Origin of the sequence: Bradyrhizobium sp. 76 (assembly GCF_023073025.1) — a bacterium.
Classification (GTDB): domain Bacteria; phylum Pseudomonadota; class Alphaproteobacteria; order Rhizobiales; family Xanthobacteraceae; genus Bradyrhizobium.
This window is the reverse complement of record NZ_JADPIS010000090.1, coordinates 55,180-960,793: the sequence shown is the minus strand read 5'-3', so window position 1 is coordinate 960,793 and position 905,614 is coordinate 55,180. Positions and strand designations below refer to the sequence as shown.

Genomic DNA, 905,614 nt, shown 5'->3' with positions numbered 1-905,614 from the left:
TCTGCATTCAGAGCTGTGCAGGTCCGTCTTCCGACAAGACCTGGCGCGAGATCTCTTGCAACGACACTGACATTGAAATGTGCGATATCCCGGCCCGTCACACAGCAACATCGGTCCCATCATGATCAAGCGCGTCTTGCCCTACGAAGGTCTGCTCCACGAAGTGGTCGAGCATCATGGCGTGCTTTACATCGGTGGCATCGTCCCCGAGGACACGAGCCTCGACATGTCGGGCCAGGCAAACGACGTCCTCGGGCAGTTGGCGCAGTTGCTCAAGACCCTCGGATCCGATCTGAGCAACGTCTTGCAGGTGACCATCTATATGACCGGCCTCAAGGAAAAGGCAGAGTTCAATGCGGCCTGGAAGGCGCATTTTGCAGAGGCTCATCTGCCGGCGCGCGCCGCAATCGGCGTGGCCGATCTCGGTCCCGGTGTCAAACTCGAGATCACGGCCATCGCCGCTCGACAATAGTGGCATGCCAAGGCGCCGCAAAGAACCTCACACCAAACCCATTTTGTTCTCGGCAAGATCCACCTCAGATTAGCGCCGCTTGTGAAGGATAACCGCCACCAGCGACGTTGCTGTCAGCACGATACCTAGCCCGACGGCCGGATCGCTGGCGACAATCGCCGCGAGAGAGGCACCGCATGCAGCGCCCGCCATTTGCGAGAATCCGAACAGGGCTGCGGCGATACCGGCCTTGCTGCCAAACGGCGACAGCGCTGCCGCGCTCGACAGCGGGCTCACCACTCCGACGCCGAACAGAAAGACGGAAGCCGCTAACAGAAATGGCAGCAGCGCGCCGTTCGCGAGCAGCACCGCGCAAAGCAGCCCGACGCCTCCGAGGACGGTTAATCCCAAACCGACCGACGTCGCGCGGCAGGTACCAACCCGCGCCGATAGCCTAGGCGCCAGCATGCCGGCCGCAAACACCAGGAAGACGACGCCCGCAAATAGCTGACCAAGTGTGATTGGCGAGAATCCAAACAATTCGAGCAGCACCCGCGGCGCGCTGGAGAAAATCGCGAATAGACCGGCCATCACCAGTCCAGCGGTTCTAGCAGGCGCAACGAACCGGCGATCCCGAACAAGCTCCAGATAGGCCCCGGCAATTTTGAGCGGGTTCAGAGAACGACGCGCGCCGTCATTGGTTTCGCCGACGAAGGTCGCATAGGCCAAAGCCGTGCAGAGCGCGAAGGCCGCGACAAAGGCAAATTCCGAGCGCCAGCCAAAGAATAGATCGAGCACACTCCCCAGCAGCGGTGAAAAGCCTGGGGCGGCCGCGGTTGCCATTGTGATCGACGCCATGACCTTTGCAAGTGCCTGGCCATCGAACAGATCCCGGGCGATCGCACGTGAAAGCACCGAAGCCGCACATGCGCCGCAAGCCTGCATCGATCGGCCGATCAGCAGGCTCGATAGATCGCGCGCGAAAGCGCACCAGATCGTACCGGCGATGAAAATTCCGAGTCCTATCAGGATCGGCATGCGTCGCCCGAACCGGTCCGACAGCGGGCCGGCGATCAATTGCCCTATGGCGAAAATCGCCAGAAAGATCGTGAAGGCCGACGTGACCGCCGCGCTGGATACATGCAAATCGGCCGCGATGACCGGCAGCGAAGGCAAGAAGATGTTGGTTGCAAGAATGCCTGTCGCCGCCAGGGCACAAATCACTATTCTGCGCGCCGCCGCCCCTGCTTTACGCCCATGCCCCGCCGCAGAAACCGTGCCCTCGACGTCAATGGACATGCTGCGCTCCCAACTCCTGTCCAGATGCGGCGAGGCAGGGACGCCTGATCACCTACCCCACTGCGTGCCGGCGGGACGCATGCCATCCTGAACAACCGCTGCTTGGGTGTCGTCCTGCGAACGTGGGAGGAGCGCGCAAATATTTGCTGCTTCTGGGTGCTGCAACGAGCGACCTCTCTCCTATTCGGCCAGCGGCGTCGTATAGCCTGCAACCAGCTTGACGAGGTCCGCCTGGCGCGCGGCACCTGTTTTTTCAAACAACCGGCTGACATGCGTCCTAACCGTGCTATCCGCGACCCCGAACGCCATAGCAACCTCGGGAATGCCACCGACCTCGACGACGGCCAGCAACACGCGAAGCTCGGTCGGCGTCAGCTTGAACGCGCTGCCGATGGCTCCGGGAACAGAAGCGACGGCCAGCGACGCCTTGCGAACGAACAAGGCCGCCGTGGCGGTGTAAACAATACCGGCCCGCCGACGCGCGCCTGACATGAGCGGCAATGCATGGGCCACATAGCGGTCGCCCTCCCTGCCGGTCAGCGGCACCGCGATGCCCCTTATACCAAGTGCGGCATCGCCCTGCCCCGCGGTGGCGAAGACATCTCGTAGGGTGCGATCGATCTGCGGATCGCTGGCGACCAGCCGCCCACCCACCGAACTCAAAATATCGCGGGCGTCGAGAATGGCATTCCCGGCCGTATTGGCGTGAATGAGACGTCCACCGGGATCGACGAGATACATGCCGGCACCGAGCCCGTCCAACGTGTCAACGAACGTCGCGAGTTCAGCGGCCTTGAACTCGAACATCTTCCCGATCACGACGGCACGCCTGACATGCGGCGCTATCAGCCTCATTTGCCGGCGCGCGTGCTCGTCTACGATCCCATTTCGCCGGTGGCGGAAGACCCCAAAAATGGCTGTGCTGACCGTGGTTCTGTCGACAACCGCGCTGACGAAATCGACAAGCCCCTGGGGCTCGGCCCACTGCCGGTATAGTTCACTCTGGGTGAGTGCTGCGAAGGACATCAAATCGGTCGTCGCGACCGGCTGTTCGAGGTCACCGAGAAAGTGACCCTCCGCGGAGGAATAAATCTGCCGAAAAAGTTCGACCCGCAACGGCACGTCAAATCCGAAGCGATGGGGCACCGTGGCGTGTTGAACACCAATGTCTTTGCAGAACAGCCCGCCTCCCGCGCCGCCAACGAATTGCACGATGCTGACGATGGCGTCTTCCCAACGAGAGGGATCGATTGCGGCATCGTAGATGACGCTGATCAGGTCGCTCAGTTGCTGCTGATCATCTGAATTGTCTTGCGACGATTCCGAAGCCGACCGCGGATGTGAAACCCTGTTCATTCGACGACGCGCCCCGGTATGAGGATAGCTATGAAACAACTTTAAGCTTTTCCGCTGATATCGAGCCGGTGTCGCGCTCAAATCATTTTGATCGTGTCCCAGCGGGGCCGCGGGGAATATCGGCCATCCTTCAAATGGAGGATGATCAGTGCGATCGGTGACATCTTGGCCGGACGCTTCAGGTTGAAAATGAGTTGATCAGAACGCGATGCGCACGCCGCCCCGCCCGTGTCGATACGGCTGCGAACGGACAACGCGCCGCCCTGGAACCCCGCCAAATAGCGCGACACTTGGCGCGGACGCGGCAATCAAGGCCTGCCCAGCAAGTGCCAGTCGCGGATAGCTTGTGCCCAGGCTCTTTCAATCCACCCTGCTTGCTGACTGATTGGCCTGTCTTGACGAGCGTCTTGGGTCAGATGTCGGCGTCCTCGGAAGCAGCGAATCTTCGGCCTGGAAGCGGGACGAGCATGGCCGCATGACGGCGGTAGCGGCGATACCGGTCGCCGAACTGCTGGATCAGGTCGTGCTCTTCCAACTGAATGCCGATCAGAATGTAGGCGGTGATGCCAAGCGAATAGAGCAGATGACCGATCGTCATCGCAGGCGTGGCCCAGACTGCGAGCAGGACGCCGAGATAGATCGGATGGCGGACATACCGGTAGAGCAACGGCGTGCGGAAGCTGGCTTCGGACGGTTGTTTACCGAACAGGCGCATGAACACCTGGCTGAGGCCGAACAACTCGAAATGATTGAGAAGAAACGTGCTGGCCACCAGCACGACCCAACCCAGCCAGAAGATGGCGTCGATTGCCCCCGCCGCGACCGGGTGGCTCACGGTCCAGACCGGCGTGGGGATCGGCTGCCACTGCCAGTACAGCAACAGCAGTGCAAAGCTGGCGAACAGCACGTAGGTGCTGCGCTCGACCGAAGCCGGCACGATTCGCATCCACCAGCGCTTGAAGCCCCGACGCGCCATCACGCTGTGCTGGATCGCGAACAGTCCGATTAGCAGCACATCGATAACAATGCTTGGCAGAACCGGAGCAATGGCCCCGGAATCGACAGACTTTGGAACGACCAGGTTCCCGGTGAAGCCAATGAGATAGAGCAACGCGATCAGCGTCACCCCGTAAGCGGCAGTGCCGTAGAGGACCGCAACTAGACCCGCCATCAATCTTCTCCCAGAGAGTTCAATTTTTTTGCATCGATTCGTCAGATCGCGGCGGCTGCGGCGGTGCTTACAATGGAGAGATTTCGAGCAGCGACCGGCGCGGGTACGTCACTCCCGGGGCCGCTGCGGTGGTCCCGGATTCTGCGCGGTGACCATCCAAGAGCTTGAATTCATCATCACGCCTTCAGGGCGGACGAATTGTTTCAACTCGTCCTTCAAGGCCGCCACCAGGGTATCAAACAGACGAGCAGCCTCCGGACCGGCTTCGCGATAGACTTCCCCGGCGGGACCGATCGCGAGCTGAAACGCTACCGCTTCATCGAGATCTCGCCCGACCCGGACTTCGGCATCGATCCGTTCGAACCTGATGTCGCTGTAGCCGGCAATCATCAATTGCCGAGTCACGGCCTCGGGATCGGTCATGGAAAACGGTCCGGGGCCGCAGGTTGCCGCGTCTTCCCTGACGGGAGGCAGGTAACGAAGCAGTACCTCCTTAGAAAGTGTAAGCCACGGATTGTCCGCCCGTTCGCGCCACACAATCATCGTCATCAGTCCGCCCGGCTTGAGCGCAAGTCGCATGTTGCTCAAGCCAGCCATCGGATCTTCGAAGAACTGGGTTCCAAAGCGGGAGAAGCAGAAATCGTGTACCGGCTCAAACGGATAGGTCTGAACATCCGCTTCGAGAAACCTGAGATTTGTGATCCCCGCGTCCCTCGCATCTGCGCGACCTGCGTCGAGGAAGCCATTGCAACAGTCGAGGCCGAGGACGGATCCGGCGGGTCCGACGCGCCGCGCAAGTTCAATCGCGGTGTCGCCCCAGCCGCATCCGACATCCAGGACGCTGTCGCCGGTTCTGATCGGCAGCGACGGGAATACTATCGCGCTGTGCAGGTGAAGGCCGCCGGCCAGAATGTGACGCCAAGCGTTGAATTTCGGAACCAGCACCGCGTTCCAGAAATCGATATACGGAGTGACAGTTTGGGTAGCCTGCGCGATGCTCATGATCGAGGTGTCCGTCTGCTCGTAGTTGCTGCCCGGAACCCAGTCCTGGCGCCCCGCTTTTCCATCCCGCAACCGGTCATGCGTCCGCCGCACCGTCTGGACAGCGTCTCAAGGAAACGTGGAGGAATCGATTGGTTGGCAGTTCGTTCATGAGCCCCGTATAAGCGCGGGGACCGGCGCCGCGAATGATCGCCCGGCCGTATCACTTGACCGATCGTCCAAATCTGAGATTGGCCTAATGATCGATCCGCTATCAGAAGTGCTTCGATCGGTTCGCCTGACTGGCGGCATTTTTCTGGATGCGCGTTTCACCGCGCCGTGGAGCGTGCATACCCAGATCCTCGCTGAGGACTGCGGGACTTTCGCGGTCAAGCCGTCGCTGTTGATCGCATACCACTTCGTCATCGCGGGAAAATTGCTGCTCAGCGTCGATGGTGAACCCACCATTGAAGTGCGGGCCGGGGAAATCGTACTGCTGCCGCGAAACGATGTTCATACGCTGGCCAGCGACGCGGGTCTGGTACCCACAAGCGCGCGTCATCTCATTCAGCCCTCAGCGGATGGAGGGCTGGCAAAAATTCTGCACGGCGGAGGCGGTGAGCCGGCGCAAATCGTGTGCGGGTTTCTCGGCAGCGAGGAAACCTATAATCCGTTGATCGCGGCCCTGCCAAGAGTGCTGAAGCTCGACATTCGCGAGGGCGTCGCACGCGACTGGATCGAGGCTTCAGTGCGATATGCAGCCGGCGAACTGACGGCCGGCAGGTTCGCCTCGTCAAACCTGATGTCTCGGCTTTCCGAACTGCTGTTCGTAGAGGCGATGCGCCAGTATTCCGTGACATACACCGATCAAGATGGGGGATGGCTGAAGGGGATTGCCGATCCGCAAATCGGACGCGCGCTCGCCTCCATTCATCATAACGTCGGGCTGCCGTGGTCCGCGGAGTCCCTCGCGAGAGAAGTCTCGATGTCGCGGAGCGCCTTCGTCGACCGCTTCACAACCCTGATCGGGGTGCCACCAATCCGGTATCTGACCATCTGGCGGCTTCAGGCAGCCAAGGTGAGCCTACGAGAAACACGCAAGCCCATCGACCAAATCGCAGAGGAAGTGGGTTACGGATCCGGAGAAGCATTCAGCCGGGCGTTTAGGCGTGAATTCGGCCTGGCGCCTGCGCGATGGCGGCAACGCTGACAACCCAATTGATTGCGCACGCGTCAAGTTTCAGAACGAGCCTCCATAGGGGACGATCAGGAAATGATGCGTCGCCGTCGCGGCGAGAGCCGTGGCGGGTCAAAACCGCCATGGACGGTCGGAATCGCACCTCTTGTCTACCTCGCACAGCGGAGCATGTGACCAGCTGATAGGCACGCCCAGTGCCCTCGGCGTGGACCTGGAGTAGGGGACGCGTCCCGCACGCCGATTTCGGTGCGCACAAACACGCGTAATATCGGCGATGGGTCGAGATCGGCGAAGGCACGCACATGGTTCTGCTGGAGAAGAACCGGTTGCAGGCGTTCGACGCGATCAATCAGTTTCTCTCGAAACAGTATGAGCATGACTAGCGCTATCTCCGCGGATCCCGCCGCGAAATCGCTGGGGCTTCGCCTGAGCGCTCCTCGCGCTTCCGGTTCCCGAATCGTCCGATCCTTGAGGACGATCGCATGCGCCGTCTACTGTTCCGGAACCATTTAGACCGATGGTTCCTCCGACTTCCGGGCGCATGCTGGGCAGACAAACAATGACCTGCATGGAGTGAAACTATCAAAGTTTAATGCGCTCTGTCGTTCTCATCGATCAGATTGGGGACGGGTTCTGAGTTGTTAGGCGACCAATGCAGGCAGGATTTGCGTTCTCCAAGCTCGCCGACCGGTTGGCGAGCCTCACTCCCGTAACGGCCGACGATCTCCACCTGCTCGCGGACATGGCAAGCACAATCGCGCATCTAAGTTCGCGTCAGGCCGTTTTGCGGCATGGCGATGATGCCAGCCAGTGCTGTCTGCTCCTTCAGGGATATCTGTCCTGGCAGGATGCAGAGAGTGCGGACGGGCAGATCACGTCAATCCATGTTCCCGGTGACATCGCCGATCTGCACACACTTTATCGTCCTCGCGTTGACGGCAATTTGATCGCGCTCGGGCCTGCCATCGTCGCTCTCGTGCCCCACCGCTTCTTCCACGATTTGTCCGCGCGTTCGCCCGCGATGTCTCGCGCATTGCTGCTGATGCTGCTCACCAGCCACGCCATTCAGCGCAACTGGACAGTGAACCTGGGTAGCCGTGATGCATTGACGCGCGTGGCGCATCTGCTGTGCGAGATCACCACCCGCCTGCAAAGCGTCGGCCTGGCGAGAGATCTCAGGCTGCCGTCGCCCTTTACCCAATCGGACCTTGCGGCAGCATGCAGTATCTCCCCGGTCCACGCCAACCGCACGATTCAGGAGCTGCGACGATGCAACCTCCTGCAATGGCAGGGTAAGACAGTAACGGTCACGGACTGGCCGGGACTCGTGCGGCTCGCAAGATTCGATCCGACTTACCTGGGCATTCAGTCCAGCCGCGACGATGCGTCGTCCTCGCGTCTCAGGCCACTTACGGCGGACCTTGCGCTCGCCTGAGCTCGCTTGAGCCGTTTCGGGCGACACCTTGGAGGCTTGCGGAGCGCGCAATCAGGGCCTCCCGCGCCTCTCCAAGGACATCATCCCAATTGCCCGGTGTCCTCTGATGAAACAGCCGCAGGCTCGGATACCAAAGGGAATGGGACTCGGATGACGGCCAGCGCCAGTCGCAATCCGCATGCAACAGGACCCACGCGTCACAGCCGAGTGCTCCCGCGAGATGAGCCACCATGGTGTCGACGCAAATGAGGAGATCGAGTTGCTGGAGGAGATAACCGAGAACCGTAATGTCAGGCGTACTGACGTCACTTGCGCCGATCTTGGCAAGTTCGCACGTTCCGGCCCCGCGTTGCAGGGAGCAGAGCGTCACGCCGGGAACGGCAAGTTGCCCTAGCAGGGACGGCGGGATGGTCCTTCGCTTGTCCCAGTTGCCGACTTCCCAAACCAGGCCGACGGCAAGAGCTCCAACTTCAAGACCTCGGACTTGCTCGACCGCCGGCGGCAGCGATACGTAAGATGCACGCATCTCGACGTGCTCCCGCCTCGCCCTTATGGCATGCGGCACCTCCATGATCTCGATATCGACCTCGAAGTCGATCTCAGGTGCACCATCATGGAGCGCAAAAGCCCGATCGACGCCTGCCGCTCGCTCGACCAGCGGCAGAAGCTCGCCCTGGCACCAGACCGTGACGCGGCGCGCGACGTCACGAAGCGGCCGCATGAAGCGCAGGAACTGGATGGTGTCGCCGAGCCCGTGGTAACAGCGGACCAGTACATCCTTGCCCCTCAGCTCCTCGCCGCGCCAGATGCGCTGGAGGTGACGAGGCCCGGTATGCTTGGGTGGATACGCAAACGTTGCCAGATCGCGGTCGCTGATCGCCCAGGCGCGTTCGAACTCGCCTGCCCGCATCGCCTCGGTCCAGCTGCCGGACACGTGGTGATCCAGCTAGCGCCGCACGAATTTGTGAAAGCGGCTCGGCTTACCGTCCTTGGTGTGGTCCTGGTGGAGGAAGGCAATGCCGGCCTCGTCGAACTTGGCGAAGAATTCGTCCCAGCTGATCCGGTCGAGACCGTCGTCGGGCGGATCGAAATCGATGCGCAGGATACCGGCGTGTCCGTCCTCCTCCGTGGCCTTGACCGTCGCGGGCTTTCCGCCGCGCTCCTCCGCCCATTTCCGGATGACGTTGTGGCTGGTGGTCTGCTGGGCTTCGCTGGTTTGTGATTTGGATGACATGTGACACCTCGATTCCTGACAAGGAGCGAGCGACGGATCGGCCCTCGCGTCAGACTGTTTCGCCGTGAACGCCGGACGCGAGGATTTGTTCTTTCGCAGGCCGGACTCTCTCAAAGCATCATCTTCTTCATCTTCATCATGAAGCGTTTCGTTCCCGCCAAACTGCCGGGGATTTTATCCCAGGTTAAGCGCGTGAAATTTTTTCGGCCGAAATCCGACGTGAGGCGGACATAGTGCCGTGAGTTCAGGAACGAACATACGTTCCTCACGTTCGCCGACGTACTTACGTCAACACTGCATCTCTTCAACACTGCATGCCTTAGCGCTGCAATGCCTTCCGGAGGGCCTAGATCCATGCATTCTCGTCTTCAGGACAGGCGGCGCGTGCGCGTCGGCATCGTCGGTGTCGGCAATTGTGCGAGCTCCTTCGTTCAGGGGCTCTCCTATTACCGGGACGCCAAATCGAATGAGCCGGTGCCTGGGCTGATGAACGCCGATCTCGGCGGCTACCACATCAGCGACATTCAGGTCGCGTCGGCCTTTGACGTCCATGCCGGCAAGGTCGGACGCGACGTGGCCGAAGCGATCTTCGCAACGCCGAACAACACGCACCGCTTTTCCGACGTCGCGCCCACCGGCGTCGTGGTCCACCGCGGGCCGGTCATGGACGGCGTCGGCCAATATCTCAAGGACGACGTTCCGATCGCGGATGTTCCGGAAGCCGACGTCTCCGAAGTGCTCGCGACGTCGCGCACGGACGTGCTTGTGTCCTATCTTCCGGTCGGTTCGCAGCGCGCGAGCGAATTTTACGCCGCGCGCGCGATCGAGGCCGGCTGCGGCTACGTCAATTGCATCCCGGTCTTTATTGCCTCGAATCCCGACTGGCGGCGGCGATTCGAGGATGCAGGCCTGCCGATCGTCGGCGACGACATCAAGAGCCAGGTCGGCGCCACCATTCTGCACCGTGTGCTCGCCAATCTCTTCCGCGAACGCGGCGTGCGGCTGGACAGAACCTACCAGCTCAATGTCGGCGGCAACACCGATTTCAAGAACATGCTCGAGCGCGAGCGGCTGACATCAAAGAAGATCTCCAAAACCCAGGCCGTGACCAGCCAGTTCGACGTGCCCATGGATGCCGATAATATCCATGTCGGCCCGAGCGACCATGTGCCGTGGCTGACCGACCGCAAGCTGGCCTTTATCCGCCTGGAGGGCACGACGTTCGGCGGTGTTCCCTTGAGCGCGGAAGTCAAGCTCGAGGTCTGGGACTCTCCAAACTCGGCGGGCGTCGTGATCGACGCGGTCCGCTGCGCCAAACTTGCCATGGACCGCGGGCAAGCCGGCGCGCTGACGGGCCCCTCGAGCTATTTCATGAAGTCGCCGCCTCAGCAGTTCACGGACGAGGAAGCCGGACGGCGAACGCGCGCCTTCATCGACGACAAGGCGTACACCTGATGGCGAAGATCATTCATCTGATCCGCCACGGGCATCATGCCCTGCTCGGCCGCACGCTCTGTGGCCGGATGAAAGGCGTAGAGCTCGATGATCTCGGCTGCGAGGAAATCGCGCGATGCGCCGATACCTTCACGCCGCCGCCGAGCATGGTTCAGTCGAGCCCGCAGCGGCGCTGCATGCAGTCGGCCTGCATCCTGGCGGCGCACTTCGGCTTGCCGGTCGAGATCGTGCCGGCACTCGACGAGCTCGACTACGGCGAATGGACCGGACTGTCGTTCGAGGCACTCGCCCGAGACTCCCGATGGTCGCGCTGGAACGAACAACGCGGAACGAGCCGCCCGCCGTGCGGCGAAAGCATGCGGTCGCTCCAGAAGCGCGTCGTCGCCCATCTGGAGCAGCTGCGCAATGATCATGGTAGCGGCACCGTCGTCGTCGCCGTCAGCCATGCCGAGCCGATCCGCGCGGCGCTGCTGCATTATTCCCGGAAAGAGCTCGACGACTTTCTCTCGATCGAGATCGACCCCGGCAGCGTCAGCACCCTCAGCGTGGACAATCGCGGACTCAAGATCACCGGGATCAATCAGCGGGTGCCAGCGTGAAGATCGTGATTTTCGGCCTGACAATTTCCTCATCCTGGGGCAACGGTCACGCCACCTTGTGGCGAGGGCTTTGCAAGCATATCGCGCGAGCGGGCCACAACGTCGTCTTTTTCGAGCGCGACGTTCCCTATTACGCCGGCGCGCGGGATTTGCACGAAGTGCCCGGCGGCCAATTGCGCCTGTTCTCGAACTGGGACGATGTACTTCCTTTGGCGCGCAGCGACATTCGTGATGCCGATGTCGCGATCGTGACCTCCTATTGTCCCGACGCGATCGCCGCGACGGAACTTGCCCTGTCCGAGGGCCACGCGGTGCCCGTGTTCTACGACCTCGACACGCCGGTCACGCTGGCGAAGCTCATGGCCGGCGAGGCCGTTCCCTATATCGGGCCGCGGGGCCTGCGGGATTTCGCCCTGGTCCTGAGCTTCACCGGCGGTCCACGCATCTGCAACGAATTTCGCGACAGGCTCGGCGCCGGCAATGTCCGCCCGCTCTACGGCCATGTCGATACGGACACCCATCGACCGGTGTCGTCGCAGCCGCATTACCGTGCGGATCTGTCCTATCTCGGCACATATTCGCAGGATCGCCAGCGCGCGCTCGAGGCTCTGTTCGTCGAACCCGCACGCAACAGGCAGGATCGGCGTTTCCTGATCGGGGGTGCACAGTACCCGGAAGATTTTCCCTGGTCGCCAAACATCTACTTCGTGCAGCACTTGCCGCCGTCTGAGCACGCGTCGTTCTTTGCGTCGTCCCGGCTGACGCTCAACGTCACGCGCCGCGCCATGGCGGAGATGGGCTGGTGTCCCTCCGGCCGCCTGTTCGAAGCCGCTGCCTGCAAGGCCCCGCTCCTCAGCGACGACTGGCCGGGACTCGATGAATTCTTTGTACCCGGCCAGGAAATCCTGATCGCACACGATGCGAAGGACACGCTTGCTGCGTTGACGATGGCCGACGCCGACCTTCAGCACATCGCCGGGCGCGCATATGAGCGGACCATGGATCAGCACACATCCGACAAGCGCGCTGCCGAACTGATTTCGCTGCTCGAGCACACGGCATCCCTCGGCGCGCGCCGACAGCAACCCGAGGAGGCCTGATCATGTGGGGCATCGTTCCGGCCGCGGGCCGCGGCAGCCGCATCCAGCCGCTCGCCTTCTCCAAGGAATTGCTTCCGGTCGGAAGCCAACGGGACGACGGCATCGATCGTCCATGCGCCGTCTCCGAATATCTGCTGGAGCGGCTGATCCTTGGGGGTGCCGACAAGATCTGCTTCGTGATTTCCCCCGGCAAATCGGACATCCTCGAATATTTCGGCGATCATTACGGCAGCGCTCAACTCGCCTATGTCGTGCAGCCCGATGCGTCGGGGCTGTGCGACGCCGTGTTCAGGGCGGGCACGGTGGTTGGCCACAACGAAGACATCCTGGTCGGACTTCCGGATACCGTCTGGTTCCCAAAGGCCGCCCTGCAGGCGTTGCCGGCCGCTGACCTGTCGTTTCTGCTGTTTCCGGTTGAACACCCCGAGTTCTTCGATGCCGTCGTGCTCGACGGGGATCGCGTCACGGAGATCCAGGTCAAGCAGCCGGATGCGGCGTCGAAATGGATATGGGGCGCCTTCAAGATGTCCGGCAACGGATTTCGCGAGCTACAGTCGCTGTGGACGAAGCGCGAGCGCCGGGATGAATATTTCGGGACGCTCGTCAACGCCTACATCGCGGCCGGCGGCCAGGGTCTCGGCGTCAAGGCCGGCGAATCCTATGTCGACGTCGGCACCATCGACGGCTACCGGACGGCAATGGCGTTGCTCGCCGAAAGCTCCGTCGGGAACGGACGCTCTCGACTGCTGGCCGGCGGTTCGCCGGAGGCGGCCCGCCCGGCCCACGCAATGAACAATGGAGTGACCGCATGAGCAGAGGCGCCCTCTCCCGCGAGGAAATCCGCCAGCGCGTCGATGCGCTCGGGCCATGGTTTCACAATCTGGACCTGAATGGCGTGCCGACTGCGCCTTCACACTTTCTCGGTGACTATCCCAACGTGAAATGGCGCCGCTTCTCCGGGATCATCCCGGACCGCCTCGAAGGCAAGACCGTGCTCGATATCGGCTGCAATGCCGGGTTCTACGCCATGGAGATGAAGCGGCGCGGCGCCGAGCGCGTCCTCGGCCTGGACACTGACGACGAATATCTCGCACAAGCCCGCTTCGCGGCCGAGGTGAACGGGCTCAGGATCGAATTCCGCAAGATGTCAGCCTACGACGTCGGACAGCTGCGCGAAAAGTTCGATCTCGTGATCTTCATGGGCGTGCTCTACCACCTGCGGCACCCTCTGCTGGCACTCGATCTGATCCACGAGCACGTGGCCGGCGATCTCCTGCTGTTCCAGTCGATGCAGCGCGGCGACAGCCGCGTGGATTGCGTCGACAAGAACTACGACTTCTGGACCACCGATCAGTTCGATTCCCCGGGCTATCCAAAGCTGCACTTCATCGAGAACAAATATGCCGACGACCCCACGAATTGGTGGGTGCCGAACCGCGCCTGCGCCGAAGCCATGCTGCGCAGCGCCGGCTTTGCGATCGCGGCGCATCCGGAAGACGAAGTCTATCTATGCAAGCGGGTAGCAAGGCCGCAGGCGGAAGGTCCGGTCTATCCGTCGCGGGAGACCGGCCGATGATCGAAGCCGCCAAGATCTGGAACGAGCCCAACAACAAGTCGCACTGGGACATCCTGATCGATCCGGATTGGACCATGTTCGCGAGCCTGGCGCTCGCTGCGGGAAAGGCGATCCGCAGCGCGCATCCCACACTCCCGCGCGTGCTTGGCGGTATATCGCCGATCGATCCGTCCTTCATCCGCAACATGCAGGCGCGCGGCGTGCTCGATCATGTCGATGCCGTGGCCGTGCACGGCTTTCCGCTGGACTGGAACCTGTGGCAGATCGCGGAATGGCCGGCCAAGATCGACGAGATCAAGGCCGTCACTTCCCTGCCGGTGTGGGTAAGCGAGGTGGGAGTCTCGTCCTTCGGTGCCGAGGAGGTGCAGGCCTGGGGACTGACGCGGACCGCCGAGCTGTTGACTGGCCGGGCGCCGCGGATTCACTGGTACAGCCTCTACGATCTTCCTTCCAGTTGGGAGGCGACGACGCGGCACAAGGAAGCTGAAGGTTCCTCCTACTATCGGCATTTCCACATGGGGCTGCTGCGCGAGGACGGCACGCCGAAAGCTGCCGCGGGCCTGTTCAGCCAATATGCACCTGCGATGGGCCTGTGCCAGTGGTTTCACTTCGAGGACCACCGCCTCGATGACGCCGTGCGCTGGATGCGCCGGCTCGGCGTGCAGCATCTCAGGACTGGCCTGTCCTGGGCCGACAGCTTCCGTCCCAATGCGCTCGCCTGGTTCGATCGGCAGATGGACGCGCTGGCCGAGTTTCAGGTCACGGTGACCTTCTGCTTCACCCCGGAACATCGGGGTATCGAGCCTCATCACACCAGCCCGCCGCTCGACGTCAACGAGTTCGCGGATTTCTGCGCAAAGATGGTCGAACGCTATTGCGCGAAAACCGGACTCGCGCCGTCCGCAGTGTCTTCGCGCCCGGCCATCTCGGAGCCGACATGCGTGCCCTGATCCTGGTGATGGACTCCGTCGGGATCGGCGCCGCGCCCGATGCCATCAATTACGGCGACGAGGGTGCCGATACCGTCGGCCACATTGCTGCCATGTGCATGGCCGGCACTGCCGACGGACCCAGCCGGGAGGGGCCGCTTCGGCTTCCTAATCTGGTTGCGCTCGGACTTGGCGAGGCTTGCCGTCTCGCCACCGGGCGCGTGCCGCCGGGGCTGGATGGCCGTCCTGAGCACGCGCGATTTGGCTGTGCGAGCGAGATCTCCAAAGGCAAGGACACACCATCCGGTCATTGGGAGATCGCCGGCGTTCCGGTGCCGTTCGACTGGGGCTATTTTCCAAGAACCAAGCCGTGCTTCCCGCGCGACCTGATGGAGCGCCTGTGCGAACAGGCGCGATTGCCCGGCATCCTCGGGAATTGTCACGCCTCCGGCACAGAGATCATCGCCGAATTCGGCGAGCATCACATCAGAACGGGCGAACCGATCTGCTATACATCGGCCGACAGCGTGTTTCAGGTCGCAGCGCACGAGGAGACGTTCGGACTCGAACGCCTCTATGAGGTCTGCCGCATTGCCCGCGGACTGGTCGATCCCCTCAACATCGGGCGCGTCATCGCACGTCCCTTCATCGGTACGTCGGCAGGTGGCTTCAAGCGGACATCGCACAGGAAGGACTTTTCCGTCCCGCCGCCGGAGCGGACGATCCTCGATCTTGCCGAAAGCGCAGGCCGTGACATCGTCACGATCGGAAAGATCGACGACATCTTCGCTCATCGCGGGACCGGGAGGAACCTGCGCGGCGATGGCAACCAGGCGCTGTTCGATGCCACGCTCAATGGGCTGGCCTCTCTCGCAGAGGGCGGGATGTTGTTTGCCAACTTCATCGATTTCGACACTCTGTACGGCCATCGGCGCGACGTCGCGGGCTATGCAGCGGCGCTCGAAACATTCGATGCGCGCGTTCCGGATCTGCTGAACCTCCTGCGCGACGATGATTTCCTGATCATCACGGCCGATCATGGTTGCGACCCGACATGGAGCGGTACCGACCACACGCGGGAACAAGTGCCGATTTTGGCATGGAGCCCGCGCTCAACTTCTTCGATCGGCAAGCGCGCCGGATTTGCGGACATCGGCGCAGCGGTCGCTAGGCATCTTGAACTGCGGGCGCCGGGTCACGGCGTGCATTTCTAGCCCGCTGCACCCGGCAGATTCACCTGGGTTATTGATCCAGGTTAGAGAAATATTCGTTTGTAGGTTTCGCAGGAACGAACATTCCTTGCATCGCTTCTACTCCCAAATGTGACTGGCGCGCCGGTCGCCCGACCAGAACAGCAGCGCGCTTTCATTCTCATCACGGATTGATCCCGCAGGATCGATCTCACGGCGGCACGGAGCGGTGAATGACGCGAGTATTGATCACTGGAGGTGCGGGATTCATCGGATCGCATGCGGCCGACGCGCTGCTAGCGGCCGGCTATGAAGTCCGCCTGCTCGACAATCTCTCGCCGCAGGTCCACGGAGGCAACCGCCAGCGTCCCGCCTATCTTGCCAAAGACGCGGAGCTCGTCGTCGGTGACGTCACCGACGCTCTCGCGGTCGATCATGCGTTGCGCGGCACCGACATGGTCCTGCATCTCGCATCAGCAGTCGGCGTCGGCCAGAGCATGTACGACATCGAACCTTATGTCAGGACCAACGAGCTCGGCACCGCCGTGCTGTTGCAGACATTGTCCAAGCGCCCGGTCGCGCGGCTCGTGGTGGCCTCATCCATGAGTATCTACGGCGAGGGCCTCTACCGGAGCGCCGATCAGAGCGTGGTCGCCTGCGAGGAGCGGGCGGTCGAGCAGCTTCGCCGCGGCGATTGGGAGCTGCGCGATGCAACCGGCAACCCGCTCGATCCTGTTCCGACCCCGGAGACAAAGCAGCCTTCGCTGAGCTCAATCTATGCGCTCAATAAATATGCGCAGGAGCGCATGTGCCTGATCACAGGCAAGGCTTATGGCATCCCGACGGTGGCGCTACGCTTCTTCAATGCGTTCGGGCCGCGTCAGGCGCTGTCCAATCCGTATACCGGCGTGCTGGCCATCTTTGCCGCCCGGCTGCTCAACGGCCGCCCTCCCCTCGTCTTCGAGGACGGCCGGCAGCGCCGCGACTTCGTCCATGTCCATGACGTCGCCCGCGCCTGCCGGATGGCGCTGGAGGCGGAGCACGCGCAGGACGTCTTCAACGTCGGCTCTGGCCAGAGTCGCACCATTCTATCGGTCGCGGAGGATCTAGCCGAAGTCATGGGGCGCCGCGACATTGCGCCCGAGCTGACGCGGAAGTATCGCGCCGGGGATATCCGGCACTGCTTCGCCGACATGGGAAAATCCCGCGACGTGCTCGGCTTCGAGCCTCGCGTCGCATTCAGGGATGGGCTCGAAGAGCTGGCGGAATATCTCGCCGACCAGATCGCCGACGATCAGGCGGAGCGGGCCACCAAGGAGCTGCAGCAACGAGGATTGGTCGCGTGATGAGTGAACGAGACAACAGACCCGTCCTGATCACCGGCGGCTGCGGGTTTATCGGGTGCAACCTTGCCGACCGCCTCGCGGAGCGCGGCGAGCCGGTGCTGATCCTGGATAACCTCGCCCGCGCCGGCGTGCGGGAGAATGCGCAGTGGCTGAAGTCCCGGCATGGCGACCGGGTCACAATTACCGTGGCCGACATTCGCGAGCCGATCCCGGTGATCGACGCCGTACGCGAAGCCCGCGCCGTGCTGCACCTGGCCGCCCAGGTCGCCGTCACCGACAGCGTGAGCGATCCGGCCGCCGATTTCGAGATCAACGCGCGGGGCACATTGAACGTGCTCGAAGCCGTGCGCCTCCACAACAACGCCGCGCCGGTGGTGTTCGCCTCGACTAACAAGGTCTACGGACGCCTGATCGACGATGGCGAGATCGCGCTCACCGGCCGCCGCTACACGCCGACAAGCGGCCTGCTCGCCGCCGGCATCTCGGAAAATGCGCCGCTCGACTTCTACAGTCCCTATGGATGCTCCAAGGGAACGGCGGATCAATACGTCCACGACTATGCGCGGGTCTACGGCCTGCAGACCGTGGTGATGCGCATGAGCTGCATCTATGGGCCCCGTCAATTCGGCACCGAGGATCAGGGCTGGATCGCGCATTTCCTGCTGAGCACCATCCGCAGCAAAGAGCTGACGATCTATGGCGACGGCCATCAGGTCCGCGATGCGCTTCACGTCTCCGACGCGGTCTCGGCCTGGCTCGCCGTGCTCGATGGCATCGCGCTCGCCCGTGGACGCGTCTTCAATCTCGGCGGCGGTCCGGCCAACGCGATCAGTCTGCTGGAATTGATCGACCGCATCACCGATCTGACCGGCCGCAAGGTGGCCTATCGCTTCGCCGATTGGAGGCCCGGGGATCAGCCCTGGTACGTGACCGACACGCGCGCGCTCTCCAGCGCGCTCGGCTGGGCGCCTCAGGTTTCGTTCGCAGACGGCCTCCGATCCCTTCACACCTGGCTGGACGGCCGGTTCGGATCGTCACAAGGCAACCGCGAGGCGCTGGCATGACGCGTGTTGCCCTCATCAACCCGAATTGGGATTTTGGCGGCAGCATCTATTTCGGCTGCCGATCCCCTCACCTTCCGCTCGAACTCGGGATCTCCGAGCATTATTTGAAGGCGGCCGGGCACAAGACGCTGCTGCTCGACGCCCACATGTTTGACCTTTCTCTCGCCGATATCGAAGCCGAGCTGCGCGCGTTCGGCCCCGACCAGATCGTCATCACGACGGCACCGACCTATCTGTTCTGGCGCTGTGCCCCTCCCGAGCTCCGCGTCCCGCAGGAGCTTGCGAGGGCGGTGCGCGACTTGGCTCCGATCCTCGTCGCGGTGGGCCCCCATGGCTCGACCGTGCCAAAAGCGGCGCTTCGAAAGCTCGGCACCGACATCGTCGTGATGGGCGAGTGCGAGGCCTCCTTATTGCGTCTCGCCAATGGCGAACGGGACTTTCCGGGCCTGTGCTTTGCCGATGGCGCCTCGCTCCGCGTCAATGGCGGCCCGCAGGCGGTCGCATTCAAGGATCAGCCGCCGCTTGACTGGCCGGAGGAGATGATCCGGCGGCACCACCATCACCACCACCGTTTCGAAGCCGGGCCGCAGGCGCCGGGCGCTGAGGTCGAGGCGTCCAGGGGATGTCCGTACAACTGCACGTTCTGCGCCAAGGAGAACTTCCGCAACGCCTACCGCAAGCGGCCTGCCACCATCGTTCTCGAAGAGGTCGAAGGCCTGCGCCGTCAAGGCATCGAATATGTCTATTTCATCGACGAGATATTTCTTCCGAACGAGGAACTGCTGGAAGGGCTGGCCACACGCGGGCTGAAGTTCGGGGTGCAGACCCGCATCGACCTCTGGAAGCCGGAGATGCTGGCTCTGCTCGGCCGCGCCGGCTGCGTCTCGATTGAAGCCGGCATCGAGAGCCTCACGGTCGAGGGCCGCGCCGCGCTCGCCAAGAACTGCAAGATGACGACCGACCAGCTCGCCGAACGGCTGGTCGAAGCGCGCCGTCACGTCCCCTTCGTGCAGGCCAATTTGATCGAAGTGCCCGAGGACGAGGATCCCATCGTGCAGCGCTGGCGCCGCACCATGCAGGATGCCGGCATCTGGGCCAACGATCCGGTCCCGCTCTATCCTTATCCCGGCTCGCCGGATTATCGGAAGCTGTGGGGCGAGCCCGACGATTTCGCCTGGGAACGCGCACACCGGCACTATCTCGCGATGTTCGACCAGTTCAGCGATGTGCAGAACGATCGCCCGGTCCCGCTCGAGGCTCTCGAACTGCAGGTGGCATCATGAGCCGCAGCTCGCAGCTCAGGATCCTTATGACGACCGATACCGTCGGAGGCGTCTGGACCTATTCGTCATCTCTGGCTTCGTCCCTTGCAGCGAAGGGGGCCGACGTCACCCTGGTGACGATGGGTCCGCGCGCGCGGGCCGGCCAGCTTGAGATGCTCGGTGGCTCGCGGGTCCGCCTGATCGAAACGGACCTTGCACTCGAATGGCAGGATCCGGAAGGACAAGATCTGTCCCAGGCCAGGCGCGTCCTTACGAAGCTCGAAGCCAAAATCCGGCCTGACGTCGTTCACCTCAACAGCTTTCGCGAAGCGAACTTCGCCTGGCGCGCTCCAGTGGTGGTCGTCGCGCATTCCTGCGTCAACTCCTGGGGGCTCGCGTGCCGCGATACGAGCTGGCTCGGCGAACCGAAATGGCGCGGCTACACCGAACGGGTGACGGCCGCATTCGACACGGCACAGGCCTGGGTTTGTCCCAGCCAGTCCTTCCACGATGACATTGCGGAAATCTATCGGCCTCGCTCGCGCGGCATCGTGATCTGGAATGGAATTGAGCCTCAGGGCCTCGCGGGACGGAAGCAAGACATGATCTTTGCAGCGGGCCGGCTCTGGGACCGCGCCAAGAACATCGAGGTCCTGGCGGCCGCGGCGCCTGGACTGGACTGGCCCGTTCAGGTCGCCGGGCCGGCGGATGAGTGCCCTTCGGCTTCCGTCACCTGGCTCGGGCAGTTGTCTCACGAAGCCATGCGCGCGCACTTGCAGCACGCTGCCATCTTCGCCAGCCCCGCGCTCTATGAGCCGTTCGGCCTCTCCGTTCTGGAAGCCGCGGCCGCGGGATGTGCCCTCGTCCTGTCCGACATTCCGACCTTTAAGGAATTATGGAGTGGGGCCGCGCTGTTCGTCGATCCCACCGCCAGCAAGGCGCTGCATCGAGCGCTCGCAGGTCTGTGCACCGACGATCGCGAGCGGGTGCGGCTGCAACGTGCCGCCTTCGAGCATTCCCTGACCTACTCGCTGACCCGAACCACGAGCGCCTATCTCAGCCTGTACGAGGAGCTGCTTGCCGTCCATCACGCGCCCGCCCCCATGGAGGTCCGTGCATGAAATGCGTTCTGTTCTACCACGCGTTCACCTCCTGCTGGAACAACGGCAATGCCCATTTCCTGCGCGGTTATGCCCGCGAACTTCACGCGCTCGGTCATGAGGTCGTCGTGTTCGAGCCGATCGACGGCTGGAGCCGGTTGAATGCGATCCGCGAGGGTGGCAATCAGACCATGGAGGATATTCCAACGCTGTTTCCCGGCATCGGCATCCGCCGCTACGATGCCTCCCTTGATCTCGATGAGGCGCTGCACGGCGCCGATCTCGTCGTCGTCCACGAATGGAATTCACCTGATCTGATCGCAGACATCGGATCGAGACGGGCTCACGGCGCTCCGTTTACGCTGCTGTTCCACGACACCCATCATCGCGCCGTCAGCGCACCGGACGAACTTGCGCAGTTCGACCTCGACGGATTCGACGGTGTGCTCGCCTTTGGCGAGGTGCTTCGCCAAATCTATCTGAAGCTCGGCTGGGCCGACCGGGCCTTTACTTGGCACGAGGCGGCCGATGTCGCCCTGTATCATCCGCTGCCGCATATCGAGCGCACCGACGATGTCGTCTGGATCGGCAATTGGGGCGACGGCGAACGCAGTGCCGAGCTCAACGAATTTCTGGTCGAACCCGTGGCCGAGCTGAAGCTGCGCGCGGGGGTCTATGGCGTCCGCTATTCGGACCCAGCCCTCGCCACCATTCAAGCCGCAGGTATTCGGTATGGCGGCTGGCTGCCCGCGCACTGGGCTCCCATTGCTTTCGCTGGCGCACATGCGACTGTCCACGTCCCCCGCGGCCCCTATGTCCGCTTGCTTCCGGGCATTCCGACCATTCGCGTCTTCGAGGCGATGGCGTGCGGCATTCCACTGGTCTCGGCCCCCTGGTCAGACGCGGAAGGACTGTTCCCGGAAGGTGCCTATCTCAGCGCTTCCGACGGCACCGAAATGAAGCGGGCGCTTCGTGCGCTGCTCGACGACCGGGACTTATGGTCCGCCACGGTGGAGACCGGATTCCGGACGATCAAGGAGCGTCACACCTGCCGTCACCGGGCGGAGCAGCTTGTCGGCATTGTGCAGGACCTCAGGGCCTCAGGCCACTCCACACAGCCCCTGCGATACATCGGAGCCTCCGCATGAAGATCTGCTTCTTCGGATCCAGCCTTGTCTCATCCTACTGGAACGGTGCCGCCACCTATTACCGCGGCATGCTGAAGGAGATTGCGGCCCTCGGCCACGACGTCACATTCTACGAGCCGGATGCCTTCGAGCGCCAGGCCCATCGCGACATCGACGATCCCGACTGGGCGAAGGTGGTGGTCTACGCCGCAACGCCCGACGGCTGGCGAAGCGCGCTTGAGGACGCCGCCCGCTCGGCCGACATGCTGGTCAAGGCCAGCGGCGTCGGCGTCTTCGATCTTGAGCTGGAGAACGCGGTCGCCGACGTCCCGTCGAATGCAATGCGCATCTACTGGGACGTCGATGCCCCCGCGACGCTGGAGTCGGTGGCGGACAATCCAGACCATCATCTGCGCCATGCGATCCGGTCCTACGACATGGTTTTGACCTATGGCGGCGGCGATGCCGTCGTATCCGCCTATCGCGGCATCGGCGCGCGAGACTGCGCGCCGATCTACAATGCGCTCGACCCCGCCACGCACTTTCCGGCGCCGCCCAATGCGCGCTTCACGTGCGATCTGAGCCTGCTGGCAAACCGCCTGCCCGATCGCGAGCAGCGCGTCGAGCGGTTCTTCATCGATGTCGCACGCCAATTGCCCGACAAAACGTTCGTGCTCGGTGGATCGGGGTGGGACTCCAAAGACACGCCAGCCAATCTGCACAAGGTCGGGCATGTCGGGACCGGCGACCACAACGCGTTTTTCGGCTCCGGTCTCGCTACGCTGAACGTCAATCGCGACAGCATGGCGCGCTACGGCTTCTCGCCGCCAACGCGCGTGTTCGAAGCCATCGGTGCCGGCGCCTGCCTGATCACCGACCAGTGGGACGGCATCGATCATTTTCTCGAGCCAGATCGCGAGGTGCTGGTGGCCGCGAGCGGGGCGGAGGTCGCAGAGCATCTTGCCGGACTGCGCCCCGACCGTGCTCAGGCGATCGCGGCGCGCGCTCGTGCGCGCATTCTGAGCCATCACACCTACCGGCAGCGCGCGCGCCAGTTCAACGATCTCTTTGCCGCAAGCAGTTCGCGAATCGAGGCAGCAGAATGAAGCTCACCATCGTCGTCGTCGGTCTTTCGGTTACTTCGTCCTGGGGCAATGGCCATGCCACGACCTACCGCGCCCTGATCGAAGCCCTGGCACGACGAGGTCACCACGTCACGTTTCTGGAACGCGACGTCCCCTGGTATCGCGAGCATCGTGATCTTGCCAAGCCTTCCGGTTGGACCGTCGAGCTTTATCAATCCTTGAAGGACATCCCGCAGCGCTTCGGCAAGACGATCCGGGATGCCGATCTGGTGGTCATCGGCTCCTACGTGCCCGACGGCATTGCGATCTCCGAATGGATCACGACCCATGCCCGGGGGATTACCGCCTTCTACGACATCGACACGCCGGTCACGCTTGCGAAGCTCGAGCAGGGCCTGGACTACCTTTCCGCGGCGATGATCCCTCGCTTCGACCTTTATCTGTCCTTTGCCGGCGGCCCGGTGCCCGGCATGATTGAGGAGAACTATGGCAGTCCGTTGGCTCGGGTGCTGTATTGCAGTGCCGACACCGAGATCTACGCGCCGCAACGCGCGGAGAAGAAATGGGCACTGGGCTATCTCGGAACCTACAGCGAGGACCGGCAACCGGTTCTGGAGGAGTTGCTGCTCGCCCCTGCTCGCACTCTGTCACGCGAGCAATTCGTCGTCGCCGGGGCGCAATACCCTGATGAGGTGGTCTGGCCCGCCAATGTCGCCCGGATCGAGCACCTCACGCCCAGACATCATCCGGGATTTTACGCACAGCAACGCTTTACGCTAAACGCCACCCGCGCCGACATGCGCGCGCTCGGCTTCTCGCCTAGCGTTCGGCTTTTCGAAGCGGCCGCGTGCGGCACGCCCGTCATCTCGGACCGGTGGCCTGGGATCGAGACCGTCTTCGAGCCTTCCCGGGAAATCCTGCTCGCATCGAGCCCCCGCGACGTCGTGGAGATCCTGCGCGACATGCCCGAGGAGCAAAGGCGCACGATCGCGGAAAACGCGCGGCGCCGCGTTCTGGCCGACCACACCTCCGACCACCGCGCCCGGCAAGTGGAGACCTACTATGCCGAGGCATCGGTACGTCGCCGCCGGAAACCCCCGCAACTTTCCGCCTCGCGTCCCATGCAGGTCGCTCAAATCTGAAAGGCAGCACAATGACAGTTCAGACCCGCATCAACGCATCCCGCCGCTCTCCCACCGTTCTGGTGGCCGGCGGCGCCGGCTTCATAGGATCCCATCTCTGCGACGCGCTTTTGCAGCGCGGCCACACCGTGATCTGCCTCGACAACCTCTTCACGGGGACGACCGACAACATTCGGCCGCTGCTCAATCATCCGAATTTTCGCTTCATCGAACACGACGTGCGGGATCCCGTCGAGATCGAGGGCGACATCGACCGGATCTACAGCCTCGCCTGCCCGGCGTCGCCCCGTCATTACCAGAAGGATCCGGTCGGCACGATGAAGACGTGCGTGCTCGGCACCATCAACATGCTGGAGCTCGCGCAGCGGAAAGGCGCCCGGGTGCTGCAGGCATCGACCAGCGAGATCTACGGTGATCCCGAAGTGCATCCGCAGCCGGAATCCTATCTCGGCAACGTCAATCCGATCGGACCCCGGGCCTGCTACGACGAGGGCAAGCGGGCCGCGGAAACGCTGATGTTTGATTACCATCGCATGTACGGAGTCGAAATCAAGGTCGCGCGTATCTTCAACACCTACGGACCCCGGATGCTGGAGAACGACGGACGCGTGGTCTCCAACTTCATCGTGCAGGCGCTTCGCGGAGAGCCGATCACGATCTATGGAGGTGGTACGCAGACCAGGAGCTTCTGCTTCGTCGACGATCTCGTGCGTGGCCTCCAGTTGCTCATGGAGAGCCCATCGTCAGTCACCGGACCGTGCAACCTGGGTAATCCGCACGAGGTTACGATCGAGGCGATCGCGCGCGACGTGCTGGCGTATACGGAATCAGCCTCCCCGCTCCGGTTCGAGGAGCTGCCGAAAGACGATCCGAAGCGCCGCAAGCCCGTCATTGACACGGCCGTGAAGGCGTTGGGGTGGCGCCCGCGCGTGGCGCTCAAGGATGGTCTTCGCGCGACGATTGCTTATTTCGCCATGCGCATGGCCGGCGAAGCGCCGGCACTGGTCCCTGCCATTGCATCGCGGAGGAGCGGACGTACCGGGGCACGCGGCCAGCTCACGATCGCAGATCGGCAGTAACAGCCCACGAACCCGCGCGAGCCCTCAAGCGCGTGAAGCAGCCGCGCCACGGGCCGGCTTGCAGAGGTTCTCGAGATGGTACTGGTATTCGGATATCGCGCGATTGGCCATCCGGATTCGGTTTGCCTGCCCTTCCTCGACCATCATGGTGATGCGTTGAGCCAGAAACACGCACGCCTCGAACTCATCGTGGATCACCCCGCTGCGGGCCAGAAAGTCCCATGCGATCTCATAGGCCTGTTCGGCAGCAGGATTGCGGTAGTCGCTGAAGATGATGTGCGCCATTGCAGCAAAACGCGGATGAGAGGGTTTCGGTCCTGCGAGCCCATATCAGGACGCAGGCGACTCAGCGGCCGAAGCCGCTGGTCTCGCCCTTGCGGGTGTGATGTTCGATCAGGCCGCCTGGCGCTGATGCGCCAGATATTCCATCGTCACCTTCTCGACGTTTGAGTCGATCCAAGCGGCCATGCGCTGCTCCTCCTTCAGCGATGTCTCGAGCGGCTCCTTGGCCTCCGCGAAACCAGCGGCGCCGCAGAGGGCGAGCAGAGACTTGTAGGCAGCGATCTCGAAATTCTCGAAGGCATTGTTGGCGAAAGTGTTCTTGAGAATCTCGTCGCCGGCCACCGAGTGTGCCATGGCTTGCATGTTCGCCATCATGGACTGCGTCGTATCCTTGAGGCTGGAGGTACTCTCGCCGCAAGCTTCTAGGCATCTCTCCAGCCGCTTCAGTTGCTCGTTGGTCTCCTGAAGGTGAGCGGCGACCTTGGCCTTGACCTCGGGATATTCGTCCAGTCGTTCCGACTGACGTTCCATCAACTCTCGCGCCTGCACTTCCATCGCATGCGCATTGCGTAATCCAACCACGAATGTATCGCGGGCTGCGTTCGTCATTTCATGTTCTCCATTTCACGAGGCCCTGTCGCCGCCAACCGCAGTTTTGGTGGATCGTTCCTAGGGTGATCCACGACGCCAACGCCGGGTTCCGGCCGTCGGACCCGAAGCTAACCTGCGATAACAGAACGCAAATCCTCCTCCCGCCGCAGGAACGCCTCATGCAAATCACTGTTTCCCGGAGCGGGTGGTCGCATCGCCAAACGGCCGCAGCGCTCAGGGACACGAATGACAAACAATTTTCCGTACGTCGGCAGCTCAGGCCCTTCGCTTGACCGGCCTGGATCTGGCCGGCCGGGCGAGGGACGGCCGGACAACACTACCGATCCGTTCTTCATGACGATCCGCGACGATCTTGCGGACAAGGGTTTCTTCACGGCGACGGCGGAGGAGCTGATCACCTGGGCGCGGACGGGCTCGCTGATGTGGATGACGTTCGGGCTCGCCTGCTGCGCGGTCGAGATGATGCAGATGTCGATGCCGCGTTACGACGCCGAACGCTTCGGATTCGCGCCACGCGCATCACCGCGCCAGTCGGACGTGATCATCGTCGCGGGCACGCTCACCAACAAGATGGCCCCGGCGTTTCGCAAGATCTACGACCAGATGCCCGAGCCGCGCTACGTGATCTCAATGGGGTCCTGTGCCAACGGCGGAGGCTATTATCACTATTCCTACTCGGTCGTGCGCGGCTGTGATCGCGTCGTGCCGGTCGACATCTACGTGCCCGGCTGCCCGCCGACCGCAGAGGCGCTGCTATACGGCGTGATGCTGCTTCAGAAGAAGATCCGGCGCATGGGTACGATTGAGCGCTAGAGAATTGATTACATCGGACCCGAATGAACATGACGCAGATCTCGCTTCCCTCTTCCGCCGACGCGGAGCACCCGCAATCCGACCTCGACCGCAACGACAGCACGCGGCAGATCGTCGCTGACGTCGCCTATCGTCAGCTTGCGATTGTCAACGTCATCTTCGTCGGTTTCGAGAACGCCGGCGACGGCAATTGGGTGCTGGTGGACGCCGGCATCCCCGGATCGGCTGGCGCCATCCGCTCTGCCGCCAAGGCCAGATTCGGAGGAAACGGCCGGCCCGCCTGCATCATCATGACGCATGGGCACTTCGATCACGTCGGCGTTCTCGAAACGCTGGCGAATGAATGGGAGGTGCCGGTCTATGCCCATGCGGCCGAGCATCCCTATCTTGACGGAAGCCAATCCTATCCGTCGGCCGATCCCAGCGTCGGTGGCGGGCTGCTCGCCCGGCTTTCTCCGCTCTTCCCGACAAGGCCGGTGAACGTCGGATCGCGCCTCTATGATCTTCCCTTTGATCATAGCGTACCCTTCATGCCGGAATGGCGGTGGATCCATACGCCCGGCCATACCCCAGGGCATATCTCGCTCTGGCGCGAACGCGATCGCGTGCTGATCGCCGGCGACGCCTTCATCACGACGCGGCAGGAATCCGTTTACGCCGCGGTGACGCAAACACCGGAGATGCACGGGCCGCCGATGTATTTCACGCCCGATTGGGAAAGCGCGAAGACATCGGTGCGCGCACTTGCCGCGCTCGCTCCAGAGATCGTCGTCACCGGGCACGGCGCGGCGATGCAGGGGCCGCAGATGCGCGCGGCTCTCGATGCTCTCGCCGAACGGTTCGACGAAGTTGCCGTGCCTTCGCAATATCGACGCGGAGTCGTCGAGGACAGAGCTTGATCGCGCTGCACGGCTAGGAACGGTGGATGCTTCACATGATTGGTCCGACATCGAAACCTCAAGGAGAAGACAGATGCGTAAGACGATCCTGACGATCTTTACGGCAGCAATGCTTGCAGGCGCTTCAGTCGGCGCAGCGTTCGCGCAAGGTGCAGGCGGTGGCGCTGGTGGCGGCGCAGGCGGCGCCGGCGGTGGTGCTGGTGGCGCAGGAGGTGGCGCTGGCGGCGGCGCGGGCGCTGGTGCCGGCGGCGCAGGCGGTGGTGCTGGAGCTGGAGCTGGCGCTGGCGGTGCAGGAGCCGGCTCGGGCGGAGCCGGCGGCTCCGGTGGCGGCGGCATCACCCATATCGAGCGGGGCGGACAAGGTGCTTCGAGTCCTCCCGGCATGCGCAACGAGACGACCCCACCGTCCAACGGCACCATGCCGCGGCGCTAACGGTTCGCGGTTCGCAATTTTCTAACGCGCGCTCCCTGCTGTTGCGCGCCTGAGAGCGGCCTCGGCGAGATCCTCTCCTCGCCGGGGCCGCATCGCGTTCACGTCTAAAATTTAAAGGCTTTCAAAAATAGTCGCTAGAAACTCCATAGGAACGCAACCCGGCAGCACTCATTGCGCAATAGCGTCAACACAAAAAGGAGCTGCGCATGTACTACTTCGACAAGCGACTGCAATATCCGGTCAGGGTCGAGAAGCCCGATCCGATCTTCGCCCGCCAGCTGCAGCAAGCCATCGGCGGCGTCGAAGGCGAGATCCGCGTCTGCCTTCAGTATTTCTTCCAGGCCTGGGGCGCGCGGGGGCCGGCCAAATATCGCGACATCCTGCTTAATACCGCGACCGAAGAGATCAGCCACATCGAGATGCTCGCGACCGCGGTAGCGCTGAACCTGGAGAATGCGCCGGCAACGATGCAGGAGACCAGCCTGCAGGCCAATCCAGTCGTCGGCGCGGTGATGAACGGCGGTGAGCGGCCGCGGCATGTGATCGAGGGCATGCTGCACCGGCATCTGCTCTCGACCGGCATGGCTGCCTTCCCTGCCAATTGCGACGGCGTCCCCTTCGATTGCTCACATGTCTATGCCAGCGGAAATCTGGCCGCCGATATGTATTGCAACGTCGCGGCTGAATCCACCGGCCGGACCCTCGCCGTGCGTCTCTTCAACTCCACCAGCGATCCCGGCATGCAGAACATGCTGAGCTACCTGATTGCGCGCGACACCATGCATCAGCAGCAATGGCTCGCAGTGATCGAGGAGATGGGTGCGGACGCCGCCCTGCCTATTCCGAACAGCTTCGACCGCAGCAAGGAGGCGACCGAATTCAGCTACATGTTCATGGGCACCGAACGCAACGCCGCGCCGTTGCAGCCGGGGCGCTACTGCGAAGGTCCTTCGCTCGACGGCCAGGGGTCGTTCAGCTTCCGCGCCGGGTTCGAGCCTTTGGGCGAGGAGCCTGTGCTCGGACCGGCGCGGCCGGATAGCGGCGCACAGGTGGAGCAGATGAACGAGCCGCCGGTGACGAACGCGTTGGCCTGATTCTCGTGCAACGGCCGGGGTCGTCCGATGAAAGGGACGCCCTGGCCGACGTCTAGCGACGCCGAGCCACCAGAACGCCCAGCAGAAACGCCGCAAAGACCGCTTGCAGCGGCGCTGCCCTGGTCATCTTCCGCAGTTGGTCGGCCAATTGCGCCGAGGGCGCTTGGGAACGCGCATCGAGTCCTGTTCTTGTATCACCGTGCGGCGCGTGCGAGCCGCTCTGCGCGGTGAACTGATCGTCCACAAGACCCGACGCTTCGGTCATGGCGGAGCTTTCCCTGATATCCATGCTGATCCTCCAGTGCGGTTTTCCAGCCAGCGATCGACCTCGCCGAAGACAATGTCCAGCGACCCGAGGATCGCCGAGACGTCCGCGAGCAAATGCCCCCTGCAGAGAAAAGTCCATCGCTTGCAGGTGGGCGAATCCCGGCGACCTGATCTTGCACTTCTAGGGACGGTTGGTCCCGTCCGCGATGAGGAACACACCGAACTCGCCCTTCGGTGCCTCGACGGCGACATAGACCTCGCCGGCGGGAATGTGGAAGCCCTCCGTCTAGAGCTTGAAGTAGTGAATCAGCGCCTCCATGGAACGCTTCATCTCGCCACGTCTCGGCGGCGCGACCTTGTTGTCCTGCACGAGCACCGGGCCCTGGCCGTCGGCCGACTTCAGCTTCTCGATGCATTGCTTCATGATACGCACGGATTGCCGCATCTCCTCCATGCGGATGAGATAGCGGTCGTAGCAGTCGCCGTTCCTGCCGACGGGGATGTCGAAGTCCATCTCGGCATAGCAGTCGTAGGGCTGTGCCTTTCGCAAGTCCCAGGCCGCGCCCGACCCCCGTACCAGCACGCCGGAGAAACCCCAGGCCCAGGCCTGATCGAGCGTCACCCGGCCTATATCGACGTTTCGGGCCTTGAATATGCGGTTGAGCGAGAGCAAACGATCCAGATCGTCGACGACGCGCAGGAACGGATCGCACCAGGCTTCGATATCGTCGATCAGTTTTGGTGGCAGATCCTGGTGCACGCCGCCGGGGCGATAATAGTTGGCATGCATCCAACTGCCGGACGCACGCTCGTAGAACACCATGAGCTTCTCGCGCTCTTCGAAGCCCCAAAGGGGGGCGTCAAGGCCCCCACGTCCGTCGCTTGCGTCGTGACGTTCAGAAGATGAGACAAGATGCGGCTGATCTCGTGATAGAGTACCCTGATCAGCTGCCCTCGCCGCGGAACTTCAAGCCCGATCAGTTTCTCTATCGCCAGGCAAAATGCGTGCTCCTGCGTCAAAGGAGCGACATAGTCGAGCCGGTCGAAATAGGGGATCGCCTGAAGATAGGTCTTGGCCTCGATCAATTTTTCGGTGCCCCGATGCAGAAGACCAATGTGCGGATCGACCCGTGCGACGACTTCGCCGTCAAGTTCGAGCACGAGCCTGAGCACGCCATGAGCGGCGGGATGCTGTGGACCGAAATTGATGGTGAAATTTCTAAGGCTGGGAGATTGGTCAGGCATACGGCTTCCGATCGAGGACATCCGTCACCTTAATCGCGATCGGCATCGAACGGCTTCACACAGGTTAACGATTCACGTCGAACCCGAGAAAAGGAGCCGTCAACGTTGCACTTTGGAACGCCGCTTCACGAGGGACGTTCAATGTTGAAATTGGAGATTTTCATGAAACATCGATTGCTCCTGGCTGCCGCGTCTCTCGCGCTCGTGGCGGGGATCGGCTCCCCAACGGCGGCCGTCGCACAAGACCGCTACTGCCTTCAGGGCCGCGTCTGGGGCTACCCGGGCAACTGCCAGTTCGCCAGTTACGCTCAGTGCATGGCGACTGCATCGGGAACGAACGCCTATTGCGGCGTCAATCCTCGCTATGCCTATGCCCGGCGATATAGGGGATATCGGTGACCAGTCCCGCTTGCGGACTGATAATCGATTCTCGTTCTGATCGATCCCGCCGCTGAGTCGCGCGGCCCCGTGGCAGCAGAGCAAACGCTCTCGGCCGTCGTGTTCGCCCGGCGGTCTTGGTCTCGGCCCGTATCATGGCGGTGCATTTCTGAACCCAAAACGCGAACGCCTCGATCGGCTGACCGTTTCGGGCGTCTGAACAACGGCGGGTCGCCTCGCCGTTACGTCGTCGACCTCTTTGCGCGGATGACAACGCCCTGACGGCCTCGAGGCCGCGGCTGAGCGCAGGAGCGATCTCAATTTCGGCAATCAGACCTTTCTGCGCCTTCGTCACGCACTCAAGGCTCACCAGCCTCCAACCGCAAGGGCCTGTTGAGGCGGTTGCTCCTCGAATGCGAGTAAGGTTGGTTACTGGTTCATCTACCTTGAATTGTCGGAGGGCACCGGGGTTCATCGATTCACAGCATCGCTCAGCGGTGAGGAGGCGGTCTTCGCCGTCTGCGCCGCGAAGCGGGCGATCAGACGACGAAGCTGCGCCTTGTGCACCAGACGGCCCGCCGTCTTCGGCGAGACCCAGATTGCTTCGCGCTCTCCCTTTTCCGGCCACCAGCGCTCCTGGCCGTGGACCCTCATCGGAAAGACGGCGACGTCCATGGTCTGCTTGCGATCACCCTTCCGTTTGCGATGCTTGAAGGAGCCCAGCGCGCGCTTTGCGGTGACGCCGACAAGACCGGCCTCCTCGTAAGCCTCGAGCGCCGCCGTTCGGTGTGGCTCCGTCTTGCGCATCGGGGACCCCTTCGGGACGCTCCACCTGCGCTTGCGCCTGGTCGTGATCAGCATCACACGCAATTCGGAATTGTTCAGCGTGAACGGCAACGCCGCGAATTGTTTCTTGCCCATCGGGCGCCTCCAGTTTGGTCGATAAGCCTACGCCGCAGCCATCGTTCCTTTATGCGGCGAGTGTCCATGCCCGATCAGAACTTCCGTTCGACCATCTTTAGGCGCAATCCGGAAATGGCTTCGCCCGGATTCAGGCCCTTGGGACACGCCTTCGCGCAGTTGAGGATGGTGTGACAGCGATAGATCCTGAAGGGGTCTTCGAGCTTGTCGAGGCGCTCGCCCGTCGCCTCGTCGCGGCTGTCATTGATCCAGCGTGCGGCCTGGATCAGGGCCGCTGGGCCGAGGAAACGCTCGGAATTCCACCAGTAGCTCGGGCACGACGTCGAGCAGCAGGCACAGAGGATGCATTCGTAGAGTCCGTCGAGCTTCGCCCGATCCTCATGGCTCTGCCGCCATTCCTTCTGGGGCGTAGGTGACACGGTTTGCAGCCAAGGCTCGATCAATGCGAGCTGTGCGTAGAAATTCGTCAGATCCGGAACGAGGTCCTTGACCACTGGCTGGTGCGGCAAGGGTAGCACGCGTAGCGGCTCGCCGTTCGGGACGTCCTCGCTCATGGACTTGGTACAGGCGAGCGTGTTCTGGCCGGCGATATTCATCGAGCAGGAGCCGCACACACCTTCGCGGCAGGACCGCCTGAACGTCAGTGTGGAGTCGATGTTGTTCTTGATCCAGATCAGACCGTCCAGAACCATGGGCCCGCAATCGCTCATATCGACGAAGTAGGTGTCGAGCCGGGGATTGCGGCCGTCGTCGGGATTCCAGCGATAGACCTGGAATTCGAGCAGCGATTTGCTGTCCGGCTTAGGCCAGATCCTTCCCTTTTCGACGCGGGAGTGTTTCGGAAGCCTGAACTCGACCATGTTACCTCCGGACGGACATGAGGCGTTGACAAAAAACCGCGGCGTTCAGCTCATTGGCGCGGTGAACCGCGCATCAGCCGAGATTGAAGCAGCGTAGTTGCAGGAGATCGTCCAGCGACACGCCGAACAGCACGATGCGAAAGGCCGGCGCTGTCGCCAGCAGCAGCAGCAACATGAAAATGGCATAGACCAGAGCCGGCGGGGTCTCTCTAGCGAGCCTGTAGACTGCTTTCCGCATGTACCCTCGCTTGCGAGCCGGCGCGTGTCATGGCGGCGCCGATGACCAACATGGCCGCACCCCATAGCAGGAAGCCGATGTCCCAGAAGATTCGCTGTTCGTCAGGCACGGTCTCATTCACCTGGTGCAGCTTGAAGATCTCATGATCCATCACGCCTTCAACCAGATTGAAGATGCCCCATCCGAGCAAGACCGCTCCGAGACACCGGCTGCCCGACAAGTGAATGTCGGACCCGCGCGCCCGTTGCCACAGCACATACAGGCCGAGCAGCACAAGAACATAGGCCGCGCTATGGAAGATGCCGTCCCAGGTCGTGTTGAGCTTGACGTTGTCGATGGAGTCGAGCGGGTACCAGCCGCTTAACATATGATGCCATTGCAGCAGTTGATGAAACACGATGCCATCGAAGAACCCGCCCAAACCAAGCCCGAGAAGGACACCCGCGTAAATCGGGAAGCTGCGTGGATTTCTGTCTTGCATGAATTTACTCGTGCGCCGGTCGGCATCTGGACGATGAACAAACCGTCCCCAGTGCTGCCGTTCCTATGATCATGACGCATTCCCCGTGCCAATAACCTGCGTTAACCTGCCGGCTCACGCCACGATGCCGATGACATCAGGTGGAGCATCGCTCGGCTGCTTACGGCGTCGATAGGAACGTTCGAAACGGTCGCAGCGTCTTGTGAATCCAACATTGGAGATTCCACCATGTTGAGAAGATCGTTTTTGCTTGCATTAGGCGGCCTCGGACTATCGACCTACGCTGCGCAATCCAAACCAATCCCACAGCGGGATTTTCGAACGGCCGACCTCATGGGTGGGGCGTTTGCGATGCAGACCAGTCAGCTCGCCCTGACCCGCATCGGCAATCCCGACATCATCGATTTCGCGAATGCAGAGATCGCCGAGCAGGTCCAGGTTGCGAGTGCGCTGGGAGCAGCGGCGGGCTCGGCACCGCTGCTGCCGGATCATGCCGCTCTGCTTCAGCGCCTTCAGGCCACACCATCGGGTCCCTTCGACCGGATGTATGTGCAGGGGCAGATCCGGGGGCACCGTGAATTGCTCGCGCTCAACAACTCGTATTTGCGATCCGGTGGCAACCCCAGCGAACAGCAGGTCGCACAGATGTCGCTGCCGATTATTCAGCGCCACCTGGCGATCCTGAGCGATCTCAGGGAAGTGCGCTAGGCTAGAGCTTGACCAAGCGACAAAGGGAGTGGCCTTGGCCGTGTGTGTGTCGGCACCCGTCAAAGTCTTCGATGATTCCAATCGCGAGGAGCCGATATGGCATATGCCCTGTTCAAGGACGGCGAAAAACTGAGCCGGACCTTTTCAACGAAAGAGGAAACGCTGAAAAAGGCCGACGACGCCGGTCTGGTCGAAAGCAGTGGGGGTCAGCCCAGGCTCGAGGACGACCTGAAGATCAAGCCCTGCTCGCCCGACCCCGAACCTGGAAGCGAGGACGACCTCGACTGGACGCCGGGAAACCCGGCGTCCTGATCCTCAATCTAGCAGCCCTTGCAGATGCTCTTGATCTTTCGATCGACGTGGGAATCCTGAGAGTTCTCGGAGCGTATTTCGGCATCGCCCGGCATCGACGGACCGGGTGTCGCAGTTCCGTCGATCCGTCCGCTGCTGGTGCCTCCTGCGGGATTGCCGGCCCGCCCGACGGTGGTCGATCCTTGCGGGCCGCTACCCGTTGATTGGGCCGTGCCAGCGGTGTTCGTGCCGGTAGCCGTCGTGCCGCGCGAAGCCGCGGCCGCGTCGGCTGGGTTGCCCAGGCTGGGCGATACATCCCCCGTCTGGTTTGTCGCTGCTGTCGACCCAGGACCTGCAGACCCAGGACCTGCAGACCCAGGACTTGCAGAACCAAGGCTCGAAGCACCGCCGGCTGACCCGGGGCTGGTCGCACCGCCGGTGCCGCCGCTCGTGCTGCTCGCGCTTGCTCCGCCCGATCCTCCCGAACCGCCACCGCCACCGCCCCCGCCACTCTGCGCCGAGGCGGCCCCTATCGACGCGCTCGCCAGGAAGGCGATCAGCATCAAGCTCGAACTTGTCCTATGCATTGCTCAGCTCCTCTCACGATCATTATGCGTGTGATGTTGATCGCGCTCACCACCGCCTCCCGAGACGTGTGATTTGCGGTCGTTGGTGGGCGTTCCGGGCGCAGGGCGCTCGTGCTCGCGACCTCCCTTTTCCGGGTGCTTGCGGTCCTGCCGCGATGAGCCCGGGCCACCGAAGCGTTCAGTGTCAGAGTTCTTGTGTGGCATTCATCGGTCCTGCTGGTAGCCTTGGTTTGTCGTGTTCTGCTTGATGTTGCCGTGACGGCCCTGGGTGTCGAAGTTCTCGCGGCCGGGCACCTTTTCGCTCGTCTCGATCCTTGGATCAGATCCGGGTCCCTTGTCGCTGCGCTGCTCTGGCGGTACGGGGGGCATTTTGGACATTGCATGCTCCTTGTTTCGGTCTCGCGACCTCATGTGCTGGCAATGAGATGCGGCGGCGGTCGTTCCTGATCGATGCTGATGCATGCCCGTAGGAACGAACGATTCCTGCCTGTGTTGACCCCGCAGTTCATACCGAAGGCTTTTTGTTCATGGTCAAGGATCTATCGCGGGAAACGGAGAAGAACGGCACCCGGAAGCTGATGATGGTGGGTTCGGCGGTGGCCGCCGTCCTGTTTGTAGGTTTCATCGTCTGGTTCGCCGTCCCTCAGATGTTCGGGGCAACAGACTATTTGGGCCGCCCCTCCACGGGAGCAGACAAAGGTGCACCTGCCACAACGGTCGGCGCTGGAGTTCCAACGCAACGCGAAGCGGTCAGCAAAGCGGCGAAGGAAAACCCAGCTGGCACCGAAGATACGACCGGTGCCCGTGCGCGGAATGTGAAACAGACCGCTCAGCCTGCTGGCCTCAATGATCAGCAACGCGAGCAGCTCCGCGCCATCATCTCATCGGCGCATAGCCCGACAATGGATCGGCCGAATTTCGAAATGATGATCGGTACGTCTGTGCCGCGCCAGACCGACGTGGCCGACCTGCCGCCCGAAGTCACGCAAGTGCTGAACGGGTTCTGGGGCGACCAATATCTGATCGCCGGAAACGATCTTGTCATTGTCGATCAGCATTCGCGCCGCGTCGCGGCAATCATCGCGGGCGTACGCTGATCGCGCGCCGCCGCATCGACCGATCGTAGAGAGGACAATTTATGCCGAAAGCAAAAGCACCTGAAAACGACCCGAGAGAAACACCGGTCGACGATCCGCGACAGCAGTCCGATTTGCCAACCCACCGGCAGACGGACCAGCCTTGGCAGGGAAATCCCGAGAAGGAGCAGATCGATCCAAAGCGTCCCCCGATTGATCTGGAGCGGTGGCAAAAATCGAATACCCACTAGCTGGCACGCGGCCGACCTCATTCACGTGTCAAGCTCATGGATGGTGGGCCGCAGGTCGCCGCCCTCATCCAGATCAAGCGTTGCCAGCGTGATCGGCAGCCTGAAGCGCCTTGGACCGGCACTTCCAGGATTCAGGAAAAGCACTCCGTTGTTCGTGTTGACCTGCACCCGATGCGAATGTCCGGATATCACCACGTTCACGCCGGATGCTGCAGGGTCAATGGCGAGCGCCGTGAGATCGTGCAGGATGTAGAAGCAACGAGCGCCAAGGTGCACGGTTTCGGTTTCGGGATAGCGCCTCGCCCACCCCCCGGCGTCGACGTTTCCCCTGATGGCGGTGACCGGAGCTATCTGGCAAAGCCTCACCAGAACCTCCGGCGCGCCGATATCACCCGCGTGGAGGATATGCGACACTCCCGCAAGACAGCGTTCGGCCTCCGGCCTGAGAAGGCCGTGCGTATCCGAGATCACTCCGATCCTCAAGGCCATGATCCTCAATGCCCTGTCAGACCAAGGCGTCAGTGCAAGACATCCAAAGACACCTTTCCGATCTCCTCACCCTCCTGGTTCGTGACCAGGATAGAAAAGTGACGATTCCTGAGTTCGGGACGCTCCGCAAGAAGCCTCTTCGCGATCTCCTCGGCGACATCCAGCGCCATGATGTCATCGGGCAATTCAGCTCCCCCCTCGTCGGCAACGGTCTTGGAGTCGACCAGATCGAAATGATAGCGCGGCACGTCAACCCTCAAAATCCCTCGCAGGAACGCGCGATCTCAAGCCTTCGTTCCGGCGCTCGCACGCCGACTCCCGGCATTGTCCGCAGGAACCCTCAACGTCATCGCGGCATTGCTGTTTTTTGGAGCCGACACATGCTCGGAGAATTGCGCGTGCTTGCCCAGCCGGGCGCGATCATCGCCAGTCTCGCTGTCCTGTTGCTGATGGCCGCTGGCGACGCAGCGATCGTGATCGCCGTGAAGGGCTGGCCATTCTAGGCCGACGATCGATATCGGACTTATCCTTCTTCGGCCACCGTTCCCGCTAGCGCACAGGAACCTTTGTAGGCCTGACCGGTTCCGCATGTGAAGCGGAGTGCGACAAAACGTCAATGCAGGTCTGGGTACAAAGGGTTCTGGTGTTGTGCATGACGTGGCCGCTTGCTGCGTGCGCGGGCCGGCAGTCGGCGCTCGACCCTCAAGGCCTGCAATCCGACCAGATTCGGCACACGCTGTTTGTCTTCCTCGTTGTCGCGGCGACCGTCTGGACCGCTGTCGTCATCGTTCTGGGCGTGGGGCTATTGCGCCGGAAGCGCCCAGCCGATCAGCCACTGGACCTCCACCAGCCCTTCGAACAACGCTCCGGGCGCGTCATCCTCGCGCTTGGGATTGCGACCACCGTCATCGTGCTCGGCCTCTCCCTGGTCAGCTATGCCGGTCAGCGCACCGTCTTTGCCAAGGACGAAAAAACCCACACCATCAAGATCATCGGCCACCAATGGTGGTGGGAGGTCCGCTACGAGGCGCACAGTCCGCACCAGAGTTTCGTGACGGCCAACGAGATCCGGATCCCGACCGGCCAGCCTGTGAAGGTCGAGCTGGAATCGGCCGACGTGATCCATAGCTTCTGGGTGCCCAGCCTGACGGGCAAGATGGACTTGATCCCCGGGCAGAAGAACGAGCTGCAATTTACGGCGAAGAATGCCGGCATCTATCGCGGGCAGTGCGCCGAGTTCTGCGGAATCCAGCACGCCCACATGGCGTTCGCCGTGATCGCGATGTCTCCCGACGAGTTCGGCCGCTGGCGCGACCATGAAAACCAGAGCGCGAACAGCCCTAACGATCAGCTCGGCAAGCAGGGCGAGGCTCTGTTCCGGGCGCGCGGCTGCGCACTGTGTCACAACATCAGCGGTACGATGGCCGGCGGGCAGCTGGGTCCGGACCTCACGCATATCGGCAGCCGCACGACGATCGCGGCGGGAACGTTGCCGAATACGTCGGCCACGCTCGCGGCCTGGATCGCCGATCCCCAGCACATCAAGCCGGGCAATCTCATGCCGAGGATGCCGCTGCAATCGGACGAGCTCATCGCGATCCTTCGTTATCTGGAGCAGCTCAAGTGAGCATGGCCGCTGAACCAAATGAATTGCGGGACGACGTCCTGAACGGTCTGCAGCTTTCGACGCAGCTCGAGCGGGTGTGGCGCACGCCGTCTGGACTTGTCGGTGCGCTCATGTCGGTCGACCACAAGGTCGTTGGACGTCGCTACATCTTGACCGCATTCGCCTTTCTGCTCCTCGGCGGCATCCTTGCGGTCCTGATGCGCATTCAGCTGGCCGGGCCGGAGAAGACGTTTCTCTCGGCCGACAAGTACAATCAAGTCTTCACGATGCACGGCTCGACGATGATGTTCCTGTTCGCCGTGCCTGTCATGGAGGCGTTCGCCGTCTATCTGGTGCCGTTGATGGTCGGCACGCGGAACATCGCCTTTCCGCGCCTGAATGCCTTCAGCTATTGGATGTTTCTGTTCGGCGGCTGCTTCCTGTGGACCTCCTTCCTGTTCAACGTCGGCCCCGACGTCGGCTGGTTTTCCTACGTTCCCCTCTCCAGCCTGCAGTTCACACCGACCAAGCGCGCCGATGTCTGGGCGCAGATGATCACCTTTACCGAGGTTGCGGCGCTCGCGGTCGCCGTCGAGATCGTCGTGACCGTGTTCAAGCTCCGCGCGCCAGGGATGACGCTCGACCGCATTCCCCTGTTCGTCTGGGCCATGCTGGTGACGGCCTTCCTTGTGATGTTCGCAATGCCCTCGATCATGGTCGCATCGACGTCACTGATCCTGGATCGCCTCGTCAATACCCGCTTCTATGATTCCTCATCGGGCGGCCATCCCTTGCTCTGGCAGCATCTGTTCTGGTTCTTCGGCCATCCCGAGGTCTACATCATCTTCATCCCGGGCACGGGAATGGTTTCGGCGATCCTCGCGACGTTCGCGCGGCGGCCGGTGATCGGCTATCCCGTGGTGATCCTCTCCCTGATCGCGACCGGCTTCCTGTCGTTCGGCCTCTGGGTCCACCACATGTTCGTCACGGGCTTGCCCCAACTCGGTGCGGCCCTGTTCACGGCCTCCAGCATGCTGATCGCGGTGCCGAGCGGGCTGCAGATTTTCTGCTGGCTGGCAACGCTCTGGGACGGACGTCCAGTGTACCGGACGCCGCTGTTGTTCGTGATCGGCTTCATCGTGATCTTCGTGCTCGGCGGGTTGTCCGGCGTGATGGTCGCCTCGGTCCCGATCGATACCCAGGTGCACGACACCTATTTCGTCGTCGCCCACTTCCATTATGTTCTGATCGGCGGCGCCGTCTTCCCGCTGGTCGGCGCGGTCTACTACTGGTTTCCCAAGATCGCCGGCCGCATGCTGAGCGAAAGACTAGGGCGCTGGAATTTCTGGCTGGCCTTCATCGGCTTCAACGTCGCCTTCTTCCCGATGCACATTCTCGGGCTGATCGGAATGCCGCGCCGGGTCTATACCTACACCGCCGACATGGACTGGGCGCATCTGAACCTCGTGTCCAGCGGCGGTGCTCTCGTTTTCGCGTTTAGCTTCGCGCTGCTTCTGGCCAATGTGGTCTACAGCCTGCGCAACGGCGCGCTTGCGGGCGACAACCCTTGGGATGCCTCGACGCTGGAATGGGCGACCTCATCGCCGCCTCCGCCGCAGAATTTCGACCGCATTCCGGTCGTCAAGCACCGCGACCCGCTGTGGGCCGACAGCGAGAGCCTGCCTGTAGTCGCGGGTCTGAGCGCCGAGCGGCGCGAGGTCCTGCTGACCTCGCTTGCGGAAGCCGAGCCCCAGATCCGCGAGGCTTCGCCCGAGCCGAGTATCTGGCCGCTGCTTGCGGCGATCGCAACGACGATCTTCTTCATCGGATCCATCTTCACGCCCTGGGCGGTGCTCTGGGGCACGCCGCCGATGGCCGTGACTTTGATCGGCTGGTTCTGGCCAACCGGCAGCAAGGAGGACGAGGAGTGAGACAGACTATCGTCCGCGACGTCTCGGACCTGCCGACTTACGGCTACGGCCCGCGTAGTGGCCCGTGGTGGGGCGCCATGGGTTTCATGGCGCTCGAAGGCATGGGCTTTGCCATTGCCATCGGCGCCTACCTTTATCTCTACGCAGTCAACCCGACCTGGCCGATCGGAGCATCCCCGCCGGATCTCTGGCCGGGTACGGTCGAGACGGTGATTTATCTATTGAGCATCATTCCCAACGAGTTCACGAACCGCGCCGCACGCCGACAGGATCTCGCGAAGGTGCGGATCGGCCTGATCGTGATGGCCTTGATCGGCATCGCGCTCCTGGTGCTGCGCGGCTTCGAGTTCGCGCATCTCAACACCCGCTGGGACAATTCAGCCTATGGCTCGATCGTATGGCTCATTCTGGGGCTGCACACGACCCACCTTGCCACGGATGTCGGCGACACGGTCGTGCTGGCGGTGTTGATGTTCACGCGCCATGCGAAACCGCGCCGGTTCAGCGACGTGACCGACAACGTGTTCTACTGGAACTTCGTCGTGCTCGCCTGGCTGCCGCTCTATGTCTTGCTCGATTGGGTGCCACGCCTATGACCGCAGCCGAGGGACGTTCCAGACTGCTTTACTGGGCCGGCGTTGCGCTCGGGCCCATCGCGTGGGGGATCAATTTGCAGGGCATCTACGTGCTCGCGCACCTCGCCTGCGAACAGACCAGGATCAGCGGCGCGATCATGAGTGCGGCTCTGGCTGTCGTCGCCCTCGCGGGCACTGTCATTTCCGCCCGCGCGGTTCGACGCGGGGCGGGGGCTGAATGGACGGATGCGCAAGGCGGCGGGCCACGAACGTTCATGGCCTGGCTCGGCGTCGGCTCCGGCGTGCTGTTTGCGCTGGTGATCGCGAACCAGTTCGCCGCCTCGCTCATGATCAGCCCATGCCTGCGCTGAGCCTTGCAGCACTGCTGCTCGCGCTGTTCACGGCGCCGGCCGATGCGCATGGACTATCGGAGGTCGATCCCGGCTCGCTGTGGAGCTACGACCCCTGGCTGATGGCCCCGCTCTATGCCGTCGGTATCGCCTTCTATGTCGGAACGCAGCGGCTCTGGCATCATGCGGGCGGCGGCCGTGGCGTCAGCTTCCGCCAGGTCGCCGCATTCTGGACCGGATGGCTGGTGGCCGCGCTTGCCGTGACCTCGCCGCTGCACTGGCTCGGCGAGCGTCTGTTCACCGCACATATGGTCGAGCACGAACTGCTGATGGTGGTCGCGGCACCGCTGATGGCGTTTGCCCGGATCAATGGGCCGATGCTGTGGAGCCTGCCGGCCCGGCTTCGCCCGGCGGCGGGTCGAATGCTCAATCTGCCGATACTGGCGTGGCCGTGGCGGTTTGTGAGCCATCCCATGAGCGCGACCATCCTGCACGGCGCAGCGCTCTGGGTCTGGCACGCACCGCCGTTATATGCATGGGCGCTCGAGAATACGGCGATCCATCGTCTCCAGCACATCAGCTTCTTTGCGACCGCGCTGTTGTTCTGGTGGGTGCTGCTGCATGGCCGCGGTCAGGGCCGTAGCACACGAATTCGCGACGGCATCGCCGTCGCGTGCCTGTTCATCACGATTTTGCATTCGGGTGTGCTCGGGGCTCTGCTGACGGTGTCGCCGCGGCTGTGGATCCCCGGTCAAGGTGCCCTCGCCGGTGAATTCGGCCTCTCGGCACTCGAGGACCAGCAACTCGCCGGCATCCTGATGTGGGTGCCCATGGGCCTACTCTATACCGGCGCGGCGTTGTTCTTTGCTCACCGGTGGCTGACTGCGAACGGCGGCCATTCCCACCTGCCGCTCCCTTCAACATCCGGGCTGAGCGATGCGGCATAGGAACCGCAACTTCTGTTCGAACGTTCGCCTGCCGACTGCGACACTCCACGGAGGCCACATTGGAAAAACGATCCGTCATGGCGCTAACGGCTATCTTCACCGCAGCATTCTTGGTGCCTGCAGTCTTGAACGCGCAGGACCAACCCCAGCCGGGGATGTCGTGCCCGGTCGACCATGACAAGCTCGCCGATATCCTCAAGAAGAGCGTCAAGTCGGGCGGCGGCCCCAGCAACGGAGGTCTGGACAACAACGAATGGGCTGCCGTCGTCAATCGGCAGGGCGTCGTCTGCGCAATTGCCTACAGCGGCGGCAAGGTCGACGACCAGTGGCTGGGCAGCCGTGCCATCGCGGCCGAGAAGGCCAACACAGCGAATGCGTTCAGCCTGAAGGACAAGGCGATGGCGACCGCCAATCTCTATGCAGGTGCGCAGCCGGGCGGGTTCCTGTTCGGCGCGGCACTCGGCAACCCGCCATCCCAGGAAGCCTTGTACGCCGGATCTCCGGACAACTTCGGCACGGCTCAGGATCCGATGGTGGGCAAGCCGATCGGCGGCACGATCGTGTTCGGAGGCGGGCTCGCGCTCTATGACGGCAACGGCGTCACGGGCGCGCTGGGCGTCAGCGGCGACAGCTCCTGCGCGGATCACAACGTGGCCTGGCGCGTGCGTCACCAGCTCGGGCTCGACCGGGTGCCGGCCGGAGTCAGCCCCAACATGAAGGACGCGATCATCTACGACATCGGCCCCGACGGCAAAAGCCCGTCGGGATTTGGCCATCCCAAGTGTAACGGCAAGGAAGATCAGATCTCAGTCGACCTCGGTGCCGGCGTATCCGGCAACGTGGTGAGATAGCGCTGCGTCAATGCCGCTTTTTGGAACCAAGGGAAGTCGGAACGTTTGTACGTCCGCAAGCCGGCCTGCAATGCGGCACGGCCGCATCCCTGCCGTGGAGATCTTTACATATGTTAGTGCGTGGTCTCACGCCTCTGCTCAACCGGATTCCGGCCATCCTTTGCGCCTGCTGCGCGATGCTGTCATCCGCGTCAGCACAAAGCGATCTCGCCAGCCGCATGAAAGATCCCGGCCAGTGGCCGATGGCGGCGCGCGACTACGCCAACACCCGCTACAGCGAGCTCGACCAGATCAACGCGTCCAATGCTTCGCGCCTCCAGCTCGCCTGGACCTTCTCGGTGGGCGCCGACCGGGGCCAGGAAGCGGCGCCGCTCGTGGTGGACGGCACCATGTATGTGGTCGGTCCCTATGCCGGCCCCTATCCCAACCGCGTGTTCGCGCTAGATGCCACGACTGGCGAGTTGAAATGGTCCTATGCGCCGAAGCCGGAGCCCGCAGCCGCGGGCGTTGCCTGCTGCGACGTCGTCAATCGCGGGCTGGCCTTCGACAACGGCAAGGTCTTCCTCAACACGCTCGATAACCACACCGTCGCCATCGACGCCAAGACCGGCAAAGAGCTCTGGCATACGAAGCTTGGCGAAATCAACAAGGGCGAAACGATCACGATGGCTCCCATCGTGGTGAAAGGCAAAATTCTCGTCGGCAACAGCGGCGGCGAACTGGGCGTGCGCGGCTGGGTGACCGCGCTCGATGAGAACACCGGCGCCATCGCTTGGCGCGCCTATTCGACAGGTCCCGAAAAGGACGTGCTGATCGGCGACGATTTCAAGCCATTCTACGACAATCTCAAAGGCCAGGATCTCGGCGTGAAGACCTGGCCCGCCGACCGCTGGCAGGTTGGCGGCGGCACGGTCTGGGGCTGGATCTCCTACGATCCCGATCTGAACCTGATCTACTACGGCACGGCCAATCCGAGTCCCTGGAACGCGAACCAGCGCAGCGGCGACAATCTCTGGAGCACCACAATCTTTGCCCGCGATCCCGACACCGGCCGCGCCAAATGGGCCTACCAGATCAACCCGCACGATCTGTTCGACCACGACGAGATCAACGAGAACGTGCTTGTCGACCTCGAACTGAATGGACGGCCGCGCAAGGTGCTGATCCACCCCGGCCGCAACGGCTATATGTACGTCATGGACCGCGCCACTGGCGAGGTGATCTCGGCGGACGCTTATGACTTCGTCAACAGCTACAAGGGCGTCGATCTGAAGACCGGCAAGATCATCCCGAACGAGGAGAAGACGCCGCTTGTCGGCAAGACCGTCGAGAACATCTGCCCGAGCGCGCCGGGCGCCAAGGATTGGCAACCGACGGCGTGGTCACCGCGTACAAAACTTCTCTACGTGCCCCATCAGCATCTCTGCATGAGCTTCAAGGCCTCTCAGGTCGGCTACATCGCCGGGACGCCCTATGTCGGCGCAGACGTCGATATGTATGCCGGCCCCGGCGGCTATCGCGGCGAGTTCATGGCGTGGGATCCAATCGCGCGCAGGAAGGTCTGGGAGATCCACGAGAAGCTGCCGGTCTGGAGCGGCGCGCTGGTCACAGCAGGTGATGTCGCCTTCTACGGCACCATGGATCGACTTTTCAAAGTCGTGGATGCCAAGGATGGACATGTGCTGTGGCAATTCCGCGCCGGATCCGGGTTCATCGGCCAACCGATCTCCTATCGCGGCTCCGACGGACAGCAATACGTCGCGATCCTGTCGGGCGTCGGCGGCTGGCCGGGTGTGGTGGCCAATGCCGAGGTCGATCCGCGGGTGCGCAACGGTGCGCTGGGGTTCACCGGCGCGACGCAGGATCTGCCGTTCTACACCGCCGGCGGGAGCGAACTGCTGGTCTTCAAGCTCGGCGGCGCAAATGGTGAGGATACCAGCCATGCGCCTTCGAAATAGTTGTCCGGGCATCGCCCTTGGTTTTCTGGTCGGGCTTGCAACCACGGCGGCGGCAGCGTCGGATCGCGAGCTTCGCGTCTGTGCCGATCCCAACAATCTGCCGTTCTCGAACAAAGCCGAAGCAGGATTCGAGAACAGGCTCGCGGCCATGGTGGCCGAGCATTTCGGCCAGCAGGTCACCTACACCTGGTGGGCGCAGCGCCGCGGCTTCATCCGCAACACACTGAAAGCCGGCAGATGCGACATCGTGATGGGCGTACCGTCCGGCTATGACCTCGTCGAGACGACCAAGCCCTATTATCGCTCGAGCTATGTGTTCGTCACGCGGCAGGACCGGCACCTCGACCTTTCGTCCCTGCTCGACCCGCGCTTGCATCACCTCGTGATCGGCGTGCATCTGATCGGCGACGACGGCAACAATCCACCGCCCGCGCAGGCGCTCGGCGACCAAGGCATCGTCGATAACGTCCGCGGCTACTCCATCTACGGCGATTATCGCCAGGCCGATCCGCCGGCACGCCTGATCGAAGCCGTCGAAAGCGGCAGCCTCGATGTCGCCGCAGCTTGGGGCCCCCTCGGCGGATATTTCGCCCAGCACTCTCCCGTCCCGCTGACGGTCACGCCGATCCGGGATTACGAACGCTTTGCACCTCAGCAGTTCCGGTTCGCCATCGCGATGGGCGTGCGCAAAGGCGACGACGCCTTGCGCGACCGGCTGAACGAGTTCATCGACGAGCATTGGTCCGAGATCACCTCGCTGCTGCGCAGTTACGGCGTTCCGCTGGTGGACCAACCCGTCACGGTATCGGGAGGACATGAGTGATGTCTGCTCCAGCAATGCGCGCGAGCGCCCTGTCGTTGCTGCTGGCGGTCTTGCCGAATGGTGCAGGGCTGGCCCAGCAGACCTTGCCGCAGTCGCAGGAGGCGCAGATGCCGACGCTGTCTCCGCGCCCGAATTTCGGTGGCAGCGTCGGCAATGGCAGCCCCGGCGTCTTCATGCAGGTCCCGGTCAGTCACCTCCATCCCGGCGCGCAGCCGGACCCGCCCCAAATCAAGAATCCCGTGCAAGGTGATCCCAACGCGCAGCAGCGCGGGATGACCTACTATGTCAACTTCAACTGCGTCGGCTGCCACGCGCCGAATGGCGGCGGCGGCATGGGGCCGGCGCTGAGCAACAACATCTTTACTTACGGAGCGCAGCCCGAGAACATCTTTCTCTCGATCTACCAGGGGCGGCCGAACGGAATGCCGGCTTGGGGCGGCGTGCTGCCCGACAGCGTGATCTGGGATCTCGTCACCTATATCGGCAAGATCAGCAACGAACCAAGCCACCAATGGGGCCGCACCTTTTCGGCCAATCTGCCATCGCCCGAGGTCGAGCAAGTCCCGAGCGAACAGGTCTCCACGACCGATCCCTGGTCTGCCACCAAGTCCTTCAACTTCGGCCAGAAGCCCTGATCGGCCGAGCGGAGCAGCGATGGTAAATCCAATCGCGAAATTGCTAGTCACTGCACTCCTGGCTACCGCTACCGCCGCCTGCGAGGCTGCGGGCCCGGACAACTTCACCGGCGACGCGCGTCGTGGCGCCGACCTCGTCAAGCAGTACCAGTGCGGCGGCTGTCACGATATTCCCGGCATTGCCGGCGCCGAAGGCAATGTCGGCCCACCCTTGCATCGGATCGGCACGCGGACCTACATCGCCGGCTACATCCACAATTCGCCGGACAACATGGCTGACTGGATCGAGGATCCACAGCGAGCGTTGCCGGGCAATGCGATGCCGAGAATGGGTATCCCGCAAAAAGACGCGCGGGACATCGCGGCGTTTCTCTATACGCTCAAGTGACCATCATGACTCCGACACATCGTTCAACGAATTGGTTCCGTGACGCGCCATTGCTGGCCATCACCGTCGTGGTTGTCGCCATCATGGGACTGGGCCTCCTGGCTGGCGGTGCCTGGCTCGCAGCCCTCGGTGGCTCCGTCTACTACCTGATCGCGGGGATCATGCTTCTGCTCACGAGCTGGCTGCTCGCGCGCCGTCGCGCCGAGGCGCTCTGGATTTATGCCACGCTGCTGGCCGGAACGATGGCTTGGGCGATCTGGGAGGCCGGCCTCGATTTCTGGTCGCTGGCGCCGCGCGGCGACGTGCTCGCGCCGCTTGGCCTATGGCTGATGCTGCCCTTCATTGCCTCTCGCCTCGCGCCTCGCTTGCGCGCGGCGCGATGGGCGCTCGGCCTTGTGTTGGTCGCCGCAGCCATCGTCGTCGGCATGTCCCTGACGAGCGATCGCCGCGATCTAGCCGGCACGATACCCGAGGGCGAAACAACCGGGGCCATTGCGGCTCCCAAAGCAGACCAGGCCGCTGCCGGGCAGAACTGGACGGCCTACGGCGGCAGCGGCTTCGGTACGCGCTTCTCGTCGCTGAGCCAGATCACCAAGGACAACGTCAAGGACCTCAAGCTTGCCTGGGAATTCCGCACCGGCGACCACAAGGGCCCTGATGACCCCGACGAGATCACCAACCAGGCAACGCCGCTCAAGGTGGGTGATCTCCTCTACACTTGCTCGCCGCACCAGATCGTGTTCGCGCTCGAAGCTGCGACCGGACAATTGCGCTGGAAGTTCGACCCGCAGGTCCAGCACAACAAGGCGTTCCAGCACATGACCTGCCGCGGCGTGTCCTATCACGCGACCAAGCCCGGCGCGGTCAGTGCCGACGGCACGCCGGCGCCGAGCGACTGTGCGGGACGCATTTTCGTACCGACCAACGACGGGCGGATGTTCGCGCTCGATGCGCAGAGCGGCGTGCCTTGCCAGAGTTTTGGCAACCAGGGACAGATCGACCTCAAGCAAGGCAGCGAGATCCAGACACTCGGCTTCTACGAGGGCACCTCGCCGCCCGTCGTCACGGACAAGGTTCTGATCGTCGGCGGAGCGGTGATCGACAACTATTCCGATCGCGTCCCGTCGGGCGTGATCCGCGGCTTCGATATCTATTCGGGACGGTTGCTCTGGGCGTTCGATGCCGGCAATTCCGATCCGAACGAGATGCCTTCGGCCTCGCATCATTTTACAGCCGGCTCACCCAATTCGTGGAGCATTTCGGCGGTCGACGAGAAGCTCGGACTCATCTACGTGCCGCTCGGCTCGAGTTCTCCGGATATCTGGGGCGGCGGCCGTTCGCCCGAAAACGAGCGCTACGATTCGGCATTGATTGCGCTCGATGTCTTGACCGGAAAACTGCGTTGGTCGTTCCAGAACGTGCACCACGATCTCTGGGACATGGATATGCCGTCGCAGCCCAGTCTGGTCGATTTGCGCTCTAACGGCGGCGTGACGCCGGCGATCTACATCCCGGCAAAGACTGGCGACATCTTCGTGCTCGACCGGCGCGACGGGCGTCAGTTGGTGCCCGCACCGGAGAAGCCGGTGCCTCAGGGCGCCGCGAATGGAGACCGGCTGTCGCCAACCCAGCCATTTTCGGAATTGAGCTTCCGCCCCTCCGGCAAACTTACGGACGCGCAGATGTGGGGCAGCACGATGTTCGACCAGCTCGCTTGCCGGATCAAGTTCAAGCGCCTGCGCTATGAGGGGCCGTTCACTCCGCCGTCTGAACAAGGCACGCTGGTGTTTCCCGGAGACTTCGGCATGTTCGAATGGGGCGGCATTGCCGTCGATCCGCAGCGCCAGATCGCGATCGCGAATCCCCAATCGATTCCCTTCATCTCTCGCCTGGTGCCGCGCGGAAAGGACAATCCGGCCGCGCCGAATGCGGCGCATCCACCAGGAACCGAGCTGGGCGTGCAGCCGATGTACGGCGCCCCCTACGGCGTTGATCTCGGCATTTTCCTCTCACCGCTCGGCATTCCCTGTCTTGCTCCGCCGTGGGGCAACATCGCAGCGATCGATCTTAGGACGCACAAGGTGGTCTGGCAGCATCGGATCGGCACGATACGCGATCAGGCCCCGCTGCCGCTGCCATTCAAGCTCGGCGTTCCCATGCTGGGCGGTCCGATCGTCACCGCGGGCGGCGTCATCTTCATCACGGGAACGATGGATGACTACATCCGCGCGTTTGACGTTCGCGATGGCAGACAGCTTTGGCAGGACCGCCTTCCTGCCGGCGGCCAGTCGACGCCAATGACCTATGAGGCTGGCGGCAAGCAATATGTCGTGACGGTCGACGGCGGCCACGGGTCATTCGGAACTAAACTCGGCGATTACGTGCGAGCCTACGCGCTGCCGTGATCTGCCTCGGCAGGACTTGCTTGTACTTGCCCACGCCTTGTCCCGATCTGCCGGCGCGACGCGCAACTGCTGACGCCAGGAGAGCTACGCCCGCAGCTATTCCCAGCGCCGCGAGCCCCTGACTGATGACGCCGGCAGGTGGGAGCTGCTTACGTGACAGCCAACCGCCATCGATCGACGTGCCCTGCGGACCAGCTTCAATCATGGTGCCCTCGCTGCTCTTTGCGGGGCGCGCGCGCGACAGCAGGTAGCGGAAGGCAGCTCCCACGATGTTCTCGGTAATCTGCGGAGCCATCGCGTAGGCAAATTGGCCTGCACGAGCCGGCCAGCCCACGGCGACTTCGTCTCGGGGCGCGCGGACGAGGCTCACGAACGTCTCGGCAACGTCCTCCGCCTGATACAGCAGCGGACCGGGATCAAGCGTCCGGCCGGACATGTTGGCGCCGTGGACGAAGCCGGGCGTGTCGACCATGGCCGGGAAGACGCCGCAGACATGGATGTTGCGGCGAGCACTGAGCTCTTGACGCAGGCTAGCGGTGAAGCCCCGAAGGCCGAATTTGCTCGCGGTATAGGCCGCAGCAAAAGGCGTCGGCGCCCAGCCGCCGAGCGAGATGTTGTTGATCAGGATGCCGCGGTTCTGGCGGAGGAAGATCGGAAGCACCGCGAAAGCGCCATGCATCGTGCCGAGGAGATTGACCTCGATCGTTCGGCGATGAAGCGCGATATCCGCGTCCTGATAGGCCCCGAAAACGCCGGTGCCGGCGTTGTTGATCCAGACGTCGATGCCACCGAACGCGTCTTCGGCCTCTCGGGCCAGCCGCTGCACCGCCTCGGCATCGGTGACATCGGTCGGGATCGCCAATGCGCGGCCTCCGAGCGCCTCGCATTCTGCGGCGAGGCTCGTCAGGACTTCAGCACGGCGTGCCGCCAAGACCACGCTTGCGCCCTTGCCCGCGAAGGCCAGCGCCGCAGCACGCCCGATTCCGCTCGAGGCACCGGTGATGACGACGCGCGTGCCGGTCATTTGCCGCGGCTCAGATCCGGAGCGGGCCGCCGGAAGCAGCCAGTGCAGGGATCGCCGGAGGCGCTCAGTTCCCTCCGCTTCAAACCAGTCGCCATGCGCGAAGATCACCCGCTCCGGAGACAGCCGTATAAGCCGCTCGGCTGCGGACCGCACGGAACCGCCGCCGAGGCGCAGCAGAAGCCGTAGATAGACCGGCGCCATTCCGTTTGGCTTGGAAATGCCCAGGAGGTTTGCCGCCGCCTCATTTGGCGCACTGAGATCGTTGGGATCGAGATTTTGCACGAGATCCGTCAGGATCAGTGTCCGGCTGCGCTTGTCGAACAGCTCGATCTCGGAAAACATCGGAGCGTTCACCGAGACGGCTTCGAGGTCGGCCCTCCATTCCTCGGGCGTCGCCTCTCCAAGCTCGCGGTCGATGCGGATACGTGCCGCTCGAACTTGCCTGCGTGCCGCAAGGCCGCGCGCCGCGAAAGTCGTCGCCGGCGGCAGCTCTCTCTGCCAGTCGGACAGGAACATCCAGTGCGCGATATTCGGCGCGAGCAAGTACCTTATCATCCCAAGCCGCTCCAGCTCACCGCGGAGAGCCGGCGAATATCTTACCGGCGAATGCAGCACGAGATCGCCGTTCGAGAGCCGAATGACGGTCATACGCACCGGAAGTTTTAGACCGGCGGCGCTGATCGGGGCGTCGTCCACGACCCAGATATCGTCCGTCACGCGCGACAGACGGGCGGTCGACAAGGTGGCGTCGGAACTTTGCATGAGCATCTTCCATCACGGGGCGTTAGCTCAAGCTTTGGGAGTGACGCTCGTTCCTTGCTAGGACGCCCGAGCCTGCTGGCCAGCGTTGCGTCGGCGACGGCGCGCTGCAAGCCGGCCTCGCCCCCTCTCCGCCGGAAAGTGCCGCGTGATCGCCGGTACGCACTCCGGCTCTGAGGGAGGTTGTTCGCAGGCAATCGGCGCATGGTCCGGACGAGCTTCCATCAGATCAAGCACGGCGCGGCCCTTGGCCGTGATGCGCCACCCGCCATTTGTCCGGTCGATCAGCCTTTGCGAAAAGATGTCCAGCCCCGGCACCCGCCCGGCGAGCCGCCGGGTGCGCTCGGTCCAGTCGCGACCGCTGGTCGCCAGAATGGCCATATCCCGCTTGAGATCCTCCAGGGCAGCGAACCCATCCGGGTAGCTCACCAGGATCTTGAGGACCGTCACGTGGAAATTCACCCCCGCCCCCACATGACCATCGTCACATCGTCGGGACTTCTGAGAGAGCATTGCGGGCCGCTTGTTTGAGGCGATCCGCAGAGACGTCGCCCCTGCTTGCAGTCTCCAGAAGCTTCGAGGCCACGTGGGTCCGGGCGCCGATCTCACAGCGTGGAACACCTTCGCACACCTCGTCGAGAACGGTGCGCAACAACGCCTTTGTCGCCGTATCGATCATGGAAAGCCCCAGCGGAAAGGTTCACGGTAGGGCAATCGCTCCGGTCTGTGATTCAACATTGTTAATGATCTGAAAATTTCGCTTACGTCCATTGCCGGCCGCGCTCACCCAGCCCGAGGGCGGGCGCAATCGCCTTGGGCGCCACAACGTCAAACACCGGCATCTTGGAGGTAGGGGTCTGAGGAGTCCGGCATCACGTCGCGACACCACCGCGAGCCTGGAGAAGCTCGAATATCTATGTCGGAATGACAAGTTTCGAGGTGATTGCGGAGTATACAAGCGCCGTCGCCGGAGAGATAACCGGCCAACGCAGCGACGCAATGTCCGAGCCCGGCAATCCTTTGGTCTTCATCCTTTTTAAGAAGCCAAGGCCGGAGGACGTTCAGCTCTATCCCGAGTAGTTGCCAAACGCCCTCAAGGTTTGTGGCGCTGGGATCGCGCAATTAGCAGCGTGGCCGCCGGAATTTCTGCATCGCCTGCACATTCCTCTATTCCGAAAGTTCGATTGCAATGGGTTGGTGATCGGAGGCATCGGTCGCTTCGTTGACCTGGATGCTGCGAACGTAGCCGGTCAAATCTTCCGTCACGAAAATGAAGTCGCGGCAGTCGGGCCCGTCGGCCCACTGCGCGCGGTCGTAGATTCCGCAAGTCGGCGCACGCGCTCGGTCGCGGCCATCGGCGATCCATGCATCCCGATAGGCCAGACCGGGCCGGCCGGATCGGGCAATCAATGCGTGCTGGGGGTCGGCAACGTCAAAATTGAAATCGCCACACAGCAGGCTCGACGCAGCGACGGTCTGACTTCCATACGGCTCGTCGTGCCAGCAGCTGGCCTGCTTCGGGCTCATCGACGCCTCCTCCTGCAAATCCAGCAGACGGGCGATCTGTGCCTCGCGCTGGCCGGCCGAATGGAATTCGAGATGCGTGTTGACAATGCGGACCGCGCCAAACGAGGCCTGAACCGTCACCTCCAGGGCGTGACGGCGCATGCTGCGCACCGTGGCTCCGTCCGGCCATGGCAGCAGGTGGTTGGCGATCTGCAGCACCGGCAACCGCGACAGCGTCATGTTGCCGAAGCGATGGAGGTTGCCATCACGATCGACAGTTTCGATAGCAGGTCGGAATATTGCGGAGTAGCCGGGCAAAAGGGCTGCCAGCCGTTCACTCTGATCCGCTCCATCACCAAATCTGGAGAAGTTCGCGCTCACCTCCTGGAAGCAGAACACGTCCGCGTCGAGCGTCTGCTGGGCGACGGCAACGATCCTCGCCAGATCGGTCACGCCCTCGCATCCTTTGCCGCACTGTATGTTCCAGGTGAGAAGTCTCATTACCGGATGCCTGCACGCATGAACGACTGGACGAACTGGCGCTGGAACAGCAGAAACGCGATCAGCAGCGGCGCCATCGTCATCACGGTTGCCGCCGTGATCACTGACCAATCCACACCGGTCTCAGGCGCGCCGAATACGGCAAGCCCCACCGTGAGCGGCCGCGCTTCCACCGAATTCGTGACGATCAACGGCCACAGGAAATTGTTCCAGTGATAGCTGACGGAGACGAGGCCAAAGGCGACGTAGGTCGGGCGAGCCAGCGGGACATAGACCCGGCACAGGATTCCGAGCGGACCCGCTCCCTCGACCCGGGCGGCTTCCACCAACTCCTGGGGCACACCCTTGAAAGTCTGCCGCAGCAGGAAGATGCCGAAGGCGCTCGCGAGATAGGGCAGCGCGATCGCAGGGATCGTATCGAGCAATCCCAGCTTGGCGATCGCGCGGTAGTTCTCGACGATCAGGACGTCGGGCATGATCATCAGCTGGAGCAGAACGAGTGCGAAAGCGATGCCGCTGCCCCTGAACTTGAAGCGCGCAAAGGCATAGGCGGCCAGCGTCGACAGGATGAGTTGGCCGACCAGGATCAGGGTCACGAGTACGACCGTGTTGAGATAGTACCGGGCGAACGGCGCCTGGTTCCAGGCTCGGGCAAAATTCTCCAGCGTCCAGGGCGCGGACAGGCTGAACGACGTGGCGTAAGCGGCCGGATGCAGCGCGCTCCAGAAGGCATAGGCCAATGGGGCGAGCCAGATCAAAGCCAGGAGCCATGCTGCGATGGCTTCAATGGGGCGTGTCCGGCCTTTCATTGATAGTGGATCCTGCGATCGAGATAACCGAACTTGATCAGCGCAACCGAGCTCAGCAGCATCAGAAGCACAACCGTCAGTGTTGCCGCGTAAGAGGAATCCTGGAAGGTGAAGGCAACCTCATAAATGTAGTAGAGCAGCAGCGTGCTGGCGTTGTTCGGACCGCCCTTGGTCATGATGACCAGATGGTCCACCAGCTTGAAGGAGTTGATGACTGCGTTGATCGCCACGAACAGCGTGGTCGGCATCAGCAGCGGGAACGTGATCCGGCGAAACGTGTACCACAGGCTCGCGCCTTCGATGGACGCGGCCTCTTCGAGATCCGGCGAGAGCTGCTGCAACGCCGCCAGGTAGAAGATCATGAAGAAGCCGGCCTCCTTCCAGATCACCATCACGACCAGACAGCTCATCACCGTCGAGGGATCGCCCAGCCAGTTCCAGCCGCCGAGACCGAAAAGGCCGCGCAACTGATCGAGCAGCCCATAGTCCGGCGTGTAGAAGAACAGCCAGATGTTGGCGACGGCGATCATCGGCAGCACGGTCGGCGTGAAGTAGGCCAGTCGCAGAAAGCCGCGGCCGCGCATGTTGCGATTGACCCAGATCGCCATCACCAGAGCCAGGGCGATCGAGGTAGGGATCGTGCCGAGCGCGAACCAGAAATTATTGACCAGCGCCTTCCAGAAGATCGGATCGGCCGCCATGGACCGATAACTGTCAAGCCCGACGAAGGCCTCGGTGCCGTTCCGGCGTGTGACGAATAGCGAATGCCGGATCGTCGCCAGAATCGGAAAGTGCGTGAATGCGATCAGCAGGACGGCCGCCGGCAACAGCAGCAGCCAGGCGTTCACGGTGTTCCACCACGCCTGCGATCGGGCGCGGCGCGGGGCGATTGGCGATGAGGCGACCTCGTCGGACATCTGTGAGCCGGCGGGATGGCGGCGGCGCGCCATCCCGCCTCGTCCCTATTTGTAAGCGCGCAAGACGCGGTCGGACTGCTGCTGCGCGGCAGCCAACGCCTCCTGCGGCTTCTGCGCGCCCGTGATCGCGGCCTGCACGGCATCGCCGACAAACTTGTAGATGCGGCCGTTCTCATGGACGGAGAGCTCCGGCACCGCATGCTCCAGCTGATCGCGCGCAACTGTGGCCTGCGGGAAGCCCTTTGCGTAGGCCTCCATCGTCGGCGTCTTGTAGGCGGCCGGCGACACCGCCACGTAGCCGGTCTTCATGCTCCATTCCGCCGCGCGTTCAGGAGCCGTCATCCATTGAATGAACTTGACGGCCGCCTTCTGCTGGTCGGGAGACGCACTCTTGAAGATGTAGAAATTGCCACCGCCGGTCGGTGATCCGCGCCGCTCCCCGGCCGGCAGCATGGCCACACCGAACTGGAATTTCGCGGCGTCCTTGACCGCCGTCAGATTGCCGGTGGTGTGCCACATCATCGCCGTCTTGCCTTCGAGGAAATCGTTGCGCAGCGTCGCCCAATCGATGCTGCCGGCGGGGGCGACGTTGTGCTTGCGCGACAGGTCGACCCAGTACTCGAGGGCGGCGACCGTCTTCGGAGCGGTCAGATAGACCTCGTTGCCGGGCTCGTTCATCATCTTCTGGCCGTTCTCGATCGCCAGCGCCTGCAGCATCCAGTAGGCATAACCAGTCGAGGGAATTTCGATGCCCCAGCGTGTCGTGTTGCCGCCATCCTTCTTGACCAGCTTCTTCGACATCTCGACCATTTCGTCCCATGACGCCGGCGCCTTCTCGGGATCGAGGCCCGCCTCCTTGAAGGCGTCCTTGTTCCAGTACAGCACGATGGTCGAACGCTGGAACGGCACGCTCCAGGTCTTGCCGTCGATCTGCCCGTTCGCCATGAACGCCGGATAGAACTCCTTGAACCAGGCCTTGTCGCCGACGAGGCCGTCAAACGGCACGATCGCGTTCTCATCCATCAGCGTGAACACGTCGGTCGACAGCAACACCGACAGTTGCGGCGGCTGCCCGCCCTTCATGGCGGTCATCGCCTTGGTCATCGTATCGGTGTAGTTGCCGGCATAGACCGCCGTCACCTTGATGTCCGGATTGTCCTTCTCGAAGCGCGAGACCATGTCGTCGATGATCTTGGTGACGGGACCGCCGACCGCGACCGGATAGTACATGGTCAGATCCACGGCGGCGGCCGGGCGGGCAGCCATCGAAAGCACGGCGAGTGCCGCTGCTATCAACATCGTTCGTCGCGCAAACATGTGACAATCTCCTTCGTTACCACGTTTGAAACAGCCGCTGCTATCGACCGGTTATCGCCCGCTGGCCCTCTGTGACGATGGTCTCCAAGCGAGCTTCCGAATTCGAATCGAACCGATGCTCGAGCCCGGGTTCCCACGCGATCCGGACATCCTCGCCTGGCCGAACCTTGCTGAAACCTTCGAGCCGCACTGAGATCGGCTGACCATCGACCTCGCACAGAACGATGCTGTCGGCCCCAAGATGCTCGATCGCCTTGACGCGCGCAAAATGATCCCCGCCCGACACGATGCGGATATGCTCCGGCCGGATGCCGATGAGATGATCGCCATGGCGCAAAAGATTCATCGGCGGCGTGCCGATGAACCGCGCCGTGAACGCCGTCGCGGGCCGGTTATATAACTCCTCCGGTGTGCCATTCTGCTCGATACGACCATCGCGCATCAGCACGACGCGATCCGCCATCGTCATGGCTTCGGTCTGATCGTGGGTCACGTAGACCATCGTCATTCCGAGCCGCTGTTGCAGGGCGCGGATCTCCGTCCGCATCTCATGCCGCAGCTTGGCATCCAGATTTGAAAGCGGCTCGTCCATGAGGCAGACCCGCGCTTCCGCAATGATGGCTCGCCCCAGTGCAACCCGCTGGCGCTGGCCGCCGGACAGCTGCGACGGCTTGCGTTCAAGCAGCTGCGCAAGGCCAACGATCTCGGCCACACGCCGGAGCCGTTCGTCTCGTTCGGCGCGCGACACGCGCCGCACACGCAGGCCGAAGACGATGTTCTCGGCTACACTCAAATGCGGAAACAGCGCGTACGACTGGAAGACCATGGAGATCTTCCGTTGCGCCGGAGTCAGATGGGTCACGTCGACGCCGCCGATGGCGATCGTGCCGGCGTCAGCATTCTCAAGGCCGGCGATCAGCCGCAGCGTGGTCGACTTGCCGCAGCCGGACGGTCCCAGCAGCACCAGCAGCGAGCCCTCGTCCGCCGTCAGACTGACGTCATCGACGGCGCGCATCGCGGCCCAGAACTTGGAGACATGACTCAGCGTAATCGCTGACATAGCCCGTTCGCTCTCAGCTGCAGGGCTCTGCGCCGCGCGCAGACATAGCTCGGCATGCTCGCAGCATCCTGCTCGCGCGGAGCAGCCCAAAGCTGGTCGCCATGAGCAGACAGATCCATGCCGTCCCTCCCGATGGCCACGCAACGTTCACCGGCGCGGCAAGTCATTCTGTTCATATGAACATATTGGAGCGCCATATGAAACAGAAAATTGCGCCTTCGATGTTCGAATGATAGTTTGCTTCGAACGGACAGCCCCATGCTCAAGACAGTCTCGTCACGTCAGGCCTACATACTGGAGATCGTCCGCGACGAAGGCTTCGCCTCGATCGAGCAGCTTGCAACGCGCTTTGACGTCACGCAGCAGACCATTCGCCGCGTCGTGAATGCGCTCTGCGATCAAGGGCTGCTCCGGCGAATGCACGGCGGCGTCAGCCTGCCCGTTCAAAGCCAGAATCTCGCTTATGGAAGCAGACAGGGATTGAATGCCGACGCCAAACGGCGCATCGCACACGCGACTGCGAGCTTCATCCCCGACGGGGCGTCGCTTATGATCGGGCTGGGTACAACACCTGAATATGTCGCGCAGGCGCTATCCCGCCGTCAGGATCTGCGCGTGATCACCAACAATCTGAATGTGGCCGCAGCGTTCGCACAAAATCCCGACGTGGAAATCACGATCGCGGGCGGCACGCTCCGTTCGCTCGACCGGGACATCGTGGGCGAAGCGGCGGCCCGCTTTTTCTCGGGCTATCGAGCCGATTACGGGATATTCGGCGTCGGAGGCGTCGATCAGGACGGTGCGCTGCTCGACTTTCACATCGACGAAGTCCTGGCGCGGCAATCCATCGTTGCCAATTCGCGCACCGCCGTCCTGGTCGCCGACACGACAAAATTCGGCCGCAACGCCACGGTGCGCGGCGGACATCTCGCCGATTGTAACCACCTATTCACCGACGGGCCGCTGCCACCGGCCTTTACACCGGTCGGCGCCAAATTTGCCGAGCGCATTCACGCATCCGATGCCGCGCGTGCCGGAGCCACGTAGCCTGCGCGAAATTAACCCGCGCCAGCAGTCGCCAAGGCCGCGGCCCCTACGCCCCCTCAATTATATCGGACGCCGTTTCGGCTGATTTGTAAGCACAATTCTCCACGTGTGACGGACAAATCCCGACGATATACCCACTGCGATTTTTCGGTCTTGAATTCACAGAAAATTCGAGCCGCTCGCAACGCTGGTGGCTCCGGTACCTATCGGGGTCAATCGACTGTCGGCACTGTGTGGGGGCGAAGATTGCCGTGCGCGCACTGGTGCGGTGTAAATTCAAATACCGTCAGAGATCGGAAGGCGCTCGGCCGCTCGCTCGGTCCGCACAGACAAAGGCGTGCTTGCCGAGAAGATCAATATTCTCTTGATGCCGCTGCTGTCGACCTCGCCGTCTATCGGGGTAGCCAGCCGGATCTATTTTCCGCGGAACACCGCCGGGCGACGCTCCACGAAAGACTGGATGCCTTCTTTCATGTCTTCGCTGCTGAAAACGCGGTCCTTGATTTTCGGGATATAGTCGATCGCCGCTCTTTCGCCGGCCTCAATGTACTTCAGCGCGGCCTCTTTGGTTACCTGAATGCCGATCGGAGCGTTCTTGGCGATCAGACCAGCAATTTCCATCGCGCGGGGAATCTGCTGACCAGGAGCGACGACTTCCTGAACAAACCCGATTTTATACGCCCGCGCCGCGCTGAACTCGTCGCACAAGAACAGATGATACATCGCATCCCCCCATCCTGCCCGCGCCACGTACCGGAAATGGGCGTCACCGAGCGGCGCGATCCCGCGCTTGGATTCCATTTGGCAGAACCGGGCGTCGTCGGCGGCCACAACGATATCGCCGGCCAACATCATTTCGATGCCAATCGTGAAACAGATCCCCTGCACGGCCGTCACGATCGGCTTACGACACCGGCTTTTCAGCGCGAACGCATCGATGTTGCCGGGCTTGATCTCGGTATTTTCGGCCTTGGGTCCGAAGAACTTCGGCATATCAAGGCCTGCCGTGAAGTCCGGGCCGTCGGCGCAGAGCACACCGACCCAATAGTCGTCGGTGCGGTCGAGAAGCGTCATCGCATCCGACATCTGCGCCATCATCTGCGGGCTGAAAGAATTCTTCTTCGCCACGTTGTCGATGACGATCTTGAACACATGCCCATGCACCTCGGTACGGATCTGACCGACTTGCGTCGTCTCGGTCATTTGCTGGTCTCCGAATGCTCCTAGGCAACTGCGCGACGTTGCGCAAAATTAACCTGTCAATTTTGCTCAGCTCAGCGCCGCAAACGCAGTCCGTTCAAAAGCCATCAGTTCTTCCGTCCGTCCGTCGCGTATCTTCAGCAGCCACTGCGGATCCTGAAGCAGCGCCCGCCCCACCGCGACGAGATCGAACTCCTCGCGATCGAGGCGGCGGATCAACTCGTCGAGGTCAGTCACCGCCTCCCGTGCGCCCCGGCTGCACGGCCGATGTACTTGGCTGCGCTCCAACGCTGCTCACTACCATTTTTCGACCCAAGGCCGCAGCACGACTTCGAACGCCCAGGTCGACCGATGCTGACGATGCAGTTGCAAATAGGCTTTTGCGATATGGTCGGGGTCGGCCATATTGTCGTCGACAGTTGTCCCCGCCAGCCGATGCGCGCGAGTGCCGTCTTCCTGGGTCCAGCCGATCGCGGCGTCGATCGGCACATTCGCTATGTGGACGCCCTGCGGCATCAATTCTCTTGCCATGCTCTGCGCGAGTCCGGACTTGGCATGACATGCCATTGCAAATGCGCCACTTGATGGGAAGCCTTTGAGCGCCGCGCTGGCGTTCGTGAAGATGATTGTTCCTCTGGCGCCGTTGGCGTCGGGTTCGTTCCCAAGCATGAGCCGGGCTGCCTGTTGACCGACCAGAAACGCGCTGAACGCCGAGTTGCGAAGTGTTTCGAACGCCATGCCCGGGTCGGCTTCGATGATGCTTTTGCGGAAAATGCCGGGAACCCGGCCATCGATGTTATGCACGACAAGTCGTGGCGTGCCGACGTCCTGAACGACGTTGCCGAACAGCTGTGTCACCGCCGCCGGATCAGTTGCATCGCAGGCATATCGAAGCACACCATGCGTCTTCTCCAAGGCTTCGAGGACCGGCTTTTCGGGATTCCTGGCTGCGACGCAGACACGCATGCCGTTCTCCGCGAACAGCCGGGCGCAACTCGAGCTGATGCCCGGACCGCCCCCCACGATCACCGCAACCTCGTGCACGGAACTTTTGATATCAATCATCTTGACCTTTCCAGTCCTGCGTTGTCGCGCTCTCCATGAAGAGATGACACGGAAACCGCCGTGACCCTGCTTCCCGCCAGCCGGGCGTCACCAGTTTTCGCCGAATGGCCGCAGCTCTGTGAGGAACGACCAAGCCGATCGATTCTGCCCATAGAGATGATAGAGTTCGTCCGCGATGGCAGCAGGCTTGATAAAGAATTCATCTGGCTTGTCGCTCATCCGCGCGCGCATTCTGGGCGTATCAATCACGGCGTCGATGAGAACATAGGCGACGTGCACGCCCAGAGGTCCCATGTCACGTGCGATCGACTCGGCCAAAATGCGCTGCGCCGCCTTTGTCGGCGCGAAGCCGGCGAAGTTGGCCTTGCCGCGGATCGAAGACGTGTTTCCGGTCACCAGGATTGCGCCCTTGCCTCGGTCGATCATGTCAGGAGCCACTTCGCGCGCTAGGTATAGCAAGCCCATCACGTTGACCTCGAAATTGCCCTTCAGCATCTTCGGATCGATCTCCCGAAAGCTCCCCCAGCCTCCGCCGACCGCGTTGTGGACGAGAACCTCAGCCGCGCCAAAACGCCGCTTTACATCAGCAACGACGGTCCGCACCTGATTTTCGTCTGAAACGTCGCAGGTCGCCGCGTGGACATCAGGAAGCTCTTGCGCCAGGCGATTGATGAGCTCGGCTGAGCGAGCCAGCGCCATGATACGGAACCCGCCGGCAGAGAAGCGCTTGACGATGGCAGCTCCGGTGCCCGGCCCGACCCCGGTCACGATCGCGACTGGTTTCTCACTCATTTGAACTTTCTCCACGTTATTGTCCGGCCGCTTTCAAATGAATTCGCTCGGACTGCGACTGATAGGCGGCGGCCTCCTGCGCGGACACCAAGGCCAAACGAACCGCAACATTCTTGTGGTAGGGCGTGCCGGCAATGGGATCGCGGTTGCCGCTCTCTGTGAGCAGATTGATACGTGGTCCATTGATCAGTCGCTCTCCGTCCGACGCGGGGTATGCCTGCCCATAGCCGTGCGGCAGCGCCAGCTGGCCGTTTCGCATGGCGTCATCGAGCTTGCAGCGGACGACGAGCCGGCCAATCACGGATTCCACCGCGACCCAGTCACCATCCGCCGCGCCCAGATTTCTCAGATCGCTCGAATTGATCAGCATGGCGCCATCCGGATCCTCGCGACGCCATGCGGGGTCCCGGAAGATCTGGTTGGCGTTGAACATGCGGCGGCCGCCGGCGGCCAACATGAACGGAAACTCCTTTGGCGCGCCCGCGGCACGTGGATCGAGCCGCGCGAGCCATTCGAACATCTGCGGGACCACCAGTCGAACCCTGCGGTCCGAATGGCTGATCAATGACCAGACCTCGTCATAGTCGTGCTCGGTAATCGCCGTCCCCTGCCGCGCAGTCACGATCGTGTCGAACAGGAGATCGCCAAGTTGATGGTCCGCCACGTCGTCCGATGCACCAATTGCCCGTCGCACCGCTTGCGGCGACCGCTTCGCGCAAGCCAGTGCCGCGCTCCACATAGGCGCCGCGACCGCGGTACCATCCGGAAGCGTCTGCCCCAGCGTATGGTAGAGCACGAGGGCTGGCACTGCCCCTGGGTTTTCCGCGATGAAAGCACGAAGGGCCGCGGCGAATTCCGATCGCGAGCGCCGTGCTATTTCGCGCAGCGGCGCCAGCACATTGTCACCTGGTAGAAGCCCCAAGGCGATCGCAAGCCGCGTGTAGATCTCGGGCTCCGGCAGGGTCCCGGCGAGCGGCGCCAAGACACCCGCACGAACGTGGAAATAGTTCCTCGGAAACTCGAAATTGAACAAGGTGAATTCTGTTTTCTCAAACTGCGAAGACGCCGGCAGAACGTAATGTGCGAGCCGTGCGGTTTCGGTCATCGCAACGTCGACCACGACGCATAGGTCGAGCGAGCGCAGCGCGCGCTCTACAGCTTCGGTGTTTGCCGCCGTGTTGGCTGGATTGGAGCTGTCGACCCAAGCGCAGCGCAACCGGTCGGGATGGTCGTTGAGCACCGCCTCGGGAAAGATGTTGGGCGGCAACAAGCCCCCGATAATTGCATCGCCAGTCGGTGCGAAGGTCTGGTTCGGCGAATTGCCCCACAGCGGTTGGAGCCAGCTATGCAGTTGGTTGGTGCCTTTCCGGCCGAAATTTCCGGAAAGCATGATCAGGAGCTTCTCGAGATAGGAGTTGAGCGTCGAGTTGATGCCCTGCTGGATGCCAAGCTCGACCCGCACCACCATGGCCTTCGCGGCTGCGATCATCGCGGCGCACCGCTCCAGGTCCGTGATCGAGATATCGGCGGCTGCAGCCCATTGTTCAATGGGGATATCCAGTAGCGCCTGCCTCACTTCCGAAAAGCCGACGGTGTGCTCCTGAATGAATGCGTCGTCGATCCGATCGGAGCGGACAAGCGTGGCCAGCAGCGCGCCAAGAAGGAACGTGTCGGCACCCGGACGCACTGCGAGATGTAGATCCGCCATTTCGGCGGTTTCGGTGCGCCGGGGATCAATGACGATCAGCTTGCGGGTCGGATCCTTGCGGATTTGGTTGAGATGATCGCGCGCATTGGGGAAGCCGTGCGCGATCCAGGGATTTGCCCCGATGACCAGCAAGAGATCGCAATGATGGACATCCTCGGCTGTATGACACGTCTGGCTGCCGAACATGTGGCCATTGACCCAGAAGTCGCCGGTCTTCTCCTGCGAAAGAGCGTTGAACACGCTGCGCGAACCCAGCGCGCGCAATAATCCGCTGGCATAGGCGCCGCCGGCGTGGTTGCCCTGCCCGCCACCGCCGTAAAGGGCAATAGTCTTTCCGCCATGCTTGTCCACGATCTCACGCAGCCGCGCCGCGATTTCCGCGATCGCCACGTCCCACTCGATTTCGTCGAAGCCTCCGTCCGCGCGCCGACGTAGCGGCTTGGTCAGCCGATCCTTGTGATGGGCATAATAGGGAATCCGGGTCGCCTTGTTGCAGAGATAGCCCTGTGATTTCGGGCTCGAACGGTCGCCTCGCACTTTCTCGAGGCGCTCGTTGTTCACGAACACCTCGATCCCGCAATTGATGTAACACAGGTTGCAGGCTGTTTTGAGCCACTTGCCGGCCGTCATGGTGACCTCCCTGGTATTGTTATTTGTCAGCGCATCGTCCTTGTCGCCCGACGCCGAGGCTTTTGAGTCCGGCCACTGGCAGTCATGCGTCCCGCAGCGAGAATTCCGTCGGAAAGCTTCCCAGCACCAACAGCGCGCGACAGCACGATTGATCCAACCAAGGTTGCGATAGCGCCGGTCGCGATTTGGCGGGCCTGTCGAGGTGGCTGATCGGGAAGCAGCTCGACAAAGACGTCGATCATCTTCTCCAGCTTGTCGGCAAACGCCTGCTGCTCGCTGGAGCCCGATCGAGCGATATCGACAGCCAGGGTTGGAAGGGCGCAACCATGTTTGGGATTGTCTCGATGCCGCGGACTCAGATAGTCGGCAATCAAGTTCGCGAAGCGTTCGCCGTTGGCCGTGTTGTCAGTCAGCTTTTTCCAGCGCTCGGTCGTTTGGTCCATTGCAAAGGCGATCGCCTCGCCAACAAGCGCCTCACGCGACTCGAAATGATTGTAGAAGCCGCCATGCGTCAGACCCGCAAGCTTCATCAAATCGATGACGCTGAGCCCTTTGGCGCCCTTCTGGCGTAAACCGTAAGAGGCATTTTCAACGATCCGACGGTGCGTCCGACGCCTGTGGTTTTCTCCGTAACGCATCACCACCCCGTGCAAGCTCCCTGGAGGACCGGCCGTACAATCGTACTCGTCTCCTCGGAACAATTCTCGAACCGCGCTTTCTTGACGGCTGCGGCAAGATTTCATTGCAATGCCTGCCATCTTATATGACTATCATCATATAACAACAGATATCAGCAGGAGAGTTCGCGATGGCCGCCGTTTCCGATCCCATCGTCATTGTTTCCGCCGCTCGCACGCCCCTTGGCCGGTTCATGGGCGAGTTGTCGCCGCTGAGCGCCCACAAGCTCGGCGCTCACATTATCGGTGCGGCACTGGAGCGGGCGAAGCTGGCGCCTGAAAAGATCGACGAGGTGTTCATGGGCAATGTGTTGCCGGCGGGACAGGGGCAGGCACCGGCCCGCCAGGCTGCGCGCGGCGCCAAACTGCCCGACGCGACCGGCGCCACGACCGTTAACAAGGTCTGCGGCTCCGGCATGAAGGCGACTATGCTTAGCCACGATATCATCAAGGCGGGGTCAGCGGAGATCGTGCTGTCCGGCGGAATGGAAAGCATGAGCAATGCACCCTATCTGCTGACGAAAGCGAGGAGTGGATATCGCGCCGGGCACGACCGGATCATTGATCACATGATGATGGACGGGTTGGAAGACGCATATGAAACCGGGCGTTCGATGGGCGATTTCGGCGAGGCCACAGCGGAGGCTTATCAATTCACTCGCAAGGACCAGGACGCCTACGCGATCGAGACGCTGACCCGCGCGCGCAACGCGGTCCAAGGGGGCGCGTTCAGGGCCGAGATCGCGCCGATCACGCTCACAGAAAAGGCCGGACAACGGATCATCGCGAACGACGAGCATCCGCTGAAAGTGGATCCAGCCAAGATTCCCGGATTGAAGGCAGCGTTCCGCGCCAATGGCACTATTACGCCGGCCGCCTCCTCCGCCAATGCCGACGGCGCCGCGGCTCTCATCCTTGCAAAACGCTCTCTCGCCGATCGCGATGGCCTACCCGTGCTGGCAGAGATCAAAGGTCATGCTACCCATAGCCAAGAGCCGCAATGGTTCACCACGGCGCCGATCCCGGCGATCCGCAAGCTGCTCGACAAGGTCGGCTGGAGTGTCGGCGATGTCGACCTGTTCGAGATCAACGAGGCCTTTGCCGTGGTCGCGATGGCGGCGCAGAAAGACCTCGGCATTCCCAGGGAGAAGCTGAACGTCAACGGCGGCGCCTGCGCGCTCGGTCATCCCATCGGCGCTACCGGTGCGCGGCTGATCGTCACATTGTTGCATGCCCTTGAGGCCCAAAATCTCAAGCGGGGCGTGGCTGCGCTCTGCATTGGAGGCGGTGAAGCGACCGCAATCGCCATCGAGCGAGTGATACACCGCTAGCACGTCAATCTGCAACCGGACCGTTTTGGTTTCCGGGCGCACCGGCCATGCCGATTGCTGAATCCTGCGCGCCGGGCGCGGCAGATGCGCCCGGTTGAAGCGGTCGAATTGGACGAGGCGAGGATCTCAGCCGCGCGCCTTCAGATGCAGCATCGGGTGATGCTCGTAGTGGCCGGCGCCATTCTTCACGATGGGGTCTTCCGAGGTGATCACCTCGATGTCGAGATCATCCGCGATCTGGTAGAGCGACACGCCATAACCGCCACGCGGGTCCATGACGGGACCGTGCGCGACGATCTGCCCCTTTGCGAGCAGATCATCCAGGAACGCACCGTGCTGCTTCATCAACTGTTTCTCATCGGCGTTCATGGTCACCAGGAAATCCGCCCGGGGCGGAAGGTACTTGCAGAGGTAGTACTTCATCGGTCGCTCCTCGGTGAACACGGCTTTCTACCTTGCATGTCGGCCTGGCTCGCGCCCCCCTCGATTTGAGAGATCAATCGGCGACGCCCATCAGTTGTTGAATGCGATCGGCGAGTATTGATCCTTGCACTGAAGGTTCTCTCACAAGGCCTTGTCAAGCAACGGCGCGCGTGGCCGCATTGTCGACAGTACCGTCAAGGAAGCCGGTCAGCCGCTGCCGGATGATCTGTTCGGCTTCCGTCATGATGCGATCAATCAGCTCCTTCACCGTCGGGATATCGTGGATCAGTCCGACCACCATGCCGCAGCTCCAGGCGCCGGCGTCCATCTCGCCGTCAACCATCACCCTGGGGTAGACGCCCGCCACCTGCTCGTAAATGTCCTCGATCTTGAGGCTCGCCCCCTTCTCCCGCTCCACTTCGAGCAATTGATCGACTCCCTTGTTCTTCAGCACGCGCTCGGTGTTGCGCAGCGCACGCATCACCAGCACGGTGTCGAGTTCGGTGGCTTTGACCAGAGCCTGCTTGACGTTGGCATGGACGGGCGCTTCCTTGGTGGCGACGAAGCGGGTGCCCATGTTCATGCCAGCGGCGCCCATCGACAGCGCGGCAACAAGGCTGCGTGCGTCCGCCATGCCACCCGAGGCCACGAACGGAATCTTCAATTCATCCGCCGCGCGCGGCAGCAGGATCATGTTCGGGATATCGTCTTCGCCGGGATGACCGCCGCATTCGAAGCCGTCGACGCTGACGGCGTCGCAACCGATCTTCTCGGCTTTCAGCGAATGCCGCACCGAGGTGCATTTGTGGATCACCTTAATGCCAGCCGCCTTCAGCGCGGGCATGTACGCTTCCGGGCTGCGGCCGGCGGTCTCCACGGCCTTGACGCCGCCCTCCTTGATGGCGGCGATATATTCGGGATACGGCGGTGCAGTGAAGCTCGGCAGGAAGGTCAGGTTTACACCGAACGGCTTGTCGGTCATGTCACGGCAGCGTGCGATTTCCTTCGCCAGCAGCTCCGGCGTCCGCTGTGTGAGGCCGGTGATGATGCCGAGACCGCCGGCGTTCGATACCGCGGCGGCAAGCTCGGCAAAGCCGACATAATGCATGCCGCCTTGGATGATCGGATGCTGGATACCGAACAGTTCGGTGATTGCTGTCTTCACGTGCGCTTCTCCGCTTTCCGATCAGTTGACAATTTCGAACAGGCCGGCTGCGCCCATGCCGCCGCCGATGCACATGGTCACCACGCCGTATTTCGCCTTGCGCCGGCGCCCCTCGATCAGGATGTGACCGACAAGCCGGCTGCCCGTCATGCCGTAGGGATGGCCGATCGCGATCGAACCGCCATTGACGTTCAGTTTGTCCGGATCGATGCCGAGCTTGTCGCGGCAGTAGATCACCTGGACCGCATAGGCTTCGTTCAGCTCCCAGAGATCAATGTCGTCGATCTTCAGGCCGTGCCGCTTGAGAAGGCGCGGGATCGCCGCGACCGGACCGATGCCCATTTCGTCCGGCTCGACACCGGCGGCGACGAAGCCACGGAAGATGCCGAGCGGCTTCAGGCCCTTCTTCGCAGCGATCTTGTCGCTCATGACCACGCACGCCGATGCGCCATCGGAGAGCTGGCTGGCGTTGCCGGCCGTGATGGTCTTGCCTTCGAACACCGGCTTGATCTTCGCCAGTCCTTCCGCCGTGGTCTCGGGGCGCGGGCCCTCATCCTTCGACAGCGTCACCTGCTGATAGGTGACCTCCTTGGTGTCCTTGTTGACGACGGCCATCGTCGTCTTGATCGGCACGATCTCGTCATCGAAGCGTCCAGCCTGCATCGCGGCGCCGATGCGGCGCTGACATTCGAGGCTGTATTCGTCCTGCCGGTCGCGGCCAATCTTGTAACGCTCGGCGACGATTTCTGCGGTGTCGAGCATCGACATGTACATCTCTGGCTTCATCGCCATCAGCTCGTCGTCGACCGCATGGAATCTGTTCATGTGCTCGTTTTGCACCAGGCTGATCGATTCGATGCCGCCTCCGATCGCGACCTCGACGCCATCAAGCATGATCGAGCGTGCCGCGACCGCGATCGCCTGCAGGCCGGAGGCACACTGCCGATCGATCGTGGTGCCGGCAACGGTGACTGGCAGGCCGGCCCGGATCGCCCCCTTGCGTGCGACGTTCATCACCATGGTGCCCTGCTGCATCGCGCAACCGATCACCACATCTTCGACCTCGCCCGGATCAATGCCCGCGCGCCTCACCGCTTCGGCCATCACATGGCCGGCCATGGTCGGACCTTCGGTGTTGTTCAGCGCACCGCGAAAGGCCTTGCCGACGCCGGTGCGTGCGGTGGAAACGATAACTGCCTCTGTCGTCATGCTTGCCTCTTTTGCTATGCAGCCGCGTCGAGCTGCACGTAACGCAGCAGGTGGTGAGCGGGATCGCCGAACTGGATGTTGATGGAGGAGATTCGCTTGAAGTAATGGCCGACGTTCAATTCGTCGGTCATGCCCATGCCGCCGTGCAGCTGAACCGCCTGGTCGGCGATGAACTTGCCGGCATAGCCGACCTTCGACTTGGCGCCGGAGGCGAGGCGCGAGATACCGCTCTCGCCGGCACCGAGGCTAAGATTGAGATGCTGCATCAGGGAAAGCGCCTCCTGATGGGCAATGAACATGTCGACCATCCGGTGTTGCAGCACCTGGAAGCTGCCAATGGTGACGCCGAACTGCTTTCTCGCCTTGGCGTACTCCAGCGTCGCTGAGTTCAACTCGGCCATGGCGCCGACCGCCTCGGCACAGAGCGCGCCGATGGCCCGGTCCCGGCAGGCTTCCAGCAGGGCGACGCCCTCCCCCTCGCTGCCGAGCAACTCGCCGCGAACATCTCGTAAGGTGATTTCCGCGGCGCGGCGGCCGTCGATGGTCTTGAAGCTGCGCAGATCCAGATTGGCCGTCCGGGCATCGACGACGAACAGGCTGACGCCGGAGCGATCGTCGTGCTTGCCCTTGGTGCGGGCGGAGACGATGAAATAGTCCGCCCATGGCGCGGCGACGACGGCGGTCTTCTCACCAGTGAGCATGTAATCGCTGCCGTTGAGTCGCGCCGTGGTCGCGACATTGGCGAGGTCGAAGCGCGAGGCTTTTTCGGTCCAGGCCAGCGCCCAGATCTTCTGTCCGGCGATGATATCGGGAATCAAAGCCTGCTTCTGCTCATCGGTCCCCGCATGTTCGATCAAGCCGCCGGCTAGCACGACCGTTTCGACGTACGGCTCCACGACGAGGTGACGGCCGAACTCCTGGGCAACGATCATGGTGGAGAGCGGGCCGCCACCAAGGCCGCCGCTCTCCTCCGAGAACGGCGCGGCGAGCAGGCCGAGCTCCGCAAAGGCATCCCACTGCCTGCGGCTCCAGCCCTCTTCGCTGGCGACGGCCTTGCGGCGCGCCTCAAAACTGTACCGGTCGCGCAGCATGCGCTGCACGCTGGAGCGCAGCAGTTCCTGCTCTTCCGTGAACTGGATGTCCATCCGATCCTCTTGTTGCGCTGTTGCTAGAGACCGAGCACCGCTTTGGCGATGATGTTGCGCTGGATTTCGTTCGATCCGCCGTAGATGCTGAGCTTGCGCGCGTTCAGGTACTTTTCCGTCGCGGTGTGGCCGTAATCGGGACCCGGCATGAACTGGTTTGCGCTCAAAGATTGCTCGCGAAGCGCCAGCCCGTAATTGCCGATGGCGCGATGCGTCAGCTCGGTAATGCCCTGGAATATCTCGGTGCCGCGGATCTTGAAGAGCGAAGCCGCAGGACCCGGATCGATGCCGCGCGCCATCTGCGCAACGACCCGCAGCTCGGTGGCCTCGAGCGCAAGCACGTCGAGCTCGATCCGCCCGATTTCCTTGCAAAATTCGAGATGCGCCGGATCATCCGCGGGGATCTCCGCCTTCACGATCTTCTTCAACCGGTCGAGATAGCGCGTCGACCGGCCAATTCCGGCCATGCTGGTGCGCTCATTGCCCAGCAGGAATTTTGCGTAGGTCCAGCCCTTGTTCTCCTCGCCGATCAGGTTCTCGACGGGGACGCGGACGTCCTCGAGAAAGACGTCATTGACCTCGTGCGATCCGTCGATTGTGATAATCGGACGCACGGTGACGCCGGGCGACTTCATGTCGATCAGGAGGAACGAGATTCCGGCCTGAGGCTTTGCGCCCGGATCGGTACGCACCAAGCAGAAGATCCAGTCGGCATGCTGCGCCAACGTCGTCCAGGTCTTGTGGCCGTTGACGATGTAGTGGTCGCCGTCGCGCACGGCCTTGGTCCGGACGGTGGCAAGGTCCGAGCCCGAGCCCGGCTCTGAATAGCCCTGGCACCACCAATCTTCACCCGAAAGAATCCGCGGCAGGAATTTCTGTTTTTGCGCGTCGTTGCCGAAGGTGTAGATGACCGGACCCACCATGGTCACGCTGAACGCCAGCGGCGGCAGCGTCCCGGCCCGGCTGGTTTCCTGCTCGAAGATGAAACGCCGGGTGATCGACCAGCCGGGTCCGCCATATTCTTTGGGCCAGAGCGGCGCGATCCAGCCCTTCTTGTAGAGAATGCGGTGCCAGAGCAACGATTGCTCTTTGGTCAGGTCGGTCTCCGGATTGGGGACCCGCATTTCCTTCGGATAGTTTTCGGAGATGAAAGCGCGCACCTCATCACGGAAGGACGCGTCTTCGGGAGACAGTGCGAGTTCCATCCTGAGCGTCCTACCACTTCTCACCGAAGGGGCGGATTTCCAGCTCGAAGGTCCAAGCGCTCTTCGGCTGCTGGTAGAGCTGCCAGTAGGACGTCGCGACCGAGGCCGGCGGCATCAGCAGATCCGGATCGTCGAGCGCACCGGGCCCGAGCGCTTCCAGGCGCCGCTGGCGGACCCACTCGGTGTCGACGCCGGAATCGATAATGAGGTGGGCGACATGGATATTCTTCGGGCCCAGCTCACGTGCCATCGCCTGCGCCACAGCGCGCAGTCCGAATTTGGCGCTGGCAAAGGCAGCATAGCCGCTGCCGCCGCGCAATGAAGCGGTCGCACCCGTGAAGAAGATGTTGCCCTGGCCGCGCGGCAGCATCAGCCGGGCCGCCTCGCGCCCGGCAAGGAAGCCGGAGTAGCAGGCCATCTCCCAGACCTTGCGGAAAACGCGCTCACTCGTTTCGAGGATCGGGAAGTTGACGTTGGCGCCAATGTTGAAGATGCAGACATCCAGGGGCGCGTGCTTGTCGGCGTCGTTCAGGAAGGAGATGATCTCCTCCTCCTTGCGCGCGTCGAGCGAACGTGCGTGAATCTCGCCGCCGGCGGCCTCGATCTCCTTGACCAGCGGCGCCAGCTTGTCGCCGTTGCGGCGGCCGGCGAAGACAGTAAAGCCCTCGGAAGCAAACTTCTTGGCAATCTCGCCGCCGATGAAATCGCCCGCGCCGATCACGGCGACGGTTGCATTTCTCTTTTTCAAGGAACTTCTCCCGGTTAAGTTAGGCGCGCTGTATGCGAAGCTGTTCTATCGGTTCTGGAACGTGGACCACGTTTTTGAGCCAGACCAGAACGATGGGGATTTCGCCGTCGCGCTGATCGAGGCTACCATGGCCGCGGCGCAGTCCTCGAGCGGCCCGATCTGGTCCAGCGCTTTGGCAAAATGGCGACCTGTCGATTGGTCGATGCGGCCAGCAAACCGAAAAGCAATTTGATCGAGACCGAGTGCTTGCGACAGCTTCGCCACGACTAACCGCCTCCCGACTGAAGAACATCGGCGCCTTTTTGAGCATTGCGCCTCGTGGTGAAACATGCGTTCTTTTTTAGAACTCGTCAATCGCTATTTTGTTGTCACAGTCGGATCAAGAAATGGCACGTTCGCTGTCCTATGCAGAGACTATCGAGAACCCCGTTTACAACGCGGCTTCCAGGCGATACCGATAGCGTATCAAATAAGAACTTATGGGAGAAGCGAGCATGGGAGAGAGTCGCGGAGTCGCGATGCTGGTCGGCGCAGGCGATGCCATCGGCGCTGCCGTTGCGCGGCGGTTTGCCAGCGGCGGCTACACCGTTTGCATCTGCAGGCGCGATGCAGCCAAGTCCCAGGCGCTTGTCGATGAACTCAGGGGGAAAGGCCACAGCATTCACGCCTTCAGCGTCGATGCCCGCCAGGAAGCGGAAGTGCAGAAGCTGTTCGCGGACGTCGAACGCGATATCGGCCCGATCGAGATCTGCCTGTTCAATGCCGGTTCGAATGTCAACAAGCCCCTGCTGGAGACTACCGAAAAGCTATTCTTCAAGGCCTGGGAGTTGGCCTGCTACGCCGGCTTCCTGGTGGGGCGCGAAGCTGCGCGCGTCATGCTGTCCCGCGGACGCGGCACCATCTTTTTCACCGGTGCGACCGCAAGCATCCGCGGCAGCAAGGGGTTTGCTGCGTTTGCATCGGCCAAATTCGGTCTCCGCGCGCTGGCCCAGGCGATGGCGCGCGAGCTCGGGCCTGAGAATATTCACGTCGTCCACCTCATCATCGATGCCGGCGTCGATAGCGAAGCCATCCATCAGCGCATGAAGGCGGCCAGGGGGATCGAGGCCAGCGAGATCCCGCCTGACAGCCTGACCAAGACCTCCTCCATTGCCGAAGCGTATTGGTTCGCCCATCAGCAAAGCCGCGACGGCTGGACCCATGAACTCGATCTTCGTCCCGCTGTAGAGAAATGGTGACATGAGCGACAATCCAGACCTCACTTTGTGGGGCGTCGGGACAAGCCGCACCGTTCGGCCGCACTGGGCGATGCACGAGCTGGGGCTGGCCTACGAGATTAAACCGATCGGCCCACGGACCGGCGAGACCAAGACCGCCGAATATACTAAGCTCAATCCGCGCCAGAAGATTCCGCTGCTGCAGGACGACGACTTCCGCATTGGGGAGAGCGCCGCGATCGTCGCTTACCTATCGCGCATGTACTCCACGCCCGAGCGTGCATTGATCCCTGAATCCACCCGCGACTATGCAGCGTGGCTGGAATGGTGCTTCTTCATCGTCACCGAGCTCGACTCGACCAGCCTGTACGTGATGCGCCGTCACAGCGCCGATGCGCTCGGCCCGATCTACGGCGTCGCGCCGGAGGTCGTAGCTCAAGCCGCCCAATACTTTCGGGCGCAGCTGCGCCATGTCGAGGTCGCGCTGGCCGACGGCCGACATTTTATCATGGGCGAGCGATTCAGCAGCGCCGATATCCTGCTGACGACGTGCCTGGACTGGGCGGTCGCCTACGGTGTCGGCATTTGCGACAATGCGCAGCCCTATCTCGAGCGTATGCGAAGCCGGGAGGCTTACCAGCGCGCGGCTGCGGCGAATGCTCCGCGCGCGCCAATTACACCTGCGCCTGCCAAGGCTTGAGAACCGTTCGCCGGTCGCGCGAAGCGCTTCTGTCTACATGGCCACGCGCAACGTGCGTGCAGCGACCATATCGTCGATCGCGCCGTCATCGTAGCCAAGTTCGCGCAGCACCTCGCGCGAGTGCTCCCCGACACGGGGGGCTGGTCCGCCGATGGCAGCCGGGTTGATCTCGAAGCGGGCCGCGGGCTTAGGCTGGCGCACAAGGCCGACCTTCGGCTGATCGAATTCCGCGATGATCCCGCGCGCCACCACCTGCTCATTGTGGATGATTTCGCCGCGCCGCAGGATCGGCGCGCAAGGGACATCCGCGGCATCCAGACGCTCCAGCCATTCGGCGGTCGTGTGCTGGCCGATATACTCTGCCATCTTGTTGATACGCGCCGTGGCGTTGACCGAACGCGCCGACGGGGTCGCGAACCTTGGATCGTTGGCAAGTTCGGGATCGCCGGACGCCCGGCAGAAGCCCTGCCATTCGGAATCGGAGATGGTGCCGGCTGTGATATAGCCGTCGCTGGTCTTGAACACGAGATCGGGCCGGTCATTCGGATCGGCAGCCGCGGCCTCGGCTCCGACCACCGTGTACTGCATCATGCCTTCCGGCCAGAGGTAGGAAATCATCGCGTCCAGCATTGCGACCTGGATATGATCCCCCTGCCCGGTCTTCTCACGCGCGTAGAGCGCGGCCGCCACCGCCTGCGCGGTGAACACGGCGGTGGTCTTGTCGCACACGATGGTGCGGATCATCTGCGGGCGATTGGTGACCGGCTGCGACTGGATATCGGCAAAGCCCGACAGGCCCTGAATGATTGGATCGTAGACGCGCTTCTTCACATAGGGTCCGGTCTCGCCGACGCCGCTGATCGAGACGTAGATCAGGCGCGGATGACGCCGGCGCAGCTCTTCGACGCCGAGGCCGAGGCGCTCCATGGTGCCGGGCCGGAAGTTCTGCACCAGGACATCGGCCTGCGCGACCAGTTTGGCCAGCACCTCACGCCCGGCCGCGCTCTTGACGTCGATCGAGAGCGAACGCTTGCCGCGGTTTGACGAAATGAACAGCGCGGAGAACTCGCCGTCCTTGTCGATGGTGGCCCGGCTGCGACGGGTGATATCGCCGCCGATCGGCTCGATCTTGAGCACGTCGGCACCCTGATCCGCCAGAAACATCGTCGCAAACGGGCCCGACACCACGCCGGTCAGATCGAGGACACGAACGCCGTCAAGCGGACCAGCCATTGCACTCTCCCTGGATTTTTTTCTGCCAACCGGCTGAAGGTAAACTCTTGCTTGATGTCAGCCCTTCGCCTCAACACGCACGGACCGCAAGTTGGTAACTAGCCGGTCTTGGAAACGGGCTGCCGGGTCTGTTCGACGATCGATTCCTCGACGTCCCGGAGCTGATCCTTGCCAAAAAACATCTCCTTGCCGACGAAGAATGTCGGCGAGCCGAAGGCACCCCGGGCGACGGCGTCATTGGTCAAGTCGATCAGCCTCTTCTTGACGTCATCCTGCTGCGCGCGCGCAACCAGCCTGTCGATGTCGATCCCCGAGGAGGCAAATGCGGCCCGGAACACTTCGGGATCGTCCATCTTCTTGGGCTGCTCCCACATGTGATGGTAAGCGGCGCGGAAATAGGGTTCGAACACGCCTTCGAACTGGGCCGCGACGGCGCCGCGCATCAGCATCAAAGTGTTGACTGGAAAGAAGGAGTTCTGGCGAAATTGTGTGATGTTGTGGCGCCGGATGAACCGCTGGGTCTCGAGCGCCTGGTATTCCGGCTTGTTCTTGATCCCGCGAAGCGCGTCGAACGGAGACATGTTGCCGGTCGCCTTGTAGATCCCGCCGAGCAGGACCGGGACGTACTCGAATTTTACGCCGGTCCGCCGCTCGATCCCGGGGATGGCAACCTCCGCCAAATACGCGTTCGGGCTGCCGAAATCGAACTGGAATTCAATCTTGAGGGTCATGGCCGCTTCTCCCGCAGAGCGTATTGGATGGTCAAGAACCGGCGATCCAATCGCATGGCTTGCTTGTTCTCGCTTCTATAGTTCTAAAATCGAACTGTCAAATTTGACGGGAGTTGTGCTGGTTTGACTGGTTCATCGGGTATTGTTTGGAATTCAGTACCTATCTAGAATGCTAGGGAGATGCGGCGGCCCTGGCGGCGAATCGAGCGGGTCTCGCCGGGATGACTGGAGAATACGGATGAAGTGGAAAGAACTGGAGGAAGAGCCGTGTTCGATGGCCCGAACCATCGGCGTGATCGGCGACCGCTGGACGCTTCTGATCCTGCGCGAATGCTTTCTGCGCACACGGCGCTTTGAAGGATTCCAGTCGGCGCTTGGAATTACCCGCCATCTCCTCGCCGAACGGCTGAAGAAGCTGGTTCGGCTGGGCATTCTGCGCCGCATTCCCTACCAGGAAGCGCCCAAGCGACACGAATATATCCTGACCCAGAAGGGCCTCGATCTCTATCCGATCATGATGGCGCTCGTGCATTGGGGCGATACTCACATGGTCGACGAGCGCGGCCGGCCGCTGTTGCACCAGCACCGCAAGTGCGGCAAGGACTTCGACCCGGTCATGGTGTGCTCTGAATGCGGCGAGCCGCTCCTGGCCAGGGAGGTTCATACCCATCCAGGGCCAGGCGCCCAAGGCCCGCGGACGATGGAGGCACCTGGCAAGACGAAGGCAAAGGCCCGCCGCAGCGCGGCTTGAGCCGGCCACCGGCGTCAGGCATTGAACGCATCCTCAGACTCGAATCACAGTTGCGTCAGGTTCGTTGCAGTGAAGACGGTCCGTTTGTTCAGCCCGGTGCTTGAGCACAGCACGTTGATTGACATAGGCTTTGTCGGTGATTTCTCCCGCGGCCAATGAGGGCGGATCCTTCAGCAGGGTGAACGAGCAGATTTTTTCGCTGCTTCCGACAGCCTCATTATATTCCTGCAAACGATGTCTCAGGAATTCGATTACCTTGGGGTCGCAAGTCAAATCCGCAGCCGGCGCGTTCGAAATCCGGGCCGCCTCGGTCGGATTCAGCCAGCACAGCAGCGCGCAGGCTTCACGGTTTTCTCCCGCAACGACGATGTCCAGCAGTACGCCGCGCGTTGCGGCCAGAATGGCGGCACGCATCGCTCCGATCGCAACCCAGGTGCCGTTCGCAAGCTTGAAGTTCTCGGAAATTCTGCCCGTGAAACGCAGACCGAGCTCCGGCTTCTCGGGATCGATAAACGACACGGTGTCGCCGATGCGATAGAACCCCTCCTCGTCGAAGGCCTTCTCAGTGAGATCAGCCCTGCCGAGGTAACCGGGGGTAACGTTGGGGCCTTTCACCCTGGCCTCGTACGTGTCGGAAACAGGGATCAGTTTCAGCTGCACACCCGGCGCCGGAAGACCAATCTCGCCCGGCCGATCCGTTGCCCAATGCGTCGTGCTGATTGTCGGCGCCGTTTCAGTCGTCCCATAGCCCGACATCACCGGAATCCGCCGGCCTGTGATCGATGATGTCAGCCGGTAAAGTTTTTCAAGCGTGCCTTGCGAAATTGCAGCCCCGGCGTAGCTCAATCGATCCAGCCGCTTGAAGATGCTCGCGCCGAGGGCGGCATCGTTCTCGATGGCATCACACAACTGGTTATAGCCGGCGGGCACATTGAACATCGCCGTCGGAGAGATCTCCTTGAGGTTCGCCACCGACTTGTGAAAGAGCTGAGGCAGCGGGCGGCCGTCATCGATGTAGAGCGTCCCGCCGTTCTTGAGAATGCCGTGAAGAATGACGTTGCTGCCCATCGTATGGTGCCACGGCAGCCACTCGACCTGGACCGGCGCCTCCGGAGGCGACACCAGCAGGCTTCCCATTTGCAGGGAGCTCGCCATCATGCGGTGCGTGTTCAGCACACCCTTTGGCAATCCGGTCGAACCGGACGTGAAGAGAATTTTCGCAACGGCGTCAGTAGAGATCGCACTCGACGCTTGCGCAAATCCTGTCCACTCCGTTCGATCCGTCAGGACGCGGAAGGGGATCGTATCCGGCGCGCCATCGACGCTGATCCAGGTAGAGTCTGCCAGTTCGGGAACCGAACGGGCGGCGGAAAAGTCGCGTCCACTCTGAACGAAAACGAAGTTCGGACGCAGCACCTGCGCGATGTCCTTGAGGCGCGCAAGGCCGCCGGGCATCAGCGTGTAGTTCGGCGATATCGGCGCCAGAATGACGCCTATCGACATCGCAGCAAAGGAGATCACCGCGTTCTCGATGGAGTTGCCCGAAAGCACGGCCAGCCTGTCAGCCGGCTTTGCGCCCATGTCGATCAGACTCTGGCCGACCGCCTGCACCTGCGACCATGCTTCGCCATAGGTGATCTCGTCCCATCCCCCTTTGGCATTGCGCTGTGCGAGGAATATTCGCTGCGGAGCCGCGGCTGCCCAGCGCGGCAGAAAATCGGTGACGCGCCAGTCGCATGGCCCCAATTCGAGCGGCGACCTCAATATGAGCGTGCCGTCGATCCGGCGCTCGACGGAGAGCTCCCTTGGCGCAAACCTCAATGGCTTCGTCGACATCGAGAACGATCTCCTGAATTACCGCGGATGGATAGAACGGGCTGCGCCAAAGTCACTCGGACCTGGCGTCCAGGACTTCTCCGAAGGCTTGCCACGTCGTGCCGGTCCAGCGCTGCAGCCGCATCTGCGTCCAGATCATGTTCTCGGTCTCGCTGGTGTTGACCTTGATCCCCGGCAGCACGGTCGGAACGACGACGTCTTTCAGGTTCTTCGCCTGCGCCAGAATATTCTTCCGCGACAGATCATCACCGCATTGCTTGAGGATTTGCTCGAGCAGGACGCCTTGCTGATAACCGGTCAGATAGCTGCCGTTGGTGATATCGGCCCCCTGCAGATACTTGTCGAAAAATGCCCGGTAAGCCCGCATGCCCGGATCGTCCTTCCATGTCTCGTCCAGGACATCCTTGTTGGTCGTGCCGACCATCACGCCGACCGATTTGTCGAGCCCGGCCGGTGCAAGCGTGCCTCCGACCGATCCGGACGGGAAATTGATGATCACGGTCGCCTTCCAGCCGATCACTGAAGCCTGCCGGATGGCCTGTGCCGCGAACTTCGGCGTCCCGGCGATCACCAGGGCCTCGGCTCCCGAGCTCTTCAGATTGGTAATCTGCGAATCAATGGTCGGTTCGGTGACCTCGTAGGACGCAGTGACGACCTTGCGATCGAAATCCTTGCCGAGAAACGCCTTGAAGGCAGCGACGTAATCTTTGCCGAGATCGTCGTTCTGATAGAGGATGGCATACTTGGCGTTCGGCAGCGTCTTCGTCAGGTATTTGGCGTAGATTCTTCCCTCCGTGTCGTAGCTGACAAGGCCCGTGGTGAGCAGGGGGTAATTGGCGACGTCCGTGAACTTGGATGAGCCACTGACGATCGCGACACTCGGTACCCCCTTGGCCCTCAGGTATTTTGCAGTGGCCGAGATGCCGGGCGTGCCGAGCTGGCCGAACATGAACGACACTTCGTCGCTCTCAACGAGCTTGCGGACGTGCTCCACCGCCTTGGGAGGACTATATCCGTCGTCATAGGCGATGTAATTGATCTTGCGTCCGTTGACGCCGCCACGGTCGTTCAAGGCCTGGATGTAGGCCATGAGCCCCTTGCCCACGAGACCGATCGATGATGCCGGTCCGCTGAAGGGAAAAACCCCGCCGATCTTGATCTCGGTGGCAGAGATTCCCGGCTCGTCGGCGGCGAACGCGGGACCACTCAGGAATAGAGCCAGAGCCGCGACGATCTTCCATCTCACCAGCATTGCGTCCTCCCAAACTTGCATCCCTTTTCGGGTGTGCGGCTTTGTTTTGTTGCGCCGGTGGCGGCTCGTCGCGCCCTTTGCGAAGAGGCATCACGCAGAACGGGTCCAGCCGTAAATCCGGCACGTCGCGGCCGTTGCGTTCGGCCATCTCGTGCGCAGCCTACAGTTCTTTTTTTGAACTCGTCAAGCGCTTAGATGCTCACGTGCCGTGACTTGGACGACGGGCCGCGCTCTCGTACTTGGAAATAATTTGGTCCAAATCGGGCGCGAAATGGCGCGTTTTCGACTATTCCAGGACAGGATCGCTGGCGTATTTCCACGCCGCTGTACACATTCTTTTTTTGAACTAACATTCTTTTTTTGAACTATAAGGCTGGCGCGAGGCCACGCAGTGCCTGGCTTATCTAACCAGACACCACGGCGCAGCAGGGATAGATCTCGCCGAGCCCTACTCGGCGACGATTGCTGTTCGCAATTCTGCATCCTTCGCCGAACGCTCATAGAGCTCGTCCGGGGCCGGCTTGACGCGAAACCAGGCCACATAAAGCGCAGGAAGGAACAGCAGGATCAGGACCGTGCCGACTGCCGTGCCGCCAATCAGCGTGTAGGCCATCGATCCCCAGAACACGGAATGCGTCAGAGGAATGAAGGCCAGCACGGCGGCAAGTGCGGTCAGGATCACCGGCCTGGTGCGTTGCACGATGGCTTCGATGACGGCGTGATAGTCATCGAGGCCGGCAGCACGATTCTCCTTGATCTGTTCGGTCAGGATCAGGGTGTTACGCATCAGGATGCCTGCCAGTCCGATCAGGCCAAGAATGGCGTTGAACCCGAACGCAGGATGATGAAGAACAGGGTGACGGCCCGTTCGCGAATGGCGATCGCGGAAAGATTGAGGTTCATCTGCTAACTTATAATTGGCTGGGCGGCAGCTTCCTTGAGGCCAGCTGCCGCTTGCGCGGCAAGCCCGCGCGCGGCTTCCTGTGAATCTTGAAATTCCTCGAGTGCATGGACTCTGCCCCACCGCAGGGTGAACACGTGGAGACCGCGGTTGACGTAGGAGCCGTCGCCGTCGAGCAGCGTTGCGGTGCCGTCCCACTCGACAAACACGGTGGTGTTCCAGGGCCAGCCCTTCACCCAGACGTTGTTGACCTTGATTTGGAGCGCGGGCAGGACGCGTCCGAGCCGCTCGAACCAGCGGCGCAGGGCCGCTTTGTCGTGGCGCTCCCCGCCCAACGCGTGATTGCCGGAAACACGGTGATGGATGTGCGGCGCGACCGCCTTCACCGCTTCATCCCAGCGATGGTTGTTGACATGGTCGAAGGTCTTTCGGATCTCCTGCTCGACGATGTAGCTGTACATGTGCTTCTCCAGTGGCTGGCGCGGAACGATTGAGACTCTTCAGTTGCTCCGGCTTTCAGCGGCGGTCCTGACACGAGCGCCCTCCTGCAGGAGGTGAGCGCCGAGCGAAACAATCGCATCACCAGAATTCAAGCCGGAGATCACGGCGGTTTCGTCGGTCACCCGAACAAGCTTGATCGGCCGAAAGCGTACGGTTGAGGTGGCGCTGTCGAGGATCCAAACTCCGGTCTTGCGGCCATCATCGAGCACTGCTCCGAGCGCCACCTGAACTTGCGGCTCGCTCGTCTGGCTCGGCAGCCGAATGGTCACCGTCGCGCCAAGTGGTGCGGCCGCGGCTTCACCGTCCAGGACATATCGGGCTTCATAGGTTCGGGTCAGGGCATCGGCGGCGTCGGACAATTGCCGCAAACGCGCCGTATAGCGCCACCCTTCGGCTGCTCCGTACACGCTGGCCTCGGCCACGGAGTCGATTGCCGGCCGGATTGTTTCAGGGAGCGCGACCACCGCCTCGCGAGGACCGGCCTTGGCAATCCGAACAACCGTCTGGCCGGCCGAGACGACCTGCCCGGGCTCGCCAAGCGTTTCGACCACCGTTCCGTCCGCGTCCGCGACCAGGATCGAGTACGTCGCCTCGTTCTCGGCAACCCGTGCATCGGCTTCAGCCGCGGCCTTGGCTTGCTCGTAGCGCTGTCGGGAAGCCCAGCCGTTGCTCACCAACTTGGCGTATCGCTGTTCGTCCGCTTCGGTCTGCACGACGGACGCGCGCGCGGCAGCAACGGCGTTGCGCTTCGCCGTGACCGCGAGACGAAGGTCGGTTTCGTCGATCCGCATCAGCGGCTGACCGGCTGTGACCTGCTCACCGGTATTCACAAGCCGCTCCACGATCTTGCCGGGAACGCGAAAGCTGAGGCTGCTCTGCACCCGCGTCCCGATGATGCCGGTGAAGCCACGCTCCGATCCGGTCACCCGCGCCGCAGCCGTGATCCTGACGATCGGGGCTCCTTGCCTCGGATCGCTCACGGCCGAGGCTGCCGGCGGGCGAAGCGCAACGAATGCGGCCACCGCGCATCCCGCGATCAGGACGCTCCCCAGCACGATCATCGGTCTTGTCATAACATCGCCTCATGCCAGATAGATTGCGTTCGATCTCTATATCGGATAATAGATGTCGAACGCAATCTAAATGGGGAGGCCAATGATGCGAGTGAGTCGCATTCAGGCTGAGGAAAACCGGCAAAACGTCATCAATGTCGCAAGCCGCCTGTTTCGGTCGCGGGGATTTGACGGCATCGGCCTCAAGGACCTGATGGAAGCTGCCGGGCTGACCCAAGGCGCATTCTACAAGCAGTTTGAGTCAAAGGAGGACCTGGCCGCACAGGCGTCGGCGCGCGCGCTGGAGAGCGCCACGCTTCGATGGTCGACCGCCATCGCCGCGAACCCTGAGGATCCCCTTGGGGCGGTGATGGGGTTCTATCTCAGGACGGGCCATCGCGACGAAAAGATGGACGGTTGCCCGATCGTGGCGCTCGGCTCGGATGTGGCCAGACAGAGCAGCGAGGTGAAAGCGTCGTTCGAAGGCGGGATCAAAGCGCATATCGAAATCCTCAGCCGCCTGATTGCCGAAACGAGCGACGAGGAATCCAGGAGCAAAGCCATGGCCATTCTTTCGACGATGGTCGGGGCGTTGACACTCTCACGCGTCGTCAACGATCCCGATCTCGCTCAGGCCTTTCTGGAAACGGCGTCGCGACAGATTCGCGACACTGTCGCCGCTTGAGGATCGGTGCTTGATAACTCACAGGGAGAACGCAAATGCGCAAAGCAGGGATACACAATTTTCCGGCAATCGATCGTGTCGTTTACGGCAAAGCTGCGTCTGACGCCTTGAACGATGAAGCGGTGCGGCTGGATGCCAAGCGCGTCTTCCTGATCGTCAGCCGCACCTTGAACACCAAGACCGACGAGATCGAGAAGATCCGGCGCGCGCTCGGCGAAAGACACGTCGCGACATTCGATGGAATTGCAGAGCACACCACGCGCAAGCAAGCTGCCGACGTTGCCCGTCAAGCCAAAGACGCCGGAGCCGACCTGGTCGCCGCCGTCGGCGGCGGCTCGGCGATCGACCTCGCCAAGATCGTCATCATGGCGATGGAACATGACATCACCGACGAAGCGGGCTTCGATCCCTTCCCGATGGGCCTTGGGGTCACCGTCTCTCCGTTCCGATCGCCAAAGGTCCGACAGATCGCGGTGCCATCCACGCTGAATGGCGGCGAATACAATGCAGCCGCGCTCGTCACCGATGAACGCAACAGGCTGAAGCAGATTTTCTTTCATCCCCGGATGATGCCGGTGGCTATCATTCTCGACCCCGCGCTCACCGTTCATACGCCTTCCAAGCTCTGGATGGGGTCGGGAACGCGGTCGATGGACCACGGCATCGAAGCCTTGTGCTCACCCGCTGGCACGCCGCTCGCCGACGAGGTCGTCCTGGCCGGCATTCGCACCCTGCGTGAGGGAATGCTGCGAACCTTGCAGCAACCTGATGATCTGGAGGCGCGCCGACTGTCTCAATACGGCGCGTGGCTCGCCGCTTTCGGCCTCCAGGCGCGGGTGCCGATGGGAGCCAGTCACGGCATCGGCCATGTGCTTGGCGGTACCTTCGGTGTTCCGCACTACTATTGCACACCAGTCATCATGCCGAGCCTGCTTCGGTACAACAAGCCGTTCACCGAGGATGCGCAACAGCGCCTGGCGACGGCCCTTGGCGAGCCGGGCATGGAAGCCGCCGCCGCCTTCGCGCAATTCACCAAGAAACTTGGATTGCCCGGCCGTCTTGCCGACGTCGGGATCGGCGAAGACAAATTTGATCAGATCAGCAAGATCGCGATCAATCATCGCTTCGTCCAAGCCAATCCGCGGCCATTCAAGAGCGAAGCCGAGATCGTCGATCTGTTGCGAATGGCCGCCTAGCCGAATTCGCACAGGAAAATCCAGCCGCGACCATCAGCTCCGTTTGCCGAACTGTGGTCCGTAGGAAAGCGACTCGAACCCGACCCGAACAATCTCGTTTTCGTTCTGCAGCAAGCGATATCCTGCGGCGACGGGCAGAACGGATCGTCCGTTTTGCCCGCTCCAGTATCCTATACTACGATGAGCACGTCATCGATCTGTCCATTGGATCCGCGTGCCGAGTCGAATGGGTGACGGTATGGAAACAAGGGAAAGCCAACGGCAAGCTGGCCGCGTCCGCCCACACAAAGAACCTCGCACAAAGCGGACTTTGTTCTGGGCGTTGAAATGAAAAGAACCCGCATCGCAGGATCTTGAATGGTGGGCGCACCAGGGCTCGAACCTGGGACCCGCTGATTAAGAGTCTCATCTTTTATGAGTGCAAACAGCTACTTAGCTGTAAAATGATCGCCGAACGAGCCTATATAGATCAATAGGTTACACGTGAATTGTAAATCGCACGCGCAACCCGCGAGCCCTGCGTCCCGAACGTAAGTAGCAGTCGAAAAGATCAACGAAAACAGCGAACATAGGCCTCCTTGCGCACCCTGCTCGCAACGGCGAATGCGGCACCGACGTCGAGGACATACAGCGTCTCCCGAAGATCGAAGCCTTGATTGAAATCATCGCCGACGTGGAGACGATCACCAAGCAGGCGATACTGTCGTTCGTCGCGACAGTCAACGAGGGCGGAACGCCCAATCTTTTGCCGAAGGCGTCTCGAGATGCTACGGATTGGGTATCAGGGCTCCGTCGAGGACATGCACGACCATCTCTGGGAAGCAGTGCGATCGGGCCTGATTAGCGCCGCGGCCCACGATTCAAGACGCCGGTGAAGGATGGTGGGCACAGCGCAAGGGCGCCTTTGCCCACCCTACGGGCTGGTTCCTTCAGGATTTTGGATATGGACGCTATCTTTAAGGGGCATTCAATCATTGACCGCTGAAGAGTCCGAGGCAATCGCTGCTCGCATCTTTGCACGGATCACTGAGCTCGAGCTGGAGCTTGCCGCCCGGGATTTTAACATCCCCAAGAGCGGTGACGATAGGCCCACGTGACGAGCCGAGCGTATGTCCGTTTACGATCCACTACGGAGGGAGCTGGAGCGCACAACAGCGCAAACGATCCGCCTCACGTTTTCAGAAATCGAAGAAATTCTCGGGAGGCCGTTACCGCTGTCAGCCTACAGGTTCAGTGCGTGGTGGGGAAACGAGACTTCGCGCAAAGCTGGGCACACGCAAGCCATGGCGTGGCTGCAGTCAGGCTTCGCGGCTAGGGTTTCCCTGAAACAGCGAGCGGTGGAATTTCATCGACCTTGAAGGCTTTCACGTCGCGCCGCCTTGCGTTGCGCGGCTTTTCGCGCTTTCGGGCAGCGTCACTCCAGGGAATATTCGAATTCCACATGGCCTGCACCAGATCGTCGACCGAGCGGGTCGAAACGCCCTGCACATAGGCCTCCTGCACCACGGCGGTGAGCGCCTTCTCGGCCATGCGCCGCGGCTCCAGGAAGCCTGGGAAGTAGGAGTCCTTGCGCAGCTTGGGGATGCGCAGCTCGACGGCGCCGGCACGGGTCTCCCAGATCCGGTCGCGGTAACCGTTACGCTGGGCCAGGCGTTCGGGGTTCTTCTCGCCATAGGCCGCCCCGGTCTGGCCTCCCACTTCCAGCTCCATCAGACGCTGGGCGGCAAAGCCGATCATCTCGCGCAGCAGATCGGCGTCCGGGGTCTTCTCTACCAGCGTGCGCAGGTTCATCATGTCGTCGGTCATCGGTGGTTCCTCGGTTGCGTTGGCGTGTCGCAACCCGATCCTACCGGAGAACTGCCGGTGACCACCGCAAAGCCGCCCGCCCGCTACGGCGCAATTGGGGGCGCGCGTCCGGGCGGCTTTGCTCTACCGAGCTACACCACCACCGGGGACACGACCTCGTGCCCGCCGATCGCCCATCGCGACCTCTATCTCAGCCGCTCTACGACAAGGCGCCCTGCCAAATAAGCGGGCTTACGCGGACCGGGCTTTGCCGCTTCCGCGAGCCCGATGCCGCTGACATGGCGCTATTCGACTTTCGGACTGGAGCCGTTTTGAGCGGGCTTGCTCCAGCCGCCCCGGTGACGCAGCAGGCCGATTTGCTGCCGGATGCCATCTTCAGAGACTATTCATGGCGACGGTTAATCGAGCCGGGGCGCGTCCACGGTGAATGGCGCTCGCGAGGTCCTATAGTCGGCACCGTCATCAGTTCAGCTTGAAAAACGTCTGCCCTAGCCGCTCCTTGAGCGTTTCCAGTAATGACAGTCTTGTATCAGGCGCCGCAGCTTGCGCTCCCGTTGCGGGTGCGGGAATAATATTCAACGGTTTCGCTGTTCGGCGGTTAGAGGCTTTTTTCCCAGATTCGCCTTTTGCCGCATGCTTCGGCTTCAAGACCTCGCCGCCTGATTTCGGAGTGACCGGCTTCCCGGCGACGTCAAGTTCGGAGAATGCGCTCTGCAGAGGCCGAGCGGATTGCACCAACGTCGTCGATGTAGAAGGACTGATGTTCGACGGAGCCGCAAGCGTCGGCAAACTGGTATCGATTATTACCCGTTCAGGTGCCCGCTCAACTGAGCTGATCCTTATGGACGGTCGCTCTACGTCACTGTTCCCTGGGCCCAGCGCCTGCTGCGGCAGGCACCAGCCGATTCCGATCATCAACAGGACGAGAGCGCTGCCGACGAATCCGAAGTATTTCATCAAAGGCACAGGCCGCCTCCGTTTGGGGACGACCTTGCGGCCTCGTTTGTTAGCAAAAAGCTAAAGGTAGATTAAAACGGAAGACATGGTTACTACGCACGTTGCGATGCAAAGTGGCTATCTCGCGGGCGTCCGTGACTTCGATGCTGCGTCGTAGATCTCGATCTTCAGCATCGGATACTTGGCCAACAGTTCAAGGGCCGCTTTAGTCGCGGCGTCCTGATCAAGAAATTCGGTCTTGAAACGACCATCGACGAGCATCGCATAACCGGTGGCCGGCGCGAGGTCAGCACGCCGAACTTGGCTTGGTTGCGGACGTTCAAGGTGAAGGGTTGTTTTGTTCATTCCTTACTTATCCGGTTGGAGAACGCCCTTGCTGCTGAGGCTCTCGCAATTCGCCGAATTGAATGCTTGGGGTTTCCCAACCGGCGTAAGCACAAAACAAGAGAACAACGATCCGAAATGCAATCGACATGCCGCCCACCTTTTCTTATTGGTGACGACGGTACAAACAATGCCTTACGGCCAGCTTAGGAGAAAGGGTTTGCGCAAGGTATACGCCAGAGCGAAGAGGGACGTCGGCTTGCCATAGCCGCAGTCATATTTCCGTCGGTGACCGCACCGATTCAGCATTCTTGAATGAATTCGCTATCGTAACCAGGTGTACTGCGGCGGTGCCCAGCTGCTCCATTTCCTTGTCAGCAGTGTAGGCTGAAGCCGCTCGTCGATAGGCGATTGCAACGGTTGCGTATGCATCCGTGATCAGTACAGCTGAATGATCGTGTGCATCTTTTGCTTTCCGATCACGTACTTGGACGACTTTTGTCGCCGCCTGAGCGGCTAATTCGGCAAGCTTCTCGTTACTTAGGCTTGGATCATCAATACCAGGCTGACATGCAGAAGCTGCGCCGGCGATTGCCTGATAGTATTGGCGCTTTTGCCACTCATTGGCCGTCAGGTAGCTCTGCAGCAGGCGGCGAGCCCTCGCTTCAAGCTGCTTTCGATCGCTTCGGATCTTTTGATGATCTGAGCTAAGCCAGCGGAGCATCGTTTGCCTGTTCACTTCGGCGCCTAACGCAAAGATCGAGGGGCTATAAAGTTCCACCAGCACACTGAGCTCGTTCGCCCATCGCCCCCCGGGAAATGTTGAAGTCGATTACAGCCTGCAGGTCTAGCGAATGAGAACGAATTCTACGATGAATCAAGTGAGAGGAAAGAGGGAGTTGAGCGCAGGTCGAAAGTAATTTGCCTCCATGTTGCTTTGTCCGCCCTGCGAAGGATGCGTGCCGTCAGGGTATAAAGCTTGGTTTGCGGCAGCGGAGTCAGGGCCCCAGGTCGGATCGGCAGCCCAATCGACAACAAAGTCGCACTTTCCTTCACTCGGAAAACGTCGCAGAGCCCCATCGGCGGTGGCCCGGTTAACATTGAAGAGACCTTCGTTACGAGGATTGTGAGTGCTGATTCCGAGCTGCACGATTTTGCGTGAGGACTTAATTGCATCCTGGAAAGTGGCCAAATACCCGGCAAATGCAGCAAGCCACGCTGAAGCGTCAGTCGAACGAAGATCGTTTTGTCCGGCCTGAACGAACAGGATGTTCGGGACATCTTTGAATGCGGCGATCACCGACGGTTGTCGGCCGAGCATATCTGCAAGAAGAGCACCATCCGTCGCAAAGCATTGCTGACTAGTCTCATGGACAGCGTTTGGTAGGTAGAGGGTGTGGTACGATATCGTCCTGGCCCCGCCATTATCGACACTGGAGCTTGAGCCTTCGACGATGAGGTGACGCATCAGAGGCATTCTCGTCGTCTCCCAGTTGCAGATCATCAGTGCAGCCGTACCAAGAACATTTCGGCCCTACCTAGCTGCTCGGCGGAAGTGCATGGCGCCCTGCGCTGGTTGCACGAATCCGGTCATGCTCCCCCCAAGTAATCTGATTCAGCGCCTTGTTGTTCTGGTGCGACTTCCATTTGGAACGGGATCGAGCTGGGGCGTTTGTTCCTTGCAGCATAGGAGCTCAGAATGAGATCTTCCAGATTTCTCTTGGTAGCGGCGCTGGTTTTGACCAGCACATCGGCGCTGGCGCAAGCTGGCGGAAGTGGTTCAGGTGGAGCTTCGGGAGGAGGAACAGGCTCAGGCAGCACAGCGGCCGGCTCGATGTCGAGCAGTGGCACCGTGAACGGTACGGGTGGTTTGCCCGGACCTAACACGAGCAACGCTCTCAACCATCAAACCACGGGAAATCGGCTGGGCAATCCGGCTAGGAATGAGAACAATGGCTCTTCAACCCCCGCCAGCGGCTACGTCAACGATCCTACGATGAACAAGGCTGTGCAGGATTTGGGCAATACGAATACTGGTATTGTAGCGCCTACCCGCTAGGCCTCCGCCACCGGCGGGCGCCCCACATGAGCGCCCTGGTTGGAATTAGAACGGCTACCGCACGCCACGACGTGAAGACTATGCGGCGCGGCCCCAACGGGTTTAGCCAGACGGGCTCTTGGACTGATAAGCTTTTGCGTATTTCCTTATCAGTTCGCCAACTGACTCCATTTGCGACCGTAGCTGATACGGCCGTTTCCAATCGCGCGACGCCTTCCATGACCATAAGGTTGACCCTGGAGAATATCAAAGCGAGGCGTTCGCGTTTGTTGGGCTAGCACCGCAGTGCAGCTGTCGCATCCTTATCGAGGTCGCGTTTATAGCCCGTAATTACAACACCATAGATCGATCGATCCCTCTCCGGGCTTACGAGTCCATCGCGAACATCGCGTAGCACTGCCTGAGGATCCGGACGAAGCGGGTCGCCATAGCCTGGCGAAGCCATCGTGACTCGGAGCGAGAGAAGGTGACGAACGCCGTACTGGAGGACCTCGAATTGCACAACCATGACAGCCGCCACGGCCTTATTGTCGCCGCCTGCGCGGTTCGGATCAACCGTTCTCTCATCTCCTTCGGGTCAGAGGCTTCCCTCCACGCTGGCCTAAGCGCAGTCAGTTCACCTCAAGGGAGCAGGCCTACTGCCAAATTTAACTGAGGTCTGCGCGGGTCCCATGCGTTCATTTTATAGCTCGCTGATTATGCAGCAGCATCGGTGACGACGAAGCCAATGCTCGCGGCGACCGGCTGACACGTGACTGAGGCAGGAGGTCGGTTTCGGGAACAACCTGTCGGAGGCGTCATGTCTGCTCCGCAGGGTCTACATCGCGAGATAGCGCCTTCGAATATCATCATTTCCTGAAAGGCCTGCCGTGCTTTCACGATGTACGACTTTGCCCTTATCCATGACGAGCGCCTCCTGTGCAATCCGCAGGCAGAAATGCATGTTCTGTTCAGCCAGCAAAATCGTGGCGCCACCCGCGCCCAATTCTCGCAAGACCCTGCTGATGTCGGCGACAATGATCGGCGCCAGCCCTTCGCTAGGCTCGTCAAGCAGCAGGACCAGCGGGTTTCCCATCAGCGCACGAGCGATCACCAGCAGCTGTTGCTCGCCACCGGAAAGGCGGCCAGCCTGGCGGGATCGAAGCCTTGTAAGAAGCGGGAACGTTTCCCAGATCCGCGGCAGCGTCCAGTCACGCCGGCCGCCAGGGCCGCTCTTGGCCGCGATCTGGAGGTTGTCCTCCACACTGTGCTCGGGGAATACTTGCCGGTCTTCCGGCACATAAGCCATTCCCAGCTGCGCGCGCGCGTGAGGCGGTGCGTGCGTGATGTCGCGGCCAGCGAAGAAGATGCGGCCGCTGCGCACCGGGACAATGCCAGCGAGCGCCTTCATTGTCGTGCTCTTGCCCGCGCCATTTCGGCCGAGCAGCGCTAGTGTACACTTTTCCTGGAGCGCAGCATCGACACCGAATAGGATCTGGCTCGCGTGGTAGAACACGCTTACGCCCTCCGCACGCAAGAGCTCGGTCAAATCGCGTTCTCCTCTGCCCCAAGATAGGCGTCGATGACAGCCTGGTTGTTGCGGATCTGGTCTGGGGTGCCCTCGGCCAGCACCTTGCCGTAGCAGAGCACGCGAATGCTGCTGGCAACCTTGAAGACGATATCCATGTCGTGCTCGATGAAAATAAGTGTTAGCTTTCGGCGTTCCCAAAGAGCGCGAACGCGCTCAATCATGCGCCAGCGTTCGTCCGGGCCCATGCCAGCCGTAGGTTCATCGAGCAACAGCACTTTGGGCTCCAACGCGAGCGCAATAGCGATATCAAGCAGCTTCTGATCGCCATGCGAGAGGATGTTCGCCTCGACATCGGCAACATCGGTCAACCCGACGAACTCCATCACATCGTCCGCACGCTCGCGCATGCCAGGGGACGGAAAGCGATGAGACAGGCTGGCCCAGCGGCCGGCGTGGGCCGTAACCGCAGCCATCAAGTTCGCGCGCACAGTCATGGTCGGAAAACAACTCGCGACTTGGAAGGCACGCCCAATGCCCCGCCGCATGCGTTCCGTTTTGGAGAGCTGGAGAATGTCCTCACGGTCAAGCAGCACCTCGCCAGAATCGGCGATGAACGCGCCACTGATCAGGTTGAAGAAGGTGGTCTTGCCGGCCCCGTTTGGTCCGATAATTGCTGATAAGCTGCCAGAGGGAAAGGCAAGCGACACGTCGTCGATCGCGCGTACGCCGCCGAATGACTTGGTGAGATGATTGATCTCAACGTTCATCGCGCGCGCTTGCTCCAGACGAGGTGGATGAAATCGAGTACGCCTCGGCGCAGGCCAAGCGCGAATGCGAGGATCACGACGCCCAGGACAAGTCCGTGATACTCCGTGAAACGCTGCACCAGGTCATTCAGCGCGAGCAGGATCATCGCGCCCAGCACGGGCCCGAGAAAGCTGTTGATGCCTCCCAGCATGACCGCAAAAATGGCCTGGCCCGAGTTGGGCCAATCGGCCAGCTCGGGATAGGCGCCTGATACGAACAGGGCTGCCAGCACGCCTCCCATCCCGGCGAAGCCGCCCGCGATCGTGAACGCCAGCAGCCGGGCGCGCCACAGGACGATGCCGACAAAGCTGGCGCGTCCCGCATTGTCGCGGATCATGCGCAACGTATTCCCAAACGGACTCATCGAGACATGGCGGAGCGCCAATAATCCGAGCACGGCTACGATGGCGCAGAACTGGTATAGATGAAGCTGCGAACCCAGGTCGAAACCAAAGATGTGACGGCGAGGAATACCACCGCGCAACCCCTGATCACCTCCGGTCAGGCTCTGCCATGAGACAATAACGCTGAAGAAGAGCATCTGCACCGCGAGGGTGATGAAAGCGAAATAGTCCGTGCTTAGTCGGACGCAGATTGCGCCAACCACCAGAGCGGCGATGGTCGTCAGAGCCACCGCGAATAGCGCCGCGACGGGCAGAGACAATTCCGTCAACTGCATCGTGAGGCCAAATGCATAGGCGCCGAAGCCATAGAACATCCCGTGGCCGAATGAGACCATTCCTGTGGTGCCGACCAGCAGATTGAGCGACGTCGCGAACAGCGCCATCGCGCTGAGACGGATAATGAAGTCCTCGAAGGCCGGGCTACGGTGCAAGATTGGGATCGCGAGCAGCAAGATAAGCACGATCGCGGCGAACAGGGCATCGCGCGAGGCAGGATTGCGCTTCATAGGGGGCGGCCGAACAGTCCCTGCGGGCGCAGGACCAAGATACCAATCATGACGATGTAGATAAGCCCATCTGTGAAGCCGGGGAAGCCGATCGTGCCGAAGCCTCGAACGAGCCCGATGACGAGCGCCGCTACCATCGCGCCTGCGATCGAGCCCATACCGCCGATCACAGTGACGATGAATCCCTCGATCAGGATCGAAAAGCCCATGCCGGGCGAAAGCGAGCGAACGGGACCCGCGAGCGCGCCTGCGAGGCCAGCGAGCCCGCCGCCGATCGCAAAGACGATCGCGAACAGCACCGTCGTATTGACCCCCAGCGCCGAGACCATCTGCGGATTGACCGCCGCGGCCCGAACTGTCTTGCCGAGGCGCGTTCTGGACAGCCCGAGGCTGAGCACGATGGCGATCAGCGCAGCTATTCCGATCAGCACGGCGTAAAACGGAGGCACGACGCCGCCTGCAATGAACAGCGGCGGGACCTGAAAGGCAGCCGGCATTCCCATGGCGCGGAACTCGGGCCCCCAGACAATCTTGACGATGTCGTCGAAGATCAGCACCACCGCGTAGCACACCAGAAGCTGCATAAGCACGTTGCTGCCGTAGACCCTGCTCATCAGCACGCGTTCGAAGAGCACGCCAAACAAGGCCATGGCCACCGCACCCGCCAACACGGCGAGCGCGTAACTATCCGTCGCGGCATATGCGCTGTAAGCTACATAGCCGCCCAGCATGTAGAAGGTGCCGTGGGCGAAGTTGACGATCTTGAGAACGCCGAAGATCAGCGTCAAGCCGGCAGCCACCAGGAACAACAGCATGCCCACGATCAGGCCGCTGGTGGCCTGCGTCACCACACAGGCGGGGGTCGTAAAACATGCGCCGAGCGCGTTGAAGTCCATCGATCGTCAGCTGTAATTCTGCTGCTTCTTCCACTCCGTCTCAAGTTCGATGATCTTGCCCCAATCGGCGGGTTTGATGTCGGTGATGAACGGATCCTTCGGAATGGTCTGTCCCCACCCGATCGCATAGCCGATTGTCGTGTGATCGTCCCGCATGGTGATGGTGCCGTCGGCGCCAAAAGGCGAATTGATCTTCAGTCCCGTCAGGGCAGCCGCTATCACCTTGCCGTCCAAAGAATTGGCCTTCTTGATGGCTGCCTCATAGAAGTGCATGGCGACCGAATTCTGCCAGGACCAATTAGTCGGCCGTTCGTTCCACCTTTTGAAGTACGCCTGACCCCATTCCTTGTTCGCCGGCGTATCCGGGAATGTCTCAAGATAACGCGTGGCCGACTGGATGCCCGCGGGCAGATTCTTGATCGCGGCCAGCACTGGATAGTCGACGTTCGGAGTTGCGACGGTCATCTGCCCGAACAGAGCATAGACATTCCCCTGGTTCACGAACGCCGAGAGATCGCCGGCATAAAGCAGCGTGAACAGCGCCTGCGGCTTGGCCTGGATCAGTTTGGTAATCACTTCGGTGAAGTCCGGCTGGCCGAGCTTGGGCCAGGCCTCGGTTACGACCTCGACATCCGGTTTGAACTTCTTGAAGAACTGCAGATACTGCGCCGTCGTGTCGCGCCCATAGGCGTAGTCCGGTGAGCAAGTCGCCCATTTGTTGATTTTCTTGGCATTGGCGAAGTCGGCGAGGTAGAGGCTGCCGGCGACAGCATCGTGCACGCCCTGACGCGCCACGCGAAATGCGGTGGGCACCCGTATCTTCGGATCTGCGGTGAGCGATGACGTCTCGCTGTTGGTGTGAATGCAGGCCACATTGAGGTCGCGCATAACCTCCTGCACCGCGAATGAGGCGGACGACGCTTCAGCATCGACCAGCAGCTCGCAGCCTGCAGTGTTCACCAGTTCACGTGCGACGCGCGCGGCTTCCTGCGGCTGGCCTTTGGAATCCCGGAATACGAACTCGATTTGCCGGCCCAGGAAGCCGCCAGCGGCATTGATGCGATCTTGCTCGATGAGGAGCGAGTTGCGCGAAGAGGTGCCGAGCAGCGCGATGGGTCCCGATAGGATGCTTTGCATGCCTATGCGGAGAGTATTTGCCTGTGCCCTGGCTACCCATGGGGCGGCCACCAAAGTAGCCGTGCCACCGGCCAAAAGCGTGCGACGCGTGACGGGTCCGCTCATCGAACTGCACCTCCCTGTGATCCGGCTGTTGAATCAACCAGTCGTGTTGTGCCCGACTGTAGATCAGCGAGGCCATGCTGATCAAGCGACATAAAGATGGAGCGAGGCCGGAGCCTCGGTAATGGGCATTGTACCTTCCGGTAGAGTTGGGCGCCGCCTTGCTGCTCAATATACGTCACGGGATCTTACCGCGATGCGCTGGTGCCGCGCTATCCACCTTGCCCATTCCGCTCATCGCATGGACTTTCGCGAAGCGGATCCGCTTCGGGAATGAACACTCACAACATAGCGATCGCAAGATGAGCGCACGGCGCCTGTCGCTCGAGGTGTTTAGCGCGAAGGAAGGACGTCTACTCGCGGTCCCTCACGTCGAGCTCATCCAGCGCCGGTCATTTCCCTTCCAACCTTAACTGCGGACAGATGGCGACCCGGGAGAACTCAGACGCAAATGATATGTGACGCAGCTCCGCTCACCAGGAGCGATCTACGGCAGTACGCGGGTCATTTCGAGCCGACGAGCGAGATATACGGACGGCTCGCTCGCACAAGACGGACGCCCCTTGCCAGCCTTCGGGAACGAGCGCATCCTGCTATGTTACTTCATAATAACAAAAGGAGGAAACATGACATACGACCTTTCGCGGCGCTCCTTGCTCGCCCTCGGCGCAGGATTAGGCGCATCGACCGTGCTGGGCAGTAACGCTTTTGCGCGAGCACCCAAGCTTGGGACGCAGCCAGCTTATTTCTATCGCTTCGGTCTCGGAGACGCCGAAGTGACGGTCGTTTCTGACGGTCCGCTGCCACTCGGTCCTCCGAAAGGGACCTTCATCGGCGTGCCTGATGAAGAAGTGAAGAAGATGCTGAGCGACAATTTCCTCTCACCGGAAAATGTGGTGCTGGAGCAGAATTCGCCGATCGTGAATATGGGTGACAGGCTAGTTCTATTCGACACTGGCATGGGAACGTCTAAGGCCTTCGGACCGACCACCGGCCGTCAGCAGAAGAGTATGGCAGAGGCTGGCATTAAACCAGCCGACATCGACGCCGTGGTCTTATCACATGCGCACATCGATCATATCGGCGGCATTGTGGACGCGGACGGTAAGCCATTATTCCCCAACGCACAGTACTACATAGCTCAGAGCGATTTCGATTTCTGGACCGATGAAGGCAAGCTTGGCAGTCCATTGAAGGACTTTGTCGTTCATGCACGCAAGAACTTACTTCCGATACGAGATCGCCTTGTGTTCTTCAAGGACGGTCAGGAATTCCTTCCCGGCGTGCAGGCCATGGCAGCTCCTGGCCACACCGTAGGTCACACAATCTTCATGGTCTCGTCGGCAGGGAAATCGTTCGCCTTCCTCGGTGATCTTACTCACCATCCGATACTGCTGCTTGAAAAACCGCGGATGCAGTTCTCGTACGACACCGATCCGCAGCAGGCAGCTGAAAGCCGGGTCAAACTGCTAGATATGATTGCTGCAAACAAGATTCCTGTGATGTCCTATCATTTTGCCTGGCCAGGTTACGGCCATATCGCCAAGACATCGGAGGGCTTCCACTATTACCCCGAAGCGATGAGCTTGAATCTCTGAACTCCGAGCGCAGACAAAAGAGACGACCTCCAAAGCAAACTCTAGCCCCGGACTTGACGGGGCATTTTTGCGCCTTGTCTCTGACGAGAACGGTGTCGGACTGCGATGTGGCCTTCGAGCCAGACTCGGACGTGTTAGTCAAACCCACGACGCACGATAATGGTCCTCGCAGATATGCTGGAGCTCAACCTGCGCAGGCTTGTGCTCCGCACATCCCGACTTAGGAGAACACCGGCTTAGGCGTCAATCTTGTAGGATTTTCCACCTGCAGCTGGCGGCTTTCTGGGGCGCGCTTCGGCCGTGAGGGGCGGTGGCCTCGGAAGGATAGGTGCTTGCAGCTCCGCTCGGCACGATTCAGGTTAACGACCGGACCATCGCCGAGGAAGACGAGCCGAACTCATTGCAAACGACTATGACAGAGCGAAACCTTCGTAGCCGCGGGTGACGACCTTCTGACAGATCTCGCGATAACGGACCAAGCCACCTGCATATGGCATGAACACCTGCGGCTTGCCTGGAATATTCGCCCCGAGGTACCAGGAATGCTTTGCCTGCGGCAGTAGTGTTCGTGCAGCCGCCTCGTTGACTTCGCTTACCCATTTCTCGACGGCGTCGGCCCGTGCCTCGATCCGCTCCAGCCCGTTAGTCCGCATATGAGCGATGCAATCGGTGATCCAATCGACATGTTGCTCTATGGCTACGGGCATGTTGCACAGAACCGATGGACTGCCGGGCCCCGTGATGGTGAAGAGGTTTGGAAAACCAGCGACCTGCAAACCTAGATAATTGCGTGGTCCTGCCTCCCAGACATGCTTGAGTGCGATCCCGCCCCGCCCGCGGATATCCATCTTGAGCAGCGGTCCCGTCAACGCATCGAACCCTGTCGCAAAAACTATGATGTCTAGGGGGTACTCGGCCTGATCCGTGCGAATTCCAATCTCGGAGATCTGCCGGATTGGCGCAGCTTTGACGTCCACCAGCGTGACATTCTGCCGATTGTAGGTCTCAAAATAGTCGGTATCGATCGGCGGGCGCTTGGCCGCATACGGATGATCAATGTCAGCGAGGACCGCCGCGGTCTTGGGATCCTTCACAATCGAGCGGATCTTCCTTTTTATGAAATCGGCAGCGGTGTCGTTTGCTTCCTTAGAAACGAGCATGTCCTCAAAGGATGCGCGGAACTGCAGCCCGCCACGCTCCCAGGCCTCGTCATAAATTCTCTCGCGCTCCTCTGGCGGCGTGTCGACCGCTTTGCGTTCCGCAACCTTGAAGCCCATGCCATTGTAGGTTTGATGCGTAGTCGCGCGTATTTCGCTGGCGCTGTTTTTGACATATTGCTTGAAGTCCGCCGTCAATGGGACGTTGCGTGCTGGTACTGAATAGTTCGCGGTACGCTGAAATACGGTCAGATGCTTGGCTTGATCGGCGATCACCGGCGCCGCCTGGATGGCGGTCGATCCGGTGCCGATCATCCCCACTCGCTTGCCCGCAAACTCGACGCCTTCGTGCGGCCACTGCCCTGTATGGTACCACTCACCCTTGAAGGTCTTCAGTCCCAGAATGTCGGGCACGTTGGCAGTGGAGAGGCAGCCGACCGCGGTAATGAGAAACTTCGCGATGAAGGTCTCGCCCGTTTCTGCACGGATGTGCCAGCGATTCGTCGCTTCATCGTAATGCGCCGACGCAACCCGGGTACCAAATTGAATGTCGCGTTTCAGGTCGAGCTTGTCGGCAACGAAATTCAGATAACGCAGAATTTCTGCTTGGCCGGGATAGCGTTCAGACCACTCCCATTGTCGCATCAAATCCAGGGAAAACGTATACCAATAGACATGGCTTTCAGAGTCGCACCGAGCTCCAGGGTAGCGATTCCAGAACCACGTGCCCCCAACACCCTGAGCCGCTTCTACGGCCTTGACTTTCAAGCCAAGGTTATCCCGAAGCCGAAACAGCTGGTAGAGGCCCGCAAAGCCCGCACCAACAACCAGCGCGTCTAGCTCAACCGGTTCATTGGACATTGCCGCACTCGCTCATTGCGCCCACCCCACAAACATAAGGCTAGGTATACCGTCAGCGCCGTAAAGGTGAAAGTGCGCTGCGTCAAAGTGAATTGGGATTAATATAACCGTCCCGGTCAGTGCCCTCAAGCTCGCCTTCTCTGCTCAATGCAGCTCACTGCCGGGGGTCGCCTTCAAATCTGGAATGCACACCTTCAAAGACCGAGCCGGTCCAGAAGCAATCAACGTCGATTTGCGGGGACTCCATTTCTCGGACCTGCCGTTTCGACGTACCAGGAGAAGAATTGCAGCGGCCGCAAGATTCAATTTTTCGGTCTATATCGATTGGAGCGACCGCGACTTTGGCCGCAGACATGCGTCATCTTGTTGGCGCGGCAACCCGGCCTGCGCTCGCAAGTAAACGCGGCGTCTTCCAGGAAGTGGCGGGAGAGACTGTAAGGGTGCCGCTCGATTCAATAGCAGCTCCGTGATGTGCTTCGGATCATCCACGACGAAGCCACTGAGGGGTTCGATTTCGGTGCGACGGCCCTTCTGCAAGCCTTGGGACATCGAGGGGCGCTGCTCGGAGGAAGTGTATTTGGAATCCGAAAAGCGCTGCTGGTCGCGGACGTGCATCACGTTTCGTCGCCCCCGCCAGGCCCACGATGGTCTCGGCCGGCAAATGCAGGACCTCCTCCAGCTGATAGCCCAGCGCCTGGCCCTCACGAATTGCCTCGCTCCCGAGGTGGGTCGAGAAGCGGCGGATCGAATTGCTCTGCAGCATGGCTCGCCCAGGCAGGCCAGTGCAGGTAGAGCGTCCATTTCCCATGACGTTGGCCACGAGCTTGGACCAGCGCTCGCCCCAAAGATGTGGTCACCTTGGCGTTGTCGGCATAGGCGACCAGGCGGGATACTTCCTTTGCACGTGGCGTGATGCGGCCGTGCAGCTCGCCGGTGCGAACACCGTGTGCTTGGCGCCGTGCTTGCCAGTGCCGCGGTGGATGTGCCCTGGAGCAGGCAGATTGACGGTGATGCAGCTGGGGATGCAGCCGAGCGTTTTGCCCCACCCGGCAACGTGTGCGATGGTTTCCTCGTTCATACAGTTCTGCAATGTCGGGGTAAAACTTCGGCTCGACCCAGGTGGCCCTCGGCTTCTTTATGCGCTTCTTGATTTTTTGCTTCGGGGCACGACCGTATCAAGCGCCTTGCGGATCTCCGGCGATTTCGTCGGGCTTCAGCCCAGACCTTGCTCATGTAGCGCAGCTCGTTCCCTTCCTGCTTGCCAAGGTAGAGCGCGGCGACGCCGGTGGGGTCCTTGACGAGCGCAACCACTGTGAACTTTTCGCGCTGCACCGTCTTGATCTTCTGCCACGCCTCGACGCGCTCCGACCGGTACGGCGCATCAACCCGCTTGGAGACGATGCCCTCGCAATTCAGCTTGCTGGCCGCCTCGAACAGCGCCTGCCCGTCGCCTTCATGGTGCTCACTGTATAAGATGGGGCGTCAAGCCCGTTTTCATCTATCAGCTGCTTCAGCCTGTCTTGTCGTGGTAAGATACCAATTCGGCACCGACGAGCTTTCGGACAGCCTTTCAAACATTGCGTCTGCTGCACCCTGCCGCGTCAGCAAGCTCATTGGCTGACCGCAAAGGTGCGAGGCCTTCCCCAATGCGAGCCGCGATGTTCTCAGCAGAACTCAATCGGAGTATCCGCCAAGCAGCGGATTCGAAATGCTGCGTCATGTCGAAGTCTTCTTCGCGGCAGTGCTTTCTTGACCTTATCTGATCAAGCGTCATGGACGTCGCCCTAACGCGGCGCATAGCCAATGGCGGGAATTGCCCTTCCCCTGCGCGCACGGGGTTAGGATGGCATGCGACCCGCGATGCTGACAAGCGGAGGGCAGGCGCCCGAGCGCGAAAAATGATGTGAACGAACGGTCGGACGATGACGATTACGGGAAGCTAAAAACGTAACGATGACAGTCAGATAGTCGTGGCCGGCAAGGGATTGTGCAACGGCGAAGCTCGCCATGCCGGCCCTTCGCGCGCGCACCCACACGGTGACGAAAAAATGACACTCAGAGATCAGAGAAAAGTGTGAATCGCTGTGCGCAGCCGACCTGGTGGGTTCTGAAGCCAGGGCCGGGACTGTTTGCTTTCGTCCGGCGGGATGGCGTGGGCGTTCCTTCGCTGACGTGATGGCTGTAGGGATGCTGATCGATCGCTGCAGCTCACTCAGCAGCTTGAAGCCAGACTAGTTATCGCACTGCGATGGTGGCTGGCGAGCATGTCACTTGCTTGACACGTTCTGGAGCGCCAGTCTCTAATCTGCTTCGAGGTCCTGCGGTTGGACAGGCAATAACTTTCTGCCTCCAGCAAGAATAGGGTCGACGGCCCCACCCGGCCACTGCCAGGTCAGGGGTGCGGAATCCAAGATAATTTCCTGGGAGGGAACAATGGACAGACGCCAGACGCTCAAGCTGATCGGCGGCACGGCCGCGTTGGCCAGTGCCGGTATTCCGGGCTTTGCCTTTGCGCAAGCCCAAAAGGAAATGGTCACGGTCGTGAAGATCGCGGGAATTCCGTGGTTCAACGCACTTGAAAAGGGAATCCAGAAGGGTGCGAAGGATTTCAGCATTAATGCCACCATGGTGGGCCCGGCGAACGTCGATCCGGCACAGCAAGTAAAGCTCCTTGAGGATCTGATTGCCAAGAAGGTCAACGTGATCGGCTTGGTGCCGCTTGATGTAAAAGTCTGCGAGCCCGTGCTGAAGCGTGCCCAAGCCGCCGGAATCAAGGTCATTACGCATGAGGGTCCGGAACAGGAAGGCCGTGACTGGAATGTGGAATTGATCGACTCCGTTCGCTTCGGCGAGGTGCAGATGGAACGTCTCGCCAAGGACATGGGCGGCGAAGGTGATTATGTAGTCTATGTCGGGACTCTTACGACGCCGCTTCACAACAAATGGGCCGATGCCGCGATTGCCTACCAGCAGAAGAATTTTCCGAAAATGAAGCTCGTCGCTGACCGCTTCCCAGGGGCCGACGAGATCGACACCAGCCAGCGCACGACGCTCGACGTGATCAAGGCCTATCCCAACTTGCGTGGTATTCTCGGCTTCGGTTCGAATGGACCAATCGGGGCTGGAAATGCTGTGCGTCAGCAACGTCTTGGCAAGAAGATCGCCGTTGTCGGCACCGTGCTGCCAAGCCAGGCGAAGTCGCTTATCGCGGATGATACGATCCGCGAAGGATTTCTGTGGAATCCCACCGATGCGGGTTACGCGATGGTCGCGGTGGCCAAACTCGTGCTCGATGGCAAGCCCATCACGGATGGCGTCGATGTACCCGGCCTCGGCAAGGCGGCCGTCGACGTTGCAGGAAAGCAGATCAAGGTGGACAAGATCATGCGCATCAACAAGGAAACCATCGACGGACTGATTGCCGGAGGGCTTTAGCCCGAAGCCGGTTCAGCCGCCTCATCGCGCTGCATTCCCGGCCTTCCGGTCGGGAATGCGGTACCACTCGAGTGATCGCACGATCCAACGGTCCATTGCAGGCGAACCTTTGGCGACTTTCCTGGAGATGTCCGGCATATCGAAGCGCTTCGGCGGCGTGCACGCGCTCCGCGGCGTCGATCTCGCTCTGGAAGTCGGCGAGGTGCACTGCCTGGTGGGTGAAAACGGCTCCGGCAAGTCGACCCTGATCAAGATCATTTCGGGCGTAGAGGCAGCGGAGCCCGGCGGCCGGATCGTAATTTCCGGCAAGGAATATCCCAAACTAAACCCGGTCTACTCCACGCATTGCGGCATTCAGGTCATCTACCAGGATCTTTCGCTATTTCCCAACCTCACCGTCGCCGAGAATATCGCGATGGCGCACCATCTTGGCGGCATTCATTCGGTGAATTGGGCCTCAATGCGCGCCACCGCGAAGGCCACAATGGCGAAAATCGGCGTTGAGTTCGACCCGGACGCAAAAGTCTCAGAGCTCAGCATTGCCGGACGCCAGCTGGTCGCGATCTGCCGGGCCTTGGCTGCGGATGCTAAGCTCCTGATCATGGATGAGCCTACGGCATCGTTGACCCGCCACGAGGTGAACGCCCTGATCGAGCTCGTGAGCGAGCTGAAGCGTACTGGCATCTGCGTCGTTTTCGTCAGCCACCGCCTCGACGAGGTGCTTGAAATCGCCGAACGCGTAACGGTACTGCGGGATGGCGCCAAAGTCGGTACTTTTGCTGCAGACACAATCGACGGGGGGAAGCTCAGCCAGCTGATGACCGGCAAGTCCTTCGAGTATCAGATACAGGCGCCTGAGCTTGCCGCTGGGCCAATTGTGCTGGAAGTTAAGGGCCTGGGCCGCGAGGGTGAGTACGAGGATGTAAGTTTGCAGTTGCGCGCGGGGGAAGTAGTGGGTCTCACCGGTCTGCTCGGCTCGGGGCGAACCGAACTCGCGCTATCGCTGTTCGGCATGAAGCCGCCCGATCGCGGCACCATCGCACTCGACGGGCGGCCCATCGCCCTTCGTACAAATGCAGAGGCGATCGATCGAGGGATCGCCTATGTATCCGAAGATAGGCTTACGCTTGGTCTCATCCTGCATCAGTCTGTCACCGCGAACGTCACGCTCACGGTGCTGGAACGGCTGGCTGGCGCATTCGGCCTGATTGCCGCACGCGCGCGACAGAGCCATGTTGCTCGGTGGGTTGCTGAACTCGGGATCAAGGTCTCCAACCCCGCCAACGCGGTGAAGACCCTCTCCGGGGGCAATCAGCAGCGGATCGTGCTCGCCAAATGGATGGCGACCAACCCGCGGGTGCTTATCCTCGATAGTCCCACGGTGGGCGTCGACATCAGCGCCAAGGATGGAATTTATGAAATCATCCGGCGGTTGGCCCGCGACGGCGTCGCGGTGCTAATGATATCGGACGAAATCCCCGAGGTCCTTTATCACAGTCATCGCGTGCTGGTGATGCGGGAAGGCCGTTTGACAACCGACGTGGCTGCCGCAGCCACCTCAGAAGACGCGCTTCGGCAGGCCGTCAATGCCTGAATCGGCCATTGCATCATTCGGCAGGTTTCGTCGCAGCCATGAGTTCTGGCTGCTGATGGTAATCTTGGGGCTCTGCGCCAGCTTGGGCTTCGCGAATGCCCAATTCTTGACCATGCAGAATCTGTTCGACCTGCTGACCTCCTACGCATTCGTCGGCATCCTTGCGCTCGGACTACTGGTCGTGCTGATCGCCGGCGGAATCGACATCTCATTCACCGCGACCGCGTCGGTGGCACAATATGTCACACTCTCGCTTGCCAATGCTTACGGCGCGAACTGGATCAGCGTCTTCGCTATCGCAATTGGGATTGGCGGTGCGCTCGGTGCCCTCAACGCAATCTTCATCCAGAAGCTTCGAATACCATCGATCATCGTTTCGGTCGCAACGCTGAACATTTTTTATGGGCTTCTGATCTTCTTCACTGGCGGCAAATACATCTATTCGCTGCCTGACTGGTTTGCGACCGGCATCTTCTGGTTCGAATTCGAATGGGCCAAGGATAGCTCGTACGGTGTCAACCTGCAGATCCTAGCGCTCGCGCTGGCATTTCTCGTCACCTGGCTCCTGCTTAACCGAACCAATATCGGCCGGCAAATCTATGCCATCGGAGGCAATGCCGATGCCGCGCAGCGACTCGGCTTCCACATTTTCGGCCTTAACATACTGGTGTATTGCTACATGGGTGTCATGGCTGGAATCGCTTCCCTGATCCAGGCACAACTCGCGCAGTCCGTGGCTCCGACTGTGCTGGTGGGCAAGGAACTCGATGTGGTCGCCGCCGTCGTGCTGGGCGGCGCCAGCCTGATGGGGGGCGTCGGCACCGTCCTCGGCACGTTTTTGGGCCTGACACTGCTCGCGGTGCTCCAAAATGGAATCATTTTGCTGGGCGTTTCGTCCTACTGGTCGCCGTTCTTCGTCGGTTTGGTTATCCTCATTTCGGTCTCAGCAACCGCCTGGTCGCAGCGAGAGCGGCGAACCCGGAGCGCGCGCCGATGAGCAATGCGCCCGCCCTCTCACTTCGCCGGCGCATGGTAGGCCTCGCTGGCAGCGGCACTGTCGCCACCCTCACCCTGCTGTTGGTCGCGCTTTGGGTGGCGTTCGCGATTATGATCGGCGACCGGTTCTTCTCGGTCAACACGCTCCAATCGATGGCTTTCCAGATGCCAGAACTCGGCATCCTCTCGCTTGCAATGATGCTGGCCTTGCTATCCGGTGGGCTCAACCTCTCCATCATCGCGACCGCCAATCTGTCCGGACTGACCATCGCCTTCCTGCTGACGCACTACATCCCAGGGAGTCAGGGCTTTGCCTGGGTCGGCATTCAAGTGCTGGCGATCGCTGCAGGGTTTGCAGTGGCCGCATTGGTAGGTCTCCTCAACGGTTTCGTCATCGCCTATCTCGGCGTTTCGCCGATCCTCGCCACGCTCGGCACGATGACACTATGCAAGGGCGTCGCGATCGGCCTGTCGCGCGGTAACGTCATCTCCGGATTTCCGGAACCCATTGTGTTTATCGGCAATGGAACGGTTTTTGGGGTGCCCTTTGCTCTGATCGTACTCGCGCTCTGCGCCTTGCCCGTCGCGCTGATGCTGAACGCGACGCCGTTCGGAGCAAAGGTTTACATGATCGGCTCGAACGAGAAAGCAACCCGCTACTCCGGGGTCGATACCCGCGCCGTTCTCCTCAAACTCTATGTGCTTTCCAGCCTGCTCGCGGGCGCAGCAGCGGTGGTCATGTTGGCACGTTTCAATTCGGCCAACGCGGCATACGGCGAGAGCTATCTGCTGGTCACCATTCTCGCGGCCGTCCTCGGCGGCATCGATCCGTTTGGTGGCTTCGGAAAAGTCGGCGGGCTATTGCTTGCGCTGATCATCCTTCAAGTGATCTCCTCGGCATTCAACCTTTTGAACCTCAGCCAATTCCTCACGCTGGCGATCTGGGGTGGAATCTTGATTGCCGTCGCGGCGGTTCCTCATTTCGCCGGCAAGGCGCCGCGGTAGCCAGCGATGATGAGTTCGATCGGCTCGCCCCCCATCGCGGTTCTCGACATTGGCAAGACCAATATCAAGCTGCTAGTGGCGAGCGATGACGGCTGGCCGCTCGAAAAACATGAGATTCCGAATGTGTCGATGACTCAGGGCTCGTACCTCGCCTATGATCTTGCCGGGCTAGAAGATTGGCTTCTCGATACCCTTGCCGTGGTGTCTCGAGGCCATGCCATTGGCGCCGTGATCGTGGCTGCGCATGGATGCGGCGCAGTTCTTGTCGACGGTGATACGCCGGTGCTGCCGATGATGGACTATGATGCTGTCTCTCCGCCGGCAATTGATGAAGCATATGCCCGGATCGCGCCCGGTTACGATGAGGTGTTCTGCGGAATCGGAGGCGCGATGCGGCTCGGAAAGCAGCTGCTGTGGCAGGAATGCGCATATCCCGTGGAATTCGCCCGCGCAAAAGCCTATCTGACCACCGCGCAATTTTTCGCCTTGCGGCTTGGCGGACGTGCGGCCAGTGAAATCTCGCAGCTTGCGGCTCAGAGCCATATCTGGGACCTCATCCACCATCAGCCTTCCTCTCTTATGCGCAAGCGCGGTTGGAGTCATCTGCTGCCCGAACGCGTCGCTGCCGGCGCGGTGCTAGGGACGGTTTCGGAATCCGTAGCCAGGCGCACTGGCCTGACGCAATCGACCGAGATCCTCTGTGGCGTGCATGATTCCAACGCCAACCTGTTTCGGTACAGGGCTGCCGGCATGGCCGATGCCTCGATCCTATCGACCGGAACCTGGATGATCGGATTTCAGCGCGACCTCTCCCTGGACAAACTCGATCGCGCGCGCGCGATGGTGCTCAATATCGATGTCGATGGCGAGAATGCACCTTCGACATTGATCGCGACCGGCCGCGAATACGACCTGATCCGCGGGGAACATCGTGCTTCTGATGCAGCCGTCCTTGCCGCATTGTCGGCCCTGCTGTCGAAGGGGACCCTGGCGCTCCCCTCCTTCATTGGCGACGACGGATTATTTCCGGGCGCGGCTCGCCGCGGACGGGTCATCGGACCGTCTCCCGAGACGCCTGCCGAATGGCAGGCATTGGCACTTCTCTACGCAGTGTTCAGCGCAAACCGCTGCCTTGATGCACTCGAGAGCTCAAAATGCATAGTCATCGATGGTGGCTTTGCGGCGAATTTGCCCTTCGCCCGTTGCCTTGCGACCTTACGACCCTCGCAGAGCGTCAGGGTGAGTCAATCACCGCACGGAACGGCGCTTGGCGCTGCGCTGCTGTGGCGGCGATTCTCGCGTACGCAGCCGGTTTCGAGCGTAGTACTTGAAGCTGTCACATCGCTTAGCAACGACGGGTTCGACCCGCGCGGCCTTTCCACCGCCTATCAGTCCTGGATCGCTTTCTCGGAGCCCGCCTTATGACAGACCACACTCATGCTGATCTCCGGCAAGGCATTGTCGATACCTGCAGGCAGATGAATCGAAACGGACTGAATCAGGGCACATCCGGCAATCTTTCGCACCGGATCCCAAGCGGCATGCTGATCACGCCTACCAGTCTGCCCTATGATCGGATGCAGCCAGAAGATATTGTTGCGATGGATTTTGCCGCGAATTACCAGGGCAACCATCGGCCTTCATCCGAATGGCGCTTTCACCGCGATATTCTGCGAGCGCGCGAAGACGTCAACGTCGTGCTCCATACGCATTCGACCTTCAGCACAACTCTCGCCGTTCACGAGCGTGGCATCCCCTGCTTCCACTATATGGTCGCAGTTGCGGGTGGCAACGATGTCCGTTGTGCGCCCTATGCTTGTTTCGGCACGCAGGCACTATCAGACTACGCCCTCAGGGCACTCGAAGATCGCAACGCTTGCCTGCTTGGCCATCACGGCTTGCTCGTGGCGGCCGAGACGTTTGAAAAGGCTCTTTGGCTTGCAGTGGAAGTGGAGACGCTGGCGAAAATGTATGTTCATGCGTTGGCTATCGGCGAGCCGCCGCGCCTCAGTGACGCTGACATGGCGCAGGTACATGAGCAGATGAAACGCATGGGATACGGTCAGGCGCCGGACCTTGACGATGTCGGCGATGTTCCGCGCGCCTTTACCTGAGTCGAAAGGGGCAGCACATTGAATCTGGATTTGATGGACAGCTGCGGCTTCGCTCAGAACCGGCCCGCGCAGAACGAAGGCCGTGTCCGGATGTGCGGGTTGAACCGACTGTCGCAGTCCTTGGACAGAAGACGTGAACGAACAATCGGCTCCGCAGAACTGATCTCGACCTATCCACCCGAATGGACGAACCATTGCCTGAAACATCATTGCGAGCGCTTCGATCCAGTGTCGGATGTGGCGCAGATGAGACTTGATTTGCCGAATGGGCTATAGGAGGCGCAACAGGAAGTGGATCGGAACGACTAGTCGAGCCGTTGAATGGAGGGTTCAGCGTACGCAATTCAAGACTCCAGCAGTCTAAACCGGGCCTCAGAAGCACTGCGAATCGTCGACCTGACGAGCGATAACGAGCCAGTGTATCTCGAATAGAGGTCGTACCGCCCACGGGCAGCATGGACGGACCACGCCCGGGCCGTAGATACAGTGAGCGACGATCGGTCGGGAGACAGTAAACCGATTTCCTGAGATACGAGGCCATTCCGCCTCCCAGCCATGTAGGACGGATGGGCTAGGCTCTCGCCAGGACCGTCGTTCGGTTAATGGCTTGCGGTCGACAGGCGGATGCGAGCTTCGCGCTAGACTGATAAGCTTTGTACAATTTCCTTATCAGTTCGCGAAACTGCTCCATTTGCGACCAAGCCATATCGGTTGCCGACTGACCGCTGCGCTCACCAACCCCACTTCGTCTCGGACTCGCTAAATGAGCCCTATCTTCCAGGCGCCTTCGCAGGCTACGAGATTGCGCGCGCGTCTTGATATTCCGTGAGACACCGTTCATCCGATGGGCGCGCGCCGGGTATGCCAGTCCGTCACCGACTGGAAGGCATGACCAGCGCGGGCAAGCACATCCTCGGACAAATGCGGACCCACCAACTGCATGCTGAGCGGCAGGCCGTCCGACGCCATCCCGTTCGGCAGCGTGATAGTGGGGCTGCCCGAGAAGTCGAACACTGCGGTGAAGCGCAGGATACTGAGCAGCACGTTCGGATCAGCACCGTATTCGCCCATCTTGGTCAGCGTTGGCATCGGCACAGGCATTGTCGGGATCAGCAGCAGGTCGATATCGCCGAACAAGGCGGCGAGACTGCCGCAGAACTTCAGTCGCTCATGATGGATCTGCGCGATTTCGACACCGCTCATCGACCTGCCCTGCTCGATCAGCTGCGCCAGATCGGGGCCGTATTCCGATTTTCGCGACGGATAGGTCTCCAGGTGCGCCTCCGCCGTTTCGATCGAACACATCGGGATCCACATGCTGACAAGCTTCTGGTAGGCCGGGAACTTGACCTCGCGGATATCGGCACCGAGCGCTGCCAGCGTGCGTTCGGCTTCCAGCAACGCAGCGACGACCTGGAGATCGACCCCGTCCTGGATGTAGCTGCGGTCCACGCCGATCCGTACGCCCCGGATGCCCTCACCGATACCGGCCAGATAGTTCGGCACCGGCGCCTGCACGGCCGTGCGATCATTCACGTCGGCGCCCGCGATGACGCCAAGTATAGCGGCGGCATCGGCCGCGCTCCGGCACATCGGCCCGACATGGTCGAGCGAGTCCGCCAGCGGAAACACGCCGTGACGGCTGACGCGTCCCCAGGTAGGCTTGATTCCTGTCAGTCCGCAGGTTGCGGACGGAAACCGGATCGAGCCGCCAGTATCAGTGCCAATCGAACCGAAGCATAGGCCTGCCGAGGTTGCCGCGCCCGATCCGCTTGAGGAAGAGCCGACCCAGTAGTCGACGCCCCAGGGATTGAGAGGTGCCTCGTCGTTCGGATGATGACTGGTGTAGGCGCCCTCAGTCATCTTCAGCTTGCCGAGTATGATGGCGCCGGCATGCTCGAGCCGGTCCACGATGGTCGCGTTGAAGGGCGGGATAAATTTGGCGTGCATCGTCGTGCCGCCCGCAGTCGGCGCAAAGGTCGTGTAGCAGAGATCCTTCAATCCGATCGGCACGCCGTGCAGCGGTCCGCGCCAGATGCCTTTCGCTAGCTCGGCGTCACATAGCTTCGCTTGCGCCATGGCGCGCTCAGCGAGAACGAGTGCGTAGCTGTGCAACTTTCCATCGAGCTTGTCGATCCGGCTCACTATGGCCTCGGTTACCTTCGAGGGCAGCAGCTCGCCCCGGCGGAACAGATCGGAGAGTTCGATAATCGATTTGTAGTGAATTGGATCTGCTGACATTTGACAGCCTTCTTGTTGTCGAAAGCGGCTTCGGCCACCTACTCCGCAAGCGACCCGGTGCGGTGACCATGCGGCTCTCGATGCTTAGAACTGCACGCCGCGCGTGAGGGCCCCGTCGACCACGAGGTTGGTTCCCGTGATGAAGCTCGCCGCCTTGCTGGCTAGGAACACCGCGCCGTTCGCCATCTCCTGTGGCGTGCCCATGCGGCCGGTAGGGTTCAGCGCCAATGCGCTCTTGTACAGCTCCGGATTGCCGTCCTTGATCTTATTCCAGACACCGCCCTCGAAATAGGTGTTGCCCGGCGACACCGAATTGGCGCGGATGCCTTTGCCGGCAAGCTGGAAGGCAAGTCCTTGCGTGTAGTGAATGATTGCGGCCTTGAACGTGCCGTAAGGACCGCTGGCGAAATCGACCTCGCGGCCTGATACGCTGGAGATGGTGACGATCGCGCCGGACTTGCTCTTCTCCAGATACGGCATCGCTGCATTGACCAGCCGCACCGTACCCATCATGTCGGTCGAAAATTCCTTCTCCCAGCTCTCCTCGTCCTGTCCGATCGACAGCGCACTAACGTTGGCCACGACGATGTCAATGCCGCCGAGCTTGGAGGCCATGTCCTCGACCCAGGCCTTGAGCGCCGGACCGTGCGAGACATCGACCGAGCTACCATACGCGGCGATGCCCTTGGCCTTGATCGCGGTGACTGCGGTATCGACGTCTGCCTGGTTGCGCGCGCAGATTCCGAGATCCGCGCCCTCCGCCGCGAATGTATCAGCGATCGCCCTGCCGATCCCCTTGGTGCTGCCGGTGACGAGAACCTTCGCTCCCTTGAGTCCCAGATCCATGTCCATTCCCTCCCTATTGACGACTTGAAAACATGCCATGTGGCCATTCAGAGTAGGAGCTGCTCGCGAACATTGTCCTCGTTGACCTCGCCACCTGCCAGCGATTGCGTGATCTTGCCCTTCTCCATGATGTAACAACGCTCGGCGATCGCCAGGATCGTGTCGAGATTTTGCTCCACGAAGATGATCGTGGTGCCGAGCTCGTTCCGAAACGACGTCAGCGCCTCGCAGATGTGCTGGACGATCGAGGGCTGGATACCCTCGGACGGCTCGTCCAGGATCATCAAGGACGGATTGCCGATCAGCGCACGGCCTATGGCGAGCTGTTGCTGCTCGCCGCCCGACATGGTGCCTGCGGGCTGCCGCCGGCGTTCTTTCAGTCGCGGAAAATACTCATAGACGAGTTCAGGCAGCTTCTTGCCACCGGGACCGCCAATCAACTCTCCTACCTGCAGGTTTTCCTCGACAGTCATCTGCGGAAAGACATCGCGTCCCTGCGGGATGTAGCCGAAGCCTGCCCTCGCCCGCGCGTCGGCTTCGAGCCTTGTGATGTCCTGCCCCATGAAGCTGATCGTGCCACGCCATGTCTGCAGCAAACCGATCAGGCACCGCATCAGAGTCGATTTACCTACACCGTTACGACCGATCACGCCTACGATCTCGCCGCGCGAGACTGACATGGTGACGCCCTGCAGGATCGGCGTGGCACCGTATCCCGCCCACAATTCCGATACGTCGAGAATCTGGTCAGTGGGACTGGGTTTAGTGAGCATGGGTCTTACCGAGATAGATCTGCGCGACCTTTTCGTTCTGCAAAATGCCTTTGAGATCACCGCGCGCGAAAATCTTGCCGAGATGCAACACCGTGACGCGCTGGGCAACCTGACGCACGAAGGCCATGTCATGCTCGACGACAAGCACCGTCATGCCTTCGGCATTGAACGACTTGATCAACTCGCCGGTCTTGAACGTTTCATCCGGAGACATGCCGGCGGTCGGCTCGTCCAGGAGCAGGAGCTGAGGCTTCAGCGCCAGCGCCATCCCGATCTCGAGCCATTGCTGCTGGCCATGCGACAGCGCACCCGCGAGCTTCTCGCTGTCCGGCCCGAGGTTGAGCAAAGTCAGCAGGCGATCCTCCTCGGCGATGCGTTCCGCACCGGATAATCGCTCCTGGAGCGCAATCCGGATGTTTTGCCGGACCGGCAGCTCCTTGAACACGCTTGGAGCCTGCATCTTGATGCTCATGCCCCGCTGCACGCGCGCATATGGACGTTCAGCCGTGATGTCGACGGTATCAAACAGGATGCTGCCTTGGCTCGGCGGGTAAAGACCCACGATCAGCTTGAACAATGTGCTCTTACCGGCGCCATTGGGTCCGATCAGGCAGTGGACCTCGCCGGCGTTGACCGTGAGGTCGACGTCGGAGACTGCGGTCAATCCGCCAAAACGCTTGGATACGCCTTTGACTTCAACCAGCGCCATGATCAGGTCTCTTCCGATTGCAAGCGACCAGCCTCCGCCATGACGGGGCTCCCTTTGCGCCGCCGACGCCCGCTCCACCAGTCGGCAGCAAGCTTGCCGATGCCGAGCACAAAGCCCTGCGGCGCCAGCATCACCGTGGCGAGCAGTAGCGCCCCCATCAACACGAGTGCTGCCTGCTGGCTGTAGACCGTGATGGTCTGAAAGCCGAACAGCAGCAGGAACGATCCGATCAGCGTCGCGGTCAGATCGCTCCGTCCGGAGAAAGCCACCCATATGATAGGCATCGCCGCAGCAGGCAGACCGATGCTGGACGGCGTGATGAACTGCCCCCATGACGTGTACAACGCGCCGCTGAGGCCCGCGAGGCCGCTGCCAATCACAAAAGTCAGCAGCTGATATTTTCGGACATCGTAACCTAGCATCTCGGCACGCTGCGGGTTTTCCCGCGTTGCCACGATGACGTTGCCTATGCCGGAATTCACCAGCATGCGCAGCGCAAGGTAGACGATCACGATCAACGCGATCATGACGTAGTACAGCGTCGATCCTTCGATAAACAAGTCGCCCACGGTCAGCGGGTCCATGCCCTTCATGCCGTTGAAGCCGTTGAGCCGAGCCGAGCCTATGTGCCACTCCGGCCCTGCAGTTTGGCCAAGGAAGAAGGCGAGCACGAGGGTCGCGGACAACGTCACGATACCGAAGAAGATGCCGCTGATACCGCCCCAAATCATGAAATAGCCGAGGATGCCCGCCGCCACCATCGCTAGGACAACGGAGAGCATCAGCGCGACGATCGTTGCTGTGCCGCCGCCCATGTTGATCGCGAGCACGCCGTACCCGTAGCCGGCGATGCCGAAGAACAAGGTCTGGCCGAACGATAGCATGCCGCCATAACCCCACATCAAGCATAGGCCGAGCGCCATGAAGATCCAGATCAGAAAGTAGGCGAAATTGCCAACGTCGTAGGAATCAGCGAACAGCGGATATGTCAGCGCGGCCGCGAGCACGACAAGGAAGCTGGACCAGAAGACCTTGCCACGTCCGAGGGTCTGCGGACCTTCCAGCAGCTTCAACATCACAATTCCCTTTAGCGCCCACGACGAACTAGAACACTGGAGAGTCCCTCGGGCAGAATCCGAATGATCAAAATGACAGCGACCAGCATGCCAATCTGCCCGATGATCTGGCCGTAGCTCGCGTTCAGCGCCATCCGGATCATGGCCAGCAACACGGCCGCTGGCGCTGTTCCGAGCAGCACGTTCGCCCCTCCGATCACGACTGTGACAAAGCTTTCGACCACGAAGCTCGCTCCCATGGTCGGGATCAGCGTCATGGTTGGTGCGTAGAGGGCCCCGCAAAGCCCGGCGAGACCCGTGCCGATTCCGAAACTGATCGCATAGATGCGGCCAGTGCGCGCGCCCAGCGCCTTCGCCATGGCCGCATTCTGCATCGTGGCGCGCGAGATCACGCCGAATCGCGTCTTCATGAAGATGATGTAAAGACCGGCCAGCACCGCTACCGCGCACGCGAACAGCACCAGACGATAGGTCGAAAACGTATAGCCACCGATCGCAAAACTTCCCTCGGGCGTTCCGATGCCCCGCACCGCGGAGCCTACGATCAGAAGCATCGATTGCGTTACGATCAGACTAAGGCCCCAGGTCGCGAGCAGAGAGTCCAGCGGCCGCTTGTAGAAGCGCCGCACGACCAGGAACTCGACGACGACACCGATGAGCCCCGCCGTGAGCGCGGCCAGGATCTGCGCAATTGCGAGCGGAACGCCTAGATTCACAAGGCCGACGGTGACATAAGCGCCGCACATGATGAACTCGCCATGCGCCATGTTGATGACGCCCATCATACCGAACACGATGGCAAGACCTGCGGCCGAGAGAATGAGGAACGCGAACACGTCGGCGAACTGATAGAATACTGAGAATACTTCAGCCGACATCTTGGTCCCTCTGTCGATCTCGGCGCCGCATCGTTACGGCGCCGGCCTTGTCCAGAACGCGACTCTCAATACGAGCAAAATCCGTGCCCGTCAGGTATCACGATTTCTTCGGGAGATGGCTCGGCGTGTATTGGTCCTTGTCGTTCTTCTTGGTGAGATCGCAACCGATTTCGCTAAGCCAGTACGGCTGGATCGTCCCATAGTCCTTCTCGACCTTCACCTCATGCTTCGGCCCGACCGAGATCAGACGCATGCGGTGTGATGTGTGCTGGCTCTTCGGATCGATGCAAACCTTGCCTTCGGGAGCGTCGATGCATGCATCGCCGGTCGCGATCACCTTGCGCATGTCGTCGAGCTTGATCGACTTCGCTTTCTCGACGAGCGCCTTGTACATATAGAGCGCATTATAGGCATTGTAGCCCATGTCGTTGATGTAGAGTTCGTCAGGGAATTTCGCATGCCAGCGCTTCTTGAACTCGGTCGCTTCCGGCGTGTCGATCTCCTCAAACCAATTCGCAGTCGCATGCATGTTGTTAAGCGCAGGCGGCTTGAACCGCTTGTGCTCGAAGCCGAGCATGACCTTGATCGACGATCCCATCGGCAGATTGAGGTTGGCCGCAGCCGCCTGCTCGAAGAATGAATCCTGCGCAGCGCCGACATTGATCGTGAGTAGCCAATCCGGCTTCGCTTTCTGGATGTTCTGGATGGTCTGCGCGAACTGCGACACGCCGAGCGGAATGAACTCCTCGCCTACGACCTCGCCGCCGAGATCCTTCATGATCTTGCGGTTCCATTCGGCCGAGATTTGACCGAAATTGTAGTCAGCGGCGATGACATAGACCTTCTTTCCGAATTTCTCGACCATCCATGGAATCAACGTTGAGAATTGCTGCTCCGGCACTGCGCCCATGCTAATCATGCTGGCGTCACAGACGCCGCCTTCATACTGATTGGTGTAGAAGTACGGTGTCGAGGTGCGATCGACGATGGGACGTAGCGCCTCGCGAGAAGCCGAGGTGATGCCCCCGATCAGAACGTCGACCTTGTCGCGGTTGAGCAGTCGACGGCCGAACTCCTGATAGCGCGCGTTGTCGCCCTGCGGATCAAGGTGAATCAGCTCGATCTGTCGCCCCAGGATGCCACCGCTTTTGTTGATCTCCTCGACTGCCAGCTGCGATCCATGCAGCTTTGGCATTCCCATGAAGGCGAGGTCCCCGGACACGTCCTCGAGCAGACCTACCTTCAACGGCGGTTCCGCCGCCCGACCAACACTCGCGCCTGCCACTGTACCGAGCATGGCGCCAAGCAAGACCATTCTGAGCTTACGTCCCGAATTCATCGTGATATCTCCTGTTCTGAAAGCGTCTGGATGTCATGGCTTGAGGTAATTCTTCAGGATCGATGCCCCCATCGTGTATTTTGGATCGACCATGTTGCCGAGCCGCATGCGGCCGGCTTGGCTGAGCAGCATGTAGGCGTCGATCTCGTCGAAGCCGTAATCGGCCGCCATCCACCGCACGAGTTCGCGATAGGCGATACGCGCCGCGTCCTCAAGCGGACGCGCGCTGCCGATCGTCATGATGAAGTCCTTCGTCTCGAGCCGCGGCCAGGCGAAGCTCCAGTCCTTGATCAGGTCGACCTGCAACGTGACGGTTGCGCGCTGCTCCAGCGCCACGCCCGAGAGCTCACCGTCGCCCTGCGTCGCATGGCAGTCGCCGACGTAAAGCATCCCGCCCTCGGTATGCACCGGGAAATAGATGATCGCTCCGGGAGCGACATCGGGCAGATCCATGTTGCCGCCGTGGTAGTCGGGTTGCAGCGACGAGATCGCCTCGATCTCCGGAGAGACGCCGATTGTGCCGATGAACGGCTCGTAGGGCAGCGTGATCTTATCATTCCAGCGCACGCCGTTCCTGTCGACATGCAGCTTCTTCACACGCTCCGGCAGCGGCGGATTGAGCAGCGCCGTCGAGCTTGTTCCAACAAGTCCCCCGAACTCCGGAATAATGCAGGTCGTTCCGGCCGGCTGTTCACCCCGCGTCTCGACATCGCGGATATAGATTGCAAGGCAATCGCCCTTCTTGGCGCCTTTGACGGCGATCGGTCCGCATTGCGGGTTGAGATAGGGGAAGTTCAGTTTGGCCGTGGGGCTGTCGCTCTCCTTGGTGAGCACGCCGCCGAAGGCGTCTTCCGTCTCGACGACGACCACTCCGCCCGGATCGATGGACAAGGTCGGCTTGGCATAGGGACCGTAGACGTAGTGGAAGCTACCTTGTTGCTCGATGGTCAGACTATGCGTCGCGCCGATCGCACCCTTGGCGACTGCGCGTTCAGCCATGATGGATCTCTTCAACCAGTCTTCGGACATGTGATCGGCTCCTCAGCTCAGATCGGGGGATGACGCTTGTGCCAGTCGGTAACGCGCTGGAACGCATCGCCTGCGCGAACGAGGCCGGCCTCATCGAAGTGACGGCCGACGAACTGGAAGCCGACCGGACCGCCATTTGCGGTGAAGCCCCCGGGCAGCGTCACGGTCGGGCTTCCCGTCATGTCGAACGGACACGTAAAGCGGAGCAATCCAGAGATGAGGGAGGCGTCCTCGCCGAGGGCCGCCATCTTGGCGAGGGTTGGCGCCGCGAATGCCTGCGCCGGCACCGCGAGGAGATCAACCGACTCGAACAGAAGGCGGACGGCGCCACGAAACGCCTCCCGACGAAGCACGATCTTCTGATAGTCCATGCCGGACTGCTGCCGGCCGAGATCGAGCAGGCCCGCGAGCGCCGGGCCGTACTCGTCCTTGCGCGCAGGATAAGTGTCCTCGTGCGCGACGGCCACCTCGATGCCGCAGAGCGGGAACCAGTCGTCGATCACCGCCTTCGGATCGGGGAACGTGACCTCCTTGATCTTCGCGCCGAGGTCGGCCGCCACACGCAACCCCTCAGTCAACACCATGGCCGCATCGCCGTCGGTGCCTTCGCTGGTCCAGCGCCGGTCGACGCCGATCGTCACGCCACGCAGGTCGCCGGAGAGACCAGCGAGATAGTCGGGCACGGGCAGCGGGACGGACGTCGTGTCCTTGGGGTCCTGACCCGCGATCACGCCGAGGATCGCGCCGCAGTCGACCGCGCTCCTTGCCATCGGGCCGATATGATCCAGCGTCGCCGCAAGCTCGAACGCGCCGTAGCGACTGACTCGTCCCCAGGTCGGCTTGAGCCCGGTGATGCCGTTGGCCGCGGACGGAAAACGGATCGATCCGCCGGTATCGGTGCCGAGCGAGCCGAAGCAGAGCCCTGCCGCGGTGGCGACGCCGGAGCCGCTCGAGGACGCGCCGGGCCAGAGATCCGCGTTCCACGGATTTTTCGGCGGGTCGATCTTCGGGTGATGATCGGCGTAAGCGCCTTCGGTCTGCTGCAGCTTGCCGAGAATGATTGCGCCGGCTTCCTTCAATCGCGCCACGACAGTTGCGTCCTCGGTTGGACGAAAGTCGCGATGGATGGTCATGCCGTGCGCGGCAGGCGCGCCCTTTGCCCAGCAGAGGTCCTTCACCGCCACCGGCACGCCGTGCAGCGGCCCCCTGATCTTGCCGGAAGCGATTTCCTTCTCGGCCGCCGTCGCTTCGGCACGCGCCGAGTCGGCCATTACATAAGCAAAGCTCTTGAGCTTGCCGTCGAGCTGCTCGATCCGCCCGAGCATCGCTTTGGTCGCTTCGACCGGCGATAGCTCCTTCGCCTGGATCTTCCGCCCGACCTCAACGAGTCCGAGATAGTGGAGATCTGTTGTCGCCATCGCCTATCATCCTCCCACTCGATGTGACACACGGTCGTCTTCACGCATGCGCTATCCTCACTGGCGACGCGGACGCATCGCCAGCTTCCCCGGCGGCAAACGAAAAAAGCCACCCGTCCCTCCCGAATGAGGCGACGAATGGCTCAAATGCCGCGGCTATGATCTATCGCTTGGGGTCCACAATCGAACGAAGCACTTAATGCAAAGAGCTGGACGTCATCGGCCAGATCGGCGCACGCAAGGTTCGGCAGGTAACCCCTAGGAGAAAAGTCTAAGTAACTGCCCATCGCATTGTCAACGATGCTCTCTGCCTAAATTTCGATAGTGCTGCGCAGCAAAACGGCAGGCTACTTGCACTGCTATCCCCGATGATGATTTCATCGTCACGTTGCACCACCGAAAGTCGGCAATGACAAAACCGTCTGTTCCCGTTGGCATCATCTGCTCGCAGTCCGGCCCCTATCAGGCCATGGGCCGCGAGATCCTCAAGAGCGCCATAATGGCGGTCGACGAGATCAACAACCAGGCGGAGTTTGATTTCTCGATCGCTCCCCACATACGCGATCCCCACGGCGTCATCTCGGAGTATCATACGGTCTGCGACGACCTCATCCGCAATGTCCGCGTCGAGCACATCATCGGCTGCTACACGTCAGCATCGCGCAAACAAGTGCTGCCCATCGTGGAGCGCACCGATCGCCTACTCTGGTATCCTGCGCGCTATGAAGGCTTCGAGTGCTCCGACAACGTGATTTATGTCGGCGCTTCTCCAAATCACAACGTCTTGCCGCTCGTCCAATACGTGCTCGACAATCTGTCACGGGAGATCTTCTGCGTCGGCTCCAACTACGTTTGGACTTGGGAGACAAATCGCGTCACCCGTGAACTGGTCAGCGCGGCAGATGGCCAAATCGTCGCCGAACGGCTACTCGAACTCGGCGAAAGTGCCGTCGATCACATTGTCGACGAAATCGTTCGTCGCAAACCGCCAGTCGTGTTCAACACGTTGGTCGGAAGCTCGAGCTACGACTTCATCCACGCCTTTCACGCCGGCACCAAGGCCGCGGGTCTAGAAATTCCCATGTTGAGCTGCAGCCTCTGCGAGCCGGAACTCGCGATCATCGGACCGGCATCGGCCGGCTGCATCACGTCGTCGGCCTATTTCGAGAGCATCCGCCTGCCGGAGAACCGCGCGTTCGTCGCACGCTGGAAGGCGCGGTATGGTGACGACAGCAGCCCCTCCGTCGACGGGCAATCCGCCTATGTTGCGGTCTATTTGCTGGCGCGCGCGCTGCAGCGCGCCGGCACATCCGACATCGCCGAGGTGCGGCGCGCCGCGGCAGGCTATCGCTACAATTCGCCGCAAGGGCCGGTCTGGATCGACGGCGGCAACAATCATTGCGTCCTTACACCGCGGTTGGCCGTATCCAATCCGCACGGACAATTTGATATCTTCTGGGAAGCCGACGCGCCTGTTAAGCCTGATCCTTACCTGACGCAGCTCGACGTTGCGGTCAGCCCTTCGAGGGAGATCTCGGTGGGCGGCGCATTGCCGAGCGCGCCGCATTTGCGGGTTGTGAAATGAGCAGACCGTCTTCGTTTTCGCTGCGCGGACGCAAGGCGCTCGTTGCCATCAAGGACGAACGCGATGCAATCATCGTGCGACGCCAGTTCGAGCGTCTCGGGATAGCGGGTGTCGCATGGACGCCGGGTGAGCCCGTCGGCTTCGCACCGGACCTGTCGCTGATCGATGACGAGTTCCTACCCTTGCTGCAGCCGGCGCAACGCGCGTACCTGGCGCGGTCACCTGTCATCGCACTGGTCGGCACCGAGACCCCAAGCCGCCTGAAGTTGGTGTTCGAGCTCGACCCAGCTTCGTTCCTCATCAAGCCGCTGCGATCGGCCGGCATCTATGCAGCGCTCGTCATGGCGTTCGAGCGAAACGAACGCACAAGCGAATTGAAGCAACAGATCGTCAAGCTCGAGCAGCGCCTGCGGTCACGTCGTGTCGTACTTGCCGCTGTTCTCCAGGTGATGCATTCGCATGTGCTTGCCGAACCCGCCGCCTTTGCGCTGATCCGAAAAGCCGCCATGGAGCAACGCAAGACGATCGAAGAGCTTTCGGCAGAGATTGCGGCAACGGGCATGCTCCCGCGCGCAACAGGTTAGATCGCCTTCTGCGGGCGGGCGTGGCAGGCCGCAATCTCCTATGCCCGCTGGAGTCTTTGCTGTTTGTGTCGTCACATCGAGAGATGAGCCGTAGCACGCGCATCCCATAGCGCTTGATAAGCTCTCAACTGATTGGGACCATCGGGCAAACTCTGTTTCGGCTTCTGGCCCCATAGTTGACATTCCAGCGGTTTTAGCTGCGGTCTGCTCTTCGGGCCAATCAGGCATCCACCTCCCGTCCAGCGTCCAACTGATAAGCTTTTGTATGAAACCTTATCAGTCCGCCAACTGACTCCATTTGCGACCTTTCCTTATCTGTGCGCCAACTGACTCCATTTCAGCATTTTCCTTATCAGTCAGCGAACTGGCTCCGCTTGCGCCTCTAGGTTTAGCGCGCACTTCTCGTCAAAGGCCTAAGAGAAGACGCCGGCGCCTGAAGAGACTGAGGTGCCGACTGAGCCAATTGCGAATGTCGTGCAGTCCATCGGGAATCGGCTTGAAACAGCAAATAGGCGAAGCATAGGCTCACGACGCCAGAGGCAATAGGAAACCACCCTTGCGAGGGGGCTCTTACGATATGCTGCCCGACCAATCGCCGCATTGCGTTCAGAGATGTTTGTCGAGCGATCAACCACACCACTGAAAGAGTGACGACCGGAAGGACGAACAGTAGAAAATGCCACACCTCGACAGGCGCGTCTGGTTTCATCGCCCGCGCTATCGCCCCTAGGAGGCCGGTGGTCAGAGCGAGCAGCACCACCACATTCAGAGCGACCGTTGCTTTTATCCAGAGCGCCTTCACGGCCGGGAGAGTATGCCCGTGATAGGCCGTATTGATCGACTTGATCAGCCCATCGACCAGCTCCACCGAAATTGCATTATCGAACCGCGTCGCAATGTCTCCGGCGCTGACAGGATCTTTTGCGCCTATGGCCCAAAGTATCGTTCTGGTCACGCTAGAACCGTCCGCAGAGCGAAGCACGTATTCGTGGCCGTTGGCTTCGTTCAGAACCTGGTCCGTCACTGGCCGAATATAATCATCCAGGATATTGGGCATATGAGGAACGAGAGCGCCGCTCCCGACACCGTGGATAACGAACTCCTTGGGACCAACGACATAGGTATGGCGGAGATATGGGAGGGTCAGCCGGTAGTCGAATGAGACGTCCGATCCGTGAATGCCGGAGTCGAGAAAATCGACACATCCCTGCACAGCTGTTGTAGCTAAGGGCATGGATTCGACCGAGCGTACAAAGGGCGCCTCGGTTGACTCAAAGCACGTGATCGCCTTTTGAACGTTTGCCGTTATTTCGGCGGAATAGACTATCGTAAAATAGCCTGTGGTACTGCAACTGTTGCAGCCAACCCAGCTTCGTCCGCCGCAAGTTTGGCAGATGACGGTCCCAACACCACCGCACCAAGTACAATTCGTTTGGACGGCAACGCTATGATACTGCTTCTGGACGTAAACAGTTACCTTACCGCCGGTACAGTTTGTGCATTGGCGGCGCCCAAAAAAGCAATTACATCGAACTTCTCCGCATCCATTGCAGTTTTCGCAACGCTCGTGGCAGTGCCACTGGTTGTCGATCCTGCGGAAAATGAAATCCGGCTTTTCCCAAATCAGCAGGCCGTTAGAGTCATTGGCCCAGTTCTGCCGAACGGCGTTTAATTCATCTTGGTTCGCGATCTGCGCATTCAACTGAGCCGTTAGTTTTGTATTCAGTTCGTCCCTGGTCGAGCACCAGATCGAGTTTTCGGGAGTGATGGCGCCGACAAGGCTCGCGCCGTTTGACTTCCACCCGATCGACAGGTTGACGCGGGCGCGAAGGCTTTCGGCACACGCATGCCGGCTCTTTAGCTCGATTGCCGTGCCTTCTGGAGTGTTGCCTTCAAATAGCGCCCTGATGCGCTCGTCGAGCATGTTGCTCTGCCGTTCGAAGGTATCTGTCGTCATTAGAGTCTTGAGATTCTCGGCGTGACTTGTCGGCTGTCTGATGCAGCCATCGCCTTTCTTTATCCGAGCAACCTTAAATGGATTGAACGGATAACCCCTCAAATTCTATGCACTTGCCGCGACTGCTAAAAGATCGACGAAAGCCGCGATCTTTAGTCAATCGCCATACTAAACATTGGAGTTTTCCAGCTAAGAACCGCTCTCGCCTTAGAATATGCGAATGATGAGACGATGGGTAAACCTGCGATGAAAGCGATTACCTTTTTGCTCGGGCTCATGTTTGGCCAATCTGCAATGGCCTCCGATGAACCCTACGTTTACCGGCAATGGCCCACCGACCTACGTTACGTTCCGTGCGACGCTTTTGAAAAAGTCGCGACCGGCTGGCACCAGACACGGCGGTTGATGGATCACTCTAACGGACCTAACCGTGGCGGCATGATGAACGGAAAAACGTTTGAACCGGGATCGGACGAGTATACGCTGGTGGAGGCTCATTGTCACAATCATCGAACCTCGCCCAAATAGTTAACGCTGCAAGATCGTTAAGAGGTCCGCCGATGTCATCATTTAAAGATTTTCTTGTACGCCTTTCTGTCGCCGTTGCAGCTGTTATCGTCCTGGGTGGTGCCACGCCATGGCCGGAAGCGATCGTTAGGCACGTCGATGAGATGTCCGCGTTCTGCGAGCAGGTCAAAGGCAGGGTCGATGCGGGTCCGCGCATCACTCATGGTTTTCTAGATAGCGGAACTGAGTTTTGGGTTGTTGACGAGGCTAACGCCCGCTGTAGCGGCGCTGAAACCCTTTTCTCAAACCAAGGTGGGTCTCAGGTTGCGGTGTATTTGTCCAAGCCAAAAGGCGATCTGGCAAAAGCCTTCGAAGGCAGCTCCTATGGAACGTCAATCGAGTCGGTTGGCGACAGGTCGAAGATTTGGCTTACGGTTGGCGGCAAACTCTGTGAAGAGCAGGGTGACTTTGTCTTTTCGGAGACGATCAGCTGCGAGCGACCACTCCAATTCGAGACCTTTTCACAAAGTCTAGAGTTCGCACCCTCATCAAACACCCGCTTCAACGATTTCCGCACGCACCAAGCGTCGGAAGCCGTCCCCTACGATGACGGCACGATCTTGGAAAATCAGAAAGCCTACGTTTTCCAGGCCTACTGGCGCGACCGAACCGGAAGCGTTGATTGGCGTCGACCGGTCCGGAACCGTGGCGCAATCTATAACGCGCCGTTGACGTCAGGCGACGGTCGAAACCTGATTGTGACCATGCTGCAGTCACCGTCGGCCTGCGATCCTCTTTGTCCGTTGCGAGTGATCACAGCCAATCACGAAACGATCATAGACATCGCCGTGTGCGGCGACCGAGCGCAACATAGGCTCACGGCGGATCACCGGACTTTTCTCGCGTGCGACAAGTCATTTTGGATTCCTCAGGTGTCCGAGCGAACCGCCATCATGCAGAATGCGCCTGCCGGCAGTGATCGTGAAGCCTATGTGCGAGTTGTCCACGAAGGGCGCAAAATGAACGAAAGCCGTCCAAAGCCGATCCACGTCGACTCGGCCCATCATAACAAGTCAGAGGTCCTTGTAAGCGAGTGGCAAGATGGTTCGGTTGAAATCCGCTACGATCATCCTCGGCCCGGCTTGCCCGTAGCGAGCGGCACGCTTCTGTTCCGCGGCGCCAAAACCGGAAGCCGCTATGTTGGGACTGCCTACACCTTTAAAGCTGGATGCGAGCCCGCGGCATTCCTTGTATCGGGAGCAATCGACCCCGGCCACAACATATTGGTGCTCACCGGGGACGCGCCGCATCGTGACAAGCGATCGTGCGATCTCATCGCCGGCGGTTTGAAGAGCGCCGCTACAAGGCTGGTTTTCGATGCAAGATTCTACGGTGACCAATAGGTTTGCTGACTTACCAGCTGCCGAGCAATGATCGACGCATCGGAACCGTCTTAGTCGTGGGATGGATACGCGGGGTTTAGGCGTGCGCCGCATCGCGAGTTCCGCGATTTCCTTATCAGTCGTCAACTGACTCCATTTTGTTAGAAACCTTATCAGTCCAAGAGCTGACTCCGTTTACGACCAAAGCTTATCCGTTACCGAGTGGCTCCACTTGTTGAAATTACCTTAGCTTTTTCGGGCTGAATTTTTCTATCTCGGCAGCTTCGCGATTGGCCGAGTATGACCGCCTCGCCGAGCGACGCTCGTCCACTAGAACGCCTACTAACGACGGTATGCTCCTGATGGTCGCCAGCGATGTCAAGGAAGACAACGACCCCGCCAACTTCTGAACGACCGGCTCGCTAGGCCCGGCAGTTTGCGCCACCTAAGCGGCTTTATTAGGCCAGCGATGACGCCCGGGCGTTCCTGGCCGACGTGGGCCGGACGGAAACTCACGCACAGCCCGCCGCAGTCTTGCTGGTACTCGGCGTGATCGGAGCCAATTTCGTAGTGATCGGCCAGAACTTTGGCCACACGGGCTACGGTTGTTTCCAGATCGTCGATCATCCGCAGACGCCAGCCTGAGGTCCGCTGTGCAACAATGTTTTGTATCAATCTCGATGCCGACCGATGAGCGACCGGCCCGCCGCGCGGCCACCAGCGTCGAATCCGACCCGCAGAACGGGTCGAGCACAATCCCGCCTAGTGGACAGAATGCTTCAATAAGCGGTTGTAAGATATTGATTGGTTTCTGCGTCGGATGCAGATGATTGCGGAATCCCGCCTTGCGCCAGGCGCCGATGAACTTGTCGGCGACGTGCCAGCCGTAGAAGCTGAGACACACCGAGTCCGGCTTGAGAAGCCGGTACATCTCGGCGAATGCTGGCTCCAGCCAGTCATCGCGATCATCGTTGGCGATGCTCTGGCCGTCGCGCGAGCGGTAACGGCACAGATACGGTGGGTCGGTAAGGATGAAATCCACGCAGGCAGATCCCATCCGGCACATGACTTGAACACAGTCTCCAGGCAGGACTTGGTTGCGGTAGTAGTCGGTGAAGCGGAGATTCATATCGAACCTCCCGGTCAAGGTATCGCGCACGCCAAGGCTCCTCGTGGCTCTCGCTGACGTAAAAATCGCCCAGGCCGTTGAGGGTCGTAAAGGGCCTTGCCCTTGGCAACCGCCTGTCACTCGCTGCGGGCAAGCACGATGTTTTCGTACTTCGTCCAGCTTTCAAAGCCGACGACATACCGCGCCGTAGCGGCGGGGCTCATCGCCCCGCCTCCGCGTCGGCCTTCGGTTCGCGAACCACCAGGCGGCCGTTCAAGGGCAGGCAGCTCAGGTTGATGTTGAAGCCCTTGCCGTCGTCGTGTGCCCAGGCGGCACCGATCTTGGTCCAGTAGGCCTTGTCGCCTTCACCTTCGACAACGTAGACCGCGTAAGGTTTCTGGCTCTTTTGGTTCGTCTTCATCGGACTATCTCCCGTTTGTTTTTCCAGCTGCGCCAATCGCGGCCGGACGGGAGGGAAAAAAGGACCAGAGGTCATAAGCAGCGGCGCAAGGAGGCTCCGACCGAGGGACCCTCCGGGATACGGTTGGATGCCTTGCGCCGGGCCGCCTCGGTCCCAACTTCCCGTCGTTATTGGCCGTGCATTGGGGATAGCTGCACAACGGGATTAGGCCCGGAGACGCAACAGGAGCCGAACTGAGGCGGTTTTAGGTATGAAAGGTGAAAGGGGTCTGAATGACGAGAAGCAATCGTCTGACGTGGCGTCAGCATGTGGCGAGGTTGAGACGATCCTGCCTACGCCGTGCTTTCAATGGAAAGGTACTGTTCTCGCGAGAGCCGACAGCAAGGCTAGGGCGACCAGCCCAGCTTGGCGCGCTCGTCTTTCGCAAGCTCCGTAATCTCAGCGCGGTAATTGCTTCTTGAGTTAAATTCGCCATTCCGCAAACCAGCGGATTCTGTTGTAGTACGACCTACTCATACCGCAGTAGCCTGCAACAGCCAGAATTCATCGTCGTGCGGCTCTTCATGGTCCGAAAATTGCCCAACCCATCCCTTCCGCTGACCAGCAAGCATTAGCGCTAGTCCAGCAGGCGACATCGCATTTTCCTTTCTTTGATCGTACGTTTTTGGCGGGATGAGCTTTTGACCGTTGTACTCGAATGCGATTCGCACCAACTCCAGTCCGATTCCAGCCTTCTGAAATTACTTGTCGATCTCCGCTGCATATGCATGGAGTCCCTCGTCCTTCAACTCAATATCAAGATAGCCGACTTTCTTACCGTTGTGATGCGCTGAAACCTCAAAGGTATCTTCGTCGATTTGAATTTGGATCGGACGACCCTCTCTATCGACGAAATCGTATATGAATTCATTCTCTGCCATTTTATCTCGCCTCACTAATTAATCGCGCGACATTGAACTCTAGCATAGCGCCGCGAAGCAGGATGCGGGGCCTACCGCGCCCGGCCGAGGGTTCAACAGCGCTTGCAGAAGGATCGTCACCGCCTGGTCGATACGCAACAGCGGCTCGGGGGCGTAGCCTAGAGCCTGGCCTCACAGGCACGCTGCGCTTCCTAGCCCAACAGCTGCGAGCGCTCGATCGCCGTCTCAAGAACACGGTACGGGGAGCACGCTCTGATCAAGCGAGTGCGCCGCGCGCATCGCGGTTGCCAGGGACGGCTCGCCAGCTTGCTCGAACGTCTGCCCTCGAAGACGTGGAGCGGTTTTGAGTAGTAAATCGCGGGCGGCACGATAAGCGCCCGGCCCGAGGATCCCGTGTTCCGCCACATACTCGCCGATCCGGAACACCGATTCTGCAAGGACCTGATTATCGATGAACTTGTGCGCGAACAGGGCTTCGGGATGAAGGTTTGCGGTGTCCTGACGCTTCTTAACGTCGATGGTTCTGTCGTCGCTGGAAATCGCAACGACGCTGCCAAACTTGTCCCCGCCAACACATTTCAGATCATCATCGGAGCGGACATCGGTGTCCTGAGCCGTGAACCTATACCGATGAATCGGCGCCTTCGCCGTTCCGCCAACGAGGCTGAGAAAGGTTAACCCTCCCACCCCCGCACGCTCATGCAAGAGATCGTCGGCCGACAAATCGCTCAGCCGGAAATACTCCCACCAAACCGCCTTGTTCTCGCGGCCGAAGAAGCCGATTGAGTGAGCCAGTAACCAGCGCGCCTGCTGCTCTGCGCTGCGTTCGGTCACGTCGTCTGGAACATCGCCGGTCAGGCGCGCCACCAGTCCGGCGACCCGGCTCTTCCAGGCACTGAGATTCTCGCCAATGTCGGTGGCCTTCCGCTGCGGCCGATCGATCGACATCCCCTGCGCGACTAGCTCGCCCCGTAGCCGTTCGAGCCAATCCCGCAAGGCGCGCGTCGAGGCGCAGTCGTCTCGGTTGTAGCCGACGATCGCGGCCTGATCGGCCGCGTCAATTCCTCCGGCGTCGGCCAATTCGAGGCAGGCCTGCACCCGCGCCATGGCGCCGCCGACATCGATGAGCGGGACGATGCGGTCGAACCGGTACAGCGGCTCTAGCTTCTTGATCGAGTAGCTCTCGACGCTAGCGCGGATGCTCTGCCGGACAACGGCGTACAAGTCCACGAACACGCCCGCCCGAAGCAAGTTGTCGACCTCGTCCTCTCGCGTGGCGTACCGTCCCATTAGCCGCTTCAACGCGGCCGGCTCATAGGGCGCGAAGTGATAGATGTGCAAGCCTGGATGTTTGGTCAGCCGCTCCGTGACAAAGTCGATGAAGCGTTCGAACGCCGCTCGTTCGTGCTGCCGCGTTGTCACCCAGTCGCCGACATAGGCGTCTGTACCGTCGTCGTTGGCATAGAGGTAGCCGAACAGGAACTCAAGCCCACCACCGTCAACGAACGGATCGCCCTCGAAATCGAAGAAGATGTCGCCGGCCGAAGGCTCGGGCAGTCGAAATAAGCCAAATTCTGCCACCAGCGGCAGCACCTCGTGAAGCACTTGACCGGCTCCGCGACCATCCACCTGGATTCTTGCCTGCTCACGCACCTTCTCGTAGCTTGGCGCAGTCCCCCGATCAGGCCGCCATTGCAGCGGGATGGGCAACTTGGCGAGGGCGGCCATGGTGCCCACACCTCGTCGAACCAGCTCGTCAATCTGGGTTTTGGCGATCCCTGCGACGAGCGACAAATGATCATCAGTGCGCCGCCTCGAAGCGCAGGGCTCGCGCCACCGGCAGACCTCGCAGTGCTCAATCGGGTCGGGATAGAGGCCATCATGCGGAGGCACAGCCGCGAAGGTCTCCAGATTATGCCTGATGCGACGGTAGAACGCCGCAAAATCGGCCACACGGTAGTCCTCCGGTAGGTACTCGGTCCCAGGTACAACGACGTGGGCACTCTCCGGGACCTTCTGCTGGATGGCGGCCAATAGGTCGGAGTAGAGGCTGAGCTGCAGGACCGTATTGCCCTTCGTCTCGCGAGCCAGCTTGGTGTCGGTGACCTCGTATGACCAGGCGCCCAAACCGCTTGGTGTCTCGACCCGCCGCAACACGTCGGCGCGCCCGCTCCAATTCCCATCCCGTAACGCCGCCTGAACGATCACAGCGTCACCGCGCACCATCGCCTGCTGCGTTTGGGCCACCGAGGCCTGATCGATGCCAATTCCGGCAATGATGGTGGCGGGACCGCCCTGCTCGGCGAGATGCTCGACGAAACTCTGCTCGTGGAGCTTGCCGCGCTCGATCAGGGCATCGAGGGCTGGATCATCGCGGATTCTTGGTTTGGCCAGTACGCCCTGGACAACCTTGAGATCAAGGTGAGTGAGGTAACGACAATTCAAATGCCCGACCAGGTCGCCCGCACTGAAGACGATCGCCTCACCGTTCTTTTGCATCCCCTCCCCCGAGAGTACCGCCGGCGCCCTCGGGACGCGGCTTCCGCGACCACGATAGCGACGTTTCGGTGAGCGCGAAAGGGTCGGATAGGACACGCAAGGAGCGAATTTATGTATTCAGACTCCGCAGCAACGACGCGCCAGCGAGGACAGACGTGCATTCGCACATCCGATGTTATGGAATGCACACGTCAAACCGTGATTGGAAAGCTGCCCGCGAAATTTCGCCTCTGCCATAGATTTTGATCTGCCAGATAGATGCGCTTATCAGACCGTCCGTGATCTGACAGGCTCCCTTCGTTCGAAGAGGTTGCCCATTGGAGCGCTATGCGTCAGTCCCGCTTACGCGAGTTAGCGGGCCTGATTGCATTTCCGTTTAGCATAGCACGACGTTTGTGAACTCAATCACTAGGTCAAGCTGGGAACAGGTCTACACTTCAGCGCTTGCGCCGAAGCATTCACGACCTAGTTGGTCGAAGTCATTTGGCGAAGAGGCCTCGATCCATCATTCAAATCGTGGAAGCTCTAGGAGCGTTCGATGCAAACAAAACAGACCCTTCAGCAGATACTGAATTGTTGTTCTGTGATTGCAAAAATAGTCTCAGCCATTCTGATCCTTTGCTCTGCTGCGTCGGCGCGCCCGTTTCATCCTGCAACTGAGGTGGGCGTCCGGTGCCAACAGGAATACCAGAACAATTGGCAGACGGACGTCGGGAACAGTGACGTGTGGCGACGCTGCGGCAATTTCATGGGTCAGATGGGCCAGACGGACAACGTGAGGTTCTATTTCAACTTGCATGGCGCCAAACAACCTCTAGAGAAAGCCAACGATGGGTGTGGTCAGAGCTGCGGTGGCGCGGACTCCGTCGACATTCTCTACATGAACACGCATTCGGGCGTGAACGGCTCTGCGGCCTTTTGGGCCATGTGGGATCAAGGAAGCAACGCTGTCACGTCGAACATGCGGCTGGGCGACAACAGTCGACAGCTGATGGTTCTTGCAACCTTTTCCTGCTCGACCTTGCAAACCAGCGATGGAACAGCAGCTGTGCTTGCCCGCTGGCTGGGCACTTTCTCTGGTGGCTTGGTGATGACCGTCGGCGCGCACAACCTTCTCTACTCAGGCAACGACCAATCGGCGACCGAATTTGCCAGTCGAATGCAGGACGGAGAGCCCATCTCCCAAGCCTGGCTGGAATCAACGTGGTACGCCGACAATGACAATGCCCCCAGCGCAATGGCCACTGGCGCCAACGCTAACGATTGTTGGAACCGAATGAAAGTCTCCCTACCGACTCTATTTGGCACGCCCGTGCTTCGCGATTCGCAAATCGGATTTGTGTGCTGGAGCAGCTGGAACTAAGGAGAGAGGCAATGCGCCATCAATTTACATCGGCAGCGCTTGTATTCAACATTCTCCTGACCGCGGGTGTCGTACCTGCAAAGGCCGAGGCCACCGCTCGAGCGGAGGAGAATGCGCGACGCTCCCTTAACACTGCGCTCGGCGAGCGGACCCTTCCGATTCTTTCGAGGAGCAGCGTTCGTACGCCGGAGGCCGCCCTCTCGGTTTTGACCGACTCTATCAAGAAACTAAATCAATCCTTCTCCGTCGATCGAGCGACCAGAGAGGCTCAGCGCGGTCGTCTCCTTGTTTCGACAAACGATTGGAGATTGACTATCTTCGGCGACGGAAGTGCCGCTGAATTCCTCAATCTCACCGCGTCGAGCAAGGCGCATGAGAACAGGCTTGAGCCGGGCCGCAAGATGTCGCCTGAAGCGTTACAAGCGGCAGGCCGGGACTTCATAGCCCGGTACTTGATGAACACGATCGTCCTGGGACCTGCAGAGAGACTAGAGCCTGAACTGACGTCGGCGCGTCTGGAAGGCGGGGTTGCCGCGGACGGGACCTCCTCCTATTCAGCCGTCGTCGCGAACAGAATTGTGTTCACCAGGGAGATCGATGGAATACCAGTGGTAGGCGCAGGTTCGAAGGTGACTATTACCTTTCTGAACGATGGAAGTATCGAGTCGTTTCGCTATGACTGGCCCCAATACGTAGCCACTGACCGGACGCAAGCTACCGTCGACATTTCCGAAGTTCTCAACAGGGTGAGCCGAACAGTTGGTTTGCGCGCTCAGAGCCTGCAAAAGGACGGGGACCAATCGACCTTGTCACCTGAACAGTCTCGACGCGGCAAGACCACGCTGCAAGGCCTTGCGTGCGGCTATTATGACCCCGGCATAATGGCTCGTGACCCCGACGCACCGGTCCAGACCGGCTGCTACTATCACCTGGTTGAGACGCGCGGTGAAGGCGAGTTCGTCACCAAAGCTGCGCGGTCCGGGGCTGTCCCGGCGGGACAGCGCGTCGAGATCGACCGGCGATGGCCCGAGGCTGCAAGGATGTTAGGGCTAGACGGCTCCGCTGCGCCAGATGCCACGGAACGCCCGGTACCGCCGAGAGAGCGGCAGTAGAAACGCCAAGTGCCTACTAGCGTTGCTCGAAAGGACGTCATCCAAGCTCTCGCGTAAGAGATGTTCTACGCCATACACGCGTGCCAATAGCCGGATAACGAATAAGACCGCTTCCATCTTGCCTCACACCGGACGTCGCACCGGCGTGACAGCCGCTTGCAATTTGCCAGATCCCGACTCATGCGGTGCAGCACCTTGTTCATCGCGTTTCCGCGGGGAGCAATGCCGATCGATGTCGGGTCTACAGCCCCAGCCGACGCCGCAATCTCTTCGATTGCTGGCTGGGTGGTTTAAGCAAGAACAGAGCCCCCACCGCGTTCATGAGACGCCGCCGCATGACGAGTGAGCTTTGCTGACTCTTTTCTTCTGAAATTTCACTGGCTTTTGCCTCAGCAGAGATCCAGACTTGTGCAATTAATTTCTGTGATTTGTTGTTGGAGACATTGCAATGGTGAAGCCGGCTGTTTCCCGTGACGCTTTTCGTGGCCTATTTGCTCTGTTCGCAGCGAAGGCTCACCACGACCACAAGCACGATGGTGAACAGCATCTATTGAAGCTCTTCGCGTCAACCAAGGACATTCCTGATTTTTTGCTCGAGTTATGGTCAGACCGCGCTCAGCTGCTCGGCTCTGAAACTGTCGGTGACATACTCAGGCCGCGCACCCGCCAGATCGCTGATGGCAGTGCACACTTTGACCATGCCAGCGACTTTCTCCATGCGCTGCTTAGAGACATGGATCGAAAAACGCACTGACTGTTTCGTCGCCTCCGTTGAAGCGATGCCGACAGCTAGAAGTCGCCGCCTGCGATCATTTAGTCAGGCGGCGCTGCTGATTTTTCGAGTTGCCAAATTTCGATAGGCCTCGGTAGTCTACCGGAGATGCGTACCTCGCCGACCGTTACTATCCTCCGCGCTCCGCGCGAGTTTTGGATGACAAGCGGCAGCGATAAGGACAGCCCACCTATCCTCATTTGCGATAAATGTAGGCGGCCGATGGATTATCTCGCAACACTTCCACAGATTGCGAACCTCCCCGCAGTATATGCGTACAGGTGCATGAAGTGCCGGAGAGTCGACACTATTCTTCTGAATTAAGGCCGCTCAAGTTGCAGGGCGGTTTCCTCCATGTGCACCGAAGACAAGTGAACTCGTAAATCCCGGGAAGAGCTCGGCCCCTGGGTGATTAGGCTCGCTTCCCGAGCCGCACACGCAAGCTAACGTTCGCATTTGTCTGTCTCGGTGAAACGCTTGCTTCTGCATCGATGATAACCACGTCTCCATTTTTAATCTATCTGCAGCGATCTCCTAAGAATTCCGATCTCAATGTCGCCTCAAATGGGAGGCGACCCATGCCGTTGATCAAGTATTTCGGGTTTGTCGGCAGCACCCTGGTTCTATTGCTGTTCGGATTGGGGTGGTGTTTTCCGCAGCAAGTCGCGGAACCCACCGGTGGCTCGACCGACAGGCCAGCCATAAGGATAGCCTCGACCGAATGGTTGCCCGAGCGGGTCGTTATCGACACGAGTTTGCCGACGACCGTCTCGTCGCCGAGCGTACTGGAGTTTGCTGAACGATGGCCACAAGCAGCTGTTGCAGCTGTCGTCCCTCCTCCCAGGGCAGCAACTCCGGCGTCGGTTGGTGACGTACCGACAAAGCCGCATCTCGCAAACCGCGAACGTTCGAAAAAGGTTGCTGTTCATCATGCAGCGTCAAAGACGAATATCGAACCCTCGAGGAACGACAAAGCCACGACTCCACCTGCAGTCGCTGAATTGTCTCTGTTGGACAGTTTGAAGGAAGGGTTGGGGCAAGCGCAGGAAAAATTGATGGCAAGCCTCGAACCCTTGACTATGAACGCTTCGAAGTCCCGGCTCGAACAACGGCGTTGATGTTACAGCCCAACTTCGTCGTTGAGGGCTGACCGCGATCGCACCGACAGAAATGCCAAACACGACAGATGAGGCACCTAAAGGGGAGCAAGTGTTCCTCGAGAGAGATACTGCACCAGCACGAGGCTGCCTTGTCCAGTCTGAGAGCGCTCCGGTCCTGACGATCTTTCGGAGGAGTTCGTCGTCGAACTGAAGCGGAACGATGACGACGGCTTAGGGGGGCATTTGATGTATCCGTTCCCGTCGCGAACAAAGTTGCCGGGGGAGCGATGAATGGGAGATGCGGCGCCATGCACAATGTTTTCCTTGGCATCACCTTCGCCGGAGTCTTGATGCTTATCTTCACCTCTCTTGTCGCCCTTCAAAGGATAATCGAGTAAGCGCCGCCTGACGATCCGTTGCACTGCTTGCGAGGAACTTTTGCCTGTCGCGGTTTCTTCCAAATGTGTGAGGCATCTCGCACAAGATTGCGTCGAGTCTGTTGTAAGATGAGCGTCTAGGTCGTCTTCCGCAAACCATCGTGGAGATTGAAATGGCCAAGAATCCAACGGGCTCTGCGAGTGACCGGCTCCCGTATCCGTTCAGCGAATTGCTCGCCGCCACCGCTGCTGTACCGCCGCAATCCGAGTTCCTCGTGCACAGCGTGAAGGTCGTGTGCGGCAGACAAACCGAGACGAACTGCTGCTGTACCGCGGGCGCCCGGCCGGGCGTGTACGCGACCGAAGTCAACATTCAAAATATCACCGGTCAGCCGGCGCAGGTCGCGAAATTCTTCGTACCCTTGATCAACGCGGGCGCCGTTATTGGGCGCGAGCCCAAATTCGCCGATCCAACTAAAATCTCTCAACACACCGGCGAGCTCATCACCCTTCCACCCCTGGCGGCGACGATGGACGATTGCTGCCACATCGCGGAGTTGCTGCTCGGCGGCCCCCCAAGCGGAGAGTCGGCACTCACGATCGGCTATCTCACGATCGGGAGCTTCTTCGAATTGGCCGTCTCTGCGGTCTACACGGCGACGCCCCTGAGCGGGGACGGCATCAGCATTGACGTCGAGTACATTCTGCCGCGGCGCCTGGGACGTGGCCCGGGTCAAGGCTGAAAACCGCCTGACAGAACAAAGGTCATTGCGAGGTGTTGGCCGCCCTTTGCGCACGCATGGGCGGTCTTCCTTGCCGAGGAAATCCGCTTGCGGCGCAAGCGGGTCCCGGGCCCTGACGGATTCGGTCGCTGACGCATTTGGCATCTCGCGAGCAAGCATTCAGCTTCGTCTGAAGAACATCCGAGCTGCTGCGCGAGCAAGAACGGAGATTCGCAAATCAGATGTTATGGAAGAAGTGGCCCATGGACGCCCCGGTTGCAGGCTGAATCGTCGGTACGCACACGCAAGCAGTATGAGATCCGCATAACCTCGGAAACAGACATGCAATCCCCCCGTTCAACAAGTCCGAGAAGGGCCATGTGTGGACGGCTCCGAGTTGGCAAGGAAAATCTTCACTTGCGGCGTTGGTCGGAGCAGCCATGTGTTCGGCCTTCTTGTGCGGTACTCATGACCGCTGGCCATAATGCCCTCCGCGGATCAGGACCCGATCAAAAGCACGCATTCGAAGATGCCATGGCCCATGTGGGTTGTCCTGATCGCCGGATCGGCGCTGCAATATCAGTTGGCGCTGCGATTGTGGGGATCGAGTTTAGGCGGCCAGCCGCCCTAATGGCGAAAGTTCCCATTATGTTACTGAAAAAACAGTGATAATATTATCTGCCTCCCTTTTTTCGGGGCAGTCGGGCGCAACGGCGCCCCAAGAAGACGGTCTGCTGTTTCGCGGCTTAATTCATCGAGTGAGCAGTCCAATGGTATTCTTGCGGAGACTTGCGGCGGCTTTGATCGTTGCGTTTGCGCTCTGCAATTCAAGTACCGCGCAAGTGCGTCGAACACAAAACCACTCGCTGCCTTCATCCGGCATCGCGGGCGAGGCGCAGATTCGAGACCGGCTCAATGCATGGACCATTGGTCTAGCCGGTGGTCTCCTTGAGGGTGCACCAATCCATTTCGCGACAGAAATCGCGCGGGTCGCGAGTGAGGGCGGTATGGTGCACGTTCTCCCGATCGTAACCCGAGGTCCCACCGAAAACGTAAACGATCTCCTGTACCTCAAGGGGATTGATGCGGCAATCATCAACAGTGACTCACTTGAAGAGTACAAATCTCAAGTACCGCAAATTCAGCAGCGCATAAATTATATACTAAATCTATTTCCCTCCGAGTTGCACATCTTCGTTCGGCCGGAAATTCGGTCGCTGGCGGATTTGGCGGGCAAGAAAGTCAATTTCAATACGCAAGGTACCGCCGCTGCCTATTCTGGTCCCTTGATTTTCAGCCGCCTCGGCCTCGCTGTCGAGAAAAACTTTATCCCGCACCCCATAGCGCTGGAGCAAATGAGGCGTGGAGAAATTGCCGGGGTCGTCTTTGTGACTTCGAAGCCAGTGGACGCATTCGTGAAGGGAAAATGGGAGGAAGGGTTCAAATTCCTGCCGGTCGAATACGGCCCAAAATTCGCAGATTACTATCTGCCCTCGTATCTTGAAGCAACGGATTATCCCGGCCTGGTTGTCAAGGGCGAGCGGATCGCGACGATTGCCGTACCCACGCTCCTCGCGGCATTCAACTGGCGTCCTGGATCGGATCGTTATCGTCGGGTTGCGCGATTTGTTGACGAGCTCTTCAGCCGGGTGGACAGACTGCAGTCGCCCGGCTTCGACCCAAAATGGAGGGATGTCAATATAACCACACCAGCCCCTGGCTTGGAGCGTTTCCGAGCCGCTCAGGAGTGGCTTGATCGTGCGAATGCTGCCAAGCAGGGCGGGCATCCGTGATGCGGGCAATGCTTACAGTCGTTGTGCTCTCGACTATTGGCGGTCACGCTTGCGCGCAACCTGCGAATGAGGCGATCAACGGCTTAGAGTTATGCTTTCATGCAGCTCGCCTCGCCGACGCGATCTGCTCAAACGCGACCAATAGTCCAGTTCAACGGTTGGATTGCTTCCAAAAAGCACGGACGGCGCAGGTTGAATGTTTACAACACGTGCCCTTAGGAGTCTCGGCTGGACCCGCAGCACCCGACATCCCTACCGGCACCGTTTCGCCAATGACACCTCCTGGAACCGTTCAGCAAGAAATGCCTGCAGTTTCTCCGGGCGCGCCAGGGGGTACCGCCGTGACTGAAACGCCTGGTGGGTTCGAAGGAACGGCAGCTCGAACGGTTCCATCAGAAACCCCTGCTGGAACTGGTCCCGTCAACGAGACCACTGGCCTCAACTCGTCGAAATCACCCGCTGGATCAGTTCCAGCAGAAATGCCCGTTTCAACCGCTGCGACAGATAAGTCTATTGGGGCTGTCCCGCCAGACATGCCTGCCGGGACCATTGAGAACCCAAAGCCACCAGACACAAATTGGGTTGTTAGTGAAACAATGTCGCCCGTTGATTACAGCCCTACGATTTCGGCGACGATCCGGTCCGTGTACGGCGAGAAAGACGCACCGAACGCTCTCACTATTCGCTGTCATCAACGCCGCACCGAGCTTATGCTTCGCAGCGCGGGAACGTGGCGCATTTCCGGTTCCAGCGAAGTTCAGGTCGTCTATCAGATCAACGACCAACCATTGGTTAGCTTGCAATGGTCCGCGTCGAGGGACGGAAAGGCCGCTACCTACAAAGACGATGCAGTCAATCTTTTGCGGTCCCTGCCAGAAGGCGCACGACTGAAAATCAACGTGCTCGATGAACCAAGCCCTGGCCATGTCGCGATGTTCAAGCTCATCGGACTAGATGCCGTCCGGAAAACCATTGCGGTTGCATGCAAGTGGCCCCCGATGGCCGACAAAATGTCAGCGCAGAGCGGTAGACGAAAACCGTCGAAATCAGATTTTTTTGGTCGCACTCCGTAAGTTTAATTAAGGCCGGACGTAGCTCCAACCCTTCTCCTGCAGTTCCATCAACCGAACAACGCCCGAGGGAACGAGGACGGCCTCAGACAGGACGTCGATTGGGTGACCCTCTTTTTTCTCCATGCCTTCTTTGGTGTTGTTGCAAGCGGAAAACTGAATCTTGCTGGGAAATGCAGAATCCTTCAAACTCTTGATACGATCCTGTACCGGCGATGTATCGGCTCGCAGCATGTGCAGGCCTGGGCCATAGGTGACGACATCCACATCTACGTCCTCACCCTTGGCGCGATAATATTCGATGACGTTCGTGGCGTTGTTCAGCGCGAGGTTCATGACCGCCGGATCATTCTGATCGACCTGAATGACCAAGTGATGTGCCTTCGACGGCATTTGTATTTTCGTACTCGCAGTTTGCTTAGTGGCAACCTTCTCGGCGTGACTTGCCGAGATCAGGCCAGCAAACGCGAACGCCACCATGGTTGAAAAGACAGACAATCTGCGCACAATATGCTCCCTTTAAAGCTAATATCCGACCAGACATTACCTTTTGAGAGAACCAGAGTCCCTAAAAAATGCTCTTCGAAGCACAAAACACATCAGTTCCGATCTCATGTCCCCTCAGGGACAAAAGCGGCCGTCCGGCGCTCGCATAACCCAGGTCTGATTTACCGGGGACAGTGGACCATTCACACCACGACGCGAACTTACCCGTGCGCCGATCCAATCCCCAATCCCGATAGCAGGACGCGCCACGCCCATCTCGCAAGCCCGACAGCCTCCGGTGAGCCCGCGGCCGTTCATGGGGCAATCGCGTCGGTCTGCACCTGAGTTCGATACTTCCGGTCCACCCCCGGCTCCGGACATGTCGCAGCACTGCGCCAGCTGGACGCGATGGGCCAGGAACGGCCAACCTTTCCTCAGCATCTCGGCGCTGGTTGTCGGGCCTGTTCGTGGTGCCGCTGCTGATTCGCGGCCGCGACCGTTCATCCGCACCTCCCTTTGCATTGAACCGCAGTACACGGCACCGCCAACTCATTCGTCGCTCAGAGTCCACGGGCCTGATTTTGGACGAAGCACCGAGCAATGCACGTGAGTTCATCGTCCAGTGTAGCCAAAATCTGTGGCGCCGTGCCTCTCTCTGCGTAGCTGGCGACGTTCATGAGAGCGAAGCTCGCTCCATTTCGTCGCTCGTTGGCGGGAAGGGCCTTGATTGCCGAATCGAAAGCGTCGATCAGCTGGCCCAGGGCCGCCAAGTTCGCATTTTGGCGAAACGCATTGCCGATCCGGACGAGAAGTGCGGCGTAGCCGCGGTAGAACTCGCTCGGGCACTGGGGATCGTACCGCACCGCCCACGTCGACGGGTTGACGACCCCTTGGCCGAGGCGCGACAGGGTGCCGTCGTCCAACCACGCGTCATTTATGTCTGCACGCATTGGTTCATTCCTCCATTATCGGCTCCATGAAGTTGTGCGAGCGTGACTCCGCGCGAAACGGACTCGTCGTGTGTTCGTCGTAGTGGTGACCGCAATCCTCGCAAACGTTCCCCCGGCCCCCGAACGCCGGGCAGGAACAACGGCGGCACTGCCCAAGCCCGCACCCGACCTGCCGCTCTTGGGTCTGACCGGGACGAGCAAGGAGTTGCAAGGTCGAAGCCTCCTTACGTGGCTTTCGCTTCAACGCTGCTCTTGAGAACGGTTGCTTGCTTGGGTGTCCCTTACCCCTCACCCAGTAGCCAGTGCAGGGAGGTTGATTGGTACACCTTTCCCCGCATGTCTCATCGGCGACCACTTCCGGCATGTTCACGGTGTTCTCGAACTGAGCCAATCCCGTCGCAGCATCCATGGTACATCCTCCCATTCGGCCACTGCAGCCATCACACCTGCTCAGTCTAGAAGATCCAGGGCCTTCTGCTTGTGAACCGCATCACAGCGCAATAGGAAATGCTGCGGTACCTCGGGGGGGCAAACTCGGAAGTCGCAGCCGGTCTGCGCCACTTCCCTTCTACCCCTCACAACGGACATCGACCCGCGTGCGTGTCGAGTACGAAATCTAAGCCAGCTTCCGTCATCCGTTGCCGCAAACAGAAACTTTCAGAAGGCGCGGAGTCTCCGGCGACCGGCGTCCGCGAAACGGCGATACCGCAGCGGGCGAGAAGTCTTCAGTTGCTGTCGCTTGCCGTACCCGGGCAAAAAGGGTGTCGGCTACTTACGCTCCGGTCAGTGGAGGCCCTTGAATGAAATGCTTACTCGAAAATTGTCCCGCTATCGACGTCCGCGATTGGAGCAGGCGTGGCTTTTTCGAATAAGCGAGCTTACGAGCTTAACGGTGCTCGCTTGGCTTTTGTACAAGGCGGCCCACTCGGCTTCCGACTAGTCCATGTAACCCCTGAAATCTGGATAGATTCCATATCGCGCGGAGTTGAGGTTCGCTGGCTGCCCTGCGGCATGCCGCTCCGCTACAGCTCGGCGCCCTTGGTGATCGACAACGATGGCGGCACCGACATACCTGGCCTCGCGGCGCAGAGTGACGGAGTCGATCGCTCTACAGGCGTTGCGCGCTTCGCTAGCGCATTTAGAAGCCGGCGCACGCCAGTAGCAGGAGAGATCGGCGCCGGGATGATTGCCTGCTACCGCGCGGCTCGGACGAGCGGGCGCACCGCCAAGTCATACACAGACGCCATGCCTCCCTCGCCCGCAATCATCGAGCCAAATCGTCGACGACGATATCAGTCGCTCCGACGGCCGAGGCAATCCCGCCGAGCCCATCAAAGTCGTGCGGTCAAGCGAGCAACGTGTAATACGGCGAATTGATAGAAAGTTTCCAGGACGGGACGCGCCACCGTCGAGTAGCGCGCTATCAAAGCGGGCCCAAATACGCTTTGAAAATCGGGTAAGTTCATAACCGTTGCCGCTCAATAGAAGATGGAGCACAGGTTGGGAGGTTCCCATTCTACCATTGAACAACGGTCGCCACCACGATCACGTTGGCGTCTTTCACCACAAACGAGCCAGGGTGCGACCGGGCCGCGGATGCGCCGACTTGTCATGAGAACAAACACAGGACATTGTCGGTAAGAGTCAACGGCCTTATCGAGTTCCATTACACTCCTTCCGGTTGTCCTGAGTCGGGTCGGTCGAAGGAAGCGAGTATGAGCAACAACGTGACGCGGCGAGCGCTGCGGGTTTATGCAGCTCTCAACGAGCTAAGAGGCAACGAGAACGACGTTCTCGACGCCCTGATCCCGTTCTTCGAGCCCATCTTGGCCCTGATGAACGGCACGGTGTTTGACCCTTACGTGTTCTCAGCCGGCGTCCGGCGCCTGTACCGCTGGCGGTTTACCGGGGACATTGCCTCCACCTTCATCCCGCGCCTCGAACGCAAGGGGATTTTGAAGCGGCGCGCATCGGCCGGCAACGAGACCATTTGGGTGGTGAATTTCACCGACCCGCAAGGTGATGGTGCGCCTCCAGCGATCTTGTCCGCCTTCGAGAGAATCATCGACGAGTTCGAGCAGTTCCCGCCGAAGGTTACTGACCTGCTCTCGTACAAAAAGTCTCGCGACGAGCTGAAGGATATTCTGATCCGGTTCTTGGTGATGATGGATACCGCTGGCGCGGGCGCGTTCGCTCCCCAGCTTGGTGACCTGGAACCTGGCGCCGAAGCTCGCGCCCTCATTGCCAAGCTCGATGAAGGCGGTACACCTCTCGACCCGAACGACCGGTACATGTGTGCGCGGTTCGTCCAGTACCTGATGAAGAAAAAGCGTGAGTTCGTGCCGCACCTCATTCGCCTGTCGTCCATCGGGCTGCTGGCGGAGGTTGTCGAAGATTTCCTCAAGCCCACGACTACCGAGACGAAGACCGATCTGACCGTTATCCTCGATGCCCCGATAGCGCTCGACCTGCTCGGCTGCTCCGGCAAGGCGCTGAAAGACGACATCGCAACCGTGGTGTCGGCGCTGAAGAAGGTGGGCGCGACATTCATCGTGTTCCCGATCAGTTGCACGGAAATGCAGCACAACCTTCGCAGTATGCTGGCCCTGCCCCCTGAGCAGCGTCGCGGCTACACGCACAATGCCCTTATAAAAAAGGAGATTCCGCTCGATTTCGTCATGGCGGTCGCGAATAGCCCGGAACGTGCTCTCGACAACATCGGGATCACGGTCCGCCAGATTGCGATGGATACCTATCCCCATGCGCATCGTTACTTCACTGAGGCCCAATACGAAGACTTCCTGAACTCAGTAATGTGGGGCAACAACATTAATGCACGTGACCATGACGCTACGTGCTTCGCACTGACTGTGCGGCTGCGCGAAGGGAAACAGAACAGCGACGTATTCAAAACACGTTTTGCAATGGTCACGCGCAATACCAGGTTCGTCAGTCACGCCCGCAACTATGCTCTGCAAAGCCGCATCATCAATTCGATGCAGGAAGGCGCGATCATTCATGCCCGCGACCTCGCGACAACTGCCTGGCTGCGTACCGGGTTAGGCGCGGACGAAACGATCCCGCGGGGCCACCTGATCGCTACGTGTGACCGGGTGCTGCAGGTCAGGCCGGAGGTGCGCAACGCCCTGGCTCACCAGCTCGCGATGGTTACGCCGGAGCGGATCGAGCAATTAAATCTCCTGCTCCAGGATGCACGGAGTGTGCAGAAGCTCGCCGATCAGACGCTGAATAACGAAGACGCCGTGACTTCCGAGAATGCCGAACACCTGCTGGAAGTCATGCGCCAGGCGACCGCAGATCAGCTGCGCGAGAAGCACGAGGCAGAACTCGCGACTGAACGTGAGGCTGCTGCTCAGGAGCGCCGCGCCGCTGCCGATGAGCTCGATCGGGCCTCGTCGGAAGTAGACCGGCTGAACGAGCAAGTAGTGGCGTTGCAGCTACAGCAAGTGCAGGCCATGGCCCTCAAAGAGGGACAGATTCGGGGCATTGTTGCCGAGGTGAACCGGGTGGCGCGCGGAATCGAATTCGCCTTCCTCGGCGTGCTCCTGGCGCTCGGCGTCGCGGGTGGCATCAATTTCTTCACTAAATATTTCGACGGCCACTGGATCTGGAACCTGGTGCTGTTGATGGGCGGCGTCGCTAGCTTCGCTAGGCTCCTGTACGGGCTAATAGAGCGGCCCATGCCGGCGTTGGCTACGGTGCTGAATAAGTTCTGCCGCAGCAAGGCAGGCAAGAAGCTGGCGGCCCTTGGCCTGTCGGCCGATGCTCCCCGGCTCGAATACAAGTCTGGCCGGATCACGCTCCTGGAAAGCACTACGCTGATCACGGTGGACAAGGAGACCATGTAGAAAAGCAAAAGGCCCGCCTGCTAGCAGCGAGCCCTTCACTCCGAGGCAACCGCGGCTTGCGCCTCGGACTTCTCGATGTCGGTATAATGGCCAATCTGGCCCTTATGATCCGGAATTTAAAGCTTCAGACCCGGATTCCCGCCTCTCAGGCCTATATTTTCCCCACGCAGTGGCGATCCAGTACCAGCGTGACCTCCGGCTTCATTGAGCCCTGCATCCCGACCGTTGCTAAGGCAGGGATTTTCAACACGGGCACGTGGTGTCACGCCATCGTCATCCCTATGGAAGGCGGTTGCCGGCGCTTGAACGTAACATTCTCAAGTACCGCGCTCTACTATGCGGAAGAGCTCAAGCAATATCTGATCGGCACCATGAAGGCCACGGATCCTGGCGGGACGATTCAAAGAAGTGGTTTCCGCCCTGGTGCCGCTGCAGGGCCCGGCATGCATCTCGAGGGCGGACGGCGATCCGAAACAGCGCGAAGCCACTCGCAAAAATGTCCATGTGGACGCCGCACATGCTCCTCAGCCTCTGGAGGTTCGTCACCGGACAATCATTGCCAGCGACCACTCGGCTTCGTTCGCGCGGCGATCGTCGTCTCGATTTCCTGAACCATCTCTCGTACCCGTTCTGCGAGCCGTTCGAACAGCGCTCGCGTCTGCCTATCGGGCGCAGTTCTCGCCAAGCGAGCACAATAGCCTGCCTCCGCTCGAAACTTCTCAAGTTGAGCAATAAGTTCTTCCATTCTCGCTCTTCTATTTCCCCACGTTCCGAGAGCTGTTTAGAGGCGACCTACCGGCCGGACACCTGGGAAATTTCCCAGGGTCCTAGTGCGTACAAGTGGCGGTGGCGCTCCAGAGAAGAGGGCTTTAGGAGGCGGGAGCGTAGAGCTTCTAGCGAGGACGCTCGACGGCGGGGTCACGGTGGCGCCTTGTGAAGTTCAGCAACCGCCGTGATGGTCCTCGCATTTCAGTCCAAGGCGGACCGAGCAGCTGAGGCTCTCCGCTAACGCATTGAAGAAGCTGCGATAAGCTGCATCAGGCCCACCGCCGATGATGGAGCTGTATTGCTACCCCAAGTAAGGATTTCGCGCCGTGGCACTTCGATTGTGACACGCTTTGTCCGCGAAATCGGTGCGCTGCGGGATGCGCGAAGGCCGTCAGCTCGAAACCATATGGCAGGTCCCACGAAGCGATCCTGAAACAGACCGGCCCTACCCTTCATCAGGTGGATAGGGGACCGCACGTCATGTGGACGATCATCAACGCACTCTATGAAGAGTACTGTCAGGCTCGCCTTGACGAGATGCTACGGGTTGATGGTGTAAAATAGGCGCCGCACTTGGGCGCCGTGATGGGTTGAAGCGCCAGTTGGCTCAGCCGAGATAGAACAATTTGGAGGGTAACATGACGGCATTGGCTACCCGTTTTTTTCCCAGGGCGTCGGTCGAGGCGATTGCTGACGTCGAGACGTTCTTGTCAGTAACGCTATTCTGTTTTGGGGGCTTGCTCATCTCGGTGAGCATTATTGTTGCCGACAAGTACATGCCGGGCGAGTGGTTCTGACCACCGCATCGTCCTGATCAAGGCGAACCCGATGATGCGTACCGTCGTACTTGCCGCATTCTTATTGATATCGGCTTCCTATGTTGCTGCCGCTCAGCAGACTAGCGGCGATCAATATGCCGACCTGCAGAAGAATTTTGCCGAGGCATACAATCGCAAAGATGTCGATGCCATGGCTGCAGCGTTCACCGACGACGCCATTAGGGTGACGCCAAGCGGTATGTTCGTAGGTCGAGAAGCGATCCGCCGTAATCTGCAGGATGTCGTCAACTTGGACCTGCACGACTACTCGGTCGAGCGCAACGTGTCGCGGTCTTTCGGCAACTTCGTGTTCAATGCTGGGGAGTGGCAGGCCAAGCTCGGCGACCAACTGCTACACGGCTACTATACCGCAATCGTGGTCCGAGACGGTGGCGTGGCGAAGATCATGGAAGAGACCGTGACCGTGGCTGCTCCTGGGCAGTGATGAAGCTTTGTCATGAGGTAACCCATGGGCGTGCTGCGCTGGTTGGCATTGTTCTTCTTGCTGTGCTTGACCTGCGGCTCTGTTCACGCCGAACGCCGGGTCGCGCTCCTGATCGGCAACTCGGCCTATAAGAGCGTTCCCCCGCTGGCGAACCCTGTGAACGACGCCGCTCTTGTCGGGGGCATGTTTACAAAGGCCGGCTTCGACGTGGTCGATACGAAGCTTGACCTCGGCGTTGCCGAGATGCGTAAGGCGCTCCGCGAGTTTGGCGCAAAGGCGCGAGATGCTGACGTGGCCGTGATCTACTACGCCGGTCACGGAATCGAGCTGGACGGCAACAACTACTTGGTTCCCACAGACGCGACGCTGGAGACCGACGCCGACGTCTTCGACGAGGCCTTCCCATTGGACCGCGTGCTGTTCGCCATTGAACCTGCGAAGCAGCTTCGTCTGGTCATACTCGATGCGTGCCGAGACAATCCCTTCGTCAAAACGATGAAGCGTACGCTGGCATCGCGCTCCCTCGGACGCGGTCTTGCCAAGATCGACCTGACCACTCCGAACACCATGATCGCCTTCGCGGCCAAAGCGGGCTCGACCGCTTCGGACGGCGACTCCAAAAACAGTCCATTCTCGACTGCCCTGGTCGAGCGCTTGCCAACGCCAGGGCTTGATCTGCGCAAAGCTTTCGGATTCGTGCGCGACGACGTTCTCAAGAACACCGGCTATAAGCAGGAGCCCTACGTGTACGGCTCGCTGGGCGGCGACGACATTCCACTTGTACCCGCAGCAAAGCTAGGACCGGCAACTTCATCGACCTCGCTGGCCTTGATGTTGCGAGACTATCAATTGGCAGAACAGATCGGGAGCAGAGAGATATGGACCGCCTTTCTGATTCAATATCCGGACGGTCTCTATGCCACCTTGGCGAAGGGCCATTTGGATTCGCTAACGTCGGAGGCTCAGCCCGCCAAGTCAGCTCCGTCAGTTGAGCTCTCGGCTCCTGCGAAATTCGGGCGTGAGGCTCTAGTTCGTGACATCAAAAAGGAACTGCAGCGCGTCGGTTGCTACGCTGGGGCGATCGACGACGAATGGCCGACAGCAAAACCATCGGCGGAAAAATTCCTGAAGGCTGCGAAGATTGCGAAAAAATACGAGGAACCCGGGCCCGACCTGTTGGACATTATTCAGGGCCAGGCGGGTCGAGTTTGCTTGCCGACGTGCTCGATCCGGGAGATTGAGTCGGGCGGTAAGTGCGTTGCAAAGACCTGCGGAGCGGGCATGACGCTTTCAAATGACGGATCGTGCGAAGGCCGCGACAAGCCCGCAGCGACTGCCGGCGGTGTGGATCGAGAGTCTGCTGATGTTGGTAAGCAGCGGGCAGGCAATCTCGGATTGGGTGATGCCACCAAGGAGTCCTACGCTGTCATGGGTCAAGGGACCATAAAGACGGGGCAAACTGCAACGTTCACGGCGCGAAACGGGCGGAAGATGACGTGCGTCGGCGGAAACAATACAGGCACTGTTGCGCGCCGGTGTTCCTGGAACGAACCTTGACTCTCATACGTGCCGCAAGTCAGGCGTTCGACCCGCCTTCTCGTCGACAAGCCGGTGCGACGATTTTCAGTAATTCCGCGTCGCCTAGGACCTCCTCGCGCGCGGATGGGGGCAGCCCCGCTGAGACCAGCCGCAGTCGCGCCGCACACGGCATCGCGTTTGTGACTATTAAGCAGCCTGGCTTCGACCGCCATCGATGATTGTGAACAGCGCGCGCCGATCAACTGGTGAGCTACTCGGCTGATCAGGCTTTTCAGCGGACCCTACAGGTGGCGTACACTTTTCCCGCAAGGGGTCCGACGTTGCCGCCTCTGCTTCTACATTAGCGACGGGATTTCTCACCTTCTGTTCCATAAGTTCGAGTGCGGCCGCGCCCTTTGTCGTCAATCGCCAACCGAACGAATATCTTTGCACAAAGCCCAAGGAGAAGATGTCCAACGACGGGAGCGCAGAACCCAGCCGCTTGCTGTAGCTTGCCCAATCAGCGCCGCTCGTTGCCAAAAATGCGAGGTCGCGTTTGATATCCGTAAGCGTCGCCAGCCCATTGGGGTAGCTAGCAAGTACCTTCAAAATGGACACCTGGAAATTCACGACTGCCACCCACCCGATGCCGGCTATTTTGTCAGTGGTTCGTGGCACAATGCAATGAATTTGAATGTACAATACGGCTTACTGATCTAGCAAGCTCCGTTAGGCGCGGCATGAGCGATGAGAAGGAAGTCCACTAGCCTGGGACGAATGTGCGCGGCATACTGGAGGGTGACGAGTTGGCGCCCCGATTGCACCCACGGGAGGGGTACTCGAAGCCGCGCAACGTCAGGTCATTAATGGTGACTGGCTTCTTCTCTCCAGGCATGCCGGCGCATCTACGTTCTCGGTCCAGCGCCGCGTCACTCGTTCAGTGGGCGCAGCCGAGGAGAGCCGCGCAGCAGCGAACGTTGATGGTCGATATATTCCCGCACTACCTGCCGAACCTCCGCCATTCCCACGGACCGGTCCTCGCGTTGGGCCCTTGTCTCCGCTCGCGCGCCAGCGCTCTTCAGTATTGACCGGCGCAGCTCGTAGACGGCCCTCGCTGCTTCGTCTGAGAGCGCCCGGGCCTGCTCTCGTGCGGCACGGGCCTCGTCGACAAGCCGTCGACGATCAGCATCAGCGTCTTCCGTTTTCTGCTGTGTCATTTGAGCCCCGAATCAATCGACGCCCCATCATGCAGTCGACGTCGATAGCGCGTCGCTAACTTAGATTATCGCGCGCTCGAACACGGGTCACAAGCTGCTCTGCCCACCACTGTCGCGGATTGGGCCCGCTATGCTCCATGAGCGGACTTGCTCTACCCAGCTGGGTCTATTCGCCACGTCCCGCCAAAGGAATGCAATCGAGGCAAGGCCCTGCCGACAACCGATTATTTGCTCGCCGCCGCAGCGGCGGTCGCCAGATATTGCGTGTAGAATTCGGCGGCCCGGCCGCGCCACATGCCGACGAACGCCTCTGACGTCACGTTGTCCACCGATTTCCAGGTGCGCTTGAAAGCGGGAAGTGCATTGCCCCAGATCGCGCGTTTGCACCACCTCTGGCCCTTCTCCTTGCCTTCGCGGGTGGCGCACATGGATTTCCAAGCGATCCGAGCGGGTTGAATGATGTGCTCAGCGGCGCCTTCCCAGCCCTGCTGATGGATCAAGTAAAGATCGCTCATGTCCGGCTTCCGGTGCGTGATCCACTCGAACAGGATGCCTTCCGTAATGACCTTATAGGCGGCCCAATGGCATTATCCCGCGGGCTGCGAATCTGCCCGAAGCCGAACTTCCTGAACTCATATTCGCTCAGCTGAACAGGCCGATATACGACCCGGTGCGTTGATTGGGGTCGAAACCAGATTTGATCTTGGCAACTGCCATTATGAAATTGAAATCGAGACCAAACGCCTCGGAAGCGCGCTTGATCTCCTCGACCGGTGTTCCAACTGGGATGTCCTTGAACGAACGGAAGATGATCTCCGCCGGTTTCTCGGCAGGCGGCAGTTCGGACCAGACGTAGTAGATTAGATAACGGAAATCCTGCGCCGACACCGCTTTCTGAGCATCGTCGGACACATCGCGTGCTGCCCCGGCAGCGGCTGGACGATATCCTGTCCTAACGACGCCAATTTCGGCGCGACGGGATCATCGGCGGCGTCGGCTCCCCTGCTCAACGGCCCAGCACTTGCTAACGTCACTGAGCCAAGCTCGGTTCGTTCTGTGCAAATCGATCCTTCGCAACATTCAACAGCGTAAGGCCAATCTGACGGCCTTGCCACGTTGGGAGCACGTAGAGTTGGTCGATCCATGCATCGCGAAACGCTATAAAGCCAACGAGCTCTTGGCCGCTGGACCAGCCCCAGAGTTGGCAGGCCGGAAAAATGCGTTCACCAACGGTCCTCCGCTGGAGTGTAGAGCCCGGCCAGAGTTGGCAGAGCTTGGTCGAAAGACGTACGATGGAGAGCGGCCGCAGCATCCATGTCTTCAATCGCAAGGCGCCTCAGCATTTATGAACCCTAAGGTCTCGGCTAATCGTGCCCCAGCGAGCCTATCGCAGCTATGCGCAACACGTCTCTTCTGGGGAATTCGCGTCAGTGCAGACCTCTACTGTCTCTTCCAGTCCGGCCCGAACAGCGGACATGGTTGAGCCGGCGCAGCTGGTCCGGAACGGGCCACATGCGGACATCAGCCTGAGTGGCCATCCTAGCGGGTCTGTCGTATAACTCGAAGCCGAGAGGTCTCGATGCTATGGAGCAAGACCGACCAGCCCGGGTCGAACGCAGGTTGTCGGCGATATTGGCCGCTGACGTGGCTGGCTATTCGCGGCTCATGCATAGCGACGAGGAGCCTACCCATACCAAACTGGCCGCGCTCCTAACGGATACCGTTAACCCCTCAATTGCCGAACACGGCGGCCGCATCGTGAAGAACACGGGCGACGGGCTCTTGGCAGAATTTCCGAGCGCGGTCCAAGCGGTTCGAGCCGCCGTCCAGTTTCAGACACCCATCAAGGAACTTACAACGGGTGAGGTGGAAGACAGGCGTATTGCTTTCCGCGTGGGCGTCAATATCGGCGACGTCATCGTCGAGCCGCAGGACATCTTTGGAGACGGCGTCAACATTGCGGCGCGACTTGAGAGCATCGCGGAACCCGGCGGCATCTGCATCTCGGCCTCCGCCTACGATTATATCCGAGGCAAGGTCGGGGTTGAGTTCGCCGATTTGGGCGAGCAGAACCTCAAAAACATCGACCGCCCGGTCCGGGCCTATGCCGCGGTTTTGGCGACCCAAGCGGAAAGCCCGAGGCCGCCCACGCTTTCACCGCCTCATCTTTCCATCGTGGTGTTGCCTTTCGCCAACCTCAGCGGTGATCCGGCGCAAGACTACTTCGTCGATGGTGTGACCGAGAGCCTGACCACGGACTTGTCGCGCATCAGGGGCTCGTTCGTGATCGGCCGCCACACCGCATTTACCTACAAGGACAAAGCGGTTGACCTCAAGGAGATCGGGCGGGAGTTGAACATCCGCTATGTGCTTGAGGGCTCAGTACAGCACAGCGGCAACCGCCTTCGGGTGAACGTGCAGCTTGTCGATGCCAAAACCGCCCATCACCTCTGGTCCGAGCGTTTCGACAAACCTGTTGCGGCTCTGTTCGACATGCAGGACGAGATCGTATCCAGACTTGCAAACACTTTAAAGGCTCAACTCATCGCGGCTGAGGCGAGACGAGCTGAGCGCTTATTGCAACCCAGTTCTTTGGACCTGTATTTCCGTGGGATGGCGTGTTGGAACAAGAGCTGGACCCCAGGACACATGAGGCAAGCGCGAGGCTATTTTGAACGGGCTCTAGAACTCGATGCCGAAAATGTAGATGCATTGGTCGGCATCGCGGCAATCGACACGGCAAGTGCCGTCCACTTCATCGTCGATGATGCGGCTCCCAGATTAAAAGCGGCTGAAGCAGCTCTTGTGAAAGCTTTATCTCTAGATCCGCAACACGCGCTGGCTCACATGTTTCTAGGCTGTGTCCAATGCTGCACAGGTCGTGCAGCGCAGGGCGTGGCAGAATGCGAGCACGCATTGGCTTTGAATTGGAACTTAGCCGAAGCGCATAGTACTCTCGGTGCTGTTAAATATCTGGATGGTCGGCCGATAGAAACCGAGGCACATATACAAGAAGCGCTTCGATTATCCCCGCTTGATGAGGCTGCGCATCGCTGGATGAGTTATGTGGCGCTTGCAAAATTGCAGCTCGGAGCCGATGCCGAGGCAATTATATGGTTACGCCGATCTTTGAAGACGAATACAAATTATCCTTGGGCTCGTTTCATACTCGCCGCTACTCTTTCGCTTTCCGGTGAGCTGGATGAGGCGCAAGCCGCCGCGAAAGCCGGACTTGCTCTTGATCCAGGTTTCACCATCCACCGCTTGAAAGCCTCTCCATTTTCCGGCAATGAGCAGTTCCGGGCCTCATTTAGGCGCTTAATTCGTGGCATGCACCTCGCCGGGATACCGGAGCGGTGACGTCCGCTTGGGTCAAAATGCAAAGAACTCAACAAATCTAGTCCGCTTTGCCTCACTGAGCGGACATCTATTAGGGGTGCCGCCACTTCCCGATGGGCCACAGCGGCCGTGAGCGAGCGTTTCAGGCTCCGAACCACACGCGTCCGAAGACTGCGTTGATCTGGCGTCGTGAACCATCTTCCATGTCAACGCGCATGGACATATACAGACGCTGCCTTATCAGGCGAAAGACTACACTGCAGGGCCTGCCGGCCGCCGTGCCGATCCTTCCAGGCGCCCACATGCCTGTCCCCATCGCTTCGAGAGGCTCCTTCATTGGCTGGATGCTAACGACGGCTGACCAGCCGTTGTTGGCCACAACGCTCAGTGCCTCGCCTTTCGGCGCAACTAAAATATGACATTTAGCGCAAGCGCCGGCGTTCGACTCAATTTGCTGCCAAGCTCCCTCGATAATATCCTCTTGCGCGTCTGCAGAATCCATAGGGGATACTGACGCAATCGCAAAGAGGCAGAAAAAGCTAACCCAATGCAGCATGTCGATCCCTCTCAGCCCGCAGGTGCAAGTGCGTTATTCCCGCGAACTCAGATCAACGTAATCTGGCGGTCTTATTGGAGCGTGAATCGGTCGGTGGAGAATGCCGAAAATATCCGCTTCGGTTCATTCGCGTCGATGCAGCCTTCTACCTGTCACTTCCGGTCCAGCCCGAACAGCGGACATAGTGGCACCGGCCCAGTTGGTCCGAGAAGGGCCACGAGCGGTCCTTCACTTAGATGCTCGCTGCGAACAGATCCCACCGGCCCGGAAGTCCCTTAAGTTCATGCGACCCGCGCTCGGCGAACCTCAAGCCCGCGCCTGCGACGAGATCGGTAACAACTCGTGACACCAAGACTTCGTCAGGCTGCGACTGGGTCATAACGCGAGAAGCTGCATGCACGGCGACGCCGCCTATATCGCGGCCCCTGATCTCGATTTCGCCCGTGTGAAGACCCGCTCGGAGCGCCAAGCCGATCTGTTTTGCAGCTGTTCCAAGCGCGAGAGCGCAACGGACGGCGCGGGCTGGTCCGTCGAAGGTAGCGAGAATGCCATCTCCCGTGGACTTGATCAAAGTGCCGCGGTGCTTCTCGACGATTTGCGACGCCAGTTCGTCGTGGTTGTCGAGCAATTTGCGCCACCCCCGGTCGCCGGTTTCCGCGGCGCGGCGCGTTGAATCGACGATATCCGTGAACAGGATCGTGGCGAGAACGCGATCGATATCCTCCGGCGAGCCGTCGCGCTGCCCGGTCATGAACTCTTCGATATCGCCAAGCAGCTCGTCGCGATCGCTGAAGCCGAAATATGGACTGTGGTCATCTCCCGCATACTCGATGAATCGCGCGCCGGGAATACCCGCGGCTAAATCGCGGCCATGCTCGATCGGTACCTGCACGTCGCCATGACGATGCAGCACAAGGGTCGGAGCGCGCACGCTCTCAAGCAGCTGACTCACGTCGATCGACGCATTCAGCAGAGCAAACTGCTTTATGGCTCCGGGACTGGCTGAAAGCCTTTCATACTTGGCGAATTGCGCTACGGCGGCAGGATCGGTCGCAAGGCTGGGAGCAACTCTGTTGATCATCGCGCCCGTGCCCCACAACTTCATGAGCTGCGTGGCCCGTTGCTCGCCGTCTCCGGGCAAGTCGCGTCGCCGTCGATAGCCGCCAAAGAGGATGAGCTTGGATACGCGCTCAGGATAGGTGGCAGCAAACATGACGCTCATCGCGCATCCCTCGGAGACTCCAAGCAGCGCGGCCTGGGTTGACCCGATGCTGTCCATGACGGCGCGAACATCATCCATACGCTGCTCAAGCGAAGGGGCTCCGGCTACCCTATCTGAGAGCCCCTGGCCTCTCTTGTCGAAGGAAACGACCCGGGCGAAGGTCGAAAGGCGGCGCATGAACGCGGTATAACCGCGCAGTTCATGCAAGAATTCGACATGCGAAATGATGCCCGGGACCACGATGATATCGACGGGTCCGCTACCCAGCACTTGATAGGCGATATTGACGTCGCCGCTTAGCGCATAGCGCGTCTCCGGCATGACAAAATCGATCATCAGTCACTTCCTTGACGGCTAAGGTCCTCCACCGCCGAAGCAACAGGCGAAATCGTTCGTCACCTGGTCGACGCGCAGCGTACCTTATCATACGGGCAGCTCGACAGAGCTAGAACAATGGCCTCGAAATGTCGCCTCTGGGTCACAAGCCGCCGAACTGGCGCCTGGCTGCGAACTTCCGGTCTGCCCTCATGAGCCGACATGCATCGACGCTGCGTCAGCGGAAGCGATGCCCTCCCGTCACGGCGCACCTAGCTGATTGCGTTCGGCGGCTGCACCACAGCGCCCCAGCGGCCGGTCAAGATCGAACCGGCTGCCCGATTCCAAGAAGGTTGCCTTCGCTGTCGCGGAACCAAGCGCCTCGCTCACCGATACCCTTACTGGCGTAATTTCCCTCTATGTCCGCAATACCGTCAACGGTCTTCAGGCCAGGCAAATCATACGTCTCGAACTCGACTCCCCGGGCGCGAAGCTCGCGCACCGTTGCCTCGATGTCTTCGACCTCCCAGCCCATCTGCGTGTGGGTACCAGATTGCACTCCGGCTGAGACGAATATTGCAAACTCGCCGCCCGCGCAGACGTAGCGGAGCCCGCCTTGGCGCTGTTCGACGGGATCAAGCCCGAGTTTTTCCGAATAGAACGCCCGCGCCCGATTCAGGTCCCTGGCTGGAAGCCGGCTTGCCACTTTGGCGTTCCTCAGCATGCCCTACTCCTCCTGAGTCTTGGGCTCGTTCGGCTCCCAACTCATGGGCACGAGAGACAGAGAGCCCCTAATGTTTCGCTACAGTAGAAGCGTCCATGAATCCGCTCAAAGGAATTAATGGAAGGCTCAACAGCTTCGGCGTGGCGCTCAGCAGTAAACGTCCGGTCCGCCCCTAGGAACCGAGATTTGGCTACACCGCCCCGAAGAAAGCGATGGCCGAAATGGCGACATTCGCGCCGTGGCAGGGGCGCCATCAAATCAAGTACGATGAGCGCCCCTATGCATATCCTACTTGGGGGGCGGCTTGTCGTAGAGCGGTTTGCCCTTATCGACGATGTGCACCGTCAGCAGCTTCACCGCCTTATCACCAACGACCTTGAAAGACCCGTGCGGAGTATCCCGAATATTTACAGCAGCAATGCCGGTTGGGAAGGGCACTTGTTTGCCATCCGGAAGTTCAATGGTGCCTCCTTCTAAAACGTAAAATGACTCTTCTCCATGATGGATATGGAGCGTTGAGGTATCGCCGGGCTTGATCTCCGAGATGCTGGTGATGACCTCCATATTTGTGCCGGTCAAATCTGCTCGCTTTAATTCCTTCCGAAATGGCGAGTCTTGGGCGTTTGCTGCGAATGTGAAAAGTGACGCAATTAGAATTCCGAGCAAGAACTTCATCATCATCCTCCCCAATTAACGAAATCTGCAAATCGAGCCGCCACCGGATTAGGCCCGAGGAGTGGCACGCAGCTCAAGGCTTATCGTTTTTGCAATGCAGTACGGACCAGTAGTGGTTCTCCCACTCCGCTAAGGCTCAAAAGCTGCCTTGCCAGCTCAAGTCGCGCGCTTTCAGCTTGCCTGCGAAGAGCAGACCTCGCGGCACGCTGAGCTAAGGGCCAAAAGCTGCCTTGGCAGCTTGCATTGCGCGCTTCAGCTTGCCTCCCAAAACCAGACGTCGCGGCACGCTGAGCTAAGGTCAGCTAGGGGCAAGCGGAAGCGGCTGCGCTCATTCGATCACCTCGTCGGCACGAGAAATCAGCGTTGGTGGCAGTCTGAGGTCGAGCGCCTTGGCGGTTTTCAGGTTGATGACCAGCGCGATTTTCGTCGGTTGCTTTGGGGTCATTTGGATTTATCCGCAGCATCATATGCGGCTTCCCAGTCCTTTGATTTGGTCGAAATCCAGTGCTTAGCCTCTTCTTCGGTCGCGAAATCGCCAACATGGGAATCCGGGCCGCGCCCCGTGAAAATCCGCACGGTCCAGCGGCCGCCTTTGGTCTTGGGATAGAATTTAGATTTATCAGGCATCCTCAGAGTATGCGCCGCACCGGCCTGAAGTTCCAGCCCGGACCCACTACCCATCCGGGCACAATGAACCTTGCCACGCTTTGTGCTGACACAGTGCTATCGAGTTTTACATTTCCCGCCGGGGCTGGCTATCCGCCGCCTGCGCTTCATTTAAGCCGGCGGCGTTTTTTGCTTCTGGCGGCTGAAAGCGGCCGACGTTCGTGTGCGATTCGGCTCGGCGCGGGACGGCACGTCAGCGATCTGGACTTCGCTGGCGCGCCAGAAGCGATGATCCGGCGGCTCTCGAAGCGCCGGTAACGACGCCGCGCTCATCGGGGCCCGCTTGCCTTGAAGCCAATAGGCCCGCCAGCGTGAACCGGCGGGCATATTATCGCTAGCCAACCCTCAAGTTTTCGGCCGACGTTTTGCCGCGGTTACTCATTTCCTCGTAGCTCACCTTCGCACCCTCGTTGAGAGTGCTCAGTCCCGCTTTTTCGACAGCGGAAATGTGCACGAAAACATCCTTGCCGCCGTTGTCTGGCTGAATAAACCCAAAGCCTTTGGTCGAGTTGAACCACTTCACAGTACCTGTCGCCACGTCCGTCTCCTCGCTTGAGCAATAGCACCAGCCTAGACCGAGCACCCACGCTGGGCAACCATCGGGGGGAGTGTACTGAACCGCCTCCACAAGCGGACCTCAGCGACCTCGGCCATCACGTCACTTAGTCATTGGCCGTTCGAACTGGCTGCAAGGACTTAGATGCAAAGCTAGCCACGACCGGTCGTTGCTTGCGGGTCGATGCCGGTTACACTACCTACACACCTCGCGAAATGCGGCCGTGAGCAAATGTGAAGCCAAGCAAAACGCTCGTGGCGCGGCCGCTTGTCCGATACTGATGAAAAGTGAGTGCCAATGACTGTTTTCTCGGGGTCGGTGTTCGCGATGGACGTTGACGGCAAAGCTACATTCGCGTTCGAGGCGAAGAATTTCCGGGAAGCCTTCGAGTTGTGCAAAGAGGACTGGGTTCGTGATGACTTGACCACGATTACATCGAACGGCCTCCCTCTTTGCTCCTCGACCGCCAAGTTGACAGTTCGCAGAGCTGACGAAGCCGAGATTGTCATCTATCGAAACGCAGCTGACAAAACTCAGACAGAAGACTTGGTGCTAGCATATCTTGTCGATTTAGATTGAGCGTGGCGACCTTCCCCCCGCGGGCCATACATCGCCAGGCCCGCCCGGCTGATCCGGTTTGGGCCAGCAGGGAAATGACGCAGTTTTCTGGTACCCAAGATCGGGCGGAGCGGCGCTTGTCGTTGCACCGACCACGCCTCGCTGATCAGAGCACCCGCTCGTCCTAAGGCGAGCAAAGCTAAGTAGATGGTTCCGTTTCGGGAACGCCAAAATGAGATTGCCTAATGGAAATATTAGAGCGAGGATAATGAGACCGGGGCTGGCAATCCCTTTTCATTTCGTAATTTTTGAAGAGACCCGGGGGGCCGCTGATGAAAGTCAGTGGCCCCGGTCCTTTTTAGGAACGCCAGATCGCGACTTAGGTTTTCTGTTCAGTCACCGCGTCCAGACAGCGCGAGGACCCTCCCGAGGCCTCAGCCCTTCCCCTGGGGCTGGGGCTGGGGCTTTTGCTGACTGCGAACCGAATAGTTTAAGGTCCCACGCGAAAGCGCCGGCCCAAGCCGCGTCGCTTCATCCTCGCCGAGGTCCTTCCCCCAGGGCGCTTTCGCGGCCGCTTGCATATCGGGTTTTTTGGCGTTGCCTTGGCCGATGGCGTGCAGCTTCAGTTTGCTGAAATCGACCGCCGACCAAGGGAGCCCCGCCAGCTCGCAGGCGAGTACGGCAGCTCCGAGCATCGGGAAGAGCGCTTCGACACTGGAGAACTGTCCAGAGAATGGCTCTTCGATGGAGACGCCGAGGCAGTCCGGTCCAGCGAAGCGCTGGACGGCCCCGTGAACGCCAACCGTGCGACTTCCGATGTTGCCTTCAAACCGAAGTGCCTGGGCATCGAGACCTCCATCAAGAGACACCCTGCTGACGCCGAGTGTCGTTCCCAAGTCGAAGCCGAGCACGTAATTGCGGCTCAATCAAAGCGCTTTGATTGATTTACCCACAACGTACAGAGGAAGCTTGCGCGAGGCCTTGCGGACCATCGCTTCAACTTCACCCAGGAGTTTCGCTGGCACACGAACAGGAACGGTATGCTCACCCTACATCAGCGGGCGGCCAGGCCGGCGCAGCTTCGTGGCATCAATTGTCTGCAATGGAGGAATCCTGGGCCGAATTCGGCGGCCCGTCAATGACCCTTGTTTCCGATCGGATCGGAAATAATCTGGCTTGCGTCAGGCTCTTCGATTCCCGCGTCAATATCCGGCGAGCTGTTGCAGGCGCACGGATCACCGGCACCACACTGACAGCCAAGCTCTTCGCTCCAGGCGCGGTCCGGATGGTTCTCGCAGACAAAGCCGATGCCGAAGCAGATGGGACAGCTGGGATTGGTCATGGCATGAAAAAGCGCGCGGGCTTGCTCCAAAGATCGCAAGCATACCGCGCGCCTCGGTTACGCCGCCAATTCTTTGCGAACCGCGGCGGCCGAATTGCCTACCTTGTCGACGGCCTTCTGCAGCTCGTCCCTGGAGACACCAAGTTGCTTGGTCCAATACTTGACCTCGAAGTCTTCATGCATGTTGATTTTGCTACGGTCGCGCTGGTCCCGTTTGGTGAGATTGTCGCCCATCGTCGGCGAGGTCGATCAACCTAGGTACCGCAATAATCAGCTCCGATCCCAAATGATCAACCCGGTCCCAATTTCAGATCGTCGATTGTGACCCTTGCCTTTTGCCAACAGGCAGGTCGCAGTTTCGTATGAGGCTAGGCAAGTTCATTCACGTTTCTCGAAGCAGCCATCGACGCTCCCGCACTTGTCATCTCGACCATGATGCCGATGATTGAAATTAGTTCTTCATCGTGGGCTTATATCGCTACGCTGACAGTTTACATTATACACTGCACCTCAGCGATCAGCTCCAGCTCACTTCTGAGAAGCTTTCAATTGACGAGTTTATCAAATTCAGTCGAGGACAGGTCCATGACAAGCGTCCTGTCCGCGACTGAATCTTTCTCGTAGTCGCGATCCGGCAGAGTGCAATCAGCATGTCCGCCACGGGCATTTTCCTATGTCGCGGACCGGTACGCCGCCTTCGTGCCAAAAGGCTGAGCGTAACCGGTCTTGTTAAGCTCCGCGATTTTCAGCGCACGTTGAGCATAGGCAAGTCGCTGTCATCTCCATGCCGGATGGCCCGACCAAGGAAGCCTTGGCGGTCCAAGAGAATTGCGAGCTCAGCCTGGTGAGACAACGCCAACTCGCCGGATTCGGTGTCGGCGTTTCCGCGCTCGTCGTTGCAGGGCCTCCTATTCTCGAAGCGAGCCTTGAATGTATACGTGGCCGTGGTCACCATGTCTTTTGCGCGGATTCTCTGGGGAGTGACGACCACGGGTCTCGGTGTATCCTCGTCCCTCGGGTAGTGCCGACGGAAAGCCCTTTCTATGAGACCCTGCCCACCGCCGCCCACGAGAAGGTAGAGGTGTGACGCCATCTTGGTGGCCTGTCATCACGAAAATGAAACAGGTTGTAGTCCATGCCGCCAAGAATGACCGCTTGGCTGATTTGGCTCCGCGCAATTTGTTTACGTAAACGATCCTTGACCAGCTCCCACGGGAAGCGGTCCAGGTGTCCGACATCAAAGACGTCTGAAGGCACGATACTCGCCGTGAACCAATAATCTGGGTCACGAGCCATGTACTCGGCAATGGTCGAGCCCCACCACCGCCGGAAAAGGCGGAGGCAGACGGGACAGCCGGCTGAACCACACTTGATGAAACCGCAGTCGTCAAGGCGCAATGCGAGTGCGCGACCAGCGTCTCCTAGTTCCGGAAGAGCCGACACCAGCAGACGGCGCTTTTTGATAGCTTGGTCCTTGGTTTCAAAGCCAGGTAGCCTTTTTGCGGGATCGTAATCTTCATTAACGGGGGCACGGAAGAAATTGAATTTCACGATAACCTCGGAATAGAGTGGTTGTGCAGACGTTGCAGCTTGGCCACCTCGGACGATCTAGAAGCACGGTAGCGCAGGCCAGTTGACTTGAATCGAGACGCGTGCAGAGCTAATCAAGCCCAGTCGCTCTCATCTTCGCTCACCTCGGTGATGTACTGAACCTCGATGCTGGGCTGCGAGCCCACCGGTGCGCGGACGACTCCGAAAATCTGGATCTCCGATCCGTCGCCGAGGCCAGCTAGCTTGGCTAGAAGCCCTGACGGAATGTCGAGCTCGATCTGCGGACCACCTTTTACAATGTTGTTTTTGTCGCGCTCGCTCGCGCCCAATCGATCTGCTCCGCCCAGTGCTTCACCGTTAAGCCGCGAGGCTGCAGGCGCCATGATATGGTTAGAGCTAATCTCAGGCGTATTGCATTGAAGGAATGTCGGTATATCGGGCCCCTCCGCATCGTTCCCTTCGGCAGTTGCACTGGTGCTCGTTGCGGCAGCAGTTGTTCCGACACTTTGTGTCGGCGCCGCAACCGGCTGCAGGCTCTGCGTAGCCCTTGGACGCGAGCTCAACTCTATCGCTTTCATGATCTGGAGATCGGCAGTGTCGCCGGCCGCAGCGATTTTAAGCAAGGCGGATTGCTTGTCGTGCAGATTGAGCTCACGAATTTTTGTTTGGGCCTCAGGCAGAATACGGGCAATCTGCTCCGACCTAGCGATACGGTCCGACGAGACTTTGAGCTCTTTGGCAGCCTTGGCATGGCACTTGTCTGCGGGTTGGTGACCGCCGGAAGGTATCGCACCTTGCGAGACCTTTTGCCTGACGATTTGCAGGTACTCATTATCCTCGCGGGCCCTGTCGAGCACAGCCAGCTTCTTGCGATGATTGCTTACTATCTGCTTCAGCCGCGCATCTTGATCGGTCAGGCCTGAAAGAATGATCGCAGCGACCGTGGTGCGTCCGCTAGAACGCAAAGCCTCGACGCGGCACCAGCCATCCAGTAGGGCAAGCTTGCCGTCGGCAAATCTCCGAACAATTACCGGCGTCGCCTGGCCTACTTCAAGGATCGACTTGCGCAACTTGTCCACGTCCTCTGAGTCCAAAGGAATCGGAGGAATGCCAATCTCAAGTTCGTCAAAAGACACTTCTCGGACTTGGGGATTGCTAGAGGCGAGATGGGCCGCCGGCTGACCTCGGGACGAGGCGCGGGCTTTTCTCTTTAGATGAATCAACGCTTTTTTTCCGCTGAAGCATCTTTTGGGCGTATGGCGCCCTGGTGTGTTTGATGTTTTCTGAATTGGCATTTGGATCTCCTCAATCTCAAACCGGTTTCACGTGGCACTCGAAGACGAACTTGTCGTCTCCGCGCGTGGCTTTGACCGCCGACAGCGTCCGGCAACACGTGACCCGTTTTTGACTGAGTTGAAGTCTACGGAGCACATGAGCAGTCGGCCGCGGCTTAGCGGGGGGACTTCCACGTGACTGGCACAGGGCTCAGTAGAGAAAGGATGAGGCTATCGGCGTCTGTCCAAGATACGCACGCTCTCCCAACGCCGAAATTAGCACTGCCCCCGCTGCAATTCAATAGCGTGAGCCAATGACGCCGCGCCTCGGTCACGGCATCGGCCTAAAATGCAAGGCGGTTAGCGATCTGAGGGTCTGGACCTGAGCTGAGGGACCGCCCATTTCAGACGATCTCGGCTCGTCGTTTTGTGTTAACCGGATTGGGCAAAGGGTCAGTCAGCTTCGAGATGCTCAAAGCGAGCGGTGCACCAAAACATAGCCTGAGGATCAGCCTGTCGGGTCGGCTGCCCTCGCCGCTTTTTTGGTCAAGTTGACCAGAGACCTTCATTTTGGTTGAGGCAAGCTGGGCTGCACCTTTGACTTCACCGCTTCTGTGATGTACATTTCTATGCACACACGGTTGTTTTATCCGGTGTTACGCAAATTCTTCTCCCACTCAGTCTCCGGACGAGTCACGTGAAACAATCGCCGTTGGTATCGGCGACTGGCACGTCAAAATGGAGTCGAAATCTGCTGGTCGCGTGACCAACGCGCATCTTACGGACGAACATTCGCCCGCTTCTGATCGCCGCACATCACTTGGAAGCACCCGTGCGGCTATCGGCTTCTCAAACTCAACCACGAGCCAGGACGTCGACTCGACATCCTGCCGAGTGCTCACGCCACGGTTGTTGAGCAGGCAGCAAGCAGCTGCCTACTGCAACCTGTCGCCGAGCGCTTTTTCGGCTTGGGTGCGGTCTGGCAAGCTGCCCTCGCCACTTGCAGGCACAACGCGGTGGGATCTGAAAGCTATCGACCTTGCATTGGACATCATGAGCGGCCTCCAGCCGCAACAGGAAACGTCTGCCTTAGATGAATGGAGAGCTAAACGTGCGCGTCGTTCTGAAAGGGGTTCATCGAGTTAACGCCCGCCTCGCAACGGGCGAGGTCAAGACCTACTACTATGCCTGGCGTGGCGGGCCCCAAATCAAGGCCAAGCCCGGCACGCCGGGATTCATTCGCGAGTATCATGACGCGCATGCCAGCGTTCGACAGCCGCGTGCCGGCACGTTCATGACAATCATCGCCCAATACAAAGCCGCGCCGGAGTTTACTGGCCTGGCTCAATCGACAAAGCGCGCGTATCTTGCTTACATCAAGCTGGTCGAGGATGAATTCGGTGACTTGCCGATCGCCGCACTGACCGACCGAAGAGTTCGCGGCGAATTCAAGAGCTGGCGTGACAAGTTCGCGAACACGCCGCGCAAGGCCGACTACGCGTGGACGACGTTAGCCCGACTGATGTCGTTCGCGAAAGACCGCGGCATTATCGCCACCAACCCATGCGAGCGTGGCGGCCGCCTCTATGTGGCTGACCGCAAAGACAAGATTTGGTCGGAACAGGACATTGCCGCCGTTCTCTCGGTCGCGTCCGGCGAGATCCAACTCGCCCTCATACTGGCTCTGTGGAGCGGCCAACGACAGGGCGACCTGTTGCGGTTGCCCTGGTCCGCCTACGAGAGCCCGTACATTCGCCTACGGCAGTCCAAGGGCGGTCGGCGCGTGGCGATGCCGGCGGGTACGCCGCTGCGGGTTCTCCTTGAAGCCACTGAGCGTCGTGGACCACTGATTCTGACGAACACGCTGGGCCGGCCGTGGACGTCAGATGGATTTCGTACATCGTGGGGGAAGGCCTGCGAGCGCGCCGGTGTGAGCGGCCTTACCTTTCACGATTTGAGAGGCACCGCCGTGGTAAGGCTCGCCATCGCCGGCGCGACCGTGCCGCAGATCGCTGCTGTGACTGGCCACTCGCTCAAGGACGTCGAGGCCATCCTCGACGCGCACTACCTCGGTCGCGACATTCAGCTCGCTGAAGCTGCGGTACTGAAGCTCGAAGCGAGAACAAAACTGTAAAATGACCTGTAAAACAAGCCACCTTACCGCGCCACGTCTGATGCTAAGTGCTTGATTTTATGGTGGGCGCACCAGGGCTCGAACCTGGGACCCGCTGATTAAGAGCTACTTGTTGTCACCTGTTCTCAATGACTTACGTGTCGCATGCTGGGGAGAACATGGCGAGAACTGCGGGCGTTCTGTGGGCCCGTGTCGCACGCTCAATGCAGCGGCGGCTTCGGACCGAGCGAGATCCAGTTCGCCAGCATCCAGCCGAGCACGCCGCCGCCGGCGACCAGCCCGCCCCAGATCCATTTGCCGAGCTTCTGGGCGCCCGCGGCCTGCGACTTGGCATCCTCGAACGCCTCGACCGAGGGCTTGATGTCGGTGATGTCGGCGATCGCGGTGTCGACCTTGGCGCTCAGGCTCGAGACCTTCTCCGAGAGGGCATCGAACTTGAAATGGAGATCGCGCCGGCCCTGCGAGGCCGAGGCTTCCTGCGATTGCCATGTGGTCACCAGCGTCTTGACGGTGCTCTCCAGCCCGCCAATCGATCGGCTCATCTCGCGCAAGGCGGCTTCGGTCGTGGCGTCCGTCATCACCGCCCCTTCGCTGCCCGCTGCCGCTGGCTCACCTGGCAGTCCCGCGTCGCGTCGAGATTGCCGTTGGCCTCATCGAGCGCCACCTTGTATTCGCCGACGGCCAGCTTCGGATCTGTGTTGAGCGTGACCATGCCGGCGTCCTGGGGATCAACCACGTTCGCGGCCAATTGTTCACAGGCGCGCGAAAGCTGGTAGCCCTGGTTACCGGCGCTTGGCGCGGCCGAGTGCGCGCAGCCGCTCAAGATCATCAGCAGTAAAGGCGCACACAGCCTCCGGCCTGTCGCCGAACTTCTTGCGGAAATCATCGAGCTTTTCCTTCGCCTCGTCGGCTTTCGCATCGGCCTCTGCCTTGAGCCGCTCGGCCTCCTTGGCCGTGGCCTCGCTGTCCTCGATCTGCATTTCCTTGAACGCCAGATCGTTCTTGAGCTGCCGGGTTACGGATCGCTCATCGGCGACACGAAAGCCCACCAGGAAGAACAGCAGCGCGGCCGCCAGCGCCTGCACCAGCGCGGCGGCCTTGGCGTAGACATAGGCCTGCGGCCAGAGGCGCTCGACGATCCCGGGCACATGGGCGACGAGGAACGCGGCAGCCAGCACCAGGCTGATCAGCGACAGCGCAAGGGTCGAGGTCGCGGCGTTCCAGAACAGATCGGTCATCATGCGACGTGCTTTCGCACCCAGACCCGGACGGGCTCGGCGCCGAAGAAGCAGATGATGAAGGTGACCAGGCAAACCGCGGAGAGGAAGATGAAGGCGAACAGCGCCGCCGCGATCTGCCAGTCCGTCAATGCGCCGAGGCCGCCAAAACCGATGCTGGATCCGGCAGCCACCACCCAGTTGCGCGCACGCGAGAAGAAGCCGTTTGCCGAAGGCGCCGGCCCCGGCGGGCTGCCGGGCGGCCCCTGATCCTCCTCAGCCCCTTCCGGGGCATCGCTGTCGCCATCGGCCTGCACCTCACCGACGAGCGCCACAGGCCGCGCCACGGCTGCCTCGCGCGAGCAGAATTCAAAGTGCATCGGATCGGTGCGGCCATGGTAATCGCCGCCCCACAACGCGCCCTGGCGCTTGAAGGCGTCGATCACGATCTGCGACATGGTGCCGTGACCGGTATTGAAGCCGTTGTGTTCGGCGTCGAAGTCGATCGCCGCGCCGTAAGCATGGTTGGACCAGCGATCGGCGGAGCCACGGATCAGCCGATGATTGTAGGCGCCGGAATAGTGCGAGATCCGCAAGGCGTCGACCCGGGCCTGGTTGCGGCCGCAGGACGTCCAGATGTCCTCGAGCGCGGCCCGCAGCGCGCCGGCAGCCTTGCGGTGAAACAGGATCTGCTTCACCGGCTTGCCGGCGTAGTACATCTGAAACGGCGGAATGACCGGCACCAGAAGCTTGCCGGGCTCGTCCTTGGCGGGATCGCCATAGAAGGCTGCCAGCGAAGCGGGATCGTCGTGAGGCCAGCGCGACATCAGTCAACCCTTTCGATGGTGACGCGGCCGACGCCGGCATCGACCATGCCGATGGTGCGCGCCGCGCCGAGAGAGAGATCGACGCTGCGGCCGGTCCAAGCGGCAGGGCCCCGATCGTTGACGCGGCAGATCACGCTGCGGCCGCGATAGGCGACCAGCAGGCGCGTGCCGAACTGCAACGAGCGGTGCGCGCAGGTCATCTCATGCGGATTGAAGCGCTCGCCGTTCGCCGTCCGCGACCCGCTCTCGAAGCCGTACCAGGACGCCAAAACACTTTCCCCGGCGTGGGCACACACCGGGGAAGCCGTGAGGAGGCAAAGGAGGATCAGCATGCGCATCATGCCGCGAACATGCGGCAGCAGCGCTTACGTCAACCGCTCGTTGTGCCTGACGAGCCGGTCGACGCCTCGGTAGGGCTGTTGGTGATCTGCCCCAGCGCCGCCTCGATGTCGTCCGCAACTTTACGGATATCGGCGCCGTGCTGCCGGAACTTGTCGATCGCGACCTGGGCGCGATCGTGCGCCAGCTGGATCTCGTCGGCGACCTTGTCTGCCTCGGCGTCCATATTCTTCACCAGATCCTGCGTCAGGAAGGCGAGACGTTTCATGCCGCGCATGGGCGTTTCCTTTGGTGCTGCGAGCTCGGCGATCGCCGACGTCAGGTGCTGTTCGAGCCTTGCGGCCGCGACCGGCAGCGCGGCCAGGCGCACGATCTCGGCCTCGATCTCGGCGTCGCTCGGGCGCGCGATCCTGCTGTCGAGCCAGGACAGGCCGGCCAAGCCGCGGCCGTAGTTGAAATTCCATCCCGCACCAGGCCGCAGGCTTGCGACCGCGGCCATGATCGCGCGGTCGTCGTCGCTCACGTGGCGATCTCCAGCGCGCGCAGGCAGGAGAACATCACGCCGCCGAGGCGCCGCGCGGTGGCGGTGCCGTTGATCGTGACGGTGCCGGCGCTGCCGCCACCGATGCGAAGCTTCAGCGTCGTCGACGTTGCGGCCGCCTGCACCCGCTTGGAGAAGGCGACCTGGTAGAGATCGTTGGCCGTGACCGTCTGCCCCTTGGCCCCGAACGCACCGGTCTGACTGTCCTGAAACAGCGCTGCGACGACGTTGTTGCTGTTGCTGTTGGAAACGGACGCGTCGACCATGACGTCGAGAATGTGGCTGGCGAATTTAGGGAGCACGGCCAGCGTCATATATTGATCGCCTTCCGAGCTCTGAGGGATGGTATCGTCAAAGGGGATGACCGTCGTGCCGCTGAAGACCGACGCGGTCTCTGCGGCGAACTCCTTCACGATCTCGCCCGGCCGCGAGATGCCGTGACCGTGCAGGCCCATCGAGGTCGGCGCCGCATTCCATGTTCCGGCCGCGGCGAGGCCAGTCTCATAGGCGGCATAGCCGACCAGGCAGATATACTTGCTCGATCGCGCCGTCGCACTGTAGAGCGTCTGAGTGCTGTCCGCTCCGCCGGCGCCGCCTTCTGCCGTGCTGGTGTACGGCAGCCCCTCATGCAGCACCATGACGTCGAACGTGCCGAGGTTGACGCAGTTCACGACGCCCAGCTCGACGGTGCCTGCATTGTCGATGCCGACAACATGGAGCTTGAAAGGCACGCTGTTGCTTGCACCGAGCGAGGATCCCGACGAGATCACCAGCGATAGCGCCGCCGTGACGCTGCGCACCACATAGCCGCCGGCGCCGGTGTTGAACACGAACAGGACCGGGTCGGACACGCTCGGGTCGGTGCCGGCCAGCGTCTTGAGCGCAAAGGTGGCGGCGCCGCCGGCGCGGCTCTCGGCGATTGTGCCGTTGATCATGCCCGAGCGGCCGCCGAGCGCGGAGGTCGCAAGCTTGCGGGCACTGACTGCGGCGTCGGCAACGCCCTGGCCCGCGGTGGACGCGATGAGCTCCCAGCGGTTCAGCGTCCCTTGCGTGCGGTAGCGCAGCGTCAGGGACTGCTTCGATCCGAGCGTGACGTCGGCACCGCCGAGGTCGAAGCGGTTGGCGGCGCTCGATGACGCGTTCTGATCCTGCAGCACGGCATTGAACGAACCCGAATTGTAGATCGTGATCTCGCGGCCGTCGGTTGCATCCGTCACCGTGGTCGGCACCAGGCCGGTGATGTTGCGCGACGCATCGGTCGAAATGATCAAAGTGCCGGCATGCTTGAGGCCGGTCGGATTGTAGTCGTTCTGGTTCGCAGTGATCTGCGCCGGGATCAGGATGTCGCGAATGTTTTTCTTGGCGATGCGGACGCCGCCGGCGGTGGTGCCGTCGCCGATCAGCGCTTCTTTCTTGGTTGTATCGTAGCCGAGCTCGGCGACCGCCGGCGTCACTGCCTCGATATTGGCGTTGGTGTCGCGGCGGTGTTGAACCTGCACGCTCATAGGTCCGGCTCCTTACCAGCTGCTGCCGTAATCGCGCGTCCCGCTCGGCGCATCGACAAAAAATCCGTAGTCGGGCGAGGCCAGCAGCGCCGCGTTGGCGGCAGCGCTGGCCGCGGAGCCTGCGGCCGCGGTCGCCGAGCCCGCCGCGGCCGTCGCCGAGCCCGCCGCCGCGGCAGCTGACGCCGCCGCTTGGCCGGCCGCCGTGGATCCGGAGACCAGGTCGGCATAGGCCTTGGTTGCGAGATCCTGCGGCAGCACCGGATCGGCTGCCCTGACCACGCGCGGCCGAAAATCGACCGCGTCGCTCGACGTCGTGAATGGCTGAATGTCGCGATCGAACTGCGAGCGGAGCTCGGCGTCGCGCATGGCGGCCGCATCGGCCAGGCGCTCGTGCACGTTCGGATCGAAGCGTTCGAGATTGTCGAAGTCGACGCCTTGCGTCGCCGGCGTCTGGCGGAAGAACCACAGCGTCACCGGGGCTGCCGGCGAGGCCGAGGGAAACGCGATTTTGGTGACCGTGACGGCGCCAGAGCCGTCGAGGGCGACCGAGAAGTGCAGGCCGGCGGTCAGCTCGATCGAGACGCCGGTACTGTCGAAATAACCGACTAGGACGTCCGAGGCCGACAAAGCCGAGTAACCGGGGGAGAACACGGTCTCGACCCCGGTATAGCTGCGCTCGGCGTAACAGGCTTCGGTTGCGACCGTCATGCCGGCAAGGTAGGGCTTGCGCGGGGACGTCAACCGCCCGCTCGACCACCAACTCGGGAGGCACAAAGTGAACCGCATCGGCCGCCGCACCGCCATTTGCATGGGTGCCCTCGTGCTGGTCGCGATCCTTGTAAGCCTGCTCCGGTAGCCGATGCCGTTCACAGCCCTTGAGGCGGTGGTCGAACGGCAGGATTGGAGCAATAAACGCGCTCCCGCGTTGTTCAGGGCGGAGATCGATCATGACCCCAGAGAAGCGCGTACTGCTTGCCATCCGGAGCGCCCAGAACATACTGGCACATCACATCGAACCGGGCGGCCCGGACAACAAGGCAACCGTCGACGCCCTGCTCACCGTGCTCGATGACGAAGAGGTCGTCGCGGCCGTGCAGGAGCTTGAGCGTACGAAGGCGGAGTAGAGGCGAATGCCGATCGAGATCTACCAGGGCCACGTGCTCGAACCGCATCAACTGGAAGAACTCCGCGTGCAGCTCGAGGCGTTCGACACCATCGAGGAAGTCGATGCCGAGATGCGGGGCATCATCCAGCGCAACTGGCCCCACCTTGTCGCAAAGCTACCGCCTGAGGACGCCTGAGAGCGCGTCCGCTGTCCTTGAGGCATCTCTGCAGTCCCTTGAAGGGAGTGGACTATGCCGAACGGTCACTGCATGCTCCCGTCCATGGCTCAATACATGACATCGACGGGTTTGACCGGCGGCCCCGGCGGACCCGTGCCCTCGGCATCCTTGGCTTCACACATGGTTCTCGATGCCAGGATAAGCAGAGAGGATCTCGCTAAGACGTTAGCCTATTGCCATCGGACATACCTCCCGGAATGGACATCGAGCGATGTCGAGCTGGAAATTGCGAGAGGCAAGTACCTTGATCTTAGGTCCCCATCTCGCCCCACTCCTAGTCGCCTCTACAAGATGTGGCCCGCCAAGCACGCGGACAATCTCGTTAAGCTCGGAATTATTCGCCTCAATCCAGCGCTCTACTTTACCACCGTCGAAGCGCCCGCAATTAAGGACGAAAGGGAGGCCGCGTTCATCGAGTGCGGGATCGGGGTGGAACGGATCGTCGTCAACGCTTCAACTATTGGTAGGCACTCACTCCTGTTTTGCACGACTACAGACCGGAGCGTTAGATTTGAGGGCTACGATTCCTGTGTCGAAGTCACAAATCCTGAAGGCTTCTTGTCAGAACTGAGCAACGCTCTCCAACTGCGATCCGCGGCGTCCGGGGCAAATCGGCTCATGCAAGTCGGCCATTCACGGTGCTCCTATCAGCACTCGCGTGTCGTCGTCGGTCCCATGCATGGCTTTAACGAACACCTGGTTAAGCTTGGAGAGATATCTTGGGACACGATCAATATCTTGTCGCCCCAGAAATTCTTCATCAAAGGCGCCGACAATCAGCCTGAACGCGAGTACCGCATGGTATTTACGATGGAATTCGACGTTACCGGCCCTGTAGACTTGGAGATCAAGAAGTTGTCGGACTATTGTCGAAGGTTGTTCTGACCTGAAGGGAGCGGGACCCAATCACGGTCAGCGCTAGCGGACATCTCAAGGAAATACCTTGGCCAACCCAAGGGCACGGCTTGACAACCTAGGCGATACTGAACGATCAATTTACTTTGGGCAGGAAATTGATAATGGACCGATTTGATCGGAATTATATGCCGTGCCTGGACGGGCTGCGCGGGCTGGCGGCACTCATCGTCGTGCTCGGCCACGCTCCAATGCTGCAATATCCTGCGATCATTCAACCATTCGCGCGAGATTATGGCGTCCTGATCTTTTTCGTTCTCAGCGGCTTCCTGATGGGCAGCCTCTATCTGCCGAGACAGCCAACCAATCGTGCAGTGATCGAGTATGCCACATCGCGCGTCGCACGTATCTTGCCGCTGTACTTCGCGGTCGTGTTGATCTCCTACGCGATCGGCAAATGGGACCCCGACTTCGTTTACCAGATCTCCGCCGTGCAACTCGCGCGCCTCTTGACCTTCAACGGAAGCGTGTCAGTCTTTTGGTCGATAGGGCCGGAGGTGCAGTTCTACGGCCTTTTCATCTTGCTCTGGTGGATCGCGTATAGAAGCCGCGCCCTGTTCTTTGCGTTCACAATCGCGCTTGGCGCGATTTGCGTCGTCACGATCAGGTTCTGGCCGGGCATCTTCGTGCTATCCAAATTCCATATTTTCGCGTGCGGGGTTTTGATTGCCGCGATCCGCCCTCACATCACCCTCAACAACTTCGCGACCTTTTTCGTGCACGCGATCAGCGCGGCCTTGTTGCTCGCGATCTGCTTCAGTTCGTCGTTCCTCAAGACGTTCGGCGACGTCGGCGAGGACATGACCGCCTTTTATGATAGCGTGCCCCGCACCGCCGTCGCCGGGATTATCGTATTTGGCCTATCGTTCGACGGTTGGCTGGGCGAAGCCCTCTTCGCGACACGGCCGATGCGCTTCCTCGGCACCGTGAGCTTTTCAGTCTACCTGCTGCACGAAGCCGTCATGTACTGGGCCGGCAGGTTGATGCCACAGGACATGCACTCCTTTTTGTCGCTCCTCTTAAGCGTCGCTGCGGCTCTGGCTGCATCTTACGCAACCAACGTGCTGATCGAGAACCCGGCAAGACGGCGCATCAAAAGCATCAGAGTCCCTGATATCAAACCTTTAGGCGCGTCGCCCATACCGGCGTTTACGGATGTTACTGATCCAGCGCCTTAAACCCAGACGGGACGGAAAAGCTCTGTTCGGCCAATGCAAACCGTGAAGTAACCTGGCCGCCGTTCGTGTGGATTTCCCCGGCTGGATAGATCAATCCGCCGGTGCCGTTCGCAGTCAGCACCGAAGTGCTGGCACCGCCGACATTGGTGCTGGGGTTGTTGCTGGCGCTGTTGTTCCAGTTTCCGCCATTTATAGCCATCCAGTAGCTGCCGTTATCAAGGTCCAGTGCGTGCCGGATGACGTCACCGTTCACGGAAGCTCCGGACATTGAAGCTAGAACAACACTGTTGCCTCTAATGTTTTGGGTGCCGTATGCGCTCGCGGCACCATATCCCATCGCGTTAACAGTCCCCTGCAAATTGTTAACCTGTAGCGTGGCATCAAAATTTTCGTTGATGATGCCGACGATGGCACTCCCGATGTTGTCAAATACCGTCTCCCAGTACCATTTCCCGCTTCTTTTACCGATGAATCCGCGAAAGGCAGCATCAGTAAAGCCGGTCGTGGACCAAGCGACAGTGCGGTTGGCATTTGAGAGAGTTAGATATGACGTTCCATAGTCGAAAATGCTCCACGTCGCCGGAGCGTTCACGCGAGTACCTGCGCCTTGCAGCGCAGATATCATAACCGACTTTGCAATCGAACCCATGGCGGCTTCGCCAGCGACATTGGGGTGGAGTTTGTCTGCGCCGTAGTAGGTCAAATCGTCAGCAGCGGCGGCTGAGCCAAACCTAGCATCGCCAGAGAAATTGATCAGACCGTCACAATCTAAATCGCTATTCCAGTACGCGGCTATGTACGAATTGAGCGGAACTAACGTGCCCGTCCAGAAAGCCGGGTTATCGTCTCTCGCCGTAATAGTGCCGATGACTTTGCGCTGGTACCCCGTGACCCTGGCCTTTCGCAAGATCGTGCGCAAAATCAGGTATTTTTGCTGCGGCGTAGTGTCGTTCACGCCGCTGGTGTTGGTGCCAGCCATGATCGAAAAGATGTTGATATTTTTGGCCCCATCGAAGGCCGCACCGCCGCGCGTAGAATAGTTGTCGCGGATTGTCAGCGCTGAAATTCCGCTGGTGGCGATGTCGTTGAGATTGACCGTCGCGCCTCCAGTCAGAGACGTACTCGTGGGGGTGTTCGTGCCCGGCGTTGAAGGGGTTGCCCCCGGCATCGTGCCTAGGGCGGCGAACGGCCATGCCGGAGTTCCACCGAGACCGATTGTGATGCTGTCACCTTCGGCCACCCAATTGAACGTGAGGTTAGGGACGTTGTTCGTGCCCGCTCTCCCAAGGATAGCGGACGTCGGAATATCGAGGCCGATGCCGATCATCTCAGGTGAACGCGACGATGTCGGCTGCAGTCGTGGCGACCTTCACCTTGCTGGGCCGCACGGGCAGCAACTGCCCGTTGGCAACATTCTTGAGCACGACGTCTCCAGAGGGAAACGTCAGCGTAAGATTACCGCCGGTGCCGACGAACAGCGCGCGCACGGCGCTCAAGACTGTGCTGTCGCTGGGCGTCACTGCGACCGCATCTGCGGCGCCTGCCAGTCCCGCGATTTCGCGTTCGATACCCATAGGTGCTGCTCCGTTGGATCGTCCGACCCTACGGGCGCCAGGCGCCCGTCAACCGCCGCCGAAGCCCGCCCCAAGGTTCGGCGCCCGCTCCGGCGTCGCCTCGCCCTGGCGCCACCAATAGCCCTGCCCGTACTCCTTCTGCGCCCGTTGCTCGCGCCGGGCGAAGCTCTGCGAATAGGTCGGGTCGACCGCGCGATGGATCTGGTCGAAGATCAGTCGGTCGGTCGCCAGCCGCGAGAACCACAGGTTTGAGCCCGGCGTGATGTGCTTGACGAGCTCGATGCCCTGCCCGATCGCGCCAGGCCGGCCCTTGACGGCGGCTGCGCCAAATCGGCCGGCGTCGTCGATGAAGCCGCCGATCGGACCTGAAAACTTGCCGATGACGCTGCGGTCAGCCGCCTGCGAGACGCCGCCGACCAGGTCGCCGAAATAGCCGGCGCCGCCGCCCTGGATCGCCGCCTGCCCCCAGAACTTGACCTGGTGCATGTCGATCGGGTCCCGTCCCGATAGCATTTGGCGCGCCTGGATGATGCCGGCCCCGGCGAGCAGATGCAGGCCATAGAACAGCGCGTTGTTCATGGCCTTGTTGCCGGCGACGCCGTCCTTGATCGCCAGCGCTGTCATGTGGGTGGCGATCATCGTCATCGAAAACGACTGGAACATGGTCGCCGTGCGCGCGACCTCGCCCATGAAGGTGCCGGCCTGGGCGCCTTGCGTGGTGACGTTGCGGATCCGCGCGTCGGGCTCGAGCACGGCCAGCGCCCGCTCCTGCAGCACGCCCTCATAGAGCTTGCGCACCGTGTCGTCGGACGCCGCCAGCGAGCTGTCGAAGAACTTGGCGCCCTTGAAATCGAACTGCGGCAGCGCCCGCAGCTTGTCCCATTCGACCGCCGTGATGCCGTAGCGCTTCAGGAACGCCTGCAGCGGCGCCTCGAGGTCGCCGATGGCGCGGTCGGAGTTGCGGGCAACATAGCCCAGCATCTCCATCGTGAACGCCTTCTTGATGCCCTCGGTCCACGCATTGAGGCCGGAGGCGCGGATGACAAAGTCCGACGTCTTCTTGATCAGCTCCGGCGTGAACATCTGGTCGGCATAGCGGAACGTCGAGACCGCGTGGTCGCTCATCGCGTGCCCGGTCACCAGCAGCCGTGCAGCGTCCTCCTGCATTTTTGGATTTTCGGCGAAGATGGTCTCGATTGCGCGCGCCAGCACCTTGCCGCCGTCCATGCCGTTGTAGCGGGCGGCCAGCAGCGCGGTGACGCTGTCGCCGATCGAGGCCGAGACGGTCGCCGAGCCGAGCGAGGAGGCCGCCATTAGCGAGCGCGCCGAGCCGAGCACACCGCCCCACATCGCATTGTCGACACCGTTGGCGCGCCCCGACAGCACGGCATAGGTGCGGTCGATCGCGTTGCCGCTTTCCATGCCCAGCGTGCGCGCAGGCCGGACCCGGGCCGAGCCTGGCCGCCCCAGCTTTTCCCAAGCGCGCGCGTTCTTCGCCAGCATCGACGCGGTCACGGCATGCTGCGGGCCCAGTACGTCGACGAGGGCGCCCTCGCGCGCCATGGCGCCGAGGTGGCCGATCAGGGTGGAGAAGATCTCCGCGCCCGAGCCGTACTTCTCCTGCAGCTGCAGGAAGGCGTTGAGCCCGTCGCGGCCATCCTGAAACTGGAACGTGCGCATCTCCTTGGAGAAGGCGAGCGCGGCTCCCGCTTCCGTGATGATGTCGCGCGCGGCCTTGTCGACCAGCTGCTGGATGCGCGCCGGGTTGGTGGCGATCTCCAGCCGCTCCTTGTCGAACACCTTCAGCCCGCCGGACTGGATCGCATTGGCGACGTCGCGCCTGAACTCGTCGCCGGTACCGAAGCGACGGACCCGGTCGGCCGACCAGAACTGCGGCAGCCGCCAGTTTTCGTTCTCCTCGAAGATCTTGCCGGCGGACTGCACGAATTTGACGCCATATGCGGTTGCGTCCTTCCAGCCGGCGGCCGCGGCCTTCGCCACGGCATCGCCGCTGTCGACGTTGAACAGCTCGGACACCAAATTGCGGGCGCCGGCGGTGTTCTGCTTCAGGCCTGCGAGCTGCGACTTATAGGCCTCAAAACCGGCATTGAATTTCGAGAACAGGATCTCGCGCAGCGTCTGCGCGCGGGTGTCGACATTTTGCGTGCCGGTCCGGTAGATGTCGCGCGTCAGCACCGCCATGCCGCCGGCGGCCGGCCCCCACGGATGCGCCTGCGACACCTGCTCGGCCGTGGTCTGGCGCTGCACCTGCAGCGCGACCGCATTCTTCTTCTGCCGCGACGTCGTCATCATCTCGCGCGCCGCCTGCAACGCGGCAGCGGCATCGGCCTTCGCGGCCGGCATGTCGAGCGAGAATTTGTTCTGGTAGCGCCGCCACAGCGCGTCGGCCGCATCAGCTTGCGCGCGCGTGATCTTGCCCATCTTCTGCAGTTTTGTCAGGCAATCCTTGACGCTCATTCCGCCGCCTCCAGACCGATCACGCAGGCCTCAAGCTCATTTGCCGCCCGCTCGAATTCGTCGAGCTCCTTGATGACGTCGGAGAGCTTTTGCGTCGTGAATTGATAGCTGCCGTCGGGCAGCCGCGCCTGCGTCGTGAACTCGGCGTCCGGGTTGGCAGCGAGGACGTGGTCGATGTCGTGCGCGGCCGCATCGAACGTCTTCGGATCGGCCTCGAGGGCCGACATTTCTTGCGTCGTGAGATCGCGGGCGGATACGTCACGAGGTGACGCAACGACGTTTTCGTCGGTCGCGCCCAGCGCCGCCCGCTCCTCTGGCGTGGCCGCCTCGAGGCGCTTGTCCCAATAGCTGGCGACGTCGTCGGCCTCGCTGGGCATGCGGTCGAACCGCTCGACCTCCGGCGCCAGCCCATAGGTCTCCGGCCGCAGGTGCTTCTCGCCGGCGATGGCGAGCTCCTCCGGCGTCTGCGACTTGGCAGCTAACGCATAATCAGCCACATGGGCCGCATCAAAACCCTCCCCAGCCCGCACCGGCTCGCCGCGCACCGCCGACCTGGTCGCCTCGATCGTCGCATCCCGCGCCGCCGCTTCGCCCGCCGCCGTTGGGAATGGATTGGAGAGGTTCAGCTGCGCTTCGCTGGTCGCCGCATGCACCTCGTCGCGCACGGTCACCGGCAGCGTCCTGGCGCCGGTACCGGCCAGCTTTTGCAGGCCGCCGATACCGGCGCCGAAGATGCCGCCGAACAGCGCAGCCGAAGCGATCTCGCCGGGGATCTCGCGCAGCGAGCCGGGGACAGCCGCCGCCCGCGAGCTCGCGCCGCTGCCTGCGATAGCGGCTTCCGTCCCGCCGCCGATCAGCGCGAATTCGAGTGCGCGGAAAGCAATGCCGGCCTGGCCGGCGCCGCCGAGCGGCAGGGTGGCCATGGCGACGGGATCGGACACACCCGCGGCCAGGGTGCCGGTGATGGTGCCAAGCGTGCCGCCCCACGTGGCCTCACGGCGACCGAAGGCGGCAGCATCTTCGTGCGCCTTGCGCATACGTGACAGCGCCATCCCGTCGATGTCGCTCTCGCTCAATGGCCGCCAGCTCTGCCCGGCCCCTTCCAACGGCCTGGGCAGCTTGGCGATGCCGTCGTTGAGCTCCTCGAGGCTTACCGCACCGCCCATGCCATACAGCGGCAGCTGCACGCCCGTCTGCGCCTTGATGTCATCGTAATAGGTCGCAAGCGCCCGCTCGCGCGCATTCTGATAGTTGAGCGAGGAATTCCATTCGGTCATCGACCGCGTCGAGACGTCGAAGGCCTCGGAGAACTCGGCCGGCAGATCGGGCGCCAGATTGGATTGCGCATTCTGCAGCGCTGGAAGCGGATTGAAGAGGTCGAGGCTCACGGCAAAGCCCCCGATAGGGCGAGAGGATCATTGATAGGCAGGGCAGCGGGCTTGCGGCCGCGCAGATCCAGCACGAACGGCTTTCCATCACCGCTCGCCGCGTATTGTGGGTTGCCGTCGTCGCGGTTGACCTGCACGAGATAGCGGCCGTCGGCGACAGCCTGCAGCCTGGTGCTGCCGCGCAGAAACTCTGCCGTGATCGGCTTGCCCGATGTCGTCTGTGCGCCCGCGACGTCGGCATCCGTCAAGCCGAGCAGCACGCCATCAAAGGCAGCCTGCGTCATACCGCGCGCCGGCGCGATCACGGCCGAGCCATTGTGCGACAGCACGCCACCGGTGACGTCATCGGTCGCCTGCTTGAGGCGCGAGGTGCTCAGATTGCCGCTGCTGTCCTTAGCCTGCGCCGACAGGAACGCATAGCGCGCGTCGATCGCATCCTGCATCGAAGCATAGGAGCCGCGCGGATCCGTGCGCGAGGCGACGTTGAAGGCGGCGGCCGGCAGGTAGCTCGCCCGCGAGCTGTCATAGGTCTGGCGGTTGGTGCCCGTGGGCACATACTTCTCGTCGGTCTTTTGCGCGTCGATGCCCTGCAGGATCGAACCGGCCACCTCAGGCGCCAGGCCGTAGAGGCCGGCCGCCATCGTCACCGCGGGCCGGTCGGTCTTTGCGGTGCTGCCCGAGACGACCTGCGGCAGGGCGGCCGCGAAGGTCTGCGCCGACAGGCCCTTCGCAAGCTGGCCGATAAGGGCGGCGCGATCCGCCGGGGTCGCATCGGCATAGCGCTGATGAAACCCTTCCGCCTCCTGCGCCGTGAACGGCGAGCCGGATCCGCCATAGACCCGATGCGCGATCTGGGCCTGCGCGTCGCGGTTCCTCAGTGTCGAAATGAAATCATCGCCCATGGCACCGCTGGGGTCGATCGGCTGCAGCGCATAGAACCGTCCGCCGTCCTGGCCGCCGAGCATTACCGGTTCGCTGTCGCGCCGCTTGACCTGGTCGTCGCGGACAGCCTTGAAGGCCTTCAGCATGTTCGCGCCGGTCTGGGTCGCGCTGGCGCCAGGCGCCGACATCTCGGCCTCCATCTGCTTGATGCCGGCGTCAAGCAGCGCAGGCGGCGTCGACCAGGCCTGCCGGATCAAGGGCTGGGTCTTTTCCGCGAAGTCGAGATCGCGCAGCCGCCCGGCAGCGGCCGCATCGCCCCGCGCGGCTGCCGCCGTCTGGCTGGCGCGATAGTCCGCGATCCGCTGCGGCGCGACCTCATAGCCGGCGCGCATCAGGCTCGGGATAGGATCGGAGGTTTCGGCGGCCGCGGCCTGCACCGTCAACAGATGCGTCTCGCGCGCGTTCTGCTGTTGCAGCACCGCGCCAACGGCCGCCGTTGCCTGCAGCGTCGCCGACGGCGAGGAGAACTGCAAGTCCATCGGCGCATTGAAACGGCCGTAGAGCTTGCCGATGTAGTCCTTGGTTTCCTTGATGTCGACGACCGAGGCCAGCTGGCCGGGCGAGAAGCCGGTACCGAACTTTTCTTCCGCTTTGGCCTTCCACGCATCGGCGCGCCCGGGCCCGGCATTGTAGGCCGCAGCAGCCAGCGCCACGTTGCCGTCATAGCGCGTCACCATCTGCTGCCAGTAGGCCCGACCGAGCTGCAGGTTGAGACCTTGGTCAGTCGTCAGCCGCTGCTTCAGATCTGCATCCGACAGCGCCGCGATGTCCTTGCGGCCAAGCGCCGACGCAACCTCGCGCGCCGTGCCCGGCATGATCTGCGAAGCACCGAGCGCACCCTTGGGGGACACCGCCGAATTGTCGCCATTGCTCTCGATCGCGACGATGCCGTTGTCGAAAATCTTTTGGGCATGGTCCGGCTGCACAACCCGCCCGATCGAGAGCGACGCCGCCTCCGGGTGGAACGCCGCCGCATTCACCACGGCGGCCTGTGAATTGCCGTCGAGCCGCCCCTGCGCCGCGATCTTCAGGCTTTCGCGCCGGACCGGGTCGAGCGAGGCAAACACCGCCGGGTCATTCAGCGCCTTGATCGCAGCCGCCGGGTTGCTCTGCACCAGCCCCATGGCATCGGCCTGATCGAGCTGCCCCGAAAACGACTTGAACCGCGCAACAGCCGTCTGCCCGTCGATCCAGCCGGCGCCATGCAGCCGCTCGAGGTCCGAGCTGACGCGGTCGATCGCGGCCTGCCGCTCCTGCGGCGACTTCGCGGTGGCCGCATCGTTCAGCGAGGTCTGCGTCAGCGTGTCGTTGCCGGCGATGTTGACGTCGCGCTGGCGGCCGAGCTGGGCGGTACGGACCTCGTTTTCCGACGACAACGCCACGCGTGTCATCTGCAGCGAGGTTGCGGCTCGCAGCTTCGGGTCGGAAATATTGGCGAGGGCGTCGCGCTGGTTCTCCGCAGCCTGGTCGCGATAATCCTTCTCGGCGTTCTGGAAGTCCTGGCTTTCGACGTGCTGCTGACGAAGCTCCGCATTCTTCGTCAGAAACTGTTCCATGCCCCGGGACGCCAGCGTGTGCTGCTCGCCTTCCTGCAGCTTGGTCGCGACCTGCTGCATCTCCTGGCCCAGGCCGCTGACGGCCTTGCCGACAGCGGACACATCCGGCGTTGCCGGCATCGACGCCGGCTGAAACGCGCGCAACGGCGAATTGGATGCGCCGACCTGTTCCTGCTGGTGATACTCGGGAAGCCCTGCCATCACATCAACCTCACCGATAGGCCGGGAAAGACTGCTGACCCACCTGAATGGTACCGAGCGCTCCACCCGAGCCGCCGCCCGCACCGCCGCCCATCGCGCTGACGCCTGACAGCAGAGCGCTGCCGGCGCCGATGATGCCGGCCGTCATGTCCGCATCGCCCTTGTAGCGAGCCATCGTCGCACTCAGCATGTCGGACGCGCCTTGCGCCTGGTAGCTCGCTTTGCTCGTCAGCGCGTTGGCCTTGTCGATGTCGAACGACGCGGCCGCAATGTTCATGTCGGTCTGGATGCGCCCTGCCGTCTGCCCTTGCACCAACAAGGGCGAGCCGAACGACGGGTCGAGGTTGCCGCCGGCGAAATACGACCGCTGCGCCGCCAGTGTCGAGCGGCCCATCTCCGCAATCTTGCCGAGCTCGGTCTTCTCTTTGGACGCTGCGAAGTCGACGCCCATGCCGGCAATCTCGGCGTTCACACCGTCAAGCGAGGCCTTGTTGTCGTACGCCTTGCCCTGCAGCGCATCCATGGCGGAGGACGATGCGCCGCCCATCAACTTGCCAATCGCGTTGACGCCGGCAGAGGCCACGAGCGCAATCGTGAACGGATCCATCTCAGTCCTCCGCCACTTCGATTTTGGGTGACAGCGCCAGTACCGTGCAGGGCAGCGCGTCGTCGCATTCCAATTCGAGCTGGGCTTCTTCGGCCCAGGCGCCCTCTACCGTCATCTTCAGCTTTTTCGAGACCAGCGGCGGCATCGCGGAATATTCATAGGCGCCGGTCTCGATCGCCGGCTCCCACAGATCCGGATTGTCTTCTTCCGAATTGTAGACGCGCAGCCGCCCGCCGCCGGCATAGAGCAGCTGCACCAGCGCCTCATGCACCGTCTTTTGCTCGCCGGCCGTCGATCCGGTTTGCGTGTTGAAATTGCGCGGCAGATCGCGGATGTAGCCTCGCACCGGAATGCCGACCAGGACGTCATCGGACGGACGGTCGAGCGCGATGGTTCCGCCAACCACGACCTTGCGCTTCTGCATCGCGCCGTCGGCGAACACTCCGACCGTTTGTCCCTCCAGATGCGCCAGCTGGGTGATCTGCGTCAGGCCCGAACCCGTGATCCGCAGAGCGCAATCGAGGAACCAGGCGCCGGCCGCCGTCGCCGCCTTGACGTCCTGCGGCTGGAAGTAGTCGGCCATCTGCTCGACATAGCGCTTGGTTTGGCCGGCGATCGTGCGTCGCACGATCAAATAGACCTCATCGGTCCCCGACGAGACCGAAGGAATGCTGCACATGTCCTCGATAAAGGCATTGGTGCGCGGATGCCGGCAGAATGCCGCCACCTGCTGCTCCGGCATGAAGGTCAGCGACGCCAGGCTGCCGTCGGAGAACCACAACCAGAGCACCCGGTTCGGATCTCGCTGCCAGCAGGCGCCGACGACGCCGGGCGCAAAAATATGCTCGGCGACCACCGAGAGCTCCTGGCTCGCGAGCTGCTGCGATTGGCTCGCCGGGTCGACCTTGACGTAATGCAGCCGCTTCTGGGTGCGGCCGAGGAACATCACGCCGCCGTCGATCGCGTTGGCAATCTGCGGCGCTGACCCGTCCGAGCCCATCGCAAACGGCCGGGTCGTCTTGGGCGTCAGGGCATCGAAAGCGGACGGCCCGCGCAGCACCCACTCGATATCGGAGGTGCCGAGCATCAGGATGCCCGACGACGGCAGCGCCCACTTGATCTCGACCAGCGACCCGTCAGGCGCGATCACCCGGAATGCGATCGCGTCGGTGTCGTCGGCCTTGGCGAGGTCGAAGTTCTGAACGTCGTCTTCACCTGTCAGCCAGCCGATATTGCCGCGGTACCAGCCGAGCCGCGGATAATTGTAGGCGACGACTTCCGGATACCCCTTGCTCGCCGTCCAAGCCGGCGCTGACCACCGATAGGTGCCCCCGGAGACCACCGTCGCAGGCAGCTGCGTCAGGATCGTGCCTATAGCGCTGTTGGCGTTGGTGTAGCCCGTGATGCGCACAAAGCCGTAACCGGGATGCAGGAACCGCCATGTTTGCTTGCCTGAGCCCGCAGAGACATCGCCCTCGATATGGATGGGAGCATTCGGCCCGGCGTCCGCGGATCCGATCGTGGCCGCATAAACATTGCCGTTCCAGCGTCGCTGCTGACCCGAGGCAATGCCGGTTTCGATCGCCGACCATTCCGGCGTCAGCGACAGATCGCGATCGTCGAGCCGCATGACGGCGCCAATCATGTCGGCCGCGAATGGGCTACCGACGCCGGTGAGAGCGACGCCCGTTCCCGAGTTCGCGGCCGCCTGCACCGTGATGGCAGTGTCCAGATTTTGGGTGTCGACCGGCCCTGAGGTCGGCGCGTAGTCGACGCAGGTCCAGCTCAGGTTCGAGACCCGCGTGATCGTCTGCGGCTTTGCGGTACCGGAGGCAACGAAGATCTGGTTGCCCGCCTGCGCCGCGCGCAAATTCGCAAGATCTGCCTCGGCCCACGGCACCGACGCCTCGTACGGCGTCGTGTCCGGGTTCTGCAGAAACCCACCCTGGCGAACGAAGCGGCTGACGCCGGCATTGATCACCAGCGCGTAATAGTCGCTCGAGGTCCGCCGGAACGGCACCAGCTTGCCGCGTTGCGACTGATCCTTGAGCTCGAGCACGAAGCGCGTGCCTGGCGCGCGCGTGGCGCCGCCGCCCTTCATGACGATGAAGTTTTCCATCGCCTCGACGGCGATCTGGTATTTCGCGAGATCCGCGCGCGCGGCGATTTGCGGGCCGATCTCGCCGCCGGCAAACGTGACGCGGTCAATGGAGGAGCGGACGGTCATGCCGCCTCACCAGAGCCGACGGCCGGAAAAGCCGCGGCCGCGGCGCGCCGCCTCCCAGGAGGTCTCGGGACGGCATTGCTGGCGGCGCTCCTTGGCATCGATCGTTGCGGCGCCTGAGACAGCGCCCTCGGCGCGTTGGCGCATCTGCTCGCCGAGCTCGCGCGAGCGGCCGAGGCTTTCCGCGAGATAACTGGCCAGCATGAAACCAAAGGCGTCGAGGAACAGGCTGTCCCACAGCCGCGGTGTCCTGACATCCTTGGTGTAGCAGACGGTCGGGTCGGTGATGTTGGTGACGAGGATAATCACCTCGACGTCCACACCACCGACCGAGGCCGCGCCGCTCTCGACGTCCCACTCGCGCTGATTATCGCCCTTGATGAAGCGGACGCGCAGGCACTCGGCCGGCATCGGAAAGCGGAGCTTCAGGTGACCAAGCGACTGCACAGGATCCTGCGCTGGCTGCACCCAGCCGGTGGCGAAATTCCATGGCTTGAGCCGGAGCGTGGCCTGGCGCGCCACGGGGAAAAACTGCCGCACCTTGCGCGCCCGGGTCGTGGTGTCCGACATGGACGCGATCTCGGGCTGGCCGAGATGGCCGAGCGCGAGATTTGCCGCGAATTCTTCAGTACCGACGGTTGCGGTCATCGTCGCCCCAAGACGAGAGGAGACGCCGCGCGGTCACCCGCGCGGCGTGGAGGCGTCAGGCGCCCTTGCTGTACGAGATGTTGCTCCAGACGCTGCCGGCTGCCGTCGCTGCCACATTGAGCGTCAGCCAAAGCGCAAGGTTGCCGCCGGGGTTGGCCGACAGGCCGGCGATCTCCCATGCGCGCTTCTTCATGTTCGCCGGCGTCGCAACGCCGGAGCCGGTTGCCGCCGCCAGCGAAACCGTCGCCGCCGCGGCCAGCGTCTGTCCGTTGACGATACAGTCCGCCACGATCATCGCGCCGCCGTTGGGATAGGCCAGGCCGATATCGTTGTCGGTGGCGCTGGTGATTGCGGTGGTGACGATGCTCGACAGCGGATCGATAATTGCATCAGCCGGCACCTCGCCAATCATATACTTCGAACCGATGCTGTCGCCGTTCGCGATCGCAATGAGCGAGTTGATGCGCCGCACCTCCGCCGCCGCGTTGATGCCGTCGATTGCCTTGAGAGACGACGGATCGCGCGCACCGCTTCCGTAACCGATAACGACGGCCATCGCGACGAAACCGGCGCCGCCCGCCGCATGGTGCACAGCGTCCATCTGCACGATGCCGCCGACAAGCGCCACAACTGCGAGCAACCCGGCGATCGCCAGTCCCCGCTGATAGTTCTTTGACATCTTCGTCTCCTGGTGAATTGGAAAAAGGTGAAGGCGCCGGCCGAGGCCGACGCCAGCGCGCGTTACTTCTTGGTCAGGATCTTGACGACCTTGATGTCTTCCGACCGTGCCGCACCGAGCCACTGCTCCATCTGCGGATGCGGGCGCATCATCTTGTCGGGTCGCAAGGGCACGTTGACCGTCAGCGGATCGAACTCGCCCCAATACACGCCGGACTTGCAGAACAGCGCGGAGGTGTAGGTCGAGCCGTCGTAGTCTGCGAACGCTGCCGAACCATCATTCGGCGGCAGGATGGTGATGTTGAGGATCCGCTGCGGCTCGTCCGGGGTCTCGAGCGGCTTGCCGTTGCGGTAATCGTGGCTGATGAAGGTGAGATCGCGGAACAGCTCCTCGATCTGCTGCGCATTGCCGGAGTAGAACAGCTCCTCATCCCCCGTGATGACCTGGCCGGACTGCATCAGCCGGCGGCCGCGGAGCAGCTTGCGCACGTTCATGCCGGTCGCCGTGGTGTCGTCGGTCGAGGACGCGCCGATGCCGACGGTGACGGTTTGGCCGGCCCACGCCGATACGGTGGTGCCGTCGGCGCCGATCTTGCGCGAGCCGAACACGGCTTGCGACAGGATCGTGTCCTTGCCGCGCACCATCGCGGCGGCGCCGGCCTGGGTGAACGGGCCCTGATAATCGGTCAGCGCCTTGATCGCGTCTTCCTTCTCGATCAGCTTGCCCCAGGCGAGCTGGCGCGGCGTGATCCAGACCGGCTCGATCGAGTTGTCGATGTCGGGGGTGTCAGCCTTGCGGCCGAGGTCGACCACGGCCGACGCCGAGCCGATCAGCTCAACCATCGTCGACTGCCGGCCGGACAGCCCGGTCTGATACGAAAAGCCCATGTCGAGCCGCGAGCGCTTTTGCTGCACGGCCAGCATGATGTTGTTCTGGTAAGTGAGTTTATGTGCGTCGGTAATCGGTCCCATTGGGATCTCCGGACGAAGCGTTGAAGGGTTCGGTTGCTTCGGCCGGGGTGCGGCTCATGCTTGCGCACGAACGGGCCCGCCTATCGTTTAACGCCTGCATTCGGCGGAGCGGCTTTCGCTCAGGTCAGGCGGGCCTCGCGAACGAGGGTGCGGCCGATTTAGAAATGGGGCCGCTCATGAGGAGCGGCCCAAGTCTAGGGAGGAAACGCCCAAGGAGGGCAGCGACGGCGCGAACGCCGCCGCACGGATGCAAACCTAGGTGACGGCTGAGGCCGTCAACCGCATCAGTCGACCGATTTGACGTTCTTGCCGCCGTAATCGTTGCCGGCGGTCGCGCGGATGACACCGACCAGGCGCTTCTTCTTGAACTCGTAGACATGGTCGGAGCCCGCAGGGCGGTACTTTCCATCCGGCACCGGGTGCTCGCCGCCGAAACGCTCGTCGTCCTCACCGGGCTCGAAGCTGCCGGCGCGCCCCTCCTGGGGGATGTCGCGGGAATATTCCGCGTGGACGCGGCGCACCGCCCTTGCGGCTTCGGTCCGCTTGTCGTCCGAGGTGGCGACCATCGCCGCCTCCTCCTCATCCATGGCGCGGATCCGGCGCACACCCTCGCTCGCGTCGGCTTCAGCCTTGAGCAGGATCGCCGCCTCGAGATCCTTGCGCTCGGGATACTTCTCGATCGGCACGTCGGCGCGCTGCGCCAGCGCCTTGACGCCGGCGTCATCCATTCTTTTAAGCTCGGCCTCGAGGCCTTCGATCAGTTCTTTGATCCGGGCCTTCTCGCCCGCCGTGAGTTCAGCTTCCATCGTTTGCTCCTGTTGCTCCTGCCACACTCAATTGAAGCTCGCTATTTGCGAGCCTCGATCTCCATCAAGTCGGAGCGCTGCTTCACAAAGGCGGCGTTCTGCGGATGCCGCGGATTGTTAAAGACCGCGAACCACTCCTTGTCGTTTTCAAGCGCGAGCCGTTCCGAACGCGCTTGCGCCGGCGTCTTGGCGCCGAAGCTGCCGCCGGCCTGGCCGACGAGTTTATCCTCGCCCATCGCGGCGCCGATCCGCTCGAACAGCTCGACCATCGCGGGCGAGCCCATCGCCTGATCCATCTGGGCGCCGGTGACGCTGTCGGGCTTGAAGAACGCGAAAGCGCGCTTCGCGATCGTGGTGCGCTCGTCGTACTTATCGCCCCAGTTGCCGCGAAGCTTGTTGTCGAGCTCACGGTTGGCGACGGCGCCGGCATCGCGGAATGCCTTCAGCTGCGCATTCTCATGCGCATGCATGCCGTCATAGACCGCCTTGGCCTGCCACGGCGCCAGCCGCGCGTCATGGGCGAGATCCGCGAACTTGCCGAACGCCTTCTCGTCGTGCACCTCGCCGTCGGCAAGCTTTGGCGCCTCAATCGTGTAGGCCTGCCGGTCCGGGTTCCAGCCGAGCTCAGTGTAGCCGCCCCAGCCCTTCAGATTGTTCGGGTCGGGCTTGCCCACGACGTTGCGGTTGCGCGCCATCTCGTCGGCCTGGCGCGCCGATGACAGTGCCGTTTTCAGGTCGGGGAAGTTCTTGCCGTCGAGATATTTGACGGTGTCCGCATCGAAGCCATGATCAGGGGACCGCCACCAGCCTTGATCATTAGGAGATGGTGAAGGCGCCGGCGCCGGTGCCGGCGCCGGTGCGGGGGAAGGCGACGGGGCTGGGGCCGGAGATGGCGACGGCGACGGAGAAGGCGCCGGTGCCGGCGATGGCGACGGTGCGGGCGCGGGTGACGGCGATGGATCAGTGCTCACTTGGTGCCTCCTTGCGTGCGGTCAATTTTGGTCAGTTCGAACAGGGCGAGATGGTCGACGTTCGCCAGCTTGAAGATCTCCAGCGCGCATTGCCGGCGCCCTTCGGCGATCGCGGCAAGATGGGCATTGGGCTCGTTGATTGGCGCAAACACGTGATTGCGGAGCGCGATGTCCGCCAGCGTTGCCTTGAACTGCCCACCGAACCCGACGTAACCGCGAATGACTTCCATCCGGCGCTGATCGTCGCCCCAGACGGTGCGAAACCAGTTGGGCCAGTTCTCGAATTTGATCTTCATCTGCCGGCGCGGCCCTTCGCGAGCGTCTTGGCCTGGTCAGCGTGCGAGACGTCGGCATAGATTGCCGCCTGCTGCTCCTGCTGCTGCAAAGCGATCGCCTGCTGCTGCGCCTGCGCGCGGGCCTGCCGGATCTGTTCGACCTGCCGCGGGTCCAGCTTGATCGAGGGAACGCCGGAGAGCGCGTCATGCAGCACGCCGGAATAGCCGTCGACGTCGATATCGTCGACCCAGCGCGGATCCTGCGTCGCTTCGAACAGCTTGATCTTGGTCGACACCCAGCTGGTGGCGCCGTTCGCCGTATCGGCCTTTTGCGCCTTGACGAACGGCGACACGAAGGTCGGCGTCACGGCGGCACGCAGCAACTCCGGCGGCGGCGGGCCGATGGTGCGGGTCACCACGCCGAGGCGATCGAGCAGCAGGGCACGGCGACGGATGAAGCCGGCAAGGCCGCGCTGCACGCGGATCAGGTTTGGCGCCAGCGATTTCAATTCGTCCTGGCTGAAGGCCTGCACTTCCTCTGCCGTCATCTGCGGCCGCGCGCCGAGCGTCGAGGCTAACGCGAAGCGGAACGCGCGCCGCACCTGGTTGCGCAAATCGTTCTGCAGCTGCAGCGGCAGCGCGAGCTGCTTCGAGCGCTCCAGCAGCTGCGCCGGCGGCTTGCCGTTGCCGGCACTGTCGCCAAACAGCACATTGCCCGGCACGATGTCGGCCGTGGTCATCACGTCCTCGTCGGACGCCCACCACATCGGCTCTGCATCGAACTGGATGCCGACCATAGTGGCGCGCGCGACCTCGTCGAGCGACGACATGTCCGGCAGCGCGTTGTGCCCGGGACCACGCGCCCAGACGCGGCCCGAGCGCATCGACCATTCGATCTGATGCACCGGCAGATCGAAATAGCCGCTCTCTGTGTAAAAATTCGTCTTGTCGGGCGACGCGTAGCAGGACTTGAACGGCATGTGTCTCGCGAACGGACTGCCTGGCCGAAACTCAGGATTGGGCGAAAGCGCGTGCACGAAGACGATCTCTTCATCGTCTCGCGCGGTTGGGGCGCGATCGCCGAACTTGCCTTTGGCCTGGCGCCCCGTGAGCCGGAATTCCCGATGGAACGTGTCGAGGTCGCCGTTGGCGTCAACGTCCTTGTAGCAGCCGGAGATCGCGAGGTTAGGGGTAACGATGCGCCCCTGCCCGACCATCTCCTCCTGCCACATGAAGCCGGAGCCGAGCATACCCATGTCGCCGAACCAGCCGGGGACGTTGAGATAGAAATTGTCGATGGTCGGGTCGATCGAGGCCAGGATCAGCGTGGTGTAATTCCACAGATAATCCTTGGCCGGCTTCCACTTTGCGAGCTCCGGATCGGCCGGGACGCCCCAGGAGAACCAGCGCTCGGCCGGGTTGGTCGCCTTCGAGAACATGCCGCCGACATAGTCGTCGTTGGCATAGAGCGGCGTGCTGTCGAAGGGATCATCGCCATTCGGCTGGCGCTGGTCGTTGCGGTTGCCGCCGGAGAGATCCTCGTCACTCTGCATCAGCCGCGCGATCTCGCGCCAGCGCGGCTCCTCGAGCGCGCGCTTCTTCTTCAGCTCGGCGTGACGCCCCTCGATCTCCGACCAGGCTGACATTACTGGCCCGACAGCAGGCGGAAGCCGATGGGCGGAGCGCCGAGCTGGGTCTGCATTCCGATCCCGAAGGAGGAGCCCTGCTGCAGCTTTCGCTTCTGGTTCTCGGTCGCGACCACCGCGCTTTCGCTGTCGCTCGCCGGCGCCGCCGCAGCGGCCGCCAGAACAGCCGCATCCTGCTGTGCCTTCAGCGCCTGCTGCTGCGTCGCAGTCGCGGCGGCCTGTGCCGCGTCGGCCTTGCTGGTATCCGGCGGATCCATGCCGAACCAGTCATCCATGATTTTGCCGAAACTCCAGCCCATGAGGCGCCCGCGGGTTATGTTGAGGTTACCGACCCTACGGGCGCGTCCGGCCCGTCAACCGCCGTTTTCAACCTCGTTTCCGCTTCATCGGGTTGTAGCGGCCGCCCGCCCGCGCCTGGTCGCGGCGCTTCGCGCGGGTGATGTGCAGATCGCTGCGCCGGCGCCGCGCAGCGTCGGTGCCGCACTCCATTGCGGCGTATTGCTCGGCGTCGGCGACGTGGGTGTCGAAGGTCGGTTTGACCGAGGAGATATCGTTGCTGCCTTGGATCGTGCGAAACTGATAGGTCTCGCGCTTGCCCCGGATCAGCCCTTTGCAGGATGGATCCAACAGATAGCCAGAGCCGCCGTCGCCGATCTTCGCGCGCATCGCGTCGTGTCGCCGGCCGACGTCGTTCGATTGGGCCAGCTGCACCTTCCGGCCCAGCAATTTCGAGAGACGCTGCCGATCCGACCCGCGTGAGATCTGCTGGATCTCGCCTTCCGGAACGTTGTCCTCGCCGGCCACCATCGCGGGGTCGCAGACGTCGCGGAATTCGCAGCCCTGAAAGCGGCGCGCCTCCAGCGCCAGCATCGCCTTGGCGAGCTCCTCCATACCGCCGCGCTCGAGCGCGATCTCGGCGTAGACCCGGAACTGCCCGTCCGGCATCTCCTGGGTATAGACTGCAGCCGGCGTGAAGCCGCCATCGATGCCGACAATCACAGGCAGTACGGGATCCGGTATCAGCGTCGTCTTCGCGAGCTGCTGCATCTCGTTGAACTTGTCGTAGACCATGTTGGTGGCGCGGATCGGACCCGGGATCGCGTGCACCATGCGGCGGACGTAATATTGATCGGCCCAGTTCTCGGCGATCATCTGTTCGTAGTAGCCGCGCCCGCCGTGCGCCTCGAGATTTTCCGCGTCCGGCTCCATGCCGCCCGGCTGCATGAACAGCTTGTAGGGCGGCCGCTCCTCCTCCCAGAAAAATTTGTAGGTCCAGTTCTGGGTGGTCGGTGCGTTGAGCGCGCCCCAGCGACGGCCGGTGCGCTTGATCACCTCCTGCGGCGGTTCACGTCCGACGGCGCGACCGAGGCCCACCAACAGCTTGTGCGGCAGCGTATCGATCTCGATCAGCTCGATGTCGGTATATTCCAGTCCGCGCAGATCTTCCTCGTTGGCCTCTTCACCGAACGAGAAGAAATCCTTGATCATGCGGATCTCGCCGAAGCCGTCCTCGAACCGCAGAATGTGCTGCGCCTGGCGCGGGCTCGCGCCCGACCAGGATGACCCCGGGAGGTCCTTGCGGAAAATTTTCCAGTGGGAAGGGATTGTCGCCTTCCACTGGTTGTCGTACTTCTGCGTGACGCAGCCGAGCTTGTAGTTGCGCACCCCGTCCGCACCGGGATAAATTCTTTGGGCCTCGACCAACCCCTTTTTGACGCTCGCGATGGTTTTGCCGCTGCCCACGGGCCCGCAGATCACGCTGATGCCGTGCGTGTTGAGCATGAACGCATCGGACACCGGACCGGCGCTGCGCAGCAGATTGATCTTTCCGGTTTTCTCTTCCGTCTTGAAAAGCTGATCAACGACCTGCGGGTGCTCCTTGCGCCATTCGTCGTTGGCGTCGACATGCCCCATCAGGTTTTTGTACGGGTCGGAGTGGCCGAGCTCGTCGGCGAGCGACGTATCGGCTAGCAGCGGCGGGTTGCTCACGCGTTTCCCCCCGCCCCGATTTGCGACAATAAAGATCGCGCACTTTCAGATCGAGTTGACCGAACAAGGCAGAAGGTCGAAGAAAAACGAGGCGGCGAAAAAAATCGCCGGAGGCACGGGCAAGGGGTGGCGAGGTTAGGTTTTGGGGGTACCGCCCCCCGGCCAGGCCGGGGGGGTGCACCCTTGAAAACTCGGCCGCAGGCCTCCGCATTGCTGCGGCGCCTGCGGCCAGGTCGACGCTCGATCCGCACGATCGAGGTCGACGTCACCGGCTTGGAAGGCCTCGCGGCCGGTGATTTGGGAGTAGCTGCCCTACTGCCACAAGCCCTTGAGATCGCTGCGCTAGTCGTCACCGTGCGACACGTCACCGTGCGACACGTTCTGATCGGGTGCGCTAAGCGCTTGATTTTCTTCACGTTGCTCAATGTACAGCCACGGTGCCCTGGTCGAGCCGTCAGGCCCGATCGCGGGCGCACTCTGCCCCGGGAACACCATCGTCAACCGAGGCGCGACGCTGTTGCCGGCGCCGTCGACCTGCGCCTGCTGCGCATAGAAGTATTTCGCAAGCTCGCTCCACATGCGATCAAGGCGATCGAACGCCTCCAGCTTGGTGCAGCCGAGCTCGATCGCGAGCGTCTCCGGCGTGTGCATCGCATAGCGAAAACGCCGCTCCAGCGGATCTCCGCAGAGTTTCCGCACGAATTCGAGCATCTCGCGCGTGGTTTTGTTCTGCGCGCCAGGCGGCCGGCCGCGCCGATCGGCCTTGATCGCGGTCTCGACGCGGTCGACCTGGTGCTCGGTGAGGCTCGCCCGCATCGCCGGCATCAGCTCGAGCTGTTCGACAGCCGCGGGCGCCGGCGCCGCCGCCGCAATCACCTCCGCGATCGCGGCCTTCTGGTCCTTCTTCGCCATGATCGGCGCTACCTCGCTGAATTTCGGCGAATATTTAATTCAGCGCGCGCGGCGACAACCGGCGTGGATCGGCCGCAAGTGTCTAGAGTGTCTAATCGACTGGATTTTACAAACTGTTGTTCTCTCTATTCTATTTTCATTTTTAGACAGCGTAGACACTTAGACACCCACTTGCCCTCGCGCGCGCGCGTGCGCGCGTGCACACGCGAGAGAGCGCGGTGTCTAAGTGTCTAGAGTGTCTGATATCGAGATTTGCGCTTGTGGATCAGCGCCTTGCGCTATCCAGTGAGTTAGACACCGTCCGATCTGGTGTCTATTCTCCCGCACCCGATGGCCTTGAGGCTGAGCGCACCGTCACCATGATGCCGACAGCAGCACGTCAACCGTTGTTCGCAAGGAAACAGAGGCCGCGTGGCGCGCGGTCGCGTGCGATCTGGTGCTAATCGGGTGGTTTTGACGCGACCGCGAGGCAAGCCGCGCGGTCATTTTTAAACGCCAACGGGGCGAGGGCGAGGGAATGACGCGAACGCTGGTCGTGTTGCTGCTGATTGCGAGCGCATCGGGCGCGGGTGCGATCGATGCGAACAGGTTTCTGCAGCTGGATACCGAGCTGCTGGCTTGCTTCGATCAGCAGGCGGTGAGGCTCGACGACGGACGCAGCGATGCGCGCAGCGTCGCGGCGGGGGTGTTCGCGGCCTGCGGCCCGGCAAAGATGAAGCTTCTCAGCGAGATGGGCTTCTCGTCGCAGGAAGCGGTCGCTAAGGCGTACAGGGATGGGCGTGACCAGGACGTCGACAGAGCGACGATTGCAGTTCTGAAGGCTCGCGTAGGCAAGCGCTGACGTGCCCTGGTCAACAGCCTTCTTCGATCCGATCCTCCTGCCCGACGGCCGAGAGCTCGTCACGCTCGAGGATGCAGGCCACTACGTCGCTGCCATGCCGGCCGCGCAGCAGCGCCATGCGCACTGGCAGACCGCGGCCGAGTTTCTGTTGCTGGTCGCAGAGCGCGGCGGCGACCTACTAATGGCGCGCACTGACATGATGCGCGCGCTCAACCACGGCATACTTGTGTCAATCGTCGAGCCACGGCGCAAGCGGTCGAGAAATTACACGCTTATTCGATAGGAGACCGAGGATGCGCACAATTTGGGGTGTGGGGATACACGGATGGGAAAACATGATGTTGACCTCGCTTTCGGCCGCCGCCGTGGCTGCCGCCGTCGTGGGCATATCGACGTGGGCCGTCGTGCAGTTGCAGAGAGCCGAGCTTGAGGCGGCTGAGGCCGCGATGAACTCCTACAAGCAGCAGTCCAACGAGCGCATTGCAGAAGCCAATGCTCAAGCTGCTGACGCTAACAAAACCGCAGCGCAAGCCACAGAACAGATCGCGAAACTTTCAGTCGAAGCGGAGCAGGCCCGGAAGGAAACGGCCTCGGCACAACTCCAGCTGCAACAGCTCAAATCTCCTAGAACATTCAACGACGAGAAATTTGTTGCAGCAATTTCGGGGCTAGAGCCAGCAACTTTTGAGGTTCTTTATGACGTAAACGCGCCCGATGCCCTCTTTCTTGCAGGCGTGATCAGCGTGGCGTTCGTTAAGGCGCATTGGCAGTCGGCACAATCGCTCCCAGAGCCGCTAGCGCCTCCACCAGAATCGCCGCTCCGCGAGCTATACTGGAGCAAGTTATCTTGGATAGTAGCGGCAGGTGGCCAGCCTTGGGGGCTATCAGTTGTCACAAAAGGCAACCCCGATCTTGAACAAAACATTGTCGGTCGCACCATCGTCAACGCGCTCGCAGATGCCGTGAGCGGCCCGAACACGCAGGTGAGCTTGGGCAATGCTGTTGGCACACCGCTAACGACGGCGACTGTGCGCATAATCATCGGCCCAAGAGGTCCCTAGATTAACTCACTTCTCCGGCGCCTGGTGATACCGGTCGATCACGACCAGCGTGCACCTGGTCTGCGTGCCGTCGATGGTGACCTTGTTGATCTCGGCATTGGTGATCACCACACCGGCCACTGGGCACTGCCGCAGCGCGTCCTTCCAAGCGCCGTGCTGCCAGTCGCTTCCGATCAGGTGCTCGGCGACCTTGGTCGACTTGTTCGGCACCGCCAGCACCCAGCCGGCGTCAGGCAGGCCATAGCGCATCAACGCCTCGGCCAGGCCGATCTTCTCGCTGCGCATCACGCCAGCGACGAGCTCGCGCGTGTTGAACAAGCCAAAGCCCGCGATGTTGATGTCGCGCTTGGCCGTGCCGCGATCGAGCCGGCTTTCCTCGGCAATCGCATTGCCGTCATCGTCGACCGTACGCAGCTCCTGCAGCGTCTGGCCGATGGTGTTGCGGCTCGAATTGCGCCAGCTTTTCACCACGGCCGTCAGGATCTGATCGAAGCACTGCCGATAATTCGGCTTGGCATCTTCCACCTCGGGCAATGTCTCGGCGCCGAGCAGCCGCGACCACTCGCGCTCCTCGTCCGGCCCGAGCGGCACGCCGAGCTCGGCCGCCACTTCATCGCCGAGCAGCGTGGCCGCACAGGCGAGCAGCACGCCATAGGTGTCCTGGCCGCGGCCGCCATGGCCGCCCTGCTCCAGCGCGCGCTTGAAGCGCTGCAGCGTGTCGGCAAAGCGCGCCCCGTTGTCGCCCCAGCCCTGCATCATCAGCGACAGCATCATGGCGCCGGTGACGTCGGTATCGATCGGCTCGGGCTTGGCCTGATTGAGATTGAGCGGCATCAGGCGCAGCACCGCGACGCGGCTCATATCCTGGGCGGAGCGCAACGGATTGTTGATCGCCGAGAACAGGAAGGCCGAGCGCATCTGGAATTCACTGGCCTCGCCTTTGGTCGGGCCGCCGCGCCGGCCGATATCGCCGGAGGCCGAGGTGCGCATCAGGTGCACCACGTTGTCGAGCTTGCGCGGATCGCTGTCCGGCTCGAGCTCATCCAGTGCAACGGGGCGCGCATCGTGCGCCATGGCCTGGTAGATGCCGGCCGCTGTCGTGTCGGCCGAGCGGAACAGCGTATCGCCGAAGATGTTGCGCAGCGCCTGCTGCAGCGTCGATTTGCCGGTGGCGCGGTCGCCGATCAGCAGCACGGCCGGCCGCCAGTCGAGCGCGCCGCCGATCAGCGCGCATCCGATCCAGCCGAGCAGCAGCACCGGGTCGACGTCCGGCCGCGTCCAATTCCACTTGCGGAAGGTCTCCAGCAGCTTCTTCGCCGGGTTTTCGTCAGGCGTGATCGCCTCGGTCCACGGCTCCGACAGCGCCGACAGGCGCGGATAGAGCATGTTCTCATGCACGCCGGTCTGCAGGGTCTTGAAACGGCCCTTCTCGCAGATCCAGAGCGCGTCGCCGGAGTGATAGACCAAATTGCCGGAGCGGAACGTCCATGCGCCGCGGCCGCGCATCTTGTCATTGGGCGAGAAGAAGCCCTTGCGTGCGCAGGCGCGGAAGAAGTCTTCCTTGATCTGGTCGGCCTCGAAGCTTTTGATCTGGGGCTTGTGCGGCTTGCCGGTTTGCTCGTCGACGCCCTTGGGCACGAACCAGCGCGGGCGCATCCATTTGGGGTAATTGGGCGTGGCCGAAAACAGATCCTGGATGCCCACCTGGTTGAAGTCGGCCGCCTTCATCGCGCGGAACTGGCCGGAGCTGTCGATCACGTATTTGTAGGCACCCTCGAAGCCGATGCACTCGACCGGGCACTCACAGCCTGGATCCGACGGCATGCCGTAGATGTCGGGGCTCCATTGGCCGGCCAGCACCTCGTTCGGACCGCGCGGCGTCATCGGCGGCGTATCCTCACGCGATCGACGCTGGCGCTCGAGCTCGCGCTGCGCCTTGGCCATCTGAACGACGTTGCCCTTGCCCTTGCTCACGCCACCCCTCTCAACGTGTCGTTTAGATCCTTGCCGTGGGTGGCGTGCACCTCGGCGACTGCGCGGCCGGATGCCTGCAGCGCCTTCAGGCCGCGATCGAACGCGGCCACCGCGCTCAGCTTGTCCCAGTCGTTTTGGCGATGGACGATCACGCTGTCGACGCAGGCCGGCAGCCGCGCTGCGACGTTGACCATGTTCGACAGCGAGATCATCGCCCAGACGCGATGCTGCGGCGCCGCCAGAATGGCCGACAGTCCGTCCTCGACGCCTTCGGTCAGGATCAGCGTCTGCAGCAAGCCGTGCTTCTCGGCGTCCTTCACCGAGAAATGCCCCTCGCCACGCCAGAGCGGGATGACGAGGCCGGCGAATTCGCCCAGCACCTTGCGCGCGGGCTGCGTTGTGCCGTCGGGCGCGGGCGCGATCGCCGCCTTGTCGCTGCCGTCTTCGGCAATCCAGGTCTGATGAATGGCGCGGATCTGCCCGGCCGCGTCCGTGCAGCAGGCGATCATGCAGGGGCCGGCATATTCGCCGACGACGTTGTTCTGCCGATCGCGTCGCAAGTAGCGCTGCGCTGGCGCGTAGCGCAGCGAGCCAGGCGCGATGTTGCCATTGCGCGGGCCGACAAAGGGCGGCGCGGAAAGATCGATGCCGCGCGCATCCCGCAGATACAGATCCGCCCGCGTGCCGATGATGGGCTTTGCGCCGGCAAAGGACGCGAACGCCGCGGCCGCCTTCTTGTCGCGGCGCTGATGGCTGTCACGCTCCGCCTGGGCGCGCTTTTCCTTGGCACTCGCACGATCGCGCGCGAGCTGCTCCTCCGACACGCGGCCGAGGCCGAGCCGCTCCATCACGAAACGGGCCGCCGGGTCGGCTCCCCGCTTTTCAAAATCGTACCAGCCGTAGCAATAGGCGACGAGCTCGAGCGCCCTGCCCTTTTCCGTGCCGTTGAACTTCTTCCACGCCAGCCCGTCGGCGCGCAGGCAGAGGCCAAAGCACTTGCTGCCGGCGCCGCGGGGATCGTCGACAAGCGTCCAGCCGTTGCGCTTGGGCATGTCGAGATTGCACAGCGAGAGCACCTCGCCGATACGATCGTCAAGGATCCGCTTGAGATCCTCCCAGCCCTGGCGCGTTCGGAGGTCGATCATCGGTCCGCCCGCAGCTCCAGCAATGCCAATTCCATTTTCTTGTCGAATTCGCTGTTGCGCATGCGCTCGGCCTCGATTGCCGCAACGCCTTTGTGCACAGCCTGGCGCGAGATCCCGATCGCACGGGCCACCGGCGCACGCTTCCCAGAGAACAGACCCTCGACGACTAGGTAAATCGCGCATCGGCGCAAGCGCGAGGCCTGAAGCCACACGGGATCGTTGGTATTCTCCGAGGAGAAATCCTGGTTGAGCATCAACTCAGGGTCCCACCCGGACTGTCGCGCGAGATCTCGCGTGACCTTGCGGACGTAGGACTGACAGAGGGTGCGGCGCTCCTCCGGCTCGACGCGTTCGCCGTGGCGATCGAGCGCATCCGAGAGCTTTCGCAAGGTCGTCTTACGCACGCCGCCCTTGCCGGCTCGTGCCACCTCGTAGCTGCGAGGGTGGATGCCCGCCGCCGTGCAAAGTCTCGGGATCGATATGCCGGCCTTGAGCCGGCGCTTCTCGATGTCCTTGATCGTTGCGGTTGACAACGCACCCGGTGTTTCGTTTTTCCGAGCGGTTGACAACACACCCGGCGTTTGGATCGATGGGGCGGTTGACAACACACCCGGCGTTTTGCGCAGTGCGGTGTCAGCGATGATGTCGAGTTGTCGAGGCGCCGGCGCAGGCGCGAGATAGGTGTCGGTCATGATGCAGGCCCCGGTCTAGTCGTCGTTCAACGCGTTACGCTGATGGAGTTCGCAGTCCTTAAGGCCGATCCGCTCCTCTACGGCCTTGATCGTGATCCATCGCGCCGAGCCCTCGACGCGCCCCTCCATCTCGGCGCGAAACCACACATGCATATTCGCCGGCAGCGGCGTGACGACCGTACATACGCGATAGTTCTTCGCGTGCTCCGCGTTCGCCGGCACCTTCAGATGCACGCAGGTATCGCAAGCCTTCATTTTTGCTCCGGCAGGGAAGACGTGTTTAGCTGCTTCACGAGGTGGCCTTGCGGATCAAAAGGCCGCCTTGATCGACGTGGTGCTGCGCGCCCGGCGAAAGGACTTCGATCGCTGTCGGGCGGTACCACTCGAAGCTGGCCTTCATGCTCTGATCGAAAACGCGATACATGCTGGATTTCATCCAGCCGTCGCAGAAGACGGTCGCCTTGCAGTCAATCGTGAACGGCGTCACACCGCGGTCGATGTCGACCGTGACGATATGGCCTTTGCACTTTTCGCAGACGTAGATGTTTTTCTTGCCTTGGAAACCTTCCGGCTCGGCCTTCAGCTGTGCGGCTTGCGACATTTCAATCTCCTGGTTGATTGTTGTTGGGCCGGTGACAGGTTGCTAGCTGCCTCATGGCGTTGGCCTGTTGCGCTGTTGAAAGGCTTCCCAGCAATCCTTGCGGATGTCCGGCAACAGCGCCCCGACGACGCGGTAGTAAACGGCGTGGTCGTCGCCGCTTCTGCGCTTCGCGCTGGCGGCGCCTTGAACGGCATGCAGTGCGAGCAGCGTGTAATCGTGAACGACCCGGATGCGATCGGTCGGGCGCGCCAGCCAGTCCATGACGTCGTCGAGCAAAGCGGTCGTGTCGCCAGGATCGCGCATCGCCAGCACGTTCTCGCCGGCCATGATCAGCCGTTGCAGCACGGTTGCGACGTCGGTTGTCATGCCGCAGCCCTGCCCAGCTCGCGGAAATTGATCACCCACGCGTGCACCAGGTGCTCGGGCAGCTTCAGCTCGGACGCGATCCGTGCCGTGTCGAATTTGCGCTGCCACATCACGACGACGTCGGGATATTTCTTCAGCTGGGCGAGGGTGACTTGCCCGCCTGCAGATGCCGTGCGCTGCGGGATCATTGCTTGCCCCGCCAGTGGACACAGAGGATGAAGCATTTTGGCGTGCCGCCGATCGCGGTGGTGATGGCCTCGATCCGGGCGCCGCCGTTGCGGGTGGCAAAGCCCGTCAGCTCCTTCTCCATGATCGCGCGCACGGCCTCCGGCCAGGTCTCCATCCGGTGACCGAAATTGCCGAGACGCCGCAGGTCGAACTCGTCGAGCGCCGTAACGATTGAGCAGACGTTGCAGCCCGCGAGATCGAGGCCGATCGTGCGCTCGATCTCCTTGCGCTGCATGTCGGCGACCTGGCCGAACGGCGTGTCGGAGGTGGATGCCTCCCGCGGCATGGCGCAGCTGTCGCTCATCGGCTCACCTGCAGCAGGCAGAACCAGACGTTCGCCGCGGCGCCGGCGATCAGCGCCGCGGCGACCCACGCCAGCGCGAGGCGAAGATCTCGCGTCCCCTCCGGCGTGGCGTTGGTGAAGTGACGTGTTTTCATTGTGTCAGCCCTCCCCTTCAGATGCTTCACGCTGCAACTGCTCGATCGCGCGCATGCTCTGTTCGAGCTGGCGCCGCGCGGCATTGACGTCGAGCTGTTTGCGATAGCGGGTGAACCAGGCCGGCCGGGCGTCGCCCATGAGGGCGAACAGCACATCACGGCCGAGGTCGGAGCGGAGAAAAGCGATCAGCGTCTCGGAGCTTTCGCCGCGCTGTCCGCTCAGGAGTTTTTCACAGGTCGAGACCGGCACATCGGTCATAATGTGCAGGTGCTGCGCAGCCTTAACGGCAGGGAGCAGTCCCTGCACTGTCGCCATCACCGGTGAAATCGATTGCCGGGGTGTCGGCTTTGATTGCCGGGGTCGGCAATGGTCGCTTTTGCCGGTTCCAGTTCGGTTCCCTACGCTGCGTTGCATGACGCATCCCCTTCGGACTGCCCGTGCGCCTCAAGAATGGCCTGCACCTCGCGCACAAGCGCGAGGCGGCCAGGCCCGCGCGGTGGCGGTCCGTATTTCTCCCAACGATGGACGGTGCTTTGGTCGACGCCGAACCTGACCCCAAATGCCGCCTGGCTCTCGCCCGCCAAGCTGCGGGCTCTGCGAATCAGTTGTGCATCCATATCGGCGACTATGCGCAACGCATAGTATGTGTCAATGCCTAACGCATACAAACTCTATGCATAACGCATGGATGAGTTTGCCCCATGAGCGCCTGCAGCGCGCGCGAGAGGAAGCCGGTTTCTCCGACGCGACCGCGGCGGCGGATGCCCTCGGCGTCCGACGCCCCACCTATTACGGCCACGAGAACGGCAGCCGAGGCTTGGGACGTGCTGCTGAACGCTACGCTCGGTTCTTCCACGTCTCGCTGGATTGGCTCCTCACGGGTCGCGGGCAGCCGCGCAAGGCGCGAGCAACCCGGGACGGGGACGCGCCGGCCAGCGTCGGCTTGGTCGGTTACGTCGGTGCCGGCGCCGAAACTCACTTTTTTGCTCAGGACAGCGGCCATCTCGACGAGGTGCCCGGGGTGGAGGGCATGTCGGACGCTACGGTCGCCGTCGAGATCCGCGGCGAGAGCCTCGGCACATTCTTCGATCGCTGGCTGGTCTACTACGACGACGTCCGACGGCCTGTTACTTCGGATCTCATCAACAAGCTCTGCGTCGTCGGCCTGGGTGATGGTCGAATTCTGATCAAAAAGATCCAGCGCAGTAAGGCGCGGGGGCTGTTCCACCTGCTTTCCCAAACCGAACCACCGATCCTCGACACAGAGATCGACTGGGCCGCCAAGGTGAAAACGATGGTGCCGAGGTGATTTAGCGGTCAGAACGCATAGACTATGCGTGCCGCATTGACTTAACTATTCGTAATGCATAGTTTCTGTTTCACGTGAAATCGTTCACGGGGAGACAGTTATGCGCCGTTCCCACTGCAACCGCCTGCCCGCCCGCGGCAGCCGACTAACCCCTCAGCCCACCATTCCCGACTACATCAAGACCTCGCTGGTCCCGGCGAGGGCGAAGCTCAGCCCGTTCGAGACCATCGAGCAGATGGCATCCGACATGCGCGAGGCCGCCTATCGCGAAGGCGGGCTCACCCGCGAGGGCCTCGAGCTGCTCGGCTATTCCAGCGCGCAGATCGACACCCACGTCGCCGCCGCGCGCCAGCTGGCGAACAAGCAGGCGGTCCTCTCGTGAGCGCGATCGCGTTCAACACCCAGCACTACCGCGCCATGGCTCTGCTGCGCCGTGGCGTCCTGGTGCGGCTCGGCGATGAGTGGCGCTTTGGCGCCACCAGCGTCGGCGACACCGTCGTCGATGCGCTGATCGCCGGCCGTAAGGTCACGCGCATGTTTCCCGGCCAGACCGGGGATTGCATCGTCCTGCTCGATCGCTCACGCGGAGCAGGACGATGACCGCCGCCGCGCGCACCGACCTGCCAGCCCCGGCGGTGCGCGCGGCGCACGTCATCCTGGTCGACGAGCAAGGCGCGAAAATCTGCAGCGCCGGCATCGTCGTCGCCAACGACATTTTTCCGGAAGTCGTGATGTTCAACGGCGATCCGCACATCTGCACCGAAACGCTCGGCTGCTACCGCCGCGTTCGCCCCTATCGTCTCGACGGAGGCCTGTGATGCCGCACGATCAAAGCACGCACGAAGGCGCGCTCTGGGGCTGCTTCGGCCTGTTCGCCGTAGGCACCTTCATCCTGTTCCTGGCCGCTTGCGCGGTCCTGGTGCTGCGATGACGTTCCTGCGGCCCTACAACGCGCGCGAGATCTGCGAGGCGATCGGCATCACGCTCGACACGCTGTACCGCACGCGCGAGACCCGCCACGCGCGAGACCGGCTGCCGCGCCCCATCACCGAGCACCCGCTGCGCTGGGAGCGCTCCGGCTTCGACGCATGGTTGACGCGGCACCATCCCGCGCGGCCGCCAGCGCCAGCAAACGACATCGTGGCGCCGCCGCAACCGATCCTCGAGGATGAGCATCGGGCCCGGCTGCGCGCGGCCTACGCACCACAAACTTGCACCCCTGCCCTTGACATGAGGCGGCAGCACGCCTGAGGCTGATGCCCCTTCCCGTTCCGCCGCACCGGAGCCGGCCCATGACCGTCAAACTGCCCTTCATCAAATGGCGCGAGGGTCGCCCACGCCTCGTTCACGGCCCGCGCGAGCGCGCCAAGGGCTTCGTCGACCGCGACCTGCGCCACGACGATACCGGCGCCTGGTTCAGCTACGAGGAAGCCAGGGCATTCGCCGAGACGCATGTCGGGGAGATCCACAAGGCGCGAACGTCGCGCAAGAAGGTCGCGCCCGCGGCCGCTGTCCGCATCGGCCTGGTGGAGGACCTTCTCACTGACTGGATCAACTCGAAAGAGGTGCAGAAGCTGAAGCCAGCTTCGATCAGCTCGTATCGCAAGGCGATGCGCGCCGTCCTGTTCAAGCCGGAGAGCCGACAGGACGCCAAGCAGCGCCGAGAGCGCGAAAAGGCCGCAGCGGTGCTGGGCCAGGCCGTACCAGAGCGGACCAGGGAGCCGATCGCCTCCGTCACACCCGGCGCGATCGGCGCGCCGGAGCTGCGCGACTTCTACAACTATCTCAAGGGCGCCCGTGGCCATCACATGGCCCTAGCCGCCATCGCCGCCCTCTCCGCCGCCCTGACCTGGGGCCGCGAGAGCAGCAAATGGCGGCTGGGCAACAACCCGCGTCTCGATATGGAATTCGATCGGCCCGAGGGTCGCGTGGTGTTGATCACCCTTGAAGAGTTTAACGCACTCGTCGCGGCCGCGGACGCGGTCGGACGCCCGTCCATCGGCGATGCGATCTATCTGGGTTTGTACACCGGCCAGCGTCAGACCGATCGACTGAGACTGAAAGACGAGGGCCTGGTCAATGGGCGGCGGCATTTCCGACAGAGCAAGACCGGAGCGCTCGTGTCGATCAAGCAGACGCCGCAGCTGGCGAAGCGGCTGTTCGAAGCGCGCGTTCGCGTCGGCGAGCTCGCCAAGAAGCATCGGCTGAACACGGTGCCCGACGAGATCATCATCGATGAGGTCACCGGACGCGCCTACAACGAGCACACCTATCGCCACGTCTTTGCCGAGGTCCGCGATCTCGCAATTCGCGGCAGCGAAGTTCCGAGTGTTCCTGCCTGCCCGTCGCTGCAGTTTATCAACCCCACATCGGGCGCCCCAGACCAGAAGCACGATCAGGATCTGCGCGACACCTGCGTCATGCTGCTCGATCGCGCCGGCAACGATCTGCTATCGATCTGCGACGTCACGGGCCACAGCTACCAGTCAGCGCAGCTGATCATGAAGCACTACCGCGCTCGCAATGCGGCGCGCGCCGATGCGGCGATCGACAAGCTGGTGGCGTTTCTGGGTAGGGAAGGCCTCACGTGAGTGCATGGTGCATCTTCGGCAAGCGAGCCAGCCGCCCGCCGACAGCTAAAGTAAGATCTCACCCTCTCTATCACGTCACGGTTTCCAAGCCCTACAAACAAGCGCTGCTGGTCGGGCAGGAGTTCGTGGTCGGCGAGATGGACAATCCCTTCTTCAGTTTCTACGAAGGGGCGCGCGAGTACGCCATCATCGACAATGGCAACATGGTGAACGTCAAGGCGATCCGCTGGTTGTCTCTGGTTCGCGAAGGGCAGATAGCTCCGCACGCGGGTGTATTGCCTGCAATCGCACTTGAGGTCGCGCAACATTACGTGATGCTCAGCCGGGAACTCATCATGGAAGATATCCGTCTGAACGAGTTTGGCGGCAAACCTCCGTCAAGGCAGCGGTGCCTCTATGCCAGTGACACCTTGAGCGAAGCAAAGCATTGGCAATCAAGGCTCGCGGATCCGTCGAGCGCTATCTGCGAACTTTCTTGCACCGGTACAGTTCTTCGCGCCGACGCGGCTCTGTTATTGGGCGACAGCGAACCGCTTTCGGAGACGCGCAAACGGGCCCGCGCGTATTGGCGTGGCGAAAGCTCGCTTGCCCCCGAATGGGAGACATTGTTCGTCGGCAAAGCGACCGTTATGCGCTCAGGCCTGTAGCGATTTCCATGCCCGACGATCTCTTTCTCCGCCGCACCGTGATCGGCGGCGAGACCGCACCGAACGACTACCTCGTGATCTGGGACGATCTTTCGATCGGCCGCATCCACTCGTCACCAGGCCTGGGCGGGCATGACGTCTGGAATTGGTCCTGCGCGCTCGCGAGCGTGCCGCAACGATCCCATCACCGCGGCTGCGCCGACACCCTCAACCAGGCGAAAACGCAGTTTCAGAAAGCGTGGGACGATCTCAAGGCGCAGATCAGCTACGATCAGATCCAAAAGGCGCGCGCGATCGAGAACGACAATAGCCGTCCCTGGCACAAGCGATAGCCGTCAAGGAATTAGCCGGTCCTGAAAAGCGGGCCACGGCGTGCGGCCAGGCAAATCGGCCAGGTCCTCAAACTCCTGCAGGAATTTGATCGCCGATGTCACTGCCCAAATCGTGCAGCTGTGACTGACCCAAGCGCTCGGAAAGGCGCCCTCGCGGCCGAACCATGGATTAAGCGTAAATAGCCCTCGCAGCTTCTCCGAAACAACAAGGTGTCTCTGCTTCTTGTGCGACCATTCCGGTTTGAAATGCGTCAGCTCGTTGCGAAGCAACCCAAGCATCTTCACGGCTTGAAATGAAGAGGAACCGCGATCAAGCTTGTCCCTGCCCCGGAGCACCAGAACGAGGTCGAGCTTTTCGAACACATTCTTCTTCTCGACGTCCGCCTTAAGCAGATCGAGCCCCGCGACAAATTCAGGCGGAAAAATCTTCTCCGCATCGGAAAACAATTCGTTCGCATAGCTCTCGATCGCAGCATCAGACATGAGCACGCAGGCCGTCGCACAATCCCGCATTTCCTCCCAGAAATTGCCGAAAGGTTGGCCGGAGTTGGCTATCTCCACCTCTCCGACCCGTCGCGAGAACCGCGCGGCACCCATGAGATAGGGCACTCCATGGTTCTCGCGCGTTGAGAGACTGGCCTGCATACTCAGACCGGCCCCCTCATCAAATGCCGCAGTGAGCTCTACCATTAACCGACCCCGATAGCCTGCGGACACTCATCTAACTCAAATGTCGCACGCCGTGCGACAAAATCGGTCGCACAACGTGTCGCACGGCGGCCAAAAGAACGAACCGAGGCCGGCTTAAACGACTGATGATGTTGAGGATTAGATGGTGGGCGCACCAGGGCTCGAACCTGGGACCCGCTGATTAAGAGTCAGCTGCTCTACCAACTGAGCTATGCGCCCGAAAGGCGGTCAATGCCTTGCGAGGCCGGTCGTTTAGCAAAGCGATCCGGGTCTGGCAAGCGATGGTACGTAAGTTTTCCAAGGGTATGCCCACATCCCCCAAAAAAGCGAAAAGCCGCTGGATTCCAGCGGCTTCGCTAGGGTTGATCGCGGCAACCCTTGCAGCTCAGAGCCGGCCCTCGCGGTCCCGGTCTGGGCCGCCGTTGCGGTCGAAACGGTCACGGTGGAAGTGGTCCATACCGCGCTCCATCATGCGGTCCATGCCACGCTCCATGAAGTGGCGGCGCGGGCCGTCTTCGTCACCGCCGAACGGGCCGCGGTGGCGGGTCAGCACGGCGAGGCGCCGCTTCTGGCCCTCGTCCAGGGTCTTGTAGAGCGGATCGGCGGCATCGGCGATCTTCTTCAGGGCCGCCGACGTCGCCCCCATGTCCTCGGCGCGCTGGCGCAGGCGGGCGACTGGATCCTCCGGCCTGTCGGCATCCTTATTGGCGTCCTTATTCGCGTCCTTGCCGGCATCGCCGGGACCGGCATTCATCCGCGCATTGGCGCGGTCGATGCGCAGCTTGGCGAAGTCGCGCACGGCGGCCTCGACCGGCGGCCACAGCTTTTCCTGGTCGGCGTTGAGCTTCAGCCCGGCATGGACGGCGGCGATCCGCGCGTCGACCATGGCGGCGCGGTCTTCCGGGTTCATGCGGATGTGGCGCATGTGCTCGTGCATCCACGGGCGATGATAGTGGGCATAGACCGCGCCCGAGCCGGCGATGCTGAGCACGGCGATGGCGGCGATGGTGAACTTCCTCATGCGAACTCTCCTCTGGAAGGATGTCATGAGGATGAGCGCAGCGCAGCTTACGCGCAACTTACAACTTGGACAGGGAGCGGGTTCTTTCGAAGATGTAACGCTCCTGAACCTTTATTCAGTCGCAATCGGAAATCATTCGCAACAAAAGGGGCTTCCGCGCCCGGCACGGAAGCCCTCATTCATCATCCGTTCAAATCAGTTCGTCGTGCTCTTCGCTTCCTTCTGGAATTCGTCGATCAACGGTTGCCCGATACGGCTTGCCGCGTCCTTGTAGACCGGCTCCATGGCCTTGCGCATCGCCTCATCCTGCTCCGGAGTGAGCTTGATGATCTCGCTCTTGCCGCTCTTCCTGATCTCGGCGAGCGCGTCCTCATTTTCTTTCTGCGACTGCGTATTGTTGAAGTCGGTCGCTTCCTTCATCGCTTTGGTCAGCTGGTCGCGAATGTCGGCCGGCAGATCGTCCCAGAACTTCTTGTTCACGATCACGACGTAGCCGATATAGCCGTGGTTGGTCTCGGTGATGTACTTCTGCACCTCATGCATCTTCTGGGTATAGATGTTCGACCATGTGTTCTCCTGCCCGTCGACCACGCCGGTCTGCAGCGCCTGGTAGACTTCCGAGAACGCCATCACCTGCGGCAGCGAGCTGAGCGACTTGAATTGCGCCTGGAGCACGCGCGAGGACTGGATGCGGAACTTGACGCCCTGATAGTCGGCCGGTGTCACCAGCTTCTTGTTGGCGCTCATCTCCTTGAAGCCGTTGTCCCAATAGGCAAGGCCGGTGATACCCTTCGGTTCGAGCAGCTTGAGCAGCCTGGCGCCGAGCGGACCTTCCGTCACCTTCCGCAGCGTCTTCAGATCGGGGAGGATGTAGGGCAGATCAAACACCTCGAACTCGCGGATGCCGAGCGGGCCGAACTTGGAGTTGGACGGCGCCAGCATCTGCACGCTGCCGAGCTGGAGCGCCTCAAGCTCTTCCTTGTCCTTGTAGAGCGTCGAGTTCGGATAGATCTCGACCTTGACCTTGCCGCCGGTGTACTTCTCGGCGAGCTCCTTGAATTTCTCCGACGCCTTGCCCTTCGGCGTGTCGGTGGCCACAACGTGGCTGAACTTGATGATGATGGGCGCTTGGGCCGATGCCGGCCCGGTCAAGCCAAGAGCCAAGACCGCGATGGACGCAGCGATCGCGAAGGTGCGCATAATCTCTCCCTGTTGTTATTTGGGCCACCCGGCGCACGGGTGGCCTATGCCGTTAGCATCAATACAGGTCGACATCACAAGCTGCTATTGGCCGTTAGCAGGGCAGCCATTCATGGTGAACGCCGCAATCACCGCCTCTCCGCTTCCGGAAGAGGCGGTGGTAGCAACCTCAGCTCGCGGCGGCGGTCGTCACGGTGTCGCGCTGGCGCTTCATGACGATTTTGTTGAGCGCGCCGAGATAGGCCTTTGCCGAGGCCACCAGCGTATCCGGATCCGCCGCGCGCGCGGTCATCGCACGTCCCTCATGCGACAGCCGCACCGAGACTTCGGCCTGCGCATCGGTGCCCTGAGTCACTGCGTGGACCTGGTACAGCTCGAGCTTGGCTTCGTGCGGCACCAGGCGCTTGATGCAGTTGAAAACCGCGTCGACCGGACCGTTGCCCTCGGCCTCCTCGATCTTGATCTGGCCGTCGACATCGAGCTTCATGGTCGCGCGCTGCGGGCCATGGGTGCCGGCGATCACGGTCAGCGAGGTCAGCTTGATGCGGTCGTGCGAAGCCGCCATCTCCTCGTCGACCAGCGCCTCGATGTCCTCGTCGTAGATGTCCTTCTTGCGGTCGGCCAGCGCCTTCATCCGCGTGAACGCATCTTCCAGCTGGTTCGGGCCGAGCTTGTAGCCCATCTCCTCCAGCTTGTGCACGAAGGCATGGCGTCCGGAATGCTTGCCCAGCACCAGCGAGGACTGCTTCAGGCCGACCATCTCGGGCCGCATGATCTCGTAGGTGGAAGCGTCCTTCAGCACGCCGTCCTGATGGATGCCGCTCTCATGCGCGAACGCGTTGCGGCCGACGATGGCCTTGTTGTACTGCACCGGGAACGAGGTCGCCGCCGACACCACCTTCGAGGCGCGGGTCAGCTGCGTGGTGTCGATCTTGTTCCAGTAGGGGAATTTGTCGTTGCGCACGTTGATCGCCATCACGATCTCTTCCAGCGCGGCGTTGCCCGCGCGCTCGCCGATGCCGTTGATGGTGCACTCGACCTGGCGCGCGCCGCCGACGACGCCAGCCAGCGAATTCGCCACCGCCATGCCGAGATCGTTATGGCAGTGCACGGAGAACACCGCCTTGTCCGAGTTCGGCACGCGCTCGATCAGCGTCTTCATGAAGTGGGTGTATTCGTCGGGCGTGGTGTAACCGACGGTATCAGGAATGTTCACCGTGGTGGCGCCGGCCTTGATGACGGCTTCGACGATGCGGCACAGATAGTCCATCTCGCTGCGGGTGCCGTCTTCGGCCGACCATTCGACGTCGTCGATCTGGTTGCGGGCGCGCGCGACCATGGCAACCGAGGTCTCGAGCACCTGTTCCGGGGTCTTGTTCAGCTTCACCCGCATATGCAGCGGCGACGTCGCGATCACGGTGTGGACGCGGCCGCGCTTGGCAAATTTCACCGCTTCGGCACAGCGGTCGATGTCGGCCGGATGGGCGCGCGACAGACCGGCGATGACGGCGTTCTTGGAGCGGCGAGCGATCTCGCTGACCGCCTGGAAGTCGCCTTCCGAGGTGATGGGGAAGCCGGCCTCGATGACGTCGACGCCCATATCGTCCAGCATCTCGGCGACCTCGAGCTTCTCCTCGAAGGTCATGGTGGCGCCGGGGCACTGCTCGCCGTCGCGCAGGGTGGTGTCGAAAATGATGACGCGGTCCTTATCGGACTTGTTCACGGGGGCCATTTGAATTTCCTTTTGAGCTTTTGCGCCGTCAGTCTTCTAGGCGCTTGAGGTGTCCGGTGATCTCGACCAACCCCTGAGCGCCCAGGCGCATGGCGCCCAGCCGGCCCTCAGGGGCAAGTAAGAAGAAGCCCGCCAATCAGGAGGGTGGGCAGCAGCGCGGCCGAGATCGTGGCGGCGGCCAGAGCCACCTCCCCCGAAATCCCATCGATTTGGCCGCGAATCAGCATTGCCAGACCCTTTGAGCCCTCAATCCTCGGTCAAAACCGTTGACGGTTGGTTGCCGGGAGGCTCGATCTACCGTTTCTAGACGAGAAATGGCAGCAACTGCAACGCCAAAAGATGGACAGAAGGGCTGACATGATCGCAGCGCCGGATGCGTGGAAGGACCCGGTGCCGGGTGTGTGACCGACCGAGCGTCGGCGAGACCGTCAAGCTACGCCGTGCGACGAGCGCGAGCCCTGCTCTCCCAGCGGTTCAGCATCTGACCGAGCTCGCCGGTGACAACCGGCGCACCCTTGCCGGCGATCGCGATCTCGTTGGTATTGGCCGGTGCGTTGGCACTCAGCCAATCCGGCTCGCTGTACTCACGCCAGCGGCGCGCCTCGGCCCGCCTTTTGCGGGACACGTAGTCGCGGGTGAAATAGCCGGCCGCAAATGCAATCCCGAGCAGCAAAACCAGTACGACGACAGCGACCACAGTAAACTCCGACTTACGCCCCCAATGACGTTCTGCCAGCCTCGCGCAGGAGGTCAAGGCTTGACATGCTCCACAGCTTGGCAATGTCCCGAACGCAGTTCCGGTAAACTCCGTCGCGCCGGACGAATTTGTCGTTTCCGTGTTCGATGTTGCAGCGCTTTTGCCGCCCCGATATCTCGCTGAGGATGCGTACCTCCCCCTCGCAACCGTCATCGGACCGGACTAACCTCGCCCTGCTCGGCCGGATCAACCGGCTAGCCGAACATGACCGGGAGGACGCGATGATACGCCAAAAGCAGCGTGACCATGATGCTGCGCTTTCACGACGAACGCTCGTTCAGGGGCTTGCGCTCGGCGCCGCCACTTTTGCTGGCGCCGGCTCCGCGCTGGCCCAGACCGGACCTGCCGCGCCGCCGACGACGATTACCACCCCACCACGCGATTTCGGTCCCAACGGCGCGCCGACCACCTATTTCTGGGACCCCGACATCATCGCGGTCGATCCGTCCTTCAACGATCTCGCGCAGCCCAACACGGCGATCAAGCGTCTCTATACGGGCGTGCTGTGGGCTGAAGGCCCGGCGTGGAGTGCACAGGGCCGCTATCTGCTATGGAGCGACATTCCTAACAACAGGCAGATGCGCTGGAGCGAAGACGACGGTCGCGTCAGCGTGTTCCGCTCGCCGTCCAACAATTCCAACGGCAACTCGTTCGATTTCCAGGGCCGTCAACTCTCCTGCGAACATTTGACCCGGCGGGTGACGCGTTATGAACATGACGGCACCGCGACCGTGCTTTGCGACAATTACAACGGCAAGAAGCTGAACTCGCCGAACGACGTCGTCGCGCATCCTGACGGCAGCTACTGGTTCACCGATCCGCCCTATGGCGGCCAGCTCTACGAAGGTGAGCCCGACGCCGCGGGCGGTCCGAGCAACACCGGCGGCAAGCTCAATCCGCGGATTGGACAGCCAGCCGGCTTCGCACCGGGCAAGCGCGAGCTGCCGACCAATTGCTATCGCATCGATCCTAGCGGCCGTGTCGACCTCGTCGTCACCGAGGAGCAGGTGCCAGATCCAAACGGGCTGTGCTTCTCGCCGGACTTCAAGAAGCTCTACGTCGTCTCAACCGGCAAGGGACCCGGCGACACCGGGCCCGGCGGCAAGGGCGAGATTTTCGTGTTCGACGTCGGCGGCGACAACAAGCTCACCAACCAGAAGCGGTTCAGCGAGTGCGTGATCGACGGTGTGAAGTGCGGGCCGGACGGTGTGCGCTGCGACGTCAACGGCAATGTCTGGGCCTCCAGCAATGCGGGCCGCGCCGTCGGCTATAGCGGCGTGACGACGTGGTCGCCGGACGGCAAGCTCCTCGGCCGCATCCGGCTGCCCGAAGTGTGCGGCAACATCTGCTTCGGCGGCCCCAAGCGCAATCGCCTGTTCATGGCCGCGAGCCAGTCGCTCTATGCGGTGTACACGGCCACGCAAGGCGCAGGCCCGGGCTAAGCCCGCGCGAGAGACCACAAGCACGGGCGTCGGCGTGGACCGCCGGCGCCCTCGGTTCCCTAATCGCAATCAAGCTACGCCCCGGGCAAATCTCCGCCATCAATCCAACGAAGATTGTATCGCGCGGCAAGGCCGCAGCGCGTTGCGAAGGCATGATGCCGCCCTTCGTTCCCGCGCCCGACTGAACGGGGAGTTGCGCGATGCGCCGTATGCCAAACGACACCATCATCGTCAGCGTTGGGTCCCAGCAATTCGTGACCGAGTTCGGGGACCCGGGCCTGCCGAACGACGGCCGCGGCGGCAGCGACAAGATGATCGCGACCGTCGACGGGGGCAACGCGGTCCTGATATTCGTTGGCGACGACCAGACCCTGCAAGAATATTCTCACGGCGGAAACGACCATCTCGCTGCGACCGTCACCGGCTTCGGCGATTACGTGTTCGTCGACGGCGATACGCAGGCGATGTCGGGCCACGCCCGTGGCGGCAACGATGTGCTTCATGTCGATGCATCGACATCGATCTACGCGACTCTCGGTGTTTTTGGCGATGCCGAAACCGCCATGTCGGCCGATACGAGCGGCGGCAATGACGTCGTCATTGCATCGATGGGAAACAGATCGTCCGGCGCGTTCAGCGGAGACTCCGGCAGTTCCATGAGCGATCATGCACATGGCGGCAACGATATCCTCAGCGTGACCCAGGTCGGCAGTTACGGCGGCGCTTCGATATCGGGCGACGCCCTGGTGTCCATGAGCGGCGATGCGCGCGGCGGCAACGACATCCTCAGCTACACCGTCGGCGCCACCGCCCGATCGGGAGGCGCGTCTCTGGTTGGAGACGCCGGCTACATGAGCGACGATAGCCGCGGCGGCAACGATATCCTGATCGCGGCCGTCAACGGCAACCCGGACTCCACGTCCATCGTGCTCGTCGGAGATGCCTCGAACATGTCAGGCAACGCGCATGGCGGAGATGATATTCTTCTCGGCAGCAGCCGCGACGATTTGCTGTATGGCGACGCACAGTCCTACGCCCCGTTCACGGCCGGCTCGATCACGGGCGGCAAGGACATGCTGAACGGCGGTGGCGGAAATGACCAACTCTGGGGCGGACCGAACGACGACAGATTCCTCTTCGACAAGGGCTCGGGCCTGGACGTGATCAACGATTTCGACCAGGGCAACAAGGCTGTCGGCAGCACGGCGCGAGAGCATGATTTGATCAATTTGCACGATTACGGCTTCGCAGACTGGGCGGCGCTGAAAAGCCTGATCAGCGATGACAGCACAGGAAACGCGGTGATCCATCTGACGGCGACCGATACGATTACGCTGGAGGGGGTCCATACCGCGGATCTCCATGCAAAGGATTTCATTGTATGAGAGAGCATTCGTGCGCGTTGTGATCTGCGGCGGCGGCGTCATCGGCGCCTGCACCGCCTGGTTTCTCCGCCGGAACGGCATCGATGTCATCGTCGTGGAGCGGACGGACGTCGCGGCCGCAGCGTCAGGTAAGGCGGGCGGCTTCCTCGCGCGCGACTGGTGCGAGGGCTCGCCGCTCGACGCGCTGGCGCGACGGAGCTTTGCGATCCATGCGCAGCTGCCGGACGAGATCGCAGGCGATTGGGGTTATCGCCCGATGAGTGCCTATAGCGGCTCCGTTGCCGCCGACGGCCATCCACGCCGGGATACACCGTCCGCGCTTGGCTGGCTCAGCAACGGCGTCATCATCACGCAGCGCATCGGCACGACGGAGACCACCGCGATCGTTCACCCCAAAAAATTCACCTCGGCCGTGATGAACGCGGCGCTCGCGCAAGGCGCCGAGCTTCGCATCGGCCAGGTGACCGGTATCATGCGCGATGCGGACGGCACGACCGCGACGGGCGTCGAGGTCGACGGCCGCATCGTCGAGGCGGACGCCGTCGTAATCGCGATGGGACCATGGTCGCTGCTCGCCGCGCAATGGATGAGCCTGCCCGCCGTCTACGGCCAGCGCAGCCCAAGCATCGTGTACGACACCGGCACGGATGCGCCGGCCGATGCGCTGTTCCTGGAGTCTGAAGAGAATGGCAGTGCCGTGTCGATCGAGGTCTTTCCTCGCGCCGACGGCAGCACGCATATCACCGCTCTCTCCGACATCGCGCCGCTTCCGCTCGATCCGGCCGCCGTGACGCCGGACCACGACGCGATCGCGCGCCTGCAAACCATGTCCGAGCGGCTGTCGCCGCAGTTCCGCTCTGAGAGGATCATCGCGCGGCAGGCTTGCTTCCGGCCGGTGACACAGGACGGCCTGCCGCTGATCGGCAAGGTGCCGCGAAGTGAAGGTCTTTATGTTGCGACGGGGCACAATGTGTGGGGCATCCTGAATGCGCCCGCTACAGGCGAGGCCATGGCGCAACTGATCGCGGAGGGTGCGACGCGCAGCGTCGACATCTCGCCATTTGATCCGGCCCGGCTCCCGCCGCTCGAACCATCGCTGCTGCGAGCGCGCTGAGCCGACGCGACGGCATCGCATTCATGGATCGCGTTGCTGTGCGCCCGCGATAGCTGCGCATGCCTACCAACGAAATCTGCATGCCTACGCGTGAAGCGGGTCCGACAGCTTTCCTGCCCGCTATTTGCGCAGCGCTAGACTTTAGTCCGTGCCTCACGATCCTGGACGCGGTTTCACTTGCCGAGAATGTCTCCGCCGGTATAGTCGCGGCATAATGGCTCATAAGAGGCCTGTTAAGGGAGAGAACAAGATGAAGAAACCGCTCTCTGTTGCGTTGCGAATAGCACTCGGTACCGCCGCGGCCGCTGTGTTGATGACGTCAGGCGCGGCACTTGCAGCCGATCCGATCAAGATCGGTGTGATCGCGGAAGCGCAGGCGATTGCCGGCGCCTCCATCCCTCAGGCGGCACAGCTCGCCGCCGACGAGATCAACGCCAATGGCGGCGTCGACGGCCGCAAGATCGAGATCGTCTCTTACGACAATCACTCGTCCTCGGCAGATTCGGTGCGCGCATTCCAGCGCGCGGTAAACGAGGACAAGGTCAATGCGGTCATCGCCAGCTACATCAGCGAAGTCGTGCTGGCGCTGGAGCCCTGGGCCTCGCGGCTGAAGACTCCGTTCGTCACGCCCGGTGCCGCGTCCAACGAGATCAGCAAGAGCGTGCATGCCGACTACGAGAAGAACAAGTACACCTTCCACGGCTATCTGACCTCCGCCGCGCTGGCGCTTTCTGTCTGCGACGGAGCCAAGGACCTGCTGGTCGACAAGATGCACATGAAGACCGCCGTCATCATGAGCGAGGACGCCGCCTGGACCAAGCCGCTCGACGTCGGCTACGAGGAATGCCTGCCCAAGATCGGGCTGAAGGTGCTCGACCACATCCGCTTCTCGCCCGATACCACCGACTTCACGCCGATCTTCAACAAGATCGAGGGCTCCAAGCCCGACGTGATCATCACCGGCATCTCCCATGTCGGCGTGCAGCCGACGGTGCAGTGGAAGAACCAGCAAGTGCCGATCCCGATGTTCGGCATCGCCTCGCAGGCCACCAACGAGACTTTTGGCAAGGACACCAATCAGGCGGCGGAAGGCGTGCTCTATCAGGGCGTCTCCGGGCCAGGCGTCGCGGTGACGCCGAAATCGGTGCCGTTCGCCGAAGCCTTCAAGAAGAAGTTCGGCAACTATCCGTCCTATGCCGGCTACACCGCCTATGACGAGGTCTACTACATCGCCGACGCCGTGAAGCGCGCGGGCTCGACCGACGCCGACAAGCTGGTCGCCGCGCTGGAGACGACGGACTGGGAAGGCACGATCGGCCGCGTCCAGTTCTACGGCAAGGACGATCCGTTCACGCACTCGATCAAATACGGCAAGGGCCTGATCACCGGGCTGATGCTGCAATGGCAGGGCGGCAAGCAGAGCGCGGTCTGGCCCAAGGAAGTCGCCAAGGTCGACATCAAGTTCCCGAGCTTCATCAAGCTCTCGAACTAGCAGGACACGCTCCCGGGACCAGCTCCCGGGAGCTTCCACATGCGGCCCCGCAGCACGTTGCTCCAGCAACATCGTCTCTCATAAATCAGATTGCCAACCCTAGATGCGTGCTTTCCAGATTCTGATCGATGGCTTTGCCATCAGCGCTCTCTATGCTCTCGGTGCCACCGGCTTCACGCTGATCTTCGGCGTGTCCGGCGTCCTCAACCTCTCCCACGGGGCCATCATGGTGGCGGCAGCGGTGGCGGCCTGGGCCGCCGCCAGCATCCTGAATGTCGGCACCTATGCCGGCGCGCTGATCGGGGTCGGTGTCGCCCTCCTGACATCCTTTGCGACCTATTTCGCCGTAGTGAAGCCGATCCAGGACTCCCGGCGCATCCCGAATGAAGAGAAGGAGATCTTCGTCCTCACCGGCACGCTGCTGTGGGGGATCATGATCCAGGAGGTGATCGCTTATTTCTTCACCAACAACGCCAAGACCGTGCTGCCGATCGTCGAGGGCGTCGTCGAGATCCTCGGCGTACGCACGCCCAGGAACGAGATCTTTACCGCGATCGTGTGCTGCTTCGTCATCGCGCTGTTGTGGCTCCTGGTGAACCGCACCCGCACCGGCAAGGCGGTGCTGGCCGCCTCGATGAACCCACGTGGCGTCACGCTGCTCGGCCTCGAGCTCACCAACATCTACGTCGTGGTATGGGCGATCTACGGCATCCTCGCCGGCATCGCCGGCGTGCTGCTCGGGATGTTCCTCGGCGTCAGCTCCTACAGCGTCGGACCGCTGACCGCGAGCGCGTTCTCGATCGTCGTGCTCGGCGGCCTCGGCAGCGTCTCCGGCTCGCTGATCGCCGCCTTTGTGGTCGGCTATCTCGAAACGCTCACGGCCTACCTGATCTCGCCGGCCTACCGCACCATTCCGGCGCTGCTGCTGCTCGTGTTCGTGATGTACATCCGGCCCCAGGGCCTTCTGGGGAGGCGCTGAGATGGCCAGCTTCTTTACGACCCGCCTGTTCTTCATCTCGCTTGCGCTGGTCGTCATCGCGGCGACGCTGCCGCTCTACGTCTCCGGCTACGTGCTCGGGCTCCTCACCGTCGCTTTCTATTTCGGCGTGTTCGCGATGGCCTGGGACCTGCTGTTCGGCTTCGCCGGCGAGGTCAATTTCGGGCCGACCTTCCTGATCGGCGTCGGTGCCTACACCGCCGGCATCCTCAATGCCCAGTTCGGCTGGTCGGTTTACGCTTGCATCGTGCTCGGCGCGCTCGCCTCCGTCATCGCGGGCCTCGTGCTGGCGCTGCCGGCGCTTCGGGTGCGCGGACCGTATTTCGGCCTGACCACGCTGGTCGCGGTACTGATGCTGCAGAATTTCATCGTGGTGTTTGCCGACCTCACCGGCGGCGAGATCGGCCTGACCATTCCCGACGTCATCTCCATCAACGCCGGGGTCAATTACTGGATCGCGCTCGGCTTCATGACGATCTCGGCGGCTATTCTTTATGGCCTGTCGCAGTCGCCGATCGGGCTGGTGCTGCAAGCCAGCGGCCAGGATCCGGTGCAGGCCGGCGCGCTTGGCTTCAACATCGTCAAGCACAAGCTTGCCGCCTTCATCGTCAGCGCGTTCTTCTCGGGGTTATCAGGCGCGCTGCTGGTGTTCTATTTCGGCACCGCCTCGGTCGGCACCGTCGTCGACGTCGCGGTCGGCGTCAACGTGATCGTCTCAGCCGTGCTCGGCGGCCGGCGCACCGTGCTTGGCGCGGCGCTGGGCGCGATCTTCCTGATCGTCGCCGGCGAGTTCCTGCGCCCGACCGGAGAGCTTGCGACCTTCATCGTTTCGGCCGTCGCGCTGCTCGTCGTGCTGTTCTTCCCCGGCGGCTTCCTCGGAGCGGCCCTCTCGCGTGAGGCGCGCTCGTGATGGATATGCGAACTTCAAACAGGGCCGTGCTCGAAGTCCGTGGCCTGACCAAGCGCTTCGGCGGATTGACGGCGGTGAAGAACCTCGGCTTCGAGGTCAATAGCGGCGAGATCTTTGGCCTGATCGGGCCGAACGGCTCGGGCAAGTCGACCGCGATGAAGAGCGTGATGGGCATCGAGCGCCCGACCGCCGGCGAAGTGATCTTCGAGGGCGAGGACGTCGCCGGCCTTCCCGCGCACAAGATCGCGCGCAAAGGCTTTGGCATGGTGTTCCAGCATTCGCGGCCGCTGAACCGGCAGACCGTGCTGGAGAACATCATGGTCGCGCTGCTGCCGGACAGCCTGTTCATGCTGTTTCCCGACAAGGCGCTGGTCGAGCGCGCCAAATGGATTGCCGACCGCGTCGGCCTCGGCAACGTGATGAACCGCCGCCCGCCGACACTGCCCTTCGCCGACCTGCGCCGGCTCGAGCTGGCCAAGGCGATCGCGCGCGACCCCAAAGTCGTGCTGGTGGACGAGCCCTTTGCCGGGCTGACGCGGGCGGAGGTCGAAATCTTCTCCGACCTGATCCGCAGTTTTCGCGACGAGGGCCGCGCGGTGATGCTGGTCGACCACAACGTCAAGAGCGTCGCGGCGCTGGTCGACCGCGTGCTCGCGATGTATCTCGGCGAGGAGATCGTCACCGGCAAGGCCGAGGACGTCATGAAGAACGAGACGGTGCGGCGGGTCTATCTCGGCGGCGCCATCGAGACCCATGCGCGGCCCGAGACCAGCTTCAAGGACAAGGTGCCGCTGCTCCAGGTCGAGAACGTCAGCGTGTTCTACGGCAAGGCGCAGGCGCTGGAGAACGTCTCGATCCACGTCCACGAGGGCGAGTTCGTCTCCATTGTCGGCCTCAACGGCGCCGGCAAGACCACACTGTTCAACACCATCTCCGGCTTCCTGCCTTATACCGGCGAGATCGTACGCAACGGCGAGAATCTGCGCGGCACGAGCCCAGCGAAAATCGCCCGCAGCGGCCTCGTGCAGTGCCCGGAATCGCGCGAGCTGTTCGGCGAGATGAGCGTGCGCGAAAACCTCGATCTCGGCGGGCAACACCTCGCCGACGACAAGCGCGCGGCACAGCTTGCCTGGCTGTTCGAGCTATTCCCGATCCTGAAAGAGCGCCAGGGCCAGATGGCGCAAACGCTCTCCGGTGGCGAGCAGCAGATGCTTGCGATCGGCCGCGCGCTGATGATGCAGCCGCAGATCCTGATCCTGGACGAGCCGACGCTGGGCCTCGCCCCCGTCATTCTCGAACTCCTGTCCAAGGCCCTAACGAGGCTGCGGCAGACGACGTCGATCACGGTGCTGCTCGGCGAGCAGAACGTGACCTTCGCGCTTCCGCATGCCGACCGCGTCTATGTGCTCGAACATGCAAGGATCGTCTGGGAGGGCGATCCTGGCCGCTTCGCCGCGGAGGCTGGCGCCGATTTTCTCTAGTTCGCGCATATCAACAACAAACAAGCAAAAGGGAAACGACCATGCGACCATCGACGAATTTGAGCGGCAGCTTTCTCCTCGCCTCCGCGCTGGCGCTGTGCCTCGCTGCTCCCGCCTACGCGCAGTCGAACGAGCCCATCAAGATCGGCGTCATCGCCGAAGTGCAGTCGATCGCGGGTGCCGCGACGCCTGGCGGCGCGCAGATCGCCGCCGACGAAATCAACGCCAAGGGCGGCATTCTCGGCCGCAAGATCGAGATCGTGACCTACGACAACAAAAGCTCCTCGGCGGACTCGGTGCGTGCGTTCCAGCGCGCGGTGAGCGAGGACAAGGTCTCCGCCGTGATCGCAAGCTATATCAGCGAGGTCGTCCTCGCGCTCGAACCCTGGGCGGCGCGGCTGAAGATGCCGCTGATCACCCCCGGCGCCGCCTCGAACGAGATCACCAAGGCGATCCATAACGACTACGAGAAGAACAAGTACACTTTCCACGGTTATCTGACTTCGGCCGCGCAAGCGCAGCTCGTCTGCGACGCCGCCAAGGATCTCCTGGTCGACAAGCTCAAGTTCAAGACGGTCGCGATCATGAGCGAGGACGCCGCCTGGACCAAGCCGCTCGACGTCGGCTACGAGGCCTGTCTTCCGAAAGCAGGCCTCAAGGTGGTCGAGCACGTGCGGTTCTCGCCTGACACCACCGACTTCACGCCGATCTTCAACAATATCGAGGGCAAGAAGCCGGACGTGATCGTCACCGGCATCTCGCATGTCGGCGTGCAGCCGACGGTGCAGTGGAAGAACCAGCAAGTGCCGATCCCGATGTTCGGCATCAGTGCGCAGGCGCTGAGCCCGACCTTCTGGAAGGACACCAATGGCGCCGCCGACGGTGTGCCGTCGCTGGCGGTCGCAACGCCCGACGTCGCCGTGACCTCAAAGACGAAGCCGTTCGCGGCCGCCTTCAAGGCCAAGTTCGGTTCGCCGCCGGCCTATACCGGCTACACGGCCTATGACGAGGTCTACTTCATCACGGAGGCGATCAAGCGCGCGGGCTCGACCGATCCCGACAAGATGGTCGCCGAACTCGAAAAGACCGACTACGAGGGCACGATCGGCCGCATCCAGTTCTACGGCAAGGACGACGAGTTCACCCACGGCATCAAGTCCGGTCCGACGACCGTATCCGGTCTGGTCTTCCAGTGGCAGGACTCCAAGCAGGTCGTGGTCTGGCCCGAGAAGATCGCGGAAGGCAAGCTGAAGTTTCCGAGCTTCGTGAAGCTGTCGCAGTAACACGCCGGACTGGGCACCGGGCTCGGTCCCGAGCGCCCCATCGCCTTTGCAAGGCCCGTCGCTCCAGCCGCGACGGGCCTTTGTTTTGTGCAGAACGCCACTGGTACGCTGTCATCGGTGGACCCATCCTGCGATCCTGCCGTTAACCTCCCATGCGTGGGCCGGAGCAGCCAGATGGACGACCGACCAAGACGACCCGATGGCCTGATGCAGGACGACGGCTTCGTTCGCGTGCGCGGCGCGCGTGAGCACAATCTCAGGAACGTCGACGTCAGTATTCCGCGCAACGCCCTCGTCGTGTTCACGGGCGTGTCGGGCTCCGGAAAATCCTCGCTCGCCTTCGGGACGATCTACGCCGAGGCCCAACGGCGATATCTGGAATCGGTGTCGCCTTACGCGCGCCGCCTCTTCCACCAGATGCAGATCCCCGAGGTCGACGACATCGAAGGCCTGCCGCCCGCCGTCGCGCTCCAGCAGCAGCGCGGCGCACCGACGACGAGGTCGTCCGTCGGCAGCGTGACCACCATCTCGAACCTGCTCAGGATGCTCTATTCCCGTGCCGGCGATTACCCGCGCGGACAGCCGATGCTCTATGCGGAGTCGTTCTCGCCGAACACGCCGGAAGGCGCCTGCCCGACCTGCCACGGTATCGGCCGGATGCTCGACGTCACCGAAAAATCCATGGTGCCCGACGACACCCTCACCATTCGCGAGCGCGCCGTCGCGGCCTGGCCGAGTGCCTGGCAGGGACAGAACCTCCGGGACATCCTGACGACGCTAGGCTACGACGTTGACAAGCCCTGGCGTGAGCTGCCCAGGAAGGACCGCGACTGGATCCTGTTCACGGAGGAGCAGCCGACCGTTCCCGTCTATGCCGGTTACGACTCGGCCGAAGTCAAACGAGCCCTCCGCCGCAAGGAGGAGCCGAGCTACCAAGGCACGTTCACCGGCGCCAAGCGCTACGTGATGCAGACCTATGCCAAGTCCGAGAGTGCGATGATGAAGCGCCGCGTCGCGCAATTCATGATCACCCAGGACTGCCCGACCTGCCACGGCACGCGATTGAAGCCCGAGGCGCTCAAGGTCAAATTCGCCGGTCTTGATATCGCCGAGATGTCGCATCTGCCGCTCAAGAAGCTGCAGGAGGTGATGAAGCCATTCGCGAAGGCTTCGACGGATGGAGCATCGGAGAAGACCATCGTCGCCAGGCGCATCTGCGAGGATCTGTCGGCGCGACTGGCGGTCCTGCTCGATCTCGGGCTTGGCTATCTCGCTTGCGAGCGCAGTACGCCGACGCTGTCGCCGGGCGAGTTGCAGCGGCTACGACTTGCGACACAGGTTCGCTCCAACCTGTTCGGCGTCGTCTACGTGCTCGACGAACCATCGGCAGGTCTGCATCCCGCCGACACCGAGGCGCTGCTGCGGGCGCTGGACCGGCTGAAGCATGCGGGCAATTCGATCTTCGTGGTCGAGCATGAGATCGAGGTGATCAAACATGCCGACTGGCTGGTTGACGTCGGGCCGGACGCCGGCGAAGGCGGCGGGAAAATCCTCTATAGCGGGCCCCCCGCAGGGCTCGGGCAGGTCGCACAATCGCGAACCGCCCATTATCTCGCGCATCCACGAAAGCCACTGCCGACGGTCCGCCGCGAGCCGAAGGGCCACCTGAAGATCCGGGGGGTGACCCGCAACAATCTGCGCGGTCTCGACGTCGATGTCCCGCTCGGGGTTCTCGCCAGCGTGACCGGCGTGTCGGGCTCCGGCAAATCGAGCCTGATCAGCCAATTCCTCGTCGATGCCGTGGCGGAGCATCTCGGCCATACACGGGCCGCGGACGCGGACGACGACAGCCTGGCAGCACCCACGGTCGAGACATTGGGCGGCAAGATTGTCGCCGGCCTCGACCAGATCGATCGCCTCCTGGTGGTGGACCAGAGGCCGATCGGCCGCACGCCACGATCCAACCTTGCGACCTATACCGGCCTGTTTGACCACGTCCGGCGGCTGTTCGCCGCGACGCCGCAGGCAAAATCCCGCCGCTACGATGCCGGGCGCTTCTCTTTCAATGTCGCGAAAGGCCGATGCAGCACCTGCGAAGGCGAGGGATTTGTCTGCGTCGAGCTGCTGTTCCTGCCCAGCGTCTACGCACCCTGCCCGACCTGCAAGGGCGCGCGCTACAATGACAAGACGCTGGAGGTGAAGATCCGCGGAAAATCCATCGCGGATGTGCTGGCGATGCGCGTCGACGAGGCCTTCGAATTCTTCCGCGAAGATTCAACACTGAACCGGTCGCTGTCGGTCGTCCGCGAGGTCGGGCTCGGTTATATCCGCCTCGGTCAGTCCGCCACCGAACTGTCGGGTGGCGAAGCCCAGCGCATCAAGCTCGCGACCGAGCTCATGCGGCCACAACGCGGTCACACGCTCTATGTCCTGGACGAGCCGACCACCGGTCTTCATCCCAAGGATGTCGAGCGACTGATCGCCCAGCTCGAGCGCATCGTGGACGCCGGCAACAGCGTGGTCGTGGTCGAGCATGACATGGATGTCGTCTCTCACAGCGACTGGATTATCGACCTCGGCCCCGGCGCCGGCGATGAAGGCGGCCGCATTGTTGCGTCAGGGACACCGCGCGAGGTGGCCAAGGCCGGCGGGAAGACCGCCGGCTATCTCGCCCGTCGCTTGAAACAGTAGCGCTCGGTCTCATCACCCATTTCGCAATTGCGTTCTGCGCCGCGAAGGCGGGACCCCGACTTTCGCCATGTTGACTTTCCACCGCCCCCCTCCCCATACTTCGAAAAAGAATAACAAGACCAAATCATAAGACGATTTTGAGGGAGGATAGGATGCCGACTTCACGCAGGCAGCTGCTGAAGAGCTCGGCGGCTGCCGCCGCCGCACTCAGCCTCGATTGGACACGGGCCCAGGCGCAAGCCGAAAATTTACGCATCGGCCTGATCTACGACCTCACCGGTCCGTTCGCCGCTGGCGGCTCGGTCGCCTCCTCGGTCGGCGCGCAGATCGCGATCGACCTCGTCAACGAAAAGGGCGGCATCGGCGGCAAGACCAAGATCGTGCCGGTCGCGGCGGACTCGCAGAGCAAGGCGGACGTGGCGATCAACGAGGCCGAGCGGCTGATCAGCCAGGAAAAGATCGACATCATCAACGGGGTCTATTCCAGCGCGCATGCGGTGCCGATGGCCGCGAAGGTCGAGCAGCAGAAGAAGATCCTCTGGATCACGACAGCGGTCTCGACCGCCGTGTTCAAGGACAAGAACCTGCAATACGTGTTTCGCGCGCAGATCCATTCCGACCAGTACGGCCAGGCCTTCGCGGGCTTCGTCGCCGAGCACGCGCAAGGCAAGCTCGGCATGGACCCGAAGGACGTCAAGGTTGCGCTGATCCACGAGGACGGGCCTTACGGCGTCGGCGTCGCGGCGGCCGACGAGGCCTATGCCAAGCAGGCGGGCATCCAGGTGGTGATGCGCGAAGGCTATTCGGCGTCCGCACCCGATCTCTCGGTGCTTGTGACCAAGCTCAAGCGCGCCAAGGTCGATGTGATCTCGCACGCCGGCTACAACCCCGACATCACCCTGTTCCTGCGTCAAGCCCGCGAGAGCGGCCTGCGCTTCAAGATGCTGTTCGGCGCGGGCGCCGGCTACAGCCAGCTCGACAAGTTGCGCGCGACCTTCGGCCCCGACATCGACAATTTCTGCAACATCGATCCGGTGCCGGCGCAACTGCTCGATTCCGCCAAGCTTGCGCCTGGAATCGGCGATCTGACCAAGACCATGGTCACGCGCTACCAGGCCAAGACCGGCGCGACCGACGTGCCGCCGCACTGCTCGATGGGTTTCAACCAGACCTGGATTCTGCTCAACAGCGTGCTGCCGGTCGCCAAGGAAAAGTACGGCAGCTTCGAGCCCGAGGCCATTCGCAAGGCCGCGCTCGACGTCGACATTCCCGCCGGCGGCACCATTCAGGGCTATGGCGTAAAGTTCTTCCCACCGGGCACGCCGCTCTCCGGCCAGAACGAACGCTCGACCCCCGTCGTGATGCAGAATGCCGGCGAGCACATCTCGGTGGTGTGGCCGACCAACATCAGGACGCAAGACCCGGTGTTTCCGCTGCCGAAGGGATCGACCTACGGGACGTGAGGCTACGCGCCGCGACGACGGTGCACCCTCTCCCCTTGCGGGAGAGGGTGGCTCGCCGCGAAGCGGTGAGACGGGTGAGTAGGTCGCACCTCCCCAATTAGGCAATCGTTTTACTGTTTGATTGAGGTGACTGTGCCTGTACAGCCAGTCGATGCTCTGAACGTTCCGGTGCCTCGATTGCCCGAAGTAAAGCTGGTACCGGTGACGGTGACCCCATCGTAGATGCCGACGGAGTGGCCGACCCCGTTGGCGTTGATCGTTCCGGTGGCACCCCCGCCACTGACGCTTCCGCCGGAGACGACGACTGTCGACGTGGTGGTGGTACCGCAGCCCACTGCAGTAACGAGCCACACGCCGTCGAACTTGCTAACACCGCTACCACCACCACCGCTTTTCCGGGCGGCTTCGGGCTTGCTGCGTCGTGCGGGCTTCTCAGGCTCCACCATGCGCGGTGCCTGCCGCAAGCCGGAAAGGGATTTCTCATCATTCGAGATACTCCCGCCCGCACTGCCAGATTGAGCCAACGCAGCGCTCGCCATGCAGGCCCAGATCAGGAGCGAGACGAGTGTATTTCCAAGCGTAGTTTGAGCTGAACTTTCCACAATGATTTAATCCATATCCAAACAGACCGTGCCAATAACGCGACAAAGATTTGCCAGTCATGTCCCCTCGTCAAGCGCTACGATGGGCTGGTGGGGTCCTTGGCACAACGGGGGCGGCTTCAGCCGCGACCTCGGCGGCGGCTATCAGGCCCCGCAATCAGCGTCGGACAATGAATTTCGGGGCAAAAGCTCGGTTTTCCTGCATCGCCCACTGGTGGCCGAACCGGGACAGGACGGCATCGTCGTCGCAAGCCCGGAGCAAGCCATGCGAAACCCGAAGCCCTTCACAGTCCTTCAGCCGATCCCCGGCCAGAGCCCGAAGCCGCTGTTCACAGTCTGCGCCTATTCGCTCGATCAGGCTCGCGCCCTTGTCGCGGCAAGGTCGCGAGCGAGACCAGGCGACGCACAGCGCTTCTCATTGACGACACTCGGGAGGCGCTGAATACGGACGCACCGGGTTCAGCTAGATCGGCGTTGTCACGCCCTACAACACCACCCGCCGTCCCTCCTCCGCCGCCCAGTAGCCCGCGTAGTTCACCTTGATCGTCTCATACGCCAGCGCGAGGTCCGACAGCGGCTGCCGTCCCGTCGCGGCGCATTCCACGAAGTCCTGGATCTCCTGGAGATAGCCGCGTGTCCACTCCTCTTCGAGGCAGACATATTGCCAGCCGGTTTTGCGGTCGACCTTCTCGGTGATGTAGACGGAGGCGAGCTTCTCCTCGGAAGTCTGGTAGCTCATCAGATGAGTGTTCGGCGTGATGTTGGCGAACAGCGAACCGCCTGACGTGTAGGTCTCGATCAGATTGCGCACGCCGCCCATGATCATGTCGCCGGAGAACACGGTGGCCTTGGTGCCGTCCGAAAACGTCGCGGTCAGCGTGCCCCAATCCTCAACGTCAACAGGATTTGCCTTGATGTAGGTACGCTCCTCCGGCTTGAGGACGGCCGTGACGTTGCCGACATCGCCGGTGACGCTGGCGACGCGGATGGTCTCGCCGCGCGCCTTGGCCTCGACCTGCTTGAGATACAGCACGGCGGAGAGCGGATGGCAGCCCATCCGGATCAGCGAGCCGCCGCCGGTCATCGCCCATTGCGCGGCATGGGCCGCGTGCGAGCCGGAATGGCTCTCCTCGCCCTTCATGAACAGGATTTTGTCTTTGGTCGCTCTTAGAATCTCCGCGGTCTTGGTCACCGCGGGGGCGTAGATCCAGTCCTCGGCATACATGAAGAGCTTTCCGGTGCGCTCGATCGCGGCACGCGTGGCGTCCATCTCTTCCAGCACGCGCTCATACATCAGCGCCTTCAGCACATGCTTGCCGATCGGCTGCCGGTCGCCGTCGCGGCCGAAATAGCCGGCGAACGGCTTTTCGCAGATCACGTGCTTGCCGGCCTGCATGGCGGCGACGATCATTTCGGCATGCAGATTGGGCGGCGTGCAGATGTCGATGACGTCGAGCTCGCGGTCTGCGATCAATTCGGCGAAGCCGCGATAGACCCGTGGGATCTGGTGGCGCCCGGCGAATTCGACGACGTGGTCGCCGCGCGCAGCGACCGCCGCGACCTCGACATCCACGCCGTAGACGCGCCGGAACGCATACATATGCAGCTCCGACACGAAGCCGCAGCCGACGAGTCCCACCCTGATCCTGGCCATAGCGCCCCCTGACCCATGCTTTGGGCGGCACTATAGCGCGCCGGCGGACCTATTCCACCGAGACCCGCACCACGCCGGCGCTCATCATGCCCAGCGCCTTGGCGGCCGGCACCGAGAGATCGACGATGCGGCCGCGGATGAAGGGGCCGCGATCGTTGACCCGGCATTGAATCGAGCGGCTGCCGTACGACACCCTCAGCACGCTCCCGAAGGGGCGCGTCCGGTGCGCGCAGGTCAGCTCGCCTTTTCCGGCTTTTCCGTATCCGTAATAGGAGGCAAGCCCGCTCTCGGCCTGGGCAAAGGAAACTGCAGAAAGCGAAAAAGTGGCAAGGCAAGAAAATAGCGTGGTCTGCGCTCGCACGGCACCACTCCCGGTTGGCCCTGCCCCGCGCAGCAACGTTTGTTGGTTCCCGTGGGTTCCTCAGGCGCCGCCGGGTCGCGGCCGGCGGGGCCATCACACATTGTTACTGTTTGTGAAACACGAGCGTCCGAACCTCGATACTTTCGCGCGGTGCCGCATCGGCCGGCGTAGTGGGATCGACGAACGCGGTGTGGGGCCCGAAGCGGGTGCGGCCGTCCGTCGCGGAATCGTAGCACTTGAGCAGCAGCGCTTCGTCCGCCGTCATCTCCGGGAAATAGAACCAGCGATGGTTTGGATTGTATTTCACCGAATAAGTCTCGCCGCGACGGTTGGGATAGATCAGGTCGGAGGCGACGAGATCGTCGGGCGCGATCGTCGTGCCGTCGGCCATCGCCAGCGGCGAATCGCGCAACGGGCCGCGGATCGGCCGCCACAAATTGATCACCTGGACGCGGCCTTTGAGCAGCTCCTCGGCCTCATCGGGCAGATGCTCGCGCACACGGTTGGCGCCCGAGACGGCGGTCTGGTCGACGTGGACGCGTGTTGCCGGCTGACGCGGGCCACCGTCGCGAATATCCGCGGCGCCCTCGACCCGCCTGCGCACGGTATGATCGAAGATAACGACGCGGTCGGCTTTCAGCGTTGCGCGCAGGAAGGCCTCGACGGCGGGATAGACCGCCCTCACCTCTTCGTCGTTGCTGAAGTCCTTCACCTGGGTTGGATGCCGCACCAGCGCAAAGCCTTCGCGGTCGAGCGAGAAATTCTGCGCGATCAGTCGCGCATCGAAGATCGGGACCTGATGCGGCTCCGGCAACGACGTGCTCTTGGGCTCGCCAGGCGGCGGATCGAAGGCGTAGGTACGCGGCTTGCCGGAAACCGGCGCGAGATAGTTGAGTTCGGCGGTGACGAAGGGAAGCGATTCGATTTTTGTTTCTTGCAGGCCCATGGCCGGTCTCCCGATGTGGTCGTCGTTATGATTTTTGCCGGGATGGAGCGCGGCGCAAGGGAGGTCGTGCAAATAGCAACGCGGGTGTTGTCATGAGCGCGGAATGCAGAAGGATCGTTTCGAGGAAAGACCAACGCTCGCCGCACTCCTTCTCCCTTGCGGGAGAAGGTGGCGCGAAGCGCCGGATGAGGGGTTCTATCGGCTCACTTCAATGTGAGAGACTACTCGCGGAGAGAACCCCTCACCCGTCTCGCCGCTACGCGGCGAGCCACCCTCTCCCGCAAGGGGAGAGGGGTAAGCGTCGCGTCCGGGACACCCGGGTGCCCTACAGCCCTGCCTTCGCAATCGCATCCGAGAACGAGCGATCTACGACCTCGGCCGCATCGAGCTTCTGCTTGATAAAGCCCCAGCGAAAATAGAGATCGATCGTGCTCTGCTCGTCCGCGACCACGCCGTCATCGATCGGCGCGATCCGGATTTTTGCGCGCGACAGCCAGTTCTGCGGCACGGCGGTCGGGATGTTCATCAGCCTGCCCCAGGTTGCCGCATAGCTGTCGATATCGTTCAGCGACCACGCCCGCGCCGCGGTGAGGCGTCGGATGAAGTCGGTCAGCTCCGCGCGCTTGTCGCGGATCGCATCGGGCCGCGCCACCTGAAAGCTCAGCCCCGGCGTCAGACCCTCCGAGGTGATGACACGGCGCGACTTGAACAACACCTCCTCCTGGCTGACATAAGGCTCCCAGGTCGACCACGCGTCGACGGAGCCTTGCGTGTAGGCGATCTTGGCATCGGACGGCGCCAGGAACGCAATCTGCACGTCAGCCGCAGCCCAACCGTTCTTCTCGAGCGCGGCAAGGATCAACTGGTGCCCGATCGAGCCACGGCCAGTCGCGATCTTCTTGCCGCGCAAATCCGCAAAGCTCTTGATCGGCGAATTCTCGGGCACGAGGATGGCAAGCCCCTCGCGCGTCTGCCGGATCGCGGCGATCGCCTTCACCGGCGCGCCTGAGGCGGCGGCGAAGGTGAAGGGTGCGTCGCCAACGAGCCCGGTCTCGATCGCGCCGGCGCTGAGCGCTTCGAGCAGCGGCGCAGCCGCGGGAAATTCCTTCCACTCGATCTTGTACGGCACGTCCTTGAGCACGCCCGCCGCTTCCATCACGGCCTGCGAATTGCCCTTCTGGTCGCCGACGCGCAAGGTGGTTTGCGCCGCTACCAGGTCGAACGAGCCGAACAGCAGCGCGCCGGCCAGCATGAGGCGGATCATTCCGCCGCCTCGCCGCGAACGGCCTGCCGCTTGGCGATCACCTCGCGCGTCAGCGGGATCAGCTCGCGGCCGTATTCGATGGCGTCGATCAGGGGGTCGAAGCCGCGGATCAGGAAATGGCTGACGCCGAGGTCGTAATAGTCGCCGAAGACCTCGGCGACCTGCTCGGGCGTGCCGACCAGCGCGGTGGTGTTGCTGTTGGCGCCGGTGAGCTTTGCGATCTCGGTCCACAGCCGCTTGTCGATGCGGCTGCCCTGGTCGGCGAGCGAGAGCAGGCGCCGCGCGCCGGCGGTGGCATGGCCGTCAGCGGGCTTGCGATAGCCGGTCTTGTCCTGGAGCGCGGTGGCGCGCGCAAGAATCTCTTCCGCCTTGTCCCAGGCCTGCTTCTCGGTCGGGGCGATGATCGGCCGCACCGAGAGGCTGAATCGCGGCGTCGGACGGCCCTGCCTGACGGCCGCATTGTGAACGCGCGCGGTGACGTCGCGCACCTGCGCGTAGGATTCGCCCCACAGCGCAAAAGTGTCGGCATGCTTGCCCGCGACGTCGATCGCAGCGTCGGAGCCACCGCCGACGAAGGTGTAGATGCCGGCCTTCTGCAGCGGCTTCACCTGCGAAAAACCATTCTCGACGTTGTAGTACTTGCCGCTGTAGTTGAACGGCTTCTCGCTGGTCCATTCCAGCTTCACCACATCGAGAAACTCGCTGGTGCGGGCGTAACGCTCGTCCTTGTCGTCGAGCGTGTTGCCGTCCTGTCTGAGCTCGGCTGCATTGCCGCCGGTGATGACGTGCAGCGAGACGCGGCCTCCATAGAGCTGGTCAAGCGTCGCCAGCTGCCGCGCGAGCAGCGTCGGCGCGGTAAAGCCCGGCCGCTGCGCGATCATCACTTTTAACGACTTGGTGATGGTCAGCACATGCTGGGCGACCTGGAGCGCATCCGGCGTGGTCGAATGGAACGCCAGCAGCGCGCGGTCGAAACCCGCGAGCTCATGCGCCTTCGCGACGGTCTCGATATAAACCGGATCGAGCACCGGACCCTGACGCACGATGGTCTCGGACGCATTACTGTTGGCGATAAAGCCGATGAACTCGATCGACATGATGTTCTCCCTGAATGTTTGGCGGCAGGCTAGAGGCCCAATGCGGCACGGCCGAGGCCGGTGCGCGTGGAATCGTCCTGCGGCGTGTGCACGCGACCGCACAGGACGTCGCGATAGTGCCGCTCCAGCGGATTGGCGCGGGACAGGCCGTGATTGCCGGTCAGCGACAAGGCCTCCTCGACCGCGGCGACGGCGTTGTTGGTCACGGTCAGCTTGATGACGTTGGACTCGGCCGCCGAAAGCGCGACACCGTCGTCGAAATCAGCGGCGAAGGATGCGATCAGCCGTGCATTGACGGCGAGCCGCGCCTCGATCGCGCCAAGAATCTCCTGCGCGCGCGGCAAGGTCGCAAGCGGCGCTCCCAGGCTGGCCGGCACGCGCTGCTTCAGGAACCCGACCAGCCAGTCGCGTGCAGCCCGCGCAACGCCGTCATAGATCGCGGCGACAAAGATCGTGTGGACGGTCGCCTGCGCGACATCGGGTGCGCGCCAGTCCGCCGGCTTGCGCACGTCGATCTCGGCATCGAGAGGTATCACGACGTCGTCGAAGATGACGTCGTGGCTGCCGCTGGCCCGCAGGCCGTGGTGATCCCAGGTCTCGACGATACGCGTGCCCGGCAGGCCCGCCGGCACCAGGAACTGTCCGACGCGCGGCTCGGCTTCGTCCGTCCGCGCCCAGACCAGATACCATTTCAGGATCGGCGATCCCGTCGAATAGATCTTGTGCCCCGAGAGCCGCCAGCCGGTCTCGGTCCGGCGTGCAATGGTCGCGGGCAGGCCGCCGCGCGCAGGCGAACCCAGTTCGGGCTCGACGCGGAGTGCGTTGACGAGCGCAAGGTCTTCGACACTCTCGCGCGCGAGCTTGCGCGACAGCCGCGCCGGCCAGGTCGGGCTCCGTGCCATCACCAGATGGTTGATGTAGTGCATTGACAGCACCAGCGCGGTCGACGGATCGGCCTTGCCGATGATGCCGAGGACGCGTGCGGCGTATCGTGCGCCGGCCCCGGCGCCGCCATGGGCGGCAGGCACCGTCAGCGACAGCAGGCCTGCCTCGGACAGCTCGCGAAAATTCTCGAACGGGAAGCTTCCGGTCCGATCGTACTCGGCCGCACGGGCAGCGAAAGCCTCGGCCAGCGCTTCGGCACGTGCGATGTAGTCGGGTTCGTGATGCGCCGCGCGCCCCTTGGCGATCGGAGTTACCATGTGGCGTCCAATCCGAGCAGGCCAAGAATCTGGCGGCGCAAATCGGCCAGATACGGATCACCGCGATGGCGCGGATAGGGCCGGTCGACACGGATATCGGCCTTCACGCGCGCCGGGCGGTCGCTGAACACGATGACGCGGTTGGCGAGCACCAGCGCCTCCTCGGCGTCATGCGTCACCAGCAGCGTGGTAAAGCCCTTGCACTGCCACAGCGAGACCAGCTCGGCTTGCATGGTGATGCGGGTCAACGAATCGAGCTTGCCCAGCGGCTCGTCGAGGATGAGGATTTTCGGATCGTTGACCAGCGCGCGGGCCAGTGCGACGCGTTGCGCCATGCCGCCCGAGAGCTGGTGCGGATAGGCATTGCGGAAGGACGATAGCCCCACGAGATCGAGGGCGGCATCGACGCGGTGACGCTGGCTCTTCAAGATGCCCTGCGCCTCCAGCCCGAGCGCGACATTGTCCCAGACTGTGCGCCAGGGAAACAAGGTCGGATCCTGGAACACGACAACGCGCGACGGGTGCGGTCTCGTGATGCGCGCCTCGTCCTCGCGCAGCGTTCCGGATCGGGGCTTGTCGAGGCCTGCGACGAGGCGCAGCAGCGTGGACTTGCCGCAGCCGGAGGGACCGAGCAGCGCAACGAACTCGCCCGGCTCGACGGAGATGCTGACGTCGCTGAGCACCGGCAGCTCGGCGCCGTCGATGTCGAAGGCGTGGCTGACCTGCTCGATGTCGAGCGCGGCGCCCGCGGCCGAGTGAGCGTCGATTTCAGCCAGTGCAGTTGCGGCTACCATTTCACGGTCCCCTTCTGCCAGACCAGCAGGCGATCGCGGATCGCAAACAGCAGCGTGATCGCGCCGGAGCAGAGCAATGACATCACGATCAGCGCCGCATACATATTGGCGTAGGCGGCCCAGCCCTGCGCCCATTGCAGGTACCAGCCGAGGCCGGCCTTGACACCGATCATCTCGGCGACGACGAGCACGGCAAAGGACGAGCCGAGCCCCATGAACAGGCCGACGAAAACGTGCGGCAAGGCCGCGGGGATTGCGACCTTCAACACCAGGAAGGACGGCTTTGCCCCCAGCGTCCGCGCGACGTCATAGTAGGCGTTGCTCACGCTCGCGACACCCGACCAGGTCAACACGGTGACCGGGAACCCCGTTGCCAGCGCGATCAGAAAGGTAGACGCGCTCCAGCTTGACGGGAACGTGAAGAAGGCGATCGGCAGCCACGCGGTCGCCGGCAGCGGGCCGATGAAGCGCAGCACCGGGTGCACCCAATAGCCGACCGCGCGCGACCAGCCGATCGAGACGCCGGTCAGGAAGCCGACCGTCGCGCCGATCAGATAACCGCCCAGCTGGAGCTTGACCGAGGCGAACACGCTGTCGAGCAGTTTCGGCAGATCGTCGGTGTAGACCTCGATGATCGACTGCGGCGGCGGGAAGAACGGCAATGGCAGCCAGGCGAATTTCGCCGTCGCGACTTCCCACAGGGTCAGGACGACGCCGAGCACGACGAGCCACGGCGCGCGCTGGCGCAAGGCCCGGCCCGTCGAACCGAGGTAATCGGCGCCGACCGTCCCGAACAGCGCGATCGCTGCGATGACAAGTGCGGCAATGCCGAGCGAATGGGTCCGCGACCAGTCGCCGACGTCCTCCCACCACAGGCAGGACAGTCCGAAGGCAATCCACGCCACGCTGGCGAGAATGCCGACACCGGAGTCCCGGACCCAGCTCGTCAGCCACGGTGCGCGCGAGAGGCGCGGCGCGCCGGAGGCAAGGCCGTCAGACAGCGAATACGTCGACATAGATGCGCTCCGCAAATCTGGCCGTATCCGTGCTCTGCTTGAACACCTGCACGCTCTTGAGATCGTCGGCATAGGCCTTGAGCTCGCGCTTCAGGACTTCGCCGACGGGGTGATGGTGATGAGTGTGGTAGCGCACCATACCCTCGATATCCGTGAGCGACGCCGTCTTCGGCGCGTAAGGCTGGAACGATTTCGCCGTCACTGACGGATTTTGCGCAGTGAACATCGCGGCATCGAGCAGCGCCTGCGTCAGGGCGCGCGCGACCAGCGGCTCCTCGCGCACCAGGCTGCCGCGCAGGCCAAGGATACAGCAGCTCTTGTCGCGATATTCGCCATCGAGATTGGAGGCGACCTCCTTGTACTGGCTGTCCTTGAGCCAGAGATAACCCAGCGGGTCGGACGACAGGAAGGCCTGCACCTCGCCCTTCTCGACGGCGACGTTGAGAAGGTTGCCGGGATAGGCGCGCCAGTCGACATCCTTGTTCGGATCGATACCGAGCTTGGCGAGCTGAATGGAGAAGAAATTCTTGTCGGGGCCGCCGAGATCGCCGACCGCGACGATCTTGCCCTTGAGATCGGCAAGCTTGCTCACGCTGGAATCGGCGCGCGTCAGCACCCGCATGCAGCCACCATGGGTGCCGGCGGCAATCTTGACGTCAAAGCCCTGCTCCAGCGGCTTCAGCCAGCGGAGCGCCATGCCGAGCCCGGCATCGCTCTTGCCGGTCGCAATGGCCTCGAGCAGCTGGTCGGTCGAACCGGAATAATTGATGAGTTCGATGTCGAGATTGTGCTTCTGGAAGAAGCCGTGCTCGATGGCGACCGGCACCGGGGCGAGACAGACCGCGCCGGCGTTCCAGGACAGCTTGAGCTTGCGCGGCGCCCCGGTGAGCGCGGGCACATCCGACGCCGTCCGGCACAGCGGAAACTCCGAGAGATCGACGCCGGGCGCGATGGCCCGCGGCGCAAAGGCCTGTGCCGCACCGAAGGCACCGAGCGGCGCAGCGAATGCCGCAGCTAATCCCGCCTGGAGCAAATGGCGCCGGTCGAGCCTCGATCCGTCGCGCTTGTCATCGTCGTTCATCCGTCTCCACTCCTGCGCTGGCACGGCTCCGCCATCGGCACAACGGCTTGCGTTGCGCCTGTTCCGTGCGGAGCTGCGTCAAGAGAAATTCTTTTCGCCAGCGCCTGCTCGGTGCCTTGATGCGATGCGCAAATCATGCGGCGCGTTCGCCGTATCGTCAATGAAATGGAATTTCGAATGTGGCACGAAGCGAAGTCATTCTCTCCATCTGCGCGTGCAAGGACGATGAAAGGATTTCCGCCGATGCATCGGTTGGCGGAGACCGGCGCGACTCCCTCTGCTGCTTCATTTTTGCGCAGCTTCGGCCGTACATCCCGCACGTTCTCGAAAGCAGAGCTTCGTTGAAACGTCCTTGCTGATCGCGCGCGCAATACGGTTAGCCATTTCATTGACCGCGCATCGCGCGATCATAGACTTGATCGTCTCGCTGCATCGTTCGCTCACGCGTCGTGGGCAAAGCAACAAGACAGGCCACATGAGCATCAACTCCCTCGATCATTCCATCACGCGCCGGCTCGCAGCATCGCTGCTTGCCGCCGCCATCACCCTGTCGACGGCCGCCGCCTCGTTCGCGGCCGACGCAATCGTGCTGCGCGTCGGCGACCAGAAGGGCGGCAACCGTTCGCTGCTCGAGATCTCGGGCTACGCCAAGGATCTGCCCTACAAGATCGAGTGGTCGGAATTCCCCGCGGCAGCTCCAATCCTGGAGGCGCTCAACGCCGGCGCGCTCGACGTCGGCTACACCGGCGACCTTTCATTCCTTTCGGTCTACGCGGCCGGCGCGCCGATCAAGGCGATCGGCGGCACCAGGTCGGATGCGAAGACGCAAGCCATTCTCGTACGTCAGGATTCGCCGATCAAATCGGCCGCCGACCTCAAGGGAAAACGCCTCGCCGGCACGCGCGGCGGCTGGGGCCAGTTCCTGATCGACGCCACGCTGGAGAAGGCCGACATCAAGCTGGAGGACGCGACCTTCGCGCCGCTCGGCCCGGTCGACGCCAAGATCGCGCTGGTCGCGGGTTCTATCGACGCCTGGGCGGTGTGGGAGCCCTACGTCTCTTTCGCGACGCTCAAGGACAAAGCCCGCGTGATCGCCAACGGCGAAGGCCTGACGCCGACCATCACCTTCATCGTCGCCTCCGACAGCGCCATCACCACCAAGCGCGCGGCGGTGCAGGACCTCGTGCAGCGGCTAAACAAGGCGCGGCTGTGGTCGCTGGATCATCTCGGCGAATATGCCAAGAGCACGGCCGAGTTGACCAAGCTACCGGAGGACGTGCTGTTCTCGGCCTACACCGCGCAGCGCACCAGCCCGATTCCGATTGATGAGAACGTCGTGAAGGAGGTGCAGGAAGCCTCGGACCGCTCGACGCGCTACGGCATCCTGCCGAAGAAGCTCGACGTGAGCAAAGCCGTCGACCGCAGCTTCACCGCTGCGGCCGCGGGATCGAACTAGAGCAGAGTCGGCGGGATGCGCGCGCTTCGTCTCAAGGCGGGCCCGCTGCATCTCGCCGCGATCGTGCTCGCGCATTTGGCCTGCATGGGCCTGATCGTGTGGCTATCGCTTTAGACGCCAGCCAGGGCCGCCGTTCGCCGGCCCGGCCTTAAGGAAAAGATCAGGACAACATAAGGAGCCCATAAGGACTTACGAGACGCCGTTGGCCTAGCATCGACCGTGTGATCGCGTCGGTAACAGGATGCCTCATCCCACGGCTTGTCCAGGCAATCACAACTCGCTCTCGGGTTGCCGATCCCGACTGGACGGGCTTACAGTGATCCGCCCTGCGGCCGTCGACGCTTGCAATGGGAAGGCGACCTTCGGGCTGGAGATCAGCGCCATGTCAGCCGATCAGTACCTTCGTTACGACCCGTCCGTCGAACACATCCGGCCGGAGGAAGCGGCGGCCGTCGAGGCGATCGTTGCTTCGATTTCGCGAACGAGCGATCGCACTTTTCACAAAGACAAGCACGGGACCCGACAGCAGCACGCCAAGGGCGCCGGCTATCTCCGGGGCGAGCTGATCGTCTACGACGATTTGCCGGATCATCTGCGCCAGGGCCTGTTCAAGCAGGCTGGCCACTTCCCGATCATCGTCCGCCTCTCCACCGCATTCAACAGGAGCGATCGCGTACGCTCGCCACGGGGATTTGCCATCAAGGTCCTGGGCGTGACTGGGGCTAAGGCGCTCGGCGACGACGATACGACGAACCAGGATCTCCTGCTCGTCAATCACCCCAGCTATTTCGCGGATGCGATGGCCTATATGCGCGCACAGCAAAAGGTCGAGCACACCCTGTTCCTGCCTGATCTGGCGTACGGACCCATAGGCTTTTTGGCGCGCGTCCTGGTCGCCGCATCGGACAGAACAGGCATTCCGATCCCGATCGTCTTGAAAGCGCTCGGTGATGCCGGCAGCAATATCCTCGGAGAAACCTTTCATACGGAGGGAGCATTGCGGTTTGGCGATTATATCGCAAGGCTTCGCCTGATACCGATCTCGGCGTCGGTTCGCCAACTCACCGGCCAGCCCTGCCACGATGCCGATGATGCCGTGCTGAACAGCGTCGTTGCGTTCTTCAAGGACAATGCGGCCGAGTACGAACTGTTTGCCCAGCTCTGCACCGACCTGGAGCGAACACCGATCGAAGATGCCTCGATCGACTGGCCCGAAGACGTCGCGCCGCCGCAAGCACTCGGCAAGATCACGCTTCCGCGCCAGACCGCCGACAGCCCCGCGCGTCGCGTCTATTCCGACGAGGTGCTTTCGTTCGACCCATGGCGATGTCTCGCCGCGCATCAGCCGCTCGGCTCGATCATGCGGTTGCGCAGGGATGCCTACCGTGCCTCCCGCACGCGGCGGCAGCAGCAAAATCAATTCAAGGTCAAGCAACGGCCCGGCGAACCACGGGAGATCGCGGACCTGCCGGATTAAACTGGTCACCGTCCCTCATGATTGGACCCGTTGTCCCGGCCTGCGTCGAAAAATGACGCCGATCGCAGCGGATCGCCGGGATCGAGCGTCTCTGCCAGCGATGCGATCACCTGGCTGGAGCGGTCCTGCCACTTGGCAGCCCTTTGCGCTTGTCCGAGGCTCTCATAGAGCACCGCGGTCGTGCGATAAACCCGCCAGCTGGCATGCGGCAGCCTGGCATGGCGGAGGATCGAAATGGCCGTCAACAAATGCTCGCCGGCGACTTGCGTATCCTGCTTCAGGATCGCAATTCTCGCCATGGCCTCGTAGCACAGCGCGAGAAACGGCCGGTCGGGTGCCGCGCTCGTCACCTCGTGAAACTGGCTGGCCCATGTTTGCGCGCGGTCCAGATCGCCGGTCGCGATCCAATAGTCGCAGCAGGTCAGCAGATAATGCGGGATAACCAGCGACTCCATCGGCACCCGGTCGACCTCCATCCGCCGCTCCATCGCATCGAGATGCTGCCGCGCCCGAGGCAGGTCGCCCATCCGGACATAAGCTCGCGCCAGCAGGTTCCTGCCAACGAAGAAGGTGAACGGATTGGCCTCGATCATTGGGCCGAGCGCATCCTCCGCACGCCGTGACGCGCTGCCATATTCCTCCGCCTCGGAATACAGCCATCCGATCGTGAGATGACACAGCGCGACGGCCTGCGGATTTGCATTCCGCTCCGAGATAGCCAACGCGGAGACGACGTTTCGTTGCGCCCGTCCCCATTCACCGAGATAAATCTGGGCAAAGGCCTCGACCGATTCATAGAGCACGAACAGATAGACGTCACCGACCAGGCGGGCGAGCTCCTTTCCCCTGGTCGTCGCATCGCAGCAGGCCGGATAATTCGCGCGCAGGAATTCCAGCACCATCTCCATCGAGCAGCGCCGCAGCCGCATGCTCAGATCCTGCTCTCCGGTGATCAGTGCTGACGCACGCTCGGCAAGGTCGGCATTCTCGCGATCCCAGCCGCGGAGCATCAGCTTCAAATTGGCAACGTTGCCCTGGACCAGAGCGCTGAACGCCGCGTCGTCGATCGCCCGGCTCTTGACAAGCGCCTGTTCCGCAACAGGCAGGCTCTGGCGGCGATCGACGTAGAGACAAAATCTGCTGAGATCGACCAGCGCGTTCACCTCTTCGCGCACGTGCCCGTTCTCCGCCGCGTGCGCGACGACCGCGCTGAGATCCTGCAGCGAATTCAGGAAATCTCCACTGGCCCGCCAGGCCCAGGCGCGCTGAAGCAGCAACTTCAGACGTGTCGTCACTCGAAACTCCGGCGGCAGATGCGGCACCAGGTCCAAAGCGCGGGACAGGTAATTGGCGGCCTCGCGCGTGCTGAACCTTCGCGCCGAGCCCTCGGCCGCCGCGCCCAGATAATGCATCGCTTTCGGGAAATCGCGGCCCAGTTCGAAGTGGCGCGCGACAACGGCGGCGAGCTCCACAGCCTGCGGCCCGTAGCCCTGCTCGATCCCCGCCCCAAGCAGCGCATGGGTTTTCGTGCGGCGCGCCGGCGCGAGCCGCTGGTAGAGGATCTCCTGGTAAAGCGCGTGCTGGAACGCATAGCGACCGGAGACGCCTCCGTTCGGCCACTCGGTCATGCCGGCAACGACGATGACGCGATCGGTCCGCGCCAGGTCCTCGCACATCTGCTCGACATCCAGCACGGGACGGTCCAGCGCACCGGCGATATGGAGCGCCGAAAACTCCGCTCCCGCCGCACTGGCGACCTCGAGCAGGCAGCGCTCGTCCGCGGTGAGGTGATCGATCTGCTGCTTGATCATTCCTTCCAGATCGCGCGGCATGCTGTCCTGCGAGGCCGCGTCTTCACTGACCAGCCGCCAGCCCAATTCGTGCTCGACCAGCGCGCCTTGGGCCACGAGATGATCGAGCAGAGACGACACGAATAGAGGATGCCCGCCGGTTCGCGCGAAGATGCGCTCGACCAGCTCTCTGGCGAAATCGGCCGAGTTGAAGCGCAGGGACAGATAGCGTTCGACGTCGGTGCCGGTCAGTCGATCGAGCGCGAGCTCGGTGGCGTGTCCGTGAATCCGCAAGTCCTGGTGAACCGCACGGATAGGATGTCCGCCGACGGCGACTTCCATCGGCCGATACGTGGCCAGCACGAGGATAGAAGCCCTCCGATCCCGCCGCGCCAGCCGGGAGAGCACATCCACGGTGGCAAAGTCGCTCCAATGCAGATCTTCCAGGATGATCACCCATGGTCGCGTGACGGCGAGATGTTCCATGAGATCGGCAAATTCGCGCAGCATGCGCTCCCGGGTTGCGCCAAAGACCTCGTGCTGGAATGCGGCCCGGTCTGCGTCGCCGAGGAAACCGGGCATTTGCGCGAGCCAGGTCGGGGCGTGCTCGCGGATCGAAGTCAGCAGCGATGCTCCATCGGTTCGACGGCAGCACTCGTTCAGCGCGCCGATCAGCGGAAGAAAGGCCTCATGGGTGCCGAACAATTCGTTGCAGCTACAATGCAGCACGCCCAGTCCCTGCTGGTTCATCCTCTCGAGCGTCATTTGCAAGAGGGTGGTCTTGCCGATCCCGGCCTCGCCGGTGATGAAGACGACCTGACGCTGTCCGGTACGGGCGAGTTGCAACGCCTTGTCCAGCGTATCGAGTGCCCCAGTGCGCCCGACCCTCCAGTGCCGGCGTCGATCGACGGCCTGCTCCGTGGCGGACGCCGCCTCCTGTTCGCGCGCTCGCTCGATCGCAGGCAATTCGACGGTCGCGACCGCCGCAATGAAGCGATAGCCGCGCCGCGTGACTGTCTCGATGTAATTGGGGGACTGCCTGTCGTCGCCGAGCACCGAGCGTAGCGCGTTCACGGCAACGGCGAGGCTCGACTCGCTGACGTGCAGATCGGACCAGACCGCGTCGAGCAACTCTTCCTTGGTGACGAGCTCACCGGGCCGACCGACAAGATGGCAAAGAACCTCGAACGGCTTCGGCGCCAGCGCGATCCGCTCCCCGCCTCGCCACAATAGCGCGTTGGCACGGTCGAGGCGGAATTCACCAAAGGCAAGCGCGTCTGTACGCACGGCTCCGACCCCCGGATGCTCCCCCACCTTAAGGGAAAGCTCAGCCAAATGTAAGGACACGATAAAGACCTGCGCCCTGCGCCGGCACTAGCATTGGCCTGTCCATTTCAGAGACGCCGGCAAGGCGTCGGACGGCCTTTCATCACGCTGTCATTTCAGTCGACAGGCAGTCGATGCCTGAATTTTGGCAAGGAGTTGGCCATGAGCATTTTAAGACATTTGGCGATCCCGCCTCTCGCTTTTGCCATTCGCCATTACGACGTCAGGGTGATATTGGGCATCACCGTCCTCAGCCGCGTCTTCCTCCTCGCAATCTACCTTGCGTGCGGCGGCCCGGGCCTGTCCGAGTTCGATCTCGCCAACACCATCGCGCTGCCATGAGCTCGGGACCGCTGGAATGGTGCATCGAGATCGCGATCATCGTCGCGATCTGCATCGGGATTGTCGCGGGCGGGCATGGCCGGCTCGTCGTGCCGCATCACCGGGTTCAACGCGCGCAAGCCGATCGGGCCGCTTGCCTGCAGCGGCCCACAAACCTCTTCGGCATCGTGGCGCTGCGGCGAGGCGGTCCGCCCGTTTGATCGATCACCAATATCCGCGGTGATACGCCCGGTACGGCCGGTAGTAGCCGTAGCGCGGACCGTAATATGGACGATAGGCGCGATAGCCGTAATAGCGGGGACGCGCGTAGTAGCCGCCATAACCGTAACCCGGTCCATAGCCACCATAATAGGCAGGAGCATAGCCGTAAGCCGGCCCCGGGTATCCGTAGCCGCCATAATAAGGCCCGCCGCCATAGTAGCCGTAGCCGTAAGGCGAGCTGCTGGCGATGGCGCTACCGATGATCGCACCGGCTGCGAGGCCGCCAATGCCCCATCCAAAACCTCGGCCGCGCCAATACACCTGCGTGACATCATCGCCGGCCGCGGCCTTCATGGTCGCGACATTCGTGGGCATCGGGCCCGCAGCGGCCGGCTCGATTTGGCCGGCCATGACCGCGCCGGCCAGCGAACAGGCAATTGCCGTTTTCCAGATCCTCATCGTCTTACTCCCTGTCTGACGTTTCGCTTGGACATGGACGCAGCCCATGATCGGGCATCCTGGCGCAAGGTCGAAGCCAGAAATTCGGCCTCGAGTTTGCGTGCACCGCACAAGACGCATGCCTCCATTCTGATCAACCGGTATCCGACGGGCTCGACGACCTCGCCGCGTGTGACACCGGCAGGACGGTGCTGGGGCCCGATGACCGCGGCAAAGCATTAAGCTTCCGGCGCATTCGCAACCAACAACCACCTTCCCGATTGACTATTCGTGCCGTTACTATCGGTTCCAATGTGCGCGGCCGGGAGGCTTCTCGCGAGCGCCAGAGTTGTGGGAGAATGACATGAGTGCCGCGAGACCCGAGCCGCTTGCCCGTCAGGCCCTGGCGTTCGTCCTGGCCGGCGGACGCGGCAGCCGGCTGCTGGAGCTGACCGACCGGCGCGCCAAGCCCGCGGTCTATTTCGGCGGAAAATCCCGCATCATCGATTTCGCGCTGTCGAACGCGGTGAACTCGGGCATCCGCCGCATCGCGGTCGCCACCCAGTACAAGGCGCACAGCCTGATCCGGCACCTTCAGATGGGCTGGAACTTCTTCCGTCCCGAGCGCAACGAGAGCTTCGACATCCTCCCGGCGAGCCAGCGCGTCTCCGAAAACATGTGGTATGTCGGCACGGCCGATGCAGTCTACCAGAACATCGACATCATCGAATCCCACGCCTGCCGCTTCATCGTGGTTCTCGCCGGCGACCATATCTATAAAATGGACTACGAGGTGATGCTGCGCCAGCATGTCGAGAGCGGCGCCGACGTCACCGTCGGCTGCCTGGAGATGCCGCGGCAGGAATCTTCCGGCTTCGGCATCATGCATATCGACGAGAACGGCTGGATCAAAGAGTTCCTGGAGAAGCCGAAAGATCCGCCGCCGATGCCGGGCAAGCCGGACGTCTCGCTCGCCAGCATGGGCATCTACGTGTTCGACGCGAAATTCCTGTTCGAGGAGCTCAAGCGCGACGCCGAGGATCCGAATTCCAACCACGATTTCGGCAAGGACATCATCCCCTATCTCGTCAAGAACGGTCGCGCCATGGCGCACCAGTACTCGACCTCCTGCGTCCGCTCCGGCAGCGACCCCCGCGCCTATTGGCGCGATGTCGGCACGGTCGACGCCTATTGGGCCGCCAACATCGACCTCACCGACGTGGTGCCCGAGCTCGATTTGTTCGACAGCGCCTGGCCGATCTGGTCCTATTCGGAGATCACACCACCGGCAAAATTCGTCCATGACGAGGAGAGCCGGCGCGGCCAGGCCGTGAGCTCGCTAGTCTCGGGCGGTTGCATCATTTCCGGCGCCTCGCTGCGGCGCTCGCTGCTGTTCACCGGCGTGCGCGTCAACTCCTATGCTCAGGTCGAGAACGCCGTGATCATGCCGTACGTGAACATCGGCCGCGGCGCGCGTTTGAAGAACGTCGTGATCGATCGCGGCGTCGAGATCCCGGAAGGGCTCGTCGTCGGCGAGGATCCCGAGTTGGACGCAAAGCGCTTCCGCACCACCGAGCAGGGCATTTCGCTCATCACCCAGCCGATGCTCGACAGGCTCAATACATGACGCCTGTTCGCGTCCTCGCGGTCGCCTCTGAGGTCTATCCCATCGTCAAGACCGGCGGCCTCGCCGATGTCGCGGGCGCGCTGCCGATCGCGCTGAAGGCGCATGGCGTCGAGATGCGCACGTTGATGCCGGGCTATCCCGACGTGATGCGGATGCTGGGGGGAGCCGACGAAATCCGGCGCTGGCCGGATTATTTCGGCGGACCCGGCCGTTTGCTCGCCGGCTCGCATGACGGCCTCGATCTGTTCGTGCTCGACGTGCCGCATCTCTACGCACGGCCTGGCAACCCCTACGTGACGGCCGAAGGTGTCGACTGGGCGGACAATGGCATGCGGTTCGCCGCGCTCTCGCGCATCGCGGCCGACATCGGCCACGGCCTCGTTCCCGCCTTCGTGCCCGACGTGGTGCATGCCCATGACTGGCAGGCCGGGCTCGCGCCGGCCTATCTGCACTACGATAACCGGCCGCGGCCCGCCACCGTGATGACCATCCACAACATGGCCTATCAGGGCAAGTTCGCGCCCGAGCTGATCAGTTCGATCGGCCTGCCGTGGCGCGCTTACGGCGTCAACGACCTCGAATATTTCGGCGGCATCAGTTTTTTGAAGGCCGGCCTGCAATTCGCCGATCGCATCACCACGGTCTCGCCGACCTATGCGCAGGAGATCCAGAGCGACGAGGGCGGCATGGGGTTTGGCGGCTTGCTGCGCGCCCGCGCGCACGTGCTGAGCGGAATCCTCAACGGCATCGATGTCTCCGTTTGGAATCCGCAAGAAGATCCGCACATCGCCTACCGCTTCGGCGCGGAGGACCTCACGTTCCGGGCCGCGAACAAGGCGGTGCTGCAGCAACAGTTCAATCTGGATTCCTCGGACGAAGCGCCATTGCTCGGCGTCATCAGCCGCCTGTCCTGGCAGAAGGGGCTCGATCTCCTGCTCGAAGCCATTCCGACCATTTTGCGCGAAGGCATGCAGCTCGCGCTGCTCGGCAGCGGCGACCGCGATCTGCAGGATCGCTATCAGGCCGTTGCGCGCGCGAACCCCGGCCGCATCGGCGTCGTGATCGGCTATGACGAGATCATGGCGCATCTGATCCAGGCCGGCTCGGACGCGCTCATCGTGCCATCACGGTTCGAGCCGTGCGGCCTGACCCAGCTCTGCGCGCTGCGCTACGGCGCCGTGCCCATCGTCTCGCGGGTCGGCGGCCTCGAGGATACCATCGTCGATATCGGCGAGGCCGACAAATCGGGTCACGATGCCACCGGCTTCAAGTTCGCACCCGTCACCGCGGATGCCCTCGCCGGCACGCTGCGCAAGGCCAACATCGCCTTTCACGACAAGCTGACCTGGCGCCGCCTGCAACTGAGCGGCCTTGCGACCGACGTGTCCTGGCGCAACCGCGCCGGCGACTATGCCGCGCTCTATCGCAGCCTCATCACCGCGCGCGCCTGAGGCCCGACATCGTCGAATCAATGCTATAGAGCCGCCATGGACCCGTTCTTGATCAAGCTGATCGGCTTTGCCGCCGCGACCTGCACCACCGTGGCCTACGCGCCGCAAGCCATCAAAGTGTGGAAGACCCGCTCCACCGGTGATATTTCGCTCGGCATGTTCCTGGTCATGGTGCTGGGCCTGGCGCTCTGGCTCGTCTACGGCCTGCTGTCGGGCGATGCGCCCCTCGTCGCCGCAAACGCCATCACCATCGTGCTCGCCGGCGGCATCCTGTTCATGAAGCTGAAATACGGGTGAGCCACTCTTCTTCACCTCTCCTCGCTTGCGAGAAGAGGAGAAGATCACCCCCCGAACACATACGAAGCCATCGCGACATTCGCGACCTCGTCGACGAATACGCGCTGGCCCGCGTCGCTGCCGGCGGCGCCGGCGGCCACCATCAGCGGCAGCAGATGATCTTCGCGCGGATGGGCCAGGCGCGCGCTCGGTGCGTTCTCCCAGTCAACCAGCATCGCGTTGCGGCGCGCTGCGTCCTTGTGGCTAATCGCCTCGTTCAGATACGCCTCGAAATCATACGAGACCGGCTTCGACTCCGCGCGGCCGAACCCGCGCATGTTGTGATAGGTGAGCCCGCTGCCGACGATCAGAATGCCTTCGTCCCGCAGCGAGGCAATCGCCTGCCCGACCTTGATGTGCTCGGCCGGATCGTAACTCGATCTCAGCGACAGCAGCACGATGGGCATGTCGGCGTTCGGATACATCAGCCCGAGCGGCACGAAGGTGCCGTGATCGAAGCCCTGGTTGGGATCCTCCCGGCAATCGACGCCCGCGCGAATGAGCAGCGCCTTCACCTCCGCGGCGAGCTCGGGCCGCCCCGGCGCCGGATATTTGAGGTGATAGGTGTGCTCGGGGAAACCGTGATAGTCGTACACCATCGGCGGATGCGCCGAGGTCGACACGGTGAAGGCGTCAGCCTCCCAATGTCCTGTGATGACGAGCACGGCCTTGGGCTTCCCCGGCAAGAGCTGCGGCAGCCGGCCGAACGCCTCGGCGGTCTTCGCATATTGCACCCGCCTGTCTTCCATGAACGGCCAGGGACCGCCACCATGTGACAGGAAGAAAGTCGGAAGTCGCACCATGGGCGAAGGCTCGTTTCATTGCCAACATGCGCGTGCGAGCTGCCCGCGCGATCGGCCGCGAGCATAGGCAAACCCGTATGGTTAGCAAGACGTTAACGATTTTCCGCCCAGAATCCGGCGTAGCCGAAGGGGTCGGCCAGCAGCCAGGGACGTGAAATGAAGAAGTTTGCGTTGGGGGACGTCGTCAACAGTGACAAGGGCCGCCGCGGCGTCGTTCGCGCCGCCTACAAGTCGAAGGAAGGCCAGCAGTTCTACGCCGTCGAGAAAGACGGCGCGATGGATTATCTGGAGGAAGACCGGCTGAGCCCCGCGCCGCGTGTCGAGCTCGCGGCTTAAGTCCAACTCAACATGCCCTAACGCCCGAACCGGTCCAGGCGCTCCGACCAGGAGTCGCCTCCGCTCGCGATGCGATCGTTCGTGATCAGCAGCAGGCGATCGCTGCCTGCGGCCGCATCCCAACGCGGCAGGTCCGCACCGTTGGGATCGCCGCTCTTGGCAAAATTGATCCAGTACGCGCGCATGCGGTGTGCGACCTCGCGATCGCCTCGTGACAGGATACCTGCACCGGGCATGCCTTCCACGCCGAAGATGAACTGCAATTCCCGCCCGTGACCGCCCTCGGGGTTTGCGCGCCGTGCCTCCGGCACATAGGCGAAGCGATAGCGAAAGGTCGGCGCACCGCTGGCGGCATGCAGGCGCGCCAGCAGTCTCACCGGCTCGGAGAAGACCTTGTCGGTGTAGAACCTTGCCGCGCGGCTGGAAGGTTTGGCGAGGTCGGGATAGAGCCTGCGCAGCTCATCGCTGGTGGCGCCTGACGATGCCAGCTCTTCCCGGACATCCAGCTCGCCGTCGAAACCGGTCTCGTCGTCGTTCGAGCCTATGATCAGGGGGATGCGGCTCTCACGTCCGGCCGCGAAGCCTGCGGCGACCTCCTCGCTGACCAGACGTCCATCGATCGTCGGCCCGAAGCTGCGCGGCGATTTTTCCAGCAGATGCGTTTCGACGGCAAGCAGGCGTCGCGGGTCGGCGGCGCGCAAATCGGCCTGTCGCCCCAGCGCCGCCATGAATTGCCGCCCCACAATCTCGGCCTCTTGTGCCGAACGCAGGCGCGCACGGCCAGGAATCGATTGCAGAATGACTTTCTGGAAGAGATCACGCGATTGCTCAGACAGCATGAGCAGCGCGATCGAGGTCGCGCCTGCGCCACTGCCGAACAAGGTGACATTGGTGGGATCGCCGCCGAAGGCCGCGATGTTGTCGTGCACCCAATGCAGCGCCGCGATCTGGTCCATCAGGCCGTAATTGCCGGAACCGTCTTCCGACAGCGCGGGATCGGTGAGCCAGCCGAGCACGCCGAGGCGAAAATTCACAGTCACCACGATGAGACCGGCTTGCGCGAGCCTGGCACCATCGAACAGCGGATCATTCGCAGTGCCGCTGACGAAAGCGCCGTCGTGGATGAACATCATCACCGGCAGCGGGCCATCGACCCCGAACGGACGGAACACGTTCAGCGTGAGGCAATCCTCGCTCGATCCCGGCAGCGACGGCTGAAGACACGGCGCGCCATACGCATAGGCGGTGCGCATCTCCGAACTCTCTGGTGCAGCCTGCGGCGGACGCCAGCGCAGCCGCCCGATCGGCGCGGCCGCATAGGCCAGCCCCTTGAACGAGGCTACCTCGCCTTCGACGGCGCCGAGCATCTGTCCTTCGCGCGTCAGCGCAAACGGAAACTGGCCAACCGGCTGGGCCACGACCGGCCCGGCGCAACAGAGGACGAGAGACGTCGCAAAAAGCGCGAACACGGACCGCATCTTCGGAGCATCTCGATGCACGGAAGGATTTGAGCAGGTTATGTCCGTGGCCCGCTGCGAGGCAAGCGCCGCGGCCGCGCCTAGCTCCGCTTGGCGGCAAGCTCCGCCAGTGCGTGGCGTGCGATGATGCCGAGCTCACCGAGCGTGGTGTGACCGGATCGCGCCGCCTCGATCAGCCGCTCGGCGATGAACCTGCGGCTGTCGTGATCGCCGCCGTGCGGCAGTTGGCGGCACGTCTCCTCCAGGACGACGTCCATGTTCGCTTTGGTCCGCTCACTCAACTCTGTCATGACGCCCGTCGGCACGCGTGGCAAAACAAGAGCATACACAGGTGGATCGACCATGATTAGCCCGGGAAATCACGGCCATTGTGCATCGCGATGCGTGTGCTGCCGCAACATTCACGCGGCCATGATGACGCCGCAAATGGCTACCGAAGATTGCACATGCCGTGATGACAAGCCGAACCTGCAGCGATAGCCTGCCGGCAAAACAAAACACACGGGAGGAAATGCCATGCCTGATGCAATGGTTGCTGCGCGTGCCTCTGACGCGGGGCGCGGAACCAGCCAGCAGGTCGATGTTGCCGTGGTCGGTGCCGGATTTGCCGGCCTCTATCTTCTCCATCGGCTGCGCAAAGCCGGCCTCACGGCGGTCGGCCTCGAAGAAGCCGGCGACGTCGGCGGCACCTGGTACTGGAACCGATATCCCGGTGCGCGCTGCGATATCCAGACCATCGATTACAGCTACACCTTCGATCCGGACCTCGAGACCGCCTGGACCTGGTCGGAGAAATACGCGACCCAGCCCGAGATCCTGCGCTATCTGGGCTTCGTCGCCGACCGTTACGATCTCAGGCGTGACATTCGCTTCAAGACCAAGGTCACGGAAGCGAAATGGGACGAGGCCACCGGACGCTGGCAGCTCACCACCGACAATGGCGCGCCGGTCTCCTGCCGCCATTACATTATGGCCACCGGCTGCCTCTCGGCGCCGAAGCCGCCGGAGATCGACGGCGTCAAGGACTTCAAGGGCGAGGTTTATTTCACCGGACGCTGGCCGCATGACGGCGTCAATCTCGCCGGAAAACGCGTCGCGGTGATCGGCACGGGATCGTCGGCCATTCAGTCGATCCCGCTGATCGCACAACAGGCCGCACATCTGACCGTGTTCCAGCGTACGCCGAACTTCGCGCTGCCGGCGCATAACGGCCCAGCGCCTTCCGATCGCATGAGCCTGCTGCAAGGCGATCGCGCGGCCTATCGCGAGCAGGCGCGCCAGTCGATGGCCGGCGTACCCTATCCGCAGCAGACGGTCGTGAGCTGGCAATTAAGCGATGTCGAGCGTCGTGAGCGGTTCGAACGCGCGTGGGCGGCCGGCGACCTCGTCCACATCCTGACCCAGCTCTGGGCCGACCAGGCGGTGGACATCGACGGCAACAAGATCGTCCAGGACCTTATCCGCGAGAAGATCCGCGCCGCCGTCAAAGACCCCGAGACCGCCGCGGCGCTGATGCCGGACGATCATCCGTTCGGCGCCAAGCGGCCCTGCCTCGATACCAACTATTACGCGACCTACAACCGGCCGAACGTCACGCTGGTCAATCTGCGTCAGGAGCCGATCAAGGCGATCACCGCAAGCGGCATCACGACGGCAAGGCGCAGCGTTGATGTCGACGTCATCGTGTTCGCGACCGGCTTCGACGCCATGACCGGCGCGATCCGCGCCGTGCATCCGATCACCGGCCGTGGCGGCAGATCGCTCACCGATGTCTGGGCGCAGGGGCCGCAGACCTATCTCGGGCTCACGGTCGAGGGCTTTCCGAACTTCTTCATGATCACCGGACCCGGCAGCCCGTCGGTGCTGTCGAACATGGCGGTGTCGATCGAGCAGCATGTCGACTGGGTCGTCGATCGGCTCAAGGCGTTGCGCGACGCCGGGTTCACCACGATCGAGCCGACGGAGTCGGCGCAGGCCGGCTGGAACAGGCACATGGCCGACTGCTCGATGGTGACGCTGCACCGGCTCGCCAACACCTGGTACACGGGCGCCAACGTGCCCGGCAAGGTGCAGGGCCTGATGCCTTATACCGGCGGCGTCGGTCCCTATCGCAGCATCTGCGACGAGGTCGTCAGCCGCGGTATGCTCGGCTTCAAGCTGACCGGTCCCAACGTCGCCGCGCAATGCAATGACGGCGAGGTGGTGCGCCTCCAGCCCGATGTGCGGCTGGTGCTCAACCTGCTGGCGTCGCTCAACCTGCCGCCGATCGAGTCGATGGGCGCGCAAGGCGCCTGCGCCTTCGTCAATGAGTTCAACAAGGGCCGTCCCGCTGGACGGCCGATCGGCGAGATCGTCGACGGCACGCTGCCCGGCGCCGACGGTCCCTTGCCTTATCGGGTCTACAAACCGGCAACATCAGGGCCGCATCCGGTCGTGGTCTATTTCCACGGCGGCGGCTGGGTGCTCGGCGACGAGCAGTCGGACGAGCCGTTCTGCCGCGACATGGTGCGACGGACCGGCATGATGCTCGTCAGCGTCGGCTATCGTCATGCGCCCGAGCATCGTTTCCCGACTGCGGCCGAAGACGGCTATGCGGCGACGCGCTGGATCGCCGAGCACGCCGCCGAGCTCGGCGGCAGGCCGGGCCCGGTGCTGGTCGCGGGCTGGAGTGCCGGCGGCAACATCGCCGCCGTCACCTGCCAGCTTGCACGCGATCGCGGCGGGCCGGAGATCGGAGGCCAGCTCCTGATCTGCCCGGTCACCGACTGCACTTTCGACCGCCCCTCCTACAACGACAATGCGACCGGCTATTTCCTGACCCGTTCGCTGATGTACTGGTTCTGGGACCTCTATTGCTCGCCGGCCGACCGCACCGATCCGCGCGCCTCGCCGCTCCGCGGCAAGGTCGCAGGCCTGCCGCCGGCCTTCGTCGTCACCTGCGAGTTCGATCCCCTGCGCGACGAAGGCATCGCCTATGCCGAGGCAATGGCCGCTGCCGGCGTCCCGGTCGAGCAACTCAAGGCGCGCGGCCATTTCCATTCGTCCTTCACGATGGTGGACGTGATCATCACCGGCGCGCCGGGCCGGGTGCAGATGGCCGAGGCCTTGCGGCGCTTCGCAGGGTTGCCACCGGAGGTCAGCCGCGGCGACGATCCCAGTCAGGTTCATACCAGCCCGGGGCATAAGATCGCGGCGGCCGCGAGCTGAAAGCGAATATCGGCCGGGAACCATTTCCCGGTCACCGCGTTTGGTGCTGTGGCATTGAGATGCAGTAATGGGTGTGGGCCCCGGCACGCAGGCTAGTGTGCCGGGGTTCTTTTTGCGTGAGGCGGGACGATGGGGGACGTGGTTGGGGATTCAAAGGTCGATTTTGGTGTCCTTGCGGTGCTGCATAAATGGCCATCGCTTGCGAACCAGCGACGGACGGACAGATCGTCCTACCAGGTGATCGAGGGCACGCTCGACGAATGCATCTCGGCGTTCATGGCGAAGCCGGCGGCGACCAGGCATCTCTATGAGATCCGTACCATCGCGCAACCACCGCTGGTCACGGACATCCTCTCGCCTGAGCACATCACCGAGCTGGCGCGGCTGCGCGAATTTCTCTGATCCTCGCAGAAGCACCGGCTGAGCGCGGGAACCTTCTACCGGTTCTTCCCGTTGATGGTGATCGGAAGCGAAGGCGTGAGTGCCTCACATGCTTGAAGCCGGCGTGCCAGCCCCTGTCGTGCCCTATGGCGCAGACCAGACCCTGTTCGTGGTGATCGATCGCCGCGACAAGGCGACGGAGATCCGTGTCGAGCGAAGCGATCTCGATGCCACGATCGGCGAGCTCGTCGCCGGCTGCTTCAACGACCCCGTCAAGGTCATCTCGTTCAACACGCTGGAGCACTGGATGAAGGACATCTCGACCGACGTCGCCGGTGAGATCCGGGCGCGCTGCGACATCGATGGAGTGACGCTGCCCGACTATCTCAGCGACTTCGTCGAGAGCCACAGCTGAGCGCGCGTTGGATGATGAAAATCAGGCGCGCCGGTACTTGCCGGCGATGACCTCGATCTCGCGGCGGCGTTCGTCCGCGAAGGTCAGGAGCTTTTCGATCGTCAGCGTATCCGTGATCCGTTTGGCCAGCCGCTCGGCGCGTGCGGCCTGATCTTCGAGATACTGGATCGTGGTCAAACGCCGCCTCCCAAGAGCTTCAATCTGGAGTCCCGAATGATTGGGTATCCATGGTGGCTGGAGGCGGCTAACAGCCGGTTAAGCACAGCGTTTCGGATCGATGTCACTGCAAATTATTGCACCACGTCGAGCCTGACATTGGTGACGCCCTTGTCGACCATGCCGAGCGCCTCCGCCGCGGAGGGCGAGATGTCAACCACGCGTCCGCGAACATACGGCCCGCGATCGTTGATCCTGACGGTCACGAAGCGACCGGATGAAACGTCAGTGACGCGCAGCTTTGTGCCGAACGGCAGGCTGGGATGGGCCGCGGTCAATTCGTTCTTGTCGAACCGCTCGCCGCTCGCCGTCTCCGTGTCCGAATAGAAGCTGGCGACGCCATGCGAGACGCTTTGCTTTGCATCACCGTCGGGGACGCGCGCCCGGCTGATCGGACGTGGATGCAGCGCCGCCACCCTGTGCGGTCGTTCGACAGCGGCTTGGCGGTGGGTGCCGAGATCGGCCTTCTGGCGGCCGACGGGCGATTGCGCACACGCGGCAAGCGACGCCGCGCCGATGATGGCGAGCAGCAACCGGCACAGGGTTGCCGGCGAAATCCGGGCAGTTTCGGCACGTGCAAATCGAGACATGATACGCCCTCCGAACGAGCCCGAGTTTCGGTGGGCAATGAGGGCAGAACCTTGTCGGAACGAAAGCGCGCCTGCGGCCGCAGCCGTTTCAGGTTTAGCTGTGGCGATTCCACCACACTGGCTTGTCCTGAATCGAGACAGACTCCTGGGATAAGCCCGATACGACGCGCCAGATCGGGCGCGTCTCCGGAGGAACCTCGCCAGGCTCGGCGTCGCCCTTCAAGAGCCGTGCGAGTTCGCGCCGATAGAGCCGCCGCCAGCCGGTCCTCAGGCCGGCGAGAAAGTCGAGCTCCCGTTGTGTCAGCGTGCACATCATGAACCCGATCCGGTTGCGAGAGCCGCGTCGTCAGCCGACGAGACCTCCCATCGGTTTGACGTCGGCGCTGCCCGGGAAAATCGTATCGGCCAGCACCTTCTCCTCGACACGCAGATGATCCCTCAGCAGGCCCTTCAACACTGCGCGCAAATCCGTGGTCGGCTTGAGATCGCGATCCTCGAAGAGTTGCGCCGGCTTCAGACCCGGCCAGTCCGCGATGACGCGGCCACCGGTAAGCCCGCCACCGATCAGGAAAGCGACCGTGCCCGTGCCGTGGTCGGTGCCCTGCGTCCCATTGATGCGCGCGGTTCGCCCGAACTCGGTGACAACCGCGACGACGGTCTCGCGCCACGCCTCGCCCATGTTGCTCTCGATCGCGGCAAAGGCGCCGTCGAGCGCGCCCAGCAGATTGTAGAGCTGGCCCGAGGCCGCGCCTTCGGCGATGTGCGTGTCCCAGCCGACAAAGCCCATCGCGCCGACGCGCGGACCGTCGGGCTTTGCGAGATAGCGCGCGGCGGTACCGGCGGCTTCGGCGAAATAGGCGCGGACGCGCGCGATGCCGGGCGGCGCCAAGGTCGGATCGTCGGACATCGGATCGCCCGTGCCCGATGCGCCGCCGAGCGACGCGAGCCTCATGCGGGCCTGGAGCACGGTCGCAAGCTTCGGATCGGTGTGCCGGTAGAGATCGAGCAGGCGGCTCTGCGTGTCCTCGCTCGCCGGCAACAATCTCTGCGGCACCCATGTCATCACAGGCGCCGAACCGCGCACCACCAGCGGCGTCACAGAGCCAATGCCGAGTGCGCGGCTGCCGCGCGGGTCGACACGCCCGCCGGATTCCAGCGCGAGCAGTGCGCGGTTGAGCCATCCCGAACTCGTCATACCCGGCTTGACGAGCCCGCTCTCCAGCACGTCCTGGCCGTCGAAATGCGAACGCTCGCGATAGGGCGTCGCGGTGGCATGGACGATCGCAGCCTTGCCGCTTTTGTAGAGCCGATGCAGGTTCGGCATCGCCGGATTGAGCGCGAAGAAAGCATCGAGCGGCAGCGCGGGCGGCTTGCCGTCCAGCACCAGCGCGCGATCGCCGCGCAAGGAGATCCAGTCGGGATCGCCCACCGGCGCAACCGCGCCAAGGCCGTCGAGCGCGCCGCGCAGCACGATGACCAGCAGGCGCGGATCGCGCCCTTCGGCGCGCGCGATCCGCGGCATCTGGCTCCACGCGAACAGCGCGCCGGACCCGACCAGAAGCTCGCGCCGCGTGGGCAAATGATTGACGACGCCCATGCTCACCTCCTCTGAAAATCCGCCGACATGAACAAGAGCGCCAACGCCTGCTGCCGGCTCTCGGCGCGGCCGACCGCCTGCTTCACCTCGGCTGATATCTCCGATGCGAAGACGTCCTCGATGATCACTTGCGGATCGGCCGTGGTCGCGATGCGTTCGGCGAAATTGTTGGCGATGTCGAGCCGCCGGCCAATGCCGTCGATCCAGCTTGCCTCGTCCTCCGGATAACCCTTGGGCGCCGATGGCCGCCACAGCCCTTCACCGAGCAGCTCCTGGCCGCCGGTGAAGCGGACGGGATCGACGGTCGTGATGCCGGTCGCGCGCACCATGCCGACGCCCCACTCGCTGGGACGCTTGAGTTTCGACGGCGGCCCGCGCCACGCCTCGTCCGACGACACCATCGCGATCGCGACCTGCTTGAGATCGCCCTCGGTGTCGCGAAAAATCTTCGCCATCTGCTCGATCAGCACAGGCGGCGGCTCGTCGGCCACGAAATGTCGTGCGAGCTTGGTCGCGACATGGGTCGCGGTCGCCGGACGCGCGGCGAGATCGCGCAGCACCGCGCGGCCCTGCTCAACGTCCTCCTGCTCGTAGCGCTTGCCGAGCACGGTCTGTCCGCCGGGCTCGTGCAGCCGCGGATTGAAGGTGAATTCGCCGCCGTGCTCGGGATTGTCGCCGGGCGGCACCAGCGTCCATCCCGTCAACACATTGGCGAAGCTGATGACGTCGTCCTGGGTGTAGCCGGCGCGCACGCCGAGTGTATGCAGCTCCATGATCTCGCGCGCGATGTTCTCGTTGAGGCCGCGGCTGCGGTTGATGCCGGCGATCGAGTTCGCGCCCATCGAGCCGAGATTGTCGAGATAGAACAGCATCGCCGGATGGCCCTCGACGGCCAACAGGAGATCGACGAAGCGGCCGAGCGTATTGGCGCGAACGGCTTCGCGCTCATAGGCGCCGGACATGCTCTGGATCTTGTTGGCTGAGATGCAGAAATGGTTGGACCAGAACCACACCAGCCGCTCGGCGAAACCGATGTCGGCAGAAAGCGCGGCTTCCGTGCGCACCTTGGCTTCCTGCAAATAGATCGGACGCCCCGGATCGGGCACGGCCTCGGCCGCCTGCTTGGCCGCCATCTCGGCGGCATCCTTGTCCGCTCCCTGGCCTTGCGTCTGGTCTTCCGACATGGTCGGCGTCGCCGCCACCTGCTGCTTTTTAGCTTGCTGCTGGGCTTGCTTGGCGCGCGCGGCGCGCCGCGCATTGGCATCGGCCACGGTGCGATAGGCCTTTGCGCTGGAGGGAAGGCTCGCGGCGGCGTTGAGGACGAGCGGGCCGTCGAGCTCGGCGACCAGCGCGCCACGCGGGTCGGTCCCGAGAGCCGCAATCGATCCCGGACGCGGCCCCATCCCGAAGCGATGAAGCGCCAGCACGGCCTCGGCCTTTGCCTTTGCAGAACTGCTCATGGCGAATGCCCAATCCTTTCGAGCCTGCCGACGACTTCGGCGCGAAGCTACGAAGCGTAATGCTACATACTGTAGCATTCACGACAAAGACCGGCAAGCGAAGATTGAGAGAGCGCCGTCAACAACTCGGGAGCCGCCGGTCCTGCAGATCAGCGGCGGCGATCCTTCTAGAAATTGGGCCCGAGCGCGATCTTCGTGATCGTGCCGTTTCTGACGCCGATGCGCCATTCCGCCGAACCGTTGGCGAACTGGGCGACATAGATGTCGCTGTCGAGCGCGGTGACGCCGCGGAAGGAGACCGCACGCAGCGCACCCAGCCGCGTTAGAATCGCCTGATCGAACGGAAGCTGCGCGCGTGTGATGTCGGCCACTTCCGACGTCATGCGCTCGTAGTCCGGCTGTCCCTTGCCCACTCCCTCGATGTAGCGACGCAGCATCTCCTCACCATTGGCGATCGGAACGGCGCGCCGTGCCGCGCGACTCGGACGCGCGCCGAGGTTCGAAGCCTCGACATTGTGGAAGCGCGTTTGCCGGCCCGGCACCAGGATCTCCATGCACCGTCCCGACTTGTCGGCAATCACCCACGGATTGTTCACGGTGGTGGTGGAGGCCCAGGTCATGTTGGGCCTGACGGCGCTCTGCGTCCTCCGATTGCCGTCGGCATCGAGATTGAAGACCTGGATGTCGTCGCCCATTTCGTTATAGACCATGATCCTGATCGGCGAGGTGCCGGCGCGACCGCGCACGTTCGCCTCCTCAGAGCAAGGCACGATGCCACCGAGCTCGTCGTTGCCGTCGGCTCTGAAGATGACATCGCCGGCCTTGCCGTCGGGCTCGAGCAGCAGGCGGAATTCGGCCGTACCGTTCTCGAACTTCGCGCCGTAGATGTCGTAGCCGCCGGGTCCGACGCCGCGGAAGAAGATCGATTCCAGCCCGCCGAGCGCAACGAACGTCGCGTGCATTTCATTGAGCTGGCGGTGGAGCTTGGCGGCGAGCGGCGCGCTCATGCGGTCGTAGTTCGGCGTGCCGGCGCGCAGATCCTCGATCCCGCGCACGATCATCTCCTTGCCGCCGACGGCCGGGACCTGCTCCCTGAAGCGATCGGGGACTTCGGCAAGGCGGCGCGCGAAATCCGCTTCGACCGCCTGAGCCACCGCCGCATCGACGCGGGCCGCAAGACGGGCGCCGAAAACCGCACTTTGTAGCAACACGCGCGAGACCCTCGACTGCTCGTCGCGCAGGAAGATCACGAGATGGTCGCCGCGGAAGGAGAAGGCATCAGTGCCCTCGGCCAGGATTTGCGTCGTGCCCTGCCCGGTTTCCTGCAACCAGAGACGATCGCCATCGCGGCGCACGGTGAGCACGCGGTTCGGCGCAATCCTGTACCAGCCGACATATTGATCGAGCGAGGCAGGTTCGGTTGTCGGCGCCGGCATCTCGGTGACACGCACCGCGCGCACGTCGCGGCCGTTGATCCGCAGCATCAGTTCGGAGGAGCGACGTTCCGCATCGAGCGGGAACGTGATCTCGCCCGACGAAGCCATGTAGGACGCTGTGCCGTCGCTGCCGACCGTCAGGCGCAGCCGTCGCTGCCCGGTGAGCTGGCCGGAGAGATCGTCACCTTCGCGGAAGATGGCGAACACCGAGGCCGGACCCATGGCGTAGAAATTGACGAAGGGGCGGTAATGCTGGGCCGGCACCTCGCCGCTAACCGCGGCGAGCGGCGCAGGCTCCGGGGTACGATAGGCGATCATGCCGGCGGACACGATCACGGCCGGGACGATCGCGGCCGCGATCCACGCTCGCTTGCGCCAGCCGACCGCGACGGGCATCGCGGCAGTCGCGATGATGCGCTCGACGCGGGCGCGCACGGTCGAGGCCCGCGCCATCGCGAGCTCGAGCGGGCGCGGGTTTACCGTGCTTGCGAAATCAAGCAGGATTTCCGCATAGGACAGCCGGTCGTCGATCACCTCGATGGCCTCGGCGTCGCTGATGATCTCGGCAAGTTCGGCAAGACGCGCGAGCTGCCACCAGGCGAACGGGCTGAACCAGAACACCGCGCGATTGAGAGAGGCGAGCAGGAGGATATAGAAATCGCGGTTGGCGACATGCGCGCCCTCATGCGCGAGCACCGCGAGCCGCTTCTTGGCGTCCCAGCCGGCAAATTGCGGCGGCACCAGAATGGTCGAGCCAAACGTGACGGGACCGCCGACGTCGCGACTGACGCGCACATCGGCGTCGACCAGGTGCGGACCATTGATCGGCCTTGCCGCGCGCGCGAGGCGCCAGGTCAGATAGAGGCCGATGGCCAGCCGCAGCAGCAACAGGCTGGCGACGGCGACATGGACGATTGTGGCGACAAGCCACCAATTGATCGAGACGCCGCTCTGCGCCGGGGAAGCAATCGCCGCGCCGGGCGCGATCGGCTGCATGGGCTGCGGCATCTCGAACATCGAGATGTCAGCCGGCAGGACATCAGCCGGCACCGATACCGACAACGGCAGCCGGGTGATCGTGACCGTCGGCCAATGCATCACCACGGGCATCGCCAGCGATGCCAGCAGCACGACGACCCACGCTGTCATGTGGACGTGCGGATTGCGCACGCGAAACAGGTTGAGGCCGAACCAGACGACGCCTCCCAGCACAAGGGAGCGCAGCGCCGCCTCCGCCAGAGTTGCGATCATTCTTTCTTCACTCCCCTCGCCTTCTTCGCCTTGGCGACCTGGTCGGCCAGTGTGCGCAGCTGCTGCTGGTCGAGCATTGCATTGTCGACCATGCCGACGAGGACCTCCTCCATCGAGCCGTTGCAGAACCAGTCGACGATGCGCTGCACCGCCTTGGCCGCAACCCGCGCGCGCGCTTCGGCTGCGTGGTAGACATAGGTGCGTCCGTCCACCGTGTGCCGAGCATAGCCCTTTTCTTCCAGCCGGCGCAGCACCGTGCGCACGGTGGATTCCTTCAGCCGACGCGACAGCTTTTCGCGCACAATTTCGGCCGTGACAGGACCATGGGCCCAAACCAGTTGCATGACCTCGTGCTCGAGGTCGCCCAGGTCGGGCAAACGATCGTCCATGGCGGCTTACCTTGGTTTTCGAATTTTCCTGTAGCGCTACAGAGCGTCGCATATACCGCCGCGCCGCGCAACGGGGTTTCTACCTGAAATGGTATCGGATGCTGACCGAACGGGGCTTGCTTTAGGCGGTCGTCATGCCCGGACTTGTCCCGGGCATGACGATGCGGAGGCTTCAGTACTTCGGCTCGTACATCTGGGACTGAACCAATCCCTTCACGTCGTTGGGCGCGGGTCCGTCCGCGAGTCCGCGCTGATAGGCGACATCGGCGACGGCGGCAGCGATGCGGACCGAGACCTCGCGGATGCGCGGCAGCGCCGGGTAGAGGCTGCCTTGCGCAAGATCGTCCTTGCCGACGCAATCGGCCAGCGTATGGGCGGCCGCCATGAACATCTCGTCCGTCACCAGCCGCGAGCGGCTGGCGATAACGCCGAGGCCGACGCCCGGGAAGATGTAGGAGTTGTTGCCCTGGCGCGGCACGAAGGTGCGGCCGTTCAGCTTCACAGGATCATACGGGCTGCCGCAGGCAAACAGCGCGCGGCCCCCGGTGTAGCGGTAGGCGTCCTCCGCCGAACATTCGGCCTTCGAGGTCGGGTTGGAGAGCGCGAACACGATCGGCTGTTCGTTGAGCTCGGCCATCGCCTTGAGCACCTCGGGCGTGAAGGCGCCGCCGACCGCGGCAACGCCGATGATCGCCGTCGGCTTCAGCGTCCTGATCGCGGTGAGGAAGTCGGCGATCGGCGCCTGGTCGGCATGGGCATAACGGAGCTTGTGACCGGACAGGCCTTCACGGCCGCCAACGACCAGGCCGCGGGAATCCACCAGCCAGTTGCGGCGGAGCGCTTCGGCCTCGGAGGCGCCCTCCGCCATCATGGCGGACGTCACGAGATCGGCGATGCCGGTCGCGGCCTCGCCCGCGCCGAGGAACAGGATGCGCTGATCCTTCAGCTTGCCGCCGTTGACGCGCAAGGCCGAGAACAGGCCGGCGAGCGCAACCGCGGCCGTGCCCTGGATGTCGTCGTTGAAGACGCAGGCCTCATCGCGGTATTTGTGCAGCAGCTTGAACGCCGAGTGGTTGGCGAAATCCTCGAACTGGATCAGCACTCCCGGAAAGGTCTTGCGCGCGGCGACCATGAACTCGTCGACGAAGCTGTCATAGGCCTCGCCCGTGAGCCGCCGCTCGCGTAGGCCGAGATAATACGGGTCTTTCAGGAGCTCTTCGTTGTTGGTGCCGACGTCGAGCACGATCGGCAGACACGTTTCGGGATGCACGCCGGCGCAGGCCGAATAGAGCGAGAGTTTACCGACCGGAATGCCCATGCCGTTGGCGCCGAGATCGCCGAGGCCCAGGATGCGCTCGCCATCGGTGACGACGATCAGCTTGGCCGGATAGGGCCAGTTCTTCAGGATCTCGGCGATCTGGCCGCGATCGCGCGAGGAGATGAACATGCCGCGTGGCCGCTGGAAAATCAGGCCGTATTTCTGGCAGGCGAGCCCGACCGTCGGCGTGTAGATGATCGGCTGGATCTCGTCGATATTGTCGACGACGACGCGGAAGAACAGCGCCTCGTTGCGGTCATGCAACGCATTCAGCGCAACATATTTTTCGAGATCGGTCGGCAGCGTGCGCAGGTTGACGAGCACGCGCTCGACCTGGGTCTCTATCGTCAGCACGCAAGGCGGCAGCAAGCCGCGCAGGCCGAGGTCGTCGCGCTCCTGCGCGGTGAAGGCGGTGCCCTTGTTGAGCAGGGGATCGCGCAGCAGCGCCATGCCGTGCACGGAATCGGACGATGTCGAATGGGCGCTGACCCGAGCAGGTCTATTCACGAATTCCCCCAGGGAGTTTCTTATTGAAGGTCGGGCATTGTCGGCCAGCGCTCACCTGAGATCAAGGACGCAGAAAACCGCGGCAAGCATTGTGATCCCGCACCGCAGCGAGATTTTGGTGACAGACCGGTCGTCGTGCGCACGAAAAGGTTAACGCCGCGAGGCTCTCGCCCCTCATGGTGAGGAGCGCGGAACGCGCATCTCCGGACGATGCTTTGCATCGCCGGGCGAATCATGCAGGCCCTGCTCTCCGCGGCGCATCCTTCGAGACGCCCGCTCCGCGGGCTCCTCAGGATGAGTCAGTGGTATGGGCGACAGCGTTACTCCGCCTTGATGTCGGCGGCCTTCACGATCGGCCACCATTTCTCGGTCTCGGCCTTCTGGAAGGCTCCGAGCGCCGCGGGCGTTTGCTGATCGGGCGGAGGAATCTCCTGCCCCAATTCGCCAAACCGCTGCCTGACGGAAGCGTCGGCAAGCACGGTGACGATGGCCGCGTTGAGCTTCGTGACGATCTCCTTCGGCGTGTTCTTCGGTGCCCAGATGCCGTGCCAGTAGGAGATGTAGAGACCGGGCAGCCCCGCCTCGTCGACGGTCGGAATATCGGGCGCGGAGGCGAGCCGCGTCGGCGACGTCACCGCGAACGCCTTGATCGCACCGTTCTTGTAGTGCGGCAGCGAATTCGAGGCCTGATCGAACATGATGTCGATCTGCCCGGCCACGAGGTCGATCATGGCGGGCCCCGCGCCGCGATAGGGCACGAACTGGAAGTCGGTGCCGGTTCTCTCCTTGAAGAAGACACCGGCGACGTGGGCCCCTGTGCCGGCGCCGGCGGTGCCGGCAGTCACCTTGCCCGGATTGGCCTTCAGCCACGCGATCATCTCTTTCAGGGTGTTGGCCTCGAGCGACTTCCGGCCGACGATGAGCTGCGTGCCCATCGCGATCGTCGCGACCGGTTCGAAATCGGCGATCACGTCATAGGGCAGCTTGAAAATCGCGCCGTTGAGCACATGCGTGCCCCAATGGCCGATCGTGATCGTGGTACCATCAGGCGTTGCGCGCGCGACGCGGGCGCCGGCGATGCTGCCGGAGGCGCCCGCCACGTTTTCAACGACGATTGTCGTGTGCAATTCGGCGGCGATGCGTTCGGACAGGATGCGCGCCAGCGTATCGGTCGGACCGCCCGCCGCGAACGGCACTACGAGGGTGATCGGCCGCGACGGAAACGGCTGCGCGCTCGCAGGAGCGGTCCAAGCCGCACATCCGAACAACGCACAAATGACGATCACATGACCGCGCAGTCCAGCCCACCGCCCCTGCATTCCATCCACCCTTTTTTGCCGCCCGCATGTCGTCAGCGGGCTGGGGCGAAGTGAACGCTGCCGGTTCGACCAAGGCAAGCGGTAAGTTTACCGCGCCACTATCCTGCGGCTCGACGCGGCGTCAGATGAGCGGCGTTGTCAGCCGGCGGCGCGATGTGCATCAGGATGGTCTGGGTGGCCGATGCGACCTCGATGCCGTTGTGCTGGAAGCGCTGCTTCATGCGACGGTTGAATTCGCGCTGCACCGGCCAGCGGCCGGCCTCGGTGCAGCGGATCTGGCCGACGATCGACACCATGGCGCCGTCGACCTTGTCGATGCCCCAGAGCTCGAGATCGCCGCGGATCAGGCTGCGGAATTCGACCTCGCGGCGCATCTCGTCGACGATATCTTTGAGGATCTGGCCGGCGCGGTCGGTGTCTTCCTTGTAGGCGACGTTGACGCTGACGGACGCATTGCCGGCGCCACGGCTGGCATTGGTGATGGTGGTGACCGCGCTGAACGGCACGATGTGAACGGCACCGTCGCCGGCCCGCAGCCTGATCGTGCGGATCGAGACGTTCTCGACCACGCCCGATAGCCCGGACACGCTGACGCTGTCGCCGACCTGGACGGTGTTCTCCAGCAGCAGGAACAGCCCGGTGATGAGATCCTGCACCAGCTTCTGCGAGCCGAAGCCGATGGCGATGCCGACGATGCCGGCGCCCGCCAGCAGCGGCGCGACGTTGACGCCGATCTCGCTGAGCGCCGTGAGGCCGACGATGGTCGCGATCACGCACAGCAAGGCCGTGCGCAGCATCGGCTGAAAGGTCCGCAGCCGCGCTGCGCGGGCATAGTGCCCATCGCGCGACAGCGTATTGATCTGGCGGTCCAGCAGCGCGTTGCTGGCTTCCCAGATCGCAGCTGCGATGAACACGGCAAGTCCGATCGTCACCACCGCCGAGATCAGCCGGCTGCCGATCTGGCCGCCATAGAACCAGACGATGGCGTCGACGCCCCAGACTTCGAGCACGGCCACCAGGCCGATGAAGGCGATCACGCCAGATACGATCTTGCGCAGCAGCGGCAGGTAGCGGTTGGCGCGGATCTCGAGGCCCGGAAACCGCTGGAGGATTTCCGGCTTGATGCGGAAGCCGCGGTCGATCAGGCCCAGCGTCAGCATGATGGCGACACGCGTGATCAGCGCCACCGCGATGGTGCCGACGAAATATTGCAGCAGCAACGAATAGCCGTTGCGGATGTTCAGCGCCCACACCGCCCACAGCGCGAGGTCGAGGGCGATGGCAAGATAGTGCCAGCTGCCCGCGATACGGTTGCGCAGTCGCGCCGCGATCCCCTGCCGGTCGGCCGGCGCACGGATGGCTTCGGCGACCTGGCGGCGGCATTGCAGGATGATGACGACAATGAAGAGATGCACGACCAGCATCACCATGCGCAAGAGCGCGGCATAGCCGGCGCGATGCAGGCCGAGCAGCAGCGCCACATTGGCAAAGGCGATGCCGGAGACGCCCACGCCGACGATACGGCGCGCCCAGATCTCGATATAAGCGGCGGTTTCGGCCTTGACCGGAAACAAGCCGAACGGTCCCGCCAGCACACAGACCACACAGATGAGCCCGCGCGAGAACGCATAGGCGTTGACGACGGCGAGGATCACGAGGCGGACGGTGGTGGGCTCGCCGATCTCGGTGCCGAGCAGCGCCGTGGCGACTCCGACAAAGACCAACACGGGTAGCAGCTCGAGCAGGAAGCGTCCCAGCACGAGCGGCAGCCGCAGCATGATTTGCCAGGCCCGCGCCAAGCTGTGGCGGCGCATTTGCAGTTCGGGCGCCGGGGTGACATCGGCGACCGATGACGGCGGATCGGCAATGGGCAACACCTGCACCGGCAGGCGCGCCGTTTGCGGCATGCGCCCTTCCAGGAACGCGACGGGGCGGCGGATCAGACGGAAGATCACCCATTCGGCGCAGAAGGCGCAGCCGAACACCAGCGCGAGCTTCCAACCAATCTCGATCAGGAGATTGTAGGCCGCGGGATCGTTCGCGGTCCGCACGATCCAGTAGTAGAACGCCGGGAAGTGGGTGAGCGTCCTGGCCATATCGGCGACGTCTCGCGAAATTTCGCCGATCTCCTCGGACACGGTGAGCATGAGCTGCGCACCGAGGCCGTCGGCCGCGAGCGGGATCGGCGATTTTGGCTCGGGCGCGGACTGCTGTGGACCGGACGCATTGGCGATCACGCGCAGCGTGTCGATCATCTGCGCGCGTTTCTTGTCGTCCTGAAGCGTGTCCAGCGCGCGCTTGGCCTCATCGGGCGACAACGCGGCAGCGCTGTTTGCCGCCGGTGCAGGCGGCGCGGCGCGGGTGCTGGAGAGAGATGAGATCGCGATCAAGAGCGCGGCGAGAAGCGCGGAGGCAAGCTTATGCGACACGAGGGATTCCCTGGGAAAAATGAATGCGACGGCGACGTCGGGACCGTCACCGCCGAAGCACATGCATCATGTCGGATCGACGCTATTCGCCCGGGCGCTGTGTCGGAAGTTGGCCAATGAGGCGACATTCTCTTGGCATTTGCCGCGGTGCAGGAAACGGGAACCGCGGTCTCAAGCTGGGACGTGCGCCACTGGAATGAGGACGCACAAAACCTCTACCGTCACTCCGGGAGTCGGCCCGGAATGACGGCGATGAGGAGGAGAGAAGCAGGACGTCAAAAAGCGCGACGGCCGCGTCACGGCCATCCACATAATTCGCTGTGATGCAATCGATGTGCTGCAGAATACAGCGCCGGGCAGGTAGGGGCTATGCCACACTGATGCAGCCCTCTAAACCTTGGCCCGGCGTGCCGTTCGCGGTTTTCTGCCGCTATGCGATAGTCCGAACGAGCTCCATCGCACTTACCGCGGCTGGATCTGCGGAGGTGGTGTCATAGACCTCCCCTTGCTCTTGATGTGGACGTTGCGCGTCGCATGTTTGCGACCATTGCGATGGTCCCCCCTTGACGCAGGACTGTCAAGCAAGATCAATGGCGCACAAATCACATTTGAGGGTGCGTTCCATCTCACTGCGACGGATTCGCTGCAGCGAAATACGAAAAGTGGGCGAGTTACGAGACTACCCTTCCCGTCAATGTGGAGCGCTTCTGCCACTGGTGGGCACGCGGGTCCTGAGGAATTTGGGATGATGACATCATGCCCCTGTTTTGCCCGACAGGTCAAACGATTTCGTTAAATCAGCAATGAATCCGCAAGCCTCGCGCTGACCTTCAAGTCATTGATTTCGTTATCCCCGGCTACTGTGCATGGGGTTGTTTTCGCGTTTTTTGTTTCTTGTCCGCCTTCTCCTCTTTCTCCAGCGCCTTGCGCACCTCGTCGAACTCGCCCAGCGAGGCCTTGTCGGCGCGGGGGAAGCGCAGATCGAGCTTTTCGAGCGCCGCGACGATGGCCGACCCGATCACGACGCGGGCGAACCATTTGTGGTCGGCCGGCACGACATACCACGGCGCATGAGGCGTTGCCGTGTGCCGGACGATGTCCTGATAGACCGCCTGGTAGCGCGGCCACAGCGCGCGTTCCTTGATGTCGTCCATGGAGAACTTCCACTGCTTGGACGGATCCTCCAGCCGATCGAGGAAGCGCTTGCGCTGCTCGTCCTTGGACAGGTTGAGGAAGAATTTCAGCACCACGGTGCCGTTACGCGAGAGATAGCGCTCCCACGCAGAGATGTCCTCGAATCGCTCTTTCCAGATGTTCTTGGTGAGGAGCTTCTGCGGCAGCTTCTCCTTGGCGAGGATCTCCGGGTGCACGCGCGTCACCAGGCATTCCTCGTAGTGGGAGCGGTTGAAGATGCCGATATGGCCGCGCTCCGGCAGCGCGATCGCGTGGCGCCAGAGGAAATCGTGATCGAGCTCCTTGCTGCTCGGCGCCTTGAAGGCACTGACTGCGCAGCCCTGCGGATTGATGCCCTCGAAGATCGCCTTGATCGCAGAATCCTTGCCGCCGGCGTCCATCGCCTGGAACACGATCAGCACCGACCAGCGGTCCTGGGCGTAGAGCTTCTCCTGAAACGCGATCAGCCGCTTCATGTTGGCATCGAGAATCTCCTGGGCCTTCTCCTTGTCGAGGTCGCCCTTCTCGTTGGTCTTGTGATCCTTGAGATGAAACTTGCCCGAACCATCATAGCGGAATGGCGTGATGTAGCGGTCAAGTTCCTGGGCGAGCGATTTGGACGACTTCTTGCTCATGAGCGCGGGACACCTTGCGTTGCGGCTTCAATCGATCGAGCAAGCTACCAAGGATGCCCTTCGGAAGGAATATGATGAAAAGCACGAGCAGCACGCCGTAGACGAGATTGTCCCAGCCGACCGCCTTGGTACCGAAGCCGATGCGCAGGGTCTCGGCCAGCATAATCGTGATGACGGCGCCGAAGGTCGGGCCGAGCGAGACGAACAGGCCGCCGACGATGGCCGCGAACACCATCTGGAGCGACACCGCGATGCCGCTGACGGTGTCGGGCGTGATGAACATCTGGTACTGGCAGTAGATCGCGCCGGCGAGCGCCGTCATCAGCGCGCTGAGCAGCGTGATCTTCAGCTTCTCCGCGGTGACGTCGACGCCGGCGGCAGCCGCGGCGTCCTCGTCCTCCGAGATCGCCTCCAGCGCATAGCGGGCCATGCTGCGGTCGACCCAGTACCAGACCACGATGCCGAACAGCCAGACCCCGAGCGCGATCAGGTACCAGGTGATCTTGTCGTCGAATTGCAGCGACCAGAGCTTGTTGCCCGCGGCCCGGTTCGGCGTGTAGCCGAGCGAGCCGCCGGTGTAGTCGCGTGTCGCCGTGATGACCTGGAGCACAATGCCGGAGAGCGCGAGCGTCACCAGCACGAAATAGTGCCCGGTGATGCGGAAGCGAAAACAAGGATAGCCGACGATCAGCGCCAGCGCGCCGGCCGCGACCATGCCGATGGGGATGCCGATCCAGGGCGACCATCCCAGGTGATTCCAAAGAAGCGCGGTGACATAGGCGCCTATTCCCATGAACCCGCCATGGCCGAGCGAGACGAGGCCGAACCGCCCCATCATCGACCAGGACGTATAGGCGAACGACCAGATCAGGATCAGCACCAGGATGTGCAGATGATAGGGATCGCGATAAACGAAAGGCAGCGCGACCAGCGCCGCCAATCCCATCCCCCAGGCTGCAAGCCGTCCCCGCCCCATCATCGGCGCCTCGCGAGCAGGCCCGCGGGCCGGATGAACATCATGACGATGAAGAAGGCGAAGGCGAGCACATAGCCCCATTCGAGATCGGAGAACAGGCCGCCGAGCGAGATGATCTCGGCGAACACGAAGGCGGCGATGAAGCCGCCGATGAAATTGCCCAAGCCCCCGAGCACGCAGATCAGGAAAGTGATCGGCCCGAACGACAGGCCGACGAAGGGGTGCACGTCATATTGCAGCACAAGAAGGCAGGCGGCGAGCCCGGCCAATCCCCCGCCGATCGCGGAGGTGATGAGATAGATCCGCTTGGTATCAACGCCCATCAGCGCCATGATCTGCCGGTCCTGCGAGATCGCGCGGATCGCGGTGCCGGTGAAGGTCCGCGTCATGAACAGATAGACCGCGACCATGCCGACCAGCGCGGCCAGGAAGGACAGAAGTCGTGCGTAGCTGAAATTCATGTCGCCGAAGGCGAGCACCGGCAGGCGAATGCCGAGGTTGCGGAAGTCGATGCCGAAGGCGACGGTGGCAAAGCTCTGCAGCACGAACAGCACCCCACCGGTGGCGAGCAGCTGGTTGATCGGCGGCGCGGTGAGCAGCGGCGCGATCACGAGGTAATGCAGCGCCGCGCCGAGCAAGGCGACCAGCAGGATGGTGAGCGGCGCGGCGAGGAAGTAGCTGATGCCGTAATACTGCACCAGGAAGTACATGGCGTACATGCCGATCATCACCAGCTCGGCATAGCAGATCCAGGTCACGTCGATGACGCCGAAGATCAAATTGAGCCCGAGCGCGAGCAACGCCAGCACGCCGCCGAGCAGGATGCCGTTGATCACGGCCTCCAGCAGGTAGATGTCGAAAATGTCCAAAAATGCTTGCATGCCTGCATGAACCTCACACCCCGAGATACGCTTCCTTGACCGTGTCGCTCGCCAGCATCTCGGCCGAGGTGCCTGAGGACCTGATCGTGCCCGCCTCGATCAGATAGGCGCGATCGACCACTTTCAGCACCTGCTGCACATTCTGCTCGACGATCAGCACGGTCAGCCCGCTGGCGCGGATCCGCTTTACCAGCTCGAACACCTGCTGCACCACGACCGGCGCGAGCCCCGCCGACGGCTCGTCGAGCAGCAGCAGCTTTGGATTCGACATCAGCGCGCGGCCGATCGCGCACATCTGCTGCTCGCCGCCGGACATGGTGCCGGCCATCTGGTGGCGGCGCTCCTTCAGGCGCGGAAACAGCTCGAACACCACGTCCAGCCGCTCGGCATAGTGGCCGCGCGCCTCCTGCATGAAGGCACCCATCTTGAGATTGTCGTCGACCGAGAGCTGCGGAAACAGCCGCCGGTTCTCCGGCACATGCGCGATCCCGAGGCTGACAATCTTGTGCGGCGGCGTGGCCACGACGTCGACGGCTTCCATTCTGATCGAGCCACGCGAGGGACGGATCAGCCCGGAGATGACGCGCATCAGGGTGGTCTTGCCGGCCCCGTTGGGCCCGATGACGCCGACAGCCTCGCCCGCCTTCACGTCGAGATCGACGTCGAACAGTGCCTGGAAGGTGCCATAGCCGGCATTGACGCCGCGGAGCTCAAGCATCACTGCACCCCCGCGCGGCGGCGCGCTGCGGCGGCCGCGGCCTGCGTGGTCTCGGCATCGGTGCCGAGATAGACCTCGATGACACGGGGATCGCCGGCAACGGCACTTGGCAATCCTTCCGAGATCTTCTCGCCGTGATCGAGCACCATGACGCGATCGACGACGCGCATCAGCACGCCCATGATGTGCTCGACCCAGATGATGGTGATGCCGAGCTCGTCGCGGATGTTGCGCAGCATGTTGGCCGCCTGCCCCATCTCGGCCTCGTCGAGGCCGCCGAGGCTCTCGTCGGCCAGCAGGAGTTTTGGCGCGGTGGCGAGCGCTTTCGCCAGCTCGAGCTTCTTCAGGCCGGCTGCGCCGAGGCCATCCACGCTGGCATGGCGATCGGTCGGCAGGCCGACCATCGCCAGCGATCTTTCGGCCGCCTCCTCGGCCCTGGCACGGCTGTGGCGGCCCTGGCCGTAGAAGCCGGCGAGCGCGACGTTCTCGAAGATCGTCAGGCGGCGGAATGGCCGCGGGATCTGGAAGGTGCGGCCGATGCCGCTGTTGATGATCCGGTGCGGCGGAAGGCCTGCGATCTCGGAGCCGTCGAACAGGATCGAACCGGACGTCGGCGCCAGCGTGCCCGAGAGCATATTGAAGATCGTGCTCTTGCCCGAGCCGTTGGGGCCGATCAGGCCGAGGATCTCGCCCTGGCCGACCTTGAACGACACATTGTTGACGGCGGTGAAGCCGCCAAACCGCTTCACCAGCCCGCTGACTTCCAGCACCGTCCCGCTCTCCTCTCTGCGCGCATTTGCGCTACTGGTTGCTGTAGGTGGTGCCCTTCGGCAACGGCAGCACGGCCTCGCGCTGCGCCTGGCTCTTGGGCCACACCACGGAGGACTTGTCGTCGATGTACTGGATCACGACCGGAAACGAGCGCTCGTTCTGCCCGGCCATCGGCGTGCCCTCGCCGTAAAACTTGACGCCGAAGCCGAGCATGGTGCCGCCCTCGGGAATATCAGTGTCGAGCGCCGCCTTGCGCAGCGCATCTGGATCGACCCCGCCATATTTCTTGATTGCGCGCGGCAGCACGTCATTCATGAACACATAAGTGTTGGACGCACCGATGCCGACATGCGCCGAGCGGATAGCGACGCCCGGCCGGATCTTGTCGAATTCCTCGCCGACCATCTTGATCACAGGCGGGAGCTTGGGATCCATGGTCTTCTGGTTGGCAAGCCAGATCGAGATCGGGTCGGTGTTGAAGATGTAGGTGGCATCGGCGCCCATGCCTTCCTTCAGTTTTTCATAGACCCCGTAACCTGCACCGTGCCCCATCAGCGCGCCGAATTTCAGCCCCTGCTCGCGCGCCTGACGCAGCAACAGCGTGATATCGGGGTTGTAGCCGGTGTGGAAAATGACGTCGGGCTTGGCACGCTTCAACTTGGTCACCAGCGCGGAGAGGTCAGGCGCGGTGGCCGAATAGCCTTCCTTCATCACGACGTTGAAGCCCGCCTTTTTCGCGCCGGCCTCGTTGCCCCTGGACACGTCGACGCCATAGGCGCCGTCCTCGTGAATGATCGCGACGCGCAGATCCTTCGGCTCCTTGTCGAACTTCGCCTTGGCGTTCTGCGCGATGAAATCCATCGTCATCATGCCGAACTGGTCGCCGCTCGCCTGCGGGCGGAAGACGTATTTGTAGCCCTTCTCGTTGAACACGGCCGACGAGATGCAGGTCGTCATCCACATGAACTTCTTGAGCTGCTCGACGCGGGCTGCGACCGGCACGCATTGCGCCGAGGAGAAGAAGCCGAGCACCATGTCGACCTTTTCCTGCTCGAGCAGGCGGACGGATTCGTTGATCGCGATGTCGGGCTTGCTTTGCGCATCGGCATAGACCGCTTCGATCTTGTAACCCTCGACGCCGGTCTTGGCGAAATGGTCGAGGACGATCTTTGCGCCGATATAACCGAGTTCAGAGCCGCCGCCGGCGAGAGGCCCGGTCAAATCGAAAACGACGCCGATCTTGATCTTCTTCTCTTTGCCTTGATCCTGGGCCTGGGCGGACAGCGCCAAGCCCGTCGCTGATATCGCGACCAACAGCCCACGTACCAAACGGGCAGCCATGCGCACGCGCATCAAAACCTCCCTGGCCGATTGTGCATTGCATTCTTTTTGCTTTTGTATTTTTGCCCATCACATGGGCTGGGCGCAGCGATGTCAAGCCTCGCGCGTCAGCGCAACGCGAACTGCTGCTCGACGAAGGCCGTGACAAATCGCGGCATGGACGGCGTGAGATCGCTCATTCCGCGCACGAGATGGATAGCCGACAGCTCCGGCTCGGCCTCGCGCGCCAGATTGGCTTCGATCCACGCACGCGCCACATCACCCGGCATGTCCAGGTTGATAATTTGCAACATCGCAATCGTGGGGCCGGTGACGACGCAGTGCCAGTCCGGTTCGACCCGATAGTCGGCCGCGGTGAGGCCGGTCTCTTCCTCGAGTTCGCGGATCACGCTGCCGGGAATGTCCAGCGTGTCGCCCCTGACGTCGTCGAGATCGGGCGTGCCCGATGGGAAATAGATCCGGCCTGCATTGGCGGTATGCTGCGCCATCTCGCCCATCACGAATGCGCCGTCGGAGCTACGCAGCGCGCCCATGCCAAAACCGTTGAACACGGCCTTGTCGGGAAAGCCCCAGTCGCGCCAGGCGAGGAAGCTCGCGAAATCGGTCTCGAAATAGGTCGCGGCGAGATGGCCGTCGGTAAACACGGCATCCCGCCCGATCAGGACGCGACCGTTCCAGATCTTTGGCCGCTCGCGCTGCTTCTCGGCGAAATGCGTGGCGATCTCGTCACGCCGCTCCTCCGCGAACGGCCAGACGATCGGCCGGACGGCAAGATCAAGCGTCGTGACCCGATGGATTGTCAGTGACGTCATGACGCTTGGTTACCGAGCCTTCGCGTCAGTTATTTGGCGCTCCCCGTGGTCTTCTTGGCCTGCTCGACATACTTGTTGGTGAAGGTCTTGCTGACGTCGATCTTGGCGTTCGCCACGTCGGGCGAGCCGACGCTGAACACCGCGAGCACTGCGTCCGCGCCCTTCGGGTCCATCTTGCCGGTTTCGGAGTACATCGGGATCGTGTTCTTCAGCGCCGCGAGATAGAGGTCCTTGTTCTTGCCGACCGTCTCCTCCGGCATCTTTGCCATGATCTCCTCGGGCGAGTGCGAGTGGATCCAGGCGAGCGTGCCCAGGATCGCGTTGGTCAGCGCCTGCGTCTCCTTCTCGTGGCCGGCAACCCAGGCCGCGGTCGAGTACAGCGCGCCGCCCGGATATTCGCCCCCGAACGTCTCGAGCGTATCCTTTTGCGTACGGGTGTCCGAGAGGATGCGCAGATCCTTGTGGCTGCCCTGGAGCACGGTCACGGAGGGATCGAGCATTACGGCCGCGTCGATCTGGCCCTGCTCCATCGCGGCGACCGCAGTGGCGCCGAGACCGACGCCGATCACGGCGGTGCTGGCGGGATCGACGCCATTCTTCTTGAGCATATATTTGAGGAAGAAGTCCGTAGAAGAGCCGGGCGCGCTGACGCCGACCTTCTTGCCGGCGAGATCCTTGATCGACTTGATCTCGTTGGTGTGCGACGGCGAAACCACCAGCACGAGGCCGGGATAGCGGTCATAGACGACGAACGCCTGAAGCTCCTGCTTCTTGGCCGCGAGGTTGACGCAATGGTCGAAATAGCCGGAGACCACGTCGGCGCTGCCGCCGAGCACGGCCTTGAGCGCGTCCGAGCCGCCCTTGAGGTCCACGAGCTCCACATTGAGACCGGCCTTTTCGTATTCGCCGAGCTGCTTTGCCAGCACCGTCGGCAAATAGCACAGGCAGGAGCCGCCGCCGATCGCGATGGTGACCTTGCTTTGCGCCGCGGCAAGACCGGTGGTGAGCGTCAGCGCGATCAACGCGCCCGCGAGCCTGGCTATCGTGTTCTTCATTGGTTTCCTCCGTTCGGCTGGCGGCACCATAGAGCAGCCGGACTGGCTTGAGAAGCAGGACCGAAGGCGCTGGCCATCGGCCTTTCGGCGCAATAGCATGCGCCCACAAGAACAATTCTTGATGGGGAGGATCATCCATGAATCGCCTTGCAATCGGACTGTCGATCGCCACCGCTTTTGCCGCCGGATGCGGCGCAACCCACCTGCTTCGGCCGGCGCTGGCCGCGGAGAACATCACGCCGCAGATCATCCACACCGGCGAGATGGAGGGTGACGCGCTCGGGAACGCGAACGCCGTCGGCTTCCGTTCCAAGATGTTCGCGAGCGCCGACGGCGCCACCATCTCGATCCAGGTCGGCAATGTGCCCAAGCACATGCATCCCAACACCAACGAGATCCAGTACATTTTAGAGGGCACCGGCACGATCTGGTTCGGCGACAAGGAAGTCACGGTGAAGCCGGGCGACCTCGTCATCATCCCGAAGGGGACGCCGCATGGCGGCACCAAGCCGATCAGCGGACAGGTCAAGGCGATCGCGATCAAGACGCCGCCGCAGGCCCCCGACGACACCAAACTGCTGGACTGATCGATCCGGGGCTCGCGCGGTGCGCGGGCCCCTCGCGGCCTAGCCCCGTCCGTCCACGGTCGGGCGCCACACCAGCAGTCTCCGCTCCACCAACGTCACGCCAAAGTCGATCAGGATGACGAAGGCCGACAGCACGAACATGCCGGCGAACACGCCGGCGACGTCGAATATGCCTTCGGCCTGCTGGATGAGATAGCCGAGCCCCGCCGCCGATCCCAGATATTCGCCGACGACCGCACCGACCACGGCAAAGCCCACCGACGTGTGCAGCGAGGAGAACATCCACGACAGCGCGGAGGGCCAATAGACGTGCTGCATCAGCTGCCGCTCGCTCATACCGAGCATGCGGCCATTGTCGAGCACGGTGCGGCTGACCTCCTTGACGCCCTGATAGACGTTGAAGAACACGATGAAGAACACCAGCGTCACGCCGAGCGCGACCTTGGACCAGATGCCCAGCCCCAGCCACAGCGCGAAGATCGGCGCCAGCACCACACGCGGCAGTGCGTTGACCATCTTCACGTAGGGATCGAACACCGCGGCGACCAGCGGCTGGCGCGCGAACCAGAAGCCGATCAGCACGCCGCCGGCCGATCCGATCACGAAGGCCAGGATCGATTCCGTCAGCGTGATGCCGAGATGCTTCCAGATCACGCCGGACGAGAACCATTTGACGATCTGGGCGAAGACATCGACCGGGTTGGAGAAGAAGAACGGCGGCAGCAGGATCTTGCCGAACACCGGCACGGTCGACAGCAATTGCCACAGCGCGAGGCAGACGACAGCGACTAGGACTTGCAGCGCAAGCAGCGTCACGCGCGACATCACACCGCCTCCGCCGCTTGCGTGGATTGCGCGTAGCCCTTCATGACCTCGTCCTTGAGCACGCTCCAGATCTCGCGATGAAGCGCATGGAATTCCTTGTCCAGCCGCACTTCAAAAATGTCGCGCGGGCGCGGCAGGCTCACGCGCCAGTCGCCGATGATGCGCGAGGACGGCCCCGCCGACATGATCACAACGCGGTCGGCGAGCGCGATCGCCTCCTCCAGATCGTGGGTGACGAACAGCACGGCCTTGCGGTCGGCGTTCCAGAGGTCGAGCAGCAGGTTGCCCATGACCTGCCGGGTCTGTGCATCCAGCGGCCCGAACGGCTCGTCCATCAGCAGGATCTTTGGATCGCGGATCAGCACCTGCGCCAGCGCCACGCGCTTGCGCTGGCCGCCCGAGAGCATGTGCGGATAGCGGTTGGCGAAGGCACCCAGGCCGACCGAGGTCAGCCATGTCTGCGCCCGCGGCAGCGCCTCGCTGCGCGGCGTGCCGCTGACTTCGAGCCCGATCGCGACGTTGTCCAGCGCGGTCTTCCAGGGGAACAGCGCATCGGCCTGGAACAGATAGCCGGCATCCCGATTCAGCCCGGCGAGCGGCTGGTCGAATATCCTGACGCTCCCGGCAGCCGGCTTCAGCAGCCCGGCCGCGACGTTGAGCAGTGTTGATTTCCCGCAGCCGGTCGGGCCGACGATGGCGACGAACTCGCCCTGCGCCACCGTCAGATGCGCCTTCTCCACCGCCGTATAGACCCGCCCGTCCCCCAGCTGGAACGCGACCTTGGCATCTTCCAGCGCCACTGCCGTAGGCGTTATCATGTGTTCCCTCCGAACTTGGCCCGATGCCTTAGCCGCTCGCGCGGCCAAGTTCAATCAAGCCGCCAAGCGTGGTACGCATGGGCCTCGTCATCCCCTGCCCCACGGGCGGGTTAGCGTAGTGAGCCCCGCCCGATGCCATCCAGGCCGATGATTGGCTATGCCCACGTCACCAAGAGCTTCGGCGCACTCAAGGCCGTGGACGATGTGTCACTCGACATCGCCGAAGGCGAGTTTGTGGCTGTCGTCGGCGGCTCGGGTTCGGGCAAAACGACGCTGCTGCGACTCGCCAACCGCCTGATCGAGGCGGATGGCGGCACGATCACGGTCGAGGGCGACGACGTGCAATCCGTCGATCCGGTCGCGCTGCGGCGCCGCATCGGCTACGTCTTCCAGAGCGGCGGGCTGTTCCCGCATCTAAGCGTCGCGGACAACATCGGAATCACGCCAAAACTGCTCGGCGTCCCGGCGGCGGATATCGCAACGCGGGTCGATGAGTTACTCGAGCTCGTGCAGCTCGACCGGGCCGCGCATCGCGAGCGGTTGCCGGATGCGCTCTCGGGCGGCCAGCGCCAGCGCGTCGGCGTGGCGCGGGCGCTTGCGGCACGGCCCCGCATCGTGCTGATGGACGAGCCCTTCGGCGCGCTCGATCCCCTCACCCGCGATGCGCTCGGCGACGATTTTCGCGAGCTGCACCGCAAGCTCGGCCTGACCACCGTGATGATCACCCACGACATGACGGAAGCGATTTTGCTCGCCGACCGCATCGCGGTGATGCGCAGCGGGAAGCTGCTGGCGCAGGGCACGCCAGTGGAGCTCTCGAAAAGCAGCGACGCCTACGTGCTGGAGCTGTTGCGGACGCCACGACGCCAGGTCGAGCGATTGAACGCGTTGCTGCCACAGAGCGGGGCGGCATGAGCCTTTTCACCGATCCGCGCTGGGGCGAGGCGCTGGGGCATTTGCCCGACTATCTCGGCAACCATGTACGGGTCAGTCTCGCCGCACTTGCGCTCGGCCTGATCGTCAGCCTGCCGCTGGCGATCCTGACGCGCAACCGCCCAACGCCGCGCGCCGTCCTGCTCGCGCTAGCCAGCATCGTGCAGACGGTGCCCGGGCTGGCGCTGCTCGCGCTGTTCTATCCGCTCCTGCTGCTCGCGGCCTCCGTGGCGCTGGCCTGGTTCGGCGTCTCCTTCTCCGCTTTCGGCTTCCTGCCGGCGATGCTGGCGCTGGCGCTCTATTCGATGCTGCCGGTGCTGCGCAATGGCATCACCGGCCTCAACGGCATCGATCCCGCGCTGATCGAGGCTGCCAAAGGCGTCGGAATGACCGCACGGCAGTCGCTGGTCATGGTCGAACTGCCGCTGGCTCTCCCGGTGATGATGGCTGGCATCCGTACCGCCGCCGTGTGGGTGATCGGCACCGCGACGCTGTCGACCCCGATCGGGCAGACCAGCCTCGGCAATTACATCTTTGCCGGGCTCCAGACCCAGAATTGGGTGTTCGTGCTGTTCGGCTGCTTTGCCTCGGCCCTGCTGGCGCTCGCGGTCGATCAACTGCTCGGCCTGATCGAGAGCGGCCTGCGCCGGCGCAGCCGCGCGCGTACAGCGCTTGGCGCGGCCGGGATCGCGGCACTGGTCGCCGCAACATTGGTGCCGACGATGGAGCGCTCACCGAACAGCTATGTCGTCGGCGCAAAGACGTTTGCCGAGCAGTATGTGCTGTCGGCGCTGATGCGCGACCGGCTGCAGGCCTCCGGCCTTTCCGCCGTCGCACGATCCGGTCTCGGCTCGAGCGTAATCTTCGAGGCATTGAAGGCCGGCGATATCGATCTCTATGTCGATTATTCCGGCACGCTCTGGGCCAATCAGCTTCACCGCACGGACATCAAACCGCGGGCGGAGCTGCTGGCGGAGCTGCAGACGACGCTTGCGAAGGAGAACATCACCCTGCTCGGCGAGCTCGGATTCGAGAACGCCTATGCGCTGGTGATCCCGAAGAAACGCGCCGAGGCGCTTGGCATCCGTACCATCGCCGATCTCGCCGCGCATGCTTCGACCCTGTCGATCGCCGGCGACTATGAGTTCTTCTCGCGACCCGAATGGGCGGCGCTGCAAAAGGCCTATGGGCTCTCGTTCCGCGCCCAGCGCCAGATGCAGCCGGACTTCATGTATGCGGCGGTCGCCAGCGGCGAGGTCGATGTCATCGCGGGCTACACCAGCGACGGGCTGATCGCAAAATACGATCTGGTTGCGCTCGACGATCCCAGGCACGCGATCCCGCCCTACGACGCCATCCTGCTGCTGGCCCCGAAACGGGCCGGCGACGAGCGGCTGCAGGCCGCGCTGAAACCGCTGCTCGGCAAGATCGACATCGCGAACATGCGCGAAGCCAATTTACGCGCCGCCGGCAATGATGCGAATTCGTCGCCGGATGCCGTGGCGAAATGGCTGTGGGAGAAGGTGGGTGGGCGGTAGGCCGGCTACAGCCCCCGGATCAGCCCCGCATCGATCAGCAGCCGATTCAGCCGGCGCGCCTCGGCGCCGTCCTTGCAGCCGTAGAAGATGCCCTTGCAGCGGAGCATGATCTCCTTCTGCTCGGCGAAGGACGGATCGAGCGGGATGCCCGCGGCTTCCTGGATGACCAGCGGCAGATACGGACCATCGACCGTGTCCATCACGGCCTCGCTCTTCACCGGCTCGAAATTGACGGCGTCGATCGCGTAATAGGTCGCGTAGAGACGTGGGTCGTAGGCGTCGAGCTTCTTGCCGATTGCACCCTCGTCGAGCCCGGGCTCGAGGATACCGGGCGCGAACTCGGGCTGATGGTCGCCATAGCGCACGATCAGGAAAGGCTCGCCGGGAAAATTCTTCTTCAAGCCCGCGAGGAAAACCTTGTACTGCTCGGCGCTCATCGCCTGCCGACGCAGATATTCGTCGATGGACGGCACATTGCCCGGTGCGCGCCAGTTCGGCAGCAGATCCGGGCGGAAGCGCGTCTCCCAGGGGAAATGATTGGCGCCGAGATAGATGAAGGTGAACAGCGGCTTGTTCGGCGATCGCTCAGCCATCAGCCGGAGCGCCTTGTCGTAGAAGAAGCTATCCGGCTCGACATCCTTGGCGCCGAGATCCTTGGAGTCGAGGAAGCGTTCGATGCCGGTCGTCACCTGAAAGCTGCGCGCGGCCATGAAGCCGCCATTGGCGGGGTAGAGCGACATCGTGTCGTAGCCGCAGCGGCGCAGCGCCAGCGGCAGCCCGCGCTCGACACGGCCTGTTGCAATGCGCGTCACGAAATAGGCGAAGCGGCCGAACGAGCGCGACGACAACCCCGCGAGCACATTGTATTCGGTGAACCAGCTCGGCCCGCCATTGCTCTCGGCCAGAAACGCGCGCTCCTTGCCGTCCCAGGATTTGAAATGGCTACCGTAGCCGGTCGGCACCTTGATGCCCTGCGCGGCGCGGATGTCGAAGCTCGATTCATCATGGACCATGATGATGTTCGGCCGCCGGCCGGCGGGATGGCAGGCATCGACCAGCGGCATGTTGAGCCGTTCGTTGGTCGAAGCGGCCGACTCCATGAAGCCGTATTGCGCGAAGTCGGAGACCGCGCTGACGCCGGAGCGGAAGAACTTCGAGAGATAGCCGTCGTCGTAATAGCCGCGCCAGGCCTCGTCCGGATGATAGAGCGAATAGCCGACCAGCGCGGCGAGGCAGGCGAGCTTGCAGGCGAGTGCCGGTAGCCTACGGATGCGGAACGGGTCGAGCCACCACAGCGCATACATCAGCGGCAGCGTGACGAGGCCGGCCCCGATCACCGACCAGCGCAAATTCGGGAAGATCGTGAACAGGAACGCGACCGTGTCGCGGTCGATCATCATCAGGTCGATGAAGTTGACCGTCATCTGCACGACGTCGTGCTTCAGCCGCGACAGCAGCACCAGCACCACGACCATGGTCAGCGACAGCGCACCCGAGAGCGCCGGCCGCCGCAGCAGCGTGATCCAGAAGAAGTTGAGGATGCCCCAGGCCAGCACGAAGGAGAGCCGTGCGCCGAAATCCGTCTCGGTCTCGTACATCAGCACGAGCGCCGCGAGATGCGGCGCCGCAACCGCGAGCAGCCGCCAGATACCGAGCGCGGCGACGCTCGCCAGCACGGCGGTCGTGGCAGAAGGACCTGGATTGGGCGCGGACGCCATCGACGACACGCAACTGCTGGTCCGGCACGGTGATGCCGAGCCGGCTGACCGGGCCTGCGGCGTTCGGCGCAGCCGGAAGGCCTGCACCGTGTCACAAAACTGTAATTGAACGGTCACGGACAAGCAACGCGCGTCGCGATCCGACCTTCGCTTAATGTTAGCGGAAGCCGATTGGTCTCCGCATCCAATCCGTCCCCAGGGCAAATCCCGCAGTGCAGAACCGACTTGCCGTCTAGTCGAGGCCCTCGACGCTGACCAGGCGGGCAGAACTGCAAGCGTCCCGGACCGCTTTGAGTCCCTGGTAGCTCGCGCCTGCGTAGAACGCCTCCCAGGCTGCGACGGATGGGAATTCCAGCAGAACGATCCTGCGGGGCTGCCAGTCTCCCTCGTAGACCTTGTGGGCGCCCCCTCGCGCCAGATATCTGGCTCCAGCGGCCTCCAGCGCGGGCTTCACGCCCAACATGAAGCTTTGGTACTGCTGCAAATCCCTGATCTCGACGTCGAAAATCACATAAGCCGGCATCTCAAGACGCTCCCACGATCGGAAATCGATCACCTGTCTGGCAATGGTCTCGCCTCGGAGGCTCAGCCCTGCGGCAGCAGCCCAAGCCGCTTGGCGATGATACGGTCGACCACACGCTTGGGCAGCGCGGCCGTCATCAAATGTCGCATCCGGTCCGGCGTGATCTGGTAGCGAACCTTGGGCCTCCCGGCGGTGAGCGCCTCGAAAACGACCTCGGCGATCCGCTCGGCCGGCAGCCCCGTCTCGCCGAGCTTCATCATGAACGCCATGACCTTGTTCAGCGCCGGCAGATAAGGCGAGTTCTGGTAGACCGAGAGATCGATCTGCTCGGCCTTGCTCCAGATCGGCGTCTTCACTGCGCCGGGGGCGACGATGATGACGTCGATGCCGAACAGCATCAACTCGCGGCGCAAGCTCTCCGACAGGCCTTCGATGGCGTGCTTGGAGGTGCTGTAAGGCGCCGACAAGGGATTGCCGTTCTTGCCCGCGACCGAACTGATCATCACGATCCGGCCCTTCGGCCCCTTCAGCGACGGATCGGCGCCGAGTAGCGGCCCAAAGGCCTGCGTCGCGATGACCGGGCCAATGACGTTGATCTCCATCTGCCGGCGGAAGTCGTCGACCGGCAATTCGAGCACGGGACCGGCGACCGCGACGCCGGCATTGTTGACGAGACCGGCCAGCGTCTCGCCGCCCAGCGCCTCGCGGACTTTTCGCGCAGCCGCGAGGACCGCCGCCTCGTCGGTGACGTCGAACAGCAGCGGCGTGAAGTTCGCACCGAACTCACCCGTGAGCCGGTCCGCATCGGCCTGCTTGCGGACACTACCGAAAACACGATAGCCGCGCCCGATCAGAAATTTAGCAATGGCCCAGCCAATCCCGGTGGACGCGCCGGTGACGACGACGGATCGCATGGTCTTTTCCCCCCGAAGAGCTCCCGCGATCATGCAGTGGAAAGGTGCCGCGGCGCAATGCCGTCCACCGCTCAAGGAAACGCCGCCGATGTCAATTCTTAAGTTGAAGCGAGGCGCGAACGTCGCGACGTGAGATCGATTGCACCGTGAAGATATGGATGAAGAGCCGAATCTTTGACTCTGAAGACGCTCGGTTTTTGAGGATCGGGAGCAGAAATTCCGAAAAACAACGCGAGACCAAGAATGTGGTTTAAGCGTCAGTTCTTCGTGCTCAGGGAGCACTTCAGCTCGCGAAGAATTTGAATGAAGCAGCAATGCTTCGCGCGAGACGAAAAGAGCGAGACCGCTGGTTGCGATCTCGCTCGAATATAGCCGCGAAAGATTTAAGAATTGGTTCGGCGAACGAAGCTTGTGTTTTCGCTCGCGTGTCCGGCTGCGGCGTAACCGATACGCCGTATCCGAAGGCCGCGACTTAGTTCTTCGACTTGTCGACCAGCGCGCCCTTCTTGATCCAGGGCATCATGTCGCGCAGCTTGGCGCCGACTTCCTCGATCGGGTGCTCGGCGAGCTTGGCGCGGGTCGCCTTGAACGAGGTCTGGTTGACCTTGTTCTCGAGCATCCAGTCGCGGGCGAACTTGCCGGACTGGATGTCGTTCAGAACCCGCTTCATCTCCTTCTTGGTCTCGTCGGTGACGATGCGCGGACCGGTGACGTACTCGCCGTACTCGGCGGTGTTGGAGATCGAGTAGTTCATGTTGGCGATGCCGCCTTCATAGATCAGGTCGACGATCAGCTTCACCTCATGCAGGCACTCGAAATAGGCCATCTCCGGGGCGTAGCCGGCTTCGACCAGGGTCTCGTAGCCGCCCTTGATCAGCTCGACCAGGCCGCCGCAGAGCACCACTTGCTCGCCGAACAGGTCGGTCTCGCACTCTTCCTTGAAGGTGGTCTCGATGATGCCGGCACGGCCGCCGCCGACGGCAGAGGCGTAGGACAGGCCGAGGTCGTGGGCGTTGCCCGAGACATCCTTGGCGATCGCGATCAGGCAGGGCACGCCGCCGCCGCGCTGGTATTCCGAACGCACGGTGTGGCCGGGGCCCTTCGGCGCGATCATCAGCACGTCGAGGTCCGCGCGCGGGTCGAGCAGGTTGAAGTGGACATTGAGACCGTGCGCGAAGACGAGCGCTGCGCCCTTCTTCATGTTGTCGTGCAGGTGCTCGCGGTAGATGTCGCCCTGGAGCTCGTCCGGGGTCAGCATCATGACGAGGTCGGCCCATTTCGCGGCCTCGGCAACTTCCATCACCTTGAAGCCGGCAGCTTCCGCCTTCTTGGCCGAGGCCGAACCTTTGCGAAGCGCAATCGCCACGTCCTTGACGCCGGAATCCTTCAGGTTCAGCGCATGGGCGTGGCCCTGGCTGCCATAGCCGACGATGACGACCTTCTTGCCCTTGATCAGGTTCAGGTCGGCGTCGCGATCATAATAAACACGCATGGTCGTTTCCTCGTTCAGGGGCCGGAATCGGCCTTTGGTCAGGTCTTGTTAGTCAGGTCTCGGACGGTGAAATTTGCGGATTTCGGGGGCTGTCTAGAGCATTTTCGGCCCCCTGGGAAACCCGTTTCTGCATGGAAAGCCGGGGCATCATGCATCCATGACGACGGGATAGAGCGACGCCAGCAGCAGGATCGCCATCAGGATGTTGAAGGCGCGGACCAGCCGCACGGAGGTCAGGACGGGCCGCAGTGCGGTGCCGAAGAAGGCCCAGACCACCGTCGAGACCGTGCCCACGAGCAGACTGATCAAGGTCTGGATCGCGATGTTGAGCGGGAATTGGGCGATCGCCGCATAGGCGGTGATGGTGCCGATCACGATCACCCAGCCTTTGGCGTTGATCCATTGGAACATGGCGGCGCCCAGGAAAGTCATCGGGCCGCGGCCATCCCCCTCGTCCGGCTTGGCCGGGCCCGAGAAAGCGATCACGGCGGCCAGGTAGAGCAAGTAGGCGGCGCCGGCATATTTCAAAATGGTCTGCAGGATCGGATAGGCCAGGAAGACGGTGCCAAGCCCAAGGCCGACCGCTGCAATCATGAAGGCGAAGCCGATGACCACGCCGGCGATGTGGGGAATCGTGCGCCGGAAGCCATAGGTCAGCCCTGAGGACAGCAACATGATGTTGTTCGGCCCAGGCGTGAAATACATCACGGCCATGAAGGCGAGGAAGGCATACAGCAGCGACTGGGACATGCTCACCTCACGCGGCCTTCGGCTGCGGTTTTCTGGGGTACCGCCTCGGGGCGCTTCGCCAGCACCATCACCGCGATACCGCCGATCACGGTGAGCATGCCGGCGAGGCGCAGCGGGCCGAACCGCTCCCCGAACACGATGCTGGACGCGGCGGAGCCGACGAACGGCACCAGCAGCGCGAACGGCACCACCTGCGCAGGGGGATAGTCACGCAGCAGCCGGCCCCACAGCCAATAGGCGATGCTGGTGGAGATGCCGCCGATCAACAGCAGGCAAATGAGGCCGGTGAGCGACATGTGGATCAGCGACTGCCAGGTCGGCGTCGGTCCGTTGACGATCAGCGTGAGCGCGAACAGCGGGACCGCGGTGGCGAGGCACAACCAGGCGAACAGATCGAACATCGGCACGCCGCGGGCGCCGCGCAGCAGGATATTGCCGACCGCAAAGCTGACCGGCGCGATCATCAGCACGGCGAAGGCACCGACGCTGAAATCATAGCCGACCGTGCCGCAGATCATCAAAAGGCCGAGGGCTGCGATGGCGATGCCCAGCGTCTGCACCGGCGTCGGCCGCTCGCCGAATGCGATCGCGGCAAAGCCGATCGTGAACAGCGCCTGGCTCTGGACGACGACGCTGGTCAGCCCCACCGGCACGCCATGGGCGATGCCATAGGCCTGGCTCAGAAACTGGCCGAGAAAGAGCGTGAAGCTGATCGCGATCAGGAGCGACCAGGCGACCTTCGGCTTGCGAATGAACAGGCACGGCACCGCGGCAATGGTGAAGCGCATCGCCGTCATCAGCTCCGGCGAAAATTCGTCGAGCGCGATCCGGCTCGCCACGAAGGCAAGCCCCCAGATGACCGCCACCAGGATGGCGATGAGGATGTCGGCCGGCTTCATTGTCGTTCCCGGTTCTGCCCTGTCGTGCAGCCCTGTTTGTTGCTCTGATCGAGCCTTGCTCGCCGGCCTTTAAATGGAAGAATTGGATTTCCGCAGCAGATAAGTGCCGTGCATCGGGGCGTGGTAATCGGCCGAGACCAGTGTGAAGCCGACGTCGGTCAGCATCCGTTCCATGACCCAGCCAAAAGTGGAATATTCGTCGCGCATGTGGGTGACGACGCTTTCACGCGGCACATCGTAGTTCTTGATCTCGAAGTCGGCCCATTGATCGACGTCGCGCTCGAGCGCATCGGGCATCGAGGCGTAGACGATGTCGCGCAAATAGAAAGTGGCACCGGGCTTGAGCGCGCGATAGATCCGCGACATCGCCACCGCTTTCCAGAAATCCGGCAGATGGTGCAGCGTGAACTCGCTGACGATCAGGTCATAGGATTCCGGCCGGTAGGCGAAGCTGAGCAGCCCGGCGGACTGCGTGCGCACGGGCGCCTTGCGGTCGCGCGCGTAGATCTCGGCGAGCGCCAGCATCGCGGGCGAGATGTCGATGGCGTCGACCTCGGCGCCCATCAGCGCGGCCTCGGTCGCGAGCACGCCATTGCCGCAACCGATATCGGCGATGCGCCAGCCGCGCTGGACGCCGAGCATTTTCAGCGCGGCGCGCGCGCGTAGATCGGCATCGTCATGACTGTCGTAGATCGAGGCCACTGCAGGCCCGATCCCCATCCGGTTCCGCTCGTTGTAATACCAGTCGCGCGCCAGCATGGCTCACATTCCTTCAGGCCCGCGACCAATCGCGGCAACACCGGTGCGCGACACTTCGACGAGGCCAAGCGGACGCATCAGGTCAATAAACTGGTTGATCTTGTCGGTGTTGCCTGTGATCTCGAACACAAAGCTCTCGGTGGTGGCGTCGATCACGCGGGCGCGAAACGCGTCCGCCAGCCGCAACGCCTCGACGCGATGCTCGCCCTCTCCGCGAACCTTGACCATTGCAAGCTCGCGCTCGATCGAGCGTTTCGTCAGCGTCATGTCGACGACGCGATACACAGGGATCATGCGGTCGAGCTGATGCTTGATCTGCTCGATCACCATCGGCGTGCCCGTCGTGACGATGGTGATGCGCGAGAGATGCTTCTGGCTCTCGGTCTCCGAGACCGTGAGGCTCTCGATGTTGTAGCCGCGCCCCGAGAACAGGCCGATTACGCGCGCGAGCACGCCGGGCTCGTTCTGCACGAGCACCGAAAGCGTGTGCGTCTCGTTCGGGTCGTGGCGTTCCTCGATGAAATAGGCGGATGCGGGCTGGTTCATTGTCGTCCCCTTCATTCTCGTCGTTACGCCGTCGCCCGACGAGCGACCGGCGCTTCCGTGCCGACCCAACCGCGGAACAGATCGAAATCGATATTGCCGCCGGACAGCACGAGACCGACGCGCTTGCCCTGTAGCTTGGTCTTTTCCTGAAGCGCTGCGGCGAGCGCGGCGGCGCCGGCGCCTTCGGCGAGATTGTGCGTGTCGGTCCAGAGCGCACGGATCGCGAGCGCGATCTCATCGTCCGTCACCTGGACGATACGCGAGGCGCCCTTGAGGATGACCGCGAGCGCTTCAGGATCGGGAATCCGCGTCGCCATGCCGTCCGCGAGCGTATTGCTGGTCTCGGTCGTCACGACATGACCGGCCGCGAACGACAGCGCGTAGGACGGCGCCTCGGTCGATTGCACGCCGACGACCTCGGTCTTCAGGCCGAGCAGATCGCGCGCCATGATACAGCCGCAGATCCCCGAGCCCTGCCCGATCGGCACATAGAGGATGTCGAGATCGGGCGCGGCCCGGAGCAATTCAAGCGCATAGGTCGCCACGCCCAGCACCAGGTCCGTATGGAACGACGGCACCATGTGCAGCCCGGCGAACTGCGCGTGGCGCCCGGCTTCCTCGCGTGCGGCCTGAAAGTCCTCGCCATGCTCAACGAGCTCGGCGCCGAACGCCTTCATCGCGCGGTTCTTCTCGACCGAATTGCCGCGCGGCACATAGATCACGGCAGGCACACCATGGCGGCTCGCCGCAAAGGCGAGGCTCTGACCATGATTGCCGCGCGTCGCCGAGATGATGCCCGGAATGTTCGGCCGTTCGCGCTTCAACCGATCGAGATAGACTAACCCGCCGCGCACCTTGAAGGCGCCCGTCGGCGTATGATTCTCGTGCTTGACCACGATCTGCGTGCCGAGCCGCTGGCTGAGCAGCGGCCAGGCGTGCGCCGGCGTCGGCGGCACCGCTCGCCCCACGATCGCATGCGCGCGTTCGAGCTCGTTCAGGTCGAACATCACATCACACCAGCGCCTTGCCGCCGGCGAACGCCTTTGCGGTGGCTTCGTCGTTCGCCTGCTCCGGCAACAGCATCTCGTTGTGCGCCTTGCCGGAGGGGATCATCGGGAAACAGTTTTCCAGCGACGCGACGCGGCAGTCGAACAGCACCGGACGCTTGACCGAGATCATCTCCTGGATGGCGCCGTCGAGATCGCCGGGCTTGTGCACCTGGATGCCGACGCCGCCATAGGCTTCCGCGAGCTTGACGAAATCCGGCATCGCCTCCGAGTAGGAATGCGACAGGCGGTTGCCATGGAGCAGCTGCTGCCACTGCCGCACCATGCCCATGTACTGGTTGTTCAGGATGAAGATCTTGATCGGCAGTTCGTACTGCACCGCCGTCGACATCTCCTGCATGGTCATCTGCACCGAGGCATCGCCCGCGATGTCGATGACGAGGCTGTCGGGATGGGCAACCTGCACGCCGACCGCGGCCGGCAAGCCGTAGCCCATGGTGCCGAGACCGCCCGAGGTCATCCAGCGATGCGGCTCCTCGAAGCCGTAGAACTGCGCAGCCCACATCTGATGCTGGCCGACCTCGGTGGTGATGTAGGTGTCCTTGCCGCGCGTCGCCTCGAACAGGCTCTGGATCGCGTGCTGCGGCAGGATGACGTCGTTGCTCTTCCTGTAATACAGCGAGTTGCGGGCCCGCCACTGCGCGATCTGCTGCCACCACGCCTTGATGTCGGGCTTCTTCGCCTCCGCCTTGAACACCTGGAGAATGTCGCCGAGGATGTTGCCGCAGTCGCCGATGATCGGCACGTCAACGCGGATGTTCTTGTTGATCGAGGACGGATCGATGTCGATGTGGATCTTCTTCGAGCCCGGCGAGAACGCATCGACGCGGCCGGTGATGCGGTCGTCGAAGCGCGCACCGACGCACAGCATGACGTCGCAATCATGCATGGTCATGTTGGCTTCGTAGGTGCCGTGCATGCCGAGCATGCCGAGCCAGCTCTTGCCCGAGGCGGGATATGCGCCGAGGCCCATCAGCGTGGAGGTGATCGGAAAGCCGGTGACCTCGACCAACTCGCGCAGCAGCCTGGTGGCTTCAGGGCCGGAATTGATCACGCCGCCGCCGCTGTAGATCACGGGGCGCTTGGCGCCTGCGAGCAGCGCCACGGCCTTGCGGATCTGCGTCGCATCGCCCTTCACCCGCGGCGCGTAGGAGCGATGCACGTCGGATTTGCGCGGCGGATGATAGGTGCCGGTCGCGAACTGCACGTCCTTGGGCACGTCGACGAGCACCGGGCCCGGTCGCCCCGTGGTCGCAACGTAGAAGGCCTCGTGCAGCACCTTTGCGAGATCGTTGACGTCGCGCACCAGCCAATTGTGTTTGGTGCAGGGGCGCGTGATGCCGACGGTGTCGCATTCCTGGAACGCGTCGTTGCCGATCAGATGCGTCGGCACCTGGCCGGAGATGCAGACCAGCGGGATCGAGTCCATCAGCGCGTCGGTGAGCGGCGTCACCATGTTGGTGGCGCCGGGACCGGAGGTCACCAGTGCAACGCCGGGCCGGCCGGTCGAACGCGCATAGCCCTCGGCGGCGTGACCCGCACCCTGCTCGTGGCGGACCAGGATGTGCTGGACCTCGCTCTGCTGGAAGATCTCGTCGTAGATCGGGAGGACCGCGCCGCCGGGGTAGCCGAAAATGTCCGTCACGCCATGATCGATGAGCGCGCGGACGATCATCGCGGCGCCGGTCATCTGGTTCGGATCGTGGCTCTTGTCGCTCATTGGCTTGCTCCGGATGCGCTGTTGTCAGCGGCTTCGTTCGTGTCGGGTTTTCGAAAATAAAAAAGGCCCCGAAGAGGGCCCATGCACACCGCCTGTCATGTGGATGGCAGCTAGCCACCCCCGGCGGTGTGCCTGGGTACGACGGCGATAAGGAGTTTGGTAATAATGTTACGCATGGCAGGCGCCCAGCTTCCCAAAGGTTGCGCGAAACATAACGGCCGGCGCCCCGATGTCAAGGCAATGCAGCCGTTCCCGCGCGATTTTGGCAGTGTAGCGGTGTTCCCGGGGTTGGGCGAGAGGTAAATTCGGGAGCGGAGGCACAAAAGCGTGTCAGCCTTGGTCCTGTGCCGCGTTCACGATCGCCGCCAGCCAGCCCCGAATCTCCTCCGGCTTCACCCACTCGAATTCGGGCAATTGATGCCGGAACCAGGTGAACTGCCGCTTGGCGTAGTGGCGGGTGTCGGCGCGGCCGATGGTGGCCGCCTGCTCCAGGCTGAGCTCACCGCGCAGATGCCGGACCAGGGCCGGCACGCCATGAGCTTTCACCGCCGGCAGCAGCGGATCGAGGTTTCGGGCAGCGAGACGCTCGACCTCCTCCAGCGCGCCGGCACCCAACATGGCATCGAAGCGGGCGTCGATGCGCGCATAGAGCTCGTCGCGCTCGGGCGCGAGGAACACCGCGCGAAAACTGTCCTTGGGCAAGAGCGGCGGCTGGCCCTCATCGTGCCAGTCCAGCAGCGAACGGCCGGTGGCTTCGACCACTTCGAGCGCGCGCGCAATGCGCGTGCGGTCGCGAAGGTTCAATCGCTCGGCCGCCCGCGGATCGGAGGCCGCAAGTTCTGCGTGCAGCGCCTCCACGCCGTTCCGCTCCAGCCGCGACCGGACGTCCTCGCGCACCTCGACAGGGATCGGCGGCACCACGGAAAGGCCCGCCGTCAGCGCCTTGAAGTACAGCCCGGTGCCGCCGATGAAGATCGGCAGGCGGCCTTCGGCTTGCGCCTCTTCGAGCGCCTTGGCCGCGTCGCCCACCCAGGCGCCAGCCGAAAAATTCACGGCCGCATCGACATGGCCGTACAGGCGATGAGGCACCTGCGCCTCGTCGCCATCTGTGGGGCGCGCGGTGATGATGCGGAGGTCGCGATAGACCTGCATGGAATCGGCATTGATCACGACCCCGCCCGCAGCGAGCGCAAGCTCGAGCGCCAGCGCCGACTTGCCGCTGGCGGTCGGGCCTGCGATAAGCACCGCCTTGCCAACATGCCTTCTGCCGACTTGCCTCTCGCTCACGAAAACCTCAAATGTCCCTCGTTGCCACGCTGATCTGCAACCCGAATAATCCCGCGCTCGACTCGACCATCGTCGACGGCGCCCGCGCCGTGCTGCCACAGGCGGCTCCCGCGCACTGGCTGTTCGACGGGGTTGCAGTCGACATCCCCTTCGGCGCCGACAGTAACCTCGAAGGCGACCGTCACGCCATCGAACAGCGGCTCCGCGAGCTTCGCGGGGACCTGCCCATCGACATCGTGGTGCAGCCAGTCGGCTTCCGGCGCAAGAAGCTTTTTCTCGCCGACATGGATTCCACCATGATCGGCCAGGAATGCATCGACGAGCTCGCCGATTTCGTCGGGGTGAAGGCCCATGTGGCAGCCATTACCGAACGCGCGATGCGCGGCGAGGTCGAGTTCGAGCCGGCGCTGCGCGAGCGCGTTGCGCTGCTGAAGGACCTCCCCGCCAGTGCCGTCGACGAGGTGCTGGCCAAGCGCATTACGCTGACGCCGGGTGGTCGCGAACTGGTCGCGACCATGCGCGCCCATGGCGCCTATGCCTGCCTCGTCTCCGGCGGCTTCACGCTGTTCACCAGCGCGGTCGCCACCAGGATCGGCTTCCAGGAGAACCGGGCCAACGAGCTCGTCGTCCGCGACGGCAAGTTCACCGGCGAGGTGAAGGAGCCGATTTTGGGGCGCGCGGCAAAGCTCGCGACGCTGGTGGATCTGATGGAGTCGTTCGATCTCGACGACATCGACTCGCTGGCAGTCGGCGACGGCGCCAATGATCTCGCGATGATCCAGGCGGCGGGCCTGGGCGTGGCGTATCACGCCAAGCCGGCGGTGGCTGCTGCCGCAGCGGCGCGGATCGATCATGGCGATCTCACCGCGCTGCTGTACGCGCAGGGGTATCGACGCGAGGAGTTCGTGGAGGCGTAAGTCTTACCGCACGCCCAACTGCTGTAGGGTGGGCAAAGGCGCATTGGCGCCGTGCCCACCACCCTTGCAGCAGTGGTGGAAAAGTGGTGGGCACGCTTTCGCTTTGCCCACCTTACGGAACTGCGCCGCGCCTACTGCACGCTCAGCGCGACAAACCGCAGCTCGCCGTCGGCGTTGGAAACCAGCAGCAACACCGACTTCTTGCCGTCCTTCTTGAGCTGGTCGACCCGCTTCTGGATGTCGGCGCCGCTGGAGACGCTCTCCTGCGCCACCTCGACGATGACGTCGCCGGCGGAGAGGCGCTTCTCGGCGGCATCCGAATTAGCGTCGACATTGGTGACGACCACGCCCTTGACGCTGTCCTTGATCTTGTAGCGCGTACGCAGATCCTTGCTCAGCGCCGCGAGATCGAGGCCGAGCGCCTTCTGTGTCACGGTCTTTTCAGGTGCGGGCTCGTCGGTCTTCACTGCGGCCTGCACCTTGTCGGGATCCTGCAGCCGGCCGAGCATGACCTTCTTGGTCTCCTCCTGACCCTTGCGGATGATGACGACATCGACCTCCTTGCCGACCGCGGTGTCGGCGACCACGCGAGAGAGATCCTTGGGGTCCTTGACGTCCTTGCCGTCGAACTTGACGACGACGTCGCCGGGCTCGATGCCGGCCGGCTTGGCCGGGCCCTTGTCGTCGACGCCGGCAACCAGCGCGCCCCGCGGCGGCTTGATGTTGAGGCTCTCGGCGATCTCGTCGGTGACGCTCTGGATGCGCACGCCCAGCCAGCCGCGGCGCAATTCGCCGAACTGGCGGAGCTGGTCGACGACACCCGCCACCGTCTTCGACGGTACGGCGAAGCCGATGCCGATCGAGCCCCCGGAAGGCGAGATGATCAGCGTGTTGACGCCAATGACGTCGCCATCGAGGTTGAACAGCGGACCGCCGGAATTGCCGCGGTTGATGGAGGCGTCGGTCTGAATGTAGCTGTCGTAGGGACCTGAGGAGATGTCACGGTTCTTCGCCGAGACGATTCCGGCCGTCACGGTGCCGCCGAGGCTGAATGGATTGCCGATCGCGACGACCCAATCGCCGAGGCGCAGCTTGTCGGAATCGCCGAACTTCACCGACACCAGCGGTTTCGACGGCTTGAACTTGAGCACGGCAAGGTCGGTCTTCTTGTCGACTCCGACCAGCTCGGCCTTGATCTTGGTCCCGTCGTTGAGGATGACGTTGATCTCGTCGGCGTCCGCGATGACGTGGTTATTGGTGACGACGACGCCTGATGTGTCGATGATGAAGCCACTTCCGAGCGAGTTGGTCTTGCGCGGCGCCGGGCTATTCTCGCCGCCCTTGCTGCCGCCGCCGGGACCCTTGCGATTCTTGAAGAAGTCGTCGAAGAACTCCTCGAAGGGCGAACCGGGCGGCAGTTGCGGCATGGCATTGCCGCCGCCCCCGCCCTTGGCTTCGACGGTCTGCGAGGTCGAGATGTTGACGACCGCGTCGATCACCTTCTCGGCGACGTCGGCGATGCCATCCGGTCCGCGCGCATAGGCCGGTGTGCCGAGTGCGCTGAAAACGCCGACGGCGAGCGCGGCCAGCCCTAAGCGCAAACGGGTCGGGGCAATGGTGGCAGCGGTCATTGTGATCTCCAGGAAATCAGGATTCGACGTCAAGACTGCGCTCGAACGGGGGGATGGCGCAAGCGCGGACCTTAACGGGCCTCAAGACCCGGACAATAAGGCGAAAACCGGTCCCTCGCCTTCACTTTGGCGTTGGTGCGACGGCTAAATTGGACGTCGCATAACCCAGATCAGGACCAGGCCGGCCACGGCCGAACCGATACCGACCGCCCGCAGGACATTGTCCGGCGTGGCCATCGCGCTTTTCATGGCCTTGCGCATCCAGGCCGGGCTTGCCGCGAACATCAAGCCTTCCAGCACGAACAGGATGCCCAAACCGATGAGGAAGTCGGTGAACGCAATGGACCTCATCGGATTGGAACCTCCCGTTGTGCTGTTCTTGTCTGAACGAAGGGCGGCAGACCTGCCGCCCTTGTCTCACTTACGGCTTCGCTGGCGTCGTGGTCGCCGTCTTGCCGGACGGGTTACCAAAGAACCGGAAGAAATCCGAGTCCGGGCGCAGCAGGAAGCGGGTGTCGTTCGCGCGCAGCCCGGTTTCATAGGCCGCCATCGAGCGGTAGAAGGCGAAGAAATCCGCGTCTTGGCCGTAGGCTTCGGCGAACAGACGGTTGCGCTCGGCATCGCCGACGCCGCGCGTCTGCTCGGCCAGCGACCTTGCATCCGCCTCGATCACGGTCGCCTCGCGGTCGGCCTTGGAGCGGATCTCCTGTGCTTTCTGGCCGCCCTGCGCGCGGAACTCGGCGGCTTCGCGCTCGCGTTCCGTCTTCATGCGCTGATAGACCGCCTGGCTGTTCTGCTCCGGCAAATCGGCGCGGCGGATCCGGACGTCGACGACCTGGATGCCGTAGCCGTCGGCCTCGTGGTCGAGCTGATCGCGGATGCGCTGCATCAGCTTCTCGCGGTCGTCGCGGACCACGTTGATGAAGGTGACCTCGCCGAGCACGCGGCGTAGCGCCGCGTTCAAGAGCGTGGTGAGCTGGATGTTGGCGGCCTGGATCGAGCCGATGCTCTGATAGAAGCGAAGCGCGTCCTTGATGCGGTAACGCGCGAAGGCGTCGACCACGAGCCGCTTTTGGTCGGACGCGATCGCTTCCTGCGACGGGTTCTCCAGATCGAGGATGCGCTTGTCGATGTTGATCACCGAATTCCACGGCGCCTTGAAGTGCAGGCCGGGAGCGGTGACGACGTCGACGGGCTTGCCGAACTGCAGCACGATGGTCTGCTCGGTCTGCGCCACCGTGAACAGGGACATGTAGCCCACGATCACGACGAGCAGGAGGCCGAGCAGCGTGACGATGCCTGTGACCGGAGATCTCATCGGTTGCCTCCGGTCGTCTGCTGGCCGGTTGCAGGTGGCCGCTTGGTCGTCAGTTCGCTGAGCGGCAGATAAGGCACCACGCCCTGGCCCGACTGGCCGCCATCATAGATGAGCTTTTCCGAGCCGCCGAGCACGCGCTCCATCGTCTCCAGGTAAATCCGTTCACGCGTCACGTCGGGCGCCTTCTTGTATTCCTCGTAAACCTTCAGGAAGCGCGAGCTCTGGCCCTTGGCCTCGGCGACCGTCTGCTCCCTGTAGCCTTCGGCGGCCTGCATGATCTGCGCCGACCGTCCGCGTGCCTGCGGCACGACCTGGTTGGCATAGGTCTGCGCCTCGTTCTGCAGCTGCTCCAGATTGGCGCGCGCCGCCTGGACGTCGCGGAAGGCGTCGATCACCTGCGCCGGCGGGTCGACCTTCTGCATCTGCACCTGGCTGATCTGAATGCCGGCGCCGTAGCTGTCGAGGGTCTTCTGGATCAGTTCCTGCACGCCCTGTTCGGTGACATTGCGCGCGCCGGTCAGGATCGGCTGGATCTGCGAGCGACCGATCACTTCGCGCATCGAGCTCTCGGCGACTGCCTTCACGGTGCCCTCGGGATTCTGGATGTTGAAGAGGAAATCGCCGACGCCGTTGGGCTTGATGCGCCAGAGCACGGTGAAGTCGACGTCGACGATGTTCTCGTCGCCGGTCAACATCAGGCTCTCTTCCGGCACGTCACGAATGGAGCGGCCGCGCCGCGCCGGATCGTCGATCAGCGTCATGCCGATGGAGATGGTGGACACACGCAGTGCCTTCGGCAGCAGCACGGTCTCGATCGGATAGGGCAGATGGTAGTTCAGGCCGGGCTCCACGGTGCGAACATGCTTGCCGAAGCGCAGCACGACGCCGAGCTCTTCGGACTGCACCCGGAAGAAGCCCGACAGCAGCCAGAACGCGACGATGAGCAGCACAATCAGCGTGATGCCGATGCCGGAGAAATAGCCGCCCGGCATGATCTGCTGGAGGCGGTCCTGGCCGCGCCGCAGAAGGTCTTCCAGATCCGGCGGCCTTGGCCCGACCGGTTGCGGGCCGTTGCCCCATGGTCCCTTCGGACCCGAGCCCCATGGGCCACCGCCCTGATTCTTCCACGGCATTCGAATCTCTCCTCGGCAGGGTGAAATTGCCCCCCGCCCGCTTTGTCCGGTCCGGCTTTATAGGGGACAGGCAGGTCCCTTACAACGCAGCCATCGCCGCCCTCCGAGCTAAGCTCGGGGGCAGAAAAGTCAATGTTAACATTGGCAAATGCGGTTAATGGCCCGCCCGCCGACGATATGTCACATAGGAGTAGTCGGCGCTGTCGTGGGGTCCGGCAGGATGACGGATGCGCTCAACCTCATCCCAATCTGCCCTGTCGATGTCGAAATGCGTGTCGCCCTCGGGGCGGGCATGCACTTCCGTGATTTCGAGGCGATCGGCGCGATCGAGCCATTGCCGGAAGATTTCGGCGCCGCCGATCACGGCGATCTCGGTGACCGAACGCCGCAGGGCATCGCCGCGCGCGATGGCGTCTGCCTCGGCAGTCGATGTCGTCACGATGGCGCCGGCGGCGCGATAATCCGCATCGCGCGTGACGACGATGTTGGTGCGGCCGGGAAGCGGCCGGGGCAGGGATTCGAAGGTCCTGCGGCCCATGATCACGGGCTTGCCGATCGTGAGCGCCTTGAAGCGCGCCATGTCGGATTTCATTCGCCACGGCATCGCGTTGCCGGCGCCGATGACGCCGTTCTCCGCGATCGCGACGACGAAGACGATCTCCATCAGGACGCGCTCCCGGCAAGCCGCGTCAACGCAGGCCCGGTGACGCGGCACAGCGTCCAGTCGTCCAGCATGACGGCACCGAGGGATTTATAGAAGGCGATCGACGGCGCGTTCCAGTCGAGCACCGCCCATTGCAGCCGGGACCAGCCGTTTTCGACGCATTCCCTGGCAAGGTGCACGAGCAGAGCCTTGCCGAGGCCCCTACCCCGATGCGACGGCCGCACATACAAATCTTCGAGATAGATGCCGTGGCGGCCGCTGAACGTCGAGAAATTCGCAAACCACACTGCGAAGCCGACCGGCTCGCCGTTCCACTCGGCGAGGGCGCAATGGAGTTGCGGTCGCTCGCCGAACAGTGCGTCGGCGATGTCAGCCTCGGTCGCCTCGACCTCGTGCGAAAGCTTTTCGTACTCGGCGAGCTCGCGGATGAAAGCGAGAACCAGCCCGGCTTCGCCGGGACGCACACGGCGGATATTGAGCGACATCGGCGTCAGACCGCGACCGCGGCCTTGATGTGCGGATGCGGGTCGTAGCCGACGAGCTCAAAGTCCTCGTAACGGAAGGAGAAGATGTCCTTCACGTCGGGGTTGATCCGCATCACCGGCAGCGCGCGCGGCGCGCGCGTGAGCTGGAGCTTCGCCTGCTCCAGATGATTGGAATAGAGATGAGTGTCACCGAACGAATGCACGAAGTCGCCGGGCTTCAAGCCCGTGACCTGCGCCACCATCATGGTGAGCAGCGCGTAGGAGGCGATGTTGAAGGGCACGCCGAGGAACACGTCAGCCGAGCGCTGATAGAGCTGGCACGACAGCTTGCCGTTGGCGACATAGAACTGGAACAGGCAGTGGCACGGCGGCAGCGCCATCTTGTCGACCTCGGCCGGATTCCAGGCCGAGACGATCAGCCGACGCGAGTCCGGATTGCGCTTGATCATGTCGATGACGTTCGCGATCTGATCGATACTGCGTCCGTCCGGCGCGGGCCAGGAGCGCCACTGATGGCCGTAGACGGGGCCAAGATCGCCATTGGCGTCGGCCCACTCGTCCCAGATGGTGACGCCGTTGTCGCGCAGATATTTGATGTTGGTATCGCCCTTCAGGAACCACAACAGCTCATGCACGATCGCCTTCAGCGGCAGGCGCTTGGTGGTCAGCATCGGAAAGCCGGCAGATAGATTGAAGCGCATCTGATGGCCGAACACCGACAGCGTGCCGGTGCCGGTCCGGTCGGTTTTTTCGGCGCCGTCTGAAAGAATCCGCTCGAGCAGGTCCTGATACTGGTGCATGTGCGTGAGCCTTTGGGGAGGCGGCGAATTTAGCGGCCGCCCCCACGCTGCGACAGCGGCGATTCGCCATCCCTGGGCATTATACCCGGAAAAGTGAGCGTTCCCGGTGCAAACGACAAGGGGCGGAACTTAGCGTCCCGCCCCTCGTCTATCAGATTGATCCTGCTGGCCAACTTGCCGGCTTGGGTTCGAGCCACGGCGCGCCGACGCAGGCGCGGCGCTCCTAGTTTTCGGATTCCGTGAACACCTCGTCGCGCTTGGCACGCAACGCGGGCAGCACCGTGAGCACCAGGAGGAAGGCCGCGATCGCCAGCAGCACGGCCGACAGCGGACGTGTCAGGAACACGCTCCAATCGCCGCGCGAGATCAGCAGCGCGCGGCGCAGATTCTCTTCCATCAGCGGTCCGAGCACCATGCCGAGCAGCAGCGGCGCCGGCTCGAAATCGTGCTTGATCAGCCAGTAGCCGACCAGACCGAACACGCCTGCCAGGATGACGTCGACCGGCGCGTTGTTCACCGAGTAGATGCCGATCGCGCAGAAGATCACGATCGAGGGGAACATCAGCCGGTACGGGACGCGCAGCAGCCGCACCCAGATTCCGACCAGCGGCAGGTTGATGATGATCAGCATCAGATTGCCGATCCACATCGAGGCGATCATGCCCCAGACCAGCTCCGGCTGCTTCTGCATCACCTGCGGACCCGGCACGATGCCGTGGATGGTCATCGCGCCCACCATCAGCGCCATCACGGCGTTGGGCGGGATGCCGAGTGTCAGCAGCGGGATGAACGAGGTCTGCGCCGCGGCGTTGTTGGCGCTTTCCGGCGCCGCCACGCCCTCGATCGCACCGCGGCCGAACCGTGACGGGTTCTTGGCGATCTTCTTCTCGAGCGTATAGGACGCAAAGGACGCGATGACCGCGCCGCCGCCCGGCAGGATGCCGAGGATCGAGCCGAGCACGGTGCCGCGCAGGATCGCAGGCGCCGAGTCGACCAGGTCCTTCCGGGTTGGCATCAGGCCGGTGATCTTCTGCTGCACCAGGTCGCGATTCATCTCGGCGCCCGCGTCGAGGTTGCGGATGATCTCGGCGAAACCGAACACGCCCATCGCCACCGTCGCAAAGCCGAGACCGTCGGCAAGCTCCGGAATGTTGAACGCCATACGCGAGGCGCCGGTCTCGATGTCGGAGCCGACCATCGACAGCATCAGGCCGAACACGATCATCGCGATCGCCTTCAGCACCGAACCCTTGGCCAGCACCACCGCGAAGATCAGGCCGAGCACCATCAGCGAGAAATATTCGGCCGGACCGAACGCCAGCGCGAGCTTGGTCAGCGGCGCGCCGAGCACGGCGATCAGCACGGTCGCGACGCAGCCGGCGAAGAACGAGCCGATCGCCGCGATCGCCAGCGCCGGGCCGGCACGGCCCTGCTTCGCCATCTGGTGGCCGTCGATGGCGGTGACGACCGACGTCGCCTCACCGGGAATATTGACCAGGATCGAGGTGGTGGAGCCGCCGTACTGGGCGCCATAATAGATGCCGGCGAGCATGATCAGCGCGCCGACCGGCGGCAATCCGAACGTGATCGGCAGGAGCATCGCCACGGTTGCGACGGTGCCGATACCGGGCAGCACGCCGACCAGCGTGCCGACCAATGCGCCAATCAGGCACATGAGAATGTTGATCGAGATCGGCAGAGACAGACCGTAGAGCCACCAGGGTGACCACCACGAGATCTGAAACACCACACCGAAACCGAGGCCCAGATTGTGGAAGAGATCGAACATCACACCCTCACTGAACCAGGAAGCGCGGGAACATCGGCATCGGCAGTCCGAGCACGTAGGGGAAGAGCAGCGCGCAGCCGAGCGTCAGGCAGGCGCCGACGATGACCGCTTCGACCCAGCGCGTCTCATGCGTGCCCATCGCCGCGATCAGGAAGCTCGAGAATGCCGTAACCACCACCCCAAGCGGACGAATCGCCAGCGCGAAGAAGACGATCGAGATCATCACGAAGAGCGGCCCGCGCCAGGCATAGTGCGCCATGCTCGGCCCGTCGGTCAGCAGTCCCGTCAACGCAATGCCCGCGCCAAGTGCGACGAGCAGTCCGCCAAACATCCGCGGCGCCGTGCCGGCGCCAAAGGAGAAGCCGCGCATCCCCTGCAAATCGCTGGAGGCCCACAGTGCGAACAGGGCGAGCGCCATCAGCACGATCCCGCCGACATAATCCTGCGCCGACCTGATCGTCATGAAGAACGTGAGAATAGCCACCGCAAAGATCGGATAGGAATAGATCAGCGCCAGCAGCACGTCGGATGACGCCTTCTTAGTGTCACCGCCGACCGCCCCGAGCAACGCGCCGGGCGCCCCCGCGAGCAGCGCCGTAGCGTGGCTGATCACGACAGCGGCCGGGCCGCGTCCGGCGCCCCAGCCAAAGATCGTCCCGAACGACCAGATGAATTCGAAGATCTGCGGCGCTATGGCCAGCAGACAAAAGCTGATCACCACCGAGGTGTTTCGGTTGGCTGTCGCCGAGTGGCCCATCGTATCGGCCATGCATGTCTCCTCCGCGACCCGTAAGCCACGAGCACTGTTGTTCTAATCGGCTGGAAATCGATGCCCCCGCCCGGATCCCTGCCTAGCCATTTTCATTACACAATGCCAGCAAAACCCAGCAAGCCCCCGACGAGCAAAATCCAAAGTGGATTGATGCGCGAGACGGATGCGACCACTGCAACCGTCGCGGTCAGAAGCAGCGCAGCAAGCGTGCGATCGGTCGACTCGGCGAGGATCAGGGCGCTCGCCGCCATCAAGCCGATCGAGAGCGGAACCAGTGCAGCCTGGATCAGCCCGAGCCAGCGCGATTGGCTCGGCCGGTTGAGGAGCCGGCTGACATAATAGGCAAGCAGCGCGGTGGGCAGGCACATGGCCAGGGTCGCCGCCAGGGCACCGGGAATGCCGGCGACGGCATAGCCGATTAACGTGACGATAAGGACGTTCGGACCTGGCGAGAGCTGCGCGATCGCATAGGCGTCGGCGAACTGCTTGTCGGTCATCCAGTGATGCACATCGACTGCGATGCGATGCATCTCGGGCACCGCCGCTGCGGCGCCGCCGACTGCGAACAGCGACATCAGACCGAAGGTCGAGATCAGCGCCCAGATCGGGTTCTCCGCGTTCATGCTGCTACCTTCCGCCGCATCAGGAAAATGGCGCTGACGCTGACGGGGATCGCGACCAAAAGCACGACCTGGAGCGGCAGGCGAAGGACGCCGATGGCGAGGAAGACGCCCAGCATCAGGATGAGCGCGACGGCGTCCAGCCGCTTGAGCAGCGGCGTCATCATCCGGAAGACCACCGCGATCAAGAGACCGACGGCCGCACAGGAGATGCCCGCGAGAATGCGGCGCAGCACCTCCACATCGCCGAACCGGGCGTAGACGATCGCGAGCACCGTCATGATCAGCGTGGGCGGCAACAACAGCCCCGCAAAGGCGGCAATGCCGCCGGCGATCCCTCGCAGCCGCGCGCCGAACACCATCGACAGATTGACGATGTTGGGCCCGGGCAGGAAATGGCAGAGCGCAAACGTCTCGTTGAACTCGTCCGCCGTCATCCAGCGGTGCTGCTCGACGATGGCCTGCCGGGCGAAGACCAAAACCCCGCCGAAGCCCGCCAGCGACATCCGGGCGAAGGCCAGGAACAGCGCGAGCAAGCCCGGCGGAACAGCACTGATGGCTGGACCGTCCGGCTCGCGATCTCGTTTTTGGGCAGCCGGTGCGGAATCCTCGGACATGTCAGGAACTTAGAACGCCGGCCGGCACGCGGCCAAGCCTGCCGGGAACCTATCCCAAGGGAACCTCGGAATGATCGCTCGAAACACCTGTTATTTGAAACATTTGCCCCCTATATTGGGAGTGCCGGTTCGCCGGCTATGGAAATAAACGGTCGTCGCAATAAACCATTCGGACCCGGGGGCGGTACCCGGCGCCTCCACCAAAGCCCACCAGTGGGCTGGCCCTGAAAGCGGGCTTTGGCGGGGGCGAAATAGGATCGACGAGGGCGTAAAGGGCGTTCTTTTTCTCGGTATTGTTCCGCCGTTATCGGGCTATGCAATAGTTGCCAACGACAACTTTGCTCCGGTTGCTCAGGCTGCGTAACGCAGTTTGAAAGACCATTCTGAAGTCCTAACGGGTTAAGCTCCGTTAGGCGGGGTTCGGAGGCACCTGGCAACAGAAGCCTCCACTTACCTCTTATTTCCTACCCCGCGGGGACTCCTGTTGACCCGTCAGGCGCGGTACTATTGCGGCTTGGCGAGTCGGGCCGGCAGGGCCCAGCTCCTGGAATGCAACAGGACCACCATGGCGACCGATCATATCCGATACGATGTGCTGGCCCGCGACGCGCTGCGCGGCGTGTTGCGCAAGGTGCTGACCGACGCCGCGTCCCAGGGACTGCCCGGCGAGCATCATTTCTTCATCACCTTCGTGTCGAAGGCCGAGGGCGTGAAGTTGTCGTCGCGGCTGCTGGCCCAATATCCGGAAGAGATGACGATCATCCTGCAGCACCAGTTCTGGGATCTGACCGTGCTCGAGGACCGCTTCGAGGTCGGCCTGTCCTTTGGCGGCATTCCGGAGCGGCTGATCGTGCCGTTCAGCGCCATCAAGAGCTTCCTAGATCCGTCCGTGAAATTCGGCCTCCAGTTCGACACCTCCGATGTCGCCGACGTCTCGCCCGAGACATTGCCGGCCACTCCCGCCCCGTCCGCGGTCGCGGTGCCCCCCGCCACTGAACCTGCAGAAGGAACTGAGGAGCCGGCGGCTCCGAACCAGGGCGGCGCCGAAGTCGTGCGATTGGATCGTTTCCGCAAGAAATGATCTAGATTGGGCTGGAGCCCGTCGCAGGCGGCCAAACTCCCTATATAGAGGCACATGATGAGGCCGCGCGGCATTTCGTGCGGCGGAATGGATGTGCTCATGGCCAAGACCTCCAGCTCGAAGACCTCCAGCTCGAAAACTTCTCGCGCGAAGACCCACGGCTCCTCGCGCCCCGCGACCCGCACCGAAACCGACAGCTTCGGCCCGATCGAGGTCCTCGCCGATCGCTATTGGGGGGCGCAGACCGAACGCTCGCGCCAGAATTTTCGCATCGGCATCGATCGCATGCCGATCTCGCTCGTGCATGCGCTCGGCATCGTCAAGCTCGCCGCAGCGCAGTCCAACCAGGAGCTCGGTCTGCTCGACCAGCGCCGCGCCAATGCCATCATCCGCGCCGCGCGCGAGGTGATCGAGGGCAAGCTGGACGATCATTTCCCGCTGGTGGTGTGGCAGACCGGCTCGGGCACGCAGAGCAACATGAATCTCAACGAGGTCATCGCCAACCGCGCCAATGAGCTCCTGGGCGGCGAGCTCGGTGCCAAGAAGCCGGTGCATCCCAACGATCACGTCAACATGAGCCAGTCGTCGAATGACTCGTTCCCGACCGCGATGCATATCGCGGCGGCAAGCCGCATCACCGCCGATCTTGTCCCTGCCCTCGGCGAATTGCTGCGCGCGCTGCGCCAGAAGGAGAAGGAGTTCGCAAAGATCGTCAAGATCGGCCGCACCCACACCCAGGACGCGACGCCGCTGACGCTCGGCCAGGAATTTTCCGGCTATGCCGCCCAGGTCGAAAGCGGCATCGCCCGGCTCAAGGTCGCGGTGAAGGAGCTCTATCCGCTGGCGCAAGGCGGCACCGCCGTCGGCACCGGGCTCAATTCGAAGCCGCGCTTTGCAAAACTGTTCGCAAAGCACGTTGCCGGGATTACCAAGCTGCCCTTCACCAGCGCCGCCAACAAATTCGAGGCACTGGCCTCGAACGACGCCTATGTGCTGGCGCACGGCGCCATCAATTCGGTCGCGACAGGCCTGTTCAAGATCGCCAACGACATTCGCCTGCTTGGATCGGGCCCGCGTTCGGGCCTCGGCGAACTGATGCTGCCTGAGAACGAGCCAGGCTCCTCGATCATGCCGGGCAAGGTCAATCCGACGCAGTGCGAGGCGATGACCATGGTGTGCTGCCAGGTGTTCGGCAATCACACCGCGATCACGGTTGCCGGCAGCCAGGGCCATTTCGAGCTCAACGTTTACAAGCCCGTGCTGGCCTACAACATGCTGCACTCGATCCGGCTGATGGCGGACGCCGCGCGCTCCTTCACCGAGCATTGCGTCAGCGGCATCCGCGCCGACGAGAAGCGCATCAAGGAGCTGATGCAGCGTTCGCTGATGCTGGTGACGGCGCTCGCCCCCAAGATCGGCTACGACAACGCGGCCAAGGTGGCCAAGACGGCGCATGCCAACGGCACCACCCTGAAGGAAGAGGCGCTGCGGCTCGGCTTCGTCTCGGCGGAGGAGTTCGACCGCCTGGTGCGCCCCGAGAAGATGACCAGCCCGGGATAAATTCCGAATTCCGATAGCCATCCGTAATGATACGGAGCCCCAAGCTCCATTAAATGTAGGGCTTAAAGGACAGGATTTGATTACCGTCAATGTCGCGGCGGGATTGCGTGTTACGCAGCCCCTCCGCCCCCACGGGGCGGAATTCATCGTTTGATGGCCCAAGGGTCGATTGACGAGGACAAGCGAATGGCGATCAAGTCTCATTGGGCGCAGTGCGGCGCACAGTTTCTGAATGTTTCATCCTGCCCACGGAGGATCGGATGATGGAGACGCGACATGGGGAACGTCATCAACCTGAATCGTTTCCGGAAGCGCGCCGAGCGGCAAGCCACGGCGAAGCAGGCGGACGCCAACCGAACGAAGTTCGGCCGCACGAAGGCGGAGCGGTCGGCGGAGGAGACGCGCGCGGACCAGGCGAAGGCGCACCTGGACCAGCACCAGATCGATCGCGAGGAGCAGCCATGAAGTCGCCCGTCGTGAAACGGTCGATCGTCGTCGCCGGCCACAAGACCAGCGTCAGCCTGGAAGAGGCGTTCTGGAACGGCATGAAGGAGATCTCGGGCCTGCGCAACATGACGCTGTCCGAGCTGGTCGGCGAGATCGACGGCAACCGCCAGCAGGGCAATCTGTCCTCGGCGATCCGCCTGTTCGTACTCGATTACTTCAAGAGCCGCGCCATGGCCGCCATCCAGGCGGAAAAGGTCCCGGCCCAGTAGCCGTCTTGGTGCCGAGCTTGGCGCCCGATCTTGGCGCCAATCGCCTCCGTCACGAAGCTGGTACTTTAAAATCACTCTAAGGTGCAGTTTCAGCGACCGAGCGCGCTTGACCTCGATGCCCTGCGTTGAAAATACAGGGCATGACCGACATCCATGATACGCGTCCGCAGATGCCGCTGGGCCTGGCCCAGCGCGGCTATACCGGCGTCATCCAGCACCTTTCCCCCAAGGACGCAGGCTCGGCGCTCTCGGACATCGAGCTCGAGAGCCGGCTGATCGAGCTCGGCTTCGTCGAGGGCGCCCGGGTCGAGGTTTTGCACGAGGGGCTGGTCGGGCGCGACCCGATTGCCGTGCGGGTCGACAGCATCACCATCGCGGTCCGCCGTCGCGAAGCCATGGCCATCATCGTCGCCTGAAGCGACCGGACCCCAACTTCATGGAATTGCCCCTACTTCATCTCGCCCTGGTCGGCACGCCAAACAGCGGCAAGACCTCGCTGTTCAATGCGCTGACCGGCAGCCGGCAGAAGGTCGCGAACTATCCCGGCGTCACCGTCGAGCGCAAGGAAGGATTCTTCGTCACGCCGTTGGGCCGCCAGGTCTCCGTGGTCGACCTGCCCGGCACCTATTCCCTGCGCGGCCGCAGCCCGGACGAGGAGATCACCCGCGACTTCGTGCTCGGCAAGGCTTCCGGCGAGACCCTGCCCGACCTCGTGCTGTGCGTGGCGGATTCCACCAATCTGCGCCTGACCATCCGCCTGCTGCTGGAGCTCAAGCGCACCGGCCGGCCGATGATCCTCGTGCTCAACATGTTCGACATCGCGACCCGCCGAGGCATCACTGTCGACGTCGAGCGGCTCGCCAAGGAACTCGGCGTGCCTGTGGTCACCTCGATCGCGGTGCGCAAGGGCGGCACGGCCGACCTGCTGTCGCTGACCGACGAGATTTCGGCAAAGCTCGCCGCCGAGCCGGGAGAGAACAATTGGCGGGCGCTCAGCGTTGCCGATCTGCGCGCCACCCAGCGCGAAGCCGACCGCATCATCGCCGATTGCGTCAGCCTTCCCAGCCGGCCCGACACCTGGACGGCGCGGATCGACGCGATCGTGCTGCATCCCGTCGGCGGGCTGATCGTGCTCGCGGCTATCCTGTTCGTGATGTTCCAGGCGGTGTTCGCCTGGGCGCAGCCGCTGATGGAGCTGCTCAACTCGGGCTTCGACTCCCTCGGCGAGTTCGTGCACGCCACCCTGCCCGCCGGCCTGCTGCAGAGCTTCCTGCAGAACGGCGTGATATCAGGCGTCGGCAGCGTCATCGTGTTCCTGCCGCAGATCATCATCATCTTCCTGTTCATCCTGCTGCTGGAAGATTTCGGCTACATGGCGCGCGCCGCGTTCCTGATGGACCGCATCATGGGCGGCGCCGGCCTGCACGGCCGCGCCTTCATTCCGCTGCTGTCGAGCTTTGCCTGCGCCATCCCCGGCATCATGGCGACGCGCGTGATCGACAACAAGCGCGACCGGCTGACCACGATCCTGATCGCGCCGCTGATGACCTGCTCGGCGCGCATTCCCGTCTACACGCTGATCATCTCCGCCTTCATTCCGGCCAAGGACGTCTGGGGCTTCATCAACCTCCAGGGCCTCGTGATGTTCGGCCTCTACGCGGTCGGCATCGCCAGCGCGCTGGCCGTCTCGTTCCTCATCAAATTCTTCATGCTGCGCGACTATGCGCCGGCGCCTTTCATGCTGGAGCTTCCGGACTACAAGATGCCGCGGCTGAAATCGATCGCGATCGGCGTCTATACGCGGGCCAAGATGTTCCTGCACCGCGCCGGCACCACGATCTTCTCGATGATGGTGCTGATCTGGTTCCTGGCCTCGTTCCCGCAGCCGCCCGCGGGCGCCACCGAACCGGCGATCGACTTCAGCCTGGCCGCGATCATTGGCAAGGCGCTCGAGCCACTGCTCGCCCCCGTCGGCTTCAACTGGCAGATCGCGGTCGCGCTGATCCCTGGCATGGCGGCGCGCGAGGTCGCGGTCGCAGCACTCGGCACCGTCTATGCGATCGAAGGCGGCAAGGAAGCGGCCGAGCAGATCGGCCAGGTGCTGGCGACGAAATGGTCGCTCGCGACCGCGCTGTCGATGCTGGCTTGGTACATCTTCGCCCCGCAATGCGCGTCCACGCTGGCCGTGATCCGGCGCGAGACCGGAAGCTGGACCTGGATGGCCGTCACCTTCTTCTACATGCTGGTGCTGGCCTATGCGGCGAGCCTCCTGACCTACAACGTCGCGGTCGCGTTCGGGGCGGGATAGTCCCTCTCAAAACTAAAACTGCGAAAACAACCCCATGCACAGTAGACGGGGGTTGTGAAATCAATGGCTTACGCGTGTGCTCAAATCAGCTGACCGTAGCTGGCCAGAAGCAACGCCGGCACACAAGGTGCGTTGCGCCGTCGGGCAAAACAGGCGCATGATGGTATTGCTCGAGAATTGGCGAGACGCTCGGTGACGGCAAGATACCAGAGCTTGGCACGCCTTCTCAACCGCTGGCCCGTGTTGCCGGGAGCGACGCGGTGAACACCGTTTCATCCCGCATCGACGACGCGACGATCAACCCGCCATGGGCGCGCGCGATCTCCTGGGCAATGTACAATCCGAGCCCGAGCCCTTTCTGGTTCGGCAGAACGTCGCCACGGTCGAATGCAGTGAAAAGGCGCGGCATCGCTTCCGCCGGAATGGGCGCACCTTTGTTGGCAACGCTGATGTCGAAGCCGGCGCCGGTCGCCTGGGCCAGCACCCTGATCGGCTCGTTGGCGGCTCCATAGGAAATCGCGTTCCCGAGAAGATTGGACAGCATCTGACCTATGCGGTCGGCGTCGATCCTCACGCTCCCCGGAACGCTGACGACGGTTTCGATGACGCGATCCGGATGCACGTTCTCGAACTCCGCAACGATCTGCTTGATGACAGGCTCGAGGGCCTGTTCTCTCAGCTTGAGCTGCATCCCGGCACCGAGCCGCGCGCGGGCGAAGTCCATGACATTGTCGATCAGGCCCGCCATCCGGGCCACACTTCCCTGCAGGAGGTTGATCCAGTTCTTCCCCTCGTCATCGACCTTCTTGTTCAGAAGCCGCAGGCCGCCCTGAATCGAGGCGAGAGGGTTTCTGAGGTCGTGACCGAGCACGGCGATGAACTGCTCGCGCAGTTCAGCATTGCGTTGTTCCAGCGCGAGCCTGTTCTCGATCAGCTCGACACGGTCGGCCGCGTCGAGGTGAGACGCGATCAGCTCCGCAAACAGCTTGAACATGCCGATGATCTCGGGGGTCCGAAGCTTGCGCGGCTTCGGATCGATGGCGCAAAGCGTTCCGAAGAATGAACCGTCGGGAAGAATGATCGGCACGGAGATGTAGCTTTGGAAGCCATATTGCGCGGGCGTGTGATGCTTGCAGTACGCGGCATCTTCGCTGACATTGTCGATGACAACCGCCTCACGGCTCTGCCGGATCTCGTGGCAGATCGTGGTCTCGACCTTGAGCTCGTCACCGGGCTTCAGCCCGAACGCAAGTTCGTCACGCGAGGCACATGTGATCCACCTGTCCCCGGTGACGCGGGCAACGGCCGTAAACCCCATGCCGGTGGTCCGGCTGACCACGTCGAGGATGGTCGAGACCGCAGCGATTCCGCTGACCTTGGCTATGTTGCGCTCGAAATCCATTGCCACTCCGGGTCGGAACTTTCGCTGGACGACCGTCACCCCCAACGAAAGCGCGTCCTTGCAATGGTAGGAAGCACTGCCCGTTATTCCGCGTCAATGTCATTCGATGCCGCTCGCCTGGAACGACGCGGTGAACATCGTTTCATGCCCATTGCAACGGCAAGGAAGTCGGCCGTTGCAGCTACCGTCCGCGCCGCCGGGAGCTGACCTCGGGTCTCCCCTCCGGGGCCGCCCACCCCTGGACACTCACATCCGCTAGCGCGTCGAATATAGCCGCTGTGCGTTGCAGGCGGGCGATCGTACGTGCGCCTTCGACGGCAGCGACCAATGCGGAAGCGGTCGAAGATGCGCGCGCGGACGTGAAACCGCACCCTCTGAAATGCTCCGCGACGATCTCGGTTGAATCGGCAAATCCGCGCGCGACCCGTTTGGTCAGTTCAGCGTCGAGTGCAGGAAGCTCATTCGCCAGATTCTGCATGAGACATCCATACTGGAAATCAGAGGCGACCATCTCGGCCGCGAACGCGCCGAAAATCTGGCGAACAAAACTCAGGGCATCGCCCGTCGTATTCGCCGAGATCGCCCCCAACACAGCCATTCTAGTCGCAACGTAATGATCGATTGCTTCTTCTGCGAGCTGGGCCTTACCGCGCGGAAAATGAAAATAGAACGATCCTTTGGGCGAGCCGCTTTCTTCGATGATCTGGCTCAATCCCGTCGCAGTGTAGCCTTGGATGCGAAACAGTCGCTCGGCAGTGGCAATCGCGCGATCGCGGGCGTCAGTCTTACGGGGCATCCCGTCAGCATAACACGCACGGCTTGACACCGCTATGGTGATCGCCATACTATGGCGATCACCATAGTAAATGCGCCCGCCGTGTCGCGGCTGTCAAGTTCACCTCCAGAAGTTGCAACATCTGGTACTACGCTCTCACAGATTGCTGCGCAGGACATACTCAAATGGGCTCAAGCAGCTTCGATTTCGGCAATTGTTCCAGCGAACGGGACCACCGAGATGGCCTCTAGATCCTGCGCGATGATGCTTTTAGGAGCTGCCATGTTCACTGCGATGTCCAGCCGCGTCGTTTGCGGAGAAACGTCAAGCGATGCCATCTGGCACAACAAAATCCCTGTCGCTTTGAGCGAGCCGGCGGTTGATATCGATAAGGATCCGAACCTTCTGCACAGATATGCGGAAAATGCAGGAACGAAAATCCACTACGTCACCATGGGATCCCATCAAAAACCGCTGATGGTGTTCGTGCACGGATTTCCTGACTTCTGGTACTCCTGGCGAAATCAGATCCAGGCATTTTCAGCAGATTATCAGGTGGTCGCTCTCGATCTGCGCGGATACGATTTGAGCGATCGGCCGGAAGGCGTCGAGAACTATAAGTTTCCGGTTCTCCTTGATGACATCCGTGCCGTGATCAATGCAGAGAGAAACGGTCGCAAGGCCATCCTGATCGGGCACGACTGGGGCGCCGCTTTGTCGTGGCTATTCGCCGGGCAAAATCCGGACCTGATCGAAAGACTTGTCGTCCTCAGCGTTCCTCATCCTGGCGCCATCACGCGGGAATTGCTCCCTTGGAACCACCCTATCGCGCAGGCCAAGGCCAGCGCCTACGCCACACGCTTCTTCGCTCGAGGCAAAGGCGACAATTTGACTGCGCAGGATTTGGCATACTGGGTTGTCGATCCACAGGTGAGGAGTCGATACGTCGAGGCTTTCGCGAAATCTTCCATTTCGTCCATGATGAATTATTACAAAGCCAACTACGCGTTTTCCCAGCTTGCGCTCAATCTTTTCGACCCAACCATGAAGAAGCTCACCGGTGCCGTGATCAAATGCCCGGTCTTGCATCTGCACGGAATCGAGGAGAGCCACGCTTTGCTAAGCACGATCGATCTGGAAAAGTCATGGATTGAAAATCCCGACAATCTTACGGTCAAGATCGTGCCTGACGTTGGCCACTTCATTCAGCATGAAGTGCCTGATTACCTTAATCAGACGATTGCCTCCTGGTTGAAAGATTCAGGAAGCTGAGCCCGGTCTTGCGAGGCTAAGCGCACCGAGGCTTCGCGAAGATCACCTCGCCGACCTCGTCACACTGCATCTCGATGCGAGCATCCGGCTCAGTGGGCTCGCTCAGTGGGCTCGGTCGGTGGACCGGAGCCTGCGCTGACGCCGTCTTCGTCCGAATCATTCTCTGGCTCCCGGATCAGCACCGCCGGTTCGTCGTAACCCTTGCGGCTGCTGTAGAACACCAGCGCCATCAAGCCGATGCCCACGACCAGCGAGAACACGACACCGAGCACCAGTGCGACATAACCCGATGCCGGCACCTCGGTCGTCGTGCTGAACCAGCCGAGATAGCCGAGCGCGCCGGCACCGACGAGGAAAGCGCACAGCACCGCTATGACCGCCCATCTCGCGATCTTGCCGTCTCCGGGAGCGGGTGATTCCGGTTGCCCGTCTGTGCTGTTCATGGATCTCTCCTCAGGGAGCACGCGTCGCACGGCCGTCCCGTCAATTTAGGGGGCGGTGACCTTGGTCGCAATCGCATGCAGGGCCGCCGTCATGGCGACGATTGCAGCCTTGGCCGGCTCGCCGATGCCGTGACGCCCGGCGAGATACGCCGGATCGTTGTAGGACAGCCACGTCGCACCTTGCTCGTCCTGCCAGACCAAGGCCTTCAGCGGCAGATCGATGCCGCTGGTCTGCGACTGCTGCATCAATGGCGTACCACCCCTTGCGTTCCCGAAGAGGATGAGATTGGTCGGGCGCAACGGCAGGCCGGCAGCGGCGGCGCCCGCGGCATGATCGACATGGGCGAATATTGTGAGGCCCTTGACCATCACTTCCTCTTCCAGCCGCTTCATCGTCTCTTCAGGCCCGAAACTGCTCCTGATCGTGATCAGTCCGTCGACGGCCATGGCTTGGGTCTCCCATAAACATGTCGCAGCAACCAAAGCGAGGATCTTGAGCAGCGCCGAAACCCTCATGATCACACGCTCATTTCTTGCGGAATAGTTTTGCCGGATCGAATTCCGGGTCCGGAATGAAGCCGTCGCGGTTGGGCATCTTGATCTTCGGCAAGCTGTCCTTATCAACCTTGCCGTCGGGGGGAACGATGCCATTCAGACTCAGGATGTAGGCGGTGACGGCATACGTGTCGTCGGTGCTGAGCGAACCCGGCGTGGGATATGGCATCGCGCGGTGGATGTAGTCGTACAAGGTCGTCGCATAGGGCCAGAAGCTGCCGACGGTCTTGATCGGCGCGCTGGAGGCGAGTGTGCCCTGCCCACCGGCAAGACGATCCTTGATCCCGCCCTGGCCGTTGTCGCCATGACAGGCCGCGCAATTGTCGGCGAAGACCTGCTTACCCTGCGCAGCCGTGCCGCTGCCGACAGGCAGCCCCTTGCCATCGGGTGTGACGTCGATGTCCCACAGCTTGATCTCCTCCGGAGTCGCGGGACGGCCTAAATCGAATGCAAATGCGGGCGCCGCGAGCAGGCCGAGCGCGAGAGCGGCTGCGACAAGCCCATTGTCATGCGAGGACATTGCGGACCCTCCCGGCCTCGTCGATGCTCCAGGTCTGCTGCGCGTTGTAGTGGAACAGCGCATTGCTCCCCATCGCGGCGATGAAGGATTGCCGGTCCGGCTGAACGTTGCCCTGCTCGTCGGTCGCGCGGCTCACGATCCTTGTCGGCTTGCCGTCCCAGACCCAGTCCATCTGGAATCGAACTTGGGCCTTGGACAGCACCGGCTGATTCAGCTGCGCCTGTTTCCAACTTTTCGCGCCGTCGGTCGATATCTCGACCTTGGCGATCTTGCCATGGCCGCTCCAGGCCAGACCGGAGATAATGTTGTAGCCGGGCCGGATCTGCATCGTGCCCGAGGGCTGCGTGATGACGGAGTTGGTTTCCATCCTCAACTGGAACTGGCGGGCCTTGCCGTTGGCGAGCAGTTGCGTGTAGCGCGCCGTCTCCCAGCGGGTCATCCAGGGCTCGGTGCCGAACTTGAGACGGCGCAGCCATTTGATGTTGAGGTTGCCCTCGAAACCCGGCATCACCAGTCGCATTGGAAACCCGTGCGCGGGGCGCAGTGGTTCGCCGTTCTGACCGTAGGCGACAAAGGCCTCGTTCACGATTTCGTCGGTCAACGGAATGCTGCGGTCGACGCCCGCGCCGTCGCCTCCCTCCGCGAGCATCCAGTTCGAGTTCTTCTCCTTGCCCGCGAGTCCAACGAGGAACTTCAGCGGAACGCCAGTCCACTCATTGGTGCTGACGAGGCCGTGCGTGTTCTGCACCGTCAGGTCAGGGTCTGCCTTCTTCCAGTTTTCCCAGCCGTTTCCGGTGCATTCGATGAAGACCACGCGCGTGACGGACGGCATCCGCTTGAGATCGTCGACGCTGAACACCAGCGGCTTCTGAACCAGACCATGGATGAGCAGACGGTGCTGCGCGGGATCGATGTCCGGCACCCCGGAATGGCTGCGCTCGTAATGCAGATCGGTTGGCGTGATGTTGCCCACCAGCTTCTGATGCGGCGTCTTGGAGTTGATGGCATCACTGGGGTCGACGTTGCGCTTGCCTGGTGTTGCCTCGGGAATGCGATCGATCTTGACGAAGCGCGATCGTTCGCTGTGCGCACCGAGATCGGCGCCGGGCCCGCGATCAGGGATTTCGGCCAGGGTTTGCGCCGCCGCCGCTTCGGTCGCAACCGCCCCCAGAACGCCCGCCGACAGGCCTCCCACGAAACCGCGGCGCGAGACGCTCGCGGGCCGTTGCAGTGATTCGATTTGCGTTTTGGACGTCATGCAATCTCCGTCGACCTTCGTGCTTGTTTGGAAATTCCACCGCTTTTCCATGGAGACATTGACCGGATGGCGCTGAAATTGCCCGTTAGGATGTGTTAGAAATCATGAGGGGCGGCGAAGGCGCGTCATCCTGCCCTGCTCCGAAAGCGGCTATCCGGGTCCATGGATCATTTCAGCACCGAGAACCTGACGGCCGAGAGGCTGAACGAAAATCATCTCGCCGATCTCGTCGCATTGCATCTCGATGCGGACGTTTCGCGCTATCTCGGCGGCGTCCGCCCGGCGGAGAGGACGAAGACCTATCTGGACGCAAATATCTCCCATTGGGACCAGTATGGCTTCGGGATGTGGGTGCTGCGAACGAAAGACGGGGCATTCGCCGGGCGAGCGGGCATCCGGCACATCCTGGTGGACGATACCGACGAGGTCGAGATTGCCTACGCGTTCAAGCGCGAATTCTGGGGCCGTGGCCTTGCAAGCGAGACCGCGACCGCGCTGACCGATATCGGGCTGCTACACCACGAGCTGCCGTCCCTCATCGGCCTGGTCTATACCGATAATGGTGCATCGCGCCGCGTGCTGGAGAAGTCCAACTATCTCCTCGAGCGACGCACGTTCCGTCACGGCGAAGACGTCGTCATCTACCGCAGCCAGCGGTGAGAGACGGCCTGACGATCACTCGGTGCGCAGCCGGACAACCGATTGCGGCAGGGAGGCGAGAAACAACACCACGCAAACGCACAGCAGGACGATGTCCTTGAACAGAAATTCGCCGGTCAGATTCCACGCCATCGGATCGGATGAAAGGCTCCATTTAACGACGCCGGGCGTCGTGAAGAAGAATGACCAGGTGATCGCAAAGGTCACCATGCCCATCAATGAACCGAGCGCGGACGAAACCGGGCTGAAGCTGCCTGCCGCGAGCAGCGCCGCAATCACGAATTCAACGACACCGAGGACATAGGCCTCTCCCCTCGGGCCGAACACCGACAGCCAGGAGATGAACGGGCTGTTGCTGATGAACTGCGCGATCCCATGGGCGGACTGCGGCGTGAATTTTTGCATGCCAAACGATACGAATATGATCACCATGACCCAGCGGAGAATGGCGAGAGGACGATAGGAACCACCCCCGACTTCAGCGACGTTGAACTCTTTCATCCGACCATGTCTCCCCGGTTGCACATCCAACAGCTCTGCGAGAATACGCTCGCTGAAGGCTGTACGAAGCGGAGCTTCCGTCGTTACCCGCTTCGGCAGGTTTCGGAGATCACGGATGCGTGCGATGCTTTCAGGCGGCCCGTCGTTCCTTCTCCCGATCTCGTACCGTGCTGACCCCAAAAGCTAGAAGTCCGGAGCCGCAGAGCAGGATGGCGGCGGCAATGAAGGCGCTCCGGTATCCACTGCTGTCGTACAAGAATCCTCCGAGGGAGGCGCCCGCCGTGATGGCGAGTTGGATCACCGCGACCATCAGCCCGCCGCCCGCCTCCGCATCCTCAGGCAGCGCCCTGCTCATCCAGGTCCACCAGGCGACCGGCGCGGCCGTGCCGATGAGGCCCCAACCAGCCAGCAGCACGGTGACAACGATGGTTGAACTTCCGAAGGCGATCAAGCCGAGGGCAAGGGCCGCCATCGCAAGCGGCATCCCGATCAGAAGTGCTTGCAGGCTCCGCCTCAGAAGGAAGCTGATGAGGTAGGTCCCCAGCAGGCCCGCGACTCCGAGCACGAGCAGGATGGCCGAGAGCGTGGAGACGTCTACGCGCGTCACGGTCTCCAGAAATGGCCGCAAATAGGTGAAAAGCGCGAACTGGCCCATGAACAGGAGAGCGACCGAGAGCATCCCAATGCCGACAGACCGCCGGCGGAGCAACCCGAATACGTTCCCTGCGGCGTCGCGCTCCGAAGGCATCGAGGGCAATGTCGCGTATTGCCAGACCAGGGTGATGATCGCGAGCGGGACGACGCAGAAGAAGGCGCCTCGCCAGCCGATGAACTGACCTAGAAAGCTCCCGACCGGCGCGGCGATCGTTGTCGCCAGCGCGTTGCCACCATTGAGGAGGCTAAGGGCGGCCGCGACCTGCTGCTCCGGCACAAGGCGCATCACGGTGGCCGCCGACATCGACCAGAACCCACCGATGACGACCCCGATCAGCGCGCGCCCTACCATGAACACCAGCGCGTTCGGCGCCAGCGCCACCATCAGCCCCGAAGCGATCATCAGCGAGGTGAGGCCCAGCAGAAGACTGCGCCGATCAATGCCCCGCGTCACCGAGGAGATCGCAAGGCTGGCGAAGACGGCGAACAGTCCGGAGACTGCGATGGCCTGGCCCGCCTGCCCCTCGGTCATGTGGAGACCGGTCCCGATGGGGGTCAGCAGGCTGACTGGCATGAACTCGGACGCAATCAATGTCCCGACGCAGAGGGTCAGCGCAAAGACCGCGCTCCATGCCGGACCGGGCGACAGCGTCTCGTTTTTTGGGGCGAGTTGTACGCTCATGAAACCTCTTCCGATCGACTGGGCGCGCTCGCCCGGGTCAGATGATGCGCCCGATGAAGTGTCTTCACATTCGGTACTGCTCGTCGCCGACCTTCTCCATCCAGTCGACCGCTCGGCCGTCCTGCGATTCCTGGATGGCAATGTGCGTCATGGCTGTGGTGCCCGAGGCGCCGTGCCAGTGCTTCAACCCTGGAGGGAACCAGATGACGTCGCCGGGCCTGATCTCCTGGACAGGACCGCCTTCCCGCTGCACCCAGCCGAGCCCTGCTGTCACGATCAGCGTCTGCCCAAGCGGATGCGTGTGCCAGGCCGTGCGTGCGCCAGGTTCGAAAGTGACCTGGGCGCCGCTCACGCGCGCAGGCTCGGGAGCCGCGAACAACGGGTCGATGCGCACTGTCCCGGTGAACCAGTCTTCAGGGCCCTTCTGGGAAGGGCGAGATCCGTTTCTCTTGATGTCGATGTCCATTGCAGTCTCCTTCAGTGCTTCGGACGCGCGCGCCGGGGCCAGTCGAATTCCGACGAGGGCGGAGGCGCTTCCGCCAACGAGTATGTCTCTGCGTGTCACCATGGCATGTCTCCGCTCGTGGAGGATCGCGAGCGGGATTGTCGACCGAGGCATTTTCGTTCTTTCAGCGCGGTCGCTTCTCGATGACGTCCTTGACGACAGGTGCCGCGGAGAAAGCATTGGGCCATCCGGCGTAGAAGGCGAGATGGCCGAGCACCTCGCCGGCTTCCTCCCGCGTCAGCCCGTTGTCCATTGCGCGGTTCAGATGATAGGTGATCTGCGCAACCTGACCCGTGGCAATCAGCGCGCTCACGGTCACCAGGCTGCGGTCGCGCGGAGCCAGCGCCGGCCTGAGCCAGAGATCGCGGAACAGCACGTCGGTCGTATACTGGACAAGGCTCGGCGTGATCTGCCCGAACTGCTCTCCGACGCGCGTTGCCCGCTGCTTCTCCGCCGCTTCGTCGAGCGGCAGCTGCGGTCCCATCGCGGGCGGGAGCTGATCGGCGCCGATGTTGCGGCTCTCGAAGACTTGCTTCGCAGCCGGGATCGCATCAATCGCGTTGGCCCAGCCGGTGTAGAAGGCCAGATGCGTGATGATCTCCGATATTTCCGACGGCTTCACGCCATTCTCCAGCGAGAGACCCAGATAGTATGGCAGCTCCACCGTCTGACCACGGGCGATGAGAGCTGCGACGGTGACGATGCTGCGGTCCCGAGGCGAGAGACCCGGTCGCTTCCACAGATCGCCGTCGACAAATTTTTGCGCGTAGCCTTCGAGGGCTGGCGCGACCGCACGGATGTCTTCCGGCTTTGATATGGTCTTTGCTCCGTCGCTGGATGCGTCTTTGGCCGCGACCGGGCCGTCAGCAAACAGGCAGAATGAAAACAAGGCCGCTGCGAGCATTCTCATCGCGTGGATCCTTCCAGATTTGCCGGTGCGCCATCAGCCACAAGGCGACGAGTGCTGGGCAGAGTTCGGACGTCGATCGCGCCCGGCTGCGACCAATCCGATCGCGGGCTGGCGAGCCCTTGGGCGATGACGAGATCAAGTGGCCCCTCATGTTGCTGAGAAAGTAAGGCTTCCGCCCCGGTCCGATTAGGTGATAAAATTCGAATGCAGTCATAAGACAGGCTTATCAATGAACCGGGATGACGCCAGCGATATCCTGGCCTTCCTCGCCGTGGCGAGGGAGCGCAACTTCACGCGTGCCGCAGCCAAGCTTGGTATGACGCAATCGGCGCTGAGCCAGATCGTCCGAAAGTTGGAGGAACGCCTGGGCGTCCGTCTTCTCAACCGAACGACCCGGAGTGTCACGCCAACCCAAGCCGGAGAACGGCTGTTCCTGAGCCTCGGGCCCAAATTCACAGAGATGGATGCTGATCTCGCCGCCTTGAGCGAACTCCGGGAAAAGCCCGCGGGAACCGTACGGCTGACCGCGACGGAGTACGCCGCCGCCGAGATCCTGCTGCCGGCGCTGGGGAAGATTCTTCCCCAGTATCCAGACATCCACGCCGAAGTGATCATCGACTACGGGCTCACCAACATCGTGGCGCAGCAGGTCGACGCGGGAATTCGTCCGGGCGAGCTCGTCGCCAAGGACATGATCGCTGTGCGAATAAGCCCCGATCTTCGAATGGCCGTCGTTGGATCGCCGTCCTACTTCGCTGAACGCAAGCGACCCAGGACGCCTCAGGATCTAACTGGGCACAATTGCCTGAATCTGCGCCTACCGACTCACGGCGGCAGCCTCTACGCCTGGGAGTTCGAGAAGAACGGTCGGGAGCTCAACGTGCGCGTGGAAGGACAGCTCGTGTTCAACAGCGCAGGGCTTCTGCTGGAGGGCGCGCTCAAAGGCTTCGGACTTGCCTACCTCACCGAAGGGCACGTGCAGCCACACATCTCGCAGGGCCGGCTGATCAGGGTGCTGTCGGATTGGTGTCCGCCGTTCTCGGGTTACCACCTTTATTATCCCAGTCGGCGCCAACCTTCACCGGCATTCTCGCTGCTCGTCGAGACCCTTCGATATCGCGGCAAGTAGAACTCACAGCCGCTCACGGTGCCGGACAATCCTCGGCCGGGCACGACTGCTACCTGAAATACCCCAGCACGAGATCGACATCCGCGCTGCCGGCGGCCGTGCCGTTCAGCTCGGCGTCGATGACGCGGCGGCAGGCTTCGATAGCGGCATGGTCACCGAGGTCGTTGGCGGCTTCCAGCACGAGCCAGGCGGCATCGACCGAGGCCTGGTCGGCCGCTCCGCCGCCATCGGCGGTGAGGCTTTTGGTCTTGCGAACTGCGGTGCCGAATTGAGGCAACATTGCAAATACTCCCCTTCGAATTCCGGGATGATGCTCAGTGCACCTGTTGGAGCTCGGGCTGACGGCCCGCGTCGGCACCCGCGCTCTTGCGCGACTGGTAGAACTTCAAGACGCTGCGCGAGGTCTCGATCTTGAGCTTGCCGAAATCGCGCTCGTTGTCGTGGAGCTCGCGCGCCGTGATCAGGTGATCCTTGGCGCCGAGGAACAGCAGCGACATGGTGGTGTCCCAGGAGAAATCGAGCGCCTTGCACAGCACCAGGATCATCTCGCGATTGCGGTCCATCATCGCACGCTCGATCACGTCGACCGGCAGCGACGACAGCAGCGACAGGCCGATCTGCACCTCGTCGAAGCGGTGCTGGCGCGCATAGTTCGAGATCGAGTCCTGGTTGAGGTTGCCCTGCCGGTACTGCGTCGTCACCACGCGCTTGGCGACGAAATAGCTGCGCGAGGACGGGCCGAACTTGGAGTGCAGATCGCCGGTGACGTCGCTTACCGAGCTCTGGATTTGTGCCATCATTTCCGGGCGCTCGTGCTCGAGCCGGCGGCGGACGTCCTCCGATGCCTTCGAGATCAGCTGCTGGAAGATGTGACGCGGCACGTCCTTGCGCAGGCCAAGCTGCTCGGCAAGAATCGAGTCTCCCTCGGCGCGGCGGACCATGTGCAGAAGGCCCGAGCCGGAGAAGCGCGCGCCCTCGTTCCGGGCAACCGACGTCACGACCTCCTGGTCGCCGCGCTTGACCAGCACGTCGGTGACGGCCTCGCCGATCGACTTGCGCTGGGCGATCGCGAGCAGATGCGACTGGCTCTTGGTCATGGCGCTCTCGACCAGCAGCTTCTCGTCGATACGATTGGAGTCGCGCAGCACGGGACCGGCGACCTCGATTTCGTCGGCGGTCGCGAGTTGCGCAATGACATTGAGCGGTGCGTGATCGCAGGCTGCCATGACCTCGGAGAGCTGCACCCGTGCGGCGACCTCGATCTCGTCGGCGAGCCGGCCGATGACCTCGCCGAACGTGCTGATCTCGTCGTCGCTGTAGCGGCCGGTGATCAGAATGTCGGTCGCGTGCCACAACGCCCTGGTCCGGCTTTCGTCGGTGCCACGTGCGATCGCGTCGTCCAGATCCTGCAGAAGTGTTGTCGCGCCGTTCATCCCGATGACCCCAGTTCTTGGCTAGCCATCCTGCTTGTGCGGGCAGGACGCCGAGTTCCTCTGGGAATAGAGACTAGGGAACAAACGCGAGAATCCGGTAAAGTCGGCAGATCAGTTTTGCCGAGCAAAATTCGTTAAAAAGCGAGGGAATGCGTTTACCGGTGCGTCGCGAGGAAGCTGCGCCCCTCTCCCGCTAGCTGAAAAGGCTTGGGGCACTGATGCCTCTGCGGCGTGATGGCCGGGACAAGCCCCGGGCATGACGGACTGTCGCCTACGGATTCTGTGGCGTCAGCACCAGCGGCGGCTTTGGCTTGGGCTTTGCGGGCGGCGGGCCGGGAGCCGGCCTCACGTCGATCGGCGGAGGCAGCGGCGCGATCTGGTGGCTCGCAAGCGGCGGGCTTGTGAGTTGAGGGCTTGTAAGTGGCGGGCTTGGCGCTGCGGGAGCGGCCTGCGGCGCCTTCGGCGTCGGCGCAACCCTGATATCGGCCTTGGGCTTCGGCGGCGGCGCGCGGCGCGGATCGCGGCCGGGCATCGGCACATCCAGCAGCGACGGCTCCGGCGTCGGTTCGGGCGACACCAGGGTCGGCAGCGCGGCGGTCGCCGGCGGCGGCTCGCCGCGCTCGATGGCGTCCAGCCGGCGCGTCTCGCGATCGATCGTGCGCACCGCAAGCCAGGACGACAGCGGCCCGAGATCGACGGTGCGATTGAGCCTGTCGGGGGGACCGGCCGCGAACAGCTGGATTTCCGGCGGCGCGCCGGAGAGCCCGGTCATGATCGGCGTCAGGCTGGCGCGGATGTCGGCCTGGTCGGCGGGGATGTCGTAGCCGCCGGAGACGATGGCGCGCGCGTTCTTCGCCTCCAACGACGTTGCGCCGACGCGCAGCCGCCCGTCGCGGATCGTGAACGGGATCTGCGCCGAGGCCACTGCAATCGGCCCCGCCGACAGCGCGGGCTCGACCAGCTGGCGCAGCCGGTTGTCGTCGGCGACCTGGCCGCCGTCGCTGGCGCGGATGGCGATCTCGAAGGCGCGCGGATTGAGGCCGGAGATTTCAGCGGAATCAAGCGTCACCGTGCCGTTGCCGGCGAGCGCGCCGGTGAGGGCCGCGACGCTGCGGCCCTGGCTGGTCAGCGCCATCTGCGCCGAGGCACGTCCCTTCGGCAGCGCGAGGTCGCGATAGCGCAGCGCCGCCGCGTCGACATTGCCGAGCTCGATACGCGCGTTGAGCGTCAGACCATTGGCGCCATTGCGCGCATCAAGGCTCGCCGACATCTCGCCGCCGCCGACGCCGCCCTTCATTGCGTCGAGCGCGAGCGACTGACCGTCGCTCCGGACCGTACCGCCGAAGGGGCGCAGCTCGATGCCGCCGGGCAACGTGCCGTGCAAGGCCTGGAAGGCGACGCGGCCGCGCCAGCCGCCGAGAAGCCCGGCACTCAACGGCGCATTGGCATCGTGTCCGGCCGCGCCGATGGCCATCGCGAGCGCCGGCACGAGGTCGAGCGAATCGAGGCCGACTTCGCCGTCGACGGTCTTCTCCTGATCGAGCGTCACCGCCAGATGACCGCGCAGATGCGAGCCCGCCAAGGTGCTGTCGAGATCGTTGAAGGTCAGGCGGTTGCCGGAAAGGCTGACGCGCGAGGACAGATTGACGCTCTGCACGGATTTATCGGCCGGGCTGGTCCCGAACAGCGGGGCCAGATTGGCGTTGCGCACGCGCAAATTCACGCTGCCTTTCGGCTCCGACAATTCGACGGTGCCTTGTGCGTCCGCGTCCAGCCCGCCGCCGCTGAGCTTTGCATTCAATTGCAGCTGATGACGCCACGCGCCGCTCAAGCGGCCTTCGAACTGCGAAGCGCCCTCGCCTGCGGCGACCACGCGATCGAGCCCGAGCAACGCCAGCAGCGCACTTCCCTGTGGTGTCGAGACTTTCGAATCCAGCGTGAAGTCGCTGTCGCGCAAGCGCTCGATGTCGATGCCGTTGACGGCGGCTACCGGCGTCTGCGCGGCCAGCGTCGCGCTGGCCTTGAGCTGCGGCGAGTCGAGCTCGATTACCGCGCGCGCGTCATTGCGATCGGCGTGCTCGGTGTTCTTGTCGAGGCTGAGGTCGAGCTTGAGGCGGGTCGCACCTGGCAGCGACGGGATGGCGTCGAAGCGCGCGCGCACCGACGGCGCAAACGGCTCGAGCAGCGCGGTGAGATCGCGCAGCGAATTGGCGGAGGATTTCAGCGCGAGCTTGCCCGTTGCCTTGGCGCGGTCGAAGCTGCCGCTCGCTTCGGTGGTCACGCCACTGGCCTGGCCGAACCGCAACTGCTCCAGCGAGAGCGATGCCGGGCCGTAGCCGAGTTTCGCGGTGAACGGCCGCAGCTCTTGGCCCGCCGATATCGCGCGGCCGATATCGAGCGACAGCTTCGCTTCCTCCGGCCATTCGCCCTGCGGCCCCGAAAGCGCCCGCACAAAACCTGCGGCGGCATCGAGGTCGAGGCGGTCGGCCTTGAGCTCCGCGTCGATCCGCGAGCCCTTGCTCGCGCCGGTCTGGACGAAAGCGATGCGGCCTTCGACCGCGCCGCCCTCGATCTCGGCCTTCAGCCTGTCAATGGCGAAATGGTTGGCGGCGATGGTCACGTCGCCGGCAAGGCGCAGCGGCCGCGTGCTGCGGCGGTTGACCTCGCTGCGGCCCTGAAGCCAGGCCACCAGCGTATCGGGATCGGAGGAATCGACGCTGAGACGGCCGCTGAAGCTGTCGGCGCCGGGCGTCGCGCCGTTGAGCGAGAGCTGCGTCTGGCCCGGCGCGCGCAGCTCGAGCCGCTGGAAGGTCCAGGACCGTCCGTCGGTCGCAAGCTCGGCCGTGATGTTCTGAAGCGGACGGCCGCCGAGCATGATCTGGTCGGAGTTGAACTCGATCTGTGCCGGGATCGGCGCCTGCGGGATTGCGGCGAGGCCAGCACGCAGTGCCGGCAGGATGCGCTGCGGCTCGGCATCGTTCTTGGCCGTCAGCTTGTCGGCATCGACCTGGCGCGCCGACAGCACCGCGCGCAGCAGCGGCGACGCTCCGAACCTGATATCGCCGACGCCGCCGAGCTTCAGCGCGGAGTCTTCGACCCCGAAGCTGGCATCGACCTGCTCGAACTTGGCGCCGGCCGGATCGGCCTTGAGTTTCGTCGTGAGCTTCCAGGGCATCGGCCCTGCATCGCCGGCCTTCTTCGGCGCCGGCACGGCAAGCGTCAGCGCGCCCTCGAATTTCGGCAGGCGGTTGTCGAAGGCGAGCACGCCTTCGAGATCGGCCAGGATGGCGCGCTCGCCGGGATCGATGTTGAGGTGGAGGCGCGTGGCGTTGCCGTCGGCGCTCGGGCCGGAGGAGACGCGGAACGGATAGCGCACGCCGCTGGCCGTGAAACTGCCGTCGCCCCGGACCGAGCCGGCCAGCGAGCGCACGTCGCCGGAGAAGGCGATGTCGTTGAGCTCCAGTGTCGAACGGCTGGCGGCATCATGCAGGGCGATGCGGCCGGTGAGGTTCAGCCGCTCGATCGCCAGCGATGCCAGATTGAAACTGCCGCTCGCGGTGGACGGCAAATCGACCCGCCCGCGCGCGTCGAGGCCGAGATCGACCGCCATGCCGTTGACCGAAAGCTCGGTGGCACGCCATTCGCCGCGCATCAGCGAGCTCAGGCTGAACTCGACGTCGAGCTTGTCGGCGCGCAGGCGGCCGAGATCGTTGTTGCCGCCGAAGGTGACCCCGCGCAGCCGCAGCGTCGGCGCCGGCAACAGCCGCGCGTCGAGCTCGCCCGCCACCCGCACCGGCACGCCGATGATCCTGCCGGCCTCCGCTTCGAACTGGGGCCTGAACTGGTTCCAGTCGACGAAGTAAGGCCCGATCAGAGCGGCCAGCAGCGCTAAGATAAAGGCAATCGCCAATCCGAGCAGCGTCGTCTGCACGGGTCTCCCCTCGGCCAAACCGGATGCGGGCCTTGCCTGAGCCGCAGGGCCTCAGACGTACCGGAACAGCCCCTTATATAGGGGGAAGTGTGGCGAAGTCACAGCGACTGTTGCGCGCGGAGGTTAACGCGGGCGGCTATCACCAGCTCGCGGGCAGCCGCTTCAGGCCGCGCAGCACGAAGGTCGGCCGCCATTCGGGGTTTTCGACGTCGTCGATGCGCAGGTCGGGCAGACGCCGCAACAGCGTGGCGATGGCGATCTCGGCCTCGAGGCGGGCCAATTGGGCTCCCAGGCAGAAATGGATGCCGCCGCCGAACGACAGCGGCCTCACATTCTGGCGGGTGACGTCGAGCCGGTCGGGCCGGTCAGGATAGACCGCCGGGTCGCGGTTGGCCGACCCAAGCAGGCAGAGCACGGTCTCGCCCTTGGGGATCTTCGCGCCGCCGAGATCGTCGATATCCTCCAGCGCGACCCGCCCGGTCATCTGCACCGAGGAATCGTAGCGCAAGAATTCCTCAATCGCGCCCACCATCAGCTCCGGCCGCGCCTTCAACAGCGCGAGCTGGTCCGGATTGCGATGCAGCGCCAGCAGGCCGTTGCCGATCAGATTGACCGTGGTCTCGTGGCCGGCGCCGAACAACAGGATGATGTTGGCGGTCAGCTCCTCGTTGGTGAGCTTGTTGCCGTCTTCCTCGGCCTGCACCAGCTGGGTGATGAGATCGTCGCCGGGATTTTTGCGACGCAGCTCGAACAGCTGCTGGAAATACATCTGCGCCATCATGTTGCCGGCGTTGCCCTTGGCGATCTCCTCCGGCGAGAGCGGCACGGGGTCGAGCAGCCGTCCGCCGTCGCGCGAGCTGTTATAGAAAGTCTCGCGATGGTCCTCGGGGATGCCGAGCATGTCGCAGATGATGGTGACAGGCAGGCGGAAGGCGAAATCCTCGATCAGGTCCATATGGCCGCGGTCGATCACGGCATCGATGGTCTGGTCGACGATCTCCTGGATCCGCGGCCGCATGTCCTCGACGCGGCGGGCGGTGAAGGCCTTCACGACGAGGCCGCGCAGGCGGCTGTGGTCGGGCGGATCGGCCTGCAGCATCCAATGACTCATGCTGCGGAAGACCGGCTCCTCCATGATCTTCTCGCTGTAGCGGCGCTTGGAACGCTCGACGAAATCCTTGCCGAAACGCTTGTCGCGCATCACGAGGCTGACATCGGCATGGCGGCTCGTGACGAACTGGCCGAACGGCGTCACGTGAATCGGATAGATCGCGCGCAGCCGGTCATAATGCGGATAGGGATCGCGGATGAAGTCCGGCGACAGCGGATTGAACAGCGGACCGCCGGCGCCCTGCACGTGCTCGTTCATGGTGACCTCATATCGGTTGCCGCATGAATCGCATACGCTGGGCAGCCCCTCTTGCCGCAGCGTAACCATCCCTGAATTATCAACTCGATACATTGTTGTATCGAATTGCATTCTGCCCTAACCTGCTCCGATGTCAAGGGTGAGAACCAGGCCGACCAGGGACGACACGCGCGACAGGCTGTTCGAGGCGGCCGCGCGCGTGTTCGAAGAGGACGGCATCGGCGGCGCCAGCATCGAGGCGATCGCGGTGGCGGCCGGATTCAGCCGGGGAGCGTTCTATTCCAACTTCAAGAGCAAGGACGAGCTGATCATCGCCATGCTCGAGGACCATGTCGCGCAGTCGATCCGGCGCAACATGGACATCCTCGCGCAGCACGACAATCTCGACGACTTCATCGCGGCGCTGAAGGCGATGGATCGCACAAGGCAGGATCCACTCGGCCGCTCGCCGCTGCTCCACATGGAGATGATCCTGTTTGTCGCGCGCGCGGAGAAGCGCCGACCGGAGCTTGCAAAGCGCCTGCGCGCGCGGCGCAAGCTGGTCGCCGACATCGTCGAGGCCACGCTGAAGAGCAACGCGAAGGGCGACACGCTCAATCCGCCATGGATGGCCTCCGTCGTGCTGGCGCTGGAAGACGGCTTTCGCCTGCACCGCCTGATCGATCCGGAGACGACGCCGGCCGACAGCTTTCTGCGCGCGATCACGGATCTGCGGCGCAGGACGGGATTGTCGTCGGACTAGCGCTTGTTGTCCTCAGATCGTCGAGCTTCACTGTTCCCGCTCGACATCGGCGCGCCGCGCTGCGCCGCTGGAACCTGGCAGCGATTATACGCGCGCATTTTCCACATCACCGTACCCCATCCAAGGAACGTTTCCTCACCTTGCCACTTTATCCCGAGCCTGTTTTGGCAATTTGATCATTGGAGGAGACAGCGATGAGGATTCTGAAATTGTCTGCGGCCGCAGCCGCGCTGCTGGCCGGTACGGCGCTCGCGATGGCGCAGTCCAGCTCGACGGTCGGCGCGGGTGGCTCGTCAGCCGGCGGCGGCACCAGCAACTCGACCGTCGGCACCGGCGGTTCATCGGCGGGTTCGGGCAGCGGCTCGGGTTCGGCTTCGACGCTTGGCACCGGCGGCTCGTCGGCGGGCGGCGGCACCAGCAGTTCGTCGATCGGCACTGGCGGCTCTGCCGCGGGTTCGGGCAGCGGCTCAGGCTCGGCCTCGACGCTCGGCACCGGCGGTTCGTCGGCCGGCGGCGGCAAGAGCTCGTCCAGCGTCGGCACCGGCGGCTCTGCGGCAGGCTCCGGCTCCAACTCGGCATCGACAGTCGGCACCGGCGGCTCCTCGGCCGGCGGCGGCAAGAGCGGCTCGACCGTGGGAGCGGCCGGCTCCTCCGCGGGACATTCCAGCGACATGGGCATGGAAAAGGGCAAAGGCCACCACAAGGACGAGATGAAGAAGGACAAGGACTGACATCCCGGCCGGCGGAGCGGCAGCAATGCCGCTCCTTCGTCCTTCCTGAGGAGGACTGGCATGAACAGACCAATCGTTGCGATCGCAGTTTTGACTTTGATAAGCAGCGCCGCTGTGGGGGAAACCATGCAGAAAACCGGCAAGACCGCATCCGGCGAGACCTGCCGGGTCACGGTGGAAAAACATCCCGACGGCAGCATCACCGCGCTGGGGTCATCGGGTTCGGGCACAACCGGCTCGACCTCATCGAGCGGCTCGCTCTCGAGCTCGAGCTCGGCCGGCGGATCGTCGGTGCACGTCCAGGCCGGTGGCGGCAACGTGTCGAGTTCGTCCTCGACGGCCGGCGGCCCCGGTTCGACCAGCGCGAGCACCGTCACAGTCAACGGCTGCACCATCTCGACATCGTCGCCATAGCAAAAGGATTTGACAGATGAGAATGTTGATCGCGACCTCGTCGGTCGCACTCCTGCTCGCCGCCGCCGCGCCGTTGTCGGCACAAACCAGCATGACCGGTGGCACCGGCGGTTCGGCTGCCGCCGGCGGCACCTCGGCCAGCACGCTCGGCACCGGCGGTACGTCGACCTCGGGCTCCGGACAGACCGGCTCGTCGATTGCAGCGGGCGGCAGCGCCGCGTCTGCCAACGGCAAGGCGCAGTCCGGCACCAGCATGAACAAGGGCAACGGTCCGGTGCTCAATTCCAATGCGCGCGCGCAGGCGCATGAGGGTGGCACGTTCAGCCGCTCCCACACCCGCACCAAAGTGAAGGCGGGCGAGGAGGTCGGGTCCACCACCAAGACCATGTCGCACGTGCCAGGCTCCAAGCCGACCATGTCGACAACATCGACGAACGTGCGCTGAACCATCCTCACGAGACTGCTGCCCGCGACTTGCGGGCAGTTTTTTCTTTGTGAGCAGGTTTTTTCTTTGTGAGCGGATCAACCGCCGCTCAGCGTACGGCTGACGCGGGTCACGAGCGCATCCCACTGCCGCTTCTCGGAAGCGGGGTAGTTGATCAACACGCAATGCACGTAGCGACGGCCAAAGTTGCAGCGGTCGTACCAGATCTTGCCGCCCCGGGTGCTGGACACCACGAAGAAGCGCGGCGTGATGCGCTTGTAGGTGATGCCGGGCGGCGGATTCTTTCGCGCCAGGAAAGCGGCCGGTGAGCTGCCGTCGTTCGGAACGGCCTGCACCGTCAAATCCGCGCGGCCGTCGCTGGTCCGGTACTGCATGCCATACCCGTCGGGTCGACCGGCTTGCTCGGTGAAGATCGACGAAGGGATGTCGACGTTGGTCCCGGTCTCGGGAATGCGATAGCCACTCCAGCTCTCCGCACCGGCGGCAACCGGCAAGCTACAGAGCATGACAAGGATGGTGGCGATCTTCTTCATCGTGTGGCCCGGTTTGCGCTCGACGGCCGATAACGTGGAGAAGCGCCGGACGTTCCTTTCCGCGACGTGAACGCGCCCGTGTCGGCTCACCAGACGTTGCGAGCCGATGACGACCTCGGACCCTCGTCAAGCCGCCAGCGTCGCGTCGACACGTCCAAGAGCCCGGCGAAGGGCCGCGAAGCAGTCCGCGTCGATCTGGGTGCCGATCATCCCCGACATGATCGCAAGAGCTTTCGTCACTGGCATGGCAGCCCGATATGGCCGGTCCGCGGTCAACGCATCGAAGATATCCGCGGTCGTGATGATGCGGGTGTCCAGGCAGATCTGGTCTCCCGCAAGCCCACGGGGATAGCCTTTGCCGTCCAGCCGCTCGTGATGCGCCCCGGCGATCGGAGCAAGATCGCCAAACGCGCCGATGCGCGACAGGATCGCTTCGGAATGCGCGGAATGCTTGCGCATGATCTCCCATTCGTGGTCGTCAAGCTTACCCGGCTTGTCCAGGATTGCGTTGCTGACGCCGAGCTTGCCAATGTCATGCAACAGCGCGGCACGCTTGAGCCAGCGTCGCCGCTCGGCCGTGAACTCCAGCTGCTCGGCGATCATGTCGGTAAAGAGCGTGACGCGCTCGCTGTGTCCGCTGGTGTAGGGACTTTTGGAATCGACCACTTGGGCAAAGGCAGCCGCGATATCATCCAAATAGTCGTCATCTACCGGAACGCTCGCCTGCTGCGGCAGCGGAGGCACTGTCTCGGACGCATCTTCAGTACCAATCGTGTCCCAGAATCCAGGCTGCGCCGCGATGCGCTCAAAAGCGGCAACCAGGTCTGGATCGAACCAGGTGCCCGCACGATTCCGGGCCTCTCGAAGGGCGGCTTCGGGACCGTTCGCGATATAGAACACATCGACCACCTGGGCCAACAATGCGAGGCGGGAATAGATCGGGATCGCCGTGCCGCGAACGCCGAGCGGCTTGCCGCCGCCATCCCAATGCTCATCGAGATTCTTGATGCCCTCCGCGACCGGTTCGGAGAAGCGCATCTTGCGGGCGATGTCGGCGCCGCGATGGCAGCGCGTCTCGATCAGTTCACGAGCGATCTCGCCGCCCTTCTGGAAGATGTTGACGATGGCGCGAAACCGTTCGGCCAGGCCGGCTTTCAGCCCGGTATGGCTCAACACGAAGCGCAGCGCCTGCGGCAGGCTGCCGTCAATGAGCTTGAAGTCCTGTTTGAAGGAGAGATCGTCGGTCAGATACAGCTCGCAGATGCGCGCAGCGTTGCTGCTGCAGCCGAGATCCTTCAGCAACAGCGCGTAATAGAGTTCGACCAGTTCGTTCTCGTCGAGGCCGATCTCCCTGCCGATCATGACGCCGATACGGCTGCACCTCACGCAATGTCCCGCCGGCTGCCCCTCCGAGAGATCGAGCGCGTGGCTCAGCGCACCCAGCAGTTCGGCAAGCGTGATCCGATCGAGCGGCTTGGGGGCGTGCAGGATGGGGTCCATTGACGGGGGCTCCGGGGCTGGTGCGGCCAGTGAACAAGGCGGATCACATCACCAGTCGATCAACTGATCACCAGAGGATTAACAGGAGGTTGTTTGCGAGCATCCGCAGACAGAAAGCCTTGTAGAGTTCGCCGAGCGGCCTCGCTGCGATGTCCAGATGGCCGGGCACCGTCCTCGCCTACTGGGCACAATGCTCGATGTGGCGATCGCAAGCCCGCCCGCTAGCGAGCGCGTTTGCCCTTGTCCGTGGGCAACGGACAATTCGTGCAAACGCTATCGTCGCACATGCGGCAGATCGTGAAGCGATCCATCTCGGACGTATCCTGCCGAGACAACAACTCATGGAGCAGCGTTTCGAGTCGTTTCGTTTCAGCCGGCGACAGCACATCCAGAAGCGACGCGACCGCCGATATTCGCGAGGTCATCAAGTCGTTGCGGGTTGCGGCGCCCTTCGCGGTCAGGTGCAGAGCAACCTCGCGGCCGTCCTGTCCGGGCCGACGTTCGACCAGCCGATCCGACACCAGACGGTCCACCAGCCGGACCGTTCCCGAATGCGACAGGCCAAGAATCCGCCGCAGCTTGTCGTTGGTCATGCCCTGGCCATAGCCGATGACGACCAGTGCCGCAGGCGTCTCGCCTCCGCGGCCGATGACCTCGCGCGCGCCCTGCTCGATCCGATCCATGACGGCGAGCGAAAGCGCCCCCAGCAAATTTGCGATTCCGTTTTCCATGAGCAGGACAATATGTGCGGAGCGCACAAAAAACAACTTGACGAATATGTGCGCTCCGCACATATTTCGATCGCGGGGCACGATGACATGGAGAATGACGATGAATACTGGGAGCGCGGCACGACTAGCGAATGCCCAAGCGAATACCAGAGGCATTGAACCCGCCTTGAAATACGTGCAGGCCAACGGCGTGCGCTTCGCCTATCTCGAGCAGGGCGACGGCCCCCTTGTCATGTTCCTGCACGGCTTTCCCGATAATGCCTGGTCGTATCGAAAGCAGCTGCAGGTCTTCGCGGATGCAGGGTATCGTGCGGTCGCGCCGTTCCTGCGCGGCTATGCGCCGACCGAGATTCCGGCGGACGGAGTTTTCGATCCGATCGCACTGGGCAAGGATCTCGAAGCCCTCATCGCGGCGCTGAGTGACGACGGACAGGCGCGCGTCGTCGGCATGGATTGGGGCGGCACCTCGACCTTTCAGGCGCTGGCAACGGCGCCATCGGCAATCAAGGCCGCCGTGGTCATGAACACCGCACATCCAATTACAATTTCGAGCATCAGACGGGATCCGGAGCTCGTTCGAGCCGTCTTCCATGTCTATTTCTTCCAGCTTCCCGGCGCCGAATCCGCGGTCAGTACCGAGGGACTTCCCTTCGTCGACTATCTCTGGAAGCTGTGGTCGCCGACATTCAACAATGCCGAGCACATCCGTTCAATCAAGGAGACGCTCAGCTCGCCCGGCACGATGGCCGCAGCGCTTAAATATTACGGAGGCCTGACCGATGCGGGGCTCGCGCGCCGGCTGCCGATCAATGACATGCACACGCCGACGCTGACGATCTATGGCAGCAACGATCCGACAGCGAGGTACTCGGTCAAGGAGGAGCCGCTGTTCAAGGGGCCGCACAAGCGGATTGTCCTGCCCGATGTCGGGCACTTCCCGCACCTCGAGCGTGAGGAAGAAGTCACCGGCCTGATCATGGGCTGGTTCAAGACGCACGCGCCTGACTGAACGCAGAGGGCGGTCGCCCACAACATCCTTTGAGTTCTCTAATCCGGAGTACGCGCAATGGACACCAAGACACAACAGCAATATGCTGAGACCTTTCATGCCCTTCACAGGAAGGGCGATCCGCTCATCCTGTTCAACGCCTGGGACGCCGCCACCGCCAAAGCCATCGCGAAGACCTCTCCGGCCATCGCGACCAGCAGCGGGGCGGTCGCCTCCGCACTTGGATACGCCGACGGAGAAAATGTCCCGCTCGACATGGTGACCGGCCTGGTGTCGCGGATGACTGCGGCCGTGTCTGTTCCAGTCTCAATCGATCTGGAGGCCGGATATGGCGACACCCCGGAGGCTGCCGCCAGATCGGCGACCGAGATTTTGAAAGCCGGCGCCGTCGGCATCAATATCGAGGACGGGCTATCAGGGGGAAAGCGGCAACTCGTCAATCCCGAGCTCCATGCCGCCAAGATCAAGGCCGTGCGGCACGCTGCAAAAGATCTGGGAGTTCAGCTCTTCATCAATGCGAGAACGGATCCGTTCTTGCTGAAATTCGGATCGCCGGACGAGTGCATGAACGAAGCGGCGGGGCGAGCGAAGGTCTATGCCGAGGCCGGCGCCGACGGAATTTTCGTCCCCGGCCTCACCGACCTCGCGCTCATTGAAAGGTTCGTTCAGCTCACGCCTCTGCCGGTCAACATCATGGTGACACAAGGCGTTCCCGCACTTCCGGATCTGGCTCGCGTCGGCGTTCGGCGGGTGAGTCTTGGACCGTGGCCTATGATGGCAGCAATGCGGATGATCGGACAGGCCGCAGCCGCGGTCGTCGCGACTAGGCAATACGGCACCTTCCTGCAACCGGAGGCCTGAGCCCGGACATCACCCGCCGAAAGTCGCTTCTACGCTGACCGCTTCACTGCGGTCGCGCCGGCCGGTGTAATGTCGAGACGAGCCAGCATCGCGTGCGCCTGCTCGGCGCAGTGCTCGATCAACCAGCGCTCGAAGGCAACAGGCGCGAGTGCGGGTGCGTAGAGGAAGCCTTGCACGACGTCGCAGCCGAGTTCGGCCAGCACCTTGCGCTGCGCCTCGGTCTCGACCCCTTCGCCGACGACGGTCATGCCGAGGCCCTGGCCGACGCGCACCACGGCGGTGGCGATCGCGAGCGCGCCAGCGTCACGCTCGATGTCGCGCATGAAGCTGCGGTCGATCTTCAGCTCGCGGATCGGCAGATGGGCGAGCCGGCTCAGGCTGGAATAGCCGGTGCCGAAATCGTCCACGGAAAGCCCGACGCCGAGCTCCCGGATCGCGTTCATCGTCTCGAGCGCGGCGACGCTGTCCTGCATGAACGCGCCCTCGGTGATCTCGAGCATCAGCGCATCCGCCGGCAGATCGTATTCAGCGAGGATGTCCTTGAGCCGCGCGGCCAGCGTGACGTTGCGAAAATTGATCGGCGACAGGTTCACGGACACGGATGGAATCTCGAGCCCGGCGCGGCGCCAGCTCGCCATCTGCCGGCAGGCCTCGCGCACCGACCACAGGCCGATCTGCTCGATCAGGCCGCACTCTTCGGCGAGCGGGATGAATTTTGCCGGCGAGACGTCGCCGAGCTCGGCATCATGCCAGCGCGCCAGCGCTTCGACGCCATGGATCGCGCCGTCGCAGCTGCGAATCTGCGGCTGATAGCTGAGGGTCAGCTCGCCCTCGGCGATGGCGCGGCGCAGCGCCGCAATCAAGGCCAGCCGCTGCTCGGTGAGCCCGTTCATCTCGGCGCTGAACAGGCGATGGGTCGAACGTCCCGCCTGCTTGGCCATGTACATGGCCGCGTCCGCCTGCTGCATCAGAGTGTCGATGTCGGTCGCATGATCGGGATAGAGGCTGACGCCGATGCTCGCCGACATCTGCAGCTGCCTGGAGCCGAGCCGCAGCGGCGCCGCCAGCGCTTCGGTGATTCCGGCCGCGACGCGCTCGGCACCCTCGGCGTTGCGACGCGGCAGCAGGATCACGAACTCGTCGCCGCCTAATCGCCCCAGCATGTCCTCGGGTCCGATCTGCTCGCGCAGGCGCTGCGCCAGCTGGATCAGGAGCTCATCGCCGGCGGCATGACCGAGCGTGTCGTTGACGTCCTTGAAATGATCGACGTCGAGGAAGGCCAGCGCGACGTGGCTGCCGGTCGGGCAGGCATCGATGGCGGTGGTGATCAGGCGCCGCAATTGCGCGCGGTTCGGCAGGCCGGTGAGGATATCGTGATAGGCGAGCCGCGCGATCTCGGCGCGCGCCTCCTTGCGCTCGATTGCGAAGGCGCCGAGATTGACGCAGGCCTCGACGATGCGCCGATGCCAATTGCTCGGCGCGCGCGGCTCCCGGTAGTAGAAGGCGAAGGTGGCGATAACCCGTCCGTCCTTGGCCTTGACCGGCGTCGACCAGCATGCGCGCAGGCCAATCGCGAGCGGCATCGCCTTGTAGGGCTGCCAGCGCGGGTCGGTCTCCAGATCGGTCGCCAGCACCGGCTCGCCGTAGAAGGCCGCGGTTCCGCACGAGCCGACATTGGGGCCGATGGCCACGCCGTCCAGCGCGCGGGAATAGTCCTCGGGCAGGCTTGGGCCGCCGAGCGGATGGATCAGGCCCGCGGCATCGATGTGCAGCAGCGAACAGACGACGTCGGGCGCCATCTGCTCGACACGGCGGCACAGCCGGTCGGCGATCTCGCCGATCGGGACCTCGTCGGCGAGCGCGCCCATGATGAGCTGCTGCAGCGAGCGCAGCTGCTTGGTCTCGGTGATGTCCTCGAGCAGCGCGAAGAAGTGCTTGACCTGGCCCTTCTTGTCGCGGAAGGCATCGATGCGGGCGCAGACCCAGATCTCCTCGCCGTCCTTGTCATAGGCGAGCATCTCGACCTCGCCGCGGTGGCCGCCATCCATCAGGCGCTTGACGAGCTTCGCAACGGCCTTGCGATCGGTGTGGCGGCCCGCGAGCAGGCCCCTGGCGCGGCGGCCCTCGGCTTCCTCGCTGGTGTAGCCGAACAGCGTCGTGAAGGCGGCATTGACGTAGACAATGTTCTGGTCGGTATCGGTGATGAGCACCGCACGGTTGGTCTGGTCGGAGACGGCGTGGAGAAGCCCGATCCTGCTGCGGCGCTCGGCGTCCGCTGTGACGTCGCGCGCGAACACGATGCGATAGGCAATGCCGCCACTTGCAATGGATGAAAGCGAGATGGCCGCGCGGATCCGGCTGCCGTCACGGCGCACCAGGCTGATCTCGTCCCGGAACTCCGCAAACGGTTCGGCCTGAAGGCATTTGAGGGTGAGAGTTTCGGCGTCGCGGCCGAGCACATCAGCGCGTGCGAGATTCCAGATCCGCTCTGCACCGGCATTGAAATGCGTGATGCGACGCGCGCTGTCGACGACGACGATGCCCTCGTCGGCGCGTTCGAGCGCGGCCAACAGCACTTCCGGAGTTTCTGTCATGGCACAATCGGAGGCGGACATCGCTAGACCCGGAGGCATCGGGAAGATACAGCAACCGAGGCTAGTGCCGCGATGGTGTCCAAGACGTTTTTGCAGCCCGGTCGCGCCGCGCCAAGACGCGACATGCTTAATGTTCTGCAAAAGAAGCGAGGGTAATCCGCTGCGTACGGAACCTATTCGGCGCCGGCGCCCACCTGAAGCTTCCCGGCGACGGCGCGCACCTTGCGCGGCGCAGCTTGCCAGATCGAAAGCGCCGACAGCCCGCTTACGATGATGGCAACGCCAAAAGCGAGCGTGTAGTCGCCGACCCGATCGTAAAGCAAGCCGGTGACCCAGGGACCGGCGGCGCCGCCGGCCAATGCCGCCAGCATGATCGTGCCGAAAATGCTGCCCTGGTGCTTGCCCTGAAAAATCTCGAACACCACTGCGCCCATGATCGAGGTCAGGCCGTAGCCGAGCGCGCCTTGCGTGAACACCATGAGATAGACCAGCCACAATGACGGTTGGAATTTCAGGGCCATCAGCGCCGCGAAAGAGATCGCAAAACCCGCGCAGCTGATCGCCCACACCCATTCCCGCCCGATCCGGTCGGAGACATGGCCGAGCAGGATCTGGCCGGGAATGCCGAGCAGGCTGACGATGCCGAGCGCCCACACCGCGACACCCGGGCTGAAGCCGATGTCGAGCAGGAATTTGGTCTGGTGCACCTGCACCGCGTACCAGATGTAGAGGCCGCAGAAATAGCCGAGCGCGATCCACCAGAACCGCGTCGTGGCGACCGCTTTCCGGAGTGTCCATTCGGTCCCGGCCCAGACGGGATCGACGATGTTGGAGACGGGTTTTGCGGCGCCCACAGCCGGGGCCGCATCGCCGTCGGGCCGCAGGCCGATATCCTCGGGGCGCCTGTGCAGGAACAGATTGATCGGCGCCAGCACGATCAGGATCATCAGGCCCATCGCCGTGCAGGCGGTGCGCCAGCCGGTCCCTTCGATCATGTGCTGCACCCACGGCAGCAGCGTCACCGAGCCGATGCCGACCCCGGCGAAGGCGATGCCGATGGCGAGGCCGCGAGTGCGGATGAACCAGTTCGGCAGGAACAGCGACTGCCCGGAATAACCGAGACACACCGAGCCGGCGCCAACCATGACGCCGATGGTGACGTAGAGATGCCATGGCTGACTCGTGAGCGGCGCGAGCAGCAGCCCGCCACCCATCAGAACCACGCCGAGCTCCATCACCGCGCGCGGGCCGGCGCGATCCATCAGCCGGCCGATCAGCGGGCTGACCATGCCCGACACCACGAAGCCGAAGGAAAATGCGCCCGCGGTGACGCCGCGCTCCCAGCCGAATTCAGAGATGATGGGAGGAAAGAACAGCGAGAAGGCGGTGCGAGCGTTGACGCCGATGGCCATGGTGACGAAGGTCACCGCGACCACGACCCAGCCGTAGAAGAACGGAAGCCGCATTGTGTTTCATCCCTGACGGTCCTTCCGACCATCCGGGACTGCCCGGGTCAAGCGCTTTTCGCGCATGCCCCATTGAGCGATCCTTGGGCGGCCGCCGTCAGGCGGCGTCGCGTTGGGCCGGTTTGGCGGGCGCGTCGAACAGGATCCGTTCGATTGGGTGCGGGCGGCCGAACAGATAGCCTTGCGCGAAATTGACGCCGAGTGCCTTCAGCCGTTCGTATTCCTCGCGGGTCTCGACGCCTTCGGCGGTCACCGACATGTCCAGCCCGCGCGCCAGCGTCACGATCGAGGAGATGATGGCGGAGCTGCGCGGCTGATGCGTGAGGTTGCGGATGAACGACTTGTCGATCTTGATCTTGTCGAACGGGAACGCGGTCAGATAGCTGAGCGACGAATAGCCGGTGCCGAAATCGTCGAGTGCGAGCGCGATGCCGATGCTCTTCAGCCGCTCCATGAAGGCGTGGTTCTCGACGCCGCGTTCCAGCAGCACGGATTCCGTGATCTCGATCTCCAGCCGCTGCGGCGGCAGCCCGGAATCTGCGAGCGCCGCGCTGATCATCTCGAACAGCTCGGCCTCCTTGAACTGGATCGGCGACAGGTTGACGGCGACCGCGAGCTCGGACGGCCAGCCGGCCGCGTCCGCGCAGGCGCGTCGCAGCACGAACTCGCCGAGCGGCACGATCAGCCCGGTCTCCTCCGCAAGCGGGATGAACTGGTCCGGCGGAATCAAGCCGCGCGTCGGATGCCGCCAGCGCACCAACGCCTCGAAGCCGCGCCGCGCGCCGCTGAGGGCGTCGACAAACGGCTGGTAGTGCACCTCGAGCTGGCACCGGGCGATGGCGTCGCGCAGATCGCCTTCCAGCGTGCTGCGCGCCTCGAGCTCGGCCGACATCGCCTTGTCGTAGATGGTGAAGCAGTTGCGGCCCGATGATTTCGAGCGGTACAGCGCAAGGTCGGCCTTCTTCAGCAGCTGCTCCTGATCGGTGCCGTGATCGGGCGCGATCGCAATGCCGATGCTGGTGCCGATCTCGACGCGATGTCCGGGAAGAAGGAACGGCTCGGCGACGAGCTTGGCAATCCGCCCCGCCAGTTCGGTCGAGCAGACGCGCTGATCCTCGCACGCTTCCTGAATGATGGCGAATTCGTCACCGCCGAGCCGGGCCAGCACGTCGCTGGCGCGCAGCGCGGATTTCAGCCGCTGTGCGACCTGACGCAGCAGCGCATCGCCCGCACCGTGACCGAGCGAGTCGTTGACGTTCTTGAAGCGATCGAGGTCGAGCATCAGGATAGAGAAGGTCGGACCGGCGTCCATCAAACGGCCATTGAGCTCGTCGAGCCGGGCGAGGAAGAAGGCGCGGTTCGGCAATCCGGTCAGGGTGTCGGTCTGGGCGAGTTCGAGCACCCGCCGGTTCGCCAGCGACAGCCGCTGCGAATTGCGGCTCGCGAGCATGAGATAGGTCGAAAGCGACAGCGTCAGCAGCATGCCGACGATCAGCACCGCGCCCGCGCGATCGTAAGTCGTCTCCAGCGGACCCCCGGCAGCCGGAACCGCCCGCACCTGCCAATCCATGCCGCCGATCTTGAGATTGCCCGACCAGTGCAGGGTCTGCGCGACGTCCCGCATCGACTGCGGCGCCGTCGCGGCCGACGAATAATCCGGCAGCATGGCCTCCAGGCCGACGATCTGCGCCGTAAACGGCGGATAGACGTTCACGCTGACCGCGGGGCTTGCCCCGGTGGTCGCGCGAATGGACTGGATCAGCAGCGGCAGGTCGAAGACGCCGACGACGAAGCCGGCGAGATTGCGGCGCCGGTCCACGACGGTGTCGCGCGATGTTCCCTTGGCGTAGACGGGAATGGCGACGAGTACGTCGGGCAAGCGGCCGCCCGCCTTCGGCTCGTAGAGGCGGGTGCGAATGGCCGAGACACGGTCGGTGTCGCGTGCGCGCTCGAGGATCTCGCGGCGCTCCGGAATGGTCGCGTAGTCCATGCCGTAGACCGGAGACGTCTTCGGCTGGGTCGAGTAGAGCACCGGAAAATATTCGTCGCTCTGCGGCGCGGTCGCGAACGCATCGGCCTGGAGCGACTTGATGCGATAGCCGGACACGCCGTCCGTGATCGCCGCGGCCTCGTATTCGGCGCGCTCCTTGCGGTTCACGCGCGGCACCCAGGAGATGCGCAGCATGCCGGGATGGCGCTCGAACAGGCGGGCGCTGAAGGTCTCGAATTCGCTGCGGGTGATCTCCTGGTTGGTCGATTCGAACAGCGTGCGCAACGCGACGAGCCTGGAGATGTACTCGCCCATGCCGTTCTGCATGACGATCACTTCGGTCTCGGCCGCGTTTTCGAACTCGATCTTGTTGACGCGGCCTTCCCATCGCGCCACAGCGGCCGCACCCGCGACCGAGAACAGAAGACCAACGCCGACTGCGACGAGTGCAGGGCGATAGAGCCCGAGCAGCGGCGCGGCACGCCACCATCCGGTCATACGTCCCCGATCCTGATCGTTCTGATCCCGACCGCCCATTCCAGAAACCGCCGTCCCCTCTCCCGGCCAACCGAACCTCTGGTTGAGCCGCCGGAGCCACTATCGGAACAGGACCCCGGTTAAGAACTGCACAATTTCGGAACGCGGCTTTTCTGCATCAGCTGGCTTAGTTAATGAAGTGCAGGATGGTGCGGGCTTTGTCGAAATAAGTTGCCGGTTTTCCCCGGAGTAGTACGGAGCCGCCGATACATCGGCGATTCATCCTGCGGCGATAGCTTTACCCGAAACCACTCCCCGCACCCGTAGACTTTTTGATGTATCGATCTCGATCTGCGACATCCATCGTGATCACCGTCGCGCTCCTGGCAGCAACCATGCTGCCGGCAAAAGCCGACGAGATCGGCGTCAGCGAGGGTGCGATCCTGTTCGGCCAGGCCGCAGCCCTCGAGGGTCCCTCCTCCACACTCGGACAGCGGATGCGGCAGGGCATCGTCGCAGCTTTCACCGAGATCAACGCCAAAGGCGGCGTCCATGGCCGCAAGCTCCAGCTCATCAGCCGCGACGACGGCTACGATCCCGACCGCTCGGTGGCGCAGACGCTGCGGCTGATCGAGGACGACAAGGTGTTCGCGCTGATCGGCGCGGTGGGCACGCCGACCGCGATGGCGACGATACCGATCACCAGCGCCAGGAACGTGCCCTTCATCGGTCCGTTCAGCGGCGCCGAATTCTTGCGCGACCTCGAGCTTGCGAACGTGGTCAACATCCGTGCGAGCTATGCCGCCGAGGCCGAGGCGTGGGTCAAGCACCTCACGGAGGATCGCCATTTCACCCGCATCGCCATCTTCTACCAGGACGATTCCTTCGGGCGCGACGGTCTTTCCGGCGTGAAGCGCGCGCTTGCCAAACGCGGTCTCGAGCTCGCCGCCGAAGGCACCTTCGAGCGCAACACCCGCGCCGTCGCGTCGGCCTGGCGCACGATCAAGCGCGTCGAACCCGAGGCGATCGTCATGGTCGGGACCTACGGTCCCTGCGCGGAGTTCATCAAGCTCGCGCACCGCAGCGGCGCTCGTCCGACCTTCGTCAACATCTCCTTCGTCGGCGCCGTGGCGCTCGCCCGGGAGCTCGGCCCCGAGGGCGAAGGCGTCGTCGTCACCCAGGTCGTGCCGTTTCCCTGGGATCGCTCGCTCAAGCTGGTCGCCGACTACCAGGCGGCGCAGACGGCGTTCGACCCGGCGCTGACACCGGACTTCGTGTCGCTCGAAGGCTACCTCACTGGCCGCCTCGCCGCCGCGGCGCTGGAACAAGCCGGGCCGCAACCGACGCGCGCGAACCTGCTGCGCGCCATCAACGATGTCGGCCGCTTCGACATCAGCGGCAGCACCGTCACCGTCGGCATGCGCATGCTCGACGCGCCGCCGAAGGTGTTTTTGACGGTGATCCAGAAGGACGGGACGTTCAAAGCAGTGGACCGGCTGTAGAGCCGGATCAGGGCCGACGCGTCCAGCGGTCGGCGTTGACGGCGCCTTGCGGGATCTCGCCTTTGACGATCGCCTCGACCTGGCGCACGGTTTCCAGCGACTGGTATTCGATCGCCTGCGGCGTCAGGCCGCCGACATGCGGTGTCGCGATGACGTTGGGAAGCTTCGCAAGCTCCGGGCTTGGCATCTGGTCGGGCGCGCGGCCGACATCCATCGCGGCACCCGCGATACGATTCTCGAGCAGCGCCTTCGCCAGCGCCGCCTCGTCGACGAGATTGCCGCGCGAGAGATTGATGAAAACGGCATGTTTCTGCATCCGCGCCAGTGCCGCCCCCCCGATCAAGTTCTCGGTCTGCTCATTGGCGATGGCAAGGCAGACGACATAGTCGGACGCGGCGAGGAGCTCATCGAGGCTGACCTGCCGGATGGCGCTGTCGCTCACGGTCGCAAAGGGATCTGCGACCAGCACCTCCATGCGCATCACCTTGGCAATGTCGGCGAGATAACGCCCGATGCTGCCATAGCCGATGATGCCGATCTTGCTGCCGGCGAGCTGCCGTCCCATCCGCGCTTCCGGCTTGCGGCCTGCCTGGTAGTCGGCCGTCGCCGGGGATACGCCGCGGGAGAGATCGACCATGAAGCCGAGCGCGAGCTCGGCAACGGCTTGCACGAAGCCAGGCCCGGCGCGGGTCACGAGCACGCCGGCGTTCGAGGCGGCCTCGACATCGACGTTGCGGATGTCGACGGCGCAGCGGACGAAGGCGCGCAGGCGCGGCAGTTGCGCAAAGATCTCGCCGCGTCCCTCGGTCATGCGATCGGCCACGATGATGTCGACATCTTGCGCAGCACGCACGAGGCTGGTTGAGACCAGCGTCTCATCGCTCTCGTGCAGGATCACCTCGGCGGTCGCGCGCAAACCGTTCAGGCTGCGATCGCCATAGTAATTGCGGCGCATCTCCGGCGTGTGGGCCAGCAGGACTTTCACGGCAAGACTCCTTCAGTAGCCGAACGCGCGCGGCAATGCCGTGCTGAGCCATGGCACGAACGCGATCACAAGCAGGCAAAGGAACAACAGGCCAAGATAGCCCATGATCGGCTTCACCGTCTGCTCGATCGGCACATTGCCGATCAGGCAGGCGCCGTAGAGCCCGAGCCCGAGCGGCGGCGCGAACAGGCCGATGCCCATCGCGATCACGAGCACCACGCCGAAATGCAGGGGATCAATGCCGAGCTGGACGGCCACCGGCAGCAGCAACGGCCCGAAGATGATCAGCGCGGCCGCGCCCTCCAGCACCGAGCCCATCACGATCAGCACGCCGATTGCGAGCAGGATGAACAGCCAGGTGCCGCTGGTCTTGGACAATCCCAGCATGAAATCGCCGACCGCATGCGGCACCTGCTGGAGGGTCAGCGTGAACGCCAGCGATTGTGCTGCGGCAACGATGAACAGCACGAGCCCCGCGCGCGTCGCCCCCTGGACGAAGCTGTGCGCGGCCGATGTGAAGCTGAGCTCGCGGAACACCACCCTGCCGACAACGAGTGCATAAGCCACGGCAAAGGCCGATATCTCCGTGGCGGTGGCAAAGCCACTCTTGAAGCCGAAGAAGATCATGAAGATCAGGCCGAACGAGGCGATCGCGCCGCTCCACAGGCCGGACACCGGCATCTGCGGCGCGATGTCCTCGGCATCAGCTGGCGTCTCAATTGGAGTCTTGCCGAAGATGATGGAGACGGCGATCAAGGCCAGCGCCATCAACGCCGCCGGCAGCAGCCCTGCGACGAACAGGCCGCCGATCGACAAATTCGCGACGAAGCCCAGGATGATCAGGTTGATGCAGGGCGGAATGGTCTCCGCCATCACCGCGGAGGCCGCGAGCAGCGCCACGGCGCCGCCCGGATTCTGCTTGGAGCGGCGCGCGGCCGGAATCAGCACGGAGCCGACCGCCGCGACGTCGGCCATCTTCGAGCCCGAGATGCCGGAGAACAGCACCATTGACGCGACCATCACGACGTTGAGGCCGCCGCGCATGCGCCCGACCCCGCGCTGCAACAGCTCGATCAGCCGCACCGACATGCCGTTGGCTTCCATGAGGTAGCCGACGAGAATAAAGAACGGAATCGCGAGCAGCACGAAATTGTCGATGCCGCGCGCCATTTGCTGGGCGAAGATCACGCCGGGCAGCGCGCCCTCGACCCAGATGAAGATCAGCGCGGCCAGCGCCAGCGCAAAGCCGATCGGCAAGCCGCCGACCAACGTCGCGAAGAAACCGATCAGCATCAGCGTGCCCGCTGACGGCACCGTGGCCGGCGACAGATAATCCCAGGCGAGATAGAGGCCGGTCACGACGGCAATCGCGACGAGGCCTCTGACGATATCAGGGAGCGGCCTGGCGCAGAGCTGGTCGATCGCGAACACCGTCATGAACAGAGCGCCGGCGCCTATCGGGTAGAAGGTCAGCTCCAGCGGCAAGCCGGATCCGGTGGTCTGGCCCGCCGTCAGCGAGCCGAGCTTGATGGCGTTGTAGGCGACGTAGCCCGAGATCAGCACCACCAGCAGCGCACTCGCGGCGTCGACCAGCGCGCGCAGCCGTACCGGAGCCAGGTCGCGGAAGAACGAGACGCCGACATTCTCGCCGCGCGCGAGCGCACTCGCCGCGCCGAAGAAGGCCGAGCCGACCATCAGGCCGCGCGCGACGTCGTCGGACCACTCCACCGGCGCGTTGAAGCAGAAGCGCAGCAGCACGGAACCGCAGACGACGACGAGATCCGCGGCCAGCAGAATGGCCGCGATCGCATCGCTGAGGCGAAGCAGCAGGGCGATGCTCCCGTGGCGGCCGCCCGAGAGAGGTACGGCAGCTGTCATTGCCACGTCAGGCCTGCGTGGCGCGGATGATGTCGATGACGGCCTTGGAGTCCGGCCGCGCCTTCATGAAGTTCTCGATCTGCGGCGCGACGCGCTTCTTGAACGCCTCGCGGTCGCATTCGGCCACCGTCACGCCCTTCTCGGTCAAAGCCGATAGCGCCTCCTTCTCGACCGCGAGCCCGTGGGTGCGCGTGTCGGCCGCAGCCTTCCTCGCGGCGTCGAGGAAACCCTCGCGCAGCTTCGGATCCATGCGATTGTAGGTCGCGTCGCTGAAATAGATCGCGAGCGGCGAGAAATTGTGCTGCGTCAGTGAATAGAATTTCGCCGTTTCGAAGAACTTGCTCGCCAGGATGGTCGGCGGATCGTGCTCCAGCCCGTCCAGCACGCCGGCCTGCAATGCCGTGTAGATTTCACCGAACGCCAGCGGCGTCGCGGCGGCGCCCATCAGGCGCAGGCATTCCGTGATGACGGGATTCGGCAGGGTGCGGATCTTGAGACCGGCGAGATCTTCCGGCGTCTTCACCGGCTTCCGCGCCAGCACGCTGCGCGAGCCGAAATTATACGCCCAGGCGATGATGCGGATGTTGCTGCCCTTGAGCAGCGCGTCCTCGATCGGCTTGGCGGCGCCCGAATCGAACGCTTTGGTCTGCTGCGGGAAGCTCGAGAACAGGAAGCCGAGATCGAAGGTCCCGACCAGCGGCACCAGATTGGCCGAGATCGACGAGCCCGAGACCATGAGATCGATGACGCCGAGCTTCACCGAGTTGATGACGTCGATTTCCTGACCCAATTGGTTGTCGGGAAAGAACGCGACCTCGACCTGTTCACCGAGGCCGTTCGCCTTCAGGTTTTTCATGAGATTGTCGTAATAGACGCGGCCGTTGGCGAATTTGGGATCGTTCGGCAGCGAGGAGGAGCATTTCAGCTTCAAGGTCGCGGCTTCGGCGCGGCCGATGAGTGCGGGGGAGAACACGAGGCCGGCGGCAAGTCCCGTCGACGACTTGATGAACGCGCGACGGTTCACGGGCACGATGGACATAATGCGGTTTCTCCCCAATTATTATTTTTCGAGCGACGGTCGTTGCCGCAGCCCGTTGCGCGGACTGTATGGCCAAAGCGACGGCGCAGGCAAGGCTTGCGGCCGGTGGTCGCAAAGCGGCGCGTCGCGAAGATCGACGGCATCCGCGCGCGGCGAAACAACCGTGTTTTTTGCGGGATTCTCGCTTAGACCGGCATCGGGTCCATTGTGCGAGAGGATGCTTTCGCGCGCGGCATCGCAATCAATCTAATTGGCGCATGGATCAATGCGCAATTCACATGGATGGCGCCAGAACGATGCCGCACTGGCTCTGGCAGACCTCCTGCCCCATTTTGCCGCAGCTCAACGTGATCCACTGCACAGACAGACGCATGGCGGCCATCTAGAAAAGGTGACATCATCGCGCGCATTGCCGATGGAGGTGACACCATGCGCCGTCCAGTTCTTCGCAATTTGTTTCTTGGATCCGCTCTTCTCGCGCTCACGCAATTGACGACGCCCACGGATGCGGCGGCCGAAGCGCGGCTCGCACTCGTGATCGGTCAATCGGCCTATCGCACCGTGCCGGAACTGCCCAACGCGGCCAACGACGCCAAGGGCATGACGGAGCTGCTCGGCAATGCCGGCTTCACCGTCACCACGGCATCCAATCTGGCGCAGAACGACATGCGTCAGGCGATCTCGGATTTCGCCGGCAAGGTCAGCGCCAGCGGCGCCGACACCGTCGCGCTGGTGTTCTATGCCGGCCACGGCCTCCAGATCGACGGCGAGAACTATCTCGTTCCCGTCGATCTCGACCCCAAGCGCGAAGCCGACATTCCGCTGCAGGGTGTGCGGCTCAACGATTTGCTCAACACGCTCGGCGCGCTGCCGACACGAGCCCGCATCTTCATGCTCGATGCCTGCCGCAACAACCCGTTCCCGGCGCTCAGCGGCGCCGGCCACGGGCTTGCAATCGTCGACACCAAGGCCGGCGCGCCGGGCTCCTTCATTTCCTATTCGACCTCGCCGGGCTCCGAAGCCGAGGATGGCTCCGGCATCGACAGCCCCTACACCACCGCGGCGCTGACCGTCGCCAAGCAGCCCAATCTGCCGATCGAGGAAGTGTTCAAGCGCATTCGCGTCGCCGTGGCGCAATCGACCGACGGACGCCAGATCCCCTGGGAAAGCTCGTCGCTGACGACCGACTTCAAGTTCTTCGGCGGCGACGGCAGCGGCAGTCAGGCTGCGCTTCCTGGCGCATCCTCCATGGCACTTGCGAGCGGCACGCGCAGCCTCGAGGACTGGCGCAAGGACTTGCAGGGCAAGCCGGCCATGGTCGCCTATGAGATGGTGATCACCGACGACACCGTGCCGGCGTATCAGGCCTATATCGAGTTGTACGCCCAGGATACCCGTACCCCGCGCCTGCGCACGATCGTGGAGCGCCGGCGCCAGATGCTGGCGTGGGAGCGCGCCACCGCGATCAACACCCGCGCCTCGTTCGAGGCTTATCTGACGAACTGGGACAACAGCGATCTGGCTGCGACCGCACGCCGGCTGCTGCTCCGCGTGCAGAACCGCAACTACGTCTTGCCTGCTGTGGTCGCGGCCGCTCCTGCCCCGGTCGCCGTCGCAATGGCGCCGACCTGCCCGTGCTCGACGCCCACACCGCCGGCTTCGCCGGTCAACCCGGCAGTCGCGCCCGTGATCAAAAAGCGCGTCGACGACACCCCGCCAAAGCGCAAGGTGGTCGACACGCCGCCCAGGCAACGCCGGCCGCCGCCTGATGAGGTGATCTACGAGCGCGCGCCGCCACCGGATCGCGGCCCGCCGCCAGGCGCCATCATGCAAGGCATTGGCATCGGTGTCGGGATCGGCATGGGAATGGGCGGCGGCCGCGGCGGCGATTATCACAACGACCGCGGCCGGTACTGAGACCCCACTCGCGAGATACGGAGGACAGATCTGTCCTCCGTCGACGGATGGAGATAAACTGCGTCTGCTGCTTCCCGATACGGAAATGCTGTAGTCTAACCGACTGACGCCAGGCTTTCCGGGGACTCCACATCGATGCCGCACGACGCTCGCGCCAAGCCAGCTTGGCCGCTGTTTCGCTCACTCGCGTCCTATTCGCTGCCGGGCGATTTGATGGCCGGCCTGACGCTCGCGGCGATCGCGATTCCCGAGCAGATGGCCACGGCGCGGCTCGGCGGCTTCGCGCCGCAGATCGGCTTCTTCGCCTTCATGGCGGGATCGCTCGGCTTTGCGATGCTCGGCCGCAACCGCTTCCTGTCCTGCGGCGCCGATTCCACGATCACGCCGATCTTCGCCGGCGGACTGGCGGCGCTGGCTGCCGCCGGCTCGCCTGAGTATCAGGGCCTCGCAATCGCGCTGGCGTTGATGGTCGGCGCGATGATGCTGGCCGGCGGCGCCTTCCGCCTTGGCGGCATCGCCAACCTCTTGTCCGTGCCCGTCATGGTCGGCTTCCTCGCCGGCATCTCCGTCCACATCATCGTGTCGCAATTGCCGGGCGTGCTGCGTCTGGACTCGCCGGGCGGGCCGACGCTCGATCGCATCGGCGTGCTCGCAAGCGAGCTCGGCCGCAGCAATCCCTTCACGTTGTGCATCGGCTTCGGCGTGCTTGCCGTGGTCTTCGTCGCTGAGAAGATCAGCGCAAAAATTCCGGGCGCACTGATCGGGCTCGTCGCCGCGACCCTGGCCACGATCGCGCTCGGCCTCGAGAGCAAGGGCGTCAACGTCGTAGGCCTCGTGCCGGGCACGCTGCCGCGGCCGACCTTCCCCGAGCTTGCACCGGAGCAATGGGTCCGCCTCGTGCCGCTCGCGTTTGTCATCACGGTCGTGGTGATGGTGCAGACCGCGGCGACGACGCGCTCGTTCCCGTCCGATCCCGACAAGCCGGCCGATGTCGATCGCGATTTTCTCGGCGTGGGTGCCGGCAGCGCGCTGTCGGGCCTGTTCGGCGCGTTTCCGGTCAATGCCAGCCCGCCGCGGACGGGCATTGTCGCCGAGACCGGCGGACAATCGCAGCTCGCGGGTCTCGCCGCCGCTGCGATCGTGCTGGCGCTGCTCGCGTTTGGAACGGGATTGCTGCAGCACGTTCCGGACGCAGCCCTCGGCGGCATCCTGCTGTTCGTCGCGCTGCGCATCATCCGCGTGAAGCAGATCGTCACGATCTATCGCCAATCCCCGAGCGAATTCCTGCTGATCGCCGCCACCGCCGCGCTGATCATCGTGCTGCCGATCCAGCAGGGTGCGTTCCTCGGCATCGTGCTGTCGCTGCTGCACGGCATCTGGAGCACGACGCGCGCGCGGCTCGTCGAGTTCGAGCGCGTGCCGGGCACCACGATCTGGTGGCCGGCGCATCCGCACATCGCCGGCGAGCGCATCGCCGGAGTCGCCGTGATCGGGCTGCAGGCGCCGCTGTCGTTCCTCAACGCGCCCGGCTTTCGCAGCGACGTGACCAAGGTGCTCGGCGCGACGCCTCCGCAGCTGCTGGTGCTGGAGGCGAGCGGCATGGTCGAGATCGACTTCACCGCCGCGCAGATCCTGCTCGATGTGTTCAGGGCGTGCAGCGAACAGGGTGTCACGGTCGCGCTGGCCCGGCTGGAATCGGTGCGCGCGCAGGACGCATTCGAGCGGTTCAAACTGTTCGAGGCCCTGCCCCGGGAAAACGTCTTCCACAGTGTCGACGAGGCCGTGCGCAGGCTGGCGAAATAACTGCGCTCACTGCGCCAATGTCGGATGATCCCGCTGGATCGTTTCGCGGATCCAGCTGGCATGGATCGCGCGAAACAGGATTTGCGCCGTCTTGAGGTCGTTCGCTGTCATGCAGAGATCGACGATGCGACGGACTGCGTCGTCGCGCATCAGCCCGTCCGCGATCTTCATCGCGATTTCCATCGCGACCTTCGCCGCGCGCTCGTAGCGCTCACTGTCGCGCTTGTCGCTGCGCGCGGACCCTGCCGCGCTCGCCGCAGCGGCGTCACAGATCGCACGGATGCGCTCGGCGGCCTCGATATCGCCGAGCGGCCGTTCGATCGCCTCGTCCCAGATGTCTTGACGCGTCTTGCGCGCGAACCACTGCATTGCCTGCTCCGTGGTGAGGGAGCGAGCATAAACGGCGGTGAGCCTGCGCGCTACGCCTCCGGTACGATCTTGCCGGGATTGAAGATGTTCTGCGGATCGAGCGCCTTTTTTAGCGCCCGCATCGCATCGATCGCCTCGGGGCCGAGCTCCGCCTTGAGGTATTTCTGCTTGCCCTGGCCGATGCCGTGCTCGCCGGTGCAGGTGCCGTCCATCGCCTGCGCGCGTTCGACCAGCCGATGCATGAACTCCTCGCCGCGGGCCATCTCGTCGGCATCGTTGGTGTCGCAGACCAGCGAGCAGTGGAAATTGCCGTCGCCGACATGGCCCACGATCGGCGACAACAGGTTGAGCCGCTTGAGATCTTCCTCGGTTTCGCCGACACATTCGGCAAGCCGCGAGATCGGCACGCAGACGTCGGTCGCGACCACGCCGATGCTGTCACCGGGCCGCAGCGCCTTCACCGACCAATAGGCGTCGTGCCGCGCCTGCCACAGTTTTGTGCGATCCTCCGGCTTGGTGGTCCAGGAGAAATCGCCGCCGCCGCAGTCCTTTGCGATCTCGCCGAAGGCCTTGGACTGTTCGCCGACCTCGATCTCGCTGCCGTGGAATTCCATCAGCAGCAGCGGCGTTTCCGGCAGCGTCAGCTTCGAATAGGCGTTGCAGGCCCGTACCTGCGCGGCGTTGAGCAGCTCGATGCGCGCCACGGGGATGCCGGTCTGGATCGCCAGGATCACGGCCTGACACGCCCCGTGCACGGTCTCGAACGACACCGCGCCGGCCGCGATCGTATCGGGGATGCCGCGCAGACGGATGGTCAATTCCGAGATGATGCCGAGCGTGCCCTCGGCGCCGACGAACAGATGCGTCAGGTCATAGCCGGCGGATGATTTCTTCGCGCGCGTGCCGGTCGTGATGATCTCGCCGTCGCCGCGGACCACTTTCAGCGCCAGCACACTATCGCGCATGGTGCCGTAGCGCACCGCGTTGGTGCCGGAGGCGCGGGTCGAGGCCATGCCGCCGAGAGAGGCGTCCGCGCCGGGGTCGATCGGGAAGAACAGGCCTTGGTCGCGCAGATGCTCGTTCAGCGCCTTGCGGGTGACCCCGGGCTGGATCACGCAGTCGAGGTCCTCGGCATGCACCGCGAGCACCTTGTTCATGTCGCGCAGGTCGATGCAGATTCCGCCGGCGGGTGCGTTGACCTGGCCCTCGAGCGAGGTGCCGGTGCCGAAGGCGATGACGGGCACGCCGTTTTTCGCGCAGATCCGCACCACGTCCTGGATGTCGGCGGTCTCCTGCGCCATCACCACGCCGTCCGGCGGCTGGTTCACGATCCATGTGGTGGTATGGCCGTGCTGCTCGCGGACGGCCTGAGAGGTGATGAGGCGGTTGCCGAACCGCGCGGCAAGCTGCTCCAGCGCGCTCGCGAGGGCTTTCGGCGCCGGCCGCGGCGGATTATTGGTGATGGTCGTACCCACGGACGTTCCTCCCGACGAGACGAACCGTGGCAAAGGACATCTCACCGGTCAAGTCAAGCGACCGGATGCATAGCTTGGGAAGGACACATGCCGGAGACTGCTGCCACAACGATCGAGGGCGCGCCGTTCCGCGCCTCGATCATGCAGATCGAGCCGCAATGGATCGACTACAACGGCCACCTCAACATGGCCTATTACAACGTGATGTTCGACCGCGCGATCGATCAGATGTGGCTGACGCTCGGGATCGGGCCGGCCTACATGAAGGAGCGCGGCGGATCGACCTTCACTGCCGAATGCCACGTGCGGTATCTGCGCGAAATCCACCTCGGCGATCCCGTTCAGGTCTCGGTCTGGCTGCTGGAAGCCGACGACAAGCGGCTTCACACCTTCCAGGAGCTACGACACGCCACCGAGGGCTGGCTGTCGGCGACCTCCGAAAACATGTCGCTTCACATCGACATGGGCTCACGAAAGGTGGCGGCTTTTCCGCCAGACATAAGCGAGCGCATCGCAGCGGTGGTCAAGACCCACAGCGCGGTGCCACGGCCCGAGGGCATCGGCCGGAACGTGGCGATGCCCTCGAAGCGGTAAGCGCGCTAGACCCTGGTGCGGCCGCGGGCCAGACCGACAACGGCCGAGACCAGGAACAACACGACCGCGATGAAGAAGATGATCTTGGCGATTTCGATCGACGCGCCGGCGAGGCCGCCAAAGCCCAGGATACCGGCGATCAGGGCGATAACCAGAAACGTCACTACCCAGCTAAGCATGATCCGAACCTCTGTTTCGATGTCTGTCTGCGATCGGCGCGGCTGACGCGCCTCACTTGCAGAACCAATCGCCAACTCGGAACAATGGTTCCGAGCCGCTAGGGCCGAAATTCGCCTGACCCGCAGGAACAAATTGGCTTTTCGCGCACGTGGAAAACCCCCGCCCGCGGCCCCATATAGGGACCAATCCCTGTTAAGAAGGCTCCCCTTTCACCACCCCGCGGTGCCAACGTGGGGCAAATGATTCGCATGACCGAGCCGAGCAAGATCACGTCCCAGAGCGTCCCCGACCACCAGCCCGCAGCCGGCGGCATCGCCGCGCGTGCGCGGGCCTCGGTGGGCCCGCAATACCTGTCCGGGCTCAATCCGGAGCAGCGCGAGGCTGTGGAAACGCTGGACGGCCCGGTTCTGGTGCTGGCCGGCGCCGGCACCGGCAAGACCCGCGTGCTGACCACGCGCATCGCCCATATCCTGAGCCAGGGACGCGCCCGCCCATCCGAAATCCTGTCGGTGACCTTCACCAACAAGGCCGCGCGCGAGATGAAGCACCGGCTCGGTCAGATGCTCGGTCATGCCGTCGAAGGCATGCCGTGGCTCGGCACCTTCCACTCCATCGGCGGGCGCATCCTGCGGACCCACGCCGAGCTGGCGCAGCTCAAGTCGAACTTCACCGTGCTCGACGTCGACGATCAGGTCCGACTGCTCAAGCAGCTTCTGCAAGCCGACAATATCGACGACAAGCGCTGGCCCGCGCGCATGCTCGCCGGCCTCATCGACGGCTGGAAGAATCGCGGCCTGACGCCGTCGCAGGTGCCGTCGGGCGAAGCCGCCGTGTTCGCCAACGGCAAGGGCGGCAAGCTCTATGCGAGCTACCAGGAGCGGCTGAAGATTTTGAACGCCGCCGATTTCGGCGATCTGCTGCTCGAGGACATCCGCATCTTCCGCGAGCATCCGGATATCCTGCGGCAGTACCAGCAGCGCTTCAAATTCATCCTGGTCGACGAGTATCAAGACACCAACGTCGCGCAGTATCTGTGGCTGCGGCTGCTGTCGCAGGCGCCGTCGGCCAATCCGTCATTGCCCGGCTTGCCCCGGCAAGCCATCGATTCTTCGCCAGATGGATCACCGGGTCTCGACGCTTCGCATCGGCCCGGTGATGCCGAGAATGACGATGTGGCGCCGCCTCCGGCGAACGAAAAAACACACGTCAAGAACATCTGCTGCGTCGGCGACGACGACCAGTCGATCTATGGCTGGCGCGGCGCGGAGGTCGACAACATCCTGCGCTTCGACCATGATTTTCCCGGCGCCAAGGTCATCCGCCTCGAGCGCAACTACCGCTCGACCGGCCACATCCTCGCCGCCGCCTCGCACCTGATCGCCCACAATGAAGGCCGGCTCGGTAAGACGCTGCGCACCGAAGACCATGACGGCGAGAAGGTCACGGTGACAGGCTCGTGGGATTCGGAAGAGGAAGCCCGCGGCATCGGCGAGGAGATCGAGCAGATCCAGCGCCAGGGCGACAAGCTCAACGAGATCGCGATTCTCGTTCGCGCCTCCTACCAGATGCGCGAGTTCGAAGACCGCTTCGTCACGCTCGGCCTGCCCTATCGCGTCATCGGCGGCCCGCGCTTCTACGAGCGCGCCGAAATCCGCGACGCGCTGGCCTATCTGCGCGTCATCAATTCACCGGCCGATGATCTCGCCTTCGAGCGCATCGTCAACACGCCCAAGCGCGGCCTGGGCGATGCCACCGTGCAGATGCTGCACGACCACGCCCGCAAGCGCCGCATTCCGCTGTTCGAGGCGGCGCGCGCGGTGGTCGAGACCGACGAGCTGAAGCCGAAGGCGCGCGGCTCGTTACGCGACGTCGTCGCCCAGTTCGACCGCTGGCGCGCCCAGCGCGAGGTCACCTCGCACACGGAGCTCGCCGAGATCGTGCTCGACGAGAGCGGCTACACCGAGATGTGGCAGAAGGACCGTTCGGCGGACGCCGCGGGCCGGCTCGAAAACCTCAAGGAGCTGGTGCGCTCGATGGAGGAGTTCGAGAACCTGCAAGGGTTCTTGGAGCACATCTCGCTGGTGATGGACCGCGACAGCGGCGCCGATGAGGACGCAGTGTCGCTGATGACCTTGCATTCGGCCAAGGGGCTGGAATTCGACAACGTGTTCCTGCCGGGCTGGGAGGAAGGCCTGTTTCCGAGCCAGCGCACGCTGGACGAACAGGGCCGCGCCGGCCTCGAGGAAGAGCGCCGGCTCGGCCATGTCGGCCTGACCCGGGCCCGCCGCCGCGCCAAAATCTACTTTGCGACCAACCGCCGGATCCACGGCACCTGGTCGACCACGATCCCGTCGCGCTTCCTCGACGAACTGCCGGCCGCCAATGTCGAGATCACAGAATCCAAGGGCGGTTCGGCCTGGGGCGGCACCGGCGGCTACGGCGCCTCCCGCTTCGACGACATGGAAGCGTTCGGCTCCACCTATTCGACCCCCGGCTGGCAGCGCGCCCAGGCCAATCGCAATCGTGGCGGCGGCGGGGGCGGCAATGGCGGCCGCGGCAGCTTCGAGGAACAAGCCTCGTCGTTTTCGTCCCAGTCGTCCTCGCCCGATTTCGGCAGCTTCTCCTCGCGTCGCCGCGGGCCGCTGACGATCGAGGGCGAGCTGGTGGCCAAATCCACCGGCACGACCTCGGAATTCTCCCTCTCCGACCGCGTCTTCCACCAGAAATTCGGCTATGGCCGCGTCACCAAGATCGACGGCAACAAGCTCACCATCGCCTTCGACAAGGCGGGGGAAAAGAAGGTCGTGGACAGTTTTGTGCAGCGGGCGTGAGGCCTGCATGCCGCACTACATCGCCATCATCGAGGACGCCGGCCCGGACGAAGCCGTCGGCGTGTGGTTTCCCGACCTGCCCGGCTGCATTTCCGGCGGCGACGACGTCGATGAGGCCCTGGAGAATGCGCCCGAGGCACTCGCGTTCTATGCACAGGAACTGATCGCGGACGGCCGCCAGCTTCCCCCGCCGCGGACATTGGACGAGCTCAAGGCCGACCCTGATGTGGCCGACGAGCTCGGGAAGCACACGGTCGCCCTGATCGAATGGCCACCCCTCACTGAGGCCACGGAGTGAGGACTGTTCGCCGCACTGGTCGGACTCTCGACACTTCTCGCCCGAACGCCCCTTGACCACCGCGAACTTCCCCGTATCAGATGCGGCCATGGTCCGGGGCTCCATCACACTGATCTTGCTGGCATTGGGTATGCCGTCGCTTGCGGCGGCGGAGACCATGAGCTTTGGCGATGCGATCGGGATGCTTGCGAAAAGTTGCGGTGCGGAAATCGTTGCCAATTGCCGCGGCGTCAACCCGGATTCGACCCGCCTGAAGGAGTGCCTCTCGCGCAACCGCGACGTGCTCTCGCAGCAGTGCCAGAGCGATTATCTCGGCGCCTTCGACGCGATCCAGAAGCGCGTCGCAGCCCGTGTCACCGTGGCGAACGTCTGCCAGCGCGAGATCGTCAAGGTCTGCGGCGGCTCGACCAAGGAGACCAGCAAGGCGGTCCCCTGCCTGGTCTCGACGCCCAAGGGCATCAGCAACAATTGCCTGAAGGCCGTCGACGACGCGGGGTATCGGTGATGCCAACGACCAGGCTTACCACCGCCGGAATATGCATCGCGCTCGGCCTCGCTTTGCTCGCGGGCACAGCCGAAGCGCAGACGGCGCCGCCGACCCGCGACGACATCGTCGGCAAGCTCAACCATTTCGAACAAGCCGCCGAGATCGATCTTCCCGCGCTGAAGCTGCAGGTGATGGAGCGGGCCAAGGCCAGGATCAAGAACGATCCCGGTCCGGTGAACCGGCCGCTGATCGCGCCCGATCTGGTCAATTTGCCGACCTTCACCGCGCAGATCCAGTTCGACGCCGACACGCCGATCATCCAGCCGGCGTCCTACCAGACCGTCGGGCGCCTCGCCGACGCGCTGGTCCATGCCTCGCTGCTGCCCTACACGTTCCTGATCGTCGGCCATGTCGAATCCAACGCGAAGACGCGCGAGGCCAACGCGATCCTGAGCCAGCGCCGCGCCGACGCGATTCGCGACGTGCTGGTGAACACGTTCAAGATCTCGACCAAGCGGCTGCATCCGATCGGCCTCGGCGAGGAGCAGTTTCTCGACCGGGCCAGGCCGACCGCGGCCGCCAACGCCCAGTTGCAAATCCTGACCTACGCCAAGGTACCGGAGGAAGCGCCTGCGCATCCGGCTGCGACACCTGCGCCTGCGGCGAAAAAGCCCGCCAAGAAACACTGAGCGGACGCGCCACGGCGGCTGACGGAACCCTTTGAAGTCCTGATCGTTTTGTGACCTGTCTCACAGCGCAACAGCGCGGCTTCGCGCGACAATCGCGCCGGTTTGTGCACCGCCCTATCAGGTGCTATAGGCTTTTTTCGTCCTCCCCGACCCCATGCTGCACGAGACCGAGATGGCCAGTTCTTTTCGACACCAGCTGGCCGACTACGTCGAATATCATCGCGATCCCTGGAACTGCGCGATGCACGTGGTCGGCATCCTTCTGCTCTTCACCGGCGCCGTGCTGCCGCTGACGCTGGTGCATTTCCCGGTGTTCGGGATCGAGGTCAGTCTGGCCGTGATTCTGGCCCTGCCGGTGCTGGTCTACTGGCTGATGCTGGACGCCGGGATCGGGCTCGGCATCCTCGCCGCGATGATCGTGCTGCTTTCGGTCGCAACCGCGATCGGCAATCAGGTCTCGATCGTCATGATGTGGTCGATTTTTGCGGTGCTGATCGGGCTCGGCGTCGCGTCGCAAATCGTCGGCCACAAGGTTTTCGAGGAGCGACAGCCGTCGATGGTCGACCACCCCACGCATTTTCTGCTTGGACCGATGTTTGTCATGGCAAAATTATTCATTGCATTGGGCTTCCGTCGCGACCTTGCCGCGATTCTGGCGCCTGTTCCGACCAATTCCCTTTCAACCCGATAGTTCTAGACGCGAAACAGCAAACCTTCTGCATGGCTCTCGTACTGGTTACCGGTGGCAGCGGCTTCATCGGACATCATCTCGTAGAAGCGCTCCGCGCCCGTGGGCAGCGGGTGCGTGTCCTCGATGTTCGTGCGCCGGCCACGCCGTATGCCGACGTCGAATATGCCCGTGGCTCGGTGCTGGACGGCGCCGCGGTCGATGCCGCAATTGCGGGTGTCGATCAGGTCTATCACCTCGCCGGCCTGCCCGGCATGTGGGTCGCCGACAAGCAGGCCTTTCACGACGTCAATTGTCGCGGCACCGAGATCGTGCTCGCGGCCGCGATGAAGCGCGGCGTCTCGCGCTTCCTGCACTGCTCGACGGAATCGATCCTGTTCCCCTATTCCGACCTCAACGGTGTTCCCGCCGAAGAGGCGCTGCAGCCGGCCGATGCGATGCCGGGCGCCTACACCCGGTCGAAATCGCTGGCCGAGCATTGCGCCGCGAAGGCCGCAGCTGAAGGTTTTCCGCTGGTGATCGGCACCCCGACCATGCCGATCGGTGCCGCCGACCATAATCTGACGCCGCCGACCGCGATGCTGTGGTACTTCCTGCAGAAGAAAGTGCAGCCGCATCTCGACTTCCCGGTCAATCTCGTCGACGTCCGCGACGTCGCCATGGGCCTCGTGCTGACCATGGAACGCGGACGTAACGGCCAGCGCTACATCCTCGGCGGCGACTGCGTCAGGCTCGGCCAGATTCTGCGGATGATGTCCGCGATGAGCGGCCGCCGCCAATTCCCGGTCGTCGTTCCCGGCAAGATGGCCGAACTGTCGGGCATCATGCTCGAATATCTCTCCGATCGTATCACGCGCCGGCCGCCCAACGGCACCGCCGAGGGCGTGCGCATCGCGCTCGCCGCGAGCGACCTCTCGATCGACAAGGCGCGCACCGAACTCGGCTACGCGCCGCGCCCGATCGAGCCGGTCCTGCGCGAAACCATCACCCATCTTCTCGCCCGCGGCGGCGCGCTTGCCTCCGGCGCCATCGAGCATCACGCGCTCTCCTCGCGCGCCAGCTGAGCTGCCGCCCAACCCAAAGAACCTTTCCGCATGTCCTTCGATTTCAGCAAGCTTCTCTCTGTCGCCTGGGGTGGTTGGACCACGACCTGGCCGACGCAACTGCTCGCCCTGATCTGGCTCGCCTGGCTCGCAAGCTGGGTCGGCGCCTCGTTCTGGCAAGGCCGTACCCAGAAGCAGGTGATGACGCTGGAGTCCGGCCGCTATCGCATTCCGATCCTGGTCGGCGGCATCCTGTTTACGCCCTGGACCGCCGAGGTGCTCGGTGAGAAGCCGCTTTGGGTCTTCAGCAATAATGCTGTCTACGTCGTGGCGCTGATCGTGCTGGCCGGCATCTCCTTCACCTGGTGGGGACGGCTGCATCTTGGACAGTTCTGGTCCAACACCATCACTCACAAGCAAGACCACCGCGTCATCGACACCGGCCCGTACGGCATCGTGCGCCATCCGATCTACACCGGCCTGATCCTCGGCATGCTGGTGACCGGCATCGCGGTCGGCACGGTCACTGCGATGCTCGGCGCGATCCTGATCTCGCTCGGCATGTGGCAGAAGGGCCGGATGGAAGAGGTGTTCCTGTCCAAGGAGCTCGGCGAAGACGCCTACGGCGCCTATTGCCGCCGCGTGCCGATGATCATCCCGTTCCTGTCGCCGCGGTGAGAGCGGGTATCGCTTCAACTCTGTCGTCGCAAGCGTAGCGCGGCTGCACCTCCGGAGTCGTCCTGGCGAAAGCCAGGACCCATTACCCCAGGGAGCGGTTTGGCGGGGATTGCCCGGAACTGAGGCCGCACACAGTCGATGGATTCCGCGGTATGGGTCCTGCTTTCGCCAGGACGACGCCGAGGAAGCTGTGTGCGCAACACACTTGCTGCCAGGAACCCCTGCTGCCTGCGGCCGTTAGCCCCTCGACACCTGCAATGACCGCAGAGCATCGAGCCATGTCCGACGCCTACGATTATTTTCGCGAGCACGCGATCGCCGCCGTCCGCAAGGCGCGGGCGCTGCCGCCCGGGCGGCCGAAGCAGAAGCAGCGCACGGTGGCGCGCGTTTATCATCTCCTCTCCAGGGAGGCGGCGCTCGCGCCGAACATCCATCATCTGGATGATTTTCGCGCGGCGCGCCGGGCAGAGCGGCAGATCGGCCGCTGATCTCCGGGCCCATCCTATCGGCATTCGTCCCATGCAAATTCGAGCGGCTGCCATTCCACGGGAATAGAGCCCCGCGGCGCTCCACACAGGTTGACGTCTGCCCCGTCAGCCCGTTGGATGCGCGCGCAAACAGGGGCCTCTCATGACTTTTTCCAGCATCTTTGCGCAGTTCGTTGCGCTTCTCGGCGGCATCGCGCTGCAATGGCGAAAGCTGTCGGGCACCGTGCCTGCGCCGGCCTGGGGCCAGTCGCCCGCCATTCCCGAAGCAAAGCCGCAAGGCGCCATCCCGACACTGAAGATGCCGACGGCGCGGGGCTGGAGCGAGGGACAGAAGCCGACGGTCGCACCCGGGCTCAAGGTCAATGCGTTCGCGACCGGTCTCGACCATCCGCGCTGGATCGAGGTGCTGCCCAATGGCGACGTGCTGATCGCGGAGGCGACGCAGATCGCGGGGGCGCCGCGGTCCGTGTTTCACTACGCAATGCAGGCCACGATGCGACGCGCCGCCGCGCTCGGCGTCAGCGCCAACCGCATCACGCTGCTGCGCGACAAGGACGGCGACGGCGTCGCGGAGTATCGCGGCGCGTTCATGGAAAATCTCAGCCAGCCGTTCGGCATGGCGCTGGTCGGCGACACCTTCTATGTCGGCAACACCGACGGCGTGATGGCCTTCCCGTACGTGGCGAATGCCGATCGCATCACCGCGCCGGGCAAGCGCCTCACCACTTTCAAGCCAAGCGGCCACTGGACCCGCAGCCTGCTCGCGAGCCCCGACGGCAAAAAACTCTATGCCGGCGTCGGCTCGCTCAGCAACATCGCCGAGATGGGCATGGAGGTCGAGGAAGGCCGCGCCGCGGTCTACGAGGTCGATCTCGCCGCCGGCACGCACCGCATCTTCGGCGCCGGCCTGCGCAACCCGGTTGGTCTCGCCTGGGAGCCAACGACCGGTGTACTCTGGACCGTCGTCAACGAGCGCGACGGCCTCGGCGACGAAACGCCGCCGGACTATCTGACCTCGGTGCACGATGGCGGCTTTTACGGCTGGCCTTATTGCTACTGGGGCAAGACGGTGGACGATCGCGTGCCGCAGGATCCGGCGATGGTCGCCAAGGCGCTCACGCCGGACTACGCGCTCGGCGGCCATACCGCTTCGCTCGGCCTGTGCTGGATGCCGGCGGGCACGCTGCCGGGCTTCCCCGACGGCATGGCGATCGGCCAGCACGGTTCGTGGAATCGCAGCAAGCTGTCAGGCTACAAGCTGGTCTTCATCCCGTTCGAGAACGGCAAGCCTTCGGGTCCCGCACGCGACATCCTGTCGGGCTTCCTGGCTCCGGATGAGAAAGAATCCTACGGCCGCCCGGTCGGCGTCGTGATCGGTCCCGACAAGAAGTCGCTGCTGATGGCCGACGACGTCGGCAACGTGATCTGGCGTGTCACCGGCGCTTGAAGGTTATGTTCCAACACTGAGCGTGGCGCGCTGCTTGCGGAGCAGCGCGATCACGGACAGCGCCGTGATCAACCCGGTCTTGGGATTCTCGGACGGGACGTTCTCGATTGACATCGAGAAGCGCGCGGAATCCGCCTCGACCTCGATGCGGTGAACGTTGCGGGTCACGGTGGGGTCGGCCCAGATCTGCACCTGGGTGCGATCCGGCCCGACGCCCGCGAGCGACAGCGCGACCGCGACGTTGAGATTGGCCGGAAAGCCTTTCGCGGCCTCGCGCGCGGTGCCCTCGAACAGCTTCAGCGGCTCGCGCAGATTGTCGATATCGATGTTGTTCTGGACGATGAACGGCGCGCCCTTCAAGCCGTCGATCGGCTTGCGCGTGACCATCTTCACCGAATGAATGGTGCCGATCGCAGCCGCGTTGACGGCGTCGAGCCCGATCAGCGCGCCGGTCGGCACCAGGATGCGGCCGCCATTGGCGCGGGCGAGATCGACAAGATCGAAATTGTCGAGCAGCCCGCCGACGCTGACCACGACCGCGGCCCTGCCGCGTTTCACTGCGGGCTCGACGATCGCACGCAGTTGGCTGCTCGGCGCGCATTCGACGACGATGTCGGCGGCGTCGCCGAGCTGGTCGAGCGGCAATACGGATGGCGGACGACGCAGGCCGCCGAGCAATTTCTGATGCTTTGTGGGCTCGCGCACCGCCACGGCGGAGAGCGTCAATCCCTCGATGCCCTGATCGAGCGCGGTCGCGATCTTGGTGCCGATCGAGCCGAGCCCTGCAATGGCAACCCGCAATTCGTTCGAAGCTTGCCGTTCAGTCATCGCATTACCCCTCTCGCACAGCCGATGTCATAGCGCCTCAGGCGTCGCGCGCATAGCTGCGCAGACGCGTCTCGAGCACGGACAGCATCGCGTCGCGGGTCGGGTCACGCGAGCCGCGCAGCCATGCGGCAGCGAGCGGCAGCCGGCCGACGGGTCCGATCTGCTTTGGCCGCAGCGGCACGAAGCGCACGCCTGACACCGCCATCCGCGTGCTCCAGCGTGGCACGATCGCGACCCCGAGCCGGGTTGCGACGAGATTGATGATGGTCTGCTTCTCGTCGGCGACCTGCACGATGCGTGGCGTGAGGCCTGCCTGCTCGAACAGTCTTATCGTGAGGTCGTGGCTGTGCGGCCGCGAGCGGCGGTCCGGCACCAGCATCGCTTCGTCGGCGATCTCCACCAGCGTGATCGACTTGCGTTTGGCCAGCGCGTGGCGCTGCGGAAAGGCCACGATGGCTGTCTCCTGCAGCAGATCGCGGAATTCGAGCCGCTTGTCCCGCTGAGCCGGCGGACGCACGAAGGCGAGATCGAGCGCGCCGGTCAGGATCTTCGGCAGCAGCCGGACGGTCTTCTCCTCCAGAAGCTGCACCCCGACCTCCGGGTGCTTTGCGCGGAAGTCGCGGAGCAATGCCGGTAACAGCCCCGCCGCGGCACTGTCGATCGCGCCGACCCGGAGTTTTCGAGCTGCCCCCGCGCGCGAGCGATTGCGCAGATTGCTCTCGACCGCCTCGACGCGGGCAAGGATGGCACGGGCATCGCGCAGCAGCGTCGCGCCATCTTCCGTCAGCGACACCGCCCGCGTCGTCCGCGCGAACAGCCGCGTATCCAGATCATGCTCCAGCAGCTTGATCTGGCGGCCCAGTGCGGAGGGCAGCATCTGGAGATGCTGTGCCGCGCGGCCGAAATGCAACTGCTCGGCCGCGGCCACGAAGCATCGCAACTGATGCAATTCCATTCGCAGTCCTCTTGGCCTTCCCGGCGAGGATTATATCATTTTTTTGTATAAACCAGCGCCAATTGAGTCCCCCAGCCACTCCCGCCTAGCTTGGCTCCGAAGTGGACCTTCAGGGTCCGCCGTCACAACGGAATCAGGGAGGTGAGATGGCGACCGAGATTCAGACGCGCGTGCTGCGCAAGATCACATGGCGCATCGTTCCCTTCATCATGCTGCTCTACTTCGTGGCCTTCATCGACCGCGTCAATATCGGCTTCGCCTCGCTGACGATGAACAAGGACATCGGCCTGTCGCCGACCGTCTACGGCTTCGGCGCCGGCATCTTCTTCTGGGGCTACTTCCTGTTCGAGGTACCCTCCAACATCATCCTGCACAAGGTCGGCGCACGGATCTGGATCGCGCGGGTGATGATCACCTGGGGCATTGTGTCGGCCGCGATGGCCTTCGTGCAGGGCCCGACCAGCTTCTACGCGCTGCGCTTCCTGCTCGGCGCCGCCGAGGCCGGGTTCTTTCCCGGTATCATTCTCTACCTCTCCTACTGGTTCCCGGCACGCCAGCGTGCGGCCGTGACTGCGCTGTTCATGGCGGCGGCGCCGCTCTCGACCGTGCTGGGATCGCCCGTTTCGGGCGCGCTGCTGGAGATGGATGGAATGCTCGGCTTCAAGGGCTGGCAATGGCTGTTCGTGCTGGAGGCGCTGCCGGCGGTGCTGCTGGGGTTCGTGGTGCTGGCATTCCTCACAGACCGCCCGGAGAAAGCAAAATGGCTCGCGGATGACGAGCGGCGCTGGCTGGTCGAGACCATGAACGTAGAGACCACCAGCAAAGCAGCGACCGCGAAGCATAGCATCTGGCGAGGGCTCGCCGATCCGCGGGTGCTGGCGCTGGCACTGATCTATTTCGGCACCTCGGCCGGCCTCTACACGCTCGGCGTCTGGGCGCCGCAGATCATCAAGCAGTTCGGCTTGTCCTCGCTCCAGGTCGGATTCCTCAACGCGCTGCCGGCGAGCGCCGCCGTCGTCGCCATGGTGCTGTGGGCGCGCCATTCGGATCGCACCGGCGAGCGCACCTGGCACGTCGTTCTGGCCTGCCTGCTCGCGGCGGCGGGGCTCGCCTTTGCCGGACTTGCGACCGGCGTCGTGACCGTGCTGATCGCGCTGGCGCTCGTCAACATCGGCATCTCCTCGGCGAAGCCACCGCTGTGGAGCATGCCGACGTTATTCCTCTCCGGCCCCGCGGCCGCGGCGGGCATCGCCACCATCAACTCGATCGGCAACCTCGGCGGCTTCGTGGGGCCCGCCATGATCGGCTGGATCAAGGACCAGACCGGCAGCTTTGTCGGCGGGCTCTACTGCGTTGCAGGCCTGCTGGTTCTCTCCGCGGTCCTGACCCTGCTATTGTCGCGGGCGCAGACCGCCCGCGTCGAACCCGTCACGCAATCCCACTGACACCAAACGGAGCATCCTCATGCGTACCCATTCGATTGCAGCGATCCCCGCCGACGGCATCGGCCCCGAGGTCATCTCCGCCGGCGTTCGCGTGCTGGAGGCGCTGGCCAAACGCAGCGGCGACCTCGCCTTCAACATCAAGACGTTCGACTGGGGCTCGGACTATTACAAGAAGCACGGCGTCATGATGCCGGCCGACGGCCTCGACGAGTTGAAGAAGTTCGACGCGATCTATTTCGGCGCGGTCGGTGCGCCCGACGTGCCCGATCACATCACGCTGTGGGGGCTGCGGCTGCCGATCTGCCAGGGCTTTGACCAATACGCCAATGTGCGGCCGACCAAGATCTTGCCGGGCGTCGCCTCGCCGCTGCGCAATGTCGGCGTCGGCGACCTCGACTGGGTGATCGTGCGCGAGAATTCGGAGGGCGAGTATGCCGGCATGGGCGGCCGCGCCCACCGGGGTCTCCCGGAAGAGGTCGGCACCGAGGTCGCGGTGTTCACCCGCGTCGGCGTCACGCGGATCATGCGCTATGCTTTCGAGCTCGCGCGGTCGCGCCCACGCAAGTTCCTGACCGTTGTGACCAAGTCGAACGCGCAGCGCCATGGCATGGTGATGTGGGACGAGATCGCGGCCGAGGTCGCGGCCGAATTCCCTGATGTGACCTGGGACAAGATGCTGGTCGACGCCATGACGGTGCGCATGACGCTGCATCCGAAGAGCCTCGACACCATCGTCGCGACCAATTTGCACGCCGACATCCTCTCCGACCTCGCCGGCGCGCTGGCAGGAAGCCTCGGCGTCGCGCCGACCGGCAATATCGATCCGCAGCGCCGCTTTCCCTCGATGTTCGAGCCGATCCACGGCTCGGCCTTCGACATCACCGGCAAGGGCATCGCCAACCCGGTTGCGACATTCTGGACCGGCGCGCAGATGCTGGAGCATCTCGGCGAAAAAGACGCGGCGGTGCGGTTGATGGCGGCGGTGGAGAAAGTATGCGCAGCCGGCGTGCTGACACCGGATGTCGGTGGCACGGCGACGACGAAGGACGTGACTGATGCCGTGATCGAGGCGATCCAGGGATCGAACGTGTAATCCGAGATGCGTCTCCCTCCCCGCCCGTTCTTGTAGGGAGAGGGTTGGAGCGGGAGCCGCCAGGAGGATTCCAAAAAATTTTGGACCCCCTCTTGAAACCAAAACGGGCTTTTTTTATTTTTCCGCTGCCGCCGAGAGGTGGCGTTCCCGACGCCTGGTGGGTCGGGAAACTGAGACGGGCACCGGTCGTGTCCGGTGTCGTTCGTATCCATTTTGCTCCTTGGAGGATCTGGCTATGCGCACTTACGACTTCTCTCCGTTGTGGCGTTCGACCGTTGGCTTCGACCGCCTTTTCGACCTCGTTGAAACGGCACAGCGTGCCGGCGAGGACAACTATCCCCCCTACAACATTGAACGCCTCAGCGAGGATCGCTACCAGATTTCGCTTGCGATTGCGGGCTTCTCACCCAACGAAGTCACGGTGACGGCCGAGCAGAACGCGGTGACCGTCGAGGGAAACAAGCCGGACAGAACCGAACGCGAATATCTCTACCGGGGCATTTCCGCGCGGCCGTTCAAGCGGCAGTTTAACCTGGCCGATTATGTTCAGGTGCACAGCGCCTCGTTCGAGAACGGCCTGCTCAAGATCGAACTGGTCCGGGAAATCCCTGAAGCCATGAAGCCGCGGCGAATTGCCATCAATGCCGCGCCGTCCGGCAACGTGCATCAACTCGAAGGCAAAGCCGCCTGAATTCGGTCTGTCGGAGACCCGGTGATCCCGCCCGATGGTCGGGCGGGATCGGCCATGGCCTTCGACCGCGTACCGGATGCAAGTCAGAGGTTTAGAGAAAGGAGGAGGACCTCTCATGCTCGATCATGTCGACAACATCATCGATCTGAACGCGATATTGCACCCTGGCTCTGTCTATGATCATCCCCGCGACGTCATAGCCGACCCAACGCTGTCGATCGGCGAGAAGCGCGCGATCCTTGCGTCCTGGGCTTCGGACGCAGCCAGTGTCGCCTCGAGTCCGACATTGCGGGAGCTGCCCGGCTCGGGCAAAGCCGTCACCATCGACGAAATCCTGGAAGCGCTCGCGAGCCTCGACCACCATCCGAAGGGACCTCCGGGCGGCAAGCCGGTCCGCACGCGATCCGTCGAGCGAACCGGCCTCGCAGCCTAGGCAACGACAGCTCAACGGGGATTGCGATGATGGTCGATGAAGAGCTAGCCCTATTGCGCGGCCACCGCAGCAACATCAGCCGCTATCAGCGGTTGCTCAAGACCGAGCTGACCGAGTTCGAACGGCGGTTCATCGAGCGACGCGTGTCCGAGGAGCGCTCGGCGATCGAGAAGGTCGCCGTCTCCGCCTTTCTGCTCACCTTTCAGGCTCCGAACCGGGCGATGGGGAACGCAGCCACGCGCCTGACGGCGAGCAGCCACGGGTAATCGACATGCCCGAACAGCTCCCGACATTCGAAGTGTTCCTGAAGAAATGCGGTCGAAGGACATGGCGGTGGCGTGTCTGCACGACGGAAGGACGCCTGGTCATGCACGGCTGCGAAAACGGCCGACCCGCCGCCAAATATGCGGCTGAAAGGACGTTGTTTCTGATGCTTCTCGCCGCGCCCTATCGCCCGGCGGGCCGGGCTTCCGCCACGGCTCGCTCCTCCTTGGCGACACCCGCCTCTAGATGGCTGCCACGGCACAAGATGCGTGAATGACAGGTGCCGCGGGGATGGTGCCTGGCATCAGCCAAGCCCATCTCCGCCATCTCCGTTGCTGACCGCTTACCGCCGTGCGGGCGGCGGGGTCGCCATGGCGGCTGTCGGCTCCGGCGGCGTCAGGTGGCGCGGAACGATGATGGACTGGCCGGGGGTGAGGGTTGCGTTCTCCGGCAGCGAATTGCTCTGCGCCAGCGACCACAGCGGCACGCGATTGGCTGCCGCGATGCTCTCCATGGTGTCGCCGCGGCGTACCGGGAGCCGCACGCCACTGTCCCACAATTCGACCAGCGTATTCGCCGGCACGAGATAGCGCAGCGGCACGGCATCGACCTGCCTCTGGGGCGGGATGCGCGGCAACTGCGTGACCATGTCGACGATCTGACGGTGGATGTCGTCGGACTTCTCGATGTTGATGTGGCTGACCCGCGCGTTCTCCTTCAGGTCATAGCTCGCATAGTGACCGCGATAACCCGGCACCGCGACCACGTTGCCGCCGCCAAGCACGCTGTCGGAGAGGTAGATGTTGATGAAGCGCTCGACATTGAGCGGCACGTCGCCGGTCGCATGCGCGGGATCGATGGTGATGACGAGGCTGATCGGGATGTTCTCCTTGGCCGCCATCTCTGAGATGACGATCGAGCAAAGCCCGCCCATCGAATGCCCGATCAGCACGATCGGCGCCGGCGTTTCCTTGTAGCTCGAGATGGCGCGGTCACCGATCCATCGGCAGATGGTGAATTCATAGACGTTGGCGGAAAAGCCGGCCTGCGTCAGCTTCTCTTCGAGCCGGTCCATGCCGGTGGAGAAGAACGGCCCCATGGCGCCACGGAACAGGTAGATTTTCGGCGGCGGCAATGGCTCGAACGGTGGGGGCGGCGGCGCGGCCGGTGCGGCCGCGGCGGGCTTCGTCTTGGCAGGTGAGGCAACGGCCGACCCGGTGCTGAAGGCGAGCAGCGCAACGGCTGCCAGCGCGAGGAGTCGCCTCAAATCGATCATCAGTCCAGCAGTCCCACTCCGGGAGGCTGCAGCCTCCCCCAAAGGCGCTTAGTGACGGTCGATTGGGTGGAATTTGGGGCACGGAACCGGGGCTCGATCCACGCTCATTCCAGCATCTCGACACCCAATCACTGCATGCTCTTGAGCCTGCTGCGGTGGGCGGCCTGTTTCGCGCGGTTGCCGCAGACCGCCATGATGCACCATCGCCGCGCGCGCCGGCGCGTGTGGTCGGCGAACAGCATGGTGCAGTTATGCCCCTCGCACGCCTTGACGTTCGAAAAATCCTCGTCGCAGACGAACTTCGCCATGGCTTCGCCAACCGGCAGCAATAGCGCTTCCGGCGATCGCCAGCGCCGCTTGATTCGCAATGCCAGAGCGCCGCCATCGTGAGGCCCGGGCTCGATCCGGCTGAAGGCTTCGTCGCGCTCCAGCAGGCTGTTCAATGGACCGAGCTCGCGCAAGGCATCTGTCGTGAGCGGCCGGCCCGCATGCTTGCGCACGAACCCCCTGAACCATTCGCGCAAGGCGCGCGCCTGATCCGCGACCTTGTCCAGCTCGTCCGGCGTGGCACGTGCTGTCAGCGCGTGGAGATCATCCGCCGGCACCAGCTTCGCTTGCGCCAGCCAGTCGATCAGGCCATCGCCGTCGTCGATCCAGTCCACGGGCGAATCGACCGGCGTCGCCACCGAGTTGAGAAAGTCGAGGCCGAGTGAGTCGGCGATGAACATGGCGGGCGGGCGGTCCATGAGCGGTCCTCGGACGGTCGGGAGAACATGAACATAGATAACCAGTTAAAACGTCATTGACAAGTTACGGGGCCTGACAGTAACCTCTTAAAAAGCTTTTATAAGGTTACCTCCAATGGAGAATGTCATGGCCTCAATCACGTACCGCAGCGCGGATGTCGACGGATTCAAGGTGGCCTATCGCGAGGCCGGCGTTGCCGGAGCGCCAAAAATCCTGCTGCTGCACGGCTTCCCCAGCGCAGGCCACATGTTTCGTGACCTCATTCCGCTGCTTGCGGACAGGTTTCATATTGTGGCGCCCGACCTTCCCGGCTTCGGCCAGTCCGACATGCCTTCGCGCGAAAGCTTCCGTTACACGTTCGATAACGTCGCACGCGTGATCGAACGCTTCACCGAAGTGATCGGTTTCGACCGGTTCGCGGTCTACGTCTTCGACTACGGCGCGCCGACTGGTTTCCGGCTTGCGCTCAGCCACCCCGAGCGGATCACGGCGATCATCTCGCAGAACGGCAACGCCTATGAGGATGGCCTCAGCGACAACTGGACTCCGCTCAAGACCTATTGGCAGGATCCCTCGCCGGCCAATCGCGAGGCGCTCCGCGCGCTCCTCACGCCGGAAGCCACGCGCTGGCAGTACACGCACGGTGTCCCCGATCCGACGACCGTGTCACCGGACGGCCAGAACCTCGACAATTTCTACCTTGCGCGCCCGGGCTCGGATGACGTGCAGCTCGACCTGTTCGGCGACTACAAGAGCAACGTCGCGCTTTATCCCGTCTTCCAGGAGTATTTCCGCACGCACCAGCCGCCGTTCCTCGCGGTCTGGGGCAAGAACGATCCGTTCTTCATTCCGCCCGGCGCCGAAGCGTTCAAACGCGACAATCCGAACGCCGTGGTGCAGTTCTTTGACACCGGCCATTTCGCGCTGGAGACGCACGCGAAGGAGATCGCGGACAGCATTCGCGCGTTCTTGACCTAGCAGGAGCAACGGCTATGGCCCTTGTCGGGCGGCACGCCCGCCGATGCGGGCCACCTAGAGCGGCAGGATCCGATTTAATAGTTCGAGCAGGGTGCGCTGCTCGGCTTCGCTGAGCGGCACGAGCATCTTCTTGTTGTACGGCTCCGTCAGGCTCGTCGCCTCATGGATGAGCTTGGCGCCCTTTGGCGTCAGCACGAGCTCGACGGCGCGGCGATCCGCCTTGGAGCGGTTGCGCTTGATGAAGCCCGACGACTCCAGCTCATTCAGGATCTTGATCAGATTGGGCAGGCGCAGCCGCAGCAGGCTTGCGAGGCTGCTTGGCGGAACGCCGGGATTGTCGCGAATGACGACGAAGATCGCATAGGTCGCGGGGGTCACGCCCAATGCGGCGAACGCTTCGTAGAAGCCCTCGAAGAATCTCAGCTGTGCGAGCCGAAGCATGAAGCCCGGCGTGCGCTGGAGCGCCTGCAAATTCAACGATTTCTCCGGCTGCTGGCCGGACTTCCCTGCGGGTTTCACGAACTCATGATCCTCGAACCGCGGCGGCCCAAGAATCCGCCGAATTGACTCTCCCGAAAATAGATATAAAATATAACTATTATTTAGCGGCACCAAGACCGCCCACGGGAGGGAGACAATGAACAGCAAATTTCTGCATAAATTGTGCATTTCGGCCTTGATGCTGGCTGCGGCGGGGCCGGCCCTCGCTCAGGACGTGATGAGGATCGGCATCCTGAACGACCAGTCGGGGCCGTTCGCGAGCTATCAAGGCATAGGCTCCGTCGTCGCCGCCAAGATGGCGGTGGAGGATTTTGGCGGAAAGGCCGGCGGCAAGCCGGTCGAGGTCGTCGCCGCGGACCACCAGAACAAGACGGACATCGGGATCGGCATCGCGCGGCGCTGGTACGAGAACGACGGCGTCGACGCGATCTTCGACATTCCGAACTCGTCGATCGCGCTCGCCGTCGCCGGCATGAGCGCCGAGAAGAACAAGGTCTTCGTCGGATCGGGCGCCGGTACGGTGCTGCTGACCGGCGAAAAATGCACGCCAAACACCGTGCACTGGACCTACGACACCTATGCCTACGGGCGCGGCCTCGGCAAGGCGATCGTCCAGCAGGGTGGCAAGAAATGGTTCTTCATCACCGCTGACTACGCCTTCGGTCACGATCTGGAAAAACAGGCGGCGGAGGCCGTCAAGGCGTCCGGCGGCGAGGTGCTCGGCAGCGTCCGGCATCCGTTGGGAACGGCCGACTACGCCTCTTTCCTGCTCCAGGCCCAGGCGTCGGGCGCGAACGTCGTCGGCTTCGCCAATGCCGGTGACGACACCATCACGTCGATGAAGCAGGCCGCCGAGTTCGGTCTGACCAAGGACCATAAGCTGGTTGGGTTGATCCTTGGCATGAACGGCCTCCCCGCGCTCGGGTTGAAGTTTGCGCAAGGCGCGCAGATCATGAACCCGTTCTACTGGGATCTGAACGACGGCACGCGGGCTTTCGCCAAGCGGTTCGCCGAACGCATTCCGTCGAAAGCCTATCCGAACGACATGCAGGCCGGCGTCTACGCCTCGGTGATTCATTACCTCAAAGCGGTCGACAAGGTCGGCAGTGCCAAGGACGGCAAGGCGGTGGTGGCGGCGATGAAGGAGATGCCGACCGACGATCCGCTGTTCGGCAAGGGTTACATCCGCAAGGACGGCCGCAAGATCCACCCGCTCTATCTGCTCCAGGTCAAGGCGCCGGAAGAGTCGACATCGACTTGGGACCTGCTGAAGGTGGTCGCCACGATCAAGGGTGAGGACGCGTTCCGCCCCGAGAGCGAAGGCCAGTGTCCGCTAACCAGGCAATAGTGGACGGGAGCTGACCATGAACGGCATTGCATCCAGTCCGGCCGACCCGTTTGCGCCAGATTTCCTGATGGACCCCTATCCCGCCTATGAGGCGTTGCGCGCGCTCGGTCCCGCGTTCGCGTTGGAGCGCTACGGCGTGTGGGCCATGGCAGGCTATGCCGAAGTCGAGCCGGCCCTGAAGGACTGGAAGACGTTCATCAGCGGCGAGGGTGTCGGGCTGCACGGGATGAACCCGGCCCTGCCAAAGCCGCTGACGCTCCAGATCGATCCTCCCGACCACGACAAGGGCCGCCGCGTGCTCGGCCGCACCCTGTCCCCGGGTGTCGCGCGGCGACTGCGCGAGACGTTTCAGAAGGAAGCGGAGAAGAAGGTTTCGGAGCTGATCGACAAGGGCACGTTCGATGCCGTCACCGATCTCGCCGAGGCCTACCCGATGAAGGTGTTTCCGGATGCGATTGGCATCCGGCCGGACGGCCGCGACAGGCTGCTGGCCTGGAGCACGTTCGTGTTCGACAGCTTTGGCCCGGAGAACGAAACGTTGGCGGCGTCACGACAAGCCGGCCTCGCGGCGCAGAGCTGGATCATGGAATGCTGTGCGCGAGATGCGTTGCAACCGGACGGGCTCGGCATGATGATCTACCAGGCGGCTGACGACGGCGAGATCAGCGAGCATGAAGCAACCCATCTGGTGCGACCGTTCCTCACCGCCGGGATCGACACCACCGTCAACGGTATCGGCAATACGCTGCTCGCGCTCGCCGCTCACCCGGATGAATATCGCAAGCTGCACCACAAGCCGGAGCTGGCGCGCAATGCCTTCGAGGAAGGGCTGCGTTATGATTCACCGGTACAGACGTTCTTCCGCACCACCTCGCGCGATGTCGAGATCGGCGGCGGCGTGATCCCCGCACACCGCAAGGTCCTGCTGTTCATGGCCTCCGCCAACCGCGATCCCGCGCGCTGGGACCGAGCCGACCGTTTCGACGTCGAACGGCTCGCGACCGGGCATGTCGGTTTCGGCGCCGGCATCCACGCCTGCGTCGGCCAGATGATCGCACGCCTGGAAGGCGAATTGATCTTCGGCGAGCTCGCAAGGCGCGTGAAGACCATCGAGCTCACGGCAGAGCCGAGGCGCAGGCTCAACAATTCCCTGCGTGGGCTGAAGAGCATGCCCGTGCGGGTGACGGCTGCCTAGAGCATGATTGGTTCTGATCGAATCAGAACCGAAGCCCTAGATTCTTGCTTCAAACGGGGCTGTCCGCCGCGACCTTTACGCCGCCAAACTCTGCTGATCGCGGAATGCGCTGATCGCCATGTGGACGAGATGCAGCTTGCCCTTGACCGCCGGCGATATGTCGAACGGATATGCGTCGCTCATCCCGAGCGAGCGGTTGAGTTCGTTGATGCTGCGGGCAAGCGGCATCCACAGGGCCAGGAGTGCCTCGAAGTCGCTCTCGAGATAGGGATCCGTCAGGGTCTGACGGGCGCGCTCGTCCAGCGACAACGGCAAACCTGCCAGCGAGTCGAGCGTCGCCACGATATGCAGGAAATGCGCGAACGTTTCCGCCCAATCCTCCCAGGGGTGGGACGTGGCGTACTCGCTGATGAAGCCGCTTCGGTCGTATGAACGATCGGCGCGGCTGTAATAGGTGTTGATCGCGGCCTGATAGTCCTGCGCCTGGTCACCGAAGATCAGCTTGAACGGGGCCTGGAACGTCGTGCCGTCAACGAGCAGGTCCCAATAGAAGTGACCGATCTCGTGCCGGAAATGCCCGAGCAGCGTGCGATACGGCTCCCGGAACGCCACGCGGCGAGCTTCTCGCTCGACATCATCGGCCTCCGCAAGGTTGAGCGTGATCAGACCCGAGAGATGCCCCGTCAGGATCGGACTGACCTCGTCCGAGAGAATGTCGAACGCCAATGGTGCGCCGGTGCGCGATGCAAGCGGAAGCCTGAGGCGACTGAGATCATAGAGAAGACGGCGCTTGGCTTCCTCCATCCGGCGCCACAGCATGATGTTTCTGGTGCTGCCGAGATTCGGAATCGTGCGCGTGAGGCGGCACGAGTCGCAATACCAGTCGGCGCCCTCGACACACCAGTTGCAACCGATGATCTCCCGGTTACGGCAAGATTGATGGGATGCAAGTTTCGTCATCTCGATGCGCGAGGAATCGAACGCCAGCTCGGTGCTGCAATTCGCGCACGCGACGTGCTCGAACGAGACAGGATGGCGGCATGACGGGCACTGATAAATCTTCACGTGGACTGGCCCCAGACAGACGGCACACCGGAAAACCGGCCTGTCGATTCGAGGAACTCTTAACTCTTGCGACCGTCGCGGTTGCCGGCGAGCAACGCCCGCTGCGTTCGCAGCGCGTGCTGCCTCAACAGGCCGGCTCGCTTCGCGCTCAACTGGCTCAATTGAGGCTGCGGCTTTTTCTCAAGGACGTTTTCGGAAACAGGCCGACCGGCCCACGCCCGCTCGGGCTGAACCGCCATGGGACCGACGTTTCGTTTCCTTGTCATGATGTGACAACACCAGATCGTGTGCAGAGTTCCCTTCACTCGACCGGCGGGTGATCGAGCTTGGCTTGTGCAGATACGACAATGCCGCCGTCGGCATGACGGCGGCATTGTCAATTCAGCGGCTTGCGGCGAAAGGCTTAATTCCGGGGAGCCGTTGCCGCCGCCGACCGCGCCGGCCTGGGCGTGCCGGGTTCGGCAACCGGAGCAGGTGCGCGCGAGCGCATGATTGCAGCGTCGATCTCGGCAATCACGCGGCGCTGGATCGCCTCGTTCTTGTCGATCGAGATGTGGCCGACGCCGGACCCGCGGACGTCGACATTGTCGAGCTTGCCGCGAAAACCGTCCGCGCGCTTTACCGGCTCGCCGGGGCCGTCACCGATATAGATGTTGATGTAGCGCTCCGCGCCGGTCGACAGCTTGGTCTTGAACACGGAGTCGAGCCCGATCGCGAGTTTCACGGGCACGCCGAGACGGTTGAGCTTGGCGATCATGTCCGGCAGCGCCGTCGCGCCGGAGGAATGCCCGACCAGCACGATGGTCCTGAGCCGGCCGGCCTTGTAGGCGGTGGCGGCCTCATCGGCGAGCGAGGACCAGGACACGAAATTCGAGACGGTCACCGGGATGCCCTGCGCCTGGAGCCGGGCGCCGATGGTGTCGAGCCCGAGCGAGAAGATGTTGAGCACGCCGCGGAGCAGGTAGACATGCGTGGTCGCGACCGCAGCCTGGCTCGGCGCCGCCTTGGCGGTGGTCGGGCTCATGGCAACAGCTGACAGCAGGAGCAGGCCCATCGCCCAGGCACGGAGGGCGGACAACTGGCTGGCGCCAGCGGTGTGACGGCCGTTCGGTCTCATCGATCTTTTCCTTGGGAATATGCTTCGGCCGGAATCGTAGCCATGGCCTGCTCGCAGACGCAACAAAGAGCCGCGTGAACGACGATCTTAGCAGCAAGTCGTGACCATCGCGCAACACTTGCCTGAAACCTGCCTCGGAAGGGCCTGTTTCGAGGCCATTTTTCTTCGGCTAATTGCAGCCGCGCAAGGGCATTCCTATCTCAGGGCTCCGCTGACCCGCCCCTCCCGGCAGGTTCCAGCCTCCCCTCCCCAGCCTTCGCCCCCTCAGACTTGCGGCCATCATGTCCTCCATCATTTCCGTCGCCAATTTGTCGAAGACCTATGGGTCCGGCTTCAAGGCGCTCAAGAACGTCAATCTCGACATCAAGCGCGGCGAGATCTTCGCGTTGCTCGGCCCCAACGGCGCCGGCAAGACCACGCTGATCTCGATCATCTGCGGCATTGCCAATCCGAGCGAAGGCAAGGTCCTCGTCGGCGGCGAGAACATCCAGACCTCCTTTCGCAAGGCGCGCTCGCTGATCGGGCTGGTGCCGCAGGAATTGCACACCGATGCCTTCGAGAGCGTGTGGGCGACCGTGAGCTTCTCCCGCGGGCTGTTCGGCAAGCCGAAGAACCCCGATCATATCGAGAAGGTGCTGAAGGACCTCTCGCTGTGGGACAAGAAGGACAGCAAGATCATCACGCTCTCCGGCGGCATGAAGCGTCGCGTGATGATCGCGAAGGCGCTGTCGCACGAGCCGCAGATCCTGTTCCTCGACGAGCCGACCGCCGGCGTCGACGTCGAGCTGCGCAAGGGCATGTGGGAGGTGGTGCGCACGCTCCAGCAATCCGGCGTCACCATCATCCTGACCACGCATTACATCGAGGAAGCCGAGGAGATGGCCGACCGCATCGGCGTCATCAACAAGGGCGAGATCGTGCTGGTCGAGGACAAGGCTACCTTGATGCAGAAGCTCGGCAAGAAGCGGCTGACGCTGCATCTGCAAGGCAAGCTCGATGCGCTGCCGGAGAGCCTCAGGCATTACGAGCTCGACCTCTGCGACGGCGGCGCGACGCTGGTCTACGACTACGACACCAAGGGCGAGCGCACCGGCATCACCAGCCTGCTCGGCGACCTCCGCACCGCCGGTATCCGTTTCAACGATCTCGACACGACGCAATCGTCGCTCGAGGACATCTTCGTCGATCTCGTGAGGGCGTCATGAACTACCGCGCTGTCCGCGCCATCTATCTGTTCGAAATGGCGCGCACCTGGCGCACGCTGCTGCAAAGCATCGTGTCGCCGGTGGTCTCGACCTCGCTGTATTTCGTGGTGTTCGGCGCCGCGATCGGCTCGCGCATCAGCCAGGTCGAGGGCGTCAGCTACGGCACCTTCATCGTGCCGGGCCTGATCATGCTCTCGGTGCTGACGCAGAGCATCGCCAACGCCTCGTTCGGCATCTACTTCCCGAAATTCACCGGCACGATCTACGAGATCCTGTCGGCGCCGATCTCCTATTTCGAGATCGTGCTCGGCTATGTCGGCGCGGCCGCGACCAAATCGATCATCCTCGGCCTGATCATCCTCGCCACGGCTGGCCTGTTCGTGCCGCTGCACATCCACCATCCGGTCTGGATGCTGGCCTTCCTGGTGCTGACGGCGGTGACGTTCAGCCTGTTCGGCTTCATCATCGGCATCTGGGCCGACGGGTTCGAAAAGCTGCAGATGATCCCGATGCTTGTGGTGACGCCGCTGACCTTCCTCGGCGGCAGCTTCTATTCCATCGACATGCTGCCACCCGCCTGGCGCACGGTGGCGCTGCTCAATCCGGTCGTCTATCTGATCTCCGGCTTCCGCTGGAGCTTCTACGAGATCGCGGACGTCAGCATGGCCGTCAGCATCGGCATGACGACGGCCTTCCTGGTGATCTGTCTGGTCGTGATCTGGTGGATTTTCCGCACGGGGTATCGGTTGAAGAACTGATCGAGAGGCGTAGCCCGGATTGCGCTTCGCTCCATCGGGGCTACGGGGACATCACCGATAGCAGTGGAAGCGGTTGTATCCGTCGTAATAGCCGCGGCAGCGACGGTGGCCGCGATGGGGAATGCCGAACACCCCCTCGACCGCGCCGACGGCACCGCCGACACCCGCGCCGACCGCGCCTCCAACCACGCCACCCACGGGGCCGGCTATCCGGTTGCCTTCATAAGAACCTTCCTGGGCGCCCCGAACGATGCCTTGGGCATGGCCAGGCTGTGGGATGCAGGACAGCGCGGCCAGAACGGCGGCGCCAGCAAAGAGCAGACGGAAAGGCAGACCGGCCGGCCGAGAAGCGGCGGCGACGCAAACTTTGTTCATCTTCATTCCCAAAGGTAAAACCGGCGGCGGAAGCCGCCGGTCGAGGCAGCGACCATCAACGCCGATGCGGCCAAATGGTTGCGCCCCGGATGGTTGCGCCATTCTGATGAATTGTCGGCATTATGAACGCATCTCCCGCTCGCGAAAATGTCAGCGCTACCGCTGGCTTTGCGGCACAAAGCGGCCTTGCTTACGCCGGGCGTCCCGTTAACGATGGGCGGGCAGGCCGCTGGAACGAAAGCCGGATTGCAGGCATAGTGCACGCCGGGGACGGAGAGCCGCGGCGCCTAGTGTGAACAGGCCGGAGGCCACAAGTCAGATGCGTTCGTTTTTTATTGCTTTCACCTCCCTGATGCTTTTGAGCGCGGGCACCGCGCAGGCCAAGGTCGAGATCACCGTCGATAAGGACAATCAGCAGATGACCGTCGCTGTCGACGGCGTCGCGCGCTACCACTGGCCGGTGTCGACAGGCATCCCCTCGCGGGAGACGCCGAACGGCGCGTTCCGCACCTTCCGCATGGAAGAGGATCACTACTCCAAGGAATTCGACGACGCGCCGATGCCGCACGCGATCTTCTTCACCAAGGTCGGGCACGCCATCCACGGCACCGACTCGGTCGGTCGGCTCGGCACGCCCGCCTCGCATGGCTGCGTGCGGCTGTCGCGCCAGAATGCCACGACGCTCTACGCGCTGGTGCAGCAGCAGGGCGTGCTCAACACCACGGTGACGCTGACCGGCTCGGCGCAGGTGGCGCTGGCGCGCAATCCGCGTGGCCGCAACCCCACGGCAGTGGCCCGCGCGCCGCAGCCCGCCGAAGAGCAGTACGCCACATCAGGCGATCCCGTGAACCTGACGCCTCAGGCCGCACCTGCCCGCCGCTACATGCCGCAGGATGACAACTACATCTATCCGGCCGACGGCACCGACACCGGCGCGCGCTACCCGGCGCCGCGTGGCAGCCGCCCGCTCTATGACGCACAGGTCTATCAGCAGCAGCCGCAGCAATATTACAATCAGGGCAACGGCACCTACTATCAGCCGCAGCCCCGGCAAGTTTACCAACCCCGTGGCTATTACTACCAGAACTGACCCTATCTGAACGCGGCGTTGCCGCGCCAGCGAATCAGAAAGCCGCTGCTGCGACGGGCGCTTGCCGCAGTCGACCGCAGGAAACAGCGCCAGCCTGTGCACGGATTGGGCACCGGCCGACGCAAGGAAGCAACAGTCCACAACCTTCAACGCAGCGGCGTTCCGGCCAAATTGACAACCAGGGGGTCACCCGTATTGTCGTCCCATTGTTTTTGGGACATGACATGACACGCGAGCAGATTTCGGATTTCTGCGTTGCCGCCCTGGCAAATATCCTGCGAATTTCAAAGGACCGGGTCGACATCGGCACGAAATTCAGCCGCCTTGGGCTCGATTCGGCGATGCTGGTCTACCTGATGATGGAACTCGAGGAGAAGCTCGACCTAGAACTATCGACGGACGACTTCTACGACCATCCGACCGTTGAGGCGCTGTCGCGATTTCTCGCCGACAAGGGCGCAATCCGTCCCGCCGCCTGAGGGCGGCAGAAGCCGGCGCAACCATGGAAACCTTCCGCTCGCTCGTGGCACTGCTGGCCCGACGTGCGGCGGAGCAGGCCGACGATAGGGCCTACATCTTCGTATCCGATCGCGGGACGGAGGAAGCTGCCCTCACCTTCCGCCAACTGCATCACTCCGCATCCGTCCTCGCGCAGCGATTGACCGTGGCCGCGCGTCCCGGCGACCGCGCCATCCTGGTGTTTCCGCCCGGCATCGAATTCATGGTGGCGTTCTTCGGCTGTCTGATGGCCGGCATCATCGCCGTGCCGATGATGATGCCGCGGCGAAACAGCGCGCGCGATGCCAGCGCCGCGATACTCGCCAATTGCACGCCGGCGGTGGCGCTGACCAATTCGGCCGTCGCGCTCCGTGGTGATCTGCGGGCACGCTTCGCGCACGAGCACATTCGCTGGATCGAGGTCGATCTCGCCGCGGCCGATGGTGAGACAATCGAACTGCCCGAGCCGGCGCCGGACGACATCGCCTTCCTGCAATACACCTCCGGCTCGACGTCCGCGCCCAAAGGCGTGATGGTGAGCCACGCCAATCTGCTCGCAAATCTCGAGATGATCCGGCTCGCGCTCGGCAACACCCGGCAATCGACTTACGTCAATTGGGTGCCGCTCTATCACGACATGGGGCTGATCCTGAACGCACTGGAGGCGCTCTATATCGGGGCGACCTGCGTGCTGATGGCGCCGAACGCGTTCATGCAGCGGCCGCTCGGCTGGCTGCGCGCGATCTCTCACTACCGCGCGGAAGTGGCGTGCAGCCCGAATTTCGGCTTCGACCTCTGCGTCAGCCGCTATCGCGCCGACCAGATGGAGGGCGTCGACCTGTCCTCGCTCAGGATCGCGCTGAACGGCGCAGAGCCGGTGCATGCGGAAACCATCGAACGGTTCATCCAGACATTTTCGCCGCACGGTTTCGATCCGTCCGCGATGTATCCGGCCTATGGAATGGCGGAAGCGACGCTCCTGATTTCCGGCGGACGTCGCGGCGGCGGTCATGTCACACGCAGCCTGAGCCGCACGGCGCTTCAGGCGCATGCGGCGGAAGCGCCTTCCAGCGCCGAAGACACGCAGATCGTCGTCGGCTGCGGCCGTGCGCTCACCGACGAGCGGATCGCCATCGTGGACGCGGACAACCGCACGCGCCTGCCCGCGGACCGCGTCGGTGAGATCTGGGTGAATGGGCCCAATATAGCCCGCGCCTATTGGCGCAACGACGAGGCGACGCACGAGGGGCTCAATGCGCAGATTACCGGCGAAAACGGGGCGTGGCTGCGCACCGGCGACCTCGGCTTGCTCGACGTCACCGGCGAACTGTTCGTCACCGGGCGGATCAAGGACCTCATCATCGTCCGCGGCATCAACCATTATCCCCAAGACGTCGAGCGCACCGTGCAATCGCTCGATGGAGCTTTGCGCGAAAATTGCGGCGCGGCGTTCTCGGTGCCCGACGAGATCGGCGAAGAGGCACTCGTCATCGTCCAGGAAATCGAGCGCACCGCGCGTCACTCGATCGACACCGAAGCGATCAGGGGCCGGATTCGGGAGGCCATCGCCGACAACCACGAACTCTCGGCGCGCCACATCGCGCTGATCCGGCCCGGCACCCTGCCGAAGACCACCAGCGGCAAGATCCAGCGCAAGCTGGCGCGCAAACTCTGGCTCGATGGCGGTTTCGAGCAGCTCGGCTGAGGACCGCTCAGAAATCGATCTTCGCGTTCTCCCCATCGCGCAGGCTCGCAACGATCCCCTGCTCGATCTTGCGCGCCAGGATGGCGCGATAGTGGATGAAGTCGGCAAAATTGGCGCGGTCGCGCGTGAGATCGTTGTCAACGCGATAGTTGATGAAATTGCTGCGCGGTCGGCCCGCGACCACTTTCTTCAGCGCGGCATCGCACGCGCTGCGCTCCAGGGCGGCTTCCGTGCCGGGTTTCGGCACGGTGGTCGCGAAGGTCGGCGGCACGATGATGACGACGGGCACACCGGCCGGCAATGTCCTGACGATATCTGCCAGCGCAGCGATCTCGGGAAATGTCGCCCGCATCTCGGCGGACAAGGACGGCGCCGGATCCCTGGGCCAGCCGACTTCCTTGAATTGGCCCGGCGGCCAGATGTCCTCGTAGCTGACAAAGCCGTCAGGGTTCATCCGTGGTCGCCGGCCAAGGCCGATGCTGATGCGTTGAAAAGCGTGCTCGATGGCCTGCCATGAGATCAGACGCGCAGCGTAGGTGACGACGCTTCTGTCATAGAGCCAGTCGGGAAACGGAACGCCGCCCTCCTCCTTGAGCCGTGCATGCACGCACCAGCCGGGATCAGTCACGACCACCAGGGCACCGAACTCGCGGTGATTCCGCAGGAAGAAGTCCAGCACCGCGAGCTCCTGGCGGGGAAACGCACCGGTCATGTAGAGCTGCACGAATCGCAGGCCGGTCGCGCGCGACAGTTCCATCGGCTCGATCATCTGCGCCGTCGAATTGCCCAGGATCGCGGCATTGAAATCCGGATTCCGCGCGCGGCTCGCCGCCGTGATCTGGGTCAGACGATTATCGACGCCGTCGATGCCAAGCAGGCCGAGCTTGCCGCTGTCATAGGGATCGACCACCACCATCAGTGCGAGCACCAGCAGCGCAGCCCCGATCAGCGTGCCCAGACACGCGAGCAAGCTCCGACCCCAGCCGGGGTCGGTCTCAGAACTTGAAGTAGACGAAGTCATGGAGATCCCGACCACCCATGTGAAGCAGCAATGCGAATAGCCCAAGACCGAGCAGACCCGCGAGCCACGGATTGGGGCGACGCGTGAGCACCGCCACGATGTCCTGGCTCGCCGGCAGCAGGAAGGCGAACAGCGGCGCTACAATCAGCGGCCACAAATGCTTTCCGCGCTCGAGCGGCAGCGGCGAAACCAGCCCACAGAAGACATGCCATGCCGCCTCCACGGAGCCCGCGCGAAAAATCACGCCGGTCGCGAGCACGAAGAGCACGGTGAGCGTCCAGCCGAGCCATGACGGGAACTCCGGACCATAGCGACGCCACAGCGTGCAGGCGACCAGCGCAAGCCCGTGCAGCACGCCCCACAACACGAAGGTCCAGCTCGCGCCGTGCCACAGGCCGCACAGCGCCATCGTGATCATCATCGCGCCGAAGAACTGGATCGGTAGCCAGTGCCGCGGCAAAAGACGCAGGTTGACCAGCGGATAAAACACGTAGTCGCGCAGGAACAGCATCAAGGTGATGTGCCAGCGCTGCCAGAAATCCTGGATATTGGTCGAGCGCAGCGGCGCATTGAAATTGTACGGCAGCTGCACGCCGAACAGCAGACCAAGGCCGATCGCGATGTCGGAATAGCCGGAGAAATCGAACAGGATCTGGAAGGAGAAGCAGAAGGCAAGCCAGGCATCGCCGATGGGCAAGGGCCCGTTCGCTGCCTGCGCGTAGATGGGATCGAGCAGATGCGCGAGGCCGTCGGCGATCACGATTTTTTCGAACAGGCCGATCGCAATGAAGCAGGTCGCCACACAGAACTGGCGCTGCCAGCCCGGAACGTAGACCTGCCTGCCGAACTGATGCATCACCTCCGACCAGCGCGCCAGGGGGCCGGCGATCGCCTGCGGGAAGAAGGCGATGTAGAGCGCGTAGCGGTCGAGCGCATAGAGCGGCGCCCTGCCGCGCTTCAGATCGACCAGATACATGATGTGGTGGAAGGTGAAGAAGGAGATGCCGAGCGGCAGCCCGACGTCGAGCACCGGCAACGTCGTACCCAGCGCGAGACCGAGATTGGCGAGAAGAAAGTTGGCGTATTTGAACAACGCCAGCACCGCGAGATCGAGCCCGATCACCAGCGTCAGCACCGCCGGCCACTTCAAGCGCCCATAGGCGACCGAGGCAAGCCAGTTGATCACGATCAAGCCGATCAGGAGCAGGATGAAGAACGGGCTGCCCCAGGCATAGAAGGTGAGCGACAGCGCGACCTGCACGCCGATGCGCAGATGCGGATAGGGATCGGCCACGCGATAGATCAGCAGCGCCGCGGGCAGGAAGACCAGGAGAAAGGGATAGTCGTTGAATAGCATCGGTTCAAAGCCGCGCCATCGCCGGCGTGAGCCGGCGGATGATGCTCAGCCCGTTTCGAGGTCGGGCGCAATGTCACCCGGCTGCCGCAGCATGCGTCGCGCAATCTTCTCCTCGCTCGGCACCTTGACGTCCCAGGCCAGTCCTAGCGCTTCCAGAGCCCGGATGAAGATGAAGCCCGGATCGAACTCGAACCAGCGCAGGCCGAAGGCCGCGGAATAGGGAAAGGCGTGGTGGTTGTTGTGCCAGCCCTCGCCCCAGGCGAGCCAGGCCATCACGCCGAGATTGCGGCTGTTGTCGTCGCGGGTGACGAAGGGCTGCGCGCCAAAGCTATGCATCACGGAGTTGATGGCGGACATGGTCTGCTCGACCACGAACATGCGCACCACGCCGCCCCAGAGCAAGCCGGTGAGTGCGCCCCACAGGCTCATGGTGGCGAGGCCGCCGATCGCGGCCGGCAGCACCAGGCCGAGACCGACCCAACTGTAATAGTAGCTGTTGACGGCAACCAGCCTGCGATCCGCCATCAGATCCGGGACATAGTGCGCAACGTTGGGATAGTCGTGCTCGATCATCCAGGTCAAATGCGCGTGCAGGAAGCCGCGCAGGCGGCCGAACGCGCCCTCGCCGTGCAGCCGCGGCGAATGCAGATCGCCGTCGTGATCGGACAATTCGTGGTGCCGGCGGTGCATTGCCGCCCAGGACAGCATGGGACCGCGGCCGGCCATCGATCCCATCACGACCAGGATCGCACTCATCGCTGTGGAGGTCGCGAAGGCGCGGTGGGTGAAGAGCCGGTGATAGCCAACGGTAAGGCCGAGGCCGGTAACCAGCCAGAAGCCGACGAACAGGCCAAGCTCCATCGCGCCGATCGAGCGGTAGAACAGAAGGACCAGCGCCAGCAGCGTGCCGACGAAGGGCAAAACGTCGAAGATGATGAAATGCCGGCGCTGCATCCGGCGAAAATGCCGGCTGCGGATAATTCGATGATCGCGTTGCTGCTGCACGGGCGGGATTCCAGGGCACCGACTATGAGTACATACCCCCGCGCCGGCCGCAACCCAAGCCACCGCCTAAGGTTTCAACAGCCACGAAAACCTATACAATCGGCCGGACGCGCCAAAACGCGTTGAAATATCGGCCCTTTCACCCTTGCCCCACGAGCCGCCATGCCGTCACGTGCTGCGACGATCTTGACCGTACTGACACTTCTCATTGCGGGACCGGCCATGGCATTTGATTCGGCTTTCGACCTCGAGGCCCATCGCGGCGGGCGGGCACTGCTGCCGGAAAACACGCTTCCGGCCTTCGCCAATGCGCTGTCGATGGGCGTGGACACGCTGGAGCTCGACGTCGGCATCACCGCCGACGGAGAAGTCGTCGTGTCGCATGAGCGCGGGCTCAACCCTGATATCACGCGGGATGCGAGCGGCGCCTATGTCGCGGCCCCCGGCACGCCGTTCGTGAAACTGCGGCTCGCCGATATCAGGACCTATGACGTCGGCGAGATCCGGCCAGACAGCCCTTACGCGAAGCAATTCCCCGACCAGCGCGCCATGCCCGGGACCCGCATTCCGACCTTGAGCGAGCTGTTCGCGCTGGTGCGCAGATCCGGCAATACGCGCGTGCGCTTCACCATCGAGACCAAGATCGATCCGAACCATCCGGACGAGACGCTCGATCCGCAAGCTTTCGTCACCAGGCTGCTCGCCCTGATCGAAGCCGAAAAATTCTCCGACCGCGTCATGATCCAGTCGTTCGACTGGCGGACCCTGCTGCTGGTCCAGCAGCGGGCACCGAAGATGCCGACGGTGTACCTGACGCTCCAGCGCGGCTCGAGCCAGACGGTGGCGCTCGACAAGGCGACCAATTGGACAGCAGGATTCAGCCCGACCGATCATGGCGGGTCGCTGCCCCGGACCATCAAGGCTGCGGGCGGCGCGGTCTGGTCGCCCTATTTCGGCGATGTGACCGCGGCGCTGGTCTCGGAGGCCCATGCGCTCGGGCTGCGTGTCGTGGTCTGGACGGTCAACAAGCGTGAGGACATGGCGCGCATGATCGAGATCGGCGTCGACGGGATCATCTCCGACAGGCCCGATTTGCTGCGACAGGTCGCGGGCGAGAAAGCAATTGCGTTGCCCGCGGCGACGCCGGTGGAGCCGTAGAAGCGGGCCTTACTCCCCGTCCCGCAAGCGCCGGTACAGCGCGCCCAAAATGTTGGAGTAATCGTCGGTCCAGACCCGCACCCTGTCGTCGGCTTCGGTCTGCTCCCATGATTTCGACGATGCGAGCCTGCCGACGTCGGCATCCTCGCGGGCGGAGATGACGACGTCGGTCGAGAAGATGTAGTCGCCATCGCGCCCCGAATCCTCGTTGTAGACCCAGCTCTTGAGATCGTTGGCATCGGCGATGCCGACCACGACGGTCTCGAGATCGAGGTGACGGTTGGAGACGTGCATCACCACGGCACCGTGCGGAGCGAGCTTGTCCTTGTAGATCTTCATCGCCTCTTCGGTCGCAAGATGGATCGGGATCGCATCGGACGAATAGGCGTCGACGATGATGAGATCATAGGCGCCGTCCGGCTCCTTCGCGAAGGTGAGGCGGGCATCGCCGATCACCGGCTTCAGGCCCGGCATGCAGCTCGAGATGTAGCGGAAATTCTTCGGATCGCTTGCCGCGTCGACCATGGACTGATCGATCTCGAAGAAGGTCCAGCTTTCGCCCGGCTCCGCGGCGCAGGCGAGCGTGCCCGATCCGACGCCGATCGCCGCGACCTTCAACGGAGCGCCCTTGCGTTCCCGGATCGCGCTGACGGCCTGACCGATGCCGCCATCCCTGTGATAGTAGGTGATCGGCTCGGGCCGGCCGGTGACCGGCGTGCCGTCATTGTTGAGGAAACGCTCGGCGCCGTGGATCGTGGTGCCGTGCATCAGCACATGGAAATAGCCGCCGGGCGTCACCACGATCTTGTGCACGCCGAAGAAGCTGCGCACCGTGGTGACGCGGCCTTCGTCCGCCGGATAAACCCGGATCAACGCCAGCGCGAGCGCGACGGTGGCGAATATCTTCCAGCGGCCGGCGTTGACCGCCAGCGCCAGCAGCGCGGCGAGCACGCCGACGCCGCCGGCCAGCCAGACGCGGTGATCCTCGAACCAGCTCGACAGGGCGCCCGTCGTGGCAAAGGGCGCAACGAGCACGACGACCAGCGCGGCAAGCGCCAGCCAGTACCATTTGACGATGCCCGGCAGCCGCTCGTTCGCCGGCGGCCGGCACAGCGCGGCAAGCGCAACCAGGATCGGATATTCCGCGATCCAGGAGAATGTGAACGGCGCGACGAGCCCTGCGAACAGGCCGCCGACCATGCCGCCGAACGACAGCGCGACATAGAATCCGGTGAGATATTTCGCGGCCGGCCGGGTCCGCGCCAATTCGCCGTGGCAGGCCATGGCGATGACGAAGAAGCACAATTGATGGCCGCCGAGCGTCAGCAGCAGGTTCTGTTCGCCGCCGAAGGCCAGCAGGAAGACGACGCCCGCGATCGCGACCGGCTGCAGCATCAGCATCCATTTGTGCGGCAGCAGCGGCCGCGACTGGAACACCACCACCCAGGTCAAGAGGTACAGCGACAACGGCAGCACCCACAGCAGCGGCGCGGCCGCAACGTCGGTCGAGATGTGCGCGGTGACGGCGATGAGCAGGCCGGACGGCACCCCGGCGAGGAATATCCAGCGCAGCCGCGTCATGAAACCGGGCGCCGGCGCATTCAAATCCTCGGTTCGTGCATCGACCAGGGCCAGCTTCGGCGAGCGCAACAGCAGCACGCCACATGCTGCGATCAGGAGGATCAGAATGCCGTAACCGCCGGTCCAGAGCCGGTTCTGCGTGTGCAGCGTGAACATCGGCTCCAGCAGGAACGGATAGGACAGCAGGGCGAGGAAGCTGCCGATGTTGGAGGACGCATAGAGGAAATAGGGATCATGTCCGGCAGGATGCCCGGTGCGGACGAACCAGGCCTGCAGCAACGGATTGTTGGCGGCAAGCGCGAAGAACGGCAGCCCGATCGAGATCACGAACAGGCCGAGCAGCCAGATCGCGTAGCCCGAAGCGGGCGGATCGCCATAGGCGGAGGCGATGCCGAGCGGCAGCGTGGCGAAGGCCGCGATCAGCAGCAGGAGATGCACCAGCACGGGAACGATGCGGTTCCTCACCTGCATCAACAAATGCGCATAGGCGTAGCCCGCCAGCAGCAGCGACTGGAAGAACACCATCGCCACCGACCACACCGCCGGCGAGCCGCCGAGCCGCGGCAGGACCATCTTGGTGAACAGCGGCTGCACCGAGAACAGCAACAGCGCGCTGACGAAGATCGCGGCGGTGTAGACCGTCAGCAGCAGCCGGTTGCGTGACGAGGACGGCTGCTCCGTGGCGGCGGGTTGCACGATCGAATCCATGGAAGCTCCAGCATATCCCGGCGGGCGCCGGGCGCGCGCAATGGAGCACAAGGCGCCTGAACGAGCAATAAAGGCTCTCGTGATGTTGCAGCGGGGAATGCTTCATATACAGATGTCATTCCGAACCGGGGCGCTCAGACCGTCCCGGAATGACCGTGGAACAGCTTGCACCTTCATGATCGAAACCGACGTCATCATCATCGGCGCTGGCCATAACGGCCTCACCTGCGCGGCCTATCTCGCGATGGCCGGCTTGCGCGTGCGCGTGGTCGAGCGCCGCAAGGTGGTCGGCGGGGCCGCGGTCACGGAGGAGTTTCATCCGGGCTTCCGCAATTCGGTCGCGGCCTACACCGTGAGCCTGCTTAATCCGCAAGTGGTCCGCGACTTGAAGCTGGCCGAACAGGGCCTGCGCATCGTTGAACGACGCGCGCAGAATTTTCTGCCTGCTCCCGACGGCAGCTATCTCCTCACTGGCGAGGGGCGGACGCAGGCATCCGTCGCACGGCTGAGCGCGCGCGACGCAAACGCGCTCGACGGGTTTTCGCGCGAGCTGGAAGATATCGCCGACGTGCTCCGGCAATTCGTGCTGCGCGCGCCGCCAAACCTGCTCGATGGCTTCGGCACGGCCTCGATCCGCGAGGCCGTGAACGCATTCCAGAGTGCCAACATCCTGCGCGGGTTGTCTCTGGAGCAGAGCCGCAGCCTGCTCGATCTCTTCACCCGCTCGGCCGGCGAGATGCTGGATGAACGTTTCGAGCATGATCTGGTCAAGGCGCTGTTCGGCTTCGATGCCATCGTCGGCAATTATGCCAGCCCCTACGCCGCGGGCTCGGCCTATGTGATGCTGCATCACGCCTTCGGCGAGGTGAACGGCAAGAAGGGCGTCTGGGGTCACGCCATCGGCGGCATGGGCGCGATCACGCAAGCCATGGCCCGCGCCGCGCGCGACCGCGGCGTTGTGATCGACACCGATGCGGGCGTGCGCGAGGTCATCGTCGAGCGCGACCGCGCGGTCGGCGTGGCGCTGGAGAACGGCACGACCATCCGCGCGAAATATGTCGCGGCCAACGTCAATCCGAAGCTGCTCTATACGCGGCTGGTCTCCGCCGATGCGCTTCCCCAAACTTTCCTCGACCGCATCCGGCACTGGAAGAACGGCTCCGGCACCTTCCGCATGAACGTGGCGCTGGACCGCCTGCCCTCCTTTACGGCGCTGCCGGGCGACGGCGATCATCTCACCTCCGGCATCATCCTGGCCCCTGATCTCGGCTACATGGACCGCGCCTTTCTCGATGCCCGCGCGCACGGCTGGAGCCGAGAGCCCGTCGTGGAAATGCTGATCCCCTCGACGCTCGACGACACGCTCGCGCCCGCAGGACACCACGTCGCAAGCCTGTTCTGCCAGCACGTCGCGCCGGAGCTTCCAGATGGGAAGTCGTGGGACGACCATCGCGACGAGGTCGCCGACCTCATGATCGCGACTGTGGACAAATACGCGCCGGGTTTTGCGACAAGCGTGCTCGGCCGCCAGACCCTGTCACCGCTCGACCTTGAACGGCAATTCGGCCTGCTCGGCGGCGACATCTTCCACGGCGCGCTGACGCTGAACCAGCTGTTCTCGGCTCGGCCGATGCTAGGCCATGCCGATTATCGCGGACCCGTGAGGGGCCTCTATCATTGCGGCTCCGGCGCCCATCCCGGCGGCGGCGTCACCGGCGCCCCCGGCCACAACGCCGCGCAGGCGATTTTGAGGGATCACCGGTCGTTGTTCGGAAGCCGTGGATAAGCCTGTGGATGGGCTGTGGACAGACTGTTGGCAAAGCTGTGAAGGCGCGGTGGGTTACGCTCCTCCAAAGCCAGTACAAGTCGGTGGAAAATCCGGGGATGAACGGCGGGATAATCCGTGGACAAAGCCCGGAAAAACCAGCGGGTAAGCCTGTGGGCATTCTGTGCAAGCCAATCTCCAAACACGACTTCGCCCGCCAGGGGGCAATTCCCCCGACGGGCGCGGCTCGAAAGCAGTCGTATGGAGAATTGGCCCCGCCGGCAAATGGGAGGCGGAAATTACTTCAAGGAGCTGCTAATCGAAGTGAACTTGTCGTTCATGGTGGTGCCCAGGCCGTTCACCACGGTAATGATCGCCAGCGCAATGCCGGCTGCGATCAGGCCGTACTCGATTGCGGTTGCACCTGAATCGTCGGTCCAGAACTTCAAAATCATGCGCTTCAAGTCTCGCCTCCTATTCCATTTCAAGCTGTGTGGGTTGCCCAACACCCGCAAATCTACGTGGTACAACCTGCGGTCGGGTTAACCTCGTGAATGCAAGTTATTGGAAAAAATTGGAACAAAAGTTCCAAAAATTGAACCGGACGGAACCCTGAGAATGCAGCCTTCCCCCACCCATCGCGCCAGTTTTTCGATCGGCAGCGAGATCGCCGCCAGGCGCATTGTCGACGTCCTCACCGAAATGTTCTTCGAGGACGATGCGGCGGTCGCCGCCTTCGAGCAGCCGAACGGACAGTGGGACGTCGCGCTGCATTTCGCGAACGCGCCGGACCGGGCGTGGCTGCGCGAACTCGTTGCAACCTCAGCAGGAAATGAGATCGCGGACACGCTGGCCTTCGACACCGTCGAAGCCAGGGACTGGGTCAAATCGAGCCTGGAAGATCTCGTCCCGGTGCCGGCCGGGCGCTTCGTCGTCCACGGCAGCCATGACCGCGACCGCGTGGCGCCAAACAAGCTCGCCATCGAAATCGAGGCGGCTCTCGCCTTCGGCACCGGCCATCACGGCACCACACGCGGCTGTTTACTCCTGCTTGACCATGTCCTGAAAAGCACCCGGCCCGGCCGCGTGCTCGACCTCGGCACCGGGACCGGCGTGCTCGGGATAGCGGCGGCGAAGGCGCTGCATCGCGCGGTGCTGGCCTCCGACATCGACCCGGCCTCGGTCAAGGTGGCAGCCGAGAACGCCTTGTTGAACGAAGTCGGTCACCATGTGCGAGTGATCCGCGCCACCGGATTCGCGGCGGCTGATTTCGGGAGATGCAGCCCGTTCGACCTGGTGCTGGCCAACATCCTGGCCAATCCGTTACGGCAATTGGCGGGCCCGTTGACGCGGCACCTCGCGACCGGAGGGCGCGTCATCCTCTCGGGCCTGTTGACGCCCCAAGTCCCCGCCGTGATCGCCGCCTACCGCGCGCGCGGCCTAGTGCCTCTGAAGCACTTGCGGATCGAGGGGTGGAGCAGCCTGTTGCTGCGGAAGATGTGGTGAGTACGGGTGCTGCTGTAGATGCCGCTACTTTGCCGCCTTCTCGTCCGGGCGCATCGCGCGCTCGGCCCGCGAGGCGCGCCTCGCGCGGCGTTCGGCGAAACGGTCGATCATCTGGTTGATGAGGCCGCGCGGTTTCTTCGGTGTTGCCGCAGCCGGGGCGCGGCGCACCGGCGGCGTAATCTTCTCAAACGTGAACGCTGGCATCGAGTGTCCCCTCGTCATTGAGATGAACAACTTGCTCGAATTTCCCTGTTATCCGGACGAAGCGCAACTGCCGCATCCTGTACTCCACTCAATTCGAATGGAACTTGTTCAAGCACAGTCCATGCCAGATACGACCTCAAATGCGTCTACATTGCGGACTGATCCGCATGATCCTAAAGTGATCCACCATGTTCGAAGCGCACTTCCAGACATTCGAGGAGCCCGAGGCGGGCGTCGCATTGACGGCCCGGTTGGCCGCGCTCCGTGAAGAACTCGCCCGCCGCAAGCTGACCGGTTTCGTGATTCCACGCGCCGACCAGCAGCAGAATGAGTATGTGCCGCCGTCGGAAGAGCGTCTGGCCTGGCTGACCGGTTTTACCGGCTCGGCGGGACTGGCGGTGGTGCTGACGCACGAGGCCGCGGTGTTCGTCGATGGCCGCTACACGATCCAGGCGGCCAAGCAGGTCGATTCAAGGGCTTGGGCCGTGGAATCTCTGATCGATCCCCCGCCGGAAAGCTGGATGTCGGCACACCTGAAGGCCGGCGACCGCCTAGGATTTGATCCGTGGCTGCACACTTTTGCGGCAGCCGAGCGTTTGTCCGCCGCCTGCACCAAGGCCGGTGCCGAGCTGGTCGCCGTCGACAGCAATCCGGTCGATGCGATCTGGCAAGACCGGCCACAGCCGCCGATTGCGCCGGTCACGGTGCACGGGACGCAACATGCCGGCGTGACTGAAGCCGAGAAGCTGACACAGATCAGGAGCGAGATCGGCAAGCTCGGCGTCGATGCGTTGGTGCTGTCCGACAGCCATGCCGTGGCCTGGACCTTCAACATCCGCGGCGCCGACGTCGCGCATACGCCGCTGCCACTGTCCTATGCGCTGGTGCCGAAGGACGGCCGTCCCACCATCTTCATCGATCACCGCAAGCTCTCCAATCTGACCCGCGACCATCTCGAGCAGTCCGCCGACGTGCGCGAGCCCGATGCGATGGCGCCGACGCTGATGGCGCTCGCCAAGAGCGGTGGATCGATCGCGCTCGACAATGCGACCGCGGCCGATGCCCTCAGCCGGCTGATCACGGGTGCCGGTGGCAAGCCGGTGCGCGGCAGCGATCCGATCGCACTGCTCAAGGCGGTCAAGAACACGACCGAGATCAAGGGCACGCAAACGGCGCACCGGCGCGACGCGGTGGCGCTGGCGCGCTTCCTCGCCTTCATCGATCGCGAGGCGGCAAGCGGCAAGCTCACCGAGATCGACGCGGTCGAGGCGCTGGAGACGTTCCGCCGCGACACCGGCGCGCTCAAGGACGTGTCATTCCCGACCATATCGGGCACCGGCCCGAATGGCGCCATCGTACACTACCGCGTCACCCGCAAGAGCAACCGGCGGATCGTGCCGGGCGATCTGCTGCTGATCGATTCAGGTGCGCAATACGAAGACGGCACCACCGACGTCACCCGCACCATGGCCGTGGGCGAGCCGACCGACGAGATGCGCGACCGCTTCACGCGTGTGCTGCGCGGCCACATCGCAATCGCCCGCGCGATCTTTCCCGACGGCGCGACCGGCGCGCAACTCGACACACTGGCACGGCAATATCTCTGGGCCGCCGGCGTCGATTTCGAGCATGGTACCGGCCACGGCGTCGGCAGCTATCTCTCGGTGCACGAAGGACCGGCACGGATATCGAAGCTCGGCACCACGCCGCTGAAGCGAGGCATGATCCTGTCCAACGAGCCCGGCTACTACAAGACCGACGGCTTCGGCATCCGCATCGAGAACCTCGAACTGGTGGTCGCAGCCGACATCAAGGGCGCTGAGAAATCGATGAACGCGTTCGAGACGCTGACCCTGGCACCGATCGACCGCCGGCTGATCGATGTCGGCATGCTCAGCAAGGACGAGCTCGACTGGCTCAACGCCTATCACGCGCGCGTCAGGGCCGAGGTGCGGCCGGCCCTGGATGAGACGACGAAGGCGTGGCTGGACCAGGCCACGGCGGAGCTGAAGGCGTAAGCGCGTCGTCGCGACGTCGCATGGCACTACGTGTTTTGTGCAAGGCTGTCTCACCACCACAGCTGTCATGCTCCGCGAAGGCGGGGCATCCAGTACGCCGCGGCCTCTCGATTCAATCACTGCTGCCTCTGGAATACTGGATTCCCCGCCTCCGCGGGGAATGACACCTGTCACGCGGCACGAGCAACGCGCCCAATTCATCATCATCATCGCGCCGCCATTATCACCGTCCCGGAATCCGTATAGCCGCATTCCAAAACGCCGATATCCGTCTTGCGCGAGAGCGCTACAGTCCGATTCGAATTTCTCTGAGACGGTCAGGCATGCACGGCATGTTAAGCAAGCCGCCGGAAACGGCGAAAAACATCGCGACCTCGCGCGTGGTGTTGCTGCTGCTCGTCGTCATGACTGGCATCGCGCCGATCTCGCTTTACATGCTGGTTCCGGCGCTGCCGGTGCTGGCGACGACCTTTGGCAGCGACATCTCGGTCGCGCAGATGACGGTGTCGCTGTACATGGTCGGCATCGCGCTATCGCAACTCATCATGGGCCCGCTGTCGGACCGTTTCGGGCGGCGCCCGGTGCTGCTTGGAGGCCTGGCGCTGATGGTCGTCGCCAGCGTCGCCTGCATCTTCGCGGAAACCCTGCCGCAGCTGATCGCCGCGCGCTTCTTCCAGGCGCTGGGCGGCGCCGCCGGCATGGTGGTGAGCCGCGCCATCATCCGCGACATCTACGAGCGCGATCGCGTCGCCTCGATGATCAGCCTCGTGGTCGCGGCGCTGATGATCGGGCAGATGGTCTCACCGCTCACCGGCGGCCTGATCGAGACAGCATTCGGCTGGCGCGCGATCTTCTACGCCATCACCGTCGCCGCGATCATCGTCGCCGTCGGCATCGCATTCGCGCTGCCCGAGACGCGCCGAGACCGCGCCGCCGGCAGCGGCTTTCGCGGCGATGTCGGCATCCTGATCCGCAACCGCGCCTTCGTCGGCTACGTGATGTGCCAGGTGCTGGCCTCGCAGATCATCTTCACCTTCGCCGGCGGCGGCCCCTATATCGTGGTGACGCAGATGGGCAGGACCAGCGCCGAATACGGCGCGTGGTTCGCGACGACGGGTTTTGCCTATCTCGTCGGCAATCTGCTCTGCGTGCGCTTCGCGCCGCGGCACTCGCTGGAGAAGTTGATCTGGTTCGGCCTCGCGCTCCAGCTTTGCGGCAGCCTGTTGAACCTGCTGTGGAGTTTCACCGGCTGGAACGAGGCACCCGCCTGGCTGTTCGGCACGCAGATGATCGTGATGGTCGGCAATGCCTTCGTGATGGCGAACTCGGCCGCCGGCGCCATCAGCGTCCGTCCCGAGGCCGCCGGCACCGCATCAGGTGCGATGGGCTTTCTCCAGCAGGGCATCGGCGCGCTGATGTCGCAATTCGGCGCCTATCTCGGCGGCCATTCCGCGACCACGCTGCCGCTCACCGCCGCAGTGCTGGCGATCTCCCTGCTGTGCGCCTGCACGATGATCTTCGTCGTCCCCCGCCGCGAGGTCATGGTGAGCGAGACGCTGATCGAGCAGGCGGAAGAGGAAGAGAGCGGGATGATGTGAGGGATGGCACGCCGCGTCCTCCGTCATTGCGAGCGAAGCGAAGCAATCCAGACTGCGACCCGCGGGAAGATTCTGGATTGCTTCGCTTCGCTCGCAATGACGAAAGAAGCCCTCACTCCCCGATCAGCTGCAGCCACTCGTCCTCGGTCAGTACCTTGACGCCATGCTTGTTGGCTTCCGCGAGCTTCGAACCCGCGCCGGGGCCGGCGACGACGAGATCGGTTTTCTTGGACACCGAGCCGGACACTTTTGCGCCTAGCCGCTCAGCGGTGGCCTTGGCCTCGTCGCGCGTCATCTTCTCCAGCGAGCCCGTGAACACCACGGTCTTGCCGGCGACGGCGGAGTTACTCTTCGGCTTCTCGGCGTCGATGATCTCGACCTCCCTGGTGAGCCGCTCGACGATGCCGCGATTGTGGCTCTCGCCGAAATAATCGGCGATGCTCTTGATCACGGTCTCGCCTATCTGGTCGAGCGCATCCATCTCGGCCATCGCCTCCTCGTCTCCCTTGGCAACCTTGAGGCTGGCTTCGTGGAAGGCGTCCCAGGAGCCGTAGCCGCGTGCCAGCGCCAGCCCCGTGGTCTCGCCGATATGGCGCATGCCGAGCGCGTAGATAAAGCGCTCCAGTGCAATCTTCCGACGGCTCTCGATCGCGCTGAACAGATTGCGCACCGAGGTTGCGCCGTAACCCTCGATGTCCTCGAGCTTGAGTTTTGCGTTGCGCTTTTCCAGCGTGAAGATGTCGGCTGGCTCCTTCACAAAACCCTCGTCGAAGAAGTACTGCAGCTGCTTCTCGCCAAGACCGTCGATGTCGAAGGCGCGGCGCGACACGAACAGCTTCAAATGCTCGATCTTCTGGTAGGGGCAGGCGAACTCGCCGGTGCAGCGAGCGCGTGAGCCCTCTTCGCCCGCCGCCGTCTCCTCGCGCGTGACATCGGTGTGCAATGGGCACGGGCACTTCTTCGGAAACTGGAATTCCCTGGCAGCCTTCGGCCGCTTATCGAGGACGACGTCGACCACCTGCGGGATGACGTCGCCGGCGCGCTGGATCACGACGGTGTCGCCGATCCTGATGTCGCGGCCCTCGCGCAGCACCTCGCCCTTGTTGCCGATGCCCTTGATGTAGTCCTCGTTGTGCAGCGTGACGTTCTGCACGATCACGCCGCCGACGCCGACCGGCTCGAGCTTGCCCACCGGCGTGAACGAGCCGGTGCGGCCGACCTGGATCTCGATGTCGCGCAACACCGTCATGGCGCGCTCGGCCGGGAATTTGTGCGCGATTGCCCAGCGCGGCGTGCGCGAGACGAAGCCGAGCCGTTCCTGCCAGTCGATGCGGTCGACCTTGTAGACGACGCCGTCGATGTCGTAGTCGAGCTTTGCGCGCTGCTCCTCGATCGCATGATGAAACGCCAGCAGCTCCTCGACGGAGTGACAGAGCTTCGTCAGCGGGTTGGTCTTGAAGCCGCAGCGCTCGAACCAACCGATCATGCCGCTCTGCGTGCCCTCCGGCATCGCGCTCATCTCGCCCCAGGCATAGGCGAAGAAGCCGAGGGGGCGCGAGGCCGTGATGGTCGGATCCTTCTGCCGGAGCGAGCCCGCGGCCGAGTTGCGCGGATTGGCGAAGATGGTGCTGCCTTCCGCCTTCTGCCGCTCGTTGAGCGCGAGGAAGGCCTTTTTGGTCATGTAGACCTCGCCGCGCACCTCGCAGATATCGGGCACGTTGCGGCCCTTCAGCTTTTGCGGCACGTCTTCGAGCGTGCGGATATTGGCAGTGACGTCCTCGCCTACCGCGCCGTCGCCGCGAGTCGCCGCCGTCACGAGTTCGCCGCCCTCATAGCGCAGCGACATCGAGAGGCCGTCGATCTTCGGCTCGGCGGAGAAATCGATCTTGTCGTCGTCGAGCTTCAGGAAGCGCACGATGCGGCCGACGAAGTCGCGCAGATCCTCTTCCGCAAAGGCGTTGTCGAGCGACAGCATGGGGACGGAATGCCGCACCTTCTTGAAGCGGCCTGACGGTGCAGCACCGACTTTCTGCGACGGCGAGTCCGCGCTGACGAATTCCGGAAAGCGCTTCTCGATCGTGTTGAAGCGCTGGCGCAGCGCGTCATACGCGGCATCGGTGACGGTGGGCGCGTCGTCCTGGTAATAGCGCTCGTTGTGCCCCTCGATCTCGAGCGCGAGCCGCATGTGCTCGACCTTGGCCTGCGCCTTGGTGAGGTCGGCGACGTCGCGAAGCGGTGCTGGTTTCGATTTTGCTGCTCTGGCCATGGTGCTTGGATACGATGGAGCGGGCGGGAGGGTAAAGGCGGTTACAGTTTCGTACCCCGGACATAACGTTTAGGGCCCCGGCGCTTGCGCGCGTCCGGGACACGAAATCAAGCCGTCGCCGCCTTGAGCAAACGGTCCGCGGCAGCCCTCGCCTCGGCGGTGATCTCGGCGCCGGCGAGCATCCGCGCGATCTCCTCGCGGCGGTGGTCGGCGGCGAGTGCATTGACGCGGGTGGCGACGCGCTTGCCCTTGTCCAGCGCGTCCTTGGAGATCAGCAGATGCTGGTCGGCACGGGCGGCGACCTGCGGGGCGTGGGTTACGGCCATCACCTGAACCTTGCCGGCGAGCCGCGCCAGCCGTCCGCCGATCGCGTCCGCGACCGCGCCGCCGACACCGGTGTCGATCTCGTCGAACACCAAGGTCGGCGCCGAGCCGCGGTCGGACAGCACGACCTTCAGCGCCAGCAGGAAACGCGACAGCTCGCCGCCGGAGGCGACCTTCATCATCGGCCCCGGCTTGGTGCCCGGGTTGGTCTGCACCCAGAACTCGACGCGGTCGAAGCCTTGCGGGCCTGGAGCTGCCTCGTCGGTCTGGACCTGGGTCATGAACTTGGCGCGTTCGAGCTTGAGCGGCGCGAGCTCGGCATTGACGGCCTTGTTGAGCTTCTCCGCCGATTTCTGCCGCGCCATCGACAGCTTCTTGGCGGCCGCCGCATAGCGCGCATCGGCCTCGATCGCAGCCTGCTCCAGCTTCTTCAGCCGGGAGGCGCCGGCATCGATCAGAACGACGTCGGCGGCGTATTTTGCAGCAAGCGCGGCGAGCCCGTCGACCGGCGTCGAATATTTGCGCGACGCGGCGCGCAACGCGAACAAGCGCTCCTCGATGCGTTCGAGCTCCGAGGGATCAAAATCGGTTGCCGCAAGCGCCGCCTGGAGATGCTGGTCGGCCTCCTCCAGCGCGTTGATCGCGATGTCGATCGCCCTCACCGCGGGTTCGACCAGCGCCGGCGAGTTGACGCCGCGACGCTCCAGCCGGCGCACGGCCGCCGACAGCGAGGCGACCGGCGAATGGTGGCCACCGACCGCCTCCTGCGCCTCGCGCAGGTCGGAGGCGATCTTCTCGCCCTGCATCATGGTCGTGCGCCTCGAAGCCAGCGAGGTCTCCTCGCCGTCCTTGGGCGCGAGCTGCTTCAATTCGTCGGAGGCGTGGCGGAGGTAATCGGCTTCGCGCGCAGCGCGCTCCATGCCGGCGCGATGCTCCTCCAGCGCAGTGTTGGCGGTGCGGCGGGCGTCCCAGAGCGCTTCGACCGCCGAAACGTCCTTTTCGAGACCGGCGAAGGCGTCGAGCAGGCGGCGGTGGGTGGCGGCATCGACCAGCGCGCGCTCGTCGTGCTGGCCGTGGATCTCGACCAGGGCAGCCCCGACCGCCTTCAGCGTCTGCACGCTGATCGCCTGGTCGTTGATGAAGGCGCGGGTGCGGCCGTCGGCGAGCTGGACCCGGCGGAGAATCATCTCGCCGGTATCGTCCAGCCCGTTCTCCGCGAGGATTTTGGCCGCGGGATGGTTTTTTGGGATATCGAATACGGCAGTGACCTGCCCCTGCTCCGCCCCATGGCGCACGAGGCCGGCATCGCCGCGGCCGCCGAGCGCCAACGCAAAGGCATCGAGCAGGATGGATTTGCCCGCACCGGTCTCGCCGGTCAAAACCGCGAGGCCCGGCGCGAATTCGATATCGAGCCGTTCGATCAGGACGATGTCACGGATCGACAGACGCGCCAGCATGGAACTCTATTTCCTAGCCGAGACCCATCTTCTTGAAGGTCTTGCTAATCCAGGACCCCTGATTCTCGCTCGGTTCGAGACCACCCGATTTTACAAGATTATAGGCGTCCTTGTACCAGCGACTGTCAGGAAAATTATGCCCGAGCACGGCGGCGGCCGTCTGAGCCTCGCCGACGATCCCGATCGCCATATAGGCCTCGGTCAGGCGGTACAGCGCCTCTTCGACATGGCGGGTGGTCTGGTACTGCGTCACCACGGCCTTGTAGCGGTTGATCGCCGCCGTGTAATCGCGCTTCTGCGCGTAATAGCGGCCAACGTTCATTTCCTTGCCGGCGAGTTGGTCGCGCGCACCTTCGATCTTGGCCTTGGCCGAGGTCGCGTATTCGGAGGTCGGATATTTGCGCACCACCTCTTCCAGCGAGGCGATCGCCTTCTCGGTGCGGGTCTGGTCGCGGCTGATGTCCGGAATCTGGTCGTAATGCGAGGCGGCGATCAGATATTGCGCGTAGGCCGCATCCGGGCTGCCGGGATGCAGCGTGACGTAGCGGGTGGCCGCGCCGATGCAATTGTCATAGTCGCCGCCCTGGTAGGACGCGTAGGCCGACATCAGCAACGATTTGCGGGCCCAGTCGGAATAAGGATGCTGGCGGTCGACCTCTTCGAACTTCTTGTTCGCCGCCTTCATGTCCTTCTTCTCGTTCATGAGGTACAGGCCCTCATTGTAGATCTTGTCGGCGGGCTCCTCGACGAAGGTGTCGTCCTTGGCGGTGAACTTGTCCCACAGCGCGCCGGTACCGCAGCCGGCCAGCGGCAGCGCGAGCACGAAGAGGGCGACAACCTGAATCAGCCCACGGGCACGAGACGAGACTTCTCGGGACGAGACTTCTCGAGACGGGACTTGGAGATATCCGCGCGTCATACGCTGTGCCGACATGAATATTGCCCTGACGCCCTGTGGTGCGGTGTCCGCCAGCCCATGAACCCCGTCCTGGGCGCGAAATATAGCTGTGGTGCCGTGCGACCACGCCGGTGTAACCGAAAAACGATCTTCAACCAACCGGATAGGCAGGCATTCCGCCCGGATTAAGGCGAACGCGCCGCAATCCTAGCCGATCATCGTTACCAGGAGTTTCCCGGGGAAAGCCGCCGCCAAACGCCTGCGGCGACGGGTCTCTTCAGGCCCGTCTCTCCTTTAGGAAATGTCCGCTTCCAGGAAAGGTCTCGCTTCAGGAAACGTCCGGCCCGTAGACCGCGGCGATCCGGCCGCCGACGATGCCGCGACCGGTTTCAGCCACCGGACGCGTGGTACGGCGGGCTGCCTCGCCCTCGACCACCCGCCACGCTGTACGGTCGGCGAGCAGCGCGGTCAGGACGGCGTGGTTGAGCTTGTGGCCGCCACGCACCGAGCGGTAGGCACCAAGCAGCGGCAGACCAGCCAGCGCGAGGTCGCCAATCACGTCCAGCACCTTGTGGCGGGCGCATTCGTCGGCGTAGCGCAGGCCTTCGGTGTTGAGCAGCCGCTCCTCGTCGAACACGACGGTGTTGTCGAACGAGGCGCCGAGCGCATACCCCGCGCTCCAGAGCCGTGCGACGTCGCACATCAGACCGAAAGTCCGGGCCCGACCGACTTCGCGGCGGAAACGCTCCGGGTTGAGGTCGAAGGCGTAGCTCTGCTGGCCGATGACGGGATTGGTGAAGTCGATCTCGACCTCGGCGCGGAACCCGTCGGCATAGGGCCTGATCTCGCCGAAGGAGTCGCCGATCTTGACCGAGATCGGCTTCAAAACCTGGATGAAGCGGCGCTGTGCCGGCTGGGTCACGATGCCGGCCTGGTCGATCGCCGCGACGAAGGCCGCCGCGCTGCCGTCCATGATCGGCACTTCCGGCCCGTCGATCTCGATGATGGCGTTGTCGACGCCCATGCCCCGCAGCGCAGCAAGCACATGCTCGGCGGTGGAAACCAGCGGGCCGTTGCGATCTCCGAGGACGGTGGCGAAATCGGTCGCAATCACCTGCTCGGCGGTGGCCTGAACTTCGCGGTCACTTCCCTCAAGCCCGGTACGGATAAAAACAAAGCCCGCGTCGACAGGCGCGGGTCCAAGCGTGAGCGTGACGGGAAGACCGGAATGAACGCCGACGCCTGCCACACTGGCTTGCGCACGAAGCGTTGTTTGCCGGCTAAATTTCATCAGGAACCGCCCCACTACGACCACTGCGACTTATACTGAACCCGACTGAGCGGCCCAGACCGCTCGCTTCCGAATCCGTATCCCCAAGTCACGGCAAACCATAGTCACTGCCTCAAACAGCGCCAACTCACGCTTTTTTACCGATTGTTACCCCAAACCCGCCGTATTCGCGCCAAGGCTTAACCAAATTGGACCGGAGTTCGGGACCGTTTTCGGTAGTTTTACTGAACCATCGAATATGTAATTAATTATTTAAAATCAGTTGCTTGGCGACGCAACCCGGATACGCACGGGGCAAAAGAAAAGGTCCCGGCAAGCTTCCCGCCGGGACCCTTTTTTGTCTGCCTTATTGTAACAATCCTCAGGTCGCCTGCCGCCGCAGGAAGGCCGGGATATCAAGATGGTCGTCTCCCTGTGGCGCCGGGGCAACAGGCGCGGGACGGCCGTGCATGTCCAGGCCCTGCGGCGCGGGACGACGGGCATACTCCGACACCGGCTCGGTGGAAGCGATTTGCTGCGCCACGGTCTTCTGAGGCCGGCGATCGGGCAGCGGCGGCATCGCGGGACCGGCGGTGCGGGCCGCGATCGGCGCCTCGCTCTCCTCGTCACGACGGCCGAGGCCGACATTGGCGAGGCGCTGTAGCAGCGACAGCCGGGTCTTCTGCGGGGTCTCCTCCTCGACCTCGCCGCGGGCCTGGCGAAGCTCGGCCTGGGCGGGCATCGGAAGTTCCTCGATCCGCGGCATCCGCGGTGTGCGGACCGGCGCACGCTCGGCCTGCGGCGGGATGAAGGTTTCCGGCGTCATCGGCTCATGCATGGCCATCGGCGCCTGCTCGGGCTCGGGGAACAGCGTGGGCTTCTGCGCGATCGGCCGCACTGTGACGTCGCCATAGGTCTGCATCGGCGCGGGAGCCTGCGGGACGTCCGCAACGGCGGCGGCGATGGCGGCAAGCGCAGCGCGCTCCACGTTCGGACGCGGAGCCGTGGGAGCGGCGGCAAATTGGCCCGTTCCTGCGGCCGGGGTCTGCCCTTCGAACTTCTGGGCGCGCTCGGCCATGCGCTGATTGTCGGCGCGCAGCCGTGCGGTCAAATCGGCAAGACGGCTCTCGGCAGCCGCGGCCGGAGCAGCGGGAGCCTGCTGCGCCTGCGGAGCAGGATTCGCCACGGGAGCGCTGGTGGCCTGGCTGTTACGCGCGATCGCGGCCTGCTCGATGCCGGTGGCGACGACCGAGACGCGGATCAGGCCGTCGAGGGCTTCGTCGAAGGTGGCGCCGACGATGATGTTGGCGTCCTGGTCGACTTCCTCGCGGATGCGGGTCGCAGCTTCGTCGACCTCGAACAGCGTGAGATCCTTGCCGCCGGTGATGGAGATCAGGAGGCCCTTGGCGCCCTTCATCGAGCTATCGTCGATCAGCGGGTTGGCGATCGCGGCTTCGGCGGCGGTCAGCGCGCGCTTGTCGCCGGAGGCTTCGCCCGTGCCCATCATCGCCTTGCCCATCTCGCGCATGACGGCGCGAACGTCGGCGAAGTCGAGATTGATCAGGCCTTCCTTGACCATCAGGTCGGTGATGCAGGCAACGCCCGAATAGAGCACCTGGTCGGCCATCGCGAAAGCGTCGGCGAAGGTGGTCTTCTCGTTGGCGACCCGGAACAGGTTCTGGTTCGGGATGATCAGCAGCGTATCGACGACCTTGTGCAACTCGTTGATACCGGCTTCCGCGGTGCGCATGCGGCGGCCGCCTTCGAAGTGGAAGGGCTTGGTCACGACGCCGACGGTGAGGATGCCCATCTCGCGCGCGATCTTGGCGATCACGGGAGCCGCACCGGTGCCGGTGCCGCCGCCCATGCCTGCGGTGACGAACACCATGTTGGCGCCCGAGAGATGGTCGCGGAGTTCGTCCATCACTTCTTCGGCTGCGGCCGCGCCGACGACCGGCTGCGAACCTGCGCCCAACCCTTGCGTGGCGGCCGTGCCCATCTGCACGATGCGCTGCGCCTTCGACATCGTCAGCGCCTGCGCGTCGGTGTTGGCGACCACGAAATCGACGCCCTGGAGGCCCGCCGTGATCATGTTGTTGACGGCGTTACCACCGGCGCCGCCGACGCCGAACACGGTGATGCGGGGCTTCAGTTCGTGAATATCAGGAACATTGATGCTGATGGTCATGTTTGCCTCTCGATCACGCGCGCGTGGGTTCGCCCCGGCCGGCGGCCGCGGGAGTTGGTGAAAATCGAATATTGCGGGAAGGAGTCATCAGAAGCCCTCGCGTAGCCATCGTCCGACCTTTCCGAAATACCCGCCGGTCCCCGTCCTGACCTGCTGCCGCGTATGCCGCGGTTCGACATGTTCGTGATGAACATATTGCGGGTAGACGAGCAGTCCGGCCGGCACCGCGAAGGCGGCGTTCTTCGCCTCGTTGGGCAGCCGGCCGAAACCGAGCGGACGTCCGACCCGCACGGGCCGGCCGAGAATCTGCGTTCCGAGCTCGACCAGACCGGTGAGCTGCGACGCCCCGCCCGAGAGCACGACACGGCCGTTGGGCTCCGAGGCGAAGGGCGAATCCTTCAGCTTGTCCCGAACCATTTCGAAGACTTCCTCGGCACGATGCTTGACGATGTTGGCGATGGTAGCGCGGGAGACGATCTGCGGCAGATCCTGCTCGTCACCGGCTGTCGGTACAGACATCAGCTCACGCGAGTCCGATCCGCCGGTGATGACGGTCCCGTATAACGTCTTGATTCGCTCGGCATCGGCAATGGTCGCGGAGAGTCCGCGCGCCAGATCCATCGTGATGTGTTGCCCGCCGACCGCAAAACCGGCGGCATGCACGAAGCGACCGCCGGATAAGACCGCGATCGTGGTGGTGCCCGCGCCCATCTCGACCACGGCAGCGCCGAGATCGGCCTCGTCGTCGGTCAGCACCGACAGGCCAGCCACATAGGGGCTTGCTGCCATGGCTTCGACGTTGATGTGGCAGCGTTCGACCGCCAGCATCAGGTTCCGCGCCACCGTGGCGTCGCAGGTGACGACGTTCATGTCGATGCCGAACTGATGCGCGACCATGCCGCGCGGGTCGCGGATCCCTTTGACGCCGTCAAGCGTGTAGCCGACCGGCAGCGCGTGCAGCACGGTGCGGCCTTCGCCGGTGGCGTGGCGCATGCCGGTGGAGGTGACGCGGCTGACATCGGCCGGTGTCACGGCGCCGCCCCGGATGTCGGCCGCAGCTTCGACCAGCTGACCGGAGAGCCGGCCGCCGGAGACCGACAGCAGCACGGACTCGACCCGCACCTTGGCCATTTTCTCCGCAAGCCCGACGGCCTGTCGTACCGCCTGCTCGCATTCGCCGAGATCAATCACGGCGCCGGCCTTCATGCCGCGGGACTGGATCTGGCTGTAGCCGATCAGCTCCACCGCATGGGTCCGGTCGCGCAGGGCTTCGCTCGGCGCCGACGGCTTCAGCCGCGCGATCATGCAGGCGATCTTGCTGGTGCCGATGTCGAGGCAGGCGACGAGGCCGCCGCGCTTGTGCGGCATCGGGCGTGTCTTCGGTGTCTGGGTGCGATCAAGACCGGTCATGCAGCGTCCCCGGCCTTTTTCTTCTTCTTGTCCTTGAACAAATCGTCGCGCGCCTTGGCAGCGTCCTCGGACAGCTGCACCACCAGCCGATCGGGCAGGCGCAGGTCGACCGCGACGATGTCGCGGGAGAACAGCCGGTCCTCCTTGTCGAGCCTGGACAGCATCGCAAGCGCGTTACCGACGTCCTGCTCGGGCAGGCGGATGTCGAGGCCATCCTTGAGCCTCAGGTTCCAGCGCCGCTCCCCGACGAAGATCGCGGCCTTGGTGATGGAATTGACCTGCGGATAGCGCGCCAGCAAAGCGAGGAAATCGCGGGCCTGCGTATCGGCGCCCTTACCGACCACGAGCGGCAGCGACAGGAACCGGCGCGAGACATAGGGTTCGAGCACGGCGCCGTCGTCGGCGATGACGGAGAGCCGGCCGGCCTCCTGCCACAGCGCGAACGCCTTGCGCTCGGTGAGCTCGATCATGAGCTGGCCCGGATAGAGCTTCAGCACGGTCGCGTCCGCGATCCAGGGATTGGCCTTGAGCTTGTCGCGCACGGCGTCGGCGTCGAGGAACAGCAGCGAGGATCGGCCGCTGACGCCGCCGATCGCGAGGATCTCGTCCTGGCTGAGCTGCTTGCGGCCGTTGATCACGACGGAGGTGATGCGGAAGCCGGCGGAATTGGCCAGCGCGTTGCGGGTGTCGTTGACCGCCGTGATGAAATCCTGGAGATGGCCGCCCTTGACGACACCGAAGCCGCAGCTTCCGATCAGGAGCAGCACCGTCATGCTGATCCCGACCCGGCGCGGCAGATAGCGCTCGACCAGCGCGACCAACCGCGGCGTCGGCTCGCGCTCGATGATGGCTTTGGCCCGGGCTTTGGTTTTAATCTTTTCGTTGGCCGCAGCACGCGCGCCGTGAACTCGTTCCAGACGCTTGTCCTGCACCCACTCGCGCAGAAGCACGACCGCTCCAATAGCGGCCGCCTTCAGGTCAGCTTGGGGCCTCAGCGATCTGAAAAGCGACCGAGTGAGGCTTCCTGCTCCATCCATTGCACGAGCTCGTCAACAGTTTGCCCGCGACATCGCGCGGGTCCTGGCGAACATGACGTCTCGGACTTGCCGGGCCGGGTGCTGGTCTTCAGCAGAAGAAAACCTCTCCCCTTCAGAGCGTTCGCTGGGAGTGACAACACCCGCAACGGTCCACGCGCCGGCAGCCAAAGCGTCATATGCGCCGCCAGCGTTAACCTTCGGACGTCCTGGTAAACAAAAGGTAAAGTTCGTTAACGACGTGAGCGTTTTGCCCAGGCCTGTGAGGCATTTATGCCGCAATATCCGGCATTTTACCGGTTTTGGGTTCCAAAACCGGCCGTTTCGCCAGTTCGGCCGTTAACCAGTCCTAATTATTTTCGGACACCGGCCACGGCGAGCTCGACCAGGCCGCGCAGGAACTCGACGAACGCGATGCCCTCGGCCTTCAGCGCCTTGGGGTAGAGCGAGGACTTGGTCAGGCCGGGCAGCGTGTTGGTTTCGAGATAGACCAGCCCCTTGTCCGAGACGATGAAGTCCGAACGCGAATAGCCGGTACAGGACATCGCCCGGTGCGCCAGCATCGCCTGCTGCTTCAGTGCGGCGGTGATCTCCGCCGTGAAGCGGCCTGGACAGATCTCCTCGGTCGACTTCAAAAGATATTTCGCCGCGTAGTCGAAACTGCCCTCGCCCGGGATGATCTCGATCGGCGGCAGCGAGATGATCGAGCCATCCGGCCGCTCCAGTACGCCGCAGGTCGCCTCAACGCCGGCGATGTAGGGCTCGATCACGTACTCTTCGTGCTTGGCCGCATTGCGGACGGCGACCAGATCCTGCTTGGCGTTGACGAAGATCAGACCGTAGCTCGAGCCATCCCTGGCGGGCTTTGCGATCAGCCGGCCGTATTCGGCGAAGGCCTCGTCGATCTGGTCCAGCGCAATGTTGGCCGGCGGCGTCACGCCGCCGAGCGCGGCGAAATGCTTGGCCGCGAACTTGTCGAACGCGAGGTGCGAGGAGGCCGAGCCCGATCCGGTGAACGGCACGCCGCGCGCCTCGCACATCACCTGCAATTCGCCGTTCTCGGCGCGCCCGCCGTGCAGGCCGAGCACCAGCACCCGGTTCTCCGCCCTGGCCTGGTCGAGCGCCTGCTCCAACGGAATGCCTGACGTGCCCGGCTTGAACTCGTCCTCGAACGGGCGGGCATGTTCGAGCAGCTGTCTGGACTGCACGACATGCACCTTGTCCTCGACGTCCCACCACCAGAGATCGGCCTCGGGCAGCGCCTGATGCAGCGCCTGGGCTGAGGCGACCGAAACCAGACGTTCGCGGTTGGAGCCGCCGAAGAGGATGGTGATGCGCATGTTCTCTCGTCGCTTGTCCAAATTAGCCGGGAATTCCGATCCGCTTGATTTCCCAGTGTAGCTCAATTCCGGAATTCGTCCTCACCCGTTCACGAACGGTCTCGCCCAGCATCTCGATGTCGTGCGCGGTGGCATTGCCCGTGTTGATCAGGAAATTGCAGTGCATCTCGGAGACCTCTGCACCGCCGACGCGCAGGCCGCGGCAGCCGGCGGCATCGACCAGCTTCCAGGCGGAATGGCCGGGCGGGTTCTTGAAGGTCGAGCCGCCGGTCTTTTCGCGGATCGGCTGCGCGGTCTCGCGATGGGTCTGCACTTCCGCCATGCGCGCGCGGATTGCGTCGGCATCCCTGATCTCGCCACGGAAACGCGCGGAGGTGAAGATGATCGAGGGATCGACGCCGCTGTTTCGGTAGACGAACTTCATGTCGGCATTGGAGAAGACGTGCTTCTTGCCGTCGCGCCCGACGCCTCGCGCCTCGATCAACACGTCCCTGGTCTCGCCGCCGTTGGCGCCCGCGTTCATGCGCAGCGCGCCGCCGATCGTGCCGGGAATGCCGAAGTAGAATTCGAGCCCGCCGATGTTCGCGCCCGCGGCGACTTCCGCTACGCGCTTGTCGAGCGCGGCCGCGCCCGCGGTGACGACATCGCCGCTCGCGCTCGCCTCGCCAAAAGCGCGCGGCGCCAGACGAACCACCACGCCCGCAATGCCGCCGTCGCGCACGATCAGGTTGGAGCCGACACCGACGACATAGACGGGAATGTCGCTTGCGAGATGCGCGAGGAAATAAGCGAGATCGTCCTCGTCCGCCGGCGTGAACAACACCTGCGCGGGACCACCGACACGAAACCAGGTGAGCTCGGCGAGCGACTGGTTCGCCAGCAGCCGGCCGCGAAGATCCGGCATCGCGGCTTTGAGGTCGGGTGTGATGTCGGGGAAGCTCACTGCCCTACCCCAGCGCCTTCAATTCATCCGGCAAGGCATACGCCCATTGCGTGATGTTGCCGGCGCCCAGGCACACGACGAGATCGCCCGACTTCGCCACGCCCTTGACGATGCCGGCGAGATCGGACGCCGCCGGCAGCGGGATCACTTCGCGGTGGCCGTGGGCGCGCAGGCCGGCGGCGAAATGGTCGCGGTCGATACCCTCGATCGGCGTCTCGCCCGCGGCATAGACCTCGGCGACGATCACCGCATCCGCGTCGTTGAAACAGGTGCAGAATTCCTCGAACAGCGACTGCAGGCGGGTATAGCGATGCGGCTGCACGACCGCGACGATCTTGCCGTTGGTGGATTCCCGCGCCGCCTTCAGCACCGCCGCGATCTCGACCGGATGATGGCCGTAATCGTCGATGACGGTAAGGCCGTTCCACTCGCCGGTCTTGGTGAAGCGGCGCTTGACACCGCCGAAGCCGGCGATCGCCTTGCGGATTGCCTCGTCCGACACGCCGAGCTCGCGCGCGACCGCAATCGCGGCCGTCGCGTTGGAGGCATTGTGGCGTCCCGGCATCGGCAGCATGAGATCGGAGATCTCGTGCACGGCGCCCGTCTTGCGATCGCGGAACGCAACCTTGAACTTCGATCCGCCGCCCATCGGGGCCAGGTCGACGAAGCGCACATCGGCCTGCGGATTCTCGCCATAGGTGATGATGCGCCGATCCTCGATCTTGCCGACAAGAGTCTGCACCACGGGATGATCGATGCACATCACGGCGAAGCCATAGAACGGCAGGTTCTCGACGAAGTTTCGGAACGCGTCTTGCACCGCCTCGAAGGTCTTGAAGTGATCGAGATGCTCGGGATCGACATTGGTGACGATCGCGACTTCGGTCGGCAGCTTCAGGAACGTGCCGTCGCTCTCGTCGGCTTCGACCACCATCCAGTCACCCGCACCGAGACGCGCATTCGAGCCATAGGCGTTGATGATGCCCCCGTTGATGACGGTGGGATCGAGGCCGCCGGCGTCGAGCAGCGTCGCGACCATCGTAGTCGTGGTGGTCTTGCCGTGGGTGCCGGCGATGGCGACGCAGCTCTTCAGCCGCATCAGCTCGGCCAGCATCTCGGCGCGGCGCACCACCGGGATACGCCGTTCGCGCGCCGCCGTCAGTTCCGGATTGTCACGCTTGATCGCGGTGGAGACCACGACGACGTCGGCACCGTCGACGTTCTCCGCCTTGTGGCCGACCGAGACCTTCGCGCCGTTCTTGCGCAGACGGTCGAGATTGTAATTGTCGGAGGCGTCCGAGCCCTGCACGGAATAGCCGAGATTGAGCAGCACCTCGGCGATGCCGCTCATGCCGATCCCGCCGATCCCGACGAAGTGGATGGGTCCGATCTCGCGCGGCAGTCTCATGGCGTATCCCGCAGTTCCCTCGTCATGCCCGGGCTTGTCCCGGGCATCCACGAATCCTTACCACTTCTTGCAAGACGTGGATGGCCGGGACAAGCCCGGCCATGACGGCAAAAGTAGGAATTCTGGCTGATTTCGCGTCAGATTCCCGCGATTTTGGCCACCAGATCGGCCAGCCGCTCCGCTGCGTCGAGCCGGCCGGCGCCACGGGCGGCCTGCGCCATGGCGGCAAGACGCGCGGGCTCGGCGGCGAAGGCGGAAATCTCGGCGGCGAGGCGATCGGAGGAAAACTCGGTTTGCGGAATGCGGATCGCACCGTCGACCTTGGCCAGCACGCCGGCATTGGCGAACTGGTCCTGGTCGATCGCACCCGGCAGCGGCACCAGGATCGAGGGCCGCCCGATCGCGGCGAGCTCGGCCACGGTGCCGGCGCCTGAGCGCGACACCACCAGATGGTTGGAGGCGAGCCGCGCCGGCAGATCGGTGAAAAACGGCGCAAGCTCGGCCTTGATCTTCAGCCTGTCGTAGACCGCACGCACGCGCGCCATGTCCTCGTCGCGCACCTGCTGGGTAAGGACGAGCCGGCTCCACAGCGCGGGCTCGAGGCGCTCGATAGCGCCCGGCACGATGTCGGCCATGATGCGTGCGCCCTGGCTGCCCCCGACGACGAGCAGGCGCAGCGGGCCGTTCACTTCAGGCGCAGCATATGGCACGCCGGCTGCGGCGAGGATCGCCGGCCGCATCGGCGTGCCGACCGTCGTGGTCTTGCCTGATAGCGCCGGATCACGGTCGAGCACGCCGGGCAACGACGTCGCGATGGCGCGGACGCGGCTCGACAGGAACCGGTTGGCGCGGCCAAGCACGGCATTGGCGTCATGGATGATGCCGGGCACGCCCGCGAATTTTGCCGCGACCAGCGGCGGCAGCGTCGGATAGCCACCGAAGCCGACGACAGCGACCGGCTTCAATCGCTTGATCAGGCTGTAGGCGGACAACGTGCCGGCCGCGAGCGTCAGGCCGGCATAGGCCAGCTGCAGCGGATTGCGTCCACGCGCAGTCTCGCTCGAGACGACGTCGATCATGTCCTTGGTGAACAGGCCGCTGTAGCGCAGCGCGCGCTCGTCCGTGACAAGGCGGACGCGGAAGCCGCGCCGGATCAACTCGACGCCGAGCGCCTCGGCCGGAAACAGATGGCCGCCGGTGCCGCCCGCGGCGAGAAGAATCAAGGGGGAGGTGTCCATGGTGGGGAGTTTTACAGTGTCTCCCCCGTCATTGCGAGCTTCGCTCGCAATGACGAAAAACTACGCGTAGCTGCGCATCGCCTCGGCGTGGCCGCTCGCCTCGACTTCGGTGCGCGGGCGCAGCCGCGTCAGCGCCAGCATCATGCCGACACCGTAGGCCAGCGACACGATCGAGGAGCCGCCATAGGAGATGAAGGGCAGCGTCATGCCCTTGGCAGGGATGAGCTGGAGATTGACCGACATGTTGATCGCGGCCTGCACGCCGAACAGGATCGCAAGGCCCGACGCCGCAAAGCGCGAGAACATGTCCTCGTTGGCATAGGCACGCGACAGCGTGCGGATCACGACGAAAGCAAACAGTGCCAGCATCGCGAGGCACAGGATGATGCCGAACTCTTCGGCGGCAACCGCGAACACGAAGTCGGTGTGGCTGTCCGGCAGGCTGCGCTTGGCAATGCCTTCGCCCGGTCCGAGCCCGAACCAGCCGCCATTGTAGAAGGCCTCCATGGCGGTATCGACCTGGAAGGTGTCACCAGAGGCCGGATTCATGAAGCGCTTGATGCGGCCGGCGACGTGCGGAACAAAAAGATAGGCGCTGAACAGTCCGGCGGCGCCGAGGCCGGCGAGCCCGAACACCCAGATCATCCGCATGCCCGCGATGAAGAACAACGAGCCCCACACCATCAGGATCAGCATGGTCTGGCCGAAGTCGGGCTCCATGACGAGAAGCGAGACCAGCATCAGGAGCAGCGCGAGCGCCATCGAGGTCGCCGGCATCTCCGGCCGCTTGGTCGATTCCGCGAACAGCCAGGCGGCGATGACCACGAACGACGGCTTTGCGATTTCGGAGGCCTGGATGTTGACGCCGAGCAGCGTGATCCAGCGCCGCGAGCCCTTCACCTCAGGACCGATCGCGAGCGTCAGCACGATCAGGACGATGCTGGCCGCGAAGATGATCAGCGCCGAGCGACGGATCGCCCGCGGCGACAGAAAGGACACCCCGAGCAGCACCAGGCCGGACGGCGCCAGGAACATCACGTGGCGGCTGAAGAAATGGAAGGGATCGAGCCCGATGCGGGTCGCAACCGGCGGGCTCGCTGCCAGCGACAGGATCACGCCGGTCAGCATCAGCGCCAGGATGGCTCCCATCAGCGGCTTGTCGACGGTCCACCACCACTCGGAAAAGGGGGTGCGTTCTTCACGGGAGAGCATGGCGGCCGCTTTCGGACAGAGGTCGGTCCATTGGTCGCCGAGGTTGGTTACCGGGAGGTTAAGAAATCGCGGATGATTGGAATTGCCTCACACCACCGGCTTCACACCCGGCAGCGCCTGCACCAGCTCGCGGAACCTGGTGCCGCGAATTTCGAAATTGCGGTACTGGTCGAAGGAGGCGCAGGCGGGTGACAGCAAGACCACCGCGTCGGTGATGCCCGACGCCTCCGCATCGCGTGCGGCTTGCTCGACCGCGACGTCGAGGGTCTGGCTGATCTCGTGCGGCACCTGCGTGCCGAGCGTGCCGGAAAATTCCTGCGCGGCCTCGCCGATCAGATAGGCTTTTCGGATGCGCGGGAAGTAGCCGGTGAGGCCAGTTATTCCGCCGGCCTTCGGCTTGCCGCCCGCGATCCAGAAGATGTCCGAAAAGGACGACAGTGCATGCGCGGTGGCGTCCGCATTGGTGCCCTTGGAATCGTTGACGAACAGCACGTTGCCGCGGCGGCCGACCTGCTCCATGCGATGCGCAAGGCCGGGAAAGCTGCGCAGGCCGTTCTGAAGCATATCGAGGCCGATGCCCATCGCGAGCGCGGCGGCGGCCGCACAGGCCGCGTTCTGCGCGTTGTGCAGGCCGCGCAGCGAGCCGATGCCGCCGAGCTTTGCGATTTCGCTGCGGGCGCCGCTCGCGGTGCGCACGATGGTGCCGTGCTCGACATGGATGCCGGAGGCCAGCGGATTCTTGACCGAGATGCGCACCACATTTTTGCCGGCACGATCGAGCCGGTCGGCGATATCGCGGCAAAAACCATCGTCGACGCCGACGATCGCGGTGCCGCCGGCCTGCACGCCGGCAACGAGGCGTTCCTTCACCGCGGCGTAATGCGCGATGGTGCCGTGACGATCGATGTGGTCCTCGCTGACATTGAGCAGAATGCCGACGGAGGGATCGAGCGAGGGCGTGAGGTCGATCTGGTAGGACGACATCTCGATGACGTGGACACGGCCCATGCGCGGCGGCTCCAGCGACAGGATCGCGGTGCCGATATTGCCGCCCATCTGGGTGTCGTAGCCGGCGACTTTGGTCAGATGCGCGATCAAAGCCGTCGTTGTCGACTTGCCATTGGTGCCGGTGATGGCGACGAACGGCGCATCCGGCGCGTGCCGGCGCCGCTCGCGGCAGAACAGCTCGATGTCGCCGATCACCTCGATAGCTGCCTCGCGCGCCTTCAACACGCTCCAATGCGGCACCGGGTGGGTCAGGGGAACGCCGGGCGCGAGCACCAGCGCGGCGAAATTGGCCCAGGAGACGTTGCGCAAATCAGCCGTGATGAAGCCGGCTTGCGCCGCCTTGGCGACGTTCTCGGCATTGTCGTCGGCGGCGATCACCTCGGCGCCGCCCGCCTTCAACGCGTGACAGGAGGCGAGCCCCGAACCGCCGAGGCCGAATACCGCGACCGTCTTGCCGGCAAAGGACGTGACGGGGATCATCGAGCGCTCACCGCAGCTTCAGCGTCGACAGGCCGGCGAGCGCCAGCATCACCGAAATGATCCAGAACCGGATCACGATCTGCGGCTCGGTCCAGCCGAGCTGCTCGAAATGGTGATGGATCGGCGCCATCCGGAAGATGCGTTTTCCCGTCATCTTGAACGACACCACCTGCACGATGACGGAGACCGCCTCCAGCACGAACAGGCCGCCGATCACCGCGAGCACGATCTCGTGCTTCACCGCGACCGCGATCGCCCCCAGCATGCCGCCGAGCGCGAGCGAGCCGGTGTCGCCCATGAAGATCGAGGCCGGCGGCGCGTTGAACCAGAGGAAGCCGAGACCGGCGCCCAGCAGCGCGCCGCAGAGCACGGCGAGCTCGCCGGTTCCGGCGACATATTTGATCTGGAGATAATCGGCGAACACCGCGTTGCCGGCGAGATAGGCGATCATCGCAAAGCTCGCGGTCGCGATCATCACGGGCACGATGGCAAGACCGTCGAGACCGTCGGTCAGGTTCACCGCATTGCCGGCGCCGACGATGACGAAGGCGCCGAACCCGACGAAGAACCAGCCGAAATGCAGCACGGTGTCCTTCAGGAAAGGAATCGTCAGCGCGGTCGACGCAGGATCGCGGTTCAGCCGCACCAGCGCGTAGCAGGCAACCAGCGCAATCGCCGCCTCGATCAGCAGGCGAAGCTTGCTGCCGAACCCGGTCGTGGTCTGCTTGGTCACCTTGAGATAATCGTCATAGAAGCCGACGAAGCCGAAACCGAGCGTCACCGCCAGCACGATCCAGACGTAGGGGTTGAGCGGATTGGCCCACAGCACCGTGCCGACCGTGAGACCGGACAGGATCATCAGCCCGCCCATGGTGGGCGTGCCCTTCTTGGCGAGATGCGATTGCGGACCATCGGCCCGGATCGGCTGGCCCTTGCCTTGCCGGATGCGCAAATGGTCGATGATCCAGGGGCCGAACAAGAACACGAACAGCGCGCCGGTGACGACAGCGCCGCCGGTGCGGAAGGTGATGTAGCGGAAGACGTTCAGGAAGGTGCGAACGGCACCGAAGCCCGGAAATGTGTTGGAGAGCTCGATCAGCCAGTAAAACATTCAGACGGTCCTATGGCGCCTTTGCACGCGCCTTGATCTTGGCCTTGTCAACCTGTCTCACGCGCATTCGCTGGTCTTCATCCTGGGGTCGGGCGACCTCTAAGAAAACGAACGGCTTCGCGCCGGAAAGGGTGGGATTCGGGAACAGCGCCTTCCAAGCAGTTTACGCCCTTGCCTGCAAGGCGGCCACTAGGCCCGGCACAAACTTGTTGACCCAGAACATCTTCTTGCTGCCCTTGACAACCACGACATCGCCTGCCCTCAGCAGATTTGCGACCTCGCCCGGCTTCAGCGTGACGGGGTCGTCGTGCCAGCCGAGACCCTTGCCGGCTGGAAGCACCTCGAAGAGGTGACGCATCAGAGGCCCGACGCAATAGACGCCGTCGATGCCGTCGAGATGCCTGGCGAGATCGGTGTGATAGGCCGGCGCGCCGTCGCCCAGCTCCAGCATGTCGCCGAGCACCGCAATGCGGCGGCCGCCGGTCGTGTTGCGCGCCTGCAGGCTTTGCAGCGCGGCAGCCACGCTGGCCGGATTGCCGTTAAAGCTGTCGTCGATCACGGTGACGCCACCGACCGCCTGCTCGACGCCACGGCCGGTCATGATGCCGACCCGGTCGAGCTTGATCGCAAGCGTCGCCGCATCGAGGTTGGCCGCACGGACCGATGCGAGCGCGGCGAGCGCATTCTGAACGCGGTGCGGCGCGCCCGGCGTCAGGCTGAACGCGATCTCCTTCTTGCCAAGCGCGGCCACGACCTGCCAGCTGTCGCCATGTGGCGCGTGCGCGACCTCGTGCACCTCGGCTTTGTCGCCGAAGCGTATGACCTTGCCCTTCCAATCCGGCGCCTTGATCCCGGCGGGCAGCACCAGCACGCCTTCCGAAGGCAGGCCGAGGGCAATCGACACCTTCTCGCGGCGGATGGCCTCGAGCGAGCCAAGCTTCTCCAGATGCACCGGCTGGACGTTGACGACGAGCGCGACCGTCGGCCGCGTCAGTTCGCTGAGCCGCGCGATCTCGCCGGCCTGGTTCATGCCCATTTCGACGACCCAGAGACTGGCATCGGGCCGCGCATTGCACAGCGTCAGCGGCACGCCCCAGAAATTGTTGAAGCTCGACGGGCTGGCATAGGCATTGGGGTAGGCCGCGAGGAATTCCTTGGTGCTGGTCTTGCCCGCGCTGCCGGTGAGCCCGATCACCGGCCCGTTGAAGCGCGCGCGTGCCGCGCGCGCTAGACCCCAGAGACCGTCGATCAGCGTGTCCTTGACGACGATCTGGGGAATGCGGACGCCCGCGATCTCGTGCGGCACGATCATCGCGACCGCGCCCGAGGCTTCCGCCTTGTCCGCGAACTCCCAACCGTCACGCGCGCTGGCGAAGGCCGAGATGAAGCCGCCGCTCGGGGTGCCGCTCAGCGCCACGAACAGGCTGCCCGGCTTCACCAGCCGGCTGTCCTGGGTGACGAAGTCGATCGGCGTATCCGGGAACGATCCGGCAGCGCCCAGCGCGCGCGCCACTTCGGCCACCGTCCATATGGGCGCGCTCATGCAATCCTCGACGCTAATGTGGCGGCGACCGCCTCGTGATCACTGAAGGGCAAAACCTCTCCGCCGACGATCTGCCCGGTCTCGTGGCCCTTGCCGGCGATGAGCAGCGCATCGCCATCCTCCAATTCCTCGATCGCGGTGCGGATCGCAACGGCGCGGTCGCCGATTTCGCGGGCGCCCTTGGCGGCGGCGAGGATTTCGGCGCGGATGGCCTCCGGCTTCTCGCTGCGCGGATTGTCGTCGGTGACGATGATTCCGTCGGCATTGCCGGCCGCGATCTCGCCCATGATTGGACGCTTGCCGGCATCGCGGTCGCCGCCGGCGCCGAACACGACGACCAGCCTGCGCCTGGCGTAGGGACGAAGCGCCTGCAGCGCCTTGGCCAGCGCATCGGGCTTGTGCGCGTAATCGACGAAGATCGGCGCACCGTTGCGCTCGCCGACACGCTCCAACCGGCCTTTGGCGCCCTCGAGATGTTCGAGACTCGCAAACACGTCTGCGGCGTCGCTGCCGGTGCCGATGGCGAGACCGGCCGACACAAGCGCATTCTCGATCTGGAATTCGCCGACCAGCGGCAGCCGGACCGCATATCGCTTGCCGCGATGGTCGAGCGCGAGCACTTGCGAAAACCCTTCGACCTCCGCACCGGCGAGACGAATGCCCTCGCCCGCCCCGTCGCCGTTGCGACCGACCGCCATGACGCGCAAGCCGCGCGAATTCGCAGCACTGATCGCCTCCGCCGAGCAATCATGATCGGCGGAAATCACGGCCGCGCCCCCCGGCGGGACAAGTTCGCGAAACAGCCTGAGCTTGGCCGCGAGATAATGCGCGACGGTCGGATGATAATCCATGTGGTCGCGCGAAAGATTGGTGAAACCACCGGCCGAGACGCGCACGCCGTCGAGCCGATACTGATCGAGCCCGTGCGAGGAGGCCTCGAAGGCGAGATGCGTGACGCCCTCGCGCGCGATCTCGTCGAGTTGCCGGTGCAGCGCGATCGGATCGGGCGTCGTCAGCGAGCCATAGACGGTGCGCTTCGGCGAAACGAGCCCGATGGTTCCGATGCTGGCGGAGGCATGCCCGAGCCGCTCCCAGATCTGCCGGGTGAATGCTGCGACCGAGGTCTTACCGCTGGTGCCGGTCACCGCCGCAATTGTCGCGGGTTGCGCGGAAAAAAATCTTGCCGCGGCCAGCGCCAGCGCGCGGCGCGGATTGGCAACCGCAATGAACGGCACCTTGCAGCCATCAGGCGCGTGGTCGCCGACGACCGCGACCGCGCCTGCGGCAATCGCGGCATCGATGAAGCGCGCACCGTCGGTCTTGCTGCCCGCAAGCGCGAAGAAGAGATCGCCCGGCTTGACCGCGCGGCTGTCGAGGGCAACACCGTTCACGTCGAGCGCCGCGACGGCGGGCTCGATTGCGGCATCATTGCCCTGAACGTCCTGACCGAGGAGGTCGCGCAGCTTCATGGTCTTCCAGTCGACATGCCGGACCGGATCGCCGAATTTCCAGGGAAATCCCGACTCAGCAGCGGCAACGGCCCATCCGGTTGATTACTGGGTTGTCCTGGATGCTGCAAGAATAAGGCGCTCGGACGGCGGCAGGTCGAACCGCGGCTCGACGCCTAAAAGCGGCGCGATCCGCTCGATCACCTTGCCGCCGGTCGGCACCGCGTTCCAGCCCGAGGTGATGAAACCCTTCGTTTCAGGAATCGCCTGGGGCTCGTCCAGCATGATCAGGATCTGATATTTCGGATCGTCGCAGGGCATGATCGCGGTGAAGGAGTTGAGCACGCGCTTTTTGGCATAGCGGCCGTTGATGACCTTCTCGGACGTGCCGGTCTTGCCGCCGACATAGTAACCCTTGACGTCGGCGGTCTTGGCGGTGCCGATTTCGGCATTGAGCCGCATCAGGAACCGCATCTTGTCGCTGGTCTCCGTCTTGATGACGCGCTTGGCCATGGACGCCGCTTCGGACTCGGTGCGCTTCATGAAGGTCGGCGGAATCAGATAGCCGCCGTTCACCAGCGCGTTGATGCCCATCACCGCCTGCAGCGGCGCCACCGACATGCCCTGGCCGAACGCGATGGTCACCGTATTCAGCTCGCCCCAGCGGCGCGGTATCAGCGGAGCCGCGCTTTCCGGCAGTTCGGTGCGCAGCCGCGTCAACTGGCCCATTTTGGCGAGGAACGCCTTGTGGGCCTCGACGCCCTGGCCGAGCGCGATCCGCGCGGCGCCGATGTTGGAGGAGAAGGTGAACACTTCCTTGGTATTGATGAAACGTCCGAGCGCGTGGCTGTCATGGATGGTGAACTTGCCGTAGTGCAGGTTTCCCCGTGCATCCCACATCGAGTTCAGGTTGATCTTGCCGGAATCGAGCGCCATCGCCAGCGTGAACGCCTTGAACGTCGAGCCCATCTCGTAGACGCCGGTAGTCAGGCGATTGATGCGGTCGGGGTCGTGGGCTTCCTTCGGATTGTTGGGATCGAAGTCCGGCAGGGAGACCATCGCCACGATCTCGCCGGTCTTGACGTTGGAGACGATGCCGGAGGCGGCCTTGGTGTGGTATTTCTCCTTGGCCTTCAGAAGTTCGTCCCGCAGTGCGTGCTCGACGCGCAGATCGACCGAGAGCTCGATCGGCTTTTGCAGCCGGTCGGTGGCAAAGCCCGCGCGGTGGAGATCGGCGAGCCCCTGATTGTCGAGCCACTTCTCCATGCCGGCGATGCCCTGGTTGTCGATGTTGACGAGACCGATGAGGTGGGCGACCTCGTTGCCGGTCGGGTAGACGCGCTTGTTCTCGCGCAGGAAGCCGATGCCGGGAATGCCGAGCTTGTGGATGTCCTGCTGCTGCTTCGCCGTAATCTCGCGCTTGAGCCAGACGAAGCCCTTGCGCGTCTTCAGGCGCTCGCGCACCTCGGCCTCGTCGAGGTCGGGCACGGTGGCGGTCAGAAGCTCGATCGCCTCGTCCTTGTCGATGATGCGGCGCGGCTCGCCGAACAAGCTCGACGCCTTGACGTCGGTCGCGAGGATCGCGCCGTTGCGGTCAACGATGTCGGGCCGCGCGGTCGCGACCACCTCCTGCGCCGCGGCGCGGCGCGCGCCGTGGGCGTCGGCGCCGATCGCGAACATCACGAGCCGGCCGCCGATCAGGGCGTAGACCGCGCCAAAGGCGAGCATCGCCAGGCCGACGCGGGCCCGCGCCTTGGCCGCGCGGTCGACATTGCGCCCGTACAGCAGGCTGCGGATCAGCCGTTGGCGCCAAGGCTCGGTCGGCTTTTCTGTGGGTTTGGCCGGGGTCACAGCACTCATGGCTTGTCCTCGGGCTGCGGCACGGAGCCCGTCACATTATCGGGATCGCTCGCGGCTTCGATGGTGTTGAGCATGGCGCCGATCGGATCCGGCTCGCCCGGCCTGAACATCCGCGGCGGACGCTCGGGCAAATTCTTCAGTGAGTCATACTGCGTGCCGTTGACCGGCTTGAGCTGCAGATGCCGGTCGGACAGGCCTTGCAGGCGCAGGGGCGCATCGAGCTTGGCCCATTCGGAGCGCAGCGCCGCAATCGCATCGCGCTGCTCGCGGATCTCCGCATGCAAACGCAATACCTTTTCGGTGCGCGCCGTGGAGTCCATCTTGATCCGGTAGACATGAGCCGCCGCGAAGATCAGCGCGCCGATGACGAGGAGGTGGATGAAGCGCATGCGCTAGCCACCTCTCATGACGTCGGAGAGTTTTGGCCATGACGATTGCTCGCGATCGTCATGCGCCGGAGCCGAGGTGCGCTCGGCGGCGCGCAGTTTTGCCGACCGCGCGCGCGGGTTATGCGCGACTTCGTCCTCGCCCGCGATCACCGGCCGCCGCGTCAGCAGCTGGAAGCTCGGCACCGCCTGAGACACTTCCGGCAAATGGCGTGAGCCGCCACCTGTCTTGCTGCGCTCGGCGAGGAAGTTCTTGACGATGCGGTCTTCCAGCGAATGGAACGAGACGACCACGAGGCGACCACCGGGCTTGAGCACACGCTCGGCAGCGACGAGCGCGCTCTGGAGTTCCTCGAGCTCTTCGTTGACGAAGATGCGCAGGGCCTGGAACGTCCGCGTCGCCGGGTGAATATCGCCAGGCTTGGAACGAACCACCCTGCCGACGAGATCGGCGAGCGCGCGCGTGGTCGTGAACGGCGTTTCCTGACGGTCCGCGATGATGGCGCGGGCGATCCGGCGCGACTGCCGCTCTTCGCCGAGGAGATAGATGATGTCGGCGAGATCGCCTTCCGACGCGCGCGCCACGACATCGGCTGCAGTCGGGCCTGCCTGCCCCATCCGCATGTCGAGCGGACCATCGAGGCGGAACGAGAAGCCGCGGCCGGCCTGGTCGAGCTGCATCGAGGACACGCCGACGTCCATCACGACGCCGTTGACGTCTTCGAGGCCTTGCGCCGCACAGACATCGGCGAGGTTGGAGAAACGATCTTCAACGAGGGTCAGCCTGCCTGCGGAGCGGGCGACCAGCTCGGCGCCACCCTCGATCGCAGTACGGTCGCGATCAATGGCGATCACCCGGGTTCCCGGCACGTCGAGAATCGCGCGGCTGTAGCCGCCGGCACCAAAGGTCGCGTCGATGTAAGTGCCACCTTCGCGTGGAGCGAGGTGGTCGATGGCCTCGCGGCCAAGAACGGGGATGTGCGGAACCGAGCTCATGCGCCAGGCCTGCCGATCGCCCCGCCGGACTCCCAAGTGAGATCGGGGACGAACAACCTCATAACGCCTCGAATGATTCCGCGTCGCGGCGGTTCCACGACCCAACCCCCGTCCAACATGGTTACCGAGCCCGGTCGTCCCGGGCCACCAACCCAGTATTCCCCTTGGAATTTGTCGGGCAGCCATGGGATTTCGAGCCAAAATACGCTTTGGCCGCCTCCGGACGCGGGTCGGCTCTTCATCCCTCAGTAACGGCCCTTAGCGTTAAGAAAGCGTTGATCGGCTCGCGACAAGTCGAAAAGCTGACGCGGCGGTGATGCTTCATCCACACACATGCGCCAAAATGCATCCGTTAACCTCGTCGCGCGGTTGCGCACGTTGGAGGGTAAAGGAATAGTAAAGAGAAGGGCTTGGCCCACTCTCCGTCTGTCTCGAGCTGTTTATGTCGTCCGGTTCGTCCACGCCGTCTGGATCTGATTCGAAGCGTCAACGTGTTCTCCCGGTTCCCAAGGCCGCCGCGAACATGCGGACGTTCGAGCCGGATTCCTCGATCGTCTCCGACATCATCCCCTCACCGAACCATGGCGACCGTAACAAGGGCCGGCAGCCCGACATGATCGTGCTGCATTACACCGGCATGCCCGACGTCGAAGGTGCGCTGGCGCGGCTCTGCTCGGCAGGCACCGAGGTGTCGGCACATTATGTCGTGCTGGAAGACGGCCGCATCGTGCAATGCGTGCCGGAGGCCAGGCGCGCCTGGCATGCCGGCGTGTCCGCCTGGGCCGGCGAGGACGACATCAATTCCTGCTCGATCGGGATCGAGATCGTCAATCGCGGCCACGACTGGGGTTATCCGGAGTTTCCGCTGCGCCAGATCGCCGCCGTGATCGCGCTGTGCCGCGGCATCATGCTCCGCCGCAAGGTGCCCGCGCACCGGGTGCTCGGCCATTCCGACGTGGCGCCCGCGCGCAAGAAAGATCCCGGCGAAAAATTTCCGTGGCATTCGCTGGCGAATTCCGGCGTCGGCCACTGGGTCACGCCCGCGCCGGTCGTGCGCGGCGAGAGCTTGATGCTCGGCACCATCAGCGACGAGGTGCTGAGCCTGCAGCAGGCGCTCGCCAGATACGGCTACGGCGTTCCCCTCACCGGCAAATACGACGCCGCGACCATGGAAGTCGTCACCGCGTTCCAGCGCCATTTCCGCCCGGCGCGACTGGATGGGGTCGCGGATCACTCGACGCTGTCGACCTTGCAGGCGCTGTTGGGGAGTCTCCCTCAGGAGGCAACGACCGTCGCGACGAAGTGACGACGACTGCCACACACCCCGTCATTGCGAGCAAAGCGAAGCAATCCAGGCTGCCTCCGCAGAGGCAGTCTGGATTGCTTCGTCGCAAGTGCTCCTCGCAATGACGGAGTATGTGGCAACTACTCCATCTCCCTCATCCTTCGCGCATAAAGTCGTCGCAGCGGCTCCAACTGCGTCGCCTCCGTCGCAGCGCGATAGGCCTCGCGCGCCTCCTCATTCCGGCCGAGCCGCCGCAATAGATCGGCCCGCACCGCCGGCAACAGCTCGTAGCCACGAAGCCCGCCGCGCGCAGTAGTCGCATCCACGAGATCGAGCGCACGCGCCGGCCCATCGACCATCGACACCGCCGCCGCGTGGTTGAGCCCGATCACCGGCGACGGGTTGATGCGCAATAGCACTTCGTAGAGCCCGGCAATCTGCGGCCAGTCTGTCTGCTCATAGCTCGGCGCGCGCGCATGCAGCGCAGCGATCGCGGCTTGGACTGCATAAGGCTGCGGCCGGCCGGGCACGCGCAGTGCGTCGTCCACCAGACGGAGACCCTCCTCGATCTGTGCACGGTCCCACCGCGAACGATCCTGCTCTTCCAGCAGCACGATGTCGCCCGCGGCGGTCTGGCGCCCTGCGCGGCGCGCATCGTGCAGCAGCATCAGCGCCAGCAGGCCCTTGATCCCCGCGCGATCGGGTAACAGCCGGTCGAGCAAGCGGCCAAGCCGGATCGCCTCGGCCGCAAGATCGGGCCGCATCAAATCCGCACCTGACGTCGCCACATAGCCTTCGGTGAAGACCAGATAGATCACGGCAAGCACACCCTCGAGCCGCGGCACCAGCGTGTCGCGCTCGGGGACCTCATAGGGAATGCCGGCGAGCCGTATCTTCTGCTTGGCGCGGACGAGACGCTGCCCCATCGCCTCCTCAGTGACGAGGAAGGCGCGCGCAACCTGCGCCGCGGAGAGCCCGCAGACGGTGCGCAGCGTCAGCGCGACCTGGACTTCGGGCGCAAACGCCGGATGGCAGCAGGTGAAGATCAGCCGCAGCATGTCGTCGTCGACCATCGCCGGCGGCTCGACGGGCGCCTGCGCGTTCAGCTCGAGCTCGTGCACGAGCGCCTGCTCCTTGCCGCGGAAAACGGCCTGGCGCCTGATACGGTCGATCGCCTTGTGCCTGGCGACATTGACCAGCCAGGCACGCGCATTGTCGGGGACCTCGCACGCCGGCCAGCGCTCCAGTGCCACCGCAAAGGCGTCCTGGAGCGCGTCCTCGGCAAGATCGAAATCGCCGACGAGGCGGATCAGCGTGGCCAGCGCCCGCCCCGCCTCGTCGCGGAAGATCTTGTCGATCTCGGACAATGTCATATGTCGATGCGCGACTGCGCCTTCACTTGTCGTAGACCCAGATCGGCCGCACCTCGATCGAGCCGATGCGCGCCGACGGAATCCGCGACGCGATCTCGATCGCGGTATCGAGATCCTTGGCCTCCACGAGGTAATAGCCGCCGAGCTGCTCGCGCGTTTCGGCAAACGGGCCGTCGGTCGTCAGCGTCTTGCCATCGCGCACGCGCACGGTCGTCGCGGTCGTGGTCGGCTGCAGCCGGTCGCCGGCCTTGAAATTGCCGCTCTGGATGATGCCTTGCGTGAAGGTCTGATATTCCGCCGTCATCTGCTGGCCGGCCGCCGGACGCATATTCGCGTACTCGGCTTCGTTCTGGTAGATCATCAGCAAATACTGCATCGCTTAACTCCTGTTGCACGGCTGGATCGCCGACATCCAGTCGAACGGGACACGCGCCCAACGACATCTTCAGGATAAATTATTTCGGGCGAACCGTGCATGGCGTTATCGGCTTGCGGAACCGACACAAATGCTTCATGCGTAAGCCGTCAGTCGGCCGGACGGCCGCTCCGGCAAGTGCCGAAAGGCCGCCGGGGAGGAAAGTCCGGGCTCCCTTGACATACGGTGCCGGATAACGTCCGGCGGGGGCGACCCCAGGGAAAGTGCCACAGAGAACGAACCGCCCGCCGTAGCAGCGCAAGCTGCGTAGGCAGGTAAGGGTGAAAAGGTGCGGTAAGAGCGCACCGCGGCTGCGGCAACGGAGCCGGCATGGTAAACCCCACCGGGAGCAAGACCGAATAGGGACGGCGTAGCGGGCTGTTCGCGAAAGCGATAACGCCGCGGGGCGATGTCAGGCCCGCCGTCCGGGTAGGTTGCTCGAGGCCCTGTGCAAACATGGTCCCAGAGGAATGGCCGTCACGTATCGTTCGCGCAAGCGGACGGTGCCTTACAGAACCCGGCTTACAGGCCGGCTGATATTCTAAAGCGTTTTCGAGCGAAGTGGTTTTCCGGTTCGCGTGAAGAAAACGTGTCTTACCAAGAAGTGACGAGGGGCTCGGTGTTAATGCATCGGGCCCCTCACCATTTTGGCTTTATCCGACGATCTTCTCCAGGACCGCCATCAACGCCTCCGGCGCCGTGACATTCGGTGCATGGCTCGCGTCGACTTCGAAAGTGCGCCAGCCATCCTCGCTCTTGGTGCGCTTCGCAAACTGCCCGAACACGTCGCCCGGCGGAATGCGCGTGCAATAGATGTAGCTGCGCGGCATCACCGGCTCGCCATGTTTGAGCTTCAGCTTCGTCTCGAAACATTTGATCGGCATGTTGATCCGGCGCGCGTTGAGCCAGTCGAGATCGGCCTGCGGCGTGTCCGGCGGCGGCGGGTTCGGCGGGATGCGGTAGCCGTCGCCTGAGCTTGCAGCCTTGCGCATCGGCTCGCGCCCGCCCTCATGGAGATCGAACAGCGATTGGCCGTCACGCGGCACGAAGGCGTCGAGGTAGATCAATTGCGTCACCCGCTCGCGCGCGCGATCGGCGACGCCGGTGGCGACCATGCCGCCATAGCTGTGGCCGAGCAGCACGATGTCCTCGAGGTCCTCGAACGTGATGACATTGAGAATGTCCTGGATATGCGTATCGAGATCGATCGCGGGACTAGCCAGATGCGCGCGCTCGCCGAGGCCGGTATAGGTCGGCGCAATCAGGCGATGCCCGGCCTGCGCCATCAGCGGATGCATCTTCTTCCAGGCCCACCCGCCGGACCACGCGCCGTGACAAAGCAGGAAGGTTTTTGAGCGTGCGGCCATCGGCGTTTCCATCGTTCTTGTTTGTACGATGGAGTGTAGCGGCCGGTCTCGCGATGTAAACGCTACGGCCCCTTAAGCCGCGCGCGTGTTCACCTTGACGAAAACGGGTGCACCCTGACCAGCTTCGCGCCGCAGCTTGCCCGCCTCAAAACCGTGCATGCCGATCTGCCATTGCAGCCCGACGATGGCGCCCTTGGTCGGCTGCAGCAGCGCAAGCGAGGCGAACAAGGTCACCGGCAGCCACACCGCCAGTTGCAGCCAGACGGCCGGCATATAGGCGGTCTCGACCGCGAGGATTGCCGGCACCACGAGATGGCCGACCACGACCATCACGAGATAGGCCGGGAAATCGTCGGCGCGCTGGTGAAACAGCTCCTCGCCGCAATGGTCGCAGGTATCCGCCACCTTCAGGAAACGGCCGAACGCGTGCCCCTCGCCGCAATTGGGGCATTTGCCCAAGAAACCGCGCCACATCGCTTTCGTGAGAGAGACTGAAACGGTCGCCATGACCCCACCTCTTCCTTTTCTACGATCCATACAATAATATCTTGCATCCATACATTCAAAGGATATAGACCTTAATTGCATGGATTGGACCCCTACAATCTCGGAGCTGAGCGGGCCGCGCTATCAGCGCATCGTCGAGGCCATGGAGGCCGATATCGCGGCGGGCCGGCTTGTGCGTGGGCAGCAACTGCCGACGCAGCGGGCGCTGGCAAAGGCGCTCGGCATCGATCTCACCACGGTGACGCGCGCCTACACCGAGGCGCGGCGCCGCGGCATCATGGAGGCCCGGGTCGGCCAGGGCTCGTTCGTGTCGGAGACCAGCGCGCGCCGCGCGGTCGATATGCCGCATCCCGTCGCGATCGACCTCTCGATGAACGTGCCGCCGCAACCTCTCGAAGCGCAACTCGACGAGCGCATCATCGCCGGGATGGAAGCCATCCGCGCGCAATCGGGCCTGACGGCGCATCTCAACTACCAGCCGCCCGGCGGCAGCGCACACGAGCGCGAGGTCGCCGCGCGATGGATGCGCGCACGCGTGCCGCATGCGCATGCCGACAGGCTCGTGATCTTTCCCGGCGCGCAGACGATCCTGTTCAGCCTGCTCGCCCACCTCGCCCGGCCCGGCGACGTGGTGCTGACGGAGGCGCTCACCTTTCCCGGCATCAAGGCCGCCGCGGCGCGGCTCGGCGTCAAGCTCGTCGGCGTCGCCATGGACGACGGCGGCATCCTGGCCGACGCGCTGGCGAAGGCCTGCCGCACGCATAGACCGAAAGCGGTCTATCTCATTCCGACGCTGCACAATCCGACCACTGCGACGCTTCTCCCCGAGCGCCGCAGCGCTCTCGCAAAGATCATCAAAGATGCCGATACGATTCTGATCGAGGACGACGCCTACGGGCTGCTCGATCGGTCGGCATCGCCGATCGCCAATCTCATTCCGGAACGGACATATCTCGCGACCACGCTGTCAAAATGCATCGCGCCCGCGCTACGGGTCGCCTATCTGGTGACGCCAGATAACAGCTCGCAGCGGGAGATGCGCAACTCTTTGCAGGCGACGGTGCAGATGCCGGCACCGCTGATGGTCGCGCTGGTGACGCATTGGATCGAGACCGGCATCGCCGACCGCATCATCACCGCGATCAGGAGCGAGGCCGTCGGCCGGCAGCAGCTCGCGCAACGCGCGCTCAAAGGCTTCGAGTTCCAGGCCAAGTCCGCCGCTCACCATCTATGGCTGCGGCTGCCGGAGGACCGTCCCGACGTCGCGGCACATCTGCTGCGGAATGGACTGGCAGTCGTCGCCGGCGAGGCCTTCACCGTCGACGGGACCGCGCCACACGCGGCACGCGTTTCGCTAGGCGCGGCGCGCAACAGGGCGGAATTGACGGAGGCGCTGCGCATCCTGGTCGGCGCGCTGCACAGGCCCGCCGACACCAGACAGATCGTCTAGCAACAGCCTATTGATGTTGGCGGCGATGCCGCGAGCGCACGACCGGCGCGACGGGGGACGGATAGGCCGCATAGGCTTCGCTCGGCGCGAGGGACTCGCCGCGGGCCCCGCGCGCGGCGGGCGTGAGCTGGCCGCCATTCAGAACGTCGCGGTCCGGATGGGCAGCCTGATAGGCCGCAGGCTCGGAAAACTGGGCCTGAGCCATTGTCGGCGTCAAGGCCGCCGCCGCCACTAGCGCGGCCGCGACGGCAATCTTCGTGCGGGTCATCGTCCTTCTCCATACGCTCATTCGGGAAATCACCGATCGAACCGCATGATCGCGTCGAGCGGACCCCCAGGTTGAAGTACGAGCATCATCTAGGCCTGTCTTTCGCGAACGCCCGCCGCTAGGGATCACGCTTGCGTGCGGTTTTGAAATTGACCTGCACGGCCGCAGCTGTGCTATGCGAGCGACGGCGATCAACAGTTCGGGATCGCACAGGCGACAGGGACAATCTGTTGGAAATACTCACCTACGCGCTGCTGCTGCTCGGCGCACTGGCCGGGGGCTTCGTCTCGGGCCTTGCCGGATTCGGCACAGCGCTGATGGCACTCGGCATCTGGCTCTACGTGCTGCCGCCCTCGCTCGCGGTGCCGCTGGTGCTGATCTGCTCGGTGATCGCGCAGAGCTCGACGCTGCCGTCGATGTGGAAAAGCTTTGATCTCTCGCTGGTCTGGCCGTTCCTGATTGGAGGACTGATCGGCGTGCCGCTGGGCACCATGCTGGTCGCCTCCGCCGATCCAAAAGTGTTCAAGCTGAGCGTCGGCGTGCTGATCCTGGTGTTTTCAACCGCTCTCTATCTGAACAAGCAGCCGCTCGCCGTCACCTTCGGTGGCCGCATTGCCGACGGCGCGATCGGCTTTGCCGGCGGCATATTAGGTGGCCTTGCTGGACTGTCGGGGCCGCTTCCGATCCTGTGGGCCAACATCCGCGGCTGGAACAAGCACGAGCGGCGCGGCATCTTCCAGCTCTTCAATTTCACCGTGCTGGCCGCCGCTTTGGTGTTGCAGACCGCCTCGGGCCTCGTCGCGTTCAAGGTCGTCTGGCTTGCGGTGATCGCATTTCCGGGCACGCTGATCGGCGCATGGGCCGGCGCGCGCGTCTACCACGCGTTGAGCGACAAGCATTTTGGCGATGTCGTGCTCGGTCTCTTGTTCCTGTCGGGCCTCGGCCTGGTCTGGAACAGTTTGGGCACGCACTAGCTCCGCATTGTCTTCGCGGCGAGCGCCATGCCGCCGGCAACGCCGACTCCAAGCACGTAGATCCAGCCCTCGGCGAAATCGAACAGATGCGAGTTGAGCAGCGAGGAGAGCAAGTTCTGCACCATGACCAGAAGGCCCACCCAGCAGGCCAGCCCCTCGCCGCGAAATAGCGAGAGGTGCGCGAACCAGAGCGCGTAGAGGATCACGACGCCCAACGCGCCCCATTGCACGGCGACATTGAGCGTCTGGTTGTGGGGATCACCGACGATTTCCGCCCGAACCCCGCTCTCGCCGACAGCCGCGCGCGCGAACAGGCCGCGGATCGCGCCGGTGCCGTGACCGAGCAGCGGCGCATCCGCGGTGAATGCCAGCGATTTGCGCCAGAACTCCAGTCGCGATCCCATGCCGCTGACGTCGTTGCCGACGATGCTGACCTCGTAGTCTCCGTTGAATTTGGCGACGGTCGTGCGCAGATGCGGCGAGGCGCTCCACAACGTCAAGGCCAACAGCCCCATCGCACCGACGGCGAGCAGCGCGGTGCGGCGGCGCAAATGCAAGAGCGCGAAGACCACGATCAGGATCGGTAGCGTCACCAGCGCCGTGCGCGAGACCACGACGAACATCATGTTGGAGAGGAATCCAATCGCGAGCGCCACGAACAGCGCCGCGCTACGGTAGCGGCCTCGTCGTAGCAGCAACACGGTGGGATAAACCAGCGCGATCGCACAGAGCGCGAATTCCTGGCTCTGGTCGATATAATTGCGCACCGCGATCCCGCTTTCGACCTTGTAAGGCCCGCGCGACAGATAGAGTTTCAGCGACAGTGCGGGATCGGCGGCGACGGCAAAGGAATAGAGCATCAGCGCCGTGCACGACACCAGGAACGCGGAAAACACCCAGTTGCCATAGGGCCAGCGCTCGAACTGGTAGATCAGGAGCGGAATCACCAGCAGCTTCGCTGCCGGGCCGATCGCATGGATTCGGTCCGGCCACGGCGCATCCGACCAGAGCGTGCCGATGGCGGCGAGTGCGACCAGCGCAATCGGCAGCAGGCAGATCGGCCGAAGCAGCGAACGCGGAAATTCGCGAAGGTCGAGGAACGCGAACGCGATCAGCCAGGGAATGAGCGCGAAAATGAGCCCGGTCGTGGTCCATGGCAACAGCAACGCGATCAGCGCGACGAAGCGGGCTGGCGTGCGATAGCGTGCCGCCCAGATCGCGGAGAGCCAGGAATTGGGCCGCTGCTCGTACAACACTCCGGTCATTTGGCCCCTGCAGGCGATCCCCACGGCGCGGCAAGTTTGCCGGAGCCGTGGGGCGGGGACAAGCGATAGCTAAGCTGGCGCGCGTACAGGAGACGCCACGGGCTCCGGCGCAGCCTGCTCCGGGGATTCCTCGTGTCGGAGCATGACAAGGCGCTTCCTGAATTCACGCCGTAGCAGCCACAAGCTCAGGGCCGCCTGCAGCGTGGTTGCCGCGATCGACAGGTACCAGACGTGCTCGATCCGGAAGCCCGGCCGCGTCGACAACCAGATCGCCGGCAGCGAATAGGTGAGCACGCGCGTTGCCGAACTCCACAGCACCGGCTTGGTATTGCCGAGGCCCTGGAACATGCTCGAGCAGGTGAAGATCACGCCCTGCGCCACCATGTTGAGCGAGATGATCCGCAGGAACAGGAACGCGATCTCCATGGTTTCCCGATCGTTCGAGAACCCCGCGAGCAGGAGCTGCGGCTTCGACTGCGCGAGGCACATGAAGCCGATCATCACGACACTGGTGATCAGCGCCGCCTTGACGAAGGTTTCGCGCACGCGCTCGCCTTTTCCGGCGCCCATGTTCTGGCCGGCGATCGGCCCGGCGGCGAGCGCAACTGCAAGGGCCGGCATCTGGATCAGGCCCAGGACCCGTTGTCCGATCCCGAAACCGGCCTGCGCCGCCGCACCGAAATCGCGCAGCACGAAATAGACCACCGCCATGAGGATGAACATCATCGCGAACTCGCCGCCGGCAGGCAGACCGACATTGAGGATGCGCTTCAGATGCTGCGCCTGCGGACGCCACTGCGCCGGATTAAAGGCGACATAGCGTTCGACCTTGCGAAAATACGCAAGCAGCATCACGACGCCGATCAACACCGCGATCGAGCTCGCCAGCCCCGCACCGGCAACGCCGAGCGCATGGCCCGTGCCCAAGCCCGCGATCAGAACCGGCGCCAGCGCGATGTTGATGGCCACCGCAAGCGCCTGCACCAGCATCGTGGGACGCACGATGCCGGTGGCGCGCAGAGCGGATCCCATCACCTGGCTCGCGAATTGCAACGCGAGCGCCGGCATGAACCACAACAGATACGTGGTCCCCGCCTCGATCGTGGCTTCGTCCGCGGCGATCGCATGCATGTAGGCGCGCGACAGCGCCGCGCCTGCGACCAGGGTCAACAGTCCGAACAGCACCGACAGCACGATCGCCTGATTGAAGATCAAATTGGCATCCGGCCGATCCTTGCGTCCCACGGCATGCGCGATCAACGACACCGCGCCGACGCCGAGCACCTGCATCAGCGCGTTGATGAGAAAGCCGGCATTGCCGGCCGCCGCCACGCCCGCGACCGCGGCATCGCCCAAGCCCGAGACGAAGTACAGATCGACCAGCTGGCAAAGCATGATCGTGACCATACCGACCATGATCGGCGGCGCCATGCCCAGAATGTGCTTCGCGATGGAGCCGTTGGTCAGGTCTTTCATGTCATTCCATCCTTGACGGATTTCCTCGACCGATTCTTTGACGACGCGGCCGACATTGGTCCACCGGCCGCGCGTCACTCATTCCGCCGCTGCAATCTGTCCGAGCTCCACCACCTGGCGCTCGAACAGCCCCCGATAGATGCCGCCGGGCTTGGCCGCGAGCTTGGCATGCGTGCCTTGCTCGACGATCTCGCCGCGGTCGAACACCAGGATGCGATCGAGGCTCTTCACCGTCGACAGCCGGTGCGCGATCACGATCGAGGTACGGCCTCTCATCAGCCGCTCCATCGCCTGCTGGATTAGGGCCTCGGATTCCGAATCGAGGCTCGAGGTCGCTTCGTCCAGGATCAGCACCGGCGCATCGGCCAGGAAGGCGCGCGCCAGCGCCACGCGCTGCCGCTCGCCGCCGGAGAGCTTGACGCCGCGCTCGCCAACCAGCGTGCCGTAGCCCTTGGGCAGGCGCACGATGAAGTCGTGCGCGTTGGCCAGCCGTGCCGCCTGCTCGATCGCCTCCAGGCTGGCGCCGGGCCGGCCATAGGCGATGTTCTCGGCGAGCGAGCGGTGAAACAGGATCGGGTCCTGCTGCACGATCGCGATCTGGCTGCGCAGCGAGTGCTGCGTGGCCTTGGCGATGTCTTGCCCATCGATCAGAACGCGGCCGCCGGTGACGTCGTAGAGCCGCTGCACCAGCTTGACGAAGGTGGTCTTGCCGGAGCCGGAGCGGCCGACGAGACCGACGCGTTCGCCGGCGCGGATCGTGACCGACAGTCCGTCATAGAGCGGCGCGTGGTGGCCGCCGTAATGGAACGTGACATCGTCGAACACGAGCTCGCCGCGCTCGATCGTGATCGGCCGCGCGTCCGTCGCATCCGCAATCCCGATCGGCTCGTCGTGGATCGCCACCAGCTCTTCCATGTCATTGACCGAGCGCTGCAGGTTGTTGATGTGCATTCCGACGTCGCGCAAATAGGCATGGATGACGTAATAGCTCGTCAGCACATAGGTGACGTCGCCGGGCGAGGCCTGCCCCGACATCCACAGCAACACGGCACCGCCGATCACGGAGGCGCGCAGGGCCAGCAACACCGAGAGCTGCGCCAGATTGGTGTAGTTGTAGCGCAGCCAGGTCCGCCGCACGCGCACGCGCCAGCGGTTGACGACACGGGCAAGCCGCGCATCCTCGCGCGCCTCCGCGCCGAACGACTTCACCACGGCGTTGCAGGTCAGCGCATCCGCCAGTGTGCCGCCGACCTTGGTGTCCCAGGCATTGGAGACGCGCGCGGCCGGCGCGATGTAGCGCGTCGAGAACAGCACCGTCATCGTGACATAGGCCAGCGCGCCGAGCGCGATCACCGCGCCAAGCGAGGCCCAGTGCACGCCGAGCAGGATCATCGACCCGATCAGCACCAGCAGCGACGGCGCCAGCGCCATCAAGATGGTGTCGTTCAACAGGTCGAGCGCCCACATGCCGCGGGTGACCTTGCGCACCGTGGATCCCGCGAAGGAGTTGGCGTGCCAGTCGGTCGAGAACCGTTGCACGCGCATGAAGGCTTCCTGCGCGACCTCGGACATGATCTTCAGCGAGAACGGCACGATGGCCTGGAGGCCGGTCAGCCGCAGCACCATGGAGGCTGCGCCCAGCGCCACGATACCGCCCAATGCCATCAGCGCCGCGTGACGCGCGGCGGGATCGGATGGGCCGCGCGTCAGGGCGTCGACCAGATGTCCGGAGAAGACCGGCATGAACAGGTCGGCGATGGTCGCACCCAACAAGCCGCCGGCCACGACGAGCGTACGCCCCGGCTGCTTCAGCCAGTGCCGGAACACGAAGGGCAGCACCACGCGTATCGCCGCGGGCCTTTTTGACAGAGCGGTCATGGCATCATCCGGCCGCTTATGCCGCGGGCCGGCTCCATTGATGGACGCAGGTCGGCCGCGAGGGCCGAGACGGCGTCACTTGAAGTTGGTTTTGGACTTGGGGAGCGGAGCGATCGGGACTGGAAGCCCAATCGAAGCTGGCGGAAGAGGCCTCTAGGAGGCCGAGCAGATACCGAGCCAGAACATCATCGAGCGCGGGCGTGCGATCTGCGAATGCGACGAAATCATGCAAATCCTCCCGGTTCGATGGAATGAGGTGCGTTTTATAGATGTGTCATTGGTGATTTGCAACGGGGCTCGCGCGAGATCACGCACGAGTGTTGCAAATTAGTACGCGTCGCCGCGCTCTCCTCCGTCATGCCCCGCGAAGGCGGGGCATCCAGTACGCCGCGGCGCCTCGGCTCTATTACAGGCTTTTCGGAATACTGGATCGCCCGGTCAAGCCGGGCGATGACACCGAATGAGTGGCTGGCTTAGTGCGCGTCGCCGCTGGCGCCGAACGGCGAGGCCGGCCTCTTCAACAGTGTGACGAGCAGGGTGAGGCCGAGATAGAACAGCGTCAGGATGAAGAAGGCATCGCCGAAGCCCATCACCACGGCCTGGCGATGCACGAGTTGCGACAGCTGCTTCATCGCCATCAGCGTGGAATCGCCAAGCCCCTGGAACTTCTGCATGAACATGGTCAGGGTTTCGGTCGCGGTCGCGTTGCCCCAGGTGACGCGCTCCTGCAGGCGCGTGATGTGCAGGTCCGTGCGGTCGTTGAGCACGGTGTTGATGACGGCGAGACCCACCGCGCCGCCGAGATTGCGCATCAGGTTGAAGAGGCCCGAGGCGTTCTTCACCCGGTCGGGCGCGAGCGTGCCGAGCGCGATGTTGTTGGTCGGCACCATCGCGAACATCATGCCGATGCCGCGCAGGATCTGCGGAATCAACAGCTCGTAGAAATCGTAGTCGCGCGTGATCCAGGTCATCTGGTAGGAGCCGAGCGCGAACACGACGAGCCCGAACGCGATCATGTAGCGCATGTCGTACTTCGCCATGAGACGGCCGACCACCGGCGCGACCAGGAACATGGTGATGCCCGAGACGAACATGGTCTCGCCGATCATCAGCGCGCTATAGCCGCGCACTTCGGCGAGATAGCGCGGATAGATGTAGGTGAGGCCGTAGAGGCCGATGCCGATGCAGAACTGAAGGACGCAGCCGATCGCAAAATTGCGGTTGGAAAAGGTGCGTAGATTGACGATCGGCTCGGCCGCCGTGAAGACGCGCCAGAAGAAGGCAATCGCGGAGATGCCGCAGATCCAGGCGCAGATCGCAACCGAGGGGTCCTGCATCCATTCATATTGCGGGCCTTCCTCCAGCACATATTCCAGCGTGCCGAGGAAGCCGGCCATGAACAGCAGCCCCCACCAGTCGAAGCGATCGAGCAATTCGAAATGCGGCTCGTCGAAATCGACCAGCGCCAGCACGCCGATGGTGATCCCGATGCCGGGCACGATGTTGATGAAGAACAGCCAGTTCCAGGACATCAGGTCGGTGATGTAGCCGCCGACGGTCGGCCCGATGGTCGGAGCCAGCGTCGCGACGAGCCCGATGATGGGACCGACGATGTGGAATTTGGTGCGTGGGAAGACGGTGTAGGCCGAAGCGAACACCGTCGGGATCATGCCGGCGCCGAGAAAACCTTGCAGCGCGCGCCAGAGGATCATCTCCTCGATGGTGGTGGCGAAGCCGCAGAGCAGGCTCGATGCGGTAAAGCCGGCCGCCGAGATCGCAAACAACAGCCGCGTGCCGAAGGCGCGCGACAGAAATCCCGACAGCGGAATTGCGATCACTTCGGCGATCAGATAGGCGGTCTGGACCCAGGAGACTTCACTGGAGCTTGCCGACAGGCCGGCCTGGATTTCACTCAGAGACGCCGAGACGATCTGGATGTCCAGGATCGACATGAACATCCCGAACACCATGATGATGAAAGCGAACAGCCGCTTCGGCGCGATGCGCTCCGAAGCGGGGTCCGCCATCATGGCAGGTGAAGCGGTCGTGGCGTTCGCCATGGTCTGACCTCGCGGCGCAGGCGCGCTACTGCGGATGGATCATGGTGGCGTCGTCGAGATCGACCTCGCTGTCGGCGTCGGCCGCGCCCTTGTTGGTGTCGACGGTCGCAGTGACCGACATGCCGGCGCGGAGCAGGTTTTGCTTTGCGACCGACTTCGGCACGCGGATGCGGACCGGCACGCGCTGCACGATCTTGGTGAAGTTGCCAGTGGCGTTGTCAGGCGGCAGCAGCGTGAACACCGAGCCCGACCCCGCCGCGATGCTGTCGACGACACCGGAGAACTTGCGCATGCCGTAGGCGTCGACCTTGATCGTCACCGGCTGACCGGGGCGGATGCGCTTGAGCTGGGTCTCCTTGAAATTGGCGTCGATATAGACGTTGTCGAGCGGCACGACGTTGCCGAGCCGCTGGCCCACCGCGACGAAGTCGCCGGCACTGACGAGGCGGTTCGAGAACGTGCCGTCGACCGGCGCGCGCACCGCGGTGAAGCCGAGATCGCGCTCGGCCTTGGCCAGCGTGGTCTTGAGCTCGGCGAGCTGCGCCTGCGCTTCGGCCTGCTGCGCCTTGGCGACGTCGACATTGCTGAGCGCGACGTCGTAGGCGGCCTGCGCAGCCTTGACCGCGGCGGCGCCCTGGTCGCGTCCGGCTTCGGAGCTCTCGAAGGTGGCGCGCGAGGCAAACCCCTTGTTGCTCAGCGCCTGCTGGCGCTCGTAATCGAGGTCGGCGCGCTTGAGGCCGGCTTCGGCGGAGACGAGCTGCGCCTTGGCCTGCGCGACCTGGCTGTCGAGTGCCGCGACCTGGCGGCCGATGCGATCGATGGTGGCCTGCTGGGTCGCGATCCTGGTCGCGGCGGCGTCGACCGCGATCTTGTAGTCGCCGTCGTCGATGCGGAAGACGATGTCACCGGCGCGCACCGTCGTGTTGTCGCCGGCGAGGATCGAGGAGACGTGGCCGGCAACGCGCGCGCCCAGCATGGTGTTATTGGCGCGGACATAGGCGTCGTCGGTCGCGACGTAGAAGCGGCCGACCAGCGTGTAATAGCCGGCATAGCTCGCGGCCGCGAGCGCCAGCACCAGCCCTACTCCCATCATCACGAACTTGCGCTTGCCGGACTTCGGCGCGCCGGCGGCGTCGGGCGCGTCCGGGGCTGCGGCCGGCTTGTCGGTCACGGGCGTCTCCGGCGCCTCGCTGGGGCGGCGCTTGGTTTCCTCGGCCACATGAGAGCGCAACTGCTCGGCGAGAGCTACAGACGTCTCGGTGGCAGCGTCACCACCCGCGGGCGTCGGCGTCTCCGCGGCGTCCGGGCGAAGGACGCGCGCAGCCTGGTCTCTCGATACGGCCATGAAGGCCTCCCCAAAAAAAGCGCGATGAGGGACGGCCGCCGTGCGGCCGGGTCCCTCTCGCCGATCCCAAATATCATTGACCGAACGGTTCGGTCAATATAGATAATATTCCCTGGCAGACCCTACTGGCCCGAATCCTTTATTTCGGTTTCATGACCCTCGACCGAAGCAAAAACTTTGCGAGACCCTGAACCAATGGTTGTAGCCGGCCGCGAACATCTGCACGTCATCCAGGAGGAGGACAGCTCCAAACGCCGCCAGATCCTGGACGGGGCCCGCAAGGTGTTCATGGATCTCGGGTTTGACGGTGCCAGCATGGGCGAGATCGCCCGCGCGGCGCAGGTCTCCAAAGGCACGCTTTACGTCTACTTCGCCGACAAATGCGCGCTGTTCGAAGCCATCCTCGAGCAGGAGGCGCTCCAGCATGGGCAGGTCGCGTTCAATTTCGATCCGGCACGCGATGTTGAAACCACGCTGAAGGATTTCGGCCGGGCCTACAACCGTTTGCTGTGCCGGCCCGGCGGCGGATCGGCGATCCGTACCGTGATGGCGATCGCCGAGCGCATGCCCGATCTCGGCCGCCGCTATTATGCGCGCGTGCTGGACAAATCCATCAACCGCCTCTCCGACTATCTCAACACCCATGTCGCCTCCGGCGATCTCGCGATCGACGATTGCGATCTGGCGGCGTCGCAGTTCATGGAACTGTGCAAGGCCTCGCTCTTCCTGCCCTTCGTCTTCCAGGCCGCGCCCGCACCGTCGGAAGAACGCATGAGCGAGGTCGTCGACAGCGCGACGCGGATGTTCCTAGCGGCTTATCGGGCGAAGTAGCGGCAAGCCGGGCCTGCGTTGCAGGCCGTTCCGGGAGCATTATATTTGGGCTCATGACCCGTGATCTCCGCCCGCCCGTCGATATCCTCCATTACGAGATTGTCCAGGAACAGGCCTCCGCGCTTGGACGAATGGGCCGCACGCTCGAACAGGCGCTCGCGCGCTTGCGCGAGTTTGACGCCGCTCACGCAAGCTCGGAAGTGCCGGCCGCGATGCAGCCGGCCAGGCGCAAGCTGGTGATGGAAGCCGGCCACGCGCTCTGGATGTTCGTGGTGCAGCGAGAGGCATCAGGCTTGCGCGACAGCCGCCACATCATGCGGACCTACAATGTCCCGGCCGAGGTGCAGCTGTGCATGGGGCTAGTCCCGGCACGGTCGAAGTCGACCTGAATTGATTTTCTACGACGCCGGTCGAGCCCAAGCTCATCACATCGGCGCGGCGCCGATCTGTTGCAACAATCCCAACAAGTCGGGCTGCCCACGTTCGCCGATGATCTGTCCGTTGGACCAGCGATAGAAGTTCATCGCCTGCACCGCGATTTTCTTTCCAGTAGGCGGAACACCGAAGAAGCTCCCGCCATGGGTGCCTCTCATGGTGAAGCGTGCCGCAACATTGTCTCCTTCGGCGATCGTTTCCTCTAGAGTCCACTGGATGTCGGGAAAACCGCCGCGCATCATTCCGATGATCTCGATGTATCCTGCAGGTCCGACTACCGGCTCGGGACGACCGGGAACGTGAAATATTGCTTTCGGAGAGATTAGTCGTCAGCGAGCTTCTCGCTCGCGGTGTTGATGAACTCGACGAACCGCTCCATAAGACGCTTGTTTTCTTCCATTTCCGTTCTCCTAATATCAGCCAGTCGGCAGCCTCCTGCATCGACTCGTAGGGATGGTCTGCTTCGGGTCACAAGCCGCTCATCATGCTCAAGGCGGGAGACTTCCGTTGCGCGGTGAGCTGACCTTTATGACTACACGCCTAGTCGGTCACCTGCTTGCGGAGCGCAGCGAGATCGTTGACGACCATCTTGGTCGGGCCAGTCCAGATGATGCCGTCGTCCTGGAGGCGGCTGAGGATCAGGCTGATCGACTGGCGCGTCGCACCGATCATGCGCGCGAGATTGACCTGCGTGATGCGGCCGAGCGAGATCGGGCCGCTCTCGTCCTGGGCCGCGTTCTCGCACAGCTTCACCAGCAGCAGCACCAACCGTTCCGCCGCCTTCTGTCCCGCCAGCGTCTGCGCCAGCATCGAATAGGTCTCGCCCTTGAAGCCGAGACACTCGATCAGCGCGACTGCGAACGACGGCGACTGCGCGATCAACCGGCGGACCGCGTCCTGGTCGAGATGCAGTGCCTCGACGCGCCCAAGCGCGCGGGCCGACCAGCTGTGGCGGTGATCGCCGAGGATATAGGGCGCCCCGACGAAGTCGCCTGCCTCCCAGGTCGACAGCATCAATTCGCGCCCCTGCGTGCCGGCATGGGTGCTTTCGACGATTCCGTTCAGGATGATGTGGACGCCGTTTGCGGGCTCGCCCTCCCGCAGCAGATATTCGCGGTTCTGGTAGGTCGCGAGCCGGCCGGTTCGCATCACCAGTTCCAGATCGGGCTTGTCCAACGCCTTCAGCACATAACGTCCGGTCCCGGGCCGTGACAGTTCGGCGCGCGGCTCAGCGGGATCGGCCACCTCATGCGCATCGCTGCGCTCCACGATCGGTCTCCCTTCGAGTGACGGCTCGAAGGCTAGGAGGTCTCCGCTCAGATTGCAACGCGGCGCAGATGGTCGGGCCCGACTGAAGCCTCCACGAAAGCGCAGGCCAGATCGGTGAGCAGACGCTCCCGGCCAGCCGGCGCCAGGAACGTGACGCCATAGGGCACGCCGGCTGCGGTGACGGCGTTCGGAACGGCGATGGCGGCCAGGCCCAGCGGGTTTGCGTAGTTGGTGTAATAGCCGTTGTTGAAGTTGGCCGTCAGCGGATCGCGCGCGACGTCGTCGATGCTCAGCACGGTGCCGACCGTCGGCACGACCAGCGCGTCGTGAACTTGCCAGAAATCGCGCAGCGACCGCTGGACCTCCTTGACCTTGTAGAGCGCGCGATAAGCGTCGGCCGCCGTGAACTTCCGGCTGCCGATGACGAGGTCGCGCACGATCTTCACGCCCGCGTCCGGGTTGGCGTCGAGGAATGCGCCGACCGAGACGTCCCGTTCGGCGAGGAAGGGTCCGAAGAACATCAGATCGTTGACCGAAATGAACGGCGAGAAATCGACCGACGCCACCGACAGATCGAGTTGCCGCAGCTTGCGCAGCCCATCGCCGAACAGCGCCTCCGTCTCCGCATTGCCGAAGAACCTGAGCTGATCCGGACGCGGCGTTGCGATGTTGAGCGGCCGCGCTGGAGGAGCCTGCTCCGTCCATCCGGCGAAAGCTTCCGGTGAAAAGCAGTCCCCGGCATCGCACCGCGCCAACACGCGATAGATCTCGTGGCCATCGCGGGGGTCGCGCGTATAGAGCGAGATGGTATCAAAACTACGGCACGCGTAGACCATGCCGCGCTGACTGAAGGCGCCGGGCGCCGGCTTGAAGCCGGTCACGCCACAATAGGACGCCGGCACCCTGCCCGATCCGCCGGTATCGGTGCCGAACGCAAAGGATGAGGTGCCCGTCGCGACCGATACCGCGGCGCCCGAGCTCGAGCCGCCCGGGATGTAGTCGGGGTTATGCGGGTTGCGGGCGATGCCATAGGGCGAGCGCACGCCAACGAGGCCGGTCGCGAACTGATCCATATTGGTCTTGCCGAGATAGAACGCGCCGGCGGCGATGGCGTCGGCGACGACCGGGCTGGTGTCTTTCGCGATGTAGGCGAATTCCGGGCAGGCCGAGGTGGTCTGCTCGCCGGCGACGTCGATACAATCCTTGACTGAGAACACGAGGCCGTAGAGCGGCAGCTCGCCGATCTCGCCAATGCGCGCATCGAGCGCGCGGGCCTTCGCCATGACGCCGTCTGGATTTGCCGTCGAGATCCAGACGCCGCTCTGGTCGGCGTCGTCAAGGCGCGACAACACATGGGCGGCGACATCGGACGGCTTGAGCTCACCGCTGCGATAGGCGGCACGGAGATGGCCAGGTGCGAGATTCATATCGGTCACGTGCTTGCGGGAATTGGCAATGTGCCGGCGAGGCAGACACGCCGGCGCCGATCCTAGCGGCCGATCACCTTCTCCAGATAGGCGGGCTGGATGAAGGCTTCGAAGTCGGCGCGCGGCAGCAGCTTCGGCAGGCGCTCCTGCTTCACCAAGAAATCGGCGGTCGAGATCAGCGTGTCGACGAACTTGCCCTTTTTCGCGGATGTGCCGAGATACTCCTCCGTGAGCTGCTTGTTGCAGGGGATCATCCCGGTGCCCTTCATCATTCGCTGCGCGTCCTCGATGGGCAGCGAAAGCTCTTCCGCGATGATTTCGGCGGTCTTCTCCGGGTTCTTCAGCCAGAAGTCGATGCCTTCGCATTCGGCCTTGATGAACTTGTCGACGTAGGACGGATACTTCTCCGCGAACGCGTTCATGACGACGCCGATGTCCCAGGTCGGGTAGCCGCGCTTGGCCATCTCGCCCGAGGTGACGAGGATCTTGCCGCCGTTCTTCACAGCCTTGCCGAGATTCGGCTCCCAGAACCAGGCCGCGTCGATGTCGCCGCGAAGCCAGGCCGCCGCGATGTCCGACGGCGCCAGGTCCAGGATCTTCATCGAGGCGGGATCGACACCCTCGTCCTTGAGCGCCTGGAGCAGGAGGTAGTGCGTCGTTGAGCCGAACGGCGCCGCCACGGTCTTGCCCTTGAGGTCCTTGAGCGAGGTGATGTTCTTGTCGGCGCGAACCACCATCGACTCGACGTAGTCGAGCATGTTGATCACCAGGATGCCTTTGATCGGCAGGGCGCGCGTCGCGCCGATCGCGGTCGGCGGGTTGCCGAGGCCGCCGAAATCGACGTCGTTGCCAGCGATCGCGCGCAGCATGTCGCCACCGCCGCCGATCTTGACGTATTTGATGTCGACGCCCGGCATCTCCTTGGCGAGCAGGCCAAGATGCTTGGTGACCAGCTGCGCGTTGACGAGGTTCAGATAGCCGACGGTCACCTTCGCCGGCTTGTCCTCGGCGCGGACTGCACCCGTGAGCGCCAACGTGGTAACCGCGAGCGTCGCAATCAGTCTCTTCATGGAGGTCTCCCTTACGATCAGAATTGGATTCAGGCCCACGGCATCAACAGTTTCGCGATGCCGCGCATCATGAGGTCGAGCACGACGCCGGTGAGACCGAGCACGATCAGCCCCATGATCACGACGTCGGACAGCAGGAATTTTGCGGCGTCCCAGATCATCCAGCCGATGCCGGCGGATGCCGCGACGATTTCGGCGGCGACGAGAACGGTGTAGGTGAATCCGAGCGAGATGCGCATGCCGGCCAGAATCAGCGGTCCCGCCGCCGGCAAATAGACGTGAAACAGCAGGTGTCGCCGGGTCGCGCCGAGCGACTGGGCGGCGCGCACATAGACCGGGTCCACGCTGGTGACGGCCTGGATCGTCGAGATGACGATGCCCGGAAGACCGGCAAGAAACAGCAGCGACAGCTTCGAGCTCTCACCGATGCCGAGCCACATCACCAGCAGCGTATAAAGTCCGAGCGGCGGCAATGGCCGGTAGAACTCGATCAACGGATTGAGCAGCGCGCGTGCGTTGCGCGACACGCCCATGAGGACACCGAGCGGAATGCCGATCAAGCAGGCCAGCGTGAAGGCGGTGAGGATGCGATAGAGGCTTGCGCCGAGATGCTGAAGCAGGGTCGCGCCCTGATATCCCTTCGTCATCGTCTTGACGAACGCGGCCCAAACCGCCTGCGGCTTCGGCAGGAACAGCTCGTTGGCCCAGCCTCTCTCCGTGACAATGGCCCAGCCGGCCAGCAGCACGGCGACGGTCAACGTCGAGAGCAGCACCGATCGCGAGACCTTCGGAAGCCGCAGCCGCAAGCTGCCGCGTCGCGTGCGATCCGGCGAGATTGGAATCGTCATGTGGGTCGCCTCGACGCTCATGTCCGCACTCCCAGGATCTGCATGATGGTCAGCGCGTAGATCCGCGTCGCCATCACCGACTTGGTGATCGAGATGTTCTCGTTGTCGACGGCCCAGCCGTCTTCTCCGGGACCGAACGTCACCGCATTGATGCCGGCTTCGCGGAAGCGGATCGTGTCATTGAAGGCGTTCTTGCGGTTGACCCCGGGCTCGCGGCCCATCAGACGCCGGTAAACCGCGCGCAGGGAGCGGCAGGGCTCCTCCTCGACCGGCACCGGTTCGGTCGCGTTGACGAACAGCGAGCCGGGCACCTGGCGCACCTCCACCTTGACGTCGTTCACGCCGGCAAAAGTGTCCCGTCCGAGACGCTCGATGTCCGCAATCACGCTCGACAGCGTCATGCCGGGCACGATGCCGACCACGGCGAGTGTGATGGTGCAGGCATCCGGCGAGAACTGCATCTCGCCAGGCAGGCCGGACCGAATGCGCACCACGGCGCAGCAGGGCGGCGTATGTCCCATGAACTTGCTGGGGATATGCGTGAACGCCATGTCCTTCAGTTTCGGCAACAGCTTTGCCGCTTCCATGATGGCGTTGACGCTGATGTCCGGTCGCCAGATGTGCGACTTGATCCCGTGAACGGTAAGCTCGATCAGGCAGTGGCCGGAATTGGCCACCGACAGGTTCATGCCCCAGTCCTTGTTGACGTCGCCCCAGGCGGTCGGCTCGGCGGTGATCTCGTAGTCGGCGGTCAGGCCGACCTTGTTCAGCATGTAGATGGAGCCTTCGGTGCCGTTCCGCTCTTCATCGACGGTGTAGCAGCACATCAGGGTGCCATCGAACTTCACACCCGCTTCGGTCAAGGCCTGCACTGCGAGCAACGATGCAGCGAGGTTGCCGCGCGTGTCGGACGTGCCGCGCGCATAGAGCAGATCGCCGTGGCGCGTCGCCTTGAACGGATCGAAATCCGTCATGTGCCATTTCTCGGGCTCGACGGCCGGATAGGTGTCGAGATGGTCGTTGAGAATGAGCGAAGGCGCGCCGTCCCGTCCCTTGAGCACGCCCAGCACGTTCGGCCGGTGCGGCTGCGCGCTGTGCTTGGTGACCTCCATACCGAGCGCTTCGAGCTTGCCCGCGACCAGCATCGAGATCGCCTCTTCCTCGGCAGGCGGCAAATCGGGATCCAGCGGATTGCCGGAACGGGGCTGGCCGGTGCGGATCAGCTCGGACGCGAGCTCAAGCCAGCGCTCCTCCGTGATGCGCGACAGCACGCGCTGTTCGAGATCCGAATAAGGAGGGGTGACAGGCATCTGCATGACGGGATCCGCTGGCTCACGGCGCCGGCAGCGCCGCTTCGTGGCAGCTTCCTCATTGCAGCGACCGTGCCAACTGCCGAAAAAGCCCGCGGCAGCACAATTGTCTTTCTGACTTCAATGGCTTAGGCGAGATTTGCGCGTGCGCAAATTTTTGCGCCCGAGATGCGCTCTGCCGAAGACGCGACGCCGGCTGAACAGGCTGGGGTCAGCGCGAAGCCGGCCGGCGTGGGATCGTAGCCCGCATCCAGCGAAGCGGAATGCGGGAACACCTTCCCTATTGCGCTGCCCGTAATCCAGGCTACGGGCCACGCGCAATCCTCAGTCGTCGGCGTACTCGTCCTCTTCGTGCTTTCGCGCCATGCTCTTGCGCGTCCCCAGCGAGCCGGTCACGGAGGGATCGCGCGCATTCGCATAGGGATTGCGCCCGCCCGCTCGCGCGGCAACCTCTTCGCCGGAGACGGCGGCGGGCTGGCAGATCAGGCGGCGGCTGGCGCGGCGCATCAGATCGACGTGGATGTGATCGTAATGATAGACGTTCGAGCCCGGCGCCAGCACCGTGGTGAAATGCACGCAGGCGCCCGACTGCACGTCGCGCAGGAATCCCTGCTCTTCCGGCATGCCGCGCCAGCCATCCTTCACGGTGACGCGGCGGCCGTCGGCGAGCACGAAGGCGGCGATGTCGAGCGCATTGCCGAAGGCGTGCTCGGAAATATGGGCATGCGAATTGCCGTTCATGCCGCGGCAGGAATAGGCGGAGATCTGCTTGATCTCCGCGACGCGGGTGCCGAACCAGCGCATCGCCGAGGGCTGCACGGTGTCGGCAAGCCAGCGGTCGAGCTCGGACACGATCGGACAGGCCAGCGTCGCAACCGGCTTGATCGCAACAGGGCCGACGGCGGTGACGGGATTGCCCTGTGCCGGACCAAGACGCGGCGGCGGTTGCTGCGCGGGCGCCTGCGAGTAAGGCGCCGGCCGCGCCGGATAGCTCGGCGCATTCATGTAGCGCGACGCGCCCGCGGCATCGGTGCCCTCGGGCGGCAGGTCGATCTCGTCCTCCTGCTGCGCCACGCCCGGCGCGTTCAGAGGCATTGGACCAGGGGAAGCGCCATAGCCGGACGGCTGACGCACCGCGCTCTCGGGATAGTTCGAGCGTTGCGGATAGTTCTGGCTCTGCGGGTAATTCGATCGCGGCTGCGTCACCGGCCAGCGCGGCTGGTTGCCGATGCTCCCGGGCGGTCGCAAATCCTCATCGGCAAAGCCGTAGCTGCTCGAGCCTTCGCCGAGGGCGGCGACCTTGAGCGGAAACTCGGCTCCGCACATGCCCGGCCCGGAGATCGGGTCGATTCGGACGAGATCCGGCCCTTCTTTCACCGCGCCTGATTTCAGGCATGCGGCTTCGGCCTCGGCCCGCCACGGTTCACGTTCGGCCTGGAAGACGCCGCGTCCGCAACCCGCTAACGAAACAAGGACGATGGAGCCGACGAGATACAAACGAACTCCGCGCGTCATGCACGCACGTTCGGTGAATTTACTTAAAGACTCTTCAACGTGTTGATTTCAGTGTTCTTTAACCATGTCAGCTCGCGCGAGCAGCGGCCCCTGCCCCGACGAGCGACAGCAAGGCTGACTTTTTCGAAAAGAGACTCTCTGTTAACCATGATCCTCTCGCGCAAGGCGGCGCGACAGCGGGAGCGACCTCATGACGTTCGCCGGGAGATTGAGCGTTATCACCGCGTACCTCGCCATGGCCTTTGTCGGTGCCATCGTGCTCGGCATGATCTAGCGGCTTCAGCCGGAGGTATCGAACGCGTCCCTTACGACGGCGCGCTCCACTGCCGCGACGTCGTGATCAGCTTCTCCGGCCGCTCTTCGGCTCGCGTCCAGTCGTTGCCGGAACACCAGAAATGGCCCAGTGCGCAGGCTTCGACGTGGAGCTTGCCGGAGCCCTTCAGCGTCATCGTCGCATAATAGGTGCTGCCGCTGGAGCGGCTGTAGATGTTGCCGGTCCAGACGTCGTGCGTTTTCGGTTTCATGTTGACGAGCACGCTTTCGCCCCTGGTCGATGCTTCCGTCAGCGCGAAGCCGCACAGTGCCGGTCCGCAGCGTTCGATGCGAACCGTGCCCTTGGCGCCTGCGCTCTCCCATTCGCCGAGCGGCAAATAGGCGAGTTCGTCGTCGCTGCGCTCAGGGCTCGTCACCGCCTGCTCGAGCACCGGCCTCGGCGCAACGACGGGTGCCTCCATGCGCGGCGGATCGAGCGCGACGGTCTTCGGCGGATCCATCCGCGGTAGCTCGACCCGTGGCGGATTGGAGCTTGGCGCCGGCGGCAGGACAACTGGCTGCGACGTCGTCGAGGCAAGGACAGGCGCCGCCGGCGCCGGTGGAGGCGCGACCGCAATGGCTGGCGCCGGCCTGACCGCAGCCACGGGATAGAGCGGCTGCGGCGGCGGTAGCACCGGCGTCGGCGCCGGTGTCGTATCGACGTCCGGCCGAAAGCTGCGATGGGAGGAAACCGCGACACAGGAAGCCGATCGGCAATTCCTGGGCGACTCGACCTGGAATCGATGACCGCCGATCGAGAACGCGTAGGATCCGGCCTCGGCTGCGGGCGCAATCGCCATCAGCGCGATCAAGGTGCCAAGCGAAGTCACAAGCCGCATCATCGGCGCCTCCCTCTGTGTGGCGACGACGTTACACAGATGGAATCGCGGCTGAATGTGCGCTGCCTCACCCAGCAGAGGAGAGCCGTTGTGACGTCTATCACAGAACGCCCGACCAGCCCGGCGTAGGGTCGAACCACGCTTTCATCCACCCGCGACTTCAGTCCCATCGGGACCCACACATTCTTCGGAGGTTGTCATGAACAAGCTCACCATCGCCGCCACCGCTCTCTTCCTCGCGTCCACCGCCGCCGCGCATGCCGGCAATGCGATCTCGTTCCAGATCGAAGGCCAGAACATCCGCATCGAGACGCCGCGCAACTGCGCCTCGCTCAACTGCGTGACCATCGTGGCGCCGGGCTTGTCGGACAAGCCGATCAAGCTGAACAACATCAACCTCAAGGGCCTTGGCTCCAGCTCCAAGGACGACGACGTCGACACCACGCCGGCTCCGGCCACGACCGCGCAGCCGGCGCCGGCTCCGGTGCAGCAGCCCGTGCAGCAGGCCCCGGTGCAGGCGACCGCGCCGGCAGCGCCCGCTATCGCGGCACCGAGCACGACGGTTGCCGCTGCTCCGTCCACCGGCTACGACGCCACGACGCAGACCGCGCCCGCCGCTGCGCCCGCGCCCGTCGCGGTTGCTCCGGCCCCCGCTCCGGCTCCGGTCGCCGCCGCGCCTGTTGCGGTTGCCAACACGCCGATCGGCGTCTGGGCCACCGAAGAGAACAAGGGCAATGTCCGCGTCGAACAGTGCGGCGTCAATCTCTGCGGCTACGCCGCGAAGACCAATGAGCGCATCCTGATCAACATGAAGCCCGACGGCGCGAAGTGGAGCGGGCGCATCCACGATCCCGACTCCGGCCGCAATTACGACTCGACGATCGCGATGAAGGGCCCGAATGCGATGCGTGTGCAGGGTTGCGCCTTCGGCGGCATGTTCTGCGGCGGCCAGACCTGGAAGCGCGTGAGCTGACCACCATCGTCCTAGTCTATCGTCATCCCGGGCGATGCGAAGCATCGACCCGGGATCATGCGCGACAGTCTCAGTTTATCCCCTCACCCTGAGGAGCCTGCGAAGCAGGCGTCTCGAAGGGGCGAGGCCCGGGATCGCGAGCGGGCCTGCATGGTTCGAGACGCGCGCAAGGGCGCGCTCCTCACCATGAGGGGAAAGAGTTGGGTTTGAACCTTCACCGCCCACGTGCGATAGACATTCATCCGCCGTTCACCTGCATCAGGATGATATCGGTCGATCTCGCCTCGCGTTTCTCACCGGGACCTCTTCGTGACTTTTATCGTGGCCTGGCGCCGCTTCATGTTCGCGCTTGCGCTGCTGGCGTTGCCGCCGGCCGGGGCGAGCGTTGCGTTCGCATCCGATGCGATCGAGCTTGCGCAGGCGCAGCCAGAAGCGCAACCGTCGCCCGCCCCCTCGCCGACGCCATCGGCTTCACCCGCTCCCCCGACCGACGCGCAGCCCGCCGCCGTCGAGCCGATCGGCAACGTCGCGACGGTGACGGGCATCGCGACCGTGATCCGCGACAAAAATTCCTATCCGCTGCGCGTGCGCGACGACATCTTTCTCAACGACGTCGTGCAGACTTCGTCGAACTCATCGCTCGGCATCACCTTCAACGACGCGACCACGTTCAACCTCTCGGCCAGCGCAAAAGTCACCATCGACACTTACGTCTATGAGGACGGCGGCAAGCAGAACGCAGGCATCTTTGACATCGGCAAGGGCACGGGCGCCTTCGTCGCGGCGGCGGTGGCAAAGACCGGCAACATGAAGATCACGACGCCGACGGCGACGCTGGGCATCCGCGGCACCACGGGCGTCGTCGACGTGCCGGAAGGCGCGGCCGCGAACAAGACCAACAACGTCAAGATCAAGCTCTATCCCGACGCCGACGGCCGGGTCGGACACATCGACGTCGACGACCGCACGAGCGGGACGCGGCTCGGCGCGCTGACGCAAGGCGCGAGCGGTTTTGCGATCCGGCCGGGCGCGGCCGCGGCCGGGGTCATGCGCTTTGCCGCGGTGCCGATCACGATCGCACCACAGCAGATTGCGCGCGACCGCGGCTTCGTCAGCCAGGTGCATCTGGCGCAGACCACGGGCCGGCAGATCGTCACCGAGCAGCGCGACTTCCGCCGCGCCAATCCGACCGCGAGCCCGCGCATTCCGCGGCCGTTCCAGCCGCCGCAACAGCAACAATTGCGGCCAAACACGGCGCCAGGACAACAGCCGCAACAGCCCCAGCGGCCGAACGGTCAGCCCGGTCAGAACAACCGTCCGGGGCAGCAACAGCCAGGCACGCCAGGCCGTCAAGGCAGCCAGCCGCCGCAGCGGCAGGGCCAAGCGCCGGGCCAAGGCGGCGCCGTGCAGCCCGGTACGCCGCGCGTGGGTCAAGGTCAGCAGCAACAAGGCCAGAAGCAAGGCGCGGGACGTCCGGCAGGCCTACCGCGCGCCGGTCAAGGCACGCAGCCTGACGGCAGGCCACAAAACCAGCCGCAGCGCGGTGGACAGATTCCGACGCAGCCCGGCGGAGTCGCGCCGCAGCAGCCGGCCGGAACGCAGCAGCAGCCCCACGTGCAGCCGCAACTTCCGCGCACCGGCATGCAGCCGGGGCAGCCGCCCGCCGCTCAACCTCCGGGCATGCAGCGCCCGGGCGGATTCCAGCAGCGCCTCCCCGCCGCGCAACGTCCCGTAGCGCCGCGAAGGCCAGCGCCAGTTCCGAAGGAGAAGGAGCGGCGATGACTTTCTTCCTTCTCCCCTTGTGGGAGAAGGTGGCGCGAAGCGCCAGATGAGGGGTTCTCACCGCGAATCCATTGCGACAGCTTCGCGCGTGGAGAGACACCCCTCGCCCCCTTGTGGGAGAGGGTGCACCGTCAACGCGGGGCGAGGTGAAGAAAACTCACGCCTCACCGCGCAGCCAGGCCTTCACCTTCTGCAACAGACCGTGCCGCAACTCGCCGACCGAAGCCGCTTCGGCTGGCGTCAGCGCCTGCAAGGCTGCATCGACATCCTCGGTCGCGAGCGGCGATCTGACGTCGGCATCCCCCGGCGCAAGCCCAGCGGCCGCGAGCGCGATCGGGCCAACCTGGGTCAGGAACACGCGCTCGTCCTCGCGCGACAGGCGCCCGAGCGCGTCTTCCAGCGTCAGCCAGTCGATGGCCTTGATGTCGTTCATCAGCTTGCGGACCGGACCGTCCCCGGCCTCCATGCGCCAAAAATGCACGACCTTTGAACGTCCGCCCGACTGGTAGACGAGTGTGCCCAAAAATTCGTGGATGGTGACGTCGTGGCCGGTCTCTTCCAGCACTTCGCGGTGCGCGGCTTGCTTCGGCGTTTCGCCGTCGTCGAGCTTGCCCTTGGGCAAGACCCATTCGTTGCGCTTGCGCTGGCGCACGACGGCAATCAGCGGCGGCGCACCTCGCCGCAGCACAATACCACCCGCCGCCATGACCGGCGCCCGTGCCATCACCCAATCCGTCGTCGCAGAAACGTCCCCACGAACGATATAGGCGGCCGACGCGGCGGATTGAAGGCTAGTTTTTTCTCAGCAACGCTTGACCTGCGCGGATGCGCGTGCCTTCGGCGATGCCGTCGCAGAAGGTGAAATCGCCGGGCGCGAGGATGATGATGGTCGAGCCATGCTCGAACCAGCCGAGCTCCTCGCCCTTGCTCACGTTGACGTCGCAGGGAAAATTGACCGGCCCCCTGGTCTGCGCATTCAGCACCATGTCGAGGAAGTGCAGACGGATGCTCGCGACCAGGATCGCGGCGACCGGTACCAGCGTCACGGCTTCGCCCGTCGGCAAATGCGTGCGGATCACCGCGCGCTCGTTCTTGCAAAACAGACGCTCGACCCGCTTCAGCGCGATCGGGTTGACGTTCCAGACATCGCCATGGATCAGCGTGACGCGTTCGATATGCGCGTCAAAGGGCGCGTGGAAGCGGTGATACATGCTCGAGGTCAGCCGCAGCGTGACGAAGGAGCCGTTGCGGTGCTGGTCGACCAGCACGGAGTCTCCGAGCAAATCGAGCAGCGAGTACGGCGCGCCCTTGACCTGGAACAGCTCGGTGTCGGCGATCCGGCCATGGGCGCCGACGATGCCGTCGGACGGACTGGCGACAATGGAGGGGTCCGGATCAAAGGGCCGCAAGCCGGGCTTGAGCTCCCGGGTGAAGCAGTCGTGCAGACTCCTGAAATGGGTCTTGCGCGCCTCCGACAGATCGAGGTCGGAGAACAGCTTCCACAGCGCGATGGAGCCGTCCCGCACCAGCGGATTCTCGATCTTGGAGAACCAGCCCATGAAGCGGGTCAGCGCGGCGCGGGGGATGCGGTTGGTCAACAGGAAGTTGAGGTCTTCCTGCTGGGTGAAAGAGGCGATGAGGGCTTTGACTGTCATGAATCTGTCAGCTCGCAGTATTAGCGCTTGTTGTCATGGAAACGACACTCCCGATTCTTTCTTTATCCGTGGCCGCCGCAGCGTCCGCTGCCGCCGCCTTCCCGAAAATCAAGGCGCGGCTCGAATTGTCCCGCGCCAAGCACCGCTCGCTCGCGGGACATTCCAAGATGTCGCGCCGGGTGGCGAGGCTGCTCCCGTTCTACGAATTCGAAGGCGATGCGTATTTTGCCTGCGACGGCGCGCCGGCGAACGTCGCAACGCAGCGCAATGACGGCTTCTTCCGTCTCGCGCGTCTCTACGCCGAGCGCTACCCCAAGGGCCGCGCGATGACGAGGGAGGCGGCGGAGAAGATCTCCGACCTGCACTTCACCGAGAGCTACCGCGTGCCGTTCCAGTTCTCGCGCCTCGTTCGCGAGCATCTGGGCACCTCGACCTTCGTGGAGTCGTCGTGCGGCGTCACCGTCACGGATGTCGACGGCAACACCTCTTACGACCTCACGGGGTCCTACGGCGTCAACATCTTCGGCAACGACTTCTACAAGGAATGCATCGAGGGATCCGAGAAGCGCGCGCACGCGCTCGGACCGGTGCTCGGCCCCTACCATCCCGTCATCCTCGAGAACGTGGCGCGGCTCTGCCAGATCTCGGGCCTCGACGAAGTGTCCTTTCATATGTCCGGCACCGAAGCCGTGATGCAGGCGGTGCGGCTCGCGCGCTATCACACCAGGCGCACCCATCTGGTCCGCTTCGCCGGCGCCTATCACGGCTGGTGGGGCGACGTGCAGCCCGGCGTCGGCAATCCGATTCCCGCGCACGAGACCTACACCCTGGCCGAGATGTCGGAGAAGACGCTGCATGTGCTGCGGACGCGCAAGGACATTGCCTGCGTGCTGGTCAACCCGCTGCAGGGGCTGCATCCGAACGGCAACGCGCCCGGCGATTCCGCACTGGTCGACTCGTCCCGTGGCGGCAATTTCGACCGCGGCGCCTACACCGAATGGCTCAAGAAGCTGCGCGAGGTCTGCGACCAACGCGGCATCGTGCTGATCTTCGACGAGGTCTTCGTCGGCTTCCGCCTCGCCGCAGGCGGCGCCCAGGAGTATTTTGGCATCAAGGCCGACATGGTGACCTACGGCAAGAGCCTCGCCGGCGGCCTGCCGGTCGGCGTGGTCTGCGGCCGACGCGAGCTGATGCGCCGCTTCCGCGACGATCGCCCCGCCGACGTTTGCTTCGCCCGCGGCACCTTCAACTCGCACCCCTACGTCATGACGGCGATGGACGAATTTCTGAGCCGGCTCGCCAGCCCGAACTTCCGCGCCGTCTATGACGGGTTGGACGAGACCTGGAACGAGCGCGCGCAAAAGCTCAACCGGATGATGGAGGGCGCGGACCTGCCGGTGCGGTTCGCCAACTTCTCCTCGATCTGGACGGTGAAATACACCACGCCATCCCGCTACAACTGGATGCTGCAATACTACCTTCGCGCCGAAGGCCTGTCCTTGAGCTGGGTCGGCACTGGCCGGCTGATCTTCAGCCTCAACTACACAGATGCCGATTTCACCGAGGTCGCCGAGCGTTTCGTCCGCGCGGCCGAGAAAATGAAAGCCGACGGCTTCTGGTGGCACGATGGCGTCCTCACCAACAAGACCATCAAGCGGCAGATCCTGAAAGAGATGCTCGCCAAGCGCTTCCGGCGCTGAGGCCAAATCCGCCAATGCCGTCATTGCCGAGCCCGTCCCGGCCATCCACGCGCTTCCGCGCGAAAGCCGCAAGACGTGGATGCCCGGGACGAGCCCGGGCATGACGCAACCACCAGACATCGGAAGCCTTGGTGAGATCGCGGCGCTCAGGCGTGCTGCTCTTCGAGCGGGGGCTCGCCGATCAGGCCCAGCGTGTGCTCGGGGTTGAGGTGCAGGCCGGGGTCCATCAGCTCGCCGCGCATCAGCGCCAGCGGCGCGTTGCGGTAGAGCATCAGATCGTGGAAGGGGTCGGTCAGGATCTTCGTCATCCAGACGAGGCCGGTCTCGACGTCGCGAATGAAGAACAGGTGCACCGTGCGGAACATCAGACCGCCGCCGCCGACGACGAGCCAGACCTTGGCGACCTGCCGCATGAAATCGGTCGCGCCCGCCCAGGGCGTGAACAGTCCGAACAGCGTGGGGTCGACCAGCAGCACCACCGGCGACAGCGCCCAGATCGACATCAGCACCACCTTGCGCCGAAGATTGTAGCCGACCTTGATCTCTTCCTTGTGCTCGTGCGTCGCCTGGTTGATCTGGTCGTAGCCGTGCGGCTCGAAGAAGAAGTGACCCGCCTGGCGCGAGGTCATCGAGACCAGCCAGCCGACCAGCGCCGAGATCATGGGATCGATGAACAGCCAGACATAGGCGAACAGGAAGCTCAGCGCGCTCACGAAATGCAGGCTCTGATTGATGCGGCTGTGGTGATAGTAGCGATGGTCGTCCCAGCGCTGGATCCGCAGCTGCTCGAGATAGTTCTTGATCATGCTCTCCCCCAAATGCTTTCGGGTTCAGGATTTACAGAGATTCGATGTAGGCCGTGTGACATCATCATTTTGTCATGTGACGATGTGCAGCGACGCGGTGACGCACGCGTGAGCTTGGGTTACGCCGCTTTTGCGACGTCGATCTTGCGGAAGCGCACCAGCGAGAAATGACCGAGCGGCGGAATCAGGCGGCGCTCGGCGAGCTCGATGCCGTCGGCGCCGGCGAGCCATTTGGCGTAACGCGACCAGGCGAACTCGGCGGTGCGGAAGCCGAGCGGACGCACCACCGGCTGCAACTTCTGCTCGATGAAGCGGCGCATGCCGGTATCGGCGCTGACGCGGGTGAGGATGATCAACTCGCCGCCCGGACGCAGCACGCGGGCGAATTCGTCCAGCGCGACTTCCGGATTCGGCACGGCGGTGACGACGTATTGCGCCATCACGACGTCGAAGGAATTGTCGGGGAATTCGAGCTTCTCGGCATCCATCACCGCGAGGCCCTCGACGTGCTCTAGGCCGCCCTCGGCGACGCGCTGGCGCGCCTTGTCGAGCATCGCCTCCGAGATGTCGGTGCCGAAGATGCGCAGATGCGGCGCGTAGAGCGGCAGCGAGATGCCGGTGCCGACGCCGACCTCGAGCACCCGGCCGCCGATCTTGTTGGTGGCCGCGATCGCGGCCTGCCGGCCTTTGGCGAACACGCCTCCGAACACGAGGTCGTAGACCGGCGCCCAGCGGTCATAGGCCTGCTCGACCGTGCCACGGGTGAGGTCGAGCTGCTGTGTGCCGTCAAGGTTCATGATCTTAGCCATCGATGAGGTTCTCGCTGTGGTCGAAACGTTGGGGTCAACCGCGCACCGGCCGCCGCGCCATGATCGGCGAGGCGCGCAAGGCACGACTGGGCTGAAGTGAAGTGAGGTTGCCGACGAATTGGCGCGCGCTGTTTTCCCAGGAGCGCTCCAGCGCGAAATTGCGGCAAGTCTGGCGCAACATGGTGAGTGCGCGCAGACACGCGGCCCGCAGATTGTGGTCGATCGCGCCGATCGGATGATCGGCGATGACGTCCTTGGGACCAGTCACCGGGAACGCCGCCACGGGCGTGCCGCAGGCGAGCGCCTCCAACTGCACGACACCAAAGGTGTCGGTCAGGCTCGGAAATACGAACACGTCGGCGGCGGCGAGATGCGCGGTCAGATCGGCGCCCTTCTTCTCGCCGAGGAAGACCACATCGGGATATTTCTTTTCGAGCGCGGCCTTCTGCGGGCCGTCACCGACGACGACCCTGGTGCCGGGCAGGTCGAGCGAGAGGAACGCTTCCAGGTTCTTCTCCACCGCCACGCGGCCCATTGTCATGAAGATCGGCCCGGGCAGATCGAGCTTGGCCGGACTGTCGGGATGGAACAGCTCGGTGTTGACGCCGCGGGTCCAGAAGCCGAGCCGCTTGAAGCCGCGCTCGGAGAGCTCCTGCCGCAGCGAGGGCGTCGCGACCATCGTCATCGCGGCGGCATCGTGGAAGTGGCGCAGCACGGCATAACCAACGCTCGCGGGAATGCCGGTTCGCACCGAGACATATTCCGGAAACCGCGTCGTGTAGGAGGTGGTGAAGGCGAGCCGGTTGCGGCGGCAATACGCCCGCGCCGCCCAACCGATCGGCCCTTCGGTTGCAATGTGCAGGGCTTCCGGCGCCGCCTTCTCGATCCGCCGCGCAATCTCCTTGCCGCTCGGCAGCGCAACGCGCAGCCCCGGATAGGTCGGCAACGGCCATGACCGAAAGCCGTCCGGCGTCAGGAAGTCGATCTCGACATCCAATGCCTTGGCCGCGCCAGCCAGCGAGGTCAGCGTCCGCACCACACCGTTGACCTGCGGATGCCAGGCGTCAGTCGCGATTAATACCCGCATGGGGAAATCCCGAGATTTTTATGATTCTCGGCTTAGGACCATCAACCACGGATATTTCAGGCGTGTGACGTCATGGAAGTGTCGGCCCGCTGTTTTGTTCGTTAACGGGTCCGCTCAGCCACGAAACCGTCATGAAACAATCCTTTCCGCCATGAAACCGTTTTCGGTTTTCCGCGCAAACGTCCCGAAACTTCTTGTCGTTAGTGATCTAGGCAACAGAGCACCGAAACGGTGCCGGGCGACCAAGAAACACGGCGCAAACAGGGGCGACCAATGATCAATCTGGAGACGTTGAAGACTTATTCGCGCGCCGTTGCGTTTGGTGCAGTGGCTGTGACCGCGATCGCGTTCGCCGGCCCGGCAAAGGCCGCGCCCGTGCAGCTCTTCCCGTTCTTCCAGCCGCTGCCGCCGATCGCGGCGCCGCAGCCGTATCAGCCCTATCAAGCCACGCCCTATCAGGCCGCGCCGTCCGAAGATCAGGACGCCGTCGAAACGCCGGCCCGCTTCCGCCGCCAGACCGTCTCCTACGCGACGCGTGAGGCGCCGGGCACCATCATCATCGATACACCCAACACCTACCTCTATCTCGTGCTCGGTAACGGCCAGGCGATGCGCTACGGCATCGGCGTCGGCCGCGACGGCTTCACCTGGTCCGGTACCCAGTCGGTGACCAAGAAGGCCGAGTGGCCGGATTGGACCCCGCCGCCGGAAATGATCGCCCGCCAGCCCTATCTGCCGCGCCATATGGCCGGCGGCCCCGGCAATCCGCTCGGCGCCCGCGCCATGTATCTCGGCGGCACCATCTACCGCATCCACGGCACCAACGCGCCCGACACCATTGGCAAGCACGTCTCCTCCGGCTGCATCCGCCTGACCAATGACGACGTCGCGGACCTCTACTCCCGCGTCAACGTCGGCACCAAGGTGATCGTGCTGCCGATGACGGAACGCCGCGCGGATCTCGGCGCCGCGACGCGGTAAGCGACAGGACATTGTGACGCAAACGGCCCCGGAACCCACCGGGGCCGTCTTCGTTTGCCCTCGGCATCCCGATGCGCGCGCGTGCTGCGGCGCGATCCCCGATGGAGGCGCGAATGCAATCACGTCCGCAATCGCCGCAAGGCACTTGGCTCCGCGCGATCGCCGGCGCACTGACGCTGCTGCTGTCCGCGCCCTCGCTCGCACAGCAGCCGGCCAGCGACGACGCAGCCCAGCAGGCCTTCAACAATTCCTGCCGCACCTGCCACTCGGTGAAGGAGGGCGACAATCGTCTGGGCCCCAACCTCAATAAGATCGTTGGACGCAAGGCCGGCTCGCTGCCGAACTACAACTATTCCTCGTCGATGAAGGAAGCCGGCTTCGTCTGGGACCAGGACAAACTAACCCGCTTCATGGTCAAGCCGGACGAAGTCGTATCCGGCAACAAGATGCAGCCCTATGGCGGCGTCTCGGCGGAGGAAGCGGGCAAGATCGTTGCCTATTTGCAGGCGGCTTCGCAGTAGAGCCACCGGCCCCACCGCTCTGCAATCAACCTCAGCCATGCCGCCGAGTGAAAGGCGCTCATCAAGAGATACATCGGCACCATCCCTCCGAGCATCGCCCCATGTCCGGAGCCGCACAGCATGTCGGCCGGGCCATCGAGCATGGCCGTCAGCACGGCCATGATGGCGAAGGTCGGGGTCGCCGCCAGCCCCAGCCATCTGGCGAGGTGGCGCGCGGCCACCACGCCGTTGCGGCTCGCGCCGACAGTTGCGCTGACGGGACTAGTCACGTCCTTCCGCGGCCTCCTCGCGAAAAGCCTTCTCGCCGGCGGTCGAGATCTCGACCCATTTCTTGTCGGGTGCCGCACCTTCGGTGTAGCTGTCGTGCCAGTTCCACCATTTGTAGGTCGGCGTTTGCGGATAGCCCTTCGGCGAATCTTCCCAGACCTCCTGCCGTCCCAGCGGCGTGATGTCGAGGTAATTCCAGGTGCCGCCCATCTGCTCGTCGCCGCGGCTCTTGACGAAGTAGGTGCGGAAGATGCGGTCGCCATCGCGGAAGAACACGTTGGTCCCGTGCCATTCGTCGACGCCGAAATCGGCATCGAAACTGTCGGTGACGGTGACCCATGGTATGGTCCAGCCCATCCGCTGCTTCAGCCTGATGATATCGGCCTGCGGTGCGCGCGAGGCGAACACCAGCGTGGTGTCGCGGGCATTCAGATGCGCGACATGGGCGACCTGGTCGGCCACCATGGAGCAGCCGCGGCAGGCATGATCCGGCCAGCCGAACACGCCCGGCTCGAAGAAGGCGCGGTAGACGATCAGTTGCCGTCGGCCCTGAAACAGGTCGTGCAGACTGACCTTGCCGCCGGGCCCCTCGAAAGCATAGGTTTTCGTCACTTCCATCCACGGCATGCGCCGGCGCTCGGCGGCCAGGGCGTCGCGGGCACGGGTATGCGCCTTTTCCTTTACGAGCAGTTGCTGACGGGCGGCCTCCCAGTCCTGCGGCGACACCACCGGCGGTGTTTGCATGGCGGCCTGTCCGTTGTTTCCTGCGTTGTCAGCAGATGTCATCATGGCTCTCCAATTTTTCCCGGGCGGCCGTTCCGTATCTCGCGATGCGAGATCCGGAACCGCTCGTCCCTCGCCGCACATTGTCGGCCGTCAACGATCTCTCGCACCGGACGGTTGCGTGGTGGGAGTAACAAGTGTGGCGGGATTTGAATGGAGTCGCTGATCACGGCGGCGGCCCGCGCGCTCCAAGCCGGCGATCCGCTGGGCGCGCTGAACCGCGTCGCACTGCGCAACGATGCACCTTCGCTGGCGCTGCGCGGTATCGCGATGGCGCAGCTCGGCGATCTCGCAAAGGCAAAGACATTGCTGCGCAGCGCCGCACGCGCCTTCGGCCCGAGAGAGGCGGTGGCGCGGGCCAGGTGCGTGGTGGCGGAGGCCGAGATCGCACTCGTCTCGCGCGACCTGAATTGGCCGGCCAACACGCTCGCGGCCGCGCGAGCGACGCTCGCAAGCCACGGTGACCTCGCCAACGCCGCCCATGCGGGTCACATCGAGGCGCGCCGACTTCTCCTTCTCGGGCGCCTCGATGACGCCGAACGCACGCTGGCCGATATCAACTCCACGCCGCTGTCCCCGGCTTCGCAGGTCGCCCGTGAGCTCGTGATCGCCGGGATCGCCATCAGGCGGCTCCGAACCAAAGACGCGCGCGCGGCGCTCGGGCGCGCGGCGAGCGCAGCACGGCAGGCCGGCATTCCAGCGCTTGCAGCCGAGGTCGAAAGCGCGAGCCACGTGCTCGACACGCCCGCAGCGCGCCTGATCACGCGCGGGCACGAACGGCCGTTGCGGCTCGAGGAGGTCGAGGACCTCGCGACATCGGAGGCGCTCGTGGTGGACACGTTCCATCACGCGGTTCGCAGACGAGGCATCCTCGTGCCGCTCGGAAGGCGGCCGGTGCTGTTCGCGCTCGCCCGCATCCTGGCGCAGGCCTGGCCCGCGGACGTCTCGCGGGAAGCGTTGATCACGGGAGCGTTTCAGGCAAGGCACGTCGATGAATCGCATCGCGCCCGCCTGCGTGTCGAAATCGGGCGCCTCCGCACCAAGCTCGAGCCTCTCGCCGATGTCCGCGCGACCAGACAAGGATTTGCGCTGACGCCGCGCAATACAGCGAGCAAGACGCGCGACGTTCTCGTCCTCGCACGGCCCGTCGAGGAGAAGCACGCCAATGTGCTCGCCTTCCTTTCCGACGGCGAGCCCTGGTCGAGCTCGGCGCTCGCGCTGGCGCTGGGAACGAGCGCGCGCACCGTGCAGCGGGCCCTCGAAGAGCTAGCGCGATCGAACAAGGTGCAGTCCTTCGGACACGGACGGGCGCGGCGCTGGATGACGCCGCCCGTCCCGGGTTTCCCGACAGGCTTGTTACTCCCCGGACCGCTCCTGAAGACGTAAGGTGGGATTCACGCCACAGGGACCGCGCAGATGAAACGTTCAGCCGCCGAGATCGTCAGGGAATACGGGCCCTTTGCGGGCGTCGAAGCCGTGCACGGCGTCACCTATGACGGCACCCATGTCTGGTTCGCGTCCGGCGACAGATTGAACGCGGTCGATCCGGCCGATGGCAAGATCACCCGCTCCATCGATGTCGCCGCGCATGCGGGAACGGCGTTCGACGGCCGTCACCTGTTCCAGATCGCCGAGGACCGCATCCAGAAGATTGACGCTGCGACCGGCAAGGTGCTCGCCACCATCCCCGCACCCGGCGGCGGCGGCGACTCTGGATTGGCTTGGGCCGAGGGCTCGCTCTGGGTCGGACAGTATCGGGAACGCAAGATCCATCAGGTCGATCCCCAGACGGGAAAAATTCTCCGCACCATCGAAAGCAAGCGCTTCGTCACCGGCGTGACCTGGGTCGACGGCGAGCTCTGGCACGGCACCTGGGAAGGCGAGGACAGCGACATCAGGCGGATCGACGCCGAGACGGGCAAGGTGCTGGAGCAGCTCGACCTGCCTTCAGGTACCATGGTCTCAGGGCTCGAGTCCGACGGCGGCGATCACTTGTTCTGCGGCGGGGGAAATCGCGGTAATGTGAGAGCCGTCCGCCGTCCCCGGCGCGGCTAATCTCAGGATGGGCCCCACAGCTTTATTCAAGATGGCTTGCCGACACTTGGCTGTTGCGCTCGCTGCGATCATGCGGACGTGAGTGCCTAGCCACATTCCTAAGGGGCGTACGAAAGACGCTCGCCCCAATGCGGGTTGAACCGATGAATGGATTGACAGTCGGCCTCCGCACTACTTATCTCATACTGCTCATTCCTTTTCACGGTATCCCTTTCTATGTTCAACGCTCACGTTCTGCTCGCGTTCACCCTTGCATCGCTGGTGCTGAACATTACTCCAGGTCCGGACATGATGTTGACGCTGACGCGCGGCATGACGCAAGGCTTTAGAGCTGCCTTCATGAGCGTCTTGGGGACATTCTTTGCCGGATTCATCCAAATACCGCTTGTTGTTCTAGGTCTCGCCGAAATCTTCCAGCATTCACCGGAACTGTTCTCCGCCGTGAGATTGCTCGGTGCGGCTTACCTAGCATACCTTGGTGTTCGCGCTTTTTGGCGGAGTATTCGCCTCGATAAGAATACAGCACGCGCGGCGCCGGCAGGCGCACACCGAGCTGCTTTCATACAGGGCTTCACTACGAACCTGCTCAACCCGAAGGTCTTCCTGTTTATGACGGCGTTCCTGCCCCAATTCACTGATCACACTGTTGGTCCGGTCTGGGAACAACTGTTGATTCTTGCAGTAGTCTCGAAGACCCTTGGCTGCGTCGTCTATGTCGGCATCGCCGCTGGCGCTTCCAGCATTGGCGGCTGGCTTTCCCGCAACGCCTGGTTTGCCAAGCTACAAGAAGGCATCCTTGGCGCTGTCATGCTGGCCATTGCAGGGTTGCTTTTCGTTGATCGTAGCGCCCCGGCGCCCACGCGCTAGGCTAGCGCCCTCCTCGCCTGCCCTGTAGACTTCCGCTCCGGGCGGCCTGGGGGATTGATGCGACTAACGCTGAACTTGAAGACTATCCTGATCGCCATCGCGGTGCTCGCGGCGTCGTTCTTCATCAGCCTGAAGGCGATGGACTGGCTGTCGCCGCGCGCGACCAATTCCGCGCCTCCGGTCGCGCAACTGCCGCCGCTGCCGCCGGCCTCCAAGAGCTCGATCGTGATCGCACCGGTCGCCATCGCGGTGTCGGCGATCCGCGAGCAGGCCGAGAAGGCCGCGCCGCGTAATTTCGCGGGGAAGGCCGAGAACCCGATCTCGCAGATCCTGGAGAACGCCGACATCGGCTGGTCCGCCGTACGCGGGCCGATGGCGGCTGCCGGCGACAAGGACGTGCTGACGATCTCGACGCCACTCAGCGGCAAGCTGAACGTGACGGGATCGCTGTCCTCGAAGGCCACCGGCGCGCTCGGCGACGCGCTCAGCGGCGTGCTCGGCGGTGACGCGGCGAAACGAATCGGCGCGGTCAACATCAAGAACCTGAATGCCAGCGCCGAGATCAAGGGTAACGTGGTCATCACCTCGCGCCCGAAGCTCGCCGCGAACTGGCATCTCGAGCCCAATCTCGGCGCCCAGGTCAATCTCGGCGACACCAACCTCAACGTCGCCGGCGCCAAGGTCAACGTGCCGGCGCAGGTGAAGCCGCTGATCGACAAGAACGTCGGCGAGCAGATCAACATCGTCTCCGAGCGCATCCGCAACGATCCGTCGCTGCGGGAGAATGCGAAGCTACAATGGGCAAAGGCCTGCCGCTCGATTCCGCTGCAAGGCTCGGGGTCTTCCGCGGCGCTGCCGCCGCTCTGGCTCGAGATGAAGCCGAACCGCGCCATCGCGGCGCAGCCGCGCGTCGACGCACAGAACGTGACGCTGCTGCTTGGCCTCGAGCTCGAGACGCGCGTGATCTCGACACCGTCCAAGCCGGACTGTCCGTTCCCCGACAAGATCTCGATCGTGCCGCCGACCGGCACCGGCGTGAACATCGGCGTGCCGATCGACGTGCCCTTCACCGAGATCAACAAACTGATCGCGGCGCAGATGGTCGGCCACACCTATCCCGAGGACGGCTCCGGTCCGGTCGATGTCACCGTGAAAAGCGTCAACGTGGTCCCGTCGGGCGAGCGGTTGCTGATCTCGCTCCTGGTCCGCGCCAAGGAGAAGAAGAGCTGGCTCGGTCTCGGCGCGGAGGCGACCGTGCATATCTGGGGCCGGCCGATGCTCGACCAGGCGCAGCAGACGCTGCGACTCGCCGATATCCAGCTCGCGGTGGAATCCGAGGCGGCCTTCGGCCTGCTCGGCGCGGCGGCGCGCGCGGTCGTGCCGCAGATGCAGCAGGCGCTGGTGCAGAAGGCGTCTCTCGATCTGAAGCCGATCGCCGCCAACGCCCGTGAGAAGATCGCGGCCGCGATCGCCGACTACCAGAAGAACGAGGACGGCCTCAAGGTCGATGCCAAGATCGACAGCCTCACTCTCGCCGACATCGCCTTCGATTCCAAGACGCTGCGCATCGTCGCCGAAGCCGGCGGCTCGCTCAATGTGTATGTCACCAAGCTGTCGGGAATGTAGCGCGCGCCTTTCCTCAACGGATCCGTTCGCGTCGTCGCTTGCGCCGCTGGCATTCTGGTCGGAGGATGCTAAGCTGCTCTTCACAACCTCAGACGAGGTCCTGACAGCATCGTAGCTGATAACGCGAGGACAACATGGAAGCCGGCACGGTCCCCCCTGCGCCGGCACTGGTGCGCTTTTCCGGCATTCAAAAGACCTACGATGGCGAGCACCTCGTGGTGAAGAACCTCGATCTCGACATCAGGAAGGGCGAGTTCGTCACCCTGCTCGGCCCGTCCGGATCGGGCAAGACGACCACGCTGATGATGCTGGCCGGCTTCGAGGTTCCGACCCAGGGCGAGATCTACCTCGCGGACCGGCCGATCAAGAACGTGCCGCCACACAAGCGCGACATCGGCATGGTGTTCCAGAACTATGCCTTGTTTCCGCACCTGACGATTGCGGAGAATATCGCCTTCCCGCTATCCGTCCGCAACACGAACAAGGCCGAAGCGCAGGAGCGCGTGAGAGCGGCGTTGCGCATGATCAAGATGGAAACCCTGGCGCAGCGGCGGCCCGGGCAGCTGTCCGGCGGCCAGCAGCAGCGCGTGGCGCTGGCCCGCGCGCTGGTTTTCAATCCGCAACTCGTGCTGATGGACGAGCCGCTGGGCGCCCTGGACAAGCGCCTGCGCGAGCAGATGCAACTGGAGATCAAGCAACTGCACGAGACGATGGGCATCACCGTCGTCTACGTCACCCACGATCAAAGTGAAGCGCTCACGATGTCGGACCGCATCGCCGTGTTCAACGACGGCATCGTGCAGCAGATCGACAGGCCCGACGCGCTGTATGAGCATCCGGTGAACAGCTTCGTCGCCCATTTCATCGGCGAGAACAACGTGCTTTCCGGCACCGTCGAGACGGTCGAGAAACAATATTGCCGCGTTGCGCTGGCGGGCGGCGGCGCCGTGACCGCACGCGCAGTCAACGTATCGGGCACGGGCGCATCGACCTCGCTGTCGGTGCGGCCGGAGCGGATCGCCATTATCCCGGATGGCACCTCCAGCGACGAACCCAACCGACTGCCAGCCAAGGTGCAGAACACCATCTATCTGGGCGACCACGTGCTGGCCGTGCTCGACGTCGCCGACAACAAGGAGTTCATGGTCAAGCTTCAGCCGGGGACGCATGGCAGCCTGAGAGCTGGCAGCCTTACACCCGGCGATGACGTATTCATCACCTTCCGCCCGGAGGACTGCCTGGCCCTCGATCCCGTCTGATCCAAACATGCAGCATCTCGCCAACGCGGGCGGGCCTGCACCGACCAAGCTCAACGCAAGTCATGTGAAGAAGAAGGAACAAAGACCATGCTGAAGCGCAAGATTGTCCTGGGGTTCGCCGCGGCACTCACCGCCAGCGCGGCGCTGGCCACGGTCGCGCAGGCGCGTGACCTCACCGTCGTGTCGTGGGGCGGCGCGTATCAGGATGCCCAGAAGAAGGTCTATTTCGAGCCGTTCAAGAAAGCGGCCGGTGTGCCCATGAACGACGAATCCTGGGACGGCGGCGTCGGCGTGTTGCGCGCCAAGGTGCAGGGTGGCGCCGCCACCTGGGACGTCGTCCAGGTCGAGAGCGACGAATTGGCGGTTGGCTGCGAGGAAGGCCTGTTCGAAAAGCTCGACTATTCGAAGATCGGCGGCGAGACCGCCTATATCCCGCCGTCAGTCAACGCTTGCGGCGTCGGCGCCATCCTCTACGATTTCGTTCTCGGCTACGACAAGGACAAGCTCAAGGAGGCCCCGAAGGGCTGGGCCGACTTCTTCGACACCAAGAAGATCCCGGGCAAGCGCGCCTTGCGTCAGGGCCCGAAGACCACGCTGGAGATCGCCCTCATGGCCGACGGCGTCGCGCCAAAGGACGTCTACAAGGTGCTGGCGACCGACGAGGGCATCGAGCGCGCGTTCAAGAAGCTGGACACCATCAAGGGCGACATCGTCTGGTGGAAGGCCGGCGCCCAGCCGCCGCAATTGCTCGCCTCCGGCGAGGTGGCGATGACCTCGGTCTACAATGGCCGCATCGACACCGCGAACAAGAACGAGAAGAAGAATTTCGGCATGGTCTGGGACGGAGCGCTCTTCACCATTGACACCTGGGTGATCCTGAAAGGCAGCCCGAACAAGGACGCGGCCTACAAGTTCCTGGACTTCGTCGGCAAAGCGGAGAACCAATCGAAACTGTCGGAGAACATTGCCTATGGCACGTCGAACAAGGACGCAGCCGCCCTGCTCGCGCCTGCCGTTCTGAAGGACCTGCCGACAGCGCCTGACAACATCAAGAATGCGGTCGAGATCAACGTTGCCTTCTGGCTCGAGAACATCGACCGCCTGACCGAGCGCTTCAACAAATGGGCCGCGAAATAGCGCGCCCGCAGGGCTCGACCGAAGGTAACACGAATGACGGATGCGCTCTTGACCGGCGCCGATGCGTCGACCGAGGTGCCGCTCAAGCGCCGATTGCGGCGGGCGGAGCGCGCACGCCAGGTCAAGGCATTGGCGCTGGTGCTGCCGCTTCTCGTCTTCCTGCTCTTCACCTTCGCTGGGCCCATCGCCGGCATGCTGTGGCGCGCCGTCGATGACCGGGAGGTGCGTCTGGTTCTGCCTCAGACCATCGCGGCTCTCGCCAGTTGGGACGGCAGGGATCTGCCGGACGAAAAGGCCTACGCGGCGCTGGCGGGCGACATCATGGCGGGGCGCGCTTCCGGCACCATTGCGATTGCGGCCAAGCGGCTCAATTACGCACTGAACGGCTTCCGCACGATCCTGACCACCACCGCACGCAACCTGAAGACTGCGCCCGAGCCCGGCACGGCCAGGGAGACGCTGGGCAAGATCAATCCGGCCTGGCGCGAACGCGCCACCTGGACCACGATCAAGGATGCCAGTGGCCCCGTGACCGGCTTCTACCTTTTGTCGGCGCTCGATCTGACGCGGAACGCGGACGGCGCGATTATCGCAGCACCGACGGATCAGGCCATCTACCGCGACGTTTTCGTCCGCACCTTCCTCATCAGCCTCAGTGTCACGGCACTTTGCCTGATCCTCGGCTTCCCGGTCGCCTACCTGCTGGCGGCGCTGCCGCCCGGCCGGTCGAACCTGCTGATGATCTTCGTCCTGCTGCCGTTCTGGACGTCGCTGCTGGTCCGCACCTGCGCCTGGATCGTTCTGCTGCAGGGCAAAGGCGTGGTGAACGACAGCCTGCTCTGGCTTGGCATCATCGACGCGCCGTTGCGCCTGATCTACAACCGCTTCGGTGTCTGCGTGGCCATGACCCACGTCCTCCTGCCGTTCATGATCCTACCGCTGTACAGCAGCATGAAGGCGATCTCGCCTGCTTACATGCGTGCCGCCGCCTCGCTCGGTGCGCCACCCCTCACCGCCTTCCTGCGGATCTACCTGCCTCAGACGCTGCCCGGCATCGGCGCGGGAAGCCTGCTCGTCTTCATCCTGGCGCTCGGCTATTACATCACGCCGGCACTCGTCGGGGGCGCCGCCGATCAGATGATCAGCTACTTCATCGCACTCTACACCACCGAGACGGCCAATTGGGGACTTGCTTCGGCACTGGGTGCGGTGCTGCTGCTCGCCACTATTCTGCTTGCGCTCGCCTATGGAAAGCTGGTGCAGGGACAGCAGGTCACGGGAGGGATGAAGAATTGAGCGACAATTCCTCCATCCGCACGCCGAGCCAGCGTATCGCGTGGACCGCGACCATCGTGATCTCCACGCTGGTGTTCATCTTCCTGATCGCGCCGATCCTTGCGATCATGCCGCTGTCCTTCAGCTCGGGCTCGTACCTCACCTATCCGCTGCCGGGCCTCTCCCTGCGCTGGTATGACGACTTCATCAATTCGCCGCGCTGGATGAATTCGCTGAAGAACAGCATGATCATCGGTGTGGCCTCGACCCTGCTGTCGATGGTGCTTGGCACGCTGGCGGCGCTGGGGCTGGCGCAGTGGAAGAGCCGGTTCAAGCCGCTCGTGCTGGCCTTCGTGCTGTCGCCGGTCGTCGTGCCCGGGGTCATCACCGCGGTTGGCCTGTATTTCTTCTTCGCGCCGATCGGACTGACCGGCAGCTATCTCGGCTTGATCCTGGCCCACACCGCGCTGGCGACGCCCTTCGTCGTGATCACGGTCGGCGCGACGCTGCAGAGCTTCGACACCAATCTGGCGCGCGCCGCCGCCTCGCTCGGTGCCTCGCCGCTCGACGCGTTCCGCCGCGTGATCCTGCCGCTGATCCTGCCCGGCGTGGCATCGGGCGCGCTGTTCGCCTTCGCGACCAGCTTCGATGAGGTGGTGATCGTGCTGTTCATGGCAGGTCCGGAACAGCGGACCCTGCCGCGCGAGATGTTCAGCGGCATCCGCGAGAACATCAGCCCGACCATCACGGCCGCGGCGGTGATCCTGACGACGGTCTCGGTCATCCTGCTCGCCACCCTGGAAGGCTTGCGCCGACGCAACGAACGGCTCAAGGGCAGCAGCGCGTGAGACTTCTCCTCCTCCCTGCTTGCGGGGAGAGGGCAAAAACACCGCAGCGCCCTGCTTATTTCTCAACCCTCCTCGCGCATTCCGGGCTTTGCTCCCGCGACCGATTGTCGTTAGAACGGCTCCCGCAACAAAGCCCAAACAACAACGCTGAGGGAGAAAAACAAAATGCAAAAACTCATCGCCGCGATCGCGGCCGGTCTCGCTCTCGCCGCCACGTCAGGCACGGCCCAGGCGCAGATTTCCGACGACGTCGTCAAAATCGGCGTGCTCACGGATATGTCGAGCCTCTATGCGGACGCGACCGGGAAAGGCTCGCTCGCTGCCGTCGAGATGGCGGTCGCCGATTACGGCGCCAAGGTCGCGGGCAAGCCTGTCGCAGTGGTCTCCGCCGATCACCAGAACAAGCCCGACGTCGGCGTCAACATCGCCCGCAACTGGTACGACAACGACAAGGTCGACGCGATCTTCGACGTGCCGACCTCGTCGGTGGCGCTGCCGATCTCGGCGCTGACGCGCGAGAAGAACAAGATCCACATCAATTCCGGCGGCGGCTCATCCGATATCACGGGCGTCGCCTGCTCGCCCAACACGGTGCACTGGACCTACGACACCTATGCGCTGTCGAACGTCGCCGGCAAGGCCATGGTCAAGCGCGGCGAGGACACCTGGTTCTTCGTCACCGCCGACTACGCCTTCGGCATGGCGCTGCAGCGCGACGCCGCCAACGTCGTCAAGGAGAGCGGCGGCAAGGTGCTCGGCGAGGTCCGCCATCCGCTCAACTCGTCGGACTTCTCCTCGTTCCTGCTCCAGGCCCAGGCTTCCAAGGCCAAGGTGGTCGCGCTGGCCAATGCCGGCGGCGACACCACCAATGCGCTGAAACAGGCGGCCGAGTTCGGCCTGGTACAGGGCGGCCAGAAGATGATCGCCTTGCTTATGGAGATCACCGACGTTCATTCGCTCGGCATCAAGTCGACGCAAGGCCTGATCATCACCGACGCGTTCTACTGGGACACCAACGAGGAGACGCGCGCGTTCTCCAAGCGTTTCAACGAGAAGGTCGGCCACATGCCGACCATGATCCAGGCGGGGCTCTATTCGGCGACCATGCATTATTTGAAGGCGATCGACGCCATCAAGACCGACGAGGCACCGAAGGTGATGGAGCAGATGCGCAAAACGCCGGTCAACGACTTCTTCGCCAAGAACGGCAAGATCCGCATCGACGGCCGCATGGTCCACGACATGTATCTGTTCGAGGTCAAGAAGCCCGAGGACTCCAAGGGCGAGTGGGACCTCTACAAGCTGATCGCCACCGTGCCCGGCGACGAAGCCTTCCGTCCGCTGGACAAGGGCGGCTGCCCGCTGGTGAAGGGAAACTAGGGTATTCTCCGTCATTGCGAGCGAAGCGAAGCAATCCAGAAATGCTTCCGCGGTGGCAGCCTGGATTGCTTCGTCGCAAGAGCTCCTCGCAATGACAGCTCCTCGCAATGACCGGAGGCGAAAAAACACGCGACAGCGCGCCCGGCAAAAACCGGGCGCGCTTCGTTTAGCCGTTCAGAGCCGCGTTACTCCGAGTACTTGAACTCGGGCATGTTCTTCAGCTCATCCTTGCTCGCATTGAACACGGCGTGGTCCGGATACCATTTCGACGAGGACGTGGCGGTCGTTGTCGTCGCGGGCTTGTTGTCGGTGCCGGTCGCGGCACCCGTCGTGGTGGTCGCCGCGGGCCGGTTGGCTGCGCTGTTCGGGTTGTTCCCGGCAGCGCCGGTGTAGGCGACCGCCTCGTTGACGAACTTCAGCTTCTCATAGGGCACGGCGACCAGATGCTCGCCCAGGCCGAGGAAGCCGCCGACGCCGATCACGGCGATCTTGATGTTGCCGCTCTTGTCCATCAGCAGATCGTTGATCGAGCCGATGTTCTCGTTGGCGTCGTTATAGACCTTGATGCCGTCCATCTTGGACGTACGCCACTGTCCCGACGCGGTCGTGGTGGTCGTCGAGGCGGCGGCAGCCGGCGCCTTGTCGGTGGTGGCGGTCGGATTTTGCGCGAACGCAACGGTTGCGAGCAGTGCGGTACCGGCGAGACCGGCCGCGATCGATTTCATCAACATATTGTCCTCTCCTTCAGCAGAAAACTCGTGCGGAGAAAACAGCTCGGATCAGTCCCAGTTCCGCGCGTGCTGCAATTTCGTCGCGTGCTGCGCGAGTATCAAAGCCGCGTGCGATTGTTCCTAAGTCACTCAGGAACATTTTGCAGCGCACGATTCCTAGACGATGACGCGGCGCGCGCGATCGCATATGGCGGCGAGCTGTCGCTGCACGGCCGAGAGCCGCGTGGGCTGATCGTGAGGATGCAATTGCAGGCATGGCAGCAGCCGCGGCTTGCGGCCTAAACTCAGGCAGCGAGCGGCGGGTGCTCGAGGGCGGCCTCGTCGAAGATCGCAATCGCCTCGAAGCGATAATTGCAGGCGTGGCATGTCCAGAGATAGGAGACGCGCCCTTCGCCCGGCTCGATCCAGTCGGGCGTGGGGATCAGCGTGCCGCATTGGGCACACGGGTTGTTTCTGGGCAAATCGTGTTCTGACATGTCGCCACCGTGGGCTTTGACCATGGTTGATTTTGTCATGGCACCTCTCCCGATTCGCTGGCCGTGACATACTCGCTTTCGTCCGCCCATGCGAATAGACAGGCCTCCTGTCGCGAGTTTGTCCGCCTGAGGGAACTCTGGCGCCAGCATTGAGTCGTCACTGCGGCTCGACGCCGCGAGAAAATTAGCGGCGGCGTTTGGTCACATCATCGCCGCGTTCGGGAGGCCTAAACGGCAGCCGGGCGCAGGCCTTCAATCAGTCTCAGGGACCTCCGGGAAATCTGATGAAAATTTTACATGTCGCCGCGCTGCTCGCGGCCGGACTGACGTTGCCGCAGGCCGCATTCGCGGGCCAGGCGGAGTACGCCGAGATGGTCGCGGCCCATGCGCGCGCCAACGGTGTGCCGGAGGCGCTGGTGCATCGCGTCATCATGCGCGAAAGCCGCTACCAGCCCGGCCTCGTCGGCCATGGCGGCACCATCGGACTGATGCAGATCAAGCTCGCGACCGCCCGCGGGGTCGGTTACACCGGCGACGCCGCCGGCCTGCGCGATCCCAACACCAATCTCACCTATGCCGTGAAATATCTCGCCGGCGCCTATCACGCCGCCAATGGCGATCACGCCCGCGCCGTTCGTTATTTCGCCGGCGGCTATTACTACGCCGCAAAGCGGCAGCGGCAGGAGGCCGTCCAGGTCGCCAACATGGGCGAGGCCAATATGGGCGCCCCTTGGCTCGAGCCAAACGGCAATCCGCAGCCGATGTTCGGCAGCGTCCCGCACCGCAAGCTCGCCCAGCGCGTCCGCAACGCCCGGGCGCAGGCGCCCAGGTAAGCGCGGTTCGCACCAAGCGCGTTGACCACCCAGCCCTGCTGGCATACATTAGAGCCGTTCCGAGGGGTGCTCCGAGGAGGAGCTGAGATACCGCTAAATGGGCAAATCCGCCCAGGACCGCGGTGACCCTTTGAACCTGATCCGGGTCATGCCGGCGAAGGGACAGGGATGTTGCAGACGACCAAGCGACCGGATTCCCCGGTATCCATCATCGGCGCAGGCATTGCGGGCGCCTGGCAGGCCTTGCTGTTCGCGCAGGCCGGCCACGCCGTCACCCTGCACGAGCGCGGTGACGCCGACATGACCGATGCCACCAGCCATTGGGCTGGCGGCATGCTCGCGCCCTATTGCGAGGCGGAAGTCTCCGAACCCGTCATCAGCCGCCTCGGCCTGCGCTCGCTCGACATCTGGCGGCGCGAGCTGCCCGACACGCCTTTCAACGGCTCGCTGGTCGTCGCCCACCCGCGCGAGCGCAGCGACTTCGAGCGTTTCGCCCGGATGACCGAAGGCCATCGCCGGCTCGATGCCGCCGGCCTTGCCGAGCTCGAGCCGTCGCTCGAAGGCCGCTTCCGCGACGCGCTGTTCTTTCCGACCGAGGGTCATGTCGAGCCGCGCCGCGTGCTGCCGAAACTGCACGAGCGCATCCGCGCCGCCGGCGGCACCATCAAATTCGAAAGTGATGTCGCCGCGGCCGAACTCGCAAAACTTGATCCTGAAGGCATCGTGATCGACTGCCGCGGCCTTTCTGCGCGCGACGAGCAGCCGGAGCTTCGCGGCGTCAAGGGCGAGATGATCCTGATCGAGACCGCCGAGGTGCAGCTCGCGCGCCCGGTGCGGCTGATCCATCCGCGCTGGCCGCTCTATGTGATCCCGCGCGAGGACAATCTGTTCATGTTGGGCGCGACCTCGATCGAGGCCGAGGACACCGGCGTCAGCGTGCGCTCGGCACTGGAGCTGTTGGGCGCGGCCTATGCCGTTCATCCCGCCTTCGGCGAGGCCCGTATCGTCGAATTCGGCTCCGGCCTGCGCCCCGCCTTTCCCGACAATCTGCCGCGCATCGGCATCCGTGACGGCACGATCAGCGTGAACGGCCTCTACCGCCACGGCTTCCTGATCGCGCCTGTTCTGGCCGAGCTGACGCTGAGCTTTGTCGAGCGCGGCCAGATCGACAATGAGGTGATGCAATGCGCGTGATCGTGAACGGCGAGCAACGCGAGGTGAATTCGGCCAGCGTCGACGCGCTGCTCAGCGAGCTCGACTACGAAGGCACCCATTTCGCGATCGCGCTCAACTACGACGTCGTGCCGAAGAGCCGCTGGGCCGAGACGGCGCTGAAGGCCGGCGACGAGATCGAGATCATCACGCCGCGGCAGGGAGGGTGAAGATGGTGCGCTCGCCAAACACTCCGCCGTCATCGCCCGGCTTGACCGGGCGATCCAGTACGCCGCGGCGTCTCGGCTCCAGCCGCACGGCCGCGGCGTACTGGATCCCCGCCTTCGCGGGGATGACTGCGTCAATCGAGGAGACACCGACATGGTGACCTTCTACGGCAAGACCTTCCCCTCCCGCCTCCTGATCGGCAGCGCGCTCTATCCCTCGCCTGCGATCATGCAGTCGGCGATCCGCGCCTCCGGCTCGAACATCGTCACGGTGTCGCTGCGGCGCGAATCCGCCGGCGGCAAGACCGGCGATGCGTTCTGGAATCTGATCCGCGAGCTCGACGTCACCGTGCTGCCGAACACCGCCGGCTGCCGCAGCGTGCGCGAGGCGGTGACGACGGCCAAGCTCGCACGCGAATTGTTTGGCACGAGCTGGATCAAGCTCGAAGTCATCGCCGACAACGACACGCTGCAGCCCGACGTCGTCGGCCTGGTCGAGGCAGCAAGCCTCCTGATCAAGGACGGCTTTGAGGTGTTCCCCTATTGCACCGAGGATCTCTCGGTTGCGAACCGCCTGGTCGATGCCGGCTGCAAGGTGGTGATGCCGTGGGCCGCGCCGATCGGCAGCGCAAAAGGCATCACCAACCGTGACGCGCTCAAGCTGATGCGCGAGCGGCTGCCCGATATCACGCTGGTGGTCGACGCCGGCATCGGCGCGCCGTCGCATGCGGCCGAAGCGCTCGAGCTTGGCTACGACGCCGTGCTGCTCAACACCGCCATCGCCAAAGCCGCCGATCCGGTCGCCATGGCCAACGCCTTCCGCCTCGGGATCGATGCCGGCCGCACCGCTTTTGAGGCCGGGCTGATGAACGCCCGCGATTTCGCCTCCCCTTCCACCCCTGTTGTTGGGACCCCGTTCTGGCATGCCGTATCCTGATCGCAACGCGTATCCTGATCGCTTTTATCCCGTCGTCGACAGCCTCGCCTGGGTCGAGCGCCTGACGAAACTCGGCGTCGGCACCATCCAGCTGCGTGCGAAAGACCTCGACGATTCGCAGTCGCTCCAGATGGTCACCGATGCGCTCGCGATCACCGCGGGCACGCAAGCAAAACTCGTCGTCAACGATTATTGGCGCGCGGCGATTGTCGCGGGTGCAAAGTACCTGCATCTCGGCCAGGAGGACCTTGCCGACGCGGACCTCAACTCCATCCGCGAGGCCGGCCTGTCGCTCGGCGTCTCCACCCATGACGAGGACGAGCTTGAAACGGCGCTCGCCGCCGAGCCCGACTATGTCGCGCTGGGCCCGATCTTCTTCACCACCTTGAAGTCGATGCGCTTCGAGCCGCAGGGCATTCCGAAGATCACGGAATGGAAAAAGCGCATCGGCAATATCCCGCTGGTCGCGATCGGCGGCATCAAGTTCGAGCACGCCGCGGAGATCTTTGCCGCCGGCGCAGATTCCATCGCCGTCGTTTCCGACGTCACCCAGAATGCCGACCCGGATGCGCGGGTGCGGCAATGGCTCGGCCTAGGCAAGGAGGCGGCGTGATGCGCGCCCTCTCTCCACACCGTCATTGCGAGGAGCACTTGCGACGAAGCAATCCAGACTGTCTCTGCAGAGAGATTCTGGATTGCTTCGCTGCGCTCGCAATGACGGAGCAAGAATTCACATCCGTCGCCCAGACGCAAACACATACGAATTAAACCGGAGGATCCCATGAACATCCGCTCCAATCCCGACAAGACCGTCCCCGCCGTCACCACCGGCCCGCTGCCCTCGTCGCGAAAAATCTTCGCCTCGCCCGATGCCGCGCCCGACCTGCGCGTGCCCCTGCGCGAGATCATCCTGTCCGAGGGCGCCGGCGAGCCGAACCTGCCGGTCTACGACACCTCCGGCCCCTACACCGACCCGAGCGTGACCATCGACGTCAACGCCGGTCTCGCGCGCGGCCGCAAGGCCTGGGTGCTGGAGCGCGGCGGCGTCGAGGAATATCAGGGCCGGCAGATCAAGCCGGAGGACAATGGCAGCGTCTCCACCGACAAGGCCGCGCGCGCCTTCTCGGCCTATCACCAGCCGCTGCGCGGCCTCGACGGCCACAAGATCACGCAGCTCGAATTCGCCCGCGCCGGCATCATCACCAAGGAGATGATCTACGTCGCCGCGCGCGAAAACCTCGGCCGCAAGGAGCAGCTCGAGCGTGCGGAAGCAGCCCTTGCCGACGGCGAAAGCTTTGGCGCGGAAGTCCCCGCCTTCATCACCCCGGAGTTCGTCCGCTCCGAGATCGCGCGCGGCCGCGCCATCATCCCCTGCAACATCAATCACAGCGAACTCGAGCCGATGATCATCGGCCGCAACTTCCTGACCAAGATCAACGCCAATATCGGCAATTCGGCAGTGACGTCGTCGGTCGAGGAAGAGGTCGAGAAGATGGTGTGGGCGATCCGCTGGGGCGCCGACACCGTGATGGACCTCTCCACGGGCCGCAACATCCACACCACCCGCGAGTGGATTTTGCGCAACGCGCCGGTGCCGATCGGCACCGTTCCGATCTACCAGGCGCTGGAGAAGTGCGACGGCGATCCGGTCAAGCTGACCTGGGAGCTCTACAAGGACACGCTGATCGAGCAGTGCGAGCAGGGCGTCGACTATTTCACCATCCACGCCGGCGTGCGCCTGCAATACATCCACCTCACCGCCAGCCGCGTCACCGGCATTGTTTCTCGTGGTGGTTCCATTATGGCGAAGTGGTGCCTGGCGCATCACAAGGAAAGCTTCCTCTACACCCATTTCGACGAGATCTGCGACCTCATGCGCAAGTATGACGTCTCGTTCTCGCTCGGCGACGGCCTGCGTCCGGGCTCGATCGCCGACGCCAACGACCGCGCGCAGTTCGCCGAACTGGAGACGCTCGGAGAACTCACGAAGATCGCGTGGGACAAGGGCTGCCAGGTCATGATCGAAGGCCCCGGCCACGTGCCGATGCACAAGATCAAGATCAACATGGACAAGCAGCTCAAGGAGTGCGGCGAAGCGCCGTTCTACACCCTCGGGCCCCTGACCACCGACATCGCGCCGGGCTACGACCACATCACCTCAGGCATCGGCGCGGCCATGATCGGCTGGTTCGGCTGCGCCATGCTCTGCTACGTCACGCCAAAGGAGCATCTTGGGCTACCCGACCGCAACGACGTCAAGGTCGGCGTCATCACCTACAAGATCGCCGCGCATGCGAGCGATCTCGCCAAGGGCCACCCGGCCGCCCAGCTGCGCGACGACGCGCTATCACGTGCTCGTTTCGACTTCCGCTGGAGCGACCAGTTCAACCTCGGCCTCGACCCCGAGACCGCCAAGAACTTCCACGACGAGACCCTGCCGAAGGAAGCCCACAAGGTCGCGCATTTCTGCTCGATGTGCGGCCCGAAATTCTGCTCGATGAAGATCACGCAGGACGTGCGGGACTACGCGGCGACGCTGAACGATCCGAACGGCGTCGGGATGTCGATGAGCGGGACGGCCGAGGACGGCATGGCCAAGATGAGCGCGAAGTTCAAGGAGATGGGCTCAAGCGTTTATCTGGATGCGGAGAAGGTGAAGGAGAGTAATCGGGTTTTGTGAGGGGCGCCCGTGCGAATTCTGGGGGCGACGGTCGTCGCCCCCAAAGTTGGAAACGCAATACGAACAGCCCATGCGGTTTGAAATACTACCAGGACTACCACCGTACGGACCTCCGGCCATCTCTTTAACCGGGCGCGGTGAGCGCGAATTTCGGGAAGGTTTGGTAGTCCGCTTCTATCCCAACGATTCCGATCCATGGATCGGCAATTTCGTGGGAGGCATCTTCGATTACACCACTGTGCTCGATCATCCCAACGGAAGAGACGTGATCGTTGTCGCTCGCGGCGATACTTGCATTATCGATCCGGAACACCACGCCATTCGAGATCGCATTGCAAGTGACACTGCGCGTGCAATTGCCGTACCGGCGCTTGGATTAGTCGTTTTCCAAGGGTCGGTCGATTTCAGCGCAGTTCGGTCAGATAATTTGCGATGGAATAGTCCGCAGATTTCGTGGGATGGCTTCCGCAAGATAAATGTTCAAGAAACCATGCTCACCGGCGAGGCATGGTCTCCCATTGGAGACTCTTGGATACCATTCAGCCTCGATCTTTTGACAGGACACTGCACCACCGGAATTTATGAACTAGAATCGGCTCGGGCGTTGCGTGTGACGCGCAAATCGGACTAACGCCAGCAAGCGTAGCCCGGATGAGCGCAGCGACATCCGGGTCTTTGCCATCCCGCATATCGCTCCGCTCATGCGGGCTACAGCCGCGGATAATTGACGTGCCCGATACATTCCCCCACCGCCTCCCGGATCAACTCCGCCCCAATCTCCGCCTCGTCTTCGTCGGCACCGCCGCCAGCACGCGCTCGGCCGAGCTCGGACACTACTACGCCCATCCCGGCAACCGCTTCTGGCGCGCGATTCATGAGGCCGGGATCACGCCGTGGCGCTATCAGCCGGGCGAGTTCGCAAGCCTGCTCGAACTCGGGATCGGCTTCACCGATCTGTCCAAGTCGGGCGCCGGGATGGATCACCAGATCGCGGCTGAGACGATCGACGTGCCGGGATTTAAGGCCAAGATCGAGAAGTATCGCCCGAGGACGATTGCGTTCACGAGCAAGAAGGCCGCGAGCTTGTTTTATGGCAGGCCGTCGAGCGTGATTGCGCTGGGGCGGCAGAACCGCGATGAGATTTTGCCTGAGGTGTTCGTGCTGCCGTCGCCGTCGGGCGCGGCGTCCGGGCATTGGACATTGGAGCCGTGGCACGATTTGGCCGAGTGGATTGGCAAGCTTCAGGAAAACGATCTCAACACCGGTTGATACGTTTTGAGACTCACATCGTACCCCGCTTCCCAAGGAAACCGTCCCTCGCGATCCGGCCATACGATCTGAAGGCAGGGAAACGGCCGCAGCAATCTTGCATAGAACCAGATCGCCGTGCCGAGATAGGCTTCATAGGCCCTGAGCGGCACCTCGACGAAGCAGACCTTACGCTCGAGCGGAAGGTCGTCGCAGACGTCGCCCGCGACGTAGCGCCGTCCCGCTGCGGCTCGGTCGCGAACGGCGTTGATGACGGCGCAAGCGTCTTTGGGGTCGAGCCCGAACAAGACCAGTTCGGCGTGCGCGTAGTTGAGGTAGAGGCCAATCGAGAAAACATAAGCCGGGGTCTGCGCCGCAGCGGCGATGCCCATCAGATGGCAGCCGTGTTCCCGAACGTTGCGGAACAGTATCTCGTCGGGAGCCCCGTCCGGCTCGGGCCATACGAAACTATCCAGCATGGGCAGGTCTCGGACCTGGGGTTCGCGGGGTGGGTGAGCGCAGCGTAACCCACCACCTCGCGTCTGCAAACTACATCCTTCAGCCCCTCACCCCGCATACGCCTTGTCCAGATCCGCAATCACGATCTTCCGCATCCCCATCATCGCCTGCATGACGCGGTTCGCCTTGCTGCGGTCGGGGTCGCCGAGGTAGCGGCCGAGCGCTGATGGGATCACCTGCCAGGAGAGCCCGAACTTGTCCTTGAGCCAGCCGCAGCGGGATTCCTCGCCGCCGTTGGCGGTGAGCCTGTCCCAGAAATAATCGACTTCCGCCTGCGTCTCCACGCTGATGAAGAACGACACCGCCTCGTTGAACTTGTATTGCGGCCCCCCGTTGAGCGCGTTGAAGCGCTGGCCTTCGAGCTCGAACACCGCCATGAAGTCGCTGACAGTCTCGACCTTGGCGTTGGGAAACACCGATTTGTAGAAGGCGACGGCCTCCGGAACGTTGTTGTCGAACCAGAGGAACGGCGTGATAGAGGTCATGAACTTGTATCCTTTTGCCTCGGGCTGGACGCGCGGCGGGGCGCCCGGTGTTCCAAGGACGAGGCTGCGAGGGACGTTCCGACATGGGACGTGTAATTTTTCAACCCCGACAGCGCGGCAGCAAAAAACGAGATAATCTGTCGGAATCCGCGCCGGTCGTTCGTCCTCTGGACGCAAAGCGCTGAACCGAACACCTCGCTGGCATCGTGATCTGTGAGGGGCGCGCTGCCACAAACCTCGTCATTGCGAGGAGCCCTTGCGACGAAACAATCCAGACCGTCTCCCCGGCGCCAGTCTGGATTGCTTCGCTGCGCTCGCAATGACGACGAATGGAGACCTCCCATGCCCCCCACCATCACCGCCTTCGCAAACTCGCCCGCCCGCGGCCGTGGACAGGCGCGCGACATGCGGGTGCGTTGGGCGCTCGAAGAGGTGGGGCAGCCTTACGACGTGCGTCTGGTTTCGTTCGAGGACATGAAGGCGCCCGCGCATCTCGCCCTGCATCCGTTCGGGCAGATTCCGACCTATGAGGACGGCGATCTCGCCTTGTTCGAGTCCGGCGCCATCGTGCTCCGTATCGCCGAGCGTCATGCCGGGCTGCTGCCGACCGAGCCGAACGCCCGCGCACGCGCGATCGCGTGGATGTTTGCCGCGCTGAGCACGCTGGAGCCGCCGATCGTCGAGCTCGGGATGGCCATGCTGTTCGAGCGCGACAAGAGCTGGTACGCGGAGCGGCTGCCCATGCTGCAGGATCGCGTCCGTGTCAGGCTCGGCGAATTGTCCCGCCGCCTCGGCGATGCCGACTGGCTCGACGGCGCGTTCAGCGCCGGCGATCTCATGATGGTGACGGTGCTGCGCCGGTTGAACGCGTCAGGCCTGCTGAACGAACATCCAGATATCGCCGCCTATGTCGCCCGCAGCGAAGCGCGGCCGGCCTTCAGGCGCGCTTTCGACGCTCAACTGGCGGTTTTCACCGCCGCATCGAAGGGTTCGCAGGATCGGTCAGCGCCCTAGAGATCGAAATTGGTCGGCAGCATTACCACGTCGCGAATTGTCATGCCGCGCGGCCGCGTCAGCATGAACATCACCACGTCGGCCACGTCGCTGGCTTCCAGCAGGCTTCCGGAGTCCCTGGCTTCCTTCAGCTTCTCCGGCGGCCAGTCCGCGAGCAGCGCGCTGACGACCGGGCCGGGCGAGATCGAGCCGACGCGGATGCCGTGCTTGAAGACCTGGCGCCGCACCGTCTGGACGAAGCAGTTGATCGCCCATTTCGACGACGCATAGACCGGCTCCCACGGCGTCGGAAAATGCGCCGCCAGCGAGCTCGTGACGATGATGTCGCCGGTCCCGCGCGCGATCATGTGCGGCAGCACGTCGTGCACGTTTTTCATCACGACGTTGACATTCAGGTTCAGCATCCGGTCGATCGCCATGGTGTCGGCATCGACCAGATCGCCACCGACATACGTGCCGGCATTCGCATGCAGGATGTCGAGCTGGCCGGCCTGCTCCAGAACGCGCGGCAGCAGCCTTGCGCAGTCTCTTGGGTCCAGCAGGTCGACGAGCAGCGGGATCACGGCATCGCCGTGCTTGTCGCAGAGCGCCTTCAGCGCGGCCTCGTCGCGGTCGACCATCACCACGCGCGCGCCCGCGGCCAGCATCGCCTCGGTGCTGGCCAATCCGATGCCCGACGCGGCCCCGGTCACGGCCGCCACCTTGCCTTCCAACTCTTTCGCCATAGGGTCACCATCGCTGATGTCACGGGGATGCGGAGTATAACAATCCCGGGTGGCGTTGTCGGGGCAAACCCGCGACGATGCCGATCGTCCGCCGAGCGAGGCGGCGCACAAAGCGCGAGACTGTTGCAAGGGCGTCACTGCGGCGATACGACTTCAGCTTGAGGAGCGTGTCCCATGCTGACCCTCTATTCCTATCCAGAACTGTTCGGCGTCGCCGACAACAACGGTTACGGCCTCAAGGTCTATGCCTTCCTGAAGCTCGCTGGCGTGCCCTTCGTGCACGAGCACGTGTTCGATGCCTCCGCCGCGCCGCGCGGGCAGCTGCCCTATATCGTGGATGAGGGCGAGACGATCGGCGACAGCGAGACGATCATCGCGCACGCAAGGGCGAGATACCGCCTCACCATCGACGCAGCGCTAACTGCGGAGCAAAGGCGGACCAATCACTTCGTCACGCGCATGCTCGACGATATCTATTGGGTGATGTCGTATTCGCGCTGGAAGGACGAGCGTTATTATCCCGCGTTCCGCGACGCCTTCATCGCGCAGCACAAGCAGATCGATGCGGCGGGGTTCGAGAAGGCGAAGGCGTATAATGCGCAGCGCTACCAATTCCAGGGCATCGGCCGCTATACGCCCGAGCAGGCCTATGCGCGGGGGCTTGCCGATCTGCAGGTGCTGGCGGAGATCGTGCCGGCGAACGGCTTCGTGCACGGCGCGGCGCCTGCTAGCATCGATGCCGGGATCTACGGCTTCATCGCCAACATTTATTACTTTCCCATCCCGACGCCGCTGAAGGCCTTCGTCGATGCGCACGCAAATCTCGTCGCGCATTGCGAGAGGGTGCATGCGATGGTGAGCGCGTAGTCCGCAGGTCTCGTAGGGTGGGCAAAGCGAAGCGTGCCCACCAACTTTGCGTATGCCGCTGGCACCATGGTGGGCACGGCGCTTGCGCGCCTTTGCCCACCCTGCGCGCCCTACCGCATCGTGATCGCGAGCCCGCTCAGATCCGCATTCGCCATCAGGCCGACCTGCGTGCCGGACAGCTCGAGCACGGCGCCCTTCTGGTTGGTCAGCACGATGGCGCGGGCGCCGCTGCCCACTGCGATGCCGGCACCGGCGGCGCCGTAGACGCCGGCGATGTCGGAGGGCCGGTTGATGTTGGAGACGCGGCCGCGCAGCACCGTCTTGGAGCCGCCGAAGACGAGGCCGTAGTCGAGCCCGCCGGTCGAGAGCGAATAGGCGCGGCCGCGGAAGTTCATCACGCCCGAGCCGCCGGAGCCGCCGATAATCCAGCCCGCCTTGTAGATCGTCAGCACCACGGTGCCGCCGTCGGCCAGCGCCGAGGTCGAGAGGCCGGCCAGCGCGGCGATGCCGACCAGCGCGGCGCGGAAGGTTGATGCGAACTTCATGGGGGTCTCCGGGGGGCTATTCTTCAAGGAGGAAAACGAATCAGACGCCGCGAATGTATCCGATGCATCGCGGCGGCAACATGATGGGGTGGGCGTGAATCGCGGTCTTTGGCAACACACTCAACTGTCATCGCCCGGTTTAACCGGGCGATCCAGTACTCCGAGACGGTTGTGATTCAATCGATGGGCCGCGGCGTACTGGATGCCCCGCCTTCGCGGGGCATGACAGCGGAGTTTGGCGCGACCAGGCACCACTGCCATCATGCCATTCTGCTCCTGTTTTGCCCGACGAAGCAACCGATTATTTTGCTTTTCCGAAGCCAAAAAAACATCAATTGTTCCCGCGGGATGGCTACTGTGCATGGGGTTGTTTTCGCGTTTTTTGTTGGAGGCGCCCCGGCCTGCCGCTACGCTTGCGCTTCCAGCTGTCCATCCGAGGTGATCCATGCCGATCCAGCATTTCGCGCCCCCGCCGCACGTCAAGGCGCCGCCGCTGTCCTTTGCCACGCGCGCCGGCGATCTCCTGTTCGTCTCCGGCATTCCCGGCTTCGACGCGACCGGCGCGCTGCCCGACGGCTTCGATGCGCAGTTCGCCAACGTCGTCGTCAACATCAAGCGCGTGCTGGCGGAGGCCGGCGCCGAGATCCGCGATCTCGTCAAGGTCAACGTGCTGCTGACCCGCGCCTCCGACGTGGCCGCCATGAACGCGCTCTATGCCGGCGCCTTCGGCCCGCCGCCCTACCCCGCCCGCACCACCTGCGTGGTCCACGCGCTGCCCGATCCGAAGATGCTGATCGAGATCGAGGCGGTGGCATCGCTGGCCAAGGGGTAGACGTGTGCTCGTCAGGCGATAGTCAAGGGATAAGGGTCGTCCGAACAGCCGAGGAACGGCTGACATATCCGTGAACGGTCGCCGCCCCGCTTGCCAGCCGCACCATTTTGCCGCACCAATTTCCCTCTCACGTTCCCATCAGGAGATATTTCATGCGTCGCGTTCTCGCCCTCTGTGCCGTTGCCGGCATCGCCACCTCCGTGTTCGCCGTGCCGGCCTCTGCGGCGGTCGGCTATTACGTGATCCGCTGGGACAACACCGGCATCTGCCAGGTCTGGAACGAGGACCTGAAGTACAAGCCGTTCCAGTGGGGCGTGTCGACCTACAAGGTCGTCAGCAAGCCGCTCCCGACTTTCACGGCCGCCTCGGAGCTCCAGATCAAGCTGCGCGCGGAGCGCCGCTGCACGCTCTAGGCGTGAGGCGACAGACCGGATTTCAAGGGGCGGATCGCGCAAGCGGTCCGTCCTTTTCTTTTTGGACGCGCCATTGGTTTTTCGGCCGTCGTCACGCGTTTTTCCGCGCATCCGCTTTGAACCTGGCCCGTTGGCAGACCTACTCACATTTTGTACGGGGCGCCCCCGGCGTCCCGCGCCAACCAGCATCCTTGCCCGCTTGTTTTTGCCCGCTTGTTTTCTCACCTCCTGGCTTTGGAGCCCATCGATGCGCGCACCGACGACAGCAACGGTTCTGGCCGCATCGCTGCTTCTCGCCGCAACGGCGAACGCACAAGCTCCGCAATCCTTCCGCGTGATCTCCCCGGTGTTCGGCCAGCTTGTCAGCTTCGCGATGCCTTCGAATTTTTCCGCGGTGTTCGAGAACACCAAGGGCGGCCACTACATCCGCGAGGCCGTGCTGAAGAGCGAGACGCCCGAACGCTGGACCGAGATGATCACCGTGACCGGCGAGAAGGGCATGACGCTCACTCCCGCTTCATCGCCGGAGAAGTTCGCGGGCTCGATCGCAGGCGGTTTCAAATCCGCCTGCCCCGACAGCTTTGCGGCAAGGTCGCTTGGCGCCACCGCGTTCGGCCGCTTCGAAGGTTTCGTCGCCGTGATCGGCTGCGGCCGCGTCGACAGCGGCCCGACCCGGCACAGCGAAACCGCGCTCCTGGTCACGCTGAAGGGCACGACCGACTATTACACGATCCAGTGGGCCGAGCGCGGCCCCGAAAGCGACGAACCGCCGGTGAACGACGACCGCTGGCAGGCGCGTTTGCGCGCGCTCAGCCCGATCGAGCTCTGCCCGATTTTGGCCGGCGAAGCCGCGCCCTATCCGAGTTGCGTGAACAAGAGCTGAGCCCTCACGCGTCCTTGTAGGCGCGGGGATGGATCAGGATATCGCGCGCGGCGGCGAGGTCGATGAACGCCTGCGCGCTGCCGCCCTGGTCGGGGTGCATGCCCTTGGCGGCGCGGCGATAGGCCTGGTTGATGTCCTCGCAGGTGAGCTGCACCGCAAGCGGCAGGCCGAGCACCTTGCGGGCGCGATCCTCGCTGGACAATTTTTTCGGCGCAGCATTGCGGCGGCCGAAGCGCGGCGCGGTCAGGTCGTGAACGACATCGAGCACCACGCCGAGACGGCGCCGTGCCGCCAGCGTGACGCTGTGATCGTCATTGTCCACGGCCTGGCGCAGCACCGGAAGCGCCTGCTCGGCGGCCTGACGCAGCATGGTATCGGTGCTCATCCGCGCGATCTCGGCCACGAGCCGTCCGGCCTCGGCCCAATCGGCGCCGTCCACCCACCGCAGGCGTTCGAGTGCGAGTTTCCAGGATTCAAGCCGTTCCATCATGCGCGCAACGTTTAGCAATCAAGACCAGTATGCCAAGGCCGCCGTTTCCGACCCCTTAATTTCGAGTTAGCCTTTCATGAAACTTAGAAACGAATCCTGAAGGAAATTGTCGCAGCTGCGCGCAGACCCCATCGCGGTCGTTACGCCCCCGCCGGATGGGCCGCCAGACCCGGCACGGATCAGTTGAACTGATATGCGAGACCGAAAGTCGCAACGTGGGTGCGCAGTGTGACATCGAAAGTATCGACGGTGTTGCTGGGCGCGAAGTGCGACGTTCGGCCGATTGCGTAAGTCGACGTGCCGAAATCGGCGAAGCGGTATTCGGCGCGCGCCAGCCAGTGATGGCCCAGCGCCGTCTCCAGGCCACCACCGAGGGTCCAGCCCAGTCTCGTCGTGGAGTTCGTTATCACCGACGGCGATAAATTAAACAAGGTCCGGCAGGGCGCGCTCCCGCAGGTCGAGATCACCTCGTCATGCTGCCACGCCGCACCGCCGCTCGCGAATAGCAGCGTCGCCGGCGTCACCAGGAAGCCGAGACGCGCGCGCAGGCTCGCGTCCCATGTTGACTTCACCACAAGGGAATCGGCGCTCTCGTGGAAGGTGCCGAACGCCGGCGACACCGGATATCCGCTCAGCGTGACGGTCCGGTCGGCAAAGCCGGCGTCGCCCTCGATGCCGGCGACCCATTTGGCCGCGAATTGCCAGTTGACGCCGGCATAGGGACTGGCGCGGAAGGCGGTGCCGTTGAACGGCACGGTGTTCTTCTCGAGCGGGATCAGTGCAACGCCAAACAGTTCCGACGTTGCCGCCGTATCCACCTGCTGCGCGCGGACGCCGAGTCCAAGACCGAGATACGGGCCGGTCCATGACATCGCGATCGGCGCTGCCTTGGTGATCATCGCTGCCTGCGCTCCTGCCACGATCCGGTCGCCGAACTTGTAGGCCAGGCCGAACGAGGCGGCGTGAGTCTGGATCTTGAGATCGAATTTGTCCGCGGTCGAATTGAAGCCCGAAGCGGGCACGGCGGTCCGAGCAATGGTGAACGGTGTAGCGCCAAAATCGGCGTAGCGATATTCGGCGCGTGCAAACCAATTGCCGCCCAGCGCGGTCTCGATGCCGCCACCGACGGTCCAACCAACCTGGATAGACGATGCGGAAATCACGGCGGGCGAAAATGTAAAGCCGGGACAGTTGGCGCAGTTCGAATTGATGTAGCTACGCTGCCAGGCGATGCCACCGGTCGCATAGGCCAGCGTGGCAGGTGTGAGCAGGAAGCCGAGACGGGCACGCAGGCTGGCGTCCCACTCGGTCTTTGCGGTCAGGCTGTCGGGCGGCAAGGCGAAGCGGACGAAGCCGGGGGAGAAGGCCAGCGACTGGCGCGTGGTGGACTGATCGGCGAAGCCGACATCGCCTTCGAGGCCCGCAATCCATTGCGGCGCCAATTGCCAGTTGAACCCGGTAAAGGCACTGGTGCGGAAGCCCAGCCCGTCGAAGGACGCGCTTGTCGGCCGACCGTCCGCCAAATTCTGCGGGGCGCCGGCGACCGTCTCCGATGTCGCCGTGGCGTCCGTGCGCGAACCACGGAAACCAAGCCCAAGACCCGCATAAAATCCGCCCCAGAGTGACGTGACCGCCGATGGGACCTTGTACGTCGGCGCGCCCCCGATATCCGCCGCCAAGGCAGGCACCGTCGCTACGAACGCGACCAGAGCCGCGCTTCCGCCCCTCAATTTCTTCATGCCCAATACCCCGTCCGCGCGGAATCGCCGCCGCCCCAAATATTCGAGACAGATGTGACGCTGACGGCGCCAAACTTCTTGGACCCAAGCGACGGCGGATCAGACAAGAACGAACTGGCGATGTTCGTGCCGTGCCGTGGCATCTTTGCCACGTCCACCGGAAGTCACCGCGACGCCCGATTGCATAAGGCGTCAGCGCGGTATGGCGTTTCTGCCGCTTCCGTTTTCAACTAGTCTTGCCGGCAACGTTGAAAACCCAGCCAAGGAAACGCCCATGCCTCTCCTCCAAAACCATATCGCCGTCATCACGGGCGCCGGATCCGGCATCGGCCGGGCGATCGCTTCCGGCTACGCCCGCGAGGGCGCGCAAGTGGTGTTGCTCGACGTCAACGCCGACACGGTCGCGGAAGCCGCCGTGGAGATCCGCAATTCCGGCGGCAAGGCCGAGAGCTTTGCGCTCGACGTGACCAAGCGCGACGACTGCTTTGCGCTCGCCAAGCAGGTCGCCGACAAGGTCGGGCAGGTCTCGATCCTCGTCAACAATGCCGGCATCACCCGCCGCAACGCCTTCACCGCGGAGCCGGAGACAGTGGCGAAGGACTGGAACGACATCATCTCGCTCAACCTCAACGGCGTCTTCAACATGACGCAGGCGTTCCTCAGCCCCTTGCGTGCAGCCAAGGGCCGCATCGTCAATATCGGCTCGATCCAGTCCTTCGTGCATCTGCGCACGCCGAGCTCTGCGGCCTACACCACCTCGAAGCACGGCGTGCTCGGCTTCACCAAGGCGCTCGCGGTCGAGCTCGGCAAGGAGGGCGTGCGCGTCAATGCGATCGGGCCGGGCTTCATCGAGACCAATATCAACGCCAATGTGCGCGCGACGAATCCGGCGCTGGTGCAGGCCTTCGTCGATCACACCCCGCTGGCGCGCACCGGCAAGCCCGAGGACATCGTGGGTCCCGCGATCTTCCTTGCGTCGGATATGTCGTCCTACGTCACGGGAACGATCGTGATGGTGGACGGCGGATACCGGACGGTGTGAGCGGGGTGATGCCCGCTCCGTAACGCAGGGTATGCTCGCAGGAATATGCAATCCGTGCCAATCGCGGCGGTGCGGCGGCATTCCCAAGGTCAATTCGTGCGATCGCCTGCGGTTAACCTTTCGTTAACCAAACCCGCCCACCGTAGATCTACGGCTTGGGGGTCGTTTGTTCTCGATCGCTTCCAAAGACGGAAGCGGGCGTTGATCGGGGAGTGTGTCGATGACCACTGTTCACGTCGCTGCGTCCGAACCGGGCGCATATTTCCTTTCACCGAACCAGATCGTTCCGCTGCTGATCGGCGCGACCGTCGACGAGGTCGAGCGTGAGCTCGTGCTGCAGACGCTCGCGCGCTGCGACGGCAATCGCACGCGCGCCTCGCGCGTGCTCGGCCTCTCGGTGCGCACGCTGCGCAACAAGATCAGGCTCTATGCCGCGTCCGGCATCGAGGTGCCGGCCTATCACGACTAGCGCGCGACGTGCGGCCGATTGGTGTTGATCATGCGCAGGCGCGGGCCCGGGCGGAATTGCCGCTGTCGTCAAACGCCGCTAATTAGCTTGCTTCCGGTTGAGGGAGCAGCGGCGTGGCAGACGAACAAAAACGGCAGGGACCTCAGGGACCGCGCGGACGGCAGGGCGAACCGGGGCGGCCGGGACCGCAGGGTCATCCGGGCAAGCGCGGGCCGGATGGCGCGCGCGGCAAGCCAGGACCTCAGGGCAAGCCGGGGCCGATCGGGAAGCCCGGACCGCTGGGCAAGCCCGGTCCGCAAGGCAAGCAGGGCGAAGCCGGACCGCGCGGGGCGGCCGGTGCACCGGGACCTGTCGGACCGCAAGGGCCGGCGGGGCCGCAAGGCCCGCGCGGCGAGGCCGGGCCGCCCGGCCCATTGCCGTCGATCGAGCAGGTGCTGCCGTGGCTCGATCAGCTGTTCGACGCCTGGGACGAGCGGCGCCGCCAGCGCGAGCATGAAGCTGCCGAGCGCGAGGCGCTGGAAGCCGCCGTGCAGGAGACCGACGACGCGCCCCTCGGTGACGAAGACGAGGACAGCGAAGGCGATCACAGGAAAAAGAAGAAAAAGAAGAAACACGGCCACAAGGAGTGACAGACGAATCTATTTCGTCCCATTCTCGCGTCGTGGCAGCATGCCCATGCGCTCGAATTGCCAGCGCATGGCGCGGTACCAGAGATAACCGACCGCTGCGCCGCACAAGGCCAGGATCACGACGTTCGCGCTCGAGAACGAGCCGCTCCACCACGTCATCCACGCGGTCCACAGCAGCGTGAAGACGATGGCACCTGCTTTCAGCGGAAGAAGAGGGCGGCTCATGGTCGTGCTCCCGGGTGTCAAAGGCCCGGCGAACATCATCGCGCGTTGAGACCGTTTTCACCGTGAGCCAGGTCACGGAACGGACGCGCGAGCCGCCTAACCGAACCGCAGCCGCGAGCGTTCCTTGGCCTTTTCCGCCTCGACCTCGCGGTCGCGCGCCGGGACATGGGTGTGCAGCGACGTCAGGAGTTTTCGCGCAGCCTCCGAGACCTCCGCCACCGCACGGTCGAAGGCCGCCTCGTTGGCCTGCGACGGCTTGTTGAAGCCGGACAGTTTTCGGACGAACTGGAGCGCGCTGGCGTGGATCTCATCCTCCGTCGCCTCCGGCTCGAAGTTGAACAGCGTCTTTATGTTGCGGCACATGCAGTCTCTCCTGACCTTTCCCTCAAGGACGACCGGCGAAAACGAAATCCTACATCCTTCCGCACAGTTCTGCTAAGTTCCGCCGCAACGCGGCCGCCGACCAGAGCCGCACGGGGGAAATAGACATGAAAGCTTCCTGCGCGGCGCTGTCAGCCATTCTGTTGTCCGTCTCTTTGTCGGCCATCTCGACATCCGCATGGGCGGCCGATTATCCGGCGCCGAAACAGGGCGACTGGGTCGCCAGGGATTTCAAGTTCCACACCGGCGAGACCATGCCGGAGCTGAAGCTGCACTACATCACGGTCGGTGAGCCGAGCGGCCAGCCCGTCCTGGTGCTGCACGGCACCGGCGGCTCGGGCGCGAGCATGCTGTCACCCGCCTTCGGCGGCGAGATGTTCGGCGCCGGGCAGCCACTCGATGCCTCCAAATATTACATCATCATCCCGGACAATATCGGCCATGGCAAATCGTCAAAACCGTCCGACGGGATGAAGACGAGCTTCCCGAAATACGATTACGACGACATGGTCGAAGCTCAGTATCGCCTGGTGACGGAAGGGCTCGGGGTCAAGCACCTGCGGCTCGTCATCGGCAATTCGATGGGCGGCATGCACACCTGGTTGTGGGGCGAGAAATATCCGAAGGCGATGGACGCACTGATCCCGATGGCCTCGCAGCCGACCGAGATGGCGTCGCGCAACTGGATGCTGCGGCGGATCATGCTCGACACCATCCGCAGCGACCCCGACTACAATGGCGGCAATTACACCGGCCAGCCGCGCATCATGAAATACGCCATCACCGCCTACGGCATCGCGAGCATCGGTGGAACGCTGGCCTATCAATCGCAGGCACCGACGGCGGCGAAGGCCGACAAGATCGTCGACGAGCGGCTGGCCATGCCGATCGCGGCAGATGCCAACGACTTCGTCTACCAGTGGGAGTCCTCGCATGACTACAATGCCGGCGAGAAGCTGGGGGCCATCGAAGCGCCGCTGCTGCTGATCAATTCAGCCGACGACGAACGCAATCCGCCTGAGACCGGCATCACGGACGCTGCGATGACGCGGGTCAAGAACAGCAAACTGTATCTCATCCCGGCAAGCACCGAGACGCGCGGCCACGGCACCACCGGAAACGCCAAATTCTACAGCGAGCAGATCCAGCAATTTCTGCAAGCCGCGCCGCAGCAAACGATCGAATCCGCGCGCCGCTGATTTTGCATCGCATCAACGGTCGTCTAGCCCGCATATTATTTGAGCATGCATTACGCTGACGGCTCGGGCTTAATTGCGTCGATGTCCGAATCGACGCGTGGGAAAATCGCGCGCCAACGGCACGACACGCGATGAGGAGGATCGCATGCACAGGCTCGCACTGTGCGTTTGGCTCGCGGCACTGACAGGCGCCGCGTTCGCGTTCGACAACGGGCAATATGATCACGTCCCGCCCGACATCCGCGCCTGGTTCAAGAGCGTGATCGCACCGAACGGCGTGCCCTGCTGTGACGTCTCCGACGGCCATCGCACGGAGTACGACGTGCGCAGCGGTGCCTATTGGGTGCCGATCGAGGGACAATGGATGGAGGTGCCCGAGCGCGCCATCATCCGCGACCGCGGCAATCCGGTGGGGCAGGCCGTTGTGTGGTACGTCCGTCACCGCGGCGCCGTCATCATTAGTTGCTTCGTGCCGGCCGATGCGGTGTAGCGCGCGATAGCGCCTCGGCGCCGCGCGTGCTAGTTCGGCCGATGGCTCCTGCGAACGACAGAACGCGCGCTGTGATGCGCTTTGTGCTGGCAGCGTTTTACATCGTGGCCGGCATCGCGCATCTGCGGGTCCCCGACAAGCTGCTTGCGATCACGCCGGCCTGGGTTCCGTTTGCAACACAGCTGATCCTCATCACTGGCGTTTGCGAGATCGCAGGAGCGGTTGCGCTGGTGACGAAGCCGCTGCGCTGGTGGGCAGGCGTTGCGCTCGCGCTCTATGCGCTTTGCGTGTGGCCGGCCAACATCAAGCATGCCCTGGAGGGCATCGACCTTCCACCCGTCCCCAACAGCTGGCTCTATCACGGGCCGCGGCTGGCGCTGCAGCCGGTGCTGATCTGGTGGGCTTTGTACTGCGCTGGCGTGATCGACTGGCCGTGGCGGCGTGACAAGGGGGATAGCGATCGCGCCGGGAGATGATATTCTCAGACATTCCACCAGGGAGACCTTCGTGACTGATCTTTGCGCCGAAGACCTCGCTACCATCTATGCCCAGCCGAGCCCGCGCGTGATCGCGAAAGCGCGCCCCGCGATCGATGCGCACGCGAAGAAATTCATCGAGATGTCGCCGTTTTGCGTGCTCGCAACGTCGGGAGCCGATGGCAGCGTCGATGCCTCACCACGCGGCGGCGGCGTTGGCTTCGTCCACGTCGCCGGCCCCAACCAGCTGCTGATGCCTGATCGCTCCGGCAACAACCGGATCGACAGTTTTCGGAATGTGGTGGAGGGCTCGGGCTTCGTGCATCTGTTGTTCTTCGTCCCCGGCATCGACGAGACGCTGCGCGTCGGCGGCCGCGGCACGCTGTCGGCCGATCCGGACCTGCTCGCCTCGATGGTGGAGTTTGGCAAGGCGCCGCGCGCGGTGCTGAACGTCGCCGTCAGCGAAGTCTATTTCCACTGCGGCAAGGCCCTGATGCGCTCAAAGCTGTGGTCATCCGAGAAGGTGCCGCGCTCGGTGATGCCGAGCATCGTCGAGGTGGTCCACGAGCAGACCGGCCTTGGTGAGCCGCAGAGCCAGGAGATCGTGGAAGAGCTCTACAAGACGCAGTTGTAGCTGGCGTCCTGGACTGCCGTCCCGGCCTGGCGCGCAATTGCGCATCAGACCGGCACGGAGTTTGTGGCAGCGATTACGCGCCGAACTAGTGCCCCTCGCCCTCGAGCCCGCCAACGTGCTTCTGGGTATAGAGTTCGAGGCCGATGCGGCCGATCAGGTCGAGCTGGGTCTCGAGGAAGTCGATGTGGTGCTCCTCGTCGCTCATCAGTTTCTCGAACAGGTCGCGTGTCACGTAGTCCTTGACGCTGTGGCAGTAGGTCGCCGCTTCCTGGTAGAGCGCCCGCGCGCTCATCTCGGCGGCGAGATCGCATTCGATGATCTCCTTGACGTTCTGGCCGATACGCAAGGGATCGAGCACCTGCATGTTCGGGAAGCCGTCGAAGAACAGGATCCGCTCGGTGAGCTTGTCGGCGTGCTCCATCTCCTCGATGGACTCCTTGCGCCAGACCTTGGACATGTCCCGCAGGCCCCAATTGTCGAGGAAGCGGTAGTGCAGCCAGTACTGGTTGATCGCAGTCAGCTCGTGACGCAGTGCCTTGTTGAGATAGTCGATAACTTTTGCGTCGCCCTGCATGGTTCACTCCAGCTCTTGCAGTCCAAATCGGCCGTAAACCGAATTTAGAACGTTTCTAAATGAGTTTGAGGACTGGGGCAACCGGCTACAGGGACGCAGCCGGGGAAAAGCTCAGTCAGGGTTGCGGAAGATTTCAGCAGGCCGCGAGGGCGAACTCGGCCGGCTGGGCCGTCTCGTCATTGGCAGCCACAGTGTGGTTGTGCGGGCAGCCGGAGCAGCAGGACGAGGCACAGGGGCCGAGCGCTTCATCGATAATGGTCTTGATCGTCCGAGCGCAGCGGCCGCATTCGGCGCTACAGCCGAGACATCCATAGACCTGCTTGGCATGGCGCACGGCGTCGTCGGACTCGGCGACGGCGGCGCGGATGTCGTCATCGCTCAGCACGTTACAGGAACAAACGATCATGGAAGCGGCAGGCCCTTTTGGTGATGCGCCATCATCGATATTTAAGGGGCCGGCCGGATGCAAAAGGAAAAAGCGGAATCTGAAGCTATTCCAAACTAGCCCGGAAACAGCCTAGAACGGCTCTAAAATAGGTCTTTGCGCTGGATCAAGATTGCGGCGGATCTAGTCGCCTCCGCCGCCTCCACCATCGCCGCCGCCCCCGCAATCTCCGCCACTACTGCCGCCATCGCTGCTGGAACAGCCGCCGCCGTCGGTCGCGCTGCCGGAACTGTCGCTGGAAAACCAGCTCCCCAACGAGAAGCCGTCGCCCGTGCCCGCGGAGGTGTCGCCACCGCTATTGCCGCCGCCCCCGGTACGGGAGCGCCGCTGGCCGCGGTTCTGGAGATGGGTGATCCAGCCGTAGCCGATCGCGACGACGATCCCGGCAGCGATCGATGCATTTATCATCGCGTTGCCCATCATCGCCCTCCCCTGGCAGAGCTGCGGTCCATGTTAATTGGTCGCCCCCGGCAAAGGTGCCGTTCATTGATCATTCAATCGAAGTATGGAACTTTACCCCCAAAGAGTTCCCGCGTATTTTGCTCGAAAGGTCAGTCAATGAAGAAGTCGCTCCTGGCAATCGCTGCCGTCGCCGCTGTGGCCCTTAGCGCCGCTACACCAGCCCAGGCGCAACGCGGCGTTGCCGCGGGCGTGGCAGCCGGAATCATCGGGGGCGCCATTGTCGGTGGGGCGCTGGCCTCTCCGTACTATTACGGGCCCGGCCCTGGCCCCGGCTACGCATATGGTCCGGGATATAGCCCGGGCTACTATCCGCCGCGCTACTACGCGCCGGGCCCGGGCTACGTCGCCGACGACTATTACGGCAACGGCTGCGTCTGGCAGAAGCAGCGCTTCTGGGACGGTTATGCCTGGCGCGTCCGCCGCGCCAGAGTCTGTGGCTGAAGTCGCCCCAAGCCGGTTCATTCCAGATGCGCCGTTCATCTAGGGGCCTGAAAAAGACCGCTTTTTCTCGTCACAGCTCCGTGCGCGTTTACCGCGGATTGACCATTTGCGCGCTTCCTAGCTGCAAGGCCAATTCCATCAGAGTCTGCGTGAACCTTTGAACCCCGGGCGCTCCTAACAAGGAGCATCCATCTCTCAGGAGAGCCAAGAGTATGAAGAAGACTTTAGTTGCCGCCCTCACGGTTGCGACGATCGCCGGTTCGCTGGTGACCGCTACGCCATCCGCCCAGGCCCATGACGGCGTCGGCGTCGGCATCGCAGCCGGCCTGATCGGCGGCGCGATCGTCGGCGGCGCAATCGCATCGAGCCGTCCCGCCTATGGTGGACCGGTTTACGTGGCCGAGCCCGGCCCGCCGCCGCCGCCTTGCTACTGGCAGCGCCAGCGCTACTGGGACGGCTACGGCTGGACCGTCCGCCCGGTTCGCGTTTGCTACTGATCTGATCGCATGGCGCACATGAGCGCCGCGATCGAAGCCCGGCCGAGCACCTCGGCCGGGCATTTTTTTAACTGGCCCTGTGCCTACGGCGCCGCCTGGATCGAGCGCAGCACCTCTTCGCTCGGCCAGCAATCGACCTTGAGGCCTGCGGACTTCTGGTAGGCGCCGAGCGCAGCGCGCGTCTGCATGCCCGCCTTGCCGTCGATCTTGTCCTTGTAGAGCCCCGCGCGCGTGAGCCCGCGCTGCATCGCCTCGACATCCCTGGTTCGCAATTGCTTCGAGGCAGACCACGGCGTCGCGAACGGTTGCGGGCTCGTCATGCGGTCGGCGAGATGGCCGACGAACAGCACGTAGAGATCGGAGAAATTGTATTCCTTGATGACGAAGTAGTTCTTCGTGGTCAGGAAGGACGGGCCGTAGATGCCTTCGGGTTGCAGCAGCGAGGCCGGCTGGGCCTGCTCGGCGGCAGTGAGCTTTTGTCCACGCACCGGCACAAAGCCTTCGCGCAGCCACTGGCCGATCGGCTTCGTCACCTCGGGCACGCCAGCGGTGCAATCGACCTTGGCCGGTGCCTGCACCTCGTAAGCCCAGCGCACGCCGCTCTGCCAGCCCTTGTTGACGAGCTGCTGCGCGGCGGAGGCCAGCGCATCCGGCACCGAATGCCAGATGTCGATGCGGCCGTCGCGGTCGAAATCGACGCCGTGCTTGTAATATTCGGACGGCAGGAATTGCGTGAGCCCGGTCGCGCCGGCCCAGGACGAGCGCATGTCCTTGCGTGTCACCACGCCGTCACCGAGAATTTTCAGCGAGAGGATGAACTCGTTGCGATAGGTGTCCTTGCGGCGGCCGACATAGGCCTGCGTCGCCAGCACGCGCACGAGATCGTAAGGCAGTGTGTAGCGGCCATAGTCGGTCTCGCGGCCCCAGATCGCCAGCATGACGGTGGCCGGCACGCCCGAGCTCTTCTCGATCTCGGTCAGGGCCGGACGATATTTTTGCAGCAGCCGCTGCCCCTCGCCCGCAAGCCGCGCGATCGAGGCTTCCCTGACATAGTCCGCCGGCACCTGCACGAACTCGGCCTGTGACGGCGCACCCGTCGCGGGCCGCCCCGGCAGGATCAGATCGGGCAGCTTGTAATCCGGCTCGAGGCCGCGCGTCTCTCGCTCGAACGTCGCGCGCGACACGCCGGCGGTCTCCGCCTCCGGCCACAGCGAGGCGATGAACTGCGTGAAGGCGGCGTCGGCAGCGCGGGCGGGCGACAGGCCGCAGGTGATAGCGATCACCGCAGCTATGAGCACCCGCCACATCATGCTGAGATCACCGCGTCAGCTTCTTGTACTTCACGCGATGCGGGATGATGCTGTCCTGGCCGAGGCGGCGCATCTTGTCCTTCTCGTAGTCCTGGAAGTTGCCCTCGAACCATTCGACATGGCTGTCGCCTTCGAAGGCCAGGATGTGGGTCGCGATGCGGTCGAGGAACCAGCGATCATGGCTGATGATGACGGCGCAGCCGGCAAAATCCTCCAGCGCCTCTTCGAGCGCACGCAGCGTGTCGACGTCGAGGTCGTTGGTCGGCTCGTCGAGCAGCAGAACGTTGGCGCCGGATTTCAGCATTTTCGCAAGGTGCACGCGGTTGCGTTCGCCGCCGGAGAGCGCGCCGACTTTCTTCTGCTGGTCGGCGCCCTTGAAGTTGAACGACGAACAATAGCCGCGTGAATTGACTTCCCTCTTGCCGAGCAGGATCAGCTCGTTGCCGCCGGAGATCTCCTCCCACACGTTCTTGCTGCCATCGAGCGCGTCGCGCGATTGGTCGACGTAACCGAGATGAACGCTCTCGCCGACCGTGATGGTGCCCTTGTCCGGCTCTTCCTGCTTGGTGATCATCCTGAACAGCGTTGTCTTGCCGGCGCCGTTGGCGCCGATCACGCCGACGATACCGCCGGGCGGCAGCTTGAAAGTGAGATCGTCGATCAGCATGCGATCGCTGAAACCTTTGCTGAGCCCTTCGAAATCGACCACATTCTGACCTAGGCGCTCGGCCACCGGAATCGTGATCTGCGCGGTCTGTGTCTGCTTTTCGCTCGCCTGCTTCAGCAGTTCGTCATAGCGCTGATAGCGCGCCTTGGATTTGGCCTGGCGGGCTTTCGGCGAGGACGCGATCCATTCCTGCTCGCGGGCCAGCGTCTTCTGATGCGCAGCGTCCTCGCGGCCCTCCTGCTCGAGCCGCGTCTGTTTCTGCTGCAGCCACGACGAGTAATTGCCCTCGTAGGGAATGCCCTTGCCGCGATCGAGCTCGAGAATCCAGCTGGTGACGTTGTCGAGGAAGTAGCGGTCATGGGTGACGATCAGGATCGCGCCGGGATAGTTGCGCAGATGGCCTTCCAGCCACGACACCGATTCCGCGTCGAGATGGTTGGTCGGTTCGTCCAGCAGCAACAACTCAGGCTGGTCGAGCAGCAGCTTGCACAGTGCGACGCGACGGCGCTCACCGCCGGAGAGTTTCGACACGTCGGCATCGTCGGGCGGACAGCGCAGCGCATCCATGGCCTGGTCGACCTTGCTGTCGAGATCCCAGAGGCCCTGGGCCTCGATCTCGTCCTGCAGCTTGGTCATCTCGTCGGCGGTCTCCTCGGAGTAGTTCATCGCCAGCTCGTTGTAGCGATCGAGGATAGCCTTCTGCTTGGCAACGCCCAGCATGACGTTCTCGCGCACGCTGAGTGCCGGATCGAGATGCGGCTCCTGCTCAAGATAGCCGACGCGGGCGCCCTGGGCGACCCAGGCCTCGCCGTTGTACTCCTTGTCGAGGCCGGCCATGATCTTGAGCAGCGTCGACTTGCCCGAGCCGTTGACACCGAGCACGCCGATCTTGGCGTCCGGGTAGAAGCTCAGATGGATGTTATCGAGCACCTTCCGGGTCGGGTAGCTCTTGGTCAGGCCCTGCATGAAATAGATGAACTGGCGCGCCATCGGTCCCGAAAACCTTCGATTTGAGGAAATTTGCTTGCCGCCGATGTAGCGATCCCGCCCCCAAAGGGCAATGTTTTCCCTCCGTTCACCACGGATGAATACGGGACGGACACCATCCCGCCGCCGATCCGGACAATTGAAACCATCTTTTAATAAATCAGGCCAAAGCTCGGTTTTGCGCGGAAACAGCGCCACCCGCTCAGAATGAACGGGGAGCATAGCGAGACAGCGTCATGGCCATGATCGAGACCCATTCCCTTCCCGTTCCGGCGGAAGCCGGCAGCGCCTCCGCATTTGCCTCGGAGATCAAGGGCTTCTGGAAGCGCTTCTTCGCCACCGCTTTCAATCCCTACCGGCCCGAACTGCACTACATGCGCGGCCCCGGCCCCGCCTGGCGTGCCAAGCACGGCATGAATGCGCCGTTCCGGCTCAAGCCCCGCGACCTCTGAGCCTTTATCAGCTGTCGGATTTTTGAAGACGCGAACGGCTTGCGCACGGTCCTGATTGCGCGCAACCATGGCCTGGTTCCACCTCTCGCCATGGAAGAACGCTGATGACGCGGCTGCGCTGTGCAATTCTGGACGACTATTTCAACCTCGCCCTCGACGTCGCCGATTGGCAAAGCCTGTCCGACCGGATCGACGTCACCGTGTTCAGCCACCCCTTCGCCTCCGAGCAGGCCGCGGCGAGCGCGCTGGCCGATTTCGAGATCGTCTGTGCGATGCGCGAGCGCACCGCGTTCCCGAAGAGCCTGTTCGAAAGCCTGCCGAAGCTGAAGCTGCTGCTGACCTCAGGCATGCGCAACGCCTCGATCGACATGGAGGCCGCCAAGGCGCGCGGCATCACGATCGGCGGCACGCAATATTCGCGCGATCCGACTGCGCCCCTCACCATGGGCTTGATCCTGGAACTGACCCGCGGCATCGGCCGCGAGAACGCACGCATGCATGCGGGCGAGCCTTGGCAGGCCTTTGCCGGCGTCGAGATCGAGGGATTGACGCTCGGCGTCGTCGGGCTCGGCAAGCTCGGCAGCAAGATGGCTGATATCGCGAAGGCGTTCGGCATGAACGTGATCGCCTGGAGCCCGAACCTGACCCCGGAGAAGTGCAAGGACGCCGGCGTCGGCTACGCCACCAAGGAGGAGCTGTTCTCCAAGGCCGATATCGTCAGCATCCATGTGGTGTTGAGCGAGCGCTCGCGCGGGCTGGTCGGGGCTGCCGATCTCGCGCGAATGAAGCCGACGGCCTTCCTCGTCAACACCGCGCGCGGGCCGATCGTGGACGAGCAGGCGCTGCTCGAGGCGTTGCAGCAGAAGAGGATTGCAGGCGCCGGCATCGACGTGTTCTCGGTCGAGCCGCTGCCGACGGACCATCCCTTCCGCAAGCTCGACAACCTCGTGCTGACGCCGCATCTCGGCTACGCAACCGAGGACGGCTTGCGCATCCATTACGGCCAGATGGTCGAGGCGATCGACGCCTTCACCAAGGGCAGCGGGCTGCCGCGGAAGCTGGCCTGAAGCCTCAGGCCGCCGTGCGGTGGCCGGCGGGCTGCCGCGCTGCATCGGCAAAGCCGTGGCGCCAGGAGGCATGCGCCGGCAGCCAGCCGAACTCGCGCTTTGCCTTGGCGTTGGATGCTCCGCGCACCTCCGTCATCATCGCAACCATGTGCTCGCCCGCAAGCAGACGCCCGAGCCAGGCGGGAATGTGACGCGGCGGCTTGGCACCAAGGAATTCGGTCAGCGCGGGCAACCAATCCTTCACCTGCGCCGGATGATCATCGACGATATTGTAGATGCTGCCGGCGCGTCCGCGTTCAAGCGCGGCGAGCGTGGCAGAGGCGGCATCTTCGGTGTGAACGAACGACCACGTGCCGCCGCCATCGCCGATCACCGGCACACGCCGGTGGCGCAGCTGGTCGATCATCGCCGGCGAGAGCGTGCCCGTACCGGGTCCGTAGAAGAATCCATAGCGCAGCACGATGCCCTGCGGCGTCGTTGAAGCGGTGACGCTTCGCTCCAGATAACGGATTGCCTCAAGCGTGCGTCGCAGCTCTCGCGGCGGATTCGAGTCCAGCTCATCGGTCTCGGTCTTCACCGCTCCCCCGGCGCGACTGAAGGTCCAGCCGCAGAAGCTTTGCGCGATGAAGCGCCTGGCGCCGGCCTCGCGTGCGGCATTCAGCAGAATGTCGGTTCCGCGGGTGCGGAGCTCGTTGGTTCGCGCGAAAGCCCGATCGAAATGGCGGAGGTCCGTGGCGGCCGCGAGATCTGTCATCTGGTGGATGACGGCGTCGGGCTTTGCCGCAATCACCGCAGCGCGCATGCTGTCGGCATCGAGGCCGTCGGCGACGATCGGCTCCGCACCCAATCGCCGCACAAGATCTGTTTTTGCCGCACTCCATGTCGTGCCGATCACCGAATGACCCGCGGCGACCAGCGCCGGAACAAGATACTGGCCGACCGCGCCGGTCGCGCCCGCAACAAAGATGCGCATCCTGTGCTCCTCAATTCGTTGCAATCCTCCCGGACGTAATCGAGGTGCGGAGCGGTTCAAGCAAGGCATGCGCATACGCAAGCGAGACATGCGCGCATGCGCCAAATGATGACGGCGCGTGACCGAAGGCCACGCGCCGTCATCAGATCAATTCTTGCTAGATCAATTCTTGCGAGGCCAGTTCAGCGCACGGTGACGGGCGCGGGCAGCGGCGGCACCACTGTCGGCTGGGTGCCTCCGACCGGGCCGGCCTGTGCGGCCATCGGAGCGGGGCCGGCAGCACCGGGCACGGGCGCGGCGGATGCGGTCGCAGTTCCCGGCGGCGGACCACCTGGCATCACGACCACGCGGGTGCCGACCTTGACGCGATCGAACAGGTCGGAGACGTCCTCGTTCAGCATGCCGATGCAGCCGGAAGACACGAACTTGCCGATGGTCGAGGGCTGGTTGGTGCCGTGGATGCGGTAGACGGTCGAGCCGAGATACATCGCGCGGGCGCCGAGCGGATTGCCGGGACCGCCGGCCATGAAGCGCGGCAGATAGGGCTGGCGCTCGATCATTTCCGTCGGCGGATGCCAATCCGGCCACTCGGCCTTGCGAGTGATCTTCTGCACGCCGGTCCAGGTGAAGCCGTCGCGGCCGACGCGGACGCCGTAGCGGATCGCACGGCCGTTGCCGAGCACGTAATAAAGGTAGGTATTCGGGGTATCGACGATGAGCGTTCCGGCCGGCTCCTTGGTCGCCAGCGAGACTTCCTGGCGGCGCAGGTTCTGCGGCAGCTGCGCCGGGGCAGCGTCAGGCTGCTCCTCGGGCGGGAGCGAGGCGATCGCCATCGGCCGGCCGTCGGCACCCACGGGCGGCTGCCCGGCCTGGACCGTTCCGGTCGCGCTGGGACCACCGACAGCCTCGGGCGGACGCAGGCCGTCACTGCCGGGCGCCTGAGCCGGACGATCGGCGTAGATCACCGCGGGCGGGCCGGCAGGGCGGCCGTAGCGCGGATCGTCGGGTGATGTCACGGGCCCCTGCGGCGGCGCGGCCGAGTAGACGGGGGCGCCGGCGGGACGGCCATAACGGGGATCATCGGGCGACATCACCGGCCCCTGTGGCGGCGCGGCGGAATACACCGGGGGAGCGCCGGGCGGACGGCCGTAGCGCGGATCCGGGCCGGGCGGCGGCAGCGCTGCCTGCGGCATCGAATCGTCTTCATCGTCCAGCGCGTCGAAACTCGGCGCGCGGTCGCCGGGCCGATATTCGGCCGGCGCGCCATAGCTCGGCGCCTGCTGGACCGGATAGCTCTGGGCCTGCGCGAGCGAGGTTCCCGCCGCAGCGACTGTTGCGGCAGCGCATATCGTCAGAAAAAGTTTGATCATCATCGCTCTTGTATAGTCCCCGGGCCCCGTCCGGACCGTTAACGGCCAGATGACGGAAGATAGCGGCACATTCAAGACATGACAGGCGGATTTGTGCCTGATTTGCCGATTTGTGATCCGCAAGACTACCGTTGCCTGCTTGCATCAGGGGACGAAAATCAGCCCACGCCCGAGATCGCAGGAGTCGCCGGCTCCGTTTTTTACAGAACGGCGCGGAATCGTTGCGGTATGTTCGAATCAGCCTGATTCGCCTCCGCTTTGAGCTTCGATCCCCGCGTGGCGAACGCGGCAAGCAGTACCGTCACCGCGTTCAGATGGCTCATGGGCCCTGGCCACTTCGACGCCGGGGCGGAAATTCGCAATCCCTCGATGCTTCCCGGCTTTCGCTTCCTGTTTGCCGCGATCCTGCTGTCAGCCTCCATCCTGGTGTTCGGCCTGGGCGCCGCCGCGCTGCTGCGGGCGAGCCACGAGCAGTATGTCAGCAACCCCTCCTGGCGGAATGGTCCGCAGGAGCAGGTGTTTGCACAGGCTCCCGAGCCGGCCCTGCCGGTGCTCGCGGTCCTGCGCGCCGAGCCGGAAGCAGCCACCGATCCGACACCGTCGCTGCGCGATCAAGTCCCGACCATCGCGCTGCCGATGAGCGAGCCCGAACAGGTCGTCGCGCTGACGACTGAGACCGACGGTCAGCCGCAGGTCGCTGCACTTCCGGCCGACGTCCCGGCCGAGCCGGCCAATGTCGAGGCCGAGACCAAGGCCGAGAGGACGACGGACGCCGCGGCGCCGGCCTCAAGCAACACGCTTACTCCGGCCGACGCCAGCGCATCCATCGCCGAGACCAAGGCCGTTTCGATCGCTCTCACGAGCAAACCAGCACCTGCCGCCCCCAGCGGAGCCCCGGCTTGGTCCACGTTCGACATGGCGAGCGCGAAGTTCGCCGCATTGAACGACCCGGCAACCACGGCCTGGAAGGATCCGCCGGCGAAGACCAAGGCCGACTCTAAAGCCGACAGCGGTTCGCCGGAGAGCAAGGCGACCAAGCCGCGGGCGCATCGCGTGAAGAAGCGCCGCCGCATTGTCCGGCGTCCGCCGCCGCCTGTTCAGCAACTCGATCCGTTTGGGCAGCCGCAACCCACACTCGCCGCGACGACGACCGCGCGCGCACGTCAGTAGGGTTACGCTGGCCCCGTCGCGATCGGCGGTCCCTTTTCCTGCCCCCATTCCGACCACGAGCCGTCATAGAGCGCGGTGTCGGTGATGCCGAGGCGATAGAGCGCGAGCGTCAGCACGCCGGCAGAGACCCCGGAGCCGCAGCTCGTCACAATCGGGGCATCGAGCTTGACGCCGGCGCCCGTGAAGGCGGCGCGGAGATCATCGAGCGGCTTCATCGTGCCGGTCGCGGCGTCGAACAGAAGATTGTAGGGCACGTTGCGCGCGCCCGGGATATGGCCGGAGCGAATGCCCGCGCGCGGCTCCGGCGCCCGTCCCTCGAACCGGTCGGCGGCGCGCGCGTCGATCACCTGCTCGGCACGGCTTTCGACGTTGGCGATCAATTGCTGCATGCTGCGCACGCGCTTGGAATCGTAGCTCGCCTTGAATGTCGCTGGCTTCGGCTTCGCCTCGCCGCTCTCGACGGGACGCCCCTCGGCGCGCCACTTCTTCAGGCCGCCATTGAGGATGCGCACATTGCTATGGCCGAAAGCCAGGAACATCCACCACGCGCGGGGAGCAGCGACCCAGCCGCCGGCATCGTAGATCACGACGGTGTCGGCATTGGAGATGCCGAGATGACCGACGTCGTGGCCGAACTGCTCGGCGCTTGGATACATGTGCGGCAGCGGGTTGGAATGGTCCGAGACCGCGTCGACGTCGAAGAACACTGCACCTGGCAGATGCGCGGCGAGGTAATCGTCCTTCGGCAATGGCAGCACGCCGGGCAGCTTAAAGCTGGCGTCGAGCACCTTGACGTTGGCATCGTTGATGTGGGCGGCGAGCCATTCGGTGGAGACGAGGGGATCGGTGGTCATGCGAGGTCTTTCTTGTCATTCCGGGCTAGCGCAACGTGAGCGAGGTTGAAGCAGTGTGCATCCAACTCCGCTGTCATCGCCCGGCCAGTGCGCAATTACGCACTAGGAACGGGCGATCCAGTATTCCAGACGCGATTGCGATTGGGCCGAAAGGCCGCCGCGTACTGGATTCCCCGCTTTGGCGGGGAATGACGCCGGAGATTGGAGCGGCAGCGCAGCACCCTCACCCCTTCTTCTTCGGCTCCCACTGTTGGGTTGGCCCGCCGGCGTCGCGCCAGGCGGCGTAGCCGCCGGCGATGTGGGCGACGGGTTTGAGGCCCATGTCCTGCGCGGTCTTGGCGGCGAGCGCGGAGCGCAAGCCGCCGGCGCAATGGAACACGAACTTCTTGTCCTCCTGGAACACCGGCTTCGCATAAGGGCTCTGCGGATCGATCCAAAACTCGAGCATGCCGCGGGTGCAGGCGAACGCGCCGGGGATGCGGCCGTCGCGCTCGATCTCGCGGGGATCGCGGATATCGACGATGACGACGTCGCCGTTCTTGGAGATCTCGATGGCGTCCTTGGCGGTGAGCGTCTCGATCTCGGCATTGGCCTCGTCGATCAGCGCCTTGATGCCGCGGGTGATGGTCTGGGGCACGTGGTTCTCCCTCTTGTTGTCATTCCGGGGCGCGCGGAGCGCGAGCTAGTGCGTCAATTCCTTCATCGCACCCTCAAGCCCCTCGATCGTGATCGGGTACATGCGGTTGGCGAAGATGCGTTTGATGATGGTGGTGGATTCCGAATAGTCCCAGTGCTTCTGTTGCACGGGATTGAGCCACACCGAATGCGGATAGGTGCGGATGATGCGGTCGAGCCAGACCGAGCCGGGCTCTTCGTTGACGTGCTCGACCGAGCCGCCGGGCACCATGATCTCGTAGGGCGACATCGAGGCGTCGCCGACGAACACGATCTTGTAGTCGTGCGGGTATTTATGCAGCACGTCCCAGGTCGGGGTGCGGTCGGTGAAGCGGCGCTTGTTCTGCTTCCACACGCCTTCATAGAGGCAGTTGTGGAAGTAGAAATACTCCATGTGCTTGAACTCGCTCTTCGCCGCCGAGAACAGCTCCTCGACCTGCTCGATATGCGCGTCCATCGAGCCGCCGATGTCGAAGAACACCAGCAGCTTCACCGCGTTGCGGCGCTCGGGCCGCATGTGCACGTCGAGATAGCCGTGATTGGCGGTCTCGCGGATGGTGGTGTCGAGGTCGAGCTCGTCAGGCGCGCCGGTGCGCGCGAATTTGCGCAGGCGACGCAATGCCACCTTGATGTTGCGGATGCCGAGCTCGACATTGCCGTCGAGATCCTTGAACTCGCGCTTGTCCCACACCTTCACGGCGCGGTTGTTGCGGTTCTTGTCCTGGCCGATGCGGATGCCTTCGGGATTGTAGCCATGGGCGCCGAACGGCGAGGTGCCGGCGGTGCCGATCCACTTCGATCCGCCCTGGTGCCGGCCCTTCTGCTCCTCGAGGCGCTTCTTCAGGGTCTCCATGAGCTTGTCCCAGCCCATGGCCTCGATCTGCTTCTTCTCTTCGTCGGTCAGGTATTTCTCGGCGAGCTTCTTCAGCCACTCCTCGGGGATCTCGGCCCCCTCCATGGCGTCGAGCAGGCTTTCCAGCCCCTTGAAGACGGTGCCGAAGACGCGGTCGAACTTGTCGAGGTTGCGCTCGTCCTTCACCAGCGAGGTGCGCGAGAGATAGTAGAAATTCTCGACCGAGTAGTCCGCGAGGTCAGCGTCGAGCGCCTCCATCAGCGTGAGGTATTCGCGCAGCGTCACGGGGACCTGCGCATCGCGCAGAGAAGTGAAGAATTGCAGGAACATGGGTGACAGATTGCCCGTCGGGGGGCGAACGTCAAGGGGCGGAGGCCACTGCTCTGCGCTGGACCGGGAGGCTTTTTGCTCTAGAATTGGCGGTCTCACGGGGTTGTTTTGGGGACGTTTGCAATGGGAATTCTCGCAGCGCTCATCATTGGCGCGATCGCAGGCTGGCTTGCCGGCAAGATTGTCCATGGGGCGGGATTTGGGCTGATCGGCAACATCGTCGTCGGCATCATCGGTGCGCTCGTGGCCAGCTGGATTCTGCCTCAGCTGCATATCCAGCTCGCAACCGGCACGGCCGGGGCCATCGTGGATGCCACGATCGGCGCGGTGATTGTGCTCGTCATCCTTTCGCTGATAAAACGGGTCTGAAAGCCTGACCGAACCAGGAACGGCCGCCACGCGCGGCCGTTCCGTTTGTTGGACCAGGGCCATGAAACTGGCAATTCCTGGGACGACGACCAACAAGGACGCACGATGAAATTTACCGGCACCAAGGACTATGTTGCGACCGACGATCTCAAGGTCGCGGTCAACGCCTCGATCGTGCTGGAGCGCCCGCTGCTCATCAAGGGCGAGCCCGGCACCGGCAAGACGGTGCTGGCGGAGGAAGTGGCGAAGGCGCTGAACGCCCCGCTTCTGACCTGGCACATCAAGTCCACCACCAAGGCGCAGCAGGGCCTCTACGAATACGATGCCGTGTCGCGTCTGCGCGACAGCCAGCTCGGCGATGCCCGCGTGTCCGACATCAAGAACTACATCAAGCGCGGCAAGCTGTGGGATGCCTTCACCGCCGAGCAGCGCCCGGTCCTCCTGATCGACGAGATCGACAAGGCCGACATCGAATTCCCGAACGATCTTTTGCTCGAGCTCGACCGCATGGAATTCCATGTCTACGAGACCGGTGAGACGATCAAGGCCAAGCAGCGCCCGATCATGATGATCACCTCCAACAACGAGAAGGAGCTGCCGGACGCGTTCCTGCGCCGCTGCTTCTTCCACTACATCAAGTTCCCCGATGCCGACACCATGACCCGGATCGTCGACGTCCACTTCCCCGACATCAAGAAGCGGCTGGTCGAGGAAGCCCTGCGCATCTTCTTCGAGGTCCGCGAAGTGCCAGGCCTGAAGAAGAAGCCGTCGACCTCGGAGCTGCTCGACTGGCTCAAGCTGCTGCTCAACGAAGACATGAGCGTCGAGCAGTTGCGCGAGCGCGACCCGCGCAAGCTGATCCCGCCGCTGCACGGCGCGCTGCTCAAGAACGAGCAGGACGTGCATCTGTTCGAGCGACTGGCGTTCCTGAGCCGACGGGAAGTGTAGGCTCGAGCGCACTCCGCTGCCGCCCCACCTTCCGGTGTCATTCCCCGCGAAGGCGGGGAATCCAGTACGCCGCGGCTTCTCGACTCAATCATAACCGCCTCTGGAATACTGGATCGCCCGGTCAAGCCGGGCGATGACACCGAGAGTGTGGCGCACTCTCTCCACCTCGTCATTGCGAGCGCAGCGAAGCAATCAGAATCCCTCCGCGGTGACAGGCTGGATTGGATTGCTTCGCTGCGCTCGCAATGACGGAGCAAGACAACGCGCTCTCGTGTCCCGGACGCGCTGCAGCGTGAAGCGCTGCTGCGCAGAGCCGGGACCTAGGAGGCGGACCAAGGTCGCGTGAGATGAGCCTTCGGCTCTGCAGCGCACCGCGGCACCGAATGACGCTTCGCATCGCCGGGGAAGCGGTGCGCTGCGTCCGGGGCACGAGACCTTGCTACGCCACCGCCGCATCCGGCACGCGCGCGGCTTCCATCGGCTGCTTGCCGCGGATCAGGTCCGAGGCGCGGTCGGCGATCATCATGGTTGAGGCATTGAGGTTCGCCGAGATCATGCGTGGCATCACGGAGGCGTCGATGACGCGGAGACCTTGCAACCCGTGAACGCGGAGCTGGTCGTCGACCACCGCCCAGGTGGAGTCCGCCGGGCCCATGCGGCAGGTGCAGCCGGGGTGAAAGGTGGTGGTGCCGCGTTCGGTGGCGGCGGCCAAGAACTCGTCGTCGGTGTTGATGTTCGGGCCCGGGAAATCCTCGTAGGCGTAGTAAGGCGACAGCGGCGCACTCTTCAAAAGCCGGCGCGCCAGCTTCATGCCGCCGACGATGACGCGGCGGTCGAGCTCGGCGTCGAGATAGTTGGTCTGGATGATCGGCGGCGCAAACGGATCTGACGAGCGGATCCGGACATAGCCGCGGCTCTCCGGACGCTGCTGCCAGGACGCGACGGTCATGCCGGGCTCGTCCTCGAGCTGGCCCTGCACGCCTTCCTTGTAGGACGCCGGCGTGAAGGTGAGCTGCAAGTCGGAGCTGTCGGCGCTCTCGCCGGAATGCCAGAAGCAATAGACCATGGTCGGCGACAGCGACAGCAGGCCTTTGCGCGCGGTGGCCCATTTCATCGCCTCGACCCAGAGACGCCAGCCGCGGCGAAGCTCGTTGATGGTCCTGATGTCTTTGACGCGCGCGACCGTTCGCGGCGCGTAATGGTCCTGCAGGCCTTCGCCGACCGGAAGCGCGTGACGCACGGCGATGCCGTGGGCGCTCAACAAATCTGGCGAGCCGATGCCGGAGAGCTGCAACAGCTGCGGCGAATTATAAGTGCCGCCCGAGAGAATCACTTCCTTGTTGGCGCGCACTTCGACCGGCGTGCCGCCACTACCGCCCTTCATGTAGCGCACGCCGACGGCGCGCTTGCCCTCGAAGATGATCTCGGTGGCGTGCGCGTGGGTGTGGACATGCACGTTCGGACGCTTCATCGCGGGCTTGAGGAAAGCGGTGGCGCCGGAGACGCGCAAGCCCCTATCGATGGTGCGCTGGCAGTAGGAGACGCCTTCCTGGGTCTTGCCGTTGTAGTCGGGGTTGCGCGGAATCCCGAGGCTCACCGCGCCTTCCATGAAGGCTTCGCAAAGCGGATCGCGCCAGTTCATGGTGGTAACGGTGAGATTGCCGTCGCGGCCGCGATAAACGTCCTCGCCCTCGCCGACGCGCTTCTCCAGCCGCCGGAAGTAGGGCAGCACGTCGGCATAGCCCCAGCCACGATTGCCCATCTGCGCCCAGGTGTCGAAATCCATGCGCTGGCCGCGATTGTAGATATGGCCATTGATCGAGGACGAGCCGCCGAGCGTCTTGCCGCGCGGCGCGTAGATGCTGCGCCCGCCGGTCCAGGGCCCGACCTCCTGCTGGTAGGCCCAGTTGATGCTCTTCATGTGGAAGGTCTTGATGAAGCCGGCCGGCAGATGGATGTAGGGATGCCAGTCGCTCGGGCCCGCCTCGAGTACGCAGACGCTGGTAGCAGGGTCTTCGCTCAGCCGGCTGGTGAGCACGCAACCGGCGGAGCCCGCGCCGACGATCACATAATCAAATCTGTCCATGGTGCCTCGGCCGCCTCTAGCGCGGCTTGTCGTTGAGTTGATAGTTCAAATGCGTTCGCACGGTCGGCCATTCGGCCGCGGTGATGCTGTAGACCACGGTGTCGCGGAGCGTGCCGTTGGGCGCGACCTGGTGGCTGCGCAGAATGCCGTCCTGCTTGGCGCCCAGGCGCTCGATGGCGCGACGGCTCTGGTGATTGAAGAAGTGGGTGCGGAATTCCACCGCGATGCAGTCCAGGGTTTCGAAGGCGTGGGTGAGCAGCAGCAGCTTGCACTGCGTGTTGAGCGGGCCGCGCTGCGCGCTCTTGCCATACCAGGTCGAGCCGATCTCGACGCGGCGGTTGGCGGCATCGATGTTCATGTAGGTCGTCATGCCCACGATCTTGCCGCTGCCATCGAACACGGTGAAGGGGAGCATCGAGCCCGCGGCCTGAAGACCGAGCCGGCGGTCGATTTCCTTGCCCATGTTGTCCGACGTCGGAATCGCGGTGTACCAGATGGTGGAGAGCTCGCCGTCCTTCACGGCCTCGATCAGCCCCTCGCGGTGCTGATGCGACAACGGCTCCAGACCGGCATGCTGTCCGCGCAGGGTAATGGGATCAGGCCAGGGCATTTGAAACTCTCTCTTTAGTCATTGCGAGGAGCGAAGCGACGAAGCAATCCAGACTGTCACCGCGGACGCTTTCCTGGATTGCTTCGCTTCGCTCGCAATGACGGTCACTAGCACCGTTTACTTGTTTAGGAAATTGAGCGGCAAACCGCCACGCGGCCAGTCCATCGCGATCAGTTCGCCCTTGCCTGAGAGCGTGATGTAGGCGGTCTTCAGCTCGGGACCGCCGAAGGCGATGTTGGTGGTGACGCGGTCTCCGGTCGGGATCTGCTCGACCAGCGTACCATCAGGCGCGATCACCGAGATGCAACCGGAGACGAGGGTGGCGACGCAGACATTGCCGTTCGCTTCGACCGCCAGCGAGTCGAACATCTGGTAGCCGCCGAGGCCGCAGATCGGTTTGCCGCGCTCGCCGCGATAGATCACGTCGCGCGGCTTCAGCGTGCCGGGCGCGGAGAGCTCGTAGGCCCAGAGCCGGCCGGTGGGCGTCTCCGCGATGTAGACGGTGGCCTCGTCCGGAGACAGGCCGATGCCGTTCGCCGGCAGTATGCCGTGCACGACCTCGACGATCTCTTTCATGCCAGGCTTGAGATAATACATGCCGCCGACGTCCATCTCGCGCGCGCGGCGCTTGCCGAGATCGGAGAACCAGAGGCCGCCCTGCTTGTCGAACACCAGATCGTTCGGCCCCCGCAGATCGTGCTCGCCGCATTTCGTCACGACGGTCTCGATCTTGCCGGATTGGAGATCGACGCGCTGGATCGAGCCGCCGAGATAATCGTCGGGCTGCGGACCCGGCATGATCATGTTGCGGGTCGGGATCCAGGAGAAGCCGCCATTGTTGCAGATGTAGATCTTGCCGTCGGGGCCGAGGGCCGCGCCATTCGGGCCGCCCGGAATCTTCGCGACGATCTCCTTGCGCCCGTCGGGATGGATTCGGGTCAGGCGCTGGCCGCGGATTTCCACCAGCACGACCGAGCCGTCCGGCATCACGACCGGCCCTTCGGGAAATTCGAGGTCGGTGGCGAGAACGCGGACGTTGGACATATGGGACCCTCCCGGCTGCTTATTATGACTTGCGCGGGATGTCCGGCACGGGCCCCACACGCAAGATTGCCTGCGGTTATGACAAAGTCGCCGGGGCTTGCCAAGCAAGCGGGATGGTATGCCAGCGTTGCGCGCTAATCTCGCACGGGTATCCAAATCTCCAGACCGCCATTGCCGGTGGCGGGATCGAATTTCTCGTCGTAGCGCTCGAAGTTCGGCGCATCGGCAGCCTTCAGGCCGGAGGCCGGCAGCCACTGATTCCAGATCGCGTTGACGGTGCGCCTGATCGAGGCGACGTGGTCGGCGTGGGTGAACACCGCATAGCGCTGCTCGGGGATCCGGATACGGCCGAAACGGCGCGGCAGATCGGAGAAATCGGCGACCTCGACACCTGCGATGTAGTCGAAATTGCCCGCATCGTCGCCGTTGCAGCAGACGCCATAGGCGACCGGTCCAACGCGCGCGGGAATGTCGGCGACCTCCTGGTGGAAGCGCTGCCACAGTCCCGGAATGGCCGCGCCGTTGTCGCAGGAGATGCGCTCGTTGATGCCTGCGACGAGGAAGGCCTTTGTGGTTTCGAAGCGCGGGGTGGCGAGGTTGTCGGAGATGGTCGAGTCCATGAGGATCGGCTCCTGAAGCTTGAGATGGCCGGTGCATTGCGCGGCCCGCACCGCTTCGGGCGTAGTGCCAAACTGGTCGCGGAACGCGCGGGTGAATGCTTCGTGCGAGCCGTAATCGGCCTCCAGCGCCAGCGACAGGATGTCCGGCGCGCCGTTCGCAAGACTGCGCGCCGCTTCGCTCAGCCGCCGCGCGCGCACGTACCGCATCACCGGCAGGCCGGTCGCGGCAGCAAACGCGCGCACGATGTGGAACCGCGACACGCCGGATATCGCCGCGATCTCATCGAGCGTCATCGGCTCGGCCAGATGGCTCTCGACATACCAGAGCGCGCGCTGGGCTGGGTTCATGGCGTTTCTCGTTCGAAGCGCGACCATGATGCACGGAAGTCCGCAGGCTTCGCTTGATCGGCATTGCGGTCCCGCAAGATGATAACGCCGGAACAGCCACTGGCAACGTCCGGGCGTTCATGGCTACACTCGGGACGTCCTGGCAACCGCTCACAAGAAAGCAGGAGGAACCGCGTCATGAAGATCACCGATGTGCGGGCGCACCATATCCGCATCCCCTATGACGCCGGTGTCGCGAGCTTCCGTCAGGGCGCCTCCGCCATCACCGCCCTCGACATGGTGATGGTCGAGGTCACCACCGACGCCGGGTTGACCGGCTGGGGCGATGCCTTCGCCTATGTCTGCCCCCACACCACGCGCAGTGCCGTCGAGGAAATGATCGCACCGCAGGCGCGGGGGCTGGAGGTTCCCGATGCCGCCGGCATTCCGGCGGTGATGGAGCAGATCCAGCGTAACCTGCATCTGTTCGGGCGATACGGCATCACCATGTTCGCGATCTCCGGGCTCGACATCGCGCTGTGGGACCTCGCCGCCAAGATCAAGAGCGTGCCGGTGCATCGCCTGCTCGGCGACACCAGGCGCCCGGCCATTCCGGCCTATGCGAGCCTGTTGCGGATTGGCTCGCCCGACAACATCGCCGCCGAATGCAAGAAGGCGCTGGCGCTCGGCTACGGCGCCATCAAGCTGCACGAGACCACGGCGCCGGCGGTGTTTGCCGCGCGCGCGGCGATCGGACCCGGCATTCCGCTGATGGTCGACATGAACTGCCCGCTGTCAGGCGAAGAGGCGATCGCGTTCGCCAGGACATGCCGGGACGCGCAGCCGATGTTCCTGGAGGAGCCGGTCTGGCCGCCGGAGGATTTTGCGGCGCTCGCCGAGGTCCGCAGCAAGGGCGGGCTCGGCGTCGCCGCCGGCGAGAACGCCTGCACGGAATATCAATTCCGCCAGATGATGGATGCGGGCGCGGTCAGCCACGCCCAGCCGTCGGTGACCAAGGTCGGCGGCATCACGGAATTCCTGAAGGTTGGGGCGCTCGCAGATCGGGTCGGCGTCAAGATCGTTCCGCACTCCCCGTATTTCGGCCCCGGCCTGCTGGCGACCTTGCATCTGCTGGCGGGGCGCGACGACGGCTTCGTCGAGATGTTTTACCTGAAGCGCCAGGCCTGCCTGTGGGGCGGCCGCGCCGATGTCGATGCCACCGGCCATGTCGCGGTGCCGACCGGGCCTGGGCTCGGTTATGAGCCCGACCGCAGCGTGATGGAGCGATATCGCGTCGCCTGAGCGCGGCGCCTATTTCGCCGCATCCTTCGGCGGCGGCGCATCCTGTTTCTTCTTCATATCCTCCGCGGTCTTCGCCTGCGCGGCCTGGAGATCGCCGAGCATCTTCTGCAAGCCGGCCACGGTCGTCTTCAACGCATCGATCTGACGAGCCGCGGCGTCCAGCTTTTGCTGGTGATCGAGGTTCAGCTTGGTGATCGTCTTCTGCAGGAAGTCGATGTTGCTCTGGAGGCAGCTGGTGCGGCGCTCCATGGTCTTCTCGACGGTGCAGATCTCGATGCCGGGCACGTCCTGCGCGCGGACCGGCGCAATCGCCAGCGTGGCGAGCAGTGACATCGCGAAACAGACGCCGGCGCTTCGAAGCAGCATGCAGGTTCCTCGTCAAATCAATCACGGCAATGTGCGCTTTTTGCACGCAGCCTGTCGAGGCTACCACACTCGCACCGCATTCTCGCGTTGAGCTTGCGCTGTTCCCTCGGACGGGGAGCGATGATCTGCACGCGGAGGAAATGGGCGCTCCTTCCGCGGCTTTGTTTAGGGGAGTTTTTGATGGCAACGCGCGACAGACGACTGGCGGAATTCGACGGCGCCGGAGAACCGCCGCCTGGCCTTGCAGTCGAAGTGCTGTGCGAGGACCACAGCGGGACGTATCAACTGCCGTTCGCCTGCCGCTATGTCGAGGGACGCTGGCAGAACCACGCGGCCGGCGTCGCAGTCGAAGCAACCGTCATCGGCTGGCGCGTCCCGCGCATGAAGCATTCGGGCGTAGCCTGAGCCCTGATTTCTGTCTCAAAATGCAACGGGGCCGCGTCCCGGCTTAACCTTCGGAACGCGGCCCGAACGAATCACGTCCGAATCAGCCGTAGGCCCCCGTACGCGCCTGTTCACGGCTAGATGTCGCAAGCAGCCAGCGCGCGCACACAATATCTGCGCAGCGCGTGAGCCAGCCCAGCCGGCCACGGGCGTCGAAAGTTAACGGCTTCAATGACATGACTGCGGGGGTGCGGCGGTTGGATGCTCGCTCCCAAAACAGGCAGATGGCACCCCGCCTGCCTAATATTCGACCTCGAGCTCCTCGATCTCGGCCGGCTCGTCCTTGGCCGCCGCGATCCATTCCTTCATCTCCGGCATGGCCATGATGGTATCGGCATAAGCCTGCAGCCGCGGATCGAGCTTGACGTTGTAGGTCACGAAGCGGGTCACTACCGGGGCGTACATCGCATCAGCCATGGTGCGGGTCTCGCCGAACAGGAAGGGCCCGCCCGATTTCTCCAGGCAGTCGCGCCAGATCGCCCAGACGCGATCGATGTCAGCCTGCGCGCGCGACCAGATCTTGAAGCCCGGGAAGTGCCCCTTCAGGTTGACCGGCAGCGACGCGCGCAAGGTGGTGAAGCCTGAATGGATTTCCCCACAGATCGAGCGGCAATGCGCGCGCTGAACGCGATCCGCGGGCAACAGCCCGGCATCCGGCATCGCCTCGTTGAGATATTCGGCGATCGCCAGCGTATCCCAGACGATCGCGCCGTCGTGCCGCAGGCACGGCACCAGGATCGAAGACGACAACAGCAGGATTTCGGCGCGCGCCGACGCGTCGTCCGGTGCGGTGACGATCTCCTCGAAATCGAGCCCGGAAAATTTCGTGAGCAGCCAGCCACGCAGCGACCAGGACGAATAGTTCTTGCTGCTGATGGTCAGTGTCGCCTTCGCCATGTGGCCTTCCCTCACGCCTGTGACTCGCACCCTGCCCGGACTCTGCGGGAGTGCGCACCGCCTGTGCTTCCCGCGAAAAGAGCAGCAAGCGACGTGCCAATCTTGAGGACGGCCCATCTCCGGATTGGCTCCGATATTGCATAGCAGCACGGGGACAGGTGGGCGTTTCAGTATGATGTCGATGTATTATCAGGCCTTTCAGAACCATATGGACCTGACGGCGCCGTGGCGATCGGGGGCCTCCTCCGCGCTCAAATTCCTCAATCTGGTGCCGCAGGGCTTGTCGGATCAGGTCGTCGGCCGGCTGTCGGCTGCACTGGAGCTAATCTCCCGCTCCACCCTCACCTATCACCGCCCCGCCTACGGCATCGACAGCGTCATGGTCGGCAATCGCGAGGTCGCCGTGACCGAGGAGATCGCTTACGCGACCCCGTTCGGCTCGCTGCTGCGTTTCAAGAAAGAGGGCGTGGGCGAGCAGCCGCGCATGCTGCTGGTGGCGCCGATGTCAGGTCATTTCGCGACGCTGCTGCGCGGCACCGTGAAGACGCTGCTGCAGGATCACGACGTCTACATCACCGACTGGCACAATCCGCGCGACATTCCCCGGAGCGAGGGCCGCTTCGGGCTCGACGACTACACCGAGCATCTCATCGACTTCCTCGGCCAATTGGGCCCGCGCCCGCATATGGTCGCGATCTGCCAGCCCTCGGTCTCGGCGCTCGCGGCCGCCGCAATCATGTGCGAGGGCAACCATCCTTCGCGGCCGGCGACGTTGACGCTGATGGCCGGCCCGATCGACACGCGCATCCTGCCGACCAGGGTCAACGAATTCGCCAAGAGCAGGCCGATCGACTGGTTCGAGCAGAACCTGATCAACTACGTGCCGATGCAGTGCCGCGGTGCCTTGCGGAAAGTCTATCCCGGCTTCGTGCAGCTCACCGCCTTCGTCTCGATGAATCTCGAGCGCCACATCAAGCAGCACATCGATCTCGCCGATCACATCGCCAAGGGCGAGAAGGAGAAGGCCGCCAGCATCAAGACCTTCTACGACGAATATTTCGCCGTGATGGACCTGCCGGCGGAATTCTACATCGAGACCGTGCGCGACGTTTTCCAGGAGCACCTTCTGCCCCAGGGCAAGCTGATGCATCGGGGACGTCCGGTGGACACCAAGGCCGTCAGCCGCATGGGGCTGATGACGGTCGAGGGCGAGAAGGACGACATCTGCTCGATCGGCCAGACGCTGGCCGCGCAAGACCTCTGCACCGGCGTGCGCGCCTACCGCCGTGTGCACCACATGCAGGCCGGCGTCGGCCATTACGGCGTTTTCTCGGGCAAGCGCTGGAACAACGAGATTTACCCGCTGCTGCGGGATTTCGTGCACGTGAACTCCTGAAGCTCCGCCAAATTTCTTCAGCAGGATCGGACAAGGCAGCGCGGCTTTGGGAAAGACGCCGACGCTGCACCAAACCTAAAACACGGACATGCCGCTCCCGCCGGAGGCCAAGCCATGTCCGAATTGCCACCACCTGCCGCCACCCCGGCCGCGATCGTCGACGCGCTCAAAGCGGTCGCAGGCAATCCGCCAAAGGTGCGCGCGAGCTTCGCCAAGGGACGATGCGTGCGCGGCACCTATGCCCCGTCCGACCGCGCCGCAGAGATCACGCGATCGCTGAGCTTCACCAAGCCCTCGCGCGTGCTGGCGCGCTTCTCCGTTGGCGGCGGCAATCCCGGGGTAACCGACACCAACAACCTCGTGCTGCGCGGCTTCAGCTTCAGGCTTGGCGACGACGCCCATCGCTCCGACATCCTGACCGAAACCGCTCCGGTGCATTTTGCACGGACGCTCGACCAGATGCTCGCCTTCCTCGAGGCGCGAATTCCGGGCGCGGACGGCGAGCCTGACATCGAGAAGGTCCGGGCTTTTTCCGCGGCCAATCCTGAAACGCTGAACCAGGCGAAGTACATCGCGGCGCGCCGGCTGCCCGGCAGTTTTTCCGGCACGACCTATTGGGGCGTGCACGCCTTTCCCGCGACGAACGCGAAGGGCGAGACCCGCTTTATCAAGTTCAAGGTCGCGCCTGTCGGCGGCGACGTCGCCTTGAGCGAAGACGAAGCCAGGACAAAGTCGGTCGATTTCCTCCATGACGATCTCGCGCGGAGGATCGCAGCCGGCGACGTCCGCTTCAACGTGATGGCCTTGCTCGACCGCCCCGAGGATCCCACCATGGACGTGACCCTGCGATGGCCGGACGAGGACAACCGTGAACAGGTGCGGCTCGGGACCATCGTCATCACCAGCCTCGAGGCCAATGAGGCCTGCGACGGCTCCATCTTCAATCCGGCCAATCTTGCCGACGGCATCGGCCATCCGCCGGACGAGATCTTTGCGGCGCGCCGCTTGGCCTACACCTATTCGCTGGAAACGCGGCGCTGACTAGATCTTTTCCCGTCCGCCATCCGTTTCGCGGCGCCACGCGCCCGGACTGACGCCGACCATGGACGAGAACACCCGGGTGAAATGGCTCTGATTGGCAAATCCGGCCGAGATGGCAATCTCGGACAACGGCAGGTCGCGGACTGTCATCAGTTGCTTGGCCGCCTTGACGCGTTGCTGGAGCAGCCATTGATGCGGCGGCAGGCCCGTGGAGATCCGGAATGCGCGTGAGAAGTGGCTGACTGACAGGCCAAGCTCGGTCGCGATCAGCTGTAGCGCGATCTTGCCCGAGAGGTCGGAATCGAGCCGGTCACACGCACGCTTCACCTGCCATGGCGCGAGACCGCCGCGGGTTGGTTCTGCGGCTGGCTTCAGCCCGCCATAGGTCTGGGCGACATGGGCGGTGAGCGCGAGCATCATGTGATCGACGAAAAGCTGGTTGGTCTCGTCGGGCCGACACAGTCCTTGCCGCAACGAGGCACCGACATGTCGAACGACCTCGTCGTCATGACCGACACCGGGCTCGTAGCTGAGTTCGCCAACGCGCGGTCCGCCCGGTTGCCTGGCAATGCCGTTGAGCGCCGAGCGCGGCAAATAGAAGAAGAGCGAGTGAAATGGCTTGTCGATCACATAGCGCGGGTCGCGCTTGAGGTCGTAAAGATAGGTCGCACCTGCGCGAACATCCGCCTTGGTGACACAGCGGCCCTCCTCCCAGCATTCGCAATCCGGATAGTCGCGGAGTTTCAGGCTGAGGAGATAGGCATCTTCCGCAGCCAGCGAGCCGGAAATATCCGGTGTCGGATCGTCGTTGCGGACTTCGGTGACCGCGAGCTCGGCGCTGTGCAGCGAACGCGTGATCAGGACCGGTGCTTGCTTCGAGCGAAGGCCCTGCCCGAGCCTCTGCCCGTAGACGCCTGCCTGTGTCATTTTAGTAAATCCATCCGTAAAGGCACCTCTTCGCCAGCCTTCCCGAGATCCGCGCATTATCGGAGATCGCCGGCCGACGGTCCAGCTGCAGCGCATAGCACGAAGCTGGCGCGGTCGGCCCTCGCACCAGATTGCGCCGCGATGATTTCATTGTGATTTCAGCGTGATGTCACAGGCCCGGCAGGGCGAAGGACAACACCGTTGACCTGCCCGACAGATTGCTGCGCGATTCCATCGTGCATTTTGGAAATGATGGATAGACAGAGCCTTGCGCTCACAGTCTGCGCACGTCAGTTGGACCATTCCTCGCCCCAGGCCTGGACGACATGGCCCGGCGACACCTCGCGATATTGCCGAACGGGCGGCTGGTAGTCGGGCGCGCGCACCGGGCTTCTGATCTCGTCGTTCGCTACCTCGCGCCTGGTGCCGCGGCGCGATGGATCGGGCACCGGCACGGCCGCCATCAGCTTCTTCGTATAGGGATGCTGCGGATTGCCGAACAGGGCCGCGCGCGGACCGGTCTCGACGATCTCGCCGAGATACATCACCGCGACGCGATGGCTCATCCGCTCGACCACCGCGATATCATGGGAAATGAAGAGGTAGGCAAGTCCCATGCTGGCCTGAAGGTCCAGCATCAGATTGACGACCTGCGCCTTGACCGAGACGTCGAGCGCCGAGACCGCTTCGTCCGCGACGATCAGCTTCGGTCCGAGCGCGAGCGCGCGGGCAATGCAGATGCGCTGGCGCTGGCCACCGGAGAATTCGTGCGGAAAGCGCGCGGCCATGTCAGCGGTGAGACCAACGCGAACTAGCAGGTCGGCGACCTTCTCCCGTGCCTGCGACGCCGTGGCGAGCCCGTTGGCGAGCAATGGGGCCGCAATCGCCGTTCCCACCGACATGCGGGGGTTGAGGCTCGCGAACGGATCCTGGAACACGATCTGCATCTGCTTGCGAAAATCACGCAAGGTGCGGGCATTCATGGCCAGCACATCCTGCCCGTCGATCAGAACGGTGCCGCTGTCCGGCTCCGTCAGCTTGAGAATGGAGCGGCCCGTCGTCGATTTGCCGCAGCCGGATTCGCCGACCAGCGCCAGCGTCTCCCCGGCGCGCAAGGAGAAGGAGACGTTCTCGACCGCATGGACGCGGCCCGAGACCTTGCCGAACAGGCCCGAGCGAATTGGAAAGCGCGTCGTGAGGTTGGAGACTTCGAGCAGCGGTCGCTCGGCAATCGAAACCGTATCGGGCGTCTCTGCCGGCCCGTCCGAGGTCCCCGTTAGCTTGTCCACGACCGGAAAACGCATCGGCCGCATCCGCCCATCCATCGAGCCGAGGCGTGGCACGGCCGCGAGCAGTGCCCTTGTATAGGCATGCGAAGGGGCGGCGAAGATGCGCGAGGTATGGTCGGTCTCCACCGCTTGGCCGCCATACATCACCACGGTGCGGTCCGCGATCTCGGCCACCACGCCCATGTCGTGGGTGATGAAGAGGATCGACATCCCCTCTTCCTGCTGAAGCTCCTTCAGGAGCTCCAGGATCTGGGCCTGAATGGTGACGTCGAGCGCGGTGGTCGGCTCGTCCGCGATCAGCAGCCTCGGCTTGCAGGCCAGCGCCATCGCGATCATCACGCGCTGGCGCATGCCGCCGGAGAAACGATGCGGATGCTCGTGGAAGCGCGATTTCGCCGCAGGTATCCGCACGCGGTCGAGCAGGCGGATGGTCTCGACCTCCGCCGCCGCGCGCGACAGGCCGCGGTGCTGGATCAGTGCTTCCGCAATCTGGAAGCCGATGGTCAGCACCGGATTGAGGCTCGTCATCGGCTCCTGGAAGATCATGGCGATGTCGTTGCCACGAACATCCTTCATGCTCGCTTCGGGCAGCGTCAGCAGCTCGCGACCGGCAAGCCGGACGCGGCCTTCGACTCGGCCGTTCTCCTTCGGAATGAGCCGCATGATCGAGAGCGCGGTGACGCTCTTGCCCGAACCGGACTCGCCGACGATCGCCACGGTTTCCCCCGAGGCAATATCGAACGACACGTCGCGGACGACGGGACTCCATTCCCGCTCACGTAGGAAGGACGTCGTCAGGCCGGAAACCGACAGCACCGGCGACGGCGCGTTGGCAGCGACTTGATCAGCTCCGCTTGCGCCCATGCTCGTGCCGGTGTCCTAATAGCCACGACTACGATCGACACGCCCAGGCAGCTCCTCGCCGCGGCGGTGGCGCGCGATCACGTCCAGCACGAAATCGACCGCTGTATCCGGCGTGGTCATGCTGGCATTGTGCGGTGTGACCAGGATGCGCGGGTGGCTCCAGAAAGGATGCCCCGCAGGCAGCGGCTCCGGCTCGGCGACGTCGAGGACGGCACCCGACAACGCGCCGCTGTCGAGCGCCGCGAGAAAGTCGGCTTCGACCAGATGCGGGCCGCGCCCGACGTTGACGAGCGACGCGCCGCGCGGCAGGCGCGCGAACAGATCCGCATTCAGGATGCCCCGGGTCTGATCGGTCAGAGGTAGGAGGCAGACGAGAATGTCGGTCTGCGCAAGAAAATCCGGCAACGTCTCCATGCCCGCGTAACAGGTGACGCCGTCGATCTCGCGGAGTGAGCGGTTCCAGCCGAGAAGCGGAAAGCCGAACGCCGTGAGGCGTTCAAGCACGGCCTGGCCGAGCAGGCCAAGACCCATCACGCCGACGCGACGACGTTTGGCCGGCGTGATCCGGATCTCGCGCCAGACCTGCGCCTTCTGCTGGCCGATGAAGTGCAGGAGATCACGATGCAGGGCGAGCACCGCCATGGTGACGTATTCCACCATAGTCTCGGCGATGCCCGGCTCCAGCATGCGCACCAGCGGAATGTGCGGCGGAACTTTTGACGCGTCGAACTGATCGACACCCGCACCGACCGAGAAGACCAGCTCGAGATTGGGGAACGTCGTCGCGATCTCGTCCGGCGGCACCCACGCCACGAGATAGCGGACGTCGGCGGGATCGCCGATGTCGGGCCAGAGCCGGAACGGCACATCGGGCGCGCGCTCGGCGAAGAAGCCCGCCCACTCCGCGCCGCGAACCATGTTGGCCTTGTACAGAACCGTCATGCCACCAAACCCTCAGAACGGGCTGACCGGTGCGAGCCGGCGGCCGTCGATCAGGCGCCTGTGGCTGTAGGCCGCGGGATCGACCAGCGGCGTCGCGCCCGTCACGATGTCGGCGGCGAGCTTGCCGGCTGCAGGACCGATGCCAAAGCCGTGGCCGGAGAAGCCGGTGGCCAGGAAGAAGCCGGGCATGGCGTCGACCGACGAGATGACCGGAATGGTATCCGGCGTGCAGTCGATCGTCCCGCCCCAGGCTTCCGCGATCTCGATGTCCTTCAATTCAGGGTTCGACTTGATCAGCGAAGCCAGCGCGGCATTGACCAGCGACATGTCAGGCGCGGGATCGCGCACGCGCTCGGTCTCGAATGGCGACGGCTTGTCCAAGCTCCAGCTCGTGCCGCGCATGAGCTGGTCGAAGAAGGATTTGCCGAACGACAGTTTCAACCCGTTCTTGCGATGCAGATAGGTCGGCCAGAAGGTGCGCGCGTAGCGGAACAGGTCGGGTGACAGTTCGACCGTGCCGCGATTGCGCAGCGCCAGCGTAAAGCCGCCGTCGAGGCGGCGGCGGATGCAATAGAAGTCGGTGCCGAGCGCGCCGGAGGTGATCTCCGGCCCCGGCGTGGTCCGGCATGCGGTGGCGTTGACGAGACCGATCGGCAGCTCGATGCCGTGGCGTCGGCAGAACAGCGACGACCAGGCACCGCCCGACAGCAGCACCGATTGCGTGCGAATGGTACCATTCTCGGTGACGACGGCGCTCACCCGTCCGCCTTGCGTCTCCAACCCACGCGCGGCGCAGCCCTGGTGAATGGTGACGCCGTGTTTTCGCGCGGCGGTCGCAAGCGCGGGCACAGCCATCGACGGCTCGGCGCGCCCGTCGCTGGGCGTGTGCAGGCCGCCGACCCATGTCTCGGAATTGCCGGGCAGACGCTCGGCGACCTCGGCCGGCGTCAGGACGGTCGAGTGCACCTGCATCTCGCGCGCCGTTGCGGCCCATCGCTCCCAACTCGCGAGCTCATCCTTGCTCTTGGTCAGGAACAGCACGCCGGTGCGGCGGAAGCCGGCATCGACGCCGGCATCGTTCTGCATGTCTTCCCATAGGCGCAGCGCCTCGCGGGCCAGCGGGATCTCCTCACGCGCGCGACCCTGCTGGCGGCACCAGCCCCAATTGCGGCTCGACTGCTCGCCGCCGACATGGCCCTTCTCGATCAGGGCGACGGAGAGGCCCTTCTTCGCGAGATGATAGGCCGCGGAAACGCCGATGACGCCGCCGCCGATGACGACGACATCCACCTGCGCCGGCAGGCGCTCGTCACTTTTTATACGGGTGAGCGGCGGGGACATGGGACACTCCAGATATTCAGTTCGATCGAGACAGCTCGGCTCGTCGCCAGTTTGCAGATCATGGGATATTCATCCGCGGGTCGAGCGCGTCGCGCAGGCCGTCGCCGAGGAAGTTGAAGCTCGTCACCGCCAGCGTGATGGCGAGACCCGGCGCAATCGCAAGCCAGGGCGCGCTGGTGAGATAGATCTGCGCGTTGTTGAGCATGTTGCCGAGGCTCGCGGCCGGCGGCTGGATGCCGTAACCGAGATAGCTGAGATAGGATTCCAACAGAATTGCCTTGGCGACGTTCAGCGTCGCCGCCACCACGATCGGCGCGACCGCGTTGGGCACGAGCTCGCGGAACATGATCCGCAGATTCGACGAGCCGAACGAGAGTGCAGCAACAGCAAACTCGCGTTCCCGCAGCGAGCGCACTTGGGCCTCGACGACGCGGGCCACCCACATCCAGGCGGTTGCCGCGATCAGCACGGTGGTGGTGACGAAGCCGGGCTCGATGAGCGCCGCGAGCGCAAGCAGCAGGAAGATGGTCGGAAAGCACAGCATCGCATCGACCAGCCGCATCAGCACCGCGCCGACCACGCCGCCATAGAAGCCGGCGAAGGCGCCGACGACGATGCCAACCGCCATCGCCATCACCATCGCGACGAAGCCGATCGACAGCGAGACACGCGCGCCCATCATCAGCCGCGCCAGCACGTCGCGGCCGAGCTCGTCGGTGCCGAGGATGTGCGCGCCCGACAGCGGCGGTGCGAACCGCTTCATGATGTCGATATAGGTGTCGTCGAACGGCAGGAGGTACGGGCCGAATGCCGAACCGAGGATGAGAAGCAGAATGATCAACGCGCCCGCGAGCGCGAGCCGGTGCCGGCGGAAGCGCCGCCAGGCGGCCTGGCCCGGCGCGAGCTGAACGGTCGTGAGGGCTGCGCTCGTCATCGCCTAGCCCACCCGGATGCGCGGATCGACGACGGCATAGAGGATGTCGGCGAGCAGCGATCCGATCAGCACCATGATCGCCGAGAACATCAGGATGCCCATCACCACCGGATAGTCGCGGTAGCCGATGGAATCGAGGAACAGCCGGCCCATGCCGGGCCAGGTGAATACGGTCTCGGCGACCAGCGCACCACCGAGCAGCGTCGGAAACTGAAGGCCGCCCACCGTGATCATCGGCAGCAGCGCGTTGCGCAAGGCGTGAACCGTAAGGATTCGCCATTCCGGCATGCCCTTGGCGCGCGCGGTGCGAATGTAGTCCTGGTTGATGACTTCGAGCATCGAGGAGCGCATGAAGCGGCCCCACATCGCGGTCTCGACCAGCGCCAGCACCAGCGCCGGCGCAATGAGATGATGAAGCAGATCGAGCGGCGAGCCATCGCCGACGGTCTGCCGGTTGCCCGCCGGCAGCCAGCCGAGCTTCACCGAGAACACATAGATGGTGACGAGGCCGAACCAGAAGGTCGGGATCGACAATGCGATCATGGCGCCGACGGTCGCCAGCGAATCGAACAGCGAATAGCGGCGCAGCGCACCGAGCACACCGATCCAGCAGCCGAGCAGGACCGCGATGACGGTCGCAGTCGCCATCAGTTCCAGAGTAGCGCCAAGATGCGACGAGATCACCGCCAGCACCGGCTCGCCGTCGCGATACGAGCGGCCCCAATCGCCCCTCAGCATCCGGCCGAACCAGTCGAGATACTGGATCGGCAGCGAACGATCGAGGCCAAGCTGCCTGGTGACGCGATCGAGATCCTCCTGCGTCATCTGCGCGGACGCCGCGAATTGCGAGAGCGGGCCGCCCGGCGCCAGATGCAGGATGGCGAAGCCGATCGCGGACACGATCACCAGCAACATGATCGCCTGCGCCAGGCGATTGGCGACGTAACGGGCCATCTCAGGCGATCTCGCGCACCTGAACCATCAGGCCCAATACCATTCGCGGATGTTCCAGCAGTTGATCGACATGTTGATGTTGGGGCGGAAACCCTGGAGTCCTTCCTTCACGCCTTCGGCAATGAAGCCCTGGAACAGCGGCAGGATCGCGAGGTCGTCGCGGATGAGCTTCTGCAGATTGCCATAGGTCGTCTTGCGCTGCGCCAGATCGAACTGCTTGGCACCTTCGGCGAGCAGTCGATCCGCCTCCGGGTTGCGATACTGATAGGTGTTGTAGCCGCGGCCACCCTTGGCAGGAATGGCGCCGGAGCCGAAGCGGGGCGTCACGTCGGGGTCGCTGCCGAGCATGAAATTCACCCCCACGATCACCGAGTTGAATTTCGATTGCTGCCAGAAGTCGCCCCAGATCACCGCGGCCGGCATGTTGTTGACGCGCATCGCGGCACCGATTGCGCGCCAGTCCTGGATCAGCAACTGCTGGGTCTGCTCGCGCACCGCATTGCCCGACGTCGTTGAATTGGTGAATTCGAGCTTCACGCCGCCTTTCTCGCGCACCCCGCCGGCGCCGCGAACCCAACCGGCCGCATCGAGCAGCGTGTTAGCCTTGGCCGGATCGTATTTGTGCTGCGGCAGTCCCTGCTGGAACGACCAGGCCTGTTGCGGCACGAAGCTTTCGGTCTGCGTCGGCAAGCCGTAGTTCAGCGCGTCGATAATCGCCTGCTTGTTGATCGCGAGATACAGCGCCTCGCGCACGGTGCGGTCCGCCAACGCGCCGAACTCCAGATTGGGCGCGATGTGCTCCACCGACGACGTCGAGGAGACGAAGATCTTGCGGCCCTTCAGCGTCTTCGCCTCCTGCACGAAGTTTGGCAGAATGCCTTGCAGGCCGGTGTAGTCGACCTGGCCGGTGCGGAACTGAGTGTACAGGACGGTGAGATCGGGAATGTATTTGAACACCACGCGTTCGACGTACGGCCCCTTGCCGTGATAGCCGGTGTGAGCATTCAACTGAATGTGGTCGCCCGGCACGCGCTCGCCCCAGCGGAACGGTCCGGTGCCGACAGGCGCGTTGTGGAACGGCGAGGCGTTCGGATCGGTCACCTTCTCCAGGATGTGCTTTGGCACGATGAAGGTCAGCGATCCCAGGATCGACATGTAGGGCGAATAGGGAGCTTCCATGCGCCAGTGAATCTCGTCGGGCGCGACGACCTTAATGTCCTTCACGAGGCTATGGCCGACGCGGCTGCGCGCGCGGAAATCGGGATTAGCGATCAGCTCGAGCGAGAACTTCACGTCCTCGGCCGTGAACGGCGTGCCGTCGTGCCATTTCACGTCGCTGCGGAGCTTGATCTTCCAGGTCAGGCCGTCGGCCGACAGGCCGCCATTCTCAAGGGTCGGGACTTCGCGGGCGAGGTCGGGAACGAACTTGCCGTCGGGATCGATGAACCAGAGCGGCGAGAACACCTGCCACCAGATGCCCTGATCGACTTCGATGCCCGGCATCAGGGGATGAAAGACCGTCGGCTCCTGCGACAGCGCCGCGATCACCTGTCCGCGCGGCTTGTCCGGCGGATTGGTCGGGCGTTCGGTCTGCGCGAATGCGTGGCCTGAAAGCGTCCATCCCGCCGCGGCGCCCGCGCCGAGCTGGAATATCTGACGGCGGTTCGGATTGCCAAGATGCAGTGCCCCAACGCCGAACTTCCCGGTGTCGTCCGCCATGACCACTCTCCGTTGTCGCACGCGGCACCGTCTCCCGCGCCCCGAGATCCCCGGCAAAGGGACAGGAGTGGGCTTTAGTGCTTCTAAATTTTTCTATCAAAAGTTCATCACGACTAAATACAGCTGTCAATCGCATTGCTAGGATGCGCGACCTTTTCACTTCGACTGAAGCTCCAGACCGTCGTTGTCCGGGGCTGAGATGATGCACGGGAGAGCGACATGGATGGTCGCGGCGAGATCAGCGATCCGAAGGATGCCCCGGCGACCGAGGCCGACGATGCCGTCGACCAGCGCCTGGGCGAGACCGTGCGGCTGCTGCGGCAGCGTGCGGGCCTTTCGATCCAGGACGTTGCTAACAAGACCGGCCTCTCCAACGGCATGATCAGCCAGCTCGAACGCGCGCGTGCCATGCCGTCGATACGGACGTTGCGCCTGCTCAGCATCGCGCTCGACGTTCCCATCTCCTATTTCTTCGAGACCACCGATCCCGCCGACGTGCAGCGCTATATCGTGCGCAAGAACAGCCGCCGCCTGCTGCGGCTCACGGCCAGCGGCGTGGTCAAGGAAGCGCTGACGCCGGCAGACAAAGGCCAGCTCGAACTCTACGAGCTCACGCTCAATCCCGGCGCCTCGTCCGGCACCGATTTCCTGCAGCACACCGGCGAGAAGGCGGGCTATATCCTCTCGGGAAGCCTGCGGCTGTGGCTCGACAACCAGGCCCATCTGCTCGAGGCCGGCGACAGCTTTCGCTTTCCGAGCATCGTTCCGCACATGTTCGACAACCCGACCCAGCAGACGGCCCGCGTGATCTGGGTGACCACGCTGCGCCAGACCGATTCGCCGGCAGGTTGAAGCGCCGCCAACCCGGCACCACCGCAAATTGCCCCTCGACGCCGCCGCGCGGAATCTGTAGCTCACATCTGTAGCTGACGTGGAGCCGGACATTGACAGGGCGGCCACGGGGGCCGCGACTGACGCGTTGGTGTGAGACCATGAAACTCAGGGGGCTTCTGACACTCGCGATGGCCGCGCAGGTCATCGTGACCGCGGCGGCTCTCCTCGTCTCCTATGCCGCGACCGGAACCGGGTTCGGCATTGCCCAGATCGTCGCCCTGCTCGCAAGCGGCGCCACTGCGGTCCTGCTCGCTCGTCTGTGCACGCGCGCGATCGAAACCGCGCAGGAAAAACGCGCCGCCGCGCTACTGACCGAGCAGGCGCAGGCCAGCGCGCAGATGACGCAAGCCGTCATCAAGACCGCGCTCGACGCCTTCATTCAGACCGACCAGAGTGGCATCGTGCTGGAATGGAGTCTTCAGGCCGAGGCCCTGACTGGATGGACGCGCAAGGAGGCGCTCGGCACCGACGTCGTCAACCTCCTCATCGCCGAGCCGCTGCGCGACGGCTTCAGGCAACGCATGATGCGGCTGCTGCCGGAATTGTCGGATACGCCGATCGGCATCCGGTTCGAAGCGACCCTGCTGCACCGGGAGGGCGACGAGATCCTGATCGAGGCCTCCAGCACGGCGCTCCGCATCGGGGGGCGCACCCTCATCAACAATTTCGTCAAGGACGTCACCCAGAAGCGCGCCGCCGCGGAGCAGCTGATCCAGGCCCAGAAGATGGAGGCGATCGGCCAGCTCACCGGCGGCATCGCGCACGAATTCAACAACATGCTCACCGTAATCACGGGCACGATCGAGATCCTCGCCGACGCCGTGAAGGACAATCCGCCGCTTGCGACCATCACCAAGCTGATCAGCGACGCCGCCGACCGCGGCGCCGCGCTGACGTCGAGCCTGTTGTCCTTTGCCCGCAAGCAGGCGCTCAAGCCGGCCGAGAGCGATGTCAACGAACTGCTCGAAGAGCTCGCAAAGCTGCTTCGGGCAACCTTCGACAAGAAGATCGAGATCGTGACCCGGCTCGACGGCAACATCTGGCTCGCCCTCGTCGATCGCGGCCAATTGAGCTCGGCACTTCTCAACCTCGCGATCAACGCCCGCGACGCGATGCTGGACAGCGGCAGACTGACGTTGACGACGCGCAACGTCGTGTTCGGCGTCCGCGAGGCCGTGGCGGTCGGGGCCGGCTATGCCGGCGACTATGTCGAGATCGAGATAGCCGACACCGGCACCGGCATTCCGCCGGCCATTCTCGAGCGGATCTTCGATCCCTTCTTCTCGACCAAGGACGTCGGCAAGGGCACGGGGCTTGGGCTCAGCATGGTGTTCGGATTCATCAAGCAGTCCGGCGGCGGCATCAAGGTCGCTTCCGAAGAAGGACGCGGCACGATTTTCACGATCTACCTGCCGAAGGCGGAGGCGAGCACGCTTCGCCCGACCGGCTATGACGAGCGCAAGGTCGTGGGCGGGACGGAAACCATCCTTTGTGTCGAGGACGACCGCGACGTCCGCCAGTACGTTACGGTCCAGCTCGAAAGCCTCGGCTACAAGGTCATCCCGGCCGCCAATGCGGCCGAGGCACTCGCCATCGCGGCCGAAGGCACGCCCTTCGACCTGCTTTTCACCGACATCGTGATGGCCGGCAGCTTGAATGGACGAGAGCTCGCCGACGAGATGGTGGCAGCGCGCCCCTCGCTGAGGGTGCTGTTCACGTCGGGCTATGCCTACGACGCTCCGCATGCGCAGGGACGCGCCACCAAGGGCGCGCCGCTTCTGACAAAGCCCTATCGGAAGGCCGAACTCGCGCGCATGCTGCGCCGCTCTCTCGACACCGCCGTCGACGCGGTTGGCGATCCGATCCCGACGCCCTATTCGGTGCAGGCCGATCTCGAAGGCTTTCTGCGCAGGCAGGCCGCTGAACGCGACAGGCGTTAGGGCGCGTCTTGCGCATGGACAGCGCATGGCTGCTGCGCAACACTCCGTGTCAGTTACAATCCCATTGGAGGCGACCCATGACGTCACTCGAAAAAGGCATCACCGCGAACGGTACGGGCTATGGCGGCAAGACCTGGAACATCCTCGGCCAGGTCTACTTCCCCAAGGCCGTCACCGAGTCCACTTTCGCGTTCGAGACCAACAGCGATCCCGGCCAGTTCGTGCCGGTGCACATCCATCCGACCCAGGACGAATTCATCCTGGTGCAGGAAGGCACGCTCGACCTCAAGCTCGACGGCAAATGGGTCAAGGCCCACGCCGGCGACCTCGTGCGCCTGCCGCGCGGCATCCCGCACGGCTATTTCAACAAATCCGACAAACCGGCCCGTGCGTTGTTCTGGGTCTCGCCGATGCAGAAACTGGAGGCGCTGTTCAATCAGCTCCATGACCTGACCGACGCGGCCGAGGTCGTGCGCATCTCGGCGCTGCACGAGGTCGACTTCCTGCCGCCCGAAGCCAACGACTAGGCTACGATCCCCCGACCGACGAATCGTTGGGGGAACCGGCCATGCCTGCACGACGTCAACTCCTCGCAATCATCGCAGCGCTTGGGCTGCTCCTTACGACGCTGGTCCCGTGCCGGGCGCAAACGCTCACTGCCAGGCAATCGGAGGCGGTTGCGAACTACGAGCGTACGCTCGGCGACTTCAAGACGATTCTGGCCGAGCGGCGCCGCCAGATCGACGCCAAGCAGCCGCTGCCGAACCTGCCGGGCCAGGCGCTGTATCTGGCACGCGTCGCCGTGATCAGTGCTTACAAGGATCTCACCGACGCCATGCCGTCGCGGATCGGCAGGCCCAACAAGTTCGAGATACCTCCGGCCTATTTCGATGCCGACATCGAGCCGCTGGTCGACGAATACTCAAAGCTGTTCGAGATCATGGAGGCGCCGCCGGCCGGGGCGCAGAACTCGGCGACGCCGTTCAAGGACGTAGTCGATCTCGCGGTCGCGATCGCGCGCGCCAAGGGGCTTGCGCCTGACCACGCCGAAGCCGCGGGCCGGATCAGCCTCGGGCTGTTCTTCGCCGAGACCAACGGCAAGCAGAACGTCCGCAACGGGCGCTCGAACACCTATATGGGCAGCTTCCAGACCGGCCCATCCGAGGACCGCAACGGCCGCAGGAAATGGGAGACCATCAAGGCCGAGATCGCGGCCGCCGATCCCGGGTTGAGCGCGCGCGACGACAAGGAGGAGGCGCGCGCCCGCGGCACCGATCATCGCTTCAATCACTGGACCAACGTGCGCGACGGCCTGATGAACGCGCATGCGGATGTTTTCCGGGAGATCCCGGGAATCGTGAAGACGCTGCCCGACCCGATAGACCAGATGAAGCTGTTCGAGCTGATCCAGATCGTTCCTACGCCGACGCGGTCGGCGCTCAAGTCCGGCGATCTCCTGAACTACAGGGTGTCCAGTCCGACGATCATGAAGCACCTGCGCAACAACAGCATCTTCGCATTCGGACAGGCCGACCGGGCGCGCACCTCGGCAAGCTTCCGGGAAATCCTTGGCGCGATGTGGCTGTTCAAGCGAAAGTTCGAGAAGGCGATGGCGAAATATGCGGAGATCAAGCCGCGTTGAGGGGCGTCGCCGCGTGGCACGCGGGTGAGAGCTAGCTCCCGCCTTGTAGCCGTCCGTCGGCGTCTTCAAAGGCAAACGGTCGCCGCCTGGTCATTGCGTCCTGCGCCCGGTGCATTTAGCTTCTCTGGACAAGAACAAATCTCGGGGGGACACATGACAGCCGCTCTTCGCAAGCGCACGCACCGTGCCGCATGGGCCTTGATCTCGACATCGCTGGCCGGCCTGGCCAATTTCGCCGCGCATGCCGAGATCGTCGTCACGGCCAATGACGGCAAGATGGTGCTCGAGAACGGCAGCGCCGTAGTGCGCAAGCAGCCGCTGCCGGACACGGTGAGCGTCATCGACTTCACCGACGGTGGCTTGAAACTTCTCGGCGAAGTGCCCGCCCCGGCCAGCGTCGTCGGCCCGCCTCCGAGCGTGGCCATTGCGCCGGATGGCGCGGTCGCCCTCGTCACCGGCGCGATGAAGCTCGATCCTGCGGATCCGGCCAAGACGGTGCCTGACGACAAGCTCTCGGTCATCGACCTGAAATCCACGCCGCCCAAAGTGCTGGCGACCTTGCAAGCCGGCGCCGGCGCTGCCGGCGTTTCGATCAACCGCGCGGGCACGCTGGCACTGGTCGCGAACCGCAGCGAAGGCACGGTCTCGGTCTTCACGATCAGCGGGAGCACGCTTGCGGCGGCAGGCAAGATCCAGCTCGGCGACGCCAAATCAGGACCCAGCCACGCCGTCTTTTCCCATGACGGCGCGACCGCGCTGGTCACGCGCGACGGAGACAGCAAGATCTCGCTTCTGACTGTGGACGGGAGCAAGGTCGAGTACGCCAAGCGCGATCTCTCCGCGGGCATCCGCCCCTACGACATCGACCTCACCGGAAGCGCCACCGCAATCATCGGTAATGTCGGCGCAAGTGGCGGCGACAACGACACGATCAGCCTGATCGACATGACGGCGAAGCCGATCCGCGTCGTCACGACGGTCACCGTCGGGCAGACGCCGGAAGCCGTGAAGATGTCCCCGGACGGCAGCCATGTGGCCGTGACCGTCATGAACGGCTCGAACAAGCCGCCGGCCTCGCCATTCTTCAACGATTTCGGCCTGCTCAAGGTTTACAAAATTTCGGGCACTGACCTTACCCCGGTGACGGAAGCGAAGATCGGCCATTGGTGCCAGGGCACGGTGTGGTCCAAGGACTCCAAATATGTCGTGGCCCAGTGCATGGTCGAAAACGAGCTGATCGCCTTCTCGTTCGACGGCAAGGCGCTGAACAAGACATCCACGCTCAAGATGCAAGTGAGCCCCGCGGGCATCCGCACCGCGGAGCCGTAGGGCCGGAGCGCGGCGCAGCCATCCTGCGCCGCCGTCTTATTCAGTGCGGATCGGCGTGTCCTTCAGGCCGTTGTTGTCATAGGCCTTGCGCAAGGTGCCGTTCGTCACCGCCTCGTTCATGAACTTGCTCACGAACGCCAAAGCCTGGCTGCGGCCGAGCGGGACAGCGACGGCCGTGACGGTCTTCTTGAACGTCTCTTCGAGCACGCGCGTGCCGGGGATCTTCTGCGCCATCTTGTTGAGCTGGTCGCGCGACAGCGCGAAGGCGTCGATCTCGCCGCTGCTGAGGAGGCCGAAGATCTCGTCGTAGGTCTGATAGCCCGTGACCTTCGCGTTCTTCAGATGCGCGACCGCGCCGCGCATCGTGGTCGTGGCGTTGACGGCCGCGACCTTGATGCCGGACTGGTCGAGCGTGGCAAAACTGGTGATGTTCGAACCGGCCTTCACGATGTAGGTGGCGTCCGCGACCTCGTAGATCGGGCCGAACATCATCCTGGTCTCGCGCTCGGGATCCTTGGGGAGCCAGGTGACATCCCAAGCACCTTTCTCAAGAGCGCCTTTCGATGCCGCATCGGTGATCTGGCCGGAATTCTGGTGCACGACATATTCTACGGGGACGCCGAGCTGGGCGGCCATCTCCCTGCCGAGATCGACGGGCACGCCGGCATAACCGGCTTCGGTCTTGGTAGACCAGAATGCACCGCCCGCCGGGCTGATTGCGATCGCAACCCGCAGCTTGCCGGTCGGTGCGATCTCGTCCTTCAGACCATCGGCTAGCGCGGGCATGGCAACGGCCGCGGCGAGAGCGAGGCCGGCAAGGACCGACTTAAGGACCGACTGGAGAGACGTGGGCATGTCATGATCTCCCGACCTTTTCTTCTTTTATTCTTCTCTTGTTCGTTCCGAACGCTTCGCGCGTCGTCGCTCGGCCTTTGAGATAATTGTGGTCGATCGTGCGCGCGATGAAAAGCGGTTTGTCATGACAAACCCCGTCAAAGGCCACACCGCCGCTTGCAGTTCAAGGCCGCTGACTGCCATGGCTATGGTGTTCCATGGCCGGGTGTTTGTTGGTAGCCTGCCGCACCGACAGATAGCAACCGGGGCCACCGAATGACGCGCGCGAATCTCGCATCACCAGCACAGCGCATCGGGGCCTGGAGGCATGTCGGGCCGACTGTGGCCGCCGTCGCGGCCGTTGCCATCCTCGCCGGCTGTGAGGACAAGAATACGTTCGTCGCCCCGCCGCCGCCCAAGGTGGACGTCGCCGCGCCGGTGCAGCGCCCGGTGACGCGGTATGTCGAGGCCACCGGCAACACCGCGCCGGTCAAGAATGTCGATCTCGTCGCGCGCGTGCAAGGATTCCTTCAATCGATCGATTACCAGGACGGCGCGTTCGTCAAGCAAGGCACCCAGCTGTTCACGATCGAGCCTGAGACCTACAAGCTCAAGCTCGATCAGGCGCAGGCGGCCGAGGCCGGCGCGCAGGCCTCGCTCCGGCAGGCGGAAGCCGACTTCAAGCGGCAGGCCGAACTGGTGCAGCGCCAGGCGGTCTCGCAGGCGACCCTGGACACTTCGACCTCGAACCGCGACAACGCACAGGCCAACCTCCAGCAGGCCCAGGCCAACACCCGCCTCGCCGAAGTCAACTACGGCTACACCAAGGTGAGCGCACCATTCGACGGCGTCGTCAGCGCGCATATGGTCTCGATCGGCGAACTCGTCGGGGTCTCCTCCCCGACTCAACTCGCCTCCATCGTCGCGATGGATCCGATCTATGTGAACTTCACAGTCAACGAGCAGGACGTGCTGCGCATCCGTGCCGAGGCCGCTCGCCGCGGGCTCACCGCCTCCGACATGAAGCAATTTCCGATTCAAGTCGGCCTGCAGACCGAGGCCGGCTATCCGCATGAGGGCAAGCTCGACTATGTCGCCCCGACCCTCACCCAGTCGACGGGCACGCTCGCGGTGCGCGGTCTCGTGCCCAACGACAAGCGAGTGCTGCTGCCCGGCTATTTCGTCCGCGTTCGCGTGCCCTTCACCCAAGAGAAGGACGCCCTGCTCGTGCCCGACACCGCGCTCGGCAGCGACCAGGGCGGCCGCTATCTCCTCGTCGTCAACGGCGACAACGTTGTCGAGCAGCGCAAGGTGCAGATCGGTCCCGTGGACAACGGCCTGCGCGTGATCGAAAGCGGCTTGAAGCCGGATGATCGCGTGGTGATCGCAGGGCTGCTGCGGGTGATTCCGGGCCAGAAGATCGACCCGCAGGTGACGAAGATCGAGCAGCCGCAGGCGTCTGCCAAGTAAGTAGGAGCGCCTGCCATGATCTCAAAGTTCTTCATCGAGCGGCCGGTCCTCTCGAACGTCATCGCGCTGCTGATGATCCTGATCGGCGGCGTCGCGCTGTTCAACCTCGCGATCGCGCAATATCCCGACGTGGTGCCGCCGACGGTGCAGGTCACGACCCGCTATCCCGGCGCGAGCGCCAAGACTGTGATCGACACGGTTGCCTTGCCGATCGAACAACAGGTCAACGGCGTCGAGGACATGCTCTACATGCAGTCCTACAGCGGCTCCGACGGCACCTATACGCTGACCGTGACCTTCAAGATCGGCACCGACCTCAACTTCGCGCAGGTGCTGGTGCAGAACCGCGTCTCCAGCGCGCTGTCGCAACTGCCCCAGTCGGTGCAGAACCAGGGCGTCACCGTGCAGAAGCGGTCGACGTCCATCCTGCTGTTCGTGACGCTGACCTCGCCCGACAAGACGTTCGACAGCCTTTATTTGAGCAACTACGCCACCATCAACCTCCGCGACGAACTCTCGCGCCTGCCCGGCGTCGGCAACGTCACCGTGTTCGGTGCCGGTCAGTATTCGATGCGGGTGTGGCTCGATCCGAACAAGCTGCAGGTCCGTGGTCTGGTCCCGCAGGACGTCATCCAGGCGATCCAGCAGCAGAGCCAGCAGGTCTCCGCGGGCCAAGTCGGCGCACCGCCGACACCACCGGGACAGGCGTTCCAGTATACACTCAACGTCAACGGCAGGCTCGACGACACCACCGAGTTCGAGAACATCATCGTCAAATCGGGCACCAGCGGCGACGTCACGCGGGTGCGCGACGTCGGTCGGGTCGAATTGGGCGCGCAGACCTACAGCCAGATCTTCTCCCTGAACAAGCAGCCGGCCACCGGCATCGGCGTGTTCCAGTCGCCAGGCGCCAATGCACTCCAGGTCGAGCAGGCCGTCGAGAAGAAGATGGCGGAGCTTGCAAAGGCCTTCCCGCAAGGGATGAAATACGACACGCCGTTCGACACCACCAAATTCGTGCAGGCCTCGGTGCACGAGGTCTACATGACGCTGATCGAGGCCGGCCTGCTGGTGCTGGTCGTCATCCTGGTTTTCCTGCAGGACTGGCGCGCGATGCTGGTGCCGGCGACCACGGTGCCGGTGACCATCATCGGCGCCTTCGCCGCCATGGCGGCGCTCGGCTTCACCATCAACATGTCGACTTTGTTCGCGATCGTGCTGGCGATCGGCATCGTCGTCGACGACGCCATCGTCGTGGTCGAAGGCGCGGCTCACAACATCGAGCAGGGCATGAACGGCCACGACGCCGCGATCAAGGCGATGGACCAGCTGTTCGCGCCGATCGTCGGCATCACGCTCGTGCTGATCTCGGTGTTCCTGCCGGCCTCGTTCCTCGCCGGGCTCACCGGCCGCATCTATTCGCAATTCGCACTGGTGATCGCCGCGACCGCGCTTCTGTCCGCCATCAACGCGGCGACGCTGAAGCCGACGCAATGCGCACTGTGGCTGCGGCCGACGGTGCCGCCGGAGCAGCGCAACTTCTTCTATCGCGGCTTCAACGCGGTCTACAACCGCGTCGAGCGCGGCTACACGAGCCTGATCGGCTTCCTGTGCAGGCATGCCACGATCTCGGTCGCGTTCGCGCTGGTGCTGATCGGGATCGGCGGCTATGGCCTGTCCCGGGTGCCGACCGGATTCCTGCCGATCGAGGACCAGGGCTACCTGATCGCCGCCGTGCAACTGCCCGACGGTGCCGCGCTGGAGCGGACTCAGAAGGTGCTCGACAGAACGAGCGAGCTGATCAAGGACACGCCGGGAGTCCAGCAGGTCATCACCATCGCCGGCATCTCCGCGCTCGACAACAGCGCCAGCCTTGCCAATGCCGGCGTCGCCTACATCATCCTGAAGGACTGGGACGCGCGCAAAGGACCGGGCGAAGATCTGCGCTCGCTGGTCTACGGGCTGAACGACAAGCTCGCGGTCATCATGGAGGCGCGCACGCTGGTGCTGCCGCCGCCGCCGATCCAGGGCATCGGCAACGCCGCCGGTTTCTCGATGCAGGTCGAGCTGCGCGACGGCAACAGCGATTTCGCCAAGCTCCAGGCCATCACGGGCGCGATGGTCAGCAATGGCCAGAGCCAGAGCGCGCTCCAGCGCGTGCAATCCTCGTTCCGCTCGTCGGTGCCGCAGTTCAACGTCGAGATCGACCGCATCAAGACCCAGACCCTGCACGTCACGACCGACCAGGTGTTCGCCGCGCTGTCGACCTACCTCGGCTCGTCCTATGTCAACCAGTTCAACAAGTTCGGCCGCGTGTTCCAGGTCTACACCCAAGCCGATCCCGCCTTCCGCGTCACCGAGCGCGACATCGCCAACATGATGGTGCGCAACTCGAACGGCGACATGATCCCGATCGGCACCGTCGCCACGATCACGCCGGCCACCGGCCCCTCGCTGATCAGCCTTTACAATCTCTATCCGTCGTCGACCGTGATCGGCCTGCCCGCGCAAGGCTACTCCTCGGGCCAGTCGCTGAAGCTGATGGAGGAAATCGCGGACAAGACGCTGCCGCCGGGCACCGGCTTCGAATGGACCGCGATGTCCTATCAAGAGAAGGCCGTCTCCAACCAGATCTACTGGGTGTTCGGGCTCGCCATGCTGCTGGTCTATCTCGTGCTCGCCGGCCAGTACGAGAGCTGGTACGCACCGATCTCGGTGATCCTGGCGGTGCCGCTGTCGTTGCTCGGACCGATGCTGATCCTCAATGCCCTGAAGATCGACAACAATCTCTATTGCCAGATCGGCCTGATCCTCTTGATCGCGCTGTCGGCCAAGAACGCCATCCTGATCGTCGAGGTCGGGCTCGAGCTGCACGGCCGCGACGGCAAGCCGGTACTGGAATCCGCGATTGAAGCCGCGCGCGCCCGCTTCCGCCCGATCCTGATGACGTCGTTCGCCTTCATCCTCGGCGTGGTGCCGCTGGTGATCGCGACCGGCGCCGGCGCCAGCGCGCGGAAGTCGATCGGCATCACCGTGTTCTCGGGCATGCTGGCCTCGACCTGCCTCGCGGTGCTGTTCGTGCCGGCGTTCTTCGTGGTGGTGCAGCGCTTCGAGAACTGGCGTGCGTCGAAGAAAACCCCGAAGGCGGTGGCGGTGGCCGAGGTGAAGTCCTAGGCCTTCTCCGCAGGGACCTGCCGCGCCTCACCGCTCGAGACCAGCAGCACCGAGACCTTCGCCTGCCTGAGCACGGCGTCGGCGACGCCGCCGAAGGAGAGATGATCGGCCTGGATGCGATCGACGCCCATCACCACGAGATCGACGTCGGTGGTCTCGATCTCGCGCAGGATCGCCGCTTCAGGCGCCCGGTTCGCGCGCAAGGTCGTGGTGATGTCGACGTCGTAGCGGGCGGCGAGATCGCTGGCGTCCTTCAGGATGCCGGCCTCGTGGCTCAGACCACGAGAGGCGCCGCGTTGCGCGCCCTTGTCGCGCGTCGTCGCGACATAGATCACCCGGAGCGAGCCTGATCCCGCCTGCGCCAGCGCGACCGCGACCTCGGCGCCGCGCTTGGAGACGCCGCTGCCGGAGACCGGAACGAGGATGTTGAGCGCCTCGGGCGTCGGCTGCTTCAGGTGCTTGCCCTTGGCCGCCACGATCGCGAGCGGTCCTTCGAACTTCGCTGCAATGTCCTCGATCCTCCGATCGAAGCGATCCTTGGCGGCAGCAACCTTGTCGACGCCGATGACCAGGAGATCGAAGCCCTTGCGCGCTTCGTCGGCAATGGACTCGCCGAGCTCCGCACGCCTTGCCCGGGTGACGACATCGACGTTGCCGGCATCGCCATCGCCCTGCGCCGACACGATTTCAGCGGCCTTCTTCACCACTGCTTCGGGGCTTTCCGCCTCGCCGCTCTCCTTCTCCTGCTCCTTGGCGCGCTTGCCGATGTGCAGCACGGTGATGGGCAGGCCGCGCATGCCGGCGATCAGGCCGGCGATGTGGGCGGCGAAGGTGGCGTTGACGCTCTCGTCCACCGCGAGCAAGGGACGTTCGAGATTGGCGACGAAGCCGCGCCTCTCGAACTCTTCGCGTTCCAGGCGCTCTTGCTCCTCCTTGTTCATCGGCAGCTTCGCCAACGCGGCGCGCAGCATCGGTGGCATTGCCATCGTGGTCACGATCGCCATGGTGACGATCATCGTGAAAAGGTTCTGGCTGAGCACGCCGATCGAAAGACCGATGGTGGCGATGATCACTTCGGTCGAGCCGCGCGCGTTCATCCCGCTTGCGAGCGCCAGCGACTCCCGTGTGTTCAACCCGCCCACGGTTCCGCCGACGAAGGCGCCGCCGAACTTGCCGACGCTGGCGATCACGACCAGCAGTCCGGTGAGCATCAGCAGATCGGGATCGCGCAGCACTGTGAGGTCGGCGCTCAAGCCGGCCAGACCGAAGAACACCGGCATGAAGAAGCTCGAGATCAACCCGCGCAGGCGCTCGTCGATCTGCCGCGTCAGGATCGGGGACTCCCCGACCAGAATGCCGGCGACGAAGGCACCGAGCACGGTGTGGACGCCGATCAGATGGGTGATCAGCGCCATGGCGCACATCAGCAGCAGGATCACCGTGATGACCGGGGCGGTGCTGACGAGATTGTCGTTGGCCCATCGAATGAGCTGGAACACGAGGCGGCGACCGATGGTGAAGCTGATGGCGAGGAAGGCCAGCGTGCCCAGCACGGCTTTCGCCACCGAGGCGATATCCAGCGTGCCGTGCGAGGCCAGGCTGAAGATGACGGCGATGATGATCCAGCCGATGGTGTCGTCGATGACGGCGGTGGCGACGATGATCTGGCCGACGTTGCGGCGCATGAAATTCATCTCGCGCACCACCACCGCGACGATCTTCACCGAGGAGATCGACAGCGCCGTGCCCATGAACAGCGACGCAACCAGGCGGGCTTGCGGATTCGGCAACAGCGCGTCCGGCAGGAATTCACCGAGCGCGAAGCCGCAGGCGAAGGGCACGAGGATGCCCGCGATCGAGATCGCGATCGCGGCCTTGCCCACCTTCCTGACCAGCTTGAGGTCGGTCTCCATGCCGGTCAGCAGCAGCAGAAGCAGGATGCCGAACTGCGCGATGCCGTCGATCATCGCTTTCTGTTCGGGCGTTTTGGGGAAGATCGCGTGCTGTGCGTCAGGCCAGACCCAACCGAACAGCGACGGGCCCAGCAGGATGCCAGCGAGCAATTCGCCGATCACCGAGGGCTGGCCGAGGCGCTGCATGATCTCGCCGAGACCGCGGCCGACCGCGATCAACAGCACGATCTGGGCCACCAGCAGGAATTCGGAGGGACCGGCCGATTTGCCGCCCTCGGCACTGGCCGCAACAGTGGTGAGGACGAGAGCCGCGGCGACAAGGCCGACCGGTCGGAGCAGGCTCCACTGCATGCAGGAATTTTCCCCCTTCATCTGCCCCGGCGAGGTGCCGGGATGACGGGGATAGAACCCGCGGTGGGCGCAGCGGGTTCCTGTCGCTTGCAGGGGGTTAGGGGCAACACAAAAAAACGCTAAAACAACCCCATGCACAGTAGAGATGAGGTTGAAAAGGCTGGAGAAAATTTTGTGTGCGCCGAAATCATATTTCGTCTTTGCCGAAAACTGATTGCTCCGTCGGGCAAAACACTGGCATGATGGCATCATCGAATGGCAGGCGTGACATGCCCCGACCTCCCCGTCATTGCGAGCGAAGCGATTTGTCAGCCGAAGCTTTAGCGAAGGCAGAAGCAATCCAGAATCCCTCCCCGGAAAGATTCTAGATTGCTTGGTCGCTACGCTCCTCGCAATGACGGGATTGAAACGGGCGCGCGCCTCACGCCGATCCCTCACACCGCCTGCGGTGTCCTGATCTCGCGCGGGAGAATGATCGCCGCTGCGATCGCGAGCAGGCAGAGGGCGGCGAAGGCATGCAGCATGGTGACGAAGCCGCCCTGCTCGTAGAGCCAGGCGACCAGGCCGACCGAGGCGCCGGCGGCGGTGAAGCCGATGAAATAGCGCACGGCATAGGCGCGCGAGCGCCATTCCTCGCTGGTGTATTTGCCGACCATGGCGTCGTTGACCGTGACCTGCCCGAACGCGCCCATGACGATGCCGATCGAGACCAGGATCAGCGGCAAATTGGACAGGCTCGCGGCCAGATACAAAAACGGCGCCAGCATGAAGGACAGCGGCAGCGCCACCGTCTTCAGCGAATAGCGATCGAGCAGCCGGCCGATCGTGTATTGCGTCATCGCGCCGAACACATAGACGCAGGCCGCGATGACGCCAAGCAGCGCCGGGCTTTTGGTGAGATCGGCGAGCCGCTCGGCGAACAGCTTTGGCAGCGCGACGGTGACGGCATTGAAGGTCGTCGAGATCGCGATCACCACGATCAGCAGCGACAGGATCACGCGCCACATGTCCTGCTTGGCGACGCGCGCCTGCGCCGCCGCCTGTTTCGAACCCTTGCGGTCCTCGTGCACGACCATCATCGCAAACGCGATGCCGATCAGGATGGTGACGATGCCCGGGACGATGAAGGCGAAGCGCCAGCCGAGATATTGGCCGATCACGCCGGTGACCAGCGCCGACGATGCGACGCCGAGATTGCCCCAGACGCCGTTCATGCCCATCTCGCGGCCGAGCCTGTCAGCGTAGGAGACGATCATGGCGGTGCCGACGGGATGATAGATCGAGGCAAAAATGCCGATCGCGAACAGCGCCGCGCCAAGCTGTGCCGGGGTCTGCACGAAGCCGACCGAGATCATGGAGGCGCCGATGCCGACGAAGAAGATCAGCATCATGTGGCGGCGGCTCCAGCGGTCGCCGAGCCAGCCGGTGAGCAGCGAGCCCGCGCCGAAGGCGACGAAGCCCGGCGTCGCATAAGGCAAGAGCTCCGAATAGGCCATGCCGAGCGCCGGTCCCATGATGATCACCGCGGCGGCGAAAATCAGCATCGCGTAATGGTCGATGAAATGGCCCGCGTTGACGAAACTGATCACCCGGCTGGGGCTGTTCATGGGAATCCTCTCCTGCTCCGAAATGAGTTATATGTCTTGGGCATGACGGGATGCTGCCAATGACTGTCGTCGAGACGCCAATCCTCCGGGCAGTCCGGAGCAACCATCGCTCGCCCGCGGGCGTGCATCTGGTCGCGCGCGACTACCCCAAGGGCATGCGGATCGATCCGCATTTGCACCGCGAGGCGCAGCTGATCTATGCCGCCAGGGGCACCATGCAGGTGACGACTCCCGGGGGACGCTGGCTGGTGCCGCCGGACCGCGCGGTCTGGGTCCCCGCCGGGCTCCAGCACGCCATCGATTTGCTTGCCGATATCGAGATGCGCACGCTCTATTTCGACCTCGCCTGGCTGAAACGCGAGCAGCGCCATGAGGGACTGACCAGGGAATTCGTGGTGCGGGTGTCGCCGCTGCTGAACCAGGCGATCCTCGCGCTGTTCGAGGCGCAAAATACCGAGGAGCGGACCGATCTGCTGGTTCGGCTGGTGATGCTGGAACTGGTCCAGGCCGAGGATTCCGCGACCTTCGTGCCGCTGCCACACGAGCCGCGCTGCCGGCGCGCGGCCATGATCGTGCTCGACGATCCCACCGGCCTGCACGACATCGACGCGCTGGCGCGCGAGGTCGGAACCTCCGCGCGCACGCTGTCGCGGCTGTTTTCGACAGAGACGCAGCTGAGCTTCAAGAGCTGGTGCCAGCGCGCAAGAATTGCGGCGGCGATCCAGCGGCTGTCGACCGATGCGAATGTGTCGGTGAAGCAGCTCGCGACCCAGCTCGGCTATGCCAGCGTGCCTGCGTTTTCCGCAGCGTTCCGTCAGGTGACGGGGCGGACCCCGACGGAGTTTGCTACACACTCGGTGTCATCGCCCGGCTTGACCGGGCGATCCAGTACTCGGGGACGGCGCGGCTAGAACCGAAAAGCTGCGGCGTACTGGATGCCCCGGTCAAGCCGGGGCATGACAACTTTCTTTGGGTTTTCGAAACGCACGCCCCCGCTAAACTTGCCAAATTCCCCCGCTTGATTGTGATCGGCTTCCGCCCAAATCCCGTGTAAGATTCCCGCACCGCACAAACCCGACACGAAAGCCCCGATGGCCAACGCCTTCTTCTCCGACTTGCTCACCACCATCTCCGAGCGCGGCCGCACGCTGCTTCGCCGCGGGGATTCTGCCGACACCAAGCCAGACGCCGACGGGCTCATCGAGCTCTGTGGCGCGCTGCTGTCGGGCCGGGGCGAAGCGTCGGGCACGGCGATGGCGCGTGAGGTGCTCGACATCTACCAGGAGCTGGATGCGGCGGGACGTCGCGCTTTCTTCGAAGCCCTGGTGCGCGATTTCGGCCCGGATCGGGAACGCCTGTCCAAGGCGATCGAGACATGGCGTGCCAAGCCGGCCGACGAGGATGCCAGCGCGCTTCATTTCGCCTCCGAGCCGCGCCGGCAGGAGCTGATCCGCCGCCTCAACCGCGCGCCTGGCGGCACTGGGGATCTCGTCAAGATGCGCGCCGACCTGCTCGACATGAGGAACGGGCACACCGATCTCGCCGCACTCGATCGCGACGTTTCGCATCTTCTCTCGTCATGGTTCAACAGGGGGTTTCTCGTGCTGCGCAGGATCGACTGGTCGACCCCGGCCAACATCCTCGAAAAGATCATCCGTTATGAGGCCGTGCACGAGATCAGCGACTGGGACGATCTGCGCCGCCGCATTGATCCGGTCGACCGCCGCTGCTACGCCTTCTTCCATCCCGCAATGGTGGACGAGCCCCTGATCTTCGTCGAGGTCGCGCTGACGGAGACGATCCCCGGCGCGATCGCGCCGCTGCTCGCCGTCGATCGCCCCTCCGTCCCGATCGAGCGCGCCCGCACCGCCGTGTTCTACTCGATCTCCAACACCCAGCGCGGTCTCGGCGGCATCTCCTTCGGCAGCTTCCTGATCAAGCAGGTGGTGGAGGAGCTGCGCCGCGAATTGCCCAAGCTCGACAATTTCGTGACGCTGTCGCCGGTACCGGGCTTCATGCCATGGGTGAAGCAGGACAAGGATTTGCCGCTTTCGGATGAGGACCGCGAAGTGCTGAAGCGCCTCGACGATCCCAAATGGTTCGAGAACCCCGAGACGACCACGCTGCTGCGTGGAGTGATCGAACCGCTCGCGGCGCACTACTTCCTCAAGGCGCGCACGCCGAAAGGCAAGCTGATCGACTCCGTCGCCCGCTTCCATCTCGGCAACGGCGCCCGCCTCGAGCGCATCAACTGGTTAGGCGATCTCTCGCCCAAGGGCGTGCGCGAGTCCGCCGGCGTGATGGTCAACTACCTCTACCGCCTCGACGACATCGAGAAGAACCACGAAGCCTACGCCAATGACGGCGAGGTCGTGGCCTCGAGCGCGGTGAAGAAGCTCTTGAAGGGCGAAGGGCGACGGCTGCTGGATATGCGGCTGTCGTAAGGGACGTCCGGCTCGCGCCACATCGTCAATGCGAACGCAGCCGACGACGCACTCTCGCCGTCATTGCGAGGAGCTTTTGCGACGAAGCAATCCAGACCGCGCCGCGGAAAGATTCTGGATTGCTTCGCTGCGCTCGCAATGACGGAGTGTGTGGTGACACCTGAGGCATCAAGACCACCGTCCCCGGTCTAGGCGCTGACAGGAGAGACATCACCCTCGCCACCGTCGTTGCGAGGAGCTCTCGCGACGAAGCCAATCCAGACTGCCTGCTTGGAGACACTCTGGATTGCTTCGCTACGCTCGCAACGACGGAGTGTGTGGTGACACCTGGTGCAATCAGATCAGCGTCTCGTACAAATCCATCCAATCCGGATTGACGCTCTCGATCAGCGCAAGCTTCTTTTCCCGGCTGCCGGCCTTGATCTGCTTCTCGCGTGTGATCGCGTCGGTCATCGTCGCATGCAGCTCGTACCAGACGAGAAGCTTGCAGCCATACTTTGACGAGAACCCCTTCACCAAGCCCTCGCGGTGCTCGAACGCGCGGCGCGGTGGATTGGACGTGACGCCTGTATAGATCGTCCCGTTGCGACGATTGGCGAACATGTACACGCAAGGCTGCTTCATGATCGTGCTCAGCTGAGGAGAGCTTTCATGATATTACAACCAAGAGATGATTGCGAGACTTTCGCCACATCGTCATTGCGAGGAGTTCGTGACAAAATTGCAAAGCAATTTTGCGCTGATGCGACGAAGCAATCCAGACTGCGCCCGCGGAAAGACTCTGGAATGCTTCACTGCGCTCGCAATGACGGAGTGTGCGGCCCCTCGCGTCGGGCTACTCCGCCAGCGCCTTCATTTCCTTGTAGAGATCCGATTTCCCCTCGAAGCCGATGCCCGGCAGGTCGGGCATGGTGATGTGGCCGTTCTCGACCCGGACGCCGTCGGGGAAGCCGCCATAGGGCTGGAACAGATCGGGGTAGCTCTCGTTGCCGCCGAGGCCAAGGCCGGCTGCGATGTTGAGCGACATCTGGTGGCCGCCGTGGGGGATGCAGCGGCTCGGCGACCAACCATACGTTTTCAGCACCTCCAGCGTGCGCTGGTATTCGCACAGGCCGTAGGACAACGCGCAGTCGAATTGCAGCCAGTCGCGGTCGGGGCGCATGCCGCCGTAGCGGATCAGATTGCGGGCGTCCTGGTGGCTGAACAGGTTTTCGCCCGTTGCCATCGGTCCCGGATAGAATTCGGCGAGCGCTGCCTGCAGCGCGTAGTCGAGGGGGTCGCCGACCTCCTCGTACCAGAACAAGGGATAGTCCCGCAGCATCTTGGCATAGGCGATGCCGGTCTCGAGATCGAAGCGGCCGTTGGCGTCCACGGCGAGTTGCGCGTCCTTGCCGATCTCCTTCAGCACCGCTTCGATGCGGGCGCGATCGTCCTCGATATCGGCGCCGCCGATCTTCATCTTCACGACGTTGTAGCCGCGATCGAGATAGCCGCGCATCTCGCCGCGCAGCATTGAAAGGTCCTTGCCCGGATAGTAATAGCCGCCGGCGGCGTAGACGAACACGCGTGGATTGGCTTTGACGCCATGACGCTCGGCGAGCAGGCGGAACAGCGGTTGGCCCGCGATCTTCGCCACCGCATCCCACACCGCCATGTCGATGGTGCCGACCGCGACGGAGCGCTCGCCATGGCCGCCCGGCTTCTCGTTGGTCATCATCGCGCCCCAGACCTTATCGGGATCGAGATTGTCGCCGGCCGCGTTCAGCAGCGATTTCGGGTCGGCCTCCAGGATGCGCGCGGCAAAACGCTCGCGGATCAGGCCGCCCTGCCCGTAGCGGCCGTTGGAGTTGAAGCCGTAGCCGACGACGCGCTTGCCATCGCGAACGACATCGGTGACGACCGCAACCAGGCTCGTCGTCATCTTGGTGAAATCGATATAGGCGTTGCGGATCGGCGAAGAGATCGGTTTCGTGATCTCGCGGACGTCGACGATGCGGACGGACATGGGGTTGGCCTTTCACTTTCGTCATTGCGAGGAGCTCTTGCGACGAAGCAATCCAGACTGCCTTCGCGGAAAGATCCTGGATTGCTTCGCTACGCTCGCAATGACAAGGAGAGAGCGCGCTCGATGACGGGTGGAGAGCGCGCGCTCCTACTTCTTATCCCTGAAATACGGCTCGACCGGGCCGTGCACCTTGATGGTCAGCGGGTTGCCGTGGCGGTCCTTGGCGTTGCCTGCGGTGACGCGAACCCAGCCTTCGCTGATGCAATATTCTTCGACATTGGTCTTCTCGACACCCTTGAAGCGGATGCCGACGTCGCGCGCCAGGATGTCCGCATTGTAAAAGGGGCTGTTCGGATCGACCGAGAGGCGGTCCGGAAATTCGTCGCTCATGATTGTCTCGCTCATAACAGGGTCTCGATTTGCTGCCGCAATCCTTCGGGCCGCGCGGTCGGCGCATAGCGCGAAACCACCTTGCCGGCGCGATCCACCAGGAATTTGGTGAAATTCCATTTGATGGAGGCGCCCAGCAGGCCGGATTGCTGGCGTTTCAGGTACTCATACAACGGATGCGCATTGCTGCCGTTGACGTCGATCTTCTCGAACAGGGGGAAGGTGACGTCGTAATTGGTCGAGCAGAACGCCTGGATCTCGCTCGCCGGTCCAGGCTCCTGCGCACCAAACTGGTTACAGGGAAAGCCGAGCACCGAGAAGCCGCGCGGATTGAGATCGCGATGCAGATCCTCCAGCCCGCGATATTGCGGCGTGAAGCCGCATTTGCTCGCGGTGTTGACGATCAGCAGCACCTGCCCCTCGAAGCTGCGCATGGGCACTTCTTCGCCGAGAAGCGAGTTGGCCTTGAAGTCGTAGATCACCGACATCGCTAACCCACGGGATCGATCGGCGACGGCGGCACGCCGCCCGCCTCGATCGCCTCGCCGGCAAGGAGACAGAGATCCTCGCGATAGCGGCCGGACACGATGTGCACGCCAACGGGCGCCTTGCCGACGAGGCCGGTGGAGACCACGAGGCCCGGCAGGCCCATGAAGGGAATGGCGATCTGCGGCAGCTGTGCTTCCCAGACGCGTTTGAAGGACTCGTCGTCCTTGCGGTCGAGATGATCGGGGAACGGCAATTCGCCGGAGACCGGCGTCAGCAGCACGGCATAGGTCTCGAAGAACAACATCCAGTCGCGGGTCAGCGTGGCGCGGCGGGTCAAAGCCTTGGCGTAATTGGCTTGGTCCATCGGCGTGACCCTGCCACGATTGCCGCGCAGGCACGCCAGCGCGCCCGGATCGCCCTCACGCTCGGCCATCTCCAGCTGCGCCTCATAGCCGTCGCCGAGCCAGAGCTTGATCTGCCACTCGACGGCCTCGCGCATCGGCGGGGTGTTCTCGATTGTCTCGACGGTCCAGCCGGCACGCTCGAGCCGCTTGCCGGCATCGATGACGGCGGCCTTCACCTCGGGCGCGGTGGCCAGGCCATCCGGGTTGAGACACAGCGCGGCGCGCTTCGGCCGCGCCGGGCCTTCCAGCGGCGCCGGCACGAACCAGGGATCGCGGACGTCGCGGGCCGACATCGCCGCGAGCGAAATCCTGATGTCGTTGACGGTGCGCGCCAGCGGCCCCGACACCGCCATGATCTGCGGCCCGATCGGACGCTCCGGCAGGGCCGGATTGAAAGCCGGGATGCGGCCGAGCGTCGGGCGCAGACCATGCACGCCGCAGGCATAGGCGGGATAGCGGATCGAGCCTGCAATGTCGGTGCCATGGGCGATATGGCCGATGCCGGCCGCGACCGCCGAGCCGGCGCCGCCGGACGAGCCGCCCGGCGTCAACGAGGCATCGCGGGGGTTTTTGGTGTCGCCGTGGACCAGGTTGGTGGTGAACCAGCGATAGGAGAAGGCCGGGCAGTTGGTGCGCCCAAGCAGAACGGCGCCGGCTTTGCGGAAATTGGCAACCACCGGATTGTCCTCGCGCGCGATCAGGTCGCGCTGCAGTTTCAGGCCGTTGGTGGTGGCAAAGCCCGCCTGGTCGACATTGGCTTTGATGGTGACGGGCACGCCGGCCAGCACACCGGGGTCCTCACCCCTGGCGATGGCGGCATCGACGGCGTCGGCCTGCTTGAGCACGTCCTCCGGGCGGTGGTCGATCACGGCGTTGAGGCTGGGATTGACGGCGTCGAGCCGGGCCAAGCCGGCCTGCGCGGCCTCCTTGGCGGAGACCTTTTTGGTTTTGACGAGGTTGGCGAGGTCGGCCGCCGACAGGCGCCAGAGATCTTGCATGGCTTGCTCCGTTTAACCGGCGTCTTTTAGCCCCGGGAACGCGGCAAAGCCATGCGGATTTCGCAGGGGCGAAGGGCGGGGGATGCCGGGTGACGCCTCATTCTCCGTCATTGCAAGCGAAGCGAAGCAATCCAGACTGCCTCCGCGGAAGCAGTCTGGATTGCTTCGTCGCAAGGGCTCCTCGCAATAACGGGGAGAAAGCGTCGGAGGCTAATGCCGCGTCGCGGACTGGTCCGGGATGTCCAGGAGTGCCTCGGTGAAGGGGAATTCGAGCACGATCTCGCCTTCGCGGTCGGTGACCTCGATGACAGCCTCGAGCAGGGCCGGCTGGGTGCCTTCCGATCTCAGCACCTCCAGAATCATCTGGCGGGCGACCTCCCAGGCACGATCGGGATTGCGCAAATCCTCTCCCTCGGGATCCACGATCAGTTCGTCGCCGATACGGGTGTTGAAGAAATATCTGGGCATCACGAAGTTCCAGTTGGGTCGCCTGTACCGGATTGAAAGCTGCACTGCACTCACAACTGCTTTATCAGGACAGGGTTCGCGACCGAATGCGCCAAGCGCAGGGCCGCATCACCAGAAAGTACTGTTCCCCGCGCTTTTCTCGCGGCGCAATATGCCCTTGTTCGGGAAAATTTCACTGGCGAACTTTTGTGCTCGCAGTAACTTAGCCCCGGGCGGATACGTCCGAAATCTCGAAAATGGAGAGCCGAAATGGCCTGGAAAGCCCCCAAGATCGTCGAAGTGCCCTGTGGCATGGAAATCAACATGTATGTGAGCGCCACCCGCAAGTAAGCGGTTGGTGAATTCGCGTTCTGCGCAGGTGGATCTTTCGGTCACGATGCATGTCCGGAAGACAGGATTTGTGTTGCGTGAGGTCCACCTCGCGACATTGCTTCCAGGAGACGGATCATGCTTCGCGTCGTCGTCCTGGGCGCCGCAGCCGGCGGCGGAGTGCCGCAATGGAATTGCGGCTGCGAGGGCTGCCGGACAGCCCGTGAAAACGGCCAAGAGCTGCAACGGACCCAAGCCTCGGTCGCCTTCAGTGGCGACGGCGAGCATTGGTTCTTGATCAACGCCTCCCCCGACCTCCGCCAGCAACTGAATGCCACGCCACAGCTGCATCCGAAGGCAGGCGCGCTGCGCCATACGCCGATCGCAGGCGTGATCCTGACCAACAGTGAAGTGGACGCGGTGGCAGGCCTGCTGTCGATACGCGAGGGCTCGCCCTTCACGGTCTATGCGCATGAGAAGGTGCTGGCGATCCTGAAGGCCAACAGCATCTTCAACGTGCTGAACGAGAAGAACGTGCAGCGCCAGCCAGTCGACATCAACGAGCCGTTCGAGCCGCGGCTGCCGGACGGGGCGCGCTCAGGCATCGAGGTGCTGCCCTTCGCGGTCTTGGGTAAATCGGCCTGGTACCTGGAAGGCAAGGCGCATCCGGGCGGCGATGCCGGCGAGGGCGATACCCTGGGGCTGAAGATCACCGATAAATCGACCGGCAAATGCTTCTACTTCATCGCCGCCTGCGCCGAGGTCACCGACGCGCTCAAGGCCGAGATCGACGGCGCTGCGCTGGTGTTCTTCGACGGCACGCTGTGGCAGGACGACGAGATGATCAAGGCCGGGCTTAGCCACAAGACCGGCAAGAGCATGGGCCACGTCGCGATGTCCGGCGACCACGGCGCCATCGCGCGGCTCGCCGACCTCACTCTCGACAGGAAGATATTTCTGCATATCAATAACTCGAACCCGGCGCTGCTGCCCGCTTCCCCCGAGCGCAAGGCCGCTGAAGCGGCGGGCTGGCAGATACCCGCTGACGGAACGGAGATCGTGCTGTGAATGCCGCGTCACTGAGTGGAATGACCGCGCTCTCGGTCGGCAAGGACATCAGGCTCACGAGCGCCGAGGAGCTGGAGGCGGCGCTGCGCCATATCGGGGCGACGCGCTATCACAGCCTGCATCCGTTCCATAAGATGCTGCACGGCGGCAAGCTGAACAAGGGCCAGGTCCAGGCCTGGGCGCTGAACCGCTACTATTACCAGAGCACCATCCCGATCAAGGACGCGGTGGTGATCTCGCGCTTCCGCGACCGCGCCACGCGCGTGGAATGGCGCCACCGCATCGAGGATCATGACGGCGATATCGGCTCCGAAGGCGGTATCGAGCGCTGGCTGAAGCTGACCGACGGCCTCGGGCTGGACACGGCTTACGTGGAATCGACTGAAGGCATCCTGCCTGCGACGCGTTTTGCGGTGGAAGCCTATGTGCACTATTGCCGCGAGAAGTCGCCGCTGGAGGCGATCGCCTCCTCGCTCACCGAATTGTTCGCGCCGAACCTGCACGAAGAGCGCATCTCCGGCATGCTGGAGCACTACGACTTCGTCAATCCTGACATCATGAGCTACTTCAAGCGCCGGCTGGCGCAGGCGCCGCGCGACGCCGGGTTTGCGCTCGACTATGTCAAGGCGCATGCCACTACGCCGGAGCAACGCGCGTCGGTCTGCAACGCGCTGATCTTCAAGACCAACGTGCTCTGGGTGCAGCTCGACGCGCTCCAGCACGCCTATGTCGAGGGCAACATTCCGCCGGGCGCGTTCGTGCCCCAAGAACACCAAAAAGCGAGTTGAGGAACAATGGCCGGGCCGCGCAACATCAGCGTCAGCGAGACCAGCCGGCCGGTTCTGCCGAGGCACGCCAAGCTGAAATATGACGAAACGCGAAAAGTCTGGGTGATCCTGGCGCCCGAACGCGTGCTGGCGCCGGACGAGATCGCGGTCGAGGTCTTGCAGCTCTGCGACGGCGAGCGCAGTGTCGGCGAGGTTTCCGACCAGCTCGCCGCAAAATACGCCGCGCCGCGCGAGGCGATCCTGGCCGACGTCATCGTCATGCTGCAGGACCTCGCCGACAAGGGCTTTCTCACGGAGGCCCGGGAGAAGACGTCATGAGCGATGTGCTCGGCAATCCCACCATCCCGCCCGACGCCAGCGACAGCCTCGCGGTGCTGGAGAAGAGCCGCTCGACGGCGGAGACGTTTGGCATTCCGCTCGCCGTGCTGCTCGAGATCACCCATCGCTGCCCGCTGCAATGCCCCTATTGCTCCAACCCGGTCGAGCTCGACCGCTCGGGCAAGGAGCTGACCACCGAGGAATGGAAGAAGGTATTGAGCGAGCTCGCCGAGATCGGCGTGCTCCAGGTGCATTTCTCCGGCGGCGAGCCGACCGCGCGCAAGGACCTGGTCGAGCTGGTCAAGCATGCCAGCGACGTCGGCCTCTACACCAACCTCATCACCTCGGCGGTGCTGCTGTCGCGCGAGCGGCTGAGCGAGCTTGCGGATGCCGGGCTCTGCCACGTCCAGATCAGCTTCCAGGGCGTTGAAGAAGCCCTCGCCGATCGCGTCGGCGGCTACAAAAACGGGCACCGCAAGAAGCTCGAAGTGGCAAAATGGACGCGCGAGCTCGATTTGCCGCTCACCGTGAATGCGGTGATGCACCGGCAGAACCTGCACCAGCTGCCTGATATCATCCAGATGTCGGTCGATCTCGACGCCGACCGGCTCGAGGTCGCCAATGTGCAATATTACGGCTGGGCGCTGAAGAACCGCGCCGCCTTGATGCCGACCGTGATGCAGCTCGACGAGTGCACCCGCATCGTCGAGGAGGCGCGCGAGCGGCTGAAGGGCCGGCTGACGATCGACTATGTCGTGCCCGATTATTACGCGCTGCGGCCGAAGAAGTGCATGGGCGGCTGGGGCCGGCAGTTCTTCAACATTTCGCCGGCCGGCAAGGTGCTGCCCTGCCACGCCGCCGAGAGCATCACCGGGCTCGACTTCGAATCGGTGCGCTCCAACCATTCGATCGCCTGGATCTGGCAGAACTCGGAGGCCTTCAACCGTTATCGCGGCACCGGCTGGATGAAGGAGCCGTGCAAGAGTTGCGAATTCCGCGAGATCGATTTCGGCGGCTGCCGCTGCCAGGCCTTTGCGCTGACCGGTGACGCCGCCAACACCGATCCTGCCTGTGCGCTGTCGCCGCTGCACGAGACCATCTTCAAGCAGGCCGAGCGCGAGGCCGAGGGCGAAACCAACCGCTTCGTCTATCGCAATTTCGCCGGGGGCACTCTGGAATCCGGGAATGATGCCTGACGCCGACGCGGCCAGCTCAGTCAGGCGCGCCGATCCCTTTGCGCCGCTGACCTCCGAAATGCTCGACGTCGGCGACGGCCACGAGCTCTATGTCGAGAGCGTCGGCCGCACCGACGGAATCCCCGCGGTCTATCTGCATGGCGGCCCCGGCAGCGGCTGCCAACCCGATCATCGCCGCCTCTTTGATCCCGACCGTTTCCATGCCGTGCTGTTCGACCAACGCGGCTGCGGCCGCAGCCGGCCGAAGGGATCGCGCGCACACAACACCACGCAGCATCTGATCGCGGACATGGAACAGATCCGCGAGAAATTCGGGGTCGCGCGCTGGATGGTGGTCGGCGGCTCCTGGGGCGCGACGCTGGCGCTGGCTTATGCGCAGGCCCATCCTACGCGCGTCTCCGGGATTGCGCTCCGCGCGACGTTTCTCGGCACGCGTGCTGAAGTCGAGATCGCCTTCACCTCGCGCCTGTCGCAATTCTACCCCGCCCTCTACGAGGATTTCCTCAGCGTGCTGCCGGTCGAGGAACGCGCGCGGCCGGTGGAGGCCTATTATCGCCGCATCCTCGATCCCGATCCGGCCGTGCATGGCCCCGCATCGCGCGCCTGGCACGATACCGAGCGCGCCCTGTCGGAGCACAAGGCGGCAAAGACGCGGATCGACCTGGCGTCGCTGAACGTGTGGCGCACATTGCCGGCGACGCCGTTCATGGAGGCGCATTATTTCGTCCAAGACAGCTTCATGACGGAGAACCAGTTGTTGCGGAACGCCGGCAAGCTCGACGGCATCCCCGGCATCATCGTCCAAGGCCGCTACGATCTGTTGTGCCCTCCCGAGACATCGCAGGCGCTCGCGAAAGCGTGGCCAGGTTCCGAGATTCGCGTCGTGGAAGAAGCCGGCCATTCGCTCTATGATGCCGGCGTGCGGGACGCGGTCATGAAGTCGATCGCGGATATCGCCTCGAAGATTTCGCGATAGCGGGACAAGGAAATGCCACTCGCAGGTAAAGGCATGCTGCTGACGTCGATGAATATCGACGTTTCAGATGAAGCCGATTTCAATCGCTGGTATGATCGCGAGCATCTGGAAGAGCGCGTTGCGATCGAGGGTTTTCTGGAGGCGCGGCGCTATGTCGCGCACGCCGCCAATCCCAAATACCTCTCGCTGTATTCGACCGCGACACTCGACGTGCTCGACAGTCCCGCCTACCGGGCGCGGCTCGCCAACCAGACTGAATGGTCGCGGCGGAGCATGGCGCATTTCAAGGACATGCTGCGCGTGGTCGCCCGCATCACGATCAGCAATGGTACCGGACGCGGCGCGGCGCTCGGCCTCGTGCGGCTGCGGCCGACGCCGGACAATGCAGCCGCGTGGCGTGACGCACTGCAAGAACGGCTGGCGCCGGACAAGCACGACGGTATCATCTCGATGCATCTGCTCGAGAGCGAGCCGGAATTGTCGGGCGCAACGGCGGATGTTCCGGCAGTACGCAATGAAGGCGCGCGCGACTGGTTCGTGCTGATCGACGGCACGCATGTCGGCGCGGTCTCGGCCGTGATCGCCGCGCGCTTCACCGGCCCTGCCGCCTCGCCATTCCCGCTTCCCGTGTCGGTCGGCACCTACAGCCTGATGTGGGACCTCGCCAAGAGCGACATCGTGCGCAACTAAGCCGTCGCACGCATCGCAACATGTTGCACCGCCGCATACTGCGCTCGGCTTAATGCTGTGTGCGCGTAGCTCCCATGAAAGAGGGGAAGCACGAAATTTGCCGTTGTACTTCGGAACGGTTCTAATAAGCTAACCCAATGACGTCATTCAGAAACCAGATCGCCGCGCGTTAGCGTTCGCCAAGCTCAAGAAAAGGCCGCCGGGTCTTTGAGCCTGCGCGGACAGGGTAGGAATGAAACCGACCGATATTGCGGCCCCCGACTACTTTCACAAAGTGGTCGATTGCCAATGGGCCTGTCCTGCGCACACCCCCGTTCCCGAATACATCCGACTGATCGCCCAAGGCCGCTACAGCGACGCCTATATGATCAATTGGAAATCGAACGTGTTTCCCGGAATTCTGGGACGCACCTGCGATCGTCCATGCGAGCCGGCGTGCCGCCGCGGACGGGTCGAGGAGACGCCGGTCGCGATCTGCCGCCTCAAGCGCGTCGCCGCCGACTTCAAGGACGACATCACGCAACGCCTGCCGCGGCCCGCGGCCAAGAACGGCAAGCGCGTTGCCTTCGTCGGCGGCGGTCCCGCTTCGCTGACGGTGGCGCGCGATCTCGCGCCGCTCGGCTATCACTGCACGGTGTTCGACGCCGATCCCCAAGCCGGCGGCATGATGCGCTCGCAGATCCCGAAATTCCGCCTGCCCGACTCGGTCATCGACGAGGAGACCGGCTACATCCTGGGTCTCGGGGTCGACTTCAAGGGCGGCCACCGCATCGAGAGCATGAAGGCGCTGCTCGCGGAGAAGTACGACGCGATCTTCGTCGGCTCCGGCGCACCGCGCGGCCGCGAGCTCGACATTCCCGGACGCAAGGAAGCAGCCGCCAACGTCCATATCGGCATCGACTGGCTGTCCTCGGTCTCGTTCGGCCATACCGACAAGATCGGCAAGCGCGTCATCGTGCTCGGCGGCGGCAACACCGCGATGGATTGCTGCCGCACCGCGCGCCGCCTCGGCGGCGAAGAGGTGAAGGTCGTCGTGCGCTCCGGCTTCGAGGAAATGAAGGCCTCGCCCTGGGAAAAGGAAGACGCGCTCCACGAGGACATCCCGATCCTCAACTTCCTCGTGCCCACGGCTTTCGTCCACGATAACGGCAAGCTCACCGGTATCACCTTCCAGAAGGTGAAGGCCGAATACGACGCCAAGGGCCGCCGCAATCTCGTGCCCTCGGGCGAGCCGGACCAGACCATCGAATGCGACGACGTGCTGGTCGCGGTCGGCCAGGAGAACGCTTTCCCCTGGATCGAGCAGGATTGCGGCATCGAGTTCGACAAATGGCACATGCCCAAGGTCGATCCGAAGACGTTCGTATCCACCAATCCAAAAGTGTTCTTCGGCGGCGACGCCGCGTTCGGGCCGAAGAACATCATCTGGGCGGTGGCGCAGGGCCATGACGCCGCGCTGTCGATCCACAAAATGCTCTCGGGCGAGGACGTCACCGAGCGGCCATTGCCGGAGGTGCACATCTCCTCGCAGAAGATGGGCATCCACGAATGGAGCTATGATAACGACATCTCCAACGACAAGCGCTACAAGGTGCCGCATCGCGACAAGGTGATCGCGCTGAAGGACATCCGCACCGAGGTCGAACTCGGCTACGACGTCAAGCTCGCGCTCGGCGAAGCCCATCGCTGCCTGAACTGCGACGTCCAGACCGTGTTCTCGACATCGCTCTGCATCGAGTGCGATGCCTGCGTCGACATCTGTCCGATGGATTGCATCACCTTCACGGAGAATGGCGAGGAAACCGATCTGCGCCAGCGCCTGAAGGCGCCGTCACTGCATCCCGACCAGGACCTCTACGTTTCCTCTGATCTCAAGACCGGGCGCGTGATGGTGAAGGACGAGGACGTCTGCCTGCATTGTGGGCTGTGCGCCGAGCGTTGTCCCACCGGCGCCTGGGACATGCAGAAATATTTGATCGAAATGACTCAAGCGGGTTCGACATGTCCGACAAAAAGCCGATCAGCAGCGTAAACGACTTCGTCGTCCGCTTCGCCAACGTCAACGGATCGGGCTCGGCCAGCGCCAACGAGATGTTCGCGCGCGCGATCCTGCGCCATGGCGTTCCGGTCAGCCCGCGCAACATTTTCCCCTCCAACATCCAGGGCCTGCCGACCTGGTACGAGGTGCGGGTGACCGAAGACGGCCATCTCGGCGCCCGCGGCGGCGTCGACATGATGGTCGCAATGAACCCGCAGACCTGGGACAAGGACGTCGCCGGCATCGAGCCCGGCGGCTATCTGTTCTACGATTCCACCAAGCCGATGCCGTCGACGAAATTCCGCGACGACATCACCGTGATCGGCGTCCCCCTGACCGCGATCACCAACTCGACTTACACCGATCCGCGCCAGCGCCAGCTGTTCAAGAACATCATCTACCTCGGCGCGCTCTCGGCGCTGCTCGACATGGACCCGAAACTGATCGAGCAGCTGATCGGCGAGCAGTACAAGGGCAAGGAGAAGCTCCTGTCCTCAAACGTCCACGCGCTGCATCTCGGCCGCGACTGGGCGCTGCAGAATCTGAAATGCCCGACCGGGCTGCGGGTGAAGAAGTCCGACAAGGTCGGCGACCGCATCTTCATCGAGGGCAACAGCGCGGCCGCGCTCGGCGCCGTCTATGGCGGCGCCACGGTATGCGCCTGGTATCCGATCACGCCGTCCTCGTCGGTGGCGGAGGCTTTTACCGCCCACTGCAAGAAGTACCGGCACGATCCCGAGACCGGCAAGGCCAAATACGCGATCGTGCAGGGCGAGGACGAGCTCGCTTCGATCGGCATCGTGATCGGCGCCTCCTGGAACGGCGCGCGCGCCTTCACCGCGACCTCCGGCCCCGGCATCTCGCTAATGACCGAGTTCATCGGCCTGTCGTATTTCGCCGAAATCCCGGCCGTGATCATGAACATCCAGCGCGCCGGTCCCTCGACCGGCATGCCGACCCGCACCCAGCAATGCGACATCATCGCCTGCGCCTATGCTTCGCATGGCGACACCAAGCATGTGCTGCTGTTCCCCGAAGATCCCGCTGAAGCGTTCGAGTTCGCGGCCGCGGCCTTCGATCTCGCCGAGCGGCTCCAAACCACCATCTTCCTGATGCTGGACCTCGACATCGGCATGAACCACCGGCTCTGCCGTCCGCTGAAGTGGGACGATTCCAAGCAATATGACCGCGGCAAGGTGATGACCGCGGAGATGCTGGACGAAGGCCGCGACTTCGGCCGCTATCTCGACGTCGACGGCGACGGCATCCCCTACCGCACCTATCCCGGCACGCATCCGACCAAGGGGTCCTATTTCACCCGCGGCACGTCGCGTGACCGCTATGCGCGTTACTCCGAGGAAGGCTCGGTCTACGCCGACAACATGCAGCGGCTCATGCGCAAGTTCGAGTCCGCGCAGGACATGGTGCCGCGGCCGCTCCAGGCCAATGCGGAACGGCCGACCAAATACGGCGTGATCTATTTCGGCTCGACCTCGCCGGCGATGGACGAGGCGATCGGCCTGCTGGAAACGCGCGGGCACCAGCTCGACCGCCTGCGCATCCGAGCCTTCCCGTTTCACTCCAGCGTGGCGAGCTTCCTCGCCGAGCACGATTTCGTCTACGTCGTCGAGCAGAATCGCGACAGCCAGCTGCGCCAGTTGATCGTCAACGAGAACGGCATCGACCCGGTGCGGCTGGTGCCGATCGTGCATTACGACGGCTCGCCGATCACCGCCCGCTTCATCGCAAAAGCCATTGGCGACCACCAGGATCACCTCAAGGTGACCCCGCTCCGCAAGGCCGTGTCATGACCTACATTGCAAAGCCGAAATTCCACCATCCCGGGCTGAAGAAGAACGAGCTCGGCTACACCCATCGCGACTACGAAGGCAAGATCTCGACCCTCTGCGCAGGCTGCGGCCATGATTCGATCACGGCTTCGATCATCGAGGCCTGCTATGAGCTCTCGATCGAGCCGCACCGGGTGGCAAAAATCTCGGGCATCGGCTGCTCGTCGAAGACGCCCGACTATTTCCTCGGCAATTCGCACGGCTTCAACTCCGTGCACGGCCGCATGCCCTCGGTCCTGACCGGCGCCAACCTCGCCAATCGTGACTTGATCTATCTCGGCGTCTCCGGCGACGGCGATTCCGCCTCGATCGGCTTCGGCCAGTTCGCGCATTCGATCCGGCGCGGAGTCAACATGACCTATATCGTCGAGAACAACGGCGTCTACGGCCTGACCAAGGGCCAGTTCTCGGCGACCGCCGACCGCGGCTCGAAGTCCAAGAAGGGCGTCACCAACACCGACAACGCCATCGACCTCGTCGCGATCGCGCTGCAGTTAGGGGCCACTTTCGTCGCGCGCTCGTTCTCCGGCGACAAGACCCAGCTCGTGCCGCTGATCGCGGCCGCGATCCGCCACAAGGGCGCGTCGTTCATCGACGTCATCAGCCCCTGCATCGCATTCAACAACCACGCCGGCTCGACCAAGAGCTTCGACTATGTCCGCGAGCACAATGACGCGGTGAACCGGCTCGACGTGCTGGTTGGCCGCGATCCGATCGCGGTGGATTACGCACCAGGCACGGTGCAGATGGTCGAGCAGCATGACGGCAGCAGGATCGCGCTGCGCAAGATCGACGCCGACTACGATCCGCATGACCGGCTCGGCGCCCAGACCTTTCTGCAAAAGCACGCCGCCAAGGGACAGATCGTCACCGGCCTGCTCTACGTCGACCCTGATGCGGAAGATTTGCACGAGCATCTCAACACGGTCGAGACGCCGCTCAACACGCTGGAAGCGGACACGCTCTGCCCGGGCTCGGCGGCGCTGGACAAGTTCAACGCCAGCCTGCGGTGACCGACTACCGCGCCGCGGCCGGCTGCCTGACCCGTATGGTGATCTTCTCCGACACGATGGGCGGCTCGAACGGATAGTGCCGGGCGTCGCCCAGCACGAGTTGAAGCGTGTGCGTCCCGGGCGGAAGCTCGAGCAGCGTTTCGGTCTGCCCTGCCCCGAAATGCAGATGCGACTTGTCCTGCAGGATCGGCTCCTTGGGATCGATGGGGTCGTTGACGTCGATCAGCAGATGATGGTGACCGGCGTTCTGATATTCGTCGCCGGCATGGGTCACTCCCATGTTGCGCAAGCCGAACCGGACCCAGAATCCGCCGCGGACCTTCTGCCCGTCATGCGGGGTGATGAAATAGAGCTTGGCGTCCTTGGGCGCTGCCTTGCCTTGTGAAAAGGCTGCCCCCGGGAGCAATGCGAGCGCCGCCGCCAGCGCGACGCAACGAAATATCTGCATCAAACCAACTCCACCATTTAGGGGCTGAGCGCCACGCGGAATCCGTGCGTGGGATAACGAACATTGGTGTCGTAGCCGTCGCGGTTGGACGGCCGCACATATCTCGAATCGTTCTTCCAGGAGCCCGAGCGCAGGACATGAGCGCTGCAGTCCCCGCTGCTCCATGCCGAGGCGTCGCCGGGCGCGCCCTGATAGGTCTTGTGCCAGCAGTCCTCGACCCACTGATCGACACCGCCGCCCATGTCGTGGAGCCCGAACGGATTCGGCCTGAAGCTGCCGACCTTAGCGGGCTGCTCGGCCGCGAGATCACCGCAATCCTTGCAGCCGGCCATGCCCGGCTGCAGCTTGTCGCCCCACCAATATTTGGTCTGCGTTCCGCCCCGCGCGGCATATTCCCATTCGGCTTCACTCGGAAGCCGATAAGTCTTCTTCGTCGCCTGAGCGAGATAGGCCGCATATTGCTGCGCGTCGGTCCAGCTCACATTGCTGACAGGCGCATCGTCCTTGCCGATCGCCGTGAAGCCGCACGCCTTTGCAGCGGCGCACTCGTTCCATTCCTGCACGGTCACCGGATATTTTCCGATCGAGAACGGCTTGACCGTCACCTGATGGACAGGACGCTCGGTCGGGTCGTCGTTGCTTCCCATCGCAAAGCTGCCGCCGCGAATGGCGACCATCTCGGGTTCGCGGACGGGAATTGGCGATTGACTTGCCGATTGACTCGTCGATTGAATTGGCGCCGGAGCGGGCGATGGAGATGACGAAGCCGCGGAGGGAGACGGCTGCTGCGTCTGCGGCGCCGCTTCGCGCGGCGGAGGCTGCGGGCTCGGCGATGCGGCCGGAGAAGTGGCAGGAGAAGTGGCAGGAGAAACGGTAGTGACGGCGGCCTGCTCGCCCACCCTGCCCGGCGTCTGAGCCAGCAGATACCACAGCACGCCGGCGGCCATCACCGACAGCGTGATTCCCAGGAGAAAGATCAGAGCATTCTCGCGCCGCCCGCGCGTCCTGCCGACCGCGTCGGCATCCGGCAGCACTTTATAGACGCGCACGGGATCGGTGATGTTCTTGACTTTGCGGTCCCCGAGCGACTCGTAACCGCACACGACCTTGTGCTTGATCTGCTCGTAGATCGCGCCGGAGATAAAGACCTGGCCTGGCTCTGCGATGCCCTCGATGCGCGTCGCGATGTTGACGCCATCGCCGTAGACGTCATCAGGCTCCACGATGACGTCACCGAGATTGACGCCAATCCGGTACTCGATCCGGGTCTCCTTCGGAAGCGAAGCGTTGCGGCCGATGAGATTTTGCTGGATGACGATGCTGCATCGCACGGCCTCGACCGGACTGTCGAAGATCGCGATGAAGCCATCGCCCGTCGTCTTCACCAGACTCCCATGGTGCTCGACGATGCTGGGCTGGATGAGATCCCGCTCGATCCGCTTGACGCGGACGTGCGTGCCCTCCTCGTCGGCCTGCATCAGGCGGCTGTAGGAAGCGATGTCACCGACAATGATGGCCGCGAGACGACGAGGCATAGGGCCGTGTGTGGGCGGCTCGTCATTCCCGGATCTGAAGTTGCGAATTTCGCCCATTGCGGGGGGACTCCACAAACTACAAGGCAGACCCCAGCCTACGACTGCGAGAGGCGATCGTCTGTGAAGGCTATCACATCGATGAAATCGGGCAACGTCGGAGCAATCGTCGGCGTCGAGTTCCGAAAGGCGAAGGCGTCAGCCCGAATGAACCTTCGTGACCCCACCGAAGACTAATGCCCGGCGTGGAACTTCACCTCGCTCCCTCCTGCGAAGATCACGTCAGATTGCGAACGTTGAACGCGTCGTACCTGGGCGGCGTCTACAGCGTACAGCTCAGTTGCTGCACGCGAGGCCATCATGAAGTTTTTTCTCGTTGCTGCCGTCTTCCTCGCCGCGTTTGCCGGCGCGGCCCACGCCGAGGAGGCCGACGATATCCGTGAGGCCAGCAAGGCCGAAGTCGAGACCTTCAACGCGCGCATGTATGTCGGTGCACCCGGCAACAAGGCCTATGCCTGCTTCGTGCGGCGCTACGATGCCGAGCATCTGGCGCACCATCCGAAGCAGAAGGTCGCCTCGATGAAGCTGCTGATCTCGGCGGAATTGGACACGGAGGACAAGCAGCTCCACAACTCCTTCCGCCTCGGATTCAGATATCGTCACCGCTCCGGCGATTTCGACTCCAGCGGCTCCTGTCATCACGCCGTGTTCACCAAGGACGGCACCGAGATCCGCCTCGGTTGCGGCGTCGACTGCGAGGGCGGCAGCATCGGCGTCGCGCTCTCGAAGGACGACAAATCGGCGATCGTGCGGCTGGCGCGGGTCAGGGTCTGGCAGAACAACAAGCCGGATGAGGATGCCGAGCAATCGCTGGTCGCCGGGGCCGATGACGGGATTTTCCGCCTAGATCGAACGGACAACAAGGAATGCGCCTCGCTCGTGACCGACCGCAAGGAACTCGCCGCGCTCCGCCACAAATGATATGTGTCCGGCGGAATCGAGGGAGATCGTCATGAACCGCCGGAACATGTTGTGGAGCGCCGTCTCGGGCCTGGGCGCGGCGCTTGGCGCCTCCAGCGCGAAGGCCGCGACCGAAGCCGGCACGGGCAACAAGCTGAAGGTGGTCTATCATTTGAGCGATGCCGAGAAGGTCAATTTCGTGCTCGGCAACATCCAGAACCACATCGACGGCGTCGGCGGCCCCGAGCATGTGACGATCGCGCTGGTGATTCACGGGCCGGCGCTGAAGGCGTTTCACTGGGCGCAGGCCAACCCTGACATTAGCAAGCGCGTCGGCGATTTCTCCAAGGATGGCGTCGAGCTTGCCGCCTGCGGCAACACGATGAAGGCGCAGAACGTCACGCTCACGGATCTCTTGCCGGGCTTCGTCAGCGCGGAGAAGGGCGGCGTGGTCCGTTTGGCCGAGCTCCAGTCGCAGGGCTATCTTTATCTGCGGCCGTAGGGCGCGGGAGGCGCCGCTACATTGTCCGTCATTGCGAGCGCAGCGAAACAATCCAGTCCCTCCACTGAGGCAGACTGGATTGCTTCGTCGCAAGGGCTCCTCGCAATGACGGCGGAGCGGGTTGCGCGAGCGAGGACCACACGCTCGCAACGCTCTTGACTTATCCATAACTCCACGGTTATGAATACATCCATAACTTACAGGTTATGGATTATATGCCCGCCGCCGCCCACGATCTTCTGTTCAGAACGCTCGCCGACCCCACCCGTCGGGCGATCTTCGAGCGACTGTGCCGCGAGGGCGAACAGACGGTCGGGGCCCTGACGGCACTGTCGGGCGTGTCCCAGCCGGCGGTCTCAAAACATCTCGGTGCGCTGAAGCAGGCCGGCCTCGTGCGCGACCGGCATCAAGGGCGGCAGACCCATTACAGCGCCCAGCCCGGCGCGCTCAATCCGCTGATCGACTGGACCAGCCAGATGGCCGGGTTCTGGCAGAACCGGCTCGACGCGCTCGACGATCTCCTGAAGAGGATGGACCAATGAACGAATCCGCGGCCGAAACCCGATCTGTCGTCATCGAGCGCGAATTTGCCTTTCCGGCAGAGCGGATCTGGCGCGCGCTGACGCAGCCACATCTGATCGAAGAATGGCTGATGAAGAACGACTTCAAGCCGAACGTGGGCCACCGCTTCAACCTTCGCGGCGAGTGGGGCGGCGTGTTGGACTGCGAGGTCCTCACCATCGAGCCGCAGAAGACGCTCGCCTACACCTGGAATTTCTCGCATGACGACGCGGCGTTCGATCTCAAGAGCGTCGTGACCTTCACGCTGACCCCGACCGGCGCAGGCACGCATCTGCGCGTCGAGCAAGCGGGCTTCAGCCCAACGCAGAAGCAGGCTTTCGGCGGCGCGCACGCCGGCTGGAAGCAGTTTTTCGCCAAGCTGGACGAGCTGCTGGCGCGGGCAGATTAGCTCGGCCGCCGGCCTTCATTCGATCATCTCAAGAGGAGGTTTCATTGACCGGAAATATGTGGATTCGGCAGATCCATCGCTGGCTGTCGATCGCTTTCACGCTTGCCGTCATCGCCAACATCGTCGCCCTGACGCTGCAAGTCCAGGCGACGTGGATCGGCTTGCTCGCCTTCGTCCCATTGATCCCATTGCTTGCGACCGGGCTCTATATGTTGGCGCTGCCATATCTCGGCCGCCGCCGTGGCGCCCGACAAGAGGCGTGAACATGAAGAAGGCCATGACCGCGAAAAACAGCAGCACGACGAAGACGGATGGCGCCTCGCCATCCAGGATGATCGACGGCAGGATCAAGGAGCTGGGCGACTGGCGCGGCGAGATGCTCGGGCGAATCCGCGGCCTGATCAAGGACGCCGACCCTGATGTCGTCGAGGAATGGAAATGGCGCGGCGTTCCCGTGTGGGAGCACGACGGCATCATCTGCACCGGCGAGACCTACAAGGCCGTGGTGAAGATGACGTTTGCCAAGGGCGCGGCGCTGGAGGATCCCGCGGGCCTGTTCAACTCAAGCCTCGACGGCAACGTGCGCCGCGCGATCGATATTCGCGAAGGCGAAAAGATCAACGAGAGGGCGTTGAAGGCGCTGATCCGCGCGGCGGTGGAGCTGAATGCGTCGAAAGCCAAGAAGAAGCCGGCGAAACGTTCCGCATAGAACAGTTGTTGTGGAGCCACGAACGCTTTCCTTCTCCCCTTGTGGGAGAAGGTGGCGCGAAGCGCCGGATGAGGGTCTCTATCGACACGGGAAGTGTGGAGAGATACCCCTCACCGCCGTGAGCTTGTGTCTCCCGGCGTCGCCGCCCTCTCCCACAAGGGGCGAGGGCACATCAACGCGCATCTCGACGTATTGCTCCGCATAGTCAGCAGCGTCAGGCCACCGCCGAGATCGGGCGCGGGCTTACGACATATTCGCGCAGCACCTTGTCGTTGGCGTCGACCTCGATCAGCGCGACATCGTAGGTCCAGAGATCGGCCAGATGCTGGAGCACGCGCTTGGCGTCGGTCTCGTTGAGCTGCGCGCCCTTGATGACATGGTGATGCAGGATCAGCCGCCGGTCGCCGGAGAGATCGACGTCGACCACCTCGATATTCGCGTCGATGTAGCCGACATCGTGCTGCCGTGCCAGCTCGCGGCGGACGCGGCGGAAGCCGCGCTCGTCGTGAATGGCGTCGACCCGGATGCCGGCGCGTTCCTCGGGATCGTCATGCAGGTGGAACATGCGAAGGTGCCGCATCAGCTTCGGGCTCAGGAACTGGGCGATGAAGCTTTCATCGCGGTAGTTGGCCCAGACGTCGCGCAGCACGCCCATCACGTCGTTCTTGCCGGCGATGTCCGGGAACCACTCGCGATCCTCGTCTTCCGGCCGCGTCACGATGCGCTCGATGTCCTGCATCATGGCGAAGCCGAGCGCATAGGGGTTGAAGCCGGAGAAGCGCTGGTCGTCGAATTCGGGCTGGAACACGACGTTGGTGTGCGACTGCAGGAATTCGAGGAAATTGCCGTCGCTGATGCGGCCCTGCTGATGCAGCTTGGTCATGATGCGATAGTGGACGTAGGTCGCCGTCCCCTCGTTCATCACCTTGGTCTGGCTCTGCGGATAGAAATATTGCGCGATGTGGCGGACGATGCGCAACAGCTCGCGCTGCCAGGGCGCCAGCCGCGGCGCGCTCTTCTCGAGGAAATACAGCAGGTTCTCCTGCGGCAGGCCGAGCAGCTTGCGGCGGCGTTCGATGCTGAGCGCGGACCGGGTCTTGCTCTTTCCCGCCGGCACGGTGCGCCAGAGGTCGTTGAAGACCTCCTCCTCGTGCTGGCGGCGGCGCCCTGCCCGCTTCTCTTCGGCGCGGAGATCGAGCTTCTTCTTGCCGGGATAGCGGTCGATCCCATGCGACATCAGCGCATGTGCGGCGTCCAGCGTGCGCTCGACTTCGGTGCGGCCGTAGCGATCCTCGCAGCTCATCACATACTTCTTGGCGAAGTCGAGATAGTCCAGGATGCCGTCGGCGTCGGTCCACTGCTTGAACAGGTAATTGTTCTTGAAGAAGTGGTTGTGGCCAAAAGCGGCGTGCGCAATGACCAGCGTCTGCATCGTCGCCGTGTTCTCCTCCATCAGATAGGAGATGCAGGGCGAGGAGTTGATCACGATCTCATAAGCGAGCCCCATCAGGCCCTTGCGGTATGAAGCCTCGTGATAGGCGAACTGCTTTCCGAATGACCAATGCTTGTAGAACAGCGGCATGCCGACCGACGAATAGGCATCCAGCATCTGTTCGGCGGTGATGACCTCGATCTGGTTCGGATAGACGTCGAGCCCGAGATCTTTCGTCGCCACCTCCTCGCAGGCATCCGTGATGCGCTGCAAGGTGTGAAAATCCCAATCGGCGCCTTCGAACAAGCGTTCCGTCATGGAGCGGCTTTCTCCTGGGCAGTGTCGCGGCGCTGAAACAGGTCGTGGAACACCGGAAAAATCTCGCTGCGCTCGCTAACCTTGCGCATCGAGAGCGGTGCGCCGCTGTTGCGCAGGCGCTCGTAGAGGGTCCAGAGCGAGGAGTCGGACAGATCGAAGGCGCTGCCGCCGGACTCGCCGACCTCGAGATAGGCGAAGAACTGGCAGACCGGCAGGATCTTGTCAGTCAGCAGCATGCCCGCGAGCTCGCCGTCGGAATAGGAATTGTCGCCGTCGGAGGCTTGCGCGGCGTAGATATTCCAGTCCGACGGGCTGAAGCGTTCGCGCACGATCTCGTGCATGGCCTGCAGCGCGCTGGAGACCAGCGTACCGCCGGAAGCCGGGCCGTAGAAGAAGGTCTGCTCGTCCACCTCCTCGGCGCGATCGGTGTGGCGGATGAAGACGATGTCGACATGCTTGTAGCGACGCTTCAGGAAGACGTAGAGCAGCATGTAGAAGCGCTTGGCGAGATCCTTCATGTGCTCGGACATCGAGCCCGACACGTCCATCAGGCAGAACATCACGGCCTGGGCAACGGGCTTGGGCACCGTCTCGAAGCGGCGATAGCGGATGTCGAGCGGATCGATGAAGGGAATACGCTTGGACTTCGCCTTCAGTTTTTCGAGCTGGGCCATCAGCACCAGACGCTCGTCCTCATCCGCGCAAGCGGCGATGGCGGATTCCAGCTCTTCGATCTCCTCCTTGCTGGGACGCTTGAGCGCGATACGGCGCGCCATTGCGCGCCGAACCGTCCGGCTCACCGAGATGTTGGATGGCGAGCCCGACGTGGTGTAGCCGGCGCGCTGGATGCCCTCGCTCTCGGTCTGCGCGATCTTGCGCTTGGCCAGATCGGGAAGTTCGAGATCATCGAGGAAGAGATCGACGAATTCGTCGCGGCTGAGCACGAAGCGGAAGGCGTCCTCGCTGTCGCCTTCGCCCGGACCGGAATCCTTGGCGCTGCCCTGGCCGGAGCGCTGGAGATAGTCGCCCTCGATGAACTTCTTGTTGCCCGGCAACACCATGTCGCGCGTTCCGCCGTCGCGGCGGAAACGCGGCTCGTGCATGCCGTCGAGCGGAATCGTAACCTCGCCACCCTCCAGGACGTCCTTGATGTCGCGTTCCTGCGAGGTCTTCTTGACGGCGCCCTGCACCAGGGATTTGGCCCGACGCAAGAACCGCTGCCGGTTCTCGAGACTCTTGCCGCCTGGATTCAGGCGCCTGTCAATAATGTGAATCGGCACTTTACCATCCGCCTCAACCGGCCTGCTTCACGCGCATGTACCATTCGACGAGCCGGCGAACCTGACGCTCGGTGTAGCCGCGCTCCACCATGCGTGCGACGAACTCGCCGTGCTTCTTCTCCGTCTCGCCGTCCTTCTTCGACCCGAAGGAGATGACCGGAAGCAGGTCCTCGACCTGGGAGAATATCCGCTTTTCGATCACATCGCGAATCTTCTCGTAGGAGATCCAGGTCGGATTCTTGCCACCGTTCTGGGCGCGCGACCGTAACGAGAATTTGACCACCTCGTTGCGGAAATCCTTCGGGTTGGCGATGCCCGCCGGCTTCTCGATCTTGGTCAGCTCCTGGTTCAAGAGTTCGCGATCAAGCAGCTGGCCGGTGTCGGCGTCCTTGAAATCCTGGTCCTCGATCCAGGCATCGGCGTAATCGACGTAGCGGTCGAACAGGTTCTGGCCGTAATCCGAGTAGGATTCGAGATAAGCCTTCTGGATCTCGTTTCCGATGAACTCGGCATAACGCGGTGCAAGGTCCGCCTTGATGAATTCGAGGTAGCGCTTCTCGACTTCCTCGGGCAGCTGCTCGCGCTTGATCGATTGCTCCAGCGCGTACATCAGATGCACGGCGTCGGCGGCGACTTCCTGCGGATCGTGGTTGAAGGTCGCAGCCAGGATCTTGAAGGCAAAGCGGGTGGAGACACCGTCCATGCCCTCGTCGACGCCGGCGGCATCGCGATATTCCTGGACACTGCGCGCCTTCGGATCGGTCTCCTTCAGGCTCTCGCCGTCGTAAACCCTCATCTTGGCGTAGGTCGTGGAATTTTCGTGCTTCCGCAGCCGAGACATCACCGAGAACCGCGCCAGCGTCTCCAGCGTCGCGGGCGCGCAAGGCGCGGCCGCGAGCTCGGAGCCCTGGATCAGCTTCTCGTAGATCTTCTGCTCTTCCGTGATCCGCAGGCAATAAGGCACCTTGATCACGCAGATGCGGTCGATGAAGGCCTCGTTGTTCTTGTTGGCCTTGAAGCTCGACCACTCGGCTTCATTGGAGTGCGCGAGGATGACGCCGGTGAACGGAATAGCGCCGATGTTCTCGGTGCCGATGTAGTTGCCTTCCTGCGTCGCGGTGAGCAGCGGGTGCAGCATCTTGATCGGCGCCTTGAACATCTCGACGAACTCGAGCACGCCCTGGTTGGCGCGGTTGAGGCCGCCGGAATAGCTATAGGCGTCGGGATCGTTCTGCGCGTAGGTTTCGAGCTTGCGGATGTCGACCTTGCCGACCAGCGAGGAGATGTCCTGGTTGTTCTCGTCACCCGGCTCGGTCTTGGCGATGCCGATCTGGCGCAGCCGCGACGGCTGGATCTTTGCGACCCGAAACTGGGAAATGTCGCCGCCAAAGGCTTCCAGCCGCTTGTAGCACCACGGGCTCATCAGGCCGGTGAGACGGCGGCGCGGAATGCCGTATTTCTCTTCCAGCATCGGGCCGAGCTGATCCGGATCGAACAGGCTGAGCGGGCTTTCGAACACGGGCGAGAGCTCGTCGCCGGCCTTGAGCACGTAAATCGGGTGCACTTCCATCAGCGACTTGAGCCGCTCGGCGAGCGAGGACTTGCCGCCGCCGACCGGACCGAGCAGATACAGGATCTGCTTGCGCTCTTCGAGGCCCTGCGCCGCATGACGGAAGAAACCGACGATGCGCTCGATGGTTTCTTCCATGCCGTAGAAGCCGGCGAAGGCGGGATAGGTGCGGATCGTGCGGTTCAAAAAAATACGGCCAAGGCGTGGGTCCTTGGCCGTGTCAATCGTCTGGGGCTCACCGATCGCTGCTAGCAGTCGTTCGGCCGCGTTCGCGTATTTCATGGGATCGCTTCGACACGATTCCAGATATTCCGCCATCGACATGTCGTGTTGGCTTCTCGCCTCGAACGACTTAGCGAAAGCGTTGAATAGAGAATCGTTGTACATGATCCCTCTCCGCGTGAGTTCCGCTACACAATTGAACGAAAGCAGCGACCGGACCGTTCCTTAGCGCCACTCTCGAATCAGCGTGAGCACATGACGATCATTCGACACCCGGGCGCCTTCTCGGCGCAACGCACAACGTAGGCACAGGGTGAGTTACGAACAGGCACCTGCCTGATATTTGAGCGAATCTTTGTCTATATTGGCTCATTTCCAGAAAATGTCACTTGCTCGCAACATCCGGGCGTTACCGGGGATGCGTTCATCCGGCGCCCCATCATAGCGATCTGCGAACGGCGATCTTATGACGCTTGTACGGCGAAGCCTTGGGTGCCGCGTTCATCTTCCTGCTGCAATGCGGTGCGTGGACCGCCGGCGGCGTGACAGTCGCGGCAAGCGCGCAGCAGTGTATCAAAATCGGTCGCCAGGCCCTCCGACTGGATGACGATGCGGTCGTTCTGCCGATCGTCCTGCGCACAACGGGCCAAGCCGCGGATGGTGCAGAGCTGCCGCTGCAAGGCCGGCGTCGGCGTCAGCACGATCACCTTGCGCCCGCGGCGTTCTTCAGCCGAAATCTCCGCAATCGAGTCCCACAGCAAAAATTCATTGCCGATGCGGAGATCGCGGATGCCATAGGGGGTGACGATCACCACCGATCCCCGTTCGGCGGGGAGCATCCAGATCAGCCGACCGGTCATCAGGGCTAACACCACCACGCCAGCAGAGCCGACCGTCGTGTCGTAATCGCCAAAAGCATCCCACCAGCCCAACGCGAGTGTCGCGCTGAGCAGCGTCATGGCGAAGCCTGCTACGACCAGCAGCCGCGTTTGGGTCGTACATGGACCGATTTCGAGATCGTGGGACGCATCGACGCTTCCGGTCGACGTGACCGATTGGGGACTATCTGTGACGGCGAGCGCCAGACGGTCATGATGTGCTTGCATGCTTTCCCCCAGCATGGCCATTCGCGACCGAGCCACGATGCATCAGGCGGACCGGAATCCGCTGATGAGTACTCCGCGCAGCCACGAGCGACGAGCCGAAGCAGCTGACGTTACGCAACGAGGCCAAGCCGATTTCTCACGGCCAACGACCTTTTACGCAACTCGGCTCCCTCTACGCGGATCGCCATGATCGCGACGGAGTTACACTGGAGGATATGACGCCCATACCCTTGATTGGTTCCCTCAAGGAAGCATGTAAGCTAGAGGATAGCGCGTCAGGACCGGCGCGGAAACCCCTCGCCCGCAGGCTTGGAGATAAATTAGCATCATGAATCCCGTCAAAGAACTGGAAAAGCACGGACAAGCCGTCTGGCTGGACTTCCTGGCCCGTGGCTTCATCGCAAAAGGCGACCTGAAGCGGCTGATCGACACCGACGGCGTCAAGGGCGTCACCTCCAACCCCTCGATCTTCGAGAAGGCGATCGGCAGCTCGGACGAGTACGACGCGCCGATCGGCAAGGCGTTGAAGCGCGGCGATCGGTCGGTCGCCGACCTGTTCGAGGCCGTCGCGGTCGAGGACATCCAGAACGCCGCCGACGTGCTGCGCCCAGTCTACGACCGCCTCAAGGGCGGCGACGGCTATGTCAGCCTGGAAGTCTCGCCCTATCTGGCGATGGACACCGGTGAAACGGTCACCGAGGCACGGCGGCTCTGGAAGGACGTCAACCGCAAGAACCTGATGGTGAAGGTGCCGGCGACGCCGGACGGCCTGCCGGCGATCGAACAGCTCATCGGCGACGGAATCAGCATCAACATCACGCTGCTGTTCTCCAGGGACGTCTATCTGCAAGTCGCCGAGGCCTATCTCGCCGGTCTGGAGCAATACGTCGCAGGTGGCGGCGACCCCTCCCACGTGGCGAGCGTCGCGAGCTTCTTCGTCAGTCGCATCGACTCGGTGGTCGACAAGCAGCTCGACGAGAAGATCGCCCGCGCCAACGATCCGAGCGAGAAGGAACGGCTCGCCGCGCTGAAGGGCAAGGTCGCGATCGCCAATGCGAAGGTCGCCTACCAGGATTACAAGCGCCTGTTCTCGGGGCCGCGCTGGGAGAAGCTCGCGGCCAAGGGCGCCAAACCGCAGCGCATGCTGTGGGCCTCGACCGGTACCAAGAACAAGGACTATAGCGACGTCCTCTATGTCGAGGAATTGATCGGTCCCGACACCATCAACACCGTGCCGCCGGCGACACTGGATGCGTTCCGCGACCACGGCACGCCGCGCGACAGCCTGGAAGAGAATGTCGACGACGCCAGGCGCGTGCTGGAAGAGCTGGAGCGCTCCGGCGTCTCGCTCGACGCCATCACCGAGGAACTCGTCAAGGACGGCGTCAAGCAGTTTGCCGACGCCGCCGACAAGCTCTATGGCGCGGTCGCCCACAAGCGCGCCACCGTGCTCGGGCCCGCGATCGACCGCCAGCTTCTCTCGCTCGGCGACGGTCTCGGCAAGGCCGTTGCCAAGAGCACCGAGGAATGGCGCGCATCCGCCAAGATCCGCCGGCTTTGGCAGCGCGACAAGTCGGTCTGGACCGGCACCGACGAGGATAAATGGCTCGGCTGGCTCGACAGCGCCGCCAAGGCCGACGTGGCCGACTATGAGGATTATGCCGGCCGCGTGAAAGGCCAGAAATTTTCAGACGCCGTCGTGCTCGGCATGGGCGGATCAAGCCTCGGGCCGGAGGTGCTGGCCGAGACCTTCGGCAAGAAGCCCGGGTTCCCGAAGCTGCACGTGCTGGATTCCACCGACCCGGCACAGGTGCGGGCGATGGAGGCCAGGATCGACATCGCCAACACTCTGTTCATCGTCTCCAGCAAATCCGGCGGCACCACCGAACCGAATGCGATGAAGGATTATTTCCACGAGCGCGTCGCGCAGACGGTCGGGCCGAAGGTCAAGACCGGCCATCGCTTCATTGCGGTCACCGATCCCGGGTCGTCGCTGGAGAAGGCGGCGAAGACGCTGAACTACGCGCGCATCTTCCACGGCGAGCCCTCCATCGGAGGACGCTACTCGGTGCTCTCGCCGTTCGGGCTGGTGCCGGCGGCAACCGCGGGCATCGATATCAAGACCTTCGTCAAGCACGCGCTTGCGATGGCCCGCTCCTGCGGACCGGACGTGCCGCCAAGTGAGAACCCCGGCGTGCAGCTCGGTCTTGCCATGGGCCATGCAGCGCTCGAAGGTCGCGACAAGGTGACGATCCTGTCGTCGAAGAAGATCGCCGATTTCGGCGCCTGGGCCGAGCAGCTCATCGCGGAATCGACCGGCAAGGACGGCAAGGGCCTGATCCCGATCGACGGCGAGCCGCTGGGCGAGCTCGCGGTCTATGGCAATGACCGGCTCTTCATCGACATCCGTATCGAGGGTGAGGCGGACCCCGCCCATGACTCGCAGCTTGCTGCGATCGAAGCGGCCGGCCATCCCGTCGTGCGTATCGTGATGAAGTCGATCGACCATCTCGGCCAGGAGTTCTTCCGCTTCGAGATGGCAACGGCGGTCGCGGGCAGCATCCTTGGCATCAACCCGTTCGACCAGCCGGACGTGGAAGCGGCCAAGATCAAGACCCGAGAGCTCACCGCCTCGTTCGAAAAGACCGGCACGCTGCCGGCCGAACGGCCGGTTGTCAGCACCAATGAGGCCGATCTCTACACCGACGAGACCAATGCCGCGGCCCTGCGGGCCGCCGGCGCCAACGGCGACCTCACCTCATGGCTGAAGGCGCATCTGTCGCGCTCCAAACATGGCGACTATGTCGCCCTGCTCGGCTACATCGCCCGCGACAAGGCGACGATCGACGCACTCCAGACCATGCGGCTCGAAGTGCGCGAGAAGCGACATGTCGCAACCTGCGCCGAGTTCGGCCCGCGTTTCCTGCACTCCACCGGGCAGGCCTACAAGGGCGGGCCCGACAGCGGCGTGTTCCTCCAGATCACCGCCGACGATGCCAGGGACTTGCCGGTGCCGGGCCAGAAGGCCAGCTTCGGCGTCATCAAGGCCGCGCAGGCGCGCGGCGACTTCGACGTGCTTACCGAGCGCGGCCGGCGCGCGCTGCGGGTCCACCTGAAGGGCGGGCTCAAGAAGGGTCTCGCGGCGCTCAATGCGGCGCTCAATGACGCACTGAACTAAGGGAATTTCTCAAATGCAACTCGGCATGATCGGCCTCGGCCGGATGGGCGGCAACATCGTTCGCCGCCTGATGCGCCAGGGACATTCGACCGTGGTCTACGACAAGGACGCCAAGGCCGTCGCGGGCCTTGCCGCAGACGGCGCGACAGGCTCGGCGACGCTCGAAGAGTTCATTGCGAAACTGGAGCGGCCGCGCACGGCCTGGGTGATGCTGCCGGCCGGCCACATCACCGAGACCACGATCGATACCATCGCGGGCGTGATGCAGGAAGGCGACGTGATCATCGACGGCGGCAACACGTTTTGGCAGGACGACGTCCGCCGCGGCAAGGCGCTGAAGGAGCGCGGCATCCACTATGTCGACGTCGGCACCTCCGGGGGCGTCTGGGGCCTCGACCGCGGCTATTGCATGATGATCGGCGGCGAGAAACAGGTGGTCGATCGGCTCGATCCTATCTTCGCCGCGCTCGCGCCCGGCGCCGGCGACATTCCACGCACGGAGGGACGTGAGGGGCGCGATCCCCGCATCGAGCAGGGCTACATCCATGCCGGTCCGGTTGGCGCCGGGCATTTCGTCAAGATGATCCACAACGGGATCGAATACGGCTTGATGCAGGCCTATGCCGAAGGTTTTGATATCCTCAAGAACGCCAACATCGAGGCCTTGCCGGCGGATCATCGTTACGATTTCGATCTCGCCGACATCGCCGAAGTGTGGCGGCGCGGCAGCGTGATCCCGTCCTGGCTGCTCGACCTGACCTCGACCGCGCTCGCGGATAGCCCTGCGCTGGCGGAGTATTCCGGTTTCGTCGAGGATTCCGGCGAAGGACGCTGGACCGTGAATGCCGCCATCGACGAGGCCGTGCCGGCCGAAGTCCTGACCGCGGCGCTGTTCGCACGTTTCCGTTCCCGCAAGGAACACACCTTCGCCGAGAAAATACTCTCAGCGATGCGAGCCGGCTTCGGCGGCCACAAGGAGCCGAAGCAGTCGGCTGCTTCGAAGCCCAAATAGCTCGAAGCGGAAGTAAAACGTAACAAGCGAAGGCCAATAGTTCGTGACAAAAGACCCGCAGCCAAAGCGCAAGCCGGAAAATTGCGCCTTCGTCATCTTTGGCGTGACCGGAGACCTCACCCATCGACTGGTGATGCCCTCGCTGTACAATCTGGCGGCCGAGAAAATGCTGCCGGAGAAATTCTGCGTCGTCGGCGTGGCCCGCAAGGGCCAGTCGGACGACGAATTGCGCGTGAGCCTGATGAAAGGCCTGCGCGAGTTCGCAACCCGCCCCGTGGACGACGTCGTCGCCCGGCAGCTCCTGCAATGCGTCACCTTCGTGGAGGCCGACGCAAAGGACCCGCCGTCATTCGATCGCCTGCGCGCGCATCTCGATCAGCTGGAATGTTCGGAAGGTACCGGTGGCAACCGGCTGTTCTACCTTGCGACCCCGCCGGCCGCATTCGCGCCGACCGCGCGCGAGCTCGGCCGCACCGGCATGATGAAGGAGAACGGCGCGTGGCGGCGGCTGGTGATCGAAAAGCCGTTCGGCACCGATCTTGCGTCGGCGCGCGCGCTGAACACCGAACTCCTGAAGATCATGGACGAGCACCAGATCTACCGGATCGATCACTATCTCGGCAAAGAGACGGTGCAGAACATCCTGGTGCTGCGCTTTGCCAACGGCATGTTCGAGCCGATCTGGAATCGCAACCATATCGACCACATCCAGATCACGGTGGAGGAAAAGCTCGGCGTCGGCCATCGCGGCGGCTTTTACGACGCCACCGGCGCGCTGCGCGACATGGTGCCGAACCATCTGTTTCAGCTGATGTCGCTGGTCGCGATGGAGCCGCCGGCGCGTTTCGACGCCCATTCCGTGCGCTCCGAGAAGGCCGAGATTCTGACCTCGATTCAGCGCCCGAGCGAAGAGGAAGCGCTGAAGAGCTCGGTGCGCGCCCAATATCTCTCCGGGCGCATCGGCGACGATGAGATCCCGGACTATCGCAGGACCGAGGACGTCAAACCCGGCAGCACCACCGAGACCTATGTCGCGCTAAAGCTGATGATCGACAATTGGCGCTGGGCCGGCGTGCCGTTCTATTTGCGCACCGGCAAGGCGCTCGGCCACAAGCGCACCGAGGTCGCGATCAAGTTCAAGCAGGCACCGTTGTCGATGTTCTCAGGCACCGCTGTCGATCGCCTCTCCCAGAACTTCCTCACGATCGGCATCGCGCCGACCGAGACCATCGAGCTCCAGTTCAACGCCAAGATCCCGGGGCCGAGCGTCACCATCGACGGCGTCGAGATGAAGTTCCGCTATGGCGACTATTTCCGGGCCGATCCCTCGACCGGCTACGAGACGCTGATCTACGACTGCATGATCGGCGACAACATCCTGTTCCAGCGCGCCGACGGCATCGAGGCCGGATGGCAGGCGGTGCAGCCGTTCCTGGACGCCTGGAAGAACGCGGGCAGCAACGGCATCGAGACCTATCAAGCCGGCAGCGACGGCCCCGCCTGCGCCGATGAATTGCTCCGCCGCGACGGCCGAAGCTGGCGTAAGTTTTCGTGACGGCTGCGGGACAGCCGAAGCTGATCGTCGAGGCCGACGCCGAGGCTCTCGCGCGGGCCGCGGCCGAGCGGGTGATGGCGCGAATCGCGGCCAATCCCGGGCGCATCGCGATATGCCTGACCGGCGGCTCCAGCCCGAAGAAGCTCTACCAGCTGCTGGGCAGCGAGGTCTGGCGCGAAAAAATCCCGTGGGAGCGCGTGCACTGGTTCATCGGTGACGAGCGCTTCGTGCCCGAAAGCGATCCCCTCAACAACATGGCGGTCGCGCGCGCGACCTTTCTCGATAGCAACGCGCCCTCCGGCCATGTTCACCCGATCCCGACGACGGCTGACACCCCCGATCAGAGCGCCGAGGCCTATGCGCGCGAGCTGCAGGCTTTCTACGGCGCGGAAAGCCTGGACCCGGCACGGCCGCTGTTCGACATGGTCTTGATGGGCGCAGGTCCCGACGGCCACACCGCTTCGCTGTTCCCGGGCTATCCTGCGATCGAGGAGACCGAGCGCTGGGTGGTCGGCGTCCCCAAGGCCAATGTTGCCCCCTTCGTGCCGCGGGTCTCGCTCACCCTGCCCGCGCTGGCGTCCTGCCGCGAAATGCTGTTCGAGATAGCGGGGCACGACAAGCAGCCGATCTTGACGCGCCTGCTCAATGGCGAGACTCTGCCGGCCGTACGCGCGCGCTCGAATGGCGAGACCGTCTGGCTGGTCGAGCAGGCCGCGCTTCCGGGGGGAATTCGTGACGGGCGTTGAAGCACCTTGTGCATTGATCGTGATGGGCGTGTCGGGCTCGGGCAAGAGCACGGTTGCAAAAGCGTTGGGCGAGCGCCTCGGCTGGCGATTCGAGGACGGAGACAGCTTTCATCCCGCCAGCAATGTCGAGAAGATGCGGGCCGGCCATCCCCTCACCGACGAGGATCGCTGGCCCTGGCTCAACGCCATCGCCGACGAGATCGCGCGGGTCTGTGACAAGGGCGAGCACGTGATCATCGCCTGCTCCGCGCTAAAGCATACTTATCGGGATGTGCTGCTGCGCGGACGCGACGACGTCCGCTTCGTCTTCCTCAGGGGCACGAAGGAGCTGATCGCCGCCCGCCTCGCGCAACGCAAGGGGCACTTCATGCCGCCCGGCCTGCTGACGAGCCAATTCAACACGCTGGAGCCGCCGGAGGCTGGCGAGCACGTGATCACCGTCTCGATCGACGAATCCGTGGAAGCGATCGTGGACGGCGCGGTGCGGCAGTTGAAACTGGGCGGCACGAAACGCTGAGGCCAAACACCCAAGAAACACCCAAGGGACCGTCATGACAAAAATCTCGCTCGTCGTCTCCGACGTCGACGGTACGCTGCTGACCAAGGACAAGACGCTGACCGACCGCGCGAGGTCAGCGGTGCAGCGTCTGCACCAGGCCGGCATCGGTTTCACGATTACGTCGAGCCGCCCCGCGATCGGCATGCGCTTCCTGATCGAGCCGCTGGCGCTCTGGCTGCCGGTCGGCCCGTTCAACGGCTCCTCGATCGTCGATCCCGAGATGAATCCGGTCGAGCAGCATCTCATCCCCGCCGGCGCGGCCGAGCGAAGCTTGCAAATTCTCCGGGACTTCGGCGCCGACATCTGGCTGTTCACCACCGACAAATGGCTGATCGACAGGCCTGATGGCCAATACGTCGCTCACGAGCAGCATACGATCCGCTCCGATCCGACCATCGTCACGGATTTCTCGCCGTATCTCGCCAGCGCCTGCAAGATCGTCGGCGCCAGCGCCGATGCGGCGGGCCTCGAGCGTTGCGAGAAGGCGATGCAGAAGGCGCTCGGCAGCGAGGCGACGGCGGTGCGTTCGCAAACGTACTACCTCGACATCACCCCGCCCGGCTTCGACAAGGGCACATTCGTGCAAGCCATGGCCAAGCGCCTCGGCATTTCAACCGACGCGGTCGCAACCATCGGCGACATGCAGAACGACCTCGCCATGTTCCGCGTCAGCGGCACCTCGATAGCCATGGGCAACGCCGCCGACAACGTCAAAGAGCAGGCGACCCACGTCACCGCGACCAACGAGCAGGACGGTTTTGCGGAGGCGATGGAGATGATCTTGAAGCGGAACGGGGTCGCCTAGGTCACTACTTCGACCGCTGCATCGCCGGCTTCTGGCTGCCCTGCCTTGCCGCCGACAGATTATGCGCGGTGTTGACCAGCGCAATATGAGTCAGCGCCTGCGGGAAATTGCCGGTCTGACGCCTGGCGCCTGAATCATATTCCTCGGCCAGCAGCCCGACGTCATTGGCGATACCGACCACGCGATCGAACAGGACTTGCGCCTTGTCGAGATCGCCCGACAGCACATGGGCATCGGCCAGCCACAGGCTGCAGGCGAGAAAGGCGCCTTCGAGCGGCGGTTGCCCCGCAGGCACCTCGCGGGGATCGTGCCGCAGCACGAAGCCGTCGCGCAGCATGTGGTTTTCGACCGCCGCGATGGTGCCGCGAATGCGCGGATCCGACGCTTCCAGGAAGCCGACGGCCGGCAGCAGCAGCACGCTGGCATCGAGCAGCTTCGAGCCGTAGGACTCCACGAAGGCATTCTCCTCCACGTCGAAGCCCCTGTTGCAGACGTCGCGATGAATGGCGTCGCGCAAGGTGCGCCAGTGCAGCAGGGGCGCCTTGAAGCCGAAGGTCTCGGCGCTCTTGATGCCGCGGTCGAAGGCGACCCAGGTCATCACCTTGGAGAAGACGTAGTGCTTCGGCTCTCCGCGCCGCTCCCAGATGCCATGATCGGGCTGGTCCCAGACTTCGGCGAGGTGCTTGAGCACGGCGCATTCCAGCGCCCAGCTCTCGTCATCGAGCTTGAGCTTGGCCATCCGCGATTGGTGGAAGGCGTCGATCAGTTCGCCGTAGACGTCGAGCTGGAGCTGCGCATGCGCGGCATTGCCGACGCGCACCGGCTGCGCGCCCTCGTAGCCGTCGAGCCAGGTCGCCTCCCATTCCAGCAGCCGCCGCTGGCCCCAGATGCCGTACATGATCTGCATGTTCGACGGTGAGCCTGCCGCCGCACGCAACAGCCAATTGTGCCAGGCCGAGGCTTCCTCGGTGTAACCCGAGTTCATCAGCGCCAGCAGCGTGAAGGTGGCATCGCGCAGCCAGCAGAAGCGGTAGTCCCAATTCCTGGCGCCGCCAAGCTTCTCCGGCAACGAGGTGGTCGGCGCCGCGACGATGCCGCCGGTCGGACCGAAGGTCAGCGCCTTGAGTGTGATCAGCGAGCGCACGATCAGGTCGCGATAGTCGCCATCGCGATTGCAGTGGCTGCACCAGTCCTGCCAGAATTTTTCCGTCCCCTGAAGCGCGAGCTCCGGGTCGATCGGCGGGGGTGGCTCGAGATGCGAGGGGCCGTAGGTCAGCACGAACGGCACGGTCTCGCCGGCCTTCACTTCGAAATCGGAAACCGTGGTCAGATCCTCGCCGCGGGTCTGCGCCGGCGTCCGCAGCACGGTCATGTCCTGCCCGGCGACCGCCAGCAGGGAATGGTCGATCCGCCGCACCCACGGGATGTCGACTCCGAAGCCGAAGCGGATGACGAGCTCCATCCGCATCTTGACCGTGCCGCTGACTCCGCGGACCAGCCGCACGATGTCGGAGGCCTTGCCGCGCGGCGGCATGAAGTCGATCAGCGCAACGGTGCCGCTCTTCGTCTCGAAGCGCGTTTCGAGGATGAGGGTGTCGCCGAGATAGCGGCGCGACGTCGCGGTGACGTCCTCGCCCGGCGCGATCAACCAGCGGCCGTTCTTGTGCGTGCCGAGGAGCGCGGCAAAGCAGGCGTCGGAATCGAAGGCCGGCCAGCACAGCCAGTCGATAGAGCCGTTGCGGCCGACCAGCGCCGCGGTCTCGCAGTCGCCGATCAGCGCATAGTCCTCGATTTTCTGAGACAATGTCGTGCGAGCCTCGAAAACGACGTCCGGAGACCCCAGCGATCAACGCCCGCCGGGCAACGAGCGTTCGCGTGTAGCAGCCTTCAAAGCCGCGAGATCGACTTTCGAGGCGATCTTGTCGAGCGTCACGGGCAGGCGCTGGCGCCAGTTCGGATGCTCGTCGATCGTACCGGGAATGTTGGGCTGGTCGATCACGCCGAGCAGATCCTCCAGCGATACCGCAAGCAGCCGCGAGGGCGTGCGCGACAGGAAGGCGAGCACCGAATAGACATCATTGGCACGGATGCCGTTGGCACGCAGGATCTCGTCGAGCAGGCCGAGCGCATCCCAGCGGGCCTGATCGTTCTCGCCGGGATCGAGCCCGAGCGAGCGCTTCATCTTGAGATCGCTGAATGAGCGCCAGCCGGCATAGGTCGACAAATCATGGGTGTTCAGCGTCACCAGCGCGTTGGGCCGGTAGTGATCGACGGGCCGGAAGTGACCGGCATCGTCGCGCTCGAACATCATGACGAGGTAGGACCAGATGCCGAAATCCTGCATGGTCTCGCGAAAACCTTCCGGCACCGTGCCAAGGTCCTCGCCGATGACGATGCACCTATGGGCCGCGCTCTCGCGCGCCACGGTCGCCAGCAGCGCCTCGAACGGCATCTGCACATAGGCGCCATTGTCGGGCTTGAAGCCGCGCGGCACCAGATACAGCCGCTTCAGGCCCAGCACGTGATCGAGACGGATCGCACCGGAATGGCGCATCGAAGCCGCGAGCATATCGGCGAACGGCACGAAGGATTGCGCCTCCAGGCCGCCGGCATTGAAGCCCGCGAGGCCCCAATCCTGGCCGATGGTGTTGAGCACGTCCGGCGGCGCGCCAACCGCGAGATGACGGGAGATCGCCCCCTGCTCGTTCCAGGCATCGAAGCCGTTCGACTGCACGCCGACGGCGACGTCGAGATAAAGCCCGACCCGCATGCCGAGCTGGCCGGCCAGCTCCTTGGCGGCATGCAATTGGCTATCGGCGGTCCATTGCACGAATTCGACGAACTCGACCTCGTGCTTGTCGGGCCCGCTGCGCAGCTCGGCGCATTTTGTCTCGTCCGGCTGCTGCCATTCTATCGGCCATTCCCACCACGGCGCCACGGCGCGATGACGGAGCACCTCAAAGCAGGCAAAACGGGACAACAGCGGCGCGCGAGCCGCGCGGAAGGCGTCGAACTGGTTGCGGCGGACGCCGCTCGCGGTTTTCACGAAGCTGTCGAAGGCGGCACGCAAGGCCAGCCATTTCAAGGCCGCCATGTCCGAATAGGGCACACGATCGCCTTCACGGAGCCGCGCGGCGGTCGCGGCCGCGTCGGGGACGAGGTCGGGGGAAAATTCCGGGATCGCCTCGACGTCGATATAGAGCGGATTGAGAAACAGCCGGCTGTTCGGTGAATAGGGGCTGCAATCGGCCGGATGGTCGTCGAACAGCACGTGCAGGGGATTGAGCCCGACGCCGTCGGCGCCCAACTGCTTGGCGAGCCGGACGAGACCGGCGAGGTCGGTGAAATCGCCGATGCCCCAATTGCGCTCCGAACGGACGCTGTAGAGCTGGACGGCAAGCAGCCAGCCGCGGTCGAAATCGCCGCCAAAGGCCCGCTCTGGCGCCACGATCATCGGCACCTCTTCGGTCACGCCTTCGGCATCGGTCAGCGTCAGGCGGTGATAGCCGAGCGGCAGGCCGGCGGGCCAGGCAATCACGGGCTCGCGCGTCTCACCTTGCGCGATCAAACTGCCGTTGCCGGTCATCTTCCATTTGAGCGGCGGCGCACCGATCGTCACCAATTCGGTGCGCGGCTGTCCCAAGGCGCGCACCACCACGGGCCCGCTGACGAAGCGGTAAACCCGCTTCTCAGGCAGGGCATCGAGGATGGATTTGAGGGCCACGGGATCGGTGACCCGCAGCTTTCCGAGGGCATCGACGAATTCGGATTGAACGCCCTTGATCCGGGCTTGAGCTAAAAGATCCATTCGGCACGCAGCTTGCAAGCCATTCTCTGGCCGGGGGAATTGATTTTAACGAGGTCACGGAAGAGGTTAGTCTGGGTTAACTCGCAAACCGCGCCTGCCGTTCCCCAGGGAACCAATGACACACAAGCGGCTTTCTATAGTGGTATCAAGCGTAGGTTCCCGGCAAGGGAAACGGGCTCCTGCTTTCTTGTCAATGGCATCACCGTGAACAAGACAATTCAAACTGTCGAGAGTGCCGCAGCCGGCAGCACTTTCCTCATCGAAGACGTCTATCCCCTGATCGACGGCGGGCGCTTCGCCGTGAAGCGGATCGCGCGCGAACCGGTCGAGGTCTGGGCCGACATCTACCGCGACGGCGACGCCGTGATCGGCGCAGCGCTGATCTGGCGACAAGAGCAGGACCGCGAATGGCAGAGCGAGCCGATGATCCCTCACGGCAATGACCGCTGGTCCGGCGCGTTCACACCCGTCGAGCCCGGCAAATATGTCTATGGGATCGAAGCCTGGACCGACGAATTCGCCACCTGGTCGCACGCGGTCGCGCGCAAGCAACGCTCCGGTGCCGACGTCACGCTCGATGCGATCGAGGGCGCCGGCCTTCTGACCAAGGCGCATGGCGCGCAGCAGGACGCCGCCGCCGTCATCGTCAAGCGATGCGAGGACTATCTTCAGACCGGCGACGTTGCCCCGCTGCTGGCAACCGAGCTCGGCGCAGCCATGGCCGAGAGCCAGTCGCGGCCTGATCTGACGCGCTCGGCGCTATTCCCGCTGTTCGTCGACCGCGACAAGGCACGCTTCGGCGCCTGGTATCAGATGATGCCGCGCAGCCAGAGCGCGGTGCCGGGACAGCATGGCACGCTCCGCGACTGCATCGCGCGCGTGCCCGACATCGCCGCGATGGGCTTTGACGTGCTCTACTTCACGCCCATTCATCCCATTGGCCGCACCCGGCGCAAGGGCCGCAACAACACGCCGGTGGCGACTGAAGGCGATCCCGGCTCGCCTTATGCGATCGGCGCCATTGAAGGCGGGCACGACGCGCTGCATCCCGAACTCGGCACGATCGAGGATTTTCGCGCGCTGGTCGCGACCTGCCTGGAATACGGGCTCGAGCTCGCGCTCGACTTCGCCGTGCAATGCTCGCCGGACCACCCGTGGCTGACACAGCATCCGGAATGGTTCAAATGGCGCCCGGACCGCTCGGTGCGGACGGCTGAGGGCCCCTATTCCGACATCGTCATCCCCGATTTCACGTCCGTCGACCGGGCTGGACTGTGGAACGCATTTCGCGACGCCATGCTGTTCTGGATCGACCACGGCGTCACCATCTTCGCCATCGACAATCATGACACCGCGCCGCTCGCCTTCTGGGAATGGCTCATCCGTGACATCCGCCGCCGGCATCCCGAGGTAATCCTGTTCTCCAAGACGTATGCCCGCCCGAAGCTGATGAAGGGCCTCGCCAAGCTCGGCTTTGCACAATCCTCCAGCTATTTCCCCTGGCGAACGGCGAAGTGGGAGCTGGAGCAATATCTCGGCGAGCTCACGCGCTATCCCGAACGTGACTTCTATCGGCCGAACCTGTTCGTGAGCACGCCCGACCTGCTGCCCTATCATCTGCAGGGCGGCGAGACCTGGGCGTTCAAATCGCGCGTCGCGCTGGCCGCGACGTTGTCCGGCAATTACGGCGTCTACAGCGGGTTCGAGTTGCTGGAGCACGACGCGATCCCCGGCCGCGAGGAGTATCTCGACTCCGAGAAATACCAGATCAAGCAGCGCGACTGGGACAAGCCCGGCAATATCAAGACGTACATCACGGAGCTCAATCGCATCCGCAACGAGAATGCTGCGCTTCAGCAGGCGGCGAACCTGCGCTTCCTCGGCATCGAAGACGACGAGACGATCGCCTTCGTCAAGGAAGCGACCGACCCGGCCAACATCGTCGTGGCCGTGGTTGCGCTCTCGCGCCACGTACGCGAATTCTGGTTGCCGCTCGGCGACATCACGGTTGACGCCGGCGGGCAGCGACACCACGTGTCGGCACTCGAAAACCTCCTCACCGGCGAACAGGCCCGCATCGAATGGGGCGGGATCAAATTGCGTATCGATCCCGACCGCGATCCGGCGCTGCTGTTCCGCTGCCTGGCGTAAGGGCGCACGCCATGAACGTATTGTCTTCCGTCGACACCAAGAAAGCCGAGGCTGCCGAGATCGTGGATGAACTCTGGTACAAGGACGCCATCATCTATCAGCTTCACGTCAAGGCGTTTGCCGATAGCAATCATGACGGCATCGGCGATTTCGCAGGGCTGACCGAGAAGCTGCCTTATCTCCAGGAGCTCGGCGTCACCGCGCTGTGGCTGCTGCCGTTCTATCCTTCGCCCGGCCGTGACGACGGCTACGACATCGCCGACTACGGCGCGGTCAACCCCGATTTCGGGACGATGAAGGATTTCAAGCGCTTCATCCAGGAAGCGCAGAAACGCGGGCTGCGCGTTATCACCGAGCTCGTCGTCAACCACACCTCGGACCAGCACAATTGGTTCAAGCGCGCGCGCCGCAGCCCTCCGGGCTCGAGCGCCCGCAACTGGTATGTCTGGAGCGACACCGACCAGAAATACCAGGGCACCCGCATCATCTTCACCGACACCGAGAAGTCGAACTGGACCTGGGATCACGAGGCCGGCGCGTTCTATTGGCACCGCTTCTTCTCGCACCAGCCGGATCTCAATTTCGACAATCCGCGCGTCGTCAGCGCCCTGATCCAGGTGATGAAGCGCTGGCTCGATGCCGGCGTCGACGGCTTCCGTCTGGACGCCATTCCCTATCTCTGCGAGCGCGAAGGTACCTCGAACGAGAACCTCCCCGAGACGCATGCCATCATCAAGCGGCTGCGCCATGAGCTGGATTCCTACTCCAAGGGCAAGTTGCTGCTGGCCGAAGCCAATCAATGGCCGGAGGACGTGCAGGAATATTTCGGTCGCGGCGACGAGTGCCACATGGCCTATCACTTCCCGCTGATGCCGCGCATCTACATGGCGATCGCGCAGGAGGACCGCTTCCCGATCACCGACATCCTGCGCCAGACGCCGGACATTCCGGCGAGCTGCCAATGGGCGCTGTTCCTGCGCAACCATGACGAGCTGACGCTGGAGATGGTGACCGACGTCGAGCGCGACTACCTGTGGACCACCTACGCCAACGATCCGCGCGCCCGCATCAACGTCGGCATCCGCCGGCGCCTTGCGCCGCTGATGGACAACGACCGGCGCAAGATCGAGCTGATGAACTCGCTGCTGCTGTCCTTCCCCGGCACGCCGATCATCTATTACGGCGACGAGATCGGGATGGGCGACAACATCTATCTCGGCGACCGCAACGGCGTGCGCACGCCGATGCAGTGGAGCCCGGACCGCAATGGCGGCTTCTCGCGCTGTGACCCAGCCCGCCTCTACGCGCCGCTGATCATGGATCCGGTCTACGGCTACGAATCGGTGAACGTGGAGGCACAGTCGCGCAGCCTGTCCTCGCTGCTCAGCGCGACCAAGCGCCTGATCTCGGTGCGTAAATCGACGCTCGCCTTCGGCCGCGGCACCATGACCTTCATCCGCCCGGCCAACCGCGCCGTGCTGGCCTATGTCCGGCAGTACCGCGACGAGGTGATCCTCTGCGTCGCCAATCTGTCGCGCGCGGCCCAGGCGACCGAGCTCGATCTGTCGCCCTGGAAAGACCGCATCCCGCAGGAGATGCTCGGCCGCACGCGTTTTCCGGCGATCGGCGAACTGCCCTACATGGTCACGCTGGGGCCCTATGGCTTCTACTGGTTCCAGCTCACCGAGCGCGACAAGTCCGAGCCGGTGACGCCGCGCGCAGTTCCGGAATTCGAGACGCTGGTGGTGCCGGTGAACTCGACCTGGGTGTCGCTGGCGCGCGAGCGCGGCGTGTTCGAGCACGAGGTGCTGCCGGGATTCCTGTCGCGCACGCGCTGGTATCCAGAGCACAATCCCAAGCAGATCAAGCCGACGCTGACCTCGGCGGTGCCGTTCTGCGACATCGGCGACAACAGGCCCTGGATTGCGTTCTTCGAGGTGGCGCAAGGTGACGTCACCACGCGCTACGTGCTGCCGATGCAGATTGAATGGGTGCGCTTCGACCGCGAACGCTTCAATCCGAGGGCACTCGCCGCCGTCCGTCAGGGCGCCCGCGAAGGGACGCTGCTGGATGTGGCAACGGAGCAGATCTTCATCGGGCTGTTCCTGCGCAACCTGTCGCAGAACCTGGTGGTGGAAGAAAACAATCTGCGGCTGGAGTTCAAGGCGACCAGCCGGTTTGCCGAGTACACCATCAAGGAGCCCGAACGCATCCGCGCGATCGAGCAGTCGAACAGCACCGCGCTGGTCGACAACCAGTATGTCGCCAAGATCTATCGCCAGCTCGAAGCCGGCATCAATCCCGAGATCGAGATCGGCTCCTACCTCACCGAAATCGCCCGCTTTGCCAACACGCCGGCACTGCTCGGCAGCGTCGAGCTGGTCGAAGACGACCGTCGCAGCGCAGTCGGCGTGCTGCACGCCTATGTCGAGAACCAGGGCGACGGCTGGGGCGTCACCGCGGGCTATCTCGACCGCTATATCGACGAGCAGCGGGTGCTGCCACCGGGCGAGATGCCCCGCGAGACCCAGGAGCAGGCGCCCTATCTGCACTTCATTACGCAGATCGGCCGACGGCTCGCCGAGCTGCATGTGGCTCTGGCCGCTGCAAAGCCAGGCGATCTCGCGCCGGAGGCGATTGGCTCCGCACACGTCAAGCGCTGGTCATCGGAGCTCAAGACACGGGCCGAGCGGGTTTTCGAGCGGCTGGCCGCCAGCAGCGACGGCCTGCGGGAGGCAGATCGGCCGCTGATCAATCAGCTCGCCGCGCAGCGCGCGTCCCTGTCCGGCCGGCTCGACGCGCTTTTACCTTCCGAGATCGGCGGGTTGAACATCCGTCATCATGGCGACTTCCGCCTCGGGCAAACTCTGATCGTGAAGGACGATATCTTCATCATCGACTTCGACGGAGATCCGCGTTTGCCGCTGGCCGACAAGCGGCGCAAGCTGCCTGCGACGCGCGACGTTGCCGGCCTGATCCGCTCGATTGATCTTTCGGTTAACGCGGCGCTCCACCGCGCGCTCACCGGTGCTTCCGACGAACAGGGCCGGCTTACGGCTGCGCTGGACGAATGGCGCGAGCGCACCACCGCGACGTTCCTCACTGCCTACCGCGAAGCCATGACCGATCGACGGCTGTGGCCGGAAGATCCGCAATCCGCGGCAGGCCTGTTAAGGTTTTTCCTGCTTGATCAAGCGTTTGAGGAAGTAGAGTACGAGCTGTCCCACCGGCCTGAGGGGCTCCATGCGCCGCTGTCCGGACTGCTTCGCATTCTGTCCAGTATCGAGAGCGAAGCCCATGCCTAAACTCCCTGCCGAAGCCTATGCAATCATCGAGGGTCGCCACTCCGATCCGTTCCACTATCTCGGGCTGCATCCCGAGGGCGATAAGAGCGTGGTGCGCGCGTTTCTTCCTGATGCCTCCAACGTCGAGGCGGTGGGCGAGCACGGCGAGGTGGCGAAGCTAGATCGCGTTCATGATTCCGGCCTGTTCATCGGGGCTCTGCCGAACGGCGCGAAGCACTACCAGCTTCGCGCGAAGTTCGGCGACAACGTCATCGAATTCGAGGACACCTATCGCTTTCCACCGATCCTGACCGATTTCGACCTCTATCTGCTCGGCGAAGGCACCCACCAGCGCCTTTACGACAAGCTCGGCGCGCATCCGATGCGGCTCGAAGGCATCGATGGCATCGGCTTCGTGGTGCTGGCGCCCAACGCCCGGCGCGTCTCCGTGGTCGGCGACTTCAACTTCTGGGACGGGCGGCGCCATCCGATGCGGGTGCGCGGCGCTGGCTATTGGGAATTGTTCATCCCGCACGCCAAGGCCGGCGACCACTACAAGTTCGAAATTATCGGACCGCATGGCCATCTGCTCCCGCTGAAGTCCGATCCGATGGCCTTTGCAAGCGAGGTGCGGCCGAAGACCGCCTCCATCGTGTTCGACGAGGCGCATCTGCCCCGGCCGCGACCGGCGCCCGACGGCATCAACGCATTGTCCGCGCCGATGTCGATCTACGAGGTCCATCTCGGCTCATGGCGGCGCAAGAACGGCAATGAATGGCTGACCTATCGCGAGCTGGCCGAGCAGCTGCCGGCCTACGCCCGCGACATGGGCTTCACCCATCTCGAATTCCTCCCCGTAAGCGAGCATCCTTTCGACGGCTCGTGGGGCTATCAGCCGACTGGCCTGTATGCGCCGACCAGCCGCTTCGGCACGCCGGAGGATTTTGCCGCGCTGGTCGATGCCTGCCACCGCGAGGGCGTCGGCGTGCTGCTCGACTGGGTGCCCGGCCACTTCCCGGACGATCCGCACGGGCTCGGCAGCTTTGACGGCACAGCGCTGTACGAGCACGCCAACCCGCTCCAGGGCCGGCATCTCGATTGGGGCACGCTGATCTACAATTACGGCCGCACCGAAGTGACGAACTTCCTGGTGTCGAACGCGCTGTTCTGGCTCGAGCGCTACGCGATCGACGGACTGCGCGTCGATGCGGTCGCGTCCATGCTCTACCTCGACTACAGCCGTCCGCCCGGCGCGTGGATTCCGAACCAGCACGGCGGCCGGGAGAACATCGAGGCGATCGCGTTCCTGCGTCGCTTCAACACCGAACTGTTCGCGCGCTTCCCGCAGGCGAGCACGGCCGCCGAAGAGTCCACCGCCTGGCCGCAGGTCTCGCGTCCGGTCGAGTTCGGCGGGCTCGGCTTCGGCTACAAGTGGAACATGGGCTGGATGCACGACACGCTGAACTACATCAGCAAGGATCCGATCCACCGCAAACATCATCACGGCGACATCCTGTTCGGCCTACACTACGCCTTCTCGGAGAACTTCGTCCTGCCGCTGTCGCATGACGAGGTCGTGCACGGCAAGCGCTCGATCCTGGGGCGCATGCCCGGCGACGAATGGCAGCGCTTCGCGAATTTGCGCGCTTATTACAGCTTCATGTTCGGCCATCCTGGCAAGAAGCTGCTGTTCATGGGCGCCGAGATCGCGCAAAGCCGCGAATGGAATCACGACCAGTCGCTCGATTGGCACTTGCTCGAGTACAAGCCTCATTCAGGCATCCAGGCGCTGATCCGCGATCTCAACCGGCTCTATCGCGCGGTGCCCGCGCTGCACCAGATGGACTGCGAGCAGGCCGGCTTCGAGTGGCTGATCACCGACGATGCCAGCCGCAACGTGTTCGCCTGGCTGCGCAAGGGGTTTGACGAGCATGCCCGGTGCATGGTGATCGTCAACTTCTCACCCAACGTCTATCGCAACTACCGGGTTCGCGCGCCGCTCGGCGGCAAGTGGAAGGAAGTGTTCAACTCGGACTCCGCCCATTACGGCGGCAGCGATGTCGGCAACATCGGCGAAGTCCACGCCGTCAATGGCGAGCTCCGCCTCACCATTCCGCCGCTCGCCGCGATCTTCCTCGTTCCGGAAAGCTGAACGATGCGCCTGACTGCTGGATCGCCTGCACGCCTCGGCGCAAGCTGGGACGGACGCGGCACCAATTTCGCGCTGTTCTCCGCCAACGCGCAGAAGGTCGAGCTGTGCCTCTTTGACATGCAGGGCCGCCGCGAGCTCGAGCGCGTCGAGCTGCCGGAGCGCACCGAGGATGTCTGGCACGGCTATCTCAACGACGTCTCGCCCGGCCAGCTCTACGGCTACCGCGTGCATGGCCCCTACGAGCCCGAGCACGGCCACCGCTTCAACGCCAACAAGCTGCTGCTCGACCCCTATGCCAAGCGGCTTTCCGGGCGGCTGGTCTGGAGCGACGCGCATTTCGCCTATCGCACCGGCTCACCCCGCGAGGATCTGTCCTTCGACCGGCGCGACAATGCGCGCGGCATGCCGAAGGCCGTCGTCGTCGACGAGACATTCAACTGGGGCCGTCGCGAGATCCGGCCCAACATCCCCTGGGAAGACACCATCATCTACGAGGCCCACGTCAAGGGGCTGACGCAGAAACGCGACGACGTGCCGCCGAATTTGCGCGGCACCTATGGCGGCCTGTCCTCGCCGGCCATGATCGAGCACCTGAAGAAGCTCGGCGTCACCACGGTCGAGCTCCTGCCGGTCCACGCCTTCATCGACGACCGCATCCTGGTGGAGAAGAAGCTCGCCAATTACTGGGGCTATAACACCCTGTCCTTCTTCGCGCCCGAGGCGCGTTATGCCCAGGACAACGCGCTCGATTCCTTCCGCACCACGGTCGCACGCCTGCACGATGCCGGCATCGAGGTGATGCTCGACGTCGTCTACAACCACACCGCCGAGGGCAATCACCTCGGCCCGACGCTGTGCTACCGTGGCATCGACAACGCGTCTTATTACTGGCTGAACCGCGAGAACCCGCGCTATTACGACGACTTCACCGGCTGCGGCTCGTCGGTGAACCTCACCCATCCGCGCGTGCTGCAGATGGTGATGGATTCCCTGCGCTACTGGGTCGAGGTCTGCCACGTCGACGGCTTCCGTTTCGACCTCGCCACCACGCTGGCGCGCGGGCCGAACGGCTATGATCGCGGCAGCTCGTTCCTGACCGCGATCCGCCAGGACCCGGTGCTGGCGAGCGTCAAGCTCGTCGCCGAACCCTGGGACCTCGGCCTCGGCGGCTATCAGGTCGGCGCATTTCCCTCGCAATGGTCGGAGTGGAACGACCGTTACCGCAGCGCCATGCGCCGCTACTGGAGCGGCGAAGGCAGCCTGATCGGCGACATTTCCAGCCGCATGACTGCGTCCTCCGACCTGTTCAACCACGACGGACGGCGGCCGCGCGCCAGCGTCAACCACATCACCGTGCATGACGGTTTCACCCTCGCCGATCTCTTCAGCTACAACGAGAAGCACAACGGGGCCAATGGCGAGGACAATCGCGACGGCTCCAACGACAACCACAGCAACAATTGCGGTGTCGAGGGCCCGACCGACGATCCCCAAATCGTCAGCTTGCGCCGGCAGCTTCGCAAGAACGTGCTGGCCTGCCTCATGCTGGCGCAGGGCATTCCGCTGATCCTCGCCGGCGACGAGGTCGGGAATTCGCAATCAGGCAACAACAACGCCTATTGCCAGGACAACGAGGTTGGCTGGGTCGGCTGGGACAATCTCGGCAAGGACGGCGACGACATGGTCGATTTCGTCGCCGAGCTCGCCGATATCCGCCGTCGGTTCTCGCAGCTTCGCAGCTATCGCTGGCTCGACGGCCGCCCCAAGGACGGCATCTCCTACGGCGCGCTGTGGCTGACGCCGGCCGGCGACGAAATGACGGAAAGCGACTGGAAATTCCCGGAAGGGCGGTTCCTCTCCTATGTGATGGGGCCGATGGAACCCGGCAGCGCCGCGATCTTTATCGTACTCAACGCAGCCCCCGAAGATATCGCATTCAAATTGCCAAAAATGACCGAATACAAGAGTTGGCAGCAAATCCTGAACACGACCGATGCCAAGCTGAACACGGTCGACTTCCAGCCCGGAAGCGACAGCAAGGCGCCGCCGCGCTCCGTGCTCGCTTTCGCGGGGGCGCTATGAGGCCATCCTTCGGGGCGAGGCCGACGAAGGACGGCGTGTCGTTCCGGCTGTGGGCGCCTGCGGCCCGCCGTGTCGATCTGCTGCTCGACAGACGACACGCGATGCAGCGCCGGCAGGATGGCTGGTATGTCGCCGAGATTGCCAATCTGCCCGTCGGCAGCACCTACAAATTCAGGATCGATGACGAGATCGACGTGCCCGATCCGGCGTCTGCATTCCAGCCCGACGACGTGTTCGGCCCGAGCGAGGTGATCGATCATGACGCCTTTGCCTGGCGCGCATCCGATTGGCGCGGCCGTCCCTGGGAGGAGACGGTGCTGATCGAGACGCATGTCGGCACCTTCACCGCGGAAGGCACCTATCGCGCCATGATCGACAAGCTCGATCATCTCGTCGCGACCGGCATCACCGCGGTCGAGCTGATGCCGCTGGCCGACTTCGCCGGTCGCCGCGGCTGGGGTTATGATGGCGTGCTGTGGTACGCGCCCGACAGCGCCTATGGTCATCCCGATGATTTGAAGAGGCTGATCGACGAAGCCCATCTGCGCGGGCTGATGATGTTCCTCGACGTCGTCTATAATCATTTCGGGCCCGAGGGAAATTACCTCGGCCGCTACGCGCCGACCTTCTTCACCGACGCGCATACGCCGTGGGGCAGTGCGATCGATTATCGCGTGCCGCAGGTTCGCGCTTTTGCCGTCGAGAACGCGCTGTCGTGGCTCAGCGACTATCGCTTCGACGGCCTGAGGCTGGATGCCGCCAACCACATCATGGCGATCCCCGGCGAGCAATCGATGCTGCAGGACCTCAGCGTCGCCGCGGGCGAGCTTGCCAAGGCGACGGGGCGGCACATCCATCTCGTGCTGGAGAACGGCGACAACCGCGCGAGCCTGCTCGACGCGGCGCAGGAGCCACCGAACGGCAAATATCGCGCCCAGTGGAACGACGACTACCACCACGTCTGGCACGTGATGCTGACGGGAGAGCTCGCCGGCTATTACGGGGACTATCAAACGCCGCGGCTCGATCTCGCACGCGCGCTCGCCTCCGGCTTCGTCTATCAGGGCGAGATCTCGGAATTCTGGGGCAAGCAGCCGCGCGGCGAGAAAAGCGACGAGCTGCCGCCGGCAACCTTCGTCAACTTCCTGCAAAACCACGACCAGATCGGCAACCGGCCGCTCGGTGACCGGCTCGAAAGCCTGGCATCGCCCAAGCAGATCGAAGCAGCACTCGCGGTGACCCTGCTGGCGCCGATGGTGCCGATGCTGTTTCAGGGCGAGGAGTGGGGCTCCACCGTGCCCTTCCCGTTCTTCTGTGACTTCCAGGGCGGACTGGCTGATGCCGTCCGCAAGGGGCGCAAGCAGGAGTATGCCTGGGCCTATGAGACGTACGGCGACGAGGTGCCCGACCCGCTCGATCCGGCAACGCTGCAATCGGCCGTGATCGACTGGAGCGGCCACACGCCGGAGCAGGATGCACGTCTCGCGCTGGTGCGGGAGCTGCTCGCACTCCGTCACAAAGAGATCGCGCCACGACTGAAAGGTGCGCGCTTCGGTGATGCCGCCGTGGCCGATAGCGGCCTGCTCACCGCGCATTGGCACATGGGAGATGGCACGACGTTGCGCCTCGTCGCCAATCTCTCCGACAAGGACGCCGCATATTCCCGCGGTGTGGGCACCCTGATCTGGGGCGGCGCGACCGGCGACCGGCTTGCGCCCTGGTCGGTGGTCTGGCGCCTCGGAGCTTGACATGCCTTCAGCCGTTCCTCTCGCAACCTACCGGCTTCAGCTCACTGCGGATTTCGACTTCGACAAGGCCGCCGCGGTCGTGCCCTATCTGAAGGCGCTGGGAATCACGCATCTCTACACCTCGCCGGTGATGAAGGCCCGCAAGGGCTCGACGCACGGCTATGACACCGTCGACCACAGCCAGTTCAATCCGGAGCTCGGCGGCGAGGCCGGCTTCGCCCGGCTGAGCGAGGCGCTGACGCGACACGACCTCGGCCTCATCATCGATTTCGTACCGAACCATGTCGGCGTCCACTTTGCCGACAATCCCTGGTGGCTGGACGTGCTGGAATGGGGCCAGGCCTCGCCGCACGCCGTCTCCTTCGATATCGACTGGGATCAACTGGCTTTCCGCGCCCGTGGCGGCGTGCTGCTGCCGATCCTCGGAGCGTCCTATGGCGAAGCGCTCGAGAGTGGCGATATCGAGCTGCGCTACGATGCCAATGAAGGTAGTTTCTCCGCTTGGTATTTCGAGCATCGATTGCCGATCGCGCCGGAGCGTTATGGCGAGATGCTGCGGATGATCGTGAAGGAAGCCGACGCCGCCGAGACCGAGGCCGGCAAGCGCATGCTGTCGCTCGCGGCGCGCTACACGGGACTGCGCCGTCCCAACCGCAAGGAAGCGCCCGGCTTCAAGGCGGAGCTCAGGGAGATCGCAGGCAGCGCCGACATCATCGCGCGCGGCCTCGGCGCGTATCGCGCCGCCAAGGACCGCCCCGCGCAGACGCTGGCGCTGCATCATTTGCTGGAGCGCCAGCACTACAAGCTCGGGCACTGGCGGCTTGCCTCCAGCGACATCAACTATCGCCGCTTCTTCGACGTCAACGGGCTCGCCGGCATGCGCGTCGAGGATCCCGGCACGTTCGCCGCCACGCACCGGCTGGTGAAGCAACTCATTGCCGAAGGCAAACTGCAAGGCATCCGGCTTGATCATATCGACGGGCTGCGCGATCCCGCGCAATATTGCCAGCGGCTGCGCCGGCTGGTGCGCGACGCGCAGGGCACCACAAGGCCGTTCTATACGGTGATCGAGAAGATCCTGTGCGAGCACGAGCGCCTGCCGCATTTCGCCGGCGTCCAGGGCACCACCGGCTATGAGTGGATGAATGCCATCACTCACGTTCTGGTCGACGCCAAGGGGCTGGAGGCCCTCGACGAGATCTGGCGGCAGATCAGCAACCGGCCGCCACGGCTGGCGCCTTACGTCAAGGACGCCAAAAGGCGCGTGCTGGAGACGCTGCTGACCAGCGAATTCACGGTTCTGACGCGCCTGCTTGCGCGCATCGCCAACGGGCACTATTCGACCCGCGACTTTTCCGCCGACAGCCTGCGGCAGGCGCTCGAGCTCTACGTGCTGCATTTCCCGGTGTACCGCACCTATTTGACGACAGGCGCGCCAACCGCGAACGATCGCAAGCTGATCGACGACACCATCGAGCAAGCGCGCCGGGAATGGTTTGCCGCAGACGAAGGCATTTTCGACTTCCTGCGCGACGCGCTCACCATGGACCTGCTCAAGCCTGGCCGTCCCCCTCACAGCGCACCGCGGGTGCGCCGCTTTGCGCTGAAGGTGCAGCAATTCACCGGGCCGATGATGGCGAAATCGCTGGAGGACACTGCCTTCTATCAATTCCACCGGCTGCTCGCCCTCAACGAAGTCGGCGGCGATCCCGCGAGCAAGGGCCTCACCATTTCCGCTTTCCACGACACCATGCAGGCTCGCGCCAGGGAATGGCCGCAAGGGATGACGGCGACCGCCACGCACGACACCAAACGTGGCGAGGACGCCCGGGCGCGGATCGCTGCCTTAAGTGAAATTCCTGGCGAATGGACCAGCGCGGTCGCGCGCTGGAAAGTCCTGAACGCACCGCACCTCGCGCTCGACGGCAATCTGCGCGCTCCGTCGGCCACGTTCGAATACATGCTCTACCAGACCCTGCTCGGCGCCTGGCCGCTTGTGGAGATGGCAGATGCCGGTTTCGTCGCGCGTATCCAGGCCTATGCGCTCAAGGCCGCGCGCGAGGGCAAGGAGGAGACGAGTTGGCTCAACCCGCACGAGGCCTATGAGAACGGCGTCAAGAGCTTCATCGCGAAGATACTCGATCCCGCGCTGTCAGGCGAATTCCTGGAGGCGCTGCAAACCCTTGCACGCCGCGTCGCGCTGCTCGGCGCGCTGAATGCGCTGAGCCAGCTCACGCTCAAGGCGACTCTGCCGGGCGTGCCCGACTTCTACCAAGGCACCGAATTCTGGGACCTCTCGCTGGTCGATCCCGATAACCGCCGCCCGGTGGATTTTTCCGCGCGACACGCGGCGCTGGGCACGCTGGACAATCCGGACTGGAATCACCTGATCAAGAGCTGGCCGGACGGCCAGCTCAAGCTGGCCTGGACGCGGCACCTGCTCAAGCTGCGCAGCGAGCTGCCCGACGTCTTCGCGCGAGGTGACTACCAGCCGCTTCAGGTGCGGGGCGCACATGCCGAGCATGTCGTGGCCTTTGCCCGCCGCCACGGCCGCGCTGCAGTGATCGTCGCGGTCGGGCGCCACTTCGCACCTTTCACGCAAGCCGGACGCGAATGGCCGGCGCTCGATGGGGCCGACGCCACCATCGACGTCACGGGCTACAACGTGCCGGGTTTAGCCGGCAACGATCTGCCGCTCGCGCAGGCGCTTCGCGGTTTTCCCGCTTCTGTGATCCCGGCGCGCCCCGCGGGTGCGACGAAGCCGGTCCGGCAGCGCGCCCGCGCTTGAACGCTAACTTTTCGCGTCTTTGCCCAACAGCAGCTGGCCACGTTTGCGGATCGTGGCCTGCGCCATCTCAGCAAAGCGCTGCAATAGCCAAGGCAGCACGACCTGCACCTTGACATGATCGTCGGCGACGTCGACCTGCCCCGTCGCGATCTGCCCGAGCGCGCGGATGCGGAAATTCATGCTGTCGCCGCTCCAGCGCTCCTCCTCGACCTGCATCACGGGAATGCTTGCCGCAGCACGGCCGAGCCCAGTCTTGAGCCGGCGCACCGCCTCCTCGCGGCCGAGGCGGTGGGGAATGGAGACGACAAGCGGTGCTGACATGGCTCTGCCCGGTTAGTGATTGAACCTCACATAGTCATGCCCGCCGGTACCACAAAGGTTCCATGCAAGTTGCGCGTGCACCCGGTGTTTCATTGGCGGAACTTTAGAACCTGCGGCAAGTTGCCCTCGCACCACGGGACAGGTTGCAAACGACCCTTCAACGAAGGGCTGGAGGAGATTTCCGCATGTCTATCGGTACGATCATTCTGATCATTTTGGTCATCGCGCTGCTCGGCGGCTTCAGCGGCATCGGCGGCGGCCCGTTCTACGGCACCGGCTATTACGGCGGCGGCGGCCTCGGGCTAGTCATCGTGATCTTGCTGATCCTGTTACTGCTGGGACGGATCTAGCGACCGAGCGAATATCTAGTAGGGTGGGCAAAGGCGCAACGCGCCGTGCCCACCTTTTTGCTCGGCCGAGGAGAGGATGGTGGGCACGCTTCGCTTTGCCCACCCTACTTCTTCGCTAACTCACCCTTAGGTCTTTTTCGCCGCGAGCTTCTTGATCGCGGCCTTGATCGAAGCGGCGGCATCGTCATAACCATCCCACGCCTTCGACCGCGGCAGCAGCCCCGGCACGCTGCGCAGCGTGTAGCGCTTCGGATCGAGATCGGTCTTCACCTGCGCCCAGGTGAGCGGCATCGACACGGTGGCGCCGGCGCGCGCACGCGGCGACAGAGGGGCCACCGCCGTCGACATGCGGTCGTTGCGCAAATAGTCCAGGAAGATCTTTCCCTCTCGCAACTTCTTCGACATGTTGAGCAGGTAGCGCTCGGGAGCGTCGTCCGCCATCCACTGGCAGACGCCTTGTGCGAAGGCCTTGGCCTCCTTCCAGCTCACCTGATCGCGCGCGCCATGACGCAGCGGTACCACGACGTGCAGGCCCTTGCCGCCGGTGGTCTTGCAGAAGCTTTCCATGCCGATGTCGGTCAGCCGCTGCCGCATCTCCTTGGCGGCCTCGACGACCTCGGCGAAGACGACGTCGGGTGCCGGGTCGAGATCGAACACCAGCCGGCCCGGGGTATCGTAGGCGTAGGGCGCGCAATTCCAGGGATGCAGCTCGACGCCACCAATCTGTGCTACGGCCGCGAGCCCCTCGACCCGATCGATCTGCAGGTAAGGCTCGCGGTCGCCGGAGACCCGCGCGAGCTCCAGAAGATTTGACGTGCCCTGCATGGCATGGCGCTGGAAGAAGCATTCGCCCTTGATGCCGTCGGGCGCGCGGATCAGCGAGCACGGCCGGCCCTTGAGGTGCACGATCATCCATTCGCCGACGGCTTCGAGATAGCGCGCGAGATCCAGCTTGGTGACGGGATCGCCATTGCCGTCGTCCGGCCAGAGCTCCTTGTCCGGCTTGGAGATGACGACTCCCATCACTTCGGCACTGCCGCCAGCCTGGGCCGTTCGTGGGCCAGTCTTCGCTTGCGCGCGCGGCTTGGCGCGCCGCTTCGTCGTGGGCTCGGCAAGCTCGGTATCCACCGGTGTCTCGGCCTCGACCTCCACCGCCGGCTTGTCCTGCCGCAGACCCTTGAAGGCGGCCTGGCGGATATTGCCGTCGGCGGTGAAGCCGGCGAACTCGATCTCCGCCACGAGCTCCGGCTTCAGCCAGTGCACCTCGCGCGCTTTCTTCGGTGCATTCTTGCCGCCGAACGGGCTTTGCTTCGCCTCCATGGCCTTCAGGGACGGCATGATGCGCTTGACCTTGTCGGCGCCGAAGCCGGTGCCGACCATGCCGACGAAGGCGAGATGATCGCCACGGTGCACGCCCGCCATCAGCGAGCGGAATTTGCCGTTGGTTGTCTTGTAGCCGCCGATCACGACCTCATGGCCAGCGCGGCATTTGGCCTTGGTCCAGCTTTCCGTCCGCCCCGAACGATAAGGCGCGTCGAGCTTCTTCGACACCACGCCCTCAAGCTCGAGCTTGCAGGCCGATTGCAGCACGGCGTCGCCGCCGCTTTCGAAATGCTCGACATAGCGAATCTGGCTCGATTTCTTCTTACGTGCCTCCAGGAGCTCCTTGAGGCGGCCCTTGCGCTCCCCGAGCGGTAGCCGCCGCAAATCGAGGCCTTCGACGAACAGGAGGTCGAAGGCAAAGAAGATGAGCTCGTCGGTCTTGCCGTCCGACAGAGCGGCCTGGAGTGACGAAAAATTGGGTGCGCCGTTGTGATCGAGCGCGACGATCTCGCCGTCGACCATCATATCCGGCAACGCGCCCGCTTCCCTCGCGATGCTTGCGAATTTTTCGGTCCAGTCGAGGCCTTTGCGCGTCTTCAACGTCGCCTTGCCGCCCTCGACCCGCAGCTGAACGCGGTAGCCGTCGAACTTGATCTCGTGGCACCAGCCGTCGCCACCCGGCGGGCGCTCGACCGAGGTGCAGAGCTGCGGCGCGACGAAGTCCGGCATCTCCGCCGCCTTCTTCGCGCTCGTGGCGGTCGTGGCGGTCGTGGCTTTCTTCTTTGCCGTTTTGCCGGTTTTCAACGCCGCGCGGGGCGCCGGCTTGACCGTGCGCTCTTTCGCCTCGTCCGCCCGGTTGGACTGCCAGACCGCGTCGGCCTTGGCCTTGGTGCCCTTCGCCAGCATGAACGGTTTTGGCGCGCGCCCCTTGCCTCCGGCGATCTGCTCCATCGCACGGCCGGAGGCGACCGATTTGTCCTCCCCGAGAATGTCGTTGTCTGCGCCCTCGCGAACATGTTCGTCGCGATGCTTGATCAGGAGCCAATTGGTCCGTTTGCCGCCGGTACGGTCGTTGCGCATGCGCACCAGGACCCAACTGCCGTGCAGCTTCTCGCCATGCAGGGTGAACTTCAGATCGCCCTTCTTGAAACCGCGTTCGGGATCTTCGGATTCCCAAGTGCCGCGGTCCCACAGCATGACCGTGCCGCCGCCGTACTGGCCCTCCGGAATCGTGCCCTCGAAATCACCATAGTCGAGCGGGTGGTCTTCGACCTCGACGGCCAGCCGCTTGTCGTGCGGATCGAGCGAGGGCCCTTTCGTCACCGCCCAGGACTTGAAGACGCCGTCGAACTCGAGCCGCAGATCGTAGTGCAGCCGCGAAGCGTCGTGCTTCTGGATCACGTAGCGCCGCTGCTTCGAGGGCGCCACCGCGGTTTTGCCCGACGGCTCCGGCGTCTTCTCGAAATCACGTTTCTGTCGATACTTGGAGAGCTTTTGCAGCACGACTGGTCCCGGATTCTCTTTCGGCGTGGAAGCCTATCACGGCCCGCATCCCACCCGGAACCAAAACCCCGCGGGACGGTTGGGGTTCCAAAATGACTCGCAGACGCTGGAGAACGGAATGGCACCGCGCGCCTATTGGAAGGGAACGTTGAAGCTCTCGCTGGTCAGTTGCCCCGTCGTGCTTTATCCGGCGACCACCGCGGCCGAGAAGACGCGGTTTCACATGATCAACCGCGAGACCGGCAACCGGTTGAAGCAGCAGATGATCGACGCCGAGACCGGCGACGTCGTCGAGAGCGACCAGAAGGGACGCGGCTACGAGCTGCGTAAGGGCAAATATGTCGAGATCGAGCCGGAGGAGCTCGAAGCGGTCCAGATCGAGAGCAACCACACCATCGACATCGAGAGTTTCGTGCCGAGCGACGAGATCGACCAGCGCTATCTCAACCATCCCTACTATATCGCGCCCGACGGCAAGGCCGCGGTCGATGCTTTCGCCGTGATCCGCGACGCCATGAAGGACCAGGATCGCGTCGCGCTCGCCAAGATCGTACTCACCAATCGCGAGCACATCATCGCGATCGAGCCGCTCGGCAAGGGCCTGCTCGGCACCACGCTGCGCTTCCCTTACGAACTGCGCGACGAGGACCAGTTCTTCGACGACATCAAGAGCCCGAAGATCACCAAGGACATGGTTGAGCTCGCCGGCCATATCCTCCAGACCAAGGCCTCCCATTTCGATCCCAGCAAGTTCAAGGACGACTACGAGAACGCGCTGAAGGCCCTGGTGAAGCGCAAGGCCAGCGGCAAAAAGATCGAGCTGCCGGAGCCCGAAGAGCGGCCGAGCAACGTCGTTAGCCTGATGGATGCGCTGAAGCAGAGCTTGAAGGGACGCGGCGGGAAGAAGACGGCGGCGAAGTCCCATGCGCGCCGGGCATCGGGGCGAACGCGGGCCGCGAAGAAGACGCATCGGTCGACGGCGCGGCAGAGGAAGGCGGGTTGACTTAATCCGTCATTGCGAGCGCAGCGAAGCAATCCAGCATCTTTCCGCGGGGGCAGTCTGGATTGCTTCGCTGCGCTCGCAATGACGATGCTGATGCAGGCTTGCGCCGACCGCGCATGCCCGGGCTTGTCCAGGGCATCCACGTTCTCGGTCCCCTGGGTCAAGACGTGGATGGCCGGGACAAGCCCGGCCATGACGGATCGTTGCACGTGGGCAGCCCTAATCCCCTGCCCTTAGCCGGTACCCGATCCCCGTCTCCGTCAGCACATATTGCGGCCGCTCCGGATCGGCTTCGATCTTCTGCCGGAGCTGGCGGACATAGACGCGCAGATATTGGGCATCCGTCAGTTCGTCCCAGAGCTCCCTCAGCAGGAAGCGGTGAGTGAGCACCTTGCCGGCGTGCTGCACCAACACACGCAGGAGGTCATATTCCTTCGGCGACAGTTTGACATCGCGCTCTCCGACCCTGACGATCCGGCGCACCAGATCGACCGAAAGATCGCCGGCACGAAACACCGGCCGTTCGCCCTGAATCTGAAGCTGGTGCCGCAGCGCGGCGCGCAGGCGCGCCAGCAGCTCGTCCATGCCGAACGGCTTTGTCAGGTAATCGTCGGCCCCGAGATCGAGCGCCTCCACCTTGCCGGCCTCATCGCCACGGCTCGACAACACCACGATCGGCACAGCTTCATTGCGGGCGCGGATGGTACGTAACAGCTCATGGCCCTGGATATCGGGCAGGCCGAGATCGAGGATGATCAGCGCGGGATCCTCGCTGAGCTTCTCCAGCGCGGTCTTGCCGTTCGACGCCTCCAGGATCTCATAGCCTTGCGTCGAGAGCCCCATCCGCAGCAATTTGCGGATCGGCGGCTCGTCGTCGATGACAAGCACTTTGATCGGGGCTGCGCTCATGCGGCGGTATCCAATGCGTGGGTCCGGGCCGGAATGGGCAGACGAATCGTCAGAACCGCCCCGCTCCGGTCGCCGCGATTCGCGGCCGAGATCGTGCCACGCATCGCCTCGACGAAGCCGCGGGAGATGGCGAGCCCGAGCCCGGTGCCGGGACGGACATGGTCGCCCTTCTGCGCGCGATAAAACTTGTCGAACACGCTCTCGAGCTCCTCGGACGGAATGCCGTCACCCTCGTCGGCGATCTGGAGCACCACATGATCGCTGTCGCGCCGGCTGCGGATCGAGACCGTGGCGTGGGGCGGCGAATATTTGGCGGCGTTGTCGAGCAGGTTGAACAGCACCTGCTCGAACAGCACCGCATCGAGCTGGAGCATGGGAAGATCTGCGGCCAACTCCAGCTCCACCTTGTGGGCGGTGAGGATCTTGGCTGCACGCCGGAGCGCACTGCCGACGATCTCTCCGAGATCGTGCAACGCAGCGTTGGGCACGATGGCGCCGGATTCGAGCTTGGTCATGTCGAGCAGATTGGCAATGAAGCGGTTGAGCCGTTCGGATTCGTCGATGACCGTCGCCAGCAGGTCGCGCTTCTCGGTGTCGGAGAGCGCGCTGGCAAGATCGCGCATAGTCGAGGCCGCACCCAGCACGGATGCGAGCGGCGTCTTCAGGTCGTGTGAAATCGAGGTCAGCAATGCGGAACGCAGCCGCTCGGATTCGACGGAGCGCTTGACGCGATCGACGTCCTCGACCAGCAGCACGCGCTCGATCGCCAGCGCGCCTTGGTCGACCAGCGCGTCCAGCAGCCGGCGCTGGTCCGGCGTCAGCAAGGGACCGGTGCGGTCGTCGTCGATGCCGATGACGCCGATCGGGCCGCGCCCGGTGCGCATCGGCAGGAACAGCCGCTTTGCGCCGGGCAGCGTGTCCGAGCCGCGGCCTGCAGGGCGGTCGTTGCTCCTGGCCCAGTTGGCGGCGGCAAGGTCGGCCTGATCGAGATCGTCCTCGGGGGGATAGCCCGACTTCACCGTGAGCAGACCTTCGTCCGGCAATAGCAGCACCACGCGGACTTTCAGCATCAGCGCGATCTGGTAGGCGGTCGCCCACAGCACGTCGTCGAGCGTACCGGTGCCGGCGAGCTTGCGGCTGAAAGCATAGAGCTGCTCCGTGGTCCGGATGCGGCCGATCGCAGCATCAGCCTGGGTGCGGACCCGCCCCGCCACGTTCGACACCACGAACGCTATCAGCATGAAGAAAAAGAACGCCGCGACATTGGTCGGATCGGTGATGGTGAAGGTATAGACCGGCGGCAGAAAGAAGAAATTGTAGGCGAGCGACGCCGCGACGCTCGCAAGCAGCGACGGCCATAATCCGTAGCGCACGGCAACCGTCACCACGGCGGTCAGAAACATCAGGTCGACGTTCTCAATGCCGAAATAAGGCTTGATGGCCACGGCGGCAGCGAGGCCAAGCGCGGTGATCCCGAGTGCCTTCAGATAGGGCCGCGCATCGAACGGGTCCGATCGCGTTGCGGTCTGCACCGCCGTCTTCGGCGCCGGCTCGCTCGTGAGCTCGTCGCCTGGGATGACATGCACGCTGATATTGCCGGCGCGGCGCACCAGATCGTGCACGACGGAGCCGCGCGTCATCTCGAACCAGAGCGAGCGCGTCGACTTTCCGATCACGATCTGGGTGACGTTGTTGCCCTGCGCGAAGTTGACCACGTCGTCGGCGAGGCGGCGGCCGACGCCCGGGATCGTCAGCGCCTCGCCGCCGAGCGATTCCGCGAGCCGCAGCGTATCGGCCAGCCGGTCGCGCTCCTCATCGGACATTTGCAGGGACCGCCGCGTCTCGATCGACACCGCGATAAACGGCGCGTGCAGCCGGTCGGCCAGCCGCTTGGTGTAACGCACGAGGCTGGCCGCGCGCGGATCTTCGCTGACGCAGACGAGGATGCGCTCGCCTGCGGCCCAGGGACCGGCGATCGCGTTCGCCTGCATGTGGGTGAGCAGCTGCTCGTCGACCCGTTCGGCCGTGCGCCGCAGCGCGAGTTCGCGCAACGCAGTCAGGTTACCCGGCGAGAAATAATGCTCCAGCGCCCGCTCGGCCTGCCTGGGGACATAGACCTTGCCTTCCTTCAGGCGCTGGATCAGGTCGTCGGGCGTGAGGTCGATCAGCTCGATGGCGTCTGCGCGGTCGAACACCGAATCCGGCACGGTCTCCCGCACCCGCACATGGGTGATCTGCGCGACAACGTCGTTCAGGCTCTCGATGTGCTGGATATTGACGGCGGTGTAGACGTCGATGCCGTGGGACAGCAGCTCCTCGACATCGAGATAGCGTTTCGGATGACGGCAAAGAGGAGCATTGGTGTGGGCGAGTTCGTCGACCAGCGCGATTTTCGGCCGGCGCGCGATCACGGCGTCGAGGTCCATTTCCTCGACAATCTGGCCGCGGTAGTCGAGCTTCTTGCGCGGGATCACTTCCAGCCCGCGCACCAGCGCCTCGGTCTCGGCGCGGCCATGGGTCTCGACGAAGCCGACCACGACGTCGAGGCCGGCCTTGCGCTTGGCGTGGGCGCTTTGCAGCATCTCGTAGGTCTTGCCGACGCCGGGAGCGGCGCCGACGAAGATTTTCAGCTTGCCACTCACGCCCTCCTCCCGGCGCGCGGCCTCCAGCAGCGCCTCGGGCGAAGGACGTTGTTCGGGATCGCGGCGCTCTCGGACCATCAGATCAATATAATCATCCGCGCGGACCTAGCCTAGACTACTTCGTGGCACGATCGAGCGCGAGATTCAGAGTCAGCACGTTGATCCGGGGCTCGCCGATCAGGCCGAGCGGGCGGCCCTGGGTGTTGGAAGCCACCAGTTGCTTGACCTGATCCTCCGGCACGTTTCGCGCCTTCGCGACGCGCGGCACCTGGAATTGCGCCGCTTCCGGCGAGATATCCGGATCGAGGCCACTGGCTGAGGTCGTCACGAGGTCGACCGGCACGGCGGCATTCGGATTCTCGCCCCTGAGCTTGTCCACGTCTTCCTTCAGCCGGTCGGCCAGCGCCTTGCTGGTCGGGCCGAGATTTGAGCCACCCGAATTCGCGGCGTTGTAGGGCGCCGGTACCGTCTTGGTCGAATCGTTCGGATCCGGCGCCACCGTCGCCGAGGGACGGCCGTGGAAATATTTGTCGTCCTTGAACTCCTGCCCGATCAGGGCGGAGCCGACCACCTTGCCGTCCTTCTCGATCAAGCTGCCCTGCGCCTGCGCGGGGAAGATCGCACCGGCAATAGCGGTCATCGCGAGCGGGTAGGCCAGGCCGGTGATGGCGGTGAGCACCAGCAGCAGGACGATGGCGGGGCGGATTTCTCTGAGCATGCGTTTCTCCTATTTCTTTCGTCGTGGCGAGGAGCGAAGCGACGAAGCAATCCAGTCTCTCAGCCGCGGCAAGAATTCTGGATTGCTTCGCTTCGCTCGCAATGACGGGGTTAAGCCAGGTGCAAGGCAACGACGACGAGGTCGATCGCCTTGATGCCGATGAAGGGAATGACGATACCGCCGAGGCCGTAGATCAGCAGGTTGCGCCGGAGCAGTGCGCCGGCCCCGACCGCGCGATAGGCGACGCCCTTCAGCGCCAGCGGGATCAGTGCGATGATAACAAGTGCGTTGAAGATGATCGCCGACAGGATGGCGCTCTGCGGGCTCGACAGGTTCATGACATTGAGCACGTTGAGCTGGGGGTAGAACGCCAGGAACATCGCCGGGATGATCGCGAAATACTTCGCGACGTCGTTGGCGATCGAGAACGTGGTCAGCGCGCCGCGCGTCATCAAGAGCTGCTTGCCGATCTCGACCACCTCGATCAGCTTGGTCGGGTTGGAATCGAGATCGACCATGTTGCCGGCCTCGCGGGCCGCCTGCGTGCCGGTGTTCATGGCGACACCGACGTCTGCCTGTGCGAGCGCCGGCGCGTCGTTGGTGCCGTCGCCGCACATCGCCACCAGCTTACCTTTGGCCTGCTCGTCGCGGATCAGCTTGAGCTTGTCCTCGGGAGTTGCCTGCGCCAGGAAGTCGTCGACGCCGGCCTCCGCTGCAATCGCGGCGGCCGTCATGGGATTGTCGCCGGTGATCATGACGGTGCGGATGCCCATGCGCCGCAGCTCGGCAAAGCGCTCGCGGATGCCGCCCTTGACGATGTCCTTGAGCTGGATGACGCCGAGCAGCCTACCGTCCCTGGCGACCGCCAGCGGCGTGCCGCCGGCCTTCGATATCTCGTCGGCAATGGTCTGGATCTCGCGGCCGATGTCCGAGAGCCCGGCGAGCTGGATGGAACGAGCCGTGTTGCCAGAGGCAACCACCAGCGGTGCACCGCCACCGACATAGTTGAGCATCGCATCGACCGCGCCCTTGCGCACCGACGAGCCGCCGGCGTCGACACCGCTCATGCGGGTCTGCGCCGTGAAGGGGATGAAGGTGGCTCCCAACTCGGCCATCTCGCGGCCACGGATGCCGTATTTTTCCTTGGCCAGCACCACGATCGAACGGCCCTCCGGGGTCTCGTCGGCGAGCGATGCGAGCTGGGCGGCGTCCGCGAGCTCCTGATCGGTGACGCCACGCACCGGGCGGAAAGAGGTCGCCTGGCGGTTGCCGAGCGTGATCGTTCCGGTCTTGTCGAGCAGCAGCGTGTCGACGTCTCCGGCGGCCTCGACCGCACGGCCGGAGATCGCCAGCACGTTGAAGCGGACCAGACGGTCCATGCCGGCGATGCCGATCGCCGACAGCAGTGCGCCAATCGTGGTCGGGATCAACGTCACGAACAGGGCGACCAGCACGACCACCGAGATCGAGCCGCCGGCATAGGCCGCGTAGCTCGGGATGGTGACGGTGGCGAACACGAAGATGATGGTGAGACCGGCCAGCAGGATGTTGAGCGCGATCTCGTTCGGGGTCTTCGCCCGTTCCGCGCCCTCGACCAGCTTGATCATGCGGTCGATGAAGGTCGAGCCCTGCGCTGCCGTGATCCGCACGCGGATCCAGTCGGACAGCACCTGGGTGCCGCCGGTCACTGCCGAACGGTCGCCGCCAGATTCGCGGATCACGGGTGCGGACTCGCCGGTGATGGCGGCCTCGTTGACGGACGCAACGCCCTCGATCACCTCGCCATCGGAGGGAATGGTATCGCCGGCCTCGACCAGCACGATGTCGCCGACCTTGAGGCTGGTGCCCGGCACGAGATTGAAGGCCAGGCCGGCGCCGGTCAGCAGCTTTGCCTGGCTCTCGGTGCGGGTCTTGCGCAGCGATTCCGCTTGCGCCTTGCCGCGGCCTTCGGCCACCGCTTCGGCGAAGTTGGCAAACAGCACCGTGAACCAGAGCCAAACGATGATCTGGAAGGTGAAGCCGAGATTCTCGCCGGCGGTGAGGAGATCGCGGAGGAAGATCACGGTGGTAAGCGCAGCCACGATCTCGACAACGAACATCACGGGGTTCTTGATCATCAAGCGCGGATCTAGCTTGGTGAAGGACGCGCGGATCGCAGGCACGACGATCTTGGGATCGAGCATCGCCGAGACGGACGCGCGTTTTTGCAGTTTCATGGTATCCATGGAGGTCACTCCAAACAATCAGAAGGCGGTCGATCAGAACACTTGTTGTTCAAAACACTTGGCCGGCGTTCTTCGCGAGATGCTCGACGATGGGGCCGAGGGCGAGGGCCGGGAAGAAGGTGAGGCCGCCGATGATCAGGATCACGCCGACGACGAGGCCGACGAACAGCCCGCCCGTGGTCGGGAGGGTGCCCGCGGACGGCGGAATCGATTTCTTGGCGGCCAGCGAACCCGCGATCGCCATCGCCGGAATGATCATGAAGAAGCGGCCGACGAACATCGCGCTTGCGAGCGTGAGATTGTAGAAGAAGGTGTTGCCGGTGAGGCCCGCGAAGGCCGAGCCGTTGTTGCCGGTCGCCGAGGTGAAGGCATAGAGCACCTCGGTGAAGCCATGCGGCCCGGCATTCGCCATCGAGGCGACCGCCGCCGGATAGACCACGCCGACCGCGGTCCATCCCAGATACATCAGCGGCAGCACCAGGATCGCGAGCATCGCCATTTTCACTTCGCGCGCCTCGATCTTCTTGCCGACATACTCCGGCGTGCGGCCGACCATCAGGCCGGCCACGAAGATCGCGAGCACGACGAACAGCAGCATGCCATAGAGGCCGGCGCCGACGCCGCCGACGATGATTTCGCCGAGCTGCATATTGATCAGGGGAATCATGCCGCCGAGCGCCGTGAAGCTGTCATGCATGGCGTTGATCGCGCCGCAGGAGGCGGCCGTCGTGATCACGGCGAACAGGGAGGACGCGACGATGCCGAAGCGAACCTCCTTGCCTTCCATGTTGCCGCCGGTCAGGCCGAGCGCGTGCAGGGTCGAAGTACCGTTGGCCTCCGCCCAATAGGTGATGGCGACACCGGCGACGAACAGCACGCCCATCACGGACAGGATCGCCCAGCCCTGGCGCTGGCTGCCGACCATGCGGCCGAACACGTTGGTCAGCGCCGCACCCAGCACGAAGATCGATAGCATCTGAATGAAGTTGGACAGCGCGGTTGGATTTTCGAACGGATGCGCCGCATTGGCGTTGAAGAAGCCGCCGCCATTGGTGCCGAGCATCTTGATCGCGACCTGGGAGGCGACCGGGCCGACCGCAATGGTTTGCTTGGCACCCTCGAGCGTGGTGGCCTCGACATAGTCACCGAGCGTCTGCGGTATGCCTTGCGAGACCAGGAACAGCGTATAGACGATACAGATTGGCAACAGCACATAGAGCGTGCAGCGGGTGACGTCGACCCAGAAATTTCCGACGGTGCGTGCCGACGCACGCGAGAAGCCGCGGATCAGGGCGACCGCGAGTGCGATACCGGTCGCCGCCGACAGGAAGTTCTGGTGCGTCAAGCCGAGCATCTGCACGAGATAGGAGATCGTGCTCTCGCCGCCGTAGTTCTGCCAGTTGGTGTTGGTGATGAAGGAGATCGCCGTATTGAAGGAGAGATCCGCGGCGACCGCGCCTTGGCCGGCCGGATTGAACGGCAGGACGGCCTGCAACCGCATCATGCCGTAGATGATGAGGAAGCCGCCGACATGGAACAACAGCATGGCGACCGTATAGGTCAGCCAATGCTGCTCGCGCTTCTCGTCGACGCCGGAGAACCAGTAGATGCCGGCCTCGATGGGACGCAGCACCGGCGACAGGAAGGTCCGCTCGCCGTTGAACACGCGCGTCATGTACCAGCCGAGCGGTTTTGTGAGCGCGACGATAATGACGCAAAAGAGAATGATCTGGAGCCAACCGATTACAGTCATGACATCAACCCTTCAGGCTTCGTGAGCACGGTCAGAACCGCTCGGGCCGCAGCAGCGCGTAAGTGAGGTAGAACAGGAGGCCGAGCGAAACGACGCCGGCGAGCGAATAATCGAAGATCATGGTCCGCTCCCTCACAGCCGTTCGCAGGCATAGGTGTAGCCAATCGCAAGGGCGAAGAAGGCGAAGCCCAGCGCCAGCATCAGAATGTCCATCATGGAGATACTCCTCGTTGCGTCCTTGATTTGGACGCAACCGTTTCTCGGGAGACCCGGTCGGCGCGCGAAAGGAAATGCCAGTGCATTTCCACGGCGCCCACCGGAACTTTTGACCGGGCTGAAGTGCCACCGCGGGCATAGGTTTTCGAGACGAGGGCCATGGCGAAGTTATAGGAATCTCATAAAAGGCCGGGGCTGACGGCGTGGTCGGACAACGCTCGCGAGGCACTCACATCGTCGTACCGGCGAAGGCGGAGAATGGCGCGCCACCGCCCCCACCCGCACTTATGAAATCCCTATATCTCCCGCCCCGCCCCATCTCGTTTTCAAATGCCGTTTTGGCCATCTTGGAGAGGCCGGCCGACTGACCGACGCCAATTCCAGGAGGCCTGACATGACCGCCGCTCTCCGGCACTACGATCCGCCCTCACTCAGCGAACGCCTGCGCCACGCGCACACGATGACGCGACCGCTGATGCTCGAGATCATCGATCACGCCTGCCGGCACTTCCCTTCGCTCGGGCAGAGCGAGCGCACTGCGCGCGTCACGCGCCTGATCGAAGCAGAAGCCTGGGCCGATGCCGCGCTGGCACTGATGGAGCTGGAGCTGCCGCTGTGGCAAGTCCGCCGCATCGCCTACGACGAGGGTGAATGGCACTGCGCTCTCTCGCGCGAGCGCGAGTTGCCGGACTGGCTCGACCCCGCGGTCGAGGCGCGCCACGCCGATCTCGCGCTCGCGCTGCTGTCGGCTTTCATAGAGGTCGAGGCATTGGCCCTGGAAGTTTCGCGTCCGAGCGTTCCCACTATTCGTCCCGCGCGTGACCCGCTCTACGAGCCGGTCGGCTGCGAAAATTTCGGCTAGTGGGCGCGGTCCTGACGCTCGTCATCACACTCGTGGCGCGCGGGCTCGGAGCATAAACCGTCACGCCCATCGACCGCGAATTGACCATGGCTGCCTACCGGGCGAGCAACCGGCTCCGCAGCGCGGTCGCGACGCCCGGCTGAAGGCACGTCTCCCGCACCAAAAACACTCGGCCGATCTGGCGCAGTTTCCCGGAACCGTGTAGATCGGTTTCATGAGCACCAGCAACGTCAACGTCGTCGCCCATCCCCTGGTCCAGCACAAGCTCTCCCTGATGCGGGAGAAGGACCGCTCGACCAAGAGCTTTCGCGAGATCCTGAACGAGATCGGGATGCTGCTCGGCTACGAGGTGACGCGCGACCTGCCGCTGGAGCTTGTCGAGATCGAGACGCCGATTGCGCCGATGCGGGCGCCCAAGATCGCCGGCAAGAAGCTCACGCTGGCGCCGATCCTGCGCGCCGGCGTCGGCTTCCTCGACGGCATGCTGGCGCTGATGCCGTCGGCGCGCATCGCCCATATCGGGCTCTACCGCGATCCTGAGACATTGCAGGCCGTGGAATATTACTTCAAGGCGCCGCAGGACCTGTCGGACCGCACCGTGATCCTGATGGATCCCATGCTGGCGACCGGCAACTCGGCCTGCGCCGGCGCCTCGCTGCTGAAGGCGCGCGGCGCCCGCGACATCCGCTTCGTCTGCCTTCTGGCCGCGCCTGAAGGGATCGCGCAGTTCCAGAGCGAGCATCCGGACGTGCCGGTCTGGACCGCCGCGATCGACGAGCGGCTCAACGACCACGGCTACATCGTGCCGGGGCTGGGCGACGCCGGCGACCGGATGTTCGGCACCAAGTAGACAGGTTCGCGCTGTCGGGTTAGTCCGGTTGCCATGAGCGCCAATGTATTTTCGCTGCAATCGCTGATCCGGACCGAGACGACCGCCGATCCGGCCTTCGTGTTCGACGGCACGCCGGTCTCGCGCGCGGAATTCTCAGAAAAGATCGAGCAGACCGCCGCCTGGCTTGCCGCACGCGGTATCGGCATGGGCGACGTCGTCGCGGTCTGGCTGGTCAACCGGATCGAATGGATCACGCTGCTGTTCGCCGCCGCCCGGCTTGGGGCAATCGTCGCCGCCGTCAATACACGCTATCGCAGCGCGGACGTCGCGCATCTCCTGAAGCTGTCCGGGGCCAGGCTGATGGTGATCGAAGCCGCGTTTCGCTCGATCGACTTTGCCGCTATTCTCGCCGACGTCGCCAAGGACGAGGTGCCTACGCTGCGAGAGATCGCGGTGGTCGGCGCGGATGAGATTCCCGCCCAATGGCCATGCGTGCGCTTCGACGCCTTCGACGAGCCCTATCCGCCGGCCCCGCCGGCTCAGGATGATTTCGATCTGCCGGTTCTGCTCTACACGACATCAGGCACGACCAAAGGACCAAAACTCGTCGCGCATTCGCAGCGAACGCTGGCCACGCACGCCGCCTCGGTCGCCGAGGCGCTAAAACTCTCGCCCCAGCGCCATGCGCTGCTGGCCATGCTGCCGTTCTGCGGCACCTTCGGCATGACGAGCCTGCTCGGCTTCGTCGCAGCGGGCGCGACCGTCCATGCGCTCGACGCTTTCGAGGCCGCGCCGGCGCTGAAGATTCTCCGCGAGTGCGGGATCACGCATGCCTTTGGCTCGGACGAGATGTTCCGCCGCATCCTCGCCGTCACCGACGCGCCGCATCCGTTTCCGCATCTCGAACTCTGCGGCTTTGCCGCGTTCCAGCCCGGCTGGCGCGAGCTTGCCGCGGAGGCCGAGGCGCGCGGCATGCCGTTGCACGGCCTCTACGGTTCGAGCGAGGTGCAGGCGCTGTTCTCGATCGCACGCTCGAGTGATGGCTTCGCCGATCGCCTCGAGGGCGGCGGCTGGCCAATGTCCCCGGAGGCCAAGGTCCGTGTGCGCGACACCGAGACCGGCGAACTCGCGGCTCGCGGCGTCTCCGGTGAGATCGAGATCCGGGCGCCGTCACGCTTCCTCGGCTACTACAACAATCCCGACGCGACGCGCGACGCCATCACCGCGGACGGCTTCTTCCGCACCGGCGATATCGGCCGGCTGCGCGGCGACGGCTCCTTCGTCTACGAAACCCGCGCGGGCGACGCCATGCGGCTCGGCGGGTTTCTTGTCGCCCCCGGCGAGATCGAGGACGAGCTCAAATCGTGCGCCGGCGTGGCCGACGCCCAGGTCGTCGCGGTCGATCTGAAGGGAAACGCCCGCTGCGTTGCCTTCGTGATCCCCACCCAGGACCCCCAGCACGAACCGCCGCAGCAGGACGCGTTGATCACGCGCCTACGCGAGCGGCTCGCCGGCTACAAGGTCCCGGCGCGGATCTATGTCGTGGAGGCCTTCCCCGTCACCGACAGCGCGAACGGCGTCAAGATCCAGCGCGCCCGGCTTCGGGCCATGGCGATGGACCGGATCGCCGCAGAAAAAGCACGGCCACTGGGATAGCACGCGAATTCGTCTCGGCTAAAAGGTCGCGCATCAGCTAGTACGACTTCGCCAGCCCCAGCACCTTTTCCGCAATGAAGCTGAGCGCAAGCTGCGGGCTGACCGGCGCGATGCGCGGGATCAGAACTTCGCGCAAGTAACGCTCGACATGGAACTCCTTGGCATAGCCGAAGCCACCATGGGTCATCACCGCCTGCTCGCAGGCATGATATCCGGCCTCACCCGCAATGTATTTCGCGGCATTGGCGGCGCCGCCGCAAGGCATGCCCTTGTCGTATTGCCAGGCCGCCGACATCACCATCAACCAGGCCGCCTCGAGCTCAACCCAGTTTACGGCCAGCGGATGCTGAATGCCCTGGTTCTTGCCGATGGGTCGGTTGAACACCACGCGGGTCTTGGCGTATTCGGTCGCGCGCGACAACGCGAGCTTGCCGAGGCCGACGGCTTCCGCTGCGATCAGGATGCGCTCCGGGTTCATGCCTTCGAGGATATACTGGAAGCCTTTGCCTTCTTCGCCGATCCGATCTTCCATGGGGATCTCGAAATCCTCGAAGAACAGCTCGTTGGAATCGACGACCTTGCGGCCCATCTTCTCGATCTCGTGGACCTTGATCCTGTTGCGATCGAAGTCCGTATAGAACAGGCTCAGCCCATGCGTGGGCGAGCGCACATCCTCCAGCGGCGTGGTGCGAGCCAGCAGCAGGATCTTGTGCGCAACCTGCGCGGTCGAGATCCACACCTTCTGGCCGTTGACGATGTAGCGGTCGTTCTTGGCCACCGCGCGGGTCTTGAGCTGGGTGGTGTTGAGGCCGGTGTTGGGCTCGGTCACGGCAAAGCACGCCTTCTCGCGGCCCTCGACCATCGGCGGCAGCATGCGCTTGCGCTGTTCCTCGGTGCCGAACACGACGACGGGATTGAGACCGAACACGTTGATGTGCACCGCGGATGCGCCGGACATGCCGGCGCCGGATTCCGCGATGGCGCGCATCATGATCGCGGCTTCGGTGATGCCGAGCCCGGAACCGCCGTAGGCCTCCGGCACGCAGATGCCGAGCCAGCCGGCGTCGGCGAGCGCCTTGTGGAAGTCGTGCGGGAAGCCGCCGTCGTGGTCCTTCTTCAGCCAATAGGCATCGGGAAAGCCTTCGCAGATCTTCGCGATGGCGTCGCGAATAGCCTCCTGCTGATCGGTGAGCGCGAAATCCATGATGGTCTCCTTGCTGGGAGCCGCGCCCGCGCCATCTCCCCTCTTCGCGTTTCCCACGCGAAGGCCGCGGCCGATTGCTGTGCCCGGACGTGCCCTCGCTTGCGTTCTTTAGCTCGAAAAACCTGGTACAGATACGTGAATTTGCCTGCCAACTGTGTGTACCATGCATGGGATCATGCGGCGCGACGGTGTGAGCGCGCTGTTATTTCGCAGGGAGGAAGACCGCGATGGCCGGGCTTTATTTCGAGGAGTTTTCCGTGGGCCAGGAGTTCAGGCATCCCCTGACGCGGACCGTCACGGAGATGGACAACACCATGTTCAGCCTGCTGACGCTCAATCCGCAGCCGCTGCACATCGACGCGCATTTTTCGGCCCAGACCGAGTTCGGCCAGCGCATTTTCAACAGCCTTTACACGCTCGGCATCATGATCGGCATGACGGTCTATGATACGACCATGGGCACCACCGTTGCCAATCTCGGCATGACCGACGTCACCTTTCCGAAACCGGTCTTCCATGGCGACACCTTGCGGGCGACGACCAAGGTGCTTTCGTTGCGGGAATCCAAATCGCGCCCCAAAGCGGGCATCGTCGAGTTCGAGCACTACGCTCTCAACCAGAACGACGAGATCGTCGGCAAATGCCGCCGCATGGCGATGATGCACAAGAGGCCGGTCTGATGCGTTCGATGCTGTTCGTGCCGGGCGATTCCCCGCGCAAATTCGAGAAAGCGAGCGAAGGCAACGCCGACGCGCTGATCATCGATCTCGAAGATTCCGTCGTCACCGACAAGAAGCCGGAGGCGCGCGGGTTGACGCTGGCGATGCTCAACGGCCGCAACAAGCCCCATCAGCTCTATGTCCGCGTCAACGCGCTCGACACCGGCATGACGCTCGCTGACCTTGCCGCGGTGATTCCAGGCAAGCCCGACGGCATCGTGCTGCCAAAATCGCAGGGCGGCGACGACGTGCGGCAGGTCGCGACCTGGCTCGAAGCTTTGGAGGCTGCGGCTGGCATCGCCATCGGCTCGACACGCATCGTCTGCGTCGCGACCGAAACCGCAGGATCGATCTTCGGACTCGGCAGCTACAAGGGCTGCTCCCCTCGCCTCGCGGGCCTGATGTGGGGCGCGGAAGATCTCTCGGCCTCGCTCGGCGCTACTGAAAAGGCGTCAGGCGGCGTGTTCCACAGCCCTTATCGACTGGCGCGCGATCTGTGCCTGATGGCCGCCGCCGCGGCCGAGGTCGCGCCGATCGACACCGTCTATACCGACATCGACAATCTGGCGGGGCTCGAACAGGAAACGCGCGCGGCGCGGCGCGACGGTTTTTCGGCGAAAGCGCTGATTCATCCCAAGCACGTCGACGTGGTCAACGCGGCGTTCGAGCCGACCGAGGCCGAGCGCAATTGGGCGGAGAAGGTGATCGCGGCGTTCGCGAACAATCCGAACTCCGGCACGCTGCGCCTCGACGGCCAGATGATCGACAGGCCGCATCTTCGCGCCGCGAAGAAGATCCTCGGCCGGAGCTAGAGCAGGACGTCGCGCTGCGACAGATGGGATACAAGCCACTCTCAGCGTCGTCGTGGCCGGGCTTGTCCCGGGCATCCACGGGCTTCCACGCAACCGGCACCCAAAAACGTGGATGCCCGGGACAAGCCCGGGCATGACGAAGCGAAAACGTCCCGCCCCTCACTTCCGCAGGCGGGGAGAGGGGAACGCTAGACGATCTTGATCGACATGTCCGGCAAGCCGTCGAGCTTGCACAACAGCACATCGCCCTTCACGACCGGACCGACGTTCTCCGGCGTGCCGGAATAGATGATGTCGCCGGCCTTCAGTTCGAAGGCTTCCGACAGTTTTGCGATCTGCTCGGCCACGCTCCAGATCATCTTGCTGAGATCCGAGCTCTGCTTCACCGTCCCGTTGATCGCCAGCGAAATGGCGCCCTTGTCGAAATGGCCGGTCTTGCTGGCCGGGTGGATTGGGCCGATCACCGCGGCGTGGTCAAAGCTCTTGCCGATCTCCCACGGCTTCTTCTCCGCGGCCATCCCGTTCTGGAGATCGCGCCGGGTCATGTCGAGGCCGAGCGCGTAGCCATAGACATGGTCGAGCGCCTTCTCGGCCGGAATGTTGGAGCCGCCGGACTTCAGCGCGGCGACCAGCTCGACTTCGTGGTGATAGTTCTTGGTCAGCGACGGATAGGGATGATCGGCGACCTCGCCCACAGCGACGTTCTGGATTGCGTCGGTCGGCTTCTGGAAGAAGAACGGCGGCTCGCGGTTCGGGTCCGAGCCGCGCTCGATCGCGTGCGCCGCATAGTTGCGCCCGATGCAGTAGATGCGGCGGACCTGGAACACCTGGGTTTCGCCGACGATCGGAATGGTGACCATCGGCACCGGAAAGATCGGCTTCGGCACGGCCTGCGCAGCAGCCGGCGCAACTTCCGCGATTGACGCAGCACTTGCCGCCGCGGCAATTGCAAGCAGCTCTCGTCGCGTTGCTGATCTCTCTTTCATGTTTTGTGCTCCCTTTTTGTGTTCGTTGGGCGCATCATGCGCGCCGAGCCGCCTGATAATCAATATTCAGTATGCCAGCAATGCTGGACCGGCACGTCGTTTAATTGATGAGAACAGGCCGTCTGCGACCGAGCCTTCCCACCCCGGCTCCCATTCGCTCTAGCATGGAACTTGCATAAATTCTGGGCGACATGGATGCCGCATGAACCTCATCAGCCTCGATATCCGCATGCTCCGGTCGCTGATCTCCGTGGTCGAGACCGGCAGCATTACCGAGACCGCGCGGCGGCTGGGCCGCACCCAGCCGGCGATCACCCTGCAATTGCAGCGGCTGGAGGAGCTCACCGGGAAACAATTGTTCGAGCATGCCGGGCGCCGGCTGACGCTGAGCGAGGACGGCACCACGGTTCTCACCTACGCCAAGTCCATCCTGCGATTGCATGACGAATTGATTTCGCAATTGGCGTCACAGGAGATCGAGGGTCAGGTCGTACTCGGCACGCCGGACCTCTATGCCGCCTTCATGCTGCCGCAGATCCTCAGCGTGTTCCGAAAATCCTTCCCCCGCGTCCAGGTCGAGCTCAATTGCGCGCTCTCGACGCCGCTGGTGGGCCTGGTCAAGCGTGGCGATGTCGACATCGCGCTTGTCACCCGCATGAATGATTTTACGGGCGGCCAGGTGGTACGGCGCGAGCAACTGGTCTGGATGACCGGTGAGCAGTCTGCCGCGCACCAGGAACGGCCCATTCCGCTGGCGTTGCTGCCGCCCGGAAACATCTATCGCGACTACGCGATCGACACGCTGGAACGCGCGAATTTGCGCTGGCGCATCGCCTGCGTCAGCGAAAGCGTCGGCGGCCTTCAGGCGGCGGCCTTCGCCGGCATGGCCGTGACCGTACTCGGCCGCAGCGCCCTGGTGCCGGCGATGCGCGAGATCGGCCCGAACGAGGGCCTGCCGCCACTGCCGAAGATCGAGCTGCTGCTCTACAAGTCGAGCGGCGCAACCTCGAAGGCGGCGACCGCCTTGCACGACTATCTCGCGCACTATCTGCGCCTCGACGAAGAGCTCAGCGGCCGCGGCGACCCGATCGAGTTGTCCTGAGTTTCATACCTTCGCGCGCGCGGGACTTTCGCGGAGCGCCAGTGACGGCCAGAACGCCGCCCAGGGCTGCGCCGCCTCGAACGCGGCGGCGATGCGGAAGATCGTGGGCTCGTCGAGCCACGGAGCGACGATCTGCAAGCCGATCGGCATTCCGTCGCGATCGAAGCCGCAGGGCAGCGTCGCCGCAGGTAGGCCGGCGAGGTTGATCGGCCAAGTGAAGGGCGACCAGCCGAGATGCGGATCGACCTTGCCGCCGTCGATCATTTCGACGCCGATGCGGCCGGCCTCGAACGCGGTCACCGCGACGGTCGGCGTCACCAGCGCATCGACGCGCTCGAAAAGCTTCAGGAAGCCGCTGCGAGCCTGGCCGCGGCGATACCCCGCTTCGATATAGTCCGTGCCGCTATAGCGTCGGCCTGCACTGATGACGTCAAGATAATCTGCTTCGGAACTGGCGAGATCGGCCGTGGTCCTGGTCGCGACCGCGGCCGCCTGTTCGGTGAAGGCGATCGGCTTCAGCGTGTGTTCGAGGATCCCGGCATCGAGGCCGGGACCATCCATGGTGACCTGCGCGCCGCAGGCATCGAGAATGGCCAGCGCCTTGCCGAACGCCGAGCGCACATCGGGGCTGACGGCGGCGTAGCCGAGATCGACGCTGGCGCCGATACGAATGCCGTTCAACGGCGCGGCCTTCGTGTCGAACCGCCGCGCCGCCACCGGCAGGCTCGCGGGATCGCGCAGATCGTAGCCGGCGATGATCTCCAGCGTCAGCGCAGCATCCGCGACCGTGCGCGTGATCGGCCCGGTATGCGCGAGCGACCCCCAGGAGGGCGGCGAGAAGCCGGGCGAACGCGGCACCAGCCCAAACGTCGGCTTCAGGCCGAACACCCCGCAGAAGGACGAGGGCACCCGGATCGAGCCGACGCCATCGGTTCCGATCGCGACCGGACCGCAGCCGGCGGCAACGCCCGCCGCCGCGCCGCCGCTCGATCCGCCACTGGTGCGACCAGGGTTCCACGGATTGCGCGTGGTGCCGGTGACCGGGCTGTCCGCCGTCAACTTGTAGCCGGACTCGCAGGTCGTGGTTTTGCAGGTGACGATTGCACCCGCCTCCTTCAGCGCCGAGACAACCGCCGCGTCGACATCGGGCACGAATGCCTGGTTCATCGGCGAGCCGCCATAGGCCGGCACGCCCGCGACAAAGACCAGGTCCTTGATCGTCACAGGTATACCGGCGAGCGGTCCCTTGACCTCGCCAGCGCGCATCTCCCTGGTGAGACGATCGGCATCCGCCCTCGCCTGCTCGTACATCGGCGTCACCACCGCGTTGCAGGCCTCATTGGTGACCTCCAGCGCGGCAATGGTGTCGTCGACGACATCGCGCGGAGTGAACGCCTTGCGCCGGTAGCCGGCCAGGATCTCGGTTGCGGAAAGCGAGCCAAGGCCAGTCGGCGCCGGCGGGAAGGCCGTTCGGCCGGAACCATCAGTCATCATCAACCCTAAAGTGCTAGCTGAGCGCCGCGTCGACGGCGCGCTTGGCCATGACCGTGACGAGATGCGCACGGTAGTCGGCTTCGGCATGGATGTCGGAGGTGAGACCCTCGGTATCGATCCTGATTGCCGCGATCGCGGACGGATCGAAACTTCGAGACAGCGCTTCTTCCATCGGGGGAACGCGGAATACGCCGGAGCCCGCTCCGGTCACGGCCACGCGAACGCCATCGGCGAATTTCGCCACGAACACGCCGACCAGCGCATAGCGCGAGGCCGGCGCCTTGAACTTGGCGTAGCCTGCCTTGAGCGGCACCGGAAAGCGAATCGCCGTGATGATCTCGCCAGGTTCAAGCGCGGTCTCGAACAGGCCGCGGAAGAATCCGTCGGCCGCGATCTCGCGCGTGCTGGTGACGACGGTCGCGCCCAATCCGAGCACACCTGCGGGATAATCGGCCGCCGGATCGTTGTTCGCGACCGAGCCGCCGATAGTGCCGCGGATGCGGACGGCGGGATCGCCGATCATCGAGGCCAGCGCGGCGAGACCGGGGATCTTCGCCTGCACCAGCTTCGAGGCGGCCACGATGGCATGTGGCGTCATCGCACCGATGGTGATGGTGGCGCCGTCGTCGCTGATGCCCTTCAGATGTCCGAGCTTCGACAGATCGATCAAGGCTGGCGGACTGGCGAGCCGCTGCTTCAGCGTCGGGATCAGCGTCATGCCGCCGGCGACGAGCTTGCTGTCCTCGATCGAGGTCAGCAGTTTAGCAGCGTCGGGAATCCGGTCCGGTTGGTGATAGGCAAACGGCTTCATTGTCATCCTCCCTATTCCGCAGCGACCGGCAGCGATGCATTTTGCAGCAGGCGCCAGATCCGGTTCGGCGTCGCCGGCATGTCGACATGGGTGACGCCGAGATGCGACAGCGCATCGACCACCGCGTTGATGACCGCGGCCGGCGAACCGATGGTGCCGACCTCGCCGCAGCCCTTCACGCCCATCGGCGTATGCGTACACAGCGTCGAATGGGTCGCGATGTTCATCATCGGCATGTGGTCGGCGCGCGGCATGCAATAGTCCATCAGCGAGCCTGACAGCAGCTGGCCCGAGCCCTCGTCATAGACCGCATTCTCGTACAGCGCCTGGCCGACGCCTTGCACGATGCCGCCGTGCAACTGGCCCTCGACTATCATCGGGTTGATAACGGTGCCTACGTCGTCCACCGCGGTGTAATTGACCAGCGTCACCGTGCCGGTTTCCGGGTCGATCTCGACCTCGGCAATGTGGCAGCCGCCGGGATAGGTGAAGTTGACGGGATCATAATAAGCCTGCTCTTCCAGTCCCGGCTCCAGCACTTCGAGCGGATAGTCGTGCGGCACGTAGGCGGCGCCCGCGATCTCCTCGAACGTCTTCATGCGGTCGGTGCCTGCGACCGAGAATTTTCCGGCCTCGAACTGGATATCCACTTCGGCCGCCTCAAGCAGATGCGCCGCGATCTTCTTGCCCTTCGCGACCACCTTGTCCGTCGCTTTCGACAGCGCCGCGCCGCCGACCACCAGCGAACGCGAGCCATAGGTGCCCATGCCGAACTGCACGCGGTCGGTATCGCCGAACACGATGTCGACATTGTCAAACGCGACGCCGAGCTTTTCCGAGACGATCTGCGCGAACGTCGTCTCGTGGCCCTGGCCGTGATTGTGCGTGCCGATCATGACCGTGACCTGGCCGGTCGGATGCACGCGTACCGTAGCGCTCTCATAGAGCCCGCCGCGCGCGCCCAGCCGTCCTGCGAAGCGCGACGGCGCAAGGCCGCAGGCCTCGACATAGGTCGAGTAGCCGAGCCCGCGGAATTTGCCCCTGCGCGCCGACTCCGCCTTGCGGATACCGAAGTTCTTGACGTCGGCCGCGACAAGGGCGCCGTCGAGACATCCCATCGGATCGCCGGAATCGTATTGCACCAGCACCGGCGTCTGATACGGGTAAGCCTCCTTCGGGATCATGTTGCGTCGGCGGATCTCGACCCGGTCGATCCCCATCTCGCTGGCTGCGACGTCGACGATTCGCTCCAGCACGAAGGTCGCCTCGGGACGGCCGGCGCCACGATAGGCGTCGACCGGAACCGTGTTGGTGAACACTACCTTCACGTTGCAGTAGATTGCCGGCGTGGTGTAGACGCCGCCGAGCAGCGGTCCGTAGAGATTGGTCGGGATGTTCGGCCCGAAAGTCGAGAGATAGCCGCCCATATTGGCGAGCGTGTTGACGCGGAAGGCCAGAAACTTTCCGGTCTCGTCCAGTGCGAGTTCGGCCTCGGTGACGTGATCGCGGCCGTGGCGATCGGAGACGTAGCCTTCGGAGCGGCTCGCGACCCATTTGATCGGCCGCATCACGCGCTTGGCGGCCCAGGTGATCACGGCCTCCTCGCCGTAGTGGAACTGCTTGACGCCAAAGCCGCCGCCGACATCGGGCGCGACCACGCGCAGCTTGTGCTGCGGAATGTTCAGCACCAGCGCGCCCATCAGGAAGCGCACGACATGCGGGAATTGGCTGGTGGTCCACAGCGTGAAGCGATCGGTGCCGGGCTCATATTCGGCGATCGCCGCGCGCGGCTCCATCGGGTTGCCGATCAGCCTGTTGTTGACGAGGCTGAGCTTTGCGATGTGCGCCGCTTTCCGGAACGCGGTCTCGACCGCCGCCTTGTCGCCGAGCTCCCAGTCGCAACAGATGTTGTTCGGCACGTCGTCGAACAGTTGCGGCGCGCCGGGTCGCACGGCTTCGAGCACGCCGACCACTGAGGGCAGCACCTCGTAATCGACCGTCAGCAACTCGGCTGCAGCGCTAGCCTGCGCCTGCGTCTCCGCGGTGACGAAGGCCACCATGTCGCCGACGAAGCGCACCTTGCCCTGCGCCAGCATCGGGAACGGCGGCTCCTTCATCGGCACGCCCTTGGCATCCGTGATACCCCAGCCGCAGGGCAGCGAGCCTAACTTGTCCGCGGCGGCATCCTCGCCGGTCAGGACCGCGATGACGCCGGGCGATGCCAGGGCCGCACTCTTGTCGATGCCGCGCAGGATCGCGTGTCCATGCGGCGAGCGCACGAACACACCGGCCGTCATGCCGGGACGCTTGATGTCGGAGACGTAATTGCCGCGGCCGGTGAGGAAGCGCTGGTCCTCTTTCCGTTTAGGTGAGGCGCCGATCCCGATCACATTGCCCATGGTTACTCTCCCCTGGCGGCGTTCATGGCGGCAGCGCCTGCCATGACCGAGACGACGATGTTCTGATAACCGGTGCAGCGGCAGATATTGCCTTCAAGGCCGTGGCGGACGTCGGCTTCCGTGAGGTCCGGCTTCTCGGTCGCGAGCGCCACCGCCGTCATCAGCATGCCGGGCGTGCAAAAGCCGCATTGCAGACCGTGATGCTCACGAAACGCTTCCTGCATCGGATGCATCTGGTTCGAACCGGGGGCGCCGTGAAGCCCCTCGATGGTGAGCAGCGTCGTACCGTCGAGCGCAGCAGCCAGCAGCGTGCAGCTCTTCACCGGCAGACCATCGAGGTGCACGACACAGGCGCCGCATTGGCTGGTGTCGCAGCCGATATGGGTGCCGGTGAGGTTGAGCCGCTCGCGCAGCAGCTCGGCGACCAGCGTCGCCGGCTCAACATCGATGGTGGTCGGCCGTCCGTTGAGTGTGAAGGATATCTGCACGATCATACTCCTGTGCGCGACGGGTCTTTAGGAAAGTGGAAGCGCGCTGCCGGTGGCCCATGTGGCCATCACGACGTCGCCGACGGTGAACGGATCCGCGAAGAAGGTCTTTTCTGGCACATAGGCGACGAACGCGTCGTCCGGCACGGTGTCCAGCATGACCTTGACGAAATAGCCCTGGTATTCGATCGCGAGCACGCGACTCGGCAGCGACGTAGCGCAGCCCGGCGGCAGCTCCCTGCCCGGCCGGACCAGCGCGACATCGTCGCGGCGCACGGCGATATCGATCTTGTCACCGACGCTAACCGTAGACCGCGCTTGAAGTGGGACCTCGATGCCATCAGGCGCGGCCTGCACGAGCGTAAAGGTCGAACCGTTGACCTTCTCGACCCGCCCCGACAGCACGTTCTGCCCGCCCATGAACTCGGCGACGTAGCGATCGTGCGGATGGGCATAGACGTCGCGGGCCGCGCCCGCCTGCTTGATCTTGCCCTGCTCCATCACCACCACCAAATCGGCGAGCGCGATCGCCTCGAGCTGGGTGTGGGTGACGTGGATGAAGGTGATGCCGAGCTCCTGCTGCATTCGCCTGAGCTCCTGGCGCATCTGCACGCGGAGCTGCTCGTCGAGGGCGGAGAGCGGTTCATCGAGCAAAAGTACCCTCGGCTCGGTGATCGCGGCGCGCGCCAGCGCCACACGCTGTTGCTGGCCGCCGGAGAGCTGCGCCGGCAGGCGATCGGCGAACTGCGTCAGCCGCACTTTCTCGATCATGGCATCCGCAGCGCGCAGACGATCGGCCTTCGACATGCCGCGTACGCGCAAGGCGAACGCGATATTGTCGCGCACGGTCAGGTGCGGGAACAGCGCGTAGGACTGAAACATCATCGCGGTGCGTCGCTGCACCGGCGCGAGCCCGACGACGTTCTGGCCGCCGATGACGATCTCGCCGGCGGTCGGGTCCTCGTGGCCGGCGATCATGCGCAGAATCGTGGTCTTTCCGCAGCCGGACGGACCGATGAAGCAGCAATAGGCGCCATCGGCGATCTTGAGGTTGACGCCGTCGACCACATTGCTGACGCCGTCAAAGCTCTTGCAGACGCCCGCCAGTTCGATATCGCCGCGATCGCTCTTCATTTCCCAGCTCAACCCTTTGTGCTGCTGCCGCGTTTCTTCTGGATCAGCACGATGCTGCCCAGGCTCGCGCCGATGACGATGAAGGACACGATCGTCGTCACCGTGCCGAGCGCGTAAAGCGAGGGCGACGTGACGTTCAAGGTCATGCTCCAGATCTCCAGCGGCAGCGTGTTCAGTGACCCCGCGGTCTGGAGGCTGCGCGCGAACTCGTCGTAGGAGAGCGTGAAGCCGAACAGCGCGACCGCGACCAGGCCGGGCGCCAGCACCGGGATCATCACCAGCCGGATCGACTGCCAGCGGCTGGCGCCGAGGTCGTAGGCCGCCTCCTCCCAGACCTGGTTGAAGCGCGACATCACCGCGAACATCACGAGCACGCCGAACGGCAGCGTCCAGGACAGTTGCGCGCCGAGCGCCGAGGTGTACCAGCTCGCATTGAGCCCGAGCGCCTGGAACAACAGACCGGTGCCGAGGCCGAGCACGAGACCTGGTGCGACCAGGCTGCCGATCATCATGTAGAACACGACGGTGTCGCCGCGAAAGCGCTTGCGAAAGCCGAGCCCGGCGAGGAACGAGACCACCACCGTGATGACAGTGACAATGACGGCGAGCTTGATCGAGCGATCGAACGAGCCCTTGACGTCGCCGGTTCGCACCTGGGTGAAGAGATCGACGAACCAGTGCAGCGAAGTGCCCTTCATCGGGAACACGAGGCCGCCACGGATATCCTGGAACGACAGGACGTAGATACAGAACATCGGGCCGTACAGCGCGATCACATAGAACGCGAACAGTGTCGCCAGAACATAAAACGTCCACGGCCGGCCGCCCTTGCTCGGTGCAATCGCCTTGGTCGTCGCAGGCGCGACCGTCTTTGACATGTCGATTTTGGGCATGTCGGCGAGAACCGCGCTCATCGCGTGATCTCCTGCCTGATGTCGACGGTGCGCAGGATCAGCGAGACGATGGCGACCAGCACCAGCGTCAGCAGCACCGCGCTTGCGGCTGCGGTCGGATATTGCAATACACCGACGTCCTCGTAGAACGCGCTGACCACCGAGGCCGAGCCGCCGCCGGACATCACCTTGACCACGAAGAAATCGCCCATCACGATCGAGACGACGAAGATGGTGCCGAGGGCGATGCCGCTCTTGGACATCGGCACCATGATCAGGCGCATGATGTCGAAACGGCTGGCGCCTGCATCGATCGCGGCCTCGATCAGCTTCTTGTCGATCCGTGCCATGGAATTGAAGATCGGCACGATCATGAAGATGGTGAGCTGGTGGACATAGGCGATGACCACCGCGAGGTCCGAGAACAGCAGCACTTCCAGCGGCTGGCGGATCAGACCGAGCCCCAGCAGCGCCTGGTTGATCAGGCCTTCCTTGCCGAGCAGCGGAATCCAGGAAATCATCCGGATGATGTTCGAGGTCCAGAACGGCACCGTGCAGAGCAGGAACAGGCCAATCGCCAGCAGCTGATTGCGGACGTGGAAGACCAGGAAGTATGCGACGAAGAAGCCAATGATTAGCGTGAAGACCCAGGTCAGCACCGTGAACTTGATCGTCGCCAGGTACAGCTTCAGCGTCAGCGCCGAATGCAGTACCTCGACATAGCTTGCGAGCGTGAAGCCCGGCGTCAGCCCGCCGAAGCCGTCGGTGGCGAAAAAGCTCGCGGCCAGCACGACCAGGATCGGCGCCACGAAGAACGGCACGAGCACCAGCACGAGCGGCGACACGTAGAGCCAGCCGGCGAGATTTGCGCGTGGTGGGGTTTGGGCTGGACTAAGAGCTGGACTAAGGCTTGGCTGCATGTCGGCAAACGCCTCGAACTCGGTCATTTGGCACCGGCGCATTGCCGCGCCGGCGCTTCATTCACGTCAGGTGAAGCAGGTTTCAGGCCACCTTGAAGTCGTTCCAGCGCTTGTTCATGTAGGCGGCTTCGTCCATCAGCGTGTTCCAGCAGGAGATGTTCTTGACGCGGTCGAGGAACGAGCCGCCGTCACGCTTGGTGCCGCTCTTCTCCATCGGCACGCCATAGGGGTCGTTGACCACCTCGGGCGCGGGCTGGCCCTCGTACCAGAACGCCCATTCGGCCGGCGTGAGGAATTTCTTCGCAGTCGAGGGGACCGGGCTGTAATAGCCGTAGCGCGCGACGAAGCCGCCCTGCCAACCCGACAGATACCAGTTGAGATATTCGTAGGCCGCGTCCAGCTTCTTGCCGGAGAGATGCTTCATCAGGCCCATGCCGTTGCACCAGCCGCGATAGCCTTCCTTGCCGTTCTTGATGTTGACCGGCGCGTAGACGCACGGGATTTCCTTCACGCGCACCGCGGCAACGGCCGGCGACCACATCGACTGGATGACCACTTCGCCCGCCGCCATCAGCTGCACTGACTGGTCGAAGGTGGTCCAGGTCGCGCGGAACTGGCCCTGCTTCTTGAGCTCGATCAGCTTGTTGCAGGTGAAGTCGATCTCCTCCTTGGTCATGTTGCCCTTGTTGCCGTACTTGATCAGCCCGGCGCTTTCGAAGCAGAGCGCGGCGTCCATGATGCCGATCGCGGGCACGTCGAGGATCGCGGCCTTGCCCTTGAACTTGGGATCGATCAGATCCTTCCATTCCGTAACTTCATGGCCGACGAGGTCAGGGCGATAGCCGATGGAGTCGGCATTGTAGACCTGCGGCAGGAAGGTCGCCCATTCGGTCACGCCGTCGTTCAGATCGGTCGAATCGGGCTTGGCGATGTACATGGCCTCGTAGGGCGAGATGCCCTGGCGCGGGATCTTGTGACCGTCGATCTCGCCCTTGGTGAAGATCGGCAAGATGTTGTCGAACTCCTTGACCTTCTTGACCTCGATGCCCTGGATCACGCCGCGCTTGGCAGCGAGCTTGGCCTGCCACCCCTCGAGATCGGCGATGTCGACCGTATTAGGCTGGCTTATGAAGCGGTTGATGGCGGCGGAGGTGTCGAGGTTCTGCATCGTCACCTTGAAGCCGAGATCCTTGGCCGCCTGGTCGCCGATCGCCTTCACCACCGAATAGGACACGCCGACATGGCGCAGCTCGATGTCCTTGATCTCCTGCGCCCAGATCGTCGGGAATCCGCGGATCGCGTCCGATCCTGCGGCCGCGCCGGCCACCGCCGCAGCGCCCTTCAACAGCGTGCGCCGGCTCAGCTTTTTCGCAGGCTTGTCGCTCGTCCCCGCCGGATTGGCAGTGGATGTCCCCTTGTCCCTGTCAAGCATGGCAACCCTCGTTGGCTACGATGAACGCTGCGCACCGGTCGCCATTGACCGGCTGCGGATGTGATCAATTGCGAGGGAGGCTATGGGCGGGATGTCGTGAAGTAAAATTGGAAGTAAAAATTCGCCGCATAAACGCGGCTAATGGTTCGCCCCGCTGCATCGGCTTTTGGCAGCGCGCATAAGAAGACGTCAGGACGTGCACACAAAAACGATAGCTTCGAACGTGCGGGCCCGCTGGCGCGGCAGACGTGATGAAGGCGATCCTCAGGACCTGAGCTGGTCCCGCGCCGTCTCTGGTGCCATCAGCGTCGCGATGATGGTGACGATCGACAGTGCAATGATGTAGACCGACACGGCCCAATAAGAACCGGCCCATGCCAGCAGTGCCGTCGCAATCAGCGGCGAGAAGCCGCCGCTCAGCGCAGCCGCAACGTTGGCTCCCAGCGATGCGCCGCTGTAGCGCACCTGGGTGCGGAACAGCTCCGGCATGAAGGCCGCCTTCGGCCCGAACAGCAACGCATGCGTCAGGGTCATCGTGACGACGAGCGCGAGCGTGATCAGCGCCGGGTCCCTGGTGTCGAGGAACCAGAACAATGGAAACGCCAGCGCAACCGAGAACACGCCGCCGGCGAGATACAGCGCTTTGCGGCCGACGATGTCGGACAGCCAGCCGGCGAGGGGCAGCGTCGCGAGCTCGACGAGCGCGGCATAGACGACCGCATTGAGGATCACCTGCCGCGGCAGGCCGAGCTGCGTCGTGGCATAGACCACGGTGAAAACAGTGAGGAGATAAGCGAGTCCGACTTCGGACACCGTGATGCCGATCGCGAGCAGGAAGCTGCGCCAGTCGCGGCGCAGGACTTCCAGCGCCGGCTGCGCCAGCACCTCCTTGCGCTCGAGCACCTCCTTGAAGTGCGGCGTCTCCGCGAGTTTCAGCCGCACGATGAAGCCGACGCCGACGAGCAGGATGCTGATCAGGAACGGCACGCGCCAGCCCCAGCTCAGGAAGTCCGCCTCGGGCAGCTGCGTCATCAGACCAAAAATGCCGGTGGACGCGGCGACGCCGACGGGGAAGCCGATCTGCACCAGGCTGCCGTAAAAGCCGCGGCGGTTGCCGGCGTGCTCGGCCACCATGACCACGGCGCCGCTCCACTCGCCACCGAGCCCGATGCCCTGGACGAAGCGCAAAATGACGAGAAAGATCGGCGCCCAGACGCCGATCTGACTGTAGGTCGGCAGGCAGCCGATCAGGAACGTGCCCAGTCCCATCGCGATCATGGTCGCGACCAGCATCTTCTTGCGGCCGAGCCGGTCGCCATAATGCCCGATGATCGCACCGCCGATCGGCCGCGCAACGAAGCCGACGGCATAGGTCGAGAACGCCGCCAGTGTGCCGACGAAGGGATCGAAGCTTGGGAAGAACAGCTTGTTCAGCACCAGCGCCGCCGCCGTGCCGTAGATCAGGAAGTCATACCACTCGATCGCGGTGCCGAGCGCGCTCGCCCACACCACATGCGCCGTCGTCGATTTCTCCGCCGCACTGGAGACCCCCGATGCTGCCGTCATCGCCATGCCCCAAGATTCCTGGGCGCCATCATGGCCAATCGCGATGGCGGTTGCAACTTGTCCGGGCATAGTCGTCGACGAGGATCACAGTGGGTGACAATTGCGCACGACTGCTTCAGCACCGTCATTGCGAGGAGCCCTTGCGACGAACCAGCATCCCGCAGCGGAAAGAACCTGGATTGCTTCGCTTCGCTCCCAATGACGTTGTTGAACAGTCGCGTGCGTCGCTCCGCAACCGCTTCGCGGCCTTCACCGAACCTGCATCCCCTTTATTCGCCATTGACAAACTTATTCACCATTATCTAACTTGCTGTCACAATAACCCAGCCGCGCCAAGCGGCCCATAAACGAGAGGGAACGACGATGAGAGGGCTTTTGGCCTGCGCCATGCTCGCGGCCATGACTTCGGCTGCCATGACCACCGTTGCGAACGCGCAAATCTCCGACGACGCCGTGCGGATCGGCGTGCTGACGGATCTGTCGAGCTGGGGCCGCGACAACAGCGGGCCGGGCTCCGTCGAGGCTGCGAAAATGGCGGTGGAGGAATTCGGGCCCACCGTGCTCGGCAAGCCGATCGAGATCATCAGCGCCGACCACCAGATGAAGACCGACGTCGGCGTGCAGATCGTGCGCGGCTGGTTCGACAACGGCAAGGTCGATGCCGTCGTCGACATCCCCAACTCCGGCATCGCGATCGCCGTCCACAACATGGTGCGCGAGCGCAACAAGATTGCGCTGCTCTCCGGCCCCGGCGCGAGTTCGTTGACCGACGAGCTTTGCAGCCCGAACACCGTGCACTTCACCTACGATACCTACGCGCTGTCGAAGGTGACGGCATCCGCCGTAATCAAGGAAGGCGGAAAGTCCTGGTACTTCATCACCGCCGACTACGCCTTCGGCCAGCAGCTCGAGAAGGACGCCACGCGCTTCATCAACGAGATGGGCGGGAAGGTCTTGGGTGGCGTGAAGCACCCGACCAACACGGCCGATTTCTCCTCCTTTGCACTCCAGGCGCAAAGCTCCAAATCGGACGTTGTCGCCTTCGCCAATGCGGGCCAGGACACCGACAATGCGATCAAGCAGTCCGGCGAGTTCGGCCTGGTCCAGGGCGGCCAGAAGCTGGTCGGCCTCCTGATGTTCGACACCGACGTGCACGCGATCGGGCTCAAATCAGCGCAGGGCACCTACATGACCACGGCGTCCTATTGGAACATGGACGAGGCAACCCGCGCCTGGTCGCGGAAATTCTACGAGCGCACCAAGGTGATGCCGACCATGATCCAGACCGGGGTCTACGGTTCGGTGCTGCATTATCTCAAGGCCATCAAGGCCGCCGGCACCGATGATCCCGCCAAGGCGATGGCCAAGATGCGCGAGCTGCCAATCGAGGATACATTCGTTCATGGCGGACGCTTGCGCGAGGACGGCCGCGTCATTCGCGACATGTATCTCGCCAAGGTGAAAACACCCGAGCAGTCCAAGGAACCCTGGGATTATTTGGAGATCATCAAGACGGTGAAGGGCGAGGACGCCTTCCGCCCGGTCTCCGAATCCAAATGTCCGCTGCTCAAGAAGTGAGGCCTGCATGACCGGCAACGAGCGCAACGCAATTGAGACCTATGAGTGCGATGTGCTCGTGGCCGGATCGGGCGCCTCCGGGATGTCGGCCGCGATCACCGCGCGCTATCGCGGCCTCGACGTCCTGATCGTCGAGAAGGAGCCACGCTTCGGCGGCACCACCGCCCGCTCCGGCGGTTGGTTGTGGATTCCCGGCACCTCGCTGGCGCGCGCCTACGGCATCTCCGAGACGCCGGAGCAGGCTCGCACCTACCTGCGGCACGAAGCCGGCAACAATTACGACGCCGCACGTGTCGACGCATTCCTGAGCGCCGGGCCCGAGGCGGTCGATTTCTTCACCAGCAAGACCGCGCTCCGTTTCGACATGCCGCTGGTGTTCCCGGACTACCACGCCGAGGCGCCCGGCGGCACTCAGGGTGGTCGTTCGATGGTGGCACGCCCGTTCGACGGCCGCGAGCTCGGCGACCAGATCAAGACCCTCGGCTCGCCCCTGCCCGAGCTGACCGTATTCGGCATGATGCTCGGATCCGGCAAGGACATCGTCCATTTCATGCGCGCGACGAAGTCGCTGAATTCGGCGGTCTATGTCGCAAAGCGCCTGTCGCGGCATCTGATGGACGTGCTGCGCTACGGCCGCGGCATGACGCTGACCAACGGCAATGCGCTCGCCGGACGCTTGGCAAAATCCGCGCAGGATCTGAAGATTCCGATGTGGCTGTCCGCGCCGGTGCGCGAGCTGACGGTCGAGAACGGCACTGTCACCGGCGCCGTTGTCGCCCGCGAGGGACGCGACGTCCGCATTCGTGCAAGACAAGGCGTCGTGCTCGCCTGCGGCGGTTTCCCGCATGATATCGAGCGGCGCAAGAAGATGTTCCCACACGCGCCGACCGGGAACGAGCATTTCTCGCCGGGCCCGACCGGCAACACCGGCGACGGCCTGCGGCTTGCGGAAAGCGCCGGCGGGCATGTCGAGGACCGGCTGCCGAACGCGGCAGCCTGGGTCCCGGTCTCGGTCACCAAGCGCAAGGACGGCTCAAACGGTGTGATGCCGCATTTCATCGACCGCGCCAAACCCGGCGTGATCGCGGTGATGCGTGACGGAAAGCGCTTTGCCAATGAGGGCAATTCCTATCACGACTTCGTCCAGGCCATGGTCAAGGCGGCGAAACCGGGCGAGGAGATCGCGGCGTACCTGGTGTGCGATCACCCGACCCTGCGCAAATACGGCCTCGGCTGCGTGCCGCCCTTCCCGATGCCGCTGGGTCATCACCTCAAGACCGGCTATCTCATGCGCGGCGAGACGCTGGAGTCGCTCGCGGCAAAGGCGGGCATCGACAGCATGGCGTTCGTCGAGACCGTCAAGCAGTTCAATGCGACCGCACCACAGGGGCACGACGCCGCCTTCGGCAAGGGCTCGAAGGCCTATAACCGCTACCAGGGCGATGCGCTGCACGGCCCGAACCCCTGCGTCGCGCCGATCGAGAACGGGCCGTTCTACGCCATCAAGATGGTGGTCGGCGATCTCGGCACCTATGCCGGCATCGTCACCGACGAGAACGGGCGGGCGCTCGATGCGGAAGGACGGGTGATTCCCGGGCTCTATGCCGCCGGCAACGACATGGCGAGCATCATGGGCGGCAATTATCCCGGTGCAGGCATCACGCTTGGGCCGGCGCTGACGTTCGGCTACATTGCCGGCCGTCATCTCGCCGACAGCGCCGCCAAGCGCAACGCGGCGTAAGCGAGCCGCACGCCAGGAGGCGCATGAAAAGAGAGAGCCGCGGCATCCAGTCGATCGAGGTCGGCGGAGAATTGCTCCGCGCACTTGCGAGGTGCGGCGAGCCAATGATGCTGCGCGATCTCGCGCGCGAGGCCGGCATGACGCCGGCCAAGGCGCATCCCTATCTCGCCAGCTTCTCCCGCATCGGCCTGATCGAGCAGGACGAGACCACCGGCCGTTACGAGATCGGCGCGCTGGCGCTGGAGCTCGGCCTGATCAGCCTGCGCCGCCTGTCCGGCGTACGCATCGCAGGACCGAAGATCGCGGCGCTCGCAAGTCAGATCGGGCATGCGGTCTCGCTCGCGGTCTGGGGGACGCACGGCCCGACCGTGGTGCAGCTCGAAGAACCCGGCCAGCCCGTTCACATCGTGATGCGCGCCGGCTCGGTGATGGCGCTGCTGGAGACGGCGACCGGCCGGGCCTTTGCGGCCTTCCTGCCGGAGAAGACGATCAACGCCGCACTCGAAAGCGGCCTCGATCGTCACGGCGTCGGCTACAATCCTAAGCGCGCCGTGAAAGGCGCGAAGCTCGCCGAGATGCTCACCGAGGTCCGCAAGCACGGCCTCGCCCGCGCGCTCGGCGACCCCCTGCCCGGCGTCAACGCATTCTCTGCGCCGGTGTTCGACCATTCCGGCCATGTCGCGCTGGTGATCACCGCGATGGGGCCGGAAGGCACTTTTGACGCGCGGTGGGACAGCCCGATCGCCCATGCTTTGCGCGATTGCGCGGGCGGCATTTCGAAACGGCTTGGTCACGGGATGACGGCTGCAGCGGAGTGAGGGGCTGGCTGCCTCATCCGACCTCCGCTGTCATGCTCCGCGAAAGCGGGCGATGACACGAATGGGTCCGCCCTACTTCTCCTTCACCGGCACCGTGTAATTCAGAATGAGCCGACCGCCGTCTGGGTAGATGGTCTGCCCAGTGATGTAGGAGGCATCGTCGCTCGCAAGAAACGCCACGACGGAGGCCACCTCGCCCGGCTCGCCGCCGCGGCCGGCCGGCGTGCGTGACATCACGGTCTTGCGGGCATCCTCCGAGGTGTAGATGGACGATGCCACCATGTCGGTCAGAATCGTTCCCGGCCCGACCGCGACAACGCGAATATTGTGCGGAGCGAGTGCGACGGCTGCGACCGAGGTGAGCTGCTTCATGCCGCCCTTGGACATGGCGTAGGTGGCAAGCGCCGGGATCGCCAGCAGCGCGTTCACCGACGACATGTTGATGATGACCCCGCCGCCGCCTTGCGCGATCATCTGCTTCGCCGCCGCCTGCACGCCGAAGAACGCGCCCTTCAGATTGATGCCGATGATCTCGTCGAATTCTTCTTCGGAGATCTCCAGGAAGTCCCGGTTGCGAGCGACGCCAGCATTGTTGACCATGATGTCGAGCCGGCCGAACTCCTTCATGGCGGTGGCGACCAGCTGGTCGACGTCGGCACGCTTGGCGACATTGCCGACGACGGTACGCAAGGCATCCGGTCGCGCGAGTTCGGCGGCCGTCGCGGCCAAGCCGTCGGCATCGACATCCGAGATGACGACGTTGACGCCGTCGTCGAGGAATCGTTTTGCGCAGGCCTTGCCGATGCCGCGCGCCGCGCCGGTGATGGCGGCGACCTTGCCGGTTAGTTTCATGGTCTCACTCCAGGATAGCTGCTTGGGGCAGACTGTCGCCAGGTGAGAAACCCGGCTCAGGCCGCCGCGAAGCCGAGATGAGCACGGAACCGGTTTTTGATAAAGACAGCATCGCGCGAGGGCAGCGAGCGCGGCGGATTTTCCGCCAGGACCTTGATGACAAAAAGCCGCGGGCCATCGGCCGTCTCGTCGAGCTGCGTCGCCAGACGTTCCACTTCCTCGAGCGTCCGCACGGTTCCGGCGGCGGCAAAGCCGCAAGCCACGGCAATCGCGGTGAGATCGACGCCGCGCCCGGTGTGGCTGGCCTGCATTCCGGTCTCGCCAAAATGCTGGTTGTCGATCACGACGATGTCGAGATTGCGCGGGCGCGCGACGCCGATGGTGGCGATGCCGCCGAGGCCCATCAACTGCTCGCCATCCCCGGTCAAAGCGAGGACGCGCGTTCTCGGCTGGGCTTGCGCGAGACCAAGCCCGATCAGCGCGGCGCCGCCCATGGCGCCCCAGAGATAGAAATTGCCGTCGTGGTCGCCGACCGAATGAAGGTCATAGGTCGGCGAGCCGAGGCCGGACACGACCAGCGTGTCCTTGCGATTCTTCAAGAGCGCGGCAACGGCGGCGCGGCGGTCGAGCTGGGCTTGCATTGAGATCACCACTTCTTCTTGCCGATCAGGCGCTGTCCTATCAGCACCGCGATCTGCTGATCGGAATTGTAGGCGAGCGCTGCCGCCGATTCCACGGTCTCGATCAGATCTTCAGCCGTCTCCGCGCGCATCACCTTCAGGCCGATCGCTTCCAGCGACGGCTGGGTCGCTCGGCTCATCGGCACCTGCCAGGGATTGAACTCGGCCCATTCGCCGCGCATCGTCACCAGCATCAGCAGTGGAAATCGTCCGATCGCCGACAGCGACAGCATGTTGATGCAATTGCCGACCCCGCTCGACTGCATCAAGAGCACGCTACGTTGGCCGCCGAGCCAGGCGCCCGCGGCGATGGCGACGCCCTCCTCTTCCGTCGTCAGCACGTTGGTGGTGACGTCGCGATCTGCCGAGAACAGGCGGATGAGCTGGCTGTGACCGGCATCGGGGACGTAGGACATCTGCCGCACGTCGGCGGCTTTCAGGATGCGGTAGAGCTCGGACGGCCAATCGTCTGCGCGCATGTCGGGATTGGATTGATGGCTGTGCACCGCGTGTCTCCGTGGATTTCGAGGGCACTCTAGCGATGTTCAGGCGCCAAAGCTCTGACCGTCTGGCGCGATCAGGTATCGAGGGATTGTATAGCTGCTGCCGTTCGCATGAGTTCAGCGAGAACGATGCGCATTGCTGCGCCATGGCAGCTTCTCGACCTTTAGCCAAACCGACGCGGGCGCAGTCCGGCATGAAACCAGGTGATCATGGAATAGATGTCATACACGGGCAATCCAACTTCGGCCTGCAAAGCTGCCGCATAAGGCGGCATGTTGGTGCATTCCAGCACGATGGCGCCGACATCCGGGTTCCTGGCGACCAGCTCCCTGCCGGCCTCGACCACGTCACGTTCGGCCTGCGCGATGTCCATGTCGTCCTTCTCGGCCTTGATCAAGACGCGGAAGAATTCCTTGCCGTGCTCGGTGCCGACCAGCGGCGTATCGAGAGGAACGCCGGCACCCGCGAGATGGGCCGGCGTCAAGGACGAACCGGACACCGTGACGACGCCGACGCGCTTGCCAGGCGGCAAGGTCGCCTGCACCCACGGCACCTGCATCAGTGACGAGGTCGCGACGGGAACGCCGACCGCGGCTGCGATCTCCTTCTGGAACAGTGAGAGGAAGCCGCAATTGGTGGTGATGGCTTCGGCTCCGAGCCGCACTAGATCCTTTGCCGCATCGATGAAGTCAGGCAGCAGACCGGCCGCACCCTTCAGCACCACCTTCTCCGGCGAAGCCCCACCCACCACGCGATAGAGCACGGGGAAAGGCCAGGTGGTGCCGTTGCCCATATCGCCGGGAATGCGGGGAAAGCGCGCCTCCAGCATCAGGATGCCGAGCGGCGCCCCATAAATGGCTTTGCCGCCGCGGGCGATTCGGGGGGACGAGTTGGCTGGAGCGGTCATGATGCGATCTCAGAGAAAACGATCGGGCGAAAACGGTGCGAGCGGAATTTCCGGCGGCTTGCCGCTCAGAAGCTGGGCGACGAGACGGCCGGTGCGGGCCGAACCGACCAGGCCGATATGGCCGTGGCCGAAGGCATAGACGATGTCGCGCGATGCCCGCGCGTAGCCGATGCAGGGACGTCCGTCCGGCATGCTGGGCCGATGGCCAAACCAGGTCTTGATACGCGAAGCCGGAATATCCGTCGGCAGTTTCGGGAACATGCTGAAGAGGTTGTTGCGCAAAATCTCGGCGCGCTTCCAGTTGGGCTCGGCCTCGAGGCCTGCGATCTCAACCGTCCCGGCGGCGCGCAAACCCTTGTCGGTCCAGTTCACCACCATCTTCGCATCCGAGGCCATCATCGAGCTGCGCGGGCCCGTCTCCGGATTCTCGATCATGACGTGATAGCCGCGCTCGGTCTCCAGCGGCAGCGGATCGCCGACGGATGCGGTGAGCCGCTTCGAATGCGCGCCGGCGGCAATCACCGCGGCATCGCACGCAATCTCGCCGGCCTCGGTCAGGACGGCCACGAGCTTGTTGTCAGATAGCTTCAGCCCGATTGCCTTGGCGCGCACAAGCTTGGCACCGCTTGCCAGCGCATGTTGCGCGAGGGCCGCGACATAGGCTCCGGGGTCGCGGCAGCGCCCGGCCTCTTCCACCACCACGCCGAAAGTGTAGCGCGGATGCAAATCGGGCTCGCGCTGACGCATCTCGTCGGCCGAAAGCTCCAGCCATTCGACGCCGACGCGCTTGCGCACGCGCCAGCCGAGGTCGTTGTCGAAATTGCCGCGCGACGGGAAGACATGCATCACACCGTTACGCTCGATCAATTCAGGAACGCCCGCCTCCTCCGCGAGCTTCCTGTGCAGCAGCGGCGCGTCCTTCAGGAGGTCGCGCAGCGCAAAGGCCGTCGTCTCGACCCGCGTCTCGGTCCAGCCCGACAGCAGATACTTGATCAGCCAGGGCAGCACCTTCGGCAGATAAGACCAGCGGATCGCGAGCGGCCCGAGCGGATCCATCAGATAACCCGGCACCTTCTTCCAGACGCCGGGCTCGGCCGGCGGGATCACCGAATGCGACGAGAGCCAGCCGGCATTGCCGTAACTCGCCGCCTGTTCGCCACCGGGCTCGCCCGGATCGATCAATGTGACGCGATGTCCCTCGCGCAGCGCCTCGATGGCACTGATCACGCCGACCGCGCCGGCACCGATGATGGCGACGTGGCGGCCCCCCGACATCGCTTAAGCCTTCACCGCAGGGGCAAAGTCCTTGCCGACCGACATCGCCCGCGGATCGATGATGCAGTGGAGGATCGACGGCTTGCCCGAGGCGAGCGCACGCTCGAAGGCCGGCGCGAACTCTTCGGTGCGCTCGACGCGCTCGCCGTGGCCGCCGAACGCTTTTGCGTACATCGCGAAATCAGGGTTCTTGAGCTGGGTGCCGACCACGCGACCGGGATAGTCGCGCTCCTGGTGCATGCGGATGGTACCGTATTGCGCATTGTCGACGACGATGACGACGAGGGCTGCGTCGTACTGCACGGCAGTCGCGAATTCCTGCCCGTTCATCAGGAAGCAGCCGTCGCCGGCGAAAGCTATGACGGTGCGGTCCGGATATTGCCGCTTCGCGAGCACCGCGGCCGGCACGCCATAGCCCATCGAGCCCGACGTCGGAGCGAGCTGCGCCGCAAAACTGTGGAAGCGGTGATGACGATGGATCCAGCCGGCATAATTACCGGCGCCGTTGCAGACGATCGCGTCCTTGGGCAGGCGATCGCGCAGCCAGGTCATGACTTGTCCGTACTGGAACGTGCCCGGCAGCTCGCGCGCCTTCTCGGTCCAGGCGAGGTAATCGGCATGCGCCTTGGCGGCTTCGCCCTTCCAGGCGACTGCGCCGGCAGGCTTCAGCATCTCGACCGCGGCCGCGAACGCCGCGGGCGTGGCCTGGATCGCGAGCTCAGGCTGATAGATGCGGCCGAGCTCTTCGGAGCCCGGATGAACGTGGATCAACTTCTGCCGCGGGGTCGGAATGTCGAGCAGCGTGTAGGATGAGGACGGCATCTCCGACATGCGGCCGCCGATGAGCAGAACGACATCGGCGTTGTCGATGCGCGCCTTCAGGCCCGGGCTCGGGCCGATGCCGAGATCGCCGGCATAGTGCGAGTGATCGGCGTCGATCAGCGAGGCCCGGCGGAACGAGGTCGCGACCGGCAAGTCGAAGCGCTCGGCAAAGCGCGCGATGCTCCTGGTCGCCTCATCGGTCCAGCGCGAGCCGCCGAGAATGACGAGCGGTGCCTTGGCGCTCGCAAGCATGGCGCCAACGCGCTCGATATCGGCGGGCGCCGGCCAGCTCACCGCCGGCTCGATCCGCATGGCGTCCGCAACGGCAGCAGTCTCGGTCAGCATATTTTCGGGCAGCGAGATCACGACGGGACCGGGCCGGCCCTGCATGGCGACGCGGAAGGCGCGCGCGACCAGCTCCGGAATGCGGTCGGGACGATCGATCTCGACCGCCCATTTCGCCATGGTGCCGAACACCGCCTTGTAGTCGAGCTCCTGGAACGCCTCGCGCTCGCGCATGCCGGTGTCGACCTGACCGACGAACAGGATCATCGGCGTGGAATCCTGCATCGCGATGTGGACGCCGTGGCTGGCATTGGTGGCGCCGGGGCCGCGGGTGACGAAGCAGATTCCGGGGCGGCCGGTGAGCTTGCCATAGGCCTCCGCCATCATCGCCGCACCGCCCTCGGCGCGGCAGATCATGACGTCGATCGGGCTGTCATGCAGCGCGTCGAGCGCCGCAAGGTAGCTCTCGCCCGGCACGCAGGTGACGCGCTCGACGCCTTGCGCGACCAGCTGATCGATCAGGATCTGGCCCCCGGTGCGGGTGTTGCGAATGGTCATGACGGCTCCCTCAAGGCTTTGGCAATGCGTTTCGCAGCTTCGCGAAAATTTTGTTCCGGGCTGGCGTAGGACAGCCCGACAGGGCGCGCAAGGCTGAAACGGCCTACCTGCACGCCAGCAGACGCAGCTCTGCATGGTGGTCCCGGACTAGACTCCGGTCCGTCCGGGCAACGAAGCACTCACCCGGATGCCCTGCCGAACGACAGCTGGTTAGCGATGCTCGATCGCGCGGATCGCACCGCGGAGCTCGGCGAGGCCGCGGAGGCGGCCGATCGCGGTGTAGCCCGGATTGGTGCGCTTGGTCGCCGCGAGATCGTCGAGCATGCGATGGCCATGATCGGGCCGGAATACGATTTGCCGGTCGGGCGAACGCCGCGCGTTCTCCTTCAGCAGCGCCTTCAGCACCGCGACCATGTCGACGTCACCGTCGAGATGATCGGACTCGTAGAAGGACAAACCATCCGCTTCGCGCTTGGTCGCGCGCAGATGCGCAAAGGCGATGCGCGGACCGAAGTGTTCGGCCATCACGGGTAGATTGTTCTCGGCGCGCACGCCGAGCGACCCCGTGCACAGGCAGATACCATTCGCCTTCGACGGCACGGCATCGAACAACGCCTGATAGTCGTCGGCGCTGGACGCGACGCGCGGCAGGCCGAACAGCGGGCGCGGCGGGTCGTCCGGATGCAGCGTCAGCGAAACGCCGAGCTGCTCGGCGACGGGCGTGACGCGGCCCAAAAACTCGGCGAGATGCTGCCGCAGAACTTTTGGCGTGACGCCGCGATATGTTTCGAGCCGGTCGCGGAATTGCGGAATGGTCATCGGCTCGGTGGTCGAGCCCGGCAGCGCGCTGGCGATGACCATGACGAGATAGTCGATATCGGCCTGGCTCATCTGGTCGAACAGCTTTTTCGCGCGGGCCTGCTGCTCGGATGAGTATTCCTGGATAGCGGCGGGACGCTTCAGGATGTGCAGCTCGAACGCAGCAAAGCGATCCTGGTCGAAGCGCATGGCGCGGGCGCCGTTCGGCAGCTCCCATTCCAGATCGGTGCGACACCAATCCACGACAGGCATGAAGTTGTAGCAGATGATCTTGATGCCGGCGGCGGCAACCGCCTCCAGGCTGGCGATCCACGTCTCGATCGAGCGCGTCGCCTTGGCCCCAAGACGCTTGACGTCGTCGGGGATCGGAATCGATTCCACCACCGACCAGGTCAGCTGCGAACGGCCGGGTTGGCCGTTCTCGATGAAGTTCTTGCGCTCCTCGACCGCCTTGCGTGTCCAGGCTTCGCCGATCGGCACCTGATGCAGCGCCGAGACGATGTCGCTCGCCCCGGCCTGCCTGACATCGTCGAGCGAGACCGGATCATCCGGCCCGTACCAGCGCCATCCCTCTAGCATCATGCCCATTTTCTCCGATCAGTTCGCGGTCAGCACGACCTTGACACTCTGCGAGCGGTCGAGCGCCAGCCGCAGCGCGTCCGGCGCTGTGGATAGCGGCCGCTCGGCGGTGACCAGCGACAGCACGTCGACACTGCCGTCCGCGATCAGTTCCACCGCCGTCATGAACTCGAGCCCGAACCGGAACGAGCCGCGCAAATCGATCTCCTTGGCCATCACCGCATTGGCGGGCACCGGAATCTGGCCACCCGGCAAATTGCCGATCTGCACGACAACGCCGCCGCGCCTGACGATACCGATCGCACTGGCAAGGCCTGCAGCCGTGCCCGAGACTTCGAAAGCGACATCGTAGGGGCGCGACGCGGCCTGCGCCTTCAGGCCTTCCTCGCCGGCTGCAACATTCTCGACGTAAGATGCGCCGAGCCGGGTCGCAAAGTCCAGCGGCGCCGGTGCGATGTCGGCCACCGTGATGTCGGTCATGCCGGCGCGGCGCGCGGCGAGCATGGTCAGAAGCCCGATCGGACCGGCACCGAAGATGATGCCGCGCGTGCCTTCGATGTTGCCGGCACGCGCGACCGCGTGCAGGCAGACCGCGAGCGGCTCGGCCAGCGCCGCGGCCTGATAGGACACGTGATCGGGAATCTTCACGCACTGCGCCGGAATCGCGTCGAAATAATTGGCGAAGCCGCCCTGCATATGCGGAGTCTTCGAGGCCGAGCCCATGAAGTAGATATTTTCGCAGAGGTTCTGCCGGCCTTGGCGGCAGGCGCCGCAATGGCCGCACCAGCGCGACGGGTTGACGGCAACGCGGTCGCCGACCTTCAGGTTCGCCGCGGAGCCCGCGATCTCCACGACCTCGCCGGAGATCTCGTGGCCGAGCACCAGCGGCGATTTCACCACGAAATCGCCGGTCCGGGCATGACGGAAATAATGCATGTCCGAGCCGCAGATGCCGCCGGCGCCGAAACGGAGGCGCACCATGCCTTCAGCGAGCTTGTCGAGCGGATGCTCGACCATGCGCAGATCTTCGGGGCCAAACAGGGTTGCGGCGAGAGCAGTTGAGGTCATTTGGAAAGTCCCATGTATTTCGGCAGCCAGAGGGTCAATTCGGGGATGTAGGTGATCGCGATCAGCGCGAGCATCAGCGGCACCAGCCAGGGCAGGATTGCCACCGTTGTGCGCTCGACCGAGAGCTTTGCGACGCGCGCGAGCACGAACAGCACCATGCCGAGCGGCGGATGCAACAGGCCGATCATCAGGTTCAGCGTCATGATCAGACCGAAATGGATCGGGTCGATGCCGAGCTTGAGCACGATCGGCAACAGGATCGGCACTAGAATGGTGATCGCCGCCGTGGTGTCGATGAAGCAGCCGACAAACAGGATCAGGACGTTGGCGAGCGCCAGGAACACCCATTTGTTGTGGGTGATGCTGAGCATCCAGTCCGACAGCATCTGGGCTGCCTGCGACACGGTTAGCAGCCAGGCGAAGATCGAGGCCGCCGTGACGATTAACAGCACCGAGGCCGTGGTCTCGATGGTGTCGAAGGTCGCTTTCGCCACCGTCTTCAGTGTCATGGTGCGGTAGCGCACGAGGCCGAGGAACAGCGACCAGATCACGGCGGCGACCGCGGCTTCCGTCGGGGTAAACCAGCCGAGCGTCATGCCGCCGATCAGGATCACCGGCGCCATCAGCGCCATCACCGCGGAGAAATCGAAGTACCAGTCGATCGCGAGCAGCGCGAACAGGCCGAGACCAACTGCCCAATTGGTGGAGAGACCGGCGACCGTCAGAAGCCAGACGGCCATCGGGAAGCTCAATACGACGACGATCTCGAACCCCGCCGATCCCAATTGCGGCCAGGAGAACGGCGTATCGCTGCCCCATTTGTTCTTGTGCGCGAAGTAGGTGACGGTGGCCATCATGAGCAGCGTCAGGACAACGCCTGGAATGACGCCGCCCAGAAACAGCGCGCCGATCGAGACGTTGGCCATCATGCCGTAGATCACGAAAGGCAACGAGGGCGGAATGATGGGCCCGAGCGTGGCGGAGGCCGCGGTGACGCCCACGGAGAATTCCGTGGAGTAGCCGTGGTCCTTCATCGCCTTGATCTCGATGGTGCCGAGACCGGCGGCATCCGCGATTGCGGTGCCGGACATTCCGGAGAAGATCACCGAGCCGATGATATTGACGTGGCCGAGGCCGCCGCGCATCCAGCCGACCAGCGCGACGGCGAACTTGTAGATGCGGCCGGTGACGCCCGCGATGTTCATGAGATTGCCGGCCAGGATGAAGAACGGCACCGCGAGCAGCGGAAAGCTCTCGACGCCGGCGATCATGCGCTGTGCCAGCGTGACGTCGGGAGTCACGCCGCTGACCAGGATGTAGAGCAGCGACGACGCCGCCATGGCGATGGCCACGGGAACGCCGAGCAGCATGAGGATGAGGAAGCCTCCAAGCAACAGCAACATGGAATTACCCTTCAAAGCCGTCGTAGGCGCCGGGACGTTCGAGGATCGAATAGCCCTGTCGCAAATGTTGCACTGCCACCTGCACGGAGCGCACGAACATCAGCACGAAGCCGAGCAGCACCGCATAGTAGACGTAGTCCTTGGGAAGATTGATCGTGGTCATGGATTCATCGCCGATGATCTGGATGTAGACCCAGACCAGCTTGATTGCGTAGCCGAAGAAGGCGATCCGGATCAGGTCGATCACCGTCGACAACGCCCGGGCCACGAGGTGCGGCAGATAGCGATAGATCAGATCGACCTGGATGTGCCGCGACAGCCGCACGCACATCGATGAGCCGATGAAGACCACGCCGATCAGGCAGTAGGTAGCGATCTCCTCGGTCCAGGCGTAGCTGTCGTTGAGCACATAGCGGGTAAAGAACTGGAGGAAGACGGCAAGCGCCATCACCCAGAAAATCGCCAGCGCGACCCAGTCCTCAAAAGCGTAGATGCCGAGATCGACCTTCGGCGCCGCCTCTTCCTCGAAGGTGTGGGCGATCTCGTCCGCGGTGATCTGCCGGTGCGTTTCGGCGGTGGACATGGGTTGCTCCTCAAACTGATCACGTCGTTCCGGGATGGTGCGTCAGCACCAGACCCGGAACCTCGAGATTCCCAGGTGCGCAATTGCGCACCTGAGGTTCGGTCCTGCGGACCGCTCCGGGATGACGACTACGTCGTCACTTCACCGCCTGAATGCGTTCCCAGTCGGCCTTGCGATAGCCAAACGTCTCGAACGCGACGTTCTTCAGCACGGTGTCGCGGAACTCGTTCTTGTCGACCTCCGTGACGGTCAGGCCCTTCTCCTTGAAGAAGGCGACCAGCTTGGCCTCGTTCTGCTTGATCTCCGCGGTCGCCTTGGCGGCGGCCTCCTGCGCGACGTCGGTGAAAATCTTCTTGTCCTCGTCGCTGAGCTTCTTCCAGAGCGCGCCGGCCACCACCGTGTTGAGATGGTCGACGATGTGGCCGGTCAGCACGATGTGCTTCTGCACCTCGTAGAACTTCTTGGCCTCGATCGTGGTCAGCGGGTTCTCCTGCGCCTCGACGGTGCCGTTCTGGAGCGCCAGATAGACTTCGGCGAACGCGATCGGCGCGGTGTTGGCGCCGCAGGCGCGCGGCATCGCCAGATAGGCGGGAACGTCGGGCACGCGCATCTTCAGGCCCTTGAGATCGGCACAGGTCTTGATCGGCTTGTTCGACGAAGTCTGGCGCACCCCGTAATAGGTCACCGCGACGATGTGGTGGCCGCTCTTGTCCTCATAACCCTTGGTGAGCTCCTTGAAGATGTCGCTCTTGGTGTAGGCGAGCAGATGATCGGCATCGCGGAAGGTGTAGGGATAATAGGTGACGCCGATCGGCGGAAAGCTCTTCGCGGCAAAACTCGAGCCGGAGATGATGATGTCGACCGAACCAAGCGAAAGGCCCTGGTTGATGTCGGCCTCCTTGCCGAGCTGCGAGGCCGGATAGACGTCGATCGCATAGCGCCCGTTGGTGCGCTTCCCGATCTCCTGCGCGGCCCAGACCGACGCGGTGTGGAACGGCTCCGAGGTCTCGTAGACATGGGCCCATTTGAGCTTGGTCTGCGCCGTGCCGGCGCCAGTCGTAGCAATCATCGCCGCGGCCGAGACCGCCAGCACCATTGTCATCTTTTTCAACACTGACTTCCTCCATCTTTCAAGTCTGCTTCTTTTAAATCTGCTTCTTGTCAGCCCGTCCCCAAGGCGGGTGCGGGCCGCACAATGTCATCGCTGTCGCGCGCTGCTGCTCGCAGCTCGCTTCTTCTTCGGCGCACGTTCCGGTTTTGACGGCTTTGCCGTCGATCGCGCGGTGCGCCCGGAAGACGGTGCTGCCGCTTTCTCGGCGCCGAAGTTCTGCGCAAAGCGCTCCTGGGATCGCGCGAGATGATCGCGCATCGCGTCGCGAGCCGCTTCAGGATCGTGTGCGGCGATGGCGTCGCGCACCGCGCGATGCTCGTCGAGCGCAGTGCGCCACGTGCCCGGGCTCTCGAAATAATGCGCAAGCTGCGCGAAATAGGGATTGAGGCGCTGGTCGAACAACTCGCCGACGACACGGACCAGAACGGCATTGCCGAGGCTTCCGGCGATCGCGACGTGGAAGGCGCGGTCGTGGACCATCGAGGCTTCGCCGGGGTGTTCTACATTCTCCATCGCGACAAGGGACGCATCGATGCGGGCAACGTCGTCCTTCGTCGCCACGCGCGCGGCTTCTTCGGCGATGGCACTTTCCAGGAACTCGCGGGCGCGCAGCAGCTCGAACGGGCCCTCGATGACGGAAGCAGGCGCGGTCGCCGCAACCGCCGCGGGCTCGATCACATAGATGCCGGAACCGACGCGGATGCGGAGGCGGCCCTCGACTTCGAGCGCGATCAGGGCTTCGCGCACCGTCGGCCTGGAAATCCTGAGCTGCTCGGCGAGTTCGCGTTCGGTCGGCAAGCGACTGCCGACCGCGTACTCGCCGCTGTCGATCAGACTTCGCAATTGATCGGCGACCTGGCGATAAAGCCGTCTCGCCTCCACAGCTTCCAGCGGCACGCTGGTCCTCCCGAAAGGGTCATGCCGGCAGCTCTCGCTGCCCGCGGCCCGCCAATTTTGGAAAATTGGTCTTACCAATTGACCGCAGCATTGACCGAGGACAGGCGTCATGTCAAGCAGCGGCCAAACAAGGGGAGAGACGACCATGCGCCCTGGTTCGACACGCCTTGGCCGCGCCAATCTCGATCGGCTGCCACCAGGTATCCGCCGCCCGGCCTACGACCGTTCGCGCGTCATCTCCGGCATCGTGCATCTCGGCCTTGGCGCGTTTCATCGCGCCCACCAGGCCGTCGTCCTCGATGATTGCCTTGCGGCCGGCGCCACCTCGTGGGGCATCGTCGGCGCCAGCCTGCGCAGCCCTGACCCACGCGACGCCCTCGCCCCGCAGGATCATCTCTATACGGTCGCCGTCCGTGCAGCCGAAGGCACCGAACACCGCATCATCGGTGCGCTGCTCGACAGCGTGGTCGCGCGCGAGAGCCCGGCACGACTGGTCGAGCGAATGGCCGATCCCGCCATTCGCATCGTCTCCCTCACCGTCACCGAGAAGGGCTACTGCCACACGCCGCAGACCGGCGATCTCGACGAGCGGCATCCTGATATCGTGCACGACCTCAACAATTTCGACGCGCCGCGCTCGGCGCCCGGCTTCATCGTGGCCGCGCTGGCGCGCCGGCGGGCCCTGGGCGCCCCGCCCTTCACCGTGCTGAGCTGCGACAACCTCGCCGCCAACGGCCACACCGTACAGCGGATCGTGACGCAATTCGCCGCGCTACGCTCGAAGGATCTCGGCAAGTGGATCGCGGATACGGCGGCCTTCCCCTCGACTATGGTCGACCGCATCGTGCCGGAGACGACGGATGGTGACCGCGATGCGGTTTCATCAGCACTCGGTTTGCACGACGCATGGCCGGTCATGACCGAGCCGTTCACGCAATGGGTGGTCGAGGATCGCTTTACGGCAGGCCGGCCCGACCTTGCCGCCGCCGGCGTCGAACTGGTGAACGACGTCAAGCCGTTCGAGTTGATGAAGCTGCGGCTGCTCAACGCCAGCCATTCGGCGCTGGCCTATCTCGGCTATCTCGCCGGCTACGAGACCATCGCCGACACCATGCAGGATCCGCATTTCGCGCGCCTCGCCGCGCAGGTGATGGAAGAGGCCGCGGTGACGCTGACGATGCCATCAGGCGCAGACCTGGCCGCCTATCGCGCCTCGCTGCTCAAGCGCTTCGCCAATCCGGCACTGCATCACCGCACTTGGCAGATCGCGATGGACGGCTCGCAAAAGCTGCCGCAGCGGCTGCTCGGCGCGATCCAGGATCGTCTCGCCAGGAACCTGCCGATCGCAACGCATGCGCTCGCGGTGGCCGGCTGGATGCGCTACGTCACCGGCCTCGACGAGAAGGGCCGCACCATCGACGTGCGCGATCCGCTCGCTGCCGAGTTCGCCGGCTTGGCGCGCGAGGCAGGTCCCGTCGCCGAACGATTGGCGCCCGCACTGCTCGGCGTCGAAAAAGTGTTCGGGCCGCTGGGCGCCGAGCCGCGCCTGCGCGAAGCCGTGACCGCGGCGCTCGGCCGACTCTACAAGGATGGCGCGCGGCGCGCGGTGGAGACGCTGGTGTCGGTGTGACCGCAAAACCGGCAGCAATGCTGCATTGCGGTCCAGAGCGAACGGAAAGTCGACGGAAGTCTTGCTTGATTTTTGCCTGTCATTGCCCCACCCGAGAGGCATGGCAAAGGACAGCAAGGTGATCGCCGCGAACGCAGCGTTCTACGCCGCCTTCTCGACTGGCGATTTCGACGAAATGGAGCGGATGTGGGCGGACGATGACGCCATTTCCTGCATTCATCCCGGCTGGCCGGCCATCATCGGCCGGGCCACGGTGATCGGAAGCTGGCGCGACATCCTGCAGAGTCCGGAACGGCCGCAGATCGTCTGCGCGGAACCGCAGGCCATCGTCGATGGCGACAGCGCGCGCGTGCTCTGCATTGAGATCGTCGACGGCACGGCATTGGCTGCGGCCAACCATTTTCGGCGCGTCGGCGACGACTGGCGCCTGGTGCACCACCAGTCCAGCCCGATCGCGCAAATTGTCGAGCAAGCTGAGGACGATAGAGCGAGCCACCGCGTCCATTGAGGGCACTCGGCCCGCAGGCACATTCTACTGTGCATGGGGTTGTTTTTCAGTTTTTTTGTTTTGGCGCCTCACCCCGAGCTCAGACAGGTCATCCAGCACGACCCGCGCCTGGCTAAAATTGTCGTCCCGGAAGAACATGCTTCTGGTGATGAGCACGGGAATGTTCGCCCGCGCGGCTGCGATCAGCCCGTTGGCGGAATCCTCGATCGCGACGCAGTCGGGTGCGTTGAGCTTCAGCCGCACCAGGATCTCGAAATAGACATCCGGCGCAGGCTTTTTGTGCGGCACATCATCCCCGGCGACGATCGCATCAAAATCCGCGGCCCAGCGCTTTCCCAAAGCCTGCGACAGCAGCGCATCGATGTTGCCGTGCGACGTGGTCGTCGCGATCGCGAGCCGCTGGCCGCGCGCCTTGGCAGCAGCGAGGAGATCCGTCACCCCGGGCCGTAAGGGGCAGCAGCCGGTTTCGACCAGTTCGGCATAATGCGCGGTCTTGATGCGGTGGAGTTCCGCGATGTCCACATCCGATAATGGCGCGGCGATCCTCAGCCTTTCATGGTGGGCGCGGATCCGTTCCTTGCCGCCCGTAACCCGCAGCAGGTCCTTGTAGACGGCCCGGTCCCATTGCCAGTCGAGACCGTGGCGGGCGAAGGCATGGTTGAAGGCCTGCCGATGCAGCTCTTCGGTCTCAGCCAAGGTACCGTCGACGTCGAAGATCAGCGCGGCGGCGCGGCGGATCAGCTCGGCGGCGTCACATGGCCTTATGGCGGGCGCTTCTGCCTGCATGATCTATACGTCCCTCCCGACGAGCGACCATCGCCTGCACAGGCGGACGAGACAAATTGCAATATCTTTTGCCGGACCCAAAAATCTCTTATGAGCGGAGGCGCGCTGCGGCGCGAACGGGAACTCCGACCTGCAAGGAAGATGTATGCGGCTCTTTATCCTTGGCCTCGGCTACAGTGCGCAGCACTTCGTCCGCCTGTTCGGTGGCCGCTTCTCGCATATCGCCGGCACGGTGCGCGATCCCGCGCAGCGGGGCGCTCTCGCCGGCGTCGAGGTGCATGCTTTCTCCGGCAGCAGTCCGGCACGCGAGACGATCGAACGCATGAGAGACGCGGATGTCCTGCTCGTTTCGATCCCGCCCGGCAGCGTCGGCGATCCCGCAATCGCGGCCTTCTCCGGCCTGCTGGCGGCGGGCGGCGACAGCAAGATCGTCTATTTGTCCACGATTGGCGTGTATGGTGGTCACGCCGGCGGCTGGGTCGATGAGAGCACGCCGCCGAAGGCGGACCTCGACCGCACGCGCATGCGGGTCGCAGCGGAACAGGCGTGGACCGACACGACCGGTGGCGACGCCGCGCTCCTGCGGCTTGCGGGTATCTATGGCCCCGGCCGTAACGCGCTGGTGACGCTGCGCGCTGGAACGGCCCGGCGCATCATCAAGCCGGGACAGGTGTTCAACCGCATCCACGTCGACGACATCGCGAGCGCGATCATGGCCGCGATTCATCACCCGAGCGGCGGCACGTGGAACGTCTGCGACGACGAGCCGGCGCCGCCGCAGGACGTGATCGCTTACGCGGCGAAGCTGATGAACGTTGCACCGCCGCCGGAAGAGCCGTTCGAGACCGCCGAGATGTCGGCGATGGCCCGCAGCTTCTATGCGAGCAGCGCCCGCGTCTCCAACGCGAAAATGAAGCGCGAGCTCGGCGTCACGCTTGCTTATCCGACCTACCGCCACGCCCTCGAGGCGTTGTGGCAAGCGGGGGAATGAGGATAGGGCTCCGGCATTCCCGGCGTCCTAGACATGCCCTGCCCGCGCTTGACTTCGCGCCGGTGCGGTCGTGATCTAATCGCTGAGCGAGCCAATGCATAACGAGCCCGAGCTTGGGAGGGTTCCATGAAGAACATCGCCATGATCGCCGCGGCCGCTGTCGCCATCACGTTCGGCGCAGCGCGCGCCGCACCGCTGCCCGAAGCTAGTCCAGACGACGCCGGCTTCTCGAAACAAGGCCTTGCACGGCTCGACAATTTCTTCGCACGTGAGATCGCCGCCAAGCGGGTCCCCGGCGCGGTGGTCGCGATCGCCCGTGACGGCAAGCTCGTGCACTACAAGGCCTACGGCATGCTGGATCCGGACAAGGGCACGCCGATGCCTATCGACGCGATCTTCGCGCTGGCTTCGATGACCAAGCCGATGGCCGCAGTCGCGGGCCTGACATTGATGGAGCAGGGCAAGCTGCCGCTCCAGGCCAAGCTGTCCGACTATTATCCCGGCTTTGCCGACATGAAGGTCGGCTTTCAGCAGGCCGACGGTTCATTGAAGCTCGAACCGCAGGCATCACCGATCTTCATTCATGACCTGTACCGACACACGTCTGGCCTGATGTACGGCGGCCGCCCGGACAGCGCGAGCCCGGTGGCACGGCAATATCCGGAAGGCACCGCGCCAGCGATCGAAGGTGACACCCAGGCCTTCATCGATCGCATCACCAAGCTGCCGCTGGCGCATCAGCCCTCGACCGAGTTCGAATACGGTTTCTCGATCGACGTGCTCGGCGCCGTCGTCGAGAAGGTGAGCGAGCAGAAGCTCGGCGACTATCTCGCCGCCAACGTCTGGCAGCCGCTCGGCATGAAGGACGCGACCTTCCACCCGACCGACGCACAGCGCCCTCGCCTCGCCCGCCCGTTCGCCAACGATCCGCTTACCGGCAAGCCGCAAGCCATCAAGCTTTTGGACACGCCGACAAAATTCGACTGTGGCGGCGCCTGCTCGTTCGCGACCGTCGGCGACTACATCCGCTTCGGACAGATGCTGCTCAACGGCGGCGACCTTGACGGCCAGCGCATCCTCGGTCCCAGGACCGTGCATCACATGACGACCAATCATCTCGGCCCGGAGATCAAGAACAACGTGGCGAACATCGAGCCGCATCGCGCCGGGTTCGGCTTCGGCCTCTCGGTCGCGGTCCGCACCAGCGAGGGATTGTCGTCGGTCCCCGGCAATCCCGGCGAGTTCACCTGGAACGGCGCGTACGGAACGCAGTTCTTCTGCGACCCCAAGGAGCGTCTCGTGGTCGTGGTGGGAACGGCGGCGTCGGGCGAGCTGCGGAAATATTATCGCGAACAGGTTCAGGACATCGTTTATGGCGCGATGGTGAAGTGAGATCGACGCCTTGGAATAAAAAGGGCGGCCGCTCGGGCCGCCCTTTTGAAGATCGGCGTCAGCTCAGGACGCCATACTTCTTGAACCAGGCCTGCGCCTGTTTCCAGGCATCTTCTGCGGCGTCCTTGCGGTAGCTGCCGCGGTAGTCGGCATGGAAGCCGTGCGGCGCTTCCGGATAGATCTTGAACTCGGCTGTCTTCTTGTTCTGCTCCAAGGCTGCCTTGAGCTGCTCGACCTGGGCGACGGGAATGCCGGTATCGGCGCCGCCATAGAGGCCGAGCACCGGTGCCTTCATCTCGGGCGCGAGCTGCATCGGGCTTTTCGGCCACAGCGGATTGGCTGGATCGACCGGCGGACCGTAGAAGGCGACGCCGGCCTTGAGGCTGCCGCTGTGAGCGGCATATTCCCAGACGGTGCGTCCGCCGCGGCAGAAGCCGATGATGCCGAGCTTACCGGTGTCGCCGCCTTGCGATCCCGCCCACGCCACCGTCGCATCGAGATCGGACAGCAGCTCGGCGTCCGGCTTGGCATTGACGATCGGCAGCAGGTCCTTGATCTCGGTGACCTTGGTCAAATCGACGCCCCTACGGAAATAGTAGTCGGGCGCGATCGCGAACGCGCCGAGCTTGCCAAGGCGCCGCGTCACGTCCTTGATGTATTCGTGCAGGCCGAAAATCTCCATCGCCACGATGATCACCGGCGCCTTGGTGTCGCCGGCGGGGCGGGCGAAATACGCAGGCATCTCCTCGGAACCGACCTTGATCTTGACGTCGCCGGTCTGGAGGCCGCTGATATCAGTCGTGATCGCCTCGGCGCGCACGGGCCCGGCCGCAAGCGTGTAGCCGGCCGCGACCGCCGCGGTGGTGCTCATGAATCCGCGGCGCGAGACCGGGGCGACCTTGGTCAGCCCGACGACGTCGGATGTCATGGTGGTTTGGATACTCATCGGTTAATCCTTCCTGATGCGCGGCCCTGATCCTTCAGGCGCGCATTCGCCAATAATTGCCGGTGAAACGCAAATCACCAGCCTGCGAGCGCGCCACTTTCGGGGCTTGTTTTCAGATCTTGTTCTGACGCTGTTTCATCGGCGCAGTCTCGGGCATGAGGATCATCGCGACAAGTCCAACGATCGCCGCAAGCAGCAGGTACCAGGCCGGCGCCAGCGGATTGCCGGTGACGTGGAGGAGCCAGGTGACCACGAGCTGCGCCGTCCCGCCGAAGCTGGCGATCGCGACCGCGTAGACGGTCGCGAACACGCCGCCGCGGATGTTCTGGGGCAGCGCCTCGGTGAAGGTCGCGTAGAACGCAGTGAACGGCAGCGAGCCGATGACGGACAGAACACCGCAACCAACCAGGAGCGACAACGCGCCGGGCGCATGGACGATCCACAGGAAGGTCGGGTAGGTCAGCAGCAGCGTTGCGAGCTGCGGCCAGATCATCACCGGCTTGCGACCGAGACGATCCGCCAGCCAGCCCCCGACCAGCGCGCCAACGAACTGGATGCCGTTGCTGACCAGCGACACGGTGAAAGCCAGGGTCGACGACACATGCAGCGTATTCTGCGCATAGGTCGTCATATATTGGGTGACGTAGGTCGAGATCGTGCCGCTTGCCAGGATCATCAGCGCAAGTCCGATGATGCCAAGGTGCCGTCTCGCCTGCGAAAGATGACTGGTGTGCTCGACGGTGCCGGCACCGGCTTCGGCCTGCGGGATCGTCTCGGGCAGCGTCCGGCGCATCCAGAAGCCGAACGGCAGGCACACCGCCCCGATCAGAAACGCCACCCGCCAGCCATAGGCGTCGAGCATCTCCGGCGCCATCGTCCTGCTCAGGATGACGCCGACGAGCGCGCCCGCGGTCGCGGCGATCTCCTGGCTGGCCGGCTGCCAGGCCACCACCAGCGCGCGATGCTCGGGCGGAGCGATCTCGATCAGATAGGCGGTGGTCGGTCCAACCTCCCCGCCCAGAGCAAAGCCTTGCGCCATACGCGCCGCGATCACGATGACGGGCGCTGCAAGGCCGATCGTTTGATAGGACGGCGTGAGCGCGATAGTCAGGATCGATAGCCCATGAGCGCAAAGCTTAGCAGCATGGCAGGCCGCCGGCCGATCCGGTCGGAATAGATCCCAAGCACGATTCCGCCGATCGGCCGCGTCACGAAGCCGGCGCCGAAAGTCGCCAGCGACAGCATCAGGCTGCCGTACTCGCTTCCCGTCGGGAAGAAGGTATGGCCGATCTGGATGGCGAAGAAGCTGTAGGTGATGAAGTCGTAGAATTCGAGCATGTTGCCGACGGTGGCGGCCAATGCTGCGCGCTTGACGCTGAACGGCTTCACTTGCTCGATCACGGACGACACTCTGGCATTCCCGGGCTCGATCCTATTTCGATTTAACCGCCTGGCCGCATTGCAACGCAACATCCATTAACCGCAAACGGTGGTTCCCTCGCGCCCCTTTCCTCCGGCCCGAGTTGCGGCCGATCCGCCTGCTCGCGCGATTCGAAGCGCATCACGCAATAAATCGGCTTTGCGGTGGTCGCAACGACACATCATGTTGCACGCACATCCCACGCTATCGGAATTTGCGCGTACTCCGCGGTCATTTGACTGAAATTTTCAGAAGAGTTGAGCCGGGCGATTTACTCGAACTTTCTTCGCGACGCTCTAGTTCCACGACCGGAAGGTTCCACCTCTTTGGGGATCCTCCTTATCCGCCGCCCGGATTGCGCTACCAAAAGCTCAATTGAATTAAGATTTACCGACCTGGAATTGAAATGAACTTGGCTCGCGAATCGATTGAACTGCTGGAACAGGTCGCCCGGATCCTGTGGTTCGAAGGCACCAAGCACGGCTTGCGTGACCGCGAGTGGATGGCGCTGCGTTTCCTTTCCCGCGCCAACCGGTTTTCCAGGACGCCGTCGGCGCTCGCGAGTTACGTCGGCACCACGCGTGGTACCGCCTCGTTCATCATCGGCGAGCTGGAGCGGCTCGGATATCTCGAGCGAAAGCGCTCGGCCCAGGACAAGCGGTCGGTGATGCTGAGCGTGACACAACAGGGCAAGAAGTTCCTGGTGCGCGACCCCGTCAACGTCCTCGTCGAGGCCATCGCCGTGCTCGAGGGCGAGGCGAAGGTCAGCTTCCGCGACGCGCTCCGCCACGTGCTGGATCAGTCGGACGCGGCCGAACAGCGGCACCATACCGACGTCTGCAAGCGATGCATCTTCCTCCGCGAAGATCGCACCACCACGGACAGCAGGACGACGGCCGAGTTCAGCTGCCGCCTGTTTCGGGCGCCGATCGCGGAGGCGGAGGTCGATCTGCTATGCACCAGCTTCGAGCATCACCGCAAATAGAAGTGGCCCTCGATCAGGGCGTGGCCTTGCGTGACGAATAGATGACGCCCCCGCTGGACTCGACCACCAGACGTCCGTTCTCGTTTTTGATCTCCTCGATACGGCCCAGGCCGGGCACCTGCTGTCCCAACACCGCCTCGACGACGCCGTTCGGGCCTTGCAGGATCGCAATCCCCTCATAGGCCTGGCGGACCGACCAGCCCTTGACCGTCTTGCGCGGCGCCGAGATGCGGTCGGACGGTGCTACCGATCCCGTGATCTCGGGCGTAGCGGCCGAGGCCATCATTGGCATTGGCAGTGTGGCGACGGGCGCCGGAGCCTGGGCCTGCACCTGGGCAAGCTTGTCGAGCTTCACCGTAGAGGACGAGCTCACCCGTTCGATGCGATCCAGATTTTCGCCAAACCGGCCAAAACGGTCATTGGTCGCCTTGCTCGATTGATCGACCGCGGTGCGCAGGCCGTCGAGATTGTCGGACACGCCCGACACCTGCCTGCGCAGTTGCGCCACCGTCTCGCGCAGGTTCCTGATCTCAGTATTGGCCGCGACGTTGCTCTGGGCGGGCTGCGTGGTGAGATAGGCGATCACGCCGGTGCAGGCACAGACGACCAGGATCGCAGCGACCGCCAATGTCGCGAGCGGCACGACCCATGTCGGGCGCGGCGGCGGCGGTTTGGCCACGATCACGGCCGGCTTGATCACGATGGGCGTAGGCTTGGAGATTGCCATCTTGTCGAGGCGCGCCTTGGCGCGAATACGCTTCAGACCCTCGAGCGCCTCTTTCGCCAGAGTTTCATCGCTCGCTGCTGCCGACGCAGGCTTGGTGCTCGCAGCGGGCTTGGTATTCGCGGCAGGCTTGGTATTTGCAGTGGGCTTGGTATTTGCAAAAGACTGGGTATTTGCAAAAGGCTTGGCCGTCGGCGCCGCATTGTCTCTGGCATCGCGCGTCTCCGCAGCCGGTTTCGCCGCTGCGGAAACATCGGCGGTCGCGTTGGGACGAGCTTGTCCATCGGACAACATGCGAGAATGCTCCGTTCGGTTCGATCTGTTGAACGGTGACATTATTTGCCGAAGCTTGCCTGAAACGTACGCATCGAAAACTTTTCATCACGCGCGATGCGCCGTCACATGAGTCAAACGCGTCACGCACGTGGCGAGAGTGCGACTCGAAAGACACACCCTCGCCAAGATTTCGCCAAGCTGGAGTCGCCTCGCCATACATGAGTCGAATTGTCGCATGTGGAAAGACGATGACGAGAGTCAATCCCGGGTTGAAAACCCACCGATGTGCGTTAAGCGCAGCACCACCCAAAATGTCTGTAATCATACGGGGATGCGGAACTTTAGAACCGCCAGGGTGCAAAACTAGTTCGAATCCCAAATCAACTGATGCGATTGAATATACAAAGAAACAACTCGAACCAAACCAACAGCATCAAGCACGTGTAGCAAACGCTTAGTTGCGCACGCTTGATCGGAAATCGGCAATTGTTACGGTCCTACTCAAGTGATTCTCGCCAGTTGGCGAGGGGATTGACACAGTACAGTAGCGTTCGGATGCAATGAGCAACTTGGCGCAACTGTTCTAGGTCGCTTTCTCAATCCGCTCCGCGAGGTGATCCGCAAAACACCCGCCGAGCCTCACGCAGTAAGCGTTCAGTATCGAGTCGAAGTAGCAGGCCTGCGAGACGCAGGCACTGAATGCGTAGGGCTGCCCGCGAATATCGAAACCATAATAACGGTTCGCGGGACGGAATATCGTCAAACAGCACAGTTGCCGAGCCGGGCATCACAACAAACAACCGGCCGAAACAAGTGCGAAACAGGGGCGAACAACTGATGTATATTATCGTTGATGATCGCGAGAGCGTCACGAACAGCTATGTCGGAGGGCTCGTTCGCGAAGGTGTATCGTCGATCGGCTTCTCCTCCGGAGAATTCTGGGACTGGCTGCAATCTGCGAGTGAATCGGATCTGGCCGCGGTGGACGCCTTCCTCCTCGGGGATTGCGACACCCGCGGAAGCCTGCCGCGGGCGATGCGCAAGCGCTCCTCGGCCCCTATCATCGCCATGAGCGGCCAGAAGATGCTCAAGAACACGCTGGAGCTCTTCGAGTCGGGCGTCGATGACGTCGTCCACGTGCCGATTCACCTCCGCGAGATCCTCGCCCGAACGGCCGCGATTGCGCGCCGCCGGGTCGGGGAACTGCCGAGGCCCTGCGAGACCAGGATCCAGGTCTTCTTCAACGGACGTGACCCCGAGATCGCTGGCCACGCCCTCACCCTGCCCCGCCGCGAACTGCGCATTCTCGAATATATGGTCAGCAACCACGGCAAGTGGGTCACCAAGACGCAGATCTTCAACGCGGTCTATGGCATCTTCGAAGCGACATTCGACGAGAGCGTGATCGAGAGCCACGTCAGCAAACTGCGCAAGAAGCTCCGCGACCGCCTCGGCTTCGATGCGATCGTGGCCCGACGTTACGTCGGATACCGCCTCGACATCCCGGCCGGCGAGATCATCGACGTGCCGATGCAGGAGCTCGACGAAGTCGGCATTCTGCTGAACAGGGCGCATACCGCCCCAGTGGCGTATCCGGCCGGAAACTGATCGGCAGGGCGCTGCCACGAAACCGACAACGGCCTCTGCGAACCACCTTCGCAGAAGCCGTTGTAGTTTCTGACGTCAACGGCGAATAGAGCGCGGCAGTACCGGCGCTGCGGCTCGCGTGTAAGTATATTCTAGAGGCTCGCTTCTGATTCAATCAGAACCGGTAATGCCCTAGGGCTTCTGCTGGAATTCTTCCTTCGACACGTAATTGAAGTCCTCGACAAGGACGTCCTGGACGACTTCGGCCTGCATTCGCTCGTTGACACGCTGCTTGATGGCCGTCGTGAGGATGGAGAGGTCGTAACGGGCGAGTTTTCTGAAATCGAGGCGGTCGTCGGCATAGATCCTGCGGAAGGCTTCATCGACGACGAACGGCTCGGGCGGAACGTTGAGCTGGTGCATGGTCCGCGCCTCTACGGTATAGACGAAGCGCGCGACGATGTAGCCCTGCACGTTGCCACTCTCGACCATCGGCACGCTCAGCGCCCGCGTCTTCTGGTACTGCAGCCCGTCAAGATATTCGTCCTTTGCCGGCAGCAGGCTGCCATTTTCCTTCCAATAGGCCACGGCATAGCTCGTTCCCGCGGTGAGGATGCATACCCAGAGCCCGGCCAGCACGAGCCTGATCATTTTGCGTCCTGTGCTGCGCGACCGGTATAGGTGCCGTCCGACTCGGCGTCCTTGATGGCCTTGACGATGATGGTCGCAACCTCGCGCACCGCATCGTAATGCATTTCGAGGATGGAACGGTTTCGCTCGAGCTTCTCGCGCAGCCGCTGGACCTCCTCGGTGATCTCGACCTCGCCGCCGAGGTGCATTCGTGCCCGCATCAGGCGGACGAATTCCAGCATGCTCCGGCTCTTCCGGGCGCTGAACTCGTCGAAGTCGATCTTCTTGCCCGTCGCGAGCGCAGCCGTCTCCTCTTCGACGATGCCTTCGAGCCGGCGGATCGCAGCCAACAGGCCACGCACCTCGTCCGATCTCGCCGCCTCCGCACCGTCGTTCGCCACCTCGCCACCGACATTCGGCAGCAGCACGGGCAACAGGGCATCCCCCGACATGGCCGCCGTCGTCATCGCCTCGGTGTCCACGGCCGGCTGCTCCATCACCATGGCCGCCGCGCCTTCTTGTGCCTGCATAGGAAATTCACCCTTCAACTTCTGTCACCCATTCCTGAATCATCATCCGGCCTTGCCCGTAGCGTCCGGTCCCGCCGGATGCGCGGCAGCAAGCTGCTTGGCAATGCCGATGCCCTTGCCCTTTGCCAACTGCGCACCAAGTTGCTCCGCCAGCATCGACTTCCAGACGCCGCCCGCCGTGCCCTTCCCGAAGACCTCCTCGGACTCCTTCGGCAGCATCGTCTCGACGAAGGTCTGGAGGATGAAGGCCTCGAACTTGCGGTACACCTCGCCGGATGCCGGCGCCTTGATCACCTGCACCGGCGCCCCGTTCACCGCGCCCGACTGCGGTTCCGAAACCTTCGTCGCGGATTGATCGGCAGCAGCCGTCTTGGCCTTCGCCTTGCCGACCTCCGCGTCCATCGTGGCGGCGAAATCCGCGTCCGATGATTTCAACGCGTCGAGCTTCGCGGTGGCCGCGCGCTGCGTCACGGGATCGGCAGCATCGAGGACGTCGAGAACGAGGTCGGGTGTCGCTGTCACGATCATGTCTTGGTCCGATTGGCTTGCCGTGGCGTCCACTCGCGCACGGTGAGGCTTGTTCCCGTCATTTCCTCGAGCGATCGCTTCTCGGCGTCGCGAAGCTTGTCCGCGAGCGCCGCCTTCGCGACCTGCTCGAACTGCTTCACACGGCGGCTCTCCGCGCGAACCTGGTCGAGCTGCTGCGAGGCCTGCGCCTGAACCGCGCGCGCGCCGACGCTGGTTCTGGTCAGACGCCGCGCGACCGATTCGCTCGATGATCCCGCTGGCGGCTTGCCCTCGTTGAGAGTTCCGACCAGCCATTCCTGTTCATCCTGCAAGCTGCGCTCCTGCTGCCGCAGATGCGCGAGCTGCCACTCTGACAGCCGGAGCTGGAGCTTCACGAGCGAGACCATCCGGCCGAGCTTGTCCGCGCGCGACGTCATGGCCGATCACTCCGCCAGCCACGAGGAGACGCCAAGCATGAATTGCGTCAAGAGCTCGTCGCTGGTGAGGTAGAGCAGCAGGAAGCCACCGAACAGCACGAACGGTACCGAGATGAAATAGACCGGAATCGCCGGCGTCAGCTTGTTGATCAGGCCGACCGCCAGGTTGACGACGACCGAATAGACGATGAAAGGGCTGGCGATCCGCAGCGTCAGCACGAATGCCTCCGACAGCCTTCCGACGAGCTGGTCGAGCGGCATGCTGCCGCCGAGCCGGTCGCCGGGATGCCAGACGTCGTAGGAGTTCATCAGCCCGCGCAGGACCTGCCAGTGCTGGTCGGTCATGAAGAACAGCGTGGTGACGGACGTCATGATCAGCGGCACCAGGGCCGGCGCCGGATCGGTGTCGCCGACCGGCGTCCCCGGGATGTTGCTCAGCCCGATTGCGCTGGCCATCACGGTGGCCATGGTCTGGAGTGCGAGAAAGAACACGCGACCGCCGAGCCCGATGACGCTGCCGACCACGAGCTCGGAACAGATCAGCAGCACGAGGGTCAGCGGCGCCGCATTGTCCGTGAGAGGTTTCAGGACGGCGATCAGGATCGGCGTCAGCGCAAACGTCGTGACGAGCGCGACGAACAAGCGGACCTGGGCCGGAACGTTGACGCTGGAATAGCCGGGCACCAGCATCAGGCAGGCACCGATGCGGCAGAACACGATGAACGTCACCAGCACACTATCGGTGAGGCCGCTGATCACGATATGGCTCCGAGGGCCCTGATCTCGGTGCTGCGCGCGACTTCGACATGCGACAGGATCGGCAGTGTCGGAAAGACCCGCTCCAGGATCATCCGGACATAGGGACGCGCTTCCGGGGTCACCGCCAGCACCACGCTGGTGCCGTTCTCGGTGAACTTGCGGATCGCGGCGCTGGCTTCGGTCGCAAACTGCTCGATCAGGCGCGGATCGGCGTCGAATTCGACGACGTCGCCCTTGGCGTCGCGCTTCAGGCTCTGGTGGAACGCGAGATCCCAACGGTTGCCGAGACGGACCACGTTGAGCACGCCGTTGTCGGAGAGATCGCCGCAAATCTGCTGGGCAAGACGTGTACGCACATGCTCTGCCACCTGCTCGGAGCGCCGCACATGGGGCGCGATCTCGGCGATGGCTTCGAGGATCAGATGAAGGTTGCGGATCGACACGCGCTCGGCCAGCAGGATCTTCAGGATCGCCAGCAGCCCCGAATACGATATCTGCGACGGGCAGAGATCCTCGACCAGGCGCTTGTATTCGGGATCGAGCCGGTCAAGCAGGCCGCGCATGTCCTTGTAGGACAGGAGCTGGGCGAGGTTGGCCCTGATCACTTCGCTCAGATGCGTGAGCAGCACCGAGAGATTGTCGACCGGCTTGCAGCCCTGGCGCTTGACCTCGTCGGTGAACGCGTCCGTCACCCACAGCGCCTTCATGCCGAAGGCCGGCTCGATCACCTCTTCGCCGGGAACGTCGGGCTTGCCATCCTTGTCGACGAGCACCAGCACTTCGCCAAGCCTGAGCTCGCCCTGGGCGACGCGGGTGTCGTGGATCCGGATCTGGTATCCCTTGGGATCGATCGACAAATTGTCGGTGAGCTTGATCTCGGGAACCACGAAGCCGTACTGCTTGGCGAACTTCTTGCGTATCTTGGCCACGCGGTGCGCCAGCTCGTTGCGCGAGCCCAGCAGATGGACCGAGAGGTGGCCCCCGAGCGCCAGCTCGATCTCCGCGGTCTTGAGTGATTCCTTGACGGACTCCTTGGCATCGACCTGGGCGCGTTCGTCGGCCTTGCGAGCATCTTCCTTCTGCTTCAGGGCTGCCTGCCGCCTCGGCAGCGAGTATCCGACGAAAGCCATGACGCCGCCGAGCAGCAGGAAGGGCGCCGTCGGCAGCCCCGGCATCAAGGCGAGCACGAACATCATCAGCGCGGCGGCCGACACCGCGCGCGGATAGCCGCCGAGCTGGCGCAACACCGCCTGCTCGGCCGAACCTCTGGTGCCGCCCTTCGAGACGAGCAGGCCCGCCGACAGCGACACGATCAGCGCGGGCATCTGCGTTACCAGACCGTCGCCCACGGAGAGCTTGGTGTAGACGTCGGCGGCGCGTGCCAGCGTCAATCCGTGATGCGTCACGCCGATGATGATACCGCCGAAAATGTTGATCGCGGTGATGATCAGGCCGGCGACGGCATCGCCGCGGACGAATTTCGAGGCGCCGTCCATGGCGCCGAAGAACGCGCTCTCCTCTTCCAGCTCGCGGCGCCGGCGCTGGGCTTCCTTGTCGTCGATCAGGCCCGCGGACAGATCCGCGTCGATCGCCATCTGCTTGCCGGGGATGGCATCCAGAGTGAAACGGGCGCCGACTTCGGCGATACGCGTTGCGCCCTTCGTGATCACGACGAAGTTCACCGTGACCAGAATCGCGAAGATGATCAGGCCGATGACGAAGTCACCACCCATGACGAACTTCGAGAAACCGGCAACGACATGGCCCGCGGCGTTTTCCCCCTCCCCGCCGCGCGACAGGATGAGACGGGTCGTTGCGACGTTGAGTGCAAGCCGCAGGATCGTCGCGATCAGGAGCACGGTCGGGAAGGCCGAGAAATCGAGCGGACGCTGGATCCACAGCGCGACCATCAGGATCAGCGCCGACAGCGCGATCGAGAATGCGAGGCCGAGATCGATCAGGATCGGCGGTATGGGCAGGAACAGGATCGTGAGCATGGCCACGATGCCGCCTGCGAAAAAGGCGTCGGCGCCCAATCGTCGCGGGGTCGGCAGGCTAGCAGCTAACGTATCCGTCATGGGTCACCGGCAGAGGATCCGGCCCGTAATCTGCCGTGCAAAGCTTACGCGGGGGTGGTGGCAGGGGCAGCCGGGACTGCCCGGATCAGAAGCCGCGCTCGATGTGCGAATAGACCATCTCGGTGAAGGTGGAGAGATGGGCTCCGATGAAGGAGCCGGAGACGGCAACGACCACGAGAATGACGATGATCTTCGGAACGAAGGTCAGCGTCACCTCCTGGATCTGGGTCAGCGCCTGGATCAGCGCGATGATGGTGCCGACCAGCATCGCGGCACCGACGGCAGGCCCGGAGGCGACGATGATGGTCCAGATCGCCGCCTGGACGATGTCGAGGGCATCCCGTTCGTTCATGACTGGCTGATCGTGAGACCAGGGCCGATCGCGACTTTCGTACCGTTCTCGAGTGTCGCGATGGAGCCGTCGCTGTTGATGGAGACCGAAGCGACCTTGCCGCTGAAGCTTGCTCCGGTCGAGTCCGTGAAGCTGACGGTCTTTCCGATCAGTCCATTGGCCTGCGACAGCGACTGCGAAGACAGCAGGGCATCGAGCTTGGTATTGGTCTGCATCGCCTGCTCGACCGACGAGAGCTGCGCAAACTGGCTCATATATTGCGAAGTGTCCATCGGATTGGTCGGATCCTGATTCTTCATCTCCGCGACGAGGAGCTGAAGAAACGTGTTGTAGTCGACGCCGGTGCTCGACGTCGTCGAGCTGGTCGAACTGAACGACTTGCTGGTGCTATCGGTCGCGCTGGTGACGTTCATGTCGCTCTCCGCTGTCAGGCAGCCTCGGATGGGGAATCGATCTTGGCGCCGGCCAGGATGGCCTGCTCCACCGGAAACAGTGCTCGAATCCGCTTGAGCGCCTCGAAGTAACGGCTCGCCCCTACCAGGTCGTCGACCGCACCAAGCCCGACCAGCATCTCCTGGCTCTCGCACACGGCGAGCAGAGCGGCATGATGCTGCCCGTAGAGAGCCGAGGCGTCCCGAACGTCGGTCGGATTCATCAGCATGAGCTGGACGATGAAATAGAGCTGCCGCAGCGCCGTTGTGGCGTCGGAGGCCTGCATGATCTGCCCTTCGAGCAGGAACATCACGTCATTGACGAGCTCGACCGAGACCTTGCGGTCCACGCGCAGCACCGCGCCGTTGATGTAGACCCGTTCGCCCGCACGCAAGGATATCTTCATCAAAGTGCGTCTCGGATCAGGCGGTTGATTTCGATGAGCTGGATCACGTCGTTCGACTTTTCTTCGCGAAGGCGATCGGCTTCCTTGACCACCCACAGCCCGATCGAGATGATGTCCGCGCGCAGCTTTTCCGGAAGCCCGTTTTCCGGATGCGCGAGATCCTCGATGAAGATCGTCCACAGCCGCCGCACATAGAGCAGGCTCTCGACCAGATCCTCGAGGCTGAAGCGGTCCTCCTGGATCCGCTCGAGCCGGTCGATGCCGAGGCTGAGCGCCTGCCGCTCGCGGCCCCGCGCCTCATAGCCGCTCTCGTCGACGACCGATTCATAGGCTTCAAACGTCATCAGGACAACTCTGCGCAGGAGACCGAACAACAAGACAAGGGTTACGCGCCTTACGAAGGAGCTGGACTCAGAGATAGTTGATGAGGCTGATCTTCTGGAGTTGCGAGGTGAGCGCAAGCGCCGTCTGGATCTGCGTCTGCAAGGTGTTGACCCTGACGGAGGCTTCCGTCGGGTCCACCTTCTCTATACCGACGATCTGATTGTTCAGAATGTCCTGCTGCGTCTTCAGCTTGTCGGTTGCGGAGGTGATCCGCTGCTGGACCGTGCCGATGTCGCCGCCGAGGGTCGCAAGGTCAGTGATGGCGTTCCCGACAAGGCCGATGGCCTTGTCCACGACGACCTGGAACGTCGCTTGGTCCAGATTCGCGTTCCCGAGATCCGCCATCATGGTGTAGGCCTCGGCGAGCTTGCGGAAGCCTGTCTGATTGGCGCTGACGGAGGTATCGGCGATCTCGGTCGTCGAGATACGGCTTTGCATCACCTGGTCGGTCGCCGATGACCAATTCGTGTTCCAGGCCGGGCTCGCGAACTCGGCATCGAAGGTGGTGTCGAGGAAGGTCTGCATCTGGGCCGGGGTGATGGTGTTCACGCTGGGCGATGATTGCGAGAAGCCGAAGGTCGCAAGGAAGTCGGCATCGACCTGGTTCTTGCTGGCCGAGCCGGCGGTGTAGGCCGTGATCGGCGTGGTCTGCGTGTTGATGCCCGCGAAGAGAGACGAGCCGTTATAGGAGACGTTCAGCGCGCCAATCAGATCCTGGAGGTTGGAGGACGCAGGCGGCAGGATGATCCGCCCGCCGCCGTCGGTGCTGCGCGCCGCGATCAGGTCCTTGAGGAAGTCCGTTGCGGTCGAACCAAGCTGGGTGATCCGGCTCTGCGTGATGTCCAGGCGTCCCGAGACCAGCCCGTTGGTATCGACGAGCTGATCGGCGAAGCTTAGGTCCGCCCGCAGGGTGACGTCGCCTCCCGTCGAGGCGCCAAGCTCGAGGCCGACATCGGCGAAGCGGCCGGTGGTGGCTTCCTTCGAGGCCTTGGCCAGCGCGGCCTGATTGTTGGTGATCGAGGACCTCAACGACGAAGACAGCATCAAGGTCGAGATGTAGTTCGCGCTCATCATGACTTAATTTCCCACGGCAGCCAGCAGGCTCTGCAACATTTCGTCGACGGTCGAGATGATCTTCGACGAGGCCGAATAGGTGCGTTCGACCTGGAGCATCAACGACATCTCGTCGTCCATGTTGACGCCGCTGACGTTCGACAGCGCCGCGGTGCTGCGGTCGAGCAACGTTTTCTGGTAGGTGACGTTAGAGTCGGCGGTCTTGCGCTGGTTTTCGATCCAGCTCGTCGAGGACGACGCGAAGTCGATCAAGCTGCCGTTCGGCTTGCCTTGCGTGGTTGCATCGAACGGCTGCGACGCATCCATGGCGCCGATGAGCTGCTGCAGCCGGGCCGAGTAACCGCCATTGCCAGCGGTATTGTATTGGTATGCGACGTTGCCGCTGATCGCACCGTCGCGCAGCAGATTAGGATTGCCGCCCTGGGCCGGATCGACCGATGCAGCAACCGAAATCGTACCAGCGAGGCCCACCAAGACGGTGGCGCTCGCCGGCATCGCCGGCGCGCCGGGATAGGTGAAGAGACCGGGGACGTTGGGCAGCGTCGGAACAGGCGACTGGTCACTTTCCTTGAAGGTATCGACCAGGCCGCGCGCGATTTCGTCGAGCTGGCTCTGGTAAGTAACGGTATCATTGTCGCGCAGCTGCGCGAGGCCAGCAAGCTTGCCGGACCTGAGCGGCATCACGGAATTGGCGCCGGTTACCGGAACGCCGTCGATATAGACCGCATTGCCGGTGGTGCCGGCCGTATAGGCGTTCGTCGGCGCAAAGCTCACCGTTCGCGCTATCTTGTCGAACAGCACGACGCCGCTGTCGGTATAGAGCGCCGCGTCCCCGTTAGGACGGAGCGACATCGACACTCCGACCTCCTGTGACATCTGCGAGACGATGCTGTCGCGCTGGTCGAGGTAGTCGGTGATGTCGTCGCCGGAGATCGTCCCCTTCACGATCGCGGTGTTGACGGTCTGGAACTGGGAGAGCAACCGATTGATGTTTTGAACCGACGTTTGCATGTCGGCATCCGCGCCCTCACGGACCGTCTGCACGGTTTGGGTCGCCTGGTTGAGCGCGATCGCCATGTCCTTGGCGGACGTCACCGCTGCCTGCGCCAGCGTGGTGTTGTCCGGGGCGTTGGCATATTGCTGGAGCGCCTTCTTCAGCGCGTTGAGCTGCGCCGTCGGCGACTGGTCGAGTTCCGGATCGTCCACCGTGGCAGATGCGATCTTCTGGAGACCGTCAAGGATCGCGCTCTGCTTGGCCGACGTCGAGGTTGCGGTCAAGACATTGTCGTAGAGCCCCGAGCTGGCGGCGCGCTGGATCGCCGCCACGTAAACGCCGGCCCCGGGGAGATTGTCCAATACGGCGATCTTGCGCGAATAGCCGGCGGCACTGGCACCGGCGATGTTGCGCGAGATCGTCGACGACTGGATGCCCGACGCCATGAGCGATGCGCGAGCGGAGTCGAGAGCAGCGGTAAGGGACATGGTCTACTCTTGGCCGGGACGAGTGCAGAAGGATTCAGCGCTTCAGGTTGACGACGACGTCGAGCAGGTCGGCGCCGGTCTGGAACGATTTCGAGTTCGCGGTGAAGCCACGCTGTGCCTCGATCATCCCGGTGAGCTCGTCCGCGAGATCGACGTTGGAGTCTTCCAGCGCTTCAGACTGGATCGTGCCAAGCCCACCGGTGCCGGCATTCGCGGCCTGAGCGTTGCCCGAATTCTGGTTGGTCGAATAGACGTTGCCCGGCTCGGGCGTCAGATTATCGGGGCTCGCCACGTCGGCGAGCATGAGCGTGTAGAGCGTCAGCTGCTGACCGTTCTTGAGCACGGCGGTCACGTACCCATTCTGGTCAACGTCGACCTTATCGATGGCCGACGGAACGCTACCGTTGACAGTGGCCTTGAAGCTGAAGTTGGTGCCGACCTGCGTCATGTTCGACAAGTCGAGGGTCACGGTCGCGCCGCCGGTGACCGGAAATGCAAGCGTCGTGGCGCTCGCTGCGGCCAGCGCGCCCTTTCCGGCCGTCGTCGTGTCGAAGGTATAAGTGCCAGTCGCGCCGAGCGTGGCGCCCGTCGTCGAGTTGTAGGCTTGGATTTGCCAGGTGTCCAAGCCCGCCGCTGTCGCGGTATGTGACATATAGAGATCGACCTTAACGGGCTGGCCGATATTGTCGTAGGCCACGATCGAGCTTTTCGACGAGTACGCGCCCGGGCCGGGCGGACCGGCAATGAGTGCTGCCGTCGGATCAAGATTGCCGGTGGTGAGCGTTCCCGCCGTCGATGGCACGGGCACCTGCGAGACCTGGGCGATGTTCACGATCTGCATTCCCGACAGGCTGTTCTGTGAGAAATTAGTCACCTTCCCCGGCTGGCCGAGGAGATAGTAGCCGGCCGCATTGACCAGATTGCCTTGGCTGTCCGGGACGAACGAGCCGGCCCGCGTCAGGAACTGCTGCGTGTTAGTGGCGTCGGACACCACGAAGAAGCCGTTGCCTTGAACGGCAAGATCCGTGCTCGATGTGGTGAATTGCGTATGTCCGGCGTCGCTGATGGCGTAGCGGACGGTGGTCTCGACGGCGCCTGAATCGTAATTGCCGGAGCCGCTCTTCAGAATCAACGAGGAGAATTCGGTCGAAGCCCGCTTGTAGCCGGTGGTGTTGACGTTCGCGATGTTGTCCGAAACCGTCGACAGCTTGTTGGACTGCGCGGCCATCCCGGAAACGCCGGTACGCATAATGCCATAGAGGCTCATGGATTGGGCTCCTTAAGTAGGTTGCAATTACAATGATGGGTTTTGCTTGCGCGGGGCTGATGGTAAGGAACCATGCACAACTTCATGTCGTCAGCTCGTCTTGGGCTGACAGAACGAGCGCGCCTTGTCGGTCCACGCGCCGAAGCCGCTCGAGACGAGATGCGCGACGATGTGGCAGACGTAGCGCTTCTGCGCCGGCTGGTTGTTGGGGCCTGCATTGTAGCGGGCGACCGCCATGGTCCAGCTGCCCTCGCGCTGCTTCAGCTCCTTCAGGAAGCGCGCGGCGTAGTCGACATTCCCTGCGGGATCGAACATCGCCCGGACCGAGACGAATTTGTCGCCGTGATAGTAGTGGTTGATCTGCATGCAGCCGACGTCGATCAGCTTGATCCCCCTAGCTCGCATGGCTTCGAAGTTGGCGATCGCGTCGTTCATGTCTTTGGCGAATACGGTCTGTCCATCGGCGCCGAGCGCGTAAGGATGAAGCGCGCCGCGCCGGCCGGTCTCGGTCAGGCCGACCGCGTAGAGAATGCCGAGCGGAATTCCGTGCTGCTGGGACGCACGCGTCATCTCGCGCTCGCACGGGCGCGAATTGTCGGTCGCAGCAGTCGCGGCGCCGGCGTTACAGATAAACAGGGCCGCGACGAATCTGCGGCGCCACGTCCTGCTCATGACGCGTCTCCTGGTTGGACGGGCGCTCCTGTCGGGCCTGCTTGGCGCCGCCGTCGGCTTGTCCCGACGAATTGCTCGTACCGTCGAACGTGCCTTGCGACTGCGACGAGGGCTGTTGCTGGCCCGAAAGCTGCGGCTGCGACTGGCCGGAGCCGCTCTGGAAACCATCCAGCGAGCCGTGCTGGACGGGCGCTATGTCGGCGACGTAGCCCGCCGATTGCATCAGCTCGCGGATCGAATCGCGCTGCTGATCCAGCATCTGGCTCGTGTCCTTGCGCGCGGCGGCAAGGTGGACGGACACCTCGTTGCCGACCAGACGAAGGCGCACGGTGACATTGCCGAGCGCGGGCGGCTCGAGATTGATGGTCAGGATCTTGAGCGGCTGATCGGGCGCATTGGCTTGGGACGCGGCAACATCTGCAGCTGCGGACGCCGTCGGTGCCGGAGCTTCTTTCAGCTCGGCGATAACGGCGTTGGCAACCTGCTGCGGAGCGTTGAACTGCGCCGGCGGCAGATGGGTCTCTTGCTGGACTACGGTGACCTTGGTCGTCCCGGGCAATGCGTCCCGCGCCGAAGCCTTGGCAGCACGCTCGACATTGGCCGCGACGGCCTCGAAGCCGGGTGCGGTTGCCTTCTGCGACGGCTCACTGCCTTGCGGCGATGTCGCCTGGTCGGTAGCCGTCGCGTGCGACGCCGCGGTCTGCGAGTGCGCGGTGGTTGGAGCCGCGGGAGGCGCGGGCTCGGCTGTCGTCGCCTTCGCCGTGCGTATGGCCTGAACGTCGCGCTTCGTCGTGGAAGATCGCTCGTCGCGCCCAGACGAATCCTTCTTGTCGCCGATCGGTGCTTGCATCTGCGGAATCACGACCGGCGGCCCGGGGACGATCTCCTGCCCCATGATCCCGGCGATGCTCGATCGGCTCTGGACGTCGGCCTGCTCGGTAGGATCGAGGAGTTCATGTTTCCGGGACGATTTCTCGGTGGGTTTCTCCCTGAATCCGGGCTCTTCGGCTGCCGCGGCACGGTCGTGCACCGTCTCGTCGTTGGCGTCGTCCTTCCCGCTCTGGTGCGCCAGGCGCGTCCGCAGCGTGCCGGCTTTCACCGCCGTGTCGCCGCCCTCATCGTTGAGCGCCCGCTTCGCGAGATTCGAGACGGTGTGCAGCAGATCGTTGAAGGAGGAGTCCGCCTGCGCCTTCGGTCCGGCGCTCTTCCCGGAGCGCGATGTGCCCCGCATGTTGAGGCTTTCGGCGAGACTCGAAAAGATCTGGCCGGAGGTTCCACTGAGCTTCGTCATGGACGGCGATCCCTGGTGAGGAGTTCGAGCTCGCCGAGCTGCTTCTGCGCGCGCGCAAGCGTTGCGGTCGACGACGCGAGGTCGAGACGCGCCGGCGTGACCGGAGACTTGTCGGCTGCGGCGGCGGATCCGCCAGCGAACGGCTTGCGAACGTCGAGTGCGAGCTGCACCGTTGCATTGAGAAAGGGAATGTCGCGCTCGGGCAGCTTCGACCGGTCGAGCGCCTTCAACTCGGCGAGACCGCCGTCATATTCGTCGGCGAGCGCCCGCGACACGCCGCGGAACAAATGCGCCCGCTCGCGCTCCGCCGAGGCATCGGCGCTGAGAGTCAGGGCACGCTCGCCGGCAAGCCGGGTCACGGCCAGCCCTCCGCGCACCATCGCGGTCCGCGCGATCACGAGATAGAGCTTGAGGCGGCTCGCGCGGTCGATCTGCTCCAGCAGGGTGGTGATCCGCGCAAACCGACGCTCGTCGAGCGCGAGGCTCGACTGCGTCAGGCCGGTCGCAAAGCGCTGCCAGAAGTCCCCGGCATAGACCGAGTTGTGGTAGTGCCTGATATAGGCCAGCGTCAGGAACTCGAACTTGTCGAAATCCTCGGCTTGCCCGACCAGCAGGATCTCGCGCCGCAGCGCGGCCTCCTCCACCAATGTGCCCGGCAAGAGCAAGCGCGCGTCGTCCAGACGCTCGATTGCGAGCGATGCCTCAGCGCGTGCGAACAGCGCGCCCTGGACCAGCGCGAGCTGTCCGCCCAGGCCCGACGGAACCGTCCGCGGCTTGACGTCCTTGAGCAGTTCGCGCGCTTCGTCCTGACGACCCTCGACATAGGCAAGCGCGCCATCGAACAGCCGTCCATCGACGTTCAGCTTGTCGCGCGGCAGCTTGCGAATGATTTGCGGCGCGCCGCCGCTAAGTAGGTAAATGACGGCCGCTTGGCCGTTCTGCGAATTACTCCATACGCCCGGATCGGCGGCGAGAAATTTTTCGCCGATCTGCCGGATCAATGCGCCGTGGCTGCCGTGCGCCGCGGTATCGCCGTTGGCGATGCCGTCCTGCACGGCCTGCAACGCCCGAACGAGCTCGTATGGCTCGCCCGATGCCGATACCAGCGGGGGCGGCATCGGTGCCGGCTCGGCGAATGCGCCTGCCGCCGTGAACGGCAGCAGCATCAGGAGCGCGGCGCGGAGAAGAGGCCTGATCAAGGACGCTTCTCCCGGACCATGATCTCGATCCGGCGATTTTGCGCGGCCGCCGGATCGTTTTGAAGTTTCGGCCGCCGATCGGCATAACCCTCGACATGCTCGATGCGCTGCGCATCGACACCGGAGCGGACCAGCATGTAATAGGCCATCTGCGCACGGGCCGTCGACAGCCGCCAGTTGTCGTAGGCCTCCGAACGGTACGGCCGATTGTCGGTGTGGCCGCGGACGATGATCACGCCGGGACGCTTTATCAGCAGCGGGCCGATCTTGTCGATCACACGGATGAGTTCGGGCCGCGGCTCAGCAGAGCCGACCGCGAACATGCCGAAGTTGGCATCGTCGGTCAGGCTGATCAGCAGGCCTTCCTCGACCTGACGCACCTCGGCCACCGGTCCGGCGCCAGCCTTGACGTCCGACAGCGCGTCCGCGATCGCCGACTGAAGCTGCTTGACCGCTAATTGCTGGGCCTGAGCCGCGTCGCGCGGCTCGGATTCCTTCGTCGTGTCGTTGGGAAGCGGCTGAGCGGCGGCATTGGCTTGATTACCAGTCTGGGCGCCGGGCTGCGCGCTCCCTTCGCGTGAGGCCTGTGATGGCGCGGGCCCCGGCGGCAGCAGAGCCGACAGGCTTGCGGACGACGCATCGGCCTTCGGAGCCACGCTTCCGCCGGCATCGTCCTGCCTGGCCCGGCGTGCCTGTGGCTCGCCCTCGCCTGTGCCGGACGCAGTGTCGCGCGCGGACGCATTCGGCTTCAGCTCGGGCTTGGGCTCGATGATGCGATCGGCATCCTTGGGTGCCTGCGGCGCAAGCTTCCAATAGCCGGGATCGAACGGATCGCGGTAGGCGTCGCCGCCCTTGAGGCCATCCTCTTCGGCGGACGTCAAAGCGCCGGCGCGCCGCTGGCCCGAGGCCTGGTTCGCGCTGCTGGCGATCTCGGCGAGTGTCGTATAGGGATCGCGGAACAGGACCTTCTCCTCGTAGAAGGGCGGCTTCTCGGCCGTCGGAGAGTCACCGCGACGTTCCTCGCTCGGTCCTCCCGGCTGGCGCCTGCCGTCCTGGCCGTCGAACGACGACGGCTCCTTCTTGGAGAGATCCTTGAGCCCCTTCGGGGCAGGTGCGTTCTCCGCGAGCTTGATCGGATTGAAATAGCTCGCGACCACCTGCTTCTGATCCTGGTTGAGCGCATTGATCAGCCACATCACCAGGAAGAACGCCATCATCGCGGTCATGAAGTCCGCATAGGCGATCTTCCAGACGCCGCCGTGCGGCTTCTCGTCGTCAAAGGCGCTCCGCCGGCGGATGATGACAAGTTCTGACTTGACCTCATTCATGACAGACTACCGGCGCGCCTCTTTCAGGCGCTCGCTCCAGGCCGTGATCTGGGTCTCGATCACGGTCTGGTCGGCCACGACGCGAACCTCGAATGTATCGGCGGCCTCATACTCGATGCTGGTTCGCCGCGCCGTCCCGAGCTGCGTCTTCACCAGGTCGAGCAGTTCGCTCGGGCCGGTGACCTTGAACACCGGCACCGGCGAATTGCCGGTCAGCGCCGCAATCTGCTCGACCAGCGATCCGATCGCCTTGTCGCGGACCGCATCGGCGAGGAACGGCAGCAATATCCGCGCAACGGAGCTCGCGATGTTGGTCTCGATTTCGCGGCAAGCCGTGTCGAAGCCGCTGACGACCGCCACCGCCTGCTGGTCGGACCACTTGGCCCGCTCTTCGCCGAGCCGGATCGCGCTCCGCACGCGTTCTTCGGCGATCCTGGACTCGCCCTCCGCAACGCCGGCCGCATGGCCGCGCCGAAAGGCATCGTCCAGGAGATTGACCGCCGGGGCTTCCGCCTTCGGCGCCGGAGGCGGCGACTGAAGCTGCGGCTGCGATTGCGGTTGCGAATGGGTCTGAGGCTGCGGCTGAGGCTCGCGCCGGGCTTCCTTCGGCCTCGTCAGCACATCCTGGATTTTGGGCGGCGGTGGAGGCGGAGGCGATTTGACCCGCCCGTTCACGTCGAACTGCGTCAGGAGCTTTCCGATTGCCGCGTTCATGCCGCCTCCTCGCGTCGCATCCAGTCTTTAAGGATCGCTGCCGCCTGCATCTGATCGAGACGAACGATCTGCTCCAGCCGCTTCTGCGGCGTTCGCTGCATTTTGCCTTCGAGGTCTTCGACCAGGTTGAGCTCGGCCTCCTCGCTATCCGCCAATGCAAGGGCGCCCGCGGCCGACTCGAGCTGGGCGGCTTCCGCCGCCTCGGTCTGCTCCTGCGCCGCGCGGTGGGTCAGAATGCCATTGACCGCAGGACGAAGTCCGAACCACACCAGCATCGAAGCTACGGCCAGGATCGTGACTGCGTTGATGACGCTGCCGAGCTGCTTGTTGATCATCTCGACGAAGCTGATCGGCGGCACCGGCGCCAGTTCGCGTGAGCCTTCGATGAAATCGACGGCCGTCACCTGGATCTGGTCGCCGCGCGCCTTGTCCAGGCCTCCGGCCGTGGCCGCGAGTTGGCTGATCTCGGCGAGCTTGCTGTCGACGATGGCCTGGTTGCTCTTGTCGCCCAGGTCGGCAATGAGCCGCCCGCGGTTGACCAGCACGGCAATGAACAGCTTCTTCACCGAATAGCCGTCGCTCACCGTCGTCGTGGTCTTGGACGAGACCTCGAAATTGGTGACGTCCTCGCGGCGGGTCTTGTCTTCGCTGGAATTCTTGGTGCCGCCGGCGTTCACCTGCTGGTCGGGAAGGTTCTGCTGCACCGTGGTCGGCTGCGAACGGTCCGCGTTCTGTGACTTCTCGTTCTCGCGAACGTTCCGCACCGAGCGCTCGGCGCGGCTCTCCGGATCGTAGACGGTTTCGTTGGTCTGCCGCTTGTCGGTGGAGAGCTGCGATGCAACGCTCACTTCGAAATTGTCGAGGCCCAGATATGGCGTCAGCGCCTTGCGGATGTTCTCCTGCACCATCCCGCCGACCGTCTTCTGCAGGCTCGCCATCTTGGTCGGAGCAGCAGTGGCCTCGTCCTCTTCGGCAAGCAGCATCGAACCGTCGGCGTCCAGCACCGTGACCTTGTCGCGGCTCATGCCCGGAATGGCCGCCGCGACGAGATGACGGATCGACTGCGCCGTGCGCGCCTCGATCGCGCCGTCGGTGCGCAGCACGACCGATGCCGAAGGTGGCTGCTGCGTCGCGCGGAACGACCCGCGCACCGGCATCACGATATGCACCCGCGCCGCCTTCACGCCCTTCATCAACTGCACCGTGCGCGCGATTTCGCCTTCCAGCGCCCGGAGCTTGGTGACCTCCTGCATGAACGAGGTCAGACCGAGCGAACCGATCTTGTCGAACAGCTCGTAGCCGGAATTGGCGCTGGTCGGCAGCCCCTTCTCGGCGAGCAGCATCCGCGCCTGCATGGTCTGGCTCGGACGCACCGAGACCGCGTCGCCGGCGGTGTTGACGTCGAAGGTGATGTTTTGCTCGCGCAGCGCGGCACCCATGCGCGTCACGTCTTCGCGGGAAAGGCCGGTATAGAGCGTTTCGAATTCAGGCCGGCTCAGATAATAGGCGCCGCCCACGACGGTGACGAGAACGGCGAAACCGATCAATCCCAAGGCCATCAGGCGTCGCGGCCCAAGCTCCAGCAGATTATTGAGCAGTTGCTGTATCTGCGCACGACTGAACAGCATGTGACCTCATACCAATGCGAACGTAGAGGACACTCTGCTGCCAACCTTGTCTGAAGGTTGCGCGAGACCACGAATGTGTCGGTTCGCCGGCGAGGCGTTGCAATTTTACAAGAGACTGAGTGACGCAATTGCGCGCGTCGGCGACAAGCGGACGGCCGGTCGCATCGCGGTGCGATCGCCGACGGCGTGTTGCCTGGAATGTGGCGTCAGGAAATCGATGTGGGCACGTCGTGTGCCGTCGGATCCGCCGCTCACGGCGGAGACCGTGCTCCCTGAGGAGCACGGTCGTTTTCGAAGCCGCGGCTTAGCGGAACAGCGACAGGATGCTCTGGCTGTTCTGGTTGGCGATCGAGAGCGCCTGAACACCGAGCTGCTGCTGGGTCTGGAGCGCCTGAAGGCGGGTCGATTCCGCATTCATGTCGGCATCGACGAGCTGGCCGATACCGCGGTCCACGGAGTCCATCAGGGTCTTGACGAATTCCGTGTTGGTCGCGAGTCGGTTCTTGACGGCACCGAGATTGGCGGCGGCCGACGCCACCGAGTTGATCCCGGCGGTGACCTGCGCGATGTAGCCATCGAGCGTGGTCTGGTCAGCCGCCGAGTCGGTCAGCACGGAGATGCTCATCGTGTTGATCGACGGAGAGGTCGAACCAGCCGTGTCCAGAATGCCGGTCTGGGTCGAGGTGTAGAGCGAGTAGTTCGCGGTCGTCACGGTGATCGAGCCGATGGTGGGCGTACCGCCGACACGCGAGTACGACGACACCAGGTTGAAGGTCGTCGGCGTGGTGGCAGTCGTGCTCAGCCAGTTGATACCGTTGAAGGTCGCCGAGTTCGCCTTGAGCTTCATATCCTGCTGGATCTGGGTGATGTCAGCCTGGATCTTGGTGCGGTCGATACCAGCGGTCTTGGCTTCGACCAGCAGCGCCTGGAGCTTGGTCAGGCCGGAGTCCTTGTCGCCGATAACCGAGGTCAGAGCGGTATATTCGGTGTCGACGGTCGCGGCCGACAGGCCGAGCGAGTCGGAGACCGCGGAAAGCGCGGCGTTGTCGGAGCGCATCGACGTCGCGATCGACCAATAGGCAGCGTTGTCCGAGGCGGTCGAGACGCGCATACCGGTCGAGATCCGGTTCTGCGTGGTCGCGAGCTGCGAGCTGACGTTGCGAAGGGTCTGCAGCGCGGTCATTGCAGACGAGTTGGTGAGGAGGCTAGAACCCATTTTGATGTCCCTTTGGAGATTGAATTAAATTTGGGGACATACCGGACTTACACCGGTACGGCAGGGCGGCGTCATGCCTTTGGGCTGCGCAGAAGCGTCAAGGCCCAACCTGTCGTAACGGCGACGATAGCCCGCGAAGCTTGTGCGGAGCTTGTGGCTCTGTGTCTTTGCCGCAACAAAGCGGCCGAAATTGCGGCGCGCGATGTCACGCCAAAATGAAAGGGCCGCGCCTCGTGAGAAGCGCGGCCCTCCCCAAAATCGTTTGAGGCTTAGCGGAACAGCGACAGGATGCTCTGGCTGCTGTTGTTGGCGATCGAGAGCGCCTGCACGCCGAGCTGCTGCTGGACCTGGAGGGCCGACAGGCGGGTGGACTCCTGGTTCATGTCGGCGTCGACGAGCTGACCGATACCGCGGTCCACGGAGTCCATCAGCGACTTCACGAAGTCCGTGTTGGTCGAGAGCCGGTTCTTGACGGCACCGAGATTGGCGGCGGCCGAGGCCACCGAGTTGATGCCAGCGGTGACCTGCGCGATGTAGCCATCGAGCGTGGTCTGGTCAGCTGCCGAGTCGGTCAACGCGGAGATGCTCATCGTGTTGATCGACGGAGCGGTCGAACCGGCCGTGTCGAGAATGCCGGTCTGCGTCGAGGTGTAGAGCGAGTAATTGGCGGTCGTCACCGTGATGGAGCCGATGGTGGGCGTACCGCCGACACGCGAGTACGACGACACCAGGCTGAAGGTCGTCGGCGTCGTGGCGGACGTGCTCAGCCAGTTGATGCCGTTGAAGGTCGCCGCACTGGCTGTCGCCTTCATCTGCTGCTGGATCTGGGTGACGTCTGCCTGGATCTTGCTGCGGTCGATACCGGCGGTCTTGGCTTCGACCAGCAGGGACTGGAGCTTGGTCAGGCCGGAGTCCTTGTCGCCGATGACCGTGGTCAGAGCGGTATATTCGGTGTCGACGGTCGCAGCCGACAAACCGAGCGAGTCGGAGACCGCCGAGAGCGCGGCGTTGTCCGCGCGCATCGAGGTCGCGATCGACCAGTAGGCAGCGTTGTCCGAAGCGGTCGAGACGCGCTGGCCGGTGGAGATGCGGGTTTGCGTGGTGGAGAGCTGCGAGCTCACAGACCGCAAGGTCTGGAGTGCGGTCATGGCGGTCGAGTTCGTAAGCAGGCTTGACATTGCGAATGTCCCTTTATGTACGCGTTACATTTTCACGAGGGGACATACCGGGCTTTCACCGGTACGGAGGGGCGGCATCATGCCTTTGGACTGACGTGGGTGGGGTCCAACCCGCCGTGACGCATTGCTAGCACGCCGAATCTTGCGCGCGGATTAAGATCGGCTTGAATTGCGCTGTAAAATCAGATGGTTAACAGTACCTATTGCTAACCATAGTCCGGTACTTATCGCTAACCATAACCGTCCGCCTGGCGCTCATTGCCGTTACGAGAATGAGCGCACCAGCCCGGAGGCAAGCAGATTCCAGCCGTCGATCAGCACGAAGAACAGCATCTTGAACGGCAGTGCGAGGATTGTCGGCGGCATCATCATCATGCCCATCGACATGGTCAGCGTCGCCACGATCATGTCGATGACGAGGAACGGCAGGATGATGAGAAATCCGATCTCGAACGAACGCCTGAGCTCGGAAATCATGAAGGCTGGAATGATGACGCGCATGTCGACGCGCTTGTCGTCGAACTTCCTGCGGAAGCTCTCCGCGGCCAGCGATTCGAAGGTCTGCAGATCCTTGTCGCGAACATGGGCCAGCATGAATTCGCGGAACGGATCGGTGATCTTCAGATAGGCCTCTTCCTCCGAGATCTCGTTCTTCATCAGCGGCTGGATCCCGGTTTCCCAGGCGCGGTCGAAGGTCGGCGCCATCACGTAGAAGGTCATGAACAGCGCGAGGCTGATCAGCACCAGATTGGCCGGCGTGGTCTGAAGTCCGAGACCGGCGCGCAGGAACGACAGCGCCACCGCAAACCGCGTGAAGCTGGTTACCATGATGAGCAGTCCCGGCGCCACGGACAGTACCGTGATCACCGCCATCAACTGGATGATCCGGCCGCTGGTCGAGCCGTTACCCGGCGGCAGCAGCGAATTGAGGTCCGGAATTTGGGCCAGTGCCACTTCGGGCAGCACGACCAGGAGCAACGCAAGCAGCAGGAGTCTCAGTTTCACTGAATCACCAACGTCTCAATGATCAATTCGCGGATCTTGCCCGAGGAGCGGATATTGGCGCGTTCGGTCAGGTCGTCGCGCAGGTGCTGAAGCCCGCGCGATCCCTCGAACTGCGCCACCGTCGCCGACCGCAGATAGGTGACGATGTCCTCGCTGATATGGGCCGCCAGGATACCGGCATCCTCGTCGCTCATGCTGTCGGTCACCATGGAGGCTTCGATGCGGGCCCAGTTGTTGGCCGGCGCGCCGAGATTGGTCACGATCGGCGACAGCTTCCTGAGCCGCGCGCTGCCGGCGTAGCTCGAGGCAAGAGGCGGCGGCGTGGCGGTTTTCTTGGCATCGGCGACGCGCTCGGCGGCCGCAATCAGATGCAGGCCGGCAAGCCCGCCCGCGCCGATCGCGATCAGGGTCAGCACCACGATGGCCGCAATCAGGCGCATGACGTCCCCTGCCCTCGTGACGCGGCCCGACGGTCGCGCATCTCAGAACGGTGCCACGGCGTCATAGATCCGATGTCCCCATCCAGGCTGCTGCACGTCCGAGAGATTTCCCCGGCCGCCGTAGGCCACGCGCGCCTCGGCGATCTTCTCGTAGGAGATCGTGTTGGTTCGCGAGATATCGCGTGGACGCACGATGCCGCCGACGTTGAGCACGCGCATTTCCGTGTTGACCTTGAACTCCTGCGAGCCGCTGATCATCATATTGCCGTTCGGCAACACGTCGGTGACGATGGCTGCGATCGACAGTTTGATATCCTCTGTGCGGTCGATCTGGCCGTTGCCCTTGATCTGGGTGTTGGTGTTGAGGTTGGCGCTCGTCGAGCCCTTGTCCTGCCATCCCGCGACGTCCATCAGCCAGTCGAGGCCGAACTTGATCTGCGAATCGCGCGAGCGACCAGTCTTGTTGTCGAGCTTGGCCTTGTCCTGCATCGAGATGATCACCGTCACGACGTCGCCGACGCGCCGGGCGCGGGGATCGCGGTAGAGGTCGGTGCCGTCGTCCCAGGTCGAGCGATAGCTGACGGGCGAGTGCATGCGGGGCGTCACGGGAATCGGATCGGCCTGCGTCCTCAGACCGCTCCCGACCGGCGACAATCGCGGCCCAGTCAGCACCTCGGCCGGATCAGTGACGCATCCCGCAAGCGATAACAGCGACAGGATGAGGATCAGATTCTTCATCTATTTGGTCTTTCCGTCATCCACGCGACGCATCCCGCCGAGCAGATCGGCGAGGTGCGCCGCGCGCCCCGTCTCCATCTCGTTGAAGATTGCGCTCGAGCTCCTCGGGCTGAGCTTTGCGAGCACGGCCGCAGCCGTCTCGTCCGCCATCCCGGCGATCTGGGTTGCGGCGGCGTCCGGCTTCATGCGCGAGTAGATCTCGACGACGCTCGCTTCGGCCTTCTTCAGGAAGTCGTCGCGCAACGCCATCCACTTCTCATATTCAGCGCGTTTGGCCTCGACCTCGGCGATCCGCTCGCGGAGCTGGTTCTCGGCCTTCTCCAGCTCCTTGAGCTGCCAGGCCAGCCTTGCATCGACCGCGGGGTCGGCGACATTGCTGCAGAACAGAGCGACTTCGTTGTCCGCGGTTGCAGCGGCCTGGGGCGGCACCGGCTTCGGCGGCGCCGTGACGCTACCGGGCTTGGCGGGTCGCGGCGCGGCTGTGGGCGCCGGCGCGGGCTTCTCGGAGGCCGGCACGGCACCCGTGGTCGCGGGTCCCGAATCTTCGGCTGCCCACGCCGTCGCCCGCATCGACGCATTGTCGCTCGGGATCGATGAGATCGGCTTCTGCGGGCCAGGCGCGCGGGCGCGCGCGAAGGACAGCAGGTTGAGCGGCTTCGACGGCTTGGCCTCATCCAGCGCCAGAATGGGCGAAGCGCTCGCGAGCGCGGAGGCCGCGACCAGGAGGAGGAGTTTGGCTTTATGATCCAGCTTCAACATCGGTCCGCGTGCGATTCTCAGTCAAGAGAGCATTGAGCGACCAAGCTTGCACGGCGCTTGCGCGTCATTGCACGATGACGTCCGCCTGGAGGGCGCCGGCCGTCTTGATCGCCTGGAGGATCGCGATGATGCCGGATGGTTTCAAGCCGATCTGGTTCAGGCCGCGCACCAGGCGCTGGAGATCGACGCCGCTCAGGATCGCCACCTGCGATCCGGCCTCGTTGGCCTCGACCACGGTCTGGGGCACGACCACCGTCTGCCCTTTCGAGAAGGGCGCCGGTTGCGACACCACGGGAAGCTCGGTGACGCGGACCGTCAGATTGCCGTGCGTCACGGCAACGGTCGATATCCGTACGTCGCGTCCGATCACCACCGTGCCGGTGCGCTCGTTGATCACCACCCGCGCCGGCGTGTCCGGCTCGACGGTCAGCTCGCCGATTTCGGCAAGGAAGCGGACCGGGCCGATGTGGCGCGGCTTCGACAGCACGATGGTGCGGTAGTCGCGCTCGAAGGCGATCTGCGCGCGGTAGCGTCCGCCCGCGTAGCGATTGATGGCGTCGAGGATTCGCGTTGCGGTGACGAAGTCGGGGTTCTTGAGCTCCAGCACAAGATACTCCATTTCATGGAGACTACCCTGCACCTCGCGCTCGACCAGCGCGCCGTTCGGGATGCGGCCCGCGGTTGGCGTGCCCTGGCTGACGTTCTGGGCCTGGCCTCCGACGCTGTAGCCGGCGACCGTGACCGCGCCTTGCGCCACCGCATAGACGGCGCCGTCCGCCGCGCGCAGCGACGTCATCACCAGGGTGCCGCCGAGCAGCGAGGTCGCATCGCCGAGCGACGACACGGTCACGTCCATGCGCTCGCCCGCACCGATCGAGGGCTGCAGGTCCGCGGTCACCATCACGGCCGCGACATTGCGCGTGCGCAGCGTCGTCGGACGCGGCGGATTATTGGTGCTGGTGGTCTCGTTCCGGACATTGATGCCCATGTTCTCGAGCATCGATTGCAGGGACTGCTCCGTGAACGGCGCATTGCGGAGCGTGTCGCCGGTGCCGTTCAGGCCGATGACGAGGCCGTAGCCGACGATCTGGTTTTCGCGCAATCCCTTGATGTCCGCGATGTCCTTGATGCGGACGGCGGCCTGGGCGCTGGCGGCGGAAACGAGCAGGACGAGCGCAAGCAGGACCTTAGTCATGATCCGTCCACGACCTTGACGGTGCCGTCCGGCTGGACGACGCCCCTGATGATCACGCCCGTATCGGTGTTTCGTATCGGGATGAGCGCGCCGGGCGCGCCCGACTGCATCGCTGCGCCGTAGGTCACGATCGACAGGCCGCTGTCCTCGACCACGACCTTGACCATCGCGCCGCGGGCGACCGTCCAGGGATCCTCCACCGAGTTGGTCGGGATCGGCTGGCCGGGGAGCAGCGCGCGGCGCGCCATGCGGCCGACCAGGACCTGGCGTCCTTCGATGAAAACGGCGACGCCGAGCACGTTCGGCGCAAAGGCGCGCTCGGTGATCATGTCGTCCCGGATCAGCTCGCCGGCGCGGATCGAGACGGCCGGCACGGGAAGCCGCTTCTCCTCGGCCGCCGCGACTCGCGCGAAGACGAGAACCAGCAGCACGGCGGCCAACCCACGCATGATCGAGCCCATCCTGTTCAACATGGATACACCGGAACTAGCGCATGCCCTTCGAGACCGTCTGGGCCATTTCATCCGAGGCCTGGATGACCTTGGCATTCATTTCGTAGGCGCGCTGGGCGGAGATCAACTCGGTGATTTCCTTGACCGGGTCGACGTTCGAGGCTTCGAGATATTGCTGGTTGATCTTGCCGTAGCCGGAATCGCCGGGCAACCCGACGACCGGCGTGCCGGACGCCGTGGTCTCGCGGTAGAGATTGCTGCCCAGCGGTTCGAGGCCGGCCTCGTTGGCGAAATTGGCGAGATTGAGCTGGCCGATTTGCCTCGGGTTCACTTCCGTATCCAGCTTGGCAAACACCTGTCCGGTCTGGTTGACCGTGACCTGAACCGTTCCCTGCGGCACCGTGATTGCGGGATCCAGCAGATAGCCGTCGGTCGTGACGAGCTGGCTGTTGGCGTTGGTGTTGAACGAGCCCGCGCGGGTATACTGCACCTCGTTATTCGGGCCGAGCACCTGAAACCAGCCGCGGCCGTTGATCGCCATGTCGTAGGGATTGCCGGTCTGCGTGAGCGCGCCCTGGATGTGCAGCTTGCGGATCGCCGCCGACTTGACGCCGAGACCGAGATTGGCGCCTTCCGGGATCGGCGACGAGCCGCTGGTGTTGGCAACGCCCTGCATGCGGTCCATCTGGTAGAACAGATCGGTGAACTCGGCACGCGCCCGCTTGTACGAGGTCGAGTTGATGTTGGCGATGTTGTTCGCGATGACTTCGATGTTGGTCTGCTGGGCGTTCATGCCCGTGGCCGCGATGGCAAGCGATTTCACAGCGTCACTCCTTGATCAGATCGACATCCGGACGACTTCTTGGTAGGCCTGCACGACCTTGTCGCGAACTGCGACCGCCGTCTGCAAGGCCTGCTCGGCCGACATCAGCGCCTCCACGACGCGCCGCGTCGATTCTTTGCCCTGCATCGCCGAGATCGAGGCCGCCTCGCCCGCCTTCAGCGTCCCGATCGCGTCCGTCGTCACCTGCTTCATGACAGATTCGAATCCGACGTCGGCGCCGGACTGGATCGCGGGTGTCGCCGTCGACGAGATGGCCTGCGCCTCGGTCGCGCGGCTCGCCGCTTGCCCGGCCGAAATCGCTGTGGATGAAATTGCTTCAAGCATTGTCAGCTCCTCAGCAGATCGATGGTCATGCCCAGCATCGACCTCACCTGTTTCACGACCTGCAGATTGGCTTCATAGGAGCGGTTGACTTCCCGCATGTCCGCCATCTCGATCATCATGTTGACGTTCGGCAGCTTGACGTAGCCGGCCTTGTCGGCGGCGGGATGCCCCGGCTCGTACTCCACGCGGTACGGCGTGGTGTCGACGCCGATTTCCTTGACCTTTGCCAGCTGAGCGCCCGAGGCGCGGTCCATCGCGGCATCGAAGGTGATCGTCTTGCGTTGATAGGGATCGGCGCCGGCGGCGCGCCCCGTCGACGTCGCGTTGGCGAGATTCTCCGAGACGATGCGCATGCGCGTCGACTGCGCTTCGAGCCCGGAGCTCGCGACCGTCAACGAGGATTGCAGTGAGTCCAGCATGTCAGTTCACCTCAGGTCTTCGCGCTCGACAGCAGCATGCGGTGAAACGACCGCACGACCGCCGAGTTCATCGAGTAGTCGCGACTGACGTCGCTGCCCTTGATCATTTCCTGCTCGAGACTGACGGAGTTGCCGGAGTGAACCACGTCCCAGCTGTCCTTTTTCGCGGTTGCCCGCGTGTCGCTCTCGGCAGCGGAGAGTTGCATGTGCGACGGCGACGTGGTCACCAGTCTCACTGGCGTGCTGTCGAGCACCTTGTTGAAGGGCTCGACGTCGCGCGCCTTGAAGCCCGGCGTGTTGGCGTTGGCGACGTTGGTGGCGATCGTCGATTGGCGGAGCTCGAGGTATCGCGCCTGCGACGATGCGAGTTCGAAGAGATAGAGCGGTCCCACGGCAGCACCATTCTGGTTCAGACGGTGTAACCTTAGGGTCGCAAGCTTTCGTCAGGCTGATGGAATAGACGCCGTCCTCGGAATTCTACTGGACCTTCTCGGACCGCGGCGCCTGCTTGGACTGCAGGAAGTAGATGATCTCGGCGACCGGCCGGAAGAACTCCGCCGGAATCACTTGGTCGACCTGAACCGCCTCGTAGAGCGCGCGCGCCAGCGCCTTGTTCTCGATCACCGGAATCCGGTTCTGCTCGGCGACTTCGCGGATCTTCAGCGCAATCACGTCCATGCCCTTCGCCACGACGATCGGCGCGGGATTTTCCTCGCGGTTGTAGCGTAGCGCGATCGCGAAGTGCGTGGGGTTCGCGATCACCAGCGTCGCCCGCGATGCGGAGGCGATCATGCGCTGGCGCGAGCGGTCGCGCGCCAGCGAGCGCAGGCGCGCCTTGATCAGCGGATCGCCTTCGGCCTGCTTGTGCTCGTCCTTGATCTCCTGCCGCGTCATGCGCAGCTCGCGCCGCCAGTGGAAGCGCGCCCAAGCCAGATCGACCGCGACCAGGACGATGGTCGCGATGCAGATCGCCGAGACGATTCGCATGGCGATGTTGAGAATCATCTCCGGCAGCGCGACCGGGTCGGTGTACATCGCCTCGAACGCCTTCGCTTCCGACGAGCGCAGCACAAACGCGACGACGACGGTGACCGCGGCGAGCTTAAACAGCGACTTGGCGAACTCGACGAGGCCCTGCGATCCAAACAGCCGGCTCCAGCCGCTGAGCGGAGAGATTCGCGACAGGTCCGGCGTGATGCGCTGGAGCACCAGGCTGGGAGCATTTTGCAACAGCGAGGCGGCCAGCCCGAACGCCGCCAGGGTGACGACCAGCGGCGTCAGGAACCGCAGTGCCTGAAGCCCGACCACGATGAGCAGATTCTGGGCGTCGGCCCCGGTGCTGAGAGGGAAGCCGTCGGGATCATCGAGAAAGCCCGTCAGCATCGGCGTCAATTGCTGAACGCCCTGGCCGATCAGGAACGCCTGGATCACCATCAGCGCGGCCATCGAGGCGAAGATGGAAGCCTCCCGAGAGACCGGGATTTTGCCATGTTCGAGCGCATCGCGGACTTTTTTCTCGGTCGGCTCTTCTGTCTTGCTCTCCTGATCGGTTGTTTCTGCCATGCCCGTTCAGCGGTCAGCGGAAGACCAGCTCATCCTCCTGCTCGGGGTTGAGCTCGATTTCGCCCTTTTCCGCGAGGTCGAGCGCGAGGTCGGTGATCACGCGCCGCGCCTCGAGCACGTCGCGCTGGTTCGACGGTTCGCCGATGGCGAGCTCGTGCTCGACGACCCGGCGGACGCGCGAGGCGACCGAGGACAGGATCATCTCGCGGAAGTGCTTGTCGGTGCCCTTCAGCGCGATGACGATGCGATCGGTCGGCACCTGGTCGAAGATCATGGTGCGCGCCTTCGGCGTCAGGTTGGTGACGTCGTCGAAGGTGAAGAGCAGCTCCTTCAGCACTTCGGCCGACTTCGGCCGCTTCTCCGACAGGCTCTTGAGCATGTCCTCGATGTGTCCGCGCTCCATCTTGTTGATGATGTCGGCGACGCGGGCATAGGTGTCCGCGCCGAGGTTGCGGGCGAAGTTCAGCGTCAGATCCTCATGCAGCGTCTTCTCGAGGACCCTCATGGCGTCGTCGACGATCGGCTTGAGGCTGAGCACGCGCCGCATCAGCTCGTTGCGCAGGCTCGACGGCAGCTGGCTCATGACCTTGGCGGCGCAGGACGGCTTGACCTTGGACAGGATGAGCGCCGCGGTCTGCGGATGCTCCTTGGACAGGTAGCTTGCCAGCGAGTTCTCCGACACCGACGAGACGCGATCCCACACGGACCGGCTCGAATTGCCCAGCAGGTCCGACATGATGGCCGAGACCTGGTCGGCCGGAAGCACGTCGCCGAGCACGGCTTCCAGGCCACCGAGGGTGCCGAGAATGTTGGCGCCCATCGAGAATTGCTGGGCGAACTCCTCGACGATCGCTTCAAGTTCCTGCGCCGTGATCGGCCGCAGCTCGGCCGCGGCCTTTGTAACGGTGCGGATATCCTGCGGCTCGAACTGCGCGAGTACGCTCGCGGCCGCCTGCCGGCCCATGGCGAGCAGGAGTGCCGCGACCTTCTCCGTTCCGCCCAGCGTGGTGACGCCTCGCTGCTTGATAGGAGCCATGCCGACCTGTGCCGCCATGGTCAGGTATCACCCTGCCCCAACGGGCCCACAATCTCGGTGAGCGAGACGCCGAAGCGGGAATTGTCTTCTTCGACCACGACCACCTCGCCGCGGGCGACGACGCGGCCGTTGACCACGACGTCGACGGGTTCGCCGACCCTGTGGTCGAGCGGAACCACCGCGCCGCGGCCGAGCTTCATCAAATTTGCCACCGGAATGGTCGCCGATCCCAGCACCACCTGCATGGTCACGGGAATGCGCAGGATGGCATCGACATTGGCGAACTTGCCGGTCTCCTCCGCGGTGCGCGCGGCGATCTCCGCCAACCGCTCCAGCGGAGATGTTTCGGTATGCCCCTCGTCGGCCGCCGATGCTGACTCATAGTCGAAGGATTGCGCCATCTGGTATCGCCTCTTGGTATTTCCGCTCCCGGAGCGCCGCGACGTTCCGATCGTATTTATTCCGCCGGCTTCGGCTTCAATGCTTGTTCACGTCGGCGCCGCCCGCGCTCGCTGCGGATGCGAGCCCGCTCCTCGCATCGAGCGCCGCGATCGCCTCGTGGGCCTGATCGATCTTCGTGCTCAGCACGTTGGCGAGCCGCCCGAGATTTGCGGTGGAATCATGCGCTGCGGTGATGACCGTGTCGAAGGCGCCCGCCGTCTCGTGGACGATGGTCGAGAACTCGCCCTGGTAGCTGCGCAACCGCGCCAGCTCGCGATGCATCCGGGTCACCCGCATGCTGGTGAAGGCGAGCGCGATCAGCAGCACGGCATCAACGAGATAGGATATCATCGACGAACTCCCGTTTCTGATCGACGGGATCTGCCACCTGCATGGCGTAGTAGCCGTCAAGCTGGCCGATCTGACACCAGAACAGCACCTGGTTGTTGCTCTCGAGTCGAGCCAGCGTGCGTGGCGTGGCTTCGAGCTCGAGCACCTGGCCGACCTGGAACTTCACGACGTCGCCGAGCGAAATCATCTTTTCGTCCAGCACGGCGCTCAGCGTCACCTCGGTGCGGTGAACCTCCGTCTCCATCTGCTCGCGCCAGCGCGGATCGGCCGCGCGGCCGTCGCTCACGACCACGGTCGCGAGCTTCTGCCTGAGCGGGTTGAGCGCGGAGTGCGGAATGATGAGGAACATCTGGCCGCCGCGATAGAGTGCCTGCAGCATGATGTTCGCGCAGATCGACATGTTGCCGCTCCGCCCGATCGCCAGCGATGCCATGGCGGTCTCGACCCGCTCGACGCGGAAAGTGACGTTGGAGGTGCCGGCGAAAGCGGATTGCAGCGCCTTGGCGAACCGCTCGAACAGCGCCTGGACCAGGCGGATCTCGATGTTCGAGAAGCTGCGCTCGACGTCGAGCGGCGGTTCGGCGCCGTCGGAGCCGAACATCGCCTCGACCATCGTGAACACGAAGTCGCGGTCGAGCATGATGATGATGCGGGAGTCCCACTGTTCGGCATAGAGCACGGCCGCAACCGCATTGGCCTCGTAGTCCTTGATGATGTCGCCGACACGGTCGTTGGTGATGCCGTTGACCGAGAAATAGCATGGCGTTCCAGCCATCGGCTGCAGGCTGTCCGTGCACGACGCCGCCATGCGATCGAAGATCACATTGAGCATCGGCATGCGCTCGATCGAGATGCCGGCGGCGTCCAGCAGATAGTTCGGCAGCGGCTTGCGCTGATCGACGTCGAGGGCTTCCATCATGATGCGCGCGCAGCCTTCGGTTCAACCTCGGTCACGACCGCCTTGGGTCCCGCGATCGTCTCGTTCTCGACGACGTCGATCGAGGGCCGCTCGGGGCTCGCGATCATCTTGCGGCCGTGCTCGACGGCGATCTGCGGCATGGCGCCGTTCATGAACGCCAGCAGCGTCTGCTTGACGATGATGTAGGGCCGGCAACGCTTTTCGCGCGTCATCTTCACCTTCATCGCGAAGGGCGAAATGATGCCGTAGGACAGGAAAATGCCGGCGAAGGTGCCGACGAGGGCGGCGCCGATGAAGCCGCCCAGCAGCTTCGGCGACTGGTCGAGCGCGCCCATGGCCTTGATGACGCCGAGCACCGCGGCGACGATGCCGAGCGCGGGCAGCGCTTCCGAGACCACCACCAGCGCATGGTAGGGCGCCAGCTTGCTCTTCACGATGGTGTGGATCTCCTCGTCCATCAGCGCTTCGATCTCGTGCGTTCGCGCGTTACCCATGATGATGAGACGGACGTAGTCGCAGATGAACTGGAGCAGCGACGGATCTCCGAGCACGCTCGGGAACGCCTTGAAGATCTCGGAGGACGCGGGATCGTCGATATGCGCCTCGACCTCGTTGCGGCCCTTGCCCCGCAGTTCCCGCATCAGCGCGTGCAGCGCGCCGAGCAGATCGAGATAGTAGCGTTGACCGGGCACCGCCCCCGTCACTGCCTGCACGCAGGCAAGCCCGGTATCCGCGACCGTCTTCCAGGGATTGGCCATGATGAAGGTGCCGGCCGCGGTGCCCATGATGATCACGAACTCCCAAGGCTGCATCAGCACGCCCAGATGCCCGCCCATGGCGGCAAATCCGCCCAGCAGTGCCGCTACCGTGATGACGATCCCCACGAAACTGCCCAACGCGCCGCTCCATCATCGATCCCATCGGGAATATCTAGTCGGCGAGCCTTGCGCGAGGCTGGCTTTCCCCTCGCCAGCCTCGCGCAAGCGATTCACGGCAGCTTGGGACGACGTCGCGAAAGCGGCCAGAGGGGCGCGGGTCATGCTATCCACCATCGCGGACTACACCAGACTGACCAAGGACATGGGCAAGTCGCTGACACAGGTCGCGACGCAGCCGGACGTCAGCCGCGACACCGATTACTTCCTCAGCCACATCGGCAACGTGAAGACCATCGACGACTTCCTGAAGGACTATCGCCTCTATTCCTACGCGATGAAGGCATATGGCCTCAGCGACATGACCTACGCCAAGGCGTTCATGCGCAAGGTGCTGACCGAGGGTATCGCCGACAACAAGACCTTCGCCAACAAGCTGACCGACATCCGCTACCGGCAATTCGCCGCCGCTTTCAATTTCGCCGCCCTCGGCGACAAGGCGACCCAAACCGCCGCGGCCACGACCGGCACGGCGACCCAATACGTCACGCAGACGATGGAGGAGAAGGCCGGCGACCAGAACGAGGGCCTGCGGCTGGCGCTCTATTTCACGCGCAAGGCTTCCACGATCACCAATTCCTACCAGATCCTCGCGGACAAGGCGATGACGCAAGTGGTCCAGACGGCGCTCGGCCTGCCGTCGACGATCAGCTCGGCTGATATCGATGCCCAGGCCAAGATGATCACGAGCAAGATCAAGCTCACCGATTTCCAGGATCCGGCCAAGGTCACCAAATTCGTGCAGCGCTTCGCGGCGATGTGGGATGCGACCCGGGCCCAGAGCGACAACTCGACCAACCCGGCGCTGGTCCTGATTGGTGGCGCCGCACCGTCGATCGGCATGGATACCAACGTGCTCACGACACTTCAGAACATCAAGCTCAACAGGTAAGTCATTTCAACAGGTAAGTCATGCAATCGGCCCTCTATGTAGGATTGTCGGCGCAGGTCGCCCTCGAAAAACGCCTCCAGACGATCGCCAACAACGTCGCCAACGTCAACACGGCGGCGTTCCGCACCGACGTGGTGAAGTTCGAGACGGTATTGTCCAAGGCGGGCGCGAACCCGGTCGCCTTCTCCTCGCCCGGCGACAACATCATCTCGCGCGAGATGGGCAGCATCACCGAGAGCGGCAACCCGCTCGATGTCGCCGTGGTCGGACAGGGCTGGATCGCCTTCGCCGGTCCGAACGGCACGGTCTATACGCGCGACGGTCGACTCCAGATCGCCGCAAACGGCGACCTTCAGACCGTCTCCGGCTTCCCCGTCATCGATTCCGGTGGCGCGCAAATCACCCTCGATCCGAACGGCGGACCGGTCTCGATCGCGCGCAGCGGCGCGATCACCCAGGACAACAACGAGATCGGCACCATCGGCCTGTTCAACATTCCCGCCGACGCCAATCTCGACCGCTACGGCAATTCGGGCGTCACGCCCAACCGGCCTGCGACCGCCATCGCCGACTTCTCCCGCGACGGCTTCAAGCAGGGCTATGTCGAGGGCTCGGGCGCCAATCCGATGATGGAATTGACGAAGCTGATCGCGGCCTCGCGCGCCTTCGACGGCACCAATTCAATGATCGAGGGCACTGAGAGCTCGCTCCAGAACGCAATCCGGACGCTGGGCGAACCCGGCAAATAGCTGCGCCCCGCGCGCAATGAGGTTGGACGGTTTCCTTGAACGCTCTTCGGCAACTTGAGTGGGCGCTGCTGGAGCTTCAGCAGAGCACTCCCCTGGCAAGCGTCAGCGGCGCGATCTCCGAGATCGCGTCGACGCATTTCCGTGTCTCCGGCCTGTCGCGCTTCGTCAGGCTCGGCGAACTGATCGGTGTCAACTCCGGCGGCAAGCCCCAGATCGGCGAGGTGGTGCGGATCGACAGCGAGGGCATCATCGCCAAGCCGTTCGACCGGCAGTTCGCCGGCGGCCTCGGCTCGGTCGCCTACCGGATGCCGCCCCTGTCCTTCGCGCCAGATCCGAGCTGGAAGGGCCGCGTCATCAACGCGCTGGGGGCGCCGCTGGACGGACAGGGCCCTCTCACCCCCGGGTCGCGTCCGGTCTCGGCCGAGGCGGAGGCGCCTTCGGCCATGAAGCGCGCGCGGGTCCACAAGCCGCTGCGCACCGGCGTACGCGTCATCGATTTGTTCGCCCCGATCTGCGCCGGCCAGCGCGTCGGCATCTTTGCCGGCTCCGGTGTCGGTAAATCGACGCTGCTTGCGATGCTCGCCCGCAGCCAGGGTTTTGACACCGTCGTGCTGGCCCTGGTGGGCGAGCGCGGCCGCGAGGTGCGCGAGTTCATCGAGGACGTGCTGGGCGCCGACCGTCACCGCGCCGTCACGATCGTGTCGACGGGAGACGAGAGCCCGATGATGCGGAGACTGGCGCCGAAGACGGCCATGGCGGTCGCCGAATATTTCCGAGACCGGGGCGAATCCGTCCTGCTCATGGTCGATTCGATCACCCGGTTCGCCCACGCCGCCCGTGAAGTCGCGCTCGCCGCAGGTGAGCCCGCAGTCGCGCGCGGCTACGCACCCACCGTCTTCACCGATCTGCCGCGCCTTCTGGAGCGTGCCGGACCCGGCGAGGAGGGGTCCGGGACGATCACCGGGATTTTCTCCGTGCTGGTGGACGGCGACGATCACAACGAGCCGATCGCCGATACCATCCGCAGCACACTTGATGGGCACATCGTGCTCTCCAGGCACATCGCCGACCAGGCACGTTACCCGGCGGTGGACGTTCTGGGTTCGGTCTCCCGTCTCGCCCATAACGTCTGGGACCCCGAAGAGCGCGAATTGGTGAGCAAGCTGCGCGCCATGATCGCCAAATACGAGGACACGCGCGACCTTCGCCTGATGGGCGGATACCAGGCGGGACGTGATTCGGGGCTCGACCAGGCGGTCGACATGGTCCCGAGAATCTATGGCGCGATGCGGCAGGACGCTTCGGCTCCGCCAAGCGCCGATCCGTTCCGCGAGCTGCGGGACATGCTCAAGGGCGACTAGCAAGTCTCAGCTTGAGTCGGGGCGCGAGGCGCCCCGCGATCGCACCTTGCTCGTTGTTTTCGACAGACGATTGCGCATGCCGCCACGCTTCCAGCGCATGCACATGCACGCCCGTCTCCGGTTTCAGCCGTGATCGGCTCCACCGTTCGGGTGAGGGAAATCGCGCAGCCGCGCGGAATGCGACTGAACCGGCGACTTCTCGATCCGACCCGGACAACCGCCGCGTGTAATTCCTGTGAGTTCCCTCGGACAGTTCTTGGCAGAACGCACAAGTTGTGGATGACATGCCGACGCACATCGTCGTCATGCACAAGCTTCGGTCAACTTGCTTCAACGACAGCCAACAACGTGCCGTGCAATAAAACCGTCGCATAGTTGCGTGCATGTTGCTCGTGGGACAGCGTATTGCGTTCACCATCATGTGTCCCGAAGAGCGAGATTGTCTTGAACGTTACATTCGCCTGCGACGACATCTTGTCTGCGAGATGGTCTCTACTTGATTTTGTTGAGAAGGTCATTCATCGTTTCGTCGGAAGATAAGAAACGTCTGCGTGTGACTTGAACCTTAGGGGCTTCGGTTGAACTACTCCGATCCATCGTCTGCTGGCGACGGCTATTCGGGCTCCCGTACGACAACGCCGCGAATGGCATACCATCAGCAACACCGCTTACCGTGCCATAGCTTGCAGTGCCCATTGGTCCAGGTCGGGGGCCGGGCAGTCCGTGCTTTCACGCGAGAGAAGAGCACGGTGCATGTGTCGAACATTGCCGGTAGTACGGCTTCTCGCAAACGGCTCATTCGCGACGGCGGAAGGCGGCTCGGGGGCGCCGCAAACGTGACTCCCGGGGCAAGGTAGGAATTCATGCCATTGGCAAGAGAAGCCGTGGAGCTGCTGGTTCAGGCAGCGAGGGCTTGGTATTTCGAAGGCGATCAGCATGGGTTGCGCGATCGGGAATGGATGGCGCTGCGCTTTCTCGGCCGCGCCAACAGGTTTTCGCGCACGCCGTCCGCGCTCGCCGGCTTCATCGGCGCAACCAGGGCAACTGCATCGCAGATCGTGAAGACGCTGGAGAGCAAGAGCTTCCTGGTGCGAAAACCGTCGCACGAAGACAAGCGTTCTGTCGTGCTGCACGTCACCGCACAGGGCGAGAAGTGCCTGAGCCAGCACGATCCGATCAATCACGTGCTGAACGCGGTCACGGCGCTCGGACCCGACGAGTGCGTCAGGCTGCGCGATTCGCTGCGCGACATCCTCAATCACCTCGACGCAGCACATCAGCGGCTCGATGCCAGCGTCTGCCGGGACTGCATGTTTCTTGCCGAACGCGGGCCGGGTACCGGCAAGGGACGCGCAACGGCGGAATTCATGTGCCGTTTGTATCGCGCCCCGGTCTCGCTCGAGGAGACCGAACTGCTCTGCACCAGTTTCGAGCGCACCCGCGACCGCCCCAAGATCGAGGAGCATCTCGACCGCGCGCGCATGGCGAACCAGGGGTGAGGCACGCGAGCGTTGCTGCGCAGAGCTGCGACCCAGCGGCGACATGGCGTAATGCGGCGACAGACTGGATTGCTTCGCTGCGCTCGCAATGACGGAGTATGAGGCGGTAGCCGCACTCTTCCAGCTCGCATTTTGAATTGCAGACACAGCTTCGCATCCTCGCGGCGCGATTCGCCCGAGTTTTGCTTCGTCACTCCACCCTCTTGTCCAAGAGGGCGCAGGGAAGGCCGGGTGCCGGCTGGCACCCGCGGTCCGCTGCGCGAAGATGTAGCGCAAGGAAACCGCACAGCAGCATACAGGTGTAGCCAATCACTCGGCCTTCCCTGCGCGATGGTTGACGGCTTATGCCGTGCTCTCCCGGGAGCCGAGTTCCTGCTGGCCTCCCTCGCTCTCACAGAAGTCGTCGACACCGCGCCGGTTGACGCAGATGCCGCATCCGCAAGAGCTTGACCGTAGCAACGACGGCCAGGACCACACGGTTTTGCCGTACGCACGGCCCGCCATTTCGCCGCAGTTTTCCCAGCCCTGTCGACAAAGCCGGAAACTTACAGATGAGACGAAGCCTAGCAGCGCCGCTCGTCGGAACGAAGCCTTGGGCTCACGGAGAGCAATCCGCCCTGCCCTTAGCCTCTCGTACCCGAACGCTGCCGCGTCCACCGCAAGCCTGGCTCGCGAACATGACGACCACAAGATCGCCCCTCAAGGATGAGCCGGGATGCGCGACACATACGCCATTTCCGAATTTCGGTAAAGTGGAATATTTTCGCGAAGATAGATTGACAGAGGGCGACACAGAGGAGGTCCCGTAGCCCGGATGGAGTGCAAGCGTAATCCGGGAAGGTACCGAACGCTGGGCCGAGCAGCCCCGGATGCACTCCGCCCGATCCCGCCATGTCATATTCGCCCGGCCCTTGTATCCATTATCCCAGTTGCCATCCTCACGCACTTTGCCTTACATGCCCGCCAAACTCGGCCGCGGATGACGGCCGGGGCTCAAAAATCACAAATTGGCAAAGGGACGAGGCATGGCGCGTAACATCCTGATTCTCGGGGCTTCCTACGGCTCCCTGCTGGGCACGAAGCTGCTGATGGCGGGACACAACGTGACCTTGGTCTGCCGCGCCAAGACCGCGGAGCTGATCAACCGCGAGGGGACCGAGGTGCGCATCAAGTTGCGTGACGAGGCGGTTCACCGCGCCATCTTCTCGCGCGACCTGCCCGGCAAGCTCGACGCCGTGACACCCGCCAATGTGGAGTTGTCGCGCTACGACATGGTCGGCCTTGCGATGCAGGAGCCGCAATACACCAACCACACGGTGCGCGTTCTCATGGTCAGGATCGCCGCGGCGAAGCTGCCGTGCCTGTCGATCATGAACATGCCGCCGCTGCCCTATCTGAAACGGATTCCCTCGCTCGCAGACATGGATCTCGAGGAGGCCTACACCAACGCGCAGGTGTGGGAGCGCTTCGAGCCGGGGCTCGTAACCCTGTGCTCGCCCGACCCGCAGGCGTTCCGTCCGCCGGAAGAGGCTGCGAACGTGCTTCACGTCGGTCTGCCCACAAATTTCAAAGCATCCGTGTTCGCCGACGAGAAGCACAACAAGGTGCTGCGCGAGCTCGAAGCCGACATCGATGCGGTGACCCTCGACGGCCACGACGTGCCGGTGAAGCTGAAAGTGTTCGATTCTCTGTTCGTGCCGCTGGCGAAATGGTCGATGCTGCTGACCGGCAACTACCGCTGCATCACGCCACACGAGCCGCAGTCGATCCGCGACGCCGTGCACGGTGATCTCGCGCGCTCGCAGACGATCTACGAGCATGTCGACGCCATCGCCCGGCGTCTGGGCGCCGATCCGCAGGATCAGGTGCCGTTCGCGAAATACGCCAAGGCCGCCGAGAGCCTGCTGAAGCCGTCATCGGCCGCACGCGCGGTGGCCGGCGGCGCGCCCTTCATCGAGCGCGTCGATCTGCTGGTCAAGCTGATCTCGCATCAGCTCGGCGCGCCCAATGCAGAGATCGACCGCACGGTCGAGACCGTGGACCTGAAGCTCAACGAGAAGATCGTGCAGGGCGGATCGGGCGCGCTGTAACACCATCGGCGCGGCAGGCCTTGCTGCCCGGAATTGGCACATCGATCGCGATCAGGCGCAATTCGGACCGTCCCCGGGACGCCACCGATTTGCGCAAACATCGCATCCATGCGAGTTCTAGCCATGCGAGTTGCCGAATTATCCGCCGCGCGACGGGCCGGCAGGCGGTTCCGCAGGTTCCCGACCGGCGCGCAATCGTCAGATGGAAGGCAGAAGAACAAGTAGTCGAAGATGGATCAGGCGACGTTGCAGGTCGTTCGCGCCGTGGAAGCCGGCGCAACGACGATAAAGGGCGTCATTGACGCGACCGGCTTGTCCCGCCTCAAGATCGAGCGCGCATTGAACGCACTCGAGAAACAGCGGCTGCTCGTTCGCGATAGCCAGGGGTTCAGGGCAGCCGGTCGAACTGCGCCGCCGCCCACCCGGCAATGCGGCTCGTGCAATGCCTGCTGCGACATCCTCGAAGTGGCCGGCGTCGACAAGCCGGTAAACCAGCTGTGCAAGCATTGGCAGACAGGCACCGGGTGCACCATCTACGAGCGCCGTCCCCGGATGTGCCGTTCATTCGTCTGCGCCTGGCTGCAAGGCCATCTCGACGAGGACTGGTTTCCGGCGAAGTCGGGCATCATCGTGCATTTCAGCCAGGACGCCGTGAACGTGACGGTCGATGACCATTGCCCCGACCGCTGGCGCGAGGAGCCCTATTTCAGCAAGCTCGCCGAATGGTCGCTGAACGGCATCAAGCGAATCGGAAATCGCGGCTACGCGACGCTCGTCGTCTCCGGCGCCGACCGGTTCCTGCTGCTCGGGCGCACCGTCGTTCCCGAGCCGACGCTGTTCGGCACCGCGTTCCTGCCGCTCACCGCCGACACCTTCCGATTCTGGCGGGCGAAATCCCCGGAGCATTTGCAGCGGCTGCACGAGCGCATCGCCGAAATCGAGCGGATCAGGCAGGAATTCGGCTCCTGCGCCATTCCCTCGAATGAGGACGACGATCCACAAGCCCCCTATCGGCCCGCACTTCTACGTTTGTCGCGTCACGCCTAACTGCGCCGTGGGCAACGGACCATGATTTGCGCCGTGGCGCTCGACGCGCCGCGGCCGGGTTGATAAGCCCCTGTCCGCGAATGATGGGACTTGAGTCGGGCATGACGGTTGCGATCGAGATGGGGCAGACCACGGCGGGCGCCGCGGCGGCCATGGACCTCGAGGAACTGCTGGCGACCCGCCTCCTGGTGCAGGGCAATTCGGGCTCCGGAAAATCACATCTGCTGCGGCGGTTGCTGGAGCAGAGCGCGCCTTGGGTGCAGCAGGCCATCATCGATCCCGAAGGCGATTTCGTCTCGCTGGCGGAACATTTCGGCCATCTCGTGATCGAGGCCGAGGATCACACCGAACGCGGCCTTCAGGTTGCCGGCGAGCGCGCGCGGCTGCATCGCGTCTCCACCGTGCTCAATCTCGAAGGGCTCGACGCCGAGAACCAGATGCGCCGTGCCGCGGCCTTCCTTGGCGGACTCTTCGACGTCGGGCGCGACCATTCGTACCCGATGCTGGTGGTGGTCGACGAGGCGCAGCTGTTTGCGCCTGCGGTCGCGGGCGAAGTCTCTGACGAAGCGCGAAAGCTTTCGCTCGGCGCGATGACCAATCTGATGTGCCGCGGCCGCAAGCGCGGGCTTGCCGGGATCATCGCGACCCAGCGGCTGGCAAAGCTCGCCAAGAACGTCGCGGCCGAAGCGTCGAACTTCCTGATGGGCCGCACCTTCCTCGACATCGACATGGCGCGCGCCGCCGACCTGCTCGGCATGGAGCGGCGGCAGGCCGAATCCTTTCGCGATCTCGAACGCGGACAATTCATGGCGCTCGGCCCCGCGCTGTCACGCCGGCCGCTGCGTTTGAACATCGGCGCGACCGAAACCCAGCCGCGCAATTCCACGCCGCGGCTGATGCCGATGCCTGAAGCGGCACTCGAAAATATGCGCGCCGTGATCCTCGCCGCGCCGCCGCCCGATGCCAGCCGGCCGCAGCGCCGGCCCGCGCCCGATCTGCTCGAACAGCTCCGCGCCGCGAAGGCTGCGGCACCGGAGATCGGCCCCGAAATGATCGAGGTCCCGATCAGTGCCGAGGAGCTCGCGGAGCGGCGCGAACGCGTCGATCGAACCCTGCGTGCCGTGCTCGCCGCGCCCGATGCCGGCTTCCGCGCGGTCGGCGTGCTCTACCAGGAGTTCGTGGTCCGCTGCCGCATCGAGGGGCTCGGCTCGGCGGTACCCGACCTCACCGAATTCCGCCGCATGCTGACACGCGCACGCGCCGGGCTCGGCGCCGAGCATGCCGAGGACGATGCCTGGCAGGACGTTTCGCTTCGCGCTTCGATCCTGCCCGACGACATGCAGGGCGTGTTCATGATGATCGCGCGCGCGGCGAAAGAAGGCTGGCCGTGTCCCGGCGACGCCGCCATCGCACGTGCCTACGGCTCGCATTCGCTGCGCCGGGCGCAACGCCTGCTCGGCTACATGGAAGAGCAGGGCCTGATCGTCTGCCAGCTCGACGGCGCCGGCCGCAGGTTCGTGACGCTGGTGGAACTGGCCTGGGCCACCGCGCCGGGCGATCCCAACGCCGACGATCTGCCGGCGGAGCAGGTCGCGAGCGCGGCGTCGGCTTGAGCCAGCGGATTGTCGATCAGGCCGCTTCGGTGGCCTCGGCGCCGATAAGCGCATCCGCCGCGCGCCGCCGCTCAACTGCAAACATGCGCCGATAGAGCACGACCGAGACGAGCCAGGCGATCACGAACAACGCGACCACGGCGAAGCCGACATTGGCGAGCGAGTCGTTGAGCGCGTCAACCAATGCCCACACGCCGCCGGTCAGGCCGAGCCGGTCCGCGATCAGCCCGAGCGCCTCGATGCCGCCGATCAACAGCGCCACTGCCACGGAAGCCCCTGTGATCGTGAGGTTGTACCAGAGCTTTCGCAGCGGATCGACAAAGGCCCAGCGATAGGCGCTCACCATCAGTGCCGAGTCGGCGGTATCGACCAGCGCCATGCCCGACGCGAACAGCGCGGGGAAGACCAGGAGATCGGCAAACGAAGCGCCGCGCGCGGCTTCGCCGGCGGAGATGCTGAGCAGGCCGATTTCGGTCGCGGTGTCGAAGCCAAGCCCGAACAAAAAGCCGAGCGGATACATGTGCCAGGGTTTTGTCACCAGGCGGAACATCGGGCCGAGCAGCCGCGCCAGAAGACCGCGATTGGCAAGCAGGGCATCGAGGCCCTCGGCGTCGTGAATCCCCTGCTCCCGTGCCGCGCGAAACGTCCGCCACAGGCCGGCGAAGATGACGAGATTGATGGCCGCGATCACCAGCAGGAACAGCGCCGACACCGAGGTGCCGATGAAGCCGCCGATCTCCTTGAGCAGGCTGTCGCCACCGAGGCTCACGACGCCGAGCGCGAGCAGCATGGTCGCGACCACGACGATTGTGGAATGGCCGAGCGCGAAATAGAGGCCGACGCTGCGCGGCGCGCCGCCGGCCTGCATCTGTTTGCGCACGACATTGTCGATGGCGGCGATGTGGTCGGCATCGACGGCGTGGCGCAGGCCGAACACCCAGGCGAGCAGCGCGGTCGCCATCACCATCGGCTTGTCACCGAACGCCGCGAAGGCCCACGCCCACGCCGCGATGTTGGCCGCGATCAACCCGCCGAACAGCAGCACCATCCCGGGCTCGACCGCCCGCAAAGACCATCTCGTCACGACAATCATTCCGTCTGCTGCACGCCCCATCGCACGGGCGGTATGATCTTTTCATAAGATGGTCATACTGACCAGTGCAATCCCGGAGGGGGCGGCACGGTTCTGCAGCAGTGCTTGCGGGCGTCTCGAACCATGCAGGCCATGATGGCGCTACGCCGCCTCGGAGCCGCCGAGATAAGCGTCGCGGATGCGCGGATCGTCCTTCAGCGCGCGGGCGGAGCCGGAGAGAACGATCTTGCCGGTCTGGAGCACATAGGCCTCGTGCGCGATCTCGAGCGCGAGGCTGGCGTTCTGCTCGACCATGAAGACCGAGACGCCCTCCTGGTTGATGGTGCGGATCAGCTCCAGCACGCGGTCAACGTAAAGCGGCGACAGGCCCATGGTCGGCTCGTCCATCACGATCATCCTGGGACGGCTCATCAGCGCGCGCACCATCGCGACCATCTGCTGCTCGCCGCCCGAGAGCGAGCCGGCGCGCTGCGACAGCCGCTGGCCGAGCTTCGGGAACAGCGTGAGCATCTTGTCGAGATCCTGCGCGATCGCCTCACGGTCGTCGCGCACGAAGGCGCCCATCAGGATGTTCTCGCGCACGCTCATGTCCGCGAACAGGCGCCGTGCCTCCGGCACCGAGGCGATGCCGCGGCGGACGATCTGCGGCGTGGTCAGTCCGAGCAGCGAGGCGCCGTCGAAAGTCACGTCACCGGAACGCGGCTTCACCAGGCCTAAAATGATCTTCATCGTCGTCGATTTGCCGCTGGCGTTGCCACCGAGCAGGCAGACGATGTGGCCGCGCGGCACTGATATCGACAGGTCAAAATGCACCTGGGCCTGGCCGTAGAAGGTATTGACGTCGGTGAGCGCGAGCAGCGCATCGGGAGGCGAGTTCGTCATGCCGCGCTCTCCTCCTTCGTCGTCAGGCCGTGGCCGAGATAGGCCTCGATCACCTTGGGATCGCCGCGCACGGCTTCGCCCGGGCCTTCCGCGATTTTCTTGCCCTCGTCCATGACGATGACGCGGTCGGAGAGGCGCATCACCATTTCGAGCTTGTGCTCGATCAGCAAGATCGTCAGGCCTTCGGCCTTCAGCTCGGCGACGAGCCCCTGCATCTCCGTGGTCTCGGTCGGGTTCATGCCGGCGGTCGGCTCGTCCAGCAGCAGCAGACGCGGCTTCAGCGCGAGCGCCCGCGCGATCTCGACGCGGCGGCGATTGGCGTAGGAGAGGCTGTAGGCCGGCTGGTCGATGCGCGGCAGCAGCCGTTCGCCGAAGCGCGCGAGAATGACCTTCACCTCTTCGCGCAAGCGCTCCTCCTCGGCCTTGACGCTGGCGGGGCGCAGCAACGCCAACCCTAATTCCAGCAATGGCCCGATCACCGGCACGGCCGGCTTGACCGCACGCAGCCGCGTGTGGGCACCGATCAACACGTTATCCATCACGCTGAGATTGCCGAAGACGCGGCCGAGCTGGAACGTGCGCGCGATGCCTGCGGCGGCGAGCCGCTCCGGCGAGAGACCCGTGATGTCCTTATCTTCGAAGCTAACCGTCCCGGCGTCCGGCAGGTCAAGCCCGGTCACCAGATTGAACAACGTCGTTTTGCCGGCCCCGTTCGGGCCGATGATGCTGATCAGCTCGCCTTTGGCGAGATCGAGATCGATGGCGTCGACGGCGGTCAGGCCGCCGAAACGCCGCGTCAGCCCGCGCAGGGACAGCATGGTCGTGCTCATCACATCGTCCCCAACAAGCCTTGCGGTCTGAACCGCACCAGCAGCAGCAGCACGATGCCGTAGATCAGGATGCGATACTCCGCCGCGATGCGGAACACTTCCGGAAGGCCGACCAGCGCGACCGCTCCGACGATGGCGCCGACGACATTGCCGAGGCCGCCGAGGATCACCACGGTCAGCGCCAGGATGGATTGCTGCGTGTTGAAGGTCTCGTGGTTGATGTAGGAATAGAGATGCGCGGCGATGCCGCCACTGACTCCGGCGGCAAAGCCGCCGAAGATGAAGGCCAGCGATTTGTAGCGATTCAGGCTGAGCCCATAGGCGCGCGAGGCGATGTCGTCGTCGCGGATGGCGCGAAAGCTGCGGCCGAGATGGGAGCCGAGCAGGCGTCCCTGCAGCAGCGCCAGCACCACCATCACGATGAAGCTGAACCAGTAAATCGAAATCGGGCTGACCAGCTCATAGCCAAACAGCGACAGCGGCGGGATGCCGGAGATGCCGATCGGCCCGCGCGTGACGCTCTCCCAGTTCAGGATCACCAGCGAGACGATCTCGCCGATCGCGAGCGTCGCGATCGACACATAATGTCCGCGCAGCCGGAACGACGGCGAGATCAGCGCCGTGCCGAGCGCAGCACTCATCAGGCCGCCACCGATGATGGCAAGGCCGACCGGCACGGCGAACGTGAGCGACAGCAGCGCGGAGGTGTAGGCCCCGATCGCGAGCAGCGCGGCGTGTCCCAGCGAGACCTGACCGATCGTGCCTGCAACCAGGGTGAGGCTCAGCGCGAGCATGCCGAGCAGCCAGGCGTTGATCAGGGTCTGGAGCACATAGAACGACACCGGCAACAGCGGCAGGATCGCAAAGACGGCGGCAGCGATCAGCAGAGCCCAGCGCGGAATGCGCACCGGGCGGCTCGGCGCAATGAAAGTGCCGGTGAGCGGCTCGGGCGGCGCCTGCCGGGCGCTGGCGAACAGGCCGTTCGGGCGCAGCACGAGCACCACGACCAGCAGCAGGAACGCGAACAGATTGCGGTAGCTGGTGCCGAACACGGCGACGCCATAGCTCTCGACCAGTCCGAGCAGCAGACTGCCGATCACCGCGCCCGGCACGTTGCCGGCGCCGCCGACGACCTCGGCGACGACGCCCTTGAGCGTCGCCTGCAGGCTCATCGCTGTGTCGATCTGGTTGTAGTACATGCCGACCAGCAGGCCGGAAACGCCGCCGAGCGCGGCCGCAATGCCGAACACGGCCTGATTGACGCGATTGACGTCGACGCCCATCTGCATCGCGGCGTCGCGGTCCTGCGCGGTGGCACGCACGGCCCAGCCGAGCTTGCTGTAGCGCAGGAACACGAACAGCAGCAACGCGCTGGTGAGGCCGACGCCGGCAATGAGGAGATCGAGCGGTCCGATCGTGCCGCCGCCGATCTGGAAACGGACATCCGGCAACTGGCTCGGCAGCGCGCGCGGATTGGGCGAGAAGGTCAGCATCACGAGCTGATCGAGCACGAAGCTGATGCCTATGGTCGCCAGCAACGGCGCGATGCGCACCGAGTTCTGCAGCGGACGCAGCCCAAACCGCTCGATGATCAAGCCCACCAGCGCCGCCGCCACCGCGACCACGATGATGGTGAGCGGGAGCGGCGTATGCAGCTGCACCACCGCGACCCAGCCGATATAGGCGCCAACGAGATAGATCGAGCCTTGCGCAAAGTTGATCAGCCGGCTGACGCCAAAGATCAGCGCGAGCCCGACCGCAACGAGGGCGTAGACGTTACCGACGATCAGCCCGTTGATCGTGTAGTCGAGCCAGGAAGACACGCAGAAAATCCCCTCAGGTCGGCTTGCCGTCCCAGAGGGCGAACTGGCCCTTGCGCACGACGAGCTCGGCGTTCATGGCGCCCTTGACGCGCCGGCTCTCGACGTCGAACGTCGCCTTGCCGAAGATCACGCTCGAGACGTCCTTCACTTTCGTGAAGGCGTCGCGGATCGCGCGCCGGTCGGCGCCGCCGATCCTCACGACGGCGGCCGCCATGTTCATCGCGTCATAGGCGTAGGCGTTGAACGCGTCGGGCTCCACCCCGTTGTACTTCTTCTTGAAGCCCGCGATAAACGTCTGCACCTCGGGACGCGGATCTTCCGGGAAGTAGCGCGTTCCGACGTGGACGTCCTCGACCGCATCGCCGCCGAGCTCCAGGAATTTCGGCGAATAGACCGAGCTCGCGGCGCAGATGACCTGCTTCAGCCCGACCTGGCGCGCCTGGCGCGCGATCAGCGCACCGTCGGAATAATAGGAGATCAGGATCAACCCGTCCGGATTGGCGTCGCGGACCCGCACCAGCGTGGAGCGGAAGTCGCGTTCCTCCGCGATGTAACCTTCGGTGACGGCGATTTCGGCGCCGTGCTCTTTGGCGGCCTTGACGAAATAGTCGCGGCTGGTACGGCCCCAATCGGTGTTGAGGTGCAGCACGGCGAGCTTCTTCAGGCCGAGACGTTTCACGGCATAGGCCGCCAGCAGCGGCTGCTCGTCGGCCTGACTGACCGAGGTGCTCCACATGAAGTCGCCGCCCTTGGTGAAATCGGGATGCGAATTGGTGAAGCCGAACTGCACCAACCCGCCGCGCTGATAGATTGGCGAGGCCGCCATCGAGGCGGGACTGGAGAAGTCGCCGAGCTCCATGACGATCCTGGGATCGGAGACGAACTTCTGGGCGATCGCCACCGACTGGCGCGGGTCGCTCTGGCTGTCCTCGAAGCTGTAAGCGAGCTTGCGGCCGTTGATGCCGCCCGCCGCCTGAATCTCGTCGAGCGCGAGATCAAAGCCCTGCTTCCACTGCGTGCCATATTGCGCGTTCGGCCCGGTCAGCGGACCGCTGACGCCCAGCAAAATCGGCTCGGACGATTGCGCAAGCGCGGCGCGCGAGAAGGCTGCTCCCGCCATCATGGCGGCAAGCGAGCCCTTGACCAGGGTACGACGATCGATGTTGCTCATGGATGGCTCCATCCTGTCAGGTGTTGAAACAACCAGCAATTTCCATGCCGGTGCGATTGGCTATTTGGAGGGCTCGCCGAGCGACAGCATCAGCCGGTTCGCCCAGTTGAAGAACGATGCGCCGTTGATGACGTCGACGATCTCCGCATCGTCGAGACCCGCGCGGCGCAGCTCATCGATATTGTCGGGGCCGAACGCGATCGGCGTTGCGGCCAGCGCCACCGAGGCCCTGACGACCGCATTCCAGCGTTCGCCGAGATCGGCGCCAACGCCCTCGTCGAGCAGCAGCTGCACATCGTCGCGGCGCTTGGAATAGGTGCTGGCGAAACGCGCGTGCACGGAGGCGCAGTAGATGCAGCCGTTATAGCGCGAGGTCGCAGCCGCCGCGAGCTCGCGCTCGGCGCGCGGCAGGCCGTCGGCAACGTTGTAGAAGATGTCCTTGTCGGTCTTGGTGCGGGCTTCCAGCACCTCGGGATCGCGCACCAGCAGTCGGAAATACTCGGACTTGGAACGGGAGCGATCGACCAGGCCGGCGAAATGCCGCTCGGTCAGCTCAGTCTCAGGCAGCGGATCGATCCACGACACCCAGCCCAGTTCATCCTGGGTGAAAACGGCGGGCGGATTGACATTGTTTGCAGCGCTCATGATGCAGCCTCCTTACGCGCCGGCCGCGGCGTTCGCGGCGCGCCCGAGCGAGGCACCCAGCACGCGCAGTCCGGTGACAACGCGCACCTGGAACGACAGGAACGCAACGAGCTGAGAGAACGTGACGATGCCGGTGTTCGACCAGCCAGCGGCGAGCAACGCCCTCATGTCGGCCGCGGCCGCATCGCGCGGGCGGAACACCAGCAGATGCGCATGCTCGAACGCCGCAACGAGCCGATCCCCGAGACCGGGCTTGCGCTCCGCGCTGACGCGGTAGATCAGGCCGGGCTTGTTTTCCACCGAAAGCGGTCCGGCCGGAAAGGCGCCGTAGGGGCCCGAGGTCTCGCCCCGCGCGATTTCGACATCGACCGCTTCGACCAGGCGCGCGCCATCGGCGGTCGCAGCTAACTTCGCGCGATAGAAGGCAGCTACAGTCGGCTCGCGGTGAAGGCCGATCACGAAGAACGCGACTGCGGCACGCTCGACGAGCGAGAAGTCACTGGCGTCAATCGGCTCGAACAGAGAGAGATAGCTCTTCTGCGCATTGTCGCGCGCCTGCACGCGCTTGGCGCGAATGCCGTCCAGAGCCGAACCCGGTTCGATCCTGGCGAGCGTGTCGATGATATCTTTCGTAGCCATCATTCAGCCTCTTGCAGCCTCGTGCAACGCGATTGCGTTCATTCCGACTAACCCGCCAGCGCCACGTCGGGCGCCGTCCGCGCCCAGCCCAGCGCCGGCGCGACCTTCTCCGCGACCAGCTCGATCGAGCGCAGGATATGGGGATGCGGGGCATCGACCGAATGTGCCTGGAAGACGAGATCGGTCACCCGCTCCAGGGTGGCGTCGGCGCGCAGCGAGGCGATGACGTCGTCGGCCGCGCCGACATGGGTGTCGAACGCCGCGATCATCTCCTCCAGCGTCTCGCCCGGCTTGGCGTGGCCGCCCTTGAGGAATTGCGGCAGAGCGCGCCGCAGGCCGATATCGGCAAGGCGCATCGCCTCGGTCCGGTCGTCGGCGACGAAGATGGTGCGCGAAGCCATGATGCGGGGCTCGCGTCCCGGCGGTAGCGCTTCGAGATAGGCATCGATCACCGGATTCTGAATCTCGGCCAGCGTTGCCTTCGGCGCCTCCTTGGTCCGGGGCTGGGTGCGCGACAGCAACAGGCCATCACCCGCCTTGCCGGCACGCGCGCCGCCCGCCACAGAGAACGTCGCCTGCCAGATCCGGTTGTCCAGTTGCGGCCGCTGTGGATAGAGCGTGTCACCACCGTCGAGCGGCTTGCCCACCAGCGCGGTGCGGACGACCTCGAGATTGCGCGCAAAGATCTCGTTGCGCTGGGCGCTGTCGAGGCCGAACGCGGCAAAGGCCGAGGGATTGCCGCCGGTGCCAACACCGAGCTCGAAGCGACCGTTGCAGAGCAGATCGAGCACCGCGGCGTCTTCCGCCACCCTCACCGCATTCTCCAGCGGCAAGGTGACGATGCCAGTACCGAGCCGGATGCGCGAGGTTTGGGCAGCGACGTAACCGAGGAAAGTAAAGGGCGACGGCAGACCGCCCTCGCGCTCGTGGAAATGGTGCTGCGCGATCCACGCGGAATCGAGGCCCGCCTTCTCGGCGCGCACGATCTGCTCGGCCGCGAAGCGATATCGGTCAGCCGGCGGGGCCTCGTCGAGAAGCCGCGTGAAAAACCCCAGGCGTTTCAGGTTTGCTAAGCGTTTCATACGACCCCTGTCGGACGAGGATGGGCCCCAATGATGTCGGTTGCCGCAGCTCCAGACAAGCGGGCATTGCGCAGGGCTCGTACGCAAGCCTGCCCGCCGGGATCGCCCTGAGCTGAACTTTGGCTGGGCAGACTGCCTACCAGCTCGGCAGTACCGCGCCCTTGAACTTGGTCAGGACGAACTCCTTGACCTCTGCGGTGTGGTAGCTGTCCACCAGGATCTTGACCCAGGGCTTGTCCTTGTCGACCGTGCGAACGGCGATGAGATTGACGTAGGGACCCTTCGGGTCCTCGCGCAGGATCGGATCCTTGACGGGATCGAGGCCCGCCTGGGTTGCATAATTGGTGTTGATCGCCGCGGCGTCGACATCGTCGAGCGCGCGCGGCGCCTGCGCTGCGTCGACTTCGATGAACTTCAGCTTCTTGGGATTCTCGGTGATATCAAGCACCGTCGGCTTGAAGCCCGTGCCGTCCTTCAGCTTGATCGCGCCCTTGTCGCGCAGCAGCAGCAGCACGCGGCCGCCATTGGTCGGATCGTTCGGGATCGAGACCTTGCCGCCCTCGGGGATGTCGGCGAAGGCCTTGTGCTTCTTGGAATAGACGCCGATCGGAAAATTCACGGTCAGGCCGGCGGCTTCGATCTTGTAGCCACGGTCGGCCTTCTGGTTGTCCAGATAAGGCTGGTTCTGGAACGAATTGGCCTGGATCTCGCCGGCATCGAGCGCGGCGTTCGGCACGACGTAATCGGAGAATTCGATGAGCTGGATGTCGAGACCCTGCTTGGCGGCGATCGGCTTCACGGCCTCGAAGATCTGGGCGTGCGGCCCCGGCGTCACGCCGATCTTGATGGTCTCGCCTGAAGCGGCGGCCGACCAGGCGGCGAGCACGGTCGCAAGGATCAGGGGGAGGCGAAACGACATCTTGGTCTCCATGGCTTGGCAATGATTGGAACCGTATTCGCTTCTCCGCAGCGCGAAATCAATGAAATTGAAATCCATATTGGCCTGCTGGAGCGGACGACGCTTCTCCGTTCGTCCGCATGGGGGGAACGAATGCACCTGCGCAAGTATGAGGCGCATCACGGCAAAACGGCACGGATCGTTGGGCCCAGGCCGCTGGAGCGAAGCGCAATCCGGAGCGCCGCCTGCCGCGGCTGGACTTATCCTGGTTTGCGCTCGGCCCCATCCGGGCTTCAGACCTCTCCCCGCACGTTCGTCATTTCGCCGCATGGTTTTCTCACCCTGTCGGCATTGCCGCCTCGCCCTTGATGAAACATGATGGGCCTTGGCCGGTGACGACTTGTCCGTGAAATGGGGATCATCCGATGAACGAGAACGAAATCCGCAAGTCCATCGCTGAGGTGAAGCAGGGCAAGCTGTCGCGACGCTCGTTCATGCAGACGATGGCTGCGATCGGGATCGCAGCGCCGGTCGCCAGCCAGATCCTGGTCTGGAACGACGTGGCGATGGCGGACGCCACGCTGCCTTACAAGCCGACCAAGGCCGGCGGCGGCGGCCCGCTCAAGATTCTGCTCTGGCAGGCCCCGACGCTGCTCAATCCGCATTTCGCGCTCGGCACCAAGGACCAGATCGCCTCGCGCGTCTTCTTCGAGCCCCTCGCCGGCTGGGACAAGGAGGGCAACCTCGTCCCCTGCCTCGCGGCCGAGGCCCCATCCAAGCAGAACGGCGGCCTTTCGCCGGACGGCCTGAGCGTGACCTGGAAACTGAAGCAGGGCGTGAGATGGCATGACGGCAAGCCCTTCACCGCCGACGACGTCGTTTTCACTTGGCAATACGCCTCGGATCTCGCCACGGCGGCGTACACCACGGGTTCTTACAAGGACATCACGGTCGAGAAGATCGACGACTACACCGTCAAGGTGCTCTTCAAGGCCCCGACGCCGTTCTGGGCCGATCCCTTCGTCGGCTCGGTCGGTCCGATCCTGCCGAAACATCATTTCGGCGACTATGTCGGCGCGAAGTCGCGCGAAGCGCCCGGTAATCTGAAGCCGGTCGGCACCGGTCCCTACAAATTCGTCGAGTTCAAGCCCGGTGACCTGATCCGGGCAGAACGCAATCCCGACTATCACGTCAAGAACCAGCCGCATTTCGATACGCTCGAAATCAAGGGCGGCGGCGATGCGGTGTCCGCGGCGCGCGCCGTGCTGCAGACCGGCGAATACGATTATGCCTGGAACATGCAGGTGGAGGAGGAGGTCCTCAAGCGCATGGAGGCCAGCGGCAAGGGCAAGCTCGACGTCACGCCCTCCGGCAACGTCGAGTTCATCATCCTCAACACGACAGACCCGTGGACCGAGGTGGACGGCGAGCGCTCCAGCCCCAAGACCAAGCACCCGACGCTGTCCGATCCTGCCGTTCGCCGCGCGATCAACCTGCTGATCGACCGCGACTCGATCCAGAAGTTCATTTACGGGCGCGGCGGCATCGCCACCGCGAGCTTCGTCAACGCACCCAAACAGTTCAAGTCGCCCAAGCTGAAATACGAGTTCGACGTCGACAAGGCCAACAAGATCCTCGATGAAGCCGGATGGGCCAAGGGCGCGGACGGCCTCCGTGAGAAGGACGGCAAGAAGCTCAAATTCGTTTTTCAGACCTCGACCAATGCGCCGCGTCAGAAGACGCAGGCCATCATCAAGCAGGCCTGCCAGAAGGCCGGCATCGAGATCGAGATCAAGGCGGTCACGGCATCGGTGTTCTTCTCATCCGACGTCGGCAATCCCGACACCTACTCGAAGTTCTATGCCGACATGGAGATGTACAACACCACGCAACCGCAGCCCGACCCGGAGCGCTTCCTGAACCAGTGCGTCTCTTGGGAAATTTCCAACAAGGACAACAAATGGCTCGGCCGCAACGTCTCGCGCTGGTCCGATCCCGAGGCCGACAAGGCCTACAAGGCTGCACAGAACGAGCTCGATCCCGTCAAGCGCGCCGCGTTGCTGATCAAGGTCGACGAAACTTTTTGCGAGGCCAACGTGTTCCTGCCGCTTCTATCCCGCAACATCGTCAACGCAGGGGTCAACAACCTCATGGTCGACATGTCGGGATGGGACGTCACGACTTGGAATCTGGCGAGCTGGTACCGCAGCTGACGCCTTCCAGCTCAATCCTTGTAAGCTCAATCCCTGCCGGCGAATTGACGGTCGAGGTTTGACGCCGTGTCGGCGCTTCTCAGCCGTTTCATCAGCTCATCCCTCTCCTTACCGTCGGGCAACGACTCGGCCCTTTCGCGGATGGTCCTGGTGAACTCCGCAAGCCGCTCTTGAAGAGTGGTGGTTTGCTGAACGCGACGCCGCCTGAGCACGATCGGGTCTCCATGTCATGGCACCATGCGGTGCCCTTCTGGATTGCCAATGATAAGAGCGGGCGCAGCCATGTCTGTATCAAATGATATAGTTCAAGCCATTTGGTGCCGACGCCCTTTGTTCACATGTGAACAGTCGGAGCTGCCTTCCGCTGATGGTCCGGAACGAACAGGACGGCTGTTTCATTGACGCTGCGAGACAGCACGGACGCGCCATGGGCAAGATACTGATCAGCACCGCCGTCGTGAGCCTGGCGCTCATCATTGCCTTCGCGGTCTATGTCATCACTCTGTGAATTGCCGAAGCCAATGATAGTGCGGCTCGGAAATCACCCGCACGCGCAGCAATCCACCAGCAGGTCCCAGATCCGCTGCGCCTCGCCCGATGCGCGGGTCTCTAACCCCTTCTCCGGGTTGGACTGCGAGTAGCCCGCCACCGGGGGCGCTTCGCGCGGCACAATCCATCTCTGGGAGATCGGATCGTACCATTTTCCGATAATCGTTTCAGTCACGCCGCTCGACTCACCGATATGATCCTGGGCGGAGCCACGGCTCACGGGCTTCGTCGAATCCCATTCACCGCGCCTCGCCCATTTTACAAATCGGCTCCTTGCGGGATCGTTCCTGCCGCGGCTCAGCCCGGCCGTGCCGGATGCAGCGTACGGGGATGCCGCTCGTGCAGCAGCCGCGCGAGCTCTTCCCGCTCCGCAGGCCGTCCCTTCATGGCGGTCTCGAACAGCGCTTCCTGGATATCGCGCGGCATGTCGCCCCACACGTCCATCGCCGCCCGTCCGAGCAGGCTCGCAAGATGATCCGCACCATCGCTCATTCGGCTCTCCTGATCTGGTCACAGGAATGGAACAGCTGCGGCTGTGCGGCGTTCCAGTTCCATCATTGTGAAAGGAGACGTCGTTTATGGGGTTCTTCACCAAGGACATCAAATCGATGGAAGACCTGCTGCTGCACGGGCTGCAGGACATCTATTACGCGGAACAGCAGATCCTGAAGTCGCTGCCGAAGATGATCGACAAAGCGACCAACAGGGACCTCGTCACCGGACTGAAAGCTCATCTGGAAGAGACCAACAAGCAGGTCGACAGGCTCGGCAAGGTGTTCGCAAAACTCGGCAAGGAGCCCAGCGGAACACACTGCCCCGCCATCGACGGCATCATCAAGGAGGCCGATGAGACGGCGGGCGAGATCGAGGACAAGGCCGTGCTCGACGCCGCGATCGTGGCCAACGCACAGGCGGTCGAGCATTATGAAATGTGCCGCTACGGCACGCTGATCGCATGGGCAGAGGAGCTCGGACACGACGACATCGTGCGCTTCCTCACGACGAACCTGAACGAAGAGAAGGCCGCCAACACCAAGCTGAACACGGTGGCGCTTCGCAAGGGCGTCAATGCCAAGGCGTCCAGCGCCGCTTGATCGAGACGTACTGGGCGTGGCGGCCCTGCTCGCAGGGCTGCCACTTTCTCGTCGCACGTTCGGTCAGATGAACGGCTTGCCGCCGGTGACCGCAAGGGTCGCTCCCGATGTGTAGCTTGAGAGCGGATCGGCGAGCATGACATAGGCGGTCGCGAGCTCGGCCGGCTGGCCGGCCCGTTGCATCGGCACCTGCTTGCCGAAATTCTTCACGGTGTCCTCCGCCATCGTCGATGGAATCAGCGGCGTCCAGATCGGACCCGGGGCGACCGCATTGACCCGAATGCCCTTTGCCGCCAGCATCTGGGCAAGCCCACCGGTAAAGTTTTGAATGGCGCCCTTGGTCGTGGCATAGGCCAGCAGGGTCGGATTCGGCATGTCGGAGTTCACCGACGCGGTGTTGATGATCGCCGCTCCCGGGCGCATGTGGGGCACCGCAGCCTTGCTGAGATAGAACATGGCATGGATGTTGGTCTCGAACGTCCGCTGCCATTCCTCGTCGCTGATATCACCGATCTCCTTGAACGTGTCCTGATGGGCCGCGTTGTTGACGAGGATGTCTATTGCGCCGAACGCCTCGACGGTGCGGGAGATGATCGCGCGGCAATGATCGGGATTGCGGATGTCGCCGGGGATCAGGACGACCTTGCGTCCTTCGCGCTCCACCAGCGCCTTCACCTCGGCGGCATCCTCGTCCTCGTTCAAATAGGCGATGACGATGTCCGCGCCTTCCCGGGCATAGGCGATCGCGACCGCGCGGCCGATGCCACTGTCGCCTCCGGTGATGATTGCCTTCTTTCCGGCCAGGCGGCCGGCGCCCTTATAAGTCTCCTCGCCGTGATCCGGTCGCGGATTCATCGCGCGAGTCGAACCGGGCATCGGTTGCTGTTGCGGAGGATAAGGCGGTTTTGGATAGTCGGTCATGGAGCGGCTCCAGGCATTTGCTCCGCTAACGGAAAGCTTTCGGAAGCGTTCCTCGCCGTTCCATCACGCTTCCTGGCCAAGCCGCACGATGATGTCGTTCGGCAACAGGGCTGGCGCGTCGGCCGTGCCCAATCGCCACAGGCTCTCGCCCGCGACCAGCGCCGGCATGGGCAGTTCGCGGTCGGCGAAATTGGCGACAATCTGCAAGATGTCCCCCTCCTCCGTCCGCCAACGGGCATCCAGGCCGCCCTTGCGCTGGTCCTCCCCCAGCAACTTGCAATGAGCCGACACGAAACCCCGTTTGATCAGCGGCACGATCTTCTCGCGCCGTATCTTCAGCAATAGGGTCGTCAGACCGCGAAACCTGGCGCTGGCGGGAGAGCGATCGGTGCCGGTCCAATCGAGCTTCGATGCTGCGAAAGTTTTTTCATCGCACGGATCCGGAATTCTGGCGCGCATGTCGGGCGTCGAGAATGCCTTGAAGTGCGCGAACTCCTTCCGCCGCCCTTCCCGCGTCAGCTCGGCAGCTTCGCCGGACCAGTCCGCGAAGAACAGGAATGGCGTCTCGGCCGCGGCTTCCTCACCCATGAACAACATCGGAATATGCGGGTTCAAGAGAACCAGTGCCATGGCCTGATCCAGCTTCTCCGGACCGACCAGCGCGGAAAGCCGCTCCCCGAGCGCGCGGTTGCCGATCTGGTCGTGGTTCTGGGCGAAGAAGATGGTGGCCTCAGGCGGCAGATGCGCGCTCGGCTCGCCGCGCGGTTCGTCATGCAGCGGAAAAACTTCGCCCTGGTAGGCAAAGCCCTCGGTGAGCGCTCGCGCGAGATGTTCAAGCGGCCTGTCTGCGAAGGCGCGATAATAGCCTTCGTCCTCGCCCGTCAACAGGACGTGGAGCGCGTTGTGAAAATCATCGCCCCATTGCGCGTCATAGAGTCGGGTTCGCCCTTGAGCGCGGTCGAGCAGGCGGGCCTGATTGGCCTCATTCTCCAGCATCAGATGCACGCGCCGGCCCGGCAGCTGACTGCGAACCGTCTCGGCAAGCTCGATCAGGAAATGGCGGTCGGAATCGTCCTTCAGCGCGTGAACGGCGTCGAGCCGCAAGCCGTCGAACCCGTAGTCGCGCAGCCACATCAGCGCGTTCTCGATCAGGAACTCGCGCACGAACGCGCCGTCGTGTCCCTCGAGGTTGACCGCAGGCCCCCAGCCGGTGCTATGGCGCGGGGTGAAGAAGCTTTCTGCATAGAGGTGCAGATAGTTCAGCTGCGGCCCGAAATGGTTATAGACGACGTCGAGATAGACCATGATGTCGAGGGCATGCGCCGCGCGTAACAGCCGCTTGAGGTCTTCCGGCCTGCCGTAGCGTGCATTCGGCGCGTTCAGCAGCACGCCGTCATAGCCCCAATTGTGCCGGCCGGGGACGTCATTGAGCGGCATCAGCTCGATCGCGGTGATGCCGAGATCGCGCAGATAGGGCAGCTTCTTCTCGATACCGGCATAGGTGCCTTCCTCGCTGAAGGTGCCGACATGCAACTCGTAGACCACGGCCTCCGCCCAGGGGCGGCCGGGATAGAGCACCGAGTCCCGGAACGCCGCAGTGTCCACCACCTCGCTCGGCGCCCCGACGTCGTCCGGCTGGAAGAACGCGGCAGGGTCGGGAACGACCAGATCTTCGTTAATCCTGAACTGATAGCGCGTGCCGACACGCGCGGTGGGGCTCAACCATTGGTACCAGCCATCCTCGTCGCGCGTCGTTCGAAGTGCCGGCCGGCCGGCTTCGAGCAATTCGACCGATTGCGCCGTCGGCGCCCAGAGATTGAAGCAGACCCCGTGGTCGAGGCATCGAGGACCGTGGTGTCGCGCTTGCCCTGCCATTCCCAATCTGTGACTCAAAACTGGCCGCCTTTGCGTGCATGGCTGGAAGTTACGACACGCTTCGCGAGGCTCGATTTTACGATCGCTTAAGCATGCTCAGGACGTGAGAAGCCGAGATGCAGGCATTCGTTCCTCAGGCGAGCGCCGCACCCCGCGCACACGCTCTGTGTGCACTTTTGAACCGAGGACGAAAAACGTCTGTTCGGTGGCGAAAGTTAGGAACGTTTGTTGCGGCGCGGAATTCAGGAATTGCGCTCCGTTGGGGAAGCGCAATTGGAATTCTAGAGATGGTTGGCAGAGGCCAGTGGTGTTCCTCGGGCCGGGCGGCGTGACGCATGCGGATCCTTTTCGCGACGCCCGAAGTATCAGACTTCATTCAAGTGGGTGGACTTGCCGCCGTCTCGGCGGCTCTCCCGCGCGCCTTGCGCGACTTTGCCGACGTCCGCGTCATCATCCCCGGCTACCCGGCCGTCCTGCGCGGATTACAAGACCTTACGACCGTCGGACGATGCCAACCTTTCGCGGCCCTTCCGGCCTTTGCCATCGATCTTGGGCATACCGCCGACGGCATGACCTATTACGTCGTCCGGTGCCCGGCGTTGTACGAACGAGACGGCACGCCCTATGCCGATGGCCGCGGAGCTGATTGGGGCGACAACAATGTCCGGTTCGCAACCTTCTCTTATGCCGCAGCGCAGGTCGCGAGAGGATTGGTCGACAAGGATTGGGCCGCCGATCTCGTCCATGCCAATGACTGGCAATGTGCACTGATCCCCGGCTATCTGGAATGGCACTACGCGCACATTCCGACTGTGTTCACGATCCACAATCTGGCCTATCAAGGCGTCTTCGACCGCAGCTCGCTCGCGCCGCTGGGGATACCCGAGGCGAGCTTCAATATCGACGGCGTGGAATTCTACAATCGCCTGTCCTTCATCAAGGCCGGCCTGGTCTACGCTTCCCACCTGACGACCGTCAGTCAGACCTATGCCCGCGAGATCACCACGGCCGAGTTCGGCTGCGGTCTCGAAGGGCTGTTGCGGCAACGGGCCGATCGCAACCAGCTTTCGGGCATTTTAAACGGAATCGACGAGAGCTGGGATCCGCGCACCTGCTCCTCGCTGTTCCAGCCGTTCGGCGCCGGTGACTGGGCCGAACGATCATTGAACGCCGACGATGTCAGGGAACAGTTCGGGCTGGCGGTCTCGAGAGGTCCCCTGTTCGCGCTCGTGGCGCGCCTGGTGCACCAGAAGGGCGTCGACCTCGTGATCGAGAGTGCGCAAGCGATCGTCGATGCGGGCGGCCAGATTGTCGTGACAGGCAAGGGCGAAACGCGGTTCGAGGAGGCGCTGCTGCAGGCGCAGGTGCGCGCGCCGCGCTCGATCGCTGTGAAGATCGGCTTCGACGACGCCGAGGCACGAAAGATCTTCGCCGGCAGCGACTTTACCCTGATGCCGTCGCGCTTCGAACCCTGCGGGCTGAGCCAGATGTACGCCCAGCGCTTCGGCTCGCTGCCAATCGGCCATCGCACCGGCGGTCTCGCCGAGACGATCGTGGACGGCGAGACGGGCTTCCTGTTCGACCGCGCGTCGGCCCCCGGCTTCCTTGGAAGCCTTTGCCGGGCCTTTTCCACCTTCGGCATGAAGGACCGCCTCGATCACATGCGCCGCGCGGCCATGGCGCAGGCCTTCAGTTGGACCCAGTCGGCCAAGTCGTACGCAGCCATCTACAAATCTTCGATCTAGACGGGCAACTGCAGGACGAGCAGGGAACGGAATCGCCTGAGGGGCGGTTGCAACTCTACACAGGAGTTTTCGACATGCGCCGCTCGAAGCCGCAGCCGATCCGCAACAAGCTCGACCTGGCCGACCCTACTCAGGTGCGCCTCGTCAGAAAGCGTCTCGGGCTATCCGATGCGGAGCTGACCAGCATCGTGGAGCGGATCGGCAACTCGATTGCGGCGATCAGCAAGGAGGCGGCGCTGCAAAGGGCAACCACGCTGCCCAAGCCAGACGATGTGCCTCCTGTCGCCGTGATTACTTCTGCGACGGTCGGCGAACGGGCGACGCGCAAGTGAGAGCAAGTGCACCAAATTGTTGAAGGGCTGTACGGGGAACGATGGATCAAACAGTACATTCGGACGACGCCCTGACGCGGGCGGCCTCGAGCCTGCGCCGCTCCCGCATCAGCGAGGGCAAGCCGTTTCCGCTTGGCGCCACCTGGGACGGGCTCGGCGTCAATTTCGCGCTGTTTTCGGCCCATGCCACCAAGGTCGAGCTCTGCCTGTTCGACGACGACGGCGAGACCGAACTGGAGCGGATCGAACTCCCAGAATACACCGACGAAGTCTGGCACGGCTATCTGCCCTCGGCCCGTCCCGGCACCGTCTATGGCTACCGCGTCCACGGCCCCTACGAACCCGACGCGGGACACCGCTTCAATCCCAACAAGCTCGTGCTCGATCCCTACGCCAAGCAGCTGGTCGGCCGGTTGCGCTGGGGACCGGAGCTGTTCGGCTACCAGCTCGACCATGCCGACAAGGATCTCTCCTATGACGAACGCGACAGCGCCCCTTTGATGCAGAAATGCCGCGTCATCGACCCGGCCTTCACCTGGGGCGCCGCGCGCAAGCCGGAAGTGCCGTGGGAGCGGACGATCGTCTACGAGATGCACGTCAAGGGTTTTACCCAGCTGCATCCGCTGGTGCCCGACGCGGACCGCGGCACGTTCTCCGGTCTCGCGCACTCGGAAGTTCCGGCCTATCTGCGATCGCTTGGCATCACCAGTGCGGAATTGTTGCCGATCCATGCCTTCGTCGACGACAGCTACCTGGTCGAGAAAGGCCTGCGCAATTACTGGGGCTACAACTCCCTTGCCTTCTTCGCGCCGGAGCCGCGTTACCTCAAGACGCCGTTCGCGAACGAATTCAAGACCATGGTCAACCAGTTCCACGCCCATGGCATCGAGGTCATCCTCGACGTCGTCTACAATCACACCGCGGAAGGAAACGAGCTCGGTCCGACGCTGTCATTCAAGGGCATCGACAACGCCAGCTATTACCGCCTGCTGCCGGACCAGCGGCGCTATTACATCAACGACACCGGTACCGGGAATACGGTGAACCTGTCGCACCCGCGCGTGCTGCAACTGGTCGCGGATTCCCTACGCTACTGGGCGACCGAGATGCGAGTCGACGGCTTCCGTTTCGACCTCGCCACCATCCTGGCACGGGAGCCCTACGGGTTCGACGAAGGCGGCGGCTTTCTCGATGCGTGCCGCCAGGACCCCGTGCTCTCCAGCGTCAAGCTGATCGCCGAGCCCTGGGACATCGGTCCGGGCGGCTATCAGGTCGGTCAGTTTCCGCCGGGATGGGCGGAGTGGAACGACAAGTTCAGAGACACCGTGCGCGCTTTCTGGAAAGGCGACGAGGGATCGATCGCGGACTTCGCCAAGCGCGTGTCTGGATCCGGCGATCTCTTCAACAAGCGCGGTCGCCGGCCATGGGCCAGCGTCAACTTCGTCACCGCCCATGACGGTTTCAATCTCAATGATCTCGTTTCGTACAATGACAAGCACAACGAGGCCAATGGCGAGGACAATCGCGATGGCCACAGCAACAATCACTCCTGGAACTGCGGCGCCGAGGGACCGACGGACGATCCGGAGATCATTGCCCTGCGCGAGCGCCAGAAGCGCAATCTGCTGGCAACCATGCTGTTGTCCCACGGCACGCCCATGCTGCTAGCCGGCGACGAATTCGGACACACCCAGCACGGCAACAACAACGCGTACGCCCAGGACAACGAGACCACATGGCTCGACTGGATGGGCATCACCGCGAATGGCCGCAGCCTACGCGAATTCACCCGCAAGCTGATCGCGACGCGCAAGGCATTTCCGATTCTCTACCGCAGCCGCTTCCTGGTCGGCTCACACAACGAAGAGCTGGACGTCAAGGATGTGACGTGGCTCGCGCCGTCTGGCGAGGAAATGACGACGGAGCAGTGGCAGGACGGCAACGCCAAATGTTTCGCTTTGCTGCTCGACGGCCGCGCCCAGGAGACCGGGATCAAGCGCCGCGGTTCGGACGCAACCATGCTGCTGATCTACAATGCTCATCACGACGTCGTCAATTTCACCTTGCCCGCGGTCGCCGAGGGACGCAGCTGGATCGGGTTGATCGACACCAATCAACCGGAGGGGCAGATGCCCGCATTCGAATTCGGGCATGTTTATGCGATGACCGGGCGATCCCTCGTGGTATTCGGCCTCGCGACCGAGAACATCGCCACGCGCCGCCTGCGCCAGGGCCTCGGCGCACTGCTTGACGTCGTGGAGGCGCCACTGCCGGGATAGTTCGTCGTGACACGGTGAGCCGAGGCTGTCGAGTTGATGACGACAGGGAACGCACGCAGGTTACCGGCGTTCGAGTAGATGGGGCATCAGTCGGAGAACACCGAGATGAAGTTCACAGGTGCCGTTATCCTCGCCGCTCTCGCGCTGCCTGCAGCAGCCTGGGCGCAGGCCAGCAAGCCTGACGTTTCGTCCGCGCCGAGCGCACAGAATTCGGGAGCCGGCATTGCCGGACAGCCCGGCAACAAGAACGGGCCGACCGCCAAGCCTGGTGAGACCGTCGGATCGAGCTCGACGAGCTCCACTGGCAACACCGCCGTGCAATCGCAGGATCCGGCGCATATTCAGGGCGCACCGGGCAACAAGAGCGGGCCGCCTGCCAAGCGTCCGGATCAACGCTGAACGAACCCGCCCGCAATCCTGCCGATCGACTTCGAACGACCTGCGCCTGACATCATCGGCGCAGGTCGTTTCGCGAGGAACGAACGCTGAAGCCGCCCGTTCGGAAGACATCTTCTTTCCTGTCCTTCCAATCCGAGAGTCCTTCCATGTATCACCACGTCAAGAAGCTGATGTTCACCGTGCGCGTCGACGAGCCGGATCCCCGCTTCGGCAACATGCTGCTGGAGCAGTTCGGCGGCGCCAATGGCGAGCTCGCTGCCGCGATGCAGTACTCGATCCAGGGATTGAACTGCGAGGATCCCGATCGCAAGGACCTGCTGATGGACATCGGCACCGAAGAGCTCAGCCATCTGGAAGTGGTCGGCACGCTGGCGCGGATGCATCTCAAGCCGTCGAAGTTCGACCGCCAGGCAGCCGAAGCCGATCCCCTCATCGCCATCGCGGGCGGCGGCGGGGTCAATCTCTTCAACTCCCAGGGCAATGCCTGGACCGCCGACTATCTGAAGATCACCGGCGAGCTCGACGTCGATCTGCGCAGCAACATCGCCGCAGAGGCGCGGGCCAAGATCGTCTACGAGCGGCTGATCAATTTCTGCGACGACGCCGGCAGCAAGGACGCGCTGCAGTTCCTGATGACCCGCGAGATCACGCACATGAAGGCGTTCGCGCTCGCGCTCGAGAGCATGGGCAAGCCGGCGTTCAGCATCGGCCGCATCGCCCCGACACCCGGCCTCGTGGATCAGTTCTTCAACGATTCTACCGGCGCCGGTGATCATGGCGAGATCGACACGCGCGGACCGTGGAACGAGGGCGGCGACTGGGTCTTCACGGAGTCGCCGGCGATTCAGGCGGGCGAACCGGGTCCGGCCTCGGCCATCGTCACCGAGAGTTCGCCACCCGCAGACGAAGCCGGTCTGGGCGATCTGCTCATCAACGAGCTGCGCGATATCCTGCATGCCGAGAAGCAATTGACCAAGGCGCTTCCCAAGATGGCGGAGGCCGCCCGCTTCGACCAATTGCGTGAGCTGTTCGAGCAGCACCTCGCCGAGACCGAAGCGCAGGTCGAACGCATCAACGAATGCTTCGAAATGCTCGGTAAATCCGCCCGCGCCAAGCCCTGCAAGGGCATGATGGGCTTGGTCGAGGAGGGCCAGGAAGTCATGGCCGAGGGCGAGGACAAGGAGGACGCGGCGGCCGACCTCGCCCTGATCGGCGCAGCGCAACGCGTCGAGCATTACGAGATCGCAGGCTACACCACGGCGCGCAACCTCGCCCAGCAGCTGCGCCACAGTGCCATTGTCGCCCTGCTGTCGAAATCGCTGGCCGAGGAGGAGAACGCCGATCAGCTCCTCAACCAGGTGGCCCGCTCGCTGATGTCGGTGGCGAAAATGCCCGCGGCGGTCGAGCAGACCGAATGATGCCTAGCCGTCCAGCAGGTCGAGAAACTCCTCGACCCGGCGGAACGGATCTTCGTCCCGGCGGCCGACGTGAACAACGCGGTCGCCGTCGCGCTGCAGTGCTCCCGTCTGCGACTTTCCCCTGGATTTCCGCAGCCGCCCCGGCAGGAACGTCGCGGCGACGGCCTCGGGCCCGACATCGAGCCTGACGATGCCGCGCCGTTTGCAATCGATCCGGAGCCTGGCGGATGCGAAGAAGTCGCGGGCCTCCAGCGGCAGTCTGCCGAAACGACGCGAGATCTCCTCCTCCAAGTCTTCCAGATCGTCGTCGCTTCGGCACCTGGCAGCGCGGCCATAGATCTCGAGCCGGACCGCTTCCGATTGCACGTAGCCTTCAGGCAGCATGTCGGCCAACGGCATATTGAGATCGGGGACCCACAGATCGGCGCCGGTATCGCTGCCGCGCTCGGACGCCCGCTTCAGCAGATGACTGTAGAGCACGGGTCCGAACACCTGGACGTGGCCGGACTGCTGTTCCGAAAACAGATCGCCGGCGCCCCTGAGGTCGAGGTCGCGCTCGCTGATTGCAAAGCCGGCACCCGGCTTGCTGAACTCCTCCAGCACCGCCAGACGTTTCTCGGACTGCTCCGAGGTCGATTCCGTCAGCAAATGAGCAAACGCGCGCGTGCCGCCGCGTCCCACCCGTCCCCTGAGCTGATGCAGCTGTGCAAGCCCGAATTTTTCGGGCCAGCACACCACGATGGTGTTCGCGCGTGGAATATCGAGACCGCTTTCCACGATGTTGGTCGCCAGCAGCACATCCGCCTCGCCATCGACGAAACTCATCATGCGGTCGTCGATCTCGTCCACGGGCAGTCTGCCGTGAAGACAGACGATGCGCAGCTCCGGCGCCACCGATTGCACACGGGCCAGCATCGGCTCCAGATCCTGGATGCGCGGGCAGATCAGGAAGCTCTGACCATGCCGCCTGCGCTCGCGGAGCAGCGCGGCGGCAATGGCAGCGTCCGACAGCGGCGCGATCCTGGTCACGATGGGAAGGCGATGAACCGGCGGCGAGGCAATCACGCTAAGATCCCTGAAGCCGGCAAGTCCCGCCGCGAGCGTGCGCGGAATCGGCGTGGCGCTCATCCACAGCGAATGAGCCCCCTTGGCGAGCCCTGAAAGCTTCGCCTTCTCCGCCGCCCCGAAATGCTGCTCTTCGTCGATGATGACGAGGCCAAGATCGGCGAACTTCACGTCCTTTGCCGCAAGCGCCTGCGTGCCGACCACGACTTTCAGCGTGCCGCGCCGCAGCCCCTCCTTGATCTCTCGCGTCTCCGGGCCTGAACTGGCCCGCGAGAGGCTTCCCACCTCGATGCCGAGAGGGCCGAACCGTTTGCGGAAGGTTTCGACATGCTGCCGCGCCAGCACGGTGGTCGGCGCCGCGATCGCCACCTGCTTGCCCGACAGCGCCACGGCGGCTGCCGCTCGCAGCGCGACCTCGGTCTTGCCGAAGCCGACGTCACCGCAGATCACCCTGTCCATGGGATGGCCCGCCGCAAGATCGTCGAGGACGTCTTGAATCGCCTGGCCCTGGTCCACTGTCGTGAAATAGGGGAACCGTGCGACGAATTTTTCGTAAGCCGGCCCCGGCGGCACCAGCTTGGGTGCGCGACGGCGGAGGCGCTGGCTGATGTGTTTGGCGAGCGCCTTGGCGGCGACCTGGATTTCCGCTTCCGCCTCGGTGCGCCGCGCCCACCAGCTGCTGCCGTCCGCCTTGTCCAGCGTCAGCTTGCCGGGCTCGCCCGCATAAGGCCAGATCACGGCAAGATCGGACGGCGGTACGAGCACGGCATTGTCGCCCGCGAATTTGAGCCTGATCATCTCGCGTCGCGATCCCTTGCCCATGTCCAGGGTCTGCAAGCCGTCGAGCACGGCGAGCCCGCGTTGCAGATGGACAATGGCGGCGCCCTTTTCGGGCACGTCGGGATGATCGAACGCCGGGTTCCAGGCGCGCGCCATCGGCTGGGGATGATGGGCCCGGCTGCCGAGCACGTCGGACGCGGTCACGACGACAAGCGGCTTGCGGCCGGCGCCAATGAACCCCGCGTCGAAATCGGCCAGCAGCGCGCCTTCGCGGCTCCGTGCCTTCGTCACCTCGCTCCAGTCGGCCAGGCGCTCCGCCTTGATGCCGCTCATGCGCTCCATCGCGCGAAGGTCATCCTCGACGGCGGCGACGAACAGCAGCCGCGATCCGCCGCGCTGCATGTCGGCGACAAACGCGCGAAGCGCCTTGCGCGGCGAGGCCAGCTTCGAGAACTCCGGCGTCGAGATGAAGGCGGCCTTGCGCGGCAGCACGCTGATGCGCTTCTTCAGCTGCCTCCAGTCCGCCTGCCCCAGATACTCGCGCTCCGCGTCCCTGCGGCCGGCGGCGTCCTCGATCGTGCCCAGCCAGCTCTCGGCGTGGACCGATACCCCGGCATCCGCGATCCATCGCGCGCGGCTGCAATAATCAGGTAGCGTCGCCCGTTGTCCGCGCGTAGCTCCCAGCGCGATCCGTTCGGACATGGGGTCGATGATCAATTCGGCGGTCCCATAGACGACCTCGTGCTCGATGGGATCGACCGCGACGATCTTGCGGATCGTGTCTCCGGAATGCTCGATCCGGAAGGGAGCGAGCGCGCCGGCGGGAAACACTTCGAACGTCTTGCCATGGAACAGGACGCCGCCCGGATACTCCGCCTCTTCGTCAAGATCGTAGCCCAGAGCTTCCAGCCGCGTCTCCAGCTCGGGCCCGGAATAGGGTGCGCCCACCTTCAGCGTGAGGCTCGACCGCGACCAGCTCGCCGGCAGCGGCAGCCGTTCCATGATCGCTTCCGCGGTCGACACCAGGAAGACGGGTTTCTTTGCCTTGGCGAGACGCCGCAGCACCGAGCTGCGCCGGCCCGCGATCTCGCGGGAGGGCTCGAGGCCGTCGAAGGGCAGCGTGTTCAGGCGCGGAAACACCAGCACGTCGACCGAAGGATCGAGGGCGTGGATTACGCCGCCCAGCCGCTCTGCCCTGCTCTCGTCATCGCAGAGGAAGACGAGGCCGTCGCGGCCGGACTTCTCCCAGTGATGGAGCAAATGCAGCGCCAGCATGCCGAGCGGCGATGAGGAGGCGACCGCGGAACGCGAAGCGCTCTTGTCCGGGCGCTTGCTTGTCGAGCCCGTGCTTTTCGAACTCGTGCTCTTCGAACTCTTGCTTTTCGCGCTCTTGCTTATCGAGCCTTTGCTTTTCGAGCTCTTGCTTTTTGTGTTTATCGCGCCGGTCGTGGCCCGGGCTTTCCTGGTGGGCGCCAATGTGTATCCAACTTTGTTTCGCAAATAGAGGCGAGCGAGGACGAGCCCTCCCGTCGAGCTCCGTCGATAACGCACCTCGGGCCTGAGCGCCCAATGACGTCATTACAATTTTGCAATTGCGTTGAAAAGCAGAGACAGGGGGTAAAGGCAAGCGGCCTGAACGGGCAGAAGGCTAACCGGCAGGCAGCTATTGCAGGACCTTCGGCAGCACCACGACCACGTCCACGCTCTGCGCGAGGATATGCGTTGCGACCACAGCGAGCTGGTGCGAGAACTCGTCCTCGATCTCGGCTGCGCAGTCTTCGTCGCTGGCAATGGCAAACAGCAGATTGCCGTCGATTTCGTCGAACCGGATGCCGGCGAAGAGGCGATCGAAAATCTCGGCGCCCGCGATGTACGCGATTCGCGCCTGGATGGCCTGGTCCTCGACGAGCGACAACTTCCTCATGGACGCAACATATGGCCGCACCACCCGAATGCAAGAGCAGGAGAGCGCTGGCGCCGCGTGCCTTGCGAACTATATTGGTGACATCGTCCCGCCTGACCGCCGTTGGCCCTTGAGGAAATCCTTGATTCTGTTCCTGCTGCTGATCTTCCTGCCGATCGGCGTGTCGGCCGGCCGCTATTATTTGCGCAGCGACGGCCGCGGCAATTGGCAGACGGCGGATCGCTCCAGTGCCGGCCTGCTGCCGCCCGCATCCGCCAATCCCGACGCGCTGATCCGCGTGTTCGCCGCGCGCACGGTGCGCTGGCGCAGTATTTTTGCCGTCCACACCTGGATCGTCGTCAAGGAGAAGGGCGCCGCCACTTACAGCCGATACGACTACACGGCCTGGGGCGACCCGATTCGTAGCAACGGCTTTGCCCCCGACGGCCGCTGGTTCGGCGCCCTCCCGGAAACCGTCGTCGCCGTCGACGGCGCGCGGGCCGAAGCGCTAATTCCCAAGATCCGTTCCGTCATCGAGAATTACAAGTTCCGCGCCTATGGCGACTACAGTGCCTGGCCGGGACCGAATTCCAACACCTTCGTGCAGGCCGCGCTGGACGCCGTTCCCGAGCTGCGCGCGGTGCTGCCGCCGACCGCCATCGGCAAGGACTTTCCCTACAGCGGACGCTGGGCCGGCATCACGGCGTCCGGCACCGGGCTCTACGCCTCGCTGTCGGGCTATCTCGGCATGACCATCGGCTGGGTCGAAGGGGTCGAGATCAATTTCCTCGGCGCGGTGCTCGGCCTCGACATCCGCCGCCCCGCGCTGAAGCTTCCAGGCATCGGCCGCCTGGGTGTCGCGGCCGGCGCGTAAAGCATGACGGAGCAGTCCCATCAAAGTCGGTGCCCTCGCAAGCTTCCCGATATCAATGTGTGCTTCAGGTCACAGCAGAATCGAGCGCCTTGGCCTAGAATGAACTTGCATGGCCGCAAACAAGGTAACGGCGGTACGCACCAGGCTGGAGAGGCGACCAACAGCTACGAACTTTTGAAGCCGCCAGGGTGAAGAACTCGGCGGCTTTTTCTCTGTCCAGGAACGCGCGGCCGAAGCTTGTTCGCTGCCGATGTGGCTACCGGAACTTCTACCGTTTGTCTGAGGTTTCCGAGGGCCTCCGCTGATCGCGCTCTTCTTCGATCTGCCGTTCGGCCTCGAGCCAAAACTCCACGTCCCGATCGACCGGGCGACCGGCCTGCTCCCAGAGTTCGTACGCGCGCGCTCGTACCTTGCCGCGCCGCATCATGCGAAGCAGCTTTTGCTTCAGCTCCTCGGCGAAGTTCTTGAATCGCTGGACGGTGGTTTCGTCTTTGACAAGGGCTGCCGCTCGCGTTGCGAGTTCGATCTGGTGCTCTATCTTTTGCCGCTCGTCCACCGCAAACCCCGCCGTAGCCACGGGCCTGCGTCGCAGCCCGTGCTGCTCACAACCTCAATTCCTGCTGGAAGGCTCTGTTCCGCCTTCAATGCCAGGTCTTGCTAGTGCCACGTCGTGTCCGCATCGACGATCACTGCTCTTGTTTCGGGATCTTCCGTCACGTTGCAGGTGCAGGGCATGCCCTCACCGCAGCGGCAGCCGCCCAATTCCTCGCTCCAGGCGCGGAGCGGATGGTTTTCGCAGACCCATCCCAAACCGTGGCAGAATGGGCATCTCTTGTCGGTCACAGCGTATCCGGCGTCCGCATTGGGTTCGACTTGTCCTCGTTGCGCAACTCCTGCTCGGCCGCGTGCCAGAACTCTTCCTCGCGGCCTTCCGGCTTGCCGGCTCGCTCCCATAGCCGGTGCGCACGTTCTCTGATGTCGTGATCGGTCGGCTCAGGCATTGCATCTCCTGCGAAGAGACACGGCCCCACCCTGGGGGGTATGGGGGCTTGGAGGCGGGGCCGTGCAGGCCAGCAAATCGGCGGCGACGCTGGCCCGCTGAGTCAAGCCTCGATGGTGCGCAAGAGTTCCTAGTTCGGAGCGGCGATCACGCGAGCTCGAACGAAGCCGCCGTCGCCGCCTTTTGCGGACCCCGCGATGAAGCGGTGCACTCCCGACGCGGCGCGTTCCGCGGGTATCGGGATGCCACGTCAGCCAGCAATTCAAACCAATCTGGCGTCGAGCAGCAGGCAGCGCAAGCTCGAGCAGGTCAGCGCGGCGAGCGAGAACGTTGTCGTCAACCGAAATCCGCGATGCGGGCGTCGAGCGCAAACATGCTTTGATAAACTTCCGGCTCGCTCGCCCCGGCCATGACGTCGGGCGCAAGCTCGCTTGCCCGCTGCAAGGCAGCCTGCAACGAGGCGACGTCGAGCGCCTCGATCAGCAAAAGCCCCGCGAAGAAGCCCTCGTTCTTCCGCATGCCCTTTTCGGTCGTCCGCACCGACGTCCGCGCCTCGTCAGTCGCGCCGATCTGCACGGCGGCAACCCCGTCGCACGCAACGAGCGCCTGAGCCAGACCCTGGAGATCTTTCGGCAACATCTCTATCCGGAGCGCCACGACCGAGGCGCCCTCGCCCCGCCCTCCCCGCACGATCATGGCACCGCCGCCCCGCATGAAATTGCCGAGCTTCGGCATGATGCGCTGGGACCACGGCGTCGGTGCGTTGAGGCGCGTCAGATAGGCCTCGCCGTCGAGGACCTCCGGCGTCTCCAGCTCATACAGAATAAAGAAGCGGTCGATGTCGTCCCTTGCCGCGCGGAAGACACGCGATGCCAGGAAGCCCTTCGTCGTCACGCGCTCGGTCGTGTGCTCACGCGTCAGCCAGTGCCGGTAGTCGGTCAGGTCGTGAGCCTCGACGTCGCTCCAGATGGCAAGAAATCCCGTGCCGCGCATTGCGCCCTCCATGCTTACGCCTTGCCGCCGGCCGCAAGCCCGTGCAGAGCCGGTGCGATGGTCTGAGGCAATTGCCCCAACCGTTGGACGACCGCGAGCATCGCGGCGAGATAGCCATATGGACCGAGACCGCAAATGACCGCCGTGCAGGCACTCGACGTGATCGAATGGCGGTGCAGCTCGTCCCGCGCGTGGATGTTCGAGATATGCACCTCGATCTTCACACCCTCGAAAATCTTCAGCGCATCGATCAGCGCGATCGAGGTGAATGAATAGGCCGCGGGATTCATGATGATGGCGTCCGCGTTACCATGGGCGGACTGGATCAGGCTGACGAGCTCGCCCTCCATGTTCGTTTGATGGAACGACATCGAGATTCCGAGCTGATCGGCCAGCGCCTTGCAGCTCGCCTCGATCTCATCGAGCGTCGTCGAGCCGTAGATGTGAGGCTCGCGGACACCGAGGAAATTGAGATTGGGTCCGTTGAGGATCATGATCCTTGCGGCCATTTTCGTTTGTCCTTCTTTTGTGCCGACGCGTCTAGCCGGCAAACCATTTGGCCGGGATCGTCACCAGTCCCGGGAATAGCACCATCGCGAACAGGACGATCAGTTGCGCGATCATGAAGGGCCAGACGCCCTTGATGATATCCTCCATGCTGATCCTGGAGACGCCGCAGACGACATTGAGCACGATGCCCACCGGTGGCGTGATCAGGCCGATCGCATTGTTGATGATGAAGAGTACGCCGAAATAGACGGGGTCGATGCCCGCCGCCTTGACGATCGGCATCAGGATCGGCGTGAGAATGAGGATCGTCGGTGTCATGTCGAGCGCCGTCCCCACAATGACAACCACAACCATGATCGCGAGCATCAGCAGCGTGTTGTTGCCCATGAAGGGCTTCAGCAGGGTTACGACCTGCGCGGATATCTCGGACACGGTGATGAGCCAGGACGATACCAGCGCCGCAGCGACCAGGAACATGACGATGCTCGTCGTCACGGCAGAGGAGACGAAGATCGCGTAGAGCTGCGACAGCTTCAGCTCGCGGTAGACGCAGGTCGCGACGAACAGCGAATAGACGGCGACGACCACTGCGGCTTCCGTCGGCGTGAAGATGCCGAAGCGCAGGCCGACCACGATGATGACCGGCAGCATCAACGCCCAGAAGCCGTCGACGACGGCCTTGACGATCTCCGACCACGAGGCCCGTGGCGGCGGCGTCAGGTTCTCTTTCCGCACCACCCACGCCCAGGCCAGACAGAGCCCTGCGCCGAGCAGCAGTCCGGGCACGATGCCAGCCAAAAACAGTTTCGAGATCGAGACGCCCGCGGCGACGCCGAAGATGACGAAGCCGATGCTGGGCGGGATGACGGGAGCAATGATGCCGCCCGCCGCCACGAGGCCCGCTGCATAGGACTTCTTGTGCCCCGCCGCCACCATCATGGGCACCAGAAGGGACGCGAGCGCCGCTGCATCGGCAGCCGCCGAGCCGGACAGCGACGCGAGGATGCAGGAGGCAAGGATCGTGACATAGCCGAGCCCGCCACGGAAATGCCCGACCGCGACCAGCGCGACATTCACGATACGCTTGGCCAGCCCTCCCTTGTTCATGATCTCGCCCGCGAGCATGAAGAAGGGAATCGCCATCAGCGGAAAGCTGTCGGCGCCGTTGATGACATTCTGCGCCACGATCTGGGCGTCGAACATGTCGATCGTGCTCATCAGGGCCACGCCGCAGACGATCAACGCAAAGGCGATCGGCATGCCCAGCGCCATGGCGCCCAGCAGCGAGAAGGTGAAGACGGCGATCGTCATGACGCGATCCCGGTGGACTGCTGGATGTGGACGCCGCCTGGCACGGTTCGATGAGACATCAGTGCTCTTCCGTTTCCTTGACGGCCACCATGTCGGATTCGCTCGCCTGTCCAGTGAGCACGCGGACGAGGTCGTAGAGAAGGATGACTGCGGCCGACGCGCCGAAAATCACGCCGACCGCGTAAAAGATGGCCATCGAGAGACCGGTCGCCGGCGCGCGATCGTCAATGTTGATGATGGTCTGGCGCCAGCTTCCCGACAGCAGCAGCCAGTCGGCAAACAGCATCAGGCAATAGTTGATAACGAAGCATATGCGCTTGCCAGAGGCCGGCAGCATCCGGACGAGGCTGTCGACGCCGAGATGGGCGTGCTCGCGAAGCGCGACGATTGCGCCCAGGAAGGTCAACCAGACCAGCAGCCAGCGCGACAACTCTTCGGAAATCGTGATTCCGGAGTTGAAGCCGTAGCGCAGGACGACATTGCCGAAGACCAGGACCACCATCACCGCGAGGCACGCGGCAATGACGGCCTTCAGGAACGTGCAATAGAGGTCGAGAACTCGCGCCATGCGTGACGTCCGGACAAATGAGGGGCGGAGCCGACCACTGGCCGACTCCGACGCCTGCGTGACAGCAGAAGTCGACTACTTCACGTCCTTGCGGATGCGCTCGACCTCTTCGTTGAAGAGCTTCACCGTCTCGGGACGAAGGCTGGCCGACGTCTTGTCCGCGACCGGCTGCGCTGCCTTCCGCATGCGCTCCGTTTCTTCAGGAGCGATCGCGTTGTACTGCATGCCCTTGGCCTGCAGCTCCGCCAGAGCCTTGTCGGTCTGGAGGCGGGTCTGCTCCTTCTGATAGCCGCGGCTTTCTTCATAGGCTTCGCGCATCAGGCCCTGCTCGGTTGGCGACAGCTTGTCCCAGAAGATCTTACTCACCAGGATGATATTCAGGGTGAAAGTGTGATTGGTGGCGGAAACGTACTTCTGCACTTCATAGAACTTGTTCGAGAGAATGACCGTGTAGGGATTCTCCTGGCCGTCGACGGTGCGGGTCTCGAGCGCCGAATACAGCTCACCGAAAGCCATCGGGACCGGATTTGCCTTAAAGGCACTGAAGCTTTCGAGATAGACCGGATTCGGAATCACACGAAGCTTGAGGCCGCTGAAGTCCTCGAGCTTGGTGATCGGACGGGTGCTGTTCGTGACGTTGCGGAAGCCCAGGCCCCAATATCCGAGGCCAATAAGCCCCTTCGACGGCAGCGTATCCATCATCGCCTTGCCGAATTTTCCGGTCGCGAGAGCATCGGCCTGCTCGGTCGTGTTGAACAGGAACGGGAAATCGATCAGACCGAATTCCGGAACGACGGTGGCAAGTGATGTCGTCGAGGCCGAGAGCATCTCCTGGGTGCCGCCGCGCAGCGCGGATTGCTGCTGCAACTCGTTGCCGAGCTGTGAGGCCGCGAACTCGCGGACCTTCATCTTGCCCCCGCTCTTCGCCAGCAGGATCTCGGCGAATTTCTGCACGCCAAAGCTGACGGGGTGATCGGTGTTGTTCAGGTGTCCCCACCTGATCGTGCGCTCCTGAACGTCCTGAGCGGATGCGCCGACCGTCAGCGCCACGCAGATCGCCGTCGCAGACAGCGCCCGTACCAGCAAGCTCATCGTTTTCCTCCCTGTTCGAACGGGCGCGAACGGCGGCTTAAGCCATCATTTTTCGCACCCTCAGTCCATTTAGACATCACACTTATATTTCTATGTCAAATGATGATATCTATTTTATATGATGATTTACTGTACGTCCGACATTTGAAATCTGCTATATTGGTGGCAACACTGATGGTTCGGCCGCCTCCGAAGTGGCTGACCGATCGCGACAGGTGGGATCAGAAGGCATGACGTCACTCGAGGAACGGCCCCTGTCGGCGGGCGACAGTGGCTATCAGCGCATCCGGGCCGACATCATTTTCGGAGTGCTCACGCCATCCGGACGCCTCAAGCTCGATGCCATGAAGGAAGATTACGGCCTCAGCGTCAGCACACTGCGCGAGATCCTCAATCGTCTGACCTCCGAGGGTTTTGTGGTCGCCGAGGGCCAGCGCGGCTTCGAGGTGGCGCCGATCTCCATCCAGAACCTGCGTGAGCTCGCCGGTCTGCGCATCCTGCTGGAGCATCATGCGATGGCCGAGTCGTTCCGCGCCGGCGACGTGGAGTGGGAAGGCCGCGTGGTGTCGGCGCATCACAAGCTGGCGGCGACCGAACGCACCGTGCTCAAGGAGGGCGACGATCCCGAGCTGCGCAAACGCTACGACGGCGAATTCCACCAGGCGCTGATCTCGAGCTGCGGTTCGCGCGAGCTGATGCAGACCCACGCGGTCGTATTCGACAAATATTTCCGCTATGCGCTGCGCTACCGCGGCGCAGAGACGATCAACCAGCACAAGGCGCTGCTGGAATGTGCTCTCAAGCGCGACATCAAGAGCGCCAAAGCCGTGCTCACCGAGCACATCAACGGTTGCGTCGCGCACGCCCTCGCCTCCTGGAACGAGGACTGATCGCCCGGCTCGCGGCTGGAATCGGATATCGGGATGACCACCGACATGATCTCCGCGCATCGGGTCGAAACCGCGGTCGCCGCGGGCGATATCCTCGGGGAGACGCCGTTGTGGTGCGACCGATCCCGCAAGCTGTGGTGGGTCGACGTCGACCGGCGGCTGCATCAATCGTTCGATCCGGCGACAGGCGCTCATCAGGTTGTTCCGTACGCATGCAACTTCCTCGGCAGTCAGGCTCTGACGGCGGATGGCTCCCACCTGCTCGCGCAGGATCTGGGACTTTATCGCCGCGCGTCCGATGACGGTCCTCCAGCTCAGCTCTGCGAGGTCGAAAGCGGCCCCGACAACCGCCTGAACGACGGGCGCGTCGACGCGCGGGGCCGGCTATGGATCGGCACCATGGACAACCAGCTGCATCGACCGAACGGGGCGCTGTATCGCGTGGACGCGGACGGCCGGACGGCGCGCATGTTCGGCGATGTCATCGTGACGAACGGAATTGCGTTCTCACCCGACAATCGCACGCTCTATTTCACGGATACGAGGCGATACCGCACCTGGCAGTTCGACTTCGATCTCGATGACGGCGTGATCAGCAACAGACGGCTGTTCGCGGATTACAGCGCCTCCGGCGAGAGGCCCGACGGCGCGTGTGTCGACGTCGCCGGCGGACTGTGGACCGCATTCTTCTCCAGCGGTCGGGTGATACGCTATCGGCCGGACGGCCGGATCGACACCGTCATTCCGGTGCCGGCGATCAATCCGACCTGCGTGTGCTTCGGCGGAACCGATCTGAAGACCTTGTTCGTGACGACGGCCAGAAAGTTTCTGGATCGCGAGCAATTGAGCCGCGAACCCCAAGCGGGTCATATTCTGGCCATTGATAATATTGCACAGGGACTTCCAGAACACCGCTTCGGCAATTCATCCTGAAGCCTTTTCATTCTGAACCCTTGCACGGGCCATCGTGAACCGGCTCCGCTACCATCTCTCGCCGAAGGGACGAATCTCCAGCTCGAAGGTCCAGGCATCAGGAGGTCGGGATTATCAAGCGCGTTCGGACCGAGCGCCTCGATCCGCCGTTGCCGGACCCATTCCGTGTTGACGCCGGAATCGATGATCAGATGCGCCACGTGAATGTTCTTCGGGCCCAATTCGCGCGCCGCCGCTTGCGCGACCGCCCGCAAGCCGAACTTGGCGCTGGCAAAGGCCGCATAGCCGCTTCCGCCGCGCAAGCTCGCCGTCGCTCCGGTGAAGAAGATATTGCCCTGGTCACGGGGCAGCATCAGGCGCGCGGCCTCGCGGCCGGCGAGGAAGTCGGAATAGCAAGCCATCTCCCAGACCTTGCGGAACACCCGTTCGGTGGTGTCGAGAATCGGAAAGTTGACGTTGGCGCCGACGTTGAAGATGCAAACCTCGAGCGGCGCGTGCTTGTCGGCATCGCCGAGAAACGAGATGATCTGGTCTTCCTTGCGCGCATCGAGCGCGCGCGCGTGAATTTCGCCGCCGGCCTGCTCGATCTCCTTGACGAGCGGTTCGAGCTTGGCGCCGTCGCGGCATCCCGCGAACACCGTAAAGCCCTCGGAGGCGAACTTCTTTTCAATCTCAGGTTCATACCCACCCCGGCCCCGGAGCTCGACGCAACTCGCCATCGGCGGCGCCGGAGAAGCCGACGGCAAAGCTAGAGGCAAAGACGAAGGCGAAGGCCCGCCGCAGGGCCGCCTGAGATGGCCGCGTAGCGCGAGCGCCGTTCGACGTATCCCGGGAAATGATGCGACTGATCTTTCAACAGCGGACATGAGTTCTCGTTCTCGCGGCGCGTTTCGCCCAAGCTTTGCCTGGTCACTCCACCCTCTAAGCCAAGAGGGCGCAGGGAAGGCCGGGTGCCGGCTGGCACCCGCGGTCCGCTGCGCGAAGATGTAGCGCAAAAGAACCGCACAGCAGCATACAGGTGTAGCCAATCACTCGGCCTTCCCTGCGCGATGGTTGGACGGCTTATGCCGTGCTCTCCCGGGAGCCGAACTTTCCTTTTGGCCTCCCTCGCCTCGCGAATTTGGATGATGCTGTCCGCCCGGTTGGGCTCGCACACACCTCCGCGACAGCTTGACCGTAGCAACGACGGCCAGGACCACACGTCTATATTTTGGCATTCGGTGAAACACGCCGAAACTAAGAAAACGCTTTAATAGAAGCGCTTTTCGATTAGCCTGATCCGGGCTGTTTCAGCGGGCTTCATAAAACTAAGGGCCCGGCCCTACGGCTTTCAGCGTCCGCACGACAAACTGAAAGACCTCAAAGCCGAGCCCTTTGGTCTCAAGCCTTAGGAGCCGAAACCACATGGATACTACCATTGTCCCCTGCCCCGCCGGCAAGCGCGGCCGCAACAGCAGCGTCATTCTGACCGACCGCCTCTGCGAGAAGCGGGTCGCCAAGCGTACCAAGTGCTATGATCGCAAATGCCCCGGCCTGTATGTCAGCATCACGGCGGCGGGCGTAGCGACCTTCTCGTTTAAATTCACCGACCGGCAGACCGGAAAGCAGTGCACCGGCTGGCTCGGCGTCTACAATCCCGAGACTTTTACGGTCGAGGACGCCCGCAGCAAGGTCTACGGCTTCAAGGGACTGGGTACCGGCGCCCTCGCCGAGACCTTCCGCGACCAGAAGGCGGCGAAAGCGCGGCGTGGCAAGATGGTCGCCGAAATCATCGAGGAGCGGATCGAGTGGATGAAGACGCTGGTCAAGAAGCCGGATGGCGAGATGCGCCCCCGGATGGAGAGCTGGGAGAACACCGCCAGCCACCTCGACCGCTTTATCCGCCCTCGCCTCGGCAAGAAGCTAGCCATGGAGGTCACCAAGCACGACATCGCGACACTCTCGAACGACATCGTCGCAGGCAAGTTCGGCAAGCCATCGGTCAGCAACGCACGTCACATGCGAAAGGCGGCTTCGGGCCTGTTCAAGTGGGCGGCCGAGGCAGGCCGCGACTATGTGACCGCCAGCCCCCGCATCAACCTGCCCAAGCTCGATCCCGAGCATCCGCGCACCCGGGTCCTCTCGGAGGACGAGATCAGGGTCTTCTGGCACGGTCTAGATCGTGATGACCTGCCCTGGGACCGCCGGACCCGGCTGGCTCTCAAGTTCGAACTCGTCACTATGCTCCGCTCCCGTGAACTGCTCGGTGCGCGCCGGCATGAACTATTCGATCTGGATGGCGACAACCCGCGTTTCGAGGTACCTCTTAAGCGGGTTAAGAAGCGGCGGGTGATCCAGCAGCCGCTCTCGGACCTTGCCCTGGCGGTCATTGAGGAAGCGCTGACCTCAGTGGACCAGCAGTTCGTGTTCGAGAGCCCGATGTACAAGGGCCAGCCGATCGACCGCAAAGCGATGGCCGACGCGCTGCGCGGCACCAAGCACGAGAAAAACAAGGACAAGACCAAGACGCCCGGTCTCTGCGAGCTATTGGGCCTCAAGCCGTTCACACCTCATGACCTGCGGCGGACCGCGGCAACACTGGCGGGCGATCTCGGCTTTGACGATGCTGCCATCGCCAAATGCCTTGACCACGCCGTGACAAAGAAGGGCGACACCATCGTGCCGACCGTCACGGGCAAGGTCTACAACCACTCCCAACGGATGAAAGAAAAGCGTGCGGTGCTGGACGGCATCGCGATGGAGCTGCGGCGGATCATCCGCAAGCCTATTGCTAAGTTATGGAGCAAAGAGGGGTCAGCGTCCGCCGCCTGATCAACTGCATCATTCGCCTCTGAGCCCGGTCTCGGCTTGCCTAAGGACAGCTACGCATCCCATCCGCGATGGGGCAGACACTACAACCGGGCGCTGTGCAAAGTTGGCGCGCCAGGTCGCATCAGATCAAACCACATCGAGCGTTCTGCCCTGTAGTTGGCGGCAGAACGAACGGCTCTAAGCAGGCGTAGATGGAACAGCAGCTTGGACGCCAGCAAGTGCGGCTTGCAGCGCCGCTTCCTTTGTATGGTCGAGAGACGTTTTCAGGACGGTGCCGCCTTCGCCCTGGAGCCCTTCAAGTACTTTGTCGGCGGTGACCTTGCGAACCAAGACGAACAGCGCTGCGGTGCCGGGCTGGATTGCGGCAGCGGTATCCTTCATAAATTTGTCGTTGATGCCGACATCCGTTAAATATCCGCCGAGCGTGCCAGAAGCGGCACCGAGCGCCGCGCCGGCCAGCGGCATCAAGAAGATCAGTCCTATCAGCGATCCCCAAAAAGCTCCGCCAACCGCGCCGGCAGCGGTGGTATTGATCAGTTGATTGAGCCTGACGTTTCCCTTGGCGTCTTTGACGGCGATTACCGCATCGCCCAGTTCGATTAGATACTCCTTCTGCATCGCAAACAATTTCTGGCGAACCTCTTCCGCTTTCGCTTCGGTCGGGAATGCGATCACAATTAGATTACTCATGGCAGTTCTCCGTTGCGGTGCTTGGAATGCTGAGAGAACCGCCCTGGACGTAATTGATTTAGATCAACCGGCCGCCTGTGTCATCGAGGGCCGAAACAAATCAGCAGAGCGGAAGCGCGCCGTCGCCGTTTTGAGTCACTTGCGTCGGTTCAGCGCTCCGCTGCAAACTTCCGGTCTACCCTTATGAGCCGACATGCAGCGACACCGCGCCAACGGGAGCAATGGGCCAAGGCGCGACATCCTCTAGCCCTTCTCCTCTGCATTGATAACGTCCAATATATCGTACTGGCTTGCGAGCGCCGTGAGGCTGTTAGCAATGTTCCTGAGTACGGCGGCCCGTCTCGGAGAAACCTCGCCCTGTGCTGACTGGCGGCGATAGTCAGCGGCGAGCTTCCGACATTCGTCTGACTGTTCCATGCTCGTTCCCGGAAGCTAAACATTGAAAACGAACGAGAACGTTCGCCAGATCAGCTCCGCTAGGGCACCCGCAACGGTGCGTGAACGAGAACCATCGCGCCCCGGTAAGTACCGAGGTCCCCCCTTGTTCACAAGCAGCGGTGGAAGCAAGTTCCGGGCGTGTCCGCGCTCTACCTCGGACAGCCGACGTGCCGTAGCCGCCGCTGTTCGGCTCAGGGGGCCAAAGACAGAATTGCGCTTTGCTTGCTCGATGGCATCGATGGTTGGGCAAGTCCACGTAACGGAGCTAGGCAGGCAAGAAGTCTTGCCTCCTTCACATCCATGGCCGCTTTTAACTCGTAGAAGAAGCAGACGCAAAAAGCCCCGGACAATGCCGGGGCTTTAGTTTGCTCGATATGCAGACCTGATCAATACCTGGCTGCAATCGGGGCGCCATAACCACCAAACTTGTAGCTGATGCGGCCCGTGATCATGCTGACATCCGTCCGGGTGTCCGCCGAGATCGAAGTAATCGGCGCCAGCCCCGGAGTGGCAAACGTGTTGCCTCCGTTCGTTCTGAAGAGATAGTCGTATTCTATGCCGGCGGTCCAATTCGGGGAGAAGCCATACTCGACGCCAACACCGACCACGCCGCCCCAACGGGTACGCTCAGCCTGCGCGATACCAATGCCGGTTGCGGTATTGAAGAGGTCAAAGCGCTGGTTGGCGACGGCGGCGCCGCCCTTCACGTAAAGAAGAGTGTTGTTCCAAGCGTAACCAACCTGACCCGTGAAGAGGCCCAGACCGTTGATGTTGGTTTTCCAAGTGTTTCCTGGAGCGAACAAGCTGGGGCGCTCATTGCGAAGGTTGGCCCAGTCGCCCTGGGCTTCCAAGCCAAACACGAAGGCTGCGGACTGCCAACGATAGCCGACCTGACCGCCGACGATGCCACCCTCGGCATCCTTGCAACCTTCTGCAAAGCCGAAGGCAGCGCCGTTTACCCCCGTGACATCCACGCATTGGCGACTCCAGCCGTATCCGCCGTTGGCGCCGATATAGAAACCCGACCAGTCATACATCATCGGAGCTGCAATCGGGGCTGCCTTATAAGGCCGCGCGCCAAGGTCAGCGGCAGAAGCTGACGATAGTCCAAGAGCCAAAAGGCCAACCGTTCCCAGCAAGATTTTTCTGTTCATTTTATTCTCCATTTGATTTTCTCGTCGTTGAAATCGAAGCAGGCCGCGAACGATCATCGATGGAAAACTATAGCCCGCTTGAGATTCGAACACCGTGCCTCAGAAGTCACAATCGGATAAAACCCGACATCGAATTGATTATTCGCTTGCAATTTTCGCCGAGAGCGATGTCGCATCTGTCCCTTAGTACAATGCACCTTAGGACAATGGCCACGCCAGCAGCATCGCCTTGCCACTTGGTTGGGCTCCCGAGCGAGGGATAGGATTACCTCTGTTGGTGACCAGTACGCGTATCCGCGTCGCGGGGCCGCCAGCTTCGCTCAGTATTGCCAGCAACCCCGTGCCAGCCATTTAGAATTGCCCTGCCCCAAAGCAGCCGCTATGGCCGACGCTCTAATATTGCGACATTTGCCGCCAAGGCCGACCCCCGTCAACGTAACCAGCTAGCGCGGGGCGTCGCCGTGGGCCCCTGTGCAACCGATTGACTATCTATCCCCTGCCGCACCACAATGTGCCCTTGGCGGAGGGCTGGTAATATGGACTACCGCAAAGAGCTACAAGCGCTCATGGCCGAGACGGCCGCGTTGGCATCGGCGACGCCCGTCGCCATTCCGCAGAAGCCGCACGTTCCCGGTCCGCAAGCTCCGATCGACCTCGTCGTATCGATCCTAAACGAGCCCAGCCGTCCGGCACCTCGGCCTTATGATTATGGTCCGTCCGAACGCGAGCAGATCAGCAAGCGCGTAGAGAATTTCAAAGCGCACCAAGAACGGTTTCGGCGGGAGCGCGAAGATAATTATTCGAAGATGATGACGCGGGTCCGTGATGCGGCGGAAGGCCGGAGGCCACCGGACGAATTTTAATAGGAGATCCAATGTCGCAGGTTACTAAGCGATCCATTGCCATTCGTAACCACAAAACGAGCGTCAGCCTTGAGGACGAATTTTGGACGAGCCTCCACCAAATCGCTCTGACGGAAGGCACAAACCTAAAGGGCCTAATCACGGAAATCGATAGTCAACGGGCTCACGCAAATCTGTCGTGCGCCATCCGGCTCTACGTGCTCGATCACTATAGATTGCGCGCCCGGATGGCAGCGCACAGCGCGATGGCTCCTACGAGCGGATATAGCCACGAAGCAGATCACAGGCTGATCGCTTTTCCGGAAAAGTGAAATCGCCGCGTAACTCACAGCGAGTGGGGTATCTGATGGACCCTCAGCGTCGTTATGAACTCAAAGCTATACTCGACCGGTTGGGCAACGCATCGAGTGAATTGCGCGGGCGTGCGGGCGAAGAGGAAACGACTTTCAAGTTGATGCCCGAGAACATGAGGCAGAGCCCGAGACCCATCGCGGACCAAGAAACGTCGGAGCGCCCAAACAGGTTATCTGTGACAATGCTGCAACGGTTCCAAAGAACTTAAGTCCGCCAGAAAGTTGCCGGCTTAGTTGCCAATTCCGGTCAAGAACGTTCCTCACAAGGACGTGAGGCAACGCAGGGGATCAACTATGCGAAGGATTTGGAGCGCAAGTCACTTAGCGACTGTCGGGAGCTTGCAGTCGCAATTGGACGATTTGAATAAGCGATTGAGTGAGTTTGAACGTGACCTCACCGCGCGCTCAACAATCGATGCGCTGAAGCGCGATGCACTTTCCGTTTCTAGACACATCGACAGCATACGGTGCGCGGAAGCAACTGCTTCGCTTGGCGAACTTTTGCGGAGATAGGGAAAAGAAGAGAACGCAGGCAGACCAAGTCTTCTCCAGTGTCCAGCGGGCAGAGGAGGAATGGTCGGCCATCGAATAGCGCGTATTCACGCGATGAACGCCACGCTATCTGCAGAGTTCCTACCCACGGTTTTGGCGCAGGTGGTAGAGAACATATTGCCACGGCACTGCCATCCGTCGCCCAGTTCCATCCTGTCAATCCGCTGAGGGATAGCGGCAGCGGCGGTAACGAGTACTACAGCAACCACGACTGAAGCCCAAGCGAGTGTCCAAATCCTGCTCATGATTAGCTCCGTTTCGGTGAGCAGGATCATGCGCTCGGTTTGCTTCGGCCGAATGTCGCCTCGCGCGCGATCGTGTTTCAGGACCGCTTCTTGCGGCCTGAAAGCACTAGGCTGCTGCTAACGAAGGAACCCTTTGGCGGTGGCCATGTTGGGGTGCCTTCGCGGCGCCATCAGCTACAAAGCGAACGCTCGCGCGAGGGTGCCCATTCGCAAGGCTCGAAGCGGCCCCTTTGAGCCGGCGGGCCCCTTTGGATACGATCCGCACAGGACGTTTCAGACCTCCCGTTCAAGGCCCCGCGCGGCCCGCTTCCGGCTGCACGGACCTAGCCACCGCATTTGAATCAACCTTATTGCGAGTAATGTTCCCACCGTGGATCGATCATTCATTCTGTTGTCTGATGCCACGGCGTCGAACATTAAAGCAGGAGCGTACCCTCGAAGAACGACTGCCTCCGAGGTGGAGCGGCTGCGGAAACAAGCAACATCGTTGCCGCTCGGTGCAGATCGCGAAGCATTGGGCTTAAAGCGCATAAGCAGAAGCAGGGTTGCATATGATGGATTGGCTTGCCGACCACTAACGTTTGCGAGCAGAGCCTCGGAGCATGCATGTGAACCCAAGTATCTTAGAAATACTTGAGGACCCGAACCGAAGCTCGGCTGCAATCGCGCGGTATTAGCGCCTCCCTCGGTGCTAGCGCCTTCAGCTTCGCTGTCCTGGCAGGCGAGCATCCCTACCCCTCGGATGGATCAGACACGTCGCTAATCTTGCGAACGGCGACATCAATCGACATCCCTAAATAGTCGCCTGTATCTCCAAACCACGAGCCAGCGAGTGGGATCGCTTGGCCCGGATGCCGGGCGATCGCCACCGGGATCAAATCAAAACCCCCGTTGAGATTGTTCGTCGGATCGCAATCCAGCCAGCCTGCGCCAGGGAGAAACACCTGGACCCAAGCGTGGGTTGCGCCGGAGCCGGTCATGCCGACGGCGCCTCCGTCTAGGGCAGCATCATACAGGTAACCGCTGACGAAGCGAGATGCGAGACCGAGCCGGCGTAATGTCTCGATCATCAGCCAAACAAAATCTCGGCAGGTGCCGGACCTCGAGCGCAGCGTCTCCCCCGGCGATTGGGTGCCCTCCACATCCCTTCCACGATAACCGAAATCAGTCCTAAACGTCTTCAGTATCCGACGCAGCACATCGGTGGTGCGATCCTGGTCGCCGGCAACAAAGCTCTTGATCCATGCCGCCACGCTGCCATCCGGATCTTCGGCGTGAGGACGAAGATATCCGGCCAAGTCGGTCCACTCGTCCGGTGTATATTGCACGGGGATTTCCTCAGCGCGCGGCTCCAGCGGAAAAGCGTCGACGCCTTTGATTCCGAAATAGATGCCGCGAACCGTGAATGTGAACGTCAACTCGCTACCCGGCTCGCTGAACTCCATCACTGTCACAGTGTTGGACCGTGAGTCGGTAGTCCAATGGACTCTTGACGGCACGCTCGTGCGTGCCGACCAGACGCAGACGAACCTCGCCTTGAAACATGGCCCGGTGCGTACCGAAAGTGACGGGTTTCGCATATCTATAGGTTGTGCTGTGCGTGATCTCGCCAATGATCGCCATTCGCTAATCCTACTGGTCCATTGCTCCAGCGGGTTGACTGTGCATTTGAGCGCCGTTTCCTGCAGCACCGACACCGTATGGACCGTAGCCGCGGCAAGCATGGCTTCCGCCGCACACAGCGACAGCGCCAGCCCGGTGTCGAGGCAAGAAAGTCCCGGATAACTGCGAATCGAGTTGGACCAGGACCTTCTACCGAAGGCTCGTACGCAGGAGCTTCGCACCGTTGATGCAGATCAACCCTGACGTTTCCATCTCATTGGGCCATCGGCTTGCTCTTCTTTGACTAAGTCGCTTGCGTTTAGGTTAGGATTGATGTCCGTCCGGTCAAAAGCGCCGAGTTCTAGCTGTTGAATGCAAGCTCTGGTCTGCCCTCTGGACGGAGGGTATCTGCACCGACACAACAGAAGCAATGGAGAGGAAGAGACAGCAAGTCCCGGAGCGAATAAGTGCCCTCGACCCAGAATGCCCATGAGTTCATCCGAGACCCGGTTGTGGAGATCTTGGACTCGCCCCGGCGATCAGATCGGTCCGAACTCTTGAAGAAGGAATTTGCTCAGCTCTAGGCGCGCAACTCTAGTTCTTCCTTTTTGCAATCTTCTTGAGCATTGCGATCTGTCGAAAGAACAGTTTTATCGGCTGAGCAGGGCTTCCAAGAACCCTCGTCCCGGGCGCAATATCTGAGATGACGCCAGCCTGCGCTCCGATCTCCGAACCCCGACCTATCCGAAGATGCCCCGCCATGGCCGCCTGCCCCCCTACGCGGACGAAATCCTCAAGTACGGTCGAACCTGAAATACCGACTTGTGCAACGACGACACAACAGCGGCCGAGGACAACGTTATGTCCGATCTGCACGAGATTATCGAGGCGAGAGCCAGCGCCTATGACCGTATCTCGCGATGATCCGCGATCAACCGTCGTATTGGCACCAACTTCAACATCGTCTTCAAGGATGACCCGCCCAAGCTGAGGGATAGAGAGAAAACCGCTGGTGGTGGACGCGAAGCCAAAACCTTCCTGTCCGATCCGGGCGCCGGAATAGACGTAAACGCGTGCTCCCAATACCGCGTAACTTAGAGTTACATGTGCACCAATCCTGCAGTCACGACCGATAATCACGCCGCTTCCGACGACTGTGCAGGCCCCGATCCGACAGCCGGGCCCTATCTCTGCTCCCGTCTCGATCACACACAGAGGTCCAATCTCCGTCGAAGGATCGATATGCACGCCATCAGCCACAATTGCGGATGGATGAACACCAGGACAAGGCGTTGGCACAGGATAGAACAGTGCAGCAACGCGGGCCCAAGCCGCATATGGTTCGCTCGTTAGGATCGCCGCCGTTGCCCTTGGTACTCGCGCAGCCATATCGGGATGAACGACCACAGCGCCGGCAGACGTCTGATCGAGTGCCGAAGCGTATCGCCGATTGTCCAGAAAGCTCACCTCATGAGGGCCTGCGGTTTGGAGAGGGGCCACCCCTTCAAGGAGTAATTCACGTCCATCCCCAAAGCCGCCCGCGGTGCTCACAACCAGGTTGAGTGAATGGGGCCCAGTTCGCCGAAAGAACCTTGGACTACCCAGCCCAGTCTCGATCATGTTGTTCCCCTCGGGCGAGCCAAGATCAACTAGCGTTTCCTTCAGCTTCTCGCGTGTGTCGCCCTGCCGGCAGAGAAGAAAATCCCCCCGAGCTGCGCAACGCCCACTCTTCCGCTTGGCTCGCCATCGGACACTTAAGCGACCGGGGAGACAATTGGCCCGCTCACAAGCATCTTCCTGCGATCGTGGATCAACCCCTCCAGTCGATGTGCCGCAACATTCAACGTAACAGCATCCACCGCCGCCTCGTCGCCGGCCGCGGCTTTAGCCCCCTGCCCCTTCAGGACCTCGTCGATCTCGTCTTCGATCGCTCCGAGCTCGACCAGACTGTCGGTCCTCCGTATCCGCCGGGCTATGGCGTACAACCGGTCCAGCGGAGCATCGGCTGCCGCAGGCCCGATCCCGAGAAACTTCCAGATTGCCGCGAACAGCGTCGCGATTCCGCCCAGAACCATTGGCGTTAAGTAGATCCAGTTTCCGTATTCATCCATAAAGCTCTGCGTGGTGCCGTTGTAGACAGCGGCCGCACCTGGATGCACGGCGAGGTAAGCATCCGGATCAGTGCTCGGCGCCGTAATTTGCGCAAAGATCGGTTGCTCGACCATGAGATCGCGGCGGACATTCAAGATGGTCTGGGTCAAGCTCGTGACCAGATCGGAACCGAGCTTCTTTCTTGCAACCAGGTATAACGAGGTTCGCAGCGTCGTGAGATCGTCGCTCGGGACCGGCGGCGCGCCGCGGACCGTACCTTTTGGCACGTCGAAGCTTTCATATGCACGCTCGGCTTGCGCAATCGCCCCGGCGGAATCGACAGAGATCAGGACCGGCAAGGCTTTCGGTCCTTGTTGAAAGAACCCTCGCACCAGCGCCAGATATTTTTGCGACAAGGGGACTACGACGAGCAGTGCGCTGATCTGCTTTGACTGCAGTGCGCTCCGGGCATCGGCCAGTGCGACGTCTTTGAACACCTTGGCGCCATCAAGGCCATACTCCTTGCTCAACACATCCACCAGCTTGGAATTTGTCTCCAAACTTATCACGCCGACATTGCGGCCTTTCAGCTTACCCATGCTGTCAATTGGCGTATCAGGAGGCGCCATCACGAGCGCCACGAGGTGACTTACAACGACGACCGCCTGAGCCTCCGACAAGTCGCCGACATCACCGCGAACCACTGCGAGATCGGTCTTGCCTGCGGCAAACATTTTCCCGGCGGCCAATGCCGTACCGGTATCGATGATCGTCAGCCGCACCGGCGCGTTCATCGAGACGAGCTTGCCCGCAATAGCCGACATGGCCTGGGCGGCTTCTCCGTCGATAGAGCCGACCGCGACCGTCAGGCTGACCGGCTTGGTATAGTACCGATAGCCAAGGAGGCCCGCACCGGCCGCAAGTGCGGCCAGCCCGGCAATCAGGACGAAGCGAAGCCAGAGTGACAATCTAATTGAGGTCATGTTCACTGCACTGCAGCCGTGATTTCCAATCGAGAGAAGATGTCTCGCGGCTCATTGCTTAGGTAGCTTTCGAGCCAATTGCTGGTCCTGAAGACAGGTCTGCAAATCAACATAGCTCGGCGGCATGGAGTTCGCGTCTGCCTTGTTTCCGACCGTTGCGCCGATGCACATCGTTCGATCTGACGTGGAAAAGCTCGACCAAATCGCCTGAAGCTGGTCCCTTGCGCGCTCCTCATCATCTTTACACCGCTTGATCGTCCCGTTCATGCCCGCCTTCGGATCGAACGCCGCGGCGCTGTCGATCTTGCACTCCTTGGCGATATCAAATTTCGGAACCTCGTCGGACACAGCGATGATCAGCTGTGAACCAAGAATTGCCATGGACAATTTAAGCAGCATTTCACTCTCCTATCAGGTTCAGCATTGCCTTCGTCATTGCGGAAATATCGACTTGATCGGCTTATTTGCGAACGAACACCACGTCGAACGTTTGCCTTGCGACTGCCTGATGGTACGTGCCTGTGAGCCTGCCCCCCGCAGCGTCATAGTTGAGCGTATAAGTCGAGCCGTTGTATCCGCCCGCCCGCAGTTCGAAGAAGAGCTTCAACTTTCCGCCTTCCTCGGTCGCCATGGCCGCATAAAACGGCAACGGATTTGGGTTTGCGTAATTGGCGTCAAGCTTGCCGCCAGCGTCCACGGACCTGATTGCTATGACGTAACCGCCATCCGGTCGCACCCAGCGGCCTGGCAAGGCATCGAATGCAGTCGGCAACTCGGATGCCGAGGTCGCCACGGGCGCGCCAGCAAGCGGCTCCGCGCGCGCCGGGATCATGACAAAGCCGACTGCAACACTCATCGCGATACATCGTATGGGATTCATGGCAAGGCCCGATCATGGCTTCGAGACAATATCGCAATGGACCACGCGCCCATTGCGACGTGAAAGGCCACCGCTGGCCACAGCAGCATGCCGTGCAGGCCATCACTGAGACTGGCAAAGGCGAGCACACCGGCGACTGCAAGATTGTAGAACATCAACGCCGAAACCAACCCCCGTGCGGCACGTCCCTGTTCGTCGCGCGCCAGCCAGCAGACGATCGACAGCGCCACTATCGCGGCTCCGCCGACGCGGGCCAGGCTCACGGCGGCACTGGCCTCAAGCGCAGCGCCAAGCAGAAGCAATGCCGTCACCGAGGGTAAGCTCAGCAGCGACACCCCCGCTCCTATCTCGACGATTGCGGTTATGGTCAGCAAATTTCTCATGATCATACCGGCTTGATCGATAGAAATGGAGAGTGGCGCCAGGCAATGCCGGCGCCACCTTCTCGGCTATCCGGCAGATCTAGTCGCTCGCCCTGGCCGCTGCCGCGCGAACCCTGGCCTGCTCCACCTCGGAAAGCTGCATCGGCCCGAGATCGACGGTGAACTTATGGATCTTGCCGTCGAATGCGAACGGCACCTGATAGTCCTTGTCATTCACGCCCGTCCTCGTATCGATCCCGACGTCGAAAGTCTCGTCAGCCACTTGCAGGAAGGAGATCGAGTTGGCCTGCTTGCCCGTAGCGACGACTTTGTCGTCAACCTTCAGGACTCCGCTGCCTCCCTTGGCAATACCCGGACCGTCATAGGTGTATTCGAACGCGATCGTGTGCTTGCCGGCGGAGAGTACATCCGGTCCCTCCCAGCGGTATTGGGCGAGGATCAGCATGTTGTAGTCGAACACCGGCTTGCCTTTGAGCATGTACAATCCCCAGCCTCCCCAGCGCCCGCCCATGGTGGCGATCATCCCATCGCCGCCAGTTTGGGGAACCTCGACTTCGGCGAGCATCTTGTAGGATCTGCCGAGGATGTTCGGTGCATTGCTGGAATTGATTCCCGGATTTACTCCGGTGTAAGTGAAGATGGTCTTGCCCGCCGTGGCGCTTGGGCGCGGCGCCAACGACCGTGCGAATGTGTCATTGTTCAAGGGAAGGACGTTGTACTTGGCTGCCTCCGCCACGAACAGCTTCTGCATCTCCTTGAGCTTGTCGGGCATCTTCGCCGCAAGATCGTTGGCCTGCGAATAGTCTTCCTTGATATTGTACAACTCCCATTTGTATTCGGCGATCGGCGGCAACGGTGCGTTCAATATCCACGGCCCGTGCGGCGGGGTCGTATTGGCGTACCAGCCGTCGTTATAGATTCCACGATTGGCTATCATCTCGAAGTACTGGGTCTTTCGTTTCGATGGCGCATTGGCGTTCGCCTTGTCGAACGTATAGGCCATGCTGATCCCTTCAATCGGCTTCTGCTTGATGCCATTGACGGTTTGTGGCGACTTGATGCCTGCCGCTTCGAGGATCGTCGGCACGATGTCGATCACATGATGGAACTGGCTCCGGACGCCGCCCGCATCCTTGATACGATTGGGCCACGCGATTGCCATTCCCTGTCGGGTGCCGCCGAAATGCGACGCTACCTGCTTGGTGTATTTGAACGGCGTGTCGAAGGCCCACGACCACGCGACCGCCATGTGCGGGTAACTGCCGGCCGAGCCCCATGCATCGTAAAACTTCAGCTGTTCTTCGATCGGAAAGTCGAGGATGCCATTGTAGGAGGTGTACTGATTGGGGGTTCCAGACAACGTGCCTTCAGGGCTCGTGCCGTTGTCGCCGTCGATGTAGATGACCAGGGTGTTGTCGAGCCGGCCCATATCCTCGACCTGCTGGATCACACGGCCGATTTCGTAGTCGGTATAGGCCGTATAGCCCGCGTATACTTCGGCCTGTCGGGCGAACAGTTTTTTCTGGTCGGCCGTTAGCGTGTCCCATTTGGGGAGACTATCCGGCCATTCGGTCAACTTTGCCTCTTGCGGGATGGCTCCCAGACGCTTCTGATTGGCGAAGATCTCCTCGCGCAGCGCGTTCCATCCCTTGTCGAACTTGCCCTTGAACTTCTCGACCCACTCCGCTTTTGGCTGATGCGGCGAGTGACTGCCGCCCGGAACATAATAGAGGAAGAACGGCTTGTCGGGCGCTGCGGCGTTCAGCTCCTTCATGTAGCCGATCGCCTCGTCCGCCAAATCGGTCGTGAGGTTGTAGTCCGGCTTGCCGACCCACGGAGAGATCTGCTTGTTGTTCTGGAAAAGGTAGGGCGTCCACTGATCGGTCTCCCCGCCCATGAAGCCGTAGAAATAGTCGAATCCCATTCCAACCGGCCATTGATCGAACGGCCCGGCGATTGTGTATTGATAGGCCGGCGTGTTGTGGTTCTTGCCGAACCATGATGTGGAGTAGCCGTTGCCCTTGAGAATGGCTCCGATCGTTGCGTTGTCCGGGCCTATGACCGAGTCGTAGCCGGGAAAGCCGGTCGAGAGTTCGGTGATCACGCCGAAGCCCGACGAGTGGTGATTGCGCCCGGTGATCAGCGCTGCTCGCGTAGGTGAACACAGCGCGGTGGAGCTGAATTGCGTGTAGCGCAGTCCCGACTTGGCGATGCGGTCCAATGCCGGAGTCGGGATGACGCCCCCGAATGTGCCGCTGACGCCGTAGCCCTGATCGTCTGTCATGATGAGGAGCACGTTTGGAGCGCCCTTGGGCGGCACGACGGTCGGGGGCCACCAGGGTTTGGAATCCGTGGCCGTTTCCTTGATCACACCACCAAATTTTGGGGGAACCACCGGAATTTGATTGCCCTGGATCGTGGTGGTGGCACTCGGCGTTCCCAACGTGCCGTTGATGGTCTGGGCCAGCGCGCCGGGCAGATAACTTGTCCCGACAAGAAAGCCCATCGAAAGCGTCGTAATGATCTTCATGTGACGGCCCTCTTCTGCTGCTCGATTCGGTTCGTTCAATGCCAATCCACAGCCGGTGATCTTTGCCTATTGCAGCTTGATGCCGGCGCGCTCTCGCATGCTTTTGAAAACGATATCGATCGCCTGGATAATGCGGAGCTGAGGATTGGCCTTGCAGTACACGATCAGCTCATGCTCGGCCTCTTTGCCCTTCCTGATGTCCATGTAGTGCCGCTTGGCGAGGCCGTTGTACCAGCCGCTGTACCAGGAGCTCAGCAGGTCGGCCTGATCCTGCCAGGTCCCGGCGAGTTGCGCGCAAGTCAGCGCCTGGATATCAAGAAACCCTTCAGGGTCGGCATAGGTGCTCAGATCCACTTGGGCCTTTGCGCCCGAATTCACCGTCATCATCGCGGCACCCATTACGATCGAGATAAATATCTTTCGCATCGTGTTCTTCTTTCCCGCGAACTATCTTCGCATCTGGTTGAGATGTCGGATCAAGGAGTGAGCGGCTTCTGATCCGTTCGATGCAGCGCCAGAGTGTCGACTCCTGCCTCTCGCTCGATTGTGTCGACATGGACGACCGGCGCTTCGCTTGAAAGTTCAATGGCAGCGACGATGGTGTTGAGCTTGGCGGTATCGAGATTGCGTTCGAATTGCTCGCGCGAGCCCCACTCCTCGACAAGACAGAGCGTCTTGCGTTTGTCGAGGTCGGCATAGAGCCGCGCTTGCACGCAACCCGCAGCCGCCCGCGTGGGACCCAGCAACGATCCGAGCGTGCGCAGAATCTCGGCGCGCTTCTCGTCCGGAGCGACGATTTGCATGGAGAAGACGATCACGGTTCAATTCTTTCGGCCGTCACCGAGATACATAGCGCGCGATACTCGCCCACTCATCGCAAGAAGTGCGCCAACTTCCGTCGCAAGCCGCCGTCGGAAGAAAACGCTATCAAAACAGCACGCTGGATAGTCGATCAGGTTGTCCTCATCCGTTCCGGCACCAGCGTTCCTCCGAAACTTCGGATGAATCTCCGAGATCTCGGAGACCGAGGACAAGTTGGAGACCTACACAACGGCTGCAGAATTTCTACAGGACTGATCTATTGAGCATTTCCATAGCAAGCGTGCTGCAGTGCACGCTGGCCCAGTTCTTGCGAAGCAAGACTTACGCAGGTCGATCGATACGTTCGCATTTTGAAACACGACAAAGGACACATTGATGTTCAAGAAATTCCTCGTGACCACGGCGCTTTCGATTCCACTGGCATTTAACGGAGCTGCGTCAGCGCAAACGGCTGCCAAGAAGCCCAACATCGTCGTGATCATGGCCGACGACGTCGGCATCTGGAACGTCAGCGCCTACCACCGAGGCATGATGGGCGGCAGCACGCCCAACATCGATCGCATCGCCAAGGAAGGCGCGCTGTTCACCGACTATTACGCGCAGCAATCCTGCACAGCAGGACGAGCCGCGTTCATCCTGGGACAGACGCCATTTCGGACCGGTCTTTTGAAAGTTGGCATGCCGGCTGCCAAGCAGGGTCTTCAGGACAAGGATCCGACCATTGCTGAACTTCTTAAGCCTTACGGTTACGCCACCGCTCAGATTGGCAAGAACCATCTCGGCGATCGCAATGAGTACCTGCCTACCGTGCACGGCTTCGACGAATTCTACGGAATTCTCTACCATCTCAATGCAATGGAGGAGCCGTATGACCCTCAATATCCGAAGAGCCCACAATTCCTCGCCAGCTTCGGTCCGCGTGATGTCATTGATACCAAGGCGAGCACGGTCGACGACGCCACCACCGATCCGCGCTGGGGCAAGGTCGGCAAGCAGACCATCGTCGATGGCGGTCCGCTGCCGCCCCATCCGAACATGGATCCCAAGGCCAAGTTCAACATGGAAGACGTCGACGACGAACTGGTTCGCCGGTCCGTCGACTTCATCGACCGTTCCGCCAAGGCCAACAAGCCGTTCTTCCTTTGGCACAACACCACACGCACCCATGTGTGGACTCATCTTGGGCCAAAGTGGAAGGACAAGACGGGCTATGGGATCTATGCCGACGCCATAGCGGAACTCGACGCGGCGGTCGGCTCGATCATGAAGAAGATCGACGACGCGGGCATTGCCGACAACACCATCGTGGTGTTCACCAGCGACAACGGGTCGGAGACGTTCTCCTGGCCGGATGGCGGCAACACCCCGTTCCGCGGCGAGAAGGGCACCACGTATGAAGGCGGCTTCCGCGTGCCGATGGTCGCGAAATGGCCGGGCACCATCAAGCCCGGCGGTATCGTCAACGACATCATCGCCGGCGAGGACTTCCTGCCGACACTTCTGGCCGCCGCCGGCGAGCCGGATATCAAGGGGAAGCTGTTGAATGGCCTGACGGTCGGCGACAAGACCTTCAAGACCCATCTCGACGGTTACAATTTCATGCCGTTCTTCAAGGGTGAAGTCGCCGAGGGACCGCGCAAGGAATTCTTCTACTTCACCGACAACGGCGACCTCACCGCCGTCCGCTATGCCGACTGGAAGCTCAGCTTCAAGACCATAAAGGGCAACCTGTTCACGGGCACGGAGGAATCAACCAACGTTCCTCTCGTGACCAACCTGCGGCAGGACCCGTGGGAAAAGTACCCGGATCAGTCGATGTTGTACGGCCGTTGGTGGGGTGAGAAGCTCTGGACGATGGTTCCAGCCGTCACCCTCGTGGGAAGATTCCTGCAAACGTTCAAGGAGTACCCGCCAAGCCAGGTGGGCGGATCGCTGAGCATCGAGCGAGCCCTTCAAGCGGTCGAGCGCGGCGCGACCGGTGGCGGCAAGTAGGCCGATATCTCCGGGGTGGCCACAGAGCGCGGCCATCCCCCGCGATCGAGATGCGCTCTGAATACCCATCCGCTTTGACCGCCAACCAGGGAATGGACATGACGCGATACCTTCAAGGATCGACGCGCCTCGGGTTGCTGATCTTTACGCTATGCAGATTGATCGCTGCATCTGCCGAAGCCCATGCCCAGCCGGCGAACTGGACGCAAATTGGTATGCTCTCATGCAAACTCAATCCCAGCATTGGCTTCATCATCTTCGGCCATCAGTCGATGGAGTGTCGGTTTAGCCAGAACGATCGCTTTCCGCCGCAAGCCTATGAAGGCGCGCTCAACACCGTCGGCATCGATATTGGCATCAGCGCTGGCGGCGTGCTCGGCTGGGGCGTGTTCGCACCAACGGCCGGTCCGCCAATGGGAGCACTCGCCGGAGAATATATCGGCGCCACCGGCGAAATCGGTGTCGGCCTCGGCGCCGGCGTCAATGTCCTGATCGGGGGGTCCGGGCGCTCCTTCGCGTTGCAGCCGGTTTCGGTAGACGGCTCGGTAGCGATCAACGTCACTCTCGGGCTGTCCGGGCTCCAACTGCGCTCCGTGTATTGAGACCAGGCGTCTCCGATCCGATGGCGCCTGCCTATCGCTATCCGCACAGCTCACAAAGGAAATTGCAACGATGAACACCATGACACCGAGCCGCATCATCGGAATGCTTGCCCTCGCCGCAGCGCTGTCTACGCCGGGCGCAGCACTCGCTGAGACTGCATCCATGAAGACGATCGGCACGCCCTCTGCAGCGGCCAAACCCGAAATCGTGCCCTCGCTGTTCGTGCTCAATTCACGTAGTGCGACAATGCAGGGAGATACGCTGACAATGATCGGCGTGATGCCGCATTCCATTATTTTCGCCGATCGCCCGGTGCGATCGGCAGGCCACCAGCTCACCGCGGATATCGTCGCGGACTGGGGCACGGGCGACGACAGCTTTACCAAAAACCCGCCGAACGCCACAATCTCCGTGTTCAGCAAGGATGGCTCCGTGAAGGACGCCGTGGTTGTGCTGAAATCTCCCAAACTCGAAGGCGACAAGCTGTCGTTCAATGTTCAGGTCCTTGAAGGCGACCTTGCTGGCGGCGATGGCGGAGCCGCCCTCTTCATCGACATTATCGGCCGGCCGATGACGCCGATGTCCTTTGCCGGCGTTGGACGGCGCACGGCGTTCCGTGGAGCCATGTATGCGGGCGCCGCCGTCGGCGTCGCCGCTGTGGGAGCGGCAGCCTACGGTGCACCCTATGCTTACGCCCCTGCGCCCTATTATGCCCGGCCAGCTTGCGGCTACTATCCTTATCCGCCTTGTTACTGACGAGCACGATCGGCAAGGCCAATATCGCCTGAATAATCCAACGGATCGGCATCAGCCGGCCCGTCGCGATAACCATTGGTGCCATAGTGACGGCGCTGATGTTTTCCGAGGAGCCCAGTCTTGAGCACGGTCCCGTTCGAGAACGATCTCGCAGACTCCAAGCCGGTCGGTTATCCCGGCATGGTCTCAATTCCGGGCGGCACCTTTCGCATGGGATCCGACAAACACTATCCGGAAGAAGCCCCGGTTCATCGCGTCGCAGTCGATCCATTCCTGATCGACCGCACCCCGGTCACCAATCGGCAGTTCAAGGAATTCGTGAAGACGACCGGCCACGTCACGTTCGCGCAGATACCTCCCGATCCCAGGCATTACCCCGGCGCGCTGCCGCATATGCTGTACGCGGGCTCGCTGGTCTTCACTCCTCCGTCGCGGCCGGTCGATCTTCGCAACTGGGGCGAATGGTGGACCTTCCTGAAGGGCGCCGATTGGCGGCATCCCACGGGACCCAACAGCAGCATCAATAATCTCGATAACCATCCTGTGGTCCACGTCTCATTTGCGGATGCGCTGGCCTACGCAAGATGGGCCGGCAAGGACTTGCCCACCGAGGCCGAATGGGAATTTGCCGCGCGCGGCGGCCTCGATGGCGCCGAATATGCCTGGGGCGATCAATTTACGCCCGGTGGCAAGCATCTGGCCAATACCTGGCAAGGCGAGTTTCCGCGGCAGAACCTGAACGAGGACGGCTACGAGCGGACCTCGCCGGTCACGGCGTTCGCGCCAAACGGCTATGGCGTCCATGACATGATTGGCAACGTCTGGGAATGGACCTCCGACTGGTACGCCCAGCAGCACGACGCCGACGCGCCGAAAGCGTGCTGTATCCCGGAAAACCCGCGGGGCGGGGCGGAAGCCGCAAGCTACGATCCATGTCAGCCCGGCATCAAAATTCCCCGCAAGGTCATCAAGGGCGGCTCGCATCTGTGCGCGCCGAATTACTGCCGCCGCTATCGTCCCGCCGCGCGCCATGCCGAGGCGATCGACACATCCACCAGCCATGTCGGTTTTAGGTGCGTCGTCCGAAACTGGGAATGAAGGAGATCGGCCCATGGTGACATCGCGTAAGACACTCTTCGGGATTGGTCGCCGTGCGATCTGGTCCGCCTTTGTGGCGCTGCCTGTACTTCTCGCCCTCCCCGCGATGGCACAAACCGGTTCAGCCGATCCGTTGCCGTCATGGAACGATACTGCGACCAAGAAGGCCATCGTCACCTTCGTTGAACGCGTTGCCAAAGCCGGTTCACCGGACCTGGTGCCGCCGGCCGAGAGGATCGCGACCTTCGACAATGACGGTACGCTGTGGGCCGAGCAGCCGATCTACTTCCAGCTCGCTTTCGCGCTCGACCGCATTAAGGCGCTTGCCCCGATGCATCCCGAGTGGAAGGACAAGGAGCCGTTTTCCTTCCTGCTCAAGGGCGATCTCAAAGGCGCTCTCGCCGGCGGCGAAGCCGCCATTTTCGAGATCGTCACGGTGACCCACTCCGGCATGACGACCGTGGAATTCGATCAGATCGTCCAGGAATGGATGTCCACTGCCAGGCATCCCGTCACCAAACGCCTTTACACCGAGATGGTTTATCAGCCGATGCTGGAACTGCTGGCCTATCTCCGCGCCAATGAGTTCAAGACGTTCATCGTCTCCGGGGGTGGCATCGATTTCATGCGAGTGTTCGCCGAGCGGGTCTACGGGGTGCCGCCCGAACAGACTGTCGGCAGCAGCGGCAAGCTGAACTTCGAACTGCGTGACGGCAAGCCTGTGCTCATGAAAATGCCCGAGCTCAGTTTCAACGACGATAAGACCGGCAAGCCGGTCGGCATACAGATGCACATCGGTCGCCGCCCGATTGCGGCATTTGGTAATTCGGATGGCGACCTGCAAATGCTCGAATGGGCAAGAGGCGGCGGAGGTGTTCGCTTCGCCCTCCTCGTGCACCATACCGACGCCGAAAGGGAATGGGCTTACGACCGCACGTCGTCCATCGGCCGCCTCGACAAGGCGCTCGACACTGCCAACGCCATGGGCTGGACCGTCGTCGACATGAAGGCCGACTGGAAACAGATATTTCCGTTCGGGAGCAAGTGACTACCGATAAGCACTTCCCTTCGGCCCCCGACCGCTTGCAGAGCTCAACCGAAAGCCGGGACTTCTGATGATCACCGAAACGCCAAACGTCAACCAGCTATCTCAGGTCATTTCACAGGCGGCGGCCCCGGCCTTCCTGCTCGGAGCGCTGGCGGCTTTCATCTCGGTGCTGATTTCGCGATTGAACCGCATCATCGATCGAACGATCGTGCTGAACGGAATTCCGCCGGAGGATACTGTCAGGTCCCGGCTCAAGGCCGACCTGCCCCGTCTGATGTGGCGCGCGACTTTGGTGAATCGCGCGATCCTCTGGGCCGTCATCGGCAGCATCGCGGTGGCAGTGCTGGTAATAGTCGCTTTCGCAAGTGCGTTCTTCCAGATTCAGCACGAGGTCGGGGTTGCGGTCCTATTCATGATTTCCCTCGGCGCCTTCACCGTCTCGCTAATCGACTTTGCCCGGGAAGTCCGAATTGCGGTGAGCGAGCTCGACCACCACGCATGACGCACTGAAAGTCATTGTTACTGATGCAGCTCGAGCTTCTTGATCCGGGATTTCCAAAGTCGTTGGCTTGACGTCAAGAAGCGCCGCCGCGCCGGTCGCCCCACGGATGCGCCAGTTGCACTGCTTGAGCGCCTGTAAAATGATCGTGCGCTCCGCTTCGTCCAGCGACCCTGCCATCGCCGATACGGCGACAGGTCGCAAGACCGTATGAGCGAGCTTGATGGACAGCGTTGAGCCCTGGTTAAGAATCATCGCACGCTCGATGATATTGCGCAGCTCACGAATATTACCGGGCCAATGGTATGCCTGAAGAGCCGACATGGATTCATCTGCGATCTCGTCGACCGGCTTCCCCATCGAATTGCTGAATTCCTTCACGAACGTCCACGACAGCAACGGAATATCCTCGCGACGTTCGCGCAATGGCGGCACCTCAATAGGAAACACGTTGAGGCGATAGAATAGATCCTCCCGAAAGCGCCCATCCCTTACCGCCTGTTCAAGCCGGCGATTGGTGGCCGCAATGATGCGTGCATCGACCTTGATGGTCTTGCTACCACCGAGCCGTTCGAATTCGCCCTCTTGCAACACGCGCAGCAGTTTTGGCTGCAGCTCGAGCGGCAGTTCGCCGACCTCATCAAGGAAGATGGTCGAGCCATCGGCGATCTCGAACCGGCCCGGCTGCCGGGCCAACGCTCCGGTAAAGGCGCCCTTTTCCCGGCCGAACAGTTCGGACTCAATCAGGCTCGCCGGCAGCGCGGCGCAGTTCACCTTGACCATTGGGCGGGTATTCCGCGCACTGGCATCATGAATTGCCTGTGCCAGTACTTCCTTGCCGCTTCCTGTCTCTCCCTGCAGCAGAACTGTCGAGTTTGTCTGGGCGACTTGCGCCACCTCCTCGATCACGGCCCGAAAGCCTGGCGAGTGGCTTGTAAGACCCTGCGGGCGATTGATCTCTACAGCATGTCGAAGGTAGATATTTTCTCGCTCAAAACGGTCCTTCAGCAATTTGATTTCCGACAAGGCGGCCGTGAGTTTTTCCTGCTCCCGCTTTCGCGCGATGGCGTGCGCGAACACCTCGCCTACGAGCTTGATCCGGGCGATCAAATCATCCGGCCAGGAGCGGGTCTCTCTAAAGGAGGCGAAAGCAATCGCGCCGATCACCTGGCCGCCTATGCGGAACGGGATGGTCAAATGCGAATGCAGGCCCGTCTTCTGGAAGTAATCGGCCTCACCGAGCGCTTCCGGCGGGAGATCACTGGCATCCTGAACGATAAGACTCTGACCAGAACGAAGTCTAGCCGTGAACCATGCGAGTTGATCAGGGAGCGGACCATGCGGGGTCGCCTCTATTCCTTCCGCAGCCGTCGACGACAAGACAACGAGCGAGCCATTGTCCTGAAACTCGGCAAAAGTACTGCGATCAAACCCGAGAAATCCCTCAGTATCACCTGCACAAGCCGAATTTCCGACTCGACCTTTTCTGCGGGAACGTTTGCTAATCGCGCGGAGATATCCGCGAGCATTCGCTCAAAAGCAAATAACTCTTGAACCGACGGGGCGTCCGACGATTCGCGAGGTGCCGCTTGCCCGAACCGGTCAGGCGCCATGTACTTCTCAACCGAGCGCATGCGGTACTCCTCTCTGGCGTCGAGGTCGAAGACGTCAGGAACCTTCAGCTGGTCGAGTGTCGGGTAGCAACATTCATCATACGGTTGGCTCGGAAGCTGGCAATCGAAAGTGGAGGGGTGCGACGCTTTGGTTCAACTCGCAACCAAACCGTGTTTTGAGTTTCGCGACTGCGGTGAGTCAGCTTCGCTGTCCCATCTCGATCGCGTTTACTTGGTGGCTCCCAATACAACGGGCTCGAACCGGTATTGGTCTACCCAGGGTCAGTAGCTACTCGATTTGAACGCCCAGACCAGAGCCGCGCTCGGTCATCGCCTGACCGTCGCTCAGCCTGCGCTTGATCATTCCCATGACGGAGGTGACGTCTTCGAACGCGCGATCATGGGCGGTGTCGCCAGGGGAGGCTAATCCGGTCAAATTAAAGACTAAAATCTTGTCTCGCTCGAATTCGCTTCGATACGGCTCCTGTGTGGGATCGACATCGCCCAGCCGACCTACGCCACCCCAGATTTTCCCCGACAAGCTCAGCGCTTCGTCGTCCTGGGACACGAACAGTGCGATGCGCGGTCTCGCCGCGCCCATTCGCTGAATTTGCATCCGGAAAACATCGACATCGACGTCCGGAGCGACCAGCATTGCGTTCTTCAGCTTGTCGACTTTCTGTGAATTCGCGGTTTGGCCGCCGCGCATCGCCCTTCCCCGTAACGCTTCCAGCGCAACCCAATTCCCCATCGAATGGGCCAAGAGGTTCACTTCAGTCACTTCAGGAAAACTTGCGAGCATCGCAAGCAGGTCCTCAAGTGCATCGCGGGAGTAGTTGGCACTTTCCCTGTCGTAGGTATAGGCGCGCAACTTCAGCTCGCCTCGGGACGGCCAGGTGAACAGGACTGGGATCGCTGGCACCTTGGAGTCATGGACGATCTGTGCGAACCGATACACTGCATCATCAAATCGGTTGTTAAAGCCGTGCACGAAAACCAACACCTTGTGTCGCCCGGTCTGTCTGGCCGTTAAAGCGACCGAAGCCGCAAAGGACCTTTTGTCCAGATAGTCCGCGGATACAGTGACGAAATTGCGCGCGGGATCTCCTGGAGCCGTCGCAGGCCACTGAACCTGACCGATTTTCCGGACGCTGTCAGGCGGGATGGAAACGTTAATCGCTGCATAGGAAACATCTGCAGCACGCTCGCCACTAAACATCTCCCCCGGATCAGTCGTTGATCGCTGTCGGGTCGTCGCGACAAACATCGGGACGCGGGAAGTCCCCTCAGCAGTAGCCGATACTGGGATCAGTACGCCTTGCGCGGGGCGATTCGAGCAAGATCCGCAGACGAGCGCTATGGCGACCGCCATTATCGCGGTGAAGATATTTCCTGGTACGCTCACGCTGACTACTTTCAAGCCTGACGAACTGACCCTTTCGTCTGACTATGGCGGTCCGGGATCACCCCCGGCTGGAGGACAGCAGCTTTTTTGTGGACGCAGCGGAGCAAATGCTATGCCCTATTTATGGACGAGCCTCGAAGGCGCTGCGCTTGGACTCGGCGCCGCGTTCGAGATTGAGAACGTCAGCCAGGTATTCCAGCCCTCGGGCCGGTGTCGGGCTTCAAACTCGAAGTATGACTTCAGACCAAGATATCCCTGCTTGCCGGCAATCGGGAAGATGTAGCCAATCTGCGGACCGACCGCGAAGACCCGGGATTCGAATGCACCGACCCTGTCGCCGGCACCGCTGTCTGCGCTGACCTGGTCATAGGCATATCCGACGAGGCCCACAAAGAACTGCTTCGACAGGAATTGCGATGCGCCCCAATCCAGATGGAAATCGACACCGCTTTGATACTGCGTGGTCTGGTTCTTGAAATTGTACGTGAAACCCGCGACGGCCGAAAATTCATGTCCAGTTGCGGGATTGAAATAGGTGTAGCCGCCGCCGCCATCGATGGCGCCGTGCCCTAATCCGAGATTGGCCAGACTGGTCGAGCTGTAGTTGCCGACCGGAATATCTCCGGTGACATAGGTCATAAAATTGTGGACGCCGGCATTCCATTTTAGCGACGCCAACGGATAGAGATCGCCGAAACCGGTCACGGTATTGCTGATGTTCTCGTTCCGCACCAAACCGAACGGCGGTAGCGAAGCGGTCAGGGTTCCGTTGACGTTGGCGCTGGTACTTCCAATGATCGTTGCCATTTGCACGGCCAACTGGCCGCCAAGCACCGGCGTGGCAAACGTGTAGCTGGGAATGACGAGGGCGAGATCGGCGCTGGCATGAAGGTTCGCGTTCAGATTGACGTTCAAAGCGGGATTGAACCTGCCGACCTGGATTTCGCGCGATGCGGCAACGTCGGCGCCCGCGCTGACTGACGTATGGTAATACACCGTCGCAAGTGCCCATCCCGGAGTGCCCGGCGCTGCCGCAAGACTGCCATACTGGCCGGGGAGCCAAAAGCTGGTGCCACTTTCATCAGCTAACGAAGCAGACGAGGTTATCGCAAGAAGGCCCGCGATCAGCAACGTCACGACCGACGACGACCGCAACACCGATTTCTTTAGCGGGACGGAATGACGCAATGCACTTGTGTCGGCACAGTTCATGTTGCGATTCCCGAAACATCAATGACTGAACGCGCCGCCCTTTTTGATGCTGCTGTTGGGCGTGCGCAAGGAGGGTAGTCGCGCTGCGCCCCAGACAAAACGACAAATGAACCTGTTGGCTGATTCAATGTAGTTGAGTGGCTGCAAGGCAACGGTTACTCCGAAATTTCGGAGGCGCTCCGAGATCTCGTGGCGCACGATAACCGTCACATTTTAATTTCGTGGATCCAGTCGGGCCCCACAGACACGGCTCTGGCTGCCAGGGGAAGGCAGAACTCGAACGCTTTCAGCATCGCAAACAAATAGGGCGCGGCGCTGCTTTTTGGAGTCCTTCAGGCACAGAGCATGCAGTTCTCAGCGGATCGCCGCCCGATGTCCGGGTAACAGGCCGAATAGCGGATGGTCTCCGGGCGCCCCCTCCCGGCTCTTTATAGTGGCGGCCGGTGCTGCACGATCAGTTCAAATTCGAGCAACCGATTCGGAAGAGGCTTTTCTATTCACAAGCATGCTTTCTGCAAACATTTTCCCTCCCCCTCCCCTTTGGCCAGAAATCTTCGATGGTCTAATCGTGCAGCCCCATGCGCTTACTAACGCGTTATCCACGCTGGCGATGAGCCGTGAGTCGTTGCACGGCGAATTGCATTTCCGAAGAAAGCGGATTCCGAAATGCGGACCCATCTGATATACTGATCTGTGTTTACAGATAGACGCTCGATCACGTGTAATTCCGGGGAGGATGAATATTCTATGCGCGTAGCCGTTTCCTACATTCGCGTGTCAAAGCCGAAGCAAGGTCGCAGCGGCCTCGGCCTGGAAGCCCAGCAAGCCGCTATCAGATCCTTCTGCACACAACACGGCTACAGCATCGAGGCGGAGTACCGTGAGGTCGAGACGGGTAAAGGCTCTGATGCGCTGGAGCGCAGGCCCGAGCTCGCAGCCGCCATGAAGCTCGCTCGCAAGCTGGGCCGAGGTGGCAAGTCAGGCGCCGCCCCGATCATCATTGCCAAGCTAGACCGGTTAAGCCGTGACGTTCACTTCATAAGCGGATTGATGGTGCAGCGCATCCCCTTCATCGTCACCGAGCTCGGGCCTGATGTGGACCCGTTCATGCTGCACATCCACGCGGCGGTGGCTGAGAAAGAGCGCGAGCGCATCGCTCAGCGCACAAGGGAAGCCCTAGCAGCAGCCAAGGCGCGCGGTCAGAAGCTCGGCAATTCTGAAATCGGGAGAGCGCGCCAGGAGGAAGCTGACGTGAGCGCCGAGCAGTTTCGCTCGATCGTCGAGCCTCTTCAGAGTCTTCCCGCCAAGCGCATCTCTGCAATCCTGAATGTCCGGAAGATCCTCACAGCCCGGGGCGGTACCTGGCAGGCAACCCAAGTGATCAGATTACTGAATCGCCTTGAGCAGCGCGCTATTCCAGATCGCCTGACCTGACCTTCGCAGGCGGGATCAGGAGCATCGTGTCCGGGCTCAATCCGCCGCTCGCCGCGATGCGATAGAGTTCAGCATCGCTGAGCTCGTGGATCGGAACATCCTGCCGATCAACGACCTGCACAGCCCTGCCATCGAGCCGATCGATCAGCTCATGAATATAGGCGAGATTGCCCTGCTCCGCCTTGTCGAGCAACTGGTCCGCTACCCTACGAAGCGCCAAGGGCCGGTTGCGCAACGCAATCCGGAGCGCGTCGTTGAAGGGCTTTTCGCGGTTCAGACTTCCGAGCGGCCTTCCCATAGGATAACCCGATCATCTATCCTCTTCGGTATCTAGCTGATTCTAGACCGAAACCGGCGCCAAAACTACTGGTGTCTTGTATCAAGTCACTGCGGTCGCCGAACTCGGCGAGTATCGGAGTTGAACCGTCGCAGTACGAAGGGCTTTGATAGGCCCCACCTTCCGCAACGGATAAAGTGACTAACCCGGCGCTCGGGCTCGACTAGATCATGCCCTCCCCGGCATGACCAACCGTCGATGACCTACCTATGTTTGATCCCTGCATGATCCAGCTTGGCTTGGAGTCGTATTGTTTCGCATTCGGAAACAGCGTTGAAACGCCGCAGCGCGATCAGTCTTGCTCGCATTGCTTCGGCTTCCGCAACGGATAACGTAATTAACCGACTCTCGGGCTCGATTGCATCATCGCCGTCCCCATCATCGCACACCGTCGATGACACTTCCAAAGCGGCAATCATGACGGTCTCGAATCCGATCTCGCCTGGCATGGCCATCCAATAGCTTTGCCCGTAGCACGCGAAGAATCCGAGTTGCACAAGCAACCCGAATTCGCGACAAAGAAGACCGCTGTCGTCTCCATAGAGGTCGAGTGAAACCACGTGAAGATAGTGCTCGAGCTCGCCAAAGAGTTCGAGCGCTGCGGCAGCCAGGTCGGGAATCCCGTCTGCATAAAGCAGTTTCACCAGTCGCGCGCTGTCCGGACTATCGAGCACCTCAGACCAAAATCCCTGAGCTTCTGCCGCCTTGATTAGCCACTGCGCGACAAAACGGCAGTCAGGCTCATCCGACATTTGAAGCAAAATGTGTGCATTGCAGCTTGCCATGCTGTTCTCTCCTCTCGCGTGCCGCGCATGGGCACGATGTAATCGACGATAACGAATCCATTTTGCTTTACGCAGGTTCGGTTCGTCGGCGCATCAGCACCGAGTATTCGCTATGGTGGGTGCCATCCAGCGTAGGCAACGGCTCCGTCACACACAGTCGAGAAACCGTTCTTCGAAGTCATCAACCAATTCACCTGCGTTTATCCTCCGCCATAGTTCGTCGCTGGTTTTGCGAGGCAAGTCGTAGAAGCTCACCCATCCGCCGCTGTCAGGCGAGCGCGCAAAATATGAACGACCTGCACAATTCTCCTCTGGTGTGAGGTCTAGAGCGCGATACGGGTCGAGTACCTCGGCCCACCAGAAAGTAAACTCTACGTCGGCGGAGTTCGGGTCCAGCCTCCGTCCCGCCTCCTTGCGGCCCTCCAGCCACAAGCTAATTTCATCGCGCTCGGTTTTCTGTTCCTGATCGGTGCTCATTTCATCCTCCTTGGTTGCCCTGCATCCGGTGGGCGCGGCTTCAATTCGGCTCGACTCGTCGGCGGATCAACCCGCGCCATCGACTGCAGACGGTGACGCAGGTGTCACGCTAGTCGTCACGCTAAGTCCGTTGCGATGGGCGCGCTGCCTACACGTCTGCGAACAGAACCTCGAACTGGATCGCTGCGGCTCATAAGTCCTGCGGCATTGCTCACACACTGCGATGCGACAGGAAGGAACAGTCTGGCCTTTGTCGCGACCGCGGAAGACAGGGCCAGCGCCATGCCTGATATCGAACCTGAACCAAGCGTGGTTGTCCTTGCCAGTGTACTTAGATCCTTCGATCCACTTCACGCGACCGATGGCCACGATGTCCGAGCAACAGCTGAGGTATGGTGCAGCCTGCTTCGTTGATGCCCAATCGGCGTCCAGCAAGAGCCATGTCGGCAAGATTCGCTGGAAGTGCGCGATCAGCCTGTGCATCAGGTCGCGGGTGTAGGGCGGGTTCGTGATGATCGCGTCGGCGCCGTCATATCGGTCGAGGGCAAGCGCATCATGGCCGGTGCGAATGTCACCCGCGTAGGCACAGTGCAGGCCCAGAGATTCCAGATGCCGAACCAGATCACCGTCGCCAGCACATGGCTCAGCGAAGCTGCGGATGCGCCGGAGGTAGGGAATCAACGGCTCGACGGCCGCCCGCGGTGTCGGGTAAAAATCTGCCGGACGACGCTCGAAGTTGGATCGCTTGCCCATCAGCCCCTCCTGAGAAGCGAAGACAGCATGGCAACAGCCGTGGACTTCCGATTTGAATGCCACGTTTCCCAGCAACGTGGATGCAGCCAGGCTGTCGTTCCGATTCCGTAGGGCAACAGCGCGTCGCCCTCGCTGCGGCCACAATAGAGACAGCGGTCGGGCGGAGACTGCACAGGATTACGATTCAGCCATTCCACCACGCAGCATTCGAAGGCGCGCGCCTCGGCAGCCGCTCGTTCGAGGCCGCTGTCGAACTCTACAATGCCCGCGCGCTCGTCGAAGAATGCTACCCATTCCTCCGACGGCCAGCCGTCGGGCCGCAGCAGCGCGACGATCTCGGCCTTATGCCGGGAAAGTGCACTCATCACGGCTTCCGGCGGCGCAGCGGCGGCGCTCAACACAAGGTCCTCTCCCTCGAGGGCGAGTTCGACGCCTGCAGCGCGGGCCGCTTTGAGGGCTTCGAGGGCGCTCATAACCGTGCACTCCAGCGCCCAGCCGGCGTTTCAGTTGGCGCAGACTGGACAGGAAGAGTTGCGTCCGAAGCGTCCGCAGCGTCCGGTCCTTTGTCTTCCAAGGAGTTGTCGCGGACGATCTGATCGCTGCGCTCACTAACATCGTCCTCATTCCCGTTTTGCGTCCGCTCCTCCGAAAGCGAGAAGCCGCTGCTTTCGCCGACTTTTTTCGAATTGTCGGACGGTGCGGACGCTGCGGACGGTTCTGCCCCCAACTTTTCTACCGCTGAGGAACGTTGGATCTTGGTGATGGTGGTGGTGCGGGTTCGCGCCCGCTTCTTGTCCTTGTCGAATTCGACATTGATGCCGGACTTACGCAGAAAGGTCGCGGCCCGGCGCAGTTTACCCGACAGGACATGGGGAACTGTAGGCCATGACTTCGACTTGGCCATTCGCTCGCTCACCACACCCGTCAGGTCCTCCAGCAGATTCGTGGCTGTCCCCGTCCAGACCGTCCGCGCTTCCATCATGGCCCTCAGGGCGACGGCGACCGGGTCCCTTTCCAGTACGCCTTCAACCACGTCGTTGAGATTGCCACGATAGGCTAATAAGAAAGTGCCAGAAGGCCACAGCACCGCTTCACAAGCCGTTGCCCACAGAGCGAAATCTGCCATGCGCGGCAGCTTCTCCAAACGTGTCTCGGGCAAACGCTTGAGGCCCGTCGCCACGGCATCGAGCAGCGCCCCAAGAATTTTGGGGCGTTCGGCCTCGAACGCTACCCACAATTCCTGTTCCGGACGGCGGCGCTCTTCCGGGATCGGCTGTAGCGTCAACAACAGGGCGCGGTCGGCCAAGTCGGGCCGCTCGATGATCTCCTCGATGCCGTTGAGGATCACCGGGCGTGTCGCATCGAAGAGTACCTCATCCTGATCGGCGTAGAGCTGGCGGACGGCAAAGCCTCCGCCGGTCGCCAGGCGGCAAAGGGTGTCGGAAATCCAAGCCGGCAAACCCGAGACGTTGTCAAACGCGAGCACGTGGCTGTTGTTCGCGGCAATAAAGAGATCGCGATCCTCGCGCGGTAGTGCGCGCAAGGGCGCGGTATTGGGATCAAGCAGCGACCGCAGGATCGCCGTAAAGGTGGACTTGGCCGAGCCCTGCTCGCCCGCCAAGGCGAGCACCGGGTAAGGGCCACAATTGCGCAGGCAAGCTAAGGCCCAGGCGACCACCAGGACAAAGTCCGTCTCGGAATCCACATTGAGGAAGGACCGCAGATCTTTGATCGACCCACCGGTCACCGGCAGCGCCAAGGGCAGCATCCCCGCTGAGCGGCGAAATCTCACGGGTGGGTTGTCGATAACCCGCCAGCCAGCGGAATCGATTTCCACTGCGCGCCACGCTTCGTCGCCGAGGTCGAGATAGAGTTTGCCTTCTAACTCCCCGACGCGGATGTGGACGTGCCGCTCCGGCGCATCGAAGTCTGCCTTTGCCTCAATCAAATTCAACGCTGACTTCAATGCTTCCGAGCTTGGCGCGCCCGCCTCCTGTTCGAAGAAACGGCGCGTGAGCCAACGGCGGAATCCCCTCGAGCGGATCGGCCAGGTCTCGCGGTGGCGATTGATGTCCAGATCTGCGAAGCCGGTTCCGTCGGGCGCATGAAACAATTTGGCGCTCTGCGCCAGCTCAAGCAGAATATTGGCCTGCGTCCGCCTTGCAACGGCAGTTACGTTCTCCTTCGCGATAGTCCGCTCGAGCGCCGTCCCCACGCGAACCGCGCCCTTGCGTGTCGCGACCTGCACGTCGAACTCGTCCTCGGGAGGAAACGCGGCTACCATTTCCGAGGTCAGGGGCGCCGCGGAATCGCTGATCGTCTGTTCGATCAACCTGCCCGAGGGATTGCGGACCTCCTCTGCGGCGGCAATGGTCGCCAGTATGCGGTGCTCGGCAACTTCAGCCTGTGTGGCCTCGCCGCTGGGGCGTCCAGGTTCGCCGCGGCAGCGATCAATTTCATCGCAACGCCGGCAGAGAAACCGCGGGAGCCCGTGCTCGCAGTGGTCGAAGTTTACCGACATGGCCGGTCGCTCTCATGGCTAGACACGCTCGAGGTGCCTCCCGGCACGTTCGCTAAATTGCGGCCCGCGTCAGAACCGGCCAGAGCGCTCGACGGGCCGCACGCGATGAGCATGTCGTTGAAATCCATTCCCGCAGGTGGGCGTGCGACACGGACCCGACGCCCCTCTTGCGCCCAGCGGCGAGCCGCGACCATCGCAGCCGCCTCACCCGCCGCGTCGGCATCGGCGAGGATGACGATGTCCCGCTCGTCGTCCGAGAGAGCGAGCCGCCGCAGTCCCGAGCTCGAGAGCGCCGCCCACGTCCGATGCCCCGTCGCCTGCATGGCCGAGAGGCAGGTTTCGATTCCCTCGCCGATCAGCAGCACACGACCTTCTCCACCGAGGCGAACAACCCCGCCGCCGCAAGGGCCAAGCATCATTTTGGTGGTCCCAACAGGCGCCTTCGACGCGCCATCGCGCGAGAGGAAAGTACGGTGGATAGCCGTCGGCACGCTATCAATTGCATTCGTCACCAACGCCACCATCGCGGGCCAGCGCTGACCTTCCGGGTGCTGCAAACCGTGGTGAAAGCGAATGGAAGAAGGAACCGGGACGGCTACGCCACGCCGCTGTAGATAGGTCTCGGCGAGCGTTCCCCTCGCCGCGGAGGAATTTCTCCAGACCCTTGCCGCCGAAGCAAGACGGTCGGGGATGCTGGCATCCTTGGACGCCTGCTCCCCTGCCAAAACACACTTCCGAGCTTCAGGTTGGCGCAGATCGTGCCAGAGCCCGAGACGCCGAAGTGCATCGATGACCGACGTCTGATCGCAGCCGGCGAAGCAATGCACCAGCACCATGCCGCCGACGCTGTATCCAACCGAGAGGCTCGGGGTGCTGTCTTCGTGCGCAGGACAACGACAGATGAATCCGCGAAGAGTCTTCTTGGCCCCTCCGCACGCAACAGCAATTTGCTCAATAGGATTCACCTGCGCTCTCCATTTAGCGCCCGAGGATTTCCCCTTGCTCGAATTGTTAGCCGCTCAGCATCCGTTCCAGCGCGTGACGCGGGACGATCCAGCGGCGTCCGACCCTAATCGTCGGCAAGACACCCGAATTCGCGGCAGCGTACGCGCTGCACTTCGAGAGTCCGAGGATCTCACAACCGGCCTCTTCAACCGAAAACGTTGAACGACCGTCCCACTTCGCGTCGTAAATCGGGCCGCAGTGAAGCTGCTGGAAGCGAACTAGTCTCGCCTTTCTGGTCATGTCCTATACCGTCTTATTGACCTTTTTACAAGGTCATACTAGACCTATTTCTAAGGTCACGGACTATAATTTTTGACCTTTGAACATATCAAAGACGGCGGTAAAGATGTCTGCGCAACTTAAGATCACGCTTGATGATGACCAACGATCACAGCTCGATCGTGCGACCGAGCAGAGCGGGAAGTCCCTCTCGGAAGAGATTCGTGAGCGTCTCTCGCTATCCTTTCTTCTTGAAATGAGGAGTCGGGACACCGCGGATCTGCTTTTCGCTCTCCTCCGAATAGCGGACGTAGTTGCGGACGAAATTGGATTCGATTGGTCTGAAAACGAAAGGGCACGGGCGACCTTCGTCTCTGCCGTTGTCGATCAAATCATGAGCTATGAACTTAGGACCAATCCGAATCCTATTCCCCGACTTGGTGGCGCGCGTCCAGACGACTCTCCTGAAGCTCTCGGGGGCTTCATTGCGCGCGGCTATAGGCGCGACCGTCGGCGCGAAGCCCCCGGCCTCAGCTCACTCGCCAAAAAATATTCAGCTGAGCCGCCCGAGGACACATAGCCGGCCGGGATCCTGAAATATCGAATGTGAATACGCTTCTATCAGAGAAGCGCTGACAGACGAAAAACAACCAAGAGAAGTTCAATCGAAGTTTGAAGCCAGGATTCAGTACCGGAGCAGTGTCGGGTGATTGCTCAAATCTGTCGAGTTTTGGAGTTTGCGATGATCGTTGTGCAACGACAGCAGACCAATGAGGCCGGACCTCGCCGCATGCTCAACGAGGCCCGGGTGCTGGAAATCATTCCGATCAGCCGCACCACGCTCTATCGCATGGAGAAGACGGGTCGGTTTCCGAAATGCACCTACATCAGCCCGAACCGGCGCGTTTGGTACGAGGACGAGATCGTCGCTTGGCAGGACGAGGTCAACGCGTTTGATCCGAGTCGCGGCAGAGGCAAGGGCCGGCGCGGGCGCGGGATTGCTGGAGTTGCGGACAAACCGGGCTCGCGCTGAGTCGCGTTGTCGCCCCATAGCCGCCCCTGGGCAACAACGTTTGCGCCTCTACCGCTCGCGACTGCCACTCCGCGCCGCGCTCAATGTAGCCTGAGACACGGGGCCAACCGATCTTGCACCGAGCGGATTCCTCAAAAGGAACCGACCGGCGGATGGTCCAGACCGAGCATTTCATTTCTTGGGCTTGGCGCCAAACTCCTTCCACAAGCCCAGAATCAGCAGCGAGTGGACGATCAAGTTCCCAAGGTGCCAATGGAACTGGCCTGCGTCCACCAAGCCATGAGCGATCTGATTGCGCAGGTTCATTCCACGCGGATCGGTATATAGCGCCTGAAGATGTAGCGTAACGTCTGGACCGAGAACTTCGGCGATTTTTTCATTATGCAGAATCTCACCCATTCCGATGACCACGCTCGCTTCGGAAACAGCAGGGTGAGCTTTCGTGACCGGCACGCCAAGATCGTCCGCAATCTTGCGCAGCGCGTGCTCTACCTGCGGAACGAGCACATGCGCGGCCTTCACATGATCCTCCCGCTCCCAAGCTCGGAGACCTTCCAAAAGCAGGCTCATATCATCGAACAAGCCGTGCCGGTTTACCCAACCGGCGAAATGCTCCGGCAGCACCTCGTGCTTCTCGAACAACCGTCGAATAGCTTGGGCAAGCCACCCCCTGGTAAACTGGAACGCAAAGTTGGTCTGATGCATTACGCGGCCGAACGGGTCGTCCTCCACCGAGCCGATCTTGGCCGCAACGTGGTTGTCAGCCATGATCGTTGCCGGGATATGGGCCATCAGAGGCGCTTCCTTAAGCGACTGTCGTACTTGCTGCTCAAGCGCGGCGCGGCTTAGCAAGAACTCTCGTGCAATGTGCACAAAAGTCGTGGCCAGGTCGTCGACCACAATCAGGTCGACAAACTTCTCCATATCGTCACGAGGTATTTCGATCTTCCGCTCAAACGCAAGAAGGTTCTCGCCCGCTGCTCCAATCTTCTCCTGCATCATTATGCGAGTGCGATCGCGCTCCTCCTTCAGTCCAGCCTTGTGGTACGCATCGGTAGCTGTCTGCAGCAGAACCGCAGCGAGCATAGGATCAGCATTGCCTGCAAAATGCTCGAAGGACGAGCCGACGGCCTTGTAGAGACGCTTGACATCCCCGAATTCGCCGAGACGGCCGTAATATCGGATTAAGCGTTCGGCGGCATCTTGGGCTTCGTGCGGGTTGAAGTTCGCGGGATCACCGGCGTTGGAACCCGTGGTAACGACACTTTCCAAGTTCGCGAATAGCTCGGCGCGCTCTACGTCGGTGACGCCTGCCTTTTTGTCTTCGAGCAGCCGGTCGACTGTGTACCACCACAAACCACCTTTGTTTCGCATCGACGATCGATGCAGGTCCATCAATTCAGCCCGCGCTTGATCGGAACGATCCTTATCCCCGATCAAGACCGCTAGATCGAGCGCACGAATTGCAAACTGTACCTGATTGTGGTCTTCCGCCATTCGCGGGATCGCAGCAAGGTAGGCGTCGATGGCGATCCGGGCGTCGTCGACATCACGCTTTCGCTTTCCAATGAGACCGCTCATCTCCCAAGCGAGATCGGCATAACGAGCCCTCAAGAACGGATGCTTGAGAGACCTTGCCCGAGCGGCCCAATGGTCGATGGTGGGCGGCGGCGTTCCCGCGATGTCTGGAGAGTAAAACGTCTTTCCGTCAGCGTGGGTGCCTGATCCCAACGGCCCAAAGTAACTGTTCCAGGGATTTTCATGGCTGCCGGTTGACAGTGCGAACGCGAGTACTTCCGCCCATGCCCCGAGATCGTCCTCCCCCGAAGGATCGATCAACGCCACGCGCGCCGCATTAAGTTCGCCGCCGATGGCAAATTCGTCGAACGACTCCTCCTTGGCGTCATAACGCTGGATAATTTCTTCCATCGAGACAGGAACAATTAATTGAGACATTTATCGACTCGCCGACGTGAAACTGCCTTGGTCCAAGAATTTCCGGGCGGCCCTATGCCAAGCCCCGAAGTTCTATGTGTAGAGCATTGGTGTGCGCGCGCAGTTCCACGCCAGTGCGGTGACGTGTGTTGCGGATGCTGGTGACCGGCGGCCCGCCTGTGCGTAGTGGCGGTGGCATGCCCCAGCGCATCAGGGTCATCTCGGTGCCGGCCTCGGTGTTGCGGATCACCGGCGCGGGATAGTCAGGAAATACGCCTGGGATCGGTGCGAGGTTGCCGACGTAGCGGTTGACGACGCGGAAGAGCGCCGCGATCGCCGCCTGGTTCGTGGTGACGCTGTAGAGATTGCACATTGTTGCACGGCGCGCCGAGGTTAAGGAGTTTTGGCTGGAGCGGTCGCACCTCTGATCTCGTCAATGACCTCGAACACCCTGTCCATCGGTTCAACTAGAGCGTAACCGGAATTTTCGTGTCGCAAGGCTACTGGGCCATCGAAGCGCGGACTGTACGTCTTCTCGACGTAATACACCATGCGGCTTGCGACGCCCACGTCAATCAATGAGCCATCTGCGACCGGCATGGCTACAAGCCCTCCGCTATTGCCGTAGTAAACGGGGCAATCAACTATTATTTGGCCATCGAGGGTTTTGCCCGCGATGATACCTGACCTCAGCAGCGGAACGCTTTTGTCTAATGCATCACTTGCGAGCGACGTGGGATAGCCAAACAGAAGTATGTCGTCCCCAATATAGACTTCAAGCAAACGAACGGTTTGCTTGCGCGGCAAGCCTCTGATCACGCCTTCTTCTCTAAGGCTGACAACGCCGGGCAGGTTAGTTAGGAAATATTTGTGAAACCTGCCTCCGTCATCAACCTTCACCAGCGCGGCGATTTTGCAGACGGCCACATCAGCCCGCGCGTGCTTCCGCAAATTGCCCTCCTCCATCAATTTGAGGCAATCCAGCTTGAAAGAAACCTTTAGCCCCGTTTTGAAACCCTCATCGCCATCAAGTGATGTGAGTGTGACAGGCTCCGTGTAGGTCTCAACGCTCTTCTTGAAAAGGACGTGCTTGGCTGTCACCAAGTAAATTCCGTCATCATCATTTAGATAGAAGCCGCTGCCGGTGGTGCCGGCGACCTCTATTAGCACTGGAAAGGCGAGCTGGACCTGGTCGATCTTCGGCATCGATTATTGCCTTTTTTGGGAATCGTCGCTCGGATTATTCTCTATCGCTCTCCCGGCCACCACATCGAAGGCGGATCGCTCGCCGTAGTCCGCCGCCCCATCAACTTACGAGAGCTTGGCTTGTATAGCCGTCCTTATCAAGTGGTGGTCAGGTCAACGGCAGGCACTATCGCGGCGAACATTCGATGAGATGCCCGGTGTCAATGGCTTGAAGACTGATAGCAGGCTGCGACCGCTCTCGGGTGCCGTTGATGACGCCGCAGTTGCCACAGAGGTTGTTCATCGCGGCTTCCGTTCCATCTGCGCGGAGCCTGCAATGTCCCGCCGCTCCATGATGGAGTAGCGCTGGCCGCGCGTCGTGATGACAAAGCCGAAGCCAGCATAGAAGGCTTCGAGCTCGCTCGGCGACATCCGCTTGCCGTCGCCAATCGGGCGCTGCGGCTCCGCCGTCAACTGCAGCGTCACACCGTGGCGGTCTGCAGCTTCGATGATCGCCGTCATGGTCGCGCGGCCCGCACCGCGAATGATCGACGCGAGCCACACAATCCTGAAGATGCGATGATCGTCCGTCACCGGCTCGATGTGCAGTGCAGCGTCGGCGCGCACGACCTGCGGGATGCGCTGCACCTCGTCTACGAAGGTTTCGACAGTCATCACCGCCTCTTGCGCTTCGGCAGGCGTCGAGCAGCGCCGTCGCCGCGACCATGCGCGTGCCTGTCCGCTCAAGGTGCATCGCCCCCAGGGCAAGGTTAGCACGCCGATTGCGCCCGTCGAGTGCGGAGCAGGTTCTGTGAACAGAGCTTATCGTGCGATCCCGCGCATCGGCTGCTCCGGCACCGTCACGGCTGCCCCAGCAACCTTTTTTGATCGTCAGCCCTCCAAAACCCCAGTCATTGACGGGGAAATTGATCCTACGAGCGCAGATTTGGTTTCCATGCATCCGCGAACGGTGGCTGAAAGTTGAGGCTCGGGGTTCGCCCGAGCTTCAACCGGAGCAAGCTATCAATGCGAACCACCACGCCCTTCCTCGTCATCCAGAACGGCAAGCCCATCTTCACCATCCACGCCTATTCACTCGAACAGGCCCGCGCGATCATCGCCGCCAAGGTCGCGGGCGAGACCGTCATCGTCGGCCCAGCCTCACGAGACGGAGCGGCCCGATCATCCCGGATACCAGGGGCGGCCTCCCCGCGATGGCCTGCGTATCAGAGGTGCAGAAGTGCATCAGGCGCGGCCTGGAGCGCGAGGCAATGGAGTTCGCGTGCGAGCTGATCCACACCAGCAAGGCGTTCCACTCGATGGTCTGCAATCGGCTCGAAGTCATCTGCCACGAAGACCTCGACACCCTAGCTGCGCCGCACGTGGTCCCGTTCGTTGCGACCGCGCTGGCGCAGTCAAGGGACCGCTACAGCAAGAGCATCGGCGAAGCCCGGCTGATGGTCGGCAATGCGATCAGGATGATGTGCCGGTCACCCAAGTCGCGCGCCGGCTGCCACTTCGCGGCAGCGATCGGCCTGCGATCGACGCTGGAGCAGTTCGCGCCGGCCATTCCCGACTTCGCCAACGATCAGCACACCCTCGCCGGCAAGAAGTTGGGGCGCGGTCTCGATCATTTTCGCCAGGAGGGGGCGAAACTGGTGCCGGAGCCGACCGAACCCGACTTGTTTGTCGACGAGGCCTACAGGCTCTGGGCAATCAAGCAACACAGCAAGGCAGGACGCGGGCCGGCCTCGACGTGAACTTACCCCATCGCCTTGCACCTACCGATGCGGTGCAACGATATGTCGGTGTCGGCTGGAAAGCGGAAGTAGTCCGCGCGGGGCAAAACGACGCGAATGACCCTTGCCGGACTTCGAGCTCTTCCTCTCACCGGCCAAAAGCCTCGGACGTCATCGGTCCTGGTTGCAGATGACTTTTGCATTTTTCGGTTTGCTTCCTGACCATCCAAAGGGGCAGAGCGGGGTGCCGCTGATGGCCCCGACGTAATACGTTGCAGTTTGCACAAGGCTTCCAGCGAGCCGCGAAAGAAGATCATGAAAGCAGGCGAGGATAGTGGCGGCAAGGCCGAACAAAAAAACCCCGCCGAAGCGGGGTTGTTGATGCGATGCTGGTTAATACTAGCCTTTAGCCATGCATTCTTTGACATACGCCCGCTTTTTCGACAGATGGAGCCCCTGCGCAGAAGCCTCCTTCTTGCAAACCTTCTGCCTCGCGAGCCACTCGGGGTTCTGCGTCGCACTCCCTGCAAGCGCAGGTGTGATGGCTGCTACCAGCGCAGCCGCGGCTGTGATAACGGCAATGTATTTCATAAAATCTCCAGAAGTGTGATGCACCGAGGACCATGTTAGGTTCCCTGATCACGAAGGCAATGTAGAGGGCGCTCAAAATACCATCAAACTGGTTCGCTTTTTGAGTAAGGACGAGGCACGTGACCAAGAACCGTGCAACGGCGCGCTACTTTCCCGTCCTGATTGCGGCGAGGTTGGTTTTAATGCCGACTTCTGGTCATCCACACAGCCCCCTAACTGAACTTCCGGTTCGCGGCGAAAGGTTCCGCTATAACTCGGCAACCGGAAGCAAGCTGCCGGTGATCACTAAGGCCACCTTTGACCCACAGCGGCGCTCGCACTCTCCTTGTGCTTTTTGGTACGCGGCGAACCCTCGTTCTAAATATCGCATCGTCTTGTGACGTGCCCGCGCTGAACGGTTTGATACGAATGTGATCCGATTGCCCCGACTGAGCGTTAGAGGAGTTTTGAAAGACCACGCCTACAAGGTCAGTCAATGTCGGACCGGAATACTGCTCACCATGACACCGCCATTCAGTATTTGGCTTGGGCTGTCGAAGAGATTGAAAAATCAGGTAACGAAGAAGCCGCTCGCCACGCTCGGGCTGCGTTGAAATGCTTGAAGAAGGCTCGACCGTCGCGACCATCCGAACCTTTAAGCGACACGCGATCAAAGGACATCAGCCCGCCAAGCGAACCGATAGGTGATGGTAGGAACTCCTCCGGCCAGCATGACTGACGGGCGCGTTGACCGCTTGTGGGCCCTAGCGGACGTGATTAGTCAAGCTCTGGATGTCGGCGGACATCAAGCATCCGCCAATGGCGCGCCGCCATTGTGTACCGATCCGCATAAATTTAGCGCGATATGATCAACTGCAAATATATTCGTACTTCACGGTCGCGCGGTCCCCGCACAAACTCAAGCCCTTAGAAGGACCCGGACGCCATCCTGCGGACAGTCACCGTCGTTCAGCGTTGAGCGTCAGGGCATCGTGACCACGTCGCGTTGCCGGCATCCATCGCCTAGGCGACCAGGCCGGAAGCAGCAATAGTCACGCTAGACCCTTACATGAATGAAAATCTTCTGAGTGCGTGCGGGGTCTCGTCGTTTGTGTGACCACCACCCTGCCACGGACAAAGTCAGCCCGCCCCACGAAACACACAAAGATAACGTGCGCTGGTTGCAATCACTCGATAAGCTGAGAGGGTTCTCTTGGGGAGAGAGCCGTGCAAGGGTTGGTACACATAGTCGATGACGAGGCGTCCTTCCGGACAGCGACGGAACGACGTTTGAAACTCGCCGGTTACGAAGTCGCCACGTATGCTTCGGCTCAACACCTGCTGGATCACTTGCCGAGCGAAGGTCTACCCAGCTGCGTCCTCCTCGACGCGCGGATGCCTGGACTGAGTGGCCCGAAACTACAGTCGCTGCTGAGCGAACTGCCCATCATCTTCATCAGTCGTCATCCGGATATTGCTGCCACGGTGCTGGCCATCAAGGGCGGGGCGGATGACTTCCTGATCAAGCCCGTCGGGTCGGACACGCTTCTTGAGGCGGTTGCGCGGGCGATTGCGCGTCACGAGGTGTCGCGTGGGCTGAAGATCAAGCTGGACATGGTTCGGGCTCACGTGGCGGCGTTGACGCCGCGAGAGCGTCAGGTTTTCGACTGTGTCGTTCGCGGTGACACCAACAAGCACGCCGCCCGCTCGTTAGGTTGCACGGAGCGCACCATCAAAGCCCACCGCCATATGGTGATGGAGAAAATGCAGGTTCAGTCGCTGGCTGAACTTGTATCCGTCGCCGAGCGGATCGGCGCTCTTGCGTCACCTGCCGAACAGACCCTCTGAGCTGGAAAGATTATCACAGGTAAATGCCACGGCTCCCCAGAGCTGATAGCGCCATGCACTCCGAGAGCGATCAAGAGGTCGCGGCGTGCAAAGCAGGCAAGTCATAGTCGTTGACGACGATCCCGGAATGCTGAGGGCTGTCCAACGGCTGCTCCGCCAGCATGACTATGAACCGATCCTCTTTTCGTCAGCGGAAGAGCTGGAGCAGCACGCGAACATCAACAAGGCGCTCTGCATCATCTTGGACATCGACCTGAACCGGAGATCAGGGATCGACCTCCGGCATCAACTCAAAGCCGAAGGCGTTGCGGTCCCGGTCATTTTCATCACGGGCAATGGGAGCCCCTCGGCGCGCGAGGCTGCACTGCGAGCTGGATGCGTCGCATTTCTCACAAAGCCATTCTCGGCTGAGGAACTGATAGAGCCGCTCAAGAAAGCATCGGCGGCGCGTTCGTAGGGCCCAACCACTCGATATCAGAAAAAGCCATCGGCCAGCGCGAACAGCGCAGCCGAACCGGCGGCAATCGCGGCCCACGCGCTCCATCGACTTTGCTGATAAACCAAGAGCAAGACCTGCCTTGGATCGTCAATGCCGCTGGCGAGCCCGCGCATGACCTTGCTTCCCTTGCTCAGCCTCATCCTCGCGGAAATAAACCAAAGGATCGCCGCAATCGCAGCACCGCTCTCCGCCCCAATCTCGCATAATTGCTTCATGCCGCACCGCCCTCCCAGACCTTTTCCGACATCCGGCCCCGGCATTTGATCTACCTCAAGGGAGGGCAGAAACGCACACCGACAGCGGCACGGCGTCTCGCAGGCGTCAGCCTCGAGACCCAGGCAGGCCCCACAGCGCGCCGCCAGCGCAGGTCTACAGCACAGCGGGCCACCCTTCGGCAGCACATGCGGTGAAACTAGGGCCTAATAGGTCCCGGCGCGTTTCCGCCGGTCGGGGCCGAGGTCGTGAACACCCACTAAAACCCTCATTGAAAGAGGCTTTTCGAGTTTTCCCCGACAGCACGAATTCCCTAGACGCCAGGACCACACGGTTTTGCCGTACGCACGGCCCGCCATTTCACCGCAGTTTTCCCGGCCCAGTCGACGGAGCCGGAAACTTACAGACGAGACGAAGCCTAGCAGCGCCGCTCGTCCGCACGCGGTTGCGGGCTCACAGGGACTACCCGCCCTGCCCGCACCATCTCGTGCCGACGCTGCCGCGTCCATCGCAAGCCCGGCTCGCAATCAAGACGACAACGAGATCGCCCCTCAAGGATGAGCCGGGATGGCCGACACATACGCTATTTCCGAATTTCGGCGAAGTGGAATATTTTTGCGGGGAGGGGTTGACGGGGATGGCGGGTGTTTTGCCCGACGGGCTGGGTTGCCGCCCCCCTTTGAGCAACGGATTGGCTGATCCACAAAGGTCTAGTGACCGAGGATCTGCCATGGGTTGGGTCACCGCTGTATGTTCTTATTTTGTCCGTATGAGTCATGACCGCCCGCCATATATTCAGGCCGCTTGACCGGGACGTGGCATCAATTGCAGTGGACACCTGCGGGTGATGTCGGAACTGCGGCCCGCCGTTCGTCTTGAGTCCAAGTCCCCGCAATGGAGTGTTGCGTACCATGGCCCCCCGCGCGAACTGGAAAGGCTTTTTGCGTCTCTCGTTGGTCACCTGTCCCGTGGCGCTCTACCCAGCTACGTCGGAGAGCGAGAAGATCTCCTTCAACCAGCTCAACCGTCAGACCGGTCATCGGATCAAGTACCTGAAAGTCGACGCCGAGACCGGCGACGAGGTGCCCAACGAGGACATTGTCAAGGGCTACCAGCTCGAGAAGGACCAGTTCATCGAGGTGACCAAGGAGGAGCTTGAGGAGATCGCGCTGGAATCCACGCGGACCATCGAGATCGACGAGTTCGTAGACAAGGCCGACATCGATCCGCGCTACCTAATTCGCCCCTACTACATCCGTCCGGACGGAAAAGTCGGCCACGACGCCTTCGCGGTCATCCGCGAGACCATCCGCGAGATGAACAAGGTTGCGATCGGGCGCGTGGTGCTCACCAACCGAGAGCACATCATTGCGCTCGAGCCGATGGACAAGGGTCTGGTCGGCACCTTGCTGCGGTATCCCTACGAGGTTCGTAGCGAGCAGGAATACTTCGACGAGATCCAGGACGTCAAAGTGACGAAGGACATGCTCGATCTGGCCAGGCACATCGTGAACCAGAAGGCTGGATCATTCGAGCCGGAGAAGTTCGAGGACCATTATGAAAGCGCGCTGATCGAGCTCATCAACCAGAAGCGCGCCGGCAAGCCGATCGTGCCGAAGGATCGACCGAAAGGCGAGAACGTCGTCGATCTGATGGACGCGCTACGCAAGAGCGTCGGCGGGGCAGCAGCAAAGACCGAGGCTCCGAAAAAGCCTGCCAAGAAGACGAAGAAGGCTGCCGCGGCTCAGAAGGAAATGCTGATGCCGATCGCCGGTAAGAAGCTGGCTAAGGAAGCGACGGCGAAGAAGCCGACAGCAGGGACGCGGCGGAAGTCGGCGTGAGATTGTGAAACATCCGGTGATGTCCGATGGCAGTTACGGACTGACATGGAAGAGGCCGCGCATGTCAAGGCTGAGCCGCGGCTCGGCACAGCGGGATGGAATGTTCCGCGAGTCTGGAAGGAAAGAGTTGGCGGGGTAGGTAGCCAGCTTGAACGCTACGCGCGGGTGTTGAACGCCACCGAGATCAACTCATCATTTCACAAGCCGCACCGGCGTTCGACCTATGAGAAGTGGGCGAACGCGACGCCAGATGATTTCCGCTTTTCGGTAAAGGTCCCGAAGTCTGTTACTCACTCGTCACAGCTTGCGCAGGGTGAACTCGATCGGTTCATCGAAGAGAGCGCCGGACTTGGTGCGAAGCTCGGGGTTTTGCTCGTTCAGTTTGCGCCTCGCAAAATGTTCGTTGAGTCCGATGCGGAGTTCCTGTTCCGCGCGCTGCAGGAAAGGACCTCAGCCGCTCTCGCTTGCGAGCCACGTCACGTCAGCTGGTTTACGTCCGAGGTCGGCGCCTGGCTCAGGGAACGTCGGATTGCCCGCGTCGCCGCGGATCCGGCGCGGGTGCCCGATGCCGATCTGCCGGGCGGGTGGCCGGGCTTGCGCTATTTTCGACTGCATGGAGCGCCGCGCATTTACTACTCCGCTTACGACGGGGCGTTCCTGCGATCGCTGAAGGTGCGGCTCGGTGCTGCGTCGTCATCTAGTGAGACCTGGTGCATCTTCGACAACACCGCCGCCGGCGCAGCGATCGAGAACGCACTAGACTTGCTCGCTTGAAGGGCCTTTTAGCAAGTCCGCTCATATCCCTCACGTCCTCCAGCCTTGTCGAAGGCCTTTGAGGCTCGCACGCGATCCGAGCGGCGCGACAGCGCAGGGGACCTAATCGGGACGTGGCGGGCACTCCGGGCACGTATCGCCGATCGAATGCAAAACCTCGCGCACTTGCCCGACGGCCTGATCCGGAGACAAGCCCTCGGGTGGCTCCTGCCTGGCTATATCCAATGCGTGCTCGCGCGCATGCGGGTCGGCCCGGTCCTTCGCCCAGCCGTGCTCCTCGCATTCGTGGATGGCGCCCGCTTCCTGCAGCACGCTGAGCGCCCATCCGCGCAGCGTTCGGATCGCCGGTCGTCTTTCCTTCGTCATCAGCATCGAGCTTGCTCCTGCCGGGACGAATCCTTCGCCCGTCTTATCGTTCCGGCGGTTAGCACGCAGCAGGGATTCGTAGTCGGCAGAGCTGAGGTTCGTCCCCTTGTTCCGCGGCTCTGTGCACAAGCCGACTGCCGGCGCCGGCATGAGGCGCGCCCAGTGCTTCTGCAGGGTCGCGAATGGAGCCTAGAGCTCTCTCAAGGTGGCAGGCCGGACACGACGGCTCCCGAGCCTTGGATATCGCGTTGATTTTTTGGTAGCGGGAGAGGGACTCGAACCCCCGACCCCAGGATTATGATTCCCGTGCTCTAACCAGCTGAGCTACCCCGCCACAGGGTCGCGAGGGCCGAACAAGGCCATCTCGCGAACGCGCGGCATATAAGGAAGGGGGCGGCGGGCTGTCAATCCGAGTTTGCTTCCGCTTTGGCTAAAGCTTCCGCCTTCGCCAAGGCTTCCGCCTTCGCTAAAGCTTCGGCGGACATGTCGGCGGGATTTGGGCCTTTTGGCGCTGAATCCGTCATGGCCGGGCTTGTCCCGGCCATCCACGGCCGTCGCGCGGCCACAAGAACGTGGATGCCCGGGACAAGCCCGGGCATGACGGCGAGATTGGGGATGCGGAACAGGCTCCGCCTACGCCAAGGCTTCGGCGCGACAGCTATTTCGGCCGTACCGTCGGGTCGCCGCCGGGGCTGCCGGGCGGCGGGATGACCGGCATGGCGCCGTTCGTGCTGGGCGCCGGGGCGTGCATCTCGGGATCGACGCCGGAGGGCGGGCAGAGCACGCCATCTGATTTGGCCAATTTGTCGCCGAGCGGTTCCCGGGACTGGCCGGTTGTGGTGCCGTCGGCCGAGCGGTTCGGCCGGTCCTGCGGCGTGCAACCGGTGGCGTGCTGCGGGGATGGCGGCGCGGTTTGTTGCGGCGGCGTCGCCGGGGCGGGCGGGGCCTGCGCGATCGCGCTGCCGGAGGCGGCGATCAGGAGGCTGGCCAGAATGATGTTCGATGTGGTGCGCATGGGAGGGAAACGCGCGGGTCAGCCCGCGTGTTCCGCGCGCCCGATCACGATTTGAGGTAGCGGATCAGGGAAAAGTGCCCCATCGGCGGCATCGGGCGGCGCTCGGCCAGGGTGACGCCGCCGTGTTTCGCGGCCCAGTCGATCAGGCGCTGCCACGGAAACTCCGGGCGCCAGCCGAGACGGCGGGCCAAGGGCGCAAACGCGAGCTCGGAGAGTTTTCGCAAACCCTTTTCGGCGCCGATGTGGTTGACCAGGATCAGCTCGCCGCCGGGCTTCAGGACGCGCACGAACTCGTCGAGCGTGCCTTCGGGATCGGGCACCGCGGTGATGACGTATTGCGCGACCACCGCGTCGAAGAAGTTTTCGGGGAAGGCGAGGTTTTTGGCGTCCATCACCGAGAGCACCTCGACATTGGAGAGCCGCAAGCTCCGCACGCGCGATTGCGCCTTGCGCAGCATCGGCTCGGAGATGTCGACGCCGCAGATCTTCGTGGTGCGCGCATAGTCGGAGAGCGAAAGCCCGGTGCCGACGCCGACGTCGAGGACGCGGCCGCCGATGCGGTCGGCCTCGGCGATGGTCGACTGCCTTCCGGCGTCGAACACCTTGCCGAACACGAGATCGTAGACCGGCGCCCAGCGGCCATAGGCCTTCTCGACCCCGGCCCGCGAGATGTCTGCTGCCATGCCCCTGCCCTATATTTTTTTAGCCGCGGACCGCTTCTGCGAGCGGCCTCGTCGTGCTGCTTGCGGCCTTCGCGGCGGCGCTTTGAATGAAGCCGCCGCCGAGCACGCGGGCCTGGCCGCCAGGTGCGTCGTAAAACACGCAGGCCTGTCCCGGCGAAACGCCCTCTTCGCCGGCGACGAGCTCGACCTCGTAATGGCCGTTCGCGCCGCGCAGCCACGCCGGCTGCGGCGCGCGGGTCGAGCGCACGCGCACGAACATTTCGAGCCCATTGCCGATGGCGCGGTCGATGTCGCCATCGCCGATCCAGTTAACGTCGCGCAACACGATGCGGTGCATCTTCAGCGCCTCACGCGGGCCGACGACGACGCGGCGGTTGGCGGCCTCCAGCCGCACCACGAACAGCGGCGCGGCGGCTGCGATGCCGAGGCCGCGGCGCTGGCCGATGGTGAAATTGGCGATGCCGTTGTGCCGGCCGAGCACGCGGCCGTCGAGATCGACGATGTCGCCGGGGTCCATCGCGTTCGGCCGCAGGCGGGTGATGATGTCGGTGTAGCGGCCGGTGGGCACGAAGCAGATGTCCTGGCTGTCGTGCTTGTCGGCGACGGCAAGACCGAAGCGCCGCGCCAGCTCGCGCGTCTCGGGCTTGGTCATGTCGCCGAGCGGAAAGCGCAGATAATCGAGCTGCTCCTGCGTGGTCGCGAACAGGAAGTAGCTCTGGTCGCGATCGGCATCGGCGGCACACACCAGCGCGCGCGAGCCATCGTCGCGGCGGCGCGAGGCGACGTAATGGCCGGTGGCGAGCGCGGTGGCGCCGAGTTCGCGCGCGGTCTTCAAGAGGTCGCGAAACTTGACCGAGCGATTGCACTCGATGCACGGCACCGGCGTCTCGCCGAGCGCGTAGCTGTCGGCGAAATTGTCGATGACGGACTCGCGAAAGCGGTCCTCGTAGTCGAGCACGTAATGGGGAATGCCGAGCTTGGCCGCGACGTCGCGGGCGTCGTGGATGTCCTGGCCGGCGCAGCAGGCGCCCTTGCGATGGGTGGCCGCACCGTGGTCGTAGAGCTGCAGCGTGATGCCGACGACGTCGTAGCCCTCCGCCTTCAAGAGCGCAGCCGTCGTCGATGAATCGACGCCGCCCGACATGGCAACGACGACCCTGGTATCCTCAGGACGGCCTTCGAGATCCAGACTGTTGAGCATGGGCCTTAAAGCGTTGTGGACGGCGGCGTTGGGCGATCCGCTGGGTGCTTCCGGCGGGACAACGGCGACCCGCGGGAACTGAGAGTTCCCGAATGGCGCGGCCTGCCCGGTCGAAAGCGGCTGAGAGCTGTCTCTTTAATATAGGCGGCCTTCCGGTGAAGCAATCACGGACCCCGCATGGTTTACGGCAATTCTTGCCGGGGAGGCAGAAATGGCGGGGCTTCGAGAGGCCTCGCGGCGGAGGCGCCAATTCGCCAAGATATTGATTTGTCTCGATAAAACTTCATCGCGCAAGGATGGCCCGCTCCTTGCTACCTTTCATGGCGAAGATGTTTCCAAGGGGTTGCCTGTGGTCGGTCGTACGTCAGATGTAGCGGCAAGCGTGCAAGTGCAGAGCGGGCAGCAAAAGCCTGCCCGGTCGCAAGCCCCGAAAGACAGCTCCGCCAACGATTCCTTCGGCTCGCTGGTGGACAGCAACACCCAGGCGATCAACGACAGCGCGGCGTCCTCCGCACAGGACACCCCGCGGCGGACCGATTCATCGTCCTCCGCCCCGGACAAGAGCCCGCGCGATCGCTCCGCGAGCGACAAGTCCTCGCAGAGCAAGGCCAGCGACGACGCCGACAATTCCGCGTCCGCCAAAAACGACGCCAGGAACGACGCCAAGAGCGACGCCAGGAACGACTCGACCGCCGATGCGGCCAAGGCTGATAGCAAGACCAAGGACAAGCCGAAGGCGTCCGACGCCAAATCGGCCGACAAGTCTGCGGACAAGTCCGACGAGACCAAAGCGGACAAGGCCGACGGCACCGATGGCCTCGCCGCCGCCGTCGATACCGCGGCCGCCGCGCAGATTGACGCGACGCAGGCCGCCGTGCCCGATCCGAATGCACTCGTGGTGGCCGTGCCGGTCGATCCCAACGCGACCGCGAACCAGGCCGCCGGCCCCGCCTCCTCGCCGCTGACGATTGCCGCCGCCGGCATCGCCGCCAGCGCGTCCATCACGGCGCAGATCGCCGGCACCAAGACCGATACCGCGACGCCGGGCGACAAGAGCGCCAAGGCCGCGAGCGCCAAGGTCGATGCGGACACCTCGGCGACGCTGGCCGATGCCGCGACCGGCACGACCGATTCGACCGCGACGGACGCGAAGACCAATGGCGGCCTGATCGCCGCCGTCGACCAGGGCACGCCAAAAACCTCGTTCAAGGCCGCAGCCACTGCGCAAGGCGCGAGCGACGTCTCCAATATCGGTCAGGACACCGGCAAGGCGAACGCCGCGCAGACCTCGGCGACGGCAGCCTCCGCCACCACAGCGCATCCGCAAGCCGACAAGCCGCCGATCGACGCGAACGCGGCCGACACCAAGGCAGGGACTTCCGACCGCACCGCCGATGCCGCACCGGCGACGGCAACACCGCATGCCCACGCGGGCATGCAGGCCGCTATCCCCACCACCGACGCCAGCGCGCAGGCGGCCTCCGCCATCCAAGCGCCGCTGACCAATACCACTTCGGCCGCGACCGCTTCGACCGCGACGCTCACGGCGACCGCGGCGAATGCCAATGCCATACCGATCAGCGGCGTGCCGATCGAAATTGCCGCCGCCGCACGCGCGGGCAAGACCCGGTTCGACATCAGCCTCGATCCGCTCGACCTCGGCCGCATCGACGTCCGCATCAATGTCGACCGCAACGGCCAGGTCACCTCGCATCTCACCGTCGAGAAGCCGGAGACGCTGCAGATGCTGCGGCAGGACGCGCCGCAATTGCAGCGCGCGCTCGACGATGCCGGCCTCAAGACCGGCAGCAACGGGCTGTCCTTCAGCCTGCGCGACCAGAATTCATCGGGCCAGCACTCCGGCCAGAACAACGACAATGGCGGCAATGCCCGCCGGCTGATCGTCAGCGACGAGGACGCAGTTCCCGCGGCCCCGGTCGGGCGCAGCTACGGCCGCATGCTCGGATCGAGCAGCGGCGTCGACATCAGAGTGTGAGGAGTATTCGATCATGACCACCACGAATGCCGCCACTGCCCCATCCGTCGTCTCCGGCACGACGGACCTGCCGAAATCCTCGTCGAACCCCGGCTTGGGCTCGACCACCGGCGCGACGCTCGCCGGCAACTTCCAGACCTTCCTGACGCTGCTGACGACGCAGCTGCAGAACCAGAACCCGCTCGATCCGCTCGATACCAACCAGTTCACGCAGCAGCTGGTGCAGTTCGCCGGCGTCGAGCAGCAGCTCAAGACCAACGACTCTCTGTCCCAGCTCGTCACCCTGCAACAGACCACGCAGGCGACCCAGGCGCTCGGCTTCGTCGGCAAGACCGCCCTGGTCGACGGCACCACCGGGACCATGACGAATTCATCGGCGACCTGGCATCTCAACGTGCCGAGCGACGCCACCGTCGACATCACCATCGCCAATGCCAGCGGCCAGACCGTGTTCACCGGCAAATACACCGCCGGCGCGGGCACCGACGTTCCGTTCACCTGGAACGGAATGGGCAATGACGGCACGCAATGGCCCGACGGCAAGTACACGATCTCGGCCACGGGCAAGGATGTCGCCAACAACAATGTCGGCATCGCCGCGCAGGTGCAGGGCACGGTGTCGTCCGTCGACCTGACCCAATCGCCGCCGCTGCTGACCATCGACGGCTCCAGCTACACCCTGAGCCAGGTCAAGAGCATCATCGCGACGGCCAGCAATTAAAGGCGGAATGTCGCGACTGAATATTCGGTGTCGTCCTGGCGAAAGCCAGGACCCATAACCACCGCAAGTCGTTTAGGCGCGAGGACCTGACCCCGAGTCGTCGTAGCAACTCCTCCCTGGGGTAATGGGTCCTGGCGTTCGCCAGGACGACAATTGGGGCCTTGCAGCGTCGCGCGCAGGCCTCGTTCGTTAGTAAAGTATTTACGAACACCCCCCTCGGCCCGCCTGGACGCACCGTCCCGCCGGTCGAGACGGCTGCGTTCCAGCCATTTTCAACGAGAATTGTATTGAAGCCTTAGGCTTAGCGGATTTTTAAGCCGGCGCGCGTAGGGTTCCTGAGTGAGTTCAGTGGTTGAGAGTTTGTGAGTACGCCATGACAGAACCCCATCGCCCGAGGGTAAAATACGTCATCGGGCCGGACGGTAGTCCGTTGACGATTGCGGATCTGCCTGCACCCGGCACCAAACGCTGGGTCATCCGCCGCAAGGCCGAGGTCGTCGCCGCAGTCCGTGGCGGTCTTCTCTCCCTCGAGGAGGCCTGCAGCCGTTATACCCTGACGGTTGACGAATTCCTCTCCTGGCAGTTTTCGATCGACCAGCATGGTCTGGCGGGACTTCGCACCACCCGTATCCAACAATATCGCCAGTAGGCAATCCGGAAATCTGCGGCTTTTGACGAAAATCGGCCTCGCGTTGCGAGGCCGATTTTTTTCATGTTTCGTTTTGGCGCGACTTTTGTCGCAGCTCTTAACCTTCGTTAACCATATCGAAACCATCACCTAGGCAATAATTGCCCAGTCGGCCTTTCCTGTGAAAGCAGCCGAATCTGTCGGGGCGGTTGCTTGCAAGGTCTTGCGGACTTTCTGAAGGGTATTGGAGCAGCCCGGTTCGGGGCGATGATCGCGGTCACCGCCGCGCTCGTCGGCTTCTTTGCGTTCGTCATCATGCGCGTCACCACGCCGCAGATGACGACGCTGTTCACCGACCTCAGCGTCGAGGACTCCTCGGGCATCATCAAGGACCTGGAGCGCCAGGGTATCCAGTTCGAGCTGCGCAACGAGGGCACCATCATCATGGTGCCCAAGGACAAGGTCACCCGCCTGCGGATGAAGCTCGCCGAGGGCGGCCTGCCCAAGGGCGGCGGCGTCGGCTACGAGGTCTTCGACAAGTCGGATGCGCTCGGCACCACCTCTTTCGTCCAGAACATCAACCATCTCCGCGCGCTGGAAGGCGAGCTCGCCCGTACCATCCGCGCCATCGACCGCATCCAGGCCGCCCGCGTCCATTTGGTGCTGCCCGAGCGCCCGCTGTTCTCGCGCGAGGCGCCGGAGCCGTCGGCCTCGATCGTGGTTCGGGTCCGCGGCGCGCTGGAAGCCCAGCAGATCCGCGCCATTCGCCACCTCGTGGCCTCGGCAGTGAACGGGCTGAAGCCGCAGCGGGTCTCGATCGTCGACGAGACTGGACAGCTGCTCGCCGACGGCGCCCAGACCGATCCGGACCAGCAGATTGGCGACGAGCGCCGCACCGCCTTCGAGAAGCGGATGCGCAAGCAGGTCGAGGACATCGTCTCCTCCGTGGTGGGCACGGGGCGCGCCCGGGTCCAGCTCTCCGCCGATTTCGACTTCAACAAGATCACCCAGACCTCGGACAAGTACGATCCCGAAGGCCGCGTGCTGCGCTCGAGCCAGACCCGCGAAGAGCAGAGCATGACGGCCGACAACAACGGCCAGGTCACCGTCAACAACGAGTTGCCGGGCAACCAGCAGAATGGCGGCGTCGCGGCCAAGGACCAGAGCAAGAAGAGCGAAGAGACCAACAATTACGAGATCTCCCGCACCACCAAGACCGAGGTGACCGAGGCCGGCCGGGTCAACCGCATCTCGGTCGCGGTGCTGGTCGACGGCATCTACTCCAAGAACGAGAAGGGCGATCTGGCCTACCAGGACCGCACCAAGGAGCAGCTCGATCGCATCGCCACGCTGGTGCGCTCGGCGATCGGCTTCGACCAGAAGCGCGGCGACCAGGTCGAGGTCGTCAATCTGCGCTTTGCCGACGCCCCCTCCACCACCCCGATCACGGAGCCGAGCGGCTTGCTCGGCATGCTCCAGTTCACCAAGGACGACGTCATGTACTTCGTCGAGCTTGGCGTGATGATGCTGCTCGGCCTGGTCGTGCTGTTCCTGGTGATCCGGCCGCTGGTCAAGCGCATCCTGGCATCGGACGAAGTCGCAGCCGCCATCTCCGGCGTCCTCACCGGTCCGGCGAGCGACGAGGCCGCGCCCGCCAGCCAGCCGCTCCTGCCGAGCGGCGCTGCGAGCGCGATCGACGTCGCCACCGTCCAGGGCCAGGTCCATGCCCAATCCGTCCATCGCGTCGGCGAACTCGCCGAGCGCAATCCCAACGAGACCGTCGCCATCATCCGCCAATGGCTGACCGAACCCGCGAAATAATCGAGAAGTGATCTGACATGGCCGCTGCCCTGCAAAACGCCAATTCCAACGACATCACCAGCGTGATCTCCACGCTCGGTCAGCGTGCCGTCGGCCGCGCGGGCGCCAAGACCGAAGCAGTACCGGGGCCGAAGCGCGCCGCGATTCTGATGCTGGCGCTCGGCGAGCAATATGGCGGCAAGATCTGGGGCTTGCTCGACGACGACGAGGTGCGCCAGCTCTCCCTGGAGATGTCGACGCTCGGCACCGTCGAGGTCGACACGGTGGAGGACATGCTGCTCGAGTTCGTCTCGCGGATGTCGGCCTCCGGCGCGCTGATGGGCAATTTCGACGCCACCGAGCGGCTGCTCCAGCAATACCTGGCCCCCGAGCGCGTCAACGGCATCATGGATGAAATCCGCGGCCCCGCCGGCCGTAACATGTGGGAAAAGCTCTCCAACGTGCAGGAAGAGGTGCTCGCCAACTATCTCAAGAACGAATATCCGCAGACCATCGCGGTGGTGCTGTCGAAGCTGAAGCCGGAACACGCCGCCCGCGTGCTCGGCATCTTCCCCGAGGATCTGGCGCTCGACGTCGTCAACCGCATGCTGAAGATGGAGGCGGTGCAGAAGGAGGTGATCGAGAGCGTGGAGAAGACGCTGCGGACCGAATTCATGTCCAATTTGTCCCAGACCCGCCGACGCGACGCCCACGAGGTGATGGCGGAAATCTTCAACAATTTCGACCGCCAGACCGAAACCCGCTTCATCACCTCGCTGGAAGAGGACAACCGCGAATCGGCCGAGCGCATCAAGGCGCTGATGTTCACCTTTGACGACCTCGTGAAGCTGGATTCCGGCTCCGCCCAGACCCTGATGCGCAACGTCGACAAGGACAAGCTCGGCGTCGCGCTCAAGAGCGCCAACGAGGACGTCCGCAACTTCTTCTTCGGCAACATGTCTTCTCGTGCGGCCAAAATGCTCCAGGACGACATGGCGGCGATGGGTCCGGTCCGCCTGCGCGACGTCGACGAGGCCCAGGCGCTGCTGGTCAATCTCGCCAAGGACCTCGCCGCCAAGGGCGAGATCATGCTGACCAAGAACCGCGCCGACGACGAGCTGGTGTACTGATGGCCGCTCCGGCAAAATTCCTGTTCGACAACGACTTCGCAGCGCCCGACCGGACGCGCGAGAAGGCCGCAACCGCGGCCGAGATCGCCCAGAAGGTCGCGGAAGCCGAGGCGCGCGCCTATCAGGACGGCTTCGCCGCTGGCCAGCGCGAGGCCAAAGCCGAGAGCGACCGCCGTGTCGCGCTCGCCATGGAAGAGATCAACATCGCCATCCGGGGCATCGCTTCGGGCATCGGCAACATCGAATCCAAGATGGAGACCGAGGCGGTCGACGTCGCGGTCGCGGTGGCGCGCAAGCTGTGCGCCGATCTGGTCGCCGCCGAGCCGCTCGGCGAGATCGTCGCGCTGGTCAAGGACTGCTTCTCGCATCTGGTCGCGACGCCGCATCTCGTCGTCCGCATCAACGACGCGCTCTACGATGCCGCGCGCGAGAACATCGAGCGGCTGGCCAGGCAGAACGGCTTTGAAGGCCGGCTGGTGATTCTGGCCGAGCCCGAGATTGCCACCGGCGACTGCCGGATCGAATGGGCCGATGGCGGCGTCGTGCTGGAGCGCGCCGCCATCGCGGCCAAGATCGACGAAATGGTGGGACGCTACGTTGCGTCCCGCAGGGGGAGTTAAATCATGAGCGACACTGACGGACAGGTCCCGCTGCCCGATCTCAACGGCCCGATGCCGCCTACCGGCACCGACGTCGGCTACAACGAGGACGAATATGCGACGCGCGCCGCCGCCGACCTCGAGGCTGTATTCGACGTGCCGGTGCAGGTCTCGGCCGTGCTCGGCCGCTCGAAAATGGACGTCAGCGAGCTGTTGAAGCTCGGACCCGGGACCGTGCTCGAGCTCGACCGGCGCGTCGGCGAGGCCATCGACATCTACGTCAACAACAAGCTGGTCGCCCGCGGCGAAGTCGTCCTGGTGGAGGACAAGCTCGGCGTGACCATGACTGAAATCATCAAGACTGAACGCGCCTAAAGCGACGACGCGCGGCAGCGCGACCAGACGGACAGGAGACTGACATGCGGCTTCTCATCGTTGGCACATTGAAGGGCCAGCTCACCACCGCCACCAAGATCGCGATGGCGAACGGCGCCACCGTGACCCACGCCGAGGATAACGAACAGGCGATGCGCGTGCTGCGCGGCGGCAAGGGCGCCGACCTGCTGCTGGTGGACGTCGCTCTCGACATCCGCGACCTCGTGATGCGTCTGGAGGCCGAGCACATCCACGCCCCGATCGTCGCCTGCGGTATCACCAACGACGCCCGCGCCGCGGTTGCCGCGATCCATGCCGGCGCCAAGGAATACATCCCGCTGCCGCCGGATCCGGAACTGATCGCAGCGGTGCTGGCCGCAGTCGCCAACGATTCCCGCGAGCTGGTCTATCGCGACGAGGCGATGGCCAAGGTGATCAAGCTCGCCCAGCAGATCGCGGGCTCGGACGCTTCGGTGATGATCACCGGCGAATCCGGGACAGGCAAGGAAGTGCTGGCTCGCTACGTCCACACCCGCTCGGGACGCGCCAAGCGCCCGTTCATCTCGATCAACTGCGCCGCGATCCCCGAGCATCTGCTGGAGTCCGAGCTGTTCGGCCACGAGAAGGGTGCCTTCACCGGCGCGATCGCCCGCCGCATCGGCAAGTTCGAGGAGGCAACCGGCGGCACGCTGCTGCTCGACGAAATCTCGGAGATGGACGTCCGCCTGCAATCGAAACTGCTCCGCGCCATCCAGGAGCGCGTGATCGACCGTGTCGGCGGCACCAAGCCCGTCCCGGTGGACATCCGCATCATCGCGACCTCGAACCGCAACCTGGTGGACGCGGTGCGCGAGGGCACGTTCCGCGAGGACCTCTTGTTCCGGCTCAACGTCGTGAATCTGAAGATCCCGCCGCTGCGCGAGCGTCCCCTCGACATTCTCGAGCTCGCCCAGCACTTCGTGAAGAAATACGCCGAAGCGAACGGCGTGCCGATGCGCCCGATCTCGGCGGAAGCGCGCCGCGTGCTCTCCACCAACCGCTGGCAGGGCAACGTCCGCGAGCTCGAAAACACGATGCACCGCTCGGTCCTGATGGCGCAGGGCGACGAGATCGGCGCCGATGCGATCCTCACGCCCGACGGCGACCGCCTCGACCTCGCCAAGACCGTGCCGGCCGTGGCGCATGCCACCATGGCCGCCGAGCAGGTGACGCGGGCTCTGGTCGGCCGCACCGTCGCCGATGTGGAGCGCGACCTGATCCTGGAGACGCTGAAGCACTGCCTCGGCAACCGGACCCATGCCGCCAATATCCTGGGCATCTCGATCCGGACGCTGCGCAACAAGCTCAACGAATATTCCGACGGCGGCATTCCGATCACGCCAGCCGGCACCCCGGGCGAGTATCCGCGCATGCCGATGGTGGGGGCGTAAGATCCACGCCGATTGAGAGAATGCGAATGCCCGGGCCCAGTCCCGGGCATTTTTGTTTGAGATAGAACGTCACCGCGCGCCACGCCCCAGTGTCGTCCCGGCGAAGGTGGAGAGATATCCCGCCTTGAACCGCAGCATGGCCGCACCGCATCCGGCGACTAGGTCAGGCCCCCGCAAGGCCCTATAAACCCGCGTGAGAACCACGCGAGGATCAACATGTCTCAAGATCAAATCACGGACTGGCTGGCGACGCAGCGGCAGGCGATGATCGACCTGCTGCGCGATGTCGTGAACATCGATTCCGGGTCCTATGACAAGGAAGGCGTCGATGCGGTCGGGGCGCGGTTCGAGCAGCATTTCGCCGAGCACGGCATTCCGTTCCGGCGCGAAAGCCACGGTACTTTCGGCGATGCGATCCACGCCGAGGTGGCAAAGCCCGGCAGCAACGAGAAGCCGGTGCTGTTGATGGGACATCGCGACACCGTGTTCGGCAAAGGCGAGGCCGCGCGGCGTCCGTTCACGATTCAAGACAAGCGCGCCTATGGTCCTGGTGTTGCGGACATGAAGTCCGGCGTCGTCATGAACATATTCGTGGCAACTGCCTTCCACAAATTCGGCGGCAATCCGCACCCGATCAAGCTGCTGATCACCTCGGACGAAGAGATCGGCTCGCCCTCCTCACGGCCGGTGATCGAGCGCGAAGGACGCGCCGCGCGCGCCGTGTTCAATTCCGAGCCAGGCCGCCCGACCGGCAATATCGTCACCGGCCGCAAGGGCGGCATCTTCATGCATTTCGCCATCATCGGCAAAGCCGCGCATTCCGGCGCCAATTTCGCCGCCGGCGTCAGCGCAATCGGCGAGCTCGCGCACAAGATCGTGCATATCCACGCGCTGACTGATCTCGACAAGGGCATCACGCTCAATGTCGGCCTTGTCTCGGGCGGGCAATCCGTCAACACGACCGCGCCTTACGCTGAAGGGCAGATCGACCTGCGCTACGTCGATCCGGCGGACCGCACGAGGGTGATGGCCGCGATCGAGACCATCATCGCGACACCTTACGTGCCCGGCACCAGCGCGACGCTGACGGTCAAGGGCGAGTTCGTGCCGGTGGTGCAGAGCGCCGATTCAAAGGCGTTGTTCGAGAACTATCAGGCCGCCGCAAAGCAGGCCGGCCTCACCACGCTCGAAGGCGAGTTCTCCGGCGGCTGCGCCGATTCCGGCTTCACCGCCGCGGTCGGAACGCCGACCATCTGCGGACTAGGCCCGGTCGGCGGGCTCGCGCACACGCCGGAGGAATATCTCGAGCTCGACAGCATCGTGCCGCGCGCGCAGGCGCTGGCGCTGGCGCTGGCAATCTCGCGGGGGTAGTCGCCACGCACTCCGCCGTCATGCCCGGGCTTGTCCCATCCACGTCTCTCCGGGAAGCGCGGCGGCGCGTGGATGGCCGGGCCAAGCCCGGCCATGACGAGGAGAGAACCTCACGAATAGCTCGGCGCATCCGGCCTGCGGAATATCTGGATGGGGTCGCCCGGCACGATCGGATGGCCGCTGAACATCGCATAGGCATAGAGCGCGAGATAGGCGATCGCGAGCGCGCCGACCGCATAGAAAGCCCAGGTCGCGACGCGTTTCATCATTGCGCTCCATTGCTGTCCCGGCGGGAAGCTCAGGCAGCGCTTCTAGAGCGATGACGGGGAAAAGGCCAGCCTGCACGGCCTGTGGCCGGCGGCGATCAAACGCCGCGCCGAACGTGGGTGGGAACGCTGACGTCCGCAAGCCTGACCGCGTCTTCGTCCTGATCCACCGCCACGTACTGGCCGTGCCAATAGGCCAGCGCAGCATTGCGGGTCGAATTCCTGACGTCTCGCACCCGCCCGATGATGATCCCATGCGAATGGCGCTCGAAGATCTCCTCGACTTCGCAATCGACGGCGGACAATGCGCCGACCAGCAGCGGAACACCCGAGACCGCCGTCACCCATCTGGCGCCCGCGAAACGATCGGCACCCTTGATCCCGCCCTTGCCGGCAAAGCGCTCGGCGATGTCGAGCTGATCGGCCGCGAGGATGTTCACGCCGAAAGCGCCGTGGCGACGGATCAGTGGGAAGGAGGAGGCGTCGCGGTTGATGCTGACGATCAGCGTCGGCGGATCGACCGAGAACGAGCTGACCGATGTGACGGTCATGCCGGTGATGTCCTTGCCCCGTCCGGCGGTGATGACGCTGACGCCGCCGGTGAGATGGCGCATGGCGCCGCGGAAATCGGCGGAGGAGACGGGGATTTCAGTCATGAGATCGCGGGGCACTACATTCATGGCATACTCCCCGAAGTGGGGTTCCCTCTATTTAGGTACGATCGTCCGCCGACAAAAGGTGGCTCAGGATCGAGCCTTCGAGACCCGCGAGCTCGGCCGAGCCACGTTGGCGCGGCCGGGCCGTGTTAACCACAACGTCATGGGCGATCCGCCCTTCCTCGATCACCAGCACCCGGTCGGCCAGCGCGACCGCCTCGGCGACATCGTGGGTTACCAGGATCGCGGTAAAGCCCTGGTCGCGCCAGACGCGCTCCAGCAACCGCTGCATCGAGATGCGGGTCAACGCGTCCAGCGCGCCAAGCGGCTCGTCGAAGGCGAGCACACGGGGACGCGAGACCAGCGCGCGGGCAAGAGCTACGCGCTGCTTCTGGCCGCCCGACAGTACCGAGGGCCACTGGTCGCGCTTGTCGGTCAGTCCGACTTCGGTCAACGCCTTATCGGCGCGTGTATGCGCATCACTGGATGAACGATCGCGACCGAGGCCGACCTCGACATTGGAGAGAACGCGGGCCCAAGGCAACAGCCGCGGCTCCTGGAACATCACGCGAATATCCTCGGGCTTCACGGCGTCGCCGAGCGAGATGCTGCCGGCGTCGAACCTCTCCAGACCCGCGATGAGGCGCAGCAGCGTGCTCTTGCCGCAGCCGCTCTTGCCCACAATCGCGACGAACTGGCCGGCGGGGATGTGCAGGTCGATGCCGCGCAGCACCTCGTTGTCGCCGTAGGATTTGCGCAAGCCGCGGATGCTGAGCGGCAGGCCAGATGTCTGCACCGGGCGCTCCTCGCGCACGACGCGGGCGTGAGGCGCGAAATGGGCGCGGCTGGCGAGTTCGGTGTCCGGAAGGGAGGTACGAAGGGCTGTCTGCATGTGATTCCCAGTATGTCTGCTCAGCGTTTCCAATAAGCGGGGTGCCAGGAGAGCGTCAGGCGCTCCAGCACGCGGGAGGCGCTGTCGGCGAGCTTGCCGAGCAGCGCGTAGATCAGGATCGAGAGCACCACGACGTCGATCAGCATGAACTCGCGCGCCTGCATCGCCATGTAGCCGAGGCCCGAGGACGCCGCGATGGTCTCGGCGACGATCAAGGTCAGCCACATGATGCCGAGCGCAAAACGGATGCCGACGAAGATCGAGGGCAGCGCGCCCGGAAAGATCACCCGGCGGAACAGCTCGCCGTCGGTCATGCCGTAGATGCGGCCCATCTCGATCAGCTGCGGGTCGACGGTGCGGATGCCGTGCAGCGTGTTGAGGTAGATCGGGAAGAACACGCCGAGCGCGACCAAAAACAGCTTCGCGCTCTCGTCGATGCCGAACCACAAAATGACAAGCGGGATCAGCGCCAGATGCGGCACGTTGCGCACCATCTGCAGCGTGGTATCGGTGAGCTTTGACGACAGTTGCGACAGGCCGTTGGCGAGGCCGAAGGCAAAGCCGATGCTGCCGCCGATCAGGAAGCCGATCGAGGCGCGCCAGAACGAGACCCAGATGTTGCGAACGAGCTCGCCGGAGAGCAGCAGCTTCCAGCCCGCAAGCAACACGTCGCTCGGCGCCGGCAGCACCCGCGTCGGCACGAAGCCGGTGACGCTGGCGACCTGCCAGATCGCGATGATGGCGAGCGGCACGATCCACTGGATCAGGCCGTCGACGCGCGGCAGGCGCAAGCCGCGGGGAAGCGAAACGCTGTCGATCAGGCTCATGATTGCGACACCTGCTGCTGCGGACGATAATCGCTGCCGACCGTTTCACCAAAAGGGCCACCGTTGAAGTGCAGCTTGGTCACGTTGCTGGGCTGTTCCATCGAGAGCAGCGGGAACACCAGCTCGGCGAAACGATAGGCTTCCTCCAGATGCGGGTAGCCCGACATGATGAAGGTATCGATGCCGATGTCCTGATACTCCTTGATGCGGGCCGCGACCGTCTGGGCGTCGCCGACCAGCGCCGTGCCGGCGCCGCCACGCACGAGACCGACGCCGGCCCACAGGTTCGGGGCGATCTCGAGCTTGTCGCGCTTGCCGCCATGGAGCTGCGCCATGCGCTGCTGGCCGACCGAATCCATCCGCTCAAAGTTCTTCTGCGCGGTCGCGATGGTCTCGTCGCTGACATGCTTGATCAGCTCGTTCGCCGCACGCCAAGCCGCGTCATTGGTCTCGCGGACAATCACGTGGAGCCGGATGCCGAAGGATAGTTTTCGACCGCGAGCCGCTGCGACCTCCCTCACCTTCGCGATCTTCTCCGCGACCAAGGCCGGCGGCTCGCCCCAGGTCAGATATTTGTCGACGGTATCGACGGCGACGTCGATGCCGGCATCCGACGAGCCGCCGAAATAGAGCGGCGGACGCGGCGACTGCACCGGAGGAAACAGCAGCTTGCCCCCTTCGACGTGGATGTGCTTGCCCTCGACATTGACGGTCTTGCCAGCGAGCAGCTCGCTATAGACGCTGAGGAACTCGCGGGTGACCTCGTAGCGCTCGTCATGGGCGAGGAAGATGCCGTCGCCCTTGTTCTCGACGGGATCGCCGCCGGTGACGACGTTGACCAGGAGCCGGCCGTTGGTGATGCGGTCGAGCGTCGCGGTCATGCGCGCGGCCGCGCTCGGCGATTGCAGGCCGGGCCTGACCGCCACGAGATAGCGCAGCCGCTCGGTGAACGGCGCGACCGAGGAGGCGACGATCCAGGAATCCTCGCAAGACCGCCCGGTCGGCAGCAGCACGCCGAAATAGCCGAGCTGGTCGGCAGCCTGCGCGATCTGGCGCAGATAGTTGAAATTGACCTCGCGGCCGCCGATGCCGGTGCCGAGATAGCGGCCGTCGCCGTGGGTCGGCAGGAACCAGAGGATGTTGGCGTTCGCTTGCTTGCTGTGCGTGCTCATGATCCTGGCCTCTGCGCCACGTCGGAAATCTTGATGGATTTGGGGATCAGGTTGAGCGCGAAGAACGCGTCCGCAACCTGCTGCTGATCGGCGATGACGGCATCGGTCAGCGGCTTGATGCCGTAGGATTGCCGCTTCAGCGCGACCTCGACCACCGGGACTGACAAGCCGATCGACGGCGCCAGCTGCTCGGCAACCGCGTGGATATCACCCTTGGCCCAATCGTCGACCGCGCTCAGCTCGACCAGCACGGCGTCGACGATCCTCGGGTTGGCTTCGAGGAATTTCCTCGAGGAAAAATAGAACTGGTAGTTGGCGACAATATCGGTGCCGTCGGTAAGCGTGCGCGCGCTGGTGGCGGCTTCCGCGGCGGCCTGGAACGGATCCCAGATCACCCAGGCATCGACCGCGCCGCGCTCGAAGGCGGCGCGCGCATCGGCCGGCGCGAGAAACACCGGCTCGATCTCGGAATATTTGACGCCGGCTTTCTCCAGCGCCTTGACCAGGAGGTAATGGACATTGGAGCCCTTGTTGAGCGCGACCTTCTTGCCCTTGAGGTCGGCGACCGATTTCAGCGGGCTCTCCTTCGGCACCAGGATCGCCTCGCCCTTCGGCGCGGGCGGCTCGTAGGCGACATACTGGATCGGCGCGCCGGCGGCTTGCGCGAAGATCGGCGGGGCTTCGCCGGTGTTGCCGAAATCGATCGCGCCGACATTGAGCGCCTCCAGCAGCGGCGGGCCGGAGGGGAATTCGGTCCACACCACCTTGTAGCCGTCGGCAGCTAACTTCGGCTCCAGCGTGCCCTTGCTCTTGAGCAGCACCAGCTTGCCGTATTTCTGGTAGCCGATGCGGACCACCTTGTCCTGTCCGTAGGAGGTGCCGACCGCGGCGGCGACGATGCCGATCGACAGCACGATGGCCGCGATCAGACGCTGGATGATACGCCTCATGTTCAAACCCTTTTGAATGGGAAGCCTGGTTGGCACGATCAGGCTGCCGGGTTGCGCCAGACGATGTCGCGGATCACGATCGGCTTCGGGATCAGGCCGAGCTTGTGGAAGCGGTCGGCGACACCCTGCTGGGTCGTGACGACGTCGTCGGTGACCGGGCCGACCACGAAATTCGCGCGATTGGCGGCGAGGGTCTGAATGTCCAGCGGGACGCCGGTGATCGCGGCGAGCGATTTGGCGACCTCGTCGCGGTGCTGCTCGGCCCATTGACCGGCCGCGGTCGTCACATCGATGATCTGTTGCAGGACGGCGCCGTGATTCCTGGCGAAATCGCGATTGGCGATGAAGAAGGAATTTGTCTTGGTGACGTCGCGCGCATTGATCAGGATGCGGCCGCCCTGCTTGGTCTCGCCGATCGCGAAATACGGATCCCAGATCGCCCAGGCTTCGATGCTGCCATTGGCAAAGGCGGGCCCGGCATCCGGCGGCGTCAGATAGACCGGCGTGATGTCGGCATAAGTGAGGCCGGCTTTCTCCAGCGTCTGCACCACGATGTTGTGGGCGCTGGAGCCCTTGGTGAAGCCGACGCGCTTGCCCTTCAGGTCGGCGATGCCGCGGATCGGCGAGTCCTTCGGCACCAGGATGCCCTGCCCGTTGGTGATGGGCTGGCCGGCGGCATAGACGATCGCGGCGCCCGCCGCCTGGGCGAACACCGGCGGGGAATCGCCGACCGCGCCGAAATCGACGCTGCCTACATTCATCGCCTCCATCATCGGAGGACCCGACGAGAACTCGACCCATTTCACGTCGACGCCCAAGGGCGCGAAATGTTTTTCCAGGGCGGCCTGCTGACGCGTGATAACCAGCACGCCGGTCTTCTGGTAGCCGACACGAATTTCCTTTACCGTGCCTTGTGACGTTCCTTGCGCGTTGGCGCGCGAAGCGAATGCGGCGACTGCCGCAGTTCCAACGGATAGTTTGAGAAAGTCCCGACGTTGCATCCGACACTCCCGGCCGCGTGCGGCCGTCCTTCATTCGTGCTCGGGTATGATGGTGCGGCTGATCGAAGGTGTCGAGACGCGCGGAAAAATAGCGATGCAAGCACTGCGCGCATGGCGGAGCGCATGATTAATCTTTCAATCGGCGGAGCGAATGCAGGGGATATTTTTCCGCACGCGAATGTGAAAAACGCACGCGCCCGGCCAAGATTCAAAAAATCGCGAAAACAACCCCATGCACAGTAGCCGGGACGTGCGAAAACAATGACTTGCGCCTTATCCGAAATTGCTTTGACTCGTCGGGCAAAACAGGAGCAGGATGGCATCATGGCGGCGTTGCGGATGGACCGGTCCCTGCCGGACTAATGCAGCCATCTCACGGGCAGATTTTGCAGCCCGCGAAAGGCCCAGCCGCCGATCCGCACCGGTTCGTCGACGGCGATCTCGAGCCGGCCGGCACGGGCGAACAAGGTCGGCAGTGCGACGTCGGCAATCATGGCGCGCGAGGCCCAGGCACCGGCGCAGAAATGCGGACCGGCGCCGAACGCGACGCTCTTGGCCGTATCACGCCGCACGTCGAACTGGTCGGCGCGCTCAAAATGCTTCTCGTCGCGGTTGGCGGAGCCGAACATGAGGAATACGCGTTCATCGGTTTCGAACGCGACGTCGCGGATCGTCCACGGCTTTGCGATGCGCCGCGGCGACATGCCGATCGGCGAGATCCAGCGGGCATATTCCTCGAAGGCCTGGAGCCACGTCACCTCGCCCTTGCGCACGAGATCGAGCTGGTCGGGATGGCTCAGCAGCGCCCATACCGTGCCGGCGATCGCCTTGCGCGGCTCGTTCTGGCCGCCTGAGATCGCGAGTTTGACGTTGGCGCGCACGCTCTCCATCGCCATGCCCGACGCGAGCAGCACGCCGAGGATGCTCTGGTCGGGATGCTTGCGCATCACAGGCAGGATGTCGTCGATGGCGGCATCGATGCCCGACGTCGCCGCATGGCAACGCGCCTCGACGGCTGCGTCGCCGCTGTAATTGGCGATGCCCTCGACCATGCCCTGTGACCAGGCATCCATATCCGCAAAGCCGATATTGGTGAGGCCGGTAATCGACTTCAGGCATTCGCCGGAGAACGGCAACGCGAAGTCGCGCATGAAATCGATCCGCCCGGGCTCGATCGCGTCGATGATGCGATCGGCATGGGCCTGGAACAGCGCGGCCCAGTGCGCCTTCACCGTCTTCGGCGACACCGTCGGAAACATCGCGCGGCGCTCGACCTGATGCGCCTCGCCGTCCTTGCGCATCATGTTGTGGCCCATCAGCCGGTTCATCAGGCCCGCGGGCTGGTGCGAGGAGAACACGTCGATCTGCTTCTCGGAGATCGAGATATCGTCGCGGCTCGTCAGCAGCGTCGAGCCGAGCTGCGGCACTAAGGCGATTGGCGCTTCCTTGCGCATTGTCGCGAGCATCGGGTACGGGTCGGCCCAGAACGCGACAGGGTCGATGTCGATGCGCGGCGCGGTGCTCAAGCTTCGCTCCATTGCTGATCACCGCCAACGTTAGCGGCTTCAGGAGGCGCCGTCTGTCCCCAGCGATTGGGACAGCTTCAGTTCAGGCCGCGCGGGCCGGCGAGCAGGCGCAGCACGATCGCAAACAGCTCGCTCTGTGACGAGATGCCGAGCCGCTCATAGGCCCGTTTGCGATAGGTCAGGGTCGAATGCAGGCTGATGCCGAGCGCCTGCGAGATCGCCTCGGAGCTGAAGCCCGAGAGGATGCGCCGGCAAACGTCCTGCTCGCGCGGGGTGAGGCTGGCGAGCGGCGCGCGCGTCGCGAAGAGCGCGGCGAGAGACTGCTCGGTCGTCGCCGCCGAGCCGTGCTGGAAATGGCGTGCCACGCTCGCACTGATGGCCGGCGCGATGGCCTCAAGCCGCGCACGCTGGGCGTCGCTGAAGCGGCCCTGGACAGCGATGCGATAGAAATTGACGTAGAAACAGGTATCGTCGACCCAGATCGCGGTCGCGCATTTGTCGACGATGCCGGAATCCACAAAGAACATTTTGCGGTAGCGGGCGCCGTACATGCGCGGCGCGAAGGCGGGCAGCACGAGCGTCGCGCGGGCCTCGCCTTCGAACAACGCATCGCGGTTGGGATCGGATTGGTGGAACTGCCCGGCATAGGCGGCGCCGAGATCGCCGCCGATCGGGATGTTGCCGGCATCGAGCAGGCAGTGTGCGGCGCCCGCGCGGCTCAGCGCGAACACCATGCAATGCCCGACCCCGGCCTGCCGGCGCAGTGTATCGATCAGGATATCAGGGAAATCCGGACGACCGATGGCAAGCACCGCGGGCGTGACATCCCCAACTGCCGGATTTGCGGGCGTCCCGCGAGGGCGCATCGTTTTCTCCCCATCGCCTTTTGACGAAATTTATCAGCAATGGCCGCGCAGCGAAAGGCGGGTGTCGCCGGATATCTGCCGTAACGTCGCCAAGCCAGGCGGACGAAGGATGCCCCCTTAGTCAGCACTTTTGCGCAAAATCTTGTCCATCGCTTTTCCCTTGGCCAGCTCATCGATCAGCTTGTCCAGGTAGCGGATCTCTCGCATCGTCGGCTCTTTGACATCCTCGACCCGGACGCCGCAAACCACGCCTTTGATCAGGGCTCGCGAAGGATTGATCTTGGGGGCTTTCGCAAAGAAGGTTTCGAAGTCCGTCCGCTGTTCCAGTTGAGCTTCCAGCTCCTTCTGACCATAGCCTGTCAACCAGGAGATGACCTGATCGACCTCGGCTTTGGTACGTCCTTTCTTCTCCGCCTTCGCAACGTAAAGCGGGTAAACGCTTGCGAAGCTCGTCGTATAGATCCGATGTTTTGCCATGACCGCTCCAGGGCATCGCTCATCAGGAACGTAGAGGCTTGAGACTATACCGCAATCCTTCGCCACCACATCCGCCGACGGTGGCCGACAGAGACCTGCCATCGATGGAGTTTGCCTGTAGAAGCTCTGACTGGAAAGTCCGTGGAAGGAAAATGCTGCAAAACTTCCCCGTGCCACGATCGCTGTCGACGCCGCCAGTTCAGGTCACATGGTTCTCTACGGGACGGGCGGTGGTCTCAACCTGTCCGCTTTCGCCCTCACCGACGCAACGCTCTGCATGTGGAAGTGAACGAAGCTCTGGGCTAGCTAGTGATGCGCCGTTGCGTAAAAACGCGCCGCCGGTCGGCTACGGCTTTTCAAACAAGGCATCGTTATTGGCGCGCCAAGCCGGGTCGGAGAGCCACTTGTATTCCTGGTCAGGCATCACAGGCACCGTTTTCATGACTCCCTTCGCAATGGGAAGAAAGAAGCTCGATCGATCCTGCGTAACCTTCAGAGATCGGATCGGCACCACGATACTGTCCTTTCCGGTGGTGAAAAATCCGCCCGAGGCGATAATCGCGTAATCTCTCCCATCCTTCGTGCCGAAAACGATGTTCCGCACCTCGCCGACGATCTTGTCATCGGAACTGCGGACTTCCGCCCCAATCATCTCGTCGGTCCTCAAACCGGGCGTAAGTTGGTCGATCTTTATTAACGGCTTGGCGTCTTTCTTGTCACGGCTGCCCAAAGTCGCTCCGCGTCTGATTTTCGGTTCACGAGCAGCAATTTGCTTATCGGCCTCTTCCTCATCGTTGTCTCCCAACGACCCCATCGGCGGCCCCGCGATGAGTTCGCGAATGTTCGCGAGGAGACGCTCACAGTCTTCATGCCGTCCATAAGATCGAAGCGTGAAAGCGGCGTCTCTTAGACTCCGAAGGTCGCGCACGGCCTGACTGTTAGCTGGTCCTCGAAACCGGGGATTTTGCTGAATGGCCTCCTCCAGCCCTGCGTCGGCAATCTGGCACTCAGCCAACGCCTGGGTGACGCCGCCGGAAACGATCAGCGCAGCCATCAACAAGGTCCGTATGGTCTTCATTGCAACTCACCTTTCTGGGGACTGGGGTAATTCATCACACCACGCTGGTCAGCTCACGGATCGCGTCGATGATTTGCAGCGGCTGGTAGGGCTTGGGGAAAAACAGGGCGCCCGCCGGAAGATCACCGGCTCGTATTTTGACATGACCTGAGGTTGCAATGATTCTAACTGGCGGCCAGCGGTTCGTGACGGCCGCCGCCAATTTCAAACCGTTCATTGAACCGGGCATATCGATGTCGGTAAATACAAGGCGGACATCAGAGTTGCATTCGAGCATCTGAATGGCCTCCTCGGCGTTGGTTGCCTCTAGCACTTCGAATCCGGCCGCGCGGAGCACGTCAACTACGTCCATGCGAATGAACGCTTCGTCTTCGACAACAAGGACTCGGATGGGTGGAGTGGCCAAGGCCATGTAAGAGAACCCTCAAGACTTCAATGCAGAACCCGGAATAGCCTTCAGTTCGCATCGAGCGATTGTTGAGGGTGATCAAGAGGAAGCCGGATTGTGAATAGCGCTCCCCTCGGTATATTTGTTGAGATCGTAAGCTCGCCCATCAACTGCCTGACCAGGCCGCTGACGACCCGGAATCCGAGACTCTTCCGCGGCTGGTTGATGTCAAACCCGTCGGGTAGCCCTGCGCCCTGATCGGAGATTTCGACCAGCAGATGTCCGTCGATCTCGCGGGCGTCTACAGCGATGACACCCGGCCCATCGACATAGGCATATTTAATCGCGTTTGTGACGAGCTCGTTCACCAGCAAGCCCAGAGGAATGGCCTTGTCCGCGGATATGACGATGGGATCCGAACGATATTGAAGCCTGTGTTCCGGCGCCGAACTCTGAAGATTTCTGCAAAGATGCTCGACGAAATCGGCAAGATCGACGAATCCGACCTTGCTGCCGCGCCAGAGATGATCATGCACTTCCGCGATCGAAGCGACACGCATGGCGGCGTTTTCCAACGCGTTCTTCACATCGACGGAATCCGACCCACGTGCTTGCACACGTAGCAGGCCAACGACTGAGGTGAGGCTGTTCTTGACGCGATGACTCATCTCACGCGTGAGCAATGCTTCGTGCTCAAGAGCTTCCTGAAGCTTGGCGTCGGCGTGTTGGCGCTCAATCGCGATGCCGAGCAGGCCTGCGAAACCAGCCAGGAAATCCGCATCAGCGTCGTCGAATTGTCCGGGATCGTGACTATCGGCCTCGAGAACACCGAACGGCACGTCGCCCTCGCCACCTCGCCTGATAAGCACGTTGATCGCACGTTTGATGCCATGCTTGGCCAGAAGCGCCGGCGTCCGGAAACGTGTCTCTTCCTGCAAGTGATTGGAGATGACCGATTGGCCGGTCTGGTAGGCAAAGCCCGCGGGCGATTCGATATCAGCACCGAGCGTTACGTGATCTACTGTCCCCGCGGGCCAGCCGATCCCGGCACGCACGATCAAACGCTTCTCGTCGGGAAGATATTCCAGAACCTTGGCGTATGAGCATCCCAGACCGCGAGCACTGAGTTCTGCCGCATGCTGAAGAATTTGCCTGAAGTCACGGGTTTGCAGTGCAGCCGTACCGAACTCCCTGAGGAGAGCCTGTTGGCGGCGACGGTATGGAAGCTCATCCTGGCGATCGAAGGAGGCATCGGAGGCCATTCCTGAAACCAGCCTCGGTTCGGAGGGCATTAAAACGCCAATTCTGATTGCGTGTTTCGCAGAAGCGGGGCGATACGCGGTGGCTTGAAGAAGCGCCGACCAATTTCTACAACGCCGCAAGCGGTTCTTTGTTCCCCCGGAGCAATCAATCGAGCTCGAAATGACTCGATGGCGGTTTCGAGGCTTTGGAAGGAGCCCCCCCAGCGGCCGTGTCAACCGCCACCACGCAAGCCGTCTCAAAGCTTCGCTTTCCGCTCACAGAATACGCGGGAGTGTCTGATGGCACACATTGCCAACCCGCAGCGAAAGAAGCATCGCCATTCGCTCTGATGAATCCATTGAAACAAAAGGCTGCCGATAAGCCTTAACAATGTCTTATGAGCTCCAACATCATTGGGGCCAGGTTTGATTGGAACGAAAATGGACGCCGAGCAGCTCGCCGAGAGGTTCCGACAAAAATTATCCGCAGCCGTCGTCGAAAAGGAGAGGCAGACGACTATCGCCGCGGAGAACAAGGACAAGCGAACCGCCGACATCGAGTACTGCAAGCAGGCGATGGAGCGCGAGGTAATACCTTTCCTGGAGGAGCTGAAGCATCATTTCGGCGAAGACCAATTCTCCTTTTCTCCTCAGATCGAGCGGCATGATCACCGTCCCGTCGGAGTTACTTTTACCGTGGGCAATGGTGCTCCAACGAGCATCTCAACTGCATTTGGCAACATCGTTGTGACTCGCATCGGCGGCAGCGGAACCAGGAAGGGTGTCCCCTTTGTGTATGCGCCGGATGTCGAGCCCTACATTTCAAACTCGGGTGATCTGACGCGGGACAAAATAGCGAAGCTGGTTGAGATGGTGATCGACGACTAGGCGAACACCAACACGCTTTATGTTTAAGACACCATGGCTGTAGAAGGATGCGGACAGCGTCTTGAGAAAATCGCCGCCGAAAACTCGTGCGCCGGCAGGTTGATGGTGCGGAGGCGCACTCGACTTCGTGGTCGTCCCTACCGCGGTGCCGCAACACGCTGCCCTACCCCGCCGCCGCCTTCGCCGGCCCCACGCTGACAGCGAGCTTGCCGTAGCGGTCGGTGAAGGCCTCTGTGTCGATTTCCTCGAGCTTGATCTCGCCGCTCATGACGCCCTGCTTCCAGGCCGCCTGCGCCGGATCGTTCTGGAATTCCGGCATCACCTCGCGGCCGAACAGCTCCAGCGATTCGCAGATGTGCTCGTGGCTGTTCTTGCCCGCTTGGTTCAGAAGGATGACCTGGTCGATGTGCGAGCCCTGGAAGCGCTTCAGCTTCCTGCGGATGGTCTCGGGCGAGCCGATCAGGCCGCCGCGCAGCGCGGCCTCCTGCGCCTCCGGATTGTCGCGTTTCCACTTGTTGTACTCGTCCCACATGTTGACGGTGTAGGGCGCCGGACGCTGGCGATTCTGCGAGGCGCCGTAGAAGCGCAACGCGAACTGGAAGAAGGTGGCGCCGTCGGCGCGGGCGCGGGCCTCCTCGTCCGTCTTCGCGCACATGAAGAACGACACCAGCGCCATGTTCGGGTTGATCTCGTAGTCGGCGAGCTTGGCGAGACGCTTGGTCATGGCGTTGTAATAGGCGTGCACCCAGGCATGCGCGGCATCCGCGCTGACGAACTGGAAGCCGAGCGCGCCAAACCCATGGCGGCCGGCGCGCTCGATGGTCTGTAATTGCGAGCAGGCCATCCACAACGGCGGATGCGGCTTCTGCACCGGTTTCGGCACGACGTTGCGCAAGGGGATGTCGAAATATTTGCCGTGATGCTCGCTGCCCGCGTCCTTGAACATCGGGAAGATCGCGGCGACGGCTTCCTCGAACACCTCTTTCTTGGTCTCCATGTCGCGGCCGAACGGTGTGAGCTCGGTGATGGATGCGCTCTCGCCCATGCCGAATTCGCAGCGGCCGTTCGAGAGCAGGTCGAGCACCGCGACGCGCTCGGCGACACGTGCAGGATGGTTGGTGGTGAGCTGGAGGATGCCGTGGCCGAGCCGGATGTTCCTGGTGCGCTGGCTTGCGGCTGCGAGAAACGATTCCGGCGAGGGTGAGTGCGAGTACTCTTCGAGGAAGTGATGCTCGACGACCCAGGCGTGGTCGTAGCCGAGCTGGTCGGCCAGTTCCATCTGCGAGAGGGCGTTCTGGTAGAGGCTGAGCTCGTCGCCGGCGACCCACGGACGTGGCAGTTGCAGCTCATAGAAGATGCCGAACTTCATGACGCCTCTCCCAAATTTTCTTGAGTTTTCTTGAGTTTTCTTGCCGCTCATATTTTTGTTGCGGGCATCTTAATGGGTGGGGCGGCGCTGTCTATGCAGTCGCAATTCCGCCTTGCGGGAGAAGGCGCTTTTCGGCGCGGCGGCCATTCAGGGCCACACCGATGAAGGTGAAGCGCACCAGCAGATGATAGCTCACAAGCATCGGAGGAAGCGCGACGAGGAGAATGATCGCGAACTTGATCAACCCGGGCCAGTCGAGCTGCGACAGCGCGACCTGCAGCGCCATCACGATCGGCAGGTGGATCAGATAGAGCCAGTAGGATGCATCGGCGAGGTAGCGCCACGTCCGACTGAAGCCTGACATGAAGCGGAGGGCGAGGCCGAGGACCGCGAATGTGGACACCCAAATCGCCGCTGCATAGAGGATGGCGGAGATCAGCCCGAGCGTGGCGAAGCTGACCGGCAGTTTTGGCGCGACAGGCGATGACAGCATCACGCCTGATACCGCGAAGCTGACCAGGATCAGCGAGAGCGCGAGCAGGACATGTGTCAGCCAGCGTCGCTCGATGAGCCGCAGCAGACCGACCTGCCGATGCAGGAGCCAGCCGACGCCGAATGCGGTGCCGAAGCCGATCCAGGCCTGCGCATTGGTGACGAGCGATTGATCCGGCGTCCTCACGCCCATCACGTTGATCCATCGTGGGTCGAGGCAGAAGGCGATGCCGATCGGTATTGCCAGAACCAGGGGAGCCAGCGGATTTCGCATGATCCGCGCGAAGACACGGTCAAACACCATGCGCAGCGTCCCTGATACATCAAGCCAGACCATTGCACCGCGCAGCAGCAGCGTCGCGACATAAAGCTCCAGCAGCACATACAGAAACCAGAGGTGGGTCAGGGGGAACTTAGGCAATGCCGGCAGCCAGCCTGACGTGGGGTGGATCGGACCGCCATTTGGAAAGTGAGATGCCCAGATCACGATCAGAGCTATCGGCATGAACACGAGCGGCCAGCCGATCACCAACGGCAGGCCGATCCGCTGCAGCCTGTCCCTGACGAAGCCCCAGCTCCCCCGGCGGTGAAAGCTCATGCGGGCAAAGAAGCCGGCCATCAGGAAGAAGGTCGTCATCCGGAAGACGTGGATGGTAAAGGACAGCAGGCCCAGAGTAACGCTTGGATGGGTGTCCTGGATGATCCAGAACCGGGGCGAGGCCGGCACAAACGACAATGTCGCGTGCAGGACGATGCCGAGCAGCAGGGCGCCACCCCTGACTGCGTCGAGAGCATGGAGCCTCTCCGATACTGGGGCGGCGGCGGTCGAGTGGGACATGGATAGGCTCGTTCCGCTGGATGGGAGTTTATGCTTGGACCGTCTAACCAATCGGCGCAGGGCGTTCTCGCCTGATCCAAAAATCGGCTAGCCGATTTCGCGGCGTGGCTGGCTGAGTTCAGCGCTCTCGTGCCGGCTCAGCGCCTCGCGCCGGAATTCGGTCGGGGTCATGCCGGTTTCGGCCTTGAACGCGCGATTGAAAGGTCCGATCGACTGGAAGCCCGCATCCATGGCGATGGTCAGCACCGGGACATCCCGCTGCGTCACGTCGGACAGCGCCAGCCTGGCGTCCTCGATACGGTAGCGGTTGAGGAACGCATTGAAGTTGCGATAGCCCAGCCCTTCATTGATCGCCTGGCGCAGCCGATGCTCGGGAACATCGAGCCGCGCCGCAAGCGCTCCGATCGCAAGGCCTTCCTGGCGGTAGCTTCGCTCCACCGTCATCAGATGGTCGAGGCGCCGCAGCAGGATCGGGTCGACGACGACCCGCCCCGCGGCGGCGCGGTCGGCGGCCGGGGCTTGCCTCCCCGCCTCGCCGGATGCGATCGCGGCCGTGGCGTCATTGACGGCCATCGCCGGCGCGCTGAACAGGCCGATGCCGGCAAGCATGGCCACCACGAACAGCCCGAGCGCGGTCGGGAGACTGCCGGGCGCACCGGGAACCGCGACGGGAATTGCGGCGAAGCCGGCGACGCCGACGGTCGCGATGAGCACGACATTGATCGCAAGCATCGCCAGCCGCAGTCGGCGTCGCCGCGCGACCAGATCGGCTCGCCAGGTCTTGACCGTCTGAATCGCGGCGGCGAGGGCCAGCACCAAGGTGGTCAAAGCCAGGACTCGCCCGCCTGCGCCGGCCAAAGCGGGCCAGTTCGCCCAGCCCAGCGTGATCGCAAACCCGAAAGCCACGATGCTCAGCCACAGGGCGCCGTGCCAACGCCTCAGCACGAAATCGTCGTCGAACGCCGCGCGCGCCCACAGCCAGAAGACCGCAGGCTGCGCGGACAAGATCGGCAACACCCACCACCAAGCCGTTTTGGGGAGGTTGGGCGCCGTCGCGATCGCATAGAACATGCCTCCTGCGCACATCGCGATGCCCAGCAAAGCCTGTTGGCCGATCGCACGACGCAGCAAGGCCACGAGAACGATCAACAGGAACACGCCGCTCGCCGCGCCGCGAAGTCCTAGATCGATCGCCGACAGCCCTGTCGCGGTCACAGCTCGTATCCCCGTTCGATGCCAAATTGTCGCATCGCCTTCGCACGGGTACAACCCAAACTTGTGCTTGTGGATCTGGCGGGAGCCAGCATCGCAACTGGACGGATTGATCCAGATCAAGGCGTCAGTGGCCCTGCTGCATCTAAAGTGCGGCAAGGCAACGGCCCGGATGCCGTCCCAATCCCCACATTTCAGACGAGACCGAATATGTCGGCCCCTGACGACGCGACTTCGCGCGTGCGCCGTACGCGCATGGAGATTTTCGCTTTCCTGTTCCTGACCGCGATCGTGATGCCCGTCCTCGCGGTCGGAACGGTCGGCTCCTACGGGCTCGGCGTCTGGATCTACCAGATGTTCGCCGGCCCTCCCGGCCCGCCGCCCTCCCCGCATTGATCCCCCGAAAAGCGAAAGACAGGCATCATGGCCGAATCCAAACTCAACCGCCGCGCACTGATCACCGGTCGGGTGCTCAGCGCCGAGCGCGTCATCTCGCCGCCCGGTTGCGAAATCGCCAGCATCATCGTGCAGGCGCGCCCCGAGCGTCTGGACCAGCTGGAAGCCGCGATCACCGCCCTTGCCGGCTGCGAGATCCACGGCCGCGACCCGCGCGGCAAGCTCATCGTCGTGACCGAGGCGCCTGATTCCGGCAGCCTCGGCACCCTGCTCAACACCATCCAGTCGCTGCCCGACGTCTATTCCGCGGCGCTGGTCTTTCACGCCATCGAAACGGCTTAAGGCCGGGAGAGTCGTCATGACATCGCCAAAGCTCGACCGCCGCCAGATGCTGAAGCTCGAGGCCGCCGCCATCGCGGCCGCCGCTGCGGGCATGCCGGCACCGGCGCTCGCCGCGAACCTCGTCGCCGAGCGCGACGTCGCCGAACTGAAATGGGACAAGGCCGCCTGCCGCTTCTGCGGTACCGGCTGCTCCGTGATGGTTGCGACCAAGAACAATCGCGTCGTCGCCACCCACGGCGACATCAAGGCCGAGGTCAACCGCGGCCTCAACTGCGTCAAGGGCTACTTCCTCTCCAAGATCATGTACGGCCACGACCGCTTGACGCAGCCGATGCTGCGCAAGACGGCCGGAAAATACGACAAGAACGGCGAATTCACGCCCATCTCCTGGACCGAAGCCTTCGACATCATGGAGGTGAAGTGGAAGGAGGCGATCAAGAAGCGCGGGCCGAACGGCGTCGCGATGTTCGGCTCCGGCCAGTGGACGATCTGGGAGGGCTATGCGGCCGTGAAGCTGTTCAAGGCCGGCTTCCGCACCAACAATATCGATCCCAATGCGCGCCACTGCATGGCCTCCGCCGTGGCCGGCATGATGCGCACCTTCGGCATCGACGAGCCGGCCGGCTGCTATGACGACATCGAGGCCACCGACGCCTTCGTGCTGTGGGGCTCCAACATGGCGGAGATGCATCCGATCCTGTGGACCCGCCTTGCCGACCGCCGGCTCTCCGCGCCGCATGTTCGCGTCGCCGTGCTCTCGACCTTCGAGCACCGCTCGTTCGACCTCGCCGACATCGGCATGGTGTTCAAGCCGCAGACCGACCTCTACATCCTCAACGCCATCGCCAACCACATCATCAAGACCGGCCGGGTCAACAAGGACTTCGTTGCCGCGCATACCATCTTCAGGCGCGGCCAGACCGACATTGGCTATGGCTTGCGGCCCGAGCATCCGCTGCAGAAGAAGGCGACGGGCGCGGCGAAGGCCAATGATTCTACCGAGATGAGCTACGACGAGTACGTCAAGTTCGTCTCGGAGTACACGCTGGAGAAGGCGGCCGAGATGTCGGGCGTGCCGCTCAATCGCCTGGAGGCGCTGGCCGAGCTCTACGCCGACCCCAAGACCAAGGTGGTCTCGTTCTGGACCATGGGCTTCAACCAGCACACCCGCGGCGTCTGGTGCAACAATCTCGTCTACAACATCCATCTGTTGACCGGGAAGATCTCCTCGCCCGGCAACAGCCCGTTCTCGCTGACCGGCCAGCCCTCGGCCTGCGGCACCGCGCGCGAGGTCGGCACCTTCTCGCACCGCCTGCCGGCCGACATGGTCGTCACCAACAAGGAGCACCGCACCAAGGCCGAGCACATCTGGCTGCTGCCCGAGGGCACCATTCCCGACAAGCCCGGCGCGCACGCCGTGCTGCAAAGCCGGATGCTGAAGGACGGCCTGATCAACGCCTATTGGGTGCAGGTCAACAACAACCTCCAGGCTGGTCCCAACGCCAACGAGGAGACCTATCCGGGCTTCCGCAACCCCGACAATTTCATCGTGGTCTCGGACGCCTATCCCTCGGTCACCGCACTCGCCGCCGATTTGATCCTGCCGACCGCGATGTGGGTGGAGAAGGAAGGCGCCTACGGCAACGCCGAGCGGCGCACGCAGTTCTGGCACCAGCTCGTCCCTGCACCCGGCGAGTCCAAGTCCGACCTCTGGCAGCTCATGGAGTTCTCCAAGCGCTTCAAGATCGAGGAAGTGTGGCCGGAGGAGCTGATTGCCAAGAAGCCGGACGTGCGCGGCAAGACGCTGTTCGACGTGCTCTACAAGAATGGCCAGGTCGATAAATTCCCGACGTCGGAGATCGAGGAAGGCTACGCCAACGAGGAGTCCAAGGCGTTCGGCTTCTACGTGCAGAAGGGCCTGTTCGAGGAATACGCCGCGTTCGGCCGCGGCCACGGCCACGACCTCGCGCCGTTCGACGCCTATCACCGCGAGCGCGGCCTGCGCTGGCCCGTCGTCAACGGCCAGGAAACGAAATGGCGTTTCCGCGAAGGCAGCGACCCCTACGTCAAGCAGGGCACCGACGTGCAGTTCTACGGCTATCCCGACGGCAAGGCGCGCATCTTCGCCCTGCCTTACGAGCCGCCGGCGGAATCGCCCGACAACGAATATCCCTACTGGCTCTCCACCGGCCGCGTGCTGGAGCACTGGCATTCCGGCACCATGACGCGCCGGGTCCCCGAGCTCTACAAGGCCTTCCCCGAGGCCGTGTGCTTCATGCATCCTGACGACGCGCAGGAGGCGAAGATCCGCCGCGGCGACGAAGTGAAAGTGGTCTCCCGCCGCGGCTTCATCCGTGTCCGCGTCGAGACCCGCGGCCGCGATCGGCCGCCGCGTGGCCTCGTATTCGTGCCGTGGTTCGACGAATCCAAGCTGATCAACAAGGTGACGCTGGACGCCACCGATCCGATCTCGCTGCAAACTGATTACAAGAAGTGCGCCGTGCGCATCGAGCGGGTGAACGTGTCATGATGAAACGATTTGGAGTAGCGCTGCTCGCGGTCGTGATCGCGGCTGGCGCGAGCTCGCTGACCGCGCAGACGGTGACGTCAGGCCTGCGCGGCCCGACGCCGCTCAACGACGAAGGTCCGGCGCCGCCGATGCTGCCGAACCGCAACACCTCCGAAAGGGAAGTGCGCAACTATCCGGAGCAGCCGCCGGTGATCCCGCATGCGATCGACGGCTATCAGGTCGATCTCAACGGCAACAAGTGCCTGTCCTGCCATGCGCGGGCGCGCATCGCGGAATCGCAGGCGCCGATGGTCTCGATCACCCACTTCATGGATCGCGACGGCCAGTTCCTGGCTTCGATCTCGCCGCGCCGCTTCTTCTGCACGGAATGCCACGTGCCGCAGAACACCGCCAATCCGCCCGTCAGCAACGACTTCACCGACATCGACACGCTGCTGTCGCGCGCAAGCCCCGGTGGCCGCCGATGACGACGACCGCTGATGAGCCCGACGAAGGAATGAAGTCCAAACGCGGCTTCGTCGCGCGAAGCTGGGACTTCGCGCGCGAGCTCTGGCAGGTGCTGATCCGGCCGAGCTCGGTGTTCGGGCTCGGCGTGCTGGTGCTGGCGGGCTTCATGGCCGGCGTGATCTTCTGGGGCGGCTTCAACACCGCTCTGGAATTGACCAACACCGAAAAATTTTGCACCGGCTGCCACGAGATGAAGGACAACGTCTATGCCGAGCTGAAGTCGACCATCCACTTCGCCAATCGCTCCGGCGTGCGCGCGACCTGTCCGGACTGCCACGTGCCGCACAACTGGACCGACAAGATCGCCCGCAAGATGCAGGCCTCCAAGGAGGTCTGGGGCAAGATCTTCGGCACGATCGACACCCGCGAGAAATTCCAGGATCACCGGCTCGAGCTGGCGGCGCACGAATGGGCGCGCTTCAAGTCCAACGATTCGCTGGAATGCCGCAACTGCCACAGCGCCGATTCCATGGACATCACCAAGCAGTCGCCGCGGGCCTCGGTCGCCCACCAGCGCTTCCTCTTCACCAAGGAAAAGACCTGCATCGACTGCCACAAGGGCATCGCTCACCATCTGCCCGACATGCGCGGCGTTCCCGGCTGGCAGTAGGGCGCCCCGCCCGGCTTGAACCGGCGGTGCGAATGGTTAGTTTTGGGGCTGGCGAATCGCTCCGTTTCGCCCCCTCCTCAAGACAGACATGGCCACATTCACCCCGCATCAGGATGCCGCGCTCAAGGCCGTTGGCGATTGGCTCAAGGCCAAGCCCGGCCGCAACGGCACGCCGCCGGTGTTCCGCCTGTTCGGCTATGCCGGCACCGGCAAGACCACGCTGGCGCGGCACATCGCCGACGGCGTCGACGGCGAGGTGAAATTCGCCGCCTTCACCGGCAAGGCGGCGCTGGTCATGCGCAACAAGGGTTGCGACGAAGCCTCCACCATCCATTCGCTGATCTACCGCACCCGCGAATCCGGCGAGGAGCAGCCGAGCTTCGAGCTGTGGGACGACGCCCCGGCGTCCAAAGCCAAGCTGATCGTGATCGACGAATGCTCGATGGTCGATGCCGAATTGGGCCGCGACCTGATGTCGTTCGACTGCCCGCTGCTGGTGCTGGGCGATCCCGCGCAGTTGCCGCCGATCCAGGGCGGCGGCTTCTTCACCAATACCGAGCCGGACGCGATGCTGACCGAGGTGCACCGCCAGGCCCAGGACGATCCGATCGTGCGGATGTCGATGGACGTCCGCGAGGGACGCGAGCTCGACATAGGCCGCTACGGCGAGAGCGAGGTGGTGTCGCGCAAGGAGCTCGATCCTGATCGCGTCATGGCCGCCGACCAGGTCCTGGTCGGACGCAACAACACGCGGCGCGCGTACAATATGCGGGTGCGTCAGCGCCAGAACATCGAGGACGTCTTCCCCGTCGCCGGCGACAAGCTGGTCTGCCTGCGCAACAATCGCAAGAAGGGCCTGTTCAACGGCGGGCTGTGGCGCGTGAAGTCGCGCAGCACCTCGCGCTCGAAATCCCGCATTCTCAGCATGAGGCTGTCGCCGGACGAGGATCTCGGCCACAAGGTGACGAAGGTCTCGGTGCGCGCCGATTGCTTCGAGGGCGGCGTCGAGTCGATCGCCTGGGAGCAGCGCAAGCCCTATGACGAGTTCGACTACGGCTACGTGCTGACCGTGCACAAGTCGCAGGGCTCGCAATGGGACGACGTCGTGCTGTTCGACGAGAGCTTTGCGTTTCAGGAGAGCCGCGCGCGGTGGCTGTACACGGGCATCACGCGGGCGGCGAAGCGGCTGAGCATTGTGGTTTAGCCGTCGTCCCGGCGAAGGCCGGGACCCATACCGCGTCATCTATCCGTATTCGGCGGTCTTGGTACCGAGGAAGGTTCGATCACTGTCAGTCTTCGCCAAACCACGCCCTGTGGCTATGGATCCCGGCCTCTGCCGGGACGACACCTAATGTGAGGGGACGAAGGTGCGCCCCATAAGCAGCCTTCACTTCCCCGCGACGAAATAAAAATCCTCTCTTCCCGGCGGCGAGCCGTAGGAAAACGGCTGCTGCACGTGCTTGGTCACAAGCCAGACGTCGTCGCGGACGATGTCGAACAGTTTTCGGATCTCGACGCGCGGCATCTTGATTTCGCGGGCGAGCGCAGTGGCGAACGGACTGTCGGCGCCGCCGTCGCCGTCCATCGCGGTCTCGCCGTGCTTGGCGGCGTAGACCACCATGAAGCCGGCGCCGGGCTCGATGTTGGAAAAGCCCTTGTCCACCAGCTTGAGCGACAGCGTGCGCTGCATGGTCGGCGCGAACGGATTGTCGCGGCAGGCATCCAGCATGACCAGACGCACTTTTCGCGCAGCGCCCACCGCCGCGATCACCTGCTCCAGCGCAACCGCCTGGGTCTCGGCGTCCTTGTCGGCGGCGAGCTTGGCATCGACGGGAACGAGATAATTGACGCCGCCGATCTCGAACCCGTGGCCGGCGTAATAGACCACCGCCCAATCGGCCTTCTCTGCCTCGGCCGCAAACGTCTGCAACGCTTCGAAGAACTTGTCGCGGGTGAGGTCGCTGACGGATATCACGGTCTGAAAGCCGACATCGCGTAGCGCGGCTGCGATCATTTTCGAGTCGCGTGGCGGATTGGGCAAGGCGTGGACGTTCTTGTAGGCGCCGTTCCCGATCACAAGCGCCACACGGCGCCCCGTTGATCCGGCCGGCGCCTGCGGGGTCAGTGCGGCCAATCGCTCCTGCGCGATCGCGCGGGCACGCGCGACGTCGAGCTCGTCGAACTTCGTCAGCGAATAGGCCGCCGCACGATAGTCGGCACGAGCCTGGGCGAGGTCCTTCTTGCGCTCGTAGATCTGGCCGCGACCCGAATGTGCCCGGACATTGTTCGGGTTGATCTGGATCGCAATGTTGTAGTCCTTCAGCGCAGCGTCGAGATCGCCCTTCAGCATGTTGACGTCGGCGCGATTGTTGATCGCGTACACGTTCTTCGGTTGCTTCTCGATCAGGCCGTTGCAGTCGGCGAAGGCCTGGTCGTACTTGCCCATCATGCCGTAGGTGATGCAGCGGTTGGCGGTGATCTGCTGCGCGCCCGGTTCGATCTTCTCTGCCTCCGCGAAATCGGCGATCGCGCCGTCAAAATCCTGCATCAGCGTGCGCACGCGGGCGCGGTTGGTGTAGCCGAGCAGGAATTTTGGCGCGTATTTGATCGACAAGTTGAAATCGTCGAGCGCGCTTTGCAGCGCCCCCCGGCGCAACTGGATGATGCCGCGGTTGTTGTAGGGGACACCGTAGGTCGGGCGCTTCTGGAGCGCGAGGTTGTAGTCCGTCATCGCATGGTCGTCCTGGCCCGTCCGCTCATAGGCGAGGCCGCGCAAATTGAGCGTGACGACGTTGTCGGGATCGAGGTCGACGGCCATGGACAAGGTCTCGATGGCATGGACGTAGTCGCGCTTGTTGATCAGCGTATTGCCGCGCACGGAAAGCGCGACGGCCTTGTCCTTGCCGATGAGGCGGTCGGCGTTGAGCAAATTGTCGCAGGCTTGCGCCCTCGCCTGCGCATCCGCCTGGCGGTCGCGGCAAATGGCAAGGTCGTCGCCGGGTTTCGGATCGGCCGCCGCGATCGAGCTCCAGCCGGCCAGGATGGCGAGCACGGCGACGAGGGTCAGGGATACGACGCGCAGCATGTTGTCAGGTCAGCTCCAGCCATCATTCTTTAGGTCGATCACCGATCGCGCCGGTTCATCTAGCGCGGAGTTCCTATCCTCGCCAAGCCGGGCCGCTCCAGGCCGCGCGTTTCACAGACTCGTGTCCGTCCGGCCGTAACAATCGCCCGGCCGGCCCGTATCTCGAATGTCCGAAAATGCCGGGCAGGCTGTTCGCCCGGCCCCAACGGCCCTAGACTGTCAGACCTTCCGAAAGAGGATCGCCATGCGCCGACCTGCCATCCTGTCCCTGCTCGCCGCAACCACCGCCCTGACGCTGGCCTTTGCCGCGCCGACCCGGGCCGCAGAGGATGCGGTCGTGATCCCCGCTCCCGCCGTTGACGCGGCGCCCGCAAGCGGGATCCAGACCGCCGTGATCGCCGGCGGCTGCTTCTGGGGCGTGCAGGGCGTGTTCCAGCACACCGCAGGCGTCGTCAACGCGGTCTCCGGCTATGCCGGCGGCACCAAGGCGACGGCCGACTACCAGACCGTCTCAAGCGGCCGGACCGGCCACGCGGAATCGGTCGAGATCAAATACGACCCGAAGAAGATCTCCTACGGCAAGATCCTGCAGATCTACTTCTCGGTGGCGCACGACCCGACCCAGCTCAACCGGCAGGGCCCCGACTCCGGCACGCAATATCGCTCGGCGATCTTCACCACCTCCGACGAGCAGAAGAAGGTGGCCGAGGCCTATATCACCCAGCTCAACGGCGCCAAGGTCTTCAATAAGCCGATCGCGACCAAGGTCGGCGCGCTGGAGGCGTTCTATCCGGCGGAGGCCTATCACCAGGATTATCTGACGCTGCACCCGAACCAGCCCTACATCGCCTACAACGATCTTCCGAAGGTCGAGAACCTGAAAAAGCTGTTCGCGGATAACTATATCGAGAAGCCGACACTGGTGAGCGCCAGCAAGGCCACCAACTGATCGCGAGATCACTGAAAACAAGATCATCAAAAAACGGGAGATCCATGCCCGATACCAAGACAAAAACCACGGACGACAAGGTCATCAAGAGCGAAGAGCAATGGCGCAGCGAGTTGTCGCCGATGCAATACGCAGTGCTGCGCGAGAAGGCGACCGAGCGTCCCTTCTCCGGCGAATATGAGCACGACCACCGCGCCGGCACCTATACCTGCGCCGGCTGCGGCAATGTGCTGTTCGAGTCCGACGCGAAGTTCGATTCCGGCTGCGGCTGGCCGAGCTTCACCCAGCCCGCCGTCGAGGGCCATATCGACGAGGAGCGGGACGTCAGCCACGGCATGGTCCGTACTGAGGTGCTGTGCGCTAAGTGCAGCGGCCATCTCGGCCATGTCTTCCCCGACGGCCCGGGGCCGACGGGCTTGCGTTACTGCATCAATTCCGCGGCGCTGAAGCTCGAACCCAAATAAACCTTGCGCGACGCCGGGTTCCGTCATGGAACCCGGCGGCACGATGTGCTTTTCTTACCTCGTGGTGCGGCCGGCCATGGCGTTGCCGCGGCCGCCAGGGAGGATGCCATGACGCTTGGGACCATCCTGATCATCCTGGTGATCATTTATCTCGTCGGCGGCCTGTCGGGCCGCGTTGGTGGCTACGGCTACGGAATGGGTCATTCCGGCATGGGGATCGGCGGCCTTGTCCTGGTGGTGCTGCTCGTGCTGCTGCTCCTTGGCAAGCTGTAAACCATTCAAGCCACTGACATTGTTGCCATTTTCGGCCCTGCGGAGCTGCCATGCGCGGATTCATCATCTCGCATCGCGGGGGTCGCAATTTTGTCAAAACGGGCTATATTAGAGGACGAAAATGACATGTGCGGCGCCCACTCAATCGTGGCCTCTGCCCGTCCCAACCCCACGCGCTTAAAGCCCCAGAGAGATCACGAGGTCTTTGACCATGCGTCCACTGCGTCCGTTCAACTTCAACACTTCCGCCGAACTCTTCCCCGCTGCGATCCGCAAGAAGAAGCGTGCAGGCTTCACCTATCGCCGGTTCGGCACCGCGGCCGAAGCCGTGCAGTTCGCGATGGAGCAGTTGCCGACGGATTCGCTGAACGGCGCCTATCTCCAGGTCGAGGAAGCGCGCTTCGATCAGAACGGTATCCGCTCGCTTTATGAGAGCGAAGCCTTCCCGCTGCCCCGTCACCGCAAGCCGGTGGAAGCCAGCACCGACGCTGCCGACGCGGCGTAAGTTTTCGCTCCGATGTGCGCTGAGAGCGCGACGGCCGAAAGGCTGTCGCGCTTTTTGCGTTTTGGGGCGCGTCAGATGCGCGGCTGCTTGTCGAGCCAGCGGCGGAGCAGACGCACGTTGCGCATGTTGGCACGGAACATGACGTCAAAGGCGTCGCCCGCGAACGGCACGATGCCGACGACGCCGTCGAGGGCGACATTGCCGAGCATGCGCGCGGTGATGTACCAGGGCGCCCCGAGCGCCCTCGCCTCTCGCACCAGCCAGAGCGAGATCGCGGTGGTGATGATGTCGCCGACGACGGGGATCAGTCCGATCAAGCCGTCGATGCCATAGCGGATATTGGTTCCGGGCAGCACGAAGGCGACGTCGAGCAGCTTTGCGATCGCCTCGATCCGCGCGATCCGCTGCTCGCGCGTCAGATTGCCGAACGGGTTGCCGGCGAAGGGACTGTCCTTCCCGAATTCGAAACGAAATTCGCGAAAGCCCTGCTCAAGCGTTTCGGGCCGGATCTCGTGACCATCCTGATCGATGATCGGCCCACGCCCCTCGGTGCCCGAAGAGGCCGGACCCGGGCGGCTTCCCGAACGGGAGCGACGCGGAGCAAGAATATCGTCATCGGACATGGTCATGGCCTGTAGGGAACGCGCCAGCGCGGCGGAGGTTGCTGCGGCGTGATCGAAGGTCGCGCCCTCAAGTCTGTGCTGCCGCCGGCTGCGGCTCCGCGACATATCTATGCACGAGCCAGGATGAAATCACCGCCGGCACGAACCCGACGAGGCCGTACAGGATGAACTGCACCGCGCCCGAGTCCGGACCGCGCGAGCTGTAGGTCAGCGAGGCCAAGATGAAGGCGAACACGCCGACCAGCAGCATCCGCAGCACCGGGCCGATCCGGCGGATGTGGACCAGGATATCGTCGACTGCACCGATCATCAGCGAGGGCAGGAAGCCGAACAGATAACTGTATTGCAGGGATTTGAAGAACACCGCGAACAGCTTGCCGACCTCAGCGAGACTGGTCTGGGTCCAATAGCCGGACTGATAGGTCGTCGTCAGCAGCAGCAGGAACCCGCCCACGAACGGGCCGACCAGCGCAAACACGAGATAGCGTTTCATCAGGCACCCTCATCCTTCGCCCCGTTATAGCAGCGCCGCGGGAACCTTGAATAGCGGGGGGACGGGCTCTGCGCTGGGAACAAGCGGCATAGCGACGAGTTCAGACAGGACTTGAAACTCACCTGTCAGATTTGGAGCCGCCGATGTCCCGCAAACTGTTCTTCCTGGCGACGATCGCACTGACGGCCGTGAGCGGCCTGTCGAACGCGCCCGCCCTCGCACAAGGCCATATGGGTTCACCGCAGGAGCAGAAGGCCTGTTCGCGGGACGCCTCGCGCTTCTGCCGCAAGGACCTCGGCAACGACATGGCGGTGCAAGGCTGCTTGCAAGCCAACAGGGCCAAGCTGTCGCGGTCTTGCAGCAAGGTGTTTCAGAGCCACGGCATGTGAGGACCGGAACCATCCCCGGCGAACGGAGAGTGAAGCCATGTTGCGCGACGAACAGCTCTCGATCCTGAGGGACATCAGCCAATCCATCGCCTTTGCCGACGACCGGCACGGCAAGATAGGCGAGCTGATCGCCGACGGTTACGTGATGAAGGACGGCGATCTGTTCGAGCTCACGGCAAAGGGCGTTACGGCGGTCGAGGAGCACGCGGCGCTTGGCGCAAGCGATGCGGAACAAGCGAGCGTATCGTCCGATCGATTGATCTGATCGCACGCGAGTCGCATTGTGCGTGACGTGCGCGCAACAATTGCGAATTCCTTTTCGCCTGCCATTGCGGCCGCGTGACAATGGCGCATACTTGATTCGGGCGGCGCAGCACTTTTCGATTCGAACATCACGAGAGATCGAGCGACCACATGCGGGATTGAGGTCCCGGCGTGAAGGCTGTGACATGCGGCAGGTCAAGCCGCGTGCGGCGCCCCAAAACCAAGTGGCTCAACCCACGGAACTCGGGGACGCATTCCGCATGACACGCTACCAGACCATCGCAACTCTCTTCGCCGTCACAACCGCAGCCATCGCATTCCAGACATCGCCCGGCCTTTCCTTCTCGTCCGAAGCGCAGCAGATGTGCTCCGGCGATGCCATGCGGCTGTGCTCCAGTGAGATCCCGGACATCCCCAGGATCAGGGCCTGCATGGTGCAGAAGAAAGCTCAGGTCAGCCCGGGCTGTCGCGCCGTGATGGACCGCGAGCACGCCGCCGCGACATCGCGCAAGCGGGAAGCGACGGCGCAGTAGAAGAGAGCGTAGCTGCGGCCATCCTTCGAGACGCCCGCCCAAGGGGCGGGCCCTCAGGATGAGGTCTCGTTTCGCGGAGAGATATCAAACCCACATGGTGAGGAGCCCGCCAAGGCGGGCGTCTCGAACCATGCGGGCCGAGGTCTAACGGAGCAGAGATCTAGTCGCCCCACTGCGCAAAGGCGTCGTTGAAGGCGCGCTCGCCAGGAGCGCCCTTCTCGATGGCGATGATGGCGCGGCGCTGGTTGGCGTAGACCAGGGGCACGTCGAACCAGGAGCGCTCCTTGAGGAGCTGGACGTTGCGGCTGCGGTCGGCATCGACGTTGGAGAGGCCGACCAGGAAGAAGCCGTCGGTGACCTTGACCGCGAGGCCTGCGAGCGGCGTGCCGCGTGCCTGCTCGTTCGACTTCATCAGGATGCCCGGCACGTTGGCGACGCCGCCGCCCGAAAAGTCCGCCGGCAGGACGAAGGTCAACTCCGCGGTGTGGCTCGCCGGCAGCGAGGAGTCGGTGTTGCGGCGGAACGACATCGTCATCTTGAACTTGCGGTCGGGGATCTCGATGTCGGCGCGCACGGCGACATCGGCCTTCTGGTTGCCCGACGCCTTGATCGGCTCGAGCCGCCACACCACCGAGCCGACATATTGCTTGCCCTTTGGATCGGACGGATCCTCGTCGTAGAGCACGACCTTCTGCGCCACCGGCGCGACCGGCTGGTCACTGGCCGAGGGCTGGCCGACGCGATCCGGAATCTTGGGCTTGCTCTGCGGCTGAGACGAATCCCTGGGCGCCTCCACCACCTGCGTCGGCGAAGACTTCAACAGGTTGGTCGCGGTCTGGACCAGCTGCTTGCCCCAGAGGATGCCGGCACCGACCAGGATCAGCACGATGCCGACGGCGATCGCGCTCTTGAACGGAAACACGGAGCCGGTGCGGGCGCGCTTCTTCTTGGGTTCGCGGTCGAGAACGGGGATGTGCGGACGTTGCGACGGCGGCTGCGACTGCGGCGCGTAGCGCTCGGCCTCTTCGATCGATTCGTCGTAGGAGTAGGGCGCGTCCGTCCCGGCGGCGCGATTTTCCAGGCTCGGCTCGAGCCGGTCGAATTCCGGCGAGGGCGAAGGTACGTTGGCGTAGGTGCGGCGCGCGGCGCGGTTGGCCTGCGCGGCGGCGCCGCCGAGATCGTTGGCGTCGGCCGTGATGTCGCGGAAGCCGCGCACGCCCGGTGCCGGCGGCAGCGGCGGCGGAGGTCCCATGTCCGGCGGGCGGCGCCCACCGGCGCGATCACGTCCGGCCTGCGGCGGCTCCGGCATCGACGGCGGTGCCGACGGACCCTGCGGCCGCGGCGCGTCGAAACGCGGAGCCCGCGGCGCACGTGGGGCGTCGCCCTGGTCATCGACGTTGAAGGAGGGCCGGTCGGCGCGCGGCGGCGGCGGCGCCGGACGGGCGCGCGGCGGGGCAGAAGTTTGGGGCGCGGGCGCGTTGCCCTCGGTGGCGCGGGTGCTGGCGCGGCGGAAGGCATCGCCGCTGCCGCTGCTGCGCGCGCCGCCACCGGGGCGCGAGGCCTCGCGGGCACGCTGGGCAGCCTCTGATTCGACCTTGCGGACGGCCTCTTCCAGCGAGAGCCGCTCGCGGGTGATCTCGGATTCGGAGAGCGGTGGCTGCACGCTGCGCAGTTGCGCGATCAGCGCCGTGCGCGCCCGCTCGTAGAGCGCGCGACGGCTCTCGCCGGGAGCATTGGGATCCAGGGCGGCAATAGCGCGGGCGATCAGCGGATAGTAATCAGCCATTTCTACTCAATTATACGCGCGTCCCGGTAAGAGATCGTTAAGCCTCAAACGGATTTTGTACCAGGATAGTATCCTCGCGTTCGGGGCTGGTGGAAAGCAGTGCGACCGGGCACCCCACCAATTCCTCGATCCGGCGGACATATTTGATCGCCTGGGCCGGCAGCTGGGCCCAGGACCGCGCATTGGCGGTCGGCTCCTTCCAGCCTTCGATGGTCTCGTAGATCGGCTCGACCCGGGCCTGGGCGCCTTCGCCCGCCGGGAAATGATCGATCTCCTTGCCGTCGAGCTTGTAGCCGGTGCAGACCTCGATCGTGTCGAAGCCGTCGAGAATGTCGAGCTTGGTCAGCGCCAGACCGTTGATGCCGCAGGTCCGGACCGCCTGGCGAACCAGAACAGCATCGAACCAGCCGCAGCGGCGGGGCCGTCCGGTATTGGTACCGAACTCGCGGCCGCGCTCGCCGATCTTGCGGCCGGTCGGGTTGTCCTGCTCGGTCGGGAACGGGCCCTGGCCGACGCGGGTCGTATAGGCCTTGCAGAGGCCGAGCACATAGCCGACCGCGGCGGGGCCAAGGCCCGAGCCGGTCGCCGCCTGCGCCGCCACCGTGTTGGACGAGGTGACGTAAGGATACGTGCCGTGATCGACGTCGAGCAGCGCGCCTTGCGCGCCCTCGAACAGCATGCGCTTGCCCTCGCGCCGCTTGATGTCGAGCAGCCGCCACACCGTCTCGGCATAGGGCAAGAGCTGCGGCGCCAGCGTGGTCAATTCCTTCAGGATCTCCTTGCCGTCGAACTCCGGCAGGCCGAGTCCGCGGCGCAATGCATTGTGATGCGCCAGCAGCCGGTCGATCTTGTGCGGCAGCGTGTCGAGATCGGCGAGGTCCATCAGGCGGATGGCGCGGCGGCCGACCTTGTCCTCGTAGGCCGGGCCGATGCCGCGGCGCGTGGTGCCGATCGCGGTTGCCGCGTTGGCAGATTCGCGATGCGCGTCGAGCTCGCGATGCAGCGGCAGGATCAGCGTGACGTTCTCGGCAACCCGCAGATTGTCCGGGCTGACCGCGACGCCCTGCGACCGCAGCTTGGTGACCTCGTCGAGGAAGGCGGCGGGATCGAACACCACGCCGTTGCCGATCACCGACAGCTTCTGCTCGCGCAGCACGCCCGAGGGCAGCAGCGCCAGCTTGTAGGTCTTGCCGTTGATCACCAGCGTGTGGCCGGCGTTATGGCCGCCCTGGAAACGGACGACGATGTCCGCCTGCTCCGACAACCAGTCGACGATCTTGCCCTTTCCTTCGTCGCCCCACTGGGCGCCGACGACGACAACATTGGCCATTCGCGGGTAATCCCTATGCAATCTGTTAGATGCGCCCAGCCCATTCACGGCCGGGGCCGCTCGAACGCGAGGCAGCCAACCGGATAAAGGATGCAGCCCCTCTAGGCAAGCAAGAACGGGACTTTTTCGAGGCCGCGAGCGTACTCCAAGCCTTTGATATCCCCTGAAAATCCAGAAACCTTCGCGGCGGGTGCAATGCTTCGGCCAAAGCGTGAGAGGCGGCTTCCGCCGCTGCATGGTCGCGATGCATCCGGCCCCCGTTGATGCAACCTCGATTTCCGTGTCTTTGAGAGGAGCCGGGCCTGAACCGGCCCGGGTGCCGCCGGGCTGGAGGCTTGGCGCATGACGCGGGGCCACAACAATCCAATGTCCGCCACCGACGAGACCACCGGCGCCGCCACGTCCGGCCACAACTGGATCGCCAACCAGCCTTATCTGCTGCTCAGCATCACCGCGCTGTGCTGGGCCGGCAATGCCATCGTCGGGCGGCTCGCCGCCGGTCACATCCCGCCGGTGACGCTGTCGTTCCTGCGCTGGTTCTTCGCCTTCCTGCTGGTGCTGCCGTTCGCCTGGAAACACCTGGCGCAGGACTGGCCCGCGATCCGCGGCAAGCTCGGCCTGATGGTCACGCTCTCGATTGCCGGCATCGGCGCCTTCAACACGCTGCAATATTGGGCGCTGGAGCATACGCAGGCGCTCAACACTCTCCTGTTGCAATCCGCCGCGCCGCTCGTCGTGGCGCTGTGGTCGCTCGCCATCCTCGGCGTGCGCCTCACCGCAGCGCAGGCCTTCGGCGTGCTGCTGTCGATGTGCGGCGTGCTGATCATCCTGCTGCATGGCGATTTCACCACGCTGTCGAACATCGATTTCAACAAGGGCGACCTCATCTTCGTCGTCGCGCTGATCATCTTCGCGCTCTATTCGGTGCTGACCTTGAAGCGGCCGCCGATGCACGGCCTGTCGTTCCTCGCCTTCACTTTCGGCTGCGGCGCTGCCTGTCTCATTCCGCTGGAGGTCTGGGAGTTGTCCGCGCGTCCTGTGATGAAGCTCGACGTGCCGAACCTCCTGACCCTGTTCTATGTCGCGGTGTTCCCCTCGACGCTCGCCTATCTCTGCTTCAATCGTGGCGTCCGGCTGATCGGCGCCAACCGCGCCGCGCCGTTCTTCCATGTCGTGCCGGTGTTCGGCTCGATCATGGCAATGGCGTTTCTGGGCGAGCACCCGCAGCCGTTCCACTTCATCGGCTTCGCGCTGGTGCTGGCCGGCGTGTTCGTGGCGTCACGGAAGCAGGCGAGCTAGGCTTGGGGCCCGGTTCGATCGGCTGCGATCAAGCGTTTGCCGACGGGTTCATCCACACCATCTCCCAAACATAGCCATCCGGGTCTTCAATGTGTCGGTTGTACATGAAGCCGAGATCCTGCGCCGGATTGGGATCGGCGCGACCGCCCGCAGCCACCGCGCGGGCCAGCGTTGCATCGACGGCATCGCGCTCGTCGAGCGTCAGAGCGAACATGGCCTGGCTGTGGCGCCGCGCGTCACCGATCTCGCGTTGGGTGAATTCACGATACTGGTCGTGGGTCAGCAGCATCACGCCGATCGCGTCCGTGAACATGAGCGAGGTCGAAATTGCTCCAGAGAATTGAGGATTCACGACGCCACCCAGCGCTACGTAGAATGCTGTCGATGCGGCGAGGTCGCGCACAGGCAGGTTGATCAGAATCATCTTGGACATTGCTTTTCCTTCGAAAGCGGCTGGAAGCCGCGCCAGGGTCTGACATTGGAAACAGAGAGCTCTCAACACTCCTCCTGAACTGCATTCAAATGTAGCGCGCGGCGCCCATGCAGAGCGCGGCGATGCCCAGCAGGCCCGCCGCCGCACGTTGGACGGCGGCGATACGTGCACGGAGGTCCTCCGGCTTGCCGGTGCCACGACGCAGGGCCACGAGCGCGCGGGGACCGATGACAGCCTGAATACCGGCCGCGAGCAGTGCGCAGACAGCACCGACCGCGAGCACCTGCTCGGTCTTGCCGAAGCTGTGGGAATGAACGAGATGCCCGAGATAGCCGCCGGTCAGGATGGCAATCGTCGCCGCGCCGAGTTGTGGAAAGACCAGTTGCTCACCGCCAACTCCGCCGATGCGGGCCAGCGCAAAGCTTGATCCCGCCCAGAACACGGACGACAACACATGAAGCGACAGGGCAATCACGAGGGCAATTTGCATGGCAAGCTCCGAACCGAATTCTAAATTGAATATACTATATGTATAGTCAATACGTCAACAGAATGGCAAGGCAATGCCGAAGCGCAATTATGTGAGCTCCGCGCGGGCTTCCGCGGCCGCGGCGACGCGCGAGCGCATCATCGCCGCCGGCGCACGGCTATTGCGCAAGGACGCGAGCATTTCGAGCTTCTCGCTCGACGTCGTCGCGAAGGCGGCCGGCGTCACGCGGTTGACCGTCTACAACCAGTTCGGATCGCGGCGGGGATTGCTGGAGGCCGTGTTCGACGACATCGCACACCAGGGCGGACTGTTCGAACTGGCCGAGGTCATGACAATGGCGGATCCGCGCGCCGCGCTCGACCGCGTCATCGAAATCTTCTGTACCTTCTGGGGGCGCGATCCCGCCATCGGCGGGCTCAACCAGGCCATCGCGACCGATCCGGAATTCGGCGAGGCGCTGATCGAGCGTAACGAGCGCCGCCGGGAACTGCTGACCGCGCTGCTGTCGCGGATCGTCGGCAAGCACGCAGCAAAGCGCGCCATGCGGGACACGGTCGATTTGATCTTCGTGCTGACGAGCTATCCGACGTTTGCGGTGTTGAGCCCGCAACGGCCGACGAAGGAGGTCTGCCGCCTGCTGCAGACGACGTGTCGCGCGATTGTGGACGGGCTGAAGTAAGCCGGCAGCAGGCGGCGCTAGTTCGTCTTGAACTTGCTGTACGCTTCGTTCGTCGCAATGATGGCGTGCTCGGCGCAAGCGTTGACGCGATGCGGATCGGCCTCGGTCTCGTAGGCCTCCGATGTCATCATGTCGAGAAAGGCCGCCAGCGACGGATAATAGACTAGCGCGACGAAATCCCAGTTGTTGCCGTCATGCGGGCCGAGCGCGACCGTCTTGGCGTCGCCGGTCCAGAGCAGCGTGCCGCCGCGCGCCTTGATCATCGGCACTGTGACCGCACTGTAGCGCAAATAGGCGTCCCAGCCGGAACCGTCGCCGTCGCCCGAGCGCGCGTGGAAGCGCATCAGGTTCAGCATCACCACCGGTGCATGCCGATCGAGCCGCTCCAGGCCGTCGATGTTCAACATATTAACCGCCAATGTGGCCTCCTCTGGTCATGCCTGCATTGTAGCATTGCGGCCGCGTGACTTGTGTCACGACGTAAATCCGGCGCAAGCTTGTACCAACGCAAATGACGATCGCCTCGCCCGCGCCACCGGCTTCCAATCCCGCCAGTTGGCTCAACAACCAGCCTTATCTGCTGCTCAGCCTGAGCTCACTGTTCTGGGCCGGCAACATCGTGCTCGCGCGCCACGTCGGCGCGCATGTGCCGCCGCTGACGGTGACCACGATCCGCTGGTTCGGCGTGTTCCTGATCCTCCTGCCGTTCGCCTGGCCGCACCTAAAGCGCGACTGGCCGAATCTGCGCAAGAGCCTGCCGCTGATGCTGTTCCTGTCGCTGGTGGGCTTTGCCTTCAACAACGCGATCTCGTACTGGGCGATGCAGTACACGGAGGCGCTGAACGCGCTGCTGATCCAGTCGGCCGGACCGCTGTTCGTGGCGCTGTGGTCGCTGGTGCTGTTCGGCGTGCGGCTGACCGGTGCGCAGCTCGCCGGCATCGGGATCTCGCTTCTCGGCGTGCTGATCATCATCCTGCGCGGCAATCTCGCCGCGCTCGCGAGCATCAGCTTCAACAGGGGCGACATCATGTTCGCCTCCTCGCTGGTGGCGTTCGGGATCTACTCTGCCTTCATCCCGCGGCGACCGAAGATCCACCAGCTCTCCTTTCTCTCCTTCACCACCTGCTGCGGCGCGACGATGCTGCTGCCGACTGCGATCTGGGAGGCCTGGAGTGGCCGCGTCCTGCAACCCGACGGGGTGACGCTGGCGTCGCTGGGCTACATCCTGATCTTTCCTTCGACGCTGGCTTATCTTTTCTTCAACCGGGGTGTGGCGCTGATCGGCCCGAACCGCGCCGCGCCGTTCTTCCATCTGGTGCCGGTGTTCGGCTCGGCGATGGCGATCCTGCTGCTCGGCGAAAAGATCCAGCCATTCCACCTGATCGGCTACCTGCTGGTGCTCGCCGGTGTCGTGATCGCCTCGCGCCAGGGCTCTGCGGTGAAGTAATTCCGCACCGCGAGACGAGGCGACAAACTCGCGCCTTTCGATTTCGACGAGGAGACGCTAGGTTCCCCGCCAACGAAAAAAGAGGGAACGACCAGACATGCTTTCAGCGTTGATCCGAAACCTGCGTGCCATCGGCACGGCCTCCCTTTGTCTCGCCGCCGCGTCCGCTGCGCAGGCCGACAATTATCCGAGCCGCAACATCACGCTGGTGCTGCCGTTCGCGGCCGGCAGCGGCACCGACACCACGACGCGGCTGATCTCGCAGCATTTGTCGCAGGCACTCGGCGTCGGCATCGTCATCGAGAACAAGGCGGGCGCCAACGGCATGATCGCCGCCACCTATGTCGCGCGCGCCGCGCCCGACGGCTACACGCTGCTGGTGACCACCAACACCACGCATTCGGCCAATCCCTATCTGCTCAAAAGCCTGACCTATGATCCGGTCAAGGACTTCACCCCGATCGCGCGCACCGGCGACCTGCCCTTCATGCTGGTGATCCACCCGGAGGTGCCGGCCAAGACGGTCGGCGAGCTCATTGCCTACGGCAAGGCTAATCCGGGCAAGCTGAGCTATGCCTCGGGCTCGTCCTCGGCGATCGTCTCTGGCGCGACGTTCGCGCACAATGCCGGGCTCGACCTCCTGCACGTGCCCTACAAGAGCTCGCCGCCCGCGCTCAACGACGTCATGGGCGGCCGCGTCTCGATGATGTTCGTGGACATCCTGACCGGCCTGCCGCATGTCCAGGGCAATGCGCTACGCGCGCTCGCCGTCACGACAAAGGACCGCTCGTCGCTGGTGCCGACCCTGCCCTCGATGCAGGAGGCCGGCGTGCCGGACTTCGACATCTCGTCGTGGCAGGGCTATTTCGGCCCCGCCGGCATGCCCAAGGAGATCGTGACGCGGCTCAACGCCGAGATCCGGAAGATCGTCGAGAAGCCGGAGATCAAGGCCCAGCTCGCCACCCTCGGCATGGACGCGTTTTCGGGCACGCCGGAGCAGCTCGGCACGTTCGTGAACGAACAGCTGGTGTTGTGGGAGAAGCTGATCCGCGAGGCGGGAATCGAGAAGCAGTAGTGCGGTCTCGTAGGGTGGGCAAAGCGAAGCGTGCCCACCGAGAAGTTACCGCGAACTCAAAAAGAAAAGGTGGGCACGACGCTTCGCGTCTTTGCCCACCCTACGCATTCAGTGCAAGAACTTACGCCGCGCGCATCTTGGCGAGGAAGCCGTCGACTGCGCTGCGCAGCGCGCCGGACTGGCTGTCGAGCTCGCGGGCGTTGTTGAGCACGTCGCTTGCCGCCGTGCCGGTGGCTTCCGCGGCCGAGGTGACGCTGCCGATATTGGCGTTGATCTCGTTCGATCCGGCCGCGACCGACTGAATGTTGCGCGCGATCTCGCGGGTCGCCTCGCCCTGCTGCTCGATCGACGCGGAAATGCCCGCGGTGATCTCGCTCATCTCGGCGATGGTCTGGGTGATGCCGCCGATCGCGGCGACCGCATCGCTGGTCGAGGTCTGCATCGCCGCGACCTGGGCGGAGATTTCCTCGGTCGCCTTGGCGGTCTGGTTGGCGAGCGCTTTGACCTCGGAAGCGACAACCGCGAAGCCGCGGCCGGACTCACCGGCACGCGCCGCCTCGATGGTGGCGTTCAGCGCGAGCAGATTGGTCTGTGCCGCGATCGAGTGGATCAACTTGACCACCTCGCCGATCTTCTCGGCGCCGGTGGAGAGCTCCTGCACCGTGGCATTGGTGCGCTCGGCGTCGTTGACGGCGCGGCTCGCCACTTCGGTCGAGCGGGTGACCTGGCGGGAGATTTCCGCAACCGAGCTCGACAGCTCTTCGGCAGCGGCGGCAACCGTGCCGACATTGCCAGACGCTCTCTGCGAGGCCGCGCCGACGGTCGCCGCACGCGAAGAGGCGTCGCTGGCGGTCGCGGTCATCGATTGAGCGGTGGCTTGCATGCCCGTCGCAGCCGAGGAGACCGAGCGGACGATGCCGTTGACGCTGCGTTCGAAGTCGCTGGCGATGCCCTCCATCGCGCTGCGACGTTCCGCCGCGACACGATCCTTCGCGTCGGCTTCGGTCTTCTCGAGGTCGCGGATGCGCAGTGCGTTGTCCTTGAATATCTGGACGGTCGACGCCATCGCGCCGACCTCGTCGCCACGGCCGACGCCGGGAATGTCACCCTCGAGCTTGCCCTCGGCGAGATCCTTCATGCGGGCGCCGAGCAGAACCAGCGGACCGCTGATGCTGCGGCCGAGCAGCCAGGCGACGCTTCCGGCGACGATGACGATGCCGAACATGGCGAGACCGAGCAGCCAGTAGACCGGGCCCATCTTTGCGTCGATGTCGTCGAGATAGGCGCCGGTGCCGAGATACATCTCGAGTTCGGGGACCGCCACCGCGTAGCCCATCTTCCGGATCAAGCCTTCCTGGCCCGGTTTCGCGTATTCATAGGTCAAAAGGATCGAACCGTTGGCCTTCGCGCCGTTCATCAGCTCCCAAGACAGTTTGCGGCCATTGGTCAGAACTTCCATGCGGTTGCTGCCGATCTGCTTCGGATCTGGCGCCAGCTGCGTGATACCGTCATAGGACGTTCCGAAGAGATAACCAGCGCCTTTGTCATAGGTCATCGCGTTGCCGTAGCGACGAAGATCAGCCATCGCGGCGTCCTTCGTCATCTCGCCCGCATCCACCCGCTTCTTCAGCGCCACCGCATAGTTGCGGCCCATGTCGACGATGGCCTTGGCCTGCTCGATGCGCGCGTTCACCATTTCCTGCTTCATCAGGTACCCGGAGAGGACCCCGGAAATGCACAAGCCGAACAAGGTGACGCCGACAAGGATGCCGAGCTTGGGGGCGATCTTCATATTGCTCAATTTCACGGGATGCTCCGGCAACGAAGGGATAAGGACGCGCGAGTGAATCGATCGAAATCAAATTAACTTTTAGGGGGTGACCCCTTAGCAAGCTGTTACGGGGCGCCCCGTAAAAGCCCGGAGAAGACGTCGAAGCAGTCGTATAAATCGCCTCAACGACAACCTGCAATTGTACGCGACGTCCCAGATTTCGCGTAAAAGACGCAAAGGCCCGCGCGAAGGCCGGGTCACAACAAGAAACCAAATCGGGAGCAGGACATGCCGAAATACAGGATCGTGACGCCGAAGGGCGCGAGCTTCACGGTCGCGAGCAGCGATTATTCCTACGAGCGCGAGGCTCTCGATCCGATCGACGCCGAGATCGTCGAGGCGCCGGCCGATGAGGCCGGGTTCATCGCCGCCGCGAAGACAGCGGACGCCATCTATGCCAAGGGCATCCCGATCACCAAGACCATCATCGACGCGCTGGAGAGCTGCAAGGTCATCACGCTCGGCTCGGTCGGCGTCGACAGCGTCGACATCAAAGCCGCAACCGCGCGCGGCATTCCCGTCACCAACATCCCCGACACCTTCATCGAGGAGGTCGCCGACCATGCCATGATGCTGCTGCTCGCAGGCTTCCGCCGGCTGGTCGAGCAGGACCGGATGGTGCGCAGCGGCCGCTGGGCGGAGGGCCGGCCGGCGTTGTCGAAGATTCCGCGGCTGATGGGCCAGACGCTCGGCTTCATCTCGTTCGGCCGCGTCGCGCGTGCAGTTGCGAAACGCGCAGCTCCGTTCGGCCTGCGGATGATGGCCTACGATCCGTTCATCCAGGAAACGCTGATGTCCGACCACGGCGTAATTCCGGCGACGCTGAACGAGGTGTTGTCGCAATCCGATTTCGTCTCGATGCACGCCCCCGCCCGGCCCGAGGTGCATCACATGCTCACCGAGAAGCACTTCCGGCAGATGAAGAAGGGCTCGGTCTTCATCAACACAGGCCGCGGCGCCACCGTGGACGAGGAAAGCCTGATCAAGGCGCTTCAGGAGGGCTGGATCGCCCATGCCGCCCTCGACGTGCTGGAGAAAGAGCCGCCCTCGCACAATAATCCCATCCTCAGCATGGACAATGTGACCCTGACCGCCCATGTCGCCTCCGCCTCGGCACGGTTTGACGAGGCGCGCAAGCGCCGGGTGGGCTACGAATTGTCACTGGTGCTTCAGGGCATGTGGCCGGTAAGCTGCGTCAATCCGTCGGTGCTGCAAGACACCGCGCTCCGCCGCTGGCAGCCTGTCAGCATGGACCGCGGCCCGAACAGCTAGGCGGGACGGCCGCGAAGGCGCGCCGGCAACCGGAAAGACCCTTCACCGGCGATCAACGCCGGGAAGGGAAACACATAGGGAGGAACCGATGAGGAACGACATCACACGTCGTGATGCCTTGGCGCTGGGCCTGTCCGCTGCGGCAATCGCGGCAACCGGTGCTCCGGCGAATGCCCAATCCGCGATCAAGGCCGCGGACGTCCCCACACCGAAACTGCCGCTCGAGAAAGGCGCATCCCTGCGCATGCTGCGACCGGTCCGCTTCGTCCAGGCCGACGAGGATGTGTTCCGCGCCAATGCGGCAAAATTCACCAAGGAAACGGGCGTCGAGGTCAAGGTCGATTTCGTCGGCTGGGAGGACATCAACCAGCAGACCGCGGTGACCTCGAATTCCGGCGCCGGTCCCGACATCATCGTCGGCTTCTCCGATGCGCCGCACATCTATGTCGACAAGCTGGTCGAGCTGACCGACGTCGCCGATTATCTCGGCAAACGGTACGGCGGCTGGCTGCCGCTGGCGCAGCGCTACGGCAAGAAGAACAAGAGCCCCATTTGGATCGGGCTGCCGTTCGGAGCCACTGCGGGTCCCCTGATCTACCGCAAGTCGATCCTGCAATCGGTCGGCTTCGACAAGGTGCCGGAAGACCATGCCGGAATCCTCGACCTGTGCCAGAAGCTCCAGAAGGCCGGCAAGCCGGCGGGCTTCGCCCTCGGCAATGCCAAGGGGGACGGCAACGGGTTCGCAAGCTGGGCGCTATGGTCGCACAACGCAGCCCTGCTCGACGAAGAGGGCAACGTCATCATCAACAGCAAGGAGACGATCGCCGCGCTGAACTGGGTCAAGCAGCTCTACCCGACCTTCATCGCCGGCACGACGTCCTGGAATGACGTCAGCAACAACCGCGCCTACGCGGCGCAGGAGATCGCGCTGACCGCCAACGGCGTCTCGCTGTATTTCTCGCTGAAGAACGATCCGGCGACCAAGGCGATCGCCGATGACAGCGAGCATCAGTTGCTGCCGAAGGGCTTGGCCAAGGTCTCGCCGATGGCGGGCCTGACGCTGAACGCCATGGTGTTCAAGCACAGCCAGTACCCCAACGCCGCGAAGGCCTTCCTGCAATACATGCTGGAAAAGGACCAATACGAGCCTTGGCTCAACGCCAATTCCGGCTACTGGTCCCAGCCGCTGGCCGCCTATGCCGAGGCCGCCGTGTGGTCGCAGGACCCCAAGGTGAAGCTGTTCAAGGACACCATGAACAGCACCTATTACGACGGCTATGCGGGTCCGATCTCGACCGCGACCGGTGCCGTCAGCGCCGACTACGTGCTGATCCAGATGTTCGCATCCGTCGCGACCGGCGCTGCCACACCGGAAGCCGCGGCCGCGGAAGCCGAGCAGCGCTGCAAGCGGTACTTCCGACGGCAGAAGTAACGCTGGACAGAAGCGCGTCATTGCGAGCGAAGCGAAGCAATCCAGCCTGTCTCCGCGTTTACGGCCTGGATTGCTTCGTCGCTTCGCTCCTCGCAATGACGGGCATGGAGACTTTCACAGACAGGACAACGACCCGATGTCCGTGACCACACTTCCCACTCTCGCCCTCGCACGACGGCAGCCCTCCTGGCTGGTGCGCCTGTTCGACTACAAGCCGTTCCTGATCGTGATGTGCCTCGCACCCGCGATCGGGCTGCTTACGGTGTTCCTGACCTATCCGCTGGGTCTTGGCATCTGGCTCGCCTTCACCGATACGACGATCGGCCGAAAAGGCGTCTTCGTCGGTTTCGAGAATTTCCAGTATCTGCTCACCGATTCCCTGTGGTGGAACGCGGTGTTCTACAGCGTGGTCTACACGGGGATCGCGACCTTCGGAAAGTTCGCGCTCGGCTTCTGGCTGGCACTGCTGCTCAACAACCATTTTCCGTTCAAGAGCCTGTTGCGTGCGATCATCCTGATGCCATGGATCGTGCCGACGGTGCTCTCGGCGCTGGCGTTCTGGTGGATCTACGATCCGCAATTCTCGATCATCTCCTACCTTCTGGTCGACGTGCTGCACTGGCGCACTACCAATATCGACTTCCTCGGCTCGCCCTGGCCGGCGCGCTTCTCGCTGATCGCCGCCAACATCTGGCGCGGCATTCCCTTCGTCGCGATCTCGCTGCTGGCGGGCCTGCAGACCATCTCTCCCTCGCTCTACGAGGCGGCGATGCTGGATGGCGCCAGCGCCTGGCAGCGCTTCCGCTACATCACCTTCCCGATGATGATGCCGATCCTCGCCATCGTCATGACCTTCTCGATCATCTTCACTTTCACCGACTTCCAGCTGGTCTACGCCATCACCCGTGGCGGCCCCGGCAACTCGACGCATTTGCTGGCCACGCTGGCCTTCCAGCGCGGCATTGCCGGTGGCGAGCTCGGCGAGGGTGCGGCGATCGCGGTGTCGATGATCCCGTTCCTGGTGTTCGCGACGCTGTTCTCTTATTTCGGCCTGGCGCGCCGCAAATGGCAGCAGGGAGAGAGCAATGACTGATACCACCGCCCAGCCGGCCGCCGTCGCCACCACACCGCCGGACACCATGGCCTGGGATTCCGGGCTGCGGCGGCTGATGATGATCTACCTGCCGCTCGGGTGCTTCGTGCTGATCCTCCTGTTTCCGTTCTACTGGATGGCGATCACGTCGTTCAAGCCGAACGCAGAGCTGATGAACTATAAGGAGCACAACCCGTTCTGGATCTCCTCGCCGACGCTGGCGCACGTCAAGCACCTCTTGTTCAATACCGCCTATCCGCGCTGGCTATGGACAACGATGCTGGTTGCGGTCGGCGCGACCACGCTGTCGCTGATCGCGAGCACGCTGGCCGCCTACGCGATCGAGCGCCTGCGCTTCCGCGGCAGTCCCTATGTCGGCCTCGGCATCTATCTCGCCTATCTCGTGCCGCCGTCGATCCTGTTCATTCCGCTCGCAACCGTGGTCGTGCAGTTCGGCTTGTTCGATTCACCGCTGGCACTGATCCTGGTCTACCCGACCTTCCTGGTGCCGTTCTGCACCTGGCTCCTGATCGGCTATTTCAAGTCGATCCCCTACGAGCTCGAGGAATGCGCGCTGGTGGACGGCGCCACACGGCTCCAGATCCTGCGACGGATCACGCTGCCACTGGCGGTGCCCGGCCTGATCTCGGCCGGCATCTTCTCCTTCACGCTGTCCTGGAACGAGTTCATCTACGCGCTCGCCTTCATCCAGAGCGGCGCCAATAAGACGGTGCCGGTCGCGATCCTGACCGAGCTCGTCACCGGCGACGTCTACCAGTGGGGTGCGCTGATGGCGGGATCTCTGCTCGGCTCGCTGCCGGTTGCGATCTTCTACTCACTGTTCGTGGATTACTACGTGTCGTCGCTGACGGGGGCGGTAAAGGAGTAATTCGTGGCTGCGCGCAACCGCAGCCGATCGTGCTATCGTGATAGACCGCATGCTGCCTTGGCCCCACGCTCCATCCTGACAGCGGGGTCGATCATTGGCGCCGTCGATTGTCGCTCGAGAAAGCGAAAATTGCATGCGTTCGCCAAAGCTCCCATCATTATCTCGACGCGGTTTCTGCCTGTGTTGCGTCGGCGCCGCGACCGCCGCCGCTTCGGGATGGCTTAGCCCCAGGGAAGCCTACGCAGAGGCGCGAGGCATCGTCAGCCTGATCAAGGACAGCGCTGCAGTATCGCCGATTGTCACGCACAAGCTCCGAAACAACATCACCGTGCTGGAAGGCTCCGGCGGCAACATTGCCGTGCTGACCGGGCCCGACGGCAAAGTGCTGATCGATGCGGGCATCCGCGTCTCACGTCCGCAACTCACCAAAGCGCTGACTGATCTCGGCGCCGATCCCGTCACCCATCTCGTCAACACCCACTGGCATTTCGATCATGCCGATGGCAACGAATGGCTGCATGCAGCCGGCGCGAAGATCATTGCACAGGAAAACACCCGCAAACACCTTGCCGAAGTGCAGCGGGTCGAGGACTGGGACTACAATTTCCTTCCGCTCGGCGCGGGCGGGATCCCCAGTGAAGTCTTTGCCGACAGCCGCGAGCTTAAGCTCAACGGAGCCTCGATCGGCCTGAAGTATTACGGGCCCGCGCACACCGACAGCGATATCTCCGTCACCTTCGCAGAAGCCAACATCGTTCACGTCGCCGACATGTTCTGGAACGGCATCTATCCGTTCATCGACTATTCGACCGGCGGCAGCATCGACGGGATGATCGCTGCATGCGACGCCAATCTCGCGGCAATGGACAAGGACACGATCGTCATCGCCGGGCATGGCAAGCCGGTCGGCAACAAAGCCGAGTTCCAGGCCTTTCGCGACATGCTCGTCGGGATCCGCGAAAACGTCGCCCGCCTCAAGAAGCAGGGACGAACGCGCGATGAAACCGTTGCGGCGAAGCCGACAGCGGCGTTCGACGCGATATGGGGGCAATTCGTGATCGATCCCGGCTTCTTCACCAGACTGGTCTACCAGGGCGTTTGAAAAAACCTCGCGGCCGTCGGCGAACTCATCGTTTTGAAAGGAAATTAATATGAAAACCGCAGAGACCACACGCAAGCCATCGCTCCTCGATCGTCGGCGTCTCGTTCTTGGGTTGTCCGGAGCGGCTGTCGCAGTTGCTTCGACGGCAGCGTCCGCGAAGCCGGAGCGCGACGAACAGACCGCCGGTGCCTATCCGGTCACCTATCATCGAACCAAGACCGTCGACGGGATCAAGATCTTCTACCGCGAGGCGGGTCCGAAGGACGCGCCGGTTGTGCTGTTGCTGCACGGCTTCCCGACCTCCTCGCACATGTTCCGCAACCTGATCCCGGCACTGGCCGACAAGTACCACGTGATCGCTCCCGACTATCCCGGATATGGCCAGAGCGAGATGCCACCGCGCGCGACATTCAAGTACACGTTCGACCGTTTCGGCGAGCTTGTCGGCGGCCTGCTCGACCAGCTCGGCGTCACCCGCTACGCGATGTACGTCATGGACTACGGCGCTCCCGTCGGCTGGCGCCTGGCGCTCAAAAATCCAGAGCGCATCAGCGGCCTGATCGTGCAGAACGGCAACGCCTATGACGAAGGGCTGAAGGAGTTCTGGAATCCGATCAAGCAATACTGGGCCGACGGATCCGATGCCAGTCGGCAGGCATTGATGAAGCTGGTAACGCTGGAAACGACGAAATTCCAGTACACCGACGGCATGTCCGACGTCAGCCGGATTTCACCCGACAACTGGGTGCAGGATCAGGCGCTGCTCGACCGTCCTGGCAACAGCGAAATCCAGATGGACCTGTTCTACGACTATCGGACCAATTTGCCGCTGTATCCCGCGGTGCAGGCCTACTTCCGCAAGCACAAGCCGCCGACCCTGATCGTCTGGGGCAAGAACGATTTCATCTTCCCGGCCGATGGCGCCCATCCCTACAAACGCGACCTGCCCCAGGTGGAATTTCACCTCATCAACACCGGCCATTTCGCGCTCGAGGACAAGTTCGACGAAATGGTCCCGTTAATTTGCAACTTCCTCTCCCGCAAGATCGCCTGATCATCCCGGAAGGAAACGGACATGTATGCCGCTCTCGACTGCGTGGCCGTTCTGGCGGCCTCCACCTTGTTCGCAGCAGCCGCCGTCGCCCAAACCGCCAGAGATGTGCGCGGCCAATCGCCGCTGGTCGCAATCGAAAACGAGGCGCCTGCGCGGCTGATCGTCGATCCGCCGCTCGCCGAACAGTTGGCGCAGGGTCTCGTCTTCATCCAGTACACCACGGAGAATCTCCGCGTCGTGCCGGTGTTTGGCAAGGGCGCGCTCGACGTATCGCCGCGCATCGGCCACGTCCATATCACGGTCGACGATGCGCCGTGGCATTTTGTCGATGCCAGCGGCGAGACCGTGATCGTGGTCGGACTGAAGCCCGGCTCCCACAAGGTCCTGCTGGAGCTGGCCGATCCCACGCATCACGTGATCGACAGCAAGACCGTCAGTTTCGAAATTCCAACACCCCTAAAAAAATAACCGTCGGCCGCAGCCGTCGGCCCGGTTTTACAAAACTGCAATGCGCGGCCCGCATAAGACGTCCTCCGTTAACAGGAGACGCACATGCGCGCGACTTTTCTTGGCACCGTCGCAACGATCATTCTCACCGCGAGCTCCGCGCTCGCGCAGAGCGAAGGCGAATTCCCTGCCAAGCTCGCCGGCCATTTGGTGATGCCGGCCGCCACGTTCATCGATGCGCCGGCTGATGCCCCGGCCGATCTCAAGACATCCGGCAAATACACCACCGGCAAGCGGGTGGACGCGCTCGGCACGGTGATGGGCAGGTCCTATGAGCGGGCCACCGGCGTGTCGCTGCCGTTCAAGGGCCAGCCGCTGCAGGGCCATTCCGGCATCAAATCGACGGCCGACGGCACCTTCTGGGTCATCACCGACAACGGCATGGGCGCGCGCGCCAATTCGCCGGATTCCATGCTGTACCTCAATCGTTACAAAATGGATTGGGCCGGCGGCAAGATCGAGCGGCTGGAGACCGTGTTCCTGCACGATCCCGACAGACGCGTGCCGTTCCGCATCGTGCATGAAGACACCGAGAAGCGTTACCTCACCGGCTCCGACTTCGACACCGAAGGTTTCCAGATTATCGGCGACACCTTTTGGATCGGCGACGAGTTCGGCCCTTACATCCTGAAGGCCGACAAGACCGGCAAGATTCTAGCCGTATTCGAGACGGTCGCCGACGGCAAGCCGGTGCGCTCGCCGGATCATTGGGCGGTGGCGACCCCGGGCGCGCCGGGTGCGACCTACAGCAACGTCAACCTCCGACGCTCCAAGGGTTATGAGGGCTTCGCTTCCTCGAAAGACGGCAAGTTTCTCTACGGCCTGCTCGAGGGGCCGCTCTGGGATGCCGAGAAGAAGGACTGGGAGAAAGTCGACGGCAAGGAAGCCTCGCGCATCCTCGAATTCGACGTCGCCGCGGAAAAGTTCACCGGCCGCTACTGGCAGTATGTGTTCGAGCAGAACGGCAATGCCATCGGCGACTTCAACATGATCGACCCGACGAGCGGCCTGATCATCGAGCGCGACAACGGCGAAGGCACGCCCGACAAGGCCTGCCCGCAAGGCAGCCGCGGCGAGAACTGCTTCCCCGACGTGGCGAAGTTCAAGCGCGTCTACAAGATCGAGCTCACCGAGGCCAATGTCGGCAAGCCCGTGCGCAAGATCGGCTACATCGACCTCCTGAAGATCAGGGATCCCGACAAGAAGGCGAAGAAGCCGCTCAATGACGGCGTCTACACCTTCCCGTTCTTCACCATCGAGAACGTCGATCGTGTCGACGAAACCCACATCATCGTCGGCAACGACAACAATCTGCCGTTCTCGTCCAGCCGCGATCCCAACAAGGCCGACGACGACGAGTTCATGCTGCTCGATGTCGCGGATTTCCTGAAGGCGAAGTGAGCTATGCTCTTTCAACACGGTCATCGCCCGGCTCGACCGGGCGATCCAGTAATCCGCGGCGCCAGCGATTAGATCGTGACGCCGCGGCGTACCGGATGCCCTGCCCCCGTGCGCAACTGCGCACTAGGCGGGGCATGACAGGGAGTGAGCGAGCGCGAGCTAAGACAGCATCGCACTTCGGCGCCGCCCATCAGCCCGCCGGCACGATCACCATGCTCTTGTCCTTCGGCCAGCGAACGCGCCAGGCGAAGTTGATGTCCTTGACCTCGCCGGGCTTGGCGTCGAACGACCATTCCAGCACACCGCGCCGGTCGCGAATGTTGCTTGCGGTCGGCGGCGTGGTCGCAGGCAACATCTCGACGAGGATGTCCTCGTTCTCGCTGACCGGCAACTGATCCTCGATCGCGACCTTGATCGGGAAGTCGTGACCGTTGCGGATCGTCGTCTTGAACGATCGCTCGTCGGTTTTCGACGTCGTGACCAGGAGGCCTGCCGAACCTTCGTTGCGCTTGAGCACCGCGCGCTCGATCCTGACCTTGTCGTCGGCGCCGAAGCCGAGCCGCACGATATCGTCCTTGGCCGAAGCCGAGAGCTTGCCGCGGCCGACGAAAGTCCCGTCGCGATAGATTGCGACCTTGCCCGGCAGCAGACTCGTGTCGTCGGTCTGCTTGAAGCTGGCTTCGAGGAAGGCGGTGGGGTCCATCACCGGTGCCGCGCGCACCATGAGATCGGCGGCCACGGTCATCGAGGCGATGCGCAGGCTCTTGGCGCCCTCGGCGGCGCCGAGGCTGATGCGGCCGGGGATTTTGTAGGTGGCCTGGAAGTCGCCGATCTCGGCGACCGCCTGCTGTTCTTCGGCGCGTTCGCGGATATCGTCGGCGGCCTTGGCCGCAGAAGTTTCCATCTTTCGCTGCTGCATTGGCGCCGCTGCAGGCATTGCCGAATCCGAAACTGAGCCCAGCGCCCGCGGCCTCGGCACCTGCGGATATTGCGCGACCAGCGAATTCAGCTCCGGCGCGCTGCCGCCGCGGCCGATGCGGACCGTGGAGACGCCGAGCGTGACGTTGGACCAGTCCTCGCCGGTTGATTGCGTGACCTCGGCGCGCCGAACCAATTCGAGCTGCGGTTTGCGATCCTTCGCGCCGGTGTCGAGGCGGGCGTCGTAGAGCGGCAGCCAGCGCGCATTGCGCACATTGTAGGTGACCCTCAACGTCGCCTTGGTTGCTGCCGGCGCGACGATATCCATGCGGACTTCGAGCTTGCTCGGCGGCTTGGCCTTGCGCTCGACTTCGAGCTGGGCGATCTGCCGATCGATCTCGCGCATCTTGCGCGTGGCGTCGCGAACGGCGGTATCGGCGCTGGCAATTTCCTCGCCGACGGTGGCAAAGGCCGCGCGCCATTCGGCAATCGGCCGCGCCTCGCCCTTGTCGCCGATGCCCGCGGGAGAGGCTTCCGCAAAATGCTCCGCGAATTTGCGCCGCGCATTGGCCGAGTCGATCGCGCCTTGCAGGTCGGCTCGTTGGTCGGTCAGCGCCTCGATGCGCTTGTCCAGCTCCGGCAGATTGACCGCCGCCGCACGTGGCGTTCGCGCATCGATCGTGCCGATGGTGAGCTTCGCTCCCCCCTCACCCTCCACCCGGATCGAGGAGGTGTCGAGACCAAGCGGGAAGTCCTTGGCAACGAGCGTCGAATCGCCAGACGGCAGGTCCACCGCGATGACGCGGGTTACGGTCGCGCCATCGGGGTAAACGGTGACGGTATCGATGGCCGACGTGGCGCCCAATTCGGCGGCCCATGACGACGACGCGAATGCCGTGGTCACCAGAACCAGGCTCGTCGTCGCCAAACATCTTGCGGTGATGCGCATCAAGTCCCTCCTCCAAGTCATCGCCGCCGCCAGCCGGACGCGCGATCCAATGCCTCGCCAACATGGTTGGACGCGGCAGGGAAGGAACTGGTTCGATTAGGGTTTCCGTGGGGCGCCGCCGCGGCGGCAGCAAGGCCCGGAACGTGTCGTCAGCCCGCGACGGAGCCCTTAATCCTGAGCGGACGAACCCTGCCCGAAGATGCGGCGAAGCAGATCGGTGACGTTCTTGGCGCCCGCCTTCCTCAGAATGCCGGCGCGATAGCCCTCGACCGTGCGTGCGCTCAGATGCATGCGCCGGGCGATCTCCTTGTTGGTCAGGCCGGCGGCGAGATGCTCGAGCACGTCGCCCTCTCGCGCGGTCAGGGGTTCGCAGCCGGGCAGCCAGCGCTGCCGGCTGGAGCCGGGCTGTGCGAACTCGTCGATGGCGGCATCGATCCGGTCGACGATGTCGCGGGTGCGGAACGGCTTCTCGATGAAGTCGGCCGCACCGCTCCTGATGGCATCCACCGCCATGGCGATGCTGCCGTTTGTCGCGGTCACCAGCACCGGCGCCATGCAGTTTTCCTCGCGCAGGCGCTTGAGCACGTCGAGACCGGAGCGATCGGGCGGCATCTCCAGCAGCACGCAGGCCGGCATCCGCGCCTTGGCCTCCGAGAGCAGAGACGCGCCGTCGGCGAAGCAGATCACGTTGTATGCGCTCTGTTGGAGCGCGGTGGACAATTGTTCGCGGGAGGCGGCATCGGTGTCGATGACGAATACCTCACCCTTGGAAAGCATGTTCCCCGGCATAATTCCGATCCAGCAATGTCTTTGGTCAAATGGTCCGAGACAGCAGCGGGGCCTCGTCGCGCCGCGCCGTCATATGCACGGCATTCACGCCCGTGCTTCGGTTTCACTTATGTATGTTCCACCCGGTTCCCGGATTTGACGGATCGGGACATAAACTTTACATTTCGGGACATCTGCGGGATGGCTGACAGGAACGGGTCGCATGACCGACCTCATTCGTAGCGCAGGCTTGAGCTATTACCCGGAGGTCGCCCGGTCGGTCGGGCTCGACCCCAAACAAATGATGCGCAAGGTCAGGCTGCCGCTAGCCTGCCTCGACAAGCCCGATACGCCCATTGCCGTCACCGGCCTGCGCCGCCTGCTCGAAATGTCGGCAGAGGCGTCCGGAGCCGAAGATTTCGGCTTGCGGCTTGCCGAGCGCGGCGGGCTGACCAATTTCGGCGCAGTCGGCCTGATCGTGCGCGAACAGGCGACCGTTGGTGAAGCCATCGAAGCCTTCTCGCGCTTCATCCCGATCCATCACGACGGCATGAAGCTGGATGTCACCCGCGACAAGCAGACCGTCACCGTCACGCTGCACCTGCGCGGCCGACAGCCGACCGCGCCGCGCCAGTCGATCGACATGGCGCTCGGCAGCGTCCACCGCATCATCCAGTCGCTGTTCGGCAGCGATTGGCGGCCGCAGGAAGTTCACCTGCACTACCCACCGCCGCTCGACCGCAAGCGCTACCGCGAGTTCTACGGCTGCCGTGTGACCTTCAATGCGGAGGACGATTCGATCCTGTTGTCGGCACACGACATGGAGCGCCGGATCCCGAGCGCGCATCCGCTGATCGCGAGCTATCTGCGCAAGCGGATCGAGGCGATCGAGACGCGGCCGGCAAGCTGGGAGGAGAAGGTCGACGAGGTCGTGCGTCTCCTGCTCGCCGGCGGCGACTGCACGGTCGAGCGCGTGGCCGAGCACCTCGCCTGCACCCGCCGCACCATCCACCGCCATCTCGCCGAAGCCGGCACCAGCTTCTCGGCCATCCTCGACGCGCGGCGCGCCGATCTCGCGGTCCAGCTGATCGACGACCCCGGCCGACCGCTGGCCGACATCGCCGTGCAGCTCGGCTTCTCCGCACAGAGCGCCATGGCCCGCTGGTTCCGCGGCCATTTCGGCTGCACAATCACCGCATGGCGCAAAGGCGTCCGGCCGCTGGAATCCCTGACCGCGGCGACCGCGGCTTGAATTCAGCGTGCCGGGACGGGCACGCCCATGATGGCGAGGGCGCGGCGACGGCTGCCGGCGAGCAGCGGACCGAACGCGATGGCAAAGCCGAGGAACGCAACGATCCAGCCGCACGCGGCAAGGTGCAGCAACGCATCGCTGTGCGCCGGCCAAACCACCGCCGCGACCCGCGCCAGCGCCGCGACGATGATCGCGGCATAGATGGCTTGTGTCGCCGGCGACGCCGTCAGCGCCTGTCCGGTATGGCCGAGACTCGCACGGGTCATCACCGCGAGCGTCATGGTTCCGGCCGCTCCCGCCATCCAGGCGTGGATGCCCGCGCTCGGCGGCAACGCGCCGAAGACGGCAAAAGCATGCAGGAGGAAGCCAAGCGGCACGAAGACATAGCCGACATGGAGAATCAGGAGCAACCGCTCGCCGAAGGTGCGATCACCGGCCCAGCGCGCAAGCCGCACCAGGTGCAGCACACCCACCAGCGCCATCACCGCCCCGGTAACCGTACTCAAGGGCGCGACGATCCACGCGATGATCGCAATTGCGCTGCACCCGATCACCACACCGTCAAAACGCCCGAACGGCACCGGCAGGCGGCCGGGGTTGAACTTGACCAGCCAGTTTCGGGTGAAACTCGGGATGATGCGGCCGCCGATCAGCGAGATCATCACAACGACCACGCCGATGCCGACGCGGATGCCGACATCGGCCGCACCCGCGTAATGCGCTTCGAGATGGAAGGCGACATTGCCGGCGAGCAGCACGAGCACCAGCACCACGACGGGCAGGTTGCGCCAGTTGCCGCCGGCGATGATCTCGCGCGTTGCAGCAGCGACGACCAGCGTCAGGAAGGCGGCATCGACGGCAAGCGCAAACGCCCAGCCGATATCGGCAGACAGCGTCACCGCGACCCGGCCGGCGATCCAGACCGCCAGCAGCGCGCCCAGGGACGTCCCCTGGATCGGCAGCCGCCCGGTCCAGTTCGGGATCGCCGTGAACAGGAATCCCGTGATCACCGCCGGCAGGAAGCCGTAGAGCATCTCATGGACGTGCCAGTCGCGCGGCGCGAAAGCGGAGCTCACCGACAATTCGCCATAGAACATCGGCAGCCATGCCAGGATCGAAAGCCCTGCCTGGATGGCGGCGAGCAGGAAAAAGGGCCGAAAGCTGTTCGCAAACAGCGGCCAGCCCTCAAAGTTGCGGGATCGGACGCCAGCCATGGGTCAACTCCAGTCGATTCAAATCGTCGCTTGGAAAAATACTGCCGTCCGGCCGGGTCGTTTTTGAGCTATCGCAAACACCCTGACGATTGCAGGTGTCATCACACTTCCAGCGCCAAGGAGGCAGAATGGCCAAGGTCGACACATCGCTGGTTGCGCATTTGCCGCTGTTTGGGGGTGTCAAACCGGAGGACCTCGAGGAGATCCTGCGCGAAGCCCGCTCAGTGCGCTATCCCAAGAACAGCGCCATTTTTGAGCAGGGCGCGGACGCGCAATCCTTCTTCCTGCTGCTGCACGGCCATGTTCGCGCGGCCAAGACCACACCGACCGGCGAGCAGATCGTGGTGCGCTATGTCGCGCCGGGCGAAACGTTCGGTCTCGCGATGGCGATCGGCGCCGCGCGCTATCCGGCCACGGCGATCGCGGTTGACGACAGCGTCGCACTGATCTGGCCGACCTCGGCATGGCCACGACTGGTCGAGCGATTTCCCTCGCTTGCCGCCAACACGCTCCAGACCGTCGGCACGCGGCTCCAGGAGAGCCACACCCGGATCCTGGAAATGTCGACCCAGCAGGTCGAGCAGCGTGTCGCTCATGCGCTGCTGCGCCTCGCCAAACAATCCGGCAAGAAGCTCGACCACGGCATCGAGATCGATTTCCCGATCAGCCGCCAGGACATCGCGCAGATGACCGGCACCACGCTGCACACCGTGAGCCGCATCCTGAGCGGCTGGGAACAGCAGGGACTGGTCGAGAGCGGCCGTCAGCGCATCATCCTACGCGATCCGCATGGGATCGTCGTGCTCGCGGAGCGGAGCCCCGACAGCGGCGCGGCGTGAAGCCAGGGGTCAAGGGTGCTTCCGCTTACGGAGAAAGCGCCCCTCACCCGGGAATCCGCACGCGGCCCGCGCGAATTCCGGTTCACGCCGGCACGCGGTCGCACAGCGCGGCGAGGAATTTGTCGCGATCGATGCCATGCTCGCGGCAGGCGTCATCGACCGTGTGGAAGGTTGCGATCGGACAGCCAACGCAAGCCATCCTGAAGGCGAGAAACACGCGGATCGTGTGCGGCGCCGTGCGCATGATGTCATCGACCAGATCGTCGGATCCAAAAGGCATGGACAACAACTCCGTTCCGAAACCACGATAGCGGAGCGGGCGCGAGTCTCTTTGTCGAAGCGCAAGCTGGCCCGTCATTCCGGCATGACGGTAAGGTGATCTCACACCGCCCGGCTGTGCAACTGCTTCGCGGGATCCAGATGCGCGTCGAACGCGGCTGCGACGCTGCGCACGAGAAAGCGCGAGTCCTTTGCGACTGCGATGCGGTCGCCGTCCAGTCTCACGACGCCGTCGGAGATCAGCGGCTTCAGACGCGATGACGATTTCAGCATTGCCCCGGCCTCTGCGCCATGACGCGCGCAGATATCGCCGAGATCGGCGCTGAACTCGCACATGATGCGTTCGATGATGTCGGCGCGCAGCCGGTCGTCGTCGGTGAGCCCATAGCCTTTAGCGGTGGCCAAATGACCCGCGGCGATGCTCTGCGCATATGCGCCGATCTGGACCTCGTTCTGGACATAGCCCTGCGGCAAATGTCCGATCGCGCTCGCGCCGAAGCCGAGCAGGACTTCGCCCTTGTCGGTGGTGTAGCCCTGAAAATTGCGCCGCAGCGTGCGTTGCTCGAAGGCCACAGCCATGGAATCGTCCGGCCGCGCGAAATGATCGAGCCCGATCTGCACATAACCGGCCTCCTTCAACGCATTAGCGATTGCGCAGGCCTGGTCGTGGCGCGCAAGGCCGTCGGGCAGCACGGCCTCGTTGATCATGCGCTGGTGCTTCTTGAAAGCAGGCACATGCGCGTAGCCGAACACCGAGAAGCGGTCGGGCCCAAGCTCGAGCGAACGTCGCACCGTATCCAGGCACGAGGCAACGGACTGGTACGGCAGTCCGTAGATCAAATCGAAATTGATCCCGTTGATGCCGGCGCGCTGGAGCATGTCGACGACGGAAGCCGTCTGCTCAAAACTTTGCACACGGTTGATCGCGCGCTGCACGACAGGGTCGAAGCTCTGCACGCCCAGGCTCGCGCGATTGACGCCGGAGAACCGCATGGCCTCGACCATGGCGGCCGTCAGCGTGCGGGGATCGATCTCGACCGCAATCTCGGCCGACGGCAGCACGAAGAACGATTGGCGCATCGCCGCCATCAACTCGGCAAAAGCCTCCGGCGCCATGATCGTCGGGGTGCCGCCACCGAAATGGATGTGCTCGACCTTGATGCGCCGGCCGATCGTCTCGGACACCTGCGCGATCTCACTGCGCAGCGTACGTAGATAGGCCGCGATGAGACCGTCTCGACGGACGATCTGGGTATGGCAGCCGCAATACCAGCACATCTCGCGGCAGAACGGCACGTGCAGATAAAGCGACGCGCTGGCCGCCGCCGGGAGCTCCGCCAGCCACCGGGCGTAGGCGCCCTCGCCGATCGCCGGCGAGAAATGCGGTGCGGTCGGGTAGCTCGTGTAGCGCGGCAGTCGTTCTTCGCCGTAGCTCGCCGCAAGATCGGCCCTCATATCTTACCCATTCGTCAATCAATGCTGCGCAGCGGGGCGGCGCATCCCGGATGGCACGAAATTACCCGTTTTCAGATGCGAAACCTTGCGCTCGCTCAAAGTCCCAGCACGGGATCGGAGCCATGGTGACATTTGATTATTGCCCTCTGGAGATAGGTTATGGCGTCGTTCGCGCTCGATCTCGTTCTGTGGCTCACCGGCGTTCGCGGCCATATCCCGCGCTTCGACGATTTTCGTCCGGTCCCTTCCACGCCTGCCGTTGGCGCCAGCCACCTAGTACGCGTGATGGTCATCACGGCCGCCGTCTTCGCCGCGCTGTCGCTCGCGGTCTGGGGCACGGTCAGGATTGCGATCCAGTTGCTCTAACCGAGAACAATCCATCCGCAATACACGGAACTGAACGTGCGAGCGATTTGCGCTCGATGCGGCTGACGTCGCGCGCCATCGCGTCTTTGGTATCGCCGATGCGATCTTCGACAAACTCCTAAGGATTTTACCGGAGGCGAATACGGCAAAAGCTTGTTGCAGCACAAACACGGTTGCCGCGATCGGCGCACACTGCATTCCGTCATCAAGACCATTTCAGATGAAGGATGCTTCCGATGTTCACCCGCCGAGCCGCATTGATCAGCGCCGCCGCCACCGCCTTGATGCTGGCGACACCCGCCTTGGCTGCCGACGATCTCAAACTGCCGCGCCAGAAGGTCGAGCTAGTCGCTCCGCCGTTCGTGCACGCGCATGAGCAAGCGACCAAGCAGGGCCCCAAGATCGTGGAATTCACGCTCACGATCGAGGAGAAGAAAGTCGTCATCGACGAGAAGGGAACCACCTTCCAGGCGATGACTTTCAACGGCTCGATGCCGGGCCCGATGATGGTCGTGCACGAGGGCGACTACGTCGAAACGACGCTGGTCAATCCCGCATCCAACTCCATGCCGCACAACATCGACTTCCATTCCGCGACCGGTGCGCTCGGCGGCGGTGCGCTCACGCTGGTCAATCCCGGCGAGCAGGTCGTCTTGCGCTGGAAGGCGACCAAGACCGGCGTGTTCGTCTACCATTGCGCACCGGGCGGCCCGATGATCCCCTGGCACGTCGTCTCCGGCATGAACGGCGCCGTGATGGTGCTGCCGCGCGACGGCCTCAACGACGGCAAGGGCCACGCACTGAAATACGACAAGGTCTATTATGTCGGCGAGCAGGACATGTACGTGCCACGCGACGACAAGGGCAATTTCAAATCCTATGAATCGCCGGGCGAAGCCTTCACCGACACCGAAGAGGTGATGAAGAAGCTGATCCCCTCCCATGTGGTGTTCAACGGCAAGGTCGGCGCGCTCACCGGCAAGAATGCGCTCACCGCCAATGTCGGCGAGAACGTGCTGATCGTGCATTCGCAGGCCAATCGCGACAGCCGTCCGCATCTGATCGGCGGCCATGGCGATTATGTCTGGGAGACCGGCAAGTTCTCCAACGCGCCGGAGACGGGGCTCGAGACCTGGTTCATCCGCGGCGGCTCGGCGGGCGCTGCGCTGTACAAGTTCATGCAGCCCGGCATCTACGCCTATGTCACGCACAATCTGATCGAGGCCGCCGACCTCGGCGCCACCGCGCACTTCAAGGTCGAAGGCAAATGGAACGACGATCTGATGACGCAGGTGAAGGCTCCTGCCGATATCCCGCCCCCCAACACCAACTAGACGCGACGAGGGGCCGGTGATGACCGGCCCCTTTTTCATGGGGAACGACCATGCTGATCGCATTCAAGCTGAAGCTGCTACTCGCCTGCGCCGCCGGGCTTGCGGGGCCGATCGCGGTGGCGCCGCTGGTATCGGACATCGGGACCCACGGCACCGCGACGGAGCCCGCCATCGTCAGGGTCGCGCCAGGCAGCCTGTCCTATCGCGAGGCCGGCGATTTCACGCGTGCCGGACAGCAAGCGGAAGCGCCGCTGCGCGCGATGCGCTTCGAGAGGCCGCTGCACATCATGCGGCATCAGGTCTCGTCATCCGACTATCAGATTTGCGTGCAGGAGGGCTCTTGTCGCGCGCTTGATCGCGGCGTGGCAATCGCCTCCGATCGACCCGCGGTGCAGGTGAGCTGGCACGACGCCGAAGCCTATGCGGGTTGGCTCTCGCGCAAGACCGGTCACAGCTATCGCCTGCCGAGCGACGCGGAATGGGCTTTTGCGGCCGGCTCCAGATTCAGAGATGACGGTCTTCCGGTGGACGCAGCAGATCCATCGAAGCGCTGGATCGGTCGCTACGAGCGTGAATCCGAGCGCGACCTCTTCGACACGAGCGCCTATCCCTTCGGCAAGTTCGGTTCAAACGAGCACAGCGTCGAAGATCTCGCCGGCAATGTCTGGGAGTGGACCTCGACCTGCTTCGTGCGCTCGCGCACCGACGCGGCCGGCAATACCGGCAAACCGACCGTGAACTGCGGCGTGCGCGTCGCCGAAGGTGCCCACCGCGCCTATGTCACGGATTTCATCCGCGACGCCCGCGCCGGCGGCTGCGCGCAAGGCGTACCGCCTGCCAATCTCGGCTTCCGCCTGGTGCGAGAGGAAACGTCCTGGGTCGCCAGCGTATCGGCGCGGTGGAGCAAGACGTGGGCGGCGAGGTCGTGAGTGATCGTAGCGTCATGGCCTTCGCCAGCACGACGCCGGGAATTCACTCACATCGCCCGCGCGAACATGCGAAAGCCCGGCGCACCGATGATCGCCTCGAAGGCAGGATCGCGCTTCTCCTCGGCAAGGACAAAGCCGGCCTTGGCATAAGCGCGCTCGGCGGGCTCGTTGCCGATCAGGAACGATATTGTCGCCCGGGCAAATCCAGCCGCCCGCCCCTTCTCCAGCGCATGCGCGATCAGCGACTGCGCGAGACCGCGACCACGATAGGCGGGATCAGTCGCGACATACTCGATCATCCAATCGCCCTCACCGCCCTGAACCCAGCAGGCGCGCGTGTAGCCGCCACGTTGGCGGATGGCGGCAAGCTCAGGCGGGGCGAGCCCGGTCGCGGCAGCGATCTCTTCGATGGCACGCCAAGCTGCTGGTCCCGTGCCGTCCGCCGGTAGCGCACACAAGGCAGCCGCAGGCTTGTCATCGATCTCGGCGACCAGAAATTCCGAGACGTGCCACATCGACACCGCGCGCGCGACCACGATGCGCGCGACGAACTCGCGGCACTGCGCCTCCGGCAAACCGAGCGCAACGTCGAACCAGCCGCGCGGCCGGTAGCCGCGTTGCGATGACAGGATGGTTTGCGCGATGAAATCGGCGTCTTCGGGACGCGCAGACCGTATCGTCATGCGCGCCCCCTTCGCGAAAACCCTACGTGTTCTTCAGTGCGACGCGGAATTCGGCTTCGGTCTTGGCCTTGACCTCGTCGAGCGAGACGCCGTCGGCGAGCTCGATCAGCGCCATACCGCCGTTGCCGTGCTTGTCGATGGTGAAGACGGCCAGATCGGTCACGACCATGTCGACCACGCGCTCGCCGGTCAGCGGCAAATTGCACTGCTTCAGGAGCTTTGGACCGTCCTTGGCCGAATGCTCCATCACAACGACCACGCGCTTGACGCCGGCGACGAGATCCATCGCGCCGCCCATGCCCTTGACCATCTTGCCGGGGATCATCCAGTTTGCGAGATCGCCGTTCTGGGCCACCTGCATCGCACCGAGGATCGACAGATCCATGTGGCCGCCACGGATCATACCGAAGGAATCCGCGCTCGAGAAATACGAGGTCGACGGCAGCTCGCTCACGGTCTGCTTGCCGGCGTTGATGAGATCGGCGTCCTCTTCACCCTCATAGGGGAACGGGCCCATGCCGAGCATGCCGTTCTCGCTCTGGAGGCTGACGTCCATGCCGTCCGGGATGTAGTTCGAGACCAGCGTCGGGATGCCGATGCCGAGGTTGACGTAGTAGCCGTCACGCAATTCCTTCGCGGCGCGCGCAGCCATCTGTTCACGGGTCCAGGCCATGTGGTTCTCCTGATACGCTTAAGCGGCGGTGCGCGGGCGGGTGTTGCGGAATTCGATGCGCTTCTTGGCCGTTCCGACCTCGACGATGCGCTTGACGAAAAGACCGGGCGTGTGGATGTGGTCGGGATCGAGTTCGCCGGCCGGAACCAAATGCTCGACCTCGGCCACAGTGACTTTAGCGGCGGTCGCCATCATTGGGTTAAAGTTGCGCGCGGTCTTGCGGTAGATGAGGTTACCTGCGGTGTCGCCCTTCCAGGCGTGCACGATGGCGAGGTCGGCGAACAGGCCGCGCTCCATCAGGTATTTCTGCCCGTCGAATTCCTTCACTTCCTTGCCTTCGGCGATCAGCGTGCCGACGCCGGTCTTGGTGTAGAAGGCCGGAATGCCGGCGCCGCCCGCGCGAATGCGCTCGGCCAGCGTGCCCTGCGGATTGAATTCGAGTTCCAGCTCGCCGGCGAGGAATTGCTGGGCAAACAGCTTGTTCTCGCCGACATAGGACGAGATCATCTTCTTGATCTGGCGGGTTTCGAGCAGGCGGCTGAGGCCAATGCCGTCGACGCCGGCATTGTTCGAAACCACCGTCAGGTCCTTGACGCCGGAGTCGCGGATCGCGTCCGACAGCGTCTCGGCGATGCCGCAGAGGCCGAAGCCGCCTGACATGATCATCATGCCGTCTTTCAGAACGCCCTCGAGAGCCGACTTGGCGTCGGGATAGACCTTGTTCATGCAAATAACCTTCGAGTGAACCTTCGGCTTGCAGGCGTCGCGCCTTATTGGCGGCGATTATTAGGCGAAATCGTCCGAAGCCGTCAATGATACGGGGTTCTCCGCTCCGCCCCTGGGTGATAGAAGCTGCCCAAGCCGTGGGCGCAACCGTCCCGTGGCCTTGAAAGCGACAAGAAAACCCATCAAGTTGCGGCACTTAGCACAATAGGTCTTGGGCGTGGGGGCGCGCAGGTTTCCCGGCCCGCCTTCTGGCTCCAGCGACCAACCCGATCAGGACATGCCATTGACCATGGCCCAAGGAATGAAGCGCCTCGGGACGCCGATCGCGGCGCTGCTCGGCGTGGCGCTGATCGCCCTGATCGCGACCTCATGGCTCATCAATCGCGACGCACTGCGCAAGGCGGTGGAAACGCAGATCCGCGACGTCACCGGACTCGAGGTCAATGTCGCAGGCGCGATCGACATTTCGGTGCTGCCGGCAAGCTACATCTCCTTCCATGACGTCGGCCTGAAGGGCGGCGGTACCAGCGATCCCGCGCTCCATGTCGACGTGCTCACCGCGAACCTGCGGCTGCTGCCGCTGCTGCTGCAACGGTTCGAGATCGCCGACCTGACGCTGCTGCGGCCGCGCATCCATGTCAGCCTGAAGCCGGACGGCGAGAGCAACTGGACGCCGTTCATCCAGACCATCGCGCGCACCATGAAGCCCGGTGCCGAGAATCAGGTGTCGTTCTCCGAGATCCGGATCCAGGACGGCGTGCTCGATTACGAGGACGCTGCCACGCACGGCACCGAGAAGTTCGAGGACATCGACCTGTCGCTGGCCTGGCCCTCGATCTCGCGCTCCTTCGCCGCGACCGGACAGTTCGACTGGCGCGGCGAACGGGTCGACGGCTCGATCAGCTTTTCCGATTTCGTCGCCGCGCTCTCCGGCGAGCGCTCGGGGTTGAAGGCGCGGATCGCGAGCGCACCGCTCAAGCTCGCCTTCGACGGCAGCGTCGCCAACCGCACCAGCCCGATGATGGAGGGCACGCTCACCATCGACAGCCCGTCCTTGCGCAACGCGCTGCGCTGGACCGGCCAGCCGCAGCCCGCCAGCGGCGGCTTCGGCCGCTTCGCGCTGAAGGCGCGGGCCAATGTCGTCGGCGCCTCGATCGCGCTCACCAACGTCAATGTCGAGCTCGACGGCAACACCGCCGAGGGCGTGATGACCTACGCCAATAACGGCCGTCAGACGCTGCAGGCGACGCTTGCAGCCGACGCGCTCGACTTCACGCCCTATATCTCGACCTTCCGCCTGCTCGCGAGCGGCGCGCGCGACTGGAACAGGCAGCTGTTCGACCTCAACGCCCTCTCGACCACCGACCTCGACATGCGCCTGTCGGCCGCCAAGCTGACGGTCGGGGCGTCGAAACTCGGCCGCACCGCGATCGGCGCGAATCTGCGCAACGGCACGCTGGCGCTCTCGGTCGGCGAAGCCCAGGTCTATGGCGGCATCGCCAAGGGCTCGTTCGGCATCGCGCGCTCCGACACCGTCGCCGACATCAAGGCGCAGTTCCAGTTCACCGACGTCGACCTTCAGGCCTGCGCCTCCGAGCTGTTCGGTATCAACAAGCTGTCCGGGCGCGGCAACATCAACGTCTCGCTCCTCGCGTCCGGCTCGAGCCCGTTCGGCCTCGTGCAGTCGCTCGACGGCAGCGCCACCGTGACCGGGCATGACGGCGCGATCTCCGGCTTCAATGCCGAGCAGCTCCTGAAGCGGCTCGAGCGGCGGCCGCTGTCCGGCGGCGGCAATTTCCGCAACGGCTCCACCCCTTACGACAATCTCACTATCGCGGTGAAGTTCTCCGATGGCGTGGCCACCGCCGAGGACATCCGCGTCGAGGGACCGGCGGCGAAGATCACGATGACCGGCACCGCATCGGTGCCGACGCGCGAATACGACATGAAGGGCGTGGCCAGCCTCAACAGCGCGTCGGGGTTCGAATTGCCCTTCGTCGTGCAGGGCCCCTGGGACGATCCCCTGGTGTTCCCCGACCCGGAAAGCCTGATCCGCCGCTCGCCGGCCTCAGCGCCCCTGCTCGACATGCTGAAAGACCGCAAGCCGGGCGACGCGGTGCGCTCCGCGATCGAGCGTATCACCGGCACCGGAAAACGTCCCGCACCGGCCGAAGCGCCGACAGCGGAGAACGCCAAGGGCGCGAAGTCCAACTGAGGACGGCGATCAAGCGGCACCAGCCGATCGACGCAGAATTGATCAGGGCGAATTGATGCAGCGATTGGATCGATGCGCGCATTAAGCATTTCCTCTCGCCCGACACCCCACGACCTATGTCTGACAAGAAGCCGCTAGATCGTACCACGGCCATGCGCTAGTGTTTTATACGACCGGTTAAAAACACCGGCCGTTTGAGGGAGAAAAACGTGAAATCCAAGGTTATTGGCGCAGTATCACTGGCGGTCGCTGCGGCCGGGCTGTTTGCAGCCGCTGCACCCGCATTTGCGCAGCAGAAGACGATTACGGTCTGGTGGGGCAAGGGCTTCTACCGCTCCGAAGACGACGCGCTGCTCGATACGATCAAGAAGTTCGAAGCCAAGACCGGCATCAAGGTCGAATTGTCGCAGTACGCGATCCAGGACATGATTCCGAAGACGGTCGCCGCACTCGATTCAGGCACCGTGCCCGATGTTGCCTATTCCGACACCTACGACGTGCAGGTGCAGGGCAAGTGGGCCTACGAAGGCAGGCTCGAGGACCTCTCCGACATCATGGAGCCGATCAAGGATCGGTTCGTGCAGAACACGCTGGATGCGTCGATCCTCTATAACGACGTCACCAAGAAGAAGGCCTATTACGGCTTCCCGCTGAAGCAGCAGAGCATGCATGTCGAGATCTGGAACGACATGCTGGAGAAGGCCGGCTTCAAGCTCGCCGACATCCCGACCGACTGGGAAGGCTACTGGACGTTCTGGTGCGACAAGGTGCAACCGGGGATCCGCAAGGCGACGGGCCAGCGCGTCTACGGCGTCGGCCAGCCGATGGGCGTGGAATCCACCGACGCCTTCCAGTCGTTCTACACCTTCATGGATGCCTATCACGTCAAGCTGGTCGACGACGACGGCAAGCTCACGGTCGACGATCCCAAGGTCCGCGAGAACCTGATCAAGGCGATGAAGGACTACACCGACACCTACATCAAGGGCTGCACCCCGCCGTCCTCGACGACCTGGAAGGATCCCGACAACAACGTCGCGTTTCACAACAAGACCATCGTGATGACCCACAACTTCACGATCTCGATCGCGGCGAAGTGGTTCGAGGACTCCCAGAACCAGGCGCTCACGCCCGAGCAGCGCGAAGCCGGCAAGAAGGCCTATGGCGAGGACATCATCACCGCGTCCTTCCCGAAGGCTCCGGACGGTTCGACGATCCGCTACCGCTCGGACGTCAAGACCGGACTGGTCTTCTCCGTGGCCAAGAACAAGGCCGAGGCCAAGCAGTTCATCGCCTTCCTGCTCCAGGAAGAGAACGTCCGGCCCTATATCGAGGGTGCGCTCGGCCGCTGGTTCCCGGTGACGAAGGAAAGCCAGGAGAGCCCGTTCTGGCAGGCCGACCGGCATCGCAAGGCGGTCTACGCGCAGTTCAAGGGCGGCACCGCCCCGTTCGACTTCACCAAGAACTGGAAGTTCACCATCCTGAACAACGAGAACGTCTGGGCCAAGGCGATGAACCGCGTCGTCAGCGAGAAGGTGCCGGTGGACAAGGCGGTCGACGAGCTGATCGCCCGCATCAAGGCGGTCGCGGGCTGATCCCGGACTGCAATAAGGTATATGCTAATTCCGGTCGCGGCTCTCCGCGACCGGTTGCTTTCGGTGGGTATGCGATATGGCGATCACACTTTCCGGCTCAGACACAATTCCGGCCCCTCCCCTGTCGGCGCGCCTGACCACGCAGCAGGTCTGGGGCATCTTGCTGCTTGTGCCCTATCTACTCGTCTTCCTGGCCTTCGTCGTCTATCCCGTCGGCTACGGCCTGTGGCTGGCGCGCAATCCGGCGAACTATGTCGCTCTGTACAACGACCCGATCTTCGCGCGCGCCGCGGTCAACACGCTGATCTTCCTGGTCATCGGCATCAACGTGAAGATGCTGATCGCGCTGTTCCTGTCCGGCTTCTTCGCGCAGCAGCGCCCCTGGATCAAATGGCTGTCGGTGATCTTCATCCTGCCTTGGGCGGTGCCGTCGATCCCGACCATCCTGTCGGTCCGCTTCATGCTCAATCCGGAATGGGGCATGGTCAACCATTTCATCTTCTCCCTCACCGGCGATGACGGCCCGAACTGGCTGAACGACCCGACGGTCGCGCTGACCATGGCGATCGCCGTGCATATCTGGAAGTCGCTGCCGTTCTGGACGCTGATCCTGCTGACCGGGCGGCTCGCGATCCCGCAGGATCTGTACGAGGCGTCCGAAGTCGACGGCGCCAGTCCGTGGCAGAAATTCCGCTTCATCACCTGGCCGTCGATGCAGATGCTCTACGTCACCTGCACGCTGCTCTCGATGATCTGGACGCTCGGCGACTTCAACAGCGTCTATCTGCTCACCGGCGGCGGGCCGGCCGACCTCACGCATGTGCTGTCGACGCTCGGCATCCGCTATCTCCGGCTCGACCAGCTCTCGCTTGCGATGGCCTCCATCGTCTGCGCGATACCGTTCGTGCTGCCGCTGATGTACTTCATGATGAAACGGTTGTCGCGATGAAGCTTCCCACCCTCCGCGAAGTTGGTACCGAAGCCAAGCTCCTGCTGATCGGCATCCCGGTCTTCATCTGGACCATGATTCCGATCTACCACATGTTCCTCTTCGCGATCTCGCCGAAGGAGGACGCGTTCTCGGGCAAGCTGTGGCCGGATCATCCGACGCTGCACAACTTCCACATCGTGTTCTACCAGGAGCACTACTTCCTGCGCGACTTCTGGATCCAGTTCTGGAACTCGACTGTGATCGCACTGGCCGCCGGCGCGCTGACCTTGTTCATCGCGACCGCCGCCGCATTCTCGATCTCGCGGCTTAAGGTGCCGGGCGGCCGCTGGGTGATGAATCTCGCGCTCTTCACCTACTTCATCCCGGCGGCGTTCCTCGCCGTGCCGATGTACCGCACCATGGGCACTTACGGCCTGCTCAACAATCACTGGTCGCTGATCCTGGCCATGGTGACGATCGCCTCGCCTTATGCGATCTGGGTGCTGAAGCAGGCGTCCGACAAGCTGCCGGTCGAGCTCGACGAGGCCGCCGTGATGGACGGCGCGACCACGCTGCAGCTGTTCCGCTTGGTCTATGTGCCGCTGATGATGCCCTCGCTGGTCGCGATCGGCACCTATGCCGTGCTGCTGGCCTGGAACGAATATCTCTACGCGTTCCTGCTCTTGTCCAAGGACACCGACATCACACTGCCGGTCGCGCTCGGCAACTTCCTCGCCGCCGACGACTCGCCGTGGGAGCTGTTGATGACCACCGGCTTCATCTACGCGCTGCCGCCGGCCGCGGTCTATTACGCCTTCAAGCGCTACATGGTGGGCGGGCTCACGGCAGGTGCGGTGAAGTCCTAAACATCGGCCGCGCTCTTGCGGCGATACGCGATCAGAAGCGCGATCGTCGAGCCGATGAAATAGCCCGCGGTCGCGCCCGAAATCGCGCGGCCGGCGATGGAGGCCAGCGCGCGATCGCCGGCATTGATCGCCGTGATCACGCCAACTGTGTACTGCGAGGCGAAGACAATCAGGTTGCGGACCAGACCAATTGGACTGCCCGGCCGGATGATCTGCCCGGTCGCGCGATCCAGTTCGAAAGGGCGCGGCGTCCGCACGCCTAGCGGCAGCAGCGCGAGTGCGGCCAGAAACCATGCGATCAGCGGTCATGCGCTGTCCTGATGCCCGAAGCCGATCCGGGATATCCCCCAGACGATGAACACGACTGGCACGATCAGCGCACGCCAGATCGGCGTCGTGCGCGGCTGCATCGCCTGCACACCTTGCCAGATGAGATAGGCAAGCAGTGCGAAGACCCAGACCGGCGTATGCACCAGGACCTGATAGGCGAAAATCATCATCGCCTCCCCTCTCACAACGGCGCCGCGCTTTCGCCCTGCGAGCTCGACAATTTCGAAGCGAGCGAGGCGATCACGATGACGACCGCGATCAGGGCGATCACCAGCGTGCAGATCGCGTTGATCTCGGGCTTCACTCCCAGCCGCACCTCCGAATAGATCCGGATCGGCAGCGTCGCCGAGCCCGGGCCGGTGGTGAAGCTCGCGATCACGAGATCGTCCAGCGACAATGTGAAGGCGAGCATCCAGCCCGCGACGATCGCGGGCGCGATCAGCGGCAGCGTCACGGCCACGAACGCGCGCACCGGATCGCAGCCGAGGTCCATCGCGGCCTCTTCCAATGAGCGGTCGAGCGAGCCGAGGCGGGACTGCACGACGACGGCGACGAAGCACATCGTCAGGGTGGTATGGGCGATCGTCACCGTCCAGAAGCCGCGCTCGGCGTTCAGCGCCACGAACAGCAGCAGCAGCGACAACCCGGTAATCACCTCCGGCATCACCAGCGGCGCATAGAGCATGCCGGAGAACAGGGTGCGGCCGCGGAATCGCTCGCCCCGCGACAGCGCCACGGCGGCGAGCGTGCCGATCAGGGTCGCAATGGTCGCCGACGAGACCGCGACCCGCAGGCTCATCCAGGCGGCCTCGACCATGGCGCGGTCCTTGAAGAACTCGTGATACCAGCGCAGCGACCAGCCGCCCCACACCGTCACCAGCCGCGAGGCGTTGAAGGAATAGACGACGAGGATCAGGATCGGCAGGTAGAGGAAGGCCAGACCCAGCGCGAGCGAGGCGACGTTGAAGCGGGACAGGCGGGAGACTTTGCGCATCGCCTCACCGCCCCTGTTCCAGCTGCCGCTTCTGCAGCCGTTCATATAGCAGCAGCGGCACCAGCAGCACCAGCAGCAGCACGATGGCCGCGGCGGAGGCGACCGGCCAATCCTTGTTGGTGAAGAATTCGAGCCACAGCGTCTGGCCGATCATCAGCGCATTGGAGCCGGCCAGGAGATCCGGAATGACGAACTCGCCGACGATGGGGATGAAGCACAGCAGCACGCCGGCGCCGACGCCGGGCAGCGACAGCGGGAAGGTGACCAGCCAGAACACCTGCCAGCGCGGCGCACCGAGATCGGAGGCGGCCTCCTCCAGCGCGGGCTCCATTTTGGCCAGCGTGGCGTAGAGCGGCAGGATCATGAACGGCAGGTAGGAATAGACGATACCGATATACATCGCGCTGTCGGTGGAGAGCCACACCACCGGCTGACTGACCAGATGCAGCGCCAGCAGGATCTGGTTGAGCAGGCCGTCATGCTGGAGGATGTTGATCCAGGCATAGATCCGGATCAGGAACGAGGTCCAGAACGGCACGATCACGAGCACCATCGCCACGGCTTGCCAGCGCGTCGGCAGCCGCGCCATGCCGTAGGCGATGGGATAACCGATCAGGAGCAACAGCGCGGTCGCGGTGACGGCGACGATGAGGCTACGCACATAGGCGAACACGTAGATGTCGTCGGAGACGAGCAGCCTGAAATTGTCGATCGACAACGCGGCAAAGGCGGTCTTCAGCGCCCCCCATCCCGCCATCAGGTCGAACACCGGCTCGTAAGGCGGCTGCGCGATCGCCGTCTGCGACAGGCTGATCTTCAGCACGAAGCCGAACGGCACCAGGAAGAACAGCACCATCCAGACATAGGGCGCGATCGCGGCAAGGCGAGCCGGTCGCGCGAAGATGCGGCGCGCGCTCATGACGGCAGCACCACGCAGTCGTCGGGCGTGAACCAGGCGACGACAGGCTGGTTCAGGCTGTAGGCGTCGACGTCGAGGCGCGCGCTGTTGGCGACCGAAGCCTGCACCATCCCGCCGGCGTCGAGCTTCACCTTGTAGGTGGTGGTGCCGCCGAGATAGCAGATGTCGGCAATCACGCCGTCCAGCTGGTTGATCGCCGTTTCATGACCGGCTTCCCTCACCGGACCACGGCGCGAGAGCTTGACCTTTTCGGGGCGGATCGCAACCGATAATCTGACCTCGCCGAACGGCTCGCGCGGCTCCGCCACCACCAGCGGTCCCGCATCGCGCGTGCCGATGACCAGACGATGACCGTCGCGCAATTTGGACTCGGCGTCGAACAAATTGACGTCGCCGACAAACTCCGCGATCCAGCGCGAGCGTGGCGCCTCGTAGAGCTCGCGGGGACTCGCGACCTGCGCGAGCTTGCCGTCTCTCATCACGCCGATCCGGCTCGCCATTGTCATCGCCTCTTCCTGATCGTGGGTGACGATGATGAAGGTCATGCCGAGCCGGCGCTGAAGCTCCATCAGCTCGCCTTGGGTACTCTCGCGCAGCTTCTTGTCCAGCGCTGCGAGCGGCTCATCGAGCAGAAGGAGCTGCGGCCGCCGCGCCAGTGCACGCGCCAACGCCACACGTTGGCGCTGCCCCCCGGAGAGCTGGTCGGGCTTGCGCTTCTCGAGCCCGTCGAGCTTCACCAGCGCGACCATCTCCGCCACACGCGTGGCAATGTCGGCGCGCGCCATGCCGGCGCGCTTCAGGCCGAAGGCGATGTTGTCGCGCACCGACAGGTGCGGAAACAGCGCGTAGTTCTGGAACATCATGTTGATCGGCCGCTCATGCGGCAGCGCCTGCGCGATGTCCTTGCCGCCGAGCAGGATGCGCCCTTGATCCGGCGCTTCGAAACCGGCGAGCATGCGCAGAAGCGTGGTCTTGCCGCAGCCGCTGGGGCCGAGCAGCGCAAAGAACTCGCCGGTCTTGATGTCGAGCGACACGCCGTCGACGGCCCGGAACGTCCCGAAGGTCTTGGCGACGCCCTCGATGCGCAGCAGCGGCTCGCTGGCCGCGAACTGCGTCTCTCCGACCGGATCCGCAGCGGCGTCTGTTCTGGCCAACTCGTCAGTCATGGTCCCTGCCAACCTCAATCCCGCCGCACGCTAGCGGCCGATCGTCCCTCACTCAACCGGTTAGAGGCGGCTCGTTCGCATCGGATTCGCCATGAACGCAGCCAGCGCATCGCATTCCTCCGCCGACATTGTCAGGCCGAGCTTGGAGCGGCGCCACAGGATGTCCTCGGGAAAACGCGCCCATTCGTGTGTCATGAGATAGCGCACCTCGGCGCCCGTCAACTCGGGACCGAAGGCCGGGCCGAGATCGTCGCGGGTCTTCGCCTCACCGAGCACAGCCGGCAGCCGCGAGCCATAGGCCGCGACGAAGCGTTGGGCCTGCGTCTCCGAGAGAAAGCGCCAGCGGTCACGCGCAAGATCGACCTCGGTGTCGAAACGGTCCCACGCGAAATCTCCGCCCGGCAGCGCCGCGCCTGCGGTCCAGGGCGGCGACATCGGATAGAACGGCGTCAACTTCGTCACCGCGCGCTCCGCCCGCAGGCGCGATGTGGTGACGTCACCGCCGAACATCGTGATCAGCGGCGCCTTGCGCCGCCGCGCGTGGAACAGCGTGGTGCCGTCACGCCGGCGCGCGGACGCAAGCGTCAGGTTGACGCCGGAGACCGCCCGCACCACGTCGGTCGGGGCGACGCGCTCGCGGAAATAGCGACTGGCCGCCTCACAGAGATAGCCGACGTCGGCCCCCCGCATCGCGACGATCGCGGGATCGCCGGTGAAATCGTGCGTGATTGTGCCGATCAGCGTAAAGTCGCGATCGAGGGGACTCGCGAAGATCAGCCGGCCATCGCTGTTCTGGAAGACGTAGACGTTATCGGAATCGAACAGCCGCGGGACGATGATCTGGCTCATCTGCATCGCCGCCATGGCGGGTTGCGGCTGCCGCAGCACGGTCTCGGCGACCATCGACGTCCAGCCGCCGGTGGCGTTGGCGAGTGCCCGGGCCGTGATCGTGCGACGATGGCCGCGGTCGACCACCGCGAGCCGCCATGTGTCGGTTCGATCGGCACGCACACAGCGCGCTCCAGTCCGAATCACGGCGCCGCGCTCGGCCGCATCCAGTGCCGTGAGCACCACCACTCGGGAATCGTCGACGACGCAATCCGAATATTCGAAGGCCGTGCCGAGTGGTCGTTTCAGCGCGTTGCCGACCGGATGATGCGTGATGTCGAGGGTCGCCGTTGCAGGCAGGCCGCTCCGGCTGGTGAGGCTGTCGTAGAGGAGCAGGCCGAGGCGCAGCAGCCATGGCGGGCGCTCGTCGGAATGCGCCGGGATCACGAAGCGCATCGGCCGAACCAGATGCGGCGCGATCCGGAGCCAGGTCCGGCGCTCGGCGAGCGCCCGGCGCACCCGTCGGAAGCCGCGCCGTTCCAGGACCGAGAGATCGCCGTGGATCAGCCGCGGTGTTGCCGAGGACGCCGCGCCGCCCAGATCGCCCTGCTCAAACAGGATGACCCGCAGGCCGCGGCCGGCGGCATCGCGCGCGAGGCTGACACCGTTCAGGCCGCCCCCGATGATCGCAAGGTCGTAATCCGCCATGAAGCCGTCGACTGGGAGCGAACGAAGCGCCCACCATCACTAGCCGGTCTTGAGCGCAAGCTCCATGACTTCGGCGCGACCGACGAGGCCGGCATATTTCCCGATCGGCAGGGGCTTGCCGAGCAGATAGCCCTGCACACCGTCGCAGCCTTCTTCGGCGAGGAAGACGAGTTGTTCCAGCGTCTCGACGCCCTCGGCGACGATCGACATTTCCAGGCCATGGCCGAGATCGATCACCGCGCGCACGATCGCCGCCGATTGCGGGTTGCGGCCGAGATTGATGATGAAGGCGCGGTCGATCTTGATCTTGTCGAACGGGAACGCCTGGAGATAGCTCAGCGAGGAATAACCGCTGCCGAAATCGTCCATGGAGATGCGCACGCCGAGCGCCTTGAGCCGGCGCAGCAGCGCAAGACCGCGATCGAAGTCCTCGATCAGCACGCCCTCGGTGATCTCAAGCTCTAACCGGCCGGGTGCGAGACCCGTCTCGATCAGAATGGAATGGACGAGCCCGACCACGTCGCCGTGCATGAACTGCGCCGGCGACAGGTTGACCGCGACCTGAAGCGGCGTCGGCCAGGAGGCGGCCTCGCGGCAGGCCTCGCGCAGGATCCACTCGCCCATCTCGACGATCAGGCCGCTTTCCTCCGCGATCGGAATGAATTCGGCCGGGGAAACCTGGCCGCGCACCGGGTGCTGCCAGCGCGCCAGCGCCTCGAAGCCGATGATATCGGTCTCGGCGACGCTGTGGCCCGCAGTCCCCTGCGGCTGGAAGGCGAGCGAGAGCTCGCCATTCTTGATCGCCATCGAGAGGTCCTGGTGCAGGACGCGGCGATCGCGGATCTGCTGGTCCATCTCCGGCTGGAACAGGCTGATCGTGCCGCGCGATTTCTGCTTGGCGCGGAACAGCGCCGCGCCGGCATTGGCGAGCAGCGAGGCGGCGTCGGCGCCGTTGTGCGGGAAGATCGACATGCCGGTGGTGACACCGGCGCGGACCGGGCGGCCGTCGATCTGGAATTCCTTAGCGACGGCATCACCGATCTGCTGCGCCAGCGCGAGGCCTGCCTCCGGCTGCTTGCCGTCGATGATCAGGCCGAACTCGTCGCCGGACAGGCGCGCCACCACGCCGCCGCGCGCGGAATCCTGGAGCCGCTGGGCCACCTCGACCAGGAGCTTGTCGCCGTGCGCATGGCCGAAGACGTCATTGACCTCCTTGAGGCCGTCGAGATCGACGCACAGAACCGCGAACTCCTCGCCGGTGCCCTCGCAGGCCTCGATCATCTGGGTCAACGCCTGCAGGAAAGCGGCACGGTTCGGCAAATCGGTGAGGCCGTCGTGGTAGGCCATGTGCGCCATGCGCGACTCGGTCTGCCGGCGATCGGTGACGTCCTCGTGGGTCTTGATCAGATATTGCGGCTCGCCGGTGTCGCCCAGCACGGTGGCGCGGCGGGTGAGGAACAGCCGCAGTCCGTCCTTGGTGGAGATCGGGTGCTCTTCGGTGATCATCCCACGCTTCTTGATCGCGGCTTCGTCGCGCGCGATGATCAGCTTGGCTTCCTTGGGATTGAAGATGTCGGACGCGGTCAGGCCCGTGGCTTCCTCGCGCCTGCGGTTGAGGATCGTCTCCGCGCTGCGGTTGGCGAGCAGGTAGCGGCCGTCCTTGACCTGCTCGACGATCAGGGCCACCGGGATGTTGTCGACCACGAGCTCCAGGAACTTCTTCGTGCTCTCCAGCTCCTTCGACAGCGAGCGGCGATCGGTGATGTCCTCGAACACGAGCATCAGGAATTCGGGCTTGTTGCTCTCGTTGCGGACCACGATCCGGATCGAGGCAACCATGCGCCGCTCACCGGCGCGGTCGACCTCGAATTCGTTGCGAAACTGGCCGTCCGGCGAATCGAGTGCCGCCCGGTCGGTCGCCTCGATGCTGTCCGCCGAGATGGGCGCAAACAGCTCGCGGGCGTTCTTGCCGACGGCATGATCGCGTGAGAAACCCCAGAAGCGCTCATAGGCGCTATTGGCGAAAATGTAGCGACCATCCTCGATGTTCTTCGCCGCCACGCAGGCCGGTACGTGGTCCAGCAATGTTTCCAGAAACTGCTTGGTGGAGGCGAGCTGCCGGGACAGCCTGCGCTGCTCGCTGACGTCCAGATGGGTCGCCACCGAGCCGCCGTTGGGCAGCACGAAATACTTCACCAGGATGGCCCGCCCGTCCGGCAGTTCGGTTATCAGGCCGTTCGGGCTTGCCGCCTTCTCATAGAACTCGTCGTCGGAAGCGCCGCCGAGCACGCCACGCTGGCGCCGCAGCTCAAGGATGTCGTGGCCGGTCATTCCGGCCCAGATGTCCGACCGCATCAAGCCGTAGATATCGAGATAGCGGTCGTTGCAGAAGATGATGCGCCGCTGCGCATCCGTCATCACCACGCCCTGGTTGAGGTTGTTCATGGCGGAGGAGACAAAGGCATTGCGCCGCAGCTGCAAACGCCTAGTCCGGCGCAGTGAGGAATGGATCCATAGCGCGATCGCGGCGAAGAACGAACAGATCACAATTCCCGCGATCAGGGCTTCCCAGATCACGTTGGGATCGAGGTGGCCGAGGTAGCTCGGAGGGCTGAAGCTGTCGGAGAGGGCAAAGGCGCGCGCAGGCGCGACCGCTGCGGCCAGGCACACGACGGCCTGCATCGCAATCGGAAGCGCGCTGCCCGCGTGCCAGTTCTTCTCAGCCATCAGCCACCCGCGATTTCAACGTCGGATTGTCTGGCCTGGCGGGTTTGGATCGGGTAAACGCCTGTACGAGCAACGGAAAAATGTGGCATCAAATACGGCAATTGCCCTGACATGATAAATGCTTCCTTAACGGAAAACGCCCCCGCGCCGCCGTTCCCAGGCGTGAGGCCTTCGTCGCTTCGAGCGGACGTCCTGCACAACCATGGATAGGGTGGACTGCGTCGTCATCGGAGCCGGCGTGATCGGGCTCGCGGTGGCTCGAAAGCTGGCGCAAGCCGGGCGCGAGGTGATCGTGCTCGAGCAAGCCGAGGCCATCGGCACCATCACCTCCTCGCGCAACAGCGAGGTGATCCATGCCGGCATCTACTACCGCGCCGGAAGCTGGATGGCGCGCATGTGCGTCGACGGCAAGCACGCGCTCTATCGTTACTGTTCCGAGCGCGGCATCCCGCACAGGAATTGCGGCAAGCTGATCGTCGCGACCAATCCGAAAGAGACCGAGAAGCTGCAATCGATCAAGGCGCATGCCGAGGCCAACGGCGTGCTCGACATGCAGTTGCTCACGGGCGATGCGGCACGTGCGCTGGAGCCGGCGCTCGCCTGCGACGCCGCGCTGCTGTCGCCGTCGACCGGCATCATCGACAGCCACGCCTACATGCTCTCGCTGCGCGGCGAAGCCGAGGACGCGGGCGCGGCCTTCGCGTTCCACACCCCGCTGATCCGTGCCAAGGCGACCGCCGGCGTGATCGAGATCGAGGCGGGCGGCGAAGCGCCGATGACGCTGCAATGCAGCCTCCTCGTCAACGCCGCCGGGCTCTCGGCGACCACCGTGGCGCGCAACATCGAGGGCATGCCGCTGGAACGGATCCCGACGGCCTACCTCGCCAAGGGAAACTACTTCAGCTGCAATGCCAGGGCACCGTTCTCGCGCCTGATCTATCCGGTACCCGAGCCCGGCGGGCTAGGGGTGCATCTGACGCTGGACATGGCAGGGCAGGCACGTTTCGGCCCCGACGTCGAGTGGATCGAGACGATCGACTATGAGGTCGACCCGGCACGCGCCGAGCGCTTCTACCCGGCGATCCGCAGATACTGGCCGACGCTGCCTGACGGTGCGCTCATGCCGAGCTATTCGGGCATCCGCCCGAAGATCGTGCCGCCGGCGGTGGCCACGCAGGATTTCTTGATGCAGGGCCCGCGCGATCACGGCGTCGAAGGCCTGATCAATCTGTTCGGCATCGAGTCGCCCGGACTGACGTCATCGCTCGCGATCGCGGATCACGTCGCCGAGCTCGCAAACATCTAGCATTTTAAAGCGAAGCGGATTCCGGTTGCGCGTAAAGAAGAGCGTCCAGACAAGAAGCTAGAGTCGCGCAAATCCTTGCACGCTGCGCGCCTTGCAGCAGGGATGAGCGCAAAGGCTCCCATCCCTGCCTGAAAGGGTGCGATCAACTCTACGCTGTTACGGGGTTACTAGTGGAGCGTGTCGCCGTGCCTGAGACGCTCGATCTGGTCCTTGACCATCAACTTCCGGCGCTTCAACTCAACAATTTGCAGGTCGTCTGTTGAAAGGTGCACGAGAGCTTCGTGCAATTCGTTTTCGAGAGTTTTATGCTTCCGTTCCAATTCAACCAGATGTGCCTGAATTGTCATTCGAAACCTCCTCGGTAGGGGTGAACCTTGGATTCGACCGGACGACGAAGTGTACATCACCGATTCGTTCTGTCGATGGGTATCCGTCGTCGCACTGTCATTTTTGAAAATTCATATGTAACGAAGCGTGAGTAAGGGAACCACGCGGGAAAAATCCGTGATATCAATGCGCTTGCGCAACGTCGGAGTGACCGCAGAAATATCCCGCGGGAGATCGACGCGGGACAGCCCGAGATCGCTTGCGATCACGGCGCGCAAGGACGATAGTTTCCACAGGGCATCCACAGCCTTAATCTCACGCCTATCGGTTTTTCGGCCACCGCAGACATGACCAATGAAGATGCGCGCGAACTCGAATCCGAGCTCGCCCGGTTGCACCAGGAACACCGAGATCTTGATGCGGCGATCGATGCACTGCATCAATCGCCCGCCCCCGACCTGTTGCGGTTACAGCGGTTGAAGAAACGCAAGCTGTTGTTGCGTGACCGTATCGCGTTCATCGAAGACCAGATCACGCCCGATATCATCGCCTGATCCACAGGAGGACAGCTCACGGCGACCCGCCGCATGTGAATCCGCTTGACTCAAAAGGAACAAAATAAGAACATTTGGACACCAACGCCCCCCGGAAAACCGTCCAAGGAAAACGCAGATGTCGGCAGCCGCCCTTCTCGACAACAGCCATTATGAACAAGCCTGTGATCAGGCGATCGCGATGTGCGACGGCAATCTGCGCAGCACCATCAAGGCGCTGATCATGGCCAATGAATATCTGGAGGCCGAGCTGGAGGAATTGCAGGCGGCGGTTTCCGCAGGCTGCATTCCGGAGACCTCGCGCAGCAAGAGCAGCGCCGCCTGACTGTCAGCTATCGGAGCCGACCATGTCCGATGTCACCTATTACGTTGCATTACCTTTCCTGACCGACGAGGACGGCTCGCCGGTCGCAGGTGCGGCCGAGGAATGCCAGAGCGCAGCGGCCGCGCTACGGCGCGCCGAGATCATGTCGCACGGCGCCGGCCACACCGGCGCGGTCGCGTTCAGCCGCAGCGGCGATCCCATGACCGGCGAATTCGGCGACGCCAAACTGCTCCGCAGCTTCGGCAACGTACCGAAAGACCTCGGCACACTTTAACTAGCTGCTGACGAGCCTGATGCGCGGCTCGTGCCGCCGGTGCGCCTTGCGCACATACATGGCGGCATCGGCATCCTCCAGGGCCCGCGTGGCGTCGGACTGCACTCCAAGCAGGGCGACGCCGGCGGAAGCGCCCGCGCTCACGTGCTGGCCGCGAAAGACAAAGGACAATTCGTCGACGGCCTGCTCGAAAGCCGCGGCCTTCGCCTTGGCGTCGGTCTCGCTGAGATTCCAGAGCAGCAGCGCGAACTCGTCGCCGCCGAGGCGGCCCACCAAGTCCGAGGCGCGGATCTGCCGCGTCAGCGTGGCGGCAATCGCCTTCAGCACCTCGTCGCCGGCCGCATGGCCGAAGGAATCGTTGATCGGCTTCAGCCGATCGACGTCGAGGACGATCAGCGCGCCGCTGGCGCGGTAGCGCTTCATGTAGGCGACGGCGCGAGCGAGCTCGCGTTCGAAGCCGCGCCGGTTCGGAATTTCCAGCAGGAAGTCGGTGTCGGCGGCTGCCTCGAGCTCCGCGACCCGCCGCAGCGCCCCCTTGAGCTTGCTCCGGAGGTCGCGGATGGTCGCGTTGACGGCCGGCTTCATAGCCCCTTTGGCGCCGCCAGCGGCCGACGCTCCACGCCGCGCCGGAAGCTTGGCCGGGCCCTTGGCCCGACTCTCGGCCAGACGCTTGGGAGCAACTTTGGAGCGACCGGCGCTGGTTTTCGGGCCCTTTTTGGCCTTCGCAGCGCTCGCCCTTTTTGGTTTCTTCATGGGCATCCTGCTCAATGAAGGCTTGCGGGGATTCACCAAGACAGGATAGTGCATTCCCTTCTCCTTGCCACCGCCTTGCGAGCAACCGGCCGGAACCGCTAATCTGGCCTATCTTCCTGTTTTTCGAGCACAATTGACGTCATGACCGCGCCAATCGCCATCATCATGGGAAGCCAGTCGGACTGGGACACGATGCGGCATACCGCCGACACGCTTGCAGCGCTCGGCGTTGTCGCCGACACTCGCATCGTTTCGGCACACCGCACCCCCGACCGGCTGTTTGCGTTCGCCAAGGGCGCCAAGGGGGCCGGTTACAAGGTCATCATCGCCGGCGCGGGCGGCGCTGCGCACCTGCCCGGCATGGCGGCAGCGCTGACGGAACTGCCCGTGTTCGGCGTCCCAGTCGAATCCAGGACACTGAAGGGCATCGATTCGCTCTATTCGATCGTCCAGATGCCCGCAGGCATCCCGGTCGGCACCCTCGCCATCGGCAAGGCCGGCGCCGTCAATGCGGCGCTGTTGGCGGCCGCCGTGCTGGCCTTATCCGACCCGGCCTTGTCCGATCGCCTCGCCGCCTGGCGCAAGGCGCAGACCGAGGCCGTGGCCGAGCGCCCGGAGGACAAGGCGTGACTGACGCAAAGCAGGTGAAGCTGAAGCCCGGCGACACCATTGGCATCCTCGGCGGCGGACAATTGGGGCGGATGCTGGCTATGGCGGCGGCACGGCTCGGCCTGCGCTGCCAGGTGTTCTCGCCCGATCCGGATTCACCGGCCTTCGACGTCGTCCTGAATGCGACCTGCGCCGAATATGCCGATGTCGAAGCACTCGAGCTGTTCGCCAACGACGTTGACGTCATCACCTACGAATTCGAGAACGTGCCGTCCGCGGCCGCGATGGTGCTGGATGCGCGCCGTCCCGTGCTGCCCAACCGCAAGATCCTTGAGACCACCCAGGACCGGCTCGCCGAGAAGGATTTCGTGACGCGGCTGGGCATCGGCACCGCAGCCTATGCCGACGTCACCTCGGTCCCGTCGTTGCGCGAGGCTATCGCCAGGATCGGCCTTCCGGCGGTGCTGAAGACCCGCCGCTTCGGCTATGACGGCAAGGGCCAGGCCATCATCCGCGAGGGCGACGACGTCGCGAAAGTGTGGACCAGTCTCGCCACCAAATCGGCCATCCTGGAAGCCTTCGTGCCGTACGAACGTGAGATTTCCGTGATCGCCGCCCGCTCCGCGACAGGCCAGGTCGAGTGTTTCGACGTCACCGAAAACGAGCACCGCGACCACATCCTGAAGATCTCCCGAGCGCCCGCCCGGATCCCGGACGTGCTCGCCGAGGAAGCGCGCAGCATTGCCGGCAAGATCGCGGGCGCGCTCGATTATGTCGGCGTGCTTGCCGTCGAGATGTTCGTGCTCGCCAACGGCACCGGACCCAAGGTGCTGGTCAACGAGATCGCTCCGCGCGTGCACAATTCCGGACACTGGACGCTCGACGGCGCATCCGTCTCGCAGTTCGAGCAGCACATCCGCGCCATTGCCGGCTGGCCCCTCGGCAAGCCCGTGCGCCACGGCGAGGTCGTCACCATGACCAATCTGATCGGCGACGAGATCAACGAATATGACAAGTGGCTGAGCGTGCCGGGCGCGACCGTGCACATCTACGGCAAGGGCGCACCGCGCCCCGGCCGCAAGATGGGGCATGTCACCGAAGTGCGACCCACGACCGGCGATTGACGGGACCGCGGCGCATGCCGCGATCCCGCTTTGCGATTACGCCGTCTTTGCGCCAGCGACGACGCCGGTGGGTTCGTCGCTGAGCCAGCGATAGATCACCCCGCCAAGCGCGCCGCCGATCAGCGGCGCGACCCAGAACAGCCAGAGCTGCGACAGCGCCCAGCCGCCGACGAACAGCGCCGGTCCCGTGCTGCGCGCCGGGTTCACCGAGGTGTTGGTGACGGGGATGCTGACGAGATGGATCATCACCAGCGCGAGCCCGATCGCCAGCGGCGCAAAGCCCGCGGGCGCGCGGCCGTGGGTGGCGCCCATGATGATGAACAGGAACATCATGGTCATCACCACCTCGGTGAGGAAGCACACGATCATGCTGTACTGGCCGGGAGAATGGGCGTCGTAGCCGTTGGACGCGAATCCTTTGCTGACGTCGAAGCCGGGAGCTCCGCTTGCAATGACGTAGAGAAGCCACGCGGCCACGATCGCGCCGGCGACCTGCGCGATCACATAAGGCAGGATCTGTCCGGCCGGAAAACGTCCGCCGGCGGCAAGACCGACGGTGACGGCCGGATTGAGATGGCAGCCTGAGATGTGGCCGATCGCGTAGGCCATGGTGACCACGCTCAGCCCGAATGCGAGGGAGACACCGACCAGGCCGATGCCGACCTGCGGAAACCCGGCTGCGATCACAGCACTTCCGCAACCTGCGAATGTGAGCCAAAAGGTGCCGATAGCCTCGGCCGCGTATTTCTTCATATCCATGTGTCGTCCCCTGCTTTCAAAGATACCGGAACAAAGCTCCGGAAACGGCCCCACCCTTGGCGTCAAATCTCCCAAATCAGGGCCGCGCAGAGGTATTTTGCCTCATTTAATGGCTGAACTTGGCCCGAAAACCCGCTTGGCCGGTGGACATCCCAAGTTTTGTCTGATACATCCGCGCCCTCAAGGTTAAGGGCGTGTGCGTTTCGCCATCCCCTTTGACTTACCAGAATTCAAATCCGATCCACTGAAGAGGATGCCGCGTGCAGGTTCTCGTTCGCGATAACAATGTCGATCAAGCCCTCAAGGCGCTGAAGAAGAAGATGCAGCGCGAGGGTATTTTCCGCGAGATGAAGCTCCGCGGTCACTACGAAAAGCCCTCCGAGAAGAAGGCCCGCGAAAAGGCCGAAGCCGTGCGTCGCGCACGCAAGCTGGCCCGTAAGAAGCTGCAGCGCGAAGGCCTGCTGCCGATGAAGCCGAAGCCGGTGTTCGGCGCCGGCCCCGGCGGTGATCGTGGCGGTCGCGGTGGCCCTGGTGCTGGTGCAGGTGCAAGTGCTGGTCCGCGCGGACCGCGCTGATTTACCAAACTTGAGAGACTTCAGTTTTTGATAACGCGGGCCCCTGGCCCGCGTTATTGTTTGTGAACGGTGCCTTCCTGGGATGGGGCACTACCGATGCGGCACCAGCGCGAGCGAACCGTAGATGGCCTCCCCTTTCCCCAAGCGCGGCTTGGCGCGGTTACGCCAGATCTTGCTGCAGCCGTTTGCGCTGGCCTTGATGGGGATTTCGCTGTGCGGCTGCTCCTTCGACCTGGGATCGCTGACGCCGGAGAAGGAGAAGCCGCAGGAGGCACCCAAGGCAGCTGCGACCGCCGAAAACGTGGTCAGCGCCGGCAATGTCAGTGAGGCCCAGGCCCATACGGCAAAGGCCCAGGCCCTGGCAAAGTCCGGCGAGACGGCGGCCGCGCTCGAGGAGTTCAATCACGCGGTCGGACTCGATCCCTACAATGCGCAGGCGCTCTATGGCCGCGCCCTGATCTACCAGGGCAAGAACCAGCACGATTTCGCGATCGCCGATTTCAGCGCCGCGAGCGGCCTAAACCCGCAAAAGGTCGAGCCGCTGCTCGGCCGCGCCATCAGCTATCTCGCCCTCGGCAAGGTCAAGGAGGCAGCGGCCGACCTGGATGAGGCTTCCGAGGCCGATCCCCACAATGCCCAGGTCTGGACCATACGCGGGCAAGCCTATGAACGGCTGGGCGACAGGACCAAGGCGGCGGCGTCCTACACCAAGGCGGTCTCGCTTCGTCCACGCGACGACGTCGCCCGCAGCGGCCTCGCCCGCGTCGGCGGCTGACGATTCTGCCGCAGCGCAGGCGCCGTCTTAATCCGGGGTGACACTCTTCGGCAGAACGGAATGGAACATGGACTTGACGCCCGACAGCATGTCGTCGGCGACATTGGTCTTCGGCCGCGGCATGGACGCGCCGGCATCGGCGCGCAGATCGAGCGGGGGCGCGATCATCGGGACCGGAATATCAGCCGGGGGCGTCAGCCGATTCGGGTTCTCGTTGCCGACCGAGGCCGTGTAGGGCGGGCTCGCCTGCGACGAGCCGCCATTGCCATAGGCCTCGGCTGCGGGTGTCGAGACCGTGATCGGCGGCGGCAACGGACGCACCGATGACGTATCCACGGGAATGATACGCGGGGCCTCCGGGGTGCGGGCGGCTTCACGCACCGCAGGCTCCTGAATCTTCTCGGGCGACTTGGTCTCGGAAGACTTGGTCTCGGAAGACTTGGTCTCGGAAGACTTGTTGTCGGAAGCCTTTGTGTCGGAAGCTTTGGCCTCAGCCGCTTTGCTCTCAGGCGACTTGCGCAGGCGCTCGATCGCGGCGCGCACGAGATCGTTGGCGTCGGGGGCTGCGGACGGCGCGGCAGCAGCCGGCGCCGAATTGGCCTCCACCACCGGGGTGGCGGGAGCGGGTGCACTGACGGCCGGGGTGGACTTGGCGACCGCCTTCTCGCGCGCTGACGGCTTGCCGCGCGGCGCGGCCTCGGCCGGTGCCACGTCCGCCATCGACTTCTCAGTGGTCTTGGGTTCAGCACCCGGCTGATCGGCAGTCTTCTCGGCCGCCGGCTTGTCCGTCACCTTCTTCTCGGAAATGCCCTTGGCCTTGACGCCGGGCGCGGGCAAGTTGGCCACATCGGCGGGCTTTCCGTTCTTGCCAGCCTCGGCGGGAGCCATCACGGCCGCAGGTGCATCCGCCGCCGGCTTGGCGTTGATGTAATGATTAACGATGTACGCCCCGATGATCGTTGCGAGCACCGAGGGGAAGATGTCCATCGAGATTTTAGCAATGTATTTCAGCATTCCGGCCACTCCCCGCGCGATCTGATGCGGGAACTTTGAGGCATAGTGAGGGATCAACTGCGACAGATCAATGGCAAAGGGGTACGCCGGAATTACGGCTTCAGCTCGACCTCAAGGAACACGATCTCGGTTGCGGTTTCGTTAAGCACGTCGTGCTGAACGCCGGCCTTGCGAAAATAGGATGCAAGCTGTGCTTTGGACCGCTCGCCATTGGGTGCCACGATGGTCATTTCCCCTGCGACCACGGGAACAATGACGTAGTCCATGCCGTGGGTGTGATGGCCGGTGGCGCTGTTTGACGCGAGCCGCCACTCGGTCACCCGAACCTGGTCATTGTCGATCTGAACCTCGGACTCGGCGGCAATCATCGGAACTCTCCTGGGGCATCATCCGGAAAACCGGTTCAGGCACGAAAACCATGAACACATAGACGGCAAATACCACCATATGGACCAGCCCGAACAGGACATTGGTCCTGCTCGTACCGAAGGTCAGCATGCTCAGGAAGAAGGTCAGGAGCAAAAGCACGCTGCCCTGGCCGCTGAGGCCGCGCGTGAGTTCCTTGTCGAGCGCATAGGTGGCGACACCGACCGCCGGGATAGTCAGCCCGATGGTGGCCAGCGACGAGCCGAGCGCGAGGTTGATGCTCTTCTGGAGGTCGTTCTTGCGGACCGCCGAGACGGCCGCGACGCCTTCCGGCAGCAGGATCAGGAGCGCGACCAGAAGTCCGGCAAAAGCAGGCGGCGCACCGATCCTGGCCGCGACGGCATCGACTACCAGCGAGAATTTCTTGGACAGCAACACGACCGCCAGCAGCGCAATCAGCAGCAGCACGACACTGAGCACCAAGGTCCGGCCCGACAGATGCGCCTCGCACGGCCAGCGCAGGAAAGATCCAGGCCGACCGAGGCATCGGATTGTGCGCGCTTATCCATCGGCTCCAATTGTCTCGGTCGAGCAGTAGCAAATCGGGCGGCAGATTCAATGCCAGCGCAGGATCGGAGCGAACGGCAGCAGCGTCAGCAGCACGAACAGCGGGATCAGCACCGCGCTGGCCCGCACGAAATAACCGAAGAAGCTCGGCATCTCGATGCCGTTCTCGCTTGCGATGCTGCTCACCATGAAATTCGGCGCATTGCCGATATAGGTGAGCGCGCCCATGTAGACTGCGCCCATGGAGATGGAAGCGAGCGTGCCCGAGAGCTCATGCATCAGCACCTGCGGGTCGCCGCCGGCGAGCTCGAAGAACAACAGATAGGTCGGCGCATTGTCGAGAAACGCCGACATCAGACCGGTGAACCAGAAATAGGCAACCTCGCGCGGCGTGCCGTCCGGCCCTGTCACGGCCGACAACAGCCAGGCGAACGCGCCGTGATGGCCGGCATCCAGCATGGCAATGACCGGGATGATCGCGATAAAAATGCCGGCGAACAGCTTCGCGACTTCGCGGATCGGCTCCCAGGTGAAGCCGTTGGCCTGCCTGTGCTCGTCCGGCGTCAACCACACCGACAGGGCCGCTATGGCCAGCAGCGCCGCGTTGCGAACGATGTCTTCCAGCTCCAGCCTGGTTCCGAGAACGTCGAAGGCGATGCCGGGCTTCCACACCGCCGAGGCCAGCAGGCTCGCGACGACGGCCGCGATCAGCACCAGGTTGACGAGGCCGCGGATGCGGACCGGCTTCGCGGCGCCGACAGCGCCGGGCAAGGGTTCGCTGCGGAAGCGCCAGACGTCGATGACAACGAAGATCGCGAGCAGCAGTCCGGCAACGATCGCCGTCTGCAGCCAGATGGTCCGCGTGGTCCAGAAGAAGTCGACGCCATGCAGGAAGCCGACGAACAGAGGGGGATCGCCGAGCGGGCTCAGCGCGCCGCCGACATTGGCGACCAGGATGATGAAGAAGATGACGACATGGGCGTTGTAGCGCCGCGGCCGGTTGGCGCGGATCAGAGGGCGGATCAGGATCATGGCCGCCCCCGTGGTGCCGACGACGCTCGCCATCACCGTACCGAGCGCGAGGATGCCGGCATTTGATGCCGGCGTCGCCTTGATGTCGCCCGTCACGAGAATGCCGCCAGCCACGACATAAAGCGAGAACAGCAGCACGATGAAGCCGAGATATTCGGCGAGCATGGCGTGAACGAGCGCGGCCAACGTCGCCATGCTCCCGGCAAGGATGACGAGCGAGGCGAGTGCCAGCAGCGACCAGGCCGCGGCGATCTTGCCGTAATGGTGGTGCCAGACTTTTGCAAACAGCAGCGGCCCGAGCGCGATCGACAGCAGCAGGCCGGCAAAGGGCAGCGCATAGGGCCAGCCCATCACCGCGCCGTCGAGCCCGGTCGCCGCCCATGCGTGCTGTGGCAACAACACGACGAGGATCGCGGCGATGAACCCGCTCCCGCGCCGAACGAAAAGTCGTCTAGAAAGCAATGAAGCGCCTCGCCGTTTCAATCGCACCGAACGCATCGAGATTATCGTGTCCGCCGCCCGCAAAGCGAACGAACTGTTTCGGTTCATGCGCGAGCACGAACAGACGCTCTCCGAACACGATGGAAATGGCAAGGTCATCGGTGCCATGCATCACCAATAGCGGCACAGTGACGCGCGGGATGCGCTCGTCGGAATGAAATGGATCGCGCATCAGCAGACGCACCGGAACGTACCAGAACGATGAAGCTGCAATATCGGCCGTCGATGTATAGGGCGCTTCCAGGATGAGTTTTCCAACACGATGCTCCGAGGCGACCGCGACCGCCACGCCGGTCCCGAGTGAAAAGCCCCAGGCGACGATTCGCTCCGCTGCGTAGCGCGCAGTGGTGAAGGCGTAGGCAGCCGCGGCATCGCGCAGCAGGCCGGCCTCACTCGGCGCCCCGCTTGAGCCGGCATAGCCGCGATAGGACAGCGCGACGAGGCCGGTGCCGCCCGCCGTCATGGCCTTGAGGCGGCTGACGCGACCGGCGAGATAATCGCCATTGCCCGGAAAATACAGGATCACGGGACGGCCTTGCTTCGCCGGCACGTGCCAGACGATGACCTTCTCGCCATCGGAGGTGGTCAGGACGTGCTCTTCGGCCTCAGGGAGGCCTGCGGCGTCCGGCGCGGTGCGGCCGACGGGCGGGATCGGAAACAGCATCTCGCGCTGCCTGACATACAGCACGAGGAGACCGGCGAAATAGACGGTCACGAGCAGGATGGCGATCCACTTGACGATGGTCATGATGACGCGGCCCGGCCCCCGTTCAGGGCTTTGCAGCAGCTCCGCAGCAATTTCATGACACCGCCCGAGGCGCCCCGGAACGTTGAGGCGCCCGCACGCCACCTGCTGAGCGGCGTACCATGCGACGCGCTGCTCGCGCGTCGCATTCGCAATGGTCGGTTTGTCTCCGCGTTACATCGCCTTGACGATGTTCTCGGTGACCTTCTTGGCGTCGCCGAGCAGCATCATGGTGTTGTCGCGATAGAACAGCGGATTGTCGATGCCGGCATAGCCCGAGGCGAGCGAGCGCTTGATGAACATCACGGTTCCGGCCTTCCAGACCTGGAGCACGGGCATGCCGTAGATCGGCGAGGTCTTGTCCTCTTCGGCCGCCGGATTGGTGACGTCGTTGGCGCCGATCACGAAAGCAATGTCGGCCTGCGCGAATTCAGAGTTGATGTCCTCGAGCTCGAACACCTCGTCATAGGGCACGTTGGCTTCGGCCAGCAGCACGTTCATGTGGCCGGGCATGCGGCCGGCGACCGGGTGAATGGCGTATTTCACCTCGACGCCTTCCTTCTTCAGGATGTCGCCCATTTCACGTAGCGCATGCTGGGCCTGCGCCACCGCCATGCCGTAGCCGGGCACGATGATGACCTTCTGCGCGTTCTTCATGATGAAGGCGGCGTCGTCGGCCGAGCCGAGCTTGGCCGGCTTCTGCTCGCCGCCGCCACCGCCCGCCGCCGCGGTCTCGCCGCCGAAGCCGCCGAGGATGACCGAGATGAAGGAGCGGTTCATCGCGTGGCACATGATGTAGGACAGGATCGCGCCGCTCGATCCCACCAGCGCGCCGGTGATGATCAGCGCGGAGTTGCCGAGCGTGAAGCCGATGCCGGCCGCGGCCCAGCCCGAGTACGAGTTCAGCATCGAAATGACGACCGGCATGTCGGCGCCGCCGATCGGGATGATCATGAGCACGCCGAGGGCCAGCGCGATGATGACGATCAGCCAGAAGTCGAGCGCGCTGCCCGACATCACCAGTCCGACGATGAAGACGACGAGGGCGATGGCGAGTGCGATGTTGATGAAGTGGCGGAACGGCAGGATGATCGGGGCACCGCTCATCCGCGCGGACAGCTTCAGGAACGCGATCACCGAGCCGGTGAAGGTCAGCGCGCCGATGGCGACGCCGAGCGACATCTCGACCAGGCTCTGCGGATGGATGTTGCCGGGGCTGCCGATGTCGAAGGCCTCCGGCGCATAGAACGCACCGGCGGCGACCAGCACCGCGGCCATGCCGACCAACGAATGGAACGCGGCGACCAGTTCCGGCATCGAGGTCATCGGCACGCGGCGCGCGATCACCGCGCCGACGCTGCCGCCGATCGCGATGCCAAGGATCACGAGGATCCAGGCGAGGCCGTCCGCCGGCGGATGGCTGGCCAGCGTGGTGGCGACCGCGATCGCCATGCCGATCATGCCGAAGAAATTGCCCTGCCGCGATGAGGCGGGGCTGGACAGCCCGCGCAGTGACAGGATGAACAGCACACCCGCCACGAGATACAGAACTGCAGCCAGATTGGCGTTCATCTCAGGTCCCCTTTGCCTTTGTCACCCCGAGGTGCACGCCGCTCACTTCACCTTCTTCTTGTACATCGCCAGCATGCGCTGGGTGACAAGGAAGCCGCCGAAGATATTCACGCAGGCGAAAATGAGCGCGATGAAGCCGAAGCCGCGCGCCCAGCCCGAGCCGCTCGAGATCATGCCGACGCCGACCGCGAGCAGCGCGCCGACCACGATCACCGAGGAGATCGCATTGGTGACGCTCATCAGCGGCGTATGCAGCGCTGGGGTCACCGACCACACCACGAAATAGCCGACGAAAACGGCGAGAACGAAAATCGACAGTCGGAAGACGAAGGGATCGACGACTTGTGCGATATGCTCCATGACGGCTCTCCTTACGCTTTCGGCTGGAAATTCGGGTGGATGACGGCGCCGTCCCGGGTCAACGCGGTCGCCTTGACGAGCTCGTCGTCCCAGTTCACGGCCAGCGCCTTGCTGGTCTTGTCGACCATCGTTTCGATGAAGTTGAACAAATTGCGCGCGTAGAGGCTGGAGGCCGACGCCGCGACGCGGCCGGCGACGTTGGTATAGCCAACGATCTTGATGCCACCGACATCGGCGACCTCGCCCGCCTTGACGCCTTCGACATTGCCGCCGCGCTCGACAGCGAGATCGACCAGCACCGATCCCGGCTTCATCGACTTGACCATGTCGGCCGTGACGAGCCTCGGCGCAGGCCGGCCCGGAATCAGCGCGGTGGTGATCACGATGTCCTGCTTCTTGATGTGCTCGGCGGTGAGCGCGGCCTGCTTGGCCTGGTACTCCTTGGACATTTCCTTGGCGTAGCCGCCGGCGGTCTGCGCGTTCTTGAATTCCTCGTCCTCGACGGCGAGGAATTTTGCACCGAGCGATTCGACCTGCTCCTTGGTGGCGGGCCGGACGTCGGTCGCGGTGACGACGGCGCCGAGACGGCGCGCGGTCGCGATCGCCTGGAGGCCGGCGACGCCGACGCCCATCACGAACACTTTGGCGGCGGGCACCGTGCCGGCCGCGGTCATCATCATCGGGAAGGCGCGTCCGAAGGCCTCGGCGCCCTCGATCACGGCGCGGTAGCCGGCAAGGTTGGCCTGCGAGGACAGCACGTCCATCACCTGCGCGCGCGTGATGCGCGGCATCAATTCCATCGCGAAGGCGGAGACGCCGGCATCGGCGATCGTCTTCAGCGCGGCCTCGTTGCCATAGGGGTCCATGATGGCGATGACAAGCGCGCCGCGCTTGTACTGCGCCAACTCGGAGGCTTCGGGGCGCTTCACCTTGATGATGATGTCGGCGTCCTTCAGCGCGTCGGCGCTGACGGTGGCGCCCACGGCGGTGAATTCGGAGTCCGGCAGACCCGACTTGAGGCCGGCGCCCGGCTCGATGGCGATCTCGGCGCCTAACGCCTTGAACTTCTTCACCGTATCCGGCGAAGCGGCGACCCGCGGCTCCGACGGATCGATTTCCTTGGCAATGGCGATCTTCATAGGCCCTCCGGCGACGCGGGAAAGAGCGCGCACGCGAACTTAGCGTTACTCCCGCAACGTTGGATACCGGTTTTCAATCCGGCTTGATTGCAAATTTTATGGGCACCGACGACGCTGGCGGTGCTGCAGACGATGAATCAGGTCAGGAAGATCGCCATCAGGATCACGATAAGCGCGACCGAGACCGTGCCGTACTTCACCAGCTTGATGAAGCCCTCGTAGGTCTGCTCGTGGGCAACGTAGTCGTTGCCGTCGGCGGTGCTGTACGCCACTTCGCTATGGTCGGCCATGAATTGTCCCCAGTCGAAAGTCGAATTTCATGGCTGGGATACCGCAAACTTTCGGGCAGGGCAACGGCAGGCAGGCGCGGTTTCCCGGCAAATCAGGTCATTTGGAATTCCGATTGGCGGGAAAGCTCGGCGCGAGCGCCGCTCAGCCCTGATCGATCATCGTGGCGGTGACGCTTGCGGCGGGGCGCTGGGAGACTGGAAGGCCGAGCGCCTCGCGGACCGCGTCGATCGCCGGCTCGCCCGCTTCGGTGAATCGGGCCGTATGCGGATTGACGCCGCACCCGACCGCCACCGGGTTGTCGCCGGACAGGAAACCGTGGGCCATGTGGAAGCCCAGCGCGCGGTAGACCTCGAACTGCTCCTCCGAGAAGAACTGGTCGCCCGTGGTCTCGTGCGGGAACGTGGCGTGCCGCCGCGCATAGTCGCGGATGTAGTCGTTCTCGTCTCCGGTCAGGGACGATTTAAGGTAGACGAGATAGCCAATGTCGCCGGCGCCGTAGTCGATGGTGCCGATGGCGACGTGGACGTGATCGATCGGCTCGTCGTGGCGCCGGCCTGAGGACGTCGAGGGGTCCGCATTGCACGCCATAACGGCCCGCGTGCGCTCGCGGATCGGTATCCAGGGCAGATCGATCCGGACACCGAGATCGATGCGGGCATAACGCTGCAACGTCATCAGCGACGCGAAGTTCATCGGCGTGTCCGCTTCCGCATCCACGGCGATGATGACCCGGCAACGCCGGCGCAGCAGCTCGTAGATGCCGAGATTCTCGATATGGCCGCCGTCGGTGAGATAGACACCGTCGCTGTTCTCGTAGAGACGGCCGGAAATCTCCGACCAGAAATAGAGCGGCGAGAAGCGGCGGAACCAGCGCGCATTCACGTAGCGCGGATTTCGCAGCCAAAAGCCGAGCCGCACGTTGAGAAGCGCAAGCGTCGGCGTCAGCGACCGGATCGAGTTCGATCCCATGTTCGACGACGCAGCCGCCCCGGAGATCGCCATGGCTGTGGCGAGGTCGAGACTTTGCTCGGCCTTCTCGACAGCCAGGGTCGCCGCGTAGCCGGTGGCCTCGCTCCCGACATTGCGCGGTGAGAATACGAAGAAGTCGGCGTTGCGGCCGCGCCGGTTGGCGAAGTCCGATCCCTGGATGTTCAGCGCCGTGTTGATAAGGTGATAAGGCGCCAGCAATTTGGGCCCGCCCTGTTGGCGGTCCTCCTGAGCGTCTGCGACGCCATAAAGGTCGCTCAGCTTCATGCGATCGAGCGACTTGAAGTCGCGCCCCTGGTCTAGACTGGCCTCGGCACGCGCAAGATCGTGCTCGACCGGCCGGATCGGGTTGAACAGGAAGGCCTTGCTCAGCCTGTCGCGGTAAAGCCGGTGCAGCGAGTTCGCATTCGGGGTCAGAAGCCAGGAGACCAGGAACAACAACAGACCCGTCAGCGCATACAGGACGATCACCGGCAGGGTGTAGCCGTAGGCCGCGTCGGATCCCGATCCCTGGAACAGTTGGGGAAAGTACGGCTGAACCCTGAGCTTGACCCATTGTGCCGCAGGCTGAAGCCACGCCGGCGCGTGCCAAGTCGCCAACCGATCCGAGTCCGTCTCGACGCGCGGCTCGGGGGACGGCGCAGCCTTTGGCTCAGTGAATTCGATGGCGGCGTTTCGGTCCAGCTGCACCTTGCCTGCGAGCGCCGCCGGGAGGGTCGCGGACAATTTTGCCTTGGCGATGCAGTCCCTCTGCTCGGTCTGGGCCGAGCAATCCCTGAAGATGTCGTTGGAGATCCCCCAATAAGACAAATTGAGATAAGCGACCCAGATGATCAGCGGCAAGGCGAGGCCGGCGAACCAGAGCGCGGCCTTGGCAACGAGAACCATCGATCCTCGCTGCGAGGAAGCGCTGTTGCCCTTCAGCAGCTCGAGAAATTGCTGCCGGAACGCGGCGACGAGCGCCGCGATCGGCGCCGCGACGGCGGCAAGCGACTGTATCCAGGTCACCGCGACGCCGCCGACCGGCCCGCCGATCACGCTGCTGTCGGCAACATCGAACATCTGCCGCAGCATGAACGGCTGAAACTCGAAGAAGGCGATGGCCGACAGCAGGACCAGGAAGGTCGCCCCCACGGTCGGCAAATGCGAACGAAATTCCTGGCGATGGCTCGGGCGGGCAAAGGACCGCACGATCGCCCACAGGAAAAAGAGTCCGACCACGATGATCGCAGTTGCCAGGGTGAGCGCGAAGTTGGTCACCTTGAGCACGCGCGCGAAATCGCAGGCGCCGCCGACGACAAGGACGATGGCCGCGGCATAGACCCATACGATCGCCGGACCGCTCCCCCGTTCGGATCGCGAGCAGATATATGCCAGCACTGCGCAGGCGAGCAGGATCACACAGGCGATGGCACCGACCTTGGTGAAGCCGTGCTGATTCACGAAGCCGAAATCGTATAGCTCGCATCTCTTGGAATCGACAAAGCTGACGCCGAACAGATTGGCGACCGTCAGGCACGTCCGGGTCGGCGTCGACCAGATGGTGACCGCCGCCAGCATCAGGATGACCGGAAGGATGATCCCGATATTGGCGATCAATCCGCGCACCACGATGGCAAAGCCGGTGAGGAGATCGCGCACGCCGGCGGGGATCAGATAGTTGGAGTAATTCCGGATGTGCCCGACGGAGGCGGTATCGCTGATCTCGCTCGCGGTCGCGGTGCCGCCCGAAGGCCTCTCCCCGAACACGAAACGCCGCGTGACCGTCATGGTCGCGCTGAGCGAGGCGCCGATGTAGCCGCCGCCCGAGACAGTCGAGAGGTAGTCGATCCGCCGGAACAGATTGTGGTGGTTCAACGCCTGGAGGACGCCGAGGCAGAGCGCCGAGGACCGAATGCCGCCGCCGGACAATGCGAGCCCGGTGACGTCGAGCATCTGGCAGGATTGCAGACCATCCGTGCCGATCTGGCGCGTCGCCTCGCGGCGGGTGTTGATGGCTTCGATCTCGTCGCGAACGATCTGATGGTGCTTTTCGCACCACGGCATTTCCTCAGTAGACCGCGGCGCCCGGGCTTCAACGGGCTGCGTCGGCTGGAGCTGATCGAGCATGCGTGCCTCCCCTGGGCGGCGGAGCACCGGCAATCAATGGTTGTAAAGCGAATGAAAATAGCCTTATGAAATTTTAGTCTCGCCGGGGATGCAAACGTTCAATGCCACATCGCCGGCGCGCGGTTGCGAAGGCTATGTGGCCAAACGCTGCGTCGCCAAAGGCTGCGCGGTGCCGGCTGGAACTCGCCGGCGCTGCATCCTGCGGAAGGTCTCGAGCCGCGCTTCAGGCAACTCCCGCCTGCCTCAGCCCATCGCTTCCAGCTCGTCGATCATACCGGCGATGACGCTCAGGCCGCCGTCCCAGAACTTTGGATCCTTGGCATCGAGCCCGAACGGCCGCAGCAGTTCGGAATAATGCTTGGTGCCGCCGGCGGCGAGCATGTCGAGATAACGTTCAGCGAATCCCTCGGCCGCATTCTCGTAGACGGCGTAGAGCGAGTTCACGAGACAATCGCCGAACGCATAGGCGTAGACGTAGAACGGAGAATGGATGAAGTGCGGGATGTACATCCAGTAGTTCTCGTAGCCCGCTTTGATTTCGATTGCCGGCCCCAAGCTCTCGCCCTGCACAGAGAGCCAGATCTCGCCGAGCCGCGTCGCGGTGAGCTCGCCGTTCTTGCGCTCGGTGTGGACCGCGCGCTCGAAGGAATAGAACGCGATCTGCCGCACCACGGTGTTGATCATGTCCTCGACCTTGCCGGCGAGCAGCGCCTGGCGCTGCTTTGCGCTCCTGGTCTGCGCCAGCAGCCGCCGGAAGGTCAGCATCTCGCCGAACACGCTCGCGGTCTCCGCCAGCGTCAGCGGCGTCGGCGCCATCAATGCGCCGTTCCTGGCCGCCAGCACCTGGTGCACGCCGTGGCCGAGCTCATGGGCGAGCGTCATCACGTCGCGTGGCTTGCCCTGGTAGTTCATCAGCACGTAGGGGTGCGCGGACGGCGTGGTCGGATGCGAGAAGGCCCCCGGCGCCTTGCCCGGGCGCACCGGCGCGTCGATCCAGCGGTCGGTGAAGAAGCGCTCGGCGATGTCAGCCATCTTTGGCGAGAAGCCGCGATAGGCGGTGAGCACCATGTTTCGCGCGTCGCCCCAGCCGATCACGTCGGTCGCAGCAAAGGGCAGCGGCGCGTTGCGGTCCCAATAGGCCAGGCGCTTCCTGCCGAACCAGCGTGCCTTCAGCGCGTAGTAGCGATGCGACAATTTTGGATAGGCCGCGCGGACCGAGGCGACCAGCGCATCCACCACCTCGCGCTCGACGCGGTTATTCAGATGCCGGGAATCCGCGACGTCCTTGAAGCCGCGCCAGCTGTCGGAGATGTCCTTGTCCTTGGCCAGGGTGTTCGTGATCAGCGCAAAGGTGCGCTCATTGGCCTTGAAAGTCTTTGCGAGCGCCTCTGCCGCGGTCTTGCGCTTGGCGCCGTCGCGGTCCTGCAACAGATTGAGCGTTGGCTCGATCGCGAGATCCTTGGGCCCGACCTTGAAGCGCAAGCCCGAGATGGTCTGGTCGAACAGCCGGTTGAAGGCGGAATAGCCGGTCTGCGCCTTCTCCAGGAAGAGCTGCTCGAGCTTGTCGTCGAGCTGGTACGGCTTCTCCTTGCGCAGATCCTCGATCCAGGGACGGTAGTGCGCGAGCTCGGTGGCCTGCATCGCGCGGGTCAAAATATCGTCATCGATGCGATTGAGCTCGAGCGCGAAGAACAGCAGATGTGTCGATGCCGCCGTCAGGCGCTCGGAAACGTCGCCGTAAAACTTTGAAATCTTGGGGTCCACGCTGTCGCCGGCATGAACGAGGCCAGCGTACGAGCCGAGCCGGCCGGCGAGGTCGTCGATCGCCTCATAGCGTCGCACGGCTTCAGCGAGCCATTTTCCGCCATCTTCCTTTGCTGTTCCTGTTGCGAGCTTGCCCTTGTAGTCCGTCTCGAACGCGACGCAATCGTCATCCATCTTTGCGAGATCGCGCGCCACTTCCGGTGCATCGATCCCGGAATAGAGGTCGGCGAGGTTCCACTCCGGAAGCTTGCCGGTCTTGCTCGCAGGCTTTGCGGGTGAAGGCTTGGCAAGCGAAGACTTGGCGGGTGAACGCTTGGAGGGTTTTGCCTTGGCTGTCTTGGTGTTCGGCTTGCGAAGAGCGGGCTTGCTGATGGCGGACTTCTTAACTGCAGGCTTGGAGCGCGAATTCATTGTGTGGGAAACCTGTGTTCAACAATCGCGACGGCGGGCGGGGGCATCAGGATTTAACAGTGCGTTAATCGGCTTCGGCCAGAGTGCCCCGATTCGAGACAGATAGTAGTAGCGTGCGGGGAACACCATGGCTGCCAGTATTTTGATCGCCGACGACGACGCTGTAGCCCGCCGGCTGGTCGAAAACATGGTGCAGAAATGCGGCTATGAGACGATCGTGGTGGACTCCGGCGACGCGGCGATTGCCGCCCTCACCGCCCCTGACGCGGCCATCGACGGCGTCATCCTCGATCTCGTGATGCCCGGCCTCGACGGCATGGGCGTGCTGGCGAAAATCCGCGAAGCGGGTCTCAGCATCCCCGTCATCGTGCAGACGGCCCATGGCGGCATCGACAATGTAATCTCGGCGATGCGCGCGGGCGCGGCCGATTTCGTGGTCAAGCCGGTCGGCCTGGAGCGGCTCCAGGTCTCTCTTCGCAACGCGCTCAACTCCTCGGCGCTCAAGGGCGAATTGCAGCGCATCCGTCACAGCCGCGAGGGCCGGCTGACCTTCTCCGACATCATCACCCGCGCCGAGTCGATGGCGAGCGTGATGCGCGCGGCGCAGAAAGCAACAAACTCCTCGATCCCCGTGCTGATCGAGGGCGAGTCCGGCGTCGGCAAGGAGATGTTCGCGCGTGCCATCCATGGCAGCGGCGAGCGCAAGGCAAAGCCGTTCGTCGCGGTCAATTGCGGCGCGATCCCCGACAACCTCGTCGAGTCCATCCTGTTCGGTCACGAGAAGGGCGCCTTCACCGGCGCCACCGAACGCCACACCGGCAAGTTCGTCGAAGCCCATGGCGGCACGCTATTCCTGGACGAGGTCAGCGAGCTGCCGCTGAGCGCGCAGGTCAAGCTGCTTCGCGCGCTCCAGGAAGGCGCGGTCGAGGCGGTCGGCGGCCGCAGACCCGTGAAGGTCGACGTCCGCATCATCTCGGCGACCAATCGCAGGCTGCTGGAGCGGGTCAAGCAGGGCCACTTCCGGGAAGACTTGTTCTATCGCCTGCATGTGCTGCCGCTCACGATCCCATCGCTACGCGCCCGGCGCGAGGACATTCCGCATCTGCTCAGGCATTTCCTGGCGCGCTTTGCCGCCGAGGAGAACCGCCCCATCACCGGCATCAGCGGCGAGGCCGTTGCTCACCTTGCCCAGCTCGATTGGCCCGGCAACATCCGCCAGCTCGAAAACGCGGTCTACCGGGCCGTGGTGATGAGCGACGGCGACCAGCTTGGCCTTGACGACTTCCCCCTGATCGCCTCGCAGCCACATCCGGGAACAGACATTCCGACCGCGCCGCTGATGCTGGAGCCGATCGCGGCCCCCTCCGTCGTGTCGGGTAATGACATACCGATCGCACCGCTGCCGCAAGCGGGTGCTCTCTCCATGCTGACCGCGACCGGAGACGTCCGGCCGCTGGAGGATATCGAGAACGAGATCATCCGTTTCGCGATCTCGCATTACCGCGGGCAGATGTCCGAGGTCGCCCGCCGCCTCAAAATCGGCCGGTCCACCCTCTACCGCAAACTCGATGAGGCCGGGGTTCCCGGCCATGGCGGCAAAAGCGGTGAGGAGACGCACTGAGCCTGACGCGAACGGAGGTTCGTCCGGGCGGAGCGATACGACTGTAAGCCGTTCGTACGACGACGGAATTCGACTGCGATTTGAACCGTGACTTGGAAGTGACAGACACAGGGAAAAGCGCGTGGCAGAAGCGCACAATCCGTTGCCAAGAGGCTTGCTTGAAGTCAGTTTGTCGTGAGTTGTCCCGGGTAGCGCTGGCTGCGAAATGGGGGCCTGTATATCGTCTGCGTAGGATTCGTTGCGTGCAGGCGTGCAACTTTCGAGAGGCCGGCGCGGTTTAGCCGAAGCTCAATAGGCGATAACGAAGCTGTTCCACGGGGGACAGTTCACCCGAGGGGTGCGACACAATGCGTGACTGTTTGAACCACCGTGCAGGCTTTGACCGTGTCTTGATGACGGTCGCGGCGACCTTCCTCACGGTATCGGCCAGCTCGGCCCTGGCGCAGGATCAGGCGCGCAGCAGCGCTGCCGAGCTCGCGATCGAAGCCGCGATCCCGCGCCCCGAACCCGCAAACGTCCCGCCCCCGACCGCATCCGACATCAAGCTCGACACCACCGCCACGGTTCAGGACTCGGCAAAGGAGCCGGTCAAGGAACCCGTGAAGGCCGAAGCCGCTCCCGCGCCGGACAAGGTCGAGACCAAGCCTTCCGACGTCGCCACCACGCCGGCGACCGAGGCGCCGAAGAGCGAGACGGCGAAGACGGAACCTGCCAAGGCCGACACGGCGACAACGCCGGCCGCGCCCGCCACCGCTGCGGCTCCGGCCTCGGAGCCGGTGAAGGCCGCGAGCAACGTTCCCGCCGCCGACCAGCCGGTCGCCGACAAGCTCAAGGACGCCATCGGCGCCAAGGCTTCACGCTATTTCGACCGCAAGAACGAGCGCGCTACGATCGAGAAGTTTTACGGTGCACGCGACTTCGCGCCGGTCTGGACCCAGGCCGGCAGCCTGACCGCTGCGGCCAAGGGCGTGATCGCACGGCTGAAGGACGCGGCGTCCGACGGTCTCAATCCCGCCGATTACCCGCTGCCGGACTTCGCAGCCGCCACGACACCCGATACACTCGCCGATGCCGAGCTCAAGCTCACCGCCAGCATGTTCGACTATGCGCGCCAGGCTCAGAGCGGCCGCATGCACTGGTCACAGGTCAGCGGCGACATCCTCTATCCCGAGCATCCGATCGATCCGAACGAGGTGCTCGCCAAGGTCACGACGGCGGCGGACGCCTCCGCGGCGCTCGACAGCTACAATCCGCCGCAGAAGCTTTACAAGGAGCTGAAGGCGAAGCTCGCAGAGCTCCGCGGCCAGGGCAACGGCCCGGTGATCGAGATCGCCGATGGTCCGACGTTGAAATACACCCCGGCCGGCAAGAAGCAGGCTGAAATCGTCGTTGAAGATCCGCGCGTGCCGCAGCTGCGCGCCAAGCTCGGCATCACCGAGAACGCCAACGACACCCGCTATGACGCGGCGGTCGCCGAAGCCGTGCGCAAGTTCCAGAACAGCGCCGAAATCAAGGCGACCGGCATCCTCGACGACAAGACGGTCAAGGCGATCAACACCCCGAAGCGCGACAAGCAGATCGACGTGGTGCTGGTGAACATGGAGCGCTGGCGCTGGCTGCCGCGCGACCTGGGCGTCCCCTCCCTCGGCGATGCCTACGTCATCCTCAACATTCCCGACTACACGCTGAAGGTGATGCAGCGCGGCCAGCAGGTCTGGACCACCCGCGTCGTCACCGGCAAGCCCGGCACGCATGCGACCCCGCTGCTCACCGAGACGATGAAGTACATCACGGTCAATCCGACCTGGAACGTGCCGCCGTCGATCGTCTACAACGAATATCTGCCGGCACTTCAGCAGGACCCGACCGTGCTCCAGCGCATGGGCCTCAAGCTCGAGCAGAACCGCGACGGTTCAGTGCACATCTCGCAGCCGCCCGGTGAAGCCAATGCGCTCGGCCGCATCCGCTTCAATTTCCCCAACAAGTTCCTGGTCTATCAGCACGACACGCCGGACAAGAACCTGTTCGCCCGGGACGAACGCGCCTTCAGCCACGGCTGCATGCGCGTGCAGAACCCGGATCAGTACGCGTCGGTCCTGCTCAACATCGCGATGCCGAACGAGAAGTACACGCCGGAACGCATCCGCAGCATGTACGGCAAGAGCGAGATCGACTTGAAATTCCCGACCCCGATCCCGGTCAACATCACCTATCAGACCGCATTCGTGGATGATGGCGGCAAGCTGCAATTCCGCAAGGACGTCTATGGCCGCGACGCGACCATGATCAACATCCTGAAGAACGGTCGCGGCAAGGATCTCGAGAACGTGGTCGCGCACTCCCAGCCGAGCTATTCACGCCCGGCAACGACGCTGCCGAACGGCGTCCTGGCGGCCAATGGCGGCTCGTCCGGCCCGAATTTCTTCGAGCGCCTGTTCGGAGCGCCGACCCCGCCGCCGGCTCCGGTCGGCCGCCGTCCGCAGCAGCAGCGGGTGTTCACCCGCTGAGCCAGGCCCGCCCCGGGTCTGATTTCCTGAAATTCAGCAATAAAATCAGCGACCTCATCCTCTGGATGGGGTCGCTTAACGTTAACCATTCTCCACCTGACCTCGGGCAGCGGGCCTTTTTTCGCCACACTCACCCGGTTAGGTTCGCGATCTGACTTGGTTTGGGGGCGGGAAGGTCAACCTCGAATTAACCTTCTCGCTTTAACAAAGCGTTCATCCTCTTTCGCGCGCTACGGGGTTAGCGGGAGAGTCCATTTTGAACGCTCGTCGACTGGGTGGGCTCTAACGTGCTGACTGGAATCGCACGCCAATTCGCTGTGCTGTCGTTGTCCCATGCGGGAGTGAAGGCCGGATCACGGATCGGCCTCGCTGCCGTATTGCTGCTTGCTGCCGCGGGTTCAGTTCATGACGCCGCCGCGCTCAACGAGACCAAGACGCTCTCCTTCCACCACACCCATTCCGGCGAAGACCTTACCGTCACCTTCAAGCGCGACGGGCGCTACGACGAAGCGGCGCTGAAGCAGCTCAATCACTTCCTGCGCGACTGGCGCAGCCAGGACGAGACGGTCATGGACCGTCACCTCTTCGACATCCTCTGGGAAGTCTACCGCGACGTCGACGGCAAGCAGCCGATCCAGATCATCTCCGCCTACCGCTCGCCCGCCACCAACTCCATGCTCCGCCGCCGCTCCTCCGGCGTGGCGCGCTTCAGCCAGCACATGCTGGGGCATGCGATGGACTTCTACATCCCGAACGTGCCGCTGGAGCAGATCCGCTTCGCCGGCCTGCGCCTCCAGCGCGGCGGCGTCGGCTTCTATCCGACCTCAGGCTCGCCGTTCGTACATCTGGACACCGGCAGCATCCGGCATTGGCCGCGCATGACGCATGACCAGCTCGCCCGGGTCTTCCCGGACGGACGCACCGTCCATGTCCCAACCGACGGCACGCCGCTGAAGGGCTATGAGCTCGCCAAGGCCGAGATCGAGCGGCGGGGCAGCGGCGAAGATTCCGGCAGCAAGTCGAATTTCTTTGCCGCCCTGTTCAAGGGCAAGCCGGCTCCGGCGGCCACGAGCAACGACGAGGATGACGAGGGCGCGCCCGCTCCGGCCGCGAAGCCTGTTGCGCCGACCGTGGTCGCCGCCGCGACCAAGCCGGCCGATCCGGTGCCGACGCCGCGCGCCAAGCCGTCAATCGCGGCGACGATTCAGCTCGCCTCGGCCGATGCGCAGCTCGTCGCGCTGCCCAAGTCGAAGCCGGCGCCCGTGGCTGACAAGCCGGCCGCCGGCAAATCTGCTGACGCCAAGCCCGAGACGCCCGCCGACATCATCAATGCCCGCGGCTTCTGGGATGCCCCGGCTACGCCGCAGCAGGCGACGCCGGCCCAAGTGGCTGCGCTGAAGGCCCGCCAGGCGCTTGCCGCCGCCACCGATCCGCAGCCGACCGCGAGCGTGTCCAGCGCCGCCTATCAGGCGCTGGCTTACGCGCCGGCGTCCGCCTCCCCGGTCGACCGCGCCAATGTCGTCGCCGCCTCCGCGCCGATCCCGCGCTCCGCCCGTCCCACCGCCGCGTCGCGCAACCTTGCGCCCGCGACCGAGATCAACACGGTGGTCGGCAAGCGTGTCGACGGCATGGTCGCAACCGCGACCCGGCTCTCCGCAGCCAAGGGTGAAAGTATCTGGCTCAAGATCGTGATGCTGTCGCCGAGCGCCAGCCGCGCGATGTCGGTCACGCTGATGGGCGAGCTCGACACGGCCGCGATGCGCGCCTACTTCGTCAAGCCGCAGTCCGTGATCGCCATGGGTTTTGCGGACGATCCGATGCAGGGCCTGTCCTGCGACAGCTTCTCGGGCACCGCCACCGCCAAGCTCGAGACGACGTCGTTCGTCATGCGGACCGCCGCGTTGCGCTGAGGTCTTCGCGCGCCGCTAACGCTTCTTCCTTCGTTGATCCAGATGATACGTCAACGCCAGCGACAGGCAGACCGATAGCTCCCGCTTAGGCGGCTTGCCCGACACCGGCAACAGCAACGCCCTGGTCTGCCGATATTCGAACCGATCGGGAAAGCGTTCGCGAAAGGTATCGACCAGCGTCGTCTTGCAATTGAACAGAATCGCGGCGTGCGCGGAGTCCTTCAGGCGGCCGAGCCGGATCGTGCTGCCACTGCCGGTCTCTTCGGTCAAATAAGCAGGCTCGCCCCATTTCAACGTTTCGGTGAGACGGCCGATGCCTTCATCCGCCGCGGCGGTCGCGAAGATCAGCTCGCGTACCCAAAGCAGCCGCTTGCCGATCGACGCCGGAAAAGCGTCGTAGGCACGGCTTACCTCGCGCGGCAGCGGCGGCGCAGTCACCGCGGTCTCCTTCGATCGACATGGTGTCGCCCAGGCCAAAGCCGGGACGACACCGATAGCTCAGATCATCCCCAGTGCCTGCATGTAGGTCTCGAGGATCGTCTCGGCCTCGGCGCGCTCGTTCGGGTCCTGCTTGCGCATGCGCACGATGGTGCGCAGCGCCTTGACGTCGTAGCCGTTGCCCTTGGCCTCGGCGAAGACGTCGCGGATGTCGTCGGAGATCGCCTTCTTCTCTTCCTCCAGCCGCTCGATGCGCTCGATGATGGACTTGAGCTGGTCCTTGGCAAATTTCGTCGCGGGCTCGTCGTCGCGGACGGCGGCGGAGGTGGCCATCTTGGTACTCCCAATGGAACTGGCAAAACGAGGTGACGCCGGCATCATCACCGCGCGTGCTGGTTAGACCCTTAGGGTTCGGACCTCTCGCGTTCAAGGCGGCATCGCGCTCGTCCACAGCGCGCCCACACCTTCCTGCGGCGCGTCGAAGAAAGCTGTTGTGTGATGCGACTCAAGGGCACCGCACATCAGGCTGCCGGCGCGGCCGTTCAGTGCCCGGGATGAACCTTCTTCATGGCGTCGAGCTGCTCAGGCGTGGCCGCGCCCTGGTATTTCGATTTCCAGGCCTCGTAAGGCATGCCATAGACGGCTTCCCGGCTCTCGTCCTTGCTTAAGGCGACGCCTTGGGCGTCGGCGGCGTCCTTGAGCCAGTTGGACAGGCAGTTGCGGCAGAAGCCTGCGAGATTCATCAGGTCGATGTTCTGGACGTCTGTCCGCGTCTTCAAATGATCGACCAGGCGCCGGAAAGCGGCAGCCTCGAGTTCCGTTCTGGTTTTGTCGTCGATTGCCATGGCTGGATTCCTCGGCTTTGCAAAATTGGCAGTGACCCGGATGGGGCACCCTTACGAGATCAGGTGGGGCCTGTCACAGATTTTGCCATATCGCGGCGCAAACGGGCGCAAAGCCGGCTTCGGGCAGTTCCCGGGCCCTACGCCAAATCGTCAATGATCTGATATAGCTTCCGCGACAATGATCGCCGAATCTCCCCGCTCCCCCCTTCGCCTGCTCGCCCGGTTGGTCCCGGTGCTGGTGGTTGGCTTGCTATGCTTTTGGGCCAGCCCGGCCTCCGCCGATTTCCGGCTCTGCAACAACACGTCGAGCCGGGTCGGCATCGCCCTCGGCTACAAGGATGCCGAGGGCTGGACCACCGAGGGCTGGTGGAACATCTCGTCCCGCTCCTGCGAGACCCTGCTGCGCGGAACGTTGGTGGCCCGCTTCTATTACATCTACGCCATCGACTATGACCGCGGCGGCGAATGGTCGGGCCAAGCCTTCATGTGCTCGCGAGACAAGGAGTTTACCATCCGCGGCACCGAGGATTGCCTCGCACGTGGCTATGACCGGACCGGCTATTTCGAGGTCGATACCGGCGAGCAGCGGGCCTGGACCGTGCAGCTCACCGATGCCAACGAGCAGCCGTCAAAACAGCAGCGCGTGCCTGGTCTCCCCGGACCGGTTGGTCCGGGGGTTCCGGGTTTGCCCAATGGCCCGCCCGGTGGTACGCCCCCCGCCGCGCCTGGCCTCCCGCCAGCTCCCTCGCCCCCGTCTGGAAATAAGCCATGAGGCGTCTTCGCCGTATCAAGATTCTCGCGACCCTGGGACCCGCTTCTTCGGACCTCGCGATGATCCGCCGCCTGTTCGAGGCCGGCGCCGACCTGTTCCGCATCAACATGAGCCACACCCCGCATGACAAGATGCGCGAGCTGGTGGCGACGATCCGCAACGTCGAGAGCAGCTATGGCAGGCCGATCGGCATTCTGGTCGACCTCCAGGGCCCAAAGCTCCGGCTCGGTGCCTTCGCCGAAGGCGCGGTCCAGCTCCAGAACGGCCAGACCTTCACGCTGGATTCCGACAAGGCTCCGGGCGACACCACCCGCGTCCAGCTTCCGCATCCGGAGATCCTGGCCGCGCTGCGGCCGGGCCATTCGCTGCTGCTCGACGACGGCAAGGTGAGGCTGATCGCCGAGGAGACGTCGAAGGAACACGCGGTGACGCGCGTCGTGGTCGGCGGCCGGATGTCCGACCGCAAGGGCGTCAGCCTGCCCGACACCGACTTGCCGGTCTCGGCGATGACGCCGAAGGACCGCGCCGACCTCGAGGCGGCGCTGGTCACCGGCGTCGACTGGATCGCGCTGTCCTTCGTGCAGCGCGCCGACGACGTGCTCGAGGCCAAGAAGATGATCCGCGGCCGTGCGGCGGTGATGGCCAAGATCGAGAAGCCGCAGGCGATCGATCGCCTCGCCGACATCATCGACGCCTCCGACGCCCTGATGGTGGCGCGCGGCGACCTCGGCGTCGAGCTGCCGCTGGAACGCGTGCCGAGCCTGCAGAAGCAGATGACGCGCATGGCGCGGCGCGCCGGCAAGCCGGTGGTGATCGCGACGCAGATGCTGGAATCGATGATCCAGTCGCCGGTGCCGACCCGCGCCGAAGTCTCCGACGTCGCCACAGCCGTCTATGAAGGTGCCGACGCCATCATGCTGTCGGCGGAATCGGCGGCCGGCAAATTCCCGGTCGAGGCTGTCTCGACCATGAATCGCATCGGCGAGGAGGTGGAGCGCGACCCGATCTATCGCTCCGTCATCACCGCACAGCGCCCCGCCCCGGAAGCCACCGCCGGCGATGCCATCGCGGACGCCGCGCGGCAGATCGCCGAGACGCTCGACCTGCCGGCCCTGATCTGCTGGACCAGCTCGGGATCGACCGCCGTGCGCGTGGCGCGAGAGCGGCCGAAGCCGCCGATCGTGGCGATCACGCCAAACGTCGCGGCGGGACGCCGGCTGTCGGTCGTCTGGGGCATACATTGCGTGGTGGCGGAAGATGCGCGCGACCAGGACGACATGGTGAGCCGCGCCGGCCAGATCGCGTTCCGCGACGGCTTCGTCCGGGCCGGCCAGCGCGTGATCATCGTCGCCGGCGTGCCGCTCGGCATCCCCGGCACCACCAACATGGTGCGCATCGCCTCGGTCGGCCCCGAGGGCGAAGCGAATATTTAGGTCCGCAGGCACGCGGCAAACAAAAATGTCGAAAACAACCCCATGCACAGTAGCCGGCGGGTCCGGCGCATGTGCTGAGGTTTTTCGAAAAGGCGAGCTCTGGCAATGGCCTGGGCGCGATCAGGTCCGCCGGTCGATCAGGCTGACGTTTTAGGCCCCAACCAGCGCTTTCGCCGCCGGCAGCAGCGTCTGCTGCACGACGAGACCCCTGGCGCGGGCGTCCATGACGCCGACCGCGCGGAGCGCCAGCAGCGTCACGGTCTGCACGGCATCGCGCATCCTGGCGGGATCGTCGAGATTGTCCGGCGCGAGCGGTCCGACCAGGGCCTCGTGCAGGGCGCCGAGCAGCGCGGTGGCGGCGAGTGCGGTGTCCTGCGCCGGCAGGTGGCCGGCGCGCACGGCCGCGTCGATCCGCGAGGCCATTTCGCCCGCGATCTCGCGCCGGCTGGCGAGACGTGAAGCGCTGACATCGACATCGACCGGCTCGGCGAGGATGCCCCAGGCGAGCCTGCGCTGTGACAGGGTATGCACCGCCACGGTGGTCACCGCCGCCGCCAGCGCCGAAGACGGCCCCGGCGCGGCATCGGCGGCTCGCCGGATCGCCGTGAGCTCGTCGCGGGAGACTTCGGCGATCAATTCGGAGATCAAATCGGCCTTTGATGGGAAGTAGCGGTAGACCGTACCCGCAGCGACGCTGGCGCGAAGCGCGACCGGCGCAATCTGCACCGCCGCCATCCCGCCTTCCGCCGCCGCCTCCCGCGCCGCCGCCAGTATCGCACTGCGCCGGGCCGCAAGGCGCTTCACCACTTGATGCGTCCGCCGATAAACCATGGCGCGCTTCCTGTCCCCAGCATCCGGTCCGGCGCAAAGCCCGACCGCCTGCTTATTCGCTAATCTTCGCCCAAATCGCCCTCAAGAACTGAACAACTATTCAGGGCGGATGACAAGACACAAATGAGCATATGCGCGCGACGCAAATTTCAGCGCGACAAGAGCAGGTAAACGCATTCTTGCTCGGCGCGGCCGCGGTATGACGATCCGGTTTACCTCAACTTAAAAGCGATCATGCTCAGCTTGCCGATGCTTGCGCGCTGCTGCGTGCTGTCGTTTCAGCCCCGAGAGTCCGATGTCGATTTCCATGACAAGCAGCGTGCCCGTCCGCGGTGTTGCGCGCTGGCTACTGCCGTTCTGCATCGCCGCCGGCGTCTACCTGTTCTTCCTGGGCATCGGCGACATCATGCTGCGGGATACCGATACGCTGTGGCAGATCAAGATCGGGCAGTGGATTCTCGAACACCGCGCCCTGCCCTATACCGACATCTATTCCTTCACGCGAGCCGGCGAGCCCTGGATCTCGAGCTCCTGGCTATCGCAAGTCCTGTTCGCGCTGGCTTACGAGCCGTCCAACTGGTCGGGGGCAGTTATCCTGACGTCGCTCGCGATCGGAGCGACCGCAGCGATTTTCGTCTACCTGCTTGAGCCCTATCTGGAGCCTGCGCGCGCCTTTCTGCTCGTCACCCCGCTCCTCTTCATGTCGATGGGCCACTTTCTCGCCCGCCCGCACATGCTGGCACTGCCTGTCATGTTGGCTTTTGTCGGCGGGCTGCTGGCGGCCGCCGATCGGCGCACCGCGCCGTCGTGGCTATTGCTTCCCTTGATGGCGCTATGGGCCAATCTTCACGGCGGCTTCGTCATGGGGCTGGCGCTGATTGGGCCCATCGGCCTCGATGCGATCGCGTCCACCGATCGCAAGGGCCGCTTTGCACTGGCGTCGCGCTGGGCCTTGTTCGGGCTTGCTGCGCTTGCCGCAAGCTGCTGCACGCCCTATGGCTGGAATACGCCGCTCGCATCGGCGAAAATCCTCAGCCTCGGCAAGGTGCTCTCGCAGATCTCGGAGTGGATGCCCGCCGATTTCAGCTCGTTCGACTTGTTCGGTGCCAGCCTGCTCGGATTGATCGCCCTCGGCTACTACAAGGGATTAGTGCTGTCGTGGACCCGCATTCTTCTGCTGCTCGGCCTGGTCTGGGCGGCACTCAACCACGTCAGAAACATCGAAGTCTTTGCATTGTTGACACCGCTCGTGCTGGCGAAACCGTTGGCCGAACAATTGGGCGCGGCCAGAGCGGTCGCGCTCGCACGGGCTGAAGCACGGACCTCCTTTGCAGTGACCGCAATCGCCGCGCTCGTCATCGTTGCGACCAGCTGGAGTATCACGCGGTCCTATGCCACGCCGACGCGATATGCCTTTATCCGCAATCCGACCCCTCGGGCCGCAGTCGATCTGCTCGAGCAGCGGCACGCGCAGCGCATCTTCAGCACCGCGCCGATCGGGAGCTATCTGATCTTCCGCAATCTCAAGACCTTCATCGATGGCCGCGCCGAGCTGTATGGAGAGCAGTTTGTGCTTGACTATTTCGACGCCATCGAAGGCAAGAACGCTGAGACTCTGCTGCGTTTGCTCGATACCTACCAGATCGACGCCACACTGCTGAACGGATCGACTCCCGCCGCAAGGATCATGGACCACGTGCCGGGCTGGAAGCGGCTCTACTCGGATGACCTTGCCGTCATCCACGTCCGCGATGACGCACCGGCGAAGCTACCCTCAGCACCGTGAGCCACGGATCAGGCGTTTAACCGTCGCGGACTCGCATGGACGCGACGGCTTCGGCGAAGAAAAGACTTCGCTAGAACAAGACTTGGCACGAAAGACTTGGCACGAAAGGCTTGGCACAAAAGAAAAGAGCCTTGTCCGGGACAAGGCTCTTTCTACTCTTGGTCCGTTCAGTCTTACTTGAGGCTGGACGAGATCGAGGTGAACTTGGCGTTCAACGTGGTGCCCAGGTTATTGACGACAGTGATGATCGCCAGCGCGATGCCGGCGGCGATCAGACCGTATTCAATGGCGGTGGCGCCGGATTCATCTTTCGCGAAATTCGCAACGAGGTTCTTCATAAAGAGCTCCAAATGAGTACACGAGGCTACAACTGATCTGGTCTTTTTGGCTTCCCAGCGCCGCTCGACCATGGATGCGAACGTAGTGGCAAAGAATTGCGCCGCAGTTAATTCGACTGCGGAAATACAGAGCGGTTTGCGTGTATTCGCCGATGGTAAACCGAAATCTAAAACGATCCGTTAAATTGTCGAGACATCAAGCCGGCCCGGTATCACCGGTTTACCCGAAATTATGACCGCCGTGGTCCAATGTCGATCGCTCGGCACCCCGACAAAACAACAGGACGACGACGCGGCATGTCCCTTTCCTTTGCCAACAGCATCACGGTGCAGGGTCGTGCGCGAGCCCTGGTGCCGCTGTGCGTCGGTGCGGGCGCCTATCTCTTCTTCATGTATGTCGGCGATACGCTGCTTCAGGACTCCGACTCGTTTTGGCAGATCAAGATCGGACAATGGATCATTGATCACGGCGCTATGCCGTACACGGACATCTATTCCTTCACGCGGACGGGCGCGCCGTGGATTTCAACGTCGTGGCTGTCGCAGGTGCTGTTCGCTCTCTCCTATGCGCAATTGGGCTGGGCAGGTCCCGTCATCCTCACCGCGATGGGAGTCGCGCTCACGGCCGCGATCTTCGTCTATCTGCTAGACGTGCAGATCGAGGCACCGCGCGCAGTGCTGCTTGCGATGCTGGCCCTGCTGCTGTCGCTGCATCACGTCCTGGCGCGTCCGCACGTCCTGGCGCTGCCTGTCATGGTGGCATGGGTCGGTCTATTGATGGCGACCGCCGACCGCAGGAGCGCGCCGTCCTGGTACTGGCTGCCGCTGATGGCGCTGTGGGCGAACTTGCATGGCGGCTTCGTGCTCGGTCTGGCGCTGATCGGTCCGATCGCGCTCGAGGCCGTCGAGCACGCCGAGAAGGGGCGGCGGCTTCAGCTGTTCCTGCGCTGGGTGCTGTTCGGCATCGGTGCACTGGTCGCGAGCTGCTGTACGCCGTACGGCTGGGGAACGCTGCTGGGCGCCACCAACATCTTGAGGCTGGGCGAGTTGCTCTCGCTGATCTTCGAATGGATGCCGGCGAACTTTGCCACCTTCTCCTCGTTCGAAGGCGCCCTGCTCGGCCTGATCGCGTTCGGCTATTATCGCGGCCTCGTGCTCTCCGCGCCCAGGATCTTCCTGATCCTGTTCCTGACCTGGAGCGCGCTGACCCACGTCAGGAGCATCGAGGCGTTCGCGTTCCTGGTGCCGCTGGTGCTGGCGAAGCCGCTCGGCCAGCTGGCCTCGCGCTCGCAGCCGGACGCACCCGGTGCCGACCGCTGGCCGGCCCGCTATGTCACCGCGCTTGGCGCACTCATGATCGTCGCCGCAAGCTGGGCCTCGACCTCGCTCTATATGGGCCACCACAGCTTCAGCTTCACCATGACGCAGACGCCGGTCGCGGCAGTCGACTTGCTCGAACAACGCAAGGTCCAGCGCGTCTTCAACGCCTATCAGTTCGGCGGCTATCTGATCTCGCGCGACATCCCTGTTTACGTCGACGGTCGCGCCGAGCTCTATGGCGAGAAATTCGTCATGGACTTCTTCAAGGCGACCGAGGGCAAGAAGCCCGAGCTGCTTCCGCGGCTGCTCGACGAGCACAAGATCGACGCAACGCTATTGGCCGCCGACGCGCCCGGACCGCAGATCCTGGACATGTTGAAGGGCTGGAAGCGGATCTATACGGACGACATCGCAGTGATCCACGTGCGGGACAACACGGTAGGTGGGTCGGCGACGAACGCGAAGCCCTAGCGCCTAGGTGATTGCGAGGCAACCCTGCCCTGCGTCAACGTCGTCACTGCGAGCGTAGCGAAGCTTCGTCGCAAGAGATCCTCGCAACGACGAGTCGTTCGCCGACGCACCACCACCCAACAAAAAACGCGGCGTTTCCGCCGCGTTTTTCAATTCGATCTGCCGTTCGCGATTACGCCTGCGGCTGCGGCTCCAGGCCGGGATCCGGATCGGGCCGCGGGCGCGACTTGCCGGCCGGAGGCACCGCCGAGGCGCGCGGCGTGGTCGGCTCGAGCACGGACTCGCGGTTCGGCTTCTTGCCCTTGAGCAGGTCGATGATCTCGTCGCCGGAGAGCGTCTCGAACTCGAGCAGGCCCTTGGCGAGAGCTTCGAGATCGGCGCGCTTCTCGGTGAGAATACGCGTCGCTTCGTTGTAGCCTTCTTCGACGAAACGCCGGATCTCGGTATCGATCTTCTGAACCGTCGCTTCCGATGCGTTCTGGGTGCGCGACACCGACATGCCCAGGAAAACCTCGTCCTGGTTCTCGCCATAGGACACCGTGCCGAGCGCCTCGGACAGGCCCCAGCGCGTCACCATCATGCGTGCCAGACGCGTCGCCTGCTCGATGTCCGACGACGCACCCGAAGTCACCTTCTCGCGGCCGAAGATCAGCTCTTCGGCGACGCGGCCACCCATCATGATCGCAAGGCGCGAGGTCATCTGCTCCAGCGACATCGACAGCTTGTCACGCTCGGGCAGCTGCATGACCATACCCAGCGCACGACCGCGCGGAATGATGGTCGCCTTGTGGATCGGGTCGGTCGCGACGACATTGAGGCCGACGATGGCGTGGCCGCCCTCGTGATAGGCCGTCAGCAGCTTCTCTTCCTCGGTCATGACGAGCGACTTGCGCTCGGCGCCCATCATCACCTTGTCCTTGGCTTCCTCGAACTCGGCCTGGGTCACCATCCGCTTGTTGCGACGGGCGGCGGTGAGCGCGGCTTCATTGACGAGGTTCATCAGGTCGGCGCCGGAGAAGCCCGGGGTCCCGCGCGCGATGGTCTTGAGGTTGATGTCCGGCGCCAGCGGCACCTTGCGGACGTGGACCTTGAGGATCTGCTCGCGGCCGACGACGTCGGGGTTCGGCACCACGACCTGACGGTCGAAGCGGCCGGGACGCAGCAGCGCGGGATCGAGCACGTCGGGACGGTTGGTCGCGGCGATCAGGATCACGCCCTCATTGGCCTCGAAGCCGTCCATCTCGACCAGCAACTGGTTCAGCGTCTGCTCGCGCTCGTCATTGCCGCCGCCGAGGCCAGCGCCACGGTGCCGACCGACGGCGTCGATTTCGTCGATGAAGATGATGCAGGGCGCGTTCTTCTTGGCCTGCTCGAACATGTCGCGGACGCGGCTGGCGCCGACGCCGACGAACATCTCGACGAAGTCAGAACCCGAAATGGTGAAGAACGGCACGTTGGCTTCGCCCGCGACCGCACGCGCGATCAGGGTCTTGCCGGTGCCGGGAGGGCCGACCAGCAGCACGCCGCGCGGAATGCGGCCACCGAGGCGCTGGAATTTGCCGGGGTCGCGCAGGAATTCGACGATCTCCTGCAGGTCCTGCTTGGCCTCGTCGACGCCCGCGACGTCCTCGAAGGTAACGCGGCCATGCGCTTCAGTCAGCATTTTTGCGCGCGACTTGCCGAAGCCCATCGCCTTGCCGGCGCCGCCCTGCATCTGCCGCGACAGGAAGATCCACACGCCGATCAGCGCAATGAAGGGCAGCCAGGAGACCAGCAGCGAGACGAACCACGGCACGTTGTCGCCGGGCGGCTTCGCGGTGATCTGCACCTTGCTGTCATAGAGGCGCTTCACGAGCGTCGGATCGCTCGGCGCATAGGTCTGGAAGCTCGAGCCGTTGGTGAAGGTGCCGTGGATGTCCGGCCCCTGGATCACGACGTCGCGCACATTGCCGCGGTCAACCTCGCTCAGGAGCTGGGAGAAGGCGATGTCCTGCGAGGAGGCGCGCTGACCCGGATTCTGGAAGAGCGTGAACAACGCCAACAGCAGCAGGACAATGATGACCCAGAGGGCGAAATTGCGCAGATTGGCGTTCATCGATCTTCCTTCGTGGTCGCGCGGATCGCGGCCTGAGCCTTGGGCAGTTATTTGGGCAGCGCGAGGAAATCCCCAAGGAATCCTCTCGGTTAGACGGATACAATCTAGGTGTCGCTCCGGTCGCTGCCAAGGGAACGAGATGGGACTATTTAGCCCATCTTAGTCCGATTCCCGCTGAAATAATGGCACCCAGATCCCGCTTTTTCCTGCCTGGTTAAGGTGTCCTCACGGCGCGGTCTCGAAACGGCCGGTGCGATGATCCGCCCCTATCCACCCTTGCGCCGGGCCGGCGCCGGCCCGATGCGGATACGTCCCCCGACAAGGCTGATCAAGGCTCCCGCAAGCGTCTGCTTCAGGGCCGGCCGGCCATTTGCGGGTCCGCGGGGACTTGCGGCAATGGCCTGATCGAGCACGGCCAGAAGGGATTCGACCTTGCCGAGTTCCGCCGGTCCCTCATGCCCGGACGCGTTGACGGCCCGCAGCAGGATCCGCAGCCGGACCTCCTCCGGCAGGGCGGCAAACACGGGGGCCTCGAAGCTTCGAACGCCGGCCTGCGGCGCATCGCCGCGATCCCGCAAACGGAGGAAGCGCTCGGCTCCATCGGTCAGCACCTCGACGGCCGCATTGGCGCGCGCCAGCCTTGCCGCGAGCCGGGCCAGGTTGCGGGCATCACCACCCTCCGCCGCGAGCTGCGGAAGCAGCGCACGCAGCCGCGGCCGGGTAAAGGCAGCGTCGTGGTTGGTGGGATCGTCGGCAAAGCCGATCTTCGCCCGCTTCAAGGTCGCGATCAGCTGCGATTTCGGAACATCGAGCAGTGGACGCGCAAGAACGACGCCGTCACGCTCGGTGAGACGGGCCATCGCCGACAGCCCGGCCAATCCGCTGCCGCGGACAAGACGCATCAACAGGGTCTCGGCCTGGTCGTCGCGGGTGTGGGCGGTCAGCACGTGGCTCGCACCAGCCTTGCGTGCGGCCTGCACGAGCAGGCGGTAGCGTGCCTCGCGCGCGGCGGCCGGCAGTCCCGTTTTCGGCTTGGCGCCGCGCCAGCGCAGGGTCCGGTGCGGCAAGCCAAGCCCGGTCGCCAGACGCTTGACCTCGCGCGCCTCGCGCGCCGCCTCCGGCCGCAAGCCGTGGTCGATCGTGACGACGGTGAGACGCGGGCCGCACGCCAGGCTGCGATGCCAGCGCGCCGCAAGCCACATCAGCGCCACCGAGTCGGGCCCGCCGGAGACCGCGAGCAGCAGTCCCTGCGCGCCTTTCAGGCCTGCGAAGAGGCGCTTGGCCTCACGCGCCGAGATCGGTGAATTGTCCTCTGGCATGACGCTGCAATCGTCCGCGGATGGACCGACTGTTTAGCGCAGCGCCATCAATCTTGTCAGGATCAATCGCCGCGCGTCAGCACTTCACCCGCTTCTGCTCGCGGTCGACCGCGGCTTTGACGCCGGCGGAAGCGCGCGGATATTTGCGGCCGACTTCGCCGAAGGCGGCGCACGCTGCCTCCTTTTCCTTCAGCGCCGCCAGCGACTGGCCGAGCCGCAGCAGGGCATCCGGCGCCTTGGCGGATTTGTCGTATTTGGTGGTGACGGCGAGGAAGGCTTCCGCGGAGTCGCGATATTGCTGGCGCTGGAAATAGCTCTCGCCGAGCCAGTATTGCGCGTCGCCGAGCAGCGGGTCGCTCGGATATTTCTGCGAGAAGTTCTTCATGGTCTGTTCGGCCAGCGCATAGTCCTTGCGCTGCATGTAGCCGATGCCGAGGTCGAATTCGTCGCGTGGCGTGGCCGAGGGCGGCAGCGTCGTCAGCGCCGGGGCGCCTGCGGGCGCGGGAGAGCCGGGTGGGGCCGGCGGATAGCCGGGCTGCGCAGCCTGAGGCGCGGCCGCTTGCGGATAGCGGGGGCCGCTGTTGGCGAGATCAAGCGGTTCGCCGGCGCCACGGCCACCGGGCGCGCCGCTCGGGGCACCTGCAGGCATCGGTTGCTGCCCGCCGCCGAGCGCGCGCGGCGCACCCGGCGCATTCGGGCTCTGGTTCGGGTCGAAGGCATCGCCGCGGCGGCGCGGGCCCGGCGCGCCGGGCGCAGGCTGCTCCTGAACGATCGGCGCCGGAGAGGCGATTTGCGGCTGCTCGTAATTCGGCTGGGCCGCTTGCTGGTGCGGCGGCTGGCGATAGGCCGGGGCGGCTTGCGCGGGCGGCATGGCCGCGACGTTGGGCTGGACCGGCGTCTGGCCGGGCGCGCCTTGCGCGCCGCCCTCGAGCGCTCGCAGCCGCTCTTCGAGCTGGCGGTTGCGATATTGCAGCTCTTCGTTCTGGCCGGTGAGCTGGCGCAACTGGTTCTCCAGCCGCTCGATCCGCATCTCGGGATCTGCATCGTCCGACTGTGCGAGGGCGGGCGAGCACAAAGAGAGCAGCGCGGCGATCGCCACGGTGCCGGTGAAGACCTTAAATCTGGATGACATCTTGCCCTGACGACGAAAGCGAAATGGCCTGCGACCGAACATTCGACGCGCCACACATTGAAGCGGAGTACGCCAAAACTGTGACTGAAACAAAGGGGTTTCCGTCACAGATCGCTGAAACGAAACCGGCGCCCGAGAGGGCGCCGGCATAATCGGTTTCTGAAGATGAACGGCGCCTGACCAATGGTCAGGAGCTCGCGTTCAGCACGGTGACGGCGCGGCGGTTCTGCGACCAGCAGGAGATGTCGTTGCAAACGGCGACCGGCCGCTCCTTGCCGTACGAGATCGTGCGCATGCGATTCGGATCGATGCCGCGCGAGGCGAGGAACGAACGCACCGACTGGGCGCGGCGGGCACCGAGCGCGATGTTGTATTCGCGGGTGCCGCGTTCGTCGGCATGACCTTCGACGGTGAAGCTGTAGCGCGGATAGCTCTGGAGCCACTGCGCCTGCTTCTCCAGGGTCACGATCGCCTGCGGGGTCAGATCGGTCTGGTCGCTTTCGAAGAACACGCGGTCGCCGACATTGACGACGAAGTCTTGCTGACTGCCCGGCGTCGCCGCGTTGGCCATCGCATCCGTGGCAGCATTCTTGTTGGCGCAGGCACCCATCGACAACGCGACGGCAAGCACCGCGGCCAGCTTCAATCCCTGGAGGATGCGCATAGGATGTTTCATTCCGGAGCCTCCACGCTCACGTTTCGTCCACTGCTGTCCGGTCTACAGGGGGTTGGTTAAGCGAACGTTCCGTCAACCTTGATGGAACCTTGCCACAGCCGGTCAAATGCCCCCAACCAGCGAAAAGCAACCGTCATGGTTAATGGGTTGTAAATGTGGCGCGATGGTGAAGGCAAGCCGCGCCGACCGGCAAAAACCGCGGCCCTTGCTGGAATTTTAGGCTCTCGCGTGGAGACGCTGGGGCCTGACCTTGGGGCCTAGCGGGCAGAACCCGTTGCCGAGGCGGCTACGTCCGGGGTCCGCTGCGTGGCCAGCGACACCGGCCGCGGGGCCGCCTGGCGCGGGCTGCTGCGTTGAAACAACATGCGCCGCTCAAAAGCGCTGGAGCGCATGATCGGAAAGCGCGTCAGAACCTTTTCCCGCAGGTTCCGGAAATCGGACGCCATCAGCACGGCCTTCTTGGTGGGCCAGCCCGGAAACCCGCGGGGCTCCGGTGAAATAGTCTCGTGCAGGAAGATGCGACGATAAAACGCCTGATGATCGGTCCGGATCATGGCCAGCCCGGTGTCGGCGTTGAAATGATCGCAAGCCACAAAAGCCAGCCGCACCGTCAGATAGGGCAGCTCCGGAAAACGCTGGTGCTTTTCGGGATCAGCAACAAACCGGCATGGATCGATGAGAACTTCGCCGCGGTCGAGGCGGGGATGCAAGACGTCGCCAAACACTTCGGTCGTGTAGGACATTCGCCAGTCAGACGTCAGGACGTGAATGCGAACGGAGCTGCAGAGCTCTCCATCGACATAGACCCCGAAATTCCAGGTGTTGGGCGCATCGTCGAAGCGATCAGTCACGCGCCGCGACTCCGACGGCTCGATCAGTCCGGCATGCAGATAGGCCCGGTACCGCATCAGATAGAGGTTGTCTCGGTCCTCAGGAGTTTCGATCAGGCGGTAATCGATGCGGTCAAACAGAGCGGCTCCCCGCGGAAGGAGCACCGTTTGCGGTTCAGCTCCAGACGTCATCCAGTACCCCTACACTCCAAAGCAACTTCTGCGAGTGTGGAGATTAATGGTTCATTAACGGAATTGCAAAGGCTTAGAAACGTTAGGGTTAACCTTTGCAGCCCGCAAAAACACGGACGAACGAGAGCTAAATACGTTGAGGAGTGAGGCAGAGAAAGATCAGGCGATCGATCGCGAGGACACCATGACGATCTGGTCCTCAGCCCCGCGACGGCCATGCGAGGCATTGAGCAATTGGCGAATCCGGACTGCCGGCACCGGCCGGCTGAACAGATAGCCCTGCCCTTCGGTTACGGTGCCGTCGGCGCTGATCAGCTCCAGCTGATCATTGGTCTCGATGCCCTCGACCACGACGGCCATGCCGAGATCGGCCGACAGCCGCGCCACGCCGCGCAGCAGCGTCAGCGGCCGGTCGGCATCGATGCCTTCGAGGAAGGAGCGGTCGATCTTCACCTTCTGCATCGGGAAATTGTGCAGGTAGCTGAGGCTCGAATAGCCGGTGCCGAAATCATCCAGCGAAATGCGCACGCCGATCGCATGCAATTGCGACAGGATGTCGTGCGTGAGCTGGGTGTTGCGCAACAGCGAGGATTCGGTGATCTCGATCTCCAGCCGATGCGCCGGGAGCCCCGAAACCTCGAGCGCGTAGCGGATTTCGCTCAAGACGTCGCGCTGGTGGAATTGCTGCGGCGAGAAGTTGACGGCGACGTTGACGCCCTCCGGCCATTTCATGCATTCCATGCAGGCGCGGCGCAGGATCCAGCGGCCGAGATCGACGATCAGCCCCATGTCCTCGGCGACCGGGATGATGTCCACCGGCGAGACCGTGCCGCGCACCGGATGATTCCAGCGCAGCAGCGCCTCGCACGTCGTGATCTTGCCGGACTTCAAATTCACCAGCGGCTGGTAGAACAGCTCGAATTCCTCGTTGGCGAGCGCCTTGCGCAGGTCGAGCTCGAGGATGCGGCGCGCCTCCACGGTCGCCGCCATCTCGTCGCGGAAGAAGCAGAAGGTGCCGCGGCCGTCGGCCTTGGCCCGGTACAGCGCCATGTCGGCGTTCTTGAGCAGCGTGTCCGCGCTGACGCCCTCCGGAGAGGTCAACGCGATGCCGACGCTGGCCCCGATCTCGACCAGATGATTGTCGATGCGGTAGCGCTCGCTCAGCCGTTCGACGATCCGGCGCGCCAGCGCAGCGGCGTCCTCGGGCGAGGAGATGTTCTCCTGGAACACGACGAATTCGTCACCGCCGAAGCGGGCGACGAAATCCTCCGGGCGTAGCATCTCGCGCAGACGGTTGGCGACCGCGCACAGCAGCTGGTCGCCGCAGGGATGGCCGAGCGTATCGTTGACCTGCTTGAACTGGTCGAGATCGACGAACAGCAGCGCGGACAGGCGCTCGGCGTCGTGCGAGATCGCCAGCAGCCTTTCGATCTCATCGCGGAAATGAACGCGGTTGGGGAGCGCGGTGAGGTCGTCGTAGCGCGCCAGATGCGTAATCTTGGCCTCGGCGCTGCGACGGTCGGTAATGTCCTCGAGCAGCACCACAGCGCCGCCGTCAGCCATCGGCTGGACAGTCCAGGACAACGACCGGTTTCGCTGCGTGTCGGGATCGGCGGTGATGATCTCCTTGGCTTGCGAACTCTCGATGTCCGCGACGATCCGCTCGCCGCTCCCAGCCGAGATGGATCCGGCGCTGACGCACGCCGCGACGATGTCACGCGCGTTGATGCCGCGCTGCGCGAGACCTTCCGGCAGGTTCATCATTGCGCCGAAGCGGTGGTTCATGACCGCCAGCTGTCCGTCGACGCGGAACATGCACAGGCCATGCGGCATGTTGTTCAGCGCCGTATCGAACTGGCCGGCGAGCGCGGCTTCACGCTCCCGTGCCACGACCGCTCCCATGAAGATTCGGTGCAGATTGACCGAGAGCTGCATGATCGCCGCCAGGAACGCGGCGCTGACCAGCGCCATCGCGATGTAGTAGGGCGTTCCGCGCAGCGCCAGGGCAAGCACAGCCGGTCCGAAAATCAGCACGGCCTGGAGGTGGAAGATCGCAGGCCGGCCATATGCCCTGCCCGCGCCGCCCGCCGCGATTCCGGTGGTGACCGACAAGGCTATCATGTGAGCCACGGCGTCGTCCGTGGCCAACAGGGCGGTGGCGCACCAGATGCCGATCGCAGCCGCCTGGATCTTTGCCCCGATCTGATAGCGCTTCTGCCAGCGTGCGGCCGCCTCGACGGTCATGACCGCCTGACGTGCCTGATAGAGCCGCAGGTCGATTGCCCGCGCGGACCCGGCCAGGATCAGAAGTGCGACGCAAGCCCAGATCAGCGGCTCGCCCGTCCTCAGCGCGGTCAGGGCCGCACCAATCGACACGAAAATGAGTCCGGCCAGCAACGGGCCAGGCGCTTCGAACAGCGAATCGATTTGCGCCGCCGAAGTTTTCGGCGGCCGCTGTTCCGGCTCTCCGCTCTGACTTGCAAACTGCATCTGGTGTTTACGCGCGTCCTGTCTGGAGCGCAGTTTTACCGATCCGGTATGAAGTCTTTCTGAGGGAACATCGTTAAAGTCGAGTTGTTTTGAGTGACCAATAGTCGAAATACATCAATAGAAACAAACCGATGGGAAAAGTTTGCCGAGTGCAACCTTAAAGAACAATTATCGCGGGGAAACATCTGGCAAAGTTTTCGGAAAAGGCGCGCGGTCAAATCATCGCGCGCCGCGGGCGGCGGCTAGCCCGATGTCGAGGACAATAGCGGCGACCATGCCGGGTCGGAAGCGAAGCCCGGCGTCGGCACCTTCAGCTCGTTGCGTCCCGAGATGTCGACGGAGAACAGCGACGGCCCGCCGCTGCCGCCGGGATCGCGGAAGAACATCAGCACGCGGCCGTTCGGCGAGAAGGTTGGACCTTCGTTGTGGTAGCCGGAGGTGAGAAGCCGTTCGCCGGAGCCGTCCGGCTTCATCACGCCGATCGAGAACTGCCCGCCGCCTTGCCTAGTGAAGGCGATGTAATCGCCCCGCGGCGACCACACCGGCGTCGAATAGGTGGCGTTGTTGTCGTCCTTGGAGAAGGAGATGCGCTGCGCCGCTCCGCCGCCCGCGGCCATGACATAGATCTGCGATCTGCCGCCGCGATCGGACTCGAAGCAGATGCGGGTGCCGTCCGGAGAGTAGGAAGGTGAGGTGTCGATCGCGGGCGTGTCGGTGAGGCGCGTGGTCGAGCGCGAGCGCAGATCCATCACGAACAGGTTGGAATTGCCGCCCTGCTGCAGGCTCATAATGACGCGCTGGCCGTCCGGCGAGAACCTCGGCGCAAAGGTCATGCCCGGGAAGTTGCCGACGATCTCGCGCTGGCCGGTCTCGATGTTGAACAGGTAGACCTTCGGATCGCCCTGGCCAAACTCCATGTAGGTGATCTCTTGCGAGTTCGGCGAGAAGCGCGGGGTCAGCACGAGGTCGGAGCCGCGGGTCAGATAGCGCACATTGGCGCCGTCCTGGTCCATCATCGCGAGGCGCTTGACGCGGCGCTCCTTCGGCCCGGTCTCGTCGACGAACACCACGCGGCTGTCGAAATAGCCCTTCTCGCCGGTCAGCTTCTCATAGATCTGGTCGGAGATGATGTGGGCGATGCGGCGCCAATATTCCGGCGAGGTGAAATATTGCTGGCCGGCGAGCTGCTGGCCGGTGACCACGTCCCATAAGCGGAATTCGGCCTTGAGGCGTCCGTCCGGCTGCCGCGTCATGCGGCCGGTGACGAGGGCCTGCGCGTTTAGGGTTTTCCAGTTCTCGAATTGCGGCGCGACGTCGATGTTGCTGATGCGCTCGATGAAGGCGGCCTGGTCGACCGGCGCGAACAGGCCCGAGCGCTTCAGATTGTTGGTGATGACCTGGGTGACGCCGTTGCCGACGTCGCCGTCGGCGGGCGAGCCCGGCACGAAATTGGTGATCGCAATCGGGATCGGCCGAAATTCCGTGGGATTGATTTCAAGCCGCTTTTGGGCCTGTGCCAGGGCATGTCCGCCCCCAAGCATCGCCAGCGCCGATCCACTGACGGTCATAAAGCGGCGGCGGGTGATCGATCGAGCGTCATTCATCGCAAAATTCTTTTGTTCGGATGTCACAACATATCTTTCAGGCCGAAGCGCATCGGAATGGTTTTCCAAGTGTCATACTGCTGCTTTGGCAGGAACGAATAGACCTGACATTGTACGATGGCTCGCTTGCCACTCTCCGCCACTGCCTGAGCGATCGACCGGGACGGTCCTCTCGCCGCAACGACGACCGGCTCGGATGCCAGCGATCCATCGATCTTCATGAAAATATCAATGTCGGCTTCGTATTGATCGGCGTCCTGCCCGTTATAGGTGGGCGTGAAGCAGCGCTTGACCGCTGCCATGAACGCGCCTTGCCAGGTCGCAACGTTGTTAGCGGCCGTCCCGGTCGTCGATCCCAGCGCGGCGGACGCATTCAGAGTCGATCCCGTGAGCTCGTGCCGGGTCGCGGCGCGCTTGTCGAGATCTCGGGCAATCTGCGCGGGATCGAAGCTGCGCTCCTTGGGCTTCGGCTGCTGCGGCGGCTGCACCGCCGCGACCTTTTGCTCGGGCGGCTTGGGTGGCGGCTTCTTGGTGTCCAGCTTTTTCTGCAGTTCGGCGATCGGATCTTCCTTGGCCGGATCAGGCTTCTTTTCCTGTGGCTTCGGCTCTTCCTTCGGCTTCGCCTCGGCGACGGGCTTGGGCGGCTCGGGCTTTTTCTCGACCGGCTTTTCGACGGGTTTTGGCGGCGGTTCGGGCGTCGAGTTGGTCTTGATCAGCTCTTTCTTCTCGGTGACCTTGCCGACGGCGTCTTCCTCGGGCTTGGCTTCCGCAATCTTCTCGACCTTCGGCTTCGGCTCTTTCTTGTCGCCGGTCTTCTGCCCCGACATCATCTGCGCGAGCTGGTCGGTGGAGATGATGTCGATCGGCAGCGACTCTTCGGCCGGCACGAAAGCCCTGCTGCTAAAGGTGACGAGCCCCCATCCCAGCACGAGGACGTGGAGGGCAATCGACGCAACGAGTGTCTTGTCGACCTTCACCTTCACGGTCTACCCCTGATCCGCTTCCGTGACGAGCGCCAGCTTCTTGAAGCCTGCGCCGGACAACTGGCCCATCACCTTGGCCACCGTCCCGTAATCCGCCTTCTTGTCGGCACGCAGATAGATCCGTTCCTCGAGCCCGCCGCGCGCGTCCGTGATCGCCTTCAGCTTCGGGATCAGTTCGTTGATCGCGATCTCGGCGTCGTTGATGAACACCTTGCCCTTGATGTCGACCGACATCTGGATCGGCTTCTGGTCGTTGTTCTCGAGGCTCTTGGCCTGGGTCTGCGGCAGGTCGAGGGGCACGCCAACCGTCAGCATCGGCGCCGACACCATGAAGATGATGAGCAGCACCAGCATCACGTCCACCATCGGCGTGACATTGATCTCGGCCACGACCGGCTTGCGCCGGCCACGGCGTCCACCGCCTCCGGACGAACTCGCAACGTTCATGCCCATGGTCTGGTGCCCAAATTGCCCTTCACACTATACATGCCGTCCGTCAGCCCCGCTCGTCGATCTGGCGCGACAGGATGGCTGAAAATTCATCGGCGAAGCCTTCGAGCCGCTGGGCCTGCCGGTTCACCTCGGAGGTGAACTTATTGTAGAAAATAGTGGCAGGAATGGCGGCGATAAGGCCGACGGCGGTCGCAAACAGCGCCTCGGCGATGCCGGGGGCCACCACCGCCAGAGAGGTATTTTTAGACGCCGCGATCGACTGGAAGCTCGACATGATGCCCCAGACGGTGCCGAACAGGCCGACGAACGGGCCTGCGGAGCCGACGGTGGCGAGCACCAGCAGCCGGCGTTCCAGCCGCTCGACCTCGCGGGCGATCGACACATTCATGACCTTGTCGATGCGCATCTGAAGGCCTGCGACCGAGCGGGCCTGGCTCTCGAACGAACGTTTCCACTCGCGCATCGCCGCGACGAAGCAGGCCGCCATGGAATGCGTCGGCTTGGCCGAGAGCGTGCGATAGAGGTCTTCGATCGACTCGCCGGACCAGAAAGCTTGCTCGAAACGGTCCATCGAGCGGCGGGTGCGGGCAAACAGGAAGATCTTGTCGATGGCGATCGCCCAGACCCAGACCGAGCAGGCGAGAAGCCCCAGCATCACGGCTTTCACGATCCAGTGAGCCTGCCAGAACAGCGCGATCAGCGACACGTCCGCGGAAGCGGCAACCGGAAGGGCTGACTGAGCCACGTCGGCCGGATTCATAAGCAGTATCCTCTCAAGGCGATCGTTACCTGATGTCCCGACCTAATGTGCCGGCCAGCAAATGGCCGCCGGTTCCCCAGTAGCCGCGCTAGAACCGGCGCGGCCGGCAAGCCCGCTCAAAGCCTTGTCTTTCTGGGGTGCAGGGCTCGTCCAAAGCCAGCCGCCTGCATTCCCTGCCAAGATGTCAAAACTATGGGCCCGACCCCTAGGCTCAGACTTCGGGCTCTGCGCGCGATTGTCCGCAATTACCAGAGCCCGGCGATGGTTAATGCTGAGTTACCGCAGGCGAATTTGGCTGCGGGAAAGCGAGGTCCCGCAGGGGGATGGGAGGCGCGGCGGGCGGGTCCGTGTTCCCCCACGTGCCGCAACGCCCGCGCGGAGCCCCGGCTCCGCGGGGCGTCCTCGACGGGACGTCGCGCTGGGGCCCGGAACACCAGCGTTCCGCTCCTGTGCGCATCAGGAGAGGAGCCCAATATCCGTCGGAGGAACCAGCCCTCGCCCGAAAAATTGTCCCGAAAATCACTACTCGCGAGGTTTTGCCATGAGCATCAACCCCAAGTCGACCGCCGCCATCGGCGATCATCCGCTCCACCCCATGATCATCCCGTTCCCCGTCGCCTTCCTGGTCGGCGCGCCCATCGCCGATCTCGCCTTCGTCGGAACCGGCGACGGCTTCTGGGCCAGAGCCGCCATATGGCTGATCGGCGCCGGCATCGTCATGGCGCTCGTTGCCGCCGTGGCCGGCTTCACCGACTTCTTCAGCGACGCCCGTATCCGCAGCCTCAACGATGCCTGGTATCACATGGTCGGCAATCTGGCGGCGGTCGTGCTGGCCCTGATCAATTTCTACCTCCGCTACGCGCAAGGCGCGGAGGCTGCGGTCAAGCCGTGGGGCGTGGCGCTCTCGTTGATCGTGGTGGGCATCCTCCTGTTCACGGGATGGAAGGGCTGGGAAATGGTCTACCGGCATCATGTCGCGGTGCTGGACGCGCCGGGCCAGACCAGTTCGGAGCCGGTCACGCCGCACCATGGCGGCGAGCGCCACCGCCGCGCCGCTTGAACGAGGAGCACGTCGCCTGATGACTTGAGGGCAAGTCAGGCCGCGGAAGCGGGCTCTGGGCAATTGGTCAGCCGCGCCGGATTGCCGACTGCGGTGCAACCCCGGGGCACGTCGCTCGTCACGACGGTGTCGGCGCCGATCTTTGCAAAATCGCCGATGCTGACGTTGCCGAGAATCGTCGCGCCGGAGCCGATGAACACGCCGCGACCAATGCGAGGCGAGCGCGCCGGCAGTTCCGTGCCGCGACCGATGCTGACGTTCTGAAGGATGGTGGCCTCGTCGCCGATCGCCACATCGGCACCGATCACGATGCCGGTGGCGTGGTCGAGATACACCGACGATCCCAAGCTCGCCGCCGGATGAATGCTGACCTGCAGGACGTTCGACGCCTCGTTCTGAAACAGCAGCGCCGCGTCGCGATGGTCGTGATGCCAGAGCCAGTTCGAGACGCGCCAGGCCTGCAAGGCGACATAGCCCTTGAAATGCAGCAGCGGCGCCAACAGTCCGGTGATGGCGGGATCGCGGAGCACGATGGCCTGCAAGTCGCGTCCGGCGGCATCGATCAGATTCGGCTGGCCATTGAAGGCGTCGCGGGAAAATGTCGTGAAGCGCGCGCGTTCGGCCGCGCTGTCGCCAAGCCGCCGTCCGATCAGGTCGGACAATGCGCCGGTAAAATCGTCATGGGCGAAGATGAGGCCGCCAAGAGCCCGGCCGAATATGGGGTCGGCTGCCGCTGCGCGCTGCGCCTCGTCTCGGATCTTCTGCCAGAGGGCCTCGCTCGGCGTGATCGCAGCTTCCATCATCGTTGCCGCCTGCGATGTTTTGACGCTTCCTTTTCACCGTCAGATATAGAGCGTCGGCAGCGCGCGCGCCACGCTCCCCGTGAGGCTACGAGCTTGCATGCCAGGCGGCCGGGATCATATATATGGAGGAAGTCGAGTTCCCGGCCGAAGCTATGGTCTCAGGATCGTACTGCCGCGCTGGCCCGGGTTGTTCAGGCAAAGTATCTCGTTCGAAGCCCCGCAGCGGTCCGCCACCCCCGGGTTTGTCGTACACAGCGGCCCTCAGTGCTGCCGAAGCGACTCCGGATCTCCATCATCCAAGGTCACGCCAATCCATGTCGCCCAATGCCTCCGCCGACGACCAACACGACGACATCATGTATCCCTCCGCACTGCCGTTCCTGCTGGTGCATCTCGGCTGCGTTGCAGCCATCTGGACCGGCGTGACCTGGCAGGCCATCGCGATCTGCGCCTCGCTGTATATCGTCCGCATGTTTGCAATCGGAGCGGGCTACCACCGCTATTTCTCCCATCGGGCTTTTGCGACCGGCCGGGTCTTTCAGTTCATCCTGGCCTGGCTTGCGCAGAGCACCGCGCAGAAAAGCGTTTTGTGGTGGGCGGCCAAGCATCGACATCATCATCTGCATTCCGATACCGAAGACGACGTGCATTCACCGCGTCATCGAGGCTTCCTCTATGGCCATCTCGGCTGGATTTTTTACCGGGAGCACGATGGCACCGATCTCGTGAAGGTCGGCGATTTCGCTGCCTATCCGGAGTTGATGTGGCTGCATCGCCTGGAACTGCTGCCGGCCGTTACGCTGGCTGCGCTCTGCTTCCTGGTTGGCGGGTGGTCCGGTCTCGTCGTCGGCTTCCTGTGGAGCACCGTGCTGGTCTATCACGCGACCTTCTGCATCAACTCCCTCGCCCATGTGCACGGACGCAAGCGGTACGTGACCGGCGATGATTCCCGCAACAATTGGCTGCTGGCCTTGTTCACCCTCGGTGAGGGCTGGCACAACAATCACCACGCCTACCAGAGCAGCGTGCGGCAAGGTTTTCGCTGGTGGGAAATCGACATCACCTATTACATCCTGAAGGTGCTGTCCTGGTTCGGCATCGTCTGGAACATGAAGTCGCCGCCCGAGCAGGTGCTGCGCAACGAGCAGCCGCTTGGCGCACGCGTCATCAACCGGGCAGCCCGTGAGCTTGCCGGACGGTTCGATGCGCAGACACTGGCGCATGCGATCTCGTCGGCGCTCCGCCGAGCCGATCTGGCCCAGCTGCAACTGCCGACTCTGCATGACATCCTCAGTCGCGCGCACGAAGGCGTCGATGCACTGACCCATCTGCATTTGCCGAAGATTCCGACCCGCGAGGAGTTTCTCGCCGAGGCCAAGGCGATGTTCGCGCGAACGCGATCACTCAACGAGATCGTGGACTACGCCTACGAACACTTCCTGGAGTCGGTTCGCGCGCAGCTCGCCACGGCGCGCTGACCAAGTCTCTCTCTGCACCAGACTTCCGGACCAAGACTTTTCCAGACCAAGGCAAATCCGGACGCTCGCGGCAGTTCTGACGCGCATTCCCAAAACGAAACCGCCCGCCTGCGGGTTGCGCAGGCGGGCGGCTCGGGGCCATCAGGACTTTGGGGGCATGCGCCTGACGGCTTTGAGAGGCGTCAGTCCCGAGATCAAGCTTGAGATCAACCTTGCTGCTGGTCGGTCGGCGGCGGGGTCGGGCGTGTCTTGTGTTGCGCCATGAACTGGTCGAACTCTTCCTTGTCCTTGGCGTGACGCAGACGGTCGAGGAAGTTCTTGAATTCGACCTGCTCCTCCTCGAGCCGCTGCAGTGTCTCGGTGCGGTACTCGTCAAAGGCGCGGTTGCCGCTCGAGGGCGGGCCGAAGCCAAAGCCGAAACCGTGGCGCTCCATGCGGCCGCGCATACGGTCCATCTTGTACTGCATCCGCTCCATCTTGTTCTGCCAGCGATCCTGGTTGCTCCAGCACGACATTCTTCTGCTCCCGAGTGTGAAAAAGAGAAGGGCAAGTCCGATCGGCCACCACATGATGAAACCGAGGATGGTCACGGCGATCCAGCCGGGATGCCAGGGCGTGTTGAGCATGTGGGGGCGCTCGTAGTGTTGGTCCGAAGGGCCGCGCCATCGATTGACATCAGCGGTGTAGGCCATTTCCCTCTCCATGACGGCATCAGCGCCGTTGTGAATGTAAATAACATTTACATAGGTAGATCATCCCGCGATTTTGTCAAGCCGACCGCCTGACAGGGCGGGGGAATTATTTGGGTAACTTTATTTCGGCTTGCCCCAGGGACCACCGGGCGGCACGCCCGAACCGGAGGATGCCTCCGGTGGTACCGGCGGCGGCTCGGCGCTTTTCGCGGGGGGACGGCGATCGGTCGGGAAGCCGAGACCGCGCAGATAGATCAGCACCTCGGCTTCGAGCAGCTCGTCCGGGGACATGGGCAGCTTTCGACGCGCAGCATCGCCGCGGGAGAACAGCGAGGCCACGCCATGCGCCATCGACCAGATGTGCAGCGCCATCATCATCGCCGGCGGCCGCGGGGTGCCCGGCGGTGCCAGCGCGGCAAGCCGCTCCGCCGCGGCACGAATGATGCTGAAAGCACGCTCGCTGGCCGCCTGGAGCGCTGGATTGGAATCCACCGGCACGCCCGATTCGAACATCGCATTGTAGAACGCGGGCTCCTCGCGGGCGAAGGCGAGATAGGCCCCGCCGACTCGCTCGAACGCCGTGACGGTGTCGGGCCGTCCGTCGTCCCAAGCTGCGGTCAGGCGCGCTTCGAACTGCTCGAAGCCGCGCTGCGCGATCGAGGACAGCAGTTCTTCACGGTCGCGAAAATGCCGGTACGGTGCCGCGGCACTGACGCCAGCCATGCGCGCGGCATCGGCAAAGGTGAAGCCGGCCGCGCCCTTCTCGGCGATCAGCCCGAGGGCGGCCTGCAACAGGGCTTCCTTCAGATTGCCGTGGTGATAGCCGCGCTCGGCGCGGCGCGTCTCCTTGCGCCAGCTCATGTGAACGACCTTTACATGAGCTGGGCAGGAAGGTCACTAGCGGCGACGGGGTTGATCGACCGTATTCTTCCCGGTCCGGCGCCGCGGGCCGAAGCCCTAGCCGCCGGGGATCGGCAGCACCGGCATGATCTCGACGCGTTCGCCGGGGAAGATCGTGAAGTGCGGGTGGTTCTCGAACATCTTCGCCGCGGCTTCATGGGACGCCGCGCGCACGACGGTGAAGGCGCCCATCTCGTTGGCGATGTCGGCGAGGCCCTTGCCGTCGACCTTCTTGGTCTTGCCGAGCGGGCCGCCCATGGCCTCGATCGCGCTCTGGTGCTTTTCGACCCAGCCCTTCCAGGCCGCCATGCCCTCCTGCTCCTTCGCCTTGCGCTCGGCCTCGGGCATCGCATCCCATGCGGCCCATTTGGAGCTGGTCTTGCTGCCGAGGAAAACGGCGAGATAGGTGTCGGTGCTCATTGGTTCTCTCCCTTGGTGATGGATAGCCGAAGCTGCGGCTATTTCTTGAGGTCGCCGAAACCGGCGGCGGCCTCCTGCACGTCAGGCGGAAAGTCGCTCATCTCCTGCACCTGACGGATCTCGATGATTTCGTTCGGTGCGGCCGGACACCGCTTGGCCCAGGCGATCGCCTCGGCACGCGAGGCAACCTCGATCATCCAGTAGCCGCCCAGGACCTCCTTGGCCTCGGCGAACGGACCATCGGTCACGATGGGCTTGCCGGCCGCAAACGAGACGCGCGCGCCCATCGAGGGCGGGTGCAGGCCGTCGAGCGTGATCAGCACACCGGCGTCCTTCAGCGCCTCGTTGTAGCGCATCATCGCAGTGACCCGCTCGGGATCGAGTTGAACGTCGGGCGCTGCGGTCTCGTAGCCGAGGGGGATCATCAGCATCATGAATCGCATGAGCATTCCTTGCGTGCTTTTGTCGTTCGGGTTGCGCGGCGGCGCCACTCCGGACGGGAGCGACAGCCCGGGCCGCCCGCCCTCACCTCCAAGACGAAGGAACCTTGACGAAACCGACAGGTGACGAAAATTATTCTGGAGGTTATTGGCTGGCGCTAGCGCGCCTGCGGCAGGAAACGACCGTCGTGCCGGGCAGCGCCGAAATAGACCTCGATGCGGCGAACCTTGCCGCCGGCGAAGGTGAAGAACTCGGTGTTGCGAAAGCTCCTGCCATCTGTCGCCAGGCAGAAATAGGTGACGAAGGCCTCATCGCCTTGGATGAAAATCCGCTCGATGTCGTGCCGCGCAATCCAGCCGGTGTCCCTCCAGCAACGCTCGAAATAGGTCGATTTGTCGAGGTCGTCGTCGAACGGGCTGGTGAAGCGGAAATCGTCGGCCAACGCGTCGGCGACCCGTTGCCGGTCGTTTCCGAGATAGGCCGCGAAAAGGTCTCGAATTAGGCGCTCGGGGTCAGTCATCGAACGGTTCCGTGATCAGCATCGTCTTGAAGACGATTGAGGCGCACCCGCGCCGACATCACGTCCGGCGGCAACCACGCGAAAAATAATGCACGCGGTGGCCCGTACAAATACGGCGCGTTCTATGAACTCCGCCGTGCATATGAGTCGAGAATACTTGCAACCTGAGCAACATGGCCGAGGCGTGCGAAAGACAGAACGGGCGCCCCCTCGTGCAGGAGTTTACAGTTGCTAAAGAAGCC

Annotated in this window: 874 protein-coding genes, 2 tRNA genes, 2 other RNA genes, 10 pseudogenes and 1 riboswitch; of the genes and pseudogenes, 365 read left to right on the top strand and 523 right to left on the bottom strand. The window is 63.4% G+C overall.

What is annotated here, in order from left to right:
• The first annotated feature begins 121 nt into the window (after positions 1-121).
• Positions 122-472: a RidA family protein gene (locus tag IVB48_RS21240; RefSeq protein ID WP_247402557.1), complete on the top strand. Its 351-nt coding sequence runs from the start codon at positions 122-124 to the stop codon at positions 470-472.
• A gap of 69 nt (positions 473-541) precedes the next feature.
• Here IVB48_RS21240 and IVB48_RS21235 read toward each other — a convergent pair whose 3' ends face one another.
• From IVB48_RS21235 to IVB48_RS21220, 4 genes are all read right to left on the bottom strand, one after another.
• Complete coding sequence (locus IVB48_RS21235; RefSeq protein ID WP_051462638.1) at positions 542-1,750, bottom strand: multidrug effflux MFS transporter; 1,209 nt, start codon at positions 1,748-1,750, stop codon at positions 542-544.
• 180 nt (positions 1,751-1,930) lie between these two features.
• Positions 1,931-3,106 carry a helix-turn-helix transcriptional regulator gene (locus IVB48_RS21230; protein WP_247402555.1) on the bottom strand — a complete coding sequence of 392 codons (1,176 nt, stop codon included), beginning with the start codon at positions 3,104-3,106 and terminating at the stop codon, positions 1,931-1,933.
• A gap of 412 nt (positions 3,107-3,518) precedes the next feature.
• Positions 3,519-4,277, bottom strand: a complete 759-nt coding sequence (gene mddA, locus IVB48_RS21225) for a methanethiol S-methyltransferase (protein ID WP_247402552.1) — start codon at positions 4,275-4,277, stop codon at positions 3,519-3,521.
• Between the two features lie 108 nt (positions 4,278-4,385).
• A complete protein-coding gene (locus IVB48_RS21220; RefSeq protein ID WP_247402549.1) occupies positions 4,386-5,279 on the bottom strand; it encodes a class I SAM-dependent methyltransferase in 894 nt (297 codons plus the stop codon).
• Positions 5,280-5,517: 238 nt separating this feature from the next.
• Here IVB48_RS21220 and IVB48_RS21215 point away from each other — a divergent pair, with 238 nt between their 5' ends.
• The gene (locus IVB48_RS21215) at positions 5,518-6,468 is read left to right on the top strand and encodes an AraC family transcriptional regulator (RefSeq protein WP_247402546.1); all 951 of its coding nucleotides are present in this window, start codon (positions 5,518-5,520) and stop codon (positions 6,466-6,468) included.
• Between the two features lie 640 nt (positions 6,469-7,108).
• Complete coding sequence (locus tag IVB48_RS21210; protein WP_027566473.1) at positions 7,109-7,891, top strand: Crp/Fnr family transcriptional regulator; 783 nt, start codon at positions 7,109-7,111, stop codon at positions 7,889-7,891.
• Here the strand turns inward: IVB48_RS21210 and IVB48_RS21205 are convergent.
• Together IVB48_RS21205 and IVB48_RS21200 are read right to left on the bottom strand one after the other, a co-directional pair.
• Positions 7,866-8,825, bottom strand: a complete 960-nt coding sequence (locus IVB48_RS21205; protein WP_245287738.1) for a hypothetical protein — start codon at positions 8,823-8,825, stop codon at positions 7,866-7,868. The two genes, IVB48_RS21210 and IVB48_RS21205, sit on opposite strands and share 26 nt — an antisense overlap.
• A 12-nt stretch (positions 8,826-8,837) precedes the next feature.
• Positions 8,838-9,125: a hypothetical protein gene (locus tag IVB48_RS21200; RefSeq protein WP_027566471.1), complete on the bottom strand. Its 288-nt coding sequence runs from the start codon at positions 9,123-9,125 to the stop codon at positions 8,838-8,840.
• Between the two features lie 354 nt (positions 9,126-9,479).
• On the opposite strand from IVB48_RS21200, the gene IVB48_RS21195 reads away from it, so the two are divergent.
• From IVB48_RS21195 to IVB48_RS21125, 15 genes are all read left to right on the top strand, one after another.
• Complete coding sequence (locus IVB48_RS21195) at positions 9,480-10,580, top strand: inositol-3-phosphate synthase (protein WP_027566470.1); 1,101 nt, start codon at positions 9,480-9,482, stop codon at positions 10,578-10,580.
• The gene (locus IVB48_RS21190) at positions 10,580-11,179 is read left to right on the top strand and encodes a histidine phosphatase family protein (protein WP_247402543.1); all 600 of its coding nucleotides are present in this window, start codon (positions 10,580-10,582) and stop codon (positions 11,177-11,179) included. The genes IVB48_RS21195 and IVB48_RS21190 overlap by 1 nt, the downstream gene beginning before the upstream one ends.
• On the top strand, positions 11,176-12,279 hold the full coding sequence (locus IVB48_RS21185; protein WP_247402539.1) for a glycosyltransferase: 1,104 nt from the start codon (positions 11,176-11,178) through the stop codon (positions 12,277-12,279). Before IVB48_RS21190 ends, IVB48_RS21185 begins: the two co-directional genes overlap by 4 nt.
• A 2-nt stretch (positions 12,280-12,281) precedes the next feature.
• A complete protein-coding gene (locus tag IVB48_RS21180; protein ID WP_027566467.1) occupies positions 12,282-13,091 on the top strand; it encodes a nucleotidyltransferase family protein in 810 nt (269 codons plus the stop codon).
• Entirely contained in the window at positions 13,088-13,855 is a 768-nt protein-coding gene (locus tag IVB48_RS21175; RefSeq protein ID WP_247359001.1) for a TIGR04290 family methyltransferase, read from the top strand. Before IVB48_RS21180 ends, IVB48_RS21175 begins: the two co-directional genes overlap by 4 nt.
• On the top strand, positions 13,852-14,805 hold the full coding sequence (locus tag IVB48_RS21170; RefSeq protein WP_247358999.1) for a beta-xylosidase: 954 nt from the start codon (positions 13,852-13,854) through the stop codon (positions 14,803-14,805). Before IVB48_RS21175 ends, IVB48_RS21170 begins: the two co-directional genes overlap by 4 nt.
• Positions 14,793-15,998: a phosphopentomutase gene (locus IVB48_RS21165; protein WP_247402533.1), complete on the top strand. Its 1,206-nt coding sequence runs from the start codon at positions 14,793-14,795 to the stop codon at positions 15,996-15,998. Before IVB48_RS21170 ends, IVB48_RS21165 begins: the two co-directional genes overlap by 13 nt.
• A gap of 209 nt (positions 15,999-16,207) precedes the next feature.
• A complete protein-coding gene (locus tag IVB48_RS21160) occupies positions 16,208-17,320 on the top strand; it encodes an NAD-dependent epimerase/dehydratase family protein (protein WP_247402530.1) in 1,113 nt (370 codons plus the stop codon).
• Complete coding sequence (locus IVB48_RS21155) at positions 17,320-18,384, top strand: GDP-mannose 4,6-dehydratase (protein WP_027566462.1); 1,065 nt, start codon at positions 17,320-17,322, stop codon at positions 18,382-18,384. Before IVB48_RS21160 ends, IVB48_RS21155 begins: the two co-directional genes overlap by 1 nt.
• Positions 18,381-19,667 (top strand): TIGR04295 family B12-binding domain-containing radical SAM protein, encoded by a 1,287-nt coding sequence (locus IVB48_RS21150; RefSeq protein ID WP_247402528.1) that lies wholly within the window; start codon positions 18,381-18,383, stop codon positions 19,665-19,667. The genes IVB48_RS21155 and IVB48_RS21150 overlap by 4 nt, the downstream gene beginning before the upstream one ends.
• Positions 19,664-20,767 (top strand): glycosyltransferase family 4 protein, encoded by a 1,104-nt coding sequence (locus IVB48_RS21145; protein ID WP_247402525.1) that lies wholly within the window; start codon positions 19,664-19,666, stop codon positions 20,765-20,767. Before IVB48_RS21150 ends, IVB48_RS21145 begins: the two co-directional genes overlap by 4 nt.
• Positions 20,764-21,894, top strand: coding sequence for a glycosyltransferase (locus tag IVB48_RS21140; protein ID WP_247402522.1), 1,131 nt, complete (start codon positions 20,764-20,766; stop codon positions 21,892-21,894). The genes IVB48_RS21145 and IVB48_RS21140 overlap by 4 nt, the downstream gene beginning before the upstream one ends.
• A complete protein-coding gene (locus IVB48_RS21135) occupies positions 21,891-22,979 on the top strand; it encodes a glycosyltransferase (protein WP_247358988.1) in 1,089 nt (362 codons plus the stop codon). The genes IVB48_RS21140 and IVB48_RS21135 overlap by 4 nt, the downstream gene beginning before the upstream one ends.
• On the top strand, positions 22,976-24,100 hold the full coding sequence (locus IVB48_RS21130; RefSeq protein ID WP_247402519.1) for a glycosyltransferase: 1,125 nt from the start codon (positions 22,976-22,978) through the stop codon (positions 24,098-24,100). Before IVB48_RS21135 ends, IVB48_RS21130 begins: the two co-directional genes overlap by 4 nt.
• Positions 24,101-24,111: 11 nt before the next feature.
• Entirely contained in the window at positions 24,112-25,179 is a 1,068-nt protein-coding gene (locus tag IVB48_RS21125; protein ID WP_247358984.1) for a UDP-glucuronic acid decarboxylase family protein, read from the top strand.
• A gap of 24 nt (positions 25,180-25,203) precedes the next feature.
• Here the strand turns inward: IVB48_RS21125 and IVB48_RS21120 are convergent, their stop codons facing one another.
• Both IVB48_RS21120 and IVB48_RS21115 read right to left on the bottom strand, forming a co-directional pair.
• Entirely contained in the window at positions 25,204-25,464 is a 261-nt protein-coding gene (locus IVB48_RS21120; RefSeq protein ID WP_247358981.1) for a hypothetical protein, read from the bottom strand.
• 108 nt (positions 25,465-25,572) lie between these two features.
• Positions 25,573-26,070: a ferritin-like domain-containing protein gene (locus IVB48_RS21115; RefSeq protein WP_026234016.1), complete on the bottom strand. Its 498-nt coding sequence runs from the start codon at positions 26,068-26,070 to the stop codon at positions 25,573-25,575.
• 228 nt (positions 26,071-26,298) lie between these two features.
• Here IVB48_RS21115 and IVB48_RS21110 point away from each other — a divergent pair, with 228 nt between their 5' ends.
• From IVB48_RS21110 to IVB48_RS21095, 4 genes are all read left to right on the top strand, one after another.
• Positions 26,299-26,886, top strand: coding sequence for an NADH-quinone oxidoreductase subunit B (locus tag IVB48_RS21110; RefSeq protein ID WP_276576833.1), 588 nt, complete (start codon positions 26,299-26,301; stop codon positions 26,884-26,886).
• 29 nt (positions 26,887-26,915) lie between these two features.
• Entirely contained in the window at positions 26,916-27,785 is an 870-nt protein-coding gene (locus IVB48_RS21105) for an MBL fold metallo-hydrolase (RefSeq protein WP_247402516.1), read from the top strand.
• A gap of 73 nt (positions 27,786-27,858) precedes the next feature.
• Positions 27,859-28,218 carry a hypothetical protein gene (locus tag IVB48_RS21100; RefSeq protein ID WP_247402512.1) on the top strand — a complete coding sequence of 120 codons (360 nt, stop codon included), beginning with the start codon at positions 27,859-27,861 and terminating at the stop codon, positions 28,216-28,218.
• Positions 28,219-28,424: 206 nt separating this feature from the next.
• Positions 28,425-29,312: a manganese catalase family protein gene (locus tag IVB48_RS21095; RefSeq protein WP_247402509.1), complete on the top strand. Its 888-nt coding sequence runs from the start codon at positions 28,425-28,427 to the stop codon at positions 29,310-29,312.
• Between the two features lie 52 nt (positions 29,313-29,364).
• On the opposite strand, the gene IVB48_RS21090 is transcribed toward IVB48_RS21095, so the two are convergent.
• Positions 29,365-29,601 carry a hypothetical protein gene (locus IVB48_RS21090; protein ID WP_247403056.1) on the bottom strand — a complete coding sequence of 79 codons (237 nt, stop codon included), beginning with the start codon at positions 29,599-29,601 and terminating at the stop codon, positions 29,365-29,367.
• Positions 29,574-30,824 (bottom strand): annotated as a pseudogene (locus IVB48_RS21085) (NADH-quinone oxidoreductase subunit D). Before IVB48_RS21085 ends, IVB48_RS21090 begins: the two are co-directional and overlap by 28 nt.
• Before the next feature lie 162 nt (positions 30,825-30,986).
• Here IVB48_RS21085 and IVB48_RS21075 point away from each other — a divergent pair.
• Positions 30,987-31,223 (top strand): DUF3551 domain-containing protein, encoded by a 237-nt coding sequence (locus IVB48_RS21075; RefSeq protein ID WP_247402501.1) that lies wholly within the window; start codon positions 30,987-30,989, stop codon positions 31,221-31,223.
• A gap of 450 nt (positions 31,224-31,673) precedes the next feature.
• Here the strand turns inward: IVB48_RS21075 and IVB48_RS21070 are convergent, their stop codons facing one another.
• From IVB48_RS21070 to IVB48_RS21055, 4 genes are all read right to left on the bottom strand, one after another.
• On the bottom strand, positions 31,674-32,123 hold the full coding sequence (locus IVB48_RS21070) for an NUDIX hydrolase (protein WP_247402498.1): 450 nt from the start codon (positions 32,121-32,123) through the stop codon (positions 31,674-31,676).
• A 74-nt stretch (positions 32,124-32,197) separates the two neighbouring features.
• On the bottom strand, positions 32,198-32,983 hold the full coding sequence (locus tag IVB48_RS21065; protein ID WP_247402495.1) for a succinate dehydrogenase iron-sulfur subunit: 786 nt from the start codon (positions 32,981-32,983) through the stop codon (positions 32,198-32,200).
• 73 nt (positions 32,984-33,056) lie between these two features.
• Entirely contained in the window at positions 33,057-33,221 is a 165-nt protein-coding gene (locus IVB48_RS21060; protein WP_247402491.1) for a hypothetical protein, read from the bottom strand.
• Positions 33,193-33,702 carry a DUF2243 domain-containing protein gene (locus IVB48_RS21055; RefSeq protein WP_247402489.1) on the bottom strand — a complete coding sequence of 170 codons (510 nt, stop codon included), beginning with the start codon at positions 33,700-33,702 and terminating at the stop codon, positions 33,193-33,195. The genes IVB48_RS21060 and IVB48_RS21055 overlap by 29 nt, the downstream gene beginning before the upstream one ends.
• Positions 33,703-33,930: 228 nt before the next feature.
• On the opposite strand from IVB48_RS21055, the gene IVB48_RS21050 reads away from it, so the two are divergent.
• Together IVB48_RS21050 and IVB48_RS21045 are read left to right on the top strand one after the other, a co-directional pair.
• Positions 33,931-34,410, top strand: a complete 480-nt coding sequence (locus tag IVB48_RS21050) for a DUF4142 domain-containing protein (RefSeq protein ID WP_247402487.1) — start codon at positions 33,931-33,933, stop codon at positions 34,408-34,410.
• A 96-nt stretch (positions 34,411-34,506) separates the two neighbouring features.
• Positions 34,507-34,722, top strand: a complete 216-nt coding sequence (locus IVB48_RS21045; RefSeq protein WP_247402485.1) for a hypothetical protein — start codon at positions 34,507-34,509, stop codon at positions 34,720-34,722.
• Between the two features lie 569 nt (positions 34,723-35,291).
• On the opposite strand, the gene IVB48_RS21040 is transcribed toward IVB48_RS21045, so the two are convergent.
• Both IVB48_RS21040 and IVB48_RS21035 read right to left on the bottom strand, forming a co-directional pair.
• Positions 35,292-35,492 (bottom strand): hypothetical protein, encoded by a 201-nt coding sequence (locus tag IVB48_RS21040; RefSeq protein ID WP_081747988.1) that lies wholly within the window; start codon positions 35,490-35,492, stop codon positions 35,292-35,294.
• On the bottom strand, positions 35,493-35,666 hold the full coding sequence (locus IVB48_RS21035) for a hypothetical protein (RefSeq protein ID WP_247402483.1): 174 nt from the start codon (positions 35,664-35,666) through the stop codon (positions 35,493-35,495).
• 149 nt (positions 35,667-35,815) lie between these two features.
• Here IVB48_RS21035 and IVB48_RS21030 point away from each other — a divergent pair, with 149 nt between their 5' ends.
• Entirely contained in the window at positions 35,816-36,385 is a 570-nt protein-coding gene (locus IVB48_RS21030) for a DUF1236 domain-containing protein (protein ID WP_247402480.1), read from the top strand.
• A gap of 41 nt (positions 36,386-36,426) precedes the next feature.
• Positions 36,427-36,615, top strand: coding sequence for a hypothetical protein (locus IVB48_RS21025; protein WP_247402478.1), 189 nt, complete (start codon positions 36,427-36,429; stop codon positions 36,613-36,615).
• A gap of 21 nt (positions 36,616-36,636) precedes the next feature.
• On the opposite strand, the gene IVB48_RS21020 is transcribed toward IVB48_RS21025, so the two are convergent.
• Positions 36,637-37,104, bottom strand: coding sequence for a metallophosphoesterase family protein (locus IVB48_RS21020; protein WP_247402476.1), 468 nt, complete (start codon positions 37,102-37,104; stop codon positions 36,637-36,639).
• A 98-nt stretch (positions 37,105-37,202) separates the two neighbouring features.
• On the opposite strand from IVB48_RS21020, the gene IVB48_RS21015 reads away from it, so the two are divergent.
• From IVB48_RS21015 to IVB48_RS20960, 12 genes are all read left to right on the top strand, one after another.
• On the top strand, positions 37,203-37,607 hold the full coding sequence (locus tag IVB48_RS21015) for a hypothetical protein (protein WP_247402474.1): 405 nt from the start codon (positions 37,203-37,205) through the stop codon (positions 37,605-37,607).
• A gap of 149 nt (positions 37,608-37,756) precedes the next feature.
• Complete coding sequence (gene coxB, locus IVB48_RS21010; protein ID WP_247402471.1) at positions 37,757-38,731, top strand: cytochrome c oxidase subunit II; 975 nt, start codon at positions 37,757-37,759, stop codon at positions 38,729-38,731.
• A gap of 2 nt (positions 38,732-38,733) precedes the next feature.
• Positions 38,734-40,641 carry a cytochrome c oxidase subunit I gene (ctaD, locus tag IVB48_RS21005; RefSeq protein ID WP_247402467.1) on the top strand — a complete coding sequence of 636 codons (1,908 nt, stop codon included), beginning with the start codon at positions 38,734-38,736 and terminating at the stop codon, positions 40,639-40,641.
• Positions 40,638-41,237 (top strand): cytochrome c oxidase subunit 3, encoded by a 600-nt coding sequence (locus IVB48_RS21000; RefSeq protein WP_247402465.1) that lies wholly within the window; start codon positions 40,638-40,640, stop codon positions 41,235-41,237. The genes ctaD and IVB48_RS21000 overlap by 4 nt, the downstream gene beginning before the upstream one ends.
• Positions 41,234-41,587 (top strand): hypothetical protein, encoded by a 354-nt coding sequence (locus tag IVB48_RS20995; protein ID WP_247402462.1) that lies wholly within the window; start codon positions 41,234-41,236, stop codon positions 41,585-41,587. The genes IVB48_RS21000 and IVB48_RS20995 overlap by 4 nt, the downstream gene beginning before the upstream one ends.
• Positions 41,575-42,513 (top strand): cytochrome c oxidase assembly protein, encoded by a 939-nt coding sequence (locus tag IVB48_RS20990; RefSeq protein ID WP_247402460.1) that lies wholly within the window; start codon positions 41,575-41,577, stop codon positions 42,511-42,513. Before IVB48_RS20995 ends, IVB48_RS20990 begins: the two co-directional genes overlap by 13 nt.
• Before the next feature lie 59 nt (positions 42,514-42,572).
• The gene (locus tag IVB48_RS20985; RefSeq protein ID WP_027570900.1) at positions 42,573-43,364 is read left to right on the top strand and encodes a heme-binding protein; all 792 of its coding nucleotides are present in this window, start codon (positions 42,573-42,575) and stop codon (positions 43,362-43,364) included.
• A gap of 176 nt (positions 43,365-43,540) precedes the next feature.
• Entirely contained in the window at positions 43,541-45,322 is a 1,782-nt protein-coding gene (locus tag IVB48_RS20980) for a methanol/ethanol family PQQ-dependent dehydrogenase (protein ID WP_256468910.1), read from the top strand.
• Positions 45,306-46,145, top strand: coding sequence for a substrate-binding domain-containing protein (locus IVB48_RS20975; RefSeq protein ID WP_247402458.1), 840 nt, complete (start codon positions 45,306-45,308; stop codon positions 46,143-46,145). The genes IVB48_RS20980 and IVB48_RS20975 overlap by 17 nt, the downstream gene beginning before the upstream one ends.
• Positions 46,145-46,780, top strand: coding sequence for a cytochrome c (locus tag IVB48_RS20970; RefSeq protein ID WP_247289206.1), 636 nt, complete (start codon positions 46,145-46,147; stop codon positions 46,778-46,780). The genes IVB48_RS20975 and IVB48_RS20970 overlap by 1 nt, the downstream gene beginning before the upstream one ends.
• 19 nt (positions 46,781-46,799) lie before the next feature.
• On the top strand, positions 46,800-47,168 hold the full coding sequence (locus IVB48_RS20965) for a c-type cytochrome (protein WP_027570896.1): 369 nt from the start codon (positions 46,800-46,802) through the stop codon (positions 47,166-47,168).
• 5 nt (positions 47,169-47,173) lie between these two features.
• Positions 47,174-49,573 (top strand): glucose/quinate/shikimate family membrane-bound PQQ-dependent dehydrogenase, encoded by a 2,400-nt coding sequence (locus tag IVB48_RS20960; RefSeq protein WP_247402456.1) that lies wholly within the window; start codon positions 47,174-47,176, stop codon positions 49,571-49,573.
• Here the strand turns inward: IVB48_RS20960 and IVB48_RS20955 are convergent.
• The 3 genes from IVB48_RS20955 to IVB48_RS20945 are packed head-to-tail and all read right to left on the bottom strand — an operon-like array spanning position 49,533 to position 52,035.
• On the bottom strand, positions 49,533-51,359 hold the full coding sequence (locus tag IVB48_RS20955) for an SDR family oxidoreductase (protein ID WP_247402452.1): 1,827 nt from the start codon (positions 51,357-51,359) through the stop codon (positions 49,533-49,535). The two genes, IVB48_RS20960 and IVB48_RS20955, sit on opposite strands and share 41 nt — an antisense overlap.
• A 57-nt stretch (positions 51,360-51,416) precedes the next feature.
• Positions 51,417-51,869, bottom strand: coding sequence for a hypothetical protein (locus IVB48_RS20950; protein ID WP_051462984.1), 453 nt, complete (start codon positions 51,867-51,869; stop codon positions 51,417-51,419).
• On the bottom strand, positions 51,841-52,035 hold the full coding sequence (locus tag IVB48_RS20945; RefSeq protein ID WP_247289201.1) for a hypothetical protein: 195 nt from the start codon (positions 52,033-52,035) through the stop codon (positions 51,841-51,843). Before IVB48_RS20945 ends, IVB48_RS20950 begins: the two co-directional genes overlap by 29 nt.
• Before the next feature lie 251 nt (positions 52,036-52,286).
• On the opposite strand from IVB48_RS20945, the pseudogene IVB48_RS20940 reads away from it, so the two are divergent.
• Positions 52,287-52,436 (top strand): annotated as a pseudogene (locus IVB48_RS20940) (peptidase M14); the annotation flags it as partial.
• An 87-nt stretch (positions 52,437-52,523) separates the two neighbouring features.
• Here the strand turns inward: IVB48_RS20940 and IVB48_RS20935 are convergent.
• The 5 genes from IVB48_RS20935 to IVB48_RS20915 are packed head-to-tail and all read right to left on the bottom strand — an operon-like array spanning position 52,524 to position 57,466.
• Entirely contained in the window at positions 52,524-53,363 is an 840-nt protein-coding gene (locus IVB48_RS20935; protein WP_249805722.1) for an endonuclease/exonuclease/phosphatase family protein, read from the bottom strand.
• Entirely contained in the window at positions 53,363-54,172 is an 810-nt protein-coding gene (locus tag IVB48_RS20930) for a carbohydrate ABC transporter permease (RefSeq protein ID WP_247402447.1), read from the bottom strand. Before IVB48_RS20930 ends, IVB48_RS20935 begins: the two co-directional genes overlap by 1 nt.
• The gene (locus IVB48_RS20925) at positions 54,169-55,089 is read right to left on the bottom strand and encodes a sugar ABC transporter permease (protein ID WP_247403034.1); all 921 of its coding nucleotides are present in this window, start codon (positions 55,087-55,089) and stop codon (positions 54,169-54,171) included. Before IVB48_RS20925 ends, IVB48_RS20930 begins: the two co-directional genes overlap by 4 nt.
• Before the next feature lie 45 nt (positions 55,090-55,134).
• Positions 55,135-56,388, bottom strand: coding sequence for an ABC transporter substrate-binding protein (locus tag IVB48_RS20920; RefSeq protein WP_247359199.1), 1,254 nt, complete (start codon positions 56,386-56,388; stop codon positions 55,135-55,137).
• A gap of 58 nt (positions 56,389-56,446) precedes the next feature.
• The gene (locus IVB48_RS20915) at positions 56,447-57,466 is read right to left on the bottom strand and encodes an ABC transporter ATP-binding protein (protein WP_247402445.1); all 1,020 of its coding nucleotides are present in this window, start codon (positions 57,464-57,466) and stop codon (positions 56,447-56,449) included.
• Between the two features lie 258 nt (positions 57,467-57,724).
• Here IVB48_RS20915 and IVB48_RS20910 point away from each other — a divergent pair.
• A pseudogene (locus IVB48_RS20910) lies at positions 57,725-57,847 on the top strand (DeoR family transcriptional regulator); the annotation flags it as partial.
• A 99-nt stretch (positions 57,848-57,946) separates the two neighbouring features.
• A complete protein-coding gene (locus tag IVB48_RS20905; protein WP_247403031.1) occupies positions 57,947-58,513 on the top strand; it encodes a CoA-transferase in 567 nt (188 codons plus the stop codon).
• Positions 58,514-58,927: 414 nt separating this feature from the next.
• Here IVB48_RS20905 and IVB48_RS20900 read toward each other — a convergent pair whose 3' ends face one another.
• The 6 genes from IVB48_RS20900 to IVB48_RS20875 all read right to left on the bottom strand — a co-directional run bounded on the left by IVB48_RS20900 (position 58,928) and on the right by IVB48_RS20875 (position 64,546).
• On the bottom strand, positions 58,928-59,716 hold the full coding sequence (locus IVB48_RS20900) for a crotonase/enoyl-CoA hydratase family protein (protein ID WP_247402443.1): 789 nt from the start codon (positions 59,714-59,716) through the stop codon (positions 58,928-58,930).
• A gap of 66 nt (positions 59,717-59,782) precedes the next feature.
• Positions 59,783-59,950 carry a hypothetical protein gene (locus IVB48_RS20895; RefSeq protein ID WP_197031219.1) on the bottom strand — a complete coding sequence of 56 codons (168 nt, stop codon included), beginning with the start codon at positions 59,948-59,950 and terminating at the stop codon, positions 59,783-59,785.
• A 60-nt stretch (positions 59,951-60,010) separates the two neighbouring features.
• Positions 60,011-60,778, bottom strand: a complete 768-nt coding sequence (locus IVB48_RS20890; protein WP_247402439.1) for an SDR family oxidoreductase — start codon at positions 60,776-60,778, stop codon at positions 60,011-60,013.
• An 87-nt stretch (positions 60,779-60,865) separates the two neighbouring features.
• Complete coding sequence (locus IVB48_RS20885) at positions 60,866-61,585, bottom strand: SDR family NAD(P)-dependent oxidoreductase (protein WP_247402436.1); 720 nt, start codon at positions 61,583-61,585, stop codon at positions 60,866-60,868.
• 1 nt (position 61,586) lies between these two features.
• Entirely contained in the window at positions 61,587-63,908 is a 2,322-nt protein-coding gene (locus IVB48_RS20880; RefSeq protein WP_247402433.1) for a molybdopterin-dependent oxidoreductase, read from the bottom strand.
• Positions 63,909-63,934: 26 nt separating this feature from the next.
• Positions 63,935-64,546 (bottom strand): TetR/AcrR family transcriptional regulator, encoded by a 612-nt coding sequence (locus IVB48_RS20875; RefSeq protein WP_027570881.1) that lies wholly within the window; start codon positions 64,544-64,546, stop codon positions 63,935-63,937.
• Between the two features lie 170 nt (positions 64,547-64,716).
• On the opposite strand from IVB48_RS20875, the gene IVB48_RS20870 reads away from it, so the two are divergent.
• Complete coding sequence (locus IVB48_RS20870) at positions 64,717-65,916, top strand: acetyl-CoA C-acyltransferase (RefSeq protein ID WP_247402431.1); 1,200 nt, start codon at positions 64,717-64,719, stop codon at positions 65,914-65,916.
• A gap of 126 nt (positions 65,917-66,042) precedes the next feature.
• Here the strand turns inward: IVB48_RS20870 and IVB48_RS20865 are convergent, their stop codons facing one another.
• The 7 genes from IVB48_RS20865 to IVB48_RS20835 form a co-directional block, all read right to left on the bottom strand.
• Positions 66,043-66,339, bottom strand: coding sequence for a YciI family protein (locus IVB48_RS20865; RefSeq protein WP_247289189.1), 297 nt, complete (start codon positions 66,337-66,339; stop codon positions 66,043-66,045).
• A gap of 154 nt (positions 66,340-66,493) precedes the next feature.
• Complete coding sequence (locus IVB48_RS20860) at positions 66,494-67,504, bottom strand: nitronate monooxygenase family protein (RefSeq protein WP_247402426.1); 1,011 nt, start codon at positions 67,502-67,504, stop codon at positions 66,494-66,496.
• 21 nt (positions 67,505-67,525) lie between these two features.
• The gene (locus IVB48_RS20855; protein ID WP_247402422.1) at positions 67,526-68,713 is read right to left on the bottom strand and encodes an acetyl-CoA C-acyltransferase; all 1,188 of its coding nucleotides are present in this window, start codon (positions 68,711-68,713) and stop codon (positions 67,526-67,528) included.
• Between the two features lie 14 nt (positions 68,714-68,727).
• Entirely contained in the window at positions 68,728-69,858 is a 1,131-nt protein-coding gene (locus tag IVB48_RS20850) for an acyl-CoA dehydrogenase family protein (RefSeq protein ID WP_247402419.1), read from the bottom strand.
• A 23-nt stretch (positions 69,859-69,881) separates the two neighbouring features.
• Entirely contained in the window at positions 69,882-71,063 is a 1,182-nt protein-coding gene (locus IVB48_RS20845) for an acyl-CoA dehydrogenase family protein (protein ID WP_247289185.1), read from the bottom strand.
• A gap of 10 nt (positions 71,064-71,073) precedes the next feature.
• Complete coding sequence (locus tag IVB48_RS20840) at positions 71,074-71,811, bottom strand: SDR family oxidoreductase (RefSeq protein ID WP_247402416.1); 738 nt, start codon at positions 71,809-71,811, stop codon at positions 71,074-71,076.
• 45 nt (positions 71,812-71,856) lie between these two features.
• Positions 71,857-72,075, bottom strand: a complete 219-nt coding sequence (locus tag IVB48_RS20835) for a hypothetical protein (RefSeq protein ID WP_027570874.1) — start codon at positions 72,073-72,075, stop codon at positions 71,857-71,859.
• 230 nt (positions 72,076-72,305) lie between these two features.
• On the opposite strand from IVB48_RS20835, the gene IVB48_RS20830 reads away from it, so the two are divergent.
• Complete coding sequence (locus IVB48_RS20830) at positions 72,306-73,049, top strand: SDR family NAD(P)-dependent oxidoreductase (RefSeq protein ID WP_027570873.1); 744 nt, start codon at positions 72,306-72,308, stop codon at positions 73,047-73,049.
• A gap of 1 nt (position 73,050) precedes the next feature.
• On the top strand, positions 73,051-73,728 hold the full coding sequence (locus IVB48_RS20825) for a glutathione S-transferase family protein (protein WP_247402413.1): 678 nt from the start codon (positions 73,051-73,053) through the stop codon (positions 73,726-73,728).
• A 33-nt stretch (positions 73,729-73,761) separates the two neighbouring features.
• Here the strand turns inward: IVB48_RS20825 and IVB48_RS20820 are convergent, their stop codons facing one another.
• Both IVB48_RS20820 and IVB48_RS20815 read right to left on the bottom strand, forming a co-directional pair.
• The gene (locus tag IVB48_RS20820; RefSeq protein ID WP_247402408.1) at positions 73,762-74,961 is read right to left on the bottom strand and encodes a CaiB/BaiF CoA-transferase family protein; all 1,200 of its coding nucleotides are present in this window, start codon (positions 74,959-74,961) and stop codon (positions 73,762-73,764) included.
• Between the two features lie 98 nt (positions 74,962-75,059).
• Positions 75,060-75,692: a 2-hydroxychromene-2-carboxylate isomerase gene (locus IVB48_RS20815; RefSeq protein WP_247402405.1), complete on the bottom strand. Its 633-nt coding sequence runs from the start codon at positions 75,690-75,692 to the stop codon at positions 75,060-75,062.
• A 238-nt stretch (positions 75,693-75,930) separates the two neighbouring features.
• Here IVB48_RS20815 and IVB48_RS20810 point away from each other — a divergent pair, with 238 nt between their 5' ends.
• Positions 75,931-76,443, top strand: a complete 513-nt coding sequence (locus IVB48_RS20810) for a helix-turn-helix domain-containing protein (RefSeq protein ID WP_027570869.1) — start codon at positions 75,931-75,933, stop codon at positions 76,441-76,443.
• A 33-nt stretch (positions 76,444-76,476) separates the two neighbouring features.
• Here the strand turns inward: IVB48_RS20810 and IVB48_RS20805 are convergent, their stop codons facing one another.
• The 5 genes and pseudogenes from IVB48_RS20805 to IVB48_RS20785 all read right to left on the bottom strand — a co-directional run bounded on the left by IVB48_RS20805 (position 76,477) and on the right by IVB48_RS20785 (position 82,006).
• Complete coding sequence (locus IVB48_RS20805) at positions 76,477-78,279, bottom strand: AMP-binding protein (RefSeq protein WP_247402401.1); 1,803 nt, start codon at positions 78,277-78,279, stop codon at positions 76,477-76,479.
• A gap of 52 nt (positions 78,280-78,331) precedes the next feature.
• Positions 78,332-79,531 (bottom strand): ABC transporter substrate-binding protein, encoded by a 1,200-nt coding sequence (locus IVB48_RS20800; protein WP_247402397.1) that lies wholly within the window; start codon positions 79,529-79,531, stop codon positions 78,332-78,334.
• Positions 79,532-79,979: 448 nt separating this feature from the next.
• A pseudogene (locus tag IVB48_RS20795) lies at positions 79,980-80,366 on the bottom strand (efflux RND transporter permease subunit); the annotation flags it as partial.
• 71 nt (positions 80,367-80,437) lie between these two features.
• Positions 80,438-80,893, bottom strand: a complete 456-nt coding sequence (locus IVB48_RS20790; RefSeq protein WP_247402394.1) for a nuclear transport factor 2 family protein — start codon at positions 80,891-80,893, stop codon at positions 80,438-80,440.
• A gap of 39 nt (positions 80,894-80,932) precedes the next feature.
• Positions 80,933-82,006, bottom strand: coding sequence for an efflux RND transporter periplasmic adaptor subunit (locus tag IVB48_RS20785; protein ID WP_247402391.1), 1,074 nt, complete (start codon positions 82,004-82,006; stop codon positions 80,933-80,935).
• A gap of 85 nt (positions 82,007-82,091) precedes the next feature.
• Here IVB48_RS20785 and IVB48_RS20780 point away from each other — a divergent pair, with 85 nt between their 5' ends.
• Both IVB48_RS20780 and IVB48_RS20775 read left to right on the top strand, forming a co-directional pair.
• Positions 82,092-82,670 (top strand): TetR/AcrR family transcriptional regulator, encoded by a 579-nt coding sequence (locus tag IVB48_RS20780; RefSeq protein ID WP_247359196.1) that lies wholly within the window; start codon positions 82,092-82,094, stop codon positions 82,668-82,670.
• 35 nt (positions 82,671-82,705) lie between these two features.
• The gene (locus tag IVB48_RS20775; protein WP_247358904.1) at positions 82,706-83,866 is read left to right on the top strand and encodes an iron-containing alcohol dehydrogenase; all 1,161 of its coding nucleotides are present in this window, start codon (positions 82,706-82,708) and stop codon (positions 83,864-83,866) included.
• Positions 83,867-85,306: 1,440 nt separating this feature from the next.
• Here the strand turns inward: IVB48_RS20775 and IVB48_RS20770 are convergent.
• Positions 85,307-85,672: pseudogene (locus tag IVB48_RS20770) on the bottom strand (transposase); the annotation flags it as partial.
• Positions 85,673-85,729: 57 nt separating this feature from the next.
• On the opposite strand from IVB48_RS20770, the gene IVB48_RS20765 reads away from it, so the two are divergent.
• The gene (locus IVB48_RS20765) at positions 85,730-85,897 is read left to right on the top strand and encodes a hypothetical protein (protein WP_247402388.1); all 168 of its coding nucleotides are present in this window, start codon (positions 85,730-85,732) and stop codon (positions 85,895-85,897) included.
• 237 nt (positions 85,898-86,134) lie between these two features.
• Here the strand turns inward: IVB48_RS20765 and IVB48_RS20760 are convergent, their stop codons facing one another.
• The 9 genes from IVB48_RS20760 to IVB48_RS20720 all read right to left on the bottom strand — a co-directional run bounded on the left by IVB48_RS20760 (position 86,135) and on the right by IVB48_RS20720 (position 94,377).
• Complete coding sequence (locus tag IVB48_RS20760) at positions 86,135-86,638, bottom strand: hypothetical protein (protein WP_247402385.1); 504 nt, start codon at positions 86,636-86,638, stop codon at positions 86,135-86,137.
• Between the two features lie 108 nt (positions 86,639-86,746).
• The gene (locus IVB48_RS20755) at positions 86,747-86,974 is read right to left on the bottom strand and encodes a hypothetical protein (protein ID WP_247402382.1); all 228 of its coding nucleotides are present in this window, start codon (positions 86,972-86,974) and stop codon (positions 86,747-86,749) included.
• Between the two features lie 253 nt (positions 86,975-87,227).
• Complete coding sequence (locus IVB48_RS20750; RefSeq protein WP_247402379.1) at positions 87,228-87,740, bottom strand: hypothetical protein; 513 nt, start codon at positions 87,738-87,740, stop codon at positions 87,228-87,230.
• 90 nt (positions 87,741-87,830) lie between these two features.
• Positions 87,831-88,421, bottom strand: a complete 591-nt coding sequence (locus tag IVB48_RS20745; RefSeq protein WP_247402377.1) for an SGNH/GDSL hydrolase family protein — start codon at positions 88,419-88,421, stop codon at positions 87,831-87,833.
• Between the two features lie 1,408 nt (positions 88,422-89,829).
• Positions 89,830-90,540, bottom strand: a complete 711-nt coding sequence (locus IVB48_RS20740) for an ABC transporter ATP-binding protein (protein ID WP_247402374.1) — start codon at positions 90,538-90,540, stop codon at positions 89,830-89,832.
• On the bottom strand, positions 90,537-91,289 hold the full coding sequence (locus tag IVB48_RS20735) for an ABC transporter ATP-binding protein (protein WP_247402370.1): 753 nt from the start codon (positions 91,287-91,289) through the stop codon (positions 90,537-90,539). Before IVB48_RS20735 ends, IVB48_RS20740 begins: the two co-directional genes overlap by 4 nt.
• Entirely contained in the window at positions 91,286-92,185 is a 900-nt protein-coding gene (locus IVB48_RS20730) for a branched-chain amino acid ABC transporter permease (protein ID WP_247402367.1), read from the bottom strand. The genes IVB48_RS20735 and IVB48_RS20730 overlap by 4 nt, the downstream gene beginning before the upstream one ends.
• Positions 92,186-92,235: 50 nt before the next feature.
• The gene (locus IVB48_RS20725) at positions 92,236-93,135 is read right to left on the bottom strand and encodes a branched-chain amino acid ABC transporter permease (protein ID WP_027567913.1); all 900 of its coding nucleotides are present in this window, start codon (positions 93,133-93,135) and stop codon (positions 92,236-92,238) included.
• Between the two features lie 6 nt (positions 93,136-93,141).
• Positions 93,142-94,377 (bottom strand): ABC transporter substrate-binding protein, encoded by a 1,236-nt coding sequence (locus tag IVB48_RS20720; protein WP_027567912.1) that lies wholly within the window; start codon positions 94,375-94,377, stop codon positions 93,142-93,144.
• A gap of 623 nt (positions 94,378-95,000) precedes the next feature.
• On the opposite strand from IVB48_RS20720, the gene IVB48_RS20715 reads away from it, so the two are divergent.
• Positions 95,001-95,972 carry an MBL fold metallo-hydrolase gene (locus tag IVB48_RS20715; RefSeq protein WP_027567910.1) on the top strand — a complete coding sequence of 324 codons (972 nt, stop codon included), beginning with the start codon at positions 95,001-95,003 and terminating at the stop codon, positions 95,970-95,972.
• Between the two features lie 410 nt (positions 95,973-96,382).
• On the opposite strand, the gene IVB48_RS20710 is transcribed toward IVB48_RS20715, so the two are convergent.
• Positions 96,383-97,990 carry an NAD(P)/FAD-dependent oxidoreductase gene (locus IVB48_RS20710; RefSeq protein ID WP_247402365.1) on the bottom strand — a complete coding sequence of 536 codons (1,608 nt, stop codon included), beginning with the start codon at positions 97,988-97,990 and terminating at the stop codon, positions 96,383-96,385.
• A 1,119-nt stretch (positions 97,991-99,109) separates the two neighbouring features.
• Between IVB48_RS20710 and IVB48_RS20705 the strand changes: the two genes are divergently transcribed.
• The 7 genes from IVB48_RS20705 (at position 99,110) to IVB48_RS20675 (ending at position 107,134) form a co-directional block, all read left to right on the top strand.
• Complete coding sequence (locus IVB48_RS20705) at positions 99,110-99,463, top strand: hypothetical protein (protein WP_247402362.1); 354 nt, start codon at positions 99,110-99,112, stop codon at positions 99,461-99,463.
• A 960-nt stretch (positions 99,464-100,423) separates the two neighbouring features.
• Positions 100,424-101,425 carry an autoinducer 2 ABC transporter substrate-binding protein gene (locus tag IVB48_RS20700; RefSeq protein WP_247288231.1) on the top strand — a complete coding sequence of 334 codons (1,002 nt, stop codon included), beginning with the start codon at positions 100,424-100,426 and terminating at the stop codon, positions 101,423-101,425.
• Between the two features lie 109 nt (positions 101,426-101,534).
• On the top strand, positions 101,535-103,019 hold the full coding sequence (locus IVB48_RS20695) for a sugar ABC transporter ATP-binding protein (protein ID WP_247402359.1): 1,485 nt from the start codon (positions 101,535-101,537) through the stop codon (positions 103,017-103,019).
• Entirely contained in the window at positions 103,012-104,016 is a 1,005-nt protein-coding gene (locus tag IVB48_RS20690) for an ABC transporter permease (RefSeq protein ID WP_247402356.1), read from the top strand. The genes IVB48_RS20695 and IVB48_RS20690 overlap by 8 nt, the downstream gene beginning before the upstream one ends.
• Positions 104,013-105,020 carry an ABC transporter permease gene (locus IVB48_RS20685; protein WP_247288226.1) on the top strand — a complete coding sequence of 336 codons (1,008 nt, stop codon included), beginning with the start codon at positions 104,013-104,015 and terminating at the stop codon, positions 105,018-105,020. The genes IVB48_RS20690 and IVB48_RS20685 overlap by 4 nt, the downstream gene beginning before the upstream one ends.
• A gap of 6 nt (positions 105,021-105,026) precedes the next feature.
• Positions 105,027-106,445 (top strand): FGGY-family carbohydrate kinase, encoded by a 1,419-nt coding sequence (locus IVB48_RS20680; RefSeq protein ID WP_247402353.1) that lies wholly within the window; start codon positions 105,027-105,029, stop codon positions 106,443-106,445.
• On the top strand, positions 106,442-107,134 hold the full coding sequence (locus IVB48_RS20675; protein WP_247402350.1) for a class II aldolase/adducin family protein: 693 nt from the start codon (positions 106,442-106,444) through the stop codon (positions 107,132-107,134). Before IVB48_RS20680 ends, IVB48_RS20675 begins: the two co-directional genes overlap by 4 nt.
• 837 nt (positions 107,135-107,971) lie before the next feature.
• Here IVB48_RS20675 and IVB48_RS20670 read toward each other — a convergent pair.
• The 9 genes from IVB48_RS20670 to IVB48_RS20630 all read right to left on the bottom strand — a co-directional run bounded on the left by IVB48_RS20670 (position 107,972) and on the right by IVB48_RS20630 (position 117,443).
• The gene (locus IVB48_RS20670; RefSeq protein ID WP_247402348.1) at positions 107,972-109,375 is read right to left on the bottom strand and encodes an amidase; all 1,404 of its coding nucleotides are present in this window, start codon (positions 109,373-109,375) and stop codon (positions 107,972-107,974) included.
• Positions 109,376-109,459: 84 nt separating this feature from the next.
• Entirely contained in the window at positions 109,460-110,221 is a 762-nt protein-coding gene (locus tag IVB48_RS20665; protein ID WP_247402345.1) for an SDR family NAD(P)-dependent oxidoreductase, read from the bottom strand.
• A gap of 47 nt (positions 110,222-110,268) precedes the next feature.
• The gene (locus IVB48_RS20660; protein WP_247402341.1) at positions 110,269-110,994 is read right to left on the bottom strand and encodes an ABC transporter ATP-binding protein; all 726 of its coding nucleotides are present in this window, start codon (positions 110,992-110,994) and stop codon (positions 110,269-110,271) included.
• Positions 110,984-111,703, bottom strand: coding sequence for an ABC transporter ATP-binding protein (locus IVB48_RS20655; protein WP_247402338.1), 720 nt, complete (start codon positions 111,701-111,703; stop codon positions 110,984-110,986). The genes IVB48_RS20660 and IVB48_RS20655 overlap by 11 nt, the downstream gene beginning before the upstream one ends.
• Before the next feature lie 2 nt (positions 111,704-111,705).
• Positions 111,706-112,779, bottom strand: coding sequence for a branched-chain amino acid ABC transporter permease (locus IVB48_RS20650; RefSeq protein ID WP_247402335.1), 1,074 nt, complete (start codon positions 112,777-112,779; stop codon positions 111,706-111,708).
• A gap of 11 nt (positions 112,780-112,790) precedes the next feature.
• Positions 112,791-113,657, bottom strand: coding sequence for a branched-chain amino acid ABC transporter permease (locus tag IVB48_RS20645; RefSeq protein ID WP_247402332.1), 867 nt, complete (start codon positions 113,655-113,657; stop codon positions 112,791-112,793).
• A gap of 97 nt (positions 113,658-113,754) precedes the next feature.
• Entirely contained in the window at positions 113,755-114,972 is a 1,218-nt protein-coding gene (locus tag IVB48_RS20640; RefSeq protein WP_206736253.1) for an urea ABC transporter substrate-binding protein, read from the bottom strand.
• A 57-nt stretch (positions 114,973-115,029) separates the two neighbouring features.
• Positions 115,030-116,025 (bottom strand): acetamidase/formamidase family protein, encoded by a 996-nt coding sequence (locus IVB48_RS20635; RefSeq protein WP_247402329.1) that lies wholly within the window; start codon positions 116,023-116,025, stop codon positions 115,030-115,032.
• A gap of 17 nt (positions 116,026-116,042) precedes the next feature.
• On the bottom strand, positions 116,043-117,443 hold the full coding sequence (locus IVB48_RS20630) for an amidase (RefSeq protein ID WP_247402326.1): 1,401 nt from the start codon (positions 117,441-117,443) through the stop codon (positions 116,043-116,045).
• Between the two features lie 409 nt (positions 117,444-117,852).
• Here IVB48_RS20630 and IVB48_RS20625 point away from each other — a divergent pair, with 409 nt between their 5' ends.
• On the top strand, positions 117,853-119,028 hold the full coding sequence (locus tag IVB48_RS20625; protein WP_247402322.1) for a transporter substrate-binding domain-containing protein: 1,176 nt from the start codon (positions 117,853-117,855) through the stop codon (positions 119,026-119,028).
• Positions 119,025-119,612: an ANTAR domain-containing protein gene (locus IVB48_RS20620; RefSeq protein ID WP_247402319.1), complete on the top strand. Its 588-nt coding sequence runs from the start codon at positions 119,025-119,027 to the stop codon at positions 119,610-119,612. Before IVB48_RS20625 ends, IVB48_RS20620 begins: the two co-directional genes overlap by 4 nt.
• A gap of 388 nt (positions 119,613-120,000) precedes the next feature.
• Here IVB48_RS20620 and IVB48_RS20615 read toward each other — a convergent pair whose 3' ends face one another.
• Positions 120,001-121,569, bottom strand: a complete 1,569-nt coding sequence (locus IVB48_RS20615) for a hypothetical protein (protein ID WP_247402316.1) — start codon at positions 121,567-121,569, stop codon at positions 120,001-120,003.
• Between the two features lie 231 nt (positions 121,570-121,800).
• On the opposite strand from IVB48_RS20615, the gene IVB48_RS20610 reads away from it, so the two are divergent.
• Both IVB48_RS20610 and IVB48_RS20605 read left to right on the top strand, forming a co-directional pair.
• Positions 121,801-122,097, top strand: a complete 297-nt coding sequence (locus IVB48_RS20610; protein ID WP_247402314.1) for a hypothetical protein — start codon at positions 121,801-121,803, stop codon at positions 122,095-122,097.
• Between the two features lie 32 nt (positions 122,098-122,129).
• The gene (locus IVB48_RS20605; protein WP_247402311.1) at positions 122,130-123,479 is read left to right on the top strand and encodes a hypothetical protein; all 1,350 of its coding nucleotides are present in this window, start codon (positions 122,130-122,132) and stop codon (positions 123,477-123,479) included.
• Positions 123,480-123,903: 424 nt separating this feature from the next.
• On the opposite strand, the gene IVB48_RS20600 is transcribed toward IVB48_RS20605, so the two are convergent.
• The 4 genes from IVB48_RS20600 to IVB48_RS20585 form a co-directional block, all read right to left on the bottom strand.
• On the bottom strand, positions 123,904-124,617 hold the full coding sequence (locus IVB48_RS20600) for a DNA methyltransferase (protein ID WP_247402308.1): 714 nt from the start codon (positions 124,615-124,617) through the stop codon (positions 123,904-123,906).
• Between the two features lie 169 nt (positions 124,618-124,786).
• Entirely contained in the window at positions 124,787-124,987 is a 201-nt protein-coding gene (locus tag IVB48_RS20595; RefSeq protein WP_247402306.1) for a hypothetical protein, read from the bottom strand.
• Positions 124,988-125,727: 740 nt separating this feature from the next.
• Entirely contained in the window at positions 125,728-125,907 is a 180-nt protein-coding gene (locus tag IVB48_RS20590) for a hypothetical protein (RefSeq protein WP_247402304.1), read from the bottom strand.
• 225 nt (positions 125,908-126,132) lie between these two features.
• Positions 126,133-128,406, bottom strand: a complete 2,274-nt coding sequence (locus tag IVB48_RS20585; protein WP_247402302.1) for a TM0106 family RecB-like putative nuclease — start codon at positions 128,404-128,406, stop codon at positions 126,133-126,135.
• Positions 128,407-128,944: 538 nt separating this feature from the next.
• On the opposite strand from IVB48_RS20585, the gene IVB48_RS20580 reads away from it, so the two are divergent.
• The 7 genes from IVB48_RS20580 to IVB48_RS20550 all read left to right on the top strand — a co-directional run bounded on the left by IVB48_RS20580 (position 128,945) and on the right by IVB48_RS20550 (position 136,718).
• Complete coding sequence (locus IVB48_RS20580; RefSeq protein ID WP_247402300.1) at positions 128,945-129,769, top strand: DUF6345 domain-containing protein; 825 nt, start codon at positions 128,945-128,947, stop codon at positions 129,767-129,769.
• An 11-nt stretch (positions 129,770-129,780) separates the two neighbouring features.
• Positions 129,781-130,881, top strand: a complete 1,101-nt coding sequence (locus tag IVB48_RS20575) for a hypothetical protein (RefSeq protein ID WP_247402298.1) — start codon at positions 129,781-129,783, stop codon at positions 130,879-130,881.
• A gap of 448 nt (positions 130,882-131,329) precedes the next feature.
• Positions 131,330-131,635 carry a hypothetical protein gene (locus tag IVB48_RS20570; RefSeq protein WP_247402296.1) on the top strand — a complete coding sequence of 102 codons (306 nt, stop codon included), beginning with the start codon at positions 131,330-131,332 and terminating at the stop codon, positions 131,633-131,635.
• Positions 131,636-132,231: 596 nt separating this feature from the next.
• Positions 132,232-132,771, top strand: coding sequence for a hypothetical protein (locus tag IVB48_RS20565; RefSeq protein WP_247402294.1), 540 nt, complete (start codon positions 132,232-132,234; stop codon positions 132,769-132,771).
• Positions 132,772-133,303: 532 nt separating this feature from the next.
• Complete coding sequence (locus IVB48_RS20560) at positions 133,304-133,873, top strand: hypothetical protein (RefSeq protein ID WP_247402291.1); 570 nt, start codon at positions 133,304-133,306, stop codon at positions 133,871-133,873.
• A 749-nt stretch (positions 133,874-134,622) separates the two neighbouring features.
• Positions 134,623-135,645, top strand: a complete 1,023-nt coding sequence (locus IVB48_RS20555; protein ID WP_247402288.1) for a TAXI family TRAP transporter solute-binding subunit — start codon at positions 134,623-134,625, stop codon at positions 135,643-135,645.
• 644 nt (positions 135,646-136,289) lie between these two features.
• Positions 136,290-136,718, top strand: a complete 429-nt coding sequence (locus IVB48_RS20550; protein WP_247402285.1) for a hypothetical protein — start codon at positions 136,290-136,292, stop codon at positions 136,716-136,718.
• A gap of 6 nt (positions 136,719-136,724) precedes the next feature.
• Here IVB48_RS20550 and IVB48_RS20545 read toward each other — a convergent pair whose 3' ends face one another.
• Together IVB48_RS20545 and IVB48_RS20540 are read right to left on the bottom strand one after the other, a co-directional pair.
• Entirely contained in the window at positions 136,725-137,213 is a 489-nt protein-coding gene (locus IVB48_RS20545) for a DsrE family protein (protein WP_247403028.1), read from the bottom strand.
• 548 nt (positions 137,214-137,761) lie between these two features.
• Positions 137,762-138,151, bottom strand: coding sequence for a hypothetical protein (locus IVB48_RS20540; RefSeq protein ID WP_247402283.1), 390 nt, complete (start codon positions 138,149-138,151; stop codon positions 137,762-137,764).
• 1,715 nt (positions 138,152-139,866) lie between these two features.
• On the opposite strand from IVB48_RS20540, the gene IVB48_RS20535 reads away from it, so the two are divergent.
• From IVB48_RS20535 to IVB48_RS20515, 5 genes are all read left to right on the top strand, one after another.
• A complete protein-coding gene (locus IVB48_RS20535) occupies positions 139,867-142,020 on the top strand; it encodes a hypothetical protein (RefSeq protein ID WP_247402280.1) in 2,154 nt (717 codons plus the stop codon).
• An 86-nt stretch (positions 142,021-142,106) separates the two neighbouring features.
• Positions 142,107-142,631 (top strand): hypothetical protein, encoded by a 525-nt coding sequence (locus tag IVB48_RS20530; RefSeq protein ID WP_247402276.1) that lies wholly within the window; start codon positions 142,107-142,109, stop codon positions 142,629-142,631.
• Positions 142,632-143,426: 795 nt separating this feature from the next.
• Entirely contained in the window at positions 143,427-143,585 is a 159-nt protein-coding gene (locus IVB48_RS20525; RefSeq protein ID WP_247402273.1) for a hypothetical protein, read from the top strand.
• A 31-nt stretch (positions 143,586-143,616) separates the two neighbouring features.
• Positions 143,617-144,051, top strand: coding sequence for a nuclear transport factor 2 family protein (locus IVB48_RS20520; RefSeq protein ID WP_247402271.1), 435 nt, complete (start codon positions 143,617-143,619; stop codon positions 144,049-144,051).
• A 24-nt stretch (positions 144,052-144,075) separates the two neighbouring features.
• Complete coding sequence (locus IVB48_RS20515; RefSeq protein ID WP_247402268.1) at positions 144,076-145,608, top strand: caspase family protein; 1,533 nt, start codon at positions 144,076-144,078, stop codon at positions 145,606-145,608.
• A gap of 168 nt (positions 145,609-145,776) precedes the next feature.
• Here the strand turns inward: IVB48_RS20515 and IVB48_RS20510 are convergent, their stop codons facing one another.
• The 4 genes from IVB48_RS20510 to IVB48_RS20495 form a co-directional block, all read right to left on the bottom strand.
• Positions 145,777-146,199, bottom strand: a complete 423-nt coding sequence (locus IVB48_RS20510; RefSeq protein WP_247402265.1) for a hypothetical protein — start codon at positions 146,197-146,199, stop codon at positions 145,777-145,779.
• 811 nt (positions 146,200-147,010) lie between these two features.
• A complete protein-coding gene (locus tag IVB48_RS20505; protein WP_247402263.1) occupies positions 147,011-147,301 on the bottom strand; it encodes a hypothetical protein in 291 nt (96 codons plus the stop codon).
• 127 nt (positions 147,302-147,428) lie between these two features.
• Complete coding sequence (locus IVB48_RS20500; protein WP_247402261.1) at positions 147,429-147,698, bottom strand: hypothetical protein; 270 nt, start codon at positions 147,696-147,698, stop codon at positions 147,429-147,431.
• A gap of 118 nt (positions 147,699-147,816) precedes the next feature.
• Complete coding sequence (locus tag IVB48_RS20495; protein ID WP_247402259.1) at positions 147,817-148,098, bottom strand: GNAT family N-acetyltransferase; 282 nt, start codon at positions 148,096-148,098, stop codon at positions 147,817-147,819.
• 272 nt (positions 148,099-148,370) lie between these two features.
• Between IVB48_RS20495 and IVB48_RS20490 the strand changes: the two genes are divergently transcribed.
• The gene (locus tag IVB48_RS20490; protein ID WP_247402257.1) at positions 148,371-150,146 is read left to right on the top strand and encodes an adenylate/guanylate cyclase domain-containing protein; all 1,776 of its coding nucleotides are present in this window, start codon (positions 148,371-148,373) and stop codon (positions 150,144-150,146) included.
• A 121-nt stretch (positions 150,147-150,267) separates the two neighbouring features.
• On the opposite strand, the gene IVB48_RS20485 is transcribed toward IVB48_RS20490, so the two are convergent.
• The 6 genes from IVB48_RS20485 to IVB48_RS20460 form a co-directional block, all read right to left on the bottom strand.
• On the bottom strand, positions 150,268-150,681 hold the full coding sequence (locus IVB48_RS20485) for a hypothetical protein (protein ID WP_247402255.1): 414 nt from the start codon (positions 150,679-150,681) through the stop codon (positions 150,268-150,270).
• A 232-nt stretch (positions 150,682-150,913) separates the two neighbouring features.
• A complete protein-coding gene (locus IVB48_RS20480) occupies positions 150,914-152,239 on the bottom strand; it encodes an alpha/beta fold hydrolase (protein WP_247402253.1) in 1,326 nt (441 codons plus the stop codon).
• A 298-nt stretch (positions 152,240-152,537) separates the two neighbouring features.
• Positions 152,538-152,942, bottom strand: coding sequence for a VOC family protein (locus IVB48_RS20475; protein ID WP_247402251.1), 405 nt, complete (start codon positions 152,940-152,942; stop codon positions 152,538-152,540).
• Between the two features lie 288 nt (positions 152,943-153,230).
• A complete protein-coding gene (locus IVB48_RS20470) occupies positions 153,231-153,617 on the bottom strand; it encodes a cupin domain-containing protein (RefSeq protein WP_247402249.1) in 387 nt (128 codons plus the stop codon).
• A gap of 441 nt (positions 153,618-154,058) precedes the next feature.
• Positions 154,059-154,244: a hypothetical protein gene (locus tag IVB48_RS20465; RefSeq protein ID WP_247402246.1), complete on the bottom strand. Its 186-nt coding sequence runs from the start codon at positions 154,242-154,244 to the stop codon at positions 154,059-154,061.
• Between the two features lie 373 nt (positions 154,245-154,617).
• The gene (locus IVB48_RS20460; RefSeq protein WP_247293967.1) at positions 154,618-154,821 is read right to left on the bottom strand and encodes a cold-shock protein; all 204 of its coding nucleotides are present in this window, start codon (positions 154,819-154,821) and stop codon (positions 154,618-154,620) included.
• Positions 154,822-155,136: 315 nt separating this feature from the next.
• Between IVB48_RS20460 and IVB48_RS20455 the strand changes: the two genes are divergently transcribed.
• Positions 155,137-155,418, top strand: a complete 282-nt coding sequence (locus IVB48_RS20455) for a hypothetical protein (protein WP_247402243.1) — start codon at positions 155,137-155,139, stop codon at positions 155,416-155,418.
• A 413-nt stretch (positions 155,419-155,831) separates the two neighbouring features.
• Here the strand turns inward: IVB48_RS20455 and IVB48_RS20450 are convergent, their stop codons facing one another.
• The 5 genes from IVB48_RS20450 to IVB48_RS20430 form a co-directional block, all read right to left on the bottom strand.
• Positions 155,832-156,323: a hypothetical protein gene (locus tag IVB48_RS20450; RefSeq protein WP_247402240.1), complete on the bottom strand. Its 492-nt coding sequence runs from the start codon at positions 156,321-156,323 to the stop codon at positions 155,832-155,834.
• A gap of 209 nt (positions 156,324-156,532) precedes the next feature.
• The gene (locus tag IVB48_RS20445) at positions 156,533-156,739 is read right to left on the bottom strand and encodes a hypothetical protein (RefSeq protein WP_247402237.1); all 207 of its coding nucleotides are present in this window, start codon (positions 156,737-156,739) and stop codon (positions 156,533-156,535) included.
• A 57-nt stretch (positions 156,740-156,796) separates the two neighbouring features.
• A complete protein-coding gene (locus tag IVB48_RS20440; protein ID WP_247402234.1) occupies positions 156,797-156,973 on the bottom strand; it encodes a DUF3606 domain-containing protein in 177 nt (58 codons plus the stop codon).
• Between the two features lie 807 nt (positions 156,974-157,780).
• The gene (locus IVB48_RS20435) at positions 157,781-158,290 is read right to left on the bottom strand and encodes a hypothetical protein (RefSeq protein WP_247402232.1); all 510 of its coding nucleotides are present in this window, start codon (positions 158,288-158,290) and stop codon (positions 157,781-157,783) included.
• 113 nt (positions 158,291-158,403) lie between these two features.
• Positions 158,404-159,585 carry a ParB/RepB/Spo0J family partition protein gene (locus IVB48_RS20430; protein ID WP_247402229.1) on the bottom strand — a complete coding sequence of 394 codons (1,182 nt, stop codon included), beginning with the start codon at positions 159,583-159,585 and terminating at the stop codon, positions 158,404-158,406.
• A gap of 1,090 nt (positions 159,586-160,675) precedes the next feature.
• Between IVB48_RS20430 and IVB48_RS20425 the strand changes: the two genes are divergently transcribed.
• Positions 160,676-161,698: a site-specific integrase gene (locus IVB48_RS20425; RefSeq protein ID WP_247402226.1), complete on the top strand. Its 1,023-nt coding sequence runs from the start codon at positions 160,676-160,678 to the stop codon at positions 161,696-161,698.
• A 200-nt stretch (positions 161,699-161,898) separates the two neighbouring features.
• On the opposite strand, the gene IVB48_RS20420 is transcribed toward IVB48_RS20425, so the two are convergent.
• The 8 genes and pseudogenes from IVB48_RS20420 to IVB48_RS20390 form a co-directional block, all read right to left on the bottom strand.
• Positions 161,899-162,276: a DUF1515 domain-containing protein gene (locus tag IVB48_RS20420; protein ID WP_247402223.1), complete on the bottom strand. Its 378-nt coding sequence runs from the start codon at positions 162,274-162,276 to the stop codon at positions 161,899-161,901.
• Entirely contained in the window at positions 162,276-162,410 is a 135-nt protein-coding gene (locus IVB48_RS41200) for a hypothetical protein (RefSeq protein WP_256468903.1), read from the bottom strand. The genes IVB48_RS20420 and IVB48_RS41200 overlap by 1 nt, the downstream gene beginning before the upstream one ends.
• A gap of 70 nt (positions 162,411-162,480) precedes the next feature.
• Positions 162,481-162,939, bottom strand: coding sequence for a hypothetical protein (locus IVB48_RS20415; RefSeq protein WP_247402220.1), 459 nt, complete (start codon positions 162,937-162,939; stop codon positions 162,481-162,483).
• Positions 162,936-163,742, bottom strand: coding sequence for a M15 family metallopeptidase (locus tag IVB48_RS20410; protein ID WP_247402218.1), 807 nt, complete (start codon positions 163,740-163,742; stop codon positions 162,936-162,938). The genes IVB48_RS20415 and IVB48_RS20410 overlap by 4 nt, the downstream gene beginning before the upstream one ends.
• Positions 163,742-164,017 (bottom strand): annotated as a pseudogene (locus IVB48_RS20405) (septal ring lytic transglycosylase RlpA family protein); the annotation flags it as partial. The gene IVB48_RS20410 and the pseudogene IVB48_RS20405, both read right to left, overlap by 1 nt.
• Before the next feature lie 95 nt (positions 164,018-164,112).
• Complete coding sequence (locus tag IVB48_RS20400; protein WP_247402215.1) at positions 164,113-164,604, bottom strand: hypothetical protein; 492 nt, start codon at positions 164,602-164,604, stop codon at positions 164,113-164,115.
• A complete protein-coding gene (locus IVB48_RS20395) occupies positions 164,601-166,127 on the bottom strand; it encodes a hypothetical protein (RefSeq protein WP_247402212.1) in 1,527 nt (508 codons plus the stop codon). The genes IVB48_RS20400 and IVB48_RS20395 overlap by 4 nt, the downstream gene beginning before the upstream one ends.
• A 12-nt stretch (positions 166,128-166,139) precedes the next feature.
• Positions 166,140-166,868 (bottom strand): hypothetical protein, encoded by a 729-nt coding sequence (locus IVB48_RS20390; protein WP_247402210.1) that lies wholly within the window; start codon positions 166,866-166,868, stop codon positions 166,140-166,142.
• 206 nt (positions 166,869-167,074) lie between these two features.
• On the opposite strand from IVB48_RS20390, the gene IVB48_RS20385 reads away from it, so the two are divergent.
• The 4 genes from IVB48_RS20385 to IVB48_RS20370 all read left to right on the top strand — a co-directional run bounded on the left by IVB48_RS20385 (position 167,075) and on the right by IVB48_RS20370 (position 169,563).
• A complete protein-coding gene (locus IVB48_RS20385; protein WP_247402208.1) occupies positions 167,075-167,251 on the top strand; it encodes a hypothetical protein in 177 nt (58 codons plus the stop codon).
• Between the two features lie 6 nt (positions 167,252-167,257).
• Entirely contained in the window at positions 167,258-167,428 is a 171-nt protein-coding gene (locus IVB48_RS20380; RefSeq protein WP_247402206.1) for a hypothetical protein, read from the top strand.
• A 162-nt stretch (positions 167,429-167,590) separates the two neighbouring features.
• Positions 167,591-168,355, top strand: coding sequence for a hypothetical protein (locus IVB48_RS20375; RefSeq protein ID WP_247402205.1), 765 nt, complete (start codon positions 167,591-167,593; stop codon positions 168,353-168,355).
• A 134-nt stretch (positions 168,356-168,489) separates the two neighbouring features.
• The gene (locus IVB48_RS20370) at positions 168,490-169,563 is read left to right on the top strand and encodes an acyltransferase (RefSeq protein WP_247402203.1); all 1,074 of its coding nucleotides are present in this window, start codon (positions 168,490-168,492) and stop codon (positions 169,561-169,563) included.
• Here the strand turns inward: IVB48_RS20370 and IVB48_RS20365 are convergent.
• The 17 genes from IVB48_RS20365 to IVB48_RS20285 form a co-directional block, all read right to left on the bottom strand.
• Entirely contained in the window at positions 169,544-170,890 is a 1,347-nt protein-coding gene (locus IVB48_RS20365; RefSeq protein ID WP_247402201.1) for a hypothetical protein, read from the bottom strand. The genes IVB48_RS20370 and IVB48_RS20365 overlap by 20 nt on opposite strands.
• A gap of 1 nt (position 170,891) precedes the next feature.
• On the bottom strand, positions 170,892-171,137 hold the full coding sequence (locus IVB48_RS20360) for a hypothetical protein (RefSeq protein ID WP_247402199.1): 246 nt from the start codon (positions 171,135-171,137) through the stop codon (positions 170,892-170,894).
• Between the two features lie 48 nt (positions 171,138-171,185).
• Positions 171,186-173,615, bottom strand: a complete 2,430-nt coding sequence (locus IVB48_RS20355) for a hypothetical protein (RefSeq protein ID WP_247402197.1) — start codon at positions 173,613-173,615, stop codon at positions 171,186-171,188.
• Positions 173,612-175,003 carry a hypothetical protein gene (locus IVB48_RS20350; protein WP_247402195.1) on the bottom strand — a complete coding sequence of 464 codons (1,392 nt, stop codon included), beginning with the start codon at positions 175,001-175,003 and terminating at the stop codon, positions 173,612-173,614. The genes IVB48_RS20355 and IVB48_RS20350 overlap by 4 nt, the downstream gene beginning before the upstream one ends.
• Entirely contained in the window at positions 175,000-177,702 is a 2,703-nt protein-coding gene (locus IVB48_RS20345) for a transglycosylase SLT domain-containing protein (RefSeq protein ID WP_247402192.1), read from the bottom strand. The genes IVB48_RS20350 and IVB48_RS20345 overlap by 4 nt, the downstream gene beginning before the upstream one ends.
• 10 nt (positions 177,703-177,712) lie before the next feature.
• A complete protein-coding gene (locus IVB48_RS20340) occupies positions 177,713-178,309 on the bottom strand; it encodes a hypothetical protein (RefSeq protein WP_247402190.1) in 597 nt (198 codons plus the stop codon).
• A gap of 1 nt (position 178,310) precedes the next feature.
• A complete protein-coding gene (locus IVB48_RS20335; RefSeq protein ID WP_247402188.1) occupies positions 178,311-180,536 on the bottom strand; it encodes a hypothetical protein in 2,226 nt (741 codons plus the stop codon).
• 6 nt (positions 180,537-180,542) lie between these two features.
• Positions 180,543-181,181, bottom strand: coding sequence for a hypothetical protein (locus IVB48_RS20330; RefSeq protein ID WP_247402187.1), 639 nt, complete (start codon positions 181,179-181,181; stop codon positions 180,543-180,545).
• Between the two features lie 55 nt (positions 181,182-181,236).
• On the bottom strand, positions 181,237-181,860 hold the full coding sequence (locus IVB48_RS20325; RefSeq protein WP_247402185.1) for a hypothetical protein: 624 nt from the start codon (positions 181,858-181,860) through the stop codon (positions 181,237-181,239).
• Between the two features lie 62 nt (positions 181,861-181,922).
• Positions 181,923-182,831 carry a phage capsid protein gene (locus IVB48_RS20320; RefSeq protein WP_247402183.1) on the bottom strand — a complete coding sequence of 303 codons (909 nt, stop codon included), beginning with the start codon at positions 182,829-182,831 and terminating at the stop codon, positions 181,923-181,925.
• A 284-nt stretch (positions 182,832-183,115) separates the two neighbouring features.
• Positions 183,116-183,637: a hypothetical protein gene (locus IVB48_RS20315; protein WP_247402181.1), complete on the bottom strand. Its 522-nt coding sequence runs from the start codon at positions 183,635-183,637 to the stop codon at positions 183,116-183,118.
• 41 nt (positions 183,638-183,678) lie between these two features.
• The gene (locus IVB48_RS20310) at positions 183,679-184,608 is read right to left on the bottom strand and encodes a hypothetical protein (protein ID WP_247402179.1); all 930 of its coding nucleotides are present in this window, start codon (positions 184,606-184,608) and stop codon (positions 183,679-183,681) included.
• Positions 184,605-184,904, bottom strand: coding sequence for a hypothetical protein (locus tag IVB48_RS20305; RefSeq protein ID WP_247402176.1), 300 nt, complete (start codon positions 184,902-184,904; stop codon positions 184,605-184,607). The genes IVB48_RS20310 and IVB48_RS20305 overlap by 4 nt, the downstream gene beginning before the upstream one ends.
• Positions 184,901-186,529: a portal protein gene (locus tag IVB48_RS20300; RefSeq protein ID WP_247402173.1), complete on the bottom strand. Its 1,629-nt coding sequence runs from the start codon at positions 186,527-186,529 to the stop codon at positions 184,901-184,903. Before IVB48_RS20300 ends, IVB48_RS20305 begins: the two co-directional genes overlap by 4 nt.
• The gene (locus tag IVB48_RS20295; protein ID WP_247402170.1) at positions 186,529-186,804 is read right to left on the bottom strand and encodes a hypothetical protein; all 276 of its coding nucleotides are present in this window, start codon (positions 186,802-186,804) and stop codon (positions 186,529-186,531) included. The genes IVB48_RS20300 and IVB48_RS20295 overlap by 1 nt, the downstream gene beginning before the upstream one ends.
• Before the next feature lie 91 nt (positions 186,805-186,895).
• A complete protein-coding gene (locus IVB48_RS20290) occupies positions 186,896-188,518 on the bottom strand; it encodes a hypothetical protein (RefSeq protein ID WP_247402168.1) in 1,623 nt (540 codons plus the stop codon).
• 342 nt (positions 188,519-188,860) lie between these two features.
• On the bottom strand, positions 188,861-189,430 hold the full coding sequence (locus tag IVB48_RS20285) for a hypothetical protein (RefSeq protein ID WP_247402166.1): 570 nt from the start codon (positions 189,428-189,430) through the stop codon (positions 188,861-188,863).
• 517 nt (positions 189,431-189,947) lie between these two features.
• Here IVB48_RS20285 and IVB48_RS20280 point away from each other — a divergent pair.
• The 3 genes from IVB48_RS20280 to IVB48_RS20270 are packed head-to-tail and all read left to right on the top strand — an operon-like array spanning position 189,948 to position 191,332.
• Entirely contained in the window at positions 189,948-190,271 is a 324-nt protein-coding gene (locus tag IVB48_RS20280) for a hypothetical protein (protein ID WP_247402164.1), read from the top strand.
• A 1-nt stretch (position 190,272) separates the two neighbouring features.
• Positions 190,273-190,554, top strand: a complete 282-nt coding sequence (locus IVB48_RS20275) for a hypothetical protein (protein ID WP_247402162.1) — start codon at positions 190,273-190,275, stop codon at positions 190,552-190,554.
• 52 nt (positions 190,555-190,606) lie between these two features.
• Complete coding sequence (locus IVB48_RS20270; RefSeq protein ID WP_247402161.1) at positions 190,607-191,332, top strand: hypothetical protein; 726 nt, start codon at positions 190,607-190,609, stop codon at positions 191,330-191,332.
• Positions 191,333-191,338: 6 nt separating this feature from the next.
• Here IVB48_RS20270 and IVB48_RS20265 read toward each other — a convergent pair whose 3' ends face one another.
• The 10 genes from IVB48_RS20265 to IVB48_RS20220 are packed head-to-tail and all read right to left on the bottom strand — an operon-like array spanning position 191,339 to position 197,092.
• Positions 191,339-193,306, bottom strand: a complete 1,968-nt coding sequence (locus IVB48_RS20265; RefSeq protein WP_247402159.1) for a hypothetical protein — start codon at positions 193,304-193,306, stop codon at positions 191,339-191,341.
• Positions 193,303-194,451, bottom strand: a complete 1,149-nt coding sequence (locus IVB48_RS20260) for a toprim domain-containing protein (protein WP_247402156.1) — start codon at positions 194,449-194,451, stop codon at positions 193,303-193,305. Before IVB48_RS20260 ends, IVB48_RS20265 begins: the two co-directional genes overlap by 4 nt.
• A complete protein-coding gene (locus IVB48_RS20255; protein ID WP_247402154.1) occupies positions 194,448-195,143 on the bottom strand; it encodes a hypothetical protein in 696 nt (231 codons plus the stop codon). The genes IVB48_RS20260 and IVB48_RS20255 overlap by 4 nt, the downstream gene beginning before the upstream one ends.
• 15 nt (positions 195,144-195,158) lie before the next feature.
• Positions 195,159-195,398 carry a hypothetical protein gene (locus tag IVB48_RS20250; RefSeq protein ID WP_247402152.1) on the bottom strand — a complete coding sequence of 80 codons (240 nt, stop codon included), beginning with the start codon at positions 195,396-195,398 and terminating at the stop codon, positions 195,159-195,161.
• A 34-nt stretch (positions 195,399-195,432) separates the two neighbouring features.
• Complete coding sequence (locus IVB48_RS20245; RefSeq protein ID WP_247402150.1) at positions 195,433-195,744, bottom strand: hypothetical protein; 312 nt, start codon at positions 195,742-195,744, stop codon at positions 195,433-195,435.
• A gap of 51 nt (positions 195,745-195,795) precedes the next feature.
• Positions 195,796-196,110 (bottom strand): hypothetical protein, encoded by a 315-nt coding sequence (locus tag IVB48_RS20240; protein ID WP_247402147.1) that lies wholly within the window; start codon positions 196,108-196,110, stop codon positions 195,796-195,798.
• Complete coding sequence (locus IVB48_RS20235; RefSeq protein ID WP_247402145.1) at positions 196,107-196,298, bottom strand: hypothetical protein; 192 nt, start codon at positions 196,296-196,298, stop codon at positions 196,107-196,109. The genes IVB48_RS20240 and IVB48_RS20235 overlap by 4 nt, the downstream gene beginning before the upstream one ends.
• Positions 196,295-196,642, bottom strand: coding sequence for a hypothetical protein (locus tag IVB48_RS20230; RefSeq protein WP_247402142.1), 348 nt, complete (start codon positions 196,640-196,642; stop codon positions 196,295-196,297). Before IVB48_RS20230 ends, IVB48_RS20235 begins: the two co-directional genes overlap by 4 nt.
• On the bottom strand, positions 196,639-196,776 hold the full coding sequence (locus IVB48_RS20225; RefSeq protein ID WP_247402139.1) for a hypothetical protein: 138 nt from the start codon (positions 196,774-196,776) through the stop codon (positions 196,639-196,641). Before IVB48_RS20225 ends, IVB48_RS20230 begins: the two co-directional genes overlap by 4 nt.
• Positions 196,777-196,780: 4 nt before the next feature.
• The gene (locus IVB48_RS20220; protein ID WP_247402137.1) at positions 196,781-197,092 is read right to left on the bottom strand and encodes a hypothetical protein; all 312 of its coding nucleotides are present in this window, start codon (positions 197,090-197,092) and stop codon (positions 196,781-196,783) included.
• A gap of 373 nt (positions 197,093-197,465) precedes the next feature.
• Between IVB48_RS20220 and IVB48_RS20215 the strand changes: the two genes are divergently transcribed.
• The 8 genes from IVB48_RS20215 to IVB48_RS20180 all read left to right on the top strand — a co-directional run bounded on the left by IVB48_RS20215 (position 197,466) and on the right by IVB48_RS20180 (position 201,656).
• Complete coding sequence (locus IVB48_RS20215; RefSeq protein ID WP_247402134.1) at positions 197,466-198,086, top strand: helix-turn-helix transcriptional regulator; 621 nt, start codon at positions 197,466-197,468, stop codon at positions 198,084-198,086.
• Positions 198,087-198,186: 100 nt separating this feature from the next.
• Positions 198,187-198,468 (top strand): hypothetical protein, encoded by a 282-nt coding sequence (locus tag IVB48_RS20210; protein ID WP_247402132.1) that lies wholly within the window; start codon positions 198,187-198,189, stop codon positions 198,466-198,468.
• On the top strand, positions 198,465-198,686 hold the full coding sequence (locus tag IVB48_RS20205) for a hypothetical protein (protein ID WP_247402130.1): 222 nt from the start codon (positions 198,465-198,467) through the stop codon (positions 198,684-198,686). Before IVB48_RS20210 ends, IVB48_RS20205 begins: the two co-directional genes overlap by 4 nt.
• Positions 198,683-198,904 carry a hypothetical protein gene (locus IVB48_RS20200; protein WP_247402128.1) on the top strand — a complete coding sequence of 74 codons (222 nt, stop codon included), beginning with the start codon at positions 198,683-198,685 and terminating at the stop codon, positions 198,902-198,904. The genes IVB48_RS20205 and IVB48_RS20200 overlap by 4 nt, the downstream gene beginning before the upstream one ends.
• Positions 198,905-199,013: 109 nt before the next feature.
• Positions 199,014-199,337, top strand: coding sequence for a hypothetical protein (locus IVB48_RS20195; RefSeq protein ID WP_247402127.1), 324 nt, complete (start codon positions 199,014-199,016; stop codon positions 199,335-199,337).
• 41 nt (positions 199,338-199,378) lie between these two features.
• Positions 199,379-200,677, top strand: a complete 1,299-nt coding sequence (locus tag IVB48_RS20190) for a hypothetical protein (RefSeq protein WP_247402125.1) — start codon at positions 199,379-199,381, stop codon at positions 200,675-200,677.
• Positions 200,674-201,324 carry a DUF2441 domain-containing protein gene (locus IVB48_RS40940; RefSeq protein WP_247402123.1) on the top strand — a complete coding sequence of 217 codons (651 nt, stop codon included), beginning with the start codon at positions 200,674-200,676 and terminating at the stop codon, positions 201,322-201,324. Before IVB48_RS20190 ends, IVB48_RS40940 begins: the two co-directional genes overlap by 4 nt.
• A gap of 8 nt (positions 201,325-201,332) precedes the next feature.
• Entirely contained in the window at positions 201,333-201,656 is a 324-nt protein-coding gene (locus IVB48_RS20180) for a hypothetical protein (protein ID WP_247402120.1), read from the top strand.
• A gap of 3 nt (positions 201,657-201,659) precedes the next feature.
• On the opposite strand, the gene IVB48_RS20175 is transcribed toward IVB48_RS20180, so the two are convergent.
• From IVB48_RS20175 to IVB48_RS20150, 6 genes are all read right to left on the bottom strand, one after another.
• Positions 201,660-202,346 (bottom strand): hypothetical protein, encoded by a 687-nt coding sequence (locus tag IVB48_RS20175; protein WP_247402119.1) that lies wholly within the window; start codon positions 202,344-202,346, stop codon positions 201,660-201,662.
• Between the two features lie 143 nt (positions 202,347-202,489).
• A tRNA-Lys gene (locus tag IVB48_RS20170) sits at positions 202,490-202,565 on the bottom strand.
• Positions 202,566-202,731: 166 nt separating this feature from the next.
• Positions 202,732-203,367: a Spy/CpxP family protein refolding chaperone gene (locus IVB48_RS20165; RefSeq protein WP_247402116.1), complete on the bottom strand. Its 636-nt coding sequence runs from the start codon at positions 203,365-203,367 to the stop codon at positions 202,732-202,734.
• Positions 203,368-203,562: 195 nt separating this feature from the next.
• Complete coding sequence (locus IVB48_RS20160; protein ID WP_247288142.1) at positions 203,563-204,567, bottom strand: TRAP transporter substrate-binding protein; 1,005 nt, start codon at positions 204,565-204,567, stop codon at positions 203,563-203,565.
• Positions 204,568-204,736: 169 nt separating this feature from the next.
• Complete coding sequence (locus IVB48_RS20155; RefSeq protein ID WP_027519477.1) at positions 204,737-206,299, bottom strand: 2-isopropylmalate synthase; 1,563 nt, start codon at positions 206,297-206,299, stop codon at positions 204,737-204,739.
• Between the two features lie 433 nt (positions 206,300-206,732).
• Positions 206,733-206,996, bottom strand: coding sequence for a hypothetical protein (locus IVB48_RS20150; RefSeq protein WP_247402113.1), 264 nt, complete (start codon positions 206,994-206,996; stop codon positions 206,733-206,735).
• A 281-nt stretch (positions 206,997-207,277) separates the two neighbouring features.
• On the opposite strand from IVB48_RS20150, the gene IVB48_RS20145 reads away from it, so the two are divergent.
• The 10 genes from IVB48_RS20145 to IVB48_RS20100 all read left to right on the top strand — a co-directional run bounded on the left by IVB48_RS20145 (position 207,278) and on the right by IVB48_RS20100 (position 221,314).
• Entirely contained in the window at positions 207,278-208,498 is a 1,221-nt protein-coding gene (locus tag IVB48_RS20145) for an SMP-30/gluconolactonase/LRE family protein (protein ID WP_247402111.1), read from the top strand.
• A gap of 200 nt (positions 208,499-208,698) precedes the next feature.
• Positions 208,699-209,883: a hypothetical protein gene (locus IVB48_RS20140; protein WP_247402109.1), complete on the top strand. Its 1,185-nt coding sequence runs from the start codon at positions 208,699-208,701 to the stop codon at positions 209,881-209,883.
• A gap of 10 nt (positions 209,884-209,893) precedes the next feature.
• A complete protein-coding gene (locus tag IVB48_RS20135; RefSeq protein WP_247402106.1) occupies positions 209,894-210,997 on the top strand; it encodes an FAD-dependent oxidoreductase in 1,104 nt (367 codons plus the stop codon).
• Between the two features lie 250 nt (positions 210,998-211,247).
• Positions 211,248-212,489 (top strand): ABC transporter substrate-binding protein, encoded by a 1,242-nt coding sequence (locus IVB48_RS20130; RefSeq protein WP_247402104.1) that lies wholly within the window; start codon positions 211,248-211,250, stop codon positions 212,487-212,489.
• Between the two features lie 103 nt (positions 212,490-212,592).
• Complete coding sequence (locus IVB48_RS20125; RefSeq protein WP_027570854.1) at positions 212,593-213,468, top strand: branched-chain amino acid ABC transporter permease; 876 nt, start codon at positions 212,593-212,595, stop codon at positions 213,466-213,468.
• A gap of 1 nt (position 213,469) precedes the next feature.
• Entirely contained in the window at positions 213,470-214,396 is a 927-nt protein-coding gene (locus tag IVB48_RS20120) for a branched-chain amino acid ABC transporter permease (RefSeq protein ID WP_027570853.1), read from the top strand.
• On the top strand, positions 214,396-215,877 hold the full coding sequence (locus IVB48_RS20115; RefSeq protein ID WP_247288135.1) for an ATP-binding cassette domain-containing protein: 1,482 nt from the start codon (positions 214,396-214,398) through the stop codon (positions 215,875-215,877). The genes IVB48_RS20120 and IVB48_RS20115 overlap by 1 nt, the downstream gene beginning before the upstream one ends.
• A gap of 41 nt (positions 215,878-215,918) precedes the next feature.
• A complete protein-coding gene (locus IVB48_RS20110) occupies positions 215,919-217,160 on the top strand; it encodes an ABC transporter substrate-binding protein (RefSeq protein ID WP_247402101.1) in 1,242 nt (413 codons plus the stop codon).
• Positions 217,161-217,334: 174 nt separating this feature from the next.
• A complete protein-coding gene (uvrA, locus tag IVB48_RS20105; RefSeq protein WP_247402098.1) occupies positions 217,335-219,851 on the top strand; it encodes an excinuclease ABC subunit UvrA in 2,517 nt (838 codons plus the stop codon).
• A gap of 152 nt (positions 219,852-220,003) precedes the next feature.
• The gene (locus IVB48_RS20100; protein ID WP_027570849.1) at positions 220,004-221,314 is read left to right on the top strand and encodes an ABC transporter substrate-binding protein; all 1,311 of its coding nucleotides are present in this window, start codon (positions 220,004-220,006) and stop codon (positions 221,312-221,314) included.
• A gap of 110 nt (positions 221,315-221,424) precedes the next feature.
• Here IVB48_RS20100 and IVB48_RS20095 read toward each other — a convergent pair whose 3' ends face one another.
• The 10 genes from IVB48_RS20095 to IVB48_RS20050 form a co-directional block, all read right to left on the bottom strand.
• Positions 221,425-221,916: a hypothetical protein gene (locus IVB48_RS20095; protein ID WP_247402096.1), complete on the bottom strand. Its 492-nt coding sequence runs from the start codon at positions 221,914-221,916 to the stop codon at positions 221,425-221,427.
• A 484-nt stretch (positions 221,917-222,400) separates the two neighbouring features.
• The gene (locus IVB48_RS20090) at positions 222,401-223,570 is read right to left on the bottom strand and encodes a Gfo/Idh/MocA family oxidoreductase (RefSeq protein ID WP_247402095.1); all 1,170 of its coding nucleotides are present in this window, start codon (positions 223,568-223,570) and stop codon (positions 222,401-222,403) included.
• Positions 223,571-223,619: 49 nt separating this feature from the next.
• Positions 223,620-223,931, bottom strand: a complete 312-nt coding sequence (locus tag IVB48_RS20085) for a septal ring lytic transglycosylase RlpA family protein (RefSeq protein WP_007601095.1) — start codon at positions 223,929-223,931, stop codon at positions 223,620-223,622.
• A 103-nt stretch (positions 223,932-224,034) separates the two neighbouring features.
• On the bottom strand, positions 224,035-224,877 hold the full coding sequence (locus IVB48_RS20080; protein ID WP_247402093.1) for a CmcJ/NvfI family oxidoreductase: 843 nt from the start codon (positions 224,875-224,877) through the stop codon (positions 224,035-224,037).
• Between the two features lie 325 nt (positions 224,878-225,202).
• Complete coding sequence (locus IVB48_RS20075) at positions 225,203-226,141, bottom strand: ABC transporter substrate-binding protein (protein WP_247402091.1); 939 nt, start codon at positions 226,139-226,141, stop codon at positions 225,203-225,205.
• Entirely contained in the window at positions 226,138-227,238 is a 1,101-nt protein-coding gene (locus IVB48_RS20070) for an LLM class flavin-dependent oxidoreductase (protein ID WP_247402089.1), read from the bottom strand. The genes IVB48_RS20075 and IVB48_RS20070 overlap by 4 nt, the downstream gene beginning before the upstream one ends.
• A 29-nt stretch (positions 227,239-227,267) precedes the next feature.
• Positions 227,268-228,440: an acyl-CoA dehydrogenase family protein gene (locus tag IVB48_RS20065; protein ID WP_247288124.1), complete on the bottom strand. Its 1,173-nt coding sequence runs from the start codon at positions 228,438-228,440 to the stop codon at positions 227,268-227,270.
• Entirely contained in the window at positions 228,434-229,234 is an 801-nt protein-coding gene (locus IVB48_RS20060) for an ABC transporter ATP-binding protein (protein WP_247402087.1), read from the bottom strand. The genes IVB48_RS20065 and IVB48_RS20060 overlap by 7 nt, the downstream gene beginning before the upstream one ends.
• Positions 229,228-230,250: an ABC transporter permease subunit gene (locus IVB48_RS20055; RefSeq protein ID WP_247288122.1), complete on the bottom strand. Its 1,023-nt coding sequence runs from the start codon at positions 230,248-230,250 to the stop codon at positions 229,228-229,230. The genes IVB48_RS20060 and IVB48_RS20055 overlap by 7 nt, the downstream gene beginning before the upstream one ends.
• Positions 230,228-231,331: an ABC transporter substrate-binding protein gene (locus IVB48_RS20050; RefSeq protein WP_247288121.1), complete on the bottom strand. Its 1,104-nt coding sequence runs from the start codon at positions 231,329-231,331 to the stop codon at positions 230,228-230,230. Before IVB48_RS20050 ends, IVB48_RS20055 begins: the two co-directional genes overlap by 23 nt.
• Before the next feature lie 475 nt (positions 231,332-231,806).
• On the opposite strand from IVB48_RS20050, the gene IVB48_RS20045 reads away from it, so the two are divergent.
• Entirely contained in the window at positions 231,807-232,787 is a 981-nt protein-coding gene (locus tag IVB48_RS20045) for an ABC transporter substrate-binding protein (RefSeq protein WP_247288120.1), read from the top strand.
• A 382-nt stretch (positions 232,788-233,169) separates the two neighbouring features.
• Positions 233,170-234,264 (top strand): catalase family protein, encoded by a 1,095-nt coding sequence (locus IVB48_RS20040; protein WP_247288119.1) that lies wholly within the window; start codon positions 233,170-233,172, stop codon positions 234,262-234,264.
• A 5-nt stretch (positions 234,265-234,269) separates the two neighbouring features.
• On the opposite strand, the gene IVB48_RS20035 is transcribed toward IVB48_RS20040, so the two are convergent.
• Positions 234,270-237,341 (bottom strand): AAA family ATPase, encoded by a 3,072-nt coding sequence (locus IVB48_RS20035; RefSeq protein WP_247402085.1) that lies wholly within the window; start codon positions 237,339-237,341, stop codon positions 234,270-234,272.
• Between the two features lie 201 nt (positions 237,342-237,542).
• On the opposite strand from IVB48_RS20035, the gene IVB48_RS20030 reads away from it, so the two are divergent.
• Both IVB48_RS20030 and IVB48_RS20025 read left to right on the top strand, forming a co-directional pair.
• Positions 237,543-237,722, top strand: coding sequence for a hypothetical protein (locus IVB48_RS20030; protein ID WP_027570836.1), 180 nt, complete (start codon positions 237,543-237,545; stop codon positions 237,720-237,722).
• Positions 237,719-237,922, top strand: coding sequence for a hypothetical protein (locus IVB48_RS20025; protein ID WP_027570835.1), 204 nt, complete (start codon positions 237,719-237,721; stop codon positions 237,920-237,922). The genes IVB48_RS20030 and IVB48_RS20025 overlap by 4 nt, the downstream gene beginning before the upstream one ends.
• Positions 237,923-237,926: 4 nt before the next feature.
• Here IVB48_RS20025 and IVB48_RS20020 read toward each other — a convergent pair whose 3' ends face one another.
• The gene (locus tag IVB48_RS20020; RefSeq protein ID WP_027570834.1) at positions 237,927-238,382 is read right to left on the bottom strand and encodes a hypothetical protein; all 456 of its coding nucleotides are present in this window, start codon (positions 238,380-238,382) and stop codon (positions 237,927-237,929) included.
• Positions 238,383-238,725: 343 nt separating this feature from the next.
• Here IVB48_RS20020 and glgC point away from each other — a divergent pair, with 343 nt between their 5' ends.
• Genes glgC through IVB48_RS20005 form a run of 3 tightly spaced genes read left to right on the top strand, consistent with a single transcriptional unit; the run spans position 238,726 to position 241,736 of the window.
• Complete coding sequence (gene glgC, locus IVB48_RS20015; protein ID WP_247402082.1) at positions 238,726-239,988, top strand: glucose-1-phosphate adenylyltransferase; 1,263 nt, start codon at positions 238,726-238,728, stop codon at positions 239,986-239,988.
• Entirely contained in the window at positions 239,985-241,439 is a 1,455-nt protein-coding gene (glgA, locus tag IVB48_RS20010) for a glycogen synthase GlgA (RefSeq protein ID WP_247402079.1), read from the top strand. The genes glgC and glgA (IVB48_RS20010) overlap by 4 nt, the downstream gene beginning before the upstream one ends.
• A 36-nt stretch (positions 241,440-241,475) precedes the next feature.
• Positions 241,476-241,736, top strand: coding sequence for a SemiSWEET transporter (locus tag IVB48_RS20005; protein ID WP_007601071.1), 261 nt, complete (start codon positions 241,476-241,478; stop codon positions 241,734-241,736).
• Between the two features lie 44 nt (positions 241,737-241,780).
• Here the strand turns inward: IVB48_RS20005 and IVB48_RS20000 are convergent, their stop codons facing one another.
• Positions 241,781-242,578: a class III extradiol ring-cleavage dioxygenase gene (locus IVB48_RS20000; RefSeq protein WP_247402076.1), complete on the bottom strand. Its 798-nt coding sequence runs from the start codon at positions 242,576-242,578 to the stop codon at positions 241,781-241,783.
• Positions 242,579-242,734: 156 nt separating this feature from the next.
• Between IVB48_RS20000 and IVB48_RS19995 the strand changes: the two genes are divergently transcribed.
• Entirely contained in the window at positions 242,735-242,914 is a 180-nt protein-coding gene (locus IVB48_RS19995) for a hypothetical protein (RefSeq protein WP_007601069.1), read from the top strand.
• A 17-nt stretch (positions 242,915-242,931) separates the two neighbouring features.
• On the opposite strand, the gene IVB48_RS19990 is transcribed toward IVB48_RS19995, so the two are convergent.
• Positions 242,932-244,392: a carboxylesterase family protein gene (locus tag IVB48_RS19990; RefSeq protein WP_247402073.1), complete on the bottom strand. Its 1,461-nt coding sequence runs from the start codon at positions 244,390-244,392 to the stop codon at positions 242,932-242,934.
• An 80-nt stretch (positions 244,393-244,472) separates the two neighbouring features.
• Entirely contained in the window at positions 244,473-244,682 is a 210-nt protein-coding gene (locus IVB48_RS19985; protein WP_027519501.1) for a hypothetical protein, read from the bottom strand.
• Between the two features lie 226 nt (positions 244,683-244,908).
• On the opposite strand from IVB48_RS19985, the gene IVB48_RS19980 reads away from it, so the two are divergent.
• The 3 genes from IVB48_RS19980 to IVB48_RS19970 all read left to right on the top strand — a co-directional run bounded on the left by IVB48_RS19980 (position 244,909) and on the right by IVB48_RS19970 (position 248,395).
• The gene (locus tag IVB48_RS19980) at positions 244,909-247,599 is read left to right on the top strand and encodes an alpha/beta hydrolase fold domain-containing protein (protein WP_247402070.1); all 2,691 of its coding nucleotides are present in this window, start codon (positions 244,909-244,911) and stop codon (positions 247,597-247,599) included.
• Between the two features lie 129 nt (positions 247,600-247,728).
• Positions 247,729-248,001 (top strand): hypothetical protein, encoded by a 273-nt coding sequence (locus IVB48_RS19975; RefSeq protein ID WP_247402067.1) that lies wholly within the window; start codon positions 247,729-247,731, stop codon positions 247,999-248,001.
• Positions 248,002-248,089: 88 nt separating this feature from the next.
• A complete protein-coding gene (locus IVB48_RS19970) occupies positions 248,090-248,395 on the top strand; it encodes a hypothetical protein (protein ID WP_247402065.1) in 306 nt (101 codons plus the stop codon).
• A gap of 21 nt (positions 248,396-248,416) precedes the next feature.
• Here the strand turns inward: IVB48_RS19970 and IVB48_RS19965 are convergent, their stop codons facing one another.
• The 18 genes from IVB48_RS19965 to IVB48_RS19880 form a co-directional block, all read right to left on the bottom strand.
• The gene (locus IVB48_RS19965; protein WP_247288109.1) at positions 248,417-248,572 is read right to left on the bottom strand and encodes a hypothetical protein; all 156 of its coding nucleotides are present in this window, start codon (positions 248,570-248,572) and stop codon (positions 248,417-248,419) included.
• A 113-nt stretch (positions 248,573-248,685) separates the two neighbouring features.
• Positions 248,686-249,201 carry a septal ring lytic transglycosylase RlpA family protein gene (locus IVB48_RS19960; protein WP_247402063.1) on the bottom strand — a complete coding sequence of 172 codons (516 nt, stop codon included), beginning with the start codon at positions 249,199-249,201 and terminating at the stop codon, positions 248,686-248,688.
• 94 nt (positions 249,202-249,295) lie between these two features.
• Complete coding sequence (locus tag IVB48_RS19955; protein WP_247402060.1) at positions 249,296-249,517, bottom strand: hypothetical protein; 222 nt, start codon at positions 249,515-249,517, stop codon at positions 249,296-249,298.
• Positions 249,518-249,547: 30 nt separating this feature from the next.
• The gene (locus tag IVB48_RS19950; protein WP_247402057.1) at positions 249,548-250,798 is read right to left on the bottom strand and encodes a DUF1501 domain-containing protein; all 1,251 of its coding nucleotides are present in this window, start codon (positions 250,796-250,798) and stop codon (positions 249,548-249,550) included.
• Between the two features lie 2 nt (positions 250,799-250,800).
• Positions 250,801-252,258 (bottom strand): DUF1800 domain-containing protein, encoded by a 1,458-nt coding sequence (locus tag IVB48_RS19945; RefSeq protein WP_247402052.1) that lies wholly within the window; start codon positions 252,256-252,258, stop codon positions 250,801-250,803.
• A 167-nt stretch (positions 252,259-252,425) separates the two neighbouring features.
• Positions 252,426-254,945, bottom strand: a complete 2,520-nt coding sequence (locus IVB48_RS19940) for a M56 family metallopeptidase (protein ID WP_247402049.1) — start codon at positions 254,943-254,945, stop codon at positions 252,426-252,428.
• Entirely contained in the window at positions 254,942-255,334 is a 393-nt protein-coding gene (locus IVB48_RS19935) for a BlaI/MecI/CopY family transcriptional regulator (RefSeq protein ID WP_027570822.1), read from the bottom strand. The genes IVB48_RS19940 and IVB48_RS19935 overlap by 4 nt, the downstream gene beginning before the upstream one ends.
• Before the next feature lie 172 nt (positions 255,335-255,506).
• Positions 255,507-257,159: an NAD-dependent malic enzyme gene (locus IVB48_RS19930; protein WP_346659004.1), complete on the bottom strand. Its 1,653-nt coding sequence runs from the start codon at positions 257,157-257,159 to the stop codon at positions 255,507-255,509.
• Positions 257,160-257,479: 320 nt separating this feature from the next.
• Positions 257,480-258,478 (bottom strand): tripartite tricarboxylate transporter substrate-binding protein, encoded by a 999-nt coding sequence (locus IVB48_RS19925; RefSeq protein WP_247402046.1) that lies wholly within the window; start codon positions 258,476-258,478, stop codon positions 257,480-257,482.
• 98 nt (positions 258,479-258,576) lie between these two features.
• Positions 258,577-260,907, bottom strand: a complete 2,331-nt coding sequence (locus IVB48_RS19920) for a mechanosensitive ion channel domain-containing protein (RefSeq protein WP_247402042.1) — start codon at positions 260,905-260,907, stop codon at positions 258,577-258,579.
• Between the two features lie 857 nt (positions 260,908-261,764).
• Entirely contained in the window at positions 261,765-262,715 is a 951-nt protein-coding gene (locus IVB48_RS19915) for a polyphosphate kinase 2 family protein (protein ID WP_247402039.1), read from the bottom strand.
• Positions 262,675-263,694 carry a branched-chain amino acid ABC transporter permease gene (locus tag IVB48_RS19910; RefSeq protein ID WP_247402037.1) on the bottom strand — a complete coding sequence of 340 codons (1,020 nt, stop codon included), beginning with the start codon at positions 263,692-263,694 and terminating at the stop codon, positions 262,675-262,677. Before IVB48_RS19910 ends, IVB48_RS19915 begins: the two co-directional genes overlap by 41 nt.
• A complete protein-coding gene (locus IVB48_RS19905) occupies positions 263,691-264,572 on the bottom strand; it encodes a branched-chain amino acid ABC transporter permease (protein ID WP_027519515.1) in 882 nt (293 codons plus the stop codon). The genes IVB48_RS19910 and IVB48_RS19905 overlap by 4 nt, the downstream gene beginning before the upstream one ends.
• Before the next feature lie 13 nt (positions 264,573-264,585).
• The gene (locus IVB48_RS19900; RefSeq protein WP_027519516.1) at positions 264,586-265,290 is read right to left on the bottom strand and encodes an ABC transporter ATP-binding protein; all 705 of its coding nucleotides are present in this window, start codon (positions 265,288-265,290) and stop codon (positions 264,586-264,588) included.
• Positions 265,290-266,060 carry an ABC transporter ATP-binding protein gene (locus tag IVB48_RS19895; protein ID WP_247358833.1) on the bottom strand — a complete coding sequence of 257 codons (771 nt, stop codon included), beginning with the start codon at positions 266,058-266,060 and terminating at the stop codon, positions 265,290-265,292. The genes IVB48_RS19900 and IVB48_RS19895 overlap by 1 nt, the downstream gene beginning before the upstream one ends.
• Before the next feature lie 31 nt (positions 266,061-266,091).
• Positions 266,092-267,414: an ABC transporter substrate-binding protein gene (locus tag IVB48_RS19890; RefSeq protein WP_247288098.1), complete on the bottom strand. Its 1,323-nt coding sequence runs from the start codon at positions 267,412-267,414 to the stop codon at positions 266,092-266,094.
• Positions 267,415-267,509: 95 nt separating this feature from the next.
• Entirely contained in the window at positions 267,510-268,214 is a 705-nt protein-coding gene (locus IVB48_RS19885; RefSeq protein ID WP_247402035.1) for an NUDIX hydrolase, read from the bottom strand.
• Positions 268,215-268,243: 29 nt separating this feature from the next.
• Positions 268,244-269,269, bottom strand: a complete 1,026-nt coding sequence (locus IVB48_RS19880) for an ABC transporter substrate-binding protein (RefSeq protein ID WP_247402033.1) — start codon at positions 269,267-269,269, stop codon at positions 268,244-268,246.
• A gap of 137 nt (positions 269,270-269,406) precedes the next feature.
• Between IVB48_RS19880 and IVB48_RS19875 the strand changes: the two genes are divergently transcribed.
• Positions 269,407-269,856, top strand: a complete 450-nt coding sequence (locus IVB48_RS19875; RefSeq protein ID WP_247288096.1) for a cupin domain-containing protein — start codon at positions 269,407-269,409, stop codon at positions 269,854-269,856.
• Positions 269,857-269,895: 39 nt separating this feature from the next.
• On the opposite strand, the gene IVB48_RS19870 is transcribed toward IVB48_RS19875, so the two are convergent.
• Positions 269,896-270,681, bottom strand: a complete 786-nt coding sequence (locus IVB48_RS19870) for an ABC transporter permease (RefSeq protein WP_007601005.1) — start codon at positions 270,679-270,681, stop codon at positions 269,896-269,898.
• Complete coding sequence (locus IVB48_RS19865) at positions 270,681-271,499, bottom strand: ABC transporter ATP-binding protein (RefSeq protein WP_085395022.1); 819 nt, start codon at positions 271,497-271,499, stop codon at positions 270,681-270,683. The genes IVB48_RS19870 and IVB48_RS19865 overlap by 1 nt, the downstream gene beginning before the upstream one ends.
• 132 nt (positions 271,500-271,631) lie before the next feature.
• Between IVB48_RS19865 and IVB48_RS19860 the strand changes: the two genes are divergently transcribed.
• Complete coding sequence (locus IVB48_RS19860) at positions 271,632-272,414, top strand: ABC transporter ATP-binding protein (protein WP_247402031.1); 783 nt, start codon at positions 271,632-271,634, stop codon at positions 272,412-272,414.
• Positions 272,411-273,970 (top strand): glycine betaine ABC transporter substrate-binding protein, encoded by a 1,560-nt coding sequence (locus tag IVB48_RS19855; protein WP_247402029.1) that lies wholly within the window; start codon positions 272,411-272,413, stop codon positions 273,968-273,970. Before IVB48_RS19860 ends, IVB48_RS19855 begins: the two co-directional genes overlap by 4 nt.
• Before the next feature lie 5 nt (positions 273,971-273,975).
• On the opposite strand, the gene IVB48_RS19850 is transcribed toward IVB48_RS19855, so the two are convergent.
• The 11 genes from IVB48_RS19850 to miaA all read right to left on the bottom strand — a co-directional run bounded on the left by IVB48_RS19850 (position 273,976) and on the right by miaA (position 285,645).
• Positions 273,976-275,688 carry a sulfatase-like hydrolase/transferase gene (locus tag IVB48_RS19850; RefSeq protein WP_247402026.1) on the bottom strand — a complete coding sequence of 571 codons (1,713 nt, stop codon included), beginning with the start codon at positions 275,686-275,688 and terminating at the stop codon, positions 273,976-273,978.
• Positions 275,689-275,920: 232 nt separating this feature from the next.
• Positions 275,921-276,211 carry a DUF1330 domain-containing protein gene (locus IVB48_RS19845; RefSeq protein WP_247402024.1) on the bottom strand — a complete coding sequence of 97 codons (291 nt, stop codon included), beginning with the start codon at positions 276,209-276,211 and terminating at the stop codon, positions 275,921-275,923.
• Between the two features lie 62 nt (positions 276,212-276,273).
• A complete protein-coding gene (locus IVB48_RS19840) occupies positions 276,274-277,125 on the bottom strand; it encodes an SDR family oxidoreductase (protein WP_247288088.1) in 852 nt (283 codons plus the stop codon).
• A gap of 472 nt (positions 277,126-277,597) precedes the next feature.
• Positions 277,598-278,617, bottom strand: a complete 1,020-nt coding sequence (gene ilvC / locus IVB48_RS19835; RefSeq protein WP_007600992.1) for a ketol-acid reductoisomerase — start codon at positions 278,615-278,617, stop codon at positions 277,598-277,600.
• Positions 278,618-278,764: 147 nt separating this feature from the next.
• Positions 278,765-279,367 carry a LysE family translocator gene (locus tag IVB48_RS19830; RefSeq protein WP_027570804.1) on the bottom strand — a complete coding sequence of 201 codons (603 nt, stop codon included), beginning with the start codon at positions 279,365-279,367 and terminating at the stop codon, positions 278,765-278,767.
• A 2-nt stretch (positions 279,368-279,369) separates the two neighbouring features.
• Complete coding sequence (locus IVB48_RS19825; RefSeq protein ID WP_247288086.1) at positions 279,370-280,266, bottom strand: EamA family transporter; 897 nt, start codon at positions 280,264-280,266, stop codon at positions 279,370-279,372.
• A 69-nt stretch (positions 280,267-280,335) separates the two neighbouring features.
• Complete coding sequence (locus tag IVB48_RS19820) at positions 280,336-281,025, bottom strand: class I SAM-dependent methyltransferase (RefSeq protein WP_346659003.1); 690 nt, start codon at positions 281,023-281,025, stop codon at positions 280,336-280,338.
• A 3-nt stretch (positions 281,026-281,028) separates the two neighbouring features.
• The gene (ilvN, locus tag IVB48_RS19815) at positions 281,029-281,571 is read right to left on the bottom strand and encodes an acetolactate synthase small subunit (protein ID WP_027519532.1); all 543 of its coding nucleotides are present in this window, start codon (positions 281,569-281,571) and stop codon (positions 281,029-281,031) included.
• A 23-nt stretch (positions 281,572-281,594) separates the two neighbouring features.
• A complete protein-coding gene (locus IVB48_RS19810) occupies positions 281,595-282,578 on the bottom strand; it encodes a threonine dehydratase (RefSeq protein ID WP_247402021.1) in 984 nt (327 codons plus the stop codon).
• A gap of 4 nt (positions 282,579-282,582) precedes the next feature.
• Entirely contained in the window at positions 282,583-284,358 is a 1,776-nt protein-coding gene (locus IVB48_RS19805; RefSeq protein WP_027570800.1) for an acetolactate synthase 3 large subunit, read from the bottom strand.
• A gap of 330 nt (positions 284,359-284,688) precedes the next feature.
• On the bottom strand, positions 284,689-285,645 hold the full coding sequence (gene miaA / locus IVB48_RS19800; protein WP_247402019.1) for a tRNA (adenosine(37)-N6)-dimethylallyltransferase MiaA: 957 nt from the start codon (positions 285,643-285,645) through the stop codon (positions 284,689-284,691).
• An 11-nt stretch (positions 285,646-285,656) separates the two neighbouring features.
• Here miaA and serB point away from each other — a divergent pair, with 11 nt between their 5' ends.
• Entirely contained in the window at positions 285,657-286,562 is a 906-nt protein-coding gene (gene serB, locus IVB48_RS19795; protein WP_027570798.1) for a phosphoserine phosphatase SerB, read from the top strand.
• Positions 286,563-286,693: 131 nt separating this feature from the next.
• Here the strand turns inward: serB and IVB48_RS19790 are convergent, their stop codons facing one another.
• The 11 genes from IVB48_RS19790 to IVB48_RS19740 form a co-directional block, all read right to left on the bottom strand.
• Complete coding sequence (locus tag IVB48_RS19790; protein WP_247402017.1) at positions 286,694-288,193, bottom strand: Do family serine endopeptidase; 1,500 nt, start codon at positions 288,191-288,193, stop codon at positions 286,694-286,696.
• A 144-nt stretch (positions 288,194-288,337) separates the two neighbouring features.
• Positions 288,338-288,544 (bottom strand): DUF2065 domain-containing protein, encoded by a 207-nt coding sequence (locus IVB48_RS19785; protein ID WP_007600979.1) that lies wholly within the window; start codon positions 288,542-288,544, stop codon positions 288,338-288,340.
• Between the two features lie 70 nt (positions 288,545-288,614).
• Positions 288,615-289,511, bottom strand: coding sequence for a protease modulator HflC (locus tag IVB48_RS19780; protein ID WP_018454336.1), 897 nt, complete (start codon positions 289,509-289,511; stop codon positions 288,615-288,617).
• On the bottom strand, positions 289,508-290,644 hold the full coding sequence (gene hflK / locus IVB48_RS19775; RefSeq protein WP_247402015.1) for an FtsH protease activity modulator HflK: 1,137 nt from the start codon (positions 290,642-290,644) through the stop codon (positions 289,508-289,510). The genes IVB48_RS19780 and hflK overlap by 4 nt, the downstream gene beginning before the upstream one ends.
• Positions 290,645-290,798: 154 nt before the next feature.
• Positions 290,799-291,308, bottom strand: a complete 510-nt coding sequence (locus IVB48_RS19770; RefSeq protein WP_247402013.1) for a dihydrofolate reductase — start codon at positions 291,306-291,308, stop codon at positions 290,799-290,801.
• Positions 291,308-291,793 (bottom strand): GNAT family N-acetyltransferase, encoded by a 486-nt coding sequence (locus tag IVB48_RS19765; protein WP_247402011.1) that lies wholly within the window; start codon positions 291,791-291,793, stop codon positions 291,308-291,310. Before IVB48_RS19765 ends, IVB48_RS19770 begins: the two co-directional genes overlap by 1 nt.
• Positions 291,794-291,798: 5 nt before the next feature.
• A complete protein-coding gene (locus tag IVB48_RS19760) occupies positions 291,799-292,593 on the bottom strand; it encodes a thymidylate synthase (protein WP_007613362.1) in 795 nt (264 codons plus the stop codon).
• Positions 292,594-292,816: 223 nt separating this feature from the next.
• Positions 292,817-294,382 (bottom strand): tripartite tricarboxylate transporter permease, encoded by a 1,566-nt coding sequence (locus tag IVB48_RS19755; protein ID WP_027519542.1) that lies wholly within the window; start codon positions 294,380-294,382, stop codon positions 292,817-292,819.
• Positions 294,383-294,389: 7 nt separating this feature from the next.
• The gene (locus IVB48_RS19750; protein WP_027570793.1) at positions 294,390-295,151 is read right to left on the bottom strand and encodes a tripartite tricarboxylate transporter TctB family protein; all 762 of its coding nucleotides are present in this window, start codon (positions 295,149-295,151) and stop codon (positions 294,390-294,392) included.
• 95 nt (positions 295,152-295,246) lie between these two features.
• On the bottom strand, positions 295,247-295,777 hold the full coding sequence (locus tag IVB48_RS19745) for a chromate transporter (protein ID WP_247402009.1): 531 nt from the start codon (positions 295,775-295,777) through the stop codon (positions 295,247-295,249).
• Complete coding sequence (locus tag IVB48_RS19740; protein ID WP_247402006.1) at positions 295,774-296,391, bottom strand: chromate transporter; 618 nt, start codon at positions 296,389-296,391, stop codon at positions 295,774-295,776. The genes IVB48_RS19745 and IVB48_RS19740 overlap by 4 nt, the downstream gene beginning before the upstream one ends.
• Before the next feature lie 84 nt (positions 296,392-296,475).
• Between IVB48_RS19740 and ssrA the strand changes: the two genes are divergently transcribed.
• From ssrA to IVB48_RS19705, 7 genes are all read left to right on the top strand, one after another.
• Positions 296,476-296,842: a transfer-messenger RNA gene (ssrA, locus tag IVB48_RS19735) on the top strand.
• A 114-nt stretch (positions 296,843-296,956) separates the two neighbouring features.
• Positions 296,957-297,472, top strand: a complete 516-nt coding sequence (locus IVB48_RS19730) for a ClpXP protease specificity-enhancing factor SspB (RefSeq protein ID WP_247402002.1) — start codon at positions 296,957-296,959, stop codon at positions 297,470-297,472.
• A gap of 87 nt (positions 297,473-297,559) precedes the next feature.
• Positions 297,560-299,032: a class II fumarate hydratase gene (gene fumC / locus IVB48_RS19725; RefSeq protein WP_247401999.1), complete on the top strand. Its 1,473-nt coding sequence runs from the start codon at positions 297,560-297,562 to the stop codon at positions 299,030-299,032.
• 276 nt (positions 299,033-299,308) lie between these two features.
• The gene (locus IVB48_RS19720) at positions 299,309-299,497 is read left to right on the top strand and encodes a DUF4169 family protein (RefSeq protein WP_027570789.1); all 189 of its coding nucleotides are present in this window, start codon (positions 299,309-299,311) and stop codon (positions 299,495-299,497) included.
• On the top strand, positions 299,494-299,748 hold the full coding sequence (locus IVB48_RS19715) for a ribbon-helix-helix domain-containing protein (protein WP_007600962.1): 255 nt from the start codon (positions 299,494-299,496) through the stop codon (positions 299,746-299,748). The genes IVB48_RS19720 and IVB48_RS19715 overlap by 4 nt, the downstream gene beginning before the upstream one ends.
• Positions 299,749-299,888: 140 nt before the next feature.
• On the top strand, positions 299,889-300,164 hold the full coding sequence (locus tag IVB48_RS19710) for a FeoA family protein (RefSeq protein ID WP_007600961.1): 276 nt from the start codon (positions 299,889-299,891) through the stop codon (positions 300,162-300,164).
• Between the two features lie 20 nt (positions 300,165-300,184).
• Positions 300,185-302,056, top strand: coding sequence for a ferrous iron transporter B (locus IVB48_RS19705; protein WP_247401996.1), 1,872 nt, complete (start codon positions 300,185-300,187; stop codon positions 302,054-302,056).
• A gap of 226 nt (positions 302,057-302,282) precedes the next feature.
• On the opposite strand, the gene IVB48_RS19700 is transcribed toward IVB48_RS19705, so the two are convergent.
• Both IVB48_RS19700 and IVB48_RS19695 read right to left on the bottom strand, forming a co-directional pair.
• A complete protein-coding gene (locus IVB48_RS19700) occupies positions 302,283-303,458 on the bottom strand; it encodes a GAF domain-containing sensor histidine kinase (RefSeq protein WP_247401993.1) in 1,176 nt (391 codons plus the stop codon).
• Between the two features lie 181 nt (positions 303,459-303,639).
• Positions 303,640-304,254 carry a TetR/AcrR family transcriptional regulator gene (locus IVB48_RS19695; RefSeq protein ID WP_247288300.1) on the bottom strand — a complete coding sequence of 205 codons (615 nt, stop codon included), beginning with the start codon at positions 304,252-304,254 and terminating at the stop codon, positions 303,640-303,642.
• Positions 304,255-304,305: 51 nt separating this feature from the next.
• Between IVB48_RS19695 and IVB48_RS19690 the strand changes: the two genes are divergently transcribed.
• Positions 304,306-305,505 carry an alpha/beta hydrolase gene (locus IVB48_RS19690; protein WP_247401988.1) on the top strand — a complete coding sequence of 400 codons (1,200 nt, stop codon included), beginning with the start codon at positions 304,306-304,308 and terminating at the stop codon, positions 305,503-305,505.
• An 89-nt stretch (positions 305,506-305,594) separates the two neighbouring features.
• Here the strand turns inward: IVB48_RS19690 and IVB48_RS19685 are convergent, their stop codons facing one another.
• Genes IVB48_RS19685 through soxC form a run of 4 tightly spaced genes read right to left on the bottom strand, consistent with a single transcriptional unit; the run spans position 305,595 to position 308,281 of the window.
• A complete protein-coding gene (locus tag IVB48_RS19685; RefSeq protein WP_247288069.1) occupies positions 305,595-305,948 on the bottom strand; it encodes a hypothetical protein in 354 nt (117 codons plus the stop codon).
• 45 nt (positions 305,949-305,993) lie between these two features.
• Positions 305,994-306,464, bottom strand: a complete 471-nt coding sequence (locus IVB48_RS19680; RefSeq protein WP_247401986.1) for a DUF302 domain-containing protein — start codon at positions 306,462-306,464, stop codon at positions 305,994-305,996.
• Positions 306,465-306,474: 10 nt separating this feature from the next.
• Positions 306,475-307,023, bottom strand: a complete 549-nt coding sequence (locus IVB48_RS19675) for a cytochrome c (protein WP_247401983.1) — start codon at positions 307,021-307,023, stop codon at positions 306,475-306,477.
• A complete protein-coding gene (gene soxC, locus IVB48_RS19670; protein ID WP_247401981.1) occupies positions 307,010-308,281 on the bottom strand; it encodes a sulfite dehydrogenase in 1,272 nt (423 codons plus the stop codon). Before soxC ends, IVB48_RS19675 begins: the two co-directional genes overlap by 14 nt.
• A 162-nt stretch (positions 308,282-308,443) precedes the next feature.
• Between soxC and IVB48_RS19665 the strand changes: the two genes are divergently transcribed.
• Positions 308,444-308,941, top strand: a complete 498-nt coding sequence (locus IVB48_RS19665) for a GNAT family N-acetyltransferase (protein WP_247401980.1) — start codon at positions 308,444-308,446, stop codon at positions 308,939-308,941.
• Positions 308,942-308,956: 15 nt separating this feature from the next.
• On the opposite strand, the gene IVB48_RS19660 is transcribed toward IVB48_RS19665, so the two are convergent.
• The 4 genes from IVB48_RS19660 to IVB48_RS19645 form a co-directional block, all read right to left on the bottom strand.
• Positions 308,957-309,442, bottom strand: a complete 486-nt coding sequence (locus IVB48_RS19660) for a DUF417 family protein (RefSeq protein ID WP_346659010.1) — start codon at positions 309,440-309,442, stop codon at positions 308,957-308,959.
• Positions 309,443-309,572: 130 nt separating this feature from the next.
• Complete coding sequence (locus IVB48_RS19655) at positions 309,573-310,778, bottom strand: MFS transporter (protein ID WP_247401975.1); 1,206 nt, start codon at positions 310,776-310,778, stop codon at positions 309,573-309,575.
• Between the two features lie 64 nt (positions 310,779-310,842).
• Positions 310,843-311,238: a cupin domain-containing protein gene (locus IVB48_RS19650; protein WP_027570777.1), complete on the bottom strand. Its 396-nt coding sequence runs from the start codon at positions 311,236-311,238 to the stop codon at positions 310,843-310,845.
• A gap of 169 nt (positions 311,239-311,407) precedes the next feature.
• Positions 311,408-312,193, bottom strand: coding sequence for a carboxymuconolactone decarboxylase family protein (locus tag IVB48_RS19645; RefSeq protein WP_247358777.1), 786 nt, complete (start codon positions 312,191-312,193; stop codon positions 311,408-311,410).
• 229 nt (positions 312,194-312,422) lie between these two features.
• On the opposite strand from IVB48_RS19645, the gene IVB48_RS19640 reads away from it, so the two are divergent.
• Entirely contained in the window at positions 312,423-313,322 is a 900-nt protein-coding gene (locus IVB48_RS19640; protein WP_247401973.1) for a LysR family transcriptional regulator, read from the top strand.
• A gap of 49 nt (positions 313,323-313,371) precedes the next feature.
• Here IVB48_RS19640 and IVB48_RS19635 read toward each other — a convergent pair whose 3' ends face one another.
• From IVB48_RS19635 to IVB48_RS19620, 4 genes are all read right to left on the bottom strand, one after another.
• The gene (locus IVB48_RS19635; protein WP_247401971.1) at positions 313,372-313,602 is read right to left on the bottom strand and encodes a hypothetical protein; all 231 of its coding nucleotides are present in this window, start codon (positions 313,600-313,602) and stop codon (positions 313,372-313,374) included.
• Positions 313,603-313,636: 34 nt separating this feature from the next.
• Positions 313,637-314,755: a DUF2336 domain-containing protein gene (locus IVB48_RS19630; RefSeq protein ID WP_247401969.1), complete on the bottom strand. Its 1,119-nt coding sequence runs from the start codon at positions 314,753-314,755 to the stop codon at positions 313,637-313,639.
• A gap of 271 nt (positions 314,756-315,026) precedes the next feature.
• A complete protein-coding gene (locus tag IVB48_RS19625; RefSeq protein ID WP_247401966.1) occupies positions 315,027-318,686 on the bottom strand; it encodes an AsmA-like C-terminal region-containing protein in 3,660 nt (1,219 codons plus the stop codon).
• Between the two features lie 139 nt (positions 318,687-318,825).
• Entirely contained in the window at positions 318,826-320,055 is a 1,230-nt protein-coding gene (locus tag IVB48_RS19620; RefSeq protein ID WP_027570771.1) for a cytochrome P450, read from the bottom strand.
• A gap of 130 nt (positions 320,056-320,185) precedes the next feature.
• Between IVB48_RS19620 and IVB48_RS19615 the strand changes: the two genes are divergently transcribed.
• The 4 genes from IVB48_RS19615 (at position 320,186) to IVB48_RS19600 (ending at position 322,387) form a co-directional block, all read left to right on the top strand.
• Positions 320,186-320,797: a TetR/AcrR family transcriptional regulator gene (locus IVB48_RS19615; protein WP_247401963.1), complete on the top strand. Its 612-nt coding sequence runs from the start codon at positions 320,186-320,188 to the stop codon at positions 320,795-320,797.
• 194 nt (positions 320,798-320,991) lie between these two features.
• Positions 320,992-321,528: a hypothetical protein gene (locus IVB48_RS19610; protein WP_247401960.1), complete on the top strand. Its 537-nt coding sequence runs from the start codon at positions 320,992-320,994 to the stop codon at positions 321,526-321,528.
• Positions 321,529-321,588: 60 nt separating this feature from the next.
• Positions 321,589-321,942, top strand: coding sequence for a hypothetical protein (locus IVB48_RS19605; protein ID WP_081747982.1), 354 nt, complete (start codon positions 321,589-321,591; stop codon positions 321,940-321,942).
• A gap of 16 nt (positions 321,943-321,958) precedes the next feature.
• Positions 321,959-322,387 carry a hypothetical protein gene (locus tag IVB48_RS19600; RefSeq protein ID WP_247288053.1) on the top strand — a complete coding sequence of 143 codons (429 nt, stop codon included), beginning with the start codon at positions 321,959-321,961 and terminating at the stop codon, positions 322,385-322,387.
• Positions 322,388-322,464: 77 nt separating this feature from the next.
• Here the strand turns inward: IVB48_RS19600 and IVB48_RS19595 are convergent, their stop codons facing one another.
• The 3 genes from IVB48_RS19595 to IVB48_RS19585 all read right to left on the bottom strand — a co-directional run bounded on the left by IVB48_RS19595 (position 322,465) and on the right by IVB48_RS19585 (position 325,307).
• Positions 322,465-322,920, bottom strand: a complete 456-nt coding sequence (locus IVB48_RS19595; RefSeq protein ID WP_247288052.1) for a hypothetical protein — start codon at positions 322,918-322,920, stop codon at positions 322,465-322,467.
• Between the two features lie 126 nt (positions 322,921-323,046).
• A complete protein-coding gene (locus tag IVB48_RS19590) occupies positions 323,047-324,420 on the bottom strand; it encodes an HD-GYP domain-containing protein (RefSeq protein ID WP_247401958.1) in 1,374 nt (457 codons plus the stop codon).
• Between the two features lie 221 nt (positions 324,421-324,641).
• Complete coding sequence (locus IVB48_RS19585; protein WP_247401956.1) at positions 324,642-325,307, bottom strand: MarR family winged helix-turn-helix transcriptional regulator; 666 nt, start codon at positions 325,305-325,307, stop codon at positions 324,642-324,644.
• A gap of 19 nt (positions 325,308-325,326) precedes the next feature.
• Between IVB48_RS19585 and IVB48_RS19580 the strand changes: the two genes are divergently transcribed.
• On the top strand, positions 325,327-326,160 hold the full coding sequence (locus IVB48_RS19580; RefSeq protein WP_247403021.1) for an alpha/beta hydrolase: 834 nt from the start codon (positions 325,327-325,329) through the stop codon (positions 326,158-326,160).
• 57 nt (positions 326,161-326,217) lie between these two features.
• Positions 326,218-327,021 (top strand): isocitrate lyase/phosphoenolpyruvate mutase family protein, encoded by an 804-nt coding sequence (locus IVB48_RS19575; RefSeq protein WP_247401954.1) that lies wholly within the window; start codon positions 326,218-326,220, stop codon positions 327,019-327,021.
• A 29-nt stretch (positions 327,022-327,050) separates the two neighbouring features.
• Here the strand turns inward: IVB48_RS19575 and IVB48_RS19570 are convergent, their stop codons facing one another.
• The 3 genes from IVB48_RS19570 to IVB48_RS19560 all read right to left on the bottom strand — a co-directional run bounded on the left by IVB48_RS19570 (position 327,051) and on the right by IVB48_RS19560 (position 333,569).
• Positions 327,051-329,636 (bottom strand): EAL domain-containing protein, encoded by a 2,586-nt coding sequence (locus IVB48_RS19570; protein ID WP_247401952.1) that lies wholly within the window; start codon positions 329,634-329,636, stop codon positions 327,051-327,053.
• Positions 329,637-329,788: 152 nt separating this feature from the next.
• Positions 329,789-331,081, bottom strand: a complete 1,293-nt coding sequence (locus tag IVB48_RS19565) for an MFS transporter (RefSeq protein ID WP_247288298.1) — start codon at positions 331,079-331,081, stop codon at positions 329,789-329,791.
• A 97-nt stretch (positions 331,082-331,178) separates the two neighbouring features.
• Positions 331,179-333,569 (bottom strand): EAL domain-containing protein, encoded by a 2,391-nt coding sequence (locus IVB48_RS19560; protein WP_247401950.1) that lies wholly within the window; start codon positions 333,567-333,569, stop codon positions 331,179-331,181.
• 314 nt (positions 333,570-333,883) lie between these two features.
• Between IVB48_RS19560 and IVB48_RS19555 the strand changes: the two genes are divergently transcribed.
• The gene (locus IVB48_RS19555; protein WP_247401949.1) at positions 333,884-335,050 is read left to right on the top strand and encodes an ABC transporter substrate-binding protein; all 1,167 of its coding nucleotides are present in this window, start codon (positions 333,884-333,886) and stop codon (positions 335,048-335,050) included.
• Between the two features lie 7 nt (positions 335,051-335,057).
• Here IVB48_RS19555 and IVB48_RS19550 read toward each other — a convergent pair whose 3' ends face one another.
• The 3 genes from IVB48_RS19550 to IVB48_RS19540 are packed head-to-tail and all read right to left on the bottom strand — an operon-like array spanning position 335,058 to position 338,952.
• Complete coding sequence (locus IVB48_RS19550; protein ID WP_247401947.1) at positions 335,058-336,035, bottom strand: hydroxyacid dehydrogenase; 978 nt, start codon at positions 336,033-336,035, stop codon at positions 335,058-335,060.
• Positions 336,036-336,047: 12 nt separating this feature from the next.
• Complete coding sequence (locus IVB48_RS19545; protein WP_247401945.1) at positions 336,048-337,913, bottom strand: TRAP transporter large permease subunit; 1,866 nt, start codon at positions 337,911-337,913, stop codon at positions 336,048-336,050.
• A 7-nt stretch (positions 337,914-337,920) separates the two neighbouring features.
• Complete coding sequence (locus IVB48_RS19540; protein WP_247401943.1) at positions 337,921-338,952, bottom strand: TRAP transporter substrate-binding protein; 1,032 nt, start codon at positions 338,950-338,952, stop codon at positions 337,921-337,923.
• Positions 338,953-339,381: 429 nt separating this feature from the next.
• Between IVB48_RS19540 and IVB48_RS19535 the strand changes: the two genes are divergently transcribed.
• Together IVB48_RS19535 and IVB48_RS19530 are read left to right on the top strand one after the other, a co-directional pair.
• Positions 339,382-340,869: a caspase family protein gene (locus IVB48_RS19535; RefSeq protein WP_247401941.1), complete on the top strand. Its 1,488-nt coding sequence runs from the start codon at positions 339,382-339,384 to the stop codon at positions 340,867-340,869.
• Positions 340,870-341,004: 135 nt separating this feature from the next.
• A complete protein-coding gene (locus IVB48_RS19530; RefSeq protein ID WP_247401939.1) occupies positions 341,005-342,672 on the top strand; it encodes a SulP family inorganic anion transporter in 1,668 nt (555 codons plus the stop codon).
• A gap of 6 nt (positions 342,673-342,678) precedes the next feature.
• Here IVB48_RS19530 and IVB48_RS19525 read toward each other — a convergent pair whose 3' ends face one another.
• Positions 342,679-343,041: a hypothetical protein gene (locus IVB48_RS19525; RefSeq protein ID WP_247401937.1), complete on the bottom strand. Its 363-nt coding sequence runs from the start codon at positions 343,039-343,041 to the stop codon at positions 342,679-342,681.
• 50 nt (positions 343,042-343,091) lie between these two features.
• On the bottom strand, positions 343,092-344,516 hold the full coding sequence (locus tag IVB48_RS19520; RefSeq protein ID WP_063995261.1) for an FAD-linked oxidase C-terminal domain-containing protein: 1,425 nt from the start codon (positions 344,514-344,516) through the stop codon (positions 343,092-343,094).
• Positions 344,517-344,603: 87 nt separating this feature from the next.
• Here IVB48_RS19520 and IVB48_RS19515 point away from each other — a divergent pair, with 87 nt between their 5' ends.
• A complete protein-coding gene (locus tag IVB48_RS19515) occupies positions 344,604-345,110 on the top strand; it encodes a thioesterase family protein (RefSeq protein ID WP_247401935.1) in 507 nt (168 codons plus the stop codon).
• A gap of 5 nt (positions 345,111-345,115) precedes the next feature.
• On the opposite strand, the gene IVB48_RS19510 is transcribed toward IVB48_RS19515, so the two are convergent.
• Entirely contained in the window at positions 345,116-345,289 is a 174-nt protein-coding gene (locus tag IVB48_RS19510; protein ID WP_007613448.1) for a DUF1328 domain-containing protein, read from the bottom strand.
• Positions 345,290-345,529: 240 nt separating this feature from the next.
• On the opposite strand from IVB48_RS19510, the gene IVB48_RS19505 reads away from it, so the two are divergent.
• The 9 genes from IVB48_RS19505 to IVB48_RS19465 all read left to right on the top strand — a co-directional run bounded on the left by IVB48_RS19505 (position 345,530) and on the right by IVB48_RS19465 (position 353,939).
• Positions 345,530-348,121 carry a UvrD-helicase domain-containing protein gene (locus IVB48_RS19505; protein WP_247401933.1) on the top strand — a complete coding sequence of 864 codons (2,592 nt, stop codon included), beginning with the start codon at positions 345,530-345,532 and terminating at the stop codon, positions 348,119-348,121.
• Between the two features lie 7 nt (positions 348,122-348,128).
• Complete coding sequence (locus tag IVB48_RS19500) at positions 348,129-348,419, top strand: type II toxin-antitoxin system HicB family antitoxin (protein WP_247401931.1); 291 nt, start codon at positions 348,129-348,131, stop codon at positions 348,417-348,419.
• Between the two features lie 88 nt (positions 348,420-348,507).
• Positions 348,508-348,924 carry a hypothetical protein gene (locus IVB48_RS19495; protein WP_247403018.1) on the top strand — a complete coding sequence of 139 codons (417 nt, stop codon included), beginning with the start codon at positions 348,508-348,510 and terminating at the stop codon, positions 348,922-348,924.
• Positions 348,924-349,595: an OmpA family protein gene (locus IVB48_RS19490; RefSeq protein WP_247401929.1), complete on the top strand. Its 672-nt coding sequence runs from the start codon at positions 348,924-348,926 to the stop codon at positions 349,593-349,595. Before IVB48_RS19495 ends, IVB48_RS19490 begins: the two co-directional genes overlap by 1 nt.
• A gap of 154 nt (positions 349,596-349,749) precedes the next feature.
• Positions 349,750-350,286: an Mpo1-like protein gene (locus IVB48_RS19485; RefSeq protein ID WP_051462979.1), complete on the top strand. Its 537-nt coding sequence runs from the start codon at positions 349,750-349,752 to the stop codon at positions 350,284-350,286.
• Positions 350,287-350,315: 29 nt separating this feature from the next.
• On the top strand, positions 350,316-351,347 hold the full coding sequence (locus IVB48_RS19480; RefSeq protein ID WP_027570746.1) for an NAD-dependent epimerase/dehydratase family protein: 1,032 nt from the start codon (positions 350,316-350,318) through the stop codon (positions 351,345-351,347).
• Between the two features lie 30 nt (positions 351,348-351,377).
• Complete coding sequence (locus IVB48_RS19475) at positions 351,378-352,004, top strand: isoprenylcysteine carboxylmethyltransferase family protein (protein ID WP_027570745.1); 627 nt, start codon at positions 351,378-351,380, stop codon at positions 352,002-352,004.
• Between the two features lie 278 nt (positions 352,005-352,282).
• Complete coding sequence (locus tag IVB48_RS19470) at positions 352,283-352,492, top strand: hypothetical protein (RefSeq protein WP_007613466.1); 210 nt, start codon at positions 352,283-352,285, stop codon at positions 352,490-352,492.
• 142 nt (positions 352,493-352,634) lie between these two features.
• The gene (locus tag IVB48_RS19465; RefSeq protein WP_247401927.1) at positions 352,635-353,939 is read left to right on the top strand and encodes a sorbosone dehydrogenase family protein; all 1,305 of its coding nucleotides are present in this window, start codon (positions 352,635-352,637) and stop codon (positions 353,937-353,939) included.
• A gap of 3 nt (positions 353,940-353,942) precedes the next feature.
• Here IVB48_RS19465 and IVB48_RS19460 read toward each other — a convergent pair whose 3' ends face one another.
• Complete coding sequence (locus IVB48_RS19460; RefSeq protein ID WP_247401926.1) at positions 353,943-354,767, bottom strand: aspartate dehydrogenase; 825 nt, start codon at positions 354,765-354,767, stop codon at positions 353,943-353,945.
• Between the two features lie 37 nt (positions 354,768-354,804).
• Positions 354,805-355,722, bottom strand: coding sequence for a LysR substrate-binding domain-containing protein (locus IVB48_RS19455; protein ID WP_027570742.1), 918 nt, complete (start codon positions 355,720-355,722; stop codon positions 354,805-354,807).
• A gap of 146 nt (positions 355,723-355,868) precedes the next feature.
• Between IVB48_RS19455 and IVB48_RS19450 the strand changes: the two genes are divergently transcribed.
• The 5 genes from IVB48_RS19450 to IVB48_RS19430 all read left to right on the top strand — a co-directional run bounded on the left by IVB48_RS19450 (position 355,869) and on the right by IVB48_RS19430 (position 359,650).
• A complete protein-coding gene (locus IVB48_RS19450) occupies positions 355,869-357,167 on the top strand; it encodes an MFS transporter (RefSeq protein ID WP_247401924.1) in 1,299 nt (432 codons plus the stop codon).
• A 19-nt stretch (positions 357,168-357,186) separates the two neighbouring features.
• Positions 357,187-358,260 carry a tartrate dehydrogenase gene (locus IVB48_RS19445; protein ID WP_027570740.1) on the top strand — a complete coding sequence of 358 codons (1,074 nt, stop codon included), beginning with the start codon at positions 357,187-357,189 and terminating at the stop codon, positions 358,258-358,260.
• Between the two features lie 235 nt (positions 358,261-358,495).
• On the top strand, positions 358,496-358,951 hold the full coding sequence (locus IVB48_RS19440) for an Hsp20 family protein (RefSeq protein WP_247401922.1): 456 nt from the start codon (positions 358,496-358,498) through the stop codon (positions 358,949-358,951).
• 115 nt (positions 358,952-359,066) lie between these two features.
• Positions 359,067-359,384, top strand: a complete 318-nt coding sequence (locus IVB48_RS19435) for a hypothetical protein (RefSeq protein ID WP_027570738.1) — start codon at positions 359,067-359,069, stop codon at positions 359,382-359,384.
• 26 nt (positions 359,385-359,410) lie between these two features.
• Entirely contained in the window at positions 359,411-359,650 is a 240-nt protein-coding gene (locus IVB48_RS19430) for a hypothetical protein (protein WP_247401920.1), read from the top strand.
• A gap of 341 nt (positions 359,651-359,991) precedes the next feature.
• Here IVB48_RS19430 and IVB48_RS19425 read toward each other — a convergent pair whose 3' ends face one another.
• Together IVB48_RS19425 and IVB48_RS19420 are read right to left on the bottom strand one after the other, a co-directional pair.
• On the bottom strand, positions 359,992-360,924 hold the full coding sequence (locus IVB48_RS19425) for a LysM peptidoglycan-binding domain-containing protein (protein WP_247401918.1): 933 nt from the start codon (positions 360,922-360,924) through the stop codon (positions 359,992-359,994).
• 128 nt (positions 360,925-361,052) lie between these two features.
• Positions 361,053-361,670 (bottom strand): ABATE domain-containing protein, encoded by a 618-nt coding sequence (locus IVB48_RS19420; protein WP_247401915.1) that lies wholly within the window; start codon positions 361,668-361,670, stop codon positions 361,053-361,055.
• 127 nt (positions 361,671-361,797) lie between these two features.
• On the opposite strand from IVB48_RS19420, the gene IVB48_RS19415 reads away from it, so the two are divergent.
• Positions 361,798-362,649 (top strand): alpha/beta hydrolase, encoded by an 852-nt coding sequence (locus IVB48_RS19415; RefSeq protein WP_247401911.1) that lies wholly within the window; start codon positions 361,798-361,800, stop codon positions 362,647-362,649.
• 54 nt (positions 362,650-362,703) lie between these two features.
• Here the strand turns inward: IVB48_RS19415 and IVB48_RS19410 are convergent, their stop codons facing one another.
• Positions 362,704-363,297 carry a MarR family winged helix-turn-helix transcriptional regulator gene (locus IVB48_RS19410; protein ID WP_247401908.1) on the bottom strand — a complete coding sequence of 198 codons (594 nt, stop codon included), beginning with the start codon at positions 363,295-363,297 and terminating at the stop codon, positions 362,704-362,706.
• Here IVB48_RS19410 and IVB48_RS19405 point away from each other — a divergent pair.
• On the top strand, positions 363,287-364,498 hold the full coding sequence (locus tag IVB48_RS19405) for an ABC transporter substrate-binding protein (protein WP_247401904.1): 1,212 nt from the start codon (positions 363,287-363,289) through the stop codon (positions 364,496-364,498). The genes IVB48_RS19410 and IVB48_RS19405 overlap by 11 nt on opposite strands.
• A 16-nt stretch (positions 364,499-364,514) precedes the next feature.
• A complete protein-coding gene (locus IVB48_RS19400; RefSeq protein ID WP_247401901.1) occupies positions 364,515-365,693 on the top strand; it encodes a cytochrome P450 in 1,179 nt (392 codons plus the stop codon).
• Between the two features lie 75 nt (positions 365,694-365,768).
• Here IVB48_RS19400 and IVB48_RS19395 read toward each other — a convergent pair whose 3' ends face one another.
• Both IVB48_RS19395 and IVB48_RS19390 read right to left on the bottom strand, forming a co-directional pair.
• Positions 365,769-366,758 (bottom strand): putative zinc-binding metallopeptidase, encoded by a 990-nt coding sequence (locus IVB48_RS19395; protein ID WP_247401899.1) that lies wholly within the window; start codon positions 366,756-366,758, stop codon positions 365,769-365,771.
• A gap of 403 nt (positions 366,759-367,161) precedes the next feature.
• A complete protein-coding gene (locus IVB48_RS19390) occupies positions 367,162-367,875 on the bottom strand; it encodes a hypothetical protein (protein ID WP_027570728.1) in 714 nt (237 codons plus the stop codon).
• Between the two features lie 281 nt (positions 367,876-368,156).
• On the opposite strand from IVB48_RS19390, the gene IVB48_RS19385 reads away from it, so the two are divergent.
• Both IVB48_RS19385 and IVB48_RS19380 read left to right on the top strand, forming a co-directional pair.
• On the top strand, positions 368,157-369,080 hold the full coding sequence (locus IVB48_RS19385) for an ABC transporter ATP-binding protein (RefSeq protein ID WP_247288024.1): 924 nt from the start codon (positions 368,157-368,159) through the stop codon (positions 369,078-369,080).
• On the top strand, positions 369,077-369,838 hold the full coding sequence (locus IVB48_RS19380; RefSeq protein ID WP_018454266.1) for an ABC transporter permease: 762 nt from the start codon (positions 369,077-369,079) through the stop codon (positions 369,836-369,838). Before IVB48_RS19385 ends, IVB48_RS19380 begins: the two co-directional genes overlap by 4 nt.
• A gap of 51 nt (positions 369,839-369,889) precedes the next feature.
• Here IVB48_RS19380 and IVB48_RS19375 read toward each other — a convergent pair whose 3' ends face one another.
• The gene (locus IVB48_RS19375; RefSeq protein WP_027519597.1) at positions 369,890-370,213 is read right to left on the bottom strand and encodes a hypothetical protein; all 324 of its coding nucleotides are present in this window, start codon (positions 370,211-370,213) and stop codon (positions 369,890-369,892) included.
• Positions 370,214-370,532: 319 nt separating this feature from the next.
• Between IVB48_RS19375 and IVB48_RS19370 the strand changes: the two genes are divergently transcribed.
• From IVB48_RS19370 to IVB48_RS19360, 3 genes are all read left to right on the top strand, one after another.
• The gene (locus IVB48_RS19370) at positions 370,533-371,303 is read left to right on the top strand and encodes a L,D-transpeptidase (protein WP_247288022.1); all 771 of its coding nucleotides are present in this window, start codon (positions 370,533-370,535) and stop codon (positions 371,301-371,303) included.
• Between the two features lie 224 nt (positions 371,304-371,527).
• Positions 371,528-371,782 carry an acyl carrier protein gene (locus tag IVB48_RS19365; RefSeq protein WP_027570724.1) on the top strand — a complete coding sequence of 85 codons (255 nt, stop codon included), beginning with the start codon at positions 371,528-371,530 and terminating at the stop codon, positions 371,780-371,782.
• Between the two features lie 23 nt (positions 371,783-371,805).
• Positions 371,806-373,506, top strand: a complete 1,701-nt coding sequence (locus IVB48_RS19360; RefSeq protein WP_247401896.1) for a fatty acyl-AMP ligase — start codon at positions 371,806-371,808, stop codon at positions 373,504-373,506.
• 7 nt (positions 373,507-373,513) lie between these two features.
• On the opposite strand, the gene IVB48_RS19355 is transcribed toward IVB48_RS19360, so the two are convergent.
• Genes IVB48_RS19355 through IVB48_RS19345 form a run of 3 tightly spaced genes read right to left on the bottom strand, consistent with a single transcriptional unit; the run spans position 373,514 to position 376,889 of the window.
• A complete protein-coding gene (locus IVB48_RS19355; protein WP_247401894.1) occupies positions 373,514-374,476 on the bottom strand; it encodes a hypothetical protein in 963 nt (320 codons plus the stop codon).
• 25 nt (positions 374,477-374,501) lie between these two features.
• The gene (locus IVB48_RS19350) at positions 374,502-375,884 is read right to left on the bottom strand and encodes an MBOAT family O-acyltransferase (protein WP_247401891.1); all 1,383 of its coding nucleotides are present in this window, start codon (positions 375,882-375,884) and stop codon (positions 374,502-374,504) included.
• A 45-nt stretch (positions 375,885-375,929) separates the two neighbouring features.
• A complete protein-coding gene (locus IVB48_RS19345) occupies positions 375,930-376,889 on the bottom strand; it encodes a fatty acid desaturase (protein WP_247401889.1) in 960 nt (319 codons plus the stop codon).
• 222 nt (positions 376,890-377,111) lie between these two features.
• Here IVB48_RS19345 and IVB48_RS19340 point away from each other — a divergent pair, with 222 nt between their 5' ends.
• Positions 377,112-378,047, top strand: a complete 936-nt coding sequence (locus tag IVB48_RS19340; RefSeq protein ID WP_247401885.1) for a glycerophosphodiester phosphodiesterase — start codon at positions 377,112-377,114, stop codon at positions 378,045-378,047.
• Between the two features lie 9 nt (positions 378,048-378,056).
• On the opposite strand, the gene IVB48_RS19335 is transcribed toward IVB48_RS19340, so the two are convergent.
• Positions 378,057-380,336: a fused MFS/spermidine synthase gene (locus tag IVB48_RS19335; RefSeq protein ID WP_247401883.1), complete on the bottom strand. Its 2,280-nt coding sequence runs from the start codon at positions 380,334-380,336 to the stop codon at positions 378,057-378,059.
• Between the two features lie 175 nt (positions 380,337-380,511).
• On the opposite strand from IVB48_RS19335, the gene IVB48_RS19330 reads away from it, so the two are divergent.
• Complete coding sequence (locus IVB48_RS19330; protein WP_247401880.1) at positions 380,512-382,122, top strand: NAD(P)/FAD-dependent oxidoreductase; 1,611 nt, start codon at positions 380,512-380,514, stop codon at positions 382,120-382,122.
• A gap of 278 nt (positions 382,123-382,400) precedes the next feature.
• Here IVB48_RS19330 and IVB48_RS19325 read toward each other — a convergent pair whose 3' ends face one another.
• Positions 382,401-382,565 carry a Flp family type IVb pilin gene (locus IVB48_RS19325; RefSeq protein WP_018454254.1) on the bottom strand — a complete coding sequence of 55 codons (165 nt, stop codon included), beginning with the start codon at positions 382,563-382,565 and terminating at the stop codon, positions 382,401-382,403.
• Positions 382,566-382,719: 154 nt separating this feature from the next.
• Between IVB48_RS19325 and IVB48_RS19320 the strand changes: the two genes are divergently transcribed.
• Positions 382,720-383,607, top strand: coding sequence for a 50S ribosomal protein L11 methyltransferase (locus IVB48_RS19320; protein ID WP_247401877.1), 888 nt, complete (start codon positions 382,720-382,722; stop codon positions 383,605-383,607).
• A gap of 24 nt (positions 383,608-383,631) precedes the next feature.
• Here IVB48_RS19320 and IVB48_RS19315 read toward each other — a convergent pair whose 3' ends face one another.
• Complete coding sequence (locus IVB48_RS19315) at positions 383,632-383,811, bottom strand: hypothetical protein (protein ID WP_027570714.1); 180 nt, start codon at positions 383,809-383,811, stop codon at positions 383,632-383,634.
• Between the two features lie 188 nt (positions 383,812-383,999).
• Between IVB48_RS19315 and IVB48_RS19310 the strand changes: the two genes are divergently transcribed.
• Positions 384,000-385,829, top strand: coding sequence for an aminopeptidase P family protein (locus IVB48_RS19310; RefSeq protein WP_247401874.1), 1,830 nt, complete (start codon positions 384,000-384,002; stop codon positions 385,827-385,829).
• A 323-nt stretch (positions 385,830-386,152) separates the two neighbouring features.
• Positions 386,153-387,427, top strand: a complete 1,275-nt coding sequence (locus IVB48_RS19305; protein WP_247401871.1) for a multidrug effflux MFS transporter — start codon at positions 386,153-386,155, stop codon at positions 387,425-387,427.
• Positions 387,428-387,539: 112 nt separating this feature from the next.
• Here IVB48_RS19305 and ligA read toward each other — a convergent pair whose 3' ends face one another.
• The 19 genes from ligA to rsmH form a co-directional block, all read right to left on the bottom strand.
• A complete protein-coding gene (ligA, locus tag IVB48_RS19300) occupies positions 387,540-389,693 on the bottom strand; it encodes an NAD-dependent DNA ligase LigA (protein ID WP_247401869.1) in 2,154 nt (717 codons plus the stop codon).
• Positions 389,694-389,800: 107 nt separating this feature from the next.
• Complete coding sequence (gene recN / locus IVB48_RS19295; protein ID WP_247401867.1) at positions 389,801-391,474, bottom strand: DNA repair protein RecN; 1,674 nt, start codon at positions 391,472-391,474, stop codon at positions 389,801-389,803.
• 13 nt (positions 391,475-391,487) lie between these two features.
• Positions 391,488-392,408, bottom strand: coding sequence for an outer membrane protein assembly factor BamD (locus tag IVB48_RS19290; protein WP_027570709.1), 921 nt, complete (start codon positions 392,406-392,408; stop codon positions 391,488-391,490).
• A 292-nt stretch (positions 392,409-392,700) separates the two neighbouring features.
• On the bottom strand, positions 392,701-393,663 hold the full coding sequence (lpxC, locus tag IVB48_RS19285; protein ID WP_026232696.1) for a UDP-3-O-acyl-N-acetylglucosamine deacetylase: 963 nt from the start codon (positions 393,661-393,663) through the stop codon (positions 392,701-392,703).
• Between the two features lie 361 nt (positions 393,664-394,024).
• Complete coding sequence (gene ftsZ, locus IVB48_RS19280) at positions 394,025-395,830, bottom strand: cell division protein FtsZ (RefSeq protein ID WP_027570708.1); 1,806 nt, start codon at positions 395,828-395,830, stop codon at positions 394,025-394,027.
• 87 nt (positions 395,831-395,917) lie between these two features.
• On the bottom strand, positions 395,918-397,240 hold the full coding sequence (gene ftsA, locus IVB48_RS19275; RefSeq protein WP_247401865.1) for a cell division protein FtsA: 1,323 nt from the start codon (positions 397,238-397,240) through the stop codon (positions 395,918-395,920).
• Positions 397,237-398,277, bottom strand: coding sequence for a cell division protein FtsQ/DivIB (locus IVB48_RS19270; protein ID WP_247401863.1), 1,041 nt, complete (start codon positions 398,275-398,277; stop codon positions 397,237-397,239). Before IVB48_RS19270 ends, ftsA begins: the two co-directional genes overlap by 4 nt.
• Positions 398,278-398,627: 350 nt before the next feature.
• Positions 398,628-399,614, bottom strand: coding sequence for a D-alanine--D-alanine ligase (locus tag IVB48_RS19265; RefSeq protein WP_247401861.1), 987 nt, complete (start codon positions 399,612-399,614; stop codon positions 398,628-398,630).
• 22 nt (positions 399,615-399,636) lie between these two features.
• The gene (gene murB, locus IVB48_RS19260) at positions 399,637-400,557 is read right to left on the bottom strand and encodes a UDP-N-acetylmuramate dehydrogenase (RefSeq protein ID WP_247401859.1); all 921 of its coding nucleotides are present in this window, start codon (positions 400,555-400,557) and stop codon (positions 399,637-399,639) included.
• Between the two features lie 4 nt (positions 400,558-400,561).
• The gene (murC, locus tag IVB48_RS19255; protein WP_247401857.1) at positions 400,562-401,965 is read right to left on the bottom strand and encodes a UDP-N-acetylmuramate--L-alanine ligase; all 1,404 of its coding nucleotides are present in this window, start codon (positions 401,963-401,965) and stop codon (positions 400,562-400,564) included.
• Between the two features lie 137 nt (positions 401,966-402,102).
• Positions 402,103-403,203: an undecaprenyldiphospho-muramoylpentapeptide beta-N-acetylglucosaminyltransferase gene (murG, locus tag IVB48_RS19250; RefSeq protein WP_247401855.1), complete on the bottom strand. Its 1,101-nt coding sequence runs from the start codon at positions 403,201-403,203 to the stop codon at positions 402,103-402,105.
• 60 nt (positions 403,204-403,263) lie between these two features.
• Positions 403,264-404,415 carry a putative lipid II flippase FtsW gene (ftsW, locus tag IVB48_RS19245; protein ID WP_027570702.1) on the bottom strand — a complete coding sequence of 384 codons (1,152 nt, stop codon included), beginning with the start codon at positions 404,413-404,415 and terminating at the stop codon, positions 403,264-403,266.
• 87 nt (positions 404,416-404,502) lie between these two features.
• Entirely contained in the window at positions 404,503-405,903 is a 1,401-nt protein-coding gene (gene murD, locus IVB48_RS19240; RefSeq protein ID WP_247401852.1) for a UDP-N-acetylmuramoyl-L-alanine--D-glutamate ligase, read from the bottom strand.
• Positions 405,904-405,910: 7 nt separating this feature from the next.
• Complete coding sequence (mraY, locus tag IVB48_RS19235) at positions 405,911-407,014, bottom strand: phospho-N-acetylmuramoyl-pentapeptide-transferase (RefSeq protein WP_027570700.1); 1,104 nt, start codon at positions 407,012-407,014, stop codon at positions 405,911-405,913.
• Positions 407,015-407,177: 163 nt separating this feature from the next.
• On the bottom strand, positions 407,178-408,557 hold the full coding sequence (murF, locus tag IVB48_RS19230; protein WP_247401850.1) for a UDP-N-acetylmuramoyl-tripeptide--D-alanyl-D-alanine ligase: 1,380 nt from the start codon (positions 408,555-408,557) through the stop codon (positions 407,178-407,180).
• On the bottom strand, positions 408,554-410,026 hold the full coding sequence (locus IVB48_RS19225; RefSeq protein ID WP_247401847.1) for a UDP-N-acetylmuramoyl-L-alanyl-D-glutamate--2,6-diaminopimelate ligase: 1,473 nt from the start codon (positions 410,024-410,026) through the stop codon (positions 408,554-408,556). The genes murF and IVB48_RS19225 overlap by 4 nt, the downstream gene beginning before the upstream one ends.
• Positions 410,027-410,110: 84 nt before the next feature.
• Complete coding sequence (locus tag IVB48_RS19220) at positions 410,111-411,865, bottom strand: penicillin-binding protein 2 (protein ID WP_027570697.1); 1,755 nt, start codon at positions 411,863-411,865, stop codon at positions 410,111-410,113.
• Positions 411,862-412,254 (bottom strand): hypothetical protein, encoded by a 393-nt coding sequence (locus IVB48_RS19215; RefSeq protein ID WP_027570696.1) that lies wholly within the window; start codon positions 412,252-412,254, stop codon positions 411,862-411,864. Before IVB48_RS19215 ends, IVB48_RS19220 begins: the two co-directional genes overlap by 4 nt.
• Before the next feature lie 3 nt (positions 412,255-412,257).
• A complete protein-coding gene (rsmH, locus tag IVB48_RS19210) occupies positions 412,258-413,247 on the bottom strand; it encodes a 16S rRNA (cytosine(1402)-N(4))-methyltransferase RsmH (RefSeq protein ID WP_247401844.1) in 990 nt (329 codons plus the stop codon).
• 523 nt (positions 413,248-413,770) lie between these two features.
• On the opposite strand from rsmH, the gene IVB48_RS19205 reads away from it, so the two are divergent.
• On the top strand, positions 413,771-414,553 hold the full coding sequence (locus IVB48_RS19205) for an N-acetylmuramoyl-L-alanine amidase (protein WP_247358645.1): 783 nt from the start codon (positions 413,771-413,773) through the stop codon (positions 414,551-414,553).
• A gap of 119 nt (positions 414,554-414,672) precedes the next feature.
• Here the strand turns inward: IVB48_RS19205 and IVB48_RS19200 are convergent, their stop codons facing one another.
• Positions 414,673-415,905 carry an RNA polymerase sigma factor gene (locus IVB48_RS19200; RefSeq protein ID WP_247401841.1) on the bottom strand — a complete coding sequence of 411 codons (1,233 nt, stop codon included), beginning with the start codon at positions 415,903-415,905 and terminating at the stop codon, positions 414,673-414,675.
• A gap of 22 nt (positions 415,906-415,927) precedes the next feature.
• Positions 415,928-416,281, bottom strand: coding sequence for a YciI family protein (locus IVB48_RS19195; RefSeq protein ID WP_007600836.1), 354 nt, complete (start codon positions 416,279-416,281; stop codon positions 415,928-415,930).
• Between the two features lie 149 nt (positions 416,282-416,430).
• On the opposite strand from IVB48_RS19195, the gene rnpB reads away from it, so the two are divergent.
• An RNA gene (gene rnpB / locus IVB48_RS19190) (RNase P RNA component class A) lies at positions 416,431-416,861 on the top strand.
• 112 nt (positions 416,862-416,973) lie between these two features.
• Here rnpB and IVB48_RS19185 read toward each other — a convergent pair.
• Together IVB48_RS19185 and IVB48_RS19180 are read right to left on the bottom strand one after the other, a co-directional pair.
• Positions 416,974-417,687 (bottom strand): alpha/beta hydrolase, encoded by a 714-nt coding sequence (locus IVB48_RS19185; RefSeq protein WP_247401839.1) that lies wholly within the window; start codon positions 417,685-417,687, stop codon positions 416,974-416,976.
• A 72-nt stretch (positions 417,688-417,759) separates the two neighbouring features.
• Positions 417,760-418,224 (bottom strand): DUF983 domain-containing protein, encoded by a 465-nt coding sequence (locus tag IVB48_RS19180; protein WP_256468901.1) that lies wholly within the window; start codon positions 418,222-418,224, stop codon positions 417,760-417,762.
• A gap of 49 nt (positions 418,225-418,273) precedes the next feature.
• On the opposite strand from IVB48_RS19180, the gene IVB48_RS19175 reads away from it, so the two are divergent.
• Positions 418,274-419,644, top strand: coding sequence for a PLP-dependent aminotransferase family protein (locus IVB48_RS19175; protein ID WP_247401833.1), 1,371 nt, complete (start codon positions 418,274-418,276; stop codon positions 419,642-419,644).
• A gap of 7 nt (positions 419,645-419,651) precedes the next feature.
• Here the strand turns inward: IVB48_RS19175 and IVB48_RS19170 are convergent, their stop codons facing one another.
• Entirely contained in the window at positions 419,652-419,912 is a 261-nt protein-coding gene (locus IVB48_RS19170; protein ID WP_247401830.1) for a hypothetical protein, read from the bottom strand.
• 230 nt (positions 419,913-420,142) lie between these two features.
• On the opposite strand from IVB48_RS19170, the gene IVB48_RS19165 reads away from it, so the two are divergent.
• Complete coding sequence (locus IVB48_RS19165) at positions 420,143-420,886, top strand: sulfite exporter TauE/SafE family protein (protein ID WP_247401828.1); 744 nt, start codon at positions 420,143-420,145, stop codon at positions 420,884-420,886.
• Here IVB48_RS19165 and IVB48_RS19160 read toward each other — a convergent pair.
• The 5 genes from IVB48_RS19160 to IVB48_RS19140 form a co-directional block, all read right to left on the bottom strand.
• On the bottom strand, positions 420,883-422,151 hold the full coding sequence (locus IVB48_RS19160; RefSeq protein ID WP_247401826.1) for an O-antigen ligase family protein: 1,269 nt from the start codon (positions 422,149-422,151) through the stop codon (positions 420,883-420,885). The two genes, IVB48_RS19165 and IVB48_RS19160, sit on opposite strands and share 4 nt — an antisense overlap.
• A gap of 69 nt (positions 422,152-422,220) precedes the next feature.
• Positions 422,221-423,627 carry an MATE family efflux transporter gene (locus tag IVB48_RS19155; protein ID WP_247358632.1) on the bottom strand — a complete coding sequence of 469 codons (1,407 nt, stop codon included), beginning with the start codon at positions 423,625-423,627 and terminating at the stop codon, positions 422,221-422,223.
• A gap of 78 nt (positions 423,628-423,705) precedes the next feature.
• A complete protein-coding gene (locus IVB48_RS19150; protein ID WP_247401823.1) occupies positions 423,706-425,505 on the bottom strand; it encodes an ABC transporter ATP-binding protein in 1,800 nt (599 codons plus the stop codon).
• A gap of 473 nt (positions 425,506-425,978) precedes the next feature.
• A complete protein-coding gene (locus tag IVB48_RS19145) occupies positions 425,979-427,565 on the bottom strand; it encodes a DHA2 family efflux MFS transporter permease subunit (RefSeq protein ID WP_007613582.1) in 1,587 nt (528 codons plus the stop codon).
• 25 nt (positions 427,566-427,590) lie between these two features.
• Positions 427,591-428,910 (bottom strand): HlyD family secretion protein, encoded by a 1,320-nt coding sequence (locus IVB48_RS19140; protein ID WP_247401822.1) that lies wholly within the window; start codon positions 428,908-428,910, stop codon positions 427,591-427,593.
• 195 nt (positions 428,911-429,105) lie between these two features.
• On the opposite strand from IVB48_RS19140, the gene IVB48_RS19135 reads away from it, so the two are divergent.
• Both IVB48_RS19135 and IVB48_RS19130 read left to right on the top strand, forming a co-directional pair.
• The gene (locus IVB48_RS19135) at positions 429,106-429,741 is read left to right on the top strand and encodes a TetR/AcrR family transcriptional regulator (protein ID WP_247401820.1); all 636 of its coding nucleotides are present in this window, start codon (positions 429,106-429,108) and stop codon (positions 429,739-429,741) included.
• A gap of 53 nt (positions 429,742-429,794) precedes the next feature.
• Positions 429,795-430,130 carry a DUF6665 family protein gene (locus IVB48_RS19130; protein ID WP_247401818.1) on the top strand — a complete coding sequence of 112 codons (336 nt, stop codon included), beginning with the start codon at positions 429,795-429,797 and terminating at the stop codon, positions 430,128-430,130.
• A gap of 36 nt (positions 430,131-430,166) precedes the next feature.
• Here the strand turns inward: IVB48_RS19130 and IVB48_RS19125 are convergent, their stop codons facing one another.
• From IVB48_RS19125 to IVB48_RS19090, 8 genes are all read right to left on the bottom strand, one after another.
• Positions 430,167-430,484: an ester cyclase gene (locus tag IVB48_RS19125; protein WP_247403016.1), complete on the bottom strand. Its 318-nt coding sequence runs from the start codon at positions 430,482-430,484 to the stop codon at positions 430,167-430,169.
• A 232-nt stretch (positions 430,485-430,716) separates the two neighbouring features.
• Positions 430,717-431,445 carry a Crp/Fnr family transcriptional regulator gene (locus IVB48_RS19120; RefSeq protein WP_247401815.1) on the bottom strand — a complete coding sequence of 243 codons (729 nt, stop codon included), beginning with the start codon at positions 431,443-431,445 and terminating at the stop codon, positions 430,717-430,719.
• A gap of 47 nt (positions 431,446-431,492) precedes the next feature.
• A complete protein-coding gene (locus tag IVB48_RS19115; protein ID WP_247401812.1) occupies positions 431,493-432,872 on the bottom strand; it encodes an amidase family protein in 1,380 nt (459 codons plus the stop codon).
• Positions 432,873-432,934: 62 nt separating this feature from the next.
• A complete protein-coding gene (locus IVB48_RS19110) occupies positions 432,935-433,942 on the bottom strand; it encodes an aliphatic sulfonate ABC transporter substrate-binding protein (protein ID WP_247401810.1) in 1,008 nt (335 codons plus the stop codon).
• 29 nt (positions 433,943-433,971) lie between these two features.
• A complete protein-coding gene (locus IVB48_RS19105; RefSeq protein ID WP_027570676.1) occupies positions 433,972-434,811 on the bottom strand; it encodes an ABC transporter permease subunit in 840 nt (279 codons plus the stop codon).
• Positions 434,808-436,106, bottom strand: a complete 1,299-nt coding sequence (locus IVB48_RS19100) for a M20 family metallopeptidase (protein WP_247358616.1) — start codon at positions 436,104-436,106, stop codon at positions 434,808-434,810. Before IVB48_RS19100 ends, IVB48_RS19105 begins: the two co-directional genes overlap by 4 nt.
• A 318-nt stretch (positions 436,107-436,424) precedes the next feature.
• A complete protein-coding gene (locus IVB48_RS19095; protein WP_247401808.1) occupies positions 436,425-437,615 on the bottom strand; it encodes an extensin family protein in 1,191 nt (396 codons plus the stop codon).
• 305 nt (positions 437,616-437,920) lie between these two features.
• Entirely contained in the window at positions 437,921-438,769 is an 849-nt protein-coding gene (locus tag IVB48_RS19090; RefSeq protein WP_247401807.1) for a DUF2147 domain-containing protein, read from the bottom strand.
• A 196-nt stretch (positions 438,770-438,965) separates the two neighbouring features.
• Here IVB48_RS19090 and IVB48_RS19085 point away from each other — a divergent pair, with 196 nt between their 5' ends.
• Together IVB48_RS19085 and IVB48_RS19080 are read left to right on the top strand one after the other, a co-directional pair.
• Positions 438,966-439,739 (top strand): DUF2147 domain-containing protein, encoded by a 774-nt coding sequence (locus IVB48_RS19085; protein WP_247401805.1) that lies wholly within the window; start codon positions 438,966-438,968, stop codon positions 439,737-439,739.
• A gap of 318 nt (positions 439,740-440,057) precedes the next feature.
• Complete coding sequence (locus IVB48_RS19080) at positions 440,058-441,521, top strand: FecR domain-containing protein (protein ID WP_247403012.1); 1,464 nt, start codon at positions 440,058-440,060, stop codon at positions 441,519-441,521.
• A gap of 157 nt (positions 441,522-441,678) precedes the next feature.
• On the opposite strand, the gene IVB48_RS19075 is transcribed toward IVB48_RS19080, so the two are convergent.
• Both IVB48_RS19075 and asd read right to left on the bottom strand, forming a co-directional pair.
• Positions 441,679-442,245, bottom strand: coding sequence for an NUDIX hydrolase (locus tag IVB48_RS19075; RefSeq protein ID WP_247401802.1), 567 nt, complete (start codon positions 442,243-442,245; stop codon positions 441,679-441,681).
• 67 nt (positions 442,246-442,312) lie between these two features.
• Positions 442,313-443,176, bottom strand: coding sequence for an archaetidylserine decarboxylase (gene asd / locus IVB48_RS19070; RefSeq protein WP_247401800.1), 864 nt, complete (start codon positions 443,174-443,176; stop codon positions 442,313-442,315).
• Between the two features lie 35 nt (positions 443,177-443,211).
• Between asd and IVB48_RS19065 the strand changes: the two genes are divergently transcribed.
• Positions 443,212-444,876, top strand: coding sequence for an aminotransferase class III-fold pyridoxal phosphate-dependent enzyme (locus IVB48_RS19065; RefSeq protein ID WP_247401797.1), 1,665 nt, complete (start codon positions 443,212-443,214; stop codon positions 444,874-444,876).
• Positions 444,877-445,022: 146 nt separating this feature from the next.
• Here IVB48_RS19065 and IVB48_RS19060 read toward each other — a convergent pair whose 3' ends face one another.
• From IVB48_RS19060 to IVB48_RS19050, 3 genes are all read right to left on the bottom strand, one after another.
• Positions 445,023-445,682, bottom strand: a complete 660-nt coding sequence (locus IVB48_RS19060) for a hypothetical protein (protein ID WP_247401794.1) — start codon at positions 445,680-445,682, stop codon at positions 445,023-445,025.
• Between the two features lie 119 nt (positions 445,683-445,801).
• Positions 445,802-446,491, bottom strand: coding sequence for a methyltransferase domain-containing protein (locus IVB48_RS19055; protein WP_247287963.1), 690 nt, complete (start codon positions 446,489-446,491; stop codon positions 445,802-445,804).
• Between the two features lie 34 nt (positions 446,492-446,525).
• The gene (locus IVB48_RS19050) at positions 446,526-447,578 is read right to left on the bottom strand and encodes a glycosyltransferase family 1 protein (protein WP_247401793.1); all 1,053 of its coding nucleotides are present in this window, start codon (positions 447,576-447,578) and stop codon (positions 446,526-446,528) included.
• Between the two features lie 273 nt (positions 447,579-447,851).
• Here IVB48_RS19050 and IVB48_RS19045 point away from each other — a divergent pair, with 273 nt between their 5' ends.
• A complete protein-coding gene (locus IVB48_RS19045) occupies positions 447,852-448,559 on the top strand; it encodes a L,D-transpeptidase (RefSeq protein ID WP_027570664.1) in 708 nt (235 codons plus the stop codon).
• A gap of 113 nt (positions 448,560-448,672) precedes the next feature.
• Positions 448,673-449,080, top strand: a complete 408-nt coding sequence (locus IVB48_RS19040) for a c-type cytochrome (protein WP_247401778.1) — start codon at positions 448,673-448,675, stop codon at positions 449,078-449,080.
• On the opposite strand, the gene IVB48_RS19035 is transcribed toward IVB48_RS19040, so the two are convergent.
• Together IVB48_RS19035 and IVB48_RS19030 are read right to left on the bottom strand one after the other, a co-directional pair.
• A complete protein-coding gene (locus tag IVB48_RS19035; protein ID WP_247401776.1) occupies positions 449,056-449,349 on the bottom strand; it encodes a hypothetical protein in 294 nt (97 codons plus the stop codon). The two genes, IVB48_RS19040 and IVB48_RS19035, sit on opposite strands and share 25 nt — an antisense overlap.
• A complete protein-coding gene (locus tag IVB48_RS19030; protein WP_247401774.1) occupies positions 449,342-450,136 on the bottom strand; it encodes a DUF899 domain-containing protein in 795 nt (264 codons plus the stop codon). Before IVB48_RS19030 ends, IVB48_RS19035 begins: the two co-directional genes overlap by 8 nt.
• 147 nt (positions 450,137-450,283) lie before the next feature.
• Here IVB48_RS19030 and IVB48_RS19025 point away from each other — a divergent pair, with 147 nt between their 5' ends.
• The 9 genes from IVB48_RS19025 to IVB48_RS18985 all read left to right on the top strand — a co-directional run bounded on the left by IVB48_RS19025 (position 450,284) and on the right by IVB48_RS18985 (position 460,577).
• Positions 450,284-451,516: a helix-turn-helix domain-containing protein gene (locus IVB48_RS19025; protein WP_247401773.1), complete on the top strand. Its 1,233-nt coding sequence runs from the start codon at positions 450,284-450,286 to the stop codon at positions 451,514-451,516.
• Positions 451,517-451,546: 30 nt separating this feature from the next.
• Positions 451,547-452,185, top strand: a complete 639-nt coding sequence (locus IVB48_RS19020; protein WP_247401771.1) for a PQQ-binding-like beta-propeller repeat protein — start codon at positions 451,547-451,549, stop codon at positions 452,183-452,185.
• A 216-nt stretch (positions 452,186-452,401) separates the two neighbouring features.
• Positions 452,402-453,052, top strand: coding sequence for a LysE family translocator (locus IVB48_RS19015; protein WP_247287954.1), 651 nt, complete (start codon positions 452,402-452,404; stop codon positions 453,050-453,052).
• A gap of 57 nt (positions 453,053-453,109) precedes the next feature.
• Positions 453,110-454,678, top strand: a complete 1,569-nt coding sequence (locus IVB48_RS19010) for a DUF4403 family protein (protein WP_247401765.1) — start codon at positions 453,110-453,112, stop codon at positions 454,676-454,678.
• 134 nt (positions 454,679-454,812) lie between these two features.
• Entirely contained in the window at positions 454,813-455,937 is a 1,125-nt protein-coding gene (locus tag IVB48_RS19005; protein ID WP_247401763.1) for an ABC transporter ATP-binding protein, read from the top strand.
• A gap of 87 nt (positions 455,938-456,024) precedes the next feature.
• Positions 456,025-457,074 (top strand): ABC transporter substrate-binding protein, encoded by a 1,050-nt coding sequence (locus IVB48_RS19000; RefSeq protein ID WP_027570655.1) that lies wholly within the window; start codon positions 456,025-456,027, stop codon positions 457,072-457,074.
• Positions 457,075-457,107: 33 nt separating this feature from the next.
• Complete coding sequence (locus IVB48_RS18995) at positions 457,108-458,370, top strand: ABC transporter permease (RefSeq protein ID WP_247401761.1); 1,263 nt, start codon at positions 457,108-457,110, stop codon at positions 458,368-458,370.
• Positions 458,367-459,197: an ABC transporter permease gene (locus tag IVB48_RS18990; RefSeq protein ID WP_018454162.1), complete on the top strand. Its 831-nt coding sequence runs from the start codon at positions 458,367-458,369 to the stop codon at positions 459,195-459,197. Before IVB48_RS18995 ends, IVB48_RS18990 begins: the two co-directional genes overlap by 4 nt.
• A 165-nt stretch (positions 459,198-459,362) precedes the next feature.
• A complete protein-coding gene (locus IVB48_RS18985) occupies positions 459,363-460,577 on the top strand; it encodes an ABC transporter substrate-binding protein (protein ID WP_027570652.1) in 1,215 nt (404 codons plus the stop codon).
• A 185-nt stretch (positions 460,578-460,762) separates the two neighbouring features.
• Here the strand turns inward: IVB48_RS18985 and IVB48_RS18980 are convergent, their stop codons facing one another.
• Together IVB48_RS18980 and IVB48_RS18975 are read right to left on the bottom strand one after the other, a co-directional pair.
• Complete coding sequence (locus tag IVB48_RS18980; protein ID WP_027570651.1) at positions 460,763-461,308, bottom strand: PRC-barrel domain-containing protein; 546 nt, start codon at positions 461,306-461,308, stop codon at positions 460,763-460,765.
• Positions 461,309-461,592: 284 nt separating this feature from the next.
• Positions 461,593-461,823 (bottom strand): hypothetical protein, encoded by a 231-nt coding sequence (locus IVB48_RS18975; protein WP_247401759.1) that lies wholly within the window; start codon positions 461,821-461,823, stop codon positions 461,593-461,595.
• A gap of 245 nt (positions 461,824-462,068) precedes the next feature.
• Between IVB48_RS18975 and IVB48_RS18970 the strand changes: the two genes are divergently transcribed.
• The 8 genes from IVB48_RS18970 (at position 462,069) to IVB48_RS18935 (ending at position 468,882) form a co-directional block, all read left to right on the top strand.
• Positions 462,069-462,617 carry a lytic transglycosylase domain-containing protein gene (locus IVB48_RS18970; RefSeq protein ID WP_247287941.1) on the top strand — a complete coding sequence of 183 codons (549 nt, stop codon included), beginning with the start codon at positions 462,069-462,071 and terminating at the stop codon, positions 462,615-462,617.
• A 52-nt stretch (positions 462,618-462,669) separates the two neighbouring features.
• Positions 462,670-462,798: riboswitch (TPP riboswitch) on the top strand.
• Positions 462,786-463,811 (top strand): FAD-dependent oxidoreductase, encoded by a 1,026-nt coding sequence (locus tag IVB48_RS18965; RefSeq protein ID WP_247401750.1) that lies wholly within the window; start codon positions 462,786-462,788, stop codon positions 463,809-463,811. Its footprint overlaps the riboswitch before it by 13 nt.
• Positions 463,802-463,999, top strand: a complete 198-nt coding sequence (gene thiS, locus IVB48_RS18960) for a sulfur carrier protein ThiS (protein WP_135175802.1) — start codon at positions 463,802-463,804, stop codon at positions 463,997-463,999. The genes IVB48_RS18965 and thiS overlap by 10 nt, the downstream gene beginning before the upstream one ends.
• Positions 464,000-464,150: 151 nt before the next feature.
• Positions 464,151-464,933 carry a thiazole synthase gene (locus IVB48_RS18955; RefSeq protein WP_247401739.1) on the top strand — a complete coding sequence of 261 codons (783 nt, stop codon included), beginning with the start codon at positions 464,151-464,153 and terminating at the stop codon, positions 464,931-464,933.
• Complete coding sequence (locus tag IVB48_RS18950; RefSeq protein ID WP_247401735.1) at positions 464,920-465,546, top strand: thiamine phosphate synthase; 627 nt, start codon at positions 464,920-464,922, stop codon at positions 465,544-465,546. Before IVB48_RS18955 ends, IVB48_RS18950 begins: the two co-directional genes overlap by 14 nt.
• 168 nt (positions 465,547-465,714) lie before the next feature.
• Positions 465,715-467,613: a phosphomethylpyrimidine synthase ThiC gene (thiC, locus tag IVB48_RS18945; protein WP_247401733.1), complete on the top strand. Its 1,899-nt coding sequence runs from the start codon at positions 465,715-465,717 to the stop codon at positions 467,611-467,613.
• A 70-nt stretch (positions 467,614-467,683) separates the two neighbouring features.
• Positions 467,684-468,244, top strand: a complete 561-nt coding sequence (locus IVB48_RS18940) for a hypothetical protein (RefSeq protein WP_247401730.1) — start codon at positions 467,684-467,686, stop codon at positions 468,242-468,244.
• Between the two features lie 98 nt (positions 468,245-468,342).
• The gene (locus tag IVB48_RS18935) at positions 468,343-468,882 is read left to right on the top strand and encodes a mismatch-specific DNA-glycosylase (RefSeq protein WP_247403010.1); all 540 of its coding nucleotides are present in this window, start codon (positions 468,343-468,345) and stop codon (positions 468,880-468,882) included.
• Here IVB48_RS18935 and IVB48_RS18930 read toward each other — a convergent pair.
• Both IVB48_RS18930 and IVB48_RS18925 read right to left on the bottom strand, forming a co-directional pair.
• Complete coding sequence (locus tag IVB48_RS18930; RefSeq protein ID WP_247401721.1) at positions 468,855-469,340, bottom strand: DUF4262 domain-containing protein; 486 nt, start codon at positions 469,338-469,340, stop codon at positions 468,855-468,857. The genes IVB48_RS18935 and IVB48_RS18930 overlap by 28 nt on opposite strands.
• 87 nt (positions 469,341-469,427) lie before the next feature.
• On the bottom strand, positions 469,428-469,865 hold the full coding sequence (locus tag IVB48_RS18925) for a VOC family protein (RefSeq protein WP_247401719.1): 438 nt from the start codon (positions 469,863-469,865) through the stop codon (positions 469,428-469,430).
• Positions 469,866-470,207: 342 nt separating this feature from the next.
• On the opposite strand from IVB48_RS18925, the gene IVB48_RS18920 reads away from it, so the two are divergent.
• Positions 470,208-470,879 carry a glutathione S-transferase family protein gene (locus IVB48_RS18920; protein WP_247401717.1) on the top strand — a complete coding sequence of 224 codons (672 nt, stop codon included), beginning with the start codon at positions 470,208-470,210 and terminating at the stop codon, positions 470,877-470,879.
• Here the strand turns inward: IVB48_RS18920 and IVB48_RS18915 are convergent.
• Entirely contained in the window at positions 470,876-471,604 is a 729-nt protein-coding gene (locus IVB48_RS18915; protein ID WP_247401705.1) for an SDR family oxidoreductase, read from the bottom strand. The two genes, IVB48_RS18920 and IVB48_RS18915, sit on opposite strands and share 4 nt — an antisense overlap.
• A 174-nt stretch (positions 471,605-471,778) precedes the next feature.
• On the opposite strand from IVB48_RS18915, the gene IVB48_RS18910 reads away from it, so the two are divergent.
• Positions 471,779-472,471, top strand: a complete 693-nt coding sequence (locus tag IVB48_RS18910; RefSeq protein WP_247401695.1) for a glutathione S-transferase family protein — start codon at positions 471,779-471,781, stop codon at positions 472,469-472,471.
• 110 nt (positions 472,472-472,581) lie between these two features.
• Here the strand turns inward: IVB48_RS18910 and IVB48_RS18905 are convergent, their stop codons facing one another.
• The gene (locus tag IVB48_RS18905; RefSeq protein ID WP_247401693.1) at positions 472,582-473,016 is read right to left on the bottom strand and encodes a hypothetical protein; all 435 of its coding nucleotides are present in this window, start codon (positions 473,014-473,016) and stop codon (positions 472,582-472,584) included.
• Positions 473,017-473,461: 445 nt separating this feature from the next.
• On the opposite strand from IVB48_RS18905, the gene IVB48_RS18900 reads away from it, so the two are divergent.
• From IVB48_RS18900 to IVB48_RS18890, 3 genes are all read left to right on the top strand, one after another.
• Positions 473,462-473,848: a RidA family protein gene (locus IVB48_RS18900; RefSeq protein WP_247401680.1), complete on the top strand. Its 387-nt coding sequence runs from the start codon at positions 473,462-473,464 to the stop codon at positions 473,846-473,848.
• 152 nt (positions 473,849-474,000) lie between these two features.
• Positions 474,001-474,261 (top strand): hypothetical protein, encoded by a 261-nt coding sequence (locus tag IVB48_RS18895; RefSeq protein WP_007613673.1) that lies wholly within the window; start codon positions 474,001-474,003, stop codon positions 474,259-474,261.
• A 247-nt stretch (positions 474,262-474,508) separates the two neighbouring features.
• Complete coding sequence (locus tag IVB48_RS18890; protein WP_247401661.1) at positions 474,509-475,144, top strand: hypothetical protein; 636 nt, start codon at positions 474,509-474,511, stop codon at positions 475,142-475,144.
• Positions 475,145-475,148: 4 nt separating this feature from the next.
• Here IVB48_RS18890 and IVB48_RS18885 read toward each other — a convergent pair whose 3' ends face one another.
• Both IVB48_RS18885 and IVB48_RS18880 read right to left on the bottom strand, forming a co-directional pair.
• On the bottom strand, positions 475,149-475,634 hold the full coding sequence (locus IVB48_RS18885) for a J domain-containing protein (protein WP_247401658.1): 486 nt from the start codon (positions 475,632-475,634) through the stop codon (positions 475,149-475,151).
• A gap of 179 nt (positions 475,635-475,813) precedes the next feature.
• Positions 475,814-477,373, bottom strand: coding sequence for an outer membrane beta-barrel protein (locus IVB48_RS18880; protein WP_247401655.1), 1,560 nt, complete (start codon positions 477,371-477,373; stop codon positions 475,814-475,816).
• Positions 477,374-477,647: 274 nt separating this feature from the next.
• Here IVB48_RS18880 and fabG point away from each other — a divergent pair, with 274 nt between their 5' ends.
• From fabG to IVB48_RS18865, 3 genes are all read left to right on the top strand, one after another.
• Positions 477,648-478,415 carry a 3-oxoacyl-ACP reductase FabG gene (fabG, locus tag IVB48_RS18875; protein WP_247401642.1) on the top strand — a complete coding sequence of 256 codons (768 nt, stop codon included), beginning with the start codon at positions 477,648-477,650 and terminating at the stop codon, positions 478,413-478,415.
• A gap of 220 nt (positions 478,416-478,635) precedes the next feature.
• Complete coding sequence (locus IVB48_RS18870) at positions 478,636-478,884, top strand: helix-turn-helix domain-containing protein (RefSeq protein WP_027519697.1); 249 nt, start codon at positions 478,636-478,638, stop codon at positions 478,882-478,884.
• A gap of 113 nt (positions 478,885-478,997) precedes the next feature.
• Positions 478,998-479,513 (top strand): collagen-like protein, encoded by a 516-nt coding sequence (locus IVB48_RS18865; RefSeq protein ID WP_247401628.1) that lies wholly within the window; start codon positions 478,998-479,000, stop codon positions 479,511-479,513.
• A gap of 9 nt (positions 479,514-479,522) precedes the next feature.
• On the opposite strand, the gene IVB48_RS18860 is transcribed toward IVB48_RS18865, so the two are convergent.
• Together IVB48_RS18860 and IVB48_RS18855 are read right to left on the bottom strand one after the other, a co-directional pair.
• Complete coding sequence (locus IVB48_RS18860; RefSeq protein WP_018454140.1) at positions 479,523-479,738, bottom strand: hypothetical protein; 216 nt, start codon at positions 479,736-479,738, stop codon at positions 479,523-479,525.
• 96 nt (positions 479,739-479,834) lie between these two features.
• Complete coding sequence (locus IVB48_RS18855; RefSeq protein ID WP_247401621.1) at positions 479,835-480,101, bottom strand: DUF2277 domain-containing protein; 267 nt, start codon at positions 480,099-480,101, stop codon at positions 479,835-479,837.
• A 125-nt stretch (positions 480,102-480,226) separates the two neighbouring features.
• Between IVB48_RS18855 and IVB48_RS18850 the strand changes: the two genes are divergently transcribed.
• The 4 genes from IVB48_RS18850 to IVB48_RS18835 all read left to right on the top strand — a co-directional run bounded on the left by IVB48_RS18850 (position 480,227) and on the right by IVB48_RS18835 (position 482,918).
• Positions 480,227-481,318, top strand: coding sequence for an alpha/beta fold hydrolase (locus IVB48_RS18850; protein ID WP_247401610.1), 1,092 nt, complete (start codon positions 480,227-480,229; stop codon positions 481,316-481,318).
• A 145-nt stretch (positions 481,319-481,463) separates the two neighbouring features.
• Complete coding sequence (locus IVB48_RS18845; protein WP_247358549.1) at positions 481,464-481,808, top strand: hypothetical protein; 345 nt, start codon at positions 481,464-481,466, stop codon at positions 481,806-481,808.
• A 41-nt stretch (positions 481,809-481,849) separates the two neighbouring features.
• Positions 481,850-482,284, top strand: coding sequence for a DoxX family protein (locus tag IVB48_RS18840; RefSeq protein WP_247401608.1), 435 nt, complete (start codon positions 481,850-481,852; stop codon positions 482,282-482,284).
• A gap of 31 nt (positions 482,285-482,315) precedes the next feature.
• Entirely contained in the window at positions 482,316-482,918 is a 603-nt protein-coding gene (locus tag IVB48_RS18835; RefSeq protein WP_247287917.1) for an MSMEG_1061 family FMN-dependent PPOX-type flavoprotein, read from the top strand.
• Positions 482,919-483,003: 85 nt separating this feature from the next.
• On the opposite strand, the gene bfr is transcribed toward IVB48_RS18835, so the two are convergent.
• The 3 genes from bfr to IVB48_RS18820 all read right to left on the bottom strand — a co-directional run bounded on the left by bfr (position 483,004) and on the right by IVB48_RS18820 (position 484,360).
• Positions 483,004-483,492, bottom strand: coding sequence for a bacterioferritin (bfr, locus tag IVB48_RS18830; protein WP_007600720.1), 489 nt, complete (start codon positions 483,490-483,492; stop codon positions 483,004-483,006).
• Between the two features lie 133 nt (positions 483,493-483,625).
• Positions 483,626-483,898 carry a (2Fe-2S)-binding protein gene (locus tag IVB48_RS18825; protein ID WP_027570626.1) on the bottom strand — a complete coding sequence of 91 codons (273 nt, stop codon included), beginning with the start codon at positions 483,896-483,898 and terminating at the stop codon, positions 483,626-483,628.
• 162 nt (positions 483,899-484,060) lie between these two features.
• Complete coding sequence (locus tag IVB48_RS18820) at positions 484,061-484,360, bottom strand: hypothetical protein (protein ID WP_247401597.1); 300 nt, start codon at positions 484,358-484,360, stop codon at positions 484,061-484,063.
• A gap of 135 nt (positions 484,361-484,495) precedes the next feature.
• Here IVB48_RS18820 and IVB48_RS18815 point away from each other — a divergent pair, with 135 nt between their 5' ends.
• Together IVB48_RS18815 and IVB48_RS18810 are read left to right on the top strand one after the other, a co-directional pair.
• Positions 484,496-484,840: a hypothetical protein gene (locus IVB48_RS18815; protein ID WP_247358544.1), complete on the top strand. Its 345-nt coding sequence runs from the start codon at positions 484,496-484,498 to the stop codon at positions 484,838-484,840.
• Positions 484,841-485,052: 212 nt separating this feature from the next.
• Positions 485,053-485,337 carry a hypothetical protein gene (locus IVB48_RS18810; RefSeq protein WP_007613695.1) on the top strand — a complete coding sequence of 95 codons (285 nt, stop codon included), beginning with the start codon at positions 485,053-485,055 and terminating at the stop codon, positions 485,335-485,337.
• Between the two features lie 83 nt (positions 485,338-485,420).
• Here the strand turns inward: IVB48_RS18810 and IVB48_RS18805 are convergent, their stop codons facing one another.
• Positions 485,421-486,647: a lytic murein transglycosylase gene (locus tag IVB48_RS18805; protein ID WP_247401595.1), complete on the bottom strand. Its 1,227-nt coding sequence runs from the start codon at positions 486,645-486,647 to the stop codon at positions 485,421-485,423.
• 7 nt (positions 486,648-486,654) lie between these two features.
• Positions 486,655-488,304: an energy-dependent translational throttle protein EttA gene (ettA, locus tag IVB48_RS18800; RefSeq protein WP_247401592.1), complete on the bottom strand. Its 1,650-nt coding sequence runs from the start codon at positions 488,302-488,304 to the stop codon at positions 486,655-486,657.
• 233 nt (positions 488,305-488,537) lie between these two features.
• On the opposite strand from ettA, the gene IVB48_RS18795 reads away from it, so the two are divergent.
• Together IVB48_RS18795 and IVB48_RS18790 are read left to right on the top strand one after the other, a co-directional pair.
• Positions 488,538-488,753 (top strand): hypothetical protein, encoded by a 216-nt coding sequence (locus tag IVB48_RS18795; protein WP_027519710.1) that lies wholly within the window; start codon positions 488,538-488,540, stop codon positions 488,751-488,753.
• Between the two features lie 104 nt (positions 488,754-488,857).
• Positions 488,858-489,820 carry a D-2-hydroxyacid dehydrogenase family protein gene (locus IVB48_RS18790; RefSeq protein ID WP_247401587.1) on the top strand — a complete coding sequence of 321 codons (963 nt, stop codon included), beginning with the start codon at positions 488,858-488,860 and terminating at the stop codon, positions 489,818-489,820.
• Between the two features lie 4 nt (positions 489,821-489,824).
• Here the strand turns inward: IVB48_RS18790 and IVB48_RS18785 are convergent, their stop codons facing one another.
• The 3 genes from IVB48_RS18785 to IVB48_RS41195 form a co-directional block, all read right to left on the bottom strand.
• Positions 489,825-490,793 carry an NAD-dependent epimerase/dehydratase family protein gene (locus IVB48_RS18785; RefSeq protein WP_247401583.1) on the bottom strand — a complete coding sequence of 323 codons (969 nt, stop codon included), beginning with the start codon at positions 490,791-490,793 and terminating at the stop codon, positions 489,825-489,827.
• A gap of 182 nt (positions 490,794-490,975) precedes the next feature.
• Complete coding sequence (locus IVB48_RS18780; protein WP_035963499.1) at positions 490,976-492,163, bottom strand: L,D-transpeptidase; 1,188 nt, start codon at positions 492,161-492,163, stop codon at positions 490,976-490,978.
• A 200-nt stretch (positions 492,164-492,363) separates the two neighbouring features.
• Positions 492,364-492,486, bottom strand: coding sequence for a hypothetical protein (locus IVB48_RS41195; protein WP_256468898.1), 123 nt, complete (start codon positions 492,484-492,486; stop codon positions 492,364-492,366).
• On the opposite strand from IVB48_RS41195, the gene IVB48_RS18775 reads away from it, so the two are divergent.
• Positions 492,485-493,333 carry a hypothetical protein gene (locus IVB48_RS18775; RefSeq protein ID WP_247401582.1) on the top strand — a complete coding sequence of 283 codons (849 nt, stop codon included), beginning with the start codon at positions 492,485-492,487 and terminating at the stop codon, positions 493,331-493,333. The two genes, IVB48_RS41195 and IVB48_RS18775, sit on opposite strands and share 2 nt — an antisense overlap.
• A gap of 2 nt (positions 493,334-493,335) precedes the next feature.
• Here IVB48_RS18775 and sseA read toward each other — a convergent pair whose 3' ends face one another.
• From sseA to IVB48_RS18760, 3 genes are all read right to left on the bottom strand, one after another.
• Positions 493,336-494,187, bottom strand: coding sequence for a 3-mercaptopyruvate sulfurtransferase (sseA, locus tag IVB48_RS18770; RefSeq protein WP_247401580.1), 852 nt, complete (start codon positions 494,185-494,187; stop codon positions 493,336-493,338).
• Positions 494,188-494,410: 223 nt separating this feature from the next.
• Positions 494,411-494,824 (bottom strand): rhodanese-like domain-containing protein, encoded by a 414-nt coding sequence (locus IVB48_RS18765; protein WP_018454122.1) that lies wholly within the window; start codon positions 494,822-494,824, stop codon positions 494,411-494,413.
• Positions 494,825-494,869: 45 nt separating this feature from the next.
• The gene (locus tag IVB48_RS18760; protein ID WP_018454121.1) at positions 494,870-496,045 is read right to left on the bottom strand and encodes a VWA domain-containing protein; all 1,176 of its coding nucleotides are present in this window, start codon (positions 496,043-496,045) and stop codon (positions 494,870-494,872) included.
• Positions 496,046-496,168: 123 nt separating this feature from the next.
• Between IVB48_RS18760 and IVB48_RS18755 the strand changes: the two genes are divergently transcribed.
• A complete protein-coding gene (locus IVB48_RS18755) occupies positions 496,169-496,414 on the top strand; it encodes a GlsB/YeaQ/YmgE family stress response membrane protein (protein WP_247401578.1) in 246 nt (81 codons plus the stop codon).
• A gap of 105 nt (positions 496,415-496,519) precedes the next feature.
• Complete coding sequence (locus tag IVB48_RS18750) at positions 496,520-497,362, top strand: MoxR family ATPase (protein ID WP_247401576.1); 843 nt, start codon at positions 496,520-496,522, stop codon at positions 497,360-497,362.
• A gap of 439 nt (positions 497,363-497,801) precedes the next feature.
• Here IVB48_RS18750 and IVB48_RS18745 read toward each other — a convergent pair whose 3' ends face one another.
• The 4 genes from IVB48_RS18745 to IVB48_RS18730 form a co-directional block, all read right to left on the bottom strand.
• On the bottom strand, positions 497,802-499,448 hold the full coding sequence (locus IVB48_RS18745) for a GMC family oxidoreductase N-terminal domain-containing protein (protein ID WP_027570615.1): 1,647 nt from the start codon (positions 499,446-499,448) through the stop codon (positions 497,802-497,804).
• 16 nt (positions 499,449-499,464) lie between these two features.
• Positions 499,465-500,058, bottom strand: a complete 594-nt coding sequence (locus tag IVB48_RS18740; RefSeq protein WP_247401571.1) for a GNAT family protein — start codon at positions 500,056-500,058, stop codon at positions 499,465-499,467.
• 117 nt (positions 500,059-500,175) lie between these two features.
• A complete protein-coding gene (locus tag IVB48_RS18735) occupies positions 500,176-501,102 on the bottom strand; it encodes an SMP-30/gluconolactonase/LRE family protein (protein ID WP_247287901.1) in 927 nt (308 codons plus the stop codon).
• Positions 501,103-501,236: 134 nt separating this feature from the next.
• Positions 501,237-502,070, bottom strand: coding sequence for an AraC family transcriptional regulator (locus tag IVB48_RS18730; RefSeq protein ID WP_247401569.1), 834 nt, complete (start codon positions 502,068-502,070; stop codon positions 501,237-501,239).
• 177 nt (positions 502,071-502,247) lie between these two features.
• On the opposite strand from IVB48_RS18730, the gene IVB48_RS18725 reads away from it, so the two are divergent.
• Positions 502,248-503,351: a mandelate racemase/muconate lactonizing enzyme family protein gene (locus IVB48_RS18725; RefSeq protein WP_247401566.1), complete on the top strand. Its 1,104-nt coding sequence runs from the start codon at positions 502,248-502,250 to the stop codon at positions 503,349-503,351.
• 9 nt (positions 503,352-503,360) lie between these two features.
• Here the strand turns inward: IVB48_RS18725 and IVB48_RS18720 are convergent, their stop codons facing one another.
• The gene (locus tag IVB48_RS18720) at positions 503,361-503,717 is read right to left on the bottom strand and encodes a hypothetical protein (RefSeq protein WP_247401563.1); all 357 of its coding nucleotides are present in this window, start codon (positions 503,715-503,717) and stop codon (positions 503,361-503,363) included.
• 180 nt (positions 503,718-503,897) lie between these two features.
• Between IVB48_RS18720 and IVB48_RS18715 the strand changes: the two genes are divergently transcribed.
• Positions 503,898-504,122: a hypothetical protein gene (locus IVB48_RS18715; RefSeq protein WP_027570609.1), complete on the top strand. Its 225-nt coding sequence runs from the start codon at positions 503,898-503,900 to the stop codon at positions 504,120-504,122.
• Between the two features lie 279 nt (positions 504,123-504,401).
• Here the strand turns inward: IVB48_RS18715 and IVB48_RS18710 are convergent, their stop codons facing one another.
• Entirely contained in the window at positions 504,402-505,058 is a 657-nt protein-coding gene (locus IVB48_RS18710; RefSeq protein ID WP_247401561.1) for a glutathione S-transferase family protein, read from the bottom strand.
• Between the two features lie 172 nt (positions 505,059-505,230).
• Between IVB48_RS18710 and phaZ the strand changes: the two genes are divergently transcribed.
• Both phaZ and IVB48_RS18700 read left to right on the top strand, forming a co-directional pair.
• Entirely contained in the window at positions 505,231-506,454 is a 1,224-nt protein-coding gene (phaZ, locus tag IVB48_RS18705) for a polyhydroxyalkanoate depolymerase (protein WP_027519727.1), read from the top strand.
• Between the two features lie 114 nt (positions 506,455-506,568).
• Positions 506,569-507,495, top strand: coding sequence for a catalase family peroxidase (locus IVB48_RS18700; protein ID WP_247401557.1), 927 nt, complete (start codon positions 506,569-506,571; stop codon positions 507,493-507,495).
• Here IVB48_RS18700 and IVB48_RS18695 read toward each other — a convergent pair whose 3' ends face one another.
• The 7 genes from IVB48_RS18695 to IVB48_RS18665 all read right to left on the bottom strand — a co-directional run bounded on the left by IVB48_RS18695 (position 507,496) and on the right by IVB48_RS18665 (position 516,465).
• Positions 507,496-508,422: an AraC family transcriptional regulator gene (locus IVB48_RS18695; RefSeq protein ID WP_027570606.1), complete on the bottom strand. Its 927-nt coding sequence runs from the start codon at positions 508,420-508,422 to the stop codon at positions 507,496-507,498.
• Between the two features lie 290 nt (positions 508,423-508,712).
• A complete protein-coding gene (locus IVB48_RS18690) occupies positions 508,713-510,575 on the bottom strand; it encodes an ABC transporter ATP-binding protein (protein ID WP_247401554.1) in 1,863 nt (620 codons plus the stop codon).
• Between the two features lie 15 nt (positions 510,576-510,590).
• A complete protein-coding gene (locus IVB48_RS18685; protein WP_247401551.1) occupies positions 510,591-511,517 on the bottom strand; it encodes a glyoxylate/hydroxypyruvate reductase A in 927 nt (308 codons plus the stop codon).
• A gap of 12 nt (positions 511,518-511,529) precedes the next feature.
• Positions 511,530-512,858 carry an FAD-binding oxidoreductase gene (locus IVB48_RS18680; protein ID WP_247401548.1) on the bottom strand — a complete coding sequence of 443 codons (1,329 nt, stop codon included), beginning with the start codon at positions 512,856-512,858 and terminating at the stop codon, positions 511,530-511,532.
• Between the two features lie 58 nt (positions 512,859-512,916).
• Positions 512,917-513,792: an ABC transporter permease gene (locus IVB48_RS18675; protein WP_247401545.1), complete on the bottom strand. Its 876-nt coding sequence runs from the start codon at positions 513,790-513,792 to the stop codon at positions 512,917-512,919.
• A 3-nt stretch (positions 513,793-513,795) separates the two neighbouring features.
• Positions 513,796-514,746, bottom strand: coding sequence for an ABC transporter permease (locus IVB48_RS18670; RefSeq protein WP_247401542.1), 951 nt, complete (start codon positions 514,744-514,746; stop codon positions 513,796-513,798).
• 27 nt (positions 514,747-514,773) lie between these two features.
• Complete coding sequence (locus IVB48_RS18665) at positions 514,774-516,465, bottom strand: peptide ABC transporter substrate-binding protein (RefSeq protein ID WP_247401538.1); 1,692 nt, start codon at positions 516,463-516,465, stop codon at positions 514,774-514,776.
• A gap of 219 nt (positions 516,466-516,684) precedes the next feature.
• On the opposite strand from IVB48_RS18665, the gene IVB48_RS18660 reads away from it, so the two are divergent.
• The 5 genes from IVB48_RS18660 (at position 516,685) to IVB48_RS18640 (ending at position 522,270) form a co-directional block, all read left to right on the top strand.
• Positions 516,685-517,317, top strand: coding sequence for a cupin domain-containing protein (locus tag IVB48_RS18660; protein WP_027570599.1), 633 nt, complete (start codon positions 516,685-516,687; stop codon positions 517,315-517,317).
• Positions 517,318-517,457: 140 nt separating this feature from the next.
• Positions 517,458-519,299: an ATP-binding protein gene (locus IVB48_RS18655; protein ID WP_247401535.1), complete on the top strand. Its 1,842-nt coding sequence runs from the start codon at positions 517,458-517,460 to the stop codon at positions 519,297-519,299.
• A 77-nt stretch (positions 519,300-519,376) separates the two neighbouring features.
• Entirely contained in the window at positions 519,377-519,826 is a 450-nt protein-coding gene (locus tag IVB48_RS18650) for a cupin domain-containing protein (protein WP_247401532.1), read from the top strand.
• Between the two features lie 41 nt (positions 519,827-519,867).
• A complete protein-coding gene (locus IVB48_RS18645; protein WP_247401529.1) occupies positions 519,868-520,941 on the top strand; it encodes a hypothetical protein in 1,074 nt (357 codons plus the stop codon).
• Positions 520,942-521,094: 153 nt separating this feature from the next.
• Positions 521,095-522,270 (top strand): YncE family protein, encoded by a 1,176-nt coding sequence (locus tag IVB48_RS18640; RefSeq protein WP_247401528.1) that lies wholly within the window; start codon positions 521,095-521,097, stop codon positions 522,268-522,270.
• Positions 522,271-522,306: 36 nt separating this feature from the next.
• Here IVB48_RS18640 and IVB48_RS18635 read toward each other — a convergent pair whose 3' ends face one another.
• Entirely contained in the window at positions 522,307-523,125 is an 819-nt protein-coding gene (locus IVB48_RS18635) for an ABC transporter substrate-binding protein (protein WP_247401523.1), read from the bottom strand.
• A gap of 255 nt (positions 523,126-523,380) precedes the next feature.
• Between IVB48_RS18635 and IVB48_RS18630 the strand changes: the two genes are divergently transcribed.
• Together IVB48_RS18630 and IVB48_RS18625 are read left to right on the top strand one after the other, a co-directional pair.
• Positions 523,381-524,574, top strand: coding sequence for an efflux RND transporter periplasmic adaptor subunit (locus IVB48_RS18630; protein ID WP_247401520.1), 1,194 nt, complete (start codon positions 523,381-523,383; stop codon positions 524,572-524,574).
• A 15-nt stretch (positions 524,575-524,589) separates the two neighbouring features.
• Positions 524,590-527,748, top strand: a complete 3,159-nt coding sequence (locus IVB48_RS18625) for a multidrug efflux RND transporter permease subunit (protein ID WP_247401517.1) — start codon at positions 524,590-524,592, stop codon at positions 527,746-527,748.
• Here the strand turns inward: IVB48_RS18625 and IVB48_RS18620 are convergent.
• Both IVB48_RS18620 and IVB48_RS18615 read right to left on the bottom strand, forming a co-directional pair.
• Positions 527,745-530,012, bottom strand: a complete 2,268-nt coding sequence (locus IVB48_RS18620) for a cation:proton antiporter (RefSeq protein WP_247401511.1) — start codon at positions 530,010-530,012, stop codon at positions 527,745-527,747. The genes IVB48_RS18625 and IVB48_RS18620 overlap by 4 nt on opposite strands.
• Positions 530,013-530,446: 434 nt before the next feature.
• A complete protein-coding gene (locus IVB48_RS18615; RefSeq protein WP_247287876.1) occupies positions 530,447-531,619 on the bottom strand; it encodes an MFS transporter in 1,173 nt (390 codons plus the stop codon).
• Between the two features lie 59 nt (positions 531,620-531,678).
• Between IVB48_RS18615 and IVB48_RS18610 the strand changes: the two genes are divergently transcribed.
• Together IVB48_RS18610 and IVB48_RS18605 are read left to right on the top strand one after the other, a co-directional pair.
• Positions 531,679-532,530 carry a helix-turn-helix transcriptional regulator gene (locus IVB48_RS18610; protein ID WP_247287875.1) on the top strand — a complete coding sequence of 284 codons (852 nt, stop codon included), beginning with the start codon at positions 531,679-531,681 and terminating at the stop codon, positions 532,528-532,530.
• A gap of 180 nt (positions 532,531-532,710) precedes the next feature.
• The gene (locus IVB48_RS18605) at positions 532,711-534,063 is read left to right on the top strand and encodes a malonyl-CoA decarboxylase (protein ID WP_027570588.1); all 1,353 of its coding nucleotides are present in this window, start codon (positions 532,711-532,713) and stop codon (positions 534,061-534,063) included.
• 336 nt (positions 534,064-534,399) lie between these two features.
• Here the strand turns inward: IVB48_RS18605 and IVB48_RS18600 are convergent, their stop codons facing one another.
• From IVB48_RS18600 to IVB48_RS18575, 6 genes are all read right to left on the bottom strand, one after another.
• Entirely contained in the window at positions 534,400-534,687 is a 288-nt protein-coding gene (locus tag IVB48_RS18600; protein ID WP_027519749.1) for a GIY-YIG nuclease family protein, read from the bottom strand.
• A gap of 211 nt (positions 534,688-534,898) precedes the next feature.
• On the bottom strand, positions 534,899-536,068 hold the full coding sequence (gene tarD / locus IVB48_RS18595) for a mandelate racemase/muconate lactonizing enzyme family protein (protein ID WP_247287874.1): 1,170 nt from the start codon (positions 536,066-536,068) through the stop codon (positions 534,899-534,901).
• 147 nt (positions 536,069-536,215) lie between these two features.
• Positions 536,216-536,473 (bottom strand): DUF3297 family protein, encoded by a 258-nt coding sequence (locus tag IVB48_RS18590; RefSeq protein WP_007613756.1) that lies wholly within the window; start codon positions 536,471-536,473, stop codon positions 536,216-536,218.
• Entirely contained in the window at positions 536,470-536,946 is a 477-nt protein-coding gene (locus tag IVB48_RS18585) for a glutathione peroxidase (protein WP_027519751.1), read from the bottom strand. Before IVB48_RS18585 ends, IVB48_RS18590 begins: the two co-directional genes overlap by 4 nt.
• A 2-nt stretch (positions 536,947-536,948) precedes the next feature.
• On the bottom strand, positions 536,949-538,349 hold the full coding sequence (locus IVB48_RS18580) for an amidase family protein (RefSeq protein ID WP_247401509.1): 1,401 nt from the start codon (positions 538,347-538,349) through the stop codon (positions 536,949-536,951).
• A 210-nt stretch (positions 538,350-538,559) separates the two neighbouring features.
• Positions 538,560-538,817, bottom strand: a complete 258-nt coding sequence (locus tag IVB48_RS18575; RefSeq protein ID WP_007613759.1) for a hypothetical protein — start codon at positions 538,815-538,817, stop codon at positions 538,560-538,562.
• A gap of 249 nt (positions 538,818-539,066) precedes the next feature.
• On the opposite strand from IVB48_RS18575, the gene pqqA reads away from it, so the two are divergent.
• The 10 genes from pqqA to IVB48_RS18525 all read left to right on the top strand — a co-directional run bounded on the left by pqqA (position 539,067) and on the right by IVB48_RS18525 (position 549,063).
• Positions 539,067-539,147 (top strand): pyrroloquinoline quinone precursor peptide PqqA, encoded by an 81-nt coding sequence (gene pqqA, locus IVB48_RS18570; RefSeq protein ID WP_007595659.1) that lies wholly within the window; start codon positions 539,067-539,069, stop codon positions 539,145-539,147.
• Between the two features lie 117 nt (positions 539,148-539,264).
• The gene (pqqB, locus tag IVB48_RS18565; protein WP_247401508.1) at positions 539,265-540,194 is read left to right on the top strand and encodes a pyrroloquinoline quinone biosynthesis protein PqqB; all 930 of its coding nucleotides are present in this window, start codon (positions 539,265-539,267) and stop codon (positions 540,192-540,194) included.
• A complete protein-coding gene (gene pqqC, locus IVB48_RS18560; protein WP_247401503.1) occupies positions 540,191-540,982 on the top strand; it encodes a pyrroloquinoline-quinone synthase PqqC in 792 nt (263 codons plus the stop codon). The genes pqqB and pqqC overlap by 4 nt, the downstream gene beginning before the upstream one ends.
• 6 nt (positions 540,983-540,988) lie before the next feature.
• Positions 540,989-541,300 (top strand): pyrroloquinoline quinone biosynthesis peptide chaperone PqqD, encoded by a 312-nt coding sequence (gene pqqD / locus IVB48_RS18555; protein ID WP_247401502.1) that lies wholly within the window; start codon positions 540,989-540,991, stop codon positions 541,298-541,300.
• Positions 541,297-542,496, top strand: a complete 1,200-nt coding sequence (gene pqqE / locus IVB48_RS18550; RefSeq protein WP_247401500.1) for a pyrroloquinoline quinone biosynthesis protein PqqE — start codon at positions 541,297-541,299, stop codon at positions 542,494-542,496. The genes pqqD and pqqE overlap by 4 nt, the downstream gene beginning before the upstream one ends.
• Complete coding sequence (gene pip, locus IVB48_RS18545) at positions 542,486-543,472, top strand: prolyl aminopeptidase (protein ID WP_247401496.1); 987 nt, start codon at positions 542,486-542,488, stop codon at positions 543,470-543,472. The genes pqqE and pip overlap by 11 nt, the downstream gene beginning before the upstream one ends.
• Positions 543,473-543,484: 12 nt before the next feature.
• The gene (locus IVB48_RS18540; protein ID WP_247401489.1) at positions 543,485-544,162 is read left to right on the top strand and encodes a DUF4286 family protein; all 678 of its coding nucleotides are present in this window, start codon (positions 543,485-543,487) and stop codon (positions 544,160-544,162) included.
• Positions 544,163-544,394: 232 nt separating this feature from the next.
• Positions 544,395-546,194 carry an FAD-dependent oxidoreductase gene (locus IVB48_RS18535; RefSeq protein ID WP_247287862.1) on the top strand — a complete coding sequence of 600 codons (1,800 nt, stop codon included), beginning with the start codon at positions 544,395-544,397 and terminating at the stop codon, positions 546,192-546,194.
• The gene (locus tag IVB48_RS18530) at positions 546,164-548,011 is read left to right on the top strand and encodes a 2-oxoacid:acceptor oxidoreductase subunit alpha (protein WP_027570579.1); all 1,848 of its coding nucleotides are present in this window, start codon (positions 546,164-546,166) and stop codon (positions 548,009-548,011) included. The genes IVB48_RS18535 and IVB48_RS18530 overlap by 31 nt, the downstream gene beginning before the upstream one ends.
• Entirely contained in the window at positions 548,008-549,063 is a 1,056-nt protein-coding gene (locus tag IVB48_RS18525; protein ID WP_018454076.1) for a 2-oxoacid:ferredoxin oxidoreductase subunit beta, read from the top strand. The genes IVB48_RS18530 and IVB48_RS18525 overlap by 4 nt, the downstream gene beginning before the upstream one ends.
• Positions 549,064-549,067: 4 nt before the next feature.
• Here the strand turns inward: IVB48_RS18525 and IVB48_RS18520 are convergent, their stop codons facing one another.
• Positions 549,068-549,511: a DUF4399 domain-containing protein gene (locus tag IVB48_RS18520; RefSeq protein ID WP_247287860.1), complete on the bottom strand. Its 444-nt coding sequence runs from the start codon at positions 549,509-549,511 to the stop codon at positions 549,068-549,070.
• Between the two features lie 17 nt (positions 549,512-549,528).
• Positions 549,529-551,103, bottom strand: a complete 1,575-nt coding sequence (locus IVB48_RS18515) for an SUMF1/EgtB/PvdO family nonheme iron enzyme (protein ID WP_247401487.1) — start codon at positions 551,101-551,103, stop codon at positions 549,529-549,531.
• Positions 551,104-551,403: 300 nt separating this feature from the next.
• Here IVB48_RS18515 and IVB48_RS18510 point away from each other — a divergent pair, with 300 nt between their 5' ends.
• The 6 genes from IVB48_RS18510 to IVB48_RS18485 all read left to right on the top strand — a co-directional run bounded on the left by IVB48_RS18510 (position 551,404) and on the right by IVB48_RS18485 (position 554,184).
• Positions 551,404-552,024: a hypothetical protein gene (locus tag IVB48_RS18510; protein ID WP_247401482.1), complete on the top strand. Its 621-nt coding sequence runs from the start codon at positions 551,404-551,406 to the stop codon at positions 552,022-552,024.
• Between the two features lie 31 nt (positions 552,025-552,055).
• A complete protein-coding gene (locus IVB48_RS18505; protein ID WP_247401478.1) occupies positions 552,056-552,505 on the top strand; it encodes a DsrE family protein in 450 nt (149 codons plus the stop codon).
• A 215-nt stretch (positions 552,506-552,720) separates the two neighbouring features.
• Entirely contained in the window at positions 552,721-553,047 is a 327-nt protein-coding gene (locus IVB48_RS18500) for a metalloregulator ArsR/SmtB family transcription factor (RefSeq protein ID WP_007595691.1), read from the top strand.
• On the top strand, positions 553,044-553,475 hold the full coding sequence (locus IVB48_RS18495) for an SRPBCC domain-containing protein (RefSeq protein ID WP_247358468.1): 432 nt from the start codon (positions 553,044-553,046) through the stop codon (positions 553,473-553,475). The genes IVB48_RS18500 and IVB48_RS18495 overlap by 4 nt, the downstream gene beginning before the upstream one ends.
• 44 nt (positions 553,476-553,519) lie before the next feature.
• Positions 553,520-553,738: a hypothetical protein gene (locus IVB48_RS18490; protein WP_247401475.1), complete on the top strand. Its 219-nt coding sequence runs from the start codon at positions 553,520-553,522 to the stop codon at positions 553,736-553,738.
• Positions 553,739-553,740: 2 nt separating this feature from the next.
• On the top strand, positions 553,741-554,184 hold the full coding sequence (locus IVB48_RS18485; RefSeq protein WP_247401474.1) for a DUF1801 domain-containing protein: 444 nt from the start codon (positions 553,741-553,743) through the stop codon (positions 554,182-554,184).
• A 214-nt stretch (positions 554,185-554,398) separates the two neighbouring features.
• Here the strand turns inward: IVB48_RS18485 and IVB48_RS18480 are convergent, their stop codons facing one another.
• The 4 genes from IVB48_RS18480 to IVB48_RS18465 all read right to left on the bottom strand — a co-directional run bounded on the left by IVB48_RS18480 (position 554,399) and on the right by IVB48_RS18465 (position 560,133).
• Positions 554,399-555,934: a SpoVR family protein gene (locus IVB48_RS18480; protein WP_247401472.1), complete on the bottom strand. Its 1,536-nt coding sequence runs from the start codon at positions 555,932-555,934 to the stop codon at positions 554,399-554,401.
• Complete coding sequence (locus IVB48_RS18475; RefSeq protein ID WP_179950138.1) at positions 555,931-557,208, bottom strand: YeaH/YhbH family protein; 1,278 nt, start codon at positions 557,206-557,208, stop codon at positions 555,931-555,933. The genes IVB48_RS18480 and IVB48_RS18475 overlap by 4 nt, the downstream gene beginning before the upstream one ends.
• Before the next feature lie 19 nt (positions 557,209-557,227).
• Complete coding sequence (locus tag IVB48_RS18470) at positions 557,228-559,171, bottom strand: PrkA family serine protein kinase (protein WP_007595704.1); 1,944 nt, start codon at positions 559,169-559,171, stop codon at positions 557,228-557,230.
• 299 nt (positions 559,172-559,470) lie between these two features.
• A complete protein-coding gene (locus tag IVB48_RS18465) occupies positions 559,471-560,133 on the bottom strand; it encodes a hypothetical protein (protein WP_247401469.1) in 663 nt (220 codons plus the stop codon).
• Positions 560,134-560,440: 307 nt separating this feature from the next.
• Between IVB48_RS18465 and IVB48_RS18460 the strand changes: the two genes are divergently transcribed.
• From IVB48_RS18460 to IVB48_RS18435, 6 genes are read left to right on the top strand one after another with little or no spacing between them, the layout of a single operon-like run.
• Positions 560,441-563,290, top strand: coding sequence for a bifunctional transaldolase/phosoglucose isomerase (locus tag IVB48_RS18460; protein ID WP_247401468.1), 2,850 nt, complete (start codon positions 560,441-560,443; stop codon positions 563,288-563,290).
• A gap of 13 nt (positions 563,291-563,303) precedes the next feature.
• Entirely contained in the window at positions 563,304-564,302 is a 999-nt protein-coding gene (gene gnd / locus IVB48_RS18455; protein ID WP_027570567.1) for a phosphogluconate dehydrogenase (NAD(+)-dependent, decarboxylating), read from the top strand.
• Positions 564,303-564,345: 43 nt separating this feature from the next.
• Positions 564,346-565,857 (top strand): glucose-6-phosphate dehydrogenase, encoded by a 1,512-nt coding sequence (gene zwf / locus IVB48_RS18450; RefSeq protein WP_247401463.1) that lies wholly within the window; start codon positions 564,346-564,348, stop codon positions 565,855-565,857.
• The gene (gene pgl, locus IVB48_RS18445) at positions 565,854-566,603 is read left to right on the top strand and encodes a 6-phosphogluconolactonase (protein ID WP_247401460.1); all 750 of its coding nucleotides are present in this window, start codon (positions 565,854-565,856) and stop codon (positions 566,601-566,603) included. Before zwf ends, pgl begins: the two co-directional genes overlap by 4 nt.
• Complete coding sequence (locus tag IVB48_RS18440) at positions 566,590-567,120, top strand: gluconokinase (RefSeq protein ID WP_247401456.1); 531 nt, start codon at positions 566,590-566,592, stop codon at positions 567,118-567,120. Before pgl ends, IVB48_RS18440 begins: the two co-directional genes overlap by 14 nt.
• Positions 567,121-567,154: 34 nt before the next feature.
• Entirely contained in the window at positions 567,155-567,967 is an 813-nt protein-coding gene (locus tag IVB48_RS18435; protein WP_247358456.1) for an HAD family hydrolase, read from the top strand.
• A gap of 4 nt (positions 567,968-567,971) precedes the next feature.
• Here the strand turns inward: IVB48_RS18435 and IVB48_RS18430 are convergent, their stop codons facing one another.
• Together IVB48_RS18430 and malQ are read right to left on the bottom strand one after the other, a co-directional pair.
• Entirely contained in the window at positions 567,972-569,771 is a 1,800-nt protein-coding gene (locus tag IVB48_RS18430; protein WP_247401452.1) for a glycoside hydrolase family 15 protein, read from the bottom strand.
• Between the two features lie 42 nt (positions 569,772-569,813).
• Complete coding sequence (gene malQ, locus IVB48_RS18425) at positions 569,814-571,775, bottom strand: 4-alpha-glucanotransferase (RefSeq protein ID WP_247401451.1); 1,962 nt, start codon at positions 571,773-571,775, stop codon at positions 569,814-569,816.
• Between the two features lie 204 nt (positions 571,776-571,979).
• Between malQ and IVB48_RS18420 the strand changes: the two genes are divergently transcribed.
• From IVB48_RS18420 to treY, 6 genes are read left to right on the top strand one after another with little or no spacing between them, the layout of a single operon-like run.
• A complete protein-coding gene (locus IVB48_RS18420; RefSeq protein ID WP_247401447.1) occupies positions 571,980-573,926 on the top strand; it encodes a maltotransferase domain-containing protein in 1,947 nt (648 codons plus the stop codon).
• A gap of 11 nt (positions 573,927-573,937) precedes the next feature.
• The gene (treS, locus tag IVB48_RS18415) at positions 573,938-577,231 is read left to right on the top strand and encodes a maltose alpha-D-glucosyltransferase (RefSeq protein ID WP_247401445.1); all 3,294 of its coding nucleotides are present in this window, start codon (positions 573,938-573,940) and stop codon (positions 577,229-577,231) included.
• Positions 577,224-579,362: a 1,4-alpha-glucan branching protein GlgB gene (gene glgB, locus IVB48_RS18410; RefSeq protein ID WP_247401438.1), complete on the top strand. Its 2,139-nt coding sequence runs from the start codon at positions 577,224-577,226 to the stop codon at positions 579,360-579,362. Before treS ends, glgB begins: the two co-directional genes overlap by 8 nt.
• A 3-nt stretch (positions 579,363-579,365) precedes the next feature.
• Positions 579,366-581,444: a glycogen debranching protein GlgX gene (gene glgX, locus IVB48_RS18405; RefSeq protein ID WP_247401430.1), complete on the top strand. Its 2,079-nt coding sequence runs from the start codon at positions 579,366-579,368 to the stop codon at positions 581,442-581,444.
• The gene (gene treZ, locus IVB48_RS18400) at positions 581,441-583,192 is read left to right on the top strand and encodes a malto-oligosyltrehalose trehalohydrolase (RefSeq protein ID WP_247401425.1); all 1,752 of its coding nucleotides are present in this window, start codon (positions 581,441-581,443) and stop codon (positions 583,190-583,192) included. Before glgX (IVB48_RS18405) ends, treZ (IVB48_RS18400) begins: the two co-directional genes overlap by 4 nt.
• A 1-nt stretch (position 583,193) precedes the next feature.
• Positions 583,194-585,980 (top strand): malto-oligosyltrehalose synthase, encoded by a 2,787-nt coding sequence (gene treY, locus IVB48_RS18395; RefSeq protein ID WP_247401407.1) that lies wholly within the window; start codon positions 583,194-583,196, stop codon positions 585,978-585,980.
• A 3-nt stretch (positions 585,981-585,983) separates the two neighbouring features.
• On the opposite strand, the gene IVB48_RS18390 is transcribed toward treY, so the two are convergent.
• Positions 585,984-586,301 (bottom strand): polyhydroxyalkanoic acid system family protein, encoded by a 318-nt coding sequence (locus IVB48_RS18390; RefSeq protein WP_219681182.1) that lies wholly within the window; start codon positions 586,299-586,301, stop codon positions 585,984-585,986.
• A 185-nt stretch (positions 586,302-586,486) separates the two neighbouring features.
• Between IVB48_RS18390 and IVB48_RS18385 the strand changes: the two genes are divergently transcribed.
• Positions 586,487-586,651: a DUF3309 family protein gene (locus IVB48_RS18385; protein WP_007595743.1), complete on the top strand. Its 165-nt coding sequence runs from the start codon at positions 586,487-586,489 to the stop codon at positions 586,649-586,651.
• Between the two features lie 126 nt (positions 586,652-586,777).
• Here the strand turns inward: IVB48_RS18385 and ligD are convergent, their stop codons facing one another.
• Positions 586,778-589,477: a DNA ligase D gene (gene ligD / locus IVB48_RS18380; protein WP_247401399.1), complete on the bottom strand. Its 2,700-nt coding sequence runs from the start codon at positions 589,475-589,477 to the stop codon at positions 586,778-586,780.
• A gap of 118 nt (positions 589,478-589,595) precedes the next feature.
• On the opposite strand from ligD, the gene IVB48_RS18375 reads away from it, so the two are divergent.
• The gene (locus IVB48_RS18375; RefSeq protein ID WP_247401394.1) at positions 589,596-590,480 is read left to right on the top strand and encodes a Ku protein; all 885 of its coding nucleotides are present in this window, start codon (positions 589,596-589,598) and stop codon (positions 590,478-590,480) included.
• Positions 590,481-590,699: 219 nt separating this feature from the next.
• On the opposite strand, the gene IVB48_RS18370 is transcribed toward IVB48_RS18375, so the two are convergent.
• From IVB48_RS18370 to IVB48_RS18345, 6 genes are all read right to left on the bottom strand, one after another.
• On the bottom strand, positions 590,700-591,389 hold the full coding sequence (locus IVB48_RS18370; protein WP_247287829.1) for a response regulator transcription factor: 690 nt from the start codon (positions 591,387-591,389) through the stop codon (positions 590,700-590,702).
• Entirely contained in the window at positions 591,386-594,109 is a 2,724-nt protein-coding gene (locus IVB48_RS18365; protein WP_247401392.1) for a sensor histidine kinase KdpD, read from the bottom strand. Before IVB48_RS18365 ends, IVB48_RS18370 begins: the two co-directional genes overlap by 4 nt.
• Positions 594,110-594,146: 37 nt before the next feature.
• Entirely contained in the window at positions 594,147-594,749 is a 603-nt protein-coding gene (locus IVB48_RS18360; protein ID WP_247401388.1) for a K(+)-transporting ATPase subunit C, read from the bottom strand.
• A gap of 110 nt (positions 594,750-594,859) precedes the next feature.
• Positions 594,860-596,974: a potassium-transporting ATPase subunit KdpB gene (gene kdpB / locus IVB48_RS18355; RefSeq protein WP_247401387.1), complete on the bottom strand. Its 2,115-nt coding sequence runs from the start codon at positions 596,972-596,974 to the stop codon at positions 594,860-594,862.
• Between the two features lie 49 nt (positions 596,975-597,023).
• Positions 597,024-598,727 carry a potassium-transporting ATPase subunit KdpA gene (gene kdpA / locus IVB48_RS18350; RefSeq protein ID WP_247401386.1) on the bottom strand — a complete coding sequence of 568 codons (1,704 nt, stop codon included), beginning with the start codon at positions 598,725-598,727 and terminating at the stop codon, positions 597,024-597,026.
• A 31-nt stretch (positions 598,728-598,758) separates the two neighbouring features.
• Positions 598,759-598,848 carry a K(+)-transporting ATPase subunit F gene (locus IVB48_RS18345; protein ID WP_007595755.1) on the bottom strand — a complete coding sequence of 30 codons (90 nt, stop codon included), beginning with the start codon at positions 598,846-598,848 and terminating at the stop codon, positions 598,759-598,761.
• A 489-nt stretch (positions 598,849-599,337) separates the two neighbouring features.
• Here IVB48_RS18345 and IVB48_RS18340 point away from each other — a divergent pair, with 489 nt between their 5' ends.
• The 3 genes from IVB48_RS18340 to IVB48_RS18330 all read left to right on the top strand — a co-directional run bounded on the left by IVB48_RS18340 (position 599,338) and on the right by IVB48_RS18330 (position 602,293).
• Positions 599,338-599,805: a hypothetical protein gene (locus tag IVB48_RS18340; RefSeq protein WP_247401385.1), complete on the top strand. Its 468-nt coding sequence runs from the start codon at positions 599,338-599,340 to the stop codon at positions 599,803-599,805.
• Between the two features lie 214 nt (positions 599,806-600,019).
• On the top strand, positions 600,020-600,655 hold the full coding sequence (gene upp / locus IVB48_RS18335; protein ID WP_027570546.1) for a uracil phosphoribosyltransferase: 636 nt from the start codon (positions 600,020-600,022) through the stop codon (positions 600,653-600,655).
• Between the two features lie 33 nt (positions 600,656-600,688).
• A complete protein-coding gene (locus IVB48_RS18330; RefSeq protein WP_247401382.1) occupies positions 600,689-602,293 on the top strand; it encodes an AMP-binding protein in 1,605 nt (534 codons plus the stop codon).
• Between the two features lie 37 nt (positions 602,294-602,330).
• On the opposite strand, the gene IVB48_RS18325 is transcribed toward IVB48_RS18330, so the two are convergent.
• Positions 602,331-603,497, bottom strand: a complete 1,167-nt coding sequence (locus IVB48_RS18325) for an acyl-CoA dehydrogenase family protein (RefSeq protein ID WP_247358431.1) — start codon at positions 603,495-603,497, stop codon at positions 602,331-602,333.
• 227 nt (positions 603,498-603,724) lie between these two features.
• Between IVB48_RS18325 and IVB48_RS18320 the strand changes: the two genes are divergently transcribed.
• Both IVB48_RS18320 and IVB48_RS18315 read left to right on the top strand, forming a co-directional pair.
• Positions 603,725-604,177 (top strand): MaoC family dehydratase, encoded by a 453-nt coding sequence (locus IVB48_RS18320; protein WP_247401379.1) that lies wholly within the window; start codon positions 603,725-603,727, stop codon positions 604,175-604,177.
• On the top strand, positions 604,177-605,028 hold the full coding sequence (locus IVB48_RS18315) for a CoA ester lyase (RefSeq protein WP_247401376.1): 852 nt from the start codon (positions 604,177-604,179) through the stop codon (positions 605,026-605,028). The genes IVB48_RS18320 and IVB48_RS18315 overlap by 1 nt, the downstream gene beginning before the upstream one ends.
• Before the next feature lie 188 nt (positions 605,029-605,216).
• On the opposite strand, the gene IVB48_RS18310 is transcribed toward IVB48_RS18315, so the two are convergent.
• Positions 605,217-606,014, bottom strand: a complete 798-nt coding sequence (locus tag IVB48_RS18310; protein WP_247358427.1) for a fumarylacetoacetate hydrolase family protein — start codon at positions 606,012-606,014, stop codon at positions 605,217-605,219.
• Between the two features lie 202 nt (positions 606,015-606,216).
• On the opposite strand from IVB48_RS18310, the gene IVB48_RS18305 reads away from it, so the two are divergent.
• A complete protein-coding gene (locus IVB48_RS18305) occupies positions 606,217-607,116 on the top strand; it encodes a LysR substrate-binding domain-containing protein (RefSeq protein ID WP_027519799.1) in 900 nt (299 codons plus the stop codon).
• A 3-nt stretch (positions 607,117-607,119) separates the two neighbouring features.
• Here the strand turns inward: IVB48_RS18305 and IVB48_RS18300 are convergent, their stop codons facing one another.
• From IVB48_RS18300 to IVB48_RS18260, 9 genes are all read right to left on the bottom strand, one after another.
• Positions 607,120-608,607 (bottom strand): amidase family protein, encoded by a 1,488-nt coding sequence (locus tag IVB48_RS18300; RefSeq protein WP_247401373.1) that lies wholly within the window; start codon positions 608,605-608,607, stop codon positions 607,120-607,122.
• 16 nt (positions 608,608-608,623) lie between these two features.
• Positions 608,624-609,421, bottom strand: a complete 798-nt coding sequence (locus IVB48_RS18295; RefSeq protein WP_027570539.1) for a xanthine dehydrogenase family protein subunit M — start codon at positions 609,419-609,421, stop codon at positions 608,624-608,626.
• An 11-nt stretch (positions 609,422-609,432) separates the two neighbouring features.
• On the bottom strand, positions 609,433-611,820 hold the full coding sequence (locus IVB48_RS18290; RefSeq protein WP_247401371.1) for a xanthine dehydrogenase family protein molybdopterin-binding subunit: 2,388 nt from the start codon (positions 611,818-611,820) through the stop codon (positions 609,433-609,435).
• A 2-nt stretch (positions 611,821-611,822) separates the two neighbouring features.
• On the bottom strand, positions 611,823-612,314 hold the full coding sequence (locus IVB48_RS18285; RefSeq protein ID WP_247287812.1) for a (2Fe-2S)-binding protein: 492 nt from the start codon (positions 612,312-612,314) through the stop codon (positions 611,823-611,825).
• A gap of 21 nt (positions 612,315-612,335) precedes the next feature.
• Positions 612,336-613,442: an ABC transporter ATP-binding protein gene (locus IVB48_RS18280; protein ID WP_247401369.1), complete on the bottom strand. Its 1,107-nt coding sequence runs from the start codon at positions 613,440-613,442 to the stop codon at positions 612,336-612,338.
• 8 nt (positions 613,443-613,450) lie between these two features.
• Positions 613,451-614,356, bottom strand: a complete 906-nt coding sequence (locus tag IVB48_RS18275) for an ABC transporter permease (protein ID WP_247401368.1) — start codon at positions 614,354-614,356, stop codon at positions 613,451-613,453.
• On the bottom strand, positions 614,353-615,282 hold the full coding sequence (locus IVB48_RS18270) for an ABC transporter permease (RefSeq protein WP_247401366.1): 930 nt from the start codon (positions 615,280-615,282) through the stop codon (positions 614,353-614,355). Before IVB48_RS18270 ends, IVB48_RS18275 begins: the two co-directional genes overlap by 4 nt.
• Positions 615,283-615,337: 55 nt before the next feature.
• Positions 615,338-616,687, bottom strand: a complete 1,350-nt coding sequence (locus tag IVB48_RS18265) for an extracellular solute-binding protein (RefSeq protein ID WP_247358416.1) — start codon at positions 616,685-616,687, stop codon at positions 615,338-615,340.
• Between the two features lie 264 nt (positions 616,688-616,951).
• On the bottom strand, positions 616,952-618,253 hold the full coding sequence (locus IVB48_RS18260) for an MFS transporter (RefSeq protein WP_247403008.1): 1,302 nt from the start codon (positions 618,251-618,253) through the stop codon (positions 616,952-616,954).
• A 363-nt stretch (positions 618,254-618,616) separates the two neighbouring features.
• Here IVB48_RS18260 and IVB48_RS18255 point away from each other — a divergent pair, with 363 nt between their 5' ends.
• From IVB48_RS18255 to IVB48_RS18245, 3 genes are read left to right on the top strand one after another with little or no spacing between them, the layout of a single operon-like run.
• Positions 618,617-619,831 (top strand): ABC transporter substrate-binding protein, encoded by a 1,215-nt coding sequence (locus IVB48_RS18255; protein WP_247287804.1) that lies wholly within the window; start codon positions 618,617-618,619, stop codon positions 619,829-619,831.
• Between the two features lie 7 nt (positions 619,832-619,838).
• Positions 619,839-621,572, top strand: a complete 1,734-nt coding sequence (locus IVB48_RS18250; protein ID WP_247401365.1) for an FAD-dependent oxidoreductase — start codon at positions 619,839-619,841, stop codon at positions 621,570-621,572.
• A 23-nt stretch (positions 621,573-621,595) separates the two neighbouring features.
• Positions 621,596-622,390: an IclR family transcriptional regulator gene (locus IVB48_RS18245; protein WP_247401363.1), complete on the top strand. Its 795-nt coding sequence runs from the start codon at positions 621,596-621,598 to the stop codon at positions 622,388-622,390.
• Between the two features lie 72 nt (positions 622,391-622,462).
• On the opposite strand, the gene IVB48_RS18240 is transcribed toward IVB48_RS18245, so the two are convergent.
• The 12 genes from IVB48_RS18240 to IVB48_RS18185 all read right to left on the bottom strand — a co-directional run bounded on the left by IVB48_RS18240 (position 622,463) and on the right by IVB48_RS18185 (position 634,733).
• Entirely contained in the window at positions 622,463-623,242 is a 780-nt protein-coding gene (locus IVB48_RS18240) for an SDR family oxidoreductase (protein ID WP_247401361.1), read from the bottom strand.
• A 56-nt stretch (positions 623,243-623,298) separates the two neighbouring features.
• Positions 623,299-623,883: a thiamine pyrophosphate-dependent enzyme gene (locus IVB48_RS18235; protein ID WP_247403005.1), complete on the bottom strand. Its 585-nt coding sequence runs from the start codon at positions 623,881-623,883 to the stop codon at positions 623,299-623,301.
• 5 nt (positions 623,884-623,888) lie between these two features.
• On the bottom strand, positions 623,889-624,428 hold the full coding sequence (locus IVB48_RS18230; RefSeq protein WP_247401360.1) for a thiamine pyrophosphate-binding protein: 540 nt from the start codon (positions 624,426-624,428) through the stop codon (positions 623,889-623,891).
• Between the two features lie 161 nt (positions 624,429-624,589).
• Positions 624,590-625,333, bottom strand: coding sequence for an aspartate/glutamate racemase family protein (locus tag IVB48_RS18225; RefSeq protein ID WP_247401358.1), 744 nt, complete (start codon positions 625,331-625,333; stop codon positions 624,590-624,592).
• A gap of 9 nt (positions 625,334-625,342) precedes the next feature.
• Positions 625,343-626,608: an FAD-binding oxidoreductase gene (locus IVB48_RS18220; RefSeq protein WP_247401356.1), complete on the bottom strand. Its 1,266-nt coding sequence runs from the start codon at positions 626,606-626,608 to the stop codon at positions 625,343-625,345.
• 3 nt (positions 626,609-626,611) lie between these two features.
• The gene (locus IVB48_RS18215; protein WP_247401355.1) at positions 626,612-628,273 is read right to left on the bottom strand and encodes a thiamine pyrophosphate-binding protein; all 1,662 of its coding nucleotides are present in this window, start codon (positions 628,271-628,273) and stop codon (positions 626,612-626,614) included.
• Positions 628,274-628,483: 210 nt separating this feature from the next.
• Positions 628,484-629,674, bottom strand: a complete 1,191-nt coding sequence (gene uxuA / locus IVB48_RS18210) for a mannonate dehydratase (protein ID WP_247401354.1) — start codon at positions 629,672-629,674, stop codon at positions 628,484-628,486.
• A gap of 15 nt (positions 629,675-629,689) precedes the next feature.
• Entirely contained in the window at positions 629,690-630,739 is a 1,050-nt protein-coding gene (locus tag IVB48_RS18205) for an L-idonate 5-dehydrogenase (RefSeq protein ID WP_247401353.1), read from the bottom strand.
• Positions 630,736-632,142 carry a TRAP transporter large permease gene (locus IVB48_RS18200; RefSeq protein ID WP_247401352.1) on the bottom strand — a complete coding sequence of 469 codons (1,407 nt, stop codon included), beginning with the start codon at positions 632,140-632,142 and terminating at the stop codon, positions 630,736-630,738. The genes IVB48_RS18205 and IVB48_RS18200 overlap by 4 nt, the downstream gene beginning before the upstream one ends.
• A gap of 4 nt (positions 632,143-632,146) precedes the next feature.
• Complete coding sequence (locus tag IVB48_RS18195) at positions 632,147-632,725, bottom strand: TRAP transporter small permease (protein WP_247287781.1); 579 nt, start codon at positions 632,723-632,725, stop codon at positions 632,147-632,149.
• A 136-nt stretch (positions 632,726-632,861) separates the two neighbouring features.
• Positions 632,862-633,821, bottom strand: a complete 960-nt coding sequence (locus IVB48_RS18190) for a sialic acid TRAP transporter substrate-binding protein SiaP (protein WP_247359173.1) — start codon at positions 633,819-633,821, stop codon at positions 632,862-632,864.
• A gap of 102 nt (positions 633,822-633,923) precedes the next feature.
• Positions 633,924-634,733, bottom strand: coding sequence for a FadR/GntR family transcriptional regulator (locus IVB48_RS18185; RefSeq protein WP_247358386.1), 810 nt, complete (start codon positions 634,731-634,733; stop codon positions 633,924-633,926).
• A 145-nt stretch (positions 634,734-634,878) separates the two neighbouring features.
• On the opposite strand from IVB48_RS18185, the gene IVB48_RS18180 reads away from it, so the two are divergent.
• Together IVB48_RS18180 and IVB48_RS18175 are read left to right on the top strand one after the other, a co-directional pair.
• The gene (locus tag IVB48_RS18180) at positions 634,879-636,363 is read left to right on the top strand and encodes a mannitol dehydrogenase family protein (protein WP_247401351.1); all 1,485 of its coding nucleotides are present in this window, start codon (positions 634,879-634,881) and stop codon (positions 636,361-636,363) included.
• A 100-nt stretch (positions 636,364-636,463) separates the two neighbouring features.
• Positions 636,464-636,871 (top strand): nuclear transport factor 2 family protein, encoded by a 408-nt coding sequence (locus tag IVB48_RS18175; protein WP_018453996.1) that lies wholly within the window; start codon positions 636,464-636,466, stop codon positions 636,869-636,871.
• 24 nt (positions 636,872-636,895) lie between these two features.
• On the opposite strand, the gene IVB48_RS18170 is transcribed toward IVB48_RS18175, so the two are convergent.
• A complete protein-coding gene (locus IVB48_RS18170) occupies positions 636,896-637,657 on the bottom strand; it encodes an HAD family hydrolase (protein WP_247401350.1) in 762 nt (253 codons plus the stop codon).
• A gap of 145 nt (positions 637,658-637,802) precedes the next feature.
• Between IVB48_RS18170 and IVB48_RS18165 the strand changes: the two genes are divergently transcribed.
• On the top strand, positions 637,803-638,648 hold the full coding sequence (locus IVB48_RS18165) for an SDR family oxidoreductase (RefSeq protein WP_247401349.1): 846 nt from the start codon (positions 637,803-637,805) through the stop codon (positions 638,646-638,648).
• A gap of 126 nt (positions 638,649-638,774) precedes the next feature.
• Entirely contained in the window at positions 638,775-640,040 is a 1,266-nt protein-coding gene (locus IVB48_RS18160; protein WP_247401348.1) for a serine hydrolase domain-containing protein, read from the top strand.
• 58 nt (positions 640,041-640,098) lie between these two features.
• Here the strand turns inward: IVB48_RS18160 and IVB48_RS18155 are convergent, their stop codons facing one another.
• Positions 640,099-640,986, bottom strand: a complete 888-nt coding sequence (locus IVB48_RS18155; protein WP_247401346.1) for a dienelactone hydrolase family protein — start codon at positions 640,984-640,986, stop codon at positions 640,099-640,101.
• Between the two features lie 112 nt (positions 640,987-641,098).
• Positions 641,099-642,387: pseudogene (locus tag IVB48_RS18150) on the bottom strand (MFS transporter).
• Positions 642,388-642,812: 425 nt separating this feature from the next.
• On the opposite strand from IVB48_RS18150, the gene IVB48_RS18145 reads away from it, so the two are divergent.
• A complete protein-coding gene (locus IVB48_RS18145) occupies positions 642,813-643,391 on the top strand; it encodes a MarR family transcriptional regulator (protein WP_027570502.1) in 579 nt (192 codons plus the stop codon).
• Positions 643,392-643,404: 13 nt separating this feature from the next.
• On the opposite strand, the gene IVB48_RS18140 is transcribed toward IVB48_RS18145, so the two are convergent.
• Entirely contained in the window at positions 643,405-644,409 is a 1,005-nt protein-coding gene (locus IVB48_RS18140) for a hypothetical protein (protein ID WP_247401345.1), read from the bottom strand.
• A gap of 819 nt (positions 644,410-645,228) precedes the next feature.
• Here IVB48_RS18140 and IVB48_RS18135 point away from each other — a divergent pair.
• On the top strand, positions 645,229-645,999 hold the full coding sequence (locus IVB48_RS18135; protein ID WP_247401343.1) for a response regulator transcription factor: 771 nt from the start codon (positions 645,229-645,231) through the stop codon (positions 645,997-645,999).
• A 171-nt stretch (positions 646,000-646,170) separates the two neighbouring features.
• Here IVB48_RS18135 and IVB48_RS18130 read toward each other — a convergent pair whose 3' ends face one another.
• From IVB48_RS18130 to motA, 37 genes are all read right to left on the bottom strand, one after another.
• Complete coding sequence (locus IVB48_RS18130) at positions 646,171-646,629, bottom strand: hypothetical protein (RefSeq protein WP_018453988.1); 459 nt, start codon at positions 646,627-646,629, stop codon at positions 646,171-646,173.
• On the bottom strand, positions 646,626-647,138 hold the full coding sequence (locus tag IVB48_RS18125; protein WP_247401342.1) for a flagellar biosynthesis protein FlgN: 513 nt from the start codon (positions 647,136-647,138) through the stop codon (positions 646,626-646,628). The genes IVB48_RS18130 and IVB48_RS18125 overlap by 4 nt, the downstream gene beginning before the upstream one ends.
• A 42-nt stretch (positions 647,139-647,180) precedes the next feature.
• Positions 647,181-647,666, bottom strand: coding sequence for a rod-binding protein (locus IVB48_RS18120; RefSeq protein WP_027570499.1), 486 nt, complete (start codon positions 647,664-647,666; stop codon positions 647,181-647,183).
• Positions 647,663-648,082, bottom strand: coding sequence for a hypothetical protein (locus tag IVB48_RS18115; RefSeq protein ID WP_247358375.1), 420 nt, complete (start codon positions 648,080-648,082; stop codon positions 647,663-647,665). The genes IVB48_RS18120 and IVB48_RS18115 overlap by 4 nt, the downstream gene beginning before the upstream one ends.
• 6 nt (positions 648,083-648,088) lie before the next feature.
• Complete coding sequence (gene fliR / locus IVB48_RS18110) at positions 648,089-648,841, bottom strand: flagellar biosynthesis protein FliR (RefSeq protein WP_027570497.1); 753 nt, start codon at positions 648,839-648,841, stop codon at positions 648,089-648,091.
• The gene (gene flhA / locus IVB48_RS18105) at positions 648,838-650,919 is read right to left on the bottom strand and encodes a flagellar biosynthesis protein FlhA (protein ID WP_007613922.1); all 2,082 of its coding nucleotides are present in this window, start codon (positions 650,917-650,919) and stop codon (positions 648,838-648,840) included. Before flhA ends, fliR begins: the two co-directional genes overlap by 4 nt.
• 85 nt (positions 650,920-651,004) lie before the next feature.
• Positions 651,005-651,271: a flagellar biosynthesis protein FliQ gene (fliQ, locus tag IVB48_RS18100; protein ID WP_018453982.1), complete on the bottom strand. Its 267-nt coding sequence runs from the start codon at positions 651,269-651,271 to the stop codon at positions 651,005-651,007.
• Positions 651,268-651,684, bottom strand: coding sequence for a flagellar hook assembly protein FlgD (gene flgD, locus IVB48_RS18095; RefSeq protein WP_247401341.1), 417 nt, complete (start codon positions 651,682-651,684; stop codon positions 651,268-651,270). Before flgD ends, fliQ begins: the two co-directional genes overlap by 4 nt.
• Before the next feature lie 14 nt (positions 651,685-651,698).
• Positions 651,699-652,109, bottom strand: a complete 411-nt coding sequence (gene flbT / locus IVB48_RS18090; protein ID WP_247401340.1) for a flagellar biosynthesis repressor FlbT — start codon at positions 652,107-652,109, stop codon at positions 651,699-651,701.
• Positions 652,109-652,453 carry a flagellar biosynthesis regulator FlaF gene (flaF, locus tag IVB48_RS18085; RefSeq protein ID WP_027570494.1) on the bottom strand — a complete coding sequence of 115 codons (345 nt, stop codon included), beginning with the start codon at positions 652,451-652,453 and terminating at the stop codon, positions 652,109-652,111. The genes flbT and flaF overlap by 1 nt, the downstream gene beginning before the upstream one ends.
• 67 nt (positions 652,454-652,520) lie before the next feature.
• Positions 652,521-653,567, bottom strand: a complete 1,047-nt coding sequence (locus IVB48_RS18080; protein ID WP_247401339.1) for a flagellar hook-associated family protein — start codon at positions 653,565-653,567, stop codon at positions 652,521-652,523.
• 3 nt (positions 653,568-653,570) lie between these two features.
• Positions 653,571-655,049, bottom strand: coding sequence for a flagellar hook-associated protein FlgK (gene flgK / locus IVB48_RS18075; RefSeq protein WP_247401338.1), 1,479 nt, complete (start codon positions 655,047-655,049; stop codon positions 653,571-653,573).
• Positions 655,050-655,083: 34 nt separating this feature from the next.
• Positions 655,084-656,316, bottom strand: a complete 1,233-nt coding sequence (locus tag IVB48_RS18070; protein ID WP_027570491.1) for a flagellar hook protein FlgE — start codon at positions 656,314-656,316, stop codon at positions 655,084-655,086.
• A gap of 90 nt (positions 656,317-656,406) precedes the next feature.
• Positions 656,407-656,988: a transglycosylase SLT domain-containing protein gene (locus tag IVB48_RS18065; protein WP_027570490.1), complete on the bottom strand. Its 582-nt coding sequence runs from the start codon at positions 656,986-656,988 to the stop codon at positions 656,407-656,409.
• A complete protein-coding gene (locus tag IVB48_RS18060; RefSeq protein WP_247401337.1) occupies positions 656,939-658,279 on the bottom strand; it encodes a flagellar hook-length control protein FliK in 1,341 nt (446 codons plus the stop codon). Before IVB48_RS18060 ends, IVB48_RS18065 begins: the two co-directional genes overlap by 50 nt.
• Positions 658,276-659,478: a chemotaxis protein gene (locus IVB48_RS18055; protein ID WP_247401336.1), complete on the bottom strand. Its 1,203-nt coding sequence runs from the start codon at positions 659,476-659,478 to the stop codon at positions 658,276-658,278. Before IVB48_RS18055 ends, IVB48_RS18060 begins: the two co-directional genes overlap by 4 nt.
• Complete coding sequence (locus IVB48_RS18050; protein ID WP_247401335.1) at positions 659,475-660,806, bottom strand: MotB family protein; 1,332 nt, start codon at positions 660,804-660,806, stop codon at positions 659,475-659,477. Before IVB48_RS18050 ends, IVB48_RS18055 begins: the two co-directional genes overlap by 4 nt.
• Positions 660,807-660,812: 6 nt before the next feature.
• The gene (locus tag IVB48_RS18045; protein WP_247401333.1) at positions 660,813-661,520 is read right to left on the bottom strand and encodes a hypothetical protein; all 708 of its coding nucleotides are present in this window, start codon (positions 661,518-661,520) and stop codon (positions 660,813-660,815) included.
• Complete coding sequence (gene fliF / locus IVB48_RS18040; RefSeq protein WP_027519855.1) at positions 661,517-663,148, bottom strand: flagellar basal-body MS-ring/collar protein FliF; 1,632 nt, start codon at positions 663,146-663,148, stop codon at positions 661,517-661,519. The genes IVB48_RS18045 and fliF (IVB48_RS18040) overlap by 4 nt, the downstream gene beginning before the upstream one ends.
• A 304-nt stretch (positions 663,149-663,452) precedes the next feature.
• Positions 663,453-664,364 (bottom strand): flagellin, encoded by a 912-nt coding sequence (locus tag IVB48_RS18035; RefSeq protein WP_027570485.1) that lies wholly within the window; start codon positions 664,362-664,364, stop codon positions 663,453-663,455.
• A gap of 269 nt (positions 664,365-664,633) precedes the next feature.
• Positions 664,634-665,542, bottom strand: coding sequence for a flagellin (locus IVB48_RS18030; protein ID WP_027570484.1), 909 nt, complete (start codon positions 665,540-665,542; stop codon positions 664,634-664,636).
• 264 nt (positions 665,543-665,806) lie between these two features.
• Positions 665,807-666,547, bottom strand: coding sequence for a flagellar type III secretion system pore protein FliP (gene fliP / locus IVB48_RS18025; RefSeq protein WP_247401331.1), 741 nt, complete (start codon positions 666,545-666,547; stop codon positions 665,807-665,809).
• Positions 666,544-666,987 carry a flagellar basal body-associated FliL family protein gene (locus tag IVB48_RS18020; RefSeq protein ID WP_247401329.1) on the bottom strand — a complete coding sequence of 148 codons (444 nt, stop codon included), beginning with the start codon at positions 666,985-666,987 and terminating at the stop codon, positions 666,544-666,546. Before IVB48_RS18020 ends, fliP begins: the two co-directional genes overlap by 4 nt.
• 42 nt (positions 666,988-667,029) lie before the next feature.
• Positions 667,030-667,725 (bottom strand): flagellar basal body L-ring protein FlgH, encoded by a 696-nt coding sequence (gene flgH, locus IVB48_RS18015; RefSeq protein ID WP_018453966.1) that lies wholly within the window; start codon positions 667,723-667,725, stop codon positions 667,030-667,032.
• Positions 667,726-668,484: a MotE family protein gene (locus IVB48_RS18010; protein WP_247401327.1), complete on the bottom strand. Its 759-nt coding sequence runs from the start codon at positions 668,482-668,484 to the stop codon at positions 667,726-667,728.
• 64 nt (positions 668,485-668,548) lie between these two features.
• A complete protein-coding gene (gene flgI, locus IVB48_RS18005; RefSeq protein ID WP_247401325.1) occupies positions 668,549-669,679 on the bottom strand; it encodes a flagellar basal body P-ring protein FlgI in 1,131 nt (376 codons plus the stop codon).
• Entirely contained in the window at positions 669,676-670,128 is a 453-nt protein-coding gene (flgA, locus tag IVB48_RS18000) for a flagellar basal body P-ring formation chaperone FlgA (RefSeq protein ID WP_247287745.1), read from the bottom strand. The genes flgI and flgA overlap by 4 nt, the downstream gene beginning before the upstream one ends.
• A 37-nt stretch (positions 670,129-670,165) precedes the next feature.
• Positions 670,166-670,954 carry a flagellar basal-body rod protein FlgG gene (gene flgG, locus IVB48_RS17995; RefSeq protein ID WP_007595892.1) on the bottom strand — a complete coding sequence of 263 codons (789 nt, stop codon included), beginning with the start codon at positions 670,952-670,954 and terminating at the stop codon, positions 670,166-670,168.
• Positions 670,955-670,969: 15 nt separating this feature from the next.
• Entirely contained in the window at positions 670,970-671,299 is a 330-nt protein-coding gene (locus tag IVB48_RS17990; protein ID WP_027570478.1) for a flagellar hook-basal body complex protein FliE, read from the bottom strand.
• A gap of 2 nt (positions 671,300-671,301) precedes the next feature.
• Positions 671,302-671,718, bottom strand: coding sequence for a flagellar basal body rod protein FlgC (flgC, locus tag IVB48_RS17985; protein ID WP_007595894.1), 417 nt, complete (start codon positions 671,716-671,718; stop codon positions 671,302-671,304).
• Between the two features lie 11 nt (positions 671,719-671,729).
• A complete protein-coding gene (gene flgB, locus IVB48_RS17980; protein WP_247401323.1) occupies positions 671,730-672,110 on the bottom strand; it encodes a flagellar basal body rod protein FlgB in 381 nt (126 codons plus the stop codon).
• A gap of 85 nt (positions 672,111-672,195) precedes the next feature.
• A complete protein-coding gene (gene flhB / locus IVB48_RS17975; RefSeq protein ID WP_247401321.1) occupies positions 672,196-673,281 on the bottom strand; it encodes a flagellar biosynthesis protein FlhB in 1,086 nt (361 codons plus the stop codon).
• Positions 673,282-673,294: 13 nt separating this feature from the next.
• Positions 673,295-674,335: a flagellar motor switch protein FliG gene (locus tag IVB48_RS17970; protein WP_247401319.1), complete on the bottom strand. Its 1,041-nt coding sequence runs from the start codon at positions 674,333-674,335 to the stop codon at positions 673,295-673,297.
• A gap of 2 nt (positions 674,336-674,337) precedes the next feature.
• Entirely contained in the window at positions 674,338-674,718 is a 381-nt protein-coding gene (gene fliN / locus IVB48_RS17965) for a flagellar motor switch protein FliN (protein WP_027519864.1), read from the bottom strand.
• Positions 674,719-674,794: 76 nt separating this feature from the next.
• Positions 674,795-675,109 carry a hypothetical protein gene (locus IVB48_RS17960; RefSeq protein WP_027570474.1) on the bottom strand — a complete coding sequence of 105 codons (315 nt, stop codon included), beginning with the start codon at positions 675,107-675,109 and terminating at the stop codon, positions 674,795-674,797.
• Positions 675,090-676,028 carry a FliM/FliN family flagellar motor switch protein gene (locus tag IVB48_RS17955; RefSeq protein WP_007613971.1) on the bottom strand — a complete coding sequence of 313 codons (939 nt, stop codon included), beginning with the start codon at positions 676,026-676,028 and terminating at the stop codon, positions 675,090-675,092. The genes IVB48_RS17960 and IVB48_RS17955 overlap by 20 nt, the downstream gene beginning before the upstream one ends.
• Positions 676,025-676,924 (bottom strand): flagellar motor stator protein MotA, encoded by a 900-nt coding sequence (gene motA, locus IVB48_RS17950; RefSeq protein ID WP_007613972.1) that lies wholly within the window; start codon positions 676,922-676,924, stop codon positions 676,025-676,027. Before motA ends, IVB48_RS17955 begins: the two co-directional genes overlap by 4 nt.
• Positions 676,925-677,066: 142 nt before the next feature.
• Between motA and IVB48_RS17945 the strand changes: the two genes are divergently transcribed.
• Genes IVB48_RS17945 through fliI form a run of 3 tightly spaced genes read left to right on the top strand, consistent with a single transcriptional unit; the run spans position 677,067 to position 679,965 of the window.
• Positions 677,067-677,855, top strand: a complete 789-nt coding sequence (locus IVB48_RS17945) for a DUF1217 domain-containing protein (protein WP_247401317.1) — start codon at positions 677,067-677,069, stop codon at positions 677,853-677,855.
• Positions 677,856-677,875: 20 nt separating this feature from the next.
• Complete coding sequence (flgF, locus tag IVB48_RS17940) at positions 677,876-678,604, top strand: flagellar basal-body rod protein FlgF (RefSeq protein WP_007595915.1); 729 nt, start codon at positions 677,876-677,878, stop codon at positions 678,602-678,604.
• Positions 678,605-678,639: 35 nt separating this feature from the next.
• Positions 678,640-679,965, top strand: coding sequence for a flagellar protein export ATPase FliI (fliI, locus tag IVB48_RS17935; RefSeq protein ID WP_018453953.1), 1,326 nt, complete (start codon positions 678,640-678,642; stop codon positions 679,963-679,965).
• Positions 679,966-680,285: 320 nt separating this feature from the next.
• Here the strand turns inward: fliI and IVB48_RS17930 are convergent, their stop codons facing one another.
• A complete protein-coding gene (locus tag IVB48_RS17930) occupies positions 680,286-680,483 on the bottom strand; it encodes a hypothetical protein (RefSeq protein ID WP_247401315.1) in 198 nt (65 codons plus the stop codon).
• Positions 680,484-680,828: 345 nt separating this feature from the next.
• Here IVB48_RS17930 and IVB48_RS17925 point away from each other — a divergent pair, with 345 nt between their 5' ends.
• From IVB48_RS17925 to IVB48_RS17910, 4 genes are all read left to right on the top strand, one after another.
• Positions 680,829-681,464: a MarR family transcriptional regulator gene (locus tag IVB48_RS17925; protein WP_027570472.1), complete on the top strand. Its 636-nt coding sequence runs from the start codon at positions 680,829-680,831 to the stop codon at positions 681,462-681,464.
• 1,025 nt (positions 681,465-682,489) lie between these two features.
• Complete coding sequence (locus IVB48_RS17920; protein ID WP_247358360.1) at positions 682,490-683,554, top strand: 2-dehydropantoate 2-reductase; 1,065 nt, start codon at positions 682,490-682,492, stop codon at positions 683,552-683,554.
• A gap of 231 nt (positions 683,555-683,785) precedes the next feature.
• Positions 683,786-684,601 (top strand): YkgJ family cysteine cluster protein, encoded by an 816-nt coding sequence (locus IVB48_RS17915; RefSeq protein WP_247401313.1) that lies wholly within the window; start codon positions 683,786-683,788, stop codon positions 684,599-684,601.
• Between the two features lie 101 nt (positions 684,602-684,702).
• The gene (locus IVB48_RS17910; RefSeq protein WP_247401311.1) at positions 684,703-686,214 is read left to right on the top strand and encodes an ATP-binding protein; all 1,512 of its coding nucleotides are present in this window, start codon (positions 684,703-684,705) and stop codon (positions 686,212-686,214) included.
• Positions 686,215-686,230: 16 nt separating this feature from the next.
• On the opposite strand, the gene IVB48_RS17905 is transcribed toward IVB48_RS17910, so the two are convergent.
• From IVB48_RS17905 to IVB48_RS17865, 9 genes are all read right to left on the bottom strand, one after another.
• The gene (locus tag IVB48_RS17905; RefSeq protein WP_247403003.1) at positions 686,231-687,262 is read right to left on the bottom strand and encodes a HoxN/HupN/NixA family nickel/cobalt transporter; all 1,032 of its coding nucleotides are present in this window, start codon (positions 687,260-687,262) and stop codon (positions 686,231-686,233) included.
• Between the two features lie 186 nt (positions 687,263-687,448).
• Entirely contained in the window at positions 687,449-688,189 is a 741-nt protein-coding gene (locus IVB48_RS17900; RefSeq protein ID WP_247287733.1) for an ABC transporter ATP-binding protein, read from the bottom strand.
• Positions 688,186-689,019 (bottom strand): ABC transporter ATP-binding protein, encoded by an 834-nt coding sequence (locus IVB48_RS17895; RefSeq protein ID WP_247287732.1) that lies wholly within the window; start codon positions 689,017-689,019, stop codon positions 688,186-688,188. The genes IVB48_RS17900 and IVB48_RS17895 overlap by 4 nt, the downstream gene beginning before the upstream one ends.
• A complete protein-coding gene (locus IVB48_RS17890; protein WP_027570466.1) occupies positions 689,019-690,842 on the bottom strand; it encodes an ABC transporter permease in 1,824 nt (607 codons plus the stop codon). The genes IVB48_RS17895 and IVB48_RS17890 overlap by 1 nt, the downstream gene beginning before the upstream one ends.
• 13 nt (positions 690,843-690,855) lie before the next feature.
• Entirely contained in the window at positions 690,856-692,013 is a 1,158-nt protein-coding gene (locus tag IVB48_RS17885) for an ABC transporter substrate-binding protein (protein WP_247401309.1), read from the bottom strand.
• Positions 692,014-692,073: 60 nt separating this feature from the next.
• Entirely contained in the window at positions 692,074-692,658 is a 585-nt protein-coding gene (locus tag IVB48_RS17880) for an alkylhydroperoxidase domain protein (RefSeq protein WP_247401308.1), read from the bottom strand.
• Between the two features lie 12 nt (positions 692,659-692,670).
• On the bottom strand, positions 692,671-693,297 hold the full coding sequence (locus IVB48_RS17875; protein WP_247359166.1) for a CMD domain protein: 627 nt from the start codon (positions 693,295-693,297) through the stop codon (positions 692,671-692,673).
• A 47-nt stretch (positions 693,298-693,344) separates the two neighbouring features.
• Complete coding sequence (locus IVB48_RS17870; RefSeq protein ID WP_247401306.1) at positions 693,345-694,379, bottom strand: putative FMN-dependent luciferase-like monooxygenase; 1,035 nt, start codon at positions 694,377-694,379, stop codon at positions 693,345-693,347.
• A gap of 136 nt (positions 694,380-694,515) precedes the next feature.
• The gene (locus tag IVB48_RS17865) at positions 694,516-695,310 is read right to left on the bottom strand and encodes a MetQ/NlpA family ABC transporter substrate-binding protein (protein ID WP_027570461.1); all 795 of its coding nucleotides are present in this window, start codon (positions 695,308-695,310) and stop codon (positions 694,516-694,518) included.
• Positions 695,311-695,702: 392 nt separating this feature from the next.
• On the opposite strand from IVB48_RS17865, the gene IVB48_RS17860 reads away from it, so the two are divergent.
• Positions 695,703-697,490 (top strand): peptide ABC transporter substrate-binding protein, encoded by a 1,788-nt coding sequence (locus IVB48_RS17860; RefSeq protein ID WP_247401304.1) that lies wholly within the window; start codon positions 695,703-695,705, stop codon positions 697,488-697,490.
• A gap of 367 nt (positions 697,491-697,857) precedes the next feature.
• Positions 697,858-697,998 (top strand): hypothetical protein, encoded by a 141-nt coding sequence (locus tag IVB48_RS17855; protein ID WP_155810080.1) that lies wholly within the window; start codon positions 697,858-697,860, stop codon positions 697,996-697,998.
• Between the two features lie 33 nt (positions 697,999-698,031).
• On the opposite strand, the gene IVB48_RS17850 is transcribed toward IVB48_RS17855, so the two are convergent.
• Both IVB48_RS17850 and IVB48_RS17845 read right to left on the bottom strand, forming a co-directional pair.
• The gene (locus IVB48_RS17850; protein ID WP_247401302.1) at positions 698,032-698,214 is read right to left on the bottom strand and encodes a hypothetical protein; all 183 of its coding nucleotides are present in this window, start codon (positions 698,212-698,214) and stop codon (positions 698,032-698,034) included.
• Positions 698,215-698,336: 122 nt separating this feature from the next.
• Positions 698,337-698,531, bottom strand: coding sequence for a hypothetical protein (locus IVB48_RS17845; protein WP_027519884.1), 195 nt, complete (start codon positions 698,529-698,531; stop codon positions 698,337-698,339).
• 86 nt (positions 698,532-698,617) lie between these two features.
• Here IVB48_RS17845 and IVB48_RS17840 point away from each other — a divergent pair, with 86 nt between their 5' ends.
• Positions 698,618-699,133, top strand: coding sequence for a ferritin-like domain-containing protein (locus IVB48_RS17840; RefSeq protein ID WP_027519885.1), 516 nt, complete (start codon positions 698,618-698,620; stop codon positions 699,131-699,133).
• A gap of 63 nt (positions 699,134-699,196) precedes the next feature.
• Here the strand turns inward: IVB48_RS17840 and IVB48_RS17835 are convergent, their stop codons facing one another.
• Entirely contained in the window at positions 699,197-700,054 is an 858-nt protein-coding gene (locus IVB48_RS17835) for a glucose 1-dehydrogenase (RefSeq protein WP_247401299.1), read from the bottom strand.
• 63 nt (positions 700,055-700,117) lie between these two features.
• Positions 700,118-701,929 (bottom strand): malto-oligosyltrehalose trehalohydrolase, encoded by a 1,812-nt coding sequence (gene treZ, locus IVB48_RS17830; protein ID WP_247401297.1) that lies wholly within the window; start codon positions 701,927-701,929, stop codon positions 700,118-700,120.
• Positions 701,930-702,264: 335 nt separating this feature from the next.
• Here treZ (IVB48_RS17830) and glgA (IVB48_RS17825) point away from each other — a divergent pair, with 335 nt between their 5' ends.
• The 5 genes from glgA (IVB48_RS17825) (at position 702,265) to IVB48_RS17805 (ending at position 708,102) form a co-directional block, all read left to right on the top strand.
• Positions 702,265-703,674 (top strand): glycogen synthase GlgA, encoded by a 1,410-nt coding sequence (gene glgA / locus IVB48_RS17825; protein ID WP_247287719.1) that lies wholly within the window; start codon positions 702,265-702,267, stop codon positions 703,672-703,674.
• Between the two features lie 74 nt (positions 703,675-703,748).
• Positions 703,749-704,006, top strand: coding sequence for a DUF3606 domain-containing protein (locus IVB48_RS17820; RefSeq protein WP_027570454.1), 258 nt, complete (start codon positions 703,749-703,751; stop codon positions 704,004-704,006).
• Positions 704,007-704,047: 41 nt separating this feature from the next.
• Positions 704,048-706,285 (top strand): glycogen debranching protein GlgX, encoded by a 2,238-nt coding sequence (gene glgX / locus IVB48_RS17815; RefSeq protein ID WP_247401293.1) that lies wholly within the window; start codon positions 704,048-704,050, stop codon positions 706,283-706,285.
• A gap of 105 nt (positions 706,286-706,390) precedes the next feature.
• Complete coding sequence (locus tag IVB48_RS17810; RefSeq protein ID WP_027570452.1) at positions 706,391-706,684, top strand: hypothetical protein; 294 nt, start codon at positions 706,391-706,393, stop codon at positions 706,682-706,684.
• 146 nt (positions 706,685-706,830) lie between these two features.
• Entirely contained in the window at positions 706,831-708,102 is a 1,272-nt protein-coding gene (locus IVB48_RS17805; protein ID WP_027570451.1) for a DUF892 family protein, read from the top strand.
• Between the two features lie 3 nt (positions 708,103-708,105).
• On the opposite strand, the gene IVB48_RS17800 is transcribed toward IVB48_RS17805, so the two are convergent.
• Positions 708,106-711,222: a DEAD/DEAH box helicase gene (locus IVB48_RS17800; protein ID WP_247401291.1), complete on the bottom strand. Its 3,117-nt coding sequence runs from the start codon at positions 711,220-711,222 to the stop codon at positions 708,106-708,108.
• Between IVB48_RS17800 and IVB48_RS17795 the strand changes: the two genes are divergently transcribed.
• A complete protein-coding gene (locus IVB48_RS17795) occupies positions 711,221-711,451 on the top strand; it encodes a hypothetical protein (RefSeq protein WP_027570449.1) in 231 nt (76 codons plus the stop codon). The two genes, IVB48_RS17800 and IVB48_RS17795, sit on opposite strands and share 2 nt — an antisense overlap.
• A gap of 159 nt (positions 711,452-711,610) precedes the next feature.
• Here IVB48_RS17795 and IVB48_RS17790 read toward each other — a convergent pair whose 3' ends face one another.
• Positions 711,611-711,871, bottom strand: a complete 261-nt coding sequence (locus IVB48_RS17790; protein ID WP_007595982.1) for a hypothetical protein — start codon at positions 711,869-711,871, stop codon at positions 711,611-711,613.
• 121 nt (positions 711,872-711,992) lie between these two features.
• Here IVB48_RS17790 and IVB48_RS17785 point away from each other — a divergent pair, with 121 nt between their 5' ends.
• Positions 711,993-712,724, top strand: coding sequence for a DUF3750 domain-containing protein (locus tag IVB48_RS17785; protein ID WP_247401289.1), 732 nt, complete (start codon positions 711,993-711,995; stop codon positions 712,722-712,724).
• A gap of 268 nt (positions 712,725-712,992) precedes the next feature.
• Here the strand turns inward: IVB48_RS17785 and IVB48_RS17780 are convergent, their stop codons facing one another.
• The 7 genes from IVB48_RS17780 to IVB48_RS17750 all read right to left on the bottom strand — a co-directional run bounded on the left by IVB48_RS17780 (position 712,993) and on the right by IVB48_RS17750 (position 718,198).
• Entirely contained in the window at positions 712,993-713,280 is a 288-nt protein-coding gene (locus IVB48_RS17780) for a DUF2934 domain-containing protein (protein ID WP_247401287.1), read from the bottom strand.
• Positions 713,281-713,563: 283 nt separating this feature from the next.
• Positions 713,564-713,725, bottom strand: coding sequence for a DUF2934 domain-containing protein (locus tag IVB48_RS17775; RefSeq protein WP_081747976.1), 162 nt, complete (start codon positions 713,723-713,725; stop codon positions 713,564-713,566).
• A 335-nt stretch (positions 713,726-714,060) separates the two neighbouring features.
• On the bottom strand, positions 714,061-714,717 hold the full coding sequence (locus tag IVB48_RS17770; protein ID WP_027570446.1) for a hypothetical protein: 657 nt from the start codon (positions 714,715-714,717) through the stop codon (positions 714,061-714,063).
• 14 nt (positions 714,718-714,731) lie between these two features.
• Entirely contained in the window at positions 714,732-715,226 is a 495-nt protein-coding gene (locus tag IVB48_RS17765; protein ID WP_247401284.1) for a type II 3-dehydroquinate dehydratase, read from the bottom strand.
• A gap of 31 nt (positions 715,227-715,257) precedes the next feature.
• On the bottom strand, positions 715,258-716,538 hold the full coding sequence (locus IVB48_RS17760) for a TRAP transporter large permease subunit (RefSeq protein ID WP_027570444.1): 1,281 nt from the start codon (positions 716,536-716,538) through the stop codon (positions 715,258-715,260).
• Between the two features lie 58 nt (positions 716,539-716,596).
• On the bottom strand, positions 716,597-717,106 hold the full coding sequence (locus IVB48_RS17755; RefSeq protein ID WP_247401282.1) for a TRAP transporter small permease: 510 nt from the start codon (positions 717,104-717,106) through the stop codon (positions 716,597-716,599).
• 75 nt (positions 717,107-717,181) lie between these two features.
• Positions 717,182-718,198 carry a TRAP transporter substrate-binding protein gene (locus tag IVB48_RS17750; protein WP_027570442.1) on the bottom strand — a complete coding sequence of 339 codons (1,017 nt, stop codon included), beginning with the start codon at positions 718,196-718,198 and terminating at the stop codon, positions 717,182-717,184.
• A 230-nt stretch (positions 718,199-718,428) separates the two neighbouring features.
• On the opposite strand from IVB48_RS17750, the gene IVB48_RS17745 reads away from it, so the two are divergent.
• Positions 718,429-719,088: an FCD domain-containing protein gene (locus IVB48_RS17745; protein WP_247287705.1), complete on the top strand. Its 660-nt coding sequence runs from the start codon at positions 718,429-718,431 to the stop codon at positions 719,086-719,088.
• 33 nt (positions 719,089-719,121) lie between these two features.
• Positions 719,122-720,021 carry an SMP-30/gluconolactonase/LRE family protein gene (locus tag IVB48_RS17740; RefSeq protein WP_247401280.1) on the top strand — a complete coding sequence of 300 codons (900 nt, stop codon included), beginning with the start codon at positions 719,122-719,124 and terminating at the stop codon, positions 720,019-720,021.
• Positions 720,022-720,069: 48 nt separating this feature from the next.
• Here the strand turns inward: IVB48_RS17740 and IVB48_RS17735 are convergent.
• A pseudogene (locus IVB48_RS17735) lies at positions 720,070-720,740 on the bottom strand (SDR family NAD(P)-dependent oxidoreductase).
• A 685-nt stretch (positions 720,741-721,425) separates the two neighbouring features.
• Here IVB48_RS17735 and IVB48_RS17730 point away from each other — a divergent pair.
• Positions 721,426-722,832: a site-specific integrase gene (locus IVB48_RS17730; protein WP_247401277.1), complete on the top strand. Its 1,407-nt coding sequence runs from the start codon at positions 721,426-721,428 to the stop codon at positions 722,830-722,832.
• A gap of 177 nt (positions 722,833-723,009) precedes the next feature.
• On the opposite strand, the gene IVB48_RS17725 is transcribed toward IVB48_RS17730, so the two are convergent.
• Positions 723,010-723,522, bottom strand: a complete 513-nt coding sequence (locus IVB48_RS17725; RefSeq protein WP_247401274.1) for a DUF1269 domain-containing protein — start codon at positions 723,520-723,522, stop codon at positions 723,010-723,012.
• 824 nt (positions 723,523-724,346) lie between these two features.
• Positions 724,347-725,114, bottom strand: a complete 768-nt coding sequence (locus IVB48_RS17720; protein ID WP_247401272.1) for an outer membrane beta-barrel protein — start codon at positions 725,112-725,114, stop codon at positions 724,347-724,349.
• Between the two features lie 536 nt (positions 725,115-725,650).
• Here IVB48_RS17720 and IVB48_RS17715 point away from each other — a divergent pair.
• Together IVB48_RS17715 and IVB48_RS17710 are read left to right on the top strand one after the other, a co-directional pair.
• Positions 725,651-725,977 (top strand): hypothetical protein, encoded by a 327-nt coding sequence (locus IVB48_RS17715; RefSeq protein ID WP_247401269.1) that lies wholly within the window; start codon positions 725,651-725,653, stop codon positions 725,975-725,977.
• 11 nt (positions 725,978-725,988) lie between these two features.
• Positions 725,989-726,288 carry a ribbon-helix-helix domain-containing protein gene (locus tag IVB48_RS17710; protein ID WP_247401268.1) on the top strand — a complete coding sequence of 100 codons (300 nt, stop codon included), beginning with the start codon at positions 725,989-725,991 and terminating at the stop codon, positions 726,286-726,288.
• 1,570 nt (positions 726,289-727,858) lie between these two features.
• Here the strand turns inward: IVB48_RS17710 and IVB48_RS17705 are convergent.
• From IVB48_RS17705 to IVB48_RS17660, 9 genes are all read right to left on the bottom strand, one after another.
• Positions 727,859-728,572: a transglutaminase family protein gene (locus tag IVB48_RS17705; protein WP_247401265.1), complete on the bottom strand. Its 714-nt coding sequence runs from the start codon at positions 728,570-728,572 to the stop codon at positions 727,859-727,861.
• Positions 728,573-729,323: 751 nt separating this feature from the next.
• Positions 729,324-730,349: a UDP-3-O-(3-hydroxymyristoyl)glucosamine N-acyltransferase gene (gene lpxD / locus IVB48_RS17695; RefSeq protein ID WP_247401262.1), complete on the bottom strand. Its 1,026-nt coding sequence runs from the start codon at positions 730,347-730,349 to the stop codon at positions 729,324-729,326.
• Positions 730,350-730,483: 134 nt separating this feature from the next.
• The gene (locus IVB48_RS17690; protein ID WP_247401260.1) at positions 730,484-731,803 is read right to left on the bottom strand and encodes a TAXI family TRAP transporter solute-binding subunit; all 1,320 of its coding nucleotides are present in this window, start codon (positions 731,801-731,803) and stop codon (positions 730,484-730,486) included.
• Between the two features lie 51 nt (positions 731,804-731,854).
• On the bottom strand, positions 731,855-732,202 hold the full coding sequence (locus IVB48_RS17685) for a hypothetical protein (protein ID WP_247401259.1): 348 nt from the start codon (positions 732,200-732,202) through the stop codon (positions 731,855-731,857).
• 61 nt (positions 732,203-732,263) lie between these two features.
• Complete coding sequence (locus IVB48_RS17680) at positions 732,264-732,659, bottom strand: hypothetical protein (RefSeq protein ID WP_247401255.1); 396 nt, start codon at positions 732,657-732,659, stop codon at positions 732,264-732,266.
• A gap of 20 nt (positions 732,660-732,679) precedes the next feature.
• A complete protein-coding gene (locus IVB48_RS17675) occupies positions 732,680-733,066 on the bottom strand; it encodes a hypothetical protein (protein WP_247401253.1) in 387 nt (128 codons plus the stop codon).
• Between the two features lie 79 nt (positions 733,067-733,145).
• Positions 733,146-735,596 (bottom strand): arylsulfatase, encoded by a 2,451-nt coding sequence (locus IVB48_RS17670; protein ID WP_247401251.1) that lies wholly within the window; start codon positions 735,594-735,596, stop codon positions 733,146-733,148.
• Positions 735,597-735,662: 66 nt separating this feature from the next.
• Positions 735,663-736,022: an HdeA/HdeB family chaperone gene (locus tag IVB48_RS17665; protein WP_247401249.1), complete on the bottom strand. Its 360-nt coding sequence runs from the start codon at positions 736,020-736,022 to the stop codon at positions 735,663-735,665.
• Between the two features lie 50 nt (positions 736,023-736,072).
• Positions 736,073-736,414: an antibiotic biosynthesis monooxygenase gene (locus IVB48_RS17660; RefSeq protein ID WP_247401247.1), complete on the bottom strand. Its 342-nt coding sequence runs from the start codon at positions 736,412-736,414 to the stop codon at positions 736,073-736,075.
• A 379-nt stretch (positions 736,415-736,793) separates the two neighbouring features.
• Here IVB48_RS17660 and IVB48_RS17655 point away from each other — a divergent pair, with 379 nt between their 5' ends.
• The 6 genes from IVB48_RS17655 (at position 736,794) to IVB48_RS17630 (ending at position 742,417) form a co-directional block, all read left to right on the top strand.
• Positions 736,794-738,410: an arylsulfatase gene (locus tag IVB48_RS17655; protein ID WP_247401245.1), complete on the top strand. Its 1,617-nt coding sequence runs from the start codon at positions 736,794-736,796 to the stop codon at positions 738,408-738,410.
• 50 nt (positions 738,411-738,460) lie between these two features.
• A complete protein-coding gene (locus IVB48_RS17650; RefSeq protein WP_247401244.1) occupies positions 738,461-739,012 on the top strand; it encodes a DUF992 domain-containing protein in 552 nt (183 codons plus the stop codon).
• 79 nt (positions 739,013-739,091) lie between these two features.
• A complete protein-coding gene (locus tag IVB48_RS17645; RefSeq protein ID WP_247403000.1) occupies positions 739,092-739,769 on the top strand; it encodes a hypothetical protein in 678 nt (225 codons plus the stop codon).
• A gap of 180 nt (positions 739,770-739,949) precedes the next feature.
• Positions 739,950-740,867: a formylglycine-generating enzyme family protein gene (locus tag IVB48_RS17640; RefSeq protein ID WP_247402997.1), complete on the top strand. Its 918-nt coding sequence runs from the start codon at positions 739,950-739,952 to the stop codon at positions 740,865-740,867.
• A gap of 106 nt (positions 740,868-740,973) precedes the next feature.
• On the top strand, positions 740,974-741,915 hold the full coding sequence (locus IVB48_RS17635) for an HAD family hydrolase (protein ID WP_247402994.1): 942 nt from the start codon (positions 740,974-740,976) through the stop codon (positions 741,913-741,915).
• Positions 741,916-741,982: 67 nt separating this feature from the next.
• Positions 741,983-742,417, top strand: coding sequence for a DUF2721 domain-containing protein (locus tag IVB48_RS17630; RefSeq protein ID WP_247401242.1), 435 nt, complete (start codon positions 741,983-741,985; stop codon positions 742,415-742,417).
• Here the strand turns inward: IVB48_RS17630 and IVB48_RS17625 are convergent.
• From IVB48_RS17625 to IVB48_RS17615, 3 genes are all read right to left on the bottom strand, one after another.
• Positions 742,358-743,920 carry a sigma 54-interacting transcriptional regulator gene (locus IVB48_RS17625; RefSeq protein ID WP_346659009.1) on the bottom strand — a complete coding sequence of 521 codons (1,563 nt, stop codon included), beginning with the start codon at positions 743,918-743,920 and terminating at the stop codon, positions 742,358-742,360. The genes IVB48_RS17630 and IVB48_RS17625 overlap by 60 nt on opposite strands.
• Positions 743,921-744,316: 396 nt before the next feature.
• Positions 744,317-745,294, bottom strand: coding sequence for an alpha/beta hydrolase (locus IVB48_RS17620; protein ID WP_247401236.1), 978 nt, complete (start codon positions 745,292-745,294; stop codon positions 744,317-744,319).
• 255 nt (positions 745,295-745,549) lie between these two features.
• Entirely contained in the window at positions 745,550-746,644 is a 1,095-nt protein-coding gene (locus IVB48_RS17615; RefSeq protein WP_247401234.1) for a transporter, read from the bottom strand.
• A 747-nt stretch (positions 746,645-747,391) separates the two neighbouring features.
• On the opposite strand from IVB48_RS17615, the gene IVB48_RS17610 reads away from it, so the two are divergent.
• Positions 747,392-748,078 carry a recombinase family protein gene (locus IVB48_RS17610; RefSeq protein ID WP_247401232.1) on the top strand — a complete coding sequence of 229 codons (687 nt, stop codon included), beginning with the start codon at positions 747,392-747,394 and terminating at the stop codon, positions 748,076-748,078.
• Here IVB48_RS17610 and IVB48_RS17605 read toward each other — a convergent pair.
• The 7 genes from IVB48_RS17605 to IVB48_RS41400 all read right to left on the bottom strand — a co-directional run bounded on the left by IVB48_RS17605 (position 748,056) and on the right by IVB48_RS41400 (position 753,916).
• Positions 748,056-748,376: a hypothetical protein gene (locus tag IVB48_RS17605; RefSeq protein WP_247401230.1), complete on the bottom strand. Its 321-nt coding sequence runs from the start codon at positions 748,374-748,376 to the stop codon at positions 748,056-748,058. The two genes, IVB48_RS17610 and IVB48_RS17605, sit on opposite strands and share 23 nt — an antisense overlap.
• Positions 748,377-748,618: 242 nt before the next feature.
• Positions 748,619-749,200 carry a hypothetical protein gene (locus IVB48_RS17600; RefSeq protein WP_247401228.1) on the bottom strand — a complete coding sequence of 194 codons (582 nt, stop codon included), beginning with the start codon at positions 749,198-749,200 and terminating at the stop codon, positions 748,619-748,621.
• 147 nt (positions 749,201-749,347) lie between these two features.
• Entirely contained in the window at positions 749,348-749,677 is a 330-nt protein-coding gene (locus IVB48_RS17595) for a hypothetical protein (RefSeq protein WP_247401227.1), read from the bottom strand.
• 66 nt (positions 749,678-749,743) lie between these two features.
• A complete protein-coding gene (locus tag IVB48_RS17590) occupies positions 749,744-750,430 on the bottom strand; it encodes a hypothetical protein (protein ID WP_247401225.1) in 687 nt (228 codons plus the stop codon).
• Positions 750,430-750,903, bottom strand: a complete 474-nt coding sequence (locus IVB48_RS17585) for a hypothetical protein (RefSeq protein WP_247401224.1) — start codon at positions 750,901-750,903, stop codon at positions 750,430-750,432. Before IVB48_RS17585 ends, IVB48_RS17590 begins: the two co-directional genes overlap by 1 nt.
• Positions 750,900-752,951: a hypothetical protein gene (locus IVB48_RS17580; protein ID WP_247401222.1), complete on the bottom strand. Its 2,052-nt coding sequence runs from the start codon at positions 752,949-752,951 to the stop codon at positions 750,900-750,902. Before IVB48_RS17580 ends, IVB48_RS17585 begins: the two co-directional genes overlap by 4 nt.
• Positions 752,942-753,916 carry a toprim domain-containing protein gene (locus tag IVB48_RS41400; protein WP_247401219.1) on the bottom strand — a complete coding sequence of 325 codons (975 nt, stop codon included), beginning with the start codon at positions 753,914-753,916 and terminating at the stop codon, positions 752,942-752,944. Before IVB48_RS41400 ends, IVB48_RS17580 begins: the two co-directional genes overlap by 10 nt.
• Positions 753,917-754,302: 386 nt before the next feature.
• On the opposite strand from IVB48_RS41400, the gene IVB48_RS17570 reads away from it, so the two are divergent.
• Both IVB48_RS17570 and IVB48_RS17565 read left to right on the top strand, forming a co-directional pair.
• Entirely contained in the window at positions 754,303-754,755 is a 453-nt protein-coding gene (locus IVB48_RS17570) for a hypothetical protein (RefSeq protein ID WP_247401216.1), read from the top strand.
• Between the two features lie 162 nt (positions 754,756-754,917).
• Positions 754,918-755,208 (top strand): AlpA family phage regulatory protein, encoded by a 291-nt coding sequence (locus tag IVB48_RS17565; protein WP_247401213.1) that lies wholly within the window; start codon positions 754,918-754,920, stop codon positions 755,206-755,208.
• 171 nt (positions 755,209-755,379) lie between these two features.
• On the opposite strand, the gene IVB48_RS17560 is transcribed toward IVB48_RS17565, so the two are convergent.
• The 4 genes and pseudogenes from IVB48_RS17560 to IVB48_RS17545 form a co-directional block, all read right to left on the bottom strand.
• Positions 755,380-757,164, bottom strand: a complete 1,785-nt coding sequence (locus IVB48_RS17560) for a DUF4209 domain-containing protein (RefSeq protein WP_247401210.1) — start codon at positions 757,162-757,164, stop codon at positions 755,380-755,382.
• 107 nt (positions 757,165-757,271) lie between these two features.
• Positions 757,272-757,516, bottom strand: a pseudogene (locus IVB48_RS17555) (SOS response-associated peptidase); the annotation flags it as partial.
• A 20-nt stretch (positions 757,517-757,536) separates the two neighbouring features.
• On the bottom strand, positions 757,537-758,349 hold the full coding sequence (locus IVB48_RS17550) for a serine protease (RefSeq protein ID WP_247401209.1): 813 nt from the start codon (positions 758,347-758,349) through the stop codon (positions 757,537-757,539).
• A gap of 279 nt (positions 758,350-758,628) precedes the next feature.
• On the bottom strand, positions 758,629-759,003 hold the full coding sequence (locus tag IVB48_RS17545) for a hypothetical protein (protein WP_247401207.1): 375 nt from the start codon (positions 759,001-759,003) through the stop codon (positions 758,629-758,631).
• A gap of 539 nt (positions 759,004-759,542) precedes the next feature.
• Between IVB48_RS17545 and IVB48_RS17540 the strand changes: the two genes are divergently transcribed.
• Positions 759,543-760,088, top strand: coding sequence for a hypothetical protein (locus IVB48_RS17540; protein ID WP_247401205.1), 546 nt, complete (start codon positions 759,543-759,545; stop codon positions 760,086-760,088).
• A gap of 378 nt (positions 760,089-760,466) precedes the next feature.
• Here IVB48_RS17540 and IVB48_RS17535 read toward each other — a convergent pair whose 3' ends face one another.
• Positions 760,467-760,658 (bottom strand): hypothetical protein, encoded by a 192-nt coding sequence (locus IVB48_RS17535; protein ID WP_247401203.1) that lies wholly within the window; start codon positions 760,656-760,658, stop codon positions 760,467-760,469.
• Positions 760,659-761,864: 1,206 nt separating this feature from the next.
• Between IVB48_RS17535 and IVB48_RS17530 the strand changes: the two genes are divergently transcribed.
• Complete coding sequence (locus IVB48_RS17530) at positions 761,865-762,485, top strand: response regulator (protein ID WP_247401201.1); 621 nt, start codon at positions 761,865-761,867, stop codon at positions 762,483-762,485.
• An 85-nt stretch (positions 762,486-762,570) separates the two neighbouring features.
• Positions 762,571-762,942, top strand: a complete 372-nt coding sequence (locus tag IVB48_RS17525; protein ID WP_346659002.1) for a response regulator — start codon at positions 762,571-762,573, stop codon at positions 762,940-762,942.
• 17 nt (positions 762,943-762,959) lie between these two features.
• Here IVB48_RS17525 and IVB48_RS17520 read toward each other — a convergent pair whose 3' ends face one another.
• Positions 762,960-763,199 (bottom strand): hypothetical protein, encoded by a 240-nt coding sequence (locus tag IVB48_RS17520; RefSeq protein ID WP_247401197.1) that lies wholly within the window; start codon positions 763,197-763,199, stop codon positions 762,960-762,962.
• 909 nt (positions 763,200-764,108) lie between these two features.
• On the opposite strand from IVB48_RS17520, the gene IVB48_RS17515 reads away from it, so the two are divergent.
• Positions 764,109-765,038, top strand: a complete 930-nt coding sequence (locus IVB48_RS17515) for a Ku protein (protein ID WP_027570439.1) — start codon at positions 764,109-764,111, stop codon at positions 765,036-765,038.
• Between the two features lie 45 nt (positions 765,039-765,083).
• A complete protein-coding gene (locus IVB48_RS17510; protein ID WP_247401195.1) occupies positions 765,084-765,812 on the top strand; it encodes a DUF72 domain-containing protein in 729 nt (242 codons plus the stop codon).
• Between the two features lie 102 nt (positions 765,813-765,914).
• Here IVB48_RS17510 and IVB48_RS17505 read toward each other — a convergent pair whose 3' ends face one another.
• The 5 genes from IVB48_RS17505 to mnmA all read right to left on the bottom strand — a co-directional run bounded on the left by IVB48_RS17505 (position 765,915) and on the right by mnmA (position 769,077).
• Entirely contained in the window at positions 765,915-766,184 is a 270-nt protein-coding gene (locus IVB48_RS17505; RefSeq protein ID WP_018453910.1) for a hypothetical protein, read from the bottom strand.
• A gap of 251 nt (positions 766,185-766,435) precedes the next feature.
• A tRNA-Met gene (locus IVB48_RS17500) sits at positions 766,436-766,512 on the bottom strand.
• 324 nt (positions 766,513-766,836) lie between these two features.
• Entirely contained in the window at positions 766,837-767,193 is a 357-nt protein-coding gene (locus tag IVB48_RS17495) for a hypothetical protein (RefSeq protein WP_247401193.1), read from the bottom strand.
• A 44-nt stretch (positions 767,194-767,237) separates the two neighbouring features.
• Positions 767,238-767,876: a class I SAM-dependent methyltransferase gene (locus IVB48_RS17490; RefSeq protein ID WP_247401189.1), complete on the bottom strand. Its 639-nt coding sequence runs from the start codon at positions 767,874-767,876 to the stop codon at positions 767,238-767,240.
• A gap of 19 nt (positions 767,877-767,895) precedes the next feature.
• On the bottom strand, positions 767,896-769,077 hold the full coding sequence (gene mnmA, locus IVB48_RS17485; protein WP_018453891.1) for a tRNA 2-thiouridine(34) synthase MnmA: 1,182 nt from the start codon (positions 769,075-769,077) through the stop codon (positions 767,896-767,898).
• Between the two features lie 211 nt (positions 769,078-769,288).
• Here mnmA and IVB48_RS17480 point away from each other — a divergent pair, with 211 nt between their 5' ends.
• The 9 genes from IVB48_RS17480 to IVB48_RS17440 all read left to right on the top strand — a co-directional run bounded on the left by IVB48_RS17480 (position 769,289) and on the right by IVB48_RS17440 (position 779,127).
• Positions 769,289-771,073: a flagellar hook-length control protein FliK gene (locus IVB48_RS17480; RefSeq protein ID WP_247401187.1), complete on the top strand. Its 1,785-nt coding sequence runs from the start codon at positions 769,289-769,291 to the stop codon at positions 771,071-771,073.
• Positions 771,074-771,086: 13 nt separating this feature from the next.
• On the top strand, positions 771,087-771,794 hold the full coding sequence (locus IVB48_RS17475) for a flagellar hook capping FlgD N-terminal domain-containing protein (RefSeq protein ID WP_027570434.1): 708 nt from the start codon (positions 771,087-771,089) through the stop codon (positions 771,792-771,794).
• Between the two features lie 373 nt (positions 771,795-772,167).
• Positions 772,168-772,443 carry a DUF1153 domain-containing protein gene (locus tag IVB48_RS17470; RefSeq protein WP_002714638.1) on the top strand — a complete coding sequence of 92 codons (276 nt, stop codon included), beginning with the start codon at positions 772,168-772,170 and terminating at the stop codon, positions 772,441-772,443.
• Between the two features lie 192 nt (positions 772,444-772,635).
• Positions 772,636-774,243, top strand: coding sequence for a flagellar basal-body MS-ring/collar protein FliF (gene fliF, locus IVB48_RS17465; protein ID WP_247401186.1), 1,608 nt, complete (start codon positions 772,636-772,638; stop codon positions 774,241-774,243).
• A 17-nt stretch (positions 774,244-774,260) separates the two neighbouring features.
• Complete coding sequence (gene fliG / locus IVB48_RS17460; protein WP_007614076.1) at positions 774,261-775,352, top strand: flagellar motor switch protein FliG; 1,092 nt, start codon at positions 774,261-774,263, stop codon at positions 775,350-775,352.
• A complete protein-coding gene (locus IVB48_RS17455; protein ID WP_007614077.1) occupies positions 775,352-775,972 on the top strand; it encodes a FliH/SctL family protein in 621 nt (206 codons plus the stop codon). The genes fliG and IVB48_RS17455 overlap by 1 nt, the downstream gene beginning before the upstream one ends.
• A 3-nt stretch (positions 775,973-775,975) precedes the next feature.
• A complete protein-coding gene (gene fliN, locus IVB48_RS17450; RefSeq protein WP_007596160.1) occupies positions 775,976-776,326 on the top strand; it encodes a flagellar motor switch protein FliN in 351 nt (116 codons plus the stop codon).
• A 44-nt stretch (positions 776,327-776,370) separates the two neighbouring features.
• On the top strand, positions 776,371-777,756 hold the full coding sequence (locus tag IVB48_RS17445; protein WP_247401184.1) for a sigma-54 dependent transcriptional regulator: 1,386 nt from the start codon (positions 776,371-776,373) through the stop codon (positions 777,754-777,756).
• Between the two features lie 216 nt (positions 777,757-777,972).
• The gene (locus IVB48_RS17440; protein WP_247401182.1) at positions 777,973-779,127 is read left to right on the top strand and encodes a M20 family metallopeptidase; all 1,155 of its coding nucleotides are present in this window, start codon (positions 777,973-777,975) and stop codon (positions 779,125-779,127) included.
• 110 nt (positions 779,128-779,237) lie between these two features.
• Here the strand turns inward: IVB48_RS17440 and IVB48_RS17435 are convergent, their stop codons facing one another.
• From IVB48_RS17435 to IVB48_RS17375, 13 genes are all read right to left on the bottom strand, one after another.
• Complete coding sequence (locus IVB48_RS17435) at positions 779,238-779,396, bottom strand: hypothetical protein (RefSeq protein WP_018453881.1); 159 nt, start codon at positions 779,394-779,396, stop codon at positions 779,238-779,240.
• 95 nt (positions 779,397-779,491) lie between these two features.
• Entirely contained in the window at positions 779,492-780,073 is a 582-nt protein-coding gene (locus IVB48_RS17430) for a flavin reductase family protein (RefSeq protein WP_247401181.1), read from the bottom strand.
• A 31-nt stretch (positions 780,074-780,104) separates the two neighbouring features.
• Complete coding sequence (locus tag IVB48_RS17425; protein WP_247401179.1) at positions 780,105-780,941, bottom strand: ATP-binding cassette domain-containing protein; 837 nt, start codon at positions 780,939-780,941, stop codon at positions 780,105-780,107.
• 20 nt (positions 780,942-780,961) lie between these two features.
• On the bottom strand, positions 780,962-781,768 hold the full coding sequence (gene ssuC, locus IVB48_RS17420) for an aliphatic sulfonate ABC transporter permease SsuC (RefSeq protein WP_027519919.1): 807 nt from the start codon (positions 781,766-781,768) through the stop codon (positions 780,962-780,964).
• Positions 781,765-782,940 carry an FMNH2-dependent alkanesulfonate monooxygenase gene (gene ssuD, locus IVB48_RS17415; RefSeq protein ID WP_247401177.1) on the bottom strand — a complete coding sequence of 392 codons (1,176 nt, stop codon included), beginning with the start codon at positions 782,938-782,940 and terminating at the stop codon, positions 781,765-781,767. The genes ssuC and ssuD overlap by 4 nt, the downstream gene beginning before the upstream one ends.
• On the bottom strand, positions 782,937-783,890 hold the full coding sequence (locus IVB48_RS17410; protein WP_247401176.1) for a sulfonate ABC transporter substrate-binding protein: 954 nt from the start codon (positions 783,888-783,890) through the stop codon (positions 782,937-782,939). The genes ssuD and IVB48_RS17410 overlap by 4 nt, the downstream gene beginning before the upstream one ends.
• A gap of 38 nt (positions 783,891-783,928) precedes the next feature.
• Positions 783,929-784,891: a sulfonate ABC transporter substrate-binding protein gene (locus tag IVB48_RS17405; RefSeq protein WP_247401174.1), complete on the bottom strand. Its 963-nt coding sequence runs from the start codon at positions 784,889-784,891 to the stop codon at positions 783,929-783,931.
• A gap of 359 nt (positions 784,892-785,250) precedes the next feature.
• The gene (locus tag IVB48_RS17400) at positions 785,251-786,417 is read right to left on the bottom strand and encodes a cytochrome P450 (protein ID WP_247401172.1); all 1,167 of its coding nucleotides are present in this window, start codon (positions 786,415-786,417) and stop codon (positions 785,251-785,253) included.
• Between the two features lie 77 nt (positions 786,418-786,494).
• Complete coding sequence (locus tag IVB48_RS17395; protein WP_247287681.1) at positions 786,495-787,283, bottom strand: helix-turn-helix transcriptional regulator; 789 nt, start codon at positions 787,281-787,283, stop codon at positions 786,495-786,497.
• Positions 787,284-787,400: 117 nt separating this feature from the next.
• A complete protein-coding gene (locus IVB48_RS17390) occupies positions 787,401-787,760 on the bottom strand; it encodes a DUF2200 domain-containing protein (protein ID WP_247401169.1) in 360 nt (119 codons plus the stop codon).
• 346 nt (positions 787,761-788,106) lie between these two features.
• Positions 788,107-788,838, bottom strand: coding sequence for a PRC-barrel domain-containing protein (locus IVB48_RS17385; protein WP_247401167.1), 732 nt, complete (start codon positions 788,836-788,838; stop codon positions 788,107-788,109).
• A 34-nt stretch (positions 788,839-788,872) separates the two neighbouring features.
• On the bottom strand, positions 788,873-789,250 hold the full coding sequence (locus IVB48_RS17380) for a response regulator (RefSeq protein WP_247401164.1): 378 nt from the start codon (positions 789,248-789,250) through the stop codon (positions 788,873-788,875).
• 44 nt (positions 789,251-789,294) lie between these two features.
• Positions 789,295-790,518, bottom strand: a complete 1,224-nt coding sequence (locus IVB48_RS17375) for a histidine kinase dimerization/phosphoacceptor domain -containing protein (RefSeq protein WP_247401160.1) — start codon at positions 790,516-790,518, stop codon at positions 789,295-789,297.
• Between the two features lie 390 nt (positions 790,519-790,908).
• Here IVB48_RS17375 and IVB48_RS17370 point away from each other — a divergent pair, with 390 nt between their 5' ends.
• Positions 790,909-791,355 (top strand): hypothetical protein, encoded by a 447-nt coding sequence (locus IVB48_RS17370; RefSeq protein ID WP_247401157.1) that lies wholly within the window; start codon positions 790,909-790,911, stop codon positions 791,353-791,355.
• 163 nt (positions 791,356-791,518) lie between these two features.
• Here the strand turns inward: IVB48_RS17370 and IVB48_RS17365 are convergent, their stop codons facing one another.
• From IVB48_RS17365 to IVB48_RS17355, 3 genes are all read right to left on the bottom strand, one after another.
• A complete protein-coding gene (locus IVB48_RS17365) occupies positions 791,519-792,724 on the bottom strand; it encodes an LLM class flavin-dependent oxidoreductase (RefSeq protein WP_247401155.1) in 1,206 nt (401 codons plus the stop codon).
• 91 nt (positions 792,725-792,815) lie between these two features.
• A complete protein-coding gene (locus IVB48_RS17360; RefSeq protein WP_247401152.1) occupies positions 792,816-794,054 on the bottom strand; it encodes an acyltransferase family protein in 1,239 nt (412 codons plus the stop codon).
• A gap of 87 nt (positions 794,055-794,141) precedes the next feature.
• Positions 794,142-795,269 carry a helix-turn-helix domain-containing protein gene (locus IVB48_RS17355; RefSeq protein WP_247402991.1) on the bottom strand — a complete coding sequence of 376 codons (1,128 nt, stop codon included), beginning with the start codon at positions 795,267-795,269 and terminating at the stop codon, positions 794,142-794,144.
• Between the two features lie 207 nt (positions 795,270-795,476).
• On the opposite strand from IVB48_RS17355, the gene napE reads away from it, so the two are divergent.
• From napE to IVB48_RS17325, 6 genes are all read left to right on the top strand, one after another.
• The gene (napE, locus tag IVB48_RS17350) at positions 795,477-795,662 is read left to right on the top strand and encodes a periplasmic nitrate reductase, NapE protein (RefSeq protein ID WP_247401151.1); all 186 of its coding nucleotides are present in this window, start codon (positions 795,477-795,479) and stop codon (positions 795,660-795,662) included.
• 27 nt (positions 795,663-795,689) lie between these two features.
• On the top strand, positions 795,690-796,004 hold the full coding sequence (locus IVB48_RS17345; RefSeq protein ID WP_027570415.1) for a chaperone NapD: 315 nt from the start codon (positions 795,690-795,692) through the stop codon (positions 796,002-796,004).
• A gap of 16 nt (positions 796,005-796,020) precedes the next feature.
• A complete protein-coding gene (gene napA, locus IVB48_RS17340) occupies positions 796,021-798,534 on the top strand; it encodes a nitrate reductase catalytic subunit NapA (RefSeq protein WP_247401149.1) in 2,514 nt (837 codons plus the stop codon).
• Positions 798,531-799,001 (top strand): nitrate reductase cytochrome c-type subunit, encoded by a 471-nt coding sequence (locus IVB48_RS17335; RefSeq protein ID WP_027570413.1) that lies wholly within the window; start codon positions 798,531-798,533, stop codon positions 798,999-799,001. The genes napA and IVB48_RS17335 overlap by 4 nt, the downstream gene beginning before the upstream one ends.
• Positions 798,998-799,651, top strand: a complete 654-nt coding sequence (locus IVB48_RS17330; RefSeq protein WP_247401147.1) for a NapC/NirT family cytochrome c — start codon at positions 798,998-799,000, stop codon at positions 799,649-799,651. The genes IVB48_RS17335 and IVB48_RS17330 overlap by 4 nt, the downstream gene beginning before the upstream one ends.
• An 88-nt stretch (positions 799,652-799,739) precedes the next feature.
• Entirely contained in the window at positions 799,740-800,855 is a 1,116-nt protein-coding gene (locus IVB48_RS17325; protein ID WP_247401145.1) for an ATP-dependent RecD-like DNA helicase, read from the top strand.
• Positions 800,856-801,038: 183 nt separating this feature from the next.
• On the opposite strand, the gene IVB48_RS17320 is transcribed toward IVB48_RS17325, so the two are convergent.
• Positions 801,039-802,736: a caspase family protein gene (locus IVB48_RS17320; RefSeq protein WP_247401143.1), complete on the bottom strand. Its 1,698-nt coding sequence runs from the start codon at positions 802,734-802,736 to the stop codon at positions 801,039-801,041.
• 244 nt (positions 802,737-802,980) lie between these two features.
• Here IVB48_RS17320 and msrA point away from each other — a divergent pair, with 244 nt between their 5' ends.
• From msrA to IVB48_RS17300, 4 genes are all read left to right on the top strand, one after another.
• Positions 802,981-803,685, top strand: coding sequence for a peptide-methionine (S)-S-oxide reductase MsrA (gene msrA / locus IVB48_RS17315; protein WP_247287667.1), 705 nt, complete (start codon positions 802,981-802,983; stop codon positions 803,683-803,685).
• Between the two features lie 44 nt (positions 803,686-803,729).
• A complete protein-coding gene (gene msrB, locus IVB48_RS17310) occupies positions 803,730-804,149 on the top strand; it encodes a peptide-methionine (R)-S-oxide reductase MsrB (protein WP_027570408.1) in 420 nt (139 codons plus the stop codon).
• A 108-nt stretch (positions 804,150-804,257) separates the two neighbouring features.
• Positions 804,258-804,422: a DUF3309 family protein gene (locus IVB48_RS17305; RefSeq protein WP_081747975.1), complete on the top strand. Its 165-nt coding sequence runs from the start codon at positions 804,258-804,260 to the stop codon at positions 804,420-804,422.
• 211 nt (positions 804,423-804,633) lie between these two features.
• Positions 804,634-804,927: a hypothetical protein gene (locus tag IVB48_RS17300; RefSeq protein ID WP_007596188.1), complete on the top strand. Its 294-nt coding sequence runs from the start codon at positions 804,634-804,636 to the stop codon at positions 804,925-804,927.
• Positions 804,928-804,998: 71 nt separating this feature from the next.
• On the opposite strand, the gene IVB48_RS17295 is transcribed toward IVB48_RS17300, so the two are convergent.
• Together IVB48_RS17295 and IVB48_RS17290 are read right to left on the bottom strand one after the other, a co-directional pair.
• Positions 804,999-805,556 (bottom strand): DUF4112 domain-containing protein, encoded by a 558-nt coding sequence (locus IVB48_RS17295; RefSeq protein ID WP_247287665.1) that lies wholly within the window; start codon positions 805,554-805,556, stop codon positions 804,999-805,001.
• Between the two features lie 61 nt (positions 805,557-805,617).
• The gene (locus tag IVB48_RS17290; protein WP_027519939.1) at positions 805,618-806,043 is read right to left on the bottom strand and encodes a DUF5413 family protein; all 426 of its coding nucleotides are present in this window, start codon (positions 806,041-806,043) and stop codon (positions 805,618-805,620) included.
• 143 nt (positions 806,044-806,186) lie between these two features.
• Here IVB48_RS17290 and IVB48_RS17285 point away from each other — a divergent pair, with 143 nt between their 5' ends.
• From IVB48_RS17285 to IVB48_RS17275, 3 genes are all read left to right on the top strand, one after another.
• Positions 806,187-806,432, top strand: coding sequence for a hypothetical protein (locus tag IVB48_RS17285; RefSeq protein ID WP_247358309.1), 246 nt, complete (start codon positions 806,187-806,189; stop codon positions 806,430-806,432).
• 37 nt (positions 806,433-806,469) lie between these two features.
• Positions 806,470-806,697: a hypothetical protein gene (locus tag IVB48_RS17280; RefSeq protein ID WP_007614124.1), complete on the top strand. Its 228-nt coding sequence runs from the start codon at positions 806,470-806,472 to the stop codon at positions 806,695-806,697.
• A 259-nt stretch (positions 806,698-806,956) separates the two neighbouring features.
• On the top strand, positions 806,957-807,229 hold the full coding sequence (locus IVB48_RS17275; protein ID WP_027519942.1) for a hypothetical protein: 273 nt from the start codon (positions 806,957-806,959) through the stop codon (positions 807,227-807,229).
• A 160-nt stretch (positions 807,230-807,389) separates the two neighbouring features.
• Here the strand turns inward: IVB48_RS17275 and IVB48_RS17270 are convergent, their stop codons facing one another.
• Entirely contained in the window at positions 807,390-809,015 is a 1,626-nt protein-coding gene (locus IVB48_RS17270) for a hypothetical protein (protein ID WP_247401142.1), read from the bottom strand.
• 37 nt (positions 809,016-809,052) lie between these two features.
• The gene (locus IVB48_RS17265) at positions 809,053-810,345 is read right to left on the bottom strand and encodes an adenylosuccinate synthase (RefSeq protein WP_247401139.1); all 1,293 of its coding nucleotides are present in this window, start codon (positions 810,343-810,345) and stop codon (positions 809,053-809,055) included.
• Between the two features lie 366 nt (positions 810,346-810,711).
• On the opposite strand from IVB48_RS17265, the gene IVB48_RS17260 reads away from it, so the two are divergent.
• Complete coding sequence (locus IVB48_RS17260) at positions 810,712-811,644, top strand: DMT family transporter (protein WP_247402989.1); 933 nt, start codon at positions 810,712-810,714, stop codon at positions 811,642-811,644.
• A gap of 28 nt (positions 811,645-811,672) precedes the next feature.
• Here the strand turns inward: IVB48_RS17260 and IVB48_RS17255 are convergent, their stop codons facing one another.
• Both IVB48_RS17255 and IVB48_RS17250 read right to left on the bottom strand, forming a co-directional pair.
• Positions 811,673-812,077, bottom strand: coding sequence for a VOC family protein (locus IVB48_RS17255; protein ID WP_027570402.1), 405 nt, complete (start codon positions 812,075-812,077; stop codon positions 811,673-811,675).
• 85 nt (positions 812,078-812,162) lie between these two features.
• Entirely contained in the window at positions 812,163-812,567 is a 405-nt protein-coding gene (locus IVB48_RS17250) for a hypothetical protein (RefSeq protein ID WP_247401136.1), read from the bottom strand.
• A gap of 73 nt (positions 812,568-812,640) precedes the next feature.
• On the opposite strand from IVB48_RS17250, the gene IVB48_RS17245 reads away from it, so the two are divergent.
• On the top strand, positions 812,641-813,246 hold the full coding sequence (locus tag IVB48_RS17245) for a TetR/AcrR family transcriptional regulator (protein ID WP_247401134.1): 606 nt from the start codon (positions 812,641-812,643) through the stop codon (positions 813,244-813,246).
• 17 nt (positions 813,247-813,263) lie between these two features.
• Here IVB48_RS17245 and IVB48_RS17240 read toward each other — a convergent pair whose 3' ends face one another.
• Complete coding sequence (locus tag IVB48_RS17240) at positions 813,264-813,665, bottom strand: DUF1330 domain-containing protein (RefSeq protein ID WP_247401132.1); 402 nt, start codon at positions 813,663-813,665, stop codon at positions 813,264-813,266.
• Positions 813,666-813,757: 92 nt separating this feature from the next.
• On the opposite strand from IVB48_RS17240, the gene IVB48_RS17235 reads away from it, so the two are divergent.
• Positions 813,758-814,693, top strand: coding sequence for a DMT family transporter (locus tag IVB48_RS17235; protein ID WP_247401130.1), 936 nt, complete (start codon positions 813,758-813,760; stop codon positions 814,691-814,693).
• A gap of 97 nt (positions 814,694-814,790) precedes the next feature.
• Positions 814,791-815,768, top strand: coding sequence for a tripartite tricarboxylate transporter substrate binding protein (locus tag IVB48_RS17230; protein ID WP_247401127.1), 978 nt, complete (start codon positions 814,791-814,793; stop codon positions 815,766-815,768).
• Between the two features lie 121 nt (positions 815,769-815,889).
• Here the strand turns inward: IVB48_RS17230 and IVB48_RS17225 are convergent, their stop codons facing one another.
• Positions 815,890-817,575, bottom strand: a complete 1,686-nt coding sequence (locus IVB48_RS17225) for a methyl-accepting chemotaxis protein (protein ID WP_247287651.1) — start codon at positions 817,573-817,575, stop codon at positions 815,890-815,892.
• Positions 817,576-817,827: 252 nt separating this feature from the next.
• On the opposite strand from IVB48_RS17225, the gene IVB48_RS17220 reads away from it, so the two are divergent.
• The 8 genes from IVB48_RS17220 (at position 817,828) to IVB48_RS17185 (ending at position 826,349) form a co-directional block, all read left to right on the top strand.
• Entirely contained in the window at positions 817,828-818,871 is a 1,044-nt protein-coding gene (locus IVB48_RS17220; protein ID WP_247401124.1) for a C-terminal binding protein, read from the top strand.
• Positions 818,872-818,959: 88 nt separating this feature from the next.
• Positions 818,960-820,303 carry an extracellular solute-binding protein gene (locus IVB48_RS17215; protein ID WP_247401122.1) on the top strand — a complete coding sequence of 448 codons (1,344 nt, stop codon included), beginning with the start codon at positions 818,960-818,962 and terminating at the stop codon, positions 820,301-820,303.
• A 136-nt stretch (positions 820,304-820,439) separates the two neighbouring features.
• Positions 820,440-821,396: a sugar ABC transporter permease gene (locus IVB48_RS17210; RefSeq protein WP_027570394.1), complete on the top strand. Its 957-nt coding sequence runs from the start codon at positions 820,440-820,442 to the stop codon at positions 821,394-821,396.
• Complete coding sequence (locus IVB48_RS17205) at positions 821,389-822,285, top strand: carbohydrate ABC transporter permease (RefSeq protein ID WP_247401120.1); 897 nt, start codon at positions 821,389-821,391, stop codon at positions 822,283-822,285. Before IVB48_RS17210 ends, IVB48_RS17205 begins: the two co-directional genes overlap by 8 nt.
• 133 nt (positions 822,286-822,418) lie before the next feature.
• Positions 822,419-823,387, top strand: a complete 969-nt coding sequence (locus IVB48_RS17200; RefSeq protein ID WP_247401118.1) for an MBL fold metallo-hydrolase — start codon at positions 822,419-822,421, stop codon at positions 823,385-823,387.
• 49 nt (positions 823,388-823,436) lie between these two features.
• The gene (locus IVB48_RS17195) at positions 823,437-824,441 is read left to right on the top strand and encodes an alpha/beta hydrolase (RefSeq protein ID WP_247401116.1); all 1,005 of its coding nucleotides are present in this window, start codon (positions 823,437-823,439) and stop codon (positions 824,439-824,441) included.
• Between the two features lie 21 nt (positions 824,442-824,462).
• Positions 824,463-824,909: a DUF6130 family protein gene (locus tag IVB48_RS17190; protein WP_247401114.1), complete on the top strand. Its 447-nt coding sequence runs from the start codon at positions 824,463-824,465 to the stop codon at positions 824,907-824,909.
• An 84-nt stretch (positions 824,910-824,993) separates the two neighbouring features.
• A complete protein-coding gene (locus IVB48_RS17185) occupies positions 824,994-826,349 on the top strand; it encodes an esterase-like activity of phytase family protein (protein WP_247401112.1) in 1,356 nt (451 codons plus the stop codon).
• 190 nt (positions 826,350-826,539) lie between these two features.
• On the opposite strand, the gene IVB48_RS17180 is transcribed toward IVB48_RS17185, so the two are convergent.
• Together IVB48_RS17180 and IVB48_RS17175 are read right to left on the bottom strand one after the other, a co-directional pair.
• Positions 826,540-828,216, bottom strand: a complete 1,677-nt coding sequence (locus tag IVB48_RS17180) for a mucoidy inhibitor MuiA family protein (protein WP_247401110.1) — start codon at positions 828,214-828,216, stop codon at positions 826,540-826,542.
• A 168-nt stretch (positions 828,217-828,384) separates the two neighbouring features.
• Positions 828,385-829,005 carry a response regulator gene (locus IVB48_RS17175; RefSeq protein WP_027570388.1) on the bottom strand — a complete coding sequence of 207 codons (621 nt, stop codon included), beginning with the start codon at positions 829,003-829,005 and terminating at the stop codon, positions 828,385-828,387.
• 202 nt (positions 829,006-829,207) lie between these two features.
• Here IVB48_RS17175 and IVB48_RS17170 point away from each other — a divergent pair, with 202 nt between their 5' ends.
• Positions 829,208-830,236, top strand: a complete 1,029-nt coding sequence (locus IVB48_RS17170; protein WP_247401108.1) for an AraC family transcriptional regulator — start codon at positions 829,208-829,210, stop codon at positions 830,234-830,236.
• 2 nt (positions 830,237-830,238) lie between these two features.
• Here IVB48_RS17170 and IVB48_RS17165 read toward each other — a convergent pair whose 3' ends face one another.
• Complete coding sequence (locus IVB48_RS17165; protein WP_247401105.1) at positions 830,239-831,450, bottom strand: NnrS family protein; 1,212 nt, start codon at positions 831,448-831,450, stop codon at positions 830,239-830,241.
• Positions 831,451-831,578: 128 nt separating this feature from the next.
• On the opposite strand from IVB48_RS17165, the gene IVB48_RS17160 reads away from it, so the two are divergent.
• Positions 831,579-832,289, top strand: a complete 711-nt coding sequence (locus IVB48_RS17160; protein ID WP_027570385.1) for a Crp/Fnr family transcriptional regulator — start codon at positions 831,579-831,581, stop codon at positions 832,287-832,289.
• 82 nt (positions 832,290-832,371) lie between these two features.
• Here IVB48_RS17160 and IVB48_RS17155 read toward each other — a convergent pair whose 3' ends face one another.
• Both IVB48_RS17155 and hemN read right to left on the bottom strand, forming a co-directional pair.
• Positions 832,372-832,569, bottom strand: a complete 198-nt coding sequence (locus IVB48_RS17155) for a DUF1858 domain-containing protein (protein WP_007596228.1) — start codon at positions 832,567-832,569, stop codon at positions 832,372-832,374.
• Positions 832,570-832,670: 101 nt separating this feature from the next.
• Positions 832,671-834,023 carry an oxygen-independent coproporphyrinogen III oxidase gene (gene hemN, locus IVB48_RS17150; protein ID WP_247401101.1) on the bottom strand — a complete coding sequence of 451 codons (1,353 nt, stop codon included), beginning with the start codon at positions 834,021-834,023 and terminating at the stop codon, positions 832,671-832,673.
• Between the two features lie 159 nt (positions 834,024-834,182).
• Between hemN and IVB48_RS17145 the strand changes: the two genes are divergently transcribed.
• The 3 genes from IVB48_RS17145 (at position 834,183) to IVB48_RS17135 (ending at position 836,652) form a co-directional block, all read left to right on the top strand.
• Complete coding sequence (locus IVB48_RS17145) at positions 834,183-834,389, top strand: hypothetical protein (RefSeq protein WP_247401099.1); 207 nt, start codon at positions 834,183-834,185, stop codon at positions 834,387-834,389.
• A gap of 236 nt (positions 834,390-834,625) precedes the next feature.
• Entirely contained in the window at positions 834,626-835,723 is a 1,098-nt protein-coding gene (gene nirK, locus IVB48_RS17140) for a copper-containing nitrite reductase (protein WP_027570382.1), read from the top strand.
• Positions 835,724-835,773: 50 nt separating this feature from the next.
• A complete protein-coding gene (locus IVB48_RS17135) occupies positions 835,774-836,652 on the top strand; it encodes an SUMF1/EgtB/PvdO family nonheme iron enzyme (protein ID WP_247401097.1) in 879 nt (292 codons plus the stop codon).
• Positions 836,653-836,699: 47 nt separating this feature from the next.
• Here IVB48_RS17135 and IVB48_RS17130 read toward each other — a convergent pair whose 3' ends face one another.
• Genes IVB48_RS17130 through IVB48_RS17120 form a run of 3 tightly spaced genes read right to left on the bottom strand, consistent with a single transcriptional unit; the run spans position 836,700 to position 838,734 of the window.
• Positions 836,700-837,335, bottom strand: a complete 636-nt coding sequence (locus IVB48_RS17130) for a GNAT family N-acetyltransferase (protein WP_247401094.1) — start codon at positions 837,333-837,335, stop codon at positions 836,700-836,702.
• A 22-nt stretch (positions 837,336-837,357) separates the two neighbouring features.
• Positions 837,358-838,008 carry a CoA transferase subunit B gene (locus IVB48_RS17125; protein WP_027570379.1) on the bottom strand — a complete coding sequence of 217 codons (651 nt, stop codon included), beginning with the start codon at positions 838,006-838,008 and terminating at the stop codon, positions 837,358-837,360.
• 18 nt (positions 838,009-838,026) lie between these two features.
• Entirely contained in the window at positions 838,027-838,734 is a 708-nt protein-coding gene (locus IVB48_RS17120) for a CoA transferase subunit A (RefSeq protein ID WP_007596238.1), read from the bottom strand.
• Positions 838,735-839,023: 289 nt separating this feature from the next.
• Between IVB48_RS17120 and IVB48_RS17115 the strand changes: the two genes are divergently transcribed.
• The 4 genes from IVB48_RS17115 to IVB48_RS17100 all read left to right on the top strand — a co-directional run bounded on the left by IVB48_RS17115 (position 839,024) and on the right by IVB48_RS17100 (position 844,341).
• Positions 839,024-840,949, top strand: a complete 1,926-nt coding sequence (locus IVB48_RS17115; protein ID WP_247288292.1) for an AsmA family protein — start codon at positions 839,024-839,026, stop codon at positions 840,947-840,949.
• 209 nt (positions 840,950-841,158) lie between these two features.
• Complete coding sequence (locus IVB48_RS17110; protein ID WP_027570377.1) at positions 841,159-842,544, top strand: ABC transporter substrate-binding protein; 1,386 nt, start codon at positions 841,159-841,161, stop codon at positions 842,542-842,544.
• A 76-nt stretch (positions 842,545-842,620) separates the two neighbouring features.
• Positions 842,621-843,493, top strand: a complete 873-nt coding sequence (locus IVB48_RS17105) for a sugar ABC transporter permease (protein WP_211394722.1) — start codon at positions 842,621-842,623, stop codon at positions 843,491-843,493.
• Positions 843,490-844,341 carry a carbohydrate ABC transporter permease gene (locus IVB48_RS17100; protein WP_027570375.1) on the top strand — a complete coding sequence of 284 codons (852 nt, stop codon included), beginning with the start codon at positions 843,490-843,492 and terminating at the stop codon, positions 844,339-844,341. Before IVB48_RS17105 ends, IVB48_RS17100 begins: the two co-directional genes overlap by 4 nt.
• On the opposite strand, the gene IVB48_RS17095 is transcribed toward IVB48_RS17100, so the two are convergent.
• The 7 genes from IVB48_RS17095 to IVB48_RS17065 are packed head-to-tail and all read right to left on the bottom strand — an operon-like array spanning position 844,338 to position 852,013.
• Positions 844,338-844,598 carry a hypothetical protein gene (locus IVB48_RS17095; RefSeq protein WP_247401091.1) on the bottom strand — a complete coding sequence of 87 codons (261 nt, stop codon included), beginning with the start codon at positions 844,596-844,598 and terminating at the stop codon, positions 844,338-844,340. The two genes, IVB48_RS17100 and IVB48_RS17095, sit on opposite strands and share 4 nt — an antisense overlap.
• 48 nt (positions 844,599-844,646) lie before the next feature.
• Positions 844,647-844,841 (bottom strand): DUF6622 family protein, encoded by a 195-nt coding sequence (locus IVB48_RS17090; RefSeq protein ID WP_247401089.1) that lies wholly within the window; start codon positions 844,839-844,841, stop codon positions 844,647-844,649.
• A gap of 11 nt (positions 844,842-844,852) precedes the next feature.
• Complete coding sequence (locus IVB48_RS17085; protein WP_247401087.1) at positions 844,853-845,665, bottom strand: ABC transporter permease subunit; 813 nt, start codon at positions 845,663-845,665, stop codon at positions 844,853-844,855.
• A gap of 4 nt (positions 845,666-845,669) precedes the next feature.
• The gene (locus IVB48_RS17080) at positions 845,670-846,584 is read right to left on the bottom strand and encodes an ABC transporter permease (protein WP_247358283.1); all 915 of its coding nucleotides are present in this window, start codon (positions 846,582-846,584) and stop codon (positions 845,670-845,672) included.
• Positions 846,581-847,750: an ABC transporter ATP-binding protein gene (locus IVB48_RS17075; RefSeq protein WP_247401085.1), complete on the bottom strand. Its 1,170-nt coding sequence runs from the start codon at positions 847,748-847,750 to the stop codon at positions 846,581-846,583. The genes IVB48_RS17080 and IVB48_RS17075 overlap by 4 nt, the downstream gene beginning before the upstream one ends.
• A 60-nt stretch (positions 847,751-847,810) precedes the next feature.
• Positions 847,811-849,286 carry a glycerol-3-phosphate dehydrogenase gene (locus tag IVB48_RS17070; protein ID WP_247401083.1) on the bottom strand — a complete coding sequence of 492 codons (1,476 nt, stop codon included), beginning with the start codon at positions 849,284-849,286 and terminating at the stop codon, positions 847,811-847,813.
• Positions 849,287-849,325: 39 nt separating this feature from the next.
• Complete coding sequence (locus IVB48_RS17065; protein WP_247401082.1) at positions 849,326-852,013, bottom strand: EAL domain-containing protein; 2,688 nt, start codon at positions 852,011-852,013, stop codon at positions 849,326-849,328.
• A 202-nt stretch (positions 852,014-852,215) separates the two neighbouring features.
• Here IVB48_RS17065 and IVB48_RS17060 point away from each other — a divergent pair, with 202 nt between their 5' ends.
• Positions 852,216-853,319, top strand: coding sequence for an NAD(P)/FAD-dependent oxidoreductase (locus IVB48_RS17060; protein ID WP_027570369.1), 1,104 nt, complete (start codon positions 852,216-852,218; stop codon positions 853,317-853,319).
• A gap of 167 nt (positions 853,320-853,486) precedes the next feature.
• Here IVB48_RS17060 and IVB48_RS17055 read toward each other — a convergent pair whose 3' ends face one another.
• Positions 853,487-853,666, bottom strand: coding sequence for a DUF465 domain-containing protein (locus IVB48_RS17055; protein WP_007596254.1), 180 nt, complete (start codon positions 853,664-853,666; stop codon positions 853,487-853,489).
• A 327-nt stretch (positions 853,667-853,993) separates the two neighbouring features.
• Here IVB48_RS17055 and IVB48_RS17050 point away from each other — a divergent pair, with 327 nt between their 5' ends.
• From IVB48_RS17050 to IVB48_RS17040, 3 genes are all read left to right on the top strand, one after another.
• Positions 853,994-854,200, top strand: a complete 207-nt coding sequence (locus IVB48_RS17050; protein WP_027519980.1) for a DUF465 domain-containing protein — start codon at positions 853,994-853,996, stop codon at positions 854,198-854,200.
• Between the two features lie 118 nt (positions 854,201-854,318).
• Entirely contained in the window at positions 854,319-854,525 is a 207-nt protein-coding gene (locus tag IVB48_RS17045; RefSeq protein ID WP_027570368.1) for a hypothetical protein, read from the top strand.
• Positions 854,526-854,547: 22 nt separating this feature from the next.
• Positions 854,548-854,799: a hypothetical protein gene (locus IVB48_RS17040; RefSeq protein ID WP_027570367.1), complete on the top strand. Its 252-nt coding sequence runs from the start codon at positions 854,548-854,550 to the stop codon at positions 854,797-854,799.
• Here the strand turns inward: IVB48_RS17040 and IVB48_RS17035 are convergent, their stop codons facing one another.
• A complete protein-coding gene (locus tag IVB48_RS17035; protein WP_247401080.1) occupies positions 854,800-855,552 on the bottom strand; it encodes a GGDEF domain-containing protein in 753 nt (250 codons plus the stop codon).
• A gap of 141 nt (positions 855,553-855,693) precedes the next feature.
• On the opposite strand from IVB48_RS17035, the gene purE reads away from it, so the two are divergent.
• Complete coding sequence (gene purE / locus IVB48_RS17030) at positions 855,694-856,182, top strand: 5-(carboxyamino)imidazole ribonucleotide mutase (protein WP_027570365.1); 489 nt, start codon at positions 855,694-855,696, stop codon at positions 856,180-856,182.
• The gene (locus tag IVB48_RS17025; protein WP_027570364.1) at positions 856,179-857,285 is read left to right on the top strand and encodes a 5-(carboxyamino)imidazole ribonucleotide synthase; all 1,107 of its coding nucleotides are present in this window, start codon (positions 856,179-856,181) and stop codon (positions 857,283-857,285) included. The genes purE and IVB48_RS17025 overlap by 4 nt, the downstream gene beginning before the upstream one ends.
• A 36-nt stretch (positions 857,286-857,321) precedes the next feature.
• Here the strand turns inward: IVB48_RS17025 and aqpZ are convergent, their stop codons facing one another.
• Positions 857,322-858,044: an aquaporin Z gene (aqpZ, locus tag IVB48_RS17020; RefSeq protein ID WP_247401078.1), complete on the bottom strand. Its 723-nt coding sequence runs from the start codon at positions 858,042-858,044 to the stop codon at positions 857,322-857,324.
• Positions 858,045-858,304: 260 nt separating this feature from the next.
• Here aqpZ and rpsU point away from each other — a divergent pair, with 260 nt between their 5' ends.
• Both rpsU and IVB48_RS17010 read left to right on the top strand, forming a co-directional pair.
• Positions 858,305-858,619 carry a 30S ribosomal protein S21 gene (rpsU, locus tag IVB48_RS17015; protein ID WP_007614218.1) on the top strand — a complete coding sequence of 105 codons (315 nt, stop codon included), beginning with the start codon at positions 858,305-858,307 and terminating at the stop codon, positions 858,617-858,619.
• A 124-nt stretch (positions 858,620-858,743) separates the two neighbouring features.
• Positions 858,744-859,394, top strand: coding sequence for a tetratricopeptide repeat protein (locus tag IVB48_RS17010; RefSeq protein WP_247401076.1), 651 nt, complete (start codon positions 858,744-858,746; stop codon positions 859,392-859,394).
• Between the two features lie 27 nt (positions 859,395-859,421).
• On the opposite strand, the gene IVB48_RS17005 is transcribed toward IVB48_RS17010, so the two are convergent.
• From IVB48_RS17005 to IVB48_RS16955, 11 genes and pseudogenes are all read right to left on the bottom strand, one after another.
• Positions 859,422-860,408: a hypothetical protein gene (locus IVB48_RS17005; RefSeq protein ID WP_247401074.1), complete on the bottom strand. Its 987-nt coding sequence runs from the start codon at positions 860,406-860,408 to the stop codon at positions 859,422-859,424.
• A gap of 92 nt (positions 860,409-860,500) precedes the next feature.
• Positions 860,501-860,776 (bottom strand): cupin domain-containing protein, encoded by a 276-nt coding sequence (locus tag IVB48_RS17000; RefSeq protein WP_247401072.1) that lies wholly within the window; start codon positions 860,774-860,776, stop codon positions 860,501-860,503.
• Positions 860,777-860,813: 37 nt separating this feature from the next.
• Positions 860,814-861,278 (bottom strand): annotated as a pseudogene (locus IVB48_RS16995) (ionic transporter y4hA); the annotation flags it as partial.
• 111 nt (positions 861,279-861,389) lie between these two features.
• Positions 861,390-862,871 (bottom strand): sodium:proton antiporter, encoded by a 1,482-nt coding sequence (locus IVB48_RS16990; protein WP_247401070.1) that lies wholly within the window; start codon positions 862,869-862,871, stop codon positions 861,390-861,392.
• Positions 862,825-863,622: an alpha/beta hydrolase gene (locus tag IVB48_RS16985; protein ID WP_247401068.1), complete on the bottom strand. Its 798-nt coding sequence runs from the start codon at positions 863,620-863,622 to the stop codon at positions 862,825-862,827. Before IVB48_RS16985 ends, IVB48_RS16990 begins: the two co-directional genes overlap by 47 nt.
• A 171-nt stretch (positions 863,623-863,793) precedes the next feature.
• Positions 863,794-865,191 carry an NAD(P)(+) transhydrogenase (Re/Si-specific) subunit beta gene (locus IVB48_RS16980; RefSeq protein ID WP_247287601.1) on the bottom strand — a complete coding sequence of 466 codons (1,398 nt, stop codon included), beginning with the start codon at positions 865,189-865,191 and terminating at the stop codon, positions 863,794-863,796.
• A gap of 42 nt (positions 865,192-865,233) precedes the next feature.
• Positions 865,234-865,551: a proton-translocating transhydrogenase family protein gene (locus tag IVB48_RS16975; RefSeq protein ID WP_007596278.1), complete on the bottom strand. Its 318-nt coding sequence runs from the start codon at positions 865,549-865,551 to the stop codon at positions 865,234-865,236.
• 11 nt (positions 865,552-865,562) lie between these two features.
• Positions 865,563-866,690 (bottom strand): Re/Si-specific NAD(P)(+) transhydrogenase subunit alpha, encoded by a 1,128-nt coding sequence (locus tag IVB48_RS16970; RefSeq protein ID WP_247401065.1) that lies wholly within the window; start codon positions 866,688-866,690, stop codon positions 865,563-865,565.
• Positions 866,691-866,827: 137 nt separating this feature from the next.
• A complete protein-coding gene (locus IVB48_RS16965) occupies positions 866,828-866,980 on the bottom strand; it encodes an aa3-type cytochrome c oxidase subunit IV (RefSeq protein WP_007596280.1) in 153 nt (50 codons plus the stop codon).
• A 142-nt stretch (positions 866,981-867,122) separates the two neighbouring features.
• Complete coding sequence (locus tag IVB48_RS16960; RefSeq protein WP_247401064.1) at positions 867,123-870,077, bottom strand: patatin-like phospholipase family protein; 2,955 nt, start codon at positions 870,075-870,077, stop codon at positions 867,123-867,125.
• A gap of 243 nt (positions 870,078-870,320) precedes the next feature.
• Positions 870,321-872,252 (bottom strand): M3 family oligoendopeptidase, encoded by a 1,932-nt coding sequence (locus IVB48_RS16955; protein ID WP_247401061.1) that lies wholly within the window; start codon positions 872,250-872,252, stop codon positions 870,321-870,323.
• Positions 872,253-872,379: 127 nt separating this feature from the next.
• Between IVB48_RS16955 and IVB48_RS16950 the strand changes: the two genes are divergently transcribed.
• From IVB48_RS16950 to IVB48_RS16940, 3 genes are all read left to right on the top strand, one after another.
• Positions 872,380-873,873 carry a sigma-54 dependent transcriptional regulator gene (locus IVB48_RS16950; RefSeq protein WP_247401059.1) on the top strand — a complete coding sequence of 498 codons (1,494 nt, stop codon included), beginning with the start codon at positions 872,380-872,382 and terminating at the stop codon, positions 873,871-873,873.
• A 347-nt stretch (positions 873,874-874,220) separates the two neighbouring features.
• The gene (locus IVB48_RS16945; protein ID WP_247401056.1) at positions 874,221-876,380 is read left to right on the top strand and encodes a L,D-transpeptidase family protein; all 2,160 of its coding nucleotides are present in this window, start codon (positions 874,221-874,223) and stop codon (positions 876,378-876,380) included.
• A gap of 287 nt (positions 876,381-876,667) precedes the next feature.
• Positions 876,668-878,290 carry a DUF882 domain-containing protein gene (locus IVB48_RS16940; protein WP_245287881.1) on the top strand — a complete coding sequence of 541 codons (1,623 nt, stop codon included), beginning with the start codon at positions 876,668-876,670 and terminating at the stop codon, positions 878,288-878,290.
• Positions 878,291-878,305: 15 nt separating this feature from the next.
• On the opposite strand, the gene IVB48_RS16935 is transcribed toward IVB48_RS16940, so the two are convergent.
• The 3 genes from IVB48_RS16935 to IVB48_RS16925 form a co-directional block, all read right to left on the bottom strand.
• Positions 878,306-878,728, bottom strand: a complete 423-nt coding sequence (locus IVB48_RS16935) for a DUF1801 domain-containing protein (RefSeq protein WP_247401052.1) — start codon at positions 878,726-878,728, stop codon at positions 878,306-878,308.
• Between the two features lie 60 nt (positions 878,729-878,788).
• Complete coding sequence (locus tag IVB48_RS16930; protein ID WP_007596286.1) at positions 878,789-879,061, bottom strand: DUF2312 domain-containing protein; 273 nt, start codon at positions 879,059-879,061, stop codon at positions 878,789-878,791.
• 209 nt (positions 879,062-879,270) lie between these two features.
• On the bottom strand, positions 879,271-879,573 hold the full coding sequence (locus tag IVB48_RS16925; protein ID WP_007596287.1) for a DUF1244 domain-containing protein: 303 nt from the start codon (positions 879,571-879,573) through the stop codon (positions 879,271-879,273).
• 178 nt (positions 879,574-879,751) lie between these two features.
• On the opposite strand from IVB48_RS16925, the gene IVB48_RS16920 reads away from it, so the two are divergent.
• Both IVB48_RS16920 and pyk read left to right on the top strand, forming a co-directional pair.
• Positions 879,752-880,345 carry a DUF1036 domain-containing protein gene (locus IVB48_RS16920; RefSeq protein ID WP_027570349.1) on the top strand — a complete coding sequence of 198 codons (594 nt, stop codon included), beginning with the start codon at positions 879,752-879,754 and terminating at the stop codon, positions 880,343-880,345.
• Entirely contained in the window at positions 880,342-881,778 is a 1,437-nt protein-coding gene (pyk, locus tag IVB48_RS16915; protein WP_027570348.1) for a pyruvate kinase, read from the top strand. The genes IVB48_RS16920 and pyk overlap by 4 nt, the downstream gene beginning before the upstream one ends.
• 150 nt (positions 881,779-881,928) lie before the next feature.
• Here the strand turns inward: pyk and IVB48_RS16910 are convergent, their stop codons facing one another.
• Positions 881,929-882,609: a TetR/AcrR family transcriptional regulator gene (locus IVB48_RS16910; protein ID WP_027520003.1), complete on the bottom strand. Its 681-nt coding sequence runs from the start codon at positions 882,607-882,609 to the stop codon at positions 881,929-881,931.
• Positions 882,610-882,904: 295 nt separating this feature from the next.
• Between IVB48_RS16910 and IVB48_RS16905 the strand changes: the two genes are divergently transcribed.
• On the top strand, positions 882,905-884,395 hold the full coding sequence (locus IVB48_RS16905) for a hypothetical protein (RefSeq protein WP_247401048.1): 1,491 nt from the start codon (positions 882,905-882,907) through the stop codon (positions 884,393-884,395).
• 173 nt (positions 884,396-884,568) lie between these two features.
• Here IVB48_RS16905 and IVB48_RS16900 read toward each other — a convergent pair whose 3' ends face one another.
• Complete coding sequence (locus IVB48_RS16900) at positions 884,569-884,733, bottom strand: Flp family type IVb pilin (protein ID WP_027570346.1); 165 nt, start codon at positions 884,731-884,733, stop codon at positions 884,569-884,571.
• 297 nt (positions 884,734-885,030) lie between these two features.
• Between IVB48_RS16900 and IVB48_RS16895 the strand changes: the two genes are divergently transcribed.
• Positions 885,031-886,524, top strand: a complete 1,494-nt coding sequence (locus IVB48_RS16895) for a hypothetical protein (RefSeq protein ID WP_247401045.1) — start codon at positions 885,031-885,033, stop codon at positions 886,522-886,524.
• A 172-nt stretch (positions 886,525-886,696) separates the two neighbouring features.
• Here the strand turns inward: IVB48_RS16895 and ftsH are convergent, their stop codons facing one another.
• From ftsH to tolQ, 10 genes are all read right to left on the bottom strand, one after another.
• On the bottom strand, positions 886,697-888,619 hold the full coding sequence (ftsH, locus tag IVB48_RS16890; protein WP_007596301.1) for an ATP-dependent zinc metalloprotease FtsH: 1,923 nt from the start codon (positions 888,617-888,619) through the stop codon (positions 886,697-886,699).
• Positions 888,620-888,885: 266 nt separating this feature from the next.
• Positions 888,886-889,938 carry a tRNA lysidine(34) synthetase TilS gene (tilS, locus tag IVB48_RS16885; RefSeq protein WP_247401040.1) on the bottom strand — a complete coding sequence of 351 codons (1,053 nt, stop codon included), beginning with the start codon at positions 889,936-889,938 and terminating at the stop codon, positions 888,886-888,888.
• A 76-nt stretch (positions 889,939-890,014) separates the two neighbouring features.
• On the bottom strand, positions 890,015-891,070 hold the full coding sequence (gene ybgF, locus IVB48_RS16880; protein ID WP_247358262.1) for a tol-pal system protein YbgF: 1,056 nt from the start codon (positions 891,068-891,070) through the stop codon (positions 890,015-890,017).
• Positions 891,071-891,257: 187 nt separating this feature from the next.
• Complete coding sequence (pal, locus tag IVB48_RS16875; protein WP_007596304.1) at positions 891,258-891,746, bottom strand: peptidoglycan-associated lipoprotein Pal; 489 nt, start codon at positions 891,744-891,746, stop codon at positions 891,258-891,260.
• 257 nt (positions 891,747-892,003) lie between these two features.
• Positions 892,004-892,768 (bottom strand): hypothetical protein, encoded by a 765-nt coding sequence (locus tag IVB48_RS16870; RefSeq protein WP_247401037.1) that lies wholly within the window; start codon positions 892,766-892,768, stop codon positions 892,004-892,006.
• 159 nt (positions 892,769-892,927) lie between these two features.
• Entirely contained in the window at positions 892,928-895,258 is a 2,331-nt protein-coding gene (locus tag IVB48_RS16865; protein WP_247401035.1) for an EAL domain-containing protein, read from the bottom strand.
• A gap of 242 nt (positions 895,259-895,500) precedes the next feature.
• Positions 895,501-896,862: a Tol-Pal system beta propeller repeat protein TolB gene (gene tolB / locus IVB48_RS16860; RefSeq protein ID WP_247401033.1), complete on the bottom strand. Its 1,362-nt coding sequence runs from the start codon at positions 896,860-896,862 to the stop codon at positions 895,501-895,503.
• 23 nt (positions 896,863-896,885) lie between these two features.
• A complete protein-coding gene (locus IVB48_RS16855) occupies positions 896,886-897,845 on the bottom strand; it encodes a protein TolA (RefSeq protein ID WP_247358258.1) in 960 nt (319 codons plus the stop codon).
• Positions 897,846-897,848: 3 nt separating this feature from the next.
• Positions 897,849-898,298 carry a protein TolR gene (gene tolR / locus IVB48_RS16850; RefSeq protein ID WP_018453789.1) on the bottom strand — a complete coding sequence of 150 codons (450 nt, stop codon included), beginning with the start codon at positions 898,296-898,298 and terminating at the stop codon, positions 897,849-897,851.
• A 43-nt stretch (positions 898,299-898,341) separates the two neighbouring features.
• On the bottom strand, positions 898,342-899,058 hold the full coding sequence (tolQ, locus tag IVB48_RS16845; protein ID WP_007596319.1) for a protein TolQ: 717 nt from the start codon (positions 899,056-899,058) through the stop codon (positions 898,342-898,344).
• 541 nt (positions 899,059-899,599) lie between these two features.
• Between tolQ and IVB48_RS16840 the strand changes: the two genes are divergently transcribed.
• On the top strand, positions 899,600-900,118 hold the full coding sequence (locus tag IVB48_RS16840) for a DUF2231 domain-containing protein (protein WP_247401031.1): 519 nt from the start codon (positions 899,600-899,602) through the stop codon (positions 900,116-900,118).
• 35 nt (positions 900,119-900,153) lie between these two features.
• Here the strand turns inward: IVB48_RS16840 and IVB48_RS16835 are convergent, their stop codons facing one another.
• Positions 900,154-900,921 (bottom strand): serine acetyltransferase, encoded by a 768-nt coding sequence (locus tag IVB48_RS16835; protein WP_247401029.1) that lies wholly within the window; start codon positions 900,919-900,921, stop codon positions 900,154-900,156.
• A gap of 314 nt (positions 900,922-901,235) precedes the next feature.
• Between IVB48_RS16835 and IVB48_RS16830 the strand changes: the two genes are divergently transcribed.
• Positions 901,236-902,399 (top strand): acyl-CoA desaturase, encoded by a 1,164-nt coding sequence (locus IVB48_RS16830; protein WP_247401027.1) that lies wholly within the window; start codon positions 901,236-901,238, stop codon positions 902,397-902,399.
• A gap of 206 nt (positions 902,400-902,605) precedes the next feature.
• On the opposite strand, the gene IVB48_RS16825 is transcribed toward IVB48_RS16830, so the two are convergent.
• The 5 genes from IVB48_RS16825 to IVB48_RS16805 all read right to left on the bottom strand — a co-directional run bounded on the left by IVB48_RS16825 (position 902,606) and on the right by IVB48_RS16805 (position 905,372).
• The gene (locus IVB48_RS16825) at positions 902,606-903,091 is read right to left on the bottom strand and encodes a DUF2852 domain-containing protein (protein WP_027570335.1); all 486 of its coding nucleotides are present in this window, start codon (positions 903,089-903,091) and stop codon (positions 902,606-902,608) included.
• Positions 903,092-903,211: 120 nt separating this feature from the next.
• Positions 903,212-903,952, bottom strand: a complete 741-nt coding sequence (locus IVB48_RS16820) for a TetR/AcrR family transcriptional regulator (RefSeq protein WP_247401025.1) — start codon at positions 903,950-903,952, stop codon at positions 903,212-903,214.
• Between the two features lie 96 nt (positions 903,953-904,048).
• The gene (locus IVB48_RS16815; protein WP_247401023.1) at positions 904,049-904,411 is read right to left on the bottom strand and encodes a hypothetical protein; all 363 of its coding nucleotides are present in this window, start codon (positions 904,409-904,411) and stop codon (positions 904,049-904,051) included.
• Positions 904,412-904,449: 38 nt separating this feature from the next.
• Positions 904,450-904,854, bottom strand: coding sequence for a YciI family protein (locus tag IVB48_RS16810; protein WP_247401020.1), 405 nt, complete (start codon positions 904,852-904,854; stop codon positions 904,450-904,452).
• A 155-nt stretch (positions 904,855-905,009) separates the two neighbouring features.
• A complete protein-coding gene (locus IVB48_RS16805; protein WP_247401016.1) occupies positions 905,010-905,372 on the bottom strand; it encodes a nuclear transport factor 2 family protein in 363 nt (120 codons plus the stop codon).
• Positions 905,373-905,614: the final 242 nt, after the last annotated feature.

Bases quoted from the DNA above. Each gene is read 5' to 3' on its own strand.
- IVB48_RS17805 (WP_027570451.1), top strand. From the start codon at position 706,831: ATGTATCACCACGTCAAGAAGCTGATGTTCACCGTGCGCGTCGACGAG.
- bfr (WP_007600720.1), bottom strand. From the start codon at position 483,492: ATGCAGGGCGACGCAAAAGTTATCGACTATCTCAACAAGGCACTGCGT.
- asd (WP_247401800.1), bottom strand. From the start codon at position 443,176: ATGACAGTCAAAGCCCTCATCGCCTCTTTCACCCAGCAGGAAGACCTC.
- IVB48_RS19875 (WP_247288096.1), top strand. From the start codon at position 269,407: ATGAATCGCCTTGCAATCGGACTGTCGATCGCCACCGCTTTTGCCGCC.
- IVB48_RS17345 (WP_027570415.1), top strand. From the start codon at position 795,690: ATGGCCGAATCCAAACTCAACCGCCGCGCACTGATCACCGGTCGGGTG.
- IVB48_RS21115 (WP_026234016.1), bottom strand. From the start codon at position 26,070: ATGACGAACGCAGCCCGCGATACATTCGTGGTTGGATTACGCAATGCG.
- IVB48_RS20220 (WP_247402137.1), bottom strand. From the start codon at position 197,092: ATGGCGACAGTGCAGGGACTGCTCCCTGCCGTTAAGGCTGCGCAGCAC.
- thiS (WP_135175802.1), top strand. From the start codon at position 463,802: ATGCGCGTGATCGTGAACGGCGAGCAACGCGAGGTGAATTCGGCCAGC.
- IVB48_RS17300 (WP_007596188.1), top strand. From the start codon at position 804,634: ATGCGTCCACTGCGTCCGTTCAACTTCAACACTTCCGCCGAACTCTTC.
- IVB48_RS16990 (WP_247401070.1), bottom strand. From the start codon at position 862,871: ATGCGTTCGGTGCGATTGAAACGGCGAGGCGCTTCATTGCTTTCTAGA.
- IVB48_RS19685 (WP_247288069.1), bottom strand. From the start codon at position 305,948: ATGAACAGCACAGACGGGCAACCGGAATCACCCGCTCCCGGAGACGGC.
- IVB48_RS19850 (WP_247402026.1), bottom strand. From the start codon at position 275,688: ATGGCGTCCGCGCCCAATCCAGGTCCTTCTGCCACGACCGCCGTGCTG.
- IVB48_RS19375 (WP_027519597.1), bottom strand. From the start codon at position 370,213: ATGAACAAAGTTTGCGTCGCCGCCGCTTCTCGGCCGGCCGGTCTGCCT.
- IVB48_RS18385 (WP_007595743.1), top strand. From the start codon at position 586,487: ATGTCTATCGGTACGATCATTCTGATCATTTTGGTCATCGCGCTGCTC.
- IVB48_RS18360 (WP_247401388.1), bottom strand. From the start codon at position 594,749: ATGCTCAGAGAAATCCGCCCCGCCATCGTCCTGCTGCTGGTGCTCACC.
- IVB48_RS19610 (WP_247401960.1), top strand. From the start codon at position 320,992: ATGAGGATTCTGAAATTGTCTGCGGCCGCAGCCGCGCTGCTGGCCGGT.
- IVB48_RS16810 (WP_247401020.1), bottom strand. From the start codon at position 904,854: ATGCGATTCATGATGCTGATGATCCCCCTCGGCTACGAGACCGCAGCG.
- IVB48_RS19565 (WP_247288298.1), bottom strand. From the start codon at position 331,081: ATGCGGCTTCCGTTCTTCTACGGCTGGGTCGTGGTCGCGGTGACCTTC.
- IVB48_RS18985 (WP_027570652.1), top strand. From the start codon at position 459,363: ATGCAAAAACTCATCGCCGCGATCGCGGCCGGTCTCGCTCTCGCCGCC.
- IVB48_RS21095 (WP_247402509.1), top strand. From the start codon at position 28,425: ATGTACTACTTCGACAAGCGACTGCAATATCCGGTCAGGGTCGAGAAG.
- msrA (WP_247287667.1), top strand. From the start codon at position 802,981: ATGCGCCGACCTGCCATCCTGTCCCTGCTCGCCGCAACCACCGCCCTG.
- flgH (WP_018453966.1), bottom strand. From the start codon at position 667,725: ATGAAGAATCTGATCCTCATCCTGTCGCTGTTATCGCTTGCGGGATGC.
- IVB48_RS18065 (WP_027570490.1), bottom strand. From the start codon at position 656,988: ATGAGCAGGACGTGGCGCCGCAGATTCGTCGCGGCCCTGTTTATCTGT.
- IVB48_RS18130 (WP_018453988.1), bottom strand. From the start codon at position 646,629: ATGATCAGGCTCGTGCTGGCCGGGCTCTGGGTATGCATCCTCACCGCG.
- IVB48_RS17930 (WP_247401315.1), bottom strand. From the start codon at position 680,483: ATGACCTTCTCAACAAAATCAAGTAGAGACCATCTCGCAGACAAGATG.
- IVB48_RS16820 (WP_247401025.1), bottom strand. From the start codon at position 903,952: ATGAGCTGGCGCAAGGAGACGCGCCGCGCCGAGCGCGGCTATCACCAC.
- IVB48_RS19090 (WP_247401807.1), bottom strand. From the start codon at position 438,769: ATGATGCGGCTTGTGACTTCGCTTGGCACCTTGATCGCGCTGATGGCG.
- IVB48_RS19185 (WP_247401839.1), bottom strand. From the start codon at position 417,687: ATGGCCGCACGCTCAAAAACCTTCCTGCTTTGTCACGGCGCGTGGTCC.
- IVB48_RS20045 (WP_247288120.1), top strand. From the start codon at position 231,807: ATGAGCATCAACTCCCTCGATCATTCCATCACGCGCCGGCTCGCAGCA.
- IVB48_RS19335 (WP_247401883.1), bottom strand. From the start codon at position 380,336: ATGGATTCGATCGTGCAACCCGCCGCCACGGAGCAGCCGTCCTCGTCA.
- IVB48_RS16985 (WP_247401068.1), bottom strand. From the start codon at position 863,622: ATGACCATCGTCAAGTGGATCGCCATCCTGCTCGTGACCGTCTATTTC.
- IVB48_RS19370 (WP_247288022.1), top strand. From the start codon at position 370,533: ATGCGTTCGTTTTTTATTGCTTTCACCTCCCTGATGCTTTTGAGCGCG.
- IVB48_RS18175 (WP_018453996.1), top strand. From the start codon at position 636,464: ATGGCAAAGGACAGCAAGGTGATCGCCGCGAACGCAGCGTTCTACGCC.
- IVB48_RS17425 (WP_247401179.1), bottom strand. From the start codon at position 780,941: ATGCAGACAGCCCTTCGTACCTCCCTTCCGGACACCGAACTCGCCAGC.
- IVB48_RS17715 (WP_247401269.1), top strand. From the start codon at position 725,651: ATGGACTACCGCAAAGAGCTACAAGCGCTCATGGCCGAGACGGCCGCG.
- napE (WP_247401151.1), top strand. From the start codon at position 795,477: ATGTCGGCCCCTGACGACGCGACTTCGCGCGTGCGCCGTACGCGCATG.
- IVB48_RS19880 (WP_247402033.1), bottom strand. From the start codon at position 269,269: ATGAAGAACACGATAGCCAGGCTCGCGGGCGCGTTGATCGCGCTGACG.
- IVB48_RS19110 (WP_247401810.1), bottom strand. From the start codon at position 433,942: ATGAAGAGACTGATTGCGACGCTCGCGGTTACCACGTTGGCGCTCACG.
- IVB48_RS21200 (WP_027566471.1), bottom strand. From the start codon at position 9,125: ATGTCATCCAAATCACAAACCAGCGAAGCCCAGCAGACCACCAGCCAC.
- IVB48_RS19305 (WP_247401871.1), top strand. From the start codon at position 386,153: ATGCACGGCATGTTAAGCAAGCCGCCGGAAACGGCGAAAAACATCGCG.
- IVB48_RS19180 (WP_256468901.1), bottom strand. From the start codon at position 418,224: ATGGATCGTAGAAAAGGAAGAGGTGGGGTCATGGCGACCGTTTCAGTC.
- glgA (WP_247287719.1), top strand. From the start codon at position 702,265: ATGCGGATCCTTTTCGCGACGCCCGAAGTATCAGACTTCATTCAAGTG.
- IVB48_RS20875 (WP_027570881.1), bottom strand. From the start codon at position 64,546: ATGCGTTACGGAGAAAACCACAGGCGTCGGACGCACCGTCGGATCGTT.
- IVB48_RS18530 (WP_027570579.1), top strand. From the start codon at position 546,164: ATGTCCGACAAAAAGCCGATCAGCAGCGTAAACGACTTCGTCGTCCGC.
- IVB48_RS18190 (WP_247359173.1), bottom strand. From the start codon at position 633,821: ATGGTGCTGGCGGTCTCGGCCGCGGCGATGATTGCTACGACTGGCGCC.
- IVB48_RS18270 (WP_247401366.1), bottom strand. From the start codon at position 615,282: ATGACCGAGTTCGAGGCGTTTGCCGACATGCAGCCAAGCCTTAGTCCA.
- IVB48_RS20020 (WP_027570834.1), bottom strand. From the start codon at position 238,382: ATGAGGATCTGGAAAACGGCAATTGCCTGTTCGCTGGCCGGCGCGGTC.
- IVB48_RS21170 (WP_247358999.1), top strand. From the start codon at position 13,852: ATGATCGAAGCCGCCAAGATCTGGAACGAGCCCAACAACAAGTCGCAC.
- IVB48_RS20580 (WP_247402300.1), top strand. From the start codon at position 128,945: ATGCAAACAAAACAGACCCTTCAGCAGATACTGAATTGTTGTTCTGTG.
- IVB48_RS19820 (WP_346659003.1), bottom strand. From the start codon at position 281,025: ATGCTGGCGCGCGACTGGTATTACAACGAGCGGAACCGGATGGGGATC.
- IVB48_RS17295 (WP_247287665.1), bottom strand. From the start codon at position 805,556: ATGACCATGTCCGATGACGATATTCTTGCTCCGCGTCGCTCCCGTTCG.
- IVB48_RS21060 (WP_247402491.1), bottom strand. From the start codon at position 33,221: ATGCGGAAAGCAGTCTACAGGCTCGCTAGAGAGACCCCGCCGGCTCTG.
- ssuC (WP_027519919.1), bottom strand. From the start codon at position 781,768: ATGAGCCTGATCGACAGCGTTTCGCTTCCCCGCGGCTTGCGCCTGCCG.
- IVB48_RS17130 (WP_247401094.1), bottom strand. From the start codon at position 837,335: ATGACGATACGGTCTGCGCGTCCCGAAGACGCCGATTTCATCGCGCAA.
- IVB48_RS17105 (WP_211394722.1), top strand. From the start codon at position 842,621: ATGGCGATCACACTTTCCGGCTCAGACACAATTCCGGCCCCTCCCCTG.
- IVB48_RS16870 (WP_247401037.1), bottom strand. From the start codon at position 892,768: ATGACGTCTGGAGCTGAACCGCAAACGGTGCTCCTTCCGCGGGGAGCC.
- IVB48_RS19085 (WP_247401805.1), top strand. From the start codon at position 438,966: ATGAACAAGCTCACCATCGCCGCCACCGCTCTCTTCCTCGCGTCCACC.
- IVB48_RS17840 (WP_027519885.1), top strand. From the start codon at position 698,618: ATGGGGTTCTTCACCAAGGACATCAAATCGATGGAAGACCTGCTGCTG.
- IVB48_RS17960 (WP_027570474.1), bottom strand. From the start codon at position 675,109: ATGATATCCTATCTCGTTGATGCCGTGCTGCTGATCGCGCTCGCCTTC.
- IVB48_RS20820 (WP_247402408.1), bottom strand. From the start codon at position 74,961: ATGGCTGGTCCGCTTGACGGCGTTCGTGTCCTCGATCTGACCGGCGTG.
- IVB48_RS18160 (WP_247401348.1), top strand. From the start codon at position 638,775: ATGAAGAACATCGCCATGATCGCCGCGGCCGCTGTCGCCATCACGTTC.
- IVB48_RS20855 (WP_247402422.1), bottom strand. From the start codon at position 68,713: ATGACGACAGAGGCAGTTATCGTTTCCACCGCACGCACCGGCGTCGGC.
- IVB48_RS20720 (WP_027567912.1), bottom strand. From the start codon at position 94,377: ATGAGCGGACCCGTCACGCGTCGCACGCTTTTGGCCGGTGGCACGGCT.
- IVB48_RS19890 (WP_247288098.1), bottom strand. From the start codon at position 267,414: ATGCGCGTGCGCATGGCTGCCCGTTTGGTACGTGGGCTGTTGGTCGCG.
- IVB48_RS19195 (WP_007600836.1), bottom strand. From the start codon at position 416,281: ATGCAGTATTTGCTGATGATCTACCAGAACGAAGCCGAGTACGCGAAT.
- IVB48_RS20155 (WP_027519477.1), bottom strand. From the start codon at position 206,299: ATGGCCCCCGTGAACAAGTCCGATAAGGACCGCGTCATCATTTTCGAC.
- IVB48_RS20245 (WP_247402150.1), bottom strand. From the start codon at position 195,744: ATGTCGCAAGCCGCACAGCTGAAGGCCGAGCCGGAAGGTTTCCAAGGC.
- kdpB (WP_247401387.1), bottom strand. From the start codon at position 596,974: ATGGATACCATGAAACTGCAAAAACGCGCGTCCGTCTCGGCGATGCTC.
- IVB48_RS19935 (WP_027570822.1), bottom strand. From the start codon at position 255,334: ATGGACGATCGTTTGCCCGACCTGGGCGACCTCGAGCACGAGGTCATG.
- IVB48_RS19525 (WP_247401937.1), bottom strand. From the start codon at position 343,041: ATGCAGTGGTTCGCGCGCAAGACGCGTCAAGACATCTGGGACGAGGCG.
- uvrA (WP_247402098.1), top strand. From the start codon at position 217,335: ATGGACGACCGACCAAGACGACCCGATGGCCTGATGCAGGACGACGGC.
- IVB48_RS20585 (WP_247402302.1), bottom strand. From the start codon at position 128,406: ATGCAAAAGAACGGTGAGGCGATCGTCTTCAGTGCGGGCGACCTGGTC.
- IVB48_RS20040 (WP_247288119.1), top strand. From the start codon at position 233,170: ATGTCAGCCGATCAGTACCTTCGTTACGACCCGTCCGTCGAACACATC.
- IVB48_RS18050 (WP_247401335.1), bottom strand. From the start codon at position 660,806: ATGAATGAGGTCAAGTCAGAACTTGTCATCATCCGCCGGCGGAGCGCC.
- IVB48_RS19010 (WP_247401765.1), top strand. From the start codon at position 453,110: ATGCGACTAACGCTGAACTTGAAGACTATCCTGATCGCCATCGCGGTG.
- IVB48_RS20605 (WP_247402311.1), top strand. From the start codon at position 122,130: ATGTCATCATTTAAAGATTTTCTTGTACGCCTTTCTGTCGCCGTTGCA.
- IVB48_RS17760 (WP_027570444.1), bottom strand. From the start codon at position 716,538: ATGACGATCGCCGTCTTCACCTTCTCGCTGCTGGGCGCCATGGCGCTG.
- IVB48_RS17080 (WP_247358283.1), bottom strand. From the start codon at position 846,584: ATGAGCGCGCGCCGCATCTTCGCGCGACCGGCTCGCCTTGCCGCGATC.
- lpxC (WP_026232696.1), bottom strand. From the start codon at position 393,663: ATGAAATTTAGCCGGCAAACAACGCTTCGTGCGCAAGCCAGTGTGGCA.
- tolQ (WP_007596319.1), bottom strand. From the start codon at position 899,058: ATGAATCCGGCCGACGTGGCTCAGTCAGCCCTTCCGGTTGCCGCTTCC.
- flgK (WP_247401338.1), bottom strand. From the start codon at position 655,049: ATGTCCCTTACCGCTGCTCTCGACTCCGCTCGCGCATCGCTCATGGCG.
- IVB48_RS17585 (WP_247401224.1), bottom strand. From the start codon at position 750,903: ATGAGCGCCCTCGAAGCCCTCAAAGCGGCCCGCGCTGCAGGCGTCGAA.
- IVB48_RS20850 (WP_247402419.1), bottom strand. From the start codon at position 69,858: ATGGACATCCAGTTCACGGAAGAGCAGGAACTGCTGCGCTCCAGCGTG.
- IVB48_RS17765 (WP_247401284.1), bottom strand. From the start codon at position 715,226: ATGGCCGCAAGGATCATGATCCTCAACGGACCCAATCTCAATTTCCTC.
- IVB48_RS20470 (WP_247402249.1), bottom strand. From the start codon at position 153,617: ATGAAGTTCTTGCTCGGAATTCTAATTGCGTCACTTTTCACATTCGCA.
- IVB48_RS19485 (WP_051462979.1), top strand. From the start codon at position 349,750: ATGCTGCACGAGACCGAGATGGCCAGTTCTTTTCGACACCAGCTGGCC.
- IVB48_RS20180 (WP_247402120.1), top strand. From the start codon at position 201,333: ATGCCCGACGATCTCTTTCTCCGCCGCACCGTGATCGGCGGCGAGACC.
- IVB48_RS21065 (WP_247402495.1), bottom strand. From the start codon at position 32,983: ATGGTCGAGTTCAGGCTTCCGAAACACTCCCGCGTCGAAAAGGGAAGG.
- IVB48_RS17475 (WP_027570434.1), top strand. From the start codon at position 771,087: ATGACCACCACGAATGCCGCCACTGCCCCATCCGTCGTCTCCGGCACG.
- IVB48_RS17750 (WP_027570442.1), bottom strand. From the start codon at position 718,198: ATGAGCTTGCTGGTACGGGCGCTGTCTGCGACGGCGATCTGCGTGGCG.
- IVB48_RS18390 (WP_219681182.1), bottom strand. From the start codon at position 586,301: ATGTCAGCACCGCTTGTCGTCTCCATTCCCCACCGCCTCGGCCGCGAG.
- IVB48_RS18245 (WP_247401363.1), top strand. From the start codon at position 621,596: ATGAAAAGAGAGAGCCGCGGCATCCAGTCGATCGAGGTCGGCGGAGAA.
- pqqD (WP_247401502.1), top strand. From the start codon at position 540,989: ATGGCCGGGCCGCGCAACATCAGCGTCAGCGAGACCAGCCGGCCGGTT.
- IVB48_RS17100 (WP_027570375.1), top strand. From the start codon at position 843,490: ATGAAGCTTCCCACCCTCCGCGAAGTTGGTACCGAAGCCAAGCTCCTG.
- IVB48_RS17395 (WP_247287681.1), bottom strand. From the start codon at position 787,283: ATGCGCCCTCGCGGGACGCCCGCAAATCCGGCAGTTGGGGATGTCACG.
- IVB48_RS19750 (WP_027570793.1), bottom strand. From the start codon at position 295,151: ATGGCCGATACGATGGGCCACTCGGCGACAGCCAACCGAAACACCTCG.
- IVB48_RS20830 (WP_027570873.1), top strand. From the start codon at position 72,306: ATGGGAGAGAGTCGCGGAGTCGCGATGCTGGTCGGCGCAGGCGATGCC.
- IVB48_RS17325 (WP_247401145.1), top strand. From the start codon at position 799,740: ATGGCCACATTCACCCCGCATCAGGATGCCGCGCTCAAGGCCGTTGGC.
- IVB48_RS18165 (WP_247401349.1), top strand. From the start codon at position 637,803: ATGCGGCTCTTTATCCTTGGCCTCGGCTACAGTGCGCAGCACTTCGTC.
- hflK (WP_247402015.1), bottom strand. From the start codon at position 290,644: ATGCCGTGGAAGAATCAGGGCGGTGGCCCATGGGGCTCGGGTCCGAAG.
- IVB48_RS19960 (WP_247402063.1), bottom strand. From the start codon at position 249,201: ATGTCTCGATTTGCACGTGCCGAAACTGCCCGGATTTCGCCGGCAACC.
- msrB (WP_027570408.1), top strand. From the start codon at position 803,730: ATGCCCGATACCAAGACAAAAACCACGGACGACAAGGTCATCAAGAGC.
- pqqE (WP_247401500.1), top strand. From the start codon at position 541,297: ATGAGCGATGTGCTCGGCAATCCCACCATCCCGCCCGACGCCAGCGAC.
- IVB48_RS17430 (WP_247401181.1), bottom strand. From the start codon at position 780,073: ATGAATGTAGTGCCCCGCGATCTCATGACTGAAATCCCCGTCTCCTCC.
- IVB48_RS18725 (WP_247401566.1), top strand. From the start codon at position 502,248: ATGAAGATCACCGATGTGCGGGCGCACCATATCCGCATCCCCTATGAC.
- IVB48_RS17185 (WP_247401112.1), top strand. From the start codon at position 824,994: ATGCGCGCGACTTTTCTTGGCACCGTCGCAACGATCATTCTCACCGCG.
- IVB48_RS18895 (WP_007613673.1), top strand. From the start codon at position 474,001: ATGCGTCGCGTTCTCGCCCTCTGTGCCGTTGCCGGCATCGCCACCTCC.
- IVB48_RS19135 (WP_247401820.1), top strand. From the start codon at position 429,106: ATGGTTGTAGCCGGCCGCGAACATCTGCACGTCATCCAGGAGGAGGAC.
- IVB48_RS19760 (WP_007613362.1), bottom strand. From the start codon at position 292,593: ATGCACCAGTATCAGGACCTGCTCGAGCGGATTCTTTCAGACGGCGCC.
- IVB48_RS18045 (WP_247401333.1), bottom strand. From the start codon at position 661,520: ATGAACGCGGCAATCGGAAAGCTCCTGACGCAGTTCGACGTGAACGGG.
- IVB48_RS18805 (WP_247401595.1), bottom strand. From the start codon at position 486,647: ATGATGTGGCGGGTGCTCATAGCTGCGGTGATCGCTATCACCTGCGGC.
- coxB (WP_247402471.1), top strand. From the start codon at position 37,757: ATGACGTGGCCGCTTGCTGCGTGCGCGGGCCGGCAGTCGGCGCTCGAC.
- IVB48_RS18745 (WP_027570615.1), bottom strand. From the start codon at position 499,448: ATGGACAGATTTGATTATGTGATCGTCGGCGCGGGCTCCGCCGGTTGC.
- IVB48_RS18645 (WP_247401529.1), top strand. From the start codon at position 519,868: ATGCCTGCACGACGTCAACTCCTCGCAATCATCGCAGCGCTTGGGCTG.
- IVB48_RS18300 (WP_247401373.1), bottom strand. From the start codon at position 608,607: ATGACTGATGGTTCCGGCCGAACGGCCTTCCCGCCGGCGCCGACTGGC.
- IVB48_RS16955 (WP_247401061.1), bottom strand. From the start codon at position 872,252: ATGAATTCGCGCTCCAAGCCTGCAGTTAAGAAGTCCGCCATCAGCAAG.
- IVB48_RS17410 (WP_247401176.1), bottom strand. From the start codon at position 783,890: ATGAGGCGTATCATCCAGCGTCTGATCGCGGCCATCGTGCTGTCGATC.
- IVB48_RS19785 (WP_007600979.1), bottom strand. From the start codon at position 288,544: ATGAGGTCCATTGCGTTCACCGACTTCCTCATCGGTTTGGGCATCCTG.
- IVB48_RS20920 (WP_247359199.1), bottom strand. From the start codon at position 56,388: ATGTTGATAGCAGCGGCACTCGCCGTGCTTTCGATGGCTGCCCGCCCG.
- IVB48_RS20535 (WP_247402280.1), top strand. From the start codon at position 139,867: ATGAGCAACAACGTGACGCGGCGAGCGCTGCGGGTTTATGCAGCTCTC.
- IVB48_RS19220 (WP_027570697.1), bottom strand. From the start codon at position 411,865: ATGAGTGCTGTGACCCCGGCCAAACCCACAGAAAAGCCGACCGAGCCT.
- IVB48_RS18795 (WP_027519710.1), top strand. From the start codon at position 488,538: ATGGCCATGATCGAGACCCATTCCCTTCCCGTTCCGGCGGAAGCCGGC.
- IVB48_RS19925 (WP_247402046.1), bottom strand. From the start codon at position 258,478: ATGCAGGGGCGGTGGGCTGGACTGCGCGGTCATGTGATCGTCATTTGT.
- IVB48_RS20380 (WP_247402206.1), top strand. From the start codon at position 167,258: ATGCCGATCGAGATCTACCAGGGCCACGTGCTCGAACCGCATCAACTG.
- IVB48_RS20165 (WP_247402116.1), bottom strand. From the start codon at position 203,367: ATGAGGAAGTTCACCATCGCCGCCATCGCCGTGCTCAGCATCGCCGGC.
- IVB48_RS20650 (WP_247402335.1), bottom strand. From the start codon at position 112,779: ATGTTGAAGCTGCTGGAAGGTCCGCAGACCCTCGGACGTGGCAAGGTC.
- IVB48_RS17515 (WP_027570439.1), top strand. From the start codon at position 764,109: ATGGCCCCCCGCGCGAACTGGAAAGGCTTTTTGCGTCTCTCGTTGGTC.
- IVB48_RS16835 (WP_247401029.1), bottom strand. From the start codon at position 900,921: ATGATGGAAGCTGCGATCACGCCGAGCGAGGCCCTCTGGCAGAAGATC.
- IVB48_RS18870 (WP_027519697.1), top strand. From the start codon at position 478,636: ATGACCACTGTTCACGTCGCTGCGTCCGAACCGGGCGCATATTTCCTT.
- treS (WP_247401445.1), top strand. From the start codon at position 573,938: ATGAACGTATTGTCTTCCGTCGACACCAAGAAAGCCGAGGCTGCCGAG.
- ftsZ (WP_027570708.1), bottom strand. From the start codon at position 395,830: ATGACCATCAGCATCAATGTTCCTGATATTCACGAACTGAAGCCCCGC.
- IVB48_RS16910 (WP_027520003.1), bottom strand. From the start codon at position 882,609: ATGGTTTATCGGCGGACGCATCAAGTGGTGAAGCGCCTTGCGGCCCGG.
- IVB48_RS18910 (WP_247401695.1), top strand. From the start codon at position 471,779: ATGCTGACCCTCTATTCCTATCCAGAACTGTTCGGCGTCGCCGACAAC.
- IVB48_RS18295 (WP_027570539.1), bottom strand. From the start codon at position 609,421: ATGAAGCCGTTTGCCTATCACCAACCGGACCGGATTCCCGACGCTGCT.
- IVB48_RS17925 (WP_027570472.1), top strand. From the start codon at position 680,829: ATGCCATTGGCAAGAGAAGCCGTGGAGCTGCTGGTTCAGGCAGCGAGG.
- IVB48_RS20455 (WP_247402243.1), top strand. From the start codon at position 155,137: ATGACTGTTTTCTCGGGGTCGGTGTTCGCGATGGACGTTGACGGCAAA.
- IVB48_RS20225 (WP_247402139.1), bottom strand. From the start codon at position 196,776: ATGAAAACACGTCACTTCACCAACGCCACGCCGGAGGGGACGCGAGAT.
- IVB48_RS17955 (WP_007613971.1), bottom strand. From the start codon at position 676,028: ATGATGGAAGCCCTCGACGTCGATCAGCGCAAGCCGCTGCCGAACTAT.
- IVB48_RS19075 (WP_247401802.1), bottom strand. From the start codon at position 442,245: ATGGCACGGGCGCCGGTCATGGCGGCGGGTGGTATTGTGCTGCGGCGA.
- IVB48_RS19560 (WP_247401950.1), bottom strand. From the start codon at position 333,569: ATGACCGGATGGTGGCGTGCCGCGCCGCTGCTCGGGCTCTATCGCCCT.
- IVB48_RS17845 (WP_027519884.1), bottom strand. From the start codon at position 698,531: ATGAGCGATGGTGCGGATCATCTTGCGAGCCTGCTCGGACGGGCGGCG.
- IVB48_RS17635 (WP_247402994.1), top strand. From the start codon at position 740,974: ATGGCACAAACCGGTTCAGCCGATCCGTTGCCGTCATGGAACGATACT.
- IVB48_RS19780 (WP_018454336.1), bottom strand. From the start codon at position 289,511: ATGAGATCTCCGGTCACAGGCATCGTCACGCTGCTCGGCCTCCTGCTC.
- IVB48_RS18585 (WP_027519751.1), bottom strand. From the start codon at position 536,946: ATGTCGGTGATCTACGACTTCAAGGCCAACTCGCTTCTCGGCGAAGAA.
- IVB48_RS20490 (WP_247402257.1), top strand. From the start codon at position 148,371: ATGGAGCAAGACCGACCAGCCCGGGTCGAACGCAGGTTGTCGGCGATA.
- ligA (WP_247401869.1), bottom strand. From the start codon at position 389,693: ATGGCCAGAGCAGCAAAATCGAAACCAGCACCGCTTCGCGACGTCGCC.
- IVB48_RS18620 (WP_247401511.1), bottom strand. From the start codon at position 530,012: ATGCAGTGGAGCCTGCTCCGACCGGTCGGCCTTGTCGCCGCGGCTCTC.
- IVB48_RS19980 (WP_247402070.1), top strand. From the start codon at position 244,909: ATGCCTGATGCAATGGTTGCTGCGCGTGCCTCTGACGCGGGGCGCGGA.
- IVB48_RS20935 (WP_249805722.1), bottom strand. From the start codon at position 53,363: ATGAGACTTCTCACCTGGAACATACAGTGCGGCAAAGGATGCGAGGGC.
- IVB48_RS20140 (WP_247402109.1), top strand. From the start codon at position 208,699: ATGCGCCGTATGCCAAACGACACCATCATCGTCAGCGTTGGGTCCCAG.
- IVB48_RS20320 (WP_247402183.1), bottom strand. From the start codon at position 182,831: ATGGGACCGATTACCGACGCACATAAACTCACTTACCAGAACAACATC.
- IVB48_RS19540 (WP_247401943.1), bottom strand. From the start codon at position 338,952: ATGTCCATCGTGCCCGTGAACCGTCGCGCGTTCATCAAGTCGTCGACG.
- IVB48_RS20335 (WP_247402188.1), bottom strand. From the start codon at position 180,536: ATGACCGTCCGCTCCTCCATTGACCGCGTCACGTTTGCCGGCGGCGAG.
- IVB48_RS20955 (WP_247402452.1), bottom strand. From the start codon at position 51,359: ATGCAAAGTTCCGACGCCACCTTGTCGACCGCCCGTCTGTCGCGCGTG.
- IVB48_RS17335 (WP_027570413.1), top strand. From the start codon at position 798,531: ATGATGAAACGATTTGGAGTAGCGCTGCTCGCGGTCGTGATCGCGGCT.
- IVB48_RS17045 (WP_027570368.1), top strand. From the start codon at position 854,319: ATGTCGGCAGCCGCCCTTCTCGACAACAGCCATTATGAACAAGCCTGT.
- IVB48_RS18955 (WP_247401739.1), top strand. From the start codon at position 464,151: ATGGTGACCTTCTACGGCAAGACCTTCCCCTCCCGCCTCCTGATCGGC.
- IVB48_RS20995 (WP_247402462.1), top strand. From the start codon at position 41,234: ATGACCGCAGCCGAGGGACGTTCCAGACTGCTTTACTGGGCCGGCGTT.
- IVB48_RS18375 (WP_247401394.1), top strand. From the start codon at position 589,596: ATGGCACCGCGCGCCTATTGGAAGGGAACGTTGAAGCTCTCGCTGGTC.
- IVB48_RS20305 (WP_247402176.1), bottom strand. From the start codon at position 184,904: ATGAAGATCAAATTCGAGAACTGGCCCAACTGGTTTCGCACCGTCTGG.
- IVB48_RS20575 (WP_247402298.1), top strand. From the start codon at position 129,781: ATGCGCCATCAATTTACATCGGCAGCGCTTGTATTCAACATTCTCCTG.
- IVB48_RS19095 (WP_247401808.1), bottom strand. From the start codon at position 437,615: ATGACGCGCGGAGTTCGTTTGTATCTCGTCGGCTCCATCGTCCTTGTT.
- tarD (WP_247287874.1), bottom strand. From the start codon at position 536,068: ATGTCCGTCCGCATCGTCGACGTCCGCGAGATCACGAAACCGATCTCT.
- IVB48_RS18790 (WP_247401587.1), top strand. From the start codon at position 488,858: ATGACGCGGCTGCGCTGTGCAATTCTGGACGACTATTTCAACCTCGCC.
- IVB48_RS20315 (WP_247402181.1), bottom strand. From the start codon at position 183,637: ATGGAAGCTGAACTCACGGCGGGCGAGAAGGCCCGGATCAAAGAACTG.
- IVB48_RS20000 (WP_247402076.1), bottom strand. From the start codon at position 242,578: ATGGTGCGACTTCCGACTTTCTTCCTGTCACATGGTGGCGGTCCCTGG.
- IVB48_RS20960 (WP_247402456.1), top strand. From the start codon at position 47,174: ATGACTCCGACACATCGTTCAACGAATTGGTTCCGTGACGCGCCATTG.
- IVB48_RS21165 (WP_247402533.1), top strand. From the start codon at position 14,793: ATGCGTGCCCTGATCCTGGTGATGGACTCCGTCGGGATCGGCGCCGCG.
- IVB48_RS20130 (WP_247402104.1), top strand. From the start codon at position 211,248: ATGAAGAAACCGCTCTCTGTTGCGTTGCGAATAGCACTCGGTACCGCC.
- flhB (WP_247401321.1), bottom strand. From the start codon at position 673,281: ATGGCAGAAACAACCGATCAGGAGAGCAAGACAGAAGAGCCGACCGAG.
- IVB48_RS19390 (WP_027570728.1), bottom strand. From the start codon at position 367,875: ATGAGACCGAACGGCCGTCACACCGCTGGCGCCAGCCAGTTGTCCGCC.
- IVB48_RS19055 (WP_247287963.1), bottom strand. From the start codon at position 446,491: ATGGCTAAGATCATGAACCTTGACGGCACACAGCAGCTCGACCTCACC.
- IVB48_RS21110 (WP_276576833.1), top strand. From the start codon at position 26,299: ATGACAAACAATTTTCCGTACGTCGGCAGCTCAGGCCCTTCGCTTGAC.
- glgB (WP_247401438.1), top strand. From the start codon at position 577,224: ATGCCTAAACTCCCTGCCGAAGCCTATGCAATCATCGAGGGTCGCCAC.
- IVB48_RS18500 (WP_007595691.1), top strand. From the start codon at position 552,721: ATGCCCGCCGCCGCCCACGATCTTCTGTTCAGAACGCTCGCCGACCCC.
- flgF (WP_007595915.1), top strand. From the start codon at position 677,876: ATGCAATCGGCCCTCTATGTAGGATTGTCGGCGCAGGTCGCCCTCGAA.
- IVB48_RS20690 (WP_247402356.1), top strand. From the start codon at position 103,012: ATGCCTGAATCGGCCATTGCATCATTCGGCAGGTTTCGTCGCAGCCAT.
- IVB48_RS20270 (WP_247402161.1), top strand. From the start codon at position 190,607: ATGATGTTGACCTCGCTTTCGGCCGCCGCCGTGGCTGCCGCCGTCGTG.
- pal (WP_007596304.1), bottom strand. From the start codon at position 891,746: ATGAAACATCCTATGCGCATCCTCCAGGGATTGAAGCTGGCCGCGGTG.
- IVB48_RS20480 (WP_247402253.1), bottom strand. From the start codon at position 152,239: ATGATCGATTTTGTCATGCCGGAGACGCGCTATGCGCTAAGCGGCGAC.
- IVB48_RS20710 (WP_247402365.1), bottom strand. From the start codon at position 97,990: ATGTCCAATGAACCGGTTGAGCTAGACGCGCTGGTTGTTGGTGCGGGC.
- IVB48_RS19790 (WP_247402017.1), bottom strand. From the start codon at position 288,193: ATGACCGCTGCCACCATTGCCCCGACCCGTTTGCGCTTAGGGCTGGCC.
- IVB48_RS19145 (WP_007613582.1), bottom strand. From the start codon at position 427,565: ATGGCGAACGCCACGACCGCTTCACCTGCCATGATGGCGGACCCCGCT.
- IVB48_RS16900 (WP_027570346.1), bottom strand. From the start codon at position 884,733: ATGAAGAACCTCGTTGCGAATTTCGCGAAAGATGAATCCGGCGCCACC.
- IVB48_RS41195 (WP_256468898.1), bottom strand. From the start codon at position 492,486: ATGAGCCATCTGAACGCGGTGACGGTACTGCTTGCCGCGTTCGCCACG.
- IVB48_RS21090 (WP_247403056.1), bottom strand. From the start codon at position 29,601: ATGGATATCAGGGAAAGCTCCGCCATGACCGAAGCGTCGGGTCTTGTG.
- IVB48_RS20430 (WP_247402229.1), bottom strand. From the start codon at position 159,585: ATGCCAATTCAGAAAACATCAAACACACCAGGGCGCCATACGCCCAAA.
- IVB48_RS19970 (WP_247402065.1), top strand. From the start codon at position 248,090: ATGCTTGAAGCCGGCGTGCCAGCCCCTGTCGTGCCCTATGGCGCAGAC.
- IVB48_RS18710 (WP_247401561.1), bottom strand. From the start codon at position 505,058: ATGGCGAAGGCGACACTGACCATCAGCAGCAAGAACTATTCGTCCTGG.
- IVB48_RS18155 (WP_247401346.1), bottom strand. From the start codon at position 640,986: ATGAGTATCCAAACCACCATGACATCCGACGTCGTCGGGCTGACCAAG.
- IVB48_RS20355 (WP_247402197.1), bottom strand. From the start codon at position 173,615: ATGAGCGTCAAGGATTGCCTGACAAAACTGCAGAAGATGGGCAAGATC.
- IVB48_RS21050 (WP_247402487.1), top strand. From the start codon at position 33,931: ATGTTGAGAAGATCGTTTTTGCTTGCATTAGGCGGCCTCGGACTATCG.
- IVB48_RS21055 (WP_247402489.1), bottom strand. From the start codon at position 33,702: ATGCAAGACAGAAATCCACGCAGCTTCCCGATTTACGCGGGTGTCCTT.
- IVB48_RS17180 (WP_247401110.1), bottom strand. From the start codon at position 828,216: ATGCGCATCACCGCAAGATGTTTGGCGACGACGAGCCTGGTTCTGGTG.
- IVB48_RS18460 (WP_247401468.1), top strand. From the start codon at position 560,441: ATGAATCCCGTCAAAGAACTGGAAAAGCACGGACAAGCCGTCTGGCTG.
- IVB48_RS18750 (WP_247401576.1), top strand. From the start codon at position 496,520: ATGAAATTTACCGGCACCAAGGACTATGTTGCGACCGACGATCTCAAG.
- IVB48_RS20555 (WP_247402288.1), top strand. From the start codon at position 134,623: ATGGTATTCTTGCGGAGACTTGCGGCGGCTTTGATCGTTGCGTTTGCG.
- IVB48_RS18685 (WP_247401551.1), bottom strand. From the start codon at position 511,517: ATGACGGTTCTGTACAAGGCCAACATGGTTCGCGGCGCGGAGTGGGCG.
- IVB48_RS19700 (WP_247401993.1), bottom strand. From the start codon at position 303,458: ATGGATTTCGAGCGCAACATAGCCAAGGTCAGCGGAATCGCTGCGGTC.
- IVB48_RS18720 (WP_247401563.1), bottom strand. From the start codon at position 503,717: ATGCTGCTTCGAAGCGCCGGCGTCTGTTTCGCGATGTCACTGCTCGCC.
- IVB48_RS18905 (WP_247401693.1), bottom strand. From the start codon at position 473,016: ATGAAGTTCGCATCAACCTTCCGCGCCGCGCTGGTCGGCATCGCCGCG.
- IVB48_RS19740 (WP_247402006.1), bottom strand. From the start codon at position 296,391: ATGTCCGAGGATTCCGCACCGGCTGCCCAAAAACGAGATCGCGAGCCG.
- IVB48_RS19900 (WP_027519516.1), bottom strand. From the start codon at position 265,290: ATGCTTGAGCTCCGCGGCGTCAATGCCGGCTATGGCACCTTCCAGGCA.
- IVB48_RS21160 (WP_247402530.1), top strand. From the start codon at position 16,208: ATGACGCGAGTATTGATCACTGGAGGTGCGGGATTCATCGGATCGCAT.
- IVB48_RS20805 (WP_247402401.1), bottom strand. From the start codon at position 78,279: ATGTCGACGAAGCCATTGAGGTTTGCGCCAAGGGAGCTCTCCGTCGAG.
- flhA (WP_007613922.1), bottom strand. From the start codon at position 650,919: ATGACGGATACGTTAGCTGCTAGCCTGCCGACCCCGCGACGATTGGGC.
- IVB48_RS19060 (WP_247401794.1), bottom strand. From the start codon at position 445,682: ATGATCAAGAACTATCTCGAGCAGCTGCGGATCCAGCGCTGGGACGAC.
- IVB48_RS20965 (WP_027570896.1), top strand. From the start codon at position 46,800: ATGGTAAATCCAATCGCGAAATTGCTAGTCACTGCACTCCTGGCTACC.
- IVB48_RS17330 (WP_247401147.1), top strand. From the start codon at position 798,998: ATGACGACGACCGCTGATGAGCCCGACGAAGGAATGAAGTCCAAACGC.
- IVB48_RS18695 (WP_027570606.1), bottom strand. From the start codon at position 508,422: ATGACACAGGCAGGCGTCTACGGGCAGAGGCTCGGGCAGGGCCTTCGC.
- IVB48_RS19005 (WP_247401763.1), top strand. From the start codon at position 454,813: ATGGAAGCCGGCACGGTCCCCCCTGCGCCGGCACTGGTGCGCTTTTCC.
- IVB48_RS19170 (WP_247401830.1), bottom strand. From the start codon at position 419,912: ATGACCCGCACGAAGATTGCCGTCGCGGCCGCGCTAGTGGCGGCGGCG.
- IVB48_RS17245 (WP_247401134.1), top strand. From the start codon at position 812,641: ATGCCGAAGCGCAATTATGTGAGCTCCGCGCGGGCTTCCGCGGCCGCG.
- IVB48_RS17740 (WP_247401280.1), top strand. From the start codon at position 719,122: ATGACCACCGACATGATCTCCGCGCATCGGGTCGAAACCGCGGTCGCC.
- IVB48_RS19435 (WP_027570738.1), top strand. From the start codon at position 359,067: ATGCTCGATCATGTCGACAACATCATCGATCTGAACGCGATATTGCAC.
- IVB48_RS17990 (WP_027570478.1), bottom strand. From the start codon at position 671,299: ATGCTTGAAGCAATTTCATCCACAGCGATTTCGGCCGGGCAAGCGGCG.
- IVB48_RS18715 (WP_027570609.1), top strand. From the start codon at position 503,898: ATGGCAACGCGCGACAGACGACTGGCGGAATTCGACGGCGCCGGAGAA.
- IVB48_RS18780 (WP_035963499.1), bottom strand. From the start codon at position 492,163: ATGATCAAACTTTTTCTGACGATATGCGCTGCCGCAACAGTCGCTGCG.
- fliG (WP_007614076.1), top strand. From the start codon at position 774,261: ATGGCCGCTGCCCTGCAAAACGCCAATTCCAACGACATCACCAGCGTG.
- IVB48_RS17160 (WP_027570385.1), top strand. From the start codon at position 831,579: ATGGCCAAGGTCGACACATCGCTGGTTGCGCATTTGCCGCTGTTTGGG.
- IVB48_RS18120 (WP_027570499.1), bottom strand. From the start codon at position 647,666: ATGATCGTGACAGCGACACCCGACCTCGTTCTCGACGTCCTCGATGCT.
- IVB48_RS17875 (WP_247359166.1), bottom strand. From the start codon at position 693,297: ATGGCTACGAAAGATATCATCGACACGCTCGCCAGGATCGAACCGGGT.
- IVB48_RS18365 (WP_247401392.1), bottom strand. From the start codon at position 594,109: ATGGTCCGAGAGCGCCGCGATCCCGAACAACGTCCTTCGCCCGAGGCG.
- IVB48_RS20175 (WP_247402119.1), bottom strand. From the start codon at position 202,346: ATGGTAGAGCTCACTGCGGCATTTGATGAGGGGGCCGGTCTGAGTATG.
- IVB48_RS17190 (WP_247401114.1), top strand. From the start codon at position 824,463: ATGTATGCCGCTCTCGACTGCGTGGCCGTTCTGGCGGCCTCCACCTTG.
- IVB48_RS19100 (WP_247358616.1), bottom strand. From the start codon at position 436,106: ATGCAGATGCCTGTCACCCCTCCTTATTCGGATCTCGAACAGCGCGTG.
- IVB48_RS17670 (WP_247401251.1), bottom strand. From the start codon at position 735,596: ATGAAGATCATTACGACGCTTTCGATGGGCTTTCTTGTCGGGACAAGT.
- IVB48_RS18260 (WP_247403008.1), bottom strand. From the start codon at position 618,253: ATGACGGCAGCATCGGGGGTCTCCAGTGCGGCGGAGAAATCGACGACG.
- IVB48_RS17945 (WP_247401317.1), top strand. From the start codon at position 677,067: ATGCTATCCACCATCGCGGACTACACCAGACTGACCAAGGACATGGGC.
- napA (WP_247401149.1), top strand. From the start codon at position 796,021: ATGACATCGCCAAAGCTCGACCGCCGCCAGATGCTGAAGCTCGAGGCC.
- IVB48_RS21035 (WP_247402483.1), bottom strand. From the start codon at position 35,666: ATGTCCAAAATGCCCCCCGTACCGCCAGAGCAGCGCAGCGACAAGGGA.
- IVB48_RS21175 (WP_247359001.1), top strand. From the start codon at position 13,088: ATGAGCAGAGGCGCCCTCTCCCGCGAGGAAATCCGCCAGCGCGTCGAT.
- mddA (WP_247402552.1), bottom strand. From the start codon at position 4,277: ATGGCGGGTCTAGTTGCGGTCCTCTACGGCACTGCCGCTTACGGGGTG.
- IVB48_RS19000 (WP_027570655.1), top strand. From the start codon at position 456,025: ATGCTGAAGCGCAAGATTGTCCTGGGGTTCGCCGCGGCACTCACCGCC.
- IVB48_RS18950 (WP_247401735.1), top strand. From the start codon at position 464,920: ATGCCGTATCCTGATCGCAACGCGTATCCTGATCGCTTTTATCCCGTC.
- IVB48_RS19450 (WP_247401924.1), top strand. From the start codon at position 355,869: ATGGCGACCGAGATTCAGACGCGCGTGCTGCGCAAGATCACATGGCGC.
- IVB48_RS18615 (WP_247287876.1), bottom strand. From the start codon at position 531,619: ATGAACAGCCCCAGCCGGGTGATCAGTTTCGTCAACGCGGGCCATTTC.
- IVB48_RS18655 (WP_247401535.1), top strand. From the start codon at position 517,458: ATGAAACTCAGGGGGCTTCTGACACTCGCGATGGCCGCGCAGGTCATC.
- IVB48_RS18080 (WP_247401339.1), bottom strand. From the start codon at position 653,567: ATGATGAGCGCGAACTACATCTCGACCTTGATGCTGTCTTCGTCGTTG.
- IVB48_RS18610 (WP_247287875.1), top strand. From the start codon at position 531,679: ATGACTGTCGTCGAGACGCCAATCCTCCGGGCAGTCCGGAGCAACCAT.
- IVB48_RS21040 (WP_081747988.1), bottom strand. From the start codon at position 35,492: ATGCCACACAAGAACTCTGACACTGAACGCTTCGGTGGCCCGGGCTCA.
- IVB48_RS18145 (WP_027570502.1), top strand. From the start codon at position 642,813: ATGAACTTGGCTCGCGAATCGATTGAACTGCTGGAACAGGTCGCCCGG.
- lpxD (WP_247401262.1), bottom strand. From the start codon at position 730,349: ATGATCGAGACTGGGCTGGGTAGTCCAAGGTTCTTTCGGCGAACTGGG.
- IVB48_RS20930 (WP_247402447.1), bottom strand. From the start codon at position 54,172: ATGAAAGGCCGGACACGCCCCATTGAAGCCATCGCAGCATGGCTCCTG.
- IVB48_RS41200 (WP_256468903.1), bottom strand. From the start codon at position 162,410: ATGGTCACGCTCAACACAGATCCGAAGCTGGCCGTCGGCGAATACAAG.
- IVB48_RS17565 (WP_247401213.1), top strand. From the start codon at position 754,918: ATGATCGTTGTGCAACGACAGCAGACCAATGAGGCCGGACCTCGCCGC.
- IVB48_RS19425 (WP_247401918.1), bottom strand. From the start codon at position 360,924: ATGATCGATTTGAGGCGACTCCTCGCGCTGGCAGCCGTTGCGCTGCTC.
- IVB48_RS20625 (WP_247402322.1), top strand. From the start codon at position 117,853: ATGACAAAACCGTCTGTTCCCGTTGGCATCATCTGCTCGCAGTCCGGC.
- IVB48_RS19420 (WP_247401915.1), bottom strand. From the start codon at position 361,670: ATGGACCGCCCGCCCGCCATGTTCATCGCCGACTCACTCGGCCTCGAC.
- IVB48_RS17770 (WP_027570446.1), bottom strand. From the start codon at position 714,717: ATGCGCGGCACGGGATTTCTTGCCATCTGGAGCGACGTCGAGGCTCAC.
- IVB48_RS18030 (WP_027570484.1), bottom strand. From the start codon at position 665,542: ATGTCAAGCCTGCTTACGAACTCGACCGCCATGACCGCACTCCAGACC.
- pip (WP_247401496.1), top strand. From the start codon at position 542,486: ATGATGCCTGACGCCGACGCGGCCAGCTCAGTCAGGCGCGCCGATCCC.
- fabG (WP_247401642.1), top strand. From the start codon at position 477,648: ATGCCTCTCCTCCAAAACCATATCGCCGTCATCACGGGCGCCGGATCC.
- IVB48_RS19595 (WP_247288052.1), bottom strand. From the start codon at position 322,920: ATGAAGAAGATCGCCACCATCCTTGTCATGCTCTGTAGCTTGCCGGTT.
- IVB48_RS17675 (WP_247401253.1), bottom strand. From the start codon at position 733,066: ATGAGAAATTTGCTGACCATAACCGCAATCGTCGAGATAGGAGCGGGG.
- IVB48_RS20890 (WP_247402439.1), bottom strand. From the start codon at position 60,778: ATGATTGATATCAAAAGTTCCGTGCACGAGGTTGCGGTGATCGTGGGG.
- IVB48_RS18675 (WP_247401545.1), bottom strand. From the start codon at position 513,792: ATGACGAGCGCAGCCCTCACGACCGTTCAGCTCGCGCCGGGCCAGGCC.
- IVB48_RS20410 (WP_247402218.1), bottom strand. From the start codon at position 163,742: ATGTCGCGCTGGCCTCACGACGATCCCGCTTCGCTGGCAGCCTTCTAT.
- IVB48_RS18135 (WP_247401343.1), top strand. From the start codon at position 645,229: ATGTATATTATCGTTGATGATCGCGAGAGCGTCACGAACAGCTATGTC.
- IVB48_RS17685 (WP_247401259.1), bottom strand. From the start codon at position 732,202: ATGCTGCTTAAATTGTCCATGGCAATTCTTGGTTCACAGCTGATCATC.
- IVB48_RS18345 (WP_007595755.1), bottom strand. From the start codon at position 598,848: ATGATCTTCGATTATTCGCTCGCCGGCGTCGTTTCGCTCGGCCTCCTG.
- flgD (WP_247401341.1), bottom strand. From the start codon at position 651,684: ATGAACGTCACCAGCGCGACCGATAGCACCAGCAAGTCGTTCAGTTCG.
- sseA (WP_247401580.1), bottom strand. From the start codon at position 494,187: ATGACCACCGATCCCCTCGTCTCCACCGAATGGCTCGCCGCCCACATC.
- ybgF (WP_247358262.1), bottom strand. From the start codon at position 891,070: ATGTCATCCAGATTTAAGGTCTTCACCGGCACCGTGGCGATCGCCGCG.
- IVB48_RS21105 (WP_247402516.1), top strand. From the start codon at position 26,916: ATGACGCAGATCTCGCTTCCCTCTTCCGCCGACGCGGAGCACCCGCAA.
- IVB48_RS20295 (WP_247402170.1), bottom strand. From the start codon at position 186,804: ATGGATGACTGGTTCGGCATGGATCCGCCGGATACCAGCAAGGCCGAC.
- IVB48_RS20060 (WP_247402087.1), bottom strand. From the start codon at position 229,234: ATGGTAGCCGCAACTGCACTGGCTGAAATCGACGCTCACTCGGCCGCG.
- IVB48_RS21180 (WP_027566467.1), top strand. From the start codon at position 12,282: ATGTGGGGCATCGTTCCGGCCGCGGGCCGCGGCAGCCGCATCCAGCCG.
- IVB48_RS17865 (WP_027570461.1), bottom strand. From the start codon at position 695,310: ATGGAGACCAAGATGTCGTTTCGCCTCCCCCTGATCCTTGCGACCGTG.
- IVB48_RS17205 (WP_247401120.1), top strand. From the start codon at position 821,389: ATGACTGATACCACCGCCCAGCCGGCCGCCGTCGCCACCACACCGCCG.
- IVB48_RS19680 (WP_247401986.1), bottom strand. From the start codon at position 306,464: ATGAGGGTTTCGGCGCTGCTCAAGATCCTCGCTTTGGTTGCTGCGACA.
- IVB48_RS17835 (WP_247401299.1), bottom strand. From the start codon at position 700,054: ATGACCGACTATCCAAAACCGCCTTATCCTCCGCAACAGCAACCGATG.
- glgX (WP_247401293.1), top strand. From the start codon at position 704,048: ATGGATCAAACAGTACATTCGGACGACGCCCTGACGCGGGCGGCCTCG.
- IVB48_RS17280 (WP_007614124.1), top strand. From the start codon at position 806,470: ATGTTGCGCGACGAACAGCTCTCGATCCTGAGGGACATCAGCCAATCC.
- IVB48_RS16975 (WP_007596278.1), bottom strand. From the start codon at position 865,551: ATGGAGCATATCGCACAAGTCGTCGATCCCTTCGTCTTCCGACTGTCG.
- IVB48_RS17915 (WP_247401313.1), top strand. From the start codon at position 683,786: ATGGATCAGGCGACGTTGCAGGTCGTTCGCGCCGTGGAAGCCGGCGCA.
- IVB48_RS18755 (WP_247401578.1), top strand. From the start codon at position 496,169: ATGGGAATTCTCGCAGCGCTCATCATTGGCGCGATCGCAGGCTGGCTT.
- ftsA (WP_247401865.1), bottom strand. From the start codon at position 397,240: ATGACCGGTCTTGATCGCACCCAGACACCGAAGACACGCCCGATGCCG.
- IVB48_RS16920 (WP_027570349.1), top strand. From the start codon at position 879,752: ATGATCGCCGAATCTCCCCGCTCCCCCCTTCGCCTGCTCGCCCGGTTG.
- flgC (WP_007595894.1), bottom strand. From the start codon at position 671,718: ATGCTGGACTCACTGCAATCCTCGTTGACGGTCGCGAGCTCCGGGCTC.
- IVB48_RS16980 (WP_247287601.1), bottom strand. From the start codon at position 865,191: ATGAACGCCAATCTGGCTGCAGTTCTGTATCTCGTGGCGGGTGTGCTG.
- IVB48_RS17275 (WP_027519942.1), top strand. From the start codon at position 806,957: ATGACACGCTACCAGACCATCGCAACTCTCTTCGCCGTCACAACCGCA.
- IVB48_RS18980 (WP_027570651.1), bottom strand. From the start codon at position 461,308: ATGTTGATGAAATCGATCGCGGCCGGTCTCGCCGGTACCGCACTGCTC.
- IVB48_RS16905 (WP_247401048.1), top strand. From the start codon at position 882,905: ATGTCGATTTCCATGACAAGCAGCGTGCCCGTCCGCGGTGTTGCGCGC.
- IVB48_RS20115 (WP_247288135.1), top strand. From the start codon at position 214,396: ATGGATATGCGAACTTCAAACAGGGCCGTGCTCGAAGTCCGTGGCCTG.
- IVB48_RS20655 (WP_247402338.1), bottom strand. From the start codon at position 111,703: ATGGCGCTGGTTGAAGTCAAAGGCGTATCCAAGCGTTTTGGCGGATTG.
- IVB48_RS17570 (WP_247401216.1), top strand. From the start codon at position 754,303: ATGTCTGCGCAACTTAAGATCACGCTTGATGATGACCAACGATCACAG.
- IVB48_RS20725 (WP_027567913.1), bottom strand. From the start codon at position 93,135: ATGGACTTCAACGCGCTCGGCGCATGTTTTACGACCCCCGCCTGTGTG.
- IVB48_RS20925 (WP_247403034.1), bottom strand. From the start codon at position 55,089: ATGTCCGACGAGGTCGCCTCATCGCCAATCGCCCCGCGCCGCGCCCGA.
- IVB48_RS16895 (WP_247401045.1), top strand. From the start codon at position 885,031: ATGTCCCTTTCCTTTGCCAACAGCATCACGGTGCAGGGTCGTGCGCGA.
- IVB48_RS18785 (WP_247401583.1), bottom strand. From the start codon at position 490,793: ATGCGCATCTTTGTTGCGGGCGCGACCGGCGCGGTCGGCCAGTATCTT.
- IVB48_RS19915 (WP_247402039.1), bottom strand. From the start codon at position 262,715: ATGAGCAAGAAGTCGTCCAAATCGCTCGCCCAGGAACTTGACCGCTAC.
- IVB48_RS19770 (WP_247402013.1), bottom strand. From the start codon at position 291,308: ATGGAGATCGTCTTCGTCGTCGCGATCGCGGAGAACGGCGTCATCGGC.
- IVB48_RS17360 (WP_247401152.1), bottom strand. From the start codon at position 794,054: ATGTCCCACTCGACCGCCGCCGCCCCAGTATCGGAGAGGCTCCATGCT.
- IVB48_RS20475 (WP_247402251.1), bottom strand. From the start codon at position 152,942: ATGCTGAGGAACGCCAAAGTGGCAAGCCGGCTTCCAGCCAGGGACCTG.
- IVB48_RS20325 (WP_247402185.1), bottom strand. From the start codon at position 181,860: ATGTCAAAGAACTATCAGCGGGGACTGGCGATCGCCGGGTTGCTCGCA.
- IVB48_RS17600 (WP_247401228.1), bottom strand. From the start codon at position 749,200: ATGGCAAGCTGCAATGCACACATTTTGCTTCAAATGTCGGATGAGCCT.
- IVB48_RS17885 (WP_247401309.1), bottom strand. From the start codon at position 692,013: ATGAGCAACATCGATCGTCGTACCCTGGTCAAGGGCTCGCTTGCCGCC.
- IVB48_RS20660 (WP_247402341.1), bottom strand. From the start codon at position 110,994: ATGCTCACTAAACCCAGTCCCACTGACCAGATTCTCGACGTATCGGAA.
- IVB48_RS20420 (WP_247402223.1), bottom strand. From the start codon at position 162,276: ATGACGGACGCCACGACCGAAGCCGCCTTGCGCGAGATGAGCCGATCG.
- IVB48_RS19290 (WP_027570709.1), bottom strand. From the start codon at position 392,408: ATGTCGGCACAGCGTATGACGCGCGGATATCTCCAAGTCCCGTCTCGA.
- IVB48_RS19885 (WP_247402035.1), bottom strand. From the start codon at position 268,214: ATGACGTCACTGACAATCCATCGGGTCACGACGCTTGATCTTGCCGTC.
- IVB48_RS20675 (WP_247402350.1), top strand. From the start codon at position 106,442: ATGACAGACCACACTCATGCTGATCTCCGGCAAGGCATTGTCGATACC.
- IVB48_RS17595 (WP_247401227.1), bottom strand. From the start codon at position 749,677: ATGAGCACCGATCAGGAACAGAAAACCGAGCGCGATGAAATTAGCTTG.
- IVB48_RS18470 (WP_007595704.1), bottom strand. From the start codon at position 559,171: ATGTACAACGATTCTCTATTCAACGCTTTCGCTAAGTCGTTCGAGGCG.
- IVB48_RS18330 (WP_247401382.1), top strand. From the start codon at position 600,689: ATGAGCGCCAATGTATTTTCGCTGCAATCGCTGATCCGGACCGAGACG.
- IVB48_RS20980 (WP_256468910.1), top strand. From the start codon at position 43,541: ATGCTGTCATCCGCGTCAGCACAAAGCGATCTCGCCAGCCGCATGAAA.
- IVB48_RS20125 (WP_027570854.1), top strand. From the start codon at position 212,593: ATGCGTGCTTTCCAGATTCTGATCGATGGCTTTGCCATCAGCGCTCTC.
- IVB48_RS20565 (WP_247402294.1), top strand. From the start codon at position 132,232: ATGCCGTTGATCAAGTATTTCGGGTTTGTCGGCAGCACCCTGGTTCTA.
- IVB48_RS19045 (WP_027570664.1), top strand. From the start codon at position 447,852: ATGATCAATCTGGAGACGTTGAAGACTTATTCGCGCGCCGTTGCGTTT.
- IVB48_RS16965 (WP_007596280.1), bottom strand. From the start codon at position 866,980: ATGGCCGACCATAGCGAAGTGGCGTACAGCACCGCCGACGGCAACGAC.
- IVB48_RS21220 (WP_247402549.1), bottom strand. From the start codon at position 5,279: ATGAGCATCGCGCAGGCTACCCAAACTGTCACTCCGTATATCGATTTC.
- IVB48_RS18310 (WP_247358427.1), bottom strand. From the start codon at position 606,014: ATGAAAGAGAGATCAGCAACGCGACGAGAGCTGCTTGCAATTGCCGCG.
- IVB48_RS18630 (WP_247401520.1), top strand. From the start codon at position 523,381: ATGACGCGCGCGAATCTCGCATCACCAGCACAGCGCATCGGGGCCTGG.
- fliN (WP_007596160.1), top strand. From the start codon at position 775,976: ATGAGCGACACTGACGGACAGGTCCCGCTGCCCGATCTCAACGGCCCG.
- IVB48_RS19365 (WP_027570724.1), top strand. From the start codon at position 371,528: ATGACACGCGAGCAGATTTCGGATTTCTGCGTTGCCGCCCTGGCAAAT.
- IVB48_RS18580 (WP_247401509.1), bottom strand. From the start codon at position 538,349: ATGCAAGATCTCTGGCGCCTGTCGGCGGCCGACCTCGCCAACCTCGTC.
- IVB48_RS19910 (WP_247402037.1), bottom strand. From the start codon at position 263,694: ATGATGGGGCGGGGACGGCTTGCAGCCTGGGGGATGGGATTGGCGGCG.
- IVB48_RS17380 (WP_247401164.1), bottom strand. From the start codon at position 789,250: ATGGCCTTGGCCACTCCACCCATCCGAGTCCTTGTTGTCGAAGACGAA.
- IVB48_RS18820 (WP_247401597.1), bottom strand. From the start codon at position 484,360: ATGATGGGCAACGCGATGATAAATGCATCGATCGCTGCCGGGATCGTC.
- murD (WP_247401852.1), bottom strand. From the start codon at position 405,903: ATGATCCCCGTCACGTCCTTTGCCGGCAAGACGGTCGCGGTATTCGGC.
- IVB48_RS17290 (WP_027519939.1), bottom strand. From the start codon at position 806,043: ATGAAACGCTATCTCGTGTTTGCGCTGGTCGGCCCGTTCGTGGGCGGG.
- IVB48_RS16865 (WP_247401035.1), bottom strand. From the start codon at position 895,258: ATGCAGTTTGCAAGTCAGAGCGGAGAGCCGGAACAGCGGCCGCCGAAA.
- IVB48_RS17680 (WP_247401255.1), bottom strand. From the start codon at position 732,659: ATGAGTGTTGCAGTCGGCTTTGTCATGATCCCGGCGCGCGCGGAGCCG.
- IVB48_RS19840 (WP_247288088.1), bottom strand. From the start codon at position 277,125: ATGCGATCCGTCGTCGTCACCGGCGCGTCCACCGGGATTGGCTGGGCC.
- IVB48_RS18195 (WP_247287781.1), bottom strand. From the start codon at position 632,725: ATGTCCACCGCCGAAACGCACCGGCAGATCACCGCGGACGAGATCGCC.
- IVB48_RS19855 (WP_247402029.1), top strand. From the start codon at position 272,411: ATGAGCCTTTTCACCGATCCGCGCTGGGGCGAGGCGCTGGGGCATTTG.
- IVB48_RS17090 (WP_247401089.1), bottom strand. From the start codon at position 844,841: ATGATGATTTTCGCCTATCAGGTCCTGGTGCATACGCCGGTCTGGGTC.
- IVB48_RS19695 (WP_247288300.1), bottom strand. From the start codon at position 304,254: ATGCCCCGTAAGACTGACGCCCGCGATCGCGCGATTGCCACTGCCGAG.
- IVB48_RS19575 (WP_247401954.1), top strand. From the start codon at position 326,218: ATGGACACCAAGACACAACAGCAATATGCTGAGACCTTTCATGCCCTT.
- IVB48_RS20815 (WP_247402405.1), bottom strand. From the start codon at position 75,692: ATGACCCTCAAGATTGAATTCCAGTTCGATTTCGGCAGCCCGAACGCG.
- tolB (WP_247401033.1), bottom strand. From the start codon at position 896,862: ATGAATGACGCTCGATCGATCACCCGCCGCCGCTTTATGACCGTCAGT.
- IVB48_RS19015 (WP_247287954.1), top strand. From the start codon at position 452,402: ATGTTCAACGCTCACGTTCTGCTCGCGTTCACCCTTGCATCGCTGGTG.
- IVB48_RS20785 (WP_247402391.1), bottom strand. From the start codon at position 82,006: ATGACAAGACCGATGATCGTGCTGGGGAGCGTCCTGATCGCGGGATGC.
- IVB48_RS21240 (WP_247402557.1), top strand. From the start codon at position 122: ATGATCAAGCGCGTCTTGCCCTACGAAGGTCTGCTCCACGAAGTGGTC.
- IVB48_RS19825 (WP_247288086.1), bottom strand. From the start codon at position 280,266: ATGAAGCCGGCCGACATCCTCATCGCCATCCTGGTGGCGGTCATCTGG.
- IVB48_RS18700 (WP_247401557.1), top strand. From the start codon at position 506,569: ATGTCCGAATTGCCACCACCTGCCGCCACCCCGGCCGCGATCGTCGAC.
- IVB48_RS17630 (WP_247401242.1), top strand. From the start codon at position 741,983: ATGATCACCGAAACGCCAAACGTCAACCAGCTATCTCAGGTCATTTCA.
- IVB48_RS17790 (WP_007595982.1), bottom strand. From the start codon at position 711,871: ATGAGGAAGTTGTCGCTCGTCGAGGACCAGGCCATCCAGGCGCGAATC.
- IVB48_RS17235 (WP_247401130.1), top strand. From the start codon at position 813,758: ATGACGATCGCCTCGCCCGCGCCACCGGCTTCCAATCCCGCCAGTTGG.
- IVB48_RS17455 (WP_007614077.1), top strand. From the start codon at position 775,352: ATGGCCGCTCCGGCAAAATTCCTGTTCGACAACGACTTCGCAGCGCCC.
- IVB48_RS19645 (WP_247358777.1), bottom strand. From the start codon at position 312,193: ATGAGAATGCTCGCAGCGGCCTTGTTTTCATTCTGCCTGTTTGCTGAC.
- IVB48_RS18140 (WP_247401345.1), bottom strand. From the start codon at position 644,409: ATGTTGTCCGATGGACAAGCTCGTCCCAACGCGACCGCCGATGTTTCC.
- IVB48_RS17605 (WP_247401230.1), bottom strand. From the start codon at position 748,376: ATGGGAAGGCCGCTCGGAAGTCTGAACCGCGAAAAGCCCTTCAACGAC.
- IVB48_RS18020 (WP_247401329.1), bottom strand. From the start codon at position 666,987: ATGCGCCTGATTGCGGCCATCGTGGTGCTGACCCTGATCGCGATCGGC.
- IVB48_RS20360 (WP_247402199.1), bottom strand. From the start codon at position 171,137: ATGGGTATCGAACGCGAAATCGCGGGACTGGCAGGCGCCGCAGATGCG.
- IVB48_RS18740 (WP_247401571.1), bottom strand. From the start codon at position 500,058: ATGCCCTGGCCTGATCCCATTACCCTGCGCGGACAGCATGCCGGTCTG.
- IVB48_RS19415 (WP_247401911.1), top strand. From the start codon at position 361,798: ATGGCCTCAATCACGTACCGCAGCGCGGATGTCGACGGATTCAAGGTG.
- IVB48_RS16945 (WP_247401056.1), top strand. From the start codon at position 874,221: ATGCGTGACTGTTTGAACCACCGTGCAGGCTTTGACCGTGTCTTGATG.
- IVB48_RS20560 (WP_247402291.1), top strand. From the start codon at position 133,304: ATGGCCAAGAATCCAACGGGCTCTGCGAGTGACCGGCTCCCGTATCCG.
- IVB48_RS20700 (WP_247288231.1), top strand. From the start codon at position 100,424: ATGGACAGACGCCAGACGCTCAAGCTGATCGGCGGCACGGCCGCGTTG.
- IVB48_RS19215 (WP_027570696.1), bottom strand. From the start codon at position 412,254: ATGCGCTTCATCCACCTCCTCGTCATCGGCGCGCTGATCTTCGCGGCG.
- IVB48_RS19720 (WP_027570789.1), top strand. From the start codon at position 299,309: ATGGGGAACGTCATCAACCTGAATCGTTTCCGGAAGCGCGCCGAGCGG.
- IVB48_RS21120 (WP_247358981.1), bottom strand. From the start codon at position 25,464: ATGGCGCACATCATCTTCAGCGACTACCGCAATCCTGCTGCCGAACAG.
- IVB48_RS17590 (WP_247401225.1), bottom strand. From the start codon at position 750,430: ATGGGCAAGCGATCCAACTTCGAGCGTCGTCCGGCAGATTTTTACCCG.
- IVB48_RS16930 (WP_007596286.1), bottom strand. From the start codon at position 879,061: ATGGCCACCTCCGCCGCCGTCCGCGACGACGAGCCCGCGACGAAATTT.
- treZ (WP_247401297.1), bottom strand. From the start codon at position 701,929: ATGGCAGGGCAAGCGCGACACCACGGTCCTCGATGCCTCGACCACGGG.
- IVB48_RS17440 (WP_247401182.1), top strand. From the start codon at position 777,973: ATGTCTCAAGATCAAATCACGGACTGGCTGGCGACGCAGCGGCAGGCG.
- IVB48_RS20880 (WP_247402433.1), bottom strand. From the start codon at position 63,908: ATGACGGCCGGCAAGTGGCTCAAAACAGCCTGCAACCTGTGTTACATC.
- glgA (WP_247402079.1), top strand. From the start codon at position 239,985: ATGACGCCTGTTCGCGTCCTCGCGGTCGCCTCTGAGGTCTATCCCATC.
- IVB48_RS20810 (WP_027570869.1), top strand. From the start codon at position 75,931: ATGAAGTGGAAAGAACTGGAGGAAGAGCCGTGTTCGATGGCCCGAACC.
- IVB48_RS21030 (WP_247402480.1), top strand. From the start codon at position 35,816: ATGGTCAAGGATCTATCGCGGGAAACGGAGAAGAACGGCACCCGGAAG.
- IVB48_RS17540 (WP_247401205.1), top strand. From the start codon at position 759,543: ATGGCCTGCGTATCAGAGGTGCAGAAGTGCATCAGGCGCGGCCTGGAG.
- IVB48_RS19655 (WP_247401975.1), bottom strand. From the start codon at position 310,778: ATGAGCGTACAACTCGCCCCAAAAAACGAGACGCTGTCGCCCGGTCCG.
- IVB48_RS20685 (WP_247288226.1), top strand. From the start codon at position 104,013: ATGAGCAATGCGCCCGCCCTCTCACTTCGCCGGCGCATGGTAGGCCTC.
- IVB48_RS18485 (WP_247401474.1), top strand. From the start codon at position 553,741: ATGAAGAAGGCCATGACCGCGAAAAACAGCAGCACGACGAAGACGGAT.
- IVB48_RS18975 (WP_247401759.1), bottom strand. From the start codon at position 461,823: ATGACAAAATCAACCATGGTCAAAGCCCACGGTGGCGACATGTCAGAA.
- IVB48_RS19620 (WP_027570771.1), bottom strand. From the start codon at position 320,055: ATGAACGAGCACGTGCAGGGCGCCGGCGGTCCGCTGTTCAATCCGCTG.
- mnmA (WP_018453891.1), bottom strand. From the start codon at position 769,077: ATGCTCAACAGTCTGGATCTCGAAGGCCGTCCTGAGGATACCAGGGTC.
- IVB48_RS19315 (WP_027570714.1), bottom strand. From the start codon at position 383,811: ATGCCAGCGTTCACGTTTGAGAAGATTACGCCGCCGGTGCGCCGCGCC.
- gnd (WP_027570567.1), top strand. From the start codon at position 563,304: ATGCAACTCGGCATGATCGGCCTCGGCCGGATGGGCGGCAACATCGTT.
- IVB48_RS16950 (WP_247401059.1), top strand. From the start codon at position 872,380: ATGGCTGCCAGTATTTTGATCGCCGACGACGACGCTGTAGCCCGCCGG.
- IVB48_RS18505 (WP_247401478.1), top strand. From the start codon at position 552,056: ATGAACCGCCGGAACATGTTGTGGAGCGCCGTCTCGGGCCTGGGCGCG.
- IVB48_RS17710 (WP_247401268.1), top strand. From the start codon at position 725,989: ATGTCGCAGGTTACTAAGCGATCCATTGCCATTCGTAACCACAAAACG.
- IVB48_RS20525 (WP_247402273.1), top strand. From the start codon at position 143,427: ATGACGGCATTGGCTACCCGTTTTTTTCCCAGGGCGTCGGTCGAGGCG.
- IVB48_RS20065 (WP_247288124.1), bottom strand. From the start codon at position 228,440: ATGGTAACTCCGATCGCCAAGGGGCGCGCGGCGCATCACGAACCCGAC.
- IVB48_RS18605 (WP_027570588.1), top strand. From the start codon at position 532,711: ATGGCCAACGCCTTCTTCTCCGACTTGCTCACCACCATCTCCGAGCGC.
- IVB48_RS20050 (WP_247288121.1), bottom strand. From the start codon at position 231,331: ATGAACGACGATGACAAGCGCGACGGATCGAGGCTCGACCGGCGCCAT.
- IVB48_RS19500 (WP_247401931.1), top strand. From the start codon at position 348,129: ATGCCGCACTACATCGCCATCATCGAGGACGCCGGCCCGGACGAAGCC.
- IVB48_RS17795 (WP_027570449.1), top strand. From the start codon at position 711,221: ATGCCGAGCGGCGATGAGGAGGCGACCGCGGAACGCGAAGCGCTCTTG.
- IVB48_RS20200 (WP_247402128.1), top strand. From the start codon at position 198,683: ATGACCGCCGCCGCGCGCACCGACCTGCCAGCCCCGGCGGTGCGCGCG.
- IVB48_RS19020 (WP_247401771.1), top strand. From the start codon at position 451,547: ATGAAACGTTCAGCCGCCGAGATCGTCAGGGAATACGGGCCCTTTGCG.
- IVB48_RS20440 (WP_247402234.1), bottom strand. From the start codon at position 156,973: ATGGGCGACAATCTCACCAAACGGGACCAGCGCGACCGTAGCAAAATC.
- IVB48_RS17545 (WP_247401207.1), bottom strand. From the start codon at position 759,003: ATGACTGTCGAAACCTTCGTAGACGAGGTGCAGCGCATCCCGCAGGTC.
- IVB48_RS20745 (WP_247402377.1), bottom strand. From the start codon at position 88,421: ATGCGTCACCTCATCGTCGAAGGCTCAAGCTCCAGTGTCGATAATGGC.
- IVB48_RS18970 (WP_247287941.1), top strand. From the start codon at position 462,069: ATGAAAATTTTACATGTCGCCGCGCTGCTCGCGGCCGGACTGACGTTG.
- IVB48_RS18520 (WP_247287860.1), bottom strand. From the start codon at position 549,511: ATGCAGATATTTCGTTGCGTCGCGCTGGCGGCGGCGCTCGCATTGCTC.
- IVB48_RS20870 (WP_247402431.1), top strand. From the start codon at position 64,717: ATGGCCGCCGTTTCCGATCCCATCGTCATTGTTTCCGCCGCTCGCACG.
- IVB48_RS18825 (WP_027570626.1), bottom strand. From the start codon at position 483,898: ATGATCGTTTGTTCCTGTAACGTGCTGAGCGATGACGACATCCGCGCC.
- IVB48_RS21235 (WP_051462638.1), bottom strand. From the start codon at position 1,750: ATGTCCATTGACGTCGAGGGCACGGTTTCTGCGGCGGGGCATGGGCGT.
- IVB48_RS20610 (WP_247402314.1), top strand. From the start codon at position 121,801: ATGGGTAAACCTGCGATGAAAGCGATTACCTTTTTGCTCGGGCTCATG.
- IVB48_RS21195 (WP_027566470.1), top strand. From the start codon at position 9,480: ATGCATTCTCGTCTTCAGGACAGGCGGCGCGTGCGCGTCGGCATCGTC.
- IVB48_RS20250 (WP_247402152.1), bottom strand. From the start codon at position 195,398: ATGAAGGCTTGCGATACCTGCGTGCATCTGAAGGTGCCGGCGAACGCG.
- IVB48_RS17035 (WP_247401080.1), bottom strand. From the start codon at position 855,552: ATGAAGAAACCAAAAAGGGCGAGCGCTGCGAAGGCCAAAAAGGGCCCG.
- IVB48_RS18670 (WP_247401542.1), bottom strand. From the start codon at position 514,746: ATGGCCCGTTACGTCGCCAATCGCCTGGCGCAGGCGATCATGTTGCTG.
- IVB48_RS19400 (WP_247401901.1), top strand. From the start codon at position 364,515: ATGAACGGCATTGCATCCAGTCCGGCCGACCCGTTTGCGCCAGATTTC.
- IVB48_RS19030 (WP_247401774.1), bottom strand. From the start codon at position 450,136: ATGATGACATCTGCTGACAACGCAGGAAACAACGGACAGGCCGCCATG.
- IVB48_RS21075 (WP_247402501.1), top strand. From the start codon at position 30,987: ATGAAACATCGATTGCTCCTGGCTGCCGCGTCTCTCGCGCTCGTGGCG.
- IVB48_RS19830 (WP_027570804.1), bottom strand. From the start codon at position 279,367: ATGTCCCAGTCGCTGCTGTATGCCTTCCTCGCCTTCATGGCCGTGATG.
- IVB48_RS17385 (WP_247401167.1), bottom strand. From the start codon at position 788,838: ATGAAGACCATACGGACCTTGTTGATGGCTGCGCTGATCGTTTCCGGC.
- IVB48_RS18735 (WP_247287901.1), bottom strand. From the start codon at position 501,102: ATGTCCAACGTCCGCGTTCTCGCCACCGACCTCGAATTTCCCGAAGGG.
- IVB48_RS17010 (WP_247401076.1), top strand. From the start codon at position 858,744: ATGGCCTCCCCTTTCCCCAAGCGCGGCTTGGCGCGGTTACGCCAGATC.
- IVB48_RS19940 (WP_247402049.1), bottom strand. From the start codon at position 254,945: ATGATCGCAACTCTGGCGGAGGCGGCGCTGCGCTCCCTTGTGCTGGGA.
- IVB48_RS19870 (WP_007601005.1), bottom strand. From the start codon at position 270,681: ATGTCGCGCGTGACGCTGCTTGCGCTGCAAGTCCTAGTCGCTGTCGTC.
- IVB48_RS18575 (WP_007613759.1), bottom strand. From the start codon at position 538,817: ATGCCCAGATATTTCTTCAACACCCGTATCGGCGACGAACTGATCGTG.
- IVB48_RS18240 (WP_247401361.1), bottom strand. From the start codon at position 623,242: ATGAAACTAACCGGCAAGGTCGCCGCCATCACCGGCGCGGCGCGCGGC.
- IVB48_RS18665 (WP_247401538.1), bottom strand. From the start codon at position 516,465: ATGGCGGACGACACCGGGAAGTTCGGCGTTGGGGCACTGCATCTTGGC.
- IVB48_RS18320 (WP_247401379.1), top strand. From the start codon at position 603,725: ATGGCCGGGCTTTATTTCGAGGAGTTTTCCGTGGGCCAGGAGTTCAGG.
- IVB48_RS18850 (WP_247401610.1), top strand. From the start codon at position 480,227: ATGAAAGCTTCCTGCGCGGCGCTGTCAGCCATTCTGTTGTCCGTCTCT.
- IVB48_RS19160 (WP_247401826.1), bottom strand. From the start codon at position 422,151: ATGACCGGAGTGTTGTACGAGCAGCGGCCCAATTCCTGGCTCTCCGCG.
- IVB48_RS19510 (WP_007613448.1), bottom strand. From the start codon at position 345,289: ATGCTTAGCTGGGTAGTGACGTTTCTGGTTATCGCCCTGATCGCCGGT.
- IVB48_RS20755 (WP_247402382.1), bottom strand. From the start codon at position 86,974: ATGAACAAAACAACCCTTCACCTTGAACGTCCGCAACCAAGCCAAGTT.
- IVB48_RS20505 (WP_247402263.1), bottom strand. From the start codon at position 147,301: ATGAGCGATCTTTACTTGATCCATCAGCAGGGCTGGGAAGGCGCCGCT.
- IVB48_RS19130 (WP_247401818.1), top strand. From the start codon at position 429,795: ATGACCCGTGATCTCCGCCCGCCCGTCGATATCCTCCATTACGAGATT.
- IVB48_RS17920 (WP_247358360.1), top strand. From the start codon at position 682,490: ATGGCGCGTAACATCCTGATTCTCGGGGCTTCCTACGGCTCCCTGCTG.
- IVB48_RS19640 (WP_247401973.1), top strand. From the start codon at position 312,423: ATGAACCGGGATGACGCCAGCGATATCCTGGCCTTCCTCGCCGTGGCG.
- IVB48_RS17690 (WP_247401260.1), bottom strand. From the start codon at position 731,803: ATGACCTCAATTAGATTGTCACTCTGGCTTCGCTTCGTCCTGATTGCC.
- IVB48_RS20230 (WP_247402142.1), bottom strand. From the start codon at position 196,642: ATGAGCGACAGCTGCGCCATGCCGCGGGAGGCATCCACCTCCGACACG.
- IVB48_RS18845 (WP_247358549.1), top strand. From the start codon at position 481,464: ATGCACAGGCTCGCACTGTGCGTTTGGCTCGCGGCACTGACAGGCGCC.
- IVB48_RS19205 (WP_247358645.1), top strand. From the start codon at position 413,771: ATGCGGACGTTCGAGCCGGATTCCTCGATCGTCTCCGACATCATCCCC.
- IVB48_RS20635 (WP_247402329.1), bottom strand. From the start codon at position 116,025: ATGTCCGAAGACTGGTTGAAGAGATCCATCATGGCTGAACGCGCAGTC.
- IVB48_RS21155 (WP_027566462.1), top strand. From the start codon at position 17,320: ATGAGTGAACGAGACAACAGACCCGTCCTGATCACCGGCGGCTGCGGG.
- IVB48_RS20345 (WP_247402192.1), bottom strand. From the start codon at position 177,702: ATGGCAGGGCTTCCCGAGTATCACCAGCAGGAACAGGTCGGCGCATCC.
- IVB48_RS20080 (WP_247402093.1), bottom strand. From the start codon at position 224,877: ATGGGCCTGCAAGAAACAAAAATCGAATCGCTTCCCTTCGTCACCGCC.
- IVB48_RS19050 (WP_247401793.1), bottom strand. From the start codon at position 447,578: ATGCGGGTATTAATCGCGACTGACGCCTGGCATCCGCAGGTCAACGGT.
- IVB48_RS19635 (WP_247401971.1), bottom strand. From the start codon at position 313,602: ATGTTGCCTCAATTCGGCACCGCAGTTCGCAAGACCAAAAGCCTCACC.
- IVB48_RS21020 (WP_247402476.1), bottom strand. From the start codon at position 37,104: ATGGCCTTGAGGATCGGAGTGATCTCGGATACGCACGGCCTTCTCAGG.
- IVB48_RS19515 (WP_247401935.1), top strand. From the start codon at position 344,604: ATGCCGGAGACTGCTGCCACAACGATCGAGGGCGCGCCGTTCCGCGCC.
- IVB48_RS20215 (WP_247402134.1), top strand. From the start codon at position 197,466: ATGAGTTTGCCCCATGAGCGCCTGCAGCGCGCGCGAGAGGAAGCCGGT.
- IVB48_RS18650 (WP_247401532.1), top strand. From the start codon at position 519,377: ATGACGTCACTCGAAAAAGGCATCACCGCGAACGGTACGGGCTATGGC.
- IVB48_RS20255 (WP_247402154.1), bottom strand. From the start codon at position 195,143: ATGACCGACACCTATCTCGCGCCTGCGCCGGCGCCTCGACAACTCGAC.
- IVB48_RS17775 (WP_081747976.1), bottom strand. From the start codon at position 713,725: ATGCCTGAGCCGACCGATCACGACATCAGAGAACGTGCGCACCGGCTA.
- IVB48_RS17055 (WP_007596254.1), bottom strand. From the start codon at position 853,666: ATGACAATTCAGGCACATCTGGTTGAATTGGAACGGAAGCATAAAACT.
- IVB48_RS18635 (WP_247401523.1), bottom strand. From the start codon at position 523,125: ATGCCCACGTCTCTCCAGTCGGTCCTTAAGTCGGTCCTTGCCGGCCTC.
- IVB48_RS20260 (WP_247402156.1), bottom strand. From the start codon at position 194,451: ATGATCGACCTCCGAACGCGCCAGGGCTGGGAGGATCTCAAGCGGATC.
- IVB48_RS20800 (WP_247402397.1), bottom strand. From the start codon at position 79,531: ATGCTGGTGAGATGGAAGATCGTCGCGGCTCTGGCTCTATTCCTGAGT.
- IVB48_RS19605 (WP_081747982.1), top strand. From the start codon at position 321,589: ATGAACAGACCAATCGTTGCGATCGCAGTTTTGACTTTGATAAGCAGC.
- flaF (WP_027570494.1), bottom strand. From the start codon at position 652,453: ATGACGTTTGAAGCCTATGAATCGGTCGTCGACGAGAGCGGCTATGAG.
- murF (WP_247401850.1), bottom strand. From the start codon at position 408,557: ATGAGCGCGCCCATATGGACGGTGGCCGAAGTGGCGCGCGCGCTGGGC.
- IVB48_RS16830 (WP_247401027.1), top strand. From the start codon at position 901,236: ATGTCGCCCAATGCCTCCGCCGACGACCAACACGACGACATCATGTAT.
- IVB48_RS18855 (WP_247401621.1), bottom strand. From the start codon at position 480,101: ATGTGCCGCAACATAAAGACGCTGTTCAACTTCGAGCCGGAGGCGACG.
- IVB48_RS17535 (WP_247401203.1), bottom strand. From the start codon at position 760,658: ATGAAATACATTGCCGTTATCACAGCCGCGGCTGCGCTGGTAGCAGCC.
- IVB48_RS18250 (WP_247401365.1), top strand. From the start codon at position 619,839: ATGACCGGCAACGAGCGCAACGCAATTGAGACCTATGAGTGCGATGTG.
- IVB48_RS18275 (WP_247401368.1), bottom strand. From the start codon at position 614,356: ATGAGCGCGGTTCTCGCCGACATGCCCAAAATCGACATGTCAAAGACG.
- IVB48_RS17050 (WP_027519980.1), top strand. From the start codon at position 853,994: ATGACCAATGAAGATGCGCGCGAACTCGAATCCGAGCTCGCCCGGTTG.
- IVB48_RS18900 (WP_247401680.1), top strand. From the start codon at position 473,462: ATGCCGATCCAGCATTTCGCGCCCCCGCCGCACGTCAAGGCGCCGCCG.
- IVB48_RS17480 (WP_247401187.1), top strand. From the start codon at position 769,289: ATGGCGGGGCTTCGAGAGGCCTCGCGGCGGAGGCGCCAATTCGCCAAG.
- IVB48_RS20595 (WP_247402306.1), bottom strand. From the start codon at position 124,987: ATGAAGACGAACCAAAAGAGCCAGAAACCTTACGCGGTCTACGTTGTC.
- IVB48_RS17070 (WP_247401083.1), bottom strand. From the start codon at position 849,286: ATGGCGGATTACGACCTTGCGATCATCGGGGGCGGCCTGAACGGTGTC.
- IVB48_RS18280 (WP_247401369.1), bottom strand. From the start codon at position 613,442: ATGAAGAGCGATCGCGGCGATATCGAACTGGCGGGCGTCTGCAAGAGC.
- IVB48_RS17665 (WP_247401249.1), bottom strand. From the start codon at position 736,022: ATGCGAAAGATATTTATCTCGATCGTAATGGGTGCCGCGATGATGACG.
- ftsW (WP_027570702.1), bottom strand. From the start codon at position 404,415: ATGCTCTCCCGTGAAGAACGCACCCCCTTTTCCGAGTGGTGGTGGACC.
- IVB48_RS21025 (WP_247402478.1), top strand. From the start codon at position 36,427: ATGCCGAAAGCAAAAGCACCTGAAAACGACCCGAGAGAAACACCGGTC.
- IVB48_RS18590 (WP_007613756.1), bottom strand. From the start codon at position 536,473: ATGAGCGAGACAATCATGAGCGACGAATTTCCGGACCGCCTCTCGGTC.
- IVB48_RS19845 (WP_247402024.1), bottom strand. From the start codon at position 276,211: ATGCCGGCTTATGTGATTTTCGACGTCGAGATCAGGGATTTGCAGCAG.
- flbT (WP_247401340.1), bottom strand. From the start codon at position 652,109: ATGAAGATATCCTTGCGTGCGGGCGAACGGGTCTACATCAACGGCGCG.
- IVB48_RS18060 (WP_247401337.1), bottom strand. From the start codon at position 658,279: ATGACGAAGCTCAGTGGAACCTCCGGCCAGATCTTTTCGAGTCTCGCC.
- IVB48_RS18940 (WP_247401730.1), top strand. From the start codon at position 467,684: ATGCGGTTTGAAATACTACCAGGACTACCACCGTACGGACCTCCGGCC.
- IVB48_RS20190 (WP_247402125.1), top strand. From the start codon at position 199,379: ATGACCGTCAAACTGCCCTTCATCAAATGGCGCGAGGGTCGCCCACGC.
- IVB48_RS20145 (WP_247402111.1), top strand. From the start codon at position 207,278: ATGATACGCCAAAAGCAGCGTGACCATGATGCTGCGCTTTCACGACGA.
- IVB48_RS17115 (WP_247288292.1), top strand. From the start codon at position 839,024: ATGGCCCAAGGAATGAAGCGCCTCGGGACGCCGATCGCGGCGCTGCTC.
- IVB48_RS19340 (WP_247401885.1), top strand. From the start codon at position 377,112: ATGGCATTTGATTCGGCTTTCGACCTCGAGGCCCATCGCGGCGGGCGG.
- IVB48_RS20975 (WP_247402458.1), top strand. From the start codon at position 45,306: ATGCGCCTTCGAAATAGTTGTCCGGGCATCGCCCTTGGTTTTCTGGTC.
- IVB48_RS19765 (WP_247402011.1), bottom strand. From the start codon at position 291,793: ATGTCGCTCAATATCCGCCGTGTGCGTCCCGGCGAAGCCGGGCTGGTT.
- IVB48_RS19025 (WP_247401773.1), top strand. From the start codon at position 450,284: ATGGAGTCGCTGATCACGGCGGCGGCCCGCGCGCTCCAAGCCGGCGAT.
- IVB48_RS20515 (WP_247402268.1), top strand. From the start codon at position 144,076: ATGGGCGTGCTGCGCTGGTTGGCATTGTTCTTCTTGCTGTGCTTGACC.
- IVB48_RS18200 (WP_247401352.1), bottom strand. From the start codon at position 632,142: ATGTTGCTGTTGCTTGGAGGCTTCCTCATCCTCATGCTGCTCGGCGTT.
- IVB48_RS19320 (WP_247401877.1), top strand. From the start codon at position 382,720: ATGCAGCCTTCCCCCACCCATCGCGCCAGTTTTTCGATCGGCAGCGAG.
- flgI (WP_247401325.1), bottom strand. From the start codon at position 669,679: ATGACTAAGGTCCTGCTTGCGCTCGTCCTGCTCGTTTCCGCCGCCAGC.
- IVB48_RS19630 (WP_247401969.1), bottom strand. From the start codon at position 314,755: ATGAACGGCGCGACAACACTTCTGCAGGATCTGGACGACGCGATCGCA.
- ilvC (WP_007600992.1), bottom strand. From the start codon at position 278,617: ATGCGTGTTTATTATGATCGCGACGCCGACCTGAACCTGATCAAGGGC.
- ftsH (WP_007596301.1), bottom strand. From the start codon at position 888,619: ATGAACGCCAATCTGCGCAATTTCGCCCTCTGGGTCATCATTGTCCTG.
- IVB48_RS19985 (WP_027519501.1), bottom strand. From the start codon at position 244,682: ATGACAGAGTTGAGTGAGCGGACCAAAGCGAACATGGACGTCGTCCTG.
- IVB48_RS17135 (WP_247401097.1), top strand. From the start codon at position 835,774: ATGCTGATCGCATTCAAGCTGAAGCTGCTACTCGCCTGCGCCGCCGGG.
- IVB48_RS20825 (WP_247402413.1), top strand. From the start codon at position 73,051: ATGAGCGACAATCCAGACCTCACTTTGTGGGGCGTCGGGACAAGCCGC.
- IVB48_RS21140 (WP_247402522.1), top strand. From the start codon at position 20,764: ATGAAATGCGTTCTGTTCTACCACGCGTTCACCTCCTGCTGGAACAAC.
- IVB48_RS20210 (WP_247402132.1), top strand. From the start codon at position 198,187: ATGCGCCGTTCCCACTGCAACCGCCTGCCCGCCCGCGGCAGCCGACTA.
- IVB48_RS21130 (WP_247402519.1), top strand. From the start codon at position 22,976: ATGAAGCTCACCATCGTCGTCGTCGGTCTTTCGGTTACTTCGTCCTGG.
- IVB48_RS18290 (WP_247401371.1), bottom strand. From the start codon at position 611,820: ATGGGCAATGTGATCGGGATCGGCGCCTCACCTAAACGGAAAGAGGAC.
- IVB48_RS19555 (WP_247401949.1), top strand. From the start codon at position 333,884: ATGTATCGATCTCGATCTGCGACATCCATCGTGATCACCGTCGCGCTC.
- IVB48_RS19865 (WP_085395022.1), bottom strand. From the start codon at position 271,499: ATGATAACGCCTACGGCAGTGGCGCTGGAAGATGCCAAGGTCGCGTTC.
- serB (WP_027570798.1), top strand. From the start codon at position 285,657: ATGTCCCTCGTTGCCACGCTGATCTGCAACCCGAATAATCCCGCGCTC.
- IVB48_RS18125 (WP_247401342.1), bottom strand. From the start codon at position 647,138: ATGCAGGCACAAGAAGGCGCGGCGGCCATGGTGATGGAGCAGCCGGCC.
- IVB48_RS17640 (WP_247402997.1), top strand. From the start codon at position 739,950: ATGGTCTCAATTCCGGGCGGCACCTTTCGCATGGGATCCGACAAACAC.
- IVB48_RS19430 (WP_247401920.1), top strand. From the start codon at position 359,411: ATGATGGTCGATGAAGAGCTAGCCCTATTGCGCGGCCACCGCAGCAAC.
- IVB48_RS19115 (WP_247401812.1), bottom strand. From the start codon at position 432,872: ATGAATCTCGCACCTGGCCATCTCCGTGCCGCCTATCGCAGCGGTGAG.
- IVB48_RS20090 (WP_247402095.1), bottom strand. From the start codon at position 223,570: ATGGCCAGGATCAGGGTGGGACTCGTCGGCTGCGGCTTCGTGTCGGAG.
- fliQ (WP_018453982.1), bottom strand. From the start codon at position 651,271: ATGAACGAACGGGATGCCCTCGACATCGTCCAGGCGGCGATCTGGACC.
- IVB48_RS19040 (WP_247401778.1), top strand. From the start codon at position 448,673: ATGCAATCACGTCCGCAATCGCCGCAAGGCACTTGGCTCCGCGCGATC.
- IVB48_RS18525 (WP_018454076.1), top strand. From the start codon at position 548,008: ATGACCTACATTGCAAAGCCGAAATTCCACCATCCCGGGCTGAAGAAG.
- IVB48_RS17870 (WP_247401306.1), bottom strand. From the start codon at position 694,379: ATGAAACGCTTAGCAAACCTGAAACGCCTGGGGTTTTTCACGCGGCTT.
- fliN (WP_027519864.1), bottom strand. From the start codon at position 674,718: ATGGCGCAATCCTTCGACTATGAGTCAGCATCGGCGGCCGACGAGGGG.
- IVB48_RS17615 (WP_247401234.1), bottom strand. From the start codon at position 746,644: ATGAACTGTGCCGACACAAGTGCATTGCGTCATTCCGTCCCGCTAAAG.
- IVB48_RS19310 (WP_247401874.1), top strand. From the start codon at position 384,000: ATGTTCGAAGCGCACTTCCAGACATTCGAGGAGCCCGAGGCGGGCGTC.
- IVB48_RS17745 (WP_247287705.1), top strand. From the start codon at position 718,429: ATGACGTCACTCGAGGAACGGCCCCTGTCGGCGGGCGACAGTGGCTAT.
- IVB48_RS17060 (WP_027570369.1), top strand. From the start codon at position 852,216: ATGGATAGGGTGGACTGCGTCGTCATCGGAGCCGGCGTGATCGGGCTC.
- IVB48_RS19455 (WP_027570742.1), bottom strand. From the start codon at position 355,722: ATGGAATTGCATCAGTTGCGATGCTTCGTGGCCGCGGCCGAGCAGTTG.
- IVB48_RS17855 (WP_155810080.1), top strand. From the start codon at position 697,858: ATGGTCCGGAACGAACAGGACGGCTGTTTCATTGACGCTGCGAGACAG.
- IVB48_RS17490 (WP_247401189.1), bottom strand. From the start codon at position 767,876: ATGGCAGCAGACATCTCGCGGGCCGGGGTCGAGAAGGCCTATGGCCGC.
- IVB48_RS18920 (WP_247401717.1), top strand. From the start codon at position 470,208: ATGCCCCCCACCATCACCGCCTTCGCAAACTCGCCCGCCCGCGGCCGT.
- IVB48_RS20365 (WP_247402201.1), bottom strand. From the start codon at position 170,890: ATGATCGGCATCGGCCTCGATATTCCGACGTCCGCTATCCTTGGGAGA.
- IVB48_RS20340 (WP_247402190.1), bottom strand. From the start codon at position 178,309: ATGGATCCGTTCACGATTGCGCTCGTGGCCTCTGCCGGCGTCAACGCG.
- IVB48_RS17005 (WP_247401074.1), bottom strand. From the start codon at position 860,408: ATGCTGAAATACATTGCTAAAATCTCGATGGACATCTTCCCCTCGGTG.
- IVB48_RS18660 (WP_027570599.1), top strand. From the start codon at position 516,685: ATGGATGGTCGCGGCGAGATCAGCGATCCGAAGGATGCCCCGGCGACC.
- purE (WP_027570365.1), top strand. From the start codon at position 855,694: ATGACCGCGCCAATCGCCATCATCATGGGAAGCCAGTCGGACTGGGAC.
- IVB48_RS19715 (WP_007600962.1), top strand. From the start codon at position 299,494: ATGAAGTCGCCCGTCGTGAAACGGTCGATCGTCGTCGCCGGCCACAAG.
- IVB48_RS18480 (WP_247401472.1), bottom strand. From the start codon at position 555,934: ATGACGGAACGCTTGTTCGAAGGCGCCGATTGGGATTTTCACACCTTG.
- IVB48_RS18510 (WP_247401482.1), top strand. From the start codon at position 551,404: ATGAAGTTTTTTCTCGTTGCTGCCGTCTTCCTCGCCGCGTTTGCCGGC.
- IVB48_RS17210 (WP_027570394.1), top strand. From the start codon at position 820,440: ATGTCCGTGACCACACTTCCCACTCTCGCCCTCGCACGACGGCAGCCC.
- IVB48_RS20670 (WP_247402348.1), bottom strand. From the start codon at position 109,375: ATGTCAGCAGATCCAATTCACTACAAATCGATTATCGAACTCTCCGAT.
- IVB48_RS17650 (WP_247401244.1), top strand. From the start codon at position 738,461: ATGCGCTCTGAATACCCATCCGCTTTGACCGCCAACCAGGGAATGGAC.
- IVB48_RS20100 (WP_027570849.1), top strand. From the start codon at position 220,004: ATGCCGACTTCACGCAGGCAGCTGCTGAAGAGCTCGGCGGCTGCCGCC.
- IVB48_RS20280 (WP_247402164.1), top strand. From the start codon at position 189,948: ATGACGCGAACGCTGGTCGTGTTGCTGCTGATTGCGAGCGCATCGGGC.
- IVB48_RS17505 (WP_018453910.1), bottom strand. From the start codon at position 766,184: ATGCTGATGACGAAGGAAAGACGACCGGCGATCCGAACGCTGCGCGGA.
- ettA (WP_247401592.1), bottom strand. From the start codon at position 488,304: ATGGCGCGCCAGTTCATCTATTTCATGCAGGGCCTGACCAAGAGCTAC.
- IVB48_RS17610 (WP_247401232.1), top strand. From the start codon at position 747,392: ATGCGCGTAGCCGTTTCCTACATTCGCGTGTCAAAGCCGAAGCAAGGT.
- IVB48_RS20485 (WP_247402255.1), bottom strand. From the start codon at position 150,681: ATGCTGCATTGGGTTAGCTTTTTCTGCCTCTTTGCGATTGCGTCAGTA.
- IVB48_RS19140 (WP_247401822.1), bottom strand. From the start codon at position 428,910: ATGGCCGTATCGAGAGACCAGGCTGCGCGCGTCCTTCGCCCGGACGCC.
- IVB48_RS20110 (WP_247402101.1), top strand. From the start codon at position 215,919: ATGCGACCATCGACGAATTTGAGCGGCAGCTTTCTCCTCGCCTCCGCG.
- IVB48_RS17705 (WP_247401265.1), bottom strand. From the start codon at position 728,572: ATGGAGTTCAGCGAGCCGGGTAGCGAGTTGACGTTCACATTCACGGTT.
- IVB48_RS19660 (WP_346659010.1), bottom strand. From the start codon at position 309,442: ATGAAAGAGTTCAACGTCGCTGAAGTCGGGGGTGGTTCCTATCGTCCT.
- IVB48_RS19155 (WP_247358632.1), bottom strand. From the start codon at position 423,627: ATGAAAGACCTGACCAACGGCTCCATCGCGAAGCACATTCTGGGCATG.
- IVB48_RS20990 (WP_247402460.1), top strand. From the start codon at position 41,575: ATGCCTGCGCTGAGCCTTGCAGCACTGCTGCTCGCGCTGTTCACGGCG.
- IVB48_RS19225 (WP_247401847.1), bottom strand. From the start codon at position 410,026: ATGAAGCTGCGCGACCTCCTCGGTCAGGACGTTCAGGGCAATGATGCC.
- IVB48_RS17220 (WP_247401124.1), top strand. From the start codon at position 817,828: ATGCCGAAATACAGGATCGTGACGCCGAAGGGCGCGAGCTTCACGGTC.
- IVB48_RS18625 (WP_247401517.1), top strand. From the start codon at position 524,590: ATGATCTCAAAGTTCTTCATCGAGCGGCCGGTCCTCTCGAACGTCATC.
- IVB48_RS19810 (WP_247402021.1), bottom strand. From the start codon at position 282,578: ATGTTCGACCTGAACGAGCTCGAACGCGCGCATGCGATCGTGGGGCGA.
- IVB48_RS19445 (WP_027570740.1), top strand. From the start codon at position 357,187: ATGCGTACCCATTCGATTGCAGCGATCCCCGCCGACGGCATCGGCCCC.
- IVB48_RS20005 (WP_007601071.1), top strand. From the start codon at position 241,476: ATGGACCCGTTCTTGATCAAGCTGATCGGCTTTGCCGCCGCGACCTGC.
- IVB48_RS18775 (WP_247401582.1), top strand. From the start codon at position 492,485: ATGGGCCCTGGCCACTTCGACGCCGGGGCGGAAATTCGCAATCCCTCG.
- ctaD (WP_247402467.1), top strand. From the start codon at position 38,734: ATGGCCGCTGAACCAAATGAATTGCGGGACGACGTCCTGAACGGTCTG.
- IVB48_RS17510 (WP_247401195.1), top strand. From the start codon at position 765,084: ATGGAAGAGGCCGCGCATGTCAAGGCTGAGCCGCGGCTCGGCACAGCG.
- IVB48_RS17255 (WP_027570402.1), bottom strand. From the start codon at position 812,077: ATGTCCAAGATGATTCTGATCAACCTGCCTGTGCGCGACCTCGCCGCA.
- IVB48_RS16960 (WP_247401064.1), bottom strand. From the start codon at position 870,077: ATGCTCGATCAGCTCCAGCCGACGCAGCCCGTTGAAGCCCGGGCGCCG.
- IVB48_RS17305 (WP_081747975.1), top strand. From the start codon at position 804,258: ATGACGCTTGGGACCATCCTGATCATCCTGGTGATCATTTATCTCGTC.
- IVB48_RS21045 (WP_247402485.1), top strand. From the start codon at position 34,507: ATGGCATATGCCCTGTTCAAGGACGGCGAAAAACTGAGCCGGACCTTT.
- IVB48_RS21150 (WP_247402528.1), top strand. From the start codon at position 18,381: ATGACGCGTGTTGCCCTCATCAACCCGAATTGGGATTTTGGCGGCAGC.
- IVB48_RS19505 (WP_247401933.1), top strand. From the start codon at position 345,530: ATGATTCGCATGACCGAGCCGAGCAAGATCACGTCCCAGAGCGTCCCC.
- IVB48_RS17755 (WP_247401282.1), bottom strand. From the start codon at position 717,106: ATGGCGCGAGTTCTCGACCTCTATTGCACGTTCCTGAAGGCCGTCATT.
- IVB48_RS17810 (WP_027570452.1), top strand. From the start codon at position 706,391: ATGAAGTTCACAGGTGCCGTTATCCTCGCCGCTCTCGCGCTGCCTGCA.
- IVB48_RS18640 (WP_247401528.1), top strand. From the start codon at position 521,095: ATGACAGCCGCTCTTCGCAAGCGCACGCACCGTGCCGCATGGGCCTTG.
- IVB48_RS20540 (WP_247402283.1), bottom strand. From the start codon at position 138,151: ATGCGTGCAGACATAAATGACGCGTGGTTGGACGACGGCACCCTGTCG.
- IVB48_RS19495 (WP_247403018.1), top strand. From the start codon at position 348,508: ATGGTCCGGGGCTCCATCACACTGATCTTGCTGGCATTGGGTATGCCG.
- uxuA (WP_247401354.1), bottom strand. From the start codon at position 629,674: ATGATGCTAGAGGGATGGCGCTGGTACGGGCCGGATGATCCGGTCTCG.
- upp (WP_027570546.1), top strand. From the start codon at position 600,020: ATGAGCACCAGCAACGTCAACGTCGTCGCCCATCCCCTGGTCCAGCAC.
- IVB48_RS18170 (WP_247401350.1), bottom strand. From the start codon at position 637,657: ATGCAGGCAGAAGCGCCCGCCATAAGGCCATGTGACGCCGCCGAGCTG.
- IVB48_RS19975 (WP_247402067.1), top strand. From the start codon at position 247,729: ATGGGGGACGTGGTTGGGGATTCAAAGGTCGATTTTGGTGTCCTTGCG.
- IVB48_RS16970 (WP_247401065.1), bottom strand. From the start codon at position 866,690: ATGAAGATCGCCATTGCCAAGGAAATCGATCCGTCGGAGCCGCGGGTC.
- IVB48_RS19465 (WP_247401927.1), top strand. From the start codon at position 352,635: ATGACTTTTTCCAGCATCTTTGCGCAGTTCGTTGCGCTTCTCGGCGGC.
- IVB48_RS17580 (WP_247401222.1), bottom strand. From the start codon at position 752,951: ATGTCGGTAAACTTCGACCACTGCGAGCACGGGCTCCCGCGGTTTCTC.
- IVB48_RS17320 (WP_247401143.1), bottom strand. From the start codon at position 802,736: ATGCTGCGCGTCGTATCCCTGACCCTCGTCGCCGTGCTCGCCATCCTG.
- IVB48_RS19755 (WP_027519542.1), bottom strand. From the start codon at position 294,382: ATGTTCGATCTCTTCCACAATCTGGGCCTCGGTTTCGGTGTGGTGTTT.
- IVB48_RS19745 (WP_247402009.1), bottom strand. From the start codon at position 295,777: ATGAACGCGGAGAACCCGATCTGGGCGCTGATCTCGACCTTCGGTCTG.
- pqqB (WP_247401508.1), top strand. From the start codon at position 539,265: ATGCTTCGCGTCGTCGTCCTGGGCGCCGCAGCCGGCGGCGGAGTGCCG.
- IVB48_RS20945 (WP_247289201.1), bottom strand. From the start codon at position 52,035: ATGATCGATACGGCGACAAAGGCGTTGTTGCGCACCGTTCTCGACGAG.
- IVB48_RS18235 (WP_247403005.1), bottom strand. From the start codon at position 623,883: ATGCAAGCCCAGCTCGACCGCCGCGCCGCCGTTGCCGCGCTCTTGAAG.
- IVB48_RS19950 (WP_247402057.1), bottom strand. From the start codon at position 250,798: ATGGGCGTCGTCAATCATTTGCCCACGCGGCGCGAGCTTCTGGTCGGG.
- treY (WP_247401407.1), top strand. From the start codon at position 583,194: ATGCCTTCAGCCGTTCCTCTCGCAACCTACCGGCTTCAGCTCACTGCG.
- glgC (WP_247402082.1), top strand. From the start codon at position 238,726: ATGAGTGCCGCGAGACCCGAGCCGCTTGCCCGTCAGGCCCTGGCGTTC.
- IVB48_RS17645 (WP_247403000.1), top strand. From the start codon at position 739,092: ATGACACCGAGCCGCATCATCGGAATGCTTGCCCTCGCCGCAGCGCTG.
- IVB48_RS17820 (WP_027570454.1), top strand. From the start codon at position 703,749: ATGCGCCGCTCGAAGCCGCAGCCGATCCGCAACAAGCTCGACCTGGCC.
- IVB48_RS20665 (WP_247402345.1), bottom strand. From the start codon at position 110,221: ATGGATCTGGGACTCAAGGGAGCGAAGGTTCTCGTCACCGGCAGCACC.
- IVB48_RS19570 (WP_247401952.1), bottom strand. From the start codon at position 329,636: ATGTCCGCCTCCGATTGTGCCATGACAGAAACTCCGGAAGTGCTGTTG.
- IVB48_RS19585 (WP_247401956.1), bottom strand. From the start codon at position 325,307: ATGCCTCTGGTATTCGCTTGGGCATTCGCTAGTCGTGCCGCGCTCCCA.
- IVB48_RS17435 (WP_018453881.1), bottom strand. From the start codon at position 779,396: ATGATGAAACGCGTCGCGACCTGGGCTTTCTATGCGGTCGGCGCGCTC.
- IVB48_RS19150 (WP_247401823.1), bottom strand. From the start codon at position 425,505: ATGACCGCTCTGTCAAAAAGGCCCGCGGCGATACGCGTGGTGCTGCCC.
- IVB48_RS19705 (WP_247401996.1), top strand. From the start codon at position 300,185: ATGGAATTGCCCCTACTTCATCTCGCCCTGGTCGGCACGCCAAACAGC.
- IVB48_RS21100 (WP_247402512.1), top strand. From the start codon at position 27,859: ATGCGTAAGACGATCCTGACGATCTTTACGGCAGCAATGCTTGCAGGC.
- IVB48_RS19675 (WP_247401983.1), bottom strand. From the start codon at position 307,023: ATGTCCTCGCATGACAATGGGCTTGTCGCAGCCGCTCTCGCGCTCGGC.
- IVB48_RS20030 (WP_027570836.1), top strand. From the start codon at position 237,543: ATGAGCATTTTAAGACATTTGGCGATCCCGCCTCTCGCTTTTGCCATT.
- IVB48_RS20240 (WP_247402147.1), bottom strand. From the start codon at position 196,110: ATGACAACCGACGTCGCAACCGTGCTGCAACGGCTGATCATGGCCGGC.
- fumC (WP_247401999.1), top strand. From the start codon at position 297,560: ATGGATGTGCTCATGGCCAAGACCTCCAGCTCGAAGACCTCCAGCTCG.
- IVB48_RS18255 (WP_247287804.1), top strand. From the start codon at position 618,617: ATGAGAGGGCTTTTGGCCTGCGCCATGCTCGCGGCCATGACTTCGGCT.
- IVB48_RS19475 (WP_027570745.1), top strand. From the start codon at position 351,378: ATGTCCTTCGATTTCAGCAAGCTTCTCTCTGTCGCCTGGGGTGGTTGG.
- IVB48_RS20385 (WP_247402208.1), top strand. From the start codon at position 167,075: ATGACCCCAGAGAAGCGCGTACTGCTTGCCATCCGGAGCGCCCAGAAC.
- IVB48_RS19175 (WP_247401833.1), top strand. From the start codon at position 418,274: ATGGATTGGACCCCTACAATCTCGGAGCTGAGCGGGCCGCGCTATCAG.
- aqpZ (WP_247401078.1), bottom strand. From the start codon at position 858,044: ATGGATATGAAGAAATACGCGGCCGAGGCTATCGGCACCTTTTGGCTC.
- IVB48_RS16825 (WP_027570335.1), bottom strand. From the start codon at position 903,091: ATGGCCTACACCGCTGATGTCAATCGATGGCGCGGCCCTTCGGACCAA.
- IVB48_RS20520 (WP_247402271.1), top strand. From the start codon at position 143,617: ATGATGCGTACCGTCGTACTTGCCGCATTCTTATTGATATCGGCTTCC.
- IVB48_RS17620 (WP_247401236.1), bottom strand. From the start codon at position 745,294: ATGTTTGTCGCGACGACCCGACAGCGATCAACGACTGATCCGGGGGAG.
- IVB48_RS17120 (WP_007596238.1), bottom strand. From the start codon at position 838,734: ATGAACAAGGTCTATCCCGACGCCAAGTCGGCTCTCGAGGGCGTTCTG.
- IVB48_RS20055 (WP_247288122.1), bottom strand. From the start codon at position 230,250: ATGTCGACGTATTCGCTGTCTGACGGCCTTGCCTCCGGCGCGCCGCGC.
- fliF (WP_027519855.1), bottom strand. From the start codon at position 663,148: ATGCTGTTCAGTCGTGCGCAGATACAGCAACTGCTCAATAATCTGCTG.
- IVB48_RS18840 (WP_247401608.1), top strand. From the start codon at position 481,850: ATGGCTCCTGCGAACGACAGAACGCGCGCTGTGATGCGCTTTGTGCTG.
- IVB48_RS18495 (WP_247358468.1), top strand. From the start codon at position 553,044: ATGAACGAATCCGCGGCCGAAACCCGATCTGTCGTCATCGAGCGCGAA.
- IVB48_RS20025 (WP_027570835.1), top strand. From the start codon at position 237,719: ATGAGCTCGGGACCGCTGGAATGGTGCATCGAGATCGCGATCATCGTC.
- IVB48_RS20590 (WP_247402304.1), bottom strand. From the start codon at position 125,907: ATGGCAGAGAATGAATTCATATACGATTTCGTCGATAGAGAGGGTCGT.
- IVB48_RS18285 (WP_247287812.1), bottom strand. From the start codon at position 612,314: ATGATCGTGCAGATATCCTTCACACTCAACGGACGGCCGACCACCATC.
- glgX (WP_247401430.1), top strand. From the start codon at position 579,366: ATGCGCCTGACTGCTGGATCGCCTGCACGCCTCGGCGCAAGCTGGGAC.
- IVB48_RS18070 (WP_027570491.1), bottom strand. From the start codon at position 656,316: ATGAGCCTCTATGGCATTATGCGTACCGGCGTTTCCGGGATGGCCGCG.
- recN (WP_247401867.1), bottom strand. From the start codon at position 391,474: ATGCTGGCGCGTCTGTCGATCCGTGACATCGTCCTGATCGAACGGCTC.
- IVB48_RS19905 (WP_027519515.1), bottom strand. From the start codon at position 264,572: ATGCAAGCATTTTTGGACATTTTCGACATCTACCTGCTGGAGGCCGTG.
- IVB48_RS17370 (WP_247401157.1), top strand. From the start codon at position 790,909: ATGGACGCCGAGCAGCTCGCCGAGAGGTTCCGACAAAAATTATCCGCA.
- IVB48_RS20370 (WP_247402203.1), top strand. From the start codon at position 168,490: ATGGACCGATTTGATCGGAATTATATGCCGTGCCTGGACGGGCTGCGC.
- IVB48_RS21190 (WP_247402543.1), top strand. From the start codon at position 10,580: ATGGCGAAGATCATTCATCTGATCCGCCACGGGCATCATGCCCTGCTC.
- IVB48_RS18265 (WP_247358416.1), bottom strand. From the start codon at position 616,687: ATGCTTGACAGGGACAAGGGGACATCCACTGCCAATCCGGCGGGGACG.
- nirK (WP_027570382.1), top strand. From the start codon at position 834,626: ATGTTCACCCGCCGAGCCGCATTGATCAGCGCCGCCGCCACCGCCTTG.
- murG (WP_247401855.1), bottom strand. From the start codon at position 403,203: ATGGACACCTCCCCCTTGATTCTTCTCGCCGCGGGCGGCACCGGCGGC.
- IVB48_RS20285 (WP_247402166.1), bottom strand. From the start codon at position 189,430: ATGGCGAAGAAGGACCAGAAGGCCGCGATCGCGGAGGTGATTGCGGCG.
- IVB48_RS20235 (WP_247402145.1), bottom strand. From the start codon at position 196,298: ATGATCCCGCAGCGCACGGCATCTGCAGGCGGGCAAGTCACCCTCGCC.
- IVB48_RS20630 (WP_247402326.1), bottom strand. From the start codon at position 117,443: ATGGCGACAACAGATCTCCACTATCTCGGACTCGTTGAGGTCGGGCGG.
- IVB48_RS17125 (WP_027570379.1), bottom strand. From the start codon at position 838,008: ATGGCCTGGACCCGTGAACAGATGGCTGCGCGCGCCGCGAAGGAATTG.
- IVB48_RS20300 (WP_247402173.1), bottom strand. From the start codon at position 186,529: ATGTCAGCCTGGTCGGAGATCGAGGGGCGTCACGCCGAGCTGAAGAAG.
- IVB48_RS17000 (WP_247401072.1), bottom strand. From the start codon at position 860,776: ATGATTGCCGCCGAGTCCGAGGTTCAGATCGACAATGACCAGGTTCGG.
- IVB48_RS19990 (WP_247402073.1), bottom strand. From the start codon at position 244,392: ATGCGGTCCGTGTTCGCGCTTTTTGCGACGTCTCTCGTCCTCTGTTGC.
- IVB48_RS20070 (WP_247402089.1), bottom strand. From the start codon at position 227,238: ATGTCGATCGAGTTCATCGGCTTTATCGCCAACAGTAATGCGTCCGAG.
- IVB48_RS19615 (WP_247401963.1), top strand. From the start codon at position 320,186: ATGTCAAGGGTGAGAACCAGGCCGACCAGGGACGACACGCGCGACAGG.
- IVB48_RS17910 (WP_247401311.1), top strand. From the start codon at position 684,703: ATGACGGTTGCGATCGAGATGGGGCAGACCACGGCGGGCGCCGCGGCG.
- IVB48_RS16815 (WP_247401023.1), bottom strand. From the start codon at position 904,411: ATGAGCACCGACACCTATCTCGCCGTTTTCCTCGGCAGCAAGACCAGC.
- IVB48_RS17880 (WP_247401308.1), bottom strand. From the start codon at position 692,658: ATGAGCGCTGCAAACAATGTCAATCCGCCCGCCGTTTTCACCCAGGAT.
- IVB48_RS18930 (WP_247401721.1), bottom strand. From the start codon at position 469,340: ATGCTGGATAGTTTCGTATGGCCCGAGCCGGACGGGGCTCCCGACGAG.
- IVB48_RS17230 (WP_247401127.1), top strand. From the start codon at position 814,791: ATGCTTTCAGCGTTGATCCGAAACCTGCGTGCCATCGGCACGGCCTCC.
- IVB48_RS18885 (WP_247401658.1), bottom strand. From the start codon at position 475,634: ATGATGGAACGGCTTGAATCCTGGAAACTCGCACTCGAACGCCTGCGG.
- IVB48_RS17390 (WP_247401169.1), bottom strand. From the start codon at position 787,760: ATGGCAAAACATCGGATCTATACGACGAGCTTCGCAAGCGTTTACCCG.
- IVB48_RS19405 (WP_247401904.1), top strand. From the start codon at position 363,287: ATGAACAGCAAATTTCTGCATAAATTGTGCATTTCGGCCTTGATGCTG.
- IVB48_RS17655 (WP_247401245.1), top strand. From the start codon at position 736,794: ATGTTCAAGAAATTCCTCGTGACCACGGCGCTTTCGATTCCACTGGCA.
- IVB48_RS19995 (WP_007601069.1), top strand. From the start codon at position 242,735: ATGAAGAAGTTTGCGTTGGGGGACGTCGTCAACAGTGACAAGGGCCGC.
- IVB48_RS20775 (WP_247358904.1), top strand. From the start codon at position 82,706: ATGCGCAAAGCAGGGATACACAATTTTCCGGCAATCGATCGTGTCGTT.
- IVB48_RS18860 (WP_018454140.1), bottom strand. From the start codon at position 479,738: ATGAGCCGCCCTCTTCTTCCGCTGAAAGCAGGTGCCATCGTCTTCACG.
- IVB48_RS16925 (WP_007596287.1), bottom strand. From the start codon at position 879,573: ATGGCAATCGACGACAAAACCAGAACGGAACTCGAGGCTGCCGCTTTC.
- IVB48_RS21210 (WP_027566473.1), top strand. From the start codon at position 7,109: ATGCAGGCAGGATTTGCGTTCTCCAAGCTCGCCGACCGGTTGGCGAGC.
- IVB48_RS17470 (WP_002714638.1), top strand. From the start codon at position 772,168: ATGACAGAACCCCATCGCCCGAGGGTAAAATACGTCATCGGGCCGGAC.
- IVB48_RS18340 (WP_247401385.1), top strand. From the start codon at position 599,338: ATGACCGCCGCTCTCCGGCACTACGATCCGCCCTCACTCAGCGAACGC.
- IVB48_RS17175 (WP_027570388.1), bottom strand. From the start codon at position 829,005: ATGCCGGGGAACATGCTTTCCAAGGGTGAGGTATTCGTCATCGACACC.
- rsmH (WP_247401844.1), bottom strand. From the start codon at position 413,247: ATGAGCTCGGTTCCGCACATCCCCGTTCTTGGCCGCGAGGCCATCGAC.
- IVB48_RS19730 (WP_247402002.1), top strand. From the start codon at position 296,957: ATGGCGACCGATCATATCCGATACGATGTGCTGGCCCGCGACGCGCTG.
- IVB48_RS17155 (WP_007596228.1), bottom strand. From the start codon at position 832,569: ATGCCTTTTGGATCCGACGATCTGGTCGATGACATCATGCGCACGGCG.
- IVB48_RS17720 (WP_247401272.1), bottom strand. From the start codon at position 725,114: ATGAACAGAAAAATCTTGCTGGGAACGGTTGGCCTTTTGGCTCTTGGA.
- IVB48_RS19330 (WP_247401880.1), top strand. From the start codon at position 380,512: ATGATCGAAACCGACGTCATCATCATCGGCGCTGGCCATAACGGCCTC.
- murC (WP_247401857.1), bottom strand. From the start codon at position 401,965: ATGAGACTGCCGCGCGAGATCGGACCCATCCACTTCGTCGGGATCGGC.
- IVB48_RS21215 (WP_247402546.1), top strand. From the start codon at position 5,518: ATGATCGATCCGCTATCAGAAGTGCTTCGATCGGTTCGCCTGACTGGC.
- IVB48_RS18815 (WP_247358544.1), top strand. From the start codon at position 484,496: ATGAAGAAGTCGCTCCTGGCAATCGCTGCCGTCGCCGCTGTGGCCCTT.
- mraY (WP_027570700.1), bottom strand. From the start codon at position 407,014: ATGTTTTACTGGCTGATCGAGCTCTCCAACACATTTCCGGGCTTCGGT.
- pyk (WP_027570348.1), top strand. From the start codon at position 880,342: ATGAGGCGTCTTCGCCGTATCAAGATTCTCGCGACCCTGGGACCCGCT.
- IVB48_RS19710 (WP_007600961.1), top strand. From the start codon at position 299,889: ATGACCGACATCCATGATACGCGTCCGCAGATGCCGCTGGGCCTGGCC.
- IVB48_RS16805 (WP_247401016.1), bottom strand. From the start codon at position 905,372: ATGACTGACCCCGAGCGCCTAATTCGAGACCTTTTCGCGGCCTATCTC.
- IVB48_RS17550 (WP_247401209.1), bottom strand. From the start codon at position 758,349: ATGCCGAAGATCGACCAGGTCCAGCTCGCCTTTCCAGTGCTAATAGAG.
- IVB48_RS18465 (WP_247401469.1), bottom strand. From the start codon at position 560,133: ATGGCCATGCTGGGGGAAAGCATGCAAGCACATCATGACCGTCTGGCG.
- IVB48_RS20445 (WP_247402237.1), bottom strand. From the start codon at position 156,739: ATGACCAATCCCAGCTGTCCCATCTGCTTCGGCATCGGCTTTGTCTGC.
- IVB48_RS20530 (WP_247402276.1), top strand. From the start codon at position 142,107: ATGGCCAATCTGGCCCTTATGATCCGGAATTTAAAGCTTCAGACCCGG.
- IVB48_RS17085 (WP_247401087.1), bottom strand. From the start codon at position 845,665: ATGCGCAAAGTCTCCCGCCTGTCCCGCTTCAACGTCGCCTCGCTCGCG.
- treZ (WP_247401425.1), top strand. From the start codon at position 581,441: ATGAGGCCATCCTTCGGGGCGAGGCCGACGAAGGACGGCGTGTCGTTC.
- IVB48_RS21145 (WP_247402525.1), top strand. From the start codon at position 19,664: ATGAGCCGCAGCTCGCAGCTCAGGATCCTTATGACGACCGATACCGTC.
- IVB48_RS17265 (WP_247401139.1), bottom strand. From the start codon at position 810,345: ATGGCCAATGTTGTCGTCGTCGGCGCCCAGTGGGGCGACGAAGGAAAG.
- IVB48_RS16840 (WP_247401031.1), top strand. From the start codon at position 899,600: ATGAGCATCAACCCCAAGTCGACCGCCGCCATCGGCGATCATCCGCTC.
- IVB48_RS21135 (WP_247358988.1), top strand. From the start codon at position 21,891: ATGAAGATCTGCTTCTTCGGATCCAGCCTTGTCTCATCCTACTGGAAC.
- IVB48_RS19105 (WP_027570676.1), bottom strand. From the start codon at position 434,811: ATGAGCGTCGAGGCGACCCACATGACGATTCCAATCTCGCCGGATCGC.
- IVB48_RS17560 (WP_247401210.1), bottom strand. From the start codon at position 757,164: ATGTCTCAATTAATTGTTCCTGTCTCGATGGAAGAAATTATCCAGCGT.
- IVB48_RS19350 (WP_247401891.1), bottom strand. From the start codon at position 375,884: ATGCTATTCAACGACTATCCCTTTCTCCTGGTCTTCCTGCCCGCGGCG.
- IVB48_RS20645 (WP_247402332.1), bottom strand. From the start codon at position 113,657: ATGTCGGCTGAAGTATTCTCAGTATTCTATCAGTTCGCCGACGTGTTC.
- IVB48_RS21070 (WP_247402498.1), bottom strand. From the start codon at position 32,123: ATGGGCAAGAAACAATTCGCGGCGTTGCCGTTCACGCTGAACAATTCC.
- IVB48_RS17165 (WP_247401105.1), bottom strand. From the start codon at position 831,450: ATGGCTGGCGTCCGATCCCGCAACTTTGAGGGCTGGCCGCTGTTTGCG.
- phaZ (WP_027519727.1), top strand. From the start codon at position 505,231: ATGATGTCGATGTATTATCAGGCCTTTCAGAACCATATGGACCTGACG.
- IVB48_RS17970 (WP_247401319.1), bottom strand. From the start codon at position 674,335: ATGGCGGCACAGGTCGGCATGGCTCCTATCAAGCAGCGAGGCGTCACC.
- IVB48_RS19385 (WP_247288024.1), top strand. From the start codon at position 368,157: ATGTCCTCCATCATTTCCGTCGCCAATTTGTCGAAGACCTATGGGTCC.
- IVB48_RS18535 (WP_247287862.1), top strand. From the start codon at position 544,395: ATGAAACCGACCGATATTGCGGCCCCCGACTACTTTCACAAAGTGGTC.
- IVB48_RS17725 (WP_247401274.1), bottom strand. From the start codon at position 723,522: ATGAGTAATCTAATTGTGATCGCATTCCCGACCGAAGCGAAAGCGGAA.
- thiC (WP_247401733.1), top strand. From the start codon at position 465,715: ATGAACATCCGCTCCAATCCCGACAAGACCGTCCCCGCCGTCACCACC.
- IVB48_RS19470 (WP_007613466.1), top strand. From the start codon at position 352,283: ATGTCCGACGCCTACGATTATTTTCGCGAGCACGCGATCGCCGCCGTC.
- IVB48_RS18305 (WP_027519799.1), top strand. From the start codon at position 606,217: ATGAACCTCATCAGCCTCGATATCCGCATGCTCCGGTCGCTGATCTCC.
- IVB48_RS19665 (WP_247401980.1), top strand. From the start codon at position 308,444: ATGGATCATTTCAGCACCGAGAACCTGACGGCCGAGAGGCTGAACGAA.
- IVB48_RS17270 (WP_247401142.1), bottom strand. From the start codon at position 809,015: ATGGCTGATTACTATCCGCTGATCGCCCGCGCTATTGCCGCCCTGGAT.
- IVB48_RS20075 (WP_247402091.1), bottom strand. From the start codon at position 226,141: ATGATCCGCCTCATGCTGGCCGGCGCGCTGCTGTTCGGCTCGTTCGAC.
- IVB48_RS17445 (WP_247401184.1), top strand. From the start codon at position 776,371: ATGCGGCTTCTCATCGTTGGCACATTGAAGGGCCAGCTCACCACCGCC.
- IVB48_RS18540 (WP_247401489.1), top strand. From the start codon at position 543,485: ATGCCACTCGCAGGTAAAGGCATGCTGCTGACGTCGATGAATATCGAC.
- IVB48_RS20415 (WP_247402220.1), bottom strand. From the start codon at position 162,939: ATGATGACCGATCTGTTCTGGAACGCCGCGACCTCGACCCTTGCGCTG.
- IVB48_RS18035 (WP_027570485.1), bottom strand. From the start codon at position 664,364: ATGGGTTCTAGCCTCCTCACCAACTCGTCTGCAATGACCGCGCTGCAG.
- IVB48_RS17405 (WP_247401174.1), bottom strand. From the start codon at position 784,891: ATGCAACGTCGGGACTTTCTCAAACTATCCGTTGGAACTGCGGCAGTC.
- IVB48_RS18600 (WP_027519749.1), bottom strand. From the start codon at position 534,687: ATGAAGCAGCCTTGCGTGTACATGTTCGCCAATCGTCGCAACGGGACG.
- malQ (WP_247401451.1), bottom strand. From the start codon at position 571,775: ATGGATCTTTTAGCTCAAGCCCGGATCAAGGGCGTTCAATCCGAATTC.
- IVB48_RS17285 (WP_247358309.1), top strand. From the start codon at position 806,187: ATGTCCCGCAAACTGTTCTTCCTGGCGACGATCGCACTGACGGCCGTG.
- IVB48_RS17040 (WP_027570367.1), top strand. From the start codon at position 854,548: ATGTCCGATGTCACCTATTACGTTGCATTACCTTTCCTGACCGACGAG.
- IVB48_RS18880 (WP_247401655.1), bottom strand. From the start codon at position 477,373: ATGAAGAAATTGAGGGGCGGAAGCGCGGCTCTGGTCGCGTTCGTAGCG.
- IVB48_RS20465 (WP_247402246.1), bottom strand. From the start codon at position 154,244: ATGCCTGATAAATCTAAATTCTATCCCAAGACCAAAGGCGGCCGCTGG.
- IVB48_RS17145 (WP_247401099.1), top strand. From the start codon at position 834,183: ATGGCGTCGTTCGCGCTCGATCTCGTTCTGTGGCTCACCGGCGTTCGC.
- tilS (WP_247401040.1), bottom strand. From the start codon at position 889,938: ATGCCAGAGGACAATTCACCGATCTCGGCGCGTGAGGCCAAGCGCCTC.
- IVB48_RS20915 (WP_247402445.1), bottom strand. From the start codon at position 57,466: ATGTCAGCGATTACGCTGAGTCATGTCTCCAAGTTCTGGGCCGCGATG.
- IVB48_RS20715 (WP_027567910.1), top strand. From the start codon at position 95,001: ATGACATACGACCTTTCGCGGCGCTCCTTGCTCGCCCTCGGCGCAGGA.
- IVB48_RS19270 (WP_247401863.1), bottom strand. From the start codon at position 398,277: ATGGATGGAGCAGGAAGCCTCACTCGGTCGCTTTTCAGATCGCTGAGG.
- IVB48_RS18915 (WP_247401705.1), bottom strand. From the start codon at position 471,604: ATGGCGAAAGAGTTGGAAGGCAAGGTGGCGGCCGTGACCGGGGCCGCG.
- IVB48_RS17860 (WP_247401304.1), top strand. From the start codon at position 695,703: ATGAACGAGAACGAAATCCGCAAGTCCATCGCTGAGGTGAAGCAGGGC.
- soxC (WP_247401981.1), bottom strand. From the start codon at position 308,281: ATGACGTCCAAAACGCAAATCGAATCACTGCAACGGCCCGCGAGCGTC.
- IVB48_RS20900 (WP_247402443.1), bottom strand. From the start codon at position 59,716: ATGACCGAGACGACGCAAGTCGGTCAGATCCGTACCGAGGTGCATGGG.
- IVB48_RS19805 (WP_027570800.1), bottom strand. From the start codon at position 284,358: ATGAGCGACAAGAGCCACGATCCGAACCAGATGACCGGCGCCGCGATG.
- IVB48_RS20620 (WP_247402319.1), top strand. From the start codon at position 119,025: ATGAGCAGACCGTCTTCGTTTTCGCTGCGCGGACGCAAGGCGCTCGTT.
- IVB48_RS19945 (WP_247402052.1), bottom strand. From the start codon at position 252,258: ATGAGCAGTTCTGCAAAGGCAAAGGCCGAGGCCGTGCTGGCGCTTCAT.
- IVB48_RS20160 (WP_247288142.1), bottom strand. From the start codon at position 204,567: ATGCGCACCTTCGCGATCGCTGCGTCCATCGCGGTCTTGGCTCTTGGC.
- IVB48_RS18730 (WP_247401569.1), bottom strand. From the start codon at position 502,070: ATGAACCCAGCCCAGCGCGCGCTCTGGTATGTCGAGAGCCATCTGGCC.
- IVB48_RS19860 (WP_247402031.1), top strand. From the start codon at position 271,632: ATGCCATCCAGGCCGATGATTGGCTATGCCCACGTCACCAAGAGCTTC.
- IVB48_RS18925 (WP_247401719.1), bottom strand. From the start codon at position 469,865: ATGACCTCTATCACGCCGTTCCTCTGGTTCGACAACAACGTTCCGGAG.
- IVB48_RS20970 (WP_247289206.1), top strand. From the start codon at position 46,145: ATGTCTGCTCCAGCAATGCGCGCGAGCGCCCTGTCGTTGCTGCTGGCG.
- IVB48_RS20865 (WP_247289189.1), bottom strand. From the start codon at position 66,339: ATGAAGTACTACCTCTGCAAGTACCTTCCGCCCCGGGCGGATTTCCTG.
- IVB48_RS20330 (WP_247402187.1), bottom strand. From the start codon at position 181,181: ATGACCGCAACCGTCGGTACTGAAGAATTCGCGGCAAATCTCGCGCTC.
- IVB48_RS20495 (WP_247402259.1), bottom strand. From the start codon at position 148,098: ATGCTGCGGCCGCTCTCCATCGTACGTCTTTCGACCAAGCTCTGCCAA.
- IVB48_RS19535 (WP_247401941.1), top strand. From the start codon at position 339,382: ATGCGCCGTCCAGTTCTTCGCAATTTGTTTCTTGGATCCGCTCTTCTC.
- IVB48_RS19360 (WP_247401896.1), top strand. From the start codon at position 371,806: ATGGAAACCTTCCGCTCGCTCGTGGCACTGCTGGCCCGACGTGCGGCG.
- IVB48_RS18810 (WP_007613695.1), top strand. From the start codon at position 485,053: ATGAAGAAGACTTTAGTTGCCGCCCTCACGGTTGCGACGATCGCCGGT.
- IVB48_RS18760 (WP_018454121.1), bottom strand. From the start codon at position 496,045: ATGTTCCTGCAATTCTTCACTTCTCTGCGCGATGCGCAGGTCCCCGTG.
- IVB48_RS19955 (WP_247402060.1), bottom strand. From the start codon at position 249,517: ATGATGTGCACGCTGACACAACGGGAGCTCGACTTTCTCGCCGGCCTG.
- IVB48_RS19440 (WP_247401922.1), top strand. From the start codon at position 358,496: ATGCGCACTTACGACTTCTCTCCGTTGTGGCGTTCGACCGTTGGCTTC.
- IVB48_RS19530 (WP_247401939.1), top strand. From the start codon at position 341,005: ATGCCGCACGACGCTCGCGCCAAGCCAGCTTGGCCGCTGTTTCGCTCA.
- IVB48_RS17900 (WP_247287733.1), bottom strand. From the start codon at position 688,189: ATGACGAACTCGCCTCCCGATGCGCTGCTCGCGCTCACCGACGTCAAT.
- IVB48_RS17365 (WP_247401155.1), bottom strand. From the start codon at position 792,724: ATGAAGTTCGGCATCTTCTATGAGCTGCAACTGCCACGTCCGTGGGTC.
- IVB48_RS19200 (WP_247401841.1), bottom strand. From the start codon at position 415,905: ATGACATTGTCCGAGATCGACAAGATCTTCCGCGACGAGGCGGGGCGG.
- IVB48_RS18325 (WP_247358431.1), bottom strand. From the start codon at position 603,497: ATGGATTTCGCGCTCACCGATCAGCAGGAGGCTATTCGCGACGCCATC.
- IVB48_RS18680 (WP_247401548.1), bottom strand. From the start codon at position 512,858: ATGTCCCCGCCGCTCACCCGTATAAAAAGTGACGAGCGCCTGCCGGCG.
- IVB48_RS19545 (WP_247401945.1), bottom strand. From the start codon at position 337,913: ATGACAGCTGCCGTACCTCTCTCGGGCGGCCGCCACGGGAGCATCGCC.
- ssuD (WP_247401177.1), bottom strand. From the start codon at position 782,940: ATGAGCACGCACAGCAAGCAAGCGAACGCCAACATCCTCTGGTTCCTG.
- IVB48_RS19380 (WP_018454266.1), top strand. From the start codon at position 369,077: ATGAACTACCGCGCTGTCCGCGCCATCTATCTGTTCGAAATGGCGCGC.
- IVB48_RS18225 (WP_247401358.1), bottom strand. From the start codon at position 625,333: ATGACCGCTCCAGCCAACTCGTCCCCCCGAATCGCCCGCGGCGGCAAA.
- IVB48_RS17905 (WP_247403003.1), bottom strand. From the start codon at position 687,262: ATGGTGCTGCTGTTCGGCGGGTTGATCGCGGCCAACATCGCGGCGTGG.
- IVB48_RS18995 (WP_247401761.1), top strand. From the start codon at position 457,108: ATGACGGATGCGCTCTTGACCGGCGCCGATGCGTCGACCGAGGTGCCG.
- IVB48_RS18965 (WP_247401750.1), top strand. From the start codon at position 462,786: ATGTTGCAGACGACCAAGCGACCGGATTCCCCGGTATCCATCATCGGC.
- IVB48_RS18115 (WP_247358375.1), bottom strand. From the start codon at position 648,082: ATGACGTCGCGCGCGGACAAGCTCGGCCGGATGGTCTCGCTCGTGAAG.
- IVB48_RS17200 (WP_247401118.1), top strand. From the start codon at position 822,419: ATGCGTTCGCCAAAGCTCCCATCATTATCTCGACGCGGTTTCTGCCTG.
- IVB48_RS17520 (WP_247401197.1), bottom strand. From the start codon at position 763,199: ATGAAGCAATTATGCGAGATTGGGGCGGAGAGCGGTGCTGCGATTGCG.
- IVB48_RS20780 (WP_247359196.1), top strand. From the start codon at position 82,092: ATGCGAGTGAGTCGCATTCAGGCTGAGGAAAACCGGCAAAACGTCATC.
- IVB48_RS20395 (WP_247402212.1), bottom strand. From the start codon at position 166,127: ATGAGCGTGCAGGTTCAACACCGCCGCGACACCAACGCCAATATCGAG.
- IVB48_RS17375 (WP_247401160.1), bottom strand. From the start codon at position 790,518: ATGCCCTCCGAACCGAGGCTGGTTTCAGGAATGGCCTCCGATGCCTCC.
- IVB48_RS19490 (WP_247401929.1), top strand. From the start codon at position 348,924: ATGCCAACGACCAGGCTTACCACCGCCGGAATATGCATCGCGCTCGGC.
- kdpA (WP_247401386.1), bottom strand. From the start codon at position 598,727: ATGACTGTAATCGGTTGGCTCCAGATCATTCTCTTTTGCGTCATTATC.
- IVB48_RS20950 (WP_051462984.1), bottom strand. From the start codon at position 51,869: ATGCTCTCTCAGAAGTCCCGACGATGTGACGATGGTCATGTGGGGGCG.
- IVB48_RS18515 (WP_247401487.1), bottom strand. From the start codon at position 551,103: ATGGGCGAAATTCGCAACTTCAGATCCGGGAATGACGAGCCGCCCACA.
- flgA (WP_247287745.1), bottom strand. From the start codon at position 670,128: ATGCGTGGGTTGGCCGCCGTGCTGCTGGTTCTCGTCTTCGCGCGAGTC.
- IVB48_RS19265 (WP_247401861.1), bottom strand. From the start codon at position 399,614: ATGCGCATCACCATCCTCTTCGGCGGCTCCAACCGCGAACGTCTGGTT.
- IVB48_RS17065 (WP_247401082.1), bottom strand. From the start codon at position 852,013: ATGGCTGAGAAGAACTGGCACGCGGGCAGCGCGCTTCCGATTGCGATG.
- IVB48_RS19690 (WP_247401988.1), top strand. From the start codon at position 304,306: ATGGCGATCACCATAGTAAATGCGCCCGCCGTGTCGCGGCTGTCAAGT.
- IVB48_RS20120 (WP_027570853.1), top strand. From the start codon at position 213,470: ATGGCCAGCTTCTTTACGACCCGCCTGTTCTTCATCTCGCTTGCGCTG.
- IVB48_RS18220 (WP_247401356.1), bottom strand. From the start codon at position 626,608: ATGTCGGGGGGCCGCCACGTCGCCATCATCGGTGCCGGCGCGGTCGGC.
- tolR (WP_018453789.1), bottom strand. From the start codon at position 898,298: ATGGGCATGAACGTTGCGAGTTCGTCCGGAGGCGGTGGACGCCGTGGC.
- IVB48_RS20680 (WP_247402353.1), top strand. From the start codon at position 105,027: ATGATGAGTTCGATCGGCTCGCCCCCCATCGCGGTTCTCGACATTGGC.
- IVB48_RS21230 (WP_247402555.1), bottom strand. From the start codon at position 3,106: ATGAACAGGGTTTCACATCCGCGGTCGGCTTCGGAATCGTCGCAAGAC.
- ilvN (WP_027519532.1), bottom strand. From the start codon at position 281,571: ATGAACCAGCCCGCATCCGCCTATTTCATCGAGGAACGCCACGACCCG.
- IVB48_RS18010 (WP_247401327.1), bottom strand. From the start codon at position 668,484: ATGTTGAAGCTGGATCATAAAGCCAAACTCCTCCTCCTGGTCGCGGCC.
- IVB48_RS20615 (WP_247402316.1), bottom strand. From the start codon at position 121,569: ATGACGACAGATACCTTCGAACGGCAGAGCAACATGCTCGACGAGCGC.
- IVB48_RS17495 (WP_247401193.1), bottom strand. From the start codon at position 767,193: ATGCGCACCACATCGAACATCATTCTGGCCAGCCTCCTGATCGCCGCC.
- IVB48_RS19460 (WP_247401926.1), bottom strand. From the start codon at position 354,767: ATGACTGAACGGCAAGCTTCGAACGAATTGCGGGTTGCCATTGCAGGG.
- IVB48_RS20845 (WP_247289185.1), bottom strand. From the start codon at position 71,063: ATGGAACTCGCACTGTCTCCCGAAGACGCGTCCTTCCGTGATGAGGTG.
- IVB48_RS17215 (WP_247401122.1), top strand. From the start codon at position 818,960: ATGAGGAACGACATCACACGTCGTGATGCCTTGGCGCTGGGCCTGTCC.
- IVB48_RS19590 (WP_247401958.1), bottom strand. From the start codon at position 324,420: ATGGACCCCATCCTGCACGCCCCCAAGCCGCTCGATCGGATCACGCTT.
- IVB48_RS18205 (WP_247401353.1), bottom strand. From the start codon at position 630,739: ATGACCTCAACTGCTCTCGCCGCAACCCTGTTTGGCCCCGAAGATCTG.
- IVB48_RS19600 (WP_247288053.1), top strand. From the start codon at position 321,959: ATGAGAATGTTGATCGCGACCTCGTCGGTCGCACTCCTGCTCGCCGCC.
- IVB48_RS18690 (WP_247401554.1), bottom strand. From the start codon at position 510,575: ATGGGCGCAAGCGGAGCTGATCAAGTCGCTGCCAACGCGCCGTCGCCG.
- IVB48_RS20195 (WP_247402127.1), top strand. From the start codon at position 199,014: ATGACGTTCCTGCGGCCCTACAACGCGCGCGAGATCTGCGAGGCGATC.
- IVB48_RS18215 (WP_247401355.1), bottom strand. From the start codon at position 628,273: ATGACCATTCGCAACACCCGCACCGGGGGCCAGATCCTGATCGATCAG.
- IVB48_RS17800 (WP_247401291.1), bottom strand. From the start codon at position 711,222: ATGCTGGCGCTGCATTTGCTCCATCACTGGGAGAAGTCCGGCCGCGAC.
- IVB48_RS20375 (WP_247402205.1), top strand. From the start codon at position 167,591: ATGGTTCTCGATGCCAGGATAAGCAGAGAGGATCTCGCTAAGACGTTA.
- IVB48_RS17730 (WP_247401277.1), top strand. From the start codon at position 721,426: ATGGATACTACCATTGTCCCCTGCCCCGCCGGCAAGCGCGGCCGCAAC.
- IVB48_RS18180 (WP_247401351.1), top strand. From the start codon at position 634,879: ATGCGCCCTGGTTCGACACGCCTTGGCCGCGCCAATCTCGATCGGCTG.
- IVB48_RS17195 (WP_247401116.1), top strand. From the start codon at position 823,437: ATGAAAACCGCAGAGACCACACGCAAGCCATCGCTCCTCGATCGTCGG.
- IVB48_RS19065 (WP_247401797.1), top strand. From the start codon at position 443,212: ATGGAAACGACACTCCCGATTCTTTCTTTATCCGTGGCCGCCGCAGCG.
- IVB48_RS18315 (WP_247401376.1), top strand. From the start codon at position 604,177: ATGCGTTCGATGCTGTTCGTGCCGGGCGATTCCCCGCGCAAATTCGAG.
- IVB48_RS20735 (WP_247402370.1), bottom strand. From the start codon at position 91,289: ATGAACGTTGAGATCAATCATCTCACCAAGTCATTCGGCGGCGTACGC.
- IVB48_RS18435 (WP_247358456.1), top strand. From the start codon at position 567,155: ATGACAAAAATCTCGCTCGTCGTCTCCGACGTCGACGGTACGCTGCTG.
- IVB48_RS18370 (WP_247287829.1), bottom strand. From the start codon at position 591,389: ATGAGCGCAGCCCCGATCAAAGTGCTTGTCATCGACGACGAGCCGCCG.
- IVB48_RS17170 (WP_247401108.1), top strand. From the start codon at position 829,208: ATGACCGACCTCATTCGTAGCGCAGGCTTGAGCTATTACCCGGAGGTC.
- IVB48_RS17075 (WP_247401085.1), bottom strand. From the start codon at position 847,750: ATGACTGACGAGTTGGCCAGAACAGACGCCGCTGCGGATCCGGTCGGA.
- hemN (WP_247401101.1), bottom strand. From the start codon at position 834,023: ATGAGGGCCGATCTTGCGGCGAGCTACGGCGAAGAACGACTGCCGCGC.
- IVB48_RS17895 (WP_247287732.1), bottom strand. From the start codon at position 689,019: ATGAGCACGACCATGCTGTCCCTGCGCGGGCTGACGCGGCGTTTCGGC.
- IVB48_RS21125 (WP_247358984.1), top strand. From the start codon at position 24,112: ATGACAGTTCAGACCCGCATCAACGCATCCCGCCGCTCTCCCACCGTT.
- IVB48_RS18890 (WP_247401661.1), top strand. From the start codon at position 474,509: ATGCGCGCACCGACGACAGCAACGGTTCTGGCCGCATCGCTGCTTCTC.
- IVB48_RS17260 (WP_247402989.1), top strand. From the start codon at position 810,712: ATGTCCGCCACCGACGAGACCACCGGCGCCGCCACGTCCGGCCACAAC.
- IVB48_RS19480 (WP_027570746.1), top strand. From the start codon at position 350,316: ATGGCTCTCGTACTGGTTACCGGTGGCAGCGGCTTCATCGGACATCAT.
- IVB48_RS17250 (WP_247401136.1), bottom strand. From the start codon at position 812,567: ATGCAAATTGCCCTCGTGATTGCCCTGTCGCTTCATGTGTTGTCGTCC.
- pqqA (WP_007595659.1), top strand. From the start codon at position 539,067: ATGGCCTGGAAAGCCCCCAAGATCGTCGAAGTGCCCTGTGGCATGGAA.
- IVB48_RS20790 (WP_247402394.1), bottom strand. From the start codon at position 80,893: ATGTACAGCTACATCGTCGAGCAGGAGATCCGAAAGACCTTCGACCAT.
- IVB48_RS20570 (WP_247402296.1), top strand. From the start codon at position 131,330: ATGGTGAAGCCGGCTGTTTCCCGTGACGCTTTTCGTGGCCTATTTGCT.
- IVB48_RS20640 (WP_206736253.1), bottom strand. From the start codon at position 114,972: ATGGTCTTGCTTGGCGCCATGCTCGGTACAGTGGCAGGCGCGAGTGTT.